Annotated in this window: 790 protein-coding genes, 12 tRNA genes, 3 rRNA genes, 1 other RNA gene, 7 pseudogenes and 2 riboswitches (2 of these 815 running past the window's edge); of the genes and pseudogenes, 382 read left to right on the top strand and 431 right to left on the bottom strand. The window is 64.6% G+C overall.

The genetic code is table 11. From position 1 onward, the window contains the following. From C3Y92_RS17255 to C3Y92_RS17240, 4 genes are all read left to right on the top strand, one after another. A protein-coding gene (locus C3Y92_RS17255) for a hypothetical protein (RefSeq protein ID WP_129354661.1) crosses the window boundary here: on the top strand, positions 1-42 show its 3' end. Its footprint begins 444 nt before the window's first position; the window shows 42 of its 486 coding nt (coding positions 445-486); its start codon lies off the left edge, out of view; its stop codon occupies positions 40-42. 117 nt (positions 43-159) lie between these two features. Beyond that, positions 160-1,113 (top strand): nucleoside recognition domain-containing protein, encoded by a 954-nt coding sequence (locus C3Y92_RS17250; protein WP_129354659.1) that lies wholly within the window; start codon positions 160-162, stop codon positions 1,111-1,113. 12 nt (positions 1,114-1,125) lie between these two features. After that, entirely contained in the window at positions 1,126-2,268 is a 1,143-nt protein-coding gene (locus C3Y92_RS17245) for a lytic murein transglycosylase (RefSeq protein ID WP_129354657.1), read from the top strand. 75 nt (positions 2,269-2,343) lie between these two features. Continuing rightward, positions 2,344-3,186: a polysaccharide deacetylase family protein gene (locus C3Y92_RS17240; protein WP_129354655.1), complete on the top strand. Its 843-nt coding sequence runs from the start codon at positions 2,344-2,346 to the stop codon at positions 3,184-3,186. A 351-nt stretch (positions 3,187-3,537) separates the two neighbouring features. Here C3Y92_RS17240 and C3Y92_RS17235 read toward each other — a convergent pair whose 3' ends face one another. The 3 genes from C3Y92_RS17235 to C3Y92_RS17225 all read right to left on the bottom strand — a co-directional run bounded on the left by C3Y92_RS17235 (position 3,538) and on the right by C3Y92_RS17225 (position 6,413). Beyond that, the gene (locus tag C3Y92_RS17235) at positions 3,538-4,479 is read right to left on the bottom strand and encodes an IS110 family RNA-guided transposase (protein ID WP_129354653.1); all 942 of its coding nucleotides are present in this window, start codon (positions 4,477-4,479) and stop codon (positions 3,538-3,540) included. 218 nt (positions 4,480-4,697) lie between these two features. Continuing rightward, positions 4,698-5,978, bottom strand: a complete 1,281-nt coding sequence (locus C3Y92_RS17230; protein ID WP_129354651.1) for a ParA family protein — start codon at positions 5,976-5,978, stop codon at positions 4,698-4,700. 15 nt (positions 5,979-5,993) lie between these two features. Then, on the bottom strand, positions 5,994-6,413 hold the full coding sequence (locus C3Y92_RS17225; protein WP_129354649.1) for a hypothetical protein: 420 nt from the start codon (positions 6,411-6,413) through the stop codon (positions 5,994-5,996). Between the two features lie 150 nt (positions 6,414-6,563). Between C3Y92_RS17225 and C3Y92_RS17220 the strand changes: the two genes are divergently transcribed. The 7 genes from C3Y92_RS17220 to C3Y92_RS17190 all read left to right on the top strand — a co-directional run bounded on the left by C3Y92_RS17220 (position 6,564) and on the right by C3Y92_RS17190 (position 15,226). After that, positions 6,564-7,946 (top strand): MATE family efflux transporter, encoded by a 1,383-nt coding sequence (locus tag C3Y92_RS17220; protein WP_129354647.1) that lies wholly within the window; start codon positions 6,564-6,566, stop codon positions 7,944-7,946. A gap of 119 nt (positions 7,947-8,065) precedes the next feature. Further along, positions 8,066-8,755: a ubiquinone/menaquinone biosynthesis methyltransferase gene (locus C3Y92_RS17215; RefSeq protein WP_129354645.1), complete on the top strand. Its 690-nt coding sequence runs from the start codon at positions 8,066-8,068 to the stop codon at positions 8,753-8,755. Positions 8,756-8,841: 86 nt separating this feature from the next. Next, on the top strand, positions 8,842-9,444 hold the full coding sequence (locus C3Y92_RS17210) for a class I SAM-dependent methyltransferase (RefSeq protein WP_129354643.1): 603 nt from the start codon (positions 8,842-8,844) through the stop codon (positions 9,442-9,444). 126 nt (positions 9,445-9,570) lie between these two features. After that, the gene (locus C3Y92_RS17205; protein WP_129354641.1) at positions 9,571-10,956 is read left to right on the top strand and encodes a cytochrome ubiquinol oxidase subunit I; all 1,386 of its coding nucleotides are present in this window, start codon (positions 9,571-9,573) and stop codon (positions 10,954-10,956) included. A 129-nt stretch (positions 10,957-11,085) separates the two neighbouring features. Then, entirely contained in the window at positions 11,086-12,084 is a 999-nt protein-coding gene (gene cydB, locus C3Y92_RS17200) for a cytochrome d ubiquinol oxidase subunit II (protein WP_235669525.1), read from the top strand. A 4-nt stretch (positions 12,085-12,088) separates the two neighbouring features. Then, positions 12,089-13,033, top strand: a complete 945-nt coding sequence (locus C3Y92_RS17195) for a UbiA family prenyltransferase (RefSeq protein ID WP_129354637.1) — start codon at positions 12,089-12,091, stop codon at positions 13,031-13,033. A gap of 87 nt (positions 13,034-13,120) precedes the next feature. Further along, complete coding sequence (locus C3Y92_RS17190) at positions 13,121-15,226, top strand: PAS domain-containing sensor histidine kinase (RefSeq protein ID WP_129354635.1); 2,106 nt, start codon at positions 13,121-13,123, stop codon at positions 15,224-15,226. A gap of 638 nt (positions 15,227-15,864) precedes the next feature. Here the strand turns inward: C3Y92_RS17190 and C3Y92_RS17185 are convergent. From C3Y92_RS17185 to C3Y92_RS17165, 6 genes are all read right to left on the bottom strand, one after another. Further along, positions 15,865-16,602, bottom strand: coding sequence for a DUF2231 domain-containing protein (locus tag C3Y92_RS17185; RefSeq protein WP_129354633.1), 738 nt, complete (start codon positions 16,600-16,602; stop codon positions 15,865-15,867). Continuing rightward, positions 16,599-17,027, bottom strand: a complete 429-nt coding sequence (locus tag C3Y92_RS17180; protein ID WP_129354631.1) for a response regulator — start codon at positions 17,025-17,027, stop codon at positions 16,599-16,601. The genes C3Y92_RS17185 and C3Y92_RS17180 overlap by 4 nt, the downstream gene beginning before the upstream one ends. A 219-nt stretch (positions 17,028-17,246) precedes the next feature. Then, positions 17,247-17,423, bottom strand: a complete 177-nt coding sequence (locus C3Y92_RS21205; protein WP_165352138.1) for a hypothetical protein — start codon at positions 17,421-17,423, stop codon at positions 17,247-17,249. 14 nt (positions 17,424-17,437) lie between these two features. Then, positions 17,438-19,627 carry a SpoIIE family protein phosphatase gene (locus tag C3Y92_RS17175; RefSeq protein WP_129354629.1) on the bottom strand — a complete coding sequence of 730 codons (2,190 nt, stop codon included), beginning with the start codon at positions 19,625-19,627 and terminating at the stop codon, positions 17,438-17,440. A 131-nt stretch (positions 19,628-19,758) separates the two neighbouring features. Beyond that, positions 19,759-21,975, bottom strand: coding sequence for an ATP-dependent helicase (locus tag C3Y92_RS17170; protein ID WP_129354627.1), 2,217 nt, complete (start codon positions 21,973-21,975; stop codon positions 19,759-19,761). After that, positions 21,954-23,279 (bottom strand): alkaline phosphatase family protein, encoded by a 1,326-nt coding sequence (locus tag C3Y92_RS17165; RefSeq protein ID WP_129354625.1) that lies wholly within the window; start codon positions 23,277-23,279, stop codon positions 21,954-21,956. Before C3Y92_RS17165 ends, C3Y92_RS17170 begins: the two co-directional genes overlap by 22 nt. 218 nt (positions 23,280-23,497) lie before the next feature. Between C3Y92_RS17165 and C3Y92_RS17160 the strand changes: the two genes are divergently transcribed. Then, a tRNA-Leu gene (locus C3Y92_RS17160) sits at positions 23,498-23,584 on the top strand. A 1,116-nt stretch (positions 23,585-24,700) separates the two neighbouring features. Here C3Y92_RS17160 and C3Y92_RS17155 read toward each other — a convergent pair. The 3 genes from C3Y92_RS17155 to C3Y92_RS17145 all read right to left on the bottom strand — a co-directional run bounded on the left by C3Y92_RS17155 (position 24,701) and on the right by C3Y92_RS17145 (position 29,563). Beyond that, positions 24,701-27,763, bottom strand: a complete 3,063-nt coding sequence (locus C3Y92_RS17155) for an efflux RND transporter permease subunit (protein ID WP_129354623.1) — start codon at positions 27,761-27,763, stop codon at positions 24,701-24,703. Beyond that, positions 27,760-28,746, bottom strand: a complete 987-nt coding sequence (locus C3Y92_RS17150; protein WP_235669524.1) for an efflux RND transporter periplasmic adaptor subunit — start codon at positions 28,744-28,746, stop codon at positions 27,760-27,762. Before C3Y92_RS17150 ends, C3Y92_RS17155 begins: the two co-directional genes overlap by 4 nt. Positions 28,747-28,927: 181 nt before the next feature. Next, entirely contained in the window at positions 28,928-29,563 is a 636-nt protein-coding gene (locus tag C3Y92_RS17145) for a TetR/AcrR family transcriptional regulator (RefSeq protein WP_129354619.1), read from the bottom strand. A 111-nt stretch (positions 29,564-29,674) separates the two neighbouring features. Here C3Y92_RS17145 and C3Y92_RS17140 point away from each other — a divergent pair, with 111 nt between their 5' ends. After that, positions 29,675-30,112, top strand: a complete 438-nt coding sequence (locus tag C3Y92_RS17140) for an EAL domain-containing protein (RefSeq protein ID WP_268932607.1) — start codon at positions 29,675-29,677, stop codon at positions 30,110-30,112. A 21-nt stretch (positions 30,113-30,133) separates the two neighbouring features. On the opposite strand, the pseudogene C3Y92_RS21870 reads toward C3Y92_RS17140, so the two are convergent. The 6 genes and pseudogenes from C3Y92_RS21870 to C3Y92_RS17110 all read right to left on the bottom strand — a co-directional run. Beyond that, positions 30,134-30,304, bottom strand: a pseudogene (locus C3Y92_RS21870) (transposase); the annotation flags it as partial. Positions 30,305-30,621: 317 nt separating this feature from the next. Further along, entirely contained in the window at positions 30,622-31,479 is an 858-nt protein-coding gene (locus tag C3Y92_RS17130; RefSeq protein WP_129354615.1) for a hypothetical protein, read from the bottom strand. Between the two features lie 514 nt (positions 31,480-31,993). Continuing rightward, positions 31,994-32,461 (bottom strand): hypothetical protein, encoded by a 468-nt coding sequence (locus C3Y92_RS17125; RefSeq protein WP_129354613.1) that lies wholly within the window; start codon positions 32,459-32,461, stop codon positions 31,994-31,996. 129 nt (positions 32,462-32,590) lie between these two features. Further along, on the bottom strand, positions 32,591-32,911 hold the full coding sequence (locus tag C3Y92_RS17120; protein ID WP_129354611.1) for a BrnA antitoxin family protein: 321 nt from the start codon (positions 32,909-32,911) through the stop codon (positions 32,591-32,593). Next, complete coding sequence (locus tag C3Y92_RS17115) at positions 32,874-33,164, bottom strand: BrnT family toxin (RefSeq protein ID WP_129354609.1); 291 nt, start codon at positions 33,162-33,164, stop codon at positions 32,874-32,876. Before C3Y92_RS17115 ends, C3Y92_RS17120 begins: the two co-directional genes overlap by 38 nt. A 49-nt stretch (positions 33,165-33,213) precedes the next feature. Next, a complete protein-coding gene (locus tag C3Y92_RS17110) occupies positions 33,214-34,449 on the bottom strand; it encodes a tyrosine-type recombinase/integrase (RefSeq protein ID WP_129354607.1) in 1,236 nt (411 codons plus the stop codon). A gap of 182 nt (positions 34,450-34,631) precedes the next feature. Here C3Y92_RS17110 and C3Y92_RS21200 point away from each other — a divergent pair. The 3 genes from C3Y92_RS21200 to C3Y92_RS17100 all read left to right on the top strand — a co-directional run bounded on the left by C3Y92_RS21200 (position 34,632) and on the right by C3Y92_RS17100 (position 36,068). Next, positions 34,632-34,722 (top strand) — tRNA-OTHER (locus C3Y92_RS21200). Between the two features lie 149 nt (positions 34,723-34,871). Further along, a complete protein-coding gene (locus C3Y92_RS17105) occupies positions 34,872-35,618 on the top strand; it encodes an SAM-dependent methyltransferase (RefSeq protein ID WP_129354605.1) in 747 nt (248 codons plus the stop codon). A gap of 192 nt (positions 35,619-35,810) precedes the next feature. Beyond that, positions 35,811-36,068 (top strand): hypothetical protein, encoded by a 258-nt coding sequence (locus C3Y92_RS17100; RefSeq protein WP_129354603.1) that lies wholly within the window; start codon positions 35,811-35,813, stop codon positions 36,066-36,068. Between the two features lie 146 nt (positions 36,069-36,214). Here C3Y92_RS17100 and C3Y92_RS17095 read toward each other — a convergent pair whose 3' ends face one another. Then, the gene (locus C3Y92_RS17095; RefSeq protein WP_165352137.1) at positions 36,215-37,114 is read right to left on the bottom strand and encodes a DUF5343 domain-containing protein; all 900 of its coding nucleotides are present in this window, start codon (positions 37,112-37,114) and stop codon (positions 36,215-36,217) included. A 358-nt stretch (positions 37,115-37,472) separates the two neighbouring features. Here C3Y92_RS17095 and C3Y92_RS17090 point away from each other — a divergent pair, with 358 nt between their 5' ends. The 4 genes from C3Y92_RS17090 to C3Y92_RS17075 all read left to right on the top strand — a co-directional run bounded on the left by C3Y92_RS17090 (position 37,473) and on the right by C3Y92_RS17075 (position 44,223). Beyond that, positions 37,473-38,915 (top strand): aryl-sulfate sulfotransferase, encoded by a 1,443-nt coding sequence (locus C3Y92_RS17090; protein ID WP_129354601.1) that lies wholly within the window; start codon positions 37,473-37,475, stop codon positions 38,913-38,915. A gap of 33 nt (positions 38,916-38,948) precedes the next feature. After that, positions 38,949-41,348: a beta-galactosidase gene (locus C3Y92_RS17085; RefSeq protein ID WP_235669523.1), complete on the top strand. Its 2,400-nt coding sequence runs from the start codon at positions 38,949-38,951 to the stop codon at positions 41,346-41,348. Between the two features lie 79 nt (positions 41,349-41,427). Then, positions 41,428-42,957, top strand: a complete 1,530-nt coding sequence (locus C3Y92_RS17080) for an O-antigen ligase family protein (RefSeq protein ID WP_235669522.1) — start codon at positions 41,428-41,430, stop codon at positions 42,955-42,957. 132 nt (positions 42,958-43,089) lie between these two features. Further along, positions 43,090-44,223 carry an aminotransferase class V-fold PLP-dependent enzyme gene (locus C3Y92_RS17075; RefSeq protein WP_129354599.1) on the top strand — a complete coding sequence of 378 codons (1,134 nt, stop codon included), beginning with the start codon at positions 43,090-43,092 and terminating at the stop codon, positions 44,221-44,223. Between the two features lie 74 nt (positions 44,224-44,297). Here C3Y92_RS17075 and C3Y92_RS17070 read toward each other — a convergent pair whose 3' ends face one another. The 9 genes from C3Y92_RS17070 to C3Y92_RS17030 form a co-directional block, all read right to left on the bottom strand. After that, positions 44,298-44,798, bottom strand: a complete 501-nt coding sequence (locus C3Y92_RS17070) for a DUF1499 domain-containing protein (protein ID WP_129354597.1) — start codon at positions 44,796-44,798, stop codon at positions 44,298-44,300. Next, positions 44,795-46,015: a GGDEF domain-containing protein gene (locus tag C3Y92_RS17065; RefSeq protein WP_129354595.1), complete on the bottom strand. Its 1,221-nt coding sequence runs from the start codon at positions 46,013-46,015 to the stop codon at positions 44,795-44,797. The genes C3Y92_RS17070 and C3Y92_RS17065 overlap by 4 nt, the downstream gene beginning before the upstream one ends. 73 nt (positions 46,016-46,088) lie before the next feature. Further along, positions 46,089-46,913: a shikimate dehydrogenase gene (gene aroE / locus C3Y92_RS17060; protein WP_129354593.1), complete on the bottom strand. Its 825-nt coding sequence runs from the start codon at positions 46,911-46,913 to the stop codon at positions 46,089-46,091. A 248-nt stretch (positions 46,914-47,161) separates the two neighbouring features. Further along, on the bottom strand, positions 47,162-47,710 hold the full coding sequence (locus tag C3Y92_RS17055) for a 2-oxoacid:acceptor oxidoreductase family protein (RefSeq protein ID WP_129354591.1): 549 nt from the start codon (positions 47,708-47,710) through the stop codon (positions 47,162-47,164). A gap of 2 nt (positions 47,711-47,712) precedes the next feature. Continuing rightward, a complete protein-coding gene (locus C3Y92_RS17050) occupies positions 47,713-48,465 on the bottom strand; it encodes a thiamine pyrophosphate-dependent enzyme (RefSeq protein WP_129354589.1) in 753 nt (250 codons plus the stop codon). A gap of 1 nt (position 48,466) precedes the next feature. Then, the gene (locus C3Y92_RS17045; protein ID WP_129354587.1) at positions 48,467-49,528 is read right to left on the bottom strand and encodes a 3-methyl-2-oxobutanoate dehydrogenase subunit VorB; all 1,062 of its coding nucleotides are present in this window, start codon (positions 49,526-49,528) and stop codon (positions 48,467-48,469) included. Continuing rightward, a complete protein-coding gene (locus tag C3Y92_RS17040; protein WP_129354585.1) occupies positions 49,528-49,767 on the bottom strand; it encodes a 4Fe-4S dicluster domain-containing protein in 240 nt (79 codons plus the stop codon). The genes C3Y92_RS17045 and C3Y92_RS17040 overlap by 1 nt, the downstream gene beginning before the upstream one ends. A gap of 93 nt (positions 49,768-49,860) precedes the next feature. After that, the gene (gene queA, locus C3Y92_RS17035) at positions 49,861-50,973 is read right to left on the bottom strand and encodes a tRNA preQ1(34) S-adenosylmethionine ribosyltransferase-isomerase QueA (protein WP_129354583.1); all 1,113 of its coding nucleotides are present in this window, start codon (positions 50,971-50,973) and stop codon (positions 49,861-49,863) included. 88 nt (positions 50,974-51,061) lie between these two features. Next, entirely contained in the window at positions 51,062-51,988 is a 927-nt protein-coding gene (locus tag C3Y92_RS17030; protein WP_129354581.1) for a DHH family phosphoesterase, read from the bottom strand. A 141-nt stretch (positions 51,989-52,129) separates the two neighbouring features. Here C3Y92_RS17030 and C3Y92_RS17025 point away from each other — a divergent pair, with 141 nt between their 5' ends. Next, a complete protein-coding gene (locus C3Y92_RS17025; RefSeq protein ID WP_129354579.1) occupies positions 52,130-53,335 on the top strand; it encodes a hypothetical protein in 1,206 nt (401 codons plus the stop codon). A gap of 236 nt (positions 53,336-53,571) precedes the next feature. Here the strand turns inward: C3Y92_RS17025 and C3Y92_RS17020 are convergent, their stop codons facing one another. The 12 genes from C3Y92_RS17020 to C3Y92_RS16965 form a co-directional block, all read right to left on the bottom strand. Continuing rightward, positions 53,572-54,360, bottom strand: coding sequence for an OmpA/MotB family protein (locus tag C3Y92_RS17020; RefSeq protein ID WP_129354577.1), 789 nt, complete (start codon positions 54,358-54,360; stop codon positions 53,572-53,574). After that, a complete protein-coding gene (gene motA, locus C3Y92_RS17015) occupies positions 54,347-55,201 on the bottom strand; it encodes a flagellar motor stator protein MotA (protein ID WP_129354575.1) in 855 nt (284 codons plus the stop codon). Before motA ends, C3Y92_RS17020 begins: the two co-directional genes overlap by 14 nt. A 178-nt stretch (positions 55,202-55,379) precedes the next feature. Continuing rightward, the gene (secA, locus tag C3Y92_RS17010; RefSeq protein ID WP_129354573.1) at positions 55,380-57,896 is read right to left on the bottom strand and encodes a preprotein translocase subunit SecA; all 2,517 of its coding nucleotides are present in this window, start codon (positions 57,894-57,896) and stop codon (positions 55,380-55,382) included. Positions 57,897-58,062: 166 nt separating this feature from the next. Beyond that, positions 58,063-59,250: a (Fe-S)-binding protein gene (locus C3Y92_RS17005; RefSeq protein WP_129354571.1), complete on the bottom strand. Its 1,188-nt coding sequence runs from the start codon at positions 59,248-59,250 to the stop codon at positions 58,063-58,065. A 2-nt stretch (positions 59,251-59,252) separates the two neighbouring features. After that, entirely contained in the window at positions 59,253-60,641 is a 1,389-nt protein-coding gene (locus tag C3Y92_RS17000; RefSeq protein ID WP_129354569.1) for an FAD-binding oxidoreductase, read from the bottom strand. Positions 60,642-60,645: 4 nt separating this feature from the next. Further along, positions 60,646-61,155 carry a hypothetical protein gene (locus C3Y92_RS16995; RefSeq protein ID WP_129354567.1) on the bottom strand — a complete coding sequence of 170 codons (510 nt, stop codon included), beginning with the start codon at positions 61,153-61,155 and terminating at the stop codon, positions 60,646-60,648. 45 nt (positions 61,156-61,200) lie between these two features. Next, entirely contained in the window at positions 61,201-61,665 is a 465-nt protein-coding gene (smpB, locus tag C3Y92_RS16990; RefSeq protein ID WP_129354565.1) for an SsrA-binding protein SmpB, read from the bottom strand. 114 nt (positions 61,666-61,779) lie between these two features. Further along, entirely contained in the window at positions 61,780-63,561 is a 1,782-nt protein-coding gene (ptsP, locus tag C3Y92_RS16985; protein ID WP_129354563.1) for a phosphoenolpyruvate--protein phosphotransferase, read from the bottom strand. 85 nt (positions 63,562-63,646) lie between these two features. Beyond that, positions 63,647-63,973 (bottom strand): HPr family phosphocarrier protein, encoded by a 327-nt coding sequence (locus C3Y92_RS16980; RefSeq protein ID WP_129354561.1) that lies wholly within the window; start codon positions 63,971-63,973, stop codon positions 63,647-63,649. A gap of 67 nt (positions 63,974-64,040) precedes the next feature. Next, positions 64,041-64,775, bottom strand: a complete 735-nt coding sequence (locus tag C3Y92_RS16975; protein ID WP_235669521.1) for a PTS system mannose/fructose/sorbose family transporter subunit IID — start codon at positions 64,773-64,775, stop codon at positions 64,041-64,043. 77 nt (positions 64,776-64,852) lie between these two features. Then, on the bottom strand, positions 64,853-65,548 hold the full coding sequence (locus C3Y92_RS16970; protein WP_129354557.1) for a TIGR04282 family arsenosugar biosynthesis glycosyltransferase: 696 nt from the start codon (positions 65,546-65,548) through the stop codon (positions 64,853-64,855). A gap of 3 nt (positions 65,549-65,551) precedes the next feature. Then, positions 65,552-66,301, bottom strand: a complete 750-nt coding sequence (locus C3Y92_RS16965) for a TIGR04283 family arsenosugar biosynthesis glycosyltransferase (protein WP_129354555.1) — start codon at positions 66,299-66,301, stop codon at positions 65,552-65,554. Between the two features lie 127 nt (positions 66,302-66,428). Here C3Y92_RS16965 and C3Y92_RS16960 point away from each other — a divergent pair, with 127 nt between their 5' ends. The 8 genes from C3Y92_RS16960 to C3Y92_RS16925 all read left to right on the top strand — a co-directional run bounded on the left by C3Y92_RS16960 (position 66,429) and on the right by C3Y92_RS16925 (position 74,773). Continuing rightward, positions 66,429-67,223, top strand: coding sequence for a class I SAM-dependent methyltransferase (locus C3Y92_RS16960; protein WP_129354553.1), 795 nt, complete (start codon positions 66,429-66,431; stop codon positions 67,221-67,223). Next, positions 67,220-68,194, top strand: coding sequence for a glycosyltransferase family 2 protein (locus tag C3Y92_RS16955; protein WP_129354551.1), 975 nt, complete (start codon positions 67,220-67,222; stop codon positions 68,192-68,194). Before C3Y92_RS16960 ends, C3Y92_RS16955 begins: the two co-directional genes overlap by 4 nt. A gap of 23 nt (positions 68,195-68,217) precedes the next feature. Then, entirely contained in the window at positions 68,218-68,598 is a 381-nt protein-coding gene (locus C3Y92_RS16950) for a sugar 3,4-ketoisomerase (RefSeq protein ID WP_235669520.1), read from the top strand. Continuing rightward, positions 68,595-70,013 (top strand): NDP-hexose 2,3-dehydratase family protein, encoded by a 1,419-nt coding sequence (locus tag C3Y92_RS16945; RefSeq protein ID WP_129354547.1) that lies wholly within the window; start codon positions 68,595-68,597, stop codon positions 70,011-70,013. The genes C3Y92_RS16950 and C3Y92_RS16945 overlap by 4 nt, the downstream gene beginning before the upstream one ends. Continuing rightward, a complete protein-coding gene (locus C3Y92_RS16940; RefSeq protein WP_129354545.1) occupies positions 70,010-70,942 on the top strand; it encodes a Gfo/Idh/MocA family protein in 933 nt (310 codons plus the stop codon). Before C3Y92_RS16945 ends, C3Y92_RS16940 begins: the two co-directional genes overlap by 4 nt. Positions 70,943-71,023: 81 nt before the next feature. Continuing rightward, a complete protein-coding gene (locus C3Y92_RS16935) occupies positions 71,024-72,145 on the top strand; it encodes a DegT/DnrJ/EryC1/StrS family aminotransferase (RefSeq protein WP_129354543.1) in 1,122 nt (373 codons plus the stop codon). 3 nt (positions 72,146-72,148) lie between these two features. Continuing rightward, entirely contained in the window at positions 72,149-72,574 is a 426-nt protein-coding gene (locus C3Y92_RS16930; protein ID WP_129354541.1) for a DUF1772 domain-containing protein, read from the top strand. 99 nt (positions 72,575-72,673) lie between these two features. After that, the gene (locus C3Y92_RS16925) at positions 72,674-74,773 is read left to right on the top strand and encodes a molybdopterin-containing oxidoreductase family protein (RefSeq protein ID WP_129354539.1); all 2,100 of its coding nucleotides are present in this window, start codon (positions 72,674-72,676) and stop codon (positions 74,771-74,773) included. 263 nt (positions 74,774-75,036) lie between these two features. Here C3Y92_RS16925 and C3Y92_RS16920 read toward each other — a convergent pair whose 3' ends face one another. Next, complete coding sequence (locus C3Y92_RS16920) at positions 75,037-76,347, bottom strand: O-acetylhomoserine aminocarboxypropyltransferase/cysteine synthase family protein (RefSeq protein ID WP_129354537.1); 1,311 nt, start codon at positions 76,345-76,347, stop codon at positions 75,037-75,039. A 205-nt stretch (positions 76,348-76,552) separates the two neighbouring features. Between C3Y92_RS16920 and C3Y92_RS16915 the strand changes: the two genes are divergently transcribed. Genes C3Y92_RS16915 through C3Y92_RS16905 form a run of 3 tightly spaced genes read left to right on the top strand, consistent with a single transcriptional unit; the run spans position 76,553 to position 78,380 of the window. Next, complete coding sequence (locus tag C3Y92_RS16915) at positions 76,553-77,248, top strand: type 1 glutamine amidotransferase (protein ID WP_012750330.1); 696 nt, start codon at positions 76,553-76,555, stop codon at positions 77,246-77,248. Positions 77,249-77,296: 48 nt separating this feature from the next. Beyond that, positions 77,297-77,770: a pyridoxamine 5'-phosphate oxidase family protein gene (locus tag C3Y92_RS16910; RefSeq protein ID WP_129354535.1), complete on the top strand. Its 474-nt coding sequence runs from the start codon at positions 77,297-77,299 to the stop codon at positions 77,768-77,770. Positions 77,771-77,789: 19 nt separating this feature from the next. Further along, positions 77,790-78,380, top strand: a complete 591-nt coding sequence (locus C3Y92_RS16905; protein WP_129354533.1) for a GDSL-type esterase/lipase family protein — start codon at positions 77,790-77,792, stop codon at positions 78,378-78,380. A gap of 353 nt (positions 78,381-78,733) precedes the next feature. Here C3Y92_RS16905 and C3Y92_RS16900 read toward each other — a convergent pair whose 3' ends face one another. Both C3Y92_RS16900 and C3Y92_RS16895 read right to left on the bottom strand, forming a co-directional pair. Next, positions 78,734-79,423, bottom strand: coding sequence for an LrgB family protein (locus C3Y92_RS16900; protein WP_129354531.1), 690 nt, complete (start codon positions 79,421-79,423; stop codon positions 78,734-78,736). Beyond that, a complete protein-coding gene (locus C3Y92_RS16895) occupies positions 79,413-79,817 on the bottom strand; it encodes a CidA/LrgA family protein (RefSeq protein WP_129354529.1) in 405 nt (134 codons plus the stop codon). The genes C3Y92_RS16900 and C3Y92_RS16895 overlap by 11 nt, the downstream gene beginning before the upstream one ends. Positions 79,818-79,911: 94 nt before the next feature. Between C3Y92_RS16895 and C3Y92_RS16890 the strand changes: the two genes are divergently transcribed. Continuing rightward, complete coding sequence (locus C3Y92_RS16890) at positions 79,912-80,790, top strand: LysR family transcriptional regulator (protein WP_129354527.1); 879 nt, start codon at positions 79,912-79,914, stop codon at positions 80,788-80,790. Positions 80,791-80,896: 106 nt separating this feature from the next. Here the strand turns inward: C3Y92_RS16890 and C3Y92_RS16885 are convergent, their stop codons facing one another. Further along, positions 80,897-81,538, bottom strand: a complete 642-nt coding sequence (locus tag C3Y92_RS16885) for a peroxiredoxin (RefSeq protein ID WP_129354525.1) — start codon at positions 81,536-81,538, stop codon at positions 80,897-80,899. A gap of 202 nt (positions 81,539-81,740) precedes the next feature. On the opposite strand from C3Y92_RS16885, the gene C3Y92_RS16880 reads away from it, so the two are divergent. The 3 genes from C3Y92_RS16880 to C3Y92_RS16870 all read left to right on the top strand — a co-directional run bounded on the left by C3Y92_RS16880 (position 81,741) and on the right by C3Y92_RS16870 (position 85,034). Continuing rightward, entirely contained in the window at positions 81,741-82,100 is a 360-nt protein-coding gene (locus tag C3Y92_RS16880) for a hypothetical protein (RefSeq protein WP_129354523.1), read from the top strand. 388 nt (positions 82,101-82,488) lie between these two features. Next, a complete protein-coding gene (locus tag C3Y92_RS16875; protein WP_129354521.1) occupies positions 82,489-82,803 on the top strand; it encodes an SH3 domain-containing protein in 315 nt (104 codons plus the stop codon). Positions 82,804-83,003: 200 nt separating this feature from the next. Beyond that, a complete protein-coding gene (locus C3Y92_RS16870; RefSeq protein ID WP_129354519.1) occupies positions 83,004-85,034 on the top strand; it encodes a methyl-accepting chemotaxis protein in 2,031 nt (676 codons plus the stop codon). Positions 85,035-85,275: 241 nt separating this feature from the next. Here C3Y92_RS16870 and C3Y92_RS16865 read toward each other — a convergent pair whose 3' ends face one another. Further along, a complete protein-coding gene (locus C3Y92_RS16865) occupies positions 85,276-86,559 on the bottom strand; it encodes a DUF362 domain-containing protein (protein ID WP_129354517.1) in 1,284 nt (427 codons plus the stop codon). 146 nt (positions 86,560-86,705) lie between these two features. Between C3Y92_RS16865 and C3Y92_RS16860 the strand changes: the two genes are divergently transcribed. Next, positions 86,706-87,950 carry a hypothetical protein gene (locus C3Y92_RS16860; protein ID WP_129354515.1) on the top strand — a complete coding sequence of 415 codons (1,245 nt, stop codon included), beginning with the start codon at positions 86,706-86,708 and terminating at the stop codon, positions 87,948-87,950. Positions 87,951-88,071: 121 nt separating this feature from the next. Here the strand turns inward: C3Y92_RS16860 and rlmD are convergent, their stop codons facing one another. After that, entirely contained in the window at positions 88,072-89,424 is a 1,353-nt protein-coding gene (rlmD, locus tag C3Y92_RS16855) for a 23S rRNA (uracil(1939)-C(5))-methyltransferase RlmD (protein ID WP_129354513.1), read from the bottom strand. A gap of 137 nt (positions 89,425-89,561) precedes the next feature. On the opposite strand from rlmD, the gene C3Y92_RS16850 reads away from it, so the two are divergent. After that, positions 89,562-91,325, top strand: coding sequence for a sensor histidine kinase (locus C3Y92_RS16850; RefSeq protein WP_129354511.1), 1,764 nt, complete (start codon positions 89,562-89,564; stop codon positions 91,323-91,325). 58 nt (positions 91,326-91,383) lie between these two features. On the opposite strand, the gene C3Y92_RS16845 is transcribed toward C3Y92_RS16850, so the two are convergent. The 5 genes from C3Y92_RS16845 to C3Y92_RS16830 form a co-directional block, all read right to left on the bottom strand. Then, entirely contained in the window at positions 91,384-91,692 is a 309-nt protein-coding gene (locus tag C3Y92_RS16845) for a hypothetical protein (protein WP_129354509.1), read from the bottom strand. A 105-nt stretch (positions 91,693-91,797) separates the two neighbouring features. Beyond that, a complete protein-coding gene (locus C3Y92_RS21195) occupies positions 91,798-91,962 on the bottom strand; it encodes a hypothetical protein (RefSeq protein ID WP_165352136.1) in 165 nt (54 codons plus the stop codon). Positions 91,963-92,144: 182 nt separating this feature from the next. After that, on the bottom strand, positions 92,145-94,208 hold the full coding sequence (locus C3Y92_RS16840) for a [FeFe] hydrogenase, group A (protein ID WP_235669519.1): 2,064 nt from the start codon (positions 94,206-94,208) through the stop codon (positions 92,145-92,147). A 2-nt stretch (positions 94,209-94,210) separates the two neighbouring features. Further along, on the bottom strand, positions 94,211-96,100 hold the full coding sequence (locus C3Y92_RS16835; RefSeq protein ID WP_129354507.1) for an NADH-ubiquinone oxidoreductase-F iron-sulfur binding region domain-containing protein: 1,890 nt from the start codon (positions 96,098-96,100) through the stop codon (positions 94,211-94,213). Continuing rightward, a complete protein-coding gene (locus tag C3Y92_RS16830) occupies positions 96,100-96,606 on the bottom strand; it encodes an NADH-quinone oxidoreductase subunit NuoE family protein (protein WP_129354505.1) in 507 nt (168 codons plus the stop codon). Before C3Y92_RS16830 ends, C3Y92_RS16835 begins: the two co-directional genes overlap by 1 nt. 742 nt (positions 96,607-97,348) lie before the next feature. Between C3Y92_RS16830 and C3Y92_RS16825 the strand changes: the two genes are divergently transcribed. After that, positions 97,349-100,054: a response regulator gene (locus C3Y92_RS16825; RefSeq protein WP_129354503.1), complete on the top strand. Its 2,706-nt coding sequence runs from the start codon at positions 97,349-97,351 to the stop codon at positions 100,052-100,054. Between the two features lie 76 nt (positions 100,055-100,130). Next, positions 100,131-100,943 carry a glutamate racemase gene (gene murI / locus C3Y92_RS16820; RefSeq protein WP_129354501.1) on the top strand — a complete coding sequence of 271 codons (813 nt, stop codon included), beginning with the start codon at positions 100,131-100,133 and terminating at the stop codon, positions 100,941-100,943. 171 nt (positions 100,944-101,114) lie between these two features. On the opposite strand, the gene C3Y92_RS16815 is transcribed toward murI, so the two are convergent. The 9 genes from C3Y92_RS16815 to C3Y92_RS16775 all read right to left on the bottom strand — a co-directional run bounded on the left by C3Y92_RS16815 (position 101,115) and on the right by C3Y92_RS16775 (position 113,367). Beyond that, a complete protein-coding gene (locus tag C3Y92_RS16815; protein WP_006920143.1) occupies positions 101,115-101,666 on the bottom strand; it encodes a hypothetical protein in 552 nt (183 codons plus the stop codon). A 98-nt stretch (positions 101,667-101,764) separates the two neighbouring features. After that, complete coding sequence (locus C3Y92_RS16810; protein WP_129354499.1) at positions 101,765-102,541, bottom strand: NADH-quinone oxidoreductase subunit B family protein; 777 nt, start codon at positions 102,539-102,541, stop codon at positions 101,765-101,767. Between the two features lie 11 nt (positions 102,542-102,552). After that, a complete protein-coding gene (locus C3Y92_RS16805; protein WP_129354497.1) occupies positions 102,553-104,037 on the bottom strand; it encodes a hydrogenase large subunit in 1,485 nt (494 codons plus the stop codon). A gap of 5 nt (positions 104,038-104,042) precedes the next feature. Continuing rightward, positions 104,043-105,521: a proton-conducting transporter transmembrane domain-containing protein gene (locus tag C3Y92_RS16800; protein ID WP_129354495.1), complete on the bottom strand. Its 1,479-nt coding sequence runs from the start codon at positions 105,519-105,521 to the stop codon at positions 104,043-104,045. A gap of 3 nt (positions 105,522-105,524) precedes the next feature. Next, the gene (locus tag C3Y92_RS16795; protein ID WP_129354493.1) at positions 105,525-106,160 is read right to left on the bottom strand and encodes a hydrogenase-4 component E; all 636 of its coding nucleotides are present in this window, start codon (positions 106,158-106,160) and stop codon (positions 105,525-105,527) included. 2 nt (positions 106,161-106,162) lie between these two features. Continuing rightward, the gene (locus C3Y92_RS16790) at positions 106,163-107,062 is read right to left on the bottom strand and encodes a respiratory chain complex I subunit 1 family protein (protein ID WP_129354492.1); all 900 of its coding nucleotides are present in this window, start codon (positions 107,060-107,062) and stop codon (positions 106,163-106,165) included. Beyond that, positions 107,059-109,056, bottom strand: coding sequence for a proton-conducting transporter transmembrane domain-containing protein (locus tag C3Y92_RS16785; protein WP_129354490.1), 1,998 nt, complete (start codon positions 109,054-109,056; stop codon positions 107,059-107,061). Before C3Y92_RS16785 ends, C3Y92_RS16790 begins: the two co-directional genes overlap by 4 nt. Positions 109,057-109,193: 137 nt before the next feature. Next, positions 109,194-110,732, bottom strand: a complete 1,539-nt coding sequence (locus tag C3Y92_RS16780) for a methyl-accepting chemotaxis protein (RefSeq protein ID WP_129354488.1) — start codon at positions 110,730-110,732, stop codon at positions 109,194-109,196. A gap of 250 nt (positions 110,733-110,982) precedes the next feature. Then, positions 110,983-113,367 carry a methyltransferase domain-containing protein gene (locus C3Y92_RS16775; RefSeq protein WP_129354486.1) on the bottom strand — a complete coding sequence of 795 codons (2,385 nt, stop codon included), beginning with the start codon at positions 113,365-113,367 and terminating at the stop codon, positions 110,983-110,985. 194 nt (positions 113,368-113,561) lie between these two features. Here C3Y92_RS16775 and C3Y92_RS16770 point away from each other — a divergent pair, with 194 nt between their 5' ends. From C3Y92_RS16770 to C3Y92_RS16750, 5 genes are all read left to right on the top strand, one after another. Further along, entirely contained in the window at positions 113,562-114,062 is a 501-nt protein-coding gene (locus C3Y92_RS16770; protein ID WP_129354484.1) for a YchJ family protein, read from the top strand. A 78-nt stretch (positions 114,063-114,140) separates the two neighbouring features. Further along, positions 114,141-114,746, top strand: a complete 606-nt coding sequence (locus C3Y92_RS16765; protein WP_129354482.1) for a class I SAM-dependent methyltransferase — start codon at positions 114,141-114,143, stop codon at positions 114,744-114,746. A gap of 300 nt (positions 114,747-115,046) precedes the next feature. Beyond that, on the top strand, positions 115,047-115,814 hold the full coding sequence (locus tag C3Y92_RS16760) for a DUF2092 domain-containing protein (protein ID WP_129354480.1): 768 nt from the start codon (positions 115,047-115,049) through the stop codon (positions 115,812-115,814). 12 nt (positions 115,815-115,826) lie between these two features. Further along, entirely contained in the window at positions 115,827-116,528 is a 702-nt protein-coding gene (locus tag C3Y92_RS16755) for a hypothetical protein (protein WP_129354478.1), read from the top strand. 20 nt (positions 116,529-116,548) lie between these two features. Then, a complete protein-coding gene (locus C3Y92_RS16750) occupies positions 116,549-116,887 on the top strand; it encodes a hypothetical protein (protein WP_129354476.1) in 339 nt (112 codons plus the stop codon). 125 nt (positions 116,888-117,012) lie between these two features. Here C3Y92_RS16750 and C3Y92_RS16745 read toward each other — a convergent pair whose 3' ends face one another. Then, positions 117,013-117,261 carry a hypothetical protein gene (locus C3Y92_RS16745; protein ID WP_129354474.1) on the bottom strand — a complete coding sequence of 83 codons (249 nt, stop codon included), beginning with the start codon at positions 117,259-117,261 and terminating at the stop codon, positions 117,013-117,015. Positions 117,262-117,415: 154 nt separating this feature from the next. Further along, a tRNA-Lys gene (locus C3Y92_RS16740) sits at positions 117,416-117,491 on the bottom strand. Between the two features lie 179 nt (positions 117,492-117,670). Between C3Y92_RS16740 and C3Y92_RS16735 the strand changes: the two genes are divergently transcribed. The 4 genes from C3Y92_RS16735 (at position 117,671) to C3Y92_RS16720 (ending at position 124,951) form a co-directional block, all read left to right on the top strand. After that, positions 117,671-119,164, top strand: coding sequence for a PSP1 domain-containing protein (locus tag C3Y92_RS16735; protein ID WP_129354472.1), 1,494 nt, complete (start codon positions 117,671-117,673; stop codon positions 119,162-119,164). Next, the gene (gene metG, locus C3Y92_RS16730; protein ID WP_129354470.1) at positions 119,161-121,116 is read left to right on the top strand and encodes a methionine--tRNA ligase; all 1,956 of its coding nucleotides are present in this window, start codon (positions 119,161-119,163) and stop codon (positions 121,114-121,116) included. Before C3Y92_RS16735 ends, metG begins: the two co-directional genes overlap by 4 nt. A 169-nt stretch (positions 121,117-121,285) precedes the next feature. Further along, entirely contained in the window at positions 121,286-123,100 is a 1,815-nt protein-coding gene (locus C3Y92_RS16725) for a methyl-accepting chemotaxis protein (protein WP_129354468.1), read from the top strand. Between the two features lie 297 nt (positions 123,101-123,397). Further along, entirely contained in the window at positions 123,398-124,951 is a 1,554-nt protein-coding gene (locus C3Y92_RS16720; protein WP_129354466.1) for a GGDEF domain-containing protein, read from the top strand. Positions 124,952-124,960: 9 nt separating this feature from the next. Here C3Y92_RS16720 and C3Y92_RS16715 read toward each other — a convergent pair whose 3' ends face one another. From C3Y92_RS16715 to C3Y92_RS16700, 4 genes are all read right to left on the bottom strand, one after another. Next, positions 124,961-126,268 carry a hypothetical protein gene (locus C3Y92_RS16715; RefSeq protein ID WP_129354464.1) on the bottom strand — a complete coding sequence of 436 codons (1,308 nt, stop codon included), beginning with the start codon at positions 126,266-126,268 and terminating at the stop codon, positions 124,961-124,963. 3 nt (positions 126,269-126,271) lie between these two features. Next, positions 126,272-127,207 carry a hydroxymethylbilane synthase gene (gene hemC / locus C3Y92_RS16710; RefSeq protein WP_129354462.1) on the bottom strand — a complete coding sequence of 312 codons (936 nt, stop codon included), beginning with the start codon at positions 127,205-127,207 and terminating at the stop codon, positions 126,272-126,274. Positions 127,208-127,302: 95 nt separating this feature from the next. Beyond that, entirely contained in the window at positions 127,303-127,539 is a 237-nt protein-coding gene (locus C3Y92_RS16705) for an FmdB family zinc ribbon protein (protein WP_012750375.1), read from the bottom strand. Positions 127,540-127,650: 111 nt separating this feature from the next. Then, positions 127,651-128,265, bottom strand: coding sequence for a D-sedoheptulose 7-phosphate isomerase (locus C3Y92_RS16700; RefSeq protein WP_129354460.1), 615 nt, complete (start codon positions 128,263-128,265; stop codon positions 127,651-127,653). A gap of 145 nt (positions 128,266-128,410) precedes the next feature. Between C3Y92_RS16700 and thrB the strand changes: the two genes are divergently transcribed. From thrB to C3Y92_RS16660, 8 genes are all read left to right on the top strand, one after another. Further along, complete coding sequence (thrB, locus tag C3Y92_RS16695) at positions 128,411-128,941, top strand: homoserine kinase (RefSeq protein ID WP_129354458.1); 531 nt, start codon at positions 128,411-128,413, stop codon at positions 128,939-128,941. After that, the gene (locus C3Y92_RS16690; protein WP_129354456.1) at positions 128,938-129,546 is read left to right on the top strand and encodes a hypothetical protein; all 609 of its coding nucleotides are present in this window, start codon (positions 128,938-128,940) and stop codon (positions 129,544-129,546) included. The genes thrB and C3Y92_RS16690 overlap by 4 nt, the downstream gene beginning before the upstream one ends. Before the next feature lie 126 nt (positions 129,547-129,672). Then, positions 129,673-130,209 (top strand): hypothetical protein, encoded by a 537-nt coding sequence (locus tag C3Y92_RS16685; protein ID WP_129354454.1) that lies wholly within the window; start codon positions 129,673-129,675, stop codon positions 130,207-130,209. Positions 130,210-130,333: 124 nt separating this feature from the next. Continuing rightward, entirely contained in the window at positions 130,334-131,122 is a 789-nt protein-coding gene (locus C3Y92_RS16680) for an acetoacetate decarboxylase family protein (RefSeq protein WP_129354452.1), read from the top strand. 466 nt (positions 131,123-131,588) lie between these two features. Further along, a complete protein-coding gene (locus C3Y92_RS16675) occupies positions 131,589-132,719 on the top strand; it encodes an FtsX-like permease family protein (RefSeq protein WP_129354450.1) in 1,131 nt (376 codons plus the stop codon). A 5-nt stretch (positions 132,720-132,724) separates the two neighbouring features. After that, complete coding sequence (locus tag C3Y92_RS16670) at positions 132,725-133,426, top strand: ABC transporter ATP-binding protein (protein WP_129354448.1); 702 nt, start codon at positions 132,725-132,727, stop codon at positions 133,424-133,426. Positions 133,427-133,428: 2 nt separating this feature from the next. Beyond that, positions 133,429-134,544: an HlyD family secretion protein gene (locus tag C3Y92_RS16665; protein ID WP_129354446.1), complete on the top strand. Its 1,116-nt coding sequence runs from the start codon at positions 133,429-133,431 to the stop codon at positions 134,542-134,544. A 271-nt stretch (positions 134,545-134,815) separates the two neighbouring features. Continuing rightward, positions 134,816-135,280 carry a hypothetical protein gene (locus C3Y92_RS16660; protein WP_129354444.1) on the top strand — a complete coding sequence of 155 codons (465 nt, stop codon included), beginning with the start codon at positions 134,816-134,818 and terminating at the stop codon, positions 135,278-135,280. 62 nt (positions 135,281-135,342) lie between these two features. On the opposite strand, the gene C3Y92_RS16655 is transcribed toward C3Y92_RS16660, so the two are convergent. The 4 genes from C3Y92_RS16655 to C3Y92_RS16640 all read right to left on the bottom strand — a co-directional run bounded on the left by C3Y92_RS16655 (position 135,343) and on the right by C3Y92_RS16640 (position 140,836). Continuing rightward, positions 135,343-136,155: a lytic transglycosylase domain-containing protein gene (locus C3Y92_RS16655; RefSeq protein WP_207214003.1), complete on the bottom strand. Its 813-nt coding sequence runs from the start codon at positions 136,153-136,155 to the stop codon at positions 135,343-135,345. Positions 136,156-136,296: 141 nt separating this feature from the next. Beyond that, positions 136,297-137,940, bottom strand: coding sequence for an FmdE family protein (locus C3Y92_RS16650; RefSeq protein ID WP_129354440.1), 1,644 nt, complete (start codon positions 137,938-137,940; stop codon positions 136,297-136,299). Between the two features lie 49 nt (positions 137,941-137,989). Further along, a complete protein-coding gene (locus C3Y92_RS16645) occupies positions 137,990-138,454 on the bottom strand; it encodes a MarR family winged helix-turn-helix transcriptional regulator (RefSeq protein ID WP_129354438.1) in 465 nt (154 codons plus the stop codon). 294 nt (positions 138,455-138,748) lie between these two features. Further along, the gene (locus C3Y92_RS16640; RefSeq protein ID WP_129354436.1) at positions 138,749-140,836 is read right to left on the bottom strand and encodes a molybdopterin-containing oxidoreductase family protein; all 2,088 of its coding nucleotides are present in this window, start codon (positions 140,834-140,836) and stop codon (positions 138,749-138,751) included. A 262-nt stretch (positions 140,837-141,098) separates the two neighbouring features. On the opposite strand from C3Y92_RS16640, the gene C3Y92_RS16635 reads away from it, so the two are divergent. Then, positions 141,099-141,692, top strand: coding sequence for a 4Fe-4S binding protein (locus C3Y92_RS16635; RefSeq protein ID WP_129354434.1), 594 nt, complete (start codon positions 141,099-141,101; stop codon positions 141,690-141,692). Next, positions 141,689-142,195 (top strand): 4Fe-4S dicluster domain-containing protein, encoded by a 507-nt coding sequence (locus tag C3Y92_RS16630; RefSeq protein WP_006920574.1) that lies wholly within the window; start codon positions 141,689-141,691, stop codon positions 142,193-142,195. Before C3Y92_RS16635 ends, C3Y92_RS16630 begins: the two co-directional genes overlap by 4 nt. Before the next feature lie 963 nt (positions 142,196-143,158). Here the strand turns inward: C3Y92_RS16630 and C3Y92_RS16625 are convergent. From C3Y92_RS16625 to C3Y92_RS16615, 3 genes are all read right to left on the bottom strand, one after another. After that, positions 143,159-144,328 carry a GNAT family N-acetyltransferase gene (locus C3Y92_RS16625; protein ID WP_129354432.1) on the bottom strand — a complete coding sequence of 390 codons (1,170 nt, stop codon included), beginning with the start codon at positions 144,326-144,328 and terminating at the stop codon, positions 143,159-143,161. A 31-nt stretch (positions 144,329-144,359) separates the two neighbouring features. Next, a complete protein-coding gene (locus tag C3Y92_RS16620; protein WP_129354430.1) occupies positions 144,360-145,025 on the bottom strand; it encodes an O-methyltransferase in 666 nt (221 codons plus the stop codon). A gap of 92 nt (positions 145,026-145,117) precedes the next feature. Continuing rightward, on the bottom strand, positions 145,118-145,459 hold the full coding sequence (locus tag C3Y92_RS16615) for an STAS domain-containing protein (protein ID WP_129354428.1): 342 nt from the start codon (positions 145,457-145,459) through the stop codon (positions 145,118-145,120). Positions 145,460-145,745: 286 nt separating this feature from the next. On the opposite strand from C3Y92_RS16615, the gene C3Y92_RS16610 reads away from it, so the two are divergent. Continuing rightward, a complete protein-coding gene (locus tag C3Y92_RS16610) occupies positions 145,746-146,672 on the top strand; it encodes a GGDEF domain-containing protein (protein WP_235669518.1) in 927 nt (308 codons plus the stop codon). A gap of 139 nt (positions 146,673-146,811) precedes the next feature. Here C3Y92_RS16610 and C3Y92_RS16605 read toward each other — a convergent pair whose 3' ends face one another. The 7 genes from C3Y92_RS16605 to C3Y92_RS16575 form a co-directional block, all read right to left on the bottom strand. Continuing rightward, positions 146,812-148,011: an iron-containing alcohol dehydrogenase gene (locus C3Y92_RS16605; RefSeq protein ID WP_129354426.1), complete on the bottom strand. Its 1,200-nt coding sequence runs from the start codon at positions 148,009-148,011 to the stop codon at positions 146,812-146,814. Between the two features lie 298 nt (positions 148,012-148,309). Beyond that, positions 148,310-148,639, bottom strand: a complete 330-nt coding sequence (locus C3Y92_RS16600) for a hypothetical protein (RefSeq protein WP_129354424.1) — start codon at positions 148,637-148,639, stop codon at positions 148,310-148,312. Positions 148,640-148,834: 195 nt separating this feature from the next. Then, positions 148,835-150,391: a DHA2 family efflux MFS transporter permease subunit gene (locus tag C3Y92_RS16595; protein WP_129354422.1), complete on the bottom strand. Its 1,557-nt coding sequence runs from the start codon at positions 150,389-150,391 to the stop codon at positions 148,835-148,837. A gap of 6 nt (positions 150,392-150,397) precedes the next feature. After that, the gene (locus C3Y92_RS16590) at positions 150,398-151,612 is read right to left on the bottom strand and encodes an HlyD family secretion protein (protein ID WP_129354420.1); all 1,215 of its coding nucleotides are present in this window, start codon (positions 151,610-151,612) and stop codon (positions 150,398-150,400) included. Then, positions 151,609-152,079: a MarR family winged helix-turn-helix transcriptional regulator gene (locus C3Y92_RS16585; RefSeq protein WP_129354418.1), complete on the bottom strand. Its 471-nt coding sequence runs from the start codon at positions 152,077-152,079 to the stop codon at positions 151,609-151,611. The genes C3Y92_RS16590 and C3Y92_RS16585 overlap by 4 nt, the downstream gene beginning before the upstream one ends. Before the next feature lie 132 nt (positions 152,080-152,211). Then, positions 152,212-152,445 (bottom strand): hypothetical protein, encoded by a 234-nt coding sequence (locus C3Y92_RS16580; RefSeq protein ID WP_129354416.1) that lies wholly within the window; start codon positions 152,443-152,445, stop codon positions 152,212-152,214. A gap of 403 nt (positions 152,446-152,848) precedes the next feature. Then, a complete protein-coding gene (locus C3Y92_RS16575; RefSeq protein WP_129354414.1) occupies positions 152,849-153,640 on the bottom strand; it encodes a methyltransferase domain-containing protein in 792 nt (263 codons plus the stop codon). Positions 153,641-154,333: 693 nt separating this feature from the next. On the opposite strand from C3Y92_RS16575, the gene C3Y92_RS16570 reads away from it, so the two are divergent. The 8 genes from C3Y92_RS16570 to C3Y92_RS16535 all read left to right on the top strand — a co-directional run bounded on the left by C3Y92_RS16570 (position 154,334) and on the right by C3Y92_RS16535 (position 170,610). After that, the gene (locus tag C3Y92_RS16570; RefSeq protein WP_129354412.1) at positions 154,334-156,604 is read left to right on the top strand and encodes a methyl-accepting chemotaxis protein; all 2,271 of its coding nucleotides are present in this window, start codon (positions 154,334-154,336) and stop codon (positions 156,602-156,604) included. 198 nt (positions 156,605-156,802) lie between these two features. Continuing rightward, on the top strand, positions 156,803-157,429 hold the full coding sequence (upp, locus tag C3Y92_RS16565; protein WP_129354410.1) for a uracil phosphoribosyltransferase: 627 nt from the start codon (positions 156,803-156,805) through the stop codon (positions 157,427-157,429). A gap of 44 nt (positions 157,430-157,473) precedes the next feature. Beyond that, positions 157,474-158,721 (top strand): uracil-xanthine permease family protein, encoded by a 1,248-nt coding sequence (locus tag C3Y92_RS16560; RefSeq protein WP_129354408.1) that lies wholly within the window; start codon positions 157,474-157,476, stop codon positions 158,719-158,721. Positions 158,722-159,799: 1,078 nt separating this feature from the next. Beyond that, positions 159,800-161,470 carry a glycosyltransferase gene (locus C3Y92_RS16555; protein WP_129354406.1) on the top strand — a complete coding sequence of 557 codons (1,671 nt, stop codon included), beginning with the start codon at positions 159,800-159,802 and terminating at the stop codon, positions 161,468-161,470. Positions 161,471-161,515: 45 nt separating this feature from the next. Continuing rightward, a complete protein-coding gene (locus C3Y92_RS16550; protein WP_129354404.1) occupies positions 161,516-163,495 on the top strand; it encodes a polysaccharide deacetylase family protein in 1,980 nt (659 codons plus the stop codon). A gap of 4 nt (positions 163,496-163,499) precedes the next feature. Further along, a complete protein-coding gene (locus C3Y92_RS16545) occupies positions 163,500-168,359 on the top strand; it encodes a tetratricopeptide repeat protein (RefSeq protein WP_129354402.1) in 4,860 nt (1,619 codons plus the stop codon). After that, a complete protein-coding gene (locus C3Y92_RS16540) occupies positions 168,359-169,447 on the top strand; it encodes a glycoside hydrolase family 18 protein (protein WP_129354400.1) in 1,089 nt (362 codons plus the stop codon). The genes C3Y92_RS16545 and C3Y92_RS16540 overlap by 1 nt, the downstream gene beginning before the upstream one ends. Before the next feature lie 17 nt (positions 169,448-169,464). Further along, the gene (locus C3Y92_RS16535; protein ID WP_129354398.1) at positions 169,465-170,610 is read left to right on the top strand and encodes a polysaccharide deacetylase family protein; all 1,146 of its coding nucleotides are present in this window, start codon (positions 169,465-169,467) and stop codon (positions 170,608-170,610) included. Positions 170,611-170,963: 353 nt separating this feature from the next. Here the strand turns inward: C3Y92_RS16535 and rbr are convergent, their stop codons facing one another. The 5 genes from rbr to C3Y92_RS16510 all read right to left on the bottom strand — a co-directional run bounded on the left by rbr (position 170,964) and on the right by C3Y92_RS16510 (position 177,352). After that, the gene (gene rbr / locus C3Y92_RS16530) at positions 170,964-171,539 is read right to left on the bottom strand and encodes a rubrerythrin (protein WP_129354396.1); all 576 of its coding nucleotides are present in this window, start codon (positions 171,537-171,539) and stop codon (positions 170,964-170,966) included. Positions 171,540-171,714: 175 nt separating this feature from the next. Then, positions 171,715-172,338 (bottom strand): redoxin domain-containing protein, encoded by a 624-nt coding sequence (locus tag C3Y92_RS16525; RefSeq protein ID WP_129354394.1) that lies wholly within the window; start codon positions 172,336-172,338, stop codon positions 171,715-171,717. 25 nt (positions 172,339-172,363) lie between these two features. Beyond that, complete coding sequence (locus tag C3Y92_RS16520; protein WP_129354392.1) at positions 172,364-172,951, bottom strand: peroxiredoxin family protein; 588 nt, start codon at positions 172,949-172,951, stop codon at positions 172,364-172,366. 113 nt (positions 172,952-173,064) lie between these two features. Beyond that, positions 173,065-174,231: a trans-sulfuration enzyme family protein gene (locus tag C3Y92_RS16515; protein WP_129354390.1), complete on the bottom strand. Its 1,167-nt coding sequence runs from the start codon at positions 174,229-174,231 to the stop codon at positions 173,065-173,067. Positions 174,232-174,298: 67 nt separating this feature from the next. Next, positions 174,299-177,352: a glycosyltransferase family 39 protein gene (locus tag C3Y92_RS16510; RefSeq protein ID WP_235669517.1), complete on the bottom strand. Its 3,054-nt coding sequence runs from the start codon at positions 177,350-177,352 to the stop codon at positions 174,299-174,301. Positions 177,353-177,528: 176 nt separating this feature from the next. Here C3Y92_RS16510 and C3Y92_RS16505 point away from each other — a divergent pair, with 176 nt between their 5' ends. From C3Y92_RS16505 to C3Y92_RS16485, 5 genes are all read left to right on the top strand, one after another. Continuing rightward, complete coding sequence (locus C3Y92_RS16505) at positions 177,529-179,091, top strand: alkaline phosphatase (protein ID WP_129354386.1); 1,563 nt, start codon at positions 177,529-177,531, stop codon at positions 179,089-179,091. Positions 179,092-179,418: 327 nt separating this feature from the next. Further along, on the top strand, positions 179,419-180,552 hold the full coding sequence (locus C3Y92_RS16500) for a YibE/F family protein (protein WP_129354384.1): 1,134 nt from the start codon (positions 179,419-179,421) through the stop codon (positions 180,550-180,552). A 191-nt stretch (positions 180,553-180,743) separates the two neighbouring features. Next, the gene (locus C3Y92_RS16495; protein WP_129354382.1) at positions 180,744-182,096 is read left to right on the top strand and encodes an MBOAT family O-acyltransferase; all 1,353 of its coding nucleotides are present in this window, start codon (positions 180,744-180,746) and stop codon (positions 182,094-182,096) included. A gap of 2 nt (positions 182,097-182,098) precedes the next feature. Then, positions 182,099-183,220, top strand: a complete 1,122-nt coding sequence (locus tag C3Y92_RS16490; RefSeq protein ID WP_129354380.1) for an alginate O-acetyltransferase AlgX-related protein — start codon at positions 182,099-182,101, stop codon at positions 183,218-183,220. Between the two features lie 183 nt (positions 183,221-183,403). Beyond that, positions 183,404-183,763 carry a hypothetical protein gene (locus tag C3Y92_RS16485; protein ID WP_129354378.1) on the top strand — a complete coding sequence of 120 codons (360 nt, stop codon included), beginning with the start codon at positions 183,404-183,406 and terminating at the stop codon, positions 183,761-183,763. A gap of 132 nt (positions 183,764-183,895) precedes the next feature. Here the strand turns inward: C3Y92_RS16485 and C3Y92_RS16480 are convergent, their stop codons facing one another. The 5 genes from C3Y92_RS16480 to C3Y92_RS16460 are packed head-to-tail and all read right to left on the bottom strand — an operon-like array spanning position 183,896 to position 187,277. Then, positions 183,896-184,309: a bacteriohemerythrin gene (locus tag C3Y92_RS16480; RefSeq protein ID WP_129354376.1), complete on the bottom strand. Its 414-nt coding sequence runs from the start codon at positions 184,307-184,309 to the stop codon at positions 183,896-183,898. Between the two features lie 43 nt (positions 184,310-184,352). After that, positions 184,353-184,964: a hypothetical protein gene (locus tag C3Y92_RS16475; protein ID WP_129354374.1), complete on the bottom strand. Its 612-nt coding sequence runs from the start codon at positions 184,962-184,964 to the stop codon at positions 184,353-184,355. Between the two features lie 54 nt (positions 184,965-185,018). Then, positions 185,019-185,213: a hypothetical protein gene (locus C3Y92_RS16470; protein ID WP_129354372.1), complete on the bottom strand. Its 195-nt coding sequence runs from the start codon at positions 185,211-185,213 to the stop codon at positions 185,019-185,021. A gap of 44 nt (positions 185,214-185,257) precedes the next feature. Beyond that, entirely contained in the window at positions 185,258-186,799 is a 1,542-nt protein-coding gene (locus C3Y92_RS16465; RefSeq protein WP_129354370.1) for a methyl-accepting chemotaxis protein, read from the bottom strand. Positions 186,800-186,857: 58 nt separating this feature from the next. Then, positions 186,858-187,277 carry a hypothetical protein gene (locus tag C3Y92_RS16460; RefSeq protein WP_129354368.1) on the bottom strand — a complete coding sequence of 140 codons (420 nt, stop codon included), beginning with the start codon at positions 187,275-187,277 and terminating at the stop codon, positions 186,858-186,860. 247 nt (positions 187,278-187,524) lie between these two features. On the opposite strand from C3Y92_RS16460, the gene C3Y92_RS16455 reads away from it, so the two are divergent. From C3Y92_RS16455 to C3Y92_RS16435, 5 genes are all read left to right on the top strand, one after another. Beyond that, positions 187,525-189,411 carry an esterase/lipase family protein gene (locus C3Y92_RS16455; protein ID WP_129354366.1) on the top strand — a complete coding sequence of 629 codons (1,887 nt, stop codon included), beginning with the start codon at positions 187,525-187,527 and terminating at the stop codon, positions 189,409-189,411. Positions 189,412-189,648: 237 nt separating this feature from the next. Next, on the top strand, positions 189,649-191,316 hold the full coding sequence (locus C3Y92_RS16450) for a histidine kinase dimerization/phospho-acceptor domain-containing protein (protein ID WP_129354364.1): 1,668 nt from the start codon (positions 189,649-189,651) through the stop codon (positions 191,314-191,316). A gap of 70 nt (positions 191,317-191,386) precedes the next feature. Then, the gene (locus C3Y92_RS16445; RefSeq protein WP_129354362.1) at positions 191,387-192,022 is read left to right on the top strand and encodes a DUF47 domain-containing protein; all 636 of its coding nucleotides are present in this window, start codon (positions 191,387-191,389) and stop codon (positions 192,020-192,022) included. Next, the gene (locus C3Y92_RS16440; protein ID WP_129354360.1) at positions 192,015-193,025 is read left to right on the top strand and encodes an inorganic phosphate transporter; all 1,011 of its coding nucleotides are present in this window, start codon (positions 192,015-192,017) and stop codon (positions 193,023-193,025) included. Before C3Y92_RS16445 ends, C3Y92_RS16440 begins: the two co-directional genes overlap by 8 nt. Positions 193,026-193,264: 239 nt before the next feature. Beyond that, entirely contained in the window at positions 193,265-193,513 is a 249-nt protein-coding gene (locus tag C3Y92_RS16435; RefSeq protein WP_129354358.1) for a hypothetical protein, read from the top strand. 285 nt (positions 193,514-193,798) lie between these two features. On the opposite strand, the gene C3Y92_RS16430 is transcribed toward C3Y92_RS16435, so the two are convergent. The 7 genes from C3Y92_RS16430 to C3Y92_RS16400 form a co-directional block, all read right to left on the bottom strand. Then, on the bottom strand, positions 193,799-194,464 hold the full coding sequence (locus tag C3Y92_RS16430) for a hypothetical protein (RefSeq protein WP_129354356.1): 666 nt from the start codon (positions 194,462-194,464) through the stop codon (positions 193,799-193,801). 135 nt (positions 194,465-194,599) lie between these two features. Next, positions 194,600-194,998: a MucR family transcriptional regulator gene (locus C3Y92_RS16425; RefSeq protein ID WP_006921785.1), complete on the bottom strand. Its 399-nt coding sequence runs from the start codon at positions 194,996-194,998 to the stop codon at positions 194,600-194,602. A gap of 120 nt (positions 194,999-195,118) precedes the next feature. Beyond that, on the bottom strand, positions 195,119-197,068 hold the full coding sequence (locus tag C3Y92_RS16420; protein ID WP_129354354.1) for a SpoIIE family protein phosphatase: 1,950 nt from the start codon (positions 197,066-197,068) through the stop codon (positions 195,119-195,121). After that, entirely contained in the window at positions 197,052-198,038 is a 987-nt protein-coding gene (locus tag C3Y92_RS16415; RefSeq protein ID WP_129354352.1) for an ABC transporter substrate-binding protein, read from the bottom strand. Before C3Y92_RS16415 ends, C3Y92_RS16420 begins: the two co-directional genes overlap by 17 nt. Positions 198,039-198,105: 67 nt before the next feature. Next, positions 198,106-198,954, bottom strand: coding sequence for a prolipoprotein diacylglyceryl transferase (locus C3Y92_RS16410; protein ID WP_129354350.1), 849 nt, complete (start codon positions 198,952-198,954; stop codon positions 198,106-198,108). Positions 198,955-199,017: 63 nt separating this feature from the next. Further along, a complete protein-coding gene (locus tag C3Y92_RS16405; RefSeq protein WP_129354348.1) occupies positions 199,018-199,218 on the bottom strand; it encodes a hypothetical protein in 201 nt (66 codons plus the stop codon). 135 nt (positions 199,219-199,353) lie between these two features. Continuing rightward, positions 199,354-199,905, bottom strand: a complete 552-nt coding sequence (locus C3Y92_RS16400; RefSeq protein WP_235669516.1) for a hypothetical protein — start codon at positions 199,903-199,905, stop codon at positions 199,354-199,356. 92 nt (positions 199,906-199,997) lie between these two features. Between C3Y92_RS16400 and C3Y92_RS16395 the strand changes: the two genes are divergently transcribed. Continuing rightward, positions 199,998-201,092 carry a radical SAM protein gene (locus C3Y92_RS16395; protein ID WP_129354344.1) on the top strand — a complete coding sequence of 365 codons (1,095 nt, stop codon included), beginning with the start codon at positions 199,998-200,000 and terminating at the stop codon, positions 201,090-201,092. Positions 201,093-201,184: 92 nt separating this feature from the next. On the opposite strand, the gene C3Y92_RS16390 is transcribed toward C3Y92_RS16395, so the two are convergent. Then, positions 201,185-201,670: a GNAT family N-acetyltransferase gene (locus tag C3Y92_RS16390; protein ID WP_129354342.1), complete on the bottom strand. Its 486-nt coding sequence runs from the start codon at positions 201,668-201,670 to the stop codon at positions 201,185-201,187. Next, positions 201,667-203,199 carry an SDR family oxidoreductase gene (locus C3Y92_RS16385; RefSeq protein WP_129354340.1) on the bottom strand — a complete coding sequence of 511 codons (1,533 nt, stop codon included), beginning with the start codon at positions 203,197-203,199 and terminating at the stop codon, positions 201,667-201,669. Before C3Y92_RS16385 ends, C3Y92_RS16390 begins: the two co-directional genes overlap by 4 nt. A gap of 141 nt (positions 203,200-203,340) precedes the next feature. On the opposite strand from C3Y92_RS16385, the gene C3Y92_RS16380 reads away from it, so the two are divergent. The 6 genes from C3Y92_RS16380 (at position 203,341) to C3Y92_RS16355 (ending at position 207,780) form a co-directional block, all read left to right on the top strand. Continuing rightward, a tRNA-Pro gene (locus C3Y92_RS16380) sits at positions 203,341-203,417 on the top strand. A gap of 189 nt (positions 203,418-203,606) precedes the next feature. Then, positions 203,607-203,963 (top strand): hypothetical protein, encoded by a 357-nt coding sequence (locus C3Y92_RS16375; RefSeq protein ID WP_129354338.1) that lies wholly within the window; start codon positions 203,607-203,609, stop codon positions 203,961-203,963. Continuing rightward, on the top strand, positions 203,963-204,637 hold the full coding sequence (locus tag C3Y92_RS16370; protein ID WP_129354335.1) for a dTMP kinase: 675 nt from the start codon (positions 203,963-203,965) through the stop codon (positions 204,635-204,637). Before C3Y92_RS16375 ends, C3Y92_RS16370 begins: the two co-directional genes overlap by 1 nt. Continuing rightward, positions 204,630-205,496 carry a radical SAM protein gene (locus tag C3Y92_RS16365; protein ID WP_129354333.1) on the top strand — a complete coding sequence of 289 codons (867 nt, stop codon included), beginning with the start codon at positions 204,630-204,632 and terminating at the stop codon, positions 205,494-205,496. Before C3Y92_RS16370 ends, C3Y92_RS16365 begins: the two co-directional genes overlap by 8 nt. Positions 205,497-205,513: 17 nt before the next feature. Next, a complete protein-coding gene (locus C3Y92_RS16360) occupies positions 205,514-205,834 on the top strand; it encodes a hypothetical protein (protein ID WP_129354331.1) in 321 nt (106 codons plus the stop codon). Further along, positions 205,831-207,780: a caspase family protein gene (locus tag C3Y92_RS16355; RefSeq protein WP_129354329.1), complete on the top strand. Its 1,950-nt coding sequence runs from the start codon at positions 205,831-205,833 to the stop codon at positions 207,778-207,780. Before C3Y92_RS16360 ends, C3Y92_RS16355 begins: the two co-directional genes overlap by 4 nt. Before the next feature lie 559 nt (positions 207,781-208,339). Here the strand turns inward: C3Y92_RS16355 and C3Y92_RS16350 are convergent. The 8 genes from C3Y92_RS16350 to C3Y92_RS16315 form a co-directional block, all read right to left on the bottom strand. After that, positions 208,340-208,726 carry a helix-turn-helix domain-containing protein gene (locus tag C3Y92_RS16350; protein ID WP_129354327.1) on the bottom strand — a complete coding sequence of 129 codons (387 nt, stop codon included), beginning with the start codon at positions 208,724-208,726 and terminating at the stop codon, positions 208,340-208,342. 344 nt (positions 208,727-209,070) lie between these two features. Next, entirely contained in the window at positions 209,071-210,606 is a 1,536-nt protein-coding gene (locus C3Y92_RS16345; RefSeq protein ID WP_129354325.1) for a toprim domain-containing protein, read from the bottom strand. A 314-nt stretch (positions 210,607-210,920) separates the two neighbouring features. Further along, complete coding sequence (locus tag C3Y92_RS16340; protein ID WP_129354323.1) at positions 210,921-212,495, bottom strand: DNA primase family protein; 1,575 nt, start codon at positions 212,493-212,495, stop codon at positions 210,921-210,923. A gap of 84 nt (positions 212,496-212,579) precedes the next feature. Then, positions 212,580-212,813, bottom strand: a complete 234-nt coding sequence (locus C3Y92_RS16335; RefSeq protein ID WP_129354321.1) for a hypothetical protein — start codon at positions 212,811-212,813, stop codon at positions 212,580-212,582. Positions 212,814-212,921: 108 nt separating this feature from the next. Beyond that, positions 212,922-213,752 (bottom strand): hypothetical protein, encoded by an 831-nt coding sequence (locus C3Y92_RS16330; RefSeq protein ID WP_129354319.1) that lies wholly within the window; start codon positions 213,750-213,752, stop codon positions 212,922-212,924. A gap of 172 nt (positions 213,753-213,924) precedes the next feature. Next, the gene (locus C3Y92_RS16325) at positions 213,925-215,115 is read right to left on the bottom strand and encodes a Fic family protein (RefSeq protein ID WP_129354317.1); all 1,191 of its coding nucleotides are present in this window, start codon (positions 215,113-215,115) and stop codon (positions 213,925-213,927) included. After that, complete coding sequence (locus tag C3Y92_RS16320; protein ID WP_129354315.1) at positions 215,112-216,353, bottom strand: tyrosine-type recombinase/integrase; 1,242 nt, start codon at positions 216,351-216,353, stop codon at positions 215,112-215,114. Before C3Y92_RS16320 ends, C3Y92_RS16325 begins: the two co-directional genes overlap by 4 nt. Before the next feature lie 614 nt (positions 216,354-216,967). Next, positions 216,968-218,038, bottom strand: a complete 1,071-nt coding sequence (locus C3Y92_RS16315; protein ID WP_235669515.1) for a GNAT family N-acetyltransferase — start codon at positions 218,036-218,038, stop codon at positions 216,968-216,970. Between the two features lie 122 nt (positions 218,039-218,160). Between C3Y92_RS16315 and C3Y92_RS16310 the strand changes: the two genes are divergently transcribed. Further along, entirely contained in the window at positions 218,161-219,030 is an 870-nt protein-coding gene (locus tag C3Y92_RS16310) for a CoA transferase (protein ID WP_129354311.1), read from the top strand. 270 nt (positions 219,031-219,300) lie between these two features. Here the strand turns inward: C3Y92_RS16310 and C3Y92_RS16305 are convergent, their stop codons facing one another. Then, positions 219,301-223,098, bottom strand: a complete 3,798-nt coding sequence (locus C3Y92_RS16305) for a PAS domain S-box protein (protein ID WP_129354309.1) — start codon at positions 223,096-223,098, stop codon at positions 219,301-219,303. 212 nt (positions 223,099-223,310) lie between these two features. On the opposite strand from C3Y92_RS16305, the gene C3Y92_RS16300 reads away from it, so the two are divergent. From C3Y92_RS16300 to C3Y92_RS21840, 8 genes and pseudogenes are all read left to right on the top strand, one after another. Then, the gene (locus tag C3Y92_RS16300) at positions 223,311-223,781 is read left to right on the top strand and encodes an SRPBCC family protein (RefSeq protein ID WP_129354307.1); all 471 of its coding nucleotides are present in this window, start codon (positions 223,311-223,313) and stop codon (positions 223,779-223,781) included. 353 nt (positions 223,782-224,134) lie between these two features. Continuing rightward, on the top strand, positions 224,135-224,323 hold the full coding sequence (locus tag C3Y92_RS16295; protein ID WP_129354305.1) for a hypothetical protein: 189 nt from the start codon (positions 224,135-224,137) through the stop codon (positions 224,321-224,323). Between the two features lie 198 nt (positions 224,324-224,521). Next, positions 224,522-225,553 carry a radical SAM protein gene (locus tag C3Y92_RS16290; RefSeq protein ID WP_129354303.1) on the top strand — a complete coding sequence of 344 codons (1,032 nt, stop codon included), beginning with the start codon at positions 224,522-224,524 and terminating at the stop codon, positions 225,551-225,553. Further along, positions 225,546-226,553 carry a radical SAM protein gene (locus tag C3Y92_RS16285; protein WP_129354301.1) on the top strand — a complete coding sequence of 336 codons (1,008 nt, stop codon included), beginning with the start codon at positions 225,546-225,548 and terminating at the stop codon, positions 226,551-226,553. The genes C3Y92_RS16290 and C3Y92_RS16285 overlap by 8 nt, the downstream gene beginning before the upstream one ends. 10 nt (positions 226,554-226,563) lie before the next feature. Further along, positions 226,564-228,276 carry an ABC transporter ATP-binding protein gene (locus tag C3Y92_RS16280; RefSeq protein WP_129354299.1) on the top strand — a complete coding sequence of 571 codons (1,713 nt, stop codon included), beginning with the start codon at positions 226,564-226,566 and terminating at the stop codon, positions 228,274-228,276. Next, positions 228,257-229,786, top strand: a complete 1,530-nt coding sequence (locus tag C3Y92_RS16275; protein WP_165352135.1) for a 4Fe-4S cluster-binding domain-containing protein — start codon at positions 228,257-228,259, stop codon at positions 229,784-229,786. The genes C3Y92_RS16280 and C3Y92_RS16275 overlap by 20 nt, the downstream gene beginning before the upstream one ends. Before the next feature lie 38 nt (positions 229,787-229,824). Beyond that, a complete protein-coding gene (gene grrM / locus C3Y92_RS16270) occupies positions 229,825-230,943 on the top strand; it encodes a cyclophane-forming radical SAM/SPASM peptide maturase GrrM/OscB (RefSeq protein ID WP_165352134.1) in 1,119 nt (372 codons plus the stop codon). Positions 230,944-230,976: 33 nt separating this feature from the next. Next, positions 230,977-231,240 (top strand): annotated as a pseudogene (locus C3Y92_RS21840) (restriction endonuclease); the annotation flags it as partial. A 103-nt stretch (positions 231,241-231,343) separates the two neighbouring features. Here C3Y92_RS21840 and C3Y92_RS16260 read toward each other — a convergent pair. From C3Y92_RS16260 to C3Y92_RS21295, 15 genes are all read right to left on the bottom strand, one after another. Then, positions 231,344-232,516 (bottom strand): HD domain-containing phosphohydrolase, encoded by a 1,173-nt coding sequence (locus C3Y92_RS16260; RefSeq protein WP_328591051.1) that lies wholly within the window; start codon positions 232,514-232,516, stop codon positions 231,344-231,346. Then, on the bottom strand, positions 232,491-232,871 hold the full coding sequence (locus tag C3Y92_RS16255; protein WP_129354291.1) for a response regulator: 381 nt from the start codon (positions 232,869-232,871) through the stop codon (positions 232,491-232,493). Before C3Y92_RS16255 ends, C3Y92_RS16260 begins: the two co-directional genes overlap by 26 nt. After that, a complete protein-coding gene (locus tag C3Y92_RS16250; protein ID WP_165352133.1) occupies positions 232,868-235,798 on the bottom strand; it encodes a PAS domain S-box protein in 2,931 nt (976 codons plus the stop codon). The genes C3Y92_RS16255 and C3Y92_RS16250 overlap by 4 nt, the downstream gene beginning before the upstream one ends. 433 nt (positions 235,799-236,231) lie before the next feature. Further along, positions 236,232-236,528 (bottom strand): glutaredoxin family protein, encoded by a 297-nt coding sequence (locus tag C3Y92_RS16245; protein ID WP_129354287.1) that lies wholly within the window; start codon positions 236,526-236,528, stop codon positions 236,232-236,234. 559 nt (positions 236,529-237,087) lie between these two features. Then, the gene (locus C3Y92_RS16240; protein ID WP_129354285.1) at positions 237,088-238,356 is read right to left on the bottom strand and encodes a phenylacetate--CoA ligase family protein; all 1,269 of its coding nucleotides are present in this window, start codon (positions 238,354-238,356) and stop codon (positions 237,088-237,090) included. 172 nt (positions 238,357-238,528) lie between these two features. Then, positions 238,529-239,347, bottom strand: coding sequence for an ABC transporter ATP-binding protein (locus tag C3Y92_RS16235; protein WP_129354283.1), 819 nt, complete (start codon positions 239,345-239,347; stop codon positions 238,529-238,531). After that, positions 239,332-240,507 (bottom strand): ABC transporter substrate-binding protein, encoded by a 1,176-nt coding sequence (locus C3Y92_RS16230; RefSeq protein ID WP_129354281.1) that lies wholly within the window; start codon positions 240,505-240,507, stop codon positions 239,332-239,334. The genes C3Y92_RS16235 and C3Y92_RS16230 overlap by 16 nt, the downstream gene beginning before the upstream one ends. 115 nt (positions 240,508-240,622) lie before the next feature. Continuing rightward, entirely contained in the window at positions 240,623-241,669 is a 1,047-nt protein-coding gene (locus C3Y92_RS16225; protein WP_129354279.1) for a branched-chain amino acid ABC transporter permease, read from the bottom strand. A gap of 3 nt (positions 241,670-241,672) precedes the next feature. Continuing rightward, entirely contained in the window at positions 241,673-242,560 is an 888-nt protein-coding gene (locus C3Y92_RS16220) for a branched-chain amino acid ABC transporter permease (RefSeq protein ID WP_129354277.1), read from the bottom strand. 58 nt (positions 242,561-242,618) lie between these two features. Continuing rightward, on the bottom strand, positions 242,619-244,538 hold the full coding sequence (locus tag C3Y92_RS16215) for an AMP-binding protein (RefSeq protein WP_165352132.1): 1,920 nt from the start codon (positions 244,536-244,538) through the stop codon (positions 242,619-242,621). Between the two features lie 142 nt (positions 244,539-244,680). Beyond that, a complete protein-coding gene (locus tag C3Y92_RS16210; protein WP_129354273.1) occupies positions 244,681-245,463 on the bottom strand; it encodes an ABC transporter ATP-binding protein in 783 nt (260 codons plus the stop codon). Next, on the bottom strand, positions 245,463-246,122 hold the full coding sequence (locus C3Y92_RS16205) for a CBS domain-containing protein (RefSeq protein ID WP_129354271.1): 660 nt from the start codon (positions 246,120-246,122) through the stop codon (positions 245,463-245,465). The genes C3Y92_RS16210 and C3Y92_RS16205 overlap by 1 nt, the downstream gene beginning before the upstream one ends. Before the next feature lie 115 nt (positions 246,123-246,237). Next, positions 246,238-246,522 carry a hypothetical protein gene (locus C3Y92_RS16200; RefSeq protein ID WP_129354269.1) on the bottom strand — a complete coding sequence of 95 codons (285 nt, stop codon included), beginning with the start codon at positions 246,520-246,522 and terminating at the stop codon, positions 246,238-246,240. 446 nt (positions 246,523-246,968) lie between these two features. After that, positions 246,969-248,981 (bottom strand): S8 family serine peptidase, encoded by a 2,013-nt coding sequence (locus tag C3Y92_RS16190; RefSeq protein WP_129354267.1) that lies wholly within the window; start codon positions 248,979-248,981, stop codon positions 246,969-246,971. 403 nt (positions 248,982-249,384) lie between these two features. After that, entirely contained in the window at positions 249,385-249,696 is a 312-nt protein-coding gene (locus C3Y92_RS21295) for a hypothetical protein (RefSeq protein ID WP_207214001.1), read from the bottom strand. Between the two features lie 101 nt (positions 249,697-249,797). Here C3Y92_RS21295 and C3Y92_RS16180 point away from each other — a divergent pair, with 101 nt between their 5' ends. The 3 genes from C3Y92_RS16180 to C3Y92_RS16170 are packed head-to-tail and all read left to right on the top strand — an operon-like array spanning position 249,798 to position 253,421. Continuing rightward, a complete protein-coding gene (locus tag C3Y92_RS16180) occupies positions 249,798-251,111 on the top strand; it encodes a hypothetical protein (protein ID WP_129354265.1) in 1,314 nt (437 codons plus the stop codon). Continuing rightward, positions 251,095-252,204 (top strand): histidinol-phosphate transaminase, encoded by a 1,110-nt coding sequence (gene hisC / locus C3Y92_RS16175; protein WP_129354263.1) that lies wholly within the window; start codon positions 251,095-251,097, stop codon positions 252,202-252,204. Before C3Y92_RS16180 ends, hisC begins: the two co-directional genes overlap by 17 nt. Then, positions 252,201-253,421, top strand: a complete 1,221-nt coding sequence (locus tag C3Y92_RS16170; RefSeq protein WP_129354261.1) for an MFS transporter — start codon at positions 252,201-252,203, stop codon at positions 253,419-253,421. The genes hisC and C3Y92_RS16170 overlap by 4 nt, the downstream gene beginning before the upstream one ends. 184 nt (positions 253,422-253,605) lie before the next feature. Here the strand turns inward: C3Y92_RS16170 and C3Y92_RS16165 are convergent, their stop codons facing one another. The 12 genes from C3Y92_RS16165 to C3Y92_RS16110 all read right to left on the bottom strand — a co-directional run bounded on the left by C3Y92_RS16165 (position 253,606) and on the right by C3Y92_RS16110 (position 268,594). Then, the gene (locus C3Y92_RS16165; protein WP_129354259.1) at positions 253,606-254,433 is read right to left on the bottom strand and encodes an FAD binding domain-containing protein; all 828 of its coding nucleotides are present in this window, start codon (positions 254,431-254,433) and stop codon (positions 253,606-253,608) included. Beyond that, entirely contained in the window at positions 254,430-254,915 is a 486-nt protein-coding gene (locus C3Y92_RS16160; protein ID WP_129354257.1) for a (2Fe-2S)-binding protein, read from the bottom strand. Before C3Y92_RS16160 ends, C3Y92_RS16165 begins: the two co-directional genes overlap by 4 nt. After that, complete coding sequence (locus C3Y92_RS16155; RefSeq protein WP_129354255.1) at positions 254,912-257,191, bottom strand: xanthine dehydrogenase family protein molybdopterin-binding subunit; 2,280 nt, start codon at positions 257,189-257,191, stop codon at positions 254,912-254,914. The genes C3Y92_RS16160 and C3Y92_RS16155 overlap by 4 nt, the downstream gene beginning before the upstream one ends. A gap of 7 nt (positions 257,192-257,198) precedes the next feature. Next, positions 257,199-258,491 (bottom strand): GNAT family N-acetyltransferase, encoded by a 1,293-nt coding sequence (locus C3Y92_RS16150; RefSeq protein WP_129354253.1) that lies wholly within the window; start codon positions 258,489-258,491, stop codon positions 257,199-257,201. A gap of 723 nt (positions 258,492-259,214) precedes the next feature. Then, positions 259,215-259,604, bottom strand: coding sequence for a hypothetical protein (locus tag C3Y92_RS16145; protein ID WP_129354251.1), 390 nt, complete (start codon positions 259,602-259,604; stop codon positions 259,215-259,217). 70 nt (positions 259,605-259,674) lie between these two features. Further along, entirely contained in the window at positions 259,675-260,703 is a 1,029-nt protein-coding gene (locus tag C3Y92_RS16140; protein ID WP_129354249.1) for a TerC family protein, read from the bottom strand. A 109-nt stretch (positions 260,704-260,812) separates the two neighbouring features. Further along, complete coding sequence (locus C3Y92_RS16135; protein WP_129354247.1) at positions 260,813-261,679, bottom strand: zinc metalloprotease HtpX; 867 nt, start codon at positions 261,677-261,679, stop codon at positions 260,813-260,815. A 74-nt stretch (positions 261,680-261,753) separates the two neighbouring features. Next, a complete protein-coding gene (locus tag C3Y92_RS16130) occupies positions 261,754-262,782 on the bottom strand; it encodes a Tim44 domain-containing protein (RefSeq protein WP_165352131.1) in 1,029 nt (342 codons plus the stop codon). Between the two features lie 561 nt (positions 262,783-263,343). Further along, positions 263,344-265,353, bottom strand: a complete 2,010-nt coding sequence (locus C3Y92_RS16125; protein ID WP_129354243.1) for a HAMP domain-containing methyl-accepting chemotaxis protein — start codon at positions 265,351-265,353, stop codon at positions 263,344-263,346. Positions 265,354-265,420: 67 nt separating this feature from the next. Then, complete coding sequence (locus C3Y92_RS16120; RefSeq protein WP_129354241.1) at positions 265,421-265,930, bottom strand: chemotaxis protein CheW; 510 nt, start codon at positions 265,928-265,930, stop codon at positions 265,421-265,423. A gap of 1,084 nt (positions 265,931-267,014) precedes the next feature. After that, entirely contained in the window at positions 267,015-268,019 is a 1,005-nt protein-coding gene (locus C3Y92_RS16115) for a PAS domain S-box protein (RefSeq protein WP_129354239.1), read from the bottom strand. Continuing rightward, positions 268,019-268,594: a PAS domain-containing protein gene (locus C3Y92_RS16110; protein ID WP_129354237.1), complete on the bottom strand. Its 576-nt coding sequence runs from the start codon at positions 268,592-268,594 to the stop codon at positions 268,019-268,021. The genes C3Y92_RS16115 and C3Y92_RS16110 overlap by 1 nt, the downstream gene beginning before the upstream one ends. A 318-nt stretch (positions 268,595-268,912) precedes the next feature. On the opposite strand from C3Y92_RS16110, the gene C3Y92_RS16105 reads away from it, so the two are divergent. After that, positions 268,913-269,350 (top strand): hypothetical protein, encoded by a 438-nt coding sequence (locus tag C3Y92_RS16105; RefSeq protein ID WP_129354235.1) that lies wholly within the window; start codon positions 268,913-268,915, stop codon positions 269,348-269,350. 655 nt (positions 269,351-270,005) lie between these two features. Here C3Y92_RS16105 and C3Y92_RS16095 read toward each other — a convergent pair. From C3Y92_RS16095 to C3Y92_RS16080, 4 genes are all read right to left on the bottom strand, one after another. Next, positions 270,006-270,467 carry a hypothetical protein gene (locus C3Y92_RS16095; RefSeq protein ID WP_129354231.1) on the bottom strand — a complete coding sequence of 154 codons (462 nt, stop codon included), beginning with the start codon at positions 270,465-270,467 and terminating at the stop codon, positions 270,006-270,008. Between the two features lie 79 nt (positions 270,468-270,546). Beyond that, complete coding sequence (locus C3Y92_RS16090) at positions 270,547-271,695, bottom strand: tyrosine-type recombinase/integrase (RefSeq protein ID WP_129354229.1); 1,149 nt, start codon at positions 271,693-271,695, stop codon at positions 270,547-270,549. Between the two features lie 103 nt (positions 271,696-271,798). Then, entirely contained in the window at positions 271,799-272,356 is a 558-nt protein-coding gene (locus tag C3Y92_RS16085) for a tyrosine-type recombinase/integrase (protein WP_129354227.1), read from the bottom strand. A 390-nt stretch (positions 272,357-272,746) separates the two neighbouring features. Next, positions 272,747-273,127, bottom strand: coding sequence for a hypothetical protein (locus C3Y92_RS16080; protein ID WP_129354225.1), 381 nt, complete (start codon positions 273,125-273,127; stop codon positions 272,747-272,749). A 1,292-nt stretch (positions 273,128-274,419) separates the two neighbouring features. Between C3Y92_RS16080 and C3Y92_RS16070 the strand changes: the two genes are divergently transcribed. Then, positions 274,420-276,498: an AAA family ATPase gene (locus C3Y92_RS16070; RefSeq protein ID WP_129354223.1), complete on the top strand. Its 2,079-nt coding sequence runs from the start codon at positions 274,420-274,422 to the stop codon at positions 276,496-276,498. A 1,123-nt stretch (positions 276,499-277,621) separates the two neighbouring features. Here C3Y92_RS16070 and C3Y92_RS16060 read toward each other — a convergent pair. The 4 genes from C3Y92_RS16060 to C3Y92_RS16045 all read right to left on the bottom strand — a co-directional run bounded on the left by C3Y92_RS16060 (position 277,622) and on the right by C3Y92_RS16045 (position 281,504). Then, positions 277,622-278,533, bottom strand: coding sequence for a hypothetical protein (locus C3Y92_RS16060; RefSeq protein WP_129354221.1), 912 nt, complete (start codon positions 278,531-278,533; stop codon positions 277,622-277,624). A gap of 60 nt (positions 278,534-278,593) precedes the next feature. After that, a complete protein-coding gene (locus C3Y92_RS16055; protein WP_129354219.1) occupies positions 278,594-279,784 on the bottom strand; it encodes a hypothetical protein in 1,191 nt (396 codons plus the stop codon). A 152-nt stretch (positions 279,785-279,936) separates the two neighbouring features. Beyond that, a complete protein-coding gene (locus C3Y92_RS16050) occupies positions 279,937-280,884 on the bottom strand; it encodes a hypothetical protein (protein WP_129354217.1) in 948 nt (315 codons plus the stop codon). Between the two features lie 278 nt (positions 280,885-281,162). Then, positions 281,163-281,504: a helix-turn-helix domain-containing protein gene (locus C3Y92_RS16045; protein WP_129354215.1), complete on the bottom strand. Its 342-nt coding sequence runs from the start codon at positions 281,502-281,504 to the stop codon at positions 281,163-281,165. A 185-nt stretch (positions 281,505-281,689) separates the two neighbouring features. Between C3Y92_RS16045 and C3Y92_RS16040 the strand changes: the two are divergent. From C3Y92_RS16040 to C3Y92_RS21540, 3 pseudogenes are all read left to right on the top strand, one after another. Continuing rightward, positions 281,690-282,151 (top strand): annotated as a pseudogene (locus tag C3Y92_RS16040) (flagellin N-terminal helical domain-containing protein); the annotation flags it as partial. A gap of 246 nt (positions 282,152-282,397) precedes the next feature. Continuing rightward, positions 282,398-282,715: pseudogene (locus C3Y92_RS21545) on the top strand (LamG-like jellyroll fold domain-containing protein); the annotation flags it as partial. A 60-nt stretch (positions 282,716-282,775) separates the two neighbouring features. Beyond that, positions 282,776-283,171 (top strand): annotated as a pseudogene (locus C3Y92_RS21540) (flagellin); the annotation flags it as partial. Positions 283,172-283,691: 520 nt separating this feature from the next. Here the strand turns inward: C3Y92_RS21540 and C3Y92_RS16025 are convergent. Further along, entirely contained in the window at positions 283,692-284,201 is a 510-nt protein-coding gene (locus C3Y92_RS16025) for a hypothetical protein (protein ID WP_129354209.1), read from the bottom strand. A 1-nt stretch (position 284,202) separates the two neighbouring features. Next, entirely contained in the window at positions 284,203-284,505 is a 303-nt protein-coding gene (locus C3Y92_RS16020) for a hypothetical protein (RefSeq protein WP_129354207.1), read from the bottom strand. Between the two features lie 146 nt (positions 284,506-284,651). Between C3Y92_RS16020 and C3Y92_RS16015 the strand changes: the two genes are divergently transcribed. Then, positions 284,652-284,975 (top strand): helix-turn-helix domain-containing protein, encoded by a 324-nt coding sequence (locus C3Y92_RS16015; RefSeq protein ID WP_129354195.1) that lies wholly within the window; start codon positions 284,652-284,654, stop codon positions 284,973-284,975. Between the two features lie 5 nt (positions 284,976-284,980). Here C3Y92_RS16015 and C3Y92_RS16010 read toward each other — a convergent pair whose 3' ends face one another. After that, positions 284,981-285,376: a DUF6573 family protein gene (locus C3Y92_RS16010; RefSeq protein ID WP_129354205.1), complete on the bottom strand. Its 396-nt coding sequence runs from the start codon at positions 285,374-285,376 to the stop codon at positions 284,981-284,983. After that, on the bottom strand, positions 285,363-285,590 hold the full coding sequence (locus C3Y92_RS16005; protein WP_129354203.1) for a hypothetical protein: 228 nt from the start codon (positions 285,588-285,590) through the stop codon (positions 285,363-285,365). Before C3Y92_RS16005 ends, C3Y92_RS16010 begins: the two co-directional genes overlap by 14 nt. A gap of 675 nt (positions 285,591-286,265) precedes the next feature. Between C3Y92_RS16005 and C3Y92_RS16000 the strand changes: the two genes are divergently transcribed. Continuing rightward, a complete protein-coding gene (locus C3Y92_RS16000; protein WP_129354201.1) occupies positions 286,266-286,586 on the top strand; it encodes an ArsR family transcriptional regulator in 321 nt (106 codons plus the stop codon). A 62-nt stretch (positions 286,587-286,648) separates the two neighbouring features. Here C3Y92_RS16000 and C3Y92_RS15995 read toward each other — a convergent pair whose 3' ends face one another. The 3 genes from C3Y92_RS15995 to C3Y92_RS15985 all read right to left on the bottom strand — a co-directional run bounded on the left by C3Y92_RS15995 (position 286,649) and on the right by C3Y92_RS15985 (position 290,600). Then, positions 286,649-287,047: a response regulator gene (locus tag C3Y92_RS15995; protein ID WP_129354199.1), complete on the bottom strand. Its 399-nt coding sequence runs from the start codon at positions 287,045-287,047 to the stop codon at positions 286,649-286,651. A gap of 204 nt (positions 287,048-287,251) precedes the next feature. After that, complete coding sequence (locus tag C3Y92_RS15990; protein ID WP_165352130.1) at positions 287,252-289,378, bottom strand: methyl-accepting chemotaxis protein; 2,127 nt, start codon at positions 289,376-289,378, stop codon at positions 287,252-287,254. A 301-nt stretch (positions 289,379-289,679) separates the two neighbouring features. Continuing rightward, complete coding sequence (locus C3Y92_RS15985; protein WP_129348462.1) at positions 289,680-290,600, bottom strand: IS1595 family transposase; 921 nt, start codon at positions 290,598-290,600, stop codon at positions 289,680-289,682. Positions 290,601-290,745: 145 nt separating this feature from the next. Here C3Y92_RS15985 and C3Y92_RS15980 point away from each other — a divergent pair, with 145 nt between their 5' ends. Further along, entirely contained in the window at positions 290,746-291,069 is a 324-nt protein-coding gene (locus tag C3Y92_RS15980) for a helix-turn-helix domain-containing protein (RefSeq protein ID WP_129354195.1), read from the top strand. A gap of 5 nt (positions 291,070-291,074) precedes the next feature. Here the strand turns inward: C3Y92_RS15980 and C3Y92_RS15975 are convergent, their stop codons facing one another. The 3 genes from C3Y92_RS15975 to C3Y92_RS15960 form a co-directional block, all read right to left on the bottom strand. Then, the gene (locus tag C3Y92_RS15975) at positions 291,075-291,470 is read right to left on the bottom strand and encodes a DUF6573 family protein (RefSeq protein WP_129354193.1); all 396 of its coding nucleotides are present in this window, start codon (positions 291,468-291,470) and stop codon (positions 291,075-291,077) included. After that, entirely contained in the window at positions 291,463-291,684 is a 222-nt protein-coding gene (locus C3Y92_RS15970; protein WP_129354191.1) for a hypothetical protein, read from the bottom strand. Before C3Y92_RS15970 ends, C3Y92_RS15975 begins: the two co-directional genes overlap by 8 nt. Positions 291,685-292,731: 1,047 nt before the next feature. Further along, positions 292,732-295,092 carry a methyl-accepting chemotaxis protein gene (locus C3Y92_RS15960; RefSeq protein ID WP_129354187.1) on the bottom strand — a complete coding sequence of 787 codons (2,361 nt, stop codon included), beginning with the start codon at positions 295,090-295,092 and terminating at the stop codon, positions 292,732-292,734. Between the two features lie 684 nt (positions 295,093-295,776). Between C3Y92_RS15960 and C3Y92_RS15955 the strand changes: the two genes are divergently transcribed. From C3Y92_RS15955 to pheT, 7 genes are all read left to right on the top strand, one after another. After that, positions 295,777-295,851: transfer RNA gene (locus tag C3Y92_RS15955), tRNA-Val, on the top strand. A 73-nt stretch (positions 295,852-295,924) separates the two neighbouring features. After that, positions 295,925-297,868: a threonine--tRNA ligase gene (thrS, locus tag C3Y92_RS15950; RefSeq protein WP_129354184.1), complete on the top strand. Its 1,944-nt coding sequence runs from the start codon at positions 295,925-295,927 to the stop codon at positions 297,866-297,868. After that, on the top strand, positions 297,849-298,391 hold the full coding sequence (gene infC / locus C3Y92_RS15945) for a translation initiation factor IF-3 (protein ID WP_165352170.1): 543 nt from the start codon (positions 297,849-297,851) through the stop codon (positions 298,389-298,391). Before thrS ends, infC begins: the two co-directional genes overlap by 20 nt. 26 nt (positions 298,392-298,417) lie before the next feature. After that, positions 298,418-298,615, top strand: coding sequence for a 50S ribosomal protein L35 (rpmI, locus tag C3Y92_RS15940; protein WP_006918489.1), 198 nt, complete (start codon positions 298,418-298,420; stop codon positions 298,613-298,615). A 138-nt stretch (positions 298,616-298,753) separates the two neighbouring features. After that, positions 298,754-299,107: a 50S ribosomal protein L20 gene (rplT, locus tag C3Y92_RS15935; protein ID WP_015859782.1), complete on the top strand. Its 354-nt coding sequence runs from the start codon at positions 298,754-298,756 to the stop codon at positions 299,105-299,107. Beyond that, positions 299,108-300,151 carry a phenylalanine--tRNA ligase subunit alpha gene (gene pheS / locus C3Y92_RS15930; protein WP_129354180.1) on the top strand — a complete coding sequence of 348 codons (1,044 nt, stop codon included), beginning with the start codon at positions 299,108-299,110 and terminating at the stop codon, positions 300,149-300,151. A gap of 156 nt (positions 300,152-300,307) precedes the next feature. Then, the gene (gene pheT / locus C3Y92_RS15925) at positions 300,308-302,713 is read left to right on the top strand and encodes a phenylalanine--tRNA ligase subunit beta (protein ID WP_129354178.1); all 2,406 of its coding nucleotides are present in this window, start codon (positions 300,308-300,310) and stop codon (positions 302,711-302,713) included. A gap of 284 nt (positions 302,714-302,997) precedes the next feature. Here the strand turns inward: pheT and C3Y92_RS15920 are convergent, their stop codons facing one another. The 5 genes from C3Y92_RS15920 to C3Y92_RS15900 form a co-directional block, all read right to left on the bottom strand. Beyond that, positions 302,998-304,053 carry an acyltransferase family protein gene (locus tag C3Y92_RS15920; protein ID WP_129354176.1) on the bottom strand — a complete coding sequence of 352 codons (1,056 nt, stop codon included), beginning with the start codon at positions 304,051-304,053 and terminating at the stop codon, positions 302,998-303,000. A 222-nt stretch (positions 304,054-304,275) separates the two neighbouring features. Then, positions 304,276-304,740: a periplasmic heavy metal sensor gene (locus C3Y92_RS15915; RefSeq protein WP_129354174.1), complete on the bottom strand. Its 465-nt coding sequence runs from the start codon at positions 304,738-304,740 to the stop codon at positions 304,276-304,278. A 10-nt stretch (positions 304,741-304,750) separates the two neighbouring features. Continuing rightward, the gene (locus tag C3Y92_RS15910; RefSeq protein WP_129354172.1) at positions 304,751-305,224 is read right to left on the bottom strand and encodes a hypothetical protein; all 474 of its coding nucleotides are present in this window, start codon (positions 305,222-305,224) and stop codon (positions 304,751-304,753) included. Continuing rightward, the gene (locus C3Y92_RS15905; protein WP_235669514.1) at positions 305,221-305,850 is read right to left on the bottom strand and encodes a sigma-70 family RNA polymerase sigma factor; all 630 of its coding nucleotides are present in this window, start codon (positions 305,848-305,850) and stop codon (positions 305,221-305,223) included. Before C3Y92_RS15905 ends, C3Y92_RS15910 begins: the two co-directional genes overlap by 4 nt. 100 nt (positions 305,851-305,950) lie before the next feature. Beyond that, a complete protein-coding gene (locus C3Y92_RS15900; protein WP_129354168.1) occupies positions 305,951-306,256 on the bottom strand; it encodes a cysteine rich repeat-containing protein in 306 nt (101 codons plus the stop codon). 528 nt (positions 306,257-306,784) lie between these two features. On the opposite strand from C3Y92_RS15900, the gene C3Y92_RS15895 reads away from it, so the two are divergent. Beyond that, positions 306,785-307,111 (top strand): MerR family transcriptional regulator, encoded by a 327-nt coding sequence (locus tag C3Y92_RS15895; protein WP_129354166.1) that lies wholly within the window; start codon positions 306,785-306,787, stop codon positions 307,109-307,111. Between the two features lie 341 nt (positions 307,112-307,452). Then, a complete protein-coding gene (locus C3Y92_RS15890; protein WP_129354164.1) occupies positions 307,453-309,633 on the top strand; it encodes a glutamine synthetase III family protein in 2,181 nt (726 codons plus the stop codon). Positions 309,634-309,738: 105 nt separating this feature from the next. On the opposite strand, the gene C3Y92_RS15885 is transcribed toward C3Y92_RS15890, so the two are convergent. From C3Y92_RS15885 to C3Y92_RS15865, 5 genes are all read right to left on the bottom strand, one after another. Beyond that, entirely contained in the window at positions 309,739-311,517 is a 1,779-nt protein-coding gene (locus C3Y92_RS15885; protein ID WP_129354162.1) for a methyl-accepting chemotaxis protein, read from the bottom strand. A 37-nt stretch (positions 311,518-311,554) separates the two neighbouring features. After that, positions 311,555-312,016, bottom strand: a complete 462-nt coding sequence (locus C3Y92_RS15880; protein WP_129354160.1) for a cache domain-containing protein — start codon at positions 312,014-312,016, stop codon at positions 311,555-311,557. A gap of 517 nt (positions 312,017-312,533) precedes the next feature. Further along, positions 312,534-312,833, bottom strand: a complete 300-nt coding sequence (locus C3Y92_RS15875) for an RNA recognition motif domain-containing protein (RefSeq protein ID WP_006920357.1) — start codon at positions 312,831-312,833, stop codon at positions 312,534-312,536. 536 nt (positions 312,834-313,369) lie between these two features. Then, positions 313,370-314,593, bottom strand: coding sequence for an ABC transporter permease (locus tag C3Y92_RS15870; RefSeq protein ID WP_129354158.1), 1,224 nt, complete (start codon positions 314,591-314,593; stop codon positions 313,370-313,372). Between the two features lie 23 nt (positions 314,594-314,616). Beyond that, entirely contained in the window at positions 314,617-315,471 is an 855-nt protein-coding gene (locus C3Y92_RS15865) for a hypothetical protein (protein ID WP_129354156.1), read from the bottom strand. 330 nt (positions 315,472-315,801) lie between these two features. Between C3Y92_RS15865 and C3Y92_RS15860 the strand changes: the two genes are divergently transcribed. After that, positions 315,802-317,232 (top strand): sensor histidine kinase, encoded by a 1,431-nt coding sequence (locus C3Y92_RS15860; RefSeq protein WP_129354154.1) that lies wholly within the window; start codon positions 315,802-315,804, stop codon positions 317,230-317,232. Then, positions 317,229-318,587 carry a sigma-54-dependent transcriptional regulator gene (locus C3Y92_RS15855; RefSeq protein WP_129354152.1) on the top strand — a complete coding sequence of 453 codons (1,359 nt, stop codon included), beginning with the start codon at positions 317,229-317,231 and terminating at the stop codon, positions 318,585-318,587. Before C3Y92_RS15860 ends, C3Y92_RS15855 begins: the two co-directional genes overlap by 4 nt. A 23-nt stretch (positions 318,588-318,610) precedes the next feature. Here the strand turns inward: C3Y92_RS15855 and C3Y92_RS15850 are convergent, their stop codons facing one another. Continuing rightward, positions 318,611-320,620 carry a S16 family serine protease gene (locus C3Y92_RS15850; protein ID WP_129354150.1) on the bottom strand — a complete coding sequence of 670 codons (2,010 nt, stop codon included), beginning with the start codon at positions 320,618-320,620 and terminating at the stop codon, positions 318,611-318,613. A 247-nt stretch (positions 320,621-320,867) separates the two neighbouring features. Between C3Y92_RS15850 and C3Y92_RS21190 the strand changes: the two genes are divergently transcribed. The 4 genes from C3Y92_RS21190 to C3Y92_RS15835 all read left to right on the top strand — a co-directional run bounded on the left by C3Y92_RS21190 (position 320,868) and on the right by C3Y92_RS15835 (position 323,202). Then, positions 320,868-321,035 (top strand): hypothetical protein, encoded by a 168-nt coding sequence (locus tag C3Y92_RS21190; RefSeq protein WP_165352129.1) that lies wholly within the window; start codon positions 320,868-320,870, stop codon positions 321,033-321,035. Between the two features lie 6 nt (positions 321,036-321,041). Then, entirely contained in the window at positions 321,042-321,644 is a 603-nt protein-coding gene (locus C3Y92_RS15845) for a hypothetical protein (protein ID WP_129354148.1), read from the top strand. Positions 321,645-321,694: 50 nt separating this feature from the next. Beyond that, positions 321,695-321,994 carry a hypothetical protein gene (locus tag C3Y92_RS15840; RefSeq protein ID WP_129354146.1) on the top strand — a complete coding sequence of 100 codons (300 nt, stop codon included), beginning with the start codon at positions 321,695-321,697 and terminating at the stop codon, positions 321,992-321,994. A gap of 152 nt (positions 321,995-322,146) precedes the next feature. Continuing rightward, positions 322,147-323,202, top strand: a complete 1,056-nt coding sequence (locus tag C3Y92_RS15835; protein WP_129354144.1) for a sulfite exporter TauE/SafE family protein — start codon at positions 322,147-322,149, stop codon at positions 323,200-323,202. Between the two features lie 92 nt (positions 323,203-323,294). Here C3Y92_RS15835 and C3Y92_RS15830 read toward each other — a convergent pair whose 3' ends face one another. Continuing rightward, positions 323,295-324,488 (bottom strand): GGDEF domain-containing protein, encoded by a 1,194-nt coding sequence (locus C3Y92_RS15830; protein WP_165352128.1) that lies wholly within the window; start codon positions 324,486-324,488, stop codon positions 323,295-323,297. 228 nt (positions 324,489-324,716) lie between these two features. After that, the gene (locus C3Y92_RS15825) at positions 324,717-327,101 is read right to left on the bottom strand and encodes a glycosyltransferase family 39 protein (protein WP_129354140.1); all 2,385 of its coding nucleotides are present in this window, start codon (positions 327,099-327,101) and stop codon (positions 324,717-324,719) included. A gap of 1,233 nt (positions 327,102-328,334) precedes the next feature. Between C3Y92_RS15825 and C3Y92_RS15820 the strand changes: the two genes are divergently transcribed. Further along, on the top strand, positions 328,335-328,628 hold the full coding sequence (locus C3Y92_RS15820; protein ID WP_129354138.1) for an NHLP leader peptide family RiPP precursor: 294 nt from the start codon (positions 328,335-328,337) through the stop codon (positions 328,626-328,628). 252 nt (positions 328,629-328,880) lie between these two features. Here C3Y92_RS15820 and C3Y92_RS15815 read toward each other — a convergent pair whose 3' ends face one another. From C3Y92_RS15815 to C3Y92_RS15765, 11 genes are all read right to left on the bottom strand, one after another. Beyond that, a complete protein-coding gene (locus tag C3Y92_RS15815) occupies positions 328,881-329,813 on the bottom strand; it encodes a DMT family transporter (RefSeq protein WP_129354136.1) in 933 nt (310 codons plus the stop codon). A 22-nt stretch (positions 329,814-329,835) separates the two neighbouring features. Beyond that, positions 329,836-330,393 carry an HD domain-containing protein gene (locus C3Y92_RS15810; protein WP_129354134.1) on the bottom strand — a complete coding sequence of 186 codons (558 nt, stop codon included), beginning with the start codon at positions 330,391-330,393 and terminating at the stop codon, positions 329,836-329,838. Beyond that, entirely contained in the window at positions 330,390-330,656 is a 267-nt protein-coding gene (locus C3Y92_RS15805; RefSeq protein ID WP_015859810.1) for a hypothetical protein, read from the bottom strand. Before C3Y92_RS15805 ends, C3Y92_RS15810 begins: the two co-directional genes overlap by 4 nt. 134 nt (positions 330,657-330,790) lie before the next feature. Further along, positions 330,791-331,882 (bottom strand): sensor histidine kinase, encoded by a 1,092-nt coding sequence (locus tag C3Y92_RS15800; RefSeq protein ID WP_129354132.1) that lies wholly within the window; start codon positions 331,880-331,882, stop codon positions 330,791-330,793. Beyond that, a complete protein-coding gene (locus C3Y92_RS15795) occupies positions 331,879-332,271 on the bottom strand; it encodes a response regulator (RefSeq protein ID WP_129354130.1) in 393 nt (130 codons plus the stop codon). Before C3Y92_RS15795 ends, C3Y92_RS15800 begins: the two co-directional genes overlap by 4 nt. After that, a complete protein-coding gene (locus C3Y92_RS15790) occupies positions 332,268-334,565 on the bottom strand; it encodes an ATP-binding protein (RefSeq protein WP_129354128.1) in 2,298 nt (765 codons plus the stop codon). The genes C3Y92_RS15795 and C3Y92_RS15790 overlap by 4 nt, the downstream gene beginning before the upstream one ends. A gap of 59 nt (positions 334,566-334,624) precedes the next feature. Further along, a complete protein-coding gene (locus C3Y92_RS15785; RefSeq protein ID WP_129354126.1) occupies positions 334,625-334,810 on the bottom strand; it encodes a hypothetical protein in 186 nt (61 codons plus the stop codon). Between the two features lie 56 nt (positions 334,811-334,866). Beyond that, a complete protein-coding gene (locus C3Y92_RS15780) occupies positions 334,867-335,139 on the bottom strand; it encodes a TMEM165/GDT1 family protein (RefSeq protein ID WP_129354124.1) in 273 nt (90 codons plus the stop codon). A gap of 161 nt (positions 335,140-335,300) precedes the next feature. Beyond that, entirely contained in the window at positions 335,301-337,238 is a 1,938-nt protein-coding gene (locus C3Y92_RS15775; protein ID WP_129354122.1) for a molybdopterin biosynthesis protein, read from the bottom strand. A 211-nt stretch (positions 337,239-337,449) separates the two neighbouring features. Further along, the gene (locus C3Y92_RS15770) at positions 337,450-338,337 is read right to left on the bottom strand and encodes a carbon-nitrogen hydrolase (protein ID WP_129354120.1); all 888 of its coding nucleotides are present in this window, start codon (positions 338,335-338,337) and stop codon (positions 337,450-337,452) included. A gap of 81 nt (positions 338,338-338,418) precedes the next feature. Beyond that, on the bottom strand, positions 338,419-339,048 hold the full coding sequence (locus tag C3Y92_RS15765; protein WP_129354118.1) for a LysE family translocator: 630 nt from the start codon (positions 339,046-339,048) through the stop codon (positions 338,419-338,421). An 88-nt stretch (positions 339,049-339,136) separates the two neighbouring features. On the opposite strand from C3Y92_RS15765, the gene C3Y92_RS15760 reads away from it, so the two are divergent. Next, positions 339,137-340,111: a glucokinase gene (locus C3Y92_RS15760; RefSeq protein ID WP_129354116.1), complete on the top strand. Its 975-nt coding sequence runs from the start codon at positions 339,137-339,139 to the stop codon at positions 340,109-340,111. A 21-nt stretch (positions 340,112-340,132) separates the two neighbouring features. Further along, positions 340,133-341,368, top strand: a complete 1,236-nt coding sequence (locus C3Y92_RS15755) for a molybdopterin molybdotransferase MoeA (RefSeq protein ID WP_129354114.1) — start codon at positions 340,133-340,135, stop codon at positions 341,366-341,368. Between the two features lie 200 nt (positions 341,369-341,568). Here the strand turns inward: C3Y92_RS15755 and C3Y92_RS15750 are convergent, their stop codons facing one another. Continuing rightward, positions 341,569-342,096 carry a hypothetical protein gene (locus C3Y92_RS15750; RefSeq protein WP_129354112.1) on the bottom strand — a complete coding sequence of 176 codons (528 nt, stop codon included), beginning with the start codon at positions 342,094-342,096 and terminating at the stop codon, positions 341,569-341,571. Positions 342,097-342,211: 115 nt separating this feature from the next. Beyond that, on the bottom strand, positions 342,212-342,829 hold the full coding sequence (locus C3Y92_RS15745; RefSeq protein ID WP_129354110.1) for a recombination-associated protein RdgC: 618 nt from the start codon (positions 342,827-342,829) through the stop codon (positions 342,212-342,214). A 231-nt stretch (positions 342,830-343,060) separates the two neighbouring features. On the opposite strand from C3Y92_RS15745, the gene C3Y92_RS15740 reads away from it, so the two are divergent. From C3Y92_RS15740 to C3Y92_RS15720, 5 genes are all read left to right on the top strand, one after another. After that, complete coding sequence (locus C3Y92_RS15740; RefSeq protein WP_043600966.1) at positions 343,061-343,264, top strand: hypothetical protein; 204 nt, start codon at positions 343,061-343,063, stop codon at positions 343,262-343,264. A gap of 539 nt (positions 343,265-343,803) precedes the next feature. Then, positions 343,804-345,003, top strand: coding sequence for an MdtA/MuxA family multidrug efflux RND transporter periplasmic adaptor subunit (locus C3Y92_RS15735; RefSeq protein ID WP_129354108.1), 1,200 nt, complete (start codon positions 343,804-343,806; stop codon positions 345,001-345,003). Beyond that, a complete protein-coding gene (locus C3Y92_RS15730) occupies positions 345,000-348,119 on the top strand; it encodes a multidrug efflux RND transporter permease subunit (RefSeq protein WP_129354106.1) in 3,120 nt (1,039 codons plus the stop codon). Before C3Y92_RS15735 ends, C3Y92_RS15730 begins: the two co-directional genes overlap by 4 nt. Further along, a complete protein-coding gene (locus C3Y92_RS15725) occupies positions 348,116-351,247 on the top strand; it encodes an efflux RND transporter permease subunit (RefSeq protein ID WP_129354104.1) in 3,132 nt (1,043 codons plus the stop codon). Before C3Y92_RS15730 ends, C3Y92_RS15725 begins: the two co-directional genes overlap by 4 nt. A 279-nt stretch (positions 351,248-351,526) precedes the next feature. Next, entirely contained in the window at positions 351,527-353,029 is a 1,503-nt protein-coding gene (locus tag C3Y92_RS15720) for an ATP-binding protein (protein WP_235669513.1), read from the top strand. Positions 353,030-353,093: 64 nt separating this feature from the next. Here C3Y92_RS15720 and ptsP (C3Y92_RS15715) read toward each other — a convergent pair whose 3' ends face one another. From ptsP (C3Y92_RS15715) to C3Y92_RS15680, 7 genes are all read right to left on the bottom strand, one after another. Next, entirely contained in the window at positions 353,094-355,592 is a 2,499-nt protein-coding gene (ptsP, locus tag C3Y92_RS15715) for a phosphoenolpyruvate--protein phosphotransferase (protein ID WP_129354100.1), read from the bottom strand. An 87-nt stretch (positions 355,593-355,679) separates the two neighbouring features. Then, positions 355,680-356,306, bottom strand: coding sequence for a dihydroxyacetone kinase subunit DhaL (gene dhaL / locus C3Y92_RS15710; protein WP_129354098.1), 627 nt, complete (start codon positions 356,304-356,306; stop codon positions 355,680-355,682). A 239-nt stretch (positions 356,307-356,545) separates the two neighbouring features. After that, positions 356,546-357,604, bottom strand: a complete 1,059-nt coding sequence (gene dhaK, locus C3Y92_RS15705) for a dihydroxyacetone kinase subunit DhaK (protein WP_129354096.1) — start codon at positions 357,602-357,604, stop codon at positions 356,546-356,548. A gap of 711 nt (positions 357,605-358,315) precedes the next feature. Next, positions 358,316-359,230, bottom strand: coding sequence for an SAM-dependent methyltransferase (locus tag C3Y92_RS15695; RefSeq protein ID WP_129354092.1), 915 nt, complete (start codon positions 359,228-359,230; stop codon positions 358,316-358,318). A 59-nt stretch (positions 359,231-359,289) separates the two neighbouring features. Next, a complete protein-coding gene (locus C3Y92_RS15690; protein WP_129354090.1) occupies positions 359,290-360,849 on the bottom strand; it encodes a SpoIIE family protein phosphatase in 1,560 nt (519 codons plus the stop codon). A gap of 8 nt (positions 360,850-360,857) precedes the next feature. Further along, positions 360,858-361,184: an STAS domain-containing protein gene (locus C3Y92_RS15685; RefSeq protein ID WP_129354088.1), complete on the bottom strand. Its 327-nt coding sequence runs from the start codon at positions 361,182-361,184 to the stop codon at positions 360,858-360,860. Positions 361,185-361,302: 118 nt separating this feature from the next. Then, a complete protein-coding gene (locus C3Y92_RS15680; RefSeq protein WP_129354086.1) occupies positions 361,303-362,769 on the bottom strand; it encodes an aminotransferase-like domain-containing protein in 1,467 nt (488 codons plus the stop codon). A gap of 228 nt (positions 362,770-362,997) precedes the next feature. On the opposite strand from C3Y92_RS15680, the gene C3Y92_RS15675 reads away from it, so the two are divergent. Then, entirely contained in the window at positions 362,998-363,342 is a 345-nt protein-coding gene (locus tag C3Y92_RS15675) for a DUF2917 domain-containing protein (protein WP_235669512.1), read from the top strand. Positions 363,343-363,558: 216 nt separating this feature from the next. Beyond that, positions 363,559-364,896, top strand: a complete 1,338-nt coding sequence (locus tag C3Y92_RS15670) for an ATP-dependent 6-phosphofructokinase (protein WP_129354084.1) — start codon at positions 363,559-363,561, stop codon at positions 364,894-364,896. 34 nt (positions 364,897-364,930) lie between these two features. Here the strand turns inward: C3Y92_RS15670 and C3Y92_RS15665 are convergent, their stop codons facing one another. Both C3Y92_RS15665 and C3Y92_RS15660 read right to left on the bottom strand, forming a co-directional pair. Further along, entirely contained in the window at positions 364,931-366,136 is a 1,206-nt protein-coding gene (locus C3Y92_RS15665) for a hybrid sensor histidine kinase/response regulator (protein ID WP_129354082.1), read from the bottom strand. Positions 366,137-366,160: 24 nt separating this feature from the next. After that, positions 366,161-367,243 (bottom strand): HD domain-containing phosphohydrolase, encoded by a 1,083-nt coding sequence (locus C3Y92_RS15660; RefSeq protein ID WP_129354080.1) that lies wholly within the window; start codon positions 367,241-367,243, stop codon positions 366,161-366,163. A gap of 173 nt (positions 367,244-367,416) precedes the next feature. Here C3Y92_RS15660 and C3Y92_RS15655 point away from each other — a divergent pair, with 173 nt between their 5' ends. From C3Y92_RS15655 to C3Y92_RS15640, 4 genes are all read left to right on the top strand, one after another. Further along, a complete protein-coding gene (locus C3Y92_RS15655) occupies positions 367,417-367,644 on the top strand; it encodes a CCDC90 family protein (protein WP_129354078.1) in 228 nt (75 codons plus the stop codon). Between the two features lie 254 nt (positions 367,645-367,898). Next, complete coding sequence (locus C3Y92_RS15650; RefSeq protein WP_129354076.1) at positions 367,899-370,559, top strand: HAD-IC family P-type ATPase; 2,661 nt, start codon at positions 367,899-367,901, stop codon at positions 370,557-370,559. Between the two features lie 28 nt (positions 370,560-370,587). Next, complete coding sequence (locus C3Y92_RS15645; protein WP_235669511.1) at positions 370,588-372,444, top strand: autotransporter assembly complex protein TamA; 1,857 nt, start codon at positions 370,588-370,590, stop codon at positions 372,442-372,444. A 76-nt stretch (positions 372,445-372,520) separates the two neighbouring features. Further along, positions 372,521-376,987 (top strand): translocation/assembly module TamB domain-containing protein, encoded by a 4,467-nt coding sequence (locus C3Y92_RS15640; protein ID WP_129354074.1) that lies wholly within the window; start codon positions 372,521-372,523, stop codon positions 376,985-376,987. 219 nt (positions 376,988-377,206) lie between these two features. Here the strand turns inward: C3Y92_RS15640 and C3Y92_RS15635 are convergent, their stop codons facing one another. Continuing rightward, positions 377,207-378,064, bottom strand: a complete 858-nt coding sequence (locus tag C3Y92_RS15635; RefSeq protein ID WP_129354072.1) for a hypothetical protein — start codon at positions 378,062-378,064, stop codon at positions 377,207-377,209. 123 nt (positions 378,065-378,187) lie between these two features. On the opposite strand from C3Y92_RS15635, the gene C3Y92_RS15630 reads away from it, so the two are divergent. Genes C3Y92_RS15630 through C3Y92_RS15615 form a run of 4 tightly spaced genes read left to right on the top strand, consistent with a single transcriptional unit; the run spans position 378,188 to position 382,311 of the window. After that, positions 378,188-379,903, top strand: a complete 1,716-nt coding sequence (locus C3Y92_RS15630) for an aldehyde ferredoxin oxidoreductase C-terminal domain-containing protein (RefSeq protein ID WP_129354070.1) — start codon at positions 378,188-378,190, stop codon at positions 379,901-379,903. Next, positions 379,891-381,087, top strand: a complete 1,197-nt coding sequence (locus tag C3Y92_RS15625; RefSeq protein WP_129354068.1) for a class II aldolase/adducin family protein — start codon at positions 379,891-379,893, stop codon at positions 381,085-381,087. The genes C3Y92_RS15630 and C3Y92_RS15625 overlap by 13 nt, the downstream gene beginning before the upstream one ends. Beyond that, positions 381,084-381,797, top strand: a complete 714-nt coding sequence (locus C3Y92_RS15620; RefSeq protein WP_129354066.1) for a glycosyltransferase family 2 protein — start codon at positions 381,084-381,086, stop codon at positions 381,795-381,797. The genes C3Y92_RS15625 and C3Y92_RS15620 overlap by 4 nt, the downstream gene beginning before the upstream one ends. Position 381,798: 1 nt before the next feature. Continuing rightward, complete coding sequence (locus C3Y92_RS15615) at positions 381,799-382,311, top strand: gamma-glutamylcyclotransferase family protein (protein WP_129354064.1); 513 nt, start codon at positions 381,799-381,801, stop codon at positions 382,309-382,311. A gap of 21 nt (positions 382,312-382,332) precedes the next feature. Here C3Y92_RS15615 and C3Y92_RS21185 read toward each other — a convergent pair whose 3' ends face one another. Beyond that, positions 382,333-382,500, bottom strand: coding sequence for a hypothetical protein (locus C3Y92_RS21185; RefSeq protein ID WP_165352127.1), 168 nt, complete (start codon positions 382,498-382,500; stop codon positions 382,333-382,335). A gap of 120 nt (positions 382,501-382,620) precedes the next feature. On the opposite strand from C3Y92_RS21185, the gene C3Y92_RS15610 reads away from it, so the two are divergent. Together C3Y92_RS15610 and C3Y92_RS15605 are read left to right on the top strand one after the other, a co-directional pair. After that, a complete protein-coding gene (locus C3Y92_RS15610) occupies positions 382,621-384,096 on the top strand; it encodes a DUF1800 domain-containing protein (protein WP_235669510.1) in 1,476 nt (491 codons plus the stop codon). 167 nt (positions 384,097-384,263) lie between these two features. Further along, positions 384,264-385,541: a DUF1501 domain-containing protein gene (locus tag C3Y92_RS15605; RefSeq protein ID WP_129354060.1), complete on the top strand. Its 1,278-nt coding sequence runs from the start codon at positions 384,264-384,266 to the stop codon at positions 385,539-385,541. 627 nt (positions 385,542-386,168) lie between these two features. Here the strand turns inward: C3Y92_RS15605 and C3Y92_RS15600 are convergent. From C3Y92_RS15600 to hcp, 3 genes are read right to left on the bottom strand one after another with little or no spacing between them, the layout of a single operon-like run. Beyond that, complete coding sequence (locus tag C3Y92_RS15600) at positions 386,169-386,486, bottom strand: cupin domain-containing protein (protein WP_015862175.1); 318 nt, start codon at positions 386,484-386,486, stop codon at positions 386,169-386,171. Between the two features lie 40 nt (positions 386,487-386,526). Next, entirely contained in the window at positions 386,527-387,273 is a 747-nt protein-coding gene (locus C3Y92_RS15595) for an ATP-binding protein (RefSeq protein WP_129354058.1), read from the bottom strand. A 60-nt stretch (positions 387,274-387,333) separates the two neighbouring features. Then, positions 387,334-388,950 (bottom strand): hydroxylamine reductase, encoded by a 1,617-nt coding sequence (gene hcp, locus C3Y92_RS15590; protein ID WP_129354056.1) that lies wholly within the window; start codon positions 388,948-388,950, stop codon positions 387,334-387,336. 492 nt (positions 388,951-389,442) lie between these two features. Between hcp and C3Y92_RS15585 the strand changes: the two genes are divergently transcribed. After that, positions 389,443-391,662, top strand: a complete 2,220-nt coding sequence (locus tag C3Y92_RS15585; RefSeq protein WP_129354054.1) for a methyl-accepting chemotaxis protein — start codon at positions 389,443-389,445, stop codon at positions 391,660-391,662. A 126-nt stretch (positions 391,663-391,788) separates the two neighbouring features. Here C3Y92_RS15585 and C3Y92_RS15580 read toward each other — a convergent pair whose 3' ends face one another. The 3 genes from C3Y92_RS15580 to C3Y92_RS15570 all read right to left on the bottom strand — a co-directional run bounded on the left by C3Y92_RS15580 (position 391,789) and on the right by C3Y92_RS15570 (position 394,025). Further along, a complete protein-coding gene (locus tag C3Y92_RS15580) occupies positions 391,789-391,971 on the bottom strand; it encodes a Sec-independent protein translocase subunit TatA (protein ID WP_129354052.1) in 183 nt (60 codons plus the stop codon). A 114-nt stretch (positions 391,972-392,085) separates the two neighbouring features. After that, entirely contained in the window at positions 392,086-393,396 is a 1,311-nt protein-coding gene (locus C3Y92_RS15575) for a 4Fe-4S binding protein (protein ID WP_129354050.1), read from the bottom strand. Then, positions 393,393-394,025, bottom strand: a complete 633-nt coding sequence (locus C3Y92_RS15570) for a 4Fe-4S binding protein (RefSeq protein ID WP_129354048.1) — start codon at positions 394,023-394,025, stop codon at positions 393,393-393,395. The genes C3Y92_RS15575 and C3Y92_RS15570 overlap by 4 nt, the downstream gene beginning before the upstream one ends. Positions 394,026-394,144: 119 nt before the next feature. Between C3Y92_RS15570 and C3Y92_RS15565 the strand changes: the two genes are divergently transcribed. Further along, entirely contained in the window at positions 394,145-394,858 is a 714-nt protein-coding gene (locus tag C3Y92_RS15565) for a Crp/Fnr family transcriptional regulator (RefSeq protein ID WP_129354046.1), read from the top strand. A gap of 109 nt (positions 394,859-394,967) precedes the next feature. Here the strand turns inward: C3Y92_RS15565 and C3Y92_RS15560 are convergent, their stop codons facing one another. Beyond that, the gene (locus tag C3Y92_RS15560) at positions 394,968-396,230 is read right to left on the bottom strand and encodes a GGDEF domain-containing protein (protein ID WP_129354044.1); all 1,263 of its coding nucleotides are present in this window, start codon (positions 396,228-396,230) and stop codon (positions 394,968-394,970) included. Between the two features lie 163 nt (positions 396,231-396,393). Then, positions 396,394-396,912, bottom strand: coding sequence for a hypothetical protein (locus C3Y92_RS15555; RefSeq protein ID WP_129354042.1), 519 nt, complete (start codon positions 396,910-396,912; stop codon positions 396,394-396,396). Between the two features lie 596 nt (positions 396,913-397,508). Here C3Y92_RS15555 and C3Y92_RS15550 point away from each other — a divergent pair. Continuing rightward, positions 397,509-398,207 (top strand): polymorphic toxin type 44 domain-containing protein, encoded by a 699-nt coding sequence (locus C3Y92_RS15550; RefSeq protein WP_129354040.1) that lies wholly within the window; start codon positions 397,509-397,511, stop codon positions 398,205-398,207. Between the two features lie 67 nt (positions 398,208-398,274). Here the strand turns inward: C3Y92_RS15550 and C3Y92_RS15545 are convergent, their stop codons facing one another. From C3Y92_RS15545 to C3Y92_RS15525, 5 genes are all read right to left on the bottom strand, one after another. Then, positions 398,275-398,940: a hypothetical protein gene (locus C3Y92_RS15545; RefSeq protein ID WP_129354038.1), complete on the bottom strand. Its 666-nt coding sequence runs from the start codon at positions 398,938-398,940 to the stop codon at positions 398,275-398,277. 93 nt (positions 398,941-399,033) lie between these two features. Then, on the bottom strand, positions 399,034-399,678 hold the full coding sequence (ribB, locus tag C3Y92_RS15540; RefSeq protein ID WP_129354036.1) for a 3,4-dihydroxy-2-butanone-4-phosphate synthase: 645 nt from the start codon (positions 399,676-399,678) through the stop codon (positions 399,034-399,036). Positions 399,679-399,794: 116 nt separating this feature from the next. Next, positions 399,795-399,948, bottom strand: a riboswitch (FMN riboswitch). Between the two features lie 40 nt (positions 399,949-399,988). Beyond that, positions 399,989-403,117: a glycosyltransferase family 39 protein gene (locus tag C3Y92_RS15535; RefSeq protein ID WP_129354034.1), complete on the bottom strand. Its 3,129-nt coding sequence runs from the start codon at positions 403,115-403,117 to the stop codon at positions 399,989-399,991. 137 nt (positions 403,118-403,254) lie between these two features. Beyond that, positions 403,255-403,827 (bottom strand): hypothetical protein, encoded by a 573-nt coding sequence (locus C3Y92_RS21710; RefSeq protein ID WP_129354032.1) that lies wholly within the window; start codon positions 403,825-403,827, stop codon positions 403,255-403,257. A gap of 216 nt (positions 403,828-404,043) precedes the next feature. Next, the gene (locus tag C3Y92_RS15525; RefSeq protein WP_129354030.1) at positions 404,044-404,445 is read right to left on the bottom strand and encodes a winged helix-turn-helix transcriptional regulator; all 402 of its coding nucleotides are present in this window, start codon (positions 404,443-404,445) and stop codon (positions 404,044-404,046) included. A gap of 123 nt (positions 404,446-404,568) precedes the next feature. On the opposite strand from C3Y92_RS15525, the gene C3Y92_RS15520 reads away from it, so the two are divergent. The 5 genes from C3Y92_RS15520 (at position 404,569) to C3Y92_RS15500 (ending at position 409,101) form a co-directional block, all read left to right on the top strand. Continuing rightward, positions 404,569-405,078, top strand: a complete 510-nt coding sequence (locus C3Y92_RS15520) for a nitroreductase family protein (protein WP_129354028.1) — start codon at positions 404,569-404,571, stop codon at positions 405,076-405,078. Positions 405,079-405,098: 20 nt separating this feature from the next. Further along, positions 405,099-405,665 carry a flavin reductase family protein gene (locus C3Y92_RS15515; RefSeq protein ID WP_129354026.1) on the top strand — a complete coding sequence of 189 codons (567 nt, stop codon included), beginning with the start codon at positions 405,099-405,101 and terminating at the stop codon, positions 405,663-405,665. A gap of 1 nt (position 405,666) precedes the next feature. Continuing rightward, positions 405,667-406,239 carry a flavin reductase family protein gene (locus C3Y92_RS15510; protein WP_129354024.1) on the top strand — a complete coding sequence of 191 codons (573 nt, stop codon included), beginning with the start codon at positions 405,667-405,669 and terminating at the stop codon, positions 406,237-406,239. Further along, on the top strand, positions 406,236-406,811 hold the full coding sequence (locus C3Y92_RS15505; RefSeq protein ID WP_129354022.1) for a flavodoxin family protein: 576 nt from the start codon (positions 406,236-406,238) through the stop codon (positions 406,809-406,811). The genes C3Y92_RS15510 and C3Y92_RS15505 overlap by 4 nt, the downstream gene beginning before the upstream one ends. A gap of 121 nt (positions 406,812-406,932) precedes the next feature. Beyond that, complete coding sequence (locus C3Y92_RS15500; protein ID WP_129354020.1) at positions 406,933-409,101, top strand: SpoIIE family protein phosphatase; 2,169 nt, start codon at positions 406,933-406,935, stop codon at positions 409,099-409,101. Here C3Y92_RS15500 and C3Y92_RS15495 read toward each other — a convergent pair. Both C3Y92_RS15495 and C3Y92_RS15490 read right to left on the bottom strand, forming a co-directional pair. Continuing rightward, entirely contained in the window at positions 409,061-409,531 is a 471-nt protein-coding gene (locus tag C3Y92_RS15495; protein ID WP_129354018.1) for a GNAT family N-acetyltransferase, read from the bottom strand. The genes C3Y92_RS15500 and C3Y92_RS15495 overlap by 41 nt on opposite strands. Beyond that, a complete protein-coding gene (locus tag C3Y92_RS15490) occupies positions 409,528-410,322 on the bottom strand; it encodes an AraC family transcriptional regulator (protein ID WP_129354016.1) in 795 nt (264 codons plus the stop codon). The genes C3Y92_RS15495 and C3Y92_RS15490 overlap by 4 nt, the downstream gene beginning before the upstream one ends. A 92-nt stretch (positions 410,323-410,414) precedes the next feature. Here C3Y92_RS15490 and C3Y92_RS15485 point away from each other — a divergent pair, with 92 nt between their 5' ends. Beyond that, positions 410,415-411,467 (top strand): bile acid:sodium symporter family protein, encoded by a 1,053-nt coding sequence (locus C3Y92_RS15485; RefSeq protein ID WP_129354014.1) that lies wholly within the window; start codon positions 410,415-410,417, stop codon positions 411,465-411,467. A 50-nt stretch (positions 411,468-411,517) separates the two neighbouring features. On the opposite strand, the gene C3Y92_RS15480 is transcribed toward C3Y92_RS15485, so the two are convergent. The 10 genes from C3Y92_RS15480 to C3Y92_RS15435 all read right to left on the bottom strand — a co-directional run bounded on the left by C3Y92_RS15480 (position 411,518) and on the right by C3Y92_RS15435 (position 422,495). Next, complete coding sequence (locus C3Y92_RS15480) at positions 411,518-413,305, bottom strand: PilZ domain-containing protein (protein ID WP_129354012.1); 1,788 nt, start codon at positions 413,303-413,305, stop codon at positions 411,518-411,520. Between the two features lie 94 nt (positions 413,306-413,399). Further along, positions 413,400-414,560, bottom strand: a complete 1,161-nt coding sequence (locus C3Y92_RS15475; RefSeq protein WP_129354010.1) for a BatD family protein — start codon at positions 414,558-414,560, stop codon at positions 413,400-413,402. After that, positions 414,557-416,296, bottom strand: a complete 1,740-nt coding sequence (locus tag C3Y92_RS15470) for a VWA domain-containing protein (protein ID WP_129354008.1) — start codon at positions 416,294-416,296, stop codon at positions 414,557-414,559. The genes C3Y92_RS15475 and C3Y92_RS15470 overlap by 4 nt, the downstream gene beginning before the upstream one ends. Beyond that, positions 416,293-417,279: a VWA domain-containing protein gene (locus C3Y92_RS15465; protein ID WP_129354006.1), complete on the bottom strand. Its 987-nt coding sequence runs from the start codon at positions 417,277-417,279 to the stop codon at positions 416,293-416,295. The genes C3Y92_RS15470 and C3Y92_RS15465 overlap by 4 nt, the downstream gene beginning before the upstream one ends. Further along, positions 417,276-417,740, bottom strand: coding sequence for a hypothetical protein (locus tag C3Y92_RS15460; protein WP_129354004.1), 465 nt, complete (start codon positions 417,738-417,740; stop codon positions 417,276-417,278). The genes C3Y92_RS15465 and C3Y92_RS15460 overlap by 4 nt, the downstream gene beginning before the upstream one ends. Continuing rightward, a complete protein-coding gene (locus tag C3Y92_RS15455) occupies positions 417,737-418,642 on the bottom strand; it encodes a DUF58 domain-containing protein (protein ID WP_129354002.1) in 906 nt (301 codons plus the stop codon). The genes C3Y92_RS15460 and C3Y92_RS15455 overlap by 4 nt, the downstream gene beginning before the upstream one ends. A 260-nt stretch (positions 418,643-418,902) precedes the next feature. Then, positions 418,903-420,213: a phosphopyruvate hydratase gene (gene eno / locus C3Y92_RS15450; protein ID WP_129354000.1), complete on the bottom strand. Its 1,311-nt coding sequence runs from the start codon at positions 420,211-420,213 to the stop codon at positions 418,903-418,905. Between the two features lie 163 nt (positions 420,214-420,376). After that, the gene (locus C3Y92_RS15445; protein WP_207214000.1) at positions 420,377-421,108 is read right to left on the bottom strand and encodes a tetratricopeptide repeat protein; all 732 of its coding nucleotides are present in this window, start codon (positions 421,106-421,108) and stop codon (positions 420,377-420,379) included. Continuing rightward, positions 421,105-421,896, bottom strand: a complete 792-nt coding sequence (locus C3Y92_RS15440) for a type III pantothenate kinase (RefSeq protein ID WP_129353998.1) — start codon at positions 421,894-421,896, stop codon at positions 421,105-421,107. Before C3Y92_RS15440 ends, C3Y92_RS15445 begins: the two co-directional genes overlap by 4 nt. A 5-nt stretch (positions 421,897-421,901) precedes the next feature. Continuing rightward, on the bottom strand, positions 421,902-422,495 hold the full coding sequence (locus C3Y92_RS15435) for an arylesterase (protein WP_129353996.1): 594 nt from the start codon (positions 422,493-422,495) through the stop codon (positions 421,902-421,904). A gap of 130 nt (positions 422,496-422,625) precedes the next feature. Here C3Y92_RS15435 and C3Y92_RS15430 point away from each other — a divergent pair, with 130 nt between their 5' ends. Genes C3Y92_RS15430 through rnhA form a run of 3 tightly spaced genes read left to right on the top strand, consistent with a single transcriptional unit; the run spans position 422,626 to position 424,300 of the window. Then, positions 422,626-423,297, top strand: coding sequence for an ABC transporter ATP-binding protein (locus C3Y92_RS15430; protein ID WP_235669509.1), 672 nt, complete (start codon positions 422,626-422,628; stop codon positions 423,295-423,297). Continuing rightward, positions 423,294-423,815 carry a TPM domain-containing protein gene (locus tag C3Y92_RS15425; RefSeq protein WP_129353992.1) on the top strand — a complete coding sequence of 174 codons (522 nt, stop codon included), beginning with the start codon at positions 423,294-423,296 and terminating at the stop codon, positions 423,813-423,815. The genes C3Y92_RS15430 and C3Y92_RS15425 overlap by 4 nt, the downstream gene beginning before the upstream one ends. Next, the gene (rnhA, locus tag C3Y92_RS15420) at positions 423,812-424,300 is read left to right on the top strand and encodes a ribonuclease HI (RefSeq protein WP_129353990.1); all 489 of its coding nucleotides are present in this window, start codon (positions 423,812-423,814) and stop codon (positions 424,298-424,300) included. The genes C3Y92_RS15425 and rnhA overlap by 4 nt, the downstream gene beginning before the upstream one ends. Before the next feature lie 134 nt (positions 424,301-424,434). Here rnhA and C3Y92_RS15415 read toward each other — a convergent pair whose 3' ends face one another. The 4 genes from C3Y92_RS15415 to C3Y92_RS15400 form a co-directional block, all read right to left on the bottom strand. Further along, positions 424,435-424,767, bottom strand: a complete 333-nt coding sequence (locus tag C3Y92_RS15415) for a type II toxin-antitoxin system PemK/MazF family toxin (RefSeq protein ID WP_129353988.1) — start codon at positions 424,765-424,767, stop codon at positions 424,435-424,437. After that, positions 424,764-425,009 (bottom strand): AbrB/MazE/SpoVT family DNA-binding domain-containing protein, encoded by a 246-nt coding sequence (locus C3Y92_RS15410; protein WP_129353986.1) that lies wholly within the window; start codon positions 425,007-425,009, stop codon positions 424,764-424,766. Before C3Y92_RS15410 ends, C3Y92_RS15415 begins: the two co-directional genes overlap by 4 nt. A 292-nt stretch (positions 425,010-425,301) precedes the next feature. Continuing rightward, entirely contained in the window at positions 425,302-426,381 is a 1,080-nt protein-coding gene (locus C3Y92_RS15405; RefSeq protein ID WP_129353984.1) for an HD-GYP domain-containing protein, read from the bottom strand. Further along, positions 426,378-429,077, bottom strand: a complete 2,700-nt coding sequence (locus tag C3Y92_RS15400) for a bifunctional acetate--CoA ligase family protein/GNAT family N-acetyltransferase (protein WP_129353982.1) — start codon at positions 429,075-429,077, stop codon at positions 426,378-426,380. Before C3Y92_RS15400 ends, C3Y92_RS15405 begins: the two co-directional genes overlap by 4 nt. 179 nt (positions 429,078-429,256) lie before the next feature. Here C3Y92_RS15400 and C3Y92_RS15395 point away from each other — a divergent pair, with 179 nt between their 5' ends. Next, positions 429,257-430,054, top strand: coding sequence for an enoyl-CoA hydratase/isomerase family protein (locus C3Y92_RS15395; protein WP_129353980.1), 798 nt, complete (start codon positions 429,257-429,259; stop codon positions 430,052-430,054). 212 nt (positions 430,055-430,266) lie between these two features. Here the strand turns inward: C3Y92_RS15395 and C3Y92_RS15390 are convergent, their stop codons facing one another. Further along, positions 430,267-432,627: a 7TM diverse intracellular signaling domain-containing protein gene (locus C3Y92_RS15390; RefSeq protein ID WP_129353978.1), complete on the bottom strand. Its 2,361-nt coding sequence runs from the start codon at positions 432,625-432,627 to the stop codon at positions 430,267-430,269. Between the two features lie 66 nt (positions 432,628-432,693). Further along, on the bottom strand, positions 432,694-433,182 hold the full coding sequence (gene ahbB / locus C3Y92_RS15385; RefSeq protein ID WP_129353976.1) for a siroheme decarboxylase subunit beta: 489 nt from the start codon (positions 433,180-433,182) through the stop codon (positions 432,694-432,696). 146 nt (positions 433,183-433,328) lie between these two features. Here ahbB and C3Y92_RS15380 point away from each other — a divergent pair, with 146 nt between their 5' ends. Further along, positions 433,329-434,321 carry an NAD(P)H-dependent glycerol-3-phosphate dehydrogenase gene (locus C3Y92_RS15380; protein WP_129353974.1) on the top strand — a complete coding sequence of 331 codons (993 nt, stop codon included), beginning with the start codon at positions 433,329-433,331 and terminating at the stop codon, positions 434,319-434,321. Positions 434,322-434,379: 58 nt separating this feature from the next. Here C3Y92_RS15380 and C3Y92_RS15375 read toward each other — a convergent pair whose 3' ends face one another. The 5 genes from C3Y92_RS15375 to cbiE are packed head-to-tail and all read right to left on the bottom strand — an operon-like array spanning position 434,380 to position 439,536. Further along, on the bottom strand, positions 434,380-435,591 hold the full coding sequence (locus C3Y92_RS15375; RefSeq protein WP_129353972.1) for a cobalt-precorrin-5B (C(1))-methyltransferase: 1,212 nt from the start codon (positions 435,589-435,591) through the stop codon (positions 434,380-434,382). Continuing rightward, positions 435,588-437,033: a cobyrinate a,c-diamide synthase gene (locus C3Y92_RS15370; RefSeq protein WP_129353970.1), complete on the bottom strand. Its 1,446-nt coding sequence runs from the start codon at positions 437,031-437,033 to the stop codon at positions 435,588-435,590. Before C3Y92_RS15370 ends, C3Y92_RS15375 begins: the two co-directional genes overlap by 4 nt. Before the next feature lie 58 nt (positions 437,034-437,091). Continuing rightward, entirely contained in the window at positions 437,092-437,487 is a 396-nt protein-coding gene (locus C3Y92_RS15365) for a secondary thiamine-phosphate synthase enzyme YjbQ (protein WP_129353968.1), read from the bottom strand. A 35-nt stretch (positions 437,488-437,522) separates the two neighbouring features. Continuing rightward, positions 437,523-438,305 (bottom strand): precorrin-4 C(11)-methyltransferase, encoded by a 783-nt coding sequence (cobM, locus tag C3Y92_RS15360; RefSeq protein WP_129353966.1) that lies wholly within the window; start codon positions 438,303-438,305, stop codon positions 437,523-437,525. After that, positions 438,298-439,536, bottom strand: a complete 1,239-nt coding sequence (cbiE, locus tag C3Y92_RS15355; protein ID WP_129353964.1) for a precorrin-6y C5,15-methyltransferase (decarboxylating) subunit CbiE — start codon at positions 439,534-439,536, stop codon at positions 438,298-438,300. The genes cobM and cbiE overlap by 8 nt, the downstream gene beginning before the upstream one ends. A gap of 102 nt (positions 439,537-439,638) precedes the next feature. Between cbiE and C3Y92_RS15350 the strand changes: the two genes are divergently transcribed. Beyond that, positions 439,639-440,319: a YjgN family protein gene (locus C3Y92_RS15350; protein WP_129353962.1), complete on the top strand. Its 681-nt coding sequence runs from the start codon at positions 439,639-439,641 to the stop codon at positions 440,317-440,319. A gap of 104 nt (positions 440,320-440,423) precedes the next feature. Here C3Y92_RS15350 and C3Y92_RS15345 read toward each other — a convergent pair whose 3' ends face one another. Both C3Y92_RS15345 and C3Y92_RS15340 read right to left on the bottom strand, forming a co-directional pair. Then, the gene (locus tag C3Y92_RS15345; RefSeq protein WP_129353960.1) at positions 440,424-441,974 is read right to left on the bottom strand and encodes an ABC1 kinase family protein; all 1,551 of its coding nucleotides are present in this window, start codon (positions 441,972-441,974) and stop codon (positions 440,424-440,426) included. Next, a complete protein-coding gene (locus C3Y92_RS15340; protein ID WP_043600144.1) occupies positions 441,974-442,252 on the bottom strand; it encodes a phasin family protein in 279 nt (92 codons plus the stop codon). Before C3Y92_RS15340 ends, C3Y92_RS15345 begins: the two co-directional genes overlap by 1 nt. Positions 442,253-442,532: 280 nt before the next feature. Here C3Y92_RS15340 and C3Y92_RS15335 point away from each other — a divergent pair, with 280 nt between their 5' ends. Continuing rightward, entirely contained in the window at positions 442,533-443,030 is a 498-nt protein-coding gene (locus tag C3Y92_RS15335; protein ID WP_015859907.1) for a DUF1269 domain-containing protein, read from the top strand. Positions 443,031-443,206: 176 nt separating this feature from the next. Here C3Y92_RS15335 and greA read toward each other — a convergent pair whose 3' ends face one another. Beyond that, positions 443,207-443,701, bottom strand: coding sequence for a transcription elongation factor GreA (gene greA, locus C3Y92_RS15330; protein WP_129353958.1), 495 nt, complete (start codon positions 443,699-443,701; stop codon positions 443,207-443,209). Positions 443,702-443,927: 226 nt separating this feature from the next. Between greA and C3Y92_RS15325 the strand changes: the two genes are divergently transcribed. The 4 genes from C3Y92_RS15325 (at position 443,928) to feoB (ending at position 447,693) form a co-directional block, all read left to right on the top strand. Continuing rightward, on the top strand, positions 443,928-444,371 hold the full coding sequence (locus C3Y92_RS15325) for a nucleoside 2-deoxyribosyltransferase (protein ID WP_129353956.1): 444 nt from the start codon (positions 443,928-443,930) through the stop codon (positions 444,369-444,371). 127 nt (positions 444,372-444,498) lie between these two features. Further along, positions 444,499-444,741, top strand: coding sequence for a hypothetical protein (locus C3Y92_RS15320; protein WP_235669508.1), 243 nt, complete (start codon positions 444,499-444,501; stop codon positions 444,739-444,741). Between the two features lie 531 nt (positions 444,742-445,272). Then, a complete protein-coding gene (locus C3Y92_RS15315) occupies positions 445,273-445,503 on the top strand; it encodes a FeoA family protein (RefSeq protein ID WP_129353952.1) in 231 nt (76 codons plus the stop codon). A 3-nt stretch (positions 445,504-445,506) separates the two neighbouring features. Continuing rightward, positions 445,507-447,693, top strand: a complete 2,187-nt coding sequence (feoB, locus tag C3Y92_RS15310; protein ID WP_129353950.1) for a ferrous iron transport protein B — start codon at positions 445,507-445,509, stop codon at positions 447,691-447,693. A 126-nt stretch (positions 447,694-447,819) separates the two neighbouring features. Here feoB and C3Y92_RS15305 read toward each other — a convergent pair whose 3' ends face one another. The 6 genes from C3Y92_RS15305 to purU form a co-directional block, all read right to left on the bottom strand. Continuing rightward, positions 447,820-448,692, bottom strand: coding sequence for an ABC transporter ATP-binding protein (locus C3Y92_RS15305; protein WP_129353948.1), 873 nt, complete (start codon positions 448,690-448,692; stop codon positions 447,820-447,822). After that, a complete protein-coding gene (locus C3Y92_RS15300) occupies positions 448,689-449,504 on the bottom strand; it encodes an ATP-binding cassette domain-containing protein (protein WP_129353946.1) in 816 nt (271 codons plus the stop codon). Before C3Y92_RS15300 ends, C3Y92_RS15305 begins: the two co-directional genes overlap by 4 nt. Then, positions 449,494-450,333, bottom strand: coding sequence for a nickel ABC transporter permease subunit NikC (gene nikC / locus C3Y92_RS15295; RefSeq protein ID WP_129353944.1), 840 nt, complete (start codon positions 450,331-450,333; stop codon positions 449,494-449,496). Before nikC ends, C3Y92_RS15300 begins: the two co-directional genes overlap by 11 nt. Continuing rightward, positions 450,330-451,277, bottom strand: a complete 948-nt coding sequence (nikB, locus tag C3Y92_RS15290; RefSeq protein WP_129353942.1) for a nickel ABC transporter permease subunit NikB — start codon at positions 451,275-451,277, stop codon at positions 450,330-450,332. Before nikB ends, nikC begins: the two co-directional genes overlap by 4 nt. Before the next feature lie 154 nt (positions 451,278-451,431). Further along, entirely contained in the window at positions 451,432-453,015 is a 1,584-nt protein-coding gene (nikA, locus tag C3Y92_RS15285) for a nickel ABC transporter substrate-binding protein (protein ID WP_129353940.1), read from the bottom strand. Between the two features lie 280 nt (positions 453,016-453,295). Continuing rightward, positions 453,296-454,153 carry a formyltetrahydrofolate deformylase gene (purU, locus tag C3Y92_RS15280; RefSeq protein ID WP_129353938.1) on the bottom strand — a complete coding sequence of 286 codons (858 nt, stop codon included), beginning with the start codon at positions 454,151-454,153 and terminating at the stop codon, positions 453,296-453,298. 444 nt (positions 454,154-454,597) lie between these two features. Between purU and C3Y92_RS15275 the strand changes: the two genes are divergently transcribed. From C3Y92_RS15275 to C3Y92_RS15235, 9 genes are all read left to right on the top strand, one after another. Then, on the top strand, positions 454,598-455,764 hold the full coding sequence (locus C3Y92_RS15275; RefSeq protein ID WP_129353936.1) for an ABC transporter substrate-binding protein: 1,167 nt from the start codon (positions 454,598-454,600) through the stop codon (positions 455,762-455,764). A gap of 81 nt (positions 455,765-455,845) precedes the next feature. Continuing rightward, complete coding sequence (locus C3Y92_RS15270) at positions 455,846-456,769, top strand: branched-chain amino acid ABC transporter permease (protein WP_129353934.1); 924 nt, start codon at positions 455,846-455,848, stop codon at positions 456,767-456,769. A gap of 21 nt (positions 456,770-456,790) precedes the next feature. Beyond that, the gene (locus tag C3Y92_RS15265; RefSeq protein ID WP_129353932.1) at positions 456,791-457,870 is read left to right on the top strand and encodes a branched-chain amino acid ABC transporter permease; all 1,080 of its coding nucleotides are present in this window, start codon (positions 456,791-456,793) and stop codon (positions 457,868-457,870) included. Between the two features lie 3 nt (positions 457,871-457,873). Then, positions 457,874-458,641 (top strand): ABC transporter ATP-binding protein, encoded by a 768-nt coding sequence (locus tag C3Y92_RS15260; RefSeq protein WP_129353930.1) that lies wholly within the window; start codon positions 457,874-457,876, stop codon positions 458,639-458,641. Next, a complete protein-coding gene (locus C3Y92_RS15255) occupies positions 458,641-459,369 on the top strand; it encodes an ABC transporter ATP-binding protein (RefSeq protein ID WP_129353928.1) in 729 nt (242 codons plus the stop codon). The genes C3Y92_RS15260 and C3Y92_RS15255 overlap by 1 nt, the downstream gene beginning before the upstream one ends. A 266-nt stretch (positions 459,370-459,635) precedes the next feature. Beyond that, positions 459,636-460,379: a hypothetical protein gene (locus C3Y92_RS15250; RefSeq protein ID WP_129353926.1), complete on the top strand. Its 744-nt coding sequence runs from the start codon at positions 459,636-459,638 to the stop codon at positions 460,377-460,379. Positions 460,380-460,387: 8 nt separating this feature from the next. Then, a complete protein-coding gene (locus C3Y92_RS15245; protein ID WP_129353924.1) occupies positions 460,388-461,140 on the top strand; it encodes a hypothetical protein in 753 nt (250 codons plus the stop codon). A gap of 264 nt (positions 461,141-461,404) precedes the next feature. Then, positions 461,405-462,661 carry a hypothetical protein gene (locus C3Y92_RS15240; RefSeq protein WP_165352126.1) on the top strand — a complete coding sequence of 419 codons (1,257 nt, stop codon included), beginning with the start codon at positions 461,405-461,407 and terminating at the stop codon, positions 462,659-462,661. Between the two features lie 342 nt (positions 462,662-463,003). Further along, complete coding sequence (locus C3Y92_RS15235) at positions 463,004-463,396, top strand: diacylglycerol kinase (RefSeq protein WP_129353920.1); 393 nt, start codon at positions 463,004-463,006, stop codon at positions 463,394-463,396. Between the two features lie 59 nt (positions 463,397-463,455). Here C3Y92_RS15235 and C3Y92_RS15230 read toward each other — a convergent pair whose 3' ends face one another. Then, positions 463,456-463,740, bottom strand: a complete 285-nt coding sequence (locus tag C3Y92_RS15230; protein ID WP_043601527.1) for a sll1863 family stress response protein — start codon at positions 463,738-463,740, stop codon at positions 463,456-463,458. Between the two features lie 332 nt (positions 463,741-464,072). Between C3Y92_RS15230 and C3Y92_RS15225 the strand changes: the two genes are divergently transcribed. The 36 genes from C3Y92_RS15225 (at position 464,073) to C3Y92_RS15050 (ending at position 485,417) form a co-directional block, all read left to right on the top strand. Continuing rightward, positions 464,073-464,690 carry a hypothetical protein gene (locus C3Y92_RS15225; protein WP_129353918.1) on the top strand — a complete coding sequence of 206 codons (618 nt, stop codon included), beginning with the start codon at positions 464,073-464,075 and terminating at the stop codon, positions 464,688-464,690. A gap of 170 nt (positions 464,691-464,860) precedes the next feature. Beyond that, complete coding sequence (rpsL, locus tag C3Y92_RS15220) at positions 464,861-465,232, top strand: 30S ribosomal protein S12 (protein ID WP_006918780.1); 372 nt, start codon at positions 464,861-464,863, stop codon at positions 465,230-465,232. Positions 465,233-465,253: 21 nt separating this feature from the next. Next, complete coding sequence (gene rpsG, locus C3Y92_RS15215) at positions 465,254-465,724, top strand: 30S ribosomal protein S7 (protein WP_015859929.1); 471 nt, start codon at positions 465,254-465,256, stop codon at positions 465,722-465,724. An 18-nt stretch (positions 465,725-465,742) separates the two neighbouring features. Beyond that, positions 465,743-467,815, top strand: coding sequence for an elongation factor G (fusA, locus tag C3Y92_RS15210; protein WP_015859930.1), 2,073 nt, complete (start codon positions 465,743-465,745; stop codon positions 467,813-467,815). A gap of 71 nt (positions 467,816-467,886) precedes the next feature. Continuing rightward, the gene (tuf, locus tag C3Y92_RS15205) at positions 467,887-469,080 is read left to right on the top strand and encodes an elongation factor Tu (protein WP_015859931.1); all 1,194 of its coding nucleotides are present in this window, start codon (positions 467,887-467,889) and stop codon (positions 469,078-469,080) included. Between the two features lie 4 nt (positions 469,081-469,084). Then, positions 469,085-469,402, top strand: a complete 318-nt coding sequence (gene rpsJ, locus C3Y92_RS15200; protein ID WP_006920465.1) for a 30S ribosomal protein S10 — start codon at positions 469,085-469,087, stop codon at positions 469,400-469,402. A gap of 12 nt (positions 469,403-469,414) precedes the next feature. Continuing rightward, complete coding sequence (gene rplC, locus C3Y92_RS15195; RefSeq protein ID WP_129353916.1) at positions 469,415-470,047, top strand: 50S ribosomal protein L3; 633 nt, start codon at positions 469,415-469,417, stop codon at positions 470,045-470,047. 12 nt (positions 470,048-470,059) lie between these two features. Then, positions 470,060-470,692 (top strand): 50S ribosomal protein L4, encoded by a 633-nt coding sequence (gene rplD, locus C3Y92_RS15190; RefSeq protein ID WP_129353914.1) that lies wholly within the window; start codon positions 470,060-470,062, stop codon positions 470,690-470,692. After that, positions 470,679-470,969: a 50S ribosomal protein L23 gene (rplW, locus tag C3Y92_RS15185; protein ID WP_006920469.1), complete on the top strand. Its 291-nt coding sequence runs from the start codon at positions 470,679-470,681 to the stop codon at positions 470,967-470,969. Before rplD ends, rplW begins: the two co-directional genes overlap by 14 nt. A 2-nt stretch (positions 470,970-470,971) precedes the next feature. Then, positions 470,972-471,802: a 50S ribosomal protein L2 gene (gene rplB, locus C3Y92_RS15180; RefSeq protein WP_129353912.1), complete on the top strand. Its 831-nt coding sequence runs from the start codon at positions 470,972-470,974 to the stop codon at positions 471,800-471,802. Between the two features lie 12 nt (positions 471,803-471,814). After that, on the top strand, positions 471,815-472,096 hold the full coding sequence (gene rpsS, locus C3Y92_RS15175; RefSeq protein ID WP_006920471.1) for a 30S ribosomal protein S19: 282 nt from the start codon (positions 471,815-471,817) through the stop codon (positions 472,094-472,096). Positions 472,097-472,126: 30 nt separating this feature from the next. Continuing rightward, a complete protein-coding gene (rplV, locus tag C3Y92_RS15170) occupies positions 472,127-472,459 on the top strand; it encodes a 50S ribosomal protein L22 (RefSeq protein ID WP_006920472.1) in 333 nt (110 codons plus the stop codon). Positions 472,460-472,468: 9 nt separating this feature from the next. After that, the gene (gene rpsC, locus C3Y92_RS15165) at positions 472,469-473,110 is read left to right on the top strand and encodes a 30S ribosomal protein S3 (protein WP_006920473.1); all 642 of its coding nucleotides are present in this window, start codon (positions 472,469-472,471) and stop codon (positions 473,108-473,110) included. Then, positions 473,110-473,523, top strand: coding sequence for a 50S ribosomal protein L16 (gene rplP, locus C3Y92_RS15160; RefSeq protein WP_015859935.1), 414 nt, complete (start codon positions 473,110-473,112; stop codon positions 473,521-473,523). Before rpsC ends, rplP begins: the two co-directional genes overlap by 1 nt. 2 nt (positions 473,524-473,525) lie before the next feature. Beyond that, positions 473,526-473,720, top strand: coding sequence for a 50S ribosomal protein L29 (gene rpmC / locus C3Y92_RS15155; protein WP_129353910.1), 195 nt, complete (start codon positions 473,526-473,528; stop codon positions 473,718-473,720). A 12-nt stretch (positions 473,721-473,732) separates the two neighbouring features. Continuing rightward, the gene (gene rpsQ, locus C3Y92_RS15150) at positions 473,733-473,993 is read left to right on the top strand and encodes a 30S ribosomal protein S17 (RefSeq protein ID WP_015859937.1); all 261 of its coding nucleotides are present in this window, start codon (positions 473,733-473,735) and stop codon (positions 473,991-473,993) included. Positions 473,994-474,002: 9 nt separating this feature from the next. Beyond that, the gene (gene rplN, locus C3Y92_RS15145) at positions 474,003-474,371 is read left to right on the top strand and encodes a 50S ribosomal protein L14 (RefSeq protein ID WP_015859938.1); all 369 of its coding nucleotides are present in this window, start codon (positions 474,003-474,005) and stop codon (positions 474,369-474,371) included. A gap of 26 nt (positions 474,372-474,397) precedes the next feature. Then, positions 474,398-474,721, top strand: a complete 324-nt coding sequence (gene rplX / locus C3Y92_RS15140; protein ID WP_006920478.1) for a 50S ribosomal protein L24 — start codon at positions 474,398-474,400, stop codon at positions 474,719-474,721. Between the two features lie 17 nt (positions 474,722-474,738). Continuing rightward, positions 474,739-475,278: a 50S ribosomal protein L5 gene (gene rplE / locus C3Y92_RS15135; protein WP_006920479.1), complete on the top strand. Its 540-nt coding sequence runs from the start codon at positions 474,739-474,741 to the stop codon at positions 475,276-475,278. An 11-nt stretch (positions 475,279-475,289) separates the two neighbouring features. Then, complete coding sequence (locus C3Y92_RS15130) at positions 475,290-475,475, top strand: type Z 30S ribosomal protein S14 (RefSeq protein ID WP_015859939.1); 186 nt, start codon at positions 475,290-475,292, stop codon at positions 475,473-475,475. A gap of 13 nt (positions 475,476-475,488) precedes the next feature. Beyond that, positions 475,489-475,872 carry a 30S ribosomal protein S8 gene (gene rpsH, locus C3Y92_RS15125; protein ID WP_015859940.1) on the top strand — a complete coding sequence of 128 codons (384 nt, stop codon included), beginning with the start codon at positions 475,489-475,491 and terminating at the stop codon, positions 475,870-475,872. Between the two features lie 25 nt (positions 475,873-475,897). Then, entirely contained in the window at positions 475,898-476,437 is a 540-nt protein-coding gene (rplF, locus tag C3Y92_RS15120; protein WP_129353908.1) for a 50S ribosomal protein L6, read from the top strand. Between the two features lie 11 nt (positions 476,438-476,448). Next, complete coding sequence (rplR, locus tag C3Y92_RS15115) at positions 476,449-476,808, top strand: 50S ribosomal protein L18 (RefSeq protein WP_015859942.1); 360 nt, start codon at positions 476,449-476,451, stop codon at positions 476,806-476,808. A 19-nt stretch (positions 476,809-476,827) separates the two neighbouring features. Beyond that, positions 476,828-477,322 carry a 30S ribosomal protein S5 gene (gene rpsE / locus C3Y92_RS15110; protein ID WP_043600155.1) on the top strand — a complete coding sequence of 165 codons (495 nt, stop codon included), beginning with the start codon at positions 476,828-476,830 and terminating at the stop codon, positions 477,320-477,322. Between the two features lie 12 nt (positions 477,323-477,334). Next, a complete protein-coding gene (gene rpmD, locus C3Y92_RS15105) occupies positions 477,335-477,514 on the top strand; it encodes a 50S ribosomal protein L30 (protein WP_015859944.1) in 180 nt (59 codons plus the stop codon). After that, the gene (gene rplO / locus C3Y92_RS15100; RefSeq protein WP_015859945.1) at positions 477,511-477,990 is read left to right on the top strand and encodes a 50S ribosomal protein L15; all 480 of its coding nucleotides are present in this window, start codon (positions 477,511-477,513) and stop codon (positions 477,988-477,990) included. Before rpmD ends, rplO begins: the two co-directional genes overlap by 4 nt. Positions 477,991-478,002: 12 nt before the next feature. After that, on the top strand, positions 478,003-479,316 hold the full coding sequence (secY, locus tag C3Y92_RS15095) for a preprotein translocase subunit SecY (RefSeq protein ID WP_129353906.1): 1,314 nt from the start codon (positions 478,003-478,005) through the stop codon (positions 479,314-479,316). A gap of 2 nt (positions 479,317-479,318) precedes the next feature. Further along, a complete protein-coding gene (gene map / locus C3Y92_RS15090; protein ID WP_015859947.1) occupies positions 479,319-480,086 on the top strand; it encodes a type I methionyl aminopeptidase in 768 nt (255 codons plus the stop codon). Between the two features lie 58 nt (positions 480,087-480,144). Beyond that, positions 480,145-480,258, top strand: a complete 114-nt coding sequence (rpmJ, locus tag C3Y92_RS15085) for a 50S ribosomal protein L36 (RefSeq protein ID WP_015859948.1) — start codon at positions 480,145-480,147, stop codon at positions 480,256-480,258. 12 nt (positions 480,259-480,270) lie between these two features. Continuing rightward, on the top strand, positions 480,271-480,642 hold the full coding sequence (gene rpsM / locus C3Y92_RS15080) for a 30S ribosomal protein S13 (RefSeq protein WP_015859949.1): 372 nt from the start codon (positions 480,271-480,273) through the stop codon (positions 480,640-480,642). 76 nt (positions 480,643-480,718) lie between these two features. Then, a complete protein-coding gene (rpsK, locus tag C3Y92_RS15075) occupies positions 480,719-481,105 on the top strand; it encodes a 30S ribosomal protein S11 (RefSeq protein ID WP_006920490.1) in 387 nt (128 codons plus the stop codon). Positions 481,106-481,289: 184 nt separating this feature from the next. Next, complete coding sequence (gene rpsD / locus C3Y92_RS15070) at positions 481,290-481,916, top strand: 30S ribosomal protein S4 (RefSeq protein ID WP_006920491.1); 627 nt, start codon at positions 481,290-481,292, stop codon at positions 481,914-481,916. A gap of 31 nt (positions 481,917-481,947) precedes the next feature. Next, a complete protein-coding gene (locus tag C3Y92_RS15065) occupies positions 481,948-482,991 on the top strand; it encodes a DNA-directed RNA polymerase subunit alpha (protein ID WP_129353904.1) in 1,044 nt (347 codons plus the stop codon). Continuing rightward, positions 482,981-483,397: a 50S ribosomal protein L17 gene (gene rplQ / locus C3Y92_RS15060; protein WP_129353902.1), complete on the top strand. Its 417-nt coding sequence runs from the start codon at positions 482,981-482,983 to the stop codon at positions 483,395-483,397. Before C3Y92_RS15065 ends, rplQ begins: the two co-directional genes overlap by 11 nt. Before the next feature lie 86 nt (positions 483,398-483,483). Next, entirely contained in the window at positions 483,484-484,374 is an 891-nt protein-coding gene (locus C3Y92_RS15055; protein ID WP_129353900.1) for a selenium metabolism-associated LysR family transcriptional regulator, read from the top strand. Between the two features lie 206 nt (positions 484,375-484,580). Further along, positions 484,581-485,417 (top strand): sulfotransferase family protein, encoded by an 837-nt coding sequence (locus C3Y92_RS15050; RefSeq protein WP_165352125.1) that lies wholly within the window; start codon positions 484,581-484,583, stop codon positions 485,415-485,417. A gap of 336 nt (positions 485,418-485,753) precedes the next feature. Here C3Y92_RS15050 and C3Y92_RS15045 read toward each other — a convergent pair whose 3' ends face one another. Continuing rightward, on the bottom strand, positions 485,754-486,653 hold the full coding sequence (locus C3Y92_RS15045) for a flagellin N-terminal helical domain-containing protein (protein WP_129353896.1): 900 nt from the start codon (positions 486,651-486,653) through the stop codon (positions 485,754-485,756). A gap of 684 nt (positions 486,654-487,337) precedes the next feature. On the opposite strand from C3Y92_RS15045, the gene C3Y92_RS15040 reads away from it, so the two are divergent. From C3Y92_RS15040 to C3Y92_RS15020, 5 genes are all read left to right on the top strand, one after another. Next, positions 487,338-488,171 carry a substrate-binding domain-containing protein gene (locus C3Y92_RS15040; RefSeq protein ID WP_129353894.1) on the top strand — a complete coding sequence of 278 codons (834 nt, stop codon included), beginning with the start codon at positions 487,338-487,340 and terminating at the stop codon, positions 488,169-488,171. Positions 488,172-488,240: 69 nt separating this feature from the next. Further along, positions 488,241-488,936 carry an ABC transporter permease gene (locus C3Y92_RS15035; protein WP_129353892.1) on the top strand — a complete coding sequence of 232 codons (696 nt, stop codon included), beginning with the start codon at positions 488,241-488,243 and terminating at the stop codon, positions 488,934-488,936. Continuing rightward, the gene (locus C3Y92_RS15030) at positions 488,933-489,625 is read left to right on the top strand and encodes an ATP-binding cassette domain-containing protein (RefSeq protein ID WP_129353890.1); all 693 of its coding nucleotides are present in this window, start codon (positions 488,933-488,935) and stop codon (positions 489,623-489,625) included. Before C3Y92_RS15035 ends, C3Y92_RS15030 begins: the two co-directional genes overlap by 4 nt. A 99-nt stretch (positions 489,626-489,724) precedes the next feature. After that, positions 489,725-490,429, top strand: a complete 705-nt coding sequence (locus C3Y92_RS15025; protein ID WP_129353888.1) for a molybdopterin-guanine dinucleotide biosynthesis protein MobB — start codon at positions 489,725-489,727, stop codon at positions 490,427-490,429. 246 nt (positions 490,430-490,675) lie between these two features. Continuing rightward, on the top strand, positions 490,676-492,133 hold the full coding sequence (locus tag C3Y92_RS15020) for a sensor histidine kinase (RefSeq protein WP_129353886.1): 1,458 nt from the start codon (positions 490,676-490,678) through the stop codon (positions 492,131-492,133). Between the two features lie 78 nt (positions 492,134-492,211). Here the strand turns inward: C3Y92_RS15020 and C3Y92_RS15015 are convergent, their stop codons facing one another. After that, positions 492,212-492,748, bottom strand: coding sequence for a YgjV family protein (locus C3Y92_RS15015; RefSeq protein WP_129353884.1), 537 nt, complete (start codon positions 492,746-492,748; stop codon positions 492,212-492,214). Between the two features lie 308 nt (positions 492,749-493,056). Here C3Y92_RS15015 and C3Y92_RS15010 point away from each other — a divergent pair, with 308 nt between their 5' ends. Beyond that, positions 493,057-493,863, top strand: a complete 807-nt coding sequence (locus C3Y92_RS15010) for a TrmB family transcriptional regulator (protein WP_129353882.1) — start codon at positions 493,057-493,059, stop codon at positions 493,861-493,863. After that, positions 493,863-494,411 carry a GNAT family N-acetyltransferase gene (locus C3Y92_RS15005; protein ID WP_129353880.1) on the top strand — a complete coding sequence of 183 codons (549 nt, stop codon included), beginning with the start codon at positions 493,863-493,865 and terminating at the stop codon, positions 494,409-494,411. The genes C3Y92_RS15010 and C3Y92_RS15005 overlap by 1 nt, the downstream gene beginning before the upstream one ends. A 106-nt stretch (positions 494,412-494,517) precedes the next feature. On the opposite strand, the gene C3Y92_RS15000 is transcribed toward C3Y92_RS15005, so the two are convergent. The 3 genes from C3Y92_RS15000 to C3Y92_RS14990 form a co-directional block, all read right to left on the bottom strand. Then, positions 494,518-495,054, bottom strand: a complete 537-nt coding sequence (locus C3Y92_RS15000; RefSeq protein WP_129353877.1) for an HPP family protein — start codon at positions 495,052-495,054, stop codon at positions 494,518-494,520. Beyond that, complete coding sequence (locus C3Y92_RS14995; RefSeq protein ID WP_129353875.1) at positions 495,051-495,662, bottom strand: CBS domain-containing protein; 612 nt, start codon at positions 495,660-495,662, stop codon at positions 495,051-495,053. The genes C3Y92_RS15000 and C3Y92_RS14995 overlap by 4 nt, the downstream gene beginning before the upstream one ends. A gap of 133 nt (positions 495,663-495,795) precedes the next feature. Further along, positions 495,796-496,134: a P-II family nitrogen regulator gene (locus tag C3Y92_RS14990; RefSeq protein ID WP_129353873.1), complete on the bottom strand. Its 339-nt coding sequence runs from the start codon at positions 496,132-496,134 to the stop codon at positions 495,796-495,798. A 312-nt stretch (positions 496,135-496,446) separates the two neighbouring features. Here C3Y92_RS14990 and C3Y92_RS14985 point away from each other — a divergent pair, with 312 nt between their 5' ends. Next, a complete protein-coding gene (locus C3Y92_RS14985; protein ID WP_129353871.1) occupies positions 496,447-497,325 on the top strand; it encodes a hypothetical protein in 879 nt (292 codons plus the stop codon). 43 nt (positions 497,326-497,368) lie between these two features. Beyond that, positions 497,369-497,707 (top strand): PqqD family protein, encoded by a 339-nt coding sequence (locus tag C3Y92_RS14980; protein WP_235669507.1) that lies wholly within the window; start codon positions 497,369-497,371, stop codon positions 497,705-497,707. 238 nt (positions 497,708-497,945) lie between these two features. Here the strand turns inward: C3Y92_RS14980 and C3Y92_RS14975 are convergent, their stop codons facing one another. Beyond that, a complete protein-coding gene (locus C3Y92_RS14975; RefSeq protein ID WP_129353867.1) occupies positions 497,946-498,770 on the bottom strand; it encodes a purine-nucleoside phosphorylase in 825 nt (274 codons plus the stop codon). A 111-nt stretch (positions 498,771-498,881) separates the two neighbouring features. On the opposite strand from C3Y92_RS14975, the gene C3Y92_RS14970 reads away from it, so the two are divergent. From C3Y92_RS14970 to C3Y92_RS14935, 8 genes are all read left to right on the top strand, one after another. Next, entirely contained in the window at positions 498,882-499,640 is a 759-nt protein-coding gene (locus tag C3Y92_RS14970) for a motility protein A (protein ID WP_015859971.1), read from the top strand. Continuing rightward, positions 499,627-500,364 (top strand): OmpA/MotB family protein, encoded by a 738-nt coding sequence (locus C3Y92_RS14965; RefSeq protein ID WP_129353865.1) that lies wholly within the window; start codon positions 499,627-499,629, stop codon positions 500,362-500,364. Before C3Y92_RS14970 ends, C3Y92_RS14965 begins: the two co-directional genes overlap by 14 nt. 10 nt (positions 500,365-500,374) lie before the next feature. After that, positions 500,375-500,797 carry a PilZ domain-containing protein gene (locus C3Y92_RS14960; RefSeq protein WP_015859973.1) on the top strand — a complete coding sequence of 141 codons (423 nt, stop codon included), beginning with the start codon at positions 500,375-500,377 and terminating at the stop codon, positions 500,795-500,797. Further along, positions 500,778-502,196: a biotin carboxylase N-terminal domain-containing protein gene (locus C3Y92_RS14955; protein ID WP_129353863.1), complete on the top strand. Its 1,419-nt coding sequence runs from the start codon at positions 500,778-500,780 to the stop codon at positions 502,194-502,196. Before C3Y92_RS14960 ends, C3Y92_RS14955 begins: the two co-directional genes overlap by 20 nt. Before the next feature lie 144 nt (positions 502,197-502,340). Continuing rightward, the gene (locus C3Y92_RS14950; protein WP_129353861.1) at positions 502,341-504,587 is read left to right on the top strand and encodes an acetyl-CoA carboxylase carboxyl transferase subunit alpha/beta; all 2,247 of its coding nucleotides are present in this window, start codon (positions 502,341-502,343) and stop codon (positions 504,585-504,587) included. 325 nt (positions 504,588-504,912) lie between these two features. Beyond that, positions 504,913-505,563 (top strand): biotin attachment protein, encoded by a 651-nt coding sequence (locus C3Y92_RS14945; protein WP_129353859.1) that lies wholly within the window; start codon positions 504,913-504,915, stop codon positions 505,561-505,563. A gap of 5 nt (positions 505,564-505,568) precedes the next feature. Beyond that, positions 505,569-505,916, top strand: coding sequence for a hypothetical protein (locus C3Y92_RS14940; protein WP_129353857.1), 348 nt, complete (start codon positions 505,569-505,571; stop codon positions 505,914-505,916). A gap of 27 nt (positions 505,917-505,943) precedes the next feature. Further along, the gene (locus tag C3Y92_RS14935; RefSeq protein WP_129353855.1) at positions 505,944-506,540 is read left to right on the top strand and encodes a single-stranded DNA-binding protein; all 597 of its coding nucleotides are present in this window, start codon (positions 505,944-505,946) and stop codon (positions 506,538-506,540) included. A gap of 152 nt (positions 506,541-506,692) precedes the next feature. Here the strand turns inward: C3Y92_RS14935 and C3Y92_RS14930 are convergent, their stop codons facing one another. Next, a complete protein-coding gene (locus C3Y92_RS14930; RefSeq protein ID WP_129353853.1) occupies positions 506,693-509,032 on the bottom strand; it encodes a heavy metal translocating P-type ATPase in 2,340 nt (779 codons plus the stop codon). A 190-nt stretch (positions 509,033-509,222) separates the two neighbouring features. On the opposite strand from C3Y92_RS14930, the gene cadR reads away from it, so the two are divergent. Beyond that, positions 509,223-509,690, top strand: coding sequence for a Cd(II)/Pb(II)-responsive transcriptional regulator (cadR, locus tag C3Y92_RS14925; RefSeq protein ID WP_006921806.1), 468 nt, complete (start codon positions 509,223-509,225; stop codon positions 509,688-509,690). A gap of 15 nt (positions 509,691-509,705) precedes the next feature. On the opposite strand, the gene C3Y92_RS14920 is transcribed toward cadR, so the two are convergent. Then, entirely contained in the window at positions 509,706-510,047 is a 342-nt protein-coding gene (locus tag C3Y92_RS14920; RefSeq protein ID WP_129353851.1) for an SMR family transporter, read from the bottom strand. 128 nt (positions 510,048-510,175) lie between these two features. On the opposite strand from C3Y92_RS14920, the gene C3Y92_RS14915 reads away from it, so the two are divergent. Continuing rightward, positions 510,176-510,637: a hypothetical protein gene (locus C3Y92_RS14915; protein ID WP_129353849.1), complete on the top strand. Its 462-nt coding sequence runs from the start codon at positions 510,176-510,178 to the stop codon at positions 510,635-510,637. A gap of 277 nt (positions 510,638-510,914) precedes the next feature. On the opposite strand, the gene divK is transcribed toward C3Y92_RS14915, so the two are convergent. The 4 genes from divK to C3Y92_RS14895 all read right to left on the bottom strand — a co-directional run bounded on the left by divK (position 510,915) and on the right by C3Y92_RS14895 (position 515,477). Beyond that, entirely contained in the window at positions 510,915-511,271 is a 357-nt protein-coding gene (divK, locus tag C3Y92_RS14910) for a DVU0259 family response regulator domain-containing protein (RefSeq protein ID WP_015859983.1), read from the bottom strand. A gap of 140 nt (positions 511,272-511,411) precedes the next feature. Continuing rightward, positions 511,412-511,771 (bottom strand): response regulator, encoded by a 360-nt coding sequence (locus tag C3Y92_RS14905; RefSeq protein WP_129353847.1) that lies wholly within the window; start codon positions 511,769-511,771, stop codon positions 511,412-511,414. A gap of 71 nt (positions 511,772-511,842) precedes the next feature. Next, positions 511,843-514,215, bottom strand: a complete 2,373-nt coding sequence (locus tag C3Y92_RS14900) for a PAS domain S-box protein (RefSeq protein ID WP_129353845.1) — start codon at positions 514,213-514,215, stop codon at positions 511,843-511,845. A 149-nt stretch (positions 514,216-514,364) separates the two neighbouring features. Next, on the bottom strand, positions 514,365-515,477 hold the full coding sequence (locus C3Y92_RS14895) for a TOBE domain-containing protein (protein ID WP_129353843.1): 1,113 nt from the start codon (positions 515,475-515,477) through the stop codon (positions 514,365-514,367). A 280-nt stretch (positions 515,478-515,757) separates the two neighbouring features. Here C3Y92_RS14895 and hmcA point away from each other — a divergent pair, with 280 nt between their 5' ends. The 9 genes from hmcA (at position 515,758) to C3Y92_RS14850 (ending at position 525,597) form a co-directional block, all read left to right on the top strand. Further along, positions 515,758-517,515, top strand: a complete 1,758-nt coding sequence (gene hmcA / locus C3Y92_RS14890) for a sulfate respiration complex hexadecaheme cytochrome HmcA (RefSeq protein ID WP_129353841.1) — start codon at positions 515,758-515,760, stop codon at positions 517,513-517,515. Between the two features lie 28 nt (positions 517,516-517,543). Continuing rightward, positions 517,544-518,596 carry a sulfate respiration complex iron-sulfur protein HmcB gene (gene hmcB, locus C3Y92_RS14885; protein WP_129353839.1) on the top strand — a complete coding sequence of 351 codons (1,053 nt, stop codon included), beginning with the start codon at positions 517,544-517,546 and terminating at the stop codon, positions 518,594-518,596. Further along, positions 518,596-519,768, top strand: coding sequence for a sulfate respiration complex protein HmcC (gene hmcC, locus C3Y92_RS14880; RefSeq protein ID WP_129353837.1), 1,173 nt, complete (start codon positions 518,596-518,598; stop codon positions 519,766-519,768). The genes hmcB and hmcC overlap by 1 nt, the downstream gene beginning before the upstream one ends. A 15-nt stretch (positions 519,769-519,783) precedes the next feature. Then, entirely contained in the window at positions 519,784-519,918 is a 135-nt protein-coding gene (hmcD, locus tag C3Y92_RS21705; protein ID WP_006921815.1) for a sulfate respiration complex protein HmcD, read from the top strand. A gap of 34 nt (positions 519,919-519,952) precedes the next feature. After that, positions 519,953-520,630: a sulfate respiration complex protein HmcE gene (hmcE, locus tag C3Y92_RS14870; protein WP_129353835.1), complete on the top strand. Its 678-nt coding sequence runs from the start codon at positions 519,953-519,955 to the stop codon at positions 520,628-520,630. Positions 520,631-520,666: 36 nt separating this feature from the next. Continuing rightward, the gene (gene hmcF / locus C3Y92_RS14865; RefSeq protein WP_129353833.1) at positions 520,667-522,076 is read left to right on the top strand and encodes a sulfate respiration complex iron-sulfur protein HmcF; all 1,410 of its coding nucleotides are present in this window, start codon (positions 520,667-520,669) and stop codon (positions 522,074-522,076) included. A 59-nt stretch (positions 522,077-522,135) separates the two neighbouring features. Beyond that, the gene (locus tag C3Y92_RS14860) at positions 522,136-523,065 is read left to right on the top strand and encodes a universal stress protein (RefSeq protein WP_129353831.1); all 930 of its coding nucleotides are present in this window, start codon (positions 522,136-522,138) and stop codon (positions 523,063-523,065) included. A gap of 42 nt (positions 523,066-523,107) precedes the next feature. Further along, on the top strand, positions 523,108-523,464 hold the full coding sequence (locus tag C3Y92_RS14855; protein ID WP_075355151.1) for a response regulator: 357 nt from the start codon (positions 523,108-523,110) through the stop codon (positions 523,462-523,464). 204 nt (positions 523,465-523,668) lie between these two features. Next, positions 523,669-525,597: a hybrid sensor histidine kinase/response regulator gene (locus C3Y92_RS14850; protein ID WP_129353829.1), complete on the top strand. Its 1,929-nt coding sequence runs from the start codon at positions 523,669-523,671 to the stop codon at positions 525,595-525,597. 479 nt (positions 525,598-526,076) lie between these two features. On the opposite strand, the gene C3Y92_RS14845 is transcribed toward C3Y92_RS14850, so the two are convergent. The 6 genes from C3Y92_RS14845 to C3Y92_RS14820 all read right to left on the bottom strand — a co-directional run bounded on the left by C3Y92_RS14845 (position 526,077) and on the right by C3Y92_RS14820 (position 533,757). After that, on the bottom strand, positions 526,077-526,874 hold the full coding sequence (locus tag C3Y92_RS14845; RefSeq protein ID WP_129353827.1) for a TIGR03943 family putative permease subunit: 798 nt from the start codon (positions 526,872-526,874) through the stop codon (positions 526,077-526,079). Next, complete coding sequence (locus tag C3Y92_RS14840; protein ID WP_129353825.1) at positions 526,871-527,875, bottom strand: permease; 1,005 nt, start codon at positions 527,873-527,875, stop codon at positions 526,871-526,873. Before C3Y92_RS14840 ends, C3Y92_RS14845 begins: the two co-directional genes overlap by 4 nt. Beyond that, entirely contained in the window at positions 527,872-529,605 is a 1,734-nt protein-coding gene (locus tag C3Y92_RS14835; RefSeq protein ID WP_129353823.1) for an ABC transporter ATP-binding protein/permease, read from the bottom strand. Before C3Y92_RS14835 ends, C3Y92_RS14840 begins: the two co-directional genes overlap by 4 nt. A 225-nt stretch (positions 529,606-529,830) precedes the next feature. Next, positions 529,831-530,205 (bottom strand): iron hydrogenase small subunit, encoded by a 375-nt coding sequence (locus tag C3Y92_RS14830; RefSeq protein WP_129353821.1) that lies wholly within the window; start codon positions 530,203-530,205, stop codon positions 529,831-529,833. Between the two features lie 10 nt (positions 530,206-530,215). Next, positions 530,216-531,481 carry a [FeFe] hydrogenase, group A gene (locus C3Y92_RS14825; RefSeq protein WP_129353820.1) on the bottom strand — a complete coding sequence of 422 codons (1,266 nt, stop codon included), beginning with the start codon at positions 531,479-531,481 and terminating at the stop codon, positions 530,216-530,218. 572 nt (positions 531,482-532,053) lie between these two features. Next, positions 532,054-533,757 carry an FAD-dependent oxidoreductase gene (locus C3Y92_RS14820; RefSeq protein WP_129353818.1) on the bottom strand — a complete coding sequence of 568 codons (1,704 nt, stop codon included), beginning with the start codon at positions 533,755-533,757 and terminating at the stop codon, positions 532,054-532,056. Between the two features lie 230 nt (positions 533,758-533,987). Between C3Y92_RS14820 and rsmI the strand changes: the two genes are divergently transcribed. The 5 genes from rsmI (at position 533,988) to C3Y92_RS14795 (ending at position 539,984) form a co-directional block, all read left to right on the top strand. Then, positions 533,988-534,833, top strand: a complete 846-nt coding sequence (gene rsmI, locus C3Y92_RS14815) for a 16S rRNA (cytidine(1402)-2'-O)-methyltransferase (RefSeq protein ID WP_129353816.1) — start codon at positions 533,988-533,990, stop codon at positions 534,831-534,833. 18 nt (positions 534,834-534,851) lie between these two features. After that, positions 534,852-536,402, top strand: coding sequence for a sensor histidine kinase (locus tag C3Y92_RS14810; protein ID WP_129353814.1), 1,551 nt, complete (start codon positions 534,852-534,854; stop codon positions 536,400-536,402). Further along, entirely contained in the window at positions 536,399-536,737 is a 339-nt protein-coding gene (locus tag C3Y92_RS14805) for an Hpt domain-containing protein (RefSeq protein WP_129353812.1), read from the top strand. Before C3Y92_RS14810 ends, C3Y92_RS14805 begins: the two co-directional genes overlap by 4 nt. Positions 536,738-536,892: 155 nt before the next feature. Beyond that, the gene (locus C3Y92_RS14800) at positions 536,893-538,560 is read left to right on the top strand and encodes a sensor histidine kinase (protein ID WP_129353810.1); all 1,668 of its coding nucleotides are present in this window, start codon (positions 536,893-536,895) and stop codon (positions 538,558-538,560) included. Continuing rightward, complete coding sequence (locus C3Y92_RS14795) at positions 538,557-539,984, top strand: sigma-54-dependent transcriptional regulator (RefSeq protein WP_235669505.1); 1,428 nt, start codon at positions 538,557-538,559, stop codon at positions 539,982-539,984. Before C3Y92_RS14800 ends, C3Y92_RS14795 begins: the two co-directional genes overlap by 4 nt. Positions 539,985-540,117: 133 nt before the next feature. On the opposite strand, the gene C3Y92_RS14790 is transcribed toward C3Y92_RS14795, so the two are convergent. From C3Y92_RS14790 to C3Y92_RS14760, 7 genes are all read right to left on the bottom strand, one after another. Then, positions 540,118-540,594: a hypothetical protein gene (locus C3Y92_RS14790; protein ID WP_129353808.1), complete on the bottom strand. Its 477-nt coding sequence runs from the start codon at positions 540,592-540,594 to the stop codon at positions 540,118-540,120. 284 nt (positions 540,595-540,878) lie between these two features. After that, positions 540,879-541,154: a late competence development ComFB family protein gene (locus C3Y92_RS14785; protein WP_015860005.1), complete on the bottom strand. Its 276-nt coding sequence runs from the start codon at positions 541,152-541,154 to the stop codon at positions 540,879-540,881. A 34-nt stretch (positions 541,155-541,188) separates the two neighbouring features. Next, positions 541,189-542,202 (bottom strand): UDP-glucose 4-epimerase GalE, encoded by a 1,014-nt coding sequence (galE, locus tag C3Y92_RS14780; protein ID WP_129353806.1) that lies wholly within the window; start codon positions 542,200-542,202, stop codon positions 541,189-541,191. Between the two features lie 19 nt (positions 542,203-542,221). Beyond that, on the bottom strand, positions 542,222-544,147 hold the full coding sequence (locus C3Y92_RS14775) for a hypothetical protein (RefSeq protein WP_129353804.1): 1,926 nt from the start codon (positions 544,145-544,147) through the stop codon (positions 542,222-542,224). A 30-nt stretch (positions 544,148-544,177) separates the two neighbouring features. After that, positions 544,178-545,362 (bottom strand): glycosyltransferase family 1 protein, encoded by a 1,185-nt coding sequence (locus C3Y92_RS14770; protein ID WP_129353802.1) that lies wholly within the window; start codon positions 545,360-545,362, stop codon positions 544,178-544,180. Positions 545,363-545,379: 17 nt separating this feature from the next. After that, positions 545,380-547,185, bottom strand: a complete 1,806-nt coding sequence (locus C3Y92_RS14765) for an ABC transporter ATP-binding protein (RefSeq protein WP_129353800.1) — start codon at positions 547,183-547,185, stop codon at positions 545,380-545,382. A gap of 233 nt (positions 547,186-547,418) precedes the next feature. After that, positions 547,419-550,145 (bottom strand): glycosyltransferase, encoded by a 2,727-nt coding sequence (locus tag C3Y92_RS14760; protein WP_129353798.1) that lies wholly within the window; start codon positions 550,143-550,145, stop codon positions 547,419-547,421. Between the two features lie 477 nt (positions 550,146-550,622). On the opposite strand from C3Y92_RS14760, the gene C3Y92_RS14755 reads away from it, so the two are divergent. Next, entirely contained in the window at positions 550,623-553,001 is a 2,379-nt protein-coding gene (locus tag C3Y92_RS14755) for a glycosyltransferase family 39 protein (protein ID WP_235669504.1), read from the top strand. 7 nt (positions 553,002-553,008) lie between these two features. On the opposite strand, the gene C3Y92_RS14750 is transcribed toward C3Y92_RS14755, so the two are convergent. The 12 genes from C3Y92_RS14750 to C3Y92_RS14695 all read right to left on the bottom strand — a co-directional run bounded on the left by C3Y92_RS14750 (position 553,009) and on the right by C3Y92_RS14695 (position 568,392). Further along, complete coding sequence (locus C3Y92_RS14750) at positions 553,009-555,282, bottom strand: PAS domain S-box protein (RefSeq protein WP_129353794.1); 2,274 nt, start codon at positions 555,280-555,282, stop codon at positions 553,009-553,011. Between the two features lie 364 nt (positions 555,283-555,646). After that, positions 555,647-557,575, bottom strand: a complete 1,929-nt coding sequence (locus C3Y92_RS14745; protein WP_129353792.1) for a hybrid sensor histidine kinase/response regulator — start codon at positions 557,573-557,575, stop codon at positions 555,647-555,649. A gap of 228 nt (positions 557,576-557,803) precedes the next feature. Beyond that, entirely contained in the window at positions 557,804-558,160 is a 357-nt protein-coding gene (locus C3Y92_RS14740; RefSeq protein ID WP_129353790.1) for a response regulator, read from the bottom strand. A 25-nt stretch (positions 558,161-558,185) separates the two neighbouring features. Beyond that, entirely contained in the window at positions 558,186-558,848 is a 663-nt protein-coding gene (locus C3Y92_RS14735) for a DUF1641 domain-containing protein (RefSeq protein ID WP_235669503.1), read from the bottom strand. 13 nt (positions 558,849-558,861) lie between these two features. Continuing rightward, positions 558,862-560,103 carry a type III sulfide quinone reductase, selenoprotein subtype gene (sqr, locus tag C3Y92_RS14730; protein ID WP_043600168.1) on the bottom strand — a complete coding sequence of 414 codons (1,242 nt, stop codon included), beginning with the start codon at positions 560,101-560,103 and terminating at the stop codon, positions 558,862-558,864. 471 nt (positions 560,104-560,574) lie between these two features. Further along, positions 560,575-560,964, bottom strand: a complete 390-nt coding sequence (locus C3Y92_RS14725) for a response regulator (RefSeq protein ID WP_129353786.1) — start codon at positions 560,962-560,964, stop codon at positions 560,575-560,577. A gap of 29 nt (positions 560,965-560,993) precedes the next feature. Beyond that, on the bottom strand, positions 560,994-561,953 hold the full coding sequence (locus tag C3Y92_RS14720; RefSeq protein ID WP_235669502.1) for a sensor histidine kinase: 960 nt from the start codon (positions 561,951-561,953) through the stop codon (positions 560,994-560,996). Next, the gene (locus C3Y92_RS14715; RefSeq protein ID WP_129353784.1) at positions 561,913-562,305 is read right to left on the bottom strand and encodes a response regulator; all 393 of its coding nucleotides are present in this window, start codon (positions 562,303-562,305) and stop codon (positions 561,913-561,915) included. Before C3Y92_RS14715 ends, C3Y92_RS14720 begins: the two co-directional genes overlap by 41 nt. Before the next feature lie 189 nt (positions 562,306-562,494). Next, complete coding sequence (locus tag C3Y92_RS14710; RefSeq protein WP_129353782.1) at positions 562,495-564,147, bottom strand: sensor histidine kinase; 1,653 nt, start codon at positions 564,145-564,147, stop codon at positions 562,495-562,497. 67 nt (positions 564,148-564,214) lie between these two features. Beyond that, entirely contained in the window at positions 564,215-565,999 is a 1,785-nt protein-coding gene (locus C3Y92_RS14705) for a sensor histidine kinase (RefSeq protein ID WP_129353780.1), read from the bottom strand. A gap of 297 nt (positions 566,000-566,296) precedes the next feature. Further along, positions 566,297-567,466, bottom strand: coding sequence for a peptide-methionine (R)-S-oxide reductase MsrB (gene msrB, locus C3Y92_RS14700; RefSeq protein WP_129353778.1), 1,170 nt, complete (start codon positions 567,464-567,466; stop codon positions 566,297-566,299). A 137-nt stretch (positions 567,467-567,603) separates the two neighbouring features. Beyond that, positions 567,604-568,392, bottom strand: a complete 789-nt coding sequence (locus C3Y92_RS14695) for a response regulator (RefSeq protein ID WP_129353776.1) — start codon at positions 568,390-568,392, stop codon at positions 567,604-567,606. 186 nt (positions 568,393-568,578) lie between these two features. Between C3Y92_RS14695 and C3Y92_RS14690 the strand changes: the two genes are divergently transcribed. Further along, entirely contained in the window at positions 568,579-569,472 is an 894-nt protein-coding gene (locus C3Y92_RS14690; protein WP_129353774.1) for a hypothetical protein, read from the top strand. Beyond that, the gene (locus C3Y92_RS14685) at positions 569,469-570,494 is read left to right on the top strand and encodes a DUF362 domain-containing protein (RefSeq protein WP_129353772.1); all 1,026 of its coding nucleotides are present in this window, start codon (positions 569,469-569,471) and stop codon (positions 570,492-570,494) included. The genes C3Y92_RS14690 and C3Y92_RS14685 overlap by 4 nt, the downstream gene beginning before the upstream one ends. Before the next feature lie 134 nt (positions 570,495-570,628). Here the strand turns inward: C3Y92_RS14685 and C3Y92_RS14680 are convergent, their stop codons facing one another. From C3Y92_RS14680 to C3Y92_RS21180, 3 genes are all read right to left on the bottom strand, one after another. Beyond that, entirely contained in the window at positions 570,629-571,606 is a 978-nt protein-coding gene (locus C3Y92_RS14680) for a formyltransferase family protein (RefSeq protein ID WP_235669501.1), read from the bottom strand. Positions 571,607-571,681: 75 nt separating this feature from the next. Continuing rightward, the gene (locus tag C3Y92_RS14675; RefSeq protein WP_129353768.1) at positions 571,682-572,503 is read right to left on the bottom strand and encodes a LysM peptidoglycan-binding domain-containing protein; all 822 of its coding nucleotides are present in this window, start codon (positions 572,501-572,503) and stop codon (positions 571,682-571,684) included. Between the two features lie 332 nt (positions 572,504-572,835). Further along, positions 572,836-573,627 (bottom strand): hypothetical protein, encoded by a 792-nt coding sequence (locus C3Y92_RS21180; protein WP_165352124.1) that lies wholly within the window; start codon positions 573,625-573,627, stop codon positions 572,836-572,838. Positions 573,628-573,697: 70 nt separating this feature from the next. Here C3Y92_RS21180 and C3Y92_RS14665 point away from each other — a divergent pair, with 70 nt between their 5' ends. Together C3Y92_RS14665 and C3Y92_RS14660 are read left to right on the top strand one after the other, a co-directional pair. Beyond that, the gene (locus tag C3Y92_RS14665) at positions 573,698-574,195 is read left to right on the top strand and encodes a hypothetical protein (RefSeq protein ID WP_015860028.1); all 498 of its coding nucleotides are present in this window, start codon (positions 573,698-573,700) and stop codon (positions 574,193-574,195) included. A gap of 236 nt (positions 574,196-574,431) precedes the next feature. Further along, complete coding sequence (locus C3Y92_RS14660; RefSeq protein WP_129353766.1) at positions 574,432-574,593, top strand: Flp family type IVb pilin; 162 nt, start codon at positions 574,432-574,434, stop codon at positions 574,591-574,593. A 135-nt stretch (positions 574,594-574,728) separates the two neighbouring features. Here C3Y92_RS14660 and C3Y92_RS14655 read toward each other — a convergent pair whose 3' ends face one another. Continuing rightward, on the bottom strand, positions 574,729-575,958 hold the full coding sequence (locus C3Y92_RS14655) for an HDOD domain-containing protein (protein ID WP_207213999.1): 1,230 nt from the start codon (positions 575,956-575,958) through the stop codon (positions 574,729-574,731). 179 nt (positions 575,959-576,137) lie between these two features. Here C3Y92_RS14655 and C3Y92_RS14650 point away from each other — a divergent pair, with 179 nt between their 5' ends. Beyond that, the gene (locus C3Y92_RS14650) at positions 576,138-578,405 is read left to right on the top strand and encodes a Rossmann fold nucleotide-binding protein (RefSeq protein ID WP_129353764.1); all 2,268 of its coding nucleotides are present in this window, start codon (positions 576,138-576,140) and stop codon (positions 578,403-578,405) included. Between the two features lie 137 nt (positions 578,406-578,542). On the opposite strand, the gene C3Y92_RS14645 is transcribed toward C3Y92_RS14650, so the two are convergent. From C3Y92_RS14645 to C3Y92_RS14555, 19 genes are all read right to left on the bottom strand, one after another. Next, positions 578,543-580,681, bottom strand: a complete 2,139-nt coding sequence (locus tag C3Y92_RS14645; protein ID WP_129353762.1) for an EAL domain-containing protein — start codon at positions 580,679-580,681, stop codon at positions 578,543-578,545. A gap of 234 nt (positions 580,682-580,915) precedes the next feature. Continuing rightward, on the bottom strand, positions 580,916-582,304 hold the full coding sequence (locus tag C3Y92_RS14640) for an NADH-quinone oxidoreductase subunit N (protein ID WP_129353760.1): 1,389 nt from the start codon (positions 582,302-582,304) through the stop codon (positions 580,916-580,918). Positions 582,305-582,316: 12 nt separating this feature from the next. Beyond that, positions 582,317-583,798: a complex I subunit 4 family protein gene (locus tag C3Y92_RS14635; protein WP_129353758.1), complete on the bottom strand. Its 1,482-nt coding sequence runs from the start codon at positions 583,796-583,798 to the stop codon at positions 582,317-582,319. Positions 583,799-583,927: 129 nt separating this feature from the next. Continuing rightward, the gene (locus tag C3Y92_RS14630) at positions 583,928-585,793 is read right to left on the bottom strand and encodes an NADH-quinone oxidoreductase subunit L (RefSeq protein WP_129353756.1); all 1,866 of its coding nucleotides are present in this window, start codon (positions 585,791-585,793) and stop codon (positions 583,928-583,930) included. After that, positions 585,790-586,101 (bottom strand): NADH-quinone oxidoreductase subunit NuoK, encoded by a 312-nt coding sequence (locus C3Y92_RS14625; RefSeq protein WP_129353754.1) that lies wholly within the window; start codon positions 586,099-586,101, stop codon positions 585,790-585,792. The genes C3Y92_RS14630 and C3Y92_RS14625 overlap by 4 nt, the downstream gene beginning before the upstream one ends. Beyond that, a complete protein-coding gene (locus C3Y92_RS14620; RefSeq protein WP_129353752.1) occupies positions 586,098-586,622 on the bottom strand; it encodes an NADH-quinone oxidoreductase subunit J family protein in 525 nt (174 codons plus the stop codon). The genes C3Y92_RS14625 and C3Y92_RS14620 overlap by 4 nt, the downstream gene beginning before the upstream one ends. An 80-nt stretch (positions 586,623-586,702) precedes the next feature. Beyond that, complete coding sequence (nuoI, locus tag C3Y92_RS14615; RefSeq protein WP_129353750.1) at positions 586,703-587,260, bottom strand: NADH-quinone oxidoreductase subunit NuoI; 558 nt, start codon at positions 587,258-587,260, stop codon at positions 586,703-586,705. An 8-nt stretch (positions 587,261-587,268) separates the two neighbouring features. Further along, complete coding sequence (gene nuoH, locus C3Y92_RS14610; RefSeq protein ID WP_129353748.1) at positions 587,269-588,264, bottom strand: NADH-quinone oxidoreductase subunit NuoH; 996 nt, start codon at positions 588,262-588,264, stop codon at positions 587,269-587,271. Next, positions 588,261-590,636: an NADH-quinone oxidoreductase subunit NuoG gene (nuoG, locus tag C3Y92_RS14605; RefSeq protein ID WP_129353746.1), complete on the bottom strand. Its 2,376-nt coding sequence runs from the start codon at positions 590,634-590,636 to the stop codon at positions 588,261-588,263. Before nuoG ends, nuoH begins: the two co-directional genes overlap by 4 nt. Next, complete coding sequence (locus C3Y92_RS14600) at positions 590,624-591,988, bottom strand: complex I 51 kDa subunit family protein (RefSeq protein WP_129353744.1); 1,365 nt, start codon at positions 591,986-591,988, stop codon at positions 590,624-590,626. The genes nuoG and C3Y92_RS14600 overlap by 13 nt, the downstream gene beginning before the upstream one ends. Then, positions 591,979-592,479: an NADH-quinone oxidoreductase subunit NuoE gene (gene nuoE, locus C3Y92_RS14595; protein ID WP_129353742.1), complete on the bottom strand. Its 501-nt coding sequence runs from the start codon at positions 592,477-592,479 to the stop codon at positions 591,979-591,981. Before nuoE ends, C3Y92_RS14600 begins: the two co-directional genes overlap by 10 nt. Positions 592,480-592,563: 84 nt before the next feature. Continuing rightward, the gene (locus C3Y92_RS14590) at positions 592,564-594,945 is read right to left on the bottom strand and encodes an NADH-quinone oxidoreductase subunit B/C/D (RefSeq protein WP_129353740.1); all 2,382 of its coding nucleotides are present in this window, start codon (positions 594,943-594,945) and stop codon (positions 592,564-592,566) included. Then, on the bottom strand, positions 594,942-595,361 hold the full coding sequence (locus C3Y92_RS14585; RefSeq protein WP_129353738.1) for an NADH-quinone oxidoreductase subunit A: 420 nt from the start codon (positions 595,359-595,361) through the stop codon (positions 594,942-594,944). The genes C3Y92_RS14590 and C3Y92_RS14585 overlap by 4 nt, the downstream gene beginning before the upstream one ends. A gap of 128 nt (positions 595,362-595,489) precedes the next feature. Then, positions 595,490-597,451 (bottom strand): glycosyltransferase, encoded by a 1,962-nt coding sequence (locus C3Y92_RS14580; protein ID WP_129353736.1) that lies wholly within the window; start codon positions 597,449-597,451, stop codon positions 595,490-595,492. Further along, positions 597,444-598,220 (bottom strand): hypothetical protein, encoded by a 777-nt coding sequence (locus C3Y92_RS14575; RefSeq protein WP_129353734.1) that lies wholly within the window; start codon positions 598,218-598,220, stop codon positions 597,444-597,446. The genes C3Y92_RS14580 and C3Y92_RS14575 overlap by 8 nt, the downstream gene beginning before the upstream one ends. Further along, positions 598,207-599,460: a glycosyltransferase gene (locus C3Y92_RS14570; protein WP_129353732.1), complete on the bottom strand. Its 1,254-nt coding sequence runs from the start codon at positions 599,458-599,460 to the stop codon at positions 598,207-598,209. The genes C3Y92_RS14575 and C3Y92_RS14570 overlap by 14 nt, the downstream gene beginning before the upstream one ends. A gap of 152 nt (positions 599,461-599,612) precedes the next feature. After that, positions 599,613-600,677: a hypothetical protein gene (locus C3Y92_RS14565; protein ID WP_129353730.1), complete on the bottom strand. Its 1,065-nt coding sequence runs from the start codon at positions 600,675-600,677 to the stop codon at positions 599,613-599,615. 21 nt (positions 600,678-600,698) lie between these two features. Then, positions 600,699-602,054 carry an HlyD family type I secretion periplasmic adaptor subunit gene (locus C3Y92_RS14560; RefSeq protein ID WP_129353728.1) on the bottom strand — a complete coding sequence of 452 codons (1,356 nt, stop codon included), beginning with the start codon at positions 602,052-602,054 and terminating at the stop codon, positions 600,699-600,701. A gap of 153 nt (positions 602,055-602,207) precedes the next feature. Beyond that, a complete protein-coding gene (locus C3Y92_RS14555) occupies positions 602,208-604,157 on the bottom strand; it encodes a glycosyltransferase family 4 protein (RefSeq protein ID WP_129353726.1) in 1,950 nt (649 codons plus the stop codon). Between the two features lie 192 nt (positions 604,158-604,349). Here C3Y92_RS14555 and C3Y92_RS14550 point away from each other — a divergent pair, with 192 nt between their 5' ends. Further along, the gene (locus C3Y92_RS14550) at positions 604,350-606,788 is read left to right on the top strand and encodes a bifunctional diguanylate cyclase/phosphodiesterase (protein ID WP_235669499.1); all 2,439 of its coding nucleotides are present in this window, start codon (positions 604,350-604,352) and stop codon (positions 606,786-606,788) included. Positions 606,789-606,805: 17 nt separating this feature from the next. On the opposite strand, the gene C3Y92_RS14545 is transcribed toward C3Y92_RS14550, so the two are convergent. The 3 genes from C3Y92_RS14545 to C3Y92_RS14535 form a co-directional block, all read right to left on the bottom strand. After that, a complete protein-coding gene (locus C3Y92_RS14545; RefSeq protein ID WP_129353724.1) occupies positions 606,806-608,077 on the bottom strand; it encodes a hypothetical protein in 1,272 nt (423 codons plus the stop codon). Beyond that, the gene (locus C3Y92_RS14540) at positions 608,074-608,886 is read right to left on the bottom strand and encodes a glycosyltransferase (protein WP_129353722.1); all 813 of its coding nucleotides are present in this window, start codon (positions 608,884-608,886) and stop codon (positions 608,074-608,076) included. The genes C3Y92_RS14545 and C3Y92_RS14540 overlap by 4 nt, the downstream gene beginning before the upstream one ends. Positions 608,887-609,158: 272 nt before the next feature. After that, entirely contained in the window at positions 609,159-610,274 is a 1,116-nt protein-coding gene (locus C3Y92_RS14535; RefSeq protein WP_129353720.1) for an N-acetylneuraminate synthase family protein, read from the bottom strand. A gap of 321 nt (positions 610,275-610,595) precedes the next feature. Here C3Y92_RS14535 and C3Y92_RS14530 point away from each other — a divergent pair, with 321 nt between their 5' ends. From C3Y92_RS14530 to C3Y92_RS14515, 4 genes are all read left to right on the top strand, one after another. Then, a complete protein-coding gene (locus C3Y92_RS14530; protein ID WP_129353718.1) occupies positions 610,596-611,366 on the top strand; it encodes an ABC transporter ATP-binding protein in 771 nt (256 codons plus the stop codon). 100 nt (positions 611,367-611,466) lie between these two features. After that, entirely contained in the window at positions 611,467-612,225 is a 759-nt protein-coding gene (locus C3Y92_RS14525) for an acetolactate decarboxylase (RefSeq protein ID WP_165352123.1), read from the top strand. A gap of 3 nt (positions 612,226-612,228) precedes the next feature. After that, a complete protein-coding gene (locus C3Y92_RS14520) occupies positions 612,229-613,167 on the top strand; it encodes a hypothetical protein (protein WP_129353716.1) in 939 nt (312 codons plus the stop codon). Between the two features lie 105 nt (positions 613,168-613,272). Next, positions 613,273-615,300 (top strand): O-antigen ligase family protein, encoded by a 2,028-nt coding sequence (locus C3Y92_RS14515; protein WP_129353714.1) that lies wholly within the window; start codon positions 613,273-613,275, stop codon positions 615,298-615,300. Here C3Y92_RS14515 and C3Y92_RS14510 read toward each other — a convergent pair. After that, positions 615,297-615,752, bottom strand: coding sequence for a hypothetical protein (locus C3Y92_RS14510; protein WP_129353712.1), 456 nt, complete (start codon positions 615,750-615,752; stop codon positions 615,297-615,299). The genes C3Y92_RS14515 and C3Y92_RS14510 overlap by 4 nt on opposite strands. Positions 615,753-616,087: 335 nt before the next feature. On the opposite strand from C3Y92_RS14510, the gene C3Y92_RS14505 reads away from it, so the two are divergent. From C3Y92_RS14505 to C3Y92_RS14490, 4 genes are all read left to right on the top strand, one after another. Continuing rightward, positions 616,088-617,101 carry a polysaccharide deacetylase family protein gene (locus tag C3Y92_RS14505; RefSeq protein WP_129353710.1) on the top strand — a complete coding sequence of 338 codons (1,014 nt, stop codon included), beginning with the start codon at positions 616,088-616,090 and terminating at the stop codon, positions 617,099-617,101. Between the two features lie 227 nt (positions 617,102-617,328). Next, positions 617,329-618,495, top strand: coding sequence for a glycosyltransferase family protein (locus C3Y92_RS14500; protein WP_129353708.1), 1,167 nt, complete (start codon positions 617,329-617,331; stop codon positions 618,493-618,495). A 93-nt stretch (positions 618,496-618,588) separates the two neighbouring features. Next, positions 618,589-620,094 carry a sigma-54 dependent transcriptional regulator gene (locus C3Y92_RS14495; RefSeq protein WP_129353706.1) on the top strand — a complete coding sequence of 502 codons (1,506 nt, stop codon included), beginning with the start codon at positions 618,589-618,591 and terminating at the stop codon, positions 620,092-620,094. Positions 620,095-620,097: 3 nt separating this feature from the next. Further along, positions 620,098-621,330, top strand: a complete 1,233-nt coding sequence (locus tag C3Y92_RS14490) for a glycosyltransferase family protein (RefSeq protein ID WP_129353704.1) — start codon at positions 620,098-620,100, stop codon at positions 621,328-621,330. 342 nt (positions 621,331-621,672) lie between these two features. Here C3Y92_RS14490 and C3Y92_RS21175 read toward each other — a convergent pair whose 3' ends face one another. Next, positions 621,673-621,810, bottom strand: coding sequence for a hypothetical protein (locus C3Y92_RS21175; protein ID WP_165352122.1), 138 nt, complete (start codon positions 621,808-621,810; stop codon positions 621,673-621,675). A 190-nt stretch (positions 621,811-622,000) separates the two neighbouring features. Between C3Y92_RS21175 and C3Y92_RS14485 the strand changes: the two genes are divergently transcribed. The 13 genes from C3Y92_RS14485 (at position 622,001) to C3Y92_RS14425 (ending at position 639,675) form a co-directional block, all read left to right on the top strand. Beyond that, positions 622,001-623,701 (top strand): FAD-dependent oxidoreductase, encoded by a 1,701-nt coding sequence (locus tag C3Y92_RS14485; protein ID WP_129353702.1) that lies wholly within the window; start codon positions 622,001-622,003, stop codon positions 623,699-623,701. An 88-nt stretch (positions 623,702-623,789) separates the two neighbouring features. Further along, the gene (gene dnaE, locus C3Y92_RS14480; RefSeq protein ID WP_129353700.1) at positions 623,790-627,245 is read left to right on the top strand and encodes a DNA polymerase III subunit alpha; all 3,456 of its coding nucleotides are present in this window, start codon (positions 623,790-623,792) and stop codon (positions 627,243-627,245) included. A 245-nt stretch (positions 627,246-627,490) separates the two neighbouring features. Then, complete coding sequence (locus tag C3Y92_RS14475; protein ID WP_129353698.1) at positions 627,491-627,883, top strand: 6-pyruvoyl trahydropterin synthase family protein; 393 nt, start codon at positions 627,491-627,493, stop codon at positions 627,881-627,883. 9 nt (positions 627,884-627,892) lie between these two features. Next, positions 627,893-628,369: a D-aminoacyl-tRNA deacylase gene (dtd, locus tag C3Y92_RS14470; protein WP_129353696.1), complete on the top strand. Its 477-nt coding sequence runs from the start codon at positions 627,893-627,895 to the stop codon at positions 628,367-628,369. A 79-nt stretch (positions 628,370-628,448) separates the two neighbouring features. After that, positions 628,449-628,877, top strand: a complete 429-nt coding sequence (locus tag C3Y92_RS14465; protein ID WP_129353694.1) for an ATP-binding protein — start codon at positions 628,449-628,451, stop codon at positions 628,875-628,877. Then, entirely contained in the window at positions 628,865-629,212 is a 348-nt protein-coding gene (locus tag C3Y92_RS14460) for an STAS domain-containing protein (RefSeq protein WP_129353692.1), read from the top strand. Before C3Y92_RS14465 ends, C3Y92_RS14460 begins: the two co-directional genes overlap by 13 nt. Then, positions 629,205-630,905: a CgeB family protein gene (locus tag C3Y92_RS14455; RefSeq protein ID WP_129353690.1), complete on the top strand. Its 1,701-nt coding sequence runs from the start codon at positions 629,205-629,207 to the stop codon at positions 630,903-630,905. Before C3Y92_RS14460 ends, C3Y92_RS14455 begins: the two co-directional genes overlap by 8 nt. Continuing rightward, entirely contained in the window at positions 630,902-632,533 is a 1,632-nt protein-coding gene (locus tag C3Y92_RS14450) for a glycosyltransferase (protein ID WP_129353688.1), read from the top strand. Before C3Y92_RS14455 ends, C3Y92_RS14450 begins: the two co-directional genes overlap by 4 nt. After that, a complete protein-coding gene (locus tag C3Y92_RS14445; RefSeq protein WP_129353686.1) occupies positions 632,526-633,950 on the top strand; it encodes a glycosyltransferase family 9 protein in 1,425 nt (474 codons plus the stop codon). The genes C3Y92_RS14450 and C3Y92_RS14445 overlap by 8 nt, the downstream gene beginning before the upstream one ends. Before the next feature lie 113 nt (positions 633,951-634,063). Continuing rightward, a complete protein-coding gene (locus C3Y92_RS14440; protein WP_129353684.1) occupies positions 634,064-635,974 on the top strand; it encodes a flagellar hook-length control protein FliK in 1,911 nt (636 codons plus the stop codon). 15 nt (positions 635,975-635,989) lie between these two features. After that, positions 635,990-636,688: a flagellar hook assembly protein FlgD gene (locus tag C3Y92_RS14435; protein ID WP_129353683.1), complete on the top strand. Its 699-nt coding sequence runs from the start codon at positions 635,990-635,992 to the stop codon at positions 636,686-636,688. A 36-nt stretch (positions 636,689-636,724) separates the two neighbouring features. After that, positions 636,725-638,377, top strand: a complete 1,653-nt coding sequence (locus C3Y92_RS14430; protein ID WP_129353681.1) for a flagellar hook protein FlgE — start codon at positions 636,725-636,727, stop codon at positions 638,375-638,377. A gap of 401 nt (positions 638,378-638,778) precedes the next feature. Further along, positions 638,779-639,675: a flagellin N-terminal helical domain-containing protein gene (locus tag C3Y92_RS14425; protein WP_129353679.1), complete on the top strand. Its 897-nt coding sequence runs from the start codon at positions 638,779-638,781 to the stop codon at positions 639,673-639,675. Positions 639,676-639,935: 260 nt separating this feature from the next. Here the strand turns inward: C3Y92_RS14425 and rnc are convergent, their stop codons facing one another. Continuing rightward, positions 639,936-640,667 (bottom strand): ribonuclease III, encoded by a 732-nt coding sequence (gene rnc / locus C3Y92_RS14420; protein ID WP_129353677.1) that lies wholly within the window; start codon positions 640,665-640,667, stop codon positions 639,936-639,938. 330 nt (positions 640,668-640,997) lie between these two features. Here rnc and C3Y92_RS14415 point away from each other — a divergent pair, with 330 nt between their 5' ends. The 3 genes from C3Y92_RS14415 to C3Y92_RS14405 all read left to right on the top strand — a co-directional run bounded on the left by C3Y92_RS14415 (position 640,998) and on the right by C3Y92_RS14405 (position 645,786). Then, positions 640,998-642,059: a phosphotransacetylase family protein gene (locus C3Y92_RS14415; RefSeq protein WP_129353675.1), complete on the top strand. Its 1,062-nt coding sequence runs from the start codon at positions 640,998-641,000 to the stop codon at positions 642,057-642,059. A 112-nt stretch (positions 642,060-642,171) separates the two neighbouring features. Further along, a complete protein-coding gene (locus C3Y92_RS14410) occupies positions 642,172-644,634 on the top strand; it encodes a CBS domain-containing protein (RefSeq protein ID WP_129353673.1) in 2,463 nt (820 codons plus the stop codon). Between the two features lie 102 nt (positions 644,635-644,736). Continuing rightward, positions 644,737-645,786 (top strand): DUF1786 domain-containing protein, encoded by a 1,050-nt coding sequence (locus tag C3Y92_RS14405; protein WP_129353671.1) that lies wholly within the window; start codon positions 644,737-644,739, stop codon positions 645,784-645,786. A 384-nt stretch (positions 645,787-646,170) separates the two neighbouring features. Here C3Y92_RS14405 and C3Y92_RS14400 read toward each other — a convergent pair whose 3' ends face one another. Further along, positions 646,171-647,076 carry a LysR substrate-binding domain-containing protein gene (locus tag C3Y92_RS14400; RefSeq protein WP_129353669.1) on the bottom strand — a complete coding sequence of 302 codons (906 nt, stop codon included), beginning with the start codon at positions 647,074-647,076 and terminating at the stop codon, positions 646,171-646,173. A gap of 191 nt (positions 647,077-647,267) precedes the next feature. On the opposite strand from C3Y92_RS14400, the gene C3Y92_RS14395 reads away from it, so the two are divergent. Next, positions 647,268-648,053, top strand: coding sequence for a carboxymuconolactone decarboxylase family protein (locus C3Y92_RS14395; protein WP_165352121.1), 786 nt, complete (start codon positions 647,268-647,270; stop codon positions 648,051-648,053). A 209-nt stretch (positions 648,054-648,262) separates the two neighbouring features. Here C3Y92_RS14395 and C3Y92_RS14390 read toward each other — a convergent pair whose 3' ends face one another. Beyond that, on the bottom strand, positions 648,263-649,114 hold the full coding sequence (locus C3Y92_RS14390; protein WP_129353665.1) for a YitT family protein: 852 nt from the start codon (positions 649,112-649,114) through the stop codon (positions 648,263-648,265). Positions 649,115-649,253: 139 nt separating this feature from the next. Here C3Y92_RS14390 and C3Y92_RS14385 point away from each other — a divergent pair, with 139 nt between their 5' ends. Beyond that, on the top strand, positions 649,254-649,961 hold the full coding sequence (locus C3Y92_RS14385; protein ID WP_129353663.1) for a hypothetical protein: 708 nt from the start codon (positions 649,254-649,256) through the stop codon (positions 649,959-649,961). Positions 649,962-650,106: 145 nt separating this feature from the next. On the opposite strand, the gene C3Y92_RS14380 is transcribed toward C3Y92_RS14385, so the two are convergent. Beyond that, a complete protein-coding gene (locus C3Y92_RS14380; RefSeq protein ID WP_129353661.1) occupies positions 650,107-650,523 on the bottom strand; it encodes an SH3 domain-containing protein in 417 nt (138 codons plus the stop codon). Positions 650,524-650,546: 23 nt separating this feature from the next. Continuing rightward, positions 650,547-651,053: a hypothetical protein gene (locus C3Y92_RS14375; RefSeq protein WP_129353659.1), complete on the bottom strand. Its 507-nt coding sequence runs from the start codon at positions 651,051-651,053 to the stop codon at positions 650,547-650,549. Positions 651,054-651,152: 99 nt separating this feature from the next. On the opposite strand from C3Y92_RS14375, the gene C3Y92_RS14370 reads away from it, so the two are divergent. The 6 genes from C3Y92_RS14370 (at position 651,153) to pal (ending at position 656,669) form a co-directional block, all read left to right on the top strand. After that, positions 651,153-651,914 (top strand): SIR2 family NAD-dependent protein deacylase, encoded by a 762-nt coding sequence (locus C3Y92_RS14370; RefSeq protein WP_129353657.1) that lies wholly within the window; start codon positions 651,153-651,155, stop codon positions 651,912-651,914. 30 nt (positions 651,915-651,944) lie between these two features. Then, positions 651,945-652,712 (top strand): MotA/TolQ/ExbB proton channel family protein, encoded by a 768-nt coding sequence (locus C3Y92_RS14365; RefSeq protein ID WP_129353655.1) that lies wholly within the window; start codon positions 651,945-651,947, stop codon positions 652,710-652,712. Between the two features lie 3 nt (positions 652,713-652,715). After that, positions 652,716-653,171 (top strand): protein TolR, encoded by a 456-nt coding sequence (gene tolR, locus C3Y92_RS14360; protein WP_015860091.1) that lies wholly within the window; start codon positions 652,716-652,718, stop codon positions 653,169-653,171. Between the two features lie 47 nt (positions 653,172-653,218). Continuing rightward, positions 653,219-654,412, top strand: coding sequence for a cell envelope integrity protein TolA (tolA, locus tag C3Y92_RS14355; RefSeq protein ID WP_129353653.1), 1,194 nt, complete (start codon positions 653,219-653,221; stop codon positions 654,410-654,412). 189 nt (positions 654,413-654,601) lie between these two features. After that, positions 654,602-655,921, top strand: a complete 1,320-nt coding sequence (locus C3Y92_RS14350) for a translocation protein TolB (RefSeq protein ID WP_235669498.1) — start codon at positions 654,602-654,604, stop codon at positions 655,919-655,921. 232 nt (positions 655,922-656,153) lie between these two features. Then, positions 656,154-656,669 (top strand): peptidoglycan-associated lipoprotein Pal, encoded by a 516-nt coding sequence (pal, locus tag C3Y92_RS14345; RefSeq protein WP_129353649.1) that lies wholly within the window; start codon positions 656,154-656,156, stop codon positions 656,667-656,669. A gap of 432 nt (positions 656,670-657,101) precedes the next feature. On the opposite strand, the gene C3Y92_RS14340 is transcribed toward pal, so the two are convergent. Further along, positions 657,102-660,299 (bottom strand): tetratricopeptide repeat protein, encoded by a 3,198-nt coding sequence (locus C3Y92_RS14340; protein ID WP_235669497.1) that lies wholly within the window; start codon positions 660,297-660,299, stop codon positions 657,102-657,104. 54 nt (positions 660,300-660,353) lie between these two features. Here C3Y92_RS14340 and C3Y92_RS14335 point away from each other — a divergent pair, with 54 nt between their 5' ends. Further along, complete coding sequence (locus C3Y92_RS14335) at positions 660,354-660,710, top strand: hypothetical protein (RefSeq protein WP_129353645.1); 357 nt, start codon at positions 660,354-660,356, stop codon at positions 660,708-660,710. A gap of 370 nt (positions 660,711-661,080) precedes the next feature. Here C3Y92_RS14335 and C3Y92_RS14330 read toward each other — a convergent pair whose 3' ends face one another. Beyond that, positions 661,081-662,787: a putative bifunctional diguanylate cyclase/phosphodiesterase gene (locus tag C3Y92_RS14330; RefSeq protein ID WP_129353643.1), complete on the bottom strand. Its 1,707-nt coding sequence runs from the start codon at positions 662,785-662,787 to the stop codon at positions 661,081-661,083. A gap of 476 nt (positions 662,788-663,263) precedes the next feature. Here C3Y92_RS14330 and C3Y92_RS14325 point away from each other — a divergent pair, with 476 nt between their 5' ends. Both C3Y92_RS14325 and C3Y92_RS21170 read left to right on the top strand, forming a co-directional pair. Continuing rightward, positions 663,264-663,446, top strand: coding sequence for a ferredoxin (locus tag C3Y92_RS14325; protein WP_015860098.1), 183 nt, complete (start codon positions 663,264-663,266; stop codon positions 663,444-663,446). A 206-nt stretch (positions 663,447-663,652) separates the two neighbouring features. Then, positions 663,653-663,802 (top strand): hypothetical protein, encoded by a 150-nt coding sequence (locus C3Y92_RS21170; protein WP_165352120.1) that lies wholly within the window; start codon positions 663,653-663,655, stop codon positions 663,800-663,802. Positions 663,803-664,129: 327 nt separating this feature from the next. Here C3Y92_RS21170 and C3Y92_RS14320 read toward each other — a convergent pair whose 3' ends face one another. After that, positions 664,130-664,603, bottom strand: a complete 474-nt coding sequence (locus C3Y92_RS14320) for a phosphatidylglycerophosphatase A family protein (protein WP_129353641.1) — start codon at positions 664,601-664,603, stop codon at positions 664,130-664,132. A gap of 203 nt (positions 664,604-664,806) precedes the next feature. On the opposite strand from C3Y92_RS14320, the gene C3Y92_RS14315 reads away from it, so the two are divergent. The 3 genes from C3Y92_RS14315 to C3Y92_RS14305 all read left to right on the top strand — a co-directional run bounded on the left by C3Y92_RS14315 (position 664,807) and on the right by C3Y92_RS14305 (position 667,988). Beyond that, a complete protein-coding gene (locus C3Y92_RS14315) occupies positions 664,807-665,100 on the top strand; it encodes a hypothetical protein (RefSeq protein ID WP_129353639.1) in 294 nt (97 codons plus the stop codon). Between the two features lie 122 nt (positions 665,101-665,222). Beyond that, entirely contained in the window at positions 665,223-667,031 is a 1,809-nt protein-coding gene (locus C3Y92_RS21700; RefSeq protein WP_129353637.1) for a methyl-accepting chemotaxis protein, read from the top strand. A 300-nt stretch (positions 667,032-667,331) separates the two neighbouring features. Further along, positions 667,332-667,988, top strand: coding sequence for a DUF6125 family protein (locus tag C3Y92_RS14305; protein ID WP_408021669.1), 657 nt, complete (start codon positions 667,332-667,334; stop codon positions 667,986-667,988). A gap of 70 nt (positions 667,989-668,058) precedes the next feature. On the opposite strand, the gene C3Y92_RS21520 is transcribed toward C3Y92_RS14305, so the two are convergent. The 4 genes from C3Y92_RS21520 to C3Y92_RS14290 form a co-directional block, all read right to left on the bottom strand. Then, positions 668,059-668,142 (bottom strand): hypothetical protein, encoded by an 84-nt coding sequence (locus tag C3Y92_RS21520; protein ID WP_235669709.1) that lies wholly within the window; start codon positions 668,140-668,142, stop codon positions 668,059-668,061. Positions 668,143-668,222: 80 nt separating this feature from the next. Next, entirely contained in the window at positions 668,223-669,575 is a 1,353-nt protein-coding gene (locus tag C3Y92_RS14300) for a sigma-54-dependent Fis family transcriptional regulator (RefSeq protein WP_328591050.1), read from the bottom strand. Positions 669,576-669,690: 115 nt separating this feature from the next. Then, positions 669,691-670,008 (bottom strand): hypothetical protein, encoded by a 318-nt coding sequence (locus tag C3Y92_RS14295; protein WP_006920083.1) that lies wholly within the window; start codon positions 670,006-670,008, stop codon positions 669,691-669,693. A 300-nt stretch (positions 670,009-670,308) separates the two neighbouring features. Then, positions 670,309-670,848: a CYTH domain-containing protein gene (locus C3Y92_RS14290; protein WP_129353635.1), complete on the bottom strand. Its 540-nt coding sequence runs from the start codon at positions 670,846-670,848 to the stop codon at positions 670,309-670,311. 142 nt (positions 670,849-670,990) lie between these two features. Between C3Y92_RS14290 and C3Y92_RS14285 the strand changes: the two genes are divergently transcribed. The 5 genes from C3Y92_RS14285 to C3Y92_RS14265 all read left to right on the top strand — a co-directional run bounded on the left by C3Y92_RS14285 (position 670,991) and on the right by C3Y92_RS14265 (position 678,629). Next, the gene (locus C3Y92_RS14285) at positions 670,991-671,836 is read left to right on the top strand and encodes a DMT family transporter (RefSeq protein WP_129353633.1); all 846 of its coding nucleotides are present in this window, start codon (positions 670,991-670,993) and stop codon (positions 671,834-671,836) included. A 191-nt stretch (positions 671,837-672,027) separates the two neighbouring features. After that, positions 672,028-674,874, top strand: coding sequence for a methyltransferase domain-containing protein (locus tag C3Y92_RS21515; RefSeq protein WP_235669496.1), 2,847 nt, complete (start codon positions 672,028-672,030; stop codon positions 674,872-674,874). Further along, positions 674,871-676,244: a glycosyltransferase gene (locus tag C3Y92_RS14275; protein WP_165352119.1), complete on the top strand. Its 1,374-nt coding sequence runs from the start codon at positions 674,871-674,873 to the stop codon at positions 676,242-676,244. The genes C3Y92_RS21515 and C3Y92_RS14275 overlap by 4 nt, the downstream gene beginning before the upstream one ends. 284 nt (positions 676,245-676,528) lie before the next feature. Next, positions 676,529-677,023, top strand: a complete 495-nt coding sequence (locus C3Y92_RS14270; RefSeq protein WP_129353629.1) for a hypothetical protein — start codon at positions 676,529-676,531, stop codon at positions 677,021-677,023. 79 nt (positions 677,024-677,102) lie between these two features. After that, positions 677,103-678,629, top strand: coding sequence for a class I adenylate-forming enzyme family protein (locus C3Y92_RS14265; protein ID WP_129353627.1), 1,527 nt, complete (start codon positions 677,103-677,105; stop codon positions 678,627-678,629). Positions 678,630-678,744: 115 nt separating this feature from the next. On the opposite strand, the gene C3Y92_RS14260 is transcribed toward C3Y92_RS14265, so the two are convergent. The 13 genes from C3Y92_RS14260 to C3Y92_RS14200 all read right to left on the bottom strand — a co-directional run bounded on the left by C3Y92_RS14260 (position 678,745) and on the right by C3Y92_RS14200 (position 695,528). Next, positions 678,745-680,304 (bottom strand): MFS transporter, encoded by a 1,560-nt coding sequence (locus C3Y92_RS14260; protein WP_129353625.1) that lies wholly within the window; start codon positions 680,302-680,304, stop codon positions 678,745-678,747. Between the two features lie 171 nt (positions 680,305-680,475). Beyond that, positions 680,476-681,276 carry a L,D-transpeptidase family protein gene (locus tag C3Y92_RS14255; protein WP_129353623.1) on the bottom strand — a complete coding sequence of 267 codons (801 nt, stop codon included), beginning with the start codon at positions 681,274-681,276 and terminating at the stop codon, positions 680,476-680,478. Further along, a complete protein-coding gene (locus C3Y92_RS14250) occupies positions 681,273-683,441 on the bottom strand; it encodes a glycogen debranching protein (protein WP_129353621.1) in 2,169 nt (722 codons plus the stop codon). The genes C3Y92_RS14255 and C3Y92_RS14250 overlap by 4 nt, the downstream gene beginning before the upstream one ends. Further along, positions 683,438-683,746 (bottom strand): STAS domain-containing protein, encoded by a 309-nt coding sequence (locus C3Y92_RS14245; protein WP_165352118.1) that lies wholly within the window; start codon positions 683,744-683,746, stop codon positions 683,438-683,440. Before C3Y92_RS14245 ends, C3Y92_RS14250 begins: the two co-directional genes overlap by 4 nt. A gap of 17 nt (positions 683,747-683,763) precedes the next feature. Next, the gene (locus C3Y92_RS14240) at positions 683,764-684,300 is read right to left on the bottom strand and encodes a nuclear transport factor 2-like protein (RefSeq protein WP_129353617.1); all 537 of its coding nucleotides are present in this window, start codon (positions 684,298-684,300) and stop codon (positions 683,764-683,766) included. A gap of 27 nt (positions 684,301-684,327) precedes the next feature. After that, positions 684,328-686,712, bottom strand: coding sequence for an ATP-binding SpoIIE family protein phosphatase (locus tag C3Y92_RS14235; protein ID WP_129353615.1), 2,385 nt, complete (start codon positions 686,710-686,712; stop codon positions 684,328-684,330). A gap of 26 nt (positions 686,713-686,738) precedes the next feature. Continuing rightward, positions 686,739-687,656, bottom strand: coding sequence for a type 1 glutamine amidotransferase domain-containing protein (locus C3Y92_RS14230; protein WP_129353613.1), 918 nt, complete (start codon positions 687,654-687,656; stop codon positions 686,739-686,741). A 28-nt stretch (positions 687,657-687,684) separates the two neighbouring features. Continuing rightward, positions 687,685-689,214: a hypothetical protein gene (locus tag C3Y92_RS14225; protein ID WP_129353611.1), complete on the bottom strand. Its 1,530-nt coding sequence runs from the start codon at positions 689,212-689,214 to the stop codon at positions 687,685-687,687. Continuing rightward, complete coding sequence (locus tag C3Y92_RS14220; RefSeq protein WP_129353609.1) at positions 689,211-689,561, bottom strand: STAS domain-containing protein; 351 nt, start codon at positions 689,559-689,561, stop codon at positions 689,211-689,213. The genes C3Y92_RS14225 and C3Y92_RS14220 overlap by 4 nt, the downstream gene beginning before the upstream one ends. Before the next feature lie 184 nt (positions 689,562-689,745). Next, the gene (locus tag C3Y92_RS14215) at positions 689,746-691,017 is read right to left on the bottom strand and encodes an ankyrin repeat domain-containing protein (RefSeq protein WP_129353607.1); all 1,272 of its coding nucleotides are present in this window, start codon (positions 691,015-691,017) and stop codon (positions 689,746-689,748) included. After that, entirely contained in the window at positions 691,014-693,221 is a 2,208-nt protein-coding gene (locus C3Y92_RS14210) for an MFS transporter (protein WP_165352117.1), read from the bottom strand. Before C3Y92_RS14210 ends, C3Y92_RS14215 begins: the two co-directional genes overlap by 4 nt. Positions 693,222-693,302: 81 nt before the next feature. After that, positions 693,303-694,334, bottom strand: coding sequence for an AGE family epimerase/isomerase (locus C3Y92_RS14205; RefSeq protein WP_328591049.1), 1,032 nt, complete (start codon positions 694,332-694,334; stop codon positions 693,303-693,305). 381 nt (positions 694,335-694,715) lie between these two features. Next, complete coding sequence (locus C3Y92_RS14200; RefSeq protein ID WP_129353601.1) at positions 694,716-695,528, bottom strand: helix-turn-helix domain-containing protein; 813 nt, start codon at positions 695,526-695,528, stop codon at positions 694,716-694,718. A 257-nt stretch (positions 695,529-695,785) separates the two neighbouring features. Between C3Y92_RS14200 and C3Y92_RS14195 the strand changes: the two genes are divergently transcribed. From C3Y92_RS14195 to C3Y92_RS14125, 15 genes are all read left to right on the top strand, one after another. Further along, positions 695,786-696,259 (top strand): hypothetical protein, encoded by a 474-nt coding sequence (locus C3Y92_RS14195; RefSeq protein ID WP_129353599.1) that lies wholly within the window; start codon positions 695,786-695,788, stop codon positions 696,257-696,259. After that, the gene (locus C3Y92_RS14190; RefSeq protein ID WP_129353597.1) at positions 696,234-696,476 is read left to right on the top strand and encodes a hypothetical protein; all 243 of its coding nucleotides are present in this window, start codon (positions 696,234-696,236) and stop codon (positions 696,474-696,476) included. Before C3Y92_RS14195 ends, C3Y92_RS14190 begins: the two co-directional genes overlap by 26 nt. Positions 696,477-696,493: 17 nt before the next feature. After that, positions 696,494-698,641, top strand: a complete 2,148-nt coding sequence (locus tag C3Y92_RS14185) for a Mu transposase C-terminal domain-containing protein (protein WP_129353595.1) — start codon at positions 696,494-696,496, stop codon at positions 698,639-698,641. Between the two features lie 20 nt (positions 698,642-698,661). After that, entirely contained in the window at positions 698,662-699,420 is a 759-nt protein-coding gene (locus tag C3Y92_RS14180) for an AAA family ATPase (RefSeq protein ID WP_129353593.1), read from the top strand. Position 699,421: 1 nt separating this feature from the next. Next, positions 699,422-699,997, top strand: coding sequence for a helix-turn-helix domain-containing protein (locus C3Y92_RS14175; protein WP_129353591.1), 576 nt, complete (start codon positions 699,422-699,424; stop codon positions 699,995-699,997). Between the two features lie 31 nt (positions 699,998-700,028). After that, on the top strand, positions 700,029-700,319 hold the full coding sequence (locus C3Y92_RS14170; RefSeq protein WP_129353589.1) for a hypothetical protein: 291 nt from the start codon (positions 700,029-700,031) through the stop codon (positions 700,317-700,319). Positions 700,320-700,493: 174 nt separating this feature from the next. Further along, positions 700,494-701,126 (top strand): coiled-coil domain-containing protein, encoded by a 633-nt coding sequence (locus tag C3Y92_RS14165; protein WP_129353587.1) that lies wholly within the window; start codon positions 700,494-700,496, stop codon positions 701,124-701,126. 18 nt (positions 701,127-701,144) lie between these two features. Beyond that, an RNA gene (locus tag C3Y92_RS14160) (hammerhead ribozyme type II) lies at positions 701,145-701,210 on the top strand. Positions 701,211-701,228: 18 nt separating this feature from the next. After that, on the top strand, positions 701,229-701,807 hold the full coding sequence (locus C3Y92_RS14155) for a regulatory protein GemA (RefSeq protein ID WP_129353585.1): 579 nt from the start codon (positions 701,229-701,231) through the stop codon (positions 701,805-701,807). Between the two features lie 136 nt (positions 701,808-701,943). Further along, on the top strand, positions 701,944-702,402 hold the full coding sequence (locus C3Y92_RS14150; RefSeq protein WP_165352116.1) for a Mor transcription activator family protein: 459 nt from the start codon (positions 701,944-701,946) through the stop codon (positions 702,400-702,402). A gap of 3 nt (positions 702,403-702,405) precedes the next feature. Then, the gene (locus tag C3Y92_RS14145) at positions 702,406-703,293 is read left to right on the top strand and encodes a phage protease (RefSeq protein WP_129353581.1); all 888 of its coding nucleotides are present in this window, start codon (positions 702,406-702,408) and stop codon (positions 703,291-703,293) included. Beyond that, positions 703,294-704,199: a Mu-like prophage major head subunit gpT family protein gene (locus C3Y92_RS14140; RefSeq protein ID WP_129353579.1), complete on the top strand. Its 906-nt coding sequence runs from the start codon at positions 703,294-703,296 to the stop codon at positions 704,197-704,199. A gap of 8 nt (positions 704,200-704,207) precedes the next feature. Then, entirely contained in the window at positions 704,208-704,408 is a 201-nt protein-coding gene (locus C3Y92_RS14135; protein ID WP_129353577.1) for a hypothetical protein, read from the top strand. Positions 704,409-704,432: 24 nt separating this feature from the next. Continuing rightward, complete coding sequence (locus C3Y92_RS14130) at positions 704,433-704,741, top strand: hypothetical protein (RefSeq protein ID WP_129353575.1); 309 nt, start codon at positions 704,433-704,435, stop codon at positions 704,739-704,741. A gap of 170 nt (positions 704,742-704,911) precedes the next feature. Beyond that, positions 704,912-706,987: a phage tail tape measure protein gene (locus C3Y92_RS14125; RefSeq protein WP_129353573.1), complete on the top strand. Its 2,076-nt coding sequence runs from the start codon at positions 704,912-704,914 to the stop codon at positions 706,985-706,987. A gap of 350 nt (positions 706,988-707,337) precedes the next feature. Here C3Y92_RS14125 and C3Y92_RS14120 read toward each other — a convergent pair whose 3' ends face one another. From C3Y92_RS14120 to C3Y92_RS14105, 4 genes are all read right to left on the bottom strand, one after another. Next, positions 707,338-708,174: a hypothetical protein gene (locus C3Y92_RS14120; RefSeq protein WP_129353571.1), complete on the bottom strand. Its 837-nt coding sequence runs from the start codon at positions 708,172-708,174 to the stop codon at positions 707,338-707,340. 390 nt (positions 708,175-708,564) lie between these two features. Next, positions 708,565-708,641, bottom strand: a tRNA-Pro gene (locus C3Y92_RS14115). A gap of 139 nt (positions 708,642-708,780) precedes the next feature. Further along, the gene (gene amrS, locus C3Y92_RS14110) at positions 708,781-709,797 is read right to left on the bottom strand and encodes an AmmeMemoRadiSam system radical SAM enzyme (RefSeq protein ID WP_129353569.1); all 1,017 of its coding nucleotides are present in this window, start codon (positions 709,795-709,797) and stop codon (positions 708,781-708,783) included. Positions 709,798-709,868: 71 nt separating this feature from the next. Beyond that, positions 709,869-710,477: a hypothetical protein gene (locus C3Y92_RS14105; protein WP_129353560.1), complete on the bottom strand. Its 609-nt coding sequence runs from the start codon at positions 710,475-710,477 to the stop codon at positions 709,869-709,871. A gap of 29 nt (positions 710,478-710,506) precedes the next feature. On the opposite strand from C3Y92_RS14105, the gene purM reads away from it, so the two are divergent. Beyond that, a complete protein-coding gene (gene purM / locus C3Y92_RS14100; RefSeq protein WP_129353558.1) occupies positions 710,507-711,568 on the top strand; it encodes a phosphoribosylformylglycinamidine cyclo-ligase in 1,062 nt (353 codons plus the stop codon). A gap of 293 nt (positions 711,569-711,861) precedes the next feature. Here purM and C3Y92_RS14095 read toward each other — a convergent pair whose 3' ends face one another. The 3 genes from C3Y92_RS14095 to rplM all read right to left on the bottom strand — a co-directional run bounded on the left by C3Y92_RS14095 (position 711,862) and on the right by rplM (position 714,099). Then, positions 711,862-713,172 carry a radical SAM protein gene (locus tag C3Y92_RS14095; RefSeq protein ID WP_129353556.1) on the bottom strand — a complete coding sequence of 437 codons (1,311 nt, stop codon included), beginning with the start codon at positions 713,170-713,172 and terminating at the stop codon, positions 711,862-711,864. A gap of 81 nt (positions 713,173-713,253) precedes the next feature. After that, entirely contained in the window at positions 713,254-713,646 is a 393-nt protein-coding gene (gene rpsI, locus C3Y92_RS14090; protein ID WP_129353554.1) for a 30S ribosomal protein S9, read from the bottom strand. Positions 713,647-713,670: 24 nt separating this feature from the next. Then, positions 713,671-714,099, bottom strand: coding sequence for a 50S ribosomal protein L13 (gene rplM / locus C3Y92_RS14085; RefSeq protein WP_015860233.1), 429 nt, complete (start codon positions 714,097-714,099; stop codon positions 713,671-713,673). Positions 714,100-714,379: 280 nt separating this feature from the next. Between rplM and C3Y92_RS14080 the strand changes: the two genes are divergently transcribed. From C3Y92_RS14080 to C3Y92_RS14060, 5 genes are all read left to right on the top strand, one after another. Beyond that, positions 714,380-715,639: an HD domain-containing protein gene (locus tag C3Y92_RS14080; RefSeq protein ID WP_129353552.1), complete on the top strand. Its 1,260-nt coding sequence runs from the start codon at positions 714,380-714,382 to the stop codon at positions 715,637-715,639. 65 nt (positions 715,640-715,704) lie between these two features. After that, positions 715,705-716,193, top strand: coding sequence for a CBS domain-containing protein (locus tag C3Y92_RS14075; protein ID WP_129353550.1), 489 nt, complete (start codon positions 715,705-715,707; stop codon positions 716,191-716,193). Positions 716,194-716,563: 370 nt separating this feature from the next. Then, positions 716,564-717,076, top strand: coding sequence for a hypothetical protein (locus C3Y92_RS14070; RefSeq protein WP_129353548.1), 513 nt, complete (start codon positions 716,564-716,566; stop codon positions 717,074-717,076). Between the two features lie 43 nt (positions 717,077-717,119). After that, on the top strand, positions 717,120-717,365 hold the full coding sequence (locus tag C3Y92_RS14065; protein ID WP_235669494.1) for a response regulator transcription factor: 246 nt from the start codon (positions 717,120-717,122) through the stop codon (positions 717,363-717,365). A gap of 8 nt (positions 717,366-717,373) precedes the next feature. Next, entirely contained in the window at positions 717,374-718,753 is a 1,380-nt protein-coding gene (locus C3Y92_RS14060; RefSeq protein WP_129353546.1) for an L-serine ammonia-lyase, read from the top strand. Between the two features lie 57 nt (positions 718,754-718,810). Here the strand turns inward: C3Y92_RS14060 and cobI are convergent, their stop codons facing one another. The 9 genes and pseudogenes from cobI to C3Y92_RS14015 all read right to left on the bottom strand — a co-directional run bounded on the left by cobI (position 718,811) and on the right by C3Y92_RS14015 (position 725,752). Further along, entirely contained in the window at positions 718,811-719,524 is a 714-nt protein-coding gene (cobI, locus tag C3Y92_RS14055; protein ID WP_129353544.1) for a precorrin-2 C(20)-methyltransferase, read from the bottom strand. Continuing rightward, on the bottom strand, positions 719,521-720,447 hold the full coding sequence (locus C3Y92_RS14050) for an ABC transporter substrate-binding protein (RefSeq protein ID WP_235669493.1): 927 nt from the start codon (positions 720,445-720,447) through the stop codon (positions 719,521-719,523). The genes cobI and C3Y92_RS14050 overlap by 4 nt, the downstream gene beginning before the upstream one ends. After that, a pseudogene (locus C3Y92_RS14045) lies at positions 720,335-721,087 on the bottom strand (ABC transporter ATP-binding protein); the annotation flags it as partial. The pseudogene C3Y92_RS14045 and the gene C3Y92_RS14050, both read right to left, overlap by 113 nt. Positions 721,088-721,143: 56 nt before the next feature. Beyond that, a complete protein-coding gene (locus C3Y92_RS14040; protein WP_129353540.1) occupies positions 721,144-722,190 on the bottom strand; it encodes a FecCD family ABC transporter permease in 1,047 nt (348 codons plus the stop codon). Further along, positions 722,190-723,092, bottom strand: coding sequence for a sirohydrochlorin cobaltochelatase (locus C3Y92_RS14035; RefSeq protein WP_129353538.1), 903 nt, complete (start codon positions 723,090-723,092; stop codon positions 722,190-722,192). Before C3Y92_RS14035 ends, C3Y92_RS14040 begins: the two co-directional genes overlap by 1 nt. A gap of 105 nt (positions 723,093-723,197) precedes the next feature. Further along, a riboswitch (cobalamin riboswitch) is annotated at positions 723,198-723,382 on the bottom strand. Between the two features lie 23 nt (positions 723,383-723,405). After that, positions 723,406-723,726, bottom strand: coding sequence for a hypothetical protein (locus tag C3Y92_RS14030; RefSeq protein ID WP_235669492.1), 321 nt, complete (start codon positions 723,724-723,726; stop codon positions 723,406-723,408). Positions 723,727-723,995: 269 nt separating this feature from the next. After that, positions 723,996-724,415, bottom strand: a complete 420-nt coding sequence (locus tag C3Y92_RS14025) for a hypothetical protein (protein WP_129353535.1) — start codon at positions 724,413-724,415, stop codon at positions 723,996-723,998. A 354-nt stretch (positions 724,416-724,769) separates the two neighbouring features. After that, complete coding sequence (locus tag C3Y92_RS14020; RefSeq protein ID WP_129353533.1) at positions 724,770-725,357, bottom strand: DJ-1/PfpI family protein; 588 nt, start codon at positions 725,355-725,357, stop codon at positions 724,770-724,772. Between the two features lie 53 nt (positions 725,358-725,410). Beyond that, a complete protein-coding gene (locus C3Y92_RS14015; RefSeq protein WP_129353531.1) occupies positions 725,411-725,752 on the bottom strand; it encodes a hypothetical protein in 342 nt (113 codons plus the stop codon). 217 nt (positions 725,753-725,969) lie between these two features. Here C3Y92_RS14015 and C3Y92_RS14010 point away from each other — a divergent pair, with 217 nt between their 5' ends. Further along, entirely contained in the window at positions 725,970-728,549 is a 2,580-nt protein-coding gene (locus tag C3Y92_RS14010) for a ComEC/Rec2 family competence protein (RefSeq protein ID WP_129353529.1), read from the top strand. Between the two features lie 73 nt (positions 728,550-728,622). Here C3Y92_RS14010 and C3Y92_RS14005 read toward each other — a convergent pair whose 3' ends face one another. The 8 genes and pseudogenes from C3Y92_RS14005 to C3Y92_RS13975 all read right to left on the bottom strand — a co-directional run bounded on the left by C3Y92_RS14005 (position 728,623) and on the right by C3Y92_RS13975 (position 736,391). Further along, positions 728,623-729,117 carry a HyaD/HybD family hydrogenase maturation endopeptidase gene (locus C3Y92_RS14005; protein WP_129353527.1) on the bottom strand — a complete coding sequence of 165 codons (495 nt, stop codon included), beginning with the start codon at positions 729,115-729,117 and terminating at the stop codon, positions 728,623-728,625. Between the two features lie 69 nt (positions 729,118-729,186). Continuing rightward, the gene (locus tag C3Y92_RS14000; RefSeq protein WP_129353525.1) at positions 729,187-730,881 is read right to left on the bottom strand and encodes a nickel-dependent hydrogenase large subunit; all 1,695 of its coding nucleotides are present in this window, start codon (positions 730,879-730,881) and stop codon (positions 729,187-729,189) included. Between the two features lie 71 nt (positions 730,882-730,952). Beyond that, positions 730,953-731,897 (bottom strand): hydrogenase small subunit, encoded by a 945-nt coding sequence (locus C3Y92_RS13995; protein WP_129353523.1) that lies wholly within the window; start codon positions 731,895-731,897, stop codon positions 730,953-730,955. 333 nt (positions 731,898-732,230) lie between these two features. Beyond that, positions 732,231-733,097: a M15 family metallopeptidase gene (locus C3Y92_RS13990; protein ID WP_129353521.1), complete on the bottom strand. Its 867-nt coding sequence runs from the start codon at positions 733,095-733,097 to the stop codon at positions 732,231-732,233. Positions 733,098-733,322: 225 nt separating this feature from the next. Continuing rightward, positions 733,323-733,892, bottom strand: a complete 570-nt coding sequence (locus C3Y92_RS13985; RefSeq protein WP_129353519.1) for a C-GCAxxG-C-C family (seleno)protein — start codon at positions 733,890-733,892, stop codon at positions 733,323-733,325. A 201-nt stretch (positions 733,893-734,093) separates the two neighbouring features. After that, positions 734,094-734,609 (bottom strand): rhodanese-like domain-containing protein, encoded by a 516-nt coding sequence (locus C3Y92_RS21510; RefSeq protein WP_235669707.1) that lies wholly within the window; start codon positions 734,607-734,609, stop codon positions 734,094-734,096. Positions 734,610-734,684: 75 nt separating this feature from the next. Further along, positions 734,685-735,056 (bottom strand): annotated as a pseudogene (locus C3Y92_RS21505) (MauE/DoxX family redox-associated membrane protein); the annotation flags it as partial. Between the two features lie 354 nt (positions 735,057-735,410). After that, on the bottom strand, positions 735,411-736,391 hold the full coding sequence (locus C3Y92_RS13975; protein ID WP_129353515.1) for a lytic transglycosylase: 981 nt from the start codon (positions 736,389-736,391) through the stop codon (positions 735,411-735,413). A gap of 160 nt (positions 736,392-736,551) precedes the next feature. Here C3Y92_RS13975 and metX point away from each other — a divergent pair, with 160 nt between their 5' ends. From metX to C3Y92_RS13955, 4 genes are all read left to right on the top strand, one after another. Continuing rightward, positions 736,552-737,745, top strand: a complete 1,194-nt coding sequence (metX, locus tag C3Y92_RS13970; protein WP_129353513.1) for a homoserine O-acetyltransferase MetX — start codon at positions 736,552-736,554, stop codon at positions 737,743-737,745. Continuing rightward, positions 737,735-738,340 (top strand): methionine biosynthesis protein MetW, encoded by a 606-nt coding sequence (gene metW, locus C3Y92_RS13965; RefSeq protein ID WP_129353511.1) that lies wholly within the window; start codon positions 737,735-737,737, stop codon positions 738,338-738,340. Before metX ends, metW begins: the two co-directional genes overlap by 11 nt. An 83-nt stretch (positions 738,341-738,423) precedes the next feature. Continuing rightward, on the top strand, positions 738,424-739,101 hold the full coding sequence (locus tag C3Y92_RS13960; protein WP_129353509.1) for a nucleotidyl transferase AbiEii/AbiGii toxin family protein: 678 nt from the start codon (positions 738,424-738,426) through the stop codon (positions 739,099-739,101). After that, complete coding sequence (locus tag C3Y92_RS13955) at positions 739,098-739,469, top strand: hypothetical protein (RefSeq protein ID WP_129353507.1); 372 nt, start codon at positions 739,098-739,100, stop codon at positions 739,467-739,469. The genes C3Y92_RS13960 and C3Y92_RS13955 overlap by 4 nt, the downstream gene beginning before the upstream one ends. 285 nt (positions 739,470-739,754) lie before the next feature. Here the strand turns inward: C3Y92_RS13955 and C3Y92_RS13950 are convergent, their stop codons facing one another. The 3 genes from C3Y92_RS13950 to fdnG all read right to left on the bottom strand — a co-directional run bounded on the left by C3Y92_RS13950 (position 739,755) and on the right by fdnG (position 744,620). Next, positions 739,755-740,663, bottom strand: a complete 909-nt coding sequence (locus C3Y92_RS13950) for a formate dehydrogenase accessory protein FdhE (RefSeq protein WP_129353506.1) — start codon at positions 740,661-740,663, stop codon at positions 739,755-739,757. 132 nt (positions 740,664-740,795) lie between these two features. After that, entirely contained in the window at positions 740,796-741,524 is a 729-nt protein-coding gene (locus tag C3Y92_RS13945) for a 4Fe-4S dicluster domain-containing protein (RefSeq protein WP_129353505.1), read from the bottom strand. Positions 741,525-741,581: 57 nt separating this feature from the next. Continuing rightward, a complete protein-coding gene (gene fdnG / locus C3Y92_RS13940; protein ID WP_165352115.1) occupies positions 741,582-744,620 on the bottom strand; it encodes a formate dehydrogenase-N subunit alpha in 3,039 nt (1,012 codons plus the stop codon). A 399-nt stretch (positions 744,621-745,019) separates the two neighbouring features. On the opposite strand from fdnG, the gene C3Y92_RS13930 reads away from it, so the two are divergent. The 3 genes from C3Y92_RS13930 to C3Y92_RS13920 all read left to right on the top strand — a co-directional run bounded on the left by C3Y92_RS13930 (position 745,020) and on the right by C3Y92_RS13920 (position 748,137). After that, a complete protein-coding gene (locus tag C3Y92_RS13930) occupies positions 745,020-745,901 on the top strand; it encodes a formate dehydrogenase accessory protein FdhE (protein WP_129353500.1) in 882 nt (293 codons plus the stop codon). A gap of 224 nt (positions 745,902-746,125) precedes the next feature. Beyond that, positions 746,126-747,412 (top strand): citrate synthase, encoded by a 1,287-nt coding sequence (locus tag C3Y92_RS13925; protein WP_129353498.1) that lies wholly within the window; start codon positions 746,126-746,128, stop codon positions 747,410-747,412. A 515-nt stretch (positions 747,413-747,927) separates the two neighbouring features. Continuing rightward, positions 747,928-748,137, top strand: a complete 210-nt coding sequence (locus C3Y92_RS13920) for a hypothetical protein (RefSeq protein ID WP_129353496.1) — start codon at positions 747,928-747,930, stop codon at positions 748,135-748,137. Positions 748,138-748,406: 269 nt separating this feature from the next. Here the strand turns inward: C3Y92_RS13920 and C3Y92_RS13915 are convergent, their stop codons facing one another. From C3Y92_RS13915 to C3Y92_RS13895, 5 genes are all read right to left on the bottom strand, one after another. Beyond that, positions 748,407-748,913, bottom strand: coding sequence for an RlpA-like double-psi beta-barrel domain-containing protein (locus C3Y92_RS13915; protein ID WP_129353494.1), 507 nt, complete (start codon positions 748,911-748,913; stop codon positions 748,407-748,409). Between the two features lie 517 nt (positions 748,914-749,430). Then, on the bottom strand, positions 749,431-750,606 hold the full coding sequence (tatC, locus tag C3Y92_RS13910) for a twin-arginine translocase subunit TatC (protein ID WP_129353492.1): 1,176 nt from the start codon (positions 750,604-750,606) through the stop codon (positions 749,431-749,433). A gap of 175 nt (positions 750,607-750,781) precedes the next feature. Beyond that, on the bottom strand, positions 750,782-752,677 hold the full coding sequence (locus C3Y92_RS13905; RefSeq protein ID WP_129353490.1) for a potassium transporter Kup: 1,896 nt from the start codon (positions 752,675-752,677) through the stop codon (positions 750,782-750,784). A 179-nt stretch (positions 752,678-752,856) separates the two neighbouring features. Then, positions 752,857-753,582 (bottom strand): EI24 domain-containing protein, encoded by a 726-nt coding sequence (locus tag C3Y92_RS13900; protein WP_129353488.1) that lies wholly within the window; start codon positions 753,580-753,582, stop codon positions 752,857-752,859. Positions 753,583-753,610: 28 nt separating this feature from the next. Further along, on the bottom strand, positions 753,611-753,895 hold the full coding sequence (locus tag C3Y92_RS13895; RefSeq protein WP_129353486.1) for a hypothetical protein: 285 nt from the start codon (positions 753,893-753,895) through the stop codon (positions 753,611-753,613). Positions 753,896-754,076: 181 nt separating this feature from the next. Here C3Y92_RS13895 and C3Y92_RS13890 point away from each other — a divergent pair, with 181 nt between their 5' ends. Then, positions 754,077-754,589: a hypothetical protein gene (locus C3Y92_RS13890; protein ID WP_129353484.1), complete on the top strand. Its 513-nt coding sequence runs from the start codon at positions 754,077-754,079 to the stop codon at positions 754,587-754,589. Further along, complete coding sequence (locus tag C3Y92_RS13885; protein WP_129353482.1) at positions 754,589-755,977, top strand: tetratricopeptide repeat-containing serine protease family protein; 1,389 nt, start codon at positions 754,589-754,591, stop codon at positions 755,975-755,977. Before C3Y92_RS13890 ends, C3Y92_RS13885 begins: the two co-directional genes overlap by 1 nt. A 181-nt stretch (positions 755,978-756,158) precedes the next feature. Here the strand turns inward: C3Y92_RS13885 and C3Y92_RS13880 are convergent, their stop codons facing one another. The 8 genes from C3Y92_RS13880 to C3Y92_RS13845 form a co-directional block, all read right to left on the bottom strand. Further along, positions 756,159-757,625 (bottom strand): outer membrane homotrimeric porin, encoded by a 1,467-nt coding sequence (locus C3Y92_RS13880; protein ID WP_129355895.1) that lies wholly within the window; start codon positions 757,623-757,625, stop codon positions 756,159-756,161. 812 nt (positions 757,626-758,437) lie between these two features. Continuing rightward, on the bottom strand, positions 758,438-758,755 hold the full coding sequence (locus C3Y92_RS13875) for a TusE/DsrC/DsvC family sulfur relay protein (protein ID WP_006921540.1): 318 nt from the start codon (positions 758,753-758,755) through the stop codon (positions 758,438-758,440). 294 nt (positions 758,756-759,049) lie between these two features. Further along, positions 759,050-760,798, bottom strand: coding sequence for a YcaO-like family protein (locus C3Y92_RS13870; protein ID WP_129353480.1), 1,749 nt, complete (start codon positions 760,796-760,798; stop codon positions 759,050-759,052). A gap of 30 nt (positions 760,799-760,828) precedes the next feature. Then, positions 760,829-761,560, bottom strand: a complete 732-nt coding sequence (locus C3Y92_RS13865) for a class I SAM-dependent methyltransferase (RefSeq protein WP_129353478.1) — start codon at positions 761,558-761,560, stop codon at positions 760,829-760,831. A gap of 102 nt (positions 761,561-761,662) precedes the next feature. Next, positions 761,663-761,737 (bottom strand) — tRNA-Gly (locus tag C3Y92_RS13860). A 15-nt stretch (positions 761,738-761,752) separates the two neighbouring features. Continuing rightward, positions 761,753-761,827 (bottom strand) — tRNA-Cys (locus C3Y92_RS13855). A 404-nt stretch (positions 761,828-762,231) separates the two neighbouring features. After that, positions 762,232-763,344 carry a serine hydrolase domain-containing protein gene (locus C3Y92_RS13850; protein ID WP_129353476.1) on the bottom strand — a complete coding sequence of 371 codons (1,113 nt, stop codon included), beginning with the start codon at positions 763,342-763,344 and terminating at the stop codon, positions 762,232-762,234. Positions 763,345-763,358: 14 nt separating this feature from the next. Further along, positions 763,359-764,318: a YbgA family protein gene (locus tag C3Y92_RS13845; protein WP_129353474.1), complete on the bottom strand. Its 960-nt coding sequence runs from the start codon at positions 764,316-764,318 to the stop codon at positions 763,359-763,361. A 238-nt stretch (positions 764,319-764,556) separates the two neighbouring features. Between C3Y92_RS13845 and C3Y92_RS13840 the strand changes: the two genes are divergently transcribed. From C3Y92_RS13840 to C3Y92_RS13775, 14 genes are all read left to right on the top strand, one after another. Beyond that, positions 764,557-765,183, top strand: a complete 627-nt coding sequence (locus C3Y92_RS13840; protein WP_129353472.1) for an HAD family hydrolase — start codon at positions 764,557-764,559, stop codon at positions 765,181-765,183. After that, positions 765,184-765,828, top strand: a complete 645-nt coding sequence (locus C3Y92_RS13835; RefSeq protein WP_129353470.1) for a phosphatidylserine decarboxylase family protein — start codon at positions 765,184-765,186, stop codon at positions 765,826-765,828. 33 nt (positions 765,829-765,861) lie between these two features. Next, positions 765,862-766,632, top strand: coding sequence for a CDP-diacylglycerol--serine O-phosphatidyltransferase (pssA, locus tag C3Y92_RS13830; protein WP_129353468.1), 771 nt, complete (start codon positions 765,862-765,864; stop codon positions 766,630-766,632). 122 nt (positions 766,633-766,754) lie between these two features. After that, positions 766,755-768,296: a 2-isopropylmalate synthase gene (locus C3Y92_RS13825; protein ID WP_129353466.1), complete on the top strand. Its 1,542-nt coding sequence runs from the start codon at positions 766,755-766,757 to the stop codon at positions 768,294-768,296. After that, positions 768,281-769,540, top strand: a complete 1,260-nt coding sequence (gene leuC / locus C3Y92_RS13820) for a 3-isopropylmalate dehydratase large subunit (RefSeq protein WP_129353464.1) — start codon at positions 768,281-768,283, stop codon at positions 769,538-769,540. The genes C3Y92_RS13825 and leuC overlap by 16 nt, the downstream gene beginning before the upstream one ends. 120 nt (positions 769,541-769,660) lie before the next feature. Beyond that, positions 769,661-770,158, top strand: a complete 498-nt coding sequence (locus C3Y92_RS13815; protein ID WP_129353462.1) for a 3-isopropylmalate dehydratase small subunit — start codon at positions 769,661-769,663, stop codon at positions 770,156-770,158. Positions 770,159-770,351: 193 nt separating this feature from the next. Further along, positions 770,352-771,428, top strand: coding sequence for a 3-isopropylmalate dehydrogenase (leuB, locus tag C3Y92_RS13810; protein ID WP_129353460.1), 1,077 nt, complete (start codon positions 770,352-770,354; stop codon positions 771,426-771,428). Positions 771,429-771,662: 234 nt separating this feature from the next. Continuing rightward, a complete protein-coding gene (locus tag C3Y92_RS13805; protein ID WP_129353458.1) occupies positions 771,663-773,663 on the top strand; it encodes an ABC-F family ATP-binding cassette domain-containing protein in 2,001 nt (666 codons plus the stop codon). Next, entirely contained in the window at positions 773,660-774,064 is a 405-nt protein-coding gene (locus C3Y92_RS13800; RefSeq protein ID WP_129353456.1) for a (deoxy)nucleoside triphosphate pyrophosphohydrolase, read from the top strand. Before C3Y92_RS13805 ends, C3Y92_RS13800 begins: the two co-directional genes overlap by 4 nt. Before the next feature lie 130 nt (positions 774,065-774,194). Next, positions 774,195-775,067 carry a methylenetetrahydrofolate reductase [NAD(P)H] gene (gene metF, locus C3Y92_RS13795; RefSeq protein ID WP_129353454.1) on the top strand — a complete coding sequence of 291 codons (873 nt, stop codon included), beginning with the start codon at positions 774,195-774,197 and terminating at the stop codon, positions 775,065-775,067. Positions 775,068-775,275: 208 nt separating this feature from the next. Further along, a complete protein-coding gene (locus tag C3Y92_RS13790) occupies positions 775,276-776,301 on the top strand; it encodes an aspartate-semialdehyde dehydrogenase (RefSeq protein ID WP_129353452.1) in 1,026 nt (341 codons plus the stop codon). A 205-nt stretch (positions 776,302-776,506) separates the two neighbouring features. Then, positions 776,507-777,448, top strand: coding sequence for an aminotransferase class IV (locus C3Y92_RS13785; RefSeq protein ID WP_129353450.1), 942 nt, complete (start codon positions 776,507-776,509; stop codon positions 777,446-777,448). Between the two features lie 107 nt (positions 777,449-777,555). Beyond that, complete coding sequence (locus tag C3Y92_RS13780; RefSeq protein WP_129353448.1) at positions 777,556-778,743, top strand: AAA family ATPase; 1,188 nt, start codon at positions 777,556-777,558, stop codon at positions 778,741-778,743. After that, complete coding sequence (locus C3Y92_RS13775) at positions 778,740-779,297, top strand: DUF4276 family protein (RefSeq protein WP_129353446.1); 558 nt, start codon at positions 778,740-778,742, stop codon at positions 779,295-779,297. Before C3Y92_RS13780 ends, C3Y92_RS13775 begins: the two co-directional genes overlap by 4 nt. A 127-nt stretch (positions 779,298-779,424) precedes the next feature. Here C3Y92_RS13775 and C3Y92_RS13770 read toward each other — a convergent pair whose 3' ends face one another. The 5 genes from C3Y92_RS13770 to C3Y92_RS13750 all read right to left on the bottom strand — a co-directional run bounded on the left by C3Y92_RS13770 (position 779,425) and on the right by C3Y92_RS13750 (position 784,038). Continuing rightward, the gene (locus C3Y92_RS13770) at positions 779,425-780,525 is read right to left on the bottom strand and encodes a hypothetical protein (RefSeq protein WP_129353444.1); all 1,101 of its coding nucleotides are present in this window, start codon (positions 780,523-780,525) and stop codon (positions 779,425-779,427) included. Positions 780,526-780,913: 388 nt separating this feature from the next. Beyond that, positions 780,914-781,675, bottom strand: coding sequence for a Tim44 domain-containing protein (locus C3Y92_RS13765; protein WP_129353442.1), 762 nt, complete (start codon positions 781,673-781,675; stop codon positions 780,914-780,916). A gap of 168 nt (positions 781,676-781,843) precedes the next feature. Then, entirely contained in the window at positions 781,844-782,920 is a 1,077-nt protein-coding gene (locus C3Y92_RS13760) for a tetratricopeptide repeat protein (RefSeq protein ID WP_129353440.1), read from the bottom strand. A 25-nt stretch (positions 782,921-782,945) separates the two neighbouring features. Beyond that, positions 782,946-783,734: an HD domain-containing protein gene (locus C3Y92_RS13755; protein WP_129353438.1), complete on the bottom strand. Its 789-nt coding sequence runs from the start codon at positions 783,732-783,734 to the stop codon at positions 782,946-782,948. Next, a complete protein-coding gene (locus C3Y92_RS13750; RefSeq protein ID WP_129353436.1) occupies positions 783,727-784,038 on the bottom strand; it encodes a hypothetical protein in 312 nt (103 codons plus the stop codon). The genes C3Y92_RS13755 and C3Y92_RS13750 overlap by 8 nt, the downstream gene beginning before the upstream one ends. A 194-nt stretch (positions 784,039-784,232) precedes the next feature. Between C3Y92_RS13750 and C3Y92_RS13745 the strand changes: the two genes are divergently transcribed. Beyond that, positions 784,233-784,631, top strand: coding sequence for a response regulator (locus C3Y92_RS13745; protein WP_129353434.1), 399 nt, complete (start codon positions 784,233-784,235; stop codon positions 784,629-784,631). 198 nt (positions 784,632-784,829) lie between these two features. On the opposite strand, the gene C3Y92_RS13740 is transcribed toward C3Y92_RS13745, so the two are convergent. The 10 genes from C3Y92_RS13740 to C3Y92_RS13695 all read right to left on the bottom strand — a co-directional run bounded on the left by C3Y92_RS13740 (position 784,830) and on the right by C3Y92_RS13695 (position 797,256). Continuing rightward, positions 784,830-785,543, bottom strand: coding sequence for a hypothetical protein (locus tag C3Y92_RS13740; RefSeq protein ID WP_129353432.1), 714 nt, complete (start codon positions 785,541-785,543; stop codon positions 784,830-784,832). 5 nt (positions 785,544-785,548) lie between these two features. Beyond that, complete coding sequence (locus tag C3Y92_RS13735) at positions 785,549-786,808, bottom strand: sulfite exporter TauE/SafE family protein (protein ID WP_129353430.1); 1,260 nt, start codon at positions 786,806-786,808, stop codon at positions 785,549-785,551. A 104-nt stretch (positions 786,809-786,912) separates the two neighbouring features. After that, positions 786,913-787,284, bottom strand: a complete 372-nt coding sequence (locus C3Y92_RS13730) for a response regulator (RefSeq protein ID WP_235669491.1) — start codon at positions 787,282-787,284, stop codon at positions 786,913-786,915. A 224-nt stretch (positions 787,285-787,508) separates the two neighbouring features. Beyond that, positions 787,509-788,930, bottom strand: coding sequence for a sigma-54-dependent transcriptional regulator (locus tag C3Y92_RS13725; protein ID WP_129353426.1), 1,422 nt, complete (start codon positions 788,928-788,930; stop codon positions 787,509-787,511). After that, positions 788,915-790,432 carry a sensor histidine kinase gene (locus C3Y92_RS13720; protein ID WP_129353424.1) on the bottom strand — a complete coding sequence of 506 codons (1,518 nt, stop codon included), beginning with the start codon at positions 790,430-790,432 and terminating at the stop codon, positions 788,915-788,917. Before C3Y92_RS13720 ends, C3Y92_RS13725 begins: the two co-directional genes overlap by 16 nt. A gap of 312 nt (positions 790,433-790,744) precedes the next feature. Beyond that, positions 790,745-792,802 carry a methyl-accepting chemotaxis protein gene (locus C3Y92_RS13715; RefSeq protein WP_129353422.1) on the bottom strand — a complete coding sequence of 686 codons (2,058 nt, stop codon included), beginning with the start codon at positions 792,800-792,802 and terminating at the stop codon, positions 790,745-790,747. A 261-nt stretch (positions 792,803-793,063) separates the two neighbouring features. Continuing rightward, complete coding sequence (locus tag C3Y92_RS13710) at positions 793,064-794,032, bottom strand: alpha/beta fold hydrolase (protein ID WP_129353420.1); 969 nt, start codon at positions 794,030-794,032, stop codon at positions 793,064-793,066. A 201-nt stretch (positions 794,033-794,233) separates the two neighbouring features. Further along, positions 794,234-795,247, bottom strand: coding sequence for an OmpA family protein (locus C3Y92_RS13705; RefSeq protein WP_129353418.1), 1,014 nt, complete (start codon positions 795,245-795,247; stop codon positions 794,234-794,236). 6 nt (positions 795,248-795,253) lie between these two features. Next, on the bottom strand, positions 795,254-796,057 hold the full coding sequence (locus C3Y92_RS13700) for a motility protein A (protein WP_129353416.1): 804 nt from the start codon (positions 796,055-796,057) through the stop codon (positions 795,254-795,256). Beyond that, positions 796,054-797,256 (bottom strand): Crp/Fnr family transcriptional regulator, encoded by a 1,203-nt coding sequence (locus C3Y92_RS13695; protein WP_129353414.1) that lies wholly within the window; start codon positions 797,254-797,256, stop codon positions 796,054-796,056. Before C3Y92_RS13695 ends, C3Y92_RS13700 begins: the two co-directional genes overlap by 4 nt. 168 nt (positions 797,257-797,424) lie before the next feature. Here C3Y92_RS13695 and C3Y92_RS13690 point away from each other — a divergent pair, with 168 nt between their 5' ends. Both C3Y92_RS13690 and C3Y92_RS13685 read left to right on the top strand, forming a co-directional pair. Beyond that, positions 797,425-798,222: an iron-sulfur cluster-binding protein gene (locus C3Y92_RS13690; RefSeq protein WP_129353412.1), complete on the top strand. Its 798-nt coding sequence runs from the start codon at positions 797,425-797,427 to the stop codon at positions 798,220-798,222. Then, positions 798,219-799,139: a dihydroorotate dehydrogenase gene (locus tag C3Y92_RS13685; RefSeq protein ID WP_129353410.1), complete on the top strand. Its 921-nt coding sequence runs from the start codon at positions 798,219-798,221 to the stop codon at positions 799,137-799,139. Before C3Y92_RS13690 ends, C3Y92_RS13685 begins: the two co-directional genes overlap by 4 nt. Before the next feature lie 57 nt (positions 799,140-799,196). Here C3Y92_RS13685 and C3Y92_RS13680 read toward each other — a convergent pair whose 3' ends face one another. The 5 genes from C3Y92_RS13680 to mutY all read right to left on the bottom strand — a co-directional run bounded on the left by C3Y92_RS13680 (position 799,197) and on the right by mutY (position 804,854). Continuing rightward, the gene (locus C3Y92_RS13680; RefSeq protein ID WP_129353408.1) at positions 799,197-800,363 is read right to left on the bottom strand and encodes an ABC transporter permease; all 1,167 of its coding nucleotides are present in this window, start codon (positions 800,361-800,363) and stop codon (positions 799,197-799,199) included. Then, entirely contained in the window at positions 800,363-801,520 is a 1,158-nt protein-coding gene (locus C3Y92_RS13675) for an ABC transporter permease (RefSeq protein WP_129353406.1), read from the bottom strand. Before C3Y92_RS13675 ends, C3Y92_RS13680 begins: the two co-directional genes overlap by 1 nt. Beyond that, positions 801,507-802,190 (bottom strand): ABC transporter ATP-binding protein, encoded by a 684-nt coding sequence (locus C3Y92_RS13670; protein WP_129353404.1) that lies wholly within the window; start codon positions 802,188-802,190, stop codon positions 801,507-801,509. The genes C3Y92_RS13675 and C3Y92_RS13670 overlap by 14 nt, the downstream gene beginning before the upstream one ends. Before the next feature lie 131 nt (positions 802,191-802,321). Further along, positions 802,322-803,527: an efflux RND transporter periplasmic adaptor subunit gene (locus tag C3Y92_RS13665; protein ID WP_129353402.1), complete on the bottom strand. Its 1,206-nt coding sequence runs from the start codon at positions 803,525-803,527 to the stop codon at positions 802,322-802,324. A gap of 220 nt (positions 803,528-803,747) precedes the next feature. Further along, the gene (mutY, locus tag C3Y92_RS13660; protein WP_129353400.1) at positions 803,748-804,854 is read right to left on the bottom strand and encodes an A/G-specific adenine glycosylase; all 1,107 of its coding nucleotides are present in this window, start codon (positions 804,852-804,854) and stop codon (positions 803,748-803,750) included. Between the two features lie 245 nt (positions 804,855-805,099). Between mutY and C3Y92_RS13655 the strand changes: the two genes are divergently transcribed. Beyond that, positions 805,100-809,236 carry a hypothetical protein gene (locus C3Y92_RS13655; protein ID WP_129353398.1) on the top strand — a complete coding sequence of 1,379 codons (4,137 nt, stop codon included), beginning with the start codon at positions 805,100-805,102 and terminating at the stop codon, positions 809,234-809,236. 271 nt (positions 809,237-809,507) lie between these two features. Here the strand turns inward: C3Y92_RS13655 and C3Y92_RS13650 are convergent, their stop codons facing one another. The 5 genes from C3Y92_RS13650 to C3Y92_RS13630 form a co-directional block, all read right to left on the bottom strand. Next, positions 809,508-810,683 (bottom strand): pilus assembly protein TadG-related protein, encoded by a 1,176-nt coding sequence (locus tag C3Y92_RS13650; protein WP_129353396.1) that lies wholly within the window; start codon positions 810,681-810,683, stop codon positions 809,508-809,510. Positions 810,684-810,693: 10 nt separating this feature from the next. Then, complete coding sequence (locus C3Y92_RS13645; RefSeq protein WP_129353394.1) at positions 810,694-811,095, bottom strand: TadE/TadG family type IV pilus assembly protein; 402 nt, start codon at positions 811,093-811,095, stop codon at positions 810,694-810,696. Then, complete coding sequence (locus tag C3Y92_RS13640; protein WP_129353392.1) at positions 811,092-811,505, bottom strand: TadE/TadG family type IV pilus assembly protein; 414 nt, start codon at positions 811,503-811,505, stop codon at positions 811,092-811,094. Before C3Y92_RS13640 ends, C3Y92_RS13645 begins: the two co-directional genes overlap by 4 nt. A 194-nt stretch (positions 811,506-811,699) precedes the next feature. Next, positions 811,700-812,356, bottom strand: a complete 657-nt coding sequence (locus C3Y92_RS13635) for a response regulator (RefSeq protein ID WP_129353390.1) — start codon at positions 812,354-812,356, stop codon at positions 811,700-811,702. Further along, positions 812,328-814,442 (bottom strand): sensor histidine kinase, encoded by a 2,115-nt coding sequence (locus tag C3Y92_RS13630; RefSeq protein ID WP_129353388.1) that lies wholly within the window; start codon positions 814,440-814,442, stop codon positions 812,328-812,330. Before C3Y92_RS13630 ends, C3Y92_RS13635 begins: the two co-directional genes overlap by 29 nt. 244 nt (positions 814,443-814,686) lie before the next feature. On the opposite strand from C3Y92_RS13630, the gene C3Y92_RS13625 reads away from it, so the two are divergent. Together C3Y92_RS13625 and C3Y92_RS13620 are read left to right on the top strand one after the other, a co-directional pair. Beyond that, positions 814,687-814,890, top strand: coding sequence for a hypothetical protein (locus C3Y92_RS13625; protein ID WP_129353386.1), 204 nt, complete (start codon positions 814,687-814,689; stop codon positions 814,888-814,890). A gap of 102 nt (positions 814,891-814,992) precedes the next feature. After that, the gene (locus C3Y92_RS13620; RefSeq protein WP_006919402.1) at positions 814,993-815,430 is read left to right on the top strand and encodes an RrF2 family transcriptional regulator; all 438 of its coding nucleotides are present in this window, start codon (positions 814,993-814,995) and stop codon (positions 815,428-815,430) included. Positions 815,431-815,556: 126 nt separating this feature from the next. On the opposite strand, the gene C3Y92_RS13615 is transcribed toward C3Y92_RS13620, so the two are convergent. From C3Y92_RS13615 to C3Y92_RS13585, 7 genes are all read right to left on the bottom strand, one after another. Further along, positions 815,557-816,411 (bottom strand): menaquinone biosynthesis protein, encoded by an 855-nt coding sequence (locus tag C3Y92_RS13615; protein ID WP_129353384.1) that lies wholly within the window; start codon positions 816,409-816,411, stop codon positions 815,557-815,559. An 82-nt stretch (positions 816,412-816,493) separates the two neighbouring features. After that, entirely contained in the window at positions 816,494-817,165 is a 672-nt protein-coding gene (locus tag C3Y92_RS13610; protein WP_129353382.1) for an adenylate kinase, read from the bottom strand. Between the two features lie 62 nt (positions 817,166-817,227). After that, positions 817,228-818,316: a tRNA lysidine(34) synthetase TilS gene (gene tilS, locus C3Y92_RS13605; protein WP_235669490.1), complete on the bottom strand. Its 1,089-nt coding sequence runs from the start codon at positions 818,314-818,316 to the stop codon at positions 817,228-817,230. Between the two features lie 115 nt (positions 818,317-818,431). Beyond that, complete coding sequence (locus C3Y92_RS13600) at positions 818,432-818,767, bottom strand: hypothetical protein (protein WP_129353380.1); 336 nt, start codon at positions 818,765-818,767, stop codon at positions 818,432-818,434. Positions 818,768-818,770: 3 nt separating this feature from the next. Then, positions 818,771-820,132 carry a glutamyl-tRNA reductase gene (gene hemA / locus C3Y92_RS13595; RefSeq protein WP_129353378.1) on the bottom strand — a complete coding sequence of 454 codons (1,362 nt, stop codon included), beginning with the start codon at positions 820,130-820,132 and terminating at the stop codon, positions 818,771-818,773. Then, positions 820,095-820,964: a cytochrome C assembly family protein gene (locus C3Y92_RS13590; RefSeq protein WP_129353376.1), complete on the bottom strand. Its 870-nt coding sequence runs from the start codon at positions 820,962-820,964 to the stop codon at positions 820,095-820,097. Before C3Y92_RS13590 ends, hemA begins: the two co-directional genes overlap by 38 nt. Then, positions 820,951-821,640, bottom strand: a complete 690-nt coding sequence (locus tag C3Y92_RS13585) for a precorrin-2 dehydrogenase/sirohydrochlorin ferrochelatase family protein (RefSeq protein WP_129353374.1) — start codon at positions 821,638-821,640, stop codon at positions 820,951-820,953. Before C3Y92_RS13585 ends, C3Y92_RS13590 begins: the two co-directional genes overlap by 14 nt. A gap of 91 nt (positions 821,641-821,731) precedes the next feature. Between C3Y92_RS13585 and C3Y92_RS13580 the strand changes: the two genes are divergently transcribed. Together C3Y92_RS13580 and C3Y92_RS13575 are read left to right on the top strand one after the other, a co-directional pair. Next, positions 821,732-823,003, top strand: a complete 1,272-nt coding sequence (locus C3Y92_RS13580) for a glycosyltransferase family 9 protein (protein ID WP_129353372.1) — start codon at positions 821,732-821,734, stop codon at positions 823,001-823,003. Positions 823,004-823,008: 5 nt separating this feature from the next. Continuing rightward, positions 823,009-824,283 (top strand): CgeB family protein, encoded by a 1,275-nt coding sequence (locus C3Y92_RS13575; protein WP_129353370.1) that lies wholly within the window; start codon positions 823,009-823,011, stop codon positions 824,281-824,283. A 165-nt stretch (positions 824,284-824,448) separates the two neighbouring features. On the opposite strand, the gene C3Y92_RS13570 is transcribed toward C3Y92_RS13575, so the two are convergent. Next, on the bottom strand, positions 824,449-826,005 hold the full coding sequence (locus C3Y92_RS13570) for a flagellar hook protein FlgE (RefSeq protein WP_129353368.1): 1,557 nt from the start codon (positions 826,003-826,005) through the stop codon (positions 824,449-824,451). A 797-nt stretch (positions 826,006-826,802) separates the two neighbouring features. Here C3Y92_RS13570 and C3Y92_RS13565 point away from each other — a divergent pair. The 7 genes from C3Y92_RS13565 to C3Y92_RS13535 all read left to right on the top strand — a co-directional run bounded on the left by C3Y92_RS13565 (position 826,803) and on the right by C3Y92_RS13535 (position 833,324). Then, a 16S ribosomal RNA gene (locus C3Y92_RS13565) occupies positions 826,803-828,351 on the top strand. Between the two features lie 70 nt (positions 828,352-828,421). Then, a tRNA-Ile gene (locus C3Y92_RS13560) sits at positions 828,422-828,498 on the top strand. An 8-nt stretch (positions 828,499-828,506) separates the two neighbouring features. Continuing rightward, a tRNA-Ala gene (locus tag C3Y92_RS13555) sits at positions 828,507-828,582 on the top strand. A 63-nt stretch (positions 828,583-828,645) separates the two neighbouring features. Beyond that, positions 828,646-831,568: ribosomal RNA gene (locus C3Y92_RS13550) — 23S ribosomal RNA — on the top strand. A gap of 43 nt (positions 831,569-831,611) precedes the next feature. Next, positions 831,612-831,726, top strand: a 5S ribosomal RNA gene (rrf, locus tag C3Y92_RS13545). Together the 16S, 23S and 5S rRNA genes with 2 tRNA genes alongside form the textbook arrangement of a ribosomal RNA operon. 158 nt (positions 831,727-831,884) lie before the next feature. Then, positions 831,885-832,583, top strand: coding sequence for a hypothetical protein (locus tag C3Y92_RS13540; RefSeq protein ID WP_129353366.1), 699 nt, complete (start codon positions 831,885-831,887; stop codon positions 832,581-832,583). Between the two features lie 102 nt (positions 832,584-832,685). After that, entirely contained in the window at positions 832,686-833,324 is a 639-nt protein-coding gene (locus C3Y92_RS13535) for a LysE family translocator (protein WP_129353364.1), read from the top strand. Positions 833,325-833,395: 71 nt separating this feature from the next. Here C3Y92_RS13535 and C3Y92_RS13530 read toward each other — a convergent pair whose 3' ends face one another. From C3Y92_RS13530 to C3Y92_RS13515, 4 genes are all read right to left on the bottom strand, one after another. Beyond that, positions 833,396-834,757 carry an APC family permease gene (locus tag C3Y92_RS13530; protein ID WP_129353362.1) on the bottom strand — a complete coding sequence of 454 codons (1,362 nt, stop codon included), beginning with the start codon at positions 834,755-834,757 and terminating at the stop codon, positions 833,396-833,398. A 267-nt stretch (positions 834,758-835,024) separates the two neighbouring features. Further along, entirely contained in the window at positions 835,025-836,026 is a 1,002-nt protein-coding gene (locus tag C3Y92_RS13525; protein ID WP_129353360.1) for a DUF6976 family protein, read from the bottom strand. A gap of 9 nt (positions 836,027-836,035) precedes the next feature. Next, entirely contained in the window at positions 836,036-836,269 is a 234-nt protein-coding gene (locus C3Y92_RS13520) for a hypothetical protein (protein WP_129353358.1), read from the bottom strand. A gap of 400 nt (positions 836,270-836,669) precedes the next feature. After that, a tRNA-Ser gene (locus C3Y92_RS13515) sits at positions 836,670-836,764 on the bottom strand. 154 nt (positions 836,765-836,918) lie between these two features. Here C3Y92_RS13515 and C3Y92_RS13510 point away from each other — a divergent pair. The 10 genes from C3Y92_RS13510 to C3Y92_RS13465 all read left to right on the top strand — a co-directional run bounded on the left by C3Y92_RS13510 (position 836,919) and on the right by C3Y92_RS13465 (position 848,257). Then, entirely contained in the window at positions 836,919-838,091 is a 1,173-nt protein-coding gene (locus C3Y92_RS13510; protein ID WP_129353356.1) for an aminotransferase class I/II-fold pyridoxal phosphate-dependent enzyme, read from the top strand. Continuing rightward, the gene (locus tag C3Y92_RS13505) at positions 838,088-839,389 is read left to right on the top strand and encodes a homoserine dehydrogenase (RefSeq protein ID WP_129353354.1); all 1,302 of its coding nucleotides are present in this window, start codon (positions 838,088-838,090) and stop codon (positions 839,387-839,389) included. The genes C3Y92_RS13510 and C3Y92_RS13505 overlap by 4 nt, the downstream gene beginning before the upstream one ends. Before the next feature lie 86 nt (positions 839,390-839,475). Next, positions 839,476-840,705 (top strand): cofactor-independent phosphoglycerate mutase, encoded by a 1,230-nt coding sequence (locus C3Y92_RS13500; protein ID WP_129353352.1) that lies wholly within the window; start codon positions 839,476-839,478, stop codon positions 840,703-840,705. Positions 840,706-840,799: 94 nt separating this feature from the next. Continuing rightward, positions 840,800-841,234 carry an acyl-CoA thioesterase gene (locus tag C3Y92_RS13495; RefSeq protein ID WP_129353350.1) on the top strand — a complete coding sequence of 145 codons (435 nt, stop codon included), beginning with the start codon at positions 840,800-840,802 and terminating at the stop codon, positions 841,232-841,234. 30 nt (positions 841,235-841,264) lie between these two features. Then, a complete protein-coding gene (locus C3Y92_RS13490) occupies positions 841,265-842,059 on the top strand; it encodes an amidohydrolase family protein (RefSeq protein WP_129353348.1) in 795 nt (264 codons plus the stop codon). A gap of 92 nt (positions 842,060-842,151) precedes the next feature. Then, a complete protein-coding gene (locus C3Y92_RS13485; RefSeq protein ID WP_129353346.1) occupies positions 842,152-844,533 on the top strand; it encodes a bacteriohemerythrin in 2,382 nt (793 codons plus the stop codon). Positions 844,534-844,847: 314 nt separating this feature from the next. Beyond that, positions 844,848-845,279 (top strand): LexA family protein, encoded by a 432-nt coding sequence (locus tag C3Y92_RS13480; protein ID WP_129353344.1) that lies wholly within the window; start codon positions 844,848-844,850, stop codon positions 845,277-845,279. Between the two features lie 5 nt (positions 845,280-845,284). Then, positions 845,285-846,562 carry a Y-family DNA polymerase gene (locus tag C3Y92_RS13475; protein WP_129353342.1) on the top strand — a complete coding sequence of 426 codons (1,278 nt, stop codon included), beginning with the start codon at positions 845,285-845,287 and terminating at the stop codon, positions 846,560-846,562. Positions 846,563-846,657: 95 nt separating this feature from the next. After that, positions 846,658-847,368, top strand: coding sequence for a TerC family protein (locus tag C3Y92_RS13470; RefSeq protein ID WP_129353340.1), 711 nt, complete (start codon positions 846,658-846,660; stop codon positions 847,366-847,368). A 97-nt stretch (positions 847,369-847,465) separates the two neighbouring features. Then, a complete protein-coding gene (locus C3Y92_RS13465; RefSeq protein WP_129353338.1) occupies positions 847,466-848,257 on the top strand; it encodes a tRNA1(Val) (adenine(37)-N6)-methyltransferase in 792 nt (263 codons plus the stop codon). Between the two features lie 239 nt (positions 848,258-848,496). On the opposite strand, the gene C3Y92_RS13460 is transcribed toward C3Y92_RS13465, so the two are convergent. The 3 genes from C3Y92_RS13460 to C3Y92_RS13450 form a co-directional block, all read right to left on the bottom strand. Then, positions 848,497-848,745 carry a hypothetical protein gene (locus C3Y92_RS13460; protein ID WP_129353336.1) on the bottom strand — a complete coding sequence of 83 codons (249 nt, stop codon included), beginning with the start codon at positions 848,743-848,745 and terminating at the stop codon, positions 848,497-848,499. A 366-nt stretch (positions 848,746-849,111) separates the two neighbouring features. Further along, positions 849,112-849,663 carry an AmmeMemoRadiSam system protein A gene (gene amrA, locus C3Y92_RS13455; RefSeq protein WP_129353334.1) on the bottom strand — a complete coding sequence of 184 codons (552 nt, stop codon included), beginning with the start codon at positions 849,661-849,663 and terminating at the stop codon, positions 849,112-849,114. A gap of 164 nt (positions 849,664-849,827) precedes the next feature. Then, positions 849,828-850,688, bottom strand: coding sequence for an alpha/beta fold hydrolase (locus C3Y92_RS13450; protein WP_129353332.1), 861 nt, complete (start codon positions 850,686-850,688; stop codon positions 849,828-849,830). A gap of 117 nt (positions 850,689-850,805) precedes the next feature. Between C3Y92_RS13450 and C3Y92_RS13445 the strand changes: the two genes are divergently transcribed. Continuing rightward, positions 850,806-852,566: a methyl-accepting chemotaxis protein gene (locus C3Y92_RS13445; RefSeq protein ID WP_129353330.1), complete on the top strand. Its 1,761-nt coding sequence runs from the start codon at positions 850,806-850,808 to the stop codon at positions 852,564-852,566. A gap of 275 nt (positions 852,567-852,841) precedes the next feature. On the opposite strand, the gene ybeY is transcribed toward C3Y92_RS13445, so the two are convergent. The 5 genes from ybeY to dksA all read right to left on the bottom strand — a co-directional run bounded on the left by ybeY (position 852,842) and on the right by dksA (position 858,749). Then, positions 852,842-853,267 carry an rRNA maturation RNase YbeY gene (gene ybeY / locus C3Y92_RS13440; protein WP_129353328.1) on the bottom strand — a complete coding sequence of 142 codons (426 nt, stop codon included), beginning with the start codon at positions 853,265-853,267 and terminating at the stop codon, positions 852,842-852,844. After that, positions 853,264-855,579 carry an HD family phosphohydrolase gene (locus tag C3Y92_RS13435; protein WP_129353326.1) on the bottom strand — a complete coding sequence of 772 codons (2,316 nt, stop codon included), beginning with the start codon at positions 855,577-855,579 and terminating at the stop codon, positions 853,264-853,266. Before C3Y92_RS13435 ends, ybeY begins: the two co-directional genes overlap by 4 nt. Beyond that, entirely contained in the window at positions 855,554-856,528 is a 975-nt protein-coding gene (locus C3Y92_RS13430; protein WP_129353324.1) for a PhoH family protein, read from the bottom strand. Before C3Y92_RS13430 ends, C3Y92_RS13435 begins: the two co-directional genes overlap by 26 nt. A gap of 96 nt (positions 856,529-856,624) precedes the next feature. Beyond that, positions 856,625-858,154, bottom strand: coding sequence for an NFACT RNA binding domain-containing protein (locus tag C3Y92_RS13425; RefSeq protein WP_129353322.1), 1,530 nt, complete (start codon positions 858,152-858,154; stop codon positions 856,625-856,627). Positions 858,155-858,386: 232 nt separating this feature from the next. Next, the gene (gene dksA, locus C3Y92_RS13420; RefSeq protein WP_006921647.1) at positions 858,387-858,749 is read right to left on the bottom strand and encodes an RNA polymerase-binding protein DksA; all 363 of its coding nucleotides are present in this window, start codon (positions 858,747-858,749) and stop codon (positions 858,387-858,389) included. A gap of 300 nt (positions 858,750-859,049) precedes the next feature. On the opposite strand from dksA, the gene C3Y92_RS13415 reads away from it, so the two are divergent. The 6 genes from C3Y92_RS13415 (at position 859,050) to C3Y92_RS13390 (ending at position 866,373) form a co-directional block, all read left to right on the top strand. Next, positions 859,050-860,117: a GGDEF domain-containing protein gene (locus C3Y92_RS13415; RefSeq protein ID WP_129355891.1), complete on the top strand. Its 1,068-nt coding sequence runs from the start codon at positions 859,050-859,052 to the stop codon at positions 860,115-860,117. A 282-nt stretch (positions 860,118-860,399) separates the two neighbouring features. Continuing rightward, the gene (locus tag C3Y92_RS13410; RefSeq protein WP_129353320.1) at positions 860,400-860,960 is read left to right on the top strand and encodes a GAF domain-containing protein; all 561 of its coding nucleotides are present in this window, start codon (positions 860,400-860,402) and stop codon (positions 860,958-860,960) included. Between the two features lie 12 nt (positions 860,961-860,972). After that, entirely contained in the window at positions 860,973-861,989 is a 1,017-nt protein-coding gene (gene gap, locus C3Y92_RS13405; protein WP_129353318.1) for a type I glyceraldehyde-3-phosphate dehydrogenase, read from the top strand. A gap of 302 nt (positions 861,990-862,291) precedes the next feature. Further along, positions 862,292-864,196, top strand: a complete 1,905-nt coding sequence (locus C3Y92_RS13400) for a heavy metal translocating P-type ATPase (RefSeq protein ID WP_129353316.1) — start codon at positions 862,292-862,294, stop codon at positions 864,194-864,196. Positions 864,197-864,199: 3 nt separating this feature from the next. Further along, positions 864,200-864,613, top strand: coding sequence for a MarR family winged helix-turn-helix transcriptional regulator (locus C3Y92_RS13395; RefSeq protein ID WP_129353314.1), 414 nt, complete (start codon positions 864,200-864,202; stop codon positions 864,611-864,613). Positions 864,614-864,708: 95 nt separating this feature from the next. Continuing rightward, positions 864,709-866,373: a PAS domain-containing sensor histidine kinase gene (locus C3Y92_RS13390; RefSeq protein ID WP_129353312.1), complete on the top strand. Its 1,665-nt coding sequence runs from the start codon at positions 864,709-864,711 to the stop codon at positions 866,371-866,373. Here C3Y92_RS13390 and C3Y92_RS13385 read toward each other — a convergent pair. Further along, positions 866,340-867,275, bottom strand: coding sequence for a hypothetical protein (locus C3Y92_RS13385; RefSeq protein ID WP_129353310.1), 936 nt, complete (start codon positions 867,273-867,275; stop codon positions 866,340-866,342). The two genes, C3Y92_RS13390 and C3Y92_RS13385, sit on opposite strands and share 34 nt — an antisense overlap. Before the next feature lie 170 nt (positions 867,276-867,445). Here C3Y92_RS13385 and C3Y92_RS13380 point away from each other — a divergent pair, with 170 nt between their 5' ends. The 10 genes from C3Y92_RS13380 to C3Y92_RS13335 all read left to right on the top strand — a co-directional run bounded on the left by C3Y92_RS13380 (position 867,446) and on the right by C3Y92_RS13335 (position 878,638). After that, the gene (locus C3Y92_RS13380) at positions 867,446-868,909 is read left to right on the top strand and encodes a circularly permuted type 2 ATP-grasp protein (RefSeq protein WP_129353308.1); all 1,464 of its coding nucleotides are present in this window, start codon (positions 867,446-867,448) and stop codon (positions 868,907-868,909) included. Between the two features lie 30 nt (positions 868,910-868,939). Further along, positions 868,940-869,914 carry an alpha-E domain-containing protein gene (locus C3Y92_RS13375; protein WP_129353306.1) on the top strand — a complete coding sequence of 325 codons (975 nt, stop codon included), beginning with the start codon at positions 868,940-868,942 and terminating at the stop codon, positions 869,912-869,914. Between the two features lie 13 nt (positions 869,915-869,927). Continuing rightward, positions 869,928-870,692, top strand: coding sequence for a peptidase (locus C3Y92_RS13370; RefSeq protein ID WP_129353304.1), 765 nt, complete (start codon positions 869,928-869,930; stop codon positions 870,690-870,692). Positions 870,693-870,696: 4 nt separating this feature from the next. Further along, a complete protein-coding gene (locus C3Y92_RS13365; protein WP_129353302.1) occupies positions 870,697-871,554 on the top strand; it encodes a transglutaminase family protein in 858 nt (285 codons plus the stop codon). 70 nt (positions 871,555-871,624) lie between these two features. Continuing rightward, the gene (locus tag C3Y92_RS13360) at positions 871,625-874,807 is read left to right on the top strand and encodes a transporter substrate-binding domain-containing protein (protein WP_235669489.1); all 3,183 of its coding nucleotides are present in this window, start codon (positions 871,625-871,627) and stop codon (positions 874,805-874,807) included. Positions 874,808-874,822: 15 nt separating this feature from the next. Further along, the gene (locus tag C3Y92_RS13355; protein WP_129353298.1) at positions 874,823-875,344 is read left to right on the top strand and encodes a chemotaxis protein CheX; all 522 of its coding nucleotides are present in this window, start codon (positions 874,823-874,825) and stop codon (positions 875,342-875,344) included. 3 nt (positions 875,345-875,347) lie between these two features. Continuing rightward, a complete protein-coding gene (locus tag C3Y92_RS13350; RefSeq protein WP_129353296.1) occupies positions 875,348-875,722 on the top strand; it encodes a response regulator in 375 nt (124 codons plus the stop codon). Positions 875,723-875,736: 14 nt separating this feature from the next. Continuing rightward, positions 875,737-876,873, top strand: coding sequence for a sensor histidine kinase (locus tag C3Y92_RS13345; RefSeq protein WP_235669488.1), 1,137 nt, complete (start codon positions 875,737-875,739; stop codon positions 876,871-876,873). Then, the gene (locus C3Y92_RS13340) at positions 876,873-877,772 is read left to right on the top strand and encodes a GGDEF domain-containing protein (protein ID WP_129355887.1); all 900 of its coding nucleotides are present in this window, start codon (positions 876,873-876,875) and stop codon (positions 877,770-877,772) included. Before C3Y92_RS13345 ends, C3Y92_RS13340 begins: the two co-directional genes overlap by 1 nt. Before the next feature lie 311 nt (positions 877,773-878,083). Next, on the top strand, positions 878,084-878,638 hold the full coding sequence (locus tag C3Y92_RS13335; protein ID WP_129353294.1) for an acetate uptake transporter: 555 nt from the start codon (positions 878,084-878,086) through the stop codon (positions 878,636-878,638). 162 nt (positions 878,639-878,800) lie between these two features. Here C3Y92_RS13335 and C3Y92_RS13330 read toward each other — a convergent pair whose 3' ends face one another. Together C3Y92_RS13330 and C3Y92_RS13325 are read right to left on the bottom strand one after the other, a co-directional pair. Beyond that, positions 878,801-882,190 carry an ATP-binding protein gene (locus C3Y92_RS13330; RefSeq protein WP_129353292.1) on the bottom strand — a complete coding sequence of 1,130 codons (3,390 nt, stop codon included), beginning with the start codon at positions 882,188-882,190 and terminating at the stop codon, positions 878,801-878,803. Positions 882,191-882,292: 102 nt separating this feature from the next. Beyond that, entirely contained in the window at positions 882,293-883,306 is a 1,014-nt protein-coding gene (locus C3Y92_RS13325) for a glycosyltransferase family 2 protein (protein WP_129353290.1), read from the bottom strand. A 130-nt stretch (positions 883,307-883,436) separates the two neighbouring features. Between C3Y92_RS13325 and C3Y92_RS13320 the strand changes: the two genes are divergently transcribed. Beyond that, positions 883,437-884,933: a hybrid sensor histidine kinase/response regulator gene (locus C3Y92_RS13320; RefSeq protein ID WP_129353288.1), complete on the top strand. Its 1,497-nt coding sequence runs from the start codon at positions 883,437-883,439 to the stop codon at positions 884,931-884,933. On the opposite strand, the gene rfbD is transcribed toward C3Y92_RS13320, so the two are convergent. Together rfbD and rfbB are read right to left on the bottom strand one after the other, a co-directional pair. Further along, the gene (gene rfbD, locus C3Y92_RS13315; protein ID WP_129353286.1) at positions 884,906-885,787 is read right to left on the bottom strand and encodes a dTDP-4-dehydrorhamnose reductase; all 882 of its coding nucleotides are present in this window, start codon (positions 885,785-885,787) and stop codon (positions 884,906-884,908) included. The two genes, C3Y92_RS13320 and rfbD, sit on opposite strands and share 28 nt — an antisense overlap. Then, positions 885,784-886,806: a dTDP-glucose 4,6-dehydratase gene (gene rfbB, locus C3Y92_RS13310; protein WP_129353284.1), complete on the bottom strand. Its 1,023-nt coding sequence runs from the start codon at positions 886,804-886,806 to the stop codon at positions 885,784-885,786. Before rfbB ends, rfbD begins: the two co-directional genes overlap by 4 nt. A 121-nt stretch (positions 886,807-886,927) precedes the next feature. Between rfbB and C3Y92_RS13305 the strand changes: the two genes are divergently transcribed. Then, a tRNA-Val gene (locus tag C3Y92_RS13305) sits at positions 886,928-887,003 on the top strand. A gap of 63 nt (positions 887,004-887,066) precedes the next feature. Here the strand turns inward: C3Y92_RS13305 and C3Y92_RS13300 are convergent. After that, positions 887,067-887,444 carry a hypothetical protein gene (locus C3Y92_RS13300; RefSeq protein ID WP_129353282.1) on the bottom strand — a complete coding sequence of 126 codons (378 nt, stop codon included), beginning with the start codon at positions 887,442-887,444 and terminating at the stop codon, positions 887,067-887,069. A gap of 121 nt (positions 887,445-887,565) precedes the next feature. On the opposite strand from C3Y92_RS13300, the gene C3Y92_RS13295 reads away from it, so the two are divergent. The 4 genes from C3Y92_RS13295 to eboE all read left to right on the top strand — a co-directional run bounded on the left by C3Y92_RS13295 (position 887,566) and on the right by eboE (position 890,934). Next, positions 887,566-887,970: a PaaI family thioesterase gene (locus tag C3Y92_RS13295; RefSeq protein ID WP_129353280.1), complete on the top strand. Its 405-nt coding sequence runs from the start codon at positions 887,566-887,568 to the stop codon at positions 887,968-887,970. Beyond that, positions 887,967-888,461, top strand: a complete 495-nt coding sequence (locus tag C3Y92_RS13290; protein ID WP_129353278.1) for a tRNA (cytidine(34)-2'-O)-methyltransferase — start codon at positions 887,967-887,969, stop codon at positions 888,459-888,461. Before C3Y92_RS13295 ends, C3Y92_RS13290 begins: the two co-directional genes overlap by 4 nt. Before the next feature lie 175 nt (positions 888,462-888,636). Beyond that, a complete protein-coding gene (locus C3Y92_RS13285; protein WP_129353276.1) occupies positions 888,637-889,776 on the top strand; it encodes a 3-dehydroquinate synthase in 1,140 nt (379 codons plus the stop codon). A gap of 63 nt (positions 889,777-889,839) precedes the next feature. Continuing rightward, on the top strand, positions 889,840-890,934 hold the full coding sequence (eboE, locus tag C3Y92_RS13280; RefSeq protein WP_129353274.1) for a metabolite traffic protein EboE: 1,095 nt from the start codon (positions 889,840-889,842) through the stop codon (positions 890,932-890,934). A 267-nt stretch (positions 890,935-891,201) separates the two neighbouring features. On the opposite strand, the gene C3Y92_RS13275 is transcribed toward eboE, so the two are convergent. From C3Y92_RS13275 to nudC, 14 genes are all read right to left on the bottom strand, one after another. Further along, a complete protein-coding gene (locus C3Y92_RS13275) occupies positions 891,202-891,651 on the bottom strand; it encodes a MarR family winged helix-turn-helix transcriptional regulator (protein WP_129353272.1) in 450 nt (149 codons plus the stop codon). Between the two features lie 66 nt (positions 891,652-891,717). Further along, a complete protein-coding gene (locus C3Y92_RS13270) occupies positions 891,718-894,867 on the bottom strand; it encodes an efflux RND transporter permease subunit (RefSeq protein ID WP_129353270.1) in 3,150 nt (1,049 codons plus the stop codon). Next, a complete protein-coding gene (locus tag C3Y92_RS13265) occupies positions 894,864-896,144 on the bottom strand; it encodes an efflux RND transporter periplasmic adaptor subunit (RefSeq protein ID WP_129353268.1) in 1,281 nt (426 codons plus the stop codon). Before C3Y92_RS13265 ends, C3Y92_RS13270 begins: the two co-directional genes overlap by 4 nt. A gap of 70 nt (positions 896,145-896,214) precedes the next feature. Next, the gene (locus C3Y92_RS13260) at positions 896,215-897,168 is read right to left on the bottom strand and encodes a sialate O-acetylesterase (RefSeq protein ID WP_235669487.1); all 954 of its coding nucleotides are present in this window, start codon (positions 897,166-897,168) and stop codon (positions 896,215-896,217) included. A 43-nt stretch (positions 897,169-897,211) separates the two neighbouring features. Further along, on the bottom strand, positions 897,212-897,805 hold the full coding sequence (locus C3Y92_RS13255) for a TetR/AcrR family transcriptional regulator (protein ID WP_015861495.1): 594 nt from the start codon (positions 897,803-897,805) through the stop codon (positions 897,212-897,214). Positions 897,806-898,165: 360 nt separating this feature from the next. Next, a complete protein-coding gene (locus C3Y92_RS13250) occupies positions 898,166-899,593 on the bottom strand; it encodes an outer membrane homotrimeric porin (RefSeq protein ID WP_129353264.1) in 1,428 nt (475 codons plus the stop codon). Positions 899,594-899,769: 176 nt separating this feature from the next. Then, entirely contained in the window at positions 899,770-900,462 is a 693-nt protein-coding gene (locus C3Y92_RS13245) for an HD-GYP domain-containing protein (protein WP_207213997.1), read from the bottom strand. 18 nt (positions 900,463-900,480) lie between these two features. Further along, entirely contained in the window at positions 900,481-900,921 is a 441-nt protein-coding gene (locus C3Y92_RS13240) for an HMA2 domain-containing protein (protein WP_129353262.1), read from the bottom strand. Further along, positions 900,902-903,118: a heavy metal translocating P-type ATPase gene (locus C3Y92_RS13235; RefSeq protein ID WP_129353260.1), complete on the bottom strand. Its 2,217-nt coding sequence runs from the start codon at positions 903,116-903,118 to the stop codon at positions 900,902-900,904. The genes C3Y92_RS13240 and C3Y92_RS13235 overlap by 20 nt, the downstream gene beginning before the upstream one ends. A 30-nt stretch (positions 903,119-903,148) precedes the next feature. Further along, positions 903,149-903,409, bottom strand: coding sequence for a hypothetical protein (locus C3Y92_RS13230; RefSeq protein ID WP_015861488.1), 261 nt, complete (start codon positions 903,407-903,409; stop codon positions 903,149-903,151). Between the two features lie 229 nt (positions 903,410-903,638). Continuing rightward, entirely contained in the window at positions 903,639-904,667 is a 1,029-nt protein-coding gene (gene cydB / locus C3Y92_RS13225; protein ID WP_129353258.1) for a cytochrome d ubiquinol oxidase subunit II, read from the bottom strand. Between the two features lie 77 nt (positions 904,668-904,744). Then, positions 904,745-906,046, bottom strand: a complete 1,302-nt coding sequence (locus tag C3Y92_RS13220) for a cytochrome ubiquinol oxidase subunit I (RefSeq protein ID WP_129353256.1) — start codon at positions 906,044-906,046, stop codon at positions 904,745-904,747. Positions 906,047-906,181: 135 nt separating this feature from the next. Continuing rightward, on the bottom strand, positions 906,182-906,637 hold the full coding sequence (locus C3Y92_RS13215; protein WP_129353254.1) for an RrF2 family transcriptional regulator: 456 nt from the start codon (positions 906,635-906,637) through the stop codon (positions 906,182-906,184). A gap of 95 nt (positions 906,638-906,732) precedes the next feature. Then, a complete protein-coding gene (gene nudC / locus C3Y92_RS13210; protein WP_235669486.1) occupies positions 906,733-907,665 on the bottom strand; it encodes an NAD(+) diphosphatase in 933 nt (310 codons plus the stop codon). Positions 907,666-907,811: 146 nt separating this feature from the next. Here nudC and C3Y92_RS13205 point away from each other — a divergent pair, with 146 nt between their 5' ends. Then, a protein-coding gene (locus C3Y92_RS13205) for a glycerate kinase type-2 family protein (protein WP_129353252.1) crosses the window boundary here: on the top strand, positions 907,812-908,177 show its start. Its footprint extends 993 nt past the window's final position; the window shows 366 of its 1,359 coding nt (coding positions 1-366); its start codon is at positions 907,812-907,814; its stop codon lies off the right edge, out of view.

Below are 908,177 nucleotides of genomic sequence, written 5' to 3'. Positions count from 1 at the left end.
GCCTACGGCGACATGGCCCGGGGCGGCAAGGTGCTGCCTTAGCGCAGCCCTTCGGACTGCCTCGCCAAACCGCAACGTAGCGAATAAAAGACATTTATTCACAAAAAGCAGGTATGTTTTTTGTGGACGCGACACGAGCAACCAACGGACGTTTGCATCATGGACATCGCGCTTTCCTCCCTGCCGCGCGCCGCGCGCACCGTTGCCCTTGACGCCGCCAAGATCTGCCTGGACCTGTTCAAGGTCATGGTGCCGATCCTTATAGGCGTCAAAATCCTCAAGGAACTCGGCTGGATCAGCTATCTGGCCAAACCGCTGGCCCCGCTGATGAGCCTGGTCGGGCTGCCGCCGGAATGCGGGCTGACCTGGGCCACGGCCATTGCCAACAATCTTTACGCCGCCCTGGCCGTCCACGCCGCCCTGGTGCCGGACATGTCGCCGCTGACCATCGCCCAGGCCACGGTCATCGCCACCATGATGCTCATCGCCCACAACCTCTTTGTGGAGGGAGCCATCGCCAAGCGCTGCGGCGTGGGCTTCTGGGGACAGGCCGGGCTGCGTCTGGTCTGCGCCATGGCCTGCGGCATGCTCCTCAACGCCGTTTTCAATGCGTTCGGGCTTTTCACCGACCCCGCGCCGCTGCTTTTCACCCCGGCCGCCGACGACGGGAGCCTTGTCACTTGGGGCCTTGGCGAAGTCAAAAACCTCGGCATGATCTACGTGGTCATCGCCTGTCTGGTCGGGCTCATGCGGGCCCTTGACGCCCTGGGCGTCACCCGGCTTTTCGAGGCGGCCCTGCTGCCCTTTTTGCGGCTCATGGGCATCGGCGGCGGCGCGGCCACCATCACGGTCATCGGTCTGGTCATGGGCCTGGCTTATGGCGGCGGGCTCATCATGCACGACGTCCACAAGGGCAAGGTGGAACGGCGCGACGTGTTTCCGGCCATCAGCCTCATGAGCCTGTCCCACGCCATCATCGAGGACACGCTTTTAATGTACCTCATCGGAGCCACCATGTGGGGCACGTTCGTCGGACGGCTTTTATTCTCGCTGCTGGTGGTGGCGGCCTTGTCGCGGCTGGCGGCGGGGTTGTCCCGGCCCCGGTTGGCCTGAGCGGCGTTTCCCATGGCGAAGATCGGGGCGAAGCGATTTTGGGTCTGGTTTGTCCTGGCCGCGGGGCTGGCGGCCACGGCCCTGGCCCTTGGCGGGGCGGTGGCCGCCTCCACCGTGGACCCGGCCTTTGAGGCGCTGGTTACCCGGCTGGCCGCCGACGGTCTGCCCGAGGCGAAAGTCCGCCGGCTGTTTTCCCGGGCCGAGATGGCCTTTTCCCCCAAGGCCATGTCCGACAAACTGACGGCCCTGTATATGCGCAAGTACGGGCTAAAGCTCGTGGCCGACATCCAGACGCGCCTTATCGCCCTGGGCTGGCATCCCGGGCCGGCCGACGGCAAGCTCGACCGCATGACCCGCTGGTCCATCAAGGCCTATCAGGCGGCCGAGGGCCTGCCCCAGCTCGGCACGGCCACGGAAACGCTCCTGGCCGAACTGAGCGCCTCGCCCAAGCCCGCCCCGGCCGATTTGACCTTCCCACAGTTTCCCAAGGCCGAGGTCCACGACATCGTGCTCACCCCCGAGCGGCTGGCCGAGGCCCGGGAATTCTACGAGCGCAACCGCGCCGCCCTGGCCCGGGCCCGGGAGCGGTTCGGCGTGCCCGAAGAGTACATGGTGGCGCTGTTGGCCGTGGAGACGCGGGTGGGGCGCTATCTTGGCGACGAGGTGGCGGTGGTCAATCTGGCCAGCCTGGTGGCCGGCGAGGACCTCTCGCGCCTGCCCCGGGCCTTTGCCTACGAAAAGCCGGCCCCGGACCGCCTGGCCTGGATCAAGGCCAAGGCCACGGAAAAAGGCAAATGGGCCTACGGCGAGCTGCGGGCGCTTTTGCGCTACGCCGATGCCCAGGGCATTGATCCGCTGTCCATTCCCGGGTCCATCTACGGGGCTATCGGCATCTGCCAGTTCATGCCGTCCAATGCGCTGAAGTACGCCGTGGACGGCAACGGCGACGGCAAGGCCGACCTCTTTGAACCCGACGACGCCGTGGCCAGCCTGGGCAACATCCTGCGGGCCATGGGCTGGCGGGAACCCATGTCCGAGGAGGCCATGCGCAAGGTGTTTTACGGCTACAACCACAGCCAAGTTTACGTGAACACGATCATGGACGCGGCAAGACGTTTGCGTGACGCGTCCGGCTCTGGTACGACCAAACCATAATGCGGCCCCGCCTCGCGCCGCCGGCGTGGGGTCGGCGGATTGCGCGTCCGCCGGGCCGTCCGATCGGGGGTGCCTATGCGCGCCAAAGCCTTGTGCTGCGCCGTTTTGACGGTTCTTGGCCTGTTGTTCGCCGCCTTGCCGGCCCGGGCCGCCACCATTCTCGTCTACCACAGTTTCGGCGTGCGCTCCTCCATGTCCATCTCGCTGCCGGCCTTTGAGGCTCAGTTGGATTTCCTGGAAAAAAACGGCAACAAGGTCATCGGCGTCGATGAACTGGTCGCCACCATCGCGGCCGGGAAAAATCCCCCGGACGGCGCGGTGGTCATCGCCATCGACGATGGCTGGGCCACGGTCATGGCCGCCTTTGAGGTCTTAAAGCGCCGCAATCTGCCTTTTGCCGTGTTTCTGCCCATGGCCTACACGGCCAATCCGTATTGCAAGGTCACGCTGTCCCAGGCGGACATTGAAAAGCTGCGGGCCTATCCCAAGGTCGTTTTCGCGGACCACTCGTTTAGCCATTCGCCCAAGCTGGCCAAGAGCGAGGAGTTCGCCCGCGAGGATGTGCGCAAAAGCCGCGAGCGGTTCCGCCAGGTGCTGGGGTTTGACACCAAGTATTTCGCCTATCCTTACGGCGCGGTCAGCGAATCCTACACCCGGGCCCTGCGCGAGGCCGGCTACGAATACCTGTTCGTCACCGGCGACAGCCCGGTATCGGCCACCACCAAGGTCACGGCCATTCCGCGCATCGCCGCCAACAGGCTTTCGGTCAATGTGTTGGCCACGGTGCTGCGCAACCATGCCGTCATGTTGGCCAAGGCCAAGCCGGCGGTCCCGGCTCCAACCGCTGCCGCGCCCGGCCCCGACCCCACCCTGGCCAGCGCCGCCCCGGTCGACCCCAGTCCACGAGCCGTGGAGTAGGGCGGGCCGGCCGAGGCGCAACGCGCCAGAGTGCCATCCTTTTTCTGACTTCGCCAAAAACGCGAACCGGACGGCCGTATTCCACGATTTGTGGCGCGGCCGTCCGGCGTTTTCGGGGCGGGACAACTTTTTTTGCAACTTTTTGTTTTGCGGCGTCGTGAGGCTGCCGCGGCCGGCCTTGCGGCCTTGGGCTTCGCCCATTCATCCGTTTCCCAGCCCTTTTGCCGCCCCGCCAAGTCGGCAACGCCAGCCCCCTTTACCCCCTGTCAGGGAGGGTCCGGGAGGGGCTTAGCCCCTCCCGGTCGCCGGAGCAACGGTGGTTCAAGTCAACCCCAGAAGGCTGGTTAAGGCCTAGCTTTCACAGTGCGCCCAGGGTTGACCGGATCGAACCATTGCATTCAAAATCGTCACGAGCTTTCGCATGGAAGCGACAGCTGCAACTTTGTGAGGCTTGCCAGCCTCCGTCAGTCGCTTATAGAAATCACGAATTACTGGGTTGAAACGAATTGCCGTCATGATGGCCATATATAAAATGGAGCGAAGATTACTGCGACCACCAAAAACCCGACGTTTTCCACGAAACTTGCCACTGTCGCAATTCATTGGGGCAACGCCAACAAGTGCAGATATCGCGCGGCGGTTCAATTTTCCAAGCTCGGGAAGATTTGAAAGAATGGCTGTTGATAGAACTTCCCCAACTCCAGGAACACTACGAAGCAAATTGTCCTGTTCACGCCAAAAGGGACTTGCTCGGACAAGTGCACCAAGATGAGTATTGATTTCGGACAACCGCTCTTCAAGCCAATCGATATTTTTTTCTATGTCATTTCTGACTGAACCATAGGAACGCGAAAGACGATTCTTCTCCATAACGAGCATTCTCAATAGCTGGTTCCGTCTGGACATAAATGCGCTAAGCTCCTGCGCCTGTTCATCCTTCAACGGTCTCACTTCAGGGCGGAGCTGTTTCCCAAAGAGCGCCAGCATTTCTGCATCGATTTTGTCAGTCTTTGCCAGCCGCCCGGTAGCCTTTGCGAAGTCCCGGACCTGGCGAGGATTGACCACAGCAACAGGAAATTTCTTCAGGCTTAATGCCGTGGCAACAGGAATTTGAAGACCACCTGTGGCCTCAAGGACAATAAGCTCAGGCCTAATCTTGGAAAACTTCTTGCAAATCGCCTTTATACCGTCTGGATCATTGGTGAAAACAAAGGCATTTCCATCAGGGAGTGTGTGAACGTCCAGAGTTTCCTTTGAAACATCAATCCCAATAAAACGCTCAATAGCAGCCATGCATGATCCTCCAGCACCCAGCCTTGTAGATACGGGCTCGCAGCCCAGGCAACGGTTCGGGTTCCGTGGAAGAAGGGGACGACGATCCTGGCTCCGGCACGAGCTTGAAGCTCAAGGCATCATCGATCTGCCGTCCCATCAACCGTAACAAGTTTAAAACTGCTACGGAAACATACAAGGCATCTTCAATCTTCTCTTACTGTTATCCTCATTACCCCTCACCCGTCAGCCGCGATGCGTTCGGCCAGGGTTTGGTAGTCCTTGGCGCCGGGCGAGCGCGGGGCGTATTCGAAGATGGTGCGGCCTTCGGCCGGCGCTTCGGACAGTTTGGCGTTGTAGCGCACGGCCGGGCAGATCCGGTCGGGGTAGAGGGCGGCCAGTTCCTCGGCCAGGGCGGCGGGGCCGCGCACGCGCTTGTCGAGGAAGGTCGGCACGACGTAACGCAGGGAAAGTTCCGGCCGGTAGCGCGACACGGCGGCAAAGCTGCGCAGGAATTCCGAGAATCCTTGCAGCGACATGGCTTCCAGGGCCACGGGCACGAGCAGCTCGCGCACGTAGAAGAGCACGTTGACGGTGAGCGCGTCCCAGCCCGGGGCGCTGTCCACCACGATGACCTCGAAGCGGTCGTCCAGGCCGGACAGGGCGTCGTCCAGGGTGCGTTCGCCGCCGAAATCCTTGCGGCTGATCAGCCGTTTGAGGCCGGCCAGGCCCTTGCCGCCGGCCAGCAGCCAGAGGTTGTCGCGCACCGGCGTCAGGGCGTCCTCGGCGCTCACCGAGCCGTCCACGTATTCGGCCAGTCCCTTGCCGGGCGTCACGCCCAGGGCGTAGGCGCACTGGCCCTGGGTGTCGGCGTCGATGAGGAGCGTGCGTTTGCCAAGCCCCGCCAGTCCGGCGGCCAGATTGACAGCGGTGGTGGTCTTGCCCACGCCGCCTTTGCTCAGCATGACGCCGATGCGCCGGGCGTGGCCGGTTCCCGGCTCGGGCAGGCTTGATGGCGCGGGTTCGGCGGCCAGCTGGTTTTTGATGGCTGAAAGCGCGGCGGCGGCAGTTTGTTCGGCGGCGGCGTCGGGTTCGGCCAGGATGGGCGGCGCGGTTTCGTCGTTGAGGTCTTGGGGGTGCGGGGCGGCGGCGGGCACGGCGGCCAGGACGGCGGCCCGGGCGGGCTGGGCCGTCTGGAGCGGCCGGTTGTCCGGCCGGTCGGTTTGCGGCTGGGCCATGGCCGCCAGGGATGCGGCCTGGGGCGCGGGAGCCGGAGCCGCAGAGGCCGGTGTCGGCCGGGGTACGGCGGTCAGGCGGCGTTCCACCACGCCCGGGCGCTCGAACAGGCCGTGGGGGCGTTCGATGCGTAAAAGCGACGGTCCGGCGTCGGCCCCGGCCAGGGCCGGTTCCTTGCGGCGCACGGCGAAGCGGCGGTGGCAGTGGGAGCAGGTCGTGCCGGAGGTCGCCTCGGCTTCGGCGATTTCGTGTCTGGCGCGGCAAAACGGGCAGATGGCGAGCATGGCGGCCTCCATGGGTTACGTCCTTTGGAGCAGCCGGCCGGCCAGGGGCGAGGCGGCGGCGTGGGCTTCGAAATCGGCCAGGGCCAGGGCCAGGGCGGCCTCGACCACGGCGGACTTGGCAATGCGTCGGGGCGCTTGCCCGTCTTGGCCGGCCAGGGTGGCCAGTTCGTGGGTGGCGGCGTCCAGGCGGTCGGCGAGCTTTGGGGCCAGATAGTGGGTGGCCTTGCGCTTGCGGGGGCGGGGCGCGGCCGGCTTGGGCTGGGCCGGGACGGCGGCCAGGGGCGGGGGCGTAGGGGCGGCCGGCGTGCGCGGCAGGGGAGCGGCGGCGCGGCGGATGAGCCGGGCCAGGTCCTGTTCGCCGGGGTAGGGCGTGTCGGTGTCGGCCCGAAGCAGGGCGTCCAGAATGTCCACGGCGGCTGGGGTTGCGGCTGGCATGATCGGCTCCTCGTTTTGTCGCCGGACGTCGGGCCGGCGTCTTGACGCCAAGCAAAAACTTTGCCACAACCCGCACCCTCGCCAAGCCCGGGGATTCCCCCCGGCTGCAATACCCGGCCTCCTATCCTCGGAGACCAGCGGAGACGCCTCATGCAACGCTGGCATGGCCCGGGCGGCATCGCCCACGTTTTGCGCATCGGTTTGCCCCTGCTCGCCGGCATGGGTTCCATCACGGCCATGCACCTGACCGATCGCATCTTCCTTGGCTGGTATTCCCAGGACGCCCTGGCCGCCTCGTTGCCGGCCGGGGCCACCTTCTTTCTGCTCACCTCCTTTTTTTTGGGCACGGCCGGCTACGCCGGGGTGCTGGTGGCCCAGCACGTCGGGGCCGGCCAGACCGACAAGGTCGGCCGGGTGGTCTGGCAGGGCGTGTGGTTCGCCCTGGCGTCGTTTGCGCCGCTGATCCTGCTGGCGCTGGCCGCCAGGCCGATCTTTGCCGCCATGGGCCATCCGGCCGAGGTGCGCGAACTGGAAGAGATCTATTACCGCGTGCTCATGCTTGGGGCCGGGTTCATGGTGCTCGAAGCCTCCCTGGCCGCCTTTTTCAGCGGCCGGGGGCTGACCCGGGTGGTCATGTGCGTCAACATCGGTGGGGCCATCCTCAACATCCCGCTCAACTATCTGCTCATTTTCGGCAACTGGGGCCTGCCGCCCCTGGGCGTGGCCGGCTCGGCCCTGGCCACGGTCACGGCCTGGGCGGCCATGGCCGGCGCCTACGGCCTGCTCATCTTCACCCGCCGCAACGACGGCCTTTATGGCGTGTTTCGGGGCCGGGCCTTTGACCGGCCGCTTTTTGCGCGCCTGGTGCGCCTGGGCATGCCGGGCGGGGCGCAGGTGTTTCTGGACGTGTTCGCGGCCACGGTGTTCATTGCCCTGGCCGGGCGCATCGGCAAGGCGGAGCTGACGGCCACGAGCATTGTGTTGTCGGCCAACACCCCGGCCTTTTTGCCGCTTATCGGCCTGTCCCAGGGCCTGGCCGTCATCGTGGGCCAGTCCATGGGCGCGGGCAAACCGGCCGAGGCCGTGCGGGCCGCCGGCAGCGCCGTGCGGATCATGGCCGTGTACATGGCGGTCATGGCCGCCGTGTTCCTGGGCTTCCCGGACCAACTGGCCCTGATCTTCCGGCCCAACGAAGCCGACGCCTCCTTTGACGCGGCCCTGGCCTATTGCCGGCCGCTTTTCGCCTGGGTGGTGGTGCTGGGGTTTTGCGACGTGGTCATCCATGCCGCCTTTGGCGTGCTGCGTGGGGCCGGCGACACCCGTTATCTCATGGCGGCCGCCGCCCTGGTGTCGGCCTTTGCCCTGGTGGCTCCGGCCTGGCTGGCGGTGACGGCCTTTTCCGTCGGCGTGGTAGGGCTTTGGGGCGTGTTCGCCTTTTACGCGGCGGTCATGGCCGTGGTCTTGTGGTTGCGCTGCCGGGGCGGGGCGTGGCAAACCTTGCGGCTGGTCCGGCCGGCTGGGGATGGCCAATAAGGCCGATTCCCCTTGGCACGCCAAACCGATACGACAAGAAACAGCCCGACTTTGCTGCAGAGAACACATCCTGGCTGTCGTTGCGTTGCACGGCAAGCGGCAGGATCAAGGAGCCCGCCATGCGCGACACCGCCGTCAAGCGGATGTTCGAGGACATCGCCTTTTCCTACGATATGCAAAACAGCGCCCTGTCCCTGGGCATCGACATCTGGTGGCGACGCTCGTTCGTGTCCATGATCGAGCCGCGCCAGGGGACCGTCCTCGACGCGGCCACCGGCACCGGCGAGGTGGCCCTGGCCATCCGCCGCCGCCGGCCGGGCCTGACGGTCATCGGCCTGGACTTCTCCCCGGCCATGCTGGAGGTGGCCCGGGCCAAGGCGGCCAAGGGCAGGATAGCAGGCTACCACCTGGGCGTGGCCGACTGCCGCGACGTGCCGCTCACCGACGCCTGCGTGGACGCCGTGACCATGGCTTTCGGCATCCGCAACATCGCCGAGCGGGTGGCGGTCATGCGGGAATTTTACCGGGTGTTGCGCCCGGGCGGGCAACTGCACGTCATGGAGTTCGGGATGCCGCGTTTTGCCCTCGGCAAGGCGCTCTACCGCTTCTATTTCGACCGCATCCTGCCGCCGGTGGGCAACTTCCTGTCCCGCACCGACTACGCCTACAGCTATCTGGTCGAGTCCGTGGACGCCTTCCCGGCAGATGACGACTTCCTGGCCCGGATGGGCGAGGCCGGTTTTGCGCAGCGGCGCGTGACGGACCTGACCGGCGGTCTGGCCCGGGTGTTCAGCGGACGCAAGCTCTAGCCGGCAATAGAGATTTTCCTTGACAGCGCCCCCGGCTGTCTGGTGCAACATGGAACAGTGCCCGCAGCGGCAGCCGAGGGGAAGTCATGGAAGTCAACTGGCCCGAGCGTTTCTACTGTCGCAGTTTTGTCCGCAAGATCGCCCAATGGCGCGAGGTGGGCTTTTTTCGCGCCGCCCATCCGATTCCCCCCGGGGCTAAGGTTCTGGAGATCGGCTGCGGCGACGGCGGCGGGGCGGCCATCTTCGCCCGGCGCTTCGCCCCGTCCCTGTACCACGGTCTGGACGTGGATCCGGCCATGGTCAAGGTGGCGGCCGGACGGCGCAAGGGGCCGGACTGGGACAAGCGGCTGTTTGTCCTGGGCGACGCCGAAAAGCTGCCCTACGCCGACGGGGCCTTTGACGCGGTGGTCAATTTCGGCATCATCCACCACCTGCCCGACTGGCGGCGGGGGCTGGCCGAGGTGGCCCGCGTGCTGCGGCCGGGCGGGGCGTTTTATTTCGAGGAAATCTATCCGCCGCTTTACGCCAATCCGCTTTTCCGGGTCATGCTGGCCCATCCCCGGGAGGACCGGTTCCACGGCCCGGAATTTCGCGCCGTCATGGCCCGGGAAGGCTTGACCCTGCTGCCGGGCTACCACGAAACGTGCCTGTTCATTCTGGGCGTGGCCATAAAGACCGGCCGGCCCTGAGGGCAGGCGTCGGGACGCGGGCGGACAGGAGCGATAGCTGGCGGCAACGGTCGCCATGCGGGATGTGTTCTTAAAAATACCTGCGTATTTTTAAAGTGATGGCCCTGGCCGGGCCTGGGAGCCGCCATGGATTTTCTCGCCGACGCGCTTATGCTTTCGCGGGTGCAGTTCGCCCTGACCACGGCCTTCCATATCCTGTTCCCGCCGCTCACCATCGGCCTGGCCGTCTATCTCGTCGTGCTGGAAGGGCTGTGGCTGCGGACCGGCGATCTGGTCTATTACCGCCAGTTCCGGTTTTGGTCCGGGCTTTTCGCCATAAACTTCGCCGTGGGCGTGGTCTCGGGCATCCCGCTGGAATTCCAGTTCGGGACCAACTGGGGGCCGTTTTCCGCCACGGTGGGCAACTTCTTCGGCCAGGTGCTCGGGTTCGAGGGCACCATGGCCTTCATGCTGGAGTCGGCCTTCCTCTACATCATGCTTTTTGGCTGGAAGCGTGTCGGCCCCAGGATGCACTTTTTCGCCACCATCATGGTCTGCTTCGCCGCGTCGCTGTCGGCCTTCTGGATTCTGGTGGCCAACTCCTGGATGCAGACCCCGTCCGGGGGCCATATCGAAAACGGCGTGTTCGTGGTCACCGATTATCTGGCCGCCATCTTCTCCCCGGACCTGCCCCTGGCCTTTTCCCACATGTATCTGGCCTGCCTGGAGCTGACGGCCTTTGTCGTGGGCGCGGTCTCGGGCGTCTATGTGCTGCTGGGCCGGCATACCGCCTTTTTCCTGCGTTCATTCAAGTTCGCGGCGGCGGCCGCCGTGGTGCTGGCGCCGCTGCAGGCCCTGGTCGGGGATTTGAACGGCCAGGAGATCGGCCGCATCCAGCCGGCCAAGGTGGCGGCCATCGAATCCCACTGGGACACCAATAAGCCCGGGACCGGCGCGGCCTGGCATGTCATCGCCTGGCCCGATCCCGAGGCCGAACGCAACGTGTTCGCCATTTCCATTCCCGATGTCTTAAGCCTGCTCATCACCCACGACCCCACCGGCACGGTGCCGGGGCTCAAGGATTTTCCAAGGGAAGACCGGCCGCCCATCGTGCTGCCGTTTTATTCCTTCCGGCTGATGGTGGGCGTGGGCACGGCCATGATCGCGGTCATGGCCTGGACGATCTGGCTATGGCGCAGGGGCCGGCTCACCGTGGAGCGGGCCGGGGAAAACCGGCTGCTTTGTATGTCCTGGGCGCTGTTGGCCCCCGGGGCCTACGTGGCCGTCATCATGGGCTGGGTCACCCGGGAGGTCGGCCGCCAGCCCTGGCTGGCCTATGGGCTGATCCGCACCGAAAACGGCCATTCGGCCTTGTCGGCCGGCGAGGTCGGACTGTCCTTGGCCGGATTCTGCGTGGCCTACACGCTGCTCTTCGGGCTTTTCATCCATTTCATGGGCAAACGCTTGCGCCGGGGACCGGACCTGGACGAGCTGCCGCCCCCGGCCCACCGGGCCGGTGCGGTCGTCGGGTAGCCGCCCCACCCGAACGTCCGGCAGCATTTTGCAGCAGTGACCATGGCTTTTGGTGAACGCCGGTTCCAATCGCGGCCCTTGCCGCCCATGCGACCATAAACCGCGCCGTCCGCGCCGATGGAGGCACCCGTGACCCTCGCCGACGTCTGGTACTGGATACTGGCCTTGCTCCTGTGGCTCTACGTCTTCACCGACGGCTTCGACCTCGGGGTCGGCATCCTGTGTCTGGTGGAGCAAAACGAACCGCGACGGGGTATTATGATCGAGACCGTGGAAGGGGTGTGGCACGCCAACCAGACCTGGCTGGTCATGCTTGGGGGCGTGCTTTTTGGCGCGTTTCCCCTGGTCTACGGCACGGTGCTGGCTGCGCTCTATCTGCCGGCCGGTTTCCTGCTTTTTGCGCTCATGGCCCGGGGCATGGGCATTGAGTACCGCCCGGAAACCGACGATCCCCGGTTCTGGACCCAGGTCTTCGGCTGGGGCAGCGTGGCCGTCACCGTGGCCCATGGCCTGCTCCTGGGAGCCATCCTCCAGGGCATGTCCTTTGACGGCCTGCGCTACCTGGGCGGCCCCCTGGACTGGCTGGCCCCGTTCCCCATCCTGGTGGCCGTGACGTTGCTGTGCCTCTATCCCATGTTCGCCGCCGCCTGGCTGGTGCTCAAGACCGAAGGCGCGTTGCAGGACGCCGCCCGCTTGTGGGGCATCCGCTTTGGTTCGGCCGCCGTGGCCTGCCTGGTCTTGCTCGTCGGCTACATCGCCCTGGACGGCTCGCTTGGCCATCTGGTCGGCCGGCCGGGACAGGGCGGGCTTTCGCCGCTTTTCGTGCTGTTGCTGGTCGTGGCCGTGCTCAACGCGGCGCTGTATTTCCGGGCCCTGGGCAAGGGCTGGGAGCATCGCCCCCTCATGTACTGCGCCTCCATGCTGGCCTTTGTCTTCCTGGCTTTTGGCCTAAGCGTGTTCCCGCTTATCGTGCCGCCGGCCGTCACCGCCGCTTCGGCCGCCGCGCCCGACGACATGCTGCGGGTCATGCTCTACGTCGTCGGCGGGCTCATGCCCGTGGTCCTTTTCTACAACGCCTACCAATACCGGGTTTTTCGCGGCAAGGCCGTGTCCGGGGAAGAGGCCTAGCCGTTTGAACGCCCCTGTCTGCCCCGCCCCCGAGCGCCGGGGGCTGGTTCTCACCGTCTATCTGGCCCTGTCGCGCACGCCCCACGGCCTGCTCGACCTGGCCGGCCCGTTTTGCGCCGCCCTGCTGTGCCGGGGCGGGCTGCCGCCCGTCTCCGTGGTCATTTTGGGCATCGTCACGGTCTTTGCCGGCTACACCGCCGTCTACGCCCTAAACGACATCGTGGACTACCGCTCCGACAAGCTCCAGCTCGAAGGCAGCGGCGAGGACGAGCGCGTCAACTACCTCGACGCGGCCTTTATCCGCCATCCCCTGGCCCGGGGCTGCCTGTCCCTGCCCGGGGCCGTTGTCTGGTTCGTCTGCTGGGCCGTGGTCGCCTTTGCCGGGGCCTATGCCCTAAACCCCGTCTGCGCCGGCCTGCTCGTCGCCGGCTGTCTGCTGGAGACCGCCTACTGCCTGCTTTTGACCGTCACCCACCTGCGGGCGCTCATTAACGGCGTGGTCAAATCCCTTGGCCCCCTGGCCGCCGCCTACGCCGTGGTCCCGGAGCCGTCGCCCTGGTTCCTGGCCGGCCTGTGCGCCTGGGTGTTCGCCTGGGAGATCGGCGGCCAGAACATCCCGGCCGACTGGCACGACGCCCGGCGCGACGCCCTTTTTGGCGCGCGCACCGTGCCCGTGGTCCTGGGCGGCCGCCGGGCCAGCCGGCTGGCCGTGGTCATGCTCGGGATCAGCCTGATCGCGTCCGCGCCGCTTTTGGCGCTCTCGCCTCTGGCCGTGTCCGCGCCCCTGGTGCTGGCCGCCGTTCTGGGCGGGGCCTGGCTCATGCTGCCGCCGGCCGTCTCCCTGGCCGCCACCCTCGACGACGCCCAGGCCGCGTCGCTTTTCAACCGGGCCAGCGCCTATCCCGCCCTGGTCCTGGCCGTGCTGGTGCTCCATCTGCTGACGCGCTGACCAATGCGGTTCGGCGATTGACGAACCTGGGCGTTTCAGCAAGAGTGTCGCAAGGTCAAACCCTTGCCCGCTGTTCCGGGAGCGCCCATGCCGCCCGAATCCGCCGCCTGGACCGAACAATTGCCCCTGCTGCTGGCCCGGGAAGAACCCTGGCTCATGGAGCGCGTTCTGGCCCATGCCAAGGCCCAGGGCTACACGGCCTATACCTCCACCCTGGTCGAAGCCTGGCGCGTGTCCGTGGCCGGACTGTCCGCCGCCGTGGCCGCCGCTCTGGCCGGCGACCCTTGCCGTCTGGCCGACTACCCGGCCGAGACCCCCAACCTCGACGATCCCGTCACCGCCTTTGCCGTGCGCGAGGCCGCCCTGCACCGCCAGCGCGGCATCTCCCTGGCCATGTTCTGGGGGCTGCTCAAATATTACCGCCAAGCCTATCTGGAACTCCTGGATGCCCGGGCCGAGGTCCTGGGCGACGGCCTGGCCCAGGCTCGATCCTTTGTCGCCGCCTGCTTCGAGCGCATGGAATACGCCTTTGTCCTGCGCTGGGAGGAACTCTCGGACAAAGGCCTTCACGACGCCCTGGCCCGGGAGAACCGCGCCCTGGCCAACGAGAAGAACAAATACCTCACCGTGTTCGAGACCGTGCCCCACGCCCTGTTCCTCCTCGACGCGGCCGGGGCGCTGGAAAACGCCAATGCCCCGGCCCTGGCCCTGCTCGGCCGGGAGTCCGCCTGCGGCGCGCTCTATTACGGCGGCTTCGCGCCCCAGGGCGAAGACGCCTGCGCCGGGCTGTCGGGGCGGCCCCTGGTCGAACTGCTTCCCTGGCTGGCTCCGGCCCTGGACGCTCCAACCGGCCAGGAAGCTCGCAGCCTGCCCGTCGAAATCGTCGTGGAACTGGCCAACGTGGACCGCCACTACAGCGTGGTGGCCGAAACCCTGCGCGACGTGTCCGGCAAATTCGCCGGCAAGGTCGTTCTATGCCGCGACGTCACCGAACGCCGAGCTACCGAAAACGCCCTGGCCCGCAGCGAGGAACTCTACCGCTCCCTGGTCGAAGCCATGCACCAGGGCGTGGCCGTGCTGTCCCCCGAAGGCCGCGTCGATTTTGCCAACCAGACCTTGTGCGATCTCCTCGGCCGATCCATGGACGCGGTCATCAGCCAGCCACTTTTTGCCTTCCTGCGTCCCGAGGACCACGGCCGCTTCATGGAATCCCTGGCCGCCCGAGCCCAGGGACAGGCCGACCCCTACGAACTGCGGCTGCGTCGCCCCGATGGCCGCTCCGTGGTCATCATGGCCTCGCCCTCGCCGCTGGTCGGCCCGGACAGCGATTACCAGGGGTCCCTTGAAGTCTTCACCGACGTCACCCGGCTGCGTCAGCTCGAACTCCAGCTCGCCACCACCAAACGCCTGGAAGCCATCGGCCAGCTCGCCGGCGGCGTGGCCCACGAAATCAACACCCCCCTGCAATACCTCGCCGGGAACCTCGACTTCGCCCAAAACAGCCTGACCCACCTCCTGACGCTGCTCGACAAATATGAAACCGCCCTGGCCCAAGCCGAAGGCGGACCCGGGCTGGAAACGGCCAAGGCCGCCATCGACGCCTTCCGCCGCGACAACGACCTGGAAATGCTGCTGGCCGAACTGCCCCAGGCCCTGGCCGAAAGCCGCCACGGGGCCGAGCGCGTGGCCGCCTTCGTGCGCTCCATCAAACGCTTCGCCCAGACCGAATCCGTCGGCCGCCGGGCCATTGACGTCAACGAAGCCATCCGGGCCACCGTCGAAGTCGCCAAAAGCGCCCAGGAATACCCCATCGCCATGCGCACGGACCTGGCCGACGACCTGCCGCCCCTGCCTTGCGTGCCCGGCGACTTCAACCAGCTCCTGCTGTGCCTGCTCATAAACGCCGCCCAGGCCATAGAACACCAGGCCGCCCCCAACGGCCGCATCGACATCGTCAGCCGCCGCCAGGGTCAGGCCATCGCCATCACCGTGGCCGACACCGGCAAAGGCATCCCGGCCGATCTCCAGGACAAGATCTTCGATCCCTTCTTCACCACCCGCGACGTCGGCAAAGGCGGCGGCCAAGGCCTGGCCATCGCCCTGTCCATCGTCCAGAAACATAAAGGCGATATCCGCTTCGCCTCCGAACCCGGCCAAGGCACGACGTTTCAAGTGACGTTTCCTTTGGAGTGATGGTTGGTTATGAGGGGTGAGGGAGGAAAGAATGCCTCCGGCGGCCAAAGGGGGTGACCCCCTTTGGAAACCCTGAATGGGGGCGGTAAAGGGCGGGGAATTTGCGGTTGAACGGGAGCGCGGCAAGACCGTTGGGCGCGGGAGCGCTGGCGGCTGCGCCGCGTGGGTCGTTGAAATTTCCGGGCCGTCGATGCACCCGGCTGTCGCCGGGAGCAGGGCGGCCCGGAAATTTCAACGACCCGGTTCGCCCGGGGTCGCCCGGGACGGGGATGATGGGCAGGCCGGTTGCACGAGAGGCCTGCGAGAAGGCCCTTTGGGGCGAAAGACCACTAAGAGGGGATATCGGTCCCCTCCTGTTGATCAAGCTCAAGACATGGCGAAGCGGCCGGATCGGCGCGAGGCTTTGATCGCGCCGATCCGGCCGCTTCGCTGGCGAGTTGGGGGCTGGAATTTGCCGGTTTGGGTCGGGCGGCTTCCGCCCGGCCCAAACCGGCAAATTCCAGCCCCCATTTTCTCTCGGGCCGTCCGCCGAACCAATCAACCGACCGGCCATCCCCATGTCGGGGGTCCGGGGGGCTGAGCCCCCCGGCCGCCGGAGGCATCTTTTGCCTTCTCTGCCTTTTATTTCAGCTAACTAATTAGTCGTCGTGCGGCGGGAAGGTCAACGCCGCGCCGAACCAGCCGATGACGGAGACGATGGGCATGAGCGCCAGCACGACCAGCACGAAGCCGATGTGGCTGCCGGCTTCGGCCATGATGTCGGGCGTCTTGACGCTTTCAATAAACGTCCACAGCAGGGCTAAAAACAGCACGGGCGTGGCGGCGAGTTTGATCATGATGGGAGTGACCCGGGCGCTGGCGTAGTTGAGCCACCAGGTGAAAAGCCCGGTGACGATGGCCACGGGCGTGAAGACCAGGGCCAGGCCGAGCAGCACGGGCAGGGCGGCGGCGAAGGTTTGGTTGCCGGTGACAAGGGCCAGCAGCAGGCACAGGGGGGCGGCGGTGCAAAAGGCGATGGGGAAGTGGACGGTCATGGGGTGGGGGTGGCGCTTGAGCATGGGGAAGCGCTTCATGCACTTGGCCAGCCAGGGCGGCACGCGGTCGGCGGCGGGTTCGGGTTTAAGGGCCGGGGCGTCGAGGAGGCCGACCCGGGGGAAGCGTTCCAGGACATCGGGGTTGTGGGGGGCCTGGGAGAGTTCGAGGCCCATGTCGCCGCCGGCGTGGTGGCGGTTCATGTGTTTGCCGGCTTTCCACAGGCGGCTGGCGGAGACGTCGTAGACCACGCCGTTGTAGGCCAGGTAGGTGGGTTTGCCGTCGGTTCCGTCAAAGGCGGCCAATTCCTGGGGTGTGAAGCGTTTTTCCGGGTTCTGGCTCATGCGGTGCTCCTTTGGGGGGCGGGCTGGTCGATGATGTCGAACTTGCGCAGTTCGGCCAGGACGGCGTCGCTGGTGAAGGGTTTGGGGAGAAACGACAGGGCCTGGCCTTGGAAGAAGGCCCGATAGACGTTTCTGGAGTCGTCGGCGGCCGAGACCATGATGACCTTGGCGGCGTCGGATGGGCCGACGTGTTGTTCGTGTTCCAGGTGGCGCATGGCTTCCAGGGCCTGGTGGCCGTCCATGGCCGGCATCATGACGTCGATGAAGATGACGTCGTAGGGCTTGACGTCGCTAAGGGCCCGGGCAAAGGCGTCGAGGCCCTCGCGGCCGTTGGCGGCCAGTTCGCAGACGGCGAACGGGGCGAGGATTTCCGCCAGGAAGCGTTTGGTCACAGGGTCGTCGTCGACGATGAGCGCGCGCAGCATGGTATATCCCGATAAAGCGGTCAGAGCTCGGCGAATGCCGGCCCCGAAGCCTACCAGAAACGCCTTTGGCGTCAACAGCCGGGGGCGATTATCGACGCCAGCGCTTCGTTAATGGCTCAGGCCTCATGTACAACATCACGGCCGTTATATTGTAAAAATATAAATCACTATCGATATGAGAGCTTTCATTTCAACTGCGCCTCGGGAGTGGTGTCGGCATCAGGACGCGAAGGCGGCGGCGGCGGCGGGATGTCCGGCCAGGCCGCAGTAGCCGGACTCGCCGCCTGTAGTCCGCCACATCATGCACATGGTCCCCTGGCAGAATTTCATCTTGTCGTCGTGGGTCTTGAGCAGCGGGCAGAATTTGAACTTGGCGTCGTTTTCGCTAACAAGCATGGCGGTTTCCTTGATCAGGTTGGGGTTTGGGCGGTCAGGGCCACGGCCAGCAGGGTGACGTCGTCAGCCAGCGGCGTTTCGCCCCGGAAGGCGTCGAGGGCATCCATGAGGGCCTGGCAGACGGCCTGGGGGCCGAGGGGGGCGGCCTTGGCCAGCACGGCCCGGGTTCGGTCCTTGCCGAACATCTCGTCGTCGGCGTTGCGGGCTTCCCACAGGCCGTCGGAGCCGATGAGGATGATCATGCCCGGGGCGAGGTCCGTGAGGTGTCCGGTGGCGTAAGCGGTGTCGTCTATGGCTCCGAGGATCAGGCCTTTGCAGGTGAGTTCCGACGTTTGGCCGGTGGCGGGATCGTGGACCAGGGCCGGGTCGTGGCCGGCCCGGGCAAAAGCGGCGCGACGGCCGGCCGGATCGATCTCCAGGTAAAAGAGCGTCATGAAGCGGCCAGTGCCCATGGTGTCGCGGGCTAGCTCCCGGTTGACGTCGGTGAGGACCTCGCCGGGCGTGCCCGGGGCGGCGGCACGCGGTCGCAGCAGCGCCCGGGCGGTGGTCATGAGGAGCGCCGCTTCCAGGCCGTGGCCGGTGACGTCGCCCACGGCCAGGCCGACGAGGCCGGCTTTGGGACCGTCGAAGGGCAGGATGTCGTAGTAGTCGCCGCCGGTGGCGTCGCAGTAGCGGCAGGCGGCCCCCAGGGCCAGGCCGGCAATGTCCGGTGGCTGGCCGGGCAGCAGGCTGCGCTGGATCTCGCTGGCCAGGGCCACGGATTCGCACAGGCGCACGTGAGCGTCGAGGGTGGGAGCAAGCTCGTTAAACACCCGGCCGAGTTCGGCGATCTCGTCGTGGCCTTTGACCGAGGCCCGGGCGGTGAAGTCGCGGGCGGCCAGGCGGCGGGCCATGGCCGTGAGCGCCAGGATGGGCCGGGTGACGACCCGGGAGGCGGCCAGGGAAACGAAGGCCAGGGCGAGCATTACCGCGCCGGCGATAAATGAGCCGATGATGTAGAGGCGGCGGATGCTGGTGTCCACGTCGCCGGCCACGGCCGCGGCCTCGGCCAGCACGTCTTCCACCGGGGCGAGCTGGAGCAGGGCTTCGTTTTCGCCGGTTCTGGCGTAGGCGGCCAGGACCTCGCGGCCGTTGTAGGGCAGGCGGACCACGCCGGAGGTCCCGGCGGCCACGTCCAGGGCCATGACGGCCAGGGTGGCTTCGTCCGGCGAGGCCAGGGGCGCGGGGTGGACAAAGGCCTGCCAGCCGTGGCCGCCACGGGCGGCGCGCACCACCTCGCCGGCCTCGACCAGAAGGCGCGGCGCGCCCTTGTCGTCCGGCGCGGCCACGACGAGCAGGGTTTCGATGTCCGGGGCGATGTGGCCGGGGCTGCTGACCGAGGCGAGCAGGTCGGACAGCGGGGTGAAGATGGCCGTGGCCCCGATGACGCCGCCGTCCGGGCGGTGCACCGGCGCGGCCACCACCACGGACACGCGCCCGGTGCCGGGTTCGCCCTGGGGTTGGCCCCAGACCGGGGCGTCGGCGGCGATGGCGGCCTGGTACCAGGGGGCGCTTAACGGATTGGCTCGTCGGGGCCAGCCCGGCACGGCTGGATAGACGGCCACCGTGGCGTCGGCCAGGATGGTGTCCTGAAAATGGGCCAGGGGGCCGACCAGGGCGGCGATGCGCTGTAGCGGGCGGGCGAGGCCGGCCAGGGCGGCGGCGTTCGGGGGGAGGGCGTCGGCGCTGGCATCGGGCGGCAGGCGCAGGAGCACCCGGTCGGGATCGATGGGCAGGGGCAGGCGGCGGCCTTCGAGATCGACCCGGTAATAGCCCGGCGTTTCGACAAAGCCTTCGTGGTCGGGGTGGTCGGCGCGGCCCATGCCCATGTTCATGGGCATGGCCGGCAGGGCGGTGGTGATGACGGCCTGTTGGCGCGGATCGTGGGCCTTGTCCGGCGGCGCGGCCAGGGCCTGCCCCACGGCGTCGGCCTGGAGGGCGGCGGCCAGGGCCAGGGTCTGGCGGCGGGCGGCCAGCAGCCGGGCGTGGTCTTCCACGGTGCGCCCCAGGCGCGTCTTGGCCTCGGCCACCAGATGCGCCCCGACCCGGCTCGAAAGGCGTTCGGCCAGACGCGACAGGGCCAGCTGGCTGTTGACGCGAAGGACGATCAACGGAACCAGCGACAGGGCGGCCAGGAGCCAGAAGAGCTTCCAGCGGATGCGCACGGCGACTCCGGGGGCTAGTGTCGCGTCCCTTAAAAAATACGGTAGTATTTTTTAAGAAAACCAAGTGGTTTGAGCTCGTTGCCTATAAAACGCCCTATGCGCTTCTCGCGGACGCGACACGAGGCGGGCGGTCAGGCCTCGGGCGAGGCGGCTCCCTCCATTTCCAGAAAAGCGGCCAGGATCACCTTGGGGCCGAAATTGGGAAAATTGACCCGGTATTTGCCGTCGTCCAGGACGCCGATGACCTTGCCGCGCCCGAAGATCTTGTGGCGGCAGTAGCCCAGGGTCGACGGGTCCGGGGCCGGGCGCGGGGCCGGGGCGTCCTCCCGGGCCGGCAGCCGGGCCGAGAGCGGGGCCGAGGTGGCCCGGCGCACGGGCTGGCGGGTAAAGGCCGGAGTCCCCCCGGCGGCCGTGGGCGCGGGACAGGCGAAGCTGGCCGCGCCGGAGCCGCCCAGGCGTTCGCGGCGCTCGGCCAAAAGGCCCTGGGGCAGTTCGCGCAAGAAAATGCTCGGCATGGCCGGGGCGCAGCCGCCGCCCTGGCGCTGGTAGAGCGTTTCCGGGGCGAAAAGCCCGAGATAGTCCCGGGCGCGGGTACAGGCCACGTAGAGCAGCCGGCGTTCCTCTTCCAGATCCTCGGCCCGGGACAGGGCATGGCGCGAGGGGAAGCGTTCGTCCACCAGATCGATGATGAGCACGGCCGACCACTCCAGGCCCTTGGAGGAATGGACCGTGGACAGCACCAGATGGCCTTCGCGAGCCTTTTTGCGGTCCTCGTCCGGGTTTTCCAGGACCAGATCGGCCAGGAAGGCGTCGAGGTCGGCGTAGGCGGCGGCGATCTGTTCGAGCTGGTCCAGGCCGGCCTGGCGGCGCGGATAGTCGTCGGGGTATTTTTCGGCCAAAAGCGGGGCATAGGCCTCGATGACCTTGGCGAGCAGCTCCTGGGGCGAGGGCGGCAGGGCGCGCAGGGCGTCGAGGAATTCGATCAGCGCCTTGAATTCGCCCGACTTGGCCGCCATCTTGCCAAGCATCGCCCGGTCGCCGGCCCGGATGGCCTCGAAGACCCTGGTGGCCGTTTTGGGGCCGATGCCCGGCACGAAGGCCAGCACCCGGGACCAGGCCGGAAAATCGGCCGTGTTGCGGGCTAGGCGCAGGTAGGCCAGCACGTCCTTGATGTGGGCGGCCTCGGAGAATTTCTGGCCGCCGTACTTCTGGAAGGGGATGCCGGCTTTGCCGAGCTCCACTTCCAGGGCATAGGACTGGTAGCCGGCCCGAAACAGCACGGCGATTTCATGCAGCGGGAAGGTGGCCGAGAGTTCCTTGACCTTGGCCGCCACCATGGACGCCTGGGTGAGGTCGGAAAAGGGCCGCATGCACTGGGGCTGGGGGCCGTCCTCGCGGGTGGTGAAGAGATGTTTCTCGAACTTGCGTCCGGCTCCGGCCAGCACGGCGTTGGTGAGGTTGAGGATAGGCTGGGTGGAGCGGTAGTTGCGTTCGAGCTTGATGAGCTTGGTGCCCGGGAACAGGCTCGGGAAATCCAGGATGTTGTCCACCGACGCGCCGCGAAAGGCGTAGATGGACTGGGCGTCGTCGCCAACGGCCATGACGTTGCCGCCTTCCGGGGCAAGAAGGCGCGTGAGCCTGGCCTGGACCTTGTTGGTGTCCTGGTATTCGTCGACCATGACATGGCTGTGGCGGGCGCGAATGAGCGCGCCGGGACCGGCGGGGTCGGCCAGGAGCCGCTCCAGGGTGAAGAGCAGATCGTCGTAGTCGAGGAGATTGTGCTCGGCCTTGAACGCGCCGTAGGCTTGGCCAAGGCTCGTTATGGCCTCGGCATAGGGCAGCAGGTGGAAGGCTTCCCGGGCGATGACGTCGCCGACTTCCAGTTCCTTGTTGCGGGCCTTGGAGAGCAGTCCCAGGATGGCCGATTTGCGGGGAAACGACCGGTCGCCCTTGCCCAGGCCCAGCCGGTCCTTGCACTGCCCCAGGATGTCCTCGCAGTCGGCGGCGTCGAGGCAGGTGAATCCTGTGGGAAAACCGGCCGCCTCGCTGTAGCGGCGCAGCGCGGCAAAGGCGAAGGCATGGAAGGTGCCGCCGGCCACGCCCGAGATGCCTTGCGCGCTAAGGGCCAGCAGCAGTCCGGCCCGGGTGAGCATCTCCTGGGCGGCCTTGCGGGTGAAGGTCAAAAGCAGGATGGAGGCCGGCTCCACGCCCTTGAGCACCAGATGGGCCAGACGGTAGACGACGGTGCGGGTCTTGCCGCTGCCGGCGCCGGCGATGACCAGGACCGGCCCTTCGGTGGTGCTGACGGCCTCAAGCTGGGCCGGGTTCAGTTCGCGGGCGAAATCCATGGAAACTCTTTGGGTTCGGGCAGACCAAGGGAGGCGGCGACCACGGCCCCGGCGTCGGAGGTGCGCTCCGGGCGGGAGCCTTCGGAGTCGCACCACAGCGCGTCGTGCGGGCTGTGGCAGCCAAACCGGCCAAAGTTGCCGGTCAGCTCGGTGCGGTTGAATTTGGCCGTGAGGCTCACCCCCGCCCGGGGCACGCACACGACGTCCGGGGCGCGGCGGACTTGCGGGCCGGCATAGATCTCGCCGCGCAGGTGCACGGCCTCCATAAGCGGCCGGCCGTCGTGGACGATGGCCAACAGTTCGCCGCGCAGGTCCTCGGCCAGCTTTTCGGCCACGTGCTCGTGGAAGACGCCCCGGGCGAAGCGCTCTTTGATATTGATGTAGACCCGCCCCGGGTCCAGGGCAAAGGCGGCGGTGTGGTGGGGCACGATGCGGGCGTCGTATTCGCCGGTGGCCCCGGGTTCGAGGCGAAGTAACCCCTTGCCGGCCAGCCAGACGTTGAGGTCGAACTCGGTTTCGAGTTCAGTAAATCCGTGGTCGGCCAGGGCGAAAAAGCGCTTGGGTCCGGGCAGGGCCTCGTAGCGGTCCAGGACCAGGCCGATCAGCTTGTCCCAGTCGGCCAGAAGATCCAGGGCCGGGCCGTGGAGGCGATGCTCGGGCCGGGCCACGGCCGGGAAGAAGAAATGGAACAGCCGGTCGGTTTCGGTCAAAACGATCATGAACAGATCGAAGTCGCCGCCGGCCCAGAGCATTTCCAGGGCGGCCCGACGCGAGGCCAGGGTGGCCCGCAGCTCTCGGGCAAGGGTATCGAAATCGGCCGCGCCCTTGGTGGTGTCGGCCTCGATCCGGTAGCCAGCCAGTTTCAGATTTTGCGCCAGCTCCGGCGGATAAACGGCCCGGGCGAGGTCGGTCTCGGGAAAGCCGGCGATGATGGCTCCGCGCAGCGGCGAAACCGGCGCGGCGCAGGGGATGTTGACCAGCTTGGCGACCAGCCCGGCCTCGGTTGCACGGCTCATGAGGGTGGGCGCGGCAATGGCCGAGGCGTCCACGGGCCCCAGGCGATAGCTGGCCGGGTCGATGCCGACGAAGCCGTAGACGCCGTGGCGGCCGGGGTTGGCGGCGGTCAAAAAGCTCGTCCAGTTGACGGGCGAGAGTTCGGGCAGTTCGGCCTCGATGCTTGCCGCGTCGATGGCGAGCAGGCGGGCGAGGTTGGGCAGCCGGCCGGTGGCGGCCAGGCTTTGGGCCAGGGTGCGGGGAAGCCCGTCGAGACCGAGGACGACCGTGCGTTTGCGTAGCTGCGACATGGTGGGGAGGTGTAGCAGGAAAGGGCGCGTCTGGCTACGCGCGGGGAGGGGCGGTGGCGCCGCGGCGGGCGAGGCCATGCTGATGCGGGGCGATGGCACGCGGCGGGGGAGGCCTGAAATTGCCGGCCATGGCCCTCGGGCGGCGGTTGGTTTGGCCCGCTCTCCATGGCGTTGGAATTGACGCGGCGCGGGATTCGGGGCAAGAAGCGGGTTTCAGTGCCCGAGTGGCGGAACTGGTAGACGCCAGGGACTTAAAATCCCTTGTTCTTCGGGACGTGCCGGTTCGATTCCGGCCTCGGGCACCAATGAAATCAAGAGGTTGCGACGGTCAAAGACGGCCGGGCGCGCCTTTTGTTTTTGGGGAAGGCTCCTGGTCCCGCTCTGGTCCCGCTAGAATAATTTATGTAGGGTGAAACGGGGTGAATGTTGCCGAGTTCCAGGCCCTCTGTGTGCTCTGTCCGCCCAAGGCTGTTTTTCCTCCTGCCGTGACCGTCCCCCACCAAAATCTCGCGGCGTAGAATTGCGCCGCCAGCCACCACCCACTCGGCGTAAAAGTTCGCTCAGTGCCAGGGGGCGTGACATGCGGCCCACCCCGCCCAGCAAAGATGTCGCCAGTACCGACACCCCCGCCCCCGAGTTGGCGCAGGATCAACTTACCCGCCGTCGCCAGCACCGACACCAGGGGGCACATCGGTTGTGAGTCCCCCATGAGTTCCATCGTCAGTGCCGAGGGTATTCGCCAGCCATGGCGTAAACCTCCCAGGCCATGCCCGGCCTTTGCTCCTCAAAACTGAGGACCAAACCAGCCCGGCCAGACTTGTCCAGCGATTTCACAATTCTCAGATTTGAGAAGCGCCAGGCCGACCGCATTAGCGCCACGCACAGCGCCTTTCCCCCGCAATCCAGCCCGAAGGTTGCGCAATGGGCGAAAGCGCACCAGTCGGCCACCTACAGCGTCACGGGAGGTTTTCCCCATATTCGGGGAATACTCAGTGGGCGGGAGCGGCCTACGCCATGTATGGACCGCACCCCGATGGCAAGAGATTTCTGACGGCTTCCAGGTTGAATGCAGCCATGTATCCGGCATGTCGGGCATGGCCCGCTGCCCCGATGGAAATCCGCGCTTGCGCTCCTCATCATTTCATCGGCCTTCGATGGCCTTTGTCCAAATCAGGTTTTTCGCAAGCCGGTTCGACCTGTCGTGCCATCAATCATCTCTTGTCGCATCCAATGGGTAGGAAATTCTGAGCAGTTACCCTGCCGACGCCACAACCATCGCCTCACTTTTTCGCCAAGGCTTGAAGCTGTTCATCATGCTGCCTCCTTATAGGCCTCCCCCTTAGCCAGCACAGCCCAGACTATTCGGGCGGTCTTGTTGGCCCGGGCCACTATTGCCCGATTCTTCCACTCTTCGAAACGGTTCACTGCCTTCCGGACTTGTCGATGCGAAAAACCATGGCGTACAGGGCCGGGGTGAAGAGCAGCGTCAGCACGGTCGCCACGAAGAGACCGCCCATGATGGCCACGGCCATGGGGCCCCAGAAGATGTTGCGCGCCAAGGGAATCATGGCCAGAATCGCGGCCAGGGCCGTCAGCGCCACCGGGCGCGTTCGGCGGATGGTCGCGTCGATGACGGCTTCCCCGGCCGCCATCCCTTCCTCGATGTCCTTGCCGATCTGATCCACCAGGATGACGGTGTTGCGCATGATCATCCCGGCCAAGGCGAGAACGCCGAGCATGGCCACGAACCCGAAGGGTTGGCCGAACAGCAGCAATGCGCCGGCTGCGCCGATCAACCCCAGGGGCGCTGTGGTGAGCACCAGAAAGAGGCTCGGAAAGCTTTGCACCTGGAACATCAGCAACAGGAGCATGACTCCTCCAGCCAAGGGCAACAGCTCGACAATGGACTGGTTGGCCTTGCTGCTTTCCTCGAAAGCCCCGCCGGCTTCGATCCGGTAGCCTGGCGGCAGCGTGTCCTCGATGGATTTGAGCTTGGGCGCTATCTGCATGGTGACATCCGGGGCCTGCAAGCCCGCCAGCACTTCCGAACGTACTGTGATCGTCAAGTCACGGCTTTGCCGCCAGAGAATGGGCTCCTCGTAGACATGCTCCAGCCTTGCCGCCTGGGAGAGGGGAATGATCTTCCCGTCGCGTATGCTGATGGTCAGATCGGCCAGGATCTCGGGCCGCAACCGTTCCTCGGGGACGGCTCGGGCCACGACGTTGACCCGTTCAATGCCGTCGCGGACCTGGGTGATGGTGACGCCCGAAAGAAGCGTTTGAAGCGCTTGGGCAATATCCTGGGGGGTGAGCCCCAGGAGCCTGGCCCGGTCTTGGTCCACCACCAGCCGGATCGCCCTGGCCTGCTCGTTCCAATCCAGGTTGACGTCCGTGGTGTTGGGGTTGGCGCGCATGACGTCGCGGACCTGATACGCGATGTCGCGCACCCGCTTGGCGTCGGGGCCGATGACGCGAAACTGCACGGGATAGCCGACCGGCGGACCCAAGAAGAGCGTCGTCACGCGCACCCTGGCCTCGGGGAGTCCCCCGTTTGCGGCGTAGGCTTCGAGGCGGGCCTTGACGCGGTCGCGGGAGGCGCCGTCCGCCGTGTTCAGGACAATGACGCCATAGCTGACGTCCGGGAGTTCCGGCGACATGGGCATAAACCAACGCGGCGCGCCGGCGCCGATGTAGCTGGTGTAGGTCTTGACTTCCTGGTCCGCCTTGCAAACGGCTTCCAGGGCTTCCACGGCCTTGGCCGTGGTTCCAAACGCGGAGCCGGCAGGCAGCCGCACTTCGACCAAAAGCTCCGGACGGGAAGATGAGGGGAAGAACTGGCGGGACACGAAGGAGAAACCGACCAGGGACGCCAGAAAGAGGAGGGCGGTGGACCACACGACCGTCTTGCGATGGTCGACGCACCACGTGACGAGGCCGCGCAGCCAGAGATAGATTGGCGTACGATAAATGGCGTTGGGATCGTCATGGGCGCCATGATGGAAATCCGGCAGCAGCTTCAGCCCAAGGTACGGCGTGAATATGACGGCCACCAGCCAGGAGGCGACCAGGGCAATGGCCACCACCCAGAAAATGCCGCCGGCGTATTCACCGGAAGAGGATTTGGCGAATCCCACGGGCAGAAAACCGGCCGCCGTGACCAGGGTGCCGGTGAGCATGGGAAAGGCCGTGGCCGTCCAGGCATAGGTGGCGGCCTTGACCCGGTCATAGCCCTGTTCCATTTTGACCACCATCATTTCCACGGAGATGATGGCGTCGTCGACCAAAAGCCCCAGGGCGATGATGAGCGCGCCAAGGGAGATGCGCTCCAGGCTCATGCCTAGCGCGCTCATGACGGTCATGACCATGGCCAGCACCAGCGGCACGGCCAGGGCCACGACGATGCCCGTGCGCCAGCCCAGGGACAGGAAACTCACGGCCAGCACAATGACCAGCGCTTCAACGAAGGACCGGATGAACTCGTTGACGGATTCTTCCACGACCTGCGGCTGGTCGGCTATCCGGCTGATCTCGAAGCCCAGCGGCAGGTCCGCCCGGATGCGCTCCATGGCGGCGTCCAGCTCGCGCCCCAGATCCAGGATGTTGCCGCCCTGGGCCATGACCACGCCCATGGCAATGGCCGGCTGGCCCTCATGGCGGGCGACAAACGTCGGCGGGTCCTGCGGGCCTCGGTGGAAGCTGGCGATGTCTCCCAGGCGAAAGACCTTGCCGCCGCTGGCCACCGGCACCTCGGCCAGGGCTTCGACGCCCTTGAGCGCGCCGTCCACGCGGATATGGACGGCGTCGGCGGCCGTTTCCAGGGTTCCGGCCGGGGTCACATCGTTTTGCTTGGCAATGGAGTCGAAAACGGCCTGGGGCGCGATTCCCAGCGTGGCCAGCTTGGCGTTGTTAAGCTCCACGAAGATGCATTCGGTCTGCTCGCCGTAAAAACGCACCTTGGTCACCGAGGGCACGCGCAGCAGGGCTTGCCGGATGGTTTCGGCTTCATCCTCGAGTTGGCGGATGGTGAAGTCCGGGCCGGTCAGGACGTAGAGCACCGAATCCACATCGCCGAATTCGTCGTTGAAAAAGGGTCCCAGGACGCCGGAAGGCAGATTGGATTTGATGTCCCCCACCCGTTTTCGGGCCTGATACCAGCATTCCCGGACCTCGTTTTTGGGCGTGGATTCCAAAATCGCGAGTTTCATGACCACGCTGCCGGCCCTGGAATAGGTGTTCACCTTGTCGAAGTAGGGAACTTCCTGAAGTTTTTTCTCAATGGGATCTGCTACCAGACGTTGCATCTCGTCGGCCGTGGCTCCTGGCCATGCCGCGCTGATGATCATTTGCTTTACGGTGAAATCGGGATCTTCGGCTCTCCCGAGATGGAAATACGACCAGGTCCCGGCCAGGGAGACCAGGATGATGAGGAACAAGGTGAGGGGACGGTGGGTGACGGCCCACTCGGAGAGGTTGAGGCCTTTCACCGGACGTCCTCCGTCGCTGCGCCGGCCAGGCGAACGGTCAGCCCTTTGTCGAGCTTGTGCACGCCGGTCGTGACGATGTTGTCGCCGTTTGCGAGCTTGTCGCTTCGCACATAGGCGTCGCCTTCGGTGTAGTGGTCCACCGTGACCGGGACAAAGGTCAATTGCCCGGTTGGGACGTCGACGCGCCAGACGCCCGGCCCGTTGCCCTGGTTGAGCAGGGCGCTGACCGGTATCCGGGCGGTCGGGACGGCGGCGGCCTCGGAGAGATGGAGCGTGGCCGTCATGCCCAGGCGCACGGCGGCGTCGGCGTCGGGCAGCGAATAGCGCACGGCATAGGTCCGGGTGGCCGGGTCGGCCGACGGGGACGTTTCGCGCAGCACGGCCCGGAAGCGGGCGTCGCGGTTGGCCCACAGGGAGATGTCCGCCTGGGTGCCCTTGATGTCCTGCAGACGCCGTTCGGGAATGTCGACCAGCACTTCCAGGGCGCCCTTGCGGGCCACGGTGACCACGCTTTGGCCTTGGGGCACGACCTGGCCGGCCTCGGCGCTGGTCTTGGTGACCACGCCGTCGGTGCTGGCGAGCAGCTTGGCATAGCCAAGCTGGCTCATGGCAAGCTTGAGCGCGCTCTCGGCGCGCTCCACGCGGGAACGGGCCTCGTCGGCAGCCAGATGCTTGAGATCGTATTCGGATTGGCTGACCACATGCTTGGCCAGGAGCGTGGCATAGCGTTTGTCGTCGCTGGCGGTCTGGTCCTTGTTGGACAGGGCCGCCCGCAGTTCGGCCTGGGCGCTTTCCACCGAGAGGCGGAGATCCTTCTCGTCCAAGGTCGCCAGCACTTGGCCTTCCCGGACATGGTCCCCGACGTCCACCAGCCGCTTTTCGATGCGCCCGCCGACCCGGAAGGATTCCTGCACCTCGTGGCGGGCCACGACGACGCCTGAATAGGTGCGCTTTGCCGTCTCCGTGTCCAGGGTAATCCGCATGGTGTTGACCACAGGCCGGAACGGAGGAGGAGGCGTGGCTTCGTGACAGCCGGCGAGGCCAAGGCTCAACGCCGCCAGGAAAAGCAGCGTGCCGCACGGCCGTGTAACGTTTTTTGCCAAAGCGAAGGTGTCTCCTAAGAACATGGAAGAACCATCCTGATGGTGGTTAGCCGGCGAAAACCTATTTTTCGCCTGAGCAAAGGCCGTTCAATACAAGATCAAGCAGTTGGTCAAGGTCTGCATCAAGGCGATCATGATCGCCGCCGCGCTCTTCGTCATTTATCTCGTGTTCGAGCAGCTTGGGATAGATGAAGACCGCCAGGGAGCCATTAAGGGCCTTGGCCATGTTGTCGCTGTTGACGCGCCGAAACTCGCCCGACGACATGCCTTGCTCAATGATGATTTTGAGCAAATCCCTGACGCGTGCGCTATGGCCCTGGATGACGGACCAGTGCTCGTCCATGGCGACGGCCACCATGTCATACAGCCGCTTTTCCTTGATGATGCTGTTTTTGACCGTTCGGTGATATTCCTTGATGAAGCGCTTCAGGCGTTCGGTGGACGTGCCGTCCTGCACCAATGCTTCCCAGGATTGCGCTTCGATCTGATGCACGACTCGCTCGCAAATGGCTTCGTTGATGCCCGCCTTGGAGGGAAAGTAGCGGTAGATGTTCGCCTGGCTCATGCCCAGCGCCTTGGCGATGTCGGTGACGGTGGTTTTGGCGTAGCCGATTTGGCGGAAGAGATTTTCGGCGGTCTCGAGGATTTGCAGTTTCATGGCCGCAGCATCGGAGGCGGTGGTTTTTTTTCGGCCCATGGCGTTGTTCTCGATTGGGTAAGCCTTGGGGGCGCTGGATGCCCCCCCAGGTGCTGCATTAAAATTTAATGATGATTTTTAGTTTTTATCATTTTTCATGTCAATAAAAAAGTGGAGGCCTTCGGGTGGGAGCGTGGGGCAAGCCCACCCCTCGTGTTGGCGCTTGGTAAGCGCAAAGTGCGCCCCACACAAAAGACCTTGAACGCCTTGAGCAGCCTGGGCGCATCCATCGCCATCGACGATTTCGGCACTGGCCACTCCGCCCTGAGCTATCTCAACCGGTTCCGTGTCGATGTGCTCAAAAGCGATAGTTCCTTTGTTTCGGGTGTGGAAAAGGACCGTCGCAAGGCAGAACTGGTCAAAGCTTTCATCGCCGTGGCTCGGGCCTTGGACATGGATGTGGTGGCCGAGGGCGTAGAGTTGCCCGAGCAGGCGGAGCTCCTGTGCGCCCATGGCTGTCTTGTGGGACAGGGCTTTTTATATAGCCGCCCGCTCCCTTTTGAAGAATTCGAGCGCCTCGTGCTTCAGCCATTTTCGACATGTAATTGAAACTATCTTCAAATTTCACGCATCCGTTGGAGAGTCGATTCCGCTCTCCTTGGTCATGCGCAGGAGCATCTTTCGGTAGCTCTCACCCGTGTCACGGCGCACGATGTCAAACAGCATGCATTGGCCTCCATAGTCGAAGCGTCAACAGCCGATCCGGCCTCCAAGGACCAAGACATCCTTGCTGGGCTCTTTGACGGTGAGCAGTTGCACCAATCGGTAGGCTGGGCTGGCAAGCGGCCGACTGGGGCTGAAGTCATCGGCCGACGGTGGTGTCGGGGGAGTGAAAGAGCGGTCCAAAAGGTGAAGCACGGGTTAATATTTTCCTAGAATAACTAAGTCTATTAGTCAGTAGAGTGAAGAATAGGGGGTTATGGGCGAAGCCGTTCAGTCCGGGGTGTGAAGGTTTGGCAGGTTCTTGAGGTTTTGTCCCAGCCCTCAAGACGATCTTATCTTCTTCACTGTTCTTTTTTGTCAGCTCCTTAAGAAAGAACCTTCAAAACCTCAGAAACCTATGCTTCGCCTGTTTTGACTTGGACGACCTGCCAACTGGCCATATTCGGGCCGGGGACTTGGACGAGTCGCAACCCATCGACGACACGGCCTTTGTGGCTTTTTAGCCAGTGGCCCAGGCGGCGCGCGTTGACCCCAGGGCCATTCCTTTCGCCGGCGATGTCGTCAAGGACTTCAAAAAGCCCAGAGTCGTTTGAGTGGCAGCGTTCTATGAGGCGCTTGATTTTTATGGCGCTTTTTCCAAGCTCCTGCCACCAAAGGATGAGGAGCGTGCGCAGTTGTCCCAGTTCCGGGTCCTCGTCCATGATGGCGTTGCGGCTGGCGCAAGGGTCTGGTTCGCCGACCCACATGAGCGCGCTACGCACCAGGGCAGACCACTGGCCGAAACCGCCGAAAGGGGTTCCACCCATGTCTGGCCGGCCGGCGACGATGTATGCCCGCAAAATGGTCAAACAGGCGCCGACATACTCGGTGCGGTTTTGGAGTACGCGCTCGAGAGGATCAAAGGAGAATTGACGTTCCTCCGGACGTTCGCATCCTGGGTCCAGCCGGCAAAGCAAGGAGCGGCGAGGTAAATCGCCGGCCAAGACCAGATTGTTGCCGTTGGCCGACCAAAGGGTCGTGCTGGGTATTTCAACGCTTGGCGAAATGCCAAGCGGTCGGACTTTGACCGTGCTAGCAGTGAGGGCTTGGCATAGTAGGTCAGATTGCAATGTTCCATTGTAGTTGTCCAGGCTTACGAGTGGATCTCCCGATAGAAGGCTGCCTGTTAGGCGTTTTTCAAGTTCTGCGCTGTCGGTTGTCGCTGCAAGGACTGCAGTCCTTCTGCCTGTTGCTATTATCGCTGCAATGTCCATCAAATATGATTTTCCACTTCCGCGCACCGGTGCCGTGATAGCGAAAAGAGGCAATGTGGTCGAGACTGGGTCGTACCATCGTACTGAGAATCAGAGCTAAGGCGACGGTGCGGTCCACGGGTTCAACAAAACTGAATCCTGACAGTAGGTTTTGGATAAATTCCAGCTTGTCTGTAGCTTCCGAGCGTGTCGGCTGGCTAGAGATTTTGACGTTGAGGCGATGGGCGAAATAGTATTGGCTTTGGGGGTCATATCCCGACGTGAGCAGCAGGGAGCCGTTTGGTGAGTTTCGTGAGTTATTTTTGGCTCAGCTGTACTATTTTTCTCCGAATTCTTATGCGTAGGTCGGGAAAAAAACTCACCAAACTCACCAAACTCACTTTTTCCCGTCGTTTTGACGCACCACAAGGCCGCTCGGCTGCGCTGTCCGTCCCTGACGAAACGGAGTCCGTCCACGATGCGGCCGGCGTTGCGCTCGATCCAGCGCCCCAGCCGTCGCGGGTTCCCTCCCCCCTCATGCGGCGGCAAATTTCTCGCTGTTCATCGCGCGTAGAGGCTGTTTTTTTGCCGGTATCTTCAGTTGTGCCGGGGCCTCGACCACAGCCGCCTCCTGCCCCTCGGCAACGGGCTTGGGCGCATCCTCTGCCGGGGAAAGCCCGAAGCAGCGCACGTCGTTTTCGCAGCGTTCTATGGCGCTAGATTCACATGGTGCAGGGAATAAAATTACAAGGTCGGCAGTGTCAAACAATCTGTTGTCAAGGCTTATTAGTTCGCAACCGTTTGGGATATACCCTTTGCCCGGAAGCGTTTCGCCAGCCATCATTGCTGAATCTTCGCCCGGGGCTTCTCCGGTAACCCCCTTGTATGCACACTCTCTAAATGCTTTGGCTACTTGTGCGTGCCTTTCGCTGAGAGAAGAAATCTTTCGGCCAAACCCATCATAAGAAGGGAGGCCGTTTTCAATGGCAGAGAAAAAATCCATAAGTGTCAGTCCATAGATGCTTCTTGCCTCTGTGCCAGAAATACGCTTTTTTCACTTTGAGCCTCCCATGCTCATCTCCCAAAAAAACCCCGGCAGGGCGGTGGGAGTCCGTCTTTTCGGCCACGATGATCAGTCGCAGCCTAGCCGGGGAAATGTCGGTCCTTGTCGCTCTCTGCCGGCCCGCTTCTCCTGGTGGGCGACGTAGGCTTCCAAGACTTGATTGATGCGGGTTTGATATCCGGGGCCGCGCTGCTTGAAGAATTTCAGGATGTCCGGGCGGACGCGGATGCAGACGGGCACCTTCTTGGGTTCCGGGTCAACCAGTTCGGCGTCGGCCCAAAATGCCGCGTCGGTGGGGGGGCTATCGGCGTCGTCCAGGGCGTTCTGGATGGCCTCGGCGTCGGTCATGGCCTCAAGCCGGGCCAAGTCGCTTGAATCGTACTTGCTCATAAATTTGCCGCTCCTCGGGCGTGGCTTTCCGAAGGGAGATGACCCGGATGTCCTCGCCGCGTTCCGTGTAAACCAGAACCGCCACGTTGCCGTGAATCAGGCCAAGGGCAATCCATCGGTCCTCTCCATAATCCCGGCGGGTGTCGAGGTGTTCCAGGCGGTAGTCGTCAAACAGCTTTTCGGCCGCCTCGAAGTCCAGCCCATGCTTTGAAAGATTCGCCCGCCGCTTGTCTTCGTCCCATGTGAAGTTCAACGCCACTCTCCGGTGAATATATCGCTGTATATACAGAAGGCAAGGGGGGCTATTCGCCTTCGGCCTTCCCGGCAGGGAACGGGACCACCTTCCCGCCCTTATCCTCCATGAACGCGCTGGCGAGTCCCTTCATGGCTCGGCGCTGCACATCCTCGCTGCCCTTGGCGTAGCGGAAAACCATGCTCGGGGTCTTCCAGCCGAAAATGGTCTGCATGTCCTTGACCGGGACGCCGCGTCTGGCCGCGTAGGTGGCGGCGCTGTGCCGCAAATTGTGGAACGTGGCCCGGTCACGCGGAGCGCGTCCTTCGTTGAATCCCAGGCGTTCCAGTGTCGTCTTGAAGGAGGAGGGGGCGGCGTCGTAGGGCGTGCCGTCGCGCTTGGTGAAGACATACTCGCCAGGGCGGCCGGGGCCTCGGCGTTTCAGCATATCCAGCACGTCGGCGGCAAGGAAGACTTCGCGGGGTTCGCGGTTCTTCGTCTCGGGGAAAAGGGCGGCCTCGCGCACGAAGTCCACGTTTTCCCAGCGCAGCTTGAACGCCTCGGAGGCCCGGCAACCAGTGAGCAGCGCAAAGACGGTCAGGTCATGGGCGGTCTGGTCCACGGTCGCCAGTTCCGCCAGGAGGGCTTGAATTTCCTCCGGGGTCAGGACGCGGAGCCGGGTGTTGACGGGCTTGGGGATGTCCAGCTTGCCCACGGGGCACTCCACGGCCACGATCTTACGCTTGAAGGCGTGCCTCCAGACGCGACGGAACGTGCCCATGATGTACTCATGGGATCGGTCGGACAGGCCGGCGGCCCTGATTTTGTCTTGGACGCGCTCAAGGTCGGCTTCGGTGATTTCGCGCAGTGGCAGCTTGCCGAGGGTCGGGGATAACCAAAACCTGAAGTGGGCCTCTTCCTTTTGATACGACTCGGGCTTGACCCGGTTGCGGAGGGCAATCACGTAGTCGTCTTGCCAAAAGGCATCGAAGGTCACGCCTTGCCGGGCCTCACGCGCCATAGCGGCCTGTTCGGCTTTGCGTCGGGCATCGGCTTGCTCGCGCTTCTCGGCAAGGGAGGTCGGGCCTTCGCCTGTCGTGGCCGCTTTTTTAAGGTCCGCAAGGGTCTGGGCCGCCTTGGCCGCCGTCCATCCTTGGGACGCCCAGCCGAGGGCTTCCTCGCGGCGCACGCCGTCCACGCGATACCGGATGGCGAAATACTGGTCAGGCTTCACGCCGTGCTTGCGGGTTGGGTGTTCCCGATACCGGACGCCTTCATGCTTGGTTTGCTTCCAGGTGTAGGCCATGGCTGTCCCCTGGTTTGTCCCCCACTGGCATTCCAGTGCGTGACTTTGAATCCCTTGGCCCTACTTTGTCCCCCACCTGTCCCCCAAAAAACATGGAAACGGGGTGAAAATGAGTGACAAGCAGTGAAAAGAGGTTAGGGCATTACTCTAGTAAAATCAATGGTTTTCAGCTATATTTGTGAGGCCGAGTGAAACCCCGTGAAACGACCAAATAGGGACTTAAAATCCCTTGTTCTTCGGGACGTGCCGGTTCGATTCCGGCCTCGGACGCCACGATTTTGGGGACTACTGACTCGGTCGGTAGTCTCTTTTTTGTTGCCTTGATGATTTGCTCCAAAGCTGTTCCAATCATAACGATGAAGGGCATGGTCGCCTAACCGACGCGTTTTGAATGCCTTCACCCCACGAAGGAGCTTTTCCCAATGGACATTCCACGGATTTTCACCATCACGGAAAGCGCGCATCGCATCCACAACCCGTTCACGCCCGACAAGTTCGCCGTTCTGGGCCAAGCGTTGCGTCTGGAACCCGGGACGCGCATCCTCGATCTCGGCAGCGGGTCGGGGGAGATGCTGTGCACCTGGGCCCGCGATCACGGCATACGCGGCGTCGGCGTGGACATGAGTTCCTTGTTCACCGAGCAGGCGAGGAGCCGGGCCGTGGAGCTCGGCGTCGCCGACCGCGTCCGGTTTGTCCACGGCGACGCCGCTGGCTATGTCGTCGACGAGAAGGTGGATGTGGCCGCCTGCGTCGGGGCCACCTGGATCGGTGGCGGCGTCGCCGGCACGATTGCGCTTTTGTCGCAAAGCCTGCGAGAAGGCGGAATCATCCTCATCGGCGAACCCTACTGGTGGCAATTGCCGCCGACGGAAGACGTCGCCAAGGGCTGTCTGGCCGGCGCGGTCGCCGACTTTCTCACGCTCCCGGAACTGCTTGCGTCTTTTGGCCGCCTGGGCTGCGACGTCGTGGAGATGGTCCTGGCCGACCAGGACGGCTGGGACCGCTACGAGGCGGCCAAATGGCTCACCATGCGCCGCTGGCTTGAAGCCAACCCTGCCGACGAGCTGGCGGAAGAGGTTCGGTCCAAGCTGACCTCGGAACCCGTGCGCTACGCCGCGTACACCCGCGAATACCTGGGGTGGGGCGTGTTTGCGCTGATGCTGCGGTGATGCGCCGGTAGCAGTGGCCGCAACATATTCATTGCCGGAAGCAACTTTTCACTGGACAAGACGCAGACTTTGTGATTTTTTGAACTTGCTGGGAAGGCTTCAAGCATATCCCAAGCGGAGGTTCTTTTCAACAGATGATCGCGTCAGTTTGCTGACTTTTTCCGAACTCCAACACCGTCAGGAGGGAAGATCATGCGATGCTTGCTGTTTGTGATGGCCTTGTCGCTGGTGAGCGCAACAGCCTTTGCCGCTGATGAAGCGGCCGACACGGCCAACCGGGCGTTGTTTGAAAAAGAATGCGCCGCGCTCATTGCCCCGGGCGGCCCCTGCGCCGATGTGCAAAAAGGCGGCGGCGGCCGGCGCGGTTGCGTGGCCAAACCGGAAAATCTCGACAAGGCCAGCCCGGCCTGCAAGAAAGTGATTGAGGAGTGGAAGGCACTGCCGAAGTAGCGGCCGGTCTTTTCCGCGATTGATGGAATACGAGAGCGCGCGCGCCGCTCCATGCCGCAGACTGCGGCTTGGAGCGGCGCGTGTTTTTTGGGGTGCGTCAGGCGGCCAACACGCCGTTTGGGCGGCGTTGCTGCGGGGGAAACGCTCTAGGCACTGTCGCCCGGCGACAGCAGATGACGCTTCAAACTGGCGAAAATGGCGTCGTAGACCGCCTCGTCGGTGCTGGCCGGCAGGGTGATGTGGATAATGGCGCGTTGGGACGTCCCTTGGGTTTGGTTGCAGGCTTCGGGGGGGCAGGCCTCGATGACGATGCCCGGCGCGCCTTCGGTTTTGTTTGTCGTTTTCGGGGCGGCGCCCGGCTCTGGCCCGGCCAGGGGCGTCGCGTCAAGCGCGGGGCTGGCCGTCGCGACCGGCTCGGGGTCGGCCACAGGCTCGGGATTGGCGGCCGGCTCGGCCGCAGGCTCGGCCACAGCTGCGGCCGAAAGGCCTCTGGCGTCGGGGGACGCAGAGGGCGGTTCGAACGCCGCAAGCGTGGCCGTAGCCGAGCGTTGCACCGCGCCGACAATGGCCGCCGCGTCGGCGCTGGCCGCGCCGTTGTCGAGGCTGGCCGCGTAGCGCGTCAGGGCCAGGTAGGTGGCGGCAATGCCGCCGACGGCCATGTCGTTTAATTCCCCTTCGAAATATTGGGACACGGCCTCCATGATCTCGCGTTCGGAACATACTGCGGCATCGGGCAGAGCGGCCAGCAGGCCGGCGTAGGCTTCGGTCAGCCCCAGGCGCAATGCTGCGGCGGCTTGGCGGTGGTCACGGAAATCCCGATAGCGCCGGGTGGGTTGGCCGGCTTCGTTCAAAAATCCCAAACCCTTGAGGATGTCGATGAAGGTCCGGTCAATGGCGTAGCGGAAGCCGGACTTGGCCAAAACCGCCGTGTCAAAGACCTCCGGCTCCGGATTTTCCAGCAACACTTCGAAGTAGTTTGGAATCTTGGAAGCCTTCAACGTATAGGCCCGGGACAGGGGCGGCTTCGGCGGGGCGCTCGTTGGCATTGGAATATCCCTGGAGGAAGCACTGCGACGGCGTGGCTTGAATAATGAAGCAAGCAAGATGACAGACCTCTTTCCGTGCTGGCAAACAAGTCCTTTACCAATATTTAGAGACAAGAATTGTCATATAGATCACGCAACAACCTGTCTGTCAATAACGTCGGCAACGGTTCCAGTGGCAACCGGAACCGGCTCGTCTTGACGAGCCAAGGGGTTGCGTCTACCACCACAAAGGTAGGAGAGGGGACGTTTTCGCCCCCAGTCTGGTGAAATATCAGGAACGGCGTGGCCCCAAAAGGCCTGCCCGGGGCGTCGTCGGCCGGCCGGGCATTGCTTCGTCGGACAGACCCAGGAACCGCCCATGACCACCGGCAACGCCCAGGAACAAACCGTCGGCCTTTTCACGGCCGACGTCGCCGCCCAGCCCGGCCTGACCCTTGTTGCAACCTTGTTCGGCCACGACACCTGGCTCCTTGACAATGCCGGCCAGGTCGTCAACTCTTGGACGAGTCCCCATGTCGGCGCGGGAGCGGCCTATCTTCTGGGCAACGGCGACCTCGTGCGCTCCGCCGTCGCCTACCGCAACGCCCACGTCGGCAAGATGAGCGCTCCGGCCGGCGGTCTTATCGAGGAGTTCGACTGGGAAGGCAACCTGGTGTGGAGCTACAAGTACATCGGCGAGGACTACAGCCAGCACCACGATTTTTGCGTCATGCCCAACGGCAACCTGCTGCTGGTGGCCTGGGAATACAAAAGCCCCCAGGAAGCCTATCTGGCCGGCCGTTCTCCGGCCTTTATCCCCACCAAGGGCCTGCTGGTCGATTCCGTGGTCGAGGTCCAAAAGACCGGGCCTAATTCGGGGCAGATCGTCTGGGAATGGCACGCCTGGGACCATCTCGTGCAAGACGAGAACCCGGCCCTGCCCGACTACGGCCAGGTGTCGAGCCATCCCGAGCGCATCAACATCAATTCCCTCGGCGCTCTGGTCAAGGAAACCGGCAAGGTCGATTCCGACTGGACCCATATAAACGGCATCGATTACAATGCGCAAACCGACCAGATCATGTTAAGCGTCCACACCCAAAGCGAGGTCTGGATCATCGACCACGGCACGACCACGGCCGAGGCGGCCGGCTCCACCGGCGGCAAGGCCGGCCACGGCGGCGATCTCCTCTACCGTTTCGGCAACCCCCGGGCCTACGACGCCGGCACGCTGGCCGATCAGACGCTTTACGGCCAGCACGACGCTTTGTGGATCGAAAGCGGCCTGCCCGGAGCCGGCAACGTGCTGGTCTTCAACAACGGCTGGCAAAGTCCGTACGGCGAGTATTCCCACGTGCTGGAACTGGTCCTGCCCGTGGACGAGGACGGCGCGTATCGGCGCGACCCCGACGGGTCCTTTGCCGAACCCGAGGTGGTTTGGCGCTATCCCGACGGCGACGTGGCCGGCTTTTATTCGGCTTACGTTTCCGGTGCCCAGCGTGTGGAAAACGGCGATACCTTGGTGACGCTCGGCGCGACCGGAACCCTGATGGAGATTACGCCGGCCGGGGAAACGGTCTGGAGCTACGTCAACCCGGACACCGACCAGGGCTTGTTGCAACAAGGGGAGTCGGCCGAGGCCGTGGGCCTGGGCTATGCCAACAATGTCTTTCGGGCCACCCGGTATGCGTATGATTTCGAAGGGTTTGCCGGGAAAAACCTCGTTGGCGGCAATCTCCTTGTCGCCGACCCTTCGGCCACGGCTTGGGCCGTGGCCGGCCAGACCGGAGCAGGCGCGACCCTGGGCGTCGCGGCCGTCTGATCCGGCCGGGGCCGCCGGCCCCAGGAGCTGCCCATGATCCGCGCTCGCCTGACGGCTTTCCTGTCCTGCCTGATCCTGGCCGCCGGCCTGGCCGGCGCAAACAGCGCCCTGGCCGCCCCAAGCGCCGTTGGCCGCGAGGGCGGCCGGCCGGTCCTTCTTGTCGATGGCAAGCCGGTCACCTCGGGTTTTGTCGAAATCTACTACTATCCCGGCCGAGGCAATCCCATGCCTGGCCAGCCCGAATACGGCGATCCCCGCTGGGTCGAGGCCATGAAGCGGGCCGTGGACACGGCCCTGGCCCAGGGCGTGCGTCTGGTCATGGCCAGCGTCTGGTGGAGTGACATCGACCGCTCCCCGGCCCGGCCGGCCACGCTGCAAGCGGCCCGCTACGACTTCGCCCCCCTGGACGCCGTCATGGACCATGCGGCCAGGCGCAAGGCCCAGGTGGTGCTCAAGACCTCGGCCAACCATTTCCTGCCCGGCTGGTGGCTGGCCGAGCAGGGCTTCCCTCAGGGAGCCGGATATCAGGAACGTTCGGCCTGCCGGTCCTGCGAGACCGACGCCTACGGCACGGCCTACGCCAACCCGAGCATGGGCAGCCTGGAGGCCCGGCGGGATTTCGGGGCCTTTGTCGAGGCCCTGGTCGGGCGCTACCGGACCCATCCGGCCCTGGTCGGCTGGGCCTTCGGCCTTGGCCCCACCGGCGAGGACGGCTACGGCCCCAACTATATCGTGGTGGACGCCCCGGGCGGCGGGCCGGGCCTGGGCCGCCGGCCCATGATGTTCACCGACTATTCCCCGGATTTCACCGCCCGTTTTCGCTCCTGGCTCACGGCCCGCTACGGGACCGACGCCGGCCTGCGCCAGGCCTGGGGCGATCCCAAGGTGTCGCTCACCGATTTCCGCGTGCCGCCGCCGGCCGAGCTGGTGCGCGATCCGGCCCTGTTTACCCGCCGCCCCTTTCCCGACGCCGCCAACGACCGCGACGGCGACCCGGCCCAATGGCTTACGCCCAAGGGCATGGATTTCTACGCCTTCCGCAACTGGGCCAGGGACGACGAAACCGACTACTTCGCCAGGCTTTTCAAGTCCCTGGACAGCAAACACGTGCTGTTCCTCAACGCCCGGGCCAGGGCCTCGGCCAGGGCGCATCCCGCCATCGACGGGGTGTTTTTCAATCCCAATCCGCGCTTTGGCCAGCCGCTGTTTTTTGAAAATGACCAGCTCGACCTGATCCTGCGCTCCGTGGAGCGGATCGTGGCCGCCGGCAAGCTGGCCTGGGTGGCGTCAGAAAACGGCCACGAGCCGGGCCGGGCGCCCGGTGCCGGGGAGAGCAAGGAGCAGGTCAACTACCTGCTCGCCATCGGCTGCGGCGTCAAAAGCCTGGGCGGCGTCATGGGCTACGCCGTGGATCTGCTCGACCCGGACACGGCCAATGCCTGGCTGCCCACCTGGCGCACGGCCCACGCCCTGTCGGCCATAAAGGCCATCGAGGCCTGGAAGCCCGCGCCCGGGCGCGGCCCCTGCGATACCATCACGGAACTGCGCCGCCGAAACGGCTGCGACGCCGGGGCCGGCGCTCCGGCCGGCTGCCGGCTCACCGAACTGGCGCTGATCAATTACTGCCGCAGCGATCTTGCTTGCGACGCTGACCGCGACGGCCGGGTCAGCGAGGAAGAGTACGCCGCCTGCCGTCCCGGCGGCCAGACGCCGCCCTCCGACACAACGTCCGGCGGTCCGGCCGCTGGACCGGTCGGCGCTCCGGCCGGCGGTCCGCCTGGGGGCGCGGCCGGCAAATGCGGCGACGGCGTGTGCGACGACTTCGAACGCTCACGCGGCGTGTGCCCGGCCGATTGCGGCGCATCGTCCAGCTCGGCGACTCCGGCCGGTGTGACGCCGCCGGCGTCGAACCCAGGCCCGGCCGGCAGTCCGCCTGCTGGGGCGGCCGGCAAATGCGGCGACGGGGTGTGCGACGATTTCGAGCGTTCCCGCGGCGTGTGCCCGGCTGATTGCGGCGCATCGTCCAGCTCGGCGACTCCGGCCGGCGTGACGCCGCCGGCGTCGAGCCCTGGCCCGGTCGGCGGTCCGCCTGCTGGGGCGGCCGGCAAATGCGGCGACGGCGTATGCGACGATTTCGAGCGCTCGCGCGGCGTGTGCCCGGCCGATTGTGCCCAGTCGTCCGGCTCGTCGTCCAGCCCGGCGGCCCCGGCCTCGTCCGGCATCAAGCCGGCCTCGCCGACGCTGCGGGTTTCGTCCGGTTCATCCGGCGGTTCCCCGGTCCGCCCCCCGGCGCGGCCGGCAAATGCGGCGACGGGGTGTGCGACGATTTCGAGCGCTCGCGCGGCGTGTGTCCGGCCGACTGCGCCTCGGCCTCCGGGGCGTCGGCCGGCGGCTCCTGATGCGACGCGGGACAAGGCAGGCTGTTTTCGGTAATGATTTCCCCATGCACACGGTTGCCCGCAAGCAGGTCCTTCCGGCGTTTCCGGCCCGAACCGGCCAGACCGGATAACCCTTGAACGACCACATCGCCCCGCGCGCCCCGGCCGCGCCCCGCTATGCCGCCGCCGTCGCCGCCGTTCTGGCCGGCGGGGGGCTGGCCGCCGTGGTCCTGGCCGCCTCGGGCCTGTCCTGGTGGGCGGCCCTGGCCGGGGCCGCAAGCCTCGCCCTTTTGGTCGCCTGTCTGGCCAGCCCTTTTTTCGGCCTGTGCGCCACCGCCTTTTGCCTCATCCTGGCCTCGCCAAACATCTACGGCCTGGTCGTCAATACCCTGCAACTTCACCTCTATCCCTACGTCTTTCCACTGGTTTTCACGTTTCTCGGAATGCTCGCCCGGTCCGCCCAGGGCCGGCTGTCGCTACGGCCGCGTTCGGCCTTCCTGCCCGTGCTGCTGCTGGTCTTCGCGGCCGAGGCCGCAAGTCTCCTGTGGACGCCGCACTTGGCTTGGGGGCTGGCCAACATGGCGCGTCTGGCCACGAATCTGCTCCTTTACTGGACCGTCATGGTTTTGGTCGACACGCCGCGCCGCCTGGACATCCTCTTTAAGACCCTGTTCGCCAGCGCCGTCATGACCGCCGCCGGCGTGCTCGGGGCCCTGGAGTGGGAATACGTCCTGCACGTGCCCCTGGACCGTCAGCTGCGGCTCATGTTCGAGATCTATTTCTACACCACCCGGGCCGGCGGCATCGAATCCTGGAACCAGAGCGCCGGATTCTTAAGCGTGGCCAGCATCATCGCCGCCGGCTACGCCGTGCTGGCCCGGACCAGGGCCCGGCGCGCGGGCTGGGGGCTGGCCGCCATGTTCTATTTCTGCATGATGCTGCTACCGGCCAGCCGGGGGGCGCTTCTCGGCTTTTGCGGCGCGGTTGTGCTGCTCATTTTGGCCCTGCCGGCCACCAGACGCCTGTTTTTGCGCAAAACCACGCTGTTTGTCGTCCTGGTCATCGTCGGCATGCTCGTCACCACCCCCGGCTACATCGACCGGATGCTCGTGGGCTTCGGCTACACGGGCGAGTTGCTGTTCAGCAAAAAGAAGTCCTCGTCCTCCAGCGACTCCGACGCCACAGGCATCTCGACGCGCTATAAAATCTGGCGCGAGGGCTTCAAACGTGTGGGCGAAAGCGGCGTGACCATCCTCGGCGGCCTGGGCACGGGCGGCTTCATGTACCGGATCAAGGTCTTCGAGGTGCACAACGTCTACCTCGCCTTCTACTACGACATGGGTTTGGCCGGCATTTTCCTGCTCTTTTTCCTGGGCTTCATTTTCATCCGGCGTACGTTTCCCATCGCCATGGCCTATCTTGCCCGTCTGGCCCGTCCGCCGAATTCGCCCGATCCGGCCAGCGGGGACTTCGTCCTGGTCATGTTTTTCGCCGTGCTGACTGCCTTTATGGCCGAGGTCGCCATCCATGGTTTGGTGGACTACGACCTCACGTCCTTTGTCTCGCGCTACGCTTTTTTCTACCTGGCTCTCTACGACGTCGTCCTGGGGCTGGCCGAGGCCCGGCCGGCCGTCCTCCTCGACGCCGGGGCGGCGAAGGCGTAGGAGGGGGCGCGCCGGCGCTTGACGCCGCACGACATACACGGGCGACGATAAACCGCCCACCCCCCAACCCCCAATAAGGGAGGGGCCGGGAGGGAGTAACCCCCTCCCGGCCGCCGGAGGCCTCTTTTCCTCATGAACGACAATCACCCCCTCAACTGGCGCGACGAGTTCGCGGTGACGGCGGACACGGTGTTTTTCAACCACGCAGCCATCTCGCCCTTGCCCCGCCGGGCCTGTCTGGCCGGCGACGAGATTTACGCCGAGCGCTGGCGGCGGGCGTCCAAGGACTACATGCGCTGGATGGGGCTGGTGGACGACGCCAGAGAGCGAGCGGCCTGGCTGCTCGGAACCGCACCCGAGCGGGTGGCCTTTACCGGCAACACCTCCTGCGGCCTGTCCTTGGTGGCGGCGGGTCTGGACTGGAAGCCCGGCGACAAGGTGGCCGTGGCCTGGCCGGATTTTCCCTCGGTGCGCTTTCCCTTCGACAATCTGGCCCGGCTTGGCGTGGAACTCGTCGAGCTGCCCAAGCACGACGGCGTCCTGGATATGGATGCGGCGGCAAAGCTTGTGCCGGGCTGCCGGCTGGCCGTGGCCTCCACGGTCGATTGGCTGACCGGCGCGGCCCTGCCCACGGCGGATTTCGTGAAGCTGTGCCACGAGGCCGGGGCGTTGTGCTGTCTGGACGCCATCCAGAGCCTGGGGGCCATGGCCTTTGACGCGACGGCGCTGGGGGTCGATTTCGTGGCCGCCGGCTGCCATAAGTGGCAGTTCGGCCCCATGGGGCTGGGCATTTTTTATGTTTCGCCCGAGGCTGACGCGGCCCTGGCCACGACGCTTGCCGGCTGGCGCAGCGTGCGCGACGCCGAGCAGCTCTCCGAGGCCTTTGTGCTCAAGGACGGGGCCGGCCGGTTCGAGCCGGGCACCCAGGACATCGCCGCCATCGCCGCTTACGGCGAGGCGTTGTCGCTTTTGGAAGAGGTCGGCATGGAGACCGTGGCGAAAAACATCTTCGGCGTCACGCGCTGCCTGGCCGAGGGGCTGGCCGAGCGGGGCCGCAAGGTCGTCTCGCCGCGCACAGGTGGGCGGCATTCCGGCATCGTGTCCTTCGAGCATCCCGATCCGGCCGGCCTTTTCGCCCATCTCGACGCCCGGGGCGTGGCCTGTTCGCCGCGCGGCGGCCGCATCCGCCTGTCGCCCCATTTCTACAATGACGCCACGGATGTGGCCCGGTTTTTCACCATCCTCGACGCGTTCGACCAGGGCTGAACTTCCCGGCCAAAAACGCCAAAAGGGGCGCGACCATGACGGTCGCGCCCCTTTTACGTTGAGACGGCCAGGGGCTACAGCCCGGCGTCCCTGAACAGCTGCTCCAGCCGGCGGCGGTTGACGCCAAGGTCGCTTTTGCCCACTCGGGAGGCGCTGCGGGCCTGGAGCAGGCCGGCGGCCGGGTCGTAGAGCAGCTCCACGTCGTCCACGAAGCCAAAGCGCGACGACTTGGCCGTGGCGTGGATGTAGCGCTCGGAAACGTCCACCAGGGTCATCCCGGGCGTCTGGCGCAGCGCTTCGGCCAGGGCCGGGATGGGGTTGGCCGGGCAGGGGCGCGGGGCGATGTAGTGAAGGGGATCGTTTTTGCGGGCGGTGGTGGACACCCAGTTGGGATTTTGCCCGTCGGCCCGAAGCGGGCCGCCCGTGGGCGAGACCAGCGGCGGCATCTTGCGGCTGGCGGCCCCCAGCCAAATGAAAACCGCCACGCCAACGACGATGGCGACCAAAAGCGCCACCGCCGCCACCTGGCCCACGGACTCGAAAAAGCGCACCAGCGCGCGCAGCGTGTCCATCATGCCAAAGCCTCCCCGCTTTCGTTGTCCGCGACCAGTCCCCCAGACCAGGCGATACGGTCGCGTCCCGCCTCCTTGGCGGCATACAGGTATTCGTCGGCCTTCGCCAGCAGGCTGTCCAACCGCAGCGTGCCGTCGGCCAGGCCGAAGCTGGCCGTGACGCGCAGGCCGCCGGGCCGGGAGGCAGCCACGGCCCGGCGCAACTGGCGGGCCACGGCCAAGGCCTCGCCGGCGTTCAGTCCCGGCAGCAGCACGCCGAACTCCTCGCCGCCCAGCCGGCCGATGACGTCGCCCTCCCGCAAGGTCGCCCGCAGATGCCGGGCCGCCTCGCGCAAGGCCAGATCACCGGCCTGATGGCCGTGGACGTCGTTGATCCGCTTGAAATGGTCGAGGTCCAGCATGATCAAGCTGGCCCGGCCGCCCTGGGCCTCAAGGTCTTCCAGCACGGCCTGGGCCTGTTCCAGAAAATGGCGGCGGTTGGACAGCCCGGTCAGGGCATCGGTTTGCGCCTGCTGCCGCAAGGCGTCGCGGGCTTCCCGCAGTTCCGCCTCGACCCGGCTTGAGGTCATGGACAGCACGCAAAAGGTCAAAAAGGCAAAAATCCACATGCTGGCAAGCAACAGCAGCTTGACGATGGCGTCCGGGCCGCCGACCTGGCAATCCGTCGCGTTTACGGCCTGGAAGGCGCGCACGGCAAAGGCCACGGCGACGGAGAAGAAAATCGCCGAATAAATGCCCTGCATGGAATAGGTTTTCCAGCGCCGCACAAGATACGGTTCCAGGGCGATGCGGCTGTAGAGCAGGGCGCTAAACGCCGAAAAAATGACCACCCGGCGGCAGGTGTTGAAATCCACGTAGACGTAATAGAGGATGGCCAGCTCGGCCAGCACGGCCAAGGCGACGTTGGTCAGAAACCTTGGCCGCGACGGCGTGATGCCGCCGTACATGGCGATGCCGTGATACCAGCAGACCGCCTGCAAATACAGCAGGCCGTTGCTGAGGGCCAGGGACAGATGGTCGCCCAGGACCCGGTAAAAAACCAGGTAGACGCCCAGACTCCAGAACAGCTGGCCCAGGACCAGGGAGGCAAAGCCGGGATAGGTCTTGCGAAAGAAATAGGTGTAGAACATCACCATGGTCAGCGAAAAATAGAGCACCGCCGCCATGAGGATCATGGTTTTGGCGTCAAGGGCGGCCAGGGCCTCTACAATCTGTTCCATGGAAATCTTTCCGCTTCCCGTCGCGACACAGGGGCGGCTTTGGTGAAACCGCCGCGCCTTTGGGCGACGCCGGTCACGTCCGGGGCGCGGCCTGCCCGTAGAGCGTCTTGAGCAAAAGCGCGCGCAGCTCGTCGTCGGGCAGCAGCCGGCCGGTCCAGAGGCGAAACTGCTCCACGGCCTGATAGAGAAACATTTCCAGGCCCGGCACGACGGTTCCGCCGGCCGCTGCCGCGTCGGCGGCCAGCCGGGTTTCGTACGGGTTGTAGACCAGATCGAAGGCCACCACGCCGGGCGCAATCGCCTGGGCCGGGTAGGGGGAGACGCCCTCGAACCGGCCGGCCATGCCCATGGGCGTGGCGTTGGTCAAAAAATCCGCGCCAAACGCGCCGCGCTCGTCCCAGGGCACGGCCAGGACGCCGAATTCCCGGGCCAGGGCCTGGGCTTGTTCGAACCGTCGGGCCGTGACGCCGACCACGCCGGAGTCCAGGCGCGTGAGCCCCAGCACGGCCGCCCGGGCCGCGCCGCCGGCCCCGAGCACCAGGGCCCGCCGGGGCGCGATGCCGCGCATGACCAGGGGCCGGCAAAATCCCTCGACGTCGGTGTTGTCGCCGATAAGCCGGCCGTCGCGCCAATAGAGCGTGTTGACCGCGCCCGCCGCCTGTCCCAACTCGCTGACCTCGTCCACGAAGGCCATGACCGCCGTCTTATGGGGGATGGTGACGCTGGCCCCGGCGATGGGCGTTTGGCGCAGGCGCTCCATGAAGGCCGGCAGAGCCTCGGGCGGGGTCGGCCAGGCCTCGTAGCGGGCGTCCAGGCCGTAACGTGAAATCCCCCAGTTGTGCACCAAGGGGCTTAGCGTATGGCCCAGGGGGTGGCCGATGATGCCGAAAAGCTGCATATCCGTGCCCTTGCCTGCGGCAGAAAGAAAATCAGGGAACCACTTAAACGTCGCTTCGGGCCTCTGGCCCGGGAACCCTTTCCCGCGAAGCCTTCCTCAGCAGCGGGGCAACGGCGTTCCCATCCAAACGCCACGTCAAAAGCAACAACGAAAAGCCCCCTTAAACCCCCTTTCAGGGAGGGTCCGGGAGGGGCTTAGCCCCTCCCGGCCGCCGGAGGCATCTTCTCTTCTTTCTTCTTATCTTCCCTCTACCCCTTGGCCGCGTTCGCGCCAGCGCGCAGGGCTTCGGCGTTTTGGGGGATGAGGTGGCTGTAGTGCTTGGCGATGACGTGGGAGAGGCTTTCCTCGACCACGGACAGCGGCAGCACGCCGGTGGCTTCGATAAACGCCCCAAGGGCCACCATGTTGGCCATGCGGGTGTTGCCGAGGCCATCGGCGATTTCGTTGCAGGCCACAGGCACCAGGCGCACGCGCGAGGCGTCGGCCAGGGCGGGGTCCACCAGCGAGGAGTTGACGACGAGCACGCCGCCGTCCACCAACTGGGGCTGGAACTTGTCCAGGGACGGCCGGTTCATGATGATGAGGCTTTTGGGGCTTCTGATGATGGGCGAACCGATGGCGTCGTCGGAGACGACGACGGTGCAGTTGGCCGTGCCGCCGCGCATTTCCGGTCCGTAGACCGGGATGTAGGTGACGTTTAAGCCATGTTCCATACCGGCGTAGGCGAGCAAGTTGCCGATGAGCATGACGCCCTGGCCGCCGAAGCCGGCGATGATCACGTCTTGGTAGAGGCTCACGGCTATTCCTCCTTGGCCGCGTCCTTGAAGACGCCGAGCGGGAATTCAGGGATCATTTCCTTGCCCACGCGCTCGTTGGCGGCAACCGACGACATGCGCCAGTTGGTGGGGCAGGTGGCCAGGACCTCGACGAAGCCGAAGCCTTCGCCCTTGATCTGGGTCTCGAAGGCGCGGCGGATGGCGCGCTTGGTCTGGGCGATGTTTTTGATCGTGTTGACGGCGGTGCGGGCGCAGTAGGCCACGCCGCCCAAGGTTGCGATGATTTCGGACATGTGGATGGGGCCGCCTTCGCGTTCCAGGCACCGGCCTCCCGGGCAGGTGGTGGTTTTCTGGCCCACCATGGTGGTGGGGGCCATCTGGCCGCCGGTCATGCCGTAGACGGTGTTGTTGACGAAGATGACGGAGATGCGTTCGCCCCGGTTGGCGGCGTGCATGATCTCGGCCATGCCGATGGAGGCCAGGTCGCCGTCGCCCTGGTAGGTGAAGACGAAGGCGTCGGTGCGGGCGCGTTTGACGCCGGTGGCCACGGCCGGGGCGCGGCCGTGGGGAGCCTCGACGGTATCGACGAGGATGTAGTTGTAGAGAAAGACCGAGCAGCCAATGGAGCTGACGGCGATGGTTTTTTCCACCAGGCCGTATCCTTCCAGGCATTCGGCCACGATGCGGTGGACGACGCCGTGCTGGCAGCCGGGGCAGTAGTGGGTGGCCACGTCGGCCAGCACTTCCGGGCGCGTGAAAACAAGCTGTTCCGACATGTTAGGCCCCCTTCACAGCGGCGCGCACGGGCGCGTCGAAGTCTTCGGGCGTGGGCATGTTGCCGGGCAGGAAACCGAAGAATTCGGAGTCGGCCAGGCCGCGCACGGCCAGACGCACGTCGTCGACCATCTGGCCGAGGTTGTGCTCGATGGTAAGAAAGCGCTTGCCCTGCCCGGCCAGGTCGCGAAGGGCGGCCTCGGGGAAGGGGAAGAGCGTTACGGGACGCAGCAGGCCCACCTTGAGTCCCTCGGCGCGCAGGGCGCGCACCGTGGATTTGACGATGCGGCCGATGGAGCCGTAGGCCACCACGACCAGTTCGGCGTCGGCGGTCTCGAAGGCTTCGTAGCGCACTTCGGCGGCCATGGCGGCGTACTTGTCGCGCAGGCGGATGTTCTGGCCGGCCAGGGCCCCGTCTTCGAGGAAGAGCGACTTGAGGATGCGCGGGGCGCGCTGCCCGCGGCCGGTGAGCTTCCAATCCCCGCCCTCGGCCGGATCGATGGGCAGGGCCTCGCGCCTTGCCACCGGCTCCTTCATCTGGCCGACGATGGCGTCGCCCAAAATGAGCACGGGATTGCGGTACTTGAAGGCCAGATCGAAGGCCTCGAAGGTCAGGTCGTAGCACTCCTGGCAGGAGCCGGGGGCCAGGACCAGGGTGCGGTAGTCGCCATGGCCGCCGCCCTTGACCGACTGGAAGTAGTCGCCCTGGGACGGGCCGATGTCGCCCAGGCCCGGACCGCCCCGGTTCATGTTGACGACCACGCCGGGCAGATCCGAGCCGGCCATGTAGGAGATGGCTTCCTGCATGAGCGAGACGCCGGGGCTCGACGAGGTGGTCATGGCCCGCACGCCGCAGGCGGCCGCGCCGAGCAGCATGTTGGCCGAGGCCACTTCCGACTCGGCCTGGACAAATTCGCCGCCGGCGGCCGGCATGGCCGAGGACAGCATTTCCGGGATGTCGTTTTGGGGGGTGATGGGGTAGCCGAAGTAGCAGCGGCAGCCGGCGTCCAGCGCGCCATGGGCGATGGCTTCATTGCCCTTGATGAAGATGCGTTTGGCCGACATCAGTCGTTCTCCTTGGCTTTGCTTTTGGCCGTGCGCCAGACGGTTATGGCCACGTCCGGGCACATCTGGGCACAGGAGGCGCAGCCCGTGCATGTGTCCATCGAGGCCTCGGGCAGTTCCGCGACCTTGTAGCCCTTGGCGTTGAAGCGCGAGGAGGCCACGATGATGGACTTGGGGCAGGCCTCGACGCAAAGCAGACAGCCCTTGCAGCGCTGCTCGTCGATGACAATCCGCGACATCTGTTTCTCCTTGGCGGGCAAGGGATCGGCGCGCGCCAACACAGGAGCGCGCCCCGGCCCGAATGTTCCAGGCGGTGGGGAGACGCCAGGCGGCTACAGGACCAACATGGCGTCGCCGTAGGAAAAAAAGCGGTAGCCGGAAGCGACGGCCTGCCCGTAGGCAGCCAGGATGGACTCTCTTCCGGCCAGGGCGGCCAGCATAATCACCAGCGATGATCCAGGCAAATGGAAATTCGTGACCATGCCGTCCACCACGGCGAAGCGGTGGCCCGGGCGGATGAAGATGTCGGTGAAGCCGGCGAAGGGGCCAAACGCCCCGGCCTCGCGCGCCGTGCCCTCCAGGGTCCGGGCGGCGGTGGTGCCCACGGCGATGACCGGCCGGCCTTGGGCCTTGGCCTGGGACACGGCCTGGGCCGCCTCGGGCGACACCTCGATCCATTCCTTGTGCATGGCGTGGTCGCGCAGGTCCTCCACGCGAACGGGCGAGAACGTGCCCAGGCCGACGTGGCAGGTGACGGCGGTGAGCCCAAAGCCGCGCCCGGCCAGGCGCGCCAGGAGCGCCTCGGTGAAGTGCAAGCCGGCGGTGGGCGCGGCGGCGCTGCCGAGCTTGTCGTCGCGGGCGTAGACGGTCTGGTAGGTTTCGCGGTCGGCCGCGTCGTCGGCCCGGCGGATGTAAGGGGGCAGGGGCACGTGGCCGATGCGCGTGAGGATCGCCGGCAGCGCGCCGCGCCAGGACAGCGTCACCTCGGTATGGCCAAAGGCCCCGCGCGAGACGGCGGTGACGGCCAGGTCGGGCGCGAAGTCGATGCGGTCGCCGGGCCGGGGCGGCCGGGAGACGCGCAGCAGCCCCGAAGCCGGGGCGCTGGTCCAGCCGGTGGCCGGATCGGTTTGCGGCGTCAGCAGCGCCACGGGGGTGAGGAGCAAAAATTCGGCCGCGCCGCCGGTGGGGCGTTTGCCGAGGAGCCGCACCGGGGCGACCTTGGTGTTGTTGACGACGAGCAGCGCGCCCTCGGGGAGCAGGTCCGGCAGATCGGCGAACACGCGGTGGTCCAGGCTCCCGGCGGCCCGGTCCAGGACCATCAGCCGGCAGGCGTCGCGCACTTCGCACGGCCGCTCGGCGATCAGGGCGTCGGGCAGCTCGAAATGGTAGGAGGAAAGGAGATCTTCAGGAACGGGGGGGGCGTGGGGCGCTTTGGCGTCGGTCACGGGCAATCCTTGGAAAAATGGGCGGCGAGGCGAAAACGGCGGGCCGGATCGCCCGACCCGCCGTTGTGGTGGCTAAGGGCGTCGCGCCTTAAGCTTCCATGGCGACGTCGCCGTTTAGCACCGCGATGACGTCGCTGATGATCCGCTCGGCCTGTCCTTCGGGCACCTGGCAGGTGCCGACGTTGCGATGGCCGCCGCCGCCGTAGGACAGCATCAACCGGCCGATGTCCACGGGGTTGGTGCGGTCGAAAATCGACTTGCCCACGGTCAGCACCACGTTCTGCTTGGCCTTGCCCCAGATGACCTGGACGCTGACTTCGGCCTCGGGGAACAGGGCGTAGGCCGTGAACCGGTTGCCGGTATAAATCTCTTCCTGCTCGCGCAGGTCAATGAGCAAGGTCTTGCCGATCAGCCTGGAACGCTCCCGCAGCATCCCGGCGAACTGCTCCTCCTGCTCGAAGTAGCGCGTAACGCGCTCGGCCACGTCGGGATCGGCCAGAATGGCCTCCACGGACTGGGTGCGGCACAACTCCACCAGATGCATCATGAGCTGGTAATTGCTGATGCGGTAGTCGCGGTAACGGCCAAGGCCGGTGCGCGGGTCCATGAGGAAGCTCAACAGAATCCAGCCGGAGGGCTTGGCCACTTCCTCGGGCCGCAGGTCGCCGCTGTCGCAGCGGTCGACGTAGGCCAGCATCTCGTCGAAACGGGCGGGAAAACGGTCATGGCCGCCGTAGTACTCCCAGATGACCCGGGCGCAGCTCGGCAGGGGCTTGGACACGCCGGTGAATTCGATGTCGCCCAGCCGGTCGGCCTCGCTGGTGTGGTGGTCGAACCACAGCCCGCAGCCCGGGGCGTAGGGCACGTTGGCCAGAATGTCGTTTGGCCCGCATTCCACCTTGCCGTCCTGGACGTCCTTGGGATGCACGAACACCCACTCGTCCATGACGCCGGCTTCCTTGAGCAACACGGCGCAAATGAGTCCATCGAAATCCGAACGCGTCAAAAGCCGCATGTCCCCTTCCTCCTTGGCTCGCCGCCGCCCGAAGCGGCATCGTCCTGTCTAGCTCAAGGCCCGCCACGAGGCAACCGGCCAGACCCGGGCCGGCCCGATATTTCCTTTGCCAAGAAGCCGGTTTTCGGCTGTGATGCGGCCATGCCGACACCCCCGACGCCCGGCGGCCCTCCGGCCAGCCTCGAAGATCTCAAACAGCTCCTTGACCGCGCCGCCAGCGCCCGCCGCGCCGCCGCCGCCGCCATCCTGGCCGGCCGGCCCGTGCCGCCCGAGGCCATGGCCGCAATCGCCCGCTTGGCCGCCGATCTGCGCCGCTGCGCCGGTCGCGACCACGTCGCCGCCCTGGGACACAGCGAGGACGCCAGCCTGCGCCTGGACCTCGGCCTGGAAATCGAACAACTCGACAACGACGCGCTTTACCTCGAAGACGGCCGCGAAGCCCTGCGAAAACGCCTGGGCAAACGCCGTCCGGGCCTTGGCGACGCCGTGCGGCGGGGACTCAAGGCCATTGCCGGCGAAACCTTCAACACGCTCATCTGCGACGCCGACGCCCTGTTCCGCCCGGCCGGCCATCGGCTGGCCACCAGCTTCCAGCCGGCCTGGAACGCCGTGGCCGCCGGCCGCTTCGCCATGGCCCGAAGCAGTCATCCCGTGCTGTGGACCGACGCGCCCCTGCCAAGCCTGCTCGCCCGGGCCGCCCTGCCGCCCCAAACTTTCGCCTACGCCGGGTCGCTTGGCCGACAGTGGCAAACAGTAGTCGGCGACCAGGGCCAAGCCGCCTTGTCCCGGGAAAAAACCGAACTCACCCAGGCCATGGCCGAGCGCATCCAAACGCTCATGGCTTCCCCTGACCGCCTGCCCTTTCTCTGGATCGGCTCGGGCCTGCAACTGTGCCAGGGTGAAATCAGCATCGCCCGCCAGGACGCCGCCCGCTCCGTCGACGAAGACGACTCGCTCACCCTGCTAGAGCACATCCACGACGCCGTGGACGCCATCGACCCTCAGCGTCAACACTTCCGTGTCGATGACGACGGCTACGACGTCACCATCACCCCCACCTCGGCCAACCGCGACCTCTGGAACGACTTCTCGCCGGCCGAAGGGCTGCGCAACATCGACCAGGCCCTGGGCCTCGACTTGGCCAACGGCCCGCACCTCGTCTGCGCCGCCGGCTCGCCCGGCGTCGCCCTGCTGGCCGCCCTGGCCGCCCATACCCCCAACCTGCGGGCCATCCTCGTCACCGACCGCGCCGACCTCGCCGCCCGGGCCACGGATATTTGTCCGCACACCGCCATCGTCCGCCACCCCGACACCGTGGCCTCGATTTTGTCGGCAGCCGCGCCGTAAGGGAGGAGAGATGGATGAGAGGGATACAAGGCAGAAGAGCGGGCTCTGCCCGCACCCGCCGGGGGCCGACCGCCCCCCCGGACCCCCTGTATGGGCTGCGGCGGCGGAAGGAATGGCTGCGGTGGGCGGGGGCTAGTGTCGGGTCCCTTGGAAAATACGATAGTATTTTTGAGAAAAATAAATGGTTTTAGCTTGTTGACTACAAAGCGCCATATGCGCTTTTCGCGGGCGCGATACTAGGGTCCGTCCTGGGAGCGTTCGGACGGGCGCATGTCGGGGCTGGTGTAGAAGAACTCGATGCGGCGGTTGCGGGACTTGTTTTCGGCCGAGGTGGGCGGCACCAGCGGCTGGCTGTCGGCCAGCCCCACGGCGCGCAGGCGGGTGGAGGGGATGCCGGCTTTTTCGGACAGGTAACGCACGGCGGCGGCGGCCCGGGCGGCCGAGAGTTCCCATTTGGAGGGGTAGGGGCCGGAACCTTCGTCGTCGTCGGCATGGCCGCGCACGGTGAGGTTGATCTTGAAATCGCGCAGGATCTTGGCCACGCCGTCCATGATCTTGGCGGCGGCCGGGGTGATCTCGGCCGAGCCGGGCTTGAACATGACGGAGTTGTTGACCTGCATCAAAACGCCCGAGGAATCGTTGCTCACGCCCGAGTTGTTTTTGACGTTCTGGTCGGAGGTGATGAGTTCCTTGATGAGGATGGCGATTTCGTACTTGAGCTTGTTTTCCTGGGAGAGCTTGAATTCCGGGCTGCCCTTGATGGCGTCGGGGCTGATGAAAGTGGGCACTTTTTCGAGGTTTTGGGTCTTTTCCTTGGACGGCACGTTTTTATCCTGGAAGACCAGGGAGAGTTCCTGCTTGGTCTGGGGCTTGAGGGAGACGACCAGCCACAGGAGCAGGAAAAAGGCCATCATGGCCGTCACGAAGTCGGCGTAGGCCACCTTCCAGGAGCCGCCGTGGTGACCGCCGTGGTCGCCGTCGGATTCGCGGTAGATGATGACGGTCTTGCCGTCATTTTTTGCCACGAAGCGCCCCTTCCATGTCGTCCATGCTCGGCCGCACGTCCTCGGGGATGGCCCGGCGGCCCATTTCCACCGACAAAAGCGGCGAGAAGCCGGAGTTGAAGGCGGCCAGCACTTCCTTGACCACGTGCAGCATGTGCTGCTGGGCCTTGGCCTGATATTCCAGGTTGGTGGCCATGGGGCCGACGAAGCCGTAGCTCATGAGAATGCCCAGAAACGTGCCGACCAAGGCGGCGCCGATGCTGTGGCCGAGCACCTCGGGCGGCTCGTTGATCTTGCCCATGGTGAGCACGATGCCGAGCACGGCGGCCACGATGCCAAGGCCGGGCAGGGCGTCGGCGATCTTGGTGACGGCCCCGGGGGCGATCATGGCGTGGTGGTGCATGGTGGCGATGTCGGTGCGCATGAGGTCGTCGTAGCGGTGGGCGTCGATGCCTTCGGAGAGCAGGCATTTGATGTTGTCGCAGATGAAGTGGGCCACTTGCTTGTTTTTGGCGATGGCCGGGTATTTGTTCAGCGTGGCCGACTGTTCGGGCTTGGAGACGTGGGGCTCCAGGGCGACGATGCCGTCGCGGCGGGCGATATTGATGAGTTCGAACAGCAGGGTGAGCAGGTCCTGGTAATCGCCGGCCGAGGCTTCCTTGCCGGTAAAGACATGGAAGACGTGCTTGATGGTGCCGACGGCGACGGACTTGGGCGAGGAGATGAGGAAGGCTCCTACAGCCGCGCCGCCGATGATGAGGAGTTCGGTCGGCTGCCACAGCACGCCCAAGTGGCCGCCGTGAAGCGTGTAGCCGCCGAAAACGCAGGCAAAGACCAGCACTATGCCGATAATCGCGAACATGGTTTACCGTCAGGGGCGTGCGCGGGCACGCCGATTCGTCGGCAGGTGGGGACGGCCCTGCCGGTGGTGTCTGGGAATGACGCCTGGGGCGCGGTTTCCCTTGGTGTAGAAAAAACCGGCCCAACGGGCAAGGGGGGCGGACCGTTGCGCCGGTCCGTCCCCCCCTTGATGCGGCGCGTTATTTCGCGCCGTGGCACTTCTTGTATTTTTTCCCGGAGCCGCAGGGGCAGGGATCGTTGCGCCCGACCTTGGGGGCTTCGCGGCGCTTGGGTTCTTTTTTGGCGTCTTCGGCCGACTCGGCCGGGCCGGAATACTGGACGTTGGCGGTTTCGTCCTTGTGCTGGAATTCCTGTTCCTGGACTTCGGCGCGGATGCGCACCCGCGACAGCGCCCGGATGGCGGCGTCGCGCATGTTGTAGATGAGCTGCTGAAAGAGTTCGAAGCCTTCGCGCTTGTACTCCTGCTTGGGGTCTTTCTGGCCGTAGCCGCGCAGCCCGATGCCGTCGCGCAGGTGGTCCATGGAGAGCAGATGCTCCTTCCAGTGGCGGTCCAGGCTGTCGAGGAGGAAGTAGCGGGCCACTTCCTTGTAGTGCGCCCCGGCGGTCTCGGCCAGTTCGCGCTGGCGGCCGGCGACGGCTTCCAGCACGGCCTGCTTTTCGGCCTCGCCGCCGTCGGCCAGCTCGATCTTGTAGTCGAGGATGTCCTCGATCTGGGCGGCGGCGACTTCCAGCAGCTCGGGGTCGGGTTCGCCCTTGAGCGCGGCAAAGGGTGCGAAGATCTCGTCCACGATCTCTTCGAGATGCTCCTGGACGAAGGTCTCCGGCTCGGTGGAAGCCATGAGTTCCCGGCGGCGGGAGTAGATGACCTCGCGCTGTTGGTTCATGACGTTGTCGTAGTCCAGCAGCTGTTTGCGGATCTCGAAGTTGTGAGCTTCCACGCGCTTCTGGGCGTTTTCGATGGCCCGGGAGACCATGCGGTTCTCGATGGGCTCGCCGTCTTCCATGCCGAGCTTGTCCATGAGGCCTTTTAAGCGGTCGGAGCCGAAAAGGCGCATGAGGTCGTCGTCCAGGGCCAGGTAGAAGCGCGAGGAGCCGGGATCGCCCTGGCGGCCGGAACGGCCGCGCAGCTGGTTGTCGATGCGCCGGGATTCGTGGCGTTCGGTGCCCAGGATGTGCAGGCCGCCAAGGTCGGTGACGCCGGGACCCAGCACGATGTCCGTGCCGCGGCCGGCCATGTTGGTGGCGATGGTGACCTTGCCGGCATGGCCGGCCAGGGCCACGATCTCGGCTTCCTTCTCGTGGTTTTTGGCGTTGAGGACGTCGTGGGGCACGCCGGTCTTTTTGAGCATGTCCGAGAGCAGCTCGGATTTCTCGATGGAGACCGTGCCGACGAGCACCGGCTGGCCGCGCTTATGGAGGTCCTTGACGTCGGCGGCGATGGCCTCGAACTTCTCCCGCTGGGTCTTGTAGACCAGATCCGGGAAGTCCTTGCGGACCATGGGCTTGTTGGTGGGGATGGAGATGACTTCCAGCCCGTAGATTTCGCGGAATTCCACGGCCTCGGTGTCGGCGGTGCCGGTCATGCCCGAGAGCTTTTTGTACATGCGGAAGTAGTTCTGGAAGGTGATGGTGGCCAGCGTCTGGTTTTCGGCCTCCACCTGCACGAGTTCCTTGGCTTCCAGGGCCTGGTGCAGGCCGTCGGAGTAGCGCCGGCCGGGCATGAGGCGGCCGGTGAACTCGTCGACGATGATGACCTGGCCGTCTTTCACCACATAGTCCACGTCGCGCTGGAAGATGTGGTGGGCTTTCAGGGCCTGGAGCACGTGGTGCTGCAGGGTGATGTTGGCCGGATCGAACAGGTTGTCGATCTTGAGCACGTCTTCCATGCGGGCCACTCCCTCGTCGGTCAAAAGCACGGTGCGGGCCTTTTCGTCCACGGTGAAGTGGGTTTCGCGGCGCAGCATGGGGATGAGCGCGTTGACCCGGGCGTAGAGGGTCGAGGAATCCTCGGCCTGGCCGGAAATGATCAGCGGGGTGCGGGCTTCGTCGATGAGGATGGAGTCCACTTCGTCGACGATGGCGAAATTGAGCGGCCGCTGCACGAGCTGTTCCTGGTAGAACTTCATGTTGTCGCGCAGATAGTCGAAGCCGAATTCGTTGTTGGTGCCGTAGGTAATGTCCGCGCCGTAGGCGGCCTGGCGCTGCTGGTCGTCGAGTCCGTGGATAATGACCCCGACGCTAAGCCCCAGGAACCCGTAGAGCTTGCCCATCCAGGCGGCGTCGCGGCGGGCCAGGTAGTCGTTGACCGTGATGAGGTGCACGCCCTTGCCGGACAGGGCGTTTAGGACCACGGGCAGGGTGGCGACCAGGGTTTTGCCTTCGCCGGTCTTCATCTCGGCGATCTTGCCCTGGTGCAGGGTGATGCCGCCAACGAGCTGGACGTCGTAGTGGCGCATGCCAAGGGAGCGCACCGAGGCTTCGCGCACGATGGCGAAGGTTTCGGGTAGCACGTCGTCGAGGGGGCGGCCGTCGGCCACCTCCTGGCGCAGCTCGGCCACCCGGGCGCGCATGGCGTCGTCGGACAGGGCCTGGATTTGCGGCTCGAAGGCGTTGATGGCCTCGATCAGCGGGCGCAGGCTCTTCAGATAGCGCTCGTTGCGCGACCCGAAGACCTTGTGGGCAATGGCTCTCAGCATGAAGGGACTCCTTATGGATGCGGGGCGGTGGGAAAAGGCCCCGAAAAATGGTCGAGACGGCTTGCGCGCCGCGCCCGTTAAAAAATACGGGAGTATTTTTTAAGAAAAACAAATGGTTTAGTGTATTGTCGGCAAGGCGACATCTGCTTTCCCGCAGGACACGACATTAGCCGATGGTTTCCAGCCAGTGGCCGACTCCCACCCCGTCCGGGGCGGCGGCGCGCAGCTGGGTGACGCAGCCCGAGCAGCCGGTGACGATCTGTTCCCCGGGCTTGGGGGCGTAGACGGCCAGGGCGTCACGCGCCACGGCCTCGGACAGGTCGGGATGGGTGAGCTTGGTCAGCCCCCCGAAACCGCAGCAGGGGGTTTCGTTTTCCCGGAAAACCAGGCGCTGGCCCATGATGCGGCGCAAAAGCGAAAGGTCCTGGTTGCCGCCGGCTCCGTGGCAGGGGCGGTGGTAGCGCACGACCGGGGGCGCGGCCTGGCCGATGGCGAACGTGGTGTCCCCCAGCAGTTCGGCCAGGGAGACGAGGTTTTCCCGCCACGGCCCGAGTTCGTCCATGGCCAGCCCGAGATCCTTTCGGGCGTAGGCCCGCAGCCCGCAGCGGCAGGTGGCGCAGAAAACCACCATGAGCGGCCGGCCGGCCCGACGCCAGGCGTCGATATTCTGCTGCTGCATGGCGGCTTGGGCCTGGGGCGCGCCGGCGTGGCCCAGGGTGCAGCCGCAGCAGGTGAATCCCGGATCGGGCAAGACCTCGACGCCCAGGCCCTCCAGGAGCCGGGCGGCCTCGGCCTTCCAGCGCGGGTTGGCGTGCTCGGCCACGCAGCCGGCAAAGATGACGGCTTTTTGGCCGGCATGGCGCGTATCGAAAGTCTTGGGGAACAGCCAGGGGGCCGGGGCCTTGCCCGCGCCCAGGGCGGCCAGGGCGTCTCGGGCCCGGGACACGGCCGCGATGGGGATGTTGCCGGGCAGCAGTTTGCCCAGGGTCATGGCCAGGGGCCAGGCCACCCCGGCCCGCTCGACCCACAGCTTCCACAGCATCCCGGCGAACCCGGGATGGGCGGCGCGGATTTCGGCCACCAGATCCGGGCCGCAAAGCCCCAAGGGGCAGGCGTCCTCGCAGCGGCCGCAGGACAGGCAGGCGGTGGTCAGCATCTCGGCGGCCTTGGCCGACAGCTCGGCCCGGCCTTCGCCCAGGGCCTTGGCCAGGAAAAACTTGGCGCGCGGGGAAAGCTCCTCGCGGCCGGTGGCCGTAAAAAGCGGACACACGGGCAGGCAGCGGCCGCACAGGATGCAGGTCGGGCGGCGGCCCTGGCCGTGGAGGCAGTGGACGGGGGTGAGTTCCGTGGACACGTCTAGTAGGCCTTGCCGGGGTTCATGATGCCGCTGGGGTCGAAGGCGGCCTTGATCCGGGCCATGAGCCCGCGCTCGATGGGGGAAAGCTGGCGGTCGAGGAAGGGCAGCTTGGACAGGCCCACGCCGTGCTCGCCGGACAGCGTGCCGCCCAGGGACAGGGCCAGGGACAGGATGCGTTCCCGGGCGGCCTCGGCCCGGTTGCGCTCGTCGGCGTTGGCGGCGTCGTGCATGATGTTGACGTGGAGGTTGCCGTCGCCCACGTGGCCGAAAAGGAGAATCTTGAGGGACAGTTCGTCGGCCACGGCCTTGATGCCGGCGGCGGCGGCCCGAAGCTTGCCGCGCGGCACGGTGACGTCGTCGCTGATCTTGTCCGGGGCGGCCTTGAAGGAGGCGGGATTGAGCAGCCGGCGCGGTTCCCAGACGGCTTCCTCGTCCTCGGGGGTGGCGGCCCGGCGGCTCCAGACCGGCCCGGCCGGCTTGGCGGCGGCTTCCAGCAGGGCCAGATCGGCGGCCAGGGCCTCGGGGGAACCGTCCAGGCGGATGATAAGGGCCGCGCCGGCCGTTTCGGGCCAGGGCACGGGGCTGATGGCGGCCACGGCGGCCATGGCTTCCCGGGCCATGAATTCCAGGGCGGTGGGCAGGATGCCGGCCCGGAACACGTCGCCGGCGGCGGTAAGCGCCGCGTCCACGTCGGCGAAGGCCAGGGCCAGGGTGGCCGTGGCGGCCGGCAGGGGCAGGAGCTTGACCGTCAGCTCGGTGATGATCCCCAGTGTCCCTTCGGAGCCGCAAAAAAGGCGCACGAGGTCCAGGCCCACGACGTTTTTATGGGTGCGCCGGCCGCAGTGGACGACCTCGCCGCCGGGCAGCACGGCGGTGAGCCCCAGCACGTGGTCGCGGGTGACGCCGTACTTGACGGCCCGCATGCCGCCGGCGCAGGTGGCCACGTTGCCGCCTATGGTGGAAAATTTCACGCTGGCCGGGTCCGGGGCGTAGAACAGGCGCTTCCCTGCCGCCTCGGCCTGGAGGTCGGCCGTGACCACGCCGGGTTCGACCACGGCCACGAAGTCGTCGGCGTCGATGTCCTTGATGCGGGCAAGGCGCGCCGTGGAGACGACGACGCCGCCGGCGACCGGGGTGCAGTCGCCCACGGTGTTGGTGCCCCGGCCGCGCGGCAGCACGGGCAGGCGTTTGTCCTGGGCCAGGGCCAGAAGCGCCCGGACCTGCTCCAGGTTTTCGGGGCGCACCACGGCGGCGGGCAGGGCGTGGCGGCGCGAGGCGTCGACGCCGTAGACGAACATCTCTTCCGGGCTGAAAACGGCGGCGTCGCCGGGGAAGATGTTCTCCAGGGCGCGACGGATGTCGGCGGGCAGGCTCGGGGTGGGACGCATGGGATCAGTCGGCTTCGGCGGTCCAGGTCATGATGTCCACGAGACCGGCCGCGTCAAAGGTGAAGGAGACTTCGTTGTAGCCGCTTAAATCCGAATAGCGCCAGACGTTGCCCTCGACTTCCTCGGGCTGGCCCAGGGCAATGGCCAGGCGTTCCCGGGGGATGCCCCGGCACACGCCCCGGGCGAAGCAGCCGGGCGCGGCGAAGATGCGGATCTGGTGGAAAAACTGCCGCTGGCCCTCTTCCATGCTGTACAGCGACACGACCAGCCCGTCGTAGGTGAGGGTGATGATCTCGTAGGGCGTGGCGTCGTAGGGATTGCTGAAGGACACGGCCTGGCGCTGCCGGGGCGAACCGAGCTTCTTGACGACGTCGGCTTCGGTTGGTCCGTACAGGGCGGCGGTCTCGTCGAGAAACGCCTCCAGGCGTTCGTCGGCCTCGGCGGCGGCGCAGGGCTGGGCGGCCAGCAGGAACATGGCCGTAAGTATTAGGAAAAAATGGCGGAATCGACCCATCAAAGCGTTCCTTGCAGCGGTTTCGTCCGATCCGGCCTGGGCCGGTTAATGCCGCGCCAGCTCCCGGGCGGCGTCGCGGTCGAGGTCGCGGGACTTGAGGTCGTCGCGACGGTCGAAGACCTTCTTGCCGCGCGCCAGGGCGATCTCGACCTTGGCCCGGCCGTTTTTGAAATACACCCGTACCGGGACCACGGTCAGCCCTTTTTGTTCCACTTTGACGCGCATGGCGTGTATTTCCGCCGCATGGAGCAGGAGCTTTCGCGGCCGCTCGGGCTCGTGGCCGGCGTAGCCGGCGTTTTCGTAGGGCGCGATGTGCACGCCGATCATGAATGCCTCGCCGTCCTGGAACTTCACGTAGCCGTCCTTGAAGCTGATGCGCCCCAGGCGAAGGGACTTCACCTCGGAACCCATGAGCACCAGGCCGGCCTCGTATTTTTCCAGAAATTCGTAGAGGTGGCGGGCTTTCTTATTGAGGGCGACAAGTTTTTCGCCCGATTCTTTCGCAGCCATGGCGTCCTTTGGCAGGCAATGCCGCCGCCGTTTCGCGCCCGGACAGGTCCGGGCGTCGCATCACGGCCAGCCCCGCCGCGTCCGTGTCGTGTGTAGGCCGGGCGGCCGGAGCGGTCAATGGGCCGGGGAGTCCTCCCGGTCAAGCAGGGAGGAATAGAACATCAGCTCGTCCGGGAACTGCCGGAAGATGGTTTCCTGGACCAGGGCATTGGTCCGGGTCACGGACGGGCTTTCCAGAACCAATTTAAGCAGGTTTTTGCAATCGTCCATGGTGGCCTGGCGAATGATCCGCTTGATGCCCGGTATGGCCTGGGGGGTCAAGCTGATGCAGTCGATCTGCATGCCCATGAGGATGGGTACGCAAAAGGGATCGGAAGCCATTTCGCCGCACAGGCTCACTTCGATGCCGGCCTGGTGGGCGGCGTCGACCACGTGCTTGATGCTGCGCACCACGGCCGGATGCAGGGGCTGGTACATGTGGGACACGTACCGGTTGGTGCGGTCGATGCCCAGGGAATACTGGATGAGGTCGTTGGTGCCGATGCTGAAGAAATCGACCTCCCGGGCCAGGATCTCGGCGATCATCACGGCCGAGGGCAGCTCCATCATGATGCCGACCGGCAGGTCGGCGTTGAAGCGGTGGCCTTCCTGGCGCAGCTGGGCCCGGGCCTCGGCCAGCATGGCCTTGGCCTGCCGGATTTCCCGCAGCCCGGAGATCATGGGGAACATCACCGAAATGTTGCCGGCAACCGAGGCCCGCAGCATGGCCCGCAGCTGGGTCATGAAAATATCGCGGTGGTGCATGCACAGGCGGATGGCCCGCAGCCCCAGGGCCGGGTTGCGCTCGTCCAGGCTGCCCAGGGTGGAGACGAACTTGTCGGCCCCGGCGTCCAGGGTGCGCAGCGTCACCCGGCGCGGCGACATGATCGTGGCAAGGTCCAGGTATTCCTGGTAAAGCTCTTCTTCCGTGGGCAGCTTGGCCCGGTTCATGTAGGAATATTCGGTGCGGTACAGCCCAATGCCCTCGCCGCCGTTGTTGACCACGGTGGGCACTTCTTCGAGCATCTCAATGTTGGCTTTGACCTTGAGCCGGTAGCCGTCGATGGTTTCGCCGGGCAGGTGGCAGCCGCGCATGATGCCGGCCTGGTAGGCCTCGAACTGGTACTTGAGGTCGGAGAGCCGGGCCAGTTCCTCCTCGGCCGGGGACAGCACCACCACGCCGCGCAGCCCGTCCACCACCACGAGGTCGCCGTCGCGCACTTCGCGTTCGAGTTCGGTGACGCCGACCACGGCCGGGATGCCAAGCGTCCGGGCCAGGATGCCGGTATGGGAGGTCTTGCCGCCCTGGACCGTGACCAGGGCCATGATCTTGTCGGTCTCCAGGGACGCCGTGTCGGCCGGGGAGACGTCGTGGGCCATGAGCACCACCCGGCTCTCGATGGCCCGTATTTCGGCGGTCTGGCCGGCGAGCCTTGCCTGGACGCGGCCCGAGACGGTGCGCACGTCTTGGATGCGGTCGCGGAAATACTGGTCGTCCAGGGCCTCGAAAGCCTTTTCAAGGTCGGCCACGGCCTTGTCCAGGGCCCATTCGGCGTTGATGCCCAGGGTCTGGATGTAGCGTTTGGCGACTCCCGAAAGTTTGGGATCCTTGAGGATCATGAGGTGGGAGTCGATAATGAGCGCATGTTCGCGCAGATCGGCCGGGATGCGCTCCCGGGCCTGTTCGATTTCCTGGGCGAACTGCTCGATGGCGCGATCCAGGCGGGCCGTTTCCGGGCCGACCAGGGCTTCGGGCAGGGTCTGGCGGGGCAGGGGGCCGGCCCCGGAGCGGTTTAAGAAAAAGGCCCGTCCGATGGAGATGCCGGCCGAGACGGGGATGCCTTTGAGGGTTGCCATGTCGGGCTGGTCCTTGGCGCGGCGGCGATCCGCGGCGCGGCGGGGTTGGGGGTTTTTCGGTCCCTGTCACGGACCGGTCGCGGGGTCAGCGGAAACGGTTGCGAAACAGTTCGCCCAGGCGCCCAAGGGCCTGGGCGGCGTCGGGCCCGGCGGCGCGCAGTTCCAGTTCGCAGCCCTGGCCGGCGGCCATGGTAAGGATATCGAGAATGCTCTTGGCGTCCACGGCGTCGCCGCCGTCGTGGCGCACCTGGATGTCGCAGGCGAATTTCTGGGCTTCCTGGGCCAGCTTGGCGGCCGGGCGGGCGTGCAGGCCCTGTTCGTTGGCCACGCGCACGCGCAGCACGAAACCGTCGGCTTCGGCCAGGATGTCGTCGGCCCCGGGCAGGGGGGCGGCTTGGGTCGGCTCGGTCATCGTCCACCGTCGTTTCGGCCGCTTATGGGGCGGCGGGCCAGGCGCGGGCCTGGCGGTTATGCCGGCTTTACGCCGGCCACATGGAGCGGGCCAGCACCCAGCCGGCGGCCAGGGCCAAAAGCGCCGCTTCCCGGGACACCGACGGCCGCGTGGCGGCCCAGGCGGCCAGAATGCCGATGAGCGCCGCGTCGGCCAAGGGCGAGCCGGTCTCGCCCCGGGGCCGGGCCAGCACCCAGAAAAGCGACAACAGCACCGCGTTGGCCACCTTGACCCGTCGGCCCAGGTTGACCAGATCCCAGCGCTTGAGGCGGCGCAGCACCTGGAAGCCCTCGCGATAGCCGGCGCGAAAGGTCATGGCCTTGAAGGCCTGGGCGGCCAGGAACAGGGCGGCGGTAAGCCCGGCCAGGAGTCCGTAGCGCCCGTCGGCGGCCAGACAGGCGGCCGAAAGCCCCCACAGGCCCATGACGCTGGCCGAAAAAAACGTGTCGCCTATGGCGGAGAGGGTGAATGCCGTCGTGGTCTTGACGTTGTCAAGCATTTCCGGCGGCACAAGCCCCTGGGCGATCTTTTCCTCCAGGGACAAAAAAAGCCCCACCAGCAAGGGGGTCCAGAAAAAGTGCGTGTTGTAGAGCTTGAGGTAACGCTCGAACACGGCGTCGCGCTGGGCCGGGTCGGGATAGAGCCGGGCCAGTCCCGGTTCCATGGCGTAGGCCAGCCCCACGTGCTGCAGGCCGCGCGTGTTGAACGCCGCGCCGACCAGGTAGCAGCGCAGAAAGCAGCTGACAAGCGTGCGCGCGCGCAATTCTCCGCCAGGCGTCCCCAACCGCGCCTCCCTGCCGTGCCGGCCAGCCCCAGGCTCGCCTGTATTTTCCTTCAACCCTAACGGTTGGCGCGATTTTGGTCAAATAGCCCGGCCGTGGCCGCGTCCAGAAATTGGCCAAAGGGCGTGCCGCCAAGGGCCTGTCGCCAGGGCGGTCCGTCCAGCCGGGCCAGATCGGCCGCCTCGTCGCAGTCGGGCAGGGTCGCCAACTCGGCCGTATCCCGGCCGGCCGCGGCCAGACGCGCCCGGGTCAGCCCGGCCACGGCGGCGGTGCTCCAGGGCATGTCCGCGAAAACCTCGGGCGTAAATCCCGCCCGGGTGAAGCCGATGAGCCAGTAGCCGCCGTCCGCGGCCGGTCCCAGCACGGCCGGTTTTTCCTCCAGGGCCTTGGCGGCCTTACCCAGCAGCTCCGGGGTGAGAAGGGGCAGGTCCGCGCCAATAAGCAGGGCGGCCGCGTCGCCGGCCGTGAGCGCTCCGGCCAGGGCGGCGGCCATGCGCGCGCCGAGATCGCCCGGAGCTTGGGGCGAAAGCTGAAATCCCGGGCCGCACAGGGTTTCCATGGCCGCCCGGGCGTTATCCGGGGCGAAATGGACGGTGGCCGGCAGGCCCGAGGCCAGGGCGGCGCGAAAGACGTTGGCCGCCATGGCCCGATAGGCCGCCAAGGCCACGTCGTCGCCGCACACGGCGGCCAGGCGGGTCTTGACCAGCCCCGGCAGCGGGGCCTTGGCCAGGATATGCAGCGATACGGCCGCCACGGGTCAGCGCCCGCCGGCCGGGCCGGGGCCGTGGGCCGGGGGGATGGGCCGGGGCGGGTAGAACCGGGCCAGCCGGGCCGGGGCCAGGCCCAGGGTGTAGCCGGTAAGCAGGGCCAGATTGCGGACCGTGGCCAAAAGCGGTCCCTCGGCCAGCCAGCGCCGGGCCGAGGTGGTCACCCGCAATGGCGAAACGGCCACCCGGCCGCCGGCCCGGCGCAGACAGCGCACCAGCTCCACGTCCTCCATGACCGGGATGTCGCAAAAGCCGCCCATGGCGGCAAAGAGCTCCCGGCGCAGGCACAGTGTCTGGTCGCCGTAGGGCAGGGAAAAAAGTCGTGAGCGCCAGGTGGCGGCGGCGGCAATGGCCCGCAGGAGCCATTTCTCGGAGCGGATGGCCAGGGAAAAGGCGGCCAGTTCGGCCCGGGTGTCCAGAAGCCGGGCCGCCTCGGCAAAGGCTCCGGCCGGCAGTCGCGTGTCGGCGTGGAGAAACAGCAGATATTCGCCCCGGGCCACGGCCGCGCCGGCGTTTTGCTGGCTGCCCCGGCCCGGCGGGGCGGTCAGTCCCGTCACGCCCTCCCGGTCGATGGCCCGGATGGTCCCGCCGGCCGGATCGCCATCGACAACGATGATTTCCAGCGGCGTGCCGTAGCCGGCGGCATGAATGTTGTCGATGACGCCGTTTATGCGGCGCGCCTCGCCCAGTACGGGGACGATCACGGAAAACAGCGGCGAAGGGTGATGGCGCGGCGACATGGGGGCCTCGTTGCGGCGGGACTTCCCGGTGCAATAGATTTTTTTCGGGCAAACCGCTAGACAGAGCCTTCACGTCCCGGCCGTTGCGGCCCGGACGGTTCGAGAATGTTTCGAGGTGCGTTGGACCATGCTGGAAGCCGAATACGCCGCCATGCGCCAGGCCGAGGAACGGCACTGGTGGTATCTGGGGCTGCACGATCAGGTCTGCCGGGCGCTGGCCCGCTGCCGGGGGCTGGTGTCCGGCCCGGGCCGGGTCCTGGACGCCGGCTGCGGCACGGGCAAGGTGCTGGAAATTTTCGCCGATTTGCAGCCCGTGGGCCTCGACCTGTCGGCCACGGCCCTGTCCCTGGCCCGGGGGCGCGGCGATTTTCCCCTGGTCCGGGCCTCGGCCGTGACCCTGCCCTTTGCCGACGCCGCCTTTGACGTGGCGCTTTCCCTGGACGTGCTGGCCAACGTGCCGCCCCGCGACGTGCCGGCCGCTTTTGCCGAGCTGTATCGGGTGCTGGCCCCGGGCGGGGCGCTTATTCTCAATCTCGTGGCCTTCCAGGCGCTATACGCCGAACATGACCGGGCCGTGGGCGTGGCGCGGCGCTACCGGGCCGGCGAGGTGCGGGAAATGCTCGCCGGGGCGGGTTTTACCCTGGACATTTTGTCCTATTCCAATACGCTTTTATTTCCGGCCGCCGCCTTGGTGCGCCTGGCCCGCCGGCGTCGTCGGCCTGACTGCCAGCCGGTCTCCGATCTGACGCCGCTGCCCGGACCGCTCAACGCCGCCCTGGCCGCCGTGCGGCGTCTCGAAAACGCCGCCATCGTGGGCAAGGCCCTGGCCTTCCCCTTTGGCCTGTCCGTTTTCGCCCTGGCCCGCAAGCCCGGCCGGGGCGTTTCCGGCAACTTCCAACGCAACGCCGGCAAGGGGTTATGAGCCAAGCCGTATCATCGCCCACGCTGACCATCGTCATCCCGGTCTACAACGCCGAACAGTCCATCGGCCGGCTGGTGGATGCCCTGATCGCCGAGCCGCCGCTGCCCCAAACCGACGTGGTGCTGGTCAACGACGGCAGCCGCGACGGCAGCCACCGGGAATGCCTGGCCTGTTGCGAGCGCCATCCCGGACGCGTCACCTATCTGCGCCTGGCCCGCAATTTCGGCGAGCATGGCGCGGTCATGGCCGGGCTGTGCCAGTCCGGCGGCGACTATGTCGTGGTCATGGACGATGATTTCCAAAATCCGCCCCACGAGGCGGCCCGGCTGGTGGACGCCGCCGTGGCCGGCGGCTTTGATGTGGTGTACGGCGCTTTTCGCGAAAAATGCCATAACGCCCTGCGCAACTGGGGCAGCGCGTTCAACGATCTGGTGGCCACTTGGCTGCTCGGCAAGCCGCGCCATCTCTATCTTTCAAGCTTCAAGTGCCTGTCCCGGTTCCTGGTCGAGCGCATCATCGCCTACGCCGGCCCCTCTCCCTATGTGGACGGTCTGATCCTGCGGGTCACCGACAACATCGCCCAGATCGAGGTGGAGCACTGTCCCCGCCGGGCCGGCCGTTCGGGCTACACCCTGTGGAAGCTCATCCGGTTGTGGCTGACCATGTTCGTCAATTTCTCCGTGGCCCCCCTGCGCCTGTCCGCCGTGCTGGGCCTTGGCGTCAGCGCCTTCGGGCTGCTCATGGCCGTGTGGAGCCTGCTGGAGAAGCTCCTTGGCGTGGACGTGCCCACGGGCTGGACTACGCTGTACGTCACGGTGGTTATTTTCGCCGGCATCCAGCTCGTCATGCTCGGGCTTCTGGGCGAATACGTCGGCCGGGGGCTGCTTGAGGCCAACCGCGCCCCGCAGTTCGTGGTGCGCGAAGTCCACGGCGGCGGCCTGACCCCGACCCGGGAGGCGCGCCGATGGTAGGGCCCCTTGGCCGGGTGCGGCCTATGGCCGTACCTTCCGTCGGCGACGACCGGGGCTGGCTGTCCGTGGTCGAGGCCGGGCAGACCGTGCCTTTTCCCATCCGCCGGGTCTTTTACATGCACGGCATGACGGCCGAGCGCGGCGGCCACGCCCACCGCGACACCGACCAACTCGTGGTCTGCGTATCGGGTTCGCTTCGCCTGGACCTCACCGACGGCCGCGACCGGATGTCCGTGCGTCTGGCCGATCCGGCCCAGGGGCTTTTCATCCCGGCCATGGTCTTTATCGACATCCGCGACATCGCGCCCGGAGCCGTCTGCCTGGTGCTGGCCAGCACCCACTACGACATGAGCCGCTCCATCCGTAGTTACGAAGCCTTTCTGGAGGCGGTTGCCCAGCCATGAGCACCGCTGCCGTCCGTCTGGCCTTTCTGCGTTCCAGCCGGGCTCTGGCCGGGGAATTGCCGGACGTGGCCGCCGTCCTGGACTGGTTTAACGCCAAGGACCGCAGCCGCTTCGAAGTGCGTCGCGCCCCGCTGACCGCCCTTTCCCAGTGGCATTACGCGCCAAATCCCATGCGGCTGATGCACCGCTCGGGACGGTTTTTCGCCATCGAAGGACTTCGGGCGCAAACCGGTTTCGGCCCGGTGGCATCCTGGGACCAGCCCATCATCAACCAGCCCGAGGTGGGCATCCTGGGGCTTCTCGCCCGGGAGATCGACGGCGTGCTCCATTTTCTCATGCAGGCCAAGATGGAGCCCGGCAACGTCAACATCCTCCAGCTTTCGCCCACGGTCCAGGCCACCCACAGCAACTATTCCCGGGTCCATGCCGGAGCCACGCCGCGCTACCTCGAATATTTCACCGAGCCCGGCCGGGCCAGGGTGCTCCTGGACCAGCTCCAGCCTGAACAGGGGGCGCGGTTTTTGCGCAAGCGCAACCGCAACATGGTCGTCGCCGTGGACGGCCCCGTGCCCGAGCACGAGGATTTCCGCTGGCTCACCCTGGGCCAGATCAAGGCCCTTTTGCACCACGACAACATCGTCAACATGGACGCCCGCACCGTGGTGTCGCTTATTCCCCTGGCCGATCCCGACGAAGGGCCGGATTACGGATTGATCCACGACGTGGGCGGCTTTGGCCTCGACGTCTATCTGTCCTTTTGCCGCTCGGACAAGGAACGCCATACCATGGACGAACTCATGGCCTGGCTCACGGCCGGCAAGGCCCGCCACGACATGCGCGTTTCTTCCCTGGATTTGGATCGGCTGCGCGGCTGGACCGTGACCGACACGGAAATCCGCCACGAAACGGGCCTGTATTTTTCCGTCATCGGCGTGGACGTGCAGGCCCACACCCGTGAGGCCACCAACTGGTCCCAGCCCTTGCTTCACCACGACGGCCAGGGGCTGGTCGGCTTCTTGTGCCAGCGCCACGGCGGCGTACTCCATTTCCTGGCCCGGGGAAGCCTGGAACCCGGCAACCGCGACGGCATGGAGATCGGGCCGACCGTCGCCTGTTCCGAAGTGGTCGCCCGGGCCTGCCGGGCCTGCGCCCCGCCGCTGTTGGCCCATTTCCTTGAACCCGGCCGGGCCATCGTGCGCTACGACGCCGTGCAGTCCGAGGAGGGCGGGCGCTTCCACCATTTCCAGAACCGCTACATGGTGGTGGAGCTGCCGCCCGGAAGGTCTCTGGACCTGCCGGACCACTACGCCTGGATGACGCTGGGGCAATTGTGGCGCATGGCCCGCCACGGCCACGTCAACATCGAAGCCCGAAACCTCATGGCCTGCCTGGGCCTGCTGGAGACCCTGCCGTGAAGCTCCTTGTTTTCGGCGCGTCCGATATTTTCGCCCGCCGGGTGGCCCCGAACCTGTCCGCCCTGGGCCTGGCCGGGGTCGAGATCGTCTCCCGCAGCGGCCGCCGGCCGGCCCTGCCGCCCGGGCTGGACGTCACCTGGCGCGACGACGCCAAGGCCGCCCTGGCCCACAGTCCGGCCCAGGCCGTCTACGTCACCACCGAAAACAGCCGCCACGCCGCCTTGGTCCTGGCCGCCCTGGAATCCGGCCGCCACGTCGTGGTGGACAAGCCGGCCTTCCTGACCCTGGCCGAGGCCGAGGCCGCCGCCGCCCTGGCCGCCAAAAAGAACCTCACCCTGGCCGAGGCCACGGTCTGGGCCGACCACCCGGGCATCGAAGCCCTCATGGCCGCCTTCGCCGCCGCCGGCTCGGCCCCCGCGCGCGCTTCCGCCGTCTTTTCCTTTCCGCCCCTGCCGCCGGGCAACTTCCGCCACGTCGCCGCCCTGGGCGGCGGGGCGCTGTCCGACCTCGGGGCCTATGCCGCCAGCCCCGGCCGGGTGCTCTTCGGCTGCCAGCCGGACACCGTGGCCTGCCAAATCCTTTCGCGCGGCCCGGAAGTCGACACCGCCTTCGTCTGCCAGATGACCTACCCCGGCGGGCGCAGCTTCACCGGAACCTTCGGCTTCGACACCGGCTACGCCAACCGCCTGGACGTGCTCGGCCCCAATCTGGCCGCCTCCCTGGACCGGGTCTTCACCCCGCCGCCCGGAGCCGCCCTGGAACTGGCCTGCAATACGCCCACGGGCTGCTTGGTGGAGATCATCCCGCCGGCCGACGCCTTTGCCCGCTTTTTTACCCGCGCGCTCACGGCCATGGCCCACGGCCACGACCCCGCCCTGGCGGCGGCGCTCATTGCCGACGCCAGGGTTCGGGCGCGGTTGAGTGAGTAATACAAGAAGAATAAGATGCCTCCGGCGGCCGGGGGCCTGAGGCCCCCGGACCCCCCAATAGGGGGAACAAGGAGTGATGGGATGGCGGTTAATGTTTGGGGCTATTTGGAAGAGTATCGGGAAGAAAAGGCCGAGATCATGGCGGCGGTGGAAGAGGTGCTGGCTTCGGGCAAGCTCATCCTCGGCCCCAATGTCGCGGCTTTCGAACAGGAGTTCGCCGCCTACTGCGGCGCGGCCCACGGCGTGGGCGTGGACAACGGCACCAATGCCGTCATGCTGGCTTTGCTGGCCGTGGGGCTTCAGCCGGGCGACGAGGTGCTGACCGTCTCCAACACCGCCGTGCCCACGGTCTCGGCCATCGCCAGCGCCGGCGGCGTGCCACGCTTCGTCGACATCGACCCGGCCACCTACCTCATGGACGCGGCGCTGCTGGAAACGGCCGTGACGCCGCGCACCCGGGCCATCGTGGCGGTGCATCTTTTTGGCCAGTGCGTGGACATGGAGGCCGTGGCCGCCGTGGCCGAGCGCCACGGGCTGTTGGTGGTCGAGGACTGCGCCCAGTCCCACGGCGCGGCCCGGCATGGCCGGATCTGCGGCGCTCTGGCCGACGCGGCCGCCTTTTCCTTTTATCCCACCAAGATTCTGGGGACCTACGGCGACGGCGGCATGGTGCTGACCGACCGCGACGACGTGGCGGCCAAGCTCAAAAAGCTGCGCTTCTACGGCATGGAAAAGACCTATTACGCCCTGGAGCACGGGTTCAACAGCCGGCTGGACGAGGTCCACGCCGCCATCCTGCGCGGCAAGCTCAAGCATCTGCCGGCCTACATCGCCCGCCGCCGGCAGTTGGCCGCCCGCTACGACGCCGCCCTGGCCGGCACGTCCCTGACCCTGCCGGTGACCGCCCCGGGCAACGACCACGCCTATTATCTCTACGTCGCCCGCCACCCCAAGCGCGACGCCGTCCTGGCTGGCCTGAGGGCCCGCGAGGTCAACCTCAACATCAGCTACCCCTGGCCCATCCACACCATGACGGGCTACGCGCATCTGGGCTACAAGGAAGGCGACCTGCCCCACACCGAGCGAGCGGCCAGGGAGATATTCTCCCTGCCCATGTATCCGTCGCTCACCGACGCCGAGCAGGATTTTGCCATCGCCGCGCTTATCGACACCCTGGCCGAGGTGGACGGCCAAACGAGGTAACCCATGGAATTTGGCGCTATCGCTCTGGCGCTCATGGCCGCGTTTACCGGCGCGGCCCTGTACATCAACCTTGTGGAACACCCGGCCCGGCGCGGGCTGCTGGACGGCGAGATGCTGGCCCAGTGGCAGGCGAGCTATCCGCGCGCCTACCGTATGCAGGCCAGTCTGGCCGTGGGCGGTTTTTTCTTTGGCCTGCTGGCCGCCTACTGGGCCGGCAAGGCGCTTTTCGTCACGGGGGCGCTTTTTTCCATCGCCAACTGGGTCGTCACCTACCGCTTCATCATGCCGGTCAACCGGCAGCTGACGGCCGCCGACCCGGACACGGCCGACGCCGCCACCCGGGCGCTTTTGGAGAAGTGGAACCTGCTCCACGCCATCCGCACCGGCCTGGGCCTTTTTGCGGTGATCTGCTTTTTCGCGGCCCTCTGATGCTCCCCCTCTCTCCATACGGGGGGTCTGGGGGCCTCAGGCCCCCAGCCGCCGGAGGCATCTTCTCTTCCCTCTCTTCCCACCCCCACTTCCACCCCCATGCCCACTAACCACCCCGGCATCTGCCGGGGCTGCCATGGCGGCTGCGCGGCTTGGGTGACGGTGGACGGCGGGAGGGTTGTCCGGGTGCGGCCCAGGGCTGGTTCGCCGTTTAATTTGGGCCGCATGTGCGTCAAGGGGCTGTCCGCGCCGGCCATGATGGCTCATCCCGACCGGCTGACCGTGCCGCTGAAGCGTGTGGGCGAGCGCGGGCAGGGCTGTTTCGAGCCGGTCTCCTGGGACGAGGTGATGGCGGCCATTGCCGGGCGGCTCGACGCGTTTCGTCGGGAGTCCGGCCCCCACAGCGTGGCCCTGGGGCAGGGCACGGGCCGGCCGCACTATTTCCACGTCATCCGTTTCGCCAACAGCTTCGGCACGCCCAACTGGTACGAGCCGGGGCTGGCCAACTGCTTCATTCCGCGCATCACGGTCTCCAATCTCACCTACGGCGGCTTCGTGGTCGGGGATTACTATGGCGACACGCCGCCGCGCACGATCCTTTTTTGGGGCCACAATCCGCTGGTTTCGGGGCCGGACGGCGAACTGGCTTTTCCGGTCAAAAAGGCCCTGGCCGCCGGGGCGCGCGGCATCGCCGTGGACCCCAGGCGCAGCGAAACGGCCCGGCGCTGCGACCTGTGGCTGCCCATCCGCCCGGGAACCGACGCGGCGCTGGCGCTCGGCATGGCCCGGGCCATCATCGAGGAAGGCTGGTACGACCGGGAGTTCGTCGCCGCCCATACCTTGGGCTTTGACGAACTGTGGGCGGCGGTGGCCCATTGCACGCCGGCTTGGACCGAGGAACGCACCGGCGTGCCGGCGGCGCTGATGCTGGAGGCGGCCCGGCGCTACGCCCTGGACAAGCCCTCCATTCTTGATTGGGGCGTGTCCCTGGAGCAGAACCCCAACTGCCTGCAGACCGTGCGGGCCGTGGCCGTGCTGCGGGGGCTGACCGGCAATCTCGACATTCCGGGCGGCGACGTGTTCGGGACCGAGCTCATCGGGGCCTATCCCGTGCTGCGACAGGCGCTTCCCGCCGAGGCCCAGGCGCTGCGGCTGGGGGCCGAGCGCTTCAAACTTTTGGGCGGCTTCCGCGCGTTCATGCCTTCGGCCCATATCCCCACGCTTTTTAGGGCCATGCTCACGGGGCAGCCTTACCCGGTTCGGGCGCTGCTGCTTTTCGGCAACAATCCCCTGGCCACGGTGGCCGACTCCCGGATGGTGCTGGAAAGCCTCAAGGCCCTGGAGCTCTTGGTCGTGGCCGACCATTTCCTGACGCCCACGGCCGCCCTGGCCGATTACGTGCTGCCGGCGGCCATGTGGCCCGAGATGGACGGCGTCATCGAACTGCCGCTGGTGGCCCCGCGTGCGGTGTTCGCCCACCGCCAGCTGGTTCAAACCGGCCAGTGCCGCCAGATCGAAGCCATGCTGGACGATCTGGCCGTCCGGCTGGGCCTGCCCGGGGCCGGCGAGCCGCTCCACGACATCTTCGACGCCCGGCTGCGGCCGGCCGGGGTGAGTTTCGCCGAGCTGGCCGGCGGCGGCATGGTCATGCCGCCGCCGACTTACCGCCGCTTTGCCGAAAAAGGCTTTCGCACGCCCACGCGCAAGGTGGAGCTTTTTTCCAAGGGGTTGGCACGGTTGGGCTACGATCCGCTGCCGAGCTACGCGCCGCCGCCGGAAAGCCCGGAAGCCTCGCCCGAGACGGCTTGCGACTATCCGCTGATCCTGACCACCGGGGCGCGGCGCAGCGAGTATTTCCACAGCGACGGCCGCCAGATCGCGCATCTACGCGCCCGGCGTCCCGATCCCCTGGCCGAGCTTGGGCCGGCCACGGCGGCGGCGCGCGGCATTGCTGACGGCGACTGGGTGCGGGTGAAAAGCCCGCGCGGGCAGGTCCGCATGCGGGCGCGGGTGACGCCGGACATCATGGAGGGCGTGGCGAGCCTGGACCACGGCTGGTGGTTCCCGGAACGCGGCCCGGGCAACTTCGGCGAACTGGAGTCCGCCGCCAACGTGCTGACGAGCGCCGGCCCGCCCTACGACCCGGCCTTCGGCTCGTACCAGCTGCGGGGGCTGTTATGTGAGGTGGAGAAGGAGTAGGAGGGGGAAGAATGCTGGCGGCTGGGGGCCTGAGGCCCCCAGACCCCCCACCTCTGAAAAAGGTTTAAAGGGGGTGCGACGAGGATTGACTCTCTGTCCGCCGGGAAGCCCGAATGGCCGTCAGTGGCGCTTGACGGGAACCACGTTGCTCCGGGGGTAAGGCCCCCGGACTCTCTTCCTGTTGGGCGTAAGCCCAGCTATTTCGAAGGGGGCCTGGGGGAAACGCTTTCTAAAAGCGTTTCCCCCAGTCTTCGTCTTTTTCTCTATGCGCTGGCAGCCGTCAGCGCCTGATCCAGATCGGCGATAATATCTTCCACATCCTCGATGCCGACCGATATCCGCACCATGTCCGGGGTAACGCCGGCTTCGAGCTGTTCGGCCGGGGTGAGCTGGGAATGCGTGGTGCTGGCCGGATGGATGACCAAGGTCTTGGCGTCCAGGATGTTGGCCAGGTGCGAGCACAGCTTCACCGAGGCGATGAATTTGCGTCCGGCTTCCAGGCCTCCCTTGACGCCGAAGCCGAAGACCGCGCCGGGGCCGATGGGGAAGAGCGCCTTGGCCCGGGCATGGTCCTTGTGGCTGGCTAGGCCGGCGTAGTTGACCCAAGTGACGGCCGGATGGGCTTCCAGGAATTCCGCCACCTTCTGGGCGTTGGCGCAATGGGCCTTGGCCCGCAGCGGCAACGTCTCCAGCCCCTGGATGATGAGGAAGCTGTTGAACGGCGAAGGCGTGGCCCCGATGTCGCGCATAAGGCCCGTGCGCACCTTGGTGCAAAAGGCCGAGCAGGGCGTGCCGCCTTCCAGCGAGCACAGCATCTCCCAGAAATTGGCCCCGTGGTAGGTCGGGTCCGGGGCGGTGATCTCCGGGAACTTGCCGCCGACGGACCAGTCGAAGTTGCCGCCCTCGACAATGGCCCCGCCGATGGCCGTGCCGTGGCCGCCGATGATCTTGGTGAGCGAATAGACCGCGATGTCCGCCCCAAGCTCGAAGGGGTTCAATATGGGCGGCGCGGCCACGGTGTTGTCCACCACGAAGGGCAGGCCGTGGTCATGGGCCATCTTGGCGATGGCCGGCAGGTCGTCGACGTTGCAGCGCGGGTTGCCGATGGTCTCGGTGTAAACTAGGCGCGTGTTGTCGTCGATGGCGGCGGCGAAGTTGGCCGGGTCGGAGGAATCGACGAAACGCACCTCGATGCCGAAACGCTTGAGGGTGTGCTCGAAAAGGGTGTGCGTGCCGCCGTAGAGGTTGAGTCCCGAAACGATGTTCTGGCCGGCCTTGGTGATGGCGGCGATGGCGTAGAAAATGGCGGCCATGCCCGAGGCGGTGCACACGCAGGCGCTGGCCCCGTGCAGGGCGGCCAGCCGGCGTTCCAGCACGTCGGTGGTGGGGTTGCCCAGGCGCGTGTAGATGTAGCCGCCTTCTTTCAGGGCAAAGAGGTTGGCGGCGTGTTCGGGATCCCGGAACAGATAGCTCGTGGTTTGGTGGATGGGCACGGCCCGGGACAGGGTGTCGGCGTCCGGGGCATGCCCGGCGTGCAGGGCCAGGGTTTGGGCGTGCCAGGTGTTGTCGGCCATGTTGATGCCTCGCCGGTTAGACGGTGTCGCCCGGAGAATGCGGGCATGGTGACTTTGTATGCTATACTTTTTTGGTAGGAAAGTCCAAAAACGCCCCGAAGTTGTCGGCGCGGCGCGCCTTGCTCCTTGACAAGCCGGGGAGGGCGACCCACCATGCGGCCGGCCGTTTTGACCGGCGGCTCCCAACGTCATACCGGAGGTTCCCATGCGTCTGCACGCATTTTATCATGTTCCCTTCGAAGAAGTCGGAGCCATCGGCCTGTGGGCCGCCGAACGCGGCCATGAGGTCGTTTCCACCAGCCTGTACGCCGACGAGACGCCGCCGTCGCCCGCCGACTACGACATGCTCGTGGTCATGGGCGGCCCCATGGGCGTATACGACGAAAAGCAGTATCCGTGGCTGGCCGCCGAGAAAAAGGCCATTGAGGCCGGCGTGGCCTCGGGCAAGCCGGTGCTCGGCGTGTGCCTGGGCGCGCAGCTCCTCTCGGTGGTCCTGGGCGGCTCGGTGTCGCGCAATCCGGTCCCGGAAATCGGCTGGTTCAAGGTGACCATGACCCCGGAAGGGCTGGCCGAGCCGGTTTTCGCCGGCTTCCCCGAGTCCTACTACGCCTTCCACTGGCACGGCGACACCTTCGCCATCCCCCCCGGCGCCGTGCACGCGGCCTCCTCGGCCGCTTGCGCCAATCAGGCCTTTGTCTATAAGCACAAGGTCGTGGGGCTGCAATACCATCTGGAAACCACGCCGATGGGGATGCAAAACCTCATCAAACACTGCGCCGCCGATGTGGCGGTTCCCGGACCAACCGTGCACCATCCCAAGCAGATGCACGCCGGACGCGAAGTGTTCCCGGCCATCAAGGCCCTGACCTACCAGTTTCTCGACGCCCTGGCTTCGGCCTGATCGGACAATGCCTACGTCGCCCGGCGCGGATCGGGCAAGGAGTACGGGATGCGCAAGAAGGAACGGGAAATCAAGGACAAGGCGATCCTCGAACAACTGCTCATGCAGTCGCGGATCTGCCGCCTTGGGCTCTTCGACGGTCAATGGCCCTATGTCGTGCCGGTCAACATGGGCTACGAGCCGGGCCGCATCTATTTTCATTCCTCGAAAAAAGGGAAGAAAATGGACATCCTGCGGGCCAATCCCAACGTGTGCTTTGAACTCGACGCCGATGTGGAGATCGTCACCGGAGATCGGCCCTGCGACTGGACCACTTATTATAAGTCCATCATTGGTTTCGGCACGGCCGTGATCCTCGAAGACGAAGCGGAAAAGCTGGCCGGCCTCAAGGTCATCATGCGCCGCCACGGCGGCCCGACCGACGGCTTCAAACCCGAAGTCGTGCCCGTCACGGCCGTGGTGCGCATCGACATCGCGTCCATGACCGGCAAGGCCAACCCGCCCCACGGCGAGTGGGACTGAACCGCACCCGGAGGCCGCCATGCGCATCGTCTTTGTCGGTGATTCGCTGACCGTGGGCGTCGGCGACGAAACCTACCTCGGCTGGCCCGGCCGGCTGTGCGCCGCTGCGTCGGCCGCCGGGTTGGGGCTTACCCTCTACAACCTGGGCGTGCGCTCGGAAACCAGCCGCCACATCAAAAACCGCCTCGGCCGCGAACTGCCGCCGCGCTTGCTCCCCCGCGACGAAGCCCGCATCGTGCTGTCCTTTGGCGTCAACGACGTCAAGATCGAAAACGGCCGGCGCAAGGTCGAACTGTCCGAATCCGTGGACAACCTCTTCGAGATCGTCAGCAAAACCAGCGCCCTGTGCCCGACGCTCATGGTCGGGCCGCCGCCGGTCCTCGACGACGCCTACCGGGCGCGCATCGAGGAACTCTCCGACGTCTTCGCCGGCAGCTGCGCCGAAATGGGGCTGCCCTACCTCGACATGTGCCGGCCGCTGTGCCGGCAGTCCGCCTACCTCGACAGCCTGGCCACCGTGGGCGACGGCTACCACCCCGGCGCGGCCGGCTACGCCGCCTTCGCGGCGCGCGTTGGGGAGTGGGAGGCTTGGCAGGGGTGGTTTGTTTAGGGAGTGAAGAGATAAGAAGAGGAAGAGAAGATGCCTCCGGCGGCTGGGGGCCTGAGGCCCCCAGACCCCCCGAATGGGGAAAGGGTTAAAGGGGGGGCGGCGGGGTTGGTGCTCCGGTCGGCCGGGTCGCTCACAGGCCGGCGATCGTGTTATAGCGACAAAGATGAGGCCCTCGAAGTCCGCCAGGATTCGAGGGCCTCTTGTATGGAGAGCGGCGGCTGGTCTGGTAGCCGCCGCCGGAGGGGGCAAATCTTTGCGCTCGTCCGGCCTTCCGCCCGTCCCCCTAAAACCCATTTGGGGGGTCCGGGGGCCTCAGGCCCCCGGCCGCCGGAGGCAAAAAAATAAAACTTCTCCTACGATTCCAACAACGAAATGGCCGGGCCGATGAGGGCGCAGGTGACGCCGGCGAGGATCATGACCAGGCCGGCGATGGCCCCTTCTTCTTCGCCGGCTTCCAGGGCCCGGGCCACGCCGGCCCCGTGGGCGCCCATGCCGAGCATGGCTCCGCGGGCCAGGGCGGTGCGCAGGGGCAGCACCTTGAGCAGCATGCCGCCCAGGGACGCGCCCAGGATGCCGGTGGCGATGACGCACACGGCGGCCAGGTCCGGCGCGCCGCCCACTTCCCGGGCAAAGTCCATGGCAAAGGGCGTGGTGAACGACCGGGGCAGAAGCGACAGGCGCATTTCCTGGGACAGTCCAAGCAGCCCCGAGAGCAGCCAGCCGCCGCCGAAAGCCAGGCCGCAGCCTACCGCGACGCCCACGCCCAGGGTCGGCCAGTGGCGTTTGATGAGTGCGCGGTGTTCGTAGATGGGCACGGCAAAGGCGACGGTGGCCGGGCCGAGCAGCAGCAGCAGCCACTGGCCGCCGCGCATGTATTCGCTGTAGCCGGCGTGCAGGCCGATGGTCAGCCCCAGGCACAGCACGCAGGTTAAAAGCAGCGGCGAGGTCCACCAGGCGCGCACGTAGTGCCGGGCGACACGCGAGACGACATAGGCGGCCAGGGTGGCCGCCAGCCAGAACAGGGCGGAATGGTTAGCGGACATGGCGCGACCTCAGGCGGATGTGCAGTTCCACGGCCAGGGCCGTGCCGGCCATCACCGAGAGGATGCCGACGACGATGACGGCCAGGACCTTGAGTCCCGTGGACCCCAGCAGTTCGGCATGGTCCCGCAGCACCACCGCCGCCGGGACGAAAAAGAGCAGCATATGGTTTAAAAGTCCTTTGGCTCCCAGGCGCAGGCAGCCCACGGGCAGCGCGCCGGAGGCCAGAAGCGCCAGCAACACGGCCATGCCGGCCACGCCGCCCGGGATGGGCAGCCCGGCCGCGCGCACGGCCGCGTCGCAGATCCACCACAGGCCGATCAGGGCGAGCCCTTGGGCCGTGGTCTCGACGAGGCTTCGCAGGCCTTTTTTCATTGTTGTTGTTTCCAGTGTCATGGCGGCAACTCCTTGCCTGGCTCTGAGATAGGTACGGGCCGCCCATTTGTGAAATGAATTGTCGGAATGAAAGCTATTCCGTATTGGAATGGGCATGGAACTGCGCAATCTGAAAGCCTTTGTGGAAGTGGTGCGCCAGGGCGGGTTTTCCAGGGCGGCCCGGACGCTTTTCTCCACCCAGTCCACGGTGAGCAAGGCGGTGGGGCAGCTGGAGGCCGAGTGCGGCGAGGCGCTTTTGGAGCGGCTGGGGACCGGCGTGCGTCTGACGGCGGCCGGGGAGCTGGTTTACGCTCGGGCCTTGGCCATGCTGGCCGAGAGCGAGCATCTGGCGGCCGAACTGGCCGATTTGCGCGGGCTTTTATCGGGCCGGCTGCGCCTGGGACTGCCGATTTTCGGCAGCGCCCGGCTTTTCGCGCCGCTTTTCGCCGAGTATCGCAGCCGCTGGCCCAATGTGGAGATCGAGCTCATGGAGCAGGGCAGCGCCCGGCTGGAGGAGGCGCTTTTAGCCGGCGAGGTGGAGCTTGGCGTGTCGCTTCTGCCCATTGGCGAGGCCTTTTCCTGGCAGCCGGTGCGCGACGATCCCATGATGGCCGTGCTGGCCGCCGACCATCCCCTGCGCGGCCGGGAGCGCCTGCGGCTGGCGGAATTGGCGCACGACCCGTTTATCCTTTTTGAGCAGGGGTTCGCCCTCAATACGCGCATCGAGCACGCTTGTTCCCTGCGGGGCTTTGCGCCGCGCCTGGCGGCCCGCAGCGGCCAGCTGGATTTCATCATTGCCCTGGTGGCGGCCGGTCTTGGGGTGGCCTTGCTGCCGCGCCTGTTGACCGAAGGGCGCAATCTGGAGCCGCTGGGCGTGGTGCTGGTGGACGAGACCGATCTGCGCTGGCGGGCGGCGTTGTCCTGGCGCAAGGGCGCGCGGTTGTCGCCGGCGGCCCGGGCCTGGCTGGCCCTGGCCCGGGAAAAGCTGCCGTGACGGCGGCGCGGGGGAGCTGGGAGGCGGCAAAAACGCCAAACGCCCGAAGCGCGCCGGACGGGCCGGGCGCTTCGGGCGCTGTCATGGCTGAGGATGCGACGAGGAACTAGGACAGGGCCTCGTAGACCTTGCCCACGAGCTGTTCGGACGGGGTCAGCGTCTTGTCGCCGGGGGTCCACTTGGCCGGGCAGGCCTCGGCCGGGTGCTCGCGCAGGTAGACGTTGGCCTGGCACTTGCGCAGCAGCTCGTCGGCGTTGCGGCCGACGTTGTAGAAGTTGATCTCCTTGGAGACCAGCACACCGTCGGGGTTGATGATGAACGTGCCGCGAAGGGCCAGTCCCGATTCTTCGTCATAGACGCCGAAGTAGCGGGAGACCTTGCCGGTGGGGTCGGCGGCCATCTTGTACTGGACGTTTTCCAGCAGCTTTTCGCTGTTGCGCCAGGCCAAGTGGGCGAATTCCGTGTCGGTGGAGACGGAAAAGACCTCGAAGCCGAGCTTTTTGAGTTCCTCGTGCTTGGCGGCCAGATCGGCCAGTTCGGTGGGGCACACGAAGGTGAAGTCGGCCGGGTAGAAGAACAGGATCACCCATTTGCCGTCTTCCATGAGCTTTTCCATGTCCATCTCGCCGAAAAAGCCCTCGGCCGGGTCATAGACTTTCAGGGAAAAGTCCACCACCGGCTGGCCAACGGAAGCCTCGGGGATCTCGGTGCAGCACTCGTCGTATTCTTCGTGGTCGTGATCGTGCATGGGTACGTCCTCTTGGTTTTTTTGGGGGATGGGAACCGGGTCCGAATCCCGCTCTTACAGGTTATGGCCCGCCCGGCGACAAAAGGCAAGCTGGTTTGCGCCATCGTCGCCAAAGGGCTGTCGGCTGCCGGCTGGACAAGGGCGTCCCGACCGGCTAATTTCCAAAAATATCCGTGTTTGGGCCACGCGCCAGGGAGGAACCATGCCGCATCGCCACACTTTTTGCCTCGTTGCCGTGCTTTGCCTCAGCCTTGGTCTGGTCGCGGCGGCCGGGGCCGATTCCGGCGTCAAGACCGGCAAGGTCGATCCTTACGGCGACTGCTGCGTGGCCAAGGTGCAGATGACCGGCGTGTCCACCTGGAACGTCACCTGCGGGTCCTGCGCCACCAACCCCGGCGTCTACGCCATCTCCCAGCCGGACCCGGAGAAGCTCGTGTTCACCGGCCCCGGCGGCATCACCGCCGACAGCCGCTACGACGCCGCCTACGCCGTCTGCAACTGTCCGTCCCAGGCTCCTCGTCGGGCGTTCGAAAAAGAAATGCGCACCTTCGACGGCAACTAGCTCCGGCCGGCCGGCCCATGGCCCTGTCCGCACCCACTCCCCTGCGTCTTGTTTCCCGGCCGGGCTGTCCCGGCTTGGCCGGGTTCTGCCCCTTGGCCGGCAACATCCCGATAGGGCCAGCCACGGCCTTGCGACCAAACGCGCCCACGGCCGGGGCGACAACTTTTTCCGCGGCGGCTCGCGACTGTCGGGCCGGACAAGGCGACGCTGCGGAATGGTCGCCGCGACGGCTGGCCCCTGGCCAGGTACGCCCCGGCAAGGGATGCCAGGCCGCCTTGGTCGGCCCGTCCGTTGCGGCCACCGCGGCCAACGCGGAGAGAAATAGTCCAAGCAGATTGTTTTGGCAATAGGAATGATTCTTGTTCTCAAAAAAATAAGGAAGAGTCTGATGACGGCGACAACTTGCATGCTGCGGCGGTGGGGGGGCTTGGGGATGCTGTTGGCGGCGGCCATGATGCTGGGCGGATGCCTGGGCGGCAAGACGGCGTCCGGGCCGGTGGACCCGGCCAGCGTATACAAGGTGGCCGCGCCGCTGGCCAATCTGCTCGATTGTCCGAGCCTGACCTGCGATGTGCTGGAAGACCTGCATGACGGCGATCGGGTGTCGGTTGTGACGGTCGTGCCCGGGGGCTGGGTGGAAGTGCGGGCCCTTGGGTCGGGTAAACAGGGATTCCTGTTGGCCAGATTATTGGCCCGGCCGTGACCGTCCAGCGTCCTGGCTTGTGAAAAATTCGGATAAGTCGTCTTCCCGGAGCGGAAAATTCGCGCGCAGTGGTGGGAATCGCTTTCCACGGATGATTATTTTTCCTATAATCATTCTGTCTTTTCTACGGCAAGAGATCGTGTAAAATTTCACGACAGGCGTTTCCCGGGGGGGACCCCAGGGCGGCCCAGGAGGTGCGTATGCGGCTGACCTTCACCGGAAAGATCATTGCATTGTTGCTCTTTACCGTGATCCTGCTGACCTTGGCCACCTCGCTGACCGTCCATTATTACCTGTCCGACGGGCTCAACCGCATGAGCCAGCACGAGATCGACACCAAGGCCGACGCCGTCGATGCCATGCTCAAGGAGGCCAGCAGCGAGGTCAAGGGCGTCACCTACCTTCTGGCCACCCGGCCTGACGTGGCCGGCGCCATCGTGGCCAAGGACAAGGCCGCCCTGGTCAAGATCGCCAAGGACGCCCAGCGGGAGCTGCGCATCGAATTCGTCACCATCGCCGACGCCGAAGGCAAGGTGGTGGCCCGTGGGCACTCCGACCAGTCCGGCGATTCCGTCAAGAATCAGCTCAATGTCCAAAAGGCCCTGGCCGGCCAGGGATCGGTTGGCCTGGAAGAAGGCACGGCCGTCAAGTTTTCCCTGCGCGCCGGCTATCCCGTCTACCAGGACGGCAAGATCGTCGGTTCGGTGACCACCGGCATCAACCTGTCCTCCAGCAACGCCTTTGTCGACGACATCAAAAAGGTGCTCGGCACGGAATGCACCATTTTCTACGGCGACACCCGGGTGGCCACCACCATCGAACGCGACGGCAAGCGGGCTGTGGGCACCAGGATGGACAACCCGAAAGTGCTTGAGACCGTGCTCCAAAAGGGCGGACGTTTTCTCAACGTCAACAAGATCCTCGGCCAGGACTACAACACCGCCTACTGGCCCATGTACGGGGCTGACGGCAAGGTCGCCGGCATGCTCTTTATCGGCCGCGACCGGGCCAGCATCGACGCCACCGAGCGCACTATCCTCTATTCGGCCCTGACCGCTTCCACGGCGGTGGCGCTCATCGTCATGGTCGTCGGGTTCTTCACGGCCCGGGGCATGACCGCGCCGCTTCGCCGGGTGATGGATTACGCCCGCAAGGTGTCGCGCGGCGACTTCGACGCGGTGGCCGAGGGACGCTATTCCGGCGAAACCGAGGAACTCAAGAACACCCTGGAGCGCATGGTCGTCAGCCTCAAGGCCAAGATCGCCGAGGCCGAGGCCATGAGCCGCGAGGCCGGCGAAGAGGCCAAGTGCGCCGAGACCGCCCGGGAGGAAGCCGAAAAGGCCCGGGCCATGGCCGAGATCGCCAAGCGCGAGGGGATGCAGGAAGCCGCCGAGAATCTCGGCGTGGTCATCGAAAGCATCATTGCCGCCTCCAATCAGCTGGAATCCCAGGTGGAACAGGTCCGCACCGGGGCCGACCACCAGCGTGACCGGCTGCGCGAGGTCGTGGAAGCCATCGCCCAGATGACCTCCACGGTCCTGGACGTGGCCAAGAATGCCTCCCGGGCCGCCCAGTCCGCCGACGACACCAAGGCCAAGGCCTCCACCGGCGCGGAAGTGGTGGCGGAATCCATGCGCTCCATCGACCGGGTCAACGCCGTGTCGGCCGACCTCAAGGCGGCCATGAGCGCCCTTGGCGAGCAGACCCAGGCCATCGGTCGGGTCATGTCCGTCATCTCCGATATCGCCGACCAGACCAACTTGCTCGCTTTAAACGCCGCCATCGAGGCGGCCCGGGCCGGCGAGGCCGGGCGCGGCTTCGCGGTCGTTGCCGACGAGGTCCGCAAGCTGGCCGAAAAGACCATGACCGCCACCAAGGAAGTGGGCCAGGCCGTGGTCAGCATCCAGCAGTCGGTGACCGGCAACATCCACAGCGTGGACAAGGCGGCCCAGGCTGTGACCGAGGCCACGGAGCTGGCCGGCAAGTCCGGCGGGGTGTTGCGCGAGATTCTGGCCCTGGCCGAGGCCAGCGCCCGGGAAGTGGCCGGCATCGCCGCCGCCGCCGAAGAGCAGTCCGCCGCCGCCGAGGAGATCAACCGGGCCATGAACGAGGTCAGCGAGGTGGTGGAAACCACCAGCAACGGGATGCACGAGTCGGCCCAGGCCGTCCACGCCCTGGCCGACCTGTCCGGCGACATGGATCAGATCATCGTCAAGCTGCGCAACGCCTAAGGCGTCGTCGCCGAAACGTTTCGAGGCCGCCTTCCCGATTCGGGAAGGCGGCCTCGTTTAGTATGGCGGTCTGGGGCTATGCCCCTTGGCCGCGGTTCTCGGCCGGGGCAACGCCACCCCTTTGCTTGGCTAACCGACAAAAAAACCAATCCGCGACGGAAACCCTTTACCCTTTTCTCCATTCAGGGGGTCCGGGGGGCTTAGCCCCCCGGCCGCCGGGCATCTTTCGCCTTTTCTTCTCTCACACTTCACCCTGCCAATGCGCCTGCCTCCCGTCCAGTTCGCGCACCAGGGCGTCGTATTGGCGCAGTTGCTCGGTCAGGTAGCCGGGTTCGCCGTGGAAGGTCAGCGCCCGGCGGGGGCAGACGAGCAGGCAATAGAGGCAGGCCAGGCACTGGGAACGGTCGCCGGAGGCGGCCACGGCCTTGGGATCGAGACCGGCCGGGCAGAAGCGGCGGCAGGCCCCGCAGTCGTCGCAGGCGGCCGCGTCCAGGGTGAGCGCGTCCAGGCGCAGTTCGTCGCGGCAAAAGACGTCCTGGCGCAGGCCGGTTTTAAACAGCAGCGCGCCGAACCAGTCCGTGCCGGCCAGCCAGGTGAAAAAGGGCGTGTTGCGGATGGCGAGAAAGTATTTTTGGCGCTTGGGGTGGTGGATGAAGGTGGCCAGCGGTCCGGCTACGGGCGGGGCCAGGGGGCGGCCGGCCAGAAGCGGCAGGGCCAGGCCGTCCAGGAAGGCGTCCATGTCCGGGCTGGCCAGTCCCCGGCGGCGTGCCTCGGCCAGAGGGCGGACCTTGTCGGCCGGAAAGCCGGCCAGCCGGGCGCAGGCCAGATCGATGAGATAGGGATTTTCGCCGAAAACCAGGGCGTCCAGGCGAAGCGGCGTGCCGCGCGTGGGGCCAAGGCCTTCCATGGCGACCAGGGCGTCCACGATGTGCAGGGCCGGGCGCAGGGCGAGGTTTAAGTTCACGATGTTGGCGGCCAGGCTCTGGTGGGTCTTTTTCTTGTTTTCCTGGCCGACCAGGCAGCCCATGAGGTTTTTGAGGCACACGGACATGCCGGCCTCGAAATGGGTCTTGAGCTTGGGCAGATTGATGACCAGGGCGGCTTCCAGGGCCGGCCGGGCGACCAGGGCGGTCACGCCGTTTTCGAAGGGCACGGGCAGGCCTTCGGCCTGGTTCAGGTCGATGGCGGCGTAGCCGAAGCGCTCTGCGGCGGCGTTGAGGCGCAGGCGCTCCATGACCCCGATCTTGTTGCGGTAAAAACCGCTGTTGGTGCCTTCGCCCACGGTGACGTTTGTGTAGCCGGCGTCGCGCAGATGGCCGAGCAAAGCGACGAGCAGGCGCAGGTCGGTGGTGTTGCCGGTCAGCGCGTTCATGTTGGCGTTGCCGTTGGGCTTGACCAGGATAGGCGCGGTCTTGTCGGCCGGGAAGACGTGGGCGAAGTCGGGCAGCACGTCGTCAAGGACACGGCGCACGGCGGCGGCGTCGCCGGCCCGGCGCAGGCGCAGCAGATAGGGGGGCGTCGTCATGCGTGTTTTCCGGCGTGTTGTTGGGCGTTTTGGGAGGCTGGGGCAAGATAGCGTCGTTGCCGCGACAGGGGAAGTGAAACCTCCGGGATGCCCCGTGCGACATGGCCGGGGAACAGGCCGCGACAAGCGGTGCGTTCGGAGGGTTCATGCGAAAGGCTTGCTGCATCCTGGCCGTTACGGCCTGCGTGTTTGTTGCTGCCGGCGAAATGGTCTGCCGTCTGATCGATGCCCTTGGCGATAGCCAGGCCCTGGCCGCCGAAGGCGAGGCTGTTGATCTGGCGGCGCTTAATTACAACGACGACAAACCGTTGCCCCGGCGGCGTACGCCCGGGGAATTTCGTATCCTCACCTTCGGGGATTCCTACTGTTGCGGCACGGTCAAGCCGCAATACACCCTGCAGGGCGCGGCTTCGCGGTCCCTGGCCGAGGCTGGGGCGCGGACGCGGCTGGTCAATTTTGGCGAACCCGGCTCCAGTTTCGCCCATTACCGCAAGGCCCTGGCCCACTGGAGCGGGCGTGTGGAGGCCGACGGCCTTTTGGTCGTGGTTTTCTTGGGCAACGATCCCCAGGAAACGGCCTGGGAAGCGGCCGACCCGGACCAGCCGGTCAACGCCGTGCTGCGTGCCTGTCCGGTGTCCGTGGCCAACGACCGCAAGCGCCTGACCGCGCCGCCCCATCGTTTCGGCCTGCGCCTGATCGACTACACGACGGCCTTGGCCGACTTCGTGCTCGCCGGGGCGTACGTGGAAACCGGCGCGCCGGAGCCGTTTTCGCCGCTCTACGCGCCCTTGCCGCCCGAACGCTACCTGCGCCAGACAGCCAATTTCGCCGTGGCTGGCGAGGCGGCCCGTTGCGGCGAACTGTCCAAGGGCTGGCAGGCGTTGGCCGAGCTGGGGCGCGATCTGCAGCGCCTGGGCCGGCAGCGGCGCATTCCCACGGCCGTGGTCCTGGCCCCGCCGGAAGTGGCGGCGCGCCCGGGGCTGTGGCGCGAGGCGGCGGCTTTTTCCGGCGGCCAGACCGAGCGCTATGATCCCTGGCTGGCCGGGCGCATGGCCCGGGCCGTGCTGGGGCAAGCCGCGCCCGAGGTGGCGGTGCTGGACCTGACCCCGGCCTTTGTCTGCGCCGCCGGCCGGGGCGACATGCTGTATCCGCCCCGGGAAATTCATTGGAACGTGGCCGGCAACCGGCTGGCCGGCGAGGTGGTGGCCCGGTTCGTGGGCCGTCAGTGGCTGGGCCTGCCTGAAGCGGCACTGCCGGGCGGCGACGCCTGCCTGGCCGCTGCCGCGCCGCCCCTGGACGAGGCGCCGGTCAATGCCTGCCTGCTGGCCGCCGGGCAGGTTGACGGCGGCAAGGCCCTGGCGGCCAACTGTCCGGCCTGCCGCGTCCAGTAATTCCCCGCATCAACGCCAAAGCGTCCCGGGTCCGACCAACGAACCCAGGACGCTTTACTTTTTACCATGTGGGGGGTCTGGGGGCCTCAGGCCCCCAGCCGCCGGAGGCCTCCCCCCTTTCTCACCCCCGTAGCGTCAAACTCGCCACGGCTTCGATATGGGCCGTGTGGGGGAAGAGGTCCACGGGGGTGACGCTGGTCACGTCGTAGGCTTCGGCCAGGCGTTTGAGATCCCGGGCCAGGGTGGCCGGGTTGCAGGACACGTAGACCACGCGCCCCGGCGCTGTCCGCAGGATGGCGGCGATGACCTCGGGCGCGGCTCCGGCCCGGGGCGGGTCGAGGACCACGACGGTGGGCGGATCGCCGGCCAGATCGTCCAGGGCGTCGGCCGCGTCGGCGGCCTCGAAGACGCAGTTGGGCGCTTCCGAGAGCTTGGCCGAGGCCTTGGCGCTTTCGATGGAGCGCGCATCGATGTCCAGCCCTCGCACCTGGGCGAACGCCGGGGCGAGGTTCAGGGCCAGGCCGCCCGAGCCGCAGTAGAGGTCCAGGGCCGTGCCGACCGGGTCGCTGCCGGCCTCGCGGGCGACGATCTCGTAAAGGCTTTGGGCAGCGCCGGTGTTGGTCTGGGCGAAAGCGTCGGGCAGGACGCGAAGGGTCGCCTGGCCCATTTTTTCGGTGAGGTGGCCCCGGCCGAGCACGATGGATTGGCGTTCCCCGTGGGCCACGGGGGTGGGGGCGCGGCGCACGGAATGGACGAAGCCGGTCAGTTCCGGGAACCGGGCCAGCAAGGCCTTGCCCAGGGTGTGGACGGCGTCGCCGGCGGCCCGGGAGGGGCCGGTGATGATATGGGCCAGGCGTGAACCGTCGTGGCGGGAGTCGCGCAGCACCAGATGCCGCCACACGCCCTTGCCGGTGCGGGGATCGTAAGCGGCCAGGCCTGTTTCGCGGCACAGCTCGCGCACGGCGTTCACCATCTCGGCCGCCCAGGGGGCCATGAGCGGACAGGTGTCGATATCCAGCACCCGGGCCGGGTTGCGGCGTTCGCGAAGGCCCAGGTGGAGCCGGCCGGCAAAGGCGAACTCCATCTTGTTGCGGTAGCCGTAGACCTCGGGCGAGGCCACGGTGTCGGCCACGGGGACGTCGGGCAGACCGCCCAGGCGGGCGAGTGTTTCGGCCACCTGTTCGCGTTTCCAGAACAGCTGGGCCGGGTAGTCCAGGCGCTGCCAGTCGCAGCCGCCGCAGACGCCGAAGTGGGGGCAATGGGGTTCGACAGCCTCGGGGGCGGGGGTGATGATGCGCTCGGCCACGGCCTCGGCAAAGCCTTTTTTCACCTGGGTGACCTTGGCCATGACGGTCTCGCCGGGCAGCGCGCCGTCCACGAAAACCACCATGCCGTCAAGGCGCGCCACGCCCCGGCCGCCAAGGGCCAGGCGGGCGACGGACAATTCCAATTCGTCGTTTGCTTGCATGTTCATGGCGGCCTTATGCGCGTCCCCGCCCCCGGGCGCAAGGGGGTTGGGGGGCCGGAAATGGCGGCCGGGCCGACCGTCGCGTCTAACTGATTGCGGGTACGGAGGAAATCAGGTAGGCGGGATAAAGCTGGAGGCGGCCCATGACCCGCAAGCACATCCTGGCCGCGTGCCTGTTGTTCGTGGCCCTGACCCTGGCCATCGCCGGCATGGGGTATCGGGCCAAGACGGACATCGAGGCCGTGGTCACGGACCAGTTCAACCACCAGCAGCTTATTCTGGCCCAGCAGATCGCCGCGGACATCGGCGATCACTTCGCGTTTTTACGCACCTGCCTGGACAGCCTGTCGCTTATGTGGCGTGAGCGCACGGCCTCCGACGGCCGGCCGTGGCTGGCCATGCCGGCTTATTACAGCATTTTTGCCGAATGGAACGTGGCGGCTCTTGGGGTCTTGGCCCCCGGGGCGGCGACGCCGGTCTTTTACGACGCTTCCGGCCGGGAGATCGACACGGCCGGGCTGTGTCCCGAAGCCTGCGCCGAGGCCTTTGGCGACGGCGCGAAGCTGGGGCAGATCAAGCTGACGCGCGTCTATGCGCCCCAGGCTGGCCCCCTGGCCGGGCGGCGGCTCATGGCCATGACCATGCCCCTGGCCGACGAACACGGGACCGTGGGCGGGCTGGTGCTGGTCGTGGACGCCCTGGCCGTGGCCCAACGCTACGCCCACAACGTGCGCTCGGGCCAGACCGGCTACGCCTGGGTCCTGGACGACGCCGGTTATTTTCTGGACCACCACGAGGCGGAATTCATCGGCCGGGAATCCCTGGACGTGCGCCGGCAGCGCGACCCGTCCATCGACTGGTCGCGGCTGACCTGGCTTATCGACAAACGGGTCATGGCCGGGCAGCGCGGCATGGACTGGTACGTTTCAGGCTGGCACCGGGGCGAGATCGGGCCGGTGAAAAAGTTCGTGGCCTTTTGTCCGGCGCTTCTTGGCGGGGCCGAGGACCCGGGCAACCGCTGGGCCGTGGCCCTGGCCGCGCCCGAGGACGAAGTACAGGGGCTCATCGGCCGGCTGATGGTGCGGGAGTGGGCCATTGTCGGGCTTTTCGAGGTGGTGGTTTTCGCCATGTTCGTGGCCACGGTGCATCTGGCCTTGCGCTGGTCGCGCCGGCTGCGCGAGGAGCGCGACAAGGCCGGGCGCGAACTCTTGGGCGCTCAGGAAAAACTCATCCGCCAAGCCCGGTTCGCGGCCATCGGCGAGGCGGCGGCGCGGCTTTCCCACGAGATCAAAAATCCGCTCATGCTCATGGGCGGCTTCGCCAACCAGGTGCGGCGGCATGTGCCGGAAGACGGCGCGGATTATGAAAAGCTCGGCATCATCGAATCCGAAGCCAAGCGGCTGGAGACGCTTTTGACCGAAGTGCGCGATTTTACCCGGCCGGCTCCGCCGCAGATCGAGCCGCGCGATTTGGCCGCCACGGTGCGCGAGTCGTTGGCGATCATGGCCGGGGCCATGGAGTCGCGCGGCATTGCCGTGACGACGGAGATCGGCGAGGGGCTTGGAGCCGTGCCCCACGACGCGGCGCGCATCAAACAGGTGCTGCTCAATTTGCTCAAGAACGCGGCCGAGGCCATGGAGTGCGGCGGCGCGCTCACGGTAACGGCGGAGATCGTCGATGACCGAGCCCGGCTGACGGTGGCCGACACCGGCGGCGGCATCCCCGAGGCCATGCGCGAGCGGGTGTTCGATCCTTTTTGCACCACCAAGGAATCCGGCACGGGCCTGGGGCTGGCCGTATGCCAGCGCATCGTCGAGGACCACCACGGCGACATCCGGTTTGCCACTTCCGAGGCCGGCACGACGTTCACCGTGGAGTTGCCGCTGGCCCTGTCCTGCGCCGTTTGAGCCTTGGGGCGGCCTTCCCGGCCGTGCCCCGCCCAACGACCGTCATCGTCTAGTTTTTCTAGGCCGCTTCGGCCATGTGCACATTCTTGACGAAAGCGAAGATGTTGGCGTGGACGGCGTCGTCGAGCATGGCGTCGGGCTCGGCGGCGTCGTAGTAGCCGCACCAGACTTCGCCGTAGAGGTCGGCCGGCAGCCGCGACAGGTCGGCGGTTCCCAAGCGGCACAGCACCAGCCGGCCGCGCCAGGCCAGGCGCGTTTCATAGTACCATTGGCCCCGGTGGTTGACCACGGGCCGGTAGCGGTAGGCGGCAAGCAGTTTCTCGATGCATTCGGCCTGATCGCCGAAGGGGAATTGCATGGTGGTCATGGCGATGTCTCCATGGCGGCCGACCCGACGCGGCGACGCGCCGGCCCGGGGGAGAGGCCGAAGCACGTGGGGCCGCGCGGTCGGACAGCGGGACGCGGCACGGGGCTATTTGGCCCCGGCGGCGTCGGACGGTTGCGGGGTTTTGGCGTCGGCGAAGTCGGACTGTTCGCGGCTTGCGCCGCCGGCCGGTTCGCGCCGGGCGGAGCCGAGGAAGCGGCTGGCCCAGGTCGTAGTACGTCCTTTGGACGAGATGGAAGATTGCGACAGCATGGCGACCTCCGGGTGGAGCGGCGGCGCGGGCCGGGAGGCCGGGGCGCGGACCGCCTGGGTGATGCTGGGGTAGTAGCGATAATGAAAATCAATGTCAATGCATAGGCTCTGCAATAAGCACGTGAAAAAGGGCCGACCCTCACGGGCCGGCCCTTTTTCAATCATCTTTGTCGCTTATTAAACTACTTGCCGCAGCCGCAACCGCAGCCGGCGCTGGGCTTGGTGGGCTGGGGCAGGGGATTGCGCAGGTGCGCGTCCAGGGCGGCCAGCACGCTATCCAGGGTGCAGTGAGTCATCACTTCGCCGTCCATCTCCACGGTGGGGCCCTTGGCGCACTGCTCGAAGCAGAACGACGCCCGCACGTCCACGGCGTTTTCCAGGCCGTTTTCCACGATGTGCTTGAGCATCCCGGTCAGGATGTCCTGAGCGCCGCGCAGGTGGCAGCTCGTGCCCAGGCACACCCGCACCCGGACCTTGGTCTGGGCCGGATCGCCGCTAAGGAGCACCAGGGTCTCGTCGCTGACGCGGCGGCGGCTCTGGTAGTGGGTGTGGAGCAAGGAATGGGCCTTGTGCCCGCCCACGTCGCCAAGGAACTTGTCGTAACACTCGGTGACGAACATGTTGTCCTGGGCCTTGTGCAGCGGGAAGGTCTTGTCGCACTGGTAGAGGTCTTTGGTGCGGCGCTTGCGGTCGGCCAGATCCTTGGGCACGGGCTGGCCCGCGCCGCCGATGCAGCCGCCGGGGCAGGCCATGACCTCGATGAGGTCGTATTCGCTGTTGCCGGCCACGACCTGCTCGGCCACGGCCCGGGCGTTGGCCAGGCCATGGACGATGGCCAGGCGCAGGGTCTTGCCGCCCACTTCCAGGGTCGCCTCGCGAAGGCCGGACTCGCCGCGCACTTCGGCGAAATCGACCGAAGCCAGGGTCTTGCCGGTGATCTTCTCGGCGGCAAAGCGCAGCACCGCCTCGGTGACCCCGCCCGACGCGCCGAAGATGACGCCAGCGCCCGTGCCGAAGCCAAAGGGCATGTCCAGGGATTCGGGCTCAAGGTTGTTAAACCGCAGGCCGGCCCCGTCGATCATCCGGGCCAGTTCCTGGGTGGTCAGGACGAAGTCCACGTCCGGGGAGCCGTCCACGGCGAATTCCGGCCGGCGCGCCTCGAACTTCTTGGCCGTGCAGGGCATGATGGAGACCACGATCAGGTCCTTGCGGGCGATGCCCTGCTTTTCGGGCAGCATCTCCTTGACCAGGGAGCCGAACATCTGCTGGGGCGAGCGGCAGGAGGACAGATTGGGGAGCAGTTCCGGGAAGGACTGCTCGGCAAACTGCACCCAGCCGGGACAGCAGGAGGTGAACTGGGGCAGCTTCTCGCCGGCGGCGGCGCGGGTGAGGAACTCTTGCCCTTCCTCGATGACGGTGAGGTCGGCGGCGAAGGTGGTGTCGTAGACGGCGTCGAAGCCCAGGCGCTTAAGCGCCGCGGCCATGCGGCCCATGACCGGATCGCCGGCCGGGCTGGCGAAACACTCGCCCAGGCCCACGCGCACGGCCGGGGCCACCTGGGCCACGACGGTCTTGGTGGGATCGGCCAGGGCGGTGAGCACTTCGTCCATTTCGCTGCGCGGCACCAGCGCCCCGGTGGGGCAGACGTTGGCGCACTGACCGCAGCCCACGCACTCGCCTTCGCCCAGGCCCTTGCCAAAGGCCGGCAACACGGCGGTCTGATGGCCGCGATGGGCAAAGCCGATGGCCCCGATGCCCTGGATCTCCGAGCACATGCGCACGCAGTCGCCGCACAGCACGCACTTGTTGGGGTCGCGGATGATCGACGGCGAGGAAAAGTCGAGCGGCGCTTTTTCCTGCACGGGCTTGAAGCGCACGCTGGTCACGCCTACGCGCCGGGCCACGTCCATGAGCTTGCAGTCCACGCTTTTAAAGCAGCTGGGGCAGCTCAGGTCGTGGTTGGCCAAAAGCAGTTCCACGGCGATCTTGCGGATTTCCCGCAGCTGCGGGGTGTTGACCTTGATGTCCAGGCCCGGTTCGGGCGGGGTGGAGCAGGCGCCCTGGACGCCGCGTCCGGCCACTTCCACCAGACACAGGCGGCAGGCCCCGTACACGGACAGTTCGGAGTGGTAGCAAAAAGTCGGCAGCTCGATGCCGGCTTTGCGGATGATTTCCAGAAGGTTGCGCTCGCCCTCGATGGGGATGGCGCGGCCTTCGACGGTGACGAATTGCTGGTCCATGGTCATGGCTAGATTCCCTCCACCGCGCCGAACTTGCAGGCCGTGGCGCAGGCGCCGCACTTGATGCACAAGGTTTCGTCGATGACGTGGGGCTGTTTCTTCTCGCCGGTGATGGCTCCGGCCGGACAGGCCTTGACGCACAGGCGGCAGCCCTTGCAGCGGGCGGCGTTGATGGTCGGCATGGCCAGGGCCTTGCAGCGGCCGGCGCTGCAACGCTTCTCGAAGACGTGCTCTTCGTAGTCCTTGCGGAAGTGCTTGAGCGTCGAGAGCACCGGGTTGGGCGCGGTCTTGCCCAGGCCGCACAAGGAGCCGACCTGGACGGCGTGGCCCAGGGTTTCGAGCAGGGCGAGGGTTTCGGCCGTGCCGCGTCCTTCGATGACGTCGTCCAGAAGGGCCAGCAGCTGCTTGGTGCCTTCACGGCACAGCACGCACTTGCCGCAGCTCTCGCGCTGGGTGAACTCCATGAAGAACCGGGCCACGCTGACCATGCAGGTCTTCTGGTTCATGACCACCAGGCCCCCGGAGCCGACCATGGCCCCCACCGAGCGCAGGGAGTCGAAGTCCAGCGGCAGGTCGAGCAGGTCCGGGGTCAGGCAGCCGCCGGACGGGCCGCCGATCTGCACGGCCTTGAAGCCCTTTTCGTCAATAAAGCCCCGGTCGTCGGTGACGCCGCCGCCGATGTTGAGCACCACTTCGCGCAGGGTCGCGCCAAAGGGCACTTCAATAAGGCCCGTGTTGGAGACGTGGCCGGTGAGCGCAAAGGTCTTGGTGCCGGGCGAGGTCTCGGTGCCGAGCGCACGGTAGGCTGCGGCCCCTTCGCTTACGATGCGGGGAATCTGGGCCAGGGTCTCGACGTTGTTGATGATGGTGGGCTTGCGCCACAGGCCTTGCTGGGCCGGGAAGGGCGGCTTGGGCGAGGGCATGCCGCGCAGGCCTTCGATGGAGGCGATAAGCGCGGTTTCCTCGCCGCACACGAAGGCCCCGGCCCCTTCCATGACTTCCAGGCGGAAGGACTGGCCCGAGCCGAAGAGGTTGTCGCCGAGATAGCCGGCGGCTTCGGCGTCGGCCACGGCCTTGCGCATGCGCTTAACGGCCAGGGGGTATTCGGCCCGCACGTAGATGTAGCCTTCGTCGGCCCCGATACCCCGGGCGGCGATCATCATGCCTTCGATGACGCAGTGGGGGTTGCCTTCCATGAGGCTTCTGTCCATGAACGCGCCGGGATCGCCCTCGTCGCCGTTGCAGATGACGTACTTTTTCGGGTTGGCCTGGACCCGGGCGGCTTCCCACTTGCGGCCGGTGGGGAAGCCTCCGCCCCCACGTCCGCGCAGGCCCGACTGGCTGACGACGTCGCACACGCCCTTGGCGTCCATGTCGGCGAAGGCCTTGCGGGCGGCGGCGTAGCCGCCGTGGGCCACGTATTCGCGGATGTCGTCGGGGTCGATGAAGCCGCACTCTTTAAGGACTGTGCGGGTCTGGCGCTGGTAGAAGGGAATCTGGTCGGGGCCCAGGCACTTTTCCTTGGTGCGGGGCTCGACGTAGAGCAGGCGCTCGACGACCTTGCCGCCGACCAGGGTCTCGGCGACGATTTCGGGGACGTCGTCGGCGGTGACCTTGGTATAAAGGATGTTCTCGGGCAGGATGGTGACCAGCGGTCCCATCTGGCAAAAGCCCTGGCAGCCGCTGTGGGAGACGCGCACGCCGTCGCCATGGCCTTCGGGCCGAAATTCTAAAACCACGTCGAGGCCGGCCTCGCCCATGTGTTTTTCCAGGGCGTCGAGGACCTTCTTGGAGCCGTTGGCCACGCAGCCGGTGCCGGCGCAGACGATGACGCGGCGACCGCCCGAGGCGGCCTCGGGGGCGGCGGCGTGTTGGGGATCGAGGATGGGGCCTTCCATTATTGCAGCTCCTTGGCGCGGATGGCGTCGATGAGGTCCACGGCGCGCTGGGGGGTCATCTGGCCGTAGACGTCCTCGTTGATGACCAGGACCGGAGCCAGGCCGCAAGCGCCGAGGCAGGCCACGGTTTCGACGGTGAAGAGCATGTCGGGCGTGGTGGCCTTGGCCTCGGTGAGGTCGAGGCGGGCGCGCAGGGCTTCCAGAATGGGGATGGACTGTTTGACGTGGCAGGCGGTGCCGTCGCACAGGCGCACGACGTACTTGCCTTTGGGCTCCAGGGCGAAGTGGGCGTAGAAGGTGGCCACGCCAAAGACGTTGGCTTCGGGGATGCGCAGCGAGGTGGCGACGTAGGACAGCACTTCCTGGGGCAGGTAGCGGTACTCCTCCTGGAGGGCCTGGAGGATGGGCACGAGCCGGGCGGGGTGGCGGTCGTAGCGGTCGAGGATGCCGCACAGTTTTTCGAACTTGGCGGTTTCGGCCAGGGCGGGGGCCAGACAGGGCTCCATCAATGATCTCCTTTTTCGGCGGATGGCGTTCTTCGGAGTTCACGGTCGGGTTTGTAACGACAAGCCGGGCCGCACGGGGGATGCGTCGCGCCAACCCGACAAGCGCGACGATCCCGCCAGGGCCGGCCGCGGCCGACGCCGGGGGGGTGGCGTGGGCGAAGTGCGGCCGAGAGCCAGGCGCATGTGCCGGACGCCTGCCTCCGGCGGGTGGGGCAGTGCAAAATCGCAACATGCAAAGCGTGGCAGGCGTGTGCAGCAAGATGTATGCTACTTTTTGGACAAGCGTTCGGCTTTTAGGCGTAACATACTGGTATTGCGTTATTAAAAGTTGTTGAGGAGTTTTTGGCCTGGCGATTTAGAGCGGGGGGCTTGTGGATAGCGGGTGAGCGTTGCGAATTTGCATCGATTTCAGTACAATCCCTTCAATGTTTGTCGGAAATTGCCGAAAGCTGCTCGGCAAGTTGTGTTGCGTATTTGCACTATGTTGCAATTGTGCACGATTTGCAGCCCGGCCAATCCCGGTCGACAGGTTCCCGGATGAGCCCGGCCGCACTGCCGCCGCGACGGACAAAAACGCCGCGCCGCCTTTCCCGCGTCCCTGGTCCCCAGGCGACGGACAGCCCGTCGAAACGCCCCAATCAGGTCGAGGCCCGACGCGCGCATGGACAGGATGCGGCCTTCCGTGCTTATACTCGGAGAACAGAAGACTCCCGCGCCCGCGCCGCGCCAGCAGGATAGGCCCATGACCGCTCCCACCCCCCCCCCGCGCTCCCTGCGGCTCCACCTTGCCGGCCTCGTCGCCGCCTGCGTCCTGCCCGTGTGGCTGTGCGCCGCCTACCTCGTCCACTACGCCTACGAGGCCAAAAAAAACCAGATACAGACCCACATGGCCGAGGTCGCCCGAAACCTCTCCCTGGCCGTGGACCGCGAATTTGCCATCCTGCTGGCCGCCGCCGAAGGCCTGGCCACCTCCCCGGCCCTGCAGACCGGCGAGTTCGCCGTGTTTCGGCGACAAGTGAAAACCTTGCTCGCCGGCTACCCCTCCTCCGACGTCATCGTGGCCGAGGCCTCCGGACAGCAGATTTTCAATTCCTATCTGCCCGAAGGCGCGCCCCTGCCCAAGCGGGCCGTGCGCGAGAGCGTGCGCCGCGTGTTTGAAACCGGCCGACCCGGCATCAGCAACCTCTTTCGCGGCGCGGTCACCGGCCGCTACCTCGTCAGCCTCGACATGCCGGTCTGGCACGGCGCGGCCGTGCGCTACGACCTGGCCATGACCGTGCCGGTCGCCCGCTTCGACCAAATGTTGACCACGGAACTCCTGCCCGCCGGCTGGACCGCCGCCGTCATCGACGCCGCCGGCGTGGTGGCCGCCCGGGCCGGCCAGCCCGAAACCTGGGCCGGCCGGCCGGCCGGCGAATTGTTGGACGGGTTGTCGCTGCCCCAGGGCGACGTTCCCGCCTACGAGGCCATCCGCCTTGACGGCGAGCCGGCCCTGGCCGCCTACGACCAAGCCGAGGGCTCGGGCTGGGGGGTGGCCGTGGCCGTGCCCCGTAGCGTGCTCTTGGCCGAGGTGCGCGGCTGGCTGTGGTGGACCGGCGGCGGCGTCCTGGCCCTGTCCCTGGGCGGATTTTTGCTGGCCCTGTCCCTGGCCCGGCACATCGCCGGCTCCATCGACGCCCTCGTTCCGGCGGCCGAAGCCCTGGGCCAGGGCCTGCCCCTGCCGCGGCGGCGCTTCGGACTGGCCGAAACCGCCGCCGTGGGCGAGGCGTTCACCCGCGCCGCCGACCTGCTGGCCGCCCGGGCCGCCGAACGCCGTCTGGCTGAGGATGCCCGCCAGCAGGCCGAAGCCCGGCTGGCCGAGCGGGAACACATTTTCCGCATCGTGGCTGACAATTCCCATGACTGGGAATTCTGGGACGGCCCCGACGGCAAGTGCCGCTGGGTCTCGCCGGCCTGCGTCCGCGTCTCGGGCCATCCGCCCGAAGCCTTCCTCGGCCCGGGCTCCCTGGCCGTGCGCGACCTCATCCATCCCGAGGACCGGGCCAGATGGGACGCCCATTTCGACACTCCGGAGGCCCTGGAGGCCGTCCACGAGGAACTCCACTTCCGCATCCTGCGCGCCGACGGCCGCGTCGCCCACATCGCCCACGTCTGCGGCCGCATCATCGGCCCCGGCGGCGAGGACCTCGGACGGCGCGGCTCCAACCGCGACGTCACCGAACAATACCAATACGAACAGGAACTGCGCCGGGCCAAGGAAATGGCCGACGCCGGCAGCCGGGCCAAAAGCGAGTTCCTGGCCAACATGAGCCACGAGATACGCACGCCCATAAACGGCGTCGTGGGGATGCTCCAGCTGCTGGAGACCACCGCGCTCACCGACGAGCAACAGGAATACGTCGCCATGGCCGGCCGGGCCGCCGGACGCTTAAGCCGCCTGCTCGGCGACATCCTCGACCTCAGCAAGGTCGAGTCCGGAGCCTTGGTTCTGCAGCAGACCGCCTTTGAGCTGGAGGACATCCGCCAGGCTGTCCTGGACGTTTTCGGTCCCATGGCCCGCAACAAGAACCTGGCGCTGAGCGTCGATCTGGCCCAGGGGCTCCCCCGGCGCGTTATGGGCGACGACGTCCGGCTGCGCCAGATCCTGCTCAATCTCGTCGGCAACGCCGTCAAATACACCGACTCCGGCTTCGTCCACGTGGCCGTTTTCCTCGGCGATCCCGACAGCCAGCCCCGGGAAGGCGCGCCATGCGACGTCGTTTTTGTCGTGGCCGACACCGGTCGGGGCATCCCCGGCCACAAGCTCGACAGCGTGTTTTCGCCCTTTGTCCAGACCGACCCCGCCGCCGGCCCCCAGGGCGGCGTGGGCCTGGGGCTGGCCATCGTCAAACGCCTGGTCGAACTCATGGGCGGACGCATCCACCTGTGCAGCGTCGAAGGCCAGGGCACGTCCATGCGGGCGGTCATCCCCCTGATCCCGCTCCCGGACCAGGCCCAGGTCCCCTGCGGGAATGTCGGGCAGGCCGTCGTCGCCTCCGGCCAGGTCGCTTTGGTGGTGGAGGACGACCCCATGAACCGCATGGCCGCGCAGCGTATGCTGCAAAAGGTCGGCTACGTCGTGCGCACGGCCGACAACGGCCAGCAAGCCCTGGACGTCCTGGCCACCAGGGATTCCCAGCCCGTGGACATCATCCTCATGGACATCCAGATGCCCGTCATGGACGGCCTGGAGGCCACCCGGCGCATCCGCGAAAACGCCGACGGCCTTTTCGATCCCCAGGTGCCCATCGTCGCGCTCACCGCCTACGCCATGGCCGGCGACCGCGAACGCTTCCTGGAAGCCGGCCTGGACGACCATCTGGCCAAGCCGGTCAAGGTCGCGGAAATGCTCGACGCCATGAAGCGCGCCCTGGACAGGCGGGCCGAGGCAGCGCGAAAAAAGGCTTGACGCCGCCGCCTGTCGGCGTTCCAACCGCCCTGCGCCCGGCATGCCCCGGACGTAATTCCCCCAAGGGCGACACCCCGTGCACGACAACAACTCCCCCATCGGCATCTTCGACTCCGGCGTCGGCGGCCTCACCGTGGCCCGCGCCGTCATGGATCTTTTGCCCAACGAACCGGTCGTCTACTTCGGCGACACCGCCCGCGTTCCCTACGGCGTCAAATCCCCGGACACCGTGGCCCGCTACGCCGCCCAGATCACCCGGTTTTTGCTCGAAAAAAACGTCAAGCTCCTCATCGTCGCCTGCAACACCATGGCCGCCGTGGCCCTGCCGGCCATAACAAACATCGCTCCCGTGCCGGTCCTGGAAGTCATCGACGCCGGAGCGACCAGCGCCCTGGCCGCCACCCGCACCCGGCGGATCGGCATCATCGCCACTCCTTCCACCGTAGCCAGCCGCGCTTACGAACAGGCGCTTGCCCGCCTTGGCGGCCCGGACGTCCACACCGTGGCCAAGGCCTGCCCGCTGTTTGTCCCCCTGGCCGAGGAAGGCCTCACCGACCACCCGGCCACGCGCCTCATCGCCGCCGAATACCTGGCCCCCCTGGCCGCCGAAAACCTCGACACCCTGATCCTGGGCTGCACCCACTATCCGCTGCTGGCCCCGCTTTTGGCCGAAGTCGTCGGCCCATCCGTGCGCCTGCAGGACTCGGCCACGGCCGTGGCCCGGCGCGCCGCCGCCATCCTCGACGAAAAAGGCCTGCGCCACGCCGGCCCCTCGCCGCGCCACAGCTTCCACGTCACCGACATGCCCCACCGGTTCCAGGCAATCGGCCAACGCTTCCTGGGGCGGGAGATGGCGGACGTGCGACTGGAAAATTTGGATAAATGTTAGGAAGGTAAAGAGAAGAGTGCCTCCGGCGGCCGGGGGCCTGAGGCCCCCGGCCCCCCCAAAGGGGAAAAGGGGTAGAGGGGGGCGGAAGTCCGCCGTATCGCAATGATAAAGCCCCGGCGCGCCTTCCAAGGCGCGCCGGGGCTATCTGTTTCGCGTGGCGCGTGGTCGGCGCTAGCCGAAAGTACGTTTGAAAAGGCCGTCGATGGCGGCCAGGCCGGCCTCGTTGGGGAAGCGGGTTCCCGTGCCGGTAAAATGGGTGTGGGTGATGACCGGCTCGCCGCCGGCTTTCCAGGCCCCATGCTCCCAGCTGAACCAGGCCTGCTTCTCCTGGCAGAAGACATGCAGCGGCTTGTTGCAGATCTTGGCGAATTCCGCGCCCCAGCCCGTGCCGCCGGTGACCGTGCCGTCTTCCAGGATCGTGCCGACGACGAAGATCTCAAGCCCCGCGTCGATCTGGTGCATGATGGTGCGCAGCACCATGCGGATCTGCGGGCCGTTGCTGAATTTGCGGCCGAGCAGTTTGGAGACGTAGGTCAGGCTGACGTCTTTTTTCTCCAGCTCCTCGCTGGTCAGCACGCGGATGCCGCGGGTGCGGTCGATGCGATGGCCTTCGAAGGTGAAATTGACTTCCGCGACGCCGTAGCGCTCGGCCTGTCTTCCGAATTCGGCTTCAGCGCCCTGGGCGCCGCCGCTAAAGAGCGTGAAATTCGTGGCGGTGGGCATTTCGACTCCTTGGCAGTTGGTTGCGGGTCCACCGGATGGGTGCGCCGATCCTCCCTTTTGCACCCTTTCGGGCCGTTTCGCAACTCTCGCCAGTCCGCTTAGGCCGTCGGCGGCGGCGTCTGCTGCCCCAAAAGCCGCAGCAGGCCGTCGAGGATGGTCAGGGGATGGGGAGGGCAGCCCGGAATATAGAGATCGAGCGGCAGATGGGGCGTGGCCCCGCCGGTGGTCTCGGGGCTGCCGTCGAAAAGCCCGCCCGAAATGGCGCAGGTCCCGATGGCGATGCCCACCCGGGGATCGGGCACGGCGGCGAAGGTTCCAAGCGTGGCTTCCAGCATGTTGCGCGTCACCGGCCCGGTGACGGCCACGCCGTCGGCGTGGCGCGGCGAGGCCACGAAATCGATGCCAAAGCGCCCGAGGTCAAACACGATGGTGGTGAGCACATTGGTGTCGGCTTCGCAGGCGTTGCAGCCCCCGGCGCTCACCTGGCGCAGGCGCAGGGATTTGGCGAAGAGCTTGCGCCGGGCCGGCTCCAGGGGCGCGACATGGGGCAGCCGGCCGCCCGGGCGCAGCACCAGCCCGTCCCGGGTGGAAGAGGCCAGCCGGTGGTCGCGCGAGAAGCTGACCCGCCGGCCCGGGCAGGCTTCGGCGCAGGTTCCGCACAGGATGCAGCGGCCCAGGTCCAGGTAGAGGCCCTGTTCATCGGCCCCCAGCGCCCCGGTGGGGCAGGCCCCGGCGCAGGAGGCGCAGCCTGCGGCGCAGGGCGACTCGGCCAGGACCGGCAGGCCCCGAAAACGCGGCGGCAGCGGCGGCATGGCGGCGGGGAAAGCCACGGTGCGCTTTCCCTGGCGCAGGCGTTCAAGCAGGATATTGAGCATAGGCGCCGGTCCTAGAGATCATGTCCGCAATAGGACAGGTTGAAGCTCTTGTTGCACAGGGGGAAATCGGAAATCTGCTGGCCGCGCAGGGCCACGGCCAGGCCGAACCAGTTGTGGAAGGACGGATCGACCACCTTGTAGGCGGCGAACCGGCCGTCGTCGCCGGTGACGGCCACGTGGCAGATTTCGCCGCGCCAGCCTTCGGTCAGCCCCACGGCCACCATGCCGCCCGGCAGCCCGCCTGCGGGCAGTTGGCGCACCGGTCCCTCGGGCAGGCCGATGAGGGCGTCGTGGATGAAGTCCAGGGAGGCTTCCATCTCCAGCCGCCGCACCAAGGCCCGGGCGTAGACGCCGCCGAAGTCGTGGAGCTGCATGGGGATGTCCTTGGGGCCGGCCCCGGGCAGGGGGAAGGCGTGGCGGGCGTCGCGGGGCAGGCCGCAGGCCCGGGCCGGCGGCCCCACCAGCCCGATTTCCCGGGCCGTTTCGGCGCTGACCCGCCCCGTGCCCTCGAACCGGGCCAGGGTGGTGGAGGACAAAAACAGCAGCTCGGCCGCGCCAAAGGCCGCCCGGCGGGTCAGCTCCAGGCGCGAGAGCAGCTCGCGGATGGTCGGCTTGTCGAGATCAAAGGCGACGCCGCCGGGCCGCACCAGCCCCCGGCCGAAGCGGTTGCCGCAGACAAGCCCGGTGAGATTGAGGAAATCGCCCCGGATGCGGCCGCAGTAAGCCATGGTGGGCTGGTAGCCCACGTCGCCGGCCATGGCCCCGAGGTCGCCGGTGTGGTTGGCCAGGCGCTCCAGCTCCAGGGCGATGCGGGCGATGGCCCGGCCCCGGGCCGGCACGGCGGTTTCGGTCAGGGCCTCCACGAGGGCGGCGTGGGCCAGGCTATGGCCGATGGTGGTGTCGCCGGCCAGGGTCTCCATGAAATGGATGGTGCGCTTGTCCGGGCCGCCGATAAGCCGGGCCTCGATGCCCCGATGCTGGAAGCCCAGGCTGATCTCCAGGTGGTAGACGTCCTCGCCGGAGCATTGGAAGCGGAAATGCCCGGGTTCGATGATGCCGGCATGGACCGGCCCCACGGCCACTTCATGGGCTTCCTCGCCGCGCAGACGGAAATGGTCGGTCACGCCCGGGGCCGGACGGGGTTCCTCGGGCCGGGCCGGGCAGCCGGTGAAGCGCACCGGCTTGAGCCAGGGATGGCCTTGGGGGACGATGCCCCACTGTTCATGGACTTCGCGCTCGAACAGATGGGCCTGGGGGCAGTCCGGGGTGAGCGACGGATAGCTTTCGGCCGGGACCTGGCGCAAAAACGCCAGCCGGCCGTCGGCGTCGCGGCCAAGCAGGCAGCACAGTCCGACGCCGCCCGGGCAGGGCAGACCGAAAAGCGCCAGCATCCGCCAGCCGGCGTCCACCCGGGCCAGAATTTCGCGCCGAAACAGCACCGGCGGCAGCACCGCCGCGCCGGCCAGGGGCACGGCCTGACAATGGGGAAATTCCATGCCTGCTATCCTCCCAGGGAGACGGCGGCGGCCGCCCGGGCCAAGACGTCGGCCAGGCCCTTGGGCACATACAGGCCCAGGGTCAAGGCGGCGGCCAAAAGGGCCAGGGGCGAGGCCACGGACAGCACGCGCTCGGGGCCGGGATGGCGCACGGCCGGCGGCAGCGGCCCCTGGACCATGCGGCACACGGAGGTGGCCATGCCGACGAAGATCACAGCCAGGGCCACGACGTAGATGGTGGCGGCCAGGCCGTGGCCGCCGGCGAACATGGCTTGCAGGATGGCCAGCTCGCTGACAAACAGGCCAAAGGGCGGCGAGCCGCAGATGGCCAGAAACCCGGCCGTCCACAGGGCGGCGGTTATGGGCAGCGCCCGGGACACGCCCCGGGCGTCGTGGCAGGAGCGGGTGTGGTAGACGGCCAGGATGTTGCCGGAAATCAGAAACAGCGCGCCTTTGGTCAGGGAATGGTTGACGGCGTGGAGCATGGCCCCGAAGGCCGCGCCGCCGCCGATGCCCACGCCCAGGGCCAATATGCCCATGTGCTCGACGCTGGAGTAGGCCAGCATGCGTTTGTAGTCGCCAAGGCCCACGATGAAGACGGCGGCCGTGACCATGGAGATGAGGCCAAAAAGCACCAGCAGCTCGCCGCAAAACGCCCCAAGCCCGGCCGGAGACAGGATCTGCACGGCCCGCAGGATGCCCAGGAAGGCGCAGTTTAAAAGCGCGCCGGATAAAAGCGCCGAGACCAGGGACGGCGACTGGCTGTGGGCGTCGGGCAGCCAGTTGTGCATGGGGGCCAGGCCCATTTTCGAGCCGTAGCCGACCAGCAGGAAGATAAAGGCCGCCCGCAGCCAGGGCTTGGCCGCGCCCGGGGCCAGGGGCAGCAACTCGGCCAAATCCATGGAAGCGGCCGGAGCCACCGGATCGTAGAAGGCCACGGACACGAGGATGTTGCCCAAAAGGGCCAGGGCGATGCCCACGGAGCAGATGACGAGGTATTTCCAGGTGGCTTCCAGGGAGCGGCGGTGGCGGTGGAAGTAGATCAGCGGCGCGCTGGACAGGGTGGTGGCCTCGATGCCGACCCACAGCACCGAGAGGTTGCGGGTGGCGCAGACCACGGTCATGGCCGAAAGAAACAGGCACAGGCACAGGCTGAAGACCCGCTCCGGGGCATTGATAAAGGTCGCGCCGTCCTGGAAGTCGCGCTTCTCGTGGACCGCCCCTTCGTGGCGCAGGTAGCCCACGGCGTAGAAGGCGGCGGCGGTGAACAGCAGGCTGGCCAGGGTGAGGAAGAGCTGGCCCAGGGGATCGAGTTCGAGCAGGCCGCCGTAGGCCGGGGCCGGGGGATGGACCCATGTCGTGCCCACCAGGGTGAGATGGAGGCAGCCGACCACCACCAGCAGCCAGCGGCGCGGGCCGTCGGCGGGCAGGGCCAGGGCCATGAGGCCGGCCAGCAAGGGGATAAGGGGCAAGGCGGCAAGCATGGGTTAGTCCCGCAGGCTGCAAAACCGTCCGACGTCGATGGACTCGAAGGTTTTGTTGATGTGGTGGAGGGCGATGCCCATGACGAACACGGCGACGAAGACGTCCAGGAGCACGGACAGTTCGAGCCAAACCGACCCTTGGGCGGCAAGCGGCACGCCCAGGAGAAAGATGCCGTTTTCGGCGGCCAGATAGCCGATGACTTGCGTGAGCGCCTTGCGCCGGGCCACCACCAGGGTCAGGCCCGAGAAGATGGAGGTCAGCGCCGCCGGGAAGAGCAGCGGCGGGAAAAGCCCGGGCGGAAACGGCAGGCGCGATTCCAGCCACAAGGAGAATAAAAGGCCGCCCACGCCGGCCAGCAACGACATATTGAAGCCGAAGTAGGGTTCGACCACGGGATTGACTTCCAGGCGCGACAGGGTACGGGCCACCAGCCAGGGAAAGCCGATGCCCTTGATGGCCAGCACGGCCAGGGACAGGACCAGCCCATGGCCGTGTGGGCCGGCCACGGCCAGGGGCGTGGCGGCCAGGAGCACCCCTTGCAGGGCGGTGATGCGGGTCAGCGTTTTGAGGCGCGTGACGGCCAGATAGGCCAGATTGACCACCACCAACGCGACAAGCAGCGATTGTATCGCGGCCATGGCTACCTCCACACCGTGAGCACCAGGGACAAGGCGGCCAGGGCCCCGGCCGATCCGAGCAGACGCGGCACGCGCAACAGCCGCAGCCGGGCCATGGAGGATTCGACCAGCCCCACGGCCACGGCGACCAGCCCGACGCCGGCCAGGAAGGCGGCCCAGGCGGCCAGGGGGGCCATGGCCTGGACCGGCAGCAGCGACAGGGTCACGGCGGCGGCGAAAAACCACAGCTTGAGCGCCGCGCCGTAGCTGATCATGGCCATGTCCGGGCCGCTGTGGTCCAGCACCATGACTTCATGGATCATGGTCAGCTCCAGGTGGGTGTTGGGGTCGTCCACCGGGATGCGGCAGTTTTCGGTCAACAGCAAAATGAACAGGAGCAGGGGCACGAACAGCCGCTCCGGGGCCAGCGCGCCGGAAAGCCCCTGGCCGAGCATCCCGGACAGGGACAGGGATGGGGCGTCCACGGCCAGGGCGAGCAAGGCCAGGAAGAGCACGGGTTCGGCCAGGGCGGAAAAGGCGGCCTCGCGGCTGGCCCCCATGCCTTCGAAGCTCGATCCGGTGTCCAGGGCGGCCAGGATGATGGCCAGGCGCGACAGCCCCAGGCAATAGGCGGCCAGCATGAAGTCGCCGGCAAAGCTGGCCGGGGCGGGACTGGCCGGCCCGGGCAGCAGGCACAGCGCGCCGCAAATGGCGGCCAGGGACACGGCCGGCCCCACCCCCAGCATGAAGCTTGCGGTGTGGCTTTCCACCAGGCCCTTGCGCGTCAGTTTGGCCAGATCGAAATAGGTCTGCAGCAGCGGCTTGCCGACGCGGCCGGACATGAGGGCCTTGACCCGGTTGACGATGCCGGGGACCAGCGGGGCCAGGACAAGGGCGGCGAGGATGTGGAGCCAGGCGTTCATGAGAGCTTCCAGGCCAAAAGGAGCACGACGGTGGCCAGCACGTAGAGGATGTAGAGATGCACCTTGCCGTGCTGCACCACCTTGGCGGCGTCGCACAGCCGGGCCACGGCTTCGAACAGCGGCGTGAAGAGCTTGTCCCGGGCGGCGTCGCGGCTGACGACGAAAAGTGTCGCGCGCTTGGGGAAAAGGCCCGGGTCCATGTCCAGGCGGCGGGTCAGGCCCATGGGGCCGGCCAGGAGCTTGGCGGTTGGTTCCACGAACGAGGCCGCGCCGTACTGCATGTGAGCGGTGGGGGCGGTGTAGCCGCAGCCCCAGGTCGGCTCGCGGCGTCGGCCATGGGCGGCCCCGGCCCAGGCGCGCAGCCACAGCAGCCCCCCGGCCAGGGCAATGATGCCGGCCCCGAAAAAGCCCACGGTGCGGGCGGCGGCGGCGGCCTGCTCCAGGGCGGCCCGGGCCGGGGCCGGGTCCATGCCCGGAAAGGCCAGAACGGCTTGGCCGACAAAGCGCAGCAGCGCCGGGGCCAGGGCGGCGGCGGCGACCAGGCCGGCGGCCAGGAAAAGCGGCGCGAGAAGGGCGGCACGGGGGGGCGCTTCGGCCTTGGCCGCGGCCGGGGTGCGGGGCGCGCCGAGAAACGCCAGCCCGCCGGCCTTGGCAAAGGCGGCCAGGGCGAAGCCGCCCACGGCGGCCAGGGCGGCCAGGGAGGCGGCCGAAGCGGTGCGCGGCAAGAGTCCCGGGAGATCCAGGCCGGCCAGCATGGCCAGGGCCATGGTCAGCTCGCCGATAAAGCCCGGCAGGGGCGGCAGGCCGGCGATGCCGGCTCCGGCCAGGAGAAAGAGCGTCCCGACGGCCGGCATCCGCTTGGCCAGGCCGCCCAGGTGGGCGATGCGGGCGCTGCCCACGGATGCGAGCACCTCGGAAGCGCACAAAAAGAGCAGGGATTTAAAGCCGGCATGGCACAGCATGTGAAAAAGCGCCCCGCCAAGGCCCAGGGCGGCCATGGCCGGGTTGCCGCAGGACAGGCCGACCAGCCCCAGGCCCAGGCCCAGGCAGATAAGCCCCATGTTTTCCACGCTGGAATAGGCGAGCAGCCGTTTGAGGTTGCCCTGTCCCAGGGCGGCCAGGATGCCGAGCAGGGCGCTGGCCAGCCCCAGGCCGGCGATGGTCCAGCCCTGCCAGGGCGCGGGGGGGGGCAGGATTTCCAGGGCCCGCCACAGGCCGTAGAGGCCCACGTTGATCATGCCGCCGGACATGAGCGCGGCCACGTGGCCCGGCGCGGCCGGATAGATGGCCGGCAGCCAGACATGGAAGGGAACCAGCCCGATCTTGGCGGCGAATCCGAAAAACGCCAGGAAGAAAAGCAGGCTGGGCAGGGTAAATCGGCCGGCCCGGGCGGCCTCGGCCAGGGCGTCAAAGCCCGTGGCTCCGGCCTGCCCCATGGCCAGGGCGAAAAAGGCGATGACCAGGGCCGCGCCGAGGTGGGCACACACGAGGTAGGTCCAGGCCGCCTCGCGCACCTCGACTTCGTCGTCGTGCAGGCTCCCCAAAAAAAACGGTGCCAGGGACATGACTTCCCAGGCGATGAGGAACACCACCCCGTCCCGGGCGGCCATGACCAGGGCCAAGCCGGCCAGCAGGACATTGTAAAAAAACCAGTGCGGCCCGCGCCGGTCCGGTCCGGCCTGGGCGGCCTCGCTTCCGGCCAGAGCCAGGGAGCCGGCCACGGCGGCGGCCGCGCCCACGGCGTAGACGGGAATGAGGAACAGGCGGCTGGCCGGGTCGAGACCCAGGGCCAGAGAGCCGAAGGGCAGCCCCCAGGGGAGGGTGGCCTGGGTCACGGCGCTGGCCGGCGTGAGCGCCAGGCCGGCCAGACCGACCAGGGAGCCGGCCACGGCTCCGGCTGGTCCCAGGCGATGGGCCGCCTCCCGGCCGGCCAAGGCCAGGGAAGCCAACGCCCCCAAGAGAAAGAAGGCCAGCGACAGTCCGAACAGTTCCATGGACGACCACCCTTGTCGCGGGGCCGGCGCACTGCATCCGGTCGGTCCCGTTGCCGATCACAAGAAAAACGGCCCCGGGGTAAGCCCCGGGGCCGTGAAATGTCAAGCCCGCGCCGAAATTGGATGGGAAAAAGCCATTATTGCTCCAGATGCATCCGGGTCATGGACGTCTTGAGGTCGCTGGCCAGGTGGGCCAGATCGGTGACGGCCGAGGAGGCCACGGCCATGGCTCCGGCCGTGGATTCGGCGATGGTGTTGATGTGGTCGGTGGAGCGGTTGATCTCTTCGGAGGTGGCCGACTGCTGCTCGGCGGCGGTGGCGATGCCGCGCACCTGATCCGAGGTGCGCTCGACGAAGTTGAGGATCTGGCGCAGGGCGTCGCCGGCCTCGTGGGCCAGGGCGTCGGCTTTTTCGATGACGTGGGTGGTTTCGTCGGTGGCGGCCATGTTGCGGCTGGCGCTGTCCTGGATGGCCCGGATGTAGTTGCTGACTTCCTTGGTGGCGGTCATGGTTTTTTCGGCCAGCTTGCGCACTTCGTCGGCCACCACGGCGAAACCGCGCCCGGCCTCGCCGGCTCGGGCCGCCTCGATGGCGGCATTGAGCGCCAGCAGGTTGGTCTGGTCGGCGATGTCGGAGATGACCTGCATGATCTGGCCGATGCCCTGGGCCTGTTCGCCCAGGCCGCGCATTTCCGATTTGAGGCCGTTGGCTTTTTCGCTCACCGATTCCATGACCTCGATGACCTTGTCCACGAGCCCCGCGCCGGTGGCGGCCATGGAATTGGCTTGGCCGGCGGTGGCGGCGGCGTCGCCGGCGTTGCGGGCCACTTCGAGGATGGTGGAATTCATTTCCTCGATGGCCGTGGCCACTTCGGCGGTGCGGGCGCGCTGCTCCTCCATGCCTTCGGTGGAATGCCCGATCTGGGCGCTCATCTGTTCGGCCGCTTCGGCCAGGCTTTCGGCCACGGCGGTGGCTTCCTTGACGCCGCTGGCGATGCGGTTGTTTTGCTCGGTGATGGTGCGTTCCTTGAGCACGACGCCGGTGAAGTCGGCCACGGACACGAAGGCCCCGATGAGCTTGCCGTCGAAATCGACGACCGGGGCGGAGAAGATGCTGATGAACTTGTGGTGGCCCTTGCGGGTGTCGAACTCGGTCTTGGAGGATTGTTTCTGGCGGGTGCGCAGGGCGTGTTCGGCCACGGTTTCGCGGGAGTCGCCGTAGAAGAACCGCGAGAAGGACGTGCCGATGTGTTTTTCCGGCGCGCCGTCGTTTTCGGTCAGCTTCACCATGTATTCGTTGAGCCATTTGATCTTGCCCTGTTCGTCGACAATAGCCATGGGCGTGATGATGTTGCCGATCATGGCTTCGTCTCGGGACAGGCGGGCCTTGAGCGCGGTCTCGTGGGGAATCAGCGCCTCGCGCAGGGCGGCGGTTTCAAGCAGGGGATGGTCGGTGATGCTGCAGGTAAAGGCGTTGGAAGTCATGGCCGCGAAGGTGTCCTGCATCTGGGCGCAGGCGCCGTTGACCGCGCTTTGCGTCCAGAAGACGAAAATCGTGGTCAGGGCGAAGGAGGCAGCCAACAAGGCCACGGCGGCCGGCCCGGTGCCCAGAAAGCCGGCGGCGGCCAGGAGCAGGGCATTGACAATGACGCAGCACACAACCGGGAACGATTTCATACGATCCTCCGACGCCGATGGGCGGCTCCGTAAGTACGGGTGGAGGTTGCGTAACGCAATGGACTGCAAAGCGCAACACGCCGGACACGCGCCGGGGCGGCAATCGTGGACGAATTTGCCGCATGGCGGCGATCCCGCAGGAGGCTGGAGCCGGGGGGTGGGAAACAGTGCAACTGTGTAGACCTGTCACTGCGAGGCGTCGTCGGGAGCCGGCCGTTGTTGGTGCAACGGCCGGTTTTGCGAGCGGCGGCTAGGAATTGTTCCGAACGGGCGGGCCGATATTGAACGGAGCCAAGGCCGGCTGGTTGGCCGTTTTTTGTAAAAGCGCGGTCACGGTTTCGTTCGGAGCCGGACCGCAGCAGCACGAGGAACCGCCGGCGTCGAAATCTGGATTGGCGATGTTTCCCCGTTCGTCCAGGACCAGCAGGAAGGCCCCGGCCGGATCGTCCTCGTGGAGCTCGACCTCGCGCACCTCGCCGGCCGGCAGCAGTTCGCCCGAGGCCAGGGCCACGGCCCGAAACGGCCCCCGGTAGAGCACCCGGCGGCGGATCGGCGCGGTCAGCGGTTTTTTCGCTTCCACGGTGACGGAATAGAAGTCGTGGCCGCCCACCACCCGGTAGGGAAAGCGGCGCAGGATACGCACGGCCGTAAATCCGGCTTCTTCGAGGATGGCGACCAGATCGGTCTGGGTCAGCGTGCCGGAGATGCATTCGCCGCGTAGTGTCGGATCGTTGCGGATGACGGCCGGAGCCGGGGTTTCGGTGGCCACGTCGGAAAAGACCAGCCGTCCGCCCGGGGCCAGCACCCGCAGGATCTCGGCGTAGAGCCGGCGCTTTTTCGTAGAGAGGTTCAGCACGCAGTTGGAGACGATGCAGTGAACCGACCCGTCGGCCACGGGCAGGGCTTCAAGATAGCCCTGGAGAAAAACGGCGTTGGCGTAGCCCAGCACCTCGGCCGTGGCCGCCCCGGCCCTGGCCGCCCGGCCCAGCATGGCCGGCAGCATGTCCACCCCGATGGCCCGGCCCGTCGGCCCCACCTGCCGGGCGGCGATGAGGCACTCCACCCCGGCCCCGCAGCCGAGGTCCATCACCGTCTCGCCCGGGACCAGGGCGGCGTCGGCCACGGGCGAGCCGCAGCCGTAGCCACGCACCCGGTAAAATTCCGGGATATGGTCCACCAGTTCCAGGGGATAGCGCACCGGGTTGACGATGTCGCCTTTTTCCACGGCGGCGGCTTCGGTGTAGAAGTCCTTGATGTGGCCCAGGCTCGTCGTGCCGGCCATGGACAGCAGGCAGTTGGCGTGGGCCAGGGCCACCTCGCCGTGGGCATGGCAGCTCTCGTGGGTCTCGCCCATCTTGAGCCGCAGTCCGGGCCGGTCCGGCCGGCCGTCGGGCACGCCGGCCGCCTCCCGGGCGATCATCCAGCCGGCCAGACGGCGGCGCAGGGGCAGATAGGGGTCCTCGCCGTCAAAACGGCCGTCATGCCGCCAGGCATGGTCCGGGTCCGGGCCGCCCAATACAAACCGCCAGGGATCATCCGAATCGGCGCAGGTGACCCGGCGAAGCCCGGCCAAAACCGGGCTGTGCCGCCAGGCCGCGGCCAGCCCGCCGGGGCCGATGGGCGTGGCCACGGCCGCCTCGCCGATAAGCGCCGGGCTCGGGTAGAGCCGGCCGTCGGGACCCACGGCCACGGATTCCCAGCCCGACGTCGCGCCGTCGTGGCGGGTGCCGGCCGGGGAAAACACCTGGCCGGCCAGGGCCGTCAGATTGTCCACGGCCACGCCGGCCGCCTCGGCCCGCCGGGCCGCCTCGGTGACGGCGGCAAAAAGCGCGTCATCGTCCGGGCGATGGTCGTCGCGGCCCCGGCCGGCGGCGAAGTGCCACATGAAATGCAGTCCGGCCGCGCCGACGTTGGCGGCCAGATCGGCCAGGGCCGGCAGATCGGCCACGTTGTCCCGGGTGGGGCAGGCCGACAAAGTGACGCCAAAGCCCATGGCCCTGGCCCGGGCCAGATCGTCGGCCAGCCGGGCGAACGCGCCAATTCCGCGCAGGGCGTCATGGCGCGGGGCCAGGCCGTCGCAGCTCACCTGGAAATGCACCCGGTCCCGGGGCCAGGAGGCGACAAGGGCGGCCTGGTCGGAAAAGCCTGTGCCGTTGGTGAGGATGGCCACATGGCTGCCCGGCACGGCCAGGGCGGCGGCCACGATGTCGGAAAGCCCCGGATGGCAAAACGGTTCGCCGCCGGTGAGCGCGAAGACCCGGCAACCCAGGGCCGCCGCCTCGGCCACCCGGGCCAGGGCCGTCTCGGTCGGCAGCTCGGTCCCGGCCGCCGGACCGGAGCAAAAAAGGCAGTGGCGGCAGGCCAGATTGCAGCGGTCGGTGACGTGCAGCCACAGCTCACCCAGGCGCGACAGGGTCAGGGCCTCGTGGCGACCAGCGTAGGGCGCGGCTGCGGCCTCGGGCAGCCGGGCCAGGAACAGGGCGTCGTCCACGGACCCGGCGCAGCCCGCGGCCGCCCGCTCAATGGCGGCCTGGCCGGCCGGGTTGGGCACGAACCAGTCCGGGCCTTGGGGAAAAAGATAAACGGCGGCGTCGTCGACGGCGATATGGGTCCAGCGGTCGGGTTCGAAAGGCATGGCGGTCTCCCTGGTGGGCAAGGCTTATCCCCGGACGACGAGCGGCCGGGACGGTCATCCCTAACCCAGGCCCGGGGCCGGCGACAAGGCCGGCCGGTTGACGGGCAAGGGCGCGATCCACCGATAGGGGATTGACCCGGCCGCCCGGCTGTGGAAACAGCCCTGCGGCGGCCATCGCCGCCAAAGGATGCCCCATGACCGACACCGAACTCTGTCCCTGCACCTCCGGCCGGCCCTTTGCCGACTGCTGCGGCCCGATCCTGGCCGGCACGGCCAAGGCGGCCACGGCCGAGGCGCTCATGCGCTCGCGCTATGCCGCCTTTGTCAAAAACGACATGGCCTACCTCGGGGCCAGCCTGGTCGCGGCCAAGCGGCCCGGGTTTTCCGCCTCGACCATCGCCGCCTGGAACGCCGATGTGGTTTGGAAAGGCCTGGAGATCCTCGAAACCGCCCTGGGCGGCCCGGACGACGAGCGCGGCGAAGTGCGCTTTGTGGCCTCCTACGAAAAGGACGGCCAGGCCGGCGATATCCGCGAGCACGCCCGGTTCCGCAAAAAAGGGGGCCGCTGGTACTACCTCGACGGCAAGCTGGAAGCGGCCGAACCCCAAGCCGCCCCCAAACGCGCCCCGGCCGGCCGCAACGACCCCTGCCCCTGCGGCTCCGGGGTGAAGTATAAAAAGTGCTGCGGTAAGTAGGAGTTAAGATGCCTCCGGCGGCCGGGGGCCTGAGGCCCCCGGACCCCCCAATGGGTGCCGGAGCGCAACGGGGGAACAATGGCGGCTCGGATCACGGCTTCGCTCACGTTTTTGCAGCATGTCCTGGCCGAAGCCCTGCGCCCCGGCGATCTGGCCGTGGACGCCACCGTGGGCAACGGCCACGACACGGCCTTGCTGGCCCGGCTGGTCGGCCCGTCGGGGCTGGTCCACGGCTTTGACGTGCAGGCCGAGGCCATCGCCTCGGCCGGGCGGCTCCTGGCCGCCGCCGGTCTGGCCGAGCGCGTGCGCCTCCATGCCCTGGGCCACGAGCGCCTGGCCGAGGTCCTGCCGGAAGCTGACCATGGCCGGGCGACGGCCGTGGTCTTCAATCTCGGCTACCTGCCCGGCGGCGACGAAACGCGCACTACTCGGCCGGAAACCACCCTGGCCGCCCTGGAGGCGAGCCGGGAAATCCTGGCTCCGGGCGGCGTCATCGCCCTGGCCTGCTACGGCGGCCATGCCGGCGGGGCCGAGGAAACGGCCGCCGTGGCTGCCTGGTGCCGGGCGCTGCCCTTTGCCGGCTGGCGCGTGGCCCGCTACGAACTCATCAACAAACCCGGTGGCCCCATCGTGGCCGTCATTGCTCACAAGCTCCCCAAATCCGGTTCTGGCGGCGGTTCGTAACCGCACCGCCTGTTCGCAAAGGCGACTCCTTCCGGCCTGCCGCCGCCGTTTCTCCTCTCCTTGCAAGGACGCCAGGCGAACTTTGCCTCCCTTACCCTTGGCCGGCCTGGTCGCGGCGTGGGCCTGGCCGCCCCGGGCCGGCTCCGACGGTGTGGCCTGGGCCACGCCCCGTCCGCCGGCGTCGTGGCTCAGGCCCAGGGCTTGGCCCAGGCTGGCTTCGTTGACAAAAAAAGGCTCTGGGTATTTAGTCTGCCATGAAGTGAAAAAGGGCCGTTTCGGCGGCAAACCAAGGAGTCCTTCATGCGCAAACGCCTTCCTGCCGCGAGCCTGGCTGCCCTGGCCCTGGCCCTGCTCCTGGCCGCCGGCCAGGCCCTGGCCGGTCCTTCCATCGACCCCAAGGCCGAGGCGGTCCTTCGGGCCATGGTCGCCAATCTGCAAGGTGTCAACGCCTTTTCCGTCACCGAGGCCAGCCTGGTGGACCGGGTGTTCCCCAACGGCCAGAAAGTGGCCTTTTTCCACAAAACGACCATCAAGGCCGAGCGTCCCGACAAGCTGCGGGCCGAGGCCGCGGGCGACGACGTATCCGGCCTGTGGCTGCTCAATGGCCCCAGCCTGACGCTGTACGACGCCAGGACCAAGGCCTACGTCGTCCTGGACGTGCCGCCGCGCCTGGAGCAGGCCCTGGGACAAGCCCTGGCCAAGCTGCGGCTGGTCGGCCCCATGGTCGATTTCCTGGCCGACGATCCCTACAAAAGCATCATGGACGGCGTGCTTGAAGCCGTCTACGTGGGCCAAAGCGAGGTGGGCGGCAAGCCCTGCCACCATCTGGCCTTTCGCCAACTGACCCGGGATTTCGAGCTGTGGATCGACGCCGGCAAGACGCCCTGGCCCCTGCGTCTGGCCGTCACCGACAAGACCCTGCACGGCGATCCCCGCACCCTGGTCGAATACGCCGACTGGAAGCCGGTTTCGGGCTTTAGCGCCAAGACCTTTGCCTGGACGCCGCCCAAGGACGCAAACCGGGTCGCGGTCGCTCCCCACAAGCCGGCCCCGGCCGCCAAGCCGTAACCGAGGCGCGCCATGGCACATATCTCCACGCGCGGCTTCTGCCGGCTTCTTGGCGTTTTGGGACTGGCCGCCGGACTCGTTGTCGCCGCTTCCGGGGCTGGTCAGGCCTTTCGGGGCTTCGGCGGCGGGGGCTTCCACGGCGGTTTCGGCGGCGGCGGGTTTGGCGGCGGCGGGTTCCATCCGCCGGAAGGCGGCTTTGGCGGGGGCGGGTTTCACCCGCCGGAAGGCGGCATGGGCTTTGGCGGGGGCATGCATCCGCCCGAGCCGGCCGGCTTCGGCGGCATGCCGCCCATGGCCCCGGCCGGGGCCATGGGCGCGCCCCGCCCCATGGGGCCGCCGGCCTTTGGCGACGCGCCCCGGCCGCCCATGCCCGGCCCCGTGCCGGGCTTTGGCCCCGCGCCCATGCCCGGGCCGCATCCCGGCCCCTTTGCCCCGGCTTTCGGGCCGGTGGGGCCGCCGCCGCCCGCGCCCTGGGTCGGACCGCGCCCCATCGCGCCCGTGCCGGTTCCCTATCCGGTCCCCGGTCCCGGCCCCTACGCCGGGGCGCTGTGGGCGCTGCCGGCCGCCGCGGCTGCTGTGACACTGGCCGGCGCGACCTATTACGCCGTGGGCAACGCCTACTACCAGCCCGTGATCCAGGATGGGTCCACCGTCTATGTCCAAGTCAATCCGCCCCAGTCGGGCGACGACGACGGTTTTGGCGACGACGATTGACCGCAACCCCGGAGGAAGCCATGAAGCGTTTTTGCCTTGCCTGTCTGGCCGTTGCCCTGCTGTGCGCGAGCCTTGGCGGCTGCGTGCCGCCCAAGCCCGCTTCGCCGTCGATGTTTTACGGCAACTGCATCACGCCCATGGGGGCCGATCCCTGCGATTCGGACATGAGCATCTGCCAGGTCTTTGAAGACGTCATCACCCAGAAATGGGCCACGGCCGGGGCCTGCCGCACGGCCTGCAACCAAGCTTACAACCAACTCAGCTACCAGTCTCCCGACCAGGACTGCGGCTACATGTTCTGGCGCGGCAGCGACCTGTGCGAGCAGGAGTGTCTGCGGCAGTATCCGAAGAACAAATAGCGGACGAGGCCGTCTTGCCAGGGGCGCGCCGGCCGGTGGAAACGCCGGCCGGCGCGCTGCCGTAGTCGAGACTGGTGAAGGATGGGCGGAGCAAGAAACTTACGGAACTGTAGGATGAGCCGTGGTCACAAAAGCAGAACAACCGTTTCATGGAGCGCGGCCAGATCGGTTTCGGGCTTGTGCGCCTCTTCCTTGGAGGCAAGCAGAACCTTTTCACTCATTTTGCTCAGGGCAACAACCTGACGAGCAAGAGCCATGTCCCGTTCCGTACGCGCTTTCAGCCGTCGCCCGGAAGACGCGACCGACCGCATATGGGCAAGGAGCCCGGCAAAGGTCGCCGCGTTGGCCGGTTTGCCGCAAGATGGCGTGCTCATGGGGTCACCTTGTCCATGGCAAGGGTCGAGTCAAGGGGACTGGGAAATCCTGGCAGGGGCGCCCCTGTAATCAGAAATGAGGGGCAGACAGGGGACAATATTTGTGCCCAACGCAAAAGGGGTCAGGCATTTCTGCCTAACCCCTTGAAATCTCTGGTGGGCCATCAAGGACTCGAACCTTGAACCAACGGATTAAGAGTCCGCTGCTCTACCAATTGAGCTAATGGCCCGTGCTGCACTCACGTGCGGCGAAGAGGAGGTCTACGCGGGAAGGGGTGGGCTGTCAACGCTTTTTTGAAAAAAAATCGCGACAAGCCGGCGACGCCATTTGCCGTTTGCCCCAATATGGAATATAGGCGCTCCCTGGACGCAAATTACCGCCGCCTCGCGGCGTACCCATAGGGCGCACATGAGCCATATCCTCGGCATCAAGTTCCGTGACCACGGACAGGTCTATTATTTCGAATCCGGCCCCTTTGTCGTGGCCCTGGGCGACGACGTCCTGGTCCAGACCGAACAGGGCCTGGGCATGGGCCATGTCGTCGCCGTGCGCGACGAGCTCCCCGAAGACGCCCACGAGGGCGAACTCAAACCCATTTTCCGCCTGCCCACCGACGAGGACCGGGACACCAAGCGCGAAAACGACCAGCTCGGCCGCGAGGCCCATGCCTGGTGCCGCAAGTGCATTGAGACCCGGAATCTCGACATGAAGCTCGTGGATGTGGAAGTGCTCCACGACCGCAGCAAGATCGTCTTTTATTTCACCGCTCCGGGCCGGGTCGATTTCCGCGAGCTGGTCAAGGATCTGGTCAAGGCCTACCACACCCGCATCGAGCTGCGCCAGATCGGCGTGCGCCACGAGACGCAGATGCTCGGGGCCATCGGCAACTGCGGCCAGATCTGCTGCTGCCGCCGGTTCATGCGCAAGTTCGCCCCGGTCACCATCAAGATGGCCAAGGAACAGAATCTGTTCCTCAACCCCACCAAGATTTCCGGCATCTGCGGCAGGCTTCTGTGCTGCCTGTCCTTTGAGCAGGAAAACTACGAGCAGTTCCAGAAAAAATGCCCGCGCGTGGGCAAGAAGTTTTCGACTTCGCTGGGCATGGTCAAGGTGCTGCGCACCAACCTGTTCCGAGAAACCATCAGCGTCCTGGACGAAGCCGGCGACGAGCATGAGCTGACCGTGGAGGAATGGACCCAGGCCCTGGAGAACCGTCCCGCCCCGGTAGAGCCTGGCGCCGAAGCCGCCGAGACGGCCAAAGCCGAGACGCCCCGTCCCGAACCGCGCCGCGCCGAGGCCGGCCGCCCGCCGCGAGGCGAGGGCGGACGCGGCGAGGGCCGCCGCGACGCCCGCCGCGAGGGCGGTTCCTCCGGCGAACGCCGCGACTCCCGCCGCGACGGCGGCCGGGACAGCGGACGCGACGGCGGACGTGACAGTGGACGCGACAGCGGGCGAGATGGCGGACGCGAGCAAAACCGCGACAGCGGACGCGACCATGGCCGGGACGGCGGGCGCGAGGGCGGCCGCGAGCCGCGCCGCGAGCCCGAACGCCGCCGCGACGCCGCACCGGCCGCCTCCGAAACCGACGCCCAGGCCCACGAGGCCGGCGGCCAGCCCCGGGAGCCGCAGCCCCGCGACGGGCTGCCCCGTGACGGGCAGTCCCGCGACGGCCAGCCTCGCGAGCCCCAAGGCCGTGACGGAGCCTCGCGCTCGTCCCGACGTTCCCGGCGCTCCGGCCGCCGGCCCGGCCGCCCGACCGGTCCCGGCGGTCCGTCCGCCCCGGGTGGCGACGGCGCGCCCGAAGCCCAGCAAAACCCCCGCCAGCGGTCCCGGCGTCCCGAGGGACGCCCCGACGGCCGCCAGGGCGGCAAACCTTCCCGTGAACCGGAGAGCGGATCGTGAATCGCTTTTTTATCACCACGCCCATTTACTACGTCAACGCCAAGCCCCACCTGGGCCATGCCTACACCACCATCGTGGCCGACGCCTTGGCCCGGTTCCACCAGCTGTGCGGCGAGGACGTCTTTTTCCTGACCGGCACCGACGAGCACGGCGACAAGATCGCCGAGGCCGCCGCCAAGGCCGGCCAGACGCCCAAGGAATACGCCGACGCCATCAGCGGCCTTTTTTCCTCGCTGTGGCCGGATCTCGGCATCACGCCCACGCGCTTTATCCGCACCACCGACGCCGACCACATCGCCGCCGTGCGCCGGGCCCTGCAGCTCGTCTATGACAAGGGCGACATCTATTTCGGCGAATACGGCGGGCATTACTGCAAAGGCTGCGAGCGGTTTTTGACCGAAAAAGAGCTGGTGGACGGCCTGTGCCCGGACCATAAGGTCAAGCCCGAGTACATTGCCGAGAAGAACTACTTCTTCCGCATGTCCAAGTACCAGGGCCAGCTTTTGGAGCACATCAAGGCCAATCCGGACTTCATCCGGCCGCGCCAGTACCGCAACGAGGTGGTGAGCCTGCTCGAATCCGGGGCGCTGGACGATCTGTGCATCTCCCGGCCCAAATCGCGTCTGACCTGGGGCGTGGAGCTGCCGTTTGATTCGAATTTCGTCACCTACGTCTGGTTCGATGCGCTCATCAACTACCTGACCGCCGCCGGCTGGCCCGACGCCCCGGATTTTAACGCCTGGTGGGGCGCGGCCGAGCACCTGGTGGCCAAGGATATCTTGAAGCCCCATGCCGTCTTTTGGCCCACCATGCTGCTGGCCATGGACTTGCCGCTGTATAAGCATTTAAACGTCCACGGCTACTGGCTGGTGCGCGACACCAAGATGTCCAAGTCCCTGGGCAACGTGGTGGAGCCGCGCGAGATGGCGGCGAAAGCCGGGCTGTCCGGGATGCGCTATTTCCTGCTGCGCGAAATGGTTTTCGGGGCCGATGCGAGCTTCACCGAGGAGGGCTTTGTCGGGCGCTTCAACGCCGATCTGGCCAACGACCTCGGCAATCTGGCCAACCGCACCCTGGCCATGACCGCCAAGTATTTCGGCTCGGTGCTGCCGGCCGGCCAGGAGGCCGATCCGGCCGACGGCGAGCTGGCCCAGTTGGCCGAGACGGCCGTGGCCAACTATTTGGCCCTGTTTCGCCAGGCCCAGTTCTCCCGGGCCCTGGACGCCTTGTGGGAGCTGGTGCGCGGGCTTAACCGCTACATCGACGCCACGGCCCCCTGGACGCTCTTCAAGGAAGGCCGGACCGACCGGCTGGCCACGGTCATGCGAAACGCCCTGGGCGGCCTGCGCACGGTGGCCGCCTGCCTGCTGCCGGTCATGCCCGAGGCGGCGGCCACGCTGCTGACCCAGCTTGGGCAGGACCCTGCCGCCGTCAACCTCATGGACGAGGCCAAGGGCTTTGCGCCCCTTGCCGCCGCCACCCAGGTGGCGGCCACGTCCAACCTCTTTCCGCGCCTGGACCCGCCGGTCCGGGAAGAAGTGGACGCGCCCAAGGCGGCCAAGCCGGCCAAAGAAGAAAAGAAAAAAGACAAGACCAAGGAGGCCCCGGCCAAGCCCGGACCGGCCGCCGAGGTGGAATACGACGACTTCGCCAAGCTCGATCTGCGCCTGGGCAAGGTGCTCTCCGTGGCCCCCGTGCCCGGGGCCGACCGCCTTTACATTATCCAGGCGGACATCGGCGAGGAGGCCCCGCGCCAGGTGGTGGCCGGGCTGGCCGAGCACTTTACGCCCGAGGAGCTGGTCGGCAGCCAGGTGACCATCGTGGCCAACCTCAAACCGCGCAAGCTGCGGGGCGTTCTCTCCCACGGCATGATCCTGGCCGTGCGCCATGCCGGGGGCATGGCGCTGATGACAGCCTCGGTTCCGGTGGCGCCGGGAGACCGGGTGTCCTAGAGAAGTCATGTTTTTGTCAAAAACGGCGCTTTTTAGCCGTCGTTGACTTGAAGCCCTCTTGTGTTACGAAAGGACGCGCGAGAGGGCTTTTGCGTGTCGGCCGGCCGGGCCACGTGGGGTGGGTTCGGCCGGCCGCCGCACGTCTTGCATTCTTGTCGTGGGGGGGCGTATGCGACTTTCCTTACAGTTGCGGCTGACGCTGACGACCGTCGTCGGCTTTGTCCTGGTGGTGCTGGCGGCCAATGTGGCCGTGTCCTGGCGGCTTGCCGACCTGACCGGGACGGCCCGGGAGCAGGTCGCCAAGGTGCGCCGCGACCTGGGGTCCGCCGAGGCGTCGGCGGCCCGGGCCGATCTGGAGTCCTTGGACGCGGTGCTGGCCGCCCTGCCGGCCCAGGCTGTTGCCGTGTCGGCTGGGGCTGGCGGCGTCTGCGCCGCCGGCATCGTCCTGGTCTTTCTGGCGCTTATCGGCCGGCATCTCATGACCCCCCTGGACCTGCTGGCCGCCTACGCCGACCGCGTGGCCCAGGGCCGGGCCGAACCGCTGCCCGACGATCCCCGTTTCATCGGTCGCCTGGGGCGGCTCAAGGCCAGCCTGGAGGCCATGGTCGCGGCCATGGCCGGCCAGCTCGCCCTGGTGCGCGATCACGCCGCCGAGGCCGACGCCCAGGCCGCCGCCGCCGAAAAAGCCGGCCGCGAAGCCCGGCTGGCCGTCAAGAAGGATGCCGTCCGCCGCCAGGGCATGCTCGGAGCCGGCGAAACCCTGGAGGGCGTGGCCGACTCCATCAAGCAGGCGACCGGATCGCTGCGCCAGGACGCCCGCGACGTTTCGGCCGGGGCCGAAGAGCAAAAGACCCGGGTGGACGACACCGCCGCCGACGTGGACGTGATGGTGGAGGCCACCGTGGCCGTGGCCCGGGCCGCCGAGCAGGCCGCCGGGGCCGCCGAGGAAGCCCGCCGCCGGGCCGCAGCCGGAGCGGCCGTGGTGGATGATTCCGTGGCCGCCATCGGCCGGGTGTCGACCCTGGCCGCCGCCCTCAAGGACAACATGGCCGGCCTTGGCCGCCAGGCCGAATCCATCGGCCAGGTCATGACCGTTATTTCCGACATCGCCGACCAGACCAACCTGCTGGCGCTCAATGCCGCCATCGAGGCGGCCCGGGCCGGCGAGGCCGGCCGCGGCTTTGCCGTGGTGGCCGACGAGGTGCGAAAGCTGGCCGAAAAGACCATGACCGCCACCAAGGAAGTGGGGCAGGTCATCCAGGCCATCCAGGCCGGGGCCTTTGACAACATCCGGGGCATGGACCAGGCCGGGGCGGCCGTGGACGACGCCACCAGCCTGGCCGGCCAGTCCCGGGCCGCCCTGGGCGAGATCGTGGCCCTGTCCGGCGACGCCGCCGGCCAGGTCGGGGAGATCGCCCGGTCCTGCGAGGCCCAGGTGGCCGCCGGGGAACGCGTCCAGTCGGCCGTTGGGCGCATCCGCGACCTGTCCTTGCGCACCGCCGACGGCATGGCCCGGTCCGCCGCCACCATCGAGGCCCTGGGCGGCGAGATCGAGGAACTCATCAAGTTAAACGGCGTGTTCAGGCTCATCGGCCAAGGCGCGGCCCAGGACGCCGTGGAGGCCCTGGCCGCTGGGCCGGCCATGGCCTCCCTGGACCGGGAGGCCATGGAGCGCCTCATGCGCCGGGCGCTTACCGACAACGCCTTTTTGGAGCTGCTCTACGCCACCGACGCCAAGGGCGTGCAGGTGACGGAAAACATCGCCCCAGCCGGCTTCAAGTCCACAAGCTCGGCCTCCATGATCGGCAAGAGCTGGGCGTCGCGGCCCTGGTTCACCAACGTCCTGGAGAACCAGGGTACGGCCATTTCCCCCATCTATATCTCGGAAGCCTCGGGCGAATACTGCCTGACCATTTCCGTGCCCATTCACAAGGACGACCGCATCGTGGGCGTGCTTGGGGCGGACATCAAGGTGTTTGGCTAGGCCGGCGGCCGTGGGCCTTCCGGCAAGGCCCGTCGCGCCTGTCCACCGGCCTTGTCTGTCCCTGGGCTGCTCGGCGCTCCGATTTGCGGCCTGCGCTGCGTCCCTGGAACAGGCCGGCAGCGTTACGGAAAGCGCCTATCGGTGCTGGTTGCCGGCAAAGCTGGAAGCGGTTTGTCAGGAACGTGCTGCGAACCGGTCCGGGCAGCGCCAACCTGTCGATGCTTTGCCCTTGTTACGGCGCGCCGAAACAGGTTATGCTGCGGCGCTCGTCGATGTTACCGGGACAAGGGGTAGGCAATGGCAACGCATCCCCGCCTTCTGATCGGGTTTCGCACCTGGCTCATGATCTTGTCGGTGTTTTCCGCCCTGCCCATGATCGCTTTTTCCATCACTTCTTTAAGCTACATCGCGCGCGGCCAGTATGTCGTCGAAGCCGGCCAGTTGCGCCGGGCCGCCACCATCCTGGCCCATGACCTCGACGGCTATTTCGCTGCCCGGGAAGCCATGCTGCGCACCCTGGCCGCCAGCGACGCGGCCATGCGCGGCGACATCGACGAACTCTACCGCCATGCCCGCCGCATCGCCCATCAGGCCTCGGACCAGTTTGCCGTGGCCCTGGTGGACCGGCAGGGGCGCATCCTGTTTCATACCATGAAGCCCTACGGTGATCTCCTGGGCGAAACCAGCGAAAAGGACCAGATCGCCCGCGTGTTGGCCACCGGCGAGCCCAGCGTCTCGCCGGCCTATAACGGGCCGGTTTCCAGACAGCGTGTGGTCGCCTTGGATGTGCCCATGAGCGGGGAAATGTTCCAGCGCTACTGCCTGCGCGCCGTCATTGCCGTGGCCGACGTGGAGGGCTTGCTGGTCCGCAAGCATTTTTCTCCGGGCTGGATGGTCGCCTATCTGGACCAGGACAAGCTGGTGGCGGCGGCCCGGGCGGATGCTGCCGGCCGGCTCCTGGCCATGACCGATGGCGGCGAAGGGGGGCGAGGCGTTTTTTTTCCGCGCGCCAACGGCATCGGGGATGAGGAACTGGTGGAAACGGCGGTGGCCGGTGTCGGAACCTGGGGCTGGCGGGCGGCGGTGAGCGTGCCGGAGTCCACCTTTGCCCGGCCCCTTCGCGCCTTGCTGCTGCGTTTTGTGGCCGCCGCCGCCGTCTGCCTCGGCATTGGCCTTGTGGCCTCGTACTATCTGGCCAAACGGTTGGGGCGGGAGATGGGCACGTTGCTGGAACCCGCTTCCGCCCGGGGGGGCGAGCAAAGGCCTTGCCAGATTGATCCCGGCATCATCATTCGGGAAGTGGGCGAGGTGCGGGCCTGTCTGCTGGCGGCCCGGGACCGCGAGGAACAGGCCAAGATCGACTCCCTGACCGAACTGCCGGGACGGGCGCTTTTCTGGGAAATGGCCAGGGAGCTGGAGCGCCAAAGCCGCGAGAACACTGATGTCGGCTTGGCTGTCATGTTCATTGACCTTGACGGGTTCAAGCACATCAACGACCAGCATGGCCACGACCGGGGCGATTGGGTGTTGCGCCGCACGGCCGAGGTGCTGCGCGAAACCGTGCGCGACAAGGACGTGGTGGGGCGGCTTGGCGGCGATGAGTTCGCCGTCTGTCTGGCCGCGCCCGTCGGACAGGTGCAAAACGCGGCCGCTGCCATTGCCGAGCGCGTCGTGGCGGGCATAGGCGCCATCGGCTTCGGCATCGGCTGCAGTATCGGCGTGTCGGTGTGTCTGGCCTGCACGCCGAGCCTGTCCCGGGCCTTGGCCCTGGCTGATCAGGCCATGTACGAGGCCAAGCGCCTGGGCAAAAACCGCTACGTGCTGCGCGAGGACACGACCCTGGAGGATTGACGGCCGGGATCAGCGCGGTATGCGCGCCAATCCCACCCAGACGAAGGAATACAGCGACAGGGCGTACATGGCCCCGGCCAGGATACCGGTGACGGGCAGGGTGCGGTTGGCCGCCGGGGCGAACCGGGCCAGGACCAGCCCGGCCATGGCCCCGATGGGGAAGAGGTAGCGGCCCTGGGCCTGGAAATCATTGTTCCAGGAATGCCAGGTGGACTGGAAGATGGTGAGCCCGCCAAAGACGAGAAAGACGAGCAGGGCGCTGGCCCCGCCCCGGCCGCCGTGCAGGACCACGGCCACGGCCAAGGCCCCGGCCAGGGTCCAGAACAGGTAGCCGATGTAGCGGTAAAAAAGCAGCGGCGCGTAGATCTTCATATAGTCGTAGACGCCAAACGAGGTGCGAAACGACCAGATATGCCAGTCCCAGATGGTGAAGAGCTGAGGATAGGTCAGACCCTGGTCGCGCATCTTGAGTCCCCAGAACTGCGTTCCCGCTTCCTGGGACGACGGTTTGTAGTCCTTTTCCGCGTATTTCTCGGCGTTAAGCGTCGGCACTTCCGGCCGCACCGTGCGGTTGACGTAGACGTTGTAGCTCCAGCGCGCCCCGAAAAGCAGCGCCGCCACGGCAAAGACCAGAACGGCTTTTTGGGCCGCCGTTTTCATGTCGCCGGCTGCCCGGCCGCAGACCCCGAAAAAGGCCAGCACGAATCCGGCGAACACGTAGTAGTTCTGCTTGGATATGCAGAGAAGCCCCAGGAGCAGGCCAATGGCCACGAGCCGTCGCGCCTGGAGCCGGTCCGGGCCGCCCGGTCCGGGCAAGGCCGGCGCGTCGGCCCGGGCCGCCACGTAGACCAGGCAAAACGACAGGAACAGGGGCAGGGCGTCGCCGTTGAAATACGAGAAGACGTACCAAATTTGCGGCGTGATAAAAAGCGGCAGGAAGGCGATCTTGCGGTCGTCGGGCAGGCGCAGGAACAGCACCATGAGGACCGCAAAGAGAAAGACGTTGAAAAAGCGCAGGGCCAGATAGTCCTGGCCCAGCAGCGGCAGGACCACGGCGGCGAACTTGCCGGCGAAGAAATAGACCACGTCGAGCTGTTGCAGGTAGCTTACGCCGTAGTTGCTGAATGTGTTGGCCAGCCGGGGATCGTCCATGGCCGGCAGATCCCAGTAGGTGATGAAAAACCGGCCGGCGCTGACGTGATCGGCCTCGTCGGGATGGACGTTGAAGCGGCTCTCAAACGCCATGGCGCTCATGGCCGCCAGGATGGCGGCGGCCATGAGCCCCAGGATCAGATTCTTGACGACGGTTTTACCCATGCCTCAGGATGCGCCGGCCTTGTAGACGGCGTCAAGCACGGCCTTGGCGCCCCGGGCCAGGACGGCCTCGGCCACGGCCACGCCCAGGGCGGTTGCCTGGCTGCGCGGGCCGGAGGCGGCGTCGCGGAAGGTCTGGCCGGTTTCCGGGTCGGCCACCAAGCCTTCCAGATGGATCATGTCCCCGTCGATGACGGCGTGGGCGGCGATGGGCACCTGGCAGCCGCCTTCGAGGTGTCCTAAGAAGCCGCGTTCGGCGGCCACGGCGTCATGGCTTTCGGGATGATCGAAAAAGGCCAGCATGGCGGCGGTTTCCGGGTCATCCAGGCGGTATTCGATGCCAAGGGCCCCCTGGGCGGCGGCCGGCAGGAACTCCGGCGGCCCCAGGCGCACGGCCTTTGGCGCGGACAGCTCCAGGCGGTTTAAGCCGGCGGCGGCCACGATGATGGCGTCGAACTGGCCGTCCAGGAGCTTTCTGACCCGGGTGTCCAGGTTGCCGCGCAGGTCCACGATGTCGAGGTCGCCGCGCAGGGCAAGCAGCTGGGCCTTGCGGCGCAGGCTGCTCGTGCCCACCCGGGCTCCCCCCGGCAGGGCGGCCAGGGAGTCGTAGGCCACGGACAGCAGCCGGTCGCACGGGTCCTCGCGCTCGGGCACAATGCCGACCACCAGGCCGGCCGGCTGCTCGGCCGGCACGTCCTTCATGGAATGCACGGCCAGATCGGCCCGGCCGTCAAGGAGGGCTTCCTCGATTTCCTTGACGAACAATCCCTTGCCGCCCACCTTGGCCAACGGCACGTCCAGGATGATGTCGCCCTTGGTCTTGATGGGGAGCAGGTCCACGACAAGGCCCGGATGGGCCTGGCGCAGCCGGTCGGCCACGTGGTTGGCCTGCCACAGGGCCAGTTTGCTGCCTCGGGTGGCGATGACGAGTTTTTCGCGCATGGGGTTCCGGTGGTTGGAAGGCGTTTGCGGGCAGGGCCGGCGCATGGTTGCCGCGCCGGCCGGGCCAGTCATGGAAGGCGTTTTGAGGCGTTGCGCTAGTGGCAGGTGGCGCAATTGCCGCCGGCGCAGCCCGAGCAGCCGCCCCCGCCGCCGGCGGAGGCCGTGCGCGCGCCGGTCTGGCCGGGCTTTGTGCGGGCGCGGCAGGCGGACATGAGTTTTTTGGTGTCGCCCGAGGCGCACTGGGGGCAGGGCGGGGTGGTGGTGGCCGAGCTGGAAGCCATTTCCTCGAACTCGGCGCCGCATTTGTTGCAGCAGTATTCGTAAAGCGGCATGGCGATGCTCCTTGAAACAATGCCGGCGTTTTCACCGGGAGGTCTGGTCGAATGCCTTGTCAGATAAGCCCTTTCGGCCTGTCGGCAAGGGAATGGTTCGCGCCGGCCGGCTTAGTGCTCCTCAAGATAGGGGCCAAGCTCCATGACCGCCTCGAAGAGGTAGTGGTCCACGAGCTTGCACAAAAGGTGGCCGATGGTGGCGTGGACTTCCTGGATATGGGCTGTGCGGTCGCTGGGCACGAGCAGGGCGTAGTCGCAAAGCGGCACGATGGCCCCGTTGCGCCCGGCCAGCCCCACGGTGACGCAGCCCTTGTCCCGGGCGGCGCGCAGGGCGGCCAGGACGTTGGGGCTGTTGCCCGAGGTGGAGATGCCCACCACCACGTCGCCCGGCCCGGCCAGGGCCTGGACCTGCTTGGCGAAGACCCGGTCGAAGCCGTAGTCGTTGCCGATGGCGGTCAGGGCCGAGGAGTCGGTGGTCAGGGCCAGGGCCGGCAGGGGCGGGCGCTCCAGCTCGAACCGGTTGACGAACTCGGCGGCCAGGTGCTGGGCATCGGCGGCCGAACCGCCGTTGCCGCAAAAAAGGATCTTGCCGCCCCGGGCCAGGGCCACGGCCATGGTGCGGGCGGCGGCGTCCACCAGCTCGGCGTGGTCGGCGAAAAACCGGGCGCGCGCGGCAGCGGCCTCCTCGACATAGGAGGCGATGAGACGAAGGGCGTTTTCCGACATGGGGTTCCTTATGGCGACGGCGGCGTGCGCCGTCCAGGCCTCCTTGTAGCCAAACGGCGGCCCGCTGACAACGCCGCGCTTGCAGTTTGAATTCCGCGCCAAATAGGCTAAGCTTGATGATCAACGCGAAGGCGGGACAGGCAGCATGGAACCGACGCTTCTTGGCCGGGTATCCGATGAACGGTGCGTGAGTCTCATTGGCATGGCCGGAGCCGGCAAGACCACCCTGGCCGGGCTTTTGGCCCGACGCCTGGGCTGGGCCTGCCTGGACACCGACCGCCTCATCGAGGCCCAGTGCCGCGCGCCCCTGCCCGACATCCTGGCCCGCCAGGGGCTAGACAGCTTTCTCGCCCTTGAAGAGGACGTGGTGGCCGGCCTTGGCGTCAAGCGTTGCGTGGTGGCCACGGGCGGTTCCGTGGTCTACGGAGCCCGGGCCATGGCCCGCCTCAAATCCATGGGGCCGGTGGTCTACCTGTCCATTGATCTGCCCACCTTCCTGGCCCGGGTGGGCGATCCCGGGGAACGCGCCTTTGTCATGCCCGGCGGCCTGACCCTGGCCGACGTCTACGCCGAGCGCCAACCCCTGTACGCCGCCGCCGCCGACCTCACCGTGGCCAGCTGCGGCACGACGCCCGAGGCCTGCGTCGAAACCATCCTGCAAGGAATCCGGTCGTGACCGTATCGTTTCCGGCCTCCCGCACCCGGGCGGTCCTCAAAAAACTGACGGCGCTCTACGCCGACATGGACGCGGCCTACACGGCCGCCGCCGCCGCCGCCGGCCTGTCCTGCGCCGGCTGCGCCGAAAACTGCTGCACAAGCTTTTTCCAGCACCACACCAATGTGGAATGGCTCTACCTGCGCGAGGGCCTGGCCAAGCTGCCGCCCGAGCGCCGCCAGACCTACGAAGACCGCGCCCGGGACTACCTCGCCCAGGCCAGGCAGGCGCTCTCGCGCGGCGAGACGCCGCAAGTCATGTGCCCGGTCAACGACGACGGCCTGTGCGGCCTCTACGGACACCGGCTCATGATCTGCCGGCTCCACGGCGTGCCCAACGTGCTGCTGGCCGGCATGAACATTCGCGAATTTCCCGGCTGCGGCCCCTGCCAGCGCCTGACCGCCGCCGGCAAGGAGGCCAAGGCCATGGACCGGACGCCGCTTCTGCGCCGCCTGGCCGCCCTCGAAATGGAACTGTGGGGCAGCAAGCCCGGCCGGCCGCCCAAGGTCGATCTGACCCTGGCCGAGATGATCGTGGCCGGCGGCCCCGGCGGGCGTGAGGAGTAGCGGAAGAGGAAGACAAAGCGGAAGATGCCTCCGGCGGCCGGGGGCCTGAGGCCCCCGGACCCCCCGACAGGGGAAAGGGATAAGGGGGCCGGCGGTTGCCGCCGGGAACAGGAAAAGGGGGATGGCATGGATGCCTTGCGTTTTTCACGGCGTGCCGCCGTCGCGCTGGCCGGTGGTCTGCTTTTGGCGGCGGGCCTTATGGGCTGCGCCCGCACCACGGTGTCGCATCTCGACTCCCGGCCGGCGGTGACCGCCGCGCCGGCGAGCCTGGCCATGCAATATTTCCGCTTCGAATTCACCGGCAAACCGTCCGACGCCGGTTACGTCGTGCGCGGCCGGGCCATGCCCGTGCCCGACGATCTGCCGCCCTGGTGCGACCGGCTGGAAGAACTCACCCTGGCCGCCTATCTGCGCGACCCCTCGGGGACGGTGCTGTCCACGGCCGAGAAGCGCTATCCCGGCATGAACCTCGGCGACGGCGCGGCCGTGCCCTTTGAATTCACGCTCTCCCCCGAAGGCGACGCGCCCGGCAACTACGGCATATCCTTCGGCTACAAGGCCGTCTTCGGTTCCAAGGCCGCCCGCAGCGCCGTCTCCCCCGGCGGCCCGCCCCCGGCCGGGGCCGTGTTCTTTGCCGGCGAAGGGGCCGTGCGGATGCAGTAGCCGGCAGGGCTTCCCGGCGGCCCCGGCCGCCTCGGCAACCAAACATCGGAGACAGGCGGGTTGTCCGGCCGCCCCGTGAGGCGACGCCTCGGCCGGCGTTGGACCCCTGCCCCAAGGAGAGGTCATGGAAAACGCTTTCGCCAGTTTCACCGCGCCGTTCACCGCCAGCGGCCGGGCCGCCCTGGTGCCGCCGCCGCCCTGGCATTACGCTGGCTGGCTCCTCAACGTGGCCATCGCCTGCGACACCTCGGCCAGCGCCAGCCTCGTGCCGCCCGCCCTGGGCCGGCTGACCGGCTGCGGCTGCATCCATTTCGCCGATTGGCAGGCCACCACCGACGGCCGGGAACTGCTCGATCCCGTCTACGCCCAGTACCGGGAAACCATCGTCATCGTGGAGATCGAACTCCCGGACGGCTCCCTGGCCAATTTCTGCCCCTTCATCTGGGTGGATCAGGACATTTCCCTCATCCGGGGCCTGCTCCAGGGCTGGCCCAAGAAGTTCGGCGCAACCTCCATGACCCGCTCCCTGCCCATCGACCATTTGGCGGCCGCTCCGCTTCAGGCGGGCACGAAGCTCGGGGCCTCGCTGTGCGTCAAGGATCGGCGGCTGGTGGAAGCCGCACTGGAACTGACCGGCAATCCGGGCCGTCCCTTGGGCTTTTTGGCCAACCGGACCATCGGCTCCGTGGGCTGGCCGGACCTCACCCGGCCGGGCGAGCCGCCGCACCTGCGATGGCTTCTGCCCGACATCCGGGACAAGGTCGCCTCGCAGTGGCACGAAGCCACGGCCCAGGTCCGGACGTTTGAGCATCCCGTGGAAGAATTGTCCCTGCTGGGCACGCTGCAGGCCCAAACGGCCAGCGTCGGCTGGATCGGCATCACCGTGGCCGGAGCCCGGGAGGCGGCCTTGTAGGCGCGCCGCGCCACGGTCGGGCCAAGGCCGTCGCCCCAGGCCGCCCCAGGACGGGCCAACGGTGGGACGCTACAAATTTGTCGCGCGCCCTACACCTTTGTGGGGCGCGCCGCTTTTTTGTCGGGTCGGCGACACGGCAAAATCGGCCTCCTGCCCCGTTTGGCGGCATTTTCGACTTTTGGCACGCCCCTTGTAATAACCCCATCGACCCCGGTGCCCGGGGACGCGGCCGGACGGGAAGTCCTCCACTCGAAAGGCTGCCTCCCCACCCCTCCTTGGCTGGTTATGGCGATGGTTAGGCGTTCCGCGTACGTGCAGAAGCGGCGTTGCAGCGATGCAGCGCCGCTTCTGAGTGTGCGCCCCGGCCCAGGCGTCCGCCCGGGCCTGCCGCCAAACCCTTTACGCGCCCGCCCCATTGAGGTAGCGCCAAGGGGCCGGCAATCCGACCAATGTCCGGCCAAGCGCCATGATCATCCGCATCGCCCTGCGAAACCTCCTGCACGACCGGGTGCGACTGGCCGTCACGCTGACCGGCGTGGTCTTCGCCGTGGTGCTCATCGCCGTCCAGGGCGGGCTTTTTGTCGGCTTTACGCGCGCCACCTCCTGCGTCATCGAGAATACCGAGGCCGAAATCTGGGTCGCCTCGCGCGGGGTGCGCAATTTCGACGTCACCCACCCCTTGCCCGACCACAAGTTTCACCAGATCCTCGGCGTGCCCGGCGTGGGCCGGGCCGAGCGCTTCATCGTGCGCTTCGCCAACTGGAAAAAGCCGGCCGGCGGCCAGGAATCGGTGGAAATCATCGGCTTTGACCCGGGCTCGGGCCTGGGGCGACCGTGGATCGTCACGGCCGGTTCGGAAGCGGCCCTGCTGCTGCCCGACGCCGTGGCCGTGGACGAAATCTATCTGGCCAAGCTCGGGGTCAAGGGACTGGGCGACCGGGCCGAGATCAACGACCGCCGGGCCAGGGTGGTGGCGCTGACCCGCGGCATCCGGTCGTTCACCACCTCGCCCTACATCTTCACGTCCTACGAAAACGGCCTCAAGTACGCGAGCCTGGGCCGCAGCCAGAGCGCCTACGTGCTGGTGCGCCCGGCCCCGGGCGTTACGGCCCAGGCCCTGCGCGACGCCATCGCCGCCGGCGTGGCCGATGTCGATGTCTTCACCCGCGAGGAGTTCGCCCGCAAGACCCAGCACTACTGGATGTTCACCACCGGAGCCGGCATGGCGCTTCTCATCGCCGCCTCCCTGGGGCTGGTGGTCGGCGGCGTGGTGGTGGCCCAGACGCTCTACGCCACCACCGTGGACCATCTGCCGGAATTCGGCACCTTGCGGGCCATGGGCGCGCCCGGGGGCTACATCCACCGCATCATCGTGGCCCAGGCCGTGGCCGCCGCCCTGGTGGGCTACGGCTTTGGCATTGTCATCAGCTATTTTCTGGTCGGTCTGGCCGAGCGCGGCGGGGCGTCCATCGTGCTGCCCCCGGGCATGGCCGTGGGGCTGTTTTTCCTTACCGTCGTCATGTGCGTGACGGCCGGGCTGGTCTCCATCCGCAAGGTGACGAGCATCGACCCGGCCATGGTCTTCCGGGGAGCCTGACGGAAATGGCCGCCGCCAAGACATTGCTTGCCGCCAGGGGCGTGGCCAAGACCTTCCGCCTGGGCAAGGTGGAGGTGCCGGCCCTGGGCGGCGTGGACATGACCGTGGGGGCTGGCGAAGTCGTGCTCCTCATGGGGCCGTCGGGCAGCGGCAAGACCACGCTGCTCTCCATCCTCGGCTGCATCCTGTCCCCCAGCGCCGGCAGCGTGGCCGTCTTGGGCCGAGACACGGCCGGTCTGCCCGAGGCCGAACTGGCCAAGGTGCGCCTGGCCCACTTCGGCTTCATTTTTCAGGGTTACAACCTGTTTCCCACGCTTAAGGCCGAGGAGAACGTCCGGGTGGCCCTGGACCTGCGCGGCGTCCAGGGGGCCGACGCCGTGGAACGCTCCCGGCAGGCCCTTGACGCCGTGGGCCTTGGCGACAAATTCCGCATGCTCCCCCGCGATTTGAGCGGCGGCCAGAAACAGCGCGTGGCCATTGCCCGGGCGCTGGTGGCCGAACCCGATATCCTGCTTGCCGACGAGCCCACCGCCGCCCTGGATTCCGAGACCGGCAAGGCGGTCATCGCCATCCTGCGGGAACTGGCCGTCACCCACGGCCGTTCGGTGGTCATCGTCACCCACGATCCCCGCATCGCCGCTTTCGCCGACCGGGTGATCCGCATCGAGGACGGCCGCATCGTCGGCCAGGGACAGGAGGTCTCGTAACCATGCTGCAACGCGCCATCATCCTGGCCGTGGCCGCCGTCATGATCCTCGGCGGCGCGCTGTGGCTGCGCTCCAACACCCGCCCCCGAAACGCGTCCGGGGTGCAGGCGGCCGCGCCGGCCAAGCAGGCCCCCGCCCCGGAAACGGCCGCGTCCAAAGCGGCCCTGGCCGGTCCGGCCTGGGTGGCCGCGCCGGGCAAGGTGGAACCGGTGTCCGAGGAAATGCGCCTGGGCTTCGACATCGCCGGCAAGCTGGCCGAGGTCTCGGCCGAAGAGGGCGACCGGGTGCGCCAGGGGCAGATATTGGCCCGCCTGGCCGCCGACGAATACGCCGCCCGCATCGACGCCGCCGAGCAGGTGCTCGCCGCCAAGGAGGCCGCCCTGGCCAAGGTGCTGGCCGGCTCCCGGGACATGGAGCGCAAGGAGGCCCGGGCGGCCGTGGAAGAGGCCCGGGCCGTGTCCGAGCAGGCCAAGCTCGAAAATGAGCGCCGGCGGCGGCTTTTGAGCAAGGAAGTGCTGTCCCAGGAGGAAGCCGACCGGGCCGAGCGGGAATACAAGGTGGCCGGCCAGCGCCTGGACGCCGCCCGGCAGCGGTTTCATCTGGTGGACGACCCGTCCCGTGAGGAAGACGTGAAAAAGGCCATGGCCGAGGCGGCCGAGGCCCGCTCACGCTTGGCCGAGGCCCAAGCCCTGGCTGCCAAGACCGTCATCCGGTCGCCCATCGACGGCGTGGTGCTGCGCAAGCACCGCCGGGCCGGCGAGATGGTGTCGGTGTCCTTTGACACGCCGGTGGTGACCGTGGGCGACGTCAGCCGACTACGGGTGCGGGCCGACGTGGACGAGCGCGACATCGCCCGCATCGCCCCGGGGCAAAAGGCCGTGCTCATGGCCGAGGCCTACGGCGACAAGCGCTTTTCCGGCGTGGTCATCCGGGTGGCCGGCATCCTGGGCAAGAAAAACATCCGCACCGACGAGCCGGCCGAGAAAAACGACACCCGCATCCTGGAAACCCTCATCGACGTGACGCCGCCGGCCGAGCTGCCGGTGGGACTGCGCCTGGACGTGTTCATCATCACCGCCCCGGACGGCGAAGCCAGCCTGCCGGCCTACACGCCGTAGGGGGAGGGGGGAGGCCTCCGGCGGCCAGGAGAGGCGCTGCCTCTCCTGGACCTCTCCGCTGGGGGCCTGAGGCCCCCAGACCCCCCCTGAAAGAAGGGGTAAAGGGGTTTGGCCGACTCGCCCGACGGTTTGAGCGGTGGCTGGCGGTCAGAGCGCCAGTTGCGCAGCAGCATTGGCCAGGAGGCGGCGCGCCGCACACCCCCTTGACGCGAGGCAGCCGGCCGGGCAGCGTGGGCCATAGGCCGGGAGATTTCCCGCCGCCGGAGGGTCCATGGCCGACGTTGTTTCCTCCCCGCCGCTGTCCGGCCCGGTCCGGACGCTTTATGCCCTGGCCGCCGCCGTGGGCTATCCGCCGGCCTTTTTGCTGGCTTATCTGCTGACCCTGGCCGTGCCTTATGGCGCTGTCGAGAAATCCACCAACGTCTTTTCCGTGAATCCGCTGATTTTCGCCGCCCTGGCGGCGGCGATCTGCGCCGGGCGGTATTTTCTGTGGCGGAGCTGGCGTCGCTGGCGGGGGAAGGCTGGCGCTTTCGAGGGCGGAGCGCTGGATGCATGGCTGGCGGCCCACAAACCGTGTCTGGCTGTCGTGCCGGTCTCGGTGGGGATCGTGGCCATCGACATGGAAGGCAACGCCTTCGGCTTTCTGATCTTTCCGCTCTACGCCATCCTGGGCATCGCCCTTGGCGTCTGGGTCCATCGCCGCCTGCGCCGGTCGTCGGCCCGACCCGCCGCCTGAGGGCGTTGCCACCCTTCCCGCCTCGCCGGCAATCGCCGTCCCTGGCCTCCACCCCCTGTTCTTCAGCTGGGGGGGCCGGGGGCCTCAGGCCCCCGGCCGCCGGAGGCATTCTTTTTGGTCTTCTTCTCGCCTCCCCCGACCGCTCCCTTTTTCGTAAGCCCGGGGTGGCTTTCGCGCAGCATGGCGTAGCGGTTCATGATGCGGTCAACGTAGGTCAGGGTCTCGGGGATGTTGGGGACGCCGCCGCAGCGGGCCACGGTTTCGGGGCCGGCGTTGTAGGCGGCCAGGGCCAATCGCAGATCGCCGAAGCGGGCGATGAGCTGGCGCAGGAAGGTCGCGCCGGCGGTGACGTTGCGTTCGGGATTGAAGGGGTCGGCCACGCCGAAGTGGCTTTGGGTGTCGGGCATGAGCTGCATGAGCCCGGCCGCGCCCTTGGGCGACACGGCGCAAGCGGTAAAGCGCGATTCCTGTTCGATGACGGCGTAGAGCAGTTCCGGGTCCAGGCCGCTGGCCCGGCTTTTGTCCCGCACGAGATCGATAAGCGGCCCGGATTCGATGACCGCCGGATAGCCCGACGGCCCCAGCGGGGCCAGGCCCAGGCGGCGATAGGCCCGGGTGGCTTCGAGAATCCAGCCGTCCTTGCGGTCCTTGGATACCGCGCCCTGGTCGTGGATGCGCTTTTTGATGGCCGCGAAACCGAGCTTGGGGTCGCTGGGCCCTTCGTAGATGAGGACGTAGTTGGCGTCGCGGGGTTCTTCGCTCAGGTGAATAAGCCCGTAGTCGTCCTCATACCCGTAGAGGGCAAAGGCGCGGGCGACGGACGGGGCCGTCAGGAGGAGAAAGGCCCCGAGCAGCAGGGCCAGGATGTGTCGCATGGGATGCTCCGGCAGGTTCGCCATCCTCCCATAGGACGGCGAACCCGACCGGTCAAGGGGCGGGGGTTGCCGCCGCAGCCGGCGACAACCCTTGAAATGCGACGTAGCTCTTTAAAAATACGGACGTATTGTAAAGAGGGATCACTTGCCGAAGGGACACTTGGGGTAGGTGCAGGCCCGGCAATTCAGGCACATGGAACCTTCGGCCAGTTCGGCCAGGTCGCGGCGGGTGAGCGTCTGGCCGGCCAGCACCCGGGGCAGGAGCAGGTCGAAGCTGGTGGTGCGGTGAAACAGCGCGCAGGCCGGCACGCCGATGACGTCGGCCGCGCCGAGATGCCCCACCAGGGCCATGGCCCCGGGCAGGACCGGCATGCCGTGGACGGCGTCGGTCAGGCCGGCGTCGTCCAGCCCCAGGCGGGTGACGTCGTCGGGATCGACGGACAGGCCGGCCGTGGTGACGATGAGGTCGCAACCCTCGGCCAGCAGTTCCCGGGCGGCGGCGGCCACGGCGGCCCGGTCGTCCGGGGCCTTGCGCACGGCGATGACCGCGCCGCCCAGGGCCTCGACCTTGGAGCGCACCACCGGCTCGAACTTGTCCTCGATGATGCCCGAGGCGATTTCCGTGCCCGTGACCAGCACGCCGGCCCTGGTCTGGCGGATGGGCAAAATGTTGAACAGCGGGCCGTCGGCCAGCACGCGCATGGCCACGTCGAAGACGCGGCGCGGCAGGTAGAGCGGGATGGCCCGGCAGCCGGCCACGGCCTTGCCGGCTTCGACCACCAGATGGGACTGGCGCGAGGCGCACATGACGCCTTCGATCATGTTAAACGCCGTGAGCCGCTCCTTGGCGATGGCGAGCAGGCCCTTTTCCAGGGCAATGAGCTCCACCTTACCCTCGCGGGGCGGCCCGGAGGTGGTCAGCCCCACCCCGGCCATGGCCCGGGCAAAGGCTTCGGCGGCCTGGTTTTCGTGGACAAAATCCCCCAGCGGCTCGGAATGGTCTTCGACGTAGACTTGGTTTTTGCCCATGGTCTGGAGCCGGCAGACGTCGCCGGCATGGATGTCGGCCCCGGCGGCGAATTCCACGCCCTTGGACTCCCCGGGCACGATGCGGGTCATGTCGTGGAGCACCCGGCGGCCGGCCGCCTCATCCACGGGCACGGCCCGCAGGTTCGGCGCTTCGGAGGGCACGAGATAGGGCGCCTCGCCGGCGCAGCCCCGGCAGATGGCCCCGTCGGCCTTGGGGTAGCCCTCGCCGCAGGCCGGGCACACGCCGATGGCTCCCATGTTGGGCTTGATCATGAACGATGGCTTCATGGCCACCGGGGCCAGCAGGCAGATATGGCGGGCGGCGGCCTTGATCTCGGCGAAAAGGCGGTCGCGGTTCTGTTCTTTTTTCGGCTTGAGCTTGAGGAACCAGGCGTGGATTTCCGGCCAGTTCTCCAGATGCTTGGGATCGATCCAGGCCCGATAGCCCTGGCCGGTGAACTTGTCGTAGAGCGAGAGCGCATAGCGGCCGAGGTTTATCACCCGCATCCAGCCGTTGCCGTAGCTTGGCGGAGTGAGGATCTGCACGGCGTCGGGCAGGCACTTCTTGGTTTCCACCACGGCGTCGAAAAGCGTTCCCTCGGGCAGCATGGCTCGGGCGGCGTCCACCATGTAGCCGCCGATGATGAGTCCGGGGGCAGGGTTGCCGTGGAAGGCGGCGGCGACCTTGAGGAATTCTTCGAAGGTGTAAGGGCCGATGGCGCTGTCGTGCGCCTGCAGTTCTGTCAAATTTGACATGCAACAACTCGCAAGGACGCGCCCGCGAAAAGACGGAACGCGGCAGAAGTTAGGAGACGTTGGCGTAAACGCGATTGAGCAGGGACTTGAGCGTGGCCACTTCCTGGCTGGAAAGCCCCAGGCAGGCGCGCTCCAGGCAGGTGACGCCGACGTCGAGGAGCTTGTCCTTGAGGGTGGCCCCGGCCTCGGTCAGGTGGATGCGGTGGCTGCGGCGGTCCTTGGCGTCGGGCTTGCGGACCACGAGCTTCTTGTCTTCGAGGATCTTGAGCAGCCGGGTGACGTTGGGCTTGTCCTTGTCGGCGCGCCGGGCCAGTTCCACCGGGGTCTGGCCGTCGGCTTCCCACAGGAGGTTTAAAATGCCCCACTGGTCCACGGTGATGTCTTCGCCGGCTTCCTGGAGCAGCACGTTGCCGAGCAGCCGGAGCTTGAGCGCCGTGCGCACCAACAGAAATCCCAGCGAATCCCGCAGGGGAAAAGGACGAACGTCCTCGGGTGAAAGCAGCGATCCTTCCATATGTTCTTCCAAGCTACCATGTCGTATCCCGAGGGGTCAACGGCGTTTTGGGAATTCGTGACAGTTGCAGCGCGAGCAGCGGCCGGATTTCGGAGTCGATACAGGTTTCGCAAAGACGCCCCCGGCGTTGCTGTCCACGACGGATTTCAATCATGGCCGGGGCGGCGCAGTGCGCCGCCCCGGCCATGAGAATTCCTCGTGCCGCGTCTTCAAAAAAGGGCCTGAGCGCTTCTGGGGCACACGCGAAACATGAATAGCCCACGGCACGACAAACATCTTGTCCGGGGAAACGCCCTAGGCCGGCTCCACCATCACGAAATGCTCCTGCATGCACACGCCGCCGCCGCCCTTGTCCCAGTTGTTGATGCCCTGGGGCATGAGCTCGTTGTCGGCCACGCCCATGCCCCGGGCCCGGCTTTCCACGGGCAGGGTGTGGCCGAAGCCGTGGACCATGAACACGGTCTCGGGGTGGATGCCTTCGGTGACCTTGGCCCGGATCTGGCCGGCGTGGGAACCGTTACGCACGGTGACCAGCGCCCCGTCGACGACGCCGAGCTTGGCCGCCTCGGCGCTATTAATCCACAGCTCGTTTTCCGGCATCTGGGCGAACAGCAGCGGATTGTTGACGGTGTGTCCCTGGGTGTGCAGGCCGACCCGGCCAAAGCTCACCCGGTAGCGGCCGGGAGGCGGGGAGGCCGGGGCCACGTAGGGCGGCAGGGAAGCCACGCCGTCGGCTTCGAGCTTGGCCGAGACGATCTCGATCTTGCCCGAGGGCGTCTTGAAGGTCTTGTCGTCCACCGGGCGCAAAAGCGGCCCGCCGAGCTTGACCATGCCCGTGGCCTCGAAATCGGCCACGGCAACGCCGGTGTCGGCGAGCTGGAAGTTCCAGATGTCCTCGATGGAGGCGAAATCCAGTTCCTTGATGCCCATGTGGCGGGCCAGATCGCGGTAGATCTCCCAGTCGGCCCGGGTGTCGAAGCGGGGGGCAAGGGCGCGCTGTCGCACGAAAAACTGCGGCGCGCCGCCGGATTTGGAAGCGATCATGGATTCGCGCTCCAGGGCCGGCGACATGGGCAGCACCACGTCGGCGAACCAGGCCGTGTCCGACCAGGAATAGGTGACGGCCACCAAGAGTTCCAGGTTGTCCCACTTCTTTTTGACGTCGGCCGTGTCCGGGAAGGACATGAGCGGATCATGGCGATGGGCGATGTAGGCCTTGATCGGGTAAGGTTCGCCGGTGACGATGGCCTCGAAGGCCAGATTGACCAAGCCCGGGCCGGCTTCGAAGTGGCCGCGGCCTTCCATCCAGCCCACGCCGTCCACGCGCTTGGCCTCGGGCTTGGGGAAGAGGTCGACCAGCTGCTTGAGGCCCTTTTTGCCGACATGGCCGGGCTTGTTGACCTGGGGCAGGCCGCCCTTGGCCCCGATGGACCCCAGCAGGGCGTTTATGATGTAAGCGGTGCGGCAGACCTGGAAGGAGTCGCCGTAGCGGGCGGTCATCCAGCCGGGATGCCAGATGACGGCCGGCGCGGCGGCGGCCAGCTGGTCGGCCAGTTCGCGGATGCGCCGGGCTGGCACGCCGGTGGCGGCGGCGGCGAAGTCGGCGTCGTAGGGCGCGATGAAGGCGCGCAGGGCGTCGAGATCCTGTATCCAGGCGGCGGCGAAATCCTTGTCGTAGAGGTCGCGGGTGATGAGTTCGTGGATGACGCCGAGGTTTAGGGCATAGTCCGTGCCCGGACGCACCATGAGGAAGGTGTCGGCCTTGGCGGCGGTGACGGTGGTGCGCACGTCGATGCAGGTGATCTTGCAGCCGGCTTCTTTGGCGTCGAGGAGGTCGTTGACTTCCTTGACGTTTATCGCTTCAAAAATATTGCGCGTCTGGAGCACGACGTGCTTGGCGTTTTTATAGTCGTAGAAGACGTCCTTGCGGCCGAAGCCGAACAGCGACAGGGCGGCGTGCTGGACGTTTCGGGCGCAGGCCGAATCATGGTTGCAGTAGTTGGGGCTGCCCAGGGCTTTTAAAAAGGCGCGGTGCATGTCGCGAAACGGACCGCCCCGGTCGGAGAGCAGGATGGAGCGCGCGCCGTGGGCTTCACGGATACGGGACAGCTCGCCGGAAACGTAGGCCAGGGCCTCGTCCCAGGAGACCTTGCGCCATTTGCCCTCGCCGCGCGCCCCGGCCCGGATCATGGGGAACTGGGGACGTTCGTCGTCGGCGACCAAGGCTCCGCCGGCCGCGCCCCGGGCGCACAGCGCGCCCTTGATGCCGGCGGCATGGGGGTTGCCCTGCAGATATACCACCTTGTTGCCTTCCACCGTGGCCATCATGGGGCAGCGCACGCTGCACATGCCGCAGACGCTGTAGACGTTTTTCCTGTTCATTGTTTGCTCCATATTGTGGCGGCGTTGCGTGTGCCGGAGAGTTTCGAGCCTTTCACGCACTAGCAGGAATTCGTGATTGGTGGCAAGGGAAAAGTGTTGTGAAATGAGGAACGTGGATTTAAGACAATCACGCTGGTCAAACAAGATGATTGTGAAGTCGGGAACTTGTGCCCCATCCGTTGACAAGGGCGGCAAAAACCCGTTTATCCTGAGGGAAATTCCGGATCGGGCGCTGCCGGTTGCGCGCCCAGGGAGGTCTGGCGTGTCTCTATCCGATCTCGTGCGCGAAGCGGCGACGGGGCTTAAAAGCCTGTTCGTCGGCCTTGGCATCACGGGCCGGGCCTTTGCCAAGCCGGCCGTTACGGTCATCTATCCCAAGCAGGAAGTGACCAACCTCGACACCTACCGGGGGCATGTGGAGCTTGTGGGGCGGGAAGACAACCCGGCCATGCCGCGCTGCATCGCCTGCGGGGCCTGCACCCGGGCCTGTCCGTCCCAGTGCCTGTCCGTGGGCTGTCCCGTGGGCGCGGGGAGCGGCGGCGGCGATCCCGAAGCCCTGGAGCTGGCCGGCGAGCTGATCCCGGTGGGCACGGCCATGGCCCCGGCCCCGCAAAAGGGCTGCAAGGTTCCGGGCGTGTTCATCTACGACTATTCCCTGTGCAGCCTGTGCGGCCAGTGCGTGCGAGCCTGTCCGGTGGATTCGCTGCGCTTTTCCCAGCACGTCTATTACGTCGGCGCGTCCCGGGCGGATTTCCGCCTCGACCTCATGGCCCGGCTGGCCCGGCAGGCGGCCGAGGCCCCGGCCCCCGAGGCCGCCCGGCCGGCCGACGCGACCCTGATGGAGGAACACCCGTGAGCAAGTACATGATCCAGATGGACAAGAAGCGCTGCATCAGCTGCCATGCCTGCGAAGTGCACTGCCAGGTGAAAAACGCCGTGCCGCCCTCGGCCAAACCGGGCAAGCTCGTGACCGTCGGGCCGGACATGGTCAAGGGCAAGCCGCGCCTGCTCAATCTTTACATGTCGTGCTTCCACTGCGAGCGGCCGTGGTGCGTGCCGGCCTGCCCCACCGGAGCGATGTTCCGGCGCGAGGAAGACGGCATCGTGTACGTGAAGGAAGAGCTGTGCGTGGGCTGCAAGGCCTGTATCCAGGCCTGCCCCTGGAAGATTCCGCAGTGGAACGAGGTCACGGGCAAGGTGGTCAAGTGCGACTACTGCCGCGAGCGCGTGGACGCCGGGCTGGACCCGTCGTGCGTCACGGGCTGCACCGCCCATGCCCTGCGCTTCGTGCGGCCGGGAAAAAAAAACCAGGATGAACGCGACGTCTACGGCAAGCGGCTGCTGTTAAGGCAGATGTAGCGCGATTTTCCGACAACGGACTTTCGGGCCGGCCTGCGGGGGGATTTCCCCTGCTGGCCGGCCTTTTTTTTGTCGGGGTGCGGCGGCAGGAAGCGGCGGCCGTATCGGGAAAAGGGGGGGGCGGGCTGGATTCCTTTCTCTCGACAGTTGGCTTGAGACGACGCCGTTGGCGCAGGAGGTACGTTGTGACGGCGGGGCGGTTGTCAATAGAAACAGATCGTGCAATAAATATCACATGAACGAATGTTGTTTTGTCGCCGGAGGAGAAGCCCTCGGCAAACGCGTTCCGTTGTGTCGAAGCGCGTTTTGTACGGTTGCAGCAGCTGGAGCCAATGCGCTGGGCCGTTGTCGTGAATGGTACGGGAGCAGACGGTGTTTCTTCGGATAGTGCTCAGTTGCCTGTATTTTATCCCAGGAGCGCTGCTTCTCCATGGTTCTCTCTGGTTTGTGACTAGAGGAAAGCATGATTTTTATGACGTTCTTAAGGTTATCTCGCTAGTATGCTTAGTTTATGTTGTTTTCGTTGACAACGAAATGCTGAATCGTTTGTTGCTGTTGCCTCAAGTCTTGGTGGGTTCGTTTTGTGAGAAAGAAAGTGCCTCTTGTTGGTGGGTGTGGTTTGTGGGCGCTATAATATTTATTGTAGAAATTTCATTTATTTATATATTGCCCTGTGCTTGGTTCGTAAGACTATGCAGAAGTGAGCGACTTGGATTGAAGCGTGCTTTGTATGCTTTTTGTATTTATTGTGCGATAGTTTTTCTGGTTATTATTTTGTGTTATGGGATAATTGCGATTGTTCACGGTGCCTTCTTCTATAAGGAGCCATTTTAGGTGCAAACATACTGTCCGTTTTTTCCGTGCTGCCCTGCCCCTTCCCGTCCCCGCCGCGCCCCTCTCGGGTGGCTTGAATGGAGGCCCCGGGCGCTGGAGTGTCTTCCGGCGTGCCCTCGTTTTTCGATCCTACCCCCGCCGCACCGGCAACAGTTCGTTTAACTCGTCGATGTAGTTCTTCTCCAGCTGGTTCACCCGGTCAATGTGGGTGCGGAAGATCATGTCCATGCGCGGGTCGAAAAACCGGTGGGCGCTGTAGCTCGACACCGACACGAAGCCCCGCCGGGCCTTGTGCGCGCCGCCCATGCCCGGGTCGTAGCGCTTGATGCCCTTGGCGATGGCGTAGGCGATGGGCGCGTAGTAGCACAGCTCGAAATGCAGAAACGGCACCTCCTCGAAGGCCCCCCAGTAGCGGCCAAACAGGATGTCGTCCTTCTCGGCCAGCATGGCGAGCGCGATGGGGTCGCGCCGCCGGGTGCGGTAGGCGGCGGCAAAGGCCAGGCGGTGGCGAAACGCGCCGGACAGGCCTTCGAAAAATTCCTCGGTGAGATACCGGCAGCCCCAGGGGCCGAACTTGGCGTTGGTGCGCTCGTAGAGCTTTTGCATGAGGGGGAAGAAATTGTCCGGGATGGCGCTGCCCGAGACGATTTCCACCGTGACCCCGGATTCCTCCAGGGCCTTGCGTTCGCGGCGCACGGCCTTGCGGCGGTTGGCGTTGAGCGTGCCCAGGAAATCTTCGAAATCGGCGAAACCCCGGTTGCGCCAGAGATAGCCCTGGTGCCGCCAGGCCGTGAAGCCGTAGTCTTCGGCGGCGGCGGCGAATTCCGGTTCGGTAAATAATAGCGCCGACCCCTGGACGCCGTTACTTTGGCAGAACTGCTCGATGGCGGAAAACAGCCGGCGCGACAATCGGGTCTGGTTGGCCTCGGGATCGGTGAGAAAGCGCAGGCCCGTGGCCGGGGTGAACGGCGTGGCCCCGACCAGGCGCGGGTAGTAGGGCAGCCCCAGGCGCACCGCCGCCTCGGCCCACAGCTGGTCAAAGACGAATTCCCCGTCGGAATGCCATTTGAGGTACATGGGCAGCGCGCCCACGAGCTTTCCCCCGACAGTGGCCAGCAAATGGTTGGGATACCAGCCCTTGGCCGGCGCGGCGCTGCCGGAATCCTCCAGCAGCGACAGCCACTGGTATTCAAAAAAGGGCGTGTCCAGGTCGGCGGCCAGGGCGTTCCAGGACGGGCCGTCGATCTCGGCCATGGACCGGGCGAAACGCACGGTCACTTGATCGCTTGGTACAGTCATGGGGGCAATATAGGCCTTGCCGGGCGTCGTGTCACCCGCTGCGGGCGTCTGGCTTGAACAAAAGGCTCGTGCGCCACACGCCGTTCTCGAAATCGCATCTTCGCCAATCCAGGAAGGCGGCGAAGATGGGGGCGTATTTTTCCCATTCGCTGTTGTCGAGCAACAGGAATCCGCCGGGCCGCAGGCGCGAGGCGGCATTGAAGGCGCATTCCACCCTGGCCCGGCCGTCGATGGACACGAAATCGAAATGCTCTTCGGGAAATTCCAATATGGCGTCGCTGTAGGCGGCGTATTCGGGCATCCGGTGGACGTGGTTCAGGCGTCGCCACGGTTGTGGCCGGGCCTCGGGCCGGCCGGGGGCGTCGCCCGGCGGCAGGAAGCGGCAGTCCACGTTGGCCAGGCAATGCCGGGCCAGAAGGGCCAGGGTGCGCCGCCGCCATTTGGGGTTGTGCTCCACGGACACGAGATGGAGCACGCGCCTGGCCAGAAAGGCCGTGCTGCGCCCGCCGCCCCACTCGAAGCCCGTCATGCGGCGGGTGAGGGTGCGCGACAAAAAGCGCACCGCCCCGGCGTTGATCCAGGGATAGCACGGGTCCGCCGCCATGCGGCAGGCTGTGGGCAGATAAAGCGTCGCCCGGGCCGCCCGGCGAAGGCCGGCCTCAAAGCCGGTGGCGCCGGGGATGTAACGGATCAGCATGGGGAAACGGCCGTTGCCGTCGCCGCAGGCCGCGGCCTGTTGACGGTCGCACCGGAAACGCGGCATGGCGGCATGGGCAAAGGGGAAGGCGGCTAGGCCTGGCCGGCGGCCAGGGCGGCGGCGGTGTCGGGGTAGAGCGAAAACACCTTGCCCAGGTCGGCTATGCGCAGCACCTTGGCCACGCCTTCGGCCATGGAGCACAGGGCGACGGAGCCGCCCGAGGCCATGAGGCGGTTTCGCACCGTGATCAGGCTGCCAATGGCGCTGGAATCCACGAACTCCACGCCCGTCAGGTCAAAGGCCAGAACCGCCGGCGACGTTTCGAGGTGGGCGGCCAACTGGCGCTGGAACTCCGGGCATACGGTGTAGTCGAACATTTTGGGCAGGCCGGAAACCAGGGTCACCCGGCCATGGGCGGTGACGTGCAAGTCCATCGAATCCTCCGAGAAGCCAGGAAGGCTCCGGGAATTTTTCTACCACGCCGCCCCGGGCCGGGCAAGCCGGCCCGAGTGGCTGTTCCCTCTTCCGGTCGTCGCAAAATGGATGTATCCATGGGGGACGATCATACGTCCGCAACCAGAGGTGCGCCCCCGTCATGAGCAAGGACAACAACCACGGCAAGCCGGCCGCCATGCCCGCCTCCTGCTTCGAACCCGTCTGCAACATGCTCGACCGGGTGGGCGTTCCCCGCGATTCCAAATGGCGGGGCCTTATCCTCTCATGCGCAGCATCAAGAACTACGATTTTCTCGACAACGAACAGAAGGAGCAATTCCAGGCCCTTGTCATGGAAATCCTGCGTGCCCGCGACTTTTCCGACGCCAAGTTCCACGAGGTCGTCAAGGCCAACGAACGCATCCTGGCCGCGCCCTGGAACCGGGCGCTCACCCGCACCCTGGCCGAAACCGCCGCCCTGGTGCAGGAATTTCAGGATACCCTGTTTCGCCACAAGGGCGGCGTCCAGAAGCTCGAAAACGTCACCGACTCGGCCGTGGAGTCCGGCGGCGACGTGGAGCAGACCCTTGGGGCCATCCGCCGGGGATTTCGGGAAATGGTGGCCATGATCGAGGAAGACGCCGAGAAGATGGTGGCGCTCACCCTCACCGACGCGCTGACCGCCATCCCCAACCGACGCGCCTTTGACGAACACATCGGCCGCAACATCGCCGTGGCCGACCAGGGCCAACGCCAGCTGTCGCTGTTCATGCTCGACATCGACCACTTCAAACGCTTCAACGACGAACACGGCCACCGCATCGGCGACCAAGCCCTGGTCGTGGTCGGCTCCATCCTCAAGGGCTTTGCCGACGAAATGAAGCAGCTCGAAGACCGCGAAATCTTCCCCGCCCGCTACGGCGGCGAGGAATTCGCCGTCACGCTTCTGGACGTCGCCAAAAAAGAAGCCGAGGAACTGGCCGACATCATCCGCCGCAAGATCGAACGCTACAACTTCGTCATCCGCGACCCCGACGGCCAGATCCTGGCCGCCGGCATCAAGATCAACGTCAGCATCGGCGTGGCCGAACTCCTCGAAGACTGCCCGGCCGCCGCCCGCGACGTGCCCCACCTGGTCGATGCCGCCGACAAAGCGCTCTATTTGGCCAAGGCCTCGGGGCGAAACCAGGTGCGGGGGTATGTGAAGGGGTAGAGGGTCGATAAATAAGAGGAAGATGCCTCCGGCGGCCGGGGGGCTCAGCCCCCCGGACCCCTGACATGGGAGAGGTCGGAGCGAAACGGGCGGATGGGCGCGCGAGCGAAAGCTCGCGCGCCCATCCGCCCGTTTCGCGTTAGAGCGTGTGCTGAAAGATGCGCTCCACGATGGCGCTGTCCACGCGGATGGGCGCGTATTGCAAGAGCGCCTTGGCCGGGGGCGACTTGACGGCCAGACGGGTCAGGGCCGGCACGTCGGCGCCGGTGAAATAGGCGGTCATGGTGGCCGGCTGCCCCAGGCTGTCCAGCCACTGGCGCAGCCTGGCCACGGCCACGTCGGTCTCGCCGGGATTGCCCGTCAGGTCCGGGGCGATGGGGTGGAGCAGGGCGGCCAGGATCTCCGGGGTGGCCGGGTAGATTTCGCGCATAACGGCCGGCAGCAGGATGCCCAGCCCCTCGCCGTGGGCCACGTCGGGGTTGATGGCGCTCATGGCGTTTTCCAGGGCGTGGACAAGATGCAGGCTGCCGCAATCGACGGCGATGCCGGCGATGGCCGAGGCGTAGGTGAGCCAGTAGCGGGCGTTGAGGTTCCCGGGCTGGCGGATGGCCGTGGGCAGAAACGAGGCGATGATGCGCACGGCGTCCTTGGCCAGGCTGATGGAGTAGGGCGAGGCCGTGGTGGCCGTGGCCGCCTCCAGGGCGTGGCACAGGGCGTCCAGGGCCGTGGCCACGGTATGGCGCGGCGGCAGGGAGACAGTCAGGCTCGGATCGTCGATGGCCTGGGTCGGGTAGAGATGCGGCGAGCGGATGGCGTGCTTGTTTTCGCCGTCGGTCTGGGCCGTGGCCGTGGCCGTGCATTCCGAACCCGAGCCGTGGGTGGTGTTGACCACGACCAGGGGCAGGGAGCAGCTGACGGCGGCTTTGCCGGAAAAGAAGTCGGACGCCTTCTTGCCGGGATGGGCCAGCAGGGCGGCGGCGATCTTGGCGGCGTCGATGACGCTGCCGCCGCCGATGGCCAGGACGGCCTGGGCCTTGGCCTCGCGCCCGGCCGTGGCGGCGGCGTCGCCGTTGGCCAGGGTGGGATTGGGGCGCACGTCGTTAAAAAGCGTCCAGGCGACCTGGGCGTCCAGGGCCGGGCGCACGGTCTCCCAGGCCCCGCTGGCCTTGGCGGCCACGGCGTCGGTGACGACCAGGACCGCGCTCTGGCCGCCCCTGGCCAGATCGGCCAACACGCCGTCGATGCGGGACAACGCGCCGATGCCGAAAACCGTGTTGGGCCTCGTGGGTTGCAGGGTAAAAACGTGGTTGAGGTCGATCTTGCAATGCCAGTTGCCCATGCCAGTCCTCCGGAGTGCGGTTGGGAGATTGTCGGACGGACGGGTCCGGGGGCAGGACATCAATTCCCGTGCCAGCCTGGGAAAGACTGGCCTTTCGGACTATATCGGAAAGTCGATGACGGTTTTGCGCGGTCAAATCACCCCGCTTGCGGGAAAGCGGCCCGGGAAAAGCGGGATTTTGGGGCGCGGGGCGGCGGTTTGAGGTGATGGGTAGAAAAGAAACAGCCGGTTGCGAGGCTGGGAATTAATGACTCGTTCTCGGACCCGGCCTGTCGGGCCGGGTCCGAGAACGGCATATTTACTTGGAAATGGTGGTGGAGCGGTTGACGTCGGCGCTGTTGCCCTGGGGGCCGGTGTAGGTGGTGGTGTTGTTCCAGGTCTTGGTGGCCGGGTTCCATTGGCCTTGGGAGGTGCGGTTGACGGACTGGTTGGCCGGGCCGGTGGTGGTGGCGCTTCGGGTGTAGCCGCCGGGGGTGCGGGTGGTGGTGGCCTCGTTGGTGACGGTGCGGTCGCCGGGACCGGTGACCGTGGATTTGCGTTTGAAGGCCTGGGCCTCGGCGGCGCAAAGGACAAGGCCCAGGCAGACGGCGGCGACGGCGGCGCGGACGGCGTTTTGGGCGGGCGACATGGAAGCGGCTCCTTGGTTTGGCACAACGTTTGGGGGCGCGGGATGCGCTCTTTTCGCCATAGCCCATAAGCGAGGAGCGTGCCAGAAGCGCGCCGTGAAAAAAGTCCGCGCCAACCAAAGGGTTGGCGCGGACAGGGAAATACTGGACGGCAAAAGGCTGGGGACGGGCTGTCTAAGTGCCGAAATGCCGGCGGATCAGTGCATGCCTTCGGGCATTTTCGAGCCCATGGGCGGTTTTTTCATGATCCACATGAGCACGGCCAGGCCCAGGAACAGTTGGCCCTGGGCGTGGAACACGTCGCAAAAGGCCATGGCGTTGGCCTGCTTGAGCAGCAGCTTGTACAGCGCGCCCGAGGCGGTTTGCGAGGCGTCGTAGAGTCCCAGGACCTTGGGCGCGAGGTAGGCGGTCAGGCGTTCCTTGGCCGACTGGTAGGAAAGGTCGTAGGGCGTGAGGTTTTCGATGAGCCGGGCCTGGTGGAACTGGGCACGCCGGGCGAGCAGCGTGGTGACGAAGGCCACGCCGAAGGAGCCGCCGAGGTTTCGCAGCAGATTGAACACGGCCGAGGCGTTGTTCATGCCTTCGCGCGGAATAAAGGCCATGGTGAGGTAGGACAGGGGCACGAAGAAAAAGGCGATGCCGATGGCCTGGACGTTGCGGGCGGCGATGGCCGTGCCGATGTCGATGTCCAGCGAAAAACCGGCCATGCGAAAAAGCGAATAGGCGCTGATGCAAAGCCCGATGCACAAGAGAATCCGGGCGTCGATCTTGGTGGTGGCCTTGCCGACAATGGGCAGGATGGCCAGCATGATGAGTCCGCCCGGGCCAAGGACCACGCCCGAGAGAAAGGCCGTGTAGCCCATGAGGTTTTGCAGATAGAGGGGCAGCAGCACGATGGAGCCGAAAAAGGCGAAAAACCCGAAGAACATGACGATGTTGCCCATGGCGAAGGTGCGGTCGGCAAAGACCTTGAGATCGACCACGGGATGCTTGCAGCGCAGCTCCCAGATAAGAAAGGCCGACAGGCACACCCCGGCGATGACGGACAGCGTGAGGATGTAGTCGGCGCTAAACCAGTCGTCCTGCTGGCCCTTGTCCAGGACGATCTGCAGGCAGCCAAGCCCGAGGCTCAAAAGGGCCAGCCCCAGATAGTCCACGGCGTCGCCGGCCTTGCGGCGCTCCAGATAATCCGGATCTTTGATGTAAAACCAGATGAGCGCCATGGCCAGGATGCCGACGGGCACGTTGATGTTGAAAATCCAGCGCCAGGAATAATTGTCGGTGATGTAGCCGCCCAGAAGCGGCCCGAGGATGGGGCCAAGCACCGCGCCCATGGCGAAGATGGCCATGGCCAGGCCGCGTTCCTTGGGCGGATAGGCTTCAAGCAGGATGGCCTGGGACATGGGCTGGAGTCCGCCGCCGCCGATGCCCTGGATGATGCGGAAAAACACCAGCATCCCGAGGTTGGTGGCCAGGCCGCAGCACATGGAGGCGATGGTGAAGACGGTGACCGACCACAGCAGATAGTTGCGCCGCCCCAGGAGCTTGGAGAGAAAGCCGCTGATGGGGATGACGATGGCGTTGGAGACGAGATACGAGGTGAGCACCCAGGTCACCTCGTCCTGGCCGGCCGACAGGCTGCCCTGGATGTGGCCCAGGGCCACGTTGGCGATGGAGGTGTCGAGAATCTCGATCAGCGTCGGCACCATCACCGCCAGGGTGATGAGCCATTTGTTGGGGGCTTGTTCGGCCATGGGGCGTTACTTGGTGTGGATCACGGGCACCACGCTCATGCCCAGACGCAGTTGGGGGAGCTTGTCGGCCGCGCTCTTGTCGAAAACGATCTTGACCGGGATGCGCTGAACGATTTTCACGTAGTTGCCCGAGGCGTTTTCCGAGGGGAAAAGGGAAAACACCGAGCCTGTGCCGGCCTGGATGGACTCCACCGTGCCGGTGATGGCATGGCCCGGGAAGGTGTCCACCTCGATGTCCACGCTCTGGCCCGGGCGCACGTCGCGCAACTGGGTTTCCTTGAAATTGGCCGTGACCCACAGGTCCTTGGAATCCAGCGGCACCACGGTCATGAGCGCCTGTCCGGCGGCCACCAGCCGGCCGGATTCGATCTGCTTTTTGGTCACATGCCCGGCCACCGGGGCGGTGATGCGGGTGTAGGACAGGTTGAGCTCGGCTTGTTTGACCTTTTGCCGGGCCAGTTCCACCTTGGCCCGCTGGGCAGCGGCCTCGCGGGTCTGGATGACGGCCTGTTCCTCGCCGGTCTGGGCCAGCTCGATTTCCGAGCGCAGTCGCTTGATGACGGCTTCGATGGACTCCAGGCGGCGGCCGGCCCCGTCGGCCTTGGCCTTGGCGGCCCGCAGCTGGGCCTCGTGGGCCCGGCGCTTGTTTTCGATGCTGTCGAGATCGGACTGGGACACGGCGTCCTTGGTGCGCAGCTGGCTGATGCGGGCGTGATCGAGCTTGTCCTGGTCGAGCTGGGCCTCAATCTGGGCGGCCTCCTGCACGGCGGCGTCATGTTCCTTGACGGCCTGGTCCAGGCTGCGCTGCTCGCTTTCGAGCTGGGCCCGGGCGCCGGTGACCTTGGACGAGGTCTGGGAGCGCTGCAGCGGCACGCCCAGTTCCTGGGCGGCCAGCTGGCTTTCGGCGGCGGCCAGATCGGCCCGGGCCTGGGCCAGGGCCACCTCGTAGTCCGTGGGGTCCAGCACGGCCAGCACGTCGCCGGCGGCCACAAGCTGGTTGTCTTCCACCGGCGCTTCGTCCACGTAGCCGGCCACGCGCGGCGTGATGGGATGGATGCGGCCGTCCACGAAGGCGTCGTCGGTGGACACCTTGCCCCGGGCGTAGAGATAATACCCCAGCGACAGCAGGGCCACGGCGGCCACGGCCAGGACCAGGACGCGTTTTTTGCGGTCGGCCGGCTGGCCTTCGGGCTTGTGCTTGGGGCGGAAGGAAAGTTTCATGGGGCGTCCTTGGTTTCGGGCAGGCGGTCGAGCCGGGCTTCGATGCGGGCGAGCAGATCGCGCAGGACGGCCTTGTCGTTCTCGGTAAGATCGGCGTAGGCGGCATCGGCAAAGGCCTGGACGATGGGCACAAGTGCCCGGGCCAGGGCACGTCCGGCTTCGGTGAGGTAGAGGCGCTGGGAACGTCGGTCGCCCGGATCACGTTGCCGCGTGAGCAGCTCCCTGGCTTCCAGCCGGTCCAGGATGCGGGTGATGGTGGTCTTGTCCTTGACGGTGCGTTCGCCCAGGGCCACCTGGGTGAGGCCTTCGTTTTCCAGCAGCCGGTAGAGCACCACCCACTGGTCCGGGGTCACGTCGTGGCCGGCGGCCAGAAAGGCCCGGCGCAGGGCGATCTTGATCCGGGCGGCGGCATGGCCCACGGCATAGCCGATGGCGCTGTCGATGTCGTAGCGGCAGGCTTTATCCATGACGCCTCTAAAGTTTTCGCGGCAACAGTTGCTGTCGGGAAAATAACGATGACAACCATTGACGTCAAGGGACGTAAAAAACGCCGCCTCCCGGAGTCCGGGCGGCGGCGTTCTCCCCTCACAGAAAACGAACTACTTTTTGCCCTTTTTGGCCTTGGGGGCGGCAGCCTTGTCCGGGCCGGGGTAGTTGGCGACCATGCCGCCCATCTTCATGCACTCATTGACGCTGGCGGTCATGACGGTCTTGTCGCCGACCTTGCACTCCCAGGTCTTTTTGGGGGCGGCTTTGGCCTTGCCCTTGGCGAAGGCCGGGGCGGCGGACAGGGCGAGCGACAGGGCGGCGGCGAAAACGATGAACTTTTTCATGGGATCCCTCCTCGAACGGAACATTTTCCCGTGGAATATAACGCTGTGCGGGGGAGCGCAAGAGATGGCGCGGCAGAAAATGCGAGGCGATTGCATCGTGTCGGCGTGACGCCCGGAACGGCGCAACAGCCCGGGCCGTTGCAAGCGAGCGCGACGGGCTGGCGGACCGCCGGAGTTTTTGCGACCTGCCCGTGCTCCCGGCGGTGCGACGTCCAGTGGCTGCCGGACGATCATGACCAAATTGCAATGCAGCCGGCTCCCTGGCGCAGGGACAGAAAACAGGTCGGCATGCTGCGAAAGTCGCCGACCGAGGCGTCGCATGGCGAAACCTTGCAGGGTGCGGCGTCGCTTGGTCAGGCGAGGCCTGGTCTGGTCTCGAAGCCTCGGAACAAGGCTTGCGCCGCTACCGGCGAAGGACCAGATACACCGTGCTGGTCAGCAGATCGTCCCGGGAATGGACGCACAACAGTTGCGGCGGCGGGACATGCTCCGGCGACACGGGCGTGGTTTTCAGGCGCACCGGGACAAGCCCCGAGCCTTCGACGTGGTGCAGGAGCTGGCGCACCGTGAGCCGGTTGAGGTCCAGGAACTGTTCGACCAGATGCTTCTTGTAGGCGGCGAAATCGTTTTGGGCGTAGAGCAGATCGCCCTTTTCCGGATTGGCGTCGTGGTCGCCCGCGGCCTTGGCCAGGGCGATAAAGGCGGCGTTGCTCATGAGCAGATGGGCCCAGGGCTTGTCCACCAGCCGGCGCAGATGGGAGCCGTAGGGCGAGCAGTAAAGCGGATCGATCTGGATGAGGCAGTGCCCGCCCGGGCGCAGGGCCAGGCGCAGGGCCTCCAGGGCGGCCGGGATGTCCGGCAGGTGCTCGAAGACCGACCAGCTGTAGGCGGCGTCGAAGGAGTCCGGGGCAAAGGGCAGGCGGCAGTCCGGTCCCGACTGGACAAAGGCCAGGTTTGGGGGCGGCGTGGGGCTGCCGGTATTGGCGGCCAGACGCTCGGGCAGGTGGGCAAAGGACGGATGGACGTCCACGCCGACCACGAACCCCACGCCCAGTGCCGCCGCGCCAGCGGCGGTGATGCCGTCGCCGCAGCCGAAGTCGAGGATTCTCGTCCCGGCCAGGGGCATGTATTGGGCCAGCAGGCCGCAGGCGATGCGGGCGGCCTGCATGTAGTGGCTGGAAAACCAGGAGTCCATGGCGTCTCGCTTGTCGCGTGAAGTCGAGCCAGGGTTTTCTAGCAGGGCGCAGCGCAAAAGTCATGGCCGTTCGTCGCGTGTCGCGTCCACGAAAGCGCCCATGGCGTTGTGTAGGCAAAGGACTACGGGAGTGCTTTTTCATCATAAATGCCATCACATCAATGCCATCACATCCTTCAGGGGTCGCGACACAAGGCGCGGGCGACCGTTCCACGTGTCGCCGCTGTCCGTCCGTTCCGCTGCCGGGTTCCCCCAGGCCCAGGGGCACGAGGAAATCCGTGGCCGTGTTTGCGGGCCAAAGGACCGGGCAGGCCAGGATAAGGAGAAGCAAGCGGTGCGCGAATGCTGTGGGCCTAAGGCCTCCTGGCTGGGGCCAAAACGTCGCCTGCAGTAGGGTTGCGGTGTTGGTATATAGCATGGCCTATCGGCTGATTCAAGCCGGCTTTGGGGATGCGGCAACGATTCGGCGGTTAGCGAAATCGTCGTTTCAGAGTTTTTCCGTATTGCATGAGGCAGCCTTGAGTGGTATTCCTTATAATCCACTTTTGTCGCTGCGAGAATTGTTGTTGTTCGCGGTTTGTTGTTCTCGGCGCCGGCAGGAGGATGGCCGCATCCTGTATCGGTAGTATTGGTCTTGGTATTGGTTTCGTTGTTTATGATAGTCACTTTCAATTGACGCCGTAGGAGGAGCCCATGCAGCTCAAATCCATTCAAACCAAGATCGTGCTTCTTGCTGGCGTCTGCCTGCTCGTGACGTCGGCCGCGCTGGTCGGCTACAGCCTGTATTCGGCCGGCAAAAACCAGACCCTGGTGTCGCAACGGGTGGGTAAACTCTTGGAAGAAGAGGCCAAGCGCAACCTGGCCAGCCTAGCCGCCAGCCAGGCCGCCGTCATCCAGAGCGCCCTGGAAGACAACCTGGTGACCGCCCGGACCCTGGGCAAGGTTTTTGAAGTGGTGCGGGAGAAAGCCGCCGCCAAGGCCGCTAGCGGGAACATCGACAATCCCGTCCGCAATACCCTCGACACGATTCTCCACGAAGTGCTCAAGAACAATCCCCAGTATCTGGGCACGTATTCCGCCTGGGAACCGGGAGCCCTGGACGGGCGCGACGGGGAGTTCGCCGGCGCGGCCAAGGACGACCATGACGAGACCGGCCGGTTCGTGCCCTACTGGAACCGCGACAAGGCCGGCAAGATCGCCCGCCAGCCCCTGGTCGAGTTCGAAAGCCAGGACCGCCACCCCAACGGCGTGCGCAAGGGCGGCTGGTACCTCTGGCCCCGGGAGTCGGGCAAGGAAAGTGTGCTTGATCCCTTTCCCTACATCGTCCAGGGCAAGCAGGAGTGGCTGACCACCTTGTCCGTGCCCGTCAAAAAGGACGGCAAGTTCCTGGGCGTGGCCGGCACCGACCTGCGCCTGGATTTCTTGCAAGAGCTGGCCAAGAAGGTCGATACGCATCTCTACGGCGGCAAGGGCGACGTGGCCATCATCAGTCATGACGGTCTGGTCGTGGCCAGCAGCGAAAAGCCCGACGCCGTGGGCCAGCCCCTGTCCGTCATTTCCAAGGACTGGGAGGAACTGGCCAAGGCGGTCAAGGACGGCAAGACCCTAACCGACGTCAGCGACGCCACCGGCAATTACCGGGCCCTGTCCACCATCACCCTGGGCCGCACCGATCGGCCCTGGGCCGTGCTCATCCGGGTGCATCCCGACATCGTTTTGGCCGAGCGCCACGCCCTGGTCGCCGACATGGCCGCCCAGGGCAGGCAAGCGGCCTGGTGGCAGGTCGGGGTGGGGCTTGGCGTCACCATCCTGGCCCTTGGCGTCATGTGGCTTTTCGCCGCCGGCATGGTGCGGCCCCTGCGCCTGGCCGCCGGCTTTGCCGAAAAGGTGGCCCAGGGCGACTTCTCCCACAGCCTGGACGTCAAGCAGGCCGACGAAATCGGCGTGTTGGCCGGGGCGCTCACCCGCATGGTGGACAACCTCAAAAAGATGATCGCCCAGGCCGAGGACAAGAGCCGCGAGGCCGCCGCCGAAGCCGAGCGCGCCCGGGCCGCCGTGGCCGAGGCCGAACAGGCCCGGGCCGATGCAGCCGCCGCCCAGCGCCGGGGAGCGCTTGACGCCGCCGCCCGCATCGAGGATGTGGCCCGGGCCGTGGCCGCCGCCTCCTCGGACCTGGCCTCCCAGATCGACCAGTCCAAGCAAGGGGCCGACATCCAGCGTCAGCACGCCGGGGAAACGGCCACGGCCATGGAGGAAATGAACGCCACCGTGCTCGAGGTGGCCAGAAACGCTTCCGAGGCCGCCCTGGGCGCCGGCACGGCCCGGGACAAGGCCCAGGTCGGGGCCGACGTGGTGCGCCAGGTGGTGGCCGCCATCGGCGGCGTCCAGGAACGGGCCGCCGCCCTGCGCGGCCACATGGACGACCTCGGCCGCCAGGCCGAGGGCATCGGCAACATCATCGGCGTCATCTCCGACATCGCCGACCAGACCAACCTGCTGGCCCTTAACGCCGCCATCGAGGCGGCCCGGGCCGGCGAGGCCGGGCGCGGCTTTGCCGTCGTTGCCGACGAGGTGCGAAAGCTGGCCGAAAAGACCATGACCGCCACCAGCGAGGTGGGCACGGCGGTGCGGGCCATCCAGGCCGGGGCCAAAGCCAGCATCGAGGGCGTGGAGGGCGCGGCCCGAGCCGTGGATCAGGCCACCGACCTGGCCGGCCGCTCCGGGCAGGTGCTGGGCGAGATCGTCACTATCGTGGAGCAGTCCGCCGATCAGGTTCGCTCCATCGCCACGGCTTCGGAAGAGCAGTCCGCGGCCAGCGAGCAGATCAACCGGGCGGTCGAGGACATCAACCGCATTTCCGACGACACGGCCCAGTCCATGGCCCGGGCCGCCGGTTCGGTGGAGGAGCTGGCCGAGCAGGCCGAAAGCCTCACCCGGCTGGTGGATTCCCTCAAGGCCGGCTAGCGCGTTTCGTCCCAAAGTCGGACACCATGGGAGGCGGCCTTGGGGTCGCCTCCCATTTTTCTTGACCGGACCCGTCCAAGCCGGCACAAATCCGCCGGGCGCGTCTTGCCCATGGCCTGGGAAGGCCGTTTCATGCTAGGCCCGGGAAGCGATAACGCCGATCCGGCCCCGTCCCACCCGTAACCCAGGAGCGCGTCCATGCCCGTCACCGTCGTCGACCACCCGCTGGTGCGCCACAAGCTCGGCTTGTTGCGCGAAAACAACATCAGCACGAAAAATTTCCGCGAACTGGCCAACGAAATCGGCCGGCTGCTCACCTACGAAGCCACCAAGTCCCTGCCCACCGAAAAAAAGACGATCCACGGCTGGGCCGGCCCGGTGGAAGTGGACCAGATCGTTGGCAAGAAAATCACCGTGGTGCCCATCCTGCGGGCCGGTCTGGGCATGATGGACGGCGTCGTGGACATGATCCCCGGCGTCAAGGTCAGCGTGGTCGGCATGTACCGCAACGAGGAAACCCTCGAGCCGGTGCGCTACTACGTCAAGCTGGCCAAGAAAATCCACAAGCGCCACGCCATGATCCTCGACCCCATGCTGGCCACCGGCGGCACGCTTGTGGCCACCATCAACCTGCTCAAGGAAGCCGGCTGCCGCCGCATCATGGGCCTGTTTCTGGTCTGCGCCCCCGAGGGCCTGGCCCGGCTGGAGAAAGAGCATCCCGACGTCGAGGTCTACACCGCCGCCATCGACGAGCGGCTCAATGAAAACGGCTACATCCTGCCCGGCCTTGGCGACGCGGGAGACAAGATTTTCGGCACCAAATAGGGGGCGCGCCCGGGCGTTTCCGGGCGCGGCGCAAGGAGGGAGACATGGCTTTGGACACGGGCAAGGACTACCAACTGCGGCTGCGGGATTTTCCCGTGGGCGCGCAAATGCTTTTCGTGGCCTTTGGGGCCTTGGTGCTGGTGCCGCTTTTGACGGGCCTTAATCCCAACGTGGCCCTTTTTTGCGCCGGTGTGGGCACGCTGATCTATCAGGTGCTGACCAAGTTTCGCATTCCGATTTTCCTGGGTTCCTCGTTCGCCTTTATCGCGCCCATCATGTTTTGCGTCAAAACCTACGGCGTGCCGGCCACCCTTGGGGCCCTGGCCTGCGTGGGCCTGGCCTACGCCGGGGCGGCGGCGCTCATCAAATGGCGCGGCGTGGGCATTCTCATGAAGCTTTTGCCCACCATCGTCACCGGCCCGGTCATCATGGTCATCGGCCTCATCCTGGCCCCGGTCGGGGTGTTCATGGCCATGGGCAAGACCGGCGACGGCGCGGCCGTGCTCTATCCCCAGGCCACGGCCATGGGCGTGTCGTTTTTCTCCCTGGCCGTCACCGTGCTGGTGGCCATCCGGGGCCGGGGGCTTTTGAAGCTCGTGCCCATCCTGTGCGGCATCGGCGCGGGCTATGTGGCCAGCCTGTTTTTGGGCCTGGTCGATTTCGCCCCCGTGGCCGCCGCGCCGTGGTTCGCCATGCCGTCCTTTGTCGGGCCGGAATTCAATATCGACGCCATCCTGGTCATCGTGCCCGTGGCCATCGCCCCCATCATCGAGCATTTCGGCGGCGTCATCGCCATCGGCCAGGTGACTGGCCGCAACTATCTGGAAAACCCCGGCGTCCACCGGTCGCTCATGGGCGACGGCGTGGCCACCTTCCTGGCCGGCTGCCTGGGCGGACCGCCGCTCACCACCTACGCCGAAGTCACGGGCGCGGTGTCGCTGATTAAAATTTATAATCCGGCGCTGATGACCTGGGCCGCCGTCACGGCCATCTGTCTGGCCTTTATCGGCAAGCTCGGAGCGCTGCTCCAAACCATCCCCACCCCGGTCATGGGCGGCATCATGCTGCTGCTGTTCGGGGCCATCATGGTGGTCGGGCTCAACTCCCTGGTACGCGAGGGGGCCGATCTCATGGAGCCGCGCAACATGGCCATCGTGGCCCTGGTCATCGTCCTTGGCATGGGCAAGATGGCCTTTTCCTTCGGCGGCATCCATCTGGAAGGCATCGGCCTGGCCGGCGTGGTCGGCGTGGTCTTAAACGCCGTGCTGCCGCGAACCGCCAAGGACGCCTGAACGAAGTCTTGCCGCGCCCGCGCCGGAAATCCCTCCGGCAGGCAGGTCAGGGGAGGCCTCCACATCCCCGCCCCGGGCCCCTTGAGACCTGGGCAATGCGACAAAAAACGCGCCCCGAAAGTATCCGGGGCGCGTTTTTGGTGGGCGCAAAGTGGCACGGAGATTGCTGCTTTCTTCGACAATCGGAGGGTATCCCCATGTTTGTCGAAAAGCTTGTCCTGGTTTCCCTGGTGGTTGCCTGCTGCTTTGCGCTGTCGCGCCTGGCTGACGCCGTGCTCAAACCCCGGATTGCCGATTAACGAAATAAGAAAGTGAAACGTCGGGCAGCGCACGCGGCCCGGCAGGCTGCTCACGGAACCGGCTCTTTGGGCCGGTTCCGTTTTTTGGGGACTGCCGTTCCCGCACCCATTGCCTGGGGAGAAAAATTCCCTACAAGGGAAGAATGAAACACGGAACCCACGGCGCTGGCCGATCTCGCAACGCCGGCCGTTGTTTTCTGGCCCTGGGGGCCGCCCTGATTCTGACCCTGGCCGCCGCTACCGGCGACCCCCAGGCCAATTTTCAGCCTGGATTTGGCCGCCGCCGCCACCGACGCCATGGGCGAGGTCTGCACGGCCATCAACGCCAAGTCCGGTTTCACCTGCGAGCTGATCACCACCCCGTTGCTGCTGCAGTGACCCCGGAGCCCGACGTGGTTTCCGGTCAGCGGCGAATGCAACTTCGCTGAAGTATACATAGCAATGACTTGGTTGTGTCCATGGAATAAGCCCGGTTCAGCCGGGCTTTTTCTTTGGCGTCGCTTTTGCACAGTTGCGTCTTCGGACTGGCGAGACAGGCGGCGGTTGGCGGCCCAGTCGTTGGAGAAGGGCGGCAGTGCGTCGCAAAAGTGATTTTTTTTAGTAGGATAATCGGCCGCCCGAAGCTGGCGGGAAGGCCTCTTCCGCCGGCAAGCCCGAAGCCGCCGCCGGCTGAGCATCGTAGATTGTAACAAAGTGAAACGCCGCGCCGGCGACTGGCCCGGAGAGCGGTTCGACCGGAACCGATAGATAGACACCGTGCAGCTTTGGAGGGCGCATCCATGACGGAAGTATTCCCCAGACAAAAACCTGATCGCCGTTTTCTTCCGGACATCCCCTCCAAGCAGCACACGCGGCGTCTTTCCGGGCCGCGCTATTTCTCCCAAGGACAGGCCGACGTCTACAGCGCCGACGGCAAGTACCGCTATACTTCCGGACGGACCGTGGACATCTCCGAGGGCGGCATGATGCTCGTGCCGGACAAGCCGCTGCGGGTCGGCGACAAGGCCGTGCTGCGCTTTTTCTTGAGCGCCGGCACCATGCCCGAGGGCTTTGAATCCTTTGTCAAGCTGCCGGCTCGGGTGGTGCGGGTGGACTCGGCTTCGGGCCATGTCGGCTTCGAATTCGCCAATCCGCTTTCGCAGTACCTGCGCCGCAAACGCTGGCGCTACTTCGAAACGGGGTCGCTGCTGGGCATCCTGCTGGCCCTGATCGGGGTGTGGTTCATCAAAAAAGAAAGCATTTTCTATTTCTGGTTCGACGTGCCGGTTTTCCTCTACGGCCTGTGCGCCGTCTTCTACCTGCTCTCACGCTTTTTCTTCGCCGCCCTCTACCGGCCCTACAAAATCACGCCCGGCTACCAGCCCAGCGTCACCATCGTCATCCCCTGCTTCAACGAGGAAGAGTGGATCGAAAAGACCATCCACGGCTGCCTCAACCAGCTCTATCCCGAGGAACTGCTCGAAGTCATCGTGGTGGACGACGGCAGCTCGGACAATTCCGTGGCCGTGGCCCGGGCCGTGCGCGACAAGATCTACGACGAAGCCGGCGACCGGCTCGTCGTCCACGCCTTCCCGGAAAACCGGGGAAAACGCCATGCCCTGGCCGCCGGAGCCCGCATGGCCAAGGGCGAGCTTGTGCTCTTCGTCGATTCCGACAGCTTCCTGCAGCCCGACGCCGTGCTCCACGTGGTCCAGCCCTTTCACGACCCCCACATCGGCGGCGCGGCCGGACGTTGCGAGGTCGAAAACAAATGGACCAACATTTTAACGCGAATGCAGGCCGTGCGCTATTTCATCGGCTTTCGCATCTTCAAGGCGGCCGAGAGCATTTTCGACGTGGTCACCTGCCTGTCCGGCCCCCTGGCCTGCTACCGCAGGACCGTGCTCATGCGCTACCTCGACGCCTGGGAGAGCCAGACTTTCCTGGGGCGGCCGGCCACCTTCGGCGATGACCGCAGCCTGACGAACTTCATCCTGGGCAGCCACTACGCCGTGTACCAGCACACCGCCGTGTGCAACACCATCGTGCCTTCCACCTACGGCAAGTTTTTCACCCAACAGATGCGCTGGAAACGCTCCTGGCTGCGCGAGAGCCTGCGGGCCTGCAAGTTCATGTGGCTCAAGGAACCCTTCATGGCCATCTCCTTCTACCTGGGCCTCATCCTGCCGGTCATGGCCCCGGTGGTGGTGCTGCGGGCCTTTGTCTTCATGCCCGCCGCCTACGGCATCTGGCCCACCATGTATTTGGCCGGCGTGCTCCTTATGAGCATCCTCATGTGCACATCCTATCTGCTGCTCAAGCGGTCCAACTTGTGGCTTTACGGCGTGCCGTTCTGCTTTTTCTACCTCTTCGTGCTCCTGTGGCAGATCGTCTGGGCCTTGCTCACCTTCTGGAAGTCGGAGTGGGGCACCCGGGCGTCCAAGTACGACAAGTCCATGGCCATGGGCTAGCCGCCCCGGTAAAGGCAACAATCCTTCAGACACGGGACGTACGCCATGAGAAAATGCTTTCGCTACCTCTTCCAATACGCCATCCTGATCGTTTTTGGCTATTTCATCTACCAGACGGCCTTTCGGCGTGAGGATCCGCCTGTTCATGACCGGGCTGCCTGGACCCAGCGCGACGGTTTTGTGGCCTTAAGCTACGGCGGCATCACCATCGACGAACGCGTCCATTCCCTGGTGACCAAGGAGCGGTTGCGCGAACAGCTCGCCGCCTTGGCTAAGGCTGGCTATGAAACCGTCACGACAGCCGATCTTGTGGATTTTTATACCAAAAACAAGCCGCTCCCGGAAAAGGCCCTGTATCTGATGTTCGAAGGCGGCCGCAAGGACAGCGTGCTGTTCAGCCAGCCGGTGCTGACCGGGGTCGGGTTTAACGCGGCGCTCTACCTTTACGGCGACCATCTGACCGGCTGGAACCGGTTTTTCGTGCGCCAAAACGAGTTGCGCAAGATCGCCGACAATCCCTTCTGGGACGTCGGGGCCATGGGCTTCCATTCCGAACTCATCAACCAGACCCCTTCTGGCGGCTACGCCTACTACCTGACCGAACGCCTGGCCGCCGCCCCCGGCCGGCCCGAGGAGAGTCTGGAAGCCTTTGGCGTCCGGGTGGCCGAGGATTTCACCCTGGCCCGGACCTCCATCGAGACTCTCGGCAAGGTCACGCCCCAGGGCTACGTCTTCATGCCGGCCAACACCCTGGGCGGCAGCCTCCCCGAAGCCCTGGCCCGGCCCAACGCCGAGGCCCTGGCCGCCAACTTCCCCCTGGCCTTCACCCGCATCGGCGAGACCTACAACAGCCGCGACGTCGATCCCCGGCGGCTGACCCGTCTGCAGGTCGGCCCGGACTGGAGCGCCGAACGGCTGCTGCTGGAAATCGAATCCCGCCAGCCCCGCTCGCGCTACATGGACTTCACCCAGACCGTGCGCCAGGGCCTGTGGCAAACGACCCTGGGCGAGTTGACCGCCCTGGGCGACACGTTGGCCCTGACCCCGCCCGCCGGCAAGGACGGCTTCGCCCGCCTGCGCGGCACCGAGGGTTTCGAGAACTTCACCGTGCAGCTTAAGGCCATGCCCCCCGAGGGCGACGGCGCGGCCCTGGTCTACCTGCGCTACCGCGACTTCGAGTCCTTCCTGCGCATCCGGGTCACGGCTCAGCGGGTGACGGTCCAGGAAAAGACCGGGCCTTCGCTCAACACCATCTTCCAGTACGCCCTGCCTCTGGACCACGCCGGATCGGTAGCCCTGGACGCCTGCGTCAAGGGCAACCGGCTGCTGCTCTCCGTGGACGGCAAGGCCGTGGCCAACTATCCCATTCCGCTCACCGCCGAGACCCGCCGGGGCAGCCTGGCCCTGGGCGCCAGCGACGAAGGCGACGCCGCTCCCCAGGCCGCCGGCTTCTCCGAAATGCGCCTGGCCACCTTCCCGCCGCGCTGGATAAGCGCCCCAAACATCGCCGATGTGCCCCTGGGCGACGCCCGCACGCTGACGGCCGTGGTGCTGCCCACGGACAGCCTGGAGGCCGATCCCCTGCGCGACGCCGCCGCGCTCATCACCGCCGCGGCCGGCGGCGTGGAGGTCCATCTTGACCTGTCCGGCCAGGACCCGGCCGTGGTGGAGGAAGCCCTGGCCCGGGTGGCCGACGCTCCGGCCGGTCTGGTCTTCTCAAAGCTTCTGCGCGGCTTTGTGCTGACCCTTGGCAAGCCCGAGGACCTCGGCCGGCTGATCCAGGCCGCGACCAAGCTCAAGGCCAAGGGCTATTCCGTGGCTCTTCGCGTGGAAGCCGCAGCCGTGCCAAGGCTCCTGGAAGCCGATCTGGGCCTGGCCCCGGACTGGCTGCTCTTTGACATGCCGCCGCCGGCCGACGACACGGCGACCACTGCCCTGGAAAACCGGTTCGACCGCTCCCGGATGCTGTACCGGGCCGCCTCCCAGGCCGGCTCCGCAACCGTCTCCTACGAAGTGAAGGGGTAGCGCCATGGCACTCAAGAATATTGTCCTCACCCTGGCGCTGACCCTGGCCGCCCCGACAACCGCCCTGGCCGCCGACGTTTCGGTGGTGACGCTGTTGCGCCAATCCCAGCAGGCGGCTGCCCGGGGCCAGCTCGACCAGGCCATGGACATGGTCAACCAGGCCCTGTCCCAGGACCCGGCCTATCCACCCCTGTGGAACCAGAAGGCTTCCCTGCAAATCAAAGTCAAGGACTATGCCGGGGCCATGCAGACCCTGGCCGTGGCCCTCAAGGTCGAGCCGGACAACATCGAAACCAATGTCCTGGCCCTGTCGGCCCTCCTGCGGCTGGACGAAAAGGCCGGCGGCAAGGACCCGGCTCTGGCCCGTTACGCCGCCGGCTTAAACGACGGCACGGCCGGGGCGCTTGTCGCCGATCTGCTCACCCGCCCCGGGGCCAAGGCCGATCTGCGCCGCTTTCTGGCCGCCTGGACCCCGGCCTCGCCCCAGGGCCAGGCCATGGCCCGGCTGACCGCCGGCTACGCCTCGGGCGATCCGGCCGCCATGGCCGAGCTGGCCGGGGCGCAGGCCCAGGGGCCGGCCAAGGCCGTGCTTGGAGCCCTGCAGTTCCATGCCGGCAAGGACATGCTGGCCGAGCAAAAGCTGGCCGTGGCCCAAAAGCTCCTGGAGCAGGCCGGGGACAACGGCTATGACAAGGTGGCCGTGGCCGGCGAACTGGGCTGGGTGCTCTACAACCAGGGCCAGCAGGCCGCCGCCGCCGATCTGTGGGAAAAGGACTGGCGCAACGCCCCCGACGTCGGCCGCTGGGCCGCCTGGATCGCCGACGCCCGCCTGGCTGCCAAGGACTACAAGCGCGCGTCCGATTTCCTGGAAAAAAGCCTGCAGTTCGACCCGAACAGCGCCGTGCTCCAAGGCCAGTACCTCTTGGCCCTGACCGCTTCGGGCCAGGCCGAGGCGGCCGAAAAGTTCGCCGCCTCCCTGGCCGACGCCCCGGATCAGGACGGCCTCAATTTCGGCCGGGCCCTTATTGCCTTAAACGGCGGCCGCTACGGCGAAGCCGCCGAAAACCTGGCCCGCATTAAAAACCGCCGCCCCTTCCGCGACCAGTTCATCGAACTGGCCAACCTCATGGTGACCAAGCTCGGCCAGTCCGGCGATTCGGCCAAGATGGTGGCCGACCTGCGCGCCCTGGTCGAGGGCATGGACATCAAGCCTGAAATCATGCGCGACGTGGGCTGGCGCATGTGGGCCGCTCACCGCTACGACGCCGCCCTGGCCTTTTGGAAGGAAGCCCTGGCCGACGGCCTGGGGGCCAACGATCCCCTGGTGGCCCGGGTCGTGCCGCTTTTGATCGAGCAGGGCAGGGTGGGCGAGGCCATGGCCATGCTTAAATCCCAGGCCCCGGAAGTGAACCAGCTTGGGCTGGCCTGGAGTCTGGCCGCCCAGAACCGCTGGGATCTGGTGGCCAAGCTGGCCCCGGGCCTGCCGGCGGGCCCCTACGCCGACCTGCTGGCCGCCATGGCCGGCCTGCAAAACGGCCAGGTCCCCATGGCCCTGGACAAGCTGCGCGCCCTGGCCGGACTGTCCGCCGCCGGCCTGGGTCAGGCCGCCGTGGCCGGATTCAACGCCGACGGGAAGCCGGTCAAGGGCGCGCTTACCCCGGCCCTGGCCCGCGAACTGTACCTGCGAATCATCCGCACCCTGGCCGAACAGCGAAACTTCGGCGGCTTTTTCTTCCTGACTCCGCCGGCCTGGGCCGCCGGGGTTGCGCCCAAGGCCCTGGCCGCCGTCCAGGCCGAGGCCGGCAAGGCCCTGTGGCGGGCCGGACGGCTGGCCGAGGCCTCGACCATGCTCACCGCCGCCCTGGGGGCCGACCCGTCCCTCAATCCGGCCCGGCTCTACCTCGCCCTGGTCAAGAAACGCCAGGGCCAGACCGCCGAGGCCCAGGCGCTTCTCACCCAGGCCCTGGCTGGCGCGTCGCCCTTTGACCGCGACTACGCCCTGGGCGAATTCGCCTTCCTAGACGGCGACAAGGCCCAGGCGCTGAACCACTTCCAACGCTGCCTGGCCCTGGCCCCGGCCGACGACGCCATGCGTCTTCGCGTCATTAGCCTGCTTGTTGATGATGTCCGTTTCGCCGAAGCCCGCCAGTACGCCTCCTGGTACGACGCCCAAGTGGCCAAGGGCGACCGGGCCGTTTTCGGAACCGCCGCCGTGGTGCGCCTGGAACTGGGCGATCCGGCCGGAGCCGAGGCCCTCTACCGCAAGCTCCTGGCCCAAAATCCCAATTCCCTCGACTACCTCAATGGACTTGGCCGGGCGCTTTCTCGTCAGAGCCGCTACGCCCAGACCGTCGCCGCCCTTGGCAACGCCTACGCCGCCTCGGCTGATCCGACCTTGGGGGCGCTTGTGTGCGAAGCCTCCTCGGCCCAGGGCGACTACCCCGAAGCCATTCGCCTGGCCGAAGTCGGGCTGGCCCAGTCGCCCAAGGACCGGGAACTGCTGCGCCTGGCCGCCGAAGCCGCCGAATTCGCCAAGGATCTGCCGGCTTGCGAAGGCTACTCGCGCCGCGCTCTCGAACTTGATCCCGACTCCCTGACCATGCAGAACATGCTTGGTCGGGTACTCCTGGATCAGGAGAAGTTCCTCGAGGCCGAGGAGCATTTTCAGGCCATCCTGGCGAGAAACCCCCATCAACTCTCCTCGCTTCGGGGGCTTTTGAGCGTCTACCAGCTCAGCGGCAAGGCCGACAAAGCCTACAAGGTGGCCAAGGCCCTGCGCGAGGCCGCGCCGGACGACGCCCCGGCCCAGCTCAAGTTCGCCATTGCCGCCGCCGGCGACCATGCTTTCCGGCCGGCCTATCCGGTGCTCGAAAAGCTCCATGAGTTCGGCCCGGGCAGCGGCGTGCTGTGCCTCTACTACGCCGACGTGCGCGACGCCGAAGCGCCGGGCAAGGTGCGCCTGTCCCAGATGATTGACCACATCCGGGCCGTGGCCGGCGTCGGCGGCATGTTCCTTGGCGTCGACGAACTGGCCGCCCGCCCCGTGGGCGATGAAGCCCGCAAGGAAAAGACCGGCAACACGCCGCCGGCCGTGGTCCTCATCGTGGACCGCACCGACGCCGCCGTGCTGGAGAAAATCGACGGCGAATTGGCTGCCGTGGGCGGGAAGGCCGTGCTGGTGGTGGGCGGCGAATCTTTGGTCCCGGGCACGCCGTATCTGCCCGACGCCGCGCTGGTGGCCCGCCTGCGCCAGACCGGCCGCTGGTCCCTGGCGCTTACCGACCACAATCCGCCAAGGGTCACCGCCCCTGGCGGCGGCAAGATGAGCCTGTGGCACGCCGCCGGAGCCGAGGCGGGCGAGGCCGGCGACGCCGGGGCGCGCCTCAAGGCCCGGCTGGCCGCCCTGGACCCCAAGGGCGAGATCCTTGGACAGACCCGGCCCGTCTTCTTCTACCCCGGCGGGGCCGCGCCCGAGGAACTGCTCACCGGCGAGTACGCCCCGTATCAGAAGGTGGTGGCCGAGACCTTCCCCATGGCCTTTGAACTCGGCCCCGAAGGATTCTGGACGCCAGTGGCCAATCCGCGCCAGATCGGCTCCAAGGCCGTTTCCCCGGCCATGGACGCCGCTGCCTTGCAAACCTGGCTGCGCGAGGCCGACCCCATGCGTAAGGTCTCCCTGGAGCTGGCCAAGGTCTATTCCTGGCAGGAGCAGACCGGACAGGCCGAGAACTACTTTGAGGAAGCCGCCTCCCTGGGGCTTAATCCCTCGGAAGTGACCTTCAACCGGGCGGTCAACGCCTACTACGCCTACGACGACCCAACAGCCCTGCATCTGGCCCAGCAGGCCATGGCCATGGCCCCGGACAGCCTGCGCGCCGCCGAGCAGCTCTTCCGGGCCGAACTGCGGGTGCGCCCCAAAGCCGAAGCCATGGCCACCACCTGGTGGGACAGCGACAACCGCCGCTACTGGTGGACCGGGCTTGGCGGCAACTACCACGTCCGCGACGACCTCATGGTCTTTGCCAAGGTCGGCCTGGTCGAGTGGTCCATCCAAAGCTACCAACGCCGGGGCTACATCCTTAAAGCCTACGCCAACGCCTTTGAAAACGGCGAAGTGTCGGCCGAGGATCTCTACGACATCGCCAACTCGCGCTACACCCAATCCCTGGGCGGCCAGGACGTCACCGTGGGCGGCCGCTGGTTCTTCCACCCGGAATACTGGCTGGAACTCCAAGGGCAGCTGACCACCACCGACGGCGGCCCCAGCGGCTGGGTCAACGGCCAGGCCACCGTCCACGGCCCCATCGCGCCCAAGGGGGCCAAAATCGACGGGACCTGGGAAGTGCAGGCCGCCCACGAGCGCATCGACACCGTGGAAGCCATCACCGACCAGATCATGGCCAACCGGTTGAGCATCTTCACCCATACCCGCATCCTCGACTTCTGGGATCTCTTTATAAACGCCCACGGCATCTCGCGCACCGACGGCAACAACACCGGCTCCATCGACGGCCGGCTGCTGCGCCGCCTCATCGAGTACCCGCTGTTCTCCATGGGCTACGCCTTCCAGTTCGCCAACAGCGACCGCAATCCCATCCAGTACTGGGCTCCCCAGGATCTGGCCACCCACCTGGCCTACGGCTCCTTTGGCTACGCGCCCAGCAAATGGTTCAACGTCAACGGCAGCCTCGGCTATGGCGTCTCCAGCGACCGCAACAACAGCTGGCGGGAAGTCTGGCGCGCCAACGCCGGCATGGACATCACCATGCGCGACAGGTTAAAGCTGTCGCTGAAGTACTCCTACTTCAGCACACCAGACTATAACCTCAGCGAAGCATGGGCAGGAATAAGCTACACCTTCTGATGATCAAACGGGCCATGCGCCAGGGGTTTCCCCTGGCGCTGGCCCTTTTCGCGGCCGCTTTTCTGCTGGCCTGCGTGCGCCCGGCCGGCCCGGCCTTGGCCCAGTCCCGGCCCGCCGCCGGGGCCGCTGCGTCCCTCGTCAATGACCGCCTGTCCTGCTGGATTGCCGACTGGGATCTGGCCCGGGGGCTGGCCGAATGGCGCGCCCACCCCGGTCTGTTCGACACCGTGCGCGTCTTTGCCGCCTACTTCGACGAGGCCGGCAAACCCGCCCTGGCCCCGGCCTGGGCCGCCGCCATCGGCTCCGACGTGGCCCGGGTCTTCGGCCCGACCCCGGCCTTTCTCACCGTGGTCAACGACATCGCCACCCCCACAGGCAAGGGCAACAAACTCAAGGACCCCGAGCTGGTGCGCCGCCTCGTCGGCGCCCCGGCCGCCCGGACCGCCCATATCGCCGATCTCCTCACCCTGGCCGGACGCTCCCGCTTCGCCGGCATCGAGATCGACTACGAAAACGTGGCCGCCGCCGACTGGCCGGATTTTTGCGCCTTCATAGCCGAACTCTACCCGGCCGCCACGGCCAAGGGGCTGGCCGTCTCGGTGGTGCTCCAACCCCAGCGCCGCTTCCTGGCCGCGCCCCTGCCGGCCGGCCCGGCCTACGTGCTCATGGGCTACAACCTGTTCGGCTCCCACTCCGGCCCCGGCCCAAAGGCCACCCCCGCCTTCCTGGCCGAACAAGCCAAATCCCTTCGCGCCATCGGCCTGCTCGACGCCACCGCCCTGGCCCTGGCCACCGGCGGCTTCGACTGGACCGAGGCCAAGGCCGCCAAGCAACTCACCGAGTCCGACGCCGCCAGCCTCATCGCCCAGAAAGGGGCCGCCCCGACCCGTTCCGACCCCGACGGCTACCTCGTCACCCGCTACCGCGACCCGGCCGGCAAGGAACACGAAGTCTGGCACGCCGACGCCGCGACCTTCGCCACGCTGTGGCAGGCCGCCCAAAACGCCGGCTTCTCCCGTCTGGCCGTCTGGCGGCTGGGCGGCAACTCCCCGGCGCTTTTCACCTGGCTCGCCAACCTCAAACACTGACCTTCGGAGGTCTGTCCGTGCCCCGCATCGGCCACCATATCCTCGGCGGCGTTCTCGCCTGCTTGCTCCTTTTCGCCTTGGCCGCCGCCGCCCCGGCCCAAGGCCTGTCCGACGCCACCCGGGGCGTCCCCCTGCCCGGCAAAGGCCCCCGCGCCTACGTCAACCTCATCATCGACGACCTGCCCAACCTCGACCTGTGGGGCCAGCTCGCCGACGACGCCGACGCCTTTGGCATGAAGACCACCCTGGCCCTTAATACCGCCAAGGCCACGCCGGCCGACTACGCCGCCATGGCCGCCCGCGTGGCCAAGGGCCACGAGATCGCCAACCATACCCGCGACCACGTGCCCGTGGCCCCGTCGGGCGTCATCAAACTGCGCTTCTTCAGTCCCCAGGCCAAATCGGCCTACGCCGCCGTGGACAGCCAGGCCAAGGTCCTGCGCCTCATTGTTGATGACAACCCCAAACCCCTGGCCGAACTGGATCTCGCCGAAAATGGCCGCCATCCGACCCTGCGCCAGCTCACCGATGCCTTAAACAACGTGCGCGGCGTCGCGGCCGAACTCGGCGACCCGTACTACGCCAACATCCAGTCCCGGTTCCTGGCCGAGCGCGACAAGACCGACATTTTTTTTAAAAACGGCTTCGCGCCGTTGTTCGTCGATATCCCGGCCCACGCCCGCTACGAAATCCAGGGGGCCGACGAAGATATCGCCGCCGGCCTGCCCGGCTACGCCGTCAAAGCCATGGTCTACCCGTTTCTCGTCTCCGACGCCGCCTCGCGACAGGTCACCAGCGAACTGGGACTGACCTGCGGCCGTGTCGGCACCGCCGGCAACGCCGCCCTGGGCGCGCCCGGCGGCTACGACCTCTACCGCATCTACGCCGTCAAACCTCGCGACGCCTTCGGCACGGACCCCGCCTCGCCCCAGTTTGCCGCCAAGGTCGCCAGCTTCCTTAAAAAAATCAAAGAAGTCGGCGGCGTCCTGTGCCTCTACTCACACGGCCCTGACGAGTTCACCAACGAACAATGGAAAGCCCTGCTGCCGCTGCTCGCCGCAGACAAGGAAATCGCTTACGTCACCCTCGGGGAATTGGGCGATTTTGTTCGTAAAACAGGCGTGTTGCGCGATGGCAAGTACTACCTGCCCCAGGGCAAGTAGGGAGCAGCGAAGAGGGAAGAGTGCCTCCGGCGGCCAAAGGGGGCGACCCCCTTTGGAAACCCCGGATGGGGGTGGTAAGGGAAGGGGGCGCTTAACGGGCGCACAAAAATGCGAAGCGGGCGGATTTGCGCGAGGCTTTGATCGCGCAAATCCGCCCGCTTCGCTGGCGAGTTGGGGGCTGAAATCGGCGTTTGCCGTCGGGCGGCTTCCGCCTGACGGCAAACGCCGATTTCAGCCCCCGTCTTCTCTCGGGCCAAGGCCCGCCGATCAAACCTCCGCCGGACCGTCCAACCCCCATGTCGGGGGTCCGGGGGGCTGAGCCCCCCGGCCGCCGGAGGCATCTTCAAATACTACTACCAATTCTCGGGCGCGATCTCGAAGTAGGCCTTGGGGTGTTCGCAGGCCGGGCATTTGTCCGGGGCGTGGTCGCTTTCCATGGGGTAGCCGCAGTTGCGGCAGCGCCAGAGCAGCTTGCCGTCGCGCTTGAAGACCTTGCCGTTTTTGATGTTGTCGGCCAGGGCGGCGTAGCGGCGTTTGTGGAAGCCTTCGGCCTTGGCGATGTGGCGGAAGGTGTCGGCCACTTCGGGGTAGCCTTCCTCGTCGGCGATGGCGGCAAAGGAAGGATACATGTCGTTTTCCTCGTAGGATTCGCCGCCGGCGGCTTCGAGGAGGTTGTCCACGGTGCTGGCGATGACGCCGGCCGGGAAGGCGGCGGTGATTTCCACTTCGCCGCCTTCGAGGTATTTGAACAGGCGTTTGGCGTGTTCTTTTTCCTGGTCGGCGGTTTCGGTGAAGATGGCGGAAATCTGCTCGTAGCCTTCTTTTTTGGCCACCGAGGCAAAGTAGGTGTAGCGGTTTCTGGCCTGGGATTCGCCGGAGAAGGCGATGAGGATGTTCTTTTCGGTCTTCGAGCCTTTGAGCGATTTCATACGTCCTCCATTCCTTTTATGCGATGGTGCGGGTTCCCCTCACGCGGGGGCGGTCGGCATTTTGGCCAACGCCGGTCTGGAATTGCGCCGCCCGGCCCAAGCAGCAAGGGCCTGGGCGGTTGGTCGGCGGGCGCAACATCGCCTCCGCATGTCGGGCGATGGTCTGGCGCGGCCGTTATTTTTCGGCCTGCACCTTGGCCATGGCTTCGAGCAGCGGGCCGAGGTCCGGCCTGGCGTTGATGTCATGCACATCAATGAAGCGGATCACGCCTTTTTTGTCCACCAAAAACAGCGCCCGTTCGGAGACGCCGTCGCTGCGCAGGATGCCGAGCTTTTGGGCCAGGCTGCCGTGGGGCCAGAAGTCCGAGGCCACGGGGAACCACAGGTCGCCCATTTGTCGGGTCCAGGCGTAGAGGGTGGGGATGTTGTCCACGGTGATGCCGACAAGGGCGGCGTCGTTTTCCTCGAAGATGTCCTGGGCGATGTTGTAGCCGGGCCACTGGCCGGAGCACACCGGCGTCCATGCGGCGGGCACGAAGGAAATGACGAGGTTTTTCTTGCCGAGGTAGTCCGAGAGCTTGACCCGGCCGCCGGTTACGGTCGGCAGGTCGAAGTCGGGCATGGGACTGCCCACGGCCACGGCGAGGTTGCTGTCCGTGGGCGGCAGGTGGGGGACCTCGAAAATGTTGGCGGCCAGCCCCGGCGGCAGGGGGGCGGCGGCCGGAGCCGGGGCCGGGGCGGCCAAGGCCAGGGCGGCCAGGACGGCGACGACGGCTGGAAGCGTGGCGATGCGGCGCATGGCGGTTCCTCGCTCTCGACTGGGGTTACAAGCCGGCTTTGGCCGTCACGTCCTTGAGGAAATCGGCCGGGGAATGGATGAGGCCGAGGTGGGCGGCGACGATGGTAAAGCCCTGGGGCGTCTTTTTAAGCACGTAGTAATAGGGCGTGCCGACTTGGCCCACGGCGCTGTGGACGGCGAAGGTGGCGTCGGAAAAAAGGGCGAACGGGACTTTGAACTTCTTGCGGAAGATGTCCACCTCGGTGTCGGAGTTGCCGGCGCCGATGCCGATGATCTTGACGCGATCAGCCAGACCGCGCTTGTCGATGAGCGCGGCCAGTTCGTTGACGGTAGGGGCGTCACGTTGGCAAAACGGGCAGTACATGCTGAAAATTTCGACGATGAGCACCTCGGCCTTGATTTTGGCGATAGGTGTCGGGCCATTTTGGGAGATGCCGAGGTTTTCGGCCAGTTCCGGGCTGACGGGGCCAATGAGCGGCACGTCGGGGAAGGCGGTCCCCACAGCCAGGGGCTTGGCCCCCGGGGCCTCGGAAGCTTCGGCGGCCAGGGCCTGGCTACCGGGTGCGGCCAACAGGATGAGGGCGGCGAGGATGCCGAGGGCAAGAGCTTTCATGCGGCCTCCGAAGGGCGTTTGGCGGCCTGGGACAACGGCCTGGGTGACGGGAAGGGCGGCCTCGCGCCGCCTTGTGCTTGTATAAGCATTTCGCGGCGCGGGGCAAAGGGGGATCAGGCGAGGCCGGCGGCGTCCATGGCCTGGGCGAGGTCGGCGATGATGTCATCGGCGTCCTCGCAGCCGACAGACAGGCGCACCAGGGTGTCGCCGACGCCGATGGCCAGGCGATCCTCGCGCGGCATCTTGGCGTGGGAAGTCACGGCCGGGAAGCAGGCCAGGGATTCGATGCCGCCCAGGCTCACGGCTTCGAGGATCAGCGTCAGGGCGTCCATGAAGGTCCGGGCGGCCTCGGGCGAACAGTCCAGGGCAAAGGACATCATGCCGCCAAAGCCGAGCATCTGGCGCTTGGCCAGCTCATGGCCGGGGTGGGTGGGCAGGCCCGGATAGTGGACGGCCGAGACCCCTTTGCGGGCGGCCAGCCGCTCGGCCACGGCCTGGGCGTTGTCGTTGTGCCGGGCCATGCGCAGGGACAGCGTCTTCATGCCGCGTTCCAGCAGGTAGCAGTCGTAGGTGTTGAGCGTCTGGCCGAAGTTGACGGCCCGCTCCTTGACCGCGTCAACAAGCGCCTTGGAGCCGGCGACCAGGCCGCAGTTGAGGTCGCTGTGGCCGTTTAAGTATTTGGTGCCGCTGTGGATGGACAGATCAAAGCCCAGGGCGAGGGGCTTTTGGTTGATGGGCGAGGCAAAGGTGTTGTCCACCATGGAGATAAGCCCCCGCTTTTTGGCCATGGCGGCCACGCCTTCAAGATCGATGACGCGCAGCAGCGGATTGCTTGGCGTTTCCACGAAAACGGCCCGGGTGCGCTCGGTGACGGCGGCTTCCAGCCGGCCGGCATCGGCTTCGGAAACCATGGTGAAGCCGATGCCCAGGCGGGTCAGTTCGGCCATGAGGAACCGGTGGGTGCCGCCGTAGAGGTCGGCCTGGAGCACCACATGGTCGCCGGTCTGGAGCACGGCGAGCAGGCTTGAGGCGATGGCGGCCATGCCCGAGGCCAGGGCGATGGCGGTCTCGGCCCCTTCCAGGGCGGCCAGCTTCTCGGCCGGGGCGGCCTGGGTGGGAATGTTCAAGTAGCGCGGGTAGCGGTAGGCCCCTTCCACGTCGTCGGCGGCCATGTAGGCGGCGGCGGTGTGGATGGGCGTGGTGACGCCGCCCACCCGGCGGTCGAGGCGTTCGCCGGCCCGCACGCTGCGGGTGTTTTCCCCCATCTTGGACAAGTCCATGGTCGTTCCTCCTTGCGTCGCGACTATCGGACACCCGTATCCCGGACAGCAGTGGTTGCCAAGGCAATCACTGGCGTTCCAACTCGGCCGGGAAGGGGATGGGCGCGGTGTCGGCGGCGTAGCAGACGGCGTTGGCCCCGGGATGGGTCAGGCGCAGGACGGCCGGACCGGCGGGCAGCTCAAAGGCGTCCAGGGCGCGCGTGTCCAGGGCCAGGGTCAGGGCCATGGCGTCGATGGGCCGGGTGTGGGACCAGAACTGGGCTCCGTCCCCGGTCATCTCCAGCCGGACGGCGAGCATTCCCGAGGTCTTTTCCAGAGGCAGCTCCAGGCGGTAGGGCGTAAAAAGCGGCGTCCAGCCGCCCGAGCGGTCGCTGACCAGGGACAGCACCGGCCGGAAGGTCGCGCCGCCATCGGTGGAGACGAGCACATGGGCGGCGTTTTTACCCTCTGGATCGTTGGCGACCCGGGGATAGACCGTAAGCGTGGCGCGCCGCATGGGAAAGCCGGAGAGAAAGGGAAAATCGGCCCGGCAGGGGGAGGCGTCCCGGCAGGACAGGCCGCCGTCGTTGTCGGCGTCGGGCACGGGACGGACGTTGTGGGCCGAATCCAGGACCATGGCGGCGAAGCGGGCCTTGGAAAAATCCGGCCGCCACCACAGCCGGCCCTGTCCCCCGGCGTTGACGGCCAGGGTCGTGCCGGCCGGCGCGGCCACCGGAATGTCCACGGCCTGGCCGGACAGGCTAAACGACGGCGCGTCGAGGCTGCCGGTCACGGTCAGCGCCTGGGCCCTGCCGCCCGTGCCCGTGGTTTCGACGGCTGGTTCCTTGCCGGACAGGCACAGGCGCGGGCCGGCCAGATCGGGGTCGAAAAGCTCCACGGCCGGCGCGCCCGAGGCGTCGGCCAGCACGGCCACGGGCTGTTCGCCCGGGTGCGCGGCCTTGTAGGCGGCAAGGGTCTGGGGGCCGCCGGTAACGCCGGGCAGGGCAGCGGCGTCGGGCGTGGCGGCCAGGGCAAAGGGGCCGCCCGGGGCCAGACGCGGGATGGCCGGGTCGCCCCGGCCCAGGGCGCCGCTGGCCGTTAGCCGTTCGAGGATGGCCCGGGGGCCGGCCAGGGGCTGGGCCGTGCCGGAAAGCGCGGCGGCAAGCGCCAGATCGTCGAGGTGGAGATAGCCTTCCTCCAGGCCCGGGGAGAGCGTCAGGCGCAGGGAGAAGCGGCGGCTGCCGGCCAGCCGGCCGGTCAGGTCGATGTCCCGGCCAAGCTTGCGGCAGGTGTTGTAGATGGGGATTTCCAGCAGGCTCGGGCAGGGGCCGGCGGCGAGGCCGGCGAAGTCGGCGTCGGTGAGGCGAGTGAGCGTTGCAAAGGGGCCGCCGTCACGGCTGACCTCGATGTCCACGAAGCAGGGCGCTTGGTGGCTGGCGTGGCGTTTGTACAGGCGCAGGCCGGCGGACAGCGCGGCGGCGTCCAGGGTAACGCCGTCGGGGACCAGGAAATCGTAGCGCACGGTTCCGGGACGGATGCCGATGGGGGCCAACAGCGAGCGTTCCGGGTCCGGGGCGAGGTTTGTGAGGCTTGCCGCGTCGGCGTAGACGCGCAGGTCGTCAAAGGCGTCGGCGTAGGTGAAACGGCCCGACGCGTCGGGGGTAAGCGCGATAGGGGCGCGGCGCACGATCCCCAGGCGCTGCGCCCGGGTGCGGAAGATGGAGATGGCGAAATCGGTTGCGGGCACGGCCCCGGGCAGCTCGACCATGGGCGCGCCGATGCTGTTTTGCACGGCAAGAACCCGCAGATAGCCGGCCTCGGGCGCGCCGGCCGTCTCGGCCAGGGGGGTAACGCGGCCGTCCAGATACCAGCCCAGGCCGAAACGCTTGATGGGCGCTTTGTAGCCGAAACATTCGATGGCCTCGGCCGGCCCCCGGGCCGTGGCCAGAAAGGCGGCCAGTTCCTTGTCGTAGCTGATGGTGTGGGACCACAGGCGGGGCAGATCGGTATACTGGGGCAGGGCCAGAATGGCGGCGAAAAGGCCGGCCAGGGCGGTTTTGCCCCAGGTCGGGCCGGGCAGGAGCGCGCCAAGCGCGGCCGCGCCGTTGCCGGCGAGTAAGAGCAGGGCCGGCAGCAGCAGCACGAAATGGCGGGTGGAGAGGATCTCGTTCATCTCGGACTTGGCCGTAATAATGGCAGCCACCGAAGCCAGGCTCGGCAGGAGGATGAGCAGCGTCTGGAGCCATTGGCGACGCCGTAAGGCCGCAAGCAGCCCAAGCCCGGCCGCGATAGGGAGGATATACGGCCACGGCCCGGGGGCGGGATGGGCGTAACGACCGAAATCGGCCAGCACGCCGGCAAAAAGCGGCCAGTCGAACCGGGCCAGGGCGCGCACGGCCGGGTTGTGGAAGGTCTCCTGGATGAAAAAGAGTCCCGGAAGCCAGGGCAGATAGGCCAGGCCGGCCAGGGCAAAGCCGCAAGCCGCCCAGGCCACGCGGCGGCGGTCGGTGGGCGCGGCGTCGGGGCGGCCCGGTATGTCGCGGCTGTGGACCAGGAGAAAGGCGGTGGCAAAAGCCGCCTGGGCGGCCAGGGCCGGCGCGCCGACGTAAGCGGTATAGAGCAGGGCCGCACCCAAAAACGCGTAGAGCAGCCATTCACGCCCCCGGCCGCGTTTGAGCGCCTGCCACAGGGCCAGCTGGCTGGCCGAAAAGACCAAGAGCAGCAGGACATAGACCTTGATCGAACGGGAGGCGGCCACGTGGTAGAGGCAGCCGGCGGCCAGCACCCCGCAGCCCAGGCCGGCGGCCGTGGAGAAAAGCGCCCGGCCCAGGAAAAACAGCACGACGACGGTCAGCGCCCCGGCCAAGACGCCCGAGAATTTGACCGCGTAGACGCTGCGGTCGAAGCCCAGGATGGTGTGTTCCAGGACGTAATACAGGGGCGGGTGGAAGTCGTAGGTGGTGCGCGAGGGCCCGAGCCATTGCTGGATGCGGGCCATTTCGGCCGGAGCCATGGAGGCACGGTCGAGGGCCAGCCAGTCGTCTTCCCACAGCGACTCGCGGTCGAGGTGGGGCAGTCGGGCGAAAAGGGCCAGGGCGAAAAGCCCCAGGGCCAGCAAAATGGCGGGCAGATGTCGCGGCATGGCGGCGTTTCCTTGGCGCGCCCGATTCGGCGGCGTCGCGACACGCTTGTAGCGTTCGCGCCGCCGGGGAGCAAGGGCGGCGGCCGTTTTGCGGCCGCAAACGCCACAAGCGCGCCACGGGTTCGTCACACGGCCGGCCTATCCGTTTGGCGATACACGAAACGGAGGAAACAACCATGCGCCGACACGTCCTGCCGCCTTTTTGCGCGGCCCATATCAACCGCTTGGCCTGGATCGTCCTGGCCATCCTCATGCTGGCCGCCACCAGCGCCCATGCCGCCGCGCCCAAGTACGTCTTTTTCTTCATCGGCGACGGTCTGGCCATGGCCCAGCGCAGCGCCGCCGAATACTTCCTGGCCGCCAAGGACGGCAAACCCGAACCCGGCATCGTCAAACTCGTCATGAACAAGATGCCGGTCCAGGGCATGACCACCACCTATTCACTCAATTCCATCATCACCGACTCCGGCGCGGCCGGCACCGCCCTGGCCTCGGGCGTGAAAAGCTACAACGGGGCCATCGGCGTGGACGGGGCGAAAAAGCCCGTGCCCACCATGGCCGAAAAAGCCCGTGACAAAGGCTACAAGGTCGGCATCGTCTCCAGCGTGTCCCTGGACCACGCCACCCCGGCCTGTTTCTACGCCCATCAGCCCAGCCGCAACAATTATTATGAGATTTCCATGGAAGCCGCCAAAAGCGGTTTCGACTACTTCGGCGGCGGCGGCTTCAAGGACCCGGCCGGCAAGAAATCCAAGATCGAAGGCGAGAAGCAAAACGCCCTGGACGCCATGAAGGCCGCCGGCTACGTCGTGGCCGACACGGCTGAAGCGATCAAAGCCGCCAAGCCCGGGACCAAGCTCGTGGCGCTCAACCCCGAACTCGACGCCGACAAGGCCCTGCCCTACGCCCTGGACGGCGACAAGAAAGGCCTGACCCTGGCCGAGTACACCGCCAAGGGCATCGAACTGCTGGACAACCCCAAGGGTTTTTTCTTCATGGTCGAAGGCGGCAAGATCGACTGGGCCTGCCACGCCAACGACGCCGCCGCCTCCATCGAAGACACCCTGGCCTTTGACGCCGCCGTGGCCGAAGCCGTCAAATTCGCCGAAAAGCACCCCAAGGAAACGCTTATCGTCGTCACCGGCGACCACGAGTGCGGCGGCATGACCCTGGGCTTTGCCGGCACCCGCTACGGCAACTATTACGACTACCTCAAAAACCAGAAGGCCTCCTTCGAAGGCTTCACCGCGGCGCTGAAGGAATACAAAAAGACCCACGACGCCGCCTCGGCCAAGTTCGAAGACGTCGTGCCCATGATCAAGGAGAGCTTCGGCCTCATCGTCCCCACCGAGGCCGACCTCGAAGCCATGAAGAGCGCTCCCAAGCCCGACGAAAACGTGACCTCCCCGGCCAACCCCTACGGCCTGTACCTGCGCGATTTCGAAGTCGCGGCCGTCAAGGACGCCTTCGCCCGCTCCATGCAGGGCGAATCCCAGAAGTCCGGGGACGAAATGGACTACCGGGCCTACGGCGGCTACGAGCCCCTGGCCGTGGCGCTCACCCACATTCTCGGCCAGAAAGCCGGCATCGGTTGGACCAGCTACTCCCACACCGGCGTGCCCGTGGTCACCTCGGCCGTGGGACCGGGCGCGGAAGTCTTCGCCGGCTACTACGACAACACCGATCTGGCCAAAAAGCTCATGGGGGCTCTCGGCGACAAGCAGATCGCCAGTAATTAGAGGAAGAAAGAAGAGGGTAAGATGCCTCCGGCGGCCGGGGGCCTGAGGCCCCCGGACCCCCCGAATGGTGAAAAGGGGGCTGGTAGGCAACGCCAAGCATAGGGAGAGCGCCGGGGAGTATATCTCCGCCGGCGACCGGCCGGGGCCGCGACCTGGAATCATGTTCCGGAGCGCGGCCCCGGACTTATGGTCCCAAGTCCTGGGAATCTCGGTTTCGCCAAGGACGGGACGCCGGCATGGCCGGGGCCAACGGCCGGATTCCCGTTCACGGCGTGGACAACAACACAAGGCCCGGCCGGCGACAGGCCGCCCGGGAAAAGGATTGGCATGGCGCGGATGGGTTTGGGGACGCGGAAGGATTGGTTGTTGCTGGCGCTCGTGACGGGGCTTTCCGTCGGATTGTGGCTTTGGCCCACCGGTTTCGAGGAACGCCTGCCCGCCGACGCGCATCAGGTCAAGGCCACGGTCACGGCCGTGGACAATGCCCACGTGCGCCAATACGGGCTCGTGCGCGAGGGCGAGCAGCGGGTGACGGCGGTTCCGGTCTCCGGCCCCTTTGCCGGCCGGCCGGTGGTCGCCGACAATATCCTGGTCGGCAAGCTCGAAATGGACAAGCTCTTCGCCCCGGGCGACACGGCCCTGCTGGTCCTGTCCCTGCGCGGCGACGCCATTGTCTCGGCCGTGGCCCAGGATCATTGGCGGCTCTCGCTCCAGGGCCTGCTGCTGGGGCTTTTCGCCTTGGCCCTAATCGCCTACGCCGGTCTGGTCGGGGTCAAGGCCGTGGTCTCGTTTGTCTTCACGGCCCTGCTCCTGTGGAAGGTGCTGGTGCCGGCCACCCTGGCCGGGGTCGATCCCATGTTGTGCGTCCTTGGCGTCATCGCCGCGCTCATGGCGGCCATCGTGTTTCTGGTTGGCGGCGTGAACCGCCGCTCCCTGGCCGCCTACCTCGGCTCGCTTGGGGGCGTGGGCGTCACCTGTCTGCTGTCCCTAGCTACCGCCCCGGGCTTTGCCTTGCCCGGTTCGGTCAAGCCCTTTGCCGAGATGCTCCTCTATACCGGCTACGCCCACCTGGATCTCGGCCGCATGTTTCTGGCCACCATTTGCCTGGGGGCCAGCGGGGCCATCATGGACGTGGCCATGGACGTGGCCGCCAGCCAGTCCGAGGTGGCCGCCCACCACCCGGAAATCGGGCGCATGGGCCTTTGCCTCTCGGGTTTTCGGGTCGGCCGGGTGGTGGTCGGCACCATGGCCACCACGCTGCTTCTGGCCTACTGCGGCGGCAGTCTGGCGCTGCTCATGGTGGTCATGGCCCAGGGCGTGCCGCTTATCAACGTGGCCACCATGCCCCATGTGGCGGCGGAGATCGCCAATACCCTGGTCGGCAGCTTCGGACTGGTCACGGCCGCGCCCCTGACCGCCGTGGCCGGCGCGCTGCTTTTGGCCGAGGGCCGTAAAGGCTGAGGCGCTGCCCTTCTGTCTTGGAGAGCTGGCTGCGAGAGTCGGGGAGGCTGACGGTTGACGTTTCGGCCCCCTGGACGAACCGGGTTGGCGGCAATTTTCGGCTGCGATCCAGGCCCGCCCCGTTGGCGGCGACTTGCATTTTGACGGCCGGCGGGTAAACCCCCTGCCATGCCTTGCGGCAAGGAGGGGGTATGATACCGGATTCGCCGCTTTTTCTGTACGGCTTTTTGCCGGCGGTCCTGGCGCTGTTTTATCTTTCGCCCGTAGGTCTGCGCTGCGGGGTGCTGCTGGCGGCAAGCGCCGTGTATTTCTTTCTGGCCGACGCCGCCGGCCTGCCGATCCTGGCCGGGGCCATCCTGGGCAATTACCTGCTTGGCCGTTTGATCGACGCCAGCCAAGGCCCGCCCCGGCGGCGCTTCGTCGCCCTGGGCGTGGCCGCCAACGTGGCCCTGCTCGCCTTCTATAAATATGTTACGGACGCGTCTCCCCTTGGCGTGTCGTTTTTCACCTTTTCGGCCATCGCCTATCTGATGGACGTCGGGCGCGGCCAGCTCGCCGCCGAGACAAACGGCCTGCGTTTCGCCACGGCCATGGCCTTTTTCCCCAAGATTACCGCCGGCCCCATCGCCCGGTTCGGGCCGCTTTTGCCGGAGCTGGCCGCGCCGCGTCCGACCCTTGACGACTTTCGGGAGGGCGGCTGGCGGCTGGCCGTGGGCCTGGCCAAGAAAACCCTGATCGCCGGATCCCTGGCCCCCATCGCCGATGACGCCTTCAGCCGGTCGGCCGGTCTGGACATGGCCACGGCCTGGCTGGGGCTTGTCTGCTACACGGCGCAGATCTACTACGATTTTTCCGGCTACACCGACATGGCCGTGGGCATCGGCCGCCTGTTCGGGGCTCGTCTGCCCGAGAACTTCGACCATCCCTACATTGCCCAAAGCGTGCGCGAGTTCTGGCGACGCTGGCATATTTCCCTGTCCACCTGGTTTCGCGACTACCTCTACATCCCCCTGGGCGGCGGCCGCGCCGCGCCCTGGCGGGTGCAGTGCAATTTGCTGATCGTCTTTGCCCTGTGCGGCGTCTGGCACGGGGCCACGGCCAATTTTCTGGTCTGGGGCCTGTGGCACGGGGTGTTTTTGTCCCTGGAACGCACCCGTCTGGGCCGGGCTTTGGACCGCGCCCCGGCCGTGGTGCGCCACGGCTATCTGCTCACCGCCGTCATGCTTGGCTGGGTGCTTTTTCGGGCCTCGGACTTCGCCGTGTCGGCGGCCTATTGCAAGGCGCTTTTCTCGTTTACGGCCGAAGGGTTCGATTACGCCTGGCTGGCCGTGGTCACCCGCCAGCGTCTGGCCGCGTTGGCGGCGGCGGTGGTCTTTGCCATGCCTCTTGGCGGGGTGTGGCAGGCCGTGTGCCGCCGTTTTGGTTCGTTCGAGGCGATTGTGGCTGCCTGGGGCCGGTTGGCCGCCCTGGCCGTGCTGCTTGGAGCCTCGGCCATGGCCGTGGCCGCCGGCGGCTATTCGCCCTTTATCTACGCGAGGTTCTAGCCATGGTCCGTCTGGCGAACATCCTGCAAATCCTGGCTGTTGTCGTTTTTCTGGCCGCGCCCTACGGTTTGCCGCTCCTTGGCCTTTCCGGCGGCCGGCTGGCTGTTGAAAACCGGCCCCAGGCCCCGGTCCCGCCCCTGGCCGAGGCCCTCGACGCGCCCGGGCGCTACGGTCCGGCCCTGGCCGCCCACGTCCGTGACGCCGCGCCCTTTCGTGACCATCTCATCCGGGCCAACAACCGCCTGCGCCTGGCCCTTTTCGGCGAATCCCCTGTGCCGGGGGTCATCGTCGGCCGGAATGATTGGCTCTATTACAACCTGGAACACGCCCTGGACGATTACCTCAACGTCGTACCCCTGTCCGAGCGCGACATGCAGGAGATGGTGCGCGTCCAGGTGGCGCGCCGCGACTGGCTGGCCGAGCAGGGCATCGCTTATCTCGTTATGTTCGCGCCCAACAAGGAGCGCGTCTATCCCGAGCATCTGCCGCCGGGCCTGCATCCGCTGCGCCCCGAATCGCGTCTGTCCCAGATCATCCCCCGGCTGCGCGCCGCCGGCCTGGACGTCCTGGACCTGCGCCAGGCGGTGACCGCCGGCAAGGCGGCCGGTCGGACCTACATGAAGACCGACACGCATTGGAACGGTTACGGCGGGCTGCTTGGCGCATCAGCTTTGGTGGCCGCTCTGTCTGGGCGTTTTCCAGCTCTTGAGCCTCTTGATCCGTCCAACTACGAGCTGGTTGTGACGGATCGTCCTGGCGGCGATTTATCCGAGATGCTGCTGTTGCCCGACCTCTGGCGTGAACCCGACGTGTCGGCCCGGTCTCGGGTCGCGGCACTGGCCCGTCCGGCTGCCCCGGGCGATTATCCCGATCCGGCCGACCACCCCGAGCGGGAGCGGGCCGCCTATGAAACGGACCGCAAGGACTGGCCCAGGGCGGTCTTTTTCCATGATTCCTTCGCCCGGGCCATGCAAGTCCACGCGGCCGAGCGTTTTTCCCGGTCCGTGTTCTTGTGGACCCACGCCTTGGTTCCTTTCGTTATTGAGAAGGAGCGGCCCGACGTGGTGGTGCTGGAAGTGGTTGAACGGTATGTCTTTGCGCTTTTGGTTGATTGGTCTAACTAGCTGATTTGTAAATGATAGCGGTCGTGCGGTTTTTGATTTTGCTGGTCGGGGATTGTTGACAGCTTTGGCGTATGCGATTAAAAAAATAATTTTTTCGAAAATTAGCGACAGGTTAGGTGTCGCAGGAATCAGCAAGGCCGGTTTTTTTTACCAAGCCCAGAATCACGACTTGGGAGGCCACTTATGGCGACATTATCCGGTAGTGGCGGACTGTTTGACTTCAGTTCGCTTTTTTCCAACCTCGGCGGAACCACGGGGGGCGTCAGTCTGTTTGGTTCCACCGACACCGGCATCGGCACCGGCTTGTTCGGCGGCTTGGGCGGCGGCCTGACCTTCGGCACTGCCGGAACCGGCCTGGACTTCGGCTCGCTGTTTGGGACGGGCGGCTCGTTGTTTGGGACCTCCGGGGGAGGGGTTACTCTCGACTTTTCGAGCTTTGGGGGCACCTCCAGCCTGTTCGGGGGCAGCTTCGGCACGGGCGGCACCCTGGATTTTTCCTCGCTGTTTGGTTCCGGCGGCACCACCTTCAACTTCTTCAGCTAAGCGCCGGCCGTATTGCGGTGCGACAAAATCCTGGCATCGTTGCGGTTGCCAGGATTTTGTCATTTCTGGGGGAGCGATGCCGGAAGGGCTGGTGGGCGCACCGCCTGATCGTGGCGGGGCCTTGTTGCGGCGTCAGGACGAGGCGGCGGCGCTCTCCCGGACGAAAGCGGCAAACCGCATGTCCTCGTCGCGGATGTGCCGGATGAACCAACTGCCCAGGTATTCCAGGGTCTCCAGGGAAACAAGGCCGACGCCTTCTCCCAGGCGGTTTTCGAGTTCCGCCACCATGCCCCGAAAGGCGTCATGCTGCACCCGGTGGGCCGGCAGTTGCGGGTAGCCACGGGCGTCCATCAACGCTTCCTCGCCCGAGAAATGCCCGTCCGCGTAAAGCCGCATGCCTTGGAAGGCGTCCAGGACGCCTTGACGGTGATGCCCGGCCTCGATTTGGGCGGCCAAGTCCGTCAACATGGAGAGAAATAGGGCGTGCTGTTCATCGATAAGCGCAAATCCGGTGCGCAACGAATCATCAAATGCAATCTGTTCCATAAAGACTTCCTGAGAACCTTTCATAAGGAAGGGCGAACCCGCCTCAGCGCGGCAAATACCCGTGGTCAGGCCCGGCCTTGCCGGCTTTTTCCGCGGCGCCCTTGGCCGAACCGTGGCGCTGCTGCCAACAGGCCCGCTCGGCTTCGAGCAGGCCCCAGTTGGTGAGCTTGACCGTGCTGCCCGGCCCAAGCTCCGGGTCTTCGCCTTCGGCATGTTGCAAAATAAGGCTCACCGGGCGCAAGCGGGAGTCGGAAAAGGACCACTTGTTGCCCATGACCCGGCCTTCCAGGTCGCCCTTGTATTGGGTGGGATCGCCGTAGAGCGTGAGCATCTCGCCGCTTAACTTGCGGAAAAAGTCCATGTCGCCGTTGCGGTAGCGCATCTTGATCCGCACCACGGCTCCCGGCGCGGCGCAGGTCCCGACAAGCACATAGCCGCCGTCAAAAAATTTGTCGCCGGACACCGGCAACCGTTTGACCCACGGCGCGTCCGACACGTCGCGGGGCTTGCGGACATCCACCCGGGCCTTGGCTTTTGCCGCCGGTTCGCCCAGGGCAATGCCGGCCAGGCTGGTCGGGGTTTCGGCCCGGGCGCTGCCGGCGGCCAGCACGGCCAGGGCCAGGACGGTCAGGAACAGGGCGCGGATACGGGGCATGGCGACTCCTTGGAAAGGGGCTGGCAGGCGGGCGCGCCGGGAGGCGCGGTGGATTTAACGCTTTTTGCCGAGGCGGGTGCTGTCATGGACGCCGCGCCGGGTGATTTCGCGGGATTTGAAGGCGTCGAAGTCGAATTTCCCCGGCGCGATGATGTCGTGCCGACGGCTGACGGTCTTGCGGATGATGAGCCACAGCCCGACGCTGACGGCGACGAAGGCCACGGCCACAATAACAAAGCTTTGCCACATGGCGCGGATATAGCCGCAAAGGCGGCGGCTGTCATCCGGGAGCGTCAGCGCCTGGTCGTGCCCACGAAAAGCGCGTTGAGGTCGTCGGCTACCCGGGACAGTTCTTCCACGGCCAGGGCGGATTCGGCCATGGCCTGGGAGGTGTCGGAAACGGCCTGGGCAATGTCTTCCCCGGCCCTGGCCGCGGCCTCGCCGGCGTTGGTTTGGCCGGCGGCGGTGTCGGCGATGGCCCGGACGTGGCGCGAGGTCTCGTCGGCCAGAGCCAGGATGGCGTTCAGGGCGGAGCCGGCCTCGCCGGCTATGGCGGCGGTCTGGCCGACCAGGGACACGGCCTCGCCGGTGGCCTGGCGGTTGGTCTCGGCGCTTTGGCGGATGGCCGTGACGTTGCGGTCCACCTCGCGGGTGGCGGCCATGGTCTTTTCGGCCAGCTTCCGGACTTCATCGGCAACCACGGCGAAGCCCCGGCCCGATTCCCCGGCTCGGGCCGCCTCGATGGCGGCATTGAGCGCCAGGAGATTGGTCTGGTCGGCGATATCGGAAATGACGCCGAGGATGCCGCCCACTTCCGTGGCCTGGGTTGAGAGCGTGTCCATATGGCTGCCCAGGGCGACGGCCTTGCCGGACAGTTCGTTCATGCCGGCCAGCACCTTGGCCATGGTGTCGGCCGCGCCGGCGGCCTGGTCGCGGGTTTTTTGGGCCACGTTCCCGGCCTCGCCGGCGGTGCCGGCGATGTCGCGCGCGCCGTGGCCAAGGCTCGTCACCGAGGCGGCTACCTGGCCCATGCGGTTTTTTTGGTCGTCGGCGGCCCGACTGGCTTGGGACACCTGTTCGGCCAGCACCCGGGCCGCGTCGGCCAGGTCGGAGGCTAGGCCGCCGGCCCGCCGGGCCAGTTCGGCGGTCTGGTCGTTTTGTTGGCAGATGGCCGCTTCCTTGGCCTTGAGCTCGGTCATGTCGAGATAGAGGCACAGCCCGCCGATGACCGCGCCGGCCGTGTCGCGCAGGGCGAAGACGTTGGCCAGCACGTCGCGCCGGCCGCCCTTGTGGCCGGTGATGGTGACCTCCAGGTTGTTGAAGACCTGGCCGTGGTTCATGGCCTTGCCCACGGCGGTGGGACGGCCCGGGTCATTATAAAACACCTCGGCCAGGGTGCGGCCGAGCTGGCGTTCGGGCGCTCCGTCGATCTCCAGCATGTCCAGGGTGGCCTGGTTGGTGAAAAGCGTGCGTTCCTTGGGATCAACCAGCAGATAGGGGATGGGCAGGCCTTTGGTGATGCCCGAAAGAAATCCCCGGGTGGTGCGCATGGCCTCGGCCAATCCGGCCACGGCCGCGGCCAGCTCGGGGGGCAGCTCCCCGGCGTCTGGCGCGCGGTCGGCGGCCAGGGCGGCCAGGGCTTCGGCCATGGCCTTGTCCTGGCGCTGGCGCGCGCCCCCGAGGGCCCAAACGGCGGCGGCGGCGGTGGCCGCCGGCAAAAGGCCGCCCACCAGGGCGGCCACGGCCCCGGAGGCGTCCACGAACCAACCCAACAATGCGGCGGCGGCCAGGGAGGCCACCGTCGCGCCAAGCCAGCCAACTAATTGTCCGGACATACGCATTCCTTGAAGTACTCTTGAACTGCTCAGATGTTGTCGAAATAGGGGGAAAGCGTCAGTTCATGGGCAACATGCGGTGGCGGTCGCTGCTGCCGGCCGTGGTCTGCCAGACGTCGCCGTCCTGGACGCAGTAGGTCGAGCCGTCGTACTCGACGGTCATACAGTTGTCGTTGATGCTTGCTGATGTCCAGTCCTTGAATGCGCGTAGCGACTTGCCGTCCATCATGTAGTAATACACGCCGTAGCCGCCGGTGTCCTTGATAAGGCAGTACTCATATTTGTTGGGGCGGTTGAACTCGCCGGGACGGCTGCGCAGATAGCAGCCCATGAGCTTGGGATCAGGTTCTTTGTTGACCGTGGCGTATACGGTCGGTTTGCCTGATATGTCCGTCTTGCTGATGGCGACAAGGCCGTTGCAGGCCGCGAGACTAAGGGCTGCCAATGCCGTCAAGATGCCAAAGCTCAAGCGGTTCATGGGCGACTCCGGGTTATGGGAAAACAGTCTGCCTTTTAGTAGGCTTTTTAGGAAGCCATGGCAACAACGGGAGGCGCTGCAGAAGGCGCGGCCGGCGGCCTGGCGGAGGCGGGACGTCGTTCACGCAACGCCAGCGTCGCGACACGACGATTGCGGCTTTACCGTTCGTGCCTGCTGTCGTACAAGACGGCGCTTTTTATCGGCGCGGTCATCGACCTCGCCGCCAATCGTCGCCGCGAGGTCACCCATGCCCAGACGTCTGCCGCTCGTCGTCCTGCTGCTGTCCCTGCTAAGCCTTGCCTGCCTGGGCGGCTGCGCCCGCATCGGCGTGCGTCCCTCGTCCCTGGACGACCGGGCCGCCAAGCTCGACCGCACGGCGCTCAATTCCGACCGGCCCTCCGAGCGCACCCTGCGCTTCGTGCGTCAGCGCGACCTGGAAGCGTCCCTGGCCGCCGATCCCGAAACCATGCTGGCCGCCCTGGACGCCGAAGCCCGGGACGAGAAGGACCGCGAGGCGCTGTTCGCCCTGGCCGAGCTCTGCTACAGAGAGGCCGGCAAAAGCAAAAGCGATCCGGCCAAAGCGGCCATGTTCTATCTCTCCAGCGCCGTCTACGCCTACACCTACCTCTTCGACGACACGTTCCGGCCGGTGCTCGACGTCTACCACCCCTATTCCAGACAAGCCATGGAGTTTTACAACCGCTCCCTGGCCAACGTGTTGCTGTATGCCCGGGCCACCGAACTGCACTATGCCAAGGGCAAGGAAATTCCCTGGCTCATGGGCCGGGTGCGCCTGGCCGAGCGGCGCTCGGAGCTGACCTTTAGCCCTGAGGAGGTGGAAAGCTTCCACCTGGCCTACGAGTTCGACGTGCGGGGACTAACGCCTGAGCAGGTGCGCCTGGGCCTTGGCGTGCCCGTGGCCGTGGTGCGCCGTCCGCCCGAGGGCGACAAGCTCGCTCCGGCCGAGCGGTTTACCCCCCCCGTGCGCCAGACCTACGCCGCCACCGTCTTTTTGCGCTTCGCTCCGACCGCCGACACGGCCAAGCCGCGCCACCGGATCTACGAGGCCGATTTCGAGATCCACGACCCCATGAAGACCGACGCCCTGGACGTGGCCGGCCGGCGCATTCCCCTGGAAAGCGACCTGACCACGCCCCTGGCCTTCATGATGCAAAACACCCCCGAACCAAGCGGCCTGGAAGGCATGATGAATCCGGCCGCCTGGGAGAATCTCACCCGCCTCTACATGCTCCAGCCCTATGACCCGGGAAAGATTCCCGTGGTCTTTGTCCACGGGCTGCTCTCCTCGCCGTCCACCTGGGCCCCCATGTTCAACGGCCTCATGGGCGACCCCGAACTGCGCGCCCGCTACCAGTTCTGGTTTTTCCGCTACCCCACCGGCAATCCCGTGCTCTTTTCGGCCGCCTCCCTGCGCGCCTCCCTGGACGAGGCCCGCCGCGTCTTCGATCCAGCCGGCAACAATCCCGCCTTTAACGACATGGTGGTGGTGGGCCACAGCATGGGCGGCTTGCTGACCAAGACCCTGGTGGAAGACAGCGGCGACGATCTCTGGAACGCTTTTTCCAAAGCGCCCCTGGACACGCTGGCCGTGTCGCCCGAGGTGCGCGACGCCATGCGCCGCACCTTCTTCTTCTCCCGCCGGCCCTACGTGAAACGGGTGGTTTTCATCGCCACGCCTCACCGCGGCTCGGAAATGGCCCTGGGCATCGTCGGCAAGATCGGCCGTACGCTCATCACCCTGCCGCTGACGGTCCTCAAACCCCTTGGCGCGGTCACCGCCGCCCTGGCCCACGCCGGCAAGGCAACCGACGCTGGAAAAGACGCTGCGGACAAGCTGCAAACCGGCGTCGACAGCCTCTCGCCCAACAACAAGACGCTCAAGATCCTGGCCGAAAAATCCCTGGCCACGCCCTACCATTCCATCATCGGCAACGAGAAAAAAGCCGATGTCGCCGGCGGTTCCGACGGCGTGGTGCCCTACTGGAGCTCCCACCTCGACGGCGCGCAATCGGAAAAGATCGTCCACTCCGGCCACAGCGCCCAGGACCACCCCCTGGCCATCCGCGAAGTGCGGCGTATTCTGCTGGAACATTTGAAGGAGAATACGCCGTAAGGAGAGGAAAAGAGGGGAATGCTCCGGCGGCTGGGGGCCTGAGGCCCCCAGCCGCCCCAGATGGGAAGAAAGAGGGGCGAGGGCAAGCGGCGTTTCCGACGGCCGCAGTCCGGTTTTGTTGGTTGTCACGAGATTGTCACACGGCTAGGGCCTTGCCCCCGGCCGGCTTGCCGCCTATACCTTGCCCGTCACGAAACCGCCTCGGTTTCGTCACGCTTTTGCCATGTGGGAGGGGAAATGTCGCGGCGCTCCATTACGCTCAGCCACCTGCTGTGGACCTGGGGATTTTTTCTCCTGGTTCTAAGCGGCGTTTTCATCTTCGCCGCCGGCCGGGCCGAGCAGGCCGCCCTGGCCGAGGCCGAGGACCGCGCCCGCCGCTCCCTGGATCTGGCCCAATATCTCCTGCGATCCCATCCCACCTTCGGCGGCGACGCCGACCTGGCTACCTACGTCGATAGCCTGGGGCCGCATCTGGGCTTTCGCCTGACCTACATCGCCGCCGGCCGGGTGCTGGCCGATTCCGACGTGGGCGCGGCCGGGGTCGGCGAGATGGAAAACCACGCTGACCGGCCCGAGATCAAAAAAGCCCTGGAAGGCGGCTTCGGCCAGGACCTGCGCGTAAGCCGCACCCTGGGCCGGGACATGCTCTACGTGGCCCAGGCCACCCCGGCCGAACCCGGGCTGCCGGCCGGCATCGTGCGCCTGGCCCTGCCCGTGTCGTCCCTGCGGGCCGAGATCGAGCGTTTTCGGGAAACCCTGCTTGCCGTCCTGGCCCTGGTCTTCGTGGCCGGCGGGGCGGCCTCGGCCATCTTGGCCCGCCGCCTGTCGCGCACCGTGGGCGAGATGGCCGCCGTGGCCCGGGACATCGGTCACGGCCACTTCGACCGGCGCATCCACCTCGTGCCGGCCGCCGATTTCACCCCCCTGGCCGAGGCGATAAACGCCCTGGCCGGCCGCATCGGGACCCATGTGGGCGAGATCGAAGCCCGGCGCGCCCGTCAGGACGCCATCTTTGACGGCATGGCCGAAGGCTTGGCCATCCTTGATTCGGCCGGGCGCATCACTGCCGCCAACCAGGCGTTTCGCGCCATGTTCCCCAAGTTCGACGACCCCACCGGCCGCATCCCCCTGGAGGCCGGCGCGCCCCTTTGCGTGCAGCGCGCCCTTGGCGAAGCCGGCGCGGCCCCGGGCAGCGTGCGGGCCGTGGGCCGCTTCGAACTGCCCAGCGGGCGCGTCGTGGACGTGGTCGAGGCCGTGCCGGCCACCCCGGAACTGGGGCGCATCCTCACCTTCCACGACGTCACCGAAGCCGCCGCCATGGAACGCATCTTCCGCGACTTCGTCATCGACGCCTCCCACAACCTGCGCACCCCCCTGACCAAGGTCCTCGGCTACGCCGAAACCGCCCGGGGAATGCTGGCCGCCGCGCCCCCTGACACCACCGGAGCCGACGGGGCCCTGACCGTGGTTGAGCGCGCCGCCACAGCCATGAAGAGCGTCATCGACGAACTGCTCACCGCCGCCCGGGACCGGTTCGCCGCCGCCAAGGCCAAGGCCCCGGCCACAGACCTCCTGGCCGCACTCAAGCAAGCCCTGGCCGCTGTGTCGCCCATCCTCGGAGCCAAGGGCGTCACCGCCCGCCTGGTCGAGGCTCCGGACGGGCCGGTCGGCGTGGCCGTGCCCCATGAAACCCTGGTCCAGGCCTTTTCGGCCATCCTGGTCCAGACCCCGGACGCCGCCTCCACGGCCGTGCGCCTGCTGCGCGAAAAGCACGGGACCTATGCCGTGCGCTTCGAGGGGCCGGCCCGGCTGGACGTGGCCCTGCCCGTGGCCGATCTGGCCGCAGCCGGTGGCGAAGTTTTTTTCCACGGAGCAACCCGGGTGGTGCGGCTGCCCGCCGCCTGATCCCGACACACCGAAAACCTTGGCCGGCAAACGCCCGCCAAGGCCCAATCATCAACCCGCGGAGACGCGCATGGGTTTCAGCCTCTTTCCCAGGTCGGTCAAATTCTACGACCTCTTCAAGGAACAGCACCGCAAGCTGATCAAGGCCGCCGTCATTCTCGACGAGCTTTTCACAGACTTCACCGACGTCGAGGAACGCTGCAAACGCATCAACATCATCGAGTCCGAAGGCAACGCCATCAGCCGGCGCATCGCCAAGGAACTGTCGATGACCTTCATCACGCCCATCGACCGCGAGGACATCCACCAGATCAACCTCACCCAGGAAGACATCCTCAACCTCATCAAGGCCATCGCCTCGCGCATCGGGCTTTTCGGCTTCGACCGCATCCGCTACCCGGCCCGGCGCATCGTCAGCAATCTGCGGGCCATGATCGAGGAACTCGGGAACGTCCTGACCAAGATGAGCGAGAACAAACGCTCCGAGGAAAGCTTCCACAAGATCGAGAACCTCAAGCACGAATGCGAGACCCTGCTCATGGTCGGCATCGGCGAACTCTACGACGGCGGCGACGAGACCGCGGACTATGCCGCCATCCTCGACATCGTCAAATGGAAGCACATCTTCGACCGCGTCGAGGCGGCCGTGGAACGCGCCGAATCCCTCTCGGACGTCCTGGAAGGCGTGGTGCTCAAAAATGCCTGATCTGCCCATTCTCCTCGTGGCCGTGGTGATCATCGCGCTCATCTTCGACTTCACCAACGGCGCCCACGACAGCGCCAACGCCATCGCCACCATCGTCTCCACCAAGGTGCTCTCGCCCATGACCGCCGTGCTCATGGCCGGGGCGCTCAACCTCTTCGGCGCGTTTCTGGGCACCTCGGTCGCCCACACCATCGGCAGCGGCATCATCCGGCCCGAGCTTGTCACCGGCAGCCAATGCCTGGTGCTGGCCGCGCTTTTGGGGGCCATCTTCTGGAACCTCCTCACCTGGTACCTGGGCCTGCCCTCGTCGTCGTCCCACGCGCTCATCGGCGGTCTCATCGGCTCGGGCATCGCCTTCGGCGGCTGGTCGGCCCCAAGCTACGATTCTATTTGCAGCAAGGTTCTCATCCCGCTTTTCCTTTCCCCCGTGGCCGGCTTCGCCTCGGGCTACCTGCTCATGGTGCTGCTGTCCTGGATGGTGGTGCGGGCCTCGCCAGGACGGGTCAACTTCCTGTTTAAAAAGCTCCAAATCCTGTCCTCGGCCTTCATGGCCACCAGCCATGGCCTAAACGACGCCCAGAAAACCATGGGCATCATCACCCTGGCCCTGTTCAGCTTCCACCAGATCCCGGAAATGACCGTGCCCTTCTGGGTCAAGCTCTCCTGCGCCCTAGCCATGGGCATCGGCACGGCCTCGGGCGGCTGGAAGATCGTCAAAACCATGGGCCACAAGATCTTCAAGCTCGAACCCATCCACGGATTCGCCGCCGAAACCGCCGCCGCCGCCGTGATAAGCGGCGCGTCGGCTCTGGGCGCGCCCATCTCCACCACCCACATCATCTCCACTGCCGTCATCGGCGTCGGCGCCTCCAAACGCCTGTCCGCCGTGCGCTGGGGCGTGGCCGGCCGGCTGGTCGTCGCCTGGGTGCTCACCATCCCGGCCTCGGCCATCGTGGCGGCGCTGTGCTACTGGGCGCTTGAGATGGTTGGATTGGCTGCGTAAGCCGGGCGATAAGGGAAGAATGCCGGCGGCCGGGGGGCGGACTTGCCTTCCCTTTTTTTGTGTTCTCTCCCTCAGATGGGATGAGTGAAGGTGAAACCGAAATATGGCAAGCAACTGGTTGGTTTGTACTTTCCAACGATAGAAACAGTTTGCTTTTAAGCGCAAAAAAGTGTTTGTAAATCTAATAACGTATGGGCAGTCATTGTTTGGTCGCGCTCCGAAATACAAAGGGGGGGGCTATGAAAGTTGTCCTGCTTGCATTGCTATTTTTTTCTGGAGCAGCCTTGTGTTATGCAGGCGATACAGGATGTACATTGTCAAATGCTTCGGAAAAAATAGTTCAAAGAACATCTGATGGTGTCAATAATGTTATTCAAAATAGCAATCCAAATGGAAGAGTGCAGGAAGTTAAGGATGTGTTTAACTATAATATTAATTGCGGGTCAGATGCCATTAAGGACGGTATGAAGCAGTTTACAGGAAAATAATCGCCGATTCTAGGCAAGTGTTGCTGTTCAATAGTAATGCCTGAGATATATTGGCATCCAATGGCGATATGCAGCCAAGGGGTTGCCGAGAAATCGGCGATCCCTTTTTCTTTTGAAAAAAAGCACTTGAGTCAATACTCACGTTGGCTCAGGCGTTGAACTCCGCCCCAGTATTTTTCTTCTAGATTTTCCCCTTCGATTTGTACGAGAAAGTATTCCAAAGTTACGAACGGGGCTCAGCCCCTTTGGCCGCCCGGCATTCTCGCTTTCTTCCAACCCCCTACGTCAACTCACCATCCAATATCCCTTGCGCGGCTCCGGGGTGAAGGGCCGGCGGCCCAGCGCGGCGCACAGGCCGTTGGCCACGGTGAGGAAGGCGGGCATGGTCGGCTGGGCGGGGTCTATGGCGGCGTAGGCTTCGGCCAGGGCAGCGGTTGTGGGGTCGGGGGTGGCGGTGGGGTCGATGCGCAGGAAGTGGCGGGCCCCGGCCAGGGTGCGGGCGTCGGCCAGGCGTTGGCGTTCGTCCTGGGAGAGGTTGTAGCGGTCGAGGGTGAAGGGGCGGGGGGTGTTGAGGCGCGCTCCGGCCTGGGCCAGGGCCAGGCTGAGGGCGGCGTCGAAATCTTCGGGGCAGTGGGCGCGCAGGGCGGCGTCCACGAACCAGTCGCGGGCGGCGCGCAGCAGGTGTTTGCGGGCCACGGCGTGGCCGTGCAGCGACACGCCCCAGACCTTGGTGGCGGAAAAAAGGCGCGGCATGCGTTCGCACAGGCTGGCGCGGACCAGTTCGGCCAGCACGTCGAGGCGTTTGGCCGGCTGGCGCGGGGTGACGAACACGTGGGTGCGGGTGTCGGGGTTGGACCAGCCTTCGGCGATTTCGGCGTCGGAGGGCATTTCCTCGACGGCCCAGGCGAGGGAGCCGCGCACGGCGGCGATGGCGTCTTCGAGGCAGGGCACGGAGGGGAACCTCGCGGGTCCGGTCGGGGAGGGGGCTTGCGGCGGCGGGCGGCCGGATCGTCCGCGCCGGAGGGCGTGCCCGCGTTGGGGCGGCCCGGCCGGGGCCGGGCCGCTCTGGATGCATGGCTGGTTTGACTACTGAGCGACCTTGCGCCGTCTCTCCCACAAGCGCATGTCCTTCATCTTCTTGCGGCGTTCCCGTTGCAGGGACTTGGCCGCCAGGGGGGCTCCCTTCTTGTAGCCGTACTTGGCCCGGTATTCCTCTGGGGTCAGGTTGTGCGCCGCCAAGTGCTTCTTGGTGAGGACCTTGAAGGACTTGCCGCACTCCAGGCAGACCACGCTGCTTTCCTTGACGGCCTTGGACGGGTCCATGGCCGGGGTGGCGGCATCGGTCGGGGCGGCCTCCGCTTCCGCCGCGGCCTGGATGCCCGCCGCCACATTACGCAGCATTGAGGTGATCTCGTCGTCGGTCATGGTCCTGACCGACGCCTGGGCCTTGACGATTTCCAAGGCGGCTTTCAAGTATTCTTCCATTTGCATCTCCTGCTGATGACTTTGGGTTCCCTTAGAATGAACGGAAGAGAATTGCAACAAAATTGCACTACGCCATTTCGCCTTGTTATATTAAGAACAAAGTGACTTTGTGGCGGCTGTTCAGGCCGGATCGGAGCCGCGATACAGGAGCGTGAGCACGGTGATGTCGTCGGCCTGCTCGGCGTCTTCGGCGTATTCCGTGGCGGCTTGCATGACGGCGGCGTCCAGGACCTCGGGCGGCATGGAAGCGGCTTTGGACAACACGGTCAGCAACCGGTCCGTGCCGAAGAGTTCCTGGGCCGGGTTCTGGGCTTCGGTGACGCCGTCGGTGAAGGCCACGATCTTTTCGCCTGGGGCCAGGGTCACGGTGGCGGTGCGGTAGACGGCGTCTTCCATGACGCCCAGGAACAGGCCGCGCGGCAGGGCCAGCCAGGAAACGGTCCCGTCCGGGGCGAGGCGGGCCGGCGGATTGTGGCCGGCGTTGGAGAAGGTCATTTCGCCTGTATCGCAGTCGAGGATGGCCAAAAACATGGTGACGAACAGCATGGATTCGTTGTCCACGCACAGTTCGCGGTTGACCTTGGCCAGGATCTCGGCCGGATCGGACTCCTGCTCGGCGTTGCCCTTGATGAGCGTCTTGGTGACGGCCATGAAAAGCGCCGCCGGTACGCCCTTGCCGGACACGTCGCCGACCAGGAAAAGCAGCCGGCCGGGTCCGAGCAGGAAGAAATCGTAGAGGTCGCCGCCCACCTCCCGGGCCGGCAGCAGGTCGGCGTGGAGGGCGAAGCTGGTGATCTCGGGGAAGGGCGGGAACCGCTTGGGCAAAAAACTCATCTGGATGTTGCGGGCGATTTTCAGTTCGGACTCCAGGCGTTCCTTGGCCTTGGTGGTGGCGGTCAGGTCGGCGATGTAGTCGCGAAGGGCCAGGCGCATTTGTTCGAAAGACCGCGACAGCGCCCCGACTTCGTCGCGGCCTGCGGCCAGGGGCACCGGGGCGTCGAGGTTGCCGTGGGCGATCTCGGCGGCGGTGGCGGCCAGGCGCGACAGGGGGCGCGTGATATGGGCGGCGATGGCGGCGATGACGAGGAGCAGCGCCGTGAAGCCGGCTCCGCCGAGGATGGCCACCTCGCGGCCGAGTTTTCGCAGCGGCGCGAAGAGTTCGTCCTCGGGCACGATGACGCCCATGGACCAGCCGGTCAGGCGCATGGGGGCAAAGGCCACCCAGGCCGGCTTGCCCAGGATGAAGTCGGGCAGCCGGGCAAAGCCTTCCTCGCCGGCGATCATGCGCCGGCCCAGGGCGCGCAGTTCGGCGCTGCCGAACTGCTCGGCCCGGCTGAAGATGCTCTCGCGCATGACCAGCCGGTTGTCGGGGTGGGAGAGCAGCACGCCGCTGCGGCTTAACAGGAACGCGTAACCCGAGTTGTATAGCGAGATGCGGCCGACTTGCTTACGCAGCCAGTCCAGGGCCACGTCGGCCGTGACCACGCCGAGGAAGGCCGGGCCAGCCGGGGTTTGGCCCATGACGGGCACGCTGTAGGTGGTCATGACGATGTCGCCGCCGGATTCGTCGAAGTAGGGTTCGCTCCAGACGGCTTTTTGCAGCACCTTGGGCACGAGATACCAATTTTGCAGTTCGTAGTATTCTTCGTAGCCCAGGCCCACCTGGGCGACGGCCTCGCCTTTGCGGCAAAAATACGGGCTGTAGCGGGGCAGGCCGTGGAAGACGCCCGGTTCGAAGGCGGCGGCCGCGCCGAAGACGTCGGGGTTGGCCGTGAGAAAGTCGGTGAGGTCGCGGTCGAGGTCGGCCGGGGCGGGCAGCTCCTGGCCGAGTTTGAGGGCCATGAACTGGGGCACGCGTTCGATGGCCGACAGCGGGGCTTCCAGGCGGCTGACGGCCCGGCGCAGCAGGTTTTGGGCGTTGTCGCGCACGGCCGCCAGCAGCATGTCCTTGGAGGAGCGGTAGTAGTAGGCAAAGGCCGCCGTGAAGATGATCGTGGCGCTGGTGAGGATGCACACGGCCAGTTTGAAGGCCAGTCCCCGTGTCGGGCGCACGTCAAGGGAGGGGGACATGGAATTCCTCGTAGGAGGGGGCGTTGGCGGCGAGCCCGGCCGCGCCCAGGGCCTTGGCGGCGGCCTGGTAGCGCAGTCGGGTCAGGGTTCCCAGGGGGTCTCCCGGGCCGGTCATGGCTTGGCGCAGGCTTTCGAGCATCCATTTCTGGTGCATCCGGTTGGTGGGCAGATGGGCGGCCGAGACATGGCTCATGACAATGTCCAGGGCCTCTTCGGGATGGGCAAACGCGTATTCCCAACCGCGCACCGAGGCCCGGGCCACACCTCGGCACAGGTCGGGATCGGCGGCCAGCACCGAGGCCAGGGTGTAGAGTCCGTCCTCGGGCAGGTCCAGGCCGTGGGCGCCGAGGTCGAAAACCGTCAGTTCTTCGGGATCGAGGCCGGCGTTGAGGATGGCGTGGTATTCGTTGTAGCGCATGGCCGAGCAGGCGGCCACGCCGCCGCGCAGGAACAGGTCCACGGTGAACCCCTGGGGCACGGGCTCCACGGTCAGGCCGTAGCGTTTGAAAAAGGTCCGGGCAGCCAGCTGGAATTCCGGACCCCACAGGCTGACCTTGCCCCCGGCCAGGTCGGCCGGCTTTTCGATGCCGTCGGCTTTTTTGGCGATTAAAAGCTGGGTGGAGTGGGGCACGAACTGGGCCAGGTTGACCAGCGGCAGGCCTTCGGCCCGTTTGAGCAGGGCGGTGGCCAGAAAAAACGTGCCGAACTGGGCCTTGCCCTCGGCCATGAGCCGGGAGGGCGGCTCGCCTGGGCCGCCGCGCAGGATGGTCATGTCCACGCCCTCGGCGGCGTAGAAGCCCTTGGCCAGGGCCACGTAATAGCCGGCGAACTGGGCCTGGGGCTCCCATTGGGGAATGAGCGACGCTTTTTTGAGCGCTTGCGACCCCAGACAACGTCCGGCGGTGGCCGTCAGGACGCACCATGACAGCAACGCGACGGCGAAAAGTCGCCGCCAGTCTCCCTTTGGCATGGCCCAGGCTGTAATCCTTTTGACGCAATTTGCCTAGGGGCCGGGCGGCTTGCCGGGCAGATTGCCGCTACTGCGGGAAGTGAGCGGCCGAATGCGGGGCGGCGGGCTTTTTGCCGCCGCCAAGGACCGCCGCGAGAACGGCGGCCCACGTGGCCAGGGCGATGTACTGCGAGGCGGAAAGGCCGAAATACACGCCGCGCAGGGCGTCGCCGCGCCAGAATTCCAGTGTGAAACGCAGGGCCGCGTAGCCGGCGAGGTACAGGGCCGTCAGCCGGCCCGGCGGCAGCGGCCGGCGTTTGGAGAGCAGAAGAAGCACGGCGAACAGCAGGAGATTGCCGGCGGTTTCGTAGAGTTGCGAGGGATGGACCGGCAGCGAGGCCACGGCGCCGTCCGGCAACAGCCCCTGGCTTTTGTGCTGCAAAAAGGCCGGAGAACCGGCCGGGAAACGCACGCCGCAGGCGGACTCGGTGGGCGCGCCGAAGCAGCAGCCGCCGAAAAAGCAGCCCAGCCGGCCAAAGGCGTGGCCCAGGGGAAGGTAGAGGCACACGGCGTCCAGTAGCGGCCAGGGGGAAAGGCGCATGATCCGGCAGCCGGCGTACATGGCGCAGAGCGCGGCCAGGGCGCCGGTGTAAAAGACCAGGCCCCCGGCGGCGATCAGCCCGTAGGTGAGGCGGCCGGCGGCCAGGGCATCCTGGATGATGGGGAGCAGCCGTGCCCCGGCTAGCCCCACCGGCAGGGCGGCCAGAAAAATGAGATGGTAGCGGCCCCGGTCCGGGTTGGCGGCCAGTTCGCGCCGGGCAAAACCATAGACCAGGGCCAACCCGGTCAGGGACAGGAGCAGATAGCCGGCCTCAAGGATGGCGAAGACACTAAGCCCCGTTGCCCGGGACAACAGAAAGGCAATAAATCCGCCCATGGCGCTGGTTGGCCCCTTACATGCGCAGGATGAGAAACATGGCCGCAGGCGCGGGCGGAGCGGCTACTTGCTGCCGCCGCCGCACTCGAAGCACGAGCATTTGAGGCCCAGGCAGCCGCACGAGGCCATCTCGCAGCAGCTCGCGCCGGAGACGGCGTCGGCGTAGGCGGCGTAGGATTCGCCCGGGGCCGTGCGGGCAAAGGCGAAAAGCGCACCGGTCAGCAGGGAACAAACGACCGTGGCGGCAATGAGAACGCGCTTCATGAACATACCTCCGCGAAAAATGCGACGCCCCTTGTACGCCACGGCGCGGCCGGGCGCAATGCCGGGATGGCCTTCGGCCCAGGCTCCTGGGGCGGCCCGGAGTGAAAACGGCGCGTTCGCCGCCGCCTTGCCGCGCTATTTGAATTTGAGCTGGAGGTGGATGGTGGCCGTGCCGTCGTCAAAGGAGATGTTTTGGAGCATGGTTTCCCGGATCACGGTGTAGGCGTCGGGCGGATGGATGTCCACCCGGGTGAGGTCCTTGCGGCCAAGCTTGACCGGCACACGCTTGTTGCCGATTTTAAAGAGGATTTCTTCGCCGTTTTGGTACCAGAAATAATACGTCCGGTTCTCGGTGAAGTAGTAGGCCGGCTCATAGGTGGGGACGTTTCGGGCCAGGGGCTTTTCCAGGCTCATGTCCAGGCGGTAGATGTCCGGGGCGACTTTCACCACATTAAAGGCCGTCATGGCGTAGCGGCCGGCGCTGTCGGGATTGCCGGTGCGCAACACGGCGTAGCCGGCCATGACCTGGAAATCGATGGGCGCGGCCGGCAGGTCCCGGGATTTGCCCTGAAAAAAGCGGGTCAGGGTCTGGGTGGTGTCCTCGGCGTCGGCCCGGCCGGCCGGCGCGGCAAAAACGGCCGCCCCGAGCAGGCAGCACAAGGCCAGACGAAAAAAATATGACGGCATCATCGGTCTCCGCGCCCGCGCCGCCCTGGCGGACGTCGCGGAAAAGGGGTAGAGGGCATCTCGCCCCAGCAACATTCTACCGTGCCGCAGCCATGAATGCAATGACACCCCTCCCCGGCGACGCCTGCGCCGCCATCCTGGACAAGGCCCGCTCCGGCGAGCGCTTAAGCCCCGACGAGGCGCTCATCCTGGCGCTGTCCGCGCCGTTGCACGATCTGTGCGCGGCCGCCATGGAAGCGCGTCTGCAAAAACACGGCCGAAACGCCTACTATGTCCACAACGTCCACGTGAACTTCACCAACGTGTGCGTCAACGCCTGCCGCTTCTGCGCTTTTTATAAAAAGCACGGCGCGCCCGGCGGCCGCACGCTGTCCGTGGACGACATCGTGGCCGATCTGGCCGCCAAGAGCCATCTGCCCATCCGCGAGATCCACATCGTCGGCGGACTCAACCCCGAGCTGCCCCTGGAGTATTACCTGGACATGCTGCGGGCCGTCTCCCGCCAGTGTCCCCAGGCCGGCATCAAGGCCTTTACCGCCGTGGAAGTGGCCCACCTGGCCGACACCCGCAGCGTGGCCGAGTTCGAGATCCTGGCGGCGCTCAAAGAGGCCGGCCTCATGATGCTGCCCGGCGGCGGCGCGGAAGTGTTCTCCCCGGCCCTTCGCGAGAAGCTGTGCCCGGAAAAGATTTCCGGCGAACGCTGGCTGCAGATCCACGCCACGGCCCATGGCCAGGGGCTGCCCACCAACGCCACCATGCTCTTTGGCCACATTGAGAGCTGGTCGGACCGGGTGGCCCATCTGTCGGCCCTGCGCGACCTGCAAGACCTCACCGGCGGCTTCACCTGCTTTATCCCCCTGGCCTACCAGCCGGCCAACAACGCCCTGAAGGCTCCAGGCCCCGACGGGCTCACGGTGCTGCGGGTCATGGCCCTGTCGCGGCTTTTCCTCGACAACATCCCGCATCTCAAGGCCTACTGGGCCATGCTTGGCATCAAGGCGGCCCAGATGGCCCTGTGGGCCGGGGCCGACGATTTCGACGGCACCATCATCGAGGAGCGCATCGGCCATGCCGCCGGGGCAGACAGCCCCAAGGGTCTGCCCCTCACCGAGCTGCGCCAGGCCATCGAGGCTGCCGGCATGGTCCCGGTGGAGCGCACCCCGGATTTTCGGCCCGTGCCCCGCTAGGCGCAGCAACATCGATTTGTCAGACGGGCCGTTCTCCGAAAAGGAGAACGGCCCGTTTCACGTTGTCGGGAAGGGCGTGTGGTATGGTTTGGCTACGGGACCAGGGACTTGGCCATGAGGCACACGGGCAGGGAAACCTGCGGCGTCAGCTCCCGCTTGGCCGGCGTGATGATGGCGTAGCCGTGGCGCAGGTAAAACGACAGGGCGTTTCGCGAGGCGCACAGTTCCAGGCCGCCCAGGCCCCGCTGCCGGGCCAGGGCCTCCACGGCGGCCAGAAGCGCCCCGCCGGTCCCGGCCGGGGCGTCGGGGGCGGCGTAGAGCAGGCTGACCTCGAAGCCGGTGAGTCCGGCCAGGCCACATAGGCGGCCGCCTTGCCAGGCGGCCAGGATGGTGTTGCGGCTGTCGTCCAGCATGGCGGCGAAGCGCTCGGGCGTGCCCCGGGCGGCCCAGGCGGCGCGTTCGCGCGGACCGTAGCCTTCCCGGGCCTTGGCCTCGATAGCGGCCACAAAAACCCGGGACAGCGCCGTGGCGTCGGCTGCGGCGGCGGGGCGGATGGTCAGGACGGGCGGAACGCTCACCGGGTGCGGGGCAGGGAGCAGGCCGCCGGCCTGGTCGGGGTGAAGCGGACCGGGCCGGACAGGATGGGCGCGCCCATGGCCTCGGCCATGCCACGCAGCATTCCGGCGAAAACGAGGTTGTGGGGGATGAGCAGGGCGTACCAGTAGGCCAGCCCGGCCAGTCCCCGGGGCAGGAACTTGGAATGCGCCACCAGTTCCGTGGCCCCCGGGCCGGCCGGGGCCAGACGCAGTTCGAGCAGCGCCTCGCCCGGGGTGCGCATTTCGGCCAGAAGCACCAGCCGCCGGCCGGGCTCCAGGGCCACCACGCGCCAGAAATCCAGGGGATCGCCCACGGCCAGCGTCTCCCGGCGGATGGTCACGCGCCGCAGGCCCACGCCGCCGGCCAGCTGGTCGAGAAAGCCCCGCAGCCGCCACAAGGCGTTGCCCCAGTACCAGCCCGTGTCGCCGCCGATGCCGGCCACGGCCTTCCAGACCCGGTCCGCGTCCGCGCCAAGGGTCGCCTTGTAGCCGCATTCGTAGATCGTGCCGCCGGCATAGGGCGCGTCGCCGCAGGCCGTCCATTCCGGCGGCGCGGCGTCGCCGGCGTCGGAACAAGTCGTTTCCACGGCGTTCTGGCGGATCTTGTCCAGGGCCAGGCGCACGGCCTGGCGGATGGTCAGGCATTGACGCGGCACAAGCTCGAGAATGCGCCGGTCATGGCAGATGACTTCGTTGCGCAGCCCCTCGACCAGGGGCACGATGAGCGAGCGGGGCAGCGGCGTCACAAGCTGGAGCCAGTAGGTGGAAAGGCGCGGGGTGAGCAGCGGCACGGGCACGATGAGCCGCCTGGGCAGCCCGGCCTCCTCGGCGTAGATGGCGAAAATGTCGCCGTAGGACAGGACGTCCGGGCCGCCGATGTCCAGGGTCAGCCCGGCGGTGCGCGGCTCGGCCAGACAGCCCACGAGATAGCCCAGGACGTCGGAGATGGCGATGGGCTGGCAGCGGTTTCGCACCCAGCGCGGGGTGATCATGAAGGGGAGCCGGTCCACGAGATAGCGCATGATCTCGAACGAGGCGCTGCCGGACCCGAGGATCATGGCGGCGCGCAGGTGGGTGACGGGCACGGGGCCGGAAGCCAGGACGCGGGCCGTTTCGTGCCGGGACTGCAGGTGGTGGCTCAGCGTATCGTCATCGCTGCCCAGGCCCCCGAGGTAGATGATGCGGGAAAGGCCGGCGTCGTGGGCCACGGCGGCCATGGTGCTGGCCGCTTCCCGGTCGGCGGCGGCGAAGTCGCCCTTGGCCGAGTGCATGGAGTGGACGAGGTAGTAGGCGGCGCGGCAGCCGTCGGCGGCGCGCCGCATGGCCGTGGCGTCGCGGATGTCGGCCTGAGCGAGTTCGAGGTTTGGGTGGCCGGCGAAGGGACGGCAGGCGAGCTTGTCCAGGGATCGGGCCACGGCGCGCACGCGATGTCCGGCGGCGAGCAGGGCAGGCACGAGGCGTCCGCCGACATAGCCGGTGGCTCCGGTGACGAGGATGGGCTGGTCGTTCATGGTCGGTCCTGGGTCTGATTTGGAGCATGGTAGCAGGGCTGGCAGGGCGAGGCAACGCGTGTCCGGAAAAGGAATTCTCGCGGGCCGGAAATTTTAGCGTTGACAAAACGCGAAATGGGTTCTAGTTTCCGCTCCTCGCGTCGGGATGTAGCGCAGTCTGGGAGCGCACCTGAATGGGGTTCAGGGGGTCGGAGGTTCAAATCCTCTCATCCCGACCAGGAATTTAAAAGGGTTAGCCCGTAAAAGGCTAACCCTTTTTTCTGTTCGGAGTATTTTTGTCCCCACCCTGTCCCCATTTTTGAGCGTTCATCTTGCTGATTGCCGAGTCGGTAGGTTAGTATCTGGATACCGGGAATTGGGGGGCTGTAGTGGTTAAAACCCATTATATCGGGTTAGGAGGTTTCCCTGTGAGCGCTTTAAAAGATAAATTATTCCAGAACTGGACATGTCTTGCGTCAGGTGGTTTAACTGAAGAAAAATTGAAGATGTTGTTGACCAATGAAGAAGTTTCTCTTTTGAACAAATGGTATGATGACGCACGAAGTGTTTCCGAATCTAATTCTGGCGAGTTAAGCTTAAAAGATTTGTGTGACGTTGCAAGCACTGTCTTGAATAGTGTTGATACAATCGTCTTATATCCAGTGGATATGCGCCGTCAAAAGATCAAGTCGTTAGCAAATGAAAATTTCAAAATTTCTGAAGATGTCTTAAACCAGTTGTATGTGACCTGTCATGTCATCGGAAATCTTGTTGAGTATAAGTGATGACAAAAATTATTTGCCTCGAAGGCATTGATGGAGCCGGGAAAACTACCCAAACGAAAATGTTGTGTGAATATCTCGAAGGAAGAGGCCATAAAGTTGGCTCTCTATCTTTTCCTGTGTATGACTCTTTTTTTGGCGTTGAAATTGGTCGGCGTTTGGCAGACGTGAAAAAGGAAATAGGCGCTATTGAACCAAAATCGATGGCTCTGTGGTATGCGCTTGATCGATGGGAGGCTATGGCCACCAATCGTCATCTCTGGCATCCTCCGTATGACTTTTTAATACTGAATAGATTTACCCTCTCAACTATAGTATATCAATCGCTAAGGGCGAATGATACTTTACTCATGCCAGCATGGGTAGCAGAATTGGAGCATGAACATTTAAAAATTCCGATGCCTGATTTGTATATAGTATTTGATGTGTCCGTGGCTGTGAGTTCGAGCAACGTTACCAAGAAGGGGCAACGAGATTATATTGAAGAGAGTCATGATATTTATGAGCGTGACAAGTCTCTTCTGGAGAGAGCAAGAGAATTTTATATTCAACTCTCCAACGAATCGTCGAATATTGAGCTTGTTAATGCTTTTGCTGACGGAAAGTTGCGTCCTAGAGAAGATATATTCAATGATGTAAAGAAGCTGGTGAAAATGGTGTTTTGCTTGAATGGTTAAATATAATGAAGAAACCAATGAATTGGATTGGTTCTCGGGAGAGAGTAGCTATATCTCTTCTCCTTTGCCGTTCTTTGTGTGGCATATTACCGATAGGTGCCCATGGCGCTGTCCTTATTGTTTTGCGAGGAAATCTGGTAAAGATTTTCCTGCCAAGTATATTGAAAAGATAGTACGGCTTTCTAAAAAAATGGGAGTTTTGAAGGTTGATCTCTCTGGCGGAGAACCTCTATTGAACTATGATTTGTTTGACATTGTCAACGGTTTAGAATCGCAAGGGATAAAGACTACATTGACAACAACTGGATATTCTACGTTGGATAAATTAAAGAGATTATCCGAAATTAAAAGTAAATTTGCTAGAATAATTATTAGCCTTGATAGTAGTAATGAAAAGCAGCAAGATGCCTTGCGTGGCGATGGATACTGGAAGACAATACGCACTTTGTTAGATGTTCTAGGGGGAACGTCTTCTTATAATCTTAGGGTTAATACTGTTGTTTCAAATAGATTTATAGAATCAAATCAATGGCGCAGTCTTTTGAAAATGATAGAGGGGATCGCCCCTAAAGAGTGGTGTCTTTTGCAACCGCTCTATTTTCGGCGCGTTTGTAGTATGAAAGGCTATCAAGTGGCCGATGATAAGTTTGATCGATTTGTTAAGCAAGTAAGCGGTTGTCGAGGAAAAGTAAAAATAATAAGCCGTCCGCGACTAGTTTATGGGCCATATTGGGTGCTGGATCAAGATTTATTTTTTCGACAAAAAACTGTTGAGAATAGCTATGAATCAGGATTTAGCATCTTTTCCTCTCCGGCAGTTGGAAGGGCAGTCGTTCTTAACTCGAGTCATAGATTCTGAAAAAAGGAGACATTCAGATGAAGATCGAAAGTGTTTCTAATTCATTGGATACTTCAAATTTTCTTAAACACCTTGCAGATTCATTGCAGTCTCAGATCCCCGATTTGGATTTAAAGAGAGAATCTATACCGTCGGAAGGAAAAGGAGAAGTTTTAACTGCCCTTGTTGTTGGCACAGTATCGGGTGTTTTCGCGAACATAATTTCCTCAACTCTTAAGCAGTTAGCGAAGTCGTTTTTTCAAAATGACGTAAAAATTGAGATCGCCATCAATGGCAACCCTGTTGATATTCAAGTCACTACAGCCAAAGAAATTTCAACAATCATTATTAAACAATGATTCGACTGTTGTCTGTAGGGGTGGCTTCTTGCGTCTGTGGAGGCCACCTTGCTTTGCCTTGTGCAATTAAAGATGCTGAGTTGATTTATAATGCTTTCTCGGAATCTTTTTATGGTGACTTTGATCATTTGAGAAGTCACATTCTTGTGAATCCTACTAGGAGCATACTTGTTGCTGCCGTGGGAGCGCAAGCTGCTTCTTTGTCGGCAGATGATATTTTTGTTTTATATGTAAGTAGTCATGGGGACATGATTGGTTCGCGTCTTGAAATTCAATTGCATGATTATGAAGAAGGTAAATTCAGCGGCTCTGTGACACCGGAGGAGTTAGACTTACTTTTTTTGAAAGCATGCTTCAAATCTAAGATTTTTATATTGGATTGTTGTTATTCAGGGCTGGCTGGTGCTGTTTCTGAATTTGATGGTTATAAAAGGTCTGCTACGGCAATAATTACTTCGGCTGCAAAAAATAGAGAGGCTGCGTTTGACTCTGAAGGCAGTTTGTTTACAAAATACCTTGCTAAGTCGATATATTCCACAAGAGAAGATGCGAAAGCTTCTTTGTCGCTTATTTTTGATTATGCTGAGGAAATGACAAAAAAAGATAGCCTAGATCAAACACCATTGATTTTTTTACCTGATGGAGTAAAGGATGTCGTTTTAAATAGTAGGTCGGAGGAGATGGGTGTTGATGAAAATAATGAGCAAATGTTAGCCGATAAAATTCGCAACTCTTCGCGGTGTGAAAGAAAAAATATTTGGAATTCGTTGCCTTTGTATGGTGAAAAAGTTTTTTTTAGCGTTCTAGACTTTTATTTAAAAGATAATTTAGAATCGCTGTGGGATGTAAGGAGAGCGATTGGAAATTCCTTGGCGTCAATAAAGTATCTTACAGAACAGCAGAAAACATTCTGTGGAAAACTTTTGAGTCCAACAAGTCATTGGACAAACCAATGTATAGGCGTGATCGGGTCGAGATATTTGCCTGAATTAGACATGCGAGAGTCTTATTTAGAAATTTTAACACGATCTGTGCCGGTAGAGTTGAAATGGCTCGTGTTGTTGTACTATACAGACAAATTATCTTCTTTTGTTGAGGCGGAATTTAGATTATTTCTATCGGCATTTTCAAATACTACATGGGGTGCTCTGGAAGTATGGGCACGTTTTTATAAGAGTATGCCGAAGGAATTTTTGAAAGAGGCGATTGACTTGATGTTGGCTTGCCCTTGTCTTCAAGACTCAAGAAAAAAGAATGATTTTTTGCTTCACTTGAGTATATATTTTTCAAACGATGTTGAGGAAATTTTAAATGACTCTGGTATTGAACTTGTGCAGTCTTATGATTCTGACTTTCTTGATATTGTGAAGGGTTTGTCGCCTAGAGGTGTTTTGCATACGTCTGGATTATCAAAATGGGTGCACTCTTTGCTGTATGGAACTTGGCGCGATGACACAACGTTTGCAATGAGTCGTATTCTCTCTGCTTTAAACAGGGAAATGTTTGTTCAGTTTTCAAATAATTTAAAGAATTTTTCTTCCGCAAGTTTACAGGTTGCTTTCTTTGAGTCATTAAATTTGACTAAGCAACCTCCTGAATTGATCTTTGAGAACATGCAATGGGGTCTATTGAGCCCGCACCCGTGGGTTAACCGGGCGACAATCTCTTCTTTTTACAGTATGTTTTATTTGCTATCAAGTCAAAGCAAGGGACTTCTGAAAGAATTGCTCCAGACATCTTTCGTGACAGTGGACGACAAGTTATATCCTGGGTGCCTCGATCTAATGTTTTTTTACTCGAAACTTTATAGTTTAATGTCTTTGAGTGCGGAAGACATACCTCGGTCTTATAAAGAATGTTTTGGAAGTGTAAGTCCAGATGAGAAACGATCTCTTGCAATTTGTTTAAATAGCGAAGGGATTGATTTGGCTAGTCTTGTTTCTTAGGGGGATTGTCCGGGTGTGCTGCAATTTGTGCAGCTATTCTCTTCGGTTGGTGTTCGGTTTGAATTTTTTTGTTGCGTTTGCATGATTTTCTGTCTTGGGTCACTATTGATGTCTGTTGGGGCCTTTGGAAAGATTCTTAATTGGCAAAGCTGCTTGTTACTGCTTTTTCCTTGTTTTCCTCTCAAGACAGCATGAGGTTTTGGTCCAGGCCAAAACCAAGGCCACGGCCCCGCCCTATTTCTCGTCCCGTTAGAAATAAACGGGTTCATATTCCGCTCAACTCCGCGCCTCCTGCCTCCCGGGACCGCTACGCAAAGAATGAAAAGAGGAGACATCGGTGCGGCTATGTCGTGGGTCCTTCCTGGAGGCGTTTCGTCAGGGGTCAAAAGCAGCCCGAGGGTCGCCGCTGTGATGTGGAAAAAATGGCGTGGAAAAATGGAAATGACTATCGACTTGTGCATGTTGCACCAAGCTTGCCGGCCGTGGCGATGCCCGAACCCCTGGCCGCCGACACGGGGAAGAGTGCCGGCCCCTGTCCTTGCCGGGCCATGCTGCCGGATCATATCCCCGCGCCGTGATCGTTGAGGACGCGCCGCCAACGGCTGACCGTGGAGCGGTTGAGGTCAAGGGCGGTCGCAATGTCGGCGTCTCGCCGGCCCATGCCGAAAAGCACCAGCATGGCCGCGATGTCCTCCGGGAACATTTGCGAACCGGAAAAGACGCTCCCCGTGATCGGGGTAAACCGGGTGTCGCAGGCATCGCACTGGATCATGCGCCCGGCGAAGAACCGGCGCACGGCTCGGGTGTCCTCAATGGGGCGGTTGCAGCTTGGGCAGGCGGGGCCAGACGGGTGGAGTTGGCGAAAGAGCCAGTCCCGGCAGGCCTGGGGGTTGAGAAGCTGCGGTATGTCCTCAATGGTGGGCGGCAACGCGGCTTTTGCTGGCATGTCACTTCCCTCCCCGGGGGCAGATTGCACATTGCTGGGAGCCTTCCGGTCCCATTGTCAATTTCAGGACCACACGAAACATGGCTGTCATGCCTCGGGCGGCAGCAAGTGCCTTTTCGAGAGATTCCCAATCATCGAACACCGTAATATCTTGTTGGTCACGGCAAAGGCTCTTCTCTCGAATGGACAGGACATGGCACTTGACAGGGGAACGAGAGACATAGGCGTGAAACTCAAAGGAAGAGCAGCCGATTGTAGCCGCTTCAAAAAGGATTCGCTTCCCATTGAACACAACTGTGGGTTTCCCGGTTCGCTGTAAAACTACTTGTCCCATATGACCTTCTTTATTTTGCTTGCACGGTCTGCCGCACGACGCGGCCGGCCTCGTTAAGTTCAAAGACGACGGTCCCGTCCTCGGCGATGGTCACGCTACCGACGTTCGGCTTGCCCCAGGCCGAGGCCCAAGCCAGCCCCCAGCCGCCGCACGGAAATTTGAACTGGCCGGCGCGGAAAAGGCCGGGCCGTGTCCAGCCATGGGCAAGCAAGGCGTCCAGATGGGCCAGAATCCAGCGACGGCCGCTTTTGTAGCTGCGGACCATGTCCGGGGTCGGTTTTGATTTTCGCGGCCGGGAAAGCCGCCTGTGCGCATTCTGGCCGGGAGCGTTGACCAATGCCGGCGGCGAGTCGGGGGTATCGTCGCGGTGAGGGCATGGGGCGATGGCGTTCAGGGCTGGGGCCTGGCGTGGTTCTTGCGCCTCTTCATCTTGCCGGGCTGGCTCGGGCCTTGGCGCGGGGGCGGCGATTTTGACCGGCCGCGTCGGCATGAAGCGGGGGGGTAGGCCGGCTTCGATCCAGGCGCGCAAATCCCATCCGGCGCGCCACGCATCGGTCGGGTCTTTACCTTCGGGCACGGGCCAGATGCGGAGCTTTTCGGGCGGGTAGTGGGTGGCCCACCATGTCCAGGCCGCCTTGTCGCCGGCATCGTCGGCGTCGAGGGACACAAGAATAAACGCCGCCGTTTCAAGGCGGGCGTGGGCCTCGGCGTCCGGACGCAAGGACGCCGAGCCAAGGGCCAGGACGTTGACAAGGTCGCCGGCTGCCTGGGCGAGAAGGAGCCCATCCAGTTCGCTTTCCACCACGATCCAGGCGGCGGCCGTGCCGGCGATGGTCAAGGGCGCGGTATTCTTGGGCAGGCTCGGCAGGTAAAGATATTTGGGCTCGTCCTGGCCGGGGTTTGGGCGGCGAAACTTGATGCGTGCCGGCTTGCCCGAGGCGTCGAGGACCGGCAGCACGAGGCCACGGGGGAGCCACAACATGCGGCGCTTCCCGTTCGGCTTGAATTCCTGGGGCAGGCCCCAGGCGGTACGGTCACGGTAAAGGTCATCGGGGAGCCAGCCGACATGAAAGCGGGCGGCCGTTTCGGGGGTCAATCCGCGTTCGGCCAAGAGCCAGGACAGGGCGTCAGGCGTGGCTTGGAGTTGCCGCGCGGCCCAAGGGATGAGCTTCCGCGCCTGGGCTTGCCATCGTGAGTTGGGCAGTTCGCCGGGTTTGGGCGTCCACGCGGGCGTGACCGGGGTCGGTGCGTCTGGCTCACGGGCGGCGCTTCTGCCGGATGGCGCGGCCGGCGTCAGGCCAAGTTCGCGGCAGGCCTTGCCGTAGCCGAAGCCCTGAAACTCTCGCAAGAACTGGATGGCATCGCCCTGAAGCCCGCAGCCCCGGCAGTAGAATCGCCCCAGGCCGTGCTTGCCCTCGCCGCCGCACCAGATGCAGAAGCGGTCATTACCGCCGCAGGCCGGGCAAGGGCCGGCAAATTCGGTCGCGGTCTTCTGTTTGGCCGTAAACCCCATGCCCTGGTACAAGCTCAAAATGTCGTTTGACATAAGCTTGTTACCTCTGATTCTCGGGTAAGGCTGGAAGAGCGTGCCGGGCGCGACTGTCGAAATGTTGAGTGCTTAACCTATTGTTATTAATGGATGTGCGACATTCGAGAGTTGTGCACCCCTTTCTTATATATATACCCCATCTCTTTTTTCCCTTTTTCTCTCCTATAGAGAGAAGTGAAAGAAAGTCGAAATTCGTTGTTGCTGATTTCATTGATCTAATCTGGCGAGACTTCGAGAGTTGCGACCCGACCCCACGCGGTCTTTCATCGTCAGTAGTAGGGATAACAGATTGATATTTCATGCTATTAGCCTCAAAAAGAACTTTTCAGCCGAAGCCCAAGGTAGAAGTGGTGGCGTCCATCGTCATCCTTCTCAAATTTCCCGGCCATAGCTTCGCAAAACTTCCGTCTTCCCAGGGGCTTGGAATTTGAGCCGAATTCCTCCACGTGCCATTGCGAGTAGGCTTCATGCAGGGGCTTGGCCTGTTCCCGGTGGTCCTTTCCGATCAGGCAGCAGGCGCGGACGAAACTCTCAAGATAGTCTTCGTTAAGCCTGTAGTTTTCCAAGGCTTCCCGTGATGAAAGGGGCGGATTGAATTTCTGTCCGTTCCCTTGCCAGGCGATACAGCCCCGGACGGCCCAGGCCAGAACGGCGCTTTTGACCTCCTCTTGGCGCAACTGGTCCTTGAGGTCAGGATTAATCGGCCTTTCGTGCGGCTTGGTCGGGTGGTCCTTGAAAGCGTAGGGGAACTTGAACACGTGGATGCGGCCCCACATGGCGTCTTCATCAATGCCGATCCGGGCCAAGTGGTTGGACGCCAGAAAGAGCGTGTGCGTGGGCTCGAAGGTGACAGGCTTGGCGAAAAGGCCCCGGGCAACCAGGGTGTCCCCGCCGGTCAGCCATTTTAGGCGGGCGACCTCGAAGTGATCCGACTTGCCCGACTCGGACAGGAAGGCCATCCGCAGCCCTTGCAGCGCGGCCAGCTCGGGCGTCGGGCCAAGGCCTTTGCCCTTTTTGTCCTCCATCAACAGCGCGGCCGGAAGCATCCCCGCATAGTTGCCGAAGACGGCTTTGAACGTCTCCAGAAGAAGCGTCTTCCCTGAGTCGCTGAACTTGGAAAAGAAAATGGCAAAGGCCTTTCGCTGTATGCCTGTAATGGCATAGCCAACGAATTGTTGAAGATACTCGGCCATGTCGGCCGGAAGTAGGCTTTCTATGTAAGCGTTCCAGGCAGAATGCTCGTAGTGCAGCCCCCTCCATACAGCCTGGGCATACTTGGTGCTCATATCCTGATGCTGCCCTTCACGATCCTGCCCGGTCCGCAAATCCACGCGGCAATTGAGACAGTGCAGCGCCCACGGGTCCCGGTCGAAATCGGCGTTATCCCGGGCCAGGGAGTCCCGGCCCGTGCGCATCAAATCCGTCAGGTTGTCCAGGCTGTGCTTGCCGGAAAGCCGTTTGAGCGCGGAAATATACTTCTTCCTTGCAAATTCGGCCCGGCCTCGATCTTCTTTGCTGGTATCCTGCCGATATGCTTCCGTCGTCAGGGCGTCCCGCTGCTGCTCAAGCTGTGGGCGCAAGGCTTTTTGCAGCGCCACCTTGATTTGCCCGGCGTGGTCCTCGGCGAAAAAACCGCCGCCTGGGGTCAGTTCGAGGAAAACGCCGCGTTGCATGTCGTAGGCAAAGCGGTTTTTAAGCGCTTTGACGCCGAGATTGGCCAGCCCCACTTCCTCTTCTTCGGAGACGGCGCGCCATAGCTCTTCAACGGGGAAGACCACGTCCTTCGGCTTGGCTGGTGGTTTGGCGTGCTTGGTTTTCCCCGCTTCGGCCCGCGCCGAGGCCCGGCGCGCTGCCTCCTGGGGGTCTTTCTTCGATGGTCCGGCCATTGACCTGCTCCAAGGCTTTCGAGAATTGCAGGTTTTGCCCCTGCCCGGTGCATTGAGAGGGCGGAGCTTCCTTGTGGTCAGTGGCTATAAAGCCCTGGTGGTCCGTTCCCGGAGAAACGCGACAAGGTCGGCACGGCGGTAGCAAGCCCGGCCGGCGACTTTGAAGAGCGGGGGGCCTTGTTTTAAGGCCGCGAGGTTGGCGAGTGTTTGGGGCGTGAGCGGAAAGCCGAACTGTTTGAGGTCGGTGCGCCGCACCAGGGGCGGGCATTCCTTCTCAAAGTCGGCAAGGAAGTCGGTAACGGTGGGATCGTGTGACATGGGACAACCTCCAATCATTAGGTTGTCCCAGGGAAAATCACATGTGGGTGTAGACGAAAATCACCCGCAAAGGCTGTGCGGGTACCTTCATAGGCTGTGAGGGTACGTCTATTTTAATCTTTTTCTTCTGTTTTTAAAGTGTTTTAGCTTTTCTGTGAGGTCGGGGATTATTTTTTGACCTTCACCCCATGCTTCCCAGTCTAAGTGGAGGAGTGGGAAGCATGGGGCGGGACGCCAAGCCTCGCCTGTTTCAAACATAGGTCTCTGGGAATTTGCGTTCGTATTGTGCGTGACGTAGTTTTCTCCAAACAATCTAAAGTGTTCGGCAATGCTGAGTAGTGTGACGATATTTTCCTCGCCAACAAGTGCAGTTATTGGGGGAGGGCCATCAACGTATTTGTGTGGTTCTAGATATTGCATGGCTGTCCAAAGATGAGAAACATTCTTATATTTTGACCAAATACGGTCTATGGTCGAGTTTGAGTGGCTTATTTGTAGATTGTTCTTTTCGGCGTCATGTTGAATAAAAGCCCTGGCCTTGTTGTAGCTTGGCTGAATTACGTTGGCCTTGTTCATGCAGTATATTTTGTGAAGTATTTCGCCGGCTATGAGGCCTTCTTTTTGGGATTCTTTCATGCTCCTAAATAACCCATCAATGTCTATTGGAGGTGGGGATATTAGTGCTTCGATGAAGTTGGCATCGACTTTTGAATGCATTTGAGCAAAGACATCGGAGGTATTCGATTCTGAAACCATGGAGGCATACAATAATGCTGTGGATTTTTTTCTTAGTCTTTCGCTTTCTGGACTAGGAAAGCACATTGTTGATAATAAATAGCAGGCAGATAGCATCGAGTCGCAAAAATCATAGCCAGACAGCGATAAGATTGGCGGAGTAAATTGAAGCTCCTCGAATTTCATTCCGAATTGCAATTCCATCCTCCAAGCCTCCCGTCGCTTGCTCCTGCCATGAATCCCCGGCCAAGCCGTTCAGGAAGACGGCCTTTCAACCCGGTTCGCGAGGCCGGGTCTAGGCCGGGGAAAAGTGGGGTCGTTTGTTAACGCTTGCTTTAATCGCTAACGCTTGCGTTAATAAAAAAGGCAGTTTCCTTTAATTGGCGGATTTGTTGTCACCCGCGACAATGTCCAGGATGCCCGTTGCCGCGTAGGTCTTGGCCGTGCCCTCGGCCGTCACTTGGCGCAAGGCTCCGATGGCTTCCAGCTTGGCTACGGCGGCCTTGGCCGAGGGATAGGACGTGCCCAGGACCTCGGCCGCCACGGGGATGGTCAAAATGGGTTGGTCAAAGAGGGCATCGGCCAGACGCAGAACCAGGGCCGAAGCCCTTTCCTTTTGCAGGGTGTCCCGCCAGCCGGCTTGCAGGTCTTGCAGGCGCTTGGCCCGGGCAACGGCGTCCCGGGCTTGGTCAGCCACGCCATGCAGGAAAAAGGCTATCCAGGCCCGCCAGTCGCCGTGGGTGCTGACAGCCATGAGCAGCCGGTAGTAATCCTCTCGCCGTCGCTCGAAGTAGACGCTCAAGTACAAAAGCGGGTGGGGCAAGAGTCCCCACGAGACCATGAGCAACGGGACAAGCAACCGACCGACGCGGCCGTTGCCGTCAATGAACGGGTGTATGGCCTCAAATTGGTAGTGGATGCAGGCCAGCCGCACCAGGGGCGGGTAGGCGTTCCCTTCGTGCAGGTATTTTTCGAAAGCGGCCAGGGCCTCGGTCATCTCGGGCACGGGCGGCGGAACATAACTCGCCGTGGCAAGGAGGCAGCCGGGCGGGCCGATCCAGTTTTGTGAACGTCGAAACTCGCCGGGCGTTGCCGTGTCCCCGCGAACGCCTGTCATGAGCCGGGCGTGGACTTCGCGGATAAGACGCAGGCTTAAAGGCAGGGTCTCCAGGCGTTCCAGGCCGTATTCCATGGCCTGGACGTAGTTGAACACCTCCCGCACGTCGGACGCCTGCTTTCGCGGGCGCACGCCCGGCAACAGCAGTTGGCCGGCCTCGTAGCCGTAGAGGTCCGCAAGATCGGCTTGAGTGCCTTCGATGCGGGAGGACAGGACAGCTTCCTGGCGCATGAAAGGGCGGACCAGCAAGGACGGGTTGGCGATGGCCCGGCCAAGCCCCGCCAGCTCGCCCAAGGCCCGGTCTGCATCGGAGAGGGTCAAAATCAATTCAGGGTCCAAGCCGAAGGCCGGAGGCAAGGGCGTCGGAACAAAGGCGTGGTAGGCTGCTTCGCCCTGGCCAACGCGCATGACCTGGCCGGAAGCCTGGCTGGTGAATGCTTCGGGCCTCATGAGGTTTGCCGCCTCTTGTGCCCGTCGCCCAGGCCTACCACCTTGCTTTCTTCAGTTCGGGCCGCGCTGCCGGTTTCGAGCCCTTTGACGGCCCGGCGCAGGCTGTCCGGCGAAAGGTGGCTGTAGCGTTCCGTCATGGACAACGTGCGATGCCCCATAAGCTCCTTGACGCTGTACAGGTCCGTTCCCTGTTCGACCAGCCAGGACGCGAACGTGTGGCGCAAGGAGTGGAAAACTACCTTTTGCCGGGAATCGGTGATGCCCTCGTTAAAGCCGAGGTCCTTGACTGCGCGTTCAAAGGCGTTGGAGACGTAGGAGCGGCGAACACCTCCCCGGCCGGGAAAGACGGCATCCCCGGGCCCTCCCCGTGGTCTGGCCGCGAGAAGTTCGCGGACTTGCCCCGTCATGTAGGCGATGCGGGTTCGGCCGTTTTTGGTGTCCCGAAGGGTAAGCGTCTCCCGGTCAAGGTCCACGTCCGACCACATGAGGCTAAAGACCTCCCCGGCGCGAAGGCCGCAATGCAGGGAGACCAGGGAAATGGCGTGCAGTTCGGGGCTTCGCTTCGCCAAGTGCTCAAGGAGCTTGGCGGCCTCTTCCCGGGTCAGGAACCGCAAGCGGCGGTTGTCGGTCTTGGGAGCTTTGACTTTGTTGGTGGGCGAGACGCACGCGGTCATGTCGCGGTCCCGGGCGAAATTGAAGACTTGGCGCACGACGCAAAGGGCGTAGTGGGCACTTCTGGCCGAAAGTCCGGCGGCGGCGATGTTCTTTTTGATCCGCTCCAGATGGAACGGGGAAATGTCTTTCAGGGGCACGTCGCCAATGACCGGGCCAACCCACTTTTTGAAAAGGCCCTTCTCGGTTTGGACAGAGTTCGGCTTTTTATTCTGCCGGGCGCTCTCCAGGTAGACGCCTTCGAAGATGGAACCGAACGTGACGGCCTCGGTCTCCTGGATGGCTTTTTGTCGGGCCTCGGCTTCCTCCCGGGTCTTTTCGAGGTCGCGCTTGGCTTGTAGGGTTTTAGGCCCTTCGCCGGTCACGTGGGCTTTTTTAAGATCGGCCAGGACCACGGCGGCCTTTTGGGCGGTCCAGCCCTCGGAGCCCCAGCCAAGGCCTTCCTCGCGGCGTTTGCCGTCCGCTTGGCAGCGAATGGCAAAGTAGCGGTCAGGCTTGATGCCATGTTTGCGTTCGGGGTGCTCCCGGTAGCGCACGCCTGGGAAGCTGGTTTGATGCCATTTCATGCTTGTGCTCGCGCGCGGGGCTTGTGATTTGTCCTGTGAATTCGGACCTGTCCCCGTTTTGGGCCGGTTTTTCATTGTGCTCGACCGGATTAAGCTGCAATTTCAATGCTGTCCCCACTCCGGGCGTATGGGCCTGGGGTGGTCCCTGATTTTTTGTTCGACTATCAGGGGGTCGTTCTCTGTCCCGTCCTGTCCCCACCCTGTCCCCACTTTTAAGGTGAAAGGGGGGTATTTCGGGGGAAAGTCCGGTAAGAGTGAATCACTCGGGAAGTCAGTGATGTCAAGGCTTTTGGGATGATTCGGGAAACTACGGGAAAGCCGCTCGAACTGAATGGGGTTCAGGGGGTCGGAGGTTCAAATCCTCTCATCCCGACCAGAGATTTCAAGGGGTTACGGAGCCAATCCGTAGCCCCTTTTCTCGTTGGATAACCGGGTGGATAACCTATTGGCCTGGGATTCCTGGGAAATGGTTATCCGGGGCGACCCAATGTCCGAATGTCAGGGGGTCGGAGAAGGCTCGTGGAAATTCAGTGCGTTCGCGATTTCGAGGGGAACCTGGGCTTCAACGTGCTCCCTGGTTTCATCGAAAAATGTCTGTCCCTCCGAAAAACAAGCTATCCCTTTGAAGCCTTGCCCCAGCCCGCCTGGCTCATCGTGACGCGGCGTTGATCGCGTTCGGCCAGGGCGACGACGGCCTGGACTGAGTCCCCGTACAGCCGAAGATCTTGGAATGACGACGGTGACCTGCGACGCTGCAACATGAGGGCGTCCGTCTCAAACCAGTAGGGCATGAAGCCGCCGAAATAATAGCCCCGCGAATTGAGCGCCGCTATTCCCGCCGGAGCATCCGGCCGCCCCAGATCGAAAATCACCTGGACGATGCCGTCGTCTCCGGCCTTGCGTTCCAGGTCGGACACGATCCTTTCCAGATCGCGACCCGGCTCGTGAACCCAGACCTTGATGCAGGCGGCTTTCTCGAAATCGATGATCTCGACCCGCGAAGACTCGGGCAAAGTCGCTTGGGAAAAGTCTTCGATCTGTCTGTTCAGGCCGGCCCTGGCGCAAAAGTCGACGTAGGCCGCGCGGTAGGCGGCGGGCAGGTGGACGGTCTGCGGGGTGAAGAGCATGGGCTTGACGGTCAACACGAGCGACGTCCGGTCCCCGTGCCGGTAGTCGTCGGAATAGGCTTTGGCAGGAATGGCGTCCATGGCTATGCCACAGGGAATCATGCCGGTGGTTTCGCACATGCGCTGCGAAAAGGTGTGGGTGCACACGGCCTCGCCGAAAATCGCCCCGGCTTGTGCCATGCCTGGCAGCCGTTCCATGGCCTGAAGCCAGAGATCGCGGGCCATGCCCTTGCTGCGCTGGTTTTTGAGGATCATGAGCTGGGCAAGTTCAAACAGACGCGGCCAGGGCGAGCATCGGTAGATGCCGATCATGCCGAGCACGTGGCCCTGACTGGATTTGGCCACCACGGCGTGCTGGGCTCCCGAGGCGTACCGTTGGGCGATCTCGGAAGGATCGTAAACGTAATCGAAGGGATGTTGGTCGCCATAGACGCTGTAGGTCAGCCGGGCGACACCGAGCGCATCCTGGGGGGAAATCAGGCAGATGGCATAATCCTGATCCGGGGGGACTTCGCTGTCTCCCAGGCGGTGCGCCACGATCAAGGCGTCGCGGTCCATGGATTCTCCCTTGGTCCTCCCAGACGGTTTTGAGGGAAGACAGATTGCAGCCCGCACTTCGCTTCTGGACTTTATCCTGTCAAAGCGACTAGATCAGCTAAAAAGAGCAGGATCGGTGAGCCATGGATATCTTGCGCGGCATTCGGGTCGTCAATCTTGCCCTCAATCTCCCTGGCCCCCTGGCGGCGAATCGCCTCGCCCACATGGGGGCAGAAGTGATCAAGGTCGAACCGCCAGCCGGCGATCCCATGGAACTCTACAGCGCCGCATGGTACCGGGAAATGGCGGCAGGGCAGGAACTTGTCCGGCTGGACATGAAAACGCCGGAAGGGCAAGCGCGATGCGGCGAACTGTTCGCCGGAGCCGACCTGCTCATAACTTCCAACCGCCCATCGGTGCTCGCCAGGCTGCATATCGACTGGGAAACGCTGCACCCGAGGTTCCCAACCCTCTGTCAGGTTGCCATCTTTGGTTACCCGGAGCCTCGCGGCGACGTGGCTGGTCACGATCTTACCTATCAGGCGGCCCTTGGGCTTTTGTATCCGCCGAACCTGCCCCGCACGCTTCTGGCCGACATGGCTGGCGCGGAGCGGGCTGTTTCCACAGCGCTTGGGCTGTTGTTCGCGCGCGAGCGTTTTGGGCGAAGCGGCTTTGCGAAGGTGGTGCTGTCGGACGCCGCATTAGAGGCGGCCGCCCCCTTGAGGTACGGGCTTACCCGTCCTGGCGGACTGTTCGGCGGCGGATCGCCGGAATACAATATCTATCCGGCGAAGGACGGTTTCGTCGCTGTTGCTGCCCTGGAGCCACGTTTCCGCGAGCGGCTGTTCGCCTATCTCGGCGGGGTGAGTACGGCCGGGGAACTCAGCACGATCTTCGCGTCCAGGAACGCTGACGAATGGGAACGACTCGGAGAAGAAGTCGACATTCCGATCGTCAAGGTCCTTGCCGCAGAGGGGACGTATGTTGCCGACCGTAGGCGTTGGCGGCGTTGATCGCCTACTCAACCTTTCCAAAGATCGCTTCGACCAACCTTTCAGCTTCGGCATCGCGGTGACAGTGGTCAATGAATCCTTCCGGCAGCATGGCGAGTAATTCTTCAAATTTCTTGCGGGGTACGTTCGCAGTAACCCAAGGTCACTTCGTTTCGTACTGACGACGGGAAACCTTGAGGATGGCCCAGGGTTTTTCCTGCTTGAGCAACTTCAACATGGTGATAGTATAGCATTAGAGATTGTTCTCTTCAAGTTTCCGGTGGTCTTCGATCATCTGGGGCCAAGAACTCGTTTGATGACTTCTTTTAAGTCTTGTATGTCCACAGGTTTGGCGATGTAGTCATTCATTCCCGCCGCAAGAAACTTCTCACGGTCTCCAGCCATGGCATAAGCCGTCATGGCAATGATGGGAACATCCTTTTTGTCATGCCCTGCTTTTCCTGACCGAATTGCCAAGGTGGCCTGCACGCCATCCATGATGGGCATCCTGATGTCCATCAAAACAAGGTCTATGTCCTTTTCTGAAAGAACTTCTATGGCCTGTTGTCCGTCCGTGGCGACAATGACGGCGTAGCCGTGCTTTTTCAATAATGCCTTGACAGTGACAACGTTGATGTCTTCGTCCTCCACAAGCAAAACCTTGTAGTGGGCAGGGGAAGGATGCGAAGACAAAGGTATATTTGGGAGAGAAACGGCTCCGGTTGCCTTTTTTGAAGCCCCAAAAGGCAATGACAGGTAAACGGTCGTTCCCAGCCCTGGAGCGCTATCGATGGCAATTTCACCTTCTAATAGACTGACAAGTCGTTTGACAATGGAAAGTCCAAGTCCTGCTCCTTGAAAACGGCGAGTGTAATTCCCCTCACCCTGTGAGAAAGGCTCGAAAATAAGTCCAAGAATTTCGTCGTTGATTCCAATGCCTTCATCGCTAACCATGAACAAGATTCGTTCTTGTGCAACTTTTGCAAATGGCAGCAGGTAGGCCTGGACGCAAATAGTTCCTTGGTCAGAAAACTTTATCGCGTTTCCGACAAGGTTAAAGAGTATCTGTCTGAGCCGAACCTCGTCCCCGAGAACAAATGAAGGCAATTGTTCATCAAGGAAGAAGCGCAGTTCCAAATCTTTCTTACGAGCCGTAGCTGCGAGTAGTCCGTCAACGGAATCGAACATGTCCGCTAAAGAGAACTCGTCAATTCTGATGTTGAGTTTTCCAGCCTCAATTCGTGAGAGATCAAGGATGTCCGAAAGAAGATTTGTCAATCGTTTTGAGGCTGTAATTGCCTCGTCGACATACTCTTTTTCCTCTGCGCCGAGAGGGGCTGTCTCGAGAAGCTGAAGCATGCCCAAGACGCCGTTGAGCGGTGTCCTGATCTCATGGCTCATGTTCGCCAAGAATTCGGACTTGGCGCGGTTGGCGTTCTCTGCAGCTTCCTTGGATTTCATGAGGTCATCGATATCGATTTCGACGCCATCCCAAATGGTGTGGGCGTTCAGCATGCGTCGCGGCGCTGAGGTGAGAAGATGCCAGCGAATTTCGCCTGATGGCATTTTCATGCGAACTTCAGCGCTAAACGTCGACTTGCTTTGTATAGCTTGGTTTTCTCGTTCAGCTAGAGCCGCCCTGTCTTCTTCAATAATTTGACTGTAAAGAATATTTGCGTCAGCCAAAACCTGCTCCGGGGAGACTCCGTGGAGTTTCATGACCCCCGCGCTCAAATAGGTAAAGTGGCGTAGGGTGCCGTCTGTTCCACTGTCTAGCTGATAGACCATGCCTTGGGGGAGGTTGTCGCTCAGGGAGGCCAACTGTGCTTCTCTTTCACGAAGAGTTGATTCGGCTTCTTCGCGGTCGAGCACCTTCCATACAGCATCCATGAGCAGGCTGAGTTGATAAATGTCGGTGTCGGTGTACTCGCCTTCCTTGTTAGCGACTCCCACGACAGAAACGATTTTTCCTTCCCTGAAAACGGGAATAGTCATGTAGGAATATAGCTTTGCGTGGCCATCAGGGTAGCCTTTTTTCAATGGATGGGTTGCTTGAAAATCGTTGATGACAATAGGTGATCGTTGGCGCACAGCTTCACCCCACACCCCGGTACCTTTTAATTGGTAGTGGGTATGGGGTTTTACGATTGTGCACTCATGCATGACGTCCCTTGACCAAGAATTCAGGGTGAGGCGCTCAGTTTCCTCGTCGTAGAGGTAGATATAACCGAGTTTGCTTTCTGTGAGACGGATCGCTTCGTGGAGGGCAAAGTCGAGGAACTCTTGAGGTTCAGTGAATGGATGCTGTAGAACCTCGACCAGGCTGATTAAACGTGACTCGTTGGCGCGTAGCTTCTCCTCCATGTGTTTGCGCTCGGTAATGTTTGTGAACATGGCGAACGCGCCGAGGAAGGTTCCTTTGTCGTCTGTTAGGGCCTTTGCAGAAACAATAGTCCAAAGAATAGATCCATCTTTGCGTGTCAGTCTGCGTTCATATATGTCGCTTGCTCCGGCATGCCGGGCTTGCATCTTTTCAGTATGCTGGTCAAGCTCTTCTGGAAAAATGAAATCTTCTACCTTGTGTCCTATTATTTCTTTGACTTCATATCCGAGCATTTCGGCCATGGCGTGGTTAACGAGTGTAATCACATGCTCGGCATTGATTGACCAAATGCCTTCGTTTGCGGTCTCGACTAGGCGTCTGTAGCGATCTTCGCTGTCTCGAAGAGCCTGCTCAGCTCTGCGGCGCTCAGTCACATCCACGCCAAGGCAGGTGACGTCTATAACGTAGCCCTTGTGGTCCAAAGTCAGGGCGTTTGCCCAAGAGATGACACGCTTTTCTCCAGAGCGCGTCATGATTTCGTTTTCATATGTAGAGAAACCATGAATGTGCTGCTGTGACATGACGGCATTAAAGACACTTCGGACTTGCTCGCGAACGTCGGTCGGGATGAAAAGATCAAACCAATCTAGCCCCAAGATCTCTTCTTCGCGCCATCCCGTCAGGTCAAGAAAATACTGGTTGGCAAAAAGGACCTTGGCCTTGACGTCAAGAGAGATACCTATTTGCGGGGTATTGAGCAGGACATGACGCCATTTTTGCTCGGATTTGATCAATGCCTCTTCAAATGCCTTGCGTTCGGTGATGTCGTGAAAGACACCTAAGATGAGCGCCCGCCCCTGCAGATGAAAAACGCTGGCACGAACCAAGGCTGTTCGGATATCGCCGTCAGACCGGCTGAAGCGGACTTCCTGGACTTGGTCAGGGGATGCTACTTGTCGACAGAATTGCGGCGTCTTTGTGTGAGGAACGACATCCCCGGCCGGATGAAGGTCGCTTTGATGCATCCCCAGCAGTTCCTTGCGCGACCGATGAAATAGTTCCTCGGCGGCGGGGTTGCACTCGACGATGATGCCTGTATCCGTCTCGGCGACAAGGATTGGGTCCATGACCGAGGCGTACAGAGCGCGATATTTTTCCTCGCTTTCTAGGGTTTTGACCTTCTCCTCTTCTCGAGCGGCCCGGGATGACATGAGCTTTCCCAAAAGGGACGTGCCCAAAGGATAGATCAGCAACACCGGCAGGGTAATCTTCGACAAGACATTCCAAGCGATGTCCGATGGGAGGGTCAGCATCAACCCTAGCATCGCCAAGTGGATAGCCAGGCCGAAGATCAGGAGTTCCCCAAAAGAAAGGCGTGCAAGGCCGCTGCGTCGGAAATATCTCCACAGAATGCCAATCGCTCCGGATGCCAGGATCACATAGACGCCGGTCCAAGCTCCGGGACCTCCTTGGTGAAGGCGGTAGGCTGCGGTGATTCCCACAGCGATGGTCGTGGGAATCAAACCAAAGAAAAGCCCCGAAATGCCGAGGAGTACTGAACGGGTGTCAAAAACCACCCCTTGCATCAATGTCCAGGGCGTAGACATGACCACGAGGCCGACTGCTCCGAGCAGGAGACCCACAAGCCATTGGCGTGGCTTTGCTTCTCCGATTTTCCAGCGAGTCGCTGTGACGTCGAAGAGCAGGGCCACCGCTAAAAGCAGTGAAATGTTGTGTGCAAGACCTGTGAATAGTTTGAATTCCAAAAGCTACTCCCAAGTTTCTGTGGTGGCCAAATTTTTCATGTTTGAGGCAGTTTACAACTCTTTTTAAATACTCTGAAGTGAATGCCCGGGGCAAGTGTTTTTCACAAGTTCTGAGATTACTCGGCTCTGTTTATGTCGATGGCAGGGCGTAATGCGAAATCTAACACGAGTATGGTTAGCCAAAATATCTCCTTGAACAAAAAGGATAACTGATGGCAGTGCAAATTTTCCAGATCAAGCAGGTCCAGGTGCTGCCGATACCGCTTGCCGATGCGTGGACCTTTTTCTGCGATCCCCGAAATCTGGGCGCGATCACCCCGGACTGGCTCTGCTTCGACATCCGCTCGGAGGTGCCGCCGTGCATGTATCCCGGCTGCATCATCGAGTACCGGATCAAGGCGCTTGCCGGCTTACCCATGAGCTGGGTGACGGAGATCACGCATGTCGTCGCGCCCAACTACTTCGTGGACGAGCAGCGTTTCGGCCCGTACCGGTTCTGGCACCACCAGCATCATTTCCGTGAAGTGGGCGAGGGTGTCGAGATGACCGATATCGTCCACTACGCCATGCCCTATGGTATTCTCGGTCTTGTCGTCCACAAATTCGTCGTCGCGAAAAGGTTGGAGCAGATATTCGCGTTTCGGCTGCGGAAGCTTGTCGAATTTTTCGGTTACGTAAGGTGAAGAACCAAAAAAAGGAGGGCCTTGCGACCCTCCCCATGTCTAATAGATGCTCATTTGTTCAAAGTAGTATTCTAGCGGTCGGCATAAGGGCCGCGCTTTGTTTTTGGGGAATGGGTGGGGATTTGCCCCTGGGCCTTTGGAAACGGCCCAGGGAGGGGAGGAGATCGCGCGCCTGGGGGCTGTCCGGGGCAGGGGCTTGGGGCGGGGCCAGGGGTTGAGGGCTGCGGCGGAAGTGATTGTCAGAAAGTGTCGTGTTTGATGAACGTGGCATCGATGCGGGGTTGACAGTATTCGCCTCCTAGGCGATAACTGATGGTAGGAGTAAAGAACCTGTTTTGTAAAAGGAGAATGTCATGGAAAAGAAGCGCCAGACTGTTCTTCAAGTGGGGATCGCAGCGGGGCAGAACGAGAGCAAGGAAGAGTTAACGCTTGAAGAGTTGCTGCCAATCTTCGGCACAGCTGATCCTCGGATCCTTTTTTATCGAGATTACTGCGGTGATTTCGGAGGTGGAAAGAAGAAGTCTAAGCCCAGGCCGAAGTAACTATTGGAGAGGCTTTTGCTTATAACTTTCTGCTTGGCTTTTTCGGTTGTTCGCAGGATTGGCTGCTGTGCCTACTCCGTCTCCAGTTGGTGCCGCCGGACAAGTTTTCCCGGCGGTGCCTCTCTGTCCGGGGCGGTTGGATGGTTCGGGTGGGGTGGCGCTGTTTTCATAACAAGTGCTTAGCGCCGAGAAACTGAAATGGACCAAGTTCTCCTCTCGATGGGCTCACGGAAAGGTTTTATCGTCATCAGTCCAACGCTTTTATGCAACAATAATTGCATTTTTTGCTACGAGAATTATCGGGACAATGCCTTTCGCGCTGTGCCAAGCGTAGACGAACTGTTCGACAGGACCATTGGCTTAGCGCGCAGTACTGGTCTCTCCAGTGTAGCGATAAGCGGTGGAGAACCAACTCTTTACCCGCATCTGACGTCTTACGTCCGGGCATTGACCGAGGCCGGAATTTCCGTATGTCTGCTGACAAACGGCCGAACTATGGCCGACGAGAATCGGTTGCGCGAATTGGTCGAGGCCGGCGTCGGTCATTTCCACATTCCCCTGCATGCGGACCAGGAGGACCGCCATGACGCCACCACGCGAAGCCAGGGCAGCTTCCGGCAGGCACTGGCTGGAATACAGAATATCATGGCGCTGCGGCGGGAAAGCATTTTCAAATTCTCCATTGTCCAGGTCGTGCACACGGGAAACGTAAAGCGCTTGGCGGCGTTCATTGATTTTGCCGCGCGTTTCATGCCGGACTACATTCTTTTTTCGTCCTGTATTGTGGAAAATGAATCTCCCGAGTCTCAGCAGGAACTGCTCGTGCCGTTCCAGGAGACAGTTGATGCCCTAAAAGCAGCCCTGCCGGCCATCGTTGCGGCGGATATGCCCGTTTACCTGGAGAATGTTCCTCCCTGCGCCATGCGCGGCCTGGAAACGATGTGTTTAGACTTCCACAAGTACAACCGGCTACGTGTTCACGGTCTAAAAGCTGCCGGCGACAGGGGGCTCCCGTCCTTCGAGGGGCTCGAACAATCCATCAAAAGCAGACAACGCGCCCGGCCGGTTCCCTGCGGACGTTGTGTCCTGGAACCTTTTTGCGGCGGCGTCTACCGTTCGCACCTCGCAGCTTTTGGCCGTGACGATCTGCGGCCCTTTTCCATGGATGAAATGCGCGCCATGATCCAAACGGCGACGACGCCGGCGCAACAGGACACAGCCCATGCCTGACGCATCCGCGCTTTCCGGCCCGACGGGTTTCGTCATCATCGCTCCAGACCTACGCTGCAACAACAACTGCCTCTATTGCTACGACAAGGACAAGCCGCAAGCGATCGAGGATCTCCCCTCCCTGGACGAAATCGTGACGCGCACTTTGGCCGTGGCCGTCGATTCTGGCTTAGGTCGGGTCGGCATCAGCGGCGGAGAGCCGACATTGCGGCCCGATCTGCCGGAGCTTGCAAGTCGGCTGCGTCAGGGCGGTCTGGGCGTCAGTGTGCTGACCAACGGCCGCGCCCTTCGGGATAGGAGCTGGCTCGAAGCCTTGGTCGCCGCAGGAGTGGATCACTTCCATGTTCCGGTCCATGCGGACCATGCCGGCTTGCATGACGCGGTCACTCGTGTGTCCGGCAGTTTTCGGGAAACGCAAGAAGGCCTCGCCAACATTCTTGCCCTGCGGGAGCACGTCCACCTCGACCTGACCCTCGTTCACGTCATTCATGCCCATAACTGCAACGGCCTGGAGTCCATGGCCCGTTTTCTTTTGCCCTATAGGCCAGTCTACGTCCTGTTCTCGTACTGCGTCATCCAGGCCGGTTCCTATGAGAAATACCTGGATCTCATGACGCCCTATGCCGCCGTCCTGCCTGGCTTGCTGGCTGCCTGCGATTTCTTGCTGCAAAACGGCCAAGCTGTCTACGCGGACAACATTCCGCCTTGCCTGCTGCGGGGACGGGAGCACCTGTGTCTGGATTTTCAGAAAGCCAATACGCTCAACATTGTTGGGCTCAAGGATTTCAATCTGTCAGAATCAGTCGAAGATGCCGCCATGTTTCAACCGCTTAACGCCCACGAACGTTCATACGCACAGGTTTGCACGCAGTGCGCCATAAAGGCCTTTTGCGGCGGCCTGTACCAATCGTATCTGGCGGTCACGGATTCGCCGGAGGTGATCCCCTACACGGCAGCGGAGATCTCCCAGCGGCTGGCCGCCAGGAAATGTACCTCGTGAACGAGACGCTATGACGCAGCGCAATGTGTTTTGGACGCCAAGCGATCCCGGCAAGAACGGCGACACCCTCTACGAGGGGCTCCGCTTCGCCCTGCACTGTATTGCCCGGTACCCTGGAAGCTTTTGCGGCGTGGCCTTGCTCGTTTTTTGCTCAACCGCGCTCATCTTGCCGGTGCCGCTGCTCTCCAAGGCCATCGTCAACCTCGTGGAAGTCCAGGGTGATCCTTGGAAGATCGTCTTTTATGGCTTGCTCGCCCTGGGGGCGGTCACCTTCGAACGATGCGTCAGCTACTGGCACGGGGTTATCATCTTCCGTCAATACAGGATGCTTTTGTGCGATCTGCGCTTGCAGGTTCTCGACCACGTGCTGACGACGCCCTTGGCGTTGCTGGCGGAGGAAGAGCCCACAGCCTTGGGAGCGCGAATCTTCAACGATACGGACATGGCCTTGTCCGCTTTCTATGACAACCTGATCTCCGTTTGCGAAAACGCCATCACTGTACTGGTTTGTCTAGTCGCCATGGCTATTATCGCTTTAAAACCGACGCTGCTGGTCATGGCGGCCATCCCTGTCTACGTATTTCTCCTGGGCCACTTTGGAGAACGCATACGCCTGCTGACCGATACATTCTATGACGCGACAGCCGAGGACAACGGCCTCTATTGCAATCTTCTGGGTGCCCCGGAAGTGGCCAAGATGCACTCGAAAATTTATCTCACGGACAGCTTCACCCGCTCTTTCGCTGTTTCCATCCGAGCGGCAGACCGGATGATGCGTATGCGAGCCGCCTCTTACGCCGTCATCCTCTGGATCAGTAACGTGCTGCCCGTGGCCATCCTTATGGTATGCGCCTTTCTTATTTTGGGTGGTTCCTTCAATCTTGGGGCCTTTGTGGCCTTGTCGGCCTTCATGGCTTACCTATTTCCCGCTCTGCGCCGGACCGTGGAATACTTTGTGAGCGCCCAGGGGGGGCTGGTGGGGCTTACCCGGGTCAACGAACTGCTTCGCCTCCCCAGAGAATCGCTTGGGGTCAAAACCACTGCTCCGGGAGGCCGGCACCTGACGTTACGCGACCTGTCTTTTCGATATGGGGAGCAGGAGCGAGGCGCATTGGAAGGCATCTCCCTGACTTTGGCCCGAGGCGATCTGCTGGTCATCATGGGTGAATCCGGATCAGGCAAAACCACCTTGCTCAAGATCATCGCCGGGCTTTTCGAACAGGAGAAAGGAGATATCCTGCTGGACGGCGAGCCTTTGCCCTCGGCCGATAGACGTCGGATGACAGCTTACGTGGAACAAGAGCCCTTTGTATTTGCCGACAGCCTTGTGGAAAACGTCCGTTTGGGACGTGATTGGATATCGACGTCCCAAGCCCGTCAAGTGCTGGCCAGCGTCGGACTGCAAGGACTCCTTGATTCCGAGGACACCGCCGCCGGAGAAGACGGGCCGAACCTGCGCCAAGGTGGCTCCAACCTCTCTCTTGGGCAGAAAAAACGCATCGCCCTGGCCCGAGCCTTGGTGAAGGACGCTGACATCATCGTCATCGACGAGCCCACGAGTGGTTTGGACGCGGAAAACGCCAGTCGCGTCATGGAAACAATACGGCGTGTTTGCCGCGACCGCTTTGTGATCGTTGTTTCCCACGCCGAGAACGCCATTGATGAACACTCCCGAGTTTGCATCCTGGAGGGAGGTCGGCTGCATGAACCCGGACGGCAATGAGCCCCTGGGCGTCGCGCCGGCATGGCGTCCCAGTGCTTTGAGCATTTTGCGGCGGCACGAAGGCGGCGCTGTCCTGTTTCATACGCTCAACGGCTGTTTGGACGTGGTGTCCGGCGCTTTTGGCCATTGGCTTGCCGATGCCTGGGAGTCTCGGCTTTCGCACGAACCTCTTGGACTGTCAGGTTTTTATTCGAAGCACCTTGCAGGACTTGCTGCGCGGGGCCATGTTACGTCCCTGTCCCTGTTCGAGGAAAAGACGTTATTCTTGCAGTACTTTCGGATGATCCGTTGGCTCAACCGGCATCTTCAACGCCAAACAGGGTATCTTATGTTGGCGTTGTCCTATGCCTGCAATCTGGACTGTCCTTATTGTTTTCAGCGAGATATCCGTGCAAGACTGGGCGATGTCCGCCTTGCCCCGAAAGACATCGATGCGATTTGGCGTCAAGTCCAACCGGCATTGTGCCCAGACGTGCCGGCGCATCGCATGTGCTATGTCCTGTACGGCGGCGAGCCTTTGCGTAACCGCCATCGGGATACGGTGCAGCGGCTTTTGCATCACGCCAAAGCCGGCGGGGCCGAAGTGGAGGCCGTGACCAATGGCTTGGAACTGGCCGGCTACCTGGATGTCCTGGGACAGGGGCCGGGAACGATCTCCCGGTTGCAAATCGCCTTGGATGCAGACCCGGCATGTTTTGGGGGCCAGGGCCACGGTCGAGCAAGAAGCGATGCGTTTGCTTTGATATTGGCTCATGTTGAGGCGGCCAGCCAGACAGGCGTTGCCATCGACTTGCGCTTGCATTTGCAACCAGCTCGCCGCCAAGCCTTGGATTCTCTTTTGGATATTCTAGACAAGGCCGGTTTGCTTGCCATGGAGAACATCCACCCCTATGCCGCAGCCATCCGTAATGTGCCGGGTGAACACCTTGATGATGGTCTAGAAATGGTTTCGGCCGAAGATCTCGCGAGGTTTGCCAACCACATTGGTTCAGATGTGACGCGCCATGCCGCTGCCTTGGCCCGTCTTGCCGTCGCTGAAACCGGTCCTGGCCCAATGGCGGCGGAATACTGCATGAGGGCTAAGGAACACTGCTATCTTTTGGATCCTTTTGGCGACATATACGCCTGTTACGAAGAGGCGGGAAGAGCGGATAGACGCGTGGGCACCTATGGTCGCGACGGCGTCCAGTTGTTCCCTAGTCAGGCTGGCCGCCTGGAGATCGGGTCTGACGCCATGGATGCCGTCTTTCCCTTTGGACTCCTCGACGGCGGTGGCTGCGTTGTTGCGGCTGATTTGGCTGTCTGTGCTGATCGGCATGTGGTTCGCCGGGAGCGCACCCGCGAGGTCTTATTGGCTGCACTGGGCCTTTTTGCGAGCCAGACGCTTTCAGGCTTTACAGCCGAGGAGACGGCATCGGGTTGGCGGGCAATCAATTTTCGCGGGGACAAACAGCGTGACCTGCCGAGTATGCTTCAACAACTGGCCCCTTACGTTCCACGGGAATTATAAATACGACGCATGACATGCAGGATACAGGGCCCGAATCCATGAAACTGAAAACGGCTCTTCTCACCCTGCAGCCAACCACGGCCTGCAACCTGCGCTGCCGGTATTGCTATTTGCCCCATGATCAGCCGACGACGTCCATGTCCGTGGAGACGGCCGGCCGGGCCGTGGACAACCTCGCCGATGCCGGTCTGATAGGCAGCGAACTGCGGGTATCCTGGCACATGGGGGAGCCTTTGCTGGCAGGCCGCCTTTTTTTCGAGCAGGCTTTCAGCGCCATCCGCAGGCGACTTGGACCCGGCGTGGCTATCCGCCACAGCATACAGACGAACGCCACCTTGCTCGACCGAGATTGGGCCGCATTTCTGCGGGACCATGATGTGGCTGTCGGCGTGAGCCTCGACGGTTTCGCCGCCCTCCACGACGCCAATCGACGTTTTGCCTCAGGGCGGGGCAGTTTCGACCGCGCCCTGAACGGCATCGCGCGACTGCACGACGCAGGCTTGGTGCCCGCGATACTCTGCGTCGTAACGGCGGGCACGTTGGACTACGGGAAAGAACTGGCCGATTTTTTCTATGACCACGGACTGCGGCGGCTATCCTTCAACCCTGAGGAAATTGAGGGCGAAAACCGCACGACGTCCCTTGCCACCGATGCCGCCGGCAGAGCTGAAGACTTCGCCGCCTTTCTGCAGGAATTCGCGCAGCAAACGGACAGCCGGGGCAGCGACATGGTCATTCGGGAACTCCAGGAGATCGAGGACGCTCTGGACGACGAGCGTCCCCGCGCCTCAGGGACCTGCCTGCCGTGGCATCACGTCACAGTCAATGCCCAGGGCGGTTTGTCGACGTTTTCGCCGGAACTCAACAGTATGACGCACCCTGTTCACGGCAGCTTGATATTAGGCAATGTGCATCTTGATCATGTGCGGGACATCAGGTGGAACGATCGTTTTTTGCGCATTTGGCAGGAAATACGGCAGGGGATCCTTAACTGCCGTGCTTTGTGCAAGGACTTCATGCTCTGCGGCGGCGGCTCGCCTTCCAACAAACTGGCCGAGACGGGTTCTTTTCTGGCGTCAAAAACCTTGGCCTGCGAACTTGCCACTAAAGCTTCAGCAGCAGTTGTGCGTTTTCGTCGGAGTATGAAAATAAAATAGGGATAGAATACACCGTATGGATTTGGACAGCCACGGCTTTGCGTCGAGGTGAAGTCAGGCTTGACGCCTACCGACCGTCCGACCGTCGACAAGTTGCTGGGAGCCGTCACCAAGTTCGGAGCTACAGAAGGACTCTTCGTTTCTTGGGGAGGTTTCAAGCCAAATGTACAAAAGGAATTGGCCGCGAGCTTTTTTCGAGTAAGACTTTGGTCACAGAAGGAATTGTTTGAACAGTGTTCTTATAACACATTCGGCTGTAACAGAGCCGCACATGCGCCACTTCACCAGCGCCGGTAGTCCGCCGAGCAGGATGTCTGCATGGCTTCAATAGAATTGAAACGCTTCTCCAGGCGAGAAACCCAGGTGAACGAAAGCTTGGCTCGTCAAAAGTTGCCTGAATTCAGAAATTCGCTGGCCCGTGGGCGAGCACATCACGCCAGCGGTCCTTGTAGTACAGGATGGTCTTGAGTTCGGCGAAAAAGGCCTCCACCACGGCCGGATCAAAGGCCGTGCCTGCGCCCTGGCGTATGATGCGTTGGCAGGCATCCTCGGGAAAGGCGGCCTTATAGGGGCGATGGTTGCCAACGGCGTCGTAGACGTCCACCACCGAGACGATGCGGGCTTCCAGGGCAATGGACTCCCCGAGCAGCCCCTTGGGATAGCCGGTCCCGTCCCAGCGTTCGTGGTGGGATAGGGCGATGGTCTGGGCCAGGGGCATGAGTTGCTGTTTCGCGCCGAGGGCGGCCATGGGATCTGCGGTGGTGCAGACCATGGCCTCGGGCTGGCCCTCGGCCAGGGGCTGGCTGAGGATCATGCAGCCGTATTCGCAGTGGCGCTGCATAACGACCCATTCCTCCGGGGTGAGCGGACCGGGCTTGAGCAGGATGTGGTCGGGCACGCCGATCTTGCCTATGTCGTGTAGGGGGGCGGCCTCGCGCAGCATCTCCACCCGGGCCGGGTCCAGGCCCAGGCAACGGCCAAGGGCGGCGCACATCTCGCCCACCCGGATGACGTGGTGGCCGGTCTCGTTGTCGCGGTATTCCGCCGCCTTGCCCAGGCTGTAGAGAATCTGGCGGCGGGTGTCGCGCAGTTCGGCCGTGCGCGCGTCCACCAGGGCTTCCAGGTTGTGCTGGTAGTTGCGGTTTTCCCGCAGGAGTCGTGCGCGCTCCAGGACCCGGGACAGGGCGTGCTCCACCACGGCAAAGCGCGACACCGGTTTGGTGATGTAGTCCCAGGCTCCCAGCCGGATGGCCTCAACGGCCTTGTCCACGGTTCCGACGCCGGAGACCACGATCAGGGGCAGTTCAGGGGCGCTGGCCCGAATCCGCTCGATAAAGCCATAGCCGTCCATGACCGGCATGTTGAGGTCCACCAGAACCACGTCCGGGGCGAAGCGCTCCAGGACCTCGAGCCCTTCGGCCCCGTTGGCGGCCAGGGCGGTCCGGCAGCCCATGTCTTCCAGATAATCGGCCAGGGTGCGGCGCAGCATGGCCTCGTCGTCAATGACCAGCACCCGCACCGCCTGCCCGGGAGGCAGGCCCAGGGCCTTAGCGAAGGGCATTGTCAAGGGCACGGACGATCACCTCCATGTCGGCCACGGGCTTGTAGAGCACGCCCCGGAAGCCGGGGATGTCCTGCATGATCGCCTTGGGGAACTGCTCCTCGGGGGAGCCGGTATGGACGAGAAAGCGCAGGGCCGGGTACAGGTCCTGAGCCTGGAGCATAAACTCAATGCCGTTTGAACCCGGCAAACGCAGGTCCACCAGACATACGTCAATGGCCTGACGCCGCAGAAGGTCCAGGCCGGACTCGGCATCCTGCGCCACGAACGCCTCGAAGCGCCCTTCGTCTTCCAGGTAATCCTGGGCGGCCAAGCCCAACAGGGCCTCGTCGTCGATAATCAGCACGCGGATGCGTTCGGAAGTCATGTTTGGGCATCTCCCAGGGGAATCTCGACGGCAAACGCGGTTCCCTGACCGAGACGCGACGCCACGGAGATTCTTCCCTTGTGCTTCTGGGCGATGATGAAAAAACCCACAGACAGGCCAAGGCCCGTCCCTTCGCCCTGGGGCTTGGTGGTAAAAAACGGTTCGAACACGCGTCGGCGGGTGGCCTCGTCCATGCCCGGTCCATTGTCCCGTATCTCGATGCGGGCGGCGTCGGGGTCGTGGCGGGTGATCAGACGCAGGGTGGGCGGGTCGGGCCGCTGGCCCCGGTCCGCCATGGCCTGAGCCGCGTTCTTGATGATATTGAGCAGCACCTGGACGATCTCCGTCTCCATGCACTCCACCGGCGGCAGGGTCGGATCGTAATCGCGTTCGATGCGGATGCCTTTGAAGTCATAGCGTTTTTTGAGATCATAATCATTGGCGGCCAGATCCACGGCCATATCGAGGAGGGCGTTGACGTTGCATGAAGCGCGCAGGGATTGGCTGCTGCGGCTGAAATCGAGCATGGTGCGGATGATCCGGGCGGCCCGGTCGCCGGCCTCCTGGATACCGCGTAGGTATTCGTCGATGTTGCGGGCGCGCATGTAGGCGGCAATGGAATCCATTTCCAAGCCGAGCCGCCGGGCCACTTCCAGATTGCCCGGCAGGGCAGGCGATAACCGGCGCTCCATATTCTGCACCGACTGCAAGATGATGCCTAGGGGGTTGTTGAGTTCGTGGGCCATACCTGCGGCCAGCCCGCCCACGCTCATCATCTTCTCGGTTTGGATCATCAGCTCCTGCATCTTTTTGTGCTCGGTGATGTCCACGATGACGCCGATCAGCCCGCCTGAAGCGCCGCCGGACAGGCGAAATCCGGTGACCGAATACAGGGTCTGGTGCACCGCGCCGTCGGCCAGGGGGATGGACATTTCCTTGTGCACCGGCTCGGCCCCGGCAATAACGGCCTCATCCTCGGCCTGATAGGCAGCCCGGTCCTCGGCGGGCAGATAGTCCAGATCCAGCACCGTCTTGCCAATGAGATCCTGACGGCGCACCCCGAACCAGTCTTCATAGGCCTTGTTAAAGCCCAAGAATCGGCAGTCCGTGCCCTTGTAAAAGACCGCGTAGGGGATGGTGTCCAGGAGCGCCTGTTGGAAGGCCAGTTGGTCGGCCAGTTGCATCTCCAGCTGCTTGCGCCCAGTGATGTCCCGGAAAATGCCCTCCACGCCAAGCACCCGCCCCTCTCCGTCGCGGTAATAAGCGCTGGTGGTTGAAACCAGCACCGGCCCTCCGCTTTTGTCCTTAAGAGTGACTTCGTAGTCCAGGACCCGGCCCTCGACCGCGATGCGCTCCAAAAGGGCGTGGCGTTTGTCAGGTTCCATCCAGAAATCTGCGGCCGGCCGGCCAAGCAGCTCATCGACCGAGTCGTAGCCGAGCTGGCGCGGCGTGGAGGGGCTGAGCATTACCAGCCGGCCTTCGCGGTCGGTGCGGTAGTACATGTCCTGGATGTTCTCAATGACGGAACGGTACCGGGCTTCGCTTTCGCGCAGAGCCTCTTCGGCCTGCCGTCGCTCGGCCACGTCCTCGACAAGGCCGTTAATGCTGGCCGGTTCGCCTGCGGCGTCGTACTGGAGGGAAGCGTTGATGATGGCCGGAAACGCTTGTCCGTCCCTACGTCCCAGGAGCGCTTCCAAGCGCAGCCCCTGGGGCGAGACGGCCAGAGCGCTGCGGATATCCCGTGATCCTTGGGGACGCAGATAGCTGTTAAGCGGCAGATGTTCGAGACCGCCGAGCATGGCCTCGGGGCTGGAGAAGCCGTGCATGCGGGCGAGGGCGGCGTTGACCTCCTGCAGGCCGTCGCCATAGGTGCAGCGGAAGATTCCGATGGGGGCATGATCGAAGATGGCCCGGTATTTTTCCTCGCTGGCCCGCAGAGCCTGCTGGAACGTCAGGCTGCGTTCCAGTTCGGCCGCCAGTTCCTGGGCCTTGTTTTGGTAGGCCCGCCGCAAGGCCAGGGAGCGGTAAAGCAGGACGCCAAGCAACGCCACAGTGACCGAGAGCAGCCCGATGGCTGCGTATAACAGCCAGGTCAGGGTGCGTATCTGGCGCTCCTGGGGATGGACCCATTTGTCAAGCAAGGCGCGTCGACGCTCCTGGGGAATGTTGGCCAGGGCCTTCTGGATGGCGGAGAACAGTAACGGTCGGTCGCTGCGCACGGCCATGGACAAGGCCGTCTCGTGCTCGGTGGTGGCGGCCACCCGCAGATTGCGCAGGCCTTCCTGCTCGATGTAATACGAGGCCACGCCCACGTTCTCCACAAAAGCGTCGAGATCGCCGAATGCGGTTTGGCGCAGGCCTTCCTGGATGTTGTTCACCGGCACAATGGTAAACGTGTCCGGATAATTGCTCTTGAGAAAGGCGTGGGAGACATAGCCGTTGACCACGCCCACCCGCAGGCCGCGCAGATCGGCTAGTCCGTCAATGTGCTTAAAATGCTTCTGGGTGAACACCACAGTGGGCAGATGCACGTAGGGGTCGGTAAACAGCAGATACTGAGCGCGCTCGGCGGTGTAAGCCATGGCCGGGGCCATGTCGGCCCGACGCTCCTTGAGGCTTTCCAGCAACGCCGGCCAATCTCGCTCGGCTTCGGCCCGGATGGCGACGCCCAAGCTGTTCTCAATCTCCTTGATGAAATCGGCGGCTAGCCCCGAGAAACGGCCGTCCTCGCCCAGGAACTCAAACGGCGGGTATTTCCAGTCGTAGACGAGGCGGATCTGCTTGAGCTCGGCCAGGGCGGCTCGCTCCTCGGGAGACATGATATCCGCCGCATGGGCAACTGCGGCCAAGCCGAGCAGCACGGCCAGCCCCCAGGCCAGACACCGCACCCCCAAGCACCAGGCACGTCCGTGATTCCGAGCCGGCATCGCCCCTCCCGGTCTGGATTGCATCATCTAAGATACACTATTTTTTTACAATATCGCACAGACGGCGCAGTCTGTCAATTTTCACTAGTGGATTGGCCTAGGGTTTTCTTGGACACCAACTTGGCGGTATGACTCTGCCGCTCGGGATGTGCCGTATGCTGAGAGAGGGAGAAGCACTCAAGCGATTCTGGGCGCCTCACAAGACTCAGGCCGTGCTCCGGCTGCTTCGAGGCGAGAACAGGCGGCAAGTTTCTTCCGAGTAAGGCTTTGGTCGCAGAAGGAATTACTTGAGCAGTTGTTCTTGACGTACGAAAAATTCGATGAAGATTTGAAGACTGAGCCCCCATTGAAACGGATATGGACTGTTACCCCTCAAGAGCAATGATGACACCTCCGGTTCTGGCCGGTTGTGCGGAGGTTTATTCAGTCTCTTTCAGGGCTGTTGCCAAGTCGGAGCTTTGACTTCCGTCTCGATGTCGGCTTCCTTGAGGGCAGCTTCAATTTCTTCGCGGCGAAATCCCACGATAACCTTTTCGCCGATGACGATGGTCGGGAACGTGATTGCCGGGTTGAGCTTGCGGAGTGTGTCGAGAACCTGGGTTCGCTCGTCGCCGGACATGAAGTCCACGCTGACGGGGTCATAGGCGACATTGCGTTCGTCGAGAAAGTCTTTGGCTTGGGTGCAGTGTGAGCAAGTTGAGAGGGTGTAAATTTTTACTTTGGCAGACATGGATGAAGTCCCCCTTGGTTTGTAAGTATGAGCGGCGAGAGAGGTACTTGACTTATCCCCTTTGGGGGACTGTTGGTCAAGGAGATCGGCTGTAATAGATTTTTGGATGTTATCCAAGGCGAGGAGAGGGGAGAGGGCGTTTTGACCTAGAACAGGGGGATATTTTTCCCGGGGCCGCCGCTGCAATCTGGATAACATCTGGAGAACCGTTCCCCTTCGTCGCCAAGCAGGTATGTCGGAAAAAAGTTATCATTTTCAAAAAAATATCCAATGATTTCAGAATTCAGATCAGGTGCCCGGCCCATGGGGTTCAGGGGGGCGGAGGTTCAAATCCTCTCATCCCGACCAGAGATTTCAAAGGGTCAGATCGAAAGATCTGACCCCTTTTTCTGTTGGATAACCTGCCTGGATAATCTTTTGGCCTGGGATTCTAGGGAAATGCGGAGCCGGGGCGGCTCCAATTCACGAAACTCAGGGGGGCGGCCTGCGCGGGATGATGTCCCTGGCTGTCTCCATTATTCCCATCGGCCTTGTTTGGGTCTGCCTGCCAGCCCTGAGGCTAGTCGAAACGGCGCAGATCGATGAGTCTGGGCGCGTCGGGTCTGATGGTTTCACCCGCGGGCAGCACCGTCACCTGGGGGCGCAGCTTGAGCCGTTCCTGGAACCGGGCCGCGAAAGCGCCTGTGTCCAGGGGGGCGCTGCAGCACAGGCGCACTTCGATGGCATCCTTGCCGTCGGGATTTTGCACAACGATCTGCCACGCGGCGATGGCCGGGAAGCCGGCGGCGACTTCGGCGGCCTGGGCCGGATAAATGAACTGTCCTTTGACCTTGGCCGTATCGTCGGCCCGGCCGAGGATGCCGGTCAGGCGCGGTGCGGTGCGCCCGCAGGGGCAGGGCGCGTCAGCAAGCTTGGAGAGATCGCCCGTGGCCAGGCGGATGAGCGGGTAGGCGTTAACAAAGGGCGTAAAGACCACTTCACCGATTTCGCCGGCTGGCAGGGGCCGGCCGGTGCCTGGTTCGCAGATTTCCAGGATGCCCCGGGAACTGACGTGCATGCCGGTGAGTTCCGAGCATTCGTAGGCGATGCAGCCCACGTCGGCCGTGCCGTAGCCTTGGAGGATGGTCATGGCAAAGGCGTCCTGGACTTTCTGGCGCAGGCTCTCGGGCAGACGCTCGGCCGCCACAAAGGCCGTGCGCAGCCGGAAATCCCGATGCAGGTCGAGGCCCCGCTCCCGGGCCTTGTCGGCGATGACGTCGAGGTAGCTGGTCATGCCGACGAACCCGGTCACTGGCAGGCGGGTCATGAGGTCGATCTGGACGTCGGTGTTGCCCGGTCCGGCCGGGATGACGGCGCATCCGAGTTCCAGCAGCGGTTCCTCCAGCATGAGGCCGGCCGGGGTCAGGTGATAGCTAAACGTCATCTGGACCAGATCGCCCCGGGCAAAGCCGGCGGCGTAAAAGGCCTCGGCCCAGCCCCAATAGTCCGGTCCCGGTCCTTCGGGATCAAAAAGCGGTCCCGGCGACTGGTAGATGCGGCGCAGCCCGGCAACGCCGCCGGTGAGCAGGCGGGCCAGTCCGGCCCCGCCGTCCTGGAGGGCGAGGAGCTGTTTTTTGCCAAGCGGCGGGATGCGGGCGAAATCGTCCCAGGACGTGATGTCGGACGGAACCAGACCGGCGGCCTCCAGGCGGCTGCGAAACTCCCCGCTGTGCGCGAAGGCATGGCTCAGGAGCCGGCCCAGGCGGTCGAACTTGCGAGCCGCCACGGCCTCGCGGTCCATGCTCTCCAGGGGGGAATAAAAGCCGGAAGCGGGCTTTGCTGCGTCCATATTTCGCCTCTTTCTCGAATTGCGTTGGGTCTGTTTCCGCCGTCCTGTCCACAACCGGCCAACTTGCCAGCTCACGCCATAACCCCCTGATAACTCGTTCCATCAAGGGGGTCCGGGGGGGATTATCCCCCCCGGCCGCCGGAGGCGTCTTTTCTTATGTATTCTGTTACCCCTACCCCAGCCAGCGTTTGCGGCGGCGGTAGTGTTTGACGTCCCGGTAGCGGCGTTTTTCGCCGCCGTGGGACAGGCCCAGATAGAATTCCTGGACATCGGGGTTGTTTAAAAGTTCCTGGGACGTGCCGTCGAGGACGATGCGGCCGTTTTCCATGATAAAGCCGACATCGGCGATACCGAGCGCCGCCCGGGCGTTTTGCTCGACCAAAAGGATGGTCACGCCCTCGTCGCGGTTGACCCGGCGGATGATGTCAAAGATTTCCTCCACGAGCAGCGGGGCCAGCCCCAGGGAAGGCTCGTCGAGGAGCAGCAGGCGCGGTTTGGCGATGAGCGCCCGGCCGATGGCCAGCATCTGTTGCTCGCCGCCGGACATGTAGCCGGCCAGTTGCAGGCGACGTTCCTTGAGGCGCGGGAAGTAGTCGTAGACGCGCTCCACGCTGGCCCGAAACTCCCTGGCCGGGCGGGTGACGCCGCCGCAGCGCAGGTTGTCCTCCACGCTCATGTCCTCGAACACCCGTCGTCCTTCCATGACCTGGAACACGCCCAGGCGCACGATGCGTTCCGGGGCCAGCCGGCTTATGGGCGCGCCGTCGTAGACGATGCGCCCGTCGGTAATGGCTCCGTCCTCGCCGGCCAGAAGCCCGGAGATGGCTTTGAGGGTGGTGGACTTCCCGGCCCCGTTGGCCCCGAGCAGGGCCGTGATCCGACCCTGCCCGGCGCGAAGCGACAGCCCTTTGAGGGTCAGCGCCACGTCGTTGTAAACGACTTCGAGGTTTTCAACGGCGAGCAGATCCACGGCGTCTATTTCCCCAGCCATTCGGGCTTGCGTTCCAGGGTTTCCGTAGCCACTTCGACCATCTTGCCGGCTTCGACCTTGTAGATGATGACCGACATGTTGGGCCGGTGGTCGTTGGGGAAGAAGCTGATGGGCGGGGTCAGACCCATGGGATTGTAGTCGCGCAGCGTCTCCAAGGCGTCCTTGATGGCCGGGCCGGTAAGCGGGCCTTTGGCGGCGGCGATCTTCAGGCCTTCGGCCATGACCAGCATGGAGGCAAAGCCCCGGATGTAGTGGGTCATTTTGGGCGTGCCGCCCGTCAGCTTTTCAATGACGGCCATGCCGGGAACCTTCTGGCCGTAGACCACGGCGGTCTGGAGCGAATAGGCGCCACCCGCGGCGTCGCCGGCCAGCTTGAACAGGCTCTCGTCCACGCCCCAGATGTTGCAGAAAAACGTGGTTTTAAAGCCGAGTTTCTGGGCGTCCTTCATGATGACGGCGGCCGACGGCGTGGTGCCGCCGATCCAGACGTAGTCCGGGGCCAGCTTTTGCAGGCGCAGCATCTGGGCCATGGCGTCCATGGCGCCCAGGGCCACGGTCTCATCACCCACGAGCTCAAAGCCCAGTTCCTTGGCATAGTCCTTGGCCGCCGGAATGGGCACCAACCCGTAGGGATGGTCGGGGTAGACAAAGGCCACCTTGGGGGCGCGGGCTTCTTTCCAGTTGCCTTTGAAGTATTTGAGCGCTCCACGAATCTGGGTGGAATAGTCGGCGGCCACGAAGAAGTTGTACGGGGCCTTGGCCGGATCGGTGAGGTGGGCGGAGTAGGAGGCGGACAGGGTCGGGATCTGGTCCTTGCCCACGAACTTGGTCAGGGCTTCGGTGTCCTGGGTGCCCCAGCCCTGCAGGGCCACGATCTTGTCCTGGGAGGTGAAGCGCTTATACGCAGACAGGGCCTGCTGGGCGTTGTAGGCGTAGTCCACCTCGATGAGCTTTATGGGCTTGCCGGCGATACCGCCGTTTTCATTTAAATATTTGGCCGCATCCTTGATGCCCTCGGAGTAGGGCACGCCCACGGCCGAGGTCGGGCCGGACAGGTCGGAGAGCAGGCCGATGTTGACGGTCTCCTCGGCGCGCACGACACCGGGCACAGCCAGGGTCCAGGCCAGGGCCAGGGTGAGCAGTTTTGCCAGTCGTTTCATGTTTCCCCCCACGGTTGCGTGTTGCGTCCCGGCTTTGTCCGCCGGGATGTCCGGTAATCCCCTGGCCTGACGGCTTGCGCCGCGCCCCGACAGTCCGCCGCCTTGCGGCGCAGGGCTAATGGGCAAAGGGATAGAGCTTCCAATAGGATTTGACGAGCCGCCAGCGGTTGGCCAGCCCTTCGGGTTCAAAGATGAGAAACAGGACCAGGACCAGGCCAAAGACGCCTTCCTTCATGGCCAGCAGCGCGCCGCTTAAATCCGTGAAGGCCGCGCCGGCATGTTGGGCGATGAAATTGAGCAGTTCCGGCAGGATGGTAATAAAGACTGCGCCGAAAACGCCGCCGATGACGCTGCCCAGGCCCCCGATGATGATCATGGCCAGATAGCTGACCGACAGCCCTATGCCGAACTGTTCCGGGGTGATGTACATGGTGTAGGAGCCCCACAGCGCCCCGCCCACACCGGCCAGAAAGGAACTGAGGCCAAAGGCCCGCAGCTTGTAGGCGAAAAGGTCCACACCGACGATCTCGGCCGAGAGGTGGTAGTCGCGGATGGCCACAAAGGCCCGGCCCAGGCAGGTGCGCATGACGTTTCGCACGCAAAGGACGCACAAGGCGGCCACGGCCAGGGTCAGGTAGAACATCTTGAGGTCGGAATCAAAGGCGAAACCGAAGATGGACGGCGGATCAAGGGCCATGCCGCCGGAGCCGCCGGTGACGGCGTCCCAGTGGAGAAAGACGTATTCGAGGATGAGCTGGGCGGCCAGGGTGGCGATGGCCAGATAGATGCCTTTCAGGCGCAGGGAGGGCAGGCCGAAGACCATGCCGGTCAGCGCCGTGATGGCCCCGGCCCCGGGCAGAACCAGCAGAAAGGGCAGGCCCAGGTTGGCCAGATAGGCGGCCGAGTAGGCCCCGACCCCGAAAAAGGCTCCGTGGCCCAGGGAGATCTGGCCGCAGGAACCGGTGAGCAGGTTGAGCGACACCGCGCCGATGACGGAAATATTGATCAGGCACAGGATCGAGACGAGGTACTTGTTCATGGCCCAGGGTGCCAGGCACAGGGCCGCAAAAAAAAGGAGCATGGAAATTTTCAAGAACCGGCCGGGGAAAAGCTGGGCCTCGCCGGCATAGGTTCGGAAAAACAGTCCGCATTGTCCGTGCATGGGCTACACCCGCTCGATTTCCCGGGCGCCGAAGAGCCCGTAGGGTTTGATCATGAGAATGACGACGAGGAAGAGAAAAGCGGCCACGTCCTTGAAGCCCCCAAGGCCGAGAAACTCCTTGGCCGCGCCATCGCAGACGTTTTCCAGGACGCCGATGATAAGGCCGCCCAGGGCCGCGCCGAGCAGGCTGTCCAGGCCGCCGAGGATCACGGCCGGGAAGACCTTGAGGCCCAAATGCCCAAGCTGGGCGTTTATGCCGTTGATGTTGCCGAGGATGATCCCGCCGATGGAGGAGACCATGGCGGCGATGCACCAGGACAGGGCGAAGATGTTTTTAATCCCGATGCCCATGCTGGCGGCGGCCTGCTGGTCAAAGGCCGTGGCCCGCATGGCGATGCCCAGGCGCGAGTATTTGAAAAAGGCCGAGAAGATGAGGAAGAGGATGATGGAGAGGGCAAAGGCGGCCAGATAGACCGGGGCCACGGGCAGCCCGGCGATCATCACCGGCTCCTGGGGCAGCACCGGCGGAAAGACCTGGATCTGCGTGCCCCAGAACAGCTGGACCAGGGATTTGAGTACCGAGGACAGGCCGATGGTGACCATGACGACGCTGATGATGGGTTCGCCGATCATGGGCCGCAGGATGAGCCGTTCGATGGCGATGCCGAGAATGAACGAGAAGGCGAGCGTCAGGAAAAAGGCCGCCAGAAAGGGCAGCTTGGCCTGGACGGTCAGCGAAAAACAGATGTAGGCCCCGACCATGACCAGTTCGCCCTGGGCGAAATTGACCACCTTGGTGGCCTTGTAGATGATGACAAAACCCAGGGCCACGAGGCTGTAGATGCTGCCGATGACCAGCCCCGAAACAAGCAGTTGCAGATAATAGTCCACGCTCTCTCCTCATGCCCTGGCCGCAGGCGGCGGCCAAATTCTTCGCAACAGCGGCGAATCAGCCGGGACCGGCCGTCTCGGCCACGTTTTCCAGACGCAGTTCGCCGCACATCTCCCGGACGCTGGCGTCCTGGTAGGTGATCTCGGCCCGCAGATTGAGGCTGCAGGCGTCGGAGTAGAGCGCCTCGATGAGGCCGGCATAGCGCTCGCCGACCACTTTGCGGCGCACCTTGCGGGTGCGGGTCAGTTCGCCGTCGTCGGCGTCGAGTTCCTTAAACAGCAAAGCGAAGCGGCGCACCCGCATCTTGGGAGCCAACCCGGCGTTTATGCCGGCGATCTCGCCCTGCACCAGCCCGTAGACCTCGGCCTTGGCGGCAAGATCCTGGTAGGTGGTATAGGTGAGGCCCTTGGACTCGGCCCAGCGGCCGACGATCTCGGCGTCGATGCAGACGATGGCGGCCAGATGGTCGCGGGTGTGGCCGAGGACCACGGCTTCTTTGACGTAGGGCGAGAACTTGAGCTTGTTCTCCATGAACTGGGGCGAGAACTTGAAGCCGTCGGCCAGGGTCATGACGTCCTTGACCCGGTCGATGACCACCAGCCGGCCGGCGTCGTCGAAATAGCCGGCATCGCCCGAACGCAACCGGCCGTCGTCGGTGAGGGTTTCGGCCGTGGCCTCGGGGTTTTTGTAATAGCCGAGAAAGACCGACGGGCTTTTGGACAGAATCTCGCCGTCTGCGGCAATGGTCAGCTCGGTGTCCGGGATGGGCTGGCCCACCGAAGTGAAATCCACGGCCCCGTCGCGGTGGATGCAGGAGATGCCGGCGATTTCGGTCTGGCCGTATATCTGCTTAAGATTGACGCCCATGGCGTGGAAAAAGCGGAAGGCGTCGGGACCAAGGGCCGCGCCGCCGGTGCTGGCCGAACGGACGTTGGAAAAACCGAGCCGGTCTTTGAGCGCCCGGAACAGGCAGACCCAGGCGAGGAAATAGGCCAGACGCAGGGGCAGGCCCGGCTTGCGGCCGGCAAAGCGGGCATCGGCGTAGCGGATGCCGATGGGCAGGAGCTTTTCGTAGAGAAAGCGTTTGAGCGGCGTGGTCTCCATGATCTTGACCCGGACCCGGGCGGCCAGATTCTCCCAGACGCGCGGAGGGGAGAAGATGACGTGGGGACCGATCTCCCGGATGTTTTCCTGCACCGTGTCCGGGTCTTCGGGGAAATTGACGGTGAAGCCGAAAAGGAGCGCCGAGGCGGCGGCCATCATCTGCTCGCCCATCCAGGCCAGGGGCAGGAAGGAGACGAACTCGTCGGTGTCGCGCTTGGCGTCCACCAGCCCCAGGTTGTGGGCCATGGCCAGGAGGTTTTTGTGTGAGAGCAGGGCCAGCTTGGGCCGGCCGGTGGTGCCGGAGGTGGTGGCAATGAGGCAGGGATCATCCGGGGAAAGGGCCTGGGTCCAGGCTTCAAACTCGCCGGCCAGTTCGCGGCCAAGGTTGCGCACGGCCTCAAAGCTGACCAGTCCGGGTTCGTCCAGGCCGGCCAGGCCCTTGGCATCGTGGTAGACGATGTGGGCCAGATGCGGCAGCTCGGGGCGAAGGCCCAGGATCTTGTCCACCTGCTCCTGGTCTTCGGCGACGACCAGCCTTGCTTCGGACAGTTTGAAGATGTGGGCGATCTCCTCGGCCGGGGCGTCCTGGTACAGGCCCAGGGCAATGCCGCCAAGGGCCTGGATTGCCAGTTCGGCAAAGAGCCACTCGGGTCGGTTGTCGCCAATGAGGATGACGATGTCGCCCCGGCCCAGGCCGTATTTTTTGAGGCCGCCGGCAAATTCGGCCGCGGCGGTGAGGTAGTCGCTCCAGGAAAAGCGCTGCCACACGCCCCACTGTTTTTCGCGCAGGGCGGTCTTTGCGCCATGGGCGCGGGCGCGCCGCAGCAGCAGGCCGGGCAGGGTGTCGTCGTAGATTTTTCGGGCGTCGCCCATTGTCACATCCGCGTATCGGTTATCGGTTGCCGGACGCCTCGTGTCGCGTCCCTTAAACAATACGAGAGTATTTTTTTAAGAAAATGCATGGTTTTAGCATGTTGCCGACGAAACATGCTGTGTTCTTTTCGAGGACGCGACACTAGCGTCCCAGAAACACCGCGTCTTCGCCGCCGAGGTAGGCGGCCACCACGGCCGGATCGGCCATGACCGCTTCGGGCGGGCCTTCGGCCAGCACCCGGCCGAAATCCAGGACCACCACCTTGCTGGAGATGTCCATGACCACGCCCATGTCGTGCTCGACGAGCAGCACGGTCATGCCCCATTCTTCATTGATATCGAGAATATAGCGGGCCATGTCCTCGGTTTCCTCAAGATTCATGCCGGCCATGGGTTCATCCAGCAAAATGAGGTCGGATTCGGCAGCCATGGCCCGGCCGAGTTCCACCCGTTTTTGCACGCCGTAGGGCAGCTTGCCGGCCGGATGGTGGCGGTAGGGCGAAAGCCGCAGGAAATCGATGACGTCCTCCACCCGGCGGCGGTGGGCGTCCTCGGCCCGTCGGGCCGGCCCGAAATAGAGGATGGAGGCCAGCAGACCGTAGTCCATGCGGGCGTGGCGGCCGACCATGAGATTATCGAGCACCGAAAGGCCCTTAAACAGCGCGATATTTTGAAAGGTGCGCGACAGGCCAAGGCTGGTGCGGGCGTGGGCCGGCACGGCCAGCAGATCGCGCCCGCCCAGGCTGATCCTCCCGGAGTCCGGGGTGTAGCGGCCGCTTATGCAGTTGAGCATGCTGGTCTTGCCGGCGCCGTTGGGGCCAATGAGCGAGACGATGCCGCCTTTTTCCACGGTGAAGCTCACACCGGTCAGGGCGGCGATGCCCCGAAAGGTCAGGGTGACGTTATCGATTTCCAAAAAGGCCATCAGCTCGTCCACTCCTCTTCAAAGTCGGCGGCGGACACCAGCCGGTAGCCCTTGCGCTCGATGGCCCCGGCCACCAGATACGGATCGTCCACTGCCAGCCGGATGACCACCATGCGCCGGTCGTTGTGATAAAAGGTGCCGGTGGCGATGATGCTGACGCCAAGATCGTTGATGATGCCGGAGACTTCATGAAGGACGCCGGTGCGGTCTTCCACCTCGAAGACAATGCGCGAACCGCCTTGCTTCAGCCCCATTTCCTCGACCAGCACGTCAAGCATGACCGAGCGGGTGATGTAGCCCACGAGCTTTTGCTGGTCGCCCACCACGGCCAGTCCGGCCAGATTTTTTTGGTGCATGATTTCGGCGGCCTGCTCGATCTCCATTTCCGGATGCACGGCGATGATGTCCTTGCGCATGATTTTTTGCACGGTGAGCTTGGACAGGAGGTAGAGCGCCTCGTGCTTTTCCAGGGTGGTCATGATGGAGGGCAGGGCCAGGGCGATGTCTTCCTTGCGCACGTAGCCGAGCAGCTTCCTGTCGTCGTCAACGACAAGAAGCATCCAGAAATCGCTGCCTGTAAGCAGTTTGTCCGCGTCAAGAACCGGCGTTTGCGGCGTGACTTTTTTGAAGTCCTTGAGCATCTTGAGACCGACGTACATAATTCGCCCCCCCCGGAGGATGCGATGCGTGCGCGCCTCCGCTGCTGTGCAGGGAAGCTTGGAAAGAAGCCTGTTCTGATGGTGCTGATGAGAGCCGTTGAAAGAAATTTCATTGTTAACGTATTGACCAATAAAACATGTTATTTCCTTTGGGTGTCTCGGTCAAGGCTGAAGCAATGTAGTTGTTCTGGAAACAGTTAGCATGCTTAGCAGTTTGTGGACATGCGGTGCTTTCGTCATGGCGCTGTGGTTTCGAAGCGTCCCTTATTCCGTTCTCTGCTCGCCAGTCATTGCCAACATTCTGATTTTCACTAATAATTTCAGTCAGCCAAGTGCGGCGTTGGTCTGCAGGCAGCCTGGCGCCGGCATGGCGCATCAGCTTGCCCACGGCCGCGACCATGCCTCCTCCGTGTCGGATGCGTATGACGCATCGAAATCGGATGCCGTATAGAGCCGCCACCGCCCGGATTGTTCGCAGAGAGGCCGTGGGCGCGACTGTCCCGTGTTGCCAGATATCCCGGGCCAATCAAGCGGAGAAAGGGGGCGACCCGGCGGAAATTGAGTGCAACGCCGACAAGGTCAAAGGATTGGTGCTCAAGACCTGCTTCCTGAAAAAAGCATGACCGGCCGGGGCTCCCCGGCCGGTCATGGCCGCTTCGCAGACCGACAGCGGCAGACGTGCGAAATCACGGCGCATTCGGCTTGTCGCCGAGGAATAGGTCATTCCCCAATCGCCTCCGTCGGGAAAGCCCCCAGGGGAAAGAGGCTCCCGGATAACCATTCCCCTGAAATTCTATCTGGCGTGGGGCGGCTCCAGTTAAATTCCAGGACCTCCTTTCTTAGAAGCTAGGATGCAAGAATGCCCGTAGCCCCCGCAAATCCCGGCGCATAGAGGGCGGAAACGGCGTAGATGCCATCCGCGAAGGACAATACGTCGATATTGCGCAGCAGGTCGGTTCCCTCGGGGCCGGAGACCGTCACGGCGTCATCTTGTCGCACGAGCTGGTAATCGAGCCTTGAGCCCGTATAGACGGCGGTATCGACGCCCTTCTGGCCGCCATCGAGCACGTCGTCACCAAGGCCACCCATGAGGATGTCGTTTCCGCGTCCGCCGAAAAGATAATTGTCCGCGACGTCACCCACCAGCCCGTCGTCCCCATCCCCGGCGTAAACAGTTTCCACGGCCGTTCCAGCGGCGAGGACAAGCGGTGTTCCGTCCACCAGCCCAAGCGTTCCGGGGGTCAGGTTGACCACACTGCCCGAGGAGACGGCGGCGACGTTGACGACGTCGTCCCCTGAGGTGTCCAAGAGAATGGTCCGAGCCGGGTCGCTCGCGGCCATACCCGAGTATTCGTTGGTGTAGACGTACAGCGAATCGTCGGAGGCTTCCTTGCCGTAGAAATCGATTTTCCAGGAATTGAGGGTCCCCGTCAGGTTATTCCCTTGGGCGTCGGCCACGTAGAGAGTCCAGGTCCCTTTGGAGTTCTCCCCGAGGTGGAAGGTTGAGGACAGGGACATGTCCACCGGCCATGCGGCGTTTTTCGTCGGCCAGGCTTGGTCCAGGAGCAGGCTTTCGGTTCCGGATGGCGAGACCAGCAGGATGCGCAGGTCCGAGGAGCTTTCATGTTCCATGTCGAAGGAGACGACCACCCGCTCGACGTCGATGTCCTCGATCACGGCGATGGAGGAGGTTACATACCCTTGACCATCGGGGATGGTCTGCCCGACCTCGACGGAGCTTTCGGCTGTAGCCAGATTGGCGTAGGTGTTTTGCCCTTCCCAGGTCTCTGACAAGCGTACGGCAGCCAGGGCGTCCACAAGGCCGTAGCCAACGTCGCGGCTGACATGCATGCCGCCGCCGTTCCAGTTGGTCGCTCCGTTGATGGCCCAATTCCCTTCGGGGTCCACATTGCGGGCGGTAAGAGCGAGGATGTCTTGAACATCCCGGTAGCCGAGGTCCGGGTTGGCTTCGAGCATAAGCGCGACCACACCCGTCACTTCGGGCGCGGCGGCCGAAGTGCCCCCGAAATCATAGGCATAGTCCCCCTCAGGCGAGGGGGCCGTGTTGTAGCCCTCGTAGCCCATGCGGTCCGTCGTCACGACACCGCAGACCCAGTTCCCGTCGATCCTGTCGTCCGAAGGGGCGGCCACGAGGACATTCGTCCCGGGGCTACTATAGAAGGTCGGTACGCCGTCATGGTTCACAGCGGCCACGGCGATGACGAAGGGCGAGCGCTTCGTGGCATCCGTGTTGGAATCGCCGGATATGTTACGATTGTTGCCCGCCGAGAAGACGACCACAGTTCCGAGGCCGTCGCGTCCGTATTGGACGGCATTTTCGATGGCCGCTTGGACATTTGGGGTGTTGGCGACGTACCCCGAATCCCCCCAACTATTGTTCACCACGTCGAAATACTCTTGCGCATAGGAGAATATGGCCGCGCTCTCGGCGGTGAGCGCCTCGTCGCTTATGGATTCGGGCGGCTCTCCCAGGGTGAGGTGCACGATTCCGAGGGTCGCGCCCGGAGCCACCCCCGTGCCCCCGAGGCCATTGTCCGCGACGGCACCAATGACGCCCGACACGCTCGTTCCGTGCATGTCTTCCTTGCTGACCGGCAGGCCACGGTTGTCGGGGCGCAGGAAGTCGAAGCCCAGGGCCGGGTCCTCGTTGGCGGCGAGATCCGGGTGGTCCGTTTCTGTGCCGTCGTCGATGACGCCCACAACCACGCCCGATCCATCGTAATCTTCCCAGACCCTTACCACATTGAGGTCGATGCCCGGCGTTCCGCCGCTTTGGCCGGTGTTGAGAAGGTGCCACTGGAGAGGAAAAAGCGGATCGTTGGGGAGGGCATCGCTCATGGCGGGTCTTTGCTCCGTGATAGACTCTAGAGGGATGATAACTTTGTATCCGAAAGCACCTTGTGGGAACGTTGGCCCCTCAAATCACCAAAGAAACGATCATCGGCCATGCCGGGTTTGCAGCGATACAGGGGGTGCTCGCCTATAGATTCAGGGTATTCTACTCTGTCTAGAATGGGAAGAGTCGGCTGCTCAGGCCTTGAGACTTGGCATTCCCCGCCCCCTGACATTTGGACATTGGGTCGCCCCGGACAACCGTTCCTCTCTTTCCGGCCAGATATTTCAATGGTTTACGGAGATAGTCCGTAGCCCTTTTCTCGATGGATAACCTCGTGGCCTGGGATTCCAGGGGAATGGTTATCCGGGGTTGTAGCACGACGGGTAGATTTGTTCACAACGACGTTTAGTTTTGAAGCTCTACCGGTCGAATGGACCTTTTGCGTGGCCACCAAGTTGTGATGGCAGACGCCGGGAACCCACTTGCCCAGTCCCCAGCGGCGGGCCATGTCATAAAGATAGGGCCGCTCACCCAATCCAGGATGCGGCCATGGAAGCGTTCCCATTGGGCCAGCTTTCCGGGCAGCGCCTTTTCGCCGATGAGCAGGATCGCGGCGCGCGACGCCTCGTACAGATCCCGCACCAGCTCCACGGCGTTGCGCTCGACCACATGGTCCATTTCGTCGATGATGAGCGGCCGGCCGTGTAAACCACCCATTGGGTTTTTCCCCTTTTCATTGCAATTGCCAAAGAAATAGGAGAGATAAGGACATCGTTGACCACGCGATGCTTGGTTGAAACCTTGTCTGGGGAGGCGATATGCCTGACGATCTGTGTGTCTCGATGGAGATTCCTCCGGACACCGCCTTTGCCTGTCCGGTGGCAGGCGCGGCCCAGACCTTGGCGCAGCGTGCAGGCTTCGGCCAGCGGGAAAGCTACCGATTCCAATTGACTGTCGAGGAATTTTGCCTCTGCCTCATCGGGCTGGCGCAGGCCGACGAACCGTTGCGTATCGACATGACCGGAAAACGGTATCTGCTTCGCGCCGCCTTCTCCTTTAAGGCGGCCGATCTTTCCTTGGGCGGACTCAATAGCACGGCCTGCTCCGTTGGCCGGGAGAACGGCGAGATGCCCCGCGACCTGGGATTGCTGCTGGCTGCCCAGGCGGCGGACCGCTTCCGCCTCGATCATCGAGGCGGTGACCAGTTTTGCATTGTGGCCGAAGTGGACCGGCGCTATCCGGCTCTGACACCCGTCCACGCACCCGAGCAGACGCGCCCGCCCTACAGGCTCGCTTTGGCTCTTGACCCGGCGCGTCTTTCCCAGGCCGCCGCCTTGGCCATGAGTGTCTATCCGGCCTGGCAATGCCCTGGCAGTTTCCGCACGCCCGAAAAATTCGCCGATCTCGTCGCCGACGGCCAGGTTGCCTGCGTGTGTGCCCTTGACGCGGCCGGGCAAACTGTGGGGCTTCTCACCTGGAATCGGTGTAGCGATCAGGCGCTTTACTTTTCCGGCCCCTTTGTCTTTGCAGCCAAGCAAGCGCGGGGCGACGTGGCCAGAGTGCTGCTCGACGGCTTTCTGGAAGCCGTGGCCCGGGAGCATTACGCTATAGTGCTGGGCTTTCGGTCCTCCGACGATCTTATCCCAGGCTATTTCGAGCCGCTTGGTTCCCTGCAAGCCTGCGCCGAGACGGGTTGCGATCGGCAACCAGTGGTCTTTCGGCATCTGCGGGAGGATACCGGCATGGCCGTGTGGTGCAGCCCGAGCATCGAAAACTTTCTGCGCCAGACCTACGAGCGGCTGGCCATGCCCCGGGACATTCTCCCGGTCGAGGCCCCGGCCGGCCGGCCCCGGCGCGAATCGCTGCTTGGCACCTTGCTCGACCGTCACCGCGATCTGGCGGAACTGCGTCCGTTTCTGGACGGCCAGGACATGGCCGCCAATCTGGCCGCCAGTGTGGCGGCCATCCGCGACAAGGGCATCCATCGCATCCTCTATTACATGGACCTGTCCCGCCCCTGGGAGGCCGCTCTGGCCGATGACTTGATGCAGTCGGGGTTCTCCCCGAAAGTCGTGCTTCCTCACGGGGGGCAGGGCGACATGGTTGTATGGCAGCATGACCAGGATTCTTGAACGCATCCCGGACTATGTCCGGCACTTCGAACGCTACGTCCCGAGTCGCCCCGATCCTGTCCTCATGCGCCAATACGGCGCATCGTATCTGTATCGGCTCAATAACAACGAAAACACCCTGGGGCCGCCGCCCCTGGCCCGGGAGGCTATCGCTGCGTTCCCGGCCGAACGGGCCGCCGTCTATCCGAGCGGCGACGCCTATGACCTGCGCCAGGCCCTGGCTACCCGGTTTGGCAAGTCCCCGGACCAGTTTCTGGTCGGCAACGGTTCTTGTGAGGTCATCGGTTCCGTCATCCGGGCCTTCTGCGGTCCGGGCGATGCCATTGTCACTGCGGACAAGACTTTTGCCGTGTACGAATGGGTGGCGAAGTTTTCCGGCGTCGAGACACGGCTGGTTCCGCTTACGAAGCAGGCCCTGGCCCCGGCGGCCATGCTGGCGGCCGTGACAGAGAACACCAGGGTTGTTTTCGTGTGCAATCCCAACAATCCCACCGGCTCCTGGTGGAACAGGGCGACCCTGGAGCGTTTTTTGGCCGGTCTGGACAGCCGGGCGCTGGTGGTGCTCGACGAAGCTTACCGGGAATACCTGGACGATCCGGATTTCCCGGACGGCATGGAGATCATGGAACGCCACGACAACGTCCTGGTCTTTCGCACCTTTTCCAAGATGTACGGTCTGGCCGGATTTCGGGTGGGCTATTTGTGCGGCTCCTTGGAGGCGGTGGACATCGTGCGCCGCACCCACATCGCCTATTCCGTCAATAGCCTGGGGCAAATTGCCGCAACAGCGGCCCTGGCCGACGATGCCGGCCATATTGCGGCCACCCGGCAGATGGTGGCTGCGGCCAAAAGCGCTCTGCACGATCTCTTTGATACCCTGGGACTGGAATATGTCAGCGGAGCCGGCAATTTTATTATGGTCCGTACACCCATGTCCGACACCCTGCTCTATCGCAAGCTCATGCAGAAAGGGGTGATGGTGCGCACCATGACCGGCTTCCGCTATCCCAACTGGATTCGGGTCTCCATGGCCGAGGCCCCGGCTATGGAGGCTTTTGCCAAGGCTTTTACAAGCGTGTTGGACACCCCATGACCGAGGACAACCAGCTGACCCAAGCCGAGCGACTTTTCACCTACGATTTTAAGGTGTTGCTCCTGGCGGCCACCTTCGGGTTTTGCAACATCGCCATTTTTTACGGCTTCGAAACCTATCTGGCGCGCCTGGGCATTGATCCGGCCTGGCGGGGGTGGCTGCTTGGCGCAGAGCCTCTGGCCGCCTTTTGTCTGCGGCCTTTTTTGAGTGTCCTTGTCACGCCGCGAAACGCCTTGCCCCTGGTCCGGGCTTCCCTGATCGGTATGGGGCTGGCCCTTTGCGCCTACCAGTTCGCCCGGGGGATCGGCCCGATCCTGGCCGTACGCCTGTTTCACGGCGTCTCCTTTGTCTTTCTGGTCAGCGCCGTCACCGTGCTGCTGGCCCAGATCATCCCGAAAGCGCTTGCCGGCCGGGCTTTTGGCTATTTCTCCCTGTCCTCTCTTGTGCCCTATGCCCTCATGCCGCCGCTGGCCGAATGGCTGTTGCCGCGTCTGGGCCGGGAGGACCGGGTCTATGCCGTCTGTTCAATTCTGGCGCTGCCGGCCCTGGCCCTGCTTGCGCCGCTTGGCAAGCGCTTGAAGCGACAAGCAAAGGCCGGCCTGGCCGGTGCAGGACGGCCGACGGTGTCCGATGTGCTCCAGACCCTGGCCCTGCCGCCGATACGGTTGGTCCTTTTGGCTAACCTGTGCCTTTTCATGAGCACCACGCTGATCTTTTTTTTCATCAAACCCTTTGCCGTGGGCCTGGGGCTCGCCGATCCCGGCCTTTTTTTCACCGTGTCCACGGGCGCGTCCATGGCCGTGCGGGTTCTGGCCGGGCGGTATTTCGACCGGTTGCCCAAGGAAACCGTTCTGGTCGGGGCTTTAGTCTGTCTGGCCGCCTGCATGGTCGGCTTTGCTGCAACGACGGGGCAGACCCGGCTGCTGGTCCTGGCCGGTGCCTATGGCTTATGCCTGGGGGTCGCCCTGCCGCTTATGAGCGCGGTCATGTTTGGCTACTCCCCACCGGCCATGCGCGGGACGAATCTCAACCTGATGCTTTTTATGATGGATACGGCCTATGTCTTCGGCCCGATTGCGGGTGGGGCCATCCTGGCGGGGGGAGCCGGCTATCCGACGCTGTTTTTCACGTCCTGCGCCTTTGCGGCCGGGGCGGGCTTGCTGGTGGTCCCGCTGGTCGCCGCCAGCCGGCGGCAGGCGCGGCCAGCCGCTGGCTAGTGTCGCGTTCGGGAATGCCATGCCCTACTGGGTGCGGTAATAACCCGTAATCATTATTTCTATTCACAAAAAAACATAAATGTTTTTTGCGAACGCCACACTAGCGGCCAGACAGAAAAGCAGCCGGCCAGCAGCTGACGGCAAGCGGCTGGTCAGCCGCAGAGGGCAAGGCGCTGGCCAGGATCTAAATCGTCAGCAGGCGCAGGGGCAGCTTGCCGGCCACTTCCCGACGGTAGGCGGCCGTGGCCCGGATGTCGTTGATGGGCGAGATACGCTTTCGAATCAACTGCCCGGCCGCGAGCAGGGTTTCCCGGTCCAGCCGGCCCCCGCACAAAAGCGCCTCGGCTTCCCGGCAGCGCACCACGGTCGGGGCCAGACTGCCCACAGCCAGCCGGGCCTCGGTCACCTGTCCGGCCTCGTCCCTGACGACCAGCGCGGCCAGACTGGCCACGGCAATGGCCAGAGCGTCGCGCCGTCCCACTTTCTCAAAATGGTGCAGCGCTCCGGCCGGGGGCAGCGGGACGAGGAATGCCGCCAGGATTTCGCCCGGGGCAAGGGTCGTGCGCCCCGGGGCGACAAGAAATTCGGACACGGGCAGACGGCGTGCGCCGTCCCGGGAAACCAGCTCCACCAGGGCGTCCAAGGCGTAGAGCGGCGGCAGGGTGTCGCCGGCCGGCGAGGCGGTAATACAGTTGCCGCCGAGGGTGCCCATGTTGCGGATAAGCGGCGAGCCAAGGGAGGTAAGCGCCTGGGCCAGGACCGCTAAGCGCTCTCGGACCACCGGATGGCGCAGCACGCGGGCATGGGTGGCGGTGGCCCCGATGCGAAGCCAGCCTGCCTCGCTCACGATGCCGTCCAGGCCGGCAATCCCTTCGAGCAGGGCGACTTCGCCAAGCGACCGGCCCCGGCCCCGCGTCAGCAGGTCGGTTCCGCCGGCCATGGGGCGCGCGCCGTCGTCCAACAGCGGCCAAAGCGCCGCCAGCGAAGTCGGCCGATGGACCCGGCCGATCATGACTCTTCCCCGCGCATGGTCGCAGCCGCCGCCAGGACCGCATCCACGATTTTGACGTACCCGGTGCAGCGGCACAGATTGCCGGACAAGGCCTGTCGCACGGTTCCCCGGTCCGGGGCAGGATCGTTGGCCAGAAGTTCGGCAGCCGCAATGGTCATGCCCGGCGAACAATAGCCGCACTGCACGGCGCCGTGGACGGCAAAGGCCGTCTGGACGGGATGCGGCGCTTCGGGCGTGCCAAGGCCTTCGGCCGTGGTCACCTCATGGCCGTCAAGTTGGGCCGCCAGCATGAGACAAGACAGTCTGGCCACCCCGTCCAGGAGCACGGCGCATGCGCCGCATTCGCCCGAGCCGCAGCCCTCCTTGGTGGCGATAAGCCCAAAATCGTCCCGCAAGACATCGATGGCCCGCCGGGCGGGGTCGGTCGTCAGGCGCGCCGGACGGCCATTGAGCTGAAAGGCAATTTCCATAGGGTCGTTCATGCGTTCTTGTCCTCCAGGGCCGAAAGCACTGCCTCGGGGGCAACCGGCAGGCGGGTCACGTCCATTCCAATGGCGTCGTCAAGGGCCTGAGCCACGGCCGGACCGGGGCCGTGGATGCCGACCTCGCCCATGCCCTTGAGTCCCATGGGGCCTGATGGTTCGTCGTCGGGAAGGGCCAGACAGGCGATGTCCGGCAGATCCAGGGCGGTGGGTATCAGATAGGCGCCAAGGTCTGCTCCCCGGATGCGGCCCTGGTCTGGCGCCATGTCCTCAAAAAGGGTGAACCCCGCGCCTTGGGCGGTCGCGCCCTGGAGTTGCTGTTCAACGCCCGCCAGGGAAAAGACGCGGCCGCAGGCAACGACTGCCAGGCATTGGGCCAGCCTGACCGTGCCCGTCAGTTCGTCCACTTCGACCCCGCACAGGCAGGCCCCATAGGAATAGAAGCGGTGGGGGAAACCGAGCTTGAATGCATGGCCTGTATCGGGCGGGTCGGCCACCACCGGCATCACGAACTGGTCGATGCAGATCCGGTCATCGCGCAGAAGGAAACCGGCTAGCAGCGCCAGGGGGACTGTGCGACCGCTGGCCGGATCGAAGACGCCTCCGGGCACGAGGGTGAGCCGGTCCGGCGCATCGCAAAAAAGCGCCAGCGCGGCCCGGGTGCGCAATTTCTCCGCCATGGCCCGGCAGGCCCGGAGCAGGGCGTTGCCAAAGGTGTAGGTGGTGCGGCTGGCCGAGGACGAGCCGGCCGGCGGACAGACCCGGGTGTCGGGCTGGACGCAGGCAAACGCGGTCTCGGGCTGGCCAAGCGCCTTGGCGGCCATTGCCACGAAGGCCGCGGCATTGCCTTGCCCCATGTCCGGCACGGAGTTGTACAGGCGAAATGTTCCCTGGCGGGTCAGCTCCAGCTTGGCGGCGGCGTGGTCGGGCAGGCCCCGACCATAGCCCATGGCGTTGTGCACGGCGACCAACCCCACCCCGCGTCGAGTGAGCGGCGGGGCTGCCTGCTTCCAGGCCTGGCGTTGGCTCCAAAACGGATGGGCCATGGCCGCCTTGAGGCAGGCGGCGATGTCGGTTCCGGGTTCGACCGGCACGCCGACGGCGTTTTCCTCCCCTGTGCGCAAGGCGTTTTGCAGCCGCAAGGAGTCCACCGCCCGGCCAAGTCGTTTGGCCAGGAGATCCATGGCCCGTTCCACGGCAAAGGTTGCCTGGACCACGCCAAAGCCCCTAAAGGCTCCGCCCACGGGGTTGTTGGTGTAGGCGCAAAAGCCTTCGATGCGCGTATGGGGAATGCGGTACGGGCCGCCGGCGTGCTCCAGGCTCAGTTCCATGATCTCGCCGCTTAAGTGGGCATAGGGGCCGGCGTCAAAATGCATGGTGCAATCAAGGGCCGCAAGCGTGCCGTCGGCGTGAGCCCCCAGGCGGAGGTTTATGACGGCGGCATGGCGCTTGTAGCCGGCCAGGAAGGTTTCCTCGCGGCTCCAGACCATCTTGACCCATCGGCCCGGCAGACGCAGGGCGGCCAGGGCCAGCAGACACTGGACAGTGGCCCCGTCCTTGCCGCCAAAGCCGCCGCCGAGATAGGGCGCGCGGACGCGGATGCGCAGGGGATCAAGCCCCAGGGCCTGGGCAATCTCGAAGCGGTCCCGAAAAGGGGCCTGGGTGGAGACGATCATGTCCAGCAGGCCGGACGGCAGGAGCCGGGCCAGCCCGTTTGGCGGTTCCAGGAAGACATGGTCCTGCAGGGGCGTTTCAAATCGGCCCGCCACCACGACGTCGCAGCCGGCCAGGGCCGCCCCGGCCTGGCCCTTTTCCATAAGCCCATGGGCCAGCAGGTTGCCGCCCTCGCGGCCGGAATGCACCAGCGGAGCATCCGGCGATAGGGCCTGGACGGGATCAAAAACTCCGGGCAGCGGCTTCAAATCGACCTGGATGGCGGCCAGCCCGGCGGCCAGGGCCTCCCGGCTTTCGGCCACAACCAGGGCCACCGGGTCGCCGCAGTGCCGCACGACCTGCCCGCACAGCACCGGCTGGTCCTTGTGGACGATACCCTGGCGGTTGGTCCCCGGGACATCGGCGCGGGTCAGCACGGCAACGACGCCGGGCAGGCCTCGGGCGGGGGCGACATCCAGGCTGGCGATGCGGCCGTGGGGGAGGCCTGCCCGCCTGACCCCGGCCCACAGGCAGCCTGAGGGCGTTTCGTCTACGGCGTAGCGTTCGCAGCCGCAGGCCTTGGCCAGGGCATCGACCCGGGGAGACTCTGCTTGTCCAGCCATGTCCGCCTCAGCGCCCATAGGCGTGCCACTCAGCCTGGATATGCGCCAGAATCGCCTTGGCGCGGTCGGTGAACAGGCGCACGGCCTCGAAGTCCGGCGCTGTTGCCAACCGTTGGAACATGATGGCGTCGCCGTCGGGGAACCACAAAGGCATAAACCCTCCGAACACGTAGCTGCGTTGCCGCAGGGCCTTGACCGCAAAGGCCACGCCCGGGGAGGCCGTGTTGCAAAAAATCTGAACCACGGCCAGTCCCAGACGAACGGCCCGCTCCTCAATGGCGGCGACATGCCCGGGAAAATCCCGGCCGATGGTGGCGACCTGGATGCGTTCCACCTGGGCGAAGTCGAAAAGGCGGGCGTCGAGCACGGTTTCCGACGATTCGGGGACGTCGCTGGCGGCAAAATGCATATCCCGGTTCAGGGAAAAGCCAGTAAGGATTGGCTCCAACACCGGGCGGCAGTCTTCGGGCAGATAGAGCGGCAGCCGCTTGTCCCGATGCACCCGAAAACCCGTCATACAGGTGATCCGGCCGCAAGCCCCCTCCTTGGCATAGGCCCCGTCCGGCATGAGGGACAGTTCGATGCCGCAGGGCACGTAGCCTTGGCGGTCGCCGCTTTTCTGGGTGACGACATGGTTGCACACCGCCTCGCCGAAAAAGGCCTCGGCCCAGGTCATGGCGTAGGAGACCGCGTCGAGTTCCTTAAGAAGCCTGAAGGCCAGGGAGGTCTGGCGGTAGGCCGGATCGACCAAAAGTTGCCCCTGCTCATATACGGTCGGATTGGGCGGTGAACTGCGGTAATACGCCCCGTGGCCGACGATCTCGCCGGTTTCGGCCCTGGCCACCAGCGTCACCACGGCCTTCTGCTGGTTCAGGGCCACCAGCTTTTCCGGCACGATGTAATCCAGGACCGGATAGTTGGCGTCGTAGATGGTATAAAACAAGCCGGCCACGCCAAGTGCGTCCTGGGGGCGCATCCGGTCGATGACATAGGGCTTTCCGTGAGGGATTTCCGTCTTGTTTTTCACGATGCGGGCAATGGCCGCTCGTTTGAGCGTCTCGTCGTCCAGATGCCGGGCGACAAAGTCGAGCCAATCGTCCAGAGAGCCTTCCTGGCAAAGCGTTGCGGGCGCCTCAGGCACGCCCAGGGCTTCGGTCAGGCCCTGGGCCAGGGCGGCGCAACGCTCCGCTGCAAGGCCTTGGGCCGCCAGCGGCACATCCCGGGAGAGGGCGGCAACGGTTTCGCCCGGACATCCCGCTGTCGCCAAAAATGCCTTGAGCGTATCGATATCGCAGTCCATCGTTTCCTCTGCTCAGGCCCGCTGGCCTGGAACTCGTTCTTCGGTGCGAATGCGGCAATTTTCCCTGCTTGTTGCGCTGCGCGACAAGCTTCTCACGCCTGGGCAATTCCCCTGCCGGCGCCTGGGTGTGGTCAGCCCGCAACAGCTCTTCCACCACGGCAATGAAAGAAGGGTAGTCCAGAGAATCGACGCCCTGTCGCAACAGCGATCCAGCGGAGTGCAGTGGGCGGGCGACGGATTTTTTTTACCCTGGCCAGCCGCAGAGATTCTCGTACTTCCGTGTCGGTGACAAGGGGTAAGGCCCTGTATGCCCCGCCTTCAGCCGGCTTCAGTCCCTGGATTGGCCTAGGGTTTTCTTGGACAGTAACTGTGGCGTACAGCCTCGACCACGTATCGACGTTGCCAGTAAACCGTAGAACGAGGGCGCGCCTAGACACGGCAGACCAGCGCCAGCCCGTAGTTTTTCCCAGTGGAGGCCGAGGCGGCTTGGCTCATTTCCTCGACCTCCCCCGGGCCAAAGGGCGGTTTTGCTCCAGCCGGGCAATCTTCTCCCGAAACAGCTCGTTTTCCATGGCCTGCTCGCCAATCTTCTCGCGGAGCCGGCCGAATTCTGCGGATTCCTTGATTGGCTGCGGCTTCAGACCCGACTCCCCGGCCTCCAAGAAGATGTTGCGCTACTGAGACAACGTCGCGGCGGTCACCCCCAACTCCCGGCTCACCAAGTCAATGTCCTCGCCACGAAGCAGCCGCAGCACGGCCTGGGTCTTGTGACGCGCCCAGGTGGCGAATTGTCAGCAAAGCGGCCGAGGCTAGGCGTGCGCCCCTTAAAATGTGCACGCTCCGTTTATGCAGAGGGGGCAGCAGCAGCGCGAGTATGGCGGCTAAGATGACAGCATGGCGAAACGGCCACAGAAGTGATCCAAGAATGGCCACAGACGCAATGAATACGAGGAGCAAAAAAGGGTGATAAGATCTGGCGTATAAGGGACCGACATCATCCTCACCATCATTGCGGGCTTCTAAGGCCACCTCGGTATCGGGCACGCTTTGCGCCACTGGTGTTTTTGATGCGTTTGTCGTTTCCTGGGAAATAGTATCGTCTTGTTCGGACATGGTTCACTTTCCTGGCTTGGGGCATCATGCTGTGTCGACGACTGCTATCCCCACTGTGTACTGCTTAGCGTCAAGACTTACCATTCTTGTTGTCGTTCCGTGGCTGCTTGTCCGCTTCAACTTTTGGAGGGCTGCCCGGAACCCACCAACGGGTCGCATCTTTGAGAGCTTCTTCGGTGGGCATTTTCTGCGTTCGCAGCAACGAAAACAACATAGAGCTGCCGATGATCACTGCCGTGATAAACAAGGCCAGTTCTGTGGATACTATTTTTTCGCCGAACCAGGCGTTGACTATCATTTTCGCGCCTACGACCACGAGTACAAGAGACAGACCATATTTGAGATAATGAAACCGGTGAATGATACCCACGAGAGCAAAGTAGAGCGCCCTGAGACCGAGGATGGCGAAGACATTTGACGTATAAACGATGAATGGGTCGGTGGTAATGGCGAAAATGGCCGGAATGGAATCCAAAGCGAAGATTACGTCTGTGACTTCGACAAGTACCAGGACGATGAAGAGTGGCGTAATGAAGAGTGCGCCATTGCGTCGAACGAAGAATTTTTTGCCTTCGAAGTTTTCGGTCACCCGGAAGTGGCGACGCATAAAACGATTGATGTGGTTCTCGTCCAGGTTCGGTTCTTGTCCAACCGTAACCAGCATCTTTATTCCTGTGAAGACGAGGAACGCCCCAAAGACGTAGATGATTCCGTGGAAGGATTCAATAATCGCTGCCCCGGCCAGGATAAGCGCAGCGCGCATGATCAACGCGCCAAGAATACCCCAGAAGAGAACCTTGTGCTGGCAGTCCTTGGGAACGGAAAAGTGCATAAAGACGAGAACGAAGACGAAGATGTTGTCGATTGAGAGACTTTTTTCTATCAGATAGCCTGTCAGGTACTCTGTCGCAGCTTGGGGGCCAAGGAAGTAATGGATGCCGGCGCCGAAAGACAAAGCCAAAATGACATAGCCTAGGCTCAGCAACAACGCTTCGCGTACGCCGATCTCTCGTCCATGGCGGTGCAGGACGCCAAGGTCCAAAGCCAGTAAGGCCAGAACCAGCACATTAAAACCAATCCACATCCATGCACTATCCATGAATTCCCTCCCGCCTGTAACCGGTGACCATTCTCTCTCGTTTCGTCATTTACGCCACTGCCGTCAAGGTAGGGGCTGGACTGGCCTGGGTTCCGGTCCAACCACTTGGTCATGCGTTGGAGGGCATGGCCTCCAGACGTGCGATGCGTTCTTCCAGCGGCGGATGTGTACTAAAAAGTGAGGAAAATGTGGAACCGCTAAAAGGGGTTACGATAAACATGTGTGCCGTGGCCTGGTTGCCAGAATGCATGGGAATTCGGCCTGACCACATTCCAAGTTTTTCCAAGGCCCTGGCCAGTGCCTTGGGATCGCCAGCCAATTGGGCACCCGTGTCGTCGGCGAGGTACTCACGTGAGCGGGATATGGCCATCTGAACAAGCATGGCCGCGATAGGAGCAAGGAAGGCCATGAGCAGCGAACTGGCAAGACCGCCGCCACCGCCGCTTTCTTCCTCATCTCTGCCTCCGCCCAGACCGAAGATAGCTCCCCATTGGAGCATGTTGGCCACCGAGACAATGACCCCGCCAATGACCCCAGCAATACTTTGTACCAGGATGTCTCTGTTTTTGATGTGACCAATTTCATGCGCGATGACACCACGAAGCTCTGCGGGGGAAAGCAGGCGCATGATGCCTTCGGTCACGGCAACCACGCCATGCTTTGGGTTTCTCCCCGTGGCAAACGCGTTGGGTGCTTCCTCGGGGATAACATATATCCGTGGTTTGGGAATGCCTGCCTTGGCTGAAAGCTCCTCGACCATGTGGTGTAGGGCTGGGGCGTCATGAGGAGAGACCTCTTGGGCATGGTACATTTTCAGGACAATCCTGTCGGAAAACCAGTAGCTTCCCACGTTCATGACGAGGGCGAACACAATAGCTATGAGAAGGCCCGTTTGCCCACCCAAAGCTCGCCCCATGAGCAACATGAGGCTGGTGAGTAAGCCGAGCAAAAGAACAGTTTTGATTTGGCTTGTCATCTTTCCACCTGTAACTCTCGCGGCGGTTTCATTATGCCAAGCCCGGGGCCGTAGCCCCGGGCGGTTCGCTAAGACTACCTCTCCAACTGTTGGATGCCTTCAAGAATCCATTCTGGCTTTGAGGCAGACTGGTCACGACTGATGTGCCAGACTTCACGAATCTGAGAGGGCTGATCGTTGGCTTGGTTTTCGCGCAGCAGGACATCATAAAGTACCGAGATCACAGTCTGTGTTCCTTCTGTGCCGGCCTCGATGACACGAGCTTCGATCATGAGTATGTCGGTTTTGCCGGGTGTAGGGTCTTCACTCGCTTGGTGGGCGATTTCGGCATAGACTTCGGGGCTGGTGAACCCACGGATGTCGGTGAGGTCACGACGATCCCAGGAGGTCTGTAAGCGGTTGTAGAGAGCCTTGGCTCCGGAGAGGAACTCGGCCTCGTCCAGGCCAGCAGGCATGACAACAGGGGCTATGGTATCGTTTGGGCCACCAGAGGAGGCTGCGGTGGTTCGCAGAGAGCCCCAGGAACGTGACTCCTGATTCGGGGCGACATCCCCAGCAGGTCCAGCGGCATAGGCTAAGCGATCATGTACGCCGGGAGCGGGCTGCTCCATGCGGGTGGTTCCCCCCGCCTGCGCTCCACGCCGGGCACGGATGAATCGGAAGAGCAGGAAGCCGCCGACGCCGAGGAGCAACATTTCAAGGATTCCAAATCCGCCAAAGCCACCGCCAAAAAAGAGTGACCCTAACAGGCCACCCATGAGCAGGCCACCGACCATTCCCCCCATTCCGCCAAATTTTGAGAGAAACCCGCCAGGAGCCTTCGCCTGGGGTGGCGTTGACTGCATGTTCGATGCGCTCGTATTCGGGGGAGTGGGCTTATCGTAGCTCTTGGAATAGGAATCCTTGCTGCCAAAGGACTTGTTTCCGCCGAGCCGCTTGGCTTCAGCGAGATCAATAGACAGAAGGATTAAGGCCAGAGCAAGCAGCGGCAGGCTGAGCCAGCGCATGACAGTTGCCTGAGCAGGAGCATTGAGGCTGAGTGCTTTGGTGTGGGAATCGCCAGCCATCGGCTGATACGGGAAAAGGGGAAGACTTTTTTTCATGGGGCCTCCAGGTTGCCAGGTTAGGCTGGAGGTCCCGAATAAGAAAACGAGACATCCAGCATGATTACTCATGCTGAAGGTCTCGCTCATCGGTGGGGACCGACGGCAAGGCCAAGCGCCGGGTATAAGCGCCAGTACTGTTGACCTTGCCCGAAAGAGCTACTCCCCTTCAGTTGGTTTGAAACTTATACATCTCTTCGGCGATGTCAACAGTGGCAGCGGGGAATGCCTGTGTATTCCGGTGGAGTTAGAAAGAATATAGTTGGTTATAACATCAAGTCGCAAGCTCTTAGGCTCAAAGATGCTTGCGGGAGCCAGTCATCTAAGTTGGAAGCAAGCAGAAGCAACTGGTTGGGATTGTAGTCGCAAAAGTTGTACCCCATAACGCGGGCCGCCTTATCTATTCATCAGATTTTACTGACTATATATCAAAATATCGGCCAACAGACAAGGGTTCAGTTAGCCATTCGCGGGACAGGCTCTTCTATGGTGTGGGTAAGATTCATTTGTCGCCTCATCTGAAATGGGAGGAGGTCATTGACCTCCTCCCGTATTTACATGCTAGAATTTTTCGAAGTCGGAATCTTCCATATCCAGATCAATCTTTGCGGTAGATGTTTGCTTTCTGGCAGTGTGAACGACGCGTGAGCGTCCGGTAGGCAACGCTTTAGGAATTGAACGCCGTCTGTTAGCAGTAGTGCCAACTTGGAAGAATTCAATAGTGCTTTGGAGTTGTTCCGCTTGACTTGATAGCTCTTCGGATGTCGAAGCCATTTCCTCGGAAGCGGATGCGTTCTGTTGGACAACCTGATCAAGTTGAGTGATGGCTTTATTGATCTGGTCTGCGCCAGAGTTTTGTTCCATACTGGATGCAGCGATTTCCTGGACAAGGTCAGCTGTCCGCTGGATGTCTGGGACCATCTTGGTCAACATTTCCCCAGCTTGCTCAGCAATTCGAACACTCGAGGTCGAAAGGTCAGAAATTTCGGATGCAGCACTGCCACTCCGTTCGGCCAGTTTCCTGACTTCTGCGGCGACGACTGCGAATCCTTTACCGTGTTCACCTGCTCTAGCTGCTTCGATGGCGGCGTTTAGGGCTAACAGATTGGTCTGCCGTGCTATTTCTTCGATGATCGAAATTTTTTCAGCAATATTTTTCATGGCGGTCACAGCTGAAATGACAGCTTTTCCACCTTCTTGAGCGTCTTGTGCAGCTTTGACTGCAATTGACTGGGTTTGCTGGGCATTCTCAGCATTTTGTTTTATGTTCGAGGACATTTGCTCCATGGATGAAGAAATCTCCTCAACGCTGGCCGCTTGTTCTGTTGCGCCTTGAGACATGCTTTGAGCTGAAGCAGATAATTCTTCTGAACCTGAAGCGACATTCTCAGATGCAGATTGAATCTCAGCCACAACTTCACGCAATTTTACAACCATAGTGTTAAGGGATGCTGCCAAAATACCGATTTCGTCTTTTTGATCTATTTCAAGGGTTTTAGTGAAATCTCCGTTAGACATGGCTTCGGCAAACTGAACACCCTTTTGAACTGGTCCCGTAATTGCTTTTGTTAAAACGACTGAAACGATAATACCTAGGAGAAGAGCGATAGAAAGTCCTGCAACCATGGTAGTTGAGGCAGTCCCAAGACTTGTGACTGCTTCCTTCGAAATTTCACTTGTTTGATCCATACCTGCAAGTGAGGTCTGAGCCGCAGCACTTAAAACTGCTTGGCCGATTTCTGTCCTTTTAACGTTGATCTTTTGTAATTCATTCCAATTTGTAACTAGACCTGTCATCGCAGATTTGTAGGCTTGTGCAGATTCACTCGTTGTTGCTAGCTGCCTAATATTTGCTTCAGCAAACGTTATCACTTTTATTTTTGTCAGCAAATCTTCAATCTTTGGGAAGTTACTCATCGCTCCTTCAAGAATTTTAGGTTCTCGAAGTGCTTGAGCTTTCCAAACCAAAATACGTGTTTCATTTCCGATGTCTATGACGTCATTGATCATAGAAACTTTACTAGTTCTTTCCTTAAGCTTGTCGCCAGATGCGCCGTTAGCGATTTCTTTGGCGAGAGCTTCTTCTTGACTTTTAAGAAAATCGTTCGAATTTTTCATGTAACTAGCAGCCGCAGTATCAAGAAGCTTTCGGTCTTTATCTAACGCTTGGATTTGAGCAACTGTCTGATCTGCTAATTTTGAATACTCGTTGACTTTACCTTGGGCTAAAGCCACGTTTTCTCGTAGCTTGACCAAATCAGTATACTTGTCAGCATGTGATTTTGCGTCAGATAAATACTTTTGAACCTGATTGAGTTCTTTTTTTCCTTCATCAAGAAAGGAAGTTTCTTCTGAAAGACTATATCCGCGCCATGCGTACATTGTCAAAAACGAAGAGCGTTCAACGTTGTTGGCAATAGCTACTTCTGGGACATACTCGTCTGATAATCTTTTTGCATTGTGCTCAACTGTGGTCATATTAAATATGGCCATACCGCCAAGAGAGCATGCAATTAGTATGAGGATGCCAAATCCAATGCCAATTTTCATTCCAAGTTTAAGATTTCGCATCTCATCCTCCTGATTAGTATTTGGTCAGTTCAAAATGAAGTTGCGACGGTCCATTTTGAAAGAATGTTTAAAGAGCTATGGCAGTTTGTTCGTTCTCCACAGCATCAAGAACGATCGCTAACTCTTGTGAGCTGAAAACTTTGTTGATGTCCAAAATTATGATAAATACTTCATCTGACCGACCCATCCCGACAATAAAATCTTTTCGAATGGCAGTGCCCATCTTTGGCGGTGGTTCGATTTGTCCCGTATCCATCTCGTACACTTCTCGTACAGAATCAGAAAGAATGCCGAAAACAGTTTGGTCGCCTTCAAAATTAACTTCTGTAATTATGATGCACGTATTGATGGTTTTTTCGGTTTGCCCAAGGCCGAGCTTTACTTTGAGGTCGACTACTGGGACTGCGTGACCTCTTAAATTGATGACACCACAGATATAGTCCGGTGTCTTAGGCATTCTGGTGATTGTCACATACTCAAGAACTTCTCTTACGTGATTGATACTTAAGGCGTATAACCCTTTTTCTAGGGTAAAAGTTAAGTACTGGTCATCGCAGCTATCTGTTGGTTCTTTCATCGAATTCCCCCGCCAGGTTTCCGGGTTTCAGGGTGAGTGACCGTGCTATTTCTTTCGATGAAGCATCCCGACGTTGTGGCTGTGCTAAAAAAAGACGTTCGAGTTAGTGTAAAATTCATATCCACTCTCGCATATCGCTTAGGACACGCTGATAGGAGATTGAAGTGTATCTGCTTTTTACCGCTGATGCAAAACACTTTCAAGATAAATGTTTTAGTAAAAGGCGTTGCACATACGAGTCTGAAGTGGTATTTTTCGAAGTTGCGGCAAAATGCAGATCCTTGCATTGTGTTGTATCAGTTTTGGCATAAGTTAAATTTGGCATAAGTTCCAACAGCACATTTCCTAAACTTTTCCCTTGACCTCTCAGCCCGTGGGAGTGTAATCTCCTCCGACCAACGACGAGCCAACAAGCGCCAACGTCTTTGGTACCCGAAAATTTCTGGAGAATGGAAAATTTAGGGTTGACTTCGGGAAGCGTTCGGAATAGATATCCCCTTCCCTGATTCTGTTTATAGGAGCGTAGCTCAGGGGGAGAGCACTTGCTTGACACGCCACAAGCAGGATTTAACCCCCTGAAATCTTTAAAGAAGCCCCTTTCAAAAAGTGATCTCGTTGGCGAGTAGCCAACGGGATTTTTTGTTTTTTATAGGTCTGTTTTCGGCCTGGTTGGCGCATCTGTGGTCGGACTGTGGCGGTCCAGCCAACTCGGTTTCTATTTCCCGCCGATTCTCCTGATCCGTCCCAATTCTCCTGGTCCATCCAATGTCCAACTGGTCAAAAACGAAATTTCTTTCGTTTTTGAGGTAGACTATGGGACTGGATGGCAGAATCCTGTTATGGGACATGCCGTTTTGGACTAAAGTCAGCATTTTCTGTGTATTTTCAGGTTGTTCCCGGGATTAGCTGTACATGGTAGGTATGCTCTCGCAGGATCCTGCGAATTTTAAAGCCGAAAAATCGCTAAATTCCGGTTTTTTAAAAGTCCAGTAAACTGAAGTTGTAGATTTTCGGTGTCATGCCGGTTAGCCAGTTTCTTGCATCAAAATGTTGTTGTAAGCTCTAAGAGCTTTTGAAATAATATCTAGGACCATGGGACTTTTGGAATACACACAGTGACTTTTGTTCCGATTTCATCGGATGTTGTCATGGAAATTGTTCCTCCGATTGCTTTGGTCATAATAGCTGCACTATAAGTTCCTAATCCAGTTCCGCCAGGCTTTCCTGCCGTTGCATATTTTTCAAAAAATTTATCTCGAATCTCAGTAGGGACTGGACGGCTGTTTGAAATTGAAATATTACATTTAACGCAATCGTACGAGATGGATATGTCTATTGGATCATCGTGTCCACTGGATTCCACCGCATTTTTTATAAGGTTGATCAAAATTATTTCTAATAGTCCAGCGTCTGAATAAATAGAAAGTCCAGTTGTGTTGTTTAGTGTGTAATTTTCATGAATGTGCACTTTGTTGGGATTAAATCCCATTCCTTTGCCAAGTAGTTCAGATACTCCTTTGATGATCTCAAGTAGGTCACAGTCCTGAGGAAGAAACTCGTATGTGCCATTTTCAATCTTGTATAAGTCCAACGAACTATTTATCTGTAGTAGCATTTTCCGCCCAGAGACAATAACCAAGTTAAGCATATTTTTCTGTTGGACTGTTAAATTTTCATCCTCCATAAGAAGTTCTGGAATATTTATAATGCCAGTCAGTGGACTTTTTAAATTATGACGAGAAATACGTTCTAAGTCGTCTTTTGCCTTTTCGAGTCGTCGTAATTCAGAATTGTCTCGAATAATTCCGACAGCATGCCATCCGTCGGCTGTATGAAGTGAAGAAAGTGACAAAGAAATAGGAATCTCCCGACCGTCTTTTATACGTGCGGAAAGTTCTATAGTCTTGCCAATTGCGTCGCCTTGACCAGTGTTGTGAAACTTCTTAAATCCTTTAGTATAAGCATCGAGATATCTTTCCGGCGCAATAAGTGAGTGTAAATCTTGGCCACTGGCTTCATCTTTCGAGTAGCCTAGTAAGCGTTCAGCAGCCGGATTCCAAAAAGATACTTTTCCTTGAGAATCAATCATCAATATGCATCTAGTGCAGAATCTGTTATGCGTCGAAAACGAATTTCACTTTTACGCATCTCTTCTTCGGCTATCTTCCGTTCAGTAATGTCTTCATGGGCGACGACAACTTTGCGGGGGCTTTCGCCGGGAAATGGAGTGACCCGTCCTGCAAACCACCTCTTTTTCGTTGGTGAGTCACACGGATACTCAAGTATAAAAAAATCTGTCTCCCCACTCGCAACACTTCTAATTCCTTTTGCGAAATGAACTGCCTCTTCAGCATGTGTTCCAGAGGCGTTATCACAGATGCCCAAATAGTTTGTTCCTATTGAAACATCATTTGGATAAAGGCCATTTTGTCGAGCGAAATCATCCCATGCTTTATTAACATGTAAAATATTTCCTTGGTTGTCCAGCAAGGCAATATTAGCAGAAAGGCAGTCCAACGTTGATCTTAGAAATTGTTCCGATTCTTTTAGAGCTTCTTCAGCTAACTGACGATCAGTTTCGATATCCCAAAGTTCTGAAATTAATTTTCGTGCGGCCTGTAGTTCTAGTGTAAGCTGTTCTTTTGTTTTGTTTGTATTTTGCATAAATAGTCCAAGGTAAAACAGGGTTTTGTTTCATTTGGGACCGAACGTTTGTGTATCCAACAGTGCATTTAATAGGACAATACTGGTTCGTCGTAAACGTAGTGTCGCTTGTGCAATATGAAAAATATATTTGTTATTCCCCGTACCGAAAAAAACGGCTAAATTCAGGATTTTCAAAAGTCCAGTAAACTGGAATCTTTGAGCATCGGTGGATGCACGGTAATTATCTCGGCAACCATAGGAACATCTTATTGCCAGTTATTCTTAATCTTTTTTCCCTCAACGGCAACACCAAGTAAACCTCCCAAGTTGCTGCCAATGGCATACACTCACCTCTACTGGTTCAGCTGGGCGGCACTGGGAATTATCCTTGTCCAGGATACCACGCCGTTAACGAAAGGTGAACCACCGGGGCAGGGCTGTTCACCTTCAGGAGACGAGCAAGTCCGGGACTTACATAGGATTATTCTCAAACAAGTAAATTTTTACAAGGGGATCGAACCCAAAACTTTTGACTGCATAGGCTCCACTTTTGTTCCAAAAACGCGGTTCACCACGTATTTGACTCCTCCCTCTACCGAAAAATGGCAGGATTATGCCATTTGGAAAGTGCTTTTTCACTCCAAAATGATTATATCACGCCGTTTTGCTTGGTTTTACCGTTTTACAGACGAGTTGGCAACCTTCCATCCACAGGATCCTGCGATTTTCTACGCCGAGAAAACGCTAAATTCCGGTTTTTCAAAAGTCCAGTAAACTGGAATCCTGGGGCATCGGTCTCACGGTGAGTTTCATGGCAACTTCACTGGACTCTTGTCCAAAGTAATTCTTGAACTTTTTCTACCCCAGCAGCAACACCAAGCAAACTTCCCAAGCTGTGGCCGATGGGATACACTCACCACACTGACCCAACGGGCGGCACTGGGACCACCTGGGACTGATCATGGCCCAGCATACCACGCCGTTAAAAAAAGGTGAACCACCTGGGCAGGGCGGTCCACCTTCGGACTAAAAATTAAACAAAGCGGTTACACAAGACCGTTTTCAAACAAATCCAATTTTACAAGGGTATCTAATCCCAGTTTTTCGACAACCCATGCTTCTCCTAGGTTCCATTCTCGTTCAGAAGTTCGTTTTCTTTGTTCTTTGATTAAGTCGATGTTGTCTTTGAATTGTGTTGGGGTGAAAAGTCCACGATATTTTGAGTAAATCTCTTTGTTGCATTTCTCACATAAGAAACGGCAAGGGAGTTTATGCTTCTTAAAGCTGGGATGTGATTTGTCCCACAGACATTTACGTGACATAGTGTTTATTCTCCAATTTGTTCTTTGACAAATGAAAGACGAGGAGTCTGTGCTAGAGATTCCTCGTCTTTCCATATCGAATTCAATTTATAAGCTTAATTTGTGTTTTATTTGGCATTTTTGAGTACCTCTTCGAAGGCTGCATCAATGTCGCTGCCGCCTTCTTTAATTCCAGTGAGAATAGTTTCTATTTCGTTTGCAGTAAAGTATGGTTTTAACGGCAGGTAGTATTTCTTAAAGCATTCTTTGCAAAGAAATCTAAATTCTTCGTTTTCGCTGACATAATATTCTTTTCCGTCCATGAGACATTTCATGTGTGTTTTCTTTATTTTGTTAGTTATTAAATCAAATTCAGCTTTAAAATCACAGCCTTCGTCAATCATCTCTTTAAGTTGGTGTTGGATTCTAATGGCTTTAATGTTTTTGACGAAATCGTAAAATGGATAGATGCTTTGATAATGTTTCATGTAGATGTTGTAGTAGCAGCTTTTACAAAGCGTTTTGTATTGTTCATTTTCACTAACTTCGTACTTGTGGGAATTGTCCCACACACATTTCATAATTGGCATAAATCCTCCGTCTGGTTAGGTATTGTTCAAAAAAATAGAAAGACGGAGAATCTTCTTCAAGACGCTCCGTCTTCCTGGTCTATGCCACTTCTAATGCTGGTAACAGGTTGACTGCTCTTTCCTTTTCTCCTTCCATGTAGTGGTAATAGGTGTCTGCCGTCATCTTCACTGTAGAATGACCCATCATCTTGGAAACGGCAGCTAAGTCAGCACCTTTGCGAAGTAAGGTTGTCGCAAACAAGTGCCGAAGATCGTACATACGAGTCTGGTAGGTGATGCCAGCCCGTTTGCATGCGTTTTTGAATGCTTTCCGAATGGTAGTCAGGTTCCGGCCCATGTACTCGATGACATATTCGGTTTGGGACTCTGCCTGCTCCTTCTCCAAACGTTTCAGGAACTCAGGGTTGATCGGAACTGTCCGGTATGTCTTGGTTTTACTTGCATAAATGCGAACAGTGCTGGCTTTGAAGTCAATATCTTCCCACTTGAGGGAAAGAAGTTCAGATTCACCAGGACGAGTACCCAGGTTGAAACAAACTTCCATTGCCCACTTCAAATGAGGCTCGGCATTGACCATGATCTTCTTCGCATCGTCCAAGGTGAGTTTCATGTCCCAGGGCTGGACCTTGGGTTTCTTCCAAATCTTCAGGGGATTGACGGAGGTAAATCCGTTGTCTATCCCGAAGTTGAAGATGAAACTCAAGTAATCACAGTACTTATTCACCGTGTACTGGGACCGGACCTTTCCCGTTCTGCTGCTAACTCCTTGAAAGTGCAGGATGAACGGAATCATATCTTCTTGGTATGTCAAAGAATCCACTGGCTTGTCGCCGAGTACCGGAATGAACACGTGGTTGACCAAGTGCTCGATGTTCCGAATGTGCTTCTCCGTCCGGCCTGATGCCTTCATATGGGCCAGATACTTCGATCCAAGCTCCGACAGGAGCATCCCGCCAGGAACTCGACCAGTGACCTGGTTAAAGCTCTGGATCGGGGCGGTAGCTGGGGGGTCCAACTGTCCGGCCGCTGGTACTGGAACCTGAACCGATGCTGTCACTGACTCAGGATCAGGAACCGGTAAACCCTGCTCGAGTGCATCACGAACAGCCTGATCAAACTTTTCAGCTTTTGCCTGAGCAAGTTCACCACGACCAAACGATTTGTCATGTCTTTTGCCGTTGAAATGCCAATAGACCATCCATCGGCTATCACGTTGATAGACGCCCATAAGAAACCTCTTGTGTTTCAGGTTGATGTACGATTTGGAACGTTGGATTCGGAAAGTCTAGACGATCTACAAATAAAGGGGATTTTACTCCCCTTGCTAAAATCTAGATCGATTTCATCAAAATTTCTTCGACTTCTTCTTCCTTCACTCCGATGTATCGTCTTGTGATACTGGGGCTGCTGTGGTTAAGTCTTTTAGCTATGACCTCCCATGAAGTTCCGTAGGTTTTTCGCTGGTGATAACACCAAGTTTTTCTTAACGTGTGTGCTCCGTAATTTCCCGGGAGGTTGATTGCATCGCACCATTGCTGCACATACATTGTCACGGCGTATGTCGTTAATGGTGCATTTGAGCCTTTTCTACTTTTAAATAGGAAATGCTCGTCCTTTGCATCAACAGTCTTCAGATAGTCTTCAAGAGCATCCTTGATGTCTTTGTTTATCATGAAAACGTTTTCTTTTTGCGTCTTCTTTTCACGCAAAACTACCCGGTCACCAACTTTGGCGTGTTTTATGTCGCCGACCCTCAGGTTCAATAAATCTTGAACACGAAGGCCAGCGTTGATGCCGAGAATGAAGAGCAACCTGTTACGAGGTTGATCTGCCAAGAGCTTTTTAATGCTCTTGATGTCCTTCGCATTAGTTATGGGTTCGACCTTCATAAATTCCTCCAATCTGGTTTTTACTTTTTGGAAGACCAGAAACGAATATTGAAAACTGCTGGTCTAAGGGCTTGGCCCTAGGGCTTGCCGTTAACGCCTTGTGATTCTTTGAAATCTTCAGCTTTCTAGGCCGAATGTACGTTTATAGGTAAAACCGTTCTTCGACGATGTGCAGTAGGTTTCAATTTTGAATACTTATATCTGTAGTTTTGTGGCAATAATCGCAAATTCAAAGCGAAGGATCATGCGTTGACGATCTGACAAGTTTTGCCTGTAACTCTGAAGATAAAGTCGAAGTATCTGAAATCTAAAAGAAGGATAAAAATCTTATCCGAGTAAAAAAATAAGAAATGCCACACAGACGAATCTGCATGACATTTCAGTTGGAGGTTATGGGAGAATCTTGGTCAAGATGATCTTTCCATCGATGACTTCGATTGTGAATTCGTCGCCTTCGTTGACTTCAAGATCGCCGAGATCGTGGGCTTTCAGATTGACCTTCAGGAAACCGAATTGGTTTACCTTCGGTCTCTTCGAGTCCTTGAGATAAAGTCCCTTGACCTCATACAGTACCCTGTCGGTACTGATGAGCTTTAAGATGTACTGTTTAAGCGTTTGGCGGTGCTTTATCTGCATCCGCTCCATTATCGTAGCAGCATCCAGACCTTCTTTGATAAGTACGCGAAGAGTCTTCGGATCGTACTTCGATTCGATCTTCTTCTTCGACGCCTTTTCTTGGATTTCCGTAGTGGTGCCATTCTTCGCTCCCATAACGCCTCCTTTGCATAGAAATGTTACTTTCCTTGGTATATCTCTATGAATTGCTGAAAAACGCGGTAAAACGCGCATTTCTTGGGTCAAAATGCATCAGACTTTTCGTGTTTCTTGGGTGAAAATCGTAATTTGGCCCTAGGAGGCTGTTCCTGGGGTTTTTGCTGTCTGGGCAGGGTTTGCTATAGGATAGGCCCGAAAAACCCAGGAGACGGGATTTTACAGGGGGTGTTCCCGAGGCCAGGACAAGTTTCTCTACCCAAACGATGTGAATTGACGCCGGGTGGACCAGGAGATGCGTAAATTTGTCTGTTAGAAAAAGAAAAAGGCCTTCACGAATGAAAGCCTTTGTAAAGAACTTACTTTGCAGTTTACAGAGTCACGATTCATCCGAATTTCTTCAGATGGACACATGGCTCTAAGAGTCGAAAGGAACCGTCACCAGTCCTAGCACTCTGTTGCAACCGTACAAGCGGTTTTCCCGCATACAGCTACGTCAATTGGTATTCGATGTCTCGTAAATGTCTAATGTTTTTAAGTAGCTTTTGACGAACCTGTGCTACAACGAAACAGGGGCTTCGAGTTAATACCCAAAGCAATGGTTTTTGTTGTTTTTGTTAAATACATTTCAAATTTTCAGCATCGAATACCAATCGATAGTTTCTTACAAACTTCAGTCACCCTTGGGGGAATTAGCTTCCATCTCCATGGAATCTTCCCAGAAGGGCTTCCTTTGGTCAATTTTAATCCTTTTGAATCCATCCCGTGTCTAACCGCATCTAAGTATCAAAAGCATGGTTAACTTGATTTACCATGATTCCGAAATAATCTTTTAAGACTAACGAACTTCAGTTTGCCATGAACTTCGTTCGATACATAGGCCACCGTGACTTCTGCATTTTGTGCATACGGGCTAGCTTCCGTCTCAACCTCTCCCCTGTCTGAATTACTTCATTAAACAGGTTAGTCATCCTTGGTGAATTGATTCGAGGAGAAGCGATCAATTAGTTTAATCCAAGTAATGTTTAATTTTTTTTGACTTGCTGTCATTCAAGTATGGCTAGCTCCTAGCTAAACGTGCTAGGATAGGATTTAAAATCTACAAAGCGCCCATGGCGTTTATAAATTGCAAAGTTTTGTCTCTATAGCTTATTTGCCAGGTATTAATATCTCTAGGAGTTTAATCAATACAACTTGCTGGAACAGGGTAGAGGATGTCCCTGGTGATGACAGTCGTCCTGAGAGTAGTTGAGGGCTGGCAAGCGCTGTGCTAAAAATGCCCTGGAATCGTTATGAACTACTCCTGGGATGAGATTTACCTACTGATCCAACGGGCCGATCAGCTTGACGCTGGTGGGCGGCTCACGATTTTTGAATTTCTGGCCCAGACGCTATCCCTTATCCCCCTACGCGATGGATTTCCAACCCCGGCAGAGATCGAGGAGTGCGGTTCGCTGGCCAAGGCAGCCAAGAAGTACAAGGGCCCGGTTGAGAAAGGGTGGGAACGGTGGTGCCAAGAGAAACGACCCTTTATTCGAGCAAATTGCAGCACCGACCGCGCGGGTGTCGCGTGTGGCCCAGCCAGTGGTGTGCTGGTCCTGGATGTTGATGATATGGGTAGATTCTGGGAAGTTCTAAAATTTAACAGTATCGAGCAAACGCTTCCTCCAACCTTTGCCGTTAAAACTGGCGGAAGAGGGGACCGGTATCATTACTATTTCAAATATCCGACTGATGGGAAGAAATACTCCAACCGATCTAAGGCTGGATGCTTTGACGTGAGAGGAGTTGGTGGGCAAGTGATCTGCCCTGGTTCTTTGCATCCTGAAACGACAAAGCCGTATCTGGTCGCAACAAATGAAAATATTTTGGACGCGCCCGAGTGGTTGCTGGAATACGCTTCAAGGTCAAGAGAAATTTTTACAGAAGAAGAACCCGAGAGTACTTCCAGAAAGAGTTTCTCGAATACAACACGGGCTGACACCTCGGATATAGAGCTTTCTGAAACAATAAGTGGTGAAATGGATTTTTTTATTGCTAACTTGCCTGTTTCTGATGATGTGAAACAAAAGATCATGACCCAGTATGTTCATGGCACTAGATCGGAAGCTTCCTGGTCTGTTCTGCTGGGTTTGCTAAATGCCAAAGTTGATGAAAAGGCTATACGTCATATTTATGATCACTATCCCATTGGCGATAAATCTAGACAAAAGCCAGAGTGGTTTGAACGGGAAATTGAGCGAGCAAAGAATTTGATTGCCCAAAATCAAATAGGGGTTAATATGCAATCCGGTTTTCTTTCTGGAGCTAACAATTCTTCTCTTAATGAAGAATATGGATTTTTAAATGGCCTTGATGTTTTGAATTCTCCTCAGAATTTCGAATTTATCATAGACAACTTCTGGCCAAAAAATGAGCCGCTACTGATCACTGGTCCTGGCGGGTCGGGAAAGTCGGTCATGACTTTGCAAATCGCCATGGACCTTGTCTTCCCGCCGCAGCAAGGTCTCCTTGATAGATTTCAGGTCATGTCCAGCGAACATAAGGTGATGTTTGTTCAGTCGGAGAATTCCCTAGTTGGACTTAAACGGCGAATGGAGATTATCGCCAAGACTTATGCGATTCCTCCTGATGTTATTCGAGATAAGTTGCTTTTCTTTGGCAAGAAAGGGGATGTTCGTTCTTCTGGCGATATAAATGATGACAAGCTTAAGCATCCTCTGGAAAGAATTCATGGTCAGACCAATTTCGATATTTTAATACTTGATCCATTGATCAGCTTTCATGATCAGGATGAAAATTCTAACGACGCGATGCGACGTTTTCTGGATAAATTCTTCGACTTTTGTGACAATCTAAAAGTAACGCCGTTGATGATCCATCACCATGGAAAGTTTCGTGCAGAAAAAGGAATCGGTGGTGGTCGTGGTGCCAGTGCTATTGGCGACTGGTCTGCTAACACCTGGGAATTGGAATTTGTTGAAGAAAGAAAAGATAAGGACGGTAATCTTAAACATGTAGCGCATTATCTTTTTACACAAAAAAAAGCAAGGAGCTACGAATCAAACTTAAAGATGATGTTGCAAATGAAGGATCTGAGATTTTATCCAATGGGATCATCTCCTGCTGTTGGGAAAACTGCGAGAATGGATGGGAAGATGGCAATCGTTGTCGACGCGTTGCAGGCTCTTGGTGGCACAGCTTCAACCCAGAAGCAATTGAAAGATACTATCATTGAAATATATAAGAAAAAGAAGCCAAATGACATTCCTTCTGAAGGCACTGCTGGAAATGACATCAAACGCGCCGTTAAAGAAGGTGTCATCAAAGAAGTTACTGGTCCATCAGGCTCTAAGACCTACACATTTTGACGAAGTATATTGATTCTCCAGTCAAAAGCTTGGGGGGAGACAAGCAGTCAATTGACGTCAAAATCAAAATTGTCTGCTGAAAATCTAAAGATTTTGGGGAGTTAATGCTGTTTTGGGGTAGTCAAAGTCAAAACGCGTTTGTCTGCTGTAACCCGTTAAAATCTTTTAGAAATCAAAGTCAAAAAGGGTATATATATTAGAGGGGGGTTGCTTACGCACCCCCTCCTGTCTCACAATAGTTTAGCAGTGTTGCAGAAGCAGAATCTTTTCCAGCAAAAGGAACAAAAGGAACTTTCAGCTACTTTTAAAACAAGATTTGCTAATTTTCTCCAATCCTCAAAGAATTGTTTCGAAAACAAGGAATTAGCAAAGTCCAAAGAAATGGGTCAGAAGTTTTTTTTGAAGCTGTCCTTTTGGCTGCTTATAATTTGTCACCGACTTGCTCGGCTTGAGCTCTTTGCTAATCCTATATCGGATCCATATAGCATACAAATGAGTGTTTTTAGTTGGCATCCAAGCTGCTTAAATTCCTTCTTGGTTACAAAATCTGTAACCGGTGTATTTGCTGGTGCTGAAGACGTTGTCTTGTGGAGCTTTTTCAGTTGATGGAGATGTTATAGATATTATTTGCACACTGTTTTTTATTTCAAACAAGAGGGAATAGGGGTATCCCGGCTTCATCTTTTTAATCTCTTTTTCTCAACCTCAGTTGATGGCGCAGGGTGGCCGAGGTGGATGAACGCTGACTCGTGGGTGATCCTGGGCAAGAGCGAGTATGGGAGCGACTAATCCAGGTGGTGCTGACGGGTGACTACCAGTACGTTGAATTGGATGCATAGACTCAGCTGGTTGTCGTTACTGACAATGCCATGGGGTAGAAAGAGGGACACCCGTGACTACCTGCTTAAATCGCTCCGTTATCCTGAGGTATTTTCTCGATCTAATTGTTGCTGGCTGCTAACCCATGGATCGGCCATTTGGCTCAGGTAATATGGGCAAGGACCGGTTTTATAAAATGCCAGTATACTGGAATTTTCAACATAATGATTTTGCTGGTTTTTTAAATATGAATGGGGCAGCCGTTTCCGACCACCCCAGTTTTGAATCTGCTATTTGATCCGTCTTACTCGGGGAATATGAATTTCTTCACATCCCGATGGTATTCTGTGACGCGCCGTTCCATCTCCTTGAAAAAGAAGATGTTTACCAGTCCTCTGTAAAGTTCTTTCTTGCCTCCAAGCAAGTGGTCGATAGTGATATTAAGGTTGGTTTTGATGTACTGGTCAAACTGATCCTTGAATCGGTAGTCCCAGTAATTTCTTCCCTTGCTCGGGTCATGTTCCACCTGTTTCTTGGGGAAGTATATTACTTCCCATGGATTCCAGTCCGCATTGGCGTCGTTCCACCACATAACCTGACCAAATTTAACATATTGTGCCCAAGAGCTTGAATCACAACTCCAAATGGGCAACTCTTGGAGAATATTCAACTCGGTTACACCAAAAAGATGGACATTTCGTTTGCCGCCGTCGCAAATCTTATGAACCGCAGGTCTAAGTTTTGAGAAAGGGCGGCCGCCTTGACATTGACCTATTGCGATGAGGTCGTAATCCATTTTGCTCAAACGAGCTATCTCACTGTCCTCTGCGGTGTCGAGACTATGGACAACTGGAACAGGATTCAATTCATTTTCTTCAAGGTCGAGTTGGTTATACATGTTGGCATCGAATCCGTGGATTGAGAAATCTTCATCCAAGTTGAACGAAAAATCATAATACTTGGCTGATCGTTTGCAAAAGTTTGCATACGCTTGAAGGATGTTTTTCGGCCGCTTGGCCCACGCGCTTTTGTTGAGTGTATATGCTCCCGAATCTAGTATCAAACTGCAAACCTTTTTTCTGTGTAACTTCTGGAATTCTTCGAACTCAATTTTAGGCGAAGCGAAGCTTAGCAAGACATTCAAAGGTTTCTTTGGGTGAAGAGCGTGAAAGGCCAAAACCTGTTCAATCGTGGGGGATGATATATGGAGCAACATGGTAATCTCCTTTGGGTAACGCCCCCCAGCTATTACTGAGGGGCGTACTATTGTGGATAGTTAGGCGGCAGCTTCCGTAGTGCTGGCGGTCTGTTGAGTGGGTTGAGATTGGCCCTTGGCCTGAGTAACCCGTAACTTCAACGCTTCCAGGTCCTTGATGAGATCATCAATGCGTTCGGGTTGGATATCGCCGCTAATCGTAGGCGCGTTTAAAAGTGTCTGCACCGTGTCACGGATTTCCTGGGCTTGCTCCATGATGTTCTTTGGAGCAGGGGAGGTGAACGGCATAACCGGGGGCTTAGCTGTGATACGCTTCTTGTTCTCTATGACCTGTTCGAGGTACTTGGAAGGATCACCGCCGGTATCCTTGGCGACTTTCATCGCCTCGAAATCCTTCTTGTTCAGCTGAAATCCGCACTCCCGGAATTCACGAACCAAGCCTTTGTTGATGCCGCTAATGCCGTTGTTTTCCAACTTTGCCATGTCAATGGCGATGCTGATTTCAAAGCGCATGTCTTCGACATCCGGGCAGTCATGGATATTGACGTTGAAACGTTCCAGGAAATCGCGGATGGGATGCTTGGGGTCAAGGTCCGGAGTCACCTTCAAAACCGGATACAGTGCCGCCAGCTTTTCGATACCGAAAGAGGCGTAATCCAGCACGTCGTATATCGTGCACATATCCATATGCTTACGACGTTGAGTCTTCTGCAACTTTGTTTTCTTAAGATTCTCCTTACACCACTTTTCAAAACCTCCTGGATAGCCGGTAGTTTCGGTGAGATACTTCACACGGTGAAGCGTCTTCCCGATGGTATATGCGCGGTTGGCATTGTGGGCATTGATGTTATTCTGAGCCGCATTGAGCTGGTTATTGTTGTCAACGATGACGTCCCGGCACTCATCCAGTTCCATGGTGTCGATCTTGGTCTGGGTGAGGTGGTTAAGTGCCGCTTCAACCTCGGGCGAGATGTCCGAGATCACTTCGTTATGTTCGTTGAGCTTGATGTCGCCAGGAAGCCCTACGCCACCGGTCATTCCGATGAACATATTGATACGTTCATTCCGGACCTGGGCGTTCAACTCTTCAAAGGACTGGGGAGTGTAGTTTGGGGTGATCGGGTTGGAGTTTACCGGGCCACCAGGAAGGCCAGGGCCGCCCGTGTTGGTAGTGTGACCGACACCACCGGTTCCACCGGTCGCGCCGTTCGGCTGAGCAGTAACATTCAGAATGTCGTTCTGGGATTCCATGAGATGCTCCTTTTGGGGTTAGTGTTCATCGTTTCGGGTGAGGCTCTTTGGCGTTGCCCCGTCCCGTTGATGCACCAATCCCAAAGTGAGCGTGGGAAGACTCGCCATTTTCTAGAAAAAGAAAATGGCAGAAGCAGGTAAAACTGAAAAAGTTATTTTTTTAAAGATGTTATAGTGTAATTTTGGATGCAAAAATCTGTGGAAGCGTAATACTCCCGGATTCGTTTTTGGCGGGTCATGATCTGTTCCCAGACACCGTCGGCCATCCCAGCCTTCTCGACCTTCTCCTTTAAAAGGGGGTAGACCTCGTCAAAAGATCGAGGGGTGCCGGGGGCGGCATGGGCGGTATCCCAAAGCCAGATCATCGCTAAGCGCATGACGTTGGAGCTGTTTATATGTTTCCCAGACATATTAAGTTTGTAAAAAGACTGGAATGTTTCGTCGTCAACATTTTGCTTTTCGAAAAGACTTTCAACAGCTTTGTTTGTAAAATTAAGAGCATGGATTTCTTGTCCAACTTTTGATGGCTGGTCAAGAATCCCTTTTGGTGATATTTTAATGCTGTGGGTTCTTTCTAAGTCGTAATGAAAGTTAAGAGGACTATCGCCATCGACAGAAATTAACCAGGATTCATTGAATCGTCCAAGTGCAGACATGTCTATAATGTCATCTGTTTCAAAGGCGACGTTTTTGCCTTCAAGGAGTTTGTCAAGGGCCTCATGGCTGTCTAGGCCTTCAGTGGGGTCTTTGAGAAGTCTGCGAAATTTCTTTTCAAAACCACAGCTTAAAAATCCATACTTGAAAAATAGTTTTCCTGCTCGTTCGCCGTGGTTCGCTTCGACTCTTCTTCGAAAGGGTGTATAGCGAATTTCTGCACGTGTGTGATGCGTCGATAAATACTCAAACATTTCGTCCAAGTATTCTTTCGTTTGCATCGAATCAAAGATGTCTATTGATTTGAAAAAATCATGATAACGTTCAAAAACCTCCCAAAATCGAAGGTATGACGTGTTCCGTCTCATATATTCCCAGTACCAAAATGCGATTCTCTTAAGGCGGTCAGTGTCATCGGCGGGAAGTTTGTCAATGTCTTTGTTCATACGTTTAGCTCACTTGTACAGTTAGCAATGCCTTTTCTGCGCTGAAAAATGTCGTCCTTCGCCAGTAGCTCCCTAGGGGAAAACTCAGTTAACTGATTTCCCACTTATAGCCTTGTTCTCGACAGTGAGTGCTCCAAAACGCGGGGTGAGACTTTTTAGTTTCCCACCAGCGGGCAATTTCTAGCCAAATTGGAAAAACTTTTCACCACTTTGGTTGGAAATGGCGCGCAGCTATTTCATCTGAAAATCGTATGAAACTCGTGCGTTGCCCATCAAGACTATTTGACTCGTAAAGATAATCTTTTCGTTAGGTTAATCACGCTCTGCAACAGCTTCAGTTCTGTTGTGGGCATTTCCTTCACCACGTCAATGACTTGCTCCTGGAGCAGCTCCCTTTCCTGCTCCGGTTCCTCCACGGCCAGCAGCTGCGAAACGGTCACGCCCAATCCTTTGGAGAGTCGCTCCAGACTCTGAAGAGTGGGGTTTCCATCACCCCGTTCGATCTCGCCCACATGCTGGACGGAAACTTTGGCCTGCTCGGCCAAATTTTCCTGGGTCCAACCGCGCAGTTTTCTTAAAGTCTTTATTCGATCGCCAAGAGCTTTTTCCAAATTTTCCATGGAGTTACCTCACCGTATTTCCTTTACGGGGAGGTAGTCCTTTGCAAAAGCAATCAGGGTATAGATTTTGAATTTATAACTTTACGTAGGTAAAGATTTCCTTTTGTGGCGTTGGTCTCCGTTGGTTTTGGCGACTCGAGATGTTCCTGGTAAACTAAGTTTTTTCAAGTAGTTGAGTAGAACCAATGAACTTTGGAATAAATCATAACCTGATGGCGATGAACGTATCCAGAAACCTGGGTGATCACTATCAGGAACTCAGCGTTTCGACACGGCGGCTGTCATCTGGTCTAAGGATCGGTACGGCAGCGGATGATGCAGCTGGTCTTGCCGTTCGGGAGCTCATGCGGTCAGACGTGGCTACCCTAAATCAGGGGATCAGGAATGCTAATGACGCGATTTCGATGATTCAGACAGCTGATGGTGCCTTAGAAGTTGTTGATGAAAAACTTATTCGTATGAAAGAGCTGGCAGAACAGGCTGCAACGGGAACATATACATCGGACCAGAGGATTATAATAGATTCCGAATTCCAAGCTATGGCTAGTGAAATTCAGAGAATTTCCAATGCTACTGATTTCAATGGCATACATCTGTTGAATGGTCAAGAAATTAGGTTCGATGAGAATGGTTCAGGTCTCGATAGTAATCTCATTGCATATTGGCCATTTAACTATTCATTCCAGGACGCGACTCAAAACAATCACTATCTAGACAGCAATAATGTTACTTTTGGAGTGAAAAACGGAAAGGCAGGAGCGTATTTCAAATATTTGTCTGCTTCTTACGACTTGGTTTATTATGGTATTCATACAACTTCAGCCACATATTCGGCATGGGTCAATCTTGATAGCACTGCTTCAAACGCTGGCTCATATCTTCGAACTTAATTTTTGCAGGATAGTCTTACTCCGCGCGATTTTAAGCTAGGAATTAATGGTGATAATTCAATTGTATTTGGGTTAAGAGACGACAGTCAAATAATTACAACAGCGTCTAACGCTATAATGCCTAATGGCTGGCATTTGATCACCGCGTCAGTCGATGGTCCGGGAAATTCGATGAAGTTATATGTCGATGGTAACTTGAAAGTTCAAGGTGGATATGTTGGGGATGTGATGACTCCTATTGAAAATGAAGGATATACAAGGATAGGAGAAAGTCTGGATGGATATTTAAGTGATTTTAAAGTATTTGGAACTGCCCTTAGTCAGCAAGAGATACTCGATTTAATGACAACTCCACAAAGCAGCTTGGGTAAAAATATCGGTATACAATTTGGATTAAATAACAATCCGAATGAGTCTTCATACAATGTTTTTATACAATCTTCAACGTTGCAGGGGCTCGGCGTTCTTGGTCAAAATATAACGACACAAGATAATGCACAGGCTTCGCTCGACATTTTAAAAAGCGCCATGGTTCGAAAAGATACTATAAGAGCAAGCTTGGGAGCCACACAGAATAGGCTCGAAAATACAATTTCTAATCTGCAAATTCAAGCAGAAAACTTGCAAGCTGCCGAATCGCAGATATCTGATGTGGATGTCGCTAATGAAATGACAAACTTCGTGAAAGAACAGATACTAAGTCAAGCAGCTACGGCGATGTTGGCACAAGCCAATTCCATCCCGAAGATGGCGATTCAGTTGATTAGCGGCGGGTAGTACCTATGGGGCTTTTGAAAAACGAAGGAAAATTCGTTTTTGAGGAAGCATGGGTTTGAAATGTCACGCAGCTATTTCATCGAAAAATCGTATGGAATTTGTGCGTTTAAAATCGAAGAACCAAGGATGCCGTCCCGTTCATTTAAGCCTACTGAAAATTTTTATCACTAAATTTCAGCAGGATAGTCCTATTCAATAATTCCAGTTTACTGGACATTCCGAACCTCAGTGCTTTGACGTCTAATCCTGGTCCATCGTAGTCTATTGATTTTAAACAGTATTTTTCACATAGCAGACGAAGCCCCGTTCTGGTAACTCTACGGCATGGAGTGGTTCATAGGATCAGCCCTGGTTATGGGCATAATCGTCGTAATGCTCGGGCTGTTTCTTGGCAAAAAGAAAGGGCATAAGAAACGCTCCGTTCCTGGATTCTTCAGTTTTGACCAATATAAAGAGCGAGAACTTTCCAAGCGTGGCGTCTTCGATAAGACGAAATGGAAGTAGCGATTCCTAGTTAAAATCAATAAGGATATTTTTTGCCGGCTTCTTTTTCTTTTAAGTATCTTTTGTATTCATTTTCGGTGATCTTGTAGGTGTAGGTGATTTCAGTATAAGAATTTTCCATGTCGATGGCATACTCGAGTTTGACTCGTTTCCAATCCCAGGTGCAGATGAAGTTGTCTAGCGAATCCTCAACCTTGGTGCACTCGCCGTATTTTTGCTTAAACATATTGAAAACTTTAGTTGTCGGACATTCAGAAAGACGCATAAGGACTTTGTAGATTCTGCCGCTGTAACCTTCGTAATGCAAATCTTTGAGTTCGCACGGTCCTAGGGTCATGTCTTCATTTTGTTTTTTAAATACTTCGATTTTTTCATTTTTCGAGCCAGTTTTTTGCATTCCTCGGACAGCAGAATAGTGCGTATCCCATTCAATGCCCCGGAAATCCAATGGTTCCGTACTTTTTTGTGCAAAGCTAGACGATTGAGTTGCGAGAAGTAAGCTGGCAAGTATAAAAACTCTTTTCATCTTAGTTAAGCCTCCGAACCATGATCTTTTTTCCAATGCCGCTGATGAGTAGATAGTAGAAGCGCTTGTCTTTGATGATCGTACACATAGGGCTATTTAGGTCTTTGTCGTAGCTGAAAGCACTTCCTAGAGTTTCAAAAACTTCCCCAGTCGCCAATTTGACGATGGTTCCGGTCTGAATCCCGTCCTTTTCCTTGAAGGTATTCAGGCACTGGCTGTATTTGATGTTGTCGTCAGTCAGTCCCGGAGCGGGGGAGAGGAGGGCGAGCGCGACAACGGCGACACCGATCAACCTGGTTTTCATGGTAAACCCCGTGCTTTCCCTGGTTAAGGTTGTTTTCGGCTAGAGCAATTAATAACTTTAGTTGCTATAATAGGCAATTAAACCAGCCGATCATTTGTTATGCAACCGGAATCATTGCCATATCCTCTACGCTGCGGAGGAGTGGCATGGACACCGTACAAGATCTTTTCGGGAAGAAAATCAAAGCGATCCGTCGCGCCAGAGACATTACCCAGGAAAAGCTGGCCGACTTGTCCGGTCTGTCCCTCCAGTACATCGGAGAGATCGAACGTGGCCGGCGCAATCCGTCCCTGACCAGCATCGAGCAGCTGTCCCAAGCCCTGGACATCCCCATGGCGGAACTGTTCAGTCTGGAGGAGTTCCGGTTGGCACCGGAGGAGCTACGAGCGATCCTGATGCGGCAGATTGAATCAGCGGATGAAGATCGGCTGCGTACCTTTTTCAGCATGGCCCAGGTCATCTTTCGATAAGGGCCTCAGTCATCCTCGGGTAGCATGATCGTTAGGACTGGAATGACACCATCGTCACCGGGGCCAATATGGGCGATAACTTGGACGGTTTCAGTTCGTCCTGGCTCCATCAGAAACGAGATTTTGAAATACACCCGATCTGTCCCTTTGCTGGCGCGGGCAGCGAACATAGCCAGGGTTAGCAGATCATGGAGCCGACCAGCACTGGACTGACCGAAACTCCTGTCCAATCCGCTAGGAACTTCGATATACCGGTGATAAAGGTTGTCGGTGACGACGGTGTGGACTTTGAACCCGTGGACTTGGGCATCAGCAGTGATGTCAATCAGAACTCCGTCCTCGATAGCCTGTGCCCTGGTGTAGGTGTAGATGAGGTTTTCAAAAGCTTTATCGGTGGTCATTTTGGGTGTCTCCAGATTTGGCAGTTAAAATAGTATCAAGCTTTTGACGGAAGATTTGACACAGTGTGATCCCAACTTCAGCGTATGAGCGCGTTAGTTCTCCATAGATTTCAACAGAACTCGTGTCCATTATTTTGAAGAGCTGTTCGATCGGACGAAAAGCATTGAATATTTCGTCCTTTGTTTGAAGAAGATCATGATCTTTTTGGTCCATATGGCCTCCTTTGCTTTTTAAGCAGAAGGATACCCTGGACGAGTGGGGTGGTCACGGGAGTCTGGGAAGTTTAGCTGGACAGAGCCCTATGGAAATCGGACATTGGGTGTAGGATGCGATTTCCTGGGATTTTGGCCCAGGGGGAACCCCAAGGCCCCGGCCATTGGAAAAGGCCAAGGAACGGGCCGGTAGAAAGCAGGGGAGGGGTGTACGGGGGGAAAGACCAGGTCCCAATATCCCCCGGAGAGGGCTTCAGCTGTTTGCTGAGGAAAAAAATAGGAAAATATAGGTAGTTGGAAAGTCCAGTTTGCTGGAATTTTTGATTTTCTGCTGATGGGTTGAAAGTTCGGCTATTTGGGGCTGTATGTCATTTCGAACCAGAAACGTTGGTTTCAGATGGCATAATTCTGCCATTTACAGCCCCTGGTAACGACCAAAACCTTTGAAACTGACACGTCGCTAGTCCTAGTGTTGGGTAGGGCGGCTCAGTAATGTTAATAACCTGTAATCGCGTACTTTTGCCAAATACGAAATTTCCTTCGTTTTTGACTGGACGAAATTTGACAATTTACCAGTAAAGCATCTTTTGCCGTTAACCGCTGGATGTATTGACATCTTAATGTTTTAAGCTACTTTCTGGAAATCAAATTAACCACTTTTTAAGGAGTAGTACCCATGCCTGGAAAAGAATCGAAATTCGACGCGATGAAACTTCGTACTATGATCACCGAAGTGAAGACCGCTCAGCAGATCATGGATGCTTTTGGAATCAACAAGGTTACCTTGAAATCTCATCTCCTAAAACTCATGCAAATGGATCAAAAGTTCTATCGAATCGAAGGGATGGAAGAGAGAACCGTGTCGGGGAATGTGAAGTTTTCAAAGAATGGACTGCGGTTGTCTCCGACCCTTATGGGGAACTATGGTTTCGAAATCGGTGATGAGTTTAAGGTTTCGAGCCTGGAAGAAGGGCGGATCGTTTTGGAAAAGAAGTAGTAAACTAGAAAATTTCATTGTAAGCCCCTTCCTGTTCTTGCCAGTGGGAAGGGGCTTCTCTCTTAGTTGTGATTTTGGGGCATCAAAAGTTCGTACATGCATTCAAGTAGTTGAGCATGTTCGATTGGTTTTTGTACTATTCTGTCGACGCCTGCTCTGAATATTTTTTCTAGATTTTGTGCGCGGTGGTCAACAGCAGTAATTAAAATGATCGGTGGGTAGTCACCATCCGTGCTGTTGGATATAAACCGCATTTTCCTTGCTGTTTCAGCGCCATCTATCCCTGGCATAACAAGGTCCATTATTATCAGGTCGAATTTATTTTTTGCATATATTTCCAGGGCTTCGTCGCCGTCCTTTGCTGGATGAACTACATGCCCCTGTTTGCTGAGAAAACGGCAAAGTGCAACTCTGTTGATGACGTCATCTTCGACGATAAGAATTGTTTGATTTTTGTTCACAGATTATTCCTGAAAATTTGAAAACAATATTGCTCAATGTGGTGGAGTGACTTTACCGGGAGGTCGGCTCAATCCCTGCATCCAAGAATGGAGAATGTGATTGGAGATGATTCTAAGGTCTTTGAATGGCATATTTTGTTTTCGGGGGATAAGCCTTCTGGCTGATCCATGACCTATCCCCCTGCTTAAATTTGTGTGGGTAGATTACGCGAGTTTTTTAGGGCTAGATCCCGAGAGGGCACGGGTGTCGGAGCCTTCCGATTTCATCTCGTCAATGAGTCTCTTGAGAACCTGTGCCTGATTGGCTAATTCACCAACTGCTTGAGCAGATTGTCGCATTGCGTCGGAGGTTTCCATGGAAACCCTGTTGACGTCTTCAATGCTTCTGTTGATCTCTTCGCTGGTTGCGGATTGTTCTTCGGAAGCTGTTGCGATAGCCCGCACTTGATCCGTAGTTAAATCAACAAACTTAACGATCTCCTCTAAAGAATTTCCCGACTTCGTCGCCAAGCTTGTAACTGTACCGATTCTAGAAACAGCTAAATCAACGTTTTCAATATTTTTTCTGGCTTCGTTTTGGATTCCGCGAATGGAATCACCAACCTCTTTGGTTGCCGACATCGTTTTTTCAGCCAGTTTTCTTACTTCATCTGCAACAACTGCAAATCCACGCCCGGCGTCACCAGCTCGAGCAGCTTCTATTGCTGCATTAAGGGCTAGCAAATTAGTTTGATCAGCTATGTCGGATATAACATTGAGTATTTGGCCAATTTCTTCTGCACGTTTACCGAGCAATGTCATATCGTTTTTGAGTTCAAGTGCAGTGCTTTGGACTTCGGCTATGCCTGTAACAACTTCAGTAACTACTTTTTCGCCCTCTTGCGCTTGATGTTTAGCTTGGTCTGCGGTTTCTGCTGCTTGGGAAGCATTCTTTGCCACCTCCATGACGGTAGCGTTCATTTGCTCCATGGCAGTGGCAGTTTCTGCTACTCGTTGTGACTGAATTTCAGCCCCTTGAGTCGATTGCTCAATCTGCGCTGATAATTCTTCAGATGCTGAACTGACAATTTCAACAACATTTTCAATAGAATTCGCAGCTGCGTTCATCCCTTCAGCTTTTGCTTGTTCAGCATATATTTTAGCTTCCTCAGCTTCTCTCGTGGCGATTTTCGCGTGTAAAGATTCTTCTTCAGCTTTTCTACTGTTTGTTTCTGCCTCGGAAATTTTAGTTTTTAAATTTGAAATCATGGTGTTTAATGAAGATTTCAGGCTCCCAAGTTCGTGCGAGAACTTTTCGGAGATTTCAGCTTCTAAATTTCCCCCAGAAACTTTTTGTGCGTACTGAATAAGATGTTTGATGGGGTTTGTGATCGATTTGGCTACAAAAAATGCAATTAAAAGTGATAAAATGAGTGTGGTTCCGATGACGACATAAACTTTTGTTAGTGATGAAGATATTTCGTTTTGAATCGTAGTTAAATTGTTTGTAATTGTTATCATTTCTTTTGTTCTAACAGAGTTCAAAGAGTCGATCACCTGAGTTATCGTAGAGAAAAAATCTTTCCCATTTATCCCGAAATTGCCTTCTTTTGATTTTACAAGTACTGTGTTGAACCATTTATTTGTGTCCAGCCACGCTTGCGATTTTTTGTTTTCATCAAGGATGGAGTGTGCTTGGGCTCCAAGTACAAGAGCTTTTGATTCAAGGTTTGCATCAATGTTGGATTTGAATGTAATGAGACGAGTAAACATCTCTTCGTTGATAGGCTTGTCAGCTGTTAAGATACCGGAAACAGTAGCACGGAGTTTTCCCGCATTTTCTTTTGCAGTCTCTAGTATAATGATGGTCGTCAGAGATTTTCCGAATCCTCGAGTTGTTTTGGAGTTGGCGATAGCAGTTTCGCTGGTCATCAAATCTGCAATGATTTTTCCATATGCATCGACAACTTCTCTCACTGGTGAATTTTGATTCGCCTGAGTTCGTACTTTTTCAATGTTTGAGACTGCTTGAGAAGTGGCTTCTTTGACTTGTGGGGTAAGGTTTGCCGTTTTAAGCGCATCAATTACGGGTTTGATTTGATTGTCGGATAATTTCCTCTGTGAGTTCATATCGTCTTGAGAACCGCCGGAGAGATATATGGAAGTCCGACCGCGTTCTTTCTGTAATTCATGGACTAGGTCTGATATCGCGATAAAAAGTTGCGTATTTCCAGACATTTTATCTACTGTATCGGATTCGTCGATGCTAATTTTGGCATAAAGAATACTGATCGCCAGAAATGCGATAAGTGGAATCGTTGTCAGCAGTATTAGCTTGCTGGAAATTTTCATGGTACTATATCCTCCTAAATTGGTGATGTTTTGGCTAAGCGAAATACTCTTAGTCTGAGAAGACGTTAACACCTTTTTCAGTCCAAGGGCAAGTAGAGTCGAGCTATGAACAATACGAAATAATTGGTCTAATTTGACACAGGTTGAGTTTGGCATACCTTCGTCCCACCTGGATAGTACGAGCGCCCGAGGAGGAACCCACCAGTTCTCAGATTTCCATAGACAGACAGCTGATTGCTGAGACAAAAGCTACGAAAATGTAGGTTGTGAAAAAATCCAGTTTACTGGAACTATTACGTGGCTATCCCCTCAACTCAGCATAGGTTATGGGGCCTGACCGTGAGCAGGCCAGCAGCAGGCGATCAAAAGCTTGGCCTGGCCAGAAACGACGATTGAAACGATAGCAGAATTCGTCAAGATAACGTTGAAGATGTTTCTTCTGAACCCCGTGATATGTGCCCAGTATGAAAGCTTTTGCGTTGGATACTAGAATGTTGACCCACTTCAAAACGTCATACCGAGGAGCGCCGTGCTTGGGGTAGACGATCTGCTTGTCATGGGTCAGTCCGATGTCCTTGACGACGTTGTAGGCTGGAAACCCATCGGAGCGAACCGTTTGACCAGGAGCAACATGCACCCCCAGGACAGACTTGATTGAGTCGCTTTCGACGTCTTCGACAACTTCCATTTTTGCGAAGGTGATGGCTTCGTCTTTCACGGCGGCCATGACGATTACGGGAACCTTGTCAGTACCTCGCCCGCGCTTGTCGCCACCTTTGCTAACTCCGCCTTTGAAAAAGGCATCATCGACCTGGATGAGTCCAGCCAATTGGTAACCGGCGTCGCGGGTTTCCATCGCTTTGCGAATCTTATGCAGCATGGTCCATGCACACTTGAGGCCGATATCGATCTTTCGCGACAGGGCCAGAGCCGAGAGGCCGCGTTTATCAGTGCTGACGAGGAAAATTGCCCAGAACCATTTGACCAGCGGTGTCCTGGTCCGGTGCATAATTGTTCCAGCAGTGAGCGACGTTTGATGCCTACACTCAACACATTGAAACAGCGTGCGATTTTCTATGCGATACGACTCTTGACAGCCACACTTTGGGCATCGAAAGCCTTCCGGCCAACGCAAGGTGAAGAGTCGCTCCCGGCAAGCCTCTTCCGTGGAGAACTGTTTCTGGAAAGAAATGAGGTCCATCTGGCTGTAGGGCTTGGGCATAAAAACCTCCACAATCAGCTGATTTCACACTAATTATGTCATAATTGCTGAGTGAAGGCAATAGCCACGTAGGCAATTAAACCAGCCGATCATTTGTTATGCAACCGGAATCATTGCCATATCCTCTACGCTGCGGAGGAGTGGCATGGACACCGTACAAGATCTTTTCGGGAAGAAAATCAAAGCGATCCGTCGCGCCAGAGACATTACCCAGGAAAAGCTGGCCGACTTGTCCGGTCTGTCCCTCCAGTACATCGGAGAGATCGAACGTGGCCGGCGCAATCCGTCCCTGACCAGCATCGAGCAGCTGTCCCAAGCCCTGGACATCCCCATGGCGGAACTGTTCAGTCTGGAGGAGTTCCGGTTGGCACCGGAGGAGCTACGAGCGATCCTGATGCGGCAGATTGAATCAGCGGATGAAGATCGGCTGCGTACCTTTTTCAGCATGGCCCAGGTCATCTTTCGATAAGGGCCTCAGTCATCCTCGGGTAGCATGATCGTTAGGACTGGAATGACACCATCGTCACCGGGGCCAATATGGGCGATAACTTGGACGGTTTCAGTTCGTCCTGGCTCCATCAGGAAATCCACTTTGAAGTACACCCGATCTGCCCCTTTGCTGGACCGGGCGGCGAACAGGGCCAGTGTCAGCAGATCATGGAGCCGTCCAGCCCTGGATTGACCGAAACCCCCGTCCAATCCGGTAGGAACTTCAACGTATCGGTGGTAGAGATTATCGGTAATTACCGTAGGGACTTTGAACCCGTGGGCTTTGGCAGTGTCGGTGACGTCGATGAGGACGCCGTCGGCGATGGCCTGTGCCCTGGTGTAGCTGTAGATGACGTTGCCAAAAGCTTTATCGTTACTCATCTGAGCTACCTCCGCTTTGTATGTCTAAAATGGCATCAAGACGTTGACGGAAGTTTTTGCACAGTGTGATCCCAACATCGGCGTATGAGCGCGTTAGATGACCGTATATTTCAACAGAACTTGTATCCATTATTTTGAAGAGCTGTTCAATCGGACGAAATGCATTGACTATTTCGTCCTTGATTTGAAGAAGATCATGATCTTTCTGGCCCATATGGCCTCCTTTGCTTTTTAAGTAGAAGGATAGCCTGGACCAGTTGGGTGGTCACGGGGCAGGATAGTTTAAGCTGGACAAAGCCCTATGGAAATCGGACGTTGGGTGTAGGACGCGATTTCCTGGGATTTGGGCCCGGGGGGATAGAAAGGGGCGGGTGCCGGGGAAAAGGCCCAGGAACGGGCTGGTAGAGAGCAGGGGAGGGGTGTCCGGGGGGAAAGACCAGGTCCCAATATCCCCCGGAGATTGCTTCAGCTGTTTGCTGAGAAAAAAAATAGGAAAATATAGGTAGTTGGAAAGTCCAGTTTACTGGAATTTTTGATTTTCTGCTGATGGGTTGAAAGTTCGGCTATTTGGGGCTGTATGTCATTTCGAACCAAAAACGCTGGTGTCGGATCGCAGGATCCTGTGAATTTTCAGCCTCTGGTAATGACCAACGAGACTGAAACTGGCCTGTTTCTGGTCCTGGGATGGGGTAGGGCGGCTTAGCAATGTTAAACAGCCGTAATACAAGATATTTCCCAAATACGAAATTTTTCTCGTTTTTGACTGGACTGAAAAGCAATTATTGGGCGAGTCCCAAAGTTTTACAAGATTTAAGCATTTCTCTCTGGTGGAGTAGTTCTTGGATCTTTATGAGCCTATCGAAAATTTTAGGCAATATGGTGTCTATCCCTGAGTTTACAAACTCAGTGTAAATATGTTCAACAAAGTTTATGTCTAAATAAAAAATCTTGAGCAGCTTTTCCCTGCTATACATATTCAGGAAACTTTCGATCTCTTCAAAGTTGATTGCTAACAATTCAGAATAATACATGACGAGTAGAACCTTTCGTTCAAAAGAGGACGGATATGTTTCGCCGAGAATGCCGTTTGATATAAATCTAAGATCTTTGTAGGGCATATTTTTTCTGAGGGTTGGGGGGTGAGCTCACATAAATTTCATGTAATATGAACTCACCCCAGTTAATCTTAGAAGACGCTTCTGCTGACGATGTGCACTAACGGATTGGACCGTAGCTTGGCATGATTGAGGAATATTTACAATTACCCTCTCCCTAATGCAAGGGTTTTCTTGCCGGCAGGAAGTTCTTTAGTGCCAGATCCTCCGTCCGATTTCATCTCGTCAATGAGTCGCTTAAGGACTTGAGCTTGGTCAGCTAACTCAGCTACTGCCTGCGCAGATTGTCTCATGCCATCAGCCGTTTCAGATGAAATCCGATTCACAGATTCAATGCTACGATTAATTTCTTCGCTAGTAGCCGATTGCTGTTCAGAAGCTGTAGCAATAGAACGGACTTGATCTGTAGTTTTTTCAGCCAAAGTGACAATTTGTTTTAAAGCTTCGCCAGAATTAGTGGCGAGGTTTGTAACCTCTTCAATGTTTTTCCCGGTGCGCTCAACGTTTTCAATGTTCGTCTTTGTTCCAGCTTGGATGTCCCGGATCGCGTTGCCGACTTCCTTGGTGGCGGTCATGGTCTTCTCAGCAAGTTTCCGGACCTCGTCAGCAACAACCGCAAATCCTCGTCCGGCGTCACCAGCACGAGCAGCTTCAATGGCGGCATTCAGGGCCAGAAGGTTGGTCTGGTCAGCGATATCGGAGATGACGTTTAAAATCTGACCGATTCCTTCAGCTTGTTTCCCAAGGTTGCCCATATCCGTTTTCATCGCTTGGGATTGGAGTTGAACCTGTTCAATCCCATGGATTACCTGCCCGACCATCTTAGCGCCTTCTTCAGCTTTAATTTTTGCCTCATCAGCGGTGCCAGCAGCATTAGAAGCATTTTTAGCAACCTCGAGAACCGTTGCGTTCATTTCTTCCATTGCAGTTGCAGTTTCAGCTATGCTTCGAGCTTGTTCTTCTGACCCGTGACTCGATTGTTCAATTTGAGCAGAAAGTTGTTCAGAAGCAGAAGTGACAATCTCCACGACAGCTTCAAGTTGTCGTGCTGCTTGAAGTATGCCCTCTGCTTTAGCTTTGTCAGCCTGTTCTTTGGCTTCTACAAATTCTGTCTTGTCAAGCCAAACTGACACCGTGCCAAGGAGTTCTCCATTCGCATCGAAAAACGGGGCAGAGGAGATAGTCACATGCTTGGTTTTACCTGCTCGCGACTGTATCGTTGAGTCTTCAAATAGAATTTGTTTTTCACGAAGACTACGAGACGACAAAGTATCTTTCCCCTTGACGCCAAATATAAATTCTCCAGATTGAGTCCCTAAATAATCATTTGGATTACCTGGGATATCAATTAAATCAAGCATTGCCTGATTTGTATAAATGGTTGTGTCGTGAGGAGAAAAAACAGAAAATGGTGCAGCGACGCCGCGCATGACACCTGTAGAAAATGCTAACTCTTTGCGCAAGTTGTATACCATTGAACGCATTCCGTCCGCGAGAACACCTAATTCATCTTTACGAAACACTTGCAATTGTTCATCAAATTTTCCTTCCGACACTTTTTTGGTAAACTCTGCTGTCTGTCGAAGTGGATCGGCAAGAGACTTTGCAAAAAGTATTGATAATACAATCACAAGCAGCAACACAACTATAGCAGTGAACAAGATTGACTTTTGTATACTGCTCTGGAGACTGTCGAAGTTTACTCGATTCTTGCCAACGAACAGCATCCCATCTATTTTCCCGTTGACACCTCTGAGTGGCCAATATGCGGTCGTATATTTCGTTCCCATTATAGTGTTCTGTGAAACAAAAACTTCCCCATTTTCTAGGACTGCTTTCAGAATAGCAGGATTTTCAATCTTTGTGCCAATGGCACGTTTGCCCTCATTGACAACTGTGGTTGCCACTCGAGTGTCACCGTCAAAAACGGTAACCTCGAGACCTGTAATTTCTTTGATGAGGTCTACATACTTGTCACTGGCAAGGGCGTTGCCCATGGATATCGCCCCAATAATTATTCCATTTTGCTTGAGAGGGTACGTTGCTCGATTTGCAAATTTTACAAGCGATCCACGTACAATTCCGTAGCTTTGGCGACCATTCAGAGCGTCGTCTATTTCTACGCGTTTACTTATGTTGTCACCGGTCTTGTCATCGTGACCACGGGCAATAACAACCCCACTCGCATTGCAGATCACAGCGTTGTCTAAACCCATTGTTTTCATATAGCGAGTAAGTATTTCTTTGCTCGCCACGGCGTCTTTACTGGCCAATGATTCTACAAGACGTGTGTCAGTTGCTGCAATCTCTACTTTGTGATATAAGGATTTTTTATCTGATTCTATTTTGCTTTCTACGATATTTTTCCCCCGCTCTACTTCTGCATTTGCTTCAATGTTGAAATTTTTAAAAGAATAATAGTTTGATACAAAAAAAATAGCAGTACTCGTAACAATTGCAACGGCTATCATCACAATAAGAATTCGGGCAAAGATATTTAATCTCATGAATTTCACTCGCTGATGTGAGTTCGTATTTTAGGGTCGTCCACCTGGACTCCATCTCACATGTGACAGCAATCCGGTTTTGTATATGAAAATTTTCAGCTTTGACCTGCCGGGTTTTTTCGGACCAATCAATTCTTGAGGGTGGCCTGATCGGGTTCCGGTTGTGGACGGTCCATCTACAATCTGCTAGGAAAGCTGTTGCATTGAGATAATCTGCCGCTAAACCAACCAGAACCGGCGCTTCAAGAGCTTTGTCCAGATGCGCATGTCGCTGAATTTCATGACTTTTCCTTTGTCTTGTGGGGTTGCTTGAAGTTGCAAGATCTTCCACTGTTAAAAATAGTATATGGGTAAAGTTATGATTGTTGCATTTGCGAGAGTGTGTCAACCGATGGGAAGACGTTAACACCTTTCTTAGTCCAAGGGCAAGTAGGGTAGTGCTTTGAAAAATCCGAAATCATTAGTCAGTTTTGATATAAGTTAAATTTAACATAAGTGCAAACAGGACTTTTCCCAAACTTTCCCCTTGACCTCCCCGGCCAGAAACCGTACTTACCCACCTCGCCAACACGGTGCCAACAAGCGCCAACGGGTTGGTCCCCGAAAAAATCTGGGAAACGGAAAATTCGGGGTTGACAAGGGGAAGATTTCGGAATAGTTATCCCCTTCCCTGCTTATGAAAATAGGAGCGTAGCTCAGGGGGAGAGCACTTGCTTGACACGCAAGGGGTCGGGAGTTCAAATCTCCCCGTTCCTACCACGAAACTCCAGGGAGGCTTTGGCCTCCCTTTTTTTTAGATGATGACGGGGCTACCGCCCCCGGAGAAGGCGACGTGCAGGTCACAATCGAGGATCAATCCCTGGAGGCGGCGGCCGGCGAAGCTTGCGGCCAAGTCCTTTCCCGTGCCGTTTCCGGCAAGCGCCTGAAAAACGCCGTGGCTTGCTTGGTGGACGGGCAGCCTCGCGATCTCGCTTTTCCGCTGCCTGAAGACGCCCATGAGCTGGCCCTTGTCGCCGCCGACTCGCCCATGGGGTTGTCCATCATCCGCCACTCGGCCGCTCACATCATGGCCGAGGCCGTCAAGACGCTTTTTCCGTCCGTCCAGGTCACCATCGGCCCGGCCATCGAAAACGGCTTCTACTACGATTTCGCCTACGAGCGTCCGTTTACTCCGGACGATCTGGAGGCCATTGAGGCGGAGATGCAAAAAAGCATTGCCGCCAATCAGCCGTTTGCCTGCACCTATGTGCCCAAGGCCGACGCTAAGGCGCTTTTCGCCGCCCAGGGCGAGAGCTACAAGCTCGAGATCATGGACGAGAACATCGTCGGCGACACCGTGTCCCTGTATCGGCACGGCACGTTCACTGACCTGTGCCGCGGTCCCCATGTGCCGACCACCGGTCTAGTGCGGGCCGTGAAGCTTTTGTCCGTGGCCGGAGCCTACTGGCGCGGCGACGAAAAGCGGCCCATGCTCCAGCGCATCTACGGCACGGCCTTTGCCTCCGAAGCCGACCTCAAGACCTATCTGCGCCACCTCGAAGAGGCCAAAAAACGCGACCACCGCAAACTCGGCGCGCAGCTGGACCTGTTCAGTTTCTCCGAGGAAGTGGGCGCGGGCATGTGCATCTGGCACCCCAAGGGTGAGCTGATCCGCACCATCATTGAGGATTTCGAGCGCCGCGAGCATCTGCGCCGGGGCTATGATCTGGTGCGCGGCCCGCTGATCCTGCGTCGGGAGCTTTGGGAGCGGTCGGGGCATTACGACAACTACCGCGAGAACATGTATTTCACCGAGATCGACGAGCAGGCCTACGGCATCAAGCCCATGAACTGCCTGTCGCACATGCTCATTTATAAATCCAGGGTGCGCAGCTACCGCGATCTGCCCCAGCGCTACTTCGAGCTGGGCGTGGTGCATCGCCACGAGAAGTCCGGCGTGCTCCATGGCCTGTTGCGCGTGCGCCAGTTCACCCAGGACGACGCCCACATTTTGTGCCGCCCGGATCAGCTGCAAGAGGAAATCACCGGCGTCGTGCGCTTCGTGCAGGACGTGGTCGGGCTTTTCGGCTTCGATTTCGAGGCCGAACTGTCCACCCGGCCGGAGAAGTCCATCGGCTCCGACGAGGACTGGGACCGCGCCACCAAGGCCCTGGTCGACGCCATGGAATCCATCGGGTTGCCCTATGAAGTCAACGAAGGCGACGGGGCGTTTTACGGGCCGAAGATTGACATCAAGCTCAAGGATGCTTTAGACCGCCGTTGGCAATGCGCCACGCTCCAGTGCGACTTCACCTTGCCGGAGCGCTTCGATCTCGTCTATATGGATGCTGACGGGGAGCGCAAGCGGCCGGTGATGTTGCATCGCGTCATTTTGGGCGCGGTGGAGCGGTTCCTCGGCGTGCTCATCGAGCACACCGCCGGGGCGTTGCCGACCTGGCTTTCGCCGGTGCAGGCTCGTATCCTCATCGTCACCGACGCCCAGAAAGAATTTGCCGAACAGGCCCAGGCCCGGCTCAAAGAGGCCGGCATCCGGGTCGAACTCGACGATCGTAACGAGAAACTGGGCTTCAAGGTTCGCGAGGCCCAGGTGGAGAAGATCCCCTACATGCTCGTGGCAGGGGACAAGGAAAAGGAACTCGGCGGCCTGAATGTGCGCCTGCGCTCCGGGGAAAATCTTGGCGTCAAGACCCTGGACGAAGTGGCGCTCATGATCACGGCCGACTGCCAAGAACCATTCAAGCGTGGAGGGATGCGCTATAACTTCTGCTCCCAGTAGTGATCCTCGGTGTAATCACCGGATCCGCGCCCGCGAGGTGCGGGTGATTGCCGACGACGGCTCGCAGGTGGGTATCATCCCGACCAGCGAGGCGTTGCGCATGGCCCAGGAAAAGGGCCTGGACCTCGTCGAGGTCGCGCCCAATGCCGAGCCCCCCGTCTGCCGGATCATGGATTTCGGGCGTTTCAAGTATCAGCAGCAAAAAAAGCTGCAAGAGGCCCGGAAAAAGGCGACCACGGTTCAGCTCAAGGAAATTAAAGTCCGGCCCAAGACCGACGAGCACGACTACCAGACCAAGCTCAAGCACATTCGCCGCTTCATCGAGGACGGCGACCGCTGCAAGGTCACGGTGTTCTTTCGCGGACGCGAAATCGTGCATAAAGATCGCGGCCTGACCATCCTGACTCGCGTGGTTGCCGACCTTGGCGAATTGATCAAGGTGGAGCAGGAGCCTCGTACCGAGGGACGCATGATGACCATGCTGCTGGCCCCGCAAGTCAAGAAACCGACCGTGCCCGCGTAAGCCGGCGCGACACCAAGGAGTCCGTCATGCCCAAGATGAAGACCAACCGCAGCGCCGCCAAGCGCTTCGGCAAGACCGGTTCCGGCAAGTTCACCCGCCGCCGCCAGAACCTGCGTCATATCCTGACCAAGAAAAGCGCCAAACGCACCCGTCGTCTGGGTCAGGGCGCCCTGGTCGATTCCGCCAACGTCAAGGCCGTCAGCCGCCTGCTGCCCTACGCCTAGACCGAGCGGCCTTAAACGATACCGCCGTATCGCTTAAGTTAACATTCTCGCTGTTTGTCCTGGCCTGCGCGCGAGCGCCGGCCGGGCGCGGCAGGCGGCCCCCAACGGGGCCGTTTATACGATTCAAGGAGCTGCCCCATGCGCGTGAAACGCGGTCAAGCCGCCCATAAGCGGCACAAGAAATTTTTGAAGATGGCCAAGGGCTACGTCGGTGCCCGCAGCAAGCTGTACGAAACCGCACGCGAAGTCGCCGAACGCTCGCTCGTTTACGCCTACCGCGACCGCAAGCAGCGCAAGCGCCAGATGCGCAAGCTCTGGATCCTGCGCATCAACGCCGCCGCCCGCGAAAACGGCTTGTCCTACAGCGTGTTCATGCACGGGCTGACCGTCGCCGGCGTTGAGCTCGACCGCAAGGTGCTGGCCGACATGGCCGTTCGCGAAAAGGACAGCTTCCAGAAGCTGGCGGAGCTCGTCAAATCCAAGGTGGCCTAAGTGTCCGGACTTTCGCTCGTCGCCGAGCTCGAAGGCCTGGTCGAGGCGTGCGCCGCACGCCTCGACCGGGCCTTGGCGCTTGAAGAGCTCGAAGCCGCCCGGGTCGAATTCCTCGGCCGCAAGGGGCAGCTCGCCGCCGTCATGTCCCGCCTGCCGGGGCTCGATCCCGACGCCCGCCGCGAGGCCGGCAAGGCCGCCAACGCCGTCAAGGAGCGCCTCACCGCCCTTTACGACGCCCGGCTGGCCGACCTCAACCGGGCCGCCATGGACGTCGCCCTGGCCGGATTCGATCCCACCGTGCCGGGCTACGCCCCGGCCGCCGGCAGCCTCCACCCCGTGACCCTGGTCACGGCCGAGATCTGCAAGGCGCTGGAGGAGCTTGGCTTTTCTATCGTCACCGGCCCCGAGATCGAGACCGATTACTACAACTTCGAGGCCCTCAACATGCCCCCCGAGCACCCCGCCCGGGACATGCAGGACACCCTCTACATATCCGACTCCATTGTGCTGCGCACCCACACCTCGCCCTTGCAGATCCGCACCATGCTGGCCCGGAAGCCGCCGGTCGCGGTCATCGCCCCGGGCAAGGTCTACCGCCGCGACTCCGACCTCACCCATACCCCGATGTTCCACCAGATCGAGGGGCTGTTGGTCGACGAGGGCGTGTCCATGGCCGATCTGCGCGGCACGCTGACCGCTTTCGTGCGCCGCATCTTCGGCCCCAAGACCAACGTGCGCTTCCGGCCGAGCTTTTTCCCCTTCACCGAACCCAGCGCCGAGGTGGACATTTCCTGCGTCCTGTGCGGCGGCAAGGGCTCGACTGCGGCCGGCCCCTGCCGGGTGTGCAAGGGCACCGGGTTCGTCGAGATCCTGGGCTGCGGCATGGTCGATCCCAACGTGTTCGACGCCGTGGGCTACGACACCGAGCGCTACACCGGCTTTGCCTTCGGCATGGGCGTGGAGCGCGTGACCATGCTCAAGTACGGCATCGGCGATCTGCGCATGTTTTTTGAAAACGACATCCGCTTTTTGAGTCAGTTTTAATCAGGGGCCTTCCCTGTCTCGCCGGGGTTCCGCCGGTCCCGCCTTCTCCAGGCCAAACGGCCGCAGGCAGCGATTTCGGAGGAGGGCGGGGCGCCGTCGGAACCCCTTTTCAAGAGCGGGGGACAACTTCCCCCCGGCCGCCGGAGGCATATTACCATGCTGCTCAGTCTGTCCTGGCTTCGCGAATTGACCCCGTATCAGGGCACGGCCCAGGAATTGGCCGACCGCCTGACCATGCTCGGCCTCGAAATCGAGGACATTTTCAACCCCTTCGAAGCCATCATGGGCGTGGTCGTCGGCCGGGTGCTTACCCGGGAAGCCCATCCCGATTCCGACCACCTGTCCTTGTGCACCGTGGACGTCGGCGGCGAGTCGCCCCTGCCCATCGTCTGCGGCGCGGCCAACGTGGCCGCCGGCCAGCTCGTGCCCGTGGCCACGGTGGGCGTTTCCCTGCCGGGCGGGCTGACCATCAAGAAAAGCAAGATTCGCGGCCAAGTCTCCGAAGGCATGATCTGTTCGGAATCCGAGCTGGGCCTGGCCGAGGAAAAAAGCCCGGGCATCATGGTCCTGCCGGAATCCTGCAAGGTCGGCACGCCGCTGCCCGAAGCGCTTTCCCTGGACACCTGCGTCCTGGACGTCTCCATCACGCCCAACCGGGCCGACTGCCTGTCCGTGCTCGGCATCGCCCGGGAAACGGCCATGGCCTTTGACCTGCCCCTGACCCTGCCCGAAGTCGCCTACGCCGAATCCGGCCCCGAGGCGGCCAAGGAACTGGCCATCGACATCGAGGACCCGGACCAGTGCCCGGTCTATCGGGCCAAGATCATTGCCGGCGTCACGGTCGCTCCTTCGCCCGACCGCATCCGCTGGCGGCTGACCGCCATCGGCCAGCGCCCGATTTCCAACATCGTCGACGCCACCAACTACGTGCTTTTTGAGCTCGGCCAGCCGCTGCACGCCTTTGACCGGGCCAAACTCGCCGGCAACGTCATCAAGGTGCGAAACGCCGCCGAGGGCGAGGCCATCGTCACCCTGGACGGCCAGGAGCGCAAATTGACCGCCCGCGACCTGCTCATCTGCGACGCCGACAAGCCCGTTGCCCTGGCCGGGGTCATGGGCGGGGCTAACAGCGAGATGGCCGTCGGCAGCACCGACGTGGTGCTGGAATGCGCCGTGTTCCGTCCCGGGACCATCCGCAAGACCGCCCGCCGTCTGGCCCTGCCCAGCGAAGCCTCCTACCGGTTCGAGCGCGGCGTGGATCAGGTCGGCTCGGTCTATGCCTTAAACCGCGCCGTGTCGCTCATGCTCGAAACCGCCGGCGGCACGGCCCTGCCCGGCGTGGCCATGGCCGAACCCAAGCCGTTCACTCCGCGCGGCATCGGCTTCCGTCCGGCCCGGGCCACCATGCTGCTGGGCGAAGACATGCCCGAGGATTTCTGCCGCAAGGTGCTCACGGGCCTTGGCTGCCAGCTGTCCGAGACCGATCCTTCGGGCGTTATTGCCGTGACCCCGCCGTCCCACCGCCTGGATCTGGAGCGCGAGGCCGATCTTATCGAGGAAGTGGGGCGGGTGTACGGCCTGGACCGCATCGCGCCGCGTCTGCCCCGGGTGTCCAAGGCCCTGGACGACGTGCCGGCCGAGTCCGAGTTCGGCTTCTGGTCGCGGGTGCGGACCTTTGCCGTGGGCCTGGGGCTGCGCGAGGCCGTCAATTATAGCTTTGTCGGCCATGCCGATCTCGACATCCTGTGCCTGGACGCCGCCTGCCGCGTGTCCGTGGCCAACCCCTTGTCCGAAGACCAGAACGTCATGCGGCCCATGCTGGCCCCGGGACTGCTGGCCACGGTGCGCCACAACCTGTCCCACGGTAACGCCAACCTGCGCCTTTTCGAGGTCGCCCGGGTGTTCGCCGCCGACGCCGCGTCCGAGACCTCGGCCCGGGAGGCCGGACGGCTCGGCATTGCGCTGCACGGCCTGCGCCACCCCGACGGCTGGCCCTGGCCCAAGGACGAGCTGGCCGGCTACGGCGACATCAAGGGCATCGTCGAGGCGCTGATTGCCCATTTCAAGCTGCCGGCCGGCGTCTACGAACGCGACGACAGCCTGCCCTGGCTGGCCCCCCAGGTTGTGGTGACCGTGGGCGGCAAGCGCCTGGGCGTCATCGGCCAGGTGACGCCGGAAGTGGCCGACGCCTACCACGCCCGCCATGCCCTGTGGCTGGCCGAGCTCGACCTGGACGCTTTGCGCGCCCTGGCCGATAGTGTTACGCGGGGCTTTAAGACCCTGCCGAGCTTCCCGCCGGTGCGCCGCGACGTGACCCTGGCCGCTCCGGCCGGGGTGGCCGTGGGCGACGTGTTGGCCGCCATCGCCGAGGCCAAGGCGGCTATCTTCGAGGACGTGCTGTTGATCGACGCCTTTACCCCCGAGGGAACCGACGAGCGCCGCCTGACCTTCCGACTGACCTACCGTCACCCGGAAAAGACCCTCAAGGACAAGGAAGTGGACAAGGTCCACGAGGGGCTGGTTGCCGCCGTTCTGGCCAAGCTGCCGGTGACGCGGCCGTAACGGGTTTCCTCGTTCTGGCGGCGGCGGACCGCGTTCGCCAAGGCGCGGGGGCGTGGCTTGCGGCCGTGTCGTGAGCGTTGCCGCGGAGGATGGGGACGGTGTCCCCTACGTCGAGGCTTTCTCCAAAAAATGAGCGCCCGCTCCGCAGGACCCTGCGGGGCGGGCGTTTTGTTTTGCCCTCTGGGAGAGCCTGTCGCAACGATGGGGAGGATTACCGGACCCCGATGCAATTTCTTGTACAAAGCGCCCTGAAAATACCGATCGCAGTTTTTAGGGGCGTAACACTAGCGTGTGCTTGGCGCGGCGTCGCTGCCGGGCTTGAAGCGGAACATGGGCCGTCGCGACAACCAGGCCGCCGAGGATTCGGCCAGTTGGCAGAACACCAGAAAGGCCGGCGCAGCCAGGGCGCACCAGACAAGTCCGGTCCTGGTCCAAGGGTTGAACCCCAGACGCGCCATGGCCCAGAAGTAATTGGGTTCGAAGAGATAGAGCGCGTAGGAATTGCGCCCCAAAAATGCCAGCCCCCGCGTCCAGGGCAGTTGCGCCTTGCCGGAGAGCAAAACGACCGTGAAAGCCGTGCAAAGCGCGGCCAGGCCCAGGCCGGCGAGGCTGGCGGCAAGCTGGCCCTTGGGCCCCCCGAGCAGCACAAGTCCGGGCAGCAGGCCGGCCAGGGCCAGCAGGCCCAAGGCCTTGGCCCGAAGCGGGGCCGTTGCCGGCCGGGTTTGGGAGCCGGCAACAGGAAGAAACGCCAGGGCCATGCCGATGCCGAAAAAGCCGATGTGGCCAAGAACGATGTTCCGGTAGCTGATGGTGTTGGACAAAACGATGGCCCGGATGTCCTCGGGAAGCGCCGTGGCCCCGGCCGTGGCTGCGGCGAGCAGCCCAAAAAGGCTCAGGGAAAACCGCCAGGGTCCGGCTCGTCTCAGGAAGCGGTACAGCAGCGGCGCGGCAACGGCGCAGTGGATGATGGCGCTGACAAACCAATAGGGCGCTTTGATGGCGGAAAACGCCCATAGATCAGGAGCGGTTTTGGTCGATGCCCAGATGCCGCACAGCGCCAGCCAGTAGAGCGGATAGAGGCGGAAGAATCTGTCGCCATAATACCGGCGCAACGAAAAATTCCCGCCGGCATGGCGCTTTTCGAGTGACCAGGCATTGCCGTAGCCGCTGGCGATGAAAAAAAGCGCCACCGCCGCGTTTCCCGCATGTCCGAAACTGTCGTGGCTGACGATGAAATTCGTCAGAAAGTGCGAGAGAAGCACAATGAGGATGGCAATGCCGCGCAGCGCCGTTGTTGTATCCCGGGCGACGGGCGTGGGCTGTGGGAGAGATGGATTCATGCTGGATTGAGGTTCTCGCGGAGCGGCAAGCAGGGGGCAGGATATGGCGGACGCCTTGCGTCATGGCAGATTCTTCCCATTTTGGCAAACAACCAAAGGGAGCTGCCAGGGCGGGGTGGGCGCATGCCGCCCAAACAACACGGCCCGCGCCGTCGCTGTTTCGGGAGGGCGCGGGCCGTGGCGCAAGAGGGGTGTCGCGTTCACCTCCTCGTTGTCGCCCGGCTAGTCCTTGGCCGGCTTGCCGAACCGGCCGGCGATGAGTTTGCGGCGGCCTTCGGGGGAGACTTGCCCCAGGGCGTCCACCAGGGTGTCGCTGAAATCGGCGGCAAAGCTGTCCCAGGCGGCTTTCCAGGCCAAAAGCGCCTGGCCGGTGGCTTTCTTGTCGTACGGGTCGGCCACCACTTGGCGTACCAGCTCGGCCCTGGCCGCGCCGAGTTGTTGTCGGGTTTTGGCAAAGCGTTGCGCGTCGCGGGCGATGACGTCCTTGAAGGCCTTGGCTTCGCCTGCCGGCAGCACGGCTTCGGCCCGGCTCGTCAGGCGAGAGAGCATGTTGGCCCCGTCCAGGCGTTCGACCCGGCCGTAGAGCAGCCGGCCGCCGATGACCGCGACCAAAAACAAATTCAGGAGCAGCGAGCAGGGCAGGACGAAGCGCCGCCAGCCGCTCGGGGGATTGGGTGTGACGTCCATGGCGGCCTCGTTATTCGATAAAAACGGCAAGGGGCGTGGGTTGCATAAGCGACACCAGCGCGTCGCCATCGGGTTGGGCCACGGTGAGCGCGCCGACCAGCAGCCCGGCCATGACCGCGACGCCGCCGGCCGTGGCCAGCCCGGCCAGACGCGGCAGGCCAGGCAGCCGGTCGGCCAGCCGGGCCAGCCAGCCGGCCCAGGGCGCAGTCGTCGCCAGGGACGTCGCGGCAATGCGCCCGGCGACGCCCCGGCGAAGCCGGGCCACGGCCGCGTCCTCGGCCCCCGGGGGCAAAAGCGTTTCGAGGGCGCGGCGGCTGCCGGCCATAAGCGCCGCGTCCAGGCGGGCGGCCTCGGCCAGCCGGGCGCGGGCCTGGGCCGAGGCGGCGGCCAGGGCCCGGGCCTCGTCCCGGAAGATTTCGGGCCAGCGGCCGATATCGCCGCCGTAGCTGTCGGCCAGGGCGGCAAAGCGCGACAGGGGCATCATGGCGGACCTCCTTGGCCGGCCGCGTCGGCCAGCCGGGTGCGCAAAAACTGGCGGCCCCGGGCCAGCAGCCGTTCCACGGCCTTGGCCGAAACGCCCAGGGCCTTGGCCGCTTCGGCCCCGGACAGGCCTTCCTCGTAGACCAGGGCCAGGGCCGTGCGTTGCCGGTCCGGCAGTTCGGCCAGGGCGGCGGCCATGGCCCTGGCCTGCTGGCCGGCAACGAGACGTTCCTCCGCGCCGGCGGCCGGATCGGCCGGATCGAACCCGTCGGGCAGGGCCTCGGGCCGCGCCCGACGCTGGTGGTCGCGGCAGAGGTTGGCCACGATGCGATACAACCAGGTGGTCAGCCGGGCACGCTGCGGATCGAAGCGGCCGATGGCCTTCCAGGCCCGCACAAAGGCTTCCTGGGCTAGATCCTCGGCAACGGTCGCGTCGCGGGTCAGCCGGGTGGCCACCCGCAGGGCAAAAGCCCCGTGGCGCAGGACCAGGGCGTCGAAAGCCCGGCGGTCGCCGCTGCCGGCCCAGACGGCCAGGGCGTCGTCGTCGGCCCCGGCGTAGTCCCGGGCCGGCGGCGCGGCCGGGCGGCGGGGCAGCGGCAGCAAGCCGCCAAAGGGCCAGCATTTTTCCACGGTGCTTGTCCGGGCCTTGAGGTTGCGCTGGGGCGGGCCGTGTCCGGGTCGCCCCAGGCCGCCCGCGCCGGGCTTGCGGCCTTGCGTGGGCGGGTGCGTGTTACTGCTTGGCTCCGGCAGCCTGCTTGGCTGACTGGGCCGCCGTCAAGGCCTGCTTGCAGCCGGGCGAAAGCTTGTCGGCCTGCTGTTTGAGGCAGGCGACAATGCGTCCGCCGCCTGGCTGCACCTCGGAACACAGGGTTTTGTAGTCGCCTTTGCAGGCCTCCTTGAGCGCCTGGCCGGCGGCCGGGGCGGGCTGCTGGGCCGTAGCCGGCCCGGCGACGGTCAGGCAGCCGGCCAGGGCGACGGCGGCGGCCAGGGTTTTGGGCAGGCCGGCCAGGGCGCGGGCTTGGAAAACGATTGGCATGGGCATGTCCTCGTTTGGGTGCTTTATGGCCGCCACGGGGCGGTCTTTGGGGATGATACGGTCAGGCCGGGGAAATCCCCCGCCTGCTTTTGCGGTCATCTGGCGAAAGTCTGCGGCGGGCCGTTGGATGCCAGGCGGTGGGATGGGGCGGCGTACGCGGCTGGTCGCAGCGCATTGGGGGCTGCCCATCGGCTGGACGCAGGACCGTGCGCGCGCCTGGGGGGTGAGGCGCGGCGGCGCGTATCATGGGCAACGAGACGTTCGACGCCGAGCCGGTCCGGCTTCCCGACTTTCGGGTTCGTGACCGGGACGGCAGGCGCGCCGTCAAACCCCAAGCCACAAGCGAGGAAAACCATGATGCGACGCAAATTGACCTTGGCGGCCGAACCAGCCGTCCTGGTTTGCGGGCAGACGGGTGAAAGAACGTGACGGCCGGTCGCCATCGGCCTGGGGAGTCGTTTGCCAGTTCGGAAAGGTCAGGCTGGCCGGGCTTGACCCGGGGGCGGGCTTGGCGCATGTTGGCCGGGCATGAGCCAAAAGACCTACAAGATTGGTGAAGTCGCCGATATTACGGGGCTTAAGCCCTTTGTTCTGCGCTTTTGGGAGACGGAATTTCCTCAGCTCGTTCCGGTGCGCACCAAAAAAGGGCAGCGGCTTTACACCGACGAACATCTCTGTCTGCTATCGACCATCAAGACCCTTCTCTACGAAGAAAAACTCACCATCGACGGGGCGCGTCGCCGTCTGGCCGGCCCCGACCGCGAGGCGACGGTGCTGCGCCAGGTCTATGACGAGCTGCGGGACATCCGGCGTCTGCTCGACGACGGCGACCGGCCGCGTTTCGGGACGTCCTGAAGCCGATTGACACAATTGTTTCAATTGCGCGGCCGGGCGCAATCGCCGGTATGGCTGTCCTGGACGCTGCTTTTGGAGCGTTTTGGCTATGGACGGGGCTTGGGTTTTACATTATTGCTAGTTCGCGCGTCTGTGGATGGAGAGTGACCGCAGACGTGGCGAGAGGTGGAAATTTTCAGTCCGGACAGGGCATAAGATGAGGGAACGCCCTTTTCGGCAACGGGCCGCCCGACACGGCCCTGCCATATTGCCGGACCCAGGCGCGACATCGCGCCAAACCCGGCGGGCAGGCGCTCGGACGGCCTGACGTGTAACCCGCTTAACACATGCAAGAGGACTCTATGAGCGGAATCAAAGCTCGTCTGGACGCGATTTCGGCGATCATCGGCTATAAGCCGGCCCATGCCCCTCTCAATTTCAGCGAGACCAAGCCCACCGACGTGTTCGGCTGCAACGTCTTTAGCGACAAGGTCATGCGCGAGCGTCTGCCCAAGCATGTCTACAAATCGCTCAAAAAGACCATCGAGCTTGGCGAAAAGCTGGACGCCTCCATCGCCGACACCGTGGCCAACACCATGAAGGACTGGGCCATCGAGCGCGGGGCCACCCACTTCACCCACGTGTTCTATCCGCTCACCGGCCTGACCGCTGAAAAGCACGACTCCTTCCTGGTGCCCGACGGCAAGGGCGGCGCCATTGCCGAGTTCTCCGGCAAACTGCTGATCCAGGGCGAGCCCGACGCCTCGAGCTTCCCCTCCGGCGGCCTGCGCTCCACCTTTGAAGCCCGCGGCTACACTGCCTGGGACGTGACCAGCCCGGCCTACATCCTGGAAAATCCCAACGGCACCTTCCTGTGCATCCCCACCGCCTTCGTGTCCTGGACCGGCGAGGCCCTGGATAAGAAGACCCCGCTTTTGCGCTCCACCCAGGCGCTCAACAAGCAGGCCAAACGGGTGCTCCAGCTGTTCGGCGTCGAGACCAAGCTGCCCGTGGGTTCCTTTGCCGGCCCCGAGCAGGAGTACTTCCTCATTGACCGCAACTTCGTCTTCTCCCGCCCCGACCTGCTGATCGCCGGCCGGACCTTGTTCGGCGCCAAGCCGGCCAAGGGCCAGGAGTTCGAGGACCAATACTTCGGCGTCATCCCCCGCCGGGTGCTGTCCTTCATGATGGAAGTCGAGCGCGAGCTGTACAAGCTCGGCGTCCCGGTCAAGACCCGCCACAACGAAGTAGCCCCCAGCCAGTTCGAGATCGCCCCGATCTTCGAGACCGGCAACCTGGCCACCGACCACAATCAGATGGTCATGACGGTGCTTCGCACCGTGGCCAAGCGCTACGGCATGATCTGCCTGCTGCACGAAAAGCCCTTTGCCGGCATCAACGGCTCGGGCAAGCACCTCAACTACTCCATCGGCAACGCCGAACTCGGCAGCCTGTACGATCCGGGCGACACCCCGCATGAGAACGCCCAGTTCCTGGTCTTCTGCGCCGCCGCCATCCGCGCCGTCCACAAGTTCGGGGGGCTTTTGCGCGCCACCGTGGCCACGCCGTCCAACGACCATCGCCTGGGCGCCAACGAGGCCCCGCCGGCCATCATGTCCGTCTACCTCGGCGAGCAGCTCACCGACGTCTTCGAGCAGATCAAAAAGGGCAAGGTCGAAGGCTCCAAACAGAAGGGCGTCATGAGCGTCGGCGTCGACACCCTGCCGCCGCTGCCCATGGATCCGGGCGACCGCAACCGCACCAGCCCCTTTGCCTTCACTGGCAACCGCTTCGAGTTCCGCGCCGTGGGCTCCAGCCAGTCCATCGCCGGTTCCCAGGTGGCCCTTAACGCCATGATGGCCGAGTCCCTGGACTACATCGCCACCAAGCTCGAAGCCGCCACCGGCGGCGATCCGGCCAAGCTCAACGCGGCCGTGCAGAGCGTGATCCAGGAAATCATCAAGGAACACGACGCGGTCGTCTTCAACGGCGACGGCTACTCCGAGGAATGGCACGCCGAAGCGGCCAAGCGCGGCCTGCCCAACCTCAAGACCACGCCCGACGCCCTGCCGGTCATCTCCAGCCCCGAGGTGGTCAAGCTCTTCACCACCTACGGCATCTTCAGCGAGGCCGAACTGAAGTCCCGCGAGGAGATCTACCTCGAGCAGTACGTCAAGACCATCCAGACCGAAGCCAATCTGGTCGTGCGCATGGCCAAGACCATCATCTTCCCGGCCGCCATGCGCTACCAGAGCGAACTGGCCGCCGCTTGCGCCAACCTCAAGGCCATCGGCCACGACTACAAGATGGACACCCTGGAGTGCGTCACGGCCAAGCTGCGCGACCTCCAGACCAAAACCGCCGAGCTGGAAAAGATCATGGAGCACACGGCCGACGGCGCCCTGGCCGAAGCCAAGCACATGTGCTGCACGGTCCTGCCGGCCATGAACGAAGTGCGCGCCGTGGCCGACGCCCTGGAAGCCGTGGTGGCCGACGACCTGTGGTCGCTGCCGAGCTACCAGGAAATGCTGTTCATCCGCTAATTGCCAATCCTTCGGGATGGGAAAGGGCCGCTCCGGCAACGGAGCGGCCCTTTGTTGTTTGGCGCGGGCGCAGGCTGTTGTTGCGATGGCGCCGGCAAGCACCCCCTAGCCGGTGCGCTGCATGTTCTCCACCAGCTGTTGCAGGACGTGGGCCTGGCCGGCCAGCTCGCCCACGGCCCGGCTGGCCTGGCCCATGGCCTCGGCGGTCTCCTGGGAAATGCCGGCCAGTTCGCGCACAGCCTGGTCGATCTCCTCGCCCTCGGCGGCCTCCTTGCGAGAGGCTTCGGCGATGGCCTGGACCTGCTGGGAGGCCCGCTCGATCAGGGCTACGATGTCGGCCAGGGTGCGGCCCGAGGCGGCGGCCAGGTTGGTGGAGGCGTCGATGGCGGCCACGGCCTGGTCCACGCCGTCGATGGTGGTGCGCGCCCCGGCCTGGATGTCGCGCACGGCCACATCCACCTCGCGGGTGGCCACCATGGTCTTCTCGGCCAGCTTTCGCACTTCGTCGGCCACCACGGCAAATCCCCGGCCGGCGTCGCCGGCCCTGGCCGCCTCGATGGCGGCGTTTAAGGCCAGCAGGTTGGTCTGGTCGGCTATTTCACTGATGACGCCGATGACCCGGCCGATGCCCTCAGCGTGGCCGCCCAGGGCGGCCATATCCTGTTTGAGCCCCAGGGCCAGCTTTTGGGCCTTGTCGATGCCCGACACCACTTCCCCCACCACGTTTTCGCCTTCCAGGGCCTTGGACCGGGCGTCTTCGGCCGTACGGGCGGCCACGGAAGCGTTCTCGGCCACGCCGGCAATGGTGTGGGACATGACGTCCATGGCCGATTCGGTGCCGGACAAGCTGCGCGACTGTTTCTCCATGCCCTGGCGGGTCAGCTCGACTTGCCGGGCGAGCTGCTCCGAGGCCGAGGTGACCACGGCCACCACCTGCTCGATTTCCGAAGCGGCCTGGGCGATGCCGCGCCGGGTCGCCTCGACCGAGCCCTTGCGGGCTTCTTCCACGGCCTGGGCAGCGTGTCGGGCCTTTTGGGCGGCGGCGTCGGCCTCGTCGGTCTTTTGCCGGGCCTCGCCCAAGAGGCGGCGGATCTCGCCGGCCATGCGGGTCAGGGCCAGGCCGAGGGTGGCTAGTTCGCCGCAGCCGCGCCGGGGCGGCGGGCCGTCCAGATTGCCCCGGCTGATGTTGTCGGCAAAGGTGACGGCGGCGGCCAGAGGGCGGGTAATCATGCGGGTCAGGGCCGCGCCGAAGCCCAGGGCCAGAAGCGCGCCAGCGGCCATGCCGATGAGGATGTTGCGGGTGCTGGCGGCGGCCACGCTTTCGGCCGCGTCCACCACTTGCCGGGATTCGGCCACGGCGGCGGCGATGGCCTCGTCCAGGGCCGTTAGGACCGCAGCCTGGACGGCGCGCAGATCGGTTGCCGTGGCCAGCACGTCCATCATGGCCAGGATGTCGCTCTTATCCTTTTCCCATTCCCGAATTTTGCCCAGCAAGGCGTCGTTGCCCTTCTGCGCGGCGTCGAGCACGGTGCGCAAGGCGTCCAGGCGCTGCCGCTCGGCCGGGGCGTCGGCCAGTTCGACCGCCTCGGCCATGGCCCGGGCCATGGTCTCGCGAGCCTTGTCCATGACGCGCCCCTGTTCGGCGGCCACGGCCTTGTCAATGCCGGGAATGAGCAGGGTGCGCTGGGCGATGATGATTTCGCGCAGGCCCGCGCCGACGCGCATGAGCGCCGGGATGGCCGGCAAACGCCTGGCCACGATGTCGTCCATGGAGCCAGATGTCCGCGACAACCCCCTCCAGCCCACGGCGCCGACAGCCAGGGCAATGGCCGCCATCACCAGAAACGCCGTCATGATTCTCGTGCCGACGGACAAACCGTTCATTGGCGTCCTCCCGAACATGGGGAAAGGCAAGGGCCTGTTAGGCCGGCTTGTAGATGCCGCAGCCCACCAGCATGTCATCGACCTTTTCCAGGTACATGGACTTGGGTTCGATCTGACGGGTCACGGGATTGAGAAACTTGTAGTCCTGCCAGAAACTGGGCTGGGTCTTGGCCATTTCCACGCGCTCCTTGACGAAGAACTTGCCGTCGGGATCGCGCAGCTCCAGAAGATCCTTGCCGATCTGCTTGGGATTGGCCCCATGGGCCAGGCATTTGCCGGAAAGGTCGTAGACCACGACATAGAGGTCGCGGTCGTGGTAGGGGCCGCCCGGGGTGTTGATGACGGCAAAAGTCTGGTCCTTGCCGTCGGCCTTGATGGCGGCCACGGCTTTTTTCACCATGGCCACGGCTTCGTCCTTGGTGCCGCGCTCTTCGGCCATGGCCGTGGCGGCAAACCCCATAACGGCAAGGCACAGAGCAACAACGAGCAGGCGTTTCATAGAATCCTCCTTGGTGGGGCGCAGATGTGCAGATTTTGCAACCTAGAATTCTTTTGCCATGCCATGTTGGCTGAAGCAAGGACTTCTATGGGAAAACGCTGCAACGCAGATAAAAGGGCCTTGAGGGCTGAAGCAGGAGTTCATGTCGGCCATAACTATTGCAGGGTATATTGTTGTAAATGAATTTATTGATGGGGGGCTGGCTTCCCCGGCATTGCTTGCCGCGCTGTGGTGCAGCGGTGCGATGTCGGTTTTTGCGGGCGGTGCGTTGCCGTTGGAAGGCTGGGCGGGGGCGAGCAAGCGGCAGGGGGAGAGGGGAAAAGGGCGCATTCAGAGCCTGTCCGCGGCGCAAAGCGGGAGGATCAGGCCGCCGGGGCCTGACAACACGGGAGGCCAAAGGGACGGGCGAACGGGCCAGGGAATGAAAAAGGGCCGAGGCAAAACCTCGGCCCTCGGAAAGGCTATAGGACAGCGCTACGAAAGCGCCGTGTCCGACGTCGGCCGCCGGACCGAAGGACTACCAGCGTCCGCCGCCGTAACCGCCGCGACCGCCGCCGCCGCCGCCGGAGCGGGGCTTTTCCTGGGCCTCGTTGACCTTCAGGGTGCGACCGCCGAGTTCCTTGCCGTCCAGGTTCTGGATGGCGGCGGCAGCGCCGGCGTCGTCCATTTCCACAAAGCCGAAGCCGCGCAGGCGGCCGGTTTCACGGTCGGTGATGAGGTTGACGCTCAGCACCTCGCCATAAGAGGCGAAATGATTGCGGACATCGTCTTCGGTGGAGGAGAAGGACAGGTTGCCGACGTAAAGTTTCTTCGACATGGCTAGGCTTGGGCTCCGGTATTTGGCATGGGGCTAATTTCGTCGTCCGGGATGAACTTGCGCTGCGTTCCGAGGGGCGAATGCATCATGCACGTTGTTGGGTTCGGGGGACAATACCTGGAACGAGGATTTACGCAATAGAAAATATGGCCGGCGAGCTTGTCGGGATAAAAAATTTCGGCGATTGCGGGCGGTTGAAAAATGGGACGCTGTGCGAGTCGTCCCTGTTGCAGAGCCTGAAAGTAGAGATCTTAAGGTAATTATTCAGGGTGGTTAGCAATTCTTTGTCCGAAATTTGCGTCAGCCGGCGGCAAGGTCGCGTCCTGTCCCAGTTGGCTGGTCAGTTTCAGGCGGTCAGGGCGAAATTTTTTTGTCGGGGAGGCGAAAGCCGCCTGCCCGCCGCCCAGAAAGCTTGGCGAGTCGGTGGGTTCCATCAAGGCAAACCATGCGTTATCCCCTTTCCCGTCGAGGGGGTCCGGGGGGGGGCATCACCCCCGGCCGCCGGAGCATCCCCTCCCTTTGTCAGGGACGCGGCTTTAGCCGCGCAGCGCCTGGTCCGGTTGCAGGGCGGCGGCGGCCAGGGCCGGGCGCAGGCCGAAAACCAGGGTCACGGCCAGCCCCAGGCCCAGGGCCAGGCCAAAGGTGCGCCAGGTGGCCACGGCCACGAGCAAGCCTTGCCGGTTGACCAGCCAGCAGGCCGCCTCGCCCAGGGCGTAGCCCAAAATCGCCCCGGCCAAATCGAGAATGAGCAGCTCCAGCACGATGTGGGCGACGATGTCGCGCCGCCTGGCCCCCACGGCCATGAGCAGGCCGATCTCGACCCGGCGCAGGCTGATGTTCAGATAGGCCAGATTGGCCGCCGTGAACCCGGCGGCGGCGATGACCACCGCCGAGGTGACGACCAGAAACAGCTGGATGCCCAGGCGCAGCACGGACAGGAAATTAAATATTTCTTGGATGGTCACCACCGTGAAGTCGTCTTCCTGTTCCGGCCCCAGGCCGTGGAGGCGGCGTAGGAACCGGCGCAGTTCGGCGATATTGGCGTCCATGTCCGAGGCGTCGGCGAACTTGAGGCGGATGCCGCGCAAGTACAGCGGGTTTAAATTATAGTGCCGGGTCAGGCTCGACAGGGGTACGACGACCCGGTCGTCCACGGACACGCCGCCGCTGACGAAACCGCGCTCGGACAGCACGCCGATGACCGTGTAAGGCTGGCCGTCCAGGCGCACTTGCCGGCCAAGGGGGTTTTCGTCGGCGAAAAGGGCGCGCCTGGGGATTTCGCCCAGCAGACACACCCTGGCCCGGCCGGCCTCGTCATCGGGTTCAAGGTCGCGGCCCAGGGCCAGGCTCCAGTTCCAGGCCCGGGTAAATCCCGGCATGGCCCCGACCAGGGCCGGCGTCTCATGGGTCCGGCTGCCGTATTTGAAGGTCTTGCGGCGCACCAGGCGTGAGGCCGAGACGTCGTGGACCCCGGGCAACCCGTCGCGGATGGCCCGCCAATCGGCCATGGTGATGGTTTCGTTTCGCTGCCCCACGGCCCTGCCCCGCACCTCGCCGCCGGCCACGAAGGCCGCGTCGGCCCCGAACCATTGGACGAACTCCTCGATCTTGGCGTTGGCCCCGCGCGTGGCCGCCTCGGTCAGGCTGACCACGCAGATGGCCAGGGCCACGGCCAAAATGGAGAAGCAGGCGCTTGTCGGGTAGGCGAAAACGGCCCGCAGGGCGTGGCCGGCGATGCGGACAAGGCGGGGCGGCGTCATGGCGGCGTCAGTCCTTACTGCTCCTAGAACTTCCCGTTGATGACCTGCTCCAGGAAGGGGAACACGGTGCGGAAAAAGCCCCGATAGTTGGAGCCAAAAGACGGCCCGATGCGGGTGTTGACGCCCAGGATCAGGTTCAGCGACGCGCCGATGGCGGCATGGGCAACGGCCGAAACCCAGATGGAGGGCACTGTGCGGTAGACGAGGCTCCACAGGGCGGCGGCGAAAAAGACGCCGAGCATGAGCGTGGTATTGGGGTAATGAAACAGCGCCGCCACAAGCCCCAGCCAGCCGGCGCACAGCAGTTCCCGGTCGGTGAGCCCCTGGCAGAAGCGGGCCTGGGCAAAGGGCCGGCGGCAGGCGTCGGCATCGAGGTGGTCGCCGTTAAAGGCGCGGCCGCCGTAGAGCAGGCAGGTCAGCCGGGGGTAGAAGAAGCCGAAGATGAACAGTTGCTGGCCCAGGGCCGAGAAGATGTAGAGAAAAAAGCGCCGGCTAAGCGCGTCCCAGTCGAAGGTCAGGGGCGAGAAGCGGTCGGTGGCCAGGGCGGCGGCCACGATGAGGACCAGGGCGGCGCTGGCGAAGGAGCCGTAGACGGCAAGCGCCCGGCCCAGGTTGTCGGTGCGCAGGAAAACCCGCCGCCAGGAGCCAATGCCCCGTAGCGGCCCGGAGTCGCGGTGCACGACAAGCGGGGAGATGACGGCGGCGTAGACGGCCGTGGCCAGGAACAGTCCGCCCACCCAGGGGCCAAGGGAGGCCCCGTTTTGGACCAGGGCCGGTCCGACCTGCCAGATGCCCCAGAAGTAGGTGGCCATGACGCCGCCCATCTCCAGCAGGGACAAAGCCCGCCAGCCGAGATTGACGGCCAGGGAACGACCCATGTCGTGCTCCGTTGCCAGGGGTTGTGGGCAGGCGCCGGTACGTCGCTATAGCCAGGGCAAGGCTGGAGTCGACTGTTTCGGACCATAAAACCATAAGAAAATCGGCACATCCGGTCAATCGCTTTGTCGTTGGCGTAGGCTGACGCGGGCGTCGCCTGTCCGGGCCATGACCGACGCGGCCGGACATGTTCCGGCCGAGGTCCGTCCGCTTGGGAAGGCCGGTCGGCTCCGGCCTCGGGCCGGCCGCCGGCCGGGCTGACAAAAGCCCGGCTCGGGCGTACCGTGCCCCGGGCGGACGGCGTATGGCCGCCCCAGCCCCGGGAGGACGCCTTGTTACAGTGGCTTCGGCTGCCCCATCTCACCATCCGCCAGAAGGTGCTGGCCGGCGTCGTCATTCCGGTGCTGGCCTTTGCCGTGGTCGGCGTGGTGTCGCTCAATTCCCTGACCCGTCTGGAAACGACGCTGACGCTTATGGAGATGGCCGACGACCTCTCCAACACCATCCTGGAAGTGCGGCGTTACGAGAAAAATTACCTGCTCTACGGCCACGGCGAGGATTTCGAGGAAGCCCAGCGCTACATCGACCAGGCCCGGGCCACCTTGCTCGCCATGGCCGCCGACGCCCGCGACGGCCGCAGCCGCCGGGGCATCGCCGCCCTGGATGCGGCGCTTAATACCTACCAGGCCAAGGGGCAAGCCCTGGGGCCGGCCGCCGCCGCCCCGGCCGAACACTTGGACGCCCTGCGCCAGGCCGGCAAGGATATGGTTGATCTGTCGCTGGACATCAAAAACGCCGAGCGCAGCCGCACCCTGGCCCTGGTGTCCAACCTCAAACGGCAGCTGCTGGTGGCCGGGCTGTGCGTCATCGCCTCGGCCCTGGCCCTGGCCTGGCTTTTGGCCCGCAAGATCCTGCGCGCCCTGGGCGTCATCGTCCAGGCCACGGCCGACATCGGCCAGGGCCGTTTCAAGACCCTGACTCCCCCCCAGGCCGACGACGAGACGCGCCAGGTCATTGAGGCCTTTAACCGCATGACCCGGGAGCTGGAGCGCCGGCAGGCCCAGCTCGTTCAGGAAAAAAAGCTGTCGTCCCTTGGCGTGTTGACCTCGGGCATCGCCCACCAGCTCAACAATCCCCTCAATAACATCTCCACCTCCTGCCAGATCCTCATTGAGGAGCACGGCCAGTGCGAGCCGGCCTTTGCCGGGCGGATGCTCGCCAACATCCAGCAGGAGGTGCTGCGAGCCCGGGACATCGTCAAAGGGCTGCTGGAATTTTCCCGGGCCAAGGACTTCAGTCTCAAGCCCACGCCCCTGGCCCCGGTGGTGGCCGGGGCGTTTAGGCTGGTGTCGAGCCAGACGCCGTCGGGCATCACCCTGTCCCGGGACGTGCCCGAGGATCTGATCCTTAACCTCGACGCCGCCCGGATGCAGGAGGTGCTCATCAACCTGCTGCTAAACGCCGTCCAGGCCATGGACGCCCCGTCCGGGGCCATCACGGTCTCGGCCCGCATCGACGGCGAGGCCGTGGCCCTGGTGGTGGAGGACACCGGACCGGGCATTGCCGACGAAGACCTGGGCCGGGTCTTCGATCCCTTCTACACCACCAAGGAGGTGGGCAAGGGCACGGGCCTTGGGCTGTCCATCGTTTTCGGCATCATCGAAAAGCATCAAGGGTCCATCGTGGCCGAAAAAACCGGCGGCCGGGGGGCGCGCTTCGTCATCCGCCTGCCCCTGCTCCGGACCGGGACGGGCGCGGCATGACGGGCGCGTCGGTGCTGGTGGTCGATGACGAGGCCATTGCCGTGGACAACCTCAGCCACATCCTGACCCGGGAGGGCTACGACGTGGTTGCGGCGGCCAGCGGCGAGGCGGCCGTGGCCTTGCTTGCCGACAAGGAATTCGATCTGGTCCTGACGGACCTGCGCATGAAGGGCCTGGACGGGCTGGCCGTGCTGGGGGAGGCCAAGCGGCTGTGGCCGGATACCGAAGTGGTGGTCATGACCGGCCACGCCACGGTGGCCTCGGCCGTGGAGGCCATGCGCCTGGGGGCCTGTCACTACCTGACCAAGCCCTACGGCCTGGCCGAGGTCCGGGCCACGGTGGCCGAGGCCATGGACAAGCGCCGGCTGCGCCTGGAGGTGGCCCGGCTGTCGCGGCAAGTGGCCGAGCTTGGGCAGGGGCCGCTTATTATCGGCGAAAGTCCGGCCATCCTGGCGCTTATCGACAACATCCGCCACATCGCGCCCACCGACTCCACGGTGCTGATCCTGGGCGAGACCGGCACGGGCAAGGAGCTGGTGGCCCGGGCCATCCACGCCGCCGGCCTGCAACGGGCCAACCGTTTTTTGGCCGTCAACTGCGGGGCATTTACCGAGGAACTGTTGACCAGCGAACTTTTCGGCCACGAAAAGGGGGCCTTTTCCGGGGCCATGAGCCTCAAAAAAGGCCTTTTCGAGGTGGCCGGGGAGGGGACGCTGTTTCTGGACGAGATCGGTGAGATGTCGCCCAGCATGCAGGTGCGGCTTTTGCGCGTGCTTCAGGAGCGGCATTTCTTCCGGGTGGGCGGGGACAAGGAAATTCCCGTGGCCGCCCGCATCCTGGCCGCCACCAACCGCGACCTCAAGGCCGACGTGGAACGCGGGCTGTTTCGGGCCGACCTGTACTACCGCCTAAACGTCATCACCCTGCGCGTGCCGCCGCTGGCCGCCCGCCGCCAGGACATTCCGCTGCTGGCCGGGGCCTTTGCCGCCCGCTACGCCCGGGGCATGGACAAGCCCGTGACCGGCTTTTCCGCCGAGGCCGTGCGGCGGCTCATGGCCTACGAGTATCCCGGCAACATCCGGGAGCTGGAAAACATCGTCCAGCGGGCCGTCATCATGGCCCGGGGCGAGGTCATCGAGGCCGGCGACCTGCCCCAGGACCTGCATGGCGACGCCCCGGCCCTGGCCCGGCGCGAGGGGCCGGAGCTCATTGCCCTGGAGGAGCTGGAACGCCGCCATATCCGCGACATCCTGACCTACTGCGACGGCAACAAGACCCGGGCGGCCGAGATCCTCGGCATCGACCGGGTGTCGCTGTGGCGCAAGGTCAAGCGCCTGGGGCTGGCCGTGGAGTAGGGGCGCGGCCTTACGACGCGTTTTTAAGCCAGGGCCAGGGGCAGGGCCGCAAAGACCGTGGCCACGTGGCGCACGAGCACTTCCGGGCTGTCTTCGCCGGCCATGGCCGCCACCTCGGGCCGGTTGGCCTCGGGCACCAGCACCTCGCGTATGCCGGCCCGGGCGGCGGCCAGGATCTTTTCCCGGATGCCGCCCACGGGCAGCACCTTGCCGGTCAGCGTGATCTCGCCGGTCAGGGCCACGTCCGGGCGCAGGAGCCGACCGGAAAAAAGCGACGCCAGGGCCACGGCCACGGTCAGCCCGGCCGAGCTGCCTTCCTTGGGGATGGAGCCGGCCGGGATATGGATGTGGACGTCCTGGCTGGCGAACAGTCCGGGATCGACGCCAAGCTCCCCGGCCCGGGAGCGCACGAGACTGAGCGCCGTGCGGGCCGATTCGCGCAGCACTTCGCCCAGGGATCCCGTCAGCAAAAGCTCCCCGGTTCCTTCCATGCGGATGGCTTCCACCGAAATAATCTCCCCGCCATAGTCGGCATAGACCAGCCCCGTAGCCACGCCCAGGCGCGGCGCGGCCCCGGCCGTCTCGCCCCGATAGGGCGGCGGGCCAAGGAGCGCCGCCGCCAGGGCGGCGTCCACCTCGGCGACGGCCTGGCCCTCGCCCTGCTCCAGGCGAAGCCGGGCCAGTTTGCGGCAGATGCGGCCAAGCTCCCGGTCGAGGTTGCGCACCCCGGCCTCCCGGGTGTGGCCGGTGACCGTCAATCGCAAGGCCTCCTCGGTGACCGTGGGAAAGGGATGGGTCAGCCCATGCTCGCGCAACTGGCGCGGGAGCAAGTGCTCGGCGGCGATGCGCACCTTTTCCCGGGTGGTGTAGCCACGGAAAGGGACCACCTCCAGACGGTCGCGCAGCGGCCCGGACAGCTCGGCCAGGTCGTTGGCCGTGGCGATAAATAGCGTGCGCGACAGGTCGAAGGGCGCTTCCAGATAATTGTCCACGAATTGGCTGTTTTGCTCCGGGTCGAGCATCTCCAGAAACACCGCCGCCGGATCGCCCCGGAAGTCCTTGCCGATCTTGTCGATCTCATCGAGCATGAAAACCGGGTTGGCCACGCCCAGCCGGGCATAGGACTGGAGCACCCGGCCGGGCAGCGCGCCGACATAGGTGCGGCGATGGCCGCGCAGCTCGGCCTCGTCGCGCAGGCCAGCCAGGGAGATGCGGTGGAAACGCCGCCCCAGGGCCTCGGCAATGGCCTGCCCCACCGAGGTCTTGCCCGTGCCCGGCGGGCCGGAAAAACAGAGCACCGGGCTTCGAAACGAGGCCGGCGCGGTCTTTTCCTTGGCCAGCGCGGCCACGGTGGCCCGCAGCTCGTCGAGATTGACCGGCTTGGCCAGGTAGTAGACCGCGCCCTGGCGCATGGCCTCCACGGCCGTGTCCACGGTGGCGAATCCCGTCACCAGCATCACCCGGGTGGCCGGGGAGATCCGCCGGGCCTCGGCGAGCAGCTGCAGGCCGTCCATCTTGTCCATCTTGAGATCGGTGACGATGAGGTCGAACTCGCTTCGCCGCACCTCGGCCAGGGCTTCCAGGCCGTTGGCCGCCCCCCGCACCTTGAAGCCTTCCTTGCGCAGCACGTGCTCCAGATTGGCCCGGGCGATGTCCTCGTCGTCCACCACCAGCACATGGAAATCCGGGGCCGCCCGTAGCGCCCGGGAGGCCAGGTATTCGAGCACCCGGTCCTTGATCTGCCCCAGCCCATGGTGGCGGGCGTCGAGAACGGCTTCGGCCTGGGCCAGATCCAGCCGGTCCGGGGTGACGGCGGCCCAGGGCAGGCCGAGCAGAAAATCCAGATAGGCCAGCCCCACGCCGTACTCGGCCGCCGAAGGGTCGGTCTTTTCCAGACGTTCCAATTCGCGTTTGGCCGCTTCCCGGGCGTGGTGGGGCAGTTCCTGGCTCTCGATGCGCGTGCGCAACTGGCCGATGTCGCTGGCGGGCGGCGGCGGCAGGACGCTCTCGGCGCGTTTTTGGAAAAACAGCATGGTCTCTCCGTGGTTTCCCTCCTGATTGAGCTTTTTTACGCCCCCTCGCAACACCGGAATCGGCCGCCGTGGCAATCCGCAACGCCTGTTGCATTCGGCAACGCCGTCTGGCCGGGGATGGCGCGGCGCGGCGTTGCGATTCGCAACAAAAAAAGTTTCAGCCTGTCGAAAAGTTAAATTATTACAGAGTTTGTCTTGTTGGTACGGAACTTGGAAAAAGAGCGGGAAACGACAGGAGGACACGGACATGGCCAGCATCAGGGAACATGTGGAGACCGTTTTCGCCGCCCTGCCCTTTGCCGAACGCCATCTGACCAGGGAGGCCCGGGAAGTCCTGGCCGAAGGAGGCCAGGCGGCCGACGCGGCGGCTGTGGCGGCCAAGCGGGCCGACAACCGTCCCCGGGTGCGGGTCTAGCCCGACATGGCCAAGCGCGAAAAGGCCGCCGCGTCGCCCGGGACGCGCCCTGGACGCCCGTCGCGGCTGCGGCGCTTCCTGGAAGACACGGCCCAAGAAGTGGGGCTGGCCGAGCACGGCCTGTCGCTGACTGGCGTGGTGTCCGGCCCCCTTGGCCAGCCTGGGCCATTGGAATTTTCCGAGGCGGGCGGCCGGCTCGCAGCGCCCATGCCCCAGGGGGCCGGGGCCGCCGAGGGCAAGAAGATCGTGGCCGTGTCCACGGCCCCGGAATTTCCCCTGGGGCTCGTTCGGCGAGCCCTGGGCGTGGCCGGCCGGCTTGGCACGGACATCGTGGGCTTAAGCGTCGCCGCGCCGGCCGAGGGCGGCGCGACGGACAACGGGCGGGAGGCGTTTCTGCGCCGGGCCAGACTTTCGGCCGGGGAGTTCGCCCGGGAGGCCGAGCGGCTGGGGCTGGGGTTTCGGCATGTGGTGTGTTTCGGCCGCCCGGCCGAGGTGGTGGAGCAGGAATGCGGCCGGCTGCGCCGGGTGGAATTCGTGCTGGCGGCCCGCGAGCAGCGGGCCAGGGATGGATTCGCGGTGAGCATGCCGCTTTTTGAAGTGACTGGTTAGGGGACGCCGTCCCTGTAACGGATGAACGAACGGGTAAAGGAGAGGCATTGATGCAAGCGAAGGCGAAAAAGCCCCTGGCCAAGCTCTTGGCTTACGGCATCGGCAGCGTGGCCCTGTATGCGGCCGTGTACCAGTTCCAGGATATCCTTTTGACCACGTCTGCCCGGGGCGGCGTGTTCACGGCCCTGCCCATCGCCACGGTCTTCCTGTTCTCCTGGGTCCACGGCACCTTTGCCGGGACGCTGTGGGAAGTGCTTGGCGTAAGCGCCGTGACCAAGGCTCCGGCCCAGACCGCCACCCGCGCCCCGGCCCGCCAGGACAGCCGGCCCCGAGCCACGGTCAGCGTCTAGGCCCCCCTGGAAAAATACGACAGTATTTTTCCAGAAAAGGCGTGGTTTTCGCGTCTTGCTGGTGAAACGCCACAGGTTTCTCCGAGGAAGTACGTGAATCCGGCCTCTTCGGCTTGACACCAACGACTCTACGATCTCAAGGAGCGCGTTTCATGGATATGCTTAACGACGCCGCCCGGTTCATCCAGCTCGATCCGGCCGGAATCTGTTTCCTCTTCATTGTCGGCTTCATCGGCGGCCTGGTCAGCGGATTTATCGGTTCCGGCGGGGCCTTTGTGCTCACCCCGGGCATGATGAGCCTGGGCGTGCCCGGCACGGTCGCCGTGGCTTCCAACATGTGCCACAAGTTCCCCAAGGCCCTGGTCGGCTCCATCAAGCGCTACAAGTACGGCCAGGTGGACATCAAGCTCGGGCTGTATCTGGCCGCGTTCGCCGGCATCGGCGTGCAGATCGGCATCAAGATTCAGAATTATGTCCTCAATCTGTGGGGACCGGCCGGTTCGGACCTCTATGTGAGCGTATCGTTCGTGGCCGTGCTGGTGGTGGTCGGCGGCATCGTCATGCGCGACGCCCTGGCTTCGGCCAAGTCCTGCGGCGCGGAGCAGACCTGCTCCCTGGCCTTGCGGCTCCAGAAGATCGAGCTGTGGCCCATGATGACCTTTAAAAAGGCCAATCTGCGCATTTCCATGTGGTTTCTGCTGCCCGTGGGCCTGGCCACCGGCTTGCTCGCCGCCACCATCGCCGTGGGCGGCTTTGTCGGCGTGCCGGGCATGATCTACATCCTGGGCGCGTCGAGCCTGGTGGCCTCGGCCACGGAGCTGGTCATCGCCTTTGTCATGGGTTTGGCCGGCTCGGTCAACTGGGCCATGCAGGGCATGGTGGACATCCGCCTCACGCTCATCATCCTGGCCGGCTCGCTTCTGGGCGTGCAGCTCGGGGCCATCGGCACCACCTTTGTCAAGGAGCACATGATCAAGATCGTCATGGGCACGATCATGCTCATCGTGGCCCTGTCACGCGGGTTCGCCATGCCCAAGTACCTGGCCAAACTCGGGCTCATGGACGTGAGCGAGCCGACCATCGCCTTGCTGGACAAGGTGAGCTTCGGCTTCATGGTGGTCTCGCTGGTGGTCGGCGCGGTCATCATCCTGGGCAGCATGGTCCGAGCCAAGCGTCCGGCTGCGGTGGCAGCGACGTCCGAGGCCTAGGGCACAAGCGACGAAGAAGTTTCGCAAGCGGTGGCGGGCGGGGCGCTTGGGTGTCCCGCCCGTTTGTCTTTTTTTGGGGGGCCGGGTCGGGATCAGGCCGCGTCTTCGCCGTAGAGCCGGCAGGCGTCCCGGCCTCCGGCCTTGGCCCGGTACAGGGCTTCGTCGGAGCGGCGCACGAGTTCCTCGATCTCCCGGCCATGGGCCGGAGACAAGGCCACGCCGATGCTGGTGGAAACGTGTGCCTCCTGGCCGGCAAGCACAAATGGCTCCCGGAAAGCGACCAGGATCTTGGCGGCCACGGCCAGGGCATCGCCGGGGCCGCCGACGTCGCCAATGAGCAGCACGAACTCGTCGCCCCCAAAGCGCGACACCGTATCCGAGGCGCGCAGGCACCCGGCCAGACGCCGGGCCGCCTCCCGAAGGAGCGCGTCCCCGGCCGGATGGCCCAGGCTGTCGTTGACGCCCTTGAAGCCGTCGAGGTCCACGGACATGATGGCCAGTTGGAGGTCCTGGCGTCTGGCCCCGGCCAGGGCCACGGCCAGACGGTCGTAGAAAAGCGGCCGGTTGGGCAGGCCGGTCAGGGCGTCGTGGGTAGCCAGGATTTCCAGCTTGTCCTTGAGCGCCCCCACGTCGGCCAAAAGCCGCCGGTTGACGGCCAACACCAGGCAGATGGCCAGACAGGCGTTGAGGGTCGTATACAGGGTGATGGCCAGGGCGTCGGCCGTGCCGGAATTGAAAAAGTCCTGGGCGCCCGACGGGTTGGTCACAATGAGGACAATGCGCGCCAGGCTTGTGGCCACAAAGCCGACCAGGACGTAGCCCGTAAGGTTGGTGACGGCCCGAAAACGCGGCCCGACCTCCCGCAGCAGCAGCCAGGCGGCTTGTCCGGTGATCAGGATGATGGAGGCCGAGACGATGATCTGGCGGGCCTGCATGTCCGGGGCGACGTAGAGCGAGTAGGCCATGGCCAGGGTGAACGCGGCCAGAAGGGCGAGGTTGCGGCCCTGGCGCCAGCGCGCTTCGGTGAAGCGCGCAAGGCCCGCCAGCAGCAGCACGGCCCCGGACTGCATCATGAGGTTGGCGAGAAGCACGCAGAACACGTCCGGCAGCCGGCCCCGCATGAGGATCAGGGCCAGTCCGCCGGTTTGCAGGAGCATGTTGGCCAGCCAGTAGCCGATGCCCGGATACTGTCGCCGGTTTTCGCGCCAGATGACGGCCATGGCCCAGGCGCTGACGGCGTTGACGATGAGGTTCATGACGAGGAGCGTCATGATGTCCAGTTTCATGAGTATTTCCGTATGATTTTCACCGATTGCGGCTGTCCCCGCCCGGCAATTCTTTGACCGGACCGCCTCAAAGGGGGAGGGAGTTCTCCTCGCTCGTGTCGCGTCCACGAAAAGCACAGAGCGCATTTCGCAGTCAAGAGGCTAAAACTATTAATAATCACGGGTAAACCCCGGCTTTGCCGGGGGACTCCCAGAGTTTGACTTTTATGAAAAGTGCGCGCGTCGTGGTCAAGGGACGCGATACGAGTCACGGGAAAAGAGCACCGTATCTTGGGTGCGCCACAACTGCGCCTGTTTCCCCTTGAGTTCGATGAACATTTCTCCCTGTATTTCCGGCAGCGGATATTGGGCGGCGACAGGCGACCAATGCCCGGGAATGCCCGGAATCGTCATAATGGTGTTCTGCGCGCCGTCCGGGCCGACCTGGAAAGCCCGAATCGAACTGTTGCCGCCCACCCGGGGGTAAAACACAAGATCCTGGCCCGCTGACCGGAGATTAACGTGCAACAGGACAGGGCGGTCGTCCGAGACCGGCGAAAGGATTTCCCAGCCCGCCTTTTCGGAATGCGATGTCGCGGCCGACGGATCCGTGACGGAAAATGCCTGTTCGGGTCCAGACTGTAAAAAATACTCGGCGATATAGGAGGCTTGCAGCATTTTGTTGTGCCAGTCCATGATGCCTGTGCTGCATGGTCCCTGGGTTTGGGGGTCGCACAGGGCGACAAAGACGCTTTTGACCAACAACGTCTCAAGGTTGCCTTCGACTTTTTGGGCAGTGATCTGCCGGCAGGCCATTTCCACTTTCAGATGGAGCGTGCGGAATTCCCCAGGTGGCTGGATCGTGTCGTAGGAGAACCGGCGCGTGTCGGGGCCTTTGGTCAGGAGTTTTCGAACCGGCGGCCCGGCGTCGAAAGCATATTCCAGGCTGATCTGATTGTCCTTGCCCGTGTTTTCGAATTGGACGCCCACGGCGATGAAATCGATGGGCGCGCGGGTGGTGTTTTCCAGACAATACGCAACCACGCCTGGGGAGTCATAGCGCGCGGCACGCAAGAAACGGGAGCCGTCCGTCTTCAGGCCAACGTCCTTGAGGGCGTAGGCACGCGCCAACACATCGTCGGGTTCGGCAGTGTAGGTGACGGTAAAGGGCAGGCTGTCGATTGCCGTGATGGGAAACCGGGGAAAGGACAGGGTGGCGATGTGCAGTTTTTCAGCCCGAGACGTCGCCAGGAAGTTGCCGCCACGCTTGGCTCGCTCCAGGACGTCGGAAAGCCCGCTGAAATTGTCGTGAATATCCATCACGTGCAGGGTCGCCTGCTTGTCCTGCGGGGTGAGCCCTTGTGCAGCCATGAAACTGCGTCGGTGTTCTTGCCGGTAGTACCAGTCTGTCGCCTTTTCAAGAAGCGGATCGTTGAATACGATCATCGCCTTTTCTGTCGCATAGTCTTTCAAAGTCCTGGCCATGGCCTTGAAATTGCCGAAATTCCACCAAGTAACGACCAGGGAGTCTTCGCGGTACAGCTTGTCCCCGTTCTTGGAAAACACGGAAGCGCCAAGCGCCAGGGCCAGGCAGACCGACAAGACCCCGGCGGCACGTTTCCCGAAGGGGCAGGCCATGGCCGCTCCGAGCCCCGCCGGAATCAGGAGCACCGGGAGCATGAAGGCCAGATGCGTGGAGAAATAATAGGCGGCGTAGTGTTTGAGGATGATGATGGCAAGAGGGGTCAGGACAAAGGCGGCGGTCACCCCCAGGCTCAGCCGGGAGACGAAGCCCAGGCGGACAAGTCCCAAGCCCAAGGGGACAAGGTATGCCGGCAACGTCCAGCCCGTTTGGAAAAAGTCGAACAAGCCCGAAAGATTGCCAAGCGTGTCCTGGATGACTTTGCCCAAGGGGCTTGGTGTGGTCAGATCGGGTCGGTGCAGCATGGTTTTGAGAAGGACCGGGCTGACCGGCAGGAAGCACACGGCCGAAGCGACGCAAAACACGGCGAGCTGCCTGGGCCGCGTGCGCCTGCCAAGGGTTGTGCAGAGCAAAATGACGGCTTGGGCCGCCAAAATCAGGACGCTTAACAAATGAAAGAGCACCACCGGGATGTTGGCCAGCAGAAAGCGGCGGAAATTTTTCTCGGTTCCGTCTCGCAGAAAACGCAAAAAATACAGCAGGCTCAGACTGAACAGGAAGACCAGGACGCCGTAGGGGCGAACCTGACGGGATATCCAGATGTGCAAACTGTTGCCGGTCAACAAGGCGGCGGCAAAGAGCCCGGCTTCTTCGCCCTGGCTTTCGGCGGCCAGGCGGTACACGAGGTAGATGGTCGCTATGCCGCATAGGGCGGAAGGGAGTCGCAGGATGGCGTCCGCATCGCCAAAGAACAGAAAGATTTTGAGCAGGAGATGGTAGGTCGGAGGATGGACCTCCACCTGCATGATCCATCGCGCCAGATAGTCAAGGGGAAATGACGCGCCGAACGCGGCCTGCATTTCGTCGGCCCACATGGAGGGCGCTCCCAGGTTGTGCAGGCGAAGCCAGGCGCCGACGCTCAGGAGGATGGCCAGGCAAAAGAAGGTCGTGGTCCCCGGGTCACGGGATATGCTTTGGCGATTGACGTTCATGCTCTTCTATCTGTCGGCGTGTTCATAGCCAGAAGGCGGCAAGGCCATGGTCAGGACGGCAGCCGCCCGGATCGCGGGCAAGAAAAAAGCCGTCAAAGGTTCAATCCCCGACAGCTTGTGCAAAACCATTTTTCGAACCGTTGTCGCCAGGGGGTGTTTGTGGTTCGCCCTGAAGCGCCGCAGCCTGTGCAGCCTTCAGGTAAAGGGCCCTCAAGCGGGTGGCAGCCCATGGCGGATCTCTATAGCCAGAGGGGCTTCCGGCCGTACAGACATGCCGGCCTCTTGGCGGACATGCGGCGTTGGAATAATCGCATGCCCAGCATGGACGCTGGTATTTGTATTGAAAGGATACCGTGGTTCCGTCTTGAAGTCCAGTTTTCCGCCTTTCGAGAACATCCGCAGACACCCCTCCCTCCCGTCGTTTCCGTGTTCCGAGCAGGGTTTTCCTTGGGATCGGGGGGGGGGCGGCGGCTTGCGCCCCGAACGGCGTCGGCCAGAAACAGCAGGAGGACATCCGCTGGGAAAGCGCAGGTATTTGTCTGATCGCGGCGTTTGCGGCGACGTTTTTGCCGGTCGCTTCAGAAAAGCACTGGACATCGCCATGACGGGGACCTATATGTTAGGCGTGTCCCTAGTGAAGGTTGTCAGCAACCCTAACGGAGGCGATGCCATTGGGTAAAAATCTTGTCGGAGAGGCTTCCTCGCAGTAGAGCATATCCAGGCCAGTAAAATGCAATTATCTGGCAAACTCCATGTGTGGTAAACACGAGCTCTACAGTCCAAGCCGAGGCGAAATCGTCAACCCATGAGTCTTTTTACAACATGACTTTACTGGCCCCGGCTTGTGCAGCCGGGGCCTTTCTTTTGGTGTGTGCGAGCGTCTGCCGGCCGGGCTGGAACGCGAAGGACGGCCGGAGCACGACCTCGGCCCGCGTTGGCTTGGAACCTTCAAACCTCCTGGTCCGCTTCCCATGAGGCGCAAGGCATGGGCATTTCCTTTCCCTTGGAAATTCGTTTTGACGCAGCATAAACTCCACTGTTCGCGTGGGGGAATTTCCGGTATGGTTCAACTGGCGAGATGGCTTTGTTCCCGATCCAAGGCCCTTGTCAGCAGCACGGAATTCTGTCATATGGATAATTGTTTTCCATAAAAGTCAGCTCAACGAGAGCACGCCGTATCCCCGGCAGGCCGGCGTGCCCAACCAGAAGTCGTTTTGAACTGGAGGATCATCCATGAAAACCGTGAATTGGGAAGCCATTATCGACAAGGCCGGAGCCGATGCCGACTTCAAGCAGCGTTTGCTCGCCGATCCGTCGAAAGCCCTTGGCGAGGAAGGCGTTGCCGTGCCCGACGGCGTCACCGTCAAGGTGGTGGAGTCCACGGACAAGGAAGTGTGGCTGGTGCTGCCCCACAAACACAGCAGCATCAAATTTTTAAGCCCTTACGTGGCCGTGTGCGAGGACCCGGAGGTCCCGGCCGGCGACTCCAAGAGCTGTCAGAATCCGGCTGCCGGCTGCGCCATCTAACGTCGCGTCCGCAACAGGCCTGGCATTTGCCGGGGACTCGGCAAGGGCCGGGCCTGCCGCGCCGCCTTGCCCAAGCCGCCGGCGCCGCCAGGGTTCGAGACCGATGGACGGCGAGCCTTGGCGCCACTTGGCAAGACGCCCCGGACAAGCTCCGGGGCGTCTTTTTTTGCGGGTTCAACCAAGGCAAGCTGGCGGCGTGTGACGGGGCGAGCTACCCGCGCAGGGTCTTGCGGCCGTCCAGTCGGCGGCCCTTCAGACTTGGCGGCAGACGTAGAGCACCAGCCCCCCCACGGCCAGGGCGATGCCGGCCGCCCCCAGGGGGCCGGGCAGGGGCGCGGCTAAAAGCAGCGTCTCGCCGGCCAGGCAAAAGACCACCTCAAGGGCCTGGGTGGCGTCCACGGCGGCCAGCTCGTAGGCGTTCTTGGCCCGGCTGCGGGCGCGCAGAAAAAGCGTCGTGGCGATGACCCCGGCGGACAGGGCCACAAGCCCGGTCTGGATCACCTGGCCCTGGCTTGGCGGCGGCGGCTGGGTGACCGCGATGAGCACGAGCCAGAAGGGGATCGAGCCGATGGTGAGAAGCAGCGTGGGCGTGCGCCCGGCGTCCAGGCTTGGCTGGTCGATGCGCGGGATGCGGCCCTTGCCGCCATGGCGGGCCTCCCAGACGAGCTGGTTGCCCAGGGGGTAGGCCAGGGCGGCGGTCAGGACGGCGGCCACGCCCCACAGGCTGCCGACATCGGCCAGGGGGCCGGCCTGCTCGATATTGACCAACACGATGCCGGCGAAGATGGCCCCGGTGAAGGCCAGGCCTTTCTTGGGCACCCGCCGGCCGAGGGCCGCCAAAACCAGCGGCGTGGCCAGGATGGTGGCCTGCCAGGTGGTGGCCGTGACCCAGCCCGGGGAATAGGCCGCGGCCAGGGTGACGCCGGCGTAGAACACGCCAAAGCCGATGGAGCCGGCCAGGGTCCAGAACAGCGGATTGCGCCCGAAAAGCCGCAAGGCCTCGGCCACGGCCCTGGGTCCGCCGGAAGCCAGGGTCCACAGCAGGAGGATGGGCAGCATGAAGGCGTAGCGCAGGCTGGCCGACCACAGCCAATGGCCGCCTTCCAGGCTCATGGCCCGGTTGAGGATGAAGGTCGCGCTGAAAAACAGCGCCGCCAGCGCGCCAAGAAGGATGGTGCGTGCCATGGGGGAAAGATGGGGCCGGGGCCTAGGCCAGACCGGTTTCGGCGGCCACGCCGGCGATGGCGGCGATGGCCAGGGTCAGAAATTCGTCCAGGGGCAGCCCGGCCTTGTCGCATTCGAGAATGTTGGCCCGCCGGACGTTCGCGGCAAAGGCCTTGTCCTTCATCTTCTTTTTGATGCTCTTGGCGGCCAGGCCGGTCATTTTGTCGGGCCGCACCAGGGCGGCGGCGCTGATGATGCCGGTGACCGACTCGGCGCAACGCAGGGCGTAGTCAAAGGGCGTGGCCGGGGCGTGGCCGGTGTGTTCGTCGTTGTGGGCGGCGATGGCGGCCAGGGCTTCCTCGGGCAGGGAGTCCGGCGGCAAGAGTTCGCGCAGGGCCAAGCCGTGGCGTTCGGGCGTTTCGGCCGTGGCCGGGTAGTCCAGGTCATGGATCAGGCCGGTTACGCCCCACAACTCCGGGTCGTGTTCCAGGCGCTCGGCCAGGGCGCGCATGACGGCCTCGGTCTGCCGGCCGTGGGCCAAAAGGCCGGGGTTGGGGTTTTGGGCCCGGATCAGGGCCAGGGCGTCGTCGCGGCGGATCATGCGGACTCCTTGGGCGGTTGGGGCGCGGACGGGGCGATCTCCTCAAGGTCCACCACGACGTCCTTGAGCACGCGGTGGGCAAAGGCCAGGGCCACGCGCTTGGCCGCGTCGAGGTCCGGGATCTTGTCCTTGATGGAACGCTTGCCCACGTGGACTTTCCAGCCGGGCGCGCCGATGCGTTCCTGGACCACGGTGACGAGCAGGGCCTTGCCGAGGTTGACGTAGTGGGTGCTGTCGTCGTGTCTGATCCATTCAACGGTCATGTCGCCTCCCCGGGGTGTGGGACTGTCCGGACAGCCTAGCACGGGGGCGGCCCGGGGGCAAAGGTTCGGGACGGTGGGGAGCCGGGCCGCCCCGTCTGCGGCTGGGCGCTTCGGCCTTTGGCGCCGGCCGCTGTTCAGGAGGCCGGTTTGGCCCCTCCCTGGCCGACCGGGAAGGCCACGGCCAGATGCAGGCCCGGCCCGGGCAGGCGGCGGATGATCCCTTCGAGCTGGCGCGTGAGTTCCCGCACGAGGGTCATGCCCATGGTCTGGGCGGTTTCCAGGGAGAAATCCGGCCCCGGCCCCCGGCCGTCGTCGGCCACCTCGATGGCGGCCTGGCCGTTTTCCAGGGCCATGCGGATGGTCAGCCGGCCGCCCTGGCCTGGAGCGAAGGCATGTTTGCAGGCGTTAGAGACCAGTTCATTTAAAAGCAGCCCGCAGGGCACGGCCTTGCCCAGGCCAAGCTGGAAGGGCTGGCAGTCGCACACGACTTCCACCCCGGCCATGGCGTGGCGAAAGATGGCCACCAGGGAGCCGATCAGGGCCTGGGCGTATTCGGCCATGTCGATGGTGGACAGATCGCCGTGCTTGTAGAGTTGCTGGTGAATGAGCGCCATGGAGCGCACCCGGGTTTCCAGGCGGGAAAAACGTTCGCGTTCGGCGTCGCTGTCGGCTTCCTCGGCCTGGATGGCGACCAGCCCCAGGATGATTTGCAGGTTGTTTTTGACCCGGTGGTGGATCTCGGCCAGGAGCACCTTTTTTTCTTCCAGGGAGCGCTCCAGGGCCAGGGTGCGCCGGGCGATTTCGCTTTCGAGGTGCTCCCGGTGGCGGCGGTTTTCATTGATGAGCCTGGCCCGGTCCAGGGCCTTGTCCACGGCGTGGAGCAGCACGGCCATGTCGGCCATGGGCTTGGTGATAAAATCCCAGGCCCCCAGGCGGATGGCCTCCAGGGCGTCCTGCAACAGGCCCGTGCCCGAAACCACGATGGTGGGCGTGTCCGGGGCGGCCTCGCGCAGCCGGGCCAGCACCTCCATGCCGCCAAGAACCGGCATCCGCAGGTCGATGAGCACCAGATCGGGCCGGGCCGCCTCGAAGATCTCCAGGCCCTCCCGGCCGTCGGCGGCCTGGAGCACCCGGTAGCCATGGTTTTCCAGGTAGGCGGCCATGGCTTCGCGCAGGATCTCGGCGTCGTCCATGGTCAGGATGGTGGTCTTGGGGGCGTCGGTCATGGCGCTTCTCCGCTCTCGCCAAGGACCCGGCGCAAGGCGTCGGCCAGGATTTCCAGGCCGGCGGCGGGTTTGGCGATGATGTCGTCCGGGCCAAGGCCGGCGGCCGCAAGTTCCGGCCCCGGCCGCACGCCCGGCGAGCCGGTGTAGACGACAAAGCGCATCCCCGGCCAGACGGCATGGGCCCGGGCGATGAAATCCAGGCCGGTCAGTCCCGGCAACCGGATGTCCACCACGGCCGCCCGGCAGGGATGATCCGGCAGCAAGGCCAGAGCTTCCTCGGCGCTGCCGGCCTGGAGCACGGCAAAGTCATGGGTCTCCAGGTACAGGGCCAGGCTTTCGCGCAACAGTTCCTCGTCGTCAAGGACAAGGACGGCCGGGGCGGCGTTCACGACGGCTCCCGGCGGGGCAGGGTGATGGTGCAGCGCGTCCCGGCTCCCGGCTCGGCGTCCATGCGGATTCCCCCGCCGTGGTTGTTGACGATGATGAAATAGGACACCGACAGACCAAGGCCGGTGCCCTCGCCGGCCGGCTTGGTGGTGAAAAAGGGCTCGAACACCCGGGCGCGCGTGGCCTCGTCCATGCCCGGGCCGTTGTCGGCCACCACGATTTCCCCGGCCTCGGGCAACGCCCGCACCCGCACGGCAATGGTCGGGGTCTTGCCTTGGCCGGCCACCCCGGCCAGGGCCTGGGCGGCGTTTTTAAACAGGTTCAGCAGCACCTGCTCGATTTCCGTGGGCGCGCAGAACACCGAAACCGGCTCCTCAGGATAGTCGCGTTCGATGTTGATGTGTCTGAAATCGTAGCGTTTTTTGAGGTCATAATCGCTTTCGGCCAGGCTCAGGCTCTTGTCGGCCATGGCCCGCAGGTCGGCCTGGACATGGCGCGAGTCGCTTTGGCGGGAAAATTCCAACATGCTGGACACGATGGAGGCGGCGCGCAGGCCGGCCTCGCGGATGCCGGCCAAGAATTTGAGCACCTTGCGGGCTTCGAGGTAGGCGCGCACGGCATCAAGGTTCAGGCCGAGCTTGCGGGCCGCTTCCTGGTTGGCCGGCAGGGCCGGGTCGAGCTGGAGTTCCAGCACCTGGGCGGCCTGGAGGATGCTGCCGAGCGGATTGTTAATCTCGTGGGCCATGCCGGCGGCCAGGCCGCCCACACTCATCATTTTCTCGGTCTGGATCATGAGTTCGCGCAGCCGCTCTCGCTCGGTGACGTCGTCCAGGCGAATGACCACCCCTTCGGCCCCGTTGGCCACCAGCGGATAAAACAGCATGTTCATGAGCCGGTCGTCTTCACCCCGGCGCAGGGGCATGCGCTCCAACAGCAGGCTGCGGCGCTGGCGCAGGGCGTCTTCCAGGGCGGCCATATGGCCGGCCAGAAACGGCAGGGCGGACGCCGCCTCCCGACCGATGACGGCCTCGCGCGGCAGGCCGAACAGGGTCGCCGCCTGGGCGTTTAAATGGGTGACGCGGCCGGCGGCGTCCAGACCGATGATGGCCGAGGGCATGGATTCCAGGATGTTGCTGAGTTGCCCGCGCAGTTGTTCCAAGGCCTTGGCCGCGTCGGCCAGCTCATGCTGGCGGATTTCGATGGTGTCGGCCATGGCGTTGAAGCTCTCGCCCAAACGCCGGACCTCGGCCGCCCCGCCGTCAACGGCGGCCCGGGCGGACAGGTCGCCGCCGGCCAGGGCGGCGGCGGCCCGGTCCAGGCTTTCGATGCCGCGCCCGATGGCCGCCCGGCCGGCCAGCCGGGCCAGGGCCAGGGCCAGCAGGGCGGCGACCACGGCCAGGGTCAGGCCCCGGCCCAGGAGCAGATCGGCCTCGGCAAAGGCTTCGTCGCGGGCGCTGGACAGGACGATGGTCAGGTAGGGCGGCGCGTCCGGGAACTGCCGCAGGCGCAGGGAGCTCAAGAGGGCGACCTGGCCGGTGGGGCGGGGGCTCGTGAAGGTCACGGCGTCGGCAGCCGCGTCGCGGACATGCTCCCAGATCGGGGGAAAAGCCGGCTGGCCCAGGGGATAGATTGGGCTTGGCGGGTAGGCCACCATGCGCCGGCCCGAAGGGTCGAGCAGGGTCACCCGGACATGGGGCGGCATGGCCAGACCGGCCACGAAGCGTTCGTAGCCGTCGAGGAAATAGGACAGCCCCAGAACGCCGGCAAGCTCACCATTGCCGTCAAGCAAGGGGATGGCGTAGACGAGGATGGGCTTGCCCGTGGTGCGCCCGAAGATGAAATCGCCGATTCCTGGCCGCTTGGAAGCGGCCGCGTCGCGGAAGTATTTGCGGTCGGACAGGTCCTGGCCCAAAAACGGCGGCAGTCCCGAGGCGATGACCCGGCCGGCGGCGTCGGTCAAAAAGACGTTGGACAGTTCGGGCCGGTCGGCCAGGACGGTGGTGAAGAGCCTGTTGGCGGCCGGCAGGTCGCGCTGGGCCACGGCCCGGGTGGCGCGCAGGGTTTCGAGCATCCCCAGGGCCTGGCGGTTGATGGCCTCCTGGACGGCGGCTAGGCTGCGCGTCAGGGTCACGAGATTGGCCGTGACCTCGGCTTCGGCCCGGCCCCGGGCCTCAAAGCTGGTCCAGAGGATGGCCAGGGTGGCCGGCAAGGCGGCCAACAGCGCCACGGCCACCAGCAAGGTGGCCATGGACCGGTTCAAAAGCCTGCCGAGCATCGTGCGAGCAGGGTTCTTCATCCCTCCTCAAAATACCATTTCCCCGAAAATGTCCAGGCTAACGAAACCGGCCCCGGCCTTCACTTCGCCGGGGCCAGACGCCGATAGACGGCCCGCAGGAACCCCTCGGCCTCGGCCACGTCAAGGCTCCAGCCCGACACCGTGAGCAACTGGTCCTCAAGGACCGGCCGGGCCTTGGGGGCGACCAGGAATTCCAGCTCGCGCGCCCGGGAGAGACGGAGATACCAACCTATCTCCAGCCCCAACCCTCAGCACTTGTCGCGCAGATCCACGAAAACGCGTTCGTCGTTCATGGCGGTTCCTACAATTTGTCGAAATAAATAAGCGTCCCCATGACCACGAAGGCCACGGCCGCGACCTTCTTGATGATGGCCGGAGACACGAAATTGCAAATGAAGTCCGCAAAGACCACGCCCAGAAGCGAGGTGGCGATCAAGGCCAGACTCGATCCGGCAAAAACCACCCAGGGGTTTCTCGAATCCGCCGCCGTCAGCACGCAGGCCAGCTGCGTCTTGTCGCCCAGCTCGGCCACGAAAATCGTGGCAAACGTCGTCGCAAACAGTTTCCAGTCCATGTTGTCCTCAAGTTGTGGGTGTGGAAGAGGGATGAGGGGAGAATGCCTCCGGCGGCCGGGAGGGGCTCAGCCCCTCCCGGACCCTCCCGAAAGGGAAAAAGGGGGTTGATCAAGGCGAGGGGTTGGCGCGCTTGGGCGCGGCCCTCGCCGCCTAGCGGCGATCAGTCCGGTAGGCCCATGCCCGGCGCCATGATCCGGCCGGTCCAGGCCGTCTCGTAGCCGCCAAGGGCCTCCACCCGGGCGGCGAATTCCCCGCCACGAACGGTCTCCAGCACCGCCTCGATCTTGGGGTCGCCCAGATAGGCCGTGGGCACCACCAGATCGTAGCGCTCCCGGGCCAGGGGCACGAAATCCAGCCCCAGGGCCTTGGCCGCCGCATAGACGCCCAGGCCGCAGTCGGCCGCGCCCGTGCCCACGTTGACGGCAACCGCCATGTGGGTGTGCTCCTCGCGGCCATAGCCCGACACCCGGGCCGGATCAATGCCGGCCTGGGCCAGATGGTAGTCGAAGAGAATGCGCGTGCCGGCCCCGCGCTGGCGGTTCAAGTACCGCACCTTGCCGTCGGCCAGATCGGCCACGCCGGCAATGCCCAGCGGATTGCCCGGGGCCACGATGAGCCCCTGCTGGCGTACGGCCAGATTGATCACCGTCACGGGAAGATTGGGCAGGTACTTGGCCAGGAACGGGAAATTGTAGTCGTTGGTCTCGGGATCAAACAGGTGCGTGCCGGCCACCATGGCCGCGTCGTTGCGCAGGGCGATCAGTCCGCCCATGCTGCCCACATGGCTCGACGCCAGCCGGATGGCCGGGGTACGGCGCATGAGCAGATCGGCCAGGAGATCCAGCGTGTTGTCGTGGCTGCCCACGCACACGAGCGTGCGGGCAAGCTCCCCCGGATCGCAGAGCAGCTCGGCCGTGACTTCGGCCCCGGCTTCCAGCCCTTCGGCCGCGGCCGGGAGTTGCGTCACGGCTTGGGCCTTGGTCAGGGTGGAAATGCTGCCCGCCCCGCGCGACAGCGGCAGGGCCACATGGCGCTCCCCGACCTTGCCCACGGCCAGACGCACGAAATCCACCATGCCGATGCGCGACGGCACGCTGCGGGCAAGGGAAGCGGTCACGGTCTGCTTGCTGCGCGGTTCGACCCGGGACAGCCAGCAGGCCAGGGGATAGAGCAGCCGCTCGAAACAGACCACGGCGCTGACCGGATAGCCCGGCGCGCCAACCAAGAGCTTACCGCCCTCGGCCACGCCCAATAGCGACGGCTTGCCCGGCATGGCCGCCACGCCGTGCACCAGGACCTCGCCGAACCGCTCCATGGTGGCCCGGGCGAAATCCTTGCTCCCGGCCGAGGAGCCGGCCACCGTCACCACGATGTGGGCGTCGGATGCGATGCCCTCCCGCACCGCCTCGGCCAAAGCCTCGGGATCGTCGGAAACCGGCGGCACCCGCTCGCAGACAAAGCCCCATTCGTCGGCCAGGGCGCACAAGAGCATCGAATTGCTCTCCACCACCTGGCCCGGCCCGGGAGCCGGGCGCGAGGTGAAATCCATGACCTCGTCGCCGGTGGGGATCACCCGGATGCGGATGCGCTCGTAGACCGACACGTCATACGCGCCGCAGGACAACAGCGCCCCCACGTCGTAGGGCGTGATGCGGCGATGGCGCGGCAAAATCATCTCCGTGGCCACGATGTCCTCGCCAATGCGCCGCACATGGGCAAAAGGGGCCACCGGAGCCTCGATGCAGGCCGCCTCGCCGTCCATGACCACGTTTTCGATCATCACCACCGCGTCGAACCCGGTCGGCAGTGGATGGCCCGTGTTGACGAAGACAAAGCCCGTTTCCGGCGCAAGTCGCACCGGCGAGCCTTCGCGGGCGGCAAAGGTCTCGGCCGCGCGCACGGCAATGCCGTCCATGGCCGCGCTGTGGTAGGTGGGCGAGGAATAGCGGGCAATGACCGGCTCGGCCGTGACCCGCCCGGCCGAGCGCTCGGCCCCGACACGCTCCACGCCAACGAGCGTCTCCCGATCCAGCCGCTCCACAACCCGCGCCAGCGCTTCCTCGATGGGAATCGTCCGCAGATAGATATTGCGTCTCATACTAGTGCTGACCTCCGGTCAGGCGGGGGGGAGGAAACCCCTTTTTGGAAAAAGGGGTTTCCTCCCCCCCGCGCCCCCCCTCTTTCCCCTAAAACTTTCAACGGGGGGTGATATGGTGGATGCCCCATATGAAAATAATTGAGGGGTCCGGGGGGATCATCCCCCCGGCGGGGCTCGGGGCAGCGCCCCGATCTTCTCGCTTCTCTACACGCTACTGGCCGTACAACTTGCCCAGGCCGCCGTAGGCGTCGATGCGGCGGTCGCGCAGAAACGGCCAGTGGCGGCGGGTGGTTTCGATGGTTTGGGGGTTGATTTCGGCCAGCAGGATGTCTTCGGTGACGATGCCGGCCTGGGCGATCATTTGCCCCGAGGGATCGGCCACAAAGGACGAGCCCCAGAATTCCAGGGTTTCGCCGTAGCCTTCGCCCGAGCCTTCGCTGCCGACCCTGTTGACGGCGGCCACGTACAGGCCGTTGGCGATGGCGTGGCTGCGCTGGATGGTGATCCAGCTGTCGCGCTGGCGCTCGCCGTATTCGGCCTTTTCCGACGGGTGCCAGCCGATGGCCGTGGGGTAGAAGATGACCGACGCGCCAAGAAGCGCCGTGGCCCGGGCCGCCTCGGGGAACCACTGGTCCCAGCAGATTAGCGTGCCGATGGGGCCAAAGGGCGTTTGGAAAGTCTTAAAACCCAGGTCGCCGGGGGCGAAGTAGAACTTCTCCTCGAAACCCGGATCGTGGGGGATGTGCATTTTGCGGTAGACGCCGAGATGGTCGCCGTCCGGGCCGAGCACGGCCAGGGAATTCTGGTAGCAGCCCGGGCCGCGCCGTTCGTAGAGCGGGGCCACCACGACCACCTTGTGGGCCTTGGCCGCCTCGGCCATGGCGTTTGTGGTCGGGCCGGGGATGGGTTCGGCCAGATCGAAGGCGTCGTGGTCCTGGTTGCGGCAAAAATACGGCGTGGCAAAGAGTTCGGGCAGGCAGATCACCTGCGCGCCGGCCTTGGCCGCCGCCTCGATGCGCTCGGCGGCTTTTTCGAGGGAGGCGGCTACGGTCGTGGCCGGGGCCATCTGGATAAGGCCGATGGTGAAGGGCGCGGCCATGGAGGCTCCTTTGTGGTCGATAATGGGGAACGCGGCATGATACGGACGATTGCCCCAAAGGACAATGTCCCGCCCGGCCGTTTAGCTGGCGAGGCCCAGCAGGGAGAGTCCCTGCCTGACGAATCCCCAGGCAAAGTAGAGCAGCGAGGCTCCCAGCGCGGCCATGAACAGCCGGTAGCCGCGGCTGGACAAGAACCGCCGGAAGCGTCCGGCCAGCCCGGCGGCCAGGATTTTGGCCCCGACGATGCAGACGTAGAAGGTGGCCAGATAGGCGATGGGGCCGGCCGGGCCGGAACGGGCCGCTTCCAGGAGGTAGGGCACGCCCACGGTGGCCCAGAACAGGTAGGGGTGGGGATTGGAAAAATTGGCGGCCACGCCGCGCAACACCGAGCGCGGGGCCTTGGCCGGATCGCCGGCGTCCGGGGGCGGGGCCTGGAAGCAGTCATAGGCGTAGCGGCACAGCAGCGCCGCCCCGGCCAGGGCGACGACGCCAAGGACGGCCGGCGTGCCTGTGAGGCGCGAGAGCAGCAGCCAGGTGGCCAGGATAATGGGCGTGTCGGTGAGGATGGGAGCCAGGGCCACCTTGACGCCCTCGCGGGGGCCATGGGCCAGGGTCTGGGACAGCACCAGGGACAGCAAGGGCCCCGGGGCGAACCCGGCGGAAAGCCCCATGGCCGCCCCGGCCAGGGCGGCGCTTGCGAGGTCGGCCATGCTTGCGTTTCCTTGCGCGCCCCGGCTACACTGCCGTCGGCGTGGGCTTTTCCTGCCGCAAACGCCCACCGCTTGCAAGGAGACCGACATGGCCGACGCCGCCGTCCCCGCCGCCAAACATCTGCTGGCTGCCGACATTGGCGGCACCTCCAGCCGCTTTGGGCATTTTCTGCTGGCCCCGGACGGCGCACTGACCCTGTCCTGCCAGGTGCGCCTGTCCACCCAGGCGGCGGCGTCTTTTGACGAACTCTTGGCCGCTCTGCCGGCGGCCGGGTTTGATCTTTTGCCGGCCCAGGCGGCGGCCGCTGTTTTCGCCGTGCCCGGGGCGGTGGTGGGACGCCGGGTGCGGTTCGCCAACATCGCCTGGAAGCTTGATCTCGACGCTCTTGAAGCCCGGCATGGCCTGAGAAACAGCGCCTGCGCCAACGATTTTCTGGCCCAGGCCCACGGTTGCCGCCTGCTTGGGGATACGGCCGAGGTGGTGTTGCCCGGCGAGTCGGACCCGGGCCAGGTCCAGGCCGTGGTTGGAGCCGGCACGGGCCTGGGCCATGCCTGCCTGGCCCCGCTGCCCGGCGGCGGCTTGCTGGTCCTGGCTTCCGAGGCCGGCCAGACGGCCATGCCCTTTGTCGGCCCGGAAGAGGCCGCCTTTGCCGCCTCTCTGCGCCAGGCCACCGGCGAGGCCTACGCCCGCCGCGACACCGTGGTGACCGGGGGCGGATTGGCCCATCTGCACCGTTTTCTGACCGGCGACGCCCTTTCCCCGGGCGAGGTCGGGCGGCTTCTCGCCCCGGACAGCCCGACGGCGGCCTGGTTCGCCCGTTTCTACGGCCGGGCCGTGCGCGACTACGCCCTGACCGTGGTGGCCGCCGGCGGCGTCTATTTGAGCGGCGGCGTGGCCGCCAAAAACCCCTTGCTGGTGCGGCATCCCGAATTCGCCCGGGAATTTTACGCCTCCCCCACGTACGGCGATTTTTTGCGCACCGTGGCCGTGCAGCTGGTGCGCGACGAGGACGTGGGCCTCTACGGGGCCGCCGCCATGGCGCGTGGTCTGCTCCAAGCCTGACAGAACAGAAGGATGTTATCCATGCGCGACGGTTTTTTTCGGGCCGTGTCCACGGCCGAATTTCGGGATCTTCTCCACGGCTTTGCCCCCCTTGGCCTGGAGACCGTGCCCCTTGGCGCGGCCTGCCGCCGGTTTTTGGCCGCCGACGTCGTCTCCGGCGAGGACCTGCCCCTGGCCAGCCGGGCTTCCATGGACGGCTACGCCGTGCGGGCGGCCGAGGTTTTCGGGGCCGGCGAGTCCAACCCTGGCTACCTTGACTTGGCCATGGACATCCCCATCGGCGTCATCCCGGAGGCGGCCTTGCCGCCCGGACATTGCGCCCGCATCGTCACCGGCGCGTTTTTGCCGGCCGGGGCCGACGCCGTGGTCATGGTGGAATACGCCGAGGACCTGGGGGCGGGAGCCATTGAGATTCGCCGTCCCGTGGCCCCGGGCGACAACGTGATGCTGGCCGGCGAGGACGCCCGGCGCGGCGAGACGGCCCTTGGGGCCGGCACGCGCCTGCGCCCCCAGGAGATCGGGCTGTTGGCCGCCCTGGGCGTGGTTGACGTGCCCGTGGGCAGGATGCCCTCGGTGGCCCTGCTCTCCACCGGCGACGAACTCGTGCCGGCCGAGGCCACGCCGCAACCAGGCCAGATCCGCGACGTCAACAGCCACGCCCTGGCCGCCATGCTGGCCCAGGCCGGAGCCGCAGCCACAACCTTTCCCCTGGTGCCCGACGACCTCGATTCCATCCGGGACGCCCTCAAAACCGCGGCCGAGGGCCACGACCTGACCCTGCTTTCGGGCGGCAGTTCGGTTGGCGCGCGCGATTTCACCCTGGAGGCCTTAAAAAGCCTTGGCGCGGAGGTCCTGGCCCACGGCGTGGCCATCAGCCCGGGCAAGCCGACCATCCTGGCCAGCCTTTACGGCAAGCCGGTCATCGGCCTGCCCGGTCAGGTAACCTCGGCCCAGGTGGTGCTGGACGTCTTCGGGCTGCCGCTGCTGGCCCATCTGGCCGGCGACAAAGCCGCCTTCGACCGCGCCCCGCGCACCTTCCCGGCGCTTTTGTCGCGCAACGTGGCTTCCAAGCAGGGCCGCGAGGACCATGTCCGGGTGCGCCTGGAGCACCGCCCGGGCGAGCTGCCCCTGGCCCATCCGGTGCTCGGCAAGTCCGGGTTGCTCAAGACCCTGCTCATGGCCGACGGCCTCATCGTCATTCCGGCCGACCTCGAAGGCCTGGCCGGCCAGGCCGTGGTGGCGGTGCGGCCTATTTAAGCCTTGCCATCGGTTACGTCGGCAAGCGGGCCAGCCGCGATTGCGTCATCTCCAAAAGCTGTTCCGCGTCGTTGGCGTGCCGTTGGCGCAAAACGCGGCGGGCGGCCCTGAGGCCGCCCGTCATCCGTTCCATCGCCCTGGCTGGCCGCCTCAGGCCCCGGCCGCCGAGCATCTTCTCTTCTCTCTCTGCCCTCTACACCCTACACCCCTTCGCGCAGCCATTCGCCGAAGTCGGAGAGTTCGCCGGGCCAGCCGGGGCTTAAGCGGACGGCCAGGAACTGGGCGTAGAGGGCGTCGAAGAAGCTGGTGCATTTTTCGATGAGAAACATTTTTTCCAGCACCTTGGCGTCGGGATCTTCGCCTTCCTCGCTGCGGGTGTCGATCTTGGGCGGCCGCAGGGCATTGAGGGTGAAGTCGTCGGCCTTGACGGTAACTGTCCAGGTTTCGCCGTCCTGTTCGAAGCGAATCAGCGCCCGGTCCACGCGTTTGCCGCTTTTGACGCCCAGGCGGGCCTCGGCGAACTGGGCGTGGGGGCCGGAGACGGTGGCGGTTTCGGCTTCCTCGCCCACGCCGCCGCGCACGGAAATTTTTTGTTCCAGGTAGACGTTGACTTCGGAGTCGTCGGGCAGCTTGAAGAGCCAGCCGCTTTTTTCGCTTTTAAACCACAGCCAGGTCAGGAAGTCCTGTCCGAGCACCGGGTTTTTGGCTTCGGCCATCATCGAGTCCATACTATCTCCATAACCGCATTGGTCCGTCGTTGCGCCAAGGGGCGCGGCCCAGGGGCGGGGGTCCGGGGGGATGATCCCCCCGGCGGGGTCCAGGGGCAGCGCCCCTGGCCTCTCCTTAACCGCCGAACTGGCTGGGTTCGAGGTGTTCGATGGCCAGGCCTTTTTCCACGCCGACGATGCGTTCGGCCAGGTAGGCCGGGGTCTGGGGTTCCAGGTGCATTTCGAAGGTGGCGGTGAAGTTGTCTTCGAAGAGTTCCTGGATCTTGCCGTTGGTGGTGCACAGCCAGATGACCTGGTCGATGGTGTTCCAGACGATTTCAAAGACGGCGGGGATGGGCAGGGCGCGGGACATGAGGGACAGTTTGACGCGCTCGGCGATTTCCTTTTTGCGGTCCTTGGAGACGAAGACCTTGCCTTCGTCCTTCATCTGTTCCTTTTCGTGGTCAATGGCCAGGCGCAGGTGTTTCTTGAACACGGCCGGGGAGATGCGCCGGGTGTCCAGGCGCAGGGCAAAGGCCAGGTAGTGGCCTTTTTCCGGCGGCGAGCCGCGCCATTCGGTATCGAGGTAGTCCTCGAAGGAGGTCCAGCCGAAGGAGCGTTCGTCGGCGGTGTTGTCGATGTCCACGAAGGCGTATTTCTTGAGCCGGTCCGGCGCTTCGCGCAGGGCCTGCTTGTTCACTTCGCCCACGATGCGGTAGCGGGTGAACCCGCCGCTGGCGGCTAAAAGTCCCAAGGCGTCCTCCTTTTCGCGCCGCTTGGCCGGCGCGTCCTGGCGATGGGGTCCGGCAAGCTCATAGATCAATTCGCGGCGTCGCGCCAGGGGCGGGGGAGGGGCGGGGCAGGCCGGCGCGTCGGGCGGCGCGGGGATCGGGCAGGGAGGAGAAACAGTTGGCATTGTAACGGCTTGGTCGATTTTGCCTTGGCCCGTCCTATGCATTGGGAAAGGGAAACGGAGGTGTCGACCATGGCCGTGTGGAACGTCAACCATAGCGACGGCAAGATGCGGTTCGGCTCGTACACCCGCAAGGCCACGACGCCCTCCGGGTGCAACGAGCCCTTCAAGAACGCCTACTGGTGTCCCAAGCGTAAGTGGTTTTCCAAGGAACCGTGCCCCTTTAGCAATCGTTTCGAGTGCATGAGCTTCGCCCGGCTGTGCGGCGGGGTGTAGCGCAAAAAGGACCGCCGCGCCGAGCATGGGCGCGGCCAACCAGCCGACACGCGGCCGGAACTGCCCGAGAGCGGGGGTGTTCCGGCCGCTTTTTCATGGAGTTTGCCGACAGCGGCGGGGGATTTTGGCGCGGGGGACGTATAAAATTGTCGTGACCGGCGCAAAATTGTCGCTCAAGCGAACATTTTCGCTTGGGGTGGCGGCCGGCCATGGCCCGCAAGCGCCGTTGCCGCCGGGCCGCTTCCGGGCGGAGCGTCTTGGGGGAGACGGCGGTCCATGGGACTCGTCGCCCGGCGGCGCAACCATTCGGGCTGCTCGTCCGACCAGGGCCCCAGCGAAGGCGGTTTGGGACATGGCCGTGGCCGGAGAGGCGAAGCTGCTGGCGATTCCTGACAAAATGGAAGGTTGGCCTTCCGCGGTCCGCCCGATATACTTTCCAGATGTAACTTTTTGGGCGTCGGCCGCGACGTGCCGGTGCGACGCCGGCAACGGCCGGCGGCGCTCCAAGGCCATCCCAGCATAAAGAAGGATCACCTGCGATGACGATACGACATGATGGACCACGGCCGCGCCGGCCCTTGCGCTGGCTGCTCATGGGGTTGGCGGCAATAGTCGTGGTCGGGTTTTTTTGGCGGCAATACGGCGGCGACGGTCTGGCCCAGCCGGGCGGGCCACCGCCGGGCGGACCTGGCGGCATGGGGCCGCAAGTGGTCTCGGTGACCACCTCGCCGGCCCGGGTCGGCACGGCGGCGGTGACGCTTTCGGGCATCGGCACGGTGACGCCGCTGCGCACGGTGACGGTCAAGAGCCGGGTGGACGGCGAGCTCATGGAAGTGCTCTTTGAGGAAGGCCAGCTCGTCAAGGAAGGCCAGCTCCTGGCTCGCATCGATCCGCGTTCCTACGCCGCCCAGCTCGACCAGTACCAGGGCCAGTTGGCCAAGGACACGGCACTGCTGGAAAACGCCAAGGCCGACCTCACGCGCTACGACAACCTGTCCAAAAAAGACATGGTGGCCGGCCAGACCCGGGACACCCAGGCCTCGCTGGTGCGCCAATACGAGGCGGCCATCCGCACGGACAAGGGACTTATCGACAACGCCAAGCTGCAAATCGAATACAGCCGCATCAGCGCGCCGGTGACCGGCCGGGTGGGGCTGCGCAAGGTCGACGCCGGCAACATGATCAAGGCGGCCGATTCCACCGGCCTGTGCGTCATCACCCAGGTGTCGCCCATCAGCGTACTCTTTACCCTGCCCGAGGACCAGCTGCCCCAGGTGGCCACGCGGCTTCGGGCCGGCGAGAAGCTGCCGGTCACGGCCTATGACCGCACCATGACCAAGGCTCTGGCCAAGGGAACCCTCGCCACCCTCGACAACCAGATCGACACGGCCACCGGCACGGTGAAGCTGCGGGCGATCTTCGACAACGCCGACGAGGCGCTTTTCCCCAACCAGTTCGTCAACGCCGAGCTGTTGCTGGAAGAGCGGGGCGGCGTGCTCCTCGTGCCGGCGGCGGCGGTGCAGCGCGGCCCCAAGGGGGCCAGGGCCTATGTGGTCGATGCGTCCGGCGTGGCCGCCTCGCGCCCGGTGACCGTGGGCTTGGCCGTGGGCCAGGACGTGGTCATCGAGTCGGGGCTGGCGGCCGGCGAGGTTGTGGTGGTGGAGGGGGCCGACCGGCTGCGCGACGGAGCCAAGGTGGAGGCGCGCAACGCCGGCGGAGCGGTGGCCGCCAAGCCATGAACCTGTCGCGCCCGTTTATCCTGCGGCCCGTGGCCACCACGCTCCTCATGGTCGCGGTGGTGCTGGCCGGCCTGACGGCTTATTTCCAGCTCCCGGTCTCGGCCCTGCCCCAGGTGGACTATCCCACCATCCAGGTGCGGACGTTTTATCCCGGGGCCAGCCCCGATGTCATGGCCTCGGCCGTGACCGCGCCCTTGGAGCGCCAGTTCGGCCAGATGCCGGGCCTGACCGAGATGACCTCGGTGAGTTCGCCCGGGGCCTCGGTCATCACCCTGCAATTCGCCCTGAGCCTGAGCCTCGACGTGGCCGAGCAGGAGGTCCAGGCGGCCATCAACACGGCCACCAGCCTGCTGCCGGGCGACCTGCCCACGCCGCCGGTCTACAGCAAGGTCAACCCGGCCGACGCGCCCATCCTGTCGTTGGCCCTTACTTCCGAGGCCATGGAACTGACGGCGGTGCAGGATTTGGCCGACACCCGTCTGGCCCAGAAGATTTCCCAGCTTTCCGGCGTGGGCCTGGTCAGCGTGGCCGGCGGCCAGCGGCCGGCCGTGCGCGTGGAGGTCAACCCCACGGCCCTGGCCGCTTACGGCATTGCCGTGGAGGACGTGCGGACGGCCATCGCCGCGGCCAACGTCAACAAGGCCAAGGGCGGCTTCGACGGTCCGCGCCAGTCGTCGATTCTGGAAACCAACGACCAACTGCTCACGGCCGACGAATACAAGCCGCTCATCGTCAGCTACCGCGACGGCCGGCCGGTGCGCCTGTCCGACGTGGCCAGCATCCGCACCGGCCCCGAAGACGTGCGCCAGGCCGCCTGGGTGAACGGCAAGCCGGCCATTGTCCTCAACATCCAGCGCCAGCCCGGGGCCAACGTCATCGCCGTGGTGGACCGGGTCAAGGCCATCCTGCCCCAGCTGCGCGCGGCCCTGCCGGCCGCCGTGGACCTGTCCGTCCTGACCGACCGCACCGTCACCATCCGGGCTTCCATCGACGATGTGCAGATCGAGCTGCTGCTGGCCGTGGTCCTGGTCGTCGGCGTCATTTATCTGTTTCTCCACGACGTGCCGGCCACGCTCATTCCGGGCACGGCCGTGCCGCTGTCGCTTATCGGCACCTTTGGCGTCATGTATCTGCTGGGCTATGGCCTCAACAACCTGACGCTCATGGCGCTGACCATTGCCACCGGCTTCGTGGTGGACGACGCCATCGTCATGATCGAAAACGTGGCCCGCCATGTGGAGGAGGGCACGCCGCCCATGCAGGCGGCGCTTAACGGCGCGGGACAGATCGGCTTCACCATCCTGTCGCTGACCGTTTCCCTGGTGGCCGTGCTCATTCCGCTGCTGTTCATGGGCGACGTGGTGGGCCGGCTTTTCCGCGAATTCGCCGTGACCCTGGGCGTGGCCATTTTGCTGTCGGCTGTGGTGTCGCTGACGCTGACCCCCATGCTCTGCGCCCGGCTTCTTGGCCGGTCGGGGCACAACGGGCAGTCCGGCGGGGGCCTGGTCGCCCGGACTTTTGGCGCGGCCTTCGGGGCCATGACCGCCTTCTACGACCGTACCTTGGTGGTGGTCCTGCGCCATCAGGGCGCGACGCTCCTTGTGGCCGTGGGCACCGTGGTGGCCACGGTCTGGATGTACGCCGCCGTGCCCAAGGGCTTTTTCCCGGTCCAGGACACGGGCGGGCTGTCCGGGGTGTTCGAGGCCCCGTCCGCCGCCTCGTTTGCCGCCATGGGCGAGGGTCAAGCCGGGCTGTCGGAAATATTGGCGGCCGATCCGGCCGTGGCCTCCACCGCCATCTTTGTCGGCGTGGACGGCGTCAACCCCAGCCCCAACGTGGGCCGCATCGCCGTGGAACTCGTGCCCAAGGCCTCGCGCACGGCCGACGCCGCCGGCGTGGCCCGGCGGCTGGAAGAAAAGACCCACCGCCTGCCGGGGATGAGCGTGGCGCTTTCGCCCGTCCAGGACCTGACCGTGGACGCCCGGGCCGGCCGCGCCCAGTACCAGTACGTGCTGGAAACCCCCAGCTCCCGCGATCTGGCCCTGTGGACGCCGCGCTTTGTCGAGGCGCTTGCCGCCCGGCCGGAAGTGCGCAACGTCTCCCACAACCTGGCTCTGGGCGGCAAACGCTTAAACGTCGTCATCGACCGGGTGGCCGCCGCCCGCTATGGGCTGACTCCCGAGGACATCGACAACGCCCTTTACAGCGCCTTTGGCCAGCGCCAGATCTCGACCATGTTCACGGAACTCAGCCAATACCGGGTGGTGCTGGCCATGGACCCGGCCATGGCCACCGGTCCCGAGGCCCTGTCCCTGGTGCGGCTGCCGACCTCCGGCGGCGGCCAGGCTCCGCTGTCGGCCGTGGCCACGGTGACCGAGGGCGAAGCGCCGCTCGTGCGCAACCGCCAATCCCAGTTCCCGGCCGCCACGGTCTCCTTTGACGCCGCGCCCGGGCATTCCCTTGGCGACGCCGTGGCCGCCGTGGCCGCGGTGTCGGCCCGGATCGGGATGCCGGCCAGCATTGCCGGCGATTTCACCGGCGCGGCCAAGGCTTTCGGGGAGTCGCTCAAAAACGAGCCGCTGCTCATCCTGGCCGCGCTGATCACCGTCTACATCGTCCTTGGCGTCATGTACGAGAGCTTCATCCACCCGGTGACTATCCTGTCCACCCTGCCTTCGGCCGGGGTGGGCGCGGTGGGGGCCTTGTGGCTGTGCGGCGAGGATCTCGGCATCATGGCCGTCATCGGCATTATCCTGCTCATCGGCATCGTGAAGAAAAACGGCATCATGATGGTGGACTTCGCCCTGTCCGCCGAGCGCGAGCGGGGGCTTTCCCCGGGCGAGGCCATTTACGAGGCCTGCCTGCTGCGTTTTCGGCCCATCATGATGACAACCATGGCGGCGCTTCTCGGCGCGTTGCCCCTGGCCCTGGGTTCGGGCGTGGGCAGCGAGCTGCGCCGGCCCCTGGGCATCGCCATCGTGGGCGGCCTTGTCGTCAGCCAGGCGCTCACGCTTTACACCACGCCCGTCATCTACCTCTTCTTCGAGCGTCTGGCCGGCCGCCGCGAGACGACCCCGCCCATGGCCGCCGGGAACGAAGAAGCCGGAACCGTATGAATCTGCCGGAAATCTGCATCCGTCGCCCGGTCGGCACGGCCTTGTTGACGCTGGCCCTGATGCTGGCCGGAGCCATCGCCTTCAAGCTCCTGCCGGCCGCCGCCCTGCCCCAGGTGGATTTCCCCACCATCTCGGTCCAGGCCCAGCTGCCCGGGGCCGAGCCCGAGACCATGGCCACGTCCGTGGCCGCGCCCCTGGAACGCCAGTTCGGCCGCATCGCCGGGGTGACGGAAATGACCTCCACCAGCGGCCGGGGGTCGGTCCAGATCAATCTGCAATTTGATCTGTCGCGCGACATCAACGGCGCTTCCCGGGACGTCCAGGCCGCCATCGCCGCCGCCCGGGGCGAGCTGCCCTCGACCCTGCGCCAGAATCCGACCTACCGCAAAATGAACCCGGCCGACGCGCCCGTCATGGTGCTGGCGCTGACTTCGCCCACGGTGTCGCGCGCCGCCATGTACGACGTGGCTTCCACCGTGCTCCAGCAAAAGCTGGCCCAGGTCGAGGGCGTGGGCCAGGTGTTCGTGGGCGGCGGAGCCCTGCCGGCCGTGCGGGTGAGCGTCGATCCGGCCAAGCTGGCCCAGCAGGGCTTAAGCCTGGAAAACGTGCGCGGACTTATCGCCAAGACCACGGTCAACCGGCCCAAGGGCCGGGTCGAGTCCGGCGACACGGCCTATGAGATCGACGTCAACGACCAGCTCCACAAGGCGGCCGAGTACCAGCCGCTTATCCTGTCCTATAAAAACGGCGCGGCCGTGCGCCTGTCCGACGTGGCCACCGTCACCGATTCGGTGGAGGACGTGCGCACCGCCGGGCTGGTAGGCGGCACGCCGGCCGTCATGATCATCGTGTTCCGCCAGCCCGGGGCCAACATCATCGAGACCGTGGACAACGTCCGGGCGCTTTTGCCCGAGCTTGTCGCCTCGCTGCCCGGCGACGTGAACGTCTCCGTGGAGATGGACCGCAGCCCGCCCATCCGGGCCTCCCTGGCCGAGGTGGAATTCACGCTTGTCCTGTCCTGCCTGCTGGTCATCGCCGTGGTCTGGGTGTTTCTGGGGAGCTTTCGGGCCACGCTCATCCCGGCCGTGGCCACGGTGGCCTCCCTGGTCGGCACGTTCGCCGTCATGTATTTGTTCGACTATTCCCTGGACAACCTGTCGCTCATGGCGCTGACCATCGCCACCGGGTTTGTCGTGGACGACGCCATCGTGGTGGTGGAAAACGTGGCCCGTCACCGCGAAGCCGGCCTGGACCCCCGGCAGGCGGCCATGGTCGGTTCCCGGGAAGTGGCCTTCACCGTGGTGTCCATGAGCCTGTCTCTGGTGGCGGTTTTCATCCCCATCTTTTTCATGGGCGGGGTGGTGGGCCGGCTTTTCCGGGAATTCGCCGCCGTGCTGTCCATCGCCATCCTGCTGTCGCTGGTGCTGTCGCTGACGGCCACGCCCATGCTGTGCGCCGTGGTCTTCGGGCACGGGGCCGGGGCGGGCGGCCATGGCCCGGGCCGGCCGGGCTTTTTCGCCCGGGCCTTTGCCGCCCTGGCCCGGGGCTACGCCCGGGCCCTGGAAGCGGCCCTTGGGCATCCCAAAACCATGCTGGCCGCCACGGCCGCCGCCCTGTGCGGCGCGGTCTGGCTCTATATCATCATTCCCAAGGGCTTTTTCCCGGAACAGGACACCGGCCGGCTCATGGGATTTATCCAGGCCTCCCAGGACAGCTCGTTTCAGTACATGGAAGGGCGGCTGGCCGAGATCGTCAGCGTCATCAAAAACGACCCGGACGTGGAAAGCGTCACCGGCTTTACCGGCGGCGGCGGCGGACCGGGCGGCGGCTCGGTCAATTCGGCCCAGATGTTCGTGACCCTCAAAGCCCAGGACAAACGGCCGCCCATCCAGGTGACGCTTTCGCGGCTGCGCAAGTCCCTGGCCAAGCTGCCCGGGGCCCAAGCCTTTCTCATGCCGGCCCAGGAACTGCGCCTGGGCGGCCGGCCGGGCAAGGCCCTCTACCAGTTCTCGCTTCTGGGCAACGATTTCGCCGAGCTGACCCAGTGGACGCCCAGGGTCGAGGAGCGGCTGCGCAAGCTGCCCCAAGTCACCGACGTCATCGCCGACCAGCAGGCCCGGGGGCTTATGACCTCGGTGACGGTGGACCGCGACGCGGCCTCGCGCCTGGGCGTGTCCATGGTCGACATCGACGCCGTGCTCTACGACGCCTTCGGCCAGAGCCTGGCCGGCGTGTCCTATGCCGAGGTCAACCAGTACCGGGTGGTCCTGGACGCCGACCCGCGCATCTGGGCCTCGCCCGAGGGCCTGCGCCACGTCTATGTGCCCGGCAGGGACGGCAAGCAGATTCCCTTGACCACCATCGCCAAGGTGGAGGACAAGCTGACACCCTTGTCCGTCTTTCACCAAGGGCAATTTCCCTCGGCCACCATCTCGTTTAATCTCGCCCCCGGGGTTTCGCTCTCCCAGGCCGCCGACGCCATCGGCCAGGCGGCGGCGGGCCTGGGGCTGCCGGCGACCATCCGCACCACCTTCGCCGGCACGGCCCAGGCCCTGGGCGATTCGCTCAAAAACCAGCCCCTGCTCATCCTGGCCGCGCTGGTTGCCGTCTACATCGTCCTTGGCGTCCTCTACGAGAGCGCCATCCATCCCGTGACCATCCTCTCGACCCTGCCGTCGGCCGGCCTTGGCGGCGTGGCCGCGCTCATGGCCTTCAAGCTTGATCTGTCCATCATCGCCGTCATCGGCATTGTGCTGCTCATCGGGATCGTGAAAAAAAATGGCATCATGATGGTGGATTTCGCCCTGGAAGCCGAACGCGCCCGAAACCTCGGCCCGCGTGAGGCCATCACCGAGGCTTGCCGGATGCGCTTTCGGCCCATCATGATGACCACCCTGGCCGCGTTGCTGGGCGCGCTGCCTCTGGCCTTCGGCCATGGCGCAGGCTTCGAGCTGCGCCGGCCGCTGGGCATCGTCATCGCCGGAGGACTGGTGGTCAGCCAGATCATGACGCTTTTCACCACGCCCGTGATATATCTCTACCTGGATCGGCTGCGGTGGCGCTTTGGCGGCCAGCGCGGATACGCCGATACAGAGCCAGCAGCGACGTCCGGGGAAAATGCAGGATAGGATTTCCGGTATTTTTGATTGTCGGGACAACCACGTAAAGCTTTGGCTTGCCTTGCGTCGCCTTGTCGGCATACAGTTTCCGTCTTGCAGCATTTTTCATGAACGGTGCTGTTACGCCACAACAATAAAGGACGACCCATGTCGGGCCGTGAAGCCATTTTCGATACGACCAGCCGTGCCGGTAAAAGCCTGGACGCATCTTGTTGCTCACGGCCAGCTGGCGGGCAACCGGACGCGGCCGCTCCCGTCAAAGCAGCGGCGTCGGACGGCGTCGCTGCTTTGCGCCGTCGCCTTTCGCTGCTGGAGCGCCACGACAGCACGGCCTTCCTGATCTTTGACCGCGAAGGGCGCATCCGCGAAGCCAACCCCCGGGCCCAGCGCGCCTTGGGACTGGAACCGGCTCCTGCGGTCGCGGCCCAACTGTGGGACATCGTCGCGCCCGGACAGCCGGGACAATCCCTTGTTCCCGAGTGCCCGGACGACGACTGCGGCCTGGTCGTGCCCTGGCGGCTGCGCCATGCCGACGGCGACTGGATCGTCGCCGACGTGCGCCTGGGCCGTCTGGCCGGCGGCGAGGCCGGGCTTACCCTGGCCGTGTTCGAGGACCAGACCGAGGCCCGGGACCTCATCGCCGCCCTGGTGGCGGCCAAGGAGGCGGCCGAGGCGGCAAGCCAGGCCCGGGACGCGTTTTTGGCCAACATGAGCCACGAGATCCGCACGCCCTTAAACGGGCTGCTGGGGATGCTCCAGTTGCTGGAAGGCACGCGGCTGGACGAGGAGCAGGGCGAATTCGTGACCACGGCCCTGGAAGCCGGCCGGGGGCTTTTGGGCGTGATGAACGCCATTCTCGATTATTCCAACGCCGAGGGCGGAGCGCTGTCCTTTTGCCGGGAATCCTATTCGCCGCTGACGGTGCTGCGCGAAGTCGTGGACTCGTTTGCGGCCCAGGCCCGGGCGGCGGGGCTGGCGCTGACCTTTTCCGGCGACGCCGCCCTGGCGCAGCCGGTCTGCGGCGACGCCGCCCGGCTGCGCCAACTGGCCGCCAACCTCGTCTCCAACGCCGTGAAGTTCACGCCCAAGGGCTCGGTCACCGTGCGGGCCGAGCGCCTGGACGACCCGGAAGCCGGGCCGACGCTGCGGCTCACCGTGGCCGACACCGGCATCGGCATCCCGCCCCACGCCCTGGAACGCGTGTTCGAACCCTTCACTCAGATCGACGACACCCTGACCCGGCGCTATCAAGGCACGGGGCTGGGGCTGGCCATGGTGCGGCGGTTGGCGGCGCTCATGGGCGGCACGGTGCGCCTGGACAGCGTTCCCGGCGTCGGCACCACGGCCGTGGTCGAGGCCCCGCTGGCGCTTCCCGTAAAGGCCGTCGAAACGCCGGAACCGGCGGCCTGCCGGCCGCTTCGGGTGTTGGTGGTGGACGACGAGCCGGTATGCGGGCTGACGGCCAAGTGGCTGTTGGAACATCTTGGCCATGAGGCGCAATGCGTGTCCTGCGGTGTTGAGGCCCTGGACAGGCTCGCCGAGACGCGCTTTGACGTGGTGCTTATGGACGTGTGCATGGCCCGCATGGACGGCCTGGACGCGGCCCGGCGCATCCGCGCCCTGGGCGGCCCGGCCGGGGCCGTGCCCATCGTGGCCCTGACCGCCCGGGTGTTGCCCGCCGACCGCCGGGCCATTGCCGCCGCCGGCATGGACTATTTTTTGGCCAAACCCGTGGACGCCAGCGAATTGGCCCGGGTGCTGGCCGCCGTGGCCGCCGCCGCTCCGGCCTAGTGTCGCGTCCGCGAAAAGCCCCCAGGACATTTCGCGGACAACAGACGAACACCTTTATTTATCTTCAAAAGCCCAAAAGCGCCCGCACTTCCCCGGCCGTGTCGCAGGCCAGGGCCTTTTGGGCCAGGGCGCGGCAGGCGGCCAGATCCGCGCCGCGCACCGCCTCCTTGACCTCGGGCACAAGCCCGGCGCTCATGCTCAGTTCGACCAGCCCCAATCCCAATAGCAGCGGCGTGGCCTTGGCCTCGCCGGCCAGCTCGCCGCACATGCCGACCTCGATGCCGGCGGCCGCGCCGGCCTCACATGTGCGGGCAATAAGGCGCAGCACGGCCGGATGCAGGCTGTCGCACAGATGGGCCACGGCCGGATTGCCCCGGTCGGCGGCCATGACGTACTGGGTCAGGTCGTTGGTGCCGATGCTTACAAAATCGCACAGCCCGGCCAGTTTGTCGGCCATGGCCGCGGCCGCCGGCACCTCGATCATGATGCCGGTCTTGACCTTGGCCGGCGTTTCGACGCCCTCGGCCACGAGTTCCCGCCGGGCGGCCTCCTGGGCGGCCAGCACGGCTCGCAGTTCGGCCACATCGCTGATCATGGGGTACATGATCCAGATGTCGCGTCCGCTCGCCGCTCGCCAAAGCGCCCGCAACTGGGTGCGCAAAAGCGCCGGCCGGGCCAGGCACAACCGCGCCCCGCGCTGGCCCAGAAACGGGTTGTCCTCGCGCGGCGTGTCCAGATAGGGCACCGGCTTGTCGCCGCCGATATCCAGGGTGCGGATGATGACCGGCCGGCCCGCCATGGCCTCGGCCGCCGCGACGTAGGCGGCGTACTGTTCGTCCTCGCTGGGCGCGTCCTGGCGCTCCAAGAAGAGAAATTCCGTGCGGAAAAGCCCCACGCCGTCGGCCCCGCTGGTGAGCGCCCTGGCCGCGTCGGCCGGGCCGCCGATGTTGGCCATGACCGGCACGACCGTGCCGTCGCAAGTGGCGGCCGGGGCTGCGCTCTTGGACCGGGCCGCTTCCCTGGCCGCCGTCCAGGCCCGGCGCTGTGCTTCGGCCGCCCGGCAGGCGGCTTCGTCCGGGTCGGTCAGCACCGTGCCGGCCTGGCCGTCAAGGACGAGCATTTGCCCTTGGGCGACCGTCCGCAACCCTTCACCCAGGCCCACCACGGCCGGGATGCCCAGGGACCGGGCCAGGATGGCGGCATGGGCGGTGGCCCCGCCGGTTTCAGCGGCGATGCCGAGAACCAGGGCCGGATCGAGGCCGGCCGCCTCGGACGGCGACAGCTCGCCCACCACGAGGATGGACGGCCGGGCCAGACGAATGGGCGCGGCCGTTTCGCCGGTCAGCAGACGCAGCACCCGCGTCCCGCTGTCGAGGACGTCGGCGGCCCGGGCCTGCATGTAGCCGTCGGACAGTTTGCGGTAGGCGGCGGCGGTTTCCTCCATCACGGCGTTCCAGGCATAGGCGGCCTCGACCTTTTCGGCCTCGATGCGCCCGATCGCTGCCCGGCGCAGGTCGTCGTCGCCAAGGAGCAGGGCGTGGACCTCGAAAATGCCGGCCGCCGCCTTGTCCGAGGCGCGTACGGCCCGGTGCGAAAGCGCTTCCAGTTCGGCCCGGGCCTGGGCCAGGGCCACGTCCAGGCGGGCGACTTCCCGGGCCGGGGCGTCGGTTTCCCGGCGCGTGATCTCGGGCAGGCTGGGCCGGTGGACGTGGGCCGGCCCCACGGCCTGGCCGGCGCTGGCCGGCGCGCCGGTTAGAACGCCGTCGCCGGCCGGCTGGATGGCGACGGCCGGCGCGGCCGGGGCCTCGGCGACGTCCTCGTCGCGCTCGCCGAAATGGTCGGCGTGCAGGGCGGCGATGGCGGCCAGCGCTTCCTCGCGGTCCGGGCCGGCGGCGGCGATAACGATGTCGTCGCCGCGTTTGATGCCCAGAAGCGCCACCTGGTTGATGCTCTTGGCCGAGGCGGCGGCCTCGCCCCTTCGCACGACGATGTCGGCGGCAAAACGTCCGGCCGTGGCCACCAGGGCGGCGGCCGGGCGGGCGTGGAGGCCGTTTTTGTTGGCGATATGCAGGGAAAGCGTCTGTTCCGGGCCGGCGGCCGGGGCGGGCGCGGCGGCTGGGGAGGGGGCCTCGGGAGCCTCGCCGGTCAGCGGCGCGAGCTGAGCGATCTTGACGCCCAGAGCGGCGCGCGCCTCGGCGCTGGCCTGGGCCAGGGACGCGCCGACGGAGGCCTGGACGGCGGCGGCCACGGTTCCTTCGACCACCGGGGCCGAACACAGGAGCACCTTGGCCCGCACTGCCTCGTCCAGGAAATCCAGGGCGGTTTCGGCGCTTAAAAGCGCGCTGCCGAGGTCCATGAGGACCAGCACCCCGTCATCGGCCTGGGCGTCCACGGCTTCAATGGCGGCCAGCACCTGCATGGGATCGGTGCCGATGGGGTTGTCCGGGTCGTCGATGCCGCCCACGGCCTGCATGGGCACGGCGCCCCGGGTCATCTGGGCAGCCAGTTCGAGGACGCCCTGGGCCAGCTTCTCGCTATGGGAAACCACCACAATCCCGATCATCTTTTTCTCCTTGGCCCCCTTCACCCATTTGGGGGGTCCGGGGGCCTCAGGCCCCCGGCCGCCGGAGGCCTCTTCCTCTTCCTCTTCCTATCCCAACACTTCCTGCAACGTCTGCAACATATACAGCGACGAAGTCGCGCCGGGGTCGGGGTGGCCGATGGAGCGTTCGCCGAGGTAGCTGGCCCGGCCTTTGCGGGCCTGGAGCGGGATGGTGGCGGCCAGGGCGGCCTCGGCCACGGGCAGGGCGGCGGCCACGACCTCGGCCAGGGGCGCTGTGTCGTCGGCGGCCTTGACGGCGGCCAGCACCGGTCCCCAGAGATCGTACATGGTCTTGTCGCCAAGCTCGGGCCGGCCGCGCTGGACGATGCCGCCCACGGCGGCTTCGAGGAAGGCCTTGAAATCGGCGGTGGTCATTTCGGCCTTGCCGTCCAGGGCCATGGCCCCTTTCATCCAGAAGGTGCCGTAGAGCGGGCCGCTGGCTCCGCCCACGCTGGACATGAGGGTCATGCCCACGGTCTTGAGGATGGTGGGCAGGTCCTTGTCGGCCACGGTGGGGAGCTTTTCCATGACCTTGGCGAATCCCCGGTTCATGTTGATGCCGTGGTCGGCGTCGCCGATGGCGGCGTCGAGGTCGGTCAGGTATTCCTTTTTATCGAGAAAAACGGCGTTTTGCTTGTCGATCCAGGCCAGCAGTTGGGCTTTGGTCATGGGCATGGCGGGGCTCCTGGGGCGGATTGGCCGGCAGGCCGGCGGACTTCAAAAAAGCGCGGGCGTGAAGAGGATGCTTCACGCCCGCGCCGGGTCATGCGTTTGTCCCGCAAAAGCGCGAGCGCCTCATACGGGCAGCGCTCGTGTCGCGTCCACGAAAAGCGCATAGGGCATTTCGTCGGCAATACATTGCAACAACAAGTTGTTCTTAAAAAATACGAGCGTGTTTTTTAAGGGATGCTCCACTAGCGGACAAAACCCGGGGTTTTGGCCGGCGCGTCCCAGAATTTGAGGATCTCGTCGTCGGCCCTAAGCAGGGTGATGGAAAAGCCCTGCATCTCCAGCGACGTGATGTAGGGGCCGACCAGGTTGCGCACGATGGTCAGGCCCTTGGCCTTGCAGACTTCGTCGAGCTTTCTGTAGACGGCGTAGAGTTCCGAGACCGGGGTGCCGCCCATGCTGTTGACGAAGGCGATGACCTGATCGCCCTTGGCAAAGGGGGCGTCGGTGAGGGTCTTTTCCGCCCAGCCCTGGCCGTCCCATTCGCGCACGACGCGGGTGTAGGCCGGGTCGTCGATGATCTGGGCGGCGGCGTAGGCGGTCATTTCGTCCACGGATTTGATGGGCATGCGGTGGGTGCCGGGTTCGCCGTGGATGCCGATGCCCATTTCGACTTCGTCCTCGCCCAGGACGAAGGTGGGTTTGCCGGCGGCGGGCACGGTGCAGGAGGTGAGCGCCACGCCAAAGGAGCGGCCGTACTGGTTGACCTTGCGGCACAGGTCGGCGCAATTGTCCAAGTCGTAGCCGGCCTCGGCGGCGGCGCCGACGATCTTTTCGGCCAGCACGGTGGTCCCGACGCCGCGTCGGCCGGCGGTCCACAGGCTGTCTTTGACCGCCACGTCGTCGTCGATGAGGATGTTTTGGACCTTGATGCCCTCGGCGGCCACGAGTTCGGCGGCGGCCTCGAAATTCATCACGTCGCCGGTGTAGTTCTTGACGATAAACAGCACGCCCGCGCCGCCGTCCACGGCTTTGGCGCATTCGTACATCTGGTCCGGCGTGGGCGAGGTGAACACGGCTCCCGGGCAGGCGCCGTCAAGCATCCCCTTGCCGACGAAGCCGCCGTGCATGGGTTCGTGGCCGGAGCCGCCGCCGGAGACCAGGGCGACCTTGCCTTTTACAGGGGCGTCGGACCGAACGACGTAGCAGGGATCGAATTTCACGGTCAATTCGGGATGGGCCAGGGCCATGCCTTGGAGCTGTTCCTGGACGACGTCTTCCACGTTGTTGATCAACTTCTTCACAGCAACGATTCCTCCGGTTCAGGGTATCCCAGCAGTGCGGACAGATTACTCCAGCGCAAAACCATTGTCGATGGCAAAGTTCTGTATTGCGGGGACTTGTCCGAACATTTGATCGTTTTATGTTCAAATGTTCGTCAGGCGGCGGGTGTTGCAGGGGAAGGCGGCCGGCGCGAGGCGTTGTTACGGAGAGGCGTGCTGCCGACCGGATGGCCCGTGCCCATGAAGTCTCGGGCATCCAGGGCGTTCGCAGCTGGCCCGCCGGCCGGAAGCGTCGGCGTTGAAGGCGATTGTGCTTGGGCGAGATCGCTCCGCCAGGCCGAAATCGTGCAGCAGCCTTTGGCAGCCGGCCCCTGTGCGTACTTGACGAACGCGAATCTCAAGAATATTTTCTTACGGTCCCTGGTTGGCATCTCTGTGGGCAATTGCAGCCTGAAGGATCTCTGCCGACCGGGGACTTTCTTTTTCTTCCTGTAGAGCAATCTCCCCACACGATGCAGGTTCGGAACCCATGACGATTGCGTAGGCTTGGCGCGGGCGCTGGCTGCGGCGTTGATTTCCGCGCGTGGTTTCCGGGCACGGGGATGCGCCGCATCATGGGCCTCCCCGCCGGCCAAAGAGCAAGCCCCGTCGAACCCCCTTTAAACCTTTCTCCAAGTGGGGGGTCTGGGGGCCTCAGGCCCCCAGCCGCCGGAGGCATCTTCTCTTTTTTTTTCAGTTGGTTGCTTCATCACCCAACCGCACGAAGGTCAGTTCGTGCTTGTTGGCGCTTAAGTGCAGCAGCCGGCTGCCGGGCACGTCGCGGAAGCGGTCGATGAGGGCGGGGTCGGTTTCGCCTTGGAGTTTGACCGTCAGCACGAAGCGGCGGCACTGGCCCAGGGTCAGCCAGCGCGACAGCCAGTCGTAGAGCCGGTCGGGGTAGCAGATGACGTCGGAGAAAAGCCAATCCACGGCTCCGGCGTGGCGCGGGTCCAGGCCAAAGGCGCTGCCCGGGCACCAGGACACCAGCGGATCGCGGGCCACGTTGTCGGCCAGGGGGGCCTTGTCGATGCAAAAGACCCGCGCCCCAAGGGAAGCCAGCACAAAGGACCAGCCGCCGGGGCTGCCGCCCATGTCCAGGCAGAGTTCCCCGGGCCGGGGGGCCGTGCCCAGGCGCGTGAAGAGTTCCCACAGCTTGAGATAGGCCCGGCTGGGCGGGCCGGTCTTGTCTTCCTCGAAGCGGTAGACGCCGTCCGGCACGGGTTCGCTGGTGGCCGGCGAGGCGAGCAGCAGGTTTTCGTCCCACAGGGTGAAGGCCCCTAAGGGGGCGGTGGGCAGCGGCCGGCCAAAGGCCAGGGGCTTGGCCGACACCCGGGGGAGCTTTTGGGCAATCAGCGCCGCCCGGCGAAAGAGTCCGGTGGGGACCAGGCTCCAGTTGCGCTGGACGGCGGCCAGCTTGCGGGCCGCGTCGCCCACGGAGTCCATGGGAATAAAGGCCGGGTCGGTCCAGACGTTGGCGGCAAAGGCGCAGGGGCGCGGCGGGCCGTCGGCGACGACCAGGGGATCGCGCACGGCGGTGACGGCGTCGCCCAGTTCGCGGACCAGTTCGGGCAAAAGCCCCGGCGGGGCGTGGTAGACGGCAAAGGGCATGGGTGGGTTTACGGGGTTGGAGTTGCAAGAAAGGCGTCGCGAGGACGGGAAGCGGGTCTCTACGCCTTTGGCCGGATGAATTCCACCCCAAGCAGGCTCAGGTCGTCGCGGGGCGGGGCGGCCTGGCGGAAGTCGTCGGCGGCCCGGCGCAGGGCGGTCACGAGGACGTCCACGGACTCCCGGGCGTTGGCGGCGGCGATGGCGGCGATGCGTTCCTCGCCGAAGGATTCGCCCTGGGCGTCGCGGCTGTCGGCCAGGCCGTCGCTTATGGCCAGGAGCTTGTCGCCCGGGGCCAGGAGCAGCTCGCCGGGAGGGATGGGGGGCAAGCCGGCCAGGCCGATGATGGGGCCGCGTTCGGGCAGCTCGGCCATGGGACCGCCTGCCGGGATATGCCATGGCGCGGGATGGCCGGCGTTGCCGTAGCGGCCTCGCCCGGTGCGCAGGTCGATGGTCATGTAAAAGATGGTGAAAAACTTCTGGAACTTGGTGAAGGGGAATTCATCGTTGAGCCGGGAGAGCACGGTCTCGGGGGGCACCACGTCGATGGCCCCGCCGGAGCGGTCGATCAGGGTCGAGCGCTGGTAGTGCATGAAGTTGTAGACCGAATGGGCGACCAGGGACGAGGCCACGCCGTGGCCCGAGACGTCGAGCATGTAGAGGCCCACATGGTGGGGGCCCAGGGGGAAGACGTTGAAGATGTCGCCGCCGATGTTGTGGCAGGGCACGAACTCCCAGGCAAAGCGCAGGGCGTCGGACATGGTGAAGCGCCGGGGCAGCAGGCTTTGCTGGATCTCGGCGGCGGCGTCGAGGTCTTTTTGGTGGCGGTTGTGCTTTTTGACCAGATCCTCTTTTTGCTTCTCGAAAAGCGTCATGTCCTGGATGTTGAGGATCAGGTCGCCGGAGGGCATGGTGGAAAAATGGATCTGGCAGGCCCGGCGCTGGCCGTTTTTGTCGGCAAAGGGGTAGAGCCGCCGCCAGACATGGCCCGGGGCCGGGCGCTGGTGGAAAATGTCGGCCAGATCGTCCCTGGCGGCCAGGTCCGGGAAGACGATGTCCAGCCAGCGGTCGGCGGTGGTGTAGGTGTCGGCCGGCAGACCGAAGATGCGCTCCATGCCGGGGGAGACGAACGTGAAGCGCCCGTCCGGGCCGGCCACGGCGATGCCGTCGTGGGAATATTCCAGGATGGCGGCGATGTATTCCTTTTCCGCCTTGATTTCGCGTTCGCGGGCCTTGCGGGCGTCGATGGCGGCCTTAAGGCGCAGGGCCGAGTCCACCCGGGCCAGCAGTTCGGGCTTTCGGGGCGGCTTTTGGATGTAGTCCATGGCCCCGGCGGCAAAGGCTTCGGACAGGCTGGCGTCATCATCGGACACCGTGACCATGATGACCGGCACGTCGGCCGTGGCCGGATCGGCCTTGATGCGGCGGGTGGCTTCCAGGCCGTCCATGACTGGCATGATGAGGTCCATGAGCACGAGGTCCACGGGCGGCCGGGCCGGATCGGCCAGGGCGGCCAGACAGTCGCCGGCCGTGTCGAAGGCGGACAGTTCGCCCCGGTCGGCCAGCAGGCCTTGGAGGTAGGCCCGGAAGGTCTCGGAATCATCGACGACGGCGATGCGCATGACAGGCGTCAGACCCCGGCCGGGTCGGTTGGCGGGGCGTCGAAATACTCGGTCAGGCGCAGCATGGCCAGGAGCTTTTTGATCGGCGGCGTGGGATTGGCCAGGGACAGGGTCTTGCCGTGGTCCTGGCACAGCCGGCGCAGGCCGATAAGAAACCCCACTCCGGAACTGTCCATGAAGGCCACGCCCGAGAGATCCACCACCACGGCCGGGGCGGCCGCGGCCAGGGCCAGATGCTCCACCTCGGCGCGGCATTCGGTCACCGCGTCCATGATGATCTCGCCGGAAACGCGCACCACAAGGGCCGCATCCGTCTCCTCACATGTCACCTGCATGGCAAGGCTCCTCCGGGCCGCGCGGGCCGCAGACTTCTACGGGAAAGCTAGCAGCCTTGGCGGAAAAAACCAACGTCTTCGGGGCGACAATCCCGCCTGCCCGAGCGTCCGGCGCGAATCAGAAGGCCGGCTCGGGCCTGTCCCCGGCCTCGGCCAGCTCCCGGGCCAGCCGTCCCACGTCGGCCAGGGCCTGCTCAATGCGCGGCGTCCAGGCGTTGCCGTAGCTTAAGCGCAGGAAATGCTTGAACTGGTCGCAGCTCGAAAAGAGGTTGCCCGGGGCCAGGCCGATGCCGAGTTCCCGGGCGGCATAGAACAGCGCGATGGAATTGACGGCGTCGGGCATCTGCACCCAGACCACCGTGCCCCCCGTTGGACGGGTCACCCGCGTGCCGTCGGGGAAATGGCGCAGCACCCGTTCTTCGATCATCCGGGCCTGGCGCTCCAGCACCCCCCGGGTTTTGCGCAGGTGGCGCTCGAACCCGCCCTGGGCCAGATACAGCGCGGCCGCGACCTGGGTCGGCGTGGCGCAGCAGACGTTGGTGGTGGCCTTGATCTCGAAGGCCTTGGCGGCGTGCCTGCCGGGCAGCAGATAGCCCAGACGGTAGCCCGGAGCCAGGGTCTTGGAAAACGACGAACAGTGCAGGACGTTTCCCGCGGCGTCGTAGGACCGCAGGCAGCGGGGCCGGCGCTCGCCGAAGTGCAGGTCGCCGTAGACGTCGTCCTCGATGACCGGCACGCCGCGCTCGGCCAGAAGCGCGGCCATCTCGGCCTTGGCCTCGTCAGGGATCATGGAGCCGTCGGGGTTGTTGAAATTGGGGGTGAGGATGACCGCCTTGATGTCGTAGCGGTCCAAGGCCGAGCGCAGGTCGGCCGGGCGCACCCCGCCCTCGGGATAGGACGGCAGCTCCACGGCCCGCAGGCCGAAGTTCTCCAGCAGTTGCAGAAAACAGTAATAGGTCGGGGCCGGGATGGCCACGTTGTCGCCCGGCCGGGTCACCGAGCGCAGGGCCAGGTACAGCGCCTCCATGGCCCCGGAAGTGATCATCACGTCGTCCGGGCCGGCCTCGATGTCGGCCTCGGCCAGCCGCCAGGCGATCTGGCGGCGCAACTCCAGATTGCCCTGCACGCCTTCGTAGCCCGTCACCCGCTCGTCGCCGGCCGCCACCTTGGACAGCAGCCGGGCGATCTGTTTGGCCGGCAAGAGCGACGGATCGGTCAGGGCCACGCCAAGCGGCACGATGTCGCGCCGGCCCATGCCGTCGAGGACCTCGCGGATAAGCGCCCCGCGCGCCACCGTGGCCGGTCCGCGCGGCGGGGCCTCGCCCCGGCTGGGGGCCGGCCGTTTGATGGGCGTGCGGCGCACGAAAAACCCGGACTTGGGCCGCGCTTCGATGATCCCCTGCTTTTCCAGCTCCAGATAGGCCTGGTTGACCGTGGACACGCTGACCCCAAGCCGGCCGCCCAGGCCCCGCAGGCTCGGCACCCGGTCGCCAACGCGCAGCTCCCCGGACTCCAGAAGCCGTAAAATATGTTTCTCCACGGCCATATAGCGGAATATGCCGGAATCGGTTTCAGGCAAGGTCATGGCGGCCTCCGGGCGTGGGTGCGGTGCATATCTGTTATGGATTTATTTTATGGAAACTGTGTCTGTGATGGTAACAGACAATATGGTCCAAGGGAAGCGCGCCCGGGGTCGTCTCCGGGACTGACGACAACGCCCGGCCCGCGAGACGGGCCGGGATTCACGAGCCAACCAACGCTTCAGGCGTGAAGGGAGCGACGGACGTCGCGGACACGCCCCAAGGAGGCCGCCATGTTTGTGGATCGCTTACGGGAAGACCGGCTGCTGGCGACGACGCGCACGGGCATCATCGACGAATGGCTGTCGCGCTGGCGCGACAGCCGGGTGCTGCGGGCCATGGCCGAGGCCGGGGCCAGGATCTTCACCCCGGGCCGCAGCCTGTCGGTGCGCCTGGGCCAGGGCAAGCATCTGGCGCTCACCGGCGTGCGCTACTGCCGGGTGACCTGCGCCAAGGGCGTGGTCTGGGTGACGGCGGCCGGCGACGGGCGCGATCTGGTGCTGACGCCGGGGCAGAGTGTGACCCTTGGCAGCTCGGGCAAGGTGGTGGTCACCGGCCGGGGGAGGGTTCGGAAGTGAAGGTGCGCTGGGATTAGGCCGGCGGCCATGGGTCGCTTGCGGCCTTCGCGGCTGGTCCCGGCGCGAGGGCCGGGCGGCGTTGGCCGGAGAGCAGGGCTGCCGCGCGGCACGAAATGGCGACGGACGAAAGGCCGGCGCGGCGATTTCGTCCTCCCGTCGCCGGATCGTGTTGCCGGCTGGGGGGCAAGCTGGTAGTTTGGCGGCAAGGAGTGCGCCATGCCAGATCGTTGCCCCATTGCCCCGGCCGATACCGCCATCGCCTCGCTCGGGCCGGCCAAGATCCCGTCCCCCTTGCCCTATTGCCGTTTCGTGGACGACAATCTGCGGGTCACCATGGAACTCGACGCGGCCGATTTCGGCGGCGTGCCCGGCCCGTGCCGGGCCGAGTTTGAAGTGGCCGGGCCGCGCGGCAACATCTACTACGACTCCTCCAAGGTCAAAGTCGCCATCGTCACCTGCGGCGGCCTGTGCCCGGGCTTAAACGACGTCATCCGGGCCATCGTCATGGAGTGCTGCCACAACTACCACGTGGCCGGCGTGCTCGGCATCCGCTTCGGGCTGCAAGGCTTCATCGAATCCTATGGCTACGAGCCGGTGGCCCTGACGCCAAACGCCGTGTCCGACATCCACCAGTTCGGCGGCACGGTGCTGGGGTCCAGCCGGGGGCCGCAACAGCCCGAGGCCATCGTGGACGCCCTGGAACGGCTCAACGTCGGCATGCTGTTCGTCATCGGCGGCGACGGGTCCATGAAGGCGGCCCGGCGCATCCAGGAGGAAATCGCCCGGCGGCGCTCGAAAATCAGCGTCATCGGCGTGCCCAAGACCATCGACAACGACGTCAACCTCGTCACCAAGTCCTTTGGCTTCGACACGGCCGTGGAAAAGGCCACCGAGGCCATCCGCTGCGCCCATACCGAAGCCATCGCCGCCTTAAACGGCATCGGCGTGGTCAAGGTCATGGGCCGGGAATCCGGGTTCATCGCCGCCCAGGCCACGTTGGCCCTCAAGGAAGTCAACTACGTGCTGGTGCCGGAGTGCGATTTCGACCTGACCGGGCCGCGCGGGCTTTTGCCGTCCCTGGAAGAACGCCTTCGCGCCCGGCGTCACGCCGTCATCGTGGTGGCCGAAGGGGCCGGGCAGAAGCTTTTGCCCGACACCGGCGCGCGCGACGCTTCGGGCAATCCGGTCCTGGGCGACATCGCCCAGTATCTGTGCGGCGAGATCGAGGGCTATTTCCGCGGCCGCGACATGCCCATCACGCTCAAATTCATCGACCCCAGCTACATCATCCGGTCCGTGCCGGCCAACGCCAACGACCGGGTGTACTGCGGGTTTCTGGGGCAAAACGCCGTGCATGCGGCCATGGCCGGCAAGACGGGCATGGTGGTGGCGCGGCTTTTCGACCGCTACGTCCACCTGCCCCTGGACCTCGTGACGCTTCGGCGCAAAAAACTCAACATCGCCTCGGACTACTGGCGCTCGGTGCTCGAATCCACCGGCCAGCATGCCGTCACTCCCTACACTGGCGACCCGTCGGTGTTCTGCCCGGTGTAACAGGGAAGAGTGCCTTGGGCGTTAGAGTCCGTATTTACACGGCCGGGCAGACCATCACCGGCGCGCCGGCCGGCGTCTCCCCCACCACCGCCAGATCGCCGCGCGGCAGGGTCAGGGTCACCACCGCCAGATCGCCGCGCGGCAGGGTCAGGGTCACCACCGTGCAGTCCGCCTCGTCGCTCGTCTCCATGCGCGCGCTCCCGCCATGGGTCTCGGCGATAAGCCGCGCCGAATACGCGCCAAGCCCGGTGCCGCCGGGCTTGCCTTCGGTGGCGTATTTCGTGAAAAATCGATCCCGCAGACGCGCCGGAGCCGCGCCCCGGTTGACCACCCGCAACACGGTCGGTTCGCCGGGGGCGACGTCCACCGTCACCCGCCCGCCGGGCGGCGAGGCCTCCAAGGCGTTTTTCAGGCAGTTGGCCAGCATGGAATAGAGCAGCAGCCGCTCGCCGCACAGGTAGGCCGTGTCCTCGGGCCGGGCCTCCCGGCCGTCCACGGTCAGCGCGCACCTCAACTTTCGCGGCCCGGCCAAGGCCGCGAACTCCACAAAAAGCCGCCGGACCAGGGCCAACAGTTCCACCGGCTCGGGCGAAAGCCGGTAGGCCCCACGCTCGATCTTGAAGAGATCCAGCGACAGGTTGATCATGGAGAGCATCTTGTAGCCGTTTTCTTCAATCAGCCGCAAAAACATGGCCTGGGATTCGTTAAGCCCCCCCTCGTCGAGGATGATCTGGGGCAGGCCGATGATGCCGGTCAGCGGAGCCTTGAGGTCGTGGCGCATGATGCCGTCCACGTCTTCGCGCAGCCGGGCCGCCTCCTTGAGAGCCTCATTTTGCCGGGCCAGGGCCTCCCGGGCGGCGCGCAGCTCCAGATGGTTTTTCACCCGGGCCCGGACCACGGCCGGGCTCACCGGCTTGACGACATAGTCCACGGCCCCCAGCGACAGGCCATGGGCCTCGTCTTCCGGAGCATGGTTGGCGGTGACGAAAATAACGGGGATGTCGGCGGTTTTCGGGTCGGCCTTGAGCCGGCGGCAGACCTCGTAGCCGTCGAGGTCGGGCATGACCACGTCGAGCAGGATGATGTCGGGCCGCCCGCGCCCGGCCAGGGCCAGGGCCTCGGCCCCGCCCGTGGCCACGCGGATGGCGTAATCTTCCCGCAGGCAATCGGCCAGCAAGCGGATGTTGGCCGGCACGTCGTCGACGATGAGGACTGAAGGCTTGTTGGCTTGCGCGCTCATGGATACGGGGGGCGTTGACTTGGCCTAGGAATCGTCGAATTCCCGCTGAATTCCCTCTACCCTATCGAAATCATCAACAAAAACGTCCAAAATGCGCGGATCGAAATGGCTGCCCCGGCCGGCCCGCATGATCTCCAGCGATTTCTCGTTGGAAAAGGCTTCCTTGTAGGGCCGACGGCTGGTCAGGGCGTCGAACACGTCGGCCACGGCGCAGATGCGGCCGTAAAGCGGGATGTCCTCGCCGGCAAGGCCCTTGGGATAGCCCGAACCGTCCCATTTTTCATGATGGGACATGGCGATGATCTCGCCCACCCGCAGCAGCTCGAAATTCGATTCGCCCAGGATGCGCGCGCCGTAGATGGTGTGGCGCTTCATGATCTCCCACTCGTCGGGGGTGAGCTTGGCGGGCTTGAGCAGGATGCTGTCCGGGATGCCGATCTTGCCGATGTCGTGCATGGGGCTGGCCTGGAGCACGAGGTCGACCTCGGCGTCGGGCAGCCCGAGCCGGGCGGCCAGCAGAGCGCAGTAGCGGCTCATGCGCTGGATGTGGTCGGCCGTCTCCTCGTCCTTGAATTCCGCCGCCGAGGCCAGGCGGTGGATGGTTTCGAGGTGGGCGGCCAGAATGGTGCGCTGGGACTCTTGGACGTTGTCCAGGGCCATCTTCAACGCCGAGGTGCGCACGGCCACCATCTCTTCCAGTTCGGCCTGGTAGCGTTTCACCTCGTCCTGGGACTCCTTCATTTTCAGCAACGACCCCATGCGCACCCGCAATTCGGTAAGGTCGATGGGCTTGGAAATGAAGTCGTTGGCCCCGGCTTCCACGGCCTTGAGCCGGTCCTGCTTGCTGGTCAGGGCCGTGACCATGATGATGGGCACGTCGGAAACCCCGGGCATCTCGCGGATGCGCCGGGCCACGGTGAACCCGTCGGTCTCGGGCATCATGACGTCGAGCAGCACCAGATCGATGCTCGCATCGAGCAGGGGCTGGGCCTCGGCAAAAGACTCGGTCAAAATCGGCTCATGGCCGAGGTTGCGCAGTAACCCCCCGATGACCCGGAGATTGATGCGTTCGTCGTCTATGGCCAAAATGCGCTTGGGCGTGTCCACGATCACCAGCCTTTCACCAATGTGCGACAACAGAATATCAGCACACCTTGTAGGCCATGGGTTCGGCCAGGGTCAAGACGGCAATGGCGTCAATGACGGCAATGGCGACGAGGCAGCCGCCAAGGGAGCCAAGAGGGATTGACAGGTTCCTCCTCCGTGCGCATGGTGAGCCTATGACCAGTACTACTTTCGATACCCTGGCTTTCGCCAAAAAGCTCAAGGCCGCCGGCTTTACCGAGGAGCAGGCGGAAACCTTGGCCCATGCCCAAGCCGAATTGATCGACGAGCGGCTGGCGACCAAGGCCGACCTGGAGCGCCTGGAGCTGCGCCTGACCATTCGCATGGGCAGCATGATTGCCTTGGGTGTGGCCTTTTTGGCCGCCATCAAGATTTTTTCCTAAAATTCCCCTATTCCCTTCAGCAAGAAGGCCCCTGTTTTTTGGCAGGGGCCTTCTTCTTTTGGGCTCGAAAGGGAGGCGTTGAGTGGTGTTGGCCAGCCTTAAAGGTAACAACTAGGGCAGAGATAAAGGTGACAGGGTACAAAGCTGCCCAGCCGACATTTCCCGTTCCCGCCTCGGGCTTGTAGCGGACCGCGAATCCTGGCATAGAGGCACTATCGTCCCCCTTTTCGGGACAGCCCCCCAAGGATGCACCCATGCCTGAATCCCCGCCGACCCGCTCCTGGCACGCCTTGCCGGTCAATGACGCCCTGGACGCCCTGGCTTCGGGCCACACCGGGCTTGCCGCCGACGAAGCCGCCAGCCGCCTGGCCCGTTACGGCAGAAACGCGCTGACCGCCAAGGGCGAAATGAGCGCGCTTAAGCGCTTCGCCCTCCAGTTCCACCAACCGCTGATCTATATCCTGCTGGCCGCCGGCGCCGTCACGGCCATGCTCGGCGAGCCTGTGGACGCCTCGGTCATCCTGGGCGTGGTCCTGGTCAACGCCGTCATCGGCTATTTCCAGGAAGCCAAGGCCGTGGCCGCCCTGTCCGCCCTGGCCCGGTCCATGGTCACCGAGGCCGCCGTGCTTCGCGACGGCGGCTGGCGGGTCATGGCCGCCGAAAACCTCGTGCCCGGCGACGTGGTGCGCCTGCGCTCGGGCGACAAGGTCCCGGCCGATTTGCGTCTGCTCACGGTCCAGAGCCTGCGCATCGACGAATCGGCGCTCACCGGCGAATCCGTGCCCGTGGACAAGTCCGCCGACCCCCTGCCCGAGGACACGCTTTTAGCCGACCGGGCCAACCTGGCCTTTGCCGCCTCGGTCGTCACCTACGGCCAGGGCACGGGCGTGGTCACAGCCACCGGCGACGCCGCCGCCATCGGCCGCATCGCGGCGCTCACCGCCGCCGCCGACGAACTGGCCACGCCGCTGACCCGCGCCATCGCCAAATTCTCCCACATCGTCCTCTACGGCATCCTGGCCCTGGCCGGCCTGACCTTTGCCGTGGGCGTGGCCCGGGGCCAAAGCCCGACGGAGATGTTCATGGCCGCGGTGGCCCTGGCCGTGGGGGCCATCCCCGAGGGCCTGCCCGCCGCCGTCACCGTCATCCTGGCCATCGGCGTCTCGCGCATGGCCGCCCGCCGCGCCGTGGTGCGCCGGCTGCCGGCCGTGGAGACCCTGGGGTCCACCACCGTCGTTTGTACCGACAAGACCGGCACCCTGACCCAAAACCGCATGACCGTGGTGGAAATCGTCCTGCCGACAGGCCGCTGGACCCTTGAAGGCCAGACCTTCGCCGGCCCGCCGGACGGCGGCGACGCCCTGGCCGAGGCCCTGGCCGCCGCCGCCCTGTGCAACGACGCGACCCTGGCCGAAGACGGCGAGACCTTCACCGGCGACCCCACCGAGGCCGCCTTGCTCCTGGCCGCCCGCCGGGCCGGGCTGTCCCTGGACGCCCTGGCCGTCGCCCGGCCGCGCCTTTATGACGAACCCTTCGAGTCCGAACGCATGTTCATGACCACGCTGCACCACGAGGGCGAGGGCGTGCCGCCGACGCTGTATTTCAAAGGCTCGGCCGAGACCGCCCTGCCGCGTTGCCGCGACGCCGCCGGCGGCGTCCTCGACCCCGAGGCCGTGCGCCGCGACATCGAGGCCATGGGCAGTCGCGGGCTGCGGGTGCTGGCCCTGGCCCGGCGCGCGCTGCCGCCCGGCACGGCCGTCATCGAACCGGGCTGCCGCGACGAGGGGCTGACCTTCCTGGGCCTGGTCGGCATGATCGACCCGCCGCGCCCCGAGGCCAAAGCCGCCGTGGCCGCCTGCCGCAAGGCCGGGGTCATGGTCAAGATGATCACCGGCGACCATGCCGCCACCGCCGCCGCCATAGGCGGTCAGCTGGGCCTTTCCGGCGACGCCCCCATCCGGGCCATGACCGGCCGCGACATCGAGGCCGCCGCCGACGCCGATCTGCCGGCCCTGGCCGAAGGCACGCATGTCTTCGCCCGGGTCTCGCCCGAACAAAAGCTGCGTCTTGTCAAGGCCTTGCAAAGTCTCGGCCACGTGTGCGCCATGACCGGGGACGGCGTCAACGACGCCCCGGCCCTCAAACAGGCCGACATCGGCGTGGCCATGGGCCTTGGCGGCACGGAAGCGGCCAAGGAGGCCGCCGACATGGTGCTGGCCGACGACAACTTCGCCACCATCGAGGCCGCCGTGGAGGAAGGACGCGGCGTTTTTGACAATCTCTCGAAATTCATCGTCTGGACCCTGCCCACCAACCTGGGCGAGGGGCTGGTCATCCTGGCCGCCGTGCTTTTGGGCGTGGACCTGCCCATTTCCCCGGTGCAGATCCTGTGGATCAACATGACCACGGCCGGCAGCCTCGGCCTCATGCTGGCCTTCGAACCCCGGGAGCCGGGCATCATGGAGCGCGCCCCGCGCGATCCGCGCCGGCCCATCCTTGACGGGCTGCTCATCCGCCGCGTGCTCCTCGTGGGCGCGGCCCTGCTCGTGGCCGCCTTCGGGCTCTACAAGTTGGAGCTGGCCGCCGGGGCCAGCCGGGAAGCGGCCCGCACCGTGGCCGTCAACGTGTTCGTGGCCATGGAGGCGCTGTATCTCTTCAACTGCCGCTCGCTTACCCGCTCGGCCCTGTCCATGCCGCTTTCCGGCAACCGCTGGGTGCTGGCCGGCGTGGCCCTGGCCGTGGTCCTCCAGGCCTTTTTTACCTACGTGCCCTTCATGCAACGCCTTTTTGGCGCAGCGCCCATTGGCGCGGCCAGTTGGCTGCGCATTCTGGCCGCCGCCGCGGTCGGTTTTGTCCTGGTGGAGCTCCAAAAACGCCTGGAAGCCGGGCGGCAGCCGGCCGTCCCGGTTGCTTGAGCCGGGGGGGCGTGTTACGGATCGAACCGTGGCAGCGACTGAGTTTTTCATGATGCGCACGAAGCGTTTTCCAAAGGGCCTGACCGGACTTGTGCTGCTCCTGGCCCTTGTCGCCGGTCTGGCTGTCCCGGCCGGGGCGGCCACCCGCGTGGAACAGGCCAAGGTCCCGCCCGGACTGGCCTATGTCGTGCGCTACGAAGGCAGCCTCGATCCCGCACTCCTCGACCTGCTGCATCAGGTCTCCAAGGCCGAGGCCCTGCGCGACGCGCCGCCGGACTCGGCCCTGCTCCTGGAGCGCCGGGCCGAGGAAGACAAGGCGGCCTTCGCCAAGGTGTTCCAGTCGCGCGGCCGTTTTGCCGCCACCGTGGCCGTCTCCCTGGACAGCGCCGCCAGCCCGGCCGTGCTCACCTTCGCCATCGATCCCGGGCCCCAGTTCGACCTGCGCTCGGTGGTCCTCAAGACCCCCGACGGCGGCGACGCCTCGGCCCTGCCCACGCCCGAACGCCTGGGGCTGGCCCTGCCTTCGCCCTTTGCCGCCAAGGCCATCCTCGACGCCGAGGCGAAAATCACCGAACTCCTGCGCGACGAGGCCCGGCCCGACGCCAAGGTGGACAACCGGCAGGTGACGGCCAACTTCGCCGATCACGCCGTGTCCGTGGTCTGGACCGTCTCCCCCGGCCCCAAGGCGGCCTTTGGCCCGACCAGCTTCGCCGGACTGACCACGGTCAAGGAAAGCTATCTCGCCGGCATGATTCCCTGGAAACAGGGCCAGCCCTACGACGCCAAGGGTGTGGAAGCCTACCGCCGTGCCGTAAACGCCACCGGGCTGTTCGCCGCCGTGCAGGTGGAGACCGCAGCCGTGGACCCGACAACCGGCCAGGCCCCCATCAAGGTGTCCCTGACCGAGCGCAAGCACCGTACCGTCAAAGGCGGCGTGGACTACAAAACCGACGAAGGCCCTGGAGCGAACCTCGGCTGGGAGCACCGCAATCTTTTCGGCGGCGGCGAAAAACTCGCCGTGGCCGGCAGCGCCTCGGGCATCGAGCAGTTCGCCGAGGCTGCCTTTGAAAAACCCGATGCGCTTACGCCCAAGGACCTGTTCAAGGCCAAGGCCCGGGTCGCCAACGAAGACAAGAAGGCCTACAAGGGCCAAAACGCCACGGCCACGGCCTCGCTTCGCCGCCAGTTCACCGACGCGGTCTCGGGCGGTGCGGGCCTGGGCTACCGGGCCTCGCGCATTGAGGAAGACGAGTCCCGCCCCTGGGAGTCCGACGCCCGCTACGGCTTCGTCTTCCTGCCCGTGGAGATCGGCTACGACGGCCGCGACGACGTGCTCGACCCGCAAAAGGGGCTGCTGGCCACCGGCTCCGTGGCCCCCTACTGGGGGACCTTAAGCGGCGCGGACAACTTCCTGCGCCCGGAATTCACCCTGGCCCACTATCTCAAAATCCTCGAAAAGCCCGGCCTCGTCCTGGCCACCCGGGCCGTGGGCGGCGCCAATATCGGCACGGACAGCGAAAACGTCACCCCGGACCTGCGCTGGTACGCCGGCGGCAGCGGCTCCATCCGGGGCTACTCCTACCAGAGCGTGGGGCCCATGCGCGGCAAGACGCCGGTGGGCGGCGCGTCGCTTTTCACCTTCTCCACCGAACTGCGCTGGCGCGTCACCGAACTCGTCGGCATCGTGCCTTTCCTCGACGGCGGCACGGCCTTCGGCAAGGCCCTGCCTCCCTACGACCAACCCATCATGCTCGGCGCGGGCCTGGGCCTTCGGGTCTACACCCCGGTCGGCCCGGTGCGCGTGGACGTGGCCACGCCCCTGGCCCGCCGCCAGGACATCGACGACATCGCCCAGTTCTATTGCAGCATCGGGCAATCATTTTAATTTGAGAAGATGCCTCCGGCGGCCGGGGGCCTGAGGCCCCCGGACCCCCCAAATGGGTCACGGGGGGAACCAGGATATGGGGAAAGATGTAGATCAGGATGGGGGGAAGGCCCCGGGGGCGGGACGGCGTTGGCCGCGCCGGCTGGGCCTGGGTTTGGGCGGGCTGGCCGGTTTGGTTGTCGCCTTGTGGCTGGCGCTGCTGACGCCTTGGGGGCTTGACGGCGCGGCCTGGGTGGCCGAGCGCGCCATCACCGCCGGCAGCGGCTTTGCCGCCCGCATCGAAAACGTCTCCGGCACGCTGCCCTTTTCCCTCAAGGTCGGCCGCTTCGCCCTGGCCGACGCCAAGGGGCCGTGGCTCGTCATCGGCGACGCCTCGCTCTCCTGGTCGCCGGCGGCCCTGTTGACCGGCCGGGTGGTCATCCACGAAATCGCCGCCGACGTGGTGCGCCTGCGCCGTGCCCCGGACATCCCCCAGTCCCACCGTGCCCCGGTCACCTTCGACTGGCCGCCGCGCTTTCCCCGGCTGCCGCCCATCCTGCTGGACCGACTGGCTGTAGGGCGCGTCATCCTCGACAAGGAGCTGGCCGGCCAGGCCGCCGTCATCAGCCTGTCCGGCCGGCTGGCCGAGTCGGGCCAGGGCGCGGCCGCCCTGATGCTGGCCGCCAAGCGTCTGGACGGGGAAGCGCCGCTGACGCTGTCTGTCGGCGCGGCGCTCAATTATGCCGACTGGCGACTGGCCGTGAAGGCGAGCCTTGACGACGCGCCCGGAGGCCTTGTCGCCTCGGCCCTGGCCGGCGACGACCGCACGCCCTTTGCCCTGGAAGCCCTGGGCGACGGCCCTCTTAGCGCCTGGAAAGGCCGCCTGTCCGCCCGCCTTGGCGCGGCCGATCTCCTCGTGGCCGACCTCGGGCTGGGCATCCCCCTGGCCAGGGACGCCCGGGCCGACTTTTTCCTGGACCTCGGCCTGCGGCCCACCCCGGGCCTGCTGCCGCCTTTTTTCGACGATTTTCTTGGCCCGCGCTCCCGGCTGGTCCTGGCCGGCCGGGCCGGGCTGGCCGATTCCGCCCTGGAGCTTTCCACGCTCGAAGTCTCGGGCGCGTTTGGCAGCGTCTCCCTGTCCGGGACCATGGACCCGGACGCCGACGCCCTGGCCGCAACCGGCGTCATCGACATCAGCGACGCCTCGCGCCTGGCGACTTCGGCCCTGGGCGGCCGGCTCGGGGCGAAATTCACCGTCGCCGGTCCGCTGTCCCGGCCGTCGCTTAGCGCCGACGCCACGGCCCGGGGTTTTTGGGCCGGCCCCGTGCATCTGGCCGACGGCGACATCAAGGCCTCGGCCCAGGTTGTGGCTCCCATCACCAACAGCTTCCCAGGCGCGACCCTGGCCGCCCAGGGCAAGCTCGCCGGCCTGGCTGGCCCCGACGGCACGACTCTGGCCGGCCAAAACCTGGATTTCGACGCCAAAGGCCTGCTGACGTCCGACTGGATCGTGGACGTGGACCAGGCCGCCCTGACCGGCCAGGGCGGAACCGTGACCCTGGGGCAGGTCCATATCGAGGGCGGCAATGTGCGCGGCCGGCTGGCCGTTTCCCTGGCCGATCTGGCCGGCGCGGCCTCGCTTGTCGGCCTTCGCCTGACCGGCGGCGCGGCCGTGGCCGGGGACGTGACCACCGCCCCGGACGGCCACGGCACGACGAGCCTTGCCGCCTCCTTCACCAAGCTGGCCGCCCCGGCCACGGCAAGCTCCCTGGATGCCTCGGTGGCCGCCCTGCTTGGCCCCGCGCCCAAGCTCGATCTCACGGCCGCCTTCTCGGCCCAGGGCGTGCGCCTGACCGAACTGTCCCTGGCCGGCAAGGGGCTGACGCTCACCGGCACGGGCGGCTACACCGCCGCCTCGGACAGCCTGGACGCCAAGGTGCGCCTGGACACGCCGGACCTGACCCTGCTGACCGCCGCCCTGGGCCAGCCCTGCGCCGGCGCGGCCGAGGCCAAGCTGACCATCTCCGGCCCAGCCGTCTCACCGCGCCTGGACGTCGCGGCCGGGGCCAAGCGCCTACGCCTGGGCGAACTGGCGCTCACCGAAGCGTCCCTGGAGGCCAGTCTGGCCGACAGCGCCCGCCGTCCCTCGGGCAAGGCGACCATCGCCGCCGTGCGCGAGGGCGAGACGGCCCGGGCCGAGGCCGCCTATGCCCTGACCGGCTCGCGCCTGAGCCTGTCCGGCCTCAAACTGGCCGCCCCGGACGCCGCCTTTGCCGGCGAGGCCGACATCGATACGGCAACCGGCCGGGTCTCGGGCAAGCTTGCCGGACAGGCCGGGAATCTGGCCGGCCTGGGCCGCTTCGTCGGCTTGACGCTGGCCGGCTCGCTCAAGCTCACGGCCTCGGCTGCCGCCGGGCCGGGCAAAGGGGCGACCCAGTCGCTCACCGTTGATCTTAGCGCGGCCAACCTGCGCCTGCCCGGCCTGGCCGCCGCCAGCTTGACCGCAAACGCCGCCCTGGACGACCTCATCGGCGCGCCGCGCGGCAAGGCCAGCCTCACCGGACGCGGCCTGGAAGCCTCGGGCGTGTCCCTTGCCACCCTTTTGGCCACCGCCAGCGGCGACGGCCGGGCCATGGCCGTTTCGGCCGAGGCCAAAGGCAGGCTCGCCGGCCAGACCACCGTCGAGGCCAGCCTGCGCCTGAGCCTGCCCCCGGCCGAGGCCGGCAAACGCCGCATTGCCGTGCAGTCCCTGGCCGGCAGCCTGGAGGGCCGCAAATTTGCCTTGGCCAGCCCGGCCGCCGTCACCCTGGGCGGTGACGCCCTGCGCGTGGAGGGCGTGAGCCTCGCCTTGGACAAGGCCAAGATCACCGCCTCCGGGACCCTTGGGCCAAACGAAGCCAGCGGCAAGGCCACGGTGGACAACTTTCCCCTGCCGCTGCTCGGGCTTTTCGGCCTGGCCGGCATCGACGGCACGGCCACGGCCAGCGCCACCCTGTCCGGCACGCCGGCCCGGCCGCAAATCGCAGCCGAAACCCGTGTGTCCGGGCTGCGCCTGGCCGCCGAACAGGGCAAGGGCCTGCCGTCGGTCAGCCTGTGGGCCAAGGCGACCTGCAACGGCGCGCGCCTGGACGTCACGGCCGGACTGGCCGGCAAAAACGCCAAGGAATCCAAAAGCGGCAAGGCCTCCGACGTCGTCACCGTCACGGCCGGCCTGCCCATGCGCCTGTCCCTGGCCCCCTTTGCCTGCGACCTGCCGCCCGGCGGCGCGCTGTCCGGCCAGATCGCCGCCGACGCCGATCTGGCCGATTTCGCCGGCCTTTTAGCCCGGGTCAACACCCGCATCGTCGGCCGCCTCACCGCCGATCTGGCCCTTGGCGGCACGCTCGGCGCCCCGGTCGCGACGGGGGGCCTGGCCCTGGCCGCCAGCCGCCTGGAAAACGCCGACGCCGGACTGGTCCTCACCAACGTCGTGCTCAAGGCCGACGCCACAGGCGGCCGGCTCACCATCGCCTCGGCCTCGGGCGAGGACGGCCGGGGCGGCCGCTTTACGCTCTCCGGCACGGTCGGCATCGCCGACCCGGTCAACGGTCCCGTGGATGTGAAACTCGCCCTGGCGCATCTGCGCGTCGTGGGCCTGGACATCGCCACCGCCGCCGCCGACGGCACGATAGCCGTCACCGGCACGCTCTCGCGCCTGCGCGCCAGCGGCAACATCGTCATCGGGCCGGCCGACGTGAATCTGCCCACCTCCCTGCCGCCCGACGTGGCCGTCATCCCGGTCACCTACGTCAACGATCCGGCCGCGCCCAAGAAACCGGCCGCCAAGGCCGCGCCGCCGGCCGTGGCCCGCCACGTGGACCTCGACCTCAAGATTTCCCTGGGCCAGGCCGTCTACGTACGCGGCCTTGGCCTGGAGTCGCGCTGGACCGGCGCGCTTGCCGTCACCGGCACGGCCGCCGCGCCCATCGTCGTCGGTCGCTACGCCGTGGACAAGGGCAGCCTGGATCTGCTCGGCTCGACGCTGGAAATCACCAAGGGCGAGCTGACGTTTAGCGGCGGCGCGCCCACGGCCCCGACCTTTGACGTGCGGGCCGAAACCACCAAGGACAACGTCACCGCCGGCATCGCCATCACCGGCGACGCCGACGCCCCGGTCATCACGCTGACCTCCACGCCGCAGCTGCCCCGCGACGAAATCCTCTCGCGGCTGCTTTTTGGCCAAAACGCCGGTTCGCTTTCGCCCATCCAGGCCGCCCAACTGGCCCAGGCCGCCGCCTCCATCTACGCCGGCGGCACGCCCACCAGCATCCTGGCCCGCACCCGGCGCATCCTGGGCCTGGACCAGCTCTCCATCGTCACCGGAAAATCCGGCATGGCCGGCACCGTGCTCAAGGCCGGCAAGGAGATCTTCAAGGGCGTGACCGTGGGCGTCGAACAAGGCATGGGCGCGCAAAGCGGCGCGGTGTCCGTGGAAGTGCAGGTCACGCCCAATATCACCGTGGACAGCCGCGTGGGCGTCGACAACAAACAAGGTGTGGGCGTCAACTGGAAGTGGGATTATTAGATAACGAGGAAGAATAAAAAGAGAAGAGGCCTCCGGCGGCCGGGGGCCGACCGCCCCCCCGGACCCCCCGAATGGAGAAATGCTTAAAGGGGTTTGGCGCGCGGGGCGGGTATTTGGTCGGCGGAAAAGCAAAGGGGGGCAGGGGGCCTCAGGCCCCTGGCGGAGAGGTTTGGGAGAGGCAGCGCCTCTCCTGGCCGCCGGACATCTTCTCTTCTTTCTTTATGCCGTGAGATTGAGCACGGAGCCCTTGGGCTGGTTGGTCTGGCCAAGGGGCAGGCTGCCGAGGTCGGCCGCGCCGTAGTTGGCCGAGAGGTAATCGTTGGCGGCCACGATGGCTTGGCCCAGGCCCTGGCGGGTGGAACCTTGGTCGGTGAAATTGGTGGCCAGGATGTCGGCCACGGTCTTGGCCGCGTCCGTGCCGAATTCCTTGGCCACGTGGGCCAGGGTGGAGGCGACGACGCCTTGGGCCTGCTTGACGGCTCCGGTCGTGCCGTTGGCGGCGTAGAATTCCTCCAGGTGGCCGTTTTGGTAGTAGTCGTTGACGGCTTCGTTGAGCGCGCCGTTGAACTTGTCCATGGCCGCGTCGCCGGCGGCGATGCCGAAATTGCCGTCGATGAATTTGAGCGCCGAGACCAGGGCGTCGCCGAGGCGGTCCTCGCCGCCCGAGCCGTCGCCCACTTCCTTGAACATGATGCCCATGACGGCGGTGGCGGCGGCGTCGCCGTGCTGCTTGCGCACGTATTCCACGGCATCGGCCAGGGCGGCCTGCAAATCCCCCGAGGCGGCGACGTTGACCCCGGCTCCGGCGTTGCTGCCAAGGGACGCGTTGCTGGCGATGGCGGCATTGCTGGCCACGGTCGCGCCCTCGGCCTGGTTGATGCGGCGCATGATTTCGGCGGCGAACACGTCGGAGGTGGAGGACGGGGCCTTGGTCTGCTTCGTTTCCTTGGCCTTGTCCCCGGAGCCGAAGGTCAGCGAAAGATGGCCCGAGGCGGCTTGGCCGGACTTGGGCGCAGCCGACCCGTCCATGGGGGACAGGCTGGTGGAAATGCCGTGAGTATTGAAGGCGATCTGCATGGCCGACCTCGCTGACGTGGGCTTGCACGAAACTTATCGGCGCATCCCGCCAAGGCTTTAGGGCGCATTGCCCATTGCCTCGAACCGGCCCGGCTGCTACCTCCCGGACGGAAACGTTTTGCGATGCCGCTTATGGAACATCCCACCGCCCATATCCTTTTTTGCGACCTGTCCACCGGGGTCTGTCGCCGCGAGCAGCAAGACCCGAGCTTGGCCCGGCAGGCGCTTGGCGGCCGGGCCTTGGCCGTAGCGCTTTTGGCCGCCCGGCCCCGGGCCGTCTGGGACGCGCCGGACGGGGCTGTGGTCCTGGCTCCGGGAGCCCTGGCCGGTTTTGATCTGCCCGGGGTTTCCTTTGCCGCCCTGGCCGGGACCAATCCGCATACCGGCGGCGTTTTGGCCGTTGCCGTGCCCGGCGGGCTGGGCCGTGCCCTGGCCCGGCTTGGCCTCGCCGCCGTGGTCGTGACCGGTCGGTCGAATACGCCCACGGCCTTGTTTCTGGACGCTGACGGGGTGCGCCTGCTTCCCCTGGGTGCGGCGGCGGGGCAGGGGACCTCGGCGGCCCTGGCCGCCTTGCCGTCCCATGACGGCGCGCTGGTCGCCGGTCCGGCCGCCCGGGCCGGTTCGCCCCTGGCCGGACTGTGGGCCGATGGCCTGCACGCCGTGGGGCCGGGCGGCGTGGCCTTGCCGCTTGCCGCCAAGAATTGTTTCGCCGTGGCCGCCCGGGCGCAAGGGGAAGGGCCGGCCCCGGCCGATCCCGCCGCCCTGGCCGGGGCCAGGGCGGCCATGGAGCGCCTTGTGTCCGCCGCGCCGGCCTTGGCCGGGCCGTGCGGTTTCGGGCGCTACGGCACGGCGGCGCTTTTGGATCTCACGGCCGGCCGGCGGATGCTGCCGACCCGCAATTTCCGGGAAACCGCCTTCGAGGCGGCCGGGCAACTCTCCGCTCCGGGCCTGTTTGCCCGTCTTTCGCCGCGCGCCGCCGGCTGTCCGGGCTGTCCCACGCCGTGCCGCCACGTCACGGCCGATGGCGGCGTGCTCCCGGACGGCGACGCCTGGTCGCATCTGACCGCGCTCTTGGGCCTGGCCGATCCCGATCTGGCCGTGGCCGCCCATGCCGCCTGCCGCCAGGCCGGGCTTTTCGCCCCGGGCGCGGCCGCTCTCCTTGCCGGCCGGGCCGAGGCGGCCGGGCGCGATCTGGCCTCGGACGCCTTGCTGCCGGCCCTGGCCGCTCTCGTGGCCGAAGGGCTGAGCGTTTCGCCCTCGGCCATGGCCGTCAAGGGCGTGGCCCTGCCGGCCTTTGATCCGCGCGGGGCCTACGGCCTGGCCTTGTCCCTGGCCGTGGGCACATCCGGCCCGGACGCCTGGGGCGGGCTGTGCCTGGGCCATGAGCTGCTGCGAAAACCCGTGGCCACGGACCGGTTCAGCTTCGCCGGCAAGGCCCGGGCCGTGTTTCTGGGCGAAAACGCGGCCGCCGTGGCCGCTTCGCTCGGCGGCTGTCCGCTTTTTGGGCTGGCCGTTGGCCTGGAGGAATGGGCGCTGGCCCTGTCCGCCGTCCGGGGCGAGGGCGTCAGCGCCGCCGGGCTGGCCGGCCTGGGGCAGCGCACGGTGTTGGTCGAGCGGACGATAAATGCCCGTGCTGGCCTTGGCGTCGCCGATGACGACCTGCCGGAGCGTTTTTTCGCCGAAACCGGCTCGTCCGGGGAGGGCATTGTGGTCGCGCCCTTGCCGCGCGAGGAGTTCCTGGCCGCCCGGGCCGCCTACTACCGGCTGCGCGGCCTGAACGCCGACGGCCGTCCCACCACCCAGGCCGTCGCCGCCCTGGAGTCGCCATGGCCGATCTGACCGCCGCCCTGGCCCGGCGCTTTGCCGAAAAGCTCGCCGCCGCCGGCCTGACCGATCCCGGCGCAGCCGTGGCCGCCTGTCTGGACGACCGCCTGGCCTTTTCCCGGCCCTCGCCCCACGAGGAACTCCTGGCCGGGTTGGTGGACCGCCTGGGGGTGGGCTGTGTGCTCCTGGCTCCGCCGGCCCAGCCCCACCGCGCCATCCTCGAATTCCTGGCCGGCAGTCAAGCCCCGGCCATCCGGCCCCGGGACTGCGAGACGCGCACCTTTTTCCACGACATTCCGGTCATTGCCGAACCGACCGTGGAAGCCGCCGCCGCCGCCCTGTCCCGGCGCAAGGGAGCCTATTTGCCCGGAGTCGGCATCCTGGCCCATGGCGCGCTTTCCCCGGAGCAGGCCTTTGTCACGGTCTCATCCGTGGCCTTTGCCGGGTTCGTCAAATTTTTCGCCGATTTTCTGGCCGCCAACCGGGCCGGGGCCGTGGATGCGGCCTATGCGGCCGCTTTTGCCGCCGCCTGCCGGACCCTGCCGCCGCCGCCGACCATTGTGCCGGCCTTGGCCAAGGGGCCATTCATCGACCGCGAAACCATGCTCGCGGCCATGGCCCAGGCCGGCCGGGCCACGGTGGAGCTGGGGCTGGTCGATTCGGTCTTTGGCAACATTTCCTATAACCTGGACGGCGTTCTGGCCATCAGCCAAACCGGCGCGGCCCTGGACGAGCTGCCCGGAGCCATGGACCTCGTGCCCCTGGACGGTTCGTCCTGCGCGGGGCTTACCGCCTCCAGCGAACTGGCCGCCCACGCCGCCCTGTCCGCCCTGGACGGCCGCAAGGCGATTCTCCACGGCCATCCCCGGTTTGCCGTCGTCATGTCCATGGATTGCGAGGACCTGGCCACCTGCCCCCGGCGGGAGCGCTGCCATGTGGACTGCGCCCGGCAGCGTTTCGCCGGCGAAACCCCCATCGTGCCGGGCGAGGTGGGCTGCGGCCCGCGCGGGCTGGTCCACACCATGCCGCCGGCCCTGGCGGCGAATGGCGGCCGGCCCGGGGTCATCGTCTGCGGCCATGGCGTCTTCACCATGGGCGCGAACGATTTCGGCGACGCCCTGGCCGCCCTGTGCGCCATTGAAACTTCCTGCCGCGCCCGCTACTTTGCGGCCCTCGGCATTCCCACGGAGACCCTATGAACGAATCCCGCGCCGCCTGTCCCATGACCGTCAGCGTCGTCATCCCGGTTTACAACGAGGCCGGCACGTTGCCGGCGCTGCTGGCCAAGGTGTTGTCCCGGCCCGAGACCACCGAGGTCATCCTTGTGGACGACGCCTCCACCGACGGCAGCGGCGACTACCTGCGCACGCTCACCGACGATCCCCGCCTGCGCACGTTTTTTCACGCCAACAACCAGGGCAAGGGCGCGGCCCTGCGCACCGGGTTTGCCGCCGCCGCCTGCGACATCGTCCTTATCCAGGACGCCGATCTCGAATACGATCCCGACGACTATCCAGCGCTTTTGGCCCCCATCTTCGCCGGCAAGGCCGACGTGGTCTACGGCTCGCGGTTTTTGGGCGGCCCCCATCGGGTGCTCTATTTCTGGCACTCCGTGGCCAACCGGATGCTGACGCTGCTTTCCAATATGCTCAACGACATCAATCTCTCGGACATGGAGGTCTGCTACAAGGCCTTTCGCCGCGAGGTGCTGCAAAAGATCCGCATCCAGTGCGACCGTTTTGGCGTGGAGCCGGAGCTGACGGCCAAGGTGGCCAAGATGCGGCTTCGCATCTATGAAGTGCCGGTCTCCTACTACGGCCGCACTTACGACGAAGGCAAAAAAATCGGCTGGCGCGACGGTTTGGCCGCCTTGTGGTGGATCGTCCGTTTCGGCCTTTTCCCGCGTTGACATGGTGTTGCTGTATAATTTCTTCGCCCGCAAGCGTGCTGCCGAGTCGGCCGAAGGGCAGCCGGGCCAGGCCGGTCCCGAAGCCACCGCGGCCGGCGACGGGAGCAGCCACGTTTTCGTCTACGGCACATTGCGCCGAGGCTTTTCCAACCACCGTTTCCTGGCCGGAGCGCGGTTCGTCGGCCCCGGGCGCACCGTGGACGCCCATGGCCTCTACCTCGAAGCCGGCATTCCGTACCTGGCCGCCGGGGAAGGGCGCTATCCGGTGATCGGCGAGGTCTACGCCGTGGACGCCGCCATCCTGGCCAGCCTGGACGAGCTGGAGGAGCACCCCCGGGTCTACACGCGCCGGCCGGCCCTCATTGTCCTTGGCGACGGCCGGCGGCTGACCGCCTGGGTCTATTTCGCCAACGAACCCCAAGGCGCGCCCCTGGCTTCGGGGGACTTCGCCGACGCTGGCGGCGTGTCCTCGAAATCTGGGCCAGCCAATTCCGAGGACAACGCGCCGGATTGATGCTTTGGGCGGGGAGCGGGGCTAATAGGCTTTGAACAGCCAGGCGTAGACGACGTAGAACCAGCCGAGCAGGCCGTGAACAATAGCCCAGCCGATGGACTTGTTGAGGGCAAAGGACACTGACATGGCCAAAGCCGAGCCGAAGCCCACGCCGTACTTGATGATGGTCTGGTTGGCATAGACAGCCATACGTTCCTCCTTGGAGTTTCCCCTTCCTACCACGAAGCGTCGTCGGGCGCACCCCTTGGCCCGGGCCGGCGCGCAATTGACATTTGGCCGGCCGCCGCGCACATTGCCGGTATGGCCGGCATGACGCGAACCGCCCGATTTCTTGGACATGTGGCCGCCTGGCTCGGTCCGGCGGGACTTTTCGCGTGCCTTGTTTTCGCCGCCCCGGCCCTGGCCGGCGGGACGGAACCAGGGCCGGACGTGGTCCAGGCCGTAAACCGCCTGACCTATGGCCCGACCCCGGGCCTGCTCGACAAGGCGGCGGCCATGGGCGCGGCCGCGTTTATCGACGCACAGCTTGCCCCCGAGCCCCAGCCCGAGCCGCCCGAACTCGAACGCGCCCTGGCCGCCCTGCCCACCTTGCACAAAGACACCGTGCGGCTTTTCCGCGAATACGGCCCCCCGGCCGAGGAAGGCCGGGCCGAGGGCCCCGAGGCCATGCGCCGCACCTTCGACCGGGCCGATGCCGTGGCCCTGGAAGCCGCCAAGGCCCGGCTGCTGCGGGCCGTGGCCTCGCCCAATCAACTCGCCGAACTCATGGTCGCTTTCTGGTGCGAGCATTTGGGCCTTGGCCCCAAAAAGGGCCTCAGCCACCTCTGGATCGGCTCCTACGAACGCGAAGCCATCCGGCCCCACGCCCTGGGCAATTTTTTCGATCTGCTCGCCGCCACGGCCATGCACCCGGCCATGCTCATGGCCCAGGACAACTGGAAAAACGTGGTGGTGCGCGAGGCCGGCAAACCGGCCAAGGACAGCATCGACGCCACCTACGCCGCCGTGCTCTTAAACCGCCAGACCCTTGGCCCCGGCGGTCCCCAAAAGCCCGCCGACGTCCAGGCCCTGGCCCGCATTTTGACCGGCTGGCGCGTGGGCGCGGCCCGGGCCGACTCTGATACCGGCGGCTTCTATTTCGACGCCGAACGCCACGATCCCTCGGACAAAACCCTCCTGGGGCAACGCATCAAGGGCACGGGCTTTGGCGAAGGGGCCGCCGCCCTGCGCCTTCTGGTCGAACACCCGGCCACGGCCAAAAACATCAGCCGCAAGCTGGCCGTCTATTTCCTTACCGACGATCCGCCCCCGGCCCTGGTCGCCCGCCTGGCCGACACGTTCCAGAAGACCGGCGGCGACATCCGCCAGACCCTGCGCGCCCTGTTCACCAGCCCCGAATTCCAGGACGACAAATACCGGGGCGGGCGGGTGAAATCGCCCCTGCGCCAGGTGGCCTCGGCCCTGCGCGCCCTGGGGGCGTTTCCCGCCGACGCCGCCGGACTGGTCGGTACGCTGGCCGCCCTGGGCCAACCCCTGCCCGGCGACGCCGCCGAAGGGGCTCTGGCCCCGGCCGCCCAATGGGCCAAGGCCGAAGCCCTGCCGCGTCGGGTCAGCCTGGCCGGCGATCTGGCCGCCGGCCGCATCGCCGGCTTTCCAGCGCCCACCGCCGATCCGGCGGCCCTGGCCCGCACCCTCGGCCCAACCCTCTCTCCAGCCGTCCGCCAGGCCGCCGAACGCGGCGGGGTGGCCGTTATTTTGGCTTCGCCGGATTTTGTGCGGTATTGAGGGGATAAAGAAGAAGGATAAGAGGAAGATGCCTCCGGCGGCCGGGGGCCTGAGGCCCCCGGACCCCCCAGTTGGGAAAAGGGGGGCTTCGCGTCGAGGGGGGGAGTTTTTTCAAGGGCGTTTGAGGTCGGGCGGAAGCGCCCGGCGCAGCCAACGGAGGAAGATGGGTGCGACGACGCGACGCGCTGCGCGTGCTGGCCGGCCTTGGCGCGCTGAGCCTGATGCCGGGAGCGGCCTTGGCCAAAAAGGCCGACCGCAAAGGCGACGCCAAAAGCGAGGCCAAGGCCGGCGGCCGGGAACCGGTCAAACCCTCCTGGCGCGAGGGCAAGCAACTCGTGGTGGTGCTGCTGCAAGGCGGCCCGGACGGGCTGTCCATGGCCGCGCCCACGGCCGACCCGCTGTACGCCGTGCTGCGCCCCACCACCGCGCTTACCGCCGAGGCCGGAACCGATCTCGGCAACGGTTTTCGGCTCCATCCCGCCTTGACCCTTTTGGCCCCGCTCTACGCCCGCAAACAGCTCGCCGTCATCCCGGCCTGCGCCATGCCCGGCCAGGGCGCGACCCACGCCGCCGCCCTGGCCGATTTCGCCGCCGGCGCGCCGGCCGCCCAGCGCAAGGGCAAGGCCGGCGCGGCCGGCTGGCTGGGCCGGCTGGCCTTGGCCCTGGGCGGCGAACGCTCGCAAATGGTGGTGGCCAGCCAGTCGGAGGCCTACGACGGCGCGCCGCACTACGCCATGCTGGCCCCCGGTCGCGGCGAGTCCCTGCCGGGACTGCCGGTGGAGGACCAGACCCTTTTCGACGCCGCCGGCAAGCTCTACGGCCAAGCCGGCGGTTCCCTGGCCAAGGCCTTCGCCGCCGGCCGGGAAGCCCGCCAGGAACAGCTGGCCAAACTCCTGGAAGAGTCCCGCCGGGCGGCGGCCGGGGCCGTGCCCGCGCCGCATTTCGCCGAATTCGGTCCGCGCTTGGGCAAGGAACTGGCCAGGCGTCGCGACGCCGCCCTGGGCTTTGTGGCCGTGGGCGGTTTTGACACCCACAGCGGCCAGGGCGCGGCCAAGGGCTATCTGGCCGACCGGTTGCGCGACCTCGGCCAGGGCCTGGCCGGCATGCTGGCCGGCCTGGGACCGGCCGCGGCGGACACGGTGGTCGTGGCCCTGGGCGAATTCGGTCGCACGGCCCGGGAAAACGCGTTTGGCGGCACGGACAACGGCCTGGGCGGGGTGATGCTCGTCCTGGGCGGGCCGGTGGCCGGCGGGCGGGTGGTCGGGCCGTGGCCCGGGCTGGCCGGGCACCGCCTGGCCGGCGGGCGCGACATCGCGGCGGCCACGGACTGGCGCGAGGCCGTGGCCGCCATAGCCGTCAGCCACCTGGGGCTGCCGGAAAAACGGATTCCCGACATCTTTCCGGGGCTGGGGCCGGGACAGATGCTCGGCGGGCTTGTGGGGTAGCGCCTCGCCTGGGAATTGATTGGGATACGAGGCCTTGCGCCAGGGCGGCGACAGTCTCAGCAATCTGTCCCGGGCTGGAAGCAAGGGGACGCAGACGGGAGCGCTGCGGCGTTGGGGCTGGGGCGGGTAAGAGCCGGCACGGGAGGCCGGATCAAGGGGAAATGTTGCCGTGACGACGGCAAGCGGGGTTGCCGGGACGGGACAGGGCGAAACCGCGACGCCAAAGTCCTTGTGGTTTGGGGTCCGTTTCAGGAGGCCGGCGGGTTCGCGTCCGCCTTTGTGGCCTATGCTTTGCGCCGCGTCCGCGCGCGCGTGGTTGGCGGTACGCGCGTGCGGCCGTTTCGCCCTGTCTCGTCCGGGCATCTCCGGCAGGGGAGATGGCGGGCATGGCGGCCTCTGGGGCCGACTCGCCGCTTCCCGTCGCGGCGAAAACATGCTAGATAAATCATTTGCGCCGCAACTTGCGATTTTTTTCACATATGCGGCAAAAATGCAACTCATGCGGCCCGTGCAACCTGTTGGAATTGCACGGGCCGTTTTTTTATTTTCGCTTCGCCCGGTTTTTAGGAGGGGGGTCCGGGGGCCTCAGGCCCCCGGCCGGTGGAGGCATCTCCCGCTCTCTGCGCCTTAGGGCGGCGGGGCGATGGTCACCAGCACGCGCATGTCGGTGATGGAGCGGATGCCGTGGGGTGTGGCGATGGGGCACACCAGCACGTCGCCGGTCTTGGCCGGGATGGTCGCGTCGTCCGCGCCCAGGAACTCGCCTTCGCCGGAAAGCACCACGATGGACAGTTCGCCGTCCACGTCGTGGGAGTGCACGGCCAGCTGCTGGCCGGCCTTGAAGTTGAAGTTGACGATGCGGAAATTGGCCGAATCGTGGACCCACAGCGTGCCGTGGCCGGTGTCCTTGAACGGGCCTTCCTCGATGATGTTGATCTTCTTCATGACCGGCTCCTTGCGTTTGCGGTCAAAGGGGGGCGACGTTCTAGCCGCCGAAGGGGGAATTGCCGATCTTGACCGGCTGCATCCCGAGCACTTCGCCGCGACGGGAAACCACCACCTGGGTGACGGGAACGTTTTTGCCCGAGGCGGCCACGGCCAGGGCGGCGATGCGCGACATGCCCGAGCAACACGGCACGTCCATTTGCAGCACCGTGATGTCCTGGGGCTCGCTTTCCCGAATAATGTCAGCCAACTTATCCACATAGCTCTGGGCGTCGTCGAACTTGGGACAGCCCAGAAGCGCCACGCGGCCCGGCAGGAAGGCGCTGCCGTAGGCCGGGAAGGCCGGGGGCACGCAGTCGGAAGTTAAAAGCAGGCGCGCGCCGCGTAAAAACGGAGCCGTGGGCGGCACCAGGCGCAGCTTGATGGGCCAGGTGGACAGGGCCGAACCGCCGGCCGCAACCTGGGCCGTGGGCGCGTTGGCCGCCTGGCAGGGCGATATGGACATGGGCGCGCTGGACGGGCAGCCGCAGGGGGAAGGCTGCTTTTTCAGCTTGGCCAAACGCTCTTCCACGGCGTGCTCGTCAAATTCCGGGGCTTCGCGTTCGATGATTTGCAGCGCGCCGGTGGGGCAGTGGCCGATGCAGGCCCCCAGTCCGTCGCAGAAATGGTCGGCCACGATCTTGGCCTTGCCGTCGATGATTTCGAGCGCGCCTTCGGCGCAGCCGGTGACACACTGGCCGCAGCCGTTGCACAGTGCTTCGTCGATTTCGATGATCTTGCGTTTCATAACTTTTTTCCTGGGCGGGCGGCCCATTCCGGGCCGCCCGCCGTGCGTGGCGCAGGCTGACTAGCCGAGGATCGCCTTAAGGTCTTCGTCCGGGGTGCTGATGGGCTTGATGTCGTAGTTGGCGACCAGGAAGTTCAGCACGTTGGGGGTGAGGAACGCTGGCAGGCTGGGTCCGAGGCGGATGTTCTTGACGCCCAGGTGGAGCAGGGTGAGGAGAATCGCCACGGCCTTTTGCTCGTACCAGGACAGGACCATGGACAGCGGCAGGTCGTTGACGCCGCAGTTAAACGCGCCGGCCAGGGCGAGGGCCACCTGGATGGCCGAGTAGGCGTCGTTGCACTGGCCCATGTCGAGCAGGCGCGGGATGCCGCCGATGTCGCCGAGCTTTTTGTCGAAGAAGCGGAACTTGCCGCAGGCCAGCGTCAGCACGATGGTGTCGGCCGGGGCCTTCTCCACGAACTCGGTGTAGTAGTTGCGGCCGGGCTTGGCCCCGTCGCAGCCGGCCACCAGGAAGAAGTGGCGGATCTTGCCGGCCTTGACCGCGTCGATGACCGTGCCGGCCACGCTCATGACGGCGTTGCGGGCGAAACCGGTCATGACCGTTCCCTTGTCCTCGTCGGCGGCGAAGCCGGGCATGGCCAGGGCCTTTTCGATGACCGGGCCGAACTCGCCGTTTTTCACGTGGACGGCTCCGGGCCAGCCGACCAGACCGGTGGTGAAGATGCTGCCCAGGTAGCTCTCGGCGGGCTTCTGGATACAGTTGGTGGTCATGAGGATCGCGCCGGGGAAGGCGGCGAATTCCTTGTGCTGGTTCTGCCAGGCGGTGCCGTAGTGGCCGTGGAAGTGGGGGTACTTCTTCAGTTCGGGATAGCCGTGGGCGGGCAGCATTTCGCCGTGGGTGTAGATGAAAATACCCTTGCCGGCGGTCTGCTCCAGGAGCTGCTTGAGGTCCTTGAGGTCATGGCCGGAAACCAGGATGGCCTTGCCGGCCTTGTGGCCCAGGGGCACGACGGTGGGCACGGGGTGGCCGTAAGCGCCGGTGTTGGCGGCGTCGAGAAGCTCCATGGCCCGCAGGTTCACTTCGCCGCACTTGAGGACCAAAGCGACCCAGGCCCCGAGGTCCTTGTCGGTGGTGAAGGTGGCGGCCATGCCTTCGTAGAGGAATTCGTACACGGCCGGGTCTTCCTGGCCGAGGATGGCGGCATGGTCGGCGTAGGCGGCGATGCCCTTGATGCCGAAAATCAGCGTGTGTTTGAGCGAGCGGATGTCGTCGTTGGTCTCGGGGATGTCCTTGAGGCCATGGATGTGGCCCTGGGCGATGAGGCCGGCGAGATCAAGGGCCGGGACGTAGCTGGCCGGGCCTTCGGGCAGCTGGGCCTTAATCAGCGCGGCCAGGGCCTTGCGCTTGGCCACGGCTTCGTTGATCAGGGGCACGAAGTCGGCGGCGTCGAAATTGACGTTGGTGAGCGTGGAGAACATGGCCTTGGCGAAGTAGCGGCCGGTTTCCAGCGGCACGGCCACGCCCTCGGCCTTGGCGGCCACGGCGGCTTGGGCCAGGCCGGTCAGGGCATAGACGAGGAGATCCTGCAGATCGGAGACGTCGGGCTGCTTGCCGCAAACGCCGATTTTGTCGCAACCAAGGCCTTTGGCGGTCTGTTCGCACTGGTAGCAAAACATATGTCGTCCTCCGTTTGGGTTGGGGTCGGTTTCCCGTTTCGTTGGTTTCGGGTCTACGCGGGCCGGGCCGAAAGCGGTTTGACCTAAGTCAAAAGGACGATTTTTTTTTCGAGAGGTCCGCTTTTTTTCGGCGACGCGCGACGCGGGGCCACGAAACGAAAAGTCGCGACCGGTTGCCGGGAGCGACGGCGGAGCTTCGAAAAAACGCCGCCGTCCCCGGGCAGGAGACCTGTGAGGGATGGTTTCAGTATAAACCGCGAGAAGGGAAAAAGGTCAAGCCGCGGATGCCCCGAGGCCTGGCGTGGACCATGTTGGCGTTGGTTCAAGGCCGGGCGGAGGGGCGGAGACGACGCTAAATTCCAAACTTGGCCGAAGCGGATATGGCGTAGGGCCGTCTTGTAATTGCGATGTTCCCAGGATACTGGGGTTGCTAAAGGCTGGCGTTTTTTGCCTGTGACGCACCATTATTCATGCTGTTTACCGGAGGCGCGCATGTTTCAGGATTGGCAGTTGCGTAACAAGATTCTCTTTCCGATCGCATTGGTATGTATTGCGGTGTTCGCCGCCATTTTGCTTGTCGTGCGCACGGGGATCGAGAATAACGCCGCCGTCGAAACGCGGCGTCTGGCCGAAGAGGTGAGCGCCCGTTACGCGGCCATGGTGCAGGGGGAGCTTGGCGCGGCCATGGACTCGGCCAAGGTTTTGGCCGCCGGCGTGGCCAGCGAACGCGCCGGCGACGCGCCCAAAAGGGCGGCGGTGGCCAAGTTGCTGCATAAAACCCTGGCCGCGCTGCCTGAGGTGTTTGGCGTGTGGACGGCCTGGGAGCCGGACGCCTTTGACGGTCGGGATGGCGAATTCGTCAAAGCCGACGCCCTGCACGAGGAATCGGGCCGGTTTTTGCCCTACGTCATCCGGGGCGGGGCCGGCGTGGAGGAGACCCACGCCACGGCCTCCTTGTCCACCAGCAGCAGCGCCGAGGACAAATGGTACTGGCAGCCGCTGAAAACCAACAAGACGCTCCTCGTCGAACCCACGGAATACGAGGTGGCCGGCAAGAAGCGGATGATGGTGAGCGCCTGCGTGCCCATGACGGACAAGGGCAAGGGCGTGGCCGGTCTGGACATCAGCCTGGAGGGGCTTCAGAAGCTCGTTTCGGGCATCACGGTCTTCGGCACGGGCTATGGCGTGCTGCTGTCCGATTCCGGCATGATCGTGGCCCACAAGGAAAAAGACATCATCGGCAAGCAGGCGGCGGATCTGGTTGACGAAGCCAACCGCAAGCCCCTGGCCGAGGCCGTCAAGAACGGTAAGAGCCTTATTTTTACTCAGAAGTCGCCGGCCAACGGCGAGGAGATGCTCTACAGCCTCACCCCGGTGCGACTGGAAGGCGTGGATGGGGCCTGGAGTTTCATTGCCGGCCTGCCCAAGGACGCCATGATGGAAAACGCCCGCCATATGCAGATGGTGCTGTTGTGGCTGTGCCTGGGCGGGTTGGCGGTGTTGATCGCGGCGGTGTTTCTCATCGCCCGGGCCATCGTGCGGCCGGTGACGGGGCTGGCCCGGGCCGCCCAGGCCGTGGCCGGGGGCGATCTGGAGCATCCCATCGCCCTGCGTCAGCGTGATGAGATCGGCCGGTTGGCCCAGGCCCTGCGGGGCATGGTGGCGAGCCTTCGCGGCATGATCGCCGAGGCCGACGAAAAGACCCGGCTGGCCGGCGAGGAATCGGCCCGGGCGGCCCAGGCCGGCCAGGCGGCCGAGGCGGCGCGCCAGGAAGCCGAGCAGGCCAAAACCGACGGGATGCTCCATGCCGCCGCCCGGCTCGAAGACGTGGTGGACATCCTGTCCTCGGCTTCCGATGAGCTGGCCGCCCAGGTCGAGCAGTCGAGCCGGGGCTCCGAGGAGCAAAGCGCCCGGGTGGCCGAGACGGCCACGGCCATGGAAGAGATGAACGCCACGGTGCTGGAGGTGGCGCGAAACGCCGGCCAAGCGGCCACCGCCGCCGAAAACGCCCGGACCCGGGCCGAGGACGGGGCCGGCATCGTGGCCAACGTCATCGCGGGCATCGGCAAGGTCCAAACCCAGGCCACGGGGCTTAAGGCCGACATGACGACCCTTGGGCAGCAGGCCGAGGGCATCGGCAACGTGCTCAACGTCATTTCCGACATTGCCGACCAGACCAACCTGTTGGCGCTCAATGCCGCCATCGAGGCGGCCCGGGCCGGCGAGGCCGGGCGCGGCTTCGCCGTTGTCGCCGACGAGGTCCGCAAGCTCGCCGAAAAGACCATGGTCGCCACCAAGGAGGTGGGCGACGCCATCCGTTCCATCCAGGACGGGGCGCGCAAGAACATCGGCAATGTGGAGCAGGCGACGGTCGCCATCGACGGGGCCACGGATCTGGCCCGGCAGGCCGGCGAGTCGCTGCAGGGCATCGTGGCCCTGGTGGAGACCACCTCCGAGCAGGTGCGTTCCATCGCCACGGCGGCCGAGCAGCAATCGGCCACCTCCGAGGAGATCAACCGCTCCATCGAGGCGGTCAGCCGCATTTCCTCGGAAACCGCCGACGCCATGAGCCAGTCGTCGCGGGCCGTGACCGAGCTGGCCGAGCAGGCCCAGGCGCTCAAGGGGCTTATTGCCGACATGAAGGGCGAAAGCGGCGGCGCGGCCCTGTCGGCGGGCGGCGGGCGTCGGCCGGCGCTGCCGGGAGGAAGGTAGGCGCGAGAGCTGGCGGGGCCGGTCTCTGGGCGACCGACGTTTTATCCGCCGATCCTGCCCATAACAAAGCCCGCGCTTCCGTAAAAAGAAGCGCGGGCTTTTGTCGCTGCGATCGTCTGGGATCGTCTAGGACCGTCTCTGGTCGTTTTGAGGATCGACCGGCGTGATATCCTTTTCGCCCATGGAATCCTTGAAGCCCCGGATGGCCTTGCCCAGGTTGTGGCCCAGGCTCGGCAGCCGGCTGGGGCCGAAGAGGATGATGACGACTCCCAAGACCACCAGCCAGTGCCAGATCGAAAACGCGCCCATGGGCTCTGCTCCTGTTCAAGTTGAAACCTGGGACTCCTATAGTGCCGATCAGGCGACAAAGGAAGGGGCAATCGCCGCCGCCACGGTTTCAATGGGGCAAGGCTTTGGCCTGCCTCAAATCCGCGCCACGCCCAGAAACACCGCGTGCAGGGCCACCACCAGGGCGAAAAAGGCCTGGCGCGCCGCCTCGGGCGACAGCCCCGGAAACCGCAAGCCGATGCGCCCGCCCGGACAGGCGGACAGGCAGTCGCCGCACAGCGTGCAGGACAGGCCCGGCCGGCCCTTGTCCAGATCGGCCGGGGTCAGCGCCAGATAGCGGCAGACTCGCGAACACCGGCCGCAGCCGTCGCAGCCCTGGCCGATGCGCACCCGCCAGGGGCTTATTTTTCCGAGGATATTCCCCAAAAGCCCGATGGGGCAATACATGGTGCAATGGACCATGACGCCGGTCTTGCGGGAGATGGTCGCCATGATCCCCAGACCCACAAGCCCAAAGACGGCCGCCGCCGTGACGGCGACGTCCAGGGGAACCTCCAGCCAGCGCAGGAGCAGCGCGCCGCCGACGGTGAGCGCCAAGGTGGCCACCCGCCACCAGACCCGCCCGGCCGGAAGCCGCCTGGGCACGGCTCGGCCAAGCCGGGCGCAGGCGTCGTCGGCCGCGCCGATGTAGCACAGATGCGAACACCAGCCCGGGCCGACCAGCAGCACCGTGGACAGATAGAGGATGGGCATGAAATAGCCGCCGCCCCGGTAGGCCGGACCGGCCGCGATGAGCGCCGGCACGGGCAGATGCAGCGCCCCGGTCATGAGAAAGACCGTGGCCCCGGCCAACCCCAGGGCCAGCTGGCCGAAAAACACCAGCGAAAAGGCCGCCCAGTAGCGCGACCGTAACGGACCGGTTTGCGGCGTGGCCAGCATCAAGCCGGTCAGCCAGGCGGCGTAGAGGCCCAGGGCCGTGATTTCCAGCCACCCCCAGCCAGGCGCAAACCGGTCCAGGAGCAGGATCGGAAAGGCGACCTTGGCCCGGGCCACGGCCAAAAGCGCGACCGCGATCCAGAACGCCGCCGCCCGGGGCGCGGCGTTGCCTGGGCCGTGGCGGCCAAAGGCCTCGCCCCGGCGCGTGAAGGCAAAAAGCCCGCCAGCCAGGCACACGGCCACCACTCCGGCCATGATGCCGGCCAAGCGCAGCCAGGGCAGGCCGGCCGCCAGCCGAAAAGCGACCATGTCGCGCCCGGCCTCGGCAAAGACCAACCCGGCGGCCAACAGGGTTGGACCAACCAGCCACCGGGCCAGGTCGCGCCGGGCCGCCAGACAGCCGGTCAGGACCAGGACGGAGGCGCACAGGCCCAGATCGCCGCCGCGCAGGCTGTGGGCGGCGAAAACAAGCAGCCCCAGGAACTGCAGCGTCACGCCAAGGGCCGTCATGACAGCGCCCAGGCCGGCAGCCCAGGCAGGCCGCCCGGAAAGACGAGATCGGCGAAACGCCGGCCAGGGCGCATGTCCCGGGCAAAGACGGCCAGGGTCCGGCGGGCCAGTTCCACGGCCTGCCGGGGCGCAAGATCGCGGCCAAGTTCCGTGCCCAGGCGCGGTCGGCGGCCGAGCCTGCCGCCCAGGAAGACGCGGTAGGCCACCGGGCCGCCGGCGATGGCCCGGCTTGGGCAGACCCGGGTGCAAACGCCGCAGCCCAGGCATGTGCCCTGGTCGATGACCGCCTTGCCGGCGGTGACCTGTATGGCCGCGTCCGGGCAGGCCTCGGCGCAGGCCCCGCAGCCGTGGCAGGCGTCGGGAGCGATGGTCGCCCCGCGCACGGCCACAAGCCCCAGATCGGCCACCTGGGGGCGCACGCAGGCGTTGGGACAGGCCGCCACGGCCAGACGGAACTGTTCGTGGCGGCGAAGCGGCCGGGCCAGCCCGGCCAGGGCCTCGGGCACGGCGGCGCTGGCGGCCAGCTCCACCAGCTCGGCCAGGGTGTCCGCGGACAGAGGCGCGGCGTGGGGACAGACTCCCGACGTGACGCCCCGGCAGGTTTCGAGTATGACGACTTCCGCAATCATGGCGTATCCTTTGCCGGTTTAGACCGGCGGCGGGGTGAGACGGCTTGGCCCAGGCTGACTGGGAAAGCCATGCTGCGCCTTGACTTAGGTCAAACGGCGTCAACAGGGGAGGAGCAGTGGTGGACAAAAACCAGGCCGTGGGCGACATTAGTCTGTTTTCCGGGCTTGCCCCCAAGGAACTGGCCGCCGTGGCCGCCGTGGCCGAGGTGCGGCGCTACGGGCGCGGGCAGGACATCTTTTTTTCCGGCGATCCGGCCGAGGGGTTTTTCTCCGTGGCCTCGGGCAAGGTGCGCATCTACCAGACGTCGCTTTCCGGCAAGGAACACATCATCCACGTGTTCGGCCCGGGCGAGGTGTTCGCCGAGGTGGCCGTCTTTGCCGGCGGCGTCTATCCGGCCAACGCCCAGGCCATGGAAGAGGGCGATTACCTCTTTTTCCCGCGTGAACGCTTCCGCAAGCTGTTGGCCGACGACCCGGACCTGGCGCTGACCATGCTGGGCCTGCTCTCCATCCGCCTGCGCCAGCTGGTGCGAAAGCTCGAAGACTTAAGCCTTCGCGAAGTGCCGGCGCGCCTAGCCTCCCATCTGCTGCTGCTGGGCGCGCAAAGCAAAAAACGCGTGCTGCCCCTCGACCTGCCCAAGGGCCAGCTGGCCGCCTACCTTGGCACCATCCCTGAAACGCTTTCCCGTGTGCTGCGCCGCTTCGTGGACGAGGGACTCATCAGCCTGACCGGCAGCGCGGTGGAGATTCTCGATGCCGCCCGCCTGGAAGCCCTGGCCGGCGCGCCTGCGGCGTTTGGGGAGAAGATGCCTCCGGCGGCCGGGAGGGGGTAACCCCCTCCCGGACCCTCCCTGAAGGGGGGCGGTGGGCTTATGCCTATTGTAAAACATAACGACAGTTATGTTTTACAACTATACAATCATAGCAACACGAGAATTGGCGTTAGATGGTCGGCAGGGGTTCAGGCAGGGGGCACTGGGTGCCGTTTTCCGAGGCGCAGCCGGCCACGGCCACGCGGTTTCGGCCGGCGTTCTTGGCCGTGTACAGGGCCGCGTCCACCCGGGCCATGAGCTCTTCCACCGATTCTCCTGGCTTGAGCTCGGCCACGCCCAGGCTGATGCTGCCGGGGATGCCGTGGGGAAAGGGCGTGCCGGCCACGATGAGCCGCAGCTTCTCGGCCAAAAGGGCGGCGTTGCCCAGGGCCGTGTGGGGCGCGGCCACCACGAACTCCTCGCCGCCGTAGCGAAAAAGCCAGTCCACGCCGCGCGTGGCCTCGATCACCCGCCGGGCCAGCTCCCGCAGCATATCGTCGCCGGCCCCGTGGCCGTAGGTGTCGTTGACCACCTTGAAATGGTCGATGTCGAACATGACCACGGACAGCGCCTCGCCGTAGCGGGCGGCCCGGGCCACCTGCGTGTGCATCACCTCATTGAATTTGAGCCGGTTGTAGGCTCCGGTCAGCTGGTCGGTGACGGCCAGTTCGGCCAGGGCGTCGTTGGCTCCCTGCAGGCGTTCCCGGTCGGCGCAGATGCGGCGCACCATGGGCCGGAAAATAAACAGTCCCGACGCGGCCAAAACGGCCATCATGCCCAGGGTGGCCCCGCTTTCCAGCCGGCGCAGCACCGTCAGCCGCGACATGGCCAGCTGCTGGTAGCGTTGGATGACAAAGCCGAGGTCGCGCAACAGTTCGTTTTCGCCGTAAGCCAGCAGGTTGAGAAACGCCTCGTCGGACAGGGACGGCCGGGCCGCTTCGGAGGTGGCGAAGGCCCGGGCGTTTTTGAGGAAAAGGCGCATCCCCTTGTCCAGGTCGTAGGGCGGTTTGAAGTAGACGTCGCGCAGGTCCGGGGCGGCGGCGGCCAGGGAAGCGGGATCGTCGAGGTCGGCCAGCAGGCGCTGGTGGTTGACCTCCAGGGCGGAAAGGGCTTGCCCCAGCCGGGCCTTGATGTCGCGCCGGGTTTCGTTGTCGTCGGCGGCGGCCAGAAGCAGGCACTGGGCCAGCACGCGCTGGGTGAGCAGGCGCTGGGAGCCGGACACGGCGGTGACGGCGGCGGCGCGGTCCACGGCGGCCATGATGTGGCGAAAAAGCAGATAGGAGCAAAGGGCCAGGACGGCGGCCAGGGTCAAGGCGATGAGGTAGCGCAGGGTCAGGCTGCGCTTGTAGCGCCGGTTGGCGGCGGCAATGGCGTCCTTGGCAGGAATATCCATGCTTTGGCTGTAGGCCAGGGCCGGGAAATAGGCAAGGCCGGGTTCCCGGCGCGTTGTGGCCGTCCGGGCTGATCTTGCCGCGTTCTAGCCGTAGGAGAGCATGGCCCACAGCGGGGCCAGCCGCAGGATCTCCAGGCGCGGGTTGTCCGGCGGCGGGGCGGCGTCAGTCCCGCCAGTAGCACGCCAAGGCCCACATTGGGGCCAGAGGCTCTATTTGCAGCAGGCTGGTTCCTGGCGGCGGCGTGTCCATGTCCTGCGGCGGGGCATACACGAAGCTGCTGCGCGACGATGTCTCAATCTCTATGACAAATTCCACACGATAGCCGGATGCGCTTCTTGAACACAAGACAGGATAGTCCATGGGCACAATGTGGCCAAGCGCTGGCGGCAGCGTGACGGCTTCTGGCGTCTTGTCGGAACAGGACAGGACGCCATTTTGCAAGAGATCGACGATATGCATTCTCTCAGCGTAGAACTGCTTGAAATAGGATGTGTAGTTGAGCTTCCAGAGTACCCCCGACAACAAGAAGGCTAGCGAGGAAATATACACGACAATGGGCAGCAGGGACAGGAGCAGGGCGCGGCGAAAGTGTTTGATGCCGGTTCCGACGTTCCTGAAGAAGAGCCAGAAGAAGTACCACGTCGCGCCTTCGGCGATGAGGCGCTGCGTCTGTTGCGGCATGCGGCAGGTCAGCACAGCCCGCTGGCGAAAAAGGGGGCGGCAAGCGTGACAAAGGCCAGCGTTGCCCGCAACGCCCGCAGGCAGCGCCGTCGGGCCAGAAATGCGGTGCGTCCCACAGGAGTAAGGGGTCTGTACTTTCTCAAGGGCAACTCTGTAAAAGTTGGATTTATTGGTTAGCAAAAAATATCGGTTTACACAAATAGAATTACATGAACTTATTAGGATGTGGAGTAGCAACTTCTTTATCCAGAATGTGAGGTCTATTATGTCTCAGGATGCGCCTGAAGGTCAGTCTGAATTCAAACTGCAGCTGGATTGTTATAGAAGCTTGAGCGGGCTGGAAGCTGAGGCGACATACGCATTGTTGGGTAGGGTCAGTACTTATGGCATGCTGTGTTGGTCGTATCCTGAATATGGAAGTAGAGATGCGGTGTCGAGAATTGTTCAAATTCCCGAGAGTCCTCCTGGTGTTGAGGTCGACTGGACTATAATAAGGTTATGACTGGCTTGGCGAAATGTTGACAGAGTAGTAAGTCTGTAGATTTATGAGTGAGTAACGTATCGGTAATTTGTAAGATCTTCAAAATGGAGTGTCTATGCCCCGCGAGCCGCGCGAATTGGAAGTAGAATGGTCTTTGCGATCACAGCTTTCCCGGAGCCTGGGGAGCTTTGAAATTGAATCAGCTTTTGCACTTCAGAATAAGATACAAGGCAGAAACATTGACTCGTCGTATGGCACGTTTAGTAGATATCCATTAAAATATGATCCTATCCATATACCGCCATCGCCTCCAGGCGTTGACATTGATTGGAATATTCGCAGAGCCTTGGTGAGCGTAAGCAATGCATGGTTCATTGAGCGACTTGCTCCAGGTGGTGAAATGGATTACAAATTGCTGGGGCGTAAAGGAATTTATGAAGATTTCGGCAACTTCAATTATGGAGCTGTTGCCTTGGCGTTCGGATTTTCAGAGAATGCAGCATTGCGGGCAGCTGGTTTGGTTCAAACTATTGTTGATACGACTAGGAGACTCGGTAAAGATGACATCGCAGGCGCTGCTGCATATGGATTGCATCATTCTATGGATTTCTTAGGTCAACCGCCCTACGGCGATCAGGAAAAGGATCAGGAAATGATAAAAAATGGGTTTAGGTATTTTAGGGAGGTATTTGTAAAACAAACTTCAGTCGGTGACATGCTCCGTGACCTGGATACTATCCGCCCCGTCGTCGAAAGAGAGGAGTGGGAGAGCGTCGGTCGACTGCCGTCAAGAGTTCTAGAAGCTCTGCATTGATAATATGATTTTGGAATGGCGTCTTGGTGTACTTTTGTAAAAATAGGTCAAGCCGCAATCTGTAGAGTCAATATTCGAGATAGTACCACTGCGGTGCCATGAACTCTATATACTTGTTGTTTTCCTGGGGTGGTGGATCATCTTTGCTGTATTTGTTGTCAAACTCAAGGCCTTGGTATGTTTCCAAGACATTCCAGGAAGTATAAAAAAAGATGGTATAGCCATTGTCTCCCCGGGTGTAGGAGACGCACCCGCGTGAAATTGATGTATGCGCATAGGCTTCTGGCAAGGCAACGTAGCCTTCACGGGGCGTAAATCCCGGAAAATCGCCGTTCTCAATGTGTTTGATCACGGCCAGGCGGTCATCCAGGAACTGGTTGAAGTAGGTGTCGCGACGGATTTTCCAGGCTTGGCCGGGGGGATAGGCGACAACAAAGACCACGTTGACGAGCAGCGGCAGCACGGCCAGGAGCGGTGTGAACCAGATGTTTCGCAACAGCGTAAAAGCGTTGCGGAAAAACATCCACCATTCGTAAAGAAGGATCAGGTTGGGCAGGCCACGCTGCCATTCCGGCGGCATATGGCAGCAGATCAGGAAGCCGAAATAGCAAAAAGGCGTGACCACGACGATGAACGCCAAGGTGCGGCGCAGCGCCCGCAGGCAGCGCCGCCGGGCCAGGAACCGTCGCCTGGCGCGGCGGGCGGCGGGGGTATCGGCTGTCGCGTCGGCCATGGCCAGAACGCGTATCATGTCGCCGATGGACGCGCCAGGGGAAGACCGCGCCGGGGGAGGGTTCCCCCGGCGCGGCGGCGTTTGGAGGGCCGGCTAATAGTCGCCCGTGGCCTGGCGGAAAGCCACGATGTCGGCGACGCTGACCAGCGGGAAATCGTGGGTCGCGGCAAAGGCCGCGATCTCGTCGCCCTTGGCCATGGTGCCGTCAGGGTTGGTTAGCTCGCACAGCACCCCGCACGGGCCGTGTCCGGCCAGCCGGCACATGTCCACCGTGGCTTCGGTGTGGCCGCGACGGGAGAGCACCCCGCCCGGGCGGGCAATAAGCGGAAACACGTGGCCGGGCCGGGCCAGGTCGCAGGGCTTGGCGTGTGCTGCGGCGGCGGTCTTGACCGTCGTCACCCGGTCGGCGGCGGAAACGCCGGTGGTCACGTCCTTTGCCGCCTCGATGGTGACGGTAAAGGCCGTGCCGTTTTTGCAGGTGTTGACCGCGACCATGGGCGGCAACTCGAGCTGGCGCGCCTTTTCCTCGGTCAGGCACAGGCAGACGATGCCGCTGCATTCGCGGATGAGCATGGCCATCTGGGGCACGGTGAGGGTGTCGGCGGCGAAAATGAGGTCGCCCTCGTTTTCGCGGTCCAGATCGTCCACCACCAGGATGCCCCGGCCCTGGCGCATGGCTTCGATGGCGGCCCGGGTGCGGGCGATGGCGGCGTCGATATTGGAAAACGGCTGATTCATGGCTTTCTCCGAAACAAGAATTTATGGGCCAGAATCAGGGCGGACAAAGAGACGACCAGACCGGATGCGCGCATCCGGCCGGCCACGCGCCGGACACTCCGGCGGCGGGGAATGCCGTCTTTCCTCTTCCTTCCGGACTGTGACCGTCGGCCCTGGCTTCGCACCAGGTCTGCTGACCCCGCAACGCGTAAGCGTCGCGGGCGCTCGCGGGCTCCCCGGACAAGCCGGGATACCGCCGGTGGGGACTTCCACCCCGCCCTGAGGACAACGGCCGCCTTGTAGCGCCGGCGGCAGGCGATGGCAAGACCCCCTAGTCCCCGGGCCAGACCCGTTCCCGGCCGGGCGCACGGTCGGAAAACCAGACCCGGAAATCGTTGCCCGGCCCGCCGGAAAGGGTCAGTTCGCTGCGGCCTGGCGGCACGGCCAAGGGGGGCAGGGTTCTGGCGTCGAGAACGGCCTCGATGGCCATGCGGTCGATGGGGCGTGTGGGCGACCAGAACTCGGCCGAGGGTTCGGCCACCAGGGTAAAGCGAACGACCACGTGGGTGGCCGGCTTGGGCAGGCGCACCCGGGCGAAGCGGCGGTCGAACATCCGGTTCCACTGGCCTACGTGTTCGGCCTCGGCCGAAAGCATGGTCGTCGGCGGGCCGCCGTCGGCCGCGTAGGACACCGCGCATTGCCGTTTGGTCCCGGCGTCGCCGTACAGGCGCGGATAAGCCATGACGCGCAGTTCGGTGACGGGAAAGGCCGACACGAACACGTATTCAAACCAACAGTCCGTGCCGGCCCGGCAGCGCACGCCGCCGGCATAGCCCGGGTAGGAATCCGACGCTTCCATGTTCAGGGAATGGGCGGTGGGGCGGTCGGTGAAATCCGGCGGATCGAAGTCCGGGGTAAAGCTCAACAGCCCCTGGCCGCCGGGGGTCAGGCGCGCCACGGTCCCGTCCGGGGCGGCAATGGGTACGGGAACAGGCACGCCGCCAACGGTCAGGATCGGGGCGTTTATCCGACCGGCCAGGGTCAGGGTCCGCACGTCAAGGGGCGCGTCGCCGGCAAGCTCCAGCCCGGTTGCCGGCGCGGCGTCGGACAGGGGCGCGCCGCCCCGGCCCGGCCCCAGGGCCGGGTCGGCCACCACCACGGCCGGTTTCCCGGCGGCGTCGGGCAGGATGTAGGCCGGGGGCGTGTCCGGTTGGGCGGCGCTAAAGGCGGCCAGGGCCTCGGGCGCATTGACCGCCGCGCCGCCGGGCAATTCCCGAGCCAGGGCGGCATGGTTCGGGGCGGCAAAGACCATGGCCCGGGGGCCAAGGATGGTCACGTTCGGGGCGTAGGCCGGCGAGGCGCAATTGCGGGCCAGATTGGCGGCGTAGAATGCCAGCCCGCCGTCCGGGACCGGGGCCAGCCCCGTGCCCGTGACGGTGACGCCGGCCAGGGCCAGCAATCCCTCGCTGGTTCCCGGCAGATAGCGTACCCGCAGCCGGACCGAGCCGGCCGCGAGGTAGGGCGTCAGATCGACCTCGGCCCGGGCCGTGCGCACAACACCTTGATAGAAGGGCACTTCCTCGTAAAATCGCCGTTTCTCCAGGCGCGGCGTGCCGTCGGGCAGCAGGAAATCGTCGTGGCCAAGGGTTGCCAGCGGCGTAAATGTCGCGCCGTCGGCGCTGGCCTCGATAACCAGCCGCGAGTCGGCCGGCAGGCTCGGGTGGCGTTTGTAGAGAGCGGCCTCGACGGCGGCCGTGACCTTGGGGGCCGGCGAACCCGGGGGCAGATCGAAGCGCCAGGTAGCGGCGGCCGGCTGGCTGGAGCGCAAGGGGCGCAGGAGCCCCACTTCGGCGTCAGCCACCATGTTGCCCAGGGAAAACGCGTCGCGATAGGCCTTGTGGTCGCGGAAATCGTCGCTGTAGCCGGCCGCGCCCGAGGTGTTAGGAACAAGCAGCAGCGGGGCGCGGCTGGGAAAACCGGCCAGGGCTAGGCGCGACTGCAAGCCGGCGGCGCTCCAGGAGGCCAAAAGCGCCCCTTCGGGCGCGGCGCGCAATCGCTGGCTCGGGGCGAAAACCTGGTCGGCGAGCAGTACGCGACGGTAGCCCGGGTGGTCGAAGTCGCCGGGACCGGCCATATCGTCGCCAAGGTGCCAGCGGGCGGCGAAGGCCCGGGCGTTTCGCTGCCAGCCGGTGAAGGCCAGGGCGGCCTCCGGGCCGGTGGCGCGGCTGACATAGCGGAAAAAGTCCCGGTCGTTGGTCAGGCTGCGGCGGGCGTATTCGCCAAGCTGGGACAGCGGTGCGGTAAGGACCAGACCGGCCAGTCCCCCGGCCACGACCAGCGCCCCGGCCGGGGCCAGCCGGGCGGGTAGGGCGCGGGCGAAAAGGCCGCCCAGGCGCGAGGCCCCGGCCCCGGCCAGGATGCAGACCGCCGGCAGGGCGGCGATGAGGTGCCGCCAATTGACCAGCTCACGCAGGTCGGATTTGCTCGTGAGGATGGTCGCGGCCGGGACGGCGGCGCAAAGAACGACCAGCAGCGTCGTGGCGTTGCGGTACGTGACAAGGCCCAGGGCGGCCAGGGCGGCGACGCCGGCCACGGTAACCGGCGAGATGGGGTAGCTGATATGGAAAAAGCCGCCCAGGATGTCGGCGAAAAAGGCGGGAGTCAACCCGCTGGTGAGAGAGGCCTGGGGATTGGCTAGAAAGCCTTGTAAAATAAACGGGCCCCGGGCGATGGGCAGCCAGGCGGCCGTGGCCACGGCCATGGCCAGGGCCACGGGCAGCAGCCGAATCAGCCGGTCCGGGCCGTCAAAAGGCGGCTTGCGGCCAAGGTAGAGGAGCATGACCCACAGCCCTTGGGCGGCCAGGATGGGCGCGCCCTGGTAGCCGGCCCAGAGCATGGCTGCGGTCAAGGCCGCATAGCTGGCCAGGAGCAGGGGCCGACGGCGTGGTGCCGCAAGCGCCTGGGGCAGCAGCAGCATGGAAAAGACGAAAAACCCGAAAAACGGCGCATAGAGCTTGATGGCCCGGGAGATGTCGATGTGAAAGAGCGCCCCGGCGCACAACAGCGCGGCGACCAGCCCGGCCCGGCGGCCGGCGCAGGCCGCGCCCAAAAGGGCCAGCCCCAGGATGGAGGCCAGCCCGACGGCCAGGGAGGGCAGACGGGCGGCCAGCACGCTGTCGTGGACGGCCAGGGCGGCGCGCACGATAAGGAATTGGAGCGGCGGCTGAAGATCGTAGATGGTGTCGGCCGGCCCGAGTTTCTGCTGGACGGCGATGATGGTCGAGGCCGGCAGAGCGGCCCGGCTCAGGTTCAGGTAGTCGTCTTCCCACAGCTGGGGCGTGTCGAGCTGCCACAGCCGCAGCCCGGCGGCCAGGGCCAGGACGACGGTAAGCAGCATCCAGAACGTGCGCCGGGACGGTTCGGCGCTGGCAGCGGCAGGGGGGGCGGATGGCGCGTGCATGGTCCGGGACAGGGTAGCAGCCGGGCCGTGGCGAGGCAACCGATGGAAACGAAAGGGAACAGGGGCCGGCAAACGCCAACCGGCCGCCGCCCTGGGGGAGGGGCGACGGCCGGTTGGGGGAGGAGCGTCGTGTAGAATTATTGCTTGGCGGCTGGGGCCGGCGGCGTCGGCGCGGCCGGCGCGGGGGCGTTGGCGGGCCCATGCTCCATGGCCCCGTGGTCCATGCCGCCCATCATCATGCCCTTCCCCTGGCCCTTGCCCATCATCTTGCAGTCCATGCCGCTTTCGCCCATGCCGGTCATCATGCCGTCATGGCCGCTGCCGAGGTGCAGGGTCTGGCGGATGGGCGTGCCGGTTTCCTTGGCGTAGCGCAGGCGGAAGAGCACGGTCTGTTCGGCCAGCTGGCCGCGAAGGGCGGCAAGGTCGCCGGCAAGCTTCTTGACGGCCGCCTCGTCGCCGGGCTTGGTGGCCAGCAAAATTTCGAGATCGGCTTCGCGGGCCTTGATCTTGCCGCGCAATTCAGCGGTCTTGGCCGTGAATTCCTGCTTGAGCAGATACGCCTTGTCCGGGTCCACGGCAGGGGCGGGGGCGGCGGGCTTGGCTGGGTCGGCGACATGGCCGGTGTGTTCCTGGGCGGCGCGGGAAGCGGCGGGCAGGGAGAGGATCAGGGCGGCGGCCAGGGCGGCCGGAGCGAAAAAGACGGTGCGCATACGGTGGTCCTCCTTGATGCGATGGTCCCCCTTGAGCATAGGCCGTGCCAGCAGTGGGCAATTTGAAATTGATTATGAAAGACAGTGTGTTGCGCTTTTATGATTCATTTCAGACCATGGCAGGTGACAATAAAGTATACAGATGTGGTATGAAATATGGGCAAAAAGCATACGGCTGTCGCCAAAACGCTCAGGGACACGGCAAGGAAGGGCGGCTCAGCGCTCGGCCGCCGCCGGTGCCGGGGCGTCGGCCGCTTCCACGCCGAAGCGGGCCTCGAACTCCTTGCCGAAACGACACAAGGCCTCCAAGATGGGAATGATGCCCCGACCAAGGTCGGTCAGCGCATATTCCACCCGGGGCGGCACCTCGGCGAAGACCGTGCGGGTGAGCAGGCCGTCGGATTCCAGTTCGCGCAGCTGCTGGGTCAGCATCTTCTGGGTGATGGCCGGCATGGTGCGCCGCAAGGCCGAAAACCGCAGGGTGGGCGTTTCGCGCAGATGCCACAAGATAAGCGGCTTCCACTTGCCGCCAATGACGGCCAGGGACAGCTCCATGCTGCACGAATATTCCTTGCCCAGGCAACGCCGCCGGCCGCAAATGGTTCCGGGTTCGCCCATGACGCCGCTCCTTTTCATGGTATCCAAAAGGATACTACTGAACTTAAATGTGCCTACTTGCTTTTTTGGGCATACTGGCAGAATTTCCCCCTAGCGTAAAGCGGAAACCGACAAGGAGGCCCCATGGACCTGTTCGAAGCGCTCTATACCCGGCGCAGCATCCGGTCATACACCGACGCGGCCGTGGCCGAAGCCGATCTGGAAACCCTGCTGCGCGCGGCCATGGCCGCCCCCAGCGCCGGCAACGCCCAGCCCTGGCATTTCGTGGCCGTGACCGACCGGGCGTTGCTCGACGCCATCCCCGGCATCCATCCCTACGCCGCCATGTGCAAGACCGCCCAGGCGGCGGTGATCGTGTGCGCCGAGCTGTCTTTGGAAAAATACCCCGGCAATTGGGTGCTCGACTGCGCCGCGGCCACGCAAAACCTCATGTTGGCCGCCCGGGGCCTGGGTATCGGGTCGGTGTGGTGCGGGCTGTATCCGCAGCAGGAGCGCATGACGGCCATGGCCGGGCTGTTGCAGCTCCCCGAGGGTGTTACGCCCCATGCGCTGGTGGTCCTTGGCCATCCGGCCCAGGAATTCAAGAAGATCGACCGTTTCAAGCCCGAACGCATCCATCGCAACGGCTGGTAGGCCGGACAAAGGAGTTTTTCATGAAAGTTTCCATCGGTTCCAAGACCATGGCCCTGCCCACCCCGGCCTGGCTGGTCGGCACCTATGACGCCGAGGGCAAGCCCAATCTCATGACCGCCGCCTGGGGCGGCATCTGCTGCTCCAAGCCGGTGTGCGTCACCGTCTCGCTGCAAAAGCCCCGCCATAGCTACGCCGCCATCATGGAGCGCAAGGCCTATACCATAAATGTCGCCTCGGCCAAGGACGTGGCCAAGGTGGATTACTGCGGCATCGTCTCGGGCAAAAACGCCGACAAGTTCGCGGCGTGCAACTTTACGGCCGTGAAAAGCGAACTGGTGGACGCGCCCTACGTGGCCGAATGTCCCCTGGTGCTCGAATGCAAGGTCATCCGTATCGAAGATCTCGGGATGCACACCATGTTCGTGGGCGAGGTCATGGACGTGAAGGTGGACGAGGCGGCCATGAAGGACGGCAAGCCCGATCCGCTTTTGATCGACCCCATCGTCTATGCCCCGGAAGACCGGCACTACTACGGCCTCGGCGCCAACCTGGGCCTGGGGTTCTCCATCGGCAAGGAGCTGAAGTAGTATGGAAAAAGTGCGCCTTGACCCCAACCAGCTGCCGCCCATGCCCGTGGCCCTGGTCGGGACCCTGGCGGAAGGGCGGGCCAATTTCATGGCCGCCGCCTGGATCACCCGCGTCACCATCAAGCCGCCCCGCATTGGCGTGGGCATCAACCACCGCCAATGGACCCATGGCCGCATCCAGGAAACCGGGGCCTTTTCCCTGTGCTTTCCCGGGCCGGACCTGGTGGAGAAAACCGACTACTGCGGCCTGGCTTCGGGGCGAAACGCCGACAAGTCGGCGATCTTCGACGTCTATTACGGCGACACGCCCGGCGCGCCCCTGATCCGGGAATGCCCGCTGTGTTACGAGGTGGTTCTTGATCAGGCCGTGGACTTGGCCACCCACACCTTTTTTATCGGCGAGATCAAGACGGTCTGGGCCGACGAGGCCATTGCGGCGGACGGCAAGATCGCCGTGGAAAAATGGAATCCCCTGCTGCTGACCATGCCCGACAACCGCTACTGGACCCTGGGCAACCAGGTGGCCGACGCCTGGAGCGTGGGCAAGGCCCTGAAGAAAGGAGAAGCGAAGTGAAAGTTCTGGCCATAAACGGCAGCCCGCGCAAGGGCGGCAACACGTTTCTCATGCTGCAAAAGGCCCTAGAACCCATCGCCGCCGCCGGCATCGAGACCGAACTGGTGGAGCTGCACGGCATCAATTATCTCGGCTGCATCGCCTGCATGAAATGCTGGGAGAGGCAAGACGGCCACTGCGCCATCAAAAAAGACGGGCTCAACGACCTCATCGACAAGATGCGGGCCGCTGACGGCCTCATCCTCGGTTCGCCGACCTATTTCGCCAACGTGACAAGCAACATGAAATCCATCATCGACCGGGCCGGCATGGTGGCCCTGGCCAACGGGGGCTTTTTCGCCCGCAAGGTCGGCGGCTCGGCCGTGGCCGTGCGCCGGGGCGGTGGCATTGCCGTGTTCGACGCCATCAACCACTTCTACCTCATCAATCAGGTGGTGGTGGCCGGTTCGAGCTACTGGAATCTCGGGAGGGGACTGGCCCCCGGCGACGTGTCGTCGGACGAAGAAGGCATGACCACCATGGAAAACCTGGGCAAAAACATGGCCTGGGTGCTGGGCAAGCTCCACGCTTAAAAGCGGGCGCGCCCGGGAGGGGAAGCCTTTCAGGCGCGCCGCGTCTTGCCTTTTGTCGCCGCCTCGACGACAACGGCTAGACTGGCCGGTGTCGTTTCACCGGCCGGTTCAGGAGGTTCCCATGCTGCGTATGGCTGTTGGACACGCCAATTGTCTGGACGCCGCCTGCGCCGTGCGCGGGGCGGCGGAGGCCTGCCGGCGGGGCCTTGGCGGGGCCGCGCCGGCAGGCCTGCTGCTTTTTGCCGGGGTGGGCTACGACCACGGCGAGTTGCTGCGCGGCGTGGAAGCCGCCTTTCCGGGCGTCCCCCTGGCCGGGGGAACCTCCTGCGGCGAGCTGTCCTTAACCGGCGGCGTCACCGACGACGCCGTGCTGCTCATTGCCTTTGGCGGCGAGAACGTCCGGGCCTCGGTCGGCGTGGTCCGGGATTTCGCCGTTCCCGGCGCGGATCTCGGTGCGGCGGCCGCCCGGGCGGCGGGCGAAGCCCTGGCCGCCCTTGGCGGGGCAGATCCCGTGCTGTGCCTGACCTTTCCCGACGGCGGCCGGGGCGGGGTGGAGGATCTAAGCCGCGCCCTGGGCCAGGCCCTTGGCCCGGACTGCCTGGTGCTTGGCGGCGTGGCCGGCCGGCAGTTGGCCGACCGGCGGCCGGTGCGCCAGTTCGCCGGCCGTGAAATCCTGCTCCACGACGCGCCCTTTCTGCTCCTGGCCGGCGACATCCCCCTGGCCATGCGCGTGTCCAAGGGCTGGCGGCCCATCGGCGACCGGGCGCGGGTCACCGGCGTGTCCGGCAATGTGGTCAGCCGCATCGGCGAGCGCACGGCCCTGGATTTCTACCGCCGCTACCTCGGCCCCCATGCCGAGCCGGCGGTGGAGCTGCCCCTGGCTGTCACCTGCGAAAAATCCGACACGTTTATTTTGCGCGCCCCGGCCTTTTACAGCGAGGGCGACGGCAGCATCCAGTTCCCGGCCGGCGTGGCCGAGGGGGCCATGGTGCAACTGGCCGAAGCCACGCGGGGCGACATGCTGGCCGACATCAAAGTCATGGCCAAGGGGCTGGCCGCCGACGCCCGGGCCATGCGGCCCGGACCGGCCGGCGTGCTCCTTTTTTCCTGCTCCACCCGCAAGGACATCCTGGGCACCAAGTCGTCGGAAGAAATCGACCGCCTGGCCGCCGCCCTGCCGCCGGGAACGCCCGTGGCCGGCTTCTCCTGCCACGGCGAGATCGCGCCCTCGGCTCCGGGCCTGCCGCTGCATCTGCAAAACGGCTCCCTGGTCGCCGTGCTGCTGGGCGGCGACCGCCCCGAAGCGGCCGCCGGCGCGCCCTTGGAAGAGCTGCCCTGTCCGGCCGGCGAGGCCGAGGCCCTGGCTCGTGAAGTCCGGTCGCTGACGCGCGCCCTGGACCGGGCCACCCAGGCCCGCTCGCGCCTGGAAGCCCAGAAGGAGCGTTCCCAGGCGCTCATGCGCTCCATCAATCAAGAGATAAACGAAGCCAAGCTGGAGATTCAACGCAAAAACGAGCTGCTGCGCCAGGCGCTCGCCTTGGCCGAGGAGGTGCAGCGTAACCTGCTGCCCCAGGCCGCCCCGGGCCTGCCTGGCTTCGACATCGCCGGCACGAGCTTATATAGCGACGAAACCGGCGGCGATTATTACGATTTCATCCACGCGCCCAATGAGCAGCAAGGCCGTTTCGGGGTCATCATCGGCGACGTCACCGGCCATGGCATCGCCGCCGCCCTGCTCATGACCACGGCCCGGGCATTTTTACGGATGCGCTCCTTCCAGCCCGGGTCCCTGGCTGCGGTCATCGACGACGTCAACCGCCTCATGTGCGCTGATCTGGCCGATTCCGGCCGGTTCATGACGCTTTTTTACCTGGCCATCGACATCGAGAAAAAGCGCCTGCACTGGGTGCGGGCCGGCCATGACCCCATCATGCTCTACGACGCGGCCACGGGGCTGACCGGCGACATCCCGGACAAGGGCGGCCCGCCCCTGGGCATCGTCACCGAGGCCCGCTACGCCGAGAACAGCGCCGCCGGGCTCCTTCCCGGGCAGGTGGCCCTGCTGGCCACGGACGGTCTGTGGGAAGCGCGAAACGACAAGGGCGAGATGTTCGGCAAGGACCGGGTGCGGGAACTGCTTGGTCGGCACAGCGACAAGCCCGCCGCCGACATCGTGACCGCCGTCCTGGCCGGGCTGCGGGAATTTCTCGGCGAGGTCGAGCCCGAAGACGACGTGACGCTTGTCGCCATCAAGGTTCTGCCCGATCCGCCAGTCGCGTCAGGGTCGTAAGCCTCGGCGCGAACCCGAACCGGCCGTACCAGGCCAGGGCCCGGTTGTTGCCGGGGACGACGGCCACGCTGACGCCGGTCGCGCCTCGGGCGTCGAGCCAGTCAAGGGCATGGCGCAGGAGCGATTCGCCAATTCCTTGGCTCCGATGGGCTGCGGCGATGAAAATGGAGTCGATCTCTCCGGCTCCGTCGGGCCCCAGGGCGGCGACGCAGTAACCCACGGGGGTGTCGTCGGCCAAGGCCAGCCGGACGAGCAGGGCGGCCGGCCGCTTGTCCAGGATGGCCCGCTTGCGCACGATAAAGGGCCGCTGCCGGAACAACGTCGCGAAATCGGGGTTGATGGTTGCGTGGTGCTCGGAGAGCGCCCGCCACAGCGGTTCGATGGCATCGAGCAGTTCCGCGCCGCCGTCGCAAAAGCGGATGTCCGTCATGGGATTCCTCCCTCCTGTTTGCGCTGTCGTAAAAACGTCCCGGGCGTCGCCCCGAACATGTCCCGAAACGCCGCCACGAAGGCCGACACCGAGGCGTAGCCGCTTTCCAGGGCGGCGGCCGTGACATTGTCTCCGGCTTCCAGCCGGCCCAGGGCGGCGAGCAGGCGTTGGCGGCGTCGCCAGGCCCCGAAGCGCAGGCCGGTTTGGGCCTCGAACCGCCGGGCCAGGGTGCGCCCGCTCATGCCGGCCTGTCTGGCCAGGGCGTCCATGTCGCGGTCGTCGTCGGGAGCGTCTCGCAGCTCGCGGCACAGGGCGGCCAGGGCGGGGTCGGCCGGCCAGGGGAGGCTTAAGTCCGCTTCGGGCAGGGTGGCCAGCTGGTCGAGGAGCACGTGGGCCAACCGGCCGGCCGGGCCGTCCTCGTCATAGTCCGGCGGCAGGGCGGCGGCGGTCAGGATGAGTTCCCGGGCAAGCCTCGTTACCCGCAGCACCAGGCAGCGCGGCGGGCAAAAGATGGTCTGATCGGCCCGGATGTAGAGGCTGCGCATGGCCGCCGGCCGGGTGGTGGTCACTTCGTGGAGCAGCCCCGGCGGAACCCAGACGGCCCGCCGGGGCGGGGCCACGTGGCTGCTGACGGGCGTGGTCACTTCGATGACCCCTTCGCCGGCGTAGGAGAGCTGGCCGAAGGGATGGCTGTGGGCCCGGGCCAGGGAGTCGGCCGGCAGGGCTTCGCTGCGCCCGAAGACGAGCCGGGGCAGTCGGGTCAGCGGCGGGGGGGTGCGTTCGCGCGGCATGTCCGTTTCTCGCTATGATTTGTCATATTGGCGCAAGACGGACCAGACGTCCAGGGCTACAAGACCGTCACCCAAAGCAAGGAGCGGGAACGATGGTCGGCAAACTGTTGCGCAAGATGGCTTCGGATTGGTTTTTGGCGGGGATGCTCACGGCGGTGCTTCTGGCGGCCGCTTTTCCGAAATTCGGGGCAGCCGGTGGAGCGATGCACGCCGACGTGGCCAGCGACGTCGGCATCTTCGCGGTCTTTTTCCTGCATGGCCTGGCTCTTTCCACCCGGTCGCTTCTGGCCGGGCTGGCCAACGTCCGGCTGCATCTGCTGGTGCAGGCCCTGACCTTCGTTGTTTTCCCGCTGCTCTATATTCCGTTCAAATTCGCCTTTGGCGGGCTGATTCCCGAGGGGCTGATGCTCGGGTTTCTCTATTTGTGCGCCTTGCCGTCCACCATTTCCTCGTCGGTGGCCATGACGGCCATCGCCAAGGGCAACGTGCCGGCGGCGATTTTTAACGCCACGCTGTCGAGCTTGCTCGGCATCGTGCTCACCCCGGCCATCATCGGCCTGGCCATGGAAGGTGGGGCCACGGGCGGGCTGTCGCTGGGGCAGGCCATGCTCAACATCGCCACGCTGCTGCTGTTGCCCTTCGTGCTCGGGCAGGTGGCCCGGCCGATGGTGGGCAATCTGGCTTCGCGCCACAAGAAATGCATCAATACTTTTGATAAGCTCGTCATCCTGATGCTTGTCTACAGCTCGTTTTGCGACTCCACGGCTTCGGGGCTGTGGCGCGACAACGGCCTGGGCGTCATCTTCCTGACCCTGGCCGGTGCGGCGATTTTCCTGGCGACGGCCCTATTGGTCTCGTCCAAGGTGTCGCGCTGGTGCGGCTTTTCGGAAGAAGACCGGATCACGGCGATTTTTTGCGGCTCCAAAAAGACCCTGGCTTCCGGCGTGCCCATGGCCCGGCTGCTGTTCGGGGCGCATCCGGCCTTGGGCCTTATTGTGCTGCCCATCATGTTCTACCACCAGCTCCAGCTCTTTGTGTGCTCCATCATGGCCGGCCGGTTTGCCGACCGGTTCAACAAGGTTCCCCACCCGGCTCCCGACGCGGGCGGTCTGCCCGAGCCCCTCCCAGCCCGCGCCGGGAGCTGAAGGCGGCCGGCTCCGAAGCGCGAGCTTCGGGGCCGGTTTGCTTTTGGGGCCTATTTTCCCAGGCCGTTGCGGAAGATCCAGTCGTTGATGAGGTACAGCCCGTCCTTGCCCACCGGTGAAAAGCGCACCGAGCGCTCGTTGCGCACTTCGCCGGCCTCCACGAACTGAAAGCCCACGTATTTTTTGCGCAGCGGCGGAAAATCCCGGATGCGCTTGGCCTCGGCCCGGATGCCCAGCCACAAGGGGGCGGCGTTGGGCTTGCCGGCCAGCTTGACCTGGACGAGCAGGGGATGGTCGCGGCGGTCTTCGGTGAAGAACGGGCAGGCCGGCGCGTCGTGGTGGATTTCCAGCAGCATCCCCCCGGCCGAGAGGTCTTTGATGCGGCAGTGCCCCAGGCCGTCGGGGATGATGCAAAACGGGCGCGGCCATTTCTCCAGGGCATTGAACAGGTTCCAGTCCGCGGCCGGGGTCGGGGCGGCCATTTCGAACAGCACCACCGAACCGGGGTCCACGGGCAGGCGCTTGTGGTTGCGCCGGGTGAGTTCGAAGGTGGCCGGGATGGAGAGTTCCACCAGGCAGTGGCTGTCGTCCGGGCAGGCGACCGATTCCACCGTGGTGCGGAAATCGCAGTAGGTGCTTTTCTTGTTGGCCCCGACCACGGCGAAGTAGCCGCTGACTTCCTGGCCCGGGGCGGCGTCGTTTAAGCGGTTGCCGCGCGGGGAGACCACGGTCATGGATTCGTCGTCCACGCCGCGGATATGGCAGGGGTTGATGGCTGTGTCGGCGGGGTCGGCGAAGAGGTTGAAATACAGGATGCTTTTCTGGTCGGCGGCGGCCAACAGCACGGTGCGTTCGGCCACTTTGTGTCCTCGGGCCGGGCTGGTTTTTTTCTGTTGCTCCTTCTTGACTCTGCCCAGGGTGCGGCGCAGCCAGATCATGGCCGCCACCCGGTTGGCCACGCCCTGGGGCGGCTCGGCTCCCAGGCGCAGGCGCGATTCCGGGCAGTTGCGGCTGGTTTGGCGGTCAAAGGCGGCCAGCAGCCGACGCAGCAGTTCCAGGGAGCTGGCCTCGCCCGTCACACCCAGGGGCTTGGCATGGTCGGCCAGGGTGAAGACCTTGGGGATTTCGCCCATGACCAGGGCGGCCTGGCGCTCGGGGCTGCCCGGATTGCGGCCGGCGGCGGTAAAAAGGGCCTTGAAGGTGTCGAGGATGAATGTGGTCTTGTATTTCGCTTCGAGCAGCCGGGCGGTGTAGTCGAAGACCGGCCTGGCCGCCAGATCGACCAGGCAGACCGTGCCGATGGAGCGCAGCCGCCAGTGGGCGGCGTCGTCGATCTTGCCCGGGGGGGCGATGATGTTGTCGCCGAGTTTGATGACGTGGTCGAAGGTGTTGAGTTCCAGGCAGTAGCCGTTCTCCCGCAGTTCGTTGGCGCAGCGGATGGGAAAATGGCGCTTGTCGTCCTCGCGCGCCCACAGCCAACGGTGGTAGAGCAGTTCGTTGCTGAGAAAATCCAAAAAACGCCGCCGATTGAACGGATGGGCCAGGAGTTTTCGCACCGAGGATTCCAACTGCTGGCGGTCGTTGTCGCAGGTCACCAGCCCCCGGTTGACGAGCCAGGCCGGCAGGGCCTTGTCCTTGGCGAAGACGTGGCGCTGGACCAGGGTGTCCACCGGGCAGTCGTCCGGCACGGCCAGGATGTTTTCGGCAATGCGCCGCATAAGCGTGGCGGCGGCCTGGATGAGCTGCGGGCGGGCCGCGGGCGCGCTGACCAGCGGGTCAAGGCGACCGAAATGGAGATCCAGCGTGGCCTGGATGACGGGCGCCAGGGAATCGTTCATGCGAAACAACCTGCATCGTTGATTGTGGCGGCGAAGTGGGTAATCGATACCAGACTGACGTCAATTGGCAAGGGCGCGCCGCCGGTCGCGAAACCTACGGCAGGATGGTGACGATCATATCGCGGGGAACCCAGCCCACCATGTCGTCGTCGGTAGAAAGGCGCACGAAGCCGTTTCGGATCGGACCAAGGGCGATGCGGCGGCCGGGCGGCAACACGGCCAGGGTTTCGGCCCCGGCCTCGGGGGCACAGGCCAGGGGCGTGGCCACGGCGGTGGCGACTTTGGGGGCGAGCAAAGGAACCAGACGCCGCCAGCCGGTTAAGCCGGCGGCCACGTCTCCGGCCTCGGACGACCGGCCCGGGCTGGCCGGCGGCGCGGCGCTGGCGGCGGGATTGGCCCCTGGCGCGACGACCAGCGTCAGTTCCGGCCCGGCGGCCAGGCTCCAGGCCTCGGCGACCGGGTCGAAGACCGCGACGGACAGGCCCGGCAGGGTGTAGCGGCCCGGGATGGTCGCCGTGAGGGCATAGTGGAAGAGGCGGCGTCCGGCCGCGCCGTCCGGGCCGGGGGTGAACGCGTCTTCGTGGCCGAGAACCCGCAGGAGCACGCCTTGGGGCACGGGCGGCGGCGGCAGCGTCGCCTCGGCCAGATTGCCCCGGCCCGTCAGCGTGACGGTCAGACGCGCTTGCTCACCCACGGCCAGGGCGGCCGGGGCCAGTGCGGCCGTGAGTTCCAGGCCCCCGACCAGCCCCGAATCGGGAAACCCGTCCGGAGGCGGCGGCAGCGGGCGGACCTCGGCGGCCAGGGCCGGCCCGGCGACCGTGACGGGGGCCGAGGTTCCGGGCAGGCCGATGAGCTTTCCCTGGGGCGGCCCCAGGTGGAGTCGGCCGGCACGCTTGGGGGTCAGGGCGTAGGCCACGCGGCTGACGACATAGCGCCGGTTGCCGGCCGTGAGCTGGCCGTCCTCTTGGCCGGGCAGGGGGGCGGCATCGAAGCCCTCAAAAGTCGGCGGGGTCACGGACAGGCCCGAGGCGGCCACGGAACGGTACAGGGTCAGGGCATAGACGGCGGTCTGGCCGAGCCAGGGGTTGGGCGGGGTCAGGGAAGCTTCGAGAACGACCGTCTTGCCGGCCAGCCCCGGCGGCGCTACGGCCGGCGCGGCCGGAACCTGGGCCATGGCCGGCCCGGACAGAGCCAGGATCACGGCCAGGATCAGTGCCGCCGGCAGCCGGGCGGCCAGGGCAAAAGCGCGCCTCACCAGTCCTTCTCCACCGTGGGCCGGGCATAGACCGGAGCCACGGGCTGTCCGACCAGATCCGGGATGCGCCCGAGCACGGGATCGTCGGCCGCTCCAGGGGCGTTCGCCCGGCGCGGCCTGGTTTCCTCGCCGTCCCGACCGGGAACGGGCAGCCGGGCCTCGGCCGCCGTGTCGCCGGCCCGGCCGGGCGTGGGCGCGGCCGTCTCGCCGGAAGGCTTGTTTTCGCCTTGCCCGTCGTCGCCCGGAGTCGGGGCCGACGCCTGGCCGTTGCCCTGGTCCGTAGCTTGGCCCTGGCCGCCCGGTGCGGGGCCGGCCCGGTCGGGATCGGGCCGGCCGTCCTGTTCCTGGGCCGGCGTCGGATTGGTCCGCAGCCATTCCAGGTTGGCCCGGGCGTCGGCGTCGGCCGGATCAAGGGTCAAGGCGGCCTCATAGGCGGCCATGGCCCGGCCCCGGTCGTGCAGTCGCCAGGCGGCGTTGCCCTGGTTGTAGCGGGCCTTGGCGGCCAGCGCCTTGTCCGGCCCGGCGGCGGCCCGGTCAAAGGCGGCCAGGGCTTCGGCGAACCGGCCCAGGCGGTAATAGGCCGTGCCGATATTAAAAAGGATGGCCGCGTCGTCGGGATCGCGAGCCCGGGCGGCCAGAAAGGCGGCCAGGGCGGTTTGCTGGTCGCCCCGGGCGGCGGCGGTCAGCCCGCGGGCGTTTTGCTCGCCGGCCGTAGTGGCGGCTTCGGCCGGGCCGGCCAGGGCCAAGCTGGCCACAAGCACCAGCCCGGCCAGCTTCCGGCCCGGGGGCAGGGCCAGATCGGCCAGGAGCAGGGCCACGGCCAGGGCCAGCAACAGCGCGCCGTCGTCATCAGAGCCGGCCGAGTCCGGCGAGTCGTCGGCCGGGACCATCCCTTCGGCCAGGGCGGCGGCGATGGTGGCGGCCGGCCAGGGCGCGTCCGGGGCCAGCCGATAGGCCGCGCCGCCGGTGGCCTCGGCCAGGGCGGCCAGGGCCGGATAGTCCACCCCGGCGGCCACCGGCGCGCCGGCCGCGTCGCGAAAGGCCTCGCCGCCCGGTCCGGGCACGGCCGCCGGCTGGCCGGAACCCACGGCCACGGCATAGACCGGCACGCCGGGCGGCAGGACAGTCCGCGTGTGGCCGGCCGGCTTGACGGTTGCCTCGCCGTCCGTGACCAGCAGCACCGCCGCCGGCCGGACCCCGGCCAGGGCCAGCCCGGCCGCTTCCAGGCCCGTGGCCGGATCGGTGCCGCCCAGGGGCGCGGCCTCGGGCGACAGGGCATCCAGAAAAAGCGCCAGCCCGGCCCGGTCCGGGGTGGGCGGGCAGGCCAGCCAGGCCCGGCCGGCAAAGCCGACCAGCCCGACATCCAGGCCGGGCAGCCGGGAAAGCACGTCGAGCACAAGCCCCTTGGCCGCGCCCAGCCGATCCGGCGGCACATCCCGGGCCAACATGCTGCGCGAACAGTCCAGGACCACCATGAGCCGCAGCCGGGGCGGGATTTTGAGCGATGCGGCGTCCGGCTTCCCCGTGCCCAGTCGCGGCCCGGCCCCGGCCAGGGCCAGGGCGGCCACGGCGCAGATAAAACAGGTGCTTTTCAGCGCGCGTCGCCCCGGCCTCGCGGCCAGGGCCGGCCAGCCGGCGGCCACGGCCCGGCGACGCCGGCCGGCCGTCCAGGCGAAACCCAGGCACAGGGCGGCCGGGACAAGCAGCCACAGCCAGTCGGGACGGGCGAAGGTCATGGCAGGGTCAACCCCCGGGTGGCGGCCAGGGCGGCCCAGGCCGTGAGCAGACAAACGGCCAGCCCGGCCAGAAGCGGCGTCAGGGACTGGCCCTGGTCCGGTTCGGCCCGGATGTCGCTTGGCGTCAACGTATCAATGGCCGCCGTGGCCCGGGCCAGGGCAGCCGCATCGCCGGCCCGCCAGAACGCGCCGCCGCCGGCTTGGGCCATGGCGGAAAGCGCCGCTTCGTCCACTGGCGCGGCTTCGGTGATGATCTGCTTGCCCAGGATCGGATGGGCCACGAGAAACGGGGCCGGCCCGTCGCCGCCCACGCCCACGGCAAAGATGTTGACGCCATGCCGGGCGGCGGCCCGGGCGACGGCCACGGGGTCGGCCTCGCCGGCGTTGGACCGGCCGTCGCCGAAAACGATGACCGCTTTGGCCAGCCCGGGGCTTTCGGCCAGCCGTTTGGCGGCCAGCCCCACGGCGTCGCCCATGGCCGTCTTGGGGCCGGCCGCGCCGGTGTCGAGGCTTGATAGCGCCTGAACCAGGGCGGCCCGGTCGGTGGTCGGCGGCACGACGAGATAGGCCCTGGCCCCGAAGGCGACAAGACCGATGCGGTCGCCGGGCCGGGCCTCGGCCAGCTTTTTCGCCACCTCGGCCACGGCGGCCAGCCGGGTGATGGTGCGCCCTTCGGCCGGCATGTCCATGGCCGCCATGGACGGCGAGAGGTCCACGGCGAACATGAGATCCACGCCCCGGCCGGCCAAGGTCGGCGCGTCCGGCGGCAGGCTCGGCCCGGCCAGGGCCAGCACGGCGGCGACCAGCCCCAGGGGCCGCAACAGGCCGCCCAGGCGCAGCGCGAAGGACGGCCCGATTCCCCGCACCTCGCCGGCTCCGGGCAGGGCGGCGGCTGCCCGGCCTTCGCAGCGGCGGCGTAGCCACAAGGCCGCCGGCACAAGCAGCACCAGCGCCAGCGCGGCCGGATGGGCCAGGGCAATCACGGTCGCCCCCCGACGAGCGCCCGCGCGGCGGCCAGATCGGCCGCACGCTCCCCCGGGCCGTACGCTCCCCCGGCATAGCCGGCCGCTTCGGCGCGCGCCAAAAGCGTCGCCAGCCCCCGGCCAAGCTCCGGCTCGAAGGTCGAGGTCGCCAGCCCGGCCGTGATTTCATCAGCGGTCCTGGCCGTAGCGGCCACTCCCCGGACTTCCAGTCCGGCCCGGACCACGGCGGCCACCCGAAATGCGAACTCGCGGTCGCCAAGGCGCGTCGCTTCGTCCTCCAGGACTTGCAGAGCGGCCTGGGCAGTGAGCCCGCCTGATATCTGCCCGGCCTGGCGAAGCCGCCCGCGCCGCCACAAGGCCAGGCCGCACACGACCAGCAGCGCGCCGCCGGCCAGCCAGGGCAGCGGCGACGGCGCGGCCGGCAGCGGCAGCGGTCCCTTGATGTCGCGGATGTCGGTCACGGGCGCTGCCCCAGGCCCCGTCCCCGGCGGGCGCGGCGGCGCAGATAGGCAGCCAGCGCCTCGGCCGGATGCTCGTCCGCCGGCAGGGCCAGCGTGCGGACGCCGGCCCGGGCCAGGGCGGCGCGACCGGCCTCGCGCCGGGCCTGCCGGGCGGCGACAAAACGCGTCCGGGCGGCCGGCGCGGCGCAGTCGATGACGACCGGCTCTCCGCCCTCGGGATCGGCCACGGCCGCCAGCCCCGCCGGCGGTAGGCAGGCGTCGTCGTTGGCGACAACAAACCCGGCGGCAACGTCGTGCCGGGCGGCCAGCCGGCCAAGAGGGAGGGCGAAATCGCCGGAAAGGAAATCGGAAAAAAGCAGCACCGCGCTGCGATGCACCAAAGCGGTCTCGGCCAGGGTCAAGGCCGGCCCGGGATCGGTGCCCCGGCCCTGGGGACGGGTTTCGGCCAAAAGCCGGGCCACGGCCACGGGCATGGCCGGGCCGGCGCGCGGCGGCAAAAAAGCCTCGATGCGGTCGGTGAAAAGCACCAGCCCGACCCGGTCGCGGCTGACGGCGGCGCTGACGGCCAAGGTCACGGCAGCCACGGCGGCGGTCAGAGAGAGCGGCTCGCGCGGACAGGGGCAGGTCATGGAAGGGCTGACGTCCACGGCCAGCATCAGGGTCAGGCTGCGCTCTTCTCGGAACCGCTTCACAAAAGGCCGGCCCAGACGGGCGGTGGCCTTCCAGTCCATGGCCGCCACGTCGTCGCCGGGCGCATACTCCCGGGATTCCTCATACTCCATGCCCGCGCCCGGATACGCGCCGCGATATTCGCCAACAAGCGGCGCGGTGGCGGCCAACCACGGCGACAGGCGCAACCGGCGCGCCCGGGCAAGAAGCTGCGAAGCCTGCATGGTCCCCATGCCGCTCGGTATCAAGCCCCCGCCCCCCCGGCAAGGCCGGGGCGTGAGGAAGAGGGAAGAGTGCCTTCGGCGGCCGGGGGCCTGAGGCCCCCGGACCCCCCAATTGGCCTGCGGTGAGCGTTGTTGCTTTCCTGAATTCTCACTGTTTGGGGGGCGCTTTTTCCTTCAGGCAAGGCCTGAAGGAAAAAGCGCCCCCCAGTCAGGGAGGGTCCGGGAGGGGGTTCCCCCCTCCCGGCCGCCGGAACCATCTGCCTTTTTTTCTACTCTTCTTCGCCTTCGGGCTCTTCTTCGTACCACTGGCCGGCCATGACCGGGCCGTAGTAGATGGCCATGTCTTCCAGCTCTTCCTCGATGCGCAGCAGCTGGTTGTACTTGGCCAGGCGGTCGGAGCGGCACAGCGAGCCGGTCTTGATCTGGCCGGCGTTGACGGCCACGGACAGGTCGGCGATGAAGCTGTCTTCGGTCTCGCCCGAGCGGTGGGAGACCACCGTGGTGTAGGCGGCCTGCTTGGCCATCTCGATGGTGTCCAGGGTCTCGGTGACGGTGCCGATCTGGTTGAGCTTGATGAGGATGGAGTTGGCCACGCCCTGGTCGATGCCTTCGGCCAGGATGTCGGGGTTGGTGACGAAGATGTCGTCGCCAACGAGCTGAATGCGTTCGCCGAGGTTCAGCGTCAGGGTCTTCCAGCCCGGCCAGTCGGACTCGGCCAGGCCGTCTTCGATGGAAATGAGCGGATAGCGGTCGACGAAGCCGCCCAGGTAGTCGGCCATTTCGGTCGAGGACAGGGAAAGGTTTTCGCCGGTGAGCACGTATTTGCCGTTTTTATAGAATTCCGAGGCGGCGGCGTCGATGGCCAGGGAGATTTCGGAGCCCGGGCGGTAGCCGGATTCTTCGATGGCCTTGATGATGTACTTGAAGGCCTCGTCGTGGCTCTTGAGGTTGGGGGCAAAGCCGCCCTCGTCGCCCACGGCGGTCATGTGGCCGTCGGCGGCCAGGATTTTTTTGAGGGTGTGGAAGGTCTCGGCGCCCATGCGCAGGGCGTCGGCGAAGGTGCGCGCGCCAAGGGGAATGATCATGAACTCCTGGATGTCCAGGTTGTTGGGAGCATGCGCGCCGCCGTTGATGATGTTCATCATGGGCACGGGCAGCACTTTGGAGTTGATGCCGCCGATGTACTGATACAGCGGCAGCCCCAGGAAGTTGGAGGCGGCGCGGCACACGGCCAGGGACACGCCGAGGATGGCGTTGGCGCCCAGGCGCGATTTGTTCTCGGTGCCGTCGGTGTCGATCATGAGGTTGTCGATGGCCACCTGCTGCAGGGCGTCCATGCCGATGACGGTGTCGGCCAGTTCGCCCTGGACGTTCTCCACGGCTTTGGTCACGCCCTTCCCGGCGTAGCGGGAGGCGTCCTGGTCGCGCATTTCGAGGGCTTCACGGGAGCCGGTGGACGCGCCCGAGGGGACGGCGGCCCGGCCGGACGCGCCGGATTCCAGGGTGACCTCCACTTCGATGGTGGGATTGCCGCGCGAATCGAGGATTTCCCTGGCCCAAACGGCCGCTATGGTGCTCATGCTGGTCTCCTTGAAAGTATGGGGTTTGGCGTTTTGTGCGTGGAAGGCGGGCTGCGTAGCCCGACACTGTTGGCTGTAGCGCAATTCCAAACGATTTATAAGCCCCGGGGTCGGGCAAAATCTCGGGAACGGCGGGGGTATCGGGAACGTCGCCCAGGCTTCGTCAGATCGTGATGTCCGGGAAGTCTTCGACGCCGGCCGGTTTGGCGTGGCGGGCCAGATAGCGCAGGAAGGCCTTGGCCTCGGCGAAGTCCGGGTCGGCGGCCACGGCCTTTTCCAGGAGCGCCCGGCAGCCGGCGGGGTCGCCTTTTTCATAGAGGGTGCGGGCGAGGTTGAACATGAGGCGTTCGTCGTGGGGGGAAAGCTCCAGGGCCTTGCGGTAATAGTTGGCCGCGCCGTCGAAGTCGCCGCTTTTGCGAAGGCTTATGCCAAAGGCGTTTATGGCGAGCTTTTGGCCCTCAGCCGTGGCCGCGCCGCTGCCCTGGAGCACGGCCAGGGCGTCCTCGCCGGTGTCGGGCCGGCCGGCGGCGGCCAGGGCGGCCAGGATGACCAGGAAAAGGGCCTGTTCGGGCGGGGGCAGGGTTTTGTGGTCCAGGCCCGGCCCGACGTCACGCAGCAGCCGCCCCAGCACCAAGGCGGCCGGGGCGATGCGCTCGCTGTACAGCAGCGGGGCCGGCACGAAATGGCGCAGGAATTCTTCCGGCGTGACGATTTTTTGCAGGGGCATGGGCAGGTGTTTTTCGTCCAGGGGGAAGATGACGATGCGCGCCGGCCCGAGCTTCATGGCCAGCCAGTCGATGCGCTGGACGAACCCGCGTCCGGAGCCGCCCTGGCCGCCCATCTTCTCGCGCTTCTCGGACTGGTAGCAGCCGAGGATTTCCGGCAGTATCGTCATTTCCGGCCTCCCGGCCGGCTTGAGGCCAGCCACAATTGCCGCAATCCTTCGAGCAACAGTTCCGGCCGCACGTCGCGGATGACCGGACAGATGGGGGCGAGCTTCTCGGCAAAGCCGCCGGTGGCCAGCACGTGGACGTCGCCGCCGAGGTGGGCCTTGAGGCGCGCCGTCACCCCCGTCACCATGTCGGCAAAGCCGAAGACGAAGCCCTGGTTGATGCAGTCCGTGGTGGAACGGCCGATGGACAACGCCCCGTCGCCCGGGTCCAGGGCCACGTGGGGCAGCTTGGCCGTCTTGCTGACCAGCCCGGACAGCGACGTCATAAGCCCCGGGCAGATGAGGCCGCCCAGGAAGGCGTCGTCCTGGACGCAGTCGAAATTGGTGGCCGTGCCGAAATCCACCACAATGACCGAATCCGCGTCCACGGCCCGGCGGCCGGCAAAGGCCGTGACCAGCCGGTCGGCTCCGACTTCGTGGGGCCGGCCGTAGAGGTTTTTAAGCGGTATGGGGATGTCGGTGGGCACAAAGCGCAGCCGCACGCCGAGATAGCGCGAGATGGCGTGTTCGATAATGGGATTAAGCGGCGGCACTACGCTGGAGGCCACGGCGGCCTCAATGTCGGCCGGCCGGCAGCCGTGAAAGGGCAACGCCGAGGCCAGGGCCAGGCCCAGGCTGTCCGGGGTGGCGCCGCGGTCGGTGGGCAGGGCAAACGACGACAGCAGCCCGCCGGCCTCGGCCAGACCGAACTTGATGTTGGTGTTGCCGATATCAACCAGAAGGGCGGGCATGGCGGTTACGGCGCGCCGGCCGGGCGCACGCCCAGGCGCGAGAGAAAGGTTTCCACGGCCGGCAGGCTGCGCCGCACCATTTCGTCAACCCCGGCGGCGGTGGGATGCAGGCCGTCGGGCATGGTCAGGCCGGGAACGCCGGTGACGCCGTCGAGAAAGGACGGGTAGAGCACGGCGTCGTATTTTTTGGCCAGTTCGACGTAGACGGCGTCGAGTTCCCGGGCGTAAGCCGCGCCGTAGTTGCGCATGGCCTGGATGCCGCAGAGCATGACCGGGATGCCGGCCGCCTTGAGCCGGGCCAGGATGGCGTCGAGGTTGTCCCGGGGCACGGCCGTGGGCATGCCGCGCAGCATGTCGTTGGCCCCGAGTTCCAATATGACGCCGGCCGGTTTGGCGGCCAGCACCGCGTCGAGGCGGGCCAGACCGCCGGCGGTGGTGTCGCCGGAGATGCCGAAATTGAGGATGTCCACGTCATAGCCGCGCGCGGCCAGGGCCTTGGCCAGCTTGGCCGGGTAGGCGTCGGCGGCGGGCAGGTTCCAGCCGGCGGTGAGGCTGTCGCCCAGGGCGGCCAGGGTCACGGCCGAGGCGGTCTGCGGCATGAAGGCTCCAAGGACGGCCATAAGCAGGGCCAGCCAAACCGGAGCGGTTTGTCTTTTCCGGGCAAGCTGGTATCCTGCCGGGGACGGCACGGGGCGCGGCGCGCCCGCTGTGGGGATGTTGGAGGCGTGCATGATTTCCTTGTCCGATGTGCGGCTGACGTTACAAAGCCAGGCCGGCGGGGTCAACATCCTGCGAGGGGTGGACTTTGCCGCCGCCGCCGGCGAAGTGGCGGCGGTGATGGGGCCTTCGGGCGCGGGCAAGACCACGCTGTTAATGCTCATGGCCGGGCTGCTCGCCCCCACCTCCGGCAAGGTGACCGTGGCCGGGCATGACCTGACGACCATGGGCGAGGACGGACTCGCCCGCTTTCGCCGCGACAACGTCGGCATCGTGTTCCAGGCCTTCCACCTCGTGCCGGCCATGACGGCGCTGGAAAACGTGGCCCTGCCGCTGGAATTCGCCGGACGGGCCGACGCCTTCGACCGGGCGGCCCAGGCCCTGGACGCGGTGGGGCTGTCGCAGCGGCGCGGCCATTTCCCGGCCGAGCTGTCCGGCGGCGAGCAGCAGCGGGTGGCCCTGGCCCGGGCCCTGGCCCCGCGTCCGCGCCTGCTTCTGGCCGACGAACCCACCGGCAACCTCGACGGCGAGACCGGGCAGATGGTCATGGAACTGCTCTTTTCCCTGTCCGGCGGCATGACGCTCATCCTCGTCACCCACGATCCGGGGCTGGCCGAGCGCTGCGGCCGGGTGGTCCACATCCGCGACGGCCGGGTGGCCGGGGACGGCCCGAGGGCGTCATGAAGCGGCTGTTTTTCGTCCCGCGCGGCCGGTCCACCTCGGAGCGGCTGGCGCGCGGACTGCTGCTGGCCGGGGTGTTCGCCCTGGCCGTGGCCGCTTATCAGAAAAATTTCGAGCAGGTCATCGCGCGTACCGAGGCTCGGGGCGTGGTGGCCGATCCGGCCGGGATGCTCACCCGCGAGGACCGGCTGTGGCTGCTTGAGGTGGCCGAGCACCTGCGCGGACGCTTCGGCCTGGAGCTGGCCGTGCGGCTGGGTACGGACCCGGTCCCGACGACGGCCCCCAATAATCCCAAAAAAATCGTCGTGTACGCGGCCCCGGACTGCGCCGGCAGCCGGGTGGCCCTGCCGCCCCTGGCCGCCGCCGGCCTGCCGGCCGGGCTGCCGGCCGATCTGGCCCGGGAGCACCTGGACGCCGCCTGCCGGGCGGGCAAGGCCCGCGAGGGCCTGCTGGCCACGGTGGGGCTGCTCGTTTCAGCCCTGGACGAGGCCGCCGACAAGGCAAAAGGAGACGATACGTGACCGAGGAAACCAAAGCGCCGCAGCAAACCGTGATCATCTTTACCGATGGGGCCTGCCTGGGCAATCCCGGCCCCGGCGGCTACGGCGCGGTGCTTTTGCACGGCGACGAGCGCCGGGAATTCTCCGGCGGCCGCAAGCTGACCACCAACAACCGCATGGAGCTTTTAGCCTGCATTGTGGCCCTGGAAGAGCTGGCCGAGCCGAGCGTGGTGTCCATCACCACGGATTCGCGCTACGTCCACGACGCCATCGAGAAGCGCTGGCTGGCCTCGTGGCAGAAAAAGGGCTGGGTCAATTCCGAGAAAAAGCCGGTAAAGAATCAAGACCTGTGGCTGCGGCTGCTGCCGCTTCTGTCCCGCCACAAGGTCAAATTCAGCTGGGTGCGCGGCCACACCGGCCACCCCGAAAACGAGCGCTGCGACGTGCTCGCCCGGCAAGCCGCCAATGCGCGTGGGCTGGAAGCGGATGCGGGGTATCCGGGTTAGGAGAAAGAGCTGGGGGAAACGCTTTTGAAAAGCGTTTCCCCCAGACCCCCTTCGAAACGGCGGGGGAGGGCCGCAAAATTCCGCAGCTGCCAGCGGGCTTTTGCCCACCATGGCAGCCTCCGAGATCCTCGAAGTCAGGTCAGCAACGTGCGATAGCGCGCCAGGACATCCTCGACGAGGGCCTGGGACGCCTGCCCCACGATTTTCACGTCTCTGGCCCGCCAGTCGATGCTGCGCGTGTGGTCGGCCAGCACCACGCCGTAACACCGCTCGCCATCGGGGATGGGCGCTTCAAAGGGATAGCCTTTTTGCCGGCTGGTGATGGGGGCCACGATGGCCAGGCCGGATGCCTTGTTGTAGACGCCGGGCGAGAGCACAAGGCCGAACCGGGGGCCGCCCTGTTCGTGGCCGGCCTTGGGATCGAAGTCGAGGTGGACGAAATCGCCTCGCTCCGGATACTCCCTCACCAGATTTCCCTGCCCTGGGGCTGGCCCCAATCCGTGGCCTCATGCCTGTTCTCGTCCGTGATCCGGCTGACCAGATCGGCCAGACGGTATTGCGGTTTGGGCTGCGCCTTTTTGATCACGATCCCTTCCGCGGATTGGGTGATGCTGACGGCGTCGCCGGCGTCCAGCCCTGCGTCGGCGGCCATGGCCTTGGGAATGCGTACGCCCAGGCTGTTTCCCCATTTCGCCAAGACTGTTTCCACGGCGAACCTCCCATTGACGCGCAGCGGCGTCGGACCTTTGCCGACAGCGTCGCTTTCGTGCAAGGCATGCGGCCTTACCTGCCAGGGCTAAGCTTGTATAGACATTGTATATGCATGGTCCGCGCTTTCGTCAAGGGCGCAGGGGGTGTCGTCCTGGGCTGAATCGCGCCTGCCCTCCACGGCCGGCCCCGCCCAAGGAGCGCGGGAGCAAGTCCGGCCCCCTCCCCCTTTTCTTTAATCGGGGGGTCCGGGGGCCTCAGGCCCCCGGCCGCCGGAGGCATCTTTTCCTCTTTTATCCTGGCGTACTTGCCGCCTCCGCCGGCGGCAGTTCGCCGCCCTTGGCCGCTTCGCCGCCTTTGCCGAGCATGTCGGCGTCGGCCAGGATCATGATGAGCCGTTTGAACATGGCCCGGTCGAAGGTTTCCTTTTTGGCTTCCATCTTGCGCAGGGCTTCAAACGGCGGATAGGCCGGCCGCCAGACGCAGGCCCGGGTCAGGGCGTCGTAGGTGTTGCACACGGCCAGCGCCTTGACGAAATACGGGATGCCGGCCGCGGGCAGGCCGGCCGGGAAGCCTTTGCCGTCATCCTGTTCGTGGTGGAACAGGATGCAGTGCAGCGTTTCCGTGGGCAGCGGCAGGCCCACCAGCAGCCCAACGCCCATGGCCGGGTGGGATTTGAACAGCGCTTCTTCCTCGGGCGTCCAGCCGTCGGGGCGGCGGTCCATGAGGCCCGTGGGCAGGCCGGTCTTGCCGATGTCGTGGAGGAGCGCCCCGACGCCGACCTTGACCAGCAGCTCTTCGGTCATGCCCTTGTGGTCCATGAGCATGATGGAGGTGAGCACCATGGAGGCCAGGCCATGCTGGTAGTCCTGGTAGCCCTTGCTGATCAGCGGAGCGAGGTTCTGCATGGCCCCGGGGCTTTGCAGGAAGCCGATGGACTGGCGCACGAGCTTGCCCACCTGGTCGAACCGGGCGCGGCTGATGGAGTGGGGCAGCTTTTCTTCCAGCACGCCGCGCACCTGCTGGCTGGCGCTGGCGTGCCAGGCTTCGGCCCGGTCGGCCACGGGGATGGATTCGTCGAGGAGGAGTTCGCCGAGGTTGTCGCGCAGATAGTTTTCGTAGTGGCGCAGTTCGCCCCGGTGGACGTAGACGTTCTCGACGTTGCCGGCCCGCAGCCGGCGCAGTTGGTCCTGGGTGAAGGCCCCGCCCCGGGTGGCGAAGAGCACAAGTCCCTGGCCCTTGCGGACGTACAGGGAGAATTTTCCCGTGCCCCAGGGGCGCAGGTAGGCGGTCTTGATGGGCGCGTAGGACTTGAGTTCCTGGGCCGGAATGGCGTCGTCGGCCGGTCCGGCGGGAGCGGGTTTTCCGGTCATGGCTGGCCGCCTTCGCCGTCGTCGGCGTCCTGCAGGGGCAGACGCATTTCAACGATCTCGTCGTCGTAGTTGCGCACCACGGAAAAGCCGAGCTTTTCGGCCAGTCCCTGCATGCCGCCGTTTTCCATGAGCGCCTGGCCGGTAATTTCCTTGGTGCCCCGGCCCCGGCAGTAGCGGATGATCTTTTCCATGAGGATGCGGCCCAGGCCGGCGCCTTTTTGGTCCGAGCGCACGATGACGGCGAATTCCGCCGTGGCGTTGTCGGGCCGGGTGGAAGCGCGCACCACGCCCAGGGTCTCGGGCTTGCCGCCTTGGCCCGGGGCGGTGGCGATGAAGGCCATTTCGCGCTCGTAGTCGATCTGGGTGAGCTTGGCCATTTCGGCGTGGGACAGGGTGGTCACCACGCCAAAAAATCGGTAGCGCAGGTCTTCGGGGGACAGGTGCTTGAAAAATTCGAAGTGGGCCGGCTCGTCCTCGGGCCGGATGGGGCGCAGGAGCACCTCGCGGCCGTTTCGCAGGACCGCCTTCTCTTCCAGTTCGCGCGGATAGGGCCGGATGGCCAGGCGGTGGGGATTGGGGTTTTCCTCGGGCGAGAGCCGGATGGCCGCGCCGATGACCGTGACGCCGCCCTGGTGGGCTAGGACGGGGTTGAGGTCGATGGCGGCCACCCGTTCGAGGTCGGCCACGCACTGGGAAATCTGGTTGAGCGTCAGGTAGAGCGCGCCGAGGTCCGCCGGCGGCTGGCCGCCGACGCCGGCCAGGGCGGCAGAGACCCGGGTGCGGCCGACGAGATCCTTGGCCAGGGACATGTTGAGCGGGGTGAGCGCCACGGCCTTGTCCCGGGTGCCCCGGGCGGCCAGCCCGCCCTGGCCGAAGACGACGTAGGGGCCAAATACCGCATCGACCCGGGCCTGGATGGTGACTTCGTGGGCGGCTGTGCGCCGGCCCATTTCCTGGATGACGTAGCCTTCGATGCGGGCGCCCGGCACGTGCTCAAGCGCCCGGCGGCGGGCGGCCAGGGCTGCCTCGCGCACGGCCTCGGGGCCGGTGACGTCGAGCACGATGCCGCCGACGTCAAAGGGTTTGGGGATGTCCGGCGAAACGATCTTGACGGCCACGGGATAGCCCAAGGCGTCGGCGGCGGCCACGGCGTCGTCGATGTCCTCGGTGAGCTGGGAGGCCACGGCCCGCACGCCGTAATAGCCGAGCACTTCCTTGGCTTCGGGGTCGGTCAGCGTGAGCCGGCCTTCGGCAAAGGCCCGCTCCACCACGGCCCGGGCCGCCTCGGGGTCCGGGGCGAAGGCTTCCGGGAGGCTGGCCGGCATCTCCATGAGGAGTTCCTGATTTTTGCGGTAGCGGGCCAACTGCACGAAGGCCGACACGGCCTGATCCGGCGTGGCGTAGGTGGGCACCCCGGCGTTGTTTAACACTTTGAGCGCCTCGCCGCCGGCCGGATCGTAGCCCATGAAGCAGGCCAGCACCGTGCGGCTGGTCTTGGCCGCCACCTCGGCCACGGCCTTGGCCGTTGCCTCAGGCGACACCCCGGGGAAGGGCACATGGACGACCAGCACGGCGCTGCCGCCGGGAATGCGCAAAAGCGCCCGCAGCGCCTCGGCATACAGGCTTGGCGCGGCGTCCACGCCCATGTCCACCACGCCCTTGCGCGACCAGTTGGGGCCTAAAAGCGGCGAGAGCGCGGCGTCGGCCTCGGCGTCGAAGGGGGCCAGCCGCCCGCCGCCGTCCAGGAGCGCGTCAGCGGCCATGACGCCCACCGAACCGCCGTTGGTGAGGATGGAAAGATGGTCGCCGGAAAGGGGTCTGGCCCGGGCCAGGGTCTCGGCGGCGTCAAAAAGCGTGTCGATTTCGCCCACTCGCAGCATGCCGGCCCGGCGGAAGGCCTCGTCGTAGACTTCATCGCGCCCTTCGTCCGGCCCCGGCGGAAAAAGCGTCCACAGCTTGCGCCCGGGTTTGACGACCAAAAGCGGTTTGTTGCGGGCGGCGGCCCGGGAAGCGCTCATGAACGACCGGGCGTCGGTGACGGACTCGACATAGAGGAGAATGGAGCGCGTGTTGGGGTCCGAGGCCATGTAGTCGAGGATGTCGGCGTACTTGAGGTCCACCCGGTCGCCCAGGGACAGGATGTGGGAAAACCCGACGCCCTTGGTGTGGGCCCAATCGAGAACGGCGGTAAAAAGCGAGGCCGACTGGGAAATAAAAGCCATGCGCCCGGGCCGGGCGTCGCAGTTGGCCAGGGAGCAATTGAGTCCGATGCCGGGCACTAAAAGGCCCATGCCCGAAGGCCCAAGGATGCGGATGCCCGACGGCGCGGCCGCCTCGATCATGCGCTGCTGCAGCTCGCGCTTGGCCGCCGGTTCGAGCTTGGCGTAGCCCGGGGGCAGGGCAACCGCCGCGCCCACGCCGCGCCGCCCCAGTTCGCGCAGGGTCTCGGGCACGGACTCCGGGCCGGTGCAGATGACGGCCAGATCAGGGGTCAGCGGCAGGGTATCGACGGAGCGGTAGCAGGTCACGCCGTCGATCTCGGCCAGGTCCGGGGCCACGGGCATGACCGGGCCAAGAAACTTGCCGCCAAGCAGGTTTCGCATGACCACCGCGCCCACATGGGCGGGGTCGGCCGATGCGCCGACCACGGCCACGGAGTTGGGACGGAACAAGGCGTCCAGGCTTCGGGCGCTCAATGCGGCGGTCTCCCTGTTGGCGGTTACGGTTTGGGCGAGGATAGAAGCCTCTGGCGGCCAAAGCAAGGGGTTTCGCCGAATCGCCGGGCCGCGCCCACCTTCCAGGGGCTTGTATTGACAGGAACTACGGCCGGGGGCAGAGTCCAAAGCATCGGCAAAGGGCCGTCTGGGAGGACGTCATGGAAGCCACGACCAGCCTTGTCACGGACAACGAGTTTTTTTCCGCCGAGCGCCGCGACCGTGTACTTGTCGTGCGCGGCAAGCCGCACTTCACCCGCCACGCCGGGGATCTCAAAAAGATCGACGCCTTTTTCGACCACTTGGAAATCATCGCCCGCACCGACGAGGTCGGGGTGGTGGCCTTTATCGGTTCACCGGAAAAATCCGGCGGCGACGACACCCTGGAATTCTTCGAAGCCCTGATCGGCTCGCGCCGGGAAGACTACCTGCTCCAGCGCCTGCTCAATCTTGTCAACAATTACGCCCTGACCATGGCGGGCCTCAACAAGCTCACCATAAACGCCGACTGCGGCCGCATCTCGTTGTTCCACCTGAGCATGGCCCTGGCCTGCGACTACCGCATCGTGGCCGAAGGCTCGGTGTTCGAAAACGCCTTCGTGGAACTGGGAACCCTGCCCAAGGGCGGCTGCGGCTATTTCCTGTCGCGGCTGCTCGGCGGCGGCAAGGCGGCCGAGGTGCTCACCTGGCCCCGGTTCTCGGCCGAAGAGGCCCTGACGCTCGGCATCGTGGACCGCATCGTGCCCCGGGACAAGCTGGAGGCCACGACGCTGGACATGGCCGACCACTACCAGGAAGAACAGGTGGCGGCCATGCTGGCCGTGCGCCGGCTGCTCAAAAGCGACGTCAACGAACTGCGCCGCTCCCTGGAAACCGAAGACATGCTGCTCCTCAATCGCGTCAACTCCCCGGCCTTCCGCAAAGTCCTGGAAGCCCGCGCCGCCGCGCGCGGGCGATAGGGGGAGGGAGAGAGAAGGGGATGCCTTCGGCGGCCGGGAGGGGGTAAGCCCCTCCCGGACCCTCCCTGAAAGGGGGTAAAGGGGCTGGCGGCGACGATTTGGGGGCGGGAGTGTAGAAAGCCCTGAGGCAAGTGTGCGAGCGTCTGGCGCATGGTAAACAAACGGCCCGGTCGGCTGTCCTTATAGGGATGGTCGGCCGGGCCGCCCGCGTTCTAGGCGTCCTGGGGCGCGCGAAGCGTCACGGTGACCACGGTGCGCCCGGGGATGGAGGTGTCCGCGACGACGTCGCCGCCAAAGGCCCGGGCAATGAGCCGGGCGCTGTAGGCCCCAAGGCCCGTGCCGCGCGCCTTGCCGGCCGTGGCGTATTTTTCGAACAGTCGGGCGCGGATTTCCGGCGGCGCTTCCCCGGGATTGTCGATGACCAGATGCGGCGAACGGGGATCGGCCACGGTCACGATGACCGGTCCGGCCTCGCCGGCCGCTTCCAGGGCGTTTTTGAGCAGATTGACCAGCATGGCCGTCATCATGGCCCGTTCGCCAAGGACGACGAACGCCTCGGCCGGGGCTTGGTAGGCAATGCGCAGTTCCCGCCCGCCCGTCAGATACGGGGCCAGTTCCTCCCGGGCCTCGGCCAGGAGCGCCGCCAGGGGCAACGGCTGCGGGGTCAGCCCCATGTTGCCGGATTCCAGCCGGTAGAGGTGCAGCGACAGGTTGATGCGCGCGGTCATGGCCGCCACGGCCCGCTCCAGCATGGCGATCAGTCCGCGTTGGCGATCATTGAGCGGACCGGCCAGCTCCAGGGCTTCCAGGGCGCCGGCTACGGTGGCCAGCGGGCTTTTGAGGTCGTGGCGCATGACCTGGTTGATGTCGTTTTTCAGCTGCTCCAGCCGCTTGGCCTCGCTGACGTCTTCCACCAGGAACACCACGCCGCGTTCCGGGTGGTCGGGGTCGAGCCGACGGCCCACGGCGCGCAGGGCACGGCCGCGCCCGTCGTCGTCAACAACGGTTTCGATCTCGGCATCGTGGTTGGAAGCGGCCCGGGCGATGCCGTCCATGAGCGGCCGGGCCTGGGGCACGTCGGCCAGGGTCAGTCCGTTGAGGTCTGCCCGGCCGAGCTGCAGGGCGAGGCAGCGGTTGGCGAAGCAGAAACGTTGGCCACGCATCATGCCGATGCCGAAGCGCCGGTCGTCAAGGATCATGGACAGCAGGGCGTTTTCCCGGGCCAGGGCCTCGCGGGCGCTTTCGCTGCGGGCGTTTTCCTCGGCCAGCCGGCGGCGTTGCGCCTCGGCGCTGGCCGCCTGTTCCCGCAGGAGCTTGACGCGATAGGCCAGGGCCAGGGACATGACGAAGACCTCCACGGCCGTGCCGACCATGGGCGCGTAAAGTGTCAGGGGCGTAGCCGGAACGAGTCCGGCCCAGGTCATGGAGTGGGCAAAGCCACAGGCCACGTAAAAACCCCAGCCGAGGAGGAACACGCCGGCCGGACGAAAGCCCTGGGCCAGGCGCACTGCGGCGGCCAGGGTGACTGTCGCCGCCGTGGCCATGCCGACCATCGGCGCATAGGCAAAAGCCGCCGTGCTCCCGCCGACAAGGACGACAGGCAGCAGCAAGGCTGCGGCGGCCACCTGGCCAAGCAGCATCCGGTCCATGCCGGGAGCGGCTTTCTTTGTCAGCAGGAACGATCGGGTGAAAAGTCCCATGCTGGCGAACATCAGCACGGCATTGAGGTGAAAGGCCAGGAAAAAGCGCATTTCCTGGGCGGCTGTTCGGATGTCGAGCCAGCCCGGGGCCAAGCCGGTGGTGCAGCAATAATAGAGGCCGAGGAAAGTGGTTCCGGCCACGTAATAGCCATAGCTGGCGTCGCGCAGCGAGAGGAAAAGAAACAGATTGTAGAGCAGCATGGCGATGACGAGCCCGAAAAACAGGCCCAGAACCCAAGGGCGAAGAGTCTCAAGACGGGCGACATCGGCCAGAGAGACGACGGACGGATTGAGGTTCACCCCGCCGTAGCCGGCCAGGCGCAGATAGAGCGCCGTCTCTCCGGCCGTCCCGGGCGGCAACGGCACGGGCTGGGCAAGGTAGACGTTCCACTCGCCCTGCCCGGCGGCGAAGGTTGGGGTCCCATCGGTGTCATAGCTTTCAAACAGTCGCAGGAAGGGCCAGTTTAAATCCACGGCGTAAGCGCCGGCCTGGGTCCCTTGCGGTGTGGCAAGGCTCAGGCGCAGCCAGAAGACCTTGTCGCCCGGGGCGGCGTAGCGCCCGTCGGGCAGGGGGCGGAAGCGGCCTGCCCGCTCCAGGGCCAGGGCGGCGGCCAGATCGACGTCGGCTCCGGGGCCGTCCAGGACGGACACGGCGGCGATGGTCGGCGGCTGGAGCGTCTGGGCCGTAGCGCTTGAAATGATGAGGCAAAGGCAAAAAAACGCTGCGGCCAGGGCGCGGGCGGCGGCCGGGACAACGTTCCGGCCGGCCGGGCGACGCTTCGTGACGGTCAGCGAGGCCGGCATGGCCGCGCGGAAGGGCTTGTCCGGCACGGCGACGTTGGCGACACGGTGGCCCGGGCGGGCGGAAAACAATGCTCCATAGCAGGCTATGTGCCATGAAGCTCCGGCCGGGCGCAAGGCAAGGAACGGGGCCGGCGGCTAAAAGTAGCGCATGCTCACTTTCTTGAGTTCCTTGAGGCTAAAAAGCATGGCGTAATCGTCCAGGCCCGTTTCCGCCGACACGGCGGCCACCACGGCCTGGCAGTCCTCGGGGGAGCGGCCGTGGATCATGGTGTAGAGGTTATACGGCCAGTCCAGGCAGGTCACACGGTGGTAGCAGTGGCTGATTTCCTGCCGCTTGGCCATGATGGCCCCCACCCGGTCCACGTCTTCCTCGGGCACGAACCAGGCCACCATGACGTTGGCTCCGTAGCCGGCCTTTTGGTGCTTGAGCGTGGCCCCGAAGCGGCGGATCTCGCCGGTGTCGACCATGCGCGAGAGCAGGCCCACGACATGCTCCTCGGTGGTTCCGACGGCGGCGGCGATGTCGGCGTAGGGCGTGGCCGTGTCGGGCAGGTTGTCCTGCACGCGCTTTAAGATTTCACGGTCGAGGTCGGTCAGTTCGGTGATGCCCGATGCATGGGCCATGGCGACTCCTTGGGGACTGGCGGGTCTGGAAAGCCTTTGTCCTTAGCGGCTTTGTGTGCTAGAGGCAACCGTGGCGGCCAATACCCCAAACGGACCGCCGGCAGCGGCGGGGCAGCGGCGGCGCAAGCCCGCCCGGAGGGAACCACATGAAGATCGCGGTGATAGGCGGCGGCAGCTGGGGCACGACCCTGGCCGATCTGGCGGCGAAAAAAGGCCTGGACGCCCGTTTGTGGGTGCGCGAGCAGGCGGTCATGAACGAGATCCGCTCCACCCGGGAAAACTCCTGGTATCTGCCCGGCCGCAAACTTTCGGACGAGCTTGAAGTCAGCACCGATGCGGCGGCCGTGGCCGAGGGTGTGACCCACTTCGTCTTTGCCGTGCCCTGCCAGTTTATCCGGGCCGCCTACCAGCGGTTCATCAAATATCTGCCCAAAAACGCGGTGGTCATCTGCGCCAGCAAGGGCATCGAGCTCGATACGCTCATGACCATGTCCCAGGTCTGCCAGGACGCCCTGGCGTCCGTCAAACCGCGTTTCGCCATGCTCTCCGGCCCGTCCTTCGCCTATGAGGTCATCCGCGAGATGCCCACGGCCGTGACCCTGGCCTGCAAGGACAAAAAAGCGGCCAAGGACGTCCAGGAAGCCCTGTCCACGCCCTATTTCCGCATCTACACCACCACCGACGTGCGCGGGGTGGAGCTGGGCGGGGCGATCAAGAACATCGTGGCCATCGCCGCCGGCGTGGCCGACGGCCTGGGCTTTGGCGGCGATGCCCGGGCCGCGCTCATCACCCGGGGCCTGCACGAGATGAGCCGGCTGGGCAAGGCCATGGGCGGCGACCGCCAGACCTTCATGGGACTGTCCGGCATGGGCGATCTGGTGCTCACCTGCACCGGCGACCTGTCGCGCAACCGGCAGGTGGGCTTGCGCCTGGCCAAGGGGCAAAAGCTTCTGGACATCCTGGCTGACATGAAAATGGTGGCCGAGGGCGTCAAGACCGCCGAGGCCGTCCATGCCCTGGGCCAGAAGCTCGGCGTGGAAATGCCCATCACCGAGCAGGTCTACGCCATCCTCTACAAGGACAAGGCCCCGTCGGCGGCCGTTTACGAACTCATGACCCGCGACCTCAAGGACGAATAGTCCGCCGGTCCGCGAGGCCCCTTCCGTCTGCTCCGGCCGCACGCCCGGCGTGCGGCCGTCAAGCGCCCCTGGAGGACGCCGGGTTTCCCGGGTCCTCCAGGCAGGCCAGCTCCTCGCCGTTAAAATCATAGACCCGAAGCGCCAGCTCCGGCTCGGGACCGGCGAAACGCCGCATGTGCCGCAGCGCCTCCCGGGAAAGGACCGCGACCAGGGCCGCCTTGGCCCCGGGCGAGGGCGCTTCCTCCAGGGCTTGCCGGGCGGTGTTGGACCGGCCCGCCTGCCTGGCCGCGTCCCCGGGCCAGCCCGCCTGCGCGCACCAGTCGGCCAGGGCGGAAAAATCCGTGTCCCCGCGCCAGGCATGGGTGTTCTCCATTCCCTGGGCCATCTTGACCAGCTTGCCGCCAAAGGCTGCCCAGACGATGCGCCCGAAGCGCCGTTTGGCCGCTTCCTGCAGGGCGTGGGCGAAAAAATCCGCCGCCTGAATGAGCGCTGTGGCCGGCAGCGCCGGTTCGGCCGCCGCCAGCAGGGCCTCGCTGCGCCGGCCCGTGGAAAAACCGACTACGTCATGGCCAAGCGCCCGGGCCACGTCCAGGGCCTCGCTGATGGACACCCGCCAGGCGTCGTGGCTGAAGGGCCGCACGATGCCCGTGACGCCAAGAATCGAGATGCCGCCCACAATGCCCAGGCGCGGATTGAGGGTCTTCTTGGCGATCTCCTCGCCGCCGGCCACCGTGACCACGGCCCGAAGCCCGTGCGTGTCGTGTCCGCGAAAAGCGGACAGGGCATTTTGCTGGCAGGACGATGCGGCAAGCGGTTTATGGAAATAAATACTCTCGTATTTTGTTGGGGTCGCGCCGGTCTCCCGGACCGCCTCGGCCACGGCGGCGGCGATTTGGGCGCGCGGGGCCGGATTGATGGCCGCCTGCCCAACCGCCACCGGCAGCCCGGGCAGGGTGACGCGCCCTACGCCCTCCCCGCCGTCCACCACGATCTCCCCAGGCTGGCCGCCAAAGGACACCCGGCAGCCGATGGCCGCGCCGTGGGTGGCGTCCGGGTCGTCGCCGCCGTCCTTGATGACGGCGCCGTACGCGCCCTCGCCGTCACGCCGGGTCTCGGCCACCGGCACGACCAACCGCCCGCCGCCGGGCAAGGGCACGTCAATGGCCTCCGGGACCTCTCCGCCAAGCAGCAGCAAAGCGGCCGCCTTGGCCGCGCCGGCCGCCGCCGTGCCGGTGGTGAAGCCCTCGCGCAATTTTCCCTCGCGCTTCATGACGCCTCCGCGCAGGCCGCGACAAAAGCCGCCGCCGCCGCCGGGTTGCTGCCGAAATGGAGATGCACGTAGCTGCCAAGGGTTTGCTGGACGACAAAGCCCTCCGGCCCCGCGACAACGCCCCCCCGCCCGGTCATGGCGTAAATGGCCGGCGCTCCGTCCGGTACGGCGGCCAGCCGCGAATAGTGGAACTCGTGCCCGCGAAGCGTCGTCCCGGCCGGCCCCAGGCAGGAGGCCGCCCGGGTCGTCACCTCCCGATACCCTAGGGCGGCGAAACGGCTGCCCATGACGGCCGTCATGGGAAACACGCCGCACAGGCCGTGGCTGCGGCCCTCCAGCTCCACAAGCGATTCCATCAAATACATAAACCCGCCGCATTCGGCATAAACCGGCCGGCCGGCAATGCAAAATTCCCGCACCGCCCGGCGCATGGCCGCGTTGGCGGCCAAGGTATCGGCATGCAGCTCCGGATAGCCGCCGCCGAAATACAAGCCTCCCAGGCCCTCGGGCAGCCCGGCGTCGTCCAGCGGCGAAAACGGCACGATCCTGGCCCCGGCCGCCTCCAGCAACCGCAGATTCTCGCCATAATAAAACGAGAACGCCCTGTCGCAAGCCACGCCTATTCCGGGCTCCGCCCGGACCCGGCAGGGCGCTGCCCTGCACCCGCCGGGCGCTGCCCGTGACCCGCCGGGGGGGATCATCCCCCCCGGCCCCCCTGGATGGGGGGTGGGGGCGGGCTGGCGGGGGTGGGGGGCAGGGGCGAAAAATGAGAGGTCGAGGGAGGTTTCGAGCCAGTCGGCCAGGGCATCGAGGCGCGGGAGGAGGTCGGGGCTGTCTTCGGCCGTGACCAGGCCGAGATGCCGGGACGGGGCGGCGATGGCCTCGGTGCGGGGCAGCACGCCCCAGAGCGGAACGTCCGGCAGGGCAGCCCTGAAGGCCTCGGCCAACAGCGCGGCGTGGGAAGGGCTGCCGGCGTTGTTGAGGGCCACGCCGCAAAACCGCAGCTGCGGGTCGAAGCGGACAAAGCCCCGGGCCAGGGCGGCCACCGACCGGGCCATGGAGGCGGCGTCGATGACCAGCAGCACCGGCAGATCGAGGAGCTTGGCCAGCTCCGCCGTGCTGCCGGTTTCCTCGGTGGCGGAAAACCCGTCGAAAAGCCCCATGACGCCCTCGACCACCACGGCGTCGGCCCCGGCCGCATGGCGTTCGTAGATGTCGGCAACGCCTGAAGCGCCGCACATCCAGGCGTCGAGGTTGTGGCTTGTCCGGCCGGCGGCCAGGGCGTGGTGGCCGGGATCGATGAAATCCGGCCCGGCCTTGAACGGCGCGACGATACGCCCTCGCCGGGCAAGGGAGCGCATGAGGCCCAGGGCCACCGAGGTCTTGCCGCAACCGCTTTTGACGCCGGCCACGACCAGCGCCGGCACAGTGTCGTGCGTCATGTCGCCATGCTCCAAGTGAGGGGTCCGGGGGCCTCAGGCCCCCGGCCGCCGGAGGCTCTTACCCTCTTAACCATTGCACCCACACTTTGCGCGTCCTGGGGCCGTCCCATTCGCAGAGGTAGACGCCTTGCCAGGTTCCCAGCTGCAGGCGGCCGCCCGAGACGATGAGCGTCAGCGACGGCCCGACCAGGGTGGTCTTGATGTGGGCGTCGCTGTTGCCTTCGGCGTGGCGGTAGCCAGCGTCGCGGGGGATGAGCCGGCCCATGGCCATGACCATGTCCGTGGCCACGTCGGGGTCGGCGTCTTCGTTGACGGTCAGCCCGGCGGTGGTGTGGGGGCAAAAGACCACCACGGCCCCGTCCTGCCAGCCTTTGGCGGCGATGAGGTCGGTGAGCGCCGGGGTGATGCGGACCAGGGCTTCGCGGCGCGGGGTGCGCAGTTCCAGGGTTTCCATGGGCGGCTCCTTTGTCTTTTTCCAGGGACGCAGTGCTAGGCCTTGCGGTCGCGGGCCGGACGGCAGCCGTGGCTGAAGTCGGGATCGTAGAGTTTCGAGGCCGTGGCGCTTCCCTGGCCGGGCAGGACGAGGAACACGGTCTGGCGGTCGATTCCTGCGGCGCGCACCGTGGCGGCCAGTTCGCCGATGGTGGTCCAGAGGCGTTTTTCGCCGGGCCAGCCCAGGCGGTGGGCCAGGGCCACCGGGGTTTCGGGCGGATAGCCGCCGGCGAGCAGGCCCTTGGCCACGCCTTCGGGGTCGCCGGCCGAGAGGTAGACGGCCATGGCGGACTGGTGGCGGGCCAGATCGGCCAGGGATTCTCCTGGCGGCATGGGCGTGCGGCCGGCCAGCCGGGTGAGAATCAGCGTCTGGGTGACTTCCGGGGCGGTAAACGAGGCGGCAAAGGCGGCGGCGGCGGCCGAGGCCGAGGTGACACCCGGGATGACGGCGTAGGGGATGGCTTCGGCCGCCAACAGCGCCATTTGCTCGGCGATGGCTCCGTAGAGGGCGGGATCGCCGGTGTGGACCCGGGCGGCCAGACCGCCGGCTGTGGCGCACTGGCGCAGCAGCGCGTGGGTTTCGTCCAGGGCCAGGGGGGCGGAATCGACGACCTTCGCTCCGGGCCGGGCCAGGGCGACGATGGCCGGCGAGACCAGGGAGCCGGCGTAGAGCACGAGGTCGGCGGCGGCGATGATCCGGTTGGCCTTGACGGTGAGCAGTTCCGGGTCGCCGGGGCCGGCCCCGATGAAATAGACGCGGGGATCGGACGGGTCAGCCATGGGCGGCCTCCTTGGCGGCGGCGATGATGAAAACGGGATTGTCGGCGGCCAATCGCAGATCCTGGGCGATGGGCATGGCCCGGGCGGCCTGGAGCTGGGTGACGGCGGTTTCCAGGCCATGGGCGGCCAGGACGTCCAGGACGCTGGCAAGGGACCCCAGCAGTACGGCGTTGACCACCAGTCGGCCGCCCGGGGCCAGGCGGCGGCACAGTTCGGGGAGCAGGCCGGGGTTGCCGGACAGGCCGCCGCCGACAAAGACGCGGTCCGGGTCGGGAAGCGCCTCCAGACCGTCGGGCGCGGCGGCCAGGACCGGGCAGACGGTGAGCGCGCCGGTGCGCTGGATGTTGGCGACAAGGTGGGCGTGTCGGGCCGGGTCGCGCTCCACGGCATAGACCGGCCCGGGGGCGTTTAGCAGCGACGCTTCCAGGGCCACGGCCCCGGTGCCGGCTCCGATGTCCCAGACCACGTGGCCGGGGCGGGCGGCCAGGCCGGCCAGGGACACGGCCCGGGCCGGGGCTTTGGTGAACACGGCGTCGTCGCGGGAAAGGGCGTCGTCGGCCAGGCCGAGGTGCAGCGGCACGGCGGGCGGGGCCGTGCGCTCAATGAGCGCCAGGGACAGGGCGGCGGTTTCGGCAAGGGCGGCCTCGGGCAGCGTCAGCCGGCGGAGGCGTTCGTCCGGCAGGCCGAGGTTTTCGCAAATGGTCATGGCGAAGGTGTTGCCGCCGCGCGCCAGCAGGGCCGTGGCGATGGCGGCCGGGCTGTTGGCCGCGTCGGTGTAGACGGCGGCCGCGCCGTGGCGGGCCAGGGCGGCGAACAGGGGCGTGGCGTCGCTGCGGCCATGCAGCGAAACCACGGGCAGGTCGTCCCAGGGCCGGCCGAGGCGGGAGCAGGCCACGGCCACGGTGGTGACGTTGGGGTAAAAGCGCAGGGCCTGGGGCCCGAACCGGGCCAGCAGCGTCTTGCCGATGCCGAAATAGAGGCCGTCGCCGTCGGCCAGGACGGCCACGTTTTGGCCGGCCTGCCGGGCGTCGGCCAGGGCGTCGCACACGGCGGGAAGCGGCCCGGCGATGGGAAGGCGGCGGCCGGGATGGTCGGGAAAGGCGGCCAACAGCCGGCGGCCGCCGACCAGCACGTCGGCCGCGTCCAGGGCGGCGGCGGCTTCGGGGGGCAGGGTCGGCCGGCCGATGCCGCAACCCAGGACATGGATGGGGGGGAGGGATGCCTGCGTCATGGGCAAAACGTCTACCCGGCCGGCGCGGCGCGGTCAAAAGGGGCTTGCCCTTTGGGCCGGTCTCGGTCACAGACTGGTTTATCCATATCCGGGAGGCGAACCATGGACGTAAGGCAGACGGGCGTAAGATTCACCGGCGGGGCGCTGTGGGCCTTTGGCTATGCCTTTTTATTCCTCATTTTGTTCCTTTTCGTGATTCCCGGGGCCTGGGGGGCCGTGCCCTTCGCCATCTGGTGGACGTCGCATTTGGCTTTCGAGGACGGCGGCCGGGCGGAATTCACCGGCCGGGCCAAGGATGTCTGGGTGCTGTTCGCGGTGCTGGCGATCCTGACCTATCTGCCGAGCCTGGCCACCATGGGCATGCCCAAGGACAGCGGCAAGACACAGCTTATTCAGGTGCTTATGGGGCTAGCGCTGTTTCCCTTGGACGCGGCCGTCAAGCTTCCGGTCTACCGCTGGTTCATTGAAAACATCCGGCTCGAACCGGGTGGTTCGGCCCGTTTCACCGGAACCTACGGCCCGTATCTGGGCTGGGCGGCTTTGGTTGCGGTGTCGGTGCTCACCATCATCGGCTGGGCCTGGGCCATGACCGGCATGATGCGCTGGTTTTGCCGCCACATCGAAGCCGACGCCTTTTCCGTGGAATTTCACGGCACGGGGCTGGCGCTTTTGTGGCGCGGTTTTGTCTGGCTCATCGGCATGGTGTTTGTCATCCCCATCCCCTGGGTGCTGCGCGCCATGTTCGGCTGGTGGGCCGACAACCTCGTCGTTGTTCGTCGGTAACTCCGCTTTTCCGCATCGCTGCCGAGCCGGGCAACCCCTGGCGGGGTTTCCAAAGGGGGTCACCCCCTTTGGCCGCCGGAGGCATCTTCCCTCTTTTCAACTCCTTACTTCAGCCCCGTCCACACCCGCAGCGCCCCAACCCCGAACAGTCCCCAGGCCAACCAGACGCCGCGTTCCCCGAGGGTCAGGGCTGCCAGGAAGCCGGCGGCCATGAGTGTTCCGCCCACGGCCAGGGGGCGCAGGCCCAGGCGCAGGCGGTCGGTGACGAATTCGAGGGTTTCCGGGGAGACCTTGACCCGCAGGTTGGCTTCGCTGAGGTCGGTGAGCACGGTCTTGGCCCGGCGCAGGGTCAGCGGCAGGTTTTGGAGTTCGCCGCGCAGGGTGGGGAAAAGCCCGGCCTCGGCCCCCAGCGCCCGGGTGAGGTTGTGGCGCAGGCGCGGCAGGATGTCCTTGACGCCGTTGAAGTTGTCGATGGCCGTGGCCCCCAGTCCCTCGATGAGGGCGCTTACGCGCATGACGTAGACGATGTCCTGGGGCACCTTGAAGGGCAGGTCCTTCATGGAGTCCAGGACGGAGAAGGCGAGCGCCTGCATGGAGGCGGCGGACAGCCTGGCGTCGCCGAAGATGTCGAACATGCGTTCGGCGAATTCCATCATCTCGGAGGGATCGGCTCCGGCGGCAACGATGCCCAGGCGTTTGCAGGCGGCGATGAAGGTTTCGTAGTCGCGGTCGTGGGCGGATTTGGCGACTTCGATCATGGCCACCCGGGTGTCGGCGGGCAGGCGTTTGACCATGCCGAAGTCGAGCAGGGTCAGCTCGCCGCCGGGCCGCACGAGGATGTTGCCGGGGTGCGGGTCGGCGTGGAAGTAGCCGCGCACGAGCATTTGCTCGATGTAGAAGTCAATCAGCGCATCCAGGACCGTGGAAAAGGGGATGCCGGCCTCGCGCAGGCTGGCCAAGTCGTCGATGCGCCAGCCGGTTTCGTAGCTCATGACCAGGGCGTGGACGCTCGAAAGATCGGGGTAGGGCCTGGGCAGGCGCACCGGGCCTTGGCCGTAGGCGTCGGTGAACTTGCGCAGGTTGGCCAGCTCCACGGACAGGTCGGCTTCGCGCACGATCATGGCGGAGAATTCCGTGAGCACGGCCTCGACGGAATTTTTGGTGGCGCTGGCGAAAAACGGGGTGAAGGCCCCGAGCATGGCCCGGATGGCGGCGATGTCGGCGCGAACCTGCTTTTCGACGCCCAGGCGTCGCAGCTTGACGGCGACGAGGCTGCCGTCAGGCAGCGTGGCGGCGTGGACCTGGCCGATGGAGGCGCTGGCCAGGGGCGTGTCGTCAAAGGTGGCGAAGGGCGGGGCGTCGCCGAAGGCCAGGCGGAAGGCGGCCTGGAAATCGGCCTGGGGCATGGGATCGACTTCGTCGTGGACGCCGCGCAGTTCGGCCAGATAGTCCTCGGGAAAAAAGTCGGCCCGGGTGGCCAGCACTTGCGCCAGTTTGACGAAGCACACGCCCAGGGTCAGGACGGCGTCTTTCAGCCGGCGCGGCGGCAGGGGAGCCAGAAAGAGGAAACGCTCCCTGCGCCGCACCAGCACAAAGACGGTATGGAGAAAGCGAAACGTCAGCCAGAGGCGGCCCGGGGACGGCGGGCGGGGCATCAAGACGACTTTTTCTTGAGCAGCGCCTTGAGTTCGGCGATGTCGTCCTTGGTGGCCAGACCCATTTCCTCCAGGACTTTTTTCACTTCCTCGCGCACGCGCGCGGCCAGGGCTTCTTCTTCTTTCTTGGCCCGGGCCTTGGCGTCTTCGAGAAACTGCTTGGCCTCGTCGCGGGAGACCTCGCCGCGTTTTTCCAGTTCGCCGAGCACTTCGCCCAGCTTGTCCTTGGCCAGAAAGGCCGCTCCCAGGCCCATGGAGAGGAGATCGACGGGTTTCATGCGCACCTCGCTTGGATTGTCAGGCTACTATGGGAATTCGGTGGGCCGGCGTCAAGGCGGGGCATCGACAGGCGGAAGCCTGCCGGGTTGGCGGCTTGCCTGACGGCGCAGCCTTGGCGGGCAGAAACCAGGCTTTTCGTCCCGGTTTCACGGTCCTGGCGCGCGGCGTTTTCGAGACAGGCGGCATTCCCGGTTGCAACAGGCCGGGCAATGGGCCATAGGTGAGGATAAGACGACCCGCGCGGGCCGTTTAACCCATGACGCCAAAGGAGCATCCCCCATGAGCGATCTGATCGTCGTCGGCTATGACGACATGTTCAAAGCCGAGGAAGTGCGGCTCAAACTTCTTAAGATGCAGAAGGAATATCTCGTCGACCTGGAAGACGCCGTGGTGGCCGTGAAGAAAGACGACGGCAAGGTGAAGCTCAACCAGATGTACCACCTGGCCGCCTCGGGCGCGGTGGGCGGCGGCTTCTGGGGCATGCTCATCGGCCTGATTTTCCTGAACCCCATCCTCGGGGCCGTGGTCGGGGCCGGAGCCGGCGCGGCGGCAGGGGCGCTGTCCGACGTCGGCATCGACGACGACTTCATGAAAAAACTGGCCGAGCAGCTCCAGCCCGGCACGTCGGTGCTGTTTGTGCTCATCCGCAAGATGACCGCCGACAAGGTGCTCGACGAGCTGTCCGGCACCGGCGGCAAGGTGCTCCAGACCTCGCTGTCCCACGAGGACGAAACCAAGCTCCAGACCGCCCTGGACGCGGCCAAGGCTTCGGCCTAGTGTCGCGTCCGCGAAAAGCGCATATGGTGTTTTGTAGTCAACAAGCTAAAAACATTTGTAAAAAATACTATCGTATTTTTTAAGGGACGCGACGCTAGCCACGCCGGTTGGCGAGCGCATTGAAAAGGCCCTGTCGCATTGCGGCAGGGCCTTTTTGCGTGTCGGGGACGATGCGGCTAGTCGTCGGCGGCGGCCACGGGGCCGTGAAAGGCGATGGAGACGATTTCGTAGTTGATCTTGCCGCGCGGGGCATCGACGACGATCTCGTCGCCCACGAACTTGCCCAGCAGGGCCAGGCCCACCGGAGACAGCAGCGAAATGGAACCCTTGCTGGGTTCGGCTTCGTCCGGGCCAAGCAGGGTGTACTTTTTCACGTCGCCGGTATCCACGTCCTCAATCTCGACGGTGGCCCCGAAGATGACCTGTTCGCCGCCCAGGGTGGTCAGATCGATGACGTTGAACCGCGACATGCGGGATTCGATGTAGTTGATGCGGGCTTCGAGCATGCCCTGGCGTTCACGCGCGGCTTCGTAGCCGGCGTTTTCGCGCAGGTCGCCTTCCTCGCGCGCTTCCTTGATGGCCAAAATGACGCCGGGGCGCTCTTTCTTGAGCCGTTCCAGCTCGCGTTCCAGCCGTCTGAAGCCCTCAACGGAAATAGGGATGCTTTCCATCGGCAATACCTTGCAATCGAGTGATGTTGGAGTGTCTGGGCATTAACGAGAGCGGCCCCGCCCCGAGAGAGGGCGCGGCCGCCGAGAGATCATGGAAATGGTCATGCGGACAAGGACGGTTTTCTTAGTAGTCCATACCAGGCTTTGGGTCAAGACGGGAGTTGTCCGGCGGGCCGCGGCTCGGCTATAGGGGACATCCACCGGGCAAACCGCCCAAGGAGCCTGTATGCGCGTCTATCTCGCCGGTCCGCTTTTTACCTTGGCCGAGCGCCGTTTCATGGCTCATCTGCGCGATCTGGCCGGGGAACTCCCCGGGGTCGAGCCGGTCTGGCCGGGCGATCTTTTCACGGACGAGGAAGTGGCCGCATTGGGAAATAACGCCAAGAGCCGCCTGTTTGCCGGGTGTCGCGACGCTCTGGAGAGCTGCGACCTGATCGTGGCCGTCCTCGACGGCCCGGGCGTGGACGACGGCACGGCCTGGGAGCTGGGCTACGCCCATGCCCGGGGCCTGCCGGCCTGGGGACTGCGCACGGATTGTCGCAATGCCGGAGAGACGGCCAGTTCGTTGGTCAACTGCATGATCGAATGCGCCTGCCAGGCCATCCACCGCGACCTTGGCGCGCTGCTGGCCGCCCTGGCCCGGCAGGCGTCGCGGGGAGCGGGCGCATGACCAAATTTTCATTTGCGGGGATGTTCGATTTGACATAAATTCAGGCCTCACAGTCAGGCGACGACTCTGTCTTGAACCGCAACCGGGGTGGACGGCAGTCATGATGGAAGCGTGTCAAGATCCGCTGATGTATTTGGTGGATAGCTTGTGTTGCAACGTTTACCTTGACGGCGGCGGCAACGTCCGGCTGGGCTTTTCCCGGCGGCACGGCTTGGCCGACATGATGACCGCCCAGGGCATTGCCCGATCCCATGCCAGCCTCCTGCGCGAGAGGCTGCGCCAACTCGGGCGCAGTGTTGACGCATCCCTTCCCGATGGGCCTTCCCTGGCCGAGCATGTGGCCCTGGGCCCGTTTTGCCCGCTCGTCTAGTGCCTCTTTCGCGAAAAGCGCAGAGGGCATTTCGCAGACAACATCTCAAAACCATACGGTTTTCTTAGAAAATGCGAGCGTGTTTTTAAAGAACGCCACACGAGCGCCGCATCTGCGAAAAGCGCACCAGGCGTAGTGGGCGGCAAATCGCGGCCATGTTTTCTCTTGAGTGATCGCTTTGCCTTGTACAGGGGGCGCGGCAGGAGTCCGGCGTTGCCCTTTGCCTTTTGAGTGCGCCTTGCCGGCTTGCGTGTCGGCATGGGCGCTTTTTGTTTTGCGTCTGAGGCCACTGCCGCCTTGAAGCGCGGCGAATGGAGCGGATTTGGAGAGAACGATTTTCAAAATTGATTGACATTGATATTGAATCTCATTTACAAGTTTTGTCGGGTGCGGCCCGTCTTCGGACGCGCTCCGCGCCAGTGTCCGCCAGAGGTCGGCCCAGAGGCCGCTTTGCGCGGGGCGAATCTTTTTTTAGCGTGTTGCCTGCCGGCCAGATGGATCGACCGACGGGGCTTGCAAAGGAGGAACGGCATGGTCATGTCTTTGAGAAAACTGGCCGTCAATCAAAAGGGCTGCATCAAGGCCGTCACGGCCAGCGGCGAAATGGGCCGACGCATCCGCGACATGGGACTGGTTCCCGGGACGCCGGTCATGGTGGTGGGGCGTGCGCCCCTGGCCGATCCCGTGGCGCTGCGAATGCGCGGATTCACGCTGTCGCTTCGCAACAGCGAGGCCGACTGCATCACCGTGGAGGCGGTCTAGGCCATGTCGATCATTCGCGTGGCCGTCTCCGGCCAGCCCAACTGCGGCAAAAGCACCATGTTCAACGCCATCACGGGCGGTTCGGCCCGGGTCGGCAACTATCCCGGCATCACCGTGGATCGTCTGGAAGGCGTCTACCAGCAAAACGGCGACAGCATCCATCTGGTGGACTTGCCCGGCACCTACTCCCTGACCTCCTATTCCATGGAGGAGCTGGTCGCCCGCAACGTCATCGTGGACGAACACCCCGACGTGGTCATCAACATGATCGACGCCACGGCCCTGGAGCGCAGCCTCTATCTGGCCGTGCAGTTCATGGAGATCGGCGCGCCCATGGTCCTTGGCCTCAATATGATGGACGAGGTCAAGCGCAACGGCGTGACCATCGACGTCAAAAAGCTTTCAACGCTCCTTGGCGTGCCCGTGGTGCCCTGCGTGGCCCGGGTGGGCCAGGGCCGCGAGGAACTCATGAAGGCCGTGGCCGCCGCCTACAAGGCGTCAAACGGCAAGTGGAAGCCCATCCGGCTGTCCTACGGCCCGGAGCTCGACCCGGTCATTGAGCGCATGACCGCCATTATTGCCGAAGCCGGCTTTCTGGTTGATCGCCACGATCCCCGCTGGGTGGCCATCAAATACCTGGAAAACGACGAGCAGGTCATCGAGGAGGGCCGGGCCGCCGGTTCGCTTTCGGCCAAGCTCGAAGCCCTGTGCAAGGAAGCCGAGGTCCACACCCGCCAGCACGTCGGGACCACCCCCGACGCCATCATCGCCGACTGGCGCTACGGCTTCATCAACGGCCTGCTCAAGCAGGGCGTGGTGTCCGGCGGCGACGAACTGCGCCGCACCTCCTCGGACTCCATTGACCGCATCGTCACCCACAAGGTGCTTGGCCCGGTCATCATGCTGGCCGTGTTGTGGGTCATGTTTCAGATCACCTTCACCCTGGGCGCCTATCCCCAGGGCTGGATCGAGGACGGCTTCACCTGGCTGGCCGGCATAGGCACGCAGTACATTCCCGAGGGCGACCTGCAGTCGCTGATCGTGTCCGGCATCATCGGCGGCGTGGGTTCGGTCATCGGCTTCACCCCGCTTATTTGCATCATGTTCGCCATGCTCGTCTTCCTGGAAGACCTCGGCTACATGGCCCGGGTGGCCTACATGATGGACAAGGTCATGCGGATTTTCGGTCTGCACGGCATGTCGGTCATGCCGCTGATCATGTCCGGCGGCATCCCCGGCGGCTGCGCCGTGCCGGGCGTCATGTGCGCGCGCACCCTGCGCAGCCCCCGCGAGCGCCTGGCCACGATCCTGACCGCTCCCTTCATGGTCTGCGGGGCCAAGACCACGGCCTACCTCATGCTCGTGGCCGCCTTTTTCCCGGACAACCCCACCCGGGCCATGTTCCTGGTGGTGCTGGCCGCCTGGGGCTTCGTGCTCCTCGTGTCGCGGCTGTTGCGCTCCACCTTGGTCAAGGGCGAGTCCACGCCCTTTGTCATGGAAATTCCGCCCTACCGCCTGCCCACCCTGCGCGGCGTCATCCACCACACCCTGGAGCGGGTCTGGCAGTACGTCAAAAAGGCCGGCACCGTGATTCTGGCCGTGTCGATTATCATGTGGGCCGTCATGACCTTCCCCAAGCTCTCCGAAGAGACCGTGGCCGGCTACGACGCCAAGCGCGACGCCGCCGCGGAGCAGGTCAAGGCCGCCAACCCGGACGCCAATGAGGAAAACCTGGCCGCGCTCACCGAGGACGCCACCAAGGCCATTGAGGACGAACAGAACGAAGAAGCCCTCAAGAACTCCTTCGGCGGGCGGGTGAGCCAGTTCATCAGCCCGGTAACCGAGCTGGCCGGCTTCCCCTGGCAGGCCAACGTGGCCCTGATCGGGGCGTTCGCGGCCAAGGAAGTCTTTGTCTCCACCATGGCCACGGCCTATTCCATGGGCGAGGTCGATCCCGAGGAATCGGAGTCGCTCAGCGAAAAGCTGGCCGCCGATCCGGCCTGGACCCTGCCGGCCATTTTAAGCGTCTTCGTCTTCATGCTTCTTTACACGCCCTGCATGGTCACGGTGGTGGCCATTGCCAAGGAAACCAACTGGAAGTGGGCCACCTTCTCGGTCTTCGGGTCCATGGCCTTCGCCTTTGCGGTGTCCGTGGCCATCTACCAGATCGGCAAGCTGATCCTCGTCTGACGTCGTCGTCAAGCGACGCCAAAACGCCCGGAGAGACGCGTCTCTCCGGGCGTTTTTTTATGGCGGAAGGGGCGGCGGCCCGGGGCTCGGGGCGGACGGCTGACCCGGCGGCGCGCCGGGCGCGCGTCAGGCCGGCGGCTCGCCGTTGGCCGGGCCTGGGCCGGTTTGGGTCTGGTCCGAGTCCGGACCCGGGTCGGGGGCCAGGCGCCCGTTGTCCGGCCGGGCCGGCAGCAGGGCGCGGGCCAGTTCGGCAAAGCCCGGGTCATCGTGGCCAAACCGCCCGCCCCGGCAGGTAGCCCGCTCCACGATGCGGCCGTCGCGCATGACCGCCGCCTCGCCGCAAAGCCGCGCCACCACCCGCAGGTCGTGGGAAATGAAAAGACAGCTCACGCCGGACTCGCGGCCCAGGGCGACGAGCAGATCCATGACCTGGGCCTGGGCCAGCATGTCCAGGGAACTGACGGCCTCGTCGAGAACGAGCACCTCGGGGGAGGAGGCCATGGCCCGGGCGATGCAGGCCCGCTGGAGCTGGCCGCCGCTTAACTGCGACGGCCGCTTGGCCACAAAGGCCCCCGGCAGCCCCACCCGTTCCAGGAGTTCCCCGGCCCGGCGCAGTTGTTGCCTGCGGCTGGCCCGGTCGAAGTTGGCCAGGGGCTCGCCGATGGTCTCGCCGATGGTCAGGCGCGGATTGACCGCGCCGTGGAAGTTCTGGAAGACCACCTGGACGTTTCGCCGGTAGAGCCGCCAGTCCGGGCCGGACAGGCGGCGAATGTCGCGCCCCTTGTAGCGCACGAGGCCGGCGTCGGGACTCTCCAGCCCGAGCAGCAGCCGGCCCAGGGTCGATTTGCCGCAGCCGCTGCGCCCCACTAGGCCCAGACGCTGGCCCGCCGCCAGGGACAGGTCCACGCCGGCAAGCACCGGCTTTTTCGCGCCCCCGCCGAACATGCCGCCCTGGGCGTAGCCCTTGGCGACCTCCACCGCTTCCAATACCGGGGTCATGGCCTGGCTCCTTGGTCGTTTGCGGCGCGCGGCGACGGGGCCGCCAGGGCGTCGTGGAGATCGTAATGGGCTGCCAGCAACGTACGGCCGTAATCACTTTGGGGTGCCTCGAAAAAGGCTGCGGCCGGCCCGGTTTCCAGGAGCCGGCCGTGGCGCATGACGGCCACCCGGTCGGCCAGGCGGGCGGCCACGGACAGGTCGTGGGTGACCAGGAGCACGGCCAGGCCGCGTGAGCGGCGCAGGGCGTCAATGCACTCAAGGGCCTTGGCCTGGGCCGGCATGTCGAGGTCGGTGGTGGGTTCGTCGGCCAAAAGCAGGCCCGGATCGCCGAGCATGGCCAGGGCCAGCATGACCCGCTGGAGCATGCCGCCGCTGAGCTGGAACGGATAGAGCGGCAAGAGCGTCCCGGGGGCGTCGAAACCGACCTCGGCCAGGGCGGCCACGGCTCGGATATCCGGCGCGCCGCCAAGGCCCAGGCCGCGCACGGTCTCGCGGAAATGCCCGCGCACGGTCATGACCGGATCAAAGCAGCTCGACGGATTTTGCAGCACCATGGCCGCGTCGCGGCCCCGGCGGACGGTTTCCCGGCCGTTTACGCGGATGTGGCCAGCGGTTTGGCGCACTCCTGGGGGCAAGAGGTCCATGACCGCCAGGCAGGTCATGGATTTGCCCGAGCCGGATTCGCCGATAAGGGCCAGCACCTCGCCCGGGGCCACGGACAGGCCGAGGGAATGGACCAGGGGCGTTTCATGGGGCGGCCGGCCGGCGACAAGGTCGAGCCCCTCGACGTCAAGGACGGGATTAGTGGCCATGGTCCAGCTCCGAGACGAGATGAGGGTCGAGGCGGTCGCGCAGGGCGTCGCCCAGGATGTTGGCGGCCATGACCGACAGGAAGATCATGAGCCCCGGGAAGAGCATGAGCTGGGGCGCGGTGCGCAGAAACTGCCGGGCGTCGCCGATCATGACGCCCCACTCCGGGGTAGGCGGCTGCACGCCCAGGCCCAGGAAGGACAGGCCCGAGACGTGGAGCATCATGTGGCCGATGTCCAGGCTCGCCAGCACCGCCATCTGGGCCGCCACCGGCGGCAGGATGTGGCGCGCCCCCAGGAGCAGGGCCGGTGTGCCGGCCACCTTGGCGGCCAGCACGTGCTCGCGGTTTCGCAGCTGCAGCACCATGCCGCGCACCATGCGGGCGTACCAGGCCCAGTGGGTCATGACGATGGCGATGATGACGTTGGTCAGCCCCGTGCCCAGGATGCCGATGAGAAACAGGGCCAGGATGAAGGTGGGGAAGGTCAGGATCACGTCGCACAGGCGCATGATGACGGCGTCGGCCGTGCCGCCGAAATAGCCCGAGGCCCCGCCCACGACAAACGACAGGACGAGGATGGCGGTGACGATGACCGCCACCGACCCAAGGGAGGCCCGGGCGCCGTAGACCAGCCGGGAATAGATGGAGCGGCCAAGGTGGTCGGTGCCCAGGGGCTCGGACAGGCTTGGCGGCTCAAGCTTGCGGCCGATGTCGGTGCGGTCTGGATCAGTGGTTGCCAGGAGCGGAGCAAAGACGGCCATGGCGACAAGCACGGCGGCCAGGACAAGGGCCAAGGCCGTGAGCTTTTTGGCGAAAAGGGTGCGAATCATGCCCGTCCTCCCTGGCCGCCCAGGCGCATCCTTGGGTCGGCCACGGCATAGGCGATGTCCACGGCCAGGTTGCAGACCACGAAGATGACGGTCATGACCAGCATGAAGCACTGGAGCACGGGAAAATCGCGGTTGTAGATGCTGGAAACGGCGTAGCGTCCGACCCCGGGCCAGGAAAACACGCTCTCCACCACCACCGCGCCGCCCAGCAGCTCGCCCACGTGCATGCCCGTGGCCGTGAGGATGGGAATAAGCGCGTTAACGAACATGTGCCGCCACACCACCGTGCCCTCGCCGACCCCGCGCGCCCGGGCGTAGAGGATGAAGCGGTGGTGCATGGTTTCGAGCATGCTGGCCCGGATGAGGCGGGTGTTGACGGCCAGGGACATCAGCGCCAGCGAAACCGCCGGCATGACGAGATGGGAAAGCCCGCCGCGCCCCAGTGGAGGCAGCCAGCCGAGCTCCACGGAAAACAGCCACACCAGCAAAAAGCCGAACCAGAAATTGGGGATGGACACGCCGGCAAAGGCCACGGCCCGGGTCAGGTGGTCCAGGGCGGTGTCGCGCTTTAACGCCGCGGCCACGCCCATGGGCACGGACAGGCCCAGGGTGATCAAAAGCGACGCGCCGGCCAGTTCCAATGTCGCCGGCAGGTAATAGAGGATCTCGTCCATGACCGGGCGTCCGGTGACGTAGGAACGGCCGAAGTCCAGACGCGCGGCCCTGGTCAGCCAGGTCGCGTACTGGTCGGAAAGCGGCTTATCTAGGCCCAGGGTTTCCCGGGCTATGGCCAGATTCTCGGTGGTGGGGGGGATCTGGGACAGGCGTAGATAGGACAAGGCCGGGTCGCCCGGGGCCAGCCGCAGGATGGCGAAGATGACCAGGGACACGGCCAGCAAAATGACCGGCAACACGGCCAGCCGGCGCAGGATGTAGGACAGCAAGGGGCGCTCCTTGAAGAGCCGGGCCGCGCTGTAGCGGCCCGGCCGTGTCGCTTGGCGTCATGTTCGGGAAATGCCGAAACGCTGACTCGGGCGGCAATAGGCTACAGTTAGAGTTGTTTTACAACAAACCGTAACGGGTGTTGCGGTTGCCGCTTCAGCGTTTGGTCATTCCCTCAAAGGGAATCTCATACTTGGTTGGCATGAACCCGGGGGCCGTGACGTCCTGGCGATGGACCACGATGTTGGTCATGTTGGTCAGGGGCAGATAGACGGCCTGTTCGTGCAGGGTGGTCAGAATGTCCTTGTACAGGGCGGCGCGCGTTCCCTCGTCGGTGGTTGTCAACACCTGGGTGATCTTGGCGTCTATATCGGCCTTCATGGGCAGGCCGACCTGGGCCTGGTAGTCGGCATGGGAGGGCGAGCGCATGGAGCCGACCACGGCGTGGGGCTCGTAGGGGGGGCCTGAGGTGTCATTGAAGATGATGCCGAACTCGCCGTCGTGCTGGCGCTTGCCGAAGGCGTCGTTTTCCTCGCCGACCAGGCGGATGCGCATGCCGATTTTGGCCAGTTCCCCCTGCATGAGTTCGGCGATGAACTTTTGCAGGGCGTCGTTGCCGATGAAGCAGAAGTCGATTTCCAGCTCTTTGCCGTCCTTTTGCCGCACGGTCGCGCCCTTGGGGAGCTTCCACCCCGCGTCGTCCAGGAGCTTTTCGGCCTTGGCCCGGTCAAAGGCGAAGGGCGGCAACTTGAGGTCGCAGTAGGGAATGTCCGAGGCGAAAAGCGTGTCGGCCGGCTTTTCCACGTCCAGAAACACGCCCTTGACCAGAGCCGCCTTGTCCACGGCGTGGGCCACGGCTTGGCGCACGGCCAGGTCGCGGGTGGGGCCGCGCCCGGAGTTGAGGCAAAGCGCCCGCGTGCCCAGGGGGCCGGAAATCCCGGTGACGTTGGCCTTGTCCGCGGCCAGCAGCTTGAAGGCGTCCATGCCGATCTGGCCCGAGGCGTGGCCGCCGGAACCGTAGATGAGGTCCACGTCGCCGGTTTCGTAGGCGGTCAGCCGGGCGTTGGGATCGGTGATGACCTTGACGCGCACGCGCTCCAGGGCCGGCTTCTTGCCCCAGTACTTGTCGTTTCGCGTAAACAGGTCGTACTCGCCGAGCTTGGTTTCGGCCAGGAGCCACGGCCCGGTGCCCACGGCTTTCTTGATGCCCTTGGACGTGTCGCCGTCGTCGGGGAAGACGGCCGGCGAGGCGAAACGCAACGGGCGGATCAGGGACAGTTCCTGGAGCGTCGGATAGTAGGGTCCCTTGAGCTTCATGACAAACGTGCCCGGGTCCGGGGCTTCCAGGACGTCGAGTTGGTTGATGAGCTCCAACCATTTGTGGCGCGGCAGGTTTTTGCGCACGGCCTCGAAGTTGGCCTTGACTGCGGCCGCGTCAAAGGGCGTGCCGTCGGAGAAGGTCACGCCCTGGCGCAGATGAAAGGTATAGGTGCGCCCGTCAGGAGAGATGTCCCAGCGCTCGGCCAGCCAGGGCACGATCTTGCCGCCCGCGTCATAGCGCACCAGGGGCTCGTAAAGCATGTTCTGGGCGTACATCTGGTTGGGGGAATAGAGGTGGGGATTGAGCGGCCCGCAGTTGGACTGCCAGGAAAAGACCAGCTCGTTTCCGCCGGCCAGGGCCGGGGCGGCCGGGACGGCTAGCAGCAGGGCCAGGGCCAGGGTTCGGAAGAAAATCGTCATGATCGTGCTCCAAAGATGCATACGTAATTATAAAAAAGTAGCGCTTGATAGCAAATCATGCGGAATGAGGCAATCTACAGCTGACGGAAAAGTGGAAAAGGCGAAGGAAAAAGCCTGGCCCGGCCGTGGCCGGCAAGCAGGCGGCGCGGCGGCGTGGGGAAGAACACGGCCCAGCCGGCGCGGAAGGGGCCGCCCCGGCCGGGAGAATGCCAAGGCCAAAAAAAGCGCCCCGGACGGCTGGTCCGGGGCGCTGATCGGCGAAAGGGGAGGGGGCGGCCGTCTAGCGGAACACCACGGTCTTGTTGCCGAAAACGATCACCCGGTCTTCGAGATGCCAAGTAACGGCCCGGGCCAGCACCGTGCGCTCCAGTTCGCTGCCCATGGCTTTGAGGTCGGCCACGCTGTGGCGATGGGTCACCCGAGCGGTGTCTTGCTCGATGATGGGGCCGGCGTCGAGCTCGGCCGTGACGTAATGGGCCGTGGCTCCGATGAGTTTCACGCCCTTTTCATGGGCCTGGCGGTAGGGGTCGGCCCCGACAAAGGCCGGCAGGAAGGAATGGTGGATGTTGATGACCCGGTTGTCGTAAGGTCGCAGGAAATCCCCCGAGACCACCCGCATGTAGCGGGCAAGGACGAGCAGGTCCACGCCGGTCCCGAGCAGTTCGGCCATGCGGGCCTCGGCCTCGGCCATGCCGCCGTCGCCCACCGGCACGCAGTGGTAGGGCACGCCGAAGCCTTCCACGGCCTCGCGCGGGTCCTCGTGGTTGCCGATGACCATGGCGATGTCGCAGGGCAGCTCCTTGCGGGCATAGCGCCACAAAAGCTCCATCAGGCAGTGGTCGTGGCGCGACACCAGCACGGCCACGCGCTTGGGCACGTCGGAGTAGGATAGCCGCCAGTCCATGTCGAAGCGGTTGCCCACCACCTCGCCAAAGGCGGCCTCCAGGGCGGCCCGGGACACGTCGATGTAGGGCGTGTAGAATTCCAGGCGCATGAAAAATGTGCCGCCCTCGGGATCGGTGGAGTGCTGGTCGAGGTCGATGATGTTGGCCCCGTGGGTGTACAGAAACGTGGTCACGGCGGAGACGATGCCGGGCCGGTCGGGGCAGGTGATGCGCAGTCGGGCGGTGGCGGACATGATTTGTGGTCCTTTTGCGGTTTCTTGGCCGGAAAAACCGGGAAAAAGGGCATAGCCCAGAACGCCTTCCGACGCCAGCGGGGAGTCAGCAAAGAATGTTCGGACAATATTGTCAAAATCTGAAATTTATTTTACTGACACGTGGTCCCACGGCCCGTTGCCGGCTTCTGCCGGGGGCTTGGCCGAAGCCGGCGGTTTTTCGGCCGGTTCCGGAAAACCGGGCACGGGGCGGAGTTGGGCAAAGCCGGGTTTGCAGCCTTTGCCAAGCTTTTTGAGAAAGTACAATAATTCCAGTTGAATGATGATTCGTCCCGTCATCGGACGTTTCACAAAAATGTTGGACGCCGGGTCCGGGGGATTCCCTTCAATCTGGACTTGCGCTATAGACCGTGTCTTGGAGTCAAGGTGTAAGTACTTGAAATCGACTGCAAACAGGAGGCGTTCATGAAAAGGTCCTGGCTGATTGCCCTTTTTTGCGTTCTGGGCCTGGCTTCGCCGGTCCGGGCGGCCGACACCGTCAAACTGGGTTTCAACATCCCGCTGACCGGCGACATCCCTGACGTCGGCGAGTCGTCCAAGAACGCGGCCGAGATGCTCAAGAAGAAGATCAACGACGCCGGCGGCCTGAAAGTGGGCGACAAAACCTACAAAGTCGAATTCATCTATGAAGACAACGAGTCCAAGGCCGAATCCGCTCTGTCCGCCACGAGAAAGCTCATCACCCAGGACGGCGTCATTGGCATGGTTGGCCCCCAGTCCAGCAAGCAGGCCGTGCCCGCCGCCGAAGCCGCCAATGAGCTGAAGACCCCCATGATGGCTCCCTGGTCCACCAACCCCAACACCACCAAGAACCGCCCCTACGTTTTCCGCGGCTGCTTCCTGGACACCTTCCAGGGCCCCACCGCCGCCAAGTTCGCCAGCGAAGAGTTCAAGGCCAAAAAGGCCGCCGTGCTCTACGACATCGCCTCCGACTATCCCAAGGGCCTGGCCGAGGACTTCAAGGCCGCCTTTGAAAAGATCAACGGCCCCGGCTCGGTGGTCGCCTTCGAGACCTTCACCACCAAGGACGTGGACTTCTCGGCCCAGCTGACCAACATCGCCAAGTCCGGCGCCGAAGTGCTGTTCGTTCCCCAGTACTACAACGAAGTGCCGCTGATCGTGCAGCAGGCCAAGTCCCTGGGCTTCAACAAGCCCGTGCTCGGCTCCGATTCCTGGGGTTCGGGCGACCTGATGGGCCTTTGCGGCGACAACTGCAAGGGCTTTTTCTTCGTCACCCACTACGCCGCCGCCGGCGCCCAGGGCAAGACCAAGGAATTCATCGACGAGTACACCAAGCTCTACAAGAAGACCCCCGACGACGTCGCCGCCCTGACCTGGGACAGCGCCAACCTGATGCTCGCCGCCCTGCAGGCCGCCGGCCCCATGTCCGGCGATCTGGCCAAGGACCGCGAGGCCCTCATGAAGGCCATGGCCGGCATCAAGAAGTTTGAAGGCATCACCGGCAACATGTCCTATCCCGCCACCGGCGACCACGACCCCATCAAGTGCGCCGTGGTGGTCAAGATCGACGACGCCGGCAAGTTCGCCTTCTACAAGTCCGTCTGCCCGTAGACGGAAGTTCCGTGAACCTTGGCGCGGCCCGGAAGCTTCCGGGCCGCGCTTCCCCAACGATGCGCCGAAAGGGGGTCCCCGTTGCTCCAGAGCTTCCTGCAAAACATTCTAAACGCCTTGCAGTGGGGGAGCTTTTATTCCCTTATTGCCCTGGGCTACTGCCTGGTCTACGGCGTTTTGTTGCTGATCAACTTCGCCCATGGCGACATTTTCATGGTCGGGGCCTACATCGCCTTTTACTGCTGCATGTTCCTGCTCGGCAAGTTCGGCGTCTTCGCCGGCCTGCCCGGCTGGATGGTGCTGGCTGTGGCCGTCCCCCTCACCATGGTCCTCACCGCCGTGGTCGGCGTCACCCTGGAGCGCATCGCCTACCGGCCGCTGCGGCGCAAGGGCGTCAACCGCCTCTACGTCGTCATCACGGCGCTCATGTGCGGGCTTATCCTGGAAAACGGCAACCTGGCGCTGCTTGGGGCCAGCCGCAAAAGCTTTCCCACCCTGGTGCCCATCAAGGTCTTCGAGATTTTCGGCGTCACGGTCACCAACATCAAGCTCATGGTCATCGGCGTGGCCATCCTGTCCTTTTTGTTGCTGCATTTTATCGTGACGCGCACCAAGATCGGCATGGCCATGCGGGCCATCTCCTATGACCGGTTCGCCGTGCCGCTCATGGGCATCCCGGCCGACACGGTCATCGTCTTCACCTTCGTGCTCGGCTCCGGCTTCGCCGGTCTGGCCGGCCTGTTTTTCGCCATGACCTACCCGGTCATCGACCCCTACATGGGGGCGCTCATTGGCTGGAAGGCCTTCATCGCGGCCGTGGTCGGCGGCATCGGCTCCATTGCCGGAGCTTTTGCCGGCGGGTTTTTGCTGGGGTTCGTCGAAATCATGGTGGTGGCGTTTTTCCCCTCCACCTACCGCGACCTCATTGCCTTCTCGATTTTGCTCCTCATCCTGTCCATCCGGCCCACCGGCCTCTTCGGCGTGGCCCGGCGGACCAAAATTTAAGGCTCGCAAGGGGGAATGAGTATGCAGCGCCTGACCGTGCCCGCCTTGCTGGCCTGTCTTTTCGGGGTTCTGCTCTGGGCCGCCGGCACCGGAGCCCTCAACGTCTACTGGCAGTCCGTGCTCATGTTCATGGGCGTCAACATCATCCTGGCCACGAGCCTCAATATCATCAACGGCAACATGGGCGAGTTCTCCTGCGGCCATGCCGGCTTCATGGCCGTCGGGGCCTACGTGTCCTCGCTTTTGTCCGTGGCGCTTTTCACCAAAAGCCAGGTCTTCGGCGAGCCGCTCATCGGCCCGGCGGCGGCCGTGTGGCTTTTCCCGCTGGTGCTGATAGCCGGAGCCCTGGCCGCCTCCCTGGTCGGGCTTCTGGTCGCCATCCCGTCGTTTAAGACCCGGGGCGACTACCTGGCCATCATCACCATCGCCGCCGCCTACATCGTCAAGTCCACCATCGAGAACATCGGGGCCATCGGCGGCGCGCGCGGCTTCATGGGCATGAGCGCGGTCATGAGCGCCATGAACGAGACCATAAACCTGCCCTGGATTCTGATCTGGGTGTTTGTCGGCACGGTCTTTTCCGTCTGGCTCATCCGGCGCTTTATTTACTCGACCTTCGGCAAGGGCGTGGACGCCATCTGCCAGGACGAGATCGCGGCCGAAATCATGAGCGTCAACACCGACCGGGTCAAACTCGTGGCCTTCATGGTCTCCTGCGGCCTGGCCGGCCTGGCCGGCGGGCTTTTCGCCCACATCCTGGGCTACGTGAACCCGGGCACGTTTACGATCCTCAAATCCACCGAGATCATGGTCATGGTCTATCTCGGCGGCATGGGGTCGCTTTCCGGCTCGGTGCTGGCCGCCATCCTCATGACGCTTTTGATCGAATACCTGCGCGACGCGTTCGGCTTCCTCAACACCTTTTTGCACTACATCTCGGTCATCCCGGATTCTTACGAGGTGACCCAGGTCTGGAAATGGGTGGTCATTCCGTTGCTGCTGGTCCTTCTCATGCAGTTTCGCCCCGAGGGCATCATGGGGCGTCGCGAACTGGCCGACGTGTTTCCCGGGCTTCGCAAATTCTACAAGTTCAAGGGGTAGGCCGTGGCGCTTCTCGACGTAAAGGAAATGACCCAGTACTTCGGCGGGCTGTGCGCCGTGTCGGAGTTCACGGTGGCCCTGGAGCAGGGCCAGATGGCGGCGCTTATCGGCCCCAACGGCGCGGGCAAGACCACGGTGTTCAACCTTGTCAGCGGCTTTTACAAGCCCACGCGCGGCGAGATCATCTTCGACGGCCAGTCCATCAAGGGCCTAAAGCCCCATCAGGTGACCTCGCGCGGCATCGCCCGGACCTTCCAGAACATCCGCTTGTGGTTCGAGATGACCGTGCTGGACAATATCCGCATCGCCCAGCACCACGCCCTGGGCTACGGGCTTTTCGACTGCTTCCTGCGAACCCCGCGCTACATGCAGCGCGAGCGCGACATCGAGGACCACGCCATGGAGGTGCTCTCCCGCCTGGGCCTGGCCGAGGTGGCAAGCGAGCTGCCGAAAAACCTGCCCTACGGCGTGCAACGCCTGGTGGAGATCGCCCGGGCCCTGTCCATCAAGCCCAAGCTCCTCATGCTCGACGAGCCGGCCGCCGGCCTCAACTCGGCCGACGTCGAGGGGCTGATCAAGCTCATCGGCGACATCCATAGGGACTACGGCATCGCCATCTGGATGATCGAACACCAGATGGACGTGGTCATGTCCCTGTGTTCCTGGATCAAGGTCATCGATTTCGGGGCCACCATCGCCGAGGGCACGCCCGAGGCCATCCAGAACAACCCCGACGTCATCAAAGCCTACCTGGGAGACGATACAATCTGATGCTGCTCTCCGTCCAAAACCTGCGGGTTAAATACGGCAATATCGAAGCCCTTCACGGCATCTCCTTCCACGTCAACCGGGGCGAGATCGTCACGCTCATCGGCGCCAACGGGGCCGGCAAGACCACCACGCTCCTGTCCATCATGCGCCTGCCGCCTCCCGAGGCCCCCAAGGTCGTCGAGGGCGACATCCTCTATGAAGGCCAGTCCATCCTCGGCTGGGAGACCCACGACGTGGTGCGCAAGCTCCACATGGACCTCTCTCCCGAAGGCCGGCGGATTTTCGGCAACCTGACTGTCATGGAGAATCTCATCCTGGCCACCTACGCCCGCAAGGACGGGGAAGAGGCCATCGCCCGCGACCTCGACCGGGTGCTGTCGCTTTTCCCGCGCATGTCCGAGCGGCGCAAGCAGCGCAGCGAGTCGCTGTCCGGCGGCGAGCAGCAGATGCTGGCCGTGGGCCGGGCCATCATGACCGGCTGCGACTTCATTCTGCTCGACGAACCGAGCATGGGGCTGGCTCCGCTTTTGATGTACGAGATGTTCCGCACGCTCAAAAAACTCAATGAGCTGGGGCTGACCATTTTGCTCATCGAGCAAAACGCCAAGGTGGCGCTCAATTTTGCCCACCGGGGCTACGTGCTGGACACCGGCGAGATCAAGACCTCGGGCACGGCCGAGGAGCTCAAGCACGACCCGGAAGTGAAAAAGGCCTATCTGGGCGGGTAGGGCATCTGCCGCGACGCTGTTTACGAGCGCCCGGCCGGAGTTTCTCCGGTCGGGCGCTTGTCGTTTAGGAGGCGGATGTTCGTTACGTCGGAGAGGCGGCTTCGGTGGCCGATTTGCCTGAGTCGAGCGGCTAAAGGCGCATGGGAGGAGCCACAAGGAGCGGGCACGGTGAACGATTTCGACACGTTAATAAATATTTAAAAACATTTGCGGAGAGGATTTTGTTGTGGTAATAGTATTTATAAATCAATAATCAAGAGGGTCGTATGAAGAAGCTTCTCCTCGCATTATGCCTCATCGCTTGTCCGGGCCTGGGGTGGGCGCATACCCCTCCTCGATGTGCTTTGCCGCAAGCCCTTCCGGAGTCGGTGACCGCGTATTATTTGGCGCATCGTGACGCAGGGGGGCCGGAATTGATCGCTTTGACGCCTGGCCAAACGCTAACCGTGCCGCATCTGCGCTCCATGAATTGGATATATGTCTATGTCCCCTGCGATAATTCAAGTATTGTGTCGGGTGTTTTGGCAGTGAGAGCCGTTAAGGCCTCTTGTTCAAAAATTTTACGTAGTATTGATATAGTAAAGCTGTATAGAAAAGGAGTGTTTTATAAGTTAGGCTGGCCTTCTGATATAGAGTTTGATGACGAAGTCCCTTTTGACGGGTATCAAGAGTATTATAAGTTGCCTGGTGGAAGGGTCTGTACTGACCCTGTTGGGCGTATTTTAGATAAATTCCAAAGTTGCTATAGAGTTGATTCGGGGAGTTGTTTGTCCGATCCTGTGTTTCGTCGGGAGGTTTTTCGGTATCCGTCTGACAGCGACCAACTGGTAAAAATGACAAGCATGTATCGGTTTGAATGCAACGGCGGCACATGGATTCCGTTTTGGATAGGGGGAGATCCGGTCAATCAAATGCAAAAAATTACATTTTCCGCGTATATCCTGTCTGGAAGATCCTGCCTTGGAGAAATTTCGGCCAGCATCGTGCAGCAACATGTTGATTGCCCTTAGGAGGTTTCATGATCAAGTTGCCGGAAAACGCAATTGAGGATCAAGTCGCCAAGCGAATAAAAAGGTCTTACAGCCTTCTAAAGTATGCCATAAATAATAATCTGCAGATCGATCCTTCTGTGATAAAAGGGATAAACGAGATCAAGTTCGGCTACGATAACAAACAAGAATGGGATGCGGAAAAGTCGGCACGGTTAGATTCGTATATACTCGAACTGACCAAAGTTACCTATCCGACGACGCTGTATACGCTAAAGTATACACTGGAATCGCCATTCGGAAAGTATGCGCTGCCAGGAGTTTTGGTAGTCACGTTGCTTACGGTTATTCTCGCGGGAGCGTCCTGTTATTTGATGATGGCGACTTCTCCTCCGGGGTTTTGGCCCATGGTCTTGTCGATGAGTCTTGGAATGTTGGGAGCGGAACTCAGTCTGTTTTTTGTTTTCCTGGGCTTGGCCAAAGAACTGGCCCTGTCCGAAGGCGACGTCCCAAAGCAGATTGCCAGGATCGTGCTCGGCGCGATGGTGGGCTACCTGAGCTATGTGTTGTTCTCCATGGACAGCTTCGGACAATTGGTGGAATCCAAAACTCTGGGAGCCTTGACTGATACCCAGAAAATCTATGTCTCTTTGCCTTTCTTGATGGGATACAGCGTGCGTTTGGTGTTTGGTGTTCTCAACAAGGCCATTAAATCCGTGGAATTGACTTTGGGGTTGGAAGACAAAAGTGATGAACTGGCCTTGCGTTCCAAGTTAAAATAGCCTGTCTGCAGCCAAAGGGGCTGCGCACTGTCCCGGTCCAGTGGCCCTCCGGATGGGGCAGGGTTGTTGATTGCGGCGACGGCTTAGCTGTCGCCGTTTTTCTGGTGGCCTGCAAGTTGCTTGTAACCTCCCGGCTGCCGCCTGCGTCGGCGGAAATTTCCTGCTTCCACAAGCTGTTGGTGGAAAAATACGGCATGGACCTTGCCAAGTTTCCCTTGGGGTGCGTCCAGATCGGCAAAATTTTCCGCCCCAGGAGGCATGGGCATGAGCATACAAGCCATAGGCCAGGACAATGCCAACAGTTGGCTGGCCCAGATGCTGGCCAGCTATACGGGCCAGACCTCGTCGGCCGCGTCTTCCCTGGAAAGCCTGCTCGGCACGGGCAGCACGACCGGCGACGACGCGGCAAGTTCTTCCTCTTCGTCGTCCACCGCAAGCGTCGGCAGCTTCAATGACATCCTGCAGGCTCTGCTGGCCGGCAACGGGTCCGTGGGTTACGACATGACCACCGGAACGTTGACGGATTTGAGCGGTTCGACCCAGATCGGGGCCATGCCGCCGCCTCCCCCGGGCGAAGGTATGGACGGAATCAGCCGCGAGGTCACGGAAACCGAAAACCAGGACGGCAGTCTGTCGCGCTCGGTCACCATGACCGACGCCGACGGCAATGTGGTCGGCACGGAAACCACCACCCAGAACGCTGACGGCTCGTACAGCACGGTCATGACCATGGTCCAGGCCGACGGCACGACGACCACCCGCACCATGACCGGGGCCTATGACGCCGACGGCAACTTCGTTGAAAACAACACCCTGACGGCGGCCGACGGCACGGTGATCGAATCCGGCACGATCACCACGGCCCAGGATGGTTCCTTCACCTCGACCATGACCGTCACCGACGCTGAAGGCCGGACCTCCACCCGCACGTCCGCCGGCGCGTACACCGAAGACGGCAGCTTTACCGTGAAAAGCAGCCTGGCCGACGCTGCCGGGAACATTCTTGAGACCGGCTCGGAGATCACCGCAGCCGACGGATCGTCCACCTATACCGTTACCCGTACCGGCCCGGATGGTAAGACCGCGACCGAGACGGAAGCCTACGACGCCTTCGGCGCGCTGGTTTCGACGTCCACCTCGACGCCCACCTCGGGCGCGTCCTCGGGAACCTCCCAGGCCGCCGGATCAGGCGGTTCAAGCGGCTCCTCGGGCGATTCGTCGGAAAGCTCTGGTAGCGAGGAGACCACCACCACGGTGACCACGGCCTTTTCCACCGAAGGCATGACCCAGACCACCGTGGTGACCGACGCCGACGGGAACATCGTCAGCAAGACGGTCAAGGAGTTTCCCTTCTCCGCCGATGCCGAAGGACAGTCCTTTGGCGCTACCGAAGCGAGCAAGGACGGCCTGTCCTCCATGCTCGACCAGTACGCCAAGGGCCGCTACGGCGCGGACCGCTACGCCGCCATGGCCGCTTCCGGGGAGTCTGGCGGGCAAGGCGGCTTTTCCGCCCAGGCCTAGGCAGGCTCTTTTCGACAGAGGGGTTTCCAGGACGTTTTGCGGCCCCCTTTCGGCGTACCCGGAAGGGGGCTTCGCCTATTGAGCAGGCAGCCAAGGGATCTCACGTCAGAGGGCCAGAAGCCGCGAGAGCCAAGGCGTGCATCACTAGCGGGGAACAAAGGCCCGCGCCAGTGATGCACCCACCGCCCCTCTTGTCGGGTCATTGCCAGGGATTGAAAGCACACGGCAACAGGACGCGAGGGAGTGCGGGAAGAAATCGCTCCAGCTTGCCGTGCCGCGCAAGCTCGGGTAGCAGGGGAGGGAGGCTGATGCCCCGCGCCGGGCAGGCGTGAAGGAGAGGTGATGCGCAACAAGTTTTTAGGAACCGGCGAGCCGGGCTGGCATCCGGTGCGCAAGGTACGGGTGGTGCTCTCGGGGCTGCGCTTTGCCGTGCTCTACGACGGCAGCGTGGCCTGGAAAGTGGTGGTCTCGACGGTGGTGCTGGCCATTTTTGGCGCAACCGGCCACTGGCGGGACTTCCTGCTCATGCTGGTGGCCACGGGGCAGATGCTGGCGGCCGAGCTGCTCAATTCCGCCGTGGAAGGGGTGTGCGATTTCCTGGTCAGCCAAGAGGACCGGCGCATAAGGGCCATCAAGGACATGGCGGCGGCCGCCGCCGGCATCGCCATCCTGTTTTGGGGCCTGGTGCTCGTCTGGGAAGCCGGCCGTCTGGTCGGGGCCTGGCCCGGCCCCTAGACAAACGGATTCTTGTCGCGTCCCTCTACGGCGATCATATCCTTAAAAATGGGGGCGAACTAGAATTTGTCCTTGGCTTTGGCGAAGGCGGCCTTGAGGTCTCCCAGGGCCTGCTCCATGCCGTGGCGCAGTTCGACCATGGCGTCCCCCCCGCCCTTGCGCAGCAAGGTCAGCTTGTAGCGAGCCTTGTCGTATTTCTCCAACAGCGCTTCGAGATCGCCGGACCAGCGGTCGAAGAAATCCTGCCCCTTGTCCTTGGCTTCGGCCCGGGCGGCCTCGATCTTGGCCTTGTAGGCGGCCAGCTGCTCTTCCAGACTGACGCCGAAACGGTCCTTGTCGTCCATGGCGGCCTCCATGTCGTTACTAAGTGCATGAAGTCTAGCCCAGAGCCGGAAGCAGGGCAAGCGGGGCGGTCGGAAATTCCGGGCCAATCCTGCTGGGAAGTCTTGCTCTTCGCCAAACGCTTTGCTAAACGGCTTAAAGGTCGTTCCGGGCGGAGAGGCGTTCGGGGGAGAAAACGCCCCCGCCCCTGGTCAAGGCCCGAAGGCGTTCTTATGTTGTTCGAGAAACGACGTATCCATCAACCACGGAGCCGGAGCGCTTCGGATAAGGATCAGGTCGTTTTCGCCATCGGTTTGTTTTTGGACAACAAGACGTGTTTGCAAGGAGGAAGGCCATGAACGCGCAACTGAAGAAGATTTGGGTCCTGCTTTTGGCCCTGTGCATCGGGTTCGCCGCCCTGCCGGGAAAGTCCCACGCCATGGGCGAGGCCGGCACGTTCCATGTGACGCCGGAATTCGGCGCTTACGGCACCGGCCAGAAGTCGGTCAATTCCATCATCACCTTTGGGCTTAGCGGCGGCTATTTCGTCATGGACGGCCTGTCCATCGGCCTGGAAGCCCTGGCCTACTCGTTTGACGTGCGCAAGATCGACCGTCGCGGCCCGGTGACCAACTTCCTGTACACCGTGGCCAGCAGCGACGGCTATTCCAACAACCCCTGGGCCTTTGGCGCCAACGCCCTGGTCCGTTACTACCCGGTGCGCACCGACAAGGCCGCCTTCTTCATCGGCACCGGTATCGGCGGCCTGTTCTCCGGCGACCGTATCCCCTACTGGGAGAACGGCGGACGCGGCAACTACGCCAACCCCACCCTCCCCGTGGACGTCGGCTTTGCCGTCAACCTGAGCCAGAACGTGGCCTTCGAGCTGACCGGCCGTTACCAGCGCATCGGCTTCGACAACCACGGCCTCGACGCCTGGGGTGGTCACGGCGGCATTCGGATCACTTTTTAGGCTGACAAACGTTTTGATCTAGAGTAGAGGGTAAGGCCCTCCCGCCCGCACCGGGTGGGAGGGCCAGTTTTTTCCGAGGCCGGTCCCAGGGGCGCTTGACATGTTGCGTCCGTGGGTCTATAGGCCTCTGTCTTTGCCATACACTACGATTTTTTTGAACGGAGACGGCTATGCCCACGATCAACCAGCTCATCCGCAAGGAACGGGCCAAAGTGTCCAAGCGGCGCAAGACGCCGGCCCTCCAGGCCTGCCCGCAGCGCCGGGGCGTGTGCACCCGCGTGTACACCACCACGCCCAAAAAGCCCAACTCGGCCTTGCGCAAGGTCGCCCGCGTGCGCCTGACCAACGGCATCGAGGTGACCTCTTACATCCCGGGCGAAGGCCACAACCTGCAGGAGCACTCGGTAGTGATGATCCGGGGCGGCCGCGTCAAAGACCTTCCCGGTGTCCGGTATCATATCATCCGCGGTACGCTCGATACGTCGGGCGTGTCTGACCGCCGCCAGAGCCGTTCCAAGTACGGCGCCAAGCGGCCCAAGTAATTTCGGTTCAAGGAGACGCGTATGCCGCGTAAAGGTCCAGTTTCCAAGCGCTCGGTGCTGCCCGATCCGAAGTTCGGCAGCCATCTGATGACGAAGTTCATCAACCGGCTCATGCACGACGGCAAGAAGGGTGTGGCTGAAAACCTCTTCTACCAGGCCGTTGAAGTCCTGGCCGAAAAGTCCGGCGAAGACCCGTTGAAGGCTTTCGAGAAAGCCATCGGCAACGTCAAGCCCCACATGGAAGTCAAACCCCGCCGGGTCGGCGGCGCCACCTACCAGGTTCCCATGGAAGTGCGCCCCGAACGCCAGGTCACCCTGGCCCTGCGCTGGCTCATCAATCAGGCCCGGGCCCGCGGCGAAAAGGGCATGGCGGACAAACTGTCGGGCGAGCTTCTGGACGCCTATCACAATCGCGGCGGCGCCGTGAAAAAGAAAGAGGATACGCACCGTATGGCTGACGCGAACAAGGCGTTTGCCCATTACCGGTGGTAGTCGCTAAAGGATAACGACGTGTCTCGGACCGTACCCATAGAGCGGCAGCGCAATATCGGCATCATGGCCCATATTGACGCCGGCAAGACGACCACCACCGAGCGTATTTTGTTTTACACCGGTGTGTCGCACAAGATTGGCGAAGTGCACGACGGCCAGGCCACCATGGACTGGATGGTGCAGGAACAGGAGCGGGGGATCACCATCACCTCCGCTGCCACCACCTGCTACTGGCGCGATCACCGCATCAACATCATTGACACGCCCGGCCACGTGGATTTCACCATTGAGGTCGAGCGTTCCCTGCGCGTCCTCGACGGCGCCGTGGCCGTGTTCGACGCCGTTGCCGGCGTCGAGCCCCAGACCGAGACGGTCTGGCGGCAGGCTGAGCGGTATCGCGTTCCCCGCATGAGCTTCGTCAACAAGATGGATCGCACCGGCGCGAACTTCTTCCGCTGCGTGGACATGATCCGGGACCGCCTGGGCGCCAAGCCCGTGCCGCTCCAGCTGCCCATCGGGTCCGAAGACAACTTCACCGGCGTGGTGGACATGATCCAGGGCAAGGCCCTGATCTTTGACGACGCCACCATGGGCAAGGAATACGTCACCCAGGAAATCCCGGACAACATGCGGGATCTCTACGACGAATGGCGCCTGCAGATGCTTGAAGCCATCGCCGAAGAGGACGAAGCCCTCATGGAGAAGTACCTCGCGGGAGAAGAACTGACCCCCGAGGAACTCATCGCCGGCGTGCGCAAGGCCACCATCGGCCTGGCCATCTGCCCGGTGCTGTGCGGTTCGGCCTTCAAGAACAAGGGCGTGCAGCCCCTGCTCGACGCCGTGGTCGACTACCTGCCGTCTCCGGTGGACATCCCGGCCATGGTCGGTCACGACCCCGACGACGCCGAGAAGGCCATCGAGTGTCCGTGCGATCCCAAGCTGCCCCTGGCCGCCCTGGCGTTCAAGCTCATGAGCGATCCGTTCATCGGCCACCTGACCTTCCTGCGCTTGTACTCGGGCAAGATCGAATCCGGCATGACCGTCCTTAACGCCAACACCGGCAAGAAGGAACGCGTCGGACGTCTGCTCAAGATGCACGCCAACAAGCGTGAAGAGATAAAAGAAGCCGAAGCCGGCGACATCGTGGCCGCCGTCGGCATGAAGATCACCTCCACCGGCGACACCCTGTGCGCGGAAAACCGCCCGGTCGCCCTGGAGTCCCTGGACATCCCCGAGCCGGTCATCGAAGTGGCCATCGAGCCCAAGACCAAGGCCGACCGCGACGCGCTGTCCCAGGCCCTGGGCAAGTTGACCAAGGAAGATCCGTCGTTCCGCGTCAAGTCCGACGAGGAATCCGGCCAGACCCTGATCGCCGGCATGGGCGAATTGCACCTGGAAATCATCGTTGACCGCCTCATGCGTGAATTCGGCGTCAACGCCAACGTCGGCCAGCCCCAGGTCGCCTACCGTGAGACCATCACCAAGGCGATCAAGAACGATCTGCGTTACGTCAAGCAGACCGGCGGCCGCGGCCAGTACGGCCATGTTGTTCTCGAAATCGAGCCCAAGGAAGACGGCGGCTACGAATTCGTCAACGACATCACCGGCGGCATCATCCCCAAGGAATACATTCCGGCTGTCGACAAAGGCATCCAGAATGCCATGAAGGGCGGCGTCATGGCCGGCTTCCCGCTGGTCGACATCCGCGTCAAGCTGGTCTTTGGTTCCTACCACGAAGTGGACTCTTCGGAGCAGGCGTTTTTCATCTGCGGTTCCCAGTGCTTCAAGGAAGCCGTGCAGAAGGCCTCGCCCGTCCTGCTTGAGCCGATCATGGCCGTCGAAGTGGTCACTCCGGACGAATACATGGGCGACATCATGGGCGATCTGAATGGCCGTCGCGGCCGTATCGCCCGCATGGAAGCTCGGGCGGGCGCCCAGGTCATCACGGCCCACGTCCCCCTGTCCTCCATGTTCGGCTACGCCACGGACTTGCGTTCCAAGTCCCAGGGCCGCGCCACGTTCACCATGATCTTCGACCACTACGAGCGTGTTCCGGCCAGTCTGGCTGAAGAGATAATGAAGAAGAAATAACGCCCGCGGCGTTTCGGGCGAGGACGCACTACAACGAAGACCCGCAAGCGCGGAAGCTCCAGGGGGATCCTATGGGCAAGGCGAAATTTGAACGCAACAAGCCGCACGTCAATATCGGCACCATCGGTCACATCGACCACGGCAAGACCACGCTGACCGCCGCCATCACGCGTCTGGCCAGCCTCAAGGGCAATGGCGAGTACATTCCCTTTGACCAGATCGACAAGGCGCCGGAAGAAAAGGAACGCGGCATCACCATCGCCACGGCCCACGTCGAATACCAGACCGACAAGCGGCACTACGCCCACGTCGATTGCCCGGGTCACGCCGACTACATCAAGAACATGATCACCGGCGCGGCCCAGATGGACGGCGGCATTCTCGTCGTCGCCGCCACCGACGGCCCCATGCCCCAGACCCGTGAGCACATCCTGCTCGCCCGTCAGGTCGGCGTGCCCCAGCTGGTGGTGTTCATGAACAAGGTCGATCTGGTTGACGACCCCGAACTTCTTGAGCTGGTCGAGCTGGAAGTGCGCGAGCTGCTGTCCAAGTACGGCTTCCCTGGCGACGACATCCCGGTCATCAAGGGTTCGGCCCTCAAGGCCCTGGAAGCGGCCGACGTCAACAGCCCCGAGGCCGCGCCCATCTTCGAGCTGCTCGACGCCTGCGACTCGTTTATCCCCGAGCCCAAGCGCGACATCGACAAGCCGTTCCTCATGCCCATCGAAGACGTGTTCTCCATCTCCGGCCGCGGCACCGTCGTGACCGGTCGTGTCGAGCGCGGCATCGTCACCGTGGGCGACGAAGTGGCCATCATCGGCATCAAGGACACGGTCAAGACGACCTGCACCGGCGTCGAGATGTTCCGCAAGATTCTCGATCAGGGCCAGGCTGGCGACAACGTCGGCGTGCTCCTGCGCGGCATCAAGCGCGACGACGTCGAGCGCGGCCAGGTTCTGGCCAAGCCCGGCTCCATCACGCCGCACCGCAAGTTCAAGGCCGAAGTGTACGTCCTCAACAAGGAAGAGGGCGGCCGCCACACCCCGTTTTTTACGGGCTACCGTCCCCAATTCTATTTCCGGACCACGGACATCACCGGCGTGGTGACCCTCAACGAAGGTGTTGAAATGGTCATGCCGGGCGACAACGCCACGTTCAACGTGGAACTGATCGCCCCCATCGCCATGGAAAAGGGCCTGCGCTTTGCCATCCGCGAAGGCGGCCGCACCGTCGGCGCTGGCGTCGTGTCGGAGATTGTGGAGTAATATCATGGTTTCCATGCAAAATGATCGCATCCGTATCAAATTGAAGGCCTACGACTACCGCATCCTGGACAAGGCGGTGGCCGAGATCGTGGATACTGCCCGCAACACCGGAGCCGGCGTTGCCGGTCCCATCCCGTTGCCCACGGACATCCACAAGGTCACGGTCAACCGCTCGGTTCACGTCGACAAGAAGTCCCGTGAACAGTTCGAGATGCGGGTTCACAAACGTCTCCTGGACATTATGGAGCCCACGCAGCAGACCGTGGACGCGCTCGGGAAACTGAGCCTTCCTGCCGGTGTTGACGTGGAAATTAAGCTCTAAGGAAGGGTTGGCATGGCTGCCACGCTTGGAATTCTCGGCCGAAAACTGGGCATGACCCGGGTCTTCGGCGACGACGGCTCAATTATTCCGGTCACTGTTATTCAGGCCGGACCCTGCCCCGTCACCCAGGTCAAGAACCTGGAAAAAGACGGGTACAACGCCATGCAGATCGGGTTCGACGAGATCCCGGAACGCAAGGCCAACAAGCCCGAGAAGGGCCATCTGGACAAGGCCGGCCGCGGTTACTTCCGGGTGCTTAAGGAAATCCGCCTGGACGGCCCCGTGCCGTTCGAGCAGGGCATGGACGTGACCGTGGACATCTTCGCCCCGGGTGAGATCGTCAAGGTCACGGGCACCTCCATCGGTAAAGGGTTTGCCGGCGTCATGAAGCGCTGGAACTTCGCCGGTCTCAAAAAGACCCACGGCACCGAAAAGGCCCATCGCTCCGGCGGTTCCATCGGCAACAACACCGAGCCCGGCAAGGTCATGAAGGGCAAGAAGATGGCCGGCCACATGGGCGCGCGCACGGTGACCGTGCCGAGCATCACCGTGGTCGACGTCCGCCCCGAAATGAACCTGATCTTGGTCAAGGGACAGATTCCCGGCCCGCGCAACGGCGTGGTCGTGGTTCGTAAGCAGGGGTAACGGGGGCAAGCCATGGCAAATGTGAAATTGTTCAACCAGGGCTGCCAGGAAATCGGCACTGTCGATCTGGCCCCCGAGGTTTTTGAAGTCGAAGTGCAGCCCGAACTGCTGCACCTCGTTGTCCGCGCCCAGCTGGCCGCCAAGCGCGCCGGCACCCACAGCGTCAAGACCCGCGCCTTCGTCAGCGGCGGCGGCAAGAAGCCCTGGCGTCAGAAGGGCACCGGCCGCGCCCGGGCCGGTTCCACCCGTTCGCCCCTGTGGCGCGGTGGCGCCGTTGTCCACGGGCCGCAGCCCCGGGACTACTCCTTCAAGGTGAACCGCAAGGTCCGCCAGCTGGCCCTGCGCATGGCCCTTTCGGCCAAGGTCGTGGAAGATCAGCTGGTGCTCCTGGACGCCATCGCGCTGCCGGAAGTCAAGACCAAGCTGATGGCCAAGGTCGTTTCTGATTTCAGCTGGAAAAAAGCCTTGATTGTTCTGCCCGAGTCGGATAACAATCTCGAGCTTTCCGCCAGAAACCTTCCTGGCATCAAGGTCGTGCGGCAGGACATGCTTAATGTGTATGACGTCCTCCTGCACGATCATGTTGTCATGATGAAGGACGCGGCGCTCAAGGTCCAGGAGAGGCTCGGTCATGGAATACGCTAACATCCTTTTGAAGCCGGTTATTTCCGAGAAGGCCACGATGGTGAAGGACGCCGCCAACCAGGTGGTGTTTTTTGTCCATCCCGCCGCCAACAAGATCGAGATCGCCAAGGCCGTGGAAAAGGCCTTCTCCGTCACGGTCAAGGGCGTGCGCGTGGTCAAGCACAAAAGCCTCGCCCGTTCCCGCATGGGACGCGTGACCGGCCGGATTCCGGGCTACAAGAAAGCCTACGTGACCCTGGCCCAGGGCGATAAAATTGAGTTCTTCGAAGGGGTGTAGACATGTCCATCCGCAAGCTTAAGCCGACCTCGGCCGGCCGCCGGTTCCAGACGGTGTCTACCTTCGAGGAGATCACCCGCAGCGAGCCGGAGAAGTCCCTTACCGAGGGCATTACCTCCTCGTGCGGCCGCAACTGCTACGGCCGCATCACCTCGCGTCGTCGCGGCGGCGGCAACAAGCGCCTGTATCGCATCATCGACTTCAAGCGCGACAAGTTCGGGGTTCCGGCCAAGGTCTTCTCCATCGAGTATGACCCCAACCGTAGCGCCCGTATTGCGCTTTTGCATTACGCTGACGGTGAAAAACGTTACATTTTGGCGCCGGTTGGCATCAAGGTCGGCGATATGATCACCGCCGGCGACGCCGCCGACATCAAGCCGGGCAATGCGCTCCAGCTGAAAAAGATTCCGGTCGGCACGCTGTTGCACAACATCGAGCTGAACCCAGGGCGCGGCGGCCAGATGTGCCGCGCCGCCGGAACCTATGCCCAGCTCGTGGCCAAGGAAGGCAAGTACGCCCTGCTGCGTCTGCCTTCGGGCGAAGTGCGCAACGTGCTGTCCACCTGTCTGGCCACCGTCGGCCAGGTCGGCAACGTGATGCACGAGAACATCTCCATCGGCAAGGCCGGGCGTAACCGCTGGCTTGGCAAGCGCCCCGAAGTTCGCGGCGTGGCCATGAACCCGGTTGACCATCCCCTCGGCGGCGGCGAGGGCAAGAGCTCCGGCGGTCGTCACCCGGTCACCCCGTGGGGCAAGCCGACCAAGGGCTACAAGACCCGCAACAAGAAAAAGCCCTCGTCCAAGCTTATCGTCAAGCGGCGCGGACAAAAGTAAGAGGAAACGCCTATGCCTCGTTCACTCAAAAAAGGTCCGTTCGTGGACGATCACTTGGAAAAGAAGGTCGCCTACGCCCTGGAGAACAAGGATCGCCGCGTGATCAAGACCTGGTCTCGCCGGTCCATGATCCTGCCCGAGATGGTTGGTCTGACTTTTGCCGTGCACAACGGGAAAAAGTTCATTCCGGTTTTTGTCTCCGAGAACATGGTCGGGCACAAACTCGGCGAGTTTGCCCCTACGCGGACCTTCCACGGCCATGCCGCGGACAAGAAAAGCAAAGTGAAAAAGTAGTCGGGGAGACCACCCCGTCGGGACAAAACCATGGAAGCCAAAGCCATCGCCAAGTACATTCGCCTGTCGCCCCAGAAGGCGCGGCTCGTCGCCGCCAACATCCTCGGCCGGCCGGTCGAGGAGGCCATGAACATACTGAAATTCACCCCCAAAAAATCGGCCAAGATCATCGGCAAGGTGCTCCACTCGGCCGTTGCCAACGCCGAGCAGATCTCCGGGGTGGATATCGACAACCTTACGGTCAAGCAGGTGATCATCAATCCCGGGCCGACCCACAAGCGGATCATGACCCGCTCCATGGGACGCGCCTTCCGGATCGTCAAGCGCACGAGCCATATCACCGTCGTTGTGGCCGAGAACTAGGAGCGACAGATGGGACAGAAAGTTCATCCCTACGGATTTCGCCTCGGATACAACAAGAACTGGCTCTCGCGTTGGTTTTCCAAGAAGGATTACCCGGAGTTCGTTTTCGAGGACAACAAGATCCGTAAGTTCGTCAAGAAGAGCCTGTACCACGCCGGGATCTCGAAGATCGAGATCGAACGCGCGGGGGGCAAGATTCGCCTGATCATCCACACCGCCCGGCCCGGCATTGTCATCGGCCGCAAGGGCACGGAGATCGAGAAGGTTCGCGGCGACCTCAAGCAGCGCTTCGGTCGGGAATTCACGGTGGAAGTCAACGAAATCCGCCGTCCCGAAATCGACGCCCAGCTCGTCGCCGAGAACATCGCGCTGCAGCTTGAGCGCCGCGTGGCCTTCCGCCGGGCCATGAAGCGCACCGTCGGCCTGTCGCGCAAGTTCGGCGCCGAGGGCATCAAGGTCTCCTGCGCCGGCCGCCTGGCCGGAGCGGAAATCGCCCGCTCCGAATGGTACCGCGACGGTCGGGTGCCCCTGCAGACCCTGCGCGCCGACATCGACTACGGCTACGCCATCGCCAAGACCACCTACGGCGTCATCGGGGTCAAGGTCTGGATTTTCAAAGGCGAGATTTTGGATCATGAGGTGGAAGCGTAATGTTGGCTCCCAAAAAAACCAAATTCCGGAAGATGCAAAAGGGCCGCCTGCGCGGTCCCGCCCTGCGCGGCGCCAGCATCGACTTCGGTGAAATCGGCATCAAGGCTCTGGAGCACGGCAAGCTCACCAGCCAGCAGATTGAATCCGCTCGTATCGCCATCATGCGCCACATCAAGCGCGGCGGCAAAGTCTGGATTCGCGTCTTCCCGGACCGCGTGCGCACGGAAAAGCCGGCTGAAGTCCGTCAGGGCAAGGGCAAAGGCTCTCCTGTGGGCTGGTTCGCTCCGGTCAAGCCCGGTCGCGTGCTCTACGAGATCAAGGGCGTGGACATCGAGACCGCCAAGGAAGCGCTGACCCGGGCCCAGCACAAGCTGCCGATCAAGACCAAGATTGTGGTCAAGGAGGGCTTGTAGCCATGAAGACCGCCGAACTGCGCGATCTCGACGTCGAGGCCCTGGGCAAGAAGCTGGGCGAGTCCCGCGAGGAACTCTTCAAGCTGCGCTTTCAGCACGCCACGGCCCAGCTGGAAAAGACCCACCGTCTGCGTGAAGTCCGCAAGGACATCGCCCGCATCATGACGGTGCAAACTGAAAAGAAGCGTCAAGGCTAATCGGGGATCACCATGGAAGAACAGAAAAGCAATCGCCGGGTGCTGACCGGCGTCGTGGTCTCCGACAAGGCCGACAAGACCATCGTGGTCATGGTCGAGACCCTGGTGAAGCATCCACTGTACAAAAAGTACATCCGTCGCCGCAACAAGTTCATGGCCCATGATCCGCAGAACGACTGCGGCATCGGCGATACCGTGAGCATCATCGAGCATCGGCCGCTGTCCGCCCGTAAGCGGTGGCATCTTGAAAAAATCATGGAAAAAGCGGTCTAGGAGCTCGACATGATTCAGGTTGAATCCAATCTCGATGTGGCGGACAATTCCGGCGCGAAACGAGTGTGCTGCATCAAGGTGCTCGGCGGCTCCCGTCGCCGTTACGCCACGGTGGGCGACATCATCGTCGTGTCCGTCAAGGACGCCCTGCCCAATTCCAAGGTGAAAAAGGGCGCCGTGATGAAGGCCGTTGTGGTTCGGACCAAAAAGGAAGTCGGCCGGGCCGACGGTTCCTACATCAAGTTCGACTCCAACTCCGCCGTGCTGCTGTCCAACCAGGGCGAGCCGGTTGGAACCCGTATCTTCGGACCGGTCGCGCGCGAGCTGCGGCAGAAAAACTTCATGAAAATCGTGTCGCTGGCTCCTGAAGTCCTCTAGGGCTTCCCACGCGCATCGAGGACGACATGAAAACCTATCGGATTCGTAAAGACGACAAGGTGATGGTCATCGCCGGCAAGGACAAGGGCAAAGTGGGCAAGATCTTAAAGATCCTGCCCAAGCGCAACGCCGTGCTGGTGGAAAAGGTGAACCAGGTCAAGCGCCACACCAAGGCCAATCCCTACGCCAAGACCCCCGGCGGAATCATCGAGAAGGAAGCGCCGTTGGACATCTCCAACGTGGCTCTCTTGTGCGAAGGTTGCGCCAAGCCGGCCAAGGTCGGCTACAAATACACCGCTGATGGCAAGAAGGTTCGCTTCTGCAAGAAGTGCAACCACGAAATCGCCTAGCGTCAAAAGGAAACGGTATGACCCGCCTGGAACAAATCTATGCCGAGAAGGTAGCCCCGGAGCTGAAGAAAGAGTTCGGGTACACTTCCAGCATGCAAATCCCCCGGCTTTCCTTTGTCTCGCTCAACATGGGTTTGGGCGAAGCGAGCAACAACAATAAGCTCATCGAGGAAGCCGTGGTCGAGCTGACTGCCATCGCTGGACAAAAGGCCGTGATCACACGAGCCCGAAAGTCCATCGCGGCCTTTAAGCTCCGGGAGGGCATGCCGGTGGGGTGCCGTGTGACCCTTCGCCGGGATCGGATGTGGGATTATCTCGACAAACTCATGAATTTTGCCCTGCCTCGGGTTCGCGACTTTCGCGGCGTGCCTGACCGTGGATTCGACGGACGCGGCAATTTTACCCTCGGTATCCGGGAGCACAGCATTTTCCCGGAAATCAACGTGGATCGCGTCGAGCACGTCAAGGGCATGAACGTCACCATCGTCACTACGGCCACCGCCGACAAGGAAGGCAAGATGTTGCTGGACCTGCTCGGCATGCCGTTTAAAAAGTAAGGAGAACGGACGTGGCCCGTAAATCTTTGATGGTGAAAGCCAGCCGCAAACCGAAGTTTTCCACCAGGGCGTACAATCGTTGCCCCATCTGTGGTCGTCCCCGGGCGTATCTGCGCAAGTTCGGCGTTTGCCGTATTTGTTTCCGTAACATGTCGCTGACCGGCGAAATGCCCGGCGTGCGCAAGTCGAGCTGGTAAGGAGAAGGACGCCATGTCGGTGACCGATCCCATTTCCGATATGCTGACCCGCATCCGCAATGCCCATCGGGCCTTGCACGCGGACCTGTCGTTTCCCACGTCCAAACTGAAGGCCGCCATTGCCGCCATCCTCAAAGAGGAAGGCTACATCGGGGACTTCGCCGTGGACGGGCAAGCGCTGACCATCAACCTCAAATATCAGAGCGGCAAACCGATCATTTCGGGGCTCAAAAGGGTGAGCAAGCCCGGACGGCGCGTGTACGTGCCGGCCGAGGCCATCCCCAAGGTGCAAAACGGCCTGGGCATCAGCATCCTGTCCACTTCCCGGGGCATCCTGGAAGGAGCCAAGGCTCGCGAGCTCAATGTCGGCGGCGAGCTCCTGTGCGAAATCTGGTAATAAGATCCACCGCGGAGAAGATGTCATGTCCAGGATAGGAAAACGCGAAATCGAGCTGCCCGCCGGCGTGTCCGTTGAGCTGGCTTCCGATGCGGTGGTGGTCAAGGGCCCCAAGGGCCAGCTGTCCACCCCCACGCATCCCAAGATCGCCTACGCCGTCGCCGACGGCAAGGTCCAGGTCAGCCGCACCGACGACACCCGTGTGGCCCGTGCCCAGCACGGCCTGCGCCGCACCTTGCTTGCCAACCTCGTCGAGGGCGTGAGCAAGGGTTTCACCAAGACGCTGGAAGTCATCGGCGTCGGCTACAAGGTCGCCACCACCGGCAACACCGTGTCCCTGGCCGTGGGGTTCTCCCACCCGGTGGATTTCAAGCTGCCCGAGGGCATTGAAGCCAAGGTGGAAGGCAACAAGCTGACCTTGTCGGGCATCGACAAGGTGCTCCTTGGCGAAACCGCCGCCCGCATCCGTCGCGTGCGGCCGCCTGAACCCTTCAAGGGCAAGGGCATCAAGTACGAAAACGAAGTCATTCGCCGCAAGGCCGGTAAGTCCGGCGGCAAGAAATAGGGGCTAGCAGCATGAAGATGACCAAGACCCTGGCGCGAGCGCGCCGGAAAGTCCGCATCCGCAAGAAACTGTCTGGCACCGTCGAACGCCCCAGGCTCGTGGTGTACCGGTCCAACCGGCACATCTACGCCCAGGTGATCGACGATCTGACCGGACAGACCCTGGTGTCCTCCTCCAGCCTGACGCTTTTGAGGGCCGGCGAGGCGGTCAAGGCCGACAAGGAAGCGGCGACCATGGTCGGTAAAGACCTGGCCGCCAAGGCCCTTGAACGCAACATCCAGGCCGTTGTGTTTGATCGCAACGGTTACATCTACCACGGCAGGGTGCAGGCCCTGGCCGACGGAGCGCGGGATGGCGGCCTCAAATTCTAAACGCGCGAAGGAAGACGGCATGGAACAGCAATCCGATCTGTCTCAGATCGAAAAGATCGTGTACCTCAATCGCGTCGCCAAGGTCGTCAAGGGCGGCCGTCGGTTCAGCTTCAGCGCCCTGGTCGTCGTCGGCGACGGCAAGGGCTCGGTGGGCTACGGACTGGGCAAGGCCAACGAAGTGCCTGAAGCCATCCGCAAGGCCACGGAACAGGCCCGCAAGGCCATGATCCGGGTGCCCCTGCTCGACGGTACGCTGCCCTACGAGATCCTCGGCCAGTTCGGGGCCGGTCGCGTCATGCTCAAGCCCGCCTCCAAGGGTACCGGCATTATTGCCGGCGGTCCGGTGCGCGCCATCATGGAAGCCTGCGGCGTCCATGACATCTTGACCAAGGCCATCGGCACCAACAATCCGCACAACGTCTTGCGGGCCACCATGGAAGGCTTGGCTTCGCTGCGCAGCGCCGACTCGGTCAGCGCCATGCGTGGCAAGGCCCTGTCCACGCCCCGCAAGTAAGGACGCAACGCCATGGCAAACATTACCGTCAAGCTGGTGAGAAGCCGCTACGGCAACACGCCCAAGCAGCGCGCCACCCTGGCTTCACTTGGCCTGAAGAAAATCCGCCAGGAACGCTCCTTCGAGAAAACCGACACCCTGGTCGGCATGATCGCGAAGGTCCAACATCTCGTTGAGGTGACCGAGTCATGAAGCTCCACGAGCTCTATCCCTTCCCCGAGGAGCGGGCCAGCCGCAAGCGCGTCGGCCGTGGCCGGGCCACCGGCTGGGGCTGCACCTCTGGTCGCGGCAACAAGGGCCAGAATTCCCGGGCCGGCGCCAAGCACCGCGCTTGGTTCGAAGGCGGCCAGATGCCCATCGCCCGCCGTCTGCCCAAGCGCGGCTTTAAGAACTACCCGTTCAAGGTCGTCTTCCAGCCCATCAATCTGGATCGGCTGCTGGCTTCCTTCGACGGCAAGGACGCCATCACCCTCGACGACATCTATGATCGCGGTCTGGCCCCGGCCGGCGCCCTGGTCAAGATCTTGAGCGTCGGCGAAGTCGCCGCCGCCGTCACCGTCGAGGCCCACAAGTTCAGCGCCAAGGCGGCTGAGAAAATCACCGCCGCCGGCGGCAAGGTCATCGCCCTGGGAACGCCCGAGGCTTTGACCGAAACCCCTACTGAATAAACGGAAGTTGCCGTGGCCCTTACCGGAGTCGAAAATCTGGCCCGTCTGCCGGAGCTGAAAAAAAAGCTCCTTTGGACCTTCCTGCTTGTGGCCGTCTACCGCATCGGCGTGCATGTCCCGGTGCCGGGCGTTGATTCGGCCGCGCTGGCGGATTTCTTCGAAAGCGCCAAGAACACCCTTTTTGGCCTGTTCGACATGTTCTCCGGCGGAGGGCTGCGCAACCTCTCCATCTTCGCCCTGGGGATCATGCCCTACATCTCCGCCTCCATCATTATCCAGCTGCTGACCGTGGTCAGCCCCGAGCTGGCCAAGATGCAGAAGGAGGAGGGCGCCGCCGGGAAGAAAAAGATCACCCAGTACACCCGCTACGGCACGGTGCTCATCACCTGCATCCAGGGCTTCGGCATCGCCGTTGGCCTGGAAAGCATGGCCAGCCCCACGGGCGCGCCGGTGGTGCTCATGCCTGGCTGGGGCTTTCGCCTCATGACCATCATCACGCTGTGCGCCGGCACGGTGTTTCTTATGTGGCTTGGCGAGCAGCTGACGGAGAAGGGGATCGGCAACGGTATTTCGCTGATCATCTATTCCGGCATCGTGGCCGGATTGCCGCGCGCCGTGCTCTCTACCTTCGATCTGCTCAAGGCCGGGGAACTTTCGCCGCTTATGCTCATCCTTATCGTGGCGCTGATGCTGGCCGTGCTGGTCGCCATCGTGTTCATGGAGCGAGGGCAGCGACGTATTCCCATCCAATACGCCAAGCGCATGGTCGGACGAAAAATGTACGGCGGCCAGACCACCCATCTGCCGCTGCGCGTCAACACGGCCGGCGTTATCCCGCCCATTTTCGCCTCCTCGATTCTGCTTTTCCCGGCGACCTTGGGCGAGTTTTCGAGCGTGCCTTGGCTGAAGACCGTGGCCTCGGTGTTTTCACCGGAGACGATGACCTACAATGTGATCTTTATCGCGCTGATTGTCTTCTTCTGCTATTTCTATACGGCCATTATCTTTGATCCCAATGATATCGCCGAGAACATCCGCAAGCAGGGCGGCTTTATTCCGGGTATTCGTCCCGGGGCCAAGACCAAGGAATACATCGACAAGGTGCTGGTGCGCATCACCCTGTGGGGTTCGATGTACATCTCCGCCGTCTGCGTGTTGCCCATGATGCTGATCCAACAGTTCAACGTGCCGTTTTATTTCGGCGGCACCTCGCTTTTGATCGTGGTCGGCGTGGCCATGGACTTCATGTCCCAGATCGAGTCGTATCTTATCTCCCGTCAGTATGAAGGCCTCATGCAGAAGGGGAGAATCAAGGGCAGGCAGTAGGTTTGAAAAAGGTCAGGGGGATCTACCTCAAAAACGACCTTGAACTGGCCTCCATGCGGGAAGCCTGCCGCATCGTGGCCGTGATCCTGCGGGATCTGTCCGAAGCGGTGAAGCCGGGCGTGACCACCATGACCTTCGAACAGCTGGCTCTGAAGCGCTGCGCCGATTTCAAGGTCAAGCCGGGGTTCCTGGGCATGTACGGGTTTCCGTTTGCCTTGTGCTGCTCGGTCAATGAGGAAGTCGTTCACGGCTTTCCATCCGACCGGGTGCTCAAAGAAGGGGACCTGGTCAGCTTCGACATGGGCGTGGTCTACGACGGGTTTTACGGAGACGCCGCCACAACGGTCCCGGTTGGCGAGATAAGTCCCGAGAAAGCCAAGCTTTTGCAGGTGACTCGGGAAAGTCTGGCCAAGGGCATTGCCGAGGCCATATCCGGCAATGACCTGTATGACATTTCGCGGGCCGTGCAAAAACATGTTGAAGGCCATGGCCTAAGTGTTGTAAGACGGTTCGTTGGTCACGGCATTGGGAGGAAGCTCCACGAGAAGCCCGAAATTCCCAATTTCGAGCCCAAGGACGCGCCTCGCGTCCCGCTTCTTCCCGGGATGGTGCTCGCCATCGAACCCATGGTGACGGCGGGTGGTCCCGACGTCGAAGTGTTGTCCGACAATTGGACGGCCGTGACGAAAGATCGCAGCCTGTCCGCGCATTTCGAGCATACGGTGGCTGTGACCAAAAACGGTCCTCGGATTTTAAGCCTGGCTGATTGACGGGACCGACGCCCGCGCGGCCTCGGTCGTTTCCGTCGCCAGGAGACGGAGAGACGGCATGAAAGTGAGACCTTCGGTGAAAAAACTTTGTCCCAAGTGCAAAATCATCCGGCGTCACGGCGTTGTGCGGGTGATCTGCGATAACCCCCGGCACAAGCAACGTCAGGGATAACGGAGGAACGTCGTGGCCAGAATCGCGGGAGTCGACCTTCCCAAGAACAAGCGGATGGACATTGCGCTGACCTATATCTTCGGCATCGGCCGTACCACGGCCCTGCGCATCCTCGAAAGCACCGGCGTTGATTGGACGAAAAATTCCGACGCCTTGACTTCCGAGGAAACCAACAACATCCGCAAGGAACTCGAAGCCAACTACAAGGTCGAGGGCGATCTGCGGCGTGAAATCACCGCCGGCATCAAGCGCCTCATGGACATCGGTTGCTATCGGGGCCTGCGTCACCGCCGGGGTCTGCCCTGTCGCGGACAGCGCACCCACACCAATTCGCGTACCCGCAAGGGGCCGCGTCGTGGTGTGATGGCCAAGAAGAAGAAGTAACCTTTCGCGGACGCGTTTATAAGCGTCCGCTGCAACACGGCAACACGCCCCAAACGGGCTTTTTGGAGATACGCGTATGGCGAAACCGCGCCGCACCGGCAAAAAGGAACGCAAGAACATTCCCGTGGGCGTGGCCCACATTCAGGCCACGTTCAACAATACCATCGTGACCTTCACCGATCAGAAGGGCAACGTGGTCAGCTGGGCCACCTCCGGTGGGGCTGGTTTCAAGGGGTCGCGCAAGTCCACCCCGTTTGCCGCCCAGGTCGCCGCAGAAAACGCCGCGCGCAAGGCCCAGGAAAACGGCATGCGCACCGTCGGTGTTTTGGTGAAGGGGCCGGGGTCCGGACGTGAGGCCGCCATGCGCGCCATTCACAACGCCGGGTTCAAGATCAGCTACATCCGCGATATTACGCCCATCCCCCACAACGGCTGCCGTCCGCCCAAGCGGCGTCGCGTCTAGTTGGAGCGGATGGCCGAGGGCATGGTTCCCTCGGCGGCACAGCGGTATTTTATACGACCAGGCCTCCAGACCGGGGCCTGGCTCATTATTCGGTCCCACCCGGCGCAAGCATGCCCCGGAGGACCGACACACGCGGGGAACCGGTCAAGAAGGCCGCCCCGCGGCACATCGAGGAGGAACGACCTTGGCACGTTATACTGAAGCGAAATGCCGGATTTGCCGCCGGGAAGGGGCCAAGCTGTTTTTGAAGGGCGACCGGTGCTACACCGACAAGTGCGCTCATGAGCGCCGCCCCTACGCCCCTGGCCAGCATGGCCGCATTCGCAAAAAAATGAGCGATTACGCCGTCCAGTTGCGCGAGAAGCAGAAGACCCGCAAGATGTACGGCATCCTGGAAGAGCAGTTCCGCGACTACTTCAAACGCGCGGACATGCAGAAAGGCGTCACCGGCGAAAACCTGCTTTCCGCCCTGGAACGCCGCCTGGACAACACGATCTACCGCCTGGGTTTCGCCACTTCGCGCAACCAGGCCCGGCAGCTCGTACGTCACGGCCTGTTCACCCTCAACGGTCGTCGGGTGAACATCCCGTCCTTGCAGGTCAAGGTCGGCGACGTCATCGAAGTCCGTGAACGTAACCGGCAGTCGCCCATCATCCTGGAAGCCCAGCAGGTCATCGCCCGTCGCGGCACCCCGGCTTGGCTTGAGGTGGAAGGCGAAAAGCTTAAAGGCAAGGTCATCGCGCTGCCCACCCGCGAGGACGTGCAGTTCCCGATCAACGAGCAGCTCATCGTCGAGCTTTACTCCAAGTAATCGGCAAAGACCCTTTGCCTAAGGTGACGCCATGTTGACTCGTAACGGCCAAAGGCTCATCAACTCCCGCAACTGGACCGAACTCGTCAAGCCCGAAGTCCTGGACAAGGACCCGAGCTCCACCGAGACCTTCGGACGGTTCGTGTGCGAGCCCCTGGAACGCGGGTTCGGCACGACGCTCGGCAATGCCCTGCGTCGTGTGCTCCTGTCGTCCCTGCAGGGCGCGGCCATCGTCGCCGCCCGCATCGAAGGGGTGCAGCACGAATTCTCCACGATTCCGGGAGTCATTGAGGATGTCACCGAGATCATCCTCAATCTCAAGCAGGTGCGGCTGGCCATGGCCACCGACGAGCCCCAGCGGCTTACCCTGCTCGCCAAGGAAAAGGGCGAAGTTCGGGCCAGCGCCATTCAGGGCAATCACAACGTCTCGGTGCTGTCCGAGGACGTCTTGATCGCCACCCTTTCCGAAGACCGCGATTTCCGCATCGACCTCGAAGTGCGCATGGGCAAGGGCTATGTCCCGGCCGACATGCACGAAGGGCTCGAATCCGAAATCGGCCTAATCCTCCTGGATGCGAGCTTCTCGCCTGTGAAAAAGGTGGCCTACACCATCGAACAGGCCCGCGTCGGCCAGATGACCAACTACGACAAGCTCGTGCTGGAAGTCACCACCGACGGCTCCATCGCCCCTGAGGACGCCATTTCCTACAGCGCCAAGATCCTCAAGGATCAACTCACGGTTTTCATCAATTTCGACGAGAAGGAATCCGAGGCGGAGAAGAATCGGCGTCGTGACGACATCGAACTCAACCCCAGCCTGTTTAAAAGCATCGACGAACTTGAGCTCTCCGTGCGCGCCACCAATTGCCTGAAGTCCGCCAATATCCAGACCGTTGGCGAACTTATGCAGAAAACCGAACACGAGATGCTCAAGACCAAGAACTTCGGCAAGAAATCCCTTGAGGAAATCCGCCGCGTTCTCGAGGATATGGGTCTCGAATTCGGTATGCGCATCGAGAACTTCGACCAAAAATACCAGGAATGGCTCAAGAGGAAGCAGACCGATGAGGCATAACAAATCCGGACGCAAACTTGGCAGGACCGCCGCGCACCGCAAGGCCATGCTGCGCAATATGGCTCGTTCGCTGCTGATCCACGAGCGGATCCGCACCACCGAACACAAGGCCAAGGAACTTCGCGGCGTTGTTGAGCAGCTTGTCACCCTGGCCCAGACCGACAGCGTCCACGCTCGTCGCATGGCCTTCAAGGTCCTCGAAAACCACCAGCTCGTGGCCCGGCTCTTTAACGAGATCGGCCCGCGCTTCACCGGCCAGCCGGGCGGCTACACCCGCGTGGTCAAGATGAGCCTGCCCCGGGCCGGCGACTGCGCCTCCATGGCCGTCATTGAGTTGACCAAGCTGGCCGGGGCCGCCCCCGCCGCCAAGGAAGAGACGCCCAAAGACGCTTCTTCCGAGGCCTAGAGCAGACTGCGCCAAAGCAGGGCCCTTGAGGCCCTGCTTTTTTTTGACCAGATCGATCAGGTTTTTCGATAGGGGGCATGGTCAATATGGATGTACGACGGCTCCAGGCCTTTGCCAAAGTCTACGAGCTCCGCAGTTTTTCCCGAGCCGGCGAAGAGTTGCTGCTGTCCCAGCCCACCATCAGCGCGCATATTTCCGCTCTGGAAGAAGAACTCGAAACCCAGCTCTTCGACCGTCTCGGCCGGACCGTGCTGCCGACTCAGGCCGGCGACGTGCTCTACCGCTACTGCACCACCATCTTCACCCAGCTCGACCATGCCAAGGCCGACATCATGGCCCTGTCCGCCCGCGTGGCCGGCGAACTGGTCATCGGCGGCAGCACCATACCGGCCCACTACATCATCCCCCGCTTGGTGGCCCGCTACGTGGCCGCCTATCCCGAGGTCCAGGTGGACATGACCGGCGGCGACTCTAGCGAGATCGCGCAAAAAGTGGCCGATGGCACGGTCCATGTTGGCATTGTCGGCGCGCCAGCGTCATATCCCGAATTGGTCAGCCTGCCTTATCTTGATGACGCCCTGGTTGTCGTGGTGCCGGCCTCCCTGCCCTTGCCGGACTTGACCGGGAGCGGGTGGCAGGACCGTTTGGCCGGTTTGCCCTGGATCATGCGTGAGCAGGGGTCAGGCACGCGCCAGACATTGGAGGCGTCCTTTGCCAAGGGCGGTTTGGATATTCGGGACATCACCCCGGTGCTGGTCGTGCATTCTTCGCTGGCCGTTCTTGAATGCGTTGAGGCTGGACTAGGGGTGGCCGCCGTATCCACTTTGGCTGCCAGGGCGTATTTGGAGCGGGGAACCGTAGCGGGTCTGGACGTGCCGCATTTGGACATGCGGCGCAGTTTCTATGTGATCCATCATGGAAAACGGTATCTTTTTCCGGCATTACGCGCTTTTCTCAAGATTTGTGGTTTCGCCTAGACCGATTTGCCATTATGTCGATAAGTTGTGTATGAACAGCTCGGCAGGTGGAAACCCTGGCTCCATCGGTGGTCAATCCGAAAGACCATGGATGGGATAAGCAATTTTTATCGTAACCATTTTCCCCTTTAATATGTTGAAATACGGTCCGTTGCAGATGAGCATTTTAAGTCAGGTCGACTATGCTTCGCTGCTTATGGTGCATTATGCATAAGCCTTTTTGTTTTCTTCATATACCGAGAACAGCCGGGACGACGCTTAATACAATCTTGTCGCAAAATTTTGAGAAAGATGCAATTTTATCTCTGTACAAGAAAGAGGAGTTTGAACAGTACAAAGAAATTTTGCTCGAAAACTTCCAAAAGTTAAAGCTTATACAAGGTCATATTTTACTGCAAAATTACGATCCTCCTCAAATATATTCTTCTGACGTCAAGGTGTTTACTTTTTTGCGTGAACCATTGGCACGCATGCAATCTGAGTATTTTTTCTTGAAGCAGTGGAAATATAGTCAAATGTACGAAATTATACATAAAAACAACATGTCTTTTGTGGATTATATAACCAGCGACTTGAGTAAAGTACGGTATAAGGGCAAAAATTTCATGACGCGTGCGATTTCCGGGGAAGACTTGGCTTCATCGGGCGCACGTCAGAAGGCGCTGTCTCAGGCTAAACGACATCTTGAAAAGCAGTTTGTTTTTTTTGGCATACAGGAACGGTTTGACGAGAGTCTTGTGATGTTGAGCAAAGTATTGTCCTTGAAAAATATCCTGTATGAAAGAAGAAATGTCTTGTCAGAAAAATGCAAAAAGACGCTTTCTTCTCATGATGTCGAGGTGGCTACACGGTATAATGCTCTTGATATTGAATTATATCAGTTTGCATGTGCGCTTTTTAACGACAGGCTTACTTCCAAACGTGTTGTGACGCCTGGTGAAATCAAAGCCTTCATGACGATGAATGCCAAGTATCAAAGACTATGTGAGCTTCTCGATAAAAAAAGCGGAATGCAGCCGGGCGAGATCAGGCTGCCGAAGTAAGGTCCTATCGCGGCGGGGGCGTCCGGGCGAAGCCTCATGCTGGACAAGAGGCTGAGCCTCTTGCCTGTGCATACCGCCTGAGAGTCAGGCTGTGTCGGCCACGGCTTTTGAAGTTTTCGAGCCAGGGATGGACCTGTCGTTGGCCTATGCTGTCGATTCCCCTTGACGTCTCCGTCCTGTCCAGCGTCGCAACGGCGATGATCCGGTCGTCTCTTCCTGGATTTGCTGCGGCCGGCTCAAAGCATTCCCTCAAGTCTTGATTGTTTCGTGTGCACGACAAAGCCCGCCTGGTTTCCCGGGCGGGCTCTTGGTGTTTGCTGGCGGGCCGGCTGGCTACTAACCGCCGATGAGCTGCATGGCCATCTTCGGCATGGAGTTGGCCTGGGACAGCATGGCAACGGCCGACTGGGTCAGGATCTGGTTGCGCACGAACTGGGTCATTTCCGTGGCCACATCGACGTCGGAGATCTGCGACTCGGCGGCCTGGAGGTTTTCGGCCTGGATCTGCAGGTTGGAGATGGTGTTCTCCAGCCGGTTCTGCAGCGCGCCGAGGTTGGCGCGGATCTTGTCCTTGGAGACGATGGCGTCCTTGATGGCGTCGAGGGCGAGCTGGGCCAGCTGCTGGGTGGAGATGCTGCGTCCGGCCTGGTCGGTGGAGGACGCGGCGCCGATGCCCAGGCCGAAGGCCGAAGCGGTGGAGGTGCCGATCTGGACGTAGTAGTAGTCTTCCGAGGACTCGTTGCCGGAGCCGAAATGCACCTTCATCTTGCCGGTGGAAACCGAGGCGGAACCATTGTGGGTGGCGCCGGACAGGTTGCCGTTGAGCAGGTAGATGCCGTTGAAGTCCGTGGCGTTGGCGATTCGGGTGATTTCCGAAGCCATGGCCTGGTATTCCGAGTCGATGATAAGACGCTGGTCCGAGGTGTAGGTGCCGGTGGAAGCCTGTTCCGCCAGTTCCTTCATGCGGATGAGCTTTTCATCGATGACCTGGAGCGCGCCGTCCGCCGTCTGGATCATGGAGATGGCGTCGTTGGCGTTGCGCACGCCCTGGTTGATGGCGGAAATGTCGGCCCGCATAAGCTCGCGGATGGCAAGGCCGGCGGCGTCGTCGGCTGCGGTGTTAATGCGAAGGCCCGAAGACAGCCTCTGGGTCGAAGTGGCCAGCGCACCGTACGAGTTGGACAGGTTACGGGCGGCGTTGGCGGCCATCATATTGTGGTTGATAACGAGCGACATGGCTTTTCCTCCTTGAAAAGTGTGTGCATCCAGCTTGTTTCCCATGAAGGCGAGAGCTTCGCCGGCGGCATGGGGTGTTTTTGACGACTACGGCTTGCGCCGGTTTGCTCCCGAAGGTTGATCCTGTATGGTGAGCCTCCTTTACCAGGAAATCTTTCAAGCGGCTTTGCCTTCAGTGGCAGCTGCTTTGACTCACCTATCGGCGGCTCCGAAAAACCCTTTAGCCATTATTTTTTCTGAAATAGGGAAAAATAGTGTAAAGCAGAGAGCTGAAACGCATCGAAGCCTCCCGGGTATGGGAAAGATCCGTGGAATGATGCACGAAATTTCAACTGTTTGGCTTGGCAATGCTGGGGTATTGCAGGAGACATGTAGAATGCAGGCTGTTCATGACTCCTATCGGATGCTTTAATGATCCCATTAGGCGGCAAAGCGTTTTTTTTTGAGAAATTTGGACGCCGGTTTGTTTGCCGTGGTCGGTCAAGCGCTCAAGGTTGGCCGCTCCAGGAGCCGGCAGTTGCGACGGTCCTGGCGAGGAGCCGTGCAGTCAAGGCGGGTTTGGCGTTGAATCAAGTCGGCGGAGGGGGATCTGCTAACCGACCGGCAGTGCGTCGTCTTGCCATGTGAGAGATTCTATGTCACTGTAGTTATTGTGTTAAGTTAAATTTGACAGAGGAGCGCACGATGCATGCAACCATGTTTGTCCGGTTGATTCTGGTCTTGTCCCTGTCCTTGTTCTTTGCTGGTTCGTCCCTGGCCGCCGGCGAGCCGCTCATGATGGCCACCACCACAAGCACCGACGATACCGGGCTTTTGCCGGTGCTGGGCGAGGCCTTCAAGAAAGACACGGGCATCGAGCTCAAATGGGTGGCCGTAGGCACCGGCAAGGCCCTGGAGCACGGCAAGAACTGCGATGTGGACGTGCTGCTCGTCCACGCCCCGGCGGCCGAGAAGAAATTCGTGGAAGAGGGCAACGGGACCAAACGCACCGAAGTCATGTACAACGACTTCATCGTCGTCGGTCCGGCCGAGGACCCGGCCAAGATCAAGGGCAAGACGGCCGGGGAAGCTCTGGCCGCCATCGCTGCCGCCAAGGCCCCCTTCATCAGCCGCGGCGACGATTCCGGCACCCACAAGATGGAACAGTCCTTGTGGAAGGGCGCGGGGCTGGCGCTGCCCGACAAGGAGACCTGGTACGTCTCGGCCGGCCAGGGCATGATGGCCACCCTCAACATGGCCGGCGAACGCAAGGGCTACACCCTGGTTGATCGGGGCACGTACATCTCTTACGAGGATCAGGCTAAGGGCAAGCCGGCCCTGGCGGTGCTGGTGGAGGGTGACAAGCCGCTGCTCAACCAGTACAGCGTCATTCCGGTCAACCCGGCCAAATGCGAGAAGGTGAAGGTCAAGGAGGCCGTGATTTTTGCCGACTGGCTGGCCTCGCCCAAGGGCCAGAAGGTCGTCGGGGACTTCACGGTCAAGGGCAAGAAGCTTTTCACCCCCAACGCCGCCAAATAGCGCGACAGCCAAACCACAAGCGGGCGCGCCGGCCGTTGACGCCGGCGCGCCCGACTGCCAAAATACCCCATGGATTACATCCTCGACGGCTTGCGCCAGGCGCTCGAACTGCTCCTGGGCGGCGATCCCGCCACCTTTTCCGCCGTCTGGACCACCGTGATAGTCTCCCTGGAAGCCGTGGCCGCCACGCTGGTACTGGGAACGCCGGCAGGATTTGCGCTGGGCTACGGCGATTTTCCCGGCAAGCGCACCATTCGGATGGTGGTGGAAACCTTTTTGGCCTTTCCGACGGTGGTCATCGGCCTGGTGGTCTACGCCTTCATTTCCCGGCGCGGCCCCCTTGGCGAGTTGGGCCTGTTGTTCACCGTGCCGGGCATGGCCGTGGGGCTCACCATCCTGGGGCTGCCCATCGTCATTGCCCTGACCGCCCAGGCCGTGGAAAACCTCGACCCCCGGCTGCGGCCCACCCTGCTGACGCTCGGGGCCGGCCCCAGGCAGGTCTTCTTCGCCACCCTGGGCGAGGCCCGTTTCGGGCTTTTGCTCGCCGCCACCGCCGCCTTTGGACGTATCTTCTCCGAAATCGGTATTTCCATGATGCTTGGCGGCAACATCAAGTGGTCCACCCGCACCATCACCACGGCCATCGCCCTGGAGACCGGCAAGGGGGAATTCGCCACCGGCATCGCCCTGGGGATCGTGCTTATGATCATTGCCTTTGCCGTCAACCTGGCTGCTTCGGCCTTTCGCCGCCGGTCGGCCGCATGAGCGCCCTCTACGAACTGCAAGGCGTGGTGCAGCGCTACGGCGGGCGCGAGGTGTTGCGCCTTGACGGCTTGGCCGTGCCCGAGGGCGCGATCATCGGGCTTGTGGGGCCAAACGGCGGCGGCAAATCAACCTTGCTGCGTTTGCTCGCCTTTCTCGAAACGCCGGCCCAGGGCACGATTCTCTACCGGGGCGAGCCGACCGGGGGCCGCGAGTACGCCCTTCGCGGCGAGGTGACCTGTTTTCCCCAGGAACCGTATCTGCTCAAGCGTTCGGTGCGGGCCAACGTGGCCTTTGGGCTGGAGGCGCGCGGCGCGTCGGATGTGGCCGAACGCGTGGCCTCGGCCCTGGCCCTGGTCGGCCTTGATCCGGCCCGGTTCGCCGGACGCATGTGGCATCAGCTTTCCGGCGGCGAGGTCAAACGCGTGGCCCTGGCCGCCCGGCTGGCCTTGCGGCCCCGGGCGCTGCTTCTGGACGAACCCACGGCCAACCTCGACCGCGACAGCGCCGAACTGGTGCGCCGGGCCGTGACCACCGCCCGGGAGCGCCACGGCACGACCCTGGTCATCAGCGGCCACGACCACGAGTGGCTCAAAGCCATCTGCGACGACATGCTGTGGATTCGCGACGGTCAGCTCGCCGCGCCCGCGCGCGAGATCGGCCACGCCGACTGGCCCCAGCCGGCCGCCTGACGTCGCCCGGGATGGGCCGACTCCGCTTTTCGACTTGGCCGGCCACGGCGACGCGGCGGCGTCTGGGCCTGACAACAACCCCTGCAAGGAGAAAACGCCATGAAGGGCGTCCAGATTCTGGGATTTAAAAAATCCGGCAAGACCACCCTGTGCGCGGCCCTGCTGGCCGAATTGGCCGGCCGGGGCGTGGCTCCGTGCGCGCTCAAGTGCACGCACAACCCGGGCATCGACAAGGAAGATACCGACACCGACCGGTTCATGGCCCACTGCCGCACCGTGGGGGCCGTGGCCGGAAAGGAGAGCGCGCTGTTTTTTAACACCCCGCGCAAGCTCTCGGACATGCTGGCCCTGCTCGACGGCGAGGTGCTGGTCATGGAAGGTGGACGCGAACACGCCGTGGCTCCGCGCGTGCTGGTGCTGCGCGAACCGGCCGAGGCGGCTCAGCTGTCCGACCCGGGACTGGTGCTGGGAACCTTCGGCGAGGTGCGCGCCCCGGGGCTGCCCCACATCGAATCCGTTGCCGCCCTGGCCGATCTGGCCCTTGAGCGGGGATTCGTCCTGCCGGCCCTGGACTGCGCCGCCTGCGGCCGGGACGACTGCGCCAGCCTGGCCGTTGACATCATGGCCGGCCGGGCCACGCCGGGCGACTGCGCCACCACCCAGGTGGCCATGGCTGTCAGCGTGGGCGGGCGGCGGCTTACGCTCAACCCCTTCGTGGAGCGCATCCTGGCCTCGGGCATCCGGGGGATGGTCTCCGAACTCAAGGGATTCGGGCCGGGACCGGTCGAAATTCGCATCGACTGACCGTATGTCGCGTCCATGAAAAGCGCCCATGGCGCGACGTAGACAGCTGTATGCGGTAGTTGATTTTTCTTAAAAAATACTATCGTATTGTTTGCGGGAGGTGCCGCGAGCGGGCCGGGCGGCCGCGTCCGGCCCGGCTCCATGCAATCGTCGCGTGGCGGTTTTATGGCCGTCACGCCGGGATCGTATTGTCTTTGGCCGGCTTCGGGCGTATTGTGAAATAAACCGCTACCCGGAGGGTTCCCGATGACCAGCGCCTGGGACGACGACGTCGCCGGCATGGGGTTCGATCCCGGCCCGGCCGGGGACCCGGCCATTTTGGACCGCCAGGTCATCGACGCCGTGGCCCGTCGCATCCATCAGAAGATGGACGACTACGAGGCCTACAACTTCTCGACCAAACAGAGCATCTCGCTCAACGTCTTTTTCGATCTGGCCCAGGAATTCCCCCAGGTCGAGCATCTCTATGCCGTGTGTCTGCTCATCCCCAAGATGTTTTTCGACATCGAGTGCAACCTTTATGTCCTGGACAGCAAGAGCGGGGCGATCCGGCGCTGCGCCTACAGCTGCGCCGACGCCGATGCCGGCGAGCTGGCCGATCTGCCTTTTGCCCGCAAGACCACCATCCGCGACGACCGGCTTTTCATTCCCATCAAGGGCAACCATGAGCTGATTTCCCAGCTGCCCTTCACCCCGCGCGAAGACGTTTTCGGCATGTTGGAAATCTACCCAGTCAGCCGGCTTTCCGAGCACGACCGGCTGTTCTTCGAGCGCTACGCCAACCGCTTCGGCTACCAGTTGCACAACCGTATCCTGGCCACCAAGAACAAGGAACATCTCCAGTTCATCCGCAGCCTGGTCAAGGACATCGGCCACAACGTCATTGTCCCCAACATCTATTTCAAGCTCTATTACAAGCGCCTGCGCTCCAAGATCGATCTGCTCAAATTTTTTGAATGGAAGCTCAAGCAGTTTTTCGAGGGCGAGGCCGAGCCGGCCGCCGCGGCCGCCCTGGAAGAAGATGAGTCGGCCACCCGGGAAAAGCTTTTGCGCGATCTCGGTTACATCCACGAAGGGCTTATGGACCAGTATCGCCAGATACTGACCCATTACGAGCAGACGAGTCTGTTTTTGGAGACGCTCCTGCGGCGTTCGCACTTCGAGGAAGGGCGCTACGTGCTGGAGAAGCGGGCCTGCAACTTCAAAAAACAGGTCATCGACTTGCAGCTTGAGCGTTACCGGCCGCGTTTCGAGGAGCGCGGCATTGAGATCGACACGTCCCTGGGCGGCGTGCCGGACCAGGAAATCGAAGTGGTGGTGGACATCGGGCTGGTTAGCCAGGTTTACGCCAATCTTTTTTCCAACGCGGTCAAGTACACCCGCGAGGTGACGGACCCGGTTTCGGGCCAGCGGCGGCGTTTTATTTCCTTTGGCTGGGAGCGCAAGGAGAATTTCTTCGGCCCGGGCAAGGACGGCATCAAGCTCAACGTCTTTACTTCTGGTCCGGCCATTCCGCCCGAGACCGCCGCCCATCTGTTCGAGGAGGGCGTGCGGGGCGAGAACGCCTCGGGCGAGTACGGCACTGGCCACGGCCTGTATTTCATCCGCGAGGTGGTGCGGCTGCACGGCGGCGTGGAGGGCTACGAGGCCACGGCGCTTGGCAACAATTTCTTTTTCGTCCTGCCCATGGACCCGCTGGTCTGATCGGCCTCCCGGCCGTCTTCCCGTCCCTCGCCGCGTTCCCGCCGCTTCCCCTTTACCTATTTGGGGGGTCCGGGGGCCTCAGGCCCCCGGCCGCCGGAGGCACTCTTTCTCTTTCTCTTTCTCTTTCTGCGCCCGCCACAGTCGCCACATGGTGTTGCCGTTGACCAGGGCGATGATGGTTTCGAGCAGCGTGCCGCCGATGGAGCCGGTGGCGATGTTGTTGGACAGCCAGCACAGGGTGGCGAAGAAGAGCAGTCCGCGCAGTTTCAGGCCAGAGAGGAAAAACGCGGCCCAGGTGCCGGAGCAGCCGGCGGCGATGGCGAAGACGGCTGTCCAGCCATGGGCCAGGTAGATGCCGACGAGGATGTTGGCGGCCAGGAAGAAGCCGGCCAGCCAGGGCGAGCGGGTTTTCAGCGAGACGAACATGCGCACGGCGGACAGGGCGGCGGAAAACGAGGCCGCATTGTTGCCGAGCATGGCGAAATGCACGGTATAGGCTAGGCATTCCACGGCGATGAGCGTTTTGAGCTTCCAGTCGATGCGCTGGATGAAGGCGATGACGCCGAGCACGAAGGCGAGGTAGCCCACGAGTTGGGCCGGGGAAGTGAAATCCATGAGGCGTCCTTGCGACTGCCGCGACGTGACAGGCGACAGCGTTGAATCAAACGGGCGGCGGGGAGGAGCGCGCGAGGCGCATCGAACCCGGGCAAGGGCCGGAGGTCCGGTCCGGCCGGGCGCGGGAAGCGCAAGGGACGGGCAGGGCGAGGCGGCCGACACAGTAGGCCCGGACGTCGAGACAGGTCTCTTGGCGTACCGGGTCTTGGCCGCTCTACGCCCGGCCGGCCGGTCTGGCAAGTCGCGGGCTGTTGACACCACTGCCCAGTGGTGCTAGTTGTCTTGTCGCCACGAGGAGGTGGTGACGTATGGTCGAAGCGCAGGAACTTGCCGCCCTGGGGCTGACCAGCTACGAGGCGGCGGCCTATCTGGCGCTTATCGGCCAGGCCGAACTGACGCCGGCCGAGGTGGCGGCGCGGGGGGCGATACCGCGTCAGCGGGTCTATGACGTGCTGGCCGGGCTGGCGGCCAAGGGGCTGTGCCAGAGCCGGGACGGCTCGCCGCGCACCTACGGCGCCGTGGCTCCGGCCGTGGCCATGGAACTGCTGGCCGGGGAGCGGGCGGCGGCTCTGGCGCGCCAAAAGCAGGAGGCCGAGGCGGCGGCGGCGCGCCTGACCGAAGCCCTGACGCCGCTTTTTGCCGGCGGGCGCGGCCGCAGCGACCCGTTGGCCTATGCCGAGGTTTTAAGCGGCCCCACCCGCATCGCCCAGCGCGCTCTGGCCCTGGCCCGGGCGGCCAAGAAGCAAGTGCTGTCCTCCATCACGCGGCCGATGATCCTTTCAAACGACCAGAACCAGGCGTTCATGGAAGCGCCGCTGGGGCGTGGGCTGGCCTACCGGGCGCTGTGCGACGCGAGCGTGGCCGACGAGCCGGGGTTGTCCGGGCTGTGGCCCGGACTCTGCGCCCAGGGGCTTAATCTGCGGGTGGTCCCGATGTTGCCGCTCAAAATGCAGTGTTTCGACGACGAGACCACGCTGCTCTCCATGCAGGACCCGGCCGGGGGGCAGCCGAGCTTCACGGCGGTGGTCATCCACAACCAGGGCGTGGCCGCCATGCTGCGCCTGGCCTTCGAGCATCTGTGGGCCGAGGCCAAACCTTACGCAGGAGGTGCGTGATGCCGTGCGCAGCCGTCAGCGCCGGGACGCCCGGAAGCAGGCCGCCGGTTGGGGGAATCGAAATCCGTCGGGGCTATGAGCCGGGGCTTATCGGCCGGGCGGCTGAACTGCATGGCCGCTACTACGCCGAGGCCTGGGGTTCGGGCGCGCCTTTTGAGTCGCTCATTGCCCGGGAGTTTGCGGAATTCGTCGAGGGCTACGACGAGGGCGACGATCTGTTGCTCTCGGCCCACAAGGCCGGGCGGGTTGTCGGCATGATCGCCATTTACGGCCGCCGGCGTCTGCCCGAGGGGGCGCAGCTGCGGTTTTTCATCGTGGACCCGGACTGCCACGGCTGCGGGGCCGGCAAGGCGCTGTTGGCCGAAGCCTTGTCCTGGTGCAGGCAGCGGGGCTTTCTGAAAGTCTTTTTGTGGACCGTGGACGGCCTGCCTGCCTCGCGCCGGCTGTACGAGAAGGCCGGCTTCCGGGTCACGGAGCGTGTGCCCGACGACCGCTACACCGTGCATCGCGACAACCTGCGCTTTGAACTCGACCTTTCCTCTGTTTAGCCTTTTTTCGCGGACGGCGGCGGGCCTTGGCCTGAGCCGCTGCCCGCCAAGCAAACGGACGGCCCGGATCGGTTTCCTGGCGGGCCGTTGTGTTTGGCGTGTGGCCCTACCACCAATACAGGGGATAGCGCCGGGACGGCACGGCGTTGACCGCGACCAGGGCCACGGCCAGCATGACCAGCGCGCCGGAGAGCACCGGGATCAGCGCATAGAGGTAGCCCAGGGCCAGGAGCTTGGGGCCGCCGGTGACGGCGATAAGGGCCGTGGCCCCGCCCGGGGGATGCAGCGTGCCGGTGGCGTGCATAAGCGCGATGGCCGCGGCCACGGCCACGGCGCAGGCCAGCCAGTCCGGCGAGGCGATGGTCAGCCGGACCGTGACCCCGACCAGGGCCGAAAGTACATGGCCGCCGATGAGGTTTCGCGGCTGGGCCAGCGGACTGGCCGGCGCGCCGTAGAGGAGCACGGCCGAGGCCCCGAAGGAACCGATAAGCAGCGACAGCCCGGCTGGATCGGCCAGGCGTTCATGGAGCCAGGCCACGGCGGCGATGCCGCCCAAGGCCCCCAGAAACGACCAGAGGATTTCGGGCGCGCCCACGCGGGGCGGGGAAACGCCCGCGCCGCGCATTTTTTGCAGCAGGCTCACAGCGGACACTCCAGTCCCCGGCAGGAGCGCACCACGTCCGCTCGGCTGACGATGCCGCGAAGCACGCCCTTATACACCACCGGCAGGCGGTTGATGCGCTGTCCGGCCATGAGCCGGGCGGCCTCGGAGCGGGGCGTGTCGGGGGCGACGACAACGGCCGGAGTGGCCATGAGCCGGGCCACGGGAGTGTGGGCCAGGGCGGCCTGGTCGGTTTCGTGGAGGCAGGTTTCGGGGTCGAGGAGCCGGGCGGCCAGGACGGCCGGGCCGGACTGGGGCGGCAGCCCGAGCAGGCGCAGCACGTCTTTTACGGACAGCACGCCGACCACCGCGCCGCCCGCCACCACGGGCAGCCCGGATACGCCGGCCCGGGCCATGGCCAGGGTGGCGTCGCGGACCGTGTCGCCGGGCGCGGCCGTGGTGACGTCCGGGGTCATGATGGCGGCCACGGGAACGTCTGTCGCCAGCCGGGCGGCGGCGTGGGCATAGGCCAGGCGGTAGAGGGTAAGGGCCTGGTCCGGGGCGACGTCGAGATAGCCGCCGAGCTGGCGCATGGCTGCCAGGACGTCGGCGACGTCCATAGGCAGGTCGGGATTGGGCGCGTGGGGCATGGGCAACCTCCGGCCGCCACCCTGCCAGCCCCGCCCCAACCCCGACATGACCTAAGTCAAATCGCCTCCCTGTTTTCCAGGCGGGGGGTCCGGGGGCCTCAGGCCCCCGGCCGCCGGAGGCTTCTTAAAAAACCTAAATCGCCGCTTCGTCGGTCTCGCCGGTGCGGATGCGCACCACGCCTTCCACGGGGTAGATGAAGATCTTGCCGTCGCCGATGGCTCCGGTGTTGGCGGCGGCGCGTATGGCGGCCACCACCTGTTCGGCCAGATCGTCGGTGGTCACGACCTCGATTTTGACCTTGGCGTTGAACTGCACCTGATATTCGATGCCCCGGTAGGCTTCGACATGGCCTTTCTGGCGGCCGTAGCCGCGCACTTCGGTGACGGTGAGGCCGTGAATGCCCAAATTGTCCAGGGCGTCTTTGACCTCGTCGAGCTTGAAGGGCTTGATGATGGCTTCGATCTTTTTCATGGGATTCCCTTTTTCTGGCGCTGGATGTGGTCTGGCCGCCGCTTTTCCCGGCGGGCGGGGCCGTCGCCGTGGGCCGGGCGGCGAGCCCGGCCGTGTACCCGGCTTTACACGAAGGGGGATGGCCAGGTCCAGGCCCGGGCGGCCGCCTGGTGGCCGGGAAACCGCTCTTGGCGCGGCTCGGGGATGATGACGGGGCTTTGGCGTGAGTCGTCGCAAAGAGGGTGGACATTTCTGTCGCGATGGCCGAGGTCGCGGCATCATCCAGCTAGCCCCGCCTTGCCCGGGCGGCGGCCATGCCGTACATCTGGCCCCATGACCGCCGTCGCCGAAACCACCCTTGTCGCCTGGAACGGCTTGACCCTCACCGTGCCGTCGTCCTGGCGGCCCGCCCGGCTGGGCTTGGGCTATCTCTATTTTGAGGACGGCTCCGGTCCGGCCTTTGAACTCAAATGGCGGCCCGGGGCCGGCCGCGACGGCATGGAAGCGGCCTTCCGGGCCATGACCCCCAAGGGCCAGGCCCGGCGTGCCGATGGCCTGCCCAAGGCCTGGGAAGCCGCCCTGGCCGGTTTCGAGACCATGCCCGTCGCCTGGAACATCGGGGAGCGCGGCGGCCTGGGGGCGGCGCTTTTTTGTCCCGACTGCGGCCTGGCCGCCATCTTCCAGGCCTACGGCGGCCCGGACGGCCCGGACAGCCCGCGCGTGGCCGAGGTCGGCCGGACGCTGGCCAGTTTTTCGCATCACCACGACGGGCCGCCGGAGTTTCGCGTCTTCGGCCTGTCCTTTCGGCCGCCGCCGGACTACCGTCTGACCGCCTTTCACTTCTCGCCCGGCCGGTTCAGCCTGAACTTCGCCCAAGGCAAATCGCGCCTGGACATCCTGCGCCTGGCCCCGGCCGAAGTGCTCCTGGCCCGCGATCCGCTGCCGCGTCTGGCCCGGCTGGCCTTTGGCTTCGACGCGGACCGGCCGGCCACGGAAGCTGTCGTGGACGGCTGCCCGGCCGTGTGGGTCGGGGAGCGCCAGGGCGAACAGTGGCGCGACCGGCTGACCCGGACCCTGGGCCGTCCGGCCCGGCTGACCCTGCTGCGCCACGATCCTGCCGCCGACAAGCTCTACGGCGCGGCCGCCACGTCCCGCCATCCCCTCAACCCCGACTGGCTGGCCGCCGCCGCAGGGCGCTGTGTTTCCGTTTAAATCGAAAAAGCCGCCCGAGCCGGTCATGACCCGGGACGAGGCCATGAGGCTCGCCCCGTGCCCCAGCCGCGACGTGGACGTCTCGCGCACGGCCGAGGGCCTTTTCCGCCTCTCGGTTCCCGTGTCCGTGCGCCCGGCCCTGGCCGGACTGGCCAAACGCCTGGGCGTGTGGGACGGCCGGGTGCTGCGTAAAACCGTGGAACTCGACGCCATCGGCTCCTTTGTCTGGGAACGCATCGACGGCCGGGCCACCGTGGGCGAGCTGGCCGTGGCCCTGGCCGAGCGCTACGGCCTCGACCGCGACGAGGCCGGGCTGGCCGTGGCCGCCTTTTTGCGTCAGCTCGGCCAGCGCGGCGCGGTGGGGTTCGTCGGGGGGAAGTGAGGCGGGGAATGCCTCCGGCGGCCGGGGGCCTCAGGCCCCCGGACCCCCGACTTGGGGATGGTCGGTTGGGCGGGGGAGGGCGTCGGCGGGCGGCGTCGCGAGAGAGAAGAGGGCTGTTTTGGGCGCGAGCAAAGCCTCGCGCCCAAAACAGCCCTTTTCGCATGGAAAGCCAAAGAGTACCCCGGTGGGGTTTCCAAAGGGGCTCAGCCCCTTTGGCCGCCGGAGGCATCTTTATGTCTTAAATAACTGGAATAATGTTGCTAATCAGCTTCGCCAGGTCTGCCTCGGCTTTTTTGGCCGTGGCCAGGACGTCTTCCAGGGTGGTTTCGGCCATGCAGTCGGGCAGGTTGACGTTGGTCAGGCAGGAGATGACGAGGACTTCCAGGCCCAGGTGGCGGGCGGCGATGACTTCGGCGACCGTGGACATGCCCACGGCGTCGGCCCCGAGCAGCCGCAGCATCCGGGTTTCGGCCGGGGTTTCGAGGCAGGGACCGAGCACCCCGGCGTAGACGCCGCGTTCCAGGCGCAGCCCCAGCTCCAGGGCCTTGGCGTCGGCGATTTCGCCCAGCCGGCGGCTGTAGGCCTGGCTCATGTCCGGGAAGCGCGGTCCGGCTCCGTCGTCGTTGGGGCCGACCAGCGGGTTGCGGCCGGTCAGGTTGATGTGGTCGGTCACCCGCATGAGGCCGCCGGCGGCGAAGTGGGGGTCCAGCGCGCCGGCAGCGTTGGTCAGCGCCAGGACGCGCACGCCAAGCCCGGCCAGCAGCCGCACGCCAAAGGCCACGTCGCGCGGCGAGTGCCCTTCGTAGAGGTGGAGGCGGCCGGAAAGCAGCAGCGTCGGCCGTCCGGCGATGTTGCCCAGGGCCAGGGTTCCGGCGTGGCTGGGGGCGGTGGAGCGGGGGAAGCCCGGGATGTCGCTGGCGGCCATCTCTTTGCGCTCGGCCAGGGCGGCGGCCAGACCGCCCAGGCCCGTGCCCGAGACCAGTCCCACGCAACCGGGCGGGATGTCGCCCAGGCGGCTTTGGACGGCGTCGGCGGCACGCTTTACATCGTCATTGTAAACCATATACACGACTCCTGTTGCCGCTTGTCGTAGCATGGGGCCGGCCGGTCGGGAAGGGGGAGGCCTTTCCCGGACGCGAAAGTCCCCCAATCCGCCCCTATACGGACACAACACATGGATCTCGGGACGTTTCTTGGCCTCGCGTCGGGCATTTCCCTGGTGCTCGGGGCCATTTTCATGGGCGGTTCGCTGCGGGAGTTCATCGACATCCCAAGCCTCATGATCGTCGTTGGCGGCACCATCGCCTCCACGTGCGTGGCCTTTCCCGTGCGTGAAGTGATGCAGGCCTTTTCGGCCATGCTGCAGATCTTTTCCTCGCGCAAGGTCAGCGACGCCGAAGTGGTGGAGATGATGGTGCGCATCGCCGAGATCAGCCGCCGCGAGGGCTTGCTCGCCCTGGAGAACATTCAGACCGACAACGCCATCCTCAAAAAAGCCTGCCAGCTCATCGCCGACAACGCCGATCCGGCGCTTATCCGCGAAACCGTGCGCATCGAGATCAGCTCCATGAAACGCCGCCATGCCGTAGGCGAGGCGGTCTTTAAGTCCCTGGCCGGATTCGCGCCGTCGTTCGGCATGATCGGCACCCTCATTGGCCTGGTGCAGATGCTGGGCCGGCTGGAAGATCCCAAGAGCGTCGGCCCGGCCATGGCCGTGGCGATCATCACCACCTTTTACGGCTCCCTTTTGTCCACGCTGTTTTTCCTGCCCGTGGCCGGCAAGCTGCGCGCCCGCACCATCAGCGAGGCCCATCAGCTCGACATCATCTTCGAAGGGGCCAAGTGCATCCTGCAAAACAACAACCCCCGTCTGGTCTACGAGAAGCTGTCGTCGTTCATTGCCCCCAAGGAGCGCCGCAATGTCCGAAGATGACGACAACTACGACGAGGAGATCGAGGAGTCCGAAGCGCCCAGCGAGTGGCTGACCACCCTGGCCGACATGTCGATGCTGCTCATGAGCTTTTTCATCATGCTCTTTTCCATGTCGAGCCTGGACGTCAAGAAGTTCTCGGAATCGTTCACTTCCGTGAAAACGGCTCTTGGCGTCAAGGACAAGGCCGTCACCATGGCCCCCATCTCCACCGGCGACATGAACGTGCTGGTGGAACAGGCCAAGCTCAAGCAACGCATCATCGGCGAACAGCGCCGCGTCTACGACCAGTTTCGCACCTATGTCTCGTCCAAGGGATTAGAGGGTGTGGTGGCGGCCACCCTGGAAGCCGGCAAGATCACCATCGGCTTCCCGGCCGGGGTGCTTTTCCCCAAGGACGGGGTGGACCTCACCGACGAAGGCAAGGCCAAGCTTCGCACCCTGTTTGATTTCCTCATCAAGGCCGCAGGGGAGCGCATCAACATTCGGGGGTTTACCGACAACGAACCGCCCGGAGCCGGCAGCCGCTACCGAGACAACTGGGAAATCTCGTCATTGCGAGCCGTTGCCGTTTTGCGCTACATGGTCTCCCTGGGGATGCCGCCCAACCGATTGACAGCCACCGGATTAGCTGATTTAGAACCCCTCTACCCCAACGACACCCCAGAACACCGGGCCAGAAACCAGCGCGTGGAGTTTGTGTTGGAACGTTGGATCGGCGACTAGGAGACGGGGTATGATGGACGTGACGTTCGAACTCGAAGGCGAGGTCGGCAAGCGGGCCGCCCATCGCGAACGGGTGCGGGGCCTGGTCGCCCGGCTGGACGGCGAGGCGGACGGCTTTGTCGTGCATGACGTCAGCGCCTCGGGTCTGGCCCTGGTCGATCCCGAGGCCCGGATCGCGGTTGGCCGCGACTGCCGTCTGGCCCTTGGCATCGGCCCCCGGGAGCTTATCGACGGGTTGCCGGCCAGGGTGGTGCGGCGGGCCGAGGGCGGCCTGACCGGGTTGGCCTTTGGCGAGCTGTCCCTGCGCCAGGAAGCCTGGCTCGACAAGCTTGTCCTGGAAATCCAAAAGCGGCGCATCGATTTGCGCAAGTCGCGCCAAGACGCCGAAAACCCTGAGGATAAAAAGACCCATCGTGTCGACGAAAAAACATAAAGTCCTGGTGGCCAACCGGGGCGAAATCGCCATACGCATCATCCAGGCTTGCGTTTCGCTCGGCCTGGATTTTGTTTGCGTCTACACCCGGGCCGACGAAGGCTCGGGACACCTTGCCCTGGCCCGGCAGCTGGGCGGCCCCGAGGCGGCCTACCGCGTCAGCTCCTACCACGACGCCAATGAGCTGCTGGCCGTGGCCGACCATGCCGGCGCCACGGCCATCCACCCCGGCTACGGCTTTTTCGCCGAGGATTTCCGATTCGCCCGGCGCGTGGCCGAACGCAAGCGCGGGCTTATTTTCATCGGCCCGTCCTGGCGCATCATCCGCACCCTGGGCGACAAGATCAACACCAAGCGCCTGGCCCGGAGCCTGTCCATCCCCACCGTGCCCGGCTCCGACCGGCCCGTCTACGATGAGCTGGAAGCCGAGGAGATCGCCGAAACCCTGTTCGCCTTCCAGGCCGAGCAGGGCATCGCCAACTCCGTGGTCCTGGTCAAGGCCTCGGCCGGCGGCGGCGGCATGGGCATCGAGGAAATCTACGACATCGAGCAGTTCAAGACCGTGTACCGGCGCATCCGCAACTACGCCAAGCGCCAGTTCCACGACGAAGGCGTGCTGATCGAACAGCGCATCTTCGACTTCAACCACCTCGAAGTCCAGATCGTGGCCGACCGCACCGGCACGGGCATCGTCCACTTCGGCACCCGCAACTGCACCATCCAGTCCACCGGCCGCCAGAAACGCGTGGAGATCGCCCCGGGATTTCGTCCCGAGGAAGTCACCTACGCCTTTGACGCCGCCAGGCTCCTCGACGACATCACCGGCTACTCCCTGGCCATGGCCCGGGAGGTGGGCTACGACAACGTCGGCACCTGGGAATGGATCGTCTCGCCCACGGGCCAGCCCTTCCTTATGGAAGTCAACACCCGCATCCAGGTGGAAAACGGCGTGTCCGCCGCCATCTCCCGCATCAAGGGCCAGGGCGACGTCAACATCATCGCCGAACAGATCCGCCTGGGCCTGGGCGACGCCATGGGCTACGACCAGTCCGACATCACCTTCGAGGGCGTGGGCATCGAATACCGGGTCATCGCCGAGGACCCGGCCAACCGCTTCACCCCCTGGGTCGGGCGCATCGACCAGTTCCTGGCCCCGAATCTGCCCTATGCCAGGCTCCACACCCACATTCCCATGGACGCGCCCTACGAGATCCCGACCGAATACGACCCCAACCTGGCCCTGGCCATCATCTGGGGCAAGGATCTGGCCGAGGCCAAGAAGCGCGGCACGGACTACCTCGACGAGCTGACCCTGTCCGGGGCCGACGGCACGGGCGCGGAGATGAAGACCAACATCCGCTATCTGCGGGAGAAGACCTCCACCATCCTGCAGTTCTGATGTCGTGTCGGCCGGAAAACGCCTCGTTGGCCGGCCCAAGGAAATACCAACTCAGCGTGCCGCCCCGTCCCCGGGCCTCCCGGGAACCCTCCGGGGCGACACGAGCGTTCCGCCGCCGGGCGGCCGGGACCGGGAAGACACCCTATGGAAATCGAAAAGCGCGTCGTCGAACTGACTGATCGCTTAAGCTATATCAAAGACATCTTCGGCGGCCGCGAAAACGCCAACATCGCGCTTATGCAGGCCCGGCTCGACGAGTTCGCCGTGCGCGAGCGCGAGGCCAGCCCGGGCGAGCGCGCCCAGATGGTGCGCCAGATCGAGGATCTCTTCGACTTCCTCGAAAAAAAGCTCGACGACGAGCTCGTGCCCATGGACATGGTGCGCATCGTGCGCCATCCGGCCCGCATATCGCTCAAGGACATCCTGGAAAACGTCTACGACAACTACACCGAGATCGGCGGCCAGGACGAATACTCCATCGACCCGAGCATGCTCATCGCCCGGGCCTACATCACCCGCCGCCACGGCGACAAAGTCGTCAACCAGCCGGTCATGGTCATCGGCCAGGAAAAGGGCCACGGCCAGGAATTCCGCAACGGCGGCTCGGTCAAGCCCTGGGGCAACGCCAAGGCCTTGCAATACATGAAGGTCGCCGAGACCGAGCGCATCCCCATCCATTCCTACGTCTTTACGCCCGGCGCCTTCCCCGTCGAGGACTACCCCGGCGCGGCCCAGCAGATCGCCCGCAACCTTTACGAGATGGGCGGCCTGCGCGTGCCGGTCGTGTCCATCATCTCCGAGGGCGGCTCGGGCGGGGCCGAGGCCATCGGCCTGTCCGACGTGCGCATGATGCTCTCGCGCGGCTACTATTCGGTCATCTCCCCCGAAGGCGCGGCCGCCATCGAAGCCGGCATCCGCCAGGGGCAGCGCGTGGTCCCGGAGCTTATCGCTGAATGCGCCAAGCGGCTCAACATCACCGCCGCCGACAACCTGCGCATGGGCTACATCGACAAAGTGCTGGAAGAGCCGGCCCTGGGCGCGCGGCCCCATCACTACGACTTCTTCAAGACCCTGCGCCAGGAAATGATCCAGGCCACGGACCAGGTGTTCCTGGGCATCGCCGGCTTCAAGCTCTTCCGCGCCCTGGTCGCCTCGCGGCGCAAGGGCGGCGATCCCGAAAGCATGTTCGTGCGCTGGACCCTGGACGAGGACGCCGCCGACCGCCTGGTCTGGAAGCGCTACTGCAAATACCGCCGCATGGCCGAGACCGCCTTCCGCGACGGCCGCCCCTCCGGCGAACGCATCGCCTCCCGGGCCAAGAGCCTGGTCTGGTCGGGCTACTCGTTTATCCGCTACGACTTCGTGCGCAAGCACACCAAGGCCCTGGCCAAGGCGGCCACCGACCTCGAGGCCGAACTGCGTCTGGTCGCCCACAAGCTGACCGCGCCGCTTCGCCGCCAGGACAAAAACGCCCCCGTGGTCTGCGACCCGGCCAAGAGCCGGATGCTCACCGAACTCTCCCAGCCCGAGCAGGGAGCCTGCCTGGAAGAATTCGGCTGGCGCTACGTCTCCCCCAAGGCCGCCGAGGACCGGGCCGTCACCTGCCCCGGAGCCAAGACCTACGGCTGCCCCGACCTCTGGGCCCCGGACCTCTACGGCGACTTCGCCGGCGTGTGCGTCAACTGCGGCCACCACTTCCCCATGGAATACGAATGGGTCCTCGGCAACGTCTTCGACGCCGAGTCCATCGTGGAATACGACAACGACATTGAGGCCGGAAATCCCCTGGATTACCCCGGGTTCGAGGAAAAACTCGACGCCGCCAAGAAAAAGACCGGCCGTAAATCCGGCTGCGTCTCCCTGGACGCCAAGATCGACGGCATCAAACTCGTCTCCACCGTGCTCTATTCCGCCTTCCGGGGCGGTTCGGTGGGCGCGGCCGAAGGCGAAAAGTTCATCCGCGCCCTGGCCCGGGCCCGGCGCAAACACTACCCGTTTCTGGCCTACGTCCACGGCACCGCCGGCATCCGCATCCAGGAAAGCTTAAACGGCCTCATCCAGATGCCCCGCGTCACCCTGGCCGTGCGCCGCTACATCGAAGCCGGCGGCCTCTACGTCGTCCTCTACGACACCAACTCCTACGCCGGACCGGTGGCCAGCTTTCTGGGCTGCTCGCCCTACCAGTTCGCCGTGCGCTCGGCCAACATCGGCTTCGCCGGCCCGGGCGTCATCAAGGAAACGACAGGCGTGGACATCCCGCCCGACTACCACCAGGCCCACAACGCCCTGGCCCGGGGACATATCCAAGGCATCTGGGACCGCCGCGAGATTCGCAAGAATTTGAAGCAGGTGCTCCTGACGATTGGCGGGAGAAACTTGTATTATCGGTAGATTGGCTGAGAGTAGAGAAGAGAAGACAAGAGAAAGATGCCTCCGGCGGCCGGGGGCCTGAGGCCCCCGGACCCCCCGAATGAAGAAAAGGGGTAAAGGGGGGAGGCAAAGTCGCCTACGAGACAAGAGCCGGTATTGTGGGAAGGCTCTGGCGAGGGGCCAAGCGCCGTTTCCCACGCGCGGGACGCGCGGCCGCCTGCCTCGGCAGGCCTGAGAACTGGCTCCGCTGCGCAGCGAGTACGCGCAACCCTTGCGGCCGACCTCGCCGCGATGTAACAAGCGCTTAAACCCACGGCCGCGACAATTCGGCCGACGGGAGACATACGTGATCGACGTCAAAGCCCTGCTCGAAGACATCAAGGCCGCGCCCTACGAGGAAATCGTGGTGGCTTCGCCCCATACCGGCGTGGTGACCTTCGCCGGCATCGAACCCGGCACGCGCGTCACCGGCATTTCCGGGGCCTACGGCGAAAAGCCCGGCACGCTTCTGGCCAAGCTCACTCGGGAGCATAACGACAAGCCCCTTTACGCCAACGCCAAGGGCGTGGTGGGCACGGTCCACCGGGAACTCGAAGGCCGCTTCGTCGAGGCCGGCACGCCCCTGGTCGTCATCCGCCACTACCTGTCCAAGGACGAGGTCATCGCCAGCATCCTGCAAAAGGTGCTCTACCTCTTCCGCGCCCCGGAACGGGCCAAATACTATTTCATCCCGAGCGTGGACAAGAAGGTGAAGGCTTCCGGCGCGCGGTCGGTGACCGTCAAACCCGGCATGGAGCTTTTTATCGTCTCGCGCATGAAGCGCGAGAAGCCGCTGCTCTACGAAGGCCCCGAAGGCATCATCTACGCCGTCTATTTCCAGCACGACCAGAACGTGGACCAGGGCGCGCCCCTTGTGGGCGTGTGTCCGGCCGACCAGACCGACCTTATCCAGGACGTGGTCAACCGCGTGCGCACGGACTGGGAGGAAAAGGAATAGCCGTCATGGGCGAATATCTGCAGATTCGCGTCATAGCCCAGACCTACGACGAGGCCGGCGCCGAAAAGCGCTTTCCCAAGCTCTACGCCCTGGCTTGGCCCGTGGAGCCCACGCCGTCCGAAGGGCCGCGCGGGCTGGTGGAACTGGCCGGCGTGCTGGACGACCGCATCCGCCTGGGCGATCTGCCCGCCCCGGACCGCAAGGCCATGACGCCGGGCCTGGAAAAGGTCATGGCGGCCAAGTCGGCCCTGGAAGGGGCGCTGGGCAACCGCGATCCCAAGGCCGCCGACCAGGCGTCCTATCAACTGGAAGACGCGCTCGGGGAGCTGGAAAAGCTCGCCCCGCGCCCCTAATTTCTCTCGCGCCAAAGGAGGTCCGCCATGGCCGGAAGCATCAACAAAGTCATTCTCGTCGGTCGTCTGGGCCAGGACCCCAAGCTGAATTACCTGCCTTCGGGCCAGCCCGTGGCCGAGTTCAGCGTGGCCACCGACGAATCCTACAAGGACCGCGAGGGCAACAAGGTCGAGAAGACCGAATGGCACCGGGTCAAGGTGTTCGGCCGCTCGGCGGAATTTTGCAACAACTACCTCGCCAAGGGGCGGCTGGTCTATATTGAGGGCAGCATTCGCACCCGCAGTTGGGACGACCAGCAAGGCCAGAAGCGCTACATGACCGAGGTGGTGGTGTCCGGCCCCGGCCACACCGTCCAGGGCCTGGATTCGCGCGGCGGCCAGACCGCCGAGGCCCCCGTGGGCGGCGACGAGGGCTTCGCCCCGCGTCGCGGCGGCGGCCAACAGGGCGGCTACGGCAATCAGCCAGGCGGCCAGGGCGGCGGCTACGGCGGCGCGCCGCGCCAAGGCGGCCAGCAGGCCGGCGGCCGGCCCCAGCAGGGCGGCGGGCGTCAGTCCTATCCCGAAGACGACCTCGGCCCGGCCTTCCCCTCCGAAGCCTCGGGCATGGACGACGTGCCGTTCTAGTTTTCCTTCTCCGCAAGGCAAAGCCGCCGCCGGTATCCCCGACGGCGGCTTTTTTATGGCGCTCTCCCCTTTACCCCCTTTTCTTTCGCTGGGGGGTCCGGGGGCCTCAGGCCCCCGGCCGCCGGAGGCATCTTCTCTTCTCTCTTATTCCCTCATTTCCTTAATAACCGCAGTCCATTAGCGATCACCAGCAAGCTTGTGCCCATATCGGCGAAGACGGCCAGCAGCATGGAGCCGTAGCCGAGCAGGGTCAGCGCCAGCACCAGCCCCTTGAGGCCCAGGGCCAGGGCGATGTTCTGTTTGAGGGTGGAGACGGTTGCCCGGGACAGGCGCACGAAGGCCGCCACCTTGCGCAGGTCGTCGTCCATGATGGCCACGTCGGCCGTTTCGATGGCCGCGTCGGTTCCGGCGGCGGCCATGGCGAAGCCGATGTCGGCCCGGGCCAGGGCCGGGGCGTCGTTGATGCCGTCGCCGACCATGCCGACGAGCGCCTTGCCGCCGTCCCTGGCCGTCAGCGCGTCCACGGCGGCGGCCTTGTCCTCGGGCAGCTGATCGCCGCGCGCCTCGTCGATGCCGGCTTGCCCCGCGATGACGGCGGCGGTGCGGCTGTTGTCGCCGGAGAGCAGCACCGTGCGGATGCCCAGGCTGTGCAGCTCGGCCACGGCCTCCCGGCTATGGGGCTTTATCATGTCGGCGGCGGCGTAGATGGCGAGCACCATGTCCGGGCCGGCCAGGAGGGCGGCTGTTTGGCCCTGGGCTTCCAGGGCTTCCAGCCGGGTTTCGATGGCCGGGCCGCACAGGCCCAGTTCTTCGATAAGGCGGTGGTTGCCGAGATGGTAAAGAACGCCGTCCACGACGCCGCGCACGCCGCGTCCGGGCAGGGCGGCGAAGTCGGCCACGGGCAGTGCGGCCACCCCGTCCTCGCGTCCGGCCCGGGCCAGGGCCTTGGACACGGGATGGTCCGAGCGGGCGGCCAGGCTGACGGCGATGGCCCGGTTGGCGGCGGCGTCACCAGCCAGATCGATGGTTTCGGCGGCGCTGGGCCGGCCGGTGGTCAGGGTGCCGGTCTTGTCGAGGACCATGGTTTTGAGGCTATGGCCCTGTTCGAGGAATAGGCCCCCCTTAATAAGAATGCCGCGCCGGGCGGCGGCGGCCAGGCCGCTGACCATGGACACGGGGGTGGAGATGACCAGGGCGCAGGGGCAGGCGATGACCAGGATGACCAGCCCTTTGTAGATCCAGTCGGCAAAGGACGCGCCGGCAATCAGCGGCGGCCCCACGGCCACGGCCAGGGCCACGGCAAAGACGCCCGGGGTGTAGACGGCGGCGAAGCGGTCCACGAACCGTTCGGTGCGGGCTTTTTTGCCGGGCGAGGCGACCACGGCCCGGGTGATGCGGGCCAGGGTGGAGTCGTCGGCCAGGGCGGTGGTGCGGTAGATCAGCTCGCCTTCCTGATTGACCGTGCCGGCGAAGAGCTGGTCGCCCGGGCCTTTTTCCACGGGCAGGGACTCGCCGGTGACGGCCGACTGGTCCAGGGCCGACCGGCCGGCCTCGACCGCGCCGTCCAGGGGCACGCGCTCGCCCGGGCGCAGGCGTATCCGGCTGCCCACGGCCACGTCCCCGGCCGCGACCACGGCTTCGGACCCGTCGTCGCCGATGACCGTGGCTTCCTGGGGAGCCAGGGCGAGCAGGGCGGCCACGGCGTTCTTGGCCCGGGTGAGCGAGGCGGCTTCGAGCTTTTCGGCCATGGCAAACAGCGCCATGACCATGGCCGCCTCGGGGAACTGGCCCAGCAGCACCGCGCCGGCGGCGGCCACGCTCATGAGCGCGTTGATGTTGAGGTCGCGGCGCAGCACGGCCAGCCAGCCCTTTTTGAAGACCGGCAGGCCGGACAGGGCGATGGCAACGACGGCGCAGATCGCCGGCAGCCAGGGCGAGGCCACCTCCTGCCATTCGAGGAGTTCGGCGGCCACGGCCAGGGCAAGGGACGCGGCCAGCTTCGGCGTCATCCAGACCGGAGCCGGCTCGGGGGCGGCCGGTCGGCCCTTGTCCACGGGCACGGCTTCCATGCCCAGGGCGGCGATGGCGGCGGTGATGGCGTCGGGGGAAGGCAGGTCGTGGCTGACGGTCAGTTCCCGGCCGAGCAGGTTGAAGGCGAGGCCGTTGACGCCGGCCATGGGTTCGAGGGCTTTTCGGATCAGGCGCTCTTCGGTGGGGCAGTCCATGGCTTCGATGCGAAAGACGTCGACGCTCTGGCCGGGCGGCAGATCGGCCGGGGCCTGGGGCTTGGCGGCGCTGTCGCCGCAGGCTCCGCCGCAGCAGCAGGGGAAGATGTCGGCCTTGGCCAGAGGGCCAAGCAGCGTTCCGGCGGCACCGCCGTGTTCGTGCCCGTGCCCGTTTCCGGGCGCGGCGCCGGACAGCCCGGAATTGGGGCCGTCGCAGCGGCAGGGTTCGTGGTCATGACCGTGGCCATGGGCATGTTCGTGGGACATAAACAACTCCTTGCCTCATCCGCGATCATGAGACACCTTGGAGCAACTCCAGGGTCAAGTTTTTTTTCACGGGCCCCGAAAAACCACCGCCTCCTCCTCGTCCCCCTTTCGGGAGGGTCCGGGAGGGGCTGAGCCCCTCCCGGCCGCCGGAGGCATTTCCTCATCTTCCACCACCAGAGAGATAATCATCATGCGCATAGGCGAACTGGCCAAAAAGGCGGGCTGCGGGGCGGACACGGTGCGGTATTACGAGCGTGAGGGTTTGTTGCCGCCGCCGGGCCGCAGCGAGGGCAATTACCGGTTGTATGACGCCGGGCATCTGGCCCGGCTGGCGTTTATTCGCAATTGCCGGGCCTTGGAGATGAGCCTTGGCGAGATCCGCACGCTTCTTGGGGTCAAGGATGGCGGCGGGGCGGATTGTTCCGGGGTGACGGCGCTTTTGGACGCCCACATCGGCCATGTGGACGAGCGCATCGCCCGGCTGGCCGCCTTGCGTGAGCAGTTGGCCGGGTTGCGGGAGCGGTGTTGCGGCGTGACGCCCGTGGCCGACTGCGGCATTTTGCAGGGTTTGGCCGAGGGCGGCGGCGAGGCAGCGGCCGGCGGCGGACGAAAGTGCCTGGGCGACGCCGGCAGTTTGTGCGGCCGGGAGGCGGGCTAAAACGGTTGGTCCTGGTCAGTGGCTGATGCTTTTGGAAAAGACGTTGACCACCACCACGCCGGCGATGATGAGGCCCAGGCCGATGATGGCCGGCGCGTCCAGGCGTTGGCCGTGGAGGAGCCAGCCGGCGGCGGAGATGAGGATGATGCCCACCCCGGACCAGATGGCGTAAGCGATGCCGGTTGGCAGGACGGTCAGGGCGAAGGTCAGCAGGTAAAACGAGACGCCGTAACCGGCGATGACGGCCAGGCTCGGCCACAGGCGGGTGAAGTTGGCGGTGGTCTTAAGCGTGGTCGTGGCCACGACTTCGGCCACGATGGCCGCGCCCAGGCAGAGATAGGTTTGGGTGAGGGTCATGGGAGCGCCTCCGGGCTGCAGGTGAAGTCGGAGCGGCTGCGCCGCTCCTGGTTAGTTGATGCTCTGGCGGATGGTTGTCAATCGCGGCGGGGAAGGGCCTGCCCATCCGAGGAACTCGACGCGGGCAGATGTTGACATTGAAATTCAATTTCAATAAAGCGGAGAAAACGCCCGCCAGGGCGCAACTTCAACCGCGAGGCGCTTTCATGTTTCGTCCAGAGCAGTATGCCCCGGGATCGGGCGTCGGCGAGGAGCTGGTTTATCTTAACGGCCGGCCGGCCCATGCGATCCGGCTGCATTCGGTGCGGTTTTCGGCCGACGGGATGCGAATGATCGGGGAGGCGATTTTGGCGGTGGCCCAGGAGTACGGGCTGCCTGATGGGCTTATCCGTCGGCGCATGGCCGGGCGGCTTTACAGCGTGCCGCCCAGCCCGTCGCTCTATTTTCTTTTTCACATGCCCGAGATCGAAGCGGACATGCATATCGAGATTCCGCCGGCCTATTGGCGTTGGACCGGGCTTGGGCCGGACCTGGGCGCGGGGGAGGGGAGGGGCGGCCGTTGTCCGGGTGATGACGCCGAGGTTGCTTGAGCCGACCGGGACCGACCCAAGCAGCCGGTCAGACCGAAAAAGGCGGGACCGCCGGGTCCCGCCTTGGAGCGCGTTGTTGCGGCCCGGGAAGACTCCGGGCGTTTGCAGCCGCCTTGCGGCATGGGCTTGACGCGACCGGCCGGCCAGGGACAACCCGGAAAGCGGGTCTGGACTTTCGTGTCGCGTCCCCGAAAACCGCCCCTGGCGTTTTTCGGGCAGCAGCTTAAAACCATTACCTTTTCTTCAAAACTACCGTCGTCTTTCTGCAGGGGCGCGGCTACTCGCCCAGGGCCTTTTTGACGGCCGTCAGCACCGCTTCGGGCTCGAAGGGTTTGCGGATGGCGGCCACGGCCTTGCGGATGGACTGGTCATGGCCGTCGAGGCCGCTGATGACGATGACCGGCGTGTGCTTGAACTCTTCTTTCTGGCTGTATTTGCGGTAAAAGCGCGGCCCCCATTCGTTGGGCATCTCCAGGTCCAGGGTGATGCAGTCGGGGCGCTCTTTTTCGAGGACCGAAAGGGCGACTTCGCCGTCGGACGCGCTGCACACGTCATAGCCGTTGTCGGCAAAAAGGGTCGTCAGGTACGAGATGATCTGCGGATCGTCGTCGACCACCATGATTTTCTTGGCCATGCCCGTCTCCTTGTGGCTTGGCCCGGGTGATGGCTTACCCGGGCGCGCTGCGTCGCATCCTGGCGTTTTGTAACGCGAATTGCTTCCTCTGCCAACCGTGAATTATCCATTTGCCTAAAACGGCTTGTCCTGGGCTTTTTTTAGTTGTCGTCCTGTCCGAGAATATCACGAAGCGCGGCGAGTAAGGCCAGCCGGTCGATGGGTTTGTCGAACACGGCCCGGGCTCCGGGGATCACGTATTTGAGGCCGGGATGGCCGGTGATGACCACGATGGGGATGTCGCGGCCGGATTTCTCCAGGGCGCGGTTGAACTTGGGGCCGGTCATGTCCGGCATTTCCAGGTCCAGGGTGATGGCGTCGGGGCGCTCGGATTCAATGGCGGCCAGGGCCTGCTTGCCGTTTCGGGCGGAGACCGTGCGGTAGCCTTCGTCGGTGAAGACGTCCTCGAGGTAGGCGACAATATCCGGATCGTCGTCCACGATCAGGATGGTATGGGCCATGGGGGCCTCCGGCTGCGTTAGTGTCGGCGTCCGTTATGAAACGGATGGGCCGGGACAGGCAAGGAAAAACGTCAGTCGCGGGGCGGGAATGCTTCGCTCTGGGGGGACTGGCCGGGATCGGGCCAGACCGGCAGCCGGATGGTGAAGCGCGCGCCGCCCTCCGGCGCGGCGTCGGCCACGATGTCTCCCCCGTAATCCTTGACGATTCCGTAGCTGATGGACAGCCCGAGCCCCGTTCCCTTGCCCACTTCCTTGGTGGTGAAAAACGGTTCGAAGATGCGCCCGACCACCTCCGGGGCGATGCCCGGACCGTTGTCGGCCACGCTTGCGGTCACGAATTGCCTGCCGTCCACGGTGTCCAGCCCGGCGGCGATGGCGATGCGCTTGACCCCGGGCACGGATTGCTGGCCGTAACGTTCGTCCACGGCGTCCCGGGCGTTTAACAGCAGATTCATGAACACCTGCTCCAGGGGATTGGCCTGGGCGGCCACGTCTGGCAGGTCGTCCGGCAGCTCGAAGGTCACCTCGATGTTGCGGACCTTGAGCTGCTGGGAAAAAAGCTCAAAGGTGCGCCTTATGACCGCGCCCAGGGACACGGCGGCGACGTGGCGGTCGGCTTTGCGGCCAAATTCCCGCATGTGGTTGATGATGCTGGTCGCCCGGGCGATGTGGCGGCTGATGCCCTCGGCCATTTCGGTCAGCGTGTCCTGGTCCACGCACTGGCCCCGGCGCACTCGGCGCACGAGGAGGTCGGCGATGGTCTGGATGACGGTCATGGGCTGGTTGAGTTCGTGGGCCACGCTGGTGGACATCTCGCCCAGGGTCGCCATCTTGCTGGCCTGGATGAGCTGCTGTTCGGTCTCCAGACGGCTGGTGATGTCGGTGACCGAGGCCAGGTAGACCTGGGCTCCGGGATAGGCGGCCGAGGAGGTGCGCACGGCGGCGAAAAAGCCCGTGCCGTCCTTGCGGCGGTGGCGCACCCGGTCGATGTGGCGCTGCGCCCGTATGGCCGCCTCGAAGGGCGCGACGTCGGGTTCGTCGAACAGCGAAAGAAACGGCCGGCCAAGGAGTTCCGTTGGCTGGTAGCCGTAGAGGGTCTCGGGCCTGGCGTTGCATTCCAGGATGGTCAGGTCCTCGGGGGACAGCACGAAAAGCGCCGAGGGGATGCAGCTGAAGATGGCCTGATACTTTTTGCGGGAACGCTCCAGCTCCTCTTCCAGGAACTTGCTCTCGGAAATGTCCAGGCTGATTTCCATGACCGAGGCGATGGCCCCGGATTCGTCGGTCATGGGCGAGGTGCTGACGAAAAAGGTGCGACGGCAGCCGTCGCGGTCCACGGTGATCTCCTCGGTGACGTGGGGCAGGCCGTCCTCGAAGGTGCGGATGACCGGGCAGTGGACGCAGGGTTCGTCGCGGCCCTTGTAGACCTTGTAGCAGTACTCCCCGGGGCGGGCGTGGAATTCGTCGGCAAAGGCCTGGTTGTAGCTTAAAAGGCGCAGGTTCTTATCCTGGACGGTGATGGTGCAGGGCACGTGCTCAAAAAGGTCCTGGTAGCGGTTTTTCTGGCGCACCAGCTCGTACTGCTTGGCGAACACCTCGCGGCCCATGGTGTCGATGGCCCGGCCCAGCTCGCCCAGTTCGTCGGACTGCTTGAGGTCAAGGCCCGTGAACCCCCGGCCCGAGGCAATGGCCCTGGTGGCCCGGATCATGGCCCGCACCGGGCGGTTGACCAAAAGGTGGGTGCACAGAAACAGCACCAGGAAGGTGCCGGCGGCCGCGCCCAGGGCGGCCAGGAAATTGCGTTCGGTGTAGCCGGCCAGCATGGCTTCGCTGCCGGCCTGGGACACGGTGATGTCGAGTAGGCCCAGGATCTTCTTGTCGGCCGGGTGGACGTGGCAGGGGTCGCCCGCGCAGGACGGTTCGTTTTCGATGGGGCGCAGGATGCCGATGCAGGGATGGCCCGAGGCGTCGGTGAAAAAGCGGGTGCGCTCGCGCCGGGGAATGTGGACCTGGGGCGGGGTCGTGCGGTGGCAGACGTAGCAGGCCTCTTCCTTGATGTCGGTGGTCTCGTCGATCTCGGAGAGGAGGTTGGAATACTTGATCTGGCCTTTTTTATTGTAGACGCGGATGGAGATGATGCCCTGCTGGGTGCTGATGCTCTTGATGATCTCCCGGATGGAATCCGGGGCGTAGGTGAGCATGGCATAGTGCAGGCCGAGGTTAATGGTGTTGCCCAGGCGGTCCATGTCCGACATGGCCGCCTCGGTGGACAGGGTCTTCATGGCGTTGATGTTGAGCGACGACCACAGGAAGAAAAAGAGCATCAAGGCCGCGCCCGAGGCGATGGCCAGTTTGGTGATGAGCGAGCAGCGGATGGAGCGCAAAAGCCGCGGCAAGGCGGCGGCAAGGTCGGCGAGCTTGGGCAGGGCCAGGCGAGGCGTCATGGCGGACCCTCCGGTGACGGCGCGGCAGGCCGGCCAGCCGCGAAGCCTGTGTGAAAGCAACGCCAGAACCTAATCCAGATTTCCCCTAAAAACCAGCGTATTTGTGCGGGGTCGCCAACAGGGCGGCCGGACGCAGGCGAGTGTTGTGATCAACCCGCTGAAACAATGACGGAAAAGGCGCTGACAAGGACCGTGACGCCGTCGCCCTGGCAAAACCGCAGCTCGGCCAGGGCGTCCAGGCCCAGGGTAGCGGAAATGCGCGTGCCGTCGGCCAGGGCGGCCACCACCTCGGCGACGTCGGCGCCCCGGGTCACCCGTTCGACCACGCCGCGAAACCGGTTCTCGGCCGGGTGCGTGTCCGGAGCGACGCCCGCTTCGGCCGCGTCGGCCAGGGCGAGCAGGGCGCCCTTGACCCGCACCGTGGCCAGCCCGCCCAGGCGCAGGCCCAGGGCTTCCAGGCTCTTGGTGGAAATGACCGCCGTGAGGTCGTGGCCGCCCAAGGTGCGCACGGTCAGGCGCGACTGGATCTCGCCGGCCTCGATGGCGGCGATCTTGCCGAAAAAGGTGTTGTACTGCCCGGCCGCCCGGCGGTTTTCCCGGTCGAGGAAATGCTTTTCCAGGCGCTTTTGCTCTTCCTCGGGCAGATCAAGGAAGGCGGCGGTGGAGTTGGCGGTCAGATGCCCCAGGATGCGCTGGACCACGGTCAGGGGCACGCCGTTTTGCAGCAGTTCCACGGCCCGGGAGCGGCGCAGGGTGTTGGGGTTGGCCAGGTGCTTGGGAATGCCGGCTTCGCTGGCCCGGTCGTAGATGACCCGGCGGACGTAGCCCTGGTCGAGATGGAAAATTCCCCCCCGGTGCGGGGTGTAATCCGGGTCGCGCAGGAGTTGCTTGAGTTCGGCGTGGAGCTCTCCGGGCAGATAGACCTCGCGCCGGGGCTTGGCGTCGGTGTCGCGGCCGCCGCCAAGCAGCACCTTGCGGCAGGCCAGGACAAAGTCCTTCTGGTCGTCGATGGCCAGAATTTCCCCCAATTTCGCTCCGGTATAGCGCAGCAGCAAAAAGACCAGTCGCGTGCGGTTGCGGGAGACCACCGACCGTTTGCCCTTGGCCTTGGCCACCCAGGCGGCAAAGGCGGCGTCCAGGCAGCGCATCTGCTCGACCGTGAGAAAATTGGGTTCGTTCGCCTCGATGGGGGGCGTGGTGTCGTGGTCGTGCATGGGCTGTCCCATATCCCCCAGGACGTGCTCCAGGTCAATGCCGCTCAACGTGGCCTCCGGGTTTCGTTTATCACGAAAAGAAAAAATGAGGTGACAATTTTCACAAAAGCGGCTAACTTTATTGTCACGCAAGTTTTGCAACTCGTGACAAACTTGGCGGGCACTGTCAATAGGCAGTTTTCGCCAAGCCTGTCGCCGGGTTGCGTTCTGGATCGCAAGTCCATGATTTTGACCGCGGGCCAAGGGAGGTGCGAGGGCAGGAGCAGTACGTCTATTGCCAACCTGGGGAAGGGCGAAAGCAACACGTAAGCAGAGGGTCGAAGAAGGTATGAAAAACGGAAAACGGCGCATGAGACAGCTGCTGGCCGTCCTGGCCATTTGCGGCATTGGCGGCTTGTCCGCTTTGCCGATGGGCCGGGCCACCGCCGCCCAGCCGGTCAGCGACAAGCAGCGGGCCGACATCGTCACCATCGATGCAATGAAGGCCTACGGCAAATTGTCGCAACCCACCGTGGCGTTTTTGCACGACAAGCACACCACGGCTTTGGGCAAGCAGAAAGACTTTTACAAGAAAGAGTGCGGCACCTGTCACCTGTCCGACAAGGACGGCGTGATGCAGCTCGGATACATGAGCCAGGGCAAGCCTGTATCCGGCGAGAAGCTGCGCGACAACTACCACAACAACTGCATCAGCTGTCACAAGGACATGGCGGCCGCCGGCCAGAAGACCGGCCCCACCGACGTCCAGTGCAAAGGCTGCCACAACGCCACGCCTGACGTGGCCTCCAACTGGCAGCCCCTGGTCGTGGACAAGCGGCTGCATTACCGCCACGCCGCCACCCAGGAAAAAGCCGACAACAAGTGCGGCGCCTGTCACCACATCTTCAGCGAGAAGACCGGCAAGACCGTTCCCGCGCCCAAGCCGGAAGAGGTCCCCGGTTCCTGCTCGTACTGCCACGGCGAGACGACCACCGTGGTGGAAAACCGCCAGCCCAAGGAGATCCGCTCCCTGCGCCTGGCCGCCCACGGCGAATGCGTGACCTGCCACAAGGCCGCGGCCGCCGCCGGCAAGGACGTGCCCACCGGCCCGGTCACCTGCGCCGGCTGCCATGGCCCCCTGGATCAGAAGGCCATCGCCGAGACGTCCTTAAAGAAAGTTCCCCAGGGCGCGGACCTGCGCATCAAGCGCGGCCAGCCCGACTACGTCATGGTGCGTCCGGCCGCCGTCCAGACCTCCATGGCCACTCCGGGCAAGCCCTATGCCGGCATGCCCGCCGTGCCCTTTGACCACAAGTACCACGAAGCCAAGAGCGAGACCTGCGTGTCCTGCCACCACGCCGCCCTGTCCTCCTGTTCGGCCAAGTGCCACACCCCGGCCGGCGTGAAGGAAGGCGGATTCGTGACCCTGGAAGGCGCGATGCACAACGTCGGCGCGACCCAGAGCTGCGCCGGTTGCCACGCCGTGGCCCAGAAAAAGCCCGAGTGCGCCGGCTGCCACGACCCCATGCCCAAGGGCATCGGCGGGGTGGACAAGTGCGGTTCCTGCCACGTGCCCGGCGACGCCGCCCTGCAGGAGGCCATGACCTCCATGATGGCCAAGCCGGCCAGCGCCGACACCGCCGCCGCCGAAGCCGACCTGGCCAAGAAGCTGCTGGCCGGCAAGCGCGACGTGACCACGACCTTCCCGGTCGAGGACATCCCCCAGACCGTGACCATCGGGTCCCTGTCCAAGGACTACGAGCCGTCGGTCCTGCCCCACCGCCAGATCGTCCAGGCCATGCTCGACGGCATGAAGGACAGCAAGCTGGCCGGGGCCTTCCACGCCACCGACGCCGCCGTGTGCCAGGGCTGCCACCACAACAGCCCGGCCTCGAAGACGCCGCCGCGTTGCGGCAACTGCCACCAGGCCGTCGAAACGACTACCGCCTCCGCCCGTCCGGCGCTCAAGGCCGCCTACCACAACCAGTGCATGGGCTGTCACAAGGCAATGGGCATCGAGGGCAAGGTCGTCAGCAAGGCTCCGGGCGCCAAGCCCGTGCCTGCCGCCACGGACTGCGCCGGTTGCCACAAGGAAAAGAAGCAATAGGACCCAAACCAGCAGAGGTCTCGCTACAATGAAACGTAGACACTTTCTGGGCCTTCTGGGCGCGGCCGGCGTCACCCTGGGCTCCGGCGCGACGGCCAAGGCCGCGTCGCTTGGCGACGTCAAGGGACTGCCCAACGCGGGCGGCGTGCTCTTCGACGCCTCGCGCTGCATCGGCTGCCGCAAATGCGAAGCGGCCTGCAACCAGGTCAACGACCTGCCCAAGCCCGCCAAGGCCTTTGACGATCTGACGGTGCTCGACGCCACGCGCCGCACCGACGCCAAAACCTACACCATCGTCAACAAGTACGTCCCGGATGCCGGCAAGCCGCCGGTCTTCCGCAAGATCCAGTGCAACCACTGCATGGAGCCGGCCTGCGCCTCGGCCTGCTTCGTGGCGGCGTTTAAGAAGTCCGAAACCGGCGCGGTGGTCTACGACCCCGACGTCTGCGTCGGCTGCCGCTACTGCATGGTGGCCTGCCCGTTCAACATCCCGGCCTACGAGTACGACAAGGCCTTCACTCCCCGGGTCATGAAATGCACCATGTGCCAGCCGCGCCTGCTCGAAGGCAAGCTGCCCGGCTGCGTCGAGGCCTGCCCCAAGGAAGCCCTTGTCTTCGGCAAGCGCCGGGAACTGCTCAACCTGGCCTGGGACCGCATCGGCGGCAATCCCGGACGCTACGTCGAGCATGTCTACGGCGAGCGCGAGATGGGCGGCACGAGCTGGCTGACCATCGCGCCCAAGCCGTCCTTTGCCGCCCTGGGCATGGACGAAAACCTCGGCACCACCTCCGCGCCGGAGCTGACCTCCGGGGCCCTGGCCGCCGTGCCGGCCGTGGCCGGCATCTGGCCGGTGCTCTTGACCGGGCTTTACGCCATCAGCAAGCGCAAGGAGAAGATCGCCGAGTCCGAGAAGCAGGCCGCCGTCTCGGCCGCCATCGCCAAGGCCAGCGCCGACGCCGAAGCCAAGCTCTCCGAGGAACTGGCCAAGGCCGAGGTGGCTAACAAGCGGCGCATCGAGGTCGAGGTCAAAAAGGCCCTGGAAGCCGCCGCCAAGGCCGGCGAAGAAGGGGAGGACGCGTAATGTCGACGGAAACTCAGAAAGGGACGCTTTTCACTCCCTGGAACATCGTCGCCGGCATCATCCTGGCCGCCGGCGTGGTGGTCACCATCATGCGCTTCACCATGGGCCTGGGCGCGGTGACCAACCTCTCCGACAACAACCCCTGGGGCATCTGGATCGGGTTTGACCTGCTGTGCGGCGTCGCCCTGGCCGCCGGCGGCTATACCACCTCGGCCGCCTGCTACATCTTCGGGTTCAAGCGCTTTCACGGCGCGGTGCGCCCGGCCATCCTGACGGCCTTTTTGGGCTACGCCCTGGTCGTGTTTGCCCTCAACTACGACGTCGGCCGCCCCTGGCGTCTGCCGTACCCGATCTTCTACCAGCAGGGGACCACGTCCATCCTGTTTGAAGTCGGTCTGTGCGTGTTCATCTACTTAACGGTGCTGTTCCTCGAATACCTGCCGGCCGCCCTGGAGTGGAAGCGGGGATTTGACAAGTACCGCGACATCCTGGTCAAGCTGACCATGGGCCTGACCATCCTGGGCGTCATCCTCTCGACCCTGCACCAGAGCTCGCTGGGCGCGCTGTATCTCATCGCCCCGTCCAAGCTGCACCCCTTGTGGTACACGCCGTACCTGCCGGTCATGTTCTTCATGTCCAGCATGTTCGCCGGCATGTCCATGGTCATCTTCGAGGGAACGCTGTCGCACAAGCACTTCCATCACAAGATGGACGACGAATACAACCTTGGCTACGAAGACCTGCAGATGGCCTTCTCCAAGGCGGCCGCCTGGATCATGGCCGGCTACCTGGCCATGAAGCTCCTGGGCCTGGCCATGGACAACCGCTGGCAGTTCCTGGGCACCGGTTACGGCGCCTGGTGGCTGGTCGAGGTCGTCGGCTTCGTGGCCCTGCCGTGCTATGCCTACGCCGTGGCCTACCGCGACCGCAACTTGAAGCTCGCCCGGTTCACCGCCCTGTGGACGGTGCTCGGCATCGTGCTCAATCGGTTCAACGTGAGCCTGGTGGCCTTTAACTGGCAGCTGCCCAGCGTTGACCGCTACTTCCCGAGCGCGGGCGAGATCATCATCTCCTTGTTCGTGGTCACCATCGGCGTCATCGCCTTCCGGTTCATCGTCACCCGGATGCCCATCTTCTACGTGCATCCGGCCTACAAAGACTCGTCCCACTAGGACAGGGGAACAGCCATGTTCAATACGTTGCAAGACCTGATGCTCCACAACAAGAGCATCACCTACGTCCTCATGGGCGTCGTGCTGATCTGCTTCGTCGGATTCTGGCACTTCCTCACGGACAAGGAAGAGCGTAAACGCCGCTACTAGGCTGATCGGACCGCGATCGCCAAGGAGAACACCAATGTATGCATTCCTGACGGGTCCGATGCTGTGGCTGTCGTTCGCCATATGCATCCTCGGCTGCGCCTGGCGCGCCTATATGTACGTCAAGGGCCTCAACTGGCAGCTTGACCGCGTGGCCTACGGCCACAAACCCGATCTGGCCGTCAAAGGGGCGCTGAAGTCCATCTTCCACTGGCTCATTCCCTTTGCCTCGTGCAGCTGGCGGGCCAAGCCGGTCTTTGCCACGGCCTTCTTCCTGCTGCACATCGGCCTGGTCATCGTGCCGATCTTCCTCTACGCCCACGTCATGATCGTGGCCGAGCGCTTCGGCGTGTCCTGGCCGACCATGCCCGACGGGCTGGCCGACATCCTGACCATCCTGGCCGTTCTGGCCGGCCTGTTCATCCTGTTGCGCCGCTTCGGCTTAAGCGAAGTGCGCATCATCACCACCCGCCAGGATCTGGGGATCATGGCCATCAGCCTCGCCCCCCTGGTCACCGGCTTCGTGGCCGCCCACCAGAGCGGCGACGGCAACGGGTGGCTGCTCGCCCACATCATCACCGGCGAAATCTGGCTCATCGCCGTGCCGTTCACCAAGCTGTCCCACGCCGTGCTGTTCTTCTGTTCCCGGGCCCAGATCGGGATCGACTTCGGCACCAAGCGCGGCGGTCAGCGCGGCAGCGGCATCGTCTGGTAAACCGGCCGGCGGGATATCGCCAAGGAGTGACACGTCATGCCTGAAGGGATTTATTGTAATAAGCGGCCGATCACGACGGAGGAGGAGCTCAAGGCTCTGCTCTCCGATACGCGCGGCACGAAATACTACGAGGAAATGCTGTCGCTGGAGGTTGACCGCGAAAAACTGTGGGCAACCATCCAGAAAACCTGCAAATCGCGCACGAAAACCTGGCTCGACATCTGCGCCCGGTGCGGCTTGTGCGCCGACTCCTGCTTTCTGTATCTGGTCAACGACTGCAAGCCCGAGCAGGTGCCGTCGTACAAGATTCAGACCACCTTGGGCGAGATCATCCGCCGCAAGGGCGACGTGGACAACGCGTTCATGCGCCATGCCATGGAAGTGGCCTGGTCCCAGTGCACCTGTTGCAACCGCTGCGCCATGTATTGCCCCCACGGCATCGATATGGGCGTCATGATGGGCTACACCCGCGGCCTGCTCTATTCCCAGGGGTTCGTGCCCTGGGAACTCAAGATCGGCGCGGGCATGCACCGCGTCTACCGCGCCCAGATGGACGTCACCACCGAGGATTGGGTGGAGACGTGCGAATGGATGGCCGAGGAGCAGCAGGACGATTGGCCGGGTCTTGAGATCCCCGTCGACAAGGAAGACGCGGACATCATGTACACCTGCAACGCCCGCGAGCCCAAGCACTACCCCGAGGACTTGGCCGAGGCGGCCATCCTGTTCCACATCGCCGGGGAAAATTGGACCGTGCCCAGCGAAGGGTGGGAGCAGACCAGCCTGTCCATGTTCGCCGGCGACTGGGAAGCCTGCAAGCTGCAGGTGGAAAACGTCTACGCGGCCATCGAGCGCTTAAAGCCCAAGCGGGTCATCGGCACCGAATGCGGCCACGCCCACCGGGCCACGGTCATCGAAGGCCCCTTCTGGGCCGGTCGTCCCGACGGCCAGCCGCCCGCGCCCTACATCCACTACGTCCAGTGGGTGGCCGAGGCCCTTCGCGAAGGCAAGCTCAAGATCGACCCGGCCAAGCGGATCAAGCAGACTGTCACCTATCAGGACTCCTGCAACTACATCCGCAACTGGGGTCTGGCCGAGACCGCCCGCGAGATCCTGTCCTATCTCGTCGAACCGGGCTATCTCGTTGAAATGACGCCCAACAAAGAGCATAACTACTGCTGCGGCGGCGGCGGCGGCTTCAACGGCATCGGCAAGTTCCGGCCAATGCGCAACAAGGCGCTTCTCACCAAGCGCGACCAGATCCTGGCCACCGGGGCCAAGCTGGTCATCGCGCCCTGCCACAACTGCTGGGACGCCATTCGCGACCTTGAGGAAGAGTACCATATCCACATCGATTGGAGCTTCCTCAAGCCGCTGCTGCTCAAAATGGTCATCGTGCCCGAACACCTCAAGCCCAAGGACGAGGACGACGGCGACGAGGAATAGGGAAGAGGTGCGCCTAACCGCACGCAACCTCCACCTCTAACACGAAATAGGGGTTTGGAATGTTCAATAAGATCCTGTTTGCGACAACCGGTTCGCCGGAATGCGACAGCGCCGCCCGCGTGGCCTTTGACATGGCCCGCCAGTACGGCTCGACGCTGACGCTCTTCCACGTGCTCGGCATCCCGGGCAAGGGCGACAGCAATCTCGTCATCGACACCCGCACCGGCGAGGAAGTCGATGCCGACGCCGAATACCTGGAAGGCGTGGCCGAAGAGCTGCGCACCACCTACGCCAAGCAGCTCGAAGCCCTGCCGGGCGTGGAGATCGAAGTGGCCGTGGGCGTTCCCTCCCGCGAGGTGCTGCGCATCGCCCGGGCCAAGGACGTGGACATGATCGTCCTGTGCGGTCCGTCCGAAGGCCAGCAGTCCGGCTTCTACAAACGCGGCGTGGTCGGCGACAACCTGCGCAAGGTGGCCAAGGCCGCCCGCTGCCCGGTGCTGACCGTCAGCCGTCCGTCCGCTTCCTTCTGGGGCGGATTCTCCAACATCGTGTTTGCCACGGACTTCTCCAAGGCATCCGAGTCGGCCTTCCAGTTCGCCAAGACCGTGGTCAAGGCCGTGGACGGCGAGCTGCACATGTTCCACTGCGTGGATTTGAGCCGCTTCCAGTCGCCCATCGCCCTGACCCAGGACGGCATCGAGGCCAAACTGGCCGAGTCCCGCCGTCGGCTGCACCACGAATACGCCACCCAACTCGGGGATTTCAAAAGATATACTTCCGAGGTATGGGAGGGCACGCCCTACGTCGAAATCGTCAAGTTCGCCCGTGAACGCCAGGCCGACCTCATCGTCATGGCCCACCACGCCCGCGACGTCGATCCCGACGAACGGCCCTTCGGCAGCACCCTGGAACAGGTCATCGTGCGGGCCACCTGCCCCGTGGTGAGCGTCAACCGTCCCGACAAGCTGCCCCAGGCGGCCGAGGCGTAAGCCCCCACAACCTCCCGGGGACGCAAAAGGAGAAAGGGAAACATGCCCAAGACCATCCTTATCGTGGACGACGATCCCAATATCCGGGAATACCTGGAGACTCTGCTCACCGACAACGGCTACGAGACCATCGTCGCCGAAAACGGGGAAAAGGCCCTGGAAGTGCTGGCCGCCCATACGCCCGACCTGATCACGCTGGACATCGAGATGCCGGACAAGACCGGGCCGTGGTTCAACCGGGCGCTGCAGCGGGGCAAGACCTACGCCAACATCCCCATCATCGTCATTACCGGCCACACGGGGCTCAAGTACGTGATCCCCAACGCCGTGGGGTCCTTGAGCAAGCCCTTTGAACAAAAGGAACTGCTCGATCTCGTGCGCGAAACCATAGGCTCCTAAACCCGTCCCCCGGGGCGCGGCCAACCCGCCGCGCCCCGGGGACGGTTTTGAGCCAAACACGCGGCTTGGCTCGCCCCGACCGCCTGCGCGGTCCAGGCAACGCCGACGCGTTTCGGGCCTTCCCGAAACCGCCGGACGCCTGCCGGTCTCCGGTCTCGTCCGACCGCCGCCGGCCCGGCGGCCAAGGCGACAAGGACCACGGCCATGAGCGAACGCCTGTTGCTCGTCGACGACGAGGAGGACATCCGCCGATTCCTTGGCATGTTCCTCGCCGACCTGGGCTATGAGGTCCACGCCGCTGAAAACGGCGTTCAGGCCCTGGAAATGTTCGATGCCATTGCGCCCTCCATCGTGCTCACCGACATCAAGATGCCGGTCATGGACGGGCTGGAGCTGCTCAAGCACATCAAGGCCAAATCGCCCGAAACCGAAGTCGTCATGATCTCCGGCCACGGCGACATGGATCTCGCCATCGGCTGCCTGCAGTACGACGCCGCCGACTTTGTCACCAAGCCCATCAACCACGACATCCTCGACGCGGCGCTCAAGCGCGTGGAGGAAAAGATCATCCTGCGCCGCGAACTCAAGCAGTACACCCAGAATCTCGAAAAGCTCGTCCAGGAAAAGTCCCGTCGCGTCATCGAACTCGAACGCCAGCTGGCCGCCGGCGAAATGGTCGAAACCATGTGCCAGGCCATCTCCTGCCTGTCCGAGGATTTTGGCGACAAGGCCGGCTATTTCAATGAGATGCCGTGCTTCGTGGCCGTGCACAACCGCTCGCTCACCGTGGTCGCCACCAACCAGCTCTATAAGGAACGCCTGGGCGACATGGTCGGCCACCACAGCTGGGAAGTCTACGTGGGCCAAGCCATTCGCGGCTTCGACGGCCCGGTCTGGAAGACCTTCGAGACCGGCAAGGGCCAACGCTCGCGCGAGACCATGCTCTGCAAAAACGGCCGCGAACTGCCCGTCATGGTCCATACCTCGCCCATCGGCGAGCGCGACGGCAAGGTGGAGCTTGTCCTGGAACTGGCCGTGGACGTCAGCGAAATCAAACGCCTCCAGGAAGAACTGCGGGTCACCCAGCAGAAGTACATGGACCTGTTCGAGGCCACGCCCTGCTATATCGCCGTGCGCGACCGCGACTACCGCATCGTGGCCAACAATACGCTTTTCAAACAGGATTTCGGCGAAGGCGTGGGCAAGCTGTGCCATGAAGTCTTCCGCCACCGCGACACGCCCTGCCCGGACTGCCCGGTGGACGCGACGTTCGAGGACGGCACGGCCCACAGCCTCGAAGCCGTGGTCACCTGCCGCGACGGACGCACCAAAAACGTGCTGACCTTCTCCGCCCCCATCCGCAACGCCCAGGGCGAGGTCGTCGAGGTCATGGCCCTGTCCACCGACATCACCCAGATCCGCGAACTTCAAGATCACCTGACTTCGCTGGGGCTTATGCTCGGCTCCATCTCCCATGGCGTCAAAGGCATGCTCACCGCCCTGGAAGGCGGCGTCTACCGCCTGGAATCCGGCATCAAACGCCAGGACATGACGCGCATCACCGACGCCGGCGACACCATCAAATCCCTGGTCGGCCGGGTGCGAAACCTCGTGCTCAACGTCCTGTATTACGCCAAATCCCGCGACATGGCCGGCGACCCCGTGGACGTCAGCCACCTGGCGCAAAACGTCGCCCAGATCGTCGAACCCAAGGCCGCCCGGGAAAAGATCGTCTTTACCTGCGACATCCCGCCCGACCTCGGCACGGCCGACCTGGACACGGCCAACCTGTCCGCCGCCCTGGTCAATATCCTGGAAAACGCCATCGACGCCTGCACCGCCGATACCGCCAAGGACACCCACGCCATCAGCTTCAAGGCCAGCGCCGACGCCGACGCCGTCACCTTCGACATCACCGACAACGGCATGGGCATGTCCCAGGAAACCCGGGAAAAAGCCTTCACGCTCTTCTTCTCGTCCAAGGGTTTGAAAGGAACGGGCCTGGGGCTTTTCATCGCCAACGACGTGGTGAAAAAGCACGGCGGCCGCATCGACCTGACGTCCGAGCCTGGGGAAGGGACGCAGTTTCATATCGTCGTGCCGCGAAGAAAGGCCGAGGCGACGGGGAGTTAGAAGGAAGAATGCCTCCGGCGGCCAAAGGGGCTGAGCCCCTTTGGAAACCCCGCCTGGGTTGGGTAAAGGGAGGGGGCGCGTCAGTGGTTGGGAGTTTGTAAGACTCCTTGGGCGCGCAAGCGCTGGCGGCTGCGCCGCGTGGGTCGTTGTAATTTTTGGGCCGTCGATGCGCCCGGCTGTCGCCGGGTGCTCGACGGCCCAAAAATTTCAACGACCCGGTTCGCCCGGGGCTACACGGTATGGGAAAATTGGGTGAATAGGGCTATGACGCTGCTGAAGGCAGGTTGGGCTTTTGTTTTGAGCTAGTCCAGGAGTTCTTGCTCAAGACTCGGGCCGCCGCCCACCGACATCACCCCCGCCCGTCCGTCCAACCCCAGGTCGGGGGTCCGGGGGCCTGAGGCCCCCGGCGGGGCTTGGGGCAGCGCCCCAATCTTCGGCTTTACGCTCTCTCTCCCTCTACCGTCTCCATCTCCCTTCCCTCAAAACGCGTACGGCTCGGCCTGCCGCCATTCGAACATGTACGTTTCTTCCGGGATCAGTTCCTTGGCTTCCACCGTATCCGTCGCCAGCAGCGCCGCCGCCGATACCGAGGAAAAGCTCATGCCGGGCAGGATGATGTCCTGGCGGTCGTTTTCCGGGATGACGGCCAGATGGCCGTAGGCGATGACCCAGCTTTTGTCGGCCGGCGGTTCCTGGCCGGGCGGCGTTTTCACGCGAAACCCCACGGCCGTGCCGTCGGCAAAGCAGCACCAGACGGCCAGTCGGTAGAGGACGAACTCCCCTTGAGCGTCGAGTTCGGGACTACGGTGGACGAAGCCGCGCACGGCGTAAGGGCGCTCGAAGGCGGGGCCGGGCCCTTTGGCGGCCACGTCGTAAAGTTCGCCGGTGTTGATGGGGACGTAGTCCTGGCCGCTGGCGCGCAGGCGTTCGGGGACCGGGGCGATTTCGGGGGGGGGCAGGCTGGGCGCGACGCTGAAAACGTCGCTGTCGTCGTTGGCCGAGAGTGTTTGCAGGCCGCCTTCGGAGAACCACACGAGGCAGGCCAGGGCGAGGTAGCATAGGCCCCGGCCAAGGCTCGCCCTGGCCACGGGACGCAGGGTTGCGTAGGCCCCCAGCACGGCCAGGACCACGGCGGCGGCAAGGGTGACCGGCTTGAACTTGGGATTTAAGTACATCCAGTAATTGCCGATGGTCGCCAGCCAGCCCATGAACCCGGCCAGGGCCAGCATGGCCAGGCCGTCGCAGCGGGCGGCCAGGGAGGCGAGAAGCCCTGTCATGACGCGCCTCCGGTGATGATGCCGTAGATGACGCAGGCGACAAAGACGATGGCGGCTGGAACAATGGCGAGCACCCGGGTCAGGCGCGGGGTGAACACCTGCCGCCACATGAGCAGGAGCTTGAGGTCGAGCATGGGACCCAGGGCCAGGAAGGCGAGCTTGGCCGCGGCCGGGAAGGTGGAAAACGAGGCGGCCACGAAGGCGTCGGCCTGGGAGCACAGCGAGAGCACCACGGCCAGGGCCATCATGCCCGGGATGGCCAGGACGAGGTCGTTTTCCAGGGCCATGACCACGGAAACAGGGACATAGGCCTTAAACGCCGCCGCCACCATGGAGCCCAGGATCAGCACCTTGGCCATGTCCAGGAAGTCGGCCATGGCGTGGCGCATGGCTGAGGCGACCTTGTCGCGGCGGTTGGGGATGACGGCGGCCAGGGGCAGGGCGTCGGCGAGGGACCCGAAGGGCGTGCCCGGAAGGGTTGCCGGCCCGTGGTGGTGGGCGTGGCCTTCGGGGCCGTGGTCATGGCCGCAGCCGCAGGCCGGGGCGGCGGCGGCGGGATCGCGCAGGAGCGACAGAGCGTCGCGGCCGCCGGCCCAGTAGCCGACGACAAGGCCGGCGACGATGACCAGGACGCAGCGCCAGATGGCCATGGTCGGATCGCCCCGGAAGGCCACCAGGGTGGCTAAAAGCGACACGGGATTGATGACCGGCGCGGCCAGCATGAAGGCGACCGCCGCGCCGGGCGGCACGCCTTTGCCGATGAGCCGGCGGGCCAGAAAGACCACGCCGCATTCGCAGCACGGGGTCAGCGCGCCGATGCCAAGGCCCACCAGGGTGGAGGCCAGCCGGCCCTTGGGCAAAAGCCGCGTCAAGCGGTCGCGGGGCACGTAGGCTTCAACCAGCCCCGAGGCCACGGACCCCAGCAGCAGAAACGGCACGGCCTCCAGCACGATGGAGAGCGTGGCCTGGGCAAACAGATCGAGATTGTGCAGGGCGTTCATGCGGTGGCGGCTTCCAGGCGGTAGACAGATTCGGCGGCGGCCGGATCGGTGGGCACGAAACGCACGACGCGGTGGTGGAAGGCGGCAAGGGACGGCCGGTGGGCGATGCTCACGATGGTGGTCTTGGGCAGACGCTCCACCAGCAGGCCGTAGAGTTCCTTCTGGGAGGCTTCGTCCAAGGCCGATGAGGCTTCGTCGCAGAAAAGCCGGTCCGGGGCCAGCAGGATGGCCCGGGCAAAGCCCAGGCGTTGCTGTTCGCCCGAGGACAGCTCCTGGCTCCAGTGGCGTTCCTCGCCCAGCAGCGCAATCAGATGGCCCAGGCCGCAGTCGGTGAGCACGGCGGCGATGCGCGCCTCGCCGTAGATATCCGGGGCGTCGGGGTAGGCCACCGTGGCGGCCAGGGAGGCGATGGGCAGGTAGGGTTTTTGGGGCAAAAATAGGCTGCGGCCCTCGGCCGGCAGGGCCAGGGTTCCGGCGGCGTAGGGCCACAGGCCGCCGATGGCCCGAAAGAGCGTGGATTTGCCGCAGCCGGCCGGGCCGGCGATCATGACGCGTTCGCCCGGGGCCACGGCCAGGGCGGCGTCGGTGAGCAGCCTGCGGCCGTCGGGCAGCGACAGGCTGGCGTCCGTCAGGGCCAGGGCTTGGCCGGCCGGGGCGGGGGTGCGGGTAAAACCGGCGTCCTTGGCCGCTTCGAGTTCGGCCAGGGCGTGGGCGAAGCCGGTGAGTCGATCCACGGTGGCGCGCCACTGGGCCAGCTGGGTGTAGGCTTCGATGAACCAGGACAGGGACGATTGGACGTGGTTGAAGGCCGAGGCGGTCTGCATGAGGCCGCCGAGCTGGATGGCCCCGGAGAAATAGCGCGGCGCGGCCACCAGGAAGGGGAACAGGACGGCGGCCTGGGAGTAGCCGGCGGAAAACCAGGTCAGGCGCTTTTGCTGGCGCATGATGGCCCACCAGTTGGCGACCACGTGGCTGAAGCGGCCGGAGAGATTGCCGGCTTCCTGGGTTTCGCCGCCGTAAAGGGCGATGGGTTCGGCGTTTTCGCGCACACGCACGAGATTGTAGCGGTAGTCGGCCTCGTAGCGCTGCTGGAGGAAGTTGAGGCGAATGAGCGGCCGGCCGATGTAGTGGGTGAGAAACGAGCCAAATCCGGCGTAGAGCACGGCGGCCCAGAGCATGGAGCCGGGCAGTTGGATGTCCAGGATGTGGATCTCGCCCGAGAGGTTCCACAGGATGACGGAAAACGAGGCCAGGGAAACCACGGATTCGATAAAGCCCAGGGTCAGGGAGAGCGTTTGTTCGACGAAGCCGCCGATGTCCTCGCTGATGCGCTGGTCGGGGTTGTCGGCTCCGTTTGGGGAGAAGCGCAGGCGGTAGTAGTTGCGGTGGGTCAGCCACATGGCGGCGTAGCGTTCGGTGAGCCAGCGCCGCCAGCGGATTTGCAGCATCTGGCGCAGATAGATCCGATACACGGCCACGATGATGAACAGGGTGGCCAGGATGGCGAAGCGGCCGAAGAGGCGGAAGAACTCGTCGAGATTTTTTTCCTGGAGCGAATTGTAAAAGAGGTTGTTCCATTCGTTGAACAGCACGTTGAGATAGACGATGCCCAGGCTCATGCCGACGATGACGGCAAGGAGCAGGCCGGATTTCAGGCGCTCCTCGCTTTTCCAATAGGGCTTGGTCAGCGTCCAGAGATCGGCCAGAAAGCGCCGTTTGGTTGCGGACATGGAAGGCTCCTGGTTGCGGTTGGCCGCGCGGGGCGGCCCGGTCCCCGGGCGAGGCATTTGAGCCGGCGCGCCGGGGCGAACCGTACCCCTCTAGTCACTGGCGGGGCCGGTTGCAACCCAAGGGGCGGCAATTGTCCATGAAATTTGCGTCATGCGCGGAGCCGACGAACCCTTGGGGCAGGCACAGGCCCTTGCCGCAGGTTCGCCGACGCCGCCGGGGCGGGGCTATTCGTAGGGGTAGGTGGTTCCGGCGAATTCCTTGGCCCGGGGGTTGGGGTAGTTGCCGGCGGTCTGGAGTTTTTTGATGTTCTTGGAGCGGTCTTCCCAATGGGTGTGCAGAAGCTGCTCGGCCTTGTGGCTCATGGGATGGTCCAGGAAGTTCTTGTACAAGGTCTGGACCTGACCGTTTTGCTGGGAGGCCCGCTCGGGGAACTTGGCGTCGGCCCCGTACACGCCGTCGATGCGGTCGGTCATGTAGTCCTTGAGCTGCCGGGCGGCGGCCACGGCCTTGCCGGTCATGCGAAGCCCTATGAGGGCGCCGCCGGTAAGCACGCAAGCGGCTTTGAGGAAGCCGCGACGGGTCGAAGCGATGAAAGTCATGGCTTGCTCCTTAGGCTTTTTGTTCGTTGTACAGGGCCAGACGTTTTTTGAGCGAGGCGTAGAACTTGGTGGTGCGGCGATCCATGGACTGCAGCACGGTAGGCATGATGGGCTGGCCGCCGCCCATGACGCAACCGCCCGGGCAGGCCATGAACTCGATGAAATGCCAGGGCGACTTGCCGGCCTTGACCACTTCGCAGACCTCGGCGAACCGTTTGGCCCCATGGACCACGGCCACCTTCACGTCCGTGCCGCCCACGTTGACCGTGGCTTCCTTGAGGCCCTTAAGGCCACGCACGGCCTTGAAGTCCCAGCTCTCTGGGGCCTTGCCGGTGACGGCCTGGTAGGCGTAGCGCAGGGCCGCCTCCATGACGCCGCCGGTGACGCCGAAGATGGTGGCGCCGCCGGTGGACTCGCCCATGAGCGCGTCGCGCTGGCCCGGGGCCACGGTGTTGAGGTCGATGCCGGCTTTCTTGAACAGGTAGGCCAGTTCGCGGGTGTCGATGGTGGCGTCGATGTCCTGGTAGCCGCTGGACCAGTTGGCCGGGCGCATGCCTTCGTATTTCTTGGCCGTGCAGGGCATGATGGAGACGGTGAAGACGTCGGCGCGCTTGTATTTCATGGTGTCCGCGCCGTAGGTCTTGGCCAGGGAGCCGAGCATCCCGATGGGGGACTTGCAGGTGGACATGTGGGGGAAGAGCTCGGGATAAAACGTCTCGACGTACTTGTGCCAGCCGGGACAGCAGGAGGTGAACTGGGGCAGGGGCTTGTCGATCTTTTTGGTGAGCCGGCCGACGAACTCCGAGCCTTCTTCCCAGATGGTGACGTCGGCGGTCCACTCGTTGTCCCAGGTGTGGTCGAAGCCGAGCTTTTGCAAGGCTCCGAGCATCTTGTCCGTGGTCACCGCGCCCACGGGCATGCCGAAGCAGTCGCCCAGGCCGTAGCGCACGGCCGGGGCCGGCATGGCGATGACCTTGACGTTTTTATCCTTGAGCTTTTGTTCGATGACCGGAACCCAGGACTGTTCTTCGTAGATGGCCGAGACCGGGCAGTGGGTGAGGCACTGGCCGCAGTTGATGCAGGCTTCGACATGGGGGATATTGTGGGGTTCGCCGGTCTCGCCGTAGATGGCGCCGGTGGGGCAGTAGCCCATGCAACTGTCGCAGCCGATGCATTTGGACTCGTCGATCTTGATGAAGAAGAGCTTGTCCGGATCGGCCTTGGGGTCCGGAGACTGCATTTCGTAGAAGATTTTCTCCATTTCAACGCGGCTCATGAGGCTCCCTCCGCTGGATGAGGCTTGGCCGGACGGGCCATGGCCCGGGCGACGGGGCAGGTCGTCGCCGCGTGGCGCATGGCCGCGTCGGCCAAGCCGGTTTGCGCCGGCCGGGGACTGTTCCCGCGTGGCCCCGAACAGCGCGTTGCCTGCCGGGACGGCCAGGACCGCCTACGCCGCGCGAGCGCTCGCGTGGCGGCGGCGACCGGTGGGGTCGCCGTATCCCGTAGCCGCTGCCACGGCCTCGGGACGGTCCTAGGCCGTCATTTCCGGCAGGGAAAGTCGTGTCTGTATATTTTTTTTATACTATTAATGATGTATAAAATTTTAAATAGTAGCACGAACGCGGTTTACAACGAAATTCCCGCCGGGGCAACCCTCGGCGCTCGACGGGGATGTGTCTCGCGTGGCTTCTTGGCCGGGACGAGTCGGTCGTTTTTTAATAATGTTCAGATATTATAGAGTATTTATTCATGATCCCGGCTCCGGGAAAGATGGAGAGGGCCGAAAAAAAGCGGGGACCGGCTTGTGACCGGTCCCCGCTTGGTGGTTCGGGAAGAGGGGAAGGCGGGCTAGACGTCCACGCCAGCGGCCTTGACCGCGGCCATGCCGCCTTCGACGCTGACCACGTTCTGGAAGCCGGCGTCGGCCAGGGTCACCAGGGCCTCGTAGGAGCGCGCGCCGGTGTTGCACATAAGCACCACGGGCTTGTCCTTGGGCACCTCGTTCAGGCGTCCGCGCAGCTGGCCTTGCGGGATGTTGTGCCAGCGGCCGGGATGCTTCTCCACCAGCGGGCCGCCCTGGGGATTTTCCCGGCAGTCGATGATGTGGACGCCGCTTGCGGCGTTGTCCCAGAGGGCGGCGAATTCCGTGACGGAAATGCCCTTGTTCTGGCCGGACAGAATGTTGTCGGCCGCGTTGGCCACGGTGTTCAAAATATCCATGGCCGAGGCAAAGGGCGGCGAGTAGGCCACTTCCACGTTGGACACGTCGGCCACGGTCGGCTTGTGGGGCAACATGGCGGCTACGGTGTTGATTTTGCCGACCAGGGCGTCGCCCATGGTCCCAACTCCCTGAAGGCCCAACACGCGCTTCGTGCCGCGTTCGGCCACCAGCTCCAGGGAAACGAGGGCGTGTTCGGGATAAAAGTGCGCCCGGTCAACGGCCGTGATGTGGGTGGTGACGGCGTTAAAGCCGGCCCGCTCGGCCTGGGCCTGGGTCAGGCCCGTGCCGGCCGCGGCCAGGTCGAAGAGCTTGACGCACCAGGAGCCGACCACGCCCTCGAAACGAGACGCGCCGCCGGCCAGGTTGTCGCCGATGACCCGGCCTTGCCGGTTGGCCATGGACCCGAGCGGCAGGTACATGGGCTGGCCGGTGACCAGGTTTTTCACTTCCACGCAGTCGCCGCCGGCATAGATGTCCGGGTCGGAAGTGCGCATGAATTCGTCCACGATGACGCCGCCGCGCGGCGAGACGTCCAGTCCGGCTGCCTTGGCCAGGCCGGAATTGGGCACGACGCCCACGGACAGGATCACCAGATCGGCCTCGACCTCGCCCTTGTCCGTGACGACCCGTTCCACCTTGCCGTCGCCCTCGATGGCTTTCACCTGCTCGGCCAAACGGAAGACGACGCCTTTTTCCTCCATGTGCTTGCGGGCCATGGTGGACAGCGTCGGTCCGGTGACCCCGGGCAGGATCTGGTCGAACAGTTCGATGACCGTGACGTCCAGGCCCCACATGTCGGCAAAGGCCACGGCCATCTCCAGGCCAATGAAGCCCGAGCCGATGACGGCGACGGATCCCACACCCCCGGCGGACACGGATTTCTTGATGGCTTCGGCCGCTTCCAGGCTGTCCACGGTGTGCACGCCCGGCAGATCGACGCCGGCGATGGGCAGCTTGCGCGGGCTGCTGCCCGTGGCCATGACCAGCTTGTCGTAGGGGATGACATCCTCGCGGCCGGTGGGCAGATGGCGGGCGGTCACGGTCTTGGCGGCGCGGTCGATGGCCACCACCTCGGTCTCGGACCGGGCGTCCACGTCCTTGATGTCGCGGAAGAATTCCGGGTCACGCACCATGTGGAAGGCCGTGGATTGCAGGCCGGTGATGTCGCTGACCTCGCCGGAAACGTAGTAGGGGATGCCGCAGCCGCCGTAGGAGATGCGGGGACTGCGGTCGAGCATGATGACGTTGCTTTCGGGCTGAAGCCTCTTGAAGCGGCAGGCTGCCTTGGGTCCAAGGGCGACGCCCCCGATGATGACGACCTGTTGCGGCATGATGCGTCCTTGCGTTTTAGTGTTGCTGTACAGTATCGACGCGGCCCTTGCCCCGGGCCGGAAGCGCTTAATTCATACGCCATCGGTCTGAAACGCGGCTTTTGCAGGAGCGCGTCAAGAACCGGGGCATGCGTGAGACGCCGATAAAGTAGTCCAAAGTCGGGCCATGTCAATGGCCGGGCCTTGCCGGAAGCGGCCCGGGAGGCTACCCATGGCCGGGGAGGGCAGGCATGGACAACGACGCCCACAGGCAGGCAAGGCTTTTCATCGTGGCGACGCCGCTGGGCAATCCGGGCGACTGTTCGCCCCGGGCGGCGGCCACCCTGGCCGAGGCCGGGGTGGTCTTGTGCGAGGACACCCGGCGCACCGGGATGCTGCTCAAGACCCTGAATGTTACGGCCAAGCGGCTCATGAGCTTTCACGAGCACAACGAGGAGGCCCGACTGCCCCAGGTGCTGGCCATCTTGGCCGAGGGCCAGGACGTGGCCCTGGTCTCCGACGCCGGCACGCCGCTTTTGGCCGATCCCGGCTACCGGCTGGTGCGGGCCGCCCGGGAGGCCGGTTTCGCCGTCTCCCCCGTGCCCGGCCCCTCGGCCGTGCCGGCCGCCTTGTCGGCCGCCGGCATCGCGCCCTATCCATTTTCTTTTCTGGGTTTTTTGCCGCGCGCGACCTCCCAGGCCCGGGCCACCCTGGCCCGGTTCGGGGCCACCGGGGCGACGCTGGTTTTTTTCGAGCGCAAGACCCGGCTGGCCGAGACCCTGGCCGCCGCCCTGGAGGCCCTGGGCGACCGCGACTGCGTCATCTGCCGGGAACTGACCAAAACCTATGAAGAATTCCTTTCCGGCAAGCTCTCGGACTTTGCCGGCCGGGAGCTGGAGCTGCTCGGCGAGGTGACGGTGGTGGTGGGGCCGGCCAAGGCCGGGCGCTCGGACGAGGAGCAGGCGCAGCTGGTCGCCGCCCAGGAAGCGGCCGTGGGGGGCAAGCCCAAGGAGGTGGCCCGGCGTGCGGCGGCCCGGCTTTCGGGATGGACCCAGAAAGAGGTTTATGCCATGCTCATGGGCCAGGAAACCGGTTGATCGGGAGGACGGGGCCGCATGACGCAGGGGAGTGGAGAGCGGGCGGAAACGTACTGCGTCCTGGACGCCGACGAACGGGAGTACCTGGTCGGCGTGGTCGGCGCGGGACCGGGTTTCGACACCATTTTGGAGATCGTGGCCGGCGAGGAATTCCGGGAATTTTTGCCGCCCATGCAGTTGGCCGGCCTGGTCGGGCTGCCGGCCGACGATCCCCGGCGGCGCGGGGCGCTGCTGTCCGGCGTGCCGGTCTATCCCGACTGCCGGGCGCTTTTCGCCGCCCATCCGGCGATTAATCTCGTGGTGGAGCTGCGAAGCGGCGTTTCCCGCCGGGAGCTCCTCGACGCCATGCCGCCGGGCGCGTCGCTTATCGACAACACGGCCTCCTTTTTCCTGTGCGCCCTGAGCAACGCCGTGTCCGTGGGCGCGCACTGCCGGATGCGCCTGGACCACCAAAAGCTTTTGCTGGAAGCCATCGTGGACGTGGTCCAGGAGGACATCGCCCTGCTGTCCGCCGCCGGCACGGTGGTGGACCTTAACCGCAATATCCTGCACCGCCTGGGCCAGCCCAAGGAATTGCTCGTGGGCCAGCCCTGTTCGGTGCTGCGTTCCGGCCCGGACGATCCGCCGTTTTGCGACCCCGACGACCCGGCCTGTCCGTTCCGGCTGGCCCTGGCCACGGGCAAAAAGGCCGAGCGCCTGCATACCGCCGTTTCGGCCGACGGCCGGCTTCGCTACTACCGCACCTACACCTACCCCATCGCCGACGCCTCGGGCAAAATCGGCCATGTGGTGGTCTTTCGCCGCGACATCACCGACCGCACCGTGGGCGAAATCAGCGCCCGCCAGGCCGAGCGCATCGAGACCATGGGCCGGCTGTCTTCCTATCTGGCCCACGAGCTGCGCAACCCCATGTTCGCGGCCAGCGGCTTTGCCCGCCGTCTGGCCAACATGGAATCCTTGCCCGAGGCGGCCCGGGAACGGGCCGGCATCGTGGTGGCCGAGCTGACCCGCATGGAAGCCCTGCTCAAGCAGTTCCTGGAGTTCGCCCGCCCCGTGGGCCAGGCCGTGCCCGGCCGGGCCGACGCCGACGCCGACGCCAATCGGGCCGTGCTGGCCGCCGTGGAAGCCGTGCGTCCCGAAGCCGAGGCCAAGGGCATCGGCTTTGCCCTGGCCCTGGTTCCGGGCGTGGCCGCCGTGGCCTTCGAGCCGGCGCTGTTAAAGCAGTGCGTGGTCAATCTCTTGCGAAACGCCATGGACGCCATGATCCACGGCGGCGTGGTGCGGGTGTCCAGCGGCCGCGACGCCGACCGGGTGCGGGTGCGCGTGGCCGACAGCGGCCGGGGGCTCACCCACGACAATCTCGAAAACATGTTCAGCCCCTTTTACAAGGCCGACCACTGCGAATACGGCCTGGGGCTGGCCATGGTCAAAAAGGTGGTGGACGACTTCGGCGGCGCGGTGGAAGCCGCCGGAGAGCCCGGCGGCGGCTGCGCCATCACCCTGCACCTGCCCCCGGCCCTGGCCGGCGGCGGAGCCGACGCCGCGACTGCGCCGGGAGGCACGCCATGACCGCCGAACACCCCTTGCTGGATCTGGCCAAGCTGCGCGAACGCTTCGACAACGACGACGAACTGCTGGCCGAAATCTTCGCCGTCTTCGCCAGCGAAGCCCCGGGCCGGCGCAGCGGCATGGAAGCCGCCCTGGCCGCCGGTGACCTGGCCAATCTGGCCGGCATGGCCCATTCCCTCAAGGGCGTGGCCGCCACCATGTTCGCCGAGCCTTTGCGCCAGGCCGCCTACGCCCTGGAGCTGGCCGCCCGTGACGGCGACGCCCCGGCCGCCGCCGTGGCCTTGCCCGTGGTGCTGGAGCGCCTGGCCGCCGTCGTCGCCTGTCTGCCGGGCTAACATCCCTTCCCTCTGGCTTGTTTATTGCGCCGAACGCTCCTGCCAGGGGCGGTTCCATGTCGGTCACATAAAAACATACTTGCGGGCTATGAAAAAAAACCATAGTAATCCGGTCAAGAAAGTGAGCGCACCGCGCGAACAGTGACCCGGCAGCCATGACAGCACGTTCGTCCATTTTTCCGACCGCTTCGGATCGCCGCCCCGGCGACCGTCCGCATCAGCCGGCCGGCCCGGCCCAGGCTTCGGCCTCGGCTTGCCCGGTTCCCGCCTCGGACCCGTCTTTCTTCGCCGCCCAGGCGGCCCTGTTCTACGAACGTCTGCCCCATGGCCTGGCCCTGTCCGATCCGGACGGCCGGCTGGTTTGCGCCAACCGCGCCCTGCGCCGCCTGCTCGGGACCGGGGAGTCCCTGCCCGAGCCGACCCTGGCCGGCCTCATCGCCCGGCTGTGCCCGGCGGTCACGCCCGTTCGGGCCGCCGCCATGGCGGCGGCCACACAGCGGTGGCATACGCCGAATCATCCGATGATCGGCCCATCAGGGCAGGCGCTCCATGTGCGCCTGCTCTTCGAATCCGTGCCCTTTCCCGACGGCCGCACGGGCCACACCCTGACCGTGGAGGACACAACCAGCCACAAGACCGCCATCGACGCCTGGCGGCGTCGCCAGACCCAGTACCGCTCCCTGGTGGAAGGCGGGGCTGACGCCATGTGCCGTTTTCTGCCGGACTTGAGCCTGCTCTACGCCAACGCCCCCTTTTGCCGGCTGTTTGGCTTGTCGCGGCGGGGAGCCGTGGGCAAAAGCCTGCTGTCCCTGGTCAGCCTGGAAGCCGGCCGGGCCGTGGTGGACGCCGTGTCCGCCCTGTCGCCCAGACAACCGGCCGGAGAGGTCGATCTGCTCCTGGGCTACGCCGACGACCGGCCGCGCTGGCTGCGGCTGACCGTTCGCGGCTTTTTCTACCGCACCGGCCATCTCAAGGACTGCCAGGCCGTGGGAGCCGACGTCTCGGACCACAAGCTCGCCGAGGACCGCTTCATCCACGCCAGCCGGCTGGTGTCGCTGGGTGCCCTGGTCTCGGGCGTGGCCCATGAGGTCAGCAACCCCAATCAGGCCATCGCGCTCAATGCCCGACTGTGCCAGGATCTCTGGGAACCCGTGGCCGAGGCCGCAGCGCGGCTGGCCCAGGCTGCGGCCATGCCCGGCAGCCCCGGCGCGCGCGGCCCGACCCTGGCCGACGCCCTGGCCGACATGCCGGCGCTTCTGGCCGACATGGCCGACTGTTCGGGCCGCATCGCCGACATCGTCTCCGAACTCAAGGAATTCGGCAGCCACGACGACGGCTCGGGCTTTGCCCCGGTGGCCGTAAACGACGCCGTGCGGGCCGCTGCCCGGCTCATGCGCCCGACGCTCAAGCGCAGCACCCGGCGCTTTTCCCTGCGCCTTTGCCGTGAAGGGCCGGTGGTGCTCGGCCGGCGGCAACGCCTGGAGCAGGTGCTGGTCAATCTGCTGGAAAACGCCTGTCTGGCCCTGCCCAACCAGGACGCGCCCATCGTGGTCGAAACGGCGCTCGCCCCCGAGGGCGACGCCGTGCGGGTACTGGTGCGCGATGCCGGCACGGGCATCGCCCCAGGCGACCTGCGCCGGGTGACCGAACCCTTTTTCACCACCCGGCGCGGCCAGGGCGGCACGGGACTGGGGCTGTCCATTTCCCACAAAATCGCCCGCGAACACGGCGGCTCCCTGGAACTCTTGCCCAACGCCGGCCCGGGCGTCACCGCCGTGGTGGCCCTGCCCCTGGCCGGCCTGCGCCAGGAGGGACTGCCGTGAGCGCCCCGACCGGCCCCGGCGTCATCCTGCTGGTGGACGACGACGTCCATATCCTGGCCAGCTACGAAAAGACCCTGCGCTACGGCGGGATGCCGCCCACCATTCCCTGCCCGGACCCGGAAGCCGCCGCCGAACTGCTCGTCAAAAACAACGTCCGTCTGGTGCTGCTTGATCTGTGCATGCCCGGCCTTGGCGGCGAGGAGGTGCTGGCCGCCCTGCGGGCCAGGCGGCCCGATGTGCCGGTCATTGTCGTCACCGGCGAAAGCGCCGTGGAATCGGCCGTGCGTCTCATGCGCCTGGGGGCCACCGATTATCTGGTCAAACCCGTGGACCGCCGCCGGCTGCTGGACGCCGTGGAGCGCGGCCTTGGGCAATGCCCGCTGCCGACGGCCACGCCCCGGGGCGGCGACGACGGCGTGCGCATGATCGGCCGCTCGGCCGGGATGCAGGAAGTCTTCGGCGTCATCGCCGCCGTGGCCCCCTCGCGCGAGCCGGTGCTCATCACCGGCGAGACCGGCGTCGGCAAGGAGCTGGCCGCCCGGGCCGTCCACGCCGCCTCGGGCCTGACCGGCCCCTTTGTGGCGGTCAACGCCGCCGGCCTGGACGACGCGCTTTTCGCCGACACGCTTTTTGGCCACGTCAAGGCCGCCTACACCGGGGCCGGCGCGGCCCGGGCCGGGCTCATCGAAAAGGCGGCCGGCGGCAGCCTGTTCCTCGACGAAATCGGCGACCTCGGCCAGGCCTCCCAGGTCAAGCTCCTGCGTCTGCTCCAGGAAAAGGAATACTACGCCCTGGGGTCCGACACCGTGAAACGCAGCCAGGCCCGCATCATCGTGGCCACCAACCGCGACCTCGACGCGCTGCTCGACCCCGGCCGCTTTCGCCTGGATCTCTTCTACCGCCTGCGCACCCACCACATCCACCTGCCGCCCCTGCGCGACCGGGCCGGGGACCTGCCCGAACTGGTCAGCCATTTCATCGCCCGGGCCGCCGGCAACCTCGGCCGCGCACCGTGCCAACCGCCGCCCGGACTGCTCAACCGTCTGGCCGCTTGCCCCTTTCCCGGCAACCTCCGGGAACTCGAAGCCATGATCCACGACGCCCTGGCCCGGTCCCGAGGCGGCGAACTGACCCTGGCCGCTTTCGACCACTGGCTGCGCCGGGCCGCACCCCAGACCCCGCCCGCCGCCGACCCGTCGCCGCCGCCAAGTTTGCCGCGCTCGCCCGGCAAAAGCCCCATCCCCACCCTCAAGGAAGCCGAAGAGGCGCTTATCGCCGAAGCCCTGCGCCGGGCCGACGGCAACCAGGCCCAGGCCGCCGCCTTTTTGGGCATCACCCGCCAGGCCCTCAACCGCAGGCTGCGGACAGGGGAGGGGACCGGCGGCGGGAGCGGGGTGAGTGGGAGCGGTGGTGCGGGCAGGTAGCTGAGAGGTTGACGGGGAGGGAAGATGCCTCCGGCGGCCGGGGGCCTCAGGCCCCCGGCCCCCCGACCTGGGGGACGGTCGGTTGGGCGGGAGAGCGTCGGCGGGGGGAGAGAGAAACTGGGACTTTCGCTATTCAGCCTTCAAATACAGGCCCTAGTCGGCCTCTGACATAACGCTCAATCATAAACTGCAAGTTAATGAACTTCCGAGGAATGAACAAATGATCCCTTAAGGTGTTTTGTTTTATCCATTGTCCAACATTATTTGCATCCAAAGTCTTTATAGACAAACATCTCCACAGCCATTCGTTGCTTATAATAGATTTTGCCAGATTGCTGTTAGAGCTATTTGGTCTGTAGTGATGGTGATAAAATCTTGGCGCTGAGCCATGTTGAACACTTCCGACCTTCAGCGTTCTTCCCGATCTGGTTAAAGTGCCATCCGTAGACAGTAATGAAAATACATAGATAGCAAAATGATCTTCGACAAACTTAAGCGAGGCATGGGGAGGGGGAATTCTTTCAATTAAGATGTCATTGCTTGATACAGAAATTCCATCTGTTTGCATCTCGTTTACAAGATCTTGTTTTATGTCAAACAAATTAAGCACAGAGGCAATGCTCCTTTTGAACGGGCTTTATACGGCATTGTTTTTGAATGACGGAGCCCCATTGCTTAACCATCCAACGGCCACGCCGACAAGGGACGCCAACCACAAACTCGCCATCAAAAAGGGCTGTTTGGGGCGCTATCAAAGCCTCGCGCCCCAAACAGCCCTTTAGGCCTTTTTCAGAGTTGATAACCCTGCGAAGTTCTAACGAGCTGTGTCTTACCCGGTGGGGTTTCCAAAGGGGCTCAGCCCCTTTGGCCGCCGGAGGCACTCTTCATTCTCCCTCAATAATTCGGCCGCGCCATGATGGTGCGGACGGCTTCGCGCATCCGGTCGCGGATCAGCGCGTCGCTGACCGGTTCGTTGATGACCAGACTGACGGCCTGCCGGTAGCGGGCCGGCAGCTTGTTGAGCGTCAGCGCGTAGAGATCCTCGATGTCGGTGCGCGTGGCGACGAATTCCGGGAATTCCTCGAGCACCATGGGGATGAAGTTGATCACGCGCTCTTCGTTGCCGTTGCGGATGGAGTGGAAATCGAGTCCCAGCGCTGCAAAGTCCATGGCATCCTCCGCAAAAATGGTCTTTTGTTCCTTGTTACCCGGACTTGCGCAGATTGCAATGCCTTTTGGACGGCAGCCCCTGTTCGTGCCAGCGCCAGGCCGTGGCCACGATGTCGCGCAGAGCGCCGTAGCGCGGGTTCCAGCCCAGTTCCCGGATGATGGCTCCGGAGTCGGCGTAAAGGCCCGGCGAGTCGCCGGCCCGGCGGGGGCCTTCGACCATGGGCACGGACTTGCCCGAGACCTCTTCCACGGTGCGGATCACTTCGCGCACGGAGTTGCCCGTGCCGGTGCCCAGGTTGTAGACGGCGCTTTTGCCGCCGTCCAGGAGCCGTTTGACGGCCAGGATGTGGGCGTCGGCCAGATCGGCGACATGGATGTAGTCGCGAACGGCCGTGCCGTCCGGGGTCGGGTAGTCCGTGCCGAAGACCTCCACCCGGGGGATGCGGCCCAGGGCGGCGGCGATGACCAGGGGAATCAGATGGGTTTCGGGATCGTGGTCCTCGCCGATCTGGCCGTCCGGATCGGCCCCGGCGGCGTTGAAGTAGCGCAGGGCGGTGTAGGTCATGCCGTAAGCGGCGTCGAAATCCTTGAGCATCTGTTCGATCATGAGCTTGGACGTGCCGTAGGGGCTCATGGGCCGGGTGGGGTGGTCCTCGGTCAGGGGCACGCGCTCGGGCGCGCCGTAGGTGGCGCAGGTGCTGGAGAAGACGATGTGGGGACAGCCGGCCTTGCGCATGGCCGAGAGCAGCGACAGGGAGCCGGCCACGTTGTTGCGGTAGTATTTTTCCGGGTCGGTCACGGATTCGCCGACATAGGCGAAGGCGGCGAAATGGAGCACGGCGGCGGGTTTGAATTCGGCGAACACTTCATCGAGTTCGCCGCGGTTGAGGATATCGCCGCGCACCAGCGGCCCCCAGTTCACGGCCCAGTCGTGGCCGTAGACCATGTTGTCGTAGGTGATGGGCGTGAATCCTGCCGCGGCCAACGCCTTGCAGGTATGGGAGCCGATGTAGCCCGCGCCGCCGGTGACCAGAATGTTGGTGGCCATGGTCCGTTCTTCCTTGGTTTTACTTGTCCGCGAGGATCGCCGCAAAGGGCTTGTCCGCGTCCTTTTGGCCGCGTCCCTTTGCAGGCGCGCCCAGGGTCATGGTCATTTCACGATAAAACGTGGTGGCGCTTACGCGCAAGGACAGACCCTGTCCCGGCGAGAGTTTGCCCAGGCCCAGTTCCTTGGCCGGCAGGCGCATCTCCAGGGCGATGTGGGGCAGGGGCTTGTCCAGCACCTGGACCAGCCCGGTCTCGTCGATGCGTGTGAGGCGTCCGTCGTCCTCGATGCGAAAGAGCCGGGGAACCAGTTCGAAGCGCCCCGGATATTTGCGGTGGGGCTGGGGCAGCAGGCAGGCGGCGAAACGGCGCAGGCCCGCCCCGGCATCGACCTCCAGCTGCAGCTGGTAGGTTTCGGAAATGGGGAACTCGCCCTCGTAGGCCAAAAGAAACAGGTCGGCGTAGTTCTGGGCCAGATGGAACAGGTTCAGCCCGTCCTGGCTCCAGCTCATGTGCACGTCGCCAAAGGGCACGTGGGGCGCGGCCGTGCGCAGCCAGGGCAGGCGCGTGCCGGCCTTGTCCGGCCAGTCGGCCAGCCCGCCGTCGGTCAGCGACGTCGGCGTCGCGGCCGGGTGGATGGGGACCACGGCCGGCTGGGGCGGAGTCGTCCGGCCGGCGCTGGCGGCATGGATGGCCGGAGCCTCGCGGTTGGCCGGGGCCATGGCGGCCAAGAGCTTTTCATACGGGACGTTGTGGATATCGACGAGACCCATGTTGAAGTCCTCGCCGTCGCCGCGTCCGCCGGTCGGCTCGTCGTAGTACTGGAACCAGTGCACGGCGGCGACATTGGGGAAGGCGGCGAAGTGGCGCACGGCGGCCGAGGCCCCGGTGGCCCGTTCGGCCTGGGTTTGGACATGCATCAGATGGCCGTTGTTGACGTTGCCGGAGCGGTTCTCGTTGGCCGCGAAGAAGAATTCCGAGATGAGCACCGGCGTGTCGGTGAGCCTGGCCAGCCCGTCGAAGTAGTAGGGGGCCACCCAGCCGTCGGGGGTGTCCACGTTGTAGTTGGTGGACAGCACGTCGAGGAAGCCGCGCGAGGCCAGGACCGCGTCCTGGTTGTAGTAGAGCGGCAGGCGGTCGCCCATGACCAGCCGGCCCGGGTCCACGGTCCGCAGCGCCTTGTGGACGAGCTCGTAGTAGCGTCCGGCGCAGGCGGCGGTCACCTTGTTGATGAGCGCGATGCCCCGGCCGCCGGGCCGCAGTTTCAGTTCCGCGCCGCCCTTTTTGAGATCCTCAAAGGAATCAAAGCCCGCTGCCGGCACGAAGTCGGCCAGGAGCCTGTCCCACTTGCCCTGGTAGTGGTCGTACACCATGCGCCAGACATGGCGTTTGGCGTAGATGGCCCATTCGTTGCCGAGGTACCACTTGAAAAGCGGCGCGTTCCACCAGCCCACTTCGTTGTCCGTGAAGTAGCCGATGACGGCCGGATTGTCGCGGTAGGGCGCGGTCAGTTCCCGGGCCTTGGCGATGGTCAGCTCCAGGGCGTCGGGGGCGAAAGGGTCGAACCAATGCAGCCGGGCGTTGCGGCCAAGGTCGATCTCGGGAACCAGGGGCAGGGCCATGGCCGTGGTCGGGTCGGACCAGCCGCCCCGGGTGTTGAACCCCCAGGCGTAGAGGCGCTTTTGCGTGTCGGCGGCCCAAGCGGCCTGATCGGGGTAATACTTCTCGAAATAGTAGCCCCGCTCCCGGGTCGTCTTGTCGCCGTCGTTGACGGTGTTGACGCCCATGGAGAAAAAGCGCGGCCCGCCGGGCAGGGTGAGCCACCAGACGCCATTATCGCGGATTGTGCCGAAGCGTTCGGCCGACCCGGCCGGGGCCGGTCCGGCCAGGGCGGCCAGGCAAAGCAGAGCCACAAGCCCCGAACACAGGAAGCGGAAGGATTTCAGCATGTGCGGCACAATGGTGGTCAGGGGTTGCGGCTAGGCCAAGGCATCGGCCAAAAGCTTGGCCAACACCACGTCGGAGTCGAAGTAGCGCGCGGCAAACGCCTTGGCGGCGGCGCTGTGGCGGTCCCAGTCGGCGCGCACGGCCTCGATGCCGGCCAGGGCTTGGGCTTCGTTGGCAAAGGCCAGCACGCCCTCGCCTACGTCCATGAAGCGGGAGTAGCCGGTGTCCTGGACCACGGCCGGCCGGCCCGAGGCCAGGTAGCAGGCGGTGCGGCAGGAAAACCAGCCGCTTTGGGTGGCCACGTAGGCGTTTTTGGCCGTGGAGAACTCGGCGTAGCTGTCCCAGATGTAGTCGCGGTAGACCCAGGGCGTTTGGGACATGGAAAAGCCGTCACGCAGCTTCCAGCCTTTTTCCTCCAGCAGTTCACGGGGCGGCTTGCCGCCGCCAAGGGCCAGCTCCAGCTCGGCCGTGGTCTTCTGGGGCAGGTCGAGCATTTTTTCAAATTCCAGGTTCTTGCCGCCGTACTGCACGCCGCCCACCAGTGGCCCTTTCTGGGCCGGCTGCCAGGAGAGCACGGTGGTAAACGTCTGCCGGGCGGGACTGGCCGGGGCGTCGCCCCAACAGGACAGCACGATGGGCTGGCGGGTGGGAATCCAGTCGATGACCCCCTTGGGCACGGTGCAGAAGTCCTGGCCGACGTTTTCGCCAAAGGAAAAAAACACGTCGTGGCGGCGCATGTTTTCGATGTTGCGCTTTTCCTCGTCCGTGGCCGTGCCGTCCAAAAACTGCGGGAAGCTCGACTGGGTGTAGAGCGGGTCGGAGTCGATGAGCACCTTGACCGGGATTTTGGCGTAGTTCTTGCGCAATTGGCAGGTGGTCGAGATGTTGAAAAAGACGTCGGCACGAGCGACCACGGCCTCAAGCTCCTCGGCGGACATGCCCCAATGCCGGTCATCCGGGCCGATGACGCAAAAGCGCTTGGCCAGCCCCGGGTCCAGGGCGGCCAGATAATCGCCCAGGTACTTGGTGTGGTAGGTCAGGTCATCGACAAAGGTGACGTTGAAGGGGTCATAGGCCCAGCCGCCGGTGTCTTCGAGGTAGTAGACGTCGTGGCCCAGGCGGTAAAAGCCGTGGAGGTACTGGATGTAGTCCCAGGCCACGCCGCCCAGCGGATAGGTGGCGGCCAGGCCGGAAACGATGATGGTGCGTTTTTTCATGTTGTTGTCCGGGGCGGTTAGGCCACCAGCGGCGCGGGCGGCAGCTTCTCGGGCTTGCCCTTGCCCATCTGGATGGCGTGGAGCCGGGCGAATTCGCCGTTTTGGGCCATGAGCTCGTCATAGGAGCCCATCTCATGGATGCGCTGGTTTTTGATCACCAAAATCATATCGGCCCGGCGCATCATGGACAGGCGGTGGGCGATGACAAAAGTGGTGCGATTTTGCATGAGCCGCTCCAGGCCTTCCATGATGAGCGCCTCGGTCTCGGCGTCCAGGGCCGAAGTGGGTTCGTCGAGGATTAAAAGCGGCGCGTCCTTTAACAGCGCCCGGGCGATGGAGATGCGCTGGCGCTGGCCGCCCGAGAGGTTGGCCCCTTTTTCGCCGAGGATGGTGTCGTAGCCGTCGGGCAGGCCGATGATGAAGTCGTGGGCATTGGCCAGGGTGGCGGCCTGGACGACTTCCTCGCGGCTGGCCTGGCGTTTGCCGTAGGCGATGTTGTCGTGGACGCTCATGGGGAAAAGCTGGGTTTCCTGCAGGACGATGGCGATGTTGTCGCGCAGGCTGCGCAGGGTCACGTCGCGCAGGTCCTGGCCGTCGATGACGATGGCGCCTTTCTGGGGATCGTAAAAACGCAGCAGCAGGCTCACCAGCGAGGTCTTGCCGGCCCCGGTCTGGCCCACGATGGCCACGGTGGAGCCGCCGGGACAGGTGAAGGCCACGTCGTTTAAGACCATCTTTTCGGGGGTATAGCCAAAGGTCACGTCGCTAAAGACGACCTCGCCCCGGCCCACGGCCAGCTTGGGGGCGTCGGGCTTTTCCGGCACGGCCTCGTTGACGGCCAACACGTCCATGACGCGCCGGGCACGGGCCAGCGACGCCCGGATGCCGGCCACGGTGTCGCTTAAGCTGTTGAGCGGCGTGTAGAGCGAGGCGAGATAGGAAATAAAGACCAGCAGTTCACCGGTGGACAGCGTGCCGTCCAGGACATGGCGCACGCCGATGTAGAGCACCAGCGCCGTGCCCGTGGCCGTGATGCCCGAGACCAGCCAGCCGTAGACAGTCTGCAAGGCGTAGAGCGACAGCTTGCGGTCAAAGGAGTGCTGGGACTCGGCCACGAACTTGCGCCGTTCCTCGTCCTCGCGGCCAAAGGCCTGGACCAGGGTGATGGAGGAAAAGATGCGCTCCACCGTGGTGTAGACTTGCGACTCCTTCATGTGCGTCTCGGTGGTCAGGTCGCCGATCTTGCGCGAGACCCGGGAGATGGCCAGAAAGAGAAACGGTATGACGCACAGGGCGTAGAGGGTGAGTTCCGCGTCCATCTGCAGGCACACCACCAACATGCCGATGAGCAAGGCCGAGCTGGTGAGCGTGGTGAAGACGCCGTTCATGAGCAAGGTCTGGACGGCGTAGGTGTCGCCCATGATGCGGTAGATGAGGTCGCCGGTGGGCCATTTCTGGTGAAAGAGCAGGGACTGGCGCTGCAAGTGGTCGAACAGGTCGCAGCGCAGGTCCTGGACCATGTCCTGGCCCATGCGGATGGTCAGGTAGTTGTTGCACAGCTGCACAAAGCCGACCAGAAAATGGACGCTGACCAGCAGGCCGACCACGCAGATGAGCTGAAAACTCACGGTCCAGGCGGTCAGATCCGGTTTCCAGCCAAAGACGTCCAGGGGCTTGTGGCCGATGATCTGGTCGATGGCGAGTTTGAGCGGCCAGGGTTTGAGGAGTTCCATGGCGCTGGCCATGCCGACCAGGCACAGCCCCAGCACGAACAGATGCCGGTAGGGGCGCAGGTAGCGAAGCAGGGTGCGAAACATGCTCATGGCGTCATTCCTTGGCGGCCGGGCCGCCAGACCACAGCGGACGAAACGTCCGCCTGGCCGGTCCGGGAGAGGCGGCAACCCTTCCGGTTGCTTCCGAGGGTCGGAAGCGTCGTGTACGGCCTTTGGGCCGGCCGGGCAAGGGGCTTGGCCGGCCGGCGGCCTCACGCAGGCCGCCCCCGGCCGTCCGGCCTTGGCCGTGACGGAATCCGGGGGCGGCGCGTTGTCGCTTGGGATTAAGCGGCTTCGATGGTGGCCGGGGCCACGGGCTCGGCCGGGGCGGTGATGTCGTCGGCGTCGTCGCGGGCGACGGTCTGGGGCTTGACGACCTTGACCACGCGCTCGTCCTTGGGCTCGGAGGCCGAGCAGCCCGGACGGGTCACCATGACGTACTGGGTGATGGTGGCGACCAGGGCGGCGGCGCGGTAGAGGCCCAGGCCCATCCAGGCGGTCAGCGCCAGGGCGGCGGCTCCGGCGGCGATGGCGGCCAGGGGCTTGAGCATGGCCAGGACGCCGGCGGCGATGACCAAACCGGCCAGGGCGGCGGTGGCGAGGCCAGAGGGCAGCACCGAGCCGGCCATGCGCACGAACCGCTTATCGCCGCCGTGGTTCTCCACGGTCATGCGCAGCCGGGCCGTGGTCAGGCGGCAGGTGCGTACCGACAGGTCCCAGGGCGGGGTGTTGGACGAGGCGGCAAAGCCGGAATCCAGGGCATAGTTGACGCCAAGAGTGCGCAGCAGGCCGATGACCGAGGCCAGCAGCTCGTCGCGCTCCAGGCCCTTGTTGTTCCAGAAGAAGCGGTGGAACGACAGGCGGTGGGCCAGGATGCCGGCGGTACCGGCCAGACGGCGCAGAAAGCCGATGCGCGGCAGGCTGGCTTCGTCGCAGGCCGAGGTGTCGGCCAGGGGCAGCGGGCAGGCGTTGACGCCGGCCCCGCGCTTAAGCGCCGCCAGAGTCTTGTAGCGGGTCCAGCCGCGCAGCACCGGCTGGGCCAGGGTCAGGCCGGCGATGGTCAGGCGGGAGGCCAGACAGTCGTGGTGCTTGGGCAGCCGGGCCTTGCTCACCCGGTAGCCGACGAAGGCGACGGTGGCGGCGGCCATGGCCAGCCCCACGCCGCCGGCGATGAGGCTAAAGGGCGTGGCGAGCATCAGCGCCAACGCCACGACCATCCATTCCATGGACAGCGGCAGATAGGCGGCCAGGCTGCCCTTGGGTTCGTAGAGGGTCTGGAACAGCCCCATGCCGAAGGCGCCGTGGTAGACCACCGGCCGGGCGGCCAAAAGCGCGCCGGAGATGTCGCCGTAGATGCGGCCGGCCCAGCGGGAGTTGCCCAGCAGGTTGAAGCGGAACTTGTGCTTGGGAATTAAAAGCGCCTCGGCCCGGCCGTAGCCCTTTTGCTGCTTGAGGTACGCCGAAACCGTGCAGCGGCGATGGTGCCATACGAACATGGCGGCGGAAAAGCCGATGATGTGGCCCTGGTCCTGGAGGCGCCAGCACACGTCCACGTCGTCGCCGGCCGCCCGGTAGGTGGCGTCGAAGCCGCCGATGCCGGCCAGGTATTCCTTGCGGTAGGCCATGTTGCAGCCCGGGATGTGCTCGGCGATCTCGTCGGTCAAAAGCACGTGGGTCGGCGCGCCGGGCGACACGGCCACGCAGGCGGCGGTGCGGTTGTCGTCGGGCGGGGGCAGGTTGGGGCCGCCCACGGCCACGAAGCGCTCGTCGGTAAAGGCCCAGGCCATGTAGTGCAGCCAATGCGGGTCCACGTAGCAGTCGGAGTCGGTGTAGGCGACAATGGTGCCCCGGGCGGCGTTCATGCCGACGTTGCGGGCGGCGGACAGGCCCAGGTTGGGCTGGTGGATCACCTGGATGTAGGGCGCGGCGGCGGCGTGGCGGTCGGCGATCTCGCCGGTGGCGTCGGTGGAGCCGTCATCGACCACAATGACTTCGAAGTTGGGGTAGTCGACCTTGGCAAAGGAAGCCAGGCAGCCGTCCATGGTGGAGTCGGCGTTGTAGGCGCACACGACCACCGAGATAAACGGCGCGTCGGCCGGCAGATGGGGCAGCTTCTGGCGGTAGACGTCGGCCACGGCCTGGTAGGCCGGCTTTTGCTTGCGCACCTCGGACACGATGCCGAACTTCCAGTCCTCGACCAGATGGCCGCCGGTGAACCATTCGTCGGTCCAGGCGAAGACCATGGTGCCGGACACGCCCAGCTCAAAGGAGGCGTGCAACTGCCAGGACAGGGTCTCGGCCACATGCTCCTCGTCGTTGCGGATGGAGTCCATGCCGAATTCGGACAAGACCAGCGGCAGTTCGCCGGCCACGTTCTGCAGCCGCTTGACGTAGGCGCGGAAGGCTTTCTCGTCGTGGAGGTAGACGTTAAAGGACAGGAAATCCAAAAACGGCAGGCGCAGGTATTCCGTGGACGGGTAGTTGGCGTAGGTCACCAGGCCTTCGGGGTCTTCCTCGCGCACGATGTTGGTGAGCTTTTCGAGGAACTTCTCGATCTTGCCCGCGCCGTGCCAGCGCACGATGTGGCTGGGGATCTCGTTGCCGATAAGCCAGGCCAGGATGGCCGGATGGCCGGCCAGGGAGGCCACGGCCTCGCGGATGGTCTTCTTGATGTCTTCCTTGACTTCCCACTGGTCGAGGAAGCACAGGTGCTGGGGCCAGGGCACGCCGATCATGACGCGCACGCCGTAGCGGGCGGCGATGTCCAGGAAGCGGCGGGGCGGCACGTAATAGACGCGGATGGCGTTGATGCCGGCGCGGCGCATGAGTTCGAAGTCATGGGCCACGGTGTCGTCCTCGGGCAGGGGTTCGCCCCGGGAGTTTTCCGGGAACGGGCCGTAGGTGACGCCCTTGATGAAGAACTTGTCTTCCCCGGCAAACAGATACCGGCCCCTGGCGCGGATGCGCGGGAGGGCTTCGACGCCGGCGAGTCCTTCTTCGATCTGGAACATAATTCCCCTTCTCCTTGGGTTGGGCGAACCTTCGCCCGCTTTTGCCGTCTGCCGTTTCGGTAACCGACGGCGGCGGCGTACTTTTTTCAGTCTGGGCAGGATTTTTTCAACCGCCCGGAATGTTATGATATTTCTGGCAGTTTTTGGCCGGGCGGCCGTCTGCTTGCGGGCCTCTTATAGCATGTATCGTGCCATATGCTCCGAAGCAGGCCCCAGGCGGTTCGGCGGGCGCGGCCGCCAACGGAAAGGGGGTCTGGTTACGAAAATTGCGCGTTCGATTACGAAAGCGTAATCGCCATTTCAGGAAACGAGTTGCTTCATTATTTCAGGGTGTTATTTTGGAGTGGCCGCGTCGCCGTCAAACGTTGGCGCGATGGGCGGGATGGCTTGAGAACGCCACGCCCGTCGTGTAGGAAACGGCGACTTTGCCAATCGGGTATGGTCGGACAAGCCTTCCCGCCCGCCGCAGGAGTTCCCGTGGACAATCCGTTGATCGGGTCCGGGCGCGAAACGTCGCGCGATCTGTTGCTGCTTGGTTTGATCGTGGCTGTGGGGTTCGTGCTGCGTTTCGCGGAGCTCGGCACGCCCGGCTTGATTCGCGACGAGGCCCTGGTGCTGATCGCCGCCGAGCACGGTCCGCTCTACATCTGGCTGCGAGCGCTGACCACGGACGCGCATCCGCCGTATTTTTATTATATCGTCAAGGCGCTGCTGTTCATGGGGCACTCGGACTTCGCCTTGCGCCTGTTTCCGGCCGCGGCCGGCACGCTGTCCGTCTATCTGCTCTATCGCCTGGGCCGGCGTCTGTTCGATCCGGGCACGTCCCTCATCGCGGCCGCCCTGCTGGCCGCCTATCCGCTGCATCTGCAGATGTCGCGGCTGCTGCGTCCCCATCCGTTCATCGTCTGCCTGACCATTCTGGCCATGGCCTGGCTCCTGGATTTTATCCGCGACCCCAGCCGCCGCAACCTGATCCGGCTGGCCGTGCTCAATGCCGCCTTGCTGCTGTTTCATTTCAACACGCTGCTGATTGTCGGCACGGAAGCGGCCTGCCTGCTCGCGGTTCTCCCGTTTGCTTCCCGAGAGGCCGTCTTGCGGCGTTATCTGCCGTTTTTGGGGATCACCGGGCTTTCGCTCCTGCTGGACCTGCCCTTGCTGCTTTTGCGTCTGGGCAAATTCCCCGGCTTTGACCTCAATCTGTCCATGGCCTGGACCCTGACCCGAAGCGTGGTCAACCTCGACAAGATGCTGGCGTTTTTCCCCTTGCCCTGGGTGAACATTGTCGGCTGGGCGCTGTTCGCCGTCGGCGTGGTTTCCCTGTTTCGCACCCGCCGTCTGGCCGGGCTGTATCTTGGGGCGTTTATCGTCCTGCCCCTTGGCGTACTGGTTCTGGCCAAGTACGGTCTGTTCTACGAGCCTTGGCATATTGCCTTTATTATTCCGGCCTTATTGCTTTTTTGCGCCAGAGGGGCGAGGGCGCTCCTGCCGCGCCAGGGCGCGGTCCAGCTTGCGGCGGCGCTCGTCCCGTGCCTGGCGGCCGTGTTGCTCTTTACAGTCCGGCACGAAACCCTTTACGCCATGAATTCTTCCATCTTCGGTTACGAAGAGTGCTACAAGAAGATGGCCATCCATCTGCAGCCGTTTCTCAAATCGCCCTCGGCCGTCTTGTTCAATGAAAGTTTCGAGCGCAACTTCGTCAACTGGTATCTGCGGCAGTTCACCTCCACCGATCTCGCCCGCAATCGTATCCTGCCGACGGACCCGGTCGTTACGACGACGCTTGTGGCCAATGGGCCGATCTACAGCGACCAGGACCACCCCGAGGCGGTTCGCCAGGCCGCGGACAAGCTGCTCGCCGACTGCGGCGCGCGAACCGCCGTTGATGCTTTGTCCTGCGCGACCATCACCGCCTGGGACATTGCCCGCCGACCCGGTGCCGTCATCGACGCGCTGCCCTATAAAGACTCGTTTGACGCCTATGCCCCGGATTTCCTGCGCACGGTTTACCAAGCCGAAAACGTGCAAATCCTTTTATCCCCCTTGGCCCACACCATCGCCCCGGCGGCCTACGACCAACCGGGACGCTTTACCGTGCGGTTCGAGAACAAAACCCGGGCCAAGGCCAGCGACATGGCCTTGGACATGGTGCTGCGCCGCTCCGGGAAGGGGCATGTCTTTCAGGTTTTTTGCGCCTATGACGACGAGGAGCCCCGGTTGGTGTTCGATCTGCCGCCGGACTGGACGGCGGATACGGCGCGCATCCGTTTGCAGCGGCGCAAGCCCTTCCAGCATCTCTCCGTGACGGTGGCCATGGCCGATCCAGAAAGCAATGTTTCCTTTTACGGCGTAAGCGACAGCATTCGCTTCGAGAAAATGGATGTGGCCGTTTCCGAGCCCGATGAGGCCCTGGATGCGGACGTTGCCGTGGACATGGAGCAGATCGGCGAGATCGAAACCGTGCCGGAGGGCCGATACCGCTGGGGGTTCGGGCCGCAAAGCGCCATGCGGTTTCATCTGGAGCGCCCGGAACCGATGCGTCTGGAGCTGGCCTGCAACAATCCCATCCCCGGCCAGACCATGGAGATACTGGTCAATGGCGTCGTTCTGGCCAAAGTCGGGCCGTTGGCGGCCCAACCCTGGCTGGCGCAGACCACGCCCGTGCGTTTGGACTTCGCCGGACAGGCCGGGGACAATACGGTGACGCTGCGTTACGGGGCGTACAACCATCAGGAACCGGCCGCGCCGGGGGGCACGTTTGCACCCGACGACGGGCGTCGCCTGGCCCTGGCCTTTACCACGCTCAAGCTCTCCCGCGCCGGGGAACAACAGGATTCCTTCGTCGTGCTGGCGCGCTGAGGCGACTCTACCCCTCCCTCGCCACCGGCAGCCGGATGTAGAAGGTCGCGCCGCCCTCGGCGTTTTTGGCGGCCACGATGTCGCCGCCGGCGTCTTTTATGATGCCGTAACTGATGGAAAGCCCCAGGCCCGTGCCCTTGCCGATCTCCTTGGTGGTGAAAAACGGCTCGAAGATCTTGGCCGCCAGTTCCTTGGGGAAACCCGCGCCCGTGTCCGACAGGCGCACCTTGACCGCGTCGTGGTTGGCCGTGGCCTTGATGACGATGCGCCGGGGACAGGCCGGCTCCCGCTTGGCCCGCTCCTCGATGGCGTCCCGGGCGTTGACCAGCAGATTGATCATCACCTGCTCCAGCCGGTTGGGATCGATGCGCACCGGCGGCAGGTTCTCGGCCAGGGCGAACTCCGTCTCGATGCCGCGAAGGGCCAGCTGCTCGGCGAAAAATTCCACCGAGCGCCGGGCAATGGCCCCCACGTCCACCAACTCCGCCTCATGGTCGGATATGCGCCCGAATTCCCGCATATGCCCGATGATCCGGGCCGCCCGGTCCACCTGATTGCCGATAAGGTCGGTTAAGCGTGTGAGCAGCGGCAACGGCGGAGCCTCGCCCCGGCCAAGGTGGCGGCGCACCAGATCGACGCTGGTCTGGATGACGCACAGGGGCTGGTTGATCTCATGGGCCACGCCCGTGGCCATTTCGCCCAAGGTCGCCATCTTGCCGGCCTGGATGAGCTGCTGTTCGGCCTCCAGGCGTTTGGTGATGTCGGCTACGGTGACGAGCAGCACCCGCCGGCCGGCGTATTCGGAAAACGAAGTGTGCATGGACACGAAAAACGGCCGGCCGTCGCCCGTGACATGGCGGGCCTGCTCCACGTCCTGACCGTCGATGACCGCGGCCATGGCCGCGTCGCGGCGTTCGTCGTAAAACAGGTCGTGCAGCGAGCGCTTGGTCAGCTCGCCGCGCGGCAGCCCGTACATGGCCACCGCCCCCCGGTTGCAGTCCAGCACCGACAGGTCGTCGCGGTCGATGACGAACACCGCGCCGGGCACGTTGTTGAACACGTCGAAATACTTCTTCTCCGACCGCCTAAGCGCCAGCTCCAGATCCTTTCGCGAGGTGATGTCCAGACACATCTCCATGGCCGCCACGAGGTTGCCCTCGGAGTCGTAGACCGGCGAGGTGGTAACGATCCAGTCGGCCCGCGTGCCGTCCTTGTAGCAGCCGGTCTCCTCGGTGGTGTGGGAACGGCCCGTCTCGAAGGTCTTTTTGACCGGACAGGACGGGCACGGCGCGTCCAGGTTCTTGTAGGCCTTGAAGCAGTATTCGCCCACCGAGGCGTTGAACTTCTCGGCAAAGGACCGGTTGAAGCGCAGCAGACGCATATTGCGGTCCTGGACGGTCACCAGACACGGCACGCCCTCGAAAAGGTCCTGATACAGATCCTTTTGCAGCTCGATCTGGCTGTTCTTGGCGATGAGGTCGCTGCCCATCTGATGGATGGCCCGGGAGAGCTGGCCGATCTCGTCAAGGCGGTCCTCGTCGATGCTGACCGGTTTCTTGCCCTTGGCCCAGGTCCGGGCCTCGCCCTCGATGCGCGACAGCGGGCGCTTGATGAGCACGAAAATGACCAGAAACAAGGTCAGGATGGCCGCGCCGAAAACCAGGGCGGCCAGATAGACGGTGTTCTCTTTGAATTCCTCGATCAGCGACTGGCTCTCGCGCAGGGAAAAGGCGATGTCGAGGACGCCGAGAATCTGTTCGCTGTCCTTGTGGAAATGGCAGCCGGCCAGCTCGGCGCAGCCCGGTTCGTTGGCGATGGGGCCGACGATGCGCAAGATCTGCTCGCCGCCCACGGTCTCCCGGGCATACAGCCGATGCTCCAGGCTGGGTGACACGGCCGGCGGCGTGCGCTGGTGGCAGACTTGGCAGGGCGCGGCCGAGGTGTCCAGGCGCGTGCCCGGAGCCTCGCCCTTGCTCGTGAACATGACCTGGCCGGCCTTGTTGATGATGCGGATTTCCCGAATCTCGGGCAGCCGGCCGAGGTTGGCGACAATGGCCCGGATGTCCTCGCGGGAATTGAGCAGCATGGCGTAATCCAGGCCAAGACGCGCCGTGGCCAGGACCCGGTCGGCTTCCTTGACCCCGGCGTTCTGGACAAAGCGCTCCTCGCGGGCGACCTGGAAACCGGCCCAGACAAAGATGCAGCCAAACAGCACCACGGCCAACGGGATGCCGATCTTGATGCTCAGATGGCTGCGTATGAAAGTGAGCAAAGGGGACATGAATGCAGATGCCTCCGGCGGCCGGGGGGGATCATCCCCCCCGGACCCCCTGGAAGGGGGTTAAGGGGTCGGACGGTTGCGCGGCGTCCGGCGTGGATGCGTCGAAGACGTATAATACGATCAAATCAGTCTGAAAATAGGGAGAGCACCAGGGCGATTGTTTGGGGGCTTCGCCCCGAGCCAACAAGGCAGTCGGGAAGGGGCGCATCTTCCCGGCCCCCTTGGCTTGCTAACCTGCCGGAGAACCAATCCACGTCATAACCCCCTTAATCCCTTTCTCCATGTGGGGGGTCCGGGGGCCTCAGGCCCCCGGCGGAGAGGTCCAGGAGAGGCCGCGCCTCTCCTGGCCGCCGGAGGCACCTCCCTAAGCGCACACCCCAGCGCCATCGCCGCGCGGCAGGCGCACGGCGATGGCGCTGCCGACGCCGGGTTCGGAGGTCACGGCGATGGCTCCGCTGTGTTGGGCCACGATCTGGTTGGCGATGAAAAGCCCCAGTCCGGTGCCGCGCGAGCCTTTGGAGGAGAAAAACAGCGTAAACATGCGTTCCCGGGTGGACTGGTCCATGCCCACACCGTTGTCGGCGACCACGAAGGTCACGGCTTCGGCTGTTGCTTCCACGGTCAGGGTCACTTCGTGGAAGGCCTTGACCTTGTCTTCGGCGCAGGCGTCCACGGCGTTTTCGAGCAGGTTGACCATGGCCGAGGTCAGGGCCGTTTCGTCCATGGGCAGGGTGCCCTCGGCCTCGCCCAGGCGCAGGATGAAGGCCACGCCGCGGCTTTTGGCCTTGGCTTCGACGATGCCGGCCAGATCGCGGGCGAAGGTTTCGATGGAGACGGGGGCGAGTTCGGGTTCGCGCGATTTGGCGTACCACAGGATGTCGAGGACCATGTTGCGGATGCGTCCGATCTTGTCGGACACCACGCCCCAGCCGTCGCGCACGCGGGTCCAGTCCTCGCGGGACAGTCCGGTTTCGACCTTGAACATGCCGCCGTCGAGGGAGGTGAGCAGGCCTTTGACGCCGTGGGACATGGAGCCGAGCATGAGCCCAAGCGACGCGAGGTGGTCTTGCAGGGCCCGGATGGGGGTGATGTCGGCGGCGATTTCGATGACCTGGCTGGTTTCGCCGGCGGCGTCGGGGATGGGAGCGGTGCGCAAGAGCATGTTTTTGGCCGCGCCGCAGCGGGTGGAAACGACGGTTTCGCCTTCGTGGGACGCGCCGTCGTGGAAAGAGCTTTCGGCCGGGCAGTGTTCGCAGGGGTCGTCGCGGTGGGCAAAGAGTTTGTGGCAGGGGCCGGTTTCGGCCTCGCCGAAGTCGGCGCGCCATTGGCGGTTTGCCTCGACCACGGTGAAGTCCTGGTCCAGCACGGCGATGGCGCAGGGCACGGCGTCGAACAGGCGCTGGAACTTTTCGCGCACGGCCCGCAGTTCTTCCTGGAGCCGGCCCACCTCGGCCACGTCGGCGGCGATCTCGATGACCAGCTCCACCTGACCGTCCGTGCCAAAGACCGGGGCGGTATGGACCAGCACCGGAATCTCGCGGCCGTCCTTGTCGCGGAAGGTCTCGCGGCCGCGCTGGCCCTGGCCTTGCTCCACGGTGCGCCAGACCGGGCAGGCGTTGCCGCTGCCCTGGCGGTCGGCGTAGAGTTCCCAGCTCATCTTGCCCACCACCTCGCCCAGGCGCTGCCGGCCCAGGGTGTTTACGGCCACGATTTCGAGGTAGCGGTTGTGGATGACGATGCAGCAGGGCATCTGGTTGAAATAGCTCGGCCCCTGGTCGAAGGAGGCAATCAGCCCCTCGATGGCGCTGGCCACGCCCTCCACGGCCTGGCCCACGGCCATGCGGCGCTCCATCTCGACCAGGCGGGCGGATTTTTCGCGCACCAGCCGTTCGAGATTGCGGGTGTGTTCGGCGATCTGGCGGCGCATGGACACGCGGTCGGCGGCCCGGTGCAGGGCGGCGGTGAGCAGTTCGTCGCGCACGGGCTTGGTGAGGAAATCCAGGGCCTGGCGCTTGAGGCTTTCGATGGCCAGTTCCATGTCGCCGTGGCCGGAAATCATGATGACCTCGATCTCGGGATCAAGCGCCTTGACGCGCGAAAGCAGTTCGATGCCGTCCATGCCGGGCATCTTGATGTCGGTGAGCACGATGGAGGGCTTGAAGGTGGCGCACAGGTCCAGGGCTTCGCGGCCGCCGGGGGCGGTTTCCACGTCGTAGCCCAGGTCGGCGATGGAGAGGCTGAGGACTTCGCGGATGGCCTCGTCGTCGTCAACCAGCAGCACCTTCTCGTTCATGCGCCCTCTCCGAAAGTCTTGGCCGTCGCGTCATGGCGACGGCCGGCGGTGAAAAATAACCGCCGGCTGGCGGCGCGGCCTCCATGGCGGCCGATGGGCGGTCGGCCGACGCAAGTGTCCATGGAAGGCCGCGCCGCATGAGCCGGCGGGGGTAAGTGCCCAAGCGGGGACCGGGGAAGGGCGAAGCCGAGGGTCGAAGTCGGCGGCTTCCCGAAGTCGTCCTCAGGCTTATTCCCCAAGCATCTCCTTGACAAGGCGCAAGGTTTTGACCCGGTCCACAGGCTTGCTGATGACCGGCACGTTGCTGCCAAGGGCCGGTGGACGGGGGCCGACGCCGCTTATCACGACGACCGGAATCTCGGCCAGGCCGGGTTCCTTGCGCAGCTTCACGTAGAACAGGGTGCCGCCACGGGCGGGCATGTCCATGTCCAGGGTGATGAGGTCCGGGTTGTGGACCTGGGCCTGCTCCAGGCCGGCCACGCCGTCGGTGGCGGTGAAGGTGGTGAAGCCTTCGCCGTCGAAGAGGTCTTTTAAGTAGCTGACGACTTCGGGATCGTCGTCGATGATGAGTATCTTCTTGGCCATGATGGCATCCTCGTTTTGGTGGTCTTTAACGGGGGGCGGCTTCGCTTAATTTGCCCAGGCCCTTGGCCAGTTCCAGGGCGACGCCGATGCCGCGCTTGAGATCGGGATCGCCAAGCGCCTTGACCATGCCCAGGGGGCCGACGGGTTCGGCCTTGGTGAGATCCAGGCCGGCCGGCAGGTCGGTGAGCTTGTCGAGCAGTTCAAGCATCTTGGGATCGGACATCTTCTTGAGCAGGCCAATGAGCGCCACGAAGCTGTCGCCCATGGCGGCGATGTCGTCGGGGCCGTAATGGGCGGCGACCTTGGCGCGCACATCCATCATGGCGGCGTAGGTGCGGAACACGCCGCGCTGTTCCAGTTCGCCCAGGCTGCGGATGCCGGTGTGGACCATGGACTTGGCCAGAGGCTCCATGGTGTGCCACAGTTCAATGATGTTTTCGAGCTGCTCCAGGGCGTAGGCCAGGTTGCCGATGTTGCGCAGGAAGCGCTTGATCAGCACGAAGAGGTCTTCGAGCTGGAAACCGGCTTCCACGGACCCCAGTTCCTTGAGCAGGATTTTAAATCCCGACTTCATGAGCGGGTTCATGTCGTGGAACATCTCGCCCCGTTCCAGACGGGCGACCCGTTGTTCTTTCAGCTCCGCCTCGATGGACTCAAGGCGTTCAAGAATGCGTTCCTCGGTGGTCATTGGACGCACCTCCCTACAGCGCGCAAGCGCCCATGCGCTTTTTGCCGGCCATGAACATCTGGGGCTCCAGCGGCAGTTCCTTGCCCTTGAGCATCAGGTTGAAATACACCCACTTGAACATCATCTTGCCGCAGTAGTTGAGGAAGGATTCTTCCAAAAGCGACAGCGGCCCGATGCCCGGGAACGGGAATTTGCCCGGCAGCGGCTCGATCTTGTAGTTGAAGTCGATGAGCACGGCCTTTTCGTAGCCCGAGACGATGAAGCAGTTGGAATGGCCGTCGAATTCCGGCAGGGGCTCCAGACCGTCGATCTCGCGCAGGATGTTCCCCACCACGATCTCGGACTCGAAGTGGGCCACCGAGCCGGCCTTGGAGGTCGGGACGTTGGTGGCGTCGCCGATGATGTACATGTTCTCGTATTTCTTGGACTTCAGCGTGTGGTGGTCGGTGTCCATGTAGCCCATGGGATCGCCGATGTCGCTGTCGATGATGACCTGGGAGCCGAAGTTGGGCGGGATGGAGATGAGCAGGTCGTAATCGAGTTCCTCGCCCTTGTGGGACTCGATGGTTTTCTTGTCGGCGTTGACCTGGGCGATCTCGAAGTTGGGCACGATCTTGATGTTTTTCTCTTCGCACATCCGGCCCAGGATCTCGGCGGCCACGGGCTTGGTGAAGGCGCCGGTCAGCGGGGTCACCAGCTCGATCTCGATGTTGCAGCGGCTGTCCTGGGTCATGAAGAACCAGTCGGCCAGGAACACGAACTCCAGAGGAGCCACCGGGCACTTGATGGGCATCTCGGCGATGTTGAGCACGAGCTTGCCTTTCTTAAAGTGCTTGAGCTTTTTCGCCAGGGCGATGGAGCCGTCCGGGGTGTAGAAGTTGTGGACGTCCTGTCCCCAGCCGTCGAGCATGCCGTCGATCTCGTCGGGCATGATGCGGCAGCCGGTGGCGACCACGATCCAGTCATAGGAGTGGGAGCCGCCCTTGCAGGTGACGACCTTCTTGACCGGATCGACGTTGGTGATCTCGTCCTGGACGAAATCGACGCCCGAGGGAATGAAGTCGGTCTGCGGCTTGATGCAGTCCTTGATGTCGTAGATGCCAAACGGCACGAAAAGCCAGCCCGGCTGATAGTGGTGCTGCCAGGTGCGGTCGATGATGGTGATCTTCCATTCCCGGGGATCGAGCTTCTTGCGGAGCTGGGTGGCCACCATGACGCCGCCGGCGCCCGAGCCAAGGATCAACAGCTTTTTCATCATTGCCTCGCTTTGAGGAGTTGTTGGTTGGGCAGGGTCGCGGCGCGTCGGTTGCGGCCGCGTAACCTGACCTTCCCCAAAGCAAGGGCTGGTCCAACTTGGCGCGATGTCTTTAACGTGTTTATTTTGAAGGATTTATTTGGATATGGCCAGGCGGCCGGGGCGGTCCGGCCAGCGGGGGCTGGAGCAACAAAACTTGTCGCAACTCGGGTTTGTGTTGCTAATTTATCTAAAATATTGAAGTTTTAATTCATACGGTCTTTGTCAGCAAATGTTGACGGTCAAGGGATGTTGTCGCGGGGCGGGGGCGTTGGCCGCGAGTCGGCGTCCGGGGCAGCGTATGGCCCAAACGACAAGCCGCCCGGACCCTGGTTTGCCGTAGCAAGCCGGGGGCCGGGCGGCCGGTGGTTCATGTGGTGCAGGCGGAGAGCCGCCGGGGACGGTGAGCGGTTTGGGGCCGCGCGCGCCCCGTCAGCGGGGCCGGGTGGCTTGGCGGCGGTCGTAGACGGCGCGGATGGCCCCTTCGAGTTCCTCGGTGGGGCAGGGCTTGAGCAGATAATCGGCCGCGCCGCCGGCGATCATGGTCGAGGCGATGTCCACCGAGGCGTGGCCGGTGAGCACCAGCACCTCGGCCTCGGGGCAGGCGGCGCGCAACAGCGGCAACGCGTCGGCCCCGGTCATGCCGGGCATTTTGACGTCCAGCACGATGACGTCGCAGGGGGCTTGCGCCAAAAGCTCCAGGGCGGCCGGGCCGCTGCCGGCCTCGCGCACGACAAAGCCGTGGCGGCCAAGGAGCTTGGCCAGGGTTTCGCGGAACCGTTCCTCGTCATCGACAATAAGGACGCGGATGGGGTCGGCCATGGGGTTCTCCGTGGCGAATCGGGCGTTGGTTACAGGGGGAGGCTGACGGTGAAAACCGAGCCTTTGCCAACGGCGCTTTGGGCCGTGAGATTGCCGCCCAGGCGGGCGACGATGCCGTGGGACAGGGACAGGCCAAGGCCCGTGCCCTTGCCGGGTTCCTTGGTGGTGAAAAAGGGATCGAAGACCTTGGGCAGGTTTTCCGGGGGAATGCCGCAGCCAGTGTCGCGCACCTCGATGACGGCCCGTCCGTTTTGGCGGCCGGTGGCCAGGGTGATGGTTCCGCCTTCGGGGGTGGCGTGCAGGGCGTTGGTGAGGAGATTGAGGATGACCTGGCGCAACAGCGGCACGTCGGTGCGCATGGGCGGCAGGGACTGGTCGTAGTCGCGCCGGATGGCCACGCCGCGCCCGGCGGCCTCGCGCTCGACCAGAACGGCCATGTCCTCAATGACCCGCTCCAGGGCTTCCTCCTGGAGCACGGGTTCCATCTTGCGGGCGAAATTGAGGAGCTTGTGGGTGATCTGGCGGCAGCGGGCCACCTGCTTGCCGACCTGATCCAGGCAATCCTTGATGTCGGCCAGATCCTCCTGGGCCGGGCAGGCATTGGGGCCAAAGAGTTCCCGGGCCAGGTCGATTTCCTGGGTGATGATGGCCAGCGGGTTATTGATCTCGTGGGCGATGCCCGAGGACAGTTCGCCGATGGCGGCCAGCTTTTGGGAATGCAGGAGCCTGATGTCGAGCTCGTGGAGTTCGCGTTCGCCGCGTCGCACCCGCCGGGCCAGGGTCAGGGCCGAGCCGATGCAGATGGCCCCGGCGAAAAGGGCCAGCCCCACGCCGACCAGGGGCGGGGCGGCCAGGGCCGAGAGCACGGCCGCGCCGGCCAGCCCCGGGGCGAGCAGGGTATGGGGCCACAAGGGCGGCGCGTGTTCCCCGGGCAACAGCCCGGGAGCGTCAGGCGTCGGCCCGGGATTCATTAAGCTTTTTGCGCTCATAGGCCTTCTTGGCCTTTTCCAGCAATTCCCCAAAGTCCACGGGTTTAAGCACGTAGTCGTAGGCTCCAAGGGACATGCCCTGCATCCCGGATTCCACCGAGGCGTGGCCGGTGAGGATGATGACCTCGACCAGGGGGTGGCGCTTCTTGATTTCCTGAAGCACGGCCAGCCCATCCATGCCGGGCATGCGCATGTCCAGGATGACCACGTCAAAGGGTTCGCGCTCCAAAAACGCCAGGGCGTCAGGCCCGTTGCCGGCGGCGGTCACGGGAATCTGGCGGTAGGTGAACCGTTTGACCAGGGTTTCGATGAAATCGGCCTCGTCATCCACGGCCAAGACGCGAAGTCCCATCAGTACCTCTCTCCAGGCGTTCGGGTGTTGCGAACCCGGCGTCGGGCTGCCTGTTTGTTGCATGGGTGATCCGGTCGGTTTCGGTTTTTCGGGGCCATCCGCCGCCCGACCTCGCGGTCCGGCAGCGGCCAGGCCGGGGGACGCGCCGCGTGCGTCGCGGCGCGGACCTCCGGCCCCGGGGCGCAAGACTCAGACGGCCACGGGCAGGGTTATGCGGAACGTGGTGCCCTTGCCTTCCTCGCTGGCGACCTGGATGCGGCCGCCCAGCTTTTCGATGATGCTGTAGCTGATGGTCAGCCCAAGGCCGGTGCCTTCGCCGACTTTCTTGGTGGTGAAGAAGGGATCGAAGATCTTCTCCAGGGTTTCACGCGGGATGCCGTTGCCGGTGTCGGCGATGGCGATTTCCACTTCCGGCGTGTCGGGCAGCTTGCGCGTGGCGATGGTGATGGTGCCGTTTTTGTCGATGGCGTCGATGGCGTTGTCGAGGATGTTGAGGAAGACCTGCTGGAGCTGGGAAGCGTCGGATTCGATGTGGGGCAGGTCGGATTGGTAGTCGCGCACAAAGGCGATGCCCCGGAAGTTGGCCTCGTTTTCCAGAAACGACCGGGTCTGTTCCAGAAGCAGATTGACGTCGAGGTTCTCCTGGGTGGGCTCCATGCGCCGGGCGAACCCGAGCAGCCGGTGGGTGACGTCCTTGGCCCGGCGCACGTGGAACTCGATCTTGGCCACGGCGTCGGCGAATTCCTGGAAATTGGGGCTGGCCTTGATGTCCTCTTCGCTTAAGAGATCGCGCATCCAGCCGGCCTTTTCCATGATGATGGCCAGGGGATTGTTGACCTCGTGGGCCACGCCGGCGGCCAGCTTGCCCAGGGCGGCCATCTTGCTCGACTGGGTGAGCGAGGCGTCCAGGGTGGCCTTTTCCCGCTCGGCCCGGATGAGCTCGCGCACGGTGCCGTTGGCGATGAACACCGCGCCGATGACGATGAGCGTGCCGCCGCCGCACAGCAGCAAAATAAGGAGCCAGCGCGCCCGGTACAAGGGCAGCAGCTCCTCGCCCGGATCGTCCTTGATGACCAGCAGCCAGTCTTTGAGATTGAGCCAAGTCATGGCGTAGAGCGACACCTCGCCGCCGATGGTCAGCTCGTCCACCCGGGTGCCGGAAAATCGGGGGATGTCCGGGAAGGGCACGGTGTCGAACATGTCGTGGCCAAAGCGCGGCTTGGTCTGGAGCACGTGCTGGGCGTTTAACAGGAAGGCGTCGCCGGATTTGCCGAGCTGCACCGTGCGCACCAGGGAATCGAAGATGTCGGAGTCGATGGCGGCGCGCAGGACCCAGGTTCGCTCGCCCTCGCGGCGGCTGACGGCGATGTTGAAATGCGGGTATTTGCGAAAGCCCATGAACACGTCGCTGATGTGGATGCCCTTGGCCATGACCGTGCGGAACCAGTCCTCGCGGCTGTAGTCGATGCCGCGCAACTGGTAGGGGCCGACGTAGGAGACACAGATGCCGTTCTGGTCGATGACCTGCAGGTCGAGGAAAGACTTGCTGTGCAGCTGGAGCACGCCGAAAATGCGTTCGAGATACGCGTCGCCGGCCAGCTCGGCGTAGGATTCGGTCAGGGCCAGGTTGGAAAGCTGGGCCACGCGTTCGGTCAGAAACAGGTCGATGGTGACTTTCTTGTTGTCGGCCAGATTGCGCAGGTTGCCGTAGATCTTCTCGGTGTAGGTGTCGTAGAACTTGGCGTAGAGTCCAAGGCCGAGGCTTAAAAGCGGAATAAAGGAAAAGGCCAGGGTGACGGCGATGAGCTTTAGGCGCAGCCGGCTGAGTTCGTCCTGAATCATGGCAGTGGCCTCGCGGGAATGGGGACGCATGGGGCACGATAGCCCAGGGAGTTCGCAATGCAAAGGGTCATGGGGCGGCCTCGAAAAGGGGCAGAGCGACCTCGACGCGGACGCCCCGGCCGGGTAGGCCGTGGGCCGTGATGGCGCCGCCGTGGCGCTTGACCACGGCCCGGGCGGCGGCCAGGCCGATGCCCAGGCCCGGCATTTTGCCGGTGGTGACGTCGCCGAGCTGGAAAAATTTCTCAAAGACCGCTTCGCCCATGTCGGCGGGGATGCCCTGGCCGGTGTCTTCCACGGCGATGACGGCCAGCCCGTCCCGCACCCCGGCCCGGCAGGCGATCTGCCCGTCCTGGGTGAACTTCACGGCGTTGGACAGGAGCTGGTCGAAAACGAAGACCAGCCGGTCCCGGTCGCCGCGAAGGGGCGGCAGATCGCCGGGGATGTCGCGCACGAAAGCCAGCCCCTTGGCCTGCATCGCCGCCAGATGGGGAGCGGCCGCCCGGTCGAGGATCTCGGCCGGGGCCAGGGGCGTCGGGGCCAAGGGCAGATCGCCGGCGTCCAGGGCGGCCAGTTCCAGGACGTTGTCGATCAGCCCGGCGAGCTTGCGGCCTTCCTCCAGCATGATGGCCAGATTGTGGCGTAGGCGCTGGACCTCGGCGGCAATGTCCGGGGCGTGGCCGGCCTGTTCGGCCAGAGGGCCGCGTTCCAGGCGCTTGCGCATGACCTGGGCGAAGCCGACCATGGAGGTCAGCGGCGTTTTGAATTCGTGGGAGACGAGGCTTAAAAAATCGGTCTTGACCCGGCCCAGTTCCTCGGCCTGCTGCCGGGCGGCCTCGGCCTTGCACGCCTGGTCGGCGGCCTCGCGTTCCTTGCCGGCCAGTTCGCGGATGGTGTCCAGCAGATGGCTTTCCATGGCCGCGATGTCGGCGGCCAGATCCCGAAATTCGCCGGAATATTCGCTCGGATCCAGATTGGCGGTCTCGCCCCGGACCAGCCGCCGGGCATGGCGGCGAAGGCGATCCAGCGGCGTGGCCACGGCCCGGAACAGTCCCCAGGCGGCCAGGGCGACCAGGACCAGGACCGCGGCCTGGATGCCGAAATCGAGCAGGTCCGTGACCCGGGCGATGGCGTTTCGCCGGGTTTCGTAGGCGGCCCGCAAGGACTCGGTGACGGGCTCCAGGGCCCGGGCGGCGGACACGAACGAGGCCGTGGCCGCGCCGGCGTCTTCCAGGCGGCTGGCATAGTCGTCCAGGGCGGCGAGGTAGTCCCGGGCCGCGCGCGCGGTTTCGGGAAAAGGCCCGCTGTCGCGCAGGTGTTCGGCTTCGCGGGTCAACCGTCGGAGATTTTCCGCCGTTCCCGAGGCCAGCCAGCGTTTTTCCAGTCGGGCCACCCGGCCCACGGCCTCGGCCAGGGCCGGGTGGCTTTCGGGCAGGCGTTCCAGGGCCTGGGAGCTTTCCAGATACCGGGCGGTGGGATCGGCGGCGTCGCTCCCGCCCGGGGAGCCGGCGATGGCCTCGAACCCCCGGCGATAGGCGTCGAGCCGGGCCAGGGCCGCGTCGGACAAGGGATCGTGATCCGGGTCGATGGCGCGGATGGCCTCAATGGCGGTCACGGCGGCCTGCTGGTGGCGGAGCACGGCGGCCAGGGCCTCGGGATCGTGGCGCAGGAAGAAATTCTTTTCCTGGCGGCGCATCTCCAGGGCCTCAATGCGGGCGGCCACGGCCAAGCGCTCCAGGGCCAGGGTGCGCTCGGTGAGGCGGCCCTCCCGGATGTCCACGACAAACACCAAGGCGAAGCCGGCCACGATGACGGCGCACAGCGCTTGCAGCTTGCCCTTGACGCTTAGGGCCATGGGCGGACCCTGGTTGTGCTCACGACCGTCTCCCTGGGGCAGTTGCCGTTATCGGTGGCGGTAGCGGCCGCCGGGACGGCTCGTCCGGCGGGATGGGTCTTTTTTTAGCCCAAACGGCAAGAGGATGCCAGAATATTGTTCATAGTTTCACAAGTAGCCAGGGCAAGAAGTAACGCCCCTGCGCCGGACCGCCTGCTTTTGGAGTCCGCCGCCGGCCCCGGAAGGACGTTGTTCCGGGGGCGGCGGCGGCGAGAAGCAAGGACGCGCCCGGCGAGGGGACCTTGGGAGAGGCGCTTGTTATTGGCCGAGATCGGGCAGGAATTCGCCGTAGCCGGCCGCTTCCATGGCTTCGGCCGGCACGAAGCGCAGGGCGGCGGAGTTCATGCAGTAGCGCTGGCCGGTGGGGGCCGGGCCGTCCGGGAAGACGTGGCCGAGGTGGGAATCGGCGATACGGCTTCGCACTTCGGTGCGCCGCGAAAACAGGCTGTTGTCGGGCCGCTCGGTTACGGCGTCCGGGCGGATGGGACGGGTGAAGCTCGGCCAGCCCGTGCCGGAATCGTATTTGTCCCGGGAGCTGAAAAGCGGCTCCCCGGAGATGATGTCCACGTAGATGCCCCGGGCCTTATTGTCCCAGTAGGCGTTGTCGAAGGGCCGCTCGGTGCCGTCTTGGCGGGTGACCTCGAAGGCCAGGGGCGTAAGCGTGGCCCGCAGCGCGGCGTCGGAGGGACGGGTGAAGGCGCGCCAGGCCGGGGGCTGGGCCGGGGCCTTGCCCGGGCTGGCCGCTTCTCCGGCCGGCTTGGACGCGGCCGGCTGGCTGCCCCAGGTCCGGGCCAGGAACTGGTCGCGGCCCGAGCCGGTGCGGTAGGCCTTGTACGGGCCGGCATGGGTGCGCCAGTAGTCCTGGTGGTAGTCCTCGGCCGGGGTGAAGGGGCCGGCCGGCAGGATGTCCACGACGATGGGGCGGGTGAACCGGCCCGAGGCGGCCAGGGCGTCCAGGGCGGACTTGGCCTCGGTCCGCTGGGCCTCGTCGTGGACAAAGATGGCCGGCCGGTATTGCCGGCCCCGGTCGGCGAACTGGCCGCCGGCGTCGGTGGGGTCGATGTGGCGCAGGAAGGCGTCCAGCACTTGGCGGTAGCTGACCTGGGCCGGGTCGAACCGGACCTCCACGGCCTCGTAGTGGCCGGTGCGGCCGCTGGAGACCTGCTCATAGGTGGGGTTGGACTCTGTGCCGCCGGTGTAGCCGGAAACCACCGAGGCCACGCCGGGCAGTTTTTCCAAATCCGCTTCCACGCACCAGAAGCAGCCGCCGGCCAGGGTGGCCACGGCGAGGTTGGGGGCTTGGGACTTCATGGGCGCCTCCTTGGCGGCCGGGGGCGAGGCGGCGGCGGTCAGGGCCGCGCCCAGGCTCCAGGCGATGCAGACGATGCAGACGACGAGGAAGGCTGTGGCGGGTTTCTTGTCGAGCATGGCGGTACTCCCTGGCTCCGTGCAGGACGACGGCGGCGGGCCGGGCCGAAAGTCGCCTGACGGAGCACCATGGAACCCTACCGGAAGAAAGGCGGCTTCGTCGATGGCCCAAAGACCGGCAAGGCGGAAAAAGCCAATCAGATGTTTCGCAGGGGGTGGGCGCGGGCGGCGGCCAGCACGGCGGCCAGGGCGGTCTCGGCCTGGGGGTGGCTTTGGCGGCAGACCTCGGCGTCGCCGGTCTGGCAGGCGGCCAGCAGGGCGCGCATGGCCTGGCCCAGGGCTTCGGCCCGCAGCGGGCCGGCCATGCCGGCCAGGTCGTGGGCCAGGCCCGAAGCGGCGGCGACGTCGCCGCCCTTAACGGCCTTGGCCAGTTCCCGTCCCTTGGGTTCGGCCAGTTCCACGAACAGGGCGAGCAGTTCGGCGGCGAACTCCAGGTTTCCCTTGTGGGAGAATTCCGACAGGTCCAAAACCGCCGGAGATTGGGCCGGCTGGGGCGGCTGGGCCGGCCGTCCCGCCCGCCCCTCGATGACCCGAGCCATGGCCAACAGCAGATCCCGGCCGCGAACCGGCTTGGCCACATGGTCGTCCATGCCGGCGGCCAGGCAGCGTTCCCGGTCGCCCTGCAGGGCAAAGGCGGTCAGGGCGAGAATGGGCACGTCGGGCGGATTGGCCGGGGTGCACTGGCCGTCCCGGATGGCCCGGGTGACGGCCAGGCCGTCCATGTCGGGCAGTTGCACGTCCATGAGAATGCAATCCACGGCCTGGGAGGCGGCCAGAGCCAGGGCCTGCCCGCCGTCGGCGGCGGCCAGGGGCTTGTGCCCGCTTTTTCGCAGCAGATGCAGCATGTACATCCGGTTGACGTCATTGTCGTCAACGACGAGGACGGTCAGCTGCGGCAGAATCGGAAGCGGATTCGAATCATCCATACGACACCCTTCCCGCAATGCGCCGGCCTGGGGCCAGCCATTTCCATAACAACGCGGCTTTCCTAGCATGGCGTGGCGGACCTGACAAATTTGCTCTCGGAGTTGGTCTATTTTTAGTGGACTAGACTTGTGTGTTTGCTTTTGTCTCCGGGGATGGCTACCTGCAGAGAAGGAGGGAGTCCGGCCATGACGGGAACCGTTCTCCAAACGCATTACGATGCCCTGATCAGCCGGGCCGCGCCCGACGGCAGCTTTGCCGTGGCCGAGGGCGCGGGAAGCCGTCCCGACGCCACGGCCTGGGCGGCCATGGCCCTTTTCGCCGCCAATCAGGCCCCGGAGCTGGTCGCCGCCGCCCGGGCCGTCCTGGCCGCCGCCCAGTCTCCCGATGGTCGGGTGGCGCTTTTGCCGGAGCGCCCCGAGGCCGCCTGGCCCACTGCCCTGGCCCTTCTGGCCTGGCTGCCGGATCCGGCCCGGGCCGAAAACGTCTCCCGGGCGGCGGCCTGGCTTATGGCCCATCCCGGCAGCCATTGGCCCAAAAACGCCGAGGAACAGGCCGTCATCGGCCATGACACGAGCCTTCGCGGCTGGAACTGGATCGACGGCACCCACTCCTGGGTGGAGCCGACCGCCCTGGCCATGCTGGCCCTTGGGGCCCTGGCCGCGCCGCCGGCCGAAGCCCTGGCCGAGGCGGCCCGTCTGCTTATGAACCGCCAACTGCCCGACGGCGGCTGGAACTACGGCAACACCCGCGTCTTCAAAAATACCCTGTTGCCCGTGCCCGAGTCCACCGGCCATGCCCTGGCCGCCCTGGCCGGCCGGGCCGTGATCGGCGACGTCGCCCCGAGCCTGGCCTATCTCCAAGGGCCGCGGTGCGCCGTGGCCACCCCCCTTGCCGCCGCCTGGCGGGCCTTTGGCCTCGGGGCCTGGGGGCTGGCCGGGCAGGACGAAGAGGCCCTGTGCCGGGCCGCCCTGGAGCGCCAGTCGCGCTACGGCCCCTACGATACCCCGCAACTGGCCCAATGCCTGGCCGCCGCCGCCAGCCGGGGCCGGTTCGCCGCCCTGCTCGGAGGTCACTCATGAATGCGTCCGACGCCGAAAAGCCCGCCCGCGGCCTGACGCGCCGCCAGGCCGTCAAGCTGGCCGCCGCCGTCGGTCTGGCCGCCGCCGGGGGGCTGACCGCGACGAGCCTTTGGCGCGAGCAGCCCGAGGCCGAAGTCTTCATCGCCAAGGCGGCCGGTTACGACGCCGACCTGGCCGGCGTGGTGCGCCGGGGACTGGCTGAACTCGGGGTGACGCCGGCCGAGATCGCCGGCAAGCAGGTGCTCGTCAAACCCAATCTGGTCGAGCCCCATGCCGGGGCCGGCCACATCAACGTCCATCCGCGCATGGTCCGGGCCGTGGCCGAGGCCTTTTTGGCCCTGGGCGCGGGGGCGGTGGTGGTGGGCGAGGGGGCCGGCCATCGCCGCGACGCCTATCTGGTGCTGGAGGAATCGGGCTTGGCCGAGGTGTTGGCCGAGGACCGGCTGGCCTTTTACGATCTCAACAACGGCCCGGTGGCCCGTCGGCCAAACGCCGGAGGGTGGAGCAAGCTTGGCGATCTGTGGCTGCCGGGCCGGCTCCTGGCCGCCGACATCGTCGTGTCCCTGGCCAAGATGAAGACCCACCACTGGGCCGGCGTGACGCTGGCCATGAAAAACCTCTTTGGCGTCATGCCCGGCGTCGTCTACGGCTGGCCCAAAAACGTCCTGCATTTCGCCGGCATCGAACCGTCGATCCTGGACATCAACGCCACCGTGCGGCCGCAGTTCGCCATCATCGACGGCATCGTCGGCATGGACGGCGACGGTCCCATCATGGGCGACCCGGTGGCCTCGGGCGTGGTCGTCCTGGGCCGCAGCGCCGTGGCCGTGGACGCCACGGCCTGCCGGGTCATGGGCATCGATCCCGCCAAGGTGGGCTACCTGCAAACCGCCGACGGCCGCCTGGGAACCATCCGGGCGGCACGCATCGAACAGCGCGGCGAGTCGCCCGCCGCCGTGCGCCGGGATTTCGCGCTCCTCGACTACGTCCCGGCCCAGCGCGATTTGCGCCTGGCACCGTAGGGGGCGGGAGAAGGAAGAGGGGGAATGCCTCCGGCGGCCGGGGGGATGATCCCCCCGGACCCCTGCAATAAAAGAAGTTTTATAGGAGGCGTTGGGCGACCAGCCGGACGGGGGTGGACAAGCCGTGGGCGGCTTCAGCCCTGGGACGTCTCCATCCGGGCAAAGGTGGCCAGCCTCGGGCTGCCCGGCAGGGGTTGCCCTTTGCAGACGGCCTCGACGCGGTGGGGACGGCCGTCACGGAAATGCGTCGGCGCTTCCCAGGTAAATCCGGAATAGCCGTCGCCGAAACCGGCGGCGGCCACGTCGGGCCGGTGTTCGCCGGCCCGCAGCAGAAATTCCTGGCCGTCCACGGTCAGCTTGACCTCCAAAGGACCCGCTTTGGTGGCGGTGTCGCAGACCCAGCCGAGGACGCGATCAGGCTGGGGCGGATCAAGATGGCCCATGATGCCGCCCGGCGTCTCCAACGTGAAGGTGCGGCCGTGGAATTCCACGGTGAATTGCACCGGCCCGGGAGGGCCGAAGCTCAATAGCCGCCGCTCCATCTCCTCCCGGCTGATGTCCGCGCTAAAACGGCACATGCGTTCGTAATCGCTCACGGTGCGCCGCGTGTCGCCCCAGGCCAGTTTCTTGACCGGGACCAGCGGCTCCTCGCGAGAGAGGGGGCCGGCTTGACGCAAAAGAAGCATGGGCAGGGCTTGTCGGGCCGCCTGGGCCATGGTCGGACGGGCTTTGGGGCCGGGTACGGGCAGCACTTCGGCGTCGATGATTGTCCCGGAGTCCACCACCGGTTCCATGACGTGCAGGGTCACGCCAAAGGCGGCGGCGTGTTCGTAGGCGGCCCAGGCCTCGGGGGCGACGCCGGGATAGGCCGGCGAGCCGGGGTGGATATTGTATGCGCCAAGCCCAAAGGCCGTCAGGCAGTCGGCCGGCACGATGACGCTTGAGAGATAGGAAAGCAGACGGGCCTTGGGGCCAAGGGTCGGGAGCAGGGCGCGAAGGCCGGGGAGGTCCACGACATGGCGCAGTTCCAGGTCACGGCCGTGGGCGGCGAGTATTTGCAACAAAGCCGGGGCGTCGTTGTTGGCTGTCAGCAGCACCAGGGTCACGGTCATGGGCATTCCTCACGGCGGTTGCGGTCGGTTGAGGCCGGAGCGGCGCAGAGGTGCGCCAGCGGGAGAACGCGACGGCTATTTCATCATCCGGGTAAAAGGGATGTCCCTGCCCGAAGAGGAACTGTACAGCAGGGCGCGCACTTGGCCGTCGTCGTCGTATTGCAGGCGCAATCCCTGGATGTCGCCGGTCGCGTCGGCCCCATCGAACACGCCGTAGAGCAGATGGCGCATGGCAATGGTCCGGTTGTCCCGGCTGACGGCGATGCCGGTGGGGGTCTGCGTCACGCGCAGGACACCGAGGGTGGGATTGACGTAAGCTCCAACGGCCAGCCGCGCGGCGTCCCCGGTTGCGTCGGCGGACTTGACCGGGGCCTGGGCCGGCTCGGCCGCGGCGTGCGGCGGCACGATGCCGGGCTTTGCGACATTGGTTCCAGTCTTGGTTCCAGTCGCCGCATCGGCCTTGACAGGAGGTTGGACCAGCTTCGGCAATGGCGCTTGGGACATAGGCTGGGCGGGCGCAGGGGGCTTGGGCTGGAGCGGCGCGGCGGATTGGGCCGCCGCAGGCGGCGTCGCCGCCGGGGCGGGCCGCTCGGTTGCGGCCGTGGCCGGAGCCGGGGCTGTCTGGTTTGTTTCAAGCGGCGTTACGGGCAGACGCAGCATGTTGCCGGCGACGACGTTGTCCGTTTGTTCCGGGGCCTTGGCCTTGGCCAGTGGCTGGGAGGTCAGGCCGAGCCGGCGAGCAATGCCGACAAGCGTGTCGCCCGCCTGAACGATATAGGTGTCCTCGCTCTGGCTGTTTGTCGCGGCGGGCGGCGATGCGGATTGGGCGGCGGCAAAAAGCAGATTGGGCAGCAGGCAGATGGCTGCCGGCAGCAGGCGCATGAGCGTCTTTGGCATCCTCGATCCTTTTGAGCGATAGGCCTCGACGGGCAGGAAGCGTCCGTTTTCGGCATTTTATACGGCAAAGGCCCAGACCTGACAATGTCGGGCCATAGTCCTGGACGCCGTCGCGCCGGTCGGCCGGAATGCGTGAGGGGGCTTGCCTTATGGCCCGTTTGGCCTTACCTCATGACGTGCTCGGGATGTCGGAAAACGAATGGGATATGTCGCCGCTTACGGGCGTCGCCGGGCGACGCCGCTCATGACGCCGCGAAAGGCGCGTCGTTTGCTGGCGGCCGGTTTTCCACATGGCCGTCCTCTCCCGGGCCTTCCCCGAAACCTCGTCTCCGTCACGCCCCGGCGTCCCGGCGCGGCAGGCCAGCCCTGCCCGGCCGGCGGCGGCGAGGCCGGCCGGATTTCGCGACCAAAGGCGGCGCGGATCTGCTATGGACAATAAAGAAGGCACCGAGAACCCCGACGCCGGCAAGGCCTCCGAGGCTTTGGGCAGTCTGGGCCTGTCGTTTTCCGACAGGGAAAAAAAGAACCTCATGACGTTTCTCTCCATCGGGATCATCCTGGTGGAGTTCGCCGTCACCATCGCCGCTGTGTGCTACGGGATCATCAAATCCACCAAGCTGCCGGACGGCACCATCGAATTCCAGTTTCCGTGGATACCTTACGGCGTGGCCGTCATTGTCGCGCCGGTGGCCATCATGCTCGTGGTCAACATCATCGGCCTGGGTTTCACCCGCATATTCAAGGGCGATCCGGCCATGGACGAGGAGCAGCTGCGCTATATGCCCGAGCGTCTGCGCCGACTCATCGCCTTGTCCCGAGGTCTGCCCTCCATCATTCTGCTTGGGGGCATGATTCTTGTAGGAGCCGCGCTGTACTACCTGGACGCCGTTATCCAGGCGATCTTGCGCATTGGCGATCATGTCGAGGTCATCGCCCCGTGGGTCATGGCCGGTCTGGTGGCGGCATGGTGCGTGTCCTATCTGGTGCGGATGTGGTTCATGTACAAGACCCGCCGCATGCATGAGGAATTCGCCTTCCGCCGCGAGGTGCTCGAGCGAACGGGAATCGTCATCGTGGACAACCGCAAGCACATTGCCGCCGATGGCCGCACCATCGGCGAACACGGCAATGTTCTCCCCGGGCGCGTCATTGACGTGCTCCCCCCGGGGAGTCCGACGCCGACAAGGACGCGCCATGACCGACGCCGACGCTCTGGGCCAGAAAGCCCGGGAGATCCTGCTGGCCCGCGTGGCCCGCACCGAGGACGCCGGCCGGGCCGAGGCCCTGACCGCCTTCGTGGGGCTGGCCAGGCCCGACCTCGGGCCGGACGCCGCGGCCATCGTGGCCGAGACCGCGCCGCGCCTTTTGCCCAAGCTCACCGAGAAATGGGTGGGCCTGTTCGTGGACCGGCTCCTGGAGACCGTGCCCCACGTGCAGATCGCCGAGTTGTGCGACGGCACGGCGGAAAACGAGGCCGCCTTGGCCCTGGCTTACGTCATGTTTCTGGAGTCGGCGCGCATGGAAAAGCAGATCGCCGAGGATCTGGCCGCCTGCGAGCTGCCGGCCGGCGCGGACGGCGTCGACGCCGCCGCCGAGGCCTGCCGCCGGCTGGCCGCCGTCGAGGAACGCCGACGACAGGCCATGCAGGAAAAGGCCGCCGCCTACCGCCGGGACAAGCGCCGGGACAACTAGGTACTGCCGACCCTCTCGAAACTGCCGGGCATTTCCGGGGATGCCGAGAGCTTGGATCGCCTGTTGCCCGCCTGCCGTCCTTTGCGGACGCCGGCCACGTCCCGCCCCGTCGCCGCCCATTTGGTCGCGTCCAGGCCAAACCCGGGGTTGCCCGCCGCCCATGGCCCGTTCGGCCGCCGGTCGCGCATCGGCCGTCGCGTGTGGCGGACAGGCGATCCCCAACCAGGGGGCGAGCCATGCCGCATATTCCGTTTCCCCGCCGTCGCGAGGACGGCGCGACGTCCGTCGAGTACGCCATCATGGCCAGCCTGATCGCCGCTGTGGCGGCTGCCGCCGTCACCCAGTTCGGACTGGCGGTCCTCAACCTCTTTCAGATCGTGGCCGGCCTGTTTTCCTGACGCCGCCTCGTCCGTTCCGGCCGTATCCCATCAATGGCAAGCCCCCGAATCCCGCCAAGCGGGATTCGGGGGCTTGCCATATGGGGGGTCCGGGGGCCTCAGGCCCCCGGCCGCCGGAGGCATCTTCTCTTATCACTACGCAAACATGGCGCAAATTACCTCGAAGTGGGCCTCGGCTGTTTCCACCAGCTCCGGCAGGTCGGCCGGGGTCAGGCGCACGGCCTCCCAGGCGGCGTGGTCGTAGCGCGGGACCAGCCGTTCGCCGCTGCAGCCGGGCAGGGTCGCCCCGGCCACGGCGTCGGCCACGCACACGATGGCCGCTTCCAGGGGCGCTTCGGCCGTGGCCGGGGCGTGGTGCCGCCACACGGCCTGTTCCAGGCTCTCCGGGAAACGCCATTTGCGCAGGAGCATGCCGCCGAGTTCGGCGTGGTCGAAGCCGAGGATTTCGCGTTCAACGACCACAAGGTGCTTGCCCGAGGCTGCCGCTGCGGCCATGGCCGCTCCGGCCGCCTCCGGTGTTTGCTTGAACAGCACCAGCCGGCCGATGTCGTGGAGCAGCCCGGCCACGAAGAACCGTTCCGGGCTGGGGTCGTTTAGTCGCACGGCCAGAAGCTTGGCCACCAGCCCTACGCCGATGGAGTGCCGCCAGAACTGGCGCATGTCGATGCAGCCGGCCGGGATGTCCTTAAAAAGCGGCATGACCGACACGCCCATGGCCAGGGTGGAAAGCTGGTTGAGGCCCAGGAGCATGACCGCCCGGGACAGGGTGTCCACCGGCCCTGGCGGCAGACCGCCCGAAACGCGCAGGGTACGGGCGTAAAAGGCGCTGTTGACGAGCTTTAAGAGCTTGGCCGTGAGGCTTGGGTCCTTGCTGATGACGGCGGCAGCTTCTTCCACGGTGGAGCCCGGGTCGCTTAAAACCTCGCGGATGCGCATGAAGACTTCGGGCAGGGAGACGAGCACCGGGTCCGAGGCCAGGATGGCCTCGGGGCTGGGAATCTTGTCGATCCCTTCTCGGCCGCAGGCCGGCGGCCGGGTCGGGCGCGAGGCGGCCAGGGCTTCGGCCCGGGCCAGAGCCAGTTCGGCCAAGGCAGCGGCCAGGGGCGCGTCGGCAGGCAGGTGGGCCAGTCGGCGGCGGGCGGCCTCCTCGGGCGAGCCGGCCGGTTCGGCGGACGTCTCAGCCGTTGTCTTGGCGGCGGACTCGTCCGTGGCTTCGATGTCGCGGATGCGCCAGCCGCGCAGCCATTTGAGGTGGCTCTCGGCCAGCACCGTGCCGGCCGGCAGGCGGTAGCGGCCGTCAGGGCTTTCGATCTCGGCGGCCAGCACCATGCCGGCCCGGATTTGTGCGAAGGGAATGGTGGGCATGGGCCGTCCCTTGTGCCGGCGGCGGCCGGCGGCGGTAGTGCGCTCCGGGCCGATCCCGGGGAAAGTCAGCCTTTGCCAAGCCTTACCAGCGCCGGGGCGTGGCGGCAAGGGGCAGGGGCCGACCGTTTCGGGGTTCCCCAGCCGGCCGGCTTGGCTTATAAGGGCCCTCCGGAGGCGATATGACCATATCCCCGCTCATTACCGGCGACGGCCAGCTCGTGGACATCGGCGACGTGCGCTACAACGACGAGCTTGCCGCGCCCCAGGCTTACGGCGTCATGCGGTTTTCCCACACCAGCGACGCCCTGCGCGGGTTGGTGCGCGATCTGCGCGACCGGGCCGCCCGCGAGGGTCGGGCGCTCACCGACTTCATGGACATCAGCGGCCGCAGCGGCCATTCCCGCATTGGCCTGGACATCCATCTGACCGGCGAAGCGCCGCAAGTGTCCGACGCGGCGCGCACGGTGGAGCTGCCCGTGGCCGTCACGGCCCTTAATGCCGTGCTGGCCGAATCCCTGGCCGATCTGCGCGGGCTTTGCGCCGACGGCGGCGTGGACTTCGGCCGGCTTTTTATTCCGCGCGGTCCGGCTGTTTCGCGCGAGGCCATTGCCGAGGCCATGGAGCGCGGCTGGCTGCTGTTGCCGCGAAAGCACAGCGTGGCCGAGGACGGCGTGGTGGAGATCGTGCTGGAAAACCTGCGCTACGTGCTGTCCTCACGGCTTCTGGGGGTGGGGCGCAATTTCGCCGAGATGGTGGTCAAGGGCAAGCACGGCCTGGGGATTTTCCAGAGCGTCTCCCCTGGCGGGCTGCCGCCCCTGCTGCCCGCCAAGGAATTCATGGTCGGCGCGGTGCATATCGCCCTGGGGCCTTTCACCGCCTTTCTGGAGCGCCCTACCAACCGGGCCGGGGTGTTCCATCTGGCCTCGCGGCTTTTGGACGGTATCCGCACCTCGGGCATCGCCACGCCGCGCCAGGTGGAGCTCTACAACGGCGGTGAGGAAGCGGCCGAGACCGACGGCTTGGCCGTGCGCTTGCGGCTCTATCCGCCCGACGTGCGGGTGGCCAAGCTGGCCGAGCGGGTGCTCACTCCGGGCCGCAGCCGCGAGGTGCTGGCTTCCGGCGTCGATTTCGCGGACTTGACCGACGTCTTCACGCCTTCTGTAGCCCGCACGCTTTTCGACGAAGTCACCGTTGATCCGGGCCAGGGCGGCATCTACGGCCGCATCCTCATGCCCGGCAAGATGATCGCCATTCCCTGGGAGCAGGAGGAGGGCGTGTGGCTGCGGGAATTCCAGTGGCGGCTGGTCTACGAATACGCCCGGGGCAACGTGCCCGAGGGGGTGCTGACCGGCGAGGAGATTCCCAAGCGGATGCGGCCGTTTCTCGACGACCTCAAGTACGTCGGCGGCGAGCAGAACCTGTCCAAGGTGTTCGTGTCCGACGCCTTGCCGCCGGCCGACACCTTGCGGGTGCTCAAGCGCAACGGCATCGGCGTGGCCGCCTCGCGGGGCATGGGCTGCGAGCCGGGCAAGGCCTGCCGGCTGCCGCATTTCCGCATGGACCAGACGCTCTACGAAGAGCTGGTGCGCCTGGAAGGCGAGGGCATGCGTTTTTACCTGCTCCTGGAGGTGAACGGCCAGGCCCAGGTGCGGGAGTTTTTCCGGGGGCTGTGGGTGACCCATGAGGGCCGGGAGCGGTTGCCGCGCATCCACACCACCATGGCCATGTTCGGGTCGGCCTGCGACGTGCTGGGGCCGGTCCTGACCGAACCCATCGCCGCGTTTCTCAAAAACATGCGCGACCATCCGCGCCTGGGCGAGGGGTTTGCCGTGGCCCACGGCTCGGGGCCGGGGGTCATGCGCATCGTGGACGACGCGGCGGCGGCGCTGGGCATCTTCCGCATGGGCGTGGGCATCGACGCCGAGGAGATCGGCCAGACGCCCAATTTCGCCCCCGAGGCCGTGGCCCAGTTCACCAACCTGGCCATGAACACCCGGCAGGATATCCTGGACCGGCGCTCACTCTTTAAGATCTTCAACCTCGGCGGCTTCGGCACGAGCTACGAAGTGAACATGGCGCTGACCTTTTTAAAGATCGGCCAGTGCCTGCCCGCGCCCTACATCTTCATCGACCCACTGGGCCTGGGGCGCGGCGGGGAGCCTTTCTGGCGCGAGACCTTGCGCCAGTTCGAGACGCTGACCAGCGATCTGGCCGGCGGCGGCCAGACCCTTGGCCCGCTTGGGCCGCGCTGGGTGGCCAACTGCTGCCACGAGGTGCGGGCCTATGAGGAAGGCTACGCCATCATGGCCGCCTTTGTGGACGACCCGGCCGCCTACTGGCGCGAGCACGGCATCGCCTTCGACCGGGTGCGCTTTGCCCGCGACAACCTCAAAAAGGCCGGCGTGCCCATCCCGCCTTACATCGAGGAAGCGCTGGAAGGGGAATAGGGAGAAGGGCGCTTGCCCCATCAAACGGCGTGACGACTAGGGCCTGCGAAACATTCGCGGGCCTTTTTCCGTGGCCGACTTGGGGGGTAGCTTGGGGGGTAACTTGGGGGGCGGCAAGGCCTCGTTTAGGGCTTCCGTCAGGCCGGCGTGGATCGTTCCCGGATGTAGGCCAGGCAGGCCTCGCCGGGCAGGGGGCGGCTGAAATGGTAGCCTTGAAAGACGTGAAAGCCGAACGACAGGAACCTGTCGACCTGCTCCTCGTTCTCGACACCTTCCACTACAGCAGCAATGTTCAGGCTGCGGCACAAGTCCAACATGCTCCGGGCGATCTGTTCGTTGACCCGGTTTTCGCAGGCGTCGGTCAGCGAGCGGTCGAGCTTGACCGTATTGACGGGAAACGCGCGCAGATAGCGCAACGAAGCATGGCCCATGCCGAAGTCGTCGATGGCCACGCGGATGCCCTGGGTCTGCAACTGGGTCAACGACTCGAGGATCTGCACGTCCGGTTCCAGCATGGACGTTTCCGTGATTTCCAATTCGATTTGCCGGGGATTGAGTTCGTGGCTTCGTATGGTGGCGAGGACCTCTTCGCCGAATCGGGGATTGAGAAATTGCTTTGGCGAGACGTTCACCGACAACCGCAGTTCCGGGGCGACAAAACGGCTCCAAGCCGCCCGCTGTTCGCATGCCTCGGCCAAGACGAAACAGCCGAGCTTGTCGATAAGCCCGGCTTCCTCGGCCAGGGCGACCGTGACCAAGGGCGAAATTTCGCCATAAATCGGATGCCGCCAACGCAGCAGGGCCTCCACGCCGGCAACACGTTCACCTAGGCAATCCAACTGCGGCTGGTACACCATATACAACTGGCTTCTGGACGTCAGGCATTTCTCCAGATCGCCGGCCAGCGCCTTGGATAGTCTGCCGACTTCTCCGGGATTGTCCAGGCATTTCCGCAGATGATGCGACTGCACGGACGCGGCTGTTTGGTAGAGGCTCTGCATGATGCGAATGCTGCTCTTCTTTCTGATGGCATCGGAGATTCTCACGAAGTATAAATAGACAAAAAATCCCAAGCCGATATTGACGCATTGCAGCATGACGCCGGCCATGGATTTCGTCGCCAGATACCCGCTGAGGAGCGGCGGGGACGTCCACGTGACAAGGGCGACGGTTTTGGGGACAATCTCTGCCATAGTGGCGAAATAGGCGGTGATGGTCTGCAGAATAGGCACGAGCAGAAAGGGAACGGCATAGACCGGGTTGAGAACGAGAGGGACGCCGAAAAGCAGCGGTTCGTTGACGTTGAACAAGGATGGAATGACGGCGAACAGGCAAAGCTTACGAATGCCCCGGTCGCGGCTGGAAAACACGATGGCCAGAATCAGGCTCAAGGTGCCGCCCGAGCCCCCGATTCTGGTAAACGTGTCAATGAACGTCTTCGTAACGATGTATTCCGGCACGGTGCCGTTGGCGAAAGCCGCGGCATTGGCCATCCCGTTTTGAATAAGGACAGACGCTTCGACGCTATGCAGCAGGTTCGGGCCATGCAGTCCGAAAAACCATAAGATCTGGGACATGCCACTGTACAGCAGGGCTACGAGAAGATCGTTGCCTGTGCCGGTAAAGGGCCAGACAATCAGTCTCGCCAAGCTGACTTGAAGATCTCCGAAGCCTAGGAAGAGCAAGCAGCCTTTTATCGCGACAAAAATAAGCACGGTCAGCATCGCCGCCGGCATGACGGCGAATCCGTCGCGAACAACGGGATCATAGCCGACCAAATCCAAAGGCAACATGATGCTTCTGCACTGGGAAAGCTTGAGGAAGAGGCCGCTGGCCACGAGGGCGACGGCCATGGCCAGAAGCAGTCCTCCGTCCATGGAGAAATACTGGCGGGGAAATGCGGTGTCGCTTGGCGCCAAGATGATGAAAAAACAGGAAAGAACAACCAAGATTGACATGATCGGACTGATGTGGAGATCTTGGTTGTTCTGGTTGACATACATGGCGCTGACGCCGCTGAGCGCGCAGAGTTGCGCCAATGAAGCAACGCCGAACGAACTGTTGATGAGAATGTCGCAGAGCTGGAGTCCGATGGGTCCGAGAAGCGCGTCTATGCGCAGCTGCGCGTTTGGGGAGGGAAAATTTCGAAGCAACAGCGCGATGGAACCCAACATGACCAAGGGTAGGACAAACGTCAGGCTTCGCTTGATGGCCAGGAACAGGGGATGCGCGCTCGTCGCGTCGAGCAGTCTGCCGGGTTGGATCAATGCGGTCATTTGGGAAATTTTTGGGATCAGCCGGGCTGCGGGCTGTCCGGGTAAGGCGAGACGAAGTATTGCGCGCGGTCAGATTCGGCCCAAACTCATCCTGCTCATTGTCGCTACAACTGTATATCTTTGTATTGTTGGAGAATAATATAGTTTTTCTAAAGGAATAGCAACAGTTTAACTGTTGCGCGCAGTGGGCTGGATTTCATAAGGAATGCAACGAGAAAGAGGTTCGACGCGCGCCTACGCGCCGCCGAAAAGGGCGGCGATGGTTCCGAGCAGCGTCTGGGGGAACAGCCCCAGGCCGACCAAGCCCGCAGCCATGACGCCAAGGGCCAGGGTTGCGGCCGGGCCGGTCGCGTAGACGGCGGCCGGGTGGGCGATGAGCGATTCCCGCATGTAGAGCGCGGCCAGCAGGCGAAGCGCATAGAACACGCCGACCACGGCCGTGATGATGCCAAACGCCGCCAAGCCGACATAGCCGGCCGACAGGGCCGCGCCAAAGACCAGGAACTTGCCGACAAAGCCGGCCGTGGGCGGCAGGCCGGCCAGGGAGGCCAGGCCGATGGCCAGGACGCCGGCCCGCCAGGGATGGACGTAGCCCAGGCCCCGGTAGGCGGCGATGTCGTCGCGGTCGCCGATCTCGGCCGACAGCGCCCCCACCGCGCCGAAGGCGGCCAGATCCATGAGCGCGAAGGCGGCCAAGTAGAACAGCGCCGCCTCGCCGCCGCCGTCGTTGACGGCCATGGCGGCCATGAGGATGTAGCCCATCTGGGCGATGGAGGAATAGGCGAGCAGGCGCTTGACGCTTCCCTGGGCCACGGCCCCGAGGTTGCCCACGGCCATGGTCAGGCCGGCGGCTACGGCCAGGGCCGGCCAGAGCAGTTCCTTGGCCTCGGGCGAGACTTCCGAACAGACATGGAGCAGGGCGGCGGCGGCGGCGGCTTTGGACCCCGACGACAGGAAGGCGGCCACCGGGGCCGGCGCGCCCTGGTAGACGTCGGGCGTCCAGAGATGCACCGGGGCCAGGGACAGCTTAAATCCCACGCCGATGAGAACAAGGGCCAAGCCGGCGGCGGTCAGGGGGCCGGGCGCGGCCAGGGAGGCGGCGATCTCCAGGGAGCCGGAGGCGGCGTAGATAAGCGCCATGCCGAAAAGCAGCACGGCCAGGGCCATGGCCCCGGGCAGGAAATACTTGAGCGCCGCTTCCGTACCCAGGTTGTCGTCAAGGCGGGCGGCGATGAGGGCGTAGAGGCACAACGAGGCCAGCTCCAGCCCCACGGCCAGCATGATCCAGTCGTCGGCGTCGGCCAAAAGTAGCATGCCCAGGGCCGACCACAGGAGCAGGCCGTAGAGGGCGTCGCCGGCAAAGCCCCGGCGCTTAGCGTAGCGGGCGAGCAGGCCGATGGTGGCCAGGGCGATGACCGAAAGCAGGCCGGCGTAGAAACAGGCGATGGGGCTGCCGCCTTGGGGGCCGGCCACGGCCCACAGCCCGGGCAGGGCGGCGAACAGGCCGGCGGTTACGGGGTAAAAGCCGGCCGGCACGGACCGGGCCATGGACAGGCACAAGACGAGGAGTCCGCCAAAGGCCAGGCAGAGGTGGGGGAAATAGGCGACGACAAAGGCGCTCATGACGTTCCTCGCTTAGAGACCCGGCCAGACGCGGGCGGCAATGGCGTTAAGCGGCTCGGCGGCCAGCCCCAGGACCGGCCCGGGGAACAGGCCCAGCCAGACGATGCCGACAGCCAAAAGGGACAGCAGCACCGTTTCCCGGGCGTCCAGGTCGGGGAAGGGCAGGGCCGAGCGCGGCGGGCCGTAGAGCACGTCCCGGGCCAGACGCAGCAAGTAGACCAAGGTCGCGGCCATGCCGGCCACGGCCAGGCCGGCGGCCAGGACGTTCACCTTGAAAAGCCCGAAGACGATCATGGCCTCGCCCACGAACCCGGACAGCCCCGGCAAGGCGGCCGAGGCCAGCACGCAGAACAGAAAGGCCGCGCCAAAATGCGGGGCCTTGTTCCAGAGGCCGCCGAGGATGGTAAAGCGCCGGCTGCCCAGACGTTCGCCGATGGCCCCGGCCAGGGAGAACAGGCCGCCGGAAGTCAGCGCATGGCTGACCATGAGCAGCACCGCGCCGCCGAGGGCCAGCCGGCTGCCCGAAACGATGGCGGCCACGGCCAGGCCCATGTGGCCGATGCTGGAATAGGCGATGAGCCGTTTAACGTCCTCCTGGGCCACGGCCACGGCCGAGGCGTAGAACAGCCCGACCAGGCCCAGGACGGTCAGCGCCGGGGCAAAGGCGTGGGCGGCTTCGGGAAAGAGCGGCAGGGCGAAGCGAATGAGCGCATAGCCGCCGGTTTTGAGGAGCAACCCGGCCAGGATGAGGCTGCCGGCGGTGGGCGCTTCGGTGTGGGCATCGGGCAGCCACATGTGGACCGGGATCAGAGGAATCTTGATGGCGAACGACAGCACGAAGGCGGCGAAAAGCCAGCGGCCGACGTTTTGCGGGATGTCCAGGCGGGTAAGCGCCTCCAGGGCGAAGTTCGGGCCGTCCGGGGCGCCCGCTGAGAGCACGCCCAGGGCGATGACGGCCAGGAACATGAGCAGGCCGCCGGTGGCCGAAAAGAGGAAGAACTTCATGGCTACGCGCAGCTTGTCGCCGTGGCCGAAGACGCCGATGAGGAAAAAGACCGGGATGAGCTGGGCTTCCCAGAAAAGGGCGAAGAGAAAGACGTCCGAGGCCAGGAAGATGCCCTGGACGGTGGTGAGCGAAGCCAGGATGAGGCCATAGTAGAGGGCCGGGCGCTCCCGGTCGTCGTGGCGCGAGGCCAACATGCAGCACAGGCCGATCAGCGCGGTCAGGACCACGAAAATGAGGCTCAGGCCGTCCAGGGACAGGCTGTAGCGAATGCCGAAGGACGGAATCCAGGCGGCGTCTTCGATCAGGGCCGGGCCGAAGGAGCCGGCCGCGAACAGGCCGGCGATCAGGGCGCACAGGGCCAGCTCGCCCAGGGCGGCCAGCAGGGCGAATCGGCGGCAGGCGACGGCGTCGCCCCGCAAGGCGGGCATGACGCAGGCCGCGACCAGGGGCCAGAAGATGATCAGGGACAGCCAGGGCAATTGCCGCATGATGGCTCCATACTAAACGTTATCCCGTTCGCCGCCGTCGCGGCCTCATCCTTCCCCCTTCCCCCATATGGGGGGTCCGGGGGCCTCAGGCCCCCGGCCGCCGGAGGCATCTTCTCTTCTCTCTCCCTCTCACCCCAACCGCGCCGCCAACCAGACCAGCAGCACGGCGCACGCGCCGAGCAGGGTGGCCATGGTGGTGGCCGGGCGGGCCGAGCCCAGGCGGGCGGCGGCCCGGGACAGGCGGCCCACGCCCGAGGCCGTGGCCGTTGTCGCGCCATCGAGAACGTCCTCGTCCAGACCGCGCCACAGCCAGGCGGCCAGCCGCAGGTAGGGCCGGGCGATGGCGCGCAGGCCAAAGGCGTCCAGGCCCAGGCCGGCTGTGAGCGCGCCGGCCGGGGCGGGCACCGGATGGCGGGCGGGCTTGTAGAACACCCAGGCCAGCCACAGGCCGGCCAAGGCAATGAGCGCGTCGAGAACTTCCACGAACAGTTCGGCATGTTCGGTTTCGGGCGGCAGGGGCGCGACGGTTCCGGCCAGATAGCTGTCGAGCAGGGCCGGGATGCCCAGGAAATGGGGCGGATTGGCGAAGCCGTAAACCACGGCCAGGATGGCCAGGGGCCACAGGGGGAGTTCCATGCGCCGAAGGGCCGGTTCGGACACGAGCTTGGCCGGATCGGCCGGATCGCTGAAAAAGGCCACGAAGAGCATGCGGAAGACGTAGAGGGCGGTGAGAAACGCGGCGGCCGCGCCCATGACGAAGGACAGCAGGAAGATGGGGCCGGGGTGGGCCAGGGCGTCGGCCAGGGCGCGGCCCTTGCTGAAGTAGCCCGAGGTCAGGGGCAGGGCGGCCAGGGCGGCCGCGCCGCAGGCGAAGAGGATAAAAAGCCCGGGCAGGGCTTTTCGCAGGCGCGCGCCCATGCGGAAGATGTCGTGTTCCTCGTGGAAGGCCTGGATCATGACGCCGGCGGTCATAAACAGCAGCGACTTGAAAAAGGCGTGGGCCTGCAAGTGGAAAAACGCGCCGCCGTCGTCGCCGCAGCCGGCGGCCAGGAACATGTAACCGACCTGGCTGATGGTGGAATAGGCCAGGATGCGTTTGACGTCGCGCTGGGCCAGGGCGCAGGCCGCGCCGTACAGGGCCGTGGCCGCGCCGATGAAGGCGGCGGCGGCTCCGACTACCGGGGCCATGGCCAGCATGGGGGCCAGGCGCATGAGCAGATACACGCCGGCCGTGACCATGGTGGCGGCATGGATGAGGGCCGAAACCGGGGTGGGGCCGGCCATGGCGTCGGGCAACCAGGCCGAAAGCGGCAACTGGGCCGATTTGCCGCAGGCGGCGAAGAGGAAGAGCAGCCCCAGCAGGGTGGCCGTTTCCGGCGACATGGTGGCGGCGCTGGCGGCTATCCCGGTCAGCGAGGCCGAGCCGGAGGCGGCGATGATAAGCCCCAGGGCGGCCACGTAGCCGAGGTCGCCGACGCGGGTCATGAGAAAGGCCTTGCGGCCGGCGTCCACGTTGGGCAGCTCCTCGTGCCAGAAGCCGATGAGCGCGAACGAGCAAAAGCCCACGCCCTCCCAGCCCAGGAAAAGCAGGACGAGGTCGTCGGCCAGGGCGATGACCAGCATGAAGAAGACAAAGAGATTCAAGTAGCAGAAATAGCGGGCGAAGGACTTGTCCTCGCGCATGTAGATCGCGGAATAGAGATGGATGAGCAGGGCGACGAAGGTGACGGTGACGCACATGAGCCCGGCCAGCCGGTTGTAGAGCATGGAGAATTCAGCGGTGAAGCCGTCGAAGGCGATCCACTGGCCGAAGGAGACGGTCACAGGCTGGGGGCCAAGGTTCCAGACGCCGGCCAGGGCGGCGGCCAGGGCGGCGGCCATGGCCAGGGCGGCGAGTCCTCCGGAGGCGGCCCGGGAGAGTTTTGGCCGCAGGGCGGCCTGGAGCACGGCCCCGGCCAGGGGGAAGGCGAGCAGGCAGGCGAGGGCGGTGGTCATGACTCCTCCCCGAGGCGGTGGTAGCTGTCGGCGCGGTCGGTGCCGCCGCCGCGACGGCCGTGGACGAGGAGCGCCAGACCCAGGCCGGCTTCGGCGGAAGCCAGGCCCATGATAATGATGACGGCAGCCTGGCCGTCGAGGTTGTTCCAGGCGAGCCCCGCGCCGGCAAAGGCCAGTCCGGCGGCGGCCAGCATGAATTCCACGCCGATGAGGATGAGGAGAATCGAGCGCCGGGCAGCGGCCATGACGCCGCCGACGGCGAAGAGCAGGGCGGCCACGGCCAGGACATGGGAAAGGGGCACGATCATGCGGCCCGACCTCCGGCGGCGGTTTTGCGGCCGGTTTTGCCCCGGCCCAGGAGCATGACGGCGGCCAAGGCGGCAAACAGCAGGATGGAGACGGCTTCCACGGCCAGCCAGTATTTGTCAAAAAGGATGATCCCCACGGCGGCCGGTCCGGCCATGGCCGCCGGCAGCAGGGTCTTGGCCGTGGGATCGGCCCCGATCAGGGCGAACAGGGCCACCAGGGTGGCGGCGGCCAGGGTGGCCGGGACGAGGAACCGGCCCGGGGGCAGGGCGCCGTCGCCGGCCGGCAGGCCAAGCAGCATGATGACGAAGAGAAAGAGCACCATGATGGCTCCGGCGTAGACCACGACGGTCAGTACGCCCGGCAGCGGCGCGCCAAGCACGGCCAGCATGGCCCCCACCGACAGAAACACGGCCACGGCGCAGCACACGGCATGGACGGGATTGCGCCGGGTGGCGGTGAGCACGGCCGCGCCCAGGCCCAGGGCGGCGAACAAATAAAACAGCGCGCCAAGCGGTGTCATTGTTTACTCCTCATTTTCCCCATATGGGGGGTCCGGGGGCCTCAGGCCCCCGGCCGCCGGAGGCTCTTTTCCCCTGCCCGTCAGGGCATAATACTCTTCACATCCACCGGCTCGTCTTCATCAATATGGCTGCCCTTGGGCGTGCCGGCGGCGATGCCGGCGTGGGCGTAGAAGTCGTAGTCGGGATGCTTGCCGCCGTGGTCCACGAGGAGTTGTTCCTTTTCGTAGACGAAGTCGGCGATGTCGTCCTTGCAGAAGGCGAATTCGGGCGTGAGCTGCAGGGCCAGGGTGGGGCAGGCCTCCTCGCACAGGCCGCAGTAGATGCAGCGGGCGAAGTTGATGCGAAACCAGGCGGCCTGGCGGCGGCCGTTTTCGCCTTCCTCGGACTGCATGGAGATGCAGTTGACCGGGCAGGCCCCGGAGCACAGGTAGCAGGCCACGCAGCGTTCGTTGCCGTCGGGGGAGCGGGTCAGGATGATGCGGCCGCGCGTGCGCGCGGGCATGGGGCGCTTGTATTCCGGGTACTGTTCGGTGACGGGCTTACGGAACAGGTGGGTGAGGGTGGCGGCATAGGAGCCGGCCAGGCCGGCCGCGCCTTCGATGACCGCCCCGAGCAGGCTGTGTTTTTCGTCGGCCATGGATTGCCTCAGGCGGCGGCCACGAGAATCGCGCCGGTTAGAAGGACATTGAGCAGCGCCAGGGGCACGAGAACCTTCCAGCCCAGGGCCATGAGCTGGTCGTAGCGCAGGCGCGGCAGCGAGGCCCGGGTCCAGATGAGAAAGACCGGCACGGCCAGGACCTTGATCCCCAGCCAGACGATGGGCGGCAGGATCGGCCCGTGCCAGCCGCCGAGGAAAAAGACGGCGATAAGCGCGCCCAAAAGCACCATGTTGACGTATTCGCCGACGAAGAACAGGGCGAAGCGCATGCCGGAATACTCGGTGTGGAAGCCGGCCTGCAGCTCGTTTTCGGCTTCGGGCAGGTCGAAGGGGATGCGCTTGGTCTCGGCCAGGGCGGCGATGATGAAGAGGAGAAAGGCAAAGGGTTCCGTGACGGCGAAGGGCAGCCCGGACTGGGCGGCCACGATGTCGGAGAGGTCGAGCGACCGGGCCCGCATGACCACGGGCACAAGCGACAGCCCAAGGGCCAGCTCGTAGCTGATCATCTGGGCCGCGCCGCGAATGCCGCCCAGCAAGCTGTACTTGTTGTCCGAGGTCCAGGCCCCCAGGGCCAGGCCGTAGACGGCGAGCGACGACAGGGCCAGGACCAGCAGCAGCCCGACGTTGGTGCGCACGATGACCTGGGGCACGGCGTGGCCGAGGATGGTGAGCGTCTCGCCAAAGGGCACCAGCATGAAGGCGAAAAGCGCCATTCCGGCGACCACGGCCGGGGCCACGAGGAAGATGCGGCGGTCCACGCCGTCGGGGATGATGTCTTCTTTCAGCAGCATCTTGAGGCCGTCGGCCAGGGGCTGGAGCAGGCCGAAGTAGCCGACCCGGTTGGGGCCGTAGCGGACCTGGAACCGGCCCAGGAGTTTTCGCTCCAGGAGAATCATGTAGGCGGCCAGCCCCAGGGCCACAGCCAGGGCCACGGCCATTTTGACGAGCATGACGCCGACGCCGATGAGCAGTTCCGCGGTCATGACGTTTTCCTCCGGCCCAAGTCGTCTGGTCCAATCGTCGGGGGCAGGGCGGCGAATTGCGGCAGCCGGGGCACGACCACCACGCCACGGGCCAGGCCAGGGTCGAGGCGTACTACGGCCGTGGCCGGCGCGTCGCCGTTGCCTAGGGCGGCCGTCGCGCCGTCGACGAGACCCAGGCCGGCGGCATCGTCGGGATGGAGCAGGACCACGGCCGGCCCGGTCTTGCCGGCGACCAGCGGCGCGTATCGGGACAGCTCGTCCCCGCCGAAAAAGGGCGTTTCCAGAACCACGGCCAAGCCCTCGGCAGGCGAAGGCGCGGCCGATTCGGGCGTGGCCGGCTCCCGGCCGGGGTAGGCCGGGCGCAGGCCTTGGTCGGGAAGCGTCAGCGGGTCCAGGCCGGCCAGGACGGGATGCGCGGCCAGGGCCTCGGCCAGGGGATGGCGCGGCAGCTCCACAGAAAGGGCGCGGCCCAGGCGGTCGCACCAGAAGGCGGCCGGGGCCGGGTCCGTGCCGGGAAGCGGCCGGGCGTAGTCCCGGGGCGGATGGTCGCCCGCGCCGTCGGCCAGCACGGACAGGCCCGGGGCCTGGACCGGTTCGGCGCGCTGGAGCCGGCCGTCGCTGGCGGCAAGGGTTCCGCCAGTCTCGAACAGGTCGGCGGAGGGCAAAAACACCTGGGCGGCGGCCACGGTGGGCGTGGGCAGATGATCGAGGACGATCAGGGCCTCCAGGGCGGCGAGCCGGGCGGCCAGGGCCGGGGCGGCGGCGAAAAGGTCGGTTTCCACGGCAATGACGGCCTTGATCCGGCCGGCGGCCACCTCGGCGGCCAGATCGTCCAGGCTCGGGGCCTGGGCCGGGGCCAGCAAGGCCGCGCCGGCCGCGCCGGCCGCAGACAATACCGGCAGCAACCCGAAACGGTCGCCGTCCGGCAGGCTGCCGGCCAGGGCCGGGGCGTACACGATGGCCGGGTGCTTGGCCCCGGCCATGGCCTTGGCCAGGGCTTCCAGACGCGGCCACAGCTCGGGAGCCAGAGGGAATTTTTGCTGGATAAGTCCCGAGGCGTCCTCGCCGGCCCCGGCCACGGCCAGGACAGCCGCCAACTGGCCCGGGGCCAGGGGCAGATGGACGTGGTCCAGGGGTAGGGCCAGGGGCCGGGGATCGGCCAGGAAGACCTTGGCTCCGGCCCGGGCGGCCTGACGCAGGGCCAGGGTCAGCATGGGCGCGTCGGCAAGCGGCGACAGGCCAACCGCCAGCACGGCGTCGGCCTTGGCGAGGTCGGCCAGGGACCGGGCGCGGGCGGGGGTGAGGGCGTACAGCGCTTGCCGGACTTGCCCTTGCTCCCGGGCGGCGGCGAAAAAGGCCGGTCCGCGCCAGCCGGCCGCCCGGGCCAGGGCAATCACTGCAGCCTGGGTTTCCATGGTGGAGCGCTGGCCGCCGACAACGGCCACGGCGGCCGGGCCGTGGCGTTTGGCCGCCGCCGCCAGCAGCCCGGCGGCGGCCCGCAGGGCCTCATCCACCGCGACCGGCCGGCCGGCGGTCTGGGGCAAGCGCGGCCGGTCCGGGGCGGACTGGTAGCCGAAGCCGTAACGCCCCCGGTCGCAAATAAACGCGCCGTTGACTGCGGCGTTGTCCCGGGCCTCGACGCGGGCCACCCGCCGGTAGCGGGACAAGGCCGTGACGTTGCAGCCAAGGGAACAATGCAGACACACCGACGGGGCGCGCTGGCAGTCCCAGCGCCGGGCCACGAACCGGCCGGGCTTGTCGGTGAGCGTGCCGGTGGGGCACAGGTCGGCCAGATTGCCGGCAAAGGGATTTTCCAGAGGGCCGTCCTCGAACCGGCCGAAATAGACGCGGTTGGCGTTTTGCATGGGGCCGAAGTCGCGGTAGCCGCAATACTCCTGATAGAACCGGGCGCAGCGGTAGCAGTGGATGCAGCGGTTCATCTCGTGCTGGATAAACGGCCCCAGATCCTGGTCCTGATAGGTGCGCTTGCGGCCCGGGAAGCGGCGCAGGCTGTGGCCGCCGGAGATGGTTTCGTCCTGGAGCAGGCAGTGGCCGCCCTCGTCGCAGACCGGGCAGTCATGGGGGTGGTTGGCCATGAGCAGTTCGATGATCTGGCGGCGAAAGGCCACGGCCTTGGGGTGGCCGGTCTCGACCACCATGCCGTCGGCGGCCGGGGTCATGCAGCTCATCTCCAGGCCCTTGACCGGCCCCTCGACGAACATCACGGCGCACAGCCGGCAGGCTCCGGCCGCGCCCAGGGCCTTGTGCCAGCAAAAGCGCGGGATCATGACCCCCGCCCGCTCGGCGGCCTCGATGACCGAAACGCCCTTTTCCACGGAGATGGGGCGACCGTCGATGATCAGATCGGGCATTGGTCCTCCGGGCAGGGGGTGGGGCCGAACTGGGGCGGCCGGGTGCCGCAGGCCTTGCCGCGCACATGGGGCGGCGGGTTGCCGAAGGGGCAGCGCTTTTCGGTCACGTGCGCCAGGACCTCGTCCATGAAATGGGTGAGCAAGCCCCGCAACGGCTCGGCCGCGCCCGGGGCAAAGGCGCAGTAGGCGAGGTCGAGGACGGGCAGCATCTCCTGGAGCATGGCGATGTGTTCCTCGGTCCCCTCGCCGCTTTCGATGCGGCGCAACAGCTCGCGCACGTAGGGGATGCCCTCGCGGCAGGGCGTGCACCAGCCGCAGGATTCCCGGGCGAAAAATTCCATGAGCGACAAGGTGGCCCCGACCAGACAGGTGTCCTTGTCGAAGACCATGAGCGAGGCCGTGCCGAAGCGCTGACCGGCCTTTTTCATCGGGTCGAAGTCCATTTCCAGGTCGAGCAGGGCCTCGGGCAGATAGGGCGTGGACGCGCCGCCGGGGATGACGGTCTTGAACGTCTTGCCCGGGGGCATACCGCCGGCGTGTTCGAAGATGATCTCGCGGATGGTGACGCCGATGGGCAGCTCGTAGCAGCCGGGACGGGCGACCTGGCCCGAGACGCTGTAGAGCTTGGTGCCCGAGCCGGTTTCCGAGCGGGCCAGGGATTTGAACCAGGCCGGCCCGTTTCGCACGATGCCGGGCAGATTGGCCAGGGTTTCCAAATTGTTGACGATGGTCGGGCAGTCCCACAAGCCCTTCACGCTGGTGCGCGGTCCGCCCTTGCGGGGATTGGGGCGAAGTCCCGAGATGGCCTTGATCTGGGCCGAGGCCTCGCCGCAGATGTAGCGGCCAGCGCTTCGGTGGACGTGGACGTCGAAGCAGAATTCCGTGCCCAGGATGTTCTTGCCAAGAAGCCCCCGCTCCCGGGCCACTTGGGTTTCCTGTTCGATGAGCCGGGCGTCGCCCTCGTAGGAGGGGCGGATGAAAAACACGCCTTCGCAAGCCCCCACGGCGTAGGCGCACAGGATGATGCCTTCGATGACGAGGTGGGGATCGACGTTGACCAGGATGCGGTCCTTGAAGGTGCCGGGCTCCATCTCGTCGGTGTTGATGACCACGTAGCGGGTGCCCACGTGGTCGGCCGGGATGCCCTGCCATTTGCGGCCGGCCGGAAAGCCGGCCCCGCCCCGGCCGCGCAGGTCGGCGTCAAGGACGAGTTGGAGCACTTCGGCCGGGGTGCGCTGGCCGATGGTGGCGCGAAGGGCCTCGTAGCCGCCGCCGGCCATGTATTCGTCGATGGTGGCCGGCCGGCCGAGGTGGCGGTTTTTGAACAGCACTTGCGGGATGTCTACTTGCATCGCACCGGCTCCTCGGTTCCCGCCCGCAGTTCGGCGATGACGGCGTCCACGGCCTCGGGGGTGAGACGGTCGTAGAAGCGGCCGTTTATAAGCATGGTCGGGGCGTTGTGGCAGTTGCCCACGCAGGCCGCCGGCAGCACGGTAAACAGGCCGTCTTCGGTGGTGCCGCCGGGCGGCACGCCCAGGGTGCGGCAGAGGTAGTCGAAGATGGAATCCTGGTGGAACATCCAGCAGACCACCGAGTCGCAGACGTGGATGACGTAGCGTCCTACGGGCCGGCGGTAGAGGTAGTCGTAGAAGGTGGCCAGGGATTCGAGTTCGAGGGTGGTCATGCCGAGGACCTCGGCGGCCCGGTGCATGGCTTCGTCGCAGAGATAGCCGTAGTGGTGCTGCAGGGCGTACATGACGTCCACGGCGGCCTCGCGGGGATTGTCCACGGCGGTGACGAGGCGGCGCAGTTCGGCTTGAAGTTCGGGCGGCAGGGGCGACATGGGGCGTCAGGCCTCCGGGCGTTGCCGCGTCTTGGCTGGTGAGCGGCGGTTTTGGCGTGGCTGGGCGGGCGTCGTCATGGCGGCTTATCGGTCGATGTCCGGCAGGATGTAGTCGTAGGAGGCCAGCACGGCCACGCAGTCGGCGATGGAAAGCCCTTCGATGATGTGCGGCAGGGCCTGGACGTTGGCGAATCCCGGAGTGCGGATGCGCATCCGGTAGGCATGGCAGCCGCCGTCGGAGACCACGAAATAGCCCTGCTCGCCGCGCGGCGCTTCGGTGGCCGCGTAGGCCATGCCCGAGGGCAGGCGCGGGCCGCGCGTCACATTGACGAAATGGTGGATGAGGCTTTCGATGTCTCTAAGCGCCGCGTCCTTCTGGGGCAGGCAGTAGCGGGCGTCGGCCGAGAGATGGCGGCCTTCCGGCATCCTGGCCGCCGCCTGTTTGATGATGCGCAGGCTCTCGCGCATCTCGTCCATGCGCACGAGGTAGCGGTCGTAGCAGTCGCCGTTTTGGCGGGTGGGCACGTCGAAGTCGAAGTCGGCGTAGGCCCCGTAGGGCATGGCCTTGCGCCGGTCCCAACTCACCCCGGCGGCGCGCAGGTTGGGGCCGGTGACGCCCCGGTCCGTGGCCTCGGCTGCCGTGATGCCGCCCACGCCCTTGGTCCGGGCCTTGACGATGGGATTTTTGGTCACCCCGGCGTGGTATTCCTTGAGCCGGGCCGGGAAGATTTTGACAAACGCCTCGACTTGCTCCTTCCAGCCCTCGGGCAGATCGGCGGCCAGGCCGCCCAGGCGCAGCCAGGAAGGATGCAGCCGGCCGCCGGTTACGGTCTCGATGATGTCCAGCACCATCTCGCGCTCCCGCAGAGCGTAGAAGATGGGGCTCATCATGCCGAGGTCCTGCAGGAAGGTGCCGAAATACATGAGGTGGTTGGACAGCCGGAACAACTCCGAGAGCATGACCCGGGCATAGGCCGCCCGGGGCGGAACCTCGATGCCGGCCAGCTTCTCCACGGCCGTCACGTAGGACAGGTTGTTGGCGATGCCGGACAGGTAGTCCACCCGGTCGGTGTAGGGGATGAACTGGTGCCAGGTCTGGCGTTCGCCGATCTTTTCCACGCCCCGGTGGTGGTAGCCGATGTCGATGCCCATGGCTTTGATGCGCTCGCCGCGAAGGGCCATGACGAAGCGGATGATGCCGTGGGTGGCGTAGTGGTGGGGGCCGAAATTGAGCAGATAATCGCCGTCCTTGGCCCGCTCCCCAAGGATCTCGGCGGCGTCCACCGGGGCCAGGCGCGCGCAGTCCTCGCGGGTGAAGGCCGGCATGTTGGTGGCCCGTCCCTCGTAGTCCTTGCGCAGGGGATGGCTGACCCAGTCGCGGTGGGTTAAAAGTCGCCGGGGATCGGGGTGGCCGTCAAAGCGCAGGCCGAACATCTCGGCCGCCTCGCGCTCGTACCAGTTGGCCGCGCTCCATACGCCCGTGGCCGTGGGCAACGTGGCGTCGCGGCTTTGCAGCGGGCAGAGAAGCCGCACCATGGTCGCCCGGGACAGCGAGGTCAGGGTATACACGGCCGTGGCTTCGTGGCCGACCGGAGTCTTGCGGGCGGTTTCGTCGATGGCGGTCAGGTCTTCCAGCCGCTCGAAGCGGGTGGGGGCCTTGTGTTTCAGATGGGCCAGGACGTCGGCGATGCGGCTTGGCGCGACGGTAAAGGTCGGCATGTCGCCGGGCGCGTCCGGGCCGGCCGCGAGCCGGGCTTCGTCGCCGTAGACGGCGGCCAGATCGGCGGCCAGCACTTCCTGTTCGCGGGAAAGCGTCAGTCCCGGGGCCGGCGGGGTCCACAGCACCTCGGCCCGGGAGCCGGCAAAACGCGGTTCGGTGGCGGCCGTGCCCCGGATGGGGATGCCGGCGTACCCCGGGCCGCGCGTGTCGCGGGCCTTGGTGCGGCCATCGACAAGATAATCCTCGCGCCCGCCTTGGGAGCCGCCGGGCAGGTGCAAGACCGGCCGGGTGGGGCGTTCGCCGGCGTCGATCTTTTTTTGCAGGAGCATGAGCCCCTCGAAAACCGCCTCGGGCCGGGGCGGGCAGCCCGGGATGTAGACGTCGACGGGCAAAATCTGGTCCGAGCCTTGAACGACGGAATAGACGTCGTACATGCCGCCGGAATTGCTGCACGAGCCCATGGAGATGACCCACTTGGGGTCACTCATCTGTTCGTAGAGCTGCAGGGCCACCGGGGCGATCTTTTTAAACATCGTGCCCGAAACGATGAGCACGTCGGCCTGCCGGGGCGAACCCCGAAAGACCTCCGAACCGAAGCGGGCGATGTCGTAGCGCGGTCCCCAGGCCGTGGCTTCCTCGACGAAGCAGCAGGAAAGCCCGAAGAAAAAGGGCCAGAGGCTGTTTTTGCGGGCCCAGTTGATGACGGCGTCGGCCGGGCGGAAAAGCTGGTCGGCGGTCGAGGTCACAGGCCTTCCTCCTCGTCCCAGTCGAGGGCTCCCTTGGACCAGGCGTAGGCCAGCCCGATGCCCAGGACGATGATGAAAACGGCCATGCGCAGGTAGCCGGCCAGTCCCAGTTCCGGCCAGGCGGCGGCGTAGGCGATGATGTAGGCGGTTTCGACGTCAAAGAGCAAAAACAGCACGGCTACGAGGAAAAAGGGCACGGGATAGCGGAACCGGCCCGGTCCGGTGGGGATGATGCCGCACTCGTAGGGCTGTTGCTTGGCGGGGCTTGGCCGGCGGCGGGTCAAAAAGCCGGAGAGGAAAAGGATGATGGCCATGACGCCGCAGACGATGCCGATATAGACGACAAGGGGCAGCGCCCCGGGATTCCAGGGGGAAAAGGGCGCGTCCAGGGGGACGTAGGCCAGGGGCTGGGGCATGGGGCCTCGCTTGTCGGCGTTGGCGTCGTCCGGACCGGAGGGTCCGATTGGAGTCCACCATACCCGCAACCGGATGAATTGCAACCGGTTCGCGCGGCAAGGGCGCGTCGAAGGCGCGACAGGCCGTCTTACGCCAGTCCCCCCGGAACCGGTGGCCGGGCGAAAAGGGCCAGCAGCCGGTCGTTGACCTCCCGGCCGGACAGCGTCAGGGGCAGCCGCCAGCCAAAGCCCGCAGCGGCGATGCGCTCGCCCACGGCCCCGATGTCGAAGCCCACGGTCCACAGCCCGGCCCGCCAGGCTTCGGTCAGGGCGTAGCACCAAGTTTCCGGCCACACCGACAGGCACAGCGCCGCCTGGCAACCCAGTTCCCGCACCACGGCCTCGGCTTCGCCCTCGGCGTAGCGGCCGGTGACGAACACCCGGCCCGTGCCGAAAAGCGCGAAATCGTCCTTGGTGAAGCCGGCCACGGCAAAGGCCAGCGGCAGTTCGCGCCGGGCCGCGTCCCGGGCCATGGCCAAGAGCACCTCGTAGCCCTTGTGGGAGCCGATGGCCCCGATAAGGGCCAGCCGCAGGGGCGTGCGGCCGTCCCAGGGGAGAAACGCCGGGAACGGCGGCGGGGCGAAGGCCGGTTCGGGATGGGGCGCGACCATAAGCGGCGCGTCCGGAAAATGCCGGGCCAGGCGGGCGGCCGCATCCCGGGAGGGGGCCAGCACCCGGCCGGCCCCGGCCAGGAGCCGGGCCGAGCGGGCCACGAGCTGCGGCGCGGGCGGCAGATCGTTTTCCAGGGGCACGCCCGCCGCCACGCAGCGCAGGCAATCCTCGGGCGCGGGTTCGTCGCAGGGCAGACCCGTGTCGTCGAGCAGCGTGATGCGCGGGCAAAACCAGGCGTAATCGTGGACGCGGGCCTCGTAAGGCACGCCCAGGGCCTCGGGCAGGGACAGCACGCTCTCGGGCAGATCGAGGAAATGGTGGAGGACGACCCCGGCCGTGCCCAGGGCGCGCAGGTCGGCCACAAGCGCCGCCCAGTCGTCCGGCAGGGCGTAGACGAGATTTGGCGTGTCCGGCGCGCCGGTCAGGGTCAGGCGCACCCGGTTGTCCGGCTCGGCCGGCTCAGGTGTCACGGCATGAGCGGCCGGGACGAGCAGCCCGGCGTCGTAGCCAATCTCCGCCAGTTCGGCCGCTTCCTCGGCCAGCCGCCGGGCCGTGCCGCCGTCCAGGCCGTGGCACAGGCGCAGGATCAGCGGCGCGCGGGCCGTGCGCGTCAAGCGGGCCATGTCCGCCGCCCGGCGCAGGGGCAGGGCCGGATCGCGCCGGGTGAAACCGGCTATGATGTCCAGGTAGTCGGGATGGCGCGCGGCCAGGGTCGCCAGATTGCGGGCCAGGGCGGCGTCTTTCGTCGCCCCGAAGGAGGCCCCGCCGGCGTGGACGACGTAAACGTCGGCGCACAACACGTTGCGCCAGCCCAAGGCCACGGCCCGGCGGCAAAAATCGTTTTCCTCGCCGTAGCCCCGGCCAAAGGCGGCGACGTCGAAATCGCCCAGGGCTGAGAGCGCGTCGCGGCGGATGTAGAGGCAAAACCCCACGCCCGTGGGGATGTCGCAGGTCCGGCCGGCGTTTATCCGGGCCAAAAGCGCGTCCAGGGCGGCCGGGGCGATGTCGCCGGGCAGGGGATTGTCGGCGTTGAACGCCGGATAGGAGCAGATGGTGGCGTTGTTGGAAAAGGGCGTGGCCGTGGCGATGTCCGGGGCGCTGTGGGCGGCGGCGGCCAGACGGTCGAGCCAGCCGTCGAAAACCAGGGCGTCGCTGTTGAGCAGCACGACGTCGTGGGCCGGACCGTAGGCCATGCCCCGGTTGGCCGAGGCCGGGAAACCGAGGTTGGCCGGGTTTTCGAGCAGGATGATGTGTCCGGCCCCGGCCAGCTGGCGCAGCCAGTCGGTCAGGCGTGAATCGGGCGAGGCGTCGTTGACCACGATGAGCCGGGGCCGGGCCTGCCCGGCGGCGCGAAGGACCGATTCCAGGCAGGCCCGGGTTTCGGCCAGGCCCTTGTAGACCGGGACCACCACATTGATGACGGCAGGCAGGTTACGCATGGCCGACCTCGGCCGGGCCGGCGGTCAAGGGCGAGCCGAAAAGGGGAAGGCCGTCGTCGGCCCGCACGACCTCAAGCCCGGCGACGTCGAGGTTTGGCGGCAGGGCCATACGGAAGCCGCCAAGGGCGGGGAGGCCGGCCAGGGGGGCATCGGCGACGGCCCGGCCCACAGGCAGGCCGTCGGCCAGGATGCGGACTTCCGCAGGCGTGGGCGAGCAGCGGCGCAGGCAGCCCGTGACGGTGGTCCCGTCGCGCCAGACAGCGCCCCAGGCCTTGCCGCCGCAGCACACGTCCACGAGTCCGGCGGCCAGACGGAAGGTTTCCAGGGCGTCCGGGGCGCGCAGCAGGGCCACGGCGGCCGGCAGTCCGGCGGCCGGCCGGTTGGCGGCCAGGGCGGCCCGGACGGCGGCCAGACAGGCTCCGGCGTCCTTTGGGCAAAGCGCTTCGGCGGCCAGGGCTTGGTTGAGCGCCTCGTCGGGAAAGCCGGCCTCGGCCAGGGCATTGGCCGCCAGGACGCGGGCCAGGGCGCTTTTGGGGGCCAGCCGGGCCGCCCGGCGGGCGAAGGCGGCGGCGGTGGGGCCGTCGCCCAGACGCCGGGACAGTTCGATGACCATGGCCAGGGCCTCCACATGCAGGGCCGGCTGGCCGAGCAGGGGCAGGGCCAGAAGCCTGGCCTGAGCCGGATCGCTTCCGGCCAGGGCTCTGGCGGCTTCCAGGGCGCGCCGGGCGGCCGGCGTGGGCGGGGGCAATACGGCGTCAGGCGTGGGCATCGAAGTCTCCGGCCAGGGTTTGCTCGATCAGCCGGACCTGGGCCGGCAGGCAGACACGGTCCCGGTCGTAGCGGGTGGCGATGGTTTCCCGGGCCAGGGCGCGCAGGGGGGAGAGTTCCCGGCCCCGGGCCAGGGCTTCGGCCACCTGCTCGGCCAGGGTCTGGTGGTCGAAAAAATCCACGAGCAGGCCGTTTAAGCCATGGGCCACCACCTCGCGCACCGGTTCGGTGTCCGAAGCTACCAGCAGGCAGCCGGCGGCCATGGCTTCCAGGCACGACCAGGACAGCACAAAGGGATAGGTGAGGTAGACATGGCAGGCCGACATGGCCAGGGCGGCCAGATAGTCGGGGTAGGCAAGCTTGCCCAGGAAATGGACCCGCCCCGGGGCCACCGGGCATTCGGCCAGGTAGCGCTCCCGGTAGGTCTGGCCGTCCGGCAGGCGCAGACCGTAGCTCACGCCGTCGCCGCCGATGATAAGCACCCGGCACCGGGGCCGCAGGCGCAGCAGACGCGGCAAGGCGCGCATGAAGGTGTGGAAGCCCCGGTAGGGTTCCAGGTCGCGGGCCACGTAGGTGACCACCTCGTCGCCCGGGGCCAGGGCGAGGCCGTGCGCGGGCAGGAGGAGCCGGGCGGCCGGATCGGGGCGCACGACGTCCGTGTCCACGCCTTCGTGGATGACCTCGATTTTGTCCCGCAGTCCGGCCGGATAGCCCTGGCGCTGCCAGGCCGTGGGTGAAACGCCGCGATGGCAGGCTTCCAGGGCCAGCAGCCCGGCGGTTTTTTGCAGCCGCACCGTGGGCCACTGGAACTGGGCCAGGGGGTATTCGGGGTCAAAGGCGGCTTCGGGGCCCTTGGGGTCGTAGTGGTGCTCGCAGTAGCAGACATGGCGCGCCTCGGGAAAGACGTCCTTTAAAAACAGGGCTTCACCCCAGCCGGGGTGGGCGTAGACCAGGTCCGGAACCAACCCGTTCCGGCGCAGGTTGCGGGCCGTTTCCAGCACGGCCGCGCCGCGTCGAATCTGTTCCTCAAGGTTGCGGGCCAGGGCCTGGAGCTGGGGAGGGGCCTGGCCGATGTCGTGGTAGGGGGCATCGACGACGCCGGGCAGGGGGGCCTGCCGGCCGGCCTCCCGGATGGCGCACACGCGGGTGGCCGGCTGGCGTACAAAATGTTCGGCCAAGCCCTGGAACTGGGCTGGGAAGTCGCGGTGGACAAACAGGATGGTGCGCTGGGGGTGGGCCATGGCGGGCCTTGTGCCCTGGCCGGGCCGGCGGGTTTGGCGACCGTTTCGGGCGGAACAGGGGATTGTGCCTGGCCTGCCCTGGTTGGCCCCCTGGGCTTGCCCGGCCGCGCATCCGCCTGGGACGGAAAACGCGACCGGACGGCGAGGGCGTTTTAGCCCTTGGGTTCCAGGATGACGGCCAGGGATTCCAGGGCGTCGCCGGGCACGGGAGAGCGCAGGAATTCGCCGTTGCGCGCGGCGGGCACGGGGCCGGCGTTTAAGAAGGTCCCGGCGTAGGCGATGGCATAGCGTCCGGCCGTGTCGCCGCCGAGCGTGGCGGCAAAGCCGAGCATGGGCGCGCCGGTTCCCCGGGAGCCGGTGAATTGGGGCGGACTCACCCAGGGCATGGGCTGCCCGTTGGGGCCGATGGCGGCGTATTGCAGATCCTGCAAAGCCACGCCTTCCACATAAAGGGCCACGGCTTCCAGGCGTCGCTTGGAGCCGGGCCGGCCGGCGCCCTGCCCGGGCTCGAAGGCCACGTCGCCTTCGCCTTCCAGGTGGCCGGCCATGCGCACCACCGGCATGGGGCCGGCGGGGGCGCTTGGCGGGGTAAACGTCCGAGGCGGTTGGGGCGCGGCCGGAGCCGGCTGCCCGAAGGCCGGCGCCGGTTGGCCGAAGCTCGGCGCCGGTTGGCCGAAGGCCGGCACCGGTTGGGCAAATCCCGGCTGTGGCTGGGCAAAGCCCTGGGGGCCGCCGAAGGCGGGCGCGGCCTGAGGCTGGCCGGGGTAGCCGCCAAAGGCGGGCTGCCCGCCGTGGGGGGAATAGGATAATCCGCCGCCGGCAAAAGGCTGCATGGGCGGCTGCTGGGGCATTGTCGCCTGGGGTTGGGCCGGGTTATGGCGCTTGATGTCCATGCGAATGCCGGTGGTGGCGTATTCGCTTGGCCGGTAGGTGGTAAAAAGGAGGAGGCCGCCGGGCTGGGCCACGGTGAGGGCGACGCTGTCGCCGGTCCTGGTCAGCCAGGCCGAGTGGCCGTCGGGCGAGGCCAGGCGGCAGGCCCCGGCGCTGCCGGGCAGAACATCGACGCGGATGCAGGGAAAGGTCGAGTTGGCCAGGCTGACGGCGGGATGTTCCATGCCGCCGACGACGATGGTGTATTCGCCGGGAGGAAACGGCGCCAAGGTGGCCTCGCTGGCGAGCATGGTCTCCAGACGTTGGTTTTGTTGTTGTGCGTGCATTGGGGCTCCTTGTCGAGACGCTTAAGGTTCTCGGATGGATTCGCCGAAAACGCGGATAAGCGGCCAGGTGATGTAGGTGATGACGGTGCGGGAGCCGACCTTGATGTCGGCGGAAAGCGTCATGCCGGGCACCAGACGGAAGTCCTTGGGCAGGCTGCGCATGTGTTCCATGCCGGTGATGCGGATGCGTCCCTCGTAGACGAGGCGGCGGCCGCTTGGCGTGTCGAGGTACTGAGCGTCTTCGGCGAGGGTGCGCAATTCACCGTCCAGGTAGCCGAATTTTTGGAAAGGATAGGTATCGAGCTTGAGCGTGGCGATATCGTTTGGGCGGATGTAGCCGATGTCGTCGGTGCCGATGAAGACGGCGGCTTCCAGGGGCGAATCCAGCGGGACGAGAGCCATCATGGTTTCGCCGCTTTTGATGACCGTGCCGGGGTTGAAATTGGCGATGTCCAAGACCACGGCGTCGCTGGGAGCGGCGATGACGGACAATTCGTGCAGGCGCTTGGCTTTGGAGGCGTCTTCCTGGAGGGTTTGGAGCGTCTTGCGGGCTTCGCTGAGTTGGTTGGCGACGACATTGCGCCAGTTCTCGATAAAGCCTTCCTTTTCGGCCAGGGCCTGGGCCAGATTGTGGCGTTTGGCTTCCAGGGAACCCTTGAGTTGTTCCATGGAGACGTTGGTCTGGGCCAGATGGTTTTCCGCCTCCAGCATGGACAGCCGGGAATCCGACCCCTGCTCGTAGACCTTCTTGCGCATGCCCACCAGTTCCTGGGCCACCTGCACCTGCTTGTCCATCTGGGTGTATTGGCGCTGGCCGGCCACGATGCTTTGCTGCATTTCAGCGATCTTGGTGTTGAAGCTGCGCAGCTTGGCCGTGAACTCTTCCAGGCGGCCGGCCAGCAATTTGACCTGGCTTTCAACCTCCTGGGGCGTGGCCCCGGCTGGCGGCGACAGGGGCAGGCCGGAGAGTTCGCTCTCCAGACGGGCGATCAGGAGCTTTTGATAGGTTTCATCGACCTGGATGCGAGAAGCGTCGGCGTTGGAAAAGGTGGGGTCGAGGCGTACCAGGACATCACCCTTTTTAACCACGGAACCCAGGCGGACGTCGATGGAGCGGATGATGGAGTCCTGCAACGGCGCGATAATGATGTTTTTTTCGGAAGAAACGATTTTTCCGGAAGTCGCGATGACCTTGTCCGTTTCCGCGAAGCAGGCCCAGAGCAGCAGAAAAGCCAGGAGGCCGAGAATGGAATGCAACACGAGCCTGGTTGCTCGTGGCAGCGGCGTGAGCTCCAGCTCTTCCGCGTCAGGATGGAATTCAATCACCTCCCTGTGGACGGGAACGGAATCTTTCTTGGGACGAAATTTTTGTAACATAAATCCTGTACGTAGGCCTTGTCGGCGTCGCCAGCGGCAGGCTGTGAATCAACAGCAGCCAGAGTCGGAGCAAAACGTCCGATCTGAAGACCCTTCATGGCGAAAACAAGGTAGTATTGTCAATCAGCTTGTCAGGATAGGTCCGGCAGCTGTTCAACCCGGCGCAAGTCCGGCAATCTCCTGCAATCGTCGCCGATAGGCTTTGCCGACGCTGTGTGGAGCGTGCCTGGCGGCGATGCGTTCGCGCCCGGCCAGGGCCCGACGCCGGGCCAGGGTCGGTTGGTTGGCCGCCAGCCGCATGTGTGCCGCCAGACTCTCCACATCTGGGTCCGCCCACAGCAGGCCTTCGCCGAAAGGATACTCGTCCTGGCCGACCGGAACAAGGCGGTAGGCCACGGGAAAGCCGGTGTCCGGGGTCAGGAAGTCGGCGTTGCCGGAATGGGCCGTGGCGATGACCGGCCGGCCAAGAAGCATGGCCTCGGCCAGGGTGCGGCCGAAGCCCTCGGCCCGGTGGGGGGAGACGTAGGCGTCGCAGGCGGCGAAAAGCCCAAGCGCCTCGCCCCGGTCCAGGGTTTCGGCCAACACGGCGATGCGGCGGTCGGCGGCGGCCGCCGCCTGGAGCAGTTGCCGCCTGGGGTCCTCGGGGCGGGCGTTCATGGTCTTAAGCACCAGCCCAACCGGTTCGCGGCCGGTGGGAAAGGCCCGGCGGAAGGCGTCGATGGCGGCTTGGGGGTTCTTGCGGGCCGGGTAGGAGTTCCAGTCAAAGACGTAGAGAAAAAGAAAGCGGTCCTCGGGCAGGCCGAAGCGCGACCGAGGGACCGGGGTCAAGCGGTCCACGGACACGGCCATGGGCGCCAGGAAGGTCGGCACGGGCGAGGAGGCGGCAAACGCGTCGCGGGTATAGGTCGAGGACAGCCAGAGTTCGTCCACCAAGCCATAGGCGTCGTGCAAGGCGACCGGCCAGGCCGGCAGCTCCCAGGGCCAGTAGCCGATGTTGCGGCGTCCGGCGAAAAGCGTGTCGCCGTGCTCCAGCCACAGCCGGGCCGTGTCCAGGCCTGTGAGGCAAAAAACGCTGACGGGATAGGGGAGTTCACTGACGAGACAGGCGTCGAGCCAACCGTCGGTCTGGCGTACGGCCGCGCCGGCCGGCACGTTGACCACGGCGAAGGGGACATCGGCCGCGGCCAGGGCCTGGGCGAACATGCGCGAGTCCTCGCCGATGCCAAGCTCCCCCCGCGCGTAACCGATGATGTTGACGCCAAAGTCCTGGCGTGGTGGACCGCCGCGCACCAGGCAGGCGGCAGCGGCTTTTTTTCGGCACGGTGGGCTGGATCGGTTGGTCTCCACGGGCCGGACAAGGGCCATGATGGCCGGATGATGCTCGGGCCTGGCCGGATCAAGGCTTTTTCGGGCGGTGTCATCGGCCGTCCAGGCCAGCACGGCTCGGCGGGACAGGCCGCCCAGTTCCGGCTCCGGCGCGTCCAGGGGCAGGGGCGGCCGCCAGGTCAGATCTCCAGAGTGCCCCATTTCGGCCGCGCCATAGAGCACGTACCAGGCGAGCAGACCCAGCGCGCCCTCGGCCGTGTCCGGAGCATAGGCTCCGCGCACGTCGTCCCGGGCCGCCCAGACAAGCCTGGCCAAGCGCGGCACAGGCAGGCCGACCGGAGTCAACGGCGGCGTGGTCGCCTCATGGAGCCATGTCTGTTGTTCCGGTGACAGCAGGTGCCAAAGCCCCATCTCCGGCACGGCGCTGGTGAAAAACCAAGCCGCGAAGGCCGCGCGTCCGGCGGCGCTGTCGCGGTCGAATCGGGCCGTCTCACTGGCGCGAAAACGCCAGACGAAATCCATGAGCCTGGTGATCGGCGGGGTGTCCGGCGTTTCGCCATGATCCACGATCTCGTGCAGCAGCCTCTCCCGGTCGAGTTCCACGTTGGCGGCGGCGGCGGGAAACGCCTCGTGGCCGCAGCACAGCCACCAGACGGCGAAATCGGTTTCTCCGGCCAGGCCGGCCAGGCGGAGATTGGCCCGGATGTCGTCGCGAAGGGTCCAGGCCAGGCGCAGCGGCGGGGGCAGGGCGAAGCCGGGGGCAGGGGAGGCGCACATGGGCGGAAGTCTAGGCGAGGGCCGGGGGAGTGGCAAGCTTATGTCGTGATGACGCCGTGATCGCGAATTACGGGAAGCGCGCGTCACGCAATCGTCGCGAAAACGTCGGTCGGACGCGGCCGGCGCCTGGCGGCGGCCAGGATAAAGCAGGGCGTTCGGCCGCCCCTTGGCCGGGCCAACATCGAGGCAGCCATGCTCAGGACGTTTATGCAGTTTTCGCCGCGCTTCGAACAGCGTTTCATCCCCGAGGGAGCAGCCGCTCCCGTTGCCCAGGCTCCGCAACTGCTGCGGGGCAAACGCCGGGCCCAGGTGGCCGGCCATATGGGCATTGGCGGGGCCCTTGGGGTCGTTTTGCTCGAAATCCAGGATTTTTCCCTGATGCGACGCCTGGTCCGCCCGGAGGTCGCCGAAGCTTTGGGCGATGCCCTGGAGCGCGAGGTTCGGGCCGTGGCCTCGGCCCGTTTGTCGGCGCTGCCGGTCTGCCTGGTCGAACGCCTGGACCCTGGTCGGGCGCTCCTGGTTGTCGGCGGCAACGGGGCGGCGCTCGACGCCCTGGAACGCACCACGGCGGGACTGCGCCTGGAGGTTCGGGGGCGGCTTCGGGTTGAGGCCATGCGCCTGACCGGCCAGGAGATGGAGCTGCGCGGCGGCGCGGCCCTGGTGCTCGGCGGCGCGGGCGGCCTGGATATGGCCCTGGCCTCGGCCCTGGCCGAGGCCTCCCGGCTGGCCCGCAGCGAGGCCGGCAAATGCGCCTCGCCCATGCAGCGCGAATTCCGCGAGATCCTCGAACTCGGCCGGGTGCGGGCGGTCTACCAGCCCATCGTCAATCTGCGAAGCGGCACGGTGTTCGCCTGGGAGGCCCTGGCCCGGGGGCCGGCTGAGAGCGTCTTTGCCTCGCCGGCCATGCTGTTCGATTTCGCCGAGGAATCCGCCTCGGTGTTCGCCCTGGAAAAGGCCTGCCGCGAGGCGGCCATCGGCGGGTTTTCGGCCCGCCAGGAAGGGGCCAGGCTTTTTTGCAACATCCACCCCCGCACCATGCTCGACCCGGCGTTTACCCCGGGCGAGACCCGAAAGCTTCTGGACAAGTACGGCATGGAGCCGCGCGACGTGGTGCTGGAGATCACCGAACGCCACAGCGTCAAGGATTTCAACCTCTTCCACCGCACCCTGGCCCACTACCGCGACGCCGGTTATGGCGTGGCCGTGGACGACGTGGGCACCGGCTATTCCGGCCTGGCCTCCATCGCCGAGATCAAACCCGATTTCATGAAGATCGACATGTCCCTGGTGCGCGGCATCGACGCCAACCCGGTCAAGCGGGCGCTTTTGGAAACCATGCTGGCCTTTGCCGAGAAAATCGGCTGCCGCATCGTGGCCGAGGGCATCGAGACCGAATCGGAGCTGGCCTGCCTCATCCGCCTGGGCGCGCATTTCGGCCAGGGGTATTTCCTCGGCCGGCCGGCGACGGTTCCGGCCACGCCGGCCGAGGACGTGCGCCTGGCCATCGTGTCCGGCTCCAACCAGGCCGTGGACGGCCTCAAGTGCGCCTCGCCCATAAGCGATCTGGCCGAACGGCCGAACCAGGTGCCCCACGACGCCCAGGTCGGCGAGGTCAAACGCTTCTTCGACGCCGACGAGGCGGCCCAGGCCGTGGTGGTGGTGCGCGATGGCCGTCCCGAGGGCCTCATCATGAGCCACCACCTCGACCGGCTGCTCAGCTCCCAGTACGGGCTGGCCCTGTTTTCCCGCCGCGACGTTAGCCGTATCATGGACCCCCAATGCCTGGCCGTGGAATGGGACACCCCCGTGGAAGTGGCTGCCCAGGCGGCCATGGCCCGGGATCGCGACAAGCTCTACGACCCCATCCTGGTCACCTGCCGGGGCCGGCTCTCGGGCATCGTGTCGGTGCAAAAAATCCTCGACGCCCTGGCCTGCGTTCAGGTCGAGATGGCCAAGGGGGCCAACCCGCTGACCGGCCTGCCCGGCAACGTGGCCATCGAGCGCGAGATCGCCCGCCGCGCCGTGGTCGGCACTCCGGCCTGCCTGGTCTACGTCGATCTCGACAACTTCAAGGTCTTCAACGACGTCTACGGCTTCCAGAACGGCGACAAAGCCATCCTCATGACCGCCCGCATCCTGGCCGAAGCCCTGGCCTCCAAGGGCGGCGAGGACGATTTCCTGGGCCACGTCGGCGGCGACGACTTCGTGCTTTTATGCGCCTGCGACACCGTGGAGCCGGTCTGCCGGGCGGCCATCGACGCCTTCGCCGCCGCTTCGCCGGCCCTCTACGGTCCCGAGGACCGGGAGCGCGGCTACATTGAAGGCCAGGGCCGCGACGGACGGCTGGGGCGTTTTGGCTTGCTCACCGTCTCCATGGGCGTCATCGACTGCGCCTTTGCCGTGGCCGTCACCATGGACGAGCTCGGCCAGCGCGCGGCTGCCGTCAAGAAATTCGCCAAATCGCGTCAGGGCAACTCCCTGGTGCGTGACCGCCGCAACCCCCTGGGCCTGCCCGGCGACCCCAGTGAACGCCGCGTGGGTGGAGAGGGAGTGGGGGAGAAGGAGGAGAGGATGCCTCCGGCGGCTGGGGGCCTGAGGCCCCCAGACCCCCCGAATGGAGAAAATGGGTAAAGGGGGAGCAGCGTGATTTAACGAGGCGGGGTAGCGTCGGGATCGACTTGGGTGAGCGCCGGGGCGGACGCGGCATAGGCCGGGTCGTGGGGGCAAAAGCCCACCCGATCCCACAGGCCGGCGTCCGGGGCGTGCCGTATGAGGCCGGCCACGCGGCCGCCCAGGGCGGCCAGCCAGGCTTCCGGGCCGGCGTCGGCCACCAGGCCGCAGCCGCCCAGCAGTTCCTCCGCCATGCCCGGCCAGAAACGGCCGGCGAAACGCCGGCCCAGGGCCAGAAAGCCCCGGTGGGACCAGGCCGCTCCATGGGCGGCATGGACAAGGACGGGCGCGGCGCAAAAGCGCGGCGTCCCCCCGGCCCGGGCCACGGCCAGGGGCAGGGCGTAGTCCCACCAGGGCAGCCCCAGCCAGAAGCCTTCCAGCTCCGGGCGATCGGCGTAGGCCGCGTCCACGGCGCACAGATCGAAACCGACATCATAGTAATACGAAAACGCCGGCCGGGGCTGCCCCGGCGCGTCCGGCCCCACGTCCACCCGACAAGCGGCCACCAGCCCGCCGCGCGCCGCCGTGGCCAGTCGGGCGGCGAAATCCGCCCCGGCGGCCAGCACAATGTCGGCGTTGAGCACGGCCACGGCCGGCGCGCCGACCTCCGCCCCGGCGGCGAGCAGTTCACCCACGGCCGGGCAGGCCCGCCCGTAATGGGCCTTGGCCGTCTCCCGGGCCGCGACAAAGGCCACATCCGGGAAACGCTCGGCCAGGGCGGCGATCTCTGCATCCGCGTTGACCGACACAATGGTCGCAAATCCGGCCGCTCTCCAGGAAGCTAGCGCCTGCCGGCAGCGTTGCCCGGCCGTGGGCGGCAGGCTGGTGACGGCCACGGCCGGCCGCGACGCCGGGGCAAGGGAAGCGGGCGGCCCGGCCAGGGCCACGGCGTTGACCCGGGCGGCGATGCGTCCGGGATCGGCCGCGCCGGCCCGGGCAAAGGCCTCGGCCGCGCCCGCCCGGTCGCCCAGGGCCAGCCGGGCCTGGCCGGCGCAAAGCAGTCCCTGGCCGGTGCCGCCGTGCTCCCGGGCCACGGCCTCGGTCGCCGCCAAAGCCGCCTCGGCCCGGCCCAGGGCCAGGAGCAGATCGGCCCGCAGCAGCCGGCCCAGAGGCGTTCCCCGGACCGCCGGCCCGGCCAGCACGTCCAGGGCCAGGGCATGGTCCCCGGCCCGGGTCAGCTCCCGGGCCTGCTTCAGGGCCGCGTGGGCGGCCGGCGTGTCCGGGGCCAGCCGGACCCAGTCGGCGCTCATGGCCGGCCCGCTTCCTTTTCGCGCAGGAAATCCCTGGCCCGCTGGGCCAGCCGGCAGGACTCGGCCAGGAGATTGGCGTAGCGCGAGGGCGTGTGCTGGCCCGTGGGCCGCGCCGGCCCATGGCGGCGCACGCCGTAGAGCACGCGCGGCACATGGACGAACCGCGCCCCGGCCATGGCGAAGCGCAAATAGTGATCGTAGTCGTTGGCGCTGCCAAACGCCTCGTCCATGAGTCCCACGGTCTCGTGGAGACGGGCGCGGTAGAGCCTGCACACGCCCAGGTGATACCAGTCGGCCAGGCAGGCCTTGAAATCAAATTCCGGGAAGGTCATGCGGCGATAGACCCGACCGTCGTCCTCCACCACATCCTGATCGGCGTAGGCGAAGTCCGCGCCCGTGCGCTCCAAAGCCTCGGCCAGCTCCTCGATCATGTGCGGGTAGGGCAGGTCGTCGCCCGGCACGTAGGTGCAGTATTCCCCCCGCGCCCGGGCCAGACCCTCGTTGTAGGTGCGCGTCGGGCCGATGTCGTGCTCGAAGCGCACGATCTCCACCCGCCGGTTTTGCGGATAGGTCAGCACGCGCTCGCGCACGACGTTGCCGCTGGCGTCCATGCGGACCACCGGCTCGGCATACGCGCCGCCGATGTGGCCGGGCAGGGCGTCGAGGAAATCCTTGGTGCCGTCGTCCGAGCCGCCGTCCACGATGATCAGTTCCAGCTCCTCGTGGGTCTGGAACAGACAACGGTCCACGCAGGCCGGCAGATAGGCGGCCTGATTGAAAGTCGGAATGACAATGGTTGCCAGGGCCATGGTGACCTACAGTGTGGGTGGGAGGAAAAGGAAGAATGCCTCCGGCGGCCGGGGGCCTGAGGCCCCCGGACCCCCCAACTAAAAAATACGAAGTGTTTTAAGTAAAATTAGTGGGTTTTGTCTGTTGCCAGCGAAAATCGCGCCTGCTTCTTCTGGTCGAGGGTGCGATTAGAGTCGCGTCCCTTAAAAAATACGATAGTATTTTTTAAGAAAAATAAATGGTTTTAGCTCGTTGACTACAAAGCACCATATACGTTTTCGCGGACGCGACACTAGAAACCGGAAATGGCTTTGGCCGTTTGGGCGTCGTCTTCGGGCTTGGGCCGCTCGGGCAGGGCCAGGACGTCGAACCGCACAGCCTCGTCCTGGCGGACCTTGGCGAGAAGCCGTCCGCCGACCACCAGATCGTAGGCCACCGGCGACAGCCCGTCGCCCGGACACTTGCAGGCCACGTCCTCGGGGCCAAGCACATGGCCGGCCGGCAGATCCCGGGCGTAGACCAGGGACTTGCGCAGCTTGGCCGCCGCCGCCGCCTCGCCGGCAAACACCTGCTTGCGCGAAACCCGCATGGCCGCCTCGGCCTGGCGCACCATGGCGGCCATGGCGGCAAAGGCGTCCGGGGGCAGCGAAGCCTTGTGGTCCGTGCCGGGCAGCTCCCGGTCCAGGGTGAAATGCCGTTCGATGATGACCGGAGCAAAGGCCGTTGCGGCGACGGTGGGGCCAAGGCCCTGCTCGTGGCCGGAATAGCCCACCGGCAGCTCGTAGCGGCGGCGCAGCAGATCCATCACCGGCAGCCCCACCTGCTCGTCCGGGCAGGGGTAGGAGCTGTTGCAGTGCAAAATGATGATGCGGTCGGTGGTTTGCTTAAGCGTGGCCACGGCGGCGTCGATGTCGGCAAGCTGGCTCATGCCGGTGGAGATGACCACCGGTAGGCCGGTCGCGCCGGCCTGGCGCATAAGCGGCAGGTTGACCAGATCGGCCGAGGGGATTTTCAGCAGCTCCACGCCAAGGTCGGTCAAAAGGCGCAGGCTCGGGGCGTCCCAGGCCGAGGCGAAAAAGGTCAGTCCCAGGGATTCGGCCAGGGTCTTGAGTTCAGCCAGGGCCTGGCCGGGCAGCTCCAGGGCGGCCCGGTGGCGGCCGTAGGTGTCGCCGAAGCTGTTGGGGCCGCCATAAGGCGCGTCCAGGCCGGCCCGGGTGAAAAGCGCCCCCATGTCGCGCTTTTGAAATTTGACGGCGTCGGCGCCGCTTGCGGCGGCGGCGCGCACCATGCGCCGGGCGGTCTCCAGGCTGCCTTGGTGGTTGTTGCCGATTTCGGCCACGAGAAGGGCCGGGCAACCCGGACCGACGGCGTGGCCGCTGCGCAGGCGGATGATCGGGGCGGTGGGCATGGGGTGGTGTTCTCCGAAAGGCCTCGTGGGGCCGACCGTTTCATTTTATCCCTGATCGCGGGCGGATACAAGGCCGTCCCAGGAGGCGGGCGGATTTTGCCGGCTTCCGGGATATTTGCAAACCATGTGCCGCCTCCTCAGGCCAGCGGGAAACAATCGGCCTATGCCGTGGTTAAAAATGTATCCATTCAAGGCTATTGGCGACCATGGCCCAGAGCGGGCCGGTCGGGCGACCCGTCGCCGGTCCGGGCGGCCAGCCTTGCCATCGGGGCCGAATGCGGTCAAAGTGACCCGGCTCAATTTCTTACCGGACGAGGCGTCATGACCCAGCCCATGATCGAGATTCGCGGCCTGACCAAGGCCTTCCAGGGACAGCCGGTGTTGCGCGGCGTGGACATGGTCGTGCCCGAGGGCATGGTTACGGCTGTTATCGGCAAGTCCGGCGAGGGCAAGAGCGTTTTGCTCAAGCATATCATCGGGCTGATGGCCCAGGACTCCGGCGACATCCTGTTTCAGGGTCAGCCGCTGTCGGCCATGAGCCGCGACGAGCGCCGGGCCTTTCGTCGCCGGTGCAGTTATATGTTTCAAAACATGGCGCTTTTCGACTCCATGACGGTGTCGCAAAATATTGCCCTGCCCCTGCGCGAGACCTTGCGCCTAAGCGAGGCCGAGGCGGATGCCCGGGTGGGGGCCATGGCCGAGCGCCTGGAGCTGACGGGCATCCTGCACAAGTACCCGTCCCAGATTTCCGGCGGCATGCAAAAGCGCGTCGCCTTGGCCCGGGCTCTGGTTACGGAGCCGGGGGTGGTGCTTTTCGACGAACCGACCACCGGTCTTGATCCCATCCGCAAGGCCTCGGTGCTGGCGCTTATCGACCAGTCGCGCCGCCAGTTCGGCTTCACGGCGGTCCTGGTCAGCCACGATATCCCCGACGTGTTCGGCATCGCCGGCCACGTGGCCATGCTCGACGCCGGCCGCATCCTCTGGCAGGGGCTGCCAAAGGACATCAGCGACTGCGACGATCCGGCCGTGCAGCGGTTTTTGGCCGGCGAGCCCGAGCCGGACCTCGACGAGAGCGACGACCGGGACTAGGGGCATGTCCGTACTGGTCCGGTTTGCGGTCCTGTACGTTGCCGCTTCGATGAACACATTTCCAGGGCGCGCCGCCGGGCGCGCGTCGGGGAGGGCAGCCATGCCGCGATGGTTTTCGGGACAGGTTCTCGCCTGGGTCCTGTGTCTCGTTTTCGGCCTTGCCGGCCGCCTCCCGGCCGCCACGCTGCATCAGACCGGTACCATCGAGGCGCTCTCGGCCGGCGACTATGCCGGCCAGATCGCCATGCCGGCCCTGGCCGGCCAGGGCGATTTCGGCCTGGGCACCTTTGACGCCCTAAACGGCGAGATGGTGGTCCTGGACGGCGTGGTCTACCAAGTCACTGTTGACGGCGTGGTGCACAAGGCCAAGCCGGGACAGACCGCGCCTTTTGCCCAGGTGGCGCGTTTTGCCGGGAGCATTGATCTCGGCCGGGTGGATGGCCTGGATCTGCCGGGCCTGACCGCCACTCTGGCTTCCCGGCTGCCCGATCCCTCCAAGATGTGCGCCGTGCGTGTGGACGGCCGCTTCGGCAAGCTGACCGTGCGCAGCGTCCCGGCCCAGGTCAAGCCCTGGCCGCCCCTGGCCGAGGCGATCAGCCGGCAGGCCACGTTCCCCCTGGCCGACGAGCAGGGGACCCTGGTCGGCTTTTACACTCCGTCCGGCCTGCCGGCCCTGTCGCCGCCGGGCTGGCATTTCCATTATTTGAGTATGGACCGTAAGCGCGGCGGCCATGTACTGTCCCTCAAAGTGGACGCGGCCAAGGCCCGGGGCGAGGCCGTGACCGCCATGGACATTCGGTTGCCGCCCGGGCCGCTGCCTCGAGCGAATGTCGCCAAGCCCGCTGCCGGGACGGAATAACCCTTGGATTTCCTGCCGTTTTTTATGCCGGGCGAACGCCGGCCAGCGCCGCGCGCGGCCGATTCCGCCGTCAGGGCTGCCCGGACCCGAGCCGAGGAACTGCTCGGCCGGGCTACTGGCCGTCTGGACGGCCTTTTGGCCTTGCTGGCCGCCGCCGACGCCCGGGACGCCGGGCTTGTGGCCGCGCTTCTGGCCGAGGACCTCGACGCCCTGGCCGATCAGCTTGGGGCCGGCGGCGAGACCCTGGCCGAAGTCCGGGCCGGGCTTGGCCCGATGCCAGGCCCCGAGGCCCTGGCCGCCTTTGCCCGGCGGGTCCAGGCGCGGTTGGACGCCCTGGAAAAAAAACTGGCCGCGCGCAAGGCCGGCGACTGGCGGCTGGCCGTGGACCGCTACGAGGCCCGGGCTTTGTGGCGGGTGCGCACGGCGCTCATCGTCTGCGTGGGCCTGCTCTCGGCCTCGCTGCTCCTTGGCGACACGTTGGCCAAAAAACGCCGGGATTTCGCCGCCATGGTGGCCCTGCTCCACGAGCGCACCGAGGCCCAGAACGCCCTGGACGCCCTGGCCGATCTGGCCCTGGCCGCCAAGAAGACCACGGGCCAGCCCCTTTTCGAGATAACGGGCGAAAACTGCACGAGCTGCGGCTGCGAGGGTCGCGATTTGCGGCTGGTTCCCCAGGGCGACGTCTGCCGCCGCCAGTGGGAGGCCGCCCGGGAGCGCCTGGGCGCGGCGGCCAAGGCTTCGCCCCGCAGCCTTGCGCGCCTGGCCCGCGATCCCTGGGGCTCGCCTTACCTGCTCAACGAAAACGAGGGCGAGAGTCCGGATTTCCCCTGCCTGCCCGATGCCGTGGTTTCGGCCGGCCAAAACGGCCTGTTCGGCGACGCCGACGACATTGTTGTGGCCGTACCCAACGCCTTTTGCCCCACGGACAAGGAGCGGCCCTAGGGTCGCGGCTTAAAAAATACACCGTATTTTTTAAGAATAAGCCATGATGCACCTCCTTCACTTCGTTGCGGCGCGCTTTTGGACGACGCGGGAGCGGACCTCGTCATGAGCACGGCCCTGATACAGTTTCTTGCCGGCACGCTGCGGGCCGGCGGTCTGGCCCTGGCCGCCGGCCATGGCCTGCTCTCGGCGGCCGTGCTGGTCGGGCTTGGGCGGCCGGCCCAGGTGTTCGTGGCCCTGGTCGCGGTCTGGGGTCTGTCCCTGGCCGTGTCGCGCCGGGGGCTGTCCCTGGGCCTTTTTCTGCTGGGCTCGACACTGTTTCTTTTCGGCTGGCAGGCCTACGTCTATCCCTCGGCCGCCTTCGGCTTGATCCTGGACATGGCCGCCCTGGCCCTGGGCTGGCGCAATCTCGGCCAGACCGAGCCCGAAACCGGGGCCGGGCCGTGCGGCGCGTGTCTCGGCGCACTGGCCGTTTTGGCCCTGGGCTCCACGCTGCTTTTGCCCTGGGACCGTCTGGCCGCCCAACTGGCCTTTTTCGGGCCCACCGCCTTTTTTGCCGCCATGGCTTTTTCCCCGGCCGACGCCCCGGCTTACGGCCTGGGCGCGGCGGCTCGGCTGGCCGTATTTGCCGTGTTTGTCCGCGAGCTGGCCCGAAACCCCTGGCCCGGGCGTTTCGAGACCCTGGCCTCGGGCATTCTCGCCGGCCTTGTCGTCTCCATCGTTTACGGTCTGGCCCTGCATTTCCGGGGCGACCACTATCTGCTCCATTACCGCTTCACCTCGGTCTTCGCCAATCCGGGCTGGTACGCCGAGTATCTGGCCGTGGCCGCGCCCTACGCCTTGATCGCCCTGGCGCGCCCCTCCAAACTGGCCCGGTGTTTCGGCGCGGCCTGCTTGGCCCTTGTGGCCGGCTCCCTGGTCCTGACCCTGGCCCGGGCCGGCTGGATCGCCGGCGGCCTGACCTTCGCCGCCGCCGTATGGCTGTATTTCCAGGGCGGACCCATGCTGCGCCTGCGCCGGCCCTGGGGCCATCTGCCGGCCCTGGCCGTTGGCGGGGCGCTGGTGGTCGGCGTGTCGTTTTGGGCCTCGGGCAAGGAGTTGGCCGCAGTCAGCCGGCCGATAAACGCCTTGCTCAAGGAGCGGGTGGGCAATTTCACGGACTCGCCCCGGCCGACGCTTTTTCGCTCGGGCCTGCTCATTGCCGCCGAAAGCCCGGCCTTTGGCCTGGGCTACGAGAGCTACGCCCGGCATTATCCGGTGCTCCTGGCCACGCCGGCCGCCTGGCTTGGCCGCTACGGCGACAAGAACGCCGAGGTCTTCGAGACCTCGCACAACATGTACATCCAGCTCGTCTCGGGCCTGGGGCTGGCCGGCCTGGCCTTGTGGCTGGCCATGGCCGGCCGGGCCGGGGTGCTTTTATGGCGAAGCGTTCGGGACACGGCGTCGAGCCTGGACCTGGCCTTGCTGCTGTCCCTGGCCGCCTTCCATGTCTATGCGTTTTTTCAGGAGATGTTCTACGTGCCGGCGGTGCTGTTCCTGCTGGCCCCGGCCCTGGCCCGGGCCATGGCCCTGGAAGGGCGGGCGCGTCCCGGTCGCCTGGCGCGATTGGCCGGAGGAGTTGCCTGGGCGTTGGCCCTGGCCGGGCTGGTTGCCTATGCCGCCGATTTCGGGCTGTCCCGAACCCGGGAGCGCCTGTCACTGGCCCAGTGGCGGGCTGGGGAGGTGGCCTATGAGGGGTTTTATCCGCCGGAAATGATGGACGGGCGGGAGATGCGCTGGAGCGCGGGCAATGCCGCCGTGTTGGTCGCGCCGGGCGAGGTGGAGTTGACGCTTTTTTCGCCCGTGCCCCAGGACGTGCTGCTGGTGTCCGACGCCGGCCCCCTGGACAAGCTGCGCCTGGGCGGCGAGCCGGCCACGCGGCGCTACCGGCTGCCCGACGCCGGCGACGGCCGGGCCAGGACGATTTTCGTCATGCCTGAAACGGTTTTCGTGCCCATGGCCCAAAGCGGCGCGCCCGACCCCAGGCTGCTGGGGGTGGCGGTGGCGGTCCGGGCCGGACAAGAGGCGCGGGAAGGGAGCCCGGCCCCGGGTGAAACCGGCGGCCGGGAAGCTGGAAGGGGAGAGGAACCCTAGAGATTTTGCGTGTTTCGCTCGAAGACCCGCAGTTCGGTCACCACCAGCGCGCCAAGCTGGCGCAGCCCCTGGTTTTCCTGATTTTCCACGAGTTCGGCCAAAAGCTTGGTGTCCTGGGGCAGGGAGGCCAGCACCGAGGCGCGCATTTCGCGCAGCCGCTCGGCCACGTAGACCGCGTCGCGCTTGGCTGTCATGTGTTCGGCCACGTCGGCCATGCGGGCCAGACCGTTGGCTTTTTCGGCGTAGATGGCGCACATGGCGGTGAGATGCGACAGGATGTTTTTTTCGGGGGCGCTTTCGGTCTTGAAATAGAGGTCGGCGGCCTTGGTGGCGTATTCGTTGAAATGCTCGGCCGTGGCCCGGAAGTGTTTGGCGGCTCCCATGGCCTCGGTGGCGGCGGTCAGGACCAAAAGCAGGCACAGGGCGCTTAAGGCGGCATGGCGTTGGTGCATGGCTTCTCCGTGAATGGCCGTCCGGCAAGACTTCTCCGGTCGGCAAGGGCCACATACCACTTTTTCCCGGGCCGTCAACGTGGCGGTCGGGGGGGCTTGCCGGTCGGCCGGCGATGCTTATTTCATGAGGGAAGGCTGTCGCGTCGCCACGCTTCGGGGCGGCCGGACGTACGTATCCCTCCTTACCGTCGTGTTGTTGTTTCGCACCGCTTGGGGGCCGCTTCGGCGGCCCCGTTTTTTGCCGCGTTTCCGGGCTGCGCCCGTTGACTTTTTGCCCTGGTCTTGTAGGAATTGCAGACCCAACCTCAAGCGGCTTTTATGCCTGCGGACGACTCATGAAAAAGGCTTACGGCTTGCGTGTCTTTTCCCGTGCCTTGGCCCTTTTGGCCGCCTTGACCCTCATGTTTGCCGCTTCGGCCGGACCGTGTCGGGCCGGCATGGTGACCCTGGTCTTCGACGACGGCCTGTCCAGCGTCTATCAGTACGCCTATCCTGTGCTGGCCAAGTACGGGCTGGTGGCCACCACCGCCGTCATCGCCGACCGGGTGGACTCCGGCGACCCCGACTTCATGGACGAAAAGCAGCTCAAGGAGTTGCAGACCGCCGGCTGGGAGATCGCCTCCCACAGCCTCACCCACAAGCGGCCCATCGACATCCCCAAGTTCATCGCCGAGGAAAAGTGCCTGCTGCTCAAGCCCGTGGCCGGCCACCGGCCGCTGTACGAGGCCAAGTACAAGTACGAGGAACTTGCCGGCCTCATGGAAAACGGCAAGGTCCTGCGCGAGCGGGCCAGCGGCAAGATGGTGAAAAACGAGCCCGGCAGCTACTACTTCGACGAACTCATCGGCGAGGTCATCGTCCATCCCTTCGAAGCCGCCAGCGCCGAGAAGCAGCAGATCGTGGCCATCTCTTACGAGCGCGAGATGCAGGCCTCCAAGGAGGAACTGGAAGAACGCGGTTTCAAGGTCAGCACCTACGTCACGCCCCACAACTACTGGACGCCGGAGATGAGCGAGCTGTCCAAGCGCTTCTACGCCCAGGTGGCCAACGGCGGCGACACGTTCAACCGCAAGGGATCCACCGACCGTTACTGGCTCAAACGCTTCGTGGTGCATAGCAACGATCCGGCCGAGGCCATCATCGGGCTCATCAAGGAACACGCCATGCGCGAGGACGGCTGGGTGATCTTTTGCCTGCACGGCATCGGCTCCGATCTTGGCTGGGAGCCCTGGGACGCGGCCAAGCTCGGCCAACTGGCCGATTTCCTCAAGAAAAAGGCCATCCCCGTGGTCACCCTCGACAAGGGCGTCAAGCTGTGGGTCGAGGGCAAGGGCAAGCCCGGCGTCTGACGGCCCGGCCTTCGTCCGCCTACGGTCCCGGCAGCCTGGGCAACACCCCGGGCTTGTTGACGGTTCGGCCAAGCGTCTTGCCCCCCTTGAAAAACCTGCTGGCATCCTTTAGAACTAGCGAATAATCTTCGGCATTGTCCTGGCGCGTCCGTTGCCTGGCCGCTGCCTGCACGGCTTGGCCCGGCCTCGGCGGCCCTGGCGTCCCGGGCGACGGATATGGGGAGAACATGACGAAACCGCTTCGCATTGTGGTGGCCGGCTACGCCGTGGGGTTTCCCCTGGGCGGCCAGGTCTGGATGATGCTCCATTTCGCCGCCGGACTGGCCCGGCTGGGCCATGACGTGCTGTTTCTCGAGGAAACCGCCGACTGGGCCTACCCCTTCGATCCGGTCCTGGGCTACGCCGGCACGGATTCCACCCGGGGCCGGGCCATCGTGGACAAGCTCTTCGCCGCCCACGGTCTGGCCGGGCGCTGGGCCTACCGCAGCGACATCGAAGGCCGCCTCTACGGCCTGGACCAGGCCAGTCTGGACCGCAAGCTGGCCGAGGCCGACTTCTTCCTCAACATCTCCGGCGTGATTCCCCTGCGCGAGGAATATACGCGCATTCCGGCGCGGGCCGTCATCGACACCGATCCGGTCTTCACCCAGGTCAAGGTCGCCTCCGAGGCCTGGAGCCACGACTATTTCGCCGCCCACCAGACCTGCTTCACTTACGGCTACAACCTGCCGGCCGGGACCACCGGCGTGCCCCTGTCCGACATCGACTGGAAGCCGCTTTTGCCGCCGGTCATCCTCGACTGCTGGCCGACGGGGGAGGGACCCGGCGCGGGCTACACCACCATCGGCACCTGGGAGGCCAAGGACCGCGACGTGGAAGTGGCCGGCCGCCATCTGTCCTGGCGCAAAAACGTCAAGTACGAGGCCATCCTCGATCTGCCCGGCCGGCTGCCCGGCGTGGATCTCGGCATGGCCATGAGCGGCATGAAGGAAAACGCCGACCGCTACCGCGCCGCCGGCTGGGACGTGCGCGACGCCCTGGAGATTTCCCGCGATCCCGACCGCTACCGCGACTACATCCGGGCCAGCCGGGGCGAATTCACCATCGCCAAGGACCAGAACGTGGTGCTCAAAAGCGGCTGGTTTTCCGACCGCACCGCCGCTTTCCTGGCCGCCGGCCGGCCGGCCGTGGTGGAAGACACCGGCTTTGGGGCCTATCTGCCGACCGGGGAAGGCCTTTTCCCCTTCCAGGGACCAGACGCGGCCGTGGCGGCCATCGCCCAAGTGGAAGCCGATCCGCTGCGAGCCGGCCGGGCGGCCCGGGCCATTGCCGAGGAATATTTCGACAGCGACAAGGTGCTGGCCGGGCTGTTGCGGCAGTGCGGTTTGGCCTGATTGCGCGCTGCCGGGCAAGGAATTTGCAAACAACCGCCGGATTGTGTCGCCAACCGGTTGAAACCCGCTGGGCTTCGGGCTAGAACTGCGCCGATGGCGGAAAAGACAATACTTTTTGTCGCCCCGGCCCAGGCGGTGACCCAATTTTTCCCGGACTTCAAAGAAGCCGGGATCGCCGCCGGCATCGCCGACTCCCTGGCCTCGGCCCTGGCCGCCATCCGCAAAGCGCCGCCGACGCTCATTTTCTCCCAGGCCAAGATGGGCGTCTACACCGCCGAAAGCCTGCTGGCCGAAGCCAAGAACCACGAAGCGTTTCCGCCGGTGGTGGTCTTCACCGACCGGGGCACGGCCGCCGAAGCCGCCCGCTGCCTGGAGCTGGGGGCCAAGGACTATTGGCTCGAACCGCTGTCCTGGGAAAAGATCCAGGCCATGCTGCCGGGCGAGTCCCCGGCCCGGCCCGTCGCCGCTGCCCTGGCCGCAAGCCCCGTCGCCGCCGGCGCGCCCCGGCCGGCCGCCCAGCCCGAAGCCTCGGGCAAGGGCTTTGCCGTGGTCGGCCAACATCCGGCCATCCGCCGCGTCCTGGCGCTGGCCCGGCAGGTGGCCCGCTCCAAGGCCACGGTGCTCATCTCCGGCGAATCCGGCACCGGCAAGGAAATGTTCGCCCGCTACCTCCACGCCTCCTCGGACCGGGCCGACGGCCCCTTCGTGGCCATCAACTGCGCCGCCTTGCCCGAACATCTGCTGGAATCCGAGCTGTTTGGCCACGAAAAAGGCTCCTTTACCGGAGCCATCGCCCGCAAGCTCGGCAAATTCGAGATGGCCAGCGGCGGCACCATCCTCCTCGACGAAATTTCCGAGATGGACATCGGGCTGCAGGCCAAGCTCCTGCGCGTGCTCCAGGAAAGCGAGTTCGACCGGGTGGGCGGCTCCGAGACCGTCCATGTCGATGTGCGCGTGCTGGCCACCACCAACCGGCGCATGGAAGAAGCCGTGGCCGAGGGCAAGTTCCGCCAGGACTTGTATTACCGCCTAAACGTCATACCGCTCAAGCTCCCGCCCCTGCGCGAGCGCGGCGACGACATCCCGCGTCTGGCCCAGTTTTTCGTGGAGAAGTTCCGCAAGGCCTACGGCCTGCCGCCCCTGGCCTTTTCCGCCGACGCCAAGGAGTGGCTGGTCGCCTACGACTGGCCCGGCAATGTGCGCGAGCTGCAAAACCTCATGGAACGCGCCGTGCTCCTGGCCGGCGACGGCCCCATCCGCAAATCGCATTTCCTGCTCGATCCCGACGTCTGGCCCGGCGAGGCCGAGGAGGGCGCGGACGACGACCTGGCCATGGCCGAGGACGCCGAGGGCCTGGGCGACGACGCCCCGGCCGACCCCTTCGAGGCCGGCGCGGCCGTGGCCAACCTCGGCGAAGCGCCCGGCGGCGCGCCCGGCGAGGTGGTGCCCCTGGACATCATGGAGCGCCACATGATCATCAAAAGCCTGGATCGCACCGAGGGCAACCGCACCCAGGCCGCCCAGTTGCTGGGCATCTCCGTACGCACGCTGCGCAACAAATTAAACGAATACCGCAAGCTCGGCATCGACGTTCCCTGATCCATGGCAGCGCCCGGCACTTTCAACATCCTGATGTATTCCCACGACACCTACGGTCTGGGACATCTGCGGCGCACCATGGCCATTGCCGAGCACCTGCGGCATCGGGGCGTTAATATCCTCATTCTCACCGGCTCGCCCCTGGCCGGACGCTACGAGACCCCAGAAGGCGTGGATTTCGTGCGCATCCCCGGCATGATCAAGAAGACCAATGAGGAATATCTGCCCCTTTCCATCAAGATCAACGCCCGCCACGCCCTAAACATCCGCCGCAACATCATCGTGGCCACGGCTAAGGCCTTCCAGCCCCACGTGTTCATCGTGGACAAGGCCCCCATGGGACTGCGGCGCGAGGTCATCCCCACGCTCAAGTGGCTCAAGCGCCGGATGCCGCGCACCCGCACCATCCTCGGGCTTCGCGACATCATGGACGACGCCGCCTCCACCAGCCGCGAATGGCGCGAAAAAGGCGTCTACGAAGTCCTCGACCAGTACTATTCGGAGATTTGGGTCTACGGAAACCGGGAATTCTACGATCCCATAGCCGAATACGCCATCCCCGAGCACATCAGCCGCAAGATGGTCTTTACCGGCTACATCCCGCGCCGGGTGCCGCTGCCAAACGCCATGAACCCCATCCGCCGGGAGGAAAAGATCGCCCCCGAAGACAAACTCGTGGTGGTGACCACCGGCGGCGGCGGCGACGGCTATCCCCTCATGGACGCCTATCTGCAGATGCTGGAGCAGGGCGGCGGACCGCGCCACCGGGTCATCTTCGTCTCCGGCCCGTTCATGCCCCGGCCCGAACGCGAGGCCGTGGCCCGGCGCGCCGCCGCCGTCAAGGCGCGGTTCTACCACTTCTACCGCCGCATGGAGACGCTCATGGGGCTGGCCGACGCCATCGTCACCATGGGCGGCTACAACACCACCTGCGAAATCCTGTCCCAGGCCAAGCCGTCCCTGGTCGTGCCCCGCGAAGTGCCCCGCCTGGAACAACGCATCCGGGCCGAGGTCTTAAGCCGCCAGGGGCTGATCGAATTTCTGCCCTGGGACGAACTCTCCCCGGACACCATCCGGGCCAAGCTCAACCGGCTCCTGGCCGATCCCGCCCCCTACAAGGCGGCCATGGCCCGCTTCCCCTTCACCGGCCTGTCCGTCATCTCCGATCGCATCAACACCTTCCGCCAGGAAGCCTGCCGCGCCGACGCCGACATCGCCTGCCCGAACGGGAAGTGAGCGAGTCGGGAGAGGGAGAGTGAGGGAAGAGTGCCTCCGGCGGCTGGGGGCCTGAGGCCCCCAGCCCCCCCACCTGGAGAAAGGTTTACAGGGGAGAGTGTGGGGATTGGCACTTTGTCGGCCGGAAAGCAGAAAGATCAATAGGGGGGATGATTTCCACGGCCCCCTGCACAAAAGTTGCGCTGGGCGCGGCGTTGAAAAATCGCCTGCGCAAAAGACGAACAAAAGCGTCGCCGTTTCCGGCGTCCGCCAGAGCACCAACCCGTGCCGCCCCCCTTTAACCCTTTCTTCATTCGGGGGGTCTGGGGGCCTCAGGCCCCCAGCCGCCGGAGGCCTCTTCTCTTATTCTCTCTCTCCCCCCGCGTCATTTTTCAACAAATCCCGGGCTTCGGCTTCGCTGACCGGTTCCCAGGCCGACGGGAAAAACGACATGATGGCCGCAAAAAAGACCATCGCAGCCGCGATGAGCGTATCTTTCATGGCCTCATCCCCCAGTGTGCTTTTCCGGTCCCCCCGGACCGGACTCCCTGATTCCCTGATTTCGTTCTAGGCTTTTTGCGCCGGCCCGCAAGGAAAAAACGCCTCGCGTCCTGCAACTGTTTGCCTCTTTGCCGCGCTTTGGCTACACAATGCGCTAAGACCTTCAGGAAAACGATCAAGGAGGGGCGCGATGGCCCTTTTCGGCAACGACAAGAAAAAGAAAGCGGCGGACAAGGAGCCTCAGGCTCCGGCCGCTCCCAAGCGGCTGATCCCCGAGGACAGCCTGCCGGAACTGCGGAAGTTCTTTGACGGGATGCAGGAACCGGTGGAGCTTTTGGTCTTCACCGACTCCCGCCAGAACACGCCCTACAACGCCTTCATGGAATCCCTGTGCCGGGAGCTGGCCGAGATCGCCGACAAGATCACGGCCCGGTTTCTGGGCTTGGACAGCCCCGAGGCCAAGCTCTACGAGGTGGATTTTTCCCCGACGTTGCTTCTCGCCCCGGACCGCTGCCAGATACGCTACCTTGGCGCGCCCCTGGGCGAGGAGGCACGCACCCTGGTCGAGACCATCATGCGGCTGTCGGCCGGCAAAAGCGGTCTGTCCCAGATTTCCCGCCAGCTGTTGCAGGAGCTTGAGGACAAGCGCCACGTCCAGGTGTTCGTCAATCCCTCCTGCCCCTATTGTCCGGGCCAGGTCGGCAATGCCTTTCGGGCCGCCGTGGAGCGGCCGGACCTTGTGACGGCCTGGTGCGTGGATGCCTCCCAGCACCCGAAGCTCGCCGAGCGCCACCATGTCGGCAGCGTGCCGCATACGGTCATAAACGAGACGTTTTCCACCCTGGGGCTTTTGCCCGAGGAGCGGTTCGTGGTGGAGCTGGTGACGCTCAAGCCCGCCGAAGAGCTTATGGCCGAGCAGCGCGCCGCCGCCGGGGTCCAGACGCCCGGCGGCTATCCGGTCAAGGAGGTGGACGTGGTCATTGCCGGGGCCGGCCCGGCCGGGCTCACCGCCGCCGTCTACGCTGTGCGCAGTGGGCTTTCCGCCGTGGTGCTGGAGAAAAACGTCATCGGCGGCCAGGTGGCCGTGACGCCGGTGGTCGAGAACTATCCGGGATTCGCCAGCGTGCCGGGCAAGCGGCTCATGGAGATGATCGCCGAGCAGGCCCGCGGCTACGCCGACATCCACGAGGGCGAGGGCATCGACGAGGTCAAGGTCGGCAAGCACGTCGAGGTCTACACCGACAAGGCGGTCTATGTGGCCAAGGCCTTGATCCTGGCCACGGGCGCGTCCTGGCGCAAGCTCGGCGCGCCTGGGGAAGACCGCTACTTCGGCTTTGGCGTGAGCTACTGCTCCACCTGCGACGGTTACCTCTACCGCGAGAAAAAAGCCGTGGTGGTGGGCGGCGGCAACACGGCGCTCACCGACGCGTTGCATTTAAAAAACCTTGGCGTGGACGTGACCCTCATCCACCGCCGCACCGAGTTCCGGGCCGAGAAGCACTTGCAGGATGCCCTGGCCGCCTCGGGCATCCCCACCGTGCTGGGGGCCAATGTGGTGGAGATCCTGGGCGACGAGGCCAAGGTCACGGGCGTGCGGTTGCTCGGGGCCGATGGGAAGGAACAGGAGATCGCCGCCGACGCCGTGTTCGTGGCCATCGGGCTTAATCCCAACACCGCAATCGCCCAGGAGCTGGGGCTGAACTTGGACGCTAACGGGTATATCGTCGCCGACCGGGCCAAGCGCACCTCCATCCCGCGCATCTACGCTGCCGGCGACGTCACCGGCGGTTCCCAGCAGATCGTCAACGCCGTGGGCGACGGCTCCACGGCGGCCCTGTCGGCCTTCGAGGACATTGCCCATCCCTACTGGAAAAAGACCAGGCCGGCCTAGGGGCGTTTCCAGCGGCGGCGTTTAGCGCTATACCGTCCCGGACGGGCGATCCCGCCCGGGACTTTTTTCTTCCCAAGAGCGCACCCCCATGCCCGATTTCGTGCACCTGCACTGCCATACCGAGTACAGCCTCCTCGACGGAGCCATCCGTATCGGCGATCTGGTCAAGACCGCCAAGAGCTTCAATTCGCCGGCCGCCGCCATCACCGACCACGGCAACCTCCACGGCGCGCTCATCTTCTACGACGCGGCCAAAAAGGCCGAATTAAAGCCCATCATCGGCTGCGAGGTCTACGTCTCGCCGACCTCGCGCCGCGACCGCGATCCGCGCACGCCGCGCTACCATCTGGTGCTTCTGGCCCAGAACATGACGGGCTACAAAAACCTGCTCAAGCTGGCGACGCTCGGGCACACCGAGGGCATGTACTACAAGCCCCGCGTGGACAAGGAACTGCTTGGCCAATACGGCGAAGGGCTTATCGCGCTATCGGCCTGCATCAAGGGCGAGATCAACCAGAAGCTGCTCAAGGAAGGCAAGGACCAGGCCCGGGCCATGGCGAAGGAATACGCCAGGCTCTTCCCGGACCGCTTCTATCTGGAAATCCAGGCCAACACGATTCCCGAACAGGCCGTCATCAACGACTTTTTGATCGAGTTGTCCGACGACATGGGCCTGCCGCTGGTGGCCACCAACGACTGCCACTATCTGCGCGCCGACGACGCCGAAGCCCACGACGTGCTGTTGTGCATCCAGACCGCCGCCTGCGTGGACGACGTCAAGCGGATGCGCTTCACCACCCAGGATCTCTATTACCGCTCCCCGGACGAGATGGCCGCCGCCTTTGCCCACGTGCCCCAGGCCATCGCCAATTCCTGCGAGATCGCCGAGCGCATCGATCTCCAGCTCAAATTCGGGGATTACCATTTTCCGGTCTACAAATCCCCGCCCGGCAAGTCCCTGGACGAGGTCATGGCCGATCTGGCCCGCAAGGGCCTGACCGAACGGCTGACCAAGATGCCGGACGTCGATCCCAAGCGTTACTGGGACCGGCTGGAACTGGAACTCGACGTCATCAAGCAGATGGGCTTCCCGGGCTATTTTCTCATCGTCCAGGACTTCATCAACTGGGCCAAAAACCACGGCATCCCGGTTGGCCCGGGGCGCGGTTCGGCGGCCGGGTCGCTCGTTGCCTACGCGCTTCGCATCACCAACCTCGATCCTTTGCCCTACGATCTGCTCTTCGAGCGGTTTCTCAATATCGAGCGCGTGAGCATGCCCGATATCGACGTGGATTTCTGCGAACGCCGCCGCCACGAGGTCATCCGCTACGTCACCGAGCATTACGGCGAAGAGGCCGTGGCCCAGATCACCACCTTCGGCACCATGAAGGCCAAGGCCGTGGTGCGCGACGTGGGCCGGGCGCTTGGCATGAGCTTTGGCGAGACCGACCGCATCGCCAAGCTCATCCCCGAAGACCTCAAAATGACCATCGACAAGGCCCTGGCCCAGGAGCCGGAGCTGAAAACCCTCATGGCCCAGGACGCGCGGGTGGCCAAGCTCATCGACGTCTCGCGCCGTCTGGAGGGCCTGGCCCGCCACGCCTCCACCCACGCCGCCGGCGTGGTCGTGTCCGACACGGCCATGACCGAGTACGTGCCGCTGTACAAGGGCAAAAACAACGAAACCGTGACCCAGTGGGACATGAAGCGCGTGGAGAAGGCCGGACTGGTGAAGTTCGACTTCCTGGGCCTCAAAACCATGACGGTCATCGACGACACGTTGCAGATCATCCGCGAGATGGGGGAAGAGCCGCCCGACCTCGACACCTTGCCCTTTACCGACGAAGCCACCTACGAGCTTTTCGCCAAGGGCGACACCGACGGCATCTTCCAGGTGGAAAGCCAGGGCATGCGCAAGTATCTGCGGATGCTTAAGCCCAACTGCTTTGAAGACATCATCGCCATGCTGGCGCTGTACCGCCCCGGGCCGCTGGGGTCGGGCATGGTCGAGCTGTTCATCCGCCGCAAGCACGGCGAAGACCCGGTCGAGTACCCGCATCCGCTCCTGGAAGAGACGCTGAAACCCACCTACGGCGTCATCGTCTACCAGGAACAGGTCATGAAAATCGCCCAGGTGCTGGCCAACTTTTCGCTTGGCGCGGGCGATTTGCTGCGTCGGGCCATGGGCAAGAAAAACGCCGAGGAGATGGGCAAGCAGCGCGGCTTTTTCGTCGAGGGCTGCGCCCAAAACGACATCCCCGAAAAGAAAGCCAACGAAATCTTCGACTTGATGGAGAAGTTCGCGGAGTACGGCTTCAACAAGTCCCACAGCGCCGCCTACGCGCTTATTTCGTATCATACCGCGTATTTGAAGGCCCACTATCCGGTCGCCTTCATGGCCGCGCTCATGACCTCGGACATGGAAAACCAGGACAAGCTGCTGCAGTACATCGCCGCCTGCCGCGACAACGACCTGACGCTCCTGCCGCCCGACGTCAACGCCGGCTATCCGCACTTTTCGGTCAAGGACAACAAGATTCTCTACGGCCTGGCCGCCGTGAAAAACGTCGGCCGCGACGCCGTGGCCGAGATCGTGGCCGCGCGCGAAGAGGGCGGGCCCTACACCTCGCTTCTGGATTTCACCTCGCGCGTCAACATGCGCAAGATCACCAAGCGGGTCATCGAATATCTCATCAAATGCGGGGCCTGCGACAGCTTCGGCTGCTCCCGGGCCGGGCTGGTGGCCGGCCTGGACCAGGCCGCCGCCATCGGCCAGAAGCGGGCTGCCGAGAAAAACGACGGCCGGCTCTCGCTTATGACGCTCATGCCCGAAAAGCCCAAGCCCACCGTGGGCCTGGGGCTTTCCTGCGCCGAGGCCGACCTGCCCGAGTGGCACCATGAAGAGATGATGGCCTTTGAGAAAGAGGCGCTCGGCTTCTATCTCACCAGCCATCCGCTTCTGGCCTACGAGCGCGACCTGCGGGCCATGCGCCTGACCACCATCGCCCAGTGCGACGGCATGGAGCCCGGCGTCGAGGTTAAGCTGGCCTGCATCTGCGTCTCCACCAAGGAAATCATCACCAAAAAGGGCCAGAAGATGGCCTTTTGCAAGCTCGAGGATCATCTGGGCGGCGAGGCCGAGGCCGTGGTTTTTTCCGATGTCTACGCCGCCAGCCGCGAACACCTCGACGCCGACGTGCCGCTGTATTTGACCGCCAAGATCGGCAACGTCGACCAGGGCGAAGGCGAAGGCAAAAAGATCATCAAGCTGCAAGCCGTGCGCCTTGATCCCCTGACCAACATCGTCAGCGGCAGCGACGAGCCCATCGAAATCTTCGTGGCCTGCAAGGACGAGCAGCCCGTGGGCTTAAAGCCCCTGGAAGAGATTCTCAAACGCTATCCCGGCGAGAATTCCGTCCATCTCATCATGAACCTGCCCAAGGCCGTGTGCCGGCTGCGCCTGGGCCACCATTTCGGCGTCAAACGCTGCCCCGAACTGCGCCGCGAACTCGACGCCTTCGAGCAGGGCGCACTTAGTCGCTAAGGGCGCGCGAGGGCGGGTGGAAAGGCGAAGAGTGGGGCGCTGCCCCACGCCCCGCCGGGGGGATTATCCCCCCGGACCCCTTGATCGTGTCGGCGGTCTTGGCGGATGCTCCGCCAAGGCCGCCGACGCGATCAGGGCCGCGTCAGAACGGTGTATAGAACGACCAATTGGTCGCACCACGTATAAACCCATGTCGGGGGTCCGGGGGGCTGAGCCCCCCGGCCGCCGGAGGCATCTTCACGACTATGCAACAGCGTAAGGGCAAATGGCGATTGACGGTGAGCGAGGGGTTTTGCGCCTCGCATTGTTTGCGCGGCTACGAAGGCCCGTGCGAGAACCTGCACGGCCACAATTTCGGCGTCGAGGCCGTGGTCGAGGGCGAGCGCCTGGACCCCAAGGTCGAGTATCTGGTCGATTTCAAGGTGCTGCGCGGCCGGCTGCGCGAGATCCTGGCCGGCCTGGACCATCGGCACTTAAACGACCTGCCGGCCTTTTCGCTGGAAAATCCCTCGTCGGAGAATTTGGCGCGCTTTGTCTACCGCCAGCTGGAGGCGGCCCTGGCCGGCCAGCCCGTGCGGCTGGTTTGCGTGTCGGTCTCGGAGAAGGACTCCAGCAAAGCCACCTATATGGAAGAATAGGGGGCCTGGGTGCGACTGGTCGTGCAACGGGTGCGCCAGGCTTCGGTGGCGGTCGGCGGGGAGACGGTTTCGTCGATTGCGGCGGGGCTGCTGGTTCTGGTCGGCTTTGGCGCGGCCGACGGGCCGGATTTCGCCGCCGGCAAGGCGTGTCGCGGTCTGCTGGAAAAGCTTTTGGATCTGCGCATCTTTCCCGACGAGGCGGGCAAGCTCAACCTGAGCCTGCGCGAGACCGGAGGGGGCTTGCTTCTGGTGTCGCAGTTTACGCTTTACGCCTCCTGCCGCAAGGGACGGCGGCCGTCGTTTTCCGAGGCTGCGCCGCCCCAGGTTGCCCTGGGGCTTTACGACGCCTTTGTGGAGATGGCCCGGCAGGCCCTGCCGGGGCGGGTCGGCGGCGGCGTTTTCGGCGCGGACATGGACGTTTCCCTGGTCAACTGGGGGCCGGTGACCATCCTGCTCGACAGCGCGGACTTCGCGGCGGGCACTTGACGCGGCCCGGGCTTTCGGAGCAAATCTGAGAGGTGGTTTGGCCGGGCGGTGGTCGCCGGGCCGGCCGTGGAGCAAGGCCATGGAGCGCGCGGTGACCCGCAAGGTGTTTCGAACCGAATCCCATCCCGGGGACAGCCGCCGGCTGGCCAAGGACGTGGTCGATTATCTCGCCGCGTTTCTGGTCGATGGCGATGTGCTCCACGATCTGGACATCATCCTCACCGAAGCCTGCGCCAACGTCTGCCGCCATGCTTACGGCGGCCAGCCCGGGCCGCTGGAAGTACGGCTGGCGGTGAGTCCCGGCTCGTGGATCGAGCTGGAGATCGTGGACTGGGGCAAGGGCTTTGGCGACGACGTGCGCTTCGAGAATCCCGGCCCCGACGCCGAGGGCGGACGGGGGCTGTACATCATGCGCATGTTGGCAAACGACTGCCAGGTGCGCCGGCAAAACGGCGAAAACGTGGTCTTCATTCACAAGGACATAGGTGCGCCGCGGTGGAAAACCTGACGATCAAACGTCTTGGCGGGGCGCTGCTGCTCAAGTACGCCGGGGAAATCACCCTGGAGATGACGGCCGACCTTAAGCGTCGCCTGGAAGCCGAACTCGGCGAGGGCGAAGGGCAAGTGCGCGCCGTGGTCATCGACCTGTCGGCGGTGCCCTTCATGGATTCCTCGGGCATCGGCTTTTTGGTCTCGTGCAACACACGCATGAAAAGCACGGGCAAGGCCTTTTATCTCTACCAACTGAGTCCGGCCGTGGAAAAAACCCTGGGCCTCGTGCAGTTGCTCAGCTTTTTCAGCGTACTGCCCGACGAAACGGCCCTGACCGGGGTGTGTGAATAACCCGGACGCGCCGCCGGAATCCCCCGTCCCTGGCCGCGCCGAGGCGGTGACCGACGCCGACGGCCGGCTGATCGACGTCCGGCTGCGCCACCAGGACAAGAGCTGGACGCTGTGCGGCCGCTCGGGCGAGGCCGCTTCCCTGGCCCGGGCCGAAGCCGCCCTGTCCACGGGCGCGTTGCCGGTTTTTTTCGGGGCCGGCCTGGGGGTTGAAATCGCCCATTGCCGACAGGCCGGCCGGCCGGTCGCCGTGGTGGACCGCGACCCCGACGTGGCCGGGCTGGCCGGCACGGCGGCGCGTTTTGCCAACGACCCGGAGGTGGCCTGGATCGACGCGGCCGACCCGGTCCGGGCGGCCGAGGCCGTGCGGGCCTTTGCCCAGTCCCGGGGACTGACGGCCCTTCATTTCTCGCCCCATCCCGTCCAGCGCCGGCTCCATGCCGCCTACGTCGCCGCCTTGGCCCAGGCCCTGGCCGGGCCGCCGGCTGCGACGCGCTTTGGCGCCGTGTTGCCCCGTGTCTTGTGCCTGACGAGCAAGCTGTTTCTGGTCGGCGAGGCCGTGGCCGCCTGCGCCCGCCTGGGCGCGCCGTGCCGCTATGTCGAAACCGGCGACAGCCTCGACCGCGACGCCTTCGTGGCCCTGGTGCGTGGGGCCGTGGCGGAATTCCGGCCCGATTTCGTCTTTACCGTCAACCACCTGGGCGTGGACCGGCAGGGCGTGCTGCTGGAGCTGCTGGACTCCCTGGACCTGCCCTTGGCCTCGTGGTTCGTGGACAGCCCGGAGCTTATCCTGCCGCTCTACCGGCCGGCGGCCAACCGGGAGACGGTGCTTTTCACCTGGGACGCCGACAGCCTGGCGCCGTTGACGGCCGCCGGCTTTCCCCATGTCCACTACCTGCCCCTGGCCGCCGACGAGACGCGCTTTTGCCCGCGCCCGCCGCTGGCCGCCGACCATCCCTGGCGGGCCAGGGTATCCTTTGTCGGCAATTCCATGGTGCGAAAGACCGCCCTGCGCCTGGCCGCCAGCGCGCCGCCGCCAAAACTGGCCCGGGCTTTTGGGGCGCTGGCCGAATCGTTTGGCGCTTGCCGGGCGCGCACCGTGGCCGCCCATCTGGCCGAGGCCTGGCCGGGGCTGGTCGCGGCCTTTGCCGGACTGCCGCCAGAACGCCGCCTGGCCTTCGAGACCGCCGTCATCTGGGAGGCGACCCGGCGCTACCGCAACAGCTGTGTGGAAAAGCTCCTGCCCTGGCGGCCGCTTCTCGTCGGCGACCCGGGCTGGCGCGAGACTTTTCCGGACGAAGGCCAGGCTTGGCGTTACCAAGCTGAGCTGGCCTACTACGACCAATTGCCCGACTTCTATCCGCTCTCCGAAATCAATTTCAACGCCACCAGCCAGCAGATGAAGGGCGCGGTCAACCAGCGGGTGTTCGACGTGCCGGCCTGCCGGGCCTTTCTTTTGACCGACGCCCGCCGCCAGCTCGACGCCCTGTTCGAGCCGGGAAAGGAAGTGGCGGTCTATGCCCATCCGGCCGAGATTCCCGAACTGGTGGCCCGCTATCTGGCCGACGCGCCGGCCAGGCAGCGCATCGCCGCCGCCGGGCATCGGCGTCTGCTGGCCGACCACACCTATCCCACGCGCGTAAAACAGCTTTTTAGCGTCATGCGCGACACCTTCGGCCCCAGGGACCGGCCATGACCGACCCGTGCGCCGGCCTGCCCGGGCCGCTCTCCCGGCTACTGGCCGTCGGCGGCAGCGGGGCGGGCTTGGTCGCGCTTCGCGACGCCTCCTTGGCCGCCGGTCCGGCCCAGGCCGCCCTCACGTCTGCCCTGGCTTTGGCCGCCTGGGCGGAAACGCCTCTGGACCCGTTTGCCGCCGCCGTTGCCGCCCGCCTGGGCGGGGATTCGCCCCAGACCCGGGCCGCTGCCGGGGTTGCCGTCGCCGCCAAGCCGGCTGGGCCGGAACCGTATTACGAACGCCTGGCCGGGCGGCGCGACACCGGGCGCATGGTCGCCTATCTGTTGGAGCGCTGCCGCAAGGAGCCGGTCGAGCCGTCGTGGCTGGCCCGGCTGGCCAGGATCGCGCCCATGCTGCCGGCCGGCGACGACTTGGCCGAGGCCGAGGGCCTGCTTGCCGCCGCTGCGGGACCCCTTGCCGCGCCCGGGGCCATGGCCGCCGGCGAACTGGCCTTGCTGGCCGGTCGGGCCAAGGCGGCCGAGGCCCATTTGCGCCGGGCGCTTGCGCAGCTGCCGACCGGCGCGGCCGCGTTTCGGCTGGCCGAGGCCTTGCTGGCCCAGGGCCGGCGCGGCGAAGCCCTGGCCGCCTACGCCGTCGCCCGGACCTCCCATCCCTGGGACACCCTGCTGGCCGCCCGGGCCGCCGATGTGGCCGCCGGGCGCGACACGGCCCTGGCCCGTCTGCCGGGCAGTCTGGCCGTCCTGGTCTATTGCTGGAATTCTCCCGATCTTTTGGCCCAGGCCCTGGACGCCCTGGCCGCGTCGGACTGGCGGCACGCGCCCGACGCCAAAGTGGTGATCCTGGACAACGGCAGCCCGGACGGCGTGGTCTCGGCCGTGGCCGCCGCCCGGACCGCCGTTTTCGGCGGCCGGCTGGCCGTCCTACGTCTCCCGATCAATGTGGGCGCGCCGGCCGCCCGCAACTGGCTGGCCGCTTTGCCTGAGGTTCGGGAGCGCGATTTTGTCGCCTATCTCGACGACGACGCCTTCGTGCCGCCGGACTGGCTGGGACGCTTTGGCGCGGCGGTCGCCGCCGCCCCCGGGGCCGGGGTCTGGGGCTGCCGGGTGGCGGCCAGGGACGCGCCGCGTTTCTTCCAGTGCGGCGACGCCCATCTGCTCCCCAGCCCACGTGAGCAGGGGGCTTTGGGCCGGGGCTTCGAACTGGCCCGGCCCTGGCTGGCCGCGCCGGACTGGGGACAGTTCCGCGTTTCCCGGCCGTGCGCCTCGGTCACGGGCTGCTGCCATCTGTTCGCCCGGCCGACGCTGGACGCCGTGGGCGGCTTCGACATCCGCTTCTCGCCTACTCAATATGACGACCTCGACCACGACCTGCGCCTGCTGCTGCGCCGCGAGATCCCGCGGTATTGGGGCCATTTGACGGTGGTCCACGCCAAGACCACGGGCGCGGCCGGCCAGCCCGGCGGTCCGGCCTGGGGCAGCGGTTTCGCCAATCAGCTGAAGCTTCACGGCAAATACGACGATGCGGCCATTGCCGCCGCCTCGGACGCGGCCTTCGCCGCCCTGGCCGCCGACCGGCAGGAAAAGGCCCGCCGCCTGGACGCATTGGCCGGGGAGGGCGGCCGTGGCTGACTCGACCCCCATCGCCGTCATTCAGACCCAGCGCATGGGGGATTTGATCCTCACCTATCCGCTGCTGCTGTGGCTGGCCCGCAGCCATCCCGGCCGGTCCGTCACCGTGGTGGCCGATCCCGCCTTTGCCCGGCCGCTTTTGCCCATTGGCCCCCAGGCGCATTTCATGAGCCTGGAACAAGCCGCCGCCGCCCTGCCCGGTCGCGAACACGAGCTGGTGGTCAATCTGGGCATCGTGCCCCAGGCGGCCCGGCTGGCCGGAGCCATCCCGGCCGCGCGACGCCTGGGGCCGGCCATCGGCCCCGACGGAGCGACCCGCATCGGCGGAGACTGGCAGCTCTACCGGTCCTCGGTGGTTCACCTAAACCGCCACAGCCGCTACCACTGGGCCGAGCTGAACGCCCTGGACCTCGTGCCGCCGGCCCTGCTGGCCGGGACGTCCTGGCCGCCTCCGCGCCGGGGCGGGCCAGGACGGCGTAAGGTCGGGCTGTTTCTCGGGGCCAGTCAGCCGGAAAAACGCCCTGGTCCGGCCTTTTTCGCCGCCCTGGCCCGGGAGCTCGTCCGGCGGGGCCTGGTGCCGGTGCTCCTGGGCGGCCCGGGCGAGGCCGGGCTCGGGGACGAGGCGGCAAGGCTTGCCGGCATCCCGCTGTCCAACCTGTGCGGCAAGCTTGGCCTCAAGGAACTGGCGCTTTTGGGCCAGGAGATGGCGCTTCTCGTCAGCCCGGACACCGGCCCCATGCACCTGGCCGCCTGGACCGGCTGGCGGGTGCTCAACCTGTCGGTGGGGCCGGTCAGCCCCCATGAGACCGGGCCGTACCAACCCGGGCATTACGTGCTGCGTCCGCGCCTGTCCTGCCGGGGCTGCTGGGAATGTTTCCGGGAGGCGGTGGTCTGCCGCGACCGCCTGGACCCGGTGCGGGTGGGCTACGTGGCGGCCCGGCTGGCCCGGGGCGAGGACGACCGTCTGGCCGGGGCCGTGATCCCGGCTTTCGAACTCTTGCGCACGGCCGTGGACGCGCATGGCCTGCGCGTTTTGGAACCGGTCTCCGTCGCGTCCGGGCCGGTCCCGTCGGCGGGGCGGGAACTGGTGGGCGACTTCTGGCGGGCCGTCTTCGGCCATGTCTTCGGCCTGCTCCCCGAAGCCGCGCCACGGCTGGCCGCCGCCGCCCTGGCCCAGGGCCAGCCGGCCCTTCACGCGACCCTTGGCAAAAAGCTCGGCCGCCTGGGCGCGGCCCTGGCCCGGGACACGCGGCGCGGGGTTGTGCCCGACGCCGCTTTTGCCGAAGCCTTTGCCCCGGGCGTGGGACCGCTGGCCGGTTACATCGAACGCCTGCTCCAAAACGGCGACGGCTCCCGGCCGGCCCGATTGGCCGCCCTGGCCCTGTATGCGCGCGCCTCCGCGCTTTTCGCCGGGTAGCAAACGGAAAAAAACTCCCTCGTGCCGCTGGCGCGTTTCGGCAAACCCTTGTCGAAACGCGCTTTTTGTATTTGGAACGGGTCTTGAAGAATTGTGGGCGCAGGAGGCCCGGTATGCAAATTCTTCCCCTTATCCAGCGACGCACCCAAAGCGTGATGGCCGACGCCGCCGCCACCGGCGGCTCGGGGCTCGGCAGCCGCCAGTCGGCGCTTTTCGCCAGCCTCCTCGACAACGCACGGGCCGATTCCACGTCCAGCGCCGCCGTGGCCGATCTGTCCGGCAAGGCCGCCGCCGCCGAGGTCGTCTCCGCCGCCGCCTCCCCCTCCGAAGAGGACATCAAGACCCTGCCCGTGACCCGGGAAGATATTGCCGCCCTGCGCAGCGAACTCAAGGACCAGGGCTTTTCCGACGAAGAACTCGACGCCATGGAAGCCAAGGCCGGCGACGGCAAGGGCATGACCTGGGGCGAACTCATGGACGAAGTCGAAAAGAAGGTCTCCTCGGCCGGCAAGGGCGAGAAGAAGGTCATCGCCAACGACGATCAGGTCCAGATCCTCGGCCTGCTCGGCAAGCTCGGCTTCACCGCCGACCAGTCCCAGCAGATGGTCGAGGCCCTGTCCCGGGGCGAAACCCAGTCGGTCATGGCCGCTATCGACGAAAAGTTGGCCGGCATGTCGAGTGAAAACGAAGTCCAGGTCGGGGCGTCGGAAATCACCGCCCTGGGCCGCGCGCTCAATCTTTCCGAACAGGCCCAGTCCCGCCTGTCCAGCCTCATGGGCGAATCCTCCGGCCAGACCGGCCAGGGCATCGTCTCCGCCATGTCCCTGGTCAAAAACGAACTGCTGGCCCAGCTCGGCCAGGAAAATCAGAAGATGGCCGAATTCCGGGAGGCCGCCTCCGACGTGTTGCAAAACGCCTGGCAGCGCGACACCACCGGCCGCTCTTCGGACCTGCATCAGGACGACGTGGCTCGCAAGGCCGGCCAGATCGTGGCCATGAGCAGCGAGGAAGGCGAGGCCAAGGCCGACGGCAACGGGCTTGACGCCCTGGCCGACGTGCCCCAGGCCGGCAAGGCCGCCGAGGGACAGGAATCCCCGGCCGCCGCCCAGACCGCCACGGATGCAGCCTCGGCCGGCAAGGCCGTCGAACCCAAGACCGGCGCCCATGCCGAACTGGCCGCCAAGGCCGGGGCCGTGGCCGCCGAACAGGCAAGCCTGGCCGGCAACGCCGCCGAAGCTTCGGCCAAGGCCCAGGGGCAGCCGGAGGTTGCTCCCCAGGCCAAGGAACAGGCCGCCTCGACCCCGGTCCAGAACGCCGAAGTCCACCAACAGACCGGCTCCGGCCAGCAGGGCGCGGCCGGCGGCAATGCTTTCGGATTCGGCCAGAACGGCCAGGGCGGGCACGACGAGTCCATGGCCGAACTCATGGGCAAGATCCGCTTCGCCGGCCGCACGGCCACGGGCCAGACCGCCGGCCAGACCGCCGAAACCAGCCCGACCCTGGCGGCCATGGATGCGCTGAAGACTTCCCCGTCCGGCCAGCAAGCCAAGACTATCGATCCGGCCCTGGCCGCCCGGGTGGCCCGGCAGGTGGAAAGCGGGATTTTAAAGGGCGCGGGACAGGAAGCCAAGCAGCTCACCCTGACCCTGACCCCGGACGAACTCGGCAAGGTCCAGGTGACCCTGACCGTCAAGGACAAGGAAGTCCGGGCCGTTATTTCCGCCGACAACGCCGACACCACGGCCATGCTCCAGGAACACGCCGCCAAGATCAAGCAATCCCTGGAAGAGCAGGGGTTCAAGGTGTCCGAGGTCGAGGTACGCAGCCAACTCTCCCAGGACAACCAGAACGCCGCCTGGGACAGCCCCGAGCGCCACAACGAAGCCCGCGAGCAGCGCGAAGCCCTGGAGCGCATCCGCTCCTCGGTGCGCCTGGCCAGGGACGCGGCGGCCGGCCAGGGCGAATCCCTGGTCATCCCCGAACCGATGACCGCCCGCGCCTCCGGGCTCGACCTTTTCGCCTAACACAGGGAGCAGGCCATGAGTTACGTCGACAGCCTTCTTTCCGCCACCTCCGGCAGCTCCGCCAGCTCGACCACGAGCTCGTCGACCTCCGGCCTTGGCATGGACGCCTTCCTGCAGCTCCTCGTCACCCAGTTGCAGTACCAGGATCCCCTTGATCCCATGGACGACAAGGAATTCGTGGCCGAACTGGCGCAGTTTTCGAGCCTTGAACAGCTCACCGAAATCAACTCCGGCATCGAAGGCCTGTCCACGCTCTCCCAGGAGCAGCAGATGATCGGGGCCGTGAATTTCATCGGCAAGACCATCGAAGCCAACGGCACGGCGGTCAACGTCGAGGACGGCGCGGCCACCTCGGTGACCTTCACCCTGCCGGAAGACGCCGCCACCTGCCTGGTCAACGTGCTCGACAGCGCAGGCAGCATCGTGCGCACCGTGGACCTCGGGGCCACCACGGCCGGGGAAGTAGAGTTCAAGTGGGACGGCAAGGATTACGACGGCAACGCCGTGGACGACGGCCAGTACCAGGTGGCCGTGACCGCCACCAACGCCGACGGCGACGTCATGAAGGTCTCCAGCACCATGACCGGCACCGTCGAAGGCATCCAGCAGGTCAGCGGCAGTTATTACCTCGACATCGGCGGCGGCCGCTACGTGGCCTTCACCGACATCACCAACGTGGTAAGCGATACCACCACCACAGAAGAGAATTCCTGACCCGACGCGGGGAGGACATAAGGAAAGGAGGACGTTATGGGAGTCGGATTAGGAACATCCATGTGGTCGGGCGTGTCGGGCTTACTGGCCAACTCGACGAAGATGGGCACCATCGGCAACAACCTGGCCAACGTCAATACCTACGGCTTCAAGGGCGCGCGAACCGATTTCATGGACCTCATGAGCGCCAACGTCGGCACGGCCGCCGGCGTCAAGCAGATCGGCCGCGGCGTGCGCGTGGGCACCATTGTCTCCGACTACTCCCAGGGCGGCCTGGAAACCACCAGCGAAAACCTGGACATGGCGATTAGCGGCAACGGCTTTTTCATGGTCAAGCAGAAGAGCCAGGTGGGTTCCAACGGCAAGATGCTCAACACCGGCAACACCACCACCTATTACACCCGCGCCGGCGACTTCAGCTTCGATTCCGACGGCTACCTGGTCACGCCGCAAGGCCTGGCCGTCCAGGGGTGGAAGGTCGATCAGGACCGCATCGACGCCGCCGCCGCCTCGGGCACGGTCTTGAGTCAGGTGCCGGTCTCCGGCGAGATCCAGGACATCCGCCTGACCCAGTTCACCAGCCCGGCCAAGGCGACTTCCAGCGTCACCATGGTCACCCAGCTCGACTCCGACACCACGACCCAGAACACCCGCACCGCCGGCACCAATTATTACTACGCCATGACCGAGCAGTGGGACGGCACGGCCAGCCCGGCCATGCCCTCCACGGCCTACGGCTACCAGTCCACCATCAAGGTCTACGACGAAAACGGTTCGCCCCATACCCTGACCGTCTACTACGACAAGGTCGTCAGCGAAGACGGCAAGGATTACTGGGAATACGCCGTCACCTGCGACCCCAGCGAGGACGGCCGCGTCGATTCCGCCGGCAATCCCATCGCCGGCACCGAAACCGCCGGCCTGCTCATGACCGGCACCATGACCTTCGACTCCTCGGGCAGCCTGGAAAACATGAGCGCCTACACCTTGCAGGCCAGCAACGCCACCGGCGGCCCCTTCGACGCGACCCAGTGGGCGGCGGCCAGCGTGAAGAACGGCTACCCCGTCTTCACCGCCAACTTCAAGTCGGTGTCCGACGCCAGCTTCACCGATTCGCCAAACGCGCTCAACATCGCCTTTAACGTGGGCCTGAGCAACAAGAACGGCTTCGTGCCCGGCGCAACCGGCACGCTGCTTTCCGCCGCCGCCGCCCATGACCCCGACGAGCTGGTGTCCTTCAATCCGTCCACCACCAAGGTCAACAGCACCGTGACCACCAGCTACGCCACCTCGTCCTCCACGGTGTTCAGTTCGCAAAACGGCTACACCTCGGGACTTCTCACCAGCGTGTCCGTGGACAGCGACGGCATATTGACCGGCACCTTCTCCAACGGCCAAACCCAGAAGCTGTGGGCTCTGGCCCTGGCCAACTTCACCAACCTCCAGGGCTTAAGCCGCCAGGGCAGCAACCTCTACGCCGCCACCCTGGATTCCGGGCAGGGCACCACCAACCGGGCCAACACCGGTTCCGTGGGCTCCATCTCGGGCAACACCCTGGAAACCTCCAACGTGGACCTGGCCACGGAAATGGTCAGCATGATCCTCACCCAGCGCGGGTTCGAGGCCAACAGCAAGACCATCACCACCGTGGACTCCATGCTCTCGGAAGTCATTCAGCTCAAGCGCTAGCCGCGAAGCCAAGTGCCGCGCCAAAGGCCGCTCCCGACAGGGGGCGGCCTTTTTGGCGTGGTCGCCAGAGGACGACCGGTCCTGCTCTGGCGCTGGCGGCCGAGCCATGACCGGTCTGGCGCGGGGCCGTCGTCCGGGGAGAGAGACCGGCCGGCCTGGAAGTGGGAGCCAGCCCTGATCAAGGGATCTGGGAAAAGCTTGCCGGGTATAGTGCCGGCCGCGTCGGGACCGACTCCGGTCCAGCGTGGATTTCTTGGCAATGGGGAGGAATATTTTTGCCTAGGGCGGCTTTTATTCGATATAATTATCTAGAAATAAAAAGAAAAATGTTTTTGGAACGCCTCCTGCTTTAACTTGGCAAAACCAACACGGATTGTCTGGTTGCAACAAGGAGGTTTCTTATGTCCATGGTTATCAATCATAACTTGATGGCGAACAACGCCGCCCGGAATCTGTCCGATTCCTACGGTGCCCTGGCCACCTCGACTCGCCGTCTGTCCTCGGGCCTGCGCATCACCACCGCCGCCGACGACGCCGCCGGTCTGGCCATTCGCGAGCTCATGCGCTCGGATATTTCCACCCTCAACCAGGGCGTGCGCAACGCCAACGACGCCATTTCCATGATCCAGACGGCGGACGGCGCGCTCCAGGTCATCGACGAAAAGCTCATCCGCATGAAGGAACTGGCCGAACAGGCTTCCACCGGCACCTACACCTCGGACCAGCGCCTCATCATCGACTCGGAATACCAGGCCATGGCCTCGGAAATCACCCGAATCGCCAGCGCCACGGATTTTAACGGCATCTATCTGCTCAACGGCAACCTGTCCTCCAGCGTGCACAACGGCGGTAATCTGACGCCTCAAGGCAAGCTCAAGGTCCACTTCGGCACCGGCAACTCCAGCTCCGAGGACTACTACTACATCCAGATCGGCACCTCCACCGCCTCGGCCTTCGGCCTTGGCCTCGGCGCCGCCTCCACCAGCGCCGGCGGACGCAGCATTTCCACCCAGAACCTGGCCCAGCAGGCCCTGGAAGCCATCACCTCCGCCATCGTTTCCAAGGACAAGATCCGGGCCAACCTCGGCGCGCTGCAGAACCGGCTGGAAAACACCATTTCCAACCTCCAGATCCAGGCCGAGAACCTCCAGTCCGCCGAGTCCCAGATTTCCGACGTGGACGTGGCCACGGAAATGACCGAATTCGTGCGCAACCAGATCCTGACCCAGGCGGCCGTAGCCATGCTGTCCCAGGCCAACTCCCTGCCCAAGATGGCCATGCAGCTCATCAGCGGCTAATCCTGACCGGGAAGGCGCATCATGAAGACAAGGACCAGGGAGGCGTGGATCGCGGGAGTGCGATCCCTCCCTGGTCCGAGGTCGAAGCCTCGGGCGGGATGCGGAATGACGGAATTTTGACTAGGACGCGGCAAGGCGGAAACGTCGGCGCATACAGGGCGTCGGGCCAGGAAGGGCGCAACGGTCGTCATCGGCACATGGGCCAATGCACACGGCAGTCCAGCCAAGCGTTGCCGACGCAACCATTTGGAATCCCAAATCTATTCTTCCGGAAGCTGTCCCAGGGCGGTCAGGGCCAGGCGGGCGGCCTGCTGTTCGGCTTTTTTCACGCTTTTCTCCACGGCCAGGATCTCCCGGCCGCACGGGAGCGTCAGGCGCACCTCGAAGCGTTTGTCGTGTTCCGGGCCGGCGCTGCCAAGCAGGGCGTAGACCGGCCGGGCCTTGTGGGTGCGCTGGGTGAATTCCTGGAGTCGGCTCTTGAAATCCTTGATTTTCGGCGCGGCCGGACGCTTGGGCCACTGGCCCTCGAAGGTCCGCGACACAAAGGCCCGGGCCGCGGCGTAGCCGCCGTCGAGAAAAATCGCTCCCACCACCGCCTCGAAGACGTCGCTTAAAAGCGACGGCCGCCACCGTCCTCCCTGGTTTTCCTCCCCGCGCCCCAGCCGCACATGGCCGGCCAGCCCCAGGCGCAAGGCCATGGCCGCCAGGCTCGATTCGTTGACGAGCTGGGAACGCAACAGCGTCAGCTCGCCTTCCGGAGCCTCGGGGAACAGGGAAAAAAGTTCCTCCGACACGCAAAGCTCCAACACCGCGTCGCCGAGAAATTCCAGTCGTTCGTTGTGTCCTGTCCCTTCGCCGCGTTCGTTGGCGCAGGAACTATGGGTCAGCGCCGTGGCCAAAAGGGTCGGGGCGGCGAACTCGTGGCCCAGGTCCAGGGGGTGCGGGGGCGAACTTTCGGCGATAGCGGCGTCGGGCGTCGGGGATGCGGGCATGGGGACTCCCTGGGATGGCTTTGGCGCGGCCTCCCCTTTTCGGTGGCGGGGCGGCCTCGAAGCGGGACCTTAGCCTTTCCCTGCGACGATTCCAACCCGCCCGCAAAGCCGGGTCATCGATCAGAGCGCTTGCCGCCTTGGCCGGCCGCGGCCCGTTGCCGTCGGCGTCCGCCTTGGCCGCGCCGCCGCCGGGCCGGCGTCTTTTTGCGCCGCCTGGCCGCAACAGGCTTGATTATCCTGGCCGGGGAAGGCATTTTGGCCGGACAACGCCGCCGCGCCACCTGGCCGGCGACGGCAACGCGGCTCGGGCGAAGCCGCAGGAGGGCGGGCATGGCTGGACTGTACGTGGGCGCGACGGCCGGATACTCGGGCAAGAACATGGTGGTCATGGGCCTTGGCCTTCGTCTGCAAAAAGAAGGCTTTTCCGTGGGCTACTTAAAGCCCGTGGGCGCGGTTCCCAAGGAGATCGACGGCAAGCTGTGGGACGAGGACGCCTACCACGTCCAGCGCATCCTGCGCACAAACGAATCCCCCGAAACCCTCACCCCGGTCATCGCCACCCACGATTTCCAGGTGCGGGCCTTCCGCAACCAGGTCGGCGACGTCATGGCCTCCGTCAAGGACGCCTACGAAAAAGTCAGCGCCGGCAAGGACGTCACCATCGTCGGCGGCTCGGGCGGCATGCACACCGGCCGCTACTGCAACGCCGACGGCGTGCGCGTGGTCACTGAACTCGGGCTCAAGGCCGTGGTCATCGACCGCTATTCCAAGGAGCTCAATTACGACTACCTGCTCATGCTCAAGGATCAGCTCGGCGACCATCTGGCCGGCATCATCTTAAACGACGTGGCCCCAAATTTCATGGACGAGACCCGCAAGCTCATCGTGCCGTTTCTGCGCGACCGGGGCATCCGGGTGCTCGGCGTCATCCCCAAGGACCCGCTCATGGGGGCCATCAAGGTCTGCGATCTGGCCGACCGCCTGGGCGGCAAGGTGATTAGCGCTCATCACAAATCCGAGCGCATCGTGGAGAGCTTTCTCATCGGCACCATGCAGGTGGAAAACTTCATGACCCATTTCCGCCGCCAGAAAAATTCCGCCATCATCGTCGGCGGCGACCGCTCAGACGTCCATCTGGTGGCCCTGGAAGGCGACAGCCCGTGCCTGGTGCTCACCGGCAACCTCTATCCCAACGACATCATCCTCACCCGCTCGGAAGTGCTGGAAATCCCCATCATCGTCGTGCGCGAGGACACCTACAACGTGGCCAAAAAGATGGAGACGCTTTTAATGCGCCACAAGCTGCGCGACGAGATCAAGATCCGCCAGGGCGCGCAGCTCATCAACGCCAATCTCGATTTCGCCGTCCTGCGCGAGCAATTAGGTCTGTAGACGCCGTCCGGGTCGTCCCTCGGCCCGGGCGGCCCCTTGCCAACGCCCCGGATTTCGGGCATCGGCCTGCCCAACCCGCGTGAGCCGCAGGGATCCTGCCCGAGGAGGTTTCATGGGCGACAGGCTCCTGGCCGAAATCATCACCCCCGACGTCATTGCCATCGCGCCCGACGCGCCGGCCAGCCTTGGCTTGGACGTCATGCGCCGGCGCGGCATTTCCTGCCTGGTCGTGGCCGAGGCCGGCAAACCCGTCGGCATCGTCACCGAACGTAACGTCCTGTGGGCCGCCGCCCACTCCGGCGGCGACTTCGCCCAGCGCCCCATAAGCGAACTCATGAGCGCCCCGGTGGTCACCGTGGGCGAGGAAGCCTCCCTGGTCGAGGCCTACCACCTGCTGGCCCAGAAACGCCTGCGCCATCTGGTCATGGTGGACGAGGCCGGCACGGCCAAGGGCGTGCTCACCCAGTCCGACCTCATCGAACGCCTGGGCTACGATTCCCTGGCCGAGATCAAGCGCGTCAGCGAAATCATGACCCGCGAGGTGGTCGCCGTCGACGGCAACATCACCGTGCGCGAGGCCGTTACGCGCATGGCCGACCGCTCCATCTCCTGCCTCATCGTCGCCCGCGACGGCCGTCCGGCCGGCATCATCACCGAACGCGACGTGGTGCGCCTTTTATCCGAAAGCCCCCACCTCGGCCGGCTGCGGCTCTACGACATCATGAGCTGCCCAGTCGTCTGCGTGGAGGCGGACCGGCCGGTCTTCGAGGCGGCGCTTATCATGCGCAAGCGCCGGATGCGCCGGCTGGTGGTGGTCGACGACGACCTGCGGGTCATGGGGCTCGTCACCCAGTCCGACATCGTGCGGGGGCTGGAAAGCAAATACGTGCGCACCCTCAAGTCCGCCCTGGCCGAAAAGGACGAGGCCCTGCGCGTGGTCGGCAAGTCCCTGGTCGAGAAAACCATGTTTCTCGACAACCTGCTGCGCTGCGCCGAACTGGGCATCGCCGCCGTGGACGAAACCTGGCGCGTCACCTACGTCAACCCGGCGGCCGAACAGATTTTCGGCATCCGGGCCGGCGAGGCGGCCGGGCGCGACCTGCGCGAACTCCACGTGCGCCACGGCGTGACGCTCGCCCGACTGGGCGAAGGGCTGGCAGGCGTGTCCCCGACCCACAGCCACGACTTTACCTTTAGCCTCAGCCGTGACGGCGCGCCTCGGCTCTACGCCGGCCGGGTGTCGGGCATCTACGACAAGGAAGGCGCGCCCTCGGGCTACGTGCTCATGGCCCGGGACGAGACCGAACGCCGGCAAGCCGAGGACGCCCTGGCCAGGCTTACCCGCAACCTCGAAAACCTCGTGGTCGAGCGCACCCGCGACATGGATCACAAGGCCCGGGAGCTGGAGGAAGCCAACGAGCGCCTGCGCGGCATGGACGAGATCAAAAGCGCCTTTCTGTCTTCGGTCTCCCACGAACTGCGCACGCCGCTGACTTCGCTGCTGGGCTTTTCCAAGCTCATCTCCCGGGATTTCAGCCGCCACTTCGCCCCCCTGGCCGGCGACGACCCGGTCCTGGCCAAGCGGGCCGGGCGCATAGAAGACAACCTGCGCGTGCTCTCCCACGAGGGCGAACGCCTGGCCCGGCTGTTAAACGATTTCCTCGACCTCTCGCGCATCGAATCCGGCCGCATGCAGTGGCGTGATCGGGAAATCTGCCTCAGCGACGTGGTCCAAAACGCCGTGGCCGCCGTGGCCGGCCTGTTCTCCGGCCGCCCCGAGATCGATCTCGAAACGCGCCTGCCCGAAACCTCGCCCGTGGTCCTGGCCGACCCGGACCGCCTGGAACAAGTGCTCATCAACCTGCTTGGCAACGCCGCCAAGTTCACGGCTTTGGGCGCGGTCACCGTGAGCGTCAGCGAACCCCGGCCCGGCACGGCCCGGGTGGCCGTGGTCGATACCGGCCCGGGCATCGCCCCGGCCGACCGGGAACTCATTTTCGACAAGTTCCGGCAAGTGCGCCTGGACCCCGAAGGCTCGGCCCCGTCCAAGGGCACGGGACTGGGACTGGCCATCTGTCGCGAGATCGTCCAGCACTACGGCGGCCATATCTGGGTGGAGCCGGCCCCGGCCCGGGGCGCGGCCTTTGTTTTCGAACTGCCGACCACAACCGGCGGCGTCGCCTGCCAGCCGCCGGCCGCGCCGCGCCCCCGCGACCGCGACAAGCCGCTTATCCTCGTGGTCGACGACGACCCGGCCGTGTCCTCCTTCCTCATCCAGTTCCTGGAAGGCGAAGGCTACCGGGTGGCCGCCGCCCACGACGGCGCTTCGGCCCTGTCCGCCGCCGAACGCCTGCGGCCCCAGGCCATCACCATGGACATGGCCATGCCCGGCATGGACGGCCGGGCCGCCATCGAAGCCCTGCGCCGCGATCCGGCCCTGGCCCACATCCCGGTCATCGTCATCACCGGCCACGACGCCCCGCCTCCCGGCAGCGCCGACGCCGTGCTCCATAAACCCCTGGACCCCACCCGGCTGCTGGCCGCCATCGAAGGGCTGCTGGCCGAAGAGGGGTAGCGGCGCGCCCCTGGAGCGTTTCCAGTGCAGGCTCTGAGCCCGGACCTTGAGAACCTCCGGGATATGGCGTAGCTACGGACCCCCAAGCCAAGGAGGCCCGCCATGCCCAAGCGTCGCGTGTTGTGCCTGGACATCGGTTCCGGCACCCAGGACGTGCTCTACCATTTCCCGGACCTGGAGCCGGAAAACTGCCCCAAATTCGTGCTGCCGGCCCCGGCCCGGCAAGTCGGCGCGCGACTGGCCGAACTCACCGCCGCCGGCCGCGCCGTCTACCTCACCGGCACCAACATGGGCGGCGGCTTCTTCAAAGCCTACCGCGCCCACCTCAAAGCCGACCTGCCCCTGGCCGCCCATCCCGATGCCGTCTGGGCGCTGACCGACGATCCCGAACGCCTGGCCGCCACCACGCCCGTGGTCATCACCCCCACCCGGCCGGCCGGACACGTGCCGCTGCCCCTTGGCGACTACGACCCCGGTTACTGGCGCGCCTTTCTCGGCGCCGCCGGGCTGCCCGAACCCGAACTCGTCATGGCCTGCGCCCAAGACCACGGCCTGCACCCCGGCCAAAGCAGCCGCCTGGGCCGCTTCAAACTCTGGGAACGCTTCCTCCACCAGGCCGGCGGCCGGCCCGAAGCCCTCGTCTACCTGACCCCACCCCCCGAACTCACCCGGCTGGCCGTGCTCCAAAATGCCATCGGCGGCGGTCCCGTGGCCGACTCCGCCGCCGCCGCCGTCCTGGGGATGCTCGCCGATCCCGACATCGCCAGCCGCACCGACTCGCACGGCGTCCTGTGCGTCAACGCCGGCAACAGCCACACCGTGGCCGCCCTGGTCCATAAACGCCGCATCTACGGCATCTACGAACACCACACCGGCATGCTCTCGCCCGATGCCCTCTGGGCCGACCTCGAACGCTTCCGCCGGGGTGACCTCGATAACGCCTCGGTCTTCGACTCCGGCGGCCACGGCTGCCTGACCCTCGATCTGCCGCCCGACGCCGGCATCTTCCCCGATACCCTCGTCATCGGCCCCAAACGCGCCTCCTTCGTCGGCTTCGACGTCGAATTCCCCAGCCCCGGCGGCGATATGATGCTCACGGCCTGCCACGGGCTGGTGAGTTGGTTGAAGGGGCGCAAGGTCGAAGGGAAGTAAGTAGTGTTTGTAATCTCAGGTAAATAAAAGAGAAGATGCCTCCGGCGGCCGGGGGGCTCAGCCCCCGGACCCCCGACATGGGGATGATGGTCGGCCGGGTGGAGCTGTGGTCGGCAGGCGGCGGCCCGAGAGAAGATGGGGGCTGGAATTTGGGGTTGTCCGGCCGGGCGGAAGCCGCCCGGCCGGACAACCCCAAATTCCAGCCCCCAACTCGCCAGCGAAAACGGGTGATTTTGGCGCGATCAAAGCCTCGCGCCAAAATCACCCGTTTTCGCATGGTTGGAGCAGGATCGACAGGATGGGGATAGTGCTTTCACCGTACCCATTCGGGGTTTCCAAAGGGGCTCAGCCCCTTTGGCCGCCGGAGGCATTCTTTTCTTTTCTTTATTTTTCGCCATGTTCTTCTCCATCCGCGCATAGCCGCGCCAACTCCACCAACCTCTCGGCTGCCACTGACGCTCGTCCTTCGGGGATAGCGGCGGCGTGAATGACGGGGGGCAGGCCTTGGGCGAGGGGGCGGAAGGCTACGTTTTGGCGTTGCCAGACTTGGGCCGAGGCCGGGACGAGGGCCAGGCCGAGGCCGGCGGCCACGAGGCCAAGCGTCGTGAATTTGCTGGCGGCTTCCTGGACGGGGATGGGGGCGGCTCCGGCTTGGGCGAAGGCGGAGGCCATGGCGTGGGCCAGGGCGGGCAGTGCGGCGGGCGGGGGGATAATGAGCGGCTGGTTGTGGAGATCGGCGAGGCTGGGGGTGGGGTTGTTGGTGAGCGGGTGGTTGGCGGGCAGGGCGAGGATGTAGGGTTCGCGCAGGATTTCGGTGATGGTCGCGCCTGGGATGGTTTGGCCGGCGTAGCGGATGAAGCCGAGGTCGAGGCGGCCGGCGGTGAGGGCGTCGGTTTGTTGCGGGGTGGTCATTTCCTGCAGGCGCAGTTCCACGTCCGGGGCTTGGTGTCGAAAGCGGGGCAGGGCGGCGGCGAGGAAGGCGTCCATGGCCGGGTTGACGAACCCCAGGGTGAGGCGGCCGGCCAGGCCCGCGCCCACGCGTTTGGCCAGGGCGGCGGCTTCCTCGGCCAGGGCCAGGATGTGCCGGGCCTTGTCGGCCAGGGCATGACCGGCCGGTGTCAGGGCCACGCGGCGGCTGGTGCGGGTGAAAAGCGGCGTGCCCAGGTCATTTTCGATGTCGCGGATGCGTTGGCTTAAGGGGGGCTGGGACATGTGGAGCCGGGCGGCGGCCCGGCCGAAGTGCAGTTCCTCGGACACGGCCAGGACGTAGCGGAAATCACGCAGTTCCATGGATCGATATCTAACGCATATTGATCGTGGTGTTAATCGGTATTTCACCTCTTGATGCAGGCGGCATAGGGTCGGTCAAAACCACGTGGGAGGCGACCATGATCCGAGATTGGCGTATGTCGGCGGCAATGGCTTTGGTTTTGGCCCTGGCTTTGGCCCTGGGGTCGCATCCGGCGCGAGGAGGAAACGGGATGGAAACGAGTGAACGATATGCTCGCGGCATGGCGGCTTTGACGGCGCTGGCCCCGGACAAGGCGCGGGCGGTGCAGGAGGCCTTGGGTGGCGTGGCCCCGGATTTGGGGCGCTTTGTGGTGGAATTCGGCTATGGCGACATTTTCACCCGGCCGGGCTTGTCGCCGGAGCTGCGCCAGACGGCCACCATCGCGGCCTTGACGGCGCTGGGCAACGCCGCGCCGCAGTTGGCGTTTCATATGGAGGCCGGGCTGGCCGCCGGGCTTTCGGCCGAGGCGATTGTGGAGATCATTTACGTGGCCACGGTATTTGCCGGATTTCCGGCCGGCATCAACGCCATTGGCGTGTGCCGGGAGGTGTTCGCGGCCAAGGGAATCACGGTGACGCCGCCGGACGCGTATGCCGGCCAGCCGGCGGACCGGCGTGAGCGGGGTTTGGCGGCCTTGTCGGTGACCAGCCGGGAGGCCGGGGAGCGGGTGTTGGCCTCCATGGGCGACATGGCGCCGGATTTCGGCGGCTGGCTGCTGGATTTCTCGTATGGCGACGTGATTTCGCGGGGCGTGCTCTCGCCCGGGGCCAAGGAGATCGCCATGATCGCGGCGGCGACGGCGCGCGGGACCATGGGGCCGCAGCTGGCCGTGCATGTGCGGGCGGGACTGGCGGTGGGGCTCACGAGCGAGCAGATCGTGGAGACGGTCATGCAGATGGCGGCCTATGCCGGATTTCCGGCGGCCATAAACGGCATGTTGGTGGTACGGGACGTTTTTGCCGCAACGGGGTCGTAACCGGCGTTCCGCAGGGAACGTCATCCTCGGCCAACTTGCCGGTTGAAAAGACTTTTCCCGAAATATCGAAAGGGCATGGCCGTGTGGTCCATGCCCTTTTCGCCTATCCAGGCCACCATCATCCGACAGCGCGACCATTCGCCTCCCTTTACCCATTTGGGGGGTCCGGGGGCCTCAGGCCCCCGGCCGCCGGAGGCATTCTTTAATTATCAATACACTTTCCTGCGCGAGAAACCTTCGCCGAGGACGTTGAAGGTGTTTTCGACCACGAAGAAGGCGTTGGGGTCGTGGCTAAAGACGAGTTCTTCCAGGCGTTTGATTTCCACGGTGTTGGTGATGGTGAGGATGACGCGTTTGGATTTGCCGGTGTAGGCTCCGGCTCCGTGCAGGAACGTTGCGCCGCGTTTGAGGGAGGAGATGATGTCGCGGGCGATGGCGTCGGCCTTGTCGGAGATGATAAAGACCATCTTGCGCTGGTTGAAAAGGGCCAGCACGTAATCCATCACCTTGGAGTTGGCGTAGGAGAGGATGATGGAATACAGGGCCAGGGTGGGGTCGTAGAAGGCCATGCCGGCGGCGAACACGGCCAGGTTGAAGACGAAATTGAACTGGCCGATGCGCAGATTGTATTTCTGGTTGAGCCAGATGGCCAGGATGTCGGTGCCGCCGGCCGAACCCAGGGTGCGCAGCATGATGCCCGAGCCGGCTCCCATGACCGCGCCGCCGAAGACGGCGGCCAGGAGGGGATCGGCAATGAGCGCCCGTTCGGGCAAAAGTTGCATGAAAAGGCTCAAGATGCCCATGCCGTAGACGGTGTAAAGGATGAACCGGCGCGACAGGCTCACCCAGCCCAGGACCATGAGCGGCAGGTTGAGCAGGAAGTAGTAGACGCCGGGCCCCAGCGCGCCAGTGAGGTAGAAAAGGAGCAGGGCCACGCCCGAGACGCCGCCGGACATCAGCCCCTTGGCCACCACGATGTCCTTGATGCCGAAGCTGTAGACGGCCGCGCCGAAGGTGAGCACGGCGAGGTTGAAGAAGATGTTGTTGGTCAGTCGTTGCATGGGGAGACCTCGTAGTGCCGGTTTGCCGGCTTGGCAAGGGGCGAGTCGGGCTTGCCAGGGGGGCCTGGGCGGTGTAGCCGGGTAGAGTGAAAAGCCGGGCTGCCGTAACGGGCCGGGGCGCAATCAGCGGGAGGGGGCTGTGGACGACATTGTGGATCGTCTTTATGCCGTCTTGCTGTCGTTTCTGGGCAAGGCGGCGGATGTTTTGGCGGAGTTGCTGGACGCGGCCGGGCGCAAGGCCTTGGAGATCGGGGCCGGGCTGGCCGGTCGGTTGGAGGCGCTGGGGGCGAAGCTCGCGGCCGTGCCGCTTTGGGTAAGCCTGCCCTTGGCCGTGCTGTGCCTGGGGGCTATCGCCGCCTATTTCCTGCGCCAGCGGTTGTATGACCGGGTGCTGGTCTATCATCTCGTGTGGCTCACGCGCCGGGGATATGCCCGGCGGCGGTTTGCCGTCCGGCGCGGTGCGGTGCGCGAGGAGCGGGAGTACATGGCCCGGGCCGTGCCGCTGCCCGAGCGGTTTGGCGAGGTGGCGATTTTCGAGGTCCACCCGGACAGATACCTGACGCTTTTCGGGCCGGTCGGGGACACGGCCGAGGGTATGCGGCTGTATCGCCGCGACCTGCGTTCGGGGCTCTACGCCATGGGTTCGGACATTATCCAGGCGTATCGCGCCAATCAGCGGATGCTGCACGCTGACGGTGAATTGCGGGCGCTATTTGCCGTGCTGGACGCGGCCGATCCGGCGTTCGCGGCCAATCGGCCGCGTTTGCCGGGCGAGGGGCCGGCCGGCAAGGGGACGGGACGGGCGGTGCGTGTCGCGTCCACGAAAAGCGCAGAGAGCGTTTCCTAGTTGCACGGCTACAACAATTTGTTTTCCTTGAAAAAGACGATCATATTTTTCAAGGGTTCGGGCTGTGGCGCGGAAGAAAAAAGCGAACGCCGGTCCGGCTGGTCTGGACGCGGCCTGAGGCCGCGTCCAGACGGCGGTTCCGGCGTTACGGGGTCAGGCGGTTGCGCTTGACCCAGCCTTCGATGCGCGAGTCGGGTACGCGCACGAAGACGAAGGGGCCTTCCCAGGCCAGGATGCGCACCGGGGTGCCGCGCGACAGCGAGGTGACCGGCGGGCAGGCTTCGCCCGGGCAGGAATGCAGGGTGATGTAGCGACGGGCCACCTGCTTGATGTTGGGGTCATAGGGCGGGACCGGCGCGTAGCCCGGACCGTAGCCCGGCGGCGGTGGCACGGGGCGCGGCGGGACATAGCTCGGGGGGGGCGGCGGCACGGGCCGGCAGCCGCCCGGGGTCCAGACCATGCCCGGCGGACAGGGCGGCGGCTGGGTCAGGCCGAACTGGGGAGCCAGCAGCGCGGCGCAGGTAAGCGCCGCAAGCAGGGCCAGGACGATTTTGGTGTTCATGGCATTGTCCTTGGCTTGCCGGGTCAGCGCATGGAATTGACCCGGGCGGTGCAGTTGACGAACATGGCGTTGCATTGGTTGTTGCACATGTTGCGCGCCTGTCCGTAAGTCCGGTAGTTGCAGTTCTGGGCGCAGGCCGCCTGTTGTTGATTGCAGCGCAGAAGCGCCTGGGCCTTGCGGCCGCCTTGCGGGGGCGGCGGCGGATAGTAGCCGGGCGGCTGGACGGTCACCGACGGGGGCTGAATGACGATGCCCGGTCCCTGGGCCACCGGGCCGGGGATCATGACGGCGGCCGGCGGTCTGACGGGGGGTGGGGCTTTCACCGTGGCCGGGGCCTGGACGGCGGTCGGCGCCTGGACCGTGGCCGGAGGTTGGCCCTTGGGCGGTCGCGGCTGCTGTCCTCCGGGGTGCGGGGGCGTGGTCATGTTCTGGGGCGGCGGGGCCTGGGCCAGAAGGGCCTGGGGGGCGGCCAGGACAGCGGCCAGGGCCAGGCCGGCCAGGGCGACGACGGCGCGTGAAGGGAATTGCATGAGTCTTGCCTCCTCGTTGAGACTTTGGCTGCGGCAGATTATGCAAGTATAGGGCCTTTGCAAAAAATCTCAACGCGTTTTCGCGCGAAAGGGGGTCGCATGGAGGACGAGGCGCTCGCCGAGGGCATCGAGGCGGCGGCGGCCCTGTTGCGGCGGGCGCGGTCGGTGGTGGCGCTCACCGGAGCCGGCATATCCGTTGCCAGCGGCATCCCGGATTTTCGCAGTCCCGGCGGGGTGTGGGAGCGCCACGACCCCATGGCCGTGGCCACGGCCCAGGCCCTGGCCCGCGACCCGGCCCGGGTCTGGACGTTTTTGCGCGAGGTGCTGGTCATGGTGGACGCGGCCAAGCCCAACCCGGCCCACGAGGCCCTGGCCCGGCTGGAAGCGGCGGGCAGGCTCGCTGGCGTCGTCACCCAGAACATCGACGGCCTGCATCAGGCGGCCGGGTCGGTCAATGTGGTGGAATATCACGGGGGCGTGCGGCATTTTTTCTGCATGGGCTGTGGCGCGGCCCATGACGGCGCGTTGGCCCGGCGGCTTGCGCCGCAGGCCCTGCCGTGGCGTTGCGAAGACTGCGGCGGGGTGGTACGTCCGGACATCGTGTTCTTTGGCGAGGCCATTGCACTTGACGCTCTGACGAAAAGCGGTCAATTGGCCTTGGCCGCCGACGTCATCGTGGTGGCCGGAACATCGGGGGAGGTCGCCCCGGCCAATCTCCTGCCCAGGGAGGTCAAGGCCAGGGGCGGAGGTGTTGTGGAAATCAATCTTACGGAAAGCGCCTACAAGGGCCTGGCCGACGTGCGCCTTAAGGGAAGGGCGGAAGTCGTGCTGCCGGCCCTGATGGAACGCGTGCTTTCCTAACCTGCTGCATTTTCCCACAGGTGGGTCGCAATGGACGCGCTTTCGCCGCATGGCGGCTTGTGGACCATGATGGCCAGCGCCACGCCGACGGTTATTTTCGTCTTGTGTGTGCTGGCATTCATGTCCCTGGGCTGCTGGAGCATCATTTTCATCAAATTTTTCACGCTGACCGCCGCCAAACGCGACACGGCCCGGGACTACGAACGGTTCCAGGAGGCCGACACCCTGCGCGCGGCCATGCAGGCGCTGGGGCAGTCCCGGCATTCGCCGGCCTTTTTCGTCGGCCGCATGGCCTTTGAAGAGCTGGTGCGCATGGAGCAGGCCGATCTCGACCCGGCCGAAAAAGGGCATATCGCCATGGACAACATCCGCCGGGTGCTGCGTCAGGGCGTGTCCATGGAGCTGGCCAAGCTCTCCAAAAATCTCGCCTTCCTGGCGACCACGGCCAACGCCACCCCGTTTATCGGTCTTTTCGGCACGGTCTGGGGCATCATGAACTCGTTTCACTCCATCGGCCTGCAGCAGTCCGCCGCCCTGGCCGCCGTGGCCCCGGGCATCTCCGAAGCCCTTGTCGCCACGGCCATCGGTCTGGCCGTGGCCATCCCGGCGGTTCTGGCCTACAACTACTACCTGGGCTTTGTGACCAGCATCGAAAACGAGCTGGTCAACTTCGCCGGGGCGTTTTTAAACCGCATCCAGCGCGAGGTCACCTGGACCCCGCGCGAGGCCGCCCAGCCCGCTCCGTCCGCCCAGGCCGCCGCCCGCCGCCAGCAGCAGGCCGCCTCCGAGAGGTTCTAGGCCATGGGTATGCAGACCGGCGGCAAAGGCCGGTATCTGGCCGACGTCAACGTCACGCCCTTCGTGGACGTGATGCTGGTGCTGCTCATCATCTTCATGGTCACCGCGCCCATGATGACCCAGGGGCTTGAGGTGGACCTGCCTCAGACCCGGGCCGTCAGCGTCCTGCCCAAGGAGGATACGAGCCTGGTGTTGACCGTCAAGGCCGACGGCACGATCTTTCTGGACAAGTACCAGGTAGAGTACGCCGACCTTGAGGGCCAGGTGAAGCGGCTGGTGACGGACCAGAAAAAGCAGCTCTTTTTGCGGGCCGACCAGGCCGTGGCTTACGGCACGGTGGTCAAGGTCATGGGCATCATCAAGGCGGCCGGCGTCGACAAGCTCGGCGTCGTGGCCGAGGACGAGAAGTCGGCCAAAAACGCCGCCGCCGCGGCGGCCGCTGCCGCCAAAAAGAAATAGGCCCGGCCGGGAGTGCCTCTCCCGGAGCGCGACCGACAGAGAACACCATGCGCGTCCTTGGCTGGATATTTTCCATTTTTCTCCACCTGACCGTGGTGCTGGCGAGTTTGCTCTTCGTCAGCATGGAGCCGGTCAAGTTCCAGCTCAACGTGCCGGTCTACGAGGTCGATCTCGTGTCCCTGGCCCCGCCGGGCCTGCCGCCCGGTGAAGTCGGGTTGCCCCTTGGTCCCAAGGGACCAGGCGATAAGCCCGAGCTTGGCCCGGCCGAACCCGAGGGCGGCTCCGGCGCCGCGGCCAAGGAGACCCTGCCCGAACCGGCCGAGGCTCCGGCCACGCCGGCCAAGCCCATACCGCCCGAGCCCGTGGCCGCCGTGCCCGAGCCCCCCCAGCCCAAGCGGTCCGAGCCGGAACCGAAAAAGCCCGAGCCCAAGCCCGAACCCGAGCCCAAGGCCAAGCCCATTCCCACGGAACAGGCCAAGCCCGAGCCGAAACTTGAGCCCAAGCCCGATTTCAAGAAGATCGAGGAAGCCACGCGCAAGGCCGAGGAACAGAAAAAAGCCGAAGAGCAGAAGAAAATCGACGAGGCCAAGAAAAAGGCCGAAGACCAGAAAAAGGCTGACGAGCAAAAGAAGGCTGATGAGGCCAAAAAGAAGGCCGAGGACGCCAAAAAGGCCGAGGAACAGAAAAAAGCCGACGAGGCGAAAAAAGCCGCTGACGCCAAGAAAGCGGCCGACGACGCCAAGAAGGCGGCCGAGGCGGCCAAGGCGGCTGAGAAAAGCACCCTGGAGCAGGCGCTCAAGGACGCCAAGGCCAAGGCCGGCAGCGGGTCCGGTTCCGGCTCGGGGGCCGGCGCGGCCGGCGGCGATCCCGTGGCCAAGGCCCTGGCCGAGGCCCGCAAAGCGGCCGGCGGCGGCGGGGGGGGCGTTCCCGGCGGCACGCCCGGAGCCGGCGGCGGCGGGGGCGTGACCATGGGCGTCTACGCCCAGATCGTCAACCGCGAGGTCAAAAAGAACTGGCGCTTCCCCCAGACCGGGGCCAGGCAGCAGCTCGCCGCCGTGGTCGAGGTGCACATCGACAAGGACGGCCGCATCCTCAACTACCGGTTGGTGCAGTCCTCGGGGCAACCCAATTTCGACGCCTCCACGGTCAAGTCCGTGGCCGAGACCGAGACCCTGCCGTCGCCGCCGGCCGGGCTCAATGTCCTGCAGCTGCGGTTTTCTTCCCAGGAACTCGGACAGTGACGTTTTTCCGTATCCCGCGCCGCGCGATTGCGCCCGGCGCGGGATCGGGCTATGAGGGCGCGGATGGCGGTCTCTGCCCGGCCCCGGCCGGGTAAGCCGTTTTGGCTGCCCTGACGCCGGCCCTTTTCTCCTTTCCCGGGCCTGCGCCCAACCCTTCAAAACGACATTCAGGGATTTCAGGCGATGATCATGCGAAAGCGGATGATGGTGACCGGCATGTGGTGCGCCCTTGTGGCCGCGCTGTTGTGCCTGGACGTGGCGCAGGCCCAGGCTCAGACGTCCTTGGCCGTGGACATCCAAGGCCCGGGACAGGCCAAAATGAATCTGGTGCAGGCTCGGCCCTTTGCCGGCGGCGGCCAGATGACCCCGGCCGAAAAGCTCCAGGATCTCATCAACAAGGACCTGCAGTTTTTGCCCTTCCTGCAGATCGTGCCCCAGTCCAGCGTGCCCGGCCAGGTGGCCGGGGCCACGGCCGACCAGATCGACTTCAAGCCCTTTGGCCTGGCCAAAATCGATGTGCTGGTGACGGCCAACTGGACCCCCGGCGGCAACCTCGGCAACGTCGAGCTGCGGGCCTTTGAGGTCTATTCCCAGAAGGTGCTGGTCGGCAAAGGCTACGATGCGGTGACCGACGCCCAGCTGCCCGACATCGCCGACCGGTTCTGCATGGAACTCATGCAGGCGCTCACCGGCCAGGGCGGTTTTTTCAATTCCCAGATCGCCTTCGTCAAGCCCAGCGCCGGCAAGGGGGCCGACATCTGGACCGTGCGCCCCACCGGCCGCGGACTTAACCGGGTGACCAACTACAACGAGCTCGGCATGGCCGTGAGCCCCAGCTGGTCCTTTGACGGCCGGCGAATCGTGTTCACGCTCATCGGCTCGCGCGGCCATTACCTGGGCGTGTGGTCCGGCGGCGGCAAGCCGCAGGTCTACACCCTGCCGTCCACCAATGTGGTCAGCCCCCACTTCCTGCCCGACGGCCAGGTGGCGGTGAGCCTGACCATGCACGGCAAGGCCGACATCTACCTGCTCAATTCCGCCTATCAGCCGGGCCAGCCCCTGGTGTCCGGCAGCGGCATCGAGGTCTCGCCCACCTTTGCCGCCTCGGGCGGGGCCATGGCCTACGTCTCCGACGGCACCGGCAGCCCCAACATCTACGTCACCACCGTGCACGGCGGCGCGGGCCGGCGGGTGACCACCTCGGGCTACAACACCAACCCGAGCATGAGCCCGGACGGCAAGCTCATCGCGTTCACCAAGCAGCTTGGCGGGGCCCAGAAGGTGTTCGTCATGGATCTGGCCACCGGCCAGGAGACCCAGGTCACCTCGGGCGGCGGCTCGGACGAGAACCCGTCCTTTTCGCCCGACGGCTACTTCATCGCCTTCTCGTCCACCCGAAGCGGCCAGAAGAAGATCTTCGTGACCACGCGCCACGGCGCGCCGCCAGTGATGATCCCCACCGGCGACGGCGCGGCCTACATGCCGAGCTGGGGGCCGCTGGCCCAGTAGCGCGGGGAGCTGGCGGCAGCCGGCCGGCCCCGATTTGGACAATGCTGCAAGCGTGTTGGCGAAATGTGCGCAACACCCCGGAACCCCCGCCAATTGCCTGTTGCAATTTATAGCGGGAGGCGTAATTGGAGGCCGGTTCCGGCGGCGCTTCGCCAGCCCGCGGAAACGCCCCGGGGCAACGCCCTGAGGATATTTTCAATGCCCTGGCGGGCAATGTGAGGAGGAAGGAAAAATGATTCGTTCGAAAATGTTGCTGATGGCCATGTTGTTGCTGATGCTGTCCTTGGCTGGTTTTGGTTGCGCCAAGAAGGCCGGCGGTCCCGGCGACGGTTCCGGCACAAGCTGGGAAGAGCAGGAGCGCGCTCGCCTGGAGCAGGAGCGTCTGCTGCGCGAGAAGCTGGGCGCTGCTTCCAATGAGTTGGCCCAGATGGTCCACTTCGCCCTGGACAGCTCCAACCTGAGCGCCGAAGCCCGGCAGAACCTGACCCGCAAGGCCGAGATCCTGCGCCAGTACCCGCAGATCAAGCTGATCGTCGAAGGCAACTGCGACCAGCGCGGCACGGCCGAGTACAACCTCGCCCTGGGCGAGCGTCGTGCCCAGGCCGCGGCCCAGTACCTGGTCAACCTCGGCATCGGCGCCGACCGCCTGTCCACCGTCAGCTACGGCAAGGAGCGTCCGCTTGATCCGGGCACTTCCGAAGCCGCCTACGCCAAGAACCGCCGCGACGAATTCCGCGCCACCTACTAGTTTCCGACTGCCCCGCGCAGACAAACGGCCGTCCGGGCAACCGGGCGGCCGTTTTGCTTTTGTGTGGCGCGGGCAGCGGCCGGCCGGGGCAGGGCGCGTCTGCCGAGGCGGACGGAAGTCAACTCCGAGCGGGCAGGGCTGCATGCCCATCGGCTGGATCAGCGGATGTTTGGCCTTTTGACGTCAACCTTACGGCGCGTCATTGGCGGTGTTTCTCGCCGTATCCGGCACCCCCTTCGTGCAAACAGCTTTGTTGCTCCATCGGGCAAACGGCAACGCCAAAAGGCCCGGGCAACGACGCTCTCGCGCTGCCCGGGCCTCATGCTGCCGCATCCGTCCTTCGTCGCGCTGCCCCCTTTACCCCTTTTCGGGAGGGTCCGGGAGGGGCTGAGCCCCTCCCGGCCGCCGGAGGCAATTCTTCCCTCTTTGCCCCTACGGCCGTTTCTCGGCCGTGCGCAGGCGTTTGACGGTGAGTTCGTAGTTTTCCTTGAACAGGTTGTCCTGGGGATTGCAGCGCAGGGCTTGCTCGAAAAAGGGCAGGGCTTCCGGGGTGCGGCCCTGCTTGTGCAGGGTCAGGCCAAGGTTGTTGTAGGCGGCGCAGAAATCCGGGCAGCGGGCCACCACGGCCTTGTAGCCTTCGGCCGCGCCGGCCAGATCGCCGCCGCCGCGCCGGGTTTCGGCCGTCTCAAAGGCGGCGGCGCAGCTGGGGCCGGCCTCGCCGGGCTTGGGCGGCTGGGGCGCGGCCAGGCGGGTGCGGGTCAGCGCCGCGTTTTCGCGGTAAAGGGCTTCCTTGGGCGCGCATTTGACCGCCTCGTCGAACCAGGGCAGGGACTCGGCGGCGTAGCCCAGGGAATACAGCGACGTGCCGACGTTGTTGTAGGCCTGACAGGTGTCCGGGCACAGGGTGAGCAGGGTCTGATAGTCGCGGATGGCCCCGGCGTGGTCACCGGCGGCCCGCTTGGCCGTGGCCTGTTTGCCGAGTTCCAGGCAGCGGCCGGATTGGTCGGTCTCGGCCGTGGTCGCGGCGGCGGCTTTGCCGCGATTGTCCTGTTCGCGCCGGGCCGCGTCCTGGGTCTGGCGGCCGGCGGCCACCCGGCGTTCCAGTTCCTTGGCCTTGGCGGCAAGGGGCGGGGGCATGGGGCCGACGTCTCGGGCCGCGTCCAGAAGCCGGCGCGCGCCGTCGAAATCCTTGGCTTCAGCGAGCTTGGTCGCTTGGCCCAGGGTGGTGGCCAGATCGGTTTCGGCCCGCTGCTTTTCGGCCTGCACTTTTTGCCGCCACTCGGCCAGGGCCGGAAGTTTGGCGTTGACCTTTTCCGCTTCGGCCAAAGCGGCCAGGGCCAGGTCGAAGCGTCGGGCGGCCAGGAAGTCCCTGGTCCGGGTCAGCGCGTCCTGCACGGCGTCGCGGGCGCGGGCGAGCTTGGCCCGCTCGGCGGCCACGGCTGGATCGGCCGGGGCCAGGGCCTGCATGTCGCTGACGGCCAAAAGCGCCCCGTCGAGGTCGCCGGCGGCGTTTCGCCTGGCCGCCTCGGCGGCCAGGGCGGCCAGGCGCTGGTCGCGGCCGGCCCGGTGGGCCACGGACGTTTGCAGTTCGGCGATGCGCGGATGGCGCGGGTTGATCTTGGCGGCGTCGGCCAGGGCGGAGCGGGCCTCTTCGAGCTTGCCCTTGGCCAGGGCGGTCTCGGCGCGTTCCTCGGCCTTGGCCAGGTTGTCCCGGGCCAGGGCCAGGTTTTTGCGGGCATGGGCCGCGCCCGGGTGTTCGGGGTCCAGGGCGGCGGCTTCGCTGACCGTGGCCAGGGCGGCGTCGGCGTCGCCGGCGTTCCATTGGTCGCGAGCCCGAGCCAGACGTTCGTCCAGGCTCCAGGCGCGCTGCTTGCGGGCGGCGATGGCCGCGTCCATTTCGGCCACGGCCTTGAATTTGGGACTGACAGCCCGGGCGTCGTCCAGGGCCTTGGCGGCGCTGTCGAAACGCTTGGCGGTCAGGTAGGCGGCGGATTGCTTGAGCGCGGCGATGAGCCGGTCCCGGGCGGCCACATAGCGTTCCCGGGCGGCTTTGGCCTCGCCGTGGGCCGTATCGAGTTCCTGGGCCCGGCCGGCCAGACTCAGGGCCGTCTCCACTTCACCGGCTTCCCACTTGTCCCGCGCCTGGGCCAGGAGCTTGCCGATGCGGCCAAGGGTCTCCTTGCGGGCCTCGACGGCCTGGCGGGCGGCCGGGATGGCCGCGGCCTTGGGATTGACCTTGGCGGCCTCGTCGAGCATGGCCGAGGCCTCGTCGAAATCGTCGGCGGCAAGCGCCGAGGCGGCCCGGCCAAGGTAGCTGTCCAGGCGGCCCTTGTCCCGGGCGATACGGTCCAGGGCGGCCACGGCGGCGGCGTCCTTGGGGCTTAAGCGCACGGCTTGCCCGGCCTCGCCGGCGGCCCGGTCGGGATCGCCCTCGGCCCAGGCCTTGGCCCCGTCGCGCACGAGCCGGTCCACTTCCCGGGCGCGCTCGGCGGCGGCGTCGAGTTCGGCCTGGGAAACATCCACGGAAAATTCGCCCTTGCCGCGACCCAGCAGCAGTCCCCGGGCGTCGCGCACTTCGACGGTGGCCTGACACGGGCCGGTCTCCCGACGCGAGGCGGTTATTTCCCGGGTGTCCTCGCCGCCGGCCGCCTTGGCTCCCGGACACAGGCCCCAGGCATAGGCCAGGGGCGGATTGGGCGGCGTTGGCGTCACGGAGGCCCGCAGCCCCACGCGCTGGCCCACGGCCACGCCCGAGGCGGCCACCGGTCCTTCGCCGTCGCGCCAGACCGTGGCCGGCGTGTCGAGCAGCCCCCGGTTGTCCACGGTAACCTGATAGCTGCGGGCCACGACGTCGATGTTGGCCTTGCCCAGCGGCGCGGCCTGCTTGCCGCCGCCGGCCGCCATGGCCGCGACCTTGACGGCCACCGGCTTGGCTTCGGTGGGATAAAACGTCAGGCTGCGCTCGCCTACCCGTACCAGCTTGGCATGGGCGGGCAGCGGATCCCAACGGAACTCCACGCCGTCGTGGACCGGAAAATCACGGATGGCGACGGTGGTCTCTTCGCCGACCAGGGGTGCTGCAGGCGAGGCGGACAAGCCGAAATTGGGCTGGGCCACGTCCAGGGCCACCGGCTCGGACACCGCAGCCAGCCCGGCCGAAGGCCCCGAGCGCGGCACCACCTCCACCCAGACGCGTTCACGGCCCGGGCGCAGGAAAATGGCGGTGTTGGTGAAGGGGCCGGCCGGGTCGAGGAATCTGGCCCCGCCGTCGCTGCGCCAGCGGCATTCGTAGGCCTCGGGGGAAAGCTCGGCCTCGCCCCGATAGAGCCTGGCCTCAAACGAGGCCGCGCCGCCCACCCGGGGCGTGCCTTCGGCCGGAGCGCTTTTTTTGAGCACGATGCGCAAATCGCCGGAGGCCGCGCCAGCCCCCCCAGCCGGCACAGGCTGGGCGGCGGGAGTCTCACGGGGCGTCTTGGTCGGTTCGCCGGGCTGGCGCACGGCCGCCTGGGCAGGTTCCACGGCCAGGGACGGCGCTGGCCTGGCCAAGGCCACGATCAGGACGGCGGCCAGGAGCCAGCAGACGCCCCATGGGGCCAGGCGCGGAGGAAATAATGTCGAAGTGTTGTTCACGGTGTCGCTTCCCTGCGTTTGCCGCAGACAAAGCAGCAATCGTGCCAGGAAAAAATGGCCGCATCCCCTAACGCCCTGGCGACTGCGGCCGAAAAGTCCGGCATGGAGGCCGTCATGAAACCGTCAAACGCCGCTATGCTGCATACCCTGCCGCCCGTCTTGGACGTGCGTAGCCCCGAACAGGCCGCCATCCTCGGCGAAGCCTACGCCAAGGAACGTCAGGGCGTCCTGTCCGCCCTGCGGGAACTCTCCGGTATGGGCTTCGACGACCGCCGCAAACGAGAAGCCACGGCCCTGGCCGCCATGGTGACCCTGCCCGGCCACGAGCTCATGGACCGCGCCCCACGCGAAGTGTTGCGCCTGCGGGCCGCCTTGTTTTTGACGTCCTGCCACGAGCACCGGCGTAATTAGGAAGAGAGAAGAGGCCGGCGGCCGGGGGCCTGAGGCCCCCGGACCCCCCAAATGGGGAAAAGGGGTAGGGGGTAAGGCCCAGGATATTTTTGTTTGCGGTGGATTGTCCAGGAAGACTCTTTACAGGGCGCGCGGGATGCTTATTGTTAAGACGTAAGGGGAGCGGTTCCCCTGTAGATATGACGCCAACGGCAACGGAGGGGTGGGCGAAATAAAGGCCAGACACCATACCGGACGCAATGAGGCGTCGCTCATAGAGATTCGCCAGGCGTAATAGGAAGAGTTCCCGAAGCGCTGCTTCGGAACCGGGTGTATAAGCACCTCCTGCGCCAACGGCGAATCTCTTTTTTTGTGGGCCGGAAGCCGCCCCTCAGGAAACCTGCGGTCCGGGATCGGGCTTCCAGTTGCGGCGCATGAGCTCGCCCAGTTCCTCGCCGGGCACGGCGCGGGAGAAGAAAAAGCCCTGGGCGCTTTCGCAGCGCAGCTCGGAGAGCGCCGCCTTGTGTTCGGCCAGCTCCACGCCCTCGGCCACCACCTCCAGGCCCAGCTTGTGGGCCATGGCGATGATCGCCCGCACGATCTCCATGTTCTGCTCGGCCTCGTTCATGTTGCCGACGAACGAGCGATCGACCTTGAGGCTGTCGAAGGGGAAGCGCTGGATGTAGGACAGGGACGAATACCCGGTGCCGAAGTCGTCGATGACGACCTTGACCCCCAGGGCCTTGAGGTTTTTTATCGCTCGAACGGCCTCGTCGGCGTCGTCCATGAGCACGGATTCGGTCAGTTCGAGTTTGACCCGGGAAGCGTCGATGCCGGTCTCGGCCAGGATGCCGGCCACCTCCTGGACGAAATCGGGCCGTTTGAACTGGCGGCCGGAAATGTTGACCGATACGGAAAGTTTTTCGCCCTCGGGGGTTTCCCGGCCAAGCTCCACCAGCCGGCGGCAGGACTGGCGCAGAATCAGCGCGCCAAGTTCGTTAATAAGGCCCGACTCCTCGGCGATGGGGATGAATTCCGAAGGGGGAATGAATCCCTGGCGCGGATGCTGCCAGCGGGCCAGGGCCTCAAGCCCCGTGACGTCGCCCGTGGCCAGGGACACGATGGGCTGGTAGTGCACGGTGATTTCGCCGGATTCCATGGCCTGGCGCAAGGCCAGTTCCATTTCCATGCGGCGCTGGGTGAGCACGCGCATGCCGGCGTCGAACACGGTGTAGTGGTCGCCGCCGTGTTCCTTGGAGCTGTACATGGCGTTGTCGGCGTCGCGCAGCACCTGATCAGGGTGCTCGTAAGCGGCCGAGCCCACCACCACGCCGAGGCTGCAGGTGACGAAAATTTCCTGTTTTTTGAGACGAAACGGCTGGGCCAGCTGGCGCAGCACATTTTCGGCCATGGTGCTGGCCTCCTCCAGGCCGGAGATGTCCTCAATGAGGATGGCGAACTCGTCGCCGCCGAAACGGGCCAGGGTGTCGAGCTCGCGCAACTGCTTTTGCAGCCGGTTGGCGATGACCATGAGCAGCCGGTCGCCGGTGACGTGGCCAAAGGTCTTGTTGACGAGCTTGAAGCGGTCCATGTCAAGGTAGAGGACCGCGTAGAGGGCGTCGGGATTGCGCCGCAGGCGTTTGATGGCCTGATCCAGGCGGTTGATAAAAAGCGCCCGGTTGAAAAGCCCGGTCAGGGTATCGTGGAAGGCGTCGTGGAGAATGTGCTCTTCGAGCTGCTTTTGCCGGGAAATGTCGGTTAGCGTGGCCACGGCCCCGGGCGTGGGGCCGCGAAGGGGCGTGAAGCACAGGGCTCGCCAGACCTGGCTGCCCGTCGGCCCGCAGGGGAGATCCATCTCGTAGCGGGGCAACCGGCCCTCCAGCACGGCGGCCAGGCCCTCGCGCACGGCGGCGGACACGGTCTCGGGCAAAAGCTTGACGCAGGAGTCGGCAAAATGTCGGCCGACTCCGGCCTGGGGGTCGAGCTCGCGCAAGAGTTCCAAGCAGGACGCGTTGGCGACGCGGATACGGCCGTCCCCGTCGAGCAGGGCGGCATGGGAGGGCAAGGATTCGAGCAGGCTCTGGATGTCTGGCAACATGGCCCTCAGCGACGTCTTGGCAAAAGGCTTGACAGGAAAACCGCTGCCGGTTTGATAATTATACGGATTTTGCCGCTTGGCGTCAAAGCCCAAATCCGCAGTCCCCCTGATCCTGGGCGGCGGGGCCGGGAGAGTCTTGCAGGATTGGAAAATGCCGAAGAATTGTCAACTTCGGGCTTTTTCTCCCGTCCTTGACTTTTCGAAAGCGCCCCGTCATAGACGAATTCCCGGGCGGACGCCGAACCGGGGGGAAATTCCAGGCGCGAAACGGACGCAAGTCCGGCCTGCGCCAGCCATCACGCTGCGGATCGCGAAGGCATTTCCGGGATGCGCGGGCATCCCTGGAGCGGCTGAGGTTTTTGGGCGACAGTGAGACAGCACAACGTGTTAACGGAAGTCGAGCGTTGTCGCGGGGGTTTTCCAGCCGGAAAATCCGGGCATGGCGACGCTTGGCTAAACTCAAGGAGGACGGAGACATGGCCATTGTTATCGATGATGATGCCTGCATGGGTTGCGAAGCTTGCGTTGAGACCTGCCCCGACGCCTTTGAAATGAACGGCGACGGCGACAAGGCCATCGTGAAAGAATCCGACACCGAAGCCGATTGCGTGGATGAAGCCATCGACGCCTGCCCGGCCGAAGCCATCACCAAATCCTGACGATTCCTGTCCCCTTGGGGACGCCCCGCGCCGGTCCGCCGGCGCGGGTTTTTTTATGCCCGGTGTCCCGTAAGGCTTTGGCAGCAACCGCCGATAAGAGGTGTGAGGCCGCCGCTGCCGGGGCAAGGACGCCCTTGGAACGGATATTGCTACTTACTCGCTGTGTTCCACGGGGGTCAAGGACTGCCCCCAAGCGAGGCAACGCCATGAACATCATCCGCAACTACCTGCAACACCGACTCAATCCCATGCACATGTACTGCCGGCTCATGGATTTCGGGCTGGCTCACCGCAACGCCCGACGCCTGTGCTCCGTGTACGAACGCTTCATCTACCGGGGGCTGTTGTTTCATTAGTCGCCACCCGGTCGCAAAACCGGACGGCGACTTCGCGCGGCCTTCTGCTTGCCGCAGGCCAGACTCCCGCAATCATTGACTTCGTCCAAAAATAACGGCGCGAACCTCAGGCCGCGCCCAGGCAACCCCGCAAGTACGTTTTTTTCCCACCGCGCTACCGCGTCGCGCAAAAAACGTCATCGCCCCGGCCAAGCCGTCAAGGCTCGGACCGGGGCGACCCTTTTTCGTCCACTTTGTGACAAAGACACACGCCCGACGCTTGGGCGGCCGAAACGCCGCGCCGTGCCCCAGGCCGGTCAAGCAGGCGACCCCCAGGCCTCTACTGCCCTATGCGCCGCGTAGCCAGACCAGAATGACCAGGCAAAGGCAGGCGTAGACGCCGGCCAGCACGTCATCGATCATGACGCCATAGCCGCCCGGCAACCAATGTTCGGAAGCCCGCACCGGCGGCGGCTTTAAAATGTCGAAGGCCCTAAACAGGAAAAAGCCGGCGATGAGTTCAAAGGGTCCTGGCGCGGCAAAAGGCAGCAGCGTGAGCCACTGGCCGACCAGTTCGTCGATGACCACATGGCCCGGATCCTTGCGGCCAAGAATCTTCTCGGTGCGGCCGGCCGCCTTGGCTCCGACGAAAAAGACCGCCACGAGGAGCACGATACGCGCCCAGATGGGCAGCGGAAAAAACACCAGCGGCGCGATCAGCACCGCCGCCGCCGAACCCCAGGTCCCCTGGGCATAGGGCATCCGGCCCAGGGGGCCAAGGCCCGACACGAGCAGGGCCAAACGGTCGTTTATGGCAAACATGAGGGTCCCTCCCGAAATGGTCGGGGCAGGCTACACCCGGGCGGGCGCGCGGGCAAGGGCGTTGGCGGCGCTAGGGGCGGCAGCCGAACCTGACGGCTGCACACGGCGCGTCTAGGCTCGCCGCGTCTTGAAGTCGGGGCCAAAGTGTGGGAGAAACAACGATCAACGACTCGTTGTCGCCAGGCCCGAAAAGGAAGGAATCGATGCTGAGCCTCACCTATGCCGTCACGGTCTTTGCCCTGTATTTCCTGGTCTTCGTCCTGTTCTACAGCCTCTATTTTCGCAAGCGCATCTATCTGCTCCTGCTGTCCGAACACGCCTATATGGACCACTACATCGACAAATTGCCGCACATTCGCGACCGTCCCGACGAACGCCTGGGCATGATCGAGTTCATGCTCTGCAAGCGCAAGGCTTTCGTGTGCCGGGCGCGCCAGTTCGTGGCCGCCTCCACCGCCGCCTATCTCCTGGCCCTGGTGGGCCGGGCCGCGCTCTAATCCCCCGCCTCGCGTCCCGGCCCAGGACCGCCGCAGCGCGTCCCGGGCCGGGCCAAGCCCGCCGCTGCCAGACTGTTCCCACATGTTGCCGGGCTTTCTCCCTCAAGACAAGGAGTTGCGTCTTGAAGCATCTTCCCATCGCCACCCGTTTGTTGATCCTGTTTTTCGTCTCGGCCCTGTCCGCCGGCGTCATTTTCGCCGTTGGCGCGTATTCGTCCTATAGCCTGGCCAAGGCCGGGGCTAACGAAGCCCGAAGCGACATGCTCGACGGCCAGCGAGCCAAAATCAAGGTCGCCACCGACGTCATGGCTGCCGCCCTGTCCAAGGCCCTGGCCGGCCTGCCTGACGAGGCCGCCCGGGTGTCGCATCTGCGCGAAGCCATCAAGGACGCCATCTTCGAAACCGACCGCTCGGGCTATTTCTTTGTGTATTCCGGCACCACCAGCGTGGCCCATGCCGTCAATCCGGCCCTGCACGGCAAGGATCTGGGCGACCTCAAGGGCGCGGACGGCGTCTATTCCGTGCGCGAACTGGCCCGGGCCGCCGCTGCCGGCGGCGGATTCGTCAACTTTTCCTGGGCCAAGCCCGGCAAGGGCGAAATGCCCAAGATCGGCTATGCCGCGCCCATCCCGGGCACGTCCTACTGGATCGGCACCGGCGTCTATGTGGACAATGTGGACGAGGCCGCCGTGGCCATGGCCGCGCGGATGCGGGAAACGGCCAACCGGGCCACGCTTATTGATGCCGTCGTTTTTGGCGTCATGTTCCTGGCCGTGCTGTTGCCCTTGAGCCTGATCGTTTCCCGGGGGATCGTGCGGCCCATCCGCGAAACCACCGAGGCCGCCCGGCGCATCGCCGCCGGTGACCTCGACGTCCACCTTGAAGCCTCGGGCCGCGACGAAGCCAGCCAGCTCCAGCAGGCCCTGGAAGCCATGGCCGTGTCCCTGCGGGCCAACCTCGCCGCCCTGGCCGACAAGGAACACGAGGCCCGCGCCCAGGCCGAGCGTTCCGAGCAGGCCGCCGAGGAAGCCCGCCAGGCCATGCGCCAGGCCGAGGCCGCCGGCGCGGCCATGCTGGCCACGGTCCAGGGGCTCACCGGAGTCGTCGGCGAACTCGGCAGCGCCACCCGCGATCTGACCGCCATCGGCGACGGCATCCGCTCCGGCGCGTCCGGCCAGCGCCAACGCCTGGAATCCACGGCCCAGGCCATGGGCCAGATGCGCGACGCCGTGGGCGAAGTGGCCCAAAACGCCGCCGAAGCCTCCCGCTCCACGGCGCTTACCCGCGAAACCGCCACCGCAGGCGCGACGCTGGTCAGCCAGGCCAAAACCGCCACCGTCAGCCTCAAGGCCATGGCCGACTCCCTCAAGGCCGACATGGGGCGGCTGGGCAGCCAGTCCGAAGGCATCGGCGCGGTCATCCAGGTCATCTCCGACATCGCCGACCAGACCAACCTCCTGGCGCTCAATGCCGCCATCGAGGCCGCCCGGGCCGGCGACGCCGGGCGCGGGTTTGCCGTGGTGGCCGACGAGGTGCGCAAGCTAGCCGAAAAAACCATGGCCGCCACCGGCGAAGTGGGACAGTCCATCCAGGCCATCCAGGCCATGACCCGCGACAACCGCGACAGCGTTGACAAGACCCTGGCCGCCGTGGACCAGGTGGCCGGACTGGCCGAGGCCTCGGGCGATAAGCTGCGCCAGATCCAGACCGTGGCCGAACAGGCCGCCGCCCAGGTCCGGGCCATCGCCGCCGCCGCCGACCAACAGGCCGTGTCCGCCCGCTCCATCATGGACAGCATGGACGACGTCAGCGACATCGCCCGCGAAAACGCCGACCGGGCCGACGACGCCTCGCGCCACTTCGACAACCTCGCCAACCAGACCGGCGCGTTGACGGGTTTGATACGGCAATTGAACACGCGGCAGGGGTGATAAATTTAGAGTAAGAGGCCTCCGGCGGCCGGGGGCCTGAGGCCCCCGGACCCCCCGAAAGGGTTTATAAGGGGCGGCGAGACCGTTTCGTTGCCGGCTGCTGTGACAAGAATCCTGGCGGGCTACCGCCAGCCACGATGAGGAACCGCCATGACTCGCGACAATGACATGCCCGATGTTCCAGGGGGTCCGGGGGGGATGATCCCCCCCGGCGCAGAGGTCCCGGAGAGGCAGCGCCTCTCTGGGCCGCCGGAGGCAATCCTCGCGCGCCAGGTGGTGCAGGCGGCGCGGCAGATCGGTGTGCATTACGGCTTGTGGCTGGCCGAGGCGGCCCATCAGTTCGGCCCGGAAGCGGCCTGCCGGATGGAGTCGAAAGTGGGCGAGGCCTATTTGCCGCTGCTGATGCGTCGCATCGAGCGGGCGCTCAAGCTCCCTGGCACGGTGGAGGAACAGCTGGCCGGGCTGGGGCGGGAACGCCTGGAGGCCCTGGCCGACGCCTTGTCGGTGTCGTGGCTGGCCGCCGACGGGGTGTGGTTTCGCACGGTGGAGGACGAGCGCGGGATGCACGACGCCAAGCGCGTCAACGACACGTGCTGGTCGCGGCTGGGCTATTATGAAGCGCTGCGGGCCAAGGAAGCCTTGCATCTGGGCGAAGGCGGCGGCTTGGCCGCGGCCCGGGCCTGTCTGGAGGCGCGTTTGGTCGCGCGCATCAACAAATTCGATTTCGTGGACGAGACGCCGGAGGGGTTCACCTTGCGGATGGTCGAGTGCCGGGTGCAGTCGGCCCGGGCGCGCCAGGGGTTGCCGCCCTATCCGTGCGTGTCCGGAGGCACGGTGGAATTCACGGCTTTTGCCGCCGGCGTGGACCCGCGCCTCAAAATGGCCTGCGTAAGTTGTCCGCCCCAGACGACCCGGGATGATTGCGCCTGCGCCTGGCGCTTTACCCTCGCCGAATAACCACCCCTTTTTCCTCCATACGGGGGGTCCGGGGGCCTCAGGCCCCCGGCCGCCTCTTCCTCTTCTTTCCCTACTCCTTGGTAATCCCAAGTTTTCGCAGTCTCGAATCGAAGGTGGAGCGGTTGACGCCGGCGGCGCGGGCGGCCTTGGTCACGTTCCATTTGCATTTTTCGAGCAGGGCCAGGGCGTAGGCGTGCTCCAGGGCTTCCCAGGTGTAGGCGGTGAGATCGGTGGTCAGGCCGGGCGCGGCCAGGGGGGCGCGGCCGGCGCGGGCTGGGCTTCGCCGTGTTCGCTGGGCGAGGGGATGTCGTCGGCCTCGATGGTTTCGCCGGGCACGGTGGCCAAAAGAAAGCGCACGAGGTTTTCGAGTTCGCGCACGTTGCCCTTGTAGGGCCGCTGGCCCAGGGCGCGCCGGGCTGCGGCCGAGAAGGCTTTTTGGGGCAGGCCCAGGCGGGCGGCGTCACGGGCCAGGAAATAGTCGAGGAGTTCCGGGATGTCCTCGGTGCGTTCGCGCAGGGCCGGCAGGCGCAGGGGCAGGACGTTTATGCGGTAGAAGAGATCTTCGCGAAAGGTTCCCTCGGCGATGGCCCTGGGGAGTTCGCGGTTGGTGGCGGCGATGACGCGCACGTCGACTTGCCGGGTTTCCGTACCGCCCAGGGGCTTGATCTCGTTTTCCTGGAGCACGCGCAGGATGCGGGCTTGCAGGCCAAGGGGCATGTCGCCGATTTCATCGAGAAAGATCGTGCCGCCGCTGGCCGCTTCGAAAAGCCCGATCTTGTCGCGGTCGGCTCCGGTAAAGGCGCCTTTTTTGTAGCCGAAGAGTTCGGATTCGAGCAGCGTATCCGGGATGGCCGAGACGTTTTGCACCAGAAAGGGCTTGTCCTTGCGGGCGCTTAAGCGGTGGATTTCGCGGGCGAAGAGTTCCTTGCCGGTGCCGGATTCGCCGGTCACAAGGACCGGAAAATCGGTGCGGGCGTAGTTTCCGGCGGCCTCCAGGGCGGTGCGAAAGGCGGGGCTTTTGCCGACCAGCGGCGTTTCGCCGCGAAATTCGCCGATGATGCGCTTGAGCTTCTGGGTTTCCTTTTTCTGGTCGGCAAAGGCCAGGGCGTTGCCCAGGGCTATGGAGCCGATGGCCACGAATTCTTCCAGGAGTTCGAGGTATTCCTTGGTGAGGTTGAGCCGGCTGCCGGCGTGGGCGGTGTCGATGATCTCCACCGCGCCGTAGACCTCGCCGGACTTGAGCACCAGCGGATAGCACAGAATCAGCGTGGACTTGACGTCCATGCCCGACTCCGCCTCCTTGAAATGCCGCTTGTCCTTGCCGGGTTCGGCAATGGTCATCTGGCCGTTTTCAATGGTCCAACCGACGATGCTCGGCTTGCCCTTGGGCACGACGAACCCCACGAGCCGGTCGGCCTCGTCGCCGGTGGCCTCGATGCACTGGTAGCCGTCGGGGCGCTTGATCCACAGCGAACCGCGCTCGACGTTTTGGAATTCCACCAACGCCTCCAGGAAGCGGCGTTGGAGTTTGTCGGTGTCGAGAACCTCGAAGAGCGCCTTGGGAAAATCGGAAATACTTGGCGACATGGCTTTATCCCGGTGAATTTGCCGGACCATGCCGCAAAAGCGCAAGCGGGGCAAGGCTTGGGGCCGGCCGGCGGTCCGCTTGGGCGGAGCGCCGGCCGGGAAAAAGGCCAGGGGGTTAATGAATGGCGTAGGAACGTTCCCGGATGCGCCACAAGTCCTCGGGGACTTCCAGGTACAGGTCTTTTTCCGGCAGGGGGATGACGCACACGAGCTTGCCCGTGTCGGCCACCCAGTACATGTGGCCGGCCAGTTCGTGCATGACTTCGTCGAAGGCGACGCCCGTCTGGGAGGCGACTTCCTTCATGGCCCGACGCATGGTGGCCATGGCCGCGTTGCCGAATTCCACTTCGAGCACGGAGACGTGATGCAGGACGAGGGAATCGTCGTTGAGTTCCGGCGGAACTGTCGTTCGCAGCGTCAGGGCAGTTTCCATGGCGACCTCCTCGAGTGGTTTGGGCGTTGACCGACCGAGTCGGGCACGCTGTCTGTCACTATAAGCAATCATCGTGCAAAGTACACCGCGATTGTGGAGAATTTTGCGTCACTATTTGCAAGTGGCTGTGATTGTGGGAAATGTTTAGTGCCCTCGCGGTGAGAGCGCTGTTTGTGGCTGGACCAGGACGGTACGAAGGCGCAAAAATGCAGGTGGACGTGACGATTTTGTCGCGTCGCCTGATCGCAGGGGAGGGTGCGTCAGGATGTGGACAGCCGGCCGGGGCGCGCGGCGACGGCGTCAGGCGGGCGGGGTGCCCAGGCCGGCGGCCCGGGCCAGGTCGGTGTAGGCCTCGGCGCATTCCTCGGCCAGTCCCAGGCCCTCGGCCAGGGCGCGGATGGCGGGCAGGGCGGCCAGGGCCTGCTCCCTGGTTGCGGCCAGATGCTCGATCTCCACGAAAAGGCGCGGGTCGAAGTCAACGGTCACGGCCGTCAATTCGACGTCGAGGCCGTCGGTCCGCAGCCGCGCCCGTCGGCAGCGCTTGGCATAGGCCAGGACTGGCTGAAACCCCAGCATGCCGAGCAGGGCGGCGGCAGCCTCGGCATCGGCCACGGCCGTCTCATGTTCGGGCTTGGAGGCGGTGGCCGCGTCAAAGGGCGGGGCTTTGGCCGTAAGCCGTGTTCGGCCGCCTTCGCGGCGCAGGCGCAGCTCCCGGCCCGCGGCGGCCAGACGGCCGTCTTCGGCGTCGTAGTAGACGTCCTCGACCAGGACGACCGCCCCTGTGCCCTCGGGCAGCCGGAAGTCCGGCCCGGCCACGAACTTGATTTCGGCCTCAAACATGTTTTCCCTCTGGGCGGGATTGCCTGCGACGCCCAATTGGTTCATGGTCCCGGGCTGTTACGACGCCTTTGCGGCGATGGCAAGTTGATCGCTCGGCCGTTGTCGGTTCATGAGCCGCCAAGGCGTCGGTACAGGAGAAAAAATGCGCGAAAACGCCCGGGCCGCCTGGGGCATGGCGGCGACGGCGGTGCTGTGGAGCACCGGGGGCCTGGCCATCAAGCTTGTGCCGCTATCCCCCATGGCCGTGGCCGGCTGGCGCAGTCTGCTTTCGGCGGCGACGCTGCTGCTGCTTTTTCGTGGCCGCCTCGACTTTCGCCCGACCCGGGCCCGGTGCGGCGCGGCCGTGGCCTACGCGGCGTTGCTTGTCACCAACGTGGCCGCCACCAAGCTCACCACCGCCGCCAACGCCATTCTCCTGGCCTACACCGCCCCGGTCTACGTGGCCCTTTTCGCGCCGCTGGTTCTCGGCGAAAAGACCAAACGGGCCGACTGGCTGTTCGTGGCGGCCAGCCTTGGCGGCATGGCGCTGTTTTTTCTGGACCGGCTCTCGGCCCAGGGCTTGTGGGGCAACCTCCTGGCCGTGGGTTCGGGGGTGAGCTACGCCGCGTTTACCTTGTGCATGCGGGCCGGGCGCGAGGATTCGCCGGTGTCGGCGGTCATCGCCGGCCATGGGCTGACGGTACTGGCCGCGCTGCCGTTTCTTGCCGCCGACGTGCCGCACACCCTGGGCGCGGCCCTGGGGCTGGCCTATCTCGGCGTCATCCAGCAGGGCCTGTCGCTTTCGCTCTACGTCTGGTGCATCACACGGTTGCCGGCCCTGTCGGCCATGCTGCTCATGACCCTGGAACCCGTCGTCAATCCGCTGCTGGTGGCCGTGGGCTACGGCGAGTGGCCGGGCGGCTGGTCGGTCCTTGGCGGGGCGGTGGTGGTGGCGGCCGTGACCTTGCGGGGGATTTTCGGGCGCGGCGGCTCGGGTACGGATGCTTGACGCATCCTTGAAGCGGGCCGTCCCGGCGAACATTGGCAACGGCAAATGGCCGCTGTGCCGGAGATGAGTATGCAAGTCCTGTGCGTTTCCACCCTCACCAACGTCGGCTCGCTGCATCACAAGCGCGAGATGACGCTTCTTCAGGCGTTGCGGGAGCGGGGCGCGGCCATTGATTACGTCTACTGCGGGGGATGGATGGCGTATGCGACGGGCTGCGCGACATTTCCCCCAAGGATTGCCGCCTGTGCCGGGATAGAGCCGAGCAACAGGCCCTGGAGGCCGGGCTTGCGCCACGCCTCCTTTTGGCCGACGAGACGGCGGCCGAGCGTCGCCGGGCTGCGCAGTGGGCGGCCTCCTTGGCCGACGACGCGCTTACGCAGGCCGAATACAACGGCTACCCCCTTGGGCGCTGGTGTCTGTCTTCGGTCTACACGTATTGGCGCGTGCCCAACCTTTCCTCCCAGGACACCCAGGCCAAGGCTTGGTATCGCGCCCTGCTGGAGCAGGGGTTGCGCCTTGTGCTGGGCATGGAAAAGCTGCTGGACGCCAGGCGCTACGATCGCGTCATTATCTACAACGCCCGCATGGCCTACGTGAAAATCCCCTTTGAGCTGGCCCGGGGTCGTGGCCTTGCCGTGTACACCCATGAACGGGCCAGCCAGCCGGGCCATTGCTGGGTTGCCTTAAACGGCCTTCCGTTCAATCAGGAGAATTGGGATCGGTTGTGGAGCGCCTGGAAGGATGTGCCCCTTTCGACGGCGCAACTTGGCCGCATGGCCCGCTACCTGGACGGCCGGCGGCAGGGGGACGTCAACGCCCTCAATTGGTTTGCCTACACCACCAAGCCGGGGCACAGCGCAGCGTTGCGCCAACGGCTGGGCATCCCCGAGGACAAAGCCGTTTGGGCGCTTTTTTCGTCGTCCAACCACGAACTGCTTGGCCGGGACGATATCGCGCACGAAGGGTTTGCCAGGCAACAGGACTGGATCGAAGCAGCCGTGGCCAAGGCGGCGGCCTATCCCGGCGTCAAGCTCGTGATCCGGGCTCACCCGAACCTGTCCAACCTGGTGTTTCCGCGCCGGTCCGAGCGCGAACTGCGCTATTTTGCCGATCTCAAACGTGCGGTGGGCGACGCCGTCGTGGTCATCGAGCCCGAGGAAGACGTCTCCTCGTACGATCTAATGGATATCGCCAGCGCATCATTGTGCTACGTATCGACCTGCGGGCTGGAAAGCGCCATGCTGGGCAAGCCCGTGGCCATCGCCGCCAATCCGTTTTATAAGGAACTTCCCGGCCTGGACAAAACCTACGACGTAGCGGCAATGGACCGGGTGTTCGCCCGTTACGCCGCCCTGCCCCCCGGCTGGCGGGACCAGGAATTGCAACGCATGGCCTACCGGATTTGGTATGCGCTGTTGTTCCGATACGGCTTTGAATTCCCCTTTGTCCACGCCCCCAATCTTCTGGAAGGCCGCTACGCCTGGTTTAGCCCGGACGCCCTGAGGCCCGGCGTCCACAAACACCTGGATTTGCTGTGCGAGGCCATATTCGCCGGTCGCCGGCCCCAGCTTTTGCCCGAACCGGACGATCTGGCCCGGGGGGCGGCCGATGAAGAGCGGTTTTTGCGCTGCGACGCCGCAACGGCCCCCAAGGAGGCGGGCGTCGTCACCCAGGAAGCGCCCGGACCCCGATATTTTCCGCTCCCCCTGATCTTCGTGGCCTCGGGCACGGCCCGGCAATCGGCCTGGGCCCTTGAGGCCTTGTCGCAAAACGTCATGGCGGCCGAAACCGACCTGCACGTCGTTTGCGCCGACGGCCACGCCTGGCGGGAGATTGCCGATCTGCCCGGCCCTGCCGGGACGTTCCGCTCGGTCAGCCTGGAGACAGCTCCTGCCGGCCTGGGGCTGTGCGCCATGACCGTCCGGGCCTTGTCGTCGGTCTTGCAGACCCATGAAGCGGCGATTGCCCTGGACGATGCCCTCTACTGCGCTCCGCATGCGCTGGCGTTTTACAACAACGCCCTGCACCGCTACCGCTACCGCCCCGTGGTCGGCTGCGTCAGCGCCGGGCCGTCCGGCCCCGTTGCGGCGGCCTTGGCGCAGCAGCCCGGGGACGCGGTGTTCGCGCCTCGGGCAAACGCCTTGGGCCTGGGCGTGTGGCGCGACCGGTGGGCCGCGCTGGCCCCGGCGGTCCTGGCCGAGTTGGGCGGGGGGGCTCACGAAGATGCCCGCCGCCCCGGCCTGCAACGCCTCATTGCCGCCCTTTGCGCCGAGCGGGGCGCTTTGTGCGTGGCGCCCAAACAGGCCAGCGCCTGTCTGTCCGGTCCTGAAGGCGCCCCGCGCCGCCAGGGCTTCGCGCCGCCGTCGGTCGAACCTGCCCTGCCGTTCGCACCGGAAGAAGCCGCTTCCCCAAGCCTTGAGCCTGGAGCCGGGCCACGTGCCGCCGCCGTGCGCCGTCGTCTGGCCCAGCGCGTGGACGACCTGGCGCGGCAGGGCCGGCCCGTGCTGGTCAAGCTGGATTGCGCCGGCCAAGGCCTGGCCGAGCCGATGACCGTGGCCCTGGCCGGCGACGTGCCCGAGACCATGGATTGGGAAGGCCTTGGCGGCCTCGCCTTGCCGGAGCGGCGCTGCGACGCGCTGTACGCCTGTCGTTGCCTGGAGCATCTCTCTGGGGACGAGGCGCGCCGATTCCTGGCGCAATGCCATCGGGCGCTGCGCCCAGGCGGCGTGTTGCGGCTGGCCGTGGCCGATGGGGAGGGGCAGGCCCGGGCCTACCTGGACAGCCTGGACGCGTCGCGTCGCGCCCCGGACGATGCCGAAGCCGTGGCCCGCCACGAACGGTTCGGCGGCCGGGCGGGCCAAGCGGTGCACGACGAGCTGTCCCTGGGCCGCCTGCTGGGCCAGTGCGGCTTTACGTCCGTGCTGCGCCAAAGCGCCGGGCGTTCCGCGATACGGGATTTTGTCCGCCAGCAAGGCGATGCTGCGGCCGAAGAGGAAGCGGCATGTCCCGGGCTGCTCTATATGGAGGGCATCGCGTGAACATCGCCTTTGTCTCCACCCTGGCCGCGGGCGGCGCAGCCCAGGGCGCGGAGAACACTTTTCGGGCCTTTCTGGCGGCCGGTCATGCGGCGACGTTCCTGACCCTGGAAGGGCAGGCCGCCAAAGGGTTCCTGCCCTTGGCCGACACGTTTCCCTCAAGCCAGGGCCTGCGGCCGGTTGGGCGGTTGTTTCGCCACTGGCAGGCCTTAAGCGATCCCCTGGCCCTTGCGCAGGGGGCGTCGGAGCTTTTCAGCGACGCCGCAACGGGGCTGTTCCGCCTTGGCGACGCGGCCCGGCAAGCCCTGTCCGAGGCGGATGTCGTCAACATCCACTGGAACGCCGGCATCCTGTTGTCGCCGGATTTCTTGGCCGCCCTGGCCGGCAAGAACATCGTGCTGACCCTGGCCGATCTCGGACCCCTCACCGGCGGCTGCCATTATCATCTTGCCTGCCGCCGGTTCGAGGCGGCCTGCGGCCGCTGCCCGGTTCTGCGGCGCTCCGGCGCGCAGGACGCCAGCCGGCGCAACCATGGGCTCAAAAGACGCGTGTACGGGCTGTTGCGGCCAAGCGTGATCGCCCTGAGCCGCTGGCTGGCCGACGAAGCCCGGGCCAGCAGCCTGCTCGGCCATCGTCCCATCACGCATCTGCGGTACACCTATCCGCTGGATGTCTTCAGGCCCCTTGGCCCTGACGAACGGCAAGCCGTGTTGCGCCGATTGGGTCTCCCGCCCCAGGCCCTGGTCATCCTGGCCGGGGCCTATGGCCTGGACTGCGGCCGCAAGAACATCGCCGCCCTGGTCCGGGCCGTGGAGCGCCTGCGCGCCGCCTTGCCGGGCAGGGCCTTGGAACTGGTCACCTACGGCTACGGCTCGCCTCCGCCGGCCGCATTCCCCATCCGGCATGTCGGCTTTATCGACAACAGCGCCATGGGGGAACTCTACGGCGTGGCCGATCTGTTCGTGCATCCGGCCGTGGCCGAGGCCTTGGGCAATACCCTGTGCGAGGCCCAGTGTTGCGGCACGCCGGTGGTCAGCTTCAACGTGGGCGGCTGTCCCGAGGCCTACCGGCCCGGCGTCACCGGATTTTGCGTGGAACCAGCCAGCGAGGACGCCCTGTATGCGGCCCTTGCCGGCATTGTGGCCAACCCCGGGCAACTGGCCCCCATGCGGCGGGCCGCCCGGGAGTTCGCCATGGCGGCCTTTTCGCCGCACAAGCATGTCGAGGCCTCCGCCGCCTGGATGGCGGCCGCCGAAACGGCCCGTTCCCTGGCGGAATATCCCGGGCTGGGGGCGGATTTGGCTGACAATGCGCGGCAAAGCCAGCGCTTGTTTGCGGCATCTGACCGGGGGCAAGGCATTCGGCGCGCATAATCGTTGAGATCCCGCCACCATGACCTCCCGGCCAGCAGCGTATCACTTCCGTAAGTTGACTGCCGCCGCAAACTATGCGAATTTTTCAACACTATCACTGCACCGCGCGTCGTTGCGGCTATGCGGCAGAGGCGCGCTGCGATGTCGGGCGCAGTCGTGCATTTTTGCCGGCATCGACTGTATTGGCGTTGTTGTTGCTCGGCCTTTTGTCGGTGCCGAAGAGGGTTCTGTGCTTGTGTCTTGGCGTGATGCGTCTGTGCGGTCCAACAAACACTGGAGGGATTATGCGTTCATTCATGGTTGTTGCGATTATGATGTTTAGCGCGTTGTATGTGCATCAGGCTCAGGCCTTTGAATGCGGCAAGCTGGAATTTGGAGCCAAACTCGGCGACATGGACGACGGCAATTTTGTGCTCTATATGGAGAAAGATGGTGTCACCTATTATAATTATGTCGGGGCGTGCCGCCTTCCGGTCCATCAGAAGGCCTCTCCGGCCATTGCGTATGCTTTTGTTGACGGAAAATACTACGCCAGAATTATCCGGGTCGCCGGTCGGGAGAAAAAGGATATTCTCGCCGACATGGAGAAAAGCTTTTGCAAGCCGGTTTCCGTGAAAAACGAAGGGGACGTGAGCTTGTATCAATGTGATTTGCCAAACGACATCGAGTTCAAGTTTAAGTACAACAACAAGACCGGCGAGGCGCGGACCGCCGCGTACAGCAAGGCCTTGCGCAAAAGCATCGGCAAGGCCGATCTGGCGGAGTTCCCGGAGCAGTAGCCCCTCGGTGACATCGTCGTCAGGGCTTACGCAGCGAGACGACGGTCCAAAGGCATGGGAACATGCCAAGGAGCTTTCCATGCCCCTGTATCGCCTGGTGGCCGCCACGGCGGCGCGGCGGCCCGAAGCCGTGGCCCTTTGTCGCGGGTCGAACCACGTCACCTATGTCCAGCTCGCGGAAGATGCGGGCCGGCTGGCCGCCTGGCTTTCCAGCCTTGGGCTGATTCCGGGCGACCGGCTGGCCGTGCTGCTCCCCAATACCGTCGAGCTTGTGGCCGTCATCCTGGCCACCTGCCGGGCCGAGCTGGTCCTTGTGCCGCTTGCGCCGGACGCGCCGCCGGCCCGGCAGGCCGAGATCCTCAGACAGACAGGGGCCAGGGGCCTTGTCCTGGCCGCCGAAATGGCCGCCGCCGTTCCGGCCGAGGCGCGGGAGGGGCTGGCCGTGACGATCTGCTTGGGTTCGCCCGTGGCGGGAACCCTCGCCTACGACGCCTACCTCGACCACCCCGACGCCACCCCGCCGCCCCGAAGCGGCGTGCCCGACCCGATCTGCCTGCTCGTGTACACCTCCGGCTCCACCGGCCGGCCCAAGGCCGTGGCCCACAGCCAGCAGCGGCTGGCGCGCCGCGTGGACGCCTTTATCCAGGCCCTGGACATCACGGCCGAGGACTCGACCCTGGCCGTCTTTCAGGCCTGGCGGCCGGTGGTCCTGGTGTTCCAGGTTCTGGCCATGCTGCGCCTGGGCGGAACCGTCGTGCTGGCCGACAGCCCGGACCCGGCCGACTTCTGGCGTCTCTACGGGGAGCATCGACCCGGGTATGGCCTGGTGATGCCCAGTTACGCTCGCAAGCTTTTTGCCGATCCGGCCGCCGCCCAGGGGGACCATTCCCGGCTGCGGTTTTGGCTGAGCGGGGGCGACGCGCCGGGGCCGGCCCTGTACGAAGCGGCCCGACGCATCACCGGGCGGCCGTACTGCAACCTCTACGGCCTTACCGAAACCGGCCTTGCGGCCGTGGTCAGGCCCGGCGAAACAGACAAGCCCGGCTGCATCGGCCAGCCCGTGGGCGACGTGTCCCTGCGGCTTGTGGACGACGCCGGGCGCGACGTTCCCGAAGGCAGTCCCGGTCGCCTGCTTGTCGCCTCGGCGAACATGATGGTCGGCTATTTCAACGACACCATGGCCACGCATCGGGCCATCGGGACCGGCTGGTACGACACCGGCGATCTCCTGCGCCGCGACGCCCAGGGCGACTACTGGTATATCGGCCGTGGCGAAGACGTTATCGTGCGCCAGGCCGTCCAGGTGGCCGCCGCCCTGGTGGCCGACATCCTGGCCGGGCATCCCGCCGTGGCCGAGGCCGTGGTGGTGGGGGTGGCCGATGCCGAGGCCGGGCAAGTCCCCGTGGCGTTCTATCGCCCGACCGGCCCCGATCCCGGCGGCGAAGCGCTTATCGCCTACCTCGCGCAGCGGGTGGAAGCCGTGTCCGTGCCCGTGGCCTGCCTGGCCGTGATGCAGTGGCCGGTGACGCCTCGGGACAAGACCGACCGGCAAAAGCTGCGGGCCATGGCCGTGGAACATCTTGGCCGGGTGAGCCGGGACGGTTAAGCAAGCGCCGGCCCCGGGCGCTCCCGGAGCTTGCCGAACAGGGCGGCTGGTCCGGCGCTTGGCCGGTGGGCTCCGAAACGTCCCGGACCTTGCCAAGTGGGCGGCAGCCGCGTCCTTACGAGGGCGGCGCGTCTTCGGGCAGGGATTGCGAGGCGGGTTCGGGCAGAAAGCGCGAGGCGAGCAGATTGGCCAGGGTGACCAGAAAAGCGACCCCGGCGGCGGCGTAAGCCACCCGGGCGGGGTGGGCGGCGGCGATGGGCAGGGCGGCGGCCAGCCATTGGGTCAGGGCGGCGAAACACGATCCGAGCATCCGGCCGCCGACGTTGGCCGAAAAACTTTCGCCTGTGCCCCGTAAATGCAGCGGGTAGGCGCGGGGGAGGTAGTTTCCCCAGAAGCTGAACTGGCCGATGATCACGAATCCCGCCAGGAAAAGGCCGCGTTCAAAGGCGGGCAGGCTTGTGGTCCCGGCCCAGGCGAAAGTCACCGGCAATATAACCGTCGCCGGAATCAAGAAAAATCGCAGCAGCTTCCTGCGGCTGACAATCCACACCGCCAGCACGGCCAGGGCGCAGCGGCCGGCAATCCCTCCAAATTCCTGAAACGTGGTCGCCCGCGCCGCGAATCCCTGTTCTACCGGGCCGGCGATCCGGCGGCGCTCGGCGTTTAGGCGCTGATGGATTTCGTTTTCCGAACGTCCTTCCTGCGTCCACTGGGCACGCAACGCCGCCTGTTTGTCTTCGGGCAGGCGTTTGTCCAGGGCTTGGGCCACGGCGGCCCGGGTCTCGGGCAGGCCCGGCACGATCTGTGGGGCTTGTTGGATGGCCCCAAAGGCGGCAGCGAAGCTCAGGGTGAACATGGCGGTGACCAGGCAGGTGGTGCGCCGCAGTCCGGGGGAGAACAAGGCGGCCAGGCTCGGCCGGCCCAACTGGCCGGCCCGGCGTTTGGCCAGCCAAGGCGGGGATTCCGGCAAAAACGGCCGCACTAGCAGCAGCGGCAGGGCCGGCAGCAGGCCGGACATGAGCGTGTAGCGCCAGTCGGCTTGGGGATTGTCGATGTGCCCGAGAAACGACAATACCTCGGGCAGGGCGATGGACGGCGCGGGCAGCGGCGGCAAGGCGAGCCAGCCCAGCAGCGTGACGGGGCGTCCGCCGGCCAAGGCGGAGGCCAGGCCGCCGACCACGGCCACCAGCAGACCGCCGACAGAGGAAAACGCCTGGGTCGTTCCCAGCACGGCCTCGCACCGGCGTGGTTCGGGAAAAAATTCGGCCAGCCAGGCAATGGCCGCCACGAATTCCACGCACACGCCAATGAACACGAGACAGCGCAGGACAAGCAACATGGTCAGGGACGTGGCGAACCCGGACAGGAAGGAAGAGACCGCATACAGCATGATGCTGGCCGTCAGAACGCGTTGCCGCCCGAAACGGTCGGCGAGCCAGCCGCCAAGCAGGCCGAACGCGCCGCCAGCCACGGCCGGGACGTAGAAGAGCATCCCGAACCAGAAGGTGAATTCCGGCGTACTGGGACGGATGCCGCCCAGTTCCATGAGCGCCGGGCGCACGATGAGCGGCAGCATCAGCAGTTCGTAGCTGTCAAAGAGAAAGCCCCAGGCGGCCACGGCGCAAACGAGCCACTCCCGGGCCGTCAACCCCAGCCGCTTGGGCGGGGCGATCACGGACGGGCCGGACAGGGCCGGCGGCGACAGGGCGCTTGGAGCATGACGTTTGGTAGCAGAGCTTCGAACCAGCGGCAACACCAGCGGATTTGTTCCGAGGCGTCGCGACGGGAGCGGGCGGCGAGGCTCTGCTCCATCAATGGCGAGAGTGGTGTCGCGTCCTTAGCGATATTACTTGGCGGCAAGTTCCAGCGCGCCCCAGGCAGGGGCCAGCCGGACCAGTTCCTCGCGGGGCAATTGCACCAATATCGGTTTTTTCGCGGCGTCGAGCCAGCCCAACACGGCGAGCATGTCCGGTTCGGCCATGGCCGTGCAGCCCGCCGTGGGCGCGCCGGGACTCCGCCACAAGTGCAGGAAAATGCACGAACCGGCCCCCGACTGGACGCTTGGGGCATTGTGATCCACAAACAGTCCGTAACGGTACAGGCCGTCAGGCCGCAACATCCGCTCCTCGCTGTCCCAGTCCTTGGCAACGGTGCTTTCCTCGAACAGCTGGTTGTAATGCTTTGACGCAACTCCATCCACGCAAACGGTTTGCGCGGTGACCTGATGCACGGGGAAGTGGGGCGACGCGCCGCTGGATTCGCTGGGGCCGATAAAGGCGCGCGGCAGGCTGAAAACGCCGGCAGGCGCGCGTCCGTCCCCCTCTTTTTTGACCGGAGCCTCAGAGAGTTGCTGGCCGTGCAGCCCCCTGCCCCAGGCCAATCCGGTTCGCCCCAGGCTCACGGGCACGGCGTCGCCCACAGGACGCCACGGGGCATTGGGGCCGGAACGTTCGAACCGCCGCAGCCGGGCTTGGGTCGTGTTCCAGTCCTCGGCCACCACCAGCACCAGCTGGCCAGCCCCTGCCAGAGGGGACGCCGGCCTCATGGCCGCATCGGTTTGCGCCGGAGCAGTGCTGGCGGCCTGGCACTCCAGGCCCAGGCCCAGGACAAGGACCATAAGAAGCGACAACGCGGCAAAGTGTCTCATGGCTTGCTCTCTCGGTAGGCGTCGGGGTTGCTGTATCGGATGACCGCGCCGGTATTGCATGGTCTGTTGGAGTTGGCAACGGTCAATAATATCGCCGAACGGGGGGCGAGAAAGCATGTCTCTTGCATGGCAGGGCCGCCTCCCGGGGGATGAATATCATCTGGAGTCAAGCACCCAGTATTGGCTTCAGTAAACCATGTTCCCCCGGGCGGTTCCGGAAGCGAAAGAAAGGCAGGTTCGTGGTCGGAGTTCCAGGCGAAGTAGACTATGTCCGGTTGATTATCGAAACATCCCGTCAAGGTGACCGCCACGAGGCGGGAGTCCCAATCCGGTTTACCAGGAAGGCAGCCATGCCAAACAACCTCTGGAATACCATGGGTTCCATGCCGGTCGCCCCGAGGATGCTCGGAGGCGCGAAACACAGGGTGGGCAAGGCGAAGTCTTATAGCCATCTTGGTGAAGCGGAAAAGTTCCTGCTGGGATTTAGTCAGTGACCAATCGAGCCAGTTCAAGGTAGTATCATGGCAGTAAGTGTTGTTGTTCCCTCCCTGGGTGCGGCAACGTTCATCCCCCATCAGAATCATGGGAATTCCCCGTGAAACCAGCAGAAAGAGAAGAGCGTTTTTTTGCTGGCGGAGACGGAGATCATTGATGAAATGGTCTGGTGTTTCACCTTCTATGCCACAATTCCAGCTCCGATTGTCGTCAATGCCGTCGCGGTTGCCTTCGTCATTGGCCTCATTGTGCTTAGAGTTGTACGAAACAAGGTCCCGCAAGGTGAAGCCATCGTGGCAGGTGAGGAAGTTGATTGAGGCTCGTGGACCTCGCCCCCCGGCCGAGTAGAGGTCAGGTGATCCGACGAGACGGGTGGCCACTGCTCCTGCCATGCCCGGCTGACCGCGCAAGAAATCCCGGCCATCATCGCGGAACCTGCCGTTCCATTCTGCAAAACGGCCGAAATTGGGAAATTTCCCAAGAAGGTAGAGTCCTCCTGCGTCCCAGGCTTCGGCAATGAGTTTGGTTTTTTTGAGCACGGGGTCTGCGGCGACCGTCTCAAGCAGTGGAGGATTGGACAGGGGGCTGCCATCGGAACCTCGTCCGAGGATAGCGGCGGCATCGAAGCGGAACCCGTCTACATGGTATTCCGCTACCCAAAAGCGAAGGCACTCAAGGACAAAATCGCGCACAATGGGGTGGTTGCAATTCATGGAATTGCCGCAGCCGCTGAAGTTGTAGTACCAGCCCTCGGGTGTAAGGAGGTAATAGGCTTTGTCGTCAAGGCCTCGGAAGTGGATTGTCGGACCCCGATGATCACCCTCGCAGGTATGGTTAAAGACAACATCGAGAATGACCTCAATGCCTGCCTCATGAAGGGCTCGCACCATTTCCTTGAATTCATCGCACTGCATGCCCAGTGCCCCGCTGGTCGCGAATCCGGCCTTGGGCGCAAAAAAGCCGGAGGTGCTGTAGCCCCAGTAATTCATGTTCAGGCCACCGGTTATGGGATTTGGACGGGAAAGCTCATACTCATCAAATTCAAAGACCGGCAGCAATTCAACGCAATTGACTCCAAGGTCGAGAAGATAGGGTATCTTTTCGACCAGGCCGGCATACGTCCCGGGATGGGCAACGCCGCTGTTGGGGTGCTGGGTAAACCCTCTGACGTGCATTTCATAAATGATGAGATCCTCCGGGGAGTGGCCGGGGGGCCTGTCGCCCCGCCAATCATAATCCTCGGGTACGACGAATCCACGGTAGGGAAATTTGTCGGTCCAATCCACAGGAGCTCCCCAAACATCACGACCGGTTATGGCTCGCGAGCGAGGGTCGAGGAGAATGCGCCCGAAGTCGCAACGCTGTGTCGCTGCCAGATGCTGCGGGCCGTCCAGACGGAAGCCGTACGTGAAGGTTTCGGGATTGAGGCCAAAGACAGTGATTGCCCACACATCGCCCACTCGGTAGGAGAGCGGAATCGGGAGTTCCGCCAACAGCGCGCCGCCCTCGCGGTGAAAAAGCACCAGGGAGCAGGACGTGGCCACGGAGGAAAAAATCGAGAAGTTCACCCCGCCAGGCACGAGGGAGGGGCCATAGGGAAGCACCCGGCCTGGGCGCGTGAGCCATCCGGCGATTTCTTCAGTGGGATAGAGGTCCACGCGAGTGTTCATGGCTGGGCCTGCAATACCTTTTGCGCTTCTTCAACGTTGTCATAAACCGCAAAGTGCTGGAGAAAACCAGTGACTGACATGACGTCGCGTGCAGCAGCAGGCAGAGAGGCCAGAGCCAAAAGCTGTCCTCTGGATGCGGCCGTTCGATGCAGCAACAGGAGCATTCTTAGCCCAGCGCTGGAGAGCATTCGCAGGTCAGCGGCATCGACCACCAGTCCTTTGACGTCGTGCAAAGCGGCTAAGAGGCGCTCGTGCCATTGGCTGGAATTGGCATGGGTAATGTCCCCGGTGAGCGCAATGGTCACTGCGGTATTCGTGTTGTTCATTGGGCAGGTTGGTAGATGGGGGTGGTGGGTTCGTATTTGTCAACGGTTTTCTTGGTCACCAGGATGCGTCCATCCGACGGAAGCTTCTTCAGTTCATAGGTTTGCCATGAAAAATTGGCCAGATAGCGGCTGTGGGCCTCTCCGACGATCCATTCCCGGCGTTCCCAGCGAACCAGCAGCTTGACCACCGCCCGGTTGTCCTTGATCTCAATGCGTTCCCAGTTCACGACCTCGTGAACTTCATCGAAGGCCCACTTGAGGATGTTCTCGTACCAAGCCCGGAGAGCGGCGTGGCCGTGTTGGATATCGGGCAGATTCGGATAACGGAACTCGATGTTATCATCAGCGAAAGCAAGCAATTCCGCAGTTGGACGGTGTTCGTTGGTGGTGGCGAACCAGCCAAGAATGACGTTTTGCACCTGTTGTTCCGTGAGGACGCCCGGTGATGCGTGGAGCCGCGAGGCGGTGCAAAATAAACAAACAGCTACGAGAATCAGATGCAACGGACGCCTGGTCATATCTTTCTTTTTCATGGATCGTATCCCTTTGGGGTTGGTTGGTCAGGAAAGCGTGGGACGGTCCCGCCGACGGGCCAAGGTAAGAATGTTGACCGCTTCGACGCGGTCAAGTCGGGCCACGTCCGTAACTTTACGAAGCAAAAACCATCCCAGCCCGCCAACTTGACGCTGGTCGAGGGGGGATCTGGTGTCGGCCAACGGCAGTGAGTCGGGATCGAATTGTGGCCCGTCATCCTCGAAACGAATGACCAAGGCCTCTTCATTCCATCCGTAGCAGACGGTGAAGGTGCGGGCCATGTCTTCGCCAAGGGCGTATTGGATGATATTGGTGGCGGCTTCGCAGACGCCCAAAGCCATTTCCCGGACAGCCGCTTCGGACATGCCGCCGGCTCTGGCGGCTTGTTGCACCGCAGCGACGACGGTTTCAATTTCCGTCAGGGCTGCGGGAACGACGACAACGGTGGGAGGAGCGAGGGGGCGAGCCAACAGCAGCGTAATGTCGTCGAATCGATCCCCGGCGGGTTGCCAGTCACAGACCGCCTCGATGACGGCCGAGGTCCGGACCTCAAGGGACGTTGTGGAAGGCGTGGTGAAAATGTGCTCAAGACGGGCATCGCCAAATTGTTCTGCTTGGAGATCGGGAGCTTCAGTAATGCCATCGGTGTAGACGAGTAACTCGTCACCTTGGCAAAACAGCAATTCCTGACATTCATAAGCGATGCCGGGTATGGGGCCGATGGCTGGGCCGCTTTGGTGGTCCAAGCGTTCCAAAACACCATTTTTGCGTTTTATAAGGGGCGGGTTGTGGCCTGCGTTGACCCATTCAAGGCGGGATGCGGCGGGAGTCCAGACCGCGAAGAACAGGGTTATGAACATCATCTCGGTGTTTGAGCGGGCGAGTTGTGCGTTGACATGGGTGATAACCTCGCCGGGGGTGCAGGAGTGCGCCGCACTCCGCAACAACTGCCCTGCGCGTGCCGCAAACAGTGCCGCCGAGACGCCTTTGCCCGAGACGTCGCCCACTGCGAAGGCGAGGCGACCGCCGGGAAGGGGGAAATAGTCGTAGAAGTCTCCTCCGATTTCCTGGGCAGGCAAGGTGCGGGCAAAAATGTCGCAGCCAGGCATAAAAATGGTTTCCGGCAGGGAGGCCTGCTGGATTCGCCGGGCCAGGTCCATCTCGGTGGCATTGCGTTGTTGCGTCCGCGCCATTTCTTCGGCGCGAGCGAAGGCTGTTTCCAGTTCCCTGGCCATACTGTTGAAGGCCTCAATGATGTCGGCGGTTTCATCGTGGGAGACGCCTGGGGGCAGGATTGTCCCCAGATTCCCCGCCCGCAGATGCGACACGCCTTCGCGGAGGATGTCCAGGTTTCGGGTGGCAAGGCCGGCGGTCCAGCGCAAGAGCAGGGCCATTCCCAGCATGGCAAGCACGCCTAATCCGATGATGCCGGCGGCCAGCCTGTGCCAGCCGCCTTCCAGGTCACGCACGGGAATGGCCAGGACAAACTTCAGCCCAGTATGGGGAAAGTTGTCAAAAACAAAACAGGTTGACTCGCCATTGATGGGATTGGCGGCAACAAACCATCCGCTTGGTTTCTCAGGATCATAGAGAAGGTCCAGGCCGGCGAGAAGGGTTGGTCGTTCCTCGGTTTTGGCGGCAAAGGCTTCTCGCTCCGTCACGCCCAGTCCGGGTTCCTTGATGGAGGCCAGGGCGATGCGGCGGTTTGCGTCAACAACAAAAACCATGTGTCGGATTGGTGTTGTCCGCAAAGCAATAGCGTCACGGATCACCGGAGTGGGGATATCGATGCCCACCAAGCCGACCAGGGTTTCCTCTTGGACTTTTGCCTGAACAACCGGGGCCACCACCGTCATGACGCTTTTCTCCGGCGATTCGGGCGGGCGATGGGGATGCGACCAGAAGCCATCGGCATATTCCGAGGGTTTCTTCTCAAGCGCCTCGCCAGACCATGCCTGGGCAGGACTGAGCGGGTCCTCCAATTGGGACGTGATGACCCCTTGTTCGAAAGCGTGCTCTCCCACTCGTCGGATGTAGAAACCTGGCATGCCTGGGGGAGTCAGAGCGTTGCCCTGGAAGAAAAGCACTCGAAGCGTTTCGGCTTTGGGGAGTTGGTCCATGCCATATCGAAGAAACCAAAACCAATTCTCATAGGTCTTGGGCGGCCATTGTTCCAACACGTCGGCGAGGCTCACGGCGTGCTGGCGTATGGCCCGCAGTTCGCTGTCCCCCTGCGTCAACATGGTCTCAAAGTGTTCACGGGCGATGCTTACTTGCCTCTCGAAAAGCAACGTCCTGGAGAGAATGATGATGGGCGGGGCGATGAGGATAAAAATAAGTCCCGCGCACCCAAGGGCCAGAACCGCAAACCGTGTTTTGAGAGACCGTGGCAGTTTGCGTTCTATGTTCATGAGTGCACGGGACTGTTTGTAAAAGTCTACCAGCCGTACCGTGTAAGACCCTGGTTAAGTACTTCAACCAGCTTCTCTCCACAAAGGGTCGAGTCAAAGGTGGTGCGGGCGGTGATGATCGGATAATCCACGATGACCGAAGTACGTTTGCCGATGTTGGCGATAAATTGCCCATCCGGTCCTACGGCATCCTTGAGGATGTACTCAAGCTGATAGGGCGCTCCGGGAAAAATGTGATCGATTTTGATGTATCCGTGGCCGTCATTGTAATCGTGGACGACGGGATGGCCTGTCACGCGTTTGCCGAAAACCACGCTTCGGTCCGTGATTTCGTCGCGGGTAAACGCGATGGCGGCCACACCATAGCAAATGCCGGCAACGGGCTTGTCCTGCTTGAGAAAAAGGCGAATCAAATCCTGCACGCGCTTGTTGTTGGCCACATCAAGGATCGGCCCGCTACCGCCGACAATGACGAGGGCATCATATTTGCGGATTTCCTCGTCGGCTTTGTCGAGGGCGTCGTAGTAGGCATGAAGATCGTCCAGGTAGGTGGAGGAACTCAGATAGGGCTTGCCGGGCAGCCAGGCCGAGAGGTTGATGGGCTTGTTAAGGCGGGTGGAATTTTCCAGGGCAGCCACTTTGGCGGCCATCTCCGGGGTTGTCACTTTCTTGCCCAACGGGGGGTCCACGTAATTCGTATCCATGCTGGGAGGCAGAGCAAGGGGTTTGCCGCCTTTCGGCGTGGCAAAATCCACCTTGTAGCCGGCGGCCTCGAGGATTTCATAAGGAGCAACGAGTTCCTCCCCCCAGTAGCCGAACTCTGACGCCACAAAAAGAACGCGTTTGTTTCTGGTGGGTTTTTCCGCCGCCTGGACGGCGATGACGGCAAAGACGAGAAAACTGATGGCTGTGGCCGCTGCGAAAACGGCGGGCGTCTTTTTCATGTTGGTTTTCTCCTTTGTCTTTTTGCAACTATAAGTGTTTGACAAGCTCGACGTGGTAGGCCCCGGTGATGGTGTCGGCCCGGAAACGATAAATGCCGTCGCGGGGACAGTCATAACGCATGGGCGGGGGGTTGCCGTGGGTGGCGAGGCGGGCATAGCCGTCGTAGGGATAATCCACCAGCGGGATAGCCCAGCCCAAGCGATTGGCCGAGTATTTATACGAGTAGGCGCGCCCCCCTGTGAGGCGAATGTCTTTTGTAAAAATGCCGGGTGATTCCATGGTCATATCGTGCATGGGGTCAAAAGCGTTCCAGCCGCCAGATCCGTCGGAAGCGTACACCTCGAAGTCGCCGCTGAGTTGCAGGTTTTCGATCTTGGTCAGGGGAACAACCTCGGGGGTGATGTCAAAGACGCCGTTCGTTGGATGCAAGGTGACGGTATGAGGGCCGTTGGATTTGACGCGGAATACGATGTTTGTTGCCTGGGGGGCCGAGTGCCAAGTGCGTCCCCATTCGCCACCCATGCCGATGCTGTCGAGAGCCCAATCGCCATCAATGGAGAAATTCATCGAGTACAGTCCTCGTCCGTCCCACCCGCCTTCGGTGGAGAGGTCAAGAACCTTGGTCCATCGACCATCGGTCTCGCGTTTCATCGAATGCGCGGGATGCTTGGGATTCCAGGGCTCGGGAACCACATTGCCTGCGACATCGAACTCTTGGAGTTGGAAAAACTTGACCGGAGGCGATATTTCAAAACGGTACTCCTCCGGCCATACCGTCATGCGGTAGTTTTGTTCGCGTGAGACCTGGAAAACGATGGCCGTCTCGAAAGCATGGCCGACACGGCTGTCGTATCCGTTGCCGCCAGCCAACTGTCCAGGCTTTCCAAGGATCGCGGCATACCCCCAGTCGGAAATATTGTTGGCCGAAAGAAGGCACTGATAGACACCGTTTTTTTCGTGTCCTCCAGTGGCGGAGAGGCGCAAGTCAATAACCCACGAACCATCCGGGCGACGAGTGAATTCATGGGAGGGCACCCATTCATCCCATATTTCTGCCGGGCGGGTTCGTCGTCCGTCGTCGCATTCGACCAAGCCCTGGCGATCATGGACGAATCCATTAATTTGCAATGACCGGACAGCATCAATTTCCTCAACTGGTGGAGAAATGCTGTAACCATGCTTGGCGGGATCGAAGGTGATGGTGTAAACACCGTCGGCTGGAATCCGAAAGTGGATGTTCCCCGCCTGGGTTGAATCAGGGCCTGAGACCAGTTTTCCCGCTGCCGGGCCGCGCTTGAACGTGTCCCGAAGTTCGCGTCCTTTGACGAAGCGCATGGAATAAATGCCGTCGCGGTTGCGTCCCCCCGAGGTATGCAGGTTGAGTTTTGCAACGAATGTTCCGTCGCTTTGCAACTGCATGTCATTGGAGGAATGAAAAGGATTCCATGCCGTGCGCGTATCATGGATTGTGCCAATGATCTGCGCCGTTGGGATATCCGCAGCGTGCAGATGCAGCGCGACAAAGAGCAGCAGCAGGGCTAAGGGCAGGTGTTTCATGTTTCCAGCAGCCGAAAGGCTTCCTCCGTGTTCTGGGCTTGCGGGAAATACGGAGCAAACCCCGATATTGTCAGCATATCCCGCATGGTTTGGTCCATCCCGCACAAGACGATACGACCTTCAAGCGATCCAGCCAGTTGGGAGAGCACCAACAGCATCCGCAGTCCGCTGCTGGCCAAGTAGGAAACAGCGGAAAAATCCAATGCTAAGAACTTCTGCCCGCAGCGTAGCTTGTCGCAAAGCTGCTGTTGGAGACCGGGCGTGGTGGAGGCATCCAGCTTGCCTTGGAGGGCGATAAGCAGGCAATCGTTGCGGACGGTTTCTTGGAGCGGTTTTGATCCAGACATGCATGACCCTTTCTTACGTCACTTTATCCCAAGTTGCGCCCTGTCTTGTCAAGCCTGCGGATTGGTTTTAGCAGGAGAAAAAGAGCGCAGGCAATGGTAGTATTGAAAACAGTATGGCAATGAACTGAAATTCCGGAGCGGTAATGCTCTTTTGATGGCGGGTTGCCGTTGGCTGCGTCGTTGTTCAGGGCTGCCCGCCAGGGCTTCCCATCGCCTCCATGACCAAAGTGCGACGGACGGGGTCCGCCAGGGCTTCGGCATGGTCTCTTGGGGTAAGTCCGTTGAAATCTTCGAGGTCATCGCGAGAGCCGTGGAGCCGGGCCCAGCGGATGGTTTCCAAATATCCCGAGGGGTCGGCCGCAGTGCCTGCGCGTACGACGGCATCATGCAGGGTGGTGTACCCGTTCACGGCAGGAACTTCGTTGAGCGCGGCTTTCAGTCGATGCGGCTCAAGACTTGCGGCCATTTCGCGCAAGGAGGTGACGTGCCCGAAAGCTGCGGCGCGTGTGATGGACTGGGTGCCCATCGGATGTTTTTCCTTTTGCAGCGGATCAGCTCCCCGGGCGAGAAGACTTTTAACGAGGAGCGTCCGAAAGCTCCTGGCATTTTCAGGATGGGGTTCGGCGTTGCCGCCGGTCACGGCAATCACGAGAAGCGGTTGCCGCAGGTCTCCTGCCAGGCGGTTCACTTGGCAGGCGTCAAGCAATTGCTGCAGACGCATCAATAACTCCTCGGGCGGAGTGCCTTGGCGTCCAGCCTCGACAAGGGCCATGGCAATGGCCGACGCGGCAGCATCGACGGCAGCCTGGGCGGCTTCTTCTCCGGAGGCCGGATGCTCACGAATTCGGGCCAGATTGTCGGCATAGTCCTTGGCCACGGCCTCCTCAGCAGGAGGCCTCGTCTCCAACAGGCCGATCAACTCGCTGTTGCCAAATTGCCTGGCCAAGGCGAGAGCCGAAAGACCACGCAGCGTGGTGGCCGCAGTGTCGGCCCCCCGATCAAGCAGCATTTTTGTCAGCGCCGTCCGATTGTAAAAAACAGCCTGAAGAAGCGGCGTGTGGCCGTTGACAGGGAGTTTTTCCTCCAGATCGCCCGGGCGGGCATCGAGCAAAAGAGCCACGGAAGCCACATCCCCAGATTGGGCGGCCAGATGCACCGCAAGGGCCTGCGAGGGGGCAAAGCGAACTCCCGGATCAGACGGGTGGCCTGGATGCTTGAGCAAGAGCGCCACCATGTCGGCCCGGCCCCTGGCCGCCGCCGCCAGCAACGGAGTCCAGCCGTCGTCATCGGCCTGGTTGGGGTCGCTCGATCCATGCTCCAGCCAAGCGTTCAAGGCGTCCAGGTCGCCAAGACGGACAAGTCTTGTGCCCGACGTCGTGTGCTCGGCGGGGGCCGGGCTGGCGACCGAGAGGCCCAACAGCAGCGGCGCCAACCAGAGCCAGGACAATCTTTTCATGGGACGCCTTGGGTCCGGGTTTCCAACACCTGATGCCACTCGGTCAGGAGGTGGGAGACAAGCTTGCGTCGAGCCGGGTCCAACATAGCGCAGCCCATAAGGATGGCATCCGCTACACGTTCTGAGAAGTCGGGCAAATACGGCACAAGACCGGCTCGCAACCGTTCTGTATTATCGGGATCGGCAAGGATGTTGAAAATTTCGTGCAACGTTTTCGCCGCCGTGGCATCCGTCTGTTCAAGGCTTAACGCCAAAGCGAGAACGCGCACGGCGGGATCGTGTGAACCCATGATATGGCTGGGGAGTTGTATCGCAGGCATTGGCCCGCTGCCATGAAGGGTCGCCAAAGCAAGCTCATGGGCATCTGTTCCGGCTGCGACATCTTCCAGCACAAGGGCAAGCACTTGTGTTGCTTGTTCCCGGGTCGTTTCCTCGCGCAGCAAAACCCGTGCGGCCCAGGCCCGCACCAGTGGGGCTGGATCGGACAGCAAGGGAGCCAGAAGTGGGCGATGGTCCCAGTTCGTCCTCCCGACGGCTTCAACGGCATGAGCGCGGATACGAGGATCCGTATGGCCAAGCCACTTGTCGGCTAACGAACGGGCTTCCCCGGCGCAATGCCCTGCCAGAAGAGCTTGGAAGGCTGCGGCTCGCACCTGGGGCTCTGGATCAGATTCAAGCAGCCGGTCAATCTCGGTTTGGGCAGGCCCGGGGATGCCGGCGGGGAACCGGGCCAGGGATCGCACAGCCGCCAAGCGAACCCGATAGTTCTCGTCGTGGACGGATTGGAGGAGGCCGGCCAAGGCATACTGGTCGCGGCTTCCTCCTCTGGTGCGGGCGACACTGGCGCGAATCTCAGGATCTTGGCTTGTTGCCGCAAGATCGAGGAGTTCAGCAGCCCGTTGGCTTCCAGGCTCCTCCAGGCTTTCAATCGCATCCAAGACTGTCCGGCGCTCATTGGATTTCATGTTGTTTTCTAGCAGGCTGAAATAGCTTTCCCTGGCGCTGAGCACGAAGAAAATCCAGGCCACAGTAAGAACCATGCCGGACAAGGTGACGGGATCATTCCATCCTGTTTCAAGACGGTGATCGAAAAAGAAGTGCAAGCCAAGGATGAGGAGTCCGCCGAAAACCCCGCCGAGGGGATTGATCACCCCGTCAAGCAGGCCTCGCATCCGCCCGCGTAAATTGGAAGGGATGGCATTGAGGGCGAGTTGATAGGAATTGCCCTGGACGGTCATCCCTACCATGTCCCATGCGTAGCGCAGCACCAAGCCTGGCCAGAAGGTGAAGGATGCTCCAACCAGGGCAAACCCTCCCAGGGCCGTCGCAGGAAGGGCCAGGAAACCTCGGCCGACACCGATCCGGCGAATTAAATACGCGCTGCAAAAAAATTGCACCACAAGGCCGCTGGCATTGATGAGCATTCCATAAATTCCGTAGTATCCTGCCAGAGACGCCTCATCGGTGAATGTGTTGTTCATGATTCTGGTGTATTGGAAGTCCGCTATGGAGCCAACGATCCAGAAAAGCAAGGCGACGACGCCAAGGGTTCTGGCCATCCTGGAGGAAAGGAAAAAACGTACCCCTTCGCCGAGACGTTCAGAGTGGGCTTTCTTGGCAAGATGATTTGGCCGCAAGCCTCGTAATTCCCCGCCGAAACGCGCCCGTACGAACAAGGTCATCGGGATGATGGCCAGAATGGCAAATGCCCAAAGCACTATCAGGTTCGCAGTGCCGAAGCGTTCGGCCAGGAAGTGTATCGAAGCGCCCCCGGCGATGCCGCCTATCGTTCCCGCCGTGCCCAGCATTGGATAAATCCTACGGCCTTGTGAAGGGCGCAGGAGATCGTTGACAATGGTCCACACCTGTGTGCCGAGGGTCGCGTTGCCGACTCCCTGGGCAAAAAAAACAGCCGCGAAAAAGAGCGCCAGTGAAGGCGTGGCGTTGGGCTCGGCATCGGGTCGGGCGGTGACCAATAAGCGTGAAGCCAACAGAGCCAGTCCGGTCAGGCCGCAAAACCAGATCAGCAGGCGATCCCTCCGAACCGCGTCGGCGAAGGAAAGATAAATCGAGCTGCCGACTACTCCGAGCAAACTGATGCCAATGTATGTGTATGGCAGATATTCTATGCCCAAACGCTTGACCAGCATCGAATGCACGGCGCTCCAGCCGATCGCATAGCCCACTGCAAGAAGGGCGAGCATGGCCCACAGCACCCCAAATCGTGGCCACTCATCATGTTCTAGATTGATCAATTTCATAATTCAGAAAGAGTATATTGGCCACTATGGGAGAGGTGCCAAGGTAACGGTAAGCAATTCAGGTTGCTGCCATTGGGGCAAGACAACTGTGAAGGCCTTGGCGTCAAAGTTTGTCCATGGCTTGCCTCCCAGCGTAACGCTGGCAATGCCCACGCGACCTGGAGGGAGGGATATCGGTTGCACTTGAAATGTCTTTCCTCCTGCTTCCAGACAGGGGGCAAAGTGCAGGACCACAGGGCGTTTTTTGAGCAGCAGATTCGTATAAAGATGGGCGAAATAGGTGAGTTCCATGTTGTGGTAGCCACTTTTGGAATGGCTTCCCTTGTCACCCCGATCGCCGAGCAAGTATGGCGTGCCGTCGGCTTGCACATCGAAGAAGACATCTCCGTCATCGCGATCCAAGAAGGCCATGTTGTAAAAAGCGGCTCCAGCCCGGGCCGACGCAAGGTATTTCTGGTCGCCGGTCTCGGCGTGGAGGATGTAGTTTGCGAGAATTCCCTGCTCCTGCTGCCACCAAGCCTTGCGGTCATGCCAAGTCAGTTCGTATCGTCCCGTTTCTGGATCAGGGAGCCGCTCTATGACATCATACCAACCGCCGCGGCGACCATCTTGCCCAAAAAGCAGCATCTGATCCCCGCACTCTTGGGCCACTTTCAAGAACTGACGGTCTCCGGTGAGGTGGTAAAGTCTCGTGAGGCACCAGGCTATCTTGAGATTGTGGCCGATTACACCGCGATTTTGCTGCCAAGCGTAGCCGTGATCCGGCGTCCAGTCCGCAAAAAAACGCTCATTCACAAAAGGGCTTTTCGGATCGGGAAAATGGGTTGCGATCAACGCGCCCAGTTGCTGCAGTCGTTTCAAAAACTGAGGATCTCGGGTGCCAAGGTAGAGATTTTCCAAATAGGCCGGCAGATGATCGCCCACGGAATTCCAATTCTTTCGGTTTGCATTTTGGCCGGATGCATCTTCAGGCTTTAGCGTGCCTGGGTGTACATGGGAGAAGTAACCTTGTTTTAAAGGATTGTCCTTCGCGGCATCCCAGTAGGTGTCGTCCATGAACTTCACGGTCTTCACAATGTCTGACAAAACGTTTGGGTCGCCCGTTGCTCGGTAGTACTGGGTGAGCCCCGCCAGGCAATAAATTTGCTCGTAGAGGGGGATGGTGCCGGCGTCTTCGTTGAAAAGCGAAGGAAGGATCGCCTTTCCGCACCGGGGTGACGATCATTTTGATACACGCAACAGAAGCTGGACAAAGGCCGGGAAGCCGCGCAGGGCCTAGCTTGTGGGGCTTCGGAAGCTGAAAACCAAAATGAAAGATTTTGATACGGAATAGCACGAAAATGGCAGGATTTTGCGCGGATTTTGATACGAAAATGCCTGGGAACGGATCGAGTTTCCCGCTCTTTTGAGTCTCTCTACCTCCAATATATATCTTCTCTATTGCTTCCCAGTGCTATTCGTAAAATCCCTAGGTAATTGACCTAGATAGTCTTCAGCGTATGCAACAAAAGCGAAACGGCAGAATCTACTTCTCTTTAATTTCGTGTCTTTTCCAAAAAAGTTAGAAAACCACGCAACAACATCTTTGCTTGTTGGTGTCAACTTGAATTTTCTAAATATTTCTCGCTCTCGCTTGTTTAACTCTTCATCCGCCGGAATCATAACTATTATTTTATTCCAAGAGTCTAAGCCATCTTTCTCTATAGTTTTTATTCTAATACTCAAATATTCCAACAAAACATAACCCATTGCCTCGGGCCATCCCCCAAAAGAAGCATACTTTGCATCAATCGGTATTGCGAAAGCATCTTTTATTCTGATGTAATCGATGCAACTCTTATATCTAAAAGAGCCAGTTTTATACATATTTTCTATATCATCACGTAGTTTATTTATTTGCGCCAGCAATTCTCTGTTATCTGAAATAGTTGACGTCGGAGGAAGCTTTAAAACTTCTTCGTCTGTCTCTTGATCCGTTTCTCGAGCTGTCTCAACATCGTCTATATCAATCATGATGCGCTCCTGTCGGCCACTCACACTTGCTAAGCTGTTGGTGTCGATGCCATCAAGCAATAGCCAGCCAGCGTCAACGCCAGTAATAGCACAGATTTTGGAAAGGACGTCGGAATTAGGCAAAGACAGTCCGGTTTCATAATTCCGAAGGGTATTTGCATTTATCCCTATCTTGGCAGCAAAGCTTGTCCTCGACTCTTTTCCGCGCAGGGTCACAATCTTTTCAGCGATCTTCATGCAATCCTTCCGTCCTAAAAGCGTTGCATACCCGTATTACCGTTAACCGTTGAGTATTTCAGGAAAAAGCAAATTTTCCTATTTTCAGAACTGTTGCGTTAATTTTTAATTGACCATTTCCACTTTTTGGGCAAATCTATGCCCAGTCACTTTGTGACCCGGCATGAATTGACCATACCTGCCTCTCGGGAGCGGGTCAACGTCCTCGTAGCGGCAAGGATTGGACGGCAAATGGGATTTTCGGTGGATGGCGAATTATGAGCAGAGAAATCCAGCTCTCCCTTCTCACTCATGGCGATGCCCAGGCCAAACTGGCTGGGTTCAACGCCACCATCAAGGTCGCCATGCAACACGCCTTATCTGAGGCCCGGCCAATCCTTTCGCGCGAGCAGGTTCTTGACCGCATGAACGGCATTGCCGCCTCGGCCGGGGTCAAGCTCACTGTTGGCAACTCCCGGGGCCTCTCGCTGCCTACTCTGGACAAATGGCTAAATCCTGCGGATCGTGAGCATTTACCGTCGATCCTGGCCCTTCACATCTTCTGCTTGGCCGTAGGTAATCTGGCTCCATTTTGCCTAATTCTTGGCTTGCATGGTTGCGAGTTAATGACGCCAGAGGACAAACGCCTGCGCAATTATGGCCTTGCCTGTATTGAGTCGAAGCAAAAAAGGAAAGTCCTTAGAAGGCTTGAAGAGGAGATAGAACATGGGACTTCGCATGGCCTCAGGTAAACTTAGACAGTCCTTTCGCATCTATGAATGGCTTGATAGCCACAAGATTAGCGTTACTTCTATTGCAGAGTCCATAGCAATTACCCCCTCTATGGTTTCGCATACGATTCGTGGCAGAAAGAACAATAGGCGTGTGCTGAAGAAGCTCGTCGATTTGGGATGCCCGCAAGAATTTCTGAGCCTTCCAATTGATCTTGAAAAACAAGTGGCAGCCTAACTTGCCGGGCACTTCTTATGCTTGAGACGCTCTCAACAGCAGACCTGATGTACCTCCTGAAGGCTGTCAGGTCCTCAATCCTCCGCCGCGCGGAAAGTGAGGGCTGGCAATCCCGCCCCCGCGCCGGCCAGGGCGGGGGGAAGGCCTGGATCATTGCGTCCATGCCGAAAGACACCCGGCATGCTATCGGGGAGGCGCTCATAAGCAAGCCCTTCCCGCAGGAGTCCGCACCCGCACCAGCTGTCGTCAGTGATGCCCCGGCTCTTTCTGCTTCGACTTGTCCCGCCACCCTCCGTGCCGATCCCGTAATTCAAGACCTCGCCAATACCGGCCACCTCACGGAGAAGCAACGGACCATCATGACCGCCCGCAAGGGCATCTTGAACGAAGTCTACCGACTGGCCACGGTGATGACCAAGCGTAACGCCATCCTGGCTCTTGAAAAGGGCTGGCGCGAGGGAACGCTTGACGAGGGCATCCGGCAAAAGGCCCTTGCGGCCAACGACAAGGTGGGCGGCAAAGCGGATCGCGGGTTGTCTTACCCCACGATCTACAGATGGCTGAAGGCATTTGAAAAGGGCGGCGAACTCGCCCTGGCTCCCAAGCATCCCGGCCCGGACAAGCATGTGCCGGAATGGTTTTTAGCCTTCCTTCCCTTCTACCAAAAGCCGCAAAATCCCAAAATTTCTGAAGCATACCGGGAGTTCCAGAGGGCTTGGCTCGGGTCAATGCCCTCGGAGTCCCAGATTCGGCGCATGTTGGAGAAGATGTCCGTGCCGGATCGGGAGCGAGGTCGCAAAACCGGCAACGCCTATCTCAAGCTCCTACCCCACAAGCGACGCGATGCCTCTATGTACCTTCCTGGGTACATTTATACGGCAGATGGGACGACCTTCGACGCTGAAATACTGAACCCCCTAACCGGCAAGCCCTTCAAGCCCGAAGTAACGTTCGTCCTGGATGTGGTCACGCGGCTTTGCGTGGGTGTGTCCGTGGGATTGAGCGAAAGCGCTCTTGTCGTCTTGGATGCTTTGCGCATGGCCTGCCTGTTCGCCGGCATTCCCGCCATGTTCTACACGGACAATGGATCGGGATATAAAAACCAGCTGATGACCGCCAAGGGGACTGGCATAATGGACCGACTGGGCATCACGCTAAAGCATTCAATTCCCGGCCGTCCGCAAGGCAAAGGCTTGATGGAACGAGGTGTTCAAACAATTTGTGACCCGTTGTCCAAAATGTTTGCTACCTGCACACACGCTGACATGGATCATGACGCTCAAAAGAAGGTCTTCAAGAAAACCAGAAAGGATATAGACCAGAATAGTTCGTCGCCTTTAATGGCGAAATGGGAGCAATTTAAGTGCCTGCTCCTGGCAAGAATTGAGGAATATAACAATACTCCACACAAGGGATTAAAGAAAATATTTGATCCAATGTCAGGAAGGTCGCGTCACCCTTCTCCAAACGAAGCTTGGAAATCTTTCTGCAATGAAGGATGGGAGCCGCGCCGTGTGCCTGAAGAACTCCGCGACGAACTTTTTATGCCGGCAGAACGTAGAAAAGTTCTCAATGGAGAGGTCGGTATATTCAACCATCGGTATTTTTCTAATGAATTGAAAGATTTCCACGAAAAATGGGTAGAGGTGCGGTATAACATATGGGATTCGTCAGAAGTCTATATCTGGACAGAATCCGGGCAGCGTATTTGTACCGCCACATTGGACGGAAATGTCATTCCATATCAGCCGCCAAGCACCGTTGCTGTGGCCATTGAGAAGCGTGATAAAAAGCGATTAGGTTGCCTTGAAAAGAGAGCACAGTCTATTATTCCAGGAGCAACAATCCAGTTGCCGGAGACACTTCCTATTTGCACGATGATGGCCGACTCCATCACACAGCCCCAGCCTGAACCTTTGGTTGCGCACCCCGCCGTTAAACAATCCGCCGAGACTGCGTCGCAAGACCCTGCCCGGCGTCCGCTTTTTGGGGACCCCGATGCTCGCTACATGTGGCTGATGGACAACCAGGAACGCTGGACGTCAGAGGATCATCCCTGGGTTGAGAAATACGTTCAGTCCGAGCGCTACAGGGAACTGCGCGACCATTATCTGTACCACGGCATAGCCTGGGGAGAATCACTCCCCCAGGCTGCGGCGAAATAACAACAACAGATGGAGCTTGTATGCGCATGAAGTTTGTCAAGACGGAAAACTACGTCCGTTTCACCCAAGCTGCCCGCGCCGTTGAGCAACGGGGGGCGGCCGAAGCCGGCATGATGCTGGTGTATGGCCTGCCCGGGAACGGCAAAAGCCATGTGGTAAGCAATTGGGCCACAAAGGTTGGCGCGCTCTACCTCCGGGCCAATGTGGACTGGACGCCTCGCTATTTCCTCATGGAGCTGGCCAAGGTCGCGGGCATTGAGCCTTACGGGACCTCGCGCGACCTCTTCACCGTGCTGCGCGACCGTTTGGCGGGAAGCCTCACGCCCCTGGTCATCGACGAAGCCGAATTCACCTTGCCCAACAACGCCGCCGTGCTGGAGAAAATCCGCGACTTCTCCGACCGCTCCGAAATGACCGTGGTGCTTGTCGGCATGGAGCGGATCAGGAGCAAGGTTGCTCGTTACCAGCAGATTTTCAGCCGCATTGCCCAAGTGGTGGAGTTCAAGCCCGCTTCGCCGGTTGATGTTGGCCATGTGTGCGACGAGCTGGCGGAAATCGAGATGACGCCGGCCCTCAAGCTCGAAGTGCACCGGATTTCCGGCGGGCGCATGCGGGAGGTGCTCAACATCATCGCCACCATTGAGCGCATCGCGGAAACCAACGGCCTCACGCAGGTGGACGTGCCTCAGCTTGAGGGGACGGTCCTTTCCTACAACTGGGAGACCTGCTCGCCTCGGTCGGTGCGCCGCTCGGCCAGAAGCACGGCGGGAGTGCACTAAAATGGCTTGGCGCGGACTTTCCGTCCTGGCCGCTCTCCAGGACGGGCCGAAGCTCACGCGGCAGCTCGCGGCCGTCCTGGAAATGTCCAGTGCCAAAACTCACGCTAATTTGATCACCCTGGTAGCGCGGGGCCTCGTGAGGTCTCGGGAAGGCTGCCACCAGCTCACAAGGGAAGGGCTGGAAATCCTGGCCGCCGGCCAGGAAGTGAAGTCAGGTCCCGGCATGGGCAAGGCCGTCACTCATCACCGGTCCACGCTCCGGGCGCAGGCATGGCGAGCCATGCGCATCAGGGAGGTCTTCAGCCTCAATGATTTGATGTTGCTCCTTTGCGATGGGGAAGAAAAGGACGCGGCCAGCAACTTAGGGGGCTACATCCGCGCCCTGGCCGCCGCCGGGTATCTCGCCTCAATGAGACGGCAACATGATGGACGCCACGGCGAACGGTGGCGGCTGACCCTTGCCGGGAACACCGGGCCGGACGCTCCAGCCTGGAATAAGGCGCGCGGCTTGGTCATTGATCAAAACACAGGGAAAACGTTCGCAATTGGCCAGAGGCGTTTCGCAGCGAAGCGATAGCATCTTGCAACTTGAGAAGCAGGGGGAGGAAATGGAAACGGAACAAAACAACACACTGCCTTTGGATCATGTAGGGGACATCTCGGACATTATTTTTGGTTTACAATTTCTGGAAGAAGTTCTTGATGCTGAAGCCATCCTCTCGAGGACTGGACACCTCGGAATGAGTGTAGTCGTCAAGCAGTCTTATCAGCGTCTTGAACGTGCGAGAGATTATCTTTTGGACTATTTTACCCAACGGGAACAAGCGTCGCTCCGTATTAATAACAATGTGCATGGTTCCGCTTCCCGTTTGGAAGGCCTGACAGGGACAGACTGTTAGTCAAACAATCAACCGGACGTTCAAAACGGGCAAATAAGCATCGGAAGGCGACTTCCCGATGTCGTCCCCGCGAGAGTGGGCTTTCGTCGAATCTGCGCGAATCTAACGGACCTCTAACGCTATGCGGGCAGCACGGCGGACGGCGGCAAAACAACAAACGGAACGGAGGAGCACATGAAGTCTGACAAAATGCTGGAAGCCTGCACCCCGGAGGCGCTCCAGAAGGCCATGGACGAAAAGGAGGAGCACGAAAAGAAGATCGCGGCGGCGCAAGCGGAGAAAGCCGGGCTTCAGCGCTCCCTGGTCGAGGCGCGGGAGAAGCTCGCGGCCTTGGACGCCAAGGAACAGGCCGTGAAGACCCTGCGCCTGGAACGTCAGGACGCCATCGCCAAGGGGCGGGATTACGCGGACGTCACGGCCAGGATCGAAGCGGGCGAACAGGAGTTGCACGACTTGGCCAGGGGCCGCAGCCTTCTGGAAGACCAGGAAGCGGCCTACCTGACCGCCATTCAGGCTTGCGAAGCCCAACTGGCGGCCCTGGCCACGGACCTGGAAGAATACGAAGCGGAGGTCGTGCGCGTCAAATCTGGCGTGCTGGCCAATGCTTACAACAACGCCGCCCAGGATATGGCGGGCATCGTGCGGGAGCTGCGCGGCGTCTGCTTCAAGAATGGCAGCTACGCCTTCGACGGTTCCCCCAGGCCGCACGGCGGTTATTGGGGGGACGGCTCCCTGGCCAGAATCCCCATGTTGCGGATGGACTGGAAGGACGTTCCCATTGAGGACGCGTACTTCTTCAGGAGCTAAGCGCCAGTTCCCAGGCTGATGCGAAACCGCCCAACGCGGGCGGTCGTCGGATGGTGGTTCATCCGGCTTGACAAGCAGCCACAGCAACAACGGGAGAACATCATGGCGACCGTTCTTGAAATGCCCAAGGCGCTAGGGGAATTGAAGGCTCGCCGCATGCAGCGCAATGCCATCAAAAACCAGACACCAGAAGAACACAAGGCAAAGCAAGTTGAGGAGGCCCGGAGGTCACTGCTGGCCAAGGTCCACATAGCTCGCAAACAGCTTGGACTTGCCCCTGATGAATATCAATCGATACTCGAATGTCGTTTCGAAGTTGCATCATCAGCAGAACTGGACGTCCTCGCCCTGCACAAGCTGGTGGCTTATTTTAAGTCACTCGGCTGGAAACCTGGTCGCGGTCCCGGCACTCGCGCCCGTCAAAAGGCTCCCCACACCATAGAGCATGACGAGACAGGACAGGGCCGTGAACGATACATGGCTAAGATTGAAGCACTTCTTGCCGACATTGGCCGCCTGGAGGGGCGCTTCATGCCATGGACCTACGCGTCAGGCATTTTAAAGCGTCAAACCGGACTGGATAGGCTGGAATACGCTACACGCGGGCAACTCCAGGCCGTTATCAGCGTTCTCGACAAACGCTTGGCCACTTTAACAAAGAAAATGGCTTCGGCGACATAGCCTTACCCCTTCTTTTGCCTGCTCTGCCAACCAACTGAATCCCTTCATCTCGCGCAATATAGGGCGGTGAGGCTATCTGTTTCGCATGAGTCAACGCGAAGCGCTTCACCGCCCTGCCTGTAAGGCCTGCGACGTCATGTCCGAACTTGTGCACCATATCGGATATGAATCGACCATTCGACTTGTCAAAAGCTTTGGCGGAACAACGATGCGGTTTCCAAACGGAAAGTCCGCATGGCCTCAAAACATTGAAGCAGTTCTCGGAAAGGAAGTCACCGAGAAGCTGATATGGGCTTTTGGCGGAAGCGAACTGTATATTCCGATGGGACGCAAGGAGGCCTTGCTTCATCGGAATGTCTCCATCTGTCTTGAGTATGAAGAATTACTTCGCACCACAATAGGGGCGCAAGAAGCCGTCAAACTCCTTGCTCGACGGCATAATTTTTCGGATCGCCACATCTGGTCGATTCTCAAGGGCACGGACCCGGGGGTTGTTACGGCTGAAAGGCGAAGACGCCGGGTTGTTGGTCAGGATTCAGAGAGCGCCTCCAGAGCGCCAAACGGGGCCGTGTCCTTGAAAACCAATCAGGAGTAGAACGTGGAACATCATCCCGGCCAATTTACGGCCTCGCTGGCCATCCAGCTTCCCGAGGACCCCAAGGCGTTGCCCACGGGCTACAACGTCCAACTCTTCCCGGAAGGCCAATTCGCGGCGAGCGACGGCCGGCCCGGCAATATCCAGGGCTGTGAAACGAAAGTCTGGTTCATGGACGCCTCTATCGCCCCGGACATCATTGCGGATGTGGACGCGCGCGAGGCCCGCCCCGTCGTGGACTACGAACACCAAAGCCTCCGCTCGCGTGAAAACGGTCAACCCGCCCCGGCGGCGGGCTGGATTCAGGCCCTTGCCTACTTTCCCGGCCAGGGCCTTTTCGCCAAGGCCACCTGGACCGAACGCGCCCGGACCTGCATCGCCTCCGGCGAATACCGCTATATCAGCCCCTTTTTCGAGTTCGACAACAAAACCGGAGCGGTCCGGCGCTTCATCAATGCCGGGCTCACCAACACCCCCGCCCTTGACGGCCTCATGGCCGTGGCCGCCTCCCTGGACCTGGACGGGAACACCCCGGCCCCGATCCTGGTCAAGGCCGCCATCGCCGAGGGCATTTTGCCCAAGGCCCTGGAAGGATGGGCCGTGGACCTGGGAACGCAGCATCCCCAAAAGCTGCGGGCCTTCCTGGGCAAACTTCGTCCCGGCTCGTCGTCTTCCCCCACTGGCGCACCTCGGGTCGCTCTGTCGGATGCTGACCGCGAGGCCGCGCGGCTTCTTGGCCGGACGGAAGCCGAATTCCTGGAAGGCAAGCGCCTCGTCGCCTTGACGGAAAATCCCACTTGCGTGGTCGCCTTATCCGACGCGGAAAAGGAAGCGGCCAGACTCTTGGGCCTGACCGAAGTGGAATACCTCGCCGGGAAGGAGGCGCTGTAGATGGCTCTTATCACCCCGGGCCTTCTGGACGCGTTGTGCGTCGGCTTTCGCGGCGAATTCAATCGCGAGTTCGAGAAGACGCCCACGGCATGGGACAAGGTGGCCACGCGGCTCTCTTCAACCTCCAAAGCCAATATTTACGGTTGGCTCGGGCAATTTCCGCAGTTCCGGGAGTGGATGGGCGAACGCGTCGTGCGGGACATGAAGGCGCACGCCTACAGCATCACCAACAAGAAATACGAGTCCACCGTTTCCGTGAGCCGGGTGGACATCGAAGACGACCAAGTCGGCGTTTACAAGCCCATTTTCGGGGAGATGGGCCGCGCGGCCAAGGTCTTCCCCGACGAGCTGGTTTTCGGCCTGCTCTCCCAGGGCGGCGCGCTTTCCTGCTACGACGGGCAGAACTATTTCGACACGGAACACCCCGTTTATCCGAACGTGGACGGCACGGGCGCGCCGGCCTTGGTCTCCAATTGCGCCGCCGGTACCGATCCCGCATGGTATCTTCTCGACGACTCGCGGACGATCAAGCCCGTGATCTTCCAGGAAAGGACCAAGCCCGAACTGACGGCCTTGACCGATACCCGCGACGAAGCCGTGTTCATGAAGGATGAATACCGCTTCGGCATCCGCTACCGCTGCAACGCCGGCTTCGCCTTCTGGCAGATGGCCTTTTGCTCCCGCCTGCCGCTTAATTCCGAGAACTTCAATGCGGCCTACGGGGCCATGGCGTCCTACAAGGCGGACGGCGGCCGTCCCCTCGGCATCCGGCCCACGCTCCTGGTGGTTCCGCCCACGCTCCGGGTCAAGGCGCATGAAGTGGTCCTGGCCGACCGTCTGGCCAACGGCGGCGACAACCCCAACAAGGGCCTGTGCGAGCTGCTCGTCACGCCCTGGCTGGGCTAGGAGGCTTCATGGACACCCGCATCGTCCGCGTCCGTTCGTTACGGGGAGGGCACTACCGAGGGGGCCGCCACTTCGGCGCGGCTCCCCAGGACATCGAGGCCCGAACCCTTTCCCGCAAGCAGCTCGCCGCGCTTCAGGACGATCCCGACCTTTCCGTTGAGATCGTCCAGGACGGCGAAGCCGCTGCAACTGACAACCCGGCGGCTTAACCGCTGCCGACAAAGGAGAAAATCATGGTCACGGTCGAAGGAACGCTGCATTACGGCTACACGGATTCCGAAGGCAACCTGCATACCCGGTTCGAGATGCGTATGCCGACGCTCGACGACATGGAATGGGCCATCGAACAGGCCCCCGAGAAAGCCTGTACGGCCCGGCTGTCCCGTTACGTCTGGTCGCGGACCCTGACCCGCCTGGGAGAACTCACGGCGGAACAGATCACCCCGGAACTGCTCGCCGGCCTGCACTACAGCGAATACAGCGTCCTGGAGTCCGCCGAGGGCGAACTTCAGGGAAAGCTCAAGCCCGCGAACGTCGCTTAAGGGACTACAGGTTCCTTGAAGCGATGCTCGCGGGCCGTTCCCTGACTCTGGCCGAGGTCCGCGCCATGACCCTTCCCGAAATCAAGGCGTTTGTGGACATTCTGACGGGCAAGGTTTCCCCGTCTTCCCGAGGGCGCCGTATCGTGCCCGTAAGACGCAAGGGGCGTTAAATGGCCAAGGATACCGTTATATCGGTGATACTGCGCCTTCGTGACGAGATGGGCGGCCGGGCGGCAAAGTCCCTGGATACGCTCACCCGGGCCGCCCATGGCACGGGCCAAGGCGTCGGGGCCGCCGCCCGTGAAGTGGGCCGCGCCGGGGATGGGGTGCGGTCCTTGGGCATCGCCGCCGCGCGCACGGACAAGCTCATGGGCGGCATGGGTCAAGCGGCCCGCCGTACCGCCAAAGAGGTGGGGGACGTTGCCCGGGAGAGCCGCCAAGCCAGCCGGGAAATCGACCAGACGGCCAAGGCCGGCCTACGCCTGCGCGACGCTTTGCGTGGCGTGGGTACGGCCGGCCATGTGGCCATGGGCGTGGTGAAGGGCGTCGGCCAAGCCGGGGCGGGCGTGGCCGCCGCCAGCATGGTGGCCGGGCGCGCCCTGGAAAAGCCCATCAGCTATGAGAGTCGCCTGAACAAGATGGCCCGTGTGGCCTATGCCGACAAGGATGAGGCGGGCCAGATCGCGGGCATGCAGACGCTAAACAAGGTCATCACCGAATCGACGAAGATCGGGGGTGGTACCCGCGAAAATGCGGCAGAAACCCTTAACAGCCTGTTTGCGGGGGGAATGGAACAGGGGTTGGCATCGCGTACCTTGCCGAAAGTCCTCAAAGCCTCTACCGGCGGAGACATCACGGCCAATGAGCTTGCCAAAACAGTCTTGTCCGGCTTGAAGCAAGGGTATTTTGGCGAAGATCAAATTGAAGAGGCCCTGGATGTCATTGTCAAAGGCGGCCAGCTGGGTTCCTTTGAAGGCAAGGACATGGCCAAATGGATGCCGGAGTTGATGGCCGAAGCCAAAGGCATGAAAAACATGGAGGGCTTTAAGCGCTTGGTTGCGTCGTTGCAGGGGGAAGCCGTGGTGGCGGGGAGCAACGACAAGGCCGCCAACAACTTGGCCAACCTCTTGGGCAAGCTGACTTCTCCTGATACGCAACAAGACTTCGGCAAGAAGGCAGGTATCGATGTTCAAAAAACGCTTGCTTTGGCCGCCGGCAAAGGGATGGACCCGCTTACAGCGATTGTAAAACTCATGGAAACCGAGGTATTCGGAAAAAATAAGGACTTTCAGGCACTCAAGAAAAAAATTGTCGCCAGCAAGGACGACAAGGAGAAGTCTTCTCTTCTCGAACAGATGGCCGACATTGTCCAGGGTAGCCTTCTTGGGAAGTATTTTCAAGACAGACAGGCGCAGCTAGGGCTTGTCGGTCTGATGACTCAAAAAGACTATATCGCAAATATCTATTCAGGGTTGAACAATGCGCACGGTGCAGTGGAAAAAGGGTTCAACGTCGCTTCGCAGACTACCGAATTCAAGGCGCAACAACTCCAGAACGAGAAAGACAATGCGATGTCTCGCACGTTTGAGAACATCGGTCCGGCGCTCAACACCGTCATAGACGCCGCCACGAACCTTGCCCGGGAGTTCCCGGGGCTTGCCACCGTGGTCGCCGAGGCCAGCACCGCCGTAGGCGCGTTTTCCGCCGGCCTGCTCGCGGCAGGCGGCTTTCACATGCTGACGGGCGGCGGGGCAGGCGCGGCGGCCGTAACCGCCGGCACGAAAGGCTTGCTGGAGAAAGGAACAACCGCCCTCGTCGGCGCGGGAACCAAGACCGCGCCGTGGTTGCTCGCAGGAAAGGCCGCCTGGGACATCTATAATACCGAGACCGACCCAAGCCTCAGCCGGGCGCAGAAAAACGTTAATAATGCCGAAACCTACGGGGCCACCGCTACGGCCCTGGCTGGCGCGACGGCAGGCGCGGCGCTTGGCTCTGCTATCCCTATCATTGGCACCGCCATCGGGGCATTCCTGGGGGGACTCGGTGGTTGGTTCGCCGGGGGCATGGCCGGTCGTCAAACAGGCAAGTGGCTTTATGAGCCTTCGCCCGAAACGATGGAAGCGGCCAAGAACCTTGTTGTGAAGGATGAGCGCACCATCAATTTCAACGCCCAACTCTTTGTCGATGGACATGAGATGGCGCGGGTGGTCAACAAGCACAATACGGCGGAAGCCAAGCGGGAATAATTTTTTGTCATGCTGTACACGAGAACCGTTTTTTGTTATACGGCAAGCCGATGATGGCGGGTGTGACACGGTAATATTCTCCCGGCCGTAGCACGGGCAGATGCCCGGAGCGCCATGCGAGGTTTCCGCGAAAGCGGGTGGGGGGCCTCGCCATCCGCCATCATCACGCGGCAGGAGCAGCCCAAAGCGCGTTGCTCCTGCCGCGTGCTTCGTTTAAAGTCCCCTTGGTGGACGTGACACGGTGATATTCTCTCTGCCGTAGCACGGGCAGCCGCCTGGAGCGCTATGTGGGGTTTTGCGAGAGGCCCCACCGTCCACCCCCTTCCCCCATTCTCCCGGGACAGTATCAATTACCGAGGCCAGACGGGCGACGGGGTTTGTATCAAATCGCGCGAAACGCGTCTCAAATTGATCGTCAACTCACATCCGCCGCGCCGGGCGTGAAGCCAGTAAACGTGCTTGCCGTCCGCAGACTCAATGCGCATCCGTTCGCGCTGAAAGCGGACGAACTCGCTGGCGGCCCGAAGCACTCTTTGATTTCCAGTGATGATATAGGTTGAACTCAGTCCGTAAATGAGCCGCGAAAGCGTGGCCGTTTCTTGTAAGTTGACCAACTCCGGCCTGGGGCTGCCGATTTTGTTGATCACAGTGCGGTAGTTGGAAGGATCCGCGATGTCCCCGTCATGAAAATACGCCCGAATCCAAAAGTCGGCGAGAGAACGTGCCTGTGACGACCACCAGTCCGGACGCTCAATAAGCAAGGCCTCTTCGTCCAAACCCAGAACGGTCACTTCCTTGGCCAGCACAATCGGGTCATTGGTGTAGACTTGGCCCGAAACAATCACCCTCGCACCCTTGGGGATGTCCTCGACGCCCTTGAGGTCAGCAATGAGATTATGCTCGTCCAATCCGGAGAGGGGGTGCAAATAGACGTTTTTTGCCAGCCGGATGTCTTTGGTCTGTCCATTTGGCAGCTCAAGAGTCCAAACTCTTGCTCGAATATTTTTAATAACGCCTTGTAACCGATCAAACTGCACTTCTTCGCGCGATGTCGCCTGTGTCTCGGCGGTTGAGTCCGCAGCGGCACAGGGGAAAATAGTGAAAAATATAAGCAAACAAGCTGACGAAGCAATGCGTGTAAGTATATGAAGTCTCAAAGAAGATGCGCGGTTGTTTTTCATGGACATTTTGTCACCGTTTTGTTTTCGGTTTCAAATGCATGCTACAACAAGAGCAAAGAACGGAGTAGATTTGGTTGTGCCCGGTGTTTGTTCAGCGTTCAACAACCTTGGTCCATGGCAATCTCTACGACTTGCTGCTGTTGCGATTTCTAAAAAAAGCGCACAGCACTGAGATATTTCTCAGTTTATAACCCATACCCTAAAAAAAAGACTGTGTCCAGGTCGGGATGCGATTGTTTTAAGAACTGCTGTAGCGGTCTAGGGTTTCTTGGACAGTTTCGCCGGGGCGTTCCCCGGGCCGTGCCCAACGGGCTTACTTTTTGTACCCCAATTTGTACCCAAAACTTTTTCAACAAAAAATGGCCTACGATTTTACTCGTAAGCCATTGAATTTGCTGGTCGGGGCGAGGTGATTTGAACACCCGGCATCCTGCTCCCAAAGCAGGCGCGCTACCAGTCTGCGCCACGCCCCGACGAAGAGGGTTCTCGTTACTGCAACTCTCCTCCCAAGGCAAGCAGGCATCCGGTCGGACTCCCGGTATTTTGGGCGAGGGTCGGCCTTCGACGACGCCCGTGGCCGCGCCGGACGCGTCGGCCGGCCCAGGTGGCCGGTTACGGCAGCCCGACGCCGGCAATGACCGCCCCGCAGGAGCCGCAGCGTCCTTCCACCGTGCGCGCCGCCGTAAGCCCCATGCCCTCGCGTTCGATCAGCCGCTCGCCGCAGCCGGGGCAGTAGGTGGCGCTGCGGGCCGCGTCGTGGACGTTGCCCACATAGACGTAGCGCAGACCGGCCTCGCGGCCGATGTCCCAGGCCAGGGCCAGGGTGCGTGTGGGCGTGGGCGGCCGGTCGCGCATGGCGAAATCGGGATGGAAGCGCGAGATGTGCCAGGGCGTTTCCGGCCCGAGCTCCTGGACCAGAAAATCGGCCAGCTCGCGCAGTTCCTCGGGAGCGTCGTTAAGGCCCGGGATGATAAGCGTCGTCACCTCCAGCCACCAGCCAAGCTTGCGGATGGTGACGAGATTTTGCAGCACCGGGCGCAGATGCGCGCCGCAGACGCGGTGGTAGAAGTCTTCCCGCATGGCCTTGAGGTCGATGTTGGCCGCGTGGATGCGCCCGGCCAGGGCATCCAGACAGGCCCGGCTCATGAAGCCGTTGGAAACCATGATGTTTTTAAGCCCCTCGGCCTGGGTCAGCTCGGCCGTGTCGGCCATGAGCTCGTAAAACACCGTAGGTTCGGAATAAGTGTAGGACACCGAGGCAGCGCCGCTGCGTTTGGCGGCGGCTACAAGCCCGGCCGGATCGACCGTCTCGCCGGCAATGGCCTTGCCCTGGCGCGGCGGCTGGGACAGGCCGGCGTTCTGGCAAAAGGCGCAGGACAGGTTGCAGCCCATGGTCCCGAAGGAAAAGGTCGTCGTGCCCGGCAGGAAATGGTAGAGCGGCTTTTTTTCCACCGGATCGAGGTTGACCGCCGCCACCCGGTCATGGACCAGGGTGAAAAGCGCGCCGTCCCGATTTTCGCGCACGCCGCACAATCCGCGCCGGCCGGGGGCTATGCGGCAGAAATGGGAACACAGCCGGCAGGACACGCGGCCGTCGGGCAGGGCTTTCCACAGCGCGGCGGGATGCATGGCGACCTCCCTTTCTTGATGTTGGGGCAATGGCTTCAGGAGCCGTTGCCGGCGGCCGGAGGGGCTTGGCCCTAGGGCTGGCCGGCTTGATTCCACTGGTTCCAGGGATTGCCCTGGCTGCCGGGGCCGCCGGATTGCCCTTGGGGCGGCTGGCCGCCCTGGCCGGGTTGGCCGGGGTGTTGCCCCTGGCCGGGCTGGCCGTATTGTCCGTATGGCCCTTGTTGTCCCGGCGGTCCGTATTGCCCCGGTTGGCCCTGCCGGCCGGGCGGCTGCTGGCCTGGAGAGCCGGGCTGCTGGCCGTAGGGGCCGGGGGGCATGCCAATTTGCGGATAGATGTAGAACGGGCCGGCCTGGGACTGGCCCTGGTCTTTTTTGGGGCGCGGGCCGACCTGCATGGTGACGTTGCCGTCGTCGTCGCGGCCGAGCTTGCCGTGGTCAATGGTCCCGATGCGCGTGTCGCGCCGGGGAGCGTCGTCACGGTCCCAATCGCTGGGGGAAGGCGGCTCGGGCGGCGGGCCGTAGGCCGGGGATTGGCCGGACGGGCCGCCGTCGGCCAGGACCGGGCCGGGCAGGGCGACGGCCAGGGCCAGGGCGGCGGCCAGGAGCGTCGCCGGGCTTCGGCGAGGAGCCGCGTTCCCTTGAACTCCGTCGGCAAAGCGGCTAGCATGGCGCGTTTTCATACGGCATTTCCCCCAAGGAGCGACCCATCATGGCCGACAGAGCGGCAGCCTACAAGGCGGCGGGCGTCGACATCGACGCCGGCAATACCCTGGTTTCGCGCATCAAGTCCCTTGTGGCCGGCACGTACGGCAAGGGCGTCCTTTCGGATATCGGCGGTTTCGGCGGGCTTTTCAAGCTCGACACCGAGACCTGCGCGGAACCGGTGCTGGTCTCCGGCACCGACGGGGTGGGCACCAAGCTCAAGCTCGCCCACGAGTTCGCCAAGCACGATACCATCGGTATCGACCTTGTGGCCATGTGTGTCAACGACATCCTGGTGCAGGGCGCAAAGCCGCTTTTCTTCCTCGACTATTTCGCCACCGGCAAGCTGTCCGTGGGGTTGGCCGAGCAGGTCATCACCGGCATCGCCAACGGCTGCAAGGAGGCCGGGTGCGCGCTTTTAGGCGGCGAGACGGCCGAGATGCCCGGCTTCTACGCCGACGAGGAATACGATCTGGCCGGCTTTTGCGTGGGGCTGGTGGACTATCCCAAGATCGTGGACGGTTCGTCCATCGGCGTTGGTGACGTGGTCATCGGCATCAACTCATCCGGGCCGCATTCCAACGGCTATTCGCTGATCCGCAAGCTCTTCGCCGCCTCGGGGCTGACGGGCAGCGATCCCCTGCCCAATTCCACCCAGACCATGGCCGAGGCGCTTTTGGCCCCCACCCGCATCTACGGCAAGACCGTGCTGAATTTGCTGCGCGACTTCGAGATTCGCGGCATGGTCCACATCACGGGCGGCGGGTTCTATGACAACGTCAACCGCGTCCTGCCCAAGGGCGTGGCCGCCAACATCCGTTTCGGCTCCTGGCATGTGCCGCCGGTGTTCGATTGGCTCAAGGCTCAGGGCAATCTGACCTGGCCGGAGATGCTGCAGATTTTCAACTGCGGCGTGGGCTACATGCTCATTGTGGCCCCGGAGATCGCCGACGACGTGATGCAGCGCTTGAAAGCCCTTGGCGAGTACGCCCGGGTCATTGGCCGCATCGACATCCGCAAGGACGGGGCCGAGCAGGTCGAAGTGGTCTTCCCGGACGGCGAAGTCTAGGTTGCGCCCACGGACAGCGCAGAGGACATTTCGCAGACAACAGGCTAAAACCATGGTTTGTTAAAAATACTATCGTATTTTTGGGGGATGCGAAGCCTAGGCCGACCTTTCCCTGAAACGCCGAAGCCGCCCCTGGCGCAGACCGGAGTATCCGGTCCGCGCCAGGGGCGGCTTCTCGTTTGGGGCGTACGCCCCTTGGTAAAATCCTGGCTCTACGGCGCAGCCCCGTTCCCCCCTTGACCATTTGGGGGGTCCGGGGGCCTCAGCCCCCGGCCGCCGGAGGCATCTTCCTCTTATTCTTCCTCTTTATCCCTCAACCCGTCTCTATCCCCCAAGTACGGATTGAAATAGCCGAATTTCAACCATGGGCAGGCCTTGCGCAGGCGTTTGCGGAAGTGGGCCAGCCCCATGGAGGCCTGGCGGGCGGGATCGGCCAGGACGCCGCTTGCGGTCGCCACCTGCATGTAAAGTTCGGGGTCAAGATTGAGGTTTCGCAGCTGGATGAAGTCCACTTTGTTGGCCTCGACCAGTTCGGTGAGGGCGGCCAGTTCGGCTTCGGTGTCCGAGACGCCGGGGAAGAAGAGGTAATTGAGCGACACGAAGAGTCCGCCGGCCTTGGCCCGGGCGATGGACTGGCGCACGTCGGCGAAGACGTAGCCTTGGGGCCTATAGTAGGCTTGGTAGAGGGCCGGTTCGGCGCTGGACAGGCTCACGCGAATCGATGATCCGCCGGCGGCGGCGAAGGTTTCCACGGCCTCGGGCAGGCTGGCGTTGGTGTTGATGTTGACCGTGCCCTGGCCACCGGATTGGCGAAAGCGGGTGACGGCCTCGCCGATGACCTTGGCTTCGGTGAGGGGTTCGCCTTCGCAGCCCTGACCGAAGGAGAACACGGGGCGCTTTTCGCGGCGGCCGTGTTCGGTCATGACCTCGACGATTTCCTGGGCCGTGGGGCGAAAGCGGATGCGCGTCTGGGTCGAGGGAAAGCCGGAGTCCGGGTCCTGGAGCGACAGGCAGCCGATGCAGCGGGCGTTGCAGGCCCGGGAGGTGGGCAGGGGCGCTTCAAAGCGACCCAGGGCCAGGTTGCGGGCGGCCGGGCAGCAGGAGGTGAGCGCACAGCCCGAGAGGTGATCGATGAGGCGGTTTTTGGGGAATTTGCGGCGCAGGGCCTGGGCGCCCTTCATGATGCAGTCGCGGGGGATGCCGGTGAAAATCTGGCGCGGGTCGTTGTCGACCTTGGCGGCGCACACGTAAAAACGGTCGCCGCTGAACCCCACCGCGCCGTAGGCGAAAAGGGGCAGGGTCGGCGCGCCGTCGCGGGCGGCGTAGGCGGCGGTGGCCGAAAGCGTGTAGCCCGGGCTGACGAAAGCGGCCACGGCGCGTTCGTCCAGGCGTTCGATCTCGCCGGAATCGGGATCAAAGCCCAGGGCGTCGCGGCCGGGCAGCAGGAAGAGTTCGGACTCCGGGGGCAGGGCGATGATTTCGTCGGGCCTGGGCGGTTCCAGGCGGTCGCCCCGGCGCACGAGCATTTCGAGGTCCGGGTGGTCGTAGATGTTGCCGGCGGCGTCGGCAAAGATGAGTTTGGGGCGGGGCTTGTGTTCGGCCATGGGGACCTCCTTGCGCGAACGCCAAAAGGCGGAACCGCTTTCGCGGTTCCGCCTCGAATCGTCCTGTAATCGCCGCGTGGATTAACGCTTCGAGTACTGGAAGCGGGCGCGGGCGCCGCGCTGGCCGTACTTTTTGCGTTCCTTTTCGCGGGAGTCGCGGGTGAGCAGGCCGGCCTTCTTGAGAACGCCGCGCAGCTCGGGGTCCAGGAGGCACAGGGCCCGGGAGATGCCGTGGCGCACGGCTTCGGCCTGGCCGGTCATGCCGCCGCCGGCAACGTTGACCTTGACGTCCAGGCGGCCTTCCAGCTTGGTCAAGGCCAGGGCCTGGCGCACGATGGCAAGCAAGGTGGGCCGGGGGAAGTACTCTTCGAAGGGCCGGTCGTTGACGAGGATGCGGCCATTGCCTTTGTAGAGGCGGGTGCGGGCCACGGCGGATTTGCGGCGGCCTGTTCCGTAGTAAAATTCGTCGCTCATTGGTGCGTTCTCCGGGATGCCGGGTTAGACGTCCAGGGTTTCGGGCTTCTGGGCCTCGTGGGGGTGGGCTTCGCCGGCGTAGATCTTCAGCTTCTTGAGCATGGCCCGACCGAGACGGTTTTTGGGCAGCATGCCGCGCACGGCCTTGCGAATGACGTCTTCCGGCTTTTTGGCCAGCATGTCGCGCAGGGAAGTTTCCTTCAGGCCGCCGATCCATCCGGAGTGGCGATAGTATTTCTTCTGGTCCAGCTTGCGTCCGGTGGTCAGCACCTTGGCGGCGTTGACCACGATGATGCAGTCGCCGGTATCCATATGCGGGGCGAACTCCACCTTGTGCTTGCCGCGCAGGCGAACGGCCACGGCGGAAGCGAGGCGGCCGAGGATCTTGTCCGAGGCGTCGACCACGAACCAATTGCGGGTAATATCTGTGGGCTTCGGGCTAAACGTTTTCATGGCGGCTCCTCTGATGTGCTCGAAAGACGAATTCTGTATTCCCGGGGCGCGCGGTTGTCAACTGGAATTTTCGTCCGGCCCGGTCCGGGCGGCGCGCCCAAAGCCCCTGTCGGCGCTGGTCCGGGGTTATTTGGGGGGGGCGGCGGAGGCGTAAATTTAGCGCATTTGGAACCCGAAGACAACGCGGCGCGTTTGGCGTAGTCTGCCCAAAAGGGCGAGGCCCTTTGTACGCAGGAGCGGGGCTCGTCCGGGGCCGGCCGCCGTGATCCAAGGAGCAGGCATGGTCAGCGTGCGCAAGGGGCTTTTGCAGTTTTTGTTTGCCGGGTCGTTCATGAAGCGCTGGAACGACAAGCACCGCAGCATGGATCTGGTGGAGGTGGACAAGCAGGCCCATAAGATGATGGTGGCCTGGATGCTCTATGAGTTGAATTCAGAGGGCCTGGCCGAGGCCGAGAAGCTGGCGCTGGGGCTGGAAATCGTCGAGGGCGGGCTTTTTGAATACCTCTACCGGCTGGTCATCACCGACATCAAGCCGCCGGTCTTCTATAAGATCAAGGCCAACCCGGCCCACTATCGCCAGCTCACCGACTGGGTGCTGGACCAGCTCGAACCACGCGTGCGCGAACTGGGCGACGGCTTCTGGCAGCGGTTGACAGCCTATCTGGCCGTGCCGGAGGGCGACTCCCCGGCCCGGCGCATCCTCGACGCCGCCCACCTCTATGCCAGCGGCTGGGAATATTCCTTAATTAAGCGCGACAACCCCTGGGACGACGAACTCCTCGACATCGAGTCGTCCTTTACCGGCGGTTTGGCCCGGTTTGCCGACCTGCGCGGCGTGACCGACCTGGCCGACGGGCTTTTCGCCGGCAGGAAAACACCGCTGGGGCATTTCGGCCGGCTGCTGGGGCAGCTGCGTTTCCAGACCCGCTGGTCCCAGACGCCACGCATCCCGGAGACCTCGGTCCTGGGCCACATGTTTCTGGTGGCGGCCTACGGCTATTTCTTCAGTCTGGCCGTGGGGGCCTGCCCGGCCCGCAGACTGAACAACTTCTTCGCCGGCCTGGTCCACGACATGCCCGAACTGCTGACCCGCGACATCATCTCGCCGGTCAAGCAGTCGGTGAGCACCCTTGGCGACATGATCAAGGAATATGAAGAGCGCGAGCTGGAGCGCCGGGTGTTTTCGGTGCTCAAGCGCGGCGGCTACGCCGGGCTGGCGGAGCGGTTGTCCTATCTGCTCGGCATGGAAGTGGGGTCGGAATTTTACGAGTCCATCCGCGACGAGACCGGCAAGGCGTCGCGGGTGACGCCGGCCGATCTGGACGGGCGCTGCAACCTCGACGCCTTTGATCCCAAGGACGGCGAGCTGCTCAAGGTCTGCGACTCCCTGGCCGCCTTTATCGAGGCCTACACGGCGCTGCGAAACGGCATTACGTCCGATCAGCTCCAGCAGGCGGTCTGGCGGCTTCGCAACAAATATTCGCCCGTGGTGCTCTTTGGACGGGTGCATATCGGAGCGCTTTTGGCGGATTTTGACTGAGCGGAACTTGGCAAACCGGCGCGGTCCAGGCTACATTGGGGCTTTCCACGCCATCGGAGACGACCATGCTACGCAAACGCGCCTTTGACGCCTTGCGCACCGACGTGCTTGCCGTCGATGCCGCCGAGTCCCTGGAGACCGTGGCTGACAAACTGTCGCGCCACTTGGAGAAAAGCCCGGACCTCGACGCCGCCGCGGTCATGCGGGCCGGCCGGTTCGTGGGCATCGTCAGCCTGCGCACGCTGTTGTCGGACTTAAACGACTGCGCACTGGACGCCAGCCTGCGCGAAAGCCTGGGCGACGACGATTTCGAGGACACCTACCGACTGGCCTGCCGCCGCTGCATGGCCCGGAAGGCGTCCGAGGCCGCCCGGCGCGACATCCCCAAGGTCGCGCCGTCGGATTCCCTGCATCTGGTCCTGGACGCCATGATCAAGGCCGACAGCCGGTTCGCCGTGGTGCTGGAAGGAGACAAGCTCCTGGGGCTTGTGCCCCTGGGCGAGATCTTCCGCGAGATGCGCCGGGAGTGCGCTCCCCTGGCTGCGCATCCCTGAGACCGGCGGGGACAGGCCCGGTGCATCCGGCTTTGTACCTTGCGTCCACAAAGGCCTTGCCGGCGCACTGCGGCGTACGCGCCCTTTTGCCGCTGATTTTCAAATGTAAACAGTTCGTGGAGTCTGTTGCCGTACGAGTGAGTGGCCCGGAATTTTCCGAACCTGGCCCCAGCCCGGCGAGGCCGTTTCGGAAGGCGCGGCGAGCGCGCCAATCTCTTGGAGTTTCTGATTGCCATCTTTGGGTGGTGGAGCGTGAGAGCTGCGGTTTGGGCATTCCCTCCTGCACGACATGAGAGTTGTATTTTCCCATGGAATCGGCATGTTCTCAGAAAGCCGGCCTCAGGCCGCGCGTCGCCATCGGAGGACGGACATGCCCATCGACAAAGCCAGGGTCAAGGAACGCTTCGTCCAGGAGACCAAGGAGTACCTCATGCTCTTTGTCTATCTGGCCGCTTTTCTTGGCTCGTTTACCATCTACAAGCGCCTGGTGCTACAGGAGCATAACCTCTCCTACTACCACTACGGCTATTCCCTGTTCGAAGCGGCCATCCTGGCCAAGGTCATTCTTTTGGGCGACTGGCTGGGTCTGGGCAGAAGCGCGCCTCGCGGACCGCTCATTCTCGCCGCCTTGCGTCAGACCTTGTTGTGCAGCTTGCTGGTCATCATCTTCTCCTTTGTGGAAAAGATCGTGGACGGCCTGCTGCACGGCCGTGGTCTGGCCTGGGGGATTGATGCCGTCCTTAATATGCAAAAACAGGAAGTGCTGGCCAACTTCCTGATCCTTTATGTGACCCTGATCCCCCTTTTCGCCGTGCGCCAGCTGGAAAAAGCCCTGGGGCCGGGGCGGCTGTTCGCGCTGTTTTTTAAGGGCAAGGCCGACTGACGCCGACCCGCGTATCGCCGGCATTGCGTCGTTTTGACGGGCCGTGCCCGATCTGCTCAAGTTCGGCTTCTTCAAGACCGACATGGGCTTTGTCATGAGCGCCGGAGCCCTGGGCTCCATCGAGAAGCAGGCCCTGGACAGCGAACTGTTCGTGGCCATCCGCACCGTGGCCTCGGGCCGGCGCTACATGAGCCCGGACAACGCCGAGGCGCTCCTGGACCAGCTTGTTTCGCCCACGCCCCAGGCCGCCTCCCCGGACCAGACGCCCGACAACCCCGAAACCCCGTAAGGACATCCATGGACGCCGCCCGCCCGCCCATCGCCACGCCCATCCTCGACCTGTTCAAGATCGGCCCCGGGCCGTCGAGTTCCCACACTATCGGCCCCATGCGCGCCGCCGCCGATTTCCTGGCGGCCGTCTCGGGCCTGCCGGCCGAAACCCTGGACCGGGCCGCCGCCGTGGACGTGCGCCTGCTGGGCTCCCTGGCCGCCACCGGCCAGGGCCATGGCACGCCCCAGGCGCTTCTGGCCGGGCTGCTCGGCCATCGCCCGGAATCCTGCCCGCCCGACATCGTCGACGGCCTGAGCGACTATCCCGGCGGGACGGTCGTCGTGGCCGGGCGGAGCATCGCCATTTCGCCGCGCGCCGTGGCCCTCGACCTGCTGACCGTGCCCACGCGCCACCCCAACACCATGGTGTTTCGGGTGACGGCCGGGGACGGGACCGTGCTTTTTACGCGGGAGGCCTATTCCGTGGGCGGCGGGTTCGTGGAATGGCAGGGCGAGGAACCTCCGGTGCGGCCCCTGCCGCCGTATCCCTATTCGAGCATGGCCGGCCTGCGCCGCTTGGTGGAGGAGACGGGCCTGTCCCTGCCCGACGTGCTCATGGCCAATGAAGAGGTGGTCAGCGGCCTGTCCCGGCAGGCCATCGTGGAGCGGCTTGACGGCGTCATGCGGGTGATGATCGACGTGGTGGAGCGTGGGCTGGAGGCAGAGGGGCCGCTGCCGGGGCCGCTTGGGCTGTGGCGCAAGGCGGGCGTTCTTTTCGCGCGCTACCGCCAGGACCCGCAGATGGCTGACCGGCCCATCCTGGCCCTTTGCGCCTGCGCCTTTGCCGGGGCCGAGGAGAACGCCTGCGGCCACATTATCGTCACCGCGCCCACGGCCGGGGCGGCCGGCGTGCTGGCCGGAGTGCTCTACATCGCCAAGGTGCTGCGCCCCACGGCCGGCGTGTTTCGCAAGAACTTCCGCGAGGCCTTGCTCGTGGCCGGCATGGTGGGCCTTTTAGCCAAGCATAACGCCTCGGTGAGCGGCGCGGAAGTGGGCTGCCAGGGCGAGGTGGGCGTGGCCTCGGCCATGGCCGCCGCCTTTTTGGCCCAGGCCAACGGGCATGGCGTCCATGTGGTGGAAAACGCCGCCGAAACCGCCCTGGAGCACTGCCTGGGCCTGACCTGCGACCCGGTGGCCGGCTACGTCCAGATTCCCTGCATCGAGCGCAACGCCATGGGTGCGGTCAAGGCGTTTGCCGCCTACCAGATCGCCGCCGCCGAGACCCCGGGCCACCATGTGGTGGGCCTGGACCAGGCCATCGCGGCCATGGCCCAGACCGGGCGCGACATGTGCACCAAATACAAGGAAACCGCCCAGGGCGGGCTGGCGCTCAGCGTCCCTTGCTAGGGCCGCGACGCTTGGGCGGACGGGGCCGCTTAAACGTTCGGACCGCCGTGTTTGTTGCTAGCCGCGCCCCCGCTTGATCAGGCACAGCGACAGGTAATGGGGGCGTTCGGGGGCGTTGTCCAGGTCGCGCTCCACGGCCTCGCCGTCATGGCCCAGGCGGGTGACGAAGGTCGTGCCTCGGGACAGACCCAGGCCGGAGAGCAGGGCGCGAAGCCGGGGAAAGCTTTTGTAGGCTTTGAGGATCACGGCGTTGTCGGCCGTTTCCAGGGCGGCGGCCAGCCGGCCGTCGTCGTCGATGCCCGAAGCCACCAGCAGGTTTTCGCCGCCCTCGGCCAGTACCTGGCCGGTGCGGGCTGCTGCCGCCTGAAACGAGGTGATGCCGGGCACGATCTCCACGGCAAGGCCCGGCACAAGATCGCGCAGGCGCGGGAGCACGTAGCCAAAGGTGCTGTAGAGCAGCGGATCGCCCAGGGTGATAAAGGCCGCGTCGCGCCCGGCGGCCAACACTGCGGCCATGGCTGCGGCGTTTTTTGCCCAGGCCGCGTCCAGGGCGGCCTGATCGCGGGTCATGGGAAAGGGCAGACGGGTGAGCCCCTGGCTGGCCGGCAGATGGGGGGCGACGATGGCCTCGGCGATGGAATAGTCGTTTTTGCTCGACGAGGCGGCAAAGACGGCGTCCACCGCGCCAAGAACGCGCACGGCCTTAAGCGTCACCAGCTCCGGGTCGCCGGGGCCGACGCCGATGCCGAAAAGCGTTCCCGGGCGGGTCATGACGGCCTCCCGGACAGCAGCGCGGCCAGTTCTTCCACGGCCGTCACGCTTCCCGGCCCGGGCCGGGAGAAGGTCGCCTCGTCCACCACAAAGGCCCGGCCGTTTTGCACGCAGGGCAGCGTGGCGTACTCGGGCCGCTCGGCCATGGACCGGGCTTCGGGGTTCATGGGGCCGCGCTGGGTGAGGCAGACGTCCGGGGCCAGGCGCAGCAGTTCCTCGTCGGATAATCGCACGATTTTGTCCTTTGTCGTCACGGCGTTGTTGCCGCCGGCGGCGGCGATGACGGCCGAGGCCATGGAGGTGTTGCCGGCGGCCAGCAGGCTGCCCGAGCGCACCTCAAAAAAGACCTTGGGCGGCGGGCCGGCCGGCCTTTTGACGGCGAGCAGGCGGCCAGCCAGGGCTTCACGCAGGTTGCGCGCCCCGGTTTCGTCGCCGCACAGCACGCCGATGCGGTCAATGGCGGAAAATAACGTTGGAAAATCCGACACGGCAAAGACCGCCGTGGGGATGCCCAGGCCGGCGAGCCTGGCGGCAGATTCCCGGGCTTCGCCCCGGCCGTCCATTTGCAACACGAGATCCGGGCGCACGGCCAGGACGCGCTCAATGTTGGGGCGCATGTGGGTGCCGATGACCGGCAGTTCCGGCTCGCCGGCCGGAGCCGGGTCGGCTTCGGTGCGGGCGACCACGCGGTCGGTCAGTCCCATGCCGGCCAGGATATCCACAAAAGCGCCGTAAAGCGGCACGACGCGCCGAGCCGGGGCGGAAAGGGCGACGGTGTTGCCCAGGTCATCGACGACGGCCGGGCCTTGGCTATGGGCCGGCGCGGCCGCCAGCAGGCCGGCCAGCAGGCAGACCGCCGCCGGCAGCCAACGCCTGGGGCGCGCCGGTCTGGGGATGGGCAATGACGATGATGTCGGTTTCATAAATCCTCGAAAGGGTTTGCTGCGTAAAAACCTCGGCCGTGGGGCCGTCGGCCTCGATGCGGCCATCTTTGAGAAACACCAGCCGCCGACAGAACAGCGCGGCCAGATTGATGTCGTGCAGGGCGGCCAGAATGGTGACCCCGGCCGCGTTACGGGTGGCGAGCAAGCGGTAGAGGTCCATCTTGCGGGCGATGTCCAGGCTGGCCGAGGCTTCGTCCAGAAGCAAAATGCCGCTTTCCTGGGCCAAGGCCCGGGCGGCCAGCACCCGCTGGAATTCGCCGCCGGACAGTTCATGAAGGCGTCTGTCGGCAAGACCGCCCAGGCCCACGGCCTCCATGGCCGCCTCGGCCGCCCGGTGGTCTTCCGGGCCGTAGCCGCCAAGAAATCCCAGATACGGATAGCGCCCCATGAGCACCACCGAGCGCACGGCCAGTTCCCCGGTGTTTTCGCCGCGCTGGGGCACGGAGGCCACGAGCCTGGCCCGCTGCCGGTCGGTGAGTTCGGCCAGATCGCGCCCGGCCAGGACCACCGTGCCCGCGCCCGGCGACAGCACACCCGAAAGCGCCAACAGCAGCGTGGTCTTGCCCGCACCGTTGGGGCCAAGGACGGCGACCATTTCCCCGGCGGCCACGGTAAGGCTCAGCCCGCCAAGGACAGCCCGGCCCCGGTAGCCGCTGGTCAGGTCGCGGCAGCGGATCACGCCCGCCCCCCGCGCCCGGTCAGGAGCAGGAAGCAAAAAAACGGCCCGCCGAGCAGGGCCGTGACCACGCCCACGGGCAACTCCGCGCCGCCGGGCAGGATCACCCGGGCCAGGACGTCGGCCCCGCACAACAGCGCCCCGCCGGCCAGGGCGGCCTGGGGCACCAGCGCCCCGTGTTCGCCGCCGTAGAGCCGCCGGCAGGCATGGGGGGCGATAAGCCCCACAAAGCCGATGACCCCGGAAACGGCCACGGCGCCGGCGGTGAGTAAGCTCGCCGCGCCAAGAAGGGCCAGCCGCGACCGGCCGGCGGCCACGCCGAGCTGCCGGGCCTGGCGTTCGCCCAAGAGCAAAATGTCCAGCTCGCGAAGGAACAGCGCCACGCCGGCCAGGCCAAGCAGCAGGCAGGGGAGGAACAGGGCCAGTTCGGCCCGGCCCTTGCCCTGAAAGCCGCCCATGATCCAGAACACGATGCCGGCCACGGATTCTTCGTTAAGCGCCTTGACCAGGGAGAGCAGGGCGGACAGGAAGGTGGCCGCCACGATGCCGGACAAAACCACCGTCTCGCGTCGCAGCCCCCCGGCCAGCCGGGACAGGGCCAGGACCGCGACCAGGGTCGCGCCGCCGCCGGCCAGGGCGCAGGCCGGGGTGACGAGCGTTGAGCCCAGGGCCGCGCCCAGGCCCAGCGTCAGGGACAAGGCCGCGCCAAAAGCCGCGCCGCCCGAGACGCCCAGGGTAAAGGGATCGGCCAGGGGATTTCGCAGCACGCCCTGGAAGGCCGCGCCGGCCACGGCCAGGGCCGCGCCCACGCCATAGGCCAAAAGCGCCCGGGTCAGGCGCAGTTCCATGACCACCGTGGGCAGGGCCGGATCGGCCGGAGCCGGGACGGCCAGGCCGGCCGCCCGGGCCAGCACGGCCAGCACGTCCCCCGGGGCAGCCGGATAGGCCCCGGCCAGACAGGCGGCGCTGAGCGCAGCCAGCCCGGCCAGGACAAGGGGCAGGGTCCGCTTCAGGACCCCGCCCCGGGGGAAGGCGTGTGGCGGCATTATTTCCCGGGCAGGGCGTCGAAGGTTGTCTTGAGGTGTTCGATCCAGATGTCGGCCACGCCGCTATGCTCGGCCGCGCCGGCCAGCACGGCCTTGGTCTCCACGCCGGCGGCGGTGAGCATCGAGGCCAGGGAGTCCTTTTCCTTGCCGGCCATGTCGTTGCGGGCATGGTCGCCGGCCACGGCAAAAAGCGGAATGAGCCAGGCTTTCTTGACGCCCTTGGCCTGGAGTTCGGCCACGGCGTCGTCAAAGGAGGGCGTGCCTTCCACGGTGGCGACAAAGGCGTTTTTATCCAGCCGCCACAGGCTGTACTGCAGGGCCGGATAGGCCATGTTGGCGGGATGCTCGGTGCCGTGGCCGACGAAGATGACGGCTTCTCCGGGCTTGCGGTCCTTGGGCGCGGCTTCAAGCAGCGCGGCGGCGGCCTTGGCGAAATCCTCGGCCTCAAACAACAGCGGCGCGGTCACCTCGACCCGGGACAGACCCTTGGGCATGCGCGAGAACGCGGCGGCCGTGCGCACGAGGTCGTGGTATTCGTGCCCGGGGACGGTTTGCAGGGAAAAAAGGGCCACGTCGGTGACGCCCTGATCGGGCAGGGCGGCCAGGGCCTCGGCCGGGGAGGGCACGCGTTTGCCTTCCTTGGCCAGTTTGGCCCGGATCATGGCGGCGGTGTAGCACAGGGTCACGGGCACGCCGGGATAGGCGGCCTTGACCCGGGCCACCATCTTTTCGATGGCCGGGGCGGCCTCGGGCACGGTGGTGCCAAAGGCGGCCACGACAATGGCTTTTTTCGGTTCCTTCTTGGCGTCGTGGCCGGCGGCGGCCGGGGCGGCCAGGGCCAGGACCAGGGACAGGGACAGGACCAAGCGCGCCAGATGCGTAAGACGGGTCAGACGAATCATGCCAGGTAACCTCCACGGAAATGGAGGGCTCTTGAGGAAAGCGGACGGGAGACGAAAAAGCGCCCGAAGCCGCGTCCCGGCCGGCAAAAGCCCTCGTTGCCGGCGGGATGTGCCAGAACCCGGGCAGGTCTTCCGGCTTGTTCCATCGGCCCCGGCCTTCCCGGGAAGTGCTTCCCAGTGGCGCGCGTGGAGGCCGACCTTTGCGTGGAACTGACGGCGGCGGGACCGCTCCCGATTTGAACGGGATTCCCTATTAAGCCCGTGAGGGCACCCAGGTCGATTTCCGGGGAGGTAGCCGGGGGGCGGCCGCCTGTCAAGGCGCGGGATGGGGCTTGATGAAACCGCGCTTAAGCAAAACGTCGTAATCGGCTTTTTTGGTGAAAAGCGTGGGAATCTTGAGGGTTTCGAGGTTTTGCATGAGGATCTGGACGGTCCCCTTGTTGGCCTTGGGGTTCATGACCACGATGGCCACGTCCTTGGCCATGGCCAGCCGTTCGGCCACGTCCCAGGCGGCGGTTTCGGCCGGGCCGCCGTTGACCTTGTAGGCATCCACGCCGACCTCGATGACGGCGGCCTGGGCTGGCCCGGGCGAGCAGGCCAGGCAGGTAAGCGCCAGGGCGAGGCTACCGCCCAAAAGGCGGGCATGTCTGGACAGGCTGGTCATTTGGGAGTAAGGATTTTTTTCACAAAAACATTTCTGGGGGTTCGCCGTGAAATTTGATTTCGCCGGGCTTATCGTGCTGTTCGGGTTTGCGACCATCTTTATTTCCCTGCTGCTGATCAAGTCCCAGCAGGCCAACAAGCCCAAGGATCAGGACTGGTAGAGCGGCCATTGGCCGGGCTTTTTTGAAGCGGCGGGCGGCGTTGGCCGACCGCCGCTTTGTATTTGCCGGCCGGCCGGGTCTATTTAAGCGAACCTATCTTGCCGAATTTGTTGGATTCCGCCCGGTAAAAGACGTTTTCGATGACCTTGTCGTTGCCGACGTCCTTATAGTCGATGCGCACGGGCGAGCCGTCTTCTTTGACCTTGCGGAAGAAGTCGGCGATGTTTTTGAATTTGTCCGAGCGCAGCCCGGGATCGACGACAAAGAACCCCTGGCTGGTGACGATGGTCAGGACGTTTTTCGTTTCCTGCACTTCCTCGACCAGGGCCGTGGTCTTCTTGTACTTCACCGCCAGGCTGTCCTCGGTGATGAAGTCCATGACGTAGTAGGCGGCGACGATAAAGAGCAGAAAGGAAACGAGCAGGAGCACTTTTCCTTTGTTGACGGCAAAGTCGCCGATGAGTTGCCGCAGGCGATCCAGTTTTGTCTTGTCGATCATAGCGCCTCGTTGCGCCGGCGGGCCGGGTGGGCCGCCGCCGGGCGGGTGGTCGCCCAGGGCTATACCATCGTTGCGCCGTGGAAAAAAGGGGGGGATTTGGGGGCGCGCCGGCCGGACCGGCGCGCTCTCCCGTGAGTTCGAGCCGGCAGGCCGGGCGTTGGCCACGGATGGCCTACGTTGCATCCTCAAAAAAGCGTCAGCGGTGTTTGGGGAACAACCTCACGAAAAAGAATCATTTTTCGAAAGTTTCAGCATGTTTTTCAAGGGACGCGCCGCCCGACGCCACGACGCGGCGGCAGCCTCGCGGATCAGGATGGACGCAAAGCTGCCGCCGGTTGGTCTTCAGACTGGAGCCTAGGCTTCGATTTTCGTGCCGAGCAGGTCCAGGAACTGGCGCATCCACTGGGGATGGGCCGGCCAGGCCGGGCCGGTGACGATGTTGCCGCTGGTCACGGCGTTGGTGAAGGTTTCGTTGGGGCCAACGTAGGTGGCCCCGGCCCGTTCGATGTCGGGCTGCACCGCCGGGTAGGCCATGCACTGGCAGCCGGCGATGACGTCGGCCGTGACCAGCACCTGCTGGCCGTGGCACACGGCGGCGATGGGCTTTTTGGTCGCCCCGAAATGTTTGACGATCTCGATGACCCGGGGATTTAACCGGATGTATTCCGGGGCGCGGCCGCCGGGCACCACCAGGGCGTCGAAGGCGGCCGGGTCCACGGCGTCGAAGTCGAAATTGAGCGCAAAGTTGTGGCCGGGCTTTTCGCTGTAGGTCTGGTCGCCCTCGAAATCGTGCACGGCGGTGCGCACGGTCTCGCCGGCCTTCTTGCCCGGGCACACGGCCTTGACGTCGTGGCCGACCATGAGCAGCATCTGGAAGGGGACCATCACTTCATAGTCCTCGACATAGTCGCCGACGAGCATGAGAATTTTCTTGACCGCCATGGGGTACTCCTTGTCTGTGGGGTTTCGCCGCCTGGCGCGGCGTTTGGCTGACCTTACTTGGCGCAGTTGCAGCGGTAGAACTTGCGGTTGCAATAATCCATGCACCGGTCCTTCTCGCCCTGGATTATGGCCAGACAGGCCGGATCGGCTCCGGTTTCCAGGGAGGCCGCCCGGTCCTTGCAGGCAGCGTAGCAGCCTTCCATGTTCTCGTAATAGTCCGTGACCACGGCCTGGTAGACTTGGCAGACCTTGGCCGAGCAAGCGGCGTCGGCCCCGGCCGCGCCCTGGGCGCAACCGGCGGCGAATTCCTGGGGCGTCATGATGGGCTGGACCTGGGAACAACCGGCCAGGGCCAGTCCGGCGAAAAGGCACAGGGCGATGCTGCGGCGGTGCATGGAGGCTCCTTGGTCGCGCCCGGCCGGGCGCGGGGATTGGTTCACAGCATTATCCCCAAGCCGGGCCGGTGACAAGCGGAGCGGGCAAACCCAGGCCCGGACGACGCCGGATGCGGCCGCCCGCCGAGGCAGCGCCCGCAACCGCCGAAGGCCCTTGCCGCCGGACCCCAAGCTTTCTACAATCCCGGGCAAAATACCGTGACAGGGATGCAACATTTTGGCGCACGACCCGCCCCATGACGACGCCGGCCGGGGCGTGCCGCCGCTTTTGCCCTGGCAGCCCTGCCTTTTGGCCTATGCCGGCGGCATCCTGGGCGTGGAATATCTGCTGCCTGCGCTTCTCGGCCTGGCCTTGCTCGCCCTGTTCGTGGGCGGTCTGTCACCGCCTGTCGACCCCTTGAAGCGCGCTGATCCTGGCTTAAGGCCAACGGACCCCAAAAAATCCCAAGATTTCAAAAAAGTGCTTGAATTGGTGAAAGGGCGCAACATGAGGCCGGGCCTGCCGGCCCTGGCCGCCGCCTTCGCCCTGGGCCTTGGCGCGGGCTGGCTGGCCCTGCCGGCAACGCCTGACGCGCCGCCGTGCCTGGCCGCCAAAACCCTCACCGCCGTGGGGCGCGTCGCCAGCGTCGATCCCCGGCCGGGGCGTCGCCTGGCCCTGGTCCTGGACGAGGTGCGCCTGACCGGCCCCGACTGCGCCGCTGCGCCGCTGCCCGGCCGGTTGGCCGTCACCTTCGACCAGCCCGACCTGACGCCCGTTCCCGGCGACGTCCTGGCCGTGACCGGCCGCATCCGCCCGACCGCCGGCTTCGCCAACCCCGGAACCACCGACTTCGCCTTCCTGCGCCGCCTGGAAGGCGTATTTTTTCGCGCCTACGCCAAGGGCGGGCGCGGCGACCTCACGCGTCTGGCTGTCAGCGACAACGCCTTGGCCCTCTGGCGGCAGGCCCTGCGCGACCGGGTGGCCGCTGCCCTGGCCCCGCCGCCCGCCGTCTCGCCCGCCACTTCGCTGGACGACAGCGCCGCCTCGGCCGGCCGGGCCATGGTGGCGGCGCTGCTTTTCGACGACAAGTCCGGCTTCGCCGAAACCGACCTTGAGCTGGTGCGCCGGGCCTCCCTGGCCCATACCCTGGCCCTGTCCGGCATGAACGTGGCCTATGTCGTTGGGCTGGCCGCCGCGCTGGTGCTGGCCGTCGGGCGTCTTATGCCCCGCCTCTATCTGCGCCTGCCGCGCCCAAAACTCATCGTCCTGGCCGCCGCGCCGTTGGTCGTTGGCTACTGCTGGATCGGCGGCGGCTCGCCGTCGCTTGTGCGCGCCGCGTTGATGTTCGCCGCTTTTGGCTTCATGCTGCTTTGGGGGCGCGACAAGGCCCTTTTCGACGGCCTGTTCCTGGCCCTGGCCGCCTTTCTTGTCGTCTCGCCGCTGGCTGCCTTTAGCGCCAGCCTCCAGCTCTCGGCCCTGGCCGTGGCCGGCATTGCCCTGTTCTGGCCGCCCTTTGCCCGGGCGATTTCCCGCATTCCGGGCCAAGGCACGCTTCTGCGAACCCTCCTCGTCGGCGGCCTGGGCATCCTCTGGACGAGCCTTGCCGCCGAGGCCGCCGTGTTGCCGCTCATTGCCCGGCTTTTCGGCGACTTCGCCTTCGCGCCCTGGATCAATCTGGTGTGGCTGCCCATCCTCGGCTGCCTGGTCATGCCGCTGGTCCTGTGCGGCGCGGCGGCGGCCGCCGTTCCCGGACTTGGTGCCCTCGCCCACACGCTGCTGACGGCCGGGGCCGACTGCTGCGCCTGGCTCATGCGTGGTCTGGCCGCCCTGGATGCCCAGGGCCTGCTGACAGCCCGGGCCGTGCTGCGCCCCTCGGCCCCGGAGCTGCTGGGCTGCTACGGCCTGCTCGCCGCCCTGGCCCTGGCCGTGGCCTCCAAGAGGCCGCTGCCAAAAGCCGCCCTGGCCGTGAGCCTGCTGCTGCTGACCGGCCCGAGTCTGACACGCGGGCTTGAGGCGTTTTCCCAGGAGGTCGCCGTCACCGTCCTGGACGTGGGCCAGGGGCAGGCCGTGGCCGTGGCCTTGCCCGGCGGCCAAAGGCTCCTCATCGACGCCGGGGGCCTTTTCGGCTCCTTCGACGTCGGCCGGGCCGTGGTCGGGGCCTACCTCGCCGACGGCCGCCCGCCGCGCCTGGAGATGGCCATCGCCAGCCATCCTCACAGCGACCACGTCAAAGGCTACGTCTCGCTCCTGGACCGCTTCGCCATCGTAACCTATCTGGACAACGGCGGCGCGCCTGAAGGCGAACTCGGCCCGGCCCTGGCCGAAGTCCTCGCCCGCCGCCGTATTCCGACCCGGTCCCTGGCCGCCGGCGACAGCCTTGATCTCGGCCACGGCCTTGTGCTCGACGTCCTCCACCCCGGCCCCCAGGCCGATCTTTCCCACAACAACGGTTCGCTCATCCTGCGTCTGACCCGAAACGGCCACGGCCTGGCCCTTTTTCCCGGCGACGCCGAAACCGCCGTACTGCGAAAACTCGCCGCCTCCGGCCAAAACCTGCAAGCCGACGTCCTTGTCCTGCCCCACCACGGCTCCAGCTCCAGCCTGTCGCGCCGCTTCTACGCCGCCGTGGCCCCGAAAATCGCTCTCGTCAGCTGCGGCGACGCCGGCCACTATCCTTCCGCCAAGGTCGTCGAGGCGTTGGCGCGATTGCCCTGTCCGGTTCTTGCCACCAAGGACAATGGCGCGATTACCGTGCGACTGGACGGCGACGGGCAAGTCCTCGGCACGGAGACGGTACGCCAGGGCGTCATCCCATGACGCGCTGGGCGCTGCCCAGACCCACCGGGGGGATAATCCCCCCGGCCGCCGGAGGCTTCTTCTCTTTTTCGCCCTACGCCTTGGGCGTGGCGACGCCGCCGGCTTCGGCGAGTTCTTTGAGCGCGATGTCGAGCATGGCGGGCAGCCGGTCGGCGACGATGTCGGTGAGTTCGATGCTCATGTTCTTGAAATCGTAGGGTTCCATGCCGATGACCACGGTTTCGGGCCGTTTGCCGACGAGTTCGCAGTAGATGAGGGTATCGACGAGGTCGGACTGGTGCATGGAGTCCTTGAAGGCCAGGGATTTGCGCAGATCCTCGCCAGTGAACCGGTAGATGGTGCCGGGCTGGTCGCCGCCGAGCACGGCGTCGAGGACGATGCAGTAGTCGCTGTCCATGAGCGGCTGCATGAGCCGCATGCCGAGGTTTCCGCCGTCCATGAGGGTGACGTTGTCGGAGAAATCGTAGGTTTCCAGCAGGCGTTCCACGGCGCGCACGCCGACGCCTTCGTCGGCGTAGAGGATGTTGCCGACGCCGAGGATGAGGATTTTGCGGCTGGAGTCGGTCATGGGTGCTCCTTGAAAAAGGGAGAACCCGGCCGGGGCCGGGTTCTCCAAGGATAGGCTTGGGGTTGCGGGTTAGACAACCTTGAACTTGAGGATTTCGTTGGTCTCGGGTTCGATGACGTGCACGCCGCAGGCGATGCAGGGATCGAAGGCGTGGACCGTGCGCAGGATTTCGACGGGGCGCTTGGGATCGGCGATGGGAGTGCCGATCAGCGCTTCCTCGACCGGGCTCTTGTCGCCCGCGGCGCCGCGGGGGCCGAGGTTCCAGGTGGAGGGCACGACGAGCTGGAAGTTGTCGATCTTCTTGTCCTTGATGCGGATCCAGTGGGACAGCGCGCCGCGAGGGGCGTCGCACAGGCCCACGCCCTTGGATTCGCCGGGCATTTCCCACTTGGCGCACAAGGTGTTGTCCTTGGCGGAGCTGTCGGCGAATTCCTTGATCCAGGTTTCCATCTTGGCGGCGACGATGGCGGTCTCGATGCCGCGGGCGGCGGTGCGGCCCAGGGTCGAGTGCAGGGCCGTGGCCGGGACGGAGAGCTTGGTCAGGACGGTGTCGATGATCTTTTTGAACTCGGGCTGTCCCTTGGCGTAAGCCAGGAAGCACCGGGCCAGGGGACCGACTTCCATGGCCTTGCCCTTGTAGCGGGGGGCCTTCATCCAGGAGTAGTGGTCCTTGTCGTCGAGCTTGGTGTACTTGGGATCGGTGACGCCGTCGTAGGGGTGCAGGCCGTCGGCGCCGGGCTTGTACCAGGAGTACTTGACGTCTTCGTAGATGGCGCCGAGATCGACCTTGTCCACCTTGCCGAGGTCGCGGTTCATGATGACGCCGGCCGGGAAGAACGACGACTCCATGTGCTTTTCGGGGGTGCTTTCGTCGGTGGCGAACTCGCCGAAGGCCATGTAGTTGGTGCAGCCGCCGATGCCGCCCCAATCCTTGTAGAAGCCGGCCACGGCCAGCAGATCGGGGATGTAGACGTCATTGACGAACTTGCAGACTTCCTGGGTCAGTGACAGGTAGTTGGCCAGGGCGTCCTTGGACATGGCGTTGTAGTTGGAGCAACCGCCCACGACGGTGAACTGGGTGTGGGGGTTCTTGCCGCCGAGAATGGCCATGGCGCTGGCCGCCTTGACCTGCATGTGCAGGGCTTCCAGGTAGTGGGCGGTGGCGATGAGATCGACTTCGGGCGGCAGGTAGTAGGCTTTGTGGCCGCCGAGGAAGTAGGCGTTGGTGAAGATGCCGAGCTGTCCGGTTTCCACGAAGGCTTTCAGTTTGTCCTGAACGGCCTTGAGGCTTTCGGCGGAGTTGCCGGGGCGGGCCGGGGCGATGGTTTCGGCCAGCTTGGCGGCCTTGACCGGATCGGCCTTGAGCGCGTTGGTCACGTCCACCCAGTCCAGGGCGTGGAGGTGATAGAAGTGGACCAGGTGGTCATGGAGATACTGGGAGGCCATGACCAGGTTGCGCATCATGCGGGCGTTGGCCGGGATGTTGACCTTGACGGCGTCGTCGACGCAGCGGGTCGAGGCCAGGCCGTGCACGTAGGTGCACACGCCGCAGGCGCGCTGGGTGAAGTGCTGGGCGTCGCGAGGATCGCGGCCTTTGAGGATGATTTCCAGGCCGCGGAAGAGTTGCGAGGAACTCCAGGCGTCCTTGACTTTGCCGTTTTCCACTTCGACCATGATCCGCAGGTGACCTTCGATGCGGGTGATGGGATCGACCACAATGGGGCCGGTGAAGGTCGATTGCGGCGTGGGTTTGCTCTCAGCCATATGCTTCCTCCGTCACGAAAACGTTCGGTGCTGGTGTGTTGTCCGGTGGTCCCTTTGCCGAGGCGGGGGGGTTAGCCCTGCTCGTAGAAGGGGGTCATGGTGTCCCAGAAGTCCGGCTCGCTGCAGCCGATGCAGGGGTGGCCGGCCTTGACGGGCCAGTTGACCTGGTTGAACAGGACCTTGGGACAGTTGTTGTAGGTGACCGGACCCTTGCAGCCGAGTTCGTAGAGGCAGTAGCCCTTTTTCGCTTCCTCGGAGTCAAAGGAGGGGGCGAATTCGGAGTTCTCGAAGTGCTTGAGGCGTTCGCAGTTGTCGTGGACAAGCTCGCCGAAGAAGATCTTCGGGCGGCCGTTGGAATCAAGCTCGGGGATGCCCTTTTCCAGGACATGGACCACGGCGCCGATGAAATTGATGGGGTTGGGCGGGCAGCCGGCGATGTTGATGGTGGCCAGGCCGGTGGCCTCGGTGACGCTGATGGACTGGCTCGGGTTGGGCTTGGCCTTCTGGATGCCGCCGTAGGCGGCGCAGGTGCCGATGCAGATGACGCCCTTGGCCTTGGGGGCCAGCTTCTTGGTGGTGGCGAGCATCGGATGGCCGGAAACCATGCCCCAGTTGCCGCCGTCGATGGTGGGCAAGCCGCCTTCGACCACGAGGTAGAAGCCGTCGGGGGATTCCACGGCCTTGTGCAGCGCGTCCTCGGCGGCGTCGCCGGCGGCGGCCATGATGGTCTCCTGGTAATCCAGGGAGATGGTGTCCAGGATCAGCGAATCAATGAACGGTTTGATGGTGCGCAGCGCCGCTTCGGTGCAACCGGTGCACTCGGCGTTGTGCAGCCACACGACCGACGGCCGGCGTTTGGCCGTCAGCGCCTGCGCTACCTTGGGCGCGAACGCGGGACCCATGCCCATGGCCGCGGCCACGGCGGCGCAGAATTTCATGAAGTCGCGGCGGGAGACGCCGTTTCGCTCAAGCCGTTTTTCCGCATCATCCCTGCCAAGACCCACGGAAAAGTTCATAAACGTCCTCCTTGGTTTTACGAAGGGGCACGACCCCGACGACTGATGGAGGCGTCCAGGCCGTGTTGCATCGTTCCCTCGCTTCGGCGCCTGCCGGGCGCGACGGCCAAGCCGCGCCGTCCGGACTGGCGGCATATGCCTATGCCGCTGCCTAGTTAGTGTTCCCTTTGGCAGTTCATCACGAAATGGTTGTGACGTCAATGGGGAATGGTAAATTTTTCACGTGATTCGAGGGTGTTACGAGCTATCTGCCCTGGAAGAAGTTCTGGATATGAATAAAAAAATACTGGCCATTAAGTGTTATTGTTTTGATAAAAGTATGCTCAAGTTTCTTCAGCGCACGGCTTTCACAAGGCCGCGGATGTCGGCCAGCGGCAGGTTTTCGCCGCGCGCCAGCCGGGCCAGCAGGATCAGCTCCGGCCGGTACTCGAAGTGCATGAGGTCAAACTCCGACCACTTGCCGCCCCAGATGAACCCCTCGGCTTCGAAAGCCGCGACGATGGCAACCGGGAAGGCCTGGCGCGTGGCCAACATGTTCGTGCCGCGCGGCAGATTGCGCCAGTATGGGTTGCCCTTGGGGCTGACGTCCACGGCGGCGGCGAAGGCATGCACGGACAATCTGCGCGTGCCGGCGATGACCCGCCAGACCACGCCGCCCGAGGCCGGAAGCAGATGGCGGCGCAAGGACGAATCGGCGGTTGTCATCTGGCCGAGCCGGGCCGAAACCCGGGCAAAGGCCTCGGCCGCGCCGAAGCGCGTGTTAAAGGCCATGGTCTGGCCCAGGAACGAGACGGGGCGGCAGTTGGCCGTCACCTGCTGCTTGTCGTGGCCATAAAGCGCCAGGAATAGCGGCTCGACGCGCCGCCGTCCCGGGGAAAAACCCTGGGCCGGCTCGGCCGTCACCGGCCCTAGGGCGTACGGTTCGGCCAGCATGTCCTTGATGTCGGGATGATCGAGCAATTCCTCGGGCGATTTGGCCCGGCCGTCGTCATAGGGTAAACGCGTACCGTCGTTGAGGACAACGGTGGTCCGGCCGGCCGCATCGACTTCGATGGCGGTCACAAGGCCCGGATAGGCGGTGGCCAGGACGGCCAGATCGCGGGCGGCCTTGGCGGAAAGGGTCTGGGCCGAGGCCGGGGCGGCCAGGGCGGCAAGCAGCAGCGCGGCGAGCCAGAAGGCGCGCAAAGGGCGAATGGACATGGCGGGTCTCCTCACGTTTGGGGCAGGCATACGGCGGCCCGGCGTGGAAGTGAAGTCCAAAGCGTCGGGCGGACGAGCTGGGTTGGCGCGGCGCAAGCCAAAAGCGAGGAGGCTGCCGGTTCGGCAGAAACGGACCAGGAGCCGGCGGGAGCAGCGGGATAGGGAAGGGCGGGGCAAGCGAAGACAGCCGGCAGTTTAGCCCGAAAATGCGGCTGCGGGAGGCGGTCAGCCGGCTTTCTTGCGGCAAAAAAGCGACAGCAGCCAGCGCACCCGGGCGCACGCCGGGGCTTCGGCGGCCAGGGCCGCCTCTGGGCAGTCCAGCAACTCCGGGCGCAGGCGCAGGACGGAGCGCACGGCCAGTTCGGCCCCGTAGCCGGTGAGCGCGGCGCACTGGACCATGTGGGCGCTTGCGTCGTTTTTCACATGCTTGGTCAGCACCCGGCAGCACGACGACTTGTGGCGTTCGGTGAAGGCCTGGTGGACGGCGGCGGACTCCAGGCGCACGCCGGCCCGGGAGGCGGCATGGTCGCCCCGGGCGCACAGGACGCCGATGGCGGCGCAGGCCCCGGCCACGGCCCCGCACAGGCAGCCCTGGTCGCCCAAGCCGGCGGTGAGTCCGGCGGCCATGCCCACGGCCTGGTCCTCGCTTATGGGCGAGCCAAAGGTCTCGTTGACGGCCACCAGGATGGCCTCGGCGCACAGGAGCTTGCGGTGGGTGAAAAGCTTGGACGCCTTGTCGGCCACGCCAAGGGCCAGGGCGTCGATACGGGCGGTGTCGGAAAATGGCGCGTTCATAGTTTCTTCTACCGGTTGCGGGCGGTGTGGACAAGCAAGGGGGTGGTCGGCCGAAGGAGGGGGGCTGTGCCTGCCGCTGCTTTTCCCGGGGCTCCCGGCTGGCCGCAGGGTTTGACCCCCCGGAGCATCCCCTTGCCAGGGGGACCGGGGGGGATGATCCCCCCCCGGTGGGGCGCGGGGCAACGCCCCGCGTTGGCGTCCTTACTTCACGGCTTCGACGGGGTAGGCCGCGCCCTTCCAGGCGAAGATGCCGCCGGGGTAGCGCACGACGTTTTTGTAGCCGAGCTTTTGAGCCCAGACCGCGCCGTTGTGGCTGCGGGTGCATTTGACGAAGCCGCAGTAGACCACGATGGTCTTGTTCTTGTCCGGGCCAAGCAGCTTTTCGTAGTCGGCCTCGGTCTTGCCGCCGGTTTCCTTGGCGTCCCAGGTCGTCATGTCGGGAATGGGGAAGACGAAGCTGACCGCGCCGGGGACGTGTTCCTTTTTGAAGCTGTCCTCAAAGGGCATGGTGTCCACGATGACCATGGGCTTTTTCTCGTCCATCCACTTCTTGAGTTCCTCGGTGGTCACCAGGCCGTAGCCGGCCTTCTGGGTGTCGCGCACGAGTTTGACGGCTTCTTTTTCCTTGGCGGCTTCGTCCTCGAATTTGTCGGCCAGGGCGGGAACGGCCAGGGCCAGGACGGCGGCCAGGGCCAGGATCAGTTTGCAGGCGCGCATGAAGACTCCTTGGGGGTTGCGGGTTGGCGGATGGGGCGGGCGGTTGCGGCCGGCCCGCCAGGCCAGGCAGTAGGCGACTCCGGCCAGCATGACGAGATCACGCCACAGCGTCGGCCACAGGCCGTGGTACACTTCGCCCTCGACGTCGCCCGGGCCGTAGCAGCCGCAGTCGATGTCCAGGCCCTGGCGGATGGCGTTGACGATGACGGCGATAAACAGCAGGAGCAGTCCGCCAATGACGGCCAGTCCGCCGGGGAGGTCAAAAAGCAGCAGCAGGCCGCCGACGATCTCCAATACCGGCATGGCGGCGGCCACGGGTTTGACGAGGTCGGTGGGCAGTACGCCAAAGGCCTTGATGGTCAGGACAAAGGATCGTTGATCGGCGAGCTTGAACACGCCGGCCACGATGAAGGCCACGGCCAGGGCGGCACGCACGGCTCGGTACATCCACAGCGAGGTGAGAAGGGCGGCGATATGTCGCATGTCGGTCAACCGTCTGGAGAATTTAATTCCAACGGCTTACCATGCCGCAGCGGCAGCGACAAATACGGAAGTTCGATGCCTTTGCCGGCAACACATCGACAAACGTGATGCGTTCGTTTGGCCGGGGTCCTCGCCAAACAAGATCGGCCGATCCTGTGGACCGGCCGATCTTGTGAGGCGCGTATTCGCGCGGCTAAACGCTTGTATTGTGATGTGCCGCCGCGCAGGTGAACGGCCAGCCCCCTTTACCCCTTCTTCATTTGGGGGGTCCGGGGGCCTCAGGCCCCCGGCCGCCGGAGGCACTCTTCCCTCTTCCCTTTACTGCGCCGCAGGCGCGACGACTTCGATTTCCTCGCCTTTTTGTTCCGGCTTGGGCGCGTCTTTCTTGACCGGGATGCGCAGCACCGTGCCCGGGCGGATGTTGTCGGGTTCGATGTCGGGGTTGGCGGCGATGACGTCGCGGGAGCGCGCACCGTGGGCGTTGGCCACCTTGGACAGGATTTCGCCTTCCTTGACGGTGTATTCGATGTACTGGCCGGGGAGCAACGGGGGGGCGGGCTTTTTGGGGGGCTTATCGCCGCTTTTGCCGGGCAGCTTGATGGACGCGTCGGCCTTGAGGTTTTTATCGGTCAGGCCCGGGTTGGCGGCCTCGATGGCGGCGACGGTCGTGCCCTGTTTTTTGGCGATGCGCTCCAGGCTGTCGCCTTTCTTGACGCGGTAGCTGCCCTCGCCCGAGGCCGGGGCGGCGGCTTCAGCCGGGGCCTTGGCGGTCTGGCCCAGGCTTGGTTGGGTCTTGGCCGAGGCTTCGGTCAGGGGGGCGTAGAAATAGAACACGCGGCCGGCGTTGCCGCCAAGGTCACGGCGGTGGCCGATAAAGACCGCGCCGGGCCAGTTCCAGGTGGAGACTTCGTAGGGGTGGCCGGTGGCGTCGGTCTTGCGGCGGGTGGCGTCGGGCGGTCCGTATTTGGCGACCAAGCCCTTTTCCAGGGCCTCGGAGGCTCCGGGGGCGTCGTAGCCGATTTCGGCGTGGTAGAACTGGTCCTTGAAAAAGGAATAGGTGACGTTTTTGAGCGGCATGCCGCCGAGTTCTTTTTTCTCGCCGGCGCGTTCGCCGTGGATGATGTCGCCATCGCGGTCGATGGGCTTGAGGTCGGCCAGGGACGAGGCCGGCGCGCCCCAGACCACACCCCGGAAGTCGGCGGGTTTTTTGTCGGGTTCGGCGGCCAGGGCCGGGCCGGCGGCCAGGGTCATGGACAGGGCCAGGGGCGCGAGCAGCGCGGCAAGGCGTCTGATGGGCATGAGACTTCGGTCCTCCATTGGCGTTGGGGACAGTCTACGCCGAAGCGCCTCTCCCGTACAGTCCCGACGCCATTGGCGGGCGGGGGCGGAAATGGCTTGGCGCGCGGCCTCCCTTTGACTTTCCCGCCCGGGCTGGTAGGAGACTGGGCACGAGGCTTTCATGAGCGAATACATCGAACATTCCCCATCGGGAACCAGCGTCGGCCGGGTGGAAAAGCGGTTTTTCACGGTGGCCGAAGCCGACAGCCCGCTGACGGTCGAATCCGGGCGCGCCCTGGGGCCGGTGGTCCTGGCCTACGAGACCTGCGGCCAGTTAAACGAACGGGCCGACAACGCCGTGCTCGTGCTCCATGCACTCACCGGCGATTCCCACGCCGCCGGCTACTACGAGCCCGGCGACGCCAAACCCGGCTGGTGGGACATCATGATCGGCCCGGGCAAGCCCATCGACACCGACCGCTACTACGTCATCTGCTCCAACGTCATCGGCGGTTGCATGGGATCCACGGGGCCTTCCTCGCTTGATCCGGCCACGGGCCAGCCCTATGGCCTGACCTTTCCGGTCATCACCATCGGCGACATGGTGCGGGCGCAAAAGCGGCTGGTCGAACACCTGGGCGTGACGAAACTCTTAAGCGTGGTCGGCGGCTCGATGGGCGGGATGCAGGCCCTGGAATGGTCGGTGCGCTACCCGGACATGGTGCGCACGGCCGTGCCCCTGGCCACCACCACCAAGCATTCGGCCCTGGCCATCGCCTTTAACGAGGTCGCCCGGCAGGCCATCATGGCCGACCCCAACTGGAACGGCGGCAACTACTACGACGGCGTGCCGCCGGCCCACGGCCTGGCCGTTGGCCGGATGATCGGGCATATCACCTATCTGTCCGACGAAGCCATGCGCCAGAAGTTCGACCGCCGGCTCCAGGACCGCTGCGAGAACTCCTTTGTCCTGGAGGAGCCCGATTTCCAGGTGGAATCCTACCTGCGCTACCAGGGCCAGAAGTTCGTGGACCGCTTCGACGCCAATTCCTTTCTCTACATCACCAAGGCGGCGGATTATTTCAATTTGGAGGCCAGCCACGGCTGCGGCTCGGCCGTGGCCGCCTTTGCCAAGGCCAAGTGCCGCTATCTGGTGGCCTCCTTTTCCTCGGACTGGCTTTATCCCACCTACCAGTCCCGGGCCATGGTCCAGGCCATGAAGAAAAACGGCCTGGACGTAAGCTTCGTGGAGCTGGAGGCCAAGTGGGGGCATGACGCCTTTTTGCTGCCAAACGCCCGCCTTTCGGGCATGATCGCCCGCTTCCTGGACCGGGCTTTGGTCGACGCCGCCAAGGAGGACGCCCGTGCGTTATGACCTGTCCATCATCGCCTCCTGGATCGAGCCCGGCTCGAAAGTCCTGGATCTCGGCTGCGGCTCGGGGGATCTGCTCCATATCCTGTCGGTGGACAAGGGCGTGCGCGGCACGGGCATCGAGCGGGAAGAGGGCAAGGTCAGCCAGGGCATCGAGAAGGGACTGTCGATTCTGCACGGGGACATCAACGAGGAAGTGGCCGACTATCCCGACGGCCATTTCGACTACGTGATCCTCTCGCAGACCTTGCAGCAGGTCTACGAGCCGGCCCGGCTCATCCGCGAGATGCTGCGGGTGGGCAAGCGCGGCATCGTGAGCTTCCCCAATTTCGCCTATTACCGCATCCGGGGGCAGCTGCTGTTTCGCGGCCGGGCCCCGGTGTCGCGGGAGCTGCCCTACGAGTGGTACGACACGCCCAACATCCGGGTCATCACCATCCGGGACTTTCGGCGTTTTTGCCGCAAGGAAGGCTTTGCCATCGAACGCGAGACAGCGGTGAGCACGCCGCACCACCACGAGAAGGGCGCGGTGGTGACCTTTTTGCCGAACCTGCTGGCCACCTACGGCATGTTTATGCTGTCCCGGCGGGGGGCGTAGGGCTGGAGTCTGGCAGGAGTCCCGACGGCAGGCGGGGGCAAAATCCGTTGCCGCGCCGCTTCGCCATCGGATAGGATGCGGGCATGGACGTTTTCTCCCCAATGCTGGACATCCTGCCGCAGGCCCAGCGCCGGCTGTGGCCGGAACTTGACGCCACCCCCGGGCAGTTCACCCTCTACGGCGGCACGGCCCTGGCACTGCGCCTGGGGCACCGCGTTTCGGTTGATTTCGACTTTTTTTCCAATGAGCCTTTTGACCCCAGGCGGCTCGCCCGGGACGTACCGTATCTGCTGGACGCCGAACAGGTGCAGGTTGCGGCCAACACCCTGACCTGCCGGGTGGATCGCGGCGGGCCGGTGCTGGTTTCGTTTTTTGGCGCACTTGGTCTCGGACAGGTCGCGCCAAGGCAGCAGGCCCTGGGGAGCAAGGTCTGGGCCGCCTCCCTGGCGGACATCGCCGGAACCAAAGTCGCGGTGGTGCAGCAACGGGCCGAGGCCAAGGACTACCGCGACATCGACACCTTGCTGCGCCATGGACTCGACTTGGCCACGGCCCTGGCCGCCGGACGGGTCGTGTACGGCGCAAGCTTCAATCCCCTGATTTCGCTTAAGGCGCTCAGCTATTTCGACGATGTGCCGACCTTGCCGGAGGACGTGCGCGCACGTTTGCGCGCCGCCGTGGCCGGTGTGGACCCTGGGCGGCTGCCGGTGCTCGCGCCTTTCAAGCCAAGGCCCGGGCCCGAGTCGGAGTCCCGCCCATGAAGCCGCTGCCCGAAACCCCGGAATTGCTGGAGGTGGCCCGGCGCGTGGTCTGGTTCAAGGAGCCGGCCGAAGCCCTGGCCGATCCCAGGCATTTCCTGGCCCATGTCATGACCTATGGCGGCATTGAGGATTTGCGCCGTCTGGAAGGGCTGGTCGGGCCGCAGGAATACCGCGAGGCCCTGGATAACGCTCCGCCAGGCGTTTTTGACGTCCGCTCCTGGGCCTATTGGCATTTGCGCTACGGGCGTCGTCCCGCACCGCCCCTGCCGACCCGGGGCGGGCGGTTTTCCGCCGAACCGGCCGCGTCCGAGTCCGGTTGCGCCCCGGACGGCGCGCCGGTTCCGACCGGGACGGCCTCAGGCGCGTAACGCCTATTCTACAACATGACGACAGTTGTGTTGTAGAAATAGACAATTGAATCAATGGGTTGTTTGCCATTTGCTTTTGTTTGAGAAATGGCATTGGCATGACCCGACCGGACGGCGGCGGGGCGTGCCTTGTCGGCTTTGCCCCAGGCCAGGAGACAGGATAATCCCCCGGCGTCGCCGCAAAGAGCCGCGCTCCCGCCGACAACGCACGCCGCATCCGACGCAAAACGCGCCCGCTGTCTTCTGACGGCGGGCGCGTTCGTCCTTTGGGCGGGTGCGGCGGATTTACGACGCTTCGAACTGGTTCCAGGGCATGACGCAGACCGGCTCGTAGCCCCGCTCCCGGGCGGCGGCGTCGAGGTGGGCCAGGGCCGGCCCCAGGGCGTCGGGGTCGAAGGCCAGATCGCTGTCCACCCGGTTGGTCACCACGAAATAGCGGCGGCAGGTGGTGCAGGCGTGGATGCGCTCGCGCGCCCGGCCTTCGGGCATGAAGAGCTCGAGCTTTTCGTGATCGGTCTCGCCGCAGGTCGGGCAGGTGAGCCGGGGAAAGCGCCACAGATGGCCGCACAGCGAGCAGTGGAGCATCAGCCGCCCGGCCTTGGCGATGAGGAACTCCGACGGCTCGGGCTGCTCCTTGAGCAGGCCCAGGTCCGGGGCGGAGCCGCATACCGGGCAGTGGCTCTTGCGCCACAGCGCGTCGTCGGCCAGGGCGGCGATGCCGGGGGCTTCGGCCCGCAGCACCGTGGCGACGATCTCCTGGGTCAAAAACAGCAGCGTCTCCGGCCGGATGCCCATTTCCGCGCCCAAGGCTTGGAAATCCTCGGCCGCGTCGGTGAAAAAGGCGGCCACAAGCGCCCCGGCCAGGCGCGGTCCCTGGGCCAGGAATTGGCCGAGCGTCCCGGCTTCCCGGGACAGGGCCGGGAAAATGCCGGTCATGGCCGGCAGCAGCTTCTCGGCGGCGGCCAGGAAACCCGGCACGAGCACGGCCGGCTCGACGTCGGCCAAAAGCGTTTCGCCGGCGGCGAAGCGGTCCGGGTCATAAGCGACGGCAAAAAGCCCCTGGGGCAGGCCGGCGGCGATGTCGCGGCGCGCTGCGGCCAGGGCGACGAACGGTTGGGCCAGGGCCTGGGACGCGTCCGGCGGCGGCATGTCGGGCAGATCAGGCTGGGGAGCGTGGGGAATGCGCATGCGCATGGAGGCAACCTCGGGGAGAAAGTGAAAAGTTCTTCAGGATAGGCGAAAGCCTTTGGCCTGAAAAGACGGACCGGCCCGGACGCCACTGGCAGATGGCGGACGGGCCGGTCCGCGGGAACACGAACGGCGGCGTTATCCGCGAAGGCGCGACGCGGGGCGGGCCAGCATGGCCAGGAAGGCTTGCCTGATCATGGGATGCATCTGCTCCCGGCGCTCGGCGAATTCGTGGTACAGCTTGCGCGGTTCGGTAATGAGGTAAATCACCGCGAGGTAGTCTTCATCGAGAAGGGTCGCCTCGGGGTGGGTCTTTTTCACTTTTTCCAGGGTCTGGCGGGCCAGGACCAGCATGTCGGCCCGCTCGCCGATGTTCATGGAGCCGGTGCAGCAGGTCTTGACGCAGGCGGGCTTCATGCCGGCGCGCTGGCGGTCGATGCACCAGTCGCACTTGCTGAGCATCCCGGTGGCTTCGTTGCGCACGGGGATGGCGTAGGGGCACACGTCGCGCACTTCCCGGGCCTGGTCGATGGTGAGCTGCTTGGTCTTGTCGGTGTAGAGCACGGCGCCGGTGGCCTCGTCCTGGACAACGGCCCCGGGCACGTAGGCGTCGGCGGCGTCCTTGCAGGGCGGGACCAGGCAATGGCGGCACTGGTCCGGGAAAAACAGCCATTTGATCTTGCCGTCGATCTTGTGTTCGCTAAACCGCACGATTTTGTAGTTGTACGGCGTAAAGTCGGGCGGGTTCTGGTGCGTGCCGCGTTGCAGCGTGGGCACGGCCTGATGCTGGTGCCATTCCTTGCAGGCCACCTGGCAACCCCGGCAGGCCGTGCAACGTGAAGTATCAATGAAAAACGCCTTGGGCATGGCGGACTCCCCTTCATAAGTCGCGGCCGGGAGAATTTCTCCCGGCCGCGATGCGCGTTAGCGTTGCAGTTCCGTCACCTTGTCGGCCTTGCGCACGTTGCACAGGCAGGCCTTGTACTCGGGGATGCGGGTGTTGGGGTCGGCCACGGAAACCGTCAGGCGGTTGGTGGCGTCGCCGCAGCCCGGGGTGGTCCAGCCGAAGCAAAACGGCATCCCGATCAGGTGAAGGGTCTTGCCCTGCACGGTCAGCGGCGTCATGCGCACCGTGACCATGGCCACGGCCTCGACCTTGCCCCGCAGGGTCTCAATGATGATGACATCACCATTTTTGACGCCTTTTTCCTTGGCCAGCTCCTGGCTGATCTCCACATAGAGCTGGGGTTCGGCTTCGAGCAGGGCCGGGGTGTTGCGGGTGTCGCCGCCGCCGCACCAGTGCTCGGTGAGGCTGTAGGTGGTGAGCACGATGGGAAAGCGCGGATCGCCGTTTTTGGCCAGGGCGTCGATGTCGCTTTCCGCCACCTTCATGCAGGGGTTGCTCATCTGCTTGGAGAAGGGGTTGGCCGTGATGGGCGTTTCCGCCGGTTCGTAGTGTTCGGGCAGGGGGCCGTCCACGCGGCCGGGGCCGAAGAGCTGACCAAAGCCTTCGGTATGCATGATGAACGGATACACGCCCTTGGGATCGGCCATGGGGGGCGCCGGCCCGTCAGGCACGTCGCCGATCCATTTGCCCTCTTCCCAGGCGATGACGGTCTTGGCCGGATTGAACGGCTTGCCGTTCACGTCCACCGAGGCGCGGTTGTAGATGATGCGCCGGTTGACGGGCCAGGCCCAGGAGTAGTTCGGGAACAGGCCGATCTTGGCCTGCATGGGCGTTTGGGTGTGGTCGCGGCGTTTGGTCAGGTTGCCGCCGGGGCCGTAGCTGCCGGCGTAGACCCAGCACAGGCTGGTGGTGGAACCGTCGGCGGCCAGCATGGCAAAGGCCGGCACCTGGTCGCCCTTCTTGTACTGCTTGTCGCCGATGGTGACGTCGCGGGTGAACTGGCCGTTGATCTTCTTGGCCATGAAGTCCGCGTCGTACTGCTCGTACCAGTCGGCGTTGAGGATGGGCGTCGGGAACGCACCGCCTTCCTTCTTGTAGAGGGACCGCACACCCTTCATGATCTCGACGACCATCCAGCCCATGGGCTTGCTGTCGCCGGCCGGCTCATAGCCCTTGTAGTGCCACATGTGCCAGCGGCCGGAGTTGGAGGTGGTGCCGTCCTTTTCGCCGCGCTGGCACGACGGCAGCATAAAAACCTCGGTCTTGACGGACTTGGGGTCCGTGCCGGGCTGGCGCCAGAAGGCGCAGGTCTCGGTCTCGTGGGCCTCGCCGATGACCAGCCAGTCAAGGTTACTCAGCGCTTTTCTGATCTTGTGGGTGTTGGGCATGGACATGGCCGGGTTGTGGCCATAGATGAACCCGCCCTTGATCTTGCCCTTGTACATCTTGTCGAACATGAACAAGCTGGCGTACTCGACGTTGGGCTCGATTTTCGGCAGCCAGCCATAGCCGAACTCGTTTTCCGGGGTGGCCGCGTCGCCGAACCAGCCCTTGAGCAGACTCACCACGTACTTGGGCCGGTTTTGCCACCAGTTGACGCTCTTGGGGTCCTTGGTCACCGGCGTGTTGGCCTTGAGGTAGTCGGCCAGGGTCGGCCAGGCCGTGGTCGGCACGGAATGGTAACCGGGGAGCGCGTCATAGAGCAGGGCGTGGTCGGTGGAACCCTGGACGTTGGGCTCGCCGCGCATGGCGTTGACGCCGCCGCCGGCCATGCCCACGTTGCCCAGAAGCAGCTGGAGGATGCCGGCGCAGCGGATGTTCTGCACGCCCACCGAATGCTGGGTCCAGCCCAGGGCGTACATCATGGTGGCAACCTTGGTCGGTTTGCCCGTGGAAGCCACCGCGTCCCAGACCTTGAGCAGATTTTCCTTGGACACGCCGGTGATGCCGGAAACCGTGTCGATGCCGTAGCGGGAATAGTGCTGCTTCATCATCTGGAAGACGCAACGCGGGTGCTGCAGCGTCTTGTCTTTCTTGGGAATGCCGTTCTCGTCCTTGTCAAAGGTCCAGGTCTTGCGATCATAGGTCTTAGTGACCGGATCGAAACCCGAGAACAGACCGTCCTTGAAGCTGAAGCCTTCGGAGACGATAAAGGAAGCGTTGGTGTAGTCGACGACGTAGTCCTTGAAGTACAGATCCTTGTCCATGATGTACTTCATGAGGCCGCCGAGGAATGCGATGTCCGTGCCGGAACGCAGGGGCACGTGGAAATCGCAACGGGCCGAGGTGCGGGAGAACTTGGGGTCCACGTGAATGACCGTGGCCCCGGCGTCCTTGGCCGCAAGCACCCATTTGAACGAGATGGGGTGGTGTTCCGCCGCGTTGCTGCCCATGATGAGCACCACGTCGGCGTTTTTGATGTCAATCCAGTGCTGGGTCATCGCGCCGCGTCCGAACGACTCTGCCAGAGCCGGTACAGTGGGCGAGTGTCAGACCCGGGCCTGGTGGTCGAGATGGACGACCCCCAGGCTGCGAAGCATTTGGTGGGTGACGGCGCACTCCTCGTTGTCCATCTGGGAGGTGCCGAGGTGGAAGATGGACTCGACCCGGTTAACGGTCTGTCCCTTGTCGTTTTTCTCCATGAAGTCGCGGTCGCGGGTCTCCTTGACGCGCTTGGCGATGCGGTCCAGGACGAAGTCCCAGTCCTTTTCTTCCCACTTGTCGCTGCCCGGAGCCCGGTACTTGGGCTTTAATATCCGGTGATGGCTGACGTGCATGGAGTGGAAAGCGGCGCCCTTGGGGCAAAGGGCCCCTTCGCTGACCGGATAGTCCGGGTCGCCTTCGGAGCTTAAGAACTTGCCGTCCTTGACGAACATCAAAATGCTGCACCCGCACGAACAAAACGGGCAGGTGGACTGGTATTCCTTGGCCCCTTCGATGCGCAGCGTCGTGGCGTACGCCGCCGCCGGACGGGGGTCCAGGCCCAGGTCCTTAAGACCCAGGCAGGCCAGACCGGCCCCCGTCAGTTTCATAAATCCGCGTCGTGATATGCCCATACGGCCTCCTTGAAAGGTTCCCCAGCGATCAGGCGGCGAAACCGCCCGGCATCCCACGTGTTATGTCTAATCAGGCACATTAGTGTCATAAAAAGCAGGCTACCGCCGGTCAAACCAATCCCGATTGCGCAAGATCTGGCACAAGCAGTCACGGTTTCATTTGGAAAACTGATGCGATAGGGCCGCAAGTGCCTGGAATTTCGAGCTAAGTTATTTTAAATACAAAGAAAAAAGTTTGCGCCTCCGGTTGGCGGACAAAGCCTGGAAGGGGCTGTCGCAGCCGCTGGCCCGCCTTGACGCCGACGGGGGTTCTTGGCATCGCCTGGGCTAGAACAGGCCGCCCCAATGTTGCCGGGCGATCCGCCACGACCCAACGCCGGGCCGCTCCGGGGAGGCGTCATGACCCAATCCGACGATCAGTTGCTGTCCATCCCCGACGCCGTGCAGCGCTTGCGCAGGGAGCGGCCCCATGCCCGGGCTTTTCTCGATCCCTTCGTGGGCTTGCTCCTGGCCCGGGAACCGCTTTTGGCCGAGCTGGACCGGGAGGCCGGGACAGTCCCCCTGCCCAAGCCCGATCCGGTGCGCCTGGGGCAGGGGGCCAGCCTCTCGCCGCGCGAGGAATTCCCCATGGACCGCCTGGCCCTGCGCCGGGTCTTCGAGGCCCTGCATCCGGTGCTGGCCGCCGGCTTTCGCGACATCCGGGCCGATCTGCTCAACGTCGGCCAGGCCGCCTGCCGCGAGCCGGAATTCCTGGATGAGGCCGTGGGCCATCTGCTGGCCGACCGGCGCGCCGCGCTCATTGCCCTGGGCCGGTCCCTTGGCGTCGATCCCCGGGTGCTCGGGTTTTGGTGCGTGCAGCTGGTCACGCCCCTGGCCATGGCGCGTGGCCGGGCGCTTGCCCCGCTGGTCGAGGGCATGGCCTGGAACCGGGGCTATTGCCCGGTGTGCGGCTCCTGGCCCGGCCATGGCCGGCGCGACGCATCCGGTCTAGTCATGACCTGCTCCTTTTGCGCCGCGACCTGGCGTTTTGCCCGCCGCGAATGCCCCCACTGCGAGGCCCCGGGACCCCAGGGGCAGGTCTATGCCGTGCCGGGCTACGAGAGCGAGCGGGTCGCCGTGTGCCGGCGCTGCAACCATTTCCTGGGCGAACTGGCGGCCGAGGCCCTGCCCGGCCTGCCACCCGAGGTGGCCGCCCTGACCCTGACGCCCATCGAACTTTTGGCCCGCCAGCACGGCCACCGGCCGGCCACCATGGATTGGCGGCAGATGGTCTGGGGCTAGGGATGACGCCCGAGGGTTGAGGCAAAGGCCACATAAGATACGGTATTTCGGATGTTTGGCGCTGTCGCGCTCAGGATGGCGGGGGAAGGCGGCGGGGTGGGCCGTATTTCTTGGGAAGACAAGGCCGAATTTTTTTTCTACAAAAGCCGGTCGACGAAGCACTGATCAAGGCCCCGCGCCCCTTGGGGCCGTTCTCCCGCATCCTGAGCGCCCGAGGAGAAACCATGACCAAATCCAACGCCGCCATTCTCAAATACGGCGACCTTTCCATCGAACTGCCCGTGCTGGTCGGCAGCGAAGGCGAAGTCGGCATCGACATCACCTCCCTGGAAAAGGACGCCGGGCTGCTGGCTTTCGATCCCGGCTACGGCAACACCGGCTCCTGCCAGTCGGCCATCACCTTCGTGGACGGCGAAAAGGGCATCCTGCGACACCGCGGCATCCCCATCGAACAATTGGCGGAAAAAAGCACATTTATTGAAACCGCCATGCTGCTGATCTTCGGCAAATTGCCCTCCCTCGAAGAACGTGCGGCCTTTCGCGGGCTGTTGTCCGAACATGAGCTGTTGCACGAAGGTTTGCTCCATCATTTCGACGGGTTTCAGCCCGGCGGCCAGCCGATGGCCATTTTGTCGGCGGTCATCAATTCCCTGGGCAACTACCACCCCGAACTGCTGGAAATCCAAAGCCCGGACGAATTCCGCCTGGCCGTGGCCAAGCTCATCAGCAAGGTGCGCACCATCGCGGCCTTCAGCTACCGCAAATCCCTGGGCCTGCCGTTCATGTATCCCGACCCGAACCTCAGCTATTGCCGCAACTTCCTGCACATGATGTTTTCCGTGCCCAACCGCGACTACGAGCCCACCAAGGCGGCCGTGGCGGCGCTGACGCTGTTTCTGGTGGTCCACGCCGACCATGAACAGAACTGCTCCTGCTCCACCGTGCGCATGGTCGGCTCCACCAAGGCCAACCTGTTCGCCAGCGTGTCCTCGGGCATCTGCGCCCTGTGGGGACGCCTGCACGGCGGAGCCAACGCCGCCGTCATCCAGATGCTTACCGAGATGATGGCCGGCCGCTACAAGGTCAAAACCTTCCTGGACATGGTCAAGCGCAAGGAAAAACGGCTCATGGGCTTTGGCCACCGGGTCTACAAGAACTTCGATCCCCGGGCCAAGGTGCTCAAAAAGGCCGCCGACAACCTGCTGCTGGAAACCGGCGTCAGCGACCCCCTCATGGACGCCGCCCTGGAACTCCAGGAAGCGGCCCTAAACGACGACTACTTCAAGAGCCGCAAGCTCTACCCCAACGTGGACTTCTACTCCGGCATCATCCTGCGGGCCCTGGGCATCCCGGTCAACATGTTCCCGGTCATGTTCGCCATCGGCCGGCTGCCCGGCTGGATCGCCCACTGGCACGAGGAAAACCGTGACGTCACGACCCGCATCCACCGGCCGCGCCAGATCTACACCGGCCCGGCCCGCCGGCCATACGTGCCGCTGGACCAGCGGTAGGGGAGAGAGGCAGAGGGAAGATACGCCTCCGGCGGCCGGGGGATGATCCCCCCGGACTCCTGCAATGGAAGAAGGGTTTAAAGGGGCCTCGTTGGTAGCCGGCAACTCGGTCGGTTAAAGACCGGCAGGCGAAGACCCAGCCAGCAGAGAAAAGGGAAGGTGGGTGGCGGCCGGTTCGGGCTGGCGAGGAAACGATCGCGGCAGGGTCACTATCGCGGCCCTATGACAAGCCTGTCGCCCGCAGGCGTTGCGGCAAAAACCGCTGGTTTTTCACGGCGCGCGCTCGAAAGGGCGCGCGCTTTTTCATGCCCCTGGCCGTATCGCCTTGTCCGGCCGGGCGCGACTGCAAACGAGTGTCGCGTCCCTTACAAAATACGAGAGTATTTTTTAAGAAAAATAAATGGTTTTAGCTCGTTGACTCCAAAAAACCATATGCGCTTTTCGCGGACGCGACACGAGGTGGACAATGGCCGCCAATGGGCTACAAGGCGGGAAACAGGCAGGAGGGCAGGGGCATGGAAGAGTTGTCGTTGGCGGTGGTCGGGGCGGCCCTGGGGCTTGGCATCGTGCTGGCCGCCGTCCTGGGCTTCATCCTGGCCCGGCGGGCCGAAAAAAACGGCGGGGCCGGCGTCTTTCGGACCGCCTTCCTGGCCTTTGTCGTGGTCTATGCCTTGGGATTCGCCGCCCGCTACGTGCTGGTGGAAGCGCTGCCAGCCGGGTTCTGACGTCTCCCCCCGGGTTGCCAACGCCCAGGGGCGAAGAAGGAGGGCGGCTTGCTCTTCGTTGTCGGCGATACGGGGCCGGGCCAGACGACAACGCCGCGAAAGCGGCGCATTGCCGAACGCCATGAGAGGGCGTGCAGGACAGTCTGGTCTTCAAAAGGCGTCGGTGCACGCCAGGCTGTCGGCAAGGCGTAACGTCGCTCTCTCCGGGCTGGCCAACGGAGGCGTCGCGGGCGCGCCAACAGGGCGGGCGCGTCAGGCCGGCCGGGGCGTCACTGCCAGGTGATGGTCAGCGTGCGTTTGCCCCACTGCACCGCGCCGCAGGCGTCGTCGCCGTAGAAAATGTCGATGGTCTTGTCGTGGCGGCCGTGCATGATGTCCAGAACCTTGAACTGCCCCAGGCCCTCGATGGTGATGAGGTCGCCCCGGTCCAGGCCCATGTCGAGGAGGTCGGGTGAAACGGCCACGGCCTTGCCGTCCCGGGTGAGCACGTCGCCCCAAGCGCCTTTCGTGGCCCGTTTGTTCTTGGCCTTGGGCGAGCAGCCGGTGTAGGCCAGGGCCTTGACGCGCACGGACTTGGAAGGCGCCAGCGGCCGCGTGCCGAAGAGATACCCGGGATCGTCGAGGCGGCCCACGGCCGCTTCCTCGGGTTTTTTCTTGGTCGTCGAGGGGGCGGCCTCGGCAAGCTGGCTGCCGCCTCGGGCCGTGGCGCAGCCCGGCAGGGACAGGGACGTTACGAGCAGGGTCAGGGCGGTTATCACGATTCGTGCTTGTCGCATCGTCGCTCCATGGCTTCGGGGCGACCGCGCCGTTGACGCCGGCATCTGGCATATCGATGCCTGTTGGCGTCGGCTGTAGGTCGGGCGCGTGTGGCCCGGCCGTCGCGGTCGACCGCGTTGGTGGAGTGGCTCGCGTGGCGCGAGACATGCCCCGGCCGCCGACTGTCGGCGACGGGGCGACGCGCGCATTGGCGTCGTCTTGGAAGCGGGCTTGGGCAAGACGCTGCGGCCTTGCCTGCCTGTAGCCTACCTATGGCGTTTGCGGGACGCCGTGTCAAGGCGGGGGCGGGTGGTCCGTCGGTTGCCAAAAAGGCCGGGTTGGCGGCGCGTTAGACGCGAACGAAAGGGGAGCATGGCGCTCCCCTTTCGGAATGGTCCGTGATGCCGGGCTGTTGGCGGCGGGCAAAAAACGCGGATTGTTTTGCCCGCCACAGGCTTCGGATTGGGAGTTTCTCCGAAAGAGTCTTTTTATTTCAATGTCTAAGTGGTGCTTCTCGGCCTTGGAACGGCGCTTGGTCTAGCCGGCCTTGGGGCCTTGGCCGTCGTCCTTGGCGGCCGCGTCGGCATCCGCGGTCTTCTTGCCCTCCTGGGCGTCGGCCGTAGGCGCTGCGGCAGTGGGCACGGCGTCGTCCGCGCTCGCGACATCGGCCGGGACGGCGTCGGCAGGGCTGGTCGCCCGAGCCTCGCTGTTTGTTGCGGCCTCGTCCGGGGCAGCGTCGGCGTCGGCGGTTGCCGTGGCTTCGGGGGCTTCGGGCGCGCCCGGCGTGTCGGGCGAACGCGGCGGCTCCTTGGGGCCGCCGTCGGCGGCGGCTTCCTGCTCGGCCTTGCGCCGGGCCTTTTCCTCCAATCGTTGCTTGTCCACGAACCAGGACACCCAGATGCCCACCTCATAGAGCACGATCATGGGGCCGGCCATGAGCAGCTGGTTGATGGCGTCCGGGGTGGGCGTCAGCACGGCGGACACGACGAAGCTCAACAGGATGGCCCAGCGGCGGAATTTGCGCAGGGCCTTGGTGCCGACCATGCCCAGGCTGGTGAGGAAAAAGATGAAGACCGGCAGTTCGAAGATGACGCCAAAAGCGAACAGCAGCGTGACGGCCAGGGAGAAATAGGCGCTGATGGTCGGCATGACCGTGATGTAGTCCGAGGCGTAGTCCACGAAGAACTTAAACCCAAACGGGAACACGATGAAATAGCCGAAAAGCGCCCCGCCGACGAAACACACCGCCGTGGCGAAGGCCACGGGAATGATGATCTTGCGTTCCTCTTTGTACAGCCCCGGGGCCACGAACTGCCACAGCTGATAGAAGATATAGGGGCTGGCCACGAACGCGCCGGCCACCATGGCCAGCTTCATGACCGTGAAAAACGTCTCGGGCAGGCTGGTGGCGATGAGCTTGCTGCCGGCCGGCATGACGTCCATCAGGGGCTTGAGGAGCACGTCAAGCAGGCGCTCGGCAAAGGAATAGCTCAGCGCAAACCCCACGCCCACGGCGATGAGGCAGCGCACCAAGCGTTGGCGCAGCTCCACCAGATGTTCCAGCAGCGGCGCTTCCTTCATGCCCGAAGCGCTGCCAACAGCTGGGGACGGCGGCGGCGGCGTGTCGGCGGCGGTGTCAGGCAAGGCGTCGCCGGCAGGGGCGGCCTCGGGCAGCTCTTTAGGATCGTCTACGGGCTTGGGCGTATCGGTCATGCGCTCCTCGTTTCCGGCAGGAACAAATTCTGCGGCTTTTGCCGCGCCTTGGGTTACGGCAGGACGCCGCCTGGGTCAAGGGGAAGGGGCCGGGCCGGCTGGAATCGCCGCGGCGCCGCCCGGACGCCGGCTCCCGCGCATGGCCCATTGGGCCGGCTGGGCTGGAGGGGCGGCCCTAGAGCTCCACCTGGACGCCCAGCTCCACCACCCGTCCCGGCGGCAACCCGAAGTAGGCCGTGGCCGGCCGGGCGTTGCGCGACATAAGCGCGAAAAGGCTCTTGCGAAAGCCGGCCATTTTGGCCTTGCCCGTGGTGAGCAGGCTCTCGCGGCCCAGGAAATAGGTGGTGTCGGCCGGCGGAGCGATGGGCACGCCGAGGCTCCGGGCCTGGGCCATGACGGCCGGCACGTCCGGGGTTTCCATGAAGCCGTAGCGAGCCACGATCCGGTAAAAGCCCTGGCCCATGTCCTGGATGTCCAGACGGTCGGCCTCGGGGACGGTGGGCACGTCGGAGGCGGTGACGCTTAGGATCACGACCTTGTCGTGGAAGACCTTGTTGTGCTTGTAGTGGTGGAGCAGGGTGACCGGCGTGCCCTGGGGCGACAGCGACATGAACACGGCCGTGCCGGGCACGCGGATGGGATTTTTGGTCGAGATCTCGGACAAAAACAGCCGCAGCGGCACGGCCGTGGCCACGGACAGCCGGCGCAGGGCGGCCCGGCCGTCTTTCCAGGTGGCCATGGCCAGGACGATCAGGCCGGCGATGAGCAGGGTGAACCAGCCGCCGTCGGCCACCTTGAGGAGGTTGGAGCCAAAGTAGGCCAGATCGAAGGCCAAAAAGATCAGGACCGGGGGCAGCACGCGATACAGCGGTTGTTTCCAGGTCCAGCGGGCCACGAAGAAGTAGAGGATGGAGGTGATGCCCATGGTGGCCGTGACGGCGATGCCGTAGGCGGCGGCCAGGCGGCTGGATTCGCCAAAGGCCAGGGTCAGGCCGATGCAGGCCCACATGAGGGCGAAATTGACTTCCGGGATGTAGATCTGTCCTTCCATGTCGCTGGAAGTGTGCACGATGCGAAGCCGCGGGCACACGCCAAGCTGGATGGCCTGGCGCGTGAGCGAAAAGACCCCGGAGATAAGCGCCTGGGAGGCGATGACCGTGGCCGCCGTGGACAGGGCCGCCATGGGGTAGAGCAGGGTGTCGGGCACGAGGCTGTAAAACGGGTTGGGGGCGATGGAAGGATCAAGCAGCAACCCCGCGCCCTGGCCGAAGTAGTTGAGCAGCAGGCAGGGGAAGACCACCAGCAGCCAGGAGCGCTGGATGGGCCGGCGGCCGAAATGGCCAAGATCGGCATACAGGGCCTCGCCGCCGGTGATGCACAACACCACCGAGCCGAGCACCACCACCCCATGGAGGTGGTTTTCCAGGAAGAACTTGAAGGCATGGATCGGGTTGACGGCCGAGAGCACCTGGGGAGCCAGCAGGATTTCCTTAAGCCCCAGCACGGCCAGCACGCCGAACCAGACGAGCATGACCGGCCCGAAAACCTTGCCGATGCCGGCCGTGCCCCGTCGCTGGACGGCAAAGAGCCCAAACAGGATCAGGCAGGTGATGGGCATGACCAGGGGGGCGGCGGCGTCGGTGGCCACGGTCAGGCCCTCCACGGCCGAGAGCACGGAAATGGCCGGGGTGATGATGCCGTCGCCGTAGAGCAGCGCCGCGCCGCAAAGCCCCAGAAAAGCCAGGACCGTGCGCACGTGGCGATGGCCGGCGTCCTTGGGCAAAAGCTCGATGAGGGCGAAGATGCCGCCCTCGCCCCGGTTGTCGGCGGCGGTGATGAAAAGCACATACTTGACCGTGATGACCATGGTCAGGGACCAGAAAATGAGCGACAGCACGCCCAGAATGTTGTCCGGGGTCACGGCGATGGCGTGGATGCCGTGGAAGCATTCCTTGATGGCGTACAGCGGGCTTGTGCCGATGTCGCCGAAAACGACGCCAAGAGCGGCCAGGGTCAGGGCGGCGGTGGGCTTTGGGGCGTGGCCGCCGTGGGCGGCGCGGGGGCTTTTCAATCGGTTCTCCACGGACAGGGTGCTGCGATCCGGCGGCTGCCGGCTGCCCGGGCGGGCAAACCGGGCTTTCATAGCGCCGGGGCCTGCGGCGGGCAAGAGGGCTGCGGCCGCCTTGGGGAGCCCCAAGGCGGCCGCAGCCAGCGTATCCGGGATTTCTTGACGCTAACGTGTCGGAATTGTCATTTTCCAGGCGGGTTCACGGAGCGCCCGGTCAGGTCGAGATAGAGCAGCGTGCCGCCCAGGATGGCGAAGGGGAAGAGCAGGATGTTGAGGCCAGGGATAAGCAGCGGCAGCCCAAAACCCAGCAACAGCAGGGGATTTTTGGTCAGCCGGCGCAGCCGCACGCCAAAGCGCTCTTCTTCCCGGCAAAACGGGTAGTCGAGGAAATCCAGCGCCAGAAGCATGGCCGCCGCAGCCGGGGCCAGCACCTGCCCCAGGACCGGAATAAAAAGCAGCAGCAGCGGCGCGGCCATGACAAAGACCGCTTTCTTGATTTCTTCCAGCATCAGCCGGCCAAAGGACAGGGCCGGCCCCTGGCGCGACGCGCCGGCCAGGGCCAGCATACGCCCGGCCATGTGGTCGTAAAGCGGCGCAGCCAGGATGTTGGCCGTGACCATGAACAGGAAATACATGATGACAAAGGCCAGGACATACAGGATGTACTTGAACACGTGCAGGTACAGCCAGGCCAGCGCGCCGGCCAGCCCGCCGGCCTGGGCGTCGGGGGACCATAAGGCGGCCAGCATTTGGTCGCCGTGGCTGGCGAACACGGCAAAGCCCACGCCGTAGAGCACCAGGGCCAGGGCAAAGGGAATGGCGCAAAGGCCCAGATAGCCTTTGTGGGCCAGGGCGAAGCGGATGCCCCTGGCGTGGGCGGCGAGTCCTTTGGGAAAGGCGGTCAACATGGCGGTCGCCTCCTTGGGGGCGCTCCGATCAGTCTTCGTCGGCGCGCTCCGGTTCCGGTGTCGGCCGGTCCTTGGGGGCCAGGGAGCCATGGTAGCCTTCGGCATCCTCGGCCAGGGCGGCCTGGATGCGCGTCACCTGGAAGGGCATCCCCAGAGCGCCAAGGTCGATACGAGCCTTGGCTTCCTTGACGGCATGGGCCTCGTTGTGTCCATAGACAACGACGTATTCTGTTTCCGATACGCTTTTTTGGCGACGAAACCAACCCGATGTAACAAGCACTTTAGTGGCAAAATAAACGCGGTACTTCTGCATGTTGCGTGCAACTCCGGAAAAAGGGCGGCGGCAAGGACGGGACTTAGGCAGATTTGCCGACCGTCGAGGCGGCGGACACTACGCCAAGCCCGGCCGGTCGGCAAGTCCTGCTTCCCGGCTTGACCGGGCCGGTCGGGACTTCCTACAGTCGCCCGGGCGCACGTCGCGCCAAGGAGAAGGCATGAATCGGTTCTCTTGGATGCTGGCGGTCTGCCTGTCGATCCTGACCAGCGGCCAGGCCCTGGCCGAAGAGCCGGCCAAAATCCTGGCCACGACCAAACGGCTGGCCTGCGCCTATAGCCAGGGCCTGAGCGCCGTTTTTACGCCCCAGGGGCGGGTGAGCCTCAAGCCGCCCCTGGATCCCAACACGCCGGGACTGACCATCGCCGTCACGGACCGGGCCAAGAATCGGGCCGTGCTGGAGGAGGATGCCCTGGAGACGCCGGGCGTGCTCATGGTTTCGCCGGCGGGCTTGTCGGTCATGGCCCGCTACGCCGACGGCGGCGTGACCATGGTGACGGTCTATCCGGTCCATGCCGGCGCTTCGGACAACCTGCTCATGGTTTCCTCCCGCCACGGGGCCGGCAGCGAACCGCAGGTCTCCCAGCGCTACGGCTTTTGCCGGCCCGGCCAGGAAACGCCCCTGCCGGCCGAACCGCCCGCGCCGCCGCCGGCTAAAAAGAGTGGCCACTGATGCCGGTGCGTCCTGCTTCAGGCGCTTTCAGGGCCGTGGCCGCCGGGCTGCTTGGCCTGTCCCTGGCGCTGCCGGGGGGCGCGGGATCGGCCTGGGCCGATTTCGACGACGCTTTGCGCGCGTACGAGCGCGGGGACGATGCCCGGGCCAGACAGGAGCTGCGGCCGCTTCTTTCCGCGGACAATCCGGCCGCCTTCTGGCTGGCCGGCCGCATGGCCGAGGCCGGCCGGGGCGGCACGCCGCCCGATGCGGCCGAAGCGGCCAAGTGGTATCGTCGGGCAGCCGACGGCGGCTCGGTGCCGGCCATGCTGTCCCTGGCCGTGCTGCATCTGGAGGGCCGGGGCGTTCCCCAAAGCGACTCGCGAGCCGGGGATTGGCTGCGCAAGGCGGCCGGGCGCGGCTCGGCCCAGGCGTTGCTGCTCACCGGAGCCATGCGCCTGGAAGGTCGCCTGGGGCCGGCCTCGGACGCGCCGGGCTATCTGCGCAAGGCCATGGCCGCCGGTTCGGGCGAGGCGGCGGTGTTATTGGGCGAGCTTTATCTGGCCGGCAAGGTGGTTCCCCGCGATCCGGCCGAAGCCTACCGCCTGGCCCTTTTTGCCGAGAGCAAGGGGCGGCTTGGCGAGCCTTTCGCCTCCCGCCTTGGCCGGCTGTCGGCCCAGGCGGCCAGCGAACTGCCGCCGGCCCAGGCCCAGGCCATCCGGGGTCGGTCTGGCGGTCGGGAGGTTTCACCGCGCCAGGACGAAAAACCGGCCGAAAGCCTGCGCACCGGCACGGGCTTTGTGGTCAGCCGGTTGGGGCATGTGGTCACCAACGCCCATGTGGCCGAGGGTTGCAAGAGCCTTGTGGCCATGGTGGACGGCAAGCCTGTGGCGGCCAGCCTGTTGCGCCTGGACCCGGAACACGACTTGGCGTTGGTGCGGCTGGCCGTAGCCCCGGACAAGGTTCTCGTCCTGCGCGAAGGACGGGAACTCTCCCCGGGGACGCCGGTTTTTGCCGCGGGCTACCCGGGCGAGGCGGCGCGTACGGGCCGGATGCGCGTGACTTCGGGCCGCACCCGGGATTTGGCCAGCGGCATGGGGCCGGCCGGGGATCTGGCCGTGAGCGCCGAGGTCCTGCCGGGCAACAGCGGCGGGCCGCTCCTGGACGCAGGCGGCCGGGTGGCCGGGGTGGTGCGGGCGCGCCGCGATGGCGCGGCTGTGCGGGCCAGGGTGGGCGAGGGGCTGGGCGACGTGGGCTTTGCCGTGCCCCTGGCCTCGCTCAAGGCCTTTTTATCCCGTGGCCAGGTTCCCTTTGTTTCGGCGCCCAGTTCCGGGCAGCGCAACGTCATTGAAGTGGAACGCGATGTGACCGGGGCGGTGCTGCCGCTTTTCTGCCGGCCCGGCCGGTAGCCGCGTTCTTGCGCTTTGGCCCGCACGGGCCGTTCTCCCCCTTTCCACGAGCCCAAACGGCCGGGAACGTCTCGGCTGTTCGCGGCAGTTTCTTGTAACCACCGACGCGCTTGCGGCGACAAGTAAAAAGGCCGGGACCTTGCGGCCCCGGCCTTCGCGCCGGTAGAATCGAGGAGACGAACTAGAACTTGTAGGTCAGACCGAAAGCCACCTTCCAGGCATCGCCGGAACGGGACTTTTCAGCCAGGCGACGACCCCAGACGCTCTCCTGGAAGTCGCCGTGAGCCCAGCCGGTTTCCATGACGGCGGCCAGGTTCTCGTAGATCATGTACTTGTTGTCGAAGTTGATGGCCATCACCTGCTCGTTCTGGGTCAGGTCGCGACCCATGGAGAAGTAGGGATTGGTGCCGATCAGGTTGTTGAGGTTACGCAGGGCAGCCGGGGAGTTGGTGCCGCGGACGTAGGTGAAGGTCAGGCGGTGGGTCAGCTTTTCGATGAACGTGATGTTGTTCAGCGAAGCGCCCAGGCCCCAGTTGCCCACCGGGGACACGCCCATGTTGCCTTCCTTGGCCAGCTCCTGCGAATCGTCGAACAGGAAGCTGTTGCCCGGACCCCAGTTGGGGCGGACCATCGGCATACGCTCGGAACCGTTGCGGGTGGAGCCGTCTTCACCGGTGGACCACCAGCCGAAGACCTGCGGGGTCAGGATGTCCCAGCCGGTGTACTCGACGCCGAGGTCAATAAACCAGCCCTGACGCTTGCTCTTCTTGCGGTCGGACTGGGCGCCGGCGCCGTAGATCACGTCAGCGTAGAACTTCACGGGGTCAAGAGCGGTCACTTCGAAAGCGCCGCCGGCCCACCAGAAGGCGTTCTGGTCGTTCTTCCACAGAGCGGGGGACACGAAGGTGCCGCCGGAGACCAGGTTCTGGGCGAAGCCGGTGGTCCAGTAGTTGGCGGCGTCGCCGGCGACGGCGACAGCGCCCCACGGGGTGGCCTTGAAGCCATCAAGGGTGATGGGCAGGGCCAGGAAGTACATATCCAGTTCGTCGGCGACCTGAGTGGTGGTGGTGTCGTAGGTCCGGTTGGTGTCGATGAGACGACCGAAGCCGGCGAGCACGCTCAGGGTCTTGTCGATGAGCGGGGCGCTCACGGTCAGCGCGGCGATGCGGTCGCCGCCGAAGACCGGGGAGGCGTAGAACAGCTTGGACTGGGGCAGGTCGATGTCCTGGAGACCGGCGGTCACTTCGACATCCTGGCAACCGGGCACCTTGAACTGCAGGTAGGCCTGGTAGACGTCGATGGCGACTTCGGGGTTGGCAGCGGTGAAGGTGCCCTTGCCCCAGGTGTTCTCAACGCGGATGCCCAGACGGAACTTCACGGCCTCGTTGGCCACGAAGTCGGAGCGCAGACGAAAACGTTCCCAGATCTGGAAACGGTCTTCGGTCTGGGTGCCAGCCTTTTTCCAGGTGGTGGGGCTGGTGGCGCTGGTCCACGAAGAGGTGTTCCAGCCGGTGAAGTTGTGGTTGGCGAAAAAGACGCCGTAGATACGGGCGTCACCGGTCATTTTGACTTCGGTGGCGGCCTGGGCGGAGGCAAAAGCCCCCAGCACGAAGGTGGCCACGAGAGCCAGGGCGGCAATACGCTTCATCATGATAATCCTTCCTCCTTTCGTCTCTCAAAACATGCCCGGCGCGTATCCGGGGGAGGCTACCCCCCGGACATGAGAAACTATTACCCGAAGCCTCGGGGATAACGCAAGGGGTTGGTAAAAAATTTTTTACCGAGGTCTTGATTTGACACAAAAGTGACATGCGTCGCCAAACTGTCGACAATTGTCACAGAGCCGGTGCGTCGATTGTGTGACTTGATAAAACAACGTAAATACCGTGATTTAGCCTTTATTTTCAGACGGCTGAAGAGTATGGCCTCGCCAGTTGGCGCCGGGTTTGGTCGGGTTTTGGGTGAGGTCTGGAAAGCGACAGGCCAGCGCCGGGTAAAACTTTGGGGATGCAGACAGGCCAAAGGCCGAAGAGGACGGCGGCAACGGGCCGGATTGGTGGGGCAGGGCTCGGGCGCGGAGGTCAGGAACACGCGACCGACATGCCGCGACGGTACGGACGGGCATCCGTCGCGGCAAGCGTCGCGGCCAGGTCGGAGATGGTCAGCCCCCGTGCGGACTGTCGGCCCGGGCAGGCCGTCGGGGACGGCACGGCCGGAGGCGGCGACGGTATGGGCAGAATCCGGCGGCAAAGGCCGGCGAAGGCATGGACTTGGACCGGCTGCAGCGGCAGGCCACGGCTTCTCGTCCCGCTGCCGGCAGGGCCGGCCGGCAACGGGACGCCCTGCCGGCGGCGGCAAGGCCACACGCGAGGGAGGCGCGTCAGCGCAAGAAGAGGAACAAAGGACGCAAAAAAGGCGGCGAGTCGCCCCGCCGCCTTTCTTCCTCGAAGAGCGAAAGCTCTAGACGCAGCCGGTGGGCTTGGGCAGGCCGGCCATTTTGCAGGCTCCTTTACCCGGTCCGGAGGGGAACAGCTCGTAGATGTGCTTCAGCTTGAATCCGGTCACTTTGGACAGGATGCGCACCATCGGGGCGATGCCGTTCTTCTTGTAGTAGTCCTGCAGGAACTCGATGACCTTGTTGTGCTCCGGGGTCAGCTCTTTGATGCCCTCGGAGTCCTTCACGTAGTCAACCCATTCCAGGGTCCAGTCTTCAAACTTCTGCAGGAAGCCGTCTTCATCGACCTCGAAGGTTTTGCCTTTGTATTCAACAGTAGCCATGCGCATCCTCCTTAAACGGTTGATGATACAAGCGCCCGGCCGAGATTGCCTTGCAGCCGGGCGGCCCTACGCCTTCCCGCGTGGCGGGAGGCGTTACCCAGAATCAGAGCACCCTTGATGCCCGATGGGTCATGATTGAAGGGGAACCGGCACCTTTGGGGCGTCAGGCTCCCGCGTTACGTTTGAAACCGTAATCGCGAAAAACGGTTCCTGTCAACGGTTTTTCATCGAACAGGCGACAGCTTTATTTTGCTTTTGTAATAAATGACGCTTGGTTGCAATGAATTTTGAGGCTTAAGGCCGTTGCAAGGCCGCCAGTTCGTCGCGGGCAAACGTGATGGACGGGTCCAGTTTCAGGGCCGCTTCCAGGTAGTGCTCGGCAAGGGGGCCGTTGCCCAGGCGGGCCTGGCACAGCCCCAGGTTGGCCAGATCCATGGCTGAACCCGAGTCAAGCTCCAGGGCGGCGGCGAAGTCGGCGGCGGCGGCTTCAAAGCGTGCGGCCTTGAAATGGGCCACCCCGCGCAGGTTGAAGTATTCCTTCACCTCGGGGCACAGGCCGATGGCCCGATCGAGGATGGGCACGATGTCCTCGAAGCGGCCGAGCTGGGACAGGGCATGGGCCTGATAGAAGGCGGCCAGGCCTTTGTCTTCGGCGCTTTGCTGGAGATTTTCAGCGCAGGCGAACTGGGCGGCGGCCGCCTCGGCGTCGCCCAGGCGCAGGGACAGCACACCCTCGAAAAAGGGCACGAATGGGGCGCTGGGGTAGACCTCGGCCAGGGCGGCCAGCCCGGCGTCGGCCGTGGCCGGATCGGCCTCCTCGGCCAAGAGCCGACCGGTGAAAAGCCCCAGGCTGGCGGCCGGAGTGCGCTCGCGGAACAAAAAGCCCGGGATGACGTTGTAATTGGCCGAAAGCCCCAGTTCGGGATGGGTGGTGTCCACGGTGAGAAGCCTGTAGCCCAGCCGGCCCAGGGCCTGGGCCAGCTCGGCCAGCTCCTCGGCGATGTCGGCCCGTTCAATGCTCGGCAGACTCTCCAGCGCCACCAGCGGCCCGTCCAGGACCCAGGCCGCTTCGTCCAGGCTCGTGAACTTGGGCAGGCCCGAGGCCTCGTAGTTGCTGAGCGACTCGAAATCCCCGGCCAGCTGGGCCACTTCGGTCAGCGCCCGGATGGCGGCCTTGGCCGGCGAGGCGGCCGTGCCGGCGGTGAAAACGATCTCCGAGGCGTGGGGAAAAGTGGCCGGGTCGTAGGCGATGGCGGCCACGGTGGGCACGGGCTGGCCCAGGGTGAAGTCCTTGAGCCACACCTTGACGCCCTGGCTCTCGAAGGCGGCCAGAAGCTTCACAAGCACCGGATCGGCGATGCCGGCCGGGTCGATGGTCGGGACCACGCGGCGCTCGCGGTCAATGACGGCGCAGACATGGCGCTCGACCAGCTCGCACGCCCCCTGGAGCACGGATTCCTCGAAGCAGTTGCCAGCGGATGAGCCGTTGAATTCGTTTAAGATCTTAAACCAGTCCAAGGGCACGGCCACGTCCTTGCCGGCGGCCACGTCGCGCACCTTGACAAAGCGCCAGGGGACCAGGTCGAGGATGCGCCGGGCGTCGGCCTCGCTTAGGGTCTCGCCCACGGACTGGAGGATGACGGACAGCGGAATAAGCGCGTCGCCGTACGCGGCCTCGGCTTCGGTCCAGGTGGCCGGCAGGAAGCGGGCCTCGTCCCGCCAGAAGGAAAAGAAGCTGAAGCGTTCGGCCAGTTCCATCAGGGCCGAGGCCTCGGCCTGCTCGGGGCTGGCCCCTTTGCCCATCTGTTTGCGGGTGGGCATGACGCTGCGGGCTTCGTCGCCGCAGATGCTCAAAAAGACCGGAATGCCCAGCCGCCCGGTGTCGATGCGCTTGGTTTCGGCCAACACGCCCTGGCCCAGGCGGGCGAACGCGGCCCTGGCCCGGGCGATGGTTTCGACGGGGCTGATGATTTTATCCTGATCGACGGTGTAGCCCTTGGGGCGGTGGGACAGGCCGGCGGCCTCGATGGTGTCGTGGGTCATGGCATTTCCGATGCGAAAAGCGGATTGGGTCTAGGCGACCTTTTTCGGGGTCAGGCGGTAGAGCTGACAGAGCTTGCGTTCGGGCTGGCCGGACTCGGGATTGGTTTCCTTAAAGCCCACCACGCGCTCGGCGATGGCGAACTCCTCGTCGGCCATGGCCAGGAAGCGGGTGGCCTTTCGGGTGTAGTCCTTGGCCAGGAGCACGGAGGCGTCTTTTTTGAGGGCGATGTGGGCCAGCAGGAATTTCATCAGCCCCCGGTAAGCGTCCTGCATGTAGAGCACCTCGGCCCCGAGGATGGCGTCGAAGCGCCGGCCCAGCCGGTCGGCGGTGAAGTCGGCCCGGGCGACCTTGGCCCGGTGGGCCAGGCCGTTATGCAGGATGTTTATTTGCGTAAAAAGCAGGGCGTCGGGGTGGATGTCGGTGAGCAGGGTGTCGTAGCCGGCGGCGGCGGCGAAAAGTCCGGCCACGCCGATGCCGCAGCCGACTTCCAGGGCCGAGCGTCCGGCCGGATCGCCCAGGCTCGGCAGGGCATGGGCCAGCAGCACGGCCCCGGGCCAGACGGCGGCCCAGTAGGGCAGATCCACCGGCCCGTCGCCGGCGGCGGCGAGCTGGCGGTCAATGAGCGCGGCCACGTCGGCGATTTGCAGGAGCTCCAGGCGGGTGTCGCCCACGGTCACGGGTTCAAAGCAGACGTCGTAGCGGCAGCGGGCCGCGTCGAGCAGTTCGTCGAGGGGGGCGTCAAGAGCGATGGTTGTGTCCACAAAGACTCCCATTGCGGTATGAATTTCCGGCAATAGCCCAAGAGCAGGGACAAGGCAAAGAAAAAGGGCCGGCTTTGCGGGCCGGCCCTTGCGATTTTCATTTGGAGCGGGAAACGGGATTTGAACCCGCGACTTCAACCTTGGCAAGGTTGCACTCTACCACTGAGTTATTCCCGCTCAAAGATCAGCTTGTGGAGGCGGCATCCGGATTTGAACCGGAGAATGGAGGTTTTGCAGACCTCTGCCTTACCACTTGGCTATGCCGCCTCGTTTCAAGGAGTCCGAGTATTTACTCGCTGCCGTCCCGGTTGTCAACAACTTTCTTCAACTTTTTCATCCGGTCCAGCTCGGCGGGGCGGCCGCCGTTGCCGAGGCGCATAACTGTCAAAATCCGGCCCCCTCGTCAACAGAAAATTTTCAAATTTCCATTTTCAAGAATTAATACTATGATATTATTAGATAATAATTTCAACTTGGATGGCGTTTGTCGGGCCGGTTCGGCCGGCTTGGACGCCAGATTTTACGGGCGGGCCGTCATGGGCCGGAATCTCCAGGGGTTTTCTTGAGTCCGGCCTGGCCCGGCCCGAACGGATGGGCCGGGCCACCGCCCGCAAAAAAGCCGCCGAGGCGGACCTCGGCGGCTTGGGGGATGGGGGCATGCGGGCGCGGGGTCAGGACTTGATGGATTTGCCGGTCAAAAGTTCCAGAAGCCGCCAGCTCTCCTTGGTGAAGTCGCCCTCGGTGTCGCTTAAAAAGACCACGGCCGACAGATCGGCCGGCGACATGAGGACCAGGGCGAAATAGCCTCCCGAGCGCCCGGCGTGGAGCACGTAGGCCTTGCCGGCGAAATTCATGACGTTCCAGAAATAGCCGATGTACAGCGCCGGGATGTCCGAGACGTGTTTGCGCGGCAGATGGGCGAAAAGCGCGGCCGGCAGGATGGGCGTCTGGATCAGGCCCAGATTGGCGGCAGCGTAGGTGAGCAGGTCGTCGGCGGTGGAGCGCAGGGCCCCGGCCCCTTCCAGGCCCGTGACCTCCCAGTTGGGCACGACCTTGCCCTTGTCGTTGTGGCCGTGGGTCATGCGGGCGCGCTGGTCCTCGGACAGGGTCACCCGGGTGTCGTCCATGCCCAGAGGGGCGCAAATGCGCTCGACCACGAGCTTTTCATAGTCCATCCCGGCGGCCCGGGCCAGGATGTAGCCGGAAAGGGCCGCGCCCATATTACTGTAATAGAAGTTCTGGCCCACCGGCGCGATGGGCTTGGCGGTTTCCAGGGCGCGCAGGAGCAGGCCCGTGGAATAGCCGGCCAGGGGATTGGCGGGGTCCTTGGACGGCAGGTTGTCCGGGGCCACGGGCAGGCCCGAGGTGTGGGTGGCCAGATCGAGGTGGCTCACCCAGTAGAGCGGCGAGTCCTTGCCGATGGTTCCCTCGGGCAGCATGAGGCGGATGGGGTCGGTGTCGCGCAGCTTGCCGGCGATGACTTCCTGGGCCAGCAGGATGCCGGTGAAACTCTTGGTGATGGAGCCGATCTCAAAAAGCGTACGGCCGTCCGGGGCGGCCGAGCGCGAGGATTCGTCGCGCCGGCCGAAGCCGTAGACGGCCTGGCCGGCCGGGCTGACGTAGCCGACCACCAGGCCGTGGACGCGTCCTGAGCGGGTCAGCCCCTCGACCACATGGGCCGTGGTCTGGCGGCCGGGCAGGGGAGCGGCCGGGGCCGGGCGCGGGACGGCGGCTCCAAGGACGGCCAGGGCGAAAAGAAAAGCGACACAACGGAAAAACGGCATGGAAAAGCTCCGGCTCAGGCGTGGTTGCGCAGTTTGAGTTCGATGGGGTGGGGGGCCAGGTAGGCCTGGTCCTTCAAATAGGCCACGTCGTATTTGCGGGTGAAGTGGACAATGAGCGTCACGGGCACGATGAGCGGGGTGAGCCCCAGGCGGTAGTTGGCGATGACTTCGTTGAGTTCCGCTTTCTCGTCGGCGCTCAGCACGGTTTTGAAATACCCCATGGCGTGCTGGAGCACGTTGGCGTGTTTGGCCGGGGTGGCCGGCAGGGCCAGGGTTTTCATGAGCAGGGTCTCGTAGGCATGGACGAGGCCGTCGGCCGGCCATTTGCTGGCTTCGGCCGTGAGCCGGCCGATTTGCCGGGCCAGCTCCGGGCTATGGGCCATAAAAAGCAGCTTGTGCCCGGCGGTGAAGGCGATCAGGCGCGAAACCAGGGTTGAGCGGCCGTCGCCGGCCACGGCGTCGCGGAAGCGCTGCATGGCAAATATGCGCTCGATGAAGTTTTCCCGCAGCTTGTCGTCGTGCAGCCGCCCCTCGTCCTCCACCGGAATCAGCGGAAAGCGGTCCATGAAGGCCCTGGCGAAAAGCCCGACCCCGCGTTCGGCCGGAGCGCCTTTATCATTATAGACCTTGATCCGGGTCATGCCGCTGGAAGGCGACTTGGCCTTGAAGATAAAGCCGCACAGCCGCTCCTCGGCCAGTTCGGCCACGCGGGCCGCGGCCCAGGCGTTCATCCGTTCGGTGAGATCGATTCCGGTCTTGATGGTGACCAGGCGCGGAGCCTCGGGATCGCCGACCAGCCGCATGGCTTCTCGCGGCACGCCCAGGCCGCATTCGATTTCCGGGCACACGGGCACGAACTCGAAATAGCGGCCCAGGGTATCGACGACGTAGCTGTCGCGTTTGTGGCCGCCGTCGTAGCGAACGGGGTTGCCGAGCAGGCAGGAGCTGACCCCGACACGAATGGTATCCGCCATTGTTTTCTTCCTTTCCTCAATCCGCCCTTTCAATACGCCCCCGACCAGTTCCCCCCCCCTTTTTTCTTCGAATGGGGGGGCCGGGGGCCACAGGCCCCGGCCGCCGGAGGCATCTTCTCCTCTCCACTATTCCCGACTTGCTTGGGACGCTCTTTACGGCTAAAGCCTTGCGGGCGTTTTCCGTGTATACGGCCTTCGGGCCGGCATGGGAAGCGACGCCGCGAGAAATGGGGGAACCATGAGCCAGCTATGTGGACTTCGGGCCGTGTTTTTCGATTTTGGCGGCGTGTTGGCTGAGGAGGGCTTTCGCCAGGCGCTTATCGACATCGCCCGGGAGGCCGGTCGCGATCCGGCCGAGATCGTGCCCACGGCCTATGAGATGGCCTGGACCACGCGGTTTGTGGTCGGCGGCTGCGACGAGGCCGGGTTCTGGCAGGCCTTTCGCAAGGCCACGGGCATTGCGGCTGGCGACGCGCATCTGACCGAGGTCGTGCTGTCGCGGTTTGTGCCCCGACCGTACATGTTCGCCCTGGCCGACGCGGTGCGCGGCCTGGGCCTTAAGACCGCGATCTTAAGCGACCAGACCGAGTGGCTGGCCCGGCTTGACGCCCGGCACGACGTCTTTTCCCATTTCGATCAGGTCTTTAACAGCTACCATCATGGCACGTCAAAGCGCGAGGCGGCGTTTTTCGAGCTGGCGCTTGCGGCCATGGACGTGACGGCCGGAGAGTCGCTTTTCATCGACGACGCGGCCCACAATACGGAACTGGCTGCCCGACTGGGCTTTAAAACCCTTTTATACCGGGACCGGGAGTCGTTTTTCGCCGAACTGGCCGACCTGTGCCCGCCCCTTGGAGCGCTTTAAATGTATAAGCCCATTTGCGGCCTGGCTCGTGACGGCCTGCCCATCATCGGCGTTTTCGCTTTGACGACCCTGGTTTTCGCCCTGCTGCGCTGGCCCTGTCTGGCCACCATCAGCCTGTTGGCCACGATTTTTTCCCTCAATTTCTTCCGCGACCCGGACCGCACCGCGCCCACGGAAAACGGCATTGCCGTGTCCCCGGCCGACGGCGTGGTCTGCAAGCTCGGCGAGGCGGCCGACCCGATCACGGGCGAGATGCGCCAGGTCGTGTGCGTGTTCATGAACGTCTTTAACGTCCACGTGAACCGCTCGCCGGTCACTGGCGTCATCTCGGAAGTGCGCTACATCCCGGGCAAATTCTTCAACGCGTCGTTGGACAAGGCTTCCACGGACAACGAGCGCAACGTCATTGTCGTCACCGATTCCGAGGGAGCCCGGTTTACCGTGGTGCAGATCGCGGGGCTTATCGCCCGGCGCATCGTCTGTCCGGCCAAGGCCGGCGATCAGCTCAAGCGCGGCGAACGGTACGGCATGATCAAGTTCGGGTCGCGCCTTGACGTCTATCTGCCCCACGGCTATCATCCGGCTGTCGCCATGGGCCAGAAAACCATGGCCGGCGTCACCGTTTTGGCGAAGAAGGCCGATTAACCGGGCTTGGCCCGTTGACGATCACGTAGCGAGATGGAAGAAAAAGTCACCCAGAGCCGGGCTCGCAGGAGCGTCTACATCCTGCCGAACCTGTTCACCATGGCAAGCCTGTTCTCGGGCTTCCTGGGGGCGCTTTGGGCCATTGAGGGCCAGTTCGACATGACGGCCCTGGCCATCCTCTTCTCCTGCCTCTTTGACGGCCTCGACGGCAAGGTGGCCCGGCTCACCGGCACCAGCAGCGACTTCGGCGTGCAGTTCGACTCCCTGGCCGACCTCGTCGCCTTTGGCGTGGCCCCGGCCATCATGGTCTACCAGTGGCAGCTCGCCCGCTTCGGCCGCCTGGGGATCCTGGCCGCCTTCATGCTCGTGGCCTGCGGCGCGCTGCGGCTCGCCCGGTTCAACGTCATGTCCGGCAAGACCACCACCTCCAAGAAGTTCTTCGTGGGCCTGCCCATCCCGGCCGCCGGCTGCATGATCGCGCTGTTTTTCATGTTCGAGCGCTATCTGCCCGACGACATCGCCGCCGCCGTCATCCCCAAAGCCTGCCTCGTGCTCGTGTACGCCCTGTCCTTCCTCATGGTCAGCCGCGTACGCTACGCCTCCTTCAAGGAGCTCGGGCTGGTCAAGGCCCATCCCTTCAGCGCCATGGTCACGGCGCTGCTCCTCTTCGTCGTGGTCGCCTCCGAGCCCTGGCTCATGGGCTTCCTGCTCTTTTCCGCCTACCTCATCTCCGGCATCCTCTACACCTTCTTCATTCTGCCGCGCCGCACCAAGCTACGGGAGCCCCTCCAGGAGCTCTCATAACACCGTTATCCCCTTTTTGACATTTCTTGTCACTTGCCCCGGCCCAGGCCAACCAGAGTGCCTCGGCGCGTGCTTACGCGCGCCTGATCCTCTCCGCATAAGCGGAGAAAGGGGAGACCCTCATGTCCGACGACAACAGGGTATACATCTTTGATACCACGCTCCGAGACGGCGAACAGTCGCCCGGAGCCACCATGACCCGCGAAGAAAAAGTCCGCATGGCCCGCCAGCTCGAAACCCTTGGCGTGGACATCATCGAGGCCGGTTTCCCGGCCGCCAGCGAAGGCGATTTCCAGGCCGTCTCGGCCATCGCCGCCGCCGTCAAAACCCCGGTGGTGGCCGCCTTGTGCCGGGCCCTGGCCTCGGACATCGACCGGGGCTTTGAAGCCATCAAGGGCGCGCAGCGCCGCCGCATCCACACCTTCCTGGCCACCTCCGAGCTGCACATGCAGCATAAGTTGAACAAGACCCCGACCCAGGTCCTCGACATGATCGAGGCGGCCGTTTCCCACGCCGCGTCCAAGGGCGTCGAGGTCCAGTTTTCGGCCGAGGACGCCTCGCGCTCCGAGCCGGCCTTCCTCGTCGCCGCTTGCGAACGGGCCATTAACGCCGGCGCGACCATCCTCAACATCCCCGACACCGTGGGCTACGCCCAGCCGGCCGAGTTCGCCGACCTTATCCGCCATCTCATGACCACCGTGCGCGGGGCCGGCGGCGTCACCTTCGCCGTCCACTGCCACAACGACCTGGGTCTGGCCGTGGCCAACACCCTGGCCGCCCTCCACGCCGGCGCGCGCCAGGCCGAAGTGACGCTCTCCGGCATCGGCGAGCGGGCCGGCAACGCCTCCCTGGAACAGGTCGTCATGGGGCTTAACACCCGGCCCAACTACTATAACCTGACCACCGGCATCGTCACCGAGGAACTCTATCCCTCCTGCCGCCGCCTGTCGGGCATCATCGGCCAGCCGATTCCGCCCTATGCCCCCATCATGGGCCGCAACGCCTTTGCCCACGAGTCCGGCATCCACCAGCACGGCGTGCTCAAGGATCGCCGCACCTACGAGATCATGACCGCCGAGAGCATCGGCCGCAAAGGCGCTGTGGTGGTGCTCGGCAAACACTCCGGCCGCCACGCCCTGGACGCCAAGGTCAAGGAACTCGGCTACGCCTTAAACGACGAAGAGCTGCTCGTGGTCTTCGAGGCCGTCAAACAGCTGGCCGACCGCAAGCAGCGCATCCTCGACGAAGACATCGAGGCCCTTATCCTCGAAAAAGTCCTGCGCCGCCCGGACCGCTACGCCTTGCAGTTCCTGTCCGTGCACTGCGGCAACGTGGAGCTCGCGCCCTTTGCCGTGGTCGAAATGCAGGTGGAAGGCCAGACCGTGCGCCACTACAGCGCCGGGTCCGGCCCGGTGGACGCCGTCTTTAACGCCGTATGCCAGGCCGTGGGCCGCAAGCCCGACCTCGAAGAATACCAGATAAACGCCATCACCGGCGGCACCGACGCCCAAGGCGAAGTGACCGTGCGCATCAAGGACGGAACCGCGACCACCGTCGGCCGCGGCGTCCACGACGACGTCATCATGGCCAGCACCCTGGCCTTCATCAACGCGCTCAACCGTTTGGCCAAGAAGGAGGAGGAACGGACATGCCCGCAACTTTAGCCGAGAAAATCCTGCAACAGCACTGCGACGAGCAGATTACGGGTCCCGGGCAGATCGTCCGTTGCCGGCTTTCCCTGGTCCTGGCCAACGACATCACCGCGCCGCTGGCCATCAAGTCTTTTAAAAAGATGGGCGCGGCCGGCGTTTTCGACAAGGACAAGGTCACCATCGTCGCCGACCACTTCACGCCCAACAAGGACATCGAATCGGCCGAACAGGTGAAGGTCTGCCGCGAATTCGCCAAGGAAATGGGCATCACCCACTACTTCGAAGGCGGCAACGTCGGCGTCGAACATGCGCTTTTGCCCGAACTCGGCCTGGTCGGCCCGGGCGACGTGGTCATCGGCGCGGACTCCCACACCTGCACCTACGGCGGCCTGGGCGCTTTCGCCACCGGCATGGGCTCCACCGACGTGGCCGCCGGCATGGCCCTGGGCGAAACCTGGTTCAAGGTGCCGCCCACCATCCAGGTCATCCTCACCGGCACGCTGCGCCAGTGGGTCGGGGCCAAGGACCTCATGCTGGCCCTTATCGGAACCATCGGCGTCTCCGGCGCGCTCTATAAAGCCCTGGAATTCACCGGCCCGCTGGCTTCGGCCCTGTCCGTCGAAGGCCGCATGACCATGTCCAACATGGCCATCGAAGCCGGCGGCAAGGTCGGCCTGTTCGCCGCCGACGACAAAACCCTGGCCTATGCCGCCGCCCACGGCCGCAAAGGCGACAAGGCCATCGCCGCCGATGCCGGCGCGACCTACGAACGCGTCGTCACCATCGACGCCACCGGCATGGAGCCGCAGATCGCCTGCCCGCACCTGCCCGACAACGTCAAGCCCGTGTCCGCCGTGGCCGGCCTCAAGGTCGATCAGGCCGTCATCGGCTCCTGCACCAACGGCCGCATCGAAGACCTGCGCGAAGCCGCCGCCATCCTCAAAGGCCGCAAGGTGAGCAAGGACGTGCGCACCATCATCCTGCCCGCCACCCCCAACATCTGGCGGCAGGCCCTGGCCGAAGGCCTCATCGAGACCTTCATGGACGCCGGCTGCATCGTCGGCCCCGCCACCTGCGGGCCGTGCCTCGGCGGCCACATGGGCATCCTGGCCGGCGGCGAACGCGCCATCGCCACCACCAACCGCAACTTCAAAGGCCGCATGGGCAGCCTGGAAAGTGAAGTCTACCTCTCCGGCCCCGCCGCCGCCGCCGCCGCCGCCATTGCGGGCGAGATCATTGATCCGGCCAAGGTGTAGTGGGGGAGTGGAGAGGAAGAGATAAGATAAGATGCCTCCGGCGGCCGGGGGCCTGAGGCCCCCGGACCCCCCACATGGGGAAAGTGTTGCCCGCGAGGCTTAGCGCATAAGGAGAGAGACATGTACCACGGTACTGCCCATACGGTCGGCGCGCATATCGACACCGACGCCATCATCCCGGCCCGGTTCCTGGTCACCACCGACCCGGCCGAACTCGGGGCCAACTGCATGGAAGGCCTGGAAGCCGGCTGGATCAAGAAAGTGAAGCAGGGCGACATCATGGTGGCCGGCGAAAACTTCGGCTGCGGCTCGTCGCGCGAACACGCGCCCGTGGCCCTGCTCGGCGCAGGCATCCCGGTGGTCATCGCCCACAGCTTCGCCCGCATCTTCTACCGCAACGGCTTCAACATGGGGCTGGTGCTGCTGGAGATCGGCGACGACGTGAGCAAAATCCACGACGGCGACGAACTCAAGGTCGATGCCGATACCGGCGTCATCAATAACGTCACCACCGGCCAGACTATCCAGTGCAAACCCGTGCCGCCGTTCATGAAAGGCATCCTCGACAAAGGGGGCCTCATCCCCTACGTCCAGGACCGTCTGGCTGAGCGGGCGTAAAGAGGAAGAGAGAAGAGTGCCTCCGGCGGCTGGGGGCCTGAGGCCCCCAGACCCCCCAAAGGGGTTGAAGGGGACTTGCGACCGGCCGACTAGGCGCTCCACATATACTAATTTGCCTTCCATTCAGGGGGTCCGGGGGGATTATCCCTCCGGCCGCCGGAGGCATCTTCAATAATATTTTCGAGGTTAGCACATGCGTTACAATATCTGCGTCATGCCGGGCGACGGCATCGGGCCGGAGATCGTGGCCGAGGCGGTGAAGGTTCTGGACGTGGTCGGCCAGAAGTTCGGCCTGGAGTTTGCCTATACCCAGGCGCTTATCGGCGGCGCGGCCATCGACGCCGTGGGCGTGCCGTTGCCTGACGCCACGGTCGCGGCCTGCAAGGCGGCCGATGCCGTGTTGCTTGGCGCGGTCGGCGGCCCCAAGTGGGACGAGATCGACCCGGCCATCCGCCCGGAAAAGGGGCTGCTTGGCATCCGCAAGGCGTTGGGGCTTTTTGCCAACCTGCGTCCGGCCAAGCTGTTCCCGGAGCTGGCCGCCGCCTGCTGCCTGCGCCCGGACATCGTGGGCCAGGGGCTGGACGTCATGGTCATCCGCGAGCTGACCGGCGGCGCGTATTTCGGCGAACCGCGCGGCATCGAGAAACGCGGCGACGAGGAAGTCGGGTTCAACACCATGGTCTATGCCGAGCACGAAGTGCGCCGCATCGCCAAGGTGGGCTTCGAGACCGCCCGCAAGCGCGGCAAGAAGCTGTGCTCCGTGGACAAGGCCAACGTGCTGGACGTCTCGCGCCTGTGGCGCAAGGTGGTCCTGGAAGTGGCCAAGGATTACCCGGACGTGGAGTTGAGCCACATGTACGTGGACAACGCGGCCATGCAGCTCGTGCGCGCCCCGTCGCAGTTCGACGTCATCGTGACGGAAAATCTTTTCGGCGACATTCTGTCCGACGAAGCGGCGGTCATCACCGGCTCCATCGGCATGCTGCCCTCGGCCTCGCTTGGCGCGGCCAACCCGGGCCTGTACGAGCCCATCCACGGCTCGGCCCCGGACATCGCCGGCCAGGACAAGGCCAACCCCTTGGCCACCATCCTGTCCGTGGCCATGATGCTCAAGCACTCCTTCGACCAGTCCGCCGCCGCCGAGGCCATCGAAGCCGCCTGCGCCAAGGTGCTGGCCGACGGCTACCGCACCGGCGACATCATGGAGCCGGGCAAGACCCTGGTCGGCTGCAAAGCCATGGGGCAGCTGGTGGTCGAGCGGTTGGGATAGCGATTCCTCTTTGTTTACAGATCATTAAAACCTCACGGGCAGGAGAACCCCCAGGGCTGGTTCTCCTGCCCGTTTTTGCGTACAAAGCGCGCGAAGCCGATGAAGGTTCTGACGGAGACCTCTTGCCACGCTATCGGGATTCCAAAGGGCGAGAGCCCTTTGGCCGCCGGAGGCTTCCTCCTGACCCTATAGCCGGCTCCACGAAATAACTTCCAGCCAAACGACGCACTCCCCATGGCCAAAGTCAGTCTGCACAATATTTCCAAGGCCTATGCCGGCCGCGACCTGTTTAGGGAATTTTCCCTGGAGATTCCCGGCGGCACGCGCCTGGCCGTGGTCGGCCAGAACGGCGCGGGCAAATCCACGCTCTTAAAACTCATCGCCGGCGTGTCCGAACCCGACGGCGGCCGGGTGATCCTCTCCACCGGCGCGCGCCTGGGCTATGTGGCCCAGGAAATGGACGCATCTGATCTCGGCATGTCGCTTTTAGCCTGGGTCATGGCCGCGTTGCCCTCCTGGAAGGAGTTCTGGAAGCGCTACGACGCGGCCGTGGCCGCCGGCGACGAGGCGGCCATGACGGCCCTGGCCCACGAGCAGGCCAGTCTCGAACATGCCCTGGGCTATAATCCCGAACACCGGGCCAAGACCATCCTGTCGGGCCTGGGGTTCGAGGAAAAGCACATGGCCGGCCCCTTGTCGGGCCTGTCCGGCGGCTGGCGCGAACGGGCCAAGCTCGCCCGGGTGCTGACGGCCGGGGCGGATGTGCTGCTTCTCGACGAACCCACCAACCATCTCGACCTTGAAGCCGTGGCCTGGTTGGAGGCGTTTTTGACCGCCTTCGAGGGCGTGCTCATCTTCGTGGCCCACGACCGGGTGTTTCTCGACCGCGTGGCCACCCACACGTTGTTTTTGGGCGAAACCAAGCCCATCTGGCGGCCCGGGTCGTTCTCCCAATTCCTGGCCTGGCGCGAGGAGATGGAAAAGCAGTGGGAGCGCCAAGCCGCGGCCATCGACAACAAGATCAAGCAGCACAACGTCTTTATCGACCGTTTCCGCTACAAGTCGAGCAAGGCCCGGCAGGCCCAGAGCAAGCTCAAAAACGTGGAAAAGCTCAACAAGGAGATTGAGAGCCTGCGCGGCGACCGGCCCGACGTGCGCGGGCGTACCCTCGATTTCTCCCTGCCCGAGCCGGAGCGCTGCGACAAGACCGTGTGCGCCGCCGCCGATCTGGCCTACCACTGGCCCGACCGCGCGCCGCTGTGGCCGGCGCTCACCTTTCAGTTGTTCCGGGGCCAGAAGGTGGCGCTGGTCGGCCACAACGGCGCGGGCAAGACCACGCTGTTAAAGCTCATCGTCGGCGTCAACAAGCCGACCGACGGCCGGCTGGTCCTCGGCACGGGCGTCAAACTGGGGTATTTCAGCCAGCATCAGACGGAGATCCTCAACACCGAAGGCACGGTCATGTCCGAGATGCGGCGCATGGCCGGCCCCAAGGCCACGCATCTGGAGTGCTGCTCCACGCTGGGCTTGTTTCTCCTGGGCGAAGACTATTGGGATCGCCGGGTGTTCGAGCTGTCCGGCGGCGAAAAGTCCCGGCTGGTCCTGGCCGGCCTGTTCTCGGCCCGGGCCAATTTCCTGGTCTTGGACGAACCCACCAACCACCTGGACCTGGAAAGCCGCGAAGCGCTCGTGCGCGCCTTGGCCGAATATTCGGGCACCATCCTCATGGTCGCCCACGACCGCTATCTCTTGCGCGAGGCCGCCGCCGAGGTCTGGTCCGTGGGGGCTGAGGGGCTGGTCGTTTACGAGGAAGGCTACGCCGCCTACGAGGCGGCCCGGCTGGCCGAGGCCGCCGCCGCGTCCAAGGCCGAGACGGCGGGCGCGGCCGAGGACAGCGCCCAAAGCGCGCCCAAGCTGTCGCGCCAGGAGGACAAGGAGCGTAAGCGCCGGGTGGCCGAACTGCGAAACGCCCTCTACCGCGACATCAAGCCCAAGCGCGAGGCTTTCGAGAAGCTCGAAGCCGAACTGGAAACCCTGCTGGCCAAGCAGTCCGAAGTCGAGGCCGTCATGGCCGATCCCGAGACCTATGCCCAGCGGGAGCTGTTTTCCAAGCTCAGCAAGGAGTACAGCGACCTTTCTCGCGAAGCCGAGGATCTGCTCGCCCGCATGGCCGTCATGGAAGAGGAGATCGCCGATCTGGAGGCCCGCCGGGCCGCCCTGGTGGAGGACGCGTGAGCGGGGCCGCCAAAGTTGTCGCGGTGGTGGCCGCCGTCATCTGGAAGGGCGGCCGGTATCTGGGCGTCAAGCGTCCTGAGGGCAAGGCCATGGCCGGAGCCTATGAATTCCCAGGCGGCAAGATCGAACCGGGCGAGACGCCGGAGCAGGCGCTTTCACGCGAACTTTGTGAAGAATTGGGCATAAGGCCTGTCACGATTGCCTTTTTCCGCGAAAAAGCGCATGCCTACCAACACCTCTCGGTCCGTCTCCATTTTTTCCACGTCCGGGCGTATGACGGGGAGCCGCTCCCCTTGGAAGGCCAGGACATGGAATGGCTGACGCCCGAGGAGGGCAGGACCAGACCGTTTCTGGAGGCCGACCGCGACATCGTGGACGCCCTGGCCACCGAAACGGCCTGACCAGCCGGCCCAATCGTCGGCCTGCCCAATCCCCTTGAAGAGTTTTTGGGGAAAGGGGGCCCGGGGGAAAACCCCTTTTTGCATAAAGGGGTTTTCCCCCGGTTCTTCCTTCCCTTCCAAAGGAGACGCTGTGCGGATCAGGGAGTTGATGGAGGCCAGGCGGCCGTTTGTTTCGTTGGAGTTTTTCCCGCCCAAGGAGCGTGAGGCCTGGGACGGGTTTTTCGGTGTGGTCGAGAAGCTCATCCCGGTGCGCCCGCTTTTTGTCTCCGTCACCTACGGGGCCGGCGGCAGCACCCATGCCCATACGCTGGAAATCGTTTCGCGCCTGAAGACCGCCTACGGCCTGGAGCCCATGGCCCATCTGACGTGCGTGGGCGCGAGCAAGGACAAGATTCGCGGTTTCCTCGACGCCTTGGCCGAAGCCGGCGTGGACAACGTCCTGGCCCTTCGCGGCGATCCGCCCAAGGGACAGGAGACGTTCGTCCCGGATTCCGAGGATTTCCAGCACGCTTCCGATCTCGTGGCCTTCATCCGGGCCGAGTATCCGAACCTGTGCCTGGGCGTGGCCGGCTATCCCGAATGCCATCCCGAGGCGACGTCGCCGGAAAAGGATCTGGAGCATCTGCGCCATAAGCTGGCTCTTGGCGGCAGCTTTGCCGTCACCCAGCTCTTTTTCGACAACGACCGCTATTTTGATTTCGTGGCCCGGGCCCGGGCCGCCGGCATCGACGCGCCCATGGTGCCGGGCGTGTTGCCGGTCCTCAGCCTGGCCAGCATCAAGCGGTTCGCCGCGCTTTGCGGCGCGTCGCTGCCGCCGGCCTATATGGCGGAGCTTGAAGCGGCCGATGCCGCCGGCGGCAACGCCGCCGTGGCCGAGGTTGGCATCGCTTACGCCCGCAAGCAGGCCCAGGATCTGCTGCGCCGGGGCGCACCGGGCGTGCATCTCTACACGCTCAACAAGGCCGAGGCCGTGCTCTCCATCGTCTCGGGACTGGAGTATTAGTCGGAACACCGTCGGGGGCAGAGAAATGCTCTCGTATTGAAGCCGTTCCCATTGCGGGTTTCCAAAGGGCGCCAGCCCTTTGGCCGCCGGAGGCTTCTCCCCCTGACCTTCTGGCAACGATTTGACGCTAATTTTCGCCGCGCTTCCTGTCGGGATGCGCTCGGTTGCGGAGTGCGGCACACACGCAGATTGCCTTACGGAGGATCGTATGGGCGGGGGCGAGTTGGTTGTGGCAGTGGCCGGCGCCACGGGCGCCGTTGGCCGTGAAATGCTCAAGACGCTGGAAGGTCGCGCTTTCCCGGCAACGACCGTGAAAGCCTTGGCGTCCTCGCGCTCGGCCGGCACTACCGTGCCGTTTGCCGGCGGGGAACTCATCGTCGAGGAAATGACCGAGAAATCCTTTGAAGGCGTCGACATCGCGCTGTTTTCCGCCGGCGGCTCCACCTCGAAACAGTTTGCTCCGTTCGCGGTCAAGTCGGGCTGCGTGGTTATCGACAATTCCAGCGCCTGGCGCATGGACCCCGAGGTGCCGCTGGTGGTGCCCGAGGTCAATCCCGAGGACGTGGACTGGCACAAGGGCATCATCGCCAATCCCAACTGTTCGACCATCCAGATGGTGGTGGCGCTCAAGCCCCTGCACGACGTGGGGAAAATCAAGCGCGTCATCGTTTCCACCTATCAGGCCGTGTCCGGCACCGGCCAGAAGGCCATTGCCGAGCTGGAAACGCAGGTGCGCCAGCTGTTCAACAGCCAGGAACCGGACGTGAAGGTGTATCCGCACCAGATCGCGTTCAACTGTCTGCCCCAGATCGACGTCTTCTCCGATGGTGACTACACCTTCGAAGAGATCAAGATGATCAAAGAGACCAACAAGATCATGGGCGACGACTCCATCAAGGTGACGGCCACCACCGTGCGCGTGCCGGTCTTCTACGGCCACAGCGAGTCGGTCAACATCGAGACCGAGAAAAAGATCACGGCCAAGGAAGCCCGGGCAATCCTGTCCCAGGCTCCGGGCGTCGTGGTCTACGACAACCCGGCCGAGAAGATCTATCCCATGCCGCTGATGGCCGGCGGCGAAGACCCGGTCTTCGTCGGACGCATCCGCGAGGACAACACCATCGAAAACGGCCTGCACCTGTGGATCGTGGCCGACAACATCCGCAAGGGCGCGGCGCTCAACGCCGTGCAGATCGCCGAACTGCTCCTGGAACGCGGCCAGGTTCGCGTTTAGGGAAGAAGATGGAAGAGTGCCTCCGGCGGCCGGGGGCCTGAGGCCCCCGGACCCCCCAAATGGGTAGAAGGGGAGCGTTGGTGCGGACCATGGAAAATGGCGCTGCGACAACGCGCGAATGGTGCTTGCTAAGGCCTCGTAAGCGGGGCAAACGGGGGAAGCGGCCGAGCGTCGTTTCCCCCATTTTGCATAGAAGGAGTGTCCCATGCCTGAGATTGCTGACGCCCAAACGTATTTGGAACGCCTGCTGGCCGCGCCGCGCCCGGGCGGCGAGGGCGTGCTGGCGTTTTACGACCACCGTATCGGCGTCATCGGCAAGGACCCGCGCCTCATGCTCATGCCGCTGGACGACCACCTCGTCCACCGTGGCGACGGCGTCTTCGAGACGCTCAAATACATCGGTCGAAAACTGTATCAGGTGCAGCCCCATTTCGACCGCATGGCCCGCTCGGCGGCGGCGATCCATCTTGATCCGCCGTGCTCCTGGGACGAGGTCGCCCAGCTGACCCTTGACGTCTGCCGGGCCGGCGGCATCGACGACGGCATGGTGCGGGTGCTTGTGGGACGCGGCCCCGGGGGCTTTGGCATCGACCCGGCCGAATGCCCGACCCCGAGCCTGACCATCGTGGCCTACCGCTTCCATCCCCGGCCGGCCGCGTCCTTTGCCAAGGGCGTCACCGCCTTTCGCACCTCCATCCCGGCCAAACAGAACTATCTGGCCCGCATCAAATCCATCGACTACCTGCCCAATGTGCTCATGAAGCGCGAGGCGACCGCGCGCGGCGAGGACTACCCGGTCTGCTACGACGACAAGGGCTTTTTGGCCGAAGGGGCCACGGAAAACATCTGCATCGTGGACGCCGCCGGCCGTTTCGTCGTGCCGGAGCTCACCAACGCGCTGACCGGCACCACCCTGCTTCGGGCCGTGGAACTCATTGAAAACGAAATGGAAGTGGTCTTTACCGGCATCCGCGAGGCAGACATCGCCACGGCGCGGGAAATGTTCATCCTGGGCACCACCAACGATTGCCTGAGCATCGTGCGTTACAACGGCGTCCCCATCGGCGACGGCCGGCCCGGGCCGGTGTCGAAGCGCCTCAAGGAACGCTTGGTGGCCGACATCGCGGCGAACGGGACGGCGTTTTAGGGTAAACGAGAAGACCTTCTGTTTTAACGACATGCGGTGTAATTACCCGCGATGAACGGGTGTTCGCTACTGCGTTGCCGCCATGGTTCGACTGGGAGGAAAATGGGATGAAAATTGAATCCATACGGCTGCGCAATTTCAAATCCTTCCAGGACGCCGAACTCACGGATCTGCCAAGCTTCTGCGTCATTGTCGGCGCCAACGGCACGGGAAAATCGACGATCTTTCAGGTGTTCGGCTTTTTGCGCGACGCGATGGCGAGCAACATCAATGTCGCTTTGGCAAAGTTGGGCGGCAGTCGGGGATTCCAGGAAGTCCGCAGCCGAAACGCCCAGGGTCCCATAGAGATTGAATTGAAGTTTCGCACTGGCCCAGACAGTCCGCTGACGACGTATTTCCTGCAAATTGGCGAGCACAATGGCAAGGCCATCGTTGAACGGGAAATTCTTAAGTATCGCCGGGGCAGCAGCGGGCAACCGTGGCATTTTCTGGATTTCTCGCGTGGACAAGGGACAGCTGTCACCAATGAACTGGAGACAACCAATGATGTTCGGGAATTGGACAGGGAAGAACAGAAGCTGAAATCAGCGGATATCCTGGCCACAAAGGGTCTGGCGCAATTTGAACGTTTTCCGGCAGTGATGGCGCTCGGCAATCTCATAGAGAACTGGCACATCTCCGATTTTCATATAAGCAAGGCCCGGCCGGAACAAGAGGCCGGTTATGCCGAGCACCTTTCCCGGGAGGGTGAGAATCTATCGCTTGTCATAGAATACTTGTACAAGAACAATCGTACGGCCTTCGACAAAATCTTGTCGCTGCTGCAAATGCGCGTTCCCGGCATCACGAGCGTCGAGTCGAAGACGACGGAAGAAGGGCGCGTCTTGTTGAAGTTTCAAGACGGGGCGTTCGAGGACCCTTTTTTAGCCCGCTATGTTTCCGACGGCACCATCAAAATGCTCGCCTATTTAACGCTGCTTTATGATCCTGATCCCCATCCTCTCTTGTGCGTTGAGGAACCTGAAAATCAACTGTACCCGAAACTGTTGTGGGAACTCGCCGAAGAGTTCAGGGCCTATGCCCATCGGGGCGGCCAGGTTTTTGTTTCGACGCATTCTCCGGATTTTCTCAACGCCGCCAAATTGGACGAGGTTTTTTGGCTCATCAAGACCAAGGGCTATACCCAGATTCGCCGGGCCAGGGATGACCACCAATTGGCCGTATACATGGCTGAAGGCGATCAAATGGGCTATCTCTGGGAACAGGGTTTTTTTGAGGGAGCGGACCCTCAATGAAGACGCTGGTCTTTTGTCTGGAAGAGCCCTCGGCCAAGGCGATGCTGGAGCGCATCGTGTTTCGAGTCATGCCTTCGTATTGGCAAGTAAGATATGTCATATTCCAGGGGAAACAACATTTAGAAAAGAATATCGTCCGCAAACTGAAGTCTTGGTGTTTGCCGGATTCGGTTTTTATCATCGTACGGGATCAGGATTCCGGGGACTGCAAGGCGATTAAATCAAAGCTGGCGAGGTTGTGTGAGGAGTCTGGCAAGACAAGTGTGCTTATCCGAATCGCTTGCCGGGAATTGGAAAGTTTTTATTTGGGTGACCTTGCCGCAGTGGAGCAAGGGCTTAATCTTTCTGGAATCAAGAAGTTGCAGCAGAAGAAGAAATACAGAAATCCCGACAACCTGGGGTCTCCGTCAAAAGAACTTTCCGTGCTGACAGGCTATGCCTACGAAAAAATGTCTGGTTCGCGGGCGATCGCCCCTTTTATGGCCCTTGACCACAATTGTTCAAAAAGTTTTCAAGCCCTGCTAGCCGGCATTCAAAAAATGGTGGCGTCGTAACAAGCCCGAAAGTGGGGGCCGATATTCGCCGTGGAGCGACATGATGCGCCGATCTGGAAACAGGGCGGCGCGTTCTATTTTTATGGGGGCAAAGCCAAGGCGCTATCCGGCCAGACGCAGGCCCGAATTATCGGGACGTCGCCCCGGCCGCCGGTTTGGCGGCTTTGGCCAGATGGGCAGCCAGGGCCTCGGCTACCTGGCGGCGGCCGGCCAGGTTGAGGTGCTCGCAGGCGTAGTCGCGGTCCACGAACCGGTCCTCGGGCAGCAGCGCCGACAGGTCCAGGCAGTCCACGCCGGCCTCGGTCAGCGTCCTGACTACGCGCCGGGCGTTGTCCGAGACCGTGGCTGCGAACTCTCCGCCCACAAGCGACATGCCGCCTTTCATGTCGATGGGCGTCAGGTAAAAAAGCGTCGTCACGCCGGCCCGGGACAGCCTGGCCGCCGTGTCCAGCAGATGGCCGATCATGGGATGGCCGGCCGAGATATCGGTCATGTAGTGTTTGATGAAAAGCTGGCGGCGTTTGGCCTCTTCCGGGGAAAGGCCGGGCGTTGGCGCGGCCATGAGCCGGTTGCGCCGGGCGTTGATTTCCCGGAAGAGCGCCTCGTGCCCGGAGGCGTCCCGACGTGTGCGCGCCGCCCACCAGACGGCCGGGTCGCGCTCGCCGGAAAACAGCCAGGCCGGCACGTCGGCCAGGGTCGGCGGCGAAGCCAGAAGCCGCAGATAATCCACGGTGGCGGCGTACATCCAGCGCGGCGTGAAAAACCAGTCATCGGAAAACGCGCGCAGGTTGATGGAAATAATAGCCAGGCGCGGCCGTTGTTCCGCCTGGGCAATGAGCTCGGCGTATTCCCGAAAAAGGGTCGCCGCGTAGCCCGGGCCGCTGACGGGGTGGATGGACAGGCCGCGCAGATCGCCAAGCAGCGTGGCGATGGTGGTGCGCGGTTCGTCGTCGTTGTGACCGCCCATGACCGAGTCATTGAAATAGACCGCCGCGACATCACCCTTGTGGAGGGCATCCCTGAATGCCAGGGCTACGGCGTTATGGTAGGCGTCGGCGCGTTGCTGCTCCGGCGCGCCGTCCGGCGGCGTCGTCGCGCCGATGGTCACCAGACTTTTGTAGCCTGTGGACAGGCTGCGATGGCCATGTCCGAGGAGCAAGACGACAAGGAGAATTGTAGCGGCGACAAGGGCGCAGAGATAACGATGAGTGCTATGCTGGCGTTGCATGAAACGGGTTCTCGGCTTCCGCGTGACTGGGCTATTGATGCCACTACGCCGTTTCAATCTGGCATGATTTGCTGCGGCGGGGGATCCTTTTTAGCGTGGAACGCATCCATGCCACACCATTGGGCCAATGTCCAATAGAGAGATGAAGTCCGGCTTGAGGGTGGCCGGGATATGGTGACCGGTCTTGATGCAGGCGCAAGGCGTCATCTCCCGGGACAGTCCGGGAGCGGGAGATGGAGCGGGCAGGTCTGCCGGGCTCAGGCAATCGTTGCGCGTCGTGTCAGGCCAACGCCGCGTTTCTTCGCGAATGCGATGGTGTTCTATGTGATGAATAAGAGGGTTGTCTTGTTGTTCACGAAGCGCCATGGGCGCTTTCGGGGACGCGATATTAGCGGCGCTCCATGGCGTCAAGCAGCCAGTTGGCTCCGGGGGCGGCGTTGTCGCGGGAAAAGGTCCAGCGCTCGCGCAGGGTGGTGTTTTCCGTAGCGCCGGGCTGGCGGGCCAGCACGTCGTAGTCCACCACCATGACGGTGCGTCCGGGCGTTTCCCGGCGTTCGGCCAGGGCGGCGTTTATGAGCAGGATGTCGGGCCGGCCGGCCGGCGTCTGAGGCAGGGTGTTTTGGAGTTCGGCCAGATAGGCCGGGCTGACAAAGGAGGCCAGATCGCCGAAGTCGCGGCTGCCCAGGGAGGCGGCGATGCGGCTGTAGGCCATTTTGGCTCCGGCCAGGAATTCCTCGTCCGAGCCGGCCGGCGCGTTGGCCGGGGCGGGCGGCGCTTGTCCTGCGGTCTGGGCTGGTGCGGAGGGCTGCTTGTCCGGTGAGCGCAGTCTGTCCCAGGCGGCCTGGGCATTGGTGTACATGTCGGGGCCGCGCCGGGGCGGCTGAGCCTGCGGCGGGGCGTCGTCGTCGCGGTCGTCCTGGTAATCGGACTGGGGCGGCGCTTGAGTCTGGTCGCCGTTTTTGTTGCGGCGTCCCGACAGGACCCTGAAGAGCACGAACATGGCCAGGCCGAGCAGGATGAGATTGATGAGCAGATTGCCGGAATCGAGGCTGGCGTCGGCAGCGGCCTGGGCCGTGGCCGGGACAAGGACGGCGACCGAGGCGGCCAGACCAAGGGCGGCCTTGGCGGGCGGCATGGCGTGATTGTTCATGGTCCGATAGTGGCAAAGGCCGTGGTCCAAGTCAATGCGGGCAGCGACGACACGTCGCGGCTGCGCTGAGCCAACCAAACAGCATAGCTCACAGCCCCTTGCCCCCTTTCAGGGAGGGTCCGGGAGGGGGTTACCCCCTCCCGGCCGCCGGAGGCATTTCTTGACTCTTTAATCATCCCGGGCCATGGCGACGGCTGGTTTGGGGCTGCCGGTGCCGGCGGGGCGGGGGTATTCGCGATTGTAGAGCTTGCGATAGAGCTTGCGCCCTTCCTCGAAGCCAGGGCTGAGTTCCAGGGCTTTTTCCACGTTCACCTTGGCCGATTCCACGTTGCCCATGAAGTAGTAGGCCTTGGAAATGTTGAAATGGATGTTCTCGTCTTCGGGGGTGAGCGTCAGCGCCTGGGTGTAGGCGTGGAGCGCTCCGGCCAGATCGCCGCTTTTGCGCAGCTTGACCCCCAGGGAGTTGAAGGGGTTGGGCGAGAGAGGGTCGTATTTGAGGATCTCGATGAACAGTTCCTTGGTCTCTTCCAGGCGGTTGAACTGGGCATGGACCTCGGCGGCTTTTTGCAAGTAACGCTTGAATTCGTCGAGTTCGCCCTTGGCCTTGTAGGCGTCGGCCAGCCCTTTGTAGGCTTCGGCGAAGAGGTCGTTTATTTTGATGGCCTTTTTGAATGCGATGATGGCCTGGCCGAATTTCTGGCGCACCAGGCAGCGGCAGCCCATGTCGTAGTATTTCTGGGCCTGGCTTTGTTCGGAGATGATTTCCTCGAACGCCTCAATGGCGTCGTCGAAATTGCCGGCGGCCATCATATCTTTGGCGTCGGCGATCTGCTGGCGCTCGATTTCGGTGACCCGTTCCACCTGGCAGCCGCGCAGCACATGCTTGGCGAAAGTGTCTTCGGAGTAGGGGCGCAGGATGTAGCCGGCGCACCCTTGGGCGATGGCGTCAAGGACTTGTTCGCGGCTGGTGTTGGCCGTGACCATGACCACCGGCACGTCGCGCAGGCGCAAATCACGGCGGGCGGCGCGCAAAAACTGCATGGCGTCCATGTCCTCGATGTTGCTGTCGACCAGGACCATGTCGACGTGGTTGGCGGTGAGGAAAGCCAGGGCTTTTTGGCCCGAGGTGAAGACTTCCACCCGCTGGGGCCGAAAGGAGGCCAGGGAACGCCGGTCACGGCGGGCGTTGTCCTCGTTTTTGGAGACGATGACGACGGTGTCAAAGAGGATTGGCGAAAATTCCATGCTGGACGCCCCTTGGGTTCGCGCGTCAGGAGGCTGCCGGCGCGTGCCGCTCGAAATACCAGGTCCGCAGCGCCGCAAGATCGGGCGTGTCGGGCAATTGGTCAAACAGTCCCTGGACATGGCCGCGCACAAAAAATTGGTTTCGGGTCCAGGGGTAGGCCATGTCGTTGATCCAGCTGAGGATCAACAAGGCGAAATCGGTGGTGGAGGCCATGTTTTCGTAGCTGCCAAGCTTGCCGGCCTGGATGTCGTCGACGATGGTCGGGCTGTAGCGGCCGGTGTCGGGCTGGCCCAGGAACACCACGTCGTCTTTGGGGCCGTCAGCCCGAAAATGGTCGAGCATGATTCGGACGATGTCGAGCTTGTCGGCGTCGCGGAGAAGGCGCGACAGGGTCAGCGCCTCGGGATCGTCGCCGGAGAGCAGGGCAGCGGGCAGGAGGCGGCGGTTGTGCACGACGATGGCCGTGCGCACAAGCGTCCGGTCGCGGCGGGACAGTTCGCCCAGGCCGCCGTGGCGGGACAGCGTTGCCGTGCCCAGGCGGGCGTGGTTGACGCTTTGGCGGTCGCTGAAGGTCTTGTAGCGCCGGTACTGGGGAAACCGGCCGACGTCATGGCACAGGCCGGCGATGGCGGCCAGTTCGCGCAGACGCGGCGACAGTTCCAGGCTCTCGGCCAGGGCGGCCGCCTCGTCCATGACCTTGCGGCAATGCAGGCGCTTGAGTTCCAGATGAACGGCGTCCTGGGGGGCATCGTCGGCCAGGCTGCGGTAGAAGGCCTCGAACCAGGCCGAGGCGACCTCAAGGAGTTCAGGCATGGGGCTCGTTGCCGGCGTCGGCGCGATCGGCGGCGTCGGCGGCTTGGCGGGTCAGGGGCGTTTTCGGCGTTTCGACAGGCGCTTCGGGATCGGGTTCGTCGAACTCCTTTTCCCTAAGCGGGCCGCCCGGGCCAAAAAGCCAGCGCAAAAGCCAGGCCATGCCGCCGAGGATGGCGGCGATGAAAAGCCCCTTGAAAGTGACGGACCAAAAACCCTCTTCAAGGCCCGGCCCAAAGGGCCAGGTCTTGTGCCAGCTCGGTTCCACGGCAGAGGCGTAAAAAAGAAATTTGTCGAAAAAACCCATGTATCACTCCATCGCCGCGCTTGCGGCATCCCCCCTGACTTACGCGGGTTCCCGCCTCCACGCAAGGAGGCGGAGCCGGGCGGCGATTGCCTTTTTTCGCGATTCCACTTAGTTTACGACAAGGCGCATCCATGCCCCTGGCCCGTTGGCGACTGCGGCGCTGGGGGGAGAAGGACGCGTCGCCGGAGGACGACATGCGCGTTTTGGTCGTTGAGGACGATTTCACCAGCCGTAAAATTTTGCAGAAGATTCTCGGCCCGTACGGCGAGGTCGATATTGCCGTCAACGGGCTTGAGGCTGTGGAGGCTTTCACCCAGTCCTTAAACGACGACAAGCCCTATGATCTGGTGTGCATGGACATCATGATGCCCGAGATGGACGGCCAGACGGCGCTCAAGCGCATCCGCGCCCTGGAAAAGGAGCGCGGGGTGGCGCCGTCCGGCGAAGCCAAGGTCATCATGACCACAGCCCTGGATGATCCCAAAAACGTGGTCGAAGCCTATTATAAAGGCGGGGCCACGTCGTATGTGCCCAAGCCCATTGACAAGCACATGCTGCTGCACCTCATCAAGAACCTGGGGCTTATCGACTAGACTTTTCCCGACCGTCGCCCGGAACGGGGCGGTCGGAGACAACGACGGTTCATGGGCTTGCGCCGCCAGGGCACGAGCCCTTTTTCATGGTCGTCCCGGGCCACGCTTCCGGGCGGCCACAGGCCCCCATGAAAAAGCCCCGGCCCGCCGTTTGGCGGACCGGGGCTTTCGTTGCAATTGGAGGATGCCGGGCTTGGCCTAGGCTTCCTTCTTGATCTTGGACTTGCTCATGGACAGGCCCATGCCGCCGAACATGTCGAAGATCGCGTAGCCGTACCACATGGTGTAGATGACGTAGAAGATGAGCAGACCGGCCACGGTGGGGATCTTGGTCAGAATGCTCTCGGCCGGGATGCCGGCGAAGTTGTAGGCCGGCTCGATGGCCTTCTGGTTGACCATGTTGACGGCGTTGGCTTCCTCGATCTGCTTGACCTTCTGCAGGGGCTTGATCATGGCGTTAAGAAGCGTCCACCAGCCCTTCATGGCCGCCTTGCCGTCCATGCCGTAAGCGGCGGTCAGCTTGTCGGTCTCATCCTTGTAGAGGATGTCGGAATCGGCCACGACCTTGCCGAGCATGGCCCCGAGATCGGCGGTGACGACGATGCTGTCGCCCTTGGCCTCGCCCTTGGCGCCGACTTTATCCAGCAGCAGCACGGAGGTCTTGACGTCCTCGGGGGACTTCATCTTGACTTCGACGTTCACCTGCTTGCCGTCAAAAGCTTTGACGGACTTGGCCACGGTGGGGATGAAGTAGGACGAACCCTTGGACAGCTTGTTAAACAGGTCGTCGGAGAAATCCAGGCCGTTGACGCCGCCCGGGAAGACCGGGGAGAAGATCAGGATGAACACGGCAATAAAGCTCGCCATGAGCAGCAGGCCCTTGCCGAAGAGTTTCTTGTCGGTGATGATCATGGCCTTTATCCCTCCTGGCGCAGGGCGCCGATATTGGCAACGAACTTGCCGATGACCCACACGCCGAACAGGGCGACCACGATCCAGAAGACGATGTTGCCGACATATTCGATGCCGTTGACCATCTCCTTGGACAGATCAAGATACTCAAGCTCGACGAACTTCTTGGGCAGGGTGGACACCCGGTTGATGAAGCCGGCGATGATGGACATGGCGTAGAAGCCGCGGATGTGGATGCCCTTGACGACCTTGGTGGTCAGCGCGCCGATCTGGATGCCCAGCAGCGAACCGAGCAACATGCCCATGGCCAGGGTGTAGAACACGTAGCCGTAGATGGCGTACTGGGCGATGGCGCCCAAGCCGGCGGTGAAGATGATCTGGAGGATGTCGGTGCCGACGGTGGTCATGGAGGACACGCCGAAGACGTAGACGAACATGGGGAAGGTGATGAAACCGCCGCCAACGCCCATGAGCGCGGCCAGGATGCCGACGATGACGCCGCCGGCGGCCACGATCCAACCGGAGATGCGCTTGCCGCCGGGCACGAAGTCTTCGTCAAAGGGAATCATGGGGGCGATGTTGAGATTTTGCAGCTTCACGGCCATGCCGGTCATGCCGGAGGGGCCGCCGTGGCTGCCGCCGTGGGAATCGCCAGTGTCTTTCTGGCGGGAGGCCTTGAGGAAGTCAAAGAGGGCATAGAAGCCCAGGAACCCGAGCAGCACGGCGTAGATGGAGCTGATGAAGAACTCGGACAGCAGCGGGTCCTTGTTGTACAGGCCCTTGTTGATGGCGCCGCCGATGAACGTGCCGCCGCCGGAGCCCACCAGGAAGGCGATGGCCAGCTTCACCGAGACGTTGCCGAGCTTTTTGTGCACGGCCGTGCCCATGATGGCCTTGGCGAAGATGTGGAAGAGGTCGGTGCCGACGGCCAGGATGCCTTTGACGCCGGCGGCCATGAGCGCCGGGGTGATGATGAAGCCGCCGCCCGCGCCGATGCAGCCGGTAATCAGGCCAGCGGCCAGACCGACGGCGATGGAGACCAGGAAGATCTTGGTGGAATAAAAGGCCGGACCGTAAGCGGTCTTGCTGCCGATAAAATCGCCGGCCTCGACAAAGGTGACGGCCAGGATGGGCAGGGCCAGGATCATAAGGAAAAGCAGTTTTTTCCGATTCTGGATGATGGACGTGGACACTTCCATGTCCCACTTGGCGTGCGCGATGGACGCCGCCTTCAGGAACTCGAAGACTTGCCTACCGAACCCCATTGTTGCTTCCTCCGTGTTGAAAAGCCTTTCGCTTGTCCGCCGCGCGATTTCCCCACCCCGCGACGCAGTATGCCGCAAAAAAACCCCAGCCGTCCACGTTCCCGTCACTTCGCCTGGGCTTTCGCCCCGAGCACTTCCCCTACGGCGGCCTTGAGCCGTTCGAAATCGCCGCCTTTTTCCACCTGGCGGCGCCCCAGTCCGGCGGCGTCTGCGCCGGCGTAGACATGCAGCACCACCGCCAGCTCCGGATAAAGCCGGGTCAGCAGCGGAACCAGCGAGCCGCCGTCAGGATCGGCGATTTCGTCGTCGAGCACGAGCAAGTCCACCCCGGCCGGCGAAGCCAGCCGCATCAGGACTTCGGCGCCGGAGCCGGCGGTGACGACGCCGTAGCCCTCGCGCGCGAATTCCCGACGCAGCAGTTCGCGGATGTTGGCATTGCGCTCGGCGATGCACAGGGTGGCCTTGGGACGATTCACGCAGTGCTCCATGACAGGATTTTGTCCTTCCGAAGGCAAGCGCCGTGCCAAAACGAGTTCCGGTGGAATATTTCCAACAGGCCGTATTCGCTAGCGTTTCATGATGTAGGCAGCAACGTGACGGAAAGGTGGCGAGGCAGGCCTGTCAGCTTTTTTTACAGGCTGTCAAAAGCCGAGGGGGTGCCGGCGTTTTTGCCGCCGTTGCCGTGCGGCGGGGAGAGGCGCTAACTGATGCGGGATTCGATGCGCAGGCCGTATTTTTCGATCTTGGCAATAAGCGTGGGCCGAGACAGGCCAAGCAGCCGGGCGGCCTGGGAACGGTTGCCGCCGGTGGCCTCCAGGGCGAGCCGGATGACCATATGCCCGAAGCGGTCCATGAGTTCCTCGAACAGCCCGTCGCGGCCCGAGGCCAGTTCCCGGCGGATGGTTTCGGCGATGGGGTCGCCGTCCTCGCCCGCGGCGGCTTCGGCTCCCTGGCGCAGGGGCGCGCCCAGGGCCTTTCGCACCTCGTCCGGGGACAGCGGCGCGCCCCGGCTGAAAATCAGGGCTTTTTTGAGCGCGTTGCCCAGCTCCCGGACGTTGCCCGGCCAGTCGTGGGCGATAAGCTTCGCCATGGCTTCTTCGCTGACCCCGGGATTGGACTGGCCCATTTCCCGGGCATGGCGCGACAGGAAATAGCGCACCAAAAGCGGAATGTCGCCGGGCCGCTCGCGCAAGGGGGGCAGGGTAAGGGTCACCACCTTGAGGCGGTAGTAGAGGTCCTCGCGAAACTGGCCCTGGCGCACGGCGGCTTCCAGATCGCGGTTGGTGGCGGCGATGATGCGCACATCCACGGGAATGACCTGCCGCCCGCCCAGGCGTTCGACGTTTTTTTCCTGCAAAAGGCGCAACAGTTTGGCCTGGATGGCCATGGGCATGTCGCCGATCTCGTCGAGAAAGACCGTGCCGTGGTTGGCCTGTTCGATCTTGCCCACCTTGCGGCCGGCCGCGCCGGTGAAGGCTCCCTTTTCGTAGCCGAACAGCTCGGATTCCAGCAGCGTTTCGGGAATGGCCACGCAGTTGATGACCAGAAAGGGTTTATCGGCCCGCAGGGAATGCTGGTAGACGGCCCGGGCCACCAGTTCCTTGCCGGCCCCGGATTCGCCGCGCACCAGCACGGTGGCGTCGGTGGGGGCGGCCCGGCCGATGGCCTTGTAGAGCTCCTGCATGGCCGGGCTTTGGCCGATGATGGCCTCGGCCGCGGCCTCGGCGTCCACGCCCACGGCCACGCGGCTGCGCATGGAGCGTCCGGCGGCCACGGCCTTGTCCAGGAGCTTCAGGATTTCCGGGATGTCGAAGGGCTTTAAGATGTAGTCGTAGGCCCCCATCTTGGTGGCCTCGATGGCGATGTCGGTGGTGCCGTAGGCGGTCATGATGATGACCGGCAGGCGCGGCTCGATCTCGCGCATGGCGGCGTAGGCCTCCAGCCCCGAGATGCCGGACATGCGCACGTCCATGACCACGGCGTCGGGCACGGCTTGGCGCACGGCGGCGATGCCGGCCTCGCCCGAGGAAGCGGCGCGCACGTCGTGGCCCTCGGCGGCCAGCAGGCGCTCGAAGCTCTGGCGCAACTGGTGGTCGTCGTCCACGATCAGGATCTGTGCCATCCCCGTTCCCCTTCGTACGGAAAGACCATGGTGAAGGTCGTGCCCCGGGTCTCGGGGGACATGACCGTGATCCAGCCGCCGTGCTCCTCGACAATGCGGCGCACGATGGCCAGCCCCAGGCCCGAACCCTCGCCCTTGGTGGTGAAAAAGGGCTGGAAGACGCGGTCAATAAGCGGCGGTGGGATGCCTGGGCCGTCGTCGGACACCCGCAGGGCCACCACCCGGCCGTAGGGTTCGATGACGCCGGTCTCCTCGCGGATGACGATGGAGCCGCCCTCGACCATGGCTTCGCAGGCGTTAAGCACAAGGTTGACCAGGGCTTCCTTGAGCTGGTCCGGGTCGGCGCTGATTTCCGGCAGCCGGCGAGAACGCTCCACGGCCACCGACACGTCGTAGGACTCCAGGCGATGGCGCAGCAGGGTCAGCGTCGTATCGACCACCGCCGACAAGCTCACGGGCTGGGCCACGAGCTTGGGCGGCCGGGCGAATTCCAGGAAATTGCGCACGATGGTGTCGATGTGCCCGATCTCTTCGGCAATGACCTCGAAGTCCTCCTGCTGGGAGGCGTCGAGCTTCAAGCCTCGCTCCAGGGAAAAAAGGCGCATTTTGACCGAGGTCAGGGGATTGCGGATGGTGTGGGCCACGCCGGCGGCCAGTTTGCCGGCCATGGCCAGCTTTTCCGATTGCATCAAATGGTCGCGGCTTTGCTCCAGATCCAGATGGGCCTGGTCCACGTCTTTTTCCAGGTCGCGGAACTTCTGGCCGATGGCCTTGACCTCGTCGGACAGGCCGGCGGCCACGTCCTTGCCGGCCTCGCCCCAGGCCAGGCGGCGGATGGGATCAAGGATCTGGCCGACCAGGACGTAGGCCAGAAAAAAGCCCAGGCTGGCGTTTAAGACCACGCCCATGACGGCCACGCCCATGACCAGATCGGTGCGCTCCAGATAGACCTGGCTCGTGTGGCGCATGCGCTCGCGGTAGTAGGCCTTGTAGCGGTCGCAGCGTTCGCGCAGGTCGTCGAAGTCCTCGCGCAGGCCCCAGTGCTGTTTCTTGGCGTCGTCGGCGCGGTTTTGCCGGTAGAGCATGATGACGTTGTCCTTGGCGTCGGCGTAGCGCCGGTAGGCCAGGGCGATGTTCTCGACCAGGCCGTCGGCCTCGGAGCTGATCTGGTCTTCGCGGATGCGGCCCAACCACAGTTCGAAGGCGCGCCGGCTCTCCTCGAGCTTGGCCAGCCAGACCGGGTCCTGGCTCAAATAATAATAAGTGGCGTAGCCTTTCTGGTTGAGCAGGGCGTTTTCCAGCTCATGGGCGGCGGTCAGGGCGGCCAGATCCTTGTCGGCCGTGGTGGTGTAGAGGTCGCGGGCCATGGAGGCGTAAAGGATCATGATGACCGGCCCGACCATGTTGACCAGGAGCAGGCCGCCCAGGAGCAGGTAGACCCGGGCGCGCAGCCCGAGCCTGGCGGTCAGGGATTTGCCGGATTTGGCGGAGGCGTTTGGCATGGCTGGCGGGAGCGGCCTTTGGTTGGGCGTGGTTGCCCGTCGGCGTCGGTCGCGGACGGGAGCGGACGCCGACAGTCCTAGCGCGGCCCGGGCCGGCTGGCAATGACCGGGCCGGAGCCGGGGGGGCCGGCGGCCCGAGAACTCGTCCTTTCCGGGCCCCAGGGAGGGCCGGGAGCGGGGCGGTTTGGAAACCTGCGGATGCGAAACGCCCCGGCCTGCGGCGGCCGGGGCGTGGGGCTTTGGACGAAGATGCCCGCCGTTTGGGGGCGGGCATCCTGAGCACTCGGGCCGAGTGGTCTGGAGCGCGGCGTTTTAGGAAGGCAGGGCCTTTTTGCCGGACCGTGGGCCGGGCAGGGCTTTCACGCCGGAGCGCGCCTCGGGCAGGGCGGCTTGCCCGCCGCCGGCCTCGCCGCCCAGGGTCACGATGAGTCGGCCCAGTTCCTCGGCCATGGCGGCCAGGGCATGGGCGGCCCGGCTGGTGGCCTCGACCCCGGCCACGTTGTCCTCGGCCACGCCGCTTATTTCGGTGATGGCCCGGCTGATCTGTTCCGAGGCGGCCGATTGCTCCTCGGCCGAGGCGGCGATGGACTGGACCGCGCCGCTGGTGGCGTCGGCGTTGCCGACAATGGCCAGGATGGCCTGGCCGGAACGGCCGGCCAGGGCGTTGGCCTCGGTGACGGCGGCAACGGCCTGGTCCATGCCGCGGATGTTGCGGCCGGCGGCCTCCTGGATGGCCCGGATGCGCGATTCCACTTCCTTGGTGGCCACCATGGTCTTTTCGGCCAGTTTGCGCACCTCGTCGGCCACCACGGCAAAGCCGCGCCCGGCCTCGCCGGCCCGAGCCGCCTCGATGGCGGCATTGAGCGCCAAGAGGTTGGTCTGGTCGGCGATGTCGTTGATGACGCCCACCACCTCGCCGATGGACTGGGCTTCCTGGCCGAGCTGGCCCATGTCGTCCTTGAGCGCCACGGCAATGCCGTTGACGGCGGTCATGGACTCGCCGGCTTGCTTGACCACCTCGGCCCCGGCCACGGCGTTGTCTCGGGTGGTTTCGGCGTTTTTGGCGGCCTGGCCGGCATTGGCGGCGATTTCCAGGATGGTGGAATTCATCTGCGTGACGGCCGAGGCGGTCTCGTCCACCCGGCGGCGCTGGAGTTCGACGCCGGCCGCCGACTGTTCGGTTTGGCTGGAGAGCTCCTGGGCCGCGCCGGAAAGCCGGCGCGAGATGTCGGCGGCCTGTTCGGCCACGGTCTTCATGCAGGATAAGGTCTTGGCCAGCTCTTCTTCCTTGCGTATGGCCTCGCGCATGGCTTCCTCGGCGGCCTGGGCGCTGCGTGCGGCCTCGGCCTGCTTCTCCTCGACCTGGCGCATCTGGACTTTCAGGTTGTCCACCATGGCCGTGGTGTCGTCGCGCAGGGCGGCGAATTCGGCCTCGAAGCGGCCGGCGGGCTTGGCCTCCAGGTCGCCCGAGGCCACCTTGCGGGAGTAGGCTCCCAGGGCGGCCAGGGAACTGGAGATGCCGCGCACGATCCACAGGATGACCAGCAGCACGACCACGGCCAGGCCGACTTCCACGGCGACCTGGGCCCGGTCAACGATGTCGTCGGTTTCGTGGCGCTTGTCGGCGTAATGCTTTTCGATCTTCTCGAAGGGCGCCATGAGCTTGCGGCCGCTTTCCACCATGGCCGCCGTCACCTGCTTGGCCTTGGCCGAAGCATCGACATAGGCCATGAAGCTGCGCTGGTAGGCGTCGATGACGGCGTCAAAGCCCTTTTTCTGGGCGGCGGAAAGATCCTCGGCGGCGGCGACCATGGCGTGGAGTTTTTTCACGCCGTCCTGGACCTTGGCGACGTAGGAGGTCTCGTCGCGCAGCTGCCAGTTTTTTTCGTGGCGGCGGATGGTGAGCAGCAGGATCTGGAAATCCTTGTCGGCGATGGGGGCGAATTTGTCGTCGAGGTCACGGGCGGCGTAGACGAAATCCCGCATGATGCCTTCATGCTCGGTGAAGCCCTTGGCTTTTTCGATGGCGGCCAGTTCCTCGAAGCTTTTGCTGTAGGCGGTCAGTTCGGCCAGGGCTTGTCCGGCCTCGCCGGCCAGGGTGTTGTCGCGGCGCAGAATGTCCTCGACGTTGGCCCGTACCTTGCCGATATGCTGGCTGACGGCGCTTACGGTGGCCGGGTCGTGGCGCAGCAGGAAATTTTTCTCCTCCCGGCGGACTTGCAGTACTTCTACGTAAGCGTTGGCCGCCAGCTCTTCCAGGTTCTGGTAACGCTCGGTGTAATGGCTACCGACCTGATCCGCCGCGAACAGGCAGGCAAACCCCAGGACGCACACGCCTAGCAGCAGGTACAACTTGCTCCGCACTCCCATCGCATCCTCCACGGTTAGGCAAACACGCCGTCGTCATTGCGGCGACATGAGGCGTTTTCTATACGAGAAAAGGCTGAAAGTCATGAAATACCAACCATGCAAGGCCGGGGCCAAGGATTGATTCGGCGCAAATGTCACGAATCGCAGTCCGGGACGTGTCGATTGACCAGATGGTGTCGAGCCGTGGGGCGCGGCAGATGTCAGCTTCTTTGACAGGTTGTCAAAGGCGAGCGGCGTTTGTCGCAACGCAGTGACGAAAGATCAAGGCTGCTTGGGCTGCGCTTCCGGGCAAGGGCGGCAGGCAATAAAGTCCTCCACGGCGGCGGCCAGGGCATCGGGGAACTGGTGCATCATCCAGTGGGAGCCGTTATCCAGGACTCCAAGCCGGACATCCGAACCGGGCACGGCGGCGTAGCTGTCCCGAAGGGCTTCGGACAGCCGGGGCGGACACACCCAGTCGTCGCTGCCGGCCAGAATCAGGACCGGAGGCGTGGTTTTGTCCAGGCGGCCGGCCAGGCCCGGCCAGCCCCGCATGGCCGCGTACTGCCGGGACACGGCGGTACGGTCCAGCGGGCGAACCCGGGGCCGGACCCGGCCCGCCGCCTCGGGATGGGCGGCGCTCCAGGCGGCGGGGAACAGGCTCGCCACAATTTCCTCGGACCCCATGGCCCCGAGCCGGTCAACGGCGGGCCGTACCGGGGCGAAGTCGCCGGCCGTGGTCAAAAGCGTCAGGGAACAGACTGCCCCCGGCCGGGACAGGGCGATTTCCTGGGCCACCATGCCGCCCATGGACCAGCCGAGGATGTGGCCTTTTTCGATCCCCAGGCCGGCCATGGTTCGAAGGACGTCGTCGGCCATGGAGGCCAGCGAAATGTCCGCCGCCTGGTCCAGGGGCGTTTCGCCCATGCCCCGGTAGTCCAAAAGCGCCAGCCTGTGGCCTCGGGCCAGGGCTTTTATAAAGCCCGCGTCCCACATTTCCTTGGTCATGGCGTAGCCCGTCAGCAGGACCAGGGGCGGCCCCTGGCCCATGACCAAACTGTCCAGGGGCCTGTCCGGCGAGGCGGCGAGGTGACGCGGGGCGGCCATGGCGTCGGCCCCGAGGGCATCGGCGGCGCTCTGGGGCGGTTGCGCCAGGGCTTGGCCGGCCGCCGTCAAAAGGAGCAGGGCCAGCCATATGAGGCCGGCGGCAAGAGCGTGTTTCGGTCGCTTGATAAGGCGTGGGGTCGTCATGGCTTCACCAATAGCAGGGCAAGTCGGTAATGCACTTGGATAACTGCGGTTTCAAAAGGACGCCGCCCTTCGAAAGCCTCGGCAACGGTGGTTCCCGTTAACGGTGGCCCCCCTTTATCATTTTTCCCGTCGAGGGAGTCCGGGGGGGATCATCCCCCCCGGCCGCCGGAGGCATTCCCCCACGGCGAATCCTGCCTGCCCCTAGGGGCTGACCAGTATGACGACGCGGCGGTTTTTGGCCTGGTTTTCCAGGATGGCCCGGCCGGCCGGGTCGGCGTTGGGGGCCACGGGCTGGGTGTCGGCCAGGCCTTCCACGCGCAGGTGGTTGCGGGGGACGCCATGGTCGATGAGGAACCGGGCCACCCGGCTGGCCCGGGCCGAGGAAAGTTCCCAGTTGCTGGGGTAGAGCCAGGATTCCATGGGCAGGTTGTCGGTGTGGCCCTCGACGGTCACCTTGTAGGGCGTGCCGGCCAGGGTGGCGGCGATGTCGCGCAAAAGCGGGATGCCGCCGGGTTTGACCTCGGCGCTGGCCAGATCGAAAAAGGCCGCGCCGCGAAGGTTGAGTTCCACGCCGTTTTCCCGGGCCCTGACTTCCACCGCGCCGGCCGTGACGTCGAGCTTGCCGGAGAGTTCCTTGCGGATGTCGTCGAGGCTTTTGCGGGTCGGTCCGGTGCGTTCCTCGCCGGGTTTGGGGGCTTTTTCGGCCGTGGCATCTGTCTTGGCCGGTTCGGTCCCCTTGGGCTGGTCGCCGGGTTTGGCCGCCTCGGGCGTCTTGGCCTGCTCTCCGGGCTTGGCCGGTTGGGCCGCCTTGGCTGGCTCCTGGGGCTGCCCGTCGTGGGGTTCGCCGAGTTTCGAGGCGTCGGCCGTCTGGGGCCCCTGGGCCGGCTGCTCGTAGAGCGGCGCGGGTTCCCGGGACAGGGTCGTGTGGCTGACCTTGGAGCGCACTTGGGGTTTTTCAAAGGGCAGGGGCGGCGGAGCGGTTTTGTCCGTCACCGGCGGCGTGTCGTCTTTTTTCTTCTTGGGCGCGGGCTTTTCCTGGACCATGGCCTGCTGCATGGAGTCGGCCACGCGCTCGTAGCGGTTGAGGTCCACGTGGGACACGGCCACGATGAGCAGGAAAAAGCACAACAGCAGCGTCATCATGTCGGCCAGGGAAATAGGCCAGAGATCTTCTTCTTCCTGGCGGCGTTTGCGCAGATCGGATAGCTGGAACATGGCGGCCTAGGCGTCCTGGCCGAAGCCTTCGCCGGCTTCGGCGCGGTCGATGGAGGCCCAGCGGCGCGGCGGCAGATAGGCCTTGAGCTTGTCCAGCACGATGGCGGCCGGGGTCTTGTCCTTGATAAACAGTGTGCCGTCGCGGATGACGCACATGAGGATGACGCGCTCCTCGATGCGCTTTTCCACCTTGATGGCGATGGGCAGGAAAATGAGATTGGACAGCAGGATGCCGTACAGGGTGGTGGTCAGGGCCACGGCCATGTGGGCGCCGAGGTTGCCCAGGCCCACGCTCATGGACTGCATCATGCCGATAAGGCCAATAAGCGTGCCGATGATGCCGTAGGCCGGGGAAAGCTTGGCCATGGTGCGGTAGATGCCGGCCGAGGACAGCTCCTGCTGGTAGGTCTGCTCGATGCGGGTGTCGAGGATTTCCTTGATCTCTTCGCGGGAATAGCCGTCCACGAGCATTTGCACGGCGTTTTGCAGGAATTCGTTTTCGATGCCGGGCAGGGCTTGCTCCAGATGGATCTTGCCCCGGCTGGAGGCTTCCCGGGCGATGGAGACGATGGCCTCGATGTAGTGGTCGGTGGGCAGTTCCTCGCGCTTAAGCGCCGTGAGAAACGTGTTGGACACCCGCATCACTTCCTTGAGCGGAAAGCAGATGAAAGTGGAAGCCAGCGTGCCGCCAAGGACGATGGCCAGGCCTGGAAAATTGACGAACACTCCGGCGCTGTCCGTGGAGAAATAGGTGGCCAGGCCCAAAATGAGGATGCCGAAGACGATGCCGATGACGGTGGCGATGTTCACGAGGCGAGTCCCTTGGCGGCCTTGATGCGGTCGAGCAGTTCCTGTTCCACGGCGGCGGCCTCGTCGTCGTCAAGGGCGGCCATGGCCGAGGCTTCGTCGCGCACGATGCCGGCGATTTTTTTGGAGAGCGTCTTGTAGATCTTGTCCCGGGCGGCTTCCCCGGCCATGGCCGCCAGCACCGCCACCTTGTGAAAGCCCATGGTCGAGAGAATTTCTTCCAGGGTCGCGCCGTCCACGGACACGATGTCGTCCACGTTTTCGAGATCGGCGGCGGTCAGGCGCGGCCGGCGGGCCTGCTTGAAATACTCCTGGCCCATGGCTTCGATGAATTCCCGGGCGGCGGATTTGTGGAAGAAGAAGAGTTTTTCGGGAATCTCGCCGTAGCCGATCTTTTTGAGGATCACCTCGGGGGCGCCGCCGGCTTCCCGGGAAAAATCGGCCAGATCGCAAAATTCCAGATCCACGCCCACGGCCTGGGCGTTGGCGGCGTCGCGGGAGAGGTTTTTGGCCACGGCCAGAAACTTCTCGGGATCGGGCAGGCGCAGGCGGCGGTTCTTGACGAAGCTCGGCCCGGGCTTGGTCTTGCCCAGGAGATTCGTGCGCGGGAAATGCCCCTTGACCTCGGTGACGGACACGAGGTGCAGTTTTTTGAGCCGCTCGAAAATGGCGTCGATCTCGATCTGGCTGAGAAGGATGATGTCCTTGATGGTCCGGGACACCTCGGCGTAGTCGAGTTCGGCCTTGTCCCCGCGTCCGGCCGCCTGCCAGGCCAGGTGGACGATGCGGCACACGGCCAGAAACGGGTCGCCCGACGGCCGGTCCGTGACCTGGGCGGCCAGGGCCTGGACGCGCTCGGCCAGATAGCCGGTCAGCAGTTGCACCGGGCGGGGGCTTTTGAGCAGCATGGTCTGGATGAGGCGTTTGTCGCAGGCTAACGCCTCGACGTATTCCAGGGCCTCGGCCGTGCTGGCCCGAGGTTCGGCCGTGACCACGCCCATCTCGCCGAACATCTCGCCGGGACCGCGTTCGCCCAGGCGCACGCGCTTGTTGCCGACCACGCGGTAGATGGAGACGCGGCCTTTTTTGACGACATAGGCCACGTCGCTGGCCTGGCCTTCCCGGAAGATGACGGTTCCTTTGGGGAAGGTGCGGACGGCCGAGTCGGCCTCGTCCTCGAAGCGGTCGATATCCTGGGGCATACGTCCTCGCGTTGGCGGCCTTGGGCCGGTTGCGGACACACTACGGCCAAGGCCGGCCGAGTTCAAGGACGGCGGCCCGGGCGCAGCCAAGTTTGCCCGCCGAGGGCCGTTTTACATCAAACGGCAAAGGCGGTATAGGACCGCCACATTGTTCACGCGAGGTGCTGTGTGGCTCTTTCCGGCGCATGCCGCGACCTGACCATCCTGTCCGTCACCGAAGCCGGACCGGAAGGCGGGGCGCATGGCTGTTATTACATCGAACTGGCCAATCCCGGGCTTGGCAGCGCCGTGGCCGGCCAGTTCGTCATGGTCCGGCCGGCCTGTTTCGGCCAGGACCCGGTCTGGCCCCGTCCGTTTTCCATCTGCCGGCTGACCCCGGAGGCGCTCACGCTTTTCGTCCAGGCCTGCGGCCGTGGCACGGACGCGCTGTGTCGGCTGAGGCCCGGCGACACGGCCACGGTCTGGGGGCCGCTGGGCCAGGGATTCAGCCTGGAACCGGACACGCCGACCTTGATGCTGGCCGGCGGCGTGGGCCTGGCCCCCTTTGTGGAATACGCCGCCACCCACCCGGTCCCGGCCAATCTGGCCCTGGTTTTTGGCCATCGCCAGCCCTTGTCCTGTTATCCTTTCGCCGAGATGGCCGCTGTCGTCGGCCGGGCCGAGGCGTTTCAGGAAAATACTCCCGAGGACCTGCCCCGATTCATTGCGCTGCTCGAAACGAAAGTGGCCGAGTACGCCGGCGGACTCATTCTCGCCTGCGGGCCGCGACCGTTTCTCATGACCGTGGCCCGGCTGGCCCGGCGCTTCGGGGCCAGGGCCCAAGTGTCGCTGGAAAACCGCATGGCCTGCGGCGTGGGCGGCTGCCTGGGCTGCGTGGAGAAAAACGCCCTGGGCCAGTACGTGCAGACCTGCACCCAGGGCCCGGTCTTTTGGGTTGAGGAACTGCAGCTCTCGGAGGAGGCATGAGCGTGGACACCAGCGTCCGCCTGCCGGGAATGCCCGTCAAAAACCCGGTCATGACCGCCTCGGGCACCTTTGGCTACGGGTTGGAATTTTCGCCCTACGGCGATCTGCGCGCCCTTGGCGGCATCGTGGTCAAGGGCTTGTCCCTGGCCCCGCGCCAGGGCAATCCCATGCCGCGCATCGCCGAGACGCCGTGCGGCATGTTAAACGCCATCGGGCTGCAAAACTGCGGCGTGGAAAAATTTCTGCGCGACAAGCTGCCGCGCCTGCCCTGGCGCGACACGCCGATTATCGCCAACCTCTACGCCTGCGACGCCGACGAATTCGCCGAGCTGGCCGGGGTGTTGTCGGCCGAGGAGGGCGTGGCCGCCCTGGAGGTCAACATCTCCTGCCCCAACGTCAAGGCCGGCGGCATCGCCTTTGGCCAGGACCCGTGCATGGCCGGCAAACTCGCCGAAGCCGTGAAGAAAAGAGCCGGCGACAAGCCGGTGTGGGTGAAGCTGTCGCCCAACGTCACGGACATCGTGTCCATCGCCCGGGCGGCGGTGCTGGGCGGCGCGGACGCCCTGACCTGCATCAATACGCTCACGGGCATGAGCGTGGACATCCGCTCGCGCAAGCCCCGGCTGGCCAACGTCATCGGCGGCCTGTCCGGGCCGGCGATAAAGCCCGTGGCGCTGCGGGCCGTGTGGCAGGTCTGCCAGGCGGTGTCGGCCCCGGTCATTGGCGTGGGCGGCATATCAAGCGCCGAGGACGTGCTGGAGTTCATCCTGGTCGGCGCGCACGCGGTGCAGATCGGCACGGCCAACTTCATGCGGCCGGACATGGCGTTTCGCATTGCGCAGCGTCTGCCGGAGCTTATGGCGGAGCTGGGGATAGAAGACCTGGCTTCATACCGAGGGAGTTTGCGCGTGGGGTGAGTGCGGCGCGCGAGAAGGATTTTGCAGTGGCGGGGCGGAGACGTCCCGCCGTTTTTTTCACCCTTCCCGCAGGGCCTCGACAATCCCCAGGCGCGAGGCCCGCAGGGCCGGCAAGAACCCGCCCACAACGCCCATGAACAGCGAAAAGGCCAATGACAGCACCACGATCCACGGGGCCAGGGTGAAGCGGAAGGCCAGCTCGGAGAAGGTCTGGAAATTGGTGGTGGAGAAGGTGAGAAAGGACAGTCCGGCGGCCAACCCCACGCCGGCCAGACCGCCGATGAGGCCAAGGAGGGTGGATTCGGCCAAAAAGGCGGCCAGGACCGCCCCGCGCGTGAAGCCGATGGCCCGCAGCGTGCCGATCTCGGCCACCCGGCCGGCCACCGAGGCATACATGGTGATCATGGCCCCGATCATGGCCCCCAGCGAGAAAATGAGCGTGAGCGACACGCCAAGGACCGTCAAAAACTTGCGCATCATGTCCGACTGCTTCTCGTAGTAGCGCGTCTCGCGCCAGACCTCGGCCTGCAGCCTGGGGTCGGCTTCCACCGCTTCCTTGAACGACTCGAAAAGCCCGGGTTCGCGCAGGCCGGCCACCACGATGGAATAGGCGTTGCGGCCAAAAGCCGGCATGAGCTGGTCGGCGTCCCCCCAGATCTCCGAGGAAAAGCCGGTGGAGCCGGCGTCGAACACGCCGACGATGGGCCAGTCCCGCTTGCCGAAGCGCAGGCTCTGGCCGATTTCCGCGCCAGTAAATCCCTTGGCCACGGCCTTGCCCACCATGATTTCCGGCGTGCCCGGCTGGGGCGCGCGCCCGGAAATCAGGCGCACCTGGCCGCGAAGGGCCAGCGAAGCCGGCTCGATGCCCCGGATGACCACGTTGGAGGTCTTGCCCGTGGATTTCTTGGTCAGTCCGATGAGCACCACCATCTCCCGGGCGGCCAGGGGCCGGCCGTCGCTGCCAGGAGCGATCTCGGCCCGGGCGGTCATGGCCGAGGCCTGGACACGCTCCAGCCCGCTTTGCACCTCGGTCTCGGAACCCTTGCGCAGCACGATGACGTTGCCGGGCGAACCGGTGGACACGAGCGTCTGGCGCAGCCCCTCGGCCAGCATGAGCGTGGCCGTGAAGACGAAGACCACCAGCGCCATGCCGCCGGCCGTGAGCGTGGTGGTCAGCCGGCGGGTGACGAGGTTTCGCCAGGAATAGGACAAGGGCACGGCCATCAGCCGATCCTCCGAAAGGCGTCGGCGATGCGCACGGCGGCCACCCGCCAGGCCGGCACGGCCGCGGCCAGCACGCCCACGGCCAGCCCGAAGGCGGCCTGGAGCATGATGGTTGTGGGCGAGACGAAAAAGATGGGGAAATACTGGGCCAGGCCCACGGCAAAGCCCTTGGCCAGGGGCGGCAGCACGGCCATGGCCAGGGCCGTGCCGGCCAGGGCCAGAAGCAGCGACTCGGCCAGGAGCATCCCGGCCAGTGCCGGCGCGCCAAAACCCAGGGTTTTGAGGACCGCGAATTCGCCCAGGCGTTCCCGGGCCGACATGGCCATGGTGTTGGCGGCAACAGCCAGGATGATGGCGATGACCACGTAGGACACGGCGGTGATGGCCAGCAAAATGGCCTCGCTCATGGCCACGAACCCGAGCTGGAAGGCGCGCTCGGTTTCGGTCAGGGTCTCGGCCTGGGAGTTGTGGAACAGCGCGTCGATGTCCTTGGATATTTCCGCCGCCCGGGTGGCGTCGCGGATGCCGATCATGAAAAAGCCGACCTGGCCGGCCCGGGTCGGGGCGCGCTTTTTCATGGTCTCGTCGAGATAGCCGTAGTGGAAATAGAGGACCGTCTCGTCGGTGTCCGGGCGCGCGCCTTTGTAGATGGCGCGGATGGTCATGGGCCATTGGCCCGGATAGATGGTGCCGCGAAGGGTGACGGTGTCGCCGATGCGCCAGTGGAAACGCTCAGCCAGCTTGCGACCGATGATGGCCGCCTTGCGGTCGGAAAGAAAAGCCTTTTGTTCCTCGGGGCTGACGATGAGTTCCGGGTAGAGCTTGAAAAAATCGTCGGCCTCGACCGCGAAGTTGGGGAAGAAGTTTTTCTCGTCCAGATACACCCCGCCGAACCAGCCGCCGGCGGCCACGATGTCCACGCCCGTCACCTGGCGGATGCGGCCCTTGTAGGCAAAGGGCAGGGGCTGGGTCAGCGACACGGCGTTGCGGGTGACCAACCGATTGGCCGAGGAGGCTTCCACCCCGGCGTGCCAGGCGTCCAGCACCGTGCGCAAAAGCCCGAACGCGGTCAGGGCCACGGCCACGCCGACGATGGTCAGCACGGCGCGCAGGCGGTGGCGGAAGGCGTTTAAAAGAATGAGCCTAAGGAGCAACACGCAGTTCGCCCTTGTCGAGCTCGCGCACGAGGTGGGCGGCCTCGGCGGCCTTGTGGTCGTGGGTGACCATGACGATGGTTTTGCCCAGGTCGGCGTTGAGGCGTTTTAAAAGCGCCATGACGTCGGCGGCCGAAACCCGGTCCAGGTCGCCGGTAGGTTCGTCGGCCACGATGATGTCCGGGTCGGTGACGATGGCCCGGGCGATGGCCACGCGCTGCTGCTGGCCGCCGGAAAGCTGGTTGGGCTTGTGGTCGGTGCGGTCGGACAAGCCCACGGCGGCCAGGGCTGCCAGGGCATGGTCGCGCCGGGCGGCGGCGGACAGGCTTGTCAGCAAAAGCGGCAGCTCGACGTTTTCCAGGGCGGTCAAGACCGGAATGAGGTTGTAGAACTGGAAGATAAAGCCCACGTGGCGGCTGCGCCACACGGCCAGCTCGCTTTCCGACAAGGTGGCGATGTCCGTACCGGCCACGGTGATGCTGCCGGCGTCCAGGGAATCGATGCCGGCGATGCAATTAAGGAGCGTCGATTTCCCGGACCCTGACGGGCCGATCAGCGCCAGGAACTCCCCGGCGGCGATGTCGAAGGTGATGTCGGAGAGCACCGGGATCACCTGATCGCCGCGGCGGTAGGACTTCGACAGATGCGATATTTCGATAAGCGGGCGGTCCATGACGGATTGTCCTGTGCCTGGGAGACGGGCTGGCGTCGCGTCCCTTAAAAAATACGACAGTATTTTTTAAGAAAACAATGGTTTTCGTCTGTTGCCTGTGAAACGCCAGAGGCGTCTCTCGCGAACACGGCCTAGCCTTCGGCCAGGGCCACGGCGTCGCCGTCGCGCAGTTCGGCCGGGGGCGAGAGGATCACTTTTTCGCCGGCGGTCAGGCCCTTGGTTACGGCCCGCATGTCGCCCAGGACCTCGCCCAGGGTCACGGGCGTGAGCACGGCCTTGCCGCCGCGCATGACAAAGACGGCGTCGGTCTCGCCCCGGCGGATGACGGCCCCGGCCGGCACGGCCAGACGCGGCTGGGTCTCGTCCGGGGTGAGCGGCCGGGAGAGAAAGGCCGTCTTGGCGCTCATTTCGGGCAACACCCGGGGATCGAGGGTGGTGAAGCGCACCTTGACCAGCACGGTAGCCTTGGTGCGGTCGGCCGTGGGCACGATCATGTGGACCACGCCGGGGAACCGTTCGCCCGGGATGGCGTCCAGGATGATCTCGCAGGGGCCGCCGACCTTCACCTTCTCGATGCTCGATTCGCTGACGTCGACTTCGGCGGCAAGCGAACTCATGTCGGCGATGGTGACCACGGCGGCTTTGGAGGTGGACGACGCGCCAAGGGGCGAGATGATGTCGCCGAGGTCGGCGTTCTTGGTGAGCACCACCGCGTCGAAAGGCGCTTCGAGTTCGGTGTAGCCGCGTTCGGCCTCGGCTTTTTTGAGCGCCTGTTCCCGGGCCGCCAGGCTGGCCTTGGCCTGGGACAGGGCGGCTTCGGCCTTGTCCAGCCGGGCCTTGGCCGCGTCGTGCTCCGAGCGAGCCACATAGTCGCCGGCCGAGAGCTTTTTCATGCGGTTGTACTGCAGCGTGGCGTCGGCCAGCTCGGCTTCGGCCGAGGCAATCTGGAACCGGGCGGCGGAAAGCTCGTGGACGGCGAGCTTTTTGGCCGCTTCCACGTCGGCGCTTTCCAGCCGGGCCAGGATGTCGCCCTTTTTGACGCGGCTGCCTTCCTCCACCCCGAGCCAGACGAGCTGGGCCGTGGCCTTGGTGGCCAGGGCGGCCTTGCGCTGGGCCACGATGTAGCCGCTGGCGGTCAGCTCCGTGACCGTGCGCGAGGGATAGGCCAGGCCCACCGTGGCCGCCTCGACCACGAAGGTGCGCGGGGTCATGAACCAGCCGGCCAGGGCCAGGACCACCAGGGCGGCGACGATCCAGGGCCATTTCTTGCGGCGTCGGCGCGCGCCGGCCATTTTGTCGTCGCCGGCAATGCGGAGATTTTGCAGCGTGTCGCTCATGGGATTTCCTGTATCTATAATGATGACGCGTCAATACCGCGTTGTCCCGAAGAGTCAAGACGAAATAATTGCCTGGAAGTTTCGTCGGGAATGCCGAGCCGTCAGCGCAACGGTAGTTCCCGTCAAGGGCCGGCGACGACCTCTGAGACTTCCCGGCCAACAGAAAGACGCCTCGCCGTACCCCCTTTAACCCTTTCTTTGGGTGGGGGGTCTGGGGGCCTCAGGCCCCCAGCCGCCGGAGGCTCTCCCAAAATTGCTCAATAAGTTTGCGGTGGCCGGCTGGAAAGGCGTAGCGCGACAGTTCGTCGGGCGCGGCCCACAGACTTTCCTGGGCGGCGGTCAGGGTCGGCTCGGGGGGCGGCGAAGCCTCGGGGGCGTCGGTGAGGCGCAGCAGGCAGCAGTGCAGCGTCACTCTATACGTGGTGTAGCCGTGGCGGATGACGGCCAGCTTGGTTTCGACCTGGGTCGAAAAGCCTGTCTCCTCGGCGAATTCGCGCACCACGGCCTGCTCCGGGGTCTCGCCGGCCTCGATGCGGCCGCCTGGAAACTCCCACAGATTGGCCCAGGCCCCCTTGGGCAGGCGCTTTTGAATAAATACCCGCCCGTCGTGGATTAGCACGCCGGTGGCGACGTTGAGCGGCGTGATGTCCTTGGATTTGCTGAGGACCGGCCGGTCGGCCACGATGCCCAGGCGCCTGGCCGCGCACAGCGTGGCGAGAGGGCAGGCCGGACAGTCCGGGTTGCGGGGGCGGCAGACCAGCGCCCCGAATTCCATGAGCGCCTCGCCATAGTCTCTGGCCCGGCCGGGGGGGAGCAGTTCCCGGGCCAGGGTGGTGGCCTGGGCCTTGCCGGCCGGTTCTTTGATAGGCGCGTCGATGTCGCACACCCGGGCCAGCACCCGCAGGACGTTGGCGTCCACGGCCACTTCATCCTGGCCAAAGGCGATGGCGGCCACGGCCCCGGCCGTGTAGTCGCCCACGCCCGGCAGGGCGCGCAGGGCGGCGAAATCAGCCGGCAGCCGGCCGCCGTGCTCGGCCATGACCCGCCGGGCGGCGGCCAGCAGATTCCTGGCCCGGCTGTAATAGCCCAGGCCTTCCCAGGCCTTGAGCACCTCGGTTTCGTCGGCTGCGGCCAGGGCGGCCACGGTGGGGAAGCGGGCCGTGAAGCGCTCGAAATAGACGGCCACGCGGTCCATCTGGGTCTGCTGGGCCATGATCTCCGACACCCAGACGCCGTAAGGATCGTAGGTGCGCCGCCAGGGCAGGTCGCGGCGGTTTTGGGCAAACCAGTCGAGCAGGAGCGGCACGAAATCGGAACGCTCGGACATGAAAACCTCGTGTGCCGGGCTTTGACCCCGGCCGAAACTTGCGCTCTAGCCCATAATGCCGATTGGGCCGGCTGGGAAGGGCGGGCGGGCCGGCAAAGCAGGAAGGCCAGGGAAGCCGCAGATGGCTGAAAACCAAGCCGCTCAAGGGGGCCGGCAATCCTCGGACGTTAGCCGGCGCGTTGCCTTTGCCGCCTTTTTGGCCCATAGCAGGATGACTGGCGGTCCGGCCGCCGGGGAGGAAAGCCATGTCCAAGTCCCTGTCGCGCCTTGTCGTCGTCCTTGCCCTGGTCCTGGTTCCGTGCCTGTCCCCGGCCGCCGGGCCGGACATTCCCCCGGCCCTGGCTCCGTGGGTGGGCTTTGCCCTGCACGAGGCCGGGCAACGCCTGTGCCCGCCGGTGGGCAATCGCCCGGAGGCGCGGATCTGCCGGTTTCCCACGAGCCTTACCCTGGACGTCTGGCCCACCGGCGCGGACATGACCTACACGGTGCGGCTTTTTGACGATGGCCCGGTTCCTTTGCCCCATGCCGCCGGGGCCTGGATCGAGGGCGTGCGTGAGGGGGGGGCCGCCGTGCCCGTGCTTGGCGCGCCGGACGCGCCCTTTGTGCGGCTTGCGGCCGGGGAACATGTCCTGACCGGCCGCCTGGGTTGGGCGGCAACACCCCAGGGGCTGGCCCTGCCGCCGGATGTCGGGTTGGTGCGGCTGTCCCGCCAGGGCGCGGCCTCGCCGGTGGCCGTTTCGCCGGCCGGCGAATTGCGCCTGAGCCCGCCCGAAGCGGCCAAGGCCGCGCCCAATCGTGAGACGGTGCGCGTGTTTCGGCTCATTGCCGACGGCGTGCCCGTCACCGTCACCACGCTGTATCGTCTGGAAGTGTCCGGTCTGGCCCGGGCCGTGACCCTGGCCGGGGCCGTGCCCGCCGGAGCCTTGCCCCTGGCCGTGCGCGCCCCGGTCCCGGCGACCCTTGGCCCGGACGGCGGGCTTGTCCTCGACGCCGGCCCTGGGCGCTACGAAGTCGAGGTCGTGGCCCGCTATCCGGCCAAGGTGGACCGCATCGGGCCGGCCGCCTGCCCCTATGGCCGGGAGATCTGGAGCTTCCAATCCGGCGAGGTCCGGGAGGTCCGGCCCGAGGGCCTGGCCGGCATCGATCCCAAGACCGCCGACGTGCCCGGTCCCTGGCAGGCCTATCCGGCCTTTGCCGCCGAGGCTGACGGCGTGCTCACCCTGGCCGAGCTTGGGCGCGGCGCGCCCACCGGCCGCGACGCGTTGACGCTGTCCCGCGAGATGTGGCTCGATTTTTCCGGGCAGGGCCTGTCCGTGCGCGACACCGTGGCCGGCGAAAACCGGCGGGGCTGGACGCTGTCCCTGCTGCCGCCCGGGGAACTTGGGCGGGTGACGATTTCCGGCCAGGACCAGCCTGTGGTGCGCCTGGGCCAGGACGGCCGGCCCGGGGTGGAGCTGCGCCAGTCGCATCTCAATCTGACGGCCCGCTCGCGCTATCCCTCTGTGGACGCGTTCCTGCCGGCCGGGGGCTTTGACCGGGAGTTCGAGCGCGTTTCGGCCACGCTGAACCTCCCGCCGGGCTGGGCCCTGGCCTATGCCACGGGGCCGGACACGGTGACGGGCGGGTTGCTGTCGGGCTGGACGCTGCTCGATCTGTTCCTGGTCTTCGTGCTGGCCGTGGCCGCCTTTACCCTGCGCGGCCGGCTCGCCGGCGCGGCCCTGGGGCTTTTTCTGCTGTTGTCCTGGCATGAACCCCACGCCCCGACCACGGTCTGGATGTTCGTGTTGGCCGGCCTGGGGCTTTTGCGTGCGGCCGGCGACGTGGGCCGGCTGGCCGGCTATCCGGCCTTTCGCCGCCTGTCCGTCACGCTTTTTGTCCTGTCCATGGTTTCCCTGGTGGTCCTGGCCGTGCCCTTTGTCGCCCGGGAATTGCGTCTGGCCGTGGCTCCCCAGATAGGCGGGGGGAGCGGCGGCGGGGGGGGCGGCGGCGCGCCCATGCCCGTGGCGGCCAAGCGCCAGGCCGCCAACGAGGCGGCCACGGCAGAACCCATGGTCGCCCCGGCTCCGGCCATGCCGGCCGCTCCGGCCCGGGGCAAGAGCGACAGCGGATATTCGCGGACCATGGCCCTTTACGGCGGGTATGAGGCGGACAAGACCCCGGAACGCCTGGAATTTGATCCCAACGCCCTGATGCAGACCGGGCCGGCCATGCCGTCCTGGCATTTCACCTCGGTGGGCCTGTCCTGGCGCGGGCCGGTGGCCCCGGGCGAAACCCTGCGCCTGACGCTGCTGCCGCCCCTGGCCACGGCCGGCCTGGGCTTGGCCCGGGTGATTCTCCTTGGGCTGGCCTTGGCCTTGCTGTTCGACCGCCAGCGGGTGCGCCGCCTGACCCGGCCGGCGGTCGTGGCCGGGGCGGCGGCCGTCCTTGCCGCCGTGTTGTCCCTTGGCCTGCCTGGGCGGGCCGCGGCCGCGGATTTTCCGCCCCGTGACCTCCTCGACAGCCTGCGCGAGCGCCTGACCCAGCCGCCGCGCTGCCTGCCGGACTGTCTGGGCGCGCCCGGGCTTGAGGTGCGCCTGGAGGCCGGGACGCTGACCATCGTGGCCGCCATCGACGCCGCCGCCCGGGTGGCCGCGCCGTTGCCGGCCGTGTCCGAGGGCTGGCGGCCGACGCTTCTTACCGTGGACGGCAAGCCGGCCGGGGGGCTGGCGCGCCTGGACGGCCAACCGGCCGTGCTGCTGGAACCCGGCGTCCATACCGTGGCCATGGCCGGCCCGGCCCCCGAGGCCGTGTCCTTTACCGTGTCCGCGCCCCTTGTTCCCGGCCGCGTCCAGGCGTCGGCTCCGGGCTACCGGGTGCGTGGGCTGGACGAGCGGGGTGGGCTGGCTGGTCCCCTGGAATTCGTGCGGGCCGAGACCGGCGGCAAGGCCCAGGCAGCCAAGCCCGGGGCCACGGGCATCGACGTGCCGGCCTTTTTCGAGGTCCGTCGGGCCGTGGATTTCGGCTTGACCTTCGAGGTCGCGACCGAAGTCGTGCGCCGCTCGCCCACGACCGGCCCGGCCGTGGCCGTTGTGCCGCTTCTGGCCGGGGAGCTGCCCGACGTGGCCGGGGTCAGCGTGGAGGGCGGCAAGGCCACGGTGCGCTTCGCCCCGGGGCAGGACCGCGTGTCCTGGCGCTCGCGGTTGCCGGCCGCGCCGTCGCTGACCTTGGCCGCGCCGGCCGACGCTTCCCTGGTCGAGACCTGGACCGTCACCGCCGCCGCCCTCTACGACCTGTCCTACGCCGGGCCGCCGCCGGTGGCCTGGCTGACCCCCGAGGGCCGGCTGGCCCCGCGCTTTGCGCCCTGGCCCGGCGAGACGCTCACCGTGTCGGTGGCCCGCCCCGAGACCGCGCCCGGGGAATTCCTGACCCTGGAGCGGGGCAATCTGTCCGTGCGCCAGGGCGGGCAGTACCGCGAGGCGACGCTGGTTCTGGTCTTCCGGGCGGCCAAGGGCGCGCGCCAGGCCGTGAAGCTGCCGCCTGGGGCCGAGGTCACGCGCTTGGCCGTGGCCGGGCGCGAGGTGTTGCCCACCGGCGGCCCGGACGAGGTCGGCTTTGCCCTGCCGCCGGGCGTCACCGAAGTGACCGTCAACTTCCGGGAAAAGCAGGGGATGGCAACTTTCACCCGCACCCCGGCGGTTGACCTGGGCCTGCCCGGGGCCAATCTGGCCGTCAGCCTGGAGCTGCCGGCCGACCGCTGGCTGCTGGCCGTTGCCGGCGACACGCCCCTGGCCCCGGCCGTGCTCTACTGGGGATGGCTGGCGGCCGTGGCCGCTCTGGGTCTGGGTTTGTCGTTTTTGCCGGACACGCCGCTGTCCCGCCTGTCCTGGCTGCTCTACGCCCTGGGCCTCAGCCAAGCCACGCCCGGCAACGCGCTGTTGGCCGTGGCCTGGATCGCCGCCCTGGCCTGGCGGCGGCGGCATCCCATCGCCCAGGGCGCGGTGGCCTTCAACAGCGTCCAGGTGTTGCTGGTCCTTTTGACCCTGGCCGGGCTGGAGGCCCTCTACGACACCCTGGGCACGGGCCTTCTCGGCCTGCCGCGCATGCAGGTGGCGGGCAACGGCTCCACGGCCACGGCCCTGCGCTGGACCTTCGACCGGCTGGCCGGCGCGCTGCCGTCCTGCACGGCCGTAAGCCTGCCCTTGATGGTCTTTCGGGCCGTGATGCTGGCCTGGGCGGTCTGGCTGGCCTGGGCGCTGGTCAAGTGGCTGCGCTGGGGATTTGACAGCCTGACGACCGGCGGCGGCTGGCGCAAACCCGAACTGAAGCTGCGCCTGCCGGGCCTGGGGCGCGGCGGCCCGGGAACATCGGATGGGCAAAAAACGACGGGGGAAAAATCGTCGTAGGGAAATGCCTCCGGCGGCCGGGGGGATGATCCCCCCGGACCCCCTCGACGGGAAAAGGGATGAAGGGTGGTTTGTCTTTGAGGCCGGCAACTGTTGCCGCGGCCTCCGAAGGGCTGCATCCTGAGGAAGCTGCGGATAGCCAAATGAGGTCGGTTGTGCGGCGGCGGACCGAACCACGCATTGCTGCCGGGCCGAGGCCCGGCAGCGTAGACATTTCTTGTGTTCTGCCAGGGGGTGGGACCGGTTCCCCGGTTTGGGGCACGGGCGCGGGCTACTTGACCAGCCCGACGCTGTAGAGGGACACGGAGGCCGTGTCGCAGGCCCCGGCCGTGCGCTTTGCCTCGACGGCCATGCCGCGCATGAAACGACCGACCACTTCGCCCTTGGCGTTGGTGTTTTCGATGAAAACCGCCCCCAGCTGATAGACGTAAATGGAGTTGCGGCCGGAATTTTGCGGACGGGATGGGTCGTAAAACGGAATGAGCGCCACCCGGGGACTCTTCATGGGATCGGTGTAGGCGCTGCCGGTGACGGAATTGGTGGCGCTGTCCCAGGACGCGCCCGGATCCGTGGCAATCAGATCGGCCAGCCCTTGGTTGGTGGGGCCGACCATGTTGCCGGGTTCGATGACCAGTTCGTCGCCCTCCCGGACCACGGTGTTGTTGGAGGCGGTGCAGCCGGCGATGTTGAGGCGGTAGACGGCGGCGCCGGATTCGGGGTCGCCGGTGTTGGCCGGAGGATAGTCCACAGCCTGGAAGTGTCCAGGCACTACAGTGTCGTGGCTGTCGCTGAGCTTGAGCACTATGGGTGTGCCAAGGTCGCCGGCATCGTAGCCAAGGACGTTGACCGAGGACAGCTCGCAACTGCTGCCGGGGTCGAATGCGCCGTTGTTCTTGAACTTCTTGTCCGTGTCGCAGGTGTCGTCCCAGGTGAACTTGGCTGGCGGCGAGAAGGGTTTGAGGCACTTGGTCTGGTCCGAGCAAAAAAGCGAGGCGCTGGCCGTGGCGGTCAGATCCTGGGTGTTCCAGCCAAGCACGGGGCCAAGGAACATGTCCACGGGGTTGCCGCGCTGGGCGGTGCGCCCGGCGGTCACCCGGACGGTGTCCGGGGTGGCTCCGGCCGCCGGGGCATCGCCCTTGAGCAGTTCCACGTCGCTGGCGGTCACGGCGCTGGCAACCGTGTCCTGTTCGCCCAGGTTGCGCTGGCCGAAATCCACGGCCGTGGCCCGGACCGCGTCGAAATCGTCGCCGTTGCGCAACAGATCGGCCGCGCCGGCCAGGGCGGCGGCGTCGGCCGCCGTCTGCAGCTGGCTGCGCTTGTATTGCAAAAAGCCGTAGTCCACGGCCAGGGTGGCCAGTCCGGCCAGGATGATCATGACCAGGGCGGAGAAAACCACGACAGAACCGTTTTCGGCCTGGCGCGCGGCGGGAACATGATGGACGGGCATGACGCCCCCCTTAGAATTGTTGGGCCGTGGCCGTGGCCGCGACCTGGGTCATGTTGGGGCTGATGCCCTGCCAGGGGATGATGACCATGGCCGAGGTGTCGTAGCGCACCGTGACCATGACCGGTTCGCCGGCGACCCGGGAACCGGCCGTGGCGATATGGGCCAGGCCGGTGTCGTAGCCGGCGTTTTGGATGTAGGCGTCCACGGCTGTGGGAATGTCCTGATTTCTGGCCGCCGCCATCACGCCTTCCCTGGCCGCCCTGGCGACCACGCTCTGGGCGTGCAGGATTTGGCCGAAATCAATGATGCCGATAAGCATCGGCATGAAGAAAAAGACGAGCATCAAGGCGAATTCCACGCTGATCGAACCGTTTTGCCGGTCTAGCCGGGCATGGGCCTGGGGAGTGTTCATGGTTCCACCACCATTGTCGCGGCAGCGTTGATGTTTTGGGGAAACAGCGTCTTTCCCAGGAATTGAGGCAAAATGAGCGGGCTGAAGGGGAGGCTGGCCGTCACGGTCACCGGCTGGCCGGCGGTGCGCTGGGACGGGGTAACGCTAATGTTGGGGTGTTGCCCGGTGGCCTGATTGAGGGGATCCAGCAGCGCCTGAGTGACGGCGGCTGCGATCATGGCGTCGGTCGTGCCTGGCAGGACGGCCAGACGCGTGGCGTCGGCCACAGCGGCCGTGACCGTGGAGCGGAGGAAGAAAAACCGGCTGTAATCAATGATGGCGAAAACCACGGTCAGCAGCAGGGGCAGGACGAGCGCCATTTCCACGGCGCTGGCTCCGCGCTGATTGAGGGATGAGGAGGGCGTGGGCATGGGCGTTCCTGGTGTTTGGACGGCAGGCAGGGGCCGGCCTTCTGTCCAATTCCCAGATAACGCCAAGCCGGGAGAGGGTCGATGGGATTGATTCCGCGGTGCATGGGGGAAAACCCCTAGGAAAACACCTTTTCAGGGGGCCGGGGCTGCCATGGATGACGGCGCGCCCGCGTCGTCGCATGGCTCGCGGTGGATTAGTCGATCAGCCCCAGCTTGGTGGCGTAGCGGACCAATTCCACGGAATTTTGCATGCCAAGCTTGCGCATGAGGCTGCCCCGGTGATGCTCGGCGGTCTTGACGCTGATCTCCAGGGCTCCGGCCACTTCCTTGTTGGAAAGGCCTTCCACCACCAGCCGCATGACTTCGCGCTCGCGGGGGGTCAGGGAGTCGTAGGCCGAATGGGACGCTTCGTCGGCCCGGGGAGTCCGGGCCAACAGCGAGCGGGAGATTTCCACGGACAAGGTCGGATCAAGCCAGGGCTGGCCGGCGGCCACGGCGCGCAGGCCCGAGAGCAGATTGTCGGTGGCGGCGTCCTTGGTCAAATAGCCCAGCGCCCCGACTTTCAGGGCCTCGGCCACGTAGTCCACCTTGGCGTGCATGCTCACCATGAGGATGCCAAGGCCCGGCAACATCTGGCGAAGCTCCCGGGCCAACTGGATGCCGGAACGATCGGGCAGGGAGATGTCCAGCAGGGCCACGTCGGGGCGGCAGGCCTTGGCCGTGCGCAGGGCCTCGGCGTAGCTGCCGGCTTCGCCGGCCACGGCAAAGGACGGGTCCCGGCGCAGGATGGCCTTGAGGCCTTCGCGAAACAGGGGATGGTCGTCAACGATGAGCAGGCGTTTGCTGGGCATGGCTCCGTTCTCCGGCGTAAGGAATTTCCGCCACCACGGTCGTGCCGTGTCCCGGGGACGAAATGACGCGCAGGCTGCCGCCGAAAAGTCCGGCCCGTTCCCGCATGTTGACCAGCCCCATGCAGGGCTGTTTCGCGTCGCCCGGGCAGTCGCGAGGGTTCGGGCCGACGTCGAAGCCGCGCCCGTCGTCGCGAATCCGCAAGATGAGTTTGGGATAGGACTCGATCAGGCGCAGGTCGACGCTTGCGGCTCCGGCGTGCTTGCGGACGTTGGCCAAGGCTTCCTGAGCGATGCGGTAGAGGTTTATGGCCACCTCGGGATCAATGTCCAGTCCCTCCAGCCCGACCCCCGCATAGGAGACTTCCAGTCCCGAGGTCTGGCCCATTTCCTGGCACAGCCGGCGCAGGGCCAGATCAAGGCCCAGGTGCTCCAGATTGGGCGGGCGCAGGCCGTAGGCCAGTTCCCGCACCGAGGCGATGGTGCGGGCCAAAAGCCCCGAGGCGGCTTCCAGGCGTTGGCGCAAGGCTGCGTCGACGTCGGGCAGGCCGTCCAGCAGGGTTTCGTAGGCGATTTTGAGCGAGGACAGATCCTGGGCCACGTTGTCGTGGAGATCCCGGGCAATGTTTGCCCGTTCCGATTCCTGGGCCCGCATGAGCCGGCCCGAAAGGGCCCGGATGCTTTCGGCGGCCTGCTTGAGTTCGGTGATGTCCACCGCCGTCGCCGTCAGTTGGCGCGGTGAACCGTCCGCTCCGGGCATGAGCTGGCCACGGCACAAAAAGCACAGGATGCCGCCGTGGGCCGTCACCACACGCAGTTCGCGCTCCAGGGACGGCCTGTCCAGCAGCGCCGGCCCCTGGCGCAGCAGACTGTCGCGGTCTTCGACGAAAAGCCTGTCCAGCCACAAGTCCAGCGGTTCCGGCCGCCCTGGGCTGTCGTAGCCCAGCAGATCGGCAAGAACCGGATCGACCACGACCAGCCTTTGATCGGGCAGCAGCTCCCACACCCCGACCTTGGCCGCCCGTGTCGCCATCACATAATGGGCCCGGGCGGCGTCAAGTTCGTCCAACATGACGTTGACGGCCCGGGAGAGGGCCGAGACTTCGTCGTTGCCGGCAAAGGCCGTGACCCGTTTGCGGCTGCCCTGGCCCAATTGGACGATTTCCTGGCCAAGGCCCGTCACCCGCGACAGAATGAAGCGCTCCACGAAATAGAGCATGGCCAGGCCGAAGATGATGCCGATGGTCGTGAGACTGCCGACCATGGTCTGTTCGAGCAGGCGTCCCTGCTGGTGGATGCTGCGCGGCATGTCCACGGCCAGGATCAGGGCAGGCTCTCCTGCGATGTCGCGCAACAGGGCGTAGCCGCTCACTGTGGCGTTGTCGGGGATTCGAATGGCGTAGCCGCCGTCCGCGCCGGAGGCGAGGGTATCGGCCAGTCCGGGAGGCAGCTCCGGGCTGGCGGGGGCAAGCAGCTGCACGTCCAGGAGCGTGAGCTCCGCGATGGCGGCGACCTTGGCGGCGTCGAGCATCTGGGCCATGATCAGGGTTCCGGCCGGCGGCCCCTTCCTGGCGCTGGTCAGCACGGTCTGGGCCACGATCAGACAGGCTTGCCCTTCGAAAAAGGCGATTCCGGATTTGCGTCCCTCGAAGGCGTCGAGGCGCAGAAGGCCGGGCGTGGCTTGCGCCATGTCGGCCACCGGCTCCGCGGCGTCAAACAAGACGCCTTCGGCGGCGTCGTAGCGTCTGGCCGCCACCAGCCGTCCGGCGGCGTCATAGAGGGCCAGAACGTCGAGATGCAATTCGCCAAAGCTCTGGGCCGTGAGGTTGGCCTCCACATAGCCCTGGTCCCCGGTCTGGAGGTAGTGGTACGTATCGTCCCACAGTCCCCAATCCGCCGCCATGCCCTCCAGGTTTTTGAGGTCGCGGCCCAGGGCGTTTTGCACGCGGTGGAGGTTTTCCGTTACGGCCTGACGTTCCAGGCCGTCGAAGCCGCTTTGGATATTGCCCCGGAACATGGCGTAGAGCAGGAGCAGCAAGCCGAAAAAGACGGCGCAGACGATGACGGCGGCGGTTTTGCGAAGGCTCATGACGACAAAACAGGCAAGGGCGGTTTGACCTGACTGTGTCAGGCGTACTGGAAACAGCCTGTTCTCCCCAGTCTGCTGGTAGCCCGAGAGGGGTGAAAACGCAAGGATGGGCTGGCAGAGAGCGCTTCAGGGATGCCCTCTGGCGGTGGTGTCGGCGGTGTATTGCCTGCCCCTGCTCCCTCGCTCGGCACGAAACTTGATTCTACCCTCCCGCCCGGCACGTTTGGCCGGGCGGGAGGTTCTCATGGATGCCGGACACTGCGCGGTTTGCGGCAACCCCATCGAATACATGGACGTCTACATCCTGCGCGCCCAAGGCAAGATCTGCAGCCGTTGCGTGCTGTCCCGGGGCATTCCGGTCTCGGGCCGGGTGTCGCGCCAGGCTCTTTGGCGCGGCGAGTGGGCGGGAAAGGACTGCCGGCCGCCACTGGTTTTTGCCCAAGGGTGATTTCACCCCCCGACCAGACCGGTTTTGCCATTTGTTTTCGAATTTGCTAGGGTCCCACTTGTTCAGTTTTGCACATACTTCGGCACAAGGGGTACCCGGCTCATGCAACTCACCACGCGAAGCCGCTATGGCTTGCGCATGCTCCTCGACATCGCCCTGCACGGCGACGAGGGGCCGGTCCGCATCCAGGACATCGCCAAGCGGCGCGGCATTTCGGTCAAGTACCTGGAACAGCTGATCCGGGCGCTCAAGAAAGCGGGATTCATCAACAGCAAGCGCGGTCCCAAGGGCGGCCACGTGCTGGCCACGCCGGCCGAGGCCATCCGCGTCGGCGACGTGGTGCGGGCCCTGGAAAGCCGGCCCGAGCTCACCGAGTGCGTGGGCAATCCCGAGGTCTGCATGATCTCCACGGATTGCGTCACCCGCCAGATCTGGGCCCGGGCCACGGAGAGCATCTTCCGCGAGCTCGACGCCATCCACCTCTCCGATCTGCTCGTCCAGGCCCGCCGCTCCGAGATTCTCGGCCTGCCCTGCTGCTGAGGCGGGCGCTGCCCGCTCAGTCTCGCCGCTGCTCGGCCGCGTTGCATGTTCGGCCACGCCGCCGCCTTCCTTTGAAGGCGGCGGCGTTTGCGCGTGTGGGGGGCGGGTTGCCGAAAGGGCCGAGGATTACAGGGCGTAGCGCAGGGCCGGCACGGCGGGAATGAGGCCAAGCTCCCGGCAGTGGTGGGCGAAAAGCACCAGGCTCGCCGCCGCGGCCACGTCGAAGTCGTAGTTGACCACCCGGAAGTAGTCGAGCAGCGCAGCCGGGCTGATCCAGTCGGGCAGGCCCGGGGCGGTGACAAGTTCGGGCAGGCGCTCGGGCAGCGCCTTGTTTGTTTCGCACAGGAATCGCCGCACCGCGTCAAGGGTGGTCAGGGGGCGGCCGGCAAGGCCTTCCCGCACGATCCACAGGGCAAAAACGAAGGGTGTGCCGGCGAAATCAAGCCAGGCCTGGCCCAGGTCCGTGACGTGCCAGCCCGAGGGCGGGGACACGTACTTGGACAGGGCCAGATCGCCGATCTCCACGAACGGCATGGGCCGGTCGATGCCCGTGCCCGGGGCGGCCACGGCGAAACGCGGTTCGGGGAAACGCCAGGCGAAGCGCCACAGGACGCGCAAAAGCGCATTGGAGCTGGCCGAGGCCCCGGAGAGCTGCACCTCGCCGCCGGTGCGGGCCAGATAGTCGGGCAGCTCGGCCAGGGGCACAGGGGAGAACAGGAGCACGCTCTGGATGGGGCCGGTGGCCGCCCGGATGCACAGATCCGGCAGCAGCGTGAAAGCCTCAGGCCGGGCCAGATAGGCGAAGGCCGAGGCCGGGGCGGCGTCGATGGTCCCGGCGGCCAGGGCGGCGTTGAGCTCGGAGGGATGGCCGGACACGTAGGCAATGTCGCCGCCCTCGGGAAAGGCCGGCATGAGGGCCTGGTACAGCGGCCAGACATTGAGGTAGGCGATGCGGCCAAGTCGCAAGGGATCGTCTGCCATGGGCACTCCTTTTGCGCGCCAAAAAAACGCGGCCCCGAGGGTATTCCCCCCGGGGCCGTCATGCAAGGCGAATTCCGGTGAACTAGTCGAGCTGGGACAGCAGCGTTTCCTTGATGGAATCGATGGAGCCGGCGCCTTCGAGTTCGATGTACTTGGTCTTCCCTTCGCCGGCCAGCTTCTTGTAGAAGTAGGCGGCGGCCAGGGTGCCGGTGTTGGTGTCGTAGTAGATGTCATGGCGCTTGTTGATGGCGTCCTCGTCCTGGTCGTCGGAACGGGTCTTGAGGTCGCCGCCGCACACCCGGCACTTGTCGCCGTTGGGCTTGATGGCGTCGATGAAGATGTTGTTGGGATGGTTGGGATCATTGACGCACAGGCGACGGCCCATGATGCGATCCTTGGCGATCTGGCGGTCAAGCAGGATCTCGATGACGTAATCGAGCTTCATGCCTTCCTTCTGCAGGGCTTCCCACAGCTTCTCGGCCTGGACCATGTTGCGGGGGAAGCCGTCGAGCAGCCAGCCATTGCCGCCCTTGGCCTTGAGGGTCTCCAGGATCATGGGGATGGTGATCTCGTCGGGGACCAGCTCGCCCTTGTCGATGTAGCCCTTGGCTTTCATGCCGAGTTCGGTGCCGCCGCCGATGTGCTCGCGGAAGATAGCCCCGGACTCGATGTGGGCCAGGTTGTACTTCTTTTTCACCAGGGAACCCTGGGTGCCCTTGCCGCTGCCGTTGGGACCAAAAGTGAGAATATTCACCGGGACTGCCTCCATGTTTGATTTTTCACAATCGGCCTCATTACCCCCGCCGCCAAGCCCTGTCAATGCCGTTTCCGGTTTTGGCGGGGCGGACCGGACAGCGCGTCCCGGCCAAAGACCAGCCCCTCCCGGCCCACCCGGACCGTTTTGCCGCCTGGAAACTGGAACACGCGGCCGGTGTCGCGCCGCGCGTAAGCTGCTTCCAGGGCGGCCAGACCCTCGGCCAGGGCTTGGCCCGGCCCCAGGGCGTCCAGGGCGCGGGCGTACAGACGTGCCCGCAGGGCCGGATGCAGGCCTGAAAGGAGCGTGCGGGGCAGCCGGACCGCGCCGCCCTCGTCCGAGACGGGCACGGGCAGGATTTCGTCGAAATAGGCGGCGTCCAGGCGGGCTTGCCGCCACAGCCGGGCGGCCGCGTCCAGGGCACGAGGATTTTCCGCCAGCACCAGGGGCAGCAGGCCATGGCGTACCCGGTTGCGAAGGTAGGCCGGATCGGCGTTGGACGGGTCGTCCATGGTCGGCAGACCCAGGGCGGCCGTGAATGCCGTGAGCGCGCTTCGGGGGGTGAGCAGCAGCGGCCGCAGCAGCCGGCGGGCCGGGTCCAGGGCCGCCATGCCGCCTAGGGCCGGCCAGCCCGCGCCGCGCGCCAGGCGCATGAGCTGGTCCTCGGCCAGGTCGTTGAGCTGATGGCCGGTGAGCACCCAGGCGTTGTCCCGGCCGGCCAGACAGTCGGCGAAAAAGGTTTGCCGGGCCTGTCGGCCGGCATCCTCGATGCCGGTGCGGCGCTCCCGGGCCAGCTCGGCCACATCGGCCCGGGCCGTCAGGCAGGGCAGGCCGATTGTGCGGCAAAGCGCCCCCACGGCCTCGGCCTCGGCCCCGGATTCGGGCCGCAGCCCATGGTCGAGGTGGGCGGCCATAAGTCCGGCCAGACCCAGGCGTTCCCGCAAGATGGCGGCCATGGCCAGCAGGGCCACGGAATCCGGGCCGCCGGAGCAGGCCACGATCCAGGTCGCCCCGGCCGGCTCGTGGCCGCACGGGCCGGTGACGAAGGACGCCATGCCCAGGCACAGCCGGGCCAGACGGTAGGGCAGGGCGCTTAAGCCCGGCAGTTCGTGGCTGGGCTGGAGGATATTGTCCCAAGGGGGCGTCGGCATGGGGGCCTTGCCGCTGCGGCGGCGTCGGTTCCGGTCCGGCGGCCGGGCCGGACATGGGGCATCCCGGGCGCGGCCGGGACGCCCAGAATGCGAAAGGGGACGACGTGGCGTTGGGCTAGATCGGAATGTCGAGTTCCCGAATGAAGTTGTCCAGGAAGTCGATCATTTGCTGCCGTTGTTCCGGGGTACAGTAGCTGATGCAGGAACAGCGCAGCTTCCCACGTCCGCGCACGAGGAGTTCGAGCTTGAGCCAGTTGCGTCCGGTTTCCAGCACGAGCATGTACGGGCCGCACTCGCCGTAGTGCTGCTGCTGCTCGTCGTTGAGCATCTCCTGGGGAAAGGGGATGTAGTAGATGTGGTCCAGGGGGCCCTTGAAGCCTTTTTCCGTCAGGTGCTGCTCGATCCGCTCCATGTTCTCGGCGGACACTTCGTCGATCAGATAGGATCGCATGGGTTACTCGCTTGCATCGGTCACGTCGAAATCGTCGGACGTCTCCGCGAAATTCGGCGGTTTGCGGTCCGCGTGCGCGTCCGTTGGGACTTTCTCGCGGTCCAGATTGTACATGCGCCGGGTGAGGTCCACGAACCGCTCGCCGTGCTCCTCCTTGGCCCGCCGCTTGAGAAAGGCGATGGGTTCGTGGAGCATTTTGCGGCTGATGGACAGGGCCATGGTTTCCAGGGCCGCCCGGGTTTCCTCGGGAACCTCCGGCCCCAGTCGCCGCAAGGTCTTTTGCAGCTCCTGGCGGGCCAGGGAGGCGCCGACGTCCAGCAGGTCCACGATGGTGGGTTTCACGTCCAGCGACTTCACCCATTCGCCGAAACGCTCCACCTGAAGGCCGATGATGTCCCTCGCCCGGGCGGCCTCCTCCCGGCGCTGGGCCAGGTTTTCCTCCACCACTTCCTGCAGGTCGTCGATGTCGTACAGATAGACGTTGTCCAGGCTGTTGATGTCCGGATCGATGTCGCGAGGCACCGCGATATCGATAAAAAACATCGGTTTGTGGCGTCTGGCCTTGAGCACGGCCCGCACGTCCTTGGCCCTTATGACCACATGGGGCGCGCCTGTCGAGCTGATGACGATGTCCACTTCGTGCAGGCGCGAAACGAACTCCTCAAAGGCCACGGCCCGGCCCTTGAAGCGTCCGGCCAGTTCCTCGGCCCGGGCATAGGTGCGGTTGGCCACCAAAATCTCCGACACCCCGGAGGTGAGCAGATGCATGGCGGCCAGCTCCGCCATTTCGCCGGCCCCGACCAGCATGGCCTTCTTGCCGGCCATCTCGCCGAAGATGCGCTTGGCCAGTTCCACGGCCGCGTAGCTGATGGACACGGCGCTGGCCCCGATGCCGGTGGCCGTGCGCACCTTTTTGGCCACGGAAAAAGCCTTGTGGCACAGCCGGTTGATGATGACGCCAGCGGTGCGGCCGGCCACGGCGTGGCGGTAGGCGGCCTTGAGCTGCCCGAGTATTTGCGGTTCGCCAAGCACCAGGGAGTCAAGCCCCGAGGCCACGCAAAACAGGTGGTCCACGGCGGCCATGCCCTGGTGGGCATACAGATGCGGGGCCAAAAGGGCCGGGTCCTGGCCGCACTGGCCGGCCCAGGCCGCCAACACCGCCGCCTTGGGATCGCGCCCCACGGGGTCGACCACCAGCACTTCCACCCGGTTGCAGGTGGAAAGCACCAATGCCTCGCGCACGCGGGCCTCGCCTCCAACCAAAAGCTCGCCGAGTTTCGGCCGCTCGCCCAAGGCGAACGCTTCCCGAACCTCCACTCCGGCGGTCTTATGGTTGAGGCCAAACAGGTAAATCTGCTGCTCCATCGATATATCGCGCAAAGCTGTGGTGAGTGGGCATGAAGAAATTGATGACCAGCATGGACACAAGGGTAAGACCGAACAGCCAGATGGCCATACGGGCGGGCTTGCGCCCCTGCCAGCCCAGCACCAGACGCTGGTGGAACAGGAAGGCGAAGAGCAGCCAGATGCAGATAGCTGTCACTTCTTTGGGATCATAGGAGAAAATGCGGTTCCAGGTGAGCTTGGCCCACACGAAGCCGGACAGCAGTCCCAGGGTGTAGAGGGGAAAACCGGCGGCCACCGCCCACCGATTGACCGTATCGCAGGTGGAAAGAGCCGGCAGGGCCTTGGCGAACCCGCCGAGCCTCTCCTTGGTCTTGATCTTGCGTTCCAGGTACAGGTAGGCCGCTCCGGCCCCGCAGGCCATGGCCAGCAGGCTGATGGCCAGGAAAAGCGAACCGATGTGCAGCCCGAAAAAGAGCCCGCCCAAAGCCTTGGGCAGGGGCACCCGGGCCGCCGTGACCGCCTGGGAGGACAGAAAGAGGAACAGGGCCAGGGGCGAGGCCAAAAGCCCCAGCATCCCCAGGCGCAGCCGCCACCAGAGAAAGAGGCAGATGGCTAGCGCGCTCCAGGCCAGCAGATTGAAATAGAATTCCCCGGACAAAAAGGCCATGCCGCCCTCGATGCCCAGGAGCATGACGAGATCCAGGGTGTGGCAGGCAAAGCCGATAAGGGTCAGCCAGCGTCCGGCTCGCCGCAGCGGCTGCCTGGCCGTGACCACGCCCAGGAGATAGGCCGCCGCGCCCAGCAGGTAGCCGGCCACGACCAGCAGAAAAACGATGTTAAGCGCCGGCATGGGCAAGGGCTCCCGCAACAAGTCCGGCCGCCTCGCCGTGAAGCGTGGCGGGCAAGATGTCCCGGAGGATGGTTTCGGCCCGGGCGGCGTCGGCCTGTTCCAGGGCTTCGAGCAGGGGGGAGTTGACCAGCTCCCGGAAAAGCTTGGAATTGGCCGGCGATCCCAGGCCCAGCCCCAGCACCATGGGCCGCAGCCGGCTCATGAGGATAAGCAGCGCCCCGTATTCCGAGCCGAGAAATTCGCCCAGGCCTTGGCGGATCTTGCGGGCCAGGGCCGGTGAGGAGCCGCCCGTGGAGATGGCCACGGTCAGGTCGCCCTGGGTAAACAGCGCCGGCACGATGAAGCTGCATTTTTCCGGCTGATCGACGATGTTGCAGGGAATGCCGCGCTCGGCGCACTCCCGGCTGATGCGCCAGTTAAGCGCCTCGTCGTCGGTGGAGGCGATGACCAGAAACCGGCCGTCGAGGTCGGCCGTCTCATAGGGCCGGCAGGCGAAGACCACTGCCGGATGCGACAACAGCTCGGCGCAGGCCTCGGCCGCAGCCAAGTCGATGACGAGGATTTCCTCGGCCCCGCATTCGGCCAGGGTGGCGATCTTGCGCCGTCCGACCTGGCCCGCGCCCACCACCAGGCAGCGCTTGCCGTGCAGATTGACGTAAATAGGATAATACCGCATGGAAGGCTCCTATAGCAGAAGAACACTTGGACCGAAAAGGGCTTTTTTTCACATGAATCCTTCGGATTCGTGACCACCCGGCGGAATGTCCATGGCACGATTTCTCGTCTTGCAACTGGCCCGTCTGGGCGACCTGCTCCAGACCCGGCGGCTTCTGGCCGGCCTTTTCGCCCAGATCGGGGCGGACGGCTCGGGCGGCGAGGTCCATCTGGCCGTGGACGCTTCCCTGGCCGCCCTGGCCGGCCGGCTCTATCCCCATGCCCGGGTCCACGCCCTGCCGGCCCATGCCGGTCCCGGGCGCGCTCCGGCCGCCGTAGCCCTGGCCGTGCGCCGGGCCTGCGGCGAGCTTGCGGCCATCCCCTTTGACCAGGTCTTTTGCCTCAATTTCTCGCCCCTGGGCATGGCGATCTCGGCGCTTTTCCCGCCCGAGGTCCAGCGCGGCTACCGCCAGTTCTCCGGCCAGCCCGACAAGGACCGGCTCCTGCGGCTGGTCTTTCGCCTGACCCGGGAGCGCCGGGCGGCCGGGCTCAATCTGGCCGACATCTGGGCCCATCTTGATGACGCTCCCCTGCCTGCCGCCCTGGTCAATCCGCCGGCCGCGCCGCGCGGCGGCGGGCTTGGCGTGGCCCTGGCCGGCCGCATGGCCCGACGTTCCCTGCCGCCGGAAATCCTGGCCCCCATCGTGCGCACGGCGTTTCGGGCCAGCGGGGCACAGCGGCTGACGCTGCTCGGCACCGCCGCCCAGGCCTCCGAGGCCCGGGCGCTTGTCAAACAGCTCGACCCGGCAACGGCTTCGGCCTGCCAGGACCTGACCGGCCGAACAGGACTTGGCGAACTCAGCGAGGTGGTCGCAGGCCTGGACCGGCTGCTCACGCCCGACACCGGGGCCATGCACCTGGCCGCCTTTCACGGCGTGCCGGTGACCGCCTTTTTCCTGTCCTCGGCCTGGTGCCACGAGACCGGCCCTTACGGCGTGGGGCACGAGGTCTGGCAGTCGGTGGTTGCCTGCGCGCCCTGCCTGGAGTCGGTCCCCTGCGACAAGGGCCATGTCTGCCGGCTGCCTTTTGCCGATCCCGCCTTGTTGCGGCTGCTCGGCGGTTCGGCCAAGGCCGGGGCCCCGGCCGGGCTGGCGCTTTTCCGCACCGACTGCGACGGCCTGGGGGCGGTGTGCCGCCTGGAGCGCGGCCAGGATACGTCCGAGGCTGGCCGCCGGGCGTTTCGGGCCTTTGCCGCCCGCCATCTGGCCGGGGAGGACGCGGCCCTGGCCCAGGGGACGCCCGAGGCGGGCCTGGCCGAACGCTTTTTTCTGGAAACGGACTGGATGCTGCCGCCGCCCGGGCGGGACGCGGTCGGAGAGGAGTAGGGCCTATGGCTGGTCACGGCGTACTGCGGGTTCTGGTCGTGCTGCCTATGTACGGCGGCTCGCTGCCGGTGGGGCGATTTTGCCTGTCGGCCCTGCGGGAGCTTGGCCATGTGGCCGAGGCCTTCGAGGCCCCGGACTTTTACGGCGCGTTTTCGGCTCTGAAAGACTTGCGGGTCACGGCCGACCGCCTGGAATACCTGGAAAACAGCTTCCTCCAGGTGGTCTCCCAGGCCATCTGCGCCAAGGTCGAGACCTTCGAGCCCGATCTGGTCCTGGCCCTGGCCCAGGCGCCGTTGTCGCGCCAGGCCTTAAAGCGCCTGCGCCGCGACGGCGTGAAAACGGCCATGTGGTTCGTGGAGGACTTCCGCCTCTTCACCTATTGGGAAGCCTTTGCCCCGTACTACGACGCCTTCGCGGTCATTCAGAAGGAGCCTTTCCCCGAACGCCTGGCCGCCGTGGGCCAAGAGAACGTCCTCTACCTGCCCATGGCCGCCGATCCGGCCGTGCACCGCCCCTTGGACCTTTCGCCGGTGGAGCGGCGCACGTTCGGCGCGGGCGTGTCGTTCATGGGCGCGGGTTATCCCAACCGCCGGCTGGCCTTTGCCCAGCTGCTCGATTTCGATCTCGGCATCTTCGGCAGCGACTGGGACGGCGACCCGGCCCTGTCGGACAGGATTCGCCTGGGCGGGCGTCGCGTCACCACCGAGGAATCGGTCAAGATCTTCAACGCCGCCGTGGTCAACCTCAACCTCCACTCCAGCATCAACCCGCGCGAGCTGGTGCCGACCGGGGATTTCGTCAATCCGCGCACCTTCGAGCTGGCCCTATGCGGGGCTTTTCAACTCGTCAGCGACCGGGCGCTGTTGCCCGAGCTTTTTACCGAGAACGAACTGGCCCGGTTTGCCACCATGGGAGAGCTTCGGGAAAAGCTGGCTTATTACCTTAATAGGCACGAAGAGCGCGCCGCCTTGGCCGAACGGGCCAGGACCCGGGCTCTGGCCGAGCACACCTATGTCATGCGCATGGAACATCTGCTGGGATTCGTGGCCGAACGCTTTCCCGGCTGGCCGGTCGAGCGGGCGGGGGCCGAGGCGGCCCTGGCCGTGCTTCCCGAACCGCTTCGCGGCGAGACGGCGGCGCTGCTTGGCGAACTGTCGCTGCCGGCCGACGTGGGCTTTGCCGATCTTATCGCCGCCGTGCGCCTGCGCCAGGGGCGACTGACGCCGCTGGAGACGTCGCTGCTGTTTCTGGACGAGTGGAAACGCCAGTACGGCGGCTAGGGGCGTGCGGTCACGCTTCGTCGCCGGGAAAGGCGAGGCGGGCGGCTTGTCGGCCGCGCCGCTGTCGTGCCCGGGGGGTGTGCGCCTGACGTTCCGACCAAGCCTCACCGTCCCGCCGGTCGCGATCCCCTTGCCGCCCGGCGCGGGGCCGGCCCGATCCCGAACCTACTTCTTGATCTGCAAGGCCGTCTCCATGAGGGACTCGGCCGTGGTCACCACCTTGGAATTGGCTTGGAAGGCCCGCTGGTTGACGATGAGGTTGACCATCTCCGAAGCCATGTCCACGTTGGACGACTCCAGGGTATTGCCGGCAATGCTGTCAAAAACACCGGAATTGGCCCGGCCGACGGAGGCCTTGCCGGATTCGGTCGTGGGCGTGAGCAGGTTGTTGCCGTTGCGGTAGAGGTCGGTGGGGTTGGTGAAGTCGGCCAGGGCCAGAACGTAGAGGGCCTTGGTCTGGCCGTTGGTGAAGCTCCCCCACAAAACGCCGTTTTCATCCACGTTGGTGGCGGTCATCTCGCCCTTGGCGTAGCCATCCTGCTGGGATGTCTGAGTATAAGACGAGGTGGCGTAGTTCGTGGTGCAGTAGACCGCGTTTAGGGTGGCGGAGGGGTTGTAGCCGAGGTTGAGGGAGGCTTGCGTGCCGATGGCCCCGGCATTGGCGGCGCTGCCCGAATTCCAGCTGCCGTCGGTGGACGACAGCCCTGTCTTGAAAGCGATGGTCTGGGAGGGCAGGGCCGAGCCGTTGGAGGCGGACTTGAACGTGGCCGAAAACTCCGGCACGCCCGAGGACGTCAGGCTGGCCTGGGTCCAGTTGGACAGGCTCGTGGGGTCGCTGCCGTTTGGGGTGAACGCCGTTTGGTTTTCCAGCACGCCCTGGGCGGAGAAGGTCAGAGTGCCGACCATGAGCACGCCGGCCTTGGTCGTGCCAGAGGTCGTGGCGCTGCCGTCCTCTTCGGGAGGCACAGTCACCATGTATTCCCAGTATTCCTTGCCGGAATTGTCGCTGGTCTTGGAGTAGTAGACCGTGGCCGTGTGGGCCACGCCATCGGAATCGTAAATCTTGATGGTCGCCTGATAGTCGGAGTCGGCCACGGGCGTGTCGTTGGTGGCGTCATAGTTCTTGAACATGGTGAAATACGGGTCGGTGGCGTCGAGTTCCCCAACGCTGCTTTGGCTGTCGAGGTTGGTGACGACCTCCATGGTTCCCGTGGCTTGCGGATCTATAGTAAAATCTTTGATAGTAATGTCGGTAACAGTACCCGTTGTTGGCACTTCAGATAAAATAACATTGTTGCGCTTGGCCTTGAGAATGGCGTCCTGGTCCACGGCCCAGCCTTGGACATTGCAGCCTGTAGCGGACATGAGGCTGCCGTTTTTGTCGAAATTGAAGTCGCCGGCCCGGGTATAATACGTCTTGTCGTTGGCGGCGTCCTTGACGATGAAATAACCACGCTCGCCGGTAATGGCGAGGTCGGTGGAATTGCTGGCGTCCTGAAGGCTGCCCACGGAGGTCTGCAAGGCGATGGAGCCGACCTGGACGCCGGTGCCGATCTGGCTGCCGTCGGAAGTGCCGCCGGCCATGGTGCTGATCATGTCGGCAAAAAGCATCCGCGAGGACTTGTAGCCCACGGTATTGACGTTAGCCAGGTTGTTGCCGGTGGTGGCGATGCCCTGGCTGTATGTGAGCAGTCCGCTCACGCCTGTCCAGATCGAGCTCATAGTCGTCCTTCCTTGCTGCCGTGGCGGCAGGAATTGCCGGTCGGGGCCGGGGCGCATGTCGAGGGTTGCCCTCTCGGGGTTTCCAAGAAGGCCGGCCAAAGCCGTTTGGTCCCTCGTCTCAAGCGCGGCAAGGGGCAAACCTTGCCGCTTGCCGGCGGAAGTTGCACATGCCGGGCCAACTGGCGATGAGCCATTTGCGGCAAATGGATGAAAGGCAGTTGACAATCAGGCGGCAGGGCGAGTAATCCTGAAAGTCCGCGCTGCGGGAAACCGCGCCGGGCCCGACCGGGGGTCGCAAGAAACCTGGGCGGGATTGAAAAAAAGCGTTGACGGGCCGGGCGGGCGAGCGTAGACACGCTCCTCCGCGCCGACGGAAACCGGCGACGCGGACCGAAGGACAACGGTGCTTCGGGTTGAGTGAAAAAAAGTGTTGACGGGCCGCGCGGGGATGCGTAGAAGCTCCCTCCGCGCTGCGAAAAACGGCAACGCGGCCGGGTCGCCAAACGGGCGAAACGGTGATTGAAAAAAAAGTGCTTGACGGTCCGGACGGGGACGCGTAGATACGCCCTCCGCTTCGGGAAACCGGAGAGCGGCCGCCGACAAACGAGTCGGCGGGTTTTGAAAAAAAGTGCTTGACGCGGGATAGAGGGCAGCGTAGGTTGCCGCTTCCTGCTGACCGCCGGCAACGGCGGGCGAAGCAACGCGGTCTTTGACAATTAAATAGCGAGTTGGGTGATTTCTGTAAGCCATGCTTAAGATGCGGCAACGCATACTTAGGTTTCAGCTCATAAGGATTTAAACTGGAGAGTTTGATCCTGGCTCAGATTGAACGCTGGCGGCGTGCTTAACACATGCAAGTCGTGCGAGAAAGGGGACTTCGGTCCCTGAGTAGAGCGGCGCACGGGTGAGTAACGCGTGGATTATCTACCCAGATATTCGGGATAACGGCGGGAAACTGCCGCTAATACCGGATACGCTCCAATTTCGGTTGGGGGAAAGGCGGCCTCTGCTTGCAAGCTGTCGTATCTGGATGAGTCCGCGTCCCATTAGCTTGTTGGCGGGGTAATGGCCCACCAAGGCTACGATGGGTAGCTGGTCTGAGAGGATGATCAGCCACACTGGAACTGAAACACGGTCCAGACTCCTACGGGAGGCAGCAGTGGGGAATATTGCGCAATGGGGGAAACCCTGACGCAGCGACGCCGTGTGAGGGAAGAAGGCTTTCGGGTCGTAAACCTCTGTCGGGAGGGAAGAACCTTCCAGGTCTGAATAAGCCCTGGAACTGACGGTACCTCCAAAGGAAGCACCGGCTAACTCCGTGCCAGCAGCCGCGGTAATACGGAGGGTGCAAGCGTTAATCGGAATCACTGGGCGTAAAGCGCGCGTAGGCCGCCTTTTAAGTCGGACGTGAAAGCCCTCGGCTCAACCGAGGAACTGCGTTCGAAACTGGGAGGCTTGAGTCCTGGAGAGGGTGGCGGAATTCCGGGTGTAGGAGTGAAATCCGTAGATATCCGGAGGAACACCGGTGGCGAAGGCGGCCACCTGGACAGGTACTGACGCTGAGGCGCGAAAGCGTGGGGAGCAAACAGGATTAGATACCCTGGTAGTCCACGCTGTAAACGATGGATGCTAGGTGTCGGGGAGCGATCTTCGGTGCCGCAGTTAACGCATTAAGCATCCCGCCTGGGGAGTACGGTCGCAAGGCTGAAACTCAAAGGAATTGACGGGGGCCCGCACAAGCGGTGGAGTATGTGGTTTAATTCGATGCAACGCGAAGAACCTTACCTGGGTTTGACATCCCGCGAATCCTCCCGAAAAGGAGGAGTGCCCTTCGGGGAGCGCGGTGACAGGTGCTGCATGGCTGTCGTCAGCTCGTGCCGTGAGGTGTTGGGTTAAGTCCCGCAACGAGCGCAACCCTTGTCTTTAGTTGCCAGCGAGTAATGTCGGGCACTCTAGAGAGACCGCCTCGGTCAACGGGGAGGAAGGTGGGGACGACGTCAAGTCATCATGGCCCTTACGCCCAGGGCTACACACGTACTACAATGGTGGGTACAATGGGCTGCGAGACCGCAAGGTGGAGCCAATCCCAAAAAACCCATCCCAGTCCGGATCGGGGTCTGCAACTCGACCCCGTGAAGTCGGAATCGCTAGTAATCGGAGATCAGCATGCTCCGGTGAATACGTTCCCGGGCCTTGTACACACCGCCCGTCACACCACGAAAGTTGGTTCTACCCGAAAGCTCCGGGCTAACCGCAAGGAGGCAGGAGTCTACGGTAGGGCCGATGATTGGGGTGAAGTCGTAACAAGGTAGCCGTAGGGGAACCTGCGGCTGGATCACCTCCTTTTATGGATACGAAAACCCAACTCGCTATTTAATTGCAAGGACCACGCGTCTTTGCAAGTTGCGCACACGATGGGCCTGTAGCTCAGGTGGCTAGAGCGCACGCCTGATAAGCGTGAGGTCGAAGGTTCAAGTCCTTCCAGGCCCACCATGCTTACCGGGGGTGTAGCTCAGCTGGGAGAGCGCCTGCCTTGCACGCAGGAGGCCATCGGTTCGATCCCGTTCACCTCCACCAATGGAGAAACGGGTGCGCGACACTGATCTTTGACAGTTAAATAAGGGATGGGATTTAGGCAAAAGCCAAGTAATTAAGGGCAATCGGTGGATGCCTTGGCGCTGAGAGGCGATGAAGGACGCGGTAGGCGGCGATACGCACCGGGGAGCAGCCAAACGTGCTTTGATCCGGTGATTTCCGAATGGGGAAACCCAGCAGGAGTCATGTCCTGTTATCCCTTGACCGAATACATAGGTCTTGGGAGGCGAACGCGGGGAAGTGAAACATCTCAGTACCCGCAGGAGAAGAAATCAAAAGAGATTCCCGTAGTAGCGGCGAGCGAACCGGGAAGAGCCCAAACCAGGCGTCTCCGGACGTCTGGGGTTGTAGGGCCTCCATCAAGCGATGCATCATTAGGCAGGGGAAGCGTCTGGGAAGGCGCGCCATAGAGGGTGAAAGCCCCGTACCTGAAACCGAACGTGCCGCTGGAGGTACCTGAGTACCACGAGACACGCGAAATCTCGTGGGAATCCGGGAGGACCATCTTCCAAGGCTAAATACTCCTCAGCGACCGATAGTGTACCAGTACCGTGAGGGAAAGGTGAAAAGAACCCCTGTGAGGGGAGTGAAACGAGAACCTGAAACCGATTGCCTACAAGCGGTTCGAGCCGGACTTGTCCGGTGAGAGCGTGCCTTTTGCATAATGAGCCAGCGAGTTATCCTGTCGTGCGAGGTTAAGGCTAAAATGCCGGAGCCGTAGCGAAAGCGAGTCTGAATAGGGCGAACAGTACGGCGGGATAGACCCGAAACCGGGTGATCTATCCATGAGCAGGTTGAAGCTCGGGTAAAACCGAGTGGAGGACCGAACCCATATGGGCTGAAAACCATTGGGATGACTTGTGGATAGGGGTGAAAGGCCAATCAAACTCGGTGATAGCTGGTTCTCCCCGAAATATATTGAGGTATAGCCTCAGGCAGGAAGGACGGAGGTAGAGCACTGAAAGGGCTAGGGGTCTCACCAGATTACCAAACCCTATCAAACTCCGAATGCCGTTCTTTTATTGTCTGGGAGTCAGACTCTGGGTGCGAAGGTCCAGGGTCGAGAGGGTAAGAGCCCAGATCGACGGCTAAGGTTCCCAAATCCATGCTCAGTGGGAAAGGAAGTGGGACCGCTCTGACAGCCAGGAGGTTGGCTTAGAAGCAGCCATCCTTTAAAGAAAGCGTAATAGCTCACTGGTCTAGTGGTCCTGCGCCGAAAATGTAACGGAGCTAAGCATGGTACCGAAGCCTCGGGCCTATCTTAACGATAGGCGGTAGGGGAGCGTTCCCGGACGGGATGAAGGCAGATTGTAAAGTCTGCTGGACTAACGGGAAGTGATAATGCTGGCATAAGTAACGATAAAACGGGTGTGAAACCCGTTCGCCGTAAGCCCAAGGTTTCCTGGGTAAAGTTAATCTTCCCAGGGTGAGTCGGTCCCTAAGGCGAGGCCGAAAGGCGTAGCTGATGGAAAACAGGTTAATATTCCTGTACCTGTTTGTGTGTGCGACGGAGGGACGCAGGAGGGTAGGTCAGCCGGCTGTTGGAAGTGCCGGTGCAAGCGTGTAGGCTTGGAGAACAGGCAAATCCGTTCTCCTTCAAGGCCGAGACGTGATGCCGTGTCTTACGACTGAAGTGACTAATCCCAGGCTGCCGAGAAAAGCTTCTAAGTTTAGCACAAGCAGACCGTACCGCAAACCAACTCAGGTGGGCGGGGAGAGTATCCCAAGGCGCTTGAGAGAACTCTGGTTAAGGAACTCGGCAAAATGACCCCGTAACTTCGGGATAAGGGGTGCCCCCTATGGTGAAGCATTTACTGCATAAGCCGCGGGGGGTCGCAGTGAAACGGTGGTGGCGACTGTTTACTAAAAACACAGGTCTGTGCGAAGTCGTAAGACGACGTATACGGACTGACGCCTGCCCGGTGCCGGAAGGTTAAGGGGTGGAGTCAGCGCAAGCGAAGCTCTAAACCGAAGCCCCGGTAAACGGCGGCCGTAACTATAACGGTCCTAAGGTAGCGAAATTCCTTGTCGGGTAAGTTCCGACCTGCACGAATGGCGTAACGATCTCCACGCTGTCTCGACCAGAGACTCAGTGAAATTGATGTGGCGGTGAAAATGCCGTCTACCCGCGGAAAGACGGAAAGACCCTGTGCACCTTTACTATAGCTTGACATTGGAGCTTGGGCAACCGTGTGTAGGATAGGTGGGAGGCTGTGAAACCGGCGCGCCAGCGTCGGCGGAGCCATCCTTGAAATACCACCCTCGGTTGTTTAAGCTTCTAACTCGGACCGTTAGCCGGTTCGAGGACATTGTCTGGCGGGTAGTTTGACTGGGGCGGTCGCCTCCCAAAGAGTAACGGAGGCATGCAAAGGTTCCCTCAGGCTGATTGGAAACCAGCCGTCGAGTGCAAAGGCATAAGGGAGCTTGACTGCGAGAGAGACATCTCGACCAGGCACGAAAGTGGGCCTTAGTGATCCGGTGGTCCCGAATGGAAGGGCCATCGCTCAATGGATAAAAGGTACGCCGGGGATAACAGGCTGATCGCATCCAAGAGTTCATATCGACGATGCGGTTTGGCACCTCGATGTCGGCTCATCACATCCTGGGGCTGGAGCAGGTCCCAAGGGTTCGGCTGTTCGCCGATTAAAGTGGTACGCGAGCTGGGTTTAAAACGTCGTGAGACAGTTTGGTCCCTATCTTCCGTGGGCGTTGGAGAATTGAGAGGGGTTGTCCCTAGTACGAGAGGACCGGGATGAACGAACCTCTGGTGCACCTGTTGTCGTGCCAACGGCATCGCAGGGTAGCTATGTTCGGAAAGGATAACCGCTGAAAGCATCTAAGCGGGAAGCCTGCCTCAAGACGAGTTCTCCCTGAAGGACCCATGTAGACTACATGGTTGATAGGCCGGATGTGCAAAAGCAGCAATGTTTGAGCAGACCGGTACTAATAGTCCGTTCGACTTGATTTTTGCCAACTCGAATCCCATCCCTTATTTTAACTTATATATTTGTCCTGGTGGTCATAGAGGAGGGGGTACACCCGACCCCATTCCGAACTCGGAAGTTAAGCCCTCCTTCGCCGATGATACTGCATATTCTTGTGTGGGAAAGTAGGTCGCCGCCAGGGCTACTTTTCAAAAGCCCCTGATCAGAAATGATCGGGGGCTTTTTTTATGCCTTTAGGCATCCAGTCAGTATCCAGACAAAACGACATGGACTGGAGCTTCTTGACGACTCCGTGGTTGCCCGTCATTACAGAAGAAATTCCTGCGATACGGAGGTTTCATGGAACGCACCACGAACATGTTGGACGCTGTCCCCGACCTACGCCAGGAAGAAGCCGTGGCCGCCTGGGCGGAGCCGGAATCACGCCGTATCGCGTCACTTAACTTCGATGACGCTCAGGTGGATAATGTCGCTTCGATCTCCCCCGCGGACGCGGCCCATGCCTCCTTGGGCCTGGACCCGGTATCCCTCAACCGCTTCGTCCTGTGCCTGCTGGCGGCGGACTGGGCCTGCTACCCCGATCCGGCCAACCGCGAAGCTTACCCGCATCTCCAACACGCGGTCACGGTCTTTCCCAAAGGCTTTCGCCTTTGGACGGCCGGCGCAGGCTGTCGCATCCTTCCTATTGGCTACTCGGCCTTTCATCCCATTTCACCGGGCACCTTCGCTGTCCTGCGAGACGGGCCGCAAACCATCACCAATCGTCGCCAGATCACGCCCCAGCCCCAGACCGCGTCCGGTGAGCAGTACCTCTATATCTATAACATCGGCATCCTGCCCCGGTTCCACCGCACCGAGGCAAGCCGGGCGCTCATGCGGGCGTTTCGCGAAGACCTGGCCGCCGTGCCCCATCGCGGACTGACCGCCATCATCGTCTCGCCCGACGGCAAGCGTGTCATCGAAAGGTTCGGGCTGCGCCAATCAGGCGTCATCACCCATGACGGCCACGAAGAACTGGCGTACGTGAGCGACGAGTAACAGCTGATCCTGTACAGTGTCCTAGCCACCCCGCATTGACAGCCGTCGCTGCCGGGTATAGCCGGCTTTCAACGCCTTTCCCCGGCGACGTACGGAGTTCCCATGCTTGGCATTCACGATCTGTGGCTGTTTATCGTCTCGGGCATCCTGTTCAACATGGCTCCCGGCCCGGACGTCATTTATGTCGTCAGCCGCAGCGCCGGACAGGGGGCCAAGGCCGGCATGACGGCTGCTTTGGGCATTGGGGCCGGCTGCTGCGTGCATATCCTGGCCGCTGCCGTGGGACTCTCAGCCGTGCTGGCCGCCTCGGCCACGGCCTTTTCCGTGATCAAGCTGGTGGGCGCGGCCTATCTCGTGTATGCTGGTGTGCGCATGATCCTTGGCGCGCGAAAAAAGACAGCGCCCGAGGAAACCCCTCAGGCGCCTGAAATCCGGCATCGCGGCATTTTCGTCCAAGGCTTTCTCACCAACGCGCTGAACCCCAAGGTGGCGCTTTTTTTCCTGGCCTTTTTGCCCCAGTTCATTGATCCGGCCGCGCCGCGCAAGGCCCTGGCCTTTGCCGTCCTGGGCGGCATCCTCAACTGCACCGGCACGACCTGGAATCTGCTCCTGGCCTGGTCCTCGGCCCGCGTCGCCGGCGGCCTTGGCCGCGCCCGGCGGCTTGGCCCCTATCTCACCCAGGGGGCCGGAGCCTTGTTCGTGGCCTTTGGCGTCAAGCTGGCCCTGTCCGAGCAATCCTGACGTCCGCTTCCCTTTCTCGCCGTATCGGGCTTCCTGTCCGATGCATCTGATCCCGTACCGCTTAACCCCATTTACAGCTTGGCGGCCGGACCTGCCTGCGCGCCCGACGCCGGACCGACCTTGAGTCGGCGTCCCGTGGCCCGCCGGTAACCCCACTCCAGACCGAAAGAAACCGGGAAAAGCCCGAGCATGGTCCAGAACGCCGGCCGGGAGTGGGCGTACATGTTGGAGCCCAGCACGCCCAGCAGCGACAGACACAAGGCGATGGACAGCCAGATGAGCGCCGGCCGGCCGCCGGTGGCGGCGCGTAGGCGCAGGTGGGAATAGGCCACGGCGGCGTAGATAAACAAAAACGCGCCGCTGCCCATCATGGCCACGCTGGAAAGATCGAAAAACAGCACGAAAACCAGCACCAGCCCGGCGGTCAGGAGCAGTCCCTCCGGGGCGCGCTTCCAAAGCAGGCGGTCGAAGGCCGTTGGCAGTTCGCCGTCCTTGGCGATCATCCAGCAGACATTGGCCGCGCCGTAGAGGGTGGCGTTTAATGCCGCCGCCGTGGCGAAAAGCGCGCCCACGGCGATGACGGTGAAACCGGCCTTGCCCATGAACGTGCCGGCCGCCTCGGACAGGGCATAGTCGCTGGCCGCGTCGATGCGGGCCAGGGGCAGATGGCCGAGCACGGCAAAAGCGACGCCGAGATAGACCACGATGACCGAACACACCGATAGATACAGCGCCTTAGGCAGGGTGCGCGGCGGATCGGCCATGTCTCCGGCGGCGTTGGCCACCAGTCCAAAGCCTTCGTAGGCGATAAAAAGCATCCCGCCGCCAAAGGCGATGCCCGAGGGCGCGGCCCAGCCGGCGCTGGAAAGTCCCTGCCAGTCGGCCGTGGCGCAGCCCCAGACCGCGAACACCGACAGCACGGCTAGGTTGACGGCCACGGTCACCAGTTCCGAGCGCCCGACCCAGGCCGCGCCGAAGACATTGACCAGGGTAAAAAGGAGCACCGCGCCGGCGGCGGCGGCCTTGGACAGCCAGGGAAGGCCGGTGTGGGGGAAAAAGGTCATGAGGTAGCCGGCGAAACCGGCGGCGTACATGGCCAGGGCGATGACGTAGCCGATCCACATGTAGATGTTGAGTCCGCCGCTGACGATGCCGTCGCCAAGGCCGCGCACCAGAAATTCCACCGCGCCGCCCTTGGTGGGGTAGCGCGCGCCGAGTTTGGCGTAGTTGTAGGAGGTGGCCAGGGCGACCAGCCCGCCGGCCAGGAAGGAGAGCCACAGGGCCGAGCCGGCCACATGGGCGGCCGAGCCGAAGATGGCGTAGACGCCGCCGCCGACCATGCCGCCGATGCCGATGGCGATGGCCGAGGCCAGGCCCATTTGTTTGGAAGGTGCAGGGGCGGCCTTGGCGGCGGGAGAGGGCGAACTCGACATGGGAGGCTCCGGGGGGAAGTGGGAAGGCTTCAGCCGTCTTGCGTTGTGGTTTTCGTGGCCTGTGTCCGCAACGATTGGGTGGCGCTCTTTCCCATGCGCATCGCAACTATGCGGGACAGCCGGAGATGGTGCGCCGTATTGGGACAGAAAAGTGTGGCGTTCTGCAAGCGGCCCAATCTATGCCGCTAAAAGCAGGTGGACCGTCGGTAGGACGGTCCACCTGTAGACGGCTATCGTCATAATGCAGTCACCGCTGGCCGCGGCGTGCTAGACGTCCATGATCTCCAGATAGACCAGCGTTTGATTGAGGAGCTGGTAAGCTATTTCACCAAACGTGACTGGCCCGGTGAAGGGGTCGGTTTTTTTGCCTTCGAGTTCTGAATACAGGTAGTTGAGAATGCAATTGCAAGAAAAAACAACTCGCGCGGATTCAATGGAGCATTCTTTGCTGAGCCGTTCGTTGAACTCCTTGACGTAGTCAACCACGGGCTTGGCGTGTTTGTAGCGAATGCCTGAAAAAACAGGAGCGTAAAATTTTACCAAACCTTCCACTTCGTCAACATCCTGGAAACTGATGTTGACAAGGGCACCGTAGTAGTCTGCAACAAGGGGGAGTTTGGTGTCAAGTTTGTGCTTGATGATGTAGGCGGCAAAGTTGCGCTTTTCGCCATTGACCATGACGTCAGTGGCGGAAAAATCGTCGGTGGTGAAGGTCAGCACGTCGCCTTCGCCCTGTTCAAAGAGGTTCACGATGCCGATCTCGGCAACCTTGCCCTCGGGCAATTGGGCTTGCAGTACCAAGGCGCCTTCCTCCAGGACCTCGCCCGTGATGCCGTTTATCACCTTGGGTGTTTTTTTGCCTAAGTCGGAGAGATGCACCCCGGCTATCCAGCCGATTAATGGGCGTATGCCAAAATCCTTGTAGTTGGGGGCATTGAGAGCGAAGGATAAGTGGGTTTTGCTCATTGCCGGGATGACAATGAAACTAAACCCATGCTTTGGTCCCTCGGTGTACACTCGGGCGAGGCTGTTTTGGTCGTAGGCAACGATTTCGATGGAAGTTACCGAATCGGTGATGTCCGTGGCGCTTAGTAATTCACGGCTTACCATTCCGCCATGGTCTGCTGATATGAAATAAGGGATCGTTCCTGCGATCCAATCGCCTTGGGGAAGTTGACGCAAGGCTTCCTCTTCGCCTGCAAGGAGAAGTTTTCGTCCGGATTCAATCATTTTTTTGACATCTGATACGCTGGAGATAGTCTGCCGCATGTCACCCTCCTAGCCAAAAATAGTTTTAAGATCTTCCTGAACACTTGGCATATTCAGGTTGCTGGAGAAAAGAGTGTAAATCTGGTCCACGCTATTGTTGATTGTATTTGGCGAAGGATCTTCCTTGACCGTTCGCGTAAGGCGGCCAAGCAGAATCTTGGCTGCAAGAAATTTCAACTGGAACGTCTTTTTCCCAGTTACAATGTCTTGCCATGTCTTGTTGCTCTTGCTGGGTACGTCCATGCTTGCCTCCTTCGTCGTTTGGAATGCTATTGTTGTATAAATACTTGATTTTAATAGTTTATATGAAAGCAAAAAGTTCGGTGTCGACGGGAACATAGGTCCGCCTCGGCGGAGACTATGGAGCATTTCCATCCTATGCGAAACGATTCAATAGTCAAGGCAGGGTGACGTCGATTGCAAACCATCGCGAAGATTTGTTCGCCTGCCTTCAGGCAAAACATGTCCGGCGTTCAGGCTTGCCGTGTCGGCGTGGGGCGCTTTCTCCGGACCGGCCAGAGCCTGCTCCGAACACCTTTTCTGAGGCGGATAGGGCGGCAACGAAGTAAACATGGGCTTTACTGCTCGCTGTCAGGCGGGAAAAACAAAAAGCCGCCCATTTCTGGACGGCTTTTGAAAAATCTGGCGGAGAGGGAGGGATTTGAACCCTCGAACAGGGTTTAAGCCCCGTTACCCGCTTAGCAGGCGAGCGCCTTCGGCCAACTCGGCCACCTCTCCGCAAAAAGGTGAGGTAAACGTTTGCCCGGCCGCGGTCAAGAAAAAAAACTGCTTTTCCCCAAGCCTTTGACCTCATACGCTCTTTACAGGGGGCCGGGCAGACGCATATGCTCCCATTTCGCATTAACGAGCCCCCTCAAAAGGAGTCCAGGGCATGAAAAAGTTCGCGCGTATGGAGCGCCTCCCCCCATACGTCTTCGCCACCGTCAACGAGCTCAAAATGCAGATGCGGCGGCGAAACGAGGACGTCATCGACCTGGGCATGGGCAACCCCGACCTGCCCACGCCCCCCCATATCGTCGAAAAACTCGTCGAGGCCGCCCAGAAGGCCGCCAACCACCGCTACTCGGCATCGCGCGGCATCAAGGGCCTGCGAAACGCCGTCTCGGCCTGGTACAAGCGCCGCTTCGACGTCGACATCGACCCCGAAACCGAAGCAGTGGTCACCATGGGGGCCAAGGAAGGCCTAGCCCACCTGGCGCTCGTCATGCTCTCGCCCGGCGACGTGGTCTTCGCCACCGATCCGGCCTATCCGATTCATCCCTATTCCTGCATCATCGCCGGGGCCGACGTGCGCCGCATCCCCATCAGCAGCGACCGGGACTTTTTCGAGGACCTGCTCGCCGCCACGCGCCAGACCTGGCCCCAGCCCAAGCTGCTCATCATCTCCTATCCGCACAACCCGACCACGGTCACGGCCGATGTGCCGTTTTTCGAGCGCATCGTCGAATTCTGCAAAGAACACGACATGATGGTCATCCACGACTTCGCCTACGCCGACTTCGGCTTCGACGGCTACCAGCCGCCGAGCTTTTTGCAGGCCAAGGGCGCGAAAGACGTGGGCGTGGAGTTTTTCTCCCTCACCAAGAGCTATTCCATGGCCGGCTGGCGCGTCGGGTTTTGCTGCGGCAACCCCGAGATGGTCCATGCGCTCACCCGCATCAAGAGCTATCTCGATTACGGCATCTTCCAGCCCATCCAGATTGCCGCCACCGTGGCTTTAAACGGCCCCCAGGAGTGTGTGCGCGAAATCATGGACGTCCACCAGGAGCGCCGCGACGCGCTCATTGACGGTCTGGCCCGGGCCGGCTGGGAAGTGCCCGCGCCGAGGTCCACCATGTTCGTGTGGGCCAAGATCCCCGAGCCCTTTCAGCATCTCAAGTCCGTGGAATTCTCCAAGCTGCTGCTGCGCGAAGGCGGCGTGGCCGTTTCGCCGGGCCTGGGATTTGGGCATTTCGGCGACAACTACGTGCGGTTTGCCCTGGTCGAAAACCGCCACCGCATCAACCAGGCCGTTCGCGGCATAAAAAAGGCGCTTTCCGGATGAACAACGCTGCCGTAGCCCCTGTTCGCATCGGATTGGCCGGACTCGGCACTGTCGGGTCCGGCTTGGTGGCCGTGCTGGAGAAGAATGCCGACTGGATCGAGGCGCGCCTGGGGCGCTCGGTCGCCGTCAAGACCGTGCTCGTGCGCGATCTGGCCAAGCCCCGGGCCGTGACGCTGGGGCCTGCGGTCGCGATTACCACCGACGCCGACGCCCTGGTCGCCGACCCGGACATCGACATCGTGGTGGAGCTCATGGGCGGCATCGACGCCGCCTTCGGACTCATCGCCAAGGCGCTTAACGCCGGCAAGCACGTGGTCACGGCCAACAAGGCACTGCTGGCCAAGCGCGGGCCGGAGCTTTTCGCCCTGGCCGCCGAAAAGGGGCTTGGCCTCTACTACGAGGCCAGCTGCGCCGGGGCCGTGCCCATCGTCGAGACGCTGCGGTCGTCGCTGGCCGGCAACCGCATCCAGAGCATCATCGGCATCTTAAACGGCACGGCCAACTACATTCTCTCCAGCATGAGCGAAAAGGGCCTGCCCTTTGCCGACGCTTTGGCCAAGGCCCAGGATCTCGGCTACGCCGAGGCCGATCCGACCCTGGACATCCAGGGCTTCGACGCCGCCCACAAGCTTATCGTGCTCATCCGGCTGGCCTACGGGCGCAATCTGCCCCTGGAGAAGCTGCCGGTCGAGGGCATCACCGTGGTCACCCCCGAGGACATTCGGTTTGCCCGGGAGTTCGGCTATGCCATAAAGCTCATCGGCCAGGTGCGCGACTGCGACGGCAAGCTTGCCGCCGGGGTCTGGCCCATGCTCGTGCACGAGGACTTCCTTTTGGCCAGCGTCAAGGGCGCGTTTAACGCCGTGCGGGTGGAAGGCAACGCCTCCGGCCCCATCATGCTCCACGGCAAGGGGGCAGGCGATCTGCCCACGGCCAGCGCGGTGGTGGCCGACATCCTGGCCCTGGCCCGGGAAGGCATGATCCCCAACAACACCGGATTTCGCGCCGAGCCCCTGCCCGAGGCCGAGCTGGTCGACGCCGACGACTTCGTGACGCCGCACTACATCCATTTCACGGTCAAGGATCAGGCCGGGGTCATGGCCGCCATCTCCAAGTCCATGGGCGAGCATGGCGTGTCCATCCGCCAGGCCGTGCAGAAGGGCGAACCCGAGGACGGCTACGTGTCCATCGTGTTCTTGACCCACGAGGCCCCCAACCGGGCCATTGCCGCCGTGTTGGCCGACACCGGGACCATGCCCTTCATCAAACCCGGCACGGTCCATTTCCGGGTGCTGTAGGCCCCCCGTTAAAAGTTTTTGAAGAGAGGCCAGAGAGAAACTTTTTTCAAAAAGTTTCTCTCTGGCCGCCGGAGGCATCTTCCCTCATGTCCACTTCTTCTCTTGCATCCTCCCCGTCCCCTTTGCCCCGCAAACTCGTGTTCCTCATCGCCGACGGCATGGGCGACCAGCCCGTGGACGCCCTGGGCGGGCGCACGCCCATGGAGGCGGCGGCCACCCCGGTCATGGACCGGCTGGCCCGGGAGGGGATGGTGGGGCTTTGCCGCACCGTGCCCCAGGGCATGGCCCCGGGGTCGGATGTGGCCAACATGTCGCTTTTGGGCTTTGATCCGGCCCAAAACCACACCGGCCGAGGCCCCATCGAGGCGGCGGCCATGGGCTTGCCGGTCGCGCCCGACGACGTGGTTTTTCGCCTCAACACCGTCACGGTGAGCGAATTTGCCGAGGCCGGGCTCATGCGTGACTACAGCGCCGGCCATATCGCCACGGCGGCGTCCACGGCCCTGGTCGAGAAGCTGGCCGCGACCTGCCTGCCGGAGGGCTACGAGTTGCATGCCGGCGTGCAGTACCGCCACATCCTGGTGGCCAAGGGCGCTGCCGGCCGGGAGGAGGCGGGCGTTTTCGTGCGTCCGCCCCATGACATCACCGACCAGCCCATCGCCCCGGACCTGGCCGAGTTGCGCCGCGCCCCGGCGCTTTTCGATTTCGCGGCCAAGGCGGCGGCCGTGCTGGCCGGGCCGGACAATCCGACCAAGGCCAACGCCGTGTGGCCCTGGGGCCAGGGCCGGGCGCTGACCCTGCCCGATTTCGCCGCGACCTTCGGCCTGCGGGGAGCGGTGGTCTCGGCCGTGGATCTGGTCAAGGGCCTGGGCCGGGCGGCCGGCATGGCGGTTATCGACGTGCCCGGGGCCACGGGGCTGCTGGACACCAACTACGAGGGCAAGGTGGCGGCGGCGCTGGCGTTTTTAAAGGACGGCGATTTTGTCTTCGTCCATGTCGAGGCCCCGGACGAGTGCGGCCATGGCGGCGACGCCGCCGGCAAGACCGAGGCCGTGGCCCGGTTCGACGCCCGCATTGTCGCGCCCATGGTCGAGGCCCTGGGCGACGACGCGGCCTTCGTCATCGCCTGCGACCATCTTACGCCCATCGCCATTCGCACCCATGCCGCCGATCCCGTGCCTTTTCTTTTCTGGCAGCCGGGCGTAATACCCTCCGGCGCGGCGGGTTTTAGCGAGGCCGAAGCTGCGGGGACCGGGCTGGCCGTGGACGCGGGGCACGAGTTACTGCGCCGGGCCATGGACTGGACCCGTTCCTGACGCGCCGGAATTTTCGGGCGCATTTCGCCAAAAAACGGTTGCGACACGCTGGCGACGCCTGATCGCCGGACGAGACACGCGATAACGAGACGCCATGGCCCTGATTCTCAAGCCTGAAGACTTTCCTCTGCCTGATTCGCGGCTGGCGCTCACCGTCTCCTATGGTGAGGTGGACCAGATGGGCTACGCCTATTACGGGCACTATCCCCACTGGTTCGAGCGCGGGCGCGGGCACTTCATCCGGGTGCGCGGCATGAGCTACGGCGAGGTCGAGGCGCGCGGCGTGTGGCTGCCGGTGCGCGATATGGCCGTGCGGTATCTGCGCCCGGCCCGTTACGACGACGCCATCACCGTGCGCACGGCCGTCAGCGAGTGGGGCCGGGCTTCGGTCACTTTTGCCTACCAGATCTTCGGACCGCCGGAAGACGCCACGCTTCTCGCCGTGGGCGAAACGCTCCACGCCTGCACCTCGCCACAAGGCCGGCCCATGCCCGTGCCGTCCTGGCTGCGCGAGCTGTTCACCGTCTAACCCTCCCGCCTTATTCGCGGCATTTCCCTCATGTTTATTGATATCCACACCCACGCCTATCATCCCAAGATCGCGGACAAGGTCCTGGCCCAACTCGAAGGGCACTACGGCATCAAACCCGTCGGCACCGGCCAGATAGATGATCTCCTGGAGCGCGCGACCAAGGCGGGCCTGGACAAGGTCGTGGTCCACAACGCCGCCACGGCCCCGGCCCAGGTGGTCCCGGCCAACAACTGGGCCATCGCCATCCACCGCGAACACAAGCGCATCATCAGCTTCGGCACGCTGCACCCGGACTACCCGGACTTCGAGCGCGAGCTGGACAGACTCTGGCGAAACGGCATCAAGGGCATCAAGTTCCACGCCGACTTCCAGGGTTTCCGTCTGGATGACCGCAAGCTGTGGCCCATCTTCGAGGCGCTGTCCGGCCGGTTCGTGGTCATGCTCCACGTGGGCGACCGCCTGCCCCCTGAGGAGAACAACTCCTGCCCGGCCAAGGTGGCGGCCATCCTGCGCGATTTTCCCCAGATGACCGTCATCGCGGCCCACATGGGCGGCTATCTCCACTGGCAATACGCCGTGGAACATCTGGTCGGCAAAAATGTCTATATTGACACGTCCAGCACCCTGGCCTTCATCGACGACGCCACCTTGCGCCGTATCTTCGACGGCCACCCCCGGGAGCGCATCCTTTTCGGCAGTGATTACCCGCTGTTCGATCCCGGCGAGGAAATCGCCCGCCTGCGCCGCCGGCTGTCCCTGCGCGACGCGGAGCTTGAAGGCCTCTTGAGCGGGGCTTCCGCACTATTTCGGTCATCAAAATGAGAGTTGACACCCCATCAATAGTCGTGCTGGATGGTATGAAATCGGGCGTTTGATTCGTCTTTGATTTCGCCCGAGCCAAGGAGTTTCGATCCATGAGCATTCGCGCCCGGATTCTCGCCTCCGTCGGCATCCTCTTCCTCGTCGCGCTCGGCATGTTTGCGGCCACCTGGTCCATCACCAGCGAACAACGTTCCGATGGTCTCGTCATCAATCTGGCCGGCCGGCAACGGATGCAGGTCCAGAGAATCGCCAAGGACGTCTTGGCTTTGGCCCACCAGGCCAAGGGGGGCGGCGCGCCGGCCGGCCTGGCCGACGACATCCGCAAGCGTCTTTCCGCCCTGGAATCGACCCAGGGGCTGCTGGCCCGGGGCGGAACCTATGAAAACGGCAAGAAATTCACCATCGACCCGTCCAGCCGCGAGGCCGGGGCACTCCTTGACGAGGCCGGCCGGCTGATCAAGCCCTTTGGCGTCGAGGTAGAAGCCATCCTGGCCAAGACCGACGCCGTTTCGCCCGAACGCTTGCTGGCCGCCTCGGAAGCCGTGGTCGCGGCCCAGGACAAGGCCGTGGCCCGGCTCCAGGCCGAGACCGAGGACGACGTGGCCACGCTCATGACCATCCAGTCCGTGGGCCTGGGGCTGTCGGCCGTGGTCTGCCTGGCGGTGCTTTTGATGTTCCGCCGCGCGGTCATCGCGCCCCTGGGGCGGCTGCGCGAATACGCCGGAGCCGTGGCCAGGGGCGACCTCAAGGCCGTGCCGGCCGGCGACTACCCGCCGGAACTGGCCGAGCTGCGCGACGCCCTGGCCCGCATGGTCGCCTCGTTGGAGCGGGGGCTGGCCGACGTGGAAGCCAAAAGCCGCGAGGCCCAGGGGCATGCCGCCGAGGCCGGCCGCGCCCTGGAGGCGGCCAAGGCCCAGGAAGCCCGCACCGCCGAACTGCTGGCCCGTCTGGGCGACGGCGCGGCAACGGCGCGCGGCATCTCCGAAAGCGTCATGGACCACGCGGCCGGGCTGCTTTCGCGCATCGAGCAGGTGGGGCAGGGCGCGGCCCAGCAGCGAGACCGCATGATGGACACGGCCGCGGCCATGGAAGAGATGAACGCCACTGTCCTCGAAGTGGCCCGAAATGCGTCCAGCGCCGCCGTGAGCGCCGCCGACGCCAAGGACAAGGCCGTCACCGGCGCGGACGGCGTGCGCTCGGCCGTGACCTCCATCGAGGCCATCCGCCGGCGCATCCTCGATCTCAAGGAGTCCATGACCCGCCTGGGGCAGCAGGCCGACAGCATCGGCCACATCATGAACGTCATTTCCGACATCGCCGACCAAACCAACCTGTTGGCGCTCAATGCCGCCATCGAAGCGGCCCGGGCCGGCGACGCCGGGCGCGGCTTTGCCGTGGTGGCCGACGAGGTCCGCAAGCTGGCCGAAAAAACCATGACCGCCACCAAGGAAGTCGGCGACGCCGTGGTCTCCATCCAGGGACAGGCGAGGGAGAACATCGCCGCCGTGGAGTCCGCCGCCTCCGGCATCGAGGACAGCACCCGGGCGGCCGCCGATTCCGGCCGCTTCATGGACGCCATTGTCGGCATCGTCGATGCCACCGCCACCCAGGTGGAGTCCATCGCCACGGCTTCCGAGGAACAGTCCGCCACCTCCGAAGAGATCAACCGGGCCGTGGAAGAGGTCAACGGCATCGCCCGCGACACGGCCGAGGACGCCGCCGCCGCTTCCCAGGCCCTGCACGCCCTGACCGAACTGGCCAACGACCTCGACGCCGCCATCCGCCAGATGACCGGCGAGACCGGCGCGTCCCGTCCGGCCCTGGCCGCCGCCCGGCCGGCCGCCAAGGCCATTGCGCCGTCGCGCCCGGCCGCTTCCCGCGCCCTGCCGCCGTCGCGCCTGGCCCCGGCCAAAGCCAAAGCCCTGCCGCCGGCCCGGCCCACGCCTTCCCGGCCCGCCTCCGCCCCCAAACCAGCGGCCATTCCCGCTCCGGCTCCCAAGCCGGTGACCAAGCCCGCCGCCGCCAAAGCCCCGGGCAACGGCTCCGGCGGGGCCTGTTCCATTGGCGGCGCCCTGCTGCAATGGGACGACTCCCTGGCCACCCACATCAGCGAAGTCGACCGTCAGCACCAGGTGCTTGTGCGCATGATCTGCGACTTACACGAGGCCATGCGCTCGGGCAAAGGCAAGCATCAGCTCGAAGCCATTCTTGAGGAACTCCAGAACTACGCGGTGGACCACTTCGGCTACGAAGAAAAGCTCATGGAGCAGTACAAGTATCCGGGCTATCTCAACCACCGCAAGGAGCACGAAGCCTTCGTGGACAAGGTCATCGCCTTTGGCAACGACTTCCGGGAAAACCGGGCGGCGCTGACCACCGAGGTCATGAATTTCCTCAAGAACTGGCTGGTGGGACACATCAAGGGCACGGACCAGAAATACGCCCCGTTTTTCATCGAACGCGGCGTAAACTGAGTCAGCAAAAGAGAAGATGCCTCCGGCGGCCGGGGGGCTCAGCCCCCCGGACCCCCGACATTTTAGGGCGGCGTTCCCTGCAAGCTTTGCTTGCAGGGAACGCCGCCCTAAAACATGGTGATTCCGTCGCGCCTCAACCGTCGCGTCATCGCCGTCCCCCTTAACCCATTTGAGGAGTCCGGGGCCTGAGGCCCCGGCGGAGAGGGTAAGGCAGAGGCAGCGCCTCTCCTGGACGCCGCGAGGCATTCTTCCGGCTTTCACCTTCCTGCGCCTGCCGTCTGGACAGCGCGGCGGCGCTCCCGTACCGTGCCCCCATGGGACGACCGACCTTGACGATCCTGGGGTTCGAGCCGAAGACCGCGCTTGAGCTGCCGCTCTATCTGGCCACGGCCCCGGCCGGCTTTCCTTCGCCGGCCGAGGACTACATCGACAAAAAAATCGACCTCAACGAACATCTCGTGCGCCATCCCGCCGCCACCTTTTTCGTGCGCGTGGACGGCGACTCCATGCGCGACGCCGGCGTGGCCTCGGGCGACATCCTCGTGGTGGACCGCGCCCTGGAGGCGAAAGACGGCTCCATCGTCGTGGCCGCCCTGGATGGCGAATTGACCGTCAAACGCCTGCGACGCCGCGACGGCAAACTGCTGCTCGTGCCGGAAAATCCGGACTACAAACCGGTGGAAGTCGCGCCCGAAGCCTCGTTTATGGTCTGGGGCGTGGTCACCTACATCATTCATAAAGCTTGAGAGCCATGCCGCCGCTGTACGCCCTGGTCGATTGCAACAATTTTTATGCCTCCTGCGAGCGGGTTTTCGCGCCCCAGCTGGCCGGCCGGCCCATCGTGGTGCTGTCCAACAACGACGGCTGCGTCATCGCGCGCTCGGCCGAGGCCAAGGCGGCCGGCATCCCCATGGGCAAGCCGGCATTTATGTGCCGGGAGCTGTTCACGCGCCATGGCGTGGCCGTTTTCTCCTCCAACTACGCCCTCTACGGCGACATGTCGGCCCGGGTCATGGCCACCCTTGCCCGGTTCACGCCGTCCCTGGAAGTCTATTCCATCGACGAAGCCTTTCTCGATCTGGCCGGCCTGCCGGGCGGCCCCGAGGCCACGGCCCGCAGTCTGCGCGAGACCGTCGTCCGCTGGACCGGCATCCCGGTGTCGGTGGGCATCGGCCCCACCAAGACTCTGGCCAAACTGGCCAACCGGGCCGCCAAGAAACGCCCGGAAAGCGGCGGCGTCCTTGATCTGGCCGCCTGCCCCGATCCCGACGCGGTCCTGGCCGCCACCCCCGTGGAAGACGTCTGGGGCATCGGCCGCCGCCACGCGGCCATGCTGGAAGGCTTTGGCATCCGTACCGCCCTGGCCTTTCGCGAGCTGCCCCGGGATTTCGTCAAAAAGCGCATGACCATCCAGGGCCTGCACACGCTGCTGGAGCTTCGCGGCCAGCCCTGCATCGACCTGGAGCACGCGCCGCCGCCGGCCCGTACGCTTATGTCCTCGCGTTCCTTCGGCCAGGCCGTAACGACCCTGGACGAGCTGGCCGAAGCCGTGGCCGAATACGCCGCCCGGGCCGCCGCCCGGCTGCGCAGCCGGGGGCTGGTCGCCTCGGGGGTGGAGGCCTACGTCCAGACCTACGCCGACAAAGACGGCCGCCCGCCCTACGCCAACGCGGCCTTTGCCGCCCCGCGCGCGGCCACCGCCCACACCGGCGAACTCATCACGGCGGCCCGCCAGGCCCTGGAGATGATCTTCCGCCCCGGCCATCGCTACAAAAAAGCCGGGGTGATCCTGCTTGGCCTGGAACCGGTCGGCCGCCGCCAGCTCTCGCTGCTTGACGCGTCCCCCGAAGCGGACGCCCGGGGAGGGCGTCTCATGGCCGCCCTGGACGCCGTCAACGCCAAATGGGGCAAGGGCGCGCTGGCCCCGGCCGCCTGCGGCATCGACAAGCCCTGGGCCATGCGCCAGGCCAGCCGCTCCCCGCGCTACACCACGGTCTGGGACGAACTGCCCGTGGCCAGGGCCGGCTAGCGTCGGCCGCCCGTTATTTCCCTGCTGTACACAAACCCCGGCCCCTTGCTAGACAGCTTCCGACGCGACCGAGCCATCCCCCAGGAGCAACGCCCATGGCCCTTTTCACCGTGGAAAACCTCATCGCCTTCCTGACGCTGTCCGCCCTGGAAATCGTCCTTGGCATCGACAACATCGTCTTTATCGCCATCATCTCCAACGCCCTGCCGGCCGAACTCCAGTCCAAGGCCCGCAAGATCGGCCTGCTGCTGGCCATGGGCACCCGCATCCTGCTGCTGCTGGGCATCACCTGGGTCATGGGCCTGACCGCGCCGCTTTTCTCCGTCCTCGGCCATATCGTCACCGGCCGCGACGTCGTGCTGCTGGCCGGAGGCCTGTTTCTTATCGCCAAGTCCACCTTCGAGATTCACGAAAAGATCGAACCGGCCCATGCGGGCGGACACGCCGCCGCCAAGGTCCGCGGTTTCGCCGCCGCCGTGACCCAGATCGCCATCCTCGACATCGTCTTTTCCCTGGATTCCGTCATCACCGCCGTGGGCATGTCCGGCGAAATCGTGGTCATGGTGGCGGCTGTCATCGCCGCCGTCCTGGTCATGATGCTTTTCGCCGACGCCATCAGCCACTTCGTGTCGCGCCACCCCACCGTGCAGATGCTGGCCCTGTCGTTTCTCATCCTTATCGGCGTGTTTCTGGTGGCCGAGGGCCTGGGCCGCCACATCGACCGGGGCTACATCTACTTCGCCATGGCGTTTTCGCTGCTGGTCGAACTCCTCAACATGCGGGCCAAAAAGGCCAGTCAGGGATAAGAGAGAAGAGTTGCCTCCGGCGGCTGGGGGCCTGAGGCCCCCAGACCCCCCAACTGGTGAAAAGGCAGCGGCGCGGCTGGCGCTTGGGATGTGAGTGATGCCGGAATATGGGGATGATGCCGTGCAGGCCGCGCGCCAGGCTTTCCCGCGCGGGCTGGTCCAACCCGAAGGCGGTTTTCGCTTCGGTTCCGACGCCTTGCTCCTGGCCGCCTTTGTCGCGAGTCTGGCCGCCGGCCCCCGGGCGGCCGATCTCGGCACGGGCTGCGGCGCGGCCGGCCTGGGCTATCTGCTGGCCGCCGCCAATCCGGCCGCGACCTGCCTCGGCCTGGACCGCGACCCGAATATGATCCGGGCCGCCGGCCAAAACGCCGCGAGCCTGGGCCTGTCCGAGCGCTTCACGGCCCTGGCCGTGGACCTACGCGGTATCCGAGAAGACGTCCGCTGCCTGCCGGAATCGCGCGATCTGGTCCTCTGCAATCCGCCGTACCGCGACCCGGCCTCGGGCCGCCGGCCGCCCGGCCCGGCCCGGGAGGCCGCTCGCTTCGAAACGGACGGCGGCATGGTCGATTTCGCCGCCGCCGGCAGCTATCTGTTGGCCAACAAAGGGATTTTTGCCTGCATCCATCTGGCCGAGCGTCTGCCCCTGGTCTTTGCCGCCCTGGCGGACAGGCGGCTTGTGGTCAAGCGCGTGCTGCCCGTTTCGCCGCGCGCCGGCGCGCCGGCCAGGCAAGTGCTGGTGGCCGCCCGCAAAAACGGCGGTCCGGGCATGATTCTGGACGCGCCCCTGGCCCTCTATGCCGGAACCGGGGCGCAAACCCGCCTCACCGAGGCCGCCCTGGCCTTTTGCCCCTTCCTGGCCTGCAATGCCGGACCGCCCGGCCAGGGCTGAGGTACTGGCCGCAAGCCGCGCACGCCGTCAGAGACGCCGGGGCCGTCTGCGTCTCCGGCGGGTTTTGCGTCCCTGGAGCAGGGCGGGCAGGCCGCCGCCAGAGGCCGGAAACGTGTCCGCCGCCACGCCTTGGCGGTCGCCCGCGGACGGCAATGGCACGCAAAAAAGGGGACGCCCGAAAGCGTCCCCTTCCGGCGCGGCGAACCCTCCGCCGCGCCTGCCCTCCCAAATCCGTGGCGCTATTTGCTCTGGAAAAGCCGCTGTGGATGCGGCTCGGCGTGCTGATCATAGGCGGCGAGCCGGGGTTCGCCCTGGCGGCGCAGCAGCAGGCTGGCCTCGGCCAGCCGGACCACCTCGCTCTGGACGGCTGGAGTCTTGGCGACAATGCCTGCGGCAGCCGTCTCCTTGGCTGTCAGACGCGGCGGATCGGCCACGTACACGGTCGCTCCCAGGACGGCGATGGCGGCGATAAGCAGCAGGCGTTTCATGTCGGCTCCCCTTTCCGGTTGTCCGCTGACGGCGGCGTTCCCACACCTGGTTTTTCCTTAAGCGAGGAACGTGCCAATCAGCGGCGCCCGAAAAGAGTAACCATTTCAGCCATTCTTCAGAGAGCCTCAAAAACAGCCGCGCCGCGATTCTACGAGTAAGGGAGTCGCGGCGCGCAAAAATAGCCATATATCGGCAAAGCGTCGGTTGGCGGGGAAACTGCGTCGTGGCCGGTCCGACCAAGGGGCGGCTCCAGCGCCCTTGCATGTTTGCACAGCGACTTAGCCCCTTTTGCCCATTTGGGGGGTCCGGGGGCCTCAGGCCCCCGGCCGCCGGAGGCATTCCCCTCTTCTCTCATCCCGTTGCGCCTAAAAAACCTCGGCCTCGAACCAGTGCAGCGTCACCGACGGGTCGCGCCAGCAGCCGGTTTCCAGGCCGGCCTTGCGGCAGGTGTGGTCCAGAAAGGTTTCCCGATCCCAGCCCCATTCCACCGGTACCTGGGGCAGCAGCAGCCCGGAGCGGGCACCGCGCCGCACCATCAGGCCGTGGCGGCCGACGACCACTTGGGCCGGGTCCGGGCAGGGTTCCAGGGGGCCGAGGATGGAGATTTCGATGGCGACGCGGTCGAACTCCCGGCGGGTCAGCGGCGGAAAGCGCGGATCGCCGAAGGCTGCCGCTTCGGCCATGGCCGCGATGGTTTCGACCAGGGGCTGGTCGCCGACGATGTGGCCGATGCAGCCGCGCAGGCGGCCGTCAAGGGTGAGGGTCACGAAGGCCCCGAAGCGGCGGCGCAGGGTTTCGCTTTCTGGCGCGGGCAGGTTGGCCGACTTGCCGGCCAGTCTGGCGGCGATGACCAGCCGGACGAGATCCTTGAGAAAGGCTTTTTCCGCATCGGTGAGGGCCACGTGGAAGGCGTCCATGGCGGCTCCTTGGCTGGGGGGGACGTTGCCCCGACTGTGCCCCGCCCGCCCCCTGCTGGCAAGTCCTTGCCTTGTTCGCCGTAGCCCCAACGCCGCCCCCCTTTCCCCATTTGGGGGGTCCGGGGGCCTCAGGCCCCCGGCCGCCGGAGGCTTCTTCCCTCCCCTCAACTACAAAATTCGCCAAGCATACTGTAAAATTCGCTGGGCATAGCCTGCATGAGGAAATGGCAGTCCGTGGGGAAGGGGCGGGTGGGCACGGCGTGTTCATCGAGGAAAGCCCGGGTTTCCGGGGCCACGTCGCGGCCGTAGGCGTAGAGCTTGGGGATGGGCAGTGCGGCCAGGACCTCGCCGGCGGCGTGGCTCCATTTGCCGGGCAACGCCCGGGAGGTGCGGCGCACGGCCAGCACGGTCTGGAGAAAGGCTTCCTCGCGGCAAAAGCGCAGGGAGGCGTAGTAGTGGCGGCAAAAGGGGAACTTGCCGAGATAGTCCCGAAAGATGGTCTGGTCGCGAAACTCCGCGTACCACTCGCCAAAACGCCCGGACAGCCGGGCTGCTTCGGCATGGGCCGAGACAAAGGCCCCGAAACGCGTCACCGAGGCCTCGGCCAGGATCAGCCCGGCCACTTCGCCGGGGGCGGCGTCGCGGCAAAAATACGTGGCCGGGATGCCGCCCACGGAATGTCCCACGAGATAGAGGCGGCTGGGCCGCAGGCCGTGGTGCTCCATGAGGTGGTTAAGCACGTGCTTCACCCGCCGGGCGGCGGCCTCCATGGAATAGTCCAGGGCGGCCGGGCTGCCGCCGTGGCCGGCCATGTCCGGCATGATCAGACTCGCCCCGGCCAGGTAGCGGGTGGCGAAGGCGTCCTCGAAGGCCAGCCGGGAATCGCCCAGGCCATGAAGCAGCACCAGCGTCGGGGCGCGGCCGGCCTCGATGCGGGCCGTGACGTGCACCGGCGCGTCAAAGGTCGGCACGCAGCCGTCGAAATTCGGGCCGTCCTGTCCGCCCAGGGAAAAGTTTCTTGCCATGGTCTTGACCCCGCCCCTTAACGGTCTGTAACAGTAAAACGCAAAATCCAGGCCCGGCGACGGCGATGCGATGCGTGTCCCCAGCCCGCCGGCAGCTCAACCCGCAAGGCGGTTTCCATGAAGTTCTCTATTTCGGCGCGTTTGGGGCTGGGTTTTGGTTTGGTGCTGGCGGCCATGACCGTCGGGGCGTTCGTCATGACCTTTTCCCTGGCCAACGTAAAGGACCGGGCCGAGGCCATGCGCTCCCAAGTCCTTCCCCTGGCCGACGTCGCCGCCGGCATGCAGTTCGAGGCCGTCAACGTGCAGCAGTGGCTCACCGACGTCTCGGCCACGGGCGAGGACGACGGTTTTGCCGAGGCTGAGAAAGCGGCCAGTTCCTTCCGGGCCGGCGCGGCCAGGTTCGCCGCCCTGGCCGAACGCACCGGCAACCAGGCGCTACGGGCGGAAACCGCTGCCGTGCTGCGCGATTTCGAGGCCATGTACGACGTTGGCAAGCGCATGTCCAAGGCCTATGTGGCCGAAGGCCGCGAGGCCGGCAACGCCATGATGGGCGATTTCGACGCCCGCACCGAAGCCCTGGCCGGCCGCATCGCCCCGCTCAAGGCCAGCCAGTTCCAGGCCGCCGACACCCAGGTAGCCGGCATCCTGAACAAGCTCGAAAACGATTTGCGGCTGCAATACCTGCTGCTGGGCCTGTCGTTGGCCGTGGGCATCGTCTGCGCCGTGCTTGTCTCCCGCAACATCCGCCGCCAGCTCGGGGCCGAACCCTGGGAAGTGGCGGCCGTGGCCCGCGACGTGGCCGCCGGACGCTTCGACGCCGTGGGCGCGGCCTGCGCCGCCAAGGGAGATGGTTGCGGCGTCATGTCCGACATGGCCGCCATGGCCGACAAGCTTCGCCAATCCTTCGCCGCTGTGGAAGCCCGTACGGCCGAGGCAGAAAAACACTTGCAGGAAGCCGAGGCCCAGCGCCAGGCCGCCGAAGAGGCCACGCGCCAGGCCGAGCAGGCCCGGCTCTCCGGCTTGGCCGAAGCCGCCGACCGGCTGGAAGATCTGGCCGACGCCGTGGCCCGGGCCGGCAATGCCCTGACCGACCGGGTGGCCCAGGTCAACCGGGGCACGGTGCGCCAGCACGAACGCACCGCCGATACGGCCACGGCCATGGAGGAAATGAACGCCACTGTGCTCGAAGTGGCCCAGAACGCCGACCGCGCCAGCCAGAGCGCCCGGGCCGCCCGGGACGGCGCGCGCGAAGGCCTGTCCGCCACCGAAGAGGTGGCCCGCTCCATCGACCGGGTGCGCGGCCTGTCCAAGGGCCTCAAGGCCAGTCTCGATGCCCTTGGCGAACGGGCCAAGGGCATCTCGGCCATCCTCGGCGTCATCTCCGACATCGCCGACCAGACCAACCTGCTGGCGCTCAATGCCGCCATCGAAGCGGCCCGGGCCGGCGACGCCGGACGCGGTTTCGCCGTGGTGGCCGACGAAGTCCGCAAGCTGGCCGAAAAGACCATGCAGGCCACGGGCGAGGTGGCCTCGGTGGTCTCGGCCATCGACAGCGGCGTGCGGGACAACGTGGCCGGCATGGACGCGGCGGCCACGGCCGTGGACGAAACCACCAAGCTGGCTGAAAACGCCGGCCGGTCGCTCACGCACATTGTGGAAATGGCTGAAACCGCCACCGAGGAGGTGCGCTCCATCGCCACGGCCTCGCAGCAACAGGCCACGGCCTCGGAAGAGATCAACCGCGCCCTGGCCGACATCAGCCTTATCGCCGAGGAAACCGCCCAGGGCATGGCCGATGCCGAAACGGAGTTGGACAATCTCTCCAACTCCGCCTCGCGCCTGGCGACCCTCATCGACGGACTGCGCCGCGAAGGCTAGGTGGGAAAGAGGAAGAGGGAGAGGAGGATGCTCCGGCGGCCGGGGGCCTGAGGCCCCCAGACCCCCCAAATGGGTTAAGGGGGGGATGTTGTTGCAACGGTGGATGAGCGAGAGGAAAAGCCAAACCGAAAGCCGCTGGCGTTAACGCGAACGGACTTCGCCATGTTTTAGGGCGGCGTTCCCTGCAGGCCTTGCCTGCAGGGAACGCCGCCCTAAAATGTCGGGGGTCCGGGGGACTGAGTCCCCCGGCCGCCGGAGGCCTCTTCCGCTTTCCCTTAGTCCAGTCCCAACCTCGCCGCCGCCGTTTCGGCGGCGGTCTCCGTCAGCGATTCCATGAGCGGGCCATGGTCCAGGCCGGCCAGGTGCAGGAAGCCGTGGGCCAGCAGCCGGGCCATGTGCAGGCCTGGCGGCTGGCCGTAGAGGAAGGCTTCCCGGCGCACGGCGTCGAGGCTCAGCGCCAGTTCGCCGAGGTAGTCGGGCCTGTCGGGGTCCTCGGCTGGGAAGCTTAAGATGTTGGTGGGGCCGGGCAGTCCCAGGAACTCGCCATTGAGGGCGGCGATGGCGGCGTCGTCGGCAAGGGTCAGATCGAAGTCACGGCCGTCGAGGTCCAGGGCGTCGAGCAGCGCGTCGCACAGGGCGGCGATCTCCGGGCGCGAGGCCGGCAGGTCGGGGGCGAAGACGCCCCGGGCAAGGCCGATCACGCCGCGTGTTCCGCCGCTTTGGGGTCCACGGCGCAGGCCGTTTCCTCGCGGGTTTTGCCGTTTTTCTCCGGGCTTTTGGCGCTGGGGTATTCGATGCGCTGGTGGAAAATGCCGGTCAAGATACGCTGGAAGGTGTCGCTTAACAGCGTCAGATCCTTAAGGGTCAGCTGGGAGTCGTCCAGTTCGCCCTCGGTGTAGATCTTGCGCACGATGTTTTGGATATGGCCCTTGATGCGGCTGGGGGTGGGGTCCACCAGGGTGCGGCTCGATGCTTCGATGGCGTCGGCCAAAAGAATCAGGCCGGCTTCCTTGGACTGGGGCTTGGGGCCGGGATAGCGGTAATCGGCTTCGCGGATGGGATCATCGCCCTTGGCCTCGGCCAGCTCCTTGGCCTTGTGGTAGAAGTAGGCAATGAGCGTGGTGCCGTGGTGCTGGCCGATGAGGTCGGTGATGGCCTGTCCCAGGCGGTGTTCCCGGGCCAGTTCGATGCCCTTTTTGACGTGGGATATGAGGATCAGCGCGCTCATGGACGGCGCGAGCTTGTTGTGGCGGTTCTCCTTGCAGGAGATGTTTTCAATGAAATAGTGGGGGTTTTTGAGCTTGCCGATGTCGTGGTACAGGGCCGCGACCTTGGCCAGCAGCGGATTGGCTCCAATGGCCCGGGCGCCGGCCTCGACCATGTTGGAGACGATCAGCGAATGGTGGTAGGTGCCCGGGGCCTTGACCATGAGCTCCTGGAGCAGCGGCTGTTCCAGGTTGAGCAGCTCCATGAGCCGGAAACGCGACGTGTAGCCGAAGATGAGCTCCATGATGGGCGCGATGCCGACCACGGCCAGAAGCGACAGGAAGGCGGACAGGGCCACGAAGGCCAGGCCCGCGCCGGCCACCGACGGGTCATTTAAGTCCATGAGGTTGACCGAGCACCACATGACGCACAGGGCGGCCAAAAGCGGAAAGACGGACTTGAGCAGCTGGGACCGGGTTTCGGAGCGTTTGATGAGGTAGACGTAGATCATGGAGCCGACGAAGTAGTAGCAAAAAGCGCCGATGCCGCCGTAGACCATGTTGGCGGCCAGAAACGACAGGATGAGGCTGGTGAAGATGCACAGGCGCTTGGGGAAAAACAGCGCCAGAATGCCGGCCGCGCCGGCGATGGGCAGGCTGTAGGCGAAGTAGATGGATCGTGTGGCCTCCGGCAGTCCGCCGCCGCCCGGCAGGGTGACCATGTCGCCCACCTTGGCCAACATCCCGAAGATCAGCAGCACCACGCCCAGAAACACCCAGTCGGTGCTGCGCACACGCTTGATTCCGGCCCGTTCCAGGGACACGTAGAGCACGGCCAGAAACATCAGGCACATGCCGAAAAGACCCGTGGCCCGCAGCAGGTTGTAGGGGCCTTTGCGGTGGGAGTAGAGGGACTGGAGCTTGAGCTGCTGGATGGGCCCCACGCGCTCGCCCTGGCGCACGATGATCTCGCCCTTTTTGATGATGTAGTACAGCGGCTCCACGGCCCGGGAGATCTCGGCCTTGCGGGCTTGGGTCGTTTCCTGGTTGAGGGTCATGCTGGGGGCGATGAGCGGATAGACCAGGGCGTAGACGGCCTTGCGCTGGCGGAAGGGCTTGTTGAGGGAGACCTTGAGCATGTGCTCCAGGTCGTCCTTGATTTGCTTGATGTCCTTGATGTCGCGGGTCTCGACGCGAAGCGTCTCCATCTTGGAGGGCAGTTCGCGCAGGAGGATGCCGTTTTTATACGGCGTGAAAACCGAGATGGAGCTGACGACGCCGGGCTCGTAGTTCTGTTTGAGCCAGGGCAGCACGTCTTTTTGCATGAGCAACTTGAAGTCGTCCTGCCGCCAGACTTCGATGATGTCCGGGCCGATGTCGGTGTTGAGGTTCTCGGCCATCTGCCAGCGCAGCTTTTCCATATCCTCGGTCGTGGCGGCCCGGGCCGCGCCGATGATGTCCTCGACGCTTTTGGCCAGGGCTTCGAAGGGCAGGGGGCTGACGTCGAAGACCGGGGGCTGGGCCTCGGCGACCTGGTCGCGGCGGCGGGTGGTGGCCTCGATGTCCTCGATTTGCAGGCTTTGGTCGGCGGCCACGTCTTGGGTGGCGATCTCGCCAGCAGTGAAAAGGCGCACCGAAGTGTCCAGGCCCAGACGGGCCACGAAGCACAAGGTGAAGACCACGGCCAGGAAAAACAGGAAGCCCGGCGCCCATTCGGGCAACGTGAAGCCGCCTGTCGCCTGCTGCACCGGGGAAGGGGCCGAAGGGGCCTTGATGGCCCGCTTAACCCTGTCGACTATCTCGCTCATAAGCTTGGACGATCCTTCCCACCAGGGGATGGCGGACGACATCGGCGTCGCTGAAGGTGACGAACTCGATGCCGCGTACGTTGCGAAGCACCCGCCGGGCTTCGACCAGTCCCGAGGCCGTGTGGGACGGCAGATCGATCTGGGTCGCGTCGCCGGTGACCACGGCCTTGGAGGACAGGCCCAGTCGGGTGAGGAACATTTTCATCTGCTCGGGCGTCGTGTTTTGCGCCTCATCAAGGATGATCAGCGCATCGTTTAACGTGCGCCCGCGCATGAAGGCCAGGGGAGCCACCTCGATGACGCCGGTGTCGAGCATCTCGCGCACCTTGCGAAAGTCGAGCATGTCGTTGAGGGCGTCGTAGAGGGGGCGCAGATAGGGGTTTATTTTCTCCACCATGTCGCCGGGCAAAAAGCCCAGCTTTTCGCCGGCCTCCACGGCCGGCCGGGTGAGGATGAGGCGTTTGACCCGCCGTTCCAACAGGAACCCCACGCCCATGGCCACGGCCAGGTAGGTCTTGCCGGTGCCGGCCGGGCCGATGCCGAAGACCAGATCGTGCCGCCTTATGGCGGAGAGGTAGTCGCGCTGGGTGGCGGTGCGCGGAGTGACGGTTTTTTTGGGCGAAATGACGAGGGATTCCTCGCGGTAGACGCGCTGGAGGCTGGCCTCGGGCTCCTTGGCCAGGACGCTGAGGGCCTGTTCCACGTCGGCTGGATAGATGGGCTTGCCCTGGCGCAGCAGCCCGTAGAGCTGCACCAGCACGTTGGCCACGTGGGAGAGCGTCTCTTCGGAGTCGGCCCGCAAAATCACGGAGCTGCCCCGGGTGTCGAGACGCGCGCCGGATTTGCCGGCGATCAGGGCGATATTGGCATTGTGGGGGCCAAAAAGGTCCCGGGCGAGCGCCGGGTCGTCAAAGTCGAGCCGTCGCTCCATGCACAGCGTTTCCATCATAACGTCACGAAGCCTGGTTACGGTCGGGAACCCGCGCGCGCACTCCGGTCAGGCAAGTAATACAACGCGCCGACAAGGACAAGCAAAACCGCATGTTCACGCCTTTTCCCGCAAACTTTCCAGGGCCGGGTCCACGGCCGCCCGTAGCGTCTCCAACATCCGCGTCACCGTCACCTGGCCCGGCGCGCCGCCCTTGACCCGGCGCACGTCGCCGACCCGGGCCAGCCACACATCGGCCGTGCCGGCCCCGGCCGCGTAGCTGGCCAGGGCGGCCAGGCCGGCGGCCTCTTCAAGGCTGCGCCGTGGCACGTCGCGACCGGGATGGTCGCGTCGCAAAATCACATGGGTTCCCGGGCCGTCGGCAACATGGAACCACAGGTCATAGGCATTGGCGAGTCTAAGGAGCTGGTCGTTGGCCTTGGCGTTTTTGCCCCGCAGGGCCAAAAAGCCGTCTGAAGTGCGGTAGACATGGGCGGCCACGCCCTTGAGGCTGCCAGACGCCCCGGCGGCGCGTTGGGGCGACGCCGGGGCGTGTTCCCGACCTTGTAAGTCTTTTTTTTCGCCTTGCAAGTCCCGGCGGCGGGCGGCGATGGCGGCCAGTCCCCGTTGGCCTTTGGCCGCCAAATGATAGAGCTTTTGCATGTTGCCAAGGATGGAGAGGGCCGGGTCGAGGGTCAGGGCCGTTTCCGTACCGTCGTCATTGGTGAAAAAAAGTTCAGGAATTTTGGCGGTCTTGTCCAGCAGATGGAGGTGTGCCGCGATGCGGTCGGCTTCGGCCTTGCGGGCAATAAAGGCCCGCATCCGGGCCTCGTCGGCCGCAAGCTTGGCCAGGGCGCGCTGGCGGCGACGGACCCGGGCGGTGGCGGCGTCGGCCTCGGGGGCGTCGCGTCGGCCCGAGACCTCGCCAAAGGCCAAGGGCAGCCCGAAGGCGGCGGCCGCTTCCAGGGCCGTGGGAAAGCTTTCGGTCGTCACGTCCGGCTGGGGCTTGCCGGGCCAGGCCACGGGCCAAAGCGCCAGGGGCTCGCCCCCTTTGCGCTCCAGGAAAAAACCCTCGGCAGCGTCCTGTTGCAACCGGTCGTAGACCGCCTGGCGGCCGTCCCGGGGCAGGGCGGCCAGCCGGCGGCGCAGGCCGGGCGAGAGCTGGGGATGGGCCTGCCAGATATCGGGATCGCCGGTGACGGTTTCGATGTCCGGCCAGCCCGGTTTGGCCGTGGCCGCGTCCTGGGCCGGCGCCTCGGCCAGGACCGGGAAGGAGCGGGGATCAAGGACCAGGGCCGGGCCGTCGCCGGTGAAAACCAGGGTCAGGCGGCGGTTTGGCCAGTCGGGAACCAGGCGCTGCACCCGCCGGCCGCGCAGGTGCTTGCGCAGCCGCATGGCTTGCCCCGGGGCGCGGTCGGGCTGGGCGGTTTTGGAGCCGGAGAGGAACAGGAAAAATCGTCCCGTGCCGTAGCGGGCGTGGAGATGGACGGTTTTCTTCCCTTCGCAGCCCGGGACGACGCGGCCGGAAGGCAGATAGAGCGACAAGGTGAAGACATTGGGGACGGGCAGGAAAACTTTCTCCACCCGAGCGCCCGGCAGGGCGGCGGCCAGTTCGCGGACCAGAACACGAAAAAAAACGGCCTCCATGAGCGACGTCTCCTCCCGGCCCGGGAAAGCCCCGGTCAGGGTCTGTCTGCCGCCAGGCGGGGCCGGCGGCCGAACCGGCAACAACGACCGCCGCCGCCTGTGGGCGGATCGGGGGCCTGGCCGGCCGGCTTGGGCGCTGCGTCCTTTCTGTCCGTTGACCGGAGCTTAAAGGAAAATACCCCGGAGCGTTGCCCCGGGGGAAAATACGGGCGTATTTTCCAAGGGCGCGGCGCTAGTCTCCCCGGAGGTCTTCGTCGGCCTCCTGGCGGCTTTTGCATTTGATGCACAAGGTGGTGACCGGCCGCGCCTTCATGCGGGCGACGCTGATGTCTTCGCCGCATTCCACGCACTCGCCGTAGGTGCCTTCGTCGATGCGCTCGATGGCTTCCTTGATCTTCTTGATCAGGCGGCGTTCCCGGTCGCGCAGACGCAGGGTAAAGGCCCGGTCGGACTCGGCCGTGGCCCGGTCGGCCGGGTCGGCGTACACCTCGACGGTGTCGGTCATGTCCTCGATGGTTTCCTCGCCCTTCTTGAGGATGTCCTGGAGCATGCCGTTTAGAAGTTCGCGGAAAAATTCGACGTCCTTGGGATCCATGAAGTCCTCCTCGGCCGCCGGCCTTACAGCTCCGGCTTGAAAATTGACTTCAGTAATCAAAACCGGGGCGGAGGTAAAGAGGTATCGGGCATTGCACCAAAATGACACCGGCCCGGAACCTGGGACAAACGGACTGGGTCAAAATATCCCAGTGGGCGGATTGCGTGAAAAATGATCCAATATGTGTCAACGAAGCCCGTTGGGTCTTGCTCCGGGGGTGCGGGCAGGATATGCCGTATCTTGGACCTTTGGCCGAAGAATCGCTTCGGGCCGGGCCGTTCTCGGGAGGGCATGGATTTGATGGTGATGGGTTGTCAGGAAGCGCCATGCGACATCCGCAAGCTGTGCGGCGAACTGCACAAGCTCGGTTGCGGCAATGATCCGTCCTGGCTGGCGGTTTTGCTTTTCGTTCGTAACTTGCTGCGGCAGTTTACGATTTTCGACGACTCGCGCAAAAAGAGCCTGCAGGAATACGTCTTTTCGGAACTGGCCCGGCGTGATCCTTCCGCCGAGCATCTGAAGCGCCTGCTTGGCGGCCTGGAACTGTTTCTCACCGACCATCTGCCCATGGCCGCCGTCAAGGACCAGCTCGAAAACGAAAAGGCGGCCTCCAAATCCCTGGCCCAGTCCATCACCGCCTTTCTGGAAGAGACGCTGACCTCCGAGAAGGAGCGCAGCAAGCTCGTGGGCCGCTTTGGCCGCGAAACCCTCGACACCCTGGCCGGCGGCGAGGACCCTGCGGTCATGATCCCCAAGCTGCGCACCCTGGTCGGCAACATGCTCGCCCATTACCGCGAGGAGGCCCAGGCTTGGGAACGCAAGGCCCAGCAGCTTGAAAAGATCATCCAGGTCGATCCGCTGCTCGCCCCCCTGCATAACCGCCGCTCCCTGGAAGAGCATCTGCGCGCGGCCGTGGCCCGGGCCGAGGCCGAGGGCGCGCCGCTGACCGCTATGATGATCGACGTGGACAACTTCAAGACCGCCATCAACGACGCCTATGGCCATGTGGTCGGCGACGACGTGTTGCGCACCCTGGCCAAGATCATCGACGTCCATGCCGGCCGCCATGGCTGGTTCGCCGCCCGCTACGGCGGCGACGAGCTGGTGCTGGTGTGCGACCTGGACGGCGATGACGCCCAGTTTCATGCCGACGCCATCCGGCTGGCCGTGCAGAACTACGAGTTTCGCCCCCGCGTTGACGGCAAGCTGGCTGACGCGCCTATCCGTTTCACCGTGTCCATTGGCGTGGCCGCCTTTGTCCCGGGCATGTCCGGCGACGACCTCATCGCCGCCGCCGACGCGGCCATGTACCAGGTGAAATCCGGCGGACGCAACAATGTCGCCCGGTTCGAGCAGCCGGCCGCCTGAAGAGCGGCCGGGCCTGCAACCCGGCCCTGGCGGAGCGCAACAGCCTTTGACCGTCGCGCAATACCGATACACCAGTCTCCGTGACCGCGACGGGAAGACGGGCCGGCGCGGGCTGCTTGCGGTCAGGCCGACCGGTATCATGAAAACCTTTTCCTTTTTATTTGAATTCCGTATGCTGCCGCACAGTCGTCATCCGGTCTTCGCAATGGGCCGGCATGGATACGAGACCCGGCTGGCGGATCGTCCGCCGCCGCCCCAACCACCCCCTTGCGGGAGGGAGTCATGAGCGAACAGGAATGTGCCTATTATCGCAGCCTCTATGAAGTGGTCATGTGCATCAATTCGAGCCTGGAGCCGGCCACCGTGCTCCACGCCATCGCCGAGCAAGGGGCCAAGGCCGTCAACGCCAAGGCCTGCTCCATCCGCCTGCTGGACCGCCAGGGCAAGACCCTGCTGGCCGGCACCTCCCATGGCCTGAGCAAAGGCTATCTGCGCAAGGGCACCGTCGAGGTGGCCAAAAGCCGCATCGACCAGGAAACCCTGTCCGGCAAGGTCGTGCAGATCAAAGACGCCGGCTCCGATCCCATGTTCCAGTACCCCGAGGCCGCGCGCGAGGAAGGCATCGCCTCGGTCATGGCCTTGCCGCTGACCGTGGACGGCCGCCATATCGGCGTCATGCGCCTGTACTGCTCCAACATCCGCGAGTTCTCCCAAAGCGAGATCAATTTTGCCACGGCCATCGCCAACCTTTCGGCCATGGCCATCGAGAACGCCCGGCTGCATCAGGCCCTTCGCACCGATTACGAACTGCTGACCGCCTACGAATACACCATGCACGAGTAGAGGAAACGGCATATGCAAAAGCTTCGCATCGCCATCAACGGCTTCGGCCGCATCGGCCGGCAAGTCCTCAAAGCCATTCTGGAACGCCACGCCGAGGCCATGGACGTGGTCGCCATCAACGACCTGTTCGACGTGGCCACCAACGCCCATCTGCTGTCCTACGACACCAACTACGGCAAGCTGCCCGTGGCCGCCCGGGTCGAAGGCGACGTCATGGTGGTCGGCGATTGGCACATCCGCAACTTCGCCGAACGCGACCCCAAGGGCCTGCCCTGGGGCGAACTCGGCGTGGACGTGGTCATCGAATCCACCGGTATTTTCCGCACCGGCCCCAAGTGCCAGGCCCACATCGACGCCGGCGCCAAAAAGGTCATCATCACCTCGCCGGCCAAGGAAGAGGACCTGACCATCGTCCTTGGCGTCAACGACGACAAGTACGACCCGGCCGCCCACCACATTATTTCCAACGCCTCCTGCACCACCAACTGCCTGGCTCCGGTGGCCAAGGTGGTCTACGAGCACTTCGGCATCGTCAAGGGCGTGATGACCACCATCCACGCCTACACCAACGACCAGCGCATCCTGGATCTGCCGCATAAGGACCTGCGCCGGGCCCGGGCCGCCGCCTGCAACATGATCCCGACCTCCACCGGCGCGGCCCAGGCCGTGGCCCTGGTCATCCCGGACCTCAAGGGCAAATTCTCGGGGCTGTCCGTGCGCGTGCCGACCCCCACCGTCTCCCTGGTCGATTTCGTGGTGCAGCTTGATAAAGCCACCACCACCGACGACCTGCGCGCGGCCCTCAAGACCGCCGCCGACGGGCCGCTGGCCGGCATTCTCGGCTTCTCCGAACTGCCGCTGGTGTCCTCGGACTTCAAGGCCGATTCCCGTTCCTCCATCGTGGACGGCGAATACACCTTCGTCCAGGGCGGCGACATGGCCAAGATCCTGGCCTGGTACGACAACGAATGGGGCTATTCCTGCCGGGTGTCCGACCTGGTCGCCTTCATGGCCGAAAAGGGCTTGTAATACCTGACGCTTGTCCAAGAAAAAGGCGGGGAGGGCGACCTCTTCGCCTTTTTGTCTTTCAAGATGTTTGACAATCAAGATTTCATGCAATAGAGATACACCGTCGTCAAGGCAACGGCGTTGCCTGGAACCGGAACCAGGGCCGTCCGGCCCAGCGCTTTCCGGCTCGCACACGACCCACCCGGCGGCCCGAAAGACCCCCTTTACCCCTTTTCCCATTGGGGGGTCCGGGGGCCTCAGGCCCCCGGCCGCCGGAGGCACTCTTCGTCTTCCATTATCTAGCCCACAAATGAGGTGTACCCATGATCGGACGATTTTCAAACTTAGGCGACTACCGGGGGCTTTTCTCCTTCAAGGATTTCGCCGTGTGCCTGGGCGGCGGGGCGTTGGCCCTGGTAGCCTGGATACTGGGCGAGAACGGCTGGGGCTTTTGGGCCGGGGCCTTTGCCCTGACGGCGGTGGCCATAAACGGCGCGCCCATTGTGGTCGAGGCGGCCAAGGGCGTCATGGAGCGCCGGGTCAACGTCGACGAGCTGGTGAGCATCGCCATCGTCGCTTCCCTTTTGCAGGGGGAACTGCTCACCGCCGCCGTGGTGAGCTTCATCATGACTCTGGGGGCGCTGGTGGAGGAAGCGGTGAGCGACGGGGCCAGGCGCTCCATCGAGGCTCTGGCCAAGCTGGCCCCGGAAGAGGCGACCGTGGTCGGGCCGGACGGGGCCGAGCGGGTCGTGCCCGTGGCTGAGGTCCGGGCCGGCGATGTCGTCATGGTGCGCCCGGGCGAGCGCATCCCGGTGGACGCGGTCATTGAGGCCGGGACAACCGCCGTGGACGAGTCGGCCCTGACCGGCGAATCGCTGCCGCGCGAGCGCGCCCCTGGCGACACAATCCTGGCCGGCACGCTCAATTACACCGGCCGGGTGACGGCCCGGGCCACCAAGGTCGGCGAGGATTCGACCTTCGGCAAGGTGGTGAAGCTCGTGGTCGCGGCCGAGGCCGGCAAGCCCCGGGCCGGGCGCATCGTCGACAACTACGCCAAATATTTCACGCCCCTGGTTCTGGCCTGCGCCGCCTTGGCCTGGATGTTTAGCGGCGACGCCGATCGGGCCGTGGCCGTGCTGGTGGCCGGCTGCCCCTGCGCGCTGCTCATGGCCGCGCCCACGGCCACGGTGGCGGCCATCGGCCGGGCGGCCAAGCGGGGCATCCTTATAAAGGGCGGCCAGTACCTGGAAGAGGCGGGCCGGGCCGAGGTGGCCCTTTTTGACAAGACCGGCACCCTGACCCTGGGCCGGCCCGTGGTCGAGGCCGTGATCCCGGCTGATGGAGTGGGCGAGGCCGAGGTCCTGGGCTGCACCGCCTGCCTGGAGCGGCATTGCAACCATCCGCTGGCTACGGCCGTGCTGGACGCCGCCAGGGCGGCCGGCGTCGAGGCGCGTCTGGCCGATTCCCTGACCGCCGAGGCAGGGCTGGGGCTTCGGGGGGAACTGGATGGCGAGGTGGTGGAAGTGGGCAGCCCGGAGATGATGGGCGGGGCCGCGGCCTTGCCGCCGCGTCTGGCCGATTGCCTGAAGGCGATGTACGCCCGGGGGGCCACGGGGCTGGTGGTGCGAAAGGGCGGGGCGGTCATGGGCCTGCTCGCCGTGTCCGATACCGTCAAGGACGAGGCGGCCGCCGCCGTGGCCGGCCTGCGCGGCCTGGGGCTTGCCACCGTGGGCATTTTGTCCGGCGACCACGACAAGGCGGTGGCGACCCTGGCCGGCCGGATCGGGGTGTCCGACGTCTGGTCCGGGCTCAAACCCCAAGACAAGCTCGCCATCCTGGCCGACTTCCAGAAAAAGGGCCGGCGGGTGCTTTTCGTCGGCGACGGCGTCAACGACGCCCCGGCCCTGGCGAGAGCCAACGTGGGCGTGGCCATGGGCGCGGTCGGCTCGGACGTGGCCCTGGAGACCGCCGACATCGCCTTGGCCAACGACGACCTTGGCCGGTTGCCGTTTTTGGTCTATCTTGGCCGGCGCATGACCAAAATGATTGCCGTCAACATCGGGCTGGGGCTTTTTTTCAACTCCGTGGCCATCCTCGGCAGCGGTTACGGCTTGCTCTCGCCGGTGGCGGCGGCGCTTTTCCACAACATCGGCTCCATCGTGGTGGTCCTGTCCTCGGCCAGCCTGGCGTTTACCGCCGAGCCGGCCATGGTCGCCGCCAAACGGTAAGGCATGGAAAACGAACAGCTCACCCGCCTGCTTATTGAATTCTACGAGAAGTTTTCCTCGTGGGAGCACGGCGTGGTCAAGGAGTCGGGGCTGTCGCTGCCCCAGATGCATACCCTTGAGATTCTCGGGGCCGACGGCGACCTGCGCATGACGGAGCTGGCCGCCAAGATGGGCATCACCACCGGGTCGCTGACCGTGCTGGTGGACCGGCTGGAGCGGGGCGGGTTCGTGGCCCGAAAACCCCACGAGACCGACCGCCGTTCCATCCGGGTGGGGCTGACCCCCGAGGGCGAGCGGCTTTTCGCCGAACACCACAAGCTCCACGCCCAGCTCACCCAGGAGATCCTGTGCGCCCTGTCCCCGGAGGAGGCCGGCCCCTTCGCGACCATGCTGGCCAAGATCACCGCCTGCTTTTAAGGCGTCCGGCCGCCGCCAGGGGCGGCCGGACGTTTTTTGCGTTCTGTCCTTTGTGTCGCTTGTGATTTTGCAAGGCCTGGTGCTAGTGTCTGGTCATGGAAAATCCCCGGGGACCGGCGACGCCGAGCCAGGACGGCCTGGAGGACGGGGCGGCGCTGCTTGAAGCCGTGCCCGACCGCGAGGCGCTCCTTGACGTGACGGCGCGAATCGTGCGCCGTGTCACGGGCTGCGACGCCGTGGGCATCCGCCTGCGCCAGGGCGACGACTATCCCTATTTCGTAGCTGACGGATTTGCCGCCGGTTTCGTCGCTTCCGAGACGTCGCTGTGCGCCAAGTTCGGGGAAGCCGCCGTTGATCCAGCCGCCCGGCCCGTGCTTGAATGCATGTGCGGCGCGGTTATTCAAGGCCGCGTCGATCCCCGCCAGCCCTGGTTCACGGCCTTTGGCAGTTTTTTCACCGGCTCCACCACAAGGCTTCTGGCCCAGGCCGGTTCCCTGCCGCCCGGGACCCGCAACCGCTGCAACGCCGCCGGCTACGAGACCGTGGTCCTTGTTCCGCTTCGCGCCGCCGACACCACCCATGGGCTGCTTCAGGTGGGCGACCGCCGGCCCGATCTTTTGGACGCCCCGGCCGTGGCCCGGCTGGAGCGCCTGGCCACGGGGCTGGCCATCCTGCTCTCGCGCCAGGAGATGGCCGCTGCCCTGGCCGACTCCGAAGCCCGGCATCGGGCCATGTTTTTTTCCAACATCGCCATCAAACTGCTGATTGATCCGGCCACGGGCCGCATCGTGGACGCCAATCCGGCCGCCTGCCGGTTTTACGGCTATTCCCTGGAGGAGATCCAGCGCCTGTCCATCTGGGACATCAACGCGGCCGGCGAGGAGGCGACGCGCCGGGACATGGCCCTGACCGGCGACGCCGAACGGCGGTTTTTCCGTTTCCGGCACAGGCTGGCCGGCGGCGAGGTGCGCGAGGTGGAGGTCTATACCGGGCCGGTGGAGTATCTGGGGCGCAAGCTGCTTTTCTCCATCATCCACGACGTTACCGAACGGGTGCGGGCCGAGGAGGCCCGGGACCGGGTGGAACAGATGCTGCGCCACGACCTGCGCTCGCCCCTGGCCGGCATCGCCGGACTGGCCGGGCATTTGGCCGAAGGGGAGCTCACCGACAAACAGCGGGAAATCGCCGTCGTCATCCGGGAAACGGCCGCCGGCCTGGGCGACATGGTGTCCCGCAACCTCGATCTGTGCCGCATCGAACAGGGACGCTACGAACTGCGGCCCCAGCCCGTGGCCCTTGCCGCCCTGCTGCGCCGCCAGGCTTCCCTGGCCGCCCCCCTGGCCCGGCGGCGGCAGGCCGAACTGGCCTTTGGTCCGGGCTTCCGGGAGGACGACGACGGCCCCCTGGCCGCCGGCGAGGAAGGGCTTTTAGCCACGGCTTTTTCCAATCTTGTCACCAACGCCCTGGAAGCCGCCCCCCCGGGCACGGCCGTTACCCTGTCCCTGGCCGTGGAGGACGAGGCGGCCGTGGCCGGCGTCCACAACCACGGGGTCATTCCCGCCGGCATTCGCGGGCGTTTCGCCGCCAAGTACGCCACCAGCGGCAAACCCGGCGGCACCGGCCTTGGGGCCTACATCGCCCGCACCATCGCCCGGCTGCACGGCGGCGAACTGCACTGGGAGACCGACGAGACTGCCGGCACCCATATCCGGGTGCGCCTGCCCCTTTACCGCGAGCCTTCCGGCTCTCCGGACGCCTGATCGTCCAGGGCGGCGAACACCTCCTCCATCTCTGCAAACGCGCCCAGGTCCTGGCAGCTCGGCCCGGTCTCGGGGGCGGGTCGGCCCGTGACGGCCAGGATGGCCGCCTCGGCCAGGGCCAGTTCCTCGGCGATGTCCGGGGCGTGGAGATAGGGCAGACGGTTGCCGGCCATGATGAGCGTTTCGAAATTGCTCTTGGCCAGGGCCTCTTCTTGCAGCCTGGCCCGGCGCAGTTGGGCGACAAGCTTAGCTTGGCGGGCCATGAGCGCCGGCAAGGGCAGGGCGCTCTCCGGCAGATCGGCCAGCAAGCGCAGGACAAATCGCGCTACCGCCGAGGCCTTTTCCGGGTCCGGGCGCACGGCCGGCAGGCGTTTTAGGCAATTGATGAAAAAGGCCAAGGCCCCCCGGGTCCAGACCGGCCCGATCTGGCGGGCGTCGGCGGCCAGACACCGGCCCAGGCCGGGGTAGGCGGCCTGGGCGGCCTGCCGGGCCGCCGCCGGCAGGCTGCGCTGGGGGGCCAGCCGGGCCACGAGCCGGGCCGCTTGATCGGCCTCCAGCACCGGCAGGGGCACGATTTCGCCGTCCGGGAGCAGGGCGGTCGGGCGCGGCCCAAGCCCGGCCAGGGCCTCGGCCAGGGCCGGCAGGTCTGCCGGTCCGAGGGCGGCCCGGGCCATGGCCTCTTCCAGCTCCAGGGCGGTGGCCCGGCCCGGGAACAGGAGCAATTCCAACAGCGGCGCGGCCTGCGGATCGTCCTCGTCGGCGGCCAGGGCGGCGATGGCGGCCGGGGACAGCTGGCCGTGGGTGGAGCGGATGCAGTGCAGGGCGGCTTCGTCCTGGGGAAGACCCCTTTCAAGGATGTCGGCAATGGCCTGGGCAAGCTGGGCGATGGCGTGGGAAGGCATGTTTTTTCCTGTCTTGCCTGTTGCGACGCAGAAGGGCGATTGACAGGCGGTATGGAATATTATTAACAAATTCCGTAATTGGAACGCTCAAATCCGTGGCGGGCCAAGGCGGAAAGACCCCGACCGACACCCGTGTTACCCGGCCGCCGAAGCGGCGACAAGGCTTGCCCATGCCACCGAAGATGAACTTCGACAGCTACGACGTCGGCCCCTTTTTCGACGAGATGTTCACCCCCGACGGCCAGCCCCGCCCCGGCTGCCGGATGCTGCACGACAAGATCGCCTCCCTGCCGGCCGGCGAGATCCTGGCCAGGCAGGCCGCCGCCGAGCAGGCCTTCTACGACATGGGCATTACCTTCACCGTTTACGGCCACGAGGAGGGGACCGAGAAGATCTTCCCCTTCGACATCATCCCCCGCATCATCGAGGCGGCCGAGTGGGACGCCCTGGAGCGCGGGCTCATCCAGCGCATCCGGGCGCTGAACCTGTTTATCGACGACGTCTACCACAAGGGCCGCATCATGGCCGACGGCGTGGTGCCCCGGGCCGTGGTGGAGTCGTCTTCGGGCTATTTCAAGGAGTGCCAGGGGCTTAACCCGCCGCATGGAGTGTGGTGCCACATCACCGGCTCGGACCTCATCCGCGACGAGGCCGGCCGGTTCATGGTCCTCGAAGACAACCTGCGCTGCCCGTCGGGGGTGTCCTACGTCCTGGCCAACCGGCGCATTTTAAAGCGCACCTTCCCCCAGGTCTTCGAGGCCATCGACATCCGGCCCGTGGACGACTACGCGCCGCTTTTGCTCGACATGCTCCACGCCATCGCGCCCCAGGCGGCCAACCGCCCCACGGCCGCGCTTTTAACGCCCGGCGTCTACAACTCGGCCTATTTCGAGCACACCTTCCTGGCCCAGCAGGCCGGCATCGAGCTGGTCGAGGGCCGCGATCTGGTCGTGGCCGACGGCTACGTCCACATGCGCACCACCAAGGGCCTCAAGCGCGTGGACGTGCTCTACCGCCGGGTGGGCGAGGATTTCCTCGATCCGCAGGTGTTCCGGCCCGACTCGCTTCTTGGCGTGCCCGGCATCATGGACGTCTACAAGGCCGGCCGGGTGGCCATGGCCAACGCCCCGGGCACGGGCGTGGCTGATGACAAGGTGGTTTATGCCTACGTACCGCGCATGATCCGCTACTACCTGGGCGAGGAGCCGCTTATCGACAACGTCGAGACGTTTTTGTGCTGGGAGGACAAGGCCAGAAAGCACGTGCTGGCTAACCTCGACACGATGGTGGTCAAGGCGGCGGCGGAATCCGGCGGCTACGGCATGCTGGTCGGGCCGGCGGCCACCCCCGAGGAGCGCGAGGCCTTTGCCGCCAAGATCGAGGCCGATCCGCGCAACTACATCGCCCAGCCCACCGTCAGCCTGTCGCGGGCCCCGGTCATCGTGGACGACCACTTCGAGGGCCGCCACGTCGATCTGCGGCCCTACATCCTCTACGGCGACGACATCCGGGTCATCCCCGGCGGCCTGACCCGGGTGGCGCTGCGGCGCGGGTCGCTGGTGGTCAATTCCTCCCAGGGCGGCGGCAGCAAGGACACCTGGGTGCTGGGTCCGGGCGCTGCGGCCAGAGGGTAGTTGTATGGCTATAATTTCAAGGAGCGCCGCATGTTAAGCCGCGTGGCCGACGCCATTTACTGGATGAGCCGCTATTTGGAGCGGGCCGAGAACATCGCCCGGTTCCTCGACGTCAACTGGCACCTCACCCTGGACACCCCGGGCGGGCGCGGCGAGCAGTGGATGCCGCTGGTCTCGGCCATGGGCGACTTTGACCTGTTCGCCGCTCGGGGACTGCCCGAGGACCGCGAAACCATCATCCGCTTCCTGGCCTTCGATCCGGAGTACTCCAACTCCATCGTGAGCTGCCTGGGCCGGGCCCGGGACAACGCCCGCACCATCCGCGAGATCATCCCCACCGAGATGTGGGAGCAGATCAACACGTTTTACCATCTCGTGCGCGAGGCGGCCAAGGGCTGCGACGCCGTGCTCAACAACCCCTACCACTTCTGCGACGAGGTCAAGCGCCGCGACCTGACGATAAGCGGCATCGCCGGCGACGCCATGAGCCACGACGAGGCCTGGGACTTTTTCCGCCTGGGCCGTCTGCTCGAGCGCGCCGACAAGACCTCGCGTATCCTCGACGTCAAATACTTCATCCTGCTGCCGCACCCCACCGACGTCGGCTCCAACCTCGACTACGTGCAGTGGGCAGCGCTTTTAAAGGCCATCAGCGCTCTGGAAGCCTACCGCCGCCGCCATGGGCGCATCCAGCCCGAGCGCATCGTGGAATTTTTGCTCCTGGACCACGACTTTCCCCGTTCGGTCCTGTGGTCGCTGATACGAGCCCAGCAGTGCCTGCACGCCATCACCGGCACGCCCATGGGTTATTTCGCCAACCCGGCCGAAAAACGCATCGGCCAGCTGTGCGGCGACCTGGCCTATATGAGCGTGGAAGACGTCGTGGCCAAGGGCTTGCATGAGTTCACCGACAACCTGCAAACCCGCATGAACCGTGTGGACGAGGCGGTTTTCGCCACCTTCTTCTCCACGTTTCCGGCTATTGACGGGGCCAGCCAACAGTGACAAAGGGACGGCCATGACATTTTGCCTCGGCATCACCGTGGAGGAAGGCTTGGTCGGCATCGCCGACACCCGCATCACCTCCGGCAACGAGCTGACCAGCGCTCATAAGGTCACCACCTATCAGAACGGGCAGGGGGCCTTTTTCCTCATGACCTCGGGGCTTCGCTCGGTGCGCGACAAGACCCTCACCTATTTTGAAGAGGCCATGGAGACCTGCGCCAAGCCTTTCGACAAGCTCTACAAGGTCGTCAACGCCTTTGCCGCCGAACTGCGCAAGGTCGCCGTCGAGGACAAGGCCTTTCTGGCCGAGTCGGGTCTGGGGTTCAATCTCCATGTGCTCCTTGGCGGCCAGATGACCAATGATTCCAACCACAAGCTCTACCTCATCTATCCCGAGGGCAACTGGGTGGAGGTGAGCCAAGGCACACCCTACCACATCATTGGCGAGGGCGGCTACGGCAAGCCCGTCCTCGACCGCACGCTCAAATACTCCGATCCGCTGCGCATGGCCCTCAAGGTCGGCTGCCTGGCCTTTGACTCCACCCGCATCAGCGCCTCGGACGTGGACTTTCCCATCGATGTGGTGCTCTACCACAAAAGCGGCCTGGAGCTGGTCCAGCACCGCTACGAAAAAGAAGACCTGGCCGACATCTCGGCCTGGTGGCAGGAGCACCTGCGGGGTCTGGTCCACGATCTGCCCTCGGAGTGGATCGACACCGTGGCTTCCAAGCTCAAAAAGGTGTGCGGGAAGTCCGGCTGCCTGACCGAACCGGCCTGATCCCGTGCGTTGCCGCATCGTCCACCGCACCCGTTACGACTACGGGCGCGAGGTCTTTTTGGAACCGCATCTGCTGCGCCTCGTGCCCCGGGGCGACGCCGCCCAGCGGCTGCTGGCCTTTTCCGTCGCCATTGAGCCCGAACCGGCCGGCCGGACCCTTGTCACCGACGCCTGGGGCAACACCGTCCTGTCGGTCTGGTTTTCCGGCCTCACCGACCATCTGACCGTGGCCACCGAGACGACGGTGGCGACCCTTCGCGACAACCCCTTCGACTATCTCATCGAAACGCCCCGGGCCGTGCTGCCCGTGCCCCTTGCGCCGGGAGAGGCCTGGCTGGCCGGAGACTGCCTGGCGCCGGTGGCCGGGGCCTCCTCCCGGACAGCCGAACTGGCCGAGGCCATCCTTGCCGACGGCGCGACCACGCCCCAGACCTTCGCCATGGAGCTGCTTGGCCGGATGCACGCCCGGCTGGCCACCTCCGCCCGCCTGGAGCCAGGCCTCATGGCTCCGGACACGGTCCTGGCCAGGAGAAAAGGGGCCTGCCGCGATCTGGCCCAGGTCTTCATCGCCGCCTGCCGCCAGGTCGGCATCCCGGCCCGTTTCGTCAGCGGCTACCACGAAGGCGACCCGGACAGCGACGAGCGCGATCTGCACGCCTGGGCCGAGGCCTATCTGCCCGGCGGCGGCTGGCGCGGTTTCGATCCCTCCCTGGGCCTGGCCGTCACCGACCGCCACGTGGTCCTGGCCGCCGCCCCCCACCCCGACGACGCCGCGCCGGTCACCGGTTCCTTCCGGGGCGCCGCGGCCGCCGCGCGCCTGCGCCACACCATAGCCCTTGAGGTCTCGCCTGGGAGCGAATAGCCCGATTTTTGGGGTTGGGCTTCGAGACAGGCTGCGCTATGCTGCGGGCCGGATGAACAACGGGGTCTGCATGATGCGTTTTTTGCGTGCGTCCTTTGTCTGGCGGCTTGCGGCCGTCCTTGTCGCACTTGGTGTTTTCGGGGGAGCGGGTGCTTGGGCTGCGGCCCTGGACCTGACGGCCGAGGAAAAAGCCTTCATCGAGGCCCATCCCGTGGTCACGGTCAGCGACGTGGACTGGCCGCCGCTGTCCATCGTGGCCGACGGCCGGCAGCAGGGCCTTTTTCACGACTATTACGCCCTTATCGCCCAGCGCACGGGCCTGGCCTTCCGGTTCCAGACCTTGGGTGACGGGCTGGATTTTCAGCTCGTTCTTGATGCCCTGCGCGACAAACGCATCGATCTGGTGGACGGCACCGGCAAGACCGCCGACCGCGCCACCTACGCGCTTTTCGCCGGCCCTTACTGGCAGTTCCCCCTGGCCGTGGCCGCCCGGGACGACGCCGCGGCCTGGTCCCTGGAGACCCTGGCCGGCAAGCGCGTGGCCGTGGCCCGAGGCTCCACGGCCGAGGAATACCTGCGCGAGAAGGCCCCGGGCCTGGAACTCGTCGAGACCGCCGATCCCTATGCGGCCCTGTCGCTGGTGGCCACCCACAAGGCCGACGCCGCCGTGGAGAACATGGCCGTGGCTTCCTACGCCATCCGCAAATCGGGACTGGCCAACGTCAAGATTTCCGGACTGTTGGACTATCAGTTCAAGATCTATTCCCTGGTGCGCAACGACTGGCCGCTGCTGGCGTCCATTTTGCAAAAAGCCCATGAATCGGTGACGGAATCGGAAAAGGCCGCGCTGCTCTCCCGCTGGCTGCCGCTGTACAAGGCCGGGGCCCAGTCCGGAGAAAACGTCGCCGAGGTCATGGGCAAGCCGGCTGACACGCACACGGGACTGACCTTCACGGATCGGGAGAAGGACTATCTGGCCCGCAAGAAAGCCCTGTCGTTTTGCGTGGACCCGGATTGGGCCCCCATTGAGCGCATCGACGAAAACGGCCGCCATGTCGGCATCGCCGCCGATCTGCTGGGCGTCATGAGCGAGCGCCTGGGCGTGCCCGTGGTCCTGGTGCCCACCAGCTCCTGGAGCCAGAGCCTGTCCGCCGTGCGTGAGCATCGCTGCGATTTCCTGCCGGCCGCCGGCGACACCAAGCAGCGGCGGCGGTTTCTCCATTTCACCACGCCCTACCTGCGTTTCCCCATGGTGGTGGCCACCCTGGCCAAAACGCCCTTCATCGACGATCCGGCCGGGCTGTCCGGCAAGGACCTGGGCGTGGTCAACGGCTACTCCAGCCTGGACATCCTGCGTTCCAAATACCCGGAAATGCGGCTGGTCGAGGTGCCAAGCGTCACCGAGGGCCTGCGGCTGGTCGCCGACGGCAAGCTCTACGGCTACATCGACACCGTGCCGGCCATCAGCCAGGCCATCGCCAAGGACCATTTCAGCGACCTCAAGATCGCCGGCCGCCTCGACGCCCAGCTCGACCTGGCCGTGGCCAGCCGCGACGACGAACCGGAGCTGGCTTCGCTGTTCCAAAAGGCCGTCAACACCCTGACCAAGGCCGAGACCGAGGCGGTCATCAAGAAATGGGTGGCCGTCACCTTCGAGGAAAGCTTCGATTATACCCGGTTCTGGAAGGCCCTGGCCATCGCCGCCGCCGTCCTGGCCGTCATCGTCTGGTGGAACCGCAAGCTTGCCCGGCTCAACCGGGCCATCCGCCAGGCCCACGAGGACCTCGACGCCGCCAACCGCGACATGGCCGCGCTGCTGGACAACGCCGGCCAGGGGTTCTTGTCGGTGGACCGCGACGGCTTGGTCGGGCCGCGGTGCAGCCAGGAATGCCGCGCCATTTTCGGCGGCGAAATCGAGGGCCGAAACGTCGCCGAGCTGCTTTTCCCGGATGACCCGGCCGCCAGGGAGGCCTTGACCATCAACATCCGGCGGGTGGCCGACGAGGCCGACGCCTATCGCCGCGACCTCTATCTGTCGCTGATGCAAAAGGTTGCCCGGCTGGGCGGCCGGACCCTGCGTCTGGCCTATCGCGCCTTGGACGGGGGGCGGCTCATGTTCGTCATCACCGACGTCACCGACGAGGCGCGCCTCAAGGACGCCGTGGCCCGGGAGCGCAACCGCCTGGCCTGCGTGGTGGCGGCGGTGCGGGAGCAGCGCGACTTTTTCGCCGTCCTTGACAGCTTCGCCGGATTCCGGGAATCAGGTCAGGTCTTCGTTTCCGGCGCTGCCGACGGCCGGGCTGCCCTGGAGTCCGTTTATCGACAGGTGCACACCTTCAAGGGCTTGTTTTTGCAACTGGAATGCGCCCATGTCGCGGCCGCTCTGGATGCCGTGGAAACGCGTCTGGCCGGTCTGGCCCGAGAGGATGCCCCCCAGGCTTCGGCCGTGGCCGAGGCACTGGCCGATCCTGAGGTGGACGAGGCGCTTAACCGGGACATCGCCGTGGTGCGAAACGCGCTTGGCGAGGAATTTTTCGATCGCCGGGGCGAGATCTGTCTTGGCGCGGAGCTGGCCGAGGCCCTGGCCGAACTGGCCGACCGGCTGCTGACGCGCCTGGACGAAGTGCCCCTTGGCGAACGGGACCGCTCGGTGCTGGCCGCCGCCCGCACCCTGCGCCATGTGGACGTCAAAAAGCTTCTGGCCGCCTATCCGCGTCTGGCCGCCCGCCTGGCCGCCGGCCAGGGCAAGCTCCTGGCCCCCTTTGCCGTGGAAGGCCAGACCGTGGCCGTCGATCCCGACCGCCTGGGCGCCTTGGTCAAGGCCCTGGTCCACGCCTTTCGCAACGCCGTGGACCACGGCCTGGAAACACCGGCCGAGCGGGCCGAGGCCGGCAAGGACGAAGCCGGGTCCATCAGCTGCCGGGTCGCGGCCGACAACGGCCGGCTGGTCATCGAGGTGGCCGACGACGGCCGGGGCGTGGACGTGGAAGCCGTGCGTTCCCGGGCCTTCGAGGTCGGCCTGGCCGGGGCCGAGGAACTGGCTGCCATGGACGACGCCGCCGTGATCGAACTGCTTTTTCGCGACGGTTTTTCCTCGCGCCGTAGCGTCGGAGAACTCTCCGGGCGCGGCGTGGGACTGGCCGCCGTGCGGGCCGAAGCCCAGCGTCTGGGCGGGGCGGCCGTTTTGATCAGCCAATCCGGGCGCGGCTCGCGCCTTCGCGTCGAAGTACCCATTCTTGACGCCCAAGCCTGACATTCGGGAGACGTTATGACCGAACAACTGGATCTCAAAGCCTTCCTCGACGCCCTGGCCACGCGCACCCGGGCGTTTTTCGCCGAGGAACTGGACATAGCCGTCAAGGAACCCCTGTATCATTTCGACGACGTGCAAAAGCTCGACCTGCGCCATCTGACCGCCATTTTAAGCGCCACCGGGCAGCTCAAGCTCTATCTGGCCTACAGCTTCGACGCCGCCCTTATCGAGGCGGCCTTTGCCGCCTACACCGCCGACCTCGACATCGCCGAGGACGAACGCGACGACGCCATCCAGGAAACCGCCGGCGACATCATCAACATCATCGTGGGCAACGCCCTGGCCGACGTGGCCGCCACCGGCCGGGCCATCGCCCTGTCGCCGCCCATTATCCTCACCGAAGCCAAATCCGTGATGCGCCACCGCGGGGCCAAATTCGCCTCGGCCGAACTCGCCGCCTCCTCCGGCTCCCTGGCCATCCACCTCATCGGTCCGGGCGAACTCTTTGACGACGCCCTTGAATATGTGAAGGAGTAAGGCATGAGATCCCTGCGAATCCTGGTGGTGGACGACTCCGGCCTCACCGTGAAGAAAATGGCCAAGCTCCTGGAAGAACTCGGACATCAGGTCGTCGCCATGGCCTCCACCGGCCAACAGGCTGTGGACGTCTACGCCGAAGCCGCCCCCGACGTCACCACCATGGACATCACCATGCCCGACATGGACGGCATAGAGGCCACCCGTCGCATCCTGGCCGTGCATCCCGGGGCCTGCATCGTCATCGTCACCTCCCACGGCCAGGAGCAGATGGTCATGGACGCCATAGAAGCCGGAGCCAAGGGCTACATCTTAAAGCCCGTCAAACAGGAAAAACTGGCCGAGACCCTGGAAACCGTGGCGGCGAAATACTTGTGATGCAAAGCGGCTCCATGCTCGAAAGCGCGCTGTTAAAGACGCATTTCGACGTCATTCCCTTCGGCATCTACGTCGTGGACGTGGCCACCTACGAAGTGGTTTTCCTCAACCGCCACTCCCGGGAGAACCTCGGCCCGGCCGAGGGCGGCAAGTGCTACAAGGTGGTCTACGACAACGACGCCCCCTGCCTGCACTGCCGCATCCCGGAACTGCTAACTCCCGACGGCCTGCCCAACGGCCGCACCGCCGTCTACGACCTCTACAACGAACGCGACGAACGCTGGGCCCAGATCCAGGAAAAGGCCATGGGCTGGCCTGACGGCCGGGTGGTCAAGTACGCCATCGCCGTGGACATCTCCGAGCTCAAGGAGACCCAGAACCGGCTGGCCGAAGCGCACGCCGAGCTGGCCATCCGCAATAAGGACCTGGCCGGACAAAACACGCTGCTGCGCCAGAACATGGACCTGCGCGAACACGTGGACCGCATCGCCCGCCACGACCTCAAGGCGCCGTTGTCGGCGCTGATCGGCTTGCCCCAGGTGCTGCTGGAAAACTACGACCTGCCCCCCGAGGCGGCCCACATCGTGTCGCTCATGGAGCAGGCCGCCCATTCCATGCTCGACATGCTCAACCAGTCCCTGGTGCTCTATCGTCTGGAAACCGGCGATTTCGTGCTGTCCCCCCGGCCGGTGGATCTGGTCGATCTGGCCATGCGCACTTGTTCTCGGCTGTCTTCCATGCCCATGGCCCGGGGGCGAAAGCTTCATGCCGCCCTGGCTGGGGGCCCGGTTCCGGCCGGGGCCCGGGTGGAAGTTCCCGGCGACGACCTGCTCTTGGGGCCGATGCTCCAAAATCTTGTGGTCAATGGCCTTGAGGCTTCGCCCGAGGGCGGCGACGTGGAAGTGGATGTTGTCGTGGGAGAAGAGAACGTGGCCCTGGTGGTGCGCAACCAGGGAGAAGTGCCCGCCGCCATCCGTGACCGCATGTTTGACAAGTACGTCACCCTGGGCAAACGTTCCGGCACCGGCCTTGGGGCTTATTCCGCCGCCCTGGCCGCCAAGGCCCATGGCGGGACCATCGAACTCGACGCCGGCGTCCCGGGCCGCACCGCCGTGATCGTGACCCTGCCCCGCGGCGGAGCCGCCTTGTGATGATGGAAAACGCCCTGTTCGAGAGCCATTTCGATCTCATTCCCTTCGGCATCTACGTGGTGGACGCCGCCACCTACCGCATCGTCTACAGCAATCGGGCTTTTTACGAGCATTTCGGCCAACATGCCGACGAATTGTGCCACGAAGCCCTCTACGAGCGGGCCGAGCCCTGCCCCTGGTGCCGCCTGGGCGAACTGCTCACGCCTCAGGGGCTGCCAAACGGCGAGACCCGGGTCTTTGAGCACTTCAACGAGTCCGACGACCGCTGGTACCAGATGCAGGTCCGGGCCATGACCTGGCCCGACGGCCGGGTGGTGCGCTACGCCATCGGCGTTGATGTCTCCGAACTCAAAAACACCCAGAACCAGTTGGCTGAGGCCCATGCCCGGCTGGCGCTCACCAACATCGAACTGGCCCGCCTGTCCACCACCGATATGCTCACCGGACTGGCCAACCGCCAGCACACCGAGCAGCAGCTGCTGGCCGGCCTTGATGCGCTGTGCCGCCAGGGGCGTCGGCTGAGTCTTATCATGTTCGACATCGACCACTTCAAGGCCGTCAACGACCGGTATGGCCATCTGCGCGGCGACGATGTGCTGCGCGCCCTGGCCGATCTGCTGCGCCAGGCCGTGCCCGACGGGCTGGGGGTGGGGCGTTGGGGCGGTGAGGAATTCCTGATCTGCTGTCCCGGCCTGGGGCTGGCCGAGGCTTGCGTCCTGGCCGAGAAGCTGCGTCTGGACGTGGCCGGCCTTGATCTGGCGGAAGTGGGGCGTCTCACCTGCAGCTTCGGCGTGGCCCAAGCCCGGCCGGGAGAGTCGGCCGAGAGCCTGCTGGCCCGGGTCGACCACGCCCTGTACGCGGCCAAGGGCCTGGGCCGCGACCGGGTGGAAACGGGCTGAGCCCCAACGGTTGGCCGGTGGGACGTCCCGGGCAAAGGGGGCTGCCAACGGCGCCGCCGGCTGGTCCCTGGCTTGGACGCCGGCCTCGCGCCAAGCCCGGCGCGCCTGTCCCTTGCTCCGGCCTTGCAGCGGCCGACGCCAAGACCGGATGTCTGCCGACGTCGTCAAAAAAACGCCTGCAAGGCGTGGGGCCAAGACTCGTCTGACGTCTTTACCTGGCGTCCCAAAGTCTCTATTGCAGGGGACTTGCGGCTGAAGCGTCCCGCGGCGGGGTCGCCAAGCTTCACCCTCGACGCCACAGGAAGGCTATAATGGAAACGAAATTGGCCAATCCCGCCCCCCTGGGACTCATGGGCTTCGGCATGACCACCATCCTGCTCAACATCCACAACGCCGGGTGGTTTCCCGTGGGGTCCATGGTGCTGGCCATGGGCATCTTCTACGGCGGCGTGGCCCAGGTCATCGCCGGAATCATGGAATTTAAAAAGGGCAACACCTTTGGGCTGACGGCCTTTGCCAGCTACGGCCTGTTTTGGTTGACCCTGGCCGGGCTCATCCTGCTGCCCAAGATGGGGCTGGCCGACCCCACGCCCCATGCCTTCATGGGCTGGTATCTTTTTTTGTGGGGGCTTTTCACCTTGTTTATGTTCTTCGGAACCTTGCGCGGTTCGCTGGTTCTGCGGTTTATTTTCGGCTCGCTGACGGTGCTGTTTTTCCTACTGGCCTTGCGGGATTGGCTGGGGTCGGAAGCCATCGGCCGGCTGGCCGGCTACGAGGGCATCGTGTGCGGGGCCAGCGCCTGCTATCTGGCCATGGCCGAAGTATTGGAAGAACAGTACGGCCGTAAAATCCTGCCCGTGGGCTAGTGCCGCGTTCCTGAAAAATACGAGAGTTTTTTAAGAATACGTACTGGTTGCGGTCTGTTGTTCGCGCATTGTCCTGGAGGCTTTTCGGGGACGCGACACGAGACGCCGGCTCGGGCCGGTCTTTCCGAAAGCCGCGCCGGCCTGGCGCGGCTTTCGGTTTTGCTACGTCCGGGGGGCGGCGTTCCCCAGCGTCGGCTTGGCGCTACGGATGGCGGCGGCGGCCTCGTCCAGGTTTTTTTTGAGGGCCAGGCCCGTTTCATGGGCCGCCTCGGCGTCGCGCCGGCGAAGCTGGTCTTCCAGTTGTCCGGCCAGCCGCCGGGCGGCTTCCGCGCCGACGGCTCCGGCCACGTTTTTGAGCGAATGGGCGGCCAGGGCGGCCTCCTCCCAGTTTTCGGCGTCGCTGCACAATCGGATCAGCCGCAGTTTGCGGGGGTACTGGCGCAGGAAATCCTCTTCCACCTCGGCCAGCAAGGCTTCGTCGCCGCCCAGACGGCGCAGGGCCGCCTCGCGTTCCAGGACGGCGGCGGTTTCCGGCGTGGCCTGGGCGGCCGGTTTCGCAACGGCCGGGCCGGCCTCGTTGGACGCCACTCGGGCCAAAAGCTCGGCCAAGAGCGCAAAATCCAGGGGTTTAGGCAGAAATTCCGTCATGCCGGCGGCCAGGCAGCGTTCCATGGAGCCGGCCAGGGCATGGGCGGTCATGGCCGCCACGGGCACACAGCGGTTGGCCTCGCCGGCCAGGCCCGCCCGCAGCCGGCGGGTGGCCTCCATGCCGTCGAGTTCGGGCATCTCCACATCCATGAGCACCAGATCGAAGGTTTCCCGGCCAAGGCATTCCAGGGCGCGCGCGCCGTTGGCGGCCACCGTGGTCTGGTGGCCCCGACGACTTAAAAAGGTGGTCGCCACCTTGACGTTTATTGGGTTGTCCTCGGCCACCAGCACGCGCAGGGGACTGGCGTCGGCCTGGGGCGCGGCCACCGGGCGTCGGGCCGGCTCGGTGGGGACGACCTGGGCCGGGGTGAGACGCAGCCTGACCCGAAAGACCGTGCCTTGGCCCGGAACGCTGTCCACGGCAATCTCGCCGCCCATGCTGCGGACGAGTTCGCGGCAGATGGCCAGCCCCAGGCCCGTGCCGCCGAAATTCAAGGCTACGGTGCGGTCGGCCTGGGTGAACATGTCGAAGATGCGTTCCAGACGGTCCGGGGCGATGCCGATGCCGGTGTCGGCCACGGCCAGTTCCAACTGGCCGGGGTCGCCGTCCGGGGCGGCGACGGTGACGGTGACGCCGCCTTCCCGGGTGAACTTGACGGCGTTGCCCACGAGGTTGAGCAGGATCTGCCGCACCCGTCCCTGGTCACCCCGGACATGGCGGGGGGTGTTCGGGGCCACGGCCAGGGTGAGGAAAAGGCCCTTGCGGGCAGCCTGGGGGCGCAGGGTGCGGGCCACGCCGGCCAGGGTGCGTCGCAGATCGAAGTCCTGGATGACCAGTTCCAGCCCCTTGGCCTCGATGCGCGACAGATCCAGCACGTCGTTGATGATGCCCAGCAGATTGCCGGCGGCCTCCCGGGCGGTTTCCAGGGCGTCGCGCTGCTGGGGGGAAAGCTCGGTGCCAAGAGTCAGCTCGGTCATGCCAATGACGGCGTGCAGGGGGGTGCGGATCTCGTGGCTCATTTTGGCCAGGAAATCGCTTTTGGCCCGGTTGGCGGTTTCGGCCGCCTCCTTGGCTTGGCGCAGGTCGGCCTCGATGGCCTTGACGTCGGCGATGTCGCGCACCACCGCGAAATAGCGGCGATCCTCGCCCGGGCTTTCGGGATGGCGGTGCGGGCGCACGGCCACGGGCAGGATCGTGCCGTCCTTGCGGCGATATTCCTTCTCGAAAACCTCGGCGGACCCCTTGGCGTCCACTTCGGCCAGAAGGCGCTGCTCAGGCTCGTGCCAGGCCTCGGGAGTGATGTCGTGGTAGGTCATTGCCGTCAGTTCGTCCGGGCCGTAGCCGGTCATTTCCTGAAAAGCCGGGTTGGATTCCACCAGTCGGAAGTCGCTGGACATGACGACAAAGCCGTCGCCCATGCTGTCCAGGAGCAGCTTGTAGCGGGTGCGCGAGGCCAGGAGTTCGGCTTCGGAGCGCTTGCGGCCGGTGATGTCCAGCAGTACGCCGATGACCCCGGCTGTGCGGCCGGCGACATCATGGAATCGGCTCTTGAAGACCACCACGTCGTGGGCGGTCTGGTCGCTGAAGATGAGTGATGTTTCGTATTCAACGGTTTCAGCCTCGCCTGAGAGCACGGCGCGGTCGGTCTTGGCGCATAGCGCCGCCTGGGCCGGGAGTTCCAATTCATGAACGGTGCGCCTGCGGATGCGGGGCAGGGGGCGGATGGCGCGCTCGTAGGCGGCGTTGCAGCCCAGGTAACGCCCTTCGAGATCTTTGTAGAATATCGGCGCGGGAATGGCGTCGATGAGCTCCTGGGTGAAGCGGATGCGTTCTTCGAGCTTGTCGGCCATGGCGTCCAGGGCTCGGCCGAGTTCGCCCATCTCGCCCTTGCTCTCGGCCAGACCCGAGCGGCGGTCGAGGTTGCCGGCGGCCATATCCTGGGCCATGGTCACGAACTGGCCCATGGGGCGCAGGAGAAATGCCCGGTTGAACCACCAGGCGGCGGCCAGGGCCAGGGCCACGGCCAGGCCGAAAAGGAGCATGTCGCGCTGCCAGGCCCCGAGGAGCAGGGCCTCGTGGATGGCCTGGGGCTGGCTTAAGCGGATAAACAGACGTTGCCCGCCAGGGGCGGCCACGGGCGCGAACACGGCGCGCCGTATTTCATCGTCCGGCCCCTGGCCGGTCCAGACCAGGCTCGCCGCCTCGTAAAGGCGCGGCAGGACGACGTCCGCGCCGGCCACGGTCTTGCCGGCGGCTTGCGGTTTTGGCGGCCAAGTGGTCAGCACTGTCCCCGCCTCGGAGAACAAGCAGGCCCGGGCGGCCTGGGGCATCCGGATGTCCCGGAAGATGGCGGCGAACCAGTCCGGGGCCAGGGTCAGCGCGCACACGCCGACGAGCGTGTCGTCCGGGCCGCGCACGGCCTGGGCCAGCACCAGGCCCGGCGCGCCGTCGATGGTGTCCGGCCCGAAAGCGATGACGCAGGCCGCTGGCGCGTCCAAGGCCTGGCGCAGCCAGGGGCGGTCGCCGAGGCTTCGCGTCGGCCTGTCCGGTTGGGCGGAGGCTGCCGTCACCGTGCCGTCGGGGCGCACCAGGATCAAGTCCTTGAAGGAAGGAAAGACGGCCAGGGCGTCGGTAAGCAGAAGGGACGCTTCTTCAGGGGCGCCGGACCTGATGACCGCGATTCTGGCGATGCCCCGCAGGATGTTGGCGTCGTCCTCAAGGAGGCTTCGGGCGTTGCCGGCGGCCAGGTCGGCGATGCTGTGCAGCCCCCGGTCCACGGCGGCCCGGGCGGAACGCTGTTTTTCCACGGCCGAGGCGACGTGCAGCGCCAGGACCGGGGCCAGGGTCAGCGCGACAAGCCACAGCAGCCTTGTGCGCAGGCTCTCAAGCCGTCGCCAAGTCATGCCTGATACTCCGGGGAATGATGCACCGATTTGCCCCAAGGCAAAAGCCGCCAGGGGCTTCCGTAAAGGACTTCCGGCAACAAGGCAAGAGACGGGGCGAAATTAGGCGGCTGGCAGGCAGTGGCGGCCTGGAACGAAACCGAACTCGCCAAGTCTGTTCAAAATTACATCAGTAGCCCCTCGGCTGGCCACATAGGGAACGATGAAACACGCCTGCGGCCCCGGGGCGTCGTTGTAATGCAGCACCGGCCGGCCGCCAAGCAGCAGTCCGATCTTGCGCGGATCGATGTCGAGCCAGGCGTCGATGACAATGCCGTGCTCGCACAACAGTTCGGCCCGGCGACGGGTGACGCGTCCTGCTCCGGCCACCACGATATGGGGATGGAAAGGATTCACCTTGGCCAGGCGTCGGGCCAGGTAGCCGGCCTTGATGCGGAAAAAGGCTTCCGGGGCGTAGCGCGGATCGGTGCGCGAAAGCCGGCCCGGCGGATCGTTCCAGACCACAAGCGTCTCGGGCAGCTTGTCCATGACCACGCCGGCTTCCAGCCAGCGCAGCCACAGTTCGTAGTCCTCGGGGAAATCGCCCTGGCGATAGCCGCCGTAACGGGCCGGCAGCTCCCGGCGAAACATCACCGTGGGATGGGGCAGGGGGGATTCCCGGAAGATGGCCTGGCGGATGGCTTCGGGGGAGGCCACCGTGTTGCACCATTCGATATGGGCCAGATAGCCCCGGCAGGCCTCGGCATCGCCGCCGTACGCCGCCCGGCAGGAGACCAGCCCGAGGTATGGATGGGCGTCGAGGTGGCGGGCCTGGAGTGCCAGCCGCTCGGGCAGGCAGACGTCGTCGGCGTCCAGACGGGCCACGTAGCGCCCCCGGGCGGCGGCCAGGCCGGCGTTCAGGGCGGCGGCGATGCCTTCGTGGGGCCGGGAAATGAGCCGAAAACGTCGGTCGCGGCCGGCCATGGACGTGGCGACGTTTTTGGTGGCGCCGCCGTCGTCGGAACCGTCGTCGATGACGAGGACTTCAACGTCGTCCAGGGTTTGGGCGGCCAGGCTCTCCAGGGCGGCAGGCAGGACGGCGGCGGCGTTTCGCGCGGGCAGGACAACGGAAACCATGGCTCATGTTAGCCGGGCGGGCGGCGTCGGGCAAGGGACCCACGGGGAAAGGGGCGCACTGCGCCATTGCCCTGGCTGCGGGCATCTGTTAAAAAAACTTCCATATTCAAAGGGAGAGACGCCACCCGCCATGTCCGACCCGAAGATTCTCCTTGTCTCCGACAATCCCTGCCTGGCTGCGGCCGTGGTGCGCCATTGCGGTTCGCTGTCGGGCTTGGGGGCCGTCCAGATTCACGATCCCGGCGCGGCGGCGGACGCGCTTTGCCGGGGCGACGGCGACGGGGCGTTCTTGCTGTGCGTGGTGGATTTGACCCTGCCTGAGGAGGCCGTGCGCCGTCTGGCCGCCGCCTCGGCGACAAGCGGGGTGCCCTGGCTGGCCGTGGCCGAGTGTTACCGGCCGCAGTTTCGCAATCTTTCCCAGGAACTCGACGCCATCGATTTCGTGGTGGCCGAGGCCGAGGACCCGGCTGCGGTGGCCCGGTATGTGGACCGGTTGCTCAAAAACCGCTCCGCCCGCATCCTCATCGTGGAAGATTCGGCCTTCATGCGCCTTTTTCTGCGCCGGCTGCTGCGCCGCTACCAGTTCCGGGTCCACATGGCCGCCTCGGCCGCCAAGGCCCTGGCCATTCTCGAACACCGGCCGGACATCGCGGCGGTCATCATCGACTACGACATGCCGGTGCAAAACGGCGTGGAGCTGACCCGGACCATACGACGGCGGTTTCGGCTGCGCGAGATCTGCCTCATCGGCATCTCAGGCAAGGCCCCGCGTTCCATCTCGGCGGAGTTTCTCAAAAACGGCGGCGACGACTACCTGCACAAGCCCTTTGAGCGCGAGGAACTCTATTGCCGGGTGCTCCACGGCGTGGAAGCCGTGGAACGGATGCTCGAAATCAAGCGCTTGGAACGGCTGCGCCGCATGTTTTTGTCCATGCTGGCCCATGATCTCAAAAGCCCGGCCGGGGGCATCGTCGGCGCGGCCAACCTCATCCTCGACGGGGTGTGCGGCGAGATCGGCGGGGAAGTGCGCGAAATGGCGGCCGTCATCAGCCAGGCCGGCCGGCGGCTGTGTTCCCTGGCTTCCAACATGCAAGATCTCACCCGCCTGGAGACCGGCCGGTTCGAACCGGCCCTGGTCCTGGCCCACCTCGACGCCCTGGCCCTGGAGCGGGCCAGGCTGGCCGAGGCCACCGCCGCCGGCAAGTCCATCCGGGTGGAAACCCGCGCCCCGCAGCTGCCGCCCATGAACCTTGACCCCGACCTCATCGCCCGGGTGCTGGACAACCTGCTGTCCAACGCCGTGAAGTTTTCCCCGCCCGGCAGCCTGGTGCGCCTGACCCTGCGCCCGGCTGGAGACGAGGTGGTGGTGCGGGTGGCCGACCAGGGGCCGGGCATCCTGGCCGAAGAGCGCCACCGCCTGTTCAAGCCCTTTGAGCGCCTCTCGGCCCGGCCCACGGCCGGAGAAAAGAGCCTGGGCCTGGGGCTGGCCATCGCCGAAGGCATCGTGGCCGCCCATGGCGGGCGCATCTGGGCGGAGTCCGAGCCCGGGCAGGGCGCGGCCTTCTGCTTCACCCTGCCCATGTCGATGGGGTTTTCGGATCAGGCCGACGCCTGCATCAGCTCGTAGACGTATTCCCGCACCGTGATGGTCCAGGCCCGGGGGGCGCGGCCGATGGCCGCGGCCAGCTTGGCGTTGTCCAGGACCGAGTAGGGCGGGCGCTTGGCCTTTTGCGGGTAGGCGTCGGAAGGGATGGGCAGCACGCGGCAGGGCAGGCCCGAGGCGGCCACGGCCTCGGCGGCCAGCTCGCACCAGCTGGCCTGGCCCGAGCCTACGGCGTGGAAGATGCCGGCGGCCTCGGTGCGGGCCAGATCGGCGATCCAGCCGGCCAGATCAAGGGTGTAGGTGGGCGAACCGATCTGGTCGGCCACCACCTTGAGTTCCTCCCGGGTCTTGGCCAGCCCGAGGATGGTGGCCACGAAGTTCTTCTTGCCCGGGCCGTAGAGCCAGGCCGTGCGCAGGATCTGGAACGCCTCCAGCCCCGAATCCAGGATGGCCCGCTCGCCGGCCAGCTTGCTCGCCCCGTAGACCGACTCCGGGTTCGGCGCGTCGTCCTCGACATAGGGCGTGCCCTTGGAACCGTCGAACACGAAATCCGTGCTCAGATGCACCAGTGTCGCGCCGGCCTTGCGGCAGACCCGGGCCAGCCGGCCGGGCAGGTCGCGGTTGAGGCGGTAGGCCTCGTCAGCCTCGTCCTCGGCTGCGTCCACGGCGGTGTAGGCTACGGTGTTGACCACATGGGTCGCCTCGAACCGTTCGATCTCCCGGGCCAAGGCCTCCATGTCAAAGGGGTCGAGGATTGTGCGCGTGGTCGGCAACACGGCGAAGCCCGCCTCTTCCATGACCCGCGACAGCGGGCGGCCGACCAGTCCGGTCAGGCCGCCCAGCACGATGGCGCGGGGGGCTTTGGCGTCCCCGCTCATGCCCGTTCTCCGTACCAGGAAGCCATGAACTGGCGGTAAGCGCCGCTGTTGACGCTGTCGAGCCATGCGCCATTGGCGCGGTACCAGGCCATGGTCTCGGCGATGCCCCGGGTGAAGTCCCAGGCCGGAGCAAAGCCCAGCTCCCGGGCGGCCTTGGTGAAGTCCATGGCGTAGCGGCGGTCGTGGCCGGGCCGGTCGGTGACGTAGCGGATGAGGCTTTCGGGTTTGCCCAGGGCGGCCAGGATGGTGCGCACGACTTCGATATTGGGCTTTTCCGCGTCGCCGCCGAAGTTGTAGACCTCGCCCGGCCGGCCCTTCATGAGGGCCAGTTCCACGCCCCGGCAGTGGTCGATGACGTAGATCCAGTCGCGCACGTTGAGCCCGTCGCCGTAGACCGGCAGGGCCTCGTCGGCCATGGCCTTGGAGAACATCAGCGGAATGAGCTTTTCCGGGAACTGGTAGGGGCCGTAGTTGTTGGAGCAGCGGGTGACCACCACGTCCATGCCGAAGGTCTCGTAGGCAGCCCGCATGAGCATGTCGGCCCCGGCCTTGCTGGCCGAGTAGGGGCTGTTGGGAGCCAAGGGCGTTGCCTCGGAGAACTTCCCGTCCGGCCCGAGCGTGCCGTAGACCTCGTCGGTGGAGACGTGGACGAAGCGGCGCACGCCGTAATGCCTGGCGGCGTCGAGGAGGCTTTGGGCCCCGAGCACGTTGGTGCGCACAAAGGGCGTGGCGTCGGTGATGGAGCGGTCCACGTGGGATTCGGCCGCGAAATTGACCACGGCTTCGATCTTGTGCTCCTCCAAGAGGTAGAGGGCCAGCTCGCTGTTGGCGATGTCGCCGCGCACGAAGTGGTAGCGCGAGCCGCCGAAAGCGGCCTCGACGTCGGCCAGGCTCTGCCGGTTGCCGGCGTAGGTGAGCAGGTCGAGGTTGACGATGGAGATTCCTTCGTGGCGGGTGAGCATGTCGCGGATGAAGTTGGAGCCGATGAAGCCGCAGCCTCCGGTCACGAGCAGTCGCATGTCTTGGTTTGTCCTTTGTTTTCAGTGTGTTGTTGTTTTATCCGCTGGTCGGCCGTTGTTTTTTTGGCTTTTTGCAAAATAATGCTTGCCAGGGGAGGGGGTCCCACGTACATTCTTCGACGGGCGATTAACTCAGCGGTTAGAGTGCCATCTTCACACGGTGGAAGTCCGGGGTTCAAATCCCCGATCGCCCACCACCGAACCAATCCGAAGCGCCTCGCGAAAGCGAGGCGCTTTTGTTTTGGTCCGTCGGCATGTTGCTAGAATATGCCACGGGCCTTGAATTCCTGGATTTTTTTGTAGTCATCGATGATCTTTGCCTTGAGGGCCTCGATTTCCCGAACGTAATGCTGCTTGATGATGCGGATTTCCTCGCGTCGCCGGGCCGAGGCCGGGTCGTTGCCGGTCAGCGAGCGCATCTCCGCGTCATAGGACACGATGGTCTTCTCATGCCCGGCGATGGCCACCCGGGCCGTCTCGATGGACCGCGACAGGTCGGCCGGTCCCGGCGGCGCGGCCAGGGCCGGCGCGCCGAGCAGCGCGGCCAGACTCAGCGCGGCCAACAGCGTGGCCAAAACCGTGGGCCACGGCCGGTTTCGCGGCTTCTGGCCCGGCCCGTGATGAACGTGACGCAGCATGGCGGATTCCCCCTCAAAGGGCTGGCTCCGTATAGCCCCAAACGCCCGGCTTGACAAATCCGCCGCCCCGGCGTTCCATCCCCAGGCCCCGCCTGCCAAGGCGGGCAAAGGAGCGTTTCCCATGGACATGCAGTGGTTTCTCGACCGCGACCGGTTCGCCCGGATGCTTGGCATCCGCATCGTCGAGGCCCGGCCCGGCTACGCCAAGACGGCCATGGACCTCACCGACGACCATCGCAACGGGGCCGGCGTGGCCCACGGCGGGGCGATCTTCAGCCTGGCCGATCTGGCCTTTGCCGTGGCCTCCAATGCCCACGGCAAGCTGAGCCTGGCCGTGGCCGCCTCCATTGCCTACGTCAAGGCCGGCCTGGGTTCCACCCTCTACGCCGAGGCCACCGAAATTTCCCTGGGCAACAAGATGGCCACCTACGCCGTGACCATCAGCAACGACATGGGCGACGTCATCGCCAGCTTCCAGGGCACGGTCTACCGCAAGGACGTCCCCTACACCCGGGAGACGGCGTGATCGAACTGGTCCTTGTCGCCCCGGAGATCCCCCAGAACGCCGGCAGCGTGGCCCGGCTGTGCGCCGCCGCCAAGACGCCGCTGCATTTCGTCAAACCCCTGGGCTTCTCCCTGGCCGACCGCTACCTCAAGCGGGCCGGTCTCGACTACTGGCCCCACGTGAACCTGACGGTCTGGGAAGATTTCCCGTCCTTCGCCGCCGCCCGGGCCGGCCGGCGGCTGGTGGCCGCCACCGCCGGCAACCGGGGACACGCCGTCGTACCCCATCACCGTTTTCCCTTCGAGGCCGACGACATCCTGCTTTTCGGCACGGAATCAAGCGGCTTGTCCGAAGAGGTGCTGGCCGCCGCCCACCGGCTGGTCACCATCCCCATCTGGGGCCAGGTGCGCAGCCTCAACGTGGCCAACGCCGCCTCGGTGGTGCTCTACGAGGCGCTCTCGCGGGTCGGCGTTCTGGACGCCGTGGCCGCCCCTCTGGAAAAAAGCGAATAATACGGGTATACGGGCCGGACGTTAGCAATCCGCGCCGGCTCGCGTCGCGTTCCTTGAAAAATACCCTGGTGTTTTTTAAGAAAAATGATTGGTTTTAGACTGTTGGCCGCGAAACGCCAGAGGCGCTTTTCGTGGCCGCGACATTCGCGCCGCCGCACGTCACCCATGAGGCTCCATGACCGTCGCCATTGCCCAGCATATCGCGCCCACGTTCGATTTTCCCGTGGTCTTCACCCGTAAGGCCTTTGACCCCGCCAATTCCGTCCTGGCCGACATCCTGGCCCAGGCCGGAGCAGGGCCGCGCAAAGTCGGCGTGGTCTGCGACGCCGGCCTGGTCGCTGCCGACCCCGGCCTGCCCGGCCGCGTCACCGCCTATGCCGCCGCCCACGGCGACGTCATGGCCCTGGTCGAAGCGCCGCTTATCCTGCCCGGGGGCGAGGCGGCCAAAGCCGACTTCGCCGTGGTCCAGGCCGTGTGGGAGTTGACCTTTCGGGGCAAACTGTGCCGCCAGTCCTTTGTGCTGGCCATCGGCGGCGGGGCCTTTCTCGACGCCGCCGGCTTCGGCGCGGCTACCGCCCACCGGGGCGTGCGGCTCATCCGCATGCCCACCACCGTCCTGGCCCAGAACGACGCCGGCGTGGGCGTCAAAAACGGCATCAACTATTTCGGCCGCAAGAACTACATCGGCGCGTTTGCCCCGCCGTACGCGGTGGTGAGCGACCATGCCCTGCTGGCCACACTGCCCCGCCGCGACGTGCTGGCCGGACTGGCCGAAGCGGTCAAGGTCGCCCTGGTGCGCGATCCGCTCTTTTTCGCCCGTCTGGTCGAGCTGGCCCCCAGGCTCGCCGCCGGCGACGACGAGGCGCTGTTCGAAGCCAACGTGCGCTGCGCCGAGGCCCATCTGCAGCATATCGCCGGCGGCGGCGACCCCTTTGAACTCGGTTCGGCCCGACCGCTCGATTTCGGCCACTGGGCGGCCCATGCCCTGGAAGAGGCAACCCGGGGCGAACTGCGCCACGGCGAGGCCGTGGCCGTGGGCATTGCCCTCGACACCCTCTATTCCTGCCGCACCGGCCTGCTCTCCCGGGCCGAGGCCGAACAGGCGCTGTCCCTGCTCGACGCCCTGGGACTGGCCGTGTGGCATCCGGCCCTGGCCGACCTGGACATGGCCGCGGCCATCGAAGCCTTCCGTGAACACCTCGGCGGCCGGCTCCATTTGTCCATGCTGACCGGCATCGGACAACGCATTGAAGTCCACGCCGTCGATGCGCCCCAACTCGAAGCCGCCCGCGCCGAACTGGCGGGGAGGCAATAAAGAAGCCTCCGGCGGCCGGGGGCCTGAGGCCCCCGGACCCCCCAATTGGGGAGAGAGGGGACCATGGAACCTGTCACCTACTGCACGAACATCCATCCCGGCGAGAGCTTTGGCGAGATTTGCCAAGGCTTGTGGGACCACGCCCCTGCGGTGGCCGCCGCCGTCTGCCCGGACCGGCCCTTTCCCGTGGGGCTGCGGCTGTCGGGCCGGGCCAGCCTGGAGTGCGACGCCGAGGCGGCCCGGGCCTTTGCCGGGGAACTGGCCGCCCGTAACCTGGCCGTTCGCACCATCAACGGCTTTCCCTACGGCCGCTTCCACGACGTGCCGGTCAAGGAGGCCGTCTACCGGCCCGACTGGCGCGACCCCGAGCGCGCCGCCTACGCCCTGCGTCTGGCCCGGCTCCTGACCGGCTGGCTCCCCGAGGGTGGAACCGGAGCCATCTCCACCGTGCCGTTGGGCTTTCGCCAAGGCTTTCCCGACGAGGACCTGCCGGCGGCCTACGCTTCTCTGCGCGGCGTCCTGGCCGCCCTGGCCGGGCTCTACGAGGAAACCGGTCGGCGTATCCGCCTGGCCGTGGAAGCCGAACCCGGCTGCCGCATCGAGACCACCGCCGAGATGGCCGCTTTTTTCGAGGCCGTGGACGCGCCGCCCGAGCACATGGCCCATTTGAGCGTCTGCTACGACTGCTGCCATCAGGCCCTGCAATACGAGGATCCGGCCGAGTCCCTGACCTTGCTCGCCGGGCGCGGCATCGAAGTGGGGCAGGTGCAGGTGTCTTCAGCCCTGCACCTCGACGGCGGCGATTTGACGCAACTGGCCCGTTTCGTGGAGCCTGTCTATCTGCATCAGGCCGTGGCCCGACTGCAGGGCGGCGAGCTGGTCCGGTTTGACGATCTGCCCCAGGCCCTGGCTGCGCGGCTTTCGGGGGTGGAATCCTGGCGTGTGCATTTCCACATGCCCATTTTCATCGAGTCATTGCCCCAGTGCGCCACCACCCAGGCCTTTTTGCGCCAGGCCTTGCCGTTGTTTCACCCGGACACGCCGCTGGAAGTGGAGACCTACACCTGGAGCGTGCTGCCGCCGGAACTGACGGCCGGGGGCGTCACGCAGTCCATCATCCGGGAGATTGCCTGGGCCGAGGCAGCCAGACGGGCCTGACGTCCTAGTCCTTTGAGCCAGGGCAGCCAACAACCCGAAATACGGCTGCTGATGGAGCAAAGGAAAGACGCATGGGCCAGGCGCGGCGTGAGGGAGAAGCTTGACGGCGCGCCTGGGAAGGGCATGGACTGGGGAGGATATTTGGAACGAGAGCTTGCGTACGACCGGCATCGGTAAGGTTTGGGGCAACCAACTGGAAAACGTCACTGCTTTCGCAGCCAGGCGCCCCAAACCATCGGGATGGAAAAGGCCGGTATTGGGCCGCCTTTAGAGGCGTTCGAGCATGGTGCGCAGGACCGTGCGCGTGGTTTCGAGGTCCTTGGGCGAGATGCCTCGCGTCAGTTCGCTGCTGAGCTCCAGTCCGGCCTTCAGGGAGGCGTCCCAGTTCTGCCTGGCCTGTTCGGCCAGTTCCACCCGCTTGATGCGCCGGTCACGGGGATCGGACACACGCCTAGCGATGCCGTGCTGTTCCAGCCGGTCCAGCAGGCGCACCAGCGTTGGGCCTTCGATGCCCACGGCCTCGGCCAGCTCGCGTTGGGTCAACGCCGCCTGGCCGGTGGCCAGGCGGCGGATGACGGCCCACATGGCGCTCGACAGGCCAAGGGGGCGAAGGCGTTCGTCCAACCGGGACCGCCAAGCCCGGGCTACATCGTTCAGGGCAATGGGGAGGGATTCCGAAGCCTGCTCGGGGCCAGCGACAGACGGAGAGGATTCCATGGGGTGCTCCTTTTCCGACGCGCGTCGCGACTTCCCGCGCGCATGGTTTTATAGCTTATAAAAGCATTAGTCTGCTTTTTGCTCCTTGGCAACATGTTTCCCGGTTATTTGTTGCACCCAGGCCCCAAGCCCCATGATGAGCTTGAAAAAGACCGGGATGAAAAACGGCGCGATGATGGTCGCCCCGAGCATGCCGCCGATGACGCCGGTGCCGATGGCGTGGCGGCTGTTGGCGCCTGCGCCCGTGGACACGGCCAGGGGCAGGCAGCCGAGGATAAAGGCCAGCGAGGTCATGATGATGGGCCGAAAGCGCAGCTTGGCCGCCGACAGCGCCGCCTCGGCCAGGGCCTTGCCGGCCTTGACCTCCAGCACCGCGAATTCCACGATGAGGATGGCATTTTTCGCGGCCAGGCCAATAAGCGTCACCAGGGCGATCTGGAAGTAGATGTCGTTGCTCAGGTCCCGGCCATAGACGGCGGCGATGGCCCCAAATAGGGCAAACGGCACGGCCATGACCACGGCAAAGGGCAGGGTCCAGCGTTCGTACTGGGCGGCCAGGATCAGGATGACCATGACGATGCCCATGGCGAAGACCAGGGCCGAGGAGCCCTGGGCGGCCTTTTCCTGATAGGCCGAGCCGGTCCAGGCCAGGGTGTATTCCGGCGGCAGCACCTTGGCCGCGGCCTGCTCCATGGCGGCCAGGGCCTCGCCCGAGGTGTGGCCCGGGGCGGGCTGGCCCATGATCTTGGCGGCCGGGAAGACGTTGAAGCGTTCCATGACCTCGGGGCCGGTGGACTTTTCGATTGTGGCCAGGGCGGTCAAGGGGATCATCTCGCCTTTGCTGGAACGCACGAACACGTCGCGCAGGTCCTCGGGCCGGTCGCGGAAGTCGGCCTCGGACTGGATCTGGACCTTGAAGGTCCGGCCGAACTTGTTGAAGTCGTTGACGTAATACGCGCCGAATGTGGCCTGCATGGCGGCATAGACGTCGCTGACGGCCACGCCCAGGGCCTTGGCCTTTTCGCGGTCAAGGTCGATGCGCAGCTGGGGCACGTTGGCCCCGAAGGTGGTGGCCACCCGGCCCAGCACCGGGTTCTTGGAGGCTTCGGCCACCAGGGCTTCGGTCATGGCGGCCAGGGCCTTGACGTCGCCTTCGCCCCGGCTTTGCAGGTAGGCTTCGAAGCCACCGGTGTTGGACATGCCGGAAATGGCCGGCGGATTGAAGGCCAGGGTGAAGCTTTTGGGCAGGGCCATGCCCCGGCCGAAGATGCGCTTGACCACGGCAAACGAGGACAACTCCTCGCCGGGGCGCTCCTTCCAGGGCTTAAGCGGCATGAAGATGGTGCCGTAGTTGGAGCGGTAGGTGAAGCTCAAGAGATCGAGGCCGGTGATGGCGATGACGTCCTTGACCGAGGGGTCCTGCATGTTCATCGCGTCCATGGCGTCGGCGATGCCTTCGGTGGCCCGCAGCGACGTGCCGTCGGGCAGGATGTTAACGGCGATGACATAGCCCTGGTCCTCGTCCGGGACGAGCCCGCCGGGCACCTGCTTGAACAGCCAGCCCGTGCCCAGGCACAGGCCGGCGAAAAGGAGCATGGCAAAGGCGCTGCGACGCAGCAGAAAGGCCACGCCCGCGCCGTAGCCGGCGGTGATGGCGTCAAACAGGCGGTTAAAGCCCCGGAAAAACCGATTGGGTTCCTGGTGGCCGGGTTTTAACAGCGAGGCGCACAAGGCCGGGGTCAGGGTCAGGGCCACCAGGCCCGAGATGACCACGGACACGGCGATGGTGATGGCGAACTGCTTGTACATCTGGCCGGTCAAGCCGCCCAAAAACGCCACCGGCACGAACACGGCGCACAGCACCAGCACGATGGCCACCACCGGCCCGGTCACCTCTTCCATGGCCTTGGCCGTGGCTTCCCTGGGCGGCAGCTTCTCCTTGGTCATGATGCGCTCGACGTTTTCGAGCACCACGATGGCGTCATCCACGACGATGCCGATGGCCAGGACCATGCCGAACAGGGTCAGGGTGTTGATGGTGAAGCCCAGGGCCTGCATGCCGGCGAAGGTGCCAATGATGGAGACCGGCACGGCCAGGCAGGGGATAAGCGTGGCCCGGAAGTTTTGCAGGAAGAGGTAGACCACGAGAAAGACCAGGATCATGGCCTCGACCAGGGTGTGGATGACCTCCTCGATGGAAACGCGCACAAAGGTGGTGGTGTCCAGGGGCACCGAATAGATGATGCCGTCGGGGAAGCGGGTCGAGAGTTCCTTGAGCTTGCTCGTGACGCGTTCGGCTGTGTCCAGGGCGTTGGCTCCGGGAGCCAGGAAGATGCCGATGTTGACGGTGGGGCTGCCGTTGCGCTTGGAAATCGAGCTGTAGTCCTTGGCCCCGAGTTCCACCCGGGCCACGTCCTTCAGGCGCAAAAGCGACCCGTCGGGCTGGGCGCGCAGGATGATGTCGCCGAATTCCTCGGGGGTTAAAAGCCGGCCCTTGGTGGTGACCATGTAATTGAGCGCCACCGGACTTTCGGGCTTGGTGGGCTCGGCTCCGATACGGCCGGCCGCGAACTGGGCGTTTTGCTCGCTGATGGCGGCGGCCACGTCGGCGGGGGTGAGCTTGAGCTGGGCCAGCTTGTCCGGCCGCAGCCAGACGCGCATGGAATAGTCCTTGGCCCCGAAGATGGAGGCGTCGCCGACGCCGGGCAGGCGCTTTAATTCGTCAAGGACGTTGACCAGCACGTAGTTGCTGATAAAAACCGAGTCGTAGCGGCCGGTTGGCGAGTCGAAGCCGATGATCTGGAGGATGTTGGAGGATTTCTTGGTGACGGTCACGCCCTGGCGGCGGACTTCCTCGGGCAGGGTGGTCTGGGCCGCCTGGACGCGGTTGTTGACGTTGATCGTATTCTGGTCGGGATTGGTGCCCACGGCAAAGGTGACGGTGATGGACAGGGTGCCGTCGCCGGAGCTCGTCGAGCGCATGTAGAGCATGTTGTCGACGCCGTTTATCTGCTGCTCCAGTGGCGCGGCCACGGTGGCGGCGATGACCTCGGGGCTGGCCCCGGGGTAGACGGCCGTGACGTTGACCTCGGGCGGCACGATGTCCGGGTACTGGGCGATGGGCAGACTTCTGATGGCCGCCAGACCCGCCAGCACGATGACCAGCGAGATGACGATGGAAAATACCGGTCGGCCCAGGAAAAAGCGTGAAATCATGAACGGTTCTCCTTGGCCTCGGCCTTGGCGGCCTCGCCGTTCTGGGCGGCGGCCGGGGCGTCCTTGGGAGCCTGTTGCGGGGCGGCCTGGGCTGCTGTCGGCTGCTGGGCCTGCTTGGGTTCCTCGCCGCGCACACGCACGGTCAGGCCCGGGCGCACCTTGATCACGCCTTCGGCGATGATGCGTTCGCCGGCCCCAAGGCCCTGCTCGACGAGGTAGTCGTTGCCCACGGCTTCGCCGAGGACCACCGGGCGCGGGGCGACCTGGTTCTTGTCGTCGAGCGTCCAGACCATGGCCCCCATCTGGGTGTTGAGCACCGCGCCCTGGGGCACGGCCAAGACGTCCTTGAAGCGCGCGCCCTCAAGGCGCACCCGCACGAACTGGCCGGGCAGCACCGCGCCGTCGGGGTTTGAGAATTCGGCCCGGACCTTGACCACGCCGGTTGTGGCATCGACCTGGGTGTCGGTGAAGTTGATGCGGCCTAGCTGGGGGTAGCGCGAGCCGTCGGGCAGGATCAGGCCCACGCTGAAGTCGCCGCCGTCCACGACCACCTTGCCCTCGGCCCGCAGCTTGCGGATCTTCATCATCTCCTGGCCGGACATGGAGAAGTTCACATAGATGGGATCGACCCGGGACATGGTGGTGAGCAAGCTGCCGTCGGAGCCGGTGGTGACGAGGCTGCCTTCGGAGCGGGTCTCCTTGCTGGTCATGCCGGAAATGGGGGCCGTGACCTTGGTCCATTCGAGATTAAGCGAAGCCTCGCGGACCTTGCCCTTGGCCGCGTCCACGGCGGCGGTCCCGGTTTCCACCAGGGTCTTGGAGTCGTCGAAGTCCTTGCGGGCCACCACGTCGCCCTTAAAGAGCTTGTCCATGCGTTCGGCGTCGCGCTTGGCCTGGGCCAGACTGGCCTCGGCCTGGGCCAGGGAACCCTTGGCCTGTTCCAGGGCGGCCTGGTAGGGGGCCGGGTCGATCTCGAACATGAGCTGGCCCTGGCGCACGCGTGAGCCTTCTTCAAAGTTGCGGCGAAGCAAAATGCCGCCGACCCTGGCCCGGACCTCGACCTCGCGGGAGCCGGCGGTCTGGCCCATGAAGGCCATTTCCAAGGGGATGTCGGCCTGTTTGACAGCGTAGGCCACGATTTCCGGCGGCGGCGGCGCGGCGGCGTTTTCCTGGCCCGAGCTTTCGGTGGCGCAGCCGGACAGGGCGGCGGCCAGGGCAAAAGGCAGGCACATGGCGACGGTTGCGCGCGCGGCCTTGGCGAAAATGGAGACAGTCATGATTCCCTCCGGGACAGGCGGCTGTCGCGCTCATGGCGACGGCCGGTTGCGGGCGAAAAGGGTTGCGGGTTCATTGCAGGCGGCTTGGGGCGGCCTCGCTCCGGGCGAGCTGAGGCAGCCAGGCCTCGGCGAAGCGGTCGGCGGCCTGGGCCGTGAAATGGTAGCCGTCGTTGCGGTCGGCAAAGGGCACGAGGCGGTCGGTGTCCGGGCCGGACAGGACATGGCGCTGCGGGTCGGCCGCTGCGGTTTGTGCCTGGGTCAAGGCCGGGCAGGTCTTGTAGCAGGCCGGGTTGGCCGCGTTGCCGCAGACCAGGTCGAAATACTGGGAGGTCCGGGCGACGACAACGTCGGTCGCCGGCCCGACTTTGTTACGGATCTGGTCGATGACGGCGGCGAGCATGGCGGCGTAGTCTGGCGCGGCCACGCCCAGGGCGCAGTCGGCCTCGCCCTGGTGGAGAAGCACGTGGGTGGGCGGCAGCCCGGCCCGGGCCAGGGAATCCAGGGAGGCCAGGAGCACGGCGTTATGGCGGCCGCCCGGCCCCCATTCGAGAATGGAGGAGCCGCCCCGGGCGATGTTGGCGAATATGACGGCGTCGTAGAAGCCGCCGGCAATGAGCTTGTCGCCCAGGCGCGGCCAGGAGCTGCCCTTGGTTCCGGTGGCCCCGGGCAGGGCGTCGCGGGCCTTGGTGCACACGCCGTCGGCAAAGGCGTAGACCGGCCGGCCGGATTCGTAGCCCGGGTCCACGGTGTTGGAGGCGTTGGACTGGCCAAAGACCAGGGCGACCATGGTCCGGTCCTTGGCCAGAGCGGCGCAGTCCAGGGCCGGCTCTCCGGGCGCGCCGGCATAGACGGCCAGTTCCCCGGTTTCCGGTGGATGCGGCAACCGTCCGGCATAGCGGTCCTGGACGGCGGCCAGGGTGCGGCGGGCCGGAGTGGGCGCGGGCGCATCGGAGACGGCCCGCCCGGCCAGCACGGCCAGGGCGGCCAAGCCTGCAAGACCCAGGGTCAGACGATGGAACGGCATGGCGCTGGGTGTTAACGAGTGTTCACTTCGGGGGCGAAAAAAATCATGGAGCAACGGCATGGGCGAACAACTCCCAGTTGGCCGTGATCTGGCGGGGCATGTCCAGATCTTCCGGCGTGCGTGCCTGGATAAGGGCCGGCATGGCGATGAGCCCGAGAAAATGAATCACGATTTCTTCCGGGCGCAGATCGGTGCGGATTTCGCCGGCCTGCTGCCCAGCGATAATCAGTTCCACGACGATGTCCCGCAGCATTTTGTGGTGTTGCAGTTTGAGGGCGCGCAACTCCGGTTCCTCGAACCACAACACGTCGGACAAAAAGACGACGGGCAAGGCGCAATAGCGGCTGACCATGACCATGGAAGAGTGGTACAGCCGGCGGATCGCGTCCAGTGGACTCGTCGACTCGGCCTTGGCCGTGCGCACCGTGGCCATGAAGAATTCCTGGTGTTCGTGCATGACGGCGGCCAGGATATCGACCTTGCTTTTGTAGTGACGATAGAGGGCGGCGGCCGAGATACCCACGGCTTCGGCCACGCGGCGCACGGTCACGGCGCCGATGCCCTGGCGCACGACAATGTCCAGGGCGGCTTCGGCGATCTGTTCGCGGCGCAAGGGGGATTCCAGACGTTCAGCCATGGGGGGAAGTTAACACCGGTTCACAAGCTGTCAAGACCCATCCCGAGACGGGATGGGCGGACATATATCGACGCCATGTTCCTGTCAAGAGGCTGCGGCCTCAGACCGCCGTGACCCGGATGATCTCTTTTATCATCTTGATATACCTGATGATTTTTTTCAAGCCGTACTGGCGCAGGGTGGCCATGTCGGCGGCAATGGCCGCCGTGCGGAGGCAACCGGCCTCGCAGTCTGGGCAGCAAGCACCTTGCCGTGACCAACGGAGGCAACGCCCGGCCAGGATGGCGGCATCCTGGCCGGGCGCGGCAAGCAAACGGCGGAACCGGGAGCCGGGACGTGGACGCGCCCCGACTCCGGGAACTAGAAGGTGTACAGGAAACCCAGGGAAGCCATCCAGGCGTCGGTGGCCTGGTTGGTCATGCGGTGGCCCCAGATGCTGGTCTTAAGCCCCTGGGGCGAGGCGAAGCCGGTTTGCAGGGTCAGCGTCAAGGCTTCGGTCAGCTCGTAGCTGTGGTCGAAATTGAGGCCAAACACCCATTCCCCTTCGGCCAGGTCGCGGCCCATGGTCACGTACTCGCCGGGACCGCCGGTGGCCCAGACGGCCTTGCGAAGGCCCGCCGGGCTGTTGCGGCCGGCCATGACGGCGGCGGTCAGCCGGCTTTTTAAAGCCTCGATAAACGAGATGTCGCGCACGGCCAAGGCCAGGCCCCAGGAGCCCAGCGGATTGACGCCCATGGAGTTGTTGGCGAACTCCTGATCGCAGTCAAACAGAAACGAGGTGCCCGGCCCCCATTTGGGGGCGATGACCGGCAGACGTTCGCTGCCGTTGGCCAGGCTCGCGTCCTCGCCGCTGGCCAGCCAGCCGAAAAGCCCCGGGGTGGCCCAGTCCAGGCCCGTGTAGGTCAGGCCGGCGTCGAAGAAATAGCCTTCGCGGCGGTTTCGTGACCTGTCCGAGCCGGCGGCGTTGCCGTAGATGCCGTCGAAATAGAGCTTCACCGGGTCCAGGGCGGTGACGGAAAGGGCCAAGCCGCCCCACCACATGGGATTTTGGTTGTCCTTGTAGCCGGCGGGGTCGAGGTAGCTGCCGGCCGAGCGCAGGCCGGCGTCGAAGTAGCCTTCGGGATCGGCCTCCTTGCCGTACACGCCGACAAGGCCCCAGGGCGTGGCCTCGAAGCCGTCCACGGTGACGGGCAGGGCCAGGCGGTAGACGTCGAAGGCGTCGCCCACCTGGGTGGTGGTGGGCTGGTAGGTGCGGTAGGCGTCCAGCAGCCGGCCGTAGGCGGCTTCAATGGTCAACACGTCGTCAATGACCGGGATTTTCACGAAAAGCGCGGCGCTGGACTGGTCGCCGTCGTCGGCGGCCAGCACGATGCTGTCGTAGAAGACCTCGGTCTGGGGCACGGAAAAGGGCTGGTAGCCGGCCGTCACCTCGATGTCCGTGCCCGGCCATTTGAACTGGAGGTAGGCCAGGTAGGGCTGGATGGCCACCTGGGGGTTGGCGGCGGTGAGGTAGTCATGCCCCCAGGCCTCGTCGTCCACGCGCATCCCGAAGCGGAATTTGAGGTTTTCGTTGGCGACGAAATCAGCCCGCAGGCGCAGGCGCTGCCAGATGGTGAGCCGGTCCTCGGTCTGGGTTCCGGTCTCGTCCCAGCCGGTGAAATTGCGATTGGCGAAAAAGACGCCGTACACCCGGGCATCCCCGGCCATTTTGACTTCCGTGGCCGACCAGGCCGGGACCGCCGTAGCGGCCACAATGGCCAGGGTCAGCAACGCGACCGTTTTTCGCATGAGCGACACTCCTTCCCGTTTCCGCGTGGTTGAAGGGTTTCCGATGACAGTGGCCTGGAAGCAATGTCTGCTAAATGATTTGGATAGTCATTATCATTGTGTTCTGAAATTTCAGCCGCCGCCCAGGAGCGGGCGCAAGTCGGCCGTTCCCGACTCGTTTTGCCTTGGCCGCGTTTTCAGGGCACCAAGACGCCGCCCCGGCAGGAGCCCAGAAGCTGGCGTACGTCGCCGGCCACAGCCAGGAAGGCGTCCACCACATCGGGGTCGAACTGGCTGCCAGCGCAGCGCACAATCTCCCGATGGGCCTCGGCAAAGCCCATGGCCGGGCGGTAGGGCCGGGTCTGGAGCATGGCCGACAGGCTGTCGGCGACGCTTATGATGCGCGCGCCAAGGGGAATCTCCCGGCCTTTGAGGCCGGCGGGATAGCCCGAGCCGTCGAAACGTTCATGGTGGGCGCGCACCATTTCCACGATGCCGGTGCGGGCCAGGCAGTCCAGAGGGTCGAGGATGTCCGCGCCGATGGTCGGATGGGCCTGCATCTGCCGCCATTCGTCGGGGTCCAGGCGGCCGGGCTTGCCCAAAACGGCGTCGGGCACGCCGATCTTGCCGATGTCGTGGAGATGGCCGGCCACGTGGACGCAGGCGACGCTCTCCCGGGACAGGCCCATGGCGGCGGCCAGGAATTTCGACACCTCGGCCACCTCCTCGGAGTGGGCCATGGTGTGGGAATCCTTGGCGTCAATGGCCCGGCCCAGGGATTCAGCCAGTTGATGGACCAGGGCGAGCAGGATGTCGCCGCACACCTTGTCGGGCGCGACGACATCCAGCATGCCGCAGGATTCGAGCAGCGGACTTTTAAACATGGTCATACGAAAGCGGTCCGGGGATCAGGCCAGAAACCGCCGCCGGTGCATGTAGAGGTGCCAGGCGGCGAAGCCGGCCAGGGCGAAACCGAAGGTCAGGTGGGCGGCCTTGGTGTCGGCCAGACCCGTGGCCACGGCTCCGGCCATGCAGGTGGCCAGGCCGATCTTCTGGGTGCGGCGCTTGAGCTGGGCCGGGGTCATGTTCTTTTTGGCGGGCTTGGCCGGCGCGGCCTCGGCCAACGCTTCGGCATGGGTGGCGGCCAGGGCCTCGGCCATGGCCACGAGGTCGCTGGTGGCCACGGACGCGTCATGGCTGACAAGCACACTGCCGGTGCGGGGATTGGCCTCTATCTCGGTGATACCGGGCATGGCGGCGAGTTGGCTGGTGACGATTTCCAGGAGTTCGGGGTCGGACAGGGCCGGATGCCGGAACCGGATGCGGCCTTCAATGCAGCTGGCTATCATGGCTGACGCCTCCGCTTGGCAGGTGTTTGGGGAGATAGGGCCGCAGGCTGGCCAGGGCAATGCCCACGGTGGCCAGATTGTGGGCCAGGGCCGAGACGCCCGGGGTGACGCGGCCGAAAAGCCCCAGGCCCAGGATCACGGAATTGATGAGGCAGATGGCCCGGAAGTTGGCATGCAGCCGGCCCATGAGGCCGGTGGCGATGTCGCGCAGGGCCACCACGCTTTGCAGGCTGCCTTCGGCCAGCAGGATGTCGGCGGCGGCCTGGGCAATATCCGCGCCGTGGCGCGGGGCGATGCCAACATTGGCGGCAGACAGGGCCGGCGAATCGTTGATGCCGTCGCCGACCATGGCCACCACGTGGCCGGCCTCGCGCAGTTCCCGCACGATGCGTGTCTTGTCTTCGGGCAGCACCTGGGCGTGGTAGTCGGTGATGCCCAGTTCCTTGGCCGCGATGGCGGCCGGGGCGGCGGCGTCGCCGGTGAGCATGACCAGACGCGTAACCCCCCGGTCGGTCAGTTCGCGCAGCACGCGCGGGGCTTCGGGGACAAGCGGGTCCTCGATGGCCAGCACGCCGGCCACTTCGTCGCCGATGGCCAGATAGAGGGTGGACAGGCCGGCCAGGCCCCGGGCGTCGATGGCCGCGTCGGCGTCGGCGATGTCGATGCCCTCGTCCTCGCCGATGAAGTGGCGGCTGCCCAGGCGCACCCGGTCCGTGCCGACCATGGAGGACAGGCCGTGGGCCAGGATGTAATCCACCTCAGCGTGGAACTCCTGGTGGACGATGCCTTCCTTCTCGGCCTGGCGCACCACGGCCCGGGCCACCGGGTGGGGGAAGTGTTCCTCCAGGCAGGCGGCGAGCTTTAAGACGTCGTGGCGGGTGTAGCCGTTTAAGGGTTCCACGGCGGCCACCCGGGGGCGGGCCTGGGTCAGCGTGCCGGTCTTGTCGAAGACAAAGGCGTCGGCCGAGGACACGCCCTCCAGGAACTTGCCGCCCTTGACCAGCACGCCGCCGGAAGCGGCCTCGCGCATGGCGGCCAGCACGGCCAGGGGGGCCGAGAGCTTTATCGCGCAGGAGAAGTCCACCAGCAGCACGGCCGAGGCCAGGCGCGGGTTACGGGTGACGGCGAAGACCACGGCCGCGCCGAGCAGGGTCCAGGGCACCACGGCGTCGGCGAAGCGTTCGGCCAGATCCTGGGCCTTGGCCTTGTAGTTCTCCGACTCCTCGATGACTTCCACCATTTTTTGGATGCGGGTCTCGCCGCCGGATTTTTCCACCCGAACAACGATCTCGCCTTCCTCGACCACGGTGCCGGCAAAGACCGTATGGCCCACGCGCTTGTGGGCGGGCAGGGGTTCGCCGGTCATGGAGGCCTGGTTCACCATGGCCTCGCCCTCGGCCACCACGCCGTCCACCGGGATGGCGTTGCCCATGGTGACGATGGCCAGGTCGCCGGGCACGACTTCCGAGGCGGGGATGCGCACCGGGCCGTCCTCGCGGCGCACCCAGACGGCGTCGAAGGAGGCGGCCAGGGTTTCGGCCAGGCTCTCGCGGGAGCGCTTGCGGGTGTAGCTTTCCAGCACCTCGCCAAGGCCCAGCAGCAGGGCGATGCCGGTGGCGGCCCGGTAGTCCTTGCGGGCAATGGACACGCCAATCGCCAGGGCGTCGAGGACCTCGACGTTGAGCTTGCCGCGCACAAGCGCCCCCAGGCCGCGCTTAATAAACGGCCAGACGCGCTTGATAAGAAACAGCGGCCGAAACGCCGGCGGCAACGCGGCGCGCAGCAGGAACATCCCGGCCTCGCGGGCCATGGCCTGCAAGGGCGAGGGGGGATTGTCCCCGGCCTCGGCCGGGAGGTTGACGGCCTTGGCGAGTTTGTCGCCGGCCTTGGCCAGGGCGACCTTGCCGAGCCGTACGACCCGGACCGCCTTGCCCCGGCGTCGGGGCGCGGGGGTGAGCATGGCCGATTTGGCCGAGTCGCCGTTTTTGGTCATGGCCAAAAGGGCCAGCCGCACCGGGGCTCCGCTGTAAAGAACCAGCAGGCCGAGGGTCCGAGGCGAGGGGATCACCTCGGCCACGCCGGACAAGGATACGGCGGCGGCGGCCAGGGCCGGAGCCTGCGCCGAAAAGGCTTCGGCGCAGGCGAACCGCAGCCGCATCCGACCCGGTATATCGTGGACAATGGCGCAGTGCGTCATGCGTTGAAACTCCACCCGGCAAGGGGGTCTTTAGGCCGTTTCGCCTTCGGCCACGGATTTGCCCTCCCGGGATTCCTTGGCGTGTTTGGCTTCGGCCATGAGGTCGTCGAGGTTTTCCTTGGCCCGCTCCAGAACCGTGGCGGTCTTTTCCTTGAGGTCCATGCCGTGGGACAGCAGGTCGGCCATGGCCGGACGGATCGAGAATTTGCCTTTGCCAAGGGCCACCGCGCCAAGGGCGCCGATGGCGACTCCAGCGGCCAGGAACAGTCCGTTTTTCAGATAATCGTTCATGGGTGCGTCTCCTTCCTTAAGTGGGTTGCGTTGTGGACGGCATCTCCGTTCCTATCCCGCAATGTGACAATTCGGTAACAATCGCAAGCCGAAAAGTAGTGGTACTGATGTTGATTCTCGTTGTCAATGAATAAATGCTGTGTTTCCGCTGTTTCACCGATTTCGCCAGGGCGAAAAAAAATGCCGGCGAAGCGCGCTTCGCCGGCATTTGATATTGAAAATGAGTATCTTAGTAAGCTTCTTCGTAGTCCAGGTCGGCCTTGGTCACGGGGTGGCTGAAGGTGCGCATGGTCCAGATCTGGTAGGCGATGACGATGGGCACGAAGACCAGGGCCACGCCGAGCATGATGGCCAGCGTCATGGGCGAGGACGAGGAGTTCTGGATGGTCAGGGAGTAGGCCGGATTGAGGCTTGAGGGCAGCAGGGCCGGGAAGATGCCGACCACGCCAAAAAGGGCGGCCGAGCCGATGAGCACGGCCGAAGCGCCCCAGGAAGCCAGGATGCGGCCGGCCTTGCGGTAGGTCATGGTCAGGACCAGCCCGGCCACGGCCCCCAGCAGGATGATAAACAGCAGCGGATTGACCAGGTAGTTGGCAAAAAGCTGGGTCATGAAAAGGCTCATGACCAGGAACAGCACCACCAGCCCGGCCACCACCGGCCAGAGCTTGCCGGCCAGGGCCACGGCCCGGTCATGGATGTCGCCTTCGGATTTAAACGCCAGCCACAGCGCCCCGTGGTGGGCGAAAAGGGCCACAAAAAGGAGGCCGCCGGCCAGACCGTAGGGGTTAAGAAGTGTGAGGAGGTTGCCGTGCAGGATGCCGTCCTGGTCGATGGGGATGCCCTTGAAGATGTTGGCAAAGGCCACGCCAAGGAGCAAGGCCGGCAGGAAGCTGCCCAGGAAGTTGCAGGTGTCCCAGAGTTTGCGCCAGCCCGGGCTGTCCACCTTGGAGCGGAATTCAAAGGACACGCCGCGAAGGATCAGCGCGAACAGCAGGAGCATCAGCGGCGTGTAGAGCGCCGAGAACATGACGGCGTAGGTCTTGGGGAAAGCGGCGAAGGTCACGCCGCCGGCGGTGATGAGCCACACTTCGTTGCCGTCCCAGAAAGGACCCATGGCGTTATACATGATGCGTTTTTCTTCGTTGGACTTGGCGAAAAACGGCATGATGCTGCCGATGCCGAGATCGAATCCGTCCAGGATGAAATAGACGGCCCAAAGCACGCCCCACAGTATAAACCAAATGGTTCCGAGATCCATGGTCTGTCTCCTTCGATTAGCAACCGGCCGGGCCGGGTTGAGTCAGTCGCATTGCCATGACGCGGTGGTGTCCGGGCCTAGTGCGGATCGGAGCGGGCGTACTTGGCCAGCAGATAGATATCCAGCGACGCCAGCAGGATGTAGACCACGAAGAAGGCGGCCAGGCTGATGCCGACCTGATGGGCGGCGATGGGGGAGACGGCGTCCTTGGTGCGCATGATGCCGTAGACGATCCAGGGCTGGCGGCCGACCTCGGCCACGGCCCAGCCGGCCTGGAGCGCGATGTAGGGCAGGGGAATGGCCCACAGGAAGGCCTTCAAGAGTTTGTGGGAGGCCTCCTCGGGATGGTGGCGGGCGATAAAGGCCAGCACGGCCAGGATCAGCATGGCCGTTCCCAGGCCGACCATGATGCGGAAGGCGGAGAAGGTGAGCGTGACGGGCGGGCGGTCCTCGGCCGGGAAGTCCTTGAGGCCTTTCACTTCGGCGGCGGGATCGTTGAAGGCCATGAGGCTCAGTAAGCTCGGGATGCCGCCGATCTCGATGCTGTTTTTCTCATTATCCGGATCGGGCACGGCAAAGAGGTACATAGGAGCGTTTTTCTGGGTCTCCCAGTGGGATTCCATGGCCGCCAGCTTGGCCGGCTGGACTTCGGCCACGATGTTGCCCTGGCGGTGGCCCACGGCGGCCACGAGCAGGGTGGAAACCAGGGTGAAGCCGGCGGCGATGCGGAAGGACTTGGTGAAGAAGTCGACGTGCTGCTTGCGCAGCAGATGCCAGGCCGACACGCCGATCACGAAAAAGCCGGCCAGGGCCCAGGAGCCGGTGACGGTGTGGAGAAAGGCGTTCCAGCCGTAGGGGTTGGTGATGACCTCAAGAAAGCTCGACAGTTCGGCCCGGCCGTTGCGGATGACGTAGCCCACCGGGTGCTGCATGAAGCCGTTGGCCAGGATGATCCACAGGGCCGAAAAGTTGGCGGCGAAGGCCACCAGCCAGATGGACGTGCAGTGGAGCTTGGGCGAAAGCCGGTTCCAGCCGAAGATCCACACGCCAAGGAAGGTGGATTCCAGGAAAAAGGCCGCCGTGGCTTCGATGGCTAAAAGCGACCCGAAAATATCGCCGACAAAGGTCGAATAGCGCGACCAGTTGGTGCCGAACTGGAACTCCAGGGTGATGCCGGTGACCACGCCCAGGGCGAAGTTGATCAGAAATAGTTTGCCCCAGAACTTGGCCATGCGTTTGTAGGTTTCGTCCCCGGTGCGCACGAACTTGGTTTCCATCACGGCCACGAGGATGGAAAGCCCCAGGGTGAGCGGGACGAAGATGAAGTGGATAAATGTCGCAAAGGCGAACTGCAGTCGGGAAAGCATCAAGGTGTCCATGATCTGTCTCCTTTTCCTCCGTGTTGACCGTCAAACCTGTTTCGCATTTTCCCGGCCGCAAGGCGCGGCAAGCCGGCGGTCGATTCCCACCTAGCACCGCCCCGGGAAAAATGCACCAACCCCCGTCAAAAAAACTCAACCATTCGAAGCGCGCGGCCCCTCGCACGTCTGCCCCCGGCAGGCGCACTTTTCCAAGGCCGCCAACTCGGCCAAGGTGGTGCTGCCCAGGGTGTCGCGCAATTGCCGCCGCGCCGTATCCCACACGTTATGCACGGAACAGATGGCCTGCCTGTCGCAGCTGCCGGGCCGCTGGATGCAGTCGTTTAAAAAGATCTCGCCGTCTATGGCCTCGATGACGGCCAGCAAGGTGATGTCCTGGGCCCGGCGGGCCAGTTCGTAGCCGCCCTGGGAGCCCTGGCGGATGCTGATGACCCCGGCCTTGGCCAATTGCTGGGCGACCTTGCCCAGGAACTGGGCTGGAATGTCCATGGCCTCGGCGACTTCCTTGCGCCCAATGAGCGTCCGGTCCTGGTGCATGGCCAGGTACAGGACGCAGCGGATGGCGTACTCGCCAGCTCGGGTCAAACGCATGAAGCGCCTCTCTTGTGGATTAATCGGAGCTGATTGATCCTATATAAAGGCCCGCCCAGCCTGTCAACGAATAACCCGCCGATCTGGAGGACTTTTTAGGCGCCGCCGGCGGCGCGGACCAGTTGCGGGGCGTGGCGGTCGAGCATCCAGCGGGCGATGCTGGCCCTGGGCGGCAGCACGGCCGGCGGGCGACGGGCGGAAAACCAGCCCGCGTCCTCAAGCTCGGTGCGGTCGACCACGAGTTCTCCGCCGACGCAGTCCGCCGCAAACGCGGCCATGAGCTGGCTGGGGAAGGGCCAGTTCTGGCTGCCGAGGTAACGGATGCCGGCCACGACCAGCCCCGTTTCCTCGGCCACTTCCCGGGCCACGCATTCTTCCAAAGATTCGGAAAATTCCACGAAACCGGCCACCAGCCCGTACTGGCCGGCCGGCCAGCCGGCCTTGCGCACCAGCAGATAGTCGTCGCCGCGCGACACGAGCACGATGACGGCCGGATGGATGCGCGGATAGTATTCCCGGGCGCAGGCCGTGCAGCGCGCTCCGAATCCGCCGGGGATGCCGGCCGGCGCGCCGCCGCAGGCCGGGCAGATGCGGCTGCGGTCGCGCCAGTGGAGCACCTGCCGGGCCAGACCGGCCAGGGTGAGCAGCCGTTCGTCGAGCAGCGGCGAGCGGTAGGAGGCGGTGATGGGGGTGAACCCTGCCGGCAGGGCGGCCTCGGGTTCCAGCCGGGCGGCTCGCAAGGGGCGGCCGTTCCAAAAGCCGACCAGCACCGGCGGCACGGCAAAGGGGCCGGGGACCGGCAGCAGTCCGTCCGGCATGGCCAGGCCGCGCTCGGTCAGCACCAGGGCGTTTTCACGAAGGACAATCCAGCAGCCTGGTTCGCCCGGCCGGTCCTGATCGGGCGAACCCGGGGCGAATTCGGGACCCAGGGCGGCCCGGGAGAAGGGGAGCAGGTTCAGGTCGGGCGTGGGCATGGGCGTCTCGCGGGTTTGGCCGGCGGCAGTCCTGGCGTCGACGTTGCCGGACACGATACGCCGGTTTGGGCCGTTTGGCTATCCCTGGCAGGCTTTTGCCGCCCGGACATGCCTCAAGGCCGCCATGGCTTGACGCGGCCCGGCCGCCCCTGGCACTCCCGGGCATGACCCTGCGCCTTGGCGGCGCGAAGGAGCCCCTCATGCGAAATCCCCTTGCCGACGCCGAAGCCATCTTCCGGGCCGGACTCGACCGGGTCGATCCCCTGGCCATGATGCAGCGTGTGCTGACGCTCACCGGCGACACCCTGCGCGTGACCACCGAAACCGAGTGCCACGTCTACGACCTGGCCCGCTACCGGCGCATCTTCGTCCTGGGCATGGGCAAGGCCTCGGGGCGCATGGCCCTTGGGCTGGAGCGCCTGCTCGGCGAGCGGATCACGGCCGGGGTGGTGGCCGTCAAGGAAGGCTATCTGGAAACGCTTTCGCGCATCCGGCTCCTGGAGGCGGCCCATCCCGTGCCCGACGCCCGGGGCGAGGCGGCGGCCCGGGAAGTCCTGACCATGGCC

The organism is Solidesulfovibrio carbinolicus, assembly GCF_004135975.1.
In the GTDB taxonomy this organism is placed as follows: Bacteria; Desulfobacterota; Desulfovibrionia; order Desulfovibrionales; family Desulfovibrionaceae; genus Solidesulfovibrio; species Solidesulfovibrio carbinolicus.
Note: the sequence above shows the minus strand (reverse complement) of the source record. Positions and strands in the feature narration are given on the sequence as shown.

Coding starts and splice junctions, on each gene's coding strand:
- C3Y92_RS17250 (WP_129354659.1), top strand. CDS start 160: ATGGACATCGCGCTTTCCTCCCTGCCGCGCGCCGCGCGCACCGTTGCC.
- C3Y92_RS17245 (WP_129354657.1), top strand. CDS start 1,126: ATGGCGAAGATCGGGGCGAAGCGATTTTGGGTCTGGTTTGTCCTGGCC.
- C3Y92_RS17240 (WP_129354655.1), top strand. CDS start 2,344: ATGCGCGCCAAAGCCTTGTGCTGCGCCGTTTTGACGGTTCTTGGCCTG.
- C3Y92_RS17235 (WP_129354653.1), bottom strand. CDS start 4,479: ATGGCTGCTATTGAGCGTTTTATTGGGATTGATGTTTCAAAGGAAACT.
- C3Y92_RS17230 (WP_129354651.1), bottom strand. CDS start 5,978: ATGCTCGCCATCTGCCCGTTTTGCCGCGCCAGACACGAAATCGCCGAA.
- C3Y92_RS17225 (WP_129354649.1), bottom strand. CDS start 6,413: ATGCCAGCCGCAACCCCAGCCGCCGTGGACATTCTGGACGCCCTGCTT.
- C3Y92_RS17220 (WP_129354647.1), top strand. CDS start 6,564: ATGCAACGCTGGCATGGCCCGGGCGGCATCGCCCACGTTTTGCGCATC.
- C3Y92_RS17215 (WP_129354645.1), top strand. CDS start 8,066: ATGCGCGACACCGCCGTCAAGCGGATGTTCGAGGACATCGCCTTTTCC.
- C3Y92_RS17210 (WP_129354643.1), top strand. CDS start 8,842: ATGGAAGTCAACTGGCCCGAGCGTTTCTACTGTCGCAGTTTTGTCCGC.
- C3Y92_RS17205 (WP_129354641.1), top strand. CDS start 9,571: ATGGATTTTCTCGCCGACGCGCTTATGCTTTCGCGGGTGCAGTTCGCC.
- C3Y92_RS17190 (WP_129354635.1), top strand. CDS start 13,121: ATGCCGCCCGAATCCGCCGCCTGGACCGAACAATTGCCCCTGCTGCTG.
- C3Y92_RS17185 (WP_129354633.1), bottom strand. CDS start 16,602: ATGAGCCAGAACCCGGAAAAACGCTTCACACCCCAGGAATTGGCCGCC.
- C3Y92_RS17180 (WP_129354631.1), bottom strand. CDS start 17,027: ATGCTGCGCGCGCTCATCGTCGACGACGACCCTGTGACCAAACGCTTC.
- C3Y92_RS21205 (WP_165352138.1), bottom strand. CDS start 17,423: ATGCTTGTTAGCGAAAACGACGCCAAGTTCAAATTCTGCCCGCTGCTC.
- C3Y92_RS17170 (WP_129354627.1), bottom strand. CDS start 21,975: ATGGATTTCGCCCGCGAACTGAACCCGGCCCAGCTTGAGGCCGTCAGC.
- C3Y92_RS17165 (WP_129354625.1), bottom strand. CDS start 23,279: ATGTCGCAGCTACGCAAACGCACGGTCGTCCTCGGTCTCGACGGGCTT.
- C3Y92_RS17150 (WP_235669524.1), bottom strand. CDS start 28,746: ATGCGGATTACCCTGGACACGGAGACGGCAAAGCGCACCTATTCAGGC.
- C3Y92_RS17145 (WP_129354619.1), bottom strand. CDS start 29,563: ATGGGCCGAAAAAAAACCACCGCCTCCGATGCTGCGGCCATGAAACTG.
- C3Y92_RS17130 (WP_129354615.1), bottom strand. CDS start 31,479: ATGGACATTGCAGCGATAATAGCAACAGGCAGAAGGACTGCAGTCCTT.
- C3Y92_RS17125 (WP_129354613.1), bottom strand. CDS start 32,461: ATGGATTTTTTCTCTGCCATTGAAAACGGCCTCCCTTCTTATGATGGG.
- C3Y92_RS17120 (WP_129354611.1), bottom strand. CDS start 32,911: ATGAGCAAGTACGATTCAAGCGACTTGGCCCGGCTTGAGGCCATGACC.
- C3Y92_RS17110 (WP_129354607.1), bottom strand. CDS start 34,449: ATGGCCTACACCTGGAAGCAAACCAAGCATGAAGGCGTCCGGTATCGG.
- C3Y92_RS17105 (WP_129354605.1), top strand. CDS start 34,872: ATGGACATTCCACGGATTTTCACCATCACGGAAAGCGCGCATCGCATC.
- C3Y92_RS17100 (WP_129354603.1), top strand. CDS start 35,811: ATGCGATGCTTGCTGTTTGTGATGGCCTTGTCGCTGGTGAGCGCAACA.
- C3Y92_RS17095 (WP_165352137.1), bottom strand. CDS start 37,114: ATGCCAACGAGCGCCCCGCCGAAGCCGCCCCTGTCCCGGGCCTATACG.
- C3Y92_RS17090 (WP_129354601.1), top strand. CDS start 37,473: ATGACCACCGGCAACGCCCAGGAACAAACCGTCGGCCTTTTCACGGCC.
- C3Y92_RS17085 (WP_235669523.1), top strand. CDS start 38,949: ATGATCCGCGCTCGCCTGACGGCTTTCCTGTCCTGCCTGATCCTGGCC.
- C3Y92_RS17075 (WP_129354599.1), top strand. CDS start 43,090: ATGAACGACAATCACCCCCTCAACTGGCGCGACGAGTTCGCGGTGACG.
- C3Y92_RS17070 (WP_129354597.1), bottom strand. CDS start 44,798: ATGATGGACACGCTGCGCGCGCTGGTGCGCTTTTTCGAGTCCGTGGGC.
- C3Y92_RS17065 (WP_129354595.1), bottom strand. CDS start 46,015: ATGGAACAGATTGTAGAGGCCCTGGCCGCCCTTGACGCCAAAACCATG.
- aroE (WP_129354593.1), bottom strand. CDS start 46,913: ATGCAGCTTTTCGGCATCATCGGCCACCCCCTGGGCCATACGCTAAGC.
- C3Y92_RS17050 (WP_129354589.1), bottom strand. CDS start 48,465: ATGTCGGAACAGCTTGTTTTCACGCGCCCGGAAGTGCTGGCCGACGTG.
- C3Y92_RS17045 (WP_129354587.1), bottom strand. CDS start 49,528: ATGTCGGCCAAACGCATCTTCATCAAGGGCAATGAAGCCATCGCCCAT.
- C3Y92_RS17040 (WP_129354585.1), bottom strand. CDS start 49,767: ATGTCGCGGATTGTCATCGACGAGCAGCGCTGCAAGGGCTGTCTGCTT.
- C3Y92_RS17030 (WP_129354581.1), bottom strand. CDS start 51,988: ATGCGGCTTTTGACGCGTTCGGATTTCGATGGACTCATTTGCGCCGTG.
- C3Y92_RS17025 (WP_129354579.1), top strand. CDS start 52,130: ATGCCGACACCCCCGACGCCCGGCGGCCCTCCGGCCAGCCTCGAAGAT.
- motA (WP_129354575.1), bottom strand. CDS start 55,201: ATGTTCGCGATTATCGGCATAGTGCTGGTCTTTGCCTGCGTTTTCGGC.
- secA (WP_129354573.1), bottom strand. CDS start 57,896: ATGCTGAGAGCCATTGCCCACAAGGTCTTCGGGTCGCGCAACGAGCGC.
- C3Y92_RS17000 (WP_129354569.1), bottom strand. CDS start 60,641: ATGCGTCCCACCCCGAGCCTGCCCGCCGACATCCGTCGCGCCCTGGAG.
- C3Y92_RS16995 (WP_129354567.1), bottom strand. CDS start 61,155: ATGGGTCGATTCCGCCATTTTTTCCTAATACTTACGGCCATGTTCCTG.
- smpB (WP_129354565.1), bottom strand. CDS start 61,665: ATGGCTGCGAAAGAATCGGGCGAAAAACTTGTCGCCCTCAATAAGAAA.
- ptsP (WP_129354563.1), bottom strand. CDS start 63,561: ATGGCAACCCTCAAAGGCATCCCCGTCTCGGCCGGCATCTCCATCGGA.
- C3Y92_RS16980 (WP_129354561.1), bottom strand. CDS start 63,973: ATGACCGAGCCGACCCAAGCCGCCCCCCTGCCCGGGGCCGACGACATC.
- C3Y92_RS16965 (WP_129354555.1), bottom strand. CDS start 66,301: ATGTCGCCGCGCCATCACCCTTCGCCGCTGTTTTCCGTGATCGTCCCC.
- C3Y92_RS16960 (WP_129354553.1), top strand. CDS start 66,429: ATGCTGGAAGCCGAATACGCCGCCATGCGCCAGGCCGAGGAACGGCAC.
- C3Y92_RS16955 (WP_129354551.1), top strand. CDS start 67,220: ATGAGCCAAGCCGTATCATCGCCCACGCTGACCATCGTCATCCCGGTC.
- C3Y92_RS16950 (WP_235669520.1), top strand. CDS start 68,218: ATGGCCGTACCTTCCGTCGGCGACGACCGGGGCTGGCTGTCCGTGGTC.
- C3Y92_RS16945 (WP_129354547.1), top strand. CDS start 68,595: ATGAGCACCGCTGCCGTCCGTCTGGCCTTTCTGCGTTCCAGCCGGGCT.
- C3Y92_RS16935 (WP_129354543.1), top strand. CDS start 71,024: ATGGCGGTTAATGTTTGGGGCTATTTGGAAGAGTATCGGGAAGAAAAG.
- C3Y92_RS16930 (WP_129354541.1), top strand. CDS start 72,149: ATGGAATTTGGCGCTATCGCTCTGGCGCTCATGGCCGCGTTTACCGGC.
- C3Y92_RS16925 (WP_129354539.1), top strand. CDS start 72,674: ATGCCCACTAACCACCCCGGCATCTGCCGGGGCTGCCATGGCGGCTGC.
- C3Y92_RS16920 (WP_129354537.1), bottom strand. CDS start 76,347: ATGGCCGACAACACCTGGCACGCCCAAACCCTGGCCCTGCACGCCGGG.
- C3Y92_RS16915 (WP_012750330.1), top strand. CDS start 76,553: ATGCGTCTGCACGCATTTTATCATGTTCCCTTCGAAGAAGTCGGAGCC.
- C3Y92_RS16910 (WP_129354535.1), top strand. CDS start 77,297: ATGCGCAAGAAGGAACGGGAAATCAAGGACAAGGCGATCCTCGAACAA.
- C3Y92_RS16905 (WP_129354533.1), top strand. CDS start 77,790: ATGCGCATCGTCTTTGTCGGTGATTCGCTGACCGTGGGCGTCGGCGAC.
- C3Y92_RS16900 (WP_129354531.1), bottom strand. CDS start 79,423: ATGTCCGCTAACCATTCCGCCCTGTTCTGGCTGGCGGCCACCCTGGCC.
- C3Y92_RS16895 (WP_129354529.1), bottom strand. CDS start 79,817: ATGACACTGGAAACAACAACAATGAAAAAAGGCCTGCGAAGCCTCGTC.
- C3Y92_RS16890 (WP_129354527.1), top strand. CDS start 79,912: ATGGAACTGCGCAATCTGAAAGCCTTTGTGGAAGTGGTGCGCCAGGGC.
- C3Y92_RS16885 (WP_129354525.1), bottom strand. CDS start 81,538: ATGCACGATCACGACCACGAAGAATACGACGAGTGCTGCACCGAGATC.
- C3Y92_RS16880 (WP_129354523.1), top strand. CDS start 81,741: ATGCCGCATCGCCACACTTTTTGCCTCGTTGCCGTGCTTTGCCTCAGC.
- C3Y92_RS16875 (WP_129354521.1), top strand. CDS start 82,489: ATGACGGCGACAACTTGCATGCTGCGGCGGTGGGGGGGCTTGGGGATG.
- C3Y92_RS16870 (WP_129354519.1), top strand. CDS start 83,004: ATGCGGCTGACCTTCACCGGAAAGATCATTGCATTGTTGCTCTTTACC.
- C3Y92_RS16865 (WP_129354517.1), bottom strand. CDS start 86,559: ATGACGACGCCCCCCTATCTGCTGCGCCTGCGCCGGGCCGGCGACGCC.
- C3Y92_RS16860 (WP_129354515.1), top strand. CDS start 86,706: ATGCGAAAGGCTTGCTGCATCCTGGCCGTTACGGCCTGCGTGTTTGTT.
- rlmD (WP_129354513.1), bottom strand. CDS start 89,424: ATGAACATGCAAGCAAACGACGAATTGGAATTGTCCGTCGCCCGCCTG.
- C3Y92_RS16850 (WP_129354511.1), top strand. CDS start 89,562: ATGACCCGCAAGCACATCCTGGCCGCGTGCCTGTTGTTCGTGGCCCTG.
- C3Y92_RS16845 (WP_129354509.1), bottom strand. CDS start 91,692: ATGACCACCATGCAATTCCCCTTCGGCGATCAGGCCGAATGCATCGAG.
- C3Y92_RS21195 (WP_165352136.1), bottom strand. CDS start 91,962: ATGCTGTCGCAATCTTCCATCTCGTCCAAAGGACGTACTACGACCTGG.
- C3Y92_RS16840 (WP_235669519.1), bottom strand. CDS start 94,208: ATGACCATGGACCAGCAATTCGTCACCGTCGAAGGCCGCGCCATCCCC.
- C3Y92_RS16835 (WP_129354507.1), bottom strand. CDS start 96,100: ATGGAAGGCCCCATCCTCGATCCCCAACACGCCGCCGCCCCCGAGGCC.
- C3Y92_RS16830 (WP_129354505.1), bottom strand. CDS start 96,606: ATGGAGCCCTGTCTGGCCCCCGCCCTGGCCGAAACCGCCAAGTTCGAA.
- C3Y92_RS16825 (WP_129354503.1), top strand. CDS start 97,349: ATGACCGCTCCCACCCCCCCCCCGCGCTCCCTGCGGCTCCACCTTGCC.
- C3Y92_RS16815 (WP_006920143.1), bottom strand. CDS start 101,666: ATGCCCACCGCCACGAATTTCACGCTCTTTAGCGGCGGCGCCCAGGGC.
- C3Y92_RS16810 (WP_129354499.1), bottom strand. CDS start 102,541: ATGCTCAATATCCTGCTTGAACGCCTGCGCCAGGGAAAGCGCACCGTG.
- C3Y92_RS16805 (WP_129354497.1), bottom strand. CDS start 104,037: ATGGAATTTCCCCATTGTCAGGCCGTGCCCCTGGCCGGCGCGGCGGTG.
- C3Y92_RS16800 (WP_129354495.1), bottom strand. CDS start 105,521: ATGCTTGCCGCCTTGCCCCTTATCCCCTTGCTGGCCGGCCTCATGGCC.
- C3Y92_RS16795 (WP_129354493.1), bottom strand. CDS start 106,160: ATGGCCGCGATACAATCGCTGCTTGTCGCGTTGGTGGTGGTCAATCTG.
- C3Y92_RS16790 (WP_129354492.1), bottom strand. CDS start 107,062: ATGAACGCCTGGCTCCACATCCTCGCCGCCCTTGTCCTGGCCCCGCTG.
- C3Y92_RS16785 (WP_129354490.1), bottom strand. CDS start 109,056: ATGGAACTGTTCGGACTGTCGCTGGCCTTCTTTCTCTTGGGGGCGTTG.
- C3Y92_RS16780 (WP_129354488.1), bottom strand. CDS start 110,732: ATGAAATCGTTCCCGGTTGTGTGCTGCGTCATTGTCAATGCCCTGCTC.
- C3Y92_RS16775 (WP_129354486.1), bottom strand. CDS start 113,367: ATGCCTTTCGAACCCGACCGCTGGACCCATATCGCCGTCGACGACGCC.
- C3Y92_RS16770 (WP_129354484.1), top strand. CDS start 113,562: ATGACCGACACCGAACTCTGTCCCTGCACCTCCGGCCGGCCCTTTGCC.
- C3Y92_RS16765 (WP_129354482.1), top strand. CDS start 114,141: ATGGCGGCTCGGATCACGGCTTCGCTCACGTTTTTGCAGCATGTCCTG.
- C3Y92_RS16760 (WP_129354480.1), top strand. CDS start 115,047: ATGCGCAAACGCCTTCCTGCCGCGAGCCTGGCTGCCCTGGCCCTGGCC.
- C3Y92_RS16755 (WP_129354478.1), top strand. CDS start 115,827: ATGGCACATATCTCCACGCGCGGCTTCTGCCGGCTTCTTGGCGTTTTG.
- C3Y92_RS16750 (WP_129354476.1), top strand. CDS start 116,549: ATGAAGCGTTTTTGCCTTGCCTGTCTGGCCGTTGCCCTGCTGTGCGCG.
- C3Y92_RS16745 (WP_129354474.1), bottom strand. CDS start 117,261: ATGAGCACGCCATCTTGCGGCAAACCGGCCAACGCGGCGACCTTTGCC.
- C3Y92_RS16735 (WP_129354472.1), top strand. CDS start 117,671: ATGAGCCATATCCTCGGCATCAAGTTCCGTGACCACGGACAGGTCTAT.
- C3Y92_RS16725 (WP_129354468.1), top strand. CDS start 121,286: ATGCGACTTTCCTTACAGTTGCGGCTGACGCTGACGACCGTCGTCGGC.
- C3Y92_RS16720 (WP_129354466.1), top strand. CDS start 123,398: ATGGCAACGCATCCCCGCCTTCTGATCGGGTTTCGCACCTGGCTCATG.
- C3Y92_RS16715 (WP_129354464.1), bottom strand. CDS start 126,268: ATGGGTAAAACCGTCGTCAAGAATCTGATCCTGGGGCTCATGGCCGCC.
- hemC (WP_129354462.1), bottom strand. CDS start 127,207: ATGCGCGAAAAACTCGTCATCGCCACCCGAGGCAGCAAACTGGCCCTG.
- C3Y92_RS16705 (WP_012750375.1), bottom strand. CDS start 127,539: ATGCCGCTTTACGAATACTGCTGCAACAAATGCGGCGCCGAGTTCGAG.
- C3Y92_RS16700 (WP_129354460.1), bottom strand. CDS start 128,265: ATGTCGGAAAACGCCCTTCGTCTCATCGCCTCCTATGTCGAGGAGGCC.
- thrB (WP_129354458.1), top strand. CDS start 128,411: ATGGAACCGACGCTTCTTGGCCGGGTATCCGATGAACGGTGCGTGAGT.
- C3Y92_RS16685 (WP_129354454.1), top strand. CDS start 129,673: ATGGATGCCTTGCGTTTTTCACGGCGTGCCGCCGTCGCGCTGGCCGGT.
- C3Y92_RS16680 (WP_129354452.1), top strand. CDS start 130,334: ATGGAAAACGCTTTCGCCAGTTTCACCGCGCCGTTCACCGCCAGCGGC.
- C3Y92_RS16675 (WP_129354450.1), top strand. CDS start 131,589: ATGATCATCCGCATCGCCCTGCGAAACCTCCTGCACGACCGGGTGCGA.
- C3Y92_RS16670 (WP_129354448.1), top strand. CDS start 132,725: ATGGCCGCCGCCAAGACATTGCTTGCCGCCAGGGGCGTGGCCAAGACC.
- C3Y92_RS16665 (WP_129354446.1), top strand. CDS start 133,429: ATGCTGCAACGCGCCATCATCCTGGCCGTGGCCGCCGTCATGATCCTC.
- C3Y92_RS16660 (WP_129354444.1), top strand. CDS start 134,816: ATGGCCGACGTTGTTTCCTCCCCGCCGCTGTCCGGCCCGGTCCGGACG.
- C3Y92_RS16655 (WP_207214003.1), bottom strand. CDS start 136,155: ATGCGACACATCCTGGCCCTGCTGCTCGGGGCCTTTCTCCTCCTGACG.
- C3Y92_RS16650 (WP_129354440.1), bottom strand. CDS start 137,940: ATGTCAAATTTGACAGAACTGCAGGCGCACGACAGCGCCATCGGCCCT.
- C3Y92_RS16645 (WP_129354438.1), bottom strand. CDS start 138,454: ATGGAAGGATCGCTGCTTTCACCCGAGGACGTTCGTCCTTTTCCCCTG.
- C3Y92_RS16640 (WP_129354436.1), bottom strand. CDS start 140,836: ATGAACAGGAAAAACGTCTACAGCGTCTGCGGCATGTGCAGCGTGCGC.
- C3Y92_RS16625 (WP_129354432.1), bottom strand. CDS start 144,328: ATGACTGTACCAAGCGATCAAGTGACCGTGCGTTTCGCCCGGTCCATG.
- C3Y92_RS16620 (WP_129354430.1), bottom strand. CDS start 145,025: ATGCTGATCCGTTACATCCCCGGCGCCACCGGCTTTGAGGCCGGCCTT.
- C3Y92_RS16615 (WP_129354428.1), bottom strand. CDS start 145,459: ATGGACTTGCACGTCACCGCCCATGGCCGGGTGACCCTGGTTTCCGGC.
- C3Y92_RS16610 (WP_235669518.1), top strand. CDS start 145,746: ATGCGCAGCATCAAGAACTACGATTTTCTCGACAACGAACAGAAGGAG.
- C3Y92_RS16605 (WP_129354426.1), bottom strand. CDS start 148,011: ATGGGCAACTGGCATTGCAAGATCGACCTCAACCACGTTTTTACCCTG.
- C3Y92_RS16600 (WP_129354424.1), bottom strand. CDS start 148,639: ATGTCGCCCGCCCAAAACGCCGTCCGCGCCGCCGTCGCCGCCGTCTGC.
- C3Y92_RS16595 (WP_129354422.1), bottom strand. CDS start 150,391: ATGGCCGAACAAGCCCCCAACAAATGGCTCATCACCCTGGCGGTGATG.
- C3Y92_RS16590 (WP_129354420.1), bottom strand. CDS start 151,612: ATGAAACTTTCCTTCCGCCCCAAGCACAAGCCCGAAGGCCAGCCGGCC.
- C3Y92_RS16585 (WP_129354418.1), bottom strand. CDS start 152,079: ATGGATAAAGCCTGCCGCTACGACATCGACAGCGCCATCGGCTATGCC.
- C3Y92_RS16580 (WP_129354416.1), bottom strand. CDS start 152,445: ATGAAAAAGTTCATCGTTTTCGCCGCCGCCCTGTCGCTCGCCCTGTCC.
- C3Y92_RS16575 (WP_129354414.1), bottom strand. CDS start 153,640: ATGGACTCCTGGTTTTCCAGCCACTACATGCAGGCCGCCCGCATCGCC.
- C3Y92_RS16570 (WP_129354412.1), top strand. CDS start 154,334: ATGCAGCTCAAATCCATTCAAACCAAGATCGTGCTTCTTGCTGGCGTC.
- upp (WP_129354410.1), top strand. CDS start 156,803: ATGCCCGTCACCGTCGTCGACCACCCGCTGGTGCGCCACAAGCTCGGC.
- C3Y92_RS16560 (WP_129354408.1), top strand. CDS start 157,474: ATGGCTTTGGACACGGGCAAGGACTACCAACTGCGGCTGCGGGATTTT.
- C3Y92_RS16555 (WP_129354406.1), top strand. CDS start 159,800: ATGACGGAAGTATTCCCCAGACAAAAACCTGATCGCCGTTTTCTTCCG.
- C3Y92_RS16550 (WP_129354404.1), top strand. CDS start 161,516: ATGAGAAAATGCTTTCGCTACCTCTTCCAATACGCCATCCTGATCGTT.
- C3Y92_RS16545 (WP_129354402.1), top strand. CDS start 163,500: ATGGCACTCAAGAATATTGTCCTCACCCTGGCGCTGACCCTGGCCGCC.
- C3Y92_RS16540 (WP_129354400.1), top strand. CDS start 168,359: ATGATCAAACGGGCCATGCGCCAGGGGTTTCCCCTGGCGCTGGCCCTT.
- rbr (WP_129354396.1), bottom strand. CDS start 171,539: ATGAAATCGCTCAAAGGCTCGAAGACCGAAAAGAACATCCTCATCGCC.
- C3Y92_RS16525 (WP_129354394.1), bottom strand. CDS start 172,338: ATGCGCCGCATCGCCACGCTTCCAGCCGTCGTCGCCGTCCTGGCCGCC.
- C3Y92_RS16520 (WP_129354392.1), bottom strand. CDS start 172,951: ATGAAAGCTCTTGCCCTCGGCATCCTCGCCGCCCTCATCCTGTTGGCC.
- C3Y92_RS16515 (WP_129354390.1), bottom strand. CDS start 174,231: ATGGACTTGTCCAAGATGGGGGAAAACACCCGCAGCGTGCGGGCCGGC.
- C3Y92_RS16510 (WP_235669517.1), bottom strand. CDS start 177,352: ATGCCGCGACATCTGCCCGCCATTTTGCTGGCCCTGGGGCTTTTCGCC.
- C3Y92_RS16505 (WP_129354386.1), top strand. CDS start 177,529: ATGCGCCGACACGTCCTGCCGCCTTTTTGCGCGGCCCATATCAACCGC.
- C3Y92_RS16500 (WP_129354384.1), top strand. CDS start 179,419: ATGGCGCGGATGGGTTTGGGGACGCGGAAGGATTGGTTGTTGCTGGCG.
- C3Y92_RS16495 (WP_129354382.1), top strand. CDS start 180,744: ATGATACCGGATTCGCCGCTTTTTCTGTACGGCTTTTTGCCGGCGGTC.
- C3Y92_RS16490 (WP_129354380.1), top strand. CDS start 182,099: ATGGTCCGTCTGGCGAACATCCTGCAAATCCTGGCTGTTGTCGTTTTT.
- C3Y92_RS16485 (WP_129354378.1), top strand. CDS start 183,404: ATGGCGACATTATCCGGTAGTGGCGGACTGTTTGACTTCAGTTCGCTT.
- C3Y92_RS16480 (WP_129354376.1), bottom strand. CDS start 184,309: ATGGAACAGATTGCATTTGATGATTCGTTGCGCACCGGATTTGCGCTT.
- C3Y92_RS16475 (WP_129354374.1), bottom strand. CDS start 184,964: ATGCCCCGTATCCGCGCCCTGTTCCTGACCGTCCTGGCCCTGGCCGTG.
- C3Y92_RS16470 (WP_129354372.1), bottom strand. CDS start 185,213: ATGTGGCAAAGCTTTGTTATTGTGGCCGTGGCCTTCGTCGCCGTCAGC.
- C3Y92_RS16465 (WP_129354370.1), bottom strand. CDS start 186,799: ATGTCCGGACAATTAGTTGGCTGGCTTGGCGCGACGGTGGCCTCCCTG.
- C3Y92_RS16460 (WP_129354368.1), bottom strand. CDS start 187,277: ATGAACCGCTTGAGCTTTGGCATCTTGACGGCATTGGCAGCCCTTAGT.
- C3Y92_RS16455 (WP_129354366.1), top strand. CDS start 187,525: ATGCCCAGACGTCTGCCGCTCGTCGTCCTGCTGCTGTCCCTGCTAAGC.
- C3Y92_RS16450 (WP_129354364.1), top strand. CDS start 189,649: ATGTCGCGGCGCTCCATTACGCTCAGCCACCTGCTGTGGACCTGGGGA.
- C3Y92_RS16445 (WP_129354362.1), top strand. CDS start 191,387: ATGGGTTTCAGCCTCTTTCCCAGGTCGGTCAAATTCTACGACCTCTTC.
- C3Y92_RS16440 (WP_129354360.1), top strand. CDS start 192,015: ATGCCTGATCTGCCCATTCTCCTCGTGGCCGTGGTGATCATCGCGCTC.
- C3Y92_RS16435 (WP_129354358.1), top strand. CDS start 193,265: ATGAAAGTTGTCCTGCTTGCATTGCTATTTTTTTCTGGAGCAGCCTTG.
- C3Y92_RS16425 (WP_006921785.1), bottom strand. CDS start 194,998: ATGGAAGAATACTTGAAAGCCGCCTTGGAAATCGTCAAGGCCCAGGCG.
- C3Y92_RS16420 (WP_129354354.1), bottom strand. CDS start 197,068: ATGTCCCCCTCCCTTGACGTGCGCCCGACACGGGGACTGGCCTTCAAA.
- C3Y92_RS16415 (WP_129354352.1), bottom strand. CDS start 198,038: ATGCCAAAGGGAGACTGGCGGCGACTTTTCGCCGTCGCGTTGCTGTCA.
- C3Y92_RS16410 (WP_129354350.1), bottom strand. CDS start 198,954: ATGGGCGGATTTATTGCCTTTCTGTTGTCCCGGGCAACGGGGCTTAGT.
- C3Y92_RS16405 (WP_129354348.1), bottom strand. CDS start 199,218: ATGAAGCGCGTTCTCATTGCCGCCACGGTCGTTTGTTCCCTGCTGACC.
- C3Y92_RS16400 (WP_235669516.1), bottom strand. CDS start 199,905: ATGCCGTCATATTTTTTTCGTCTGGCCTTGTGCTGCCTGCTCGGGGCG.
- C3Y92_RS16395 (WP_129354344.1), top strand. CDS start 199,998: ATGAATGCAATGACACCCCTCCCCGGCGACGCCTGCGCCGCCATCCTG.
- C3Y92_RS16385 (WP_129354340.1), bottom strand. CDS start 203,199: ATGAACGACCAGCCCATCCTCGTCACCGGAGCCACCGGCTATGTCGGC.
- C3Y92_RS16370 (WP_129354335.1), top strand. CDS start 203,963: ATGACAAAAATTATTTGCCTCGAAGGCATTGATGGAGCCGGGAAAACT.
- C3Y92_RS16365 (WP_129354333.1), top strand. CDS start 204,630: ATGGTTAAATATAATGAAGAAACCAATGAATTGGATTGGTTCTCGGGA.
- C3Y92_RS16360 (WP_129354331.1), top strand. CDS start 205,514: ATGAAGATCGAAAGTGTTTCTAATTCATTGGATACTTCAAATTTTCTT.
- C3Y92_RS16355 (WP_129354329.1), top strand. CDS start 205,831: ATGATTCGACTGTTGTCTGTAGGGGTGGCTTCTTGCGTCTGTGGAGGC.
- C3Y92_RS16350 (WP_129354327.1), bottom strand. CDS start 208,726: ATGCCAGCAAAAGCCGCGTTGCCGCCCACCATTGAGGACATACCGCAG.
- C3Y92_RS16345 (WP_129354325.1), bottom strand. CDS start 210,606: ATGTCAAACGACATTTTGAGCTTGTACCAGGGCATGGGGTTTACGGCC.
- C3Y92_RS16340 (WP_129354323.1), bottom strand. CDS start 212,495: ATGGCCGGACCATCGAAGAAAGACCCCCAGGAGGCAGCGCGCCGGGCC.
- C3Y92_RS16335 (WP_129354321.1), bottom strand. CDS start 212,813: ATGTCACACGATCCCACCGTTACCGACTTCCTTGCCGACTTTGAGAAG.
- C3Y92_RS16330 (WP_129354319.1), bottom strand. CDS start 213,752: ATGGAATTGCAATTCGGAATGAAATTCGAGGAGCTTCAATTTACTCCG.
- C3Y92_RS16325 (WP_129354317.1), bottom strand. CDS start 215,115: ATGAGGCCCGAAGCATTCACCAGCCAGGCTTCCGGCCAGGTCATGCGC.
- C3Y92_RS16320 (WP_129354315.1), bottom strand. CDS start 216,353: ATGAAATGGCATCAAACCAGCTTCCCAGGCGTGCGCTACCGGGAGCAC.
- C3Y92_RS16315 (WP_235669515.1), bottom strand. CDS start 218,038: ATGGACCGCGACGCCTTGATCGTGGCGCACCGCCTGGGAGACAGCGAA.
- C3Y92_RS16310 (WP_129354311.1), top strand. CDS start 218,161: ATGGATATCTTGCGCGGCATTCGGGTCGTCAATCTTGCCCTCAATCTC.
- C3Y92_RS16300 (WP_129354307.1), top strand. CDS start 223,311: ATGGCAGTGCAAATTTTCCAGATCAAGCAGGTCCAGGTGCTGCCGATA.
- C3Y92_RS16295 (WP_129354305.1), top strand. CDS start 224,135: ATGGAAAAGAAGCGCCAGACTGTTCTTCAAGTGGGGATCGCAGCGGGG.
- C3Y92_RS16290 (WP_129354303.1), top strand. CDS start 224,522: ATGGACCAAGTTCTCCTCTCGATGGGCTCACGGAAAGGTTTTATCGTC.
- C3Y92_RS16285 (WP_129354301.1), top strand. CDS start 225,546: ATGCCTGACGCATCCGCGCTTTCCGGCCCGACGGGTTTCGTCATCATC.
- C3Y92_RS16280 (WP_129354299.1), top strand. CDS start 226,564: ATGACGCAGCGCAATGTGTTTTGGACGCCAAGCGATCCCGGCAAGAAC.
- C3Y92_RS16275 (WP_165352135.1), top strand. CDS start 228,257: ATGAACCCGGACGGCAATGAGCCCCTGGGCGTCGCGCCGGCATGGCGT.
- grrM (WP_165352134.1), top strand. CDS start 229,825: ATGAAACTGAAAACGGCTCTTCTCACCCTGCAGCCAACCACGGCCTGC.
- C3Y92_RS16255 (WP_129354291.1), bottom strand. CDS start 232,871: ATGACTTCCGAACGCATCCGCGTGCTGATTATCGACGACGAGGCCCTG.
- C3Y92_RS16250 (WP_165352133.1), bottom strand. CDS start 235,798: ATGCCGGCTCGGAATCACGGACGTGCCTGGTGCTTGGGGGTGCGGTGT.
- C3Y92_RS16245 (WP_129354287.1), bottom strand. CDS start 236,528: ATGTCTGCCAAAGTAAAAATTTACACCCTCTCAACTTGCTCACACTGC.
- C3Y92_RS16240 (WP_129354285.1), bottom strand. CDS start 238,356: ATGGACGCAGCAAAGCCCGCTTCCGGCTTTTATTCCCCCCTGGAGAGC.
- C3Y92_RS16235 (WP_129354283.1), bottom strand. CDS start 239,347: ATGGCTGGGGAAATAGACGCCGTGGATCTGCTCGCCGTTGAAAACCTC.
- C3Y92_RS16230 (WP_129354281.1), bottom strand. CDS start 240,507: ATGAAACGACTGGCAAAACTGCTCACCCTGGCCCTGGCCTGGACCCTG.
- C3Y92_RS16225 (WP_129354279.1), bottom strand. CDS start 241,669: ATGCACGGACAATGCGGACTGTTTTTCCGAACCTATGCCGGCGAGGCC.
- C3Y92_RS16215 (WP_165352132.1), bottom strand. CDS start 244,538: ATGGGCGACGCCCGAAAAATCTACGACGACACCCTGCCCGGCCTGCTG.
- C3Y92_RS16210 (WP_129354273.1), bottom strand. CDS start 245,463: ATGGCCTTTTTGGAAATCGATAACGTCACCCTGACCTTTCGGGGCATC.
- C3Y92_RS16205 (WP_129354271.1), bottom strand. CDS start 246,122: ATGTACGTCGGTCTCAAGATGCTCAAGGACTTCAAAAAAGTCACGCCG.
- C3Y92_RS16200 (WP_129354269.1), bottom strand. CDS start 246,522: ATGGTCGCGGCCGTGGGCAAGCTGATGCGCCATGCCGGCGCCAGGCTG.
- C3Y92_RS16190 (WP_129354267.1), bottom strand. CDS start 248,981: ATGAGCGATGCCCTCCCCAACGATCCGCTTTTTCCTCTCCAGTGGCAC.
- C3Y92_RS21295 (WP_207214001.1), bottom strand. CDS start 249,696: ATGGGTGGTTTACACGGCCGGCCGCTCATCATCGACGAAATGGACCAT.
- C3Y92_RS16180 (WP_129354265.1), top strand. CDS start 249,798: ATGCCTGACGATCTGTGTGTCTCGATGGAGATTCCTCCGGACACCGCC.
- hisC (WP_129354263.1), top strand. CDS start 251,095: ATGACCAGGATTCTTGAACGCATCCCGGACTATGTCCGGCACTTCGAA.
- C3Y92_RS16170 (WP_129354261.1), top strand. CDS start 252,201: ATGACCGAGGACAACCAGCTGACCCAAGCCGAGCGACTTTTCACCTAC.
- C3Y92_RS16165 (WP_129354259.1), bottom strand. CDS start 254,433: ATGATCGGCCGGGTCCATCGGCCGACTTCGCTGGCGGCGCTTTGGCCG.
- C3Y92_RS16160 (WP_129354257.1), bottom strand. CDS start 254,915: ATGAACGACCCTATGGAAATTGCCTTTCAGCTCAATGGCCGTCCGGCG.
- C3Y92_RS16155 (WP_129354255.1), bottom strand. CDS start 257,191: ATGGCTGGACAAGCAGAGTCTCCCCGGGTCGATGCCCTGGCCAAGGCC.
- C3Y92_RS16150 (WP_129354253.1), bottom strand. CDS start 258,491: ATGGACTGCGATATCGATACGCTCAAGGCATTTTTGGCGACAGCGGGA.
- C3Y92_RS16145 (WP_129354251.1), bottom strand. CDS start 259,604: ATGTCCGAACAAGACGATACTATTTCCCAGGAAACGACAAACGCATCA.
- C3Y92_RS16140 (WP_129354249.1), bottom strand. CDS start 260,703: ATGGATAGTGCATGGATGTGGATTGGTTTTAATGTGCTGGTTCTGGCC.
- C3Y92_RS16135 (WP_129354247.1), bottom strand. CDS start 261,679: ATGACAAGCCAAATCAAAACTGTTCTTTTGCTCGGCTTACTCACCAGC.
- C3Y92_RS16130 (WP_165352131.1), bottom strand. CDS start 262,782: ATGAAAAAAAGTCTTCCCCTTTTCCCGTATCAGCCGATGGCTGGCGAT.
- C3Y92_RS16125 (WP_129354243.1), bottom strand. CDS start 265,353: ATGCGAAATCTTAAACTTGGAATGAAAATTGGCATTGGATTTGGCATC.
- C3Y92_RS16120 (WP_129354241.1), bottom strand. CDS start 265,930: ATGAAAGAACCAACAGATAGCTGCGATGACCAGTACTTAACTTTTACC.
- C3Y92_RS16115 (WP_129354239.1), bottom strand. CDS start 268,019: ATGATTGATTCTCAAGGAAAAGTATCTTTTTGGAATCCGGCTGCTGAA.
- C3Y92_RS16110 (WP_129354237.1), bottom strand. CDS start 268,594: ATGCAAAATACAAACAAAACAAAAGAACAGCTTACACTAGAACTACAG.
- C3Y92_RS16105 (WP_129354235.1), top strand. CDS start 268,913: ATGGCATACACTCACCTCTACTGGTTCAGCTGGGCGGCACTGGGAATT.
- C3Y92_RS16095 (WP_129354231.1), bottom strand. CDS start 270,467: ATGCCAATTATGAAATGTGTGTGGGACAATTCCCACAAGTACGAAGTT.
- C3Y92_RS16090 (WP_129354229.1), bottom strand. CDS start 271,695: ATGGGCGTCTATCAACGTGATAGCCGATGGATGGTCTATTGGCATTTC.
- C3Y92_RS16085 (WP_129354227.1), bottom strand. CDS start 272,356: ATGAAGGTCGAACCCATAACTAATGCGAAGGACATCAAGAGCATTAAA.
- C3Y92_RS16080 (WP_129354225.1), bottom strand. CDS start 273,127: ATGGGAGCGAAGAATGGCACCACTACGGAAATCCAAGAAAAGGCGTCG.
- C3Y92_RS16070 (WP_129354223.1), top strand. CDS start 274,420: ATGAACTACTCCTGGGATGAGATTTACCTACTGATCCAACGGGCCGAT.
- C3Y92_RS16060 (WP_129354221.1), bottom strand. CDS start 278,533: ATGTTGCTCCATATATCATCCCCCACGATTGAACAGGTTTTGGCCTTT.
- C3Y92_RS16055 (WP_129354219.1), bottom strand. CDS start 279,784: ATGGAATCCCAGAACGACATTCTGAATGTTACTGCTCAGCCGAACGGC.
- C3Y92_RS16050 (WP_129354217.1), bottom strand. CDS start 280,884: ATGAACAAAGACATTGACAAACTTCCCGCCGATGACACTGACCGCCTT.
- C3Y92_RS16045 (WP_129354215.1), bottom strand. CDS start 281,504: ATGGAAAATTTGGAAAAAGCTCTTGGCGATCGAATAAAGACTTTAAGA.
- C3Y92_RS16025 (WP_129354209.1), bottom strand. CDS start 284,201: ATGAAAAGAGTTTTTATACTTGCCAGCTTACTTCTCGCAACTCAATCG.
- C3Y92_RS16020 (WP_129354207.1), bottom strand. CDS start 284,505: ATGAAAACCAGGTTGATCGGTGTCGCCGTTGTCGCGCTCGCCCTCCTC.
- C3Y92_RS16015 (WP_129354195.1), top strand. CDS start 284,652: ATGGACACCGTACAAGATCTTTTCGGGAAGAAAATCAAAGCGATCCGT.
- C3Y92_RS16010 (WP_129354205.1), bottom strand. CDS start 285,376: ATGACCACCGATAAAGCTTTTGAAAACCTCATCTACACCTACACCAGG.
- C3Y92_RS16005 (WP_129354203.1), bottom strand. CDS start 285,590: ATGGACCAAAAAGATCATGATCTTCTTCAAACAAAGGACGAAATATTC.
- C3Y92_RS16000 (WP_129354201.1), top strand. CDS start 286,266: ATGCCTGGAAAAGAATCGAAATTCGACGCGATGAAACTTCGTACTATG.
- C3Y92_RS15990 (WP_165352130.1), bottom strand. CDS start 289,378: ATGAAAATTTCCAGCAAGCTAATACTGCTGACAACGATTCCACTTATC.
- C3Y92_RS15985 (WP_129348462.1), bottom strand. CDS start 290,600: ATGCCCAAGCCCTACAGCCAGATGGACCTCATTTCTTTCCAGAAACAG.
- C3Y92_RS15980 (WP_129354195.1), top strand. CDS start 290,746: ATGGACACCGTACAAGATCTTTTCGGGAAGAAAATCAAAGCGATCCGT.
- C3Y92_RS15975 (WP_129354193.1), bottom strand. CDS start 291,470: ATGAGTAACGATAAAGCTTTTGGCAACGTCATCTACAGCTACACCAGG.
- C3Y92_RS15970 (WP_129354191.1), bottom strand. CDS start 291,684: ATGGGCCAGAAAGATCATGATCTTCTTCAAATCAAGGACGAAATAGTC.
- C3Y92_RS15960 (WP_129354187.1), bottom strand. CDS start 295,092: ATGAGATTAAATATCTTTGCCCGAATTCTTATTGTGATGATAGCCGTT.
- rpmI (WP_006918489.1), top strand. CDS start 298,418: ATGCCCAAGATGAAGACCAACCGCAGCGCCGCCAAGCGCTTCGGCAAG.
- rplT (WP_015859782.1), top strand. CDS start 298,754: ATGCGCGTGAAACGCGGTCAAGCCGCCCATAAGCGGCACAAGAAATTT.
- pheT (WP_129354178.1), top strand. CDS start 300,308: ATGCTGCTCAGTCTGTCCTGGCTTCGCGAATTGACCCCGTATCAGGGC.
- C3Y92_RS15920 (WP_129354176.1), bottom strand. CDS start 304,053: ATGAATCCATCTCTCCCACAGCCCACGCCCGTCGCCCGGGATACAACA.
- C3Y92_RS15915 (WP_129354174.1), bottom strand. CDS start 304,740: ATGGACGTCACACCCAATCCCCCGAGCGGCTGGCGGCGCTTCGTCCTG.
- C3Y92_RS15910 (WP_129354172.1), bottom strand. CDS start 305,224: ATGATGCCCCTGTCGCGCTTTGCCGCCCTGGCCGACAGCTACGGCGGC.
- C3Y92_RS15900 (WP_129354168.1), bottom strand. CDS start 306,256: ATGCCAATCGTTTTCCAAGCCCGCGCCCTGGCCGGCCTGCCCAAAACC.
- C3Y92_RS15895 (WP_129354166.1), top strand. CDS start 306,785: ATGAGCCAAAAGACCTACAAGATTGGTGAAGTCGCCGATATTACGGGG.
- C3Y92_RS15890 (WP_129354164.1), top strand. CDS start 307,453: ATGAGCGGAATCAAAGCTCGTCTGGACGCGATTTCGGCGATCATCGGC.
- C3Y92_RS15885 (WP_129354162.1), bottom strand. CDS start 311,517: ATGAACGGTTTGTCCGTCGGCACGAGAATCATGACGGCGTTTCTGGTG.
- C3Y92_RS15880 (WP_129354160.1), bottom strand. CDS start 312,016: ATGAAACGCCTGCTCGTTGTTGCTCTGTGCCTTGCCGTTATGGGGTTT.
- C3Y92_RS15875 (WP_006920357.1), bottom strand. CDS start 312,833: ATGTCGAAGAAACTTTACGTCGGCAACCTGTCCTTCTCCTCCACCGAA.
- C3Y92_RS15870 (WP_129354158.1), bottom strand. CDS start 314,593: ATGACGCCGCCCCGCCTTGTCCGCATCGCCGGCCACGCCCTGCGGGCC.
- C3Y92_RS15865 (WP_129354156.1), bottom strand. CDS start 315,471: ATGGGTCGTTCCCTGGCCGTCAATCTCGGCTGGCGGGCTTTGTCCCTG.
- C3Y92_RS15855 (WP_129354152.1), top strand. CDS start 317,229: ATGACGGGCGCGTCGGTGCTGGTGGTCGATGACGAGGCCATTGCCGTG.
- C3Y92_RS15850 (WP_129354150.1), bottom strand. CDS start 320,620: ATGCTGTTTTTCCAAAAACGCGCCGAGAGCGTCCTGCCGCCGCCGCCC.
- C3Y92_RS21190 (WP_165352129.1), top strand. CDS start 320,868: ATGGCCAGCATCAGGGAACATGTGGAGACCGTTTTCGCCGCCCTGCCC.
- C3Y92_RS15845 (WP_129354148.1), top strand. CDS start 321,042: ATGGCCAAGCGCGAAAAGGCCGCCGCGTCGCCCGGGACGCGCCCTGGA.
- C3Y92_RS15840 (WP_129354146.1), top strand. CDS start 321,695: ATGCAAGCGAAGGCGAAAAAGCCCCTGGCCAAGCTCTTGGCTTACGGC.
- C3Y92_RS15835 (WP_129354144.1), top strand. CDS start 322,147: ATGGATATGCTTAACGACGCCGCCCGGTTCATCCAGCTCGATCCGGCC.
- C3Y92_RS15830 (WP_165352128.1), bottom strand. CDS start 324,488: ATGAAACTGGACATCATGACGCTCCTCGTCATGAACCTCATCGTCAAC.
- C3Y92_RS15825 (WP_129354140.1), bottom strand. CDS start 327,101: ATGAACGTCAATCGCCAAAGCATATCCCGTGACCCGGGGACCACGACC.
- C3Y92_RS15820 (WP_129354138.1), top strand. CDS start 328,335: ATGAAAACCGTGAATTGGGAAGCCATTATCGACAAGGCCGGAGCCGAT.
- C3Y92_RS15815 (WP_129354136.1), bottom strand. CDS start 329,813: ATGGCACGCACCATCCTTCTTGGCGCGCTGGCGGCGCTGTTTTTCAGC.
- C3Y92_RS15810 (WP_129354134.1), bottom strand. CDS start 330,393: ATGATCCGCCGCGACGACGCCCTGGCCCTGATCCGGGCCCAAAACCCC.
- C3Y92_RS15805 (WP_015859810.1), bottom strand. CDS start 330,656: ATGACCGTTGAATGGATCAGACACGACGACAGCACCCACTACGTCAAC.
- C3Y92_RS15800 (WP_129354132.1), bottom strand. CDS start 331,882: ATGACCGACGCCCCCAAGACCACCATCCTGACCATGGACGACGCCGAG.
- C3Y92_RS15790 (WP_129354128.1), bottom strand. CDS start 334,565: ATGAAGAACCCTGCTCGCACGATGCTCGGCAGGCTTTTGAACCGGTCC.
- C3Y92_RS15780 (WP_129354124.1), bottom strand. CDS start 335,139: ATGGACTGGAAACTGTTTGCGACGACGTTTGCCACGATTTTCGTGGCC.
- C3Y92_RS15775 (WP_129354122.1), bottom strand. CDS start 337,238: ATGAGACGCAATATCTATCTGCGGACGATTCCCATCGAGGAAGCGCTG.
- C3Y92_RS15770 (WP_129354120.1), bottom strand. CDS start 338,337: ATGGCCGCGCCCTTCACCATCGGCCTTATCCAGATGGCCCCGGCCACG.
- C3Y92_RS15765 (WP_129354118.1), bottom strand. CDS start 339,048: ATGGCCGACCTCGCAAGCGCCGCCCTGGCCGGGGCGGCCATGGGGCTT.
- C3Y92_RS15760 (WP_129354116.1), top strand. CDS start 339,137: ATGGCCGACGCCGCCGTCCCCGCCGCCAAACATCTGCTGGCTGCCGAC.
- C3Y92_RS15755 (WP_129354114.1), top strand. CDS start 340,133: ATGCGCGACGGTTTTTTTCGGGCCGTGTCCACGGCCGAATTTCGGGAT.
- C3Y92_RS15750 (WP_129354112.1), bottom strand. CDS start 342,096: ATGGACTCGATGATGGCCGAAGCCAAAAACCCGGTGCTCGGACAGGAC.
- C3Y92_RS15740 (WP_043600966.1), top strand. CDS start 343,061: ATGGCCGTGTGGAACGTCAACCATAGCGACGGCAAGATGCGGTTCGGC.
- C3Y92_RS15735 (WP_129354108.1), top strand. CDS start 343,804: ATGACGATACGACATGATGGACCACGGCCGCGCCGGCCCTTGCGCTGG.
- C3Y92_RS15730 (WP_129354106.1), top strand. CDS start 345,000: ATGAACCTGTCGCGCCCGTTTATCCTGCGGCCCGTGGCCACCACGCTC.
- C3Y92_RS15725 (WP_129354104.1), top strand. CDS start 348,116: ATGAATCTGCCGGAAATCTGCATCCGTCGCCCGGTCGGCACGGCCTTG.
- ptsP (WP_129354100.1), bottom strand. CDS start 355,592: ATGATCGGGATTGTGGTGGTTTCCCATAGCGAGAAGCTGGCCCAGGGC.
- dhaL (WP_129354098.1), bottom strand. CDS start 356,306: ATGCCCATGACCAAAGCCCAACTGCTGGCCTGGATCGACAAGCAAAAC.
- C3Y92_RS15695 (WP_129354092.1), bottom strand. CDS start 359,230: ATGCCCTTTGCCGTCTACCACGCCCCGCCGGGGCTTTTGCCCGAACTG.
- C3Y92_RS15690 (WP_129354090.1), bottom strand. CDS start 360,849: ATGCGCATCGCCGTCGTCGATGATTCCGAGACCTTCCGGGCCTACCTC.
- C3Y92_RS15685 (WP_129354088.1), bottom strand. CDS start 361,184: ATGCAGGTGACATGTGAGGAGACGGATGCGGCCCTTGTGGTGCGCGTT.
- C3Y92_RS15680 (WP_129354086.1), bottom strand. CDS start 362,769: ATGACCTTGCCTGAAACCGATTCCGGCATATTCCGCTATATGGCCGTG.
- C3Y92_RS15675 (WP_235669512.1), top strand. CDS start 362,998: ATGTTTGTGGATCGCTTACGGGAAGACCGGCTGCTGGCGACGACGCGC.
- C3Y92_RS15670 (WP_129354084.1), top strand. CDS start 363,559: ATGCCAGATCGTTGCCCCATTGCCCCGGCCGATACCGCCATCGCCTCG.
- C3Y92_RS15665 (WP_129354082.1), bottom strand. CDS start 366,136: ATGAGCGCGCAAGCCAACAAGCCTTCAGTCCTCATCGTCGACGACGTG.
- C3Y92_RS15655 (WP_129354078.1), top strand. CDS start 367,417: ATGACCAGTACTACTTTCGATACCCTGGCTTTCGCCAAAAAGCTCAAG.
- C3Y92_RS15650 (WP_129354076.1), top strand. CDS start 367,899: ATGCCTGAATCCCCGCCGACCCGCTCCTGGCACGCCTTGCCGGTCAAT.
- C3Y92_RS15640 (WP_129354074.1), top strand. CDS start 372,521: ATGGGGAAAGATGTAGATCAGGATGGGGGGAAGGCCCCGGGGGCGGGA.
- C3Y92_RS15635 (WP_129354072.1), bottom strand. CDS start 378,064: ATGCAGATCGCCTTCAATACTCACGGCATTTCCACCAGCCTGTCCCCC.
- C3Y92_RS15630 (WP_129354070.1), top strand. CDS start 378,188: ATGCCGCTTATGGAACATCCCACCGCCCATATCCTTTTTTGCGACCTG.
- C3Y92_RS15625 (WP_129354068.1), top strand. CDS start 379,891: ATGGCCGATCTGACCGCCGCCCTGGCCCGGCGCTTTGCCGAAAAGCTC.
- C3Y92_RS15620 (WP_129354066.1), top strand. CDS start 381,084: ATGAACGAATCCCGCGCCGCCTGTCCCATGACCGTCAGCGTCGTCATC.
- C3Y92_RS15615 (WP_129354064.1), top strand. CDS start 381,799: ATGGTGTTGCTGTATAATTTCTTCGCCCGCAAGCGTGCTGCCGAGTCG.
- C3Y92_RS21185 (WP_165352127.1), bottom strand. CDS start 382,500: ATGGCTGTCTATGCCAACCAGACCATCATCAAGTACGGCGTGGGCTTC.
- C3Y92_RS15610 (WP_235669510.1), top strand. CDS start 382,621: ATGACGCGAACCGCCCGATTTCTTGGACATGTGGCCGCCTGGCTCGGT.
- C3Y92_RS15600 (WP_015862175.1), bottom strand. CDS start 386,486: ATGAAGAAGATCAACATCATCGAGGAAGGCCCGTTCAAGGACACCGGC.
- C3Y92_RS15595 (WP_129354058.1), bottom strand. CDS start 387,273: ATGAAACGCAAGATCATCGAAATCGACGAAGCACTGTGCAACGGCTGC.
- hcp (WP_129354056.1), bottom strand. CDS start 388,950: ATGTTTTGCTACCAGTGCGAACAGACCGCCAAAGGCCTTGGTTGCGAC.
- C3Y92_RS15585 (WP_129354054.1), top strand. CDS start 389,443: ATGTTTCAGGATTGGCAGTTGCGTAACAAGATTCTCTTTCCGATCGCA.
- C3Y92_RS15580 (WP_129354052.1), bottom strand. CDS start 391,971: ATGGGCGCGTTTTCGATCTGGCACTGGCTGGTGGTCTTGGGAGTCGTC.
- C3Y92_RS15575 (WP_129354050.1), bottom strand. CDS start 393,396: ATGACGGCCCTTGGCGTGACGCTGCAGTTCCTGGGGCTGCTTGTTTTC.
- C3Y92_RS15570 (WP_129354048.1), bottom strand. CDS start 394,025: ATGATTGCGGAAGTCGTCATACTCGAAACCTGCCGGGGCGTCACGTCG.
- C3Y92_RS15560 (WP_129354044.1), bottom strand. CDS start 396,230: ATGGATATTCCTGCCAAGGACGCCATTGCCGCCGCCAACCGGCGCTAC.
- C3Y92_RS15555 (WP_129354042.1), bottom strand. CDS start 396,912: ATGCCGCAACAGACGCAGCGCCTCATCGCCGAAGGCGCGACGTGGTAC.
- C3Y92_RS15550 (WP_129354040.1), top strand. CDS start 397,509: ATGCCCCGCGAGCCGCGCGAATTGGAAGTAGAATGGTCTTTGCGATCA.
- C3Y92_RS15545 (WP_129354038.1), bottom strand. CDS start 398,940: ATGGCCGACGCGACAGCCGATACCCCCGCCGCCCGCCGCGCCAGGCGA.
- ribB (WP_129354036.1), bottom strand. CDS start 399,678: ATGAATCAGCCGTTTTCCAATATCGACGCCGCCATCGCCCGCACCCGG.
- C3Y92_RS15535 (WP_129354034.1), bottom strand. CDS start 403,117: ATGCACGCGCCATCCGCCCCCCCTGCCGCTGCCAGCGCCGAACCGTCC.
- C3Y92_RS21710 (WP_129354032.1), bottom strand. CDS start 403,827: ATGCGCACCGTCTTTTTCGCTCCGGCCGCCCTGGCCGCCGCCCTGATC.
- C3Y92_RS15525 (WP_129354030.1), bottom strand. CDS start 404,445: ATGGGCGAACCCGGAACCATTTGCGGCCGGCGGCGTTGCCTGGGCAAG.
- C3Y92_RS15520 (WP_129354028.1), top strand. CDS start 404,569: ATGGACCTGTTCGAAGCGCTCTATACCCGGCGCAGCATCCGGTCATAC.
- C3Y92_RS15515 (WP_129354026.1), top strand. CDS start 405,099: ATGAAAGTTTCCATCGGTTCCAAGACCATGGCCCTGCCCACCCCGGCC.
- C3Y92_RS15510 (WP_129354024.1), top strand. CDS start 405,667: ATGGAAAAAGTGCGCCTTGACCCCAACCAGCTGCCGCCCATGCCCGTG.
- C3Y92_RS15500 (WP_129354020.1), top strand. CDS start 406,933: ATGCTGCGTATGGCTGTTGGACACGCCAATTGTCTGGACGCCGCCTGC.
- C3Y92_RS15495 (WP_129354018.1), bottom strand. CDS start 409,531: ATGACGGACATCCGCTTTTGCGACGGCGGCGCGGAACTGCTCGATGCC.
- C3Y92_RS15490 (WP_129354016.1), bottom strand. CDS start 410,322: ATGCCGCGCGAACGCACCCCCCCGCCGCTGACCCGACTGCCCCGGCTC.
- C3Y92_RS15485 (WP_129354014.1), top strand. CDS start 410,415: ATGGTCGGCAAACTGTTGCGCAAGATGGCTTCGGATTGGTTTTTGGCG.
- C3Y92_RS15480 (WP_129354012.1), bottom strand. CDS start 413,305: ATGAACGATTCCCTGGCGCCCGTCATCCAGGCCACGCTGGATCTCCAT.
- C3Y92_RS15470 (WP_129354008.1), bottom strand. CDS start 416,296: ATGACCTTCGCCCGTCCCGACTGGCTGTGGCTGCTTGTCCCGGCCGCC.
- C3Y92_RS15455 (WP_129354002.1), bottom strand. CDS start 418,642: ATGGGGACCATGCAGGCTTCGCAGCTTCTTGCCCGGGCGCGCCGGTTG.
- eno (WP_129354000.1), bottom strand. CDS start 420,213: ATGAGCACCATAGCGGCCGTTTGGGCCAGGGAAATCCTCGATTCGCGC.
- C3Y92_RS15445 (WP_207214000.1), bottom strand. CDS start 421,108: ATGACGATACTGCCGGAAATCCTCGGCTGCTACCAGTCCGAGAAGCGC.
- C3Y92_RS15440 (WP_129353998.1), bottom strand. CDS start 421,896: ATGCCCGCCCTTCTGGTTGATATCGGCAACACCAACATCAAGTTCGGT.
- C3Y92_RS15435 (WP_129353996.1), bottom strand. CDS start 422,495: ATGCCGCAGACCGCCTCGGCCGTGACCCTGGCCGCCCTGGGCGACAGC.
- C3Y92_RS15430 (WP_235669509.1), top strand. CDS start 422,626: ATGATTTCCTTGTCCGATGTGCGGCTGACGTTACAAAGCCAGGCCGGC.
- C3Y92_RS15425 (WP_129353992.1), top strand. CDS start 423,294: ATGAAGCGGCTGTTTTTCGTCCCGCGCGGCCGGTCCACCTCGGAGCGG.
- C3Y92_RS15405 (WP_129353984.1), bottom strand. CDS start 426,381: ATGACCGGAAAACCCGCTCCCGCCGGACCGGCCGACGACGCCATTCCG.
- C3Y92_RS15395 (WP_129353980.1), top strand. CDS start 429,257: ATGGAAGCCACGACCAGCCTTGTCACGGACAACGAGTTTTTTTCCGCC.
- ahbB (WP_129353976.1), bottom strand. CDS start 433,182: ATGGCCCATGCATCGGGCATCACCGAACTGACCGACCTCGACCGTGAA.
- C3Y92_RS15380 (WP_129353974.1), top strand. CDS start 433,329: ATGAAGATCGCGGTGATAGGCGGCGGCAGCTGGGGCACGACCCTGGCC.
- C3Y92_RS15375 (WP_129353972.1), bottom strand. CDS start 435,591: ATGAAGCGCGAGGGAAAATTGCGCGAGGGCTTCACCACCGGCACGGCG.
- C3Y92_RS15370 (WP_129353970.1), bottom strand. CDS start 437,033: ATGACGCACGACACTGTGCCGGCGCTGGTCGTGGCCGGCGTCAAAAGC.
- C3Y92_RS15365 (WP_129353968.1), bottom strand. CDS start 437,487: ATGGAAACCCTGGAACTGCGCACCCCGCGCCGCGAAGCCCTGGTCCGC.
- cobM (WP_129353966.1), bottom strand. CDS start 438,305: ATGGCTGACCCGTCCGATCCCCGCGTCTATTTCATCGGGGCCGGCCCC.
- cbiE (WP_129353964.1), bottom strand. CDS start 439,536: ATGACGCAGGCATCCCTCCCCCCCATCCATGTCCTGGGTTGCGGCATC.
- C3Y92_RS15350 (WP_129353962.1), top strand. CDS start 439,639: ATGGACGTAAGGCAGACGGGCGTAAGATTCACCGGCGGGGCGCTGTGG.
- C3Y92_RS15345 (WP_129353960.1), bottom strand. CDS start 441,974: ATGCCCCGCCCGCCGTCCCCGGGCCGCCTCTGGCTGACGTTTCGCTTT.
- C3Y92_RS15340 (WP_043600144.1), bottom strand. CDS start 442,252: ATGAAACCCGTCGATCTCCTCTCCATGGGCCTGGGAGCGGCCTTTCTG.
- C3Y92_RS15335 (WP_015859907.1), top strand. CDS start 442,533: ATGAGCGATCTGATCGTCGTCGGCTATGACGACATGTTCAAAGCCGAG.
- greA (WP_129353958.1), bottom strand. CDS start 443,701: ATGGAAAGCATCCCTATTTCCGTTGAGGGCTTCAGACGGCTGGAACGC.
- C3Y92_RS15325 (WP_129353956.1), top strand. CDS start 443,928: ATGCGCGTCTATCTCGCCGGTCCGCTTTTTACCTTGGCCGAGCGCCGT.
- C3Y92_RS15320 (WP_235669508.1), top strand. CDS start 444,499: ATGTATTTGGTGGATAGCTTGTGTTGCAACGTTTACCTTGACGGCGGC.
- C3Y92_RS15315 (WP_129353952.1), top strand. CDS start 445,273: ATGGTCATGTCTTTGAGAAAACTGGCCGTCAATCAAAAGGGCTGCATC.
- feoB (WP_129353950.1), top strand. CDS start 445,507: ATGTCGATCATTCGCGTGGCCGTCTCCGGCCAGCCCAACTGCGGCAAA.
- C3Y92_RS15305 (WP_129353948.1), bottom strand. CDS start 448,692: ATGACCCCGGTATTGGAAGCGGTGGAGGTCGCCAAGGGCTACGCCCAG.
- C3Y92_RS15300 (WP_129353946.1), bottom strand. CDS start 449,504: ATGGCCACTAATCCCGTCCTTGACGTCGAGGGGCTCGACCTTGTCGCC.
- nikC (WP_129353944.1), bottom strand. CDS start 450,333: ATGATTCGCACCCTTTTCGCCAAAAAGCTCACGGCCTTGGCCCTTGTC.
- nikA (WP_129353940.1), bottom strand. CDS start 453,015: ATGACGATTTTCTTCCGAACCCTGGCCCTGGCCCTGCTGCTAGCCGTC.
- purU (WP_129353938.1), bottom strand. CDS start 454,153: ATGTCCGCCACCGCCCGACTGCGCATCACCTGCCCCGACCGGCCCGGC.
- C3Y92_RS15275 (WP_129353936.1), top strand. CDS start 454,598: ATGAAAAGGTCCTGGCTGATTGCCCTTTTTTGCGTTCTGGGCCTGGCT.
- C3Y92_RS15265 (WP_129353932.1), top strand. CDS start 456,791: ATGCAGCGCCTGACCGTGCCCGCCTTGCTGGCCTGTCTTTTCGGGGTT.
- C3Y92_RS15255 (WP_129353928.1), top strand. CDS start 458,641: ATGCTGCTCTCCGTCCAAAACCTGCGGGTTAAATACGGCAATATCGAA.
- C3Y92_RS15250 (WP_129353926.1), top strand. CDS start 459,636: ATGAAGAAGCTTCTCCTCGCATTATGCCTCATCGCTTGTCCGGGCCTG.
- C3Y92_RS15245 (WP_129353924.1), top strand. CDS start 460,388: ATGATCAAGTTGCCGGAAAACGCAATTGAGGATCAAGTCGCCAAGCGA.
- C3Y92_RS15240 (WP_165352126.1), top strand. CDS start 461,405: ATGAGCATACAAGCCATAGGCCAGGACAATGCCAACAGTTGGCTGGCC.
- C3Y92_RS15235 (WP_129353920.1), top strand. CDS start 463,004: ATGCGCAACAAGTTTTTAGGAACCGGCGAGCCGGGCTGGCATCCGGTG.
- C3Y92_RS15230 (WP_043601527.1), bottom strand. CDS start 463,740: ATGGACGACAAGGACCGTTTCGGCGTCAGTCTGGAAGAGCAGCTGGCC.
- C3Y92_RS15225 (WP_129353918.1), top strand. CDS start 464,073: ATGAACGCGCAACTGAAGAAGATTTGGGTCCTGCTTTTGGCCCTGTGC.
- rpsL (WP_006918780.1), top strand. CDS start 464,861: ATGCCCACGATCAACCAGCTCATCCGCAAGGAACGGGCCAAAGTGTCC.
- rpsG (WP_015859929.1), top strand. CDS start 465,254: ATGCCGCGTAAAGGTCCAGTTTCCAAGCGCTCGGTGCTGCCCGATCCG.
- tuf (WP_015859931.1), top strand. CDS start 467,887: ATGGGCAAGGCGAAATTTGAACGCAACAAGCCGCACGTCAATATCGGC.
- rpsJ (WP_006920465.1), top strand. CDS start 469,085: ATGGTTTCCATGCAAAATGATCGCATCCGTATCAAATTGAAGGCCTAC.
- rplC (WP_129353916.1), top strand. CDS start 469,415: ATGGCTGCCACGCTTGGAATTCTCGGCCGAAAACTGGGCATGACCCGG.
- rplD (WP_129353914.1), top strand. CDS start 470,060: ATGGCAAATGTGAAATTGTTCAACCAGGGCTGCCAGGAAATCGGCACT.
- rplW (WP_006920469.1), top strand. CDS start 470,679: ATGGAATACGCTAACATCCTTTTGAAGCCGGTTATTTCCGAGAAGGCC.
- rplB (WP_129353912.1), top strand. CDS start 470,972: ATGTCCATCCGCAAGCTTAAGCCGACCTCGGCCGGCCGCCGGTTCCAG.
- rpsS (WP_006920471.1), top strand. CDS start 471,815: ATGCCTCGTTCACTCAAAAAAGGTCCGTTCGTGGACGATCACTTGGAA.
- rplV (WP_006920472.1), top strand. CDS start 472,127: ATGGAAGCCAAAGCCATCGCCAAGTACATTCGCCTGTCGCCCCAGAAG.
- rpsC (WP_006920473.1), top strand. CDS start 472,469: ATGGGACAGAAAGTTCATCCCTACGGATTTCGCCTCGGATACAACAAG.
- rplP (WP_015859935.1), top strand. CDS start 473,110: ATGTTGGCTCCCAAAAAAACCAAATTCCGGAAGATGCAAAAGGGCCGC.
- rpmC (WP_129353910.1), top strand. CDS start 473,526: ATGAAGACCGCCGAACTGCGCGATCTCGACGTCGAGGCCCTGGGCAAG.
- rpsQ (WP_015859937.1), top strand. CDS start 473,733: ATGGAAGAACAGAAAAGCAATCGCCGGGTGCTGACCGGCGTCGTGGTC.
- rplN (WP_015859938.1), top strand. CDS start 474,003: ATGATTCAGGTTGAATCCAATCTCGATGTGGCGGACAATTCCGGCGCG.
- rplX (WP_006920478.1), top strand. CDS start 474,398: ATGAAAACCTATCGGATTCGTAAAGACGACAAGGTGATGGTCATCGCC.
- rplE (WP_006920479.1), top strand. CDS start 474,739: ATGACCCGCCTGGAACAAATCTATGCCGAGAAGGTAGCCCCGGAGCTG.
- rpsH (WP_015859940.1), top strand. CDS start 475,489: ATGTCGGTGACCGATCCCATTTCCGATATGCTGACCCGCATCCGCAAT.
- rplF (WP_129353908.1), top strand. CDS start 475,898: ATGTCCAGGATAGGAAAACGCGAAATCGAGCTGCCCGCCGGCGTGTCC.
- rplR (WP_015859942.1), top strand. CDS start 476,449: ATGAAGATGACCAAGACCCTGGCGCGAGCGCGCCGGAAAGTCCGCATC.
- rpsE (WP_043600155.1), top strand. CDS start 476,828: ATGGAACAGCAATCCGATCTGTCTCAGATCGAAAAGATCGTGTACCTC.
- rpmD (WP_015859944.1), top strand. CDS start 477,335: ATGGCAAACATTACCGTCAAGCTGGTGAGAAGCCGCTACGGCAACACG.
- rplO (WP_015859945.1), top strand. CDS start 477,511: ATGAAGCTCCACGAGCTCTATCCCTTCCCCGAGGAGCGGGCCAGCCGC.
- rpmJ (WP_015859948.1), top strand. CDS start 480,145: ATGAAAGTGAGACCTTCGGTGAAAAAACTTTGTCCCAAGTGCAAAATC.
- rpsK (WP_006920490.1), top strand. CDS start 480,719: ATGGCGAAACCGCGCCGCACCGGCAAAAAGGAACGCAAGAACATTCCC.
- C3Y92_RS15065 (WP_129353904.1), top strand. CDS start 481,948: ATGTTGACTCGTAACGGCCAAAGGCTCATCAACTCCCGCAACTGGACC.
- rplQ (WP_129353902.1), top strand. CDS start 482,981: ATGAGGCATAACAAATCCGGACGCAAACTTGGCAGGACCGCCGCGCAC.
- C3Y92_RS15055 (WP_129353900.1), top strand. CDS start 483,484: ATGGATGTACGACGGCTCCAGGCCTTTGCCAAAGTCTACGAGCTCCGC.
- C3Y92_RS15050 (WP_165352125.1), top strand. CDS start 484,581: ATGCATAAGCCTTTTTGTTTTCTTCATATACCGAGAACAGCCGGGACG.
- C3Y92_RS15045 (WP_129353896.1), bottom strand. CDS start 486,653: ATGTCGCTCGTTATCAACCACAATATGATGGCCGCCAACGCCGCCCGT.
- C3Y92_RS15040 (WP_129353894.1), top strand. CDS start 487,338: ATGCATGCAACCATGTTTGTCCGGTTGATTCTGGTCTTGTCCCTGTCC.
- C3Y92_RS15035 (WP_129353892.1), top strand. CDS start 488,241: ATGGATTACATCCTCGACGGCTTGCGCCAGGCGCTCGAACTGCTCCTG.
- C3Y92_RS15030 (WP_129353890.1), top strand. CDS start 488,933: ATGAGCGCCCTCTACGAACTGCAAGGCGTGGTGCAGCGCTACGGCGGG.
- C3Y92_RS15025 (WP_129353888.1), top strand. CDS start 489,725: ATGAAGGGCGTCCAGATTCTGGGATTTAAAAAATCCGGCAAGACCACC.
- C3Y92_RS15020 (WP_129353886.1), top strand. CDS start 490,676: ATGACCAGCGCCTGGGACGACGACGTCGCCGGCATGGGGTTCGATCCC.
- C3Y92_RS15015 (WP_129353884.1), bottom strand. CDS start 492,748: ATGGATTTCACTTCCCCGGCCCAACTCGTGGGCTACCTCGCCTTCGTG.
- C3Y92_RS15010 (WP_129353882.1), top strand. CDS start 493,057: ATGGTCGAAGCGCAGGAACTTGCCGCCCTGGGGCTGACCAGCTACGAG.
- C3Y92_RS15005 (WP_129353880.1), top strand. CDS start 493,863: ATGCCGTGCGCAGCCGTCAGCGCCGGGACGCCCGGAAGCAGGCCGCCG.
- C3Y92_RS14995 (WP_129353875.1), bottom strand. CDS start 495,662: ATGCCCCACGCGCCCAATCCCGACCTGCCTATGGACGTCGCCGACGTC.
- C3Y92_RS14990 (WP_129353873.1), bottom strand. CDS start 496,134: ATGAAAAAGATCGAAGCCATCATCAAGCCCTTCAAGCTCGACGAGGTC.
- C3Y92_RS14985 (WP_129353871.1), top strand. CDS start 496,447: ATGACCGCCGTCGCCGAAACCACCCTTGTCGCCTGGAACGGCTTGACC.
- C3Y92_RS14980 (WP_235669507.1), top strand. CDS start 497,369: ATGAGGCTCGCCCCGTGCCCCAGCCGCGACGTGGACGTCTCGCGCACG.
- C3Y92_RS14975 (WP_129353867.1), bottom strand. CDS start 498,770: ATGGTTTACAATGACGATGTAAAGCGTGCCGCCGACGCCGTCCAAAGC.
- C3Y92_RS14970 (WP_015859971.1), top strand. CDS start 498,882: ATGGATCTCGGGACGTTTCTTGGCCTCGCGTCGGGCATTTCCCTGGTG.
- C3Y92_RS14965 (WP_129353865.1), top strand. CDS start 499,627: ATGTCCGAAGATGACGACAACTACGACGAGGAGATCGAGGAGTCCGAA.
- C3Y92_RS14960 (WP_015859973.1), top strand. CDS start 500,375: ATGATGGACGTGACGTTCGAACTCGAAGGCGAGGTCGGCAAGCGGGCC.
- C3Y92_RS14950 (WP_129353861.1), top strand. CDS start 502,341: ATGGAAATCGAAAAGCGCGTCGTCGAACTGACTGATCGCTTAAGCTAT.
- C3Y92_RS14940 (WP_129353857.1), top strand. CDS start 505,569: ATGGGCGAATATCTGCAGATTCGCGTCATAGCCCAGACCTACGACGAG.
- C3Y92_RS14935 (WP_129353855.1), top strand. CDS start 505,944: ATGGCCGGAAGCATCAACAAAGTCATTCTCGTCGGTCGTCTGGGCCAG.
- C3Y92_RS14930 (WP_129353853.1), bottom strand. CDS start 509,032: ATGTCCCACGAACATGCCCATGGCCACGGTCATGACCACGAACCCTGC.
- cadR (WP_006921806.1), top strand. CDS start 509,223: ATGCGCATAGGCGAACTGGCCAAAAAGGCGGGCTGCGGGGCGGACACG.
- C3Y92_RS14920 (WP_129353851.1), bottom strand. CDS start 510,047: ATGACCCTCACCCAAACCTATCTCTGCCTGGGCGCGGCCATCGTGGCC.
- C3Y92_RS14915 (WP_129353849.1), top strand. CDS start 510,176: ATGTTGACATTGAAATTCAATTTCAATAAAGCGGAGAAAACGCCCGCC.
- divK (WP_015859983.1), bottom strand. CDS start 511,271: ATGGCCAAGAAAATCATGGTGGTCGACGACGATCCGCAGATCATCTCG.
- C3Y92_RS14905 (WP_129353847.1), bottom strand. CDS start 511,771: ATGGCCCATACCATCCTGATCGTGGACGACGATCCGGATATTGTCGCC.
- C3Y92_RS14900 (WP_129353845.1), bottom strand. CDS start 514,215: ATGACGCCTCGCCTGGCCCTGCCCAAGCTCGCCGACCTTGCCGCCGCC.
- hmcA (WP_129353841.1), top strand. CDS start 515,758: ATGAAAAACGGAAAACGGCGCATGAGACAGCTGCTGGCCGTCCTGGCC.
- hmcB (WP_129353839.1), top strand. CDS start 517,544: ATGAAACGTAGACACTTTCTGGGCCTTCTGGGCGCGGCCGGCGTCACC.
- hmcC (WP_129353837.1), top strand. CDS start 518,596: ATGTCGACGGAAACTCAGAAAGGGACGCTTTTCACTCCCTGGAACATC.
- hmcD (WP_006921815.1), top strand. CDS start 519,784: ATGTTCAATACGTTGCAAGACCTGATGCTCCACAACAAGAGCATCACC.
- hmcE (WP_129353835.1), top strand. CDS start 519,953: ATGTATGCATTCCTGACGGGTCCGATGCTGTGGCTGTCGTTCGCCATA.
- hmcF (WP_129353833.1), top strand. CDS start 520,667: ATGCCTGAAGGGATTTATTGTAATAAGCGGCCGATCACGACGGAGGAG.
- C3Y92_RS14860 (WP_129353831.1), top strand. CDS start 522,136: ATGTTCAATAAGATCCTGTTTGCGACAACCGGTTCGCCGGAATGCGAC.
- C3Y92_RS14855 (WP_075355151.1), top strand. CDS start 523,108: ATGCCCAAGACCATCCTTATCGTGGACGACGATCCCAATATCCGGGAA.
- C3Y92_RS14850 (WP_129353829.1), top strand. CDS start 523,669: ATGAGCGAACGCCTGTTGCTCGTCGACGACGAGGAGGACATCCGCCGA.
- C3Y92_RS14845 (WP_129353827.1), bottom strand. CDS start 526,874: ATGACAGGGCTTCTCGCCTCCCTGGCCGCCCGCTGCGACGGCCTGGCC.
- C3Y92_RS14840 (WP_129353825.1), bottom strand. CDS start 527,875: ATGAACGCCCTGCACAATCTCGATCTGTTTGCCCAGGCCACGCTCTCC.
- C3Y92_RS14835 (WP_129353823.1), bottom strand. CDS start 529,605: ATGTCCGCAACCAAACGGCGCTTTCTGGCCGATCTCTGGACGCTGACC.
- C3Y92_RS14830 (WP_129353821.1), bottom strand. CDS start 530,205: ATGACTTTCATCGCTTCGACCCGTCGCGGCTTCCTCAAAGCCGCTTGC.
- C3Y92_RS14825 (WP_129353820.1), bottom strand. CDS start 531,481: ATGAGCCGCGTTGAAATGGAGAAAATCTTCTACGAAATGCAGTCTCCG.
- C3Y92_RS14820 (WP_129353818.1), bottom strand. CDS start 533,757: ATGCCGCAACAGGTCGTCATCATCGGGGGCGTCGCCCTTGGACCCAAG.
- rsmI (WP_129353816.1), top strand. CDS start 533,988: ATGGACAACGACGCCCACAGGCAGGCAAGGCTTTTCATCGTGGCGACG.
- C3Y92_RS14810 (WP_129353814.1), top strand. CDS start 534,852: ATGACGCAGGGGAGTGGAGAGCGGGCGGAAACGTACTGCGTCCTGGAC.
- C3Y92_RS14805 (WP_129353812.1), top strand. CDS start 536,399: ATGACCGCCGAACACCCCTTGCTGGATCTGGCCAAGCTGCGCGAACGC.
- C3Y92_RS14800 (WP_129353810.1), top strand. CDS start 536,893: ATGACAGCACGTTCGTCCATTTTTCCGACCGCTTCGGATCGCCGCCCC.
- C3Y92_RS14785 (WP_015860005.1), bottom strand. CDS start 541,154: ATGGACTTTGCAGCGCTGGGACTCGATTTCCACTCCATCCGCAACGGC.
- galE (WP_129353806.1), bottom strand. CDS start 542,202: ATGGCCACCAACATTCTGGTCACCGGCGGCGCGGGCTACATCGGCTCC.
- C3Y92_RS14775 (WP_129353804.1), bottom strand. CDS start 544,147: ATGCTGAAATCCTTCCGCTTCCTGTGTTCGGGGCTTGTGGCTCTGCTT.
- C3Y92_RS14770 (WP_129353802.1), bottom strand. CDS start 545,362: ATGAAAAAACGCACCATCATCGTTTCCGGCCTGGCCGCCACCTATCCG.
- C3Y92_RS14765 (WP_129353800.1), bottom strand. CDS start 547,185: ATGAGCATGTTTCGCACCCTGCTTCGCTACCTGCGCCCCTACCGGCAT.
- C3Y92_RS14760 (WP_129353798.1), bottom strand. CDS start 550,145: ATGTTCCAGATCGAAGAAGGACTCGCCGGCGTCGAAGCCCTCCCGCGC.
- C3Y92_RS14750 (WP_129353794.1), bottom strand. CDS start 555,282: ATGTCCCCTTTGCTCACTTTCATACGCAGCCATCTGAGCATCAAGATC.
- C3Y92_RS14745 (WP_129353792.1), bottom strand. CDS start 557,575: ATGAACGAGAAGGTGCTGCTGGTTGACGACGACGAGGCCATCCGCGAA.
- C3Y92_RS14740 (WP_129353790.1), bottom strand. CDS start 558,160: ATGGCCAAGAAGATACTCATCATCGACGACGATCCCGAAGTCGTCAGC.
- C3Y92_RS14735 (WP_235669503.1), bottom strand. CDS start 558,848: ATGACCACCGAGGAACGCATTCTTGAACGCCTTGAGTCCATCGAGGCG.
- sqr (WP_043600168.1), bottom strand. CDS start 560,103: ATGAAAAAGCTGTTGATCCTTGGCTCGGGCGCCGGCGGCGTCATGGTG.
- C3Y92_RS14725 (WP_129353786.1), bottom strand. CDS start 560,964: ATGGCCGACCCCATCCGCGTCCTTATTGTCGATGACGAGGAACGGTTC.
- C3Y92_RS14720 (WP_235669502.1), bottom strand. CDS start 561,953: ATGAGCGCAAAAAGCTTAATGAATCCCGGGCCGACGCCTGACGCTCCC.
- C3Y92_RS14715 (WP_129353784.1), bottom strand. CDS start 562,305: ATGGGACTTCGCGTCTTGGCCGTGGATGACGAGGCCGATTTCATCGAA.
- C3Y92_RS14710 (WP_129353782.1), bottom strand. CDS start 564,147: ATGATTCAGGACGAACTCAGCCGGCTGCGCCTAAAGCTCATCGCCGTC.
- C3Y92_RS14705 (WP_129353780.1), bottom strand. CDS start 565,999: ATGGCCCTAAGCGTCAAGGGCAAGCTGCAAGCGCTGTGCGCCGTCATC.
- msrB (WP_129353778.1), bottom strand. CDS start 567,466: ATGCTCGACAAGAAACCCGCCACAGCCTTCCTCGTCGTCTGCATCGTC.
- C3Y92_RS14695 (WP_129353776.1), bottom strand. CDS start 568,392: ATGGATGATTCGAATCCGCTTCCGATTCTGCCGCAGCTGACCGTCCTC.
- C3Y92_RS14690 (WP_129353774.1), top strand. CDS start 568,579: ATGACGGGAACCGTTCTCCAAACGCATTACGATGCCCTGATCAGCCGG.
- C3Y92_RS14685 (WP_129353772.1), top strand. CDS start 569,469: ATGAATGCGTCCGACGCCGAAAAGCCCGCCCGCGGCCTGACGCGCCGC.
- C3Y92_RS14680 (WP_235669501.1), bottom strand. CDS start 571,606: ATGACCGTGACCCTGGTGCTGCTGACAGCCAACAACGACGCCCCGGCT.
- C3Y92_RS14675 (WP_129353768.1), bottom strand. CDS start 572,503: ATGCCAAAGACGCTCATGCGCCTGCTGCCGGCAGCCATCTGCCTGCTG.
- C3Y92_RS14665 (WP_015860028.1), top strand. CDS start 573,698: ATGACCGACGCCGACGCTCTGGGCCAGAAAGCCCGGGAGATCCTGCTG.
- C3Y92_RS14660 (WP_129353766.1), top strand. CDS start 574,432: ATGCCGCATATTCCGTTTCCCCGCCGTCGCGAGGACGGCGCGACGTCC.
- C3Y92_RS14655 (WP_207213999.1), bottom strand. CDS start 575,958: ATGCCCACCATTCCCTTCGCACAAATCCGGGCCGGCATGGTGCTGGCC.
- C3Y92_RS14650 (WP_129353764.1), top strand. CDS start 576,138: ATGACCATATCCCCGCTCATTACCGGCGACGGCCAGCTCGTGGACATC.
- C3Y92_RS14645 (WP_129353762.1), bottom strand. CDS start 580,681: ATGACCGCATTGATCCAACCCGGCAGACTGCTCGACGCGACGAGCGCG.
- C3Y92_RS14640 (WP_129353760.1), bottom strand. CDS start 582,304: ATGAGCGCCTTTGTCGTCGCCTATTTCCCCCACCTCTGCCTGGCCTTT.
- C3Y92_RS14635 (WP_129353758.1), bottom strand. CDS start 583,798: ATGCGGCAATTGCCCTGGCTGTCCCTGATCATCTTCTGGCCCCTGGTC.
- C3Y92_RS14630 (WP_129353756.1), bottom strand. CDS start 585,793: ATGACCACCGCCCTCGCCTGCCTGCTCGCCTTCCCCCTGGCCGGGGCC.
- C3Y92_RS14625 (WP_129353754.1), bottom strand. CDS start 586,101: ATGATCGTGCCCCTTTCCCATGTCCTGGCCGTGGCCGCCCTGCTCTTC.
- C3Y92_RS14620 (WP_129353752.1), bottom strand. CDS start 586,622: ATGACACCGCTTGGCGCGCTGTTTTATTTGTTCGCCGCCCTGGGCCTG.
- nuoI (WP_129353750.1), bottom strand. CDS start 587,260: ATGGCCGACGAAAAACACAGCCTGCTCGGGGCGGTCATCGAAGGCGCG.
- nuoH (WP_129353748.1), bottom strand. CDS start 588,264: ATGACCGCGGAACTGCTCATCGGCGTCGGCGTCATGCTCGTCAAAATG.
- nuoG (WP_129353746.1), bottom strand. CDS start 590,636: ATGCCCGATCTGATCATCGACGGTCGCCCCATCTCCGTGGAAAAGGGC.
- C3Y92_RS14600 (WP_129353744.1), bottom strand. CDS start 591,988: ATGCAAGTAGACATCCCGCAAGTGCTGTTCAAAAACCGCCACCTCGGC.
- nuoE (WP_129353742.1), bottom strand. CDS start 592,479: ATGTCGCCCCTGCCGCCCGAACTTCAAGCCGAACTGCGCCGCCTCGTC.
- C3Y92_RS14585 (WP_129353738.1), bottom strand. CDS start 595,361: ATGCCCCAGCCCCTGGCCTACGTCCCCCTGGACGCGCCCTTTTCCCCC.
- C3Y92_RS14580 (WP_129353736.1), bottom strand. CDS start 597,451: ATGCGTAACCTGCCTGCCGTCATCAATGTGGTGGTCCCGGTCTACAAG.
- C3Y92_RS14575 (WP_129353734.1), bottom strand. CDS start 598,220: ATGCCCACGCCTGACGCCGTATTGCCCCCGCCCACGCCGGCCGCCCGG.
- C3Y92_RS14570 (WP_129353732.1), bottom strand. CDS start 599,460: ATGGCCCACCCCCAGCGCACCATCCTGTTTGTCCACCGCGACTTCCCA.
- C3Y92_RS14565 (WP_129353730.1), bottom strand. CDS start 600,677: ATGCACGCACAACAACAAAACCAACGTCTGGAGACCATGCTCGCCAGC.
- C3Y92_RS14560 (WP_129353728.1), bottom strand. CDS start 602,054: ATGTTACAAAAATTTCGTCCCAAGAAAGATTCCGTTCCCGTCCACAGG.
- C3Y92_RS14555 (WP_129353726.1), bottom strand. CDS start 604,157: ATGTGCGCCTCCCCTGCCCCCGGCTTCGCCCTGCCCCCGCCGCTGCGC.
- C3Y92_RS14550 (WP_235669499.1), top strand. CDS start 604,350: ATGCTCAGGACGTTTATGCAGTTTTCGCCGCGCTTCGAACAGCGTTTC.
- C3Y92_RS14545 (WP_129353724.1), bottom strand. CDS start 608,077: ATGAGCGCCGACTGGGTCCGGCTGGCCCCGGACACGCCGGCCGCCCAC.
- C3Y92_RS14540 (WP_129353722.1), bottom strand. CDS start 608,886: ATGGCCCTGGCAACCATTGTCATTCCGACTTTCAATCAGGCCGCCTAT.
- C3Y92_RS14535 (WP_129353720.1), bottom strand. CDS start 610,274: ATGCCCACCGCCCCGATCATCCGCCTGCGCAGCGGCCACGCCGTCGGT.
- C3Y92_RS14530 (WP_129353718.1), top strand. CDS start 610,596: ATGACCCAGCCCATGATCGAGATTCGCGGCCTGACCAAGGCCTTCCAG.
- C3Y92_RS14525 (WP_165352123.1), top strand. CDS start 611,467: ATGCCGCGATGGTTTTCGGGACAGGTTCTCGCCTGGGTCCTGTGTCTC.
- C3Y92_RS14515 (WP_129353714.1), top strand. CDS start 613,273: ATGAGCACGGCCCTGATACAGTTTCTTGCCGGCACGCTGCGGGCCGGC.
- C3Y92_RS14510 (WP_129353712.1), bottom strand. CDS start 615,752: ATGCACCAACGCCATGCCGCCTTAAGCGCCCTGTGCCTGCTTTTGGTC.
- C3Y92_RS14505 (WP_129353710.1), top strand. CDS start 616,088: ATGAAAAAGGCTTACGGCTTGCGTGTCTTTTCCCGTGCCTTGGCCCTT.
- C3Y92_RS14500 (WP_129353708.1), top strand. CDS start 617,329: ATGACGAAACCGCTTCGCATTGTGGTGGCCGGCTACGCCGTGGGGTTT.
- C3Y92_RS14495 (WP_129353706.1), top strand. CDS start 618,589: ATGGCGGAAAAGACAATACTTTTTGTCGCCCCGGCCCAGGCGGTGACC.
- C3Y92_RS14490 (WP_129353704.1), top strand. CDS start 620,098: ATGGCAGCGCCCGGCACTTTCAACATCCTGATGTATTCCCACGACACC.
- C3Y92_RS21175 (WP_165352122.1), bottom strand. CDS start 621,810: ATGAAAGATACGCTCATCGCGGCTGCGATGGTCTTTTTTGCGGCCATC.
- C3Y92_RS14485 (WP_129353702.1), top strand. CDS start 622,001: ATGGCCCTTTTCGGCAACGACAAGAAAAAGAAAGCGGCGGACAAGGAG.
- dnaE (WP_129353700.1), top strand. CDS start 623,790: ATGCCCGATTTCGTGCACCTGCACTGCCATACCGAGTACAGCCTCCTC.
- C3Y92_RS14475 (WP_129353698.1), top strand. CDS start 627,491: ATGCAACAGCGTAAGGGCAAATGGCGATTGACGGTGAGCGAGGGGTTT.
- C3Y92_RS14465 (WP_129353694.1), top strand. CDS start 628,449: ATGGAGCGCGCGGTGACCCGCAAGGTGTTTCGAACCGAATCCCATCCC.
- C3Y92_RS14450 (WP_129353688.1), top strand. CDS start 630,902: ATGACCGACCCGTGCGCCGGCCTGCCCGGGCCGCTCTCCCGGCTACTG.
- C3Y92_RS14440 (WP_129353684.1), top strand. CDS start 634,064: ATGCAAATTCTTCCCCTTATCCAGCGACGCACCCAAAGCGTGATGGCC.
- C3Y92_RS14435 (WP_129353683.1), top strand. CDS start 635,990: ATGAGTTACGTCGACAGCCTTCTTTCCGCCACCTCCGGCAGCTCCGCC.
- C3Y92_RS14430 (WP_129353681.1), top strand. CDS start 636,725: ATGGGAGTCGGATTAGGAACATCCATGTGGTCGGGCGTGTCGGGCTTA.
- C3Y92_RS14425 (WP_129353679.1), top strand. CDS start 638,779: ATGTCCATGGTTATCAATCATAACTTGATGGCGAACAACGCCGCCCGG.
- rnc (WP_129353677.1), bottom strand. CDS start 640,667: ATGCCCGCATCCCCGACGCCCGACGCCGCTATCGCCGAAAGTTCGCCC.
- C3Y92_RS14415 (WP_129353675.1), top strand. CDS start 640,998: ATGGCTGGACTGTACGTGGGCGCGACGGCCGGATACTCGGGCAAGAAC.
- C3Y92_RS14410 (WP_129353673.1), top strand. CDS start 642,172: ATGGGCGACAGGCTCCTGGCCGAAATCATCACCCCCGACGTCATTGCC.
- C3Y92_RS14405 (WP_129353671.1), top strand. CDS start 644,737: ATGCCCAAGCGTCGCGTGTTGTGCCTGGACATCGGTTCCGGCACCCAG.
- C3Y92_RS14400 (WP_129353669.1), bottom strand. CDS start 647,076: ATGGAACTGCGTGATTTCCGCTACGTCCTGGCCGTGTCCGAGGAACTG.
- C3Y92_RS14395 (WP_165352121.1), top strand. CDS start 647,268: ATGGAAACGAGTGAACGATATGCTCGCGGCATGGCGGCTTTGACGGCG.
- C3Y92_RS14390 (WP_129353665.1), bottom strand. CDS start 649,114: ATGCAACGACTGACCAACAACATCTTCTTCAACCTCGCCGTGCTCACC.
- C3Y92_RS14380 (WP_129353661.1), bottom strand. CDS start 650,523: ATGAACACCAAAATCGTCCTGGCCCTGCTTGCGGCGCTTACCTGCGCC.
- C3Y92_RS14375 (WP_129353659.1), bottom strand. CDS start 651,053: ATGCAATTCCCTTCACGCGCCGTCGTCGCCCTGGCCGGCCTGGCCCTG.
- C3Y92_RS14370 (WP_129353657.1), top strand. CDS start 651,153: ATGGAGGACGAGGCGCTCGCCGAGGGCATCGAGGCGGCGGCGGCCCTG.
- C3Y92_RS14365 (WP_129353655.1), top strand. CDS start 651,945: ATGGACGCGCTTTCGCCGCATGGCGGCTTGTGGACCATGATGGCCAGC.
- tolR (WP_015860091.1), top strand. CDS start 652,716: ATGGGTATGCAGACCGGCGGCAAAGGCCGGTATCTGGCCGACGTCAAC.
- tolA (WP_129353653.1), top strand. CDS start 653,219: ATGCGCGTCCTTGGCTGGATATTTTCCATTTTTCTCCACCTGACCGTG.
- C3Y92_RS14350 (WP_235669498.1), top strand. CDS start 654,602: ATGCGAAAGCGGATGATGGTGACCGGCATGTGGTGCGCCCTTGTGGCC.
- pal (WP_129353649.1), top strand. CDS start 656,154: ATGATTCGTTCGAAAATGTTGCTGATGGCCATGTTGTTGCTGATGCTG.
- C3Y92_RS14335 (WP_129353645.1), top strand. CDS start 660,354: ATGGCCGCATCCCCTAACGCCCTGGCGACTGCGGCCGAAAAGTCCGGC.
- C3Y92_RS14330 (WP_129353643.1), bottom strand. CDS start 662,787: ATGTTGCCAGACATCCAGAGCCTGCTCGAATCCTTGCCCTCCCATGCC.
- C3Y92_RS14325 (WP_015860098.1), top strand. CDS start 663,264: ATGGCCATTGTTATCGATGATGATGCCTGCATGGGTTGCGAAGCTTGC.
- C3Y92_RS21170 (WP_165352120.1), top strand. CDS start 663,653: ATGAACATCATCCGCAACTACCTGCAACACCGACTCAATCCCATGCAC.
- C3Y92_RS14320 (WP_129353641.1), bottom strand. CDS start 664,603: ATGTTTGCCATAAACGACCGTTTGGCCCTGCTCGTGTCGGGCCTTGGC.
- C3Y92_RS14315 (WP_129353639.1), top strand. CDS start 664,807: ATGCTGAGCCTCACCTATGCCGTCACGGTCTTTGCCCTGTATTTCCTG.
- C3Y92_RS14300 (WP_328591050.1), bottom strand. CDS start 669,575: ATGTCGCCAAGTATTTCCGATTTTCCCAAGGCGCTCTTCGAGGTTCTC.
- C3Y92_RS14295 (WP_006920083.1), bottom strand. CDS start 670,008: ATGGAAACTGCCCTGACGCTGCGAACGACAGTTCCGCCGGAACTCAAC.
- C3Y92_RS14290 (WP_129353635.1), bottom strand. CDS start 670,848: ATGTTTGAGGCCGAAATCAAGTTCGTGGCCGGGCCGGACTTCCGGCTG.
- C3Y92_RS14285 (WP_129353633.1), top strand. CDS start 670,991: ATGCGCGAAAACGCCCGGGCCGCCTGGGGCATGGCGGCGACGGCGGTG.
- C3Y92_RS21515 (WP_235669496.1), top strand. CDS start 672,028: ATGGATGGCGTATGCGACGGGCTGCGCGACATTTCCCCCAAGGATTGC.
- C3Y92_RS14270 (WP_129353629.1), top strand. CDS start 676,529: ATGCGTTCATTCATGGTTGTTGCGATTATGATGTTTAGCGCGTTGTAT.
- C3Y92_RS14265 (WP_129353627.1), top strand. CDS start 677,103: ATGCCCCTGTATCGCCTGGTGGCCGCCACGGCGGCGCGGCGGCCCGAA.
- C3Y92_RS14255 (WP_129353623.1), bottom strand. CDS start 681,276: ATGAGACACTTTGCCGCGTTGTCGCTTCTTATGGTCCTTGTCCTGGGC.
- C3Y92_RS14250 (WP_129353621.1), bottom strand. CDS start 683,441: ATGAACACTCGCGTGGACCTCTATCCCACTGAAGAAATCGCCGGATGG.
- C3Y92_RS14240 (WP_129353617.1), bottom strand. CDS start 684,300: ATGAAAAAGAAAGATATGACCAGGCGTCCGTTGCATCTGATTCTCGTA.
- C3Y92_RS14235 (WP_129353615.1), bottom strand. CDS start 686,712: ATGAACATAGAACGCAAACTGCCACGGTCTCTCAAAACACGGTTTGCG.
- C3Y92_RS14230 (WP_129353613.1), bottom strand. CDS start 687,656: ATGAAAAAGACGCCCGCCGTTTTCGCAGCGGCCACAGCCATCAGTTTT.
- C3Y92_RS14225 (WP_129353611.1), bottom strand. CDS start 689,214: ATGAAACACCTGCCCTTAGCCCTGCTGCTGCTCTTTGTCGCGCTGCAT.
- C3Y92_RS14220 (WP_129353609.1), bottom strand. CDS start 689,561: ATGTCTGGATCAAAACCGCTCCAAGAAACCGTCCGCAACGATTGCCTG.
- C3Y92_RS14215 (WP_129353607.1), bottom strand. CDS start 691,017: ATGAAAAGATTGTCCTGGCTCTGGTTGGCGCCGCTGCTGTTGGGCCTC.
- C3Y92_RS14210 (WP_165352117.1), bottom strand. CDS start 693,221: ATGCTCGCCCTTCTTGCAGTGGGCTATGCGATCGGCTGGAGCGCCGTG.
- C3Y92_RS14205 (WP_328591049.1), bottom strand. CDS start 694,334: ATGGACGACACCTACTGGGATGCCGCGAAGGACAATCCTTTAAAACAA.
- C3Y92_RS14200 (WP_129353601.1), bottom strand. CDS start 695,528: ATGAAGATCGCTGAAAAGATTGTGACCCTGCGCGGAAAAGAGTCGAGG.
- C3Y92_RS14195 (WP_129353599.1), top strand. CDS start 695,786: ATGAGCAGAGAAATCCAGCTCTCCCTTCTCACTCATGGCGATGCCCAG.
- C3Y92_RS14190 (WP_129353597.1), top strand. CDS start 696,234: ATGGGACTTCGCATGGCCTCAGGTAAACTTAGACAGTCCTTTCGCATC.
- C3Y92_RS14185 (WP_129353595.1), top strand. CDS start 696,494: ATGCTTGAGACGCTCTCAACAGCAGACCTGATGTACCTCCTGAAGGCT.
- C3Y92_RS14180 (WP_129353593.1), top strand. CDS start 698,662: ATGCGCATGAAGTTTGTCAAGACGGAAAACTACGTCCGTTTCACCCAA.
- C3Y92_RS14175 (WP_129353591.1), top strand. CDS start 699,422: ATGGCTTGGCGCGGACTTTCCGTCCTGGCCGCTCTCCAGGACGGGCCG.
- C3Y92_RS14170 (WP_129353589.1), top strand. CDS start 700,029: ATGGAAACGGAACAAAACAACACACTGCCTTTGGATCATGTAGGGGAC.
- C3Y92_RS14165 (WP_129353587.1), top strand. CDS start 700,494: ATGAAGTCTGACAAAATGCTGGAAGCCTGCACCCCGGAGGCGCTCCAG.
- C3Y92_RS14155 (WP_129353585.1), top strand. CDS start 701,229: ATGGCGACCGTTCTTGAAATGCCCAAGGCGCTAGGGGAATTGAAGGCT.
- C3Y92_RS14150 (WP_165352116.1), top strand. CDS start 701,944: ATGTCCGAACTTGTGCACCATATCGGATATGAATCGACCATTCGACTT.
- C3Y92_RS14140 (WP_129353579.1), top strand. CDS start 703,294: ATGGCTCTTATCACCCCGGGCCTTCTGGACGCGTTGTGCGTCGGCTTT.
- C3Y92_RS14135 (WP_129353577.1), top strand. CDS start 704,208: ATGGACACCCGCATCGTCCGCGTCCGTTCGTTACGGGGAGGGCACTAC.
- C3Y92_RS14130 (WP_129353575.1), top strand. CDS start 704,433: ATGGTCACGGTCGAAGGAACGCTGCATTACGGCTACACGGATTCCGAA.
- C3Y92_RS14125 (WP_129353573.1), top strand. CDS start 704,912: ATGGCCAAGGATACCGTTATATCGGTGATACTGCGCCTTCGTGACGAG.
- C3Y92_RS14120 (WP_129353571.1), bottom strand. CDS start 708,174: ATGTCCATGAAAAACAACCGCGCATCTTCTTTGAGACTTCATATACTT.
- amrS (WP_129353569.1), bottom strand. CDS start 709,797: ATGCATCCCGCCGCGCTGTGGAAAGCCCTGCCCGACGGCCGCGTGTCC.
- C3Y92_RS14105 (WP_129353560.1), bottom strand. CDS start 710,477: ATGAAAACGCGCCATGCTAGCCGCTTTGCCGACGGAGTTCAAGGGAAC.
- purM (WP_129353558.1), top strand. CDS start 710,507: ATGGCCGACAGAGCGGCAGCCTACAAGGCGGCGGGCGTCGACATCGAC.
- C3Y92_RS14095 (WP_129353556.1), bottom strand. CDS start 713,172: ATGGCCGAACACAAGCCCCGCCCCAAACTCATCTTTGCCGACGCCGCC.
- rpsI (WP_129353554.1), bottom strand. CDS start 713,646: ATGAGCGACGAATTTTACTACGGAACAGGCCGCCGCAAATCCGCCGTG.
- rplM (WP_015860233.1), bottom strand. CDS start 714,099: ATGAAAACGTTTAGCCCGAAGCCCACAGATATTACCCGCAATTGGTTC.
- C3Y92_RS14080 (WP_129353552.1), top strand. CDS start 714,380: ATGGTCAGCGTGCGCAAGGGGCTTTTGCAGTTTTTGTTTGCCGGGTCG.
- C3Y92_RS14075 (WP_129353550.1), top strand. CDS start 715,705: ATGCTACGCAAACGCGCCTTTGACGCCTTGCGCACCGACGTGCTTGCC.
- C3Y92_RS14070 (WP_129353548.1), top strand. CDS start 716,564: ATGCCCATCGACAAAGCCAGGGTCAAGGAACGCTTCGTCCAGGAGACC.
- C3Y92_RS14060 (WP_129353546.1), top strand. CDS start 717,374: ATGGACGCCGCCCGCCCGCCCATCGCCACGCCCATCCTCGACCTGTTC.
- cobI (WP_129353544.1), bottom strand. CDS start 719,524: ATGACCCGCCCGGGAACGCTTTTCGGCATCGGCGTCGGCCCCGGCGAC.
- C3Y92_RS14050 (WP_235669493.1), bottom strand. CDS start 720,447: ATGAAACCGACATCATCGTCATTGCCCATCCCCAGACCGGCGCGCCCC.
- C3Y92_RS14040 (WP_129353540.1), bottom strand. CDS start 722,190: ATGCCGCCACACGCCTTCCCCCGGGGCGGGGTCCTGAAGCGGACCCTG.
- C3Y92_RS14035 (WP_129353538.1), bottom strand. CDS start 723,092: ATGATTCGTCTGACCCGTCTTACGCATCTGGCGCGCTTGGTCCTGTCC.
- C3Y92_RS14025 (WP_129353535.1), bottom strand. CDS start 724,415: ATGATCGACAAGACAAAACTGGATCGCCTGCGGCAACTCATCGGCGAC.
- C3Y92_RS14020 (WP_129353533.1), bottom strand. CDS start 725,357: ATGGCGGTCAAGAAAATTCTCATGCTCGTCGGCGACTATGTCGAGGAC.
- C3Y92_RS14015 (WP_129353531.1), bottom strand. CDS start 725,752: ATGCACCGCCGCAGCATCGCCCTGTGCCTTTTCGCCGGACTGGCCCTG.
- C3Y92_RS14005 (WP_129353527.1), bottom strand. CDS start 729,117: ATGACCGACTCCAGCCGCAAAATCCTCATCCTCGGCGTCGGCAACATC.
- C3Y92_RS14000 (WP_129353525.1), bottom strand. CDS start 730,881: ATGGCTGAGAGCAAACCCACGCCGCAATCGACCTTCACCGGCCCCATT.
- C3Y92_RS13995 (WP_129353523.1), bottom strand. CDS start 731,897: ATGAACTTTTCCGTGGGTCTTGGCAGGGATGATGCGGAAAAACGGCTT.
- C3Y92_RS13990 (WP_129353521.1), bottom strand. CDS start 733,097: ATGTCCATTCGCCCTTTGCGCGCCTTCTGGCTCGCCGCGCTGCTGCTT.
- C3Y92_RS13985 (WP_129353519.1), bottom strand. CDS start 733,892: ATGAACGCGCCATTTTCCGACACCGCCCGTATCGACGCCCTGGCCCTT.
- C3Y92_RS21510 (WP_235669707.1), bottom strand. CDS start 734,609: ATGCGCGCCTGCAAACTGATCCTGGCCCTGGCCGCCGTCCTGGCCCTG.
- C3Y92_RS13975 (WP_129353515.1), bottom strand. CDS start 736,391: ATGCCCATCAGACGCCTTGCCGCGCTGCTCGCGCCCCTGGCCCTGTCC.
- metX (WP_129353513.1), top strand. CDS start 736,552: ATGAGCGAATACATCGAACATTCCCCATCGGGAACCAGCGTCGGCCGG.
- C3Y92_RS13960 (WP_129353509.1), top strand. CDS start 738,424: ATGGACGTTTTCTCCCCAATGCTGGACATCCTGCCGCAGGCCCAGCGC.
- C3Y92_RS13955 (WP_129353507.1), top strand. CDS start 739,098: ATGAAGCCGCTGCCCGAAACCCCGGAATTGCTGGAGGTGGCCCGGCGC.
- C3Y92_RS13950 (WP_129353506.1), bottom strand. CDS start 740,663: ATGCGCATGCGCATTCCCCACGCTCCCCAGCCTGATCTGCCCGACATG.
- C3Y92_RS13945 (WP_129353505.1), bottom strand. CDS start 741,524: ATGCCCAAGGCGTTTTTCATTGATACTTCACGTTGCACGGCCTGCCGG.
- C3Y92_RS13930 (WP_129353500.1), top strand. CDS start 745,020: ATGACCCAATCCGACGATCAGTTGCTGTCCATCCCCGACGCCGTGCAG.
- C3Y92_RS13925 (WP_129353498.1), top strand. CDS start 746,126: ATGACCAAATCCAACGCCGCCATTCTCAAATACGGCGACCTTTCCATC.
- C3Y92_RS13920 (WP_129353496.1), top strand. CDS start 747,928: ATGGAAGAGTTGTCGTTGGCGGTGGTCGGGGCGGCCCTGGGGCTTGGC.
- C3Y92_RS13915 (WP_129353494.1), bottom strand. CDS start 748,913: ATGCGACAAGCACGAATCGTGATAACCGCCCTGACCCTGCTCGTAACG.
- tatC (WP_129353492.1), bottom strand. CDS start 750,606: ATGACCGATACGCCCAAGCCCGTAGACGATCCTAAAGAGCTGCCCGAG.
- C3Y92_RS13900 (WP_129353488.1), bottom strand. CDS start 753,582: ATGTTGACCGCCTTTCCCAAAGGACTCGCCGCCCACGCCAGGGGCATC.
- C3Y92_RS13895 (WP_129353486.1), bottom strand. CDS start 753,895: ATGCAGAAGTACCGCGTTTATTTTGCCACTAAAGTGCTTGTTACATCG.
- C3Y92_RS13890 (WP_129353484.1), top strand. CDS start 754,077: ATGAATCGGTTCTCTTGGATGCTGGCGGTCTGCCTGTCGATCCTGACC.
- C3Y92_RS13885 (WP_129353482.1), top strand. CDS start 754,589: ATGCCGGTGCGTCCTGCTTCAGGCGCTTTCAGGGCCGTGGCCGCCGGG.
- C3Y92_RS13880 (WP_129355895.1), bottom strand. CDS start 757,625: ATGAAGCGTATTGCCGCCCTGGCTCTCGTGGCCACCTTCGTGCTGGGG.
- C3Y92_RS13875 (WP_006921540.1), bottom strand. CDS start 758,755: ATGGCTACTGTTGAATACAAAGGCAAAACCTTCGAGGTCGATGAAGAC.
- C3Y92_RS13870 (WP_129353480.1), bottom strand. CDS start 760,798: ATGACCCACGACACCATCGAGGCCGCCGGCCTGTCCCACCGCCCCAAG.
- C3Y92_RS13850 (WP_129353476.1), bottom strand. CDS start 763,344: ATGCCGTTTTTCCGTTGTGTCGCTTTTCTTTTCGCCCTGGCCGTCCTT.
- C3Y92_RS13845 (WP_129353474.1), bottom strand. CDS start 764,318: ATGGCGGATACCATTCGTGTCGGGGTCAGCTCCTGCCTGCTCGGCAAC.
- C3Y92_RS13840 (WP_129353472.1), top strand. CDS start 764,557: ATGAGCCAGCTATGTGGACTTCGGGCCGTGTTTTTCGATTTTGGCGGC.
- C3Y92_RS13835 (WP_129353470.1), top strand. CDS start 765,184: ATGTATAAGCCCATTTGCGGCCTGGCTCGTGACGGCCTGCCCATCATC.
- pssA (WP_129353468.1), top strand. CDS start 765,862: ATGGAAGAAAAAGTCACCCAGAGCCGGGCTCGCAGGAGCGTCTACATC.
- C3Y92_RS13825 (WP_129353466.1), top strand. CDS start 766,755: ATGTCCGACGACAACAGGGTATACATCTTTGATACCACGCTCCGAGAC.
- leuC (WP_129353464.1), top strand. CDS start 768,281: ATGCCCGCAACTTTAGCCGAGAAAATCCTGCAACAGCACTGCGACGAG.
- C3Y92_RS13815 (WP_129353462.1), top strand. CDS start 769,661: ATGTACCACGGTACTGCCCATACGGTCGGCGCGCATATCGACACCGAC.
- leuB (WP_129353460.1), top strand. CDS start 770,352: ATGCGTTACAATATCTGCGTCATGCCGGGCGACGGCATCGGGCCGGAG.
- C3Y92_RS13805 (WP_129353458.1), top strand. CDS start 771,663: ATGGCCAAAGTCAGTCTGCACAATATTTCCAAGGCCTATGCCGGCCGC.
- C3Y92_RS13790 (WP_129353452.1), top strand. CDS start 775,276: ATGGGCGGGGGCGAGTTGGTTGTGGCAGTGGCCGGCGCCACGGGCGCC.
- C3Y92_RS13785 (WP_129353450.1), top strand. CDS start 776,507: ATGCCTGAGATTGCTGACGCCCAAACGTATTTGGAACGCCTGCTGGCC.
- C3Y92_RS13780 (WP_129353448.1), top strand. CDS start 777,556: ATGAAAATTGAATCCATACGGCTGCGCAATTTCAAATCCTTCCAGGAC.
- C3Y92_RS13775 (WP_129353446.1), top strand. CDS start 778,740: ATGAAGACGCTGGTCTTTTGTCTGGAAGAGCCCTCGGCCAAGGCGATG.
- C3Y92_RS13770 (WP_129353444.1), bottom strand. CDS start 780,525: ATGCAACGCCAGCATAGCACTCATCGTTATCTCTGCGCCCTTGTCGCC.
- C3Y92_RS13765 (WP_129353442.1), bottom strand. CDS start 781,675: ATGAACAATCACGCCATGCCGCCCGCCAAGGCCGCCCTTGGTCTGGCC.
- C3Y92_RS13760 (WP_129353440.1), bottom strand. CDS start 782,920: ATGGAATTTTCGCCAATCCTCTTTGACACCGTCGTCATCGTCTCCAAA.
- C3Y92_RS13755 (WP_129353438.1), bottom strand. CDS start 783,734: ATGCCTGAACTCCTTGAGGTCGCCTCGGCCTGGTTCGAGGCCTTCTAC.
- C3Y92_RS13750 (WP_129353436.1), bottom strand. CDS start 784,038: ATGGGTTTTTTCGACAAATTTCTTTTTTACGCCTCTGCCGTGGAACCG.
- C3Y92_RS13745 (WP_129353434.1), top strand. CDS start 784,233: ATGCGCGTTTTGGTCGTTGAGGACGATTTCACCAGCCGTAAAATTTTG.
- C3Y92_RS13740 (WP_129353432.1), bottom strand. CDS start 785,543: ATGATCATCACCGACAAGAAACTCTTCGGCAAGGGCCTGCTGCTCATG.
- C3Y92_RS13735 (WP_129353430.1), bottom strand. CDS start 786,808: ATGGGGTTCGGTAGGCAAGTCTTCGAGTTCCTGAAGGCGGCGTCCATC.
- C3Y92_RS13725 (WP_129353426.1), bottom strand. CDS start 788,930: ATGGCACAGATCCTGATCGTGGACGACGACCACCAGTTGCGCCAGAGC.
- C3Y92_RS13720 (WP_129353424.1), bottom strand. CDS start 790,432: ATGCCAAACGCCTCCGCCAAATCCGGCAAATCCCTGACCGCCAGGCTC.
- C3Y92_RS13715 (WP_129353422.1), bottom strand. CDS start 792,802: ATGGGAGTGCGGAGCAAGTTGTACCTGCTGCTAGGCGTGTGCGTCCTG.
- C3Y92_RS13710 (WP_129353420.1), bottom strand. CDS start 794,032: ATGACGACCCCACGCCTTATCAAGCGACCGAAACACGCTCTTGCCGCC.
- C3Y92_RS13705 (WP_129353418.1), bottom strand. CDS start 795,247: ATGTTCCAGCTATCCGATCTGCGCAAACGCCGCCAGGAAGAAGAAGAT.
- C3Y92_RS13695 (WP_129353414.1), bottom strand. CDS start 797,256: ATGCCCCAGGATATCGACCGCTTCGAGGACGAGGCCGACTCGGCCGTC.
- C3Y92_RS13685 (WP_129353410.1), top strand. CDS start 798,219: ATGAGCGTGGACACCAGCGTCCGCCTGCCGGGAATGCCCGTCAAAAAC.
- C3Y92_RS13680 (WP_129353408.1), bottom strand. CDS start 800,363: ATGGCCGTGCCCTTGTCCTATTCCTGGCGAAACCTCGTCACCCGCCGG.
- C3Y92_RS13670 (WP_129353404.1), bottom strand. CDS start 802,190: ATGGACCGCCCGCTTATCGAAATATCGCATCTGTCGAAGTCCTACCGC.
- C3Y92_RS13665 (WP_129353402.1), bottom strand. CDS start 803,527: ATGAGCGACACGCTGCAAAATCTCCGCATTGCCGGCGACGACAAAATG.
- mutY (WP_129353400.1), bottom strand. CDS start 804,854: ATGTCCGAGCGTTCCGATTTCGTGCCGCTCCTGCTCGACTGGTTTGCC.
- C3Y92_RS13655 (WP_129353398.1), top strand. CDS start 805,100: ATGTCCAAGTCCCTGTCGCGCCTTGTCGTCGTCCTTGCCCTGGTCCTG.
- C3Y92_RS13650 (WP_129353396.1), bottom strand. CDS start 810,683: ATGCCCGTCCATCATGTTCCCGCCGCGCGCCAGGCCGAAAACGGTTCT.
- C3Y92_RS13645 (WP_129353394.1), bottom strand. CDS start 811,095: ATGAACACTCCCCAGGCCCATGCCCGGCTAGACCGGCAAAACGGTTCG.
- C3Y92_RS13640 (WP_129353392.1), bottom strand. CDS start 811,505: ATGCCCACGCCCTCCTCATCCCTCAATCAGCGCGGAGCCAGCGCCGTG.
- C3Y92_RS13635 (WP_129353390.1), bottom strand. CDS start 812,356: ATGCCCAGCAAACGCCTGCTCATCGTTGACGACCATCCCCTGTTTCGC.
- C3Y92_RS13630 (WP_129353388.1), bottom strand. CDS start 814,442: ATGAGCCTTCGCAAAACCGCCGCCGTCATCGTCTGCGCCGTCTTTTTC.
- C3Y92_RS13625 (WP_129353386.1), top strand. CDS start 814,687: ATGGATGCCGGACACTGCGCGGTTTGCGGCAACCCCATCGAATACATG.
- C3Y92_RS13620 (WP_006919402.1), top strand. CDS start 814,993: ATGCAACTCACCACGCGAAGCCGCTATGGCTTGCGCATGCTCCTCGAC.
- C3Y92_RS13615 (WP_129353384.1), bottom strand. CDS start 816,411: ATGGCAGACGATCCCTTGCGACTTGGCCGCATCGCCTACCTCAATGTC.
- tilS (WP_235669490.1), bottom strand. CDS start 818,316: ATGCCGACGCCCCCTTGGGACAATATCCTCCAGCCCAGCCACGAACTG.
- C3Y92_RS13600 (WP_129353380.1), bottom strand. CDS start 818,767: ATGCGATCCTATCTGATCGACGAAGTGTCCGCCGAGAACATGGAGCGG.
- hemA (WP_129353378.1), bottom strand. CDS start 820,132: ATGGAGCAGCAGATTTACCTGTTTGGCCTCAACCATAAGACCGCCGGA.
- C3Y92_RS13590 (WP_129353376.1), bottom strand. CDS start 820,964: ATGCCGGCGCTTAACATCGTTTTTCTGCTGGTCGTGGCCGGCTACCTG.
- C3Y92_RS13585 (WP_129353374.1), bottom strand. CDS start 821,640: ATGCGGTATTATCCTATTTACGTCAATCTGCACGGCAAGCGCTGCCTG.
- C3Y92_RS13580 (WP_129353372.1), top strand. CDS start 821,732: ATGGCACGATTTCTCGTCTTGCAACTGGCCCGTCTGGGCGACCTGCTC.
- C3Y92_RS13575 (WP_129353370.1), top strand. CDS start 823,009: ATGGCTGGTCACGGCGTACTGCGGGTTCTGGTCGTGCTGCCTATGTAC.
- C3Y92_RS13570 (WP_129353368.1), bottom strand. CDS start 826,005: ATGAGCTCGATCTGGACAGGCGTGAGCGGACTGCTCACATACAGCCAG.
- C3Y92_RS13540 (WP_129353366.1), top strand. CDS start 831,885: ATGGAACGCACCACGAACATGTTGGACGCTGTCCCCGACCTACGCCAG.
- C3Y92_RS13535 (WP_129353364.1), top strand. CDS start 832,686: ATGCTTGGCATTCACGATCTGTGGCTGTTTATCGTCTCGGGCATCCTG.
- C3Y92_RS13530 (WP_129353362.1), bottom strand. CDS start 834,757: ATGTCGAGTTCGCCCTCTCCCGCCGCCAAGGCCGCCCCTGCACCTTCC.
- C3Y92_RS13525 (WP_129353360.1), bottom strand. CDS start 836,026: ATGCGGCAGACTATCTCCAGCGTATCAGATGTCAAAAAAATGATTGAA.
- C3Y92_RS13520 (WP_129353358.1), bottom strand. CDS start 836,269: ATGGACGTACCCAGCAAGAGCAACAAGACATGGCAAGACATTGTAACT.
- C3Y92_RS13510 (WP_129353356.1), top strand. CDS start 836,919: ATGAAAAAGTTCGCGCGTATGGAGCGCCTCCCCCCATACGTCTTCGCC.
- C3Y92_RS13505 (WP_129353354.1), top strand. CDS start 838,088: ATGAACAACGCTGCCGTAGCCCCTGTTCGCATCGGATTGGCCGGACTC.
- C3Y92_RS13500 (WP_129353352.1), top strand. CDS start 839,476: ATGTCCACTTCTTCTCTTGCATCCTCCCCGTCCCCTTTGCCCCGCAAA.
- C3Y92_RS13495 (WP_129353350.1), top strand. CDS start 840,800: ATGGCCCTGATTCTCAAGCCTGAAGACTTTCCTCTGCCTGATTCGCGG.
- C3Y92_RS13490 (WP_129353348.1), top strand. CDS start 841,265: ATGTTTATTGATATCCACACCCACGCCTATCATCCCAAGATCGCGGAC.
- C3Y92_RS13485 (WP_129353346.1), top strand. CDS start 842,152: ATGAGCATTCGCGCCCGGATTCTCGCCTCCGTCGGCATCCTCTTCCTC.
- C3Y92_RS13480 (WP_129353344.1), top strand. CDS start 844,848: ATGGGACGACCGACCTTGACGATCCTGGGGTTCGAGCCGAAGACCGCG.
- C3Y92_RS13475 (WP_129353342.1), top strand. CDS start 845,285: ATGCCGCCGCTGTACGCCCTGGTCGATTGCAACAATTTTTATGCCTCC.
- C3Y92_RS13470 (WP_129353340.1), top strand. CDS start 846,658: ATGGCCCTTTTCACCGTGGAAAACCTCATCGCCTTCCTGACGCTGTCC.
- C3Y92_RS13465 (WP_129353338.1), top strand. CDS start 847,466: ATGCCGGAATATGGGGATGATGCCGTGCAGGCCGCGCGCCAGGCTTTC.
- C3Y92_RS13460 (WP_129353336.1), bottom strand. CDS start 848,745: ATGAAACGCCTGCTGCTTATCGCCGCCATCGCCGTCCTGGGAGCGACC.
- amrA (WP_129353334.1), bottom strand. CDS start 849,663: ATGGACGCCTTCCACGTGGCCCTCACCGATGCGGAAAAAGCCTTTCTC.
- C3Y92_RS13450 (WP_129353332.1), bottom strand. CDS start 850,688: ATGGCAAGAAACTTTTCCCTGGGCGGACAGGACGGCCCGAATTTCGAC.
- C3Y92_RS13445 (WP_129353330.1), top strand. CDS start 850,806: ATGAAGTTCTCTATTTCGGCGCGTTTGGGGCTGGGTTTTGGTTTGGTG.
- C3Y92_RS13435 (WP_129353326.1), bottom strand. CDS start 855,579: ATGAGCGAGATAGTCGACAGGGTTAAGCGGGCCATCAAGGCCCCTTCG.
- C3Y92_RS13430 (WP_129353324.1), bottom strand. CDS start 856,528: ATGATGGAAACGCTGTGCATGGAGCGACGGCTCGACTTTGACGACCCG.
- C3Y92_RS13425 (WP_129353322.1), bottom strand. CDS start 858,154: ATGGAGGCCGTTTTTTTTCGTGTTCTGGTCCGCGAACTGGCCGCCGCC.
- dksA (WP_006921647.1), bottom strand. CDS start 858,749: ATGGATCCCAAGGACGTCGAATTTTTCCGCGAACTTCTAAACGGCATG.
- C3Y92_RS13415 (WP_129355891.1), top strand. CDS start 859,050: ATGGTGATGGGTTGTCAGGAAGCGCCATGCGACATCCGCAAGCTGTGC.
- C3Y92_RS13410 (WP_129353320.1), top strand. CDS start 860,400: ATGAGCGAACAGGAATGTGCCTATTATCGCAGCCTCTATGAAGTGGTC.
- gap (WP_129353318.1), top strand. CDS start 860,973: ATGCAAAAGCTTCGCATCGCCATCAACGGCTTCGGCCGCATCGGCCGG.
- C3Y92_RS13400 (WP_129353316.1), top strand. CDS start 862,292: ATGATCGGACGATTTTCAAACTTAGGCGACTACCGGGGGCTTTTCTCC.
- C3Y92_RS13395 (WP_129353314.1), top strand. CDS start 864,200: ATGGAAAACGAACAGCTCACCCGCCTGCTTATTGAATTCTACGAGAAG.
- C3Y92_RS13390 (WP_129353312.1), top strand. CDS start 864,709: ATGGAAAATCCCCGGGGACCGGCGACGCCGAGCCAGGACGGCCTGGAG.
- C3Y92_RS13385 (WP_129353310.1), bottom strand. CDS start 867,275: ATGCCTTCCCACGCCATCGCCCAGCTTGCCCAGGCCATTGCCGACATC.
- C3Y92_RS13380 (WP_129353308.1), top strand. CDS start 867,446: ATGCCACCGAAGATGAACTTCGACAGCTACGACGTCGGCCCCTTTTTC.
- C3Y92_RS13375 (WP_129353306.1), top strand. CDS start 868,940: ATGTTAAGCCGCGTGGCCGACGCCATTTACTGGATGAGCCGCTATTTG.
- C3Y92_RS13370 (WP_129353304.1), top strand. CDS start 869,928: ATGACATTTTGCCTCGGCATCACCGTGGAGGAAGGCTTGGTCGGCATC.
- C3Y92_RS13360 (WP_235669489.1), top strand. CDS start 871,625: ATGATGCGTTTTTTGCGTGCGTCCTTTGTCTGGCGGCTTGCGGCCGTC.
- C3Y92_RS13355 (WP_129353298.1), top strand. CDS start 874,823: ATGACCGAACAACTGGATCTCAAAGCCTTCCTCGACGCCCTGGCCACG.
- C3Y92_RS13350 (WP_129353296.1), top strand. CDS start 875,348: ATGAGATCCCTGCGAATCCTGGTGGTGGACGACTCCGGCCTCACCGTG.
- C3Y92_RS13345 (WP_235669488.1), top strand. CDS start 875,737: ATGCTCGAAAGCGCGCTGTTAAAGACGCATTTCGACGTCATTCCCTTC.
- C3Y92_RS13340 (WP_129355887.1), top strand. CDS start 876,873: ATGATGGAAAACGCCCTGTTCGAGAGCCATTTCGATCTCATTCCCTTC.
- C3Y92_RS13335 (WP_129353294.1), top strand. CDS start 878,084: ATGGAAACGAAATTGGCCAATCCCGCCCCCCTGGGACTCATGGGCTTC.
- C3Y92_RS13330 (WP_129353292.1), bottom strand. CDS start 882,190: ATGACTTGGCGACGGCTTGAGAGCCTGCGCACAAGGCTGCTGTGGCTT.
- C3Y92_RS13325 (WP_129353290.1), bottom strand. CDS start 883,306: ATGGTTTCCGTTGTCCTGCCCGCGCGAAACGCCGCCGCCGTCCTGCCT.
- C3Y92_RS13320 (WP_129353288.1), top strand. CDS start 883,437: ATGTCCGACCCGAAGATTCTCCTTGTCTCCGACAATCCCTGCCTGGCT.
- rfbD (WP_129353286.1), bottom strand. CDS start 885,787: ATGAGCGGGGACGCCAAAGCCCCCCGCGCCATCGTGCTGGGCGGCCTG.
- rfbB (WP_129353284.1), bottom strand. CDS start 886,806: ATGCGACTGCTCGTGACCGGAGGCTGCGGCTTCATCGGCTCCAACTTC.
- C3Y92_RS13300 (WP_129353282.1), bottom strand. CDS start 887,444: ATGCTGCGTCACGTTCATCACGGGCCGGGCCAGAAGCCGCGAAACCGG.
- C3Y92_RS13295 (WP_129353280.1), top strand. CDS start 887,566: ATGGACATGCAGTGGTTTCTCGACCGCGACCGGTTCGCCCGGATGCTT.
- C3Y92_RS13285 (WP_129353276.1), top strand. CDS start 888,637: ATGACCGTCGCCATTGCCCAGCATATCGCGCCCACGTTCGATTTTCCC.
- eboE (WP_129353274.1), top strand. CDS start 889,840: ATGGAACCTGTCACCTACTGCACGAACATCCATCCCGGCGAGAGCTTT.
- C3Y92_RS13275 (WP_129353272.1), bottom strand. CDS start 891,651: ATGGAATCCTCTCCGTCTGTCGCTGGCCCCGAGCAGGCTTCGGAATCC.
- C3Y92_RS13270 (WP_129353270.1), bottom strand. CDS start 894,867: ATGATTTCACGCTTTTTCCTGGGCCGACCGGTATTTTCCATCGTCATC.
- C3Y92_RS13265 (WP_129353268.1), bottom strand. CDS start 896,144: ATGACTGTCTCCATTTTCGCCAAGGCCGCGCGCGCAACCGTCGCCATG.
- C3Y92_RS13260 (WP_235669487.1), bottom strand. CDS start 897,168: ATGCCGTTCCATCGTCTGACCCTGGGTCTTGCAGGCTTGGCCGCCCTG.
- C3Y92_RS13255 (WP_015861495.1), bottom strand. CDS start 897,805: ATGGCTGAACGTCTGGAATCCCCCTTGCGCCGCGAACAGATCGCCGAA.
- C3Y92_RS13250 (WP_129353264.1), bottom strand. CDS start 899,593: ATGCGAAAAACGGTCGCGTTGCTGACCCTGGCCATTGTGGCCGCTACG.
- C3Y92_RS13245 (WP_207213997.1), bottom strand. CDS start 900,462: ATGACCATGTTTAAAAGTCCGCTGCTCGAATCCTGCGGCATGCTGGAT.
- C3Y92_RS13240 (WP_129353262.1), bottom strand. CDS start 900,921: ATGATAGCCAGCTGCATTGAAGGCCGCATCCGGTTCCGGCATCCGGCC.
- C3Y92_RS13235 (WP_129353260.1), bottom strand. CDS start 903,118: ATGACGCACTGCGCCATTGTCCACGATATACCGGGTCGGATGCGGCTG.
- C3Y92_RS13230 (WP_015861488.1), bottom strand. CDS start 903,409: ATGAACGATTATCTGAAAAACGGACTGTTCCTGGCCGCTGGAGTCGCC.
- cydB (WP_129353258.1), bottom strand. CDS start 904,667: ATGGATCTCGGAACCATTTGGTTTATACTGTGGGGCGTGCTTTGGGCC.
- C3Y92_RS13220 (WP_129353256.1), bottom strand. CDS start 906,046: ATGGACACCTTGATGCTTTCCCGACTGCAGTTCGCCTTTGCGACATTT.
- C3Y92_RS13215 (WP_129353254.1), bottom strand. CDS start 906,637: ATGCGTTTGACCCGAGCTGGCGAGTACGCCATCCGCTGCGTCCTGTAC.